A 922746-nucleotide genomic window follows, 5' to 3' on the forward strand; every position below is an offset into this window, starting at 1 on the left:
CCGGCACTGGTATGGAACTCAAGGAAGGCATGACCTTCACCATCGAGCCAATGATCAACCAGGGGCGCCCGGAAACTCGCACCCTAGGTGACGGCTGGACCGCGATCACCAAGGACCGCAAGCTCTCCGCCCAGTGGGAGCACACCATTCTGGTGACCGCTGATGGCTACGAGATCTTCACCCTGCGCAGTGATGACACCATCGCCCGCACATCGGCCTGAGCCGCTCGCTGAGTCTGCTGTATAGATAGAAGGAAGGCCGCAATGCCGCAGGTAGATCCCGAGCTGTTCGACCGCGGCCAGTTCCAGGCGGAACTGGCCCTCAAGGCCAGCCCCATTGCGGCTTTCAAGAAGGCCATCCGCCACGCCCGTGAAGTACTCGACGGGCGCTTCACCAGCGGCCGCGACGTACGCCGCCTGGTCGAGGACCGTGCCTGGTTTGTCGATCAGATCCTGCGCGAAGCCTGGGACCGCCTGTCCTGGAGTGGAGACGCCGATATCGCCCTGCTGGCCGTCGGCGGCTATGGCCGCGGCGAGCTGCACCCCTTCTCCGATATCGACCTGCTAATCCTGCTCGACAACGCCGACCACGAAACCTTCCGCGAGCCCATAGAACGCTTCCTTACCCTGCTCTGGGACATCGGCCTGGAAGTCGGACAAAGTGTGCGCAGCGTGGATGAGTGCGCTGAAGAGGCACGCGCCGACCTCACGGTGATCACCAACCTGATGGAAAGCCGCACCATCGCCGGCCCCGAACGCCTACGTCAGCGTATGCAGGCGGTTACCAGCACCGAGCAGATGTGGCCAAGCAAGCAGTTCTTCCTGGCCAAGCACAAAGAGCAGCGCGCTCGTCACGGCAAATACAACGACACCGAATACAACCTGGAACCAAACGTCAAAGGCTCGCCCGGCGGCCTGCGCGATATCCAGACCATTCTTTGGGTCGCGCGCCGGCATTTCGGCACACTGAACCTGCACGCCATGGTCGGCCAGGGCTTTTTGCTGGAAAGCGAATACGCCCTGCTCGCCTCCAGCCAGGAATTCCTCTGGAAGGTGCGCTACGCCCTGCATATGCTTGCCGGCCGCGCCGAAGACCGCCTGCTGTTTGACCACCAGAGCAAGGTAGCGGCCCTACTGGGTTACGAAGACAGCGACAGCAAGCGCGCCATCGAGCGCTTTATGCAGAAGTACTACCGCGTGGTGATGGCGATCGCCGAACTGAGCGACCTGATCGTCCAGCACTTCGAAGAGCAGATTCTGCACGCCGGCGAAATCGGTCAGGCCACGCCGCTTAACAGTCGCTTCCTGCTGCGGGATGGCTATATCGAAGTCGCGCACCCCAACGTCTTCAAGCGTACGCCGTTTGCCATCATGGAAATCTTCGTGCTGATGGCGCAGCACCACGACATCAAAGGCGTCTGCGCCAACAGCATTCGTCTGCTGCGCGAGCACCGTCACCTGATCGACGATGATTTCCGCCGTGACATCCGCAACACCAGCCTGTTCGTTGAACTGTTCAAAAGCCCGCAAGGCATTCATCGCAATCTGCGCCGAATGAACCGTTACGGCATCCTCGGCCTGTACCTGCCGGAGTTCGGCCATATTGTCGGGCAGATGCAGCACGACCTGTTCCACATCTATACGGTCGATGCGCACACCCTGAACCTGATCAAGCACCTGCGTAAGTTCAAGTGGACTGAGCTTGCGGAAAAATTCCCCCTGGCCAGCAAGCTGATCGACAAGCTACCCAAACCCGAACTGATCTATATGGCCGGGCTTTACCACGACATCGGCAAAGGCCGTGGCGGCGACCATTCGGAGCTAGGCGCAGTGGATGCCGAAGCCTTCTGTGTACGCCACCAGCTGCCTAACTGGGACTCCAAACTGATCGTCTGGCTGGTGCAACACCACCTGGTGATGTCCACCACGGCGCAGCGCAAGGATCTCTCCGACCCGCAGGTGATCTTCGACTTCGCCCGCCTGGTCGGCGACCAAACCCGCCTGGATTACCTCTATGTGCTGACCGTGGCCGACATCAACGCCACCAACCCCAGCCTGTGGAACTCCTGGCGCGCCAGCCTACTGCGCCAGCTGTATACCGAGACCAAGCGTGCAATGCGCCGCGGCCTGGAAAACCCGCTAGACCGCGAAGAGCAGATTCGCCTGACGCAGATCGCCGCGCTGGACATCCTGGTGCGCGGCGGCACCGACCCAGACGACGCAGAGCAGCTCTGGTCGCAACTGGGTGACGATTACTTCTTGCGCCATACGGCATCGGACGTGGCCTGGCACAGCGAGGCGATCCTGCAGCACGCCAACAACAGCGAGCCGTTGGTGCTGATCAAGGAAACTACCCAGCGCGAGTTTGAAGGTGGCACGCAGATATTCATCTACGCCCAGGATCAGCACGACTTCTTTGCCGTGACCGTGGCGGCTATGGCCCAACTCAACCTGAACATCCATGACGCGCGAATCCTCACCTCCACCAGCCAGTTCACCCTCGACACCTACATCGTGCTCGAAGGCGAAGGCGGCTCGATTGGCGAGAACCCGGCGCGGATCAAGGAAATTCGCCAGGGCCTGATCGACGCGCTGAAAAACCCGGACGATTACCCGAATATCATCCAGCGCCGCGTACCGCGCCAGCTCAAGCACTTTGCCTTCGCGCCGCAGGTGACCATTCACAACGATGCGCACCGACCGGTGACCATCCTCGAAGTCACGGCTCCCGACCGCCCTGGCCTGCTCGCGCGGATCGGGCGAATCTTTCTCGACTTCGACCTGTCGCTGCAAAACGCCAAGATCGCCACCCTGGGCGAGCGGGTGGAAGACGTGTTCTTCGTCACCGATGCGCAAAACCAGCCGCTGTCCGACCCCGAGCTATGCATGCGCCTGCAGGAAACCATGGTGGCGCAACTGTCCGATGCCCCAGGCACGCAGGCCGAACCAAGCCGAATCGTTATTTAAAGCCCCTTATTACCCTTGAGCCGCCCGACATCCAGGATGCGGGCGCAGGCAGAACTCAGGAATGAACAATGAATGACGCGTTAAACCAGCTGCAGCCCTACCCGTTCGAAAAGCTTCGCGCCCTGCTGGGCAGCGTGCAGGCTCCAACCGACAAGAGCACGATTGCCCTGTCGATCGGCGAGCCGAAACACCGCTCGCCGGAGTTTGTCGCTGAGGCATTGCGCACCAACCTCGACCAGCTTGCGGTCTACCCGACCACCCTGGGCATTCCGGCGCTGCGTGAAGCGATCGCCAACTGGTGTGATCGCCGCTTTGGCCTGCCAGCCAGCACGCTTGATCCGGCGCGCCACGTGCTGCCGGTCAACGGTACGCGCGAGGCACTGTTTGCCTTTACCCAGGCGGTGGTTAAGCGCGATGTAGGTGGTTTGGTAGTCAGCCCCAACCCTTTCTACCAAATCTATGAAGGCGCGGCTTTTCTCGCCGGCGCGCAGCCGCACTACCTGCCATGCCTGGAAGAACACGGCTTCAACCCGGATTTCGACGCCGTCAGCGACGAGGTCTGGCAGCGCTGCCAGATCCTCTTTCTCTGCTCACCCGGCAACCCGACCGGCGCGCTGATTCCGCTGCCGACGCTGAAGAAGCTGATAGCCCTGGCCGACAAATTCGACTTCGTTATCGCAGCGGATGAGTGCTACAGCGAGCTGTACTTCGATGAAGCCAATCCACCGGCCGGCCTGCTGACCGCCTGCGCCGAACTGGGCCGCCATGATTTCAAACGCTGCGTGGTGTTCCACAGCCTGTCCAAGCGCTCCAACCTGCCCGGCCTGCGCTCGGGCTTCGTGGCCGGCGACGCCGCCATTCTGAAATCTTTCCTGCTGTACCGTACCTACCACGGCTGCGCCATGCCGGTACAAACCCAGCTGGCCAGCGTCGCCGCCTGGTGCGACGAAGCCCACGTCAAAGCCAATCGCGACCTGTACCGCGAGAAGTTCGATGCAGTGCTGGCGATTCTCGACGGTGTGCTGGATGTGCAGCGCCCGGATGGCGGCTTCTACCTGTGGGCGAAAACCCCGATAGACGATGAAACATTTACCCGCGAGCTGTTTGCCCGCGAGCATGTCACCGTGGTGCCTGGCTCGTACCTGTCGCGCGCAGTGGACGGCAGCAACCCGGGTGCCGGCCGTGTGCGCATGGCTCTGGTCGCGCCGCTGGCTGAGTGCGTGGCGGCAGCCGAACGTATCCGTGATTTTGTGAAGAGCCTCTGATGAGTAAGACCCTGTTTGGCATAAAAGCCTGCGACACCATGAAAAAAGCTCGCACCTGGCTCAACGAGCACGGGGTAAGCTACGCCTTTCATGATTACAAAGCCTGCGGCATAGACCGTGGCAACCTGGAAAAGTGGTGCAATGAGCATGGTTGGGAAACCATCCTGAACCGTGCAGGCACCACCTTCCGCAAGCTGGACGAGGCGCAGAAAAGCGACCTCGATCAGCACAAGGCGATCGAACTGATGCTCGCCCAACCGTCGATGATCAAACGCCCGGTGCTGGATCTCGGCAACAAGACCCTGGTTGGCTTCAAAGCCGACCGTTATGCCGCCGAACTGGTTTGAACCAGACGGCCCACACGAATTTGCGGTAAGGAAAACAACATGAGCACAACCCTATTCAGCCTGGCTTTCGGCGTTGGCACCCAGAACCGTCAGGGTACCTGGCTGGAAGTCTTCTACGCCCAGCCACTGCTCAACCCGAGCAGCGAACTGGTCGCCAAAGTGCTGGAAAAAATCGCGTACCAAGGCGGCAACCAGGCTCTCAGTCTGACCAACAGTCAGGCAGGCGATCTGGCCGAAGCGCTGAAAAATGTCGACAGCCAGCAGTCCGCCCTGCTCACCCGCCTGGCCGAAAGCCAGAAGCCTCTGGTGGTCACTCTGCTCGCCGAAGACGCCGCGCTGACCAGCACCCCTGAGGCCTACCTCAAGCTGCACCTGCTGTCGCACCGCCTGGTCAAGCCGCACGGCCTGAACCTCACCGGAATCTTCCCGCTGCTGCCAAACGTAGCCTGGACCAGCCAGGGCGCCGTCGACCTCGGCGAACTGGCTGAGCGTCAACTGGAAGCGCGCCTGAAAGGCGATCTGCTGGAAGTCTTCTCAGTGGACAAGTTCCCGAAAATGACCGACTACGTGGTGCCGGCTGGCGTGCGTATCGCTGACAGCGCGCGCATCCGCCTGGGCGCCTACGTGGGCGAAGGCACTACCGTGATGCACGAAGGCTTCGTCAACTTCAACGCCGGTACCGCCGGCCCAGGCATGATCGAAGGCCGCGTGTCGGCGGGCGTATTCGTCGGCAAGGGCTCGGATCTGGGCGGCGGCTGTTCGACCATGGGCACCCTGTCCGGCGGCGGCAATATCGTGATTTCGGTGGGTGAAGGCTGCCTGATCGGCGCCAACGCCGGTATCGGCATTCCGCTGGGCGACCGCAACACCGTGGAGTCCGGCCTGTACATCACTGCCGGCACCAAGGTGGCGCTGCTGGATGCTGACAACCAGCTGGTCAAGGTGCTCAAGGCCCGTGATCTGGCGGGCCAGCCGGACCTGCTGTTCCGCCGCAACTCGCAAACCGGCGCTGTGGAGTGCAAAACCCACAAGTCGGCCATTGAGTTGAACGAAGCCCTGCACGCCCACAACTAAAAAGTTGGGTTTAGCGCGGCTGCGCTCGCAACGCGCTAAACCCAACTTTTAGCCGCCAGATAGACGCTGAAAAACCATGTCACTGACTTCCCCCTGGCGCGCTGACTTCCCTGGCATTCTGGCCCTTGCTGCCGAAGGCCAGACCTACCTGGACAGCGCCGCCACCGCGCAGAAACCCCAGGCCATGCTCGATGCGCTGCTCGGCTATTACGCCGGTGGTGCAGCCAACGTGCACCGGGCCCAGCATCTGCCGGGCGAGCGCGCCACCCGCGCCTTCGAAGCAACGCGTGAGAAAGCTGCGCGCTGGCTCAACGCCGCCAACGCCGAACAGATCATCTTCACCCGCAGCGCCACCGAGGCCTTCAACCTGCTGGCATATGCCCTGGAGCAAAGTTTTCAACCAGTCGATGAGATCGTTATCAGCGCCTTGGAACACCACGCCAATCTGTTGCCCTGGCAGCAACTGGCGCTACGCCGTCAGCTCAAGCTGGTGGTGCTGCCACTGGACAGCGACGGGCTGATCGACCTCGCCCAAGCCGCGCAGCTGATCGGCCCGCGTACTCGCCTGCTGGCGGTCAGCCAGCTATCCAATGTGCTCGGTTGCTGGCAGCCGCTTGATCCACTGCTCGCGCTGGCAAAGGCGCAAGGCGCACTGACAGTGGTCGACGGCACGCAGGGCGTGGTACATGGCCGCCAGGATATGCAGGCCTTGGGCTGCGATTTCTATATCTGCTCCAGCCACAAACTCTACGGCCCGGATGGCGTCGGCCTGCTTTATGGCCGCCCTCAGGCCCTGGAGCAGCTGGCGCACTGGCAGTTTGGCGGCGAGATGCTGCTGCACACCGACTACAGCAACGCCACCTTCCGCCCTGCACCATTGGGTTTTGAGGCTGGCACGCCACCGATTGCCTCGGTGATCGCCCTGGGTTCCAGCCTGGATTACCTCAGCAGCCTTGATGCCAATGCCGTCAGCGCTCACGAAGCGGCATTGCATGCCGAGCTGATAACAGGGTTGCAGCAGCGCCAGGGCCTGCGCCTGCTCGGCACGCCGACTGTCGCCCTGGCCAGCTTTGTGGTCGATGGCGTGCACCATGCCGACATTGCTCACCTGCTGACAGAACAAGGCATCGCCGTGCGCGCCGGCCATCACTGCGCCATGCCGCTGTTGCAGAGCCTCGGTCTGAGCGGGGCGATTCGTGTGTCGCTGGGTTTGTATAACGATGGCGGCGATTTACAGCGTTTTTTCAGTGCACTGGATCAAGCCTTGGAGCTGTTGCAATGAGCCTGCCCGTCAGAGCACAGACTGCGCTGCAGGCTTTTAGCGCCTGCCCAGGCTGGGAACAGCGCGCCCGCCTGCTGATGCAATGGGGCGACCAGCTCACCCCACTGAGTGACGCTGAACGCTGTGAAGCCAACCGGGTGCAAGGCTGTGAAAGTCAGGTGTGGCTGCTGGCTGAGCATGACGGCGCGCACTGGCAGTTTCGCGCCGGCAGTGATGCACGACTGTTGCGTGGCCTGCTCGCGCTACTGCTGGCCAGAGTCAACGACTTGCCGGCATCCGAACTGGCACAACTGGATCTGCCGGACTGGTTTACCCAGCTCGGCCTGGCCCGCCACCTGTCCCCATCACGCAGCAATGGCCTGCAGGCCGTGCTGACGCGGATGCAGCATTTGCTCGATGCCAATGATCAGGGCGCGGCGCGCCACTGATCGGCATTGCCGGAATACAAGGCCTGTTGCAAACGCTGCAGCTCACCGCTCTGCGCCATGCGACGCAGCCCGGCATTGAATGTCTCGCGCAACTGATCGGCCTTGGTATCACCTTTGCGAAACAGCAGGTGCAGCGGTTCAGCATGCAAAATACGCGGATTGTGGGTAATCAACGCTCGCTCCTGTTCGGAAAACAAGCGACGCAGCATGGCATAACCAACCGCTCGATCCTGAGGGTGGAAATCCACTCGCCCCAGGCTCAGTAAACGGAAGCCGGTGTCTTCTTTGCCATGTTGCTGCACCTGCAGCTGCCCAGCATCAAGCGCCGCATCAAACTCCGTACCATAGGAATAGCCCAATGTCGTGGCGATGCGGAACCTCTTAAGATCGTCGAAACGGCTCCAAACAAGTTGCTGATCGCGGCGCTGGAATAACACCACGTCCCCCGCCACTACTGCATCACTACATACAGTGAAACGCTGGCGACTCTTGCTGCAGATATACGGCATCACAGCATCCAGGCCACCCTGTTCAAGCATCAGCAGGTTGCGGTCCCAGGGGTAATAGACGAACTCAACCTGATAACCAGCCGCCTTGAAAATGTCGCGCACGAGCCGCGACAAGGCACCGCCATCTTCGCGTTGCTGATCAACATAGGGCACCCAATCACCGGTGCCAACGCGCACAACCGGGTGGGCATGGACACTCAGGCAAGCAGAAAGCGCAGCAAACAACAGCGCAGATCGCGGGATATGACGTACTACATGACACAGCAGGGACAACACAGCACACCTCAAAAGAGAACTACCAGCACATCCCTGCTGAACATCGACCGTAACCGGTCATTCTTTAAATATTAGCCAACATCATTATGCGCGGGCCGCCGCTCTGCCGGCCGCCGCGTACCGGCGACCAATTTATCGACGATGCGCGCCGCAGCAACCATGCCAAAAGTCGCGGTCACCATCATCACTGCACCAAAACCACCGGCGCAGTCGAGCTTGACCCCATCACCCACAAAGCCCTTGTACTGACACACCGTGCCGTCGGGCTTGGGATAACGCAGCTGCTCGCTGGAGTAGACGCACGGCACGCTGTAATTGCGCCCAGGCGTGCGTGAAAAACCGTAATCGCGGCGCAGGGTGGAACGCACCTTGGACGCCAGCGGATCGTTCCAGGTCTTGTTCAGATCGCCGACCTGAATCTGCGTCGGGTCGATCTGCCCGCCGGCGCCGCCAGTAGTAATCACCTGGATCTTGCGCCGCTTGCACCAGGAAATCAGCGCAGCCTTGGCATTGACGCTGTCGATGCAATCGATCACTGCATCCAGCTGCTCAGTGATGTACTCGGCCATGGTCTCGCGGGTCACGAAATCCGCCACCGCATGTACCACACAGGCCGGATTGATCGCGCGGATACGCGCCGCCATTACCTCGACCTTGGGCTGACCAACCGTGCTGTCGAGCGCATGCAGCTGACGGTTGCTGTTGCTGACGCAGACATCATCCAGATCAAACAAGGAAATCTCGCCCACCCCGGAGCGCGCCAACGCTTCGGCTGCCCAGGAGCCCACTCCGCCAATACCGACCACCGCCACATGCGCAGCCGCCAGCCGTTCGGCTCCCTGACGACCATACAGACGGGCGATCCCGGCAAAGCGTTGTTCATCCACAGGCATTCTTCTCTCTCGCAAGCCACAAGCGGCGCGCATTATAGGTAGCCGACGTGCTGCACCCAAGCACTGTCTTGGCCTAGTCCTCGCTAACCGATGAACAGTCGTAGCACATCGCCACCAGCGGAACCTTCAAGGCCGCCAATCGTCCCATCAATATGCCGGCCTGCCAGCTATACAGCCCAATGGCGGCGGCGTAGCATGCGCCACCCGACGCTCGTCGCTTTTTATTGCCCCTTCGCTGGACCTGCACACTATGCCTTCGCGTAAGTTTGGACTGAACCTGGTCATGTTCCTGGCAATTGCCGCCGTGTTTACCGGTATCTGGGCGCTTTATAACCGCCCGGTAACCGCACCAGACTGGCCGGAACAGATATCTGGGTATTCATTTTCGCCCTTCCGCGCCGGGCAGAACCCACAGCAGGACACCTACCCCAGCGATGAGCAGATGCGTGCCGACCTGGAGTTGCTGAGCACGCAGACCGACAACATCCGCACCTACTCGGTAGACGGCCCACTGGGCAATATTCCCGTATTGGCTGAAGAGTTTGGCCTGCGCGTGACCCTAGGCATCTGGATCAGCCCAGACTTGGAGCGTAACGAGCGGGAAATCGCCAAGGCCATCGAAATCGCCAATAACTCACGCAGCGTAGTGCGCGTGGTGGTCGGTAACGAAGCGCTGTTCCGCAGCGAAGTGACCCCGGAAAACCTGATTGCCTACATCGACCGCGTGCGCGCGGCGGTCAAGGTGCCGGTGACCACGTCCGAGCAGTGGCACATCTGGCAGGATCATCCGGAACTGGCCCAGCACACCGACCTGATCGCCGCCCACGTGCTGCCGTATTGGGAGTTTGTGCCGATGGAGGACTCCACGGAATTCGTCCTCGAGCGCGCCAAGGACCTGAAAAAACTCTTCCCGAAAAAACCCCTGCTGCTCTCCGAGGTCGGCTGGCCGAGCAACGGCCGTATGCGCGGCGGCGCCGATGCTTCCCAGGCAGACCAGGCCATCTACCTGCGCACCCTGGTCAATGCACTGAACGCCAAAGGCTACAACTACTTCGTCATCGAAGCCTTCGACCAGCCGTGGAAGGCAAGCGATGAAGGCTCGGTAGGTGCTTACTGGGGCGTGTACAACCTCGAGCGCCAGGCCAAATTCGCCTTCGAAGGCCCGGTGGTGGCCATTCCCCAGTGGCGTTTGCTGGCCATCGGTTCGGTGGTACTGGCCCTGCTCAGCCTGGCGCTGATGCTGATCGACGGCAGTGCCCTGCGTCAGCGCGGGCGCACCTTCCTGACAATTGTCGCGTTCGCCGGCGGCTCCGCCCTGGTATGGATCGGCTACGACTACAGCCAGCAGTACAGCACCTGGTTCAGCACCTTGGTTGGCCTGCTGTTGGGCATTGGCGCCTTCGGCGTGTTTATCGTCCTACTGACAGAAGCCCACGAACTGGCTGAAACCGCCTGGACCCGCGCGCGGCGCAGGCCGTTCCAGCCGGTCTTGGCCGACAGTGCCTACCGCCCCAAGGTATCGGTGCACGTACCCTGCTACAACGAGCCGCCGGAGATGGTCAAACAGACCCTCGACGCCCTGGCCGCACTGGATTACCCGGATTACGAAGTCATCATCATCGACAACAACACCAAGGACCCGGCCGTGTGGGAGCCGGTTGAGGCGTATTGCAAAGTCCTGGGCCCACGCTTCCGCTTCTTCCACGTAGCACCAATTGCCGGTTTCAAAGGCGGTGCACTGAACTACATCCTGCCGCACACCGCGCCAGATGCCGAAGTGGTGGCGGTGATCGACGCCGATTACTGCGTCGACAAGAACTGGCTCAAGTACATGGTGCCGCACTTCAGCGACCCGAAAATCGCCGTGGTGCAATCGCCGCAGGATTACCGCGACGGCAACGAAAACATCTTCAAGAAGCTCTGCTACGCCGAATACAAAGGTTTCTTCCATATCGGCATGGTCACGCGTAACGACCGCGACGCGATTATCCAGCATGGCACCATGACCATGATTCGCCGTACCGTGATGGACGAGCTGAAGTGGGCCGACTGGACCATCTGCGAAGACGCCGAACTGGGCCTGCGCGTATTCGAGAAAGGCTACAGCGCCGCCTACGCCCACGAAAGCTTCGGCAAGGGGCTGATGCCGGACACCTTTATCGACTACAAGAAGCAGCGCTTCCGTTGGGCCTACGGCGCCATTCAGATCATGAAAGGCCATGCCCGCAGCCTGTTCCTTGGCAAGGATTCCGAACTCAAGAGCGGCCAGCGCTACCACTTCGTCGCGGGTTGGCTGCCATGGATCGCCGATGGCCTGAATATCTTCTTCACCGTCGGCGCGCTGCTCTGGTCGGCCGCGATGATCATCGTGCCGCAGCGGGTCGACCCGCCGCTGATGATCTTCGCCATCCCGCCGCTGGCGCTGTTCTTCTTCAAGCTGGGCAAGATCCTGTTCCTCTACCGCAAGGCCATGGGCGTCGACCTGGTGCGCTCATTCCAGGCGGCCCTGGCAGGCCTGGCGTTGTCGCACACGATTGCCAAGGCGGTGCTCTACGGCACCTTTACCAAGACCATCCCGTTCTTCCGAACCCCGAAGATGGCCAGCAACCACGGCATCCTGGTGGCCTTGGCCGAGGCCCGCGAAGAAGTGTTTATCATGCTGCTGCTGTGGGGTTCGGCCATCGGTATCAGCATCGTTCAGGGATTGCCCAGCGCCGATGTGAAGTTCTGGGTGGCCATGCTGCTGGTGCAGTCGCTGCCCTACCTGGCGGCGCTGATCATGGCTTTGCTGTCGTCACTGCCGGCGCCTCAGGCAAGCGCGCAGGAAACCGCCGCGGCCAGCTGATCACAGGTGTGCCTGAATGCTAGACGGCGGCCAATGGTCGCCGTTTTGCTTTAAGATGGCGACCTTTCCGCTTGATGCCGCCTTGGAGCCGCAATGACCGCCAACGCCACGCCCCTCTCCCCGACGCTGGAGCTTGCCTGTGAGCTGATTCGTCGTCCTTCCGTCACGCCGCTTGATGAGGGCTGCCAGGAGCAGATGACGCGCCGCCTTGCCGCCTGCGGTTTCACCATCGAGCCGATGCGTATCGAAGATGTGGACAACTTCTGGGCCAGCCACGGCAGCCAAGAGGGTCCCGTACTGTGCTTTGCCGGACACACCGATGTGGTGCCCACCGGCCCGGTGCAGAAGTGGCAGCACCAGCCGTTCGATGCGCTGATTGATGAAGACGGTATGCTCTGTGGCCGTGGCGCGGCGGACATGAAAGGCAGCCTGGCGTCGATGATCATCGCCGTTGAACGCTTTGTTGCGGAATACCCGGACCACAAAGGCCGTATCGCTTTTCTGATCACCAGTGATGAAGAAGGCCCGGCGCACCACGGCACCAAGGCGGTGGTTGAACGCCTGCGCGAACGTAAGGAGCGCCTGGACTGGTGCATCGTCGGCGAACCCTCGAGCACTACCCTGGTCGGCGACGTGGTGAAAAACGGCCGCCGCGGCTCGCTCGGCTGCACCCTCAGCGTACGCGGCAAGCAAGGTCACGTGGCCTATCCGCACCTGGCGCGCAACCCGATTCATCTGGCCGCGCCGGCCCTGGCCGAACTGGCCGCCGAGCATTGGGATGACGGCAACGCGTTCTTCCCGCCGACCAGTTTCCAGATTTCCAACCTCAACGCCGGCACCGGCGCGACCAACGTGATTCCGGGTGAACTGAAGGCCATCTTCAATTTCCGCTTCTCGACTGAATCGACGGTCGAGGGCCTGCAGCAGCGTGTTGAAGCCATCCTCAACAAACACGGCCTGGATTTCGAGCTGGACTGGGCGCTCTCCGGCCTGCCCTTCCTCACCGAGCCGGGCGCACTGCTCGACGCCGTGGCCGCCAGCATCAAGGCGGTCACCGGTCGCGACACCAAACCCTCGACCAGCGGCGGCACCTCCGACGGTCGCTTTATCGCCACCCTCGGCACCCAGGTGGTCGAACTCGGCCCGGTCAACGCCACCATCCATCAGGTCGACGAGCGCGTACTGGCCAGCGATCTGGATGTGCTGACCGAAATCTATTATCAGACCTTGGTCAATCTGCTCGCATGAGTCTGATCTGCCCGATCTGCCAAGCGCCGCTGCAAACGCTCGATAACGGCGTTGCCTGCCCGGCCAACCACCGCTTTGACCGCGCACGCCAAGGCTACCTAAACCTGCTGCCGGTGCAGCACAAGAACAGCCGTGACCCGGGCGATAACGCCGCCATGGTCGAGGCGCGGCGCCGCTTTCTCGAAGGAGGCCATTACGCGCCACTGGCCAAACGCCTGGCCGAACTGGCGGCCAGTTATAGCCCAGTACGCTGGCTGGATATCGGTTGCGGCGAGGGTTACTACACCACACAGATCGCCGATGCCCTGCCGCAGGCCGATGGCTATGCCCTGGACATCTCCCGCGAGGCAGTCAAACGTGCCTGCAAGCGCGCGCCCCAGCTGACCTGGCTGGTGGCGAGCATGGCCCGTGTGCCGCAGGCAGACGCCAGCTGCCAATTACTCGCCAGCGTCTTCAGTCCGCTCGACTGGCAAGAAGCCAAGCGTCTGCTCGCCCCCGGTGGTGGCCTGCTGCGCATGGGCCCAACCAGTGAACACCTGATGGAATTGCGGCAGAAGCTGTACGACGAAGTGCGTGACTACGATGATCAGAAACACCTGGAGCTGATCCCTGAGGGCATGCGCCTGACCCACAGCGAAACCCTGACCTTTAATCTGCACCTGGACAGCAGCGAGGCCCGCGCCGACCTGCTGGCCATGACCCCACATGGCTGGCGCGCCAGCGCCGAACGCCGCGCGGCAGTGATTGCCGAACCCTGCGACGTGACTGTCGCCATCCGCTACGACTGGATCGAGAAACTATGACCATGCGCCAACCGGATATCGAGATTTACCTGAAAGACGCCGACCACACCGCCATCGGCGAATGGCTGAGCCAGGCGCTGGGCAGCTGCACACCCTGGCAGCAGAAAGGTCAGACCTTCAAGTGTATGGCCGGTGAGGTGCCTGTCACCTGGCTGCCCAAGGCCGTCGGCAAATGGCACAGCCTGTTTCTGGAAAGCGATACCACGCCCTGGGCCGACGACCTGGCCTGCGCCCAGGCTGCCTTCGCCGCCCTGAATGTCGAAGTGCGCTGCGCCCCAGGCGGCTGGCAGGAAGAAGAAAGCGATGAACAAGCCGACCGCTGGATGCGTATCAGCGCCGACGGGGTGGAAGAAATCACCTGGCGCACCGCTTAACCGACCGCTGAAAACTACTGCACTCGGCTATTCAGCGTTGGAAGCAGCCTCAAAATGCTCATGTACAGACGTACACTCCGCTTTTTCGGCTACTTCCGCCTTGCCTAGCCATCGCTCGCTACGTTTTCAACGACCGGTTTATAGACGAGCATAAAAAAACCCCGCCTAGGCGGGGTTTTGTTTAACCGGGCGTTTACTTCTTGCCCAGTTTCTTCAGCTCTTCGTCACGCAGTTCGCGGCGCAGGATCTTACCGACGTTGGTGGTCGGCAGTACTTCGCGGAACTCCACGGCTTTCGGCACCTTGTAGCCGGTGACGTTGGCGCGCATGTGCTCCATAACCTGCTCTTTGGTCAGGGTTTCACCCGGCTTGACCACCACGAAAATCTTGATCGCTTCGCCTGACTTCTCATCCGGCACACCGATGGCCGCGCACTGCAGCACGCCCGGCAGAGTGGCGAGCACGTCTTCCAGCTCGTTCGGGTAGACGTTGAAGCCGGACACCAGAATCATGTCCTTTTTACGGTCGACGATGCGCATGTAACCGTCTTCCTGGATCACCGCGATATCGCCAGTCTTCAACCAGCCTTCGGCGTCGAGGATTTCGTCGGTGGCTTCCTGGCGCTGCCAGTAGCCCTTCATCACCTGCGGGCCTTTGACGCACAGCTCGCCAATCGAACCCAGTGGCTGCTCGACACCTTCGTCGTCAATCACCTTGCAGACTGTCGACGGTACCGGAATACCGATGGTGCCGATCTGGATATTGCTGAACGGGTTGACCGAGGCCACCGGGCTGGTTTCGGTCATGCCGAAGCCTTCGCAGATCGAGCAACCGGTCACCTGCTTCCAACGCTCGGCAGTCGCCAGTTGCAGCGCCATGCCGCCGGAGAAGGTGGCCTTCAGGGTGGAGAAGTCCAGCTTGCGGAAGTCCTCGTTGTTGCACAGGGCAACGAACAGGGTGTTGAGGCCGACAAAGCCGGTGAACTTGTACTTGGCCAGGTCCTTGGTCATTGCCGGCAGATCGCGCGGGTTGGTGATCAGCACGTTGTGCCCACCAATCAGCATCATCGCCATGCAATGGAAGGTGAACGCATAGATGTGGTACAGCGGCAATGGCGCGATCAGCACTTCGCTGCCTTCGCTCATTTCCGATCCCATCAGCGCCTTGACCTGCAACATGTTGGCGATCAGGTTGCGGTGGGTGAGCATCGCGCCCTTGGCCACGCCGGTGGTGCCGCCGGTGTATTGCAACACGGCAATTTCACCATTGGCCGGAGCTGCTTCTTTCACGCTCTGACCACGGCCTTTGGCCATGGCGGCGGTGAATTTGACGGCTTGCGGCAGGTTGTAGGCCGGGACCATCTTCTTCACGTGCTTGACCACGCTGTTGACCAGCAGGCGCTTGAGCGGCGAGAGCATGTCACCGACTTCGGTGATGATGACCGTCTTGATCCCGGTTTTCGGCAGAACCTGCTCAGCCAGGTGGGCCATGTTGGCCAGGCTGACCAGAGCCTTGGCGCCGGAATCGTTGAATTGGTGTTCCATTTCCCGCGCGGTATACAGCGGGTTGGTGTTGACCACCACCAGACCGGCGCGCAGGGCACCGAAGACCACAACCGGATACTGCAGCACGTTGGGCAGTTGCACGGCGATTCGGTCGCCAGGCTGCAAGTTGGTGTTCTGCTGCAAGTAAGCGGCAAAAGTGCCGGACAACTCGTACAGCTCACCATAGGTAATGGTTTTACCCATATTGCTGAAAGCTGGCTTGTCGGCGAAGCGTTGGCAGGACTCTTTCAGTACCGCCTGGATGTTCGGGTACTGGTCAGGATTGATTTCGGCAGCAATCCCAACGGGATACTTATCCTTCCAAAAGTTTTCGGTCATGGAAGCCCACTCCTCAGCAACAGCTTGATCTTCACCGCGCGTAGACGGTTGTTTATTGTAGATTTGCGTGTTTTCTGCGATTTGAACGGCAAAAAAATTGCCGGGAGCAATTTTTGACGTCACACAGCAACAGCCTGGAAAGCAGGGTCGCCATGGATGGTGGATCACAAAAAAGCCGCCCGAGAGTAGCAGCTTTGCCAAACAGCGACTAGCACCAATAAGCGCCGCAGCAGTCACGAAAATGACCAGCACGGCAATTTAAGTCACTTTTATTGATGACGCTGAAAGCAGCGAGTTACAGGGGTTGCGCGGAGGTTGGCGGAGGTTTCATACAGCCGCAGTTAAACCTGCGGCTGTATTGAGGCGACCGTGTATGCGTCAGGCGATATCGCGCAGCTCGCGACGGAGAATCTTGCCGACCGGGGTCATAGGCAGCGAGTCGCGGAAGACGATCTGCTTGGGCACCTTGTAGCCGGTGAAGTTTTCCTTGCAGTAGGCCTTCAGCTCATCAGCACTGAGGCTGCTGTCGCGGGCCACCACGAACAGCTTGACCGCTTCCCCGGACTTCTCGTCCGGCACGCCGATGGCCGCGCAACTGGCGACTTTCGGGTGAGCCATGACCACATCTTCGATCTCGTTGGGGTACACGTTGAAACCCGAGACAATGATCATGTCCTTCTTGCGGTCGACAATGCGCACAAAGCCGTCCGGGTCGATCACCGCCACATCACCGCTCTTGAACCAGCCCTCGGCGTCCAGCACCTCGGCGGTAGCCTCTTCACGGTTCCAATAGCCCTTCATCACCTGCGGGCCCTTGATGCACAGCTCGCCACGCTCGCCCAGCGGTTGTTCAACGCCATCATCATCAATGACCTTGAACGCCGTACCCGGCACCGGAATGCCCACCGTGCCCAGACGCGCTTTATCGCCATAAGGGTTGGTACTGGCCACTGGCGAGGTTTCGGTCAGGCCATAGCCTTCGACCACGGTGCAGCCGGTCATGGCCTGCCAGCGCTCGGCGGTGGCCTTGACCAAGGCGGTGCCGCCAGAGTTGGTGACCTTGAGTTTGGAGAAGTCGAGGTTCTTGAACTCGGGGTTATCCATCAACGCGACGAACAGCGTGTTGAGGCCCAGTAGCGCGGAGAACTGCCACTTACCCAGTTCCTTGACGAAGCCTGGGATGTCACGCGGGTTGGTGATCAGCACGTTGTGGTTGCCATTCACCATCATGCACATGCAGTTCGCGGTGAAGGCATAGATATGGTAGAGCGGCAGCGGCGCGATCATGATTTCCTGGCCCTGCTTCATCAGCGGGGTGCCATCGTTGCCCAGCTGCGACAGGCAGGCATCGACCTGCAGCATGTTGGCCACCAGGTTGCCGTGGGTGAGCATCGCGCCCTTGGCCACACCAGTGGTGCCGCCGGTGTATTGCAGCACGGCAATATCTTCCTGGCCGACCTTGACAGGCTTCAGCGCATGCCCTTGGCCCTGCTTGAGCGCATCCTTGAAACCCACCGCCTGCGGCAGATGGTAGTCAGGCACCATCTTCTTGACCTTCTTCACCACAGTATTGACCAGCCAACCCTTGAGGCTTGGCAACAAGTCACCCATCTTGGCTTCGATCAGGTAATCGATCTCGGTATCCGGCAGGACGTCCTGCACCAGCTTGCCGAACATGTTCAAGTACACCAGCGCACGTACACCGGCATCCTTGAACTGGTGGCGCATCTCGCGGGCGGTGTACAGCGGGTTGGTGTTGACCACAATCAGCCCGGCACGCATCGCGCCGAACACGGCAATCGGGTACTGCAGCACGTTGGGCATCTGCACAGCGATGCGCTCGCCCGGCTGCAGGTCAGTATTCTTCTGCAGGTAGGCGGCAAAGGCCGCCGAGAGCCGATCCAGCTCGGCATAGGTCAAGGTTACACCCAGGTTGCTGAAGGCGGGCCGGTCGGCGAACTTCTTGCACGAGCGCTCGAACACCTCGATAACCGACTTGTAAGCCCCCAGGTCGATGTCATTGGGTACGCCGGCCGGGCGTTTGTCGCTCCAGAAATCAGGCTGCATTATTTTTATCCTCTTGCCCTGAGATGGTCTGATCCGCGCTGCGGAGTTGGCTGGAAGTTAACAGTTAACGCCAAACAGGCAAATAGCCGGGCAGCGTCATTGACGCACTGAATCTTGCCGCTCCGTGTGGAACTATCCTGCCGCACCACCTATAACCAATCTGCCCCCTGCACTTGCGGCTTACCATGCCTATCGTTCTATTCGCTGCAACCCTGCTGTTTCTCTTCGCGCAATCGGCGCAGGCCCAGCCACAACTGCGTATGGCCACCCTGGAATACCCTCCCTACAGCTCTGAACAGCTGCCGGATGGCGGCAGCATCGTCGCCCTGACTCGCCGCGCCTTTGCCGTACGCGGCTATCCGCTGCAGATCGACTTTCTACCTTGGGCGCGAGTACGCATGGAGCTGAGTAACGGCAACTACCAGGGCGCGCTGGCGCTGTGGCCCAAGGAAATTAACGAGGAAGGCCTGCAGCCCTCGCGCCCGCTGTTTTACAGCGAACTGGGCCTGTTTATTCGCAACGGCTATCCGCTGCATTTCGGCCGCCTGCAGGAGTTACGCGGGCGCACCCTGGGCATCGTGCGTGGCTACGGCTACCCGCAGCATATTCTCGATGCCGGACTGACCCTCGAAGACGCCGTGGACGACATCAGCAATCTGCGCAAACTCAACGCCCGGCGTTTCGACATGGTGCTGCTTGAACGCATCGTCGGTAACCATTTGATCGCCAACGATGAGCAGCTGCGCGGCAAGCTCAGCTGGCACGGCAATGTGCTGGAGCGCATTCCGCTGCTAGTCGGCTTTGTTCCGGCAAAGCCCGGCGAACCGGACTGGAGCGCAGTGTTTGAGCAAGGCCTGCGCGACCTGCACAGCAGCGGCGAATATATGCAGATACTGCGCAGCCATAACCCTTGACCCCGCACGGACTTTGCGCCGCGCCGCGCGGGGTGCACAATGCGCAGCTTCTGCAGGCTTAAGGGATTCGCCATGCTCCACCAAGCGTTCTGGCTCAATAGCACCGATGCAGCGCCCCTCTTTGTCAACCGCTGGTATGCCGAACAGCCGCCGAAAGCGTTGCTGATGGTCGCCCACGGCATGGCCGAACACAGTGGGCGTTATGCACGCCTGGCCGAAGCGCTGGTGGCGCAGGGCTTCGAGGTTTATGCGCATGACCAGCGCGGGCATGGCAAAACCGCCGAGCACGGCCTGCTCGGCCACTATGCCGACAGCAAGGGCTGGGAGCTGGTGGTCAATGACCTGGCCAGCCTTAACCATCATATGCGCCAAACCCACCCGCAAACGCCGATATTCCTGCTCGGCCACAGTATGGGCAGCTACATCAGCCAGGCCTACCTGATGCAGCACAGCTGCAGCCTGCAGGGGGCGATTCTTTCTGGCTCCAACTACCAGCCCGTGGCGCTGTACCGTGCCGGGCAACTGCTGGCTCGCTTCGAGCGCTGGCGACAAGGCCCGCTGGGACGCAGCGCCCTGCTGGAGTTCGCCTCATTCGGTTCATTTAACAAAGCCTTCAAACCCAACCGTACCGCCTTCGACTGGCTGAGCCGCGACCCGCAGGAAGTCGACAAGTACATCAACGATCCGCTGTGCGGCTTCCGCTGCAGCAACCAGCTGTGGGTTGACCTGCTGGGCGGGCTGCAACAGATCACCCCACTGGAAAACCTGGCGCAGATCGACAGCAGCCTGCCGCTGCTGGTGATCGGCGGTGCCTGTGACCCGGTCAGCGACGGCCACCGTCAGCAAGACCTGGGCAACGCCTTAAGCGCCGCCGGCAATCAGCACGTACAGGTCAAACTCTACCCCGACGCACGCCATGAACTGCTCAACGAGAGCAACCGCGACGACGTCACCGCCTACATCATCGACTGGTTGCAGCAGGCCCTCAGCCAACCGCGCCAGTGCCACCAACAGAGCCAAGAGAGTCACCCATGACCCAGAGCAGCAACACGCCCTACGACGCCCTCGAAGTCGGCCAGACCGCCAGCTACAGCAAGACCGTCAGCGAACGCGATATCCAGCTGTTTGCCGAAGTGTCCGGCGACCACAACCCGGTGCACCTCGACGCCGAATATGCCGCCACCACCATGTTCAAGGAGCGTATCGCCCATGGCATGTTCAGCGGTGCATTGATCAGCGCCGCCGTGGCCTGCGAGCTGCCTGGCCCAGGCACTATTTACATCGGCCAGAGCATGCGCTTCACCGCACCAGTGAAGCTCGGTGACACCCTCACCGTGCGCCTGGAAATCCTGGAGAAACTGCCAAAATTCCGCGTGCGTGTAGCCACTCGCGTGTTCAATCAGAACGATGAGCTGGTGGTCGACGGAGAAGCGGAAATCCTCGCCCCGCGCAAGGCGCAGACCGTTGAACTGACTCAACTGCCGCCCATCACCATTGGCTAAAACTTACTCACGATCGACTGCCGCTTGCTCGACGGCAAGATCTTCAACAGCCTCTAAGCTTGTTAGCCCACGTCACCGTCGCTGCCTGCGGCGGTGCACCGCCCTTCTACACAATCACGCCCGGGGCAATCCGCTTCGGCGTTTCTGGAGATATCCATGTCCCTGTCCATGTACCAAGCATCCATCCCAGTCTTCACTCGTCAGCTGAACAACCTGTCGACCATCCTAGGCCTCGCCGCCGCCCACGCCGAAGAGAAGAAGATCGAGCAGAGCGTGTTTCTCAACGCCCGTCTGGCCCCCGATATGTTTCCACTAAGCCGCCAGGTACAGATCGCCTGTGATGGCGCCAAGGCCGGCGCCGCCCTGCTGGCCGGGGTCGATGCACCGAGCCATGCCGATGATGAAGCCAGCTTTGCCGAGCTGCAGGCACGCATCAGCAAAACCCTGGATTTCCTCGCCAGCCTCAGCGCAGCGCAGATCGACGGCAGCGAAGCGCGCACTGTGGTTCTCAAGCGTCGCGACAAGGAAACCCACTTCCAGGGTCAGGCCTTCCTGCTCGATCACGTCATGCCGAACTTCTATTTCCACTACACCACTGCCTACGCCATTCTGCGCCACAACGGTGTCAGCATCGGTAAGCGCGATTTCCTCGGCACTCGTTAAAAATCGATTTACGATCTGCTGCGCGTCGGCCCTGCCGCGTTAAAAACAGGCTCGGAATGCTCATTTACAGCCAGTAAACTCCGCTTCCTCGCCTGTTTTGGCCTTGCAGGTCTCTAGCTCGCTAGATCGTAAAACAGATTTTAAGAGCCGATAGCCTTAAAGCCGCGTCCACTGCCCATCGCCTCGATGGGCCTGCAGGTGCGGCAACACCGCCGCTAGCAAGGGTTCTTTGAACGCTTCCTGAAAGCGGTGGGCCAGACCGGGGATAAGTCTCAATTCACTGTTCTTGATATGCGCCGCCACATGCACGCCGTGCATCACCGGCAGCAGCGGATCGGCCGTGCCATGCACCACCAGGGTTGGCACGCGCAGACGATTAAGCAGCTCGACCCTGCTCGGCTCCGCGAGAATGGCCAACAACTGACGTTGCACGCCTTCGGGGTTGAACGCCCGGTCGTAGGCAATCTGCGCCTGTTGCAGCAGTAACTGCCGGTCATCGCTGACCGCCGGGCTGCCCAGCGCGGCCAGCAGGTCGGCCTGCTGCTCCAGGGCTATCGCGCGGTTGGGCGCTTCACGTTTGGCCAGCAGACTCAGCAGCGCGCTGCTTGGCGCCGGCAAACCCTGAGCACCGGAGCTAGTCATGACCAGAGTCAGGCTCTGCACCCGCTCAGGTGCAAGGTCGGCCATATGCTGAGCGATCATTCCGCCCATGCTCGCCCCAAGCACGTGAACCTCACGCACGGCCAATGCATCCAGCAAGCCCAGGGCATCCTTGGCCATATCGCGCAGCCCATAGGGTGCTGCCACCGACAGACCGAGGCGATAACGCAGTGCTTCATAGGTCAGATTGATTTCTGGCGCGTTGCCAGCCCATGCGCTCAGCCCAACATCGCGGTTATCGAAGCGGATCACCCGAAAGCCCTGCTGACACAGGCGCGCCACCACTTCATCCGGCCAGTGGATCAACTGCCCGCCCAGGCCCATCACCAGCAGCAGCGCAGGATCGCTGTCGCGACCAATGCTCTGATACGCCAGACGCACCTCGCCCACATCCGCCGTGTGCGTCGGCACCTCTACATCACAACGCTGCGCCGCAAAAACCGGCAAGCCGCACAACAGTGCAGCGAGAAGAATCAACCCACGCATAACATCACCCAGACCCGGGACAGCAGAACGCAGCACCCCATTAAGACGCGAGTGTGGTGATGTTTGTGCGAGCGCGCTGCCACACAAGCGTGACAATTTGATGAAGGGAGACGAGCGGTCTTTCTACCGCGACAAAAAAATAGCGAAAGCCCCTGCGAAAGCCGATCAGGGCAGTCACAGGGGCGTGCTCGTGAAGACGATCAGGCCAGTTCGCTACGCAGCTGACGAGCCGCCGCCACCATATTGATCAACGCCGCTTCGGTCTCCGGCCAGGCGCGGGTTTTCAGGCCGCAATCCGGGTTGACCCACAACCGCTCGAGCGGAATGCGCTGCGCAGCCTTGCGCAGCAGGTTGGCCATCTCCCGGCTATCCGGCACCCGTGGCGAGTGAATGTCATACACGCCGGGGCCGATGTCGTTGGGGTAGTCGAAACGCTCGAAGGCCTCCAGCAGCTTCATGTCCGAACGCGACGTTTCGATGGTGATCACGTCGGCATCCATCGCAGCGATGGACTCGATCACATCGTTGAACTCGCTGTAGCACATGTGGGTGTGGATCTGCGTTTCGTCACGCACGCCCGAGGCGCACAAGCGGAAGGCTTCGGTGGCCCAGTTCAGGTAACCCTGCCACTGCGCCTGGCGCAGCGGCAGGCCTTCGCGGAAGGCAGCTTCGTCGATCTGGATGATCTTGATCCCGGCTGTTTCCAGGTCTACCACCTCGTCACGAATGGCCAGAGCCAGCTGGCGCGCTTGCTGTTCACGGGAAATGTCGTCGCGCGGGAAGGACCACATCAGCATGGTCACCGGGCCGGTCAGCATGCCCTTCATCACTTTGCGGGTAAGGGTCTGCGCATAACCGATCCAGGCCACAGTCATGGCCTTGGGCCGACTCAGGTCGCCGTAGATCACTGCCGGTTTGACGCAACGCGAACCGTAGCTCTGCACCCAACCGAAACGGGTAAAGGCATAGCCGTCGAGCTGCTCGGCGAAGTACTCGACCATGTCGTTGCGCTCGGCCTCACCGTGCACCAGCACATCCAGACCGAGGTTTTCCTGCACCTCGACGGCATGACGGATTTCGCTGTGCATGGCCTCGGTGTAATCCCCCGCCGACAGCTTGCCAGTCTTGAATGACTGACGCGCCAGACGGATGGCGGCGGTTTGCGGAAACGAGCCGATGGTGGTGGTCGGCAAGACCGGCAACTGCAGACGTGCGCGCTGCTGTTCGATGCGTGTGACAAATGACGACTGACGCTGGCTGTCGGCAGCAGTAATAGCCGCCAAACGGGCCTGTACCGCCGGTTTGTGGATACGTGGCGACTGCGCGCGACTGGACTGCACGGCGCGGCTTTCAGCCAGCGCGGCCTGCACCTGAGCATCCTGCGGGTTATTAAGCGCCGTGGTCAGCAGTGCGACTTCCTCACACTTCTGCACGGCAAAGGCCAGCCAGCTTTTCAACTCATCATCCAGCTTGTCCTCACGACTCAGGTCGACCGGGCTGTGCAACAGCGAGCAGCTCGGCGCCACCCACAAGCGCTCGCCCAGGCGTTCCTGAGCCTGCTGCAGCGTCTCCAGTACCGCTTGCAGATCGGTACGCCAAACGTTACGGCCGTTGACCACGCCCAGCGACAGCACCTTGTAGGCCGGCAAACGGTCGAGGATGGTCGGGAACTGCTCGGGGGCACGCACCAGGTCGATATGCAGGCCATCCACCGGCAGGCTGGCGGCCAGGCCGAGATTATCTTCCAGGCCGGCGAAATAGGTGGCGATCAGTTTCTTGCCGGGCTCGCGCTGCAGCAGGTTATAGGCGCGCTCGAAGGCGTTCTTCCAGGCTTGCGGCAGGTCCAGCACCAGAATCGGCTCATCGATCTGCACCCACTCCACACCCTGAGCGGCCAGGCGCTGGAGGATTTCGCCGTAGACCGGCAGCAGCCGCTCCAGCAGGTCAAGCTTGTCGAAATCGCTGCCCTTGGCTTTGCCCAACCACAGATAGGTCAGCGGGCCGATCAGCACCGGTTTGATGCGGTGGCCCAGAGCGTGGGCCTCTTCGACTTCCTCGAACAGTTGTTCCCAGCTCAGCTGGAACTGCTGCTCGACACTGAATTCGGGCACGAGATAGTGGTAGTTGGTGTCGAACCATTTGGTCATCTCTTGTGCATGAGCAGCGCAACAGGCGCTCTGGCTGCTCTTGTTTGCCACGGCACCGCGCGCCATGCCGAACAAGGTATCCAGAGTCGGCTTGCCGTCTGCCGGGCGAAAACGCTCGGGGATCACGCCGAAGGTCAGCGAGTGGGTTAGCACCTGGTCGTACCAAGCAAAGTCGCCAACCGGCAGCAGATCGATGCCAGCGTCCTTCTGCAGCTGCCAGTGGGCGGCGCGCAGTTCACGACCTACAGCCCGCAGGCCGGCCTCGTCCAGTTCGCCCTTCCAGTAGTCCTCCAGGGCTTTTTTCAGTTCACGGTCGCGACCGATACGCGGAAAACCAAGGGAATGGGACAGGGCCATGTCAGAACGCTCCAGCAGATCAATAAGATGCTGGCTATTCTCGGCACCCCGCCTAAGTGAGACAAACTCAATCTATTCGCCTTGATCTATAGTTTTACTCATGTTCTGCTTGTCGCTAGAACGCCGACCCGCCAAACACCGAGGCCCGCCATGCTCGAATTGCGCCACCTGAAAACCCTGCATGCCCTGCGCGAAAGCGAAAGCCTGGTGGATGCCGCCGAACGCCTGCACCTCACGCAATCAGCGCTGTCGCACCAGTTCAAGGAGTTGGAAGAGCGTCTGGGCATGCCGCTGTTCGTGCGCAAAACCAAGCCCGTGCGTTTCACCAGCGCCGGCCTGCGCCTGTTGCAGCTATCCGACACGGTATTGCCGCTGCTGCGCGGTGCCGAGCGTGATTTAGCCCGCCTGGCCGGTGGCACCGCCGGCCGTCTGCACATGGCCATCGAATGCCACAGCTGCTTCCAGTGGCTGATGCCGACCATCGACCAGTTCCGCGATGCTTGGCCGGAAGTGGAACTGGACCTGGCCTCGGGCTTCTCCTTCGCCCCACTGCCCGCCCTGGCCCGCGGTGATCTGGACCTGGTGGTAACCAGCGATCCACTGGAGCTGGCCGGCATCACCTATGTGCCGCTGTTTACCTATGAAGCCATGCTCGCCGTGGCCAACCAGCATCCGCTGGCCAGCAAACCGTGCATCAAGCCGCAGGACCTGGCCACGGAAACCCTGATCACCTACCCGGTGGAACGCGACCGCCTGGACATCTTCACCCGCTTCCTTGAGCCGGCGGATGTCGAACCAGCGCAGGTGCGCACCTCCGAGCTGACGGTGATGATGATGCAACTGGTGGCCAGCGGTCGCGGCGTGTGTGGTCTGCCCAACTGGGCGCTGCATGAATACAGTTCGCGTGGCTACGTGACGGCAAAACGCCTGGGCGATAAGGGCCTATTCGCCACCCTGTACGCCGGCATCCGCACCGACATGCTCGACGCGCCGTTTATGCGTGACTTCCTGCTGACCGCCAAGGACACCTCCTTCGCCAATCTGGAAGGCGTCAGCGTGGCACGCGGCTAAGCTTGCATAACCCGCCGCCTGAATATCGAGCACTGCATGCGTTGTTTGCTTTCCGTTTTGCTGCTCTGGGCTGGCCTTTGCCAGCCCCTGCATAGCCAGGAAAAAATACACATCGCCATCGGCGAATGGCCGCCGTTTATCAGCGCATCGCTGCCTCACTACGGCGTAGTGCCGCAGTTGATCAGCGAAGTCTTCGCCAGCCAGAACGTCAGCGTGGAATACGGTTTCTTCCCTTGGAAGCGCGCCTACACAGAGGTCAAACAGGGTCACTGGCAAGCCTCGGCCATCTGGGGTCGCACGCCGGAGCGCGAGGCCGACTGTCTGTTTTCTGCTGTGGTCTACAGCGATGAACTGGTGCTGTTCTACCGTCGCGACAAACCGATCAGCTGGGACGGCCGCCTCGCAGGGGCCGAGCAGCTCAATGGTCTGCGCATCGGCATTCCGTTGGGATCGGCGAAGATGCCAGTGCTGGAGCAAGCCGAACAGCGCGGCTGGGTGCGGTACGAAGCCAGCGGGGATGAGCTGATCAACCTGCGCAAGCTGGCCGCCGGGCGCATTGATGCGGTGGACATCGTCAAAGGCTCGGGCAGCCATGTGCTCAGCCAACTCAGCGCCAAGGAACGCGCCCACCTGACCACCACGCAAACCTACGATACCTGGGATTACCACCTGATTTTCTCCCGCCAGTTGCCTGAGAGCGAACGCCTGCAGCAACTCTTCGATCAGGGCCTGCGCGAGCTGAAAGACAGCGGCCGTTATGCGCAACTCTGGCAACCACTCAGCACATCACACCATCCTTAAACGCTGATCCATCCAATCACGGCAAAGCCTGTTACAACTGCCGGCTTGCCGCATCGTGACCAACAGTCATAGCATGACCGCCGGTCACAACCTCCGACAAATCCGTATGCGCTACCAAGATCAACTCTTCGAACAACGTGAGAACGCCCTCCTAGACGCGGCCCGCCAGCTGTTTGCCGAGCAGCCCTGGGATCGCGTGACGATTGCCGAAGTGGCGCTTGCCGCCGGCATCGGCAAAGGCACGGTGTACAAGCACTTCCCCAGCAAGGAAGCGCTGTATGCGCGCCTGGTGCTCGACCTCAGCCGCGCCAACCTGCTGGAACTGCGCCAGCTGCATGCCGCCAGCCCCGCACAGGACGCCATGCGCCGGGTGATCCACCGCGCCTTCGAGCAGATGCTGGCCAACCCGATCCAGGCGCAGCTGTGCCTGCACTGCGACCGCCCGGAGTTTCAGGAGCGCCTGGAAAGCCCGTACCGCCAGCAATTCCTCGATATAGAGCGCGAATTCCAGCTGTTCTTCAGCGACATGCTCGGCGTGGCCCTGAACAACCAGGCGCTGAGCCAGAGCGACTGTCAGAACCTGTTGTGGGGCGTGGAAGCCTGCGTCAACGGGGTAATGGCACGCATCGCCTCCGGTGGCTTTGCCCACTGGGCCGAGCCGATTGCCCTGGATGAGTACTTCGCCCGCGTCACCGATTTCATCATTGCTGGCCTGCGCACTCAGGCCGCCGAACTGCTTGCTCAACCCCATTGCCACGAGTAACCACCATGTTCAGTCAGCTGTCCAAACGCCCCTGGTTGATCGCCGTCGCCATCAGTCTGCTGCTCGTGCTGTGGCTGTTCAGCGGCTCGCTGTTCAAGACCCAGGAAACCGCCACCGCCGATGCGCCAGTGGCGGAAAAGGGTCTGACCAAGGTTGAAGTGCAGTGGCTGGAAGCCAGCCCGATGCAGCGCCAGCATGTGGTGCAAGGGCAGATCGAAGCCTGGCGCCGGGTCGAGCTGCGTTCGCAGATCAGCGGCACGGTGACGCGCCTGGATCAGGACAAAGGCAACCCGGTCAAGCAGGGTCAGTTGCTGCTCAGCCTCTCCACCGACAACCGCCCGGCCCAAGTGGCCAAGGGCGAGGCCGATGTACGCCAGCGCGCCGCCGACGCCAGCGCCGCCGAACGCCTGCGTGAACGCAACCTGGTTTCCACCAATGAACTGATCCGCCTGCAGAGCGAACTGGCCAAAGCCCGCGCCGAACTCGACCTGGCACGCATCCAGCTGGGCAACACGCAGATCAACGCGCCGTTTGCCGGGGTGTATGACCAGCGCATGGTCGAGCTGGGTGATTTCGTTCAGCCGGGGCAAAGCTTGCTGACCCTGGTGGACATCAGCCAGCTCAAGGTCAGTGCGCAGATTGCCCAGCAGGAAGTCACCCAACTCAAGCTGGGGCAGCCGGTGAAGGTCGAATTGCTCGACGGCCGCGAATTACAGGGTGAATTGCACTTTATTGCCGCTGCCGCCGACCCGGGTTCACGCAGCTTCCGCATCGAGGTCAAGGTCGCCAACCCGCAGGCCCTGCGCTTGGCGGGCGCCAGCGCGACCCTGCATGTACAGACCGGCGAAGCCCTGGCCCATCGCCTGTCGCCCGCCCTGCTGAGCCTGGATAAAGCCGGCCGGCATGGCGTCAAGTGGGTTAACGAGCAGCAACAGGTGGAGTTCACGCCCGTGCAGCTGATCAGCGTCGACAACCAGGGCGCCTGGGTCAGCGGCCTGCCTAACAAGGTCGCCTTGATCACCCTCGGTCAGGGCTTTGTCGAGCCGGGCCAGCAGGTGATCAGCCAGCTGGCCAAAGGGGGTAGCTGATATGCACGGCCTGATCGCTGCGGCGCTGGACCGCAGCCGCACCAGCCTGCTGGTGCTGCTATTTCTTATGCTGGGCGGACTGACGGCGTATTTCGCCATCCCCAAGGAAGCCAATCCGGATGTCAGCATCCCAATCATCTATGTTTCGGTAACCCTCGAAGGCATCAGCCCGGAAGACGCAGAGCGCCTGCTGGTTCGCCCCCTGGAGCAGGAGCTGCGCAGCCTCGAAGGGGTCAAGGAAATGCGTTCCATGGCCAGCGAAGGCCATGCCTCGGTAACCCTGGAGTTCGACGCCGGCTTCAACGCCAAGTTGGCCCTGGCCGATGTGCGTGAGAAGGTTGATACCGCCCGCAGCAAGCTGCCAGAGGAAGCCGAGGAACCGACAGTCAATGAAGTCAACGTGGCGCTGTTTCCGGTGCTGTCGATTGGCCTGTCCGGGCCGATTGCCGAAACCGAATTGGTCTACATCGCCCGGCGCCTGAAAGAGAACGTCGAAGGCATCGCCGAAGTGTTGTCGGTGGAAATCGGCGGCGACCGCGAAGACCTGCTGGAAATCGTCGTAGACCCACAGGTGCTCGACAGCTACGGCATTGACTACAACGAGCTGTTCAACCTGGTTAGCCGCAACAACCGCCTGGTCGCAGCTGGCAGCCTGGACACCGGTGCCGGGCGCATGAGCATGAAAGTGCCCGGGGTAATCGAAGACCTCGAAGACGTACTGTCCATGCCGATCAAGGTGGTCGGCGACAGCGTGGTGACCTTCGGCGACGTTGCCACCATTCACCGCACCTTCAAGGACCCCACCGGTTACGCGCGGATCAATGGCCAACCGGCGGTGGTACTGGAGGTGTCCAAGCGCAGCGGCGCGAACATCATCGACACCATCGAGCAGGTCAAGGCGTTGATGGTCAAAGCCCAGCCACTGCTGCCCGAAGGCCTCAAGGTCAGCTACATCATGGATCAGTCGCAGCAGGTGCAGAGCATGCTCAGCGACCTGCTCAACAACGTGATGACCGCCATCGTGCTGGTGCTGATTCTGGTGGTGGCGAGCATGGGCATGCGCTCGGCGCTATTAGTCGGGCTGACCATTCCGGGGGCTTTTCTCAGCGGCATCCTGCTGATCTGGATGCTCGGTTTCACCCTGAATATCGTCGTGCTGTTTAGCCTGATTCTGGTCGCCGGCATGCTGGTGGACGGCGCCATCGTCGTCTCCGAACTGGCCGACCGCTACCTGCACCAAGGGCAATCGCCGCGCCAGGCCTGGGCTAACGCCGCCACGCGAATGGCCTGGCCAGTGATCGCCTCCACCGCCACCACCCTGGTGGTGTTTCTGCCGCTGCTGTTCTGGCCCGGTGTGGTCGGCCAGTTTATGAAATACCTGCCGGCCACGGTGATCGTCTGCCTGCTCGCTTCGCTGGCCATGGCCCTGGTGTTTTTGCCGGTGCTCGGCGCCGTCACTGGCGGCCAACCCCTGCCGCAAGCCACCCAGCCTGGCCTTGGCGCCGTCGGTTATCGCCGCCTGCTCGGCACCTTGCTGAAGCGCCCTGGGCTGACCCTGCTGGGTATGCTCGCGCTGATTGCACTGATCTACACCGCCTATGGCCGCTTCAACCATGGCGTGGAGTTCTTCCCCGAAGTCGAACCGGAGAACGCCCAGATCTGGTTGCGCGCCCGTGGCGATCTATCAGTGCAGGAGAAAGACGCCCTGCTGCAGCAGGTAGAGAAACGTCTGCTCGGCATGAGCGAGGTCAAGGCGCTGTACGCCCGCTCCCTGGCGCAACCGGATGGGCAGCTCGGTGCAGACGTGATCGGCACCCTGCAGTTCCAGTTTGTCGAATGGCATGAACGGCGTTCAGCCGGCAAGATTCTTGCCGACATGAGCACGCGCACCGCCGATATTCCCGGCATCGTTCTGGAGTTTCGCAAGCAGGAGGAAGGCCCGAGCAGCGGCAAGCCGGTGAAATTGCAGATCAGCTCGCAGGACCCGACCAAGGCCGATCAGCTGATCGAACAGGTACGCGGCAACATGCAGCGTCTGGGCGGGTTCAAGGATATCGAGGATGACCGCGCCCTGCCGGGCATCGAATGGCGGATCAAGGTCGACCGCGAAGCAGCTGCGCGTTTCGGTGCAGACGTGCTGAGCGTGGGCAATGCCGTGCAGATGGTCACCAATGGCCTGAAACTGGCCACCTACCGCCCGGAAGACGCCACCGATGAAGTGGATATCCGCGTGCGCCTGCCAGCCAACTGGCGCTCTCTCGACCAGCTCGGCCGGCTGACCCTGAACACACCGGCCGGGCAGATTCCGCTGAGCAACTTCGTCTCGCTGCAACAAGCGCCGAAGGTCGGCACCCTGCGCCGGGTCGACGGCAACCGCACCATTACCCTGCAAGCCGACATCGCCGAAGGCGCACGCCTGGACGAACGCCTGCAAGCCTTGCGCAAGGCCATGGGCGAGGTGCCCAGCGATGTACAGGTGAAGTTTGCAGGCGAGGACGCCGACCAGCGTGAAGCGGCAACCTTCCTTGGCACGGCCTTTGTGGTGGCGATCTTCCTGATGTTCATTATCCTGGTGACGCAGTTCAACAGCATCTATCAGTCGCTGCTGGTGCTCTCGGCCATCGTGCTGTCCACCGCCGGGGTGCTGATGGGGCTGCTGGTAAACGGCCAGTCGTTCGGCATCGTCATGGTCGGCATGGGCCTGATCGCCCTGGCGGGCATTGTGGTGAACAACAACATCATCCTCATCGACACCTACAACCAGCTACGCCGCCAGGGCCTGGAACCGCGTGAGGCGGCGCTGGAAACCGGCAGCCTGCGCCTGCGCCCGGTGCTGCTCACCGCCGTGACCACGGTGCTCGGGCTGGTGCCGATGGTAATCGGGGTCAACGTCGATCTGCTCACCCCCAGCCTGGGCTTTGGTGCGCCGTCGACCCAATGGTGGACCCAGCTGTCCAGCGCGATTGCCGGTGGCCTGACCTTCGCCACCGTGTTGACCTTGCTGTTGACGCCTTGCCTGCTGGTACTTGGCTCGCGCTTCGAACGTCGCCCGCCGCCGCTGGAAACCTTCGACGACGACCTGCTCGACTTGCCGGAGCACCTACTGGCCAGTGCCACCGGCAAGGTCGAGCTGCAACGCACGCCCTAAGCTGTTCGCCCAGGCCAGCAATGGCCTGGGCATGGCGCCCCCAACGAAAGCCTGGACTGCCGATTGCGACTGGGTAGTCGGCGCAACAGGCCGTACACTCGACGCACTATTGTCGAGGGCCCACCATGCGCACGCTTTATCAGTTCCCGATTTCCCACTACTGCGAAAAAACCCGCTGGCACCTGGATCACAAGGGCCTCGACTTTCAGGTGGACAACCTCTTCCCCGGCCTGCATCGGCTGAAAAGCAAGCGCCTGGCCAATATCGTCACCCTGCCGATCCTCAAGGACGGCGACAAGACGATCGGTGACTCCACCGAGATCGCCCTGTACCTGGAACAACATTATCCCGAGCGCCCGTTACTGCCTGCCGATGCCGCGCAACGGGCCGAGGTGCTGGAACTGGAAGCGCATTTCGACCATATGGGCGTGCATGTGCGCCGCTGGTTGTATGGCCAGATCAAGCAATGGGATTCGGTGATGCATGCCATGCTCAAGGTCTACCGCCCGCTGCTGGGTTTGCGCGACCTGATGAAACCGGTGCTGATCAACGGCGTACAGCGCCTGTATGGGGTAACGCCACAGCGCGTGGCGAAATCTCAGGCTGAACTGCTTGAAGGCCTGGCGTTGATCGAGTCGCGTATCCACGGCGATCCATCACGCTATCTGGTCGGTGAGCAACTGACCCTGGCCGACATCAGCGCCGCCGCGCTGTTCGCCCCGCTGTTCACACCTGCCGGCACACCATGGGAAGGCATTGTCGGGCACGATGCCAAGACTCAGTCCTTCCTCGATGAGCTGCACGCCCACCCGGCCGGTCAGTGGGTGATGCGCCGCTATGCCGAAGATCGCCAGCGTCGCAGCTGAGCGGTTTGACTAAAGGATTCACATTATGAACATCAGCGATATCCCATTCGGCGTTACCGACTGGAGTCAGATTGAACGCAGCGAACATGCCGGCGAGACCGGCATGGCCTACTGGCGCACCCAGGTATTTGGCAGCATCCGCGTGCGCATGGTCGAGTACAGCGCCGGCTACCTGGCCGATCATTGGTGCAAGAAAGGCCACATCCTGCTGTGCCTCGAAGGCGAACTGCACACCGAGCTGGAAGATGGTCGGCGCTTTGTGATGACGGCAGGCATGAGCTATCAGGTGGCTGATCAAGCTGAAGCGCATCGCTCATCAACCGCCAGCGGGGCGCGGCTGTTTATCGTCGACTGAAGGCTTTATCAGGCCTGATCAGTTGCGCTCGGAGCTCAGCAGCATCAGCAGCGACACCGGCTGCTCGCTCTCCGGGTGCAACGGCTCCTGTAGCCATTGCAGGCGCCAGCCGGTTTCACTGAACAACGCCAGCCAGGACTCCAGCGTGCGGAAGAACCAGGGCATCGGCTGAGCAAAGCCCTCGCCGAAGCCGGCAAAGGTTTCCACCCGCCAACCGTCGCGATAGCTCGCATCGTTGCAGGCACGCCAGGGATGCAGGGTCTGGATCAGTAAGCGACCGCCCTCCGCCAGTAAACCATGCAAGGCATTCAGGGTCGGTGCCAAGGGCTCTTCCAGCAGGGCAAAGTTGCACACCAGCACATCGAAACGGCCCAGCAGCTCAGCCTGGCTTTCCAGCTCGGCATAACCACATACGCGGTACTGCGATGCACCTGTCGCCGCCTGCTGCGCCACGGCGATCAGCGGGGCGGAAGCGTCCACGCCAACCGCCTCAATGCCATGCTCGACCAGCCCACGGCACAACCAGCCCTCGCCACAGCCCAGATCCAGCACACGCTTGGGTGCCAGGGCGAGAATCGCCTGAACGATGGCGGCATCAGTCACCAGTCGACGGCTTTCAATGCGCTGCTCGCGCACGGCCGCCGTCCAGGCATCAGCATTAGCCTGCCAGCTGAGGTTGAGTTGCTCCCGATGGTCGCGCTGCATAGCTCACTCGTCGCCTGTTCCGTCACGGCAAAATTCTAGCAATCTGCAGTTGCCCGCAACGCCAGAGGCAATCCTGCGCCAGTTGCGGGACATCTGTGTTGCCGCTGATCACTTAATCCACGTATCGGCAGATAAAAAACAATGAAAAACCCTCCGTCTGCCAAGCCCATCCCGGCCTGCCCGGTGCGCCAGCGGCTAAACTGCAGACAGTGGCCAGCTGAGAGGAACTCAGTGTTTAAGCCCGCTGATGTTATTCAGCAACCTGTCAAACCTATGGATGAGTACATCAGGCTAAATGAATATGGGCGCACCTTGGCAACTCGACATCACCACCCTGCCGGCCGGCGAGCAACCCAACCGGCGCAAGCGCACCAGCAAGCTGAAAGTCACCTTCTGGCTGCTTGTTCTGTTGCTGTGCATCGCTAGCGGTTTTTTGCTTGTCGAAGAAGCCCGCACCTCGCGCTTGCAGGCTCAGGAGCTCAGCCGCTATGCGCAAACCCTCAGTTATCGGGTCAAACCGGGGCCCAGCCCATCGATCATCTACCCCAAGGAAGGCCCTTTCGATAAGCGCCAGGGCTACACCTACCTGCCCTTGATGCTGGAACGCCTTGGCCAGCGCAACTTTGTTGTGCAGCAACAGGCGCAGTTTTCCCCCGCCTTGCTCGACTATGCCCAGCGCGGCCTGTTTGTACCCTACCCGGAGAAGATCCAGAGCGGACTGCGCATCAGTGACTGTAGCGGCACGCCGTTCTATGAGTTCCGCTACCCACAGCAGCGCTACCCAAGCTTCAACGCCATCCCGCCACTGGTAGCCGGCAGTCTGTTGTTTATCGAAAACCGCAAACTGCTCGACCCCGAGCAGCCGCTGGCCAACCCGGCAGTGGACTGGCCACGCTTCGTTATGGCGGCCATCTCCCAGGTCGGCAAGCTGCTGGATATGCAGGACCAGTCTGCAGGCGGCAGCACCTTGGCAACCCAGCTGGAGAAATACCGCCACTCCCCGGATGGCCTGACCTTGTCGGCCACGGAGAAACTGCGGCAGATGCTTTCCGCCAGCGTGCGCGCCTACCAGAGCGGCCCGCAGACACTGGCTGCACGGGAAAATATCGTGCGCGACTACCTCAATAGCGTGCCGCTCTCCGCCGCCCCCGGGCATGGCGAAGTGCATGGCCTGGCCGATGGCCTGCGCATCTGGTTTGGCGCGGACTTCGCCCAGGTCAATCTGCTACTCGACCCAGCACGCTCACCAGATGCCAGCCTGGCCGAGCGCGGCCTGGCGCTGCGTCAGGTACTGGCCCTGATGATTGCCCAGCGCCGCCCGTCCTATTACTTGGCTCAGGGCCGTAATGACCTGGCCGAACTGACCGATAGCCATATCCGCCTGCTGGCCGGCGGCGGCCTGATTGACGCGGCGCTACGCGATGCGGCGCTGAACCAGCCACTGGCCTACCGCGACTGGGCACTGGAGCCCAACCTGCAGGTGGTGGACAGTAACAAGGGCATCAGCGTTTCGCGGGCGCGGCTGTCAGCCATGCTCAACATGCCGCTGTATGACCTGGATCGCCTCGATCTGAGCGCCACCAGCACGCTGAACAACGAACTGCAGCAAGCCGCCAGTCAATACCTGCAGCAATTGGCCGACCCGGAATTTGCCGGGCAGATCGGTCTGTTTGGCGAACGCCTGCTGTCCCCGGAAAAGACCGCCGACGTGCGCTACAGCTTCACCCTGTTCGAACGCACCAGTAACGGCAGCGTCGTGCGCGTGCAAACCGATAGCACCGACCAACCGTTCGATATCAACGAAGGCAGCAAGCTGGAACTGGGCTCCACCGCCAAGCTCCGGGTACTGGCCACCTACCTGGAAATCATTGCCGAACTACATCAGCGTCATGCCGGCCAAAGCGCCAGAGAATTGCGCGCAGTCAACGCCCAGGACAACCTCACCCGCTGGGCCATCGGTTATCTGCAAAGCACTCCCAACGCCAGCCTGCCAGCCATGCTGGATGCCGCGCTGGAGCGCAAATACTCGGCCAGCCCTGGGGAACGTTTCTTTACTGGCGGCGGCATTCATACCTTCGCCAACTTCCGCCGCGAAGATAACCAGCGCATTGCCAGCATGCGTGAAGCGTTGCGCGAATCGCTGAACCTGCCATTTATCCGCTTGATGCGTGATCTGGTGCGCTACAGCACCTATCAGGGCCCGAACAACAGTGCCGAGCTGCTCAAGGACGACAAGGATCCACGCCGCCAGGCCTATCTGCAGGACTTCGCCGACCGTGAAGGCACTACCTTCCTGCTGCGTTTCTGGCGCAAATACCAGGGCCAGCCGGAGCAGCAGCGCCTGGACACCTTTCTCAACGGCCTGCGCCACACCTCGGTACGGCTCGCCGCCGTGCACCGCTACCTGATGCCGCATAGCGATGAAGCCAGCTTCGCCGCCTTCCTGCGCAAATACCTGCCCCAGGAAAAGCTCAGCGATAAGCGCATCGCCGAGCTCTATAAGAGCTACGGCCCCGGCACCTACAGCCTGCCTGATCAGGGCTATATCGCCCGCGTCCACCCGCTTGAACTGTGGCTGTTGGGCTACCTGATCGAACAACCGCAAGCCACCTTCAGTAATGCGGTGGCCGCCAGCCAGGACGAACGCCAGGAAGTCTACGGCTGGCTGTTCCGCAGCCGGCATAAGAGCGCCCGCGACAGTCGCATCCGCATCATGCTCGAGGTGGAAGCCTTCCTCGATATTCACCGGCGCTGGCAGAACCTCGGCTACCCTTTCGCACATCTGGTGCCGTCGCTGGCCACCGCCATCGGCAGCTCTGGCGACCGCCCGGCGGCGCTGGCCGAGCTGGTGGGAATTATTCAGAACGACGGCATTCGACAGCCCACTGCACGCATCGACAGCCTGCACTTCGCCGCGGATACCCCCTATGACACTCTGGTGGTACGCGACCATACCGAGGGCAAGCGAGTCATGGCCTCCGAGGTAGCGGCCGCGCTGCGCAGCGCCCTCGCCGATGTGGTTGAGGCCGGCACTGCGCGACGCTTGCTGGGCAGCTTTATCCAGGCCGACGGCCAACCGCTGAAAGTCGGCGGCAAAACCGGCACGGGCGATAACCGCATCGAAACCGTCGGCGCCGGTGGCCGGGTACTCAGCTCGCGGGCGATGAACCGTACGGCAACGTTCGTGTTCTACCTCGGCGCTCGCCACTACGGGACGCTTACCGCTTTCGTCCCAGGCCGCGCGGCAGAAAGCTTTCGCTTCACCTCCGCACTACCGGTGCAGGTACTCAAGGGCATGGCCCCAATTCTGCAGCCCTACCTTGAGCCGGATACCCACAGCCAGTGCTTGCCACCCAGCCCCGCGACGCGGGTCAGCAACTCGTAGGGCCAGCATCAAAAACTGTCCACAATAAAAAACGGGAGGCCAATGCCTCCCGTTTTTCAATACAACGACTGTTACTTCGCCTTGTAGATGATTCCAGGACTGCACTGGACCATCTGATAGTGGTTAGGCAGACCATTGAGCGCTTCAGAAGCCCCCAGGAACAGATAACCGCCGGGCTTCAACATGGCATGAATGCGCGTGAGGATGTCCTTCTTCACCTCGGCCGAGAAATAGATCAGCACGTTACGGCAGAACACCACATCGAACTTGCCCAGGCTGGCGTAACTGTCCAGCAGGTTCAGCGGGCGAAACTCGATACGGCTACGAATCGCCGGTTTGACCACCCAGCGCCCCGGCCCCTTGGGGTCGAAGTAGCGCTGCAGACGCTCCTGGGAAAGCCCACGCCCCATCGCCAGACTGTCGTATTCACCGGATTTACAGTTGATCAACATGGTCGGTGAGAGGTCGGTGGCAACAATCTGCAAGCCGCCCTTGAGCTGACCAATATTGGTCTTCTCAAACTCATCGATAGTCATCGACAACGAATAAGGCTCCTGACCGGAGGAACAAGCCGCCGACCAGATGCGCAGGCGCTGACCGGGGCTGGCCTTGATCATCTCCGGCAGCACACGGTTCTTCAGTACCTCGAACGGATAAGTATCGCGAAACCAGAGGGTTTCGTTGGTGGTCATGGCATCAACCACCTGCTCACGCAGACCGCTGCGTGGCTGACTCTGCATGCGCTGCACCAGCTCACCCAGGGTCTTGATGCTGTTCTGCTCCATCAACTTGTTGAGCCGACTGGAAACCAGATACTGCTTGTTGGTGCCAAGCAGGATGCCGCAGGCTTTTTCCAGGAAAGTCCGGAACTGCTCGAAATCCAAATTACCTGTAGACACTCGCGAGGCCTCGACAAACATATGATTCACTGAGGGCCAGGCCCTCAGTCCCCTGCCGCGATATTGATGCGGTCAGCTACCCGTGCAGCCAGGTCATCCGGGCGAAACTTGGCGAGAAAATCATCCGCGCCGACCTTCTTCACCATGGCCTGGTTGAACACGCCCGATAACGAAGTATGCAGGATGATGTGCAGCTTTTGCATGCGCGGATCAGCGCGGATCTCTGCGGTTAGCGTATAGCCATCCATTTCCGGCATCTCGATGTCGGAAATCAGCATCAAAAACTCCTCTGCAGGGTTTTTGCCTTCGTCAACCATCGCCTTCAGATAATCCAGCGCCTGACGCCCGTCGTTCAGCGCCACCACCTCAACGCCAACAGTCTCCAGGCAGCGGGTTACCTGTTTACGCGCCACCGATGAGTCGTCGCAAGTCAGTACACGTTTACTGACCGCACGAGCCTGGGTTTCGGCATTCAGAACGCCTTCTGAAATGACTTCTGATGTCGGCGCCACCTCGGCAAGAATCTTCTCGACATCAATGATCTCGACCATTTTGTCGTCCAGGTGGGTGACCGCCGTCAGGTAATGGTCACGCCCGGTGCCCTTGGGTGGTGGATGAATCGACTCCCAGTTCATGTTGACGATGCGTTCGACCGAGTGCACCAAAAAGCCCTGAACCTTCGTGTTGTACTCAGTGATGATCACAAAGCTATTGTCGATATTGGCCAGCGGCGCGCTACCGGTGGCCATGGACAAATCAAGAATCGGGATAGTGCCGCCACGGATATTGGCGACACCGCGAACAACCGGACTGGATTTCGGCATGATGGTGAGTTTGGGGCATTGCAGCACCTCTTTCACCTTGAACACGTTGATCCCATACAGCTGGTTGCTGTTCAGACGAAACAGCAACAACTCCAAACGATTCTGTCCAACCAACTGAGTTCGCTGGTTAACCGAATCCATCACACCGGCCATACCCAAACTCCTTATTTGAGTAACAGATTGCTGTCAGCGTAGCAGGCGGCACGCGCCTTGCTATCCAACCCATATGAACACTGAAACGACAACTAACCGACACTCACTGGCAAAATGCCGCTACTGGCTGGCAGTTGTACCCGCTTTGCTGGCACTCGGCTATAGCGCTTTGGCAACAGCCAACGCCACGCGGCCTGAACAACTTATCGGCGCTGGCGAAGTTTTTCTTGAGCAAGCGGTGAGTGATTATTTACAGCGTAGCAACATCGCTGGCCGCCATGAGATTCAAATCAACCGACTCGACCCACGCTTGCGCCTGCCGCTGTGCCCGCAGCCATTGACTACTACCCTGGAAAGCCCTGCTGAGCCTATTGGCCGCGTGACCTTACGCGTGCGCTGTGACGGTGCGGCCCCCTGGACAGTGTTTGTGCCTGGGCAAGTACGCCTATACCGCGAAGTGGTGATCGCCAGTCGCCCGCTGAAACGCGACAATCTGCTGACGGATATGGATGTGGTGTTAGCCGAACGAGATGTTGGGCTACTCAACCAGGGCTATCTCACTGCCCTCAAGCAGGCAATCGGCAAAAAATTGACGCGCCCACTGCTGCCTGATCAGGTGCTTGCGCCGATTCATGTGCAAATGGCCGAAGCCATACGCAAAGGTGATCAGGTGGTGATCAGCGCCCGCAGCGCTGGCATCAGTGTGCGTATGCCCGGCGAAGCCTTGTCGGACGGCACGATTGGCAAACAGATCAGCGTGCGCAATCAACGCTCTAATCGAGTGATCAGAGCCAGAGTAGTTGGCCCTGGACAAGTTGAAGTGGCGATGTAGGCATGATTCTTGTTTTAACTTTGTGCACTTGGTGAGCTGACGATTATCCACACTGTGTTTAGACTGTTACCTGACGCACACTTTTTTGTCCTAAAGTTTTCCAGGTCAATGCCGACAAGCTAGGCAAGCGTCCAAACACTGTTCGAGGTTTTGCATCATGGTCATTGACATCAACCGGCTCAACAATGCCGCATCGCCAGCCAATTCGGGGCGGACCGGCAGTGCGCAGGCAGGTGGCCAGAACGAAGCCATCGGCGGTAAACAACCCGGCAATGTACCTAGCCCCGTCGAGCAGGCGCAGCAAGCCGGCAAGAGCGGTGAGTCGGTACAGCTGAGCCGCGAGGCCCAACAGTTGCAAAAAGTCAGCGAAAAGCTGCGCGATCAGCCGACCGTCAACAAAGAACGCGTCGCTCAGCTCAAGCAGGCGATCGAAGATGGCAGCTACCAAGTCGATAGCCAGCGCGTCGCCAGCAAACTGCTTAATTTCGAATCCCAGCGCTAGTCACCGGGCTACGCTGGGGTAATTGGTCGCCCAATAGACACTGCACACCACATCCTGCAGCGTCTGTTACCCCGAAGAGCCCGCAATGCACGACACCAGCCTGCTTGAACTGTTCACCAACGATATCGGCACCGCCGAGCAGTTGCTTGAATTGATCGACACCGAATTCCAAGCCCTCAGCGACCGCGACCTCCCCCGCTTGCAGAGCATTCTGGCTGACAAGCTGCCGCTATTGAATCTGCTTGACCAGCATGGCAAGGAGCGCAGTCAACTACTCGCCAGCCTCAACCTCAGCCCCGACCGCACAGGCCTGCAAGTGCTTGCCACACAATCTAGCCAGGGCGAACTGCTGCTTGAGCGTGGCGATCAACTCAACGCCCTGCTTGAGCGCTGCCAAGCGGCCAACCTGCGCAATGGCAGGCTGATTCGCTCCAGCCAGGCATCGACTCACAGCATGCTCGGCATTCTGCGTGGCAACGATACTCCCAGCCTCTATGACAGTCGCGGCAGTGCCGCTAGAATCGGCCAGCAGCGCCCGCTCAGCCAGGCCTGAAACCTATAAAAGGCACAGGGGACATACTGTCACATTGCCAGTATGCTAGTGCCATAGCATTTGCTCGGAGAGTTATGGACCGTGTCCAGTCCTTTTAGCCAGGAAGATGGCCCGCAGCCACCCAAGGTGCTCAAGGCACCGGTGGAAATAGTTGCCAACCTGCGCCAACTGCAACAAAACCATGACCCGCTGATCATCACCTTCCACGAACGCAATCAACGCTTCCAGAGCTACGTGATCAACGTTGATCGCGACAAGAACCTGTTGATTCTCGATGAGCTGGTGCCAAATGATGGCGAGCGCTACCTGGCCAATGGCGAGGCGTTCAATGTCGAAGCCTTCCATGAAGGTGTACGTGTAGCCTGGAAATGCGAACAGAGCGTGCGCATCACCGAACATGAAGGTGCGCGCTGCTATTTCAGCCCGATGCCGCTTGAGGTGACCTACCACCAACGACGCAGCGCCTTCCGCGCCCCGCTCAAGCAAAGCGAACTGATCAAGATCGAGTTGGCCGGCGATAAACTACGCACAGCCATACCCGGACATTTACTGGATATCTCTGCTACCGGCTGCAAATTGCGCTTCCCCGGCAATATCAGCAGCAGCCTGCAAGCAGGCCAGGTATACGAGCGGTTTACCGCCCGTTTTCCTTTTGGCGCCATGACCACCGCCATTGAAATGCGTCATGTGCAGTATGAAGATAAGGTCGACACCACCTTTGTTGGCGCACGTTTTCACCGCATCAATGGTCAAGAGCAGCGCCTGGTCGAACGCTTCGTCTACCAGCTGCAACGTGAAGCGCGGCGCTTCGAGAGTGACGGACTGTTCTAGATCAGAATATTCAGTGCCGCCAGGCGTGATAAATCCTCAGGCCGATCCACATCCCACAACGCAGGCAGCAGCGCCGGACGCCAGTCCAGCTGCTGCAGCCGCTGCAGCGTCATATCGAAGACCCGCTCCGTCCCCCAGGGCATATCGCTGAACAAGGCAGCATCTATACGGCGCAGCCCCAGCAGCACGTAACCACCATCTTCTGCCGGACCGATCACCACGGGCTGCTCCTGCAGCGCGCCGCAAGCCGCCCGCAGATAATCGCCGTCGAGTGCCGGGCAGTCATTGCCCATCAGGATCACCGCATCGCTTTCCGCCAGCCCCAGGGTGGCGATACGACGCATGCGTTCACCCAGGTCGCCCGCCGGTTGCTCGACCAGCGTCCAACCAAGACGTTGCGCAAACGCCTGCAAATTCGCATCAGGTAAATCATCCAACCACAGAAAACGCTCACTAAAGCCAAGCGCCGGTAACTGCAGCGCACGCTCCAGCAACAACTGCTGCAAATCGCAGGCGCCCTGAGCACCCAAGGCCGGGATCAGACGCGTTTTCACCCGCCCGGCAACAGGCGCTCGCGCGAGCATATGCAATGAAATCGACAGGTTCATAGCAGCGACCCTCGACGGTACTGACGAGCCAGCTTGTCCGGGCTGGCACCACAGTAATAGGCCAGGCGCAGACACCACATCAGCATCACGGTACGCCAGATCCCGTTCTGCTCCCAGCGCCGACTGGAGGTCGACAAAGGTGGCCGCAGGCAACGCGGGCGAGCCAGCGCCTTCAAACGACGGCACAGCTGCAAATCCTCCATCAGCGGAATCTGCGCATAACCGCCCAAAGCCTCAAATCGCTGCCGGGCAACGAATATGCCCTGATCACCCGAGGCAATCCCGCTAAGGCGCGAACGCAGGCTGATCATCGCACCAATCACTCGCAATGCCAGACCTGGCCCGGACAGGCGCACATCAAAGCGCCCCCACAGCGGCCGCTCGCTAAGCGTGCGTTGCAGACTTTCCAACGCCTCAACACTGACCCGCGTATCGGCATGCACGAACCACAGGTACTCACCACACGCCGACGCGGCGCCAGCATTCATCTGTAATGCACGACCAGGGGCGGTTCTGAGCAACTGATCAACCCGCCCCAGCGCCAGCTCGCAGGTGCCATCACTACTGCCCCCATCGACCAGGATCAACTCGGCACCACCAGCGCGCAGATCCATCAGATCATCCAACAAGGCCGGCAGCGCCTGAGCCTCATTGCGCACCGGGATCACCACACTAAGCAGCGGCGTCATCCGCGCGTCTCTGTGTGAGTAGGCGACTCCCCTGCTGGTTCGGCGCCCGGCTCTTGCACGGCGCTGTTGTCATGCATCTGCTCATGCACTACCTGCTCATCGACACGCGGATCAAGTGCTGCCGTGAGCGGCGAGCTGGTGGTGCTGTCCGGCATGGGAATGTGATGCAACGGTGCGTCGTCGACCTGATGCAGGTGAGTGACACGTTCCGGCCGAATACGCAGCACCAGAATCAAGGCGCAGCCACAGACGAAGGCGTACAGCATGTTGGCGCCGAGAAAGCGCATCAGCACGCCAGCCAGCAACGGCCCGATACTCGCGCCAACACCGAAGGTGACCAACAGCATGGCCGTCAGCGATACCCGTCGCTCGGCCTCGACATGGTCATTGGCCAGCGCCACTGCCAGCGGATAGAGACTGAATTGCAAGGCGCACACCGCAAAACCGCCGGCGAACAAAAGCGGCAAGCTGGCCTGCGACAGAATCGCCAGCGGCAACGCAGCCAGCGCCAACAAGGCGGCACAGCCGCGAATCAGCTGCACGCGGTCATGTCGGTCAGACAACCAGCCCAACGGCCACTGCACCACCAGACCAGCGATGATGCAGCAGCCCATAAACAGACCGATCTGCTCGGTAGACAAGCCCATACGCGCGCCATACAGCGGCGCAAGGCCGTAAAACGAGCCGATCAGCAGGCCCGACACCACAATGGTGGTCAGCGACAACGGCACACGGTCGATAAAGAAGCGCATTTCCAGCGGCGCTGGATGCAAGGGCGCAGGATGCAGTTTGCGAGTCAATGCCACCGGCACCAGACACAGGGCAAAACACAACGCCACTAGCATCAGCAGCTCAAGGCCCAGCGTCGGATGCACCACCAGCACCAACTGGCCGAGGATCAGCCCGAGGTAAGAGGCCCCCATATAGCCGGCAAACACCTGGCCGCGCTGGCTGGTTTCTGCCTGCTCATTGAGCCAGCTCTCGATCACCATGTACTGGCACATCATGCCCAGACCGACCAGCATCCTCAGCAGCAGCCAGCTGGGTAGCCAGTCGCTAAGCCCATGCCCGAGGACTGCCGCGGTTACCACACCGGCACAAGCAACATAGGCACGAATATGACCAACCCGGGCAATCAGCCGATGACCGATCTTGCCGCCCAGCACCAATCCCACATAGTTGGCCGCCATCAGCGCACCGACCCACAAACCATCGGCCGTTTCCGCCAGCCGCAGTGCCAGGTAAGTACTCAACAGACCAGAGCCCAACAGCATCAACAGGGTGGCGAAATACAGCGAACTAAATGACTTGAGGATCACAGACATGGGGCGGCACATGGCTCCAATGTGCTGCCGAAACCATGCTCGGCAGCCAGGTTTTTAGAGCCTGTTTACGATCTCGCGAGCGAGAGCCTTATAGGGCTTTACGTCAGTAACAGCCTTCGGCTGATCAAAACAGGCGAGGAAGCGGACTGGGCTCGCACACACGTGCACGAGTTGTAATGAGCATCCTAGCCAGTTTTTGACCCAGCAGGGCCGACGCGCAGCAGGTCGTAGACAGGTTCCTAGGCGTGAGCCGCCAATACACGGCGCTCCCACGGGGTAATTTCGTCAAAGAAGCTGGTGAGCTCCAATGTCTTACTGGCAATGTAGCCTTCGATGAACTCTTTGCCGAACAGTTCCAGTGCCAGCGTACTGCGTTTGAGACGTTCAATCGCGGCATGCATGGTACAGGGTAGCGCCAATTCGTCCGGCACTTCGAACTCACCCTGAATCGGCGCACTGGGCTGCAGCTTCTGCTCAATCCCATACAGACCCGCTGCAAGGCTCGCCGCCAACGCCAGATAAGGATTGGCATCGGCGCCCGGCAAGCGATTCTCCACCCGCCGCGCCACAGGCGCACTGGCGGGAATACGCAGACCGGCGGCGCGATTATCCTCCGACCAGCAGGCGTTGTTCGGCGAAGCATAAGGATGACAAAGGCGCTGATAGGAATTTACATGCGGGGCAAATAGCAGAGTGAAATCGGCCATGGCCGCCTGCTGTCCGGCGATAAAGTGGTAAAACGCCGGCGTTGCCTGGCCATCGGCCGCGCTGAAGATATTCCGCCCACTGCCCTGCTCCACCACGCTCTGATGAATATGCATGGAGCTGCCCGGCGTATGCGCCAGCGGCTTGGCCATGCAAACCACAGTGAGCCCGTGCTTGAGCGCGACCTCCTTGAGCAGGTGTTTGAACAGAAAGGTCTGATCGGCCAGCAGCAGCGGATCGCCGTGCAACAGGTTGATCTCGAACTGGCTGACACCCATCTCGTGCATAAAGGTATCGCGCGGCAGACCCAGCGCCGCCATGCACTGATAGACCTCACGGAAGAACGGGCGCAAGCCATTGTTGGAGCTGACGCTGAAGGCCGAGCCGCCATCTTCACGCCGGCCATCGAGCCCCAGCGGCGGCTGAAACGGCTGCAGCGGATCGGCATTGCGGGAAAATACAAAAAACTCCAGCTCGGTCGCCACCACTGGCTGCCAGCCATGACTGGCATAACGCGCAATCACCTGTTTAAGCAGGCCGCGGGTCGACAAACCGGAGCTGCGCCCATCCAGTTCATCGGCATCACAGATGGCCAACGCACGCGGCGTTTCACTCCAAGGCAGCCGATGAATCTGCGTCGGCTCAGCATTCAATGCCAGGTCACCGTCATCGCTGCCGTAATAACACGGCGCTGGATAGCCACCCATGATGCATTGCAGTAAAACCCCGCGCGCCAACTGCAAGCGTCGCCCCTCCAGAAAACCCTCAGCCGTCATCACCTTGCCACGCGGCACGCCATTGAGATCGGGCGTCACACATTCAACTTCATCAACACCACGCAATAGCTCAGCCAGGGCGGTGCGGTCGAGGGTACTCATTTGCTGTTGTCCTTATTGATGCAAGAGGCCGTAGTCGAACGGCGAAGCGTACAAAATACGCACCAGCCGTTCGATATTTCAAGCAAAGCCATGCCCACCACCTGAAGCGCAGGCTAGCAAACGCAATACATCGACAAATTAGATATTAATGATCATGCACAATCGCTCCAAAAACCATCATTTAGACACTCAAAAAACAATATAACAACATGATAAATAAAACATTAACCCTACTATCGATGCCATCGATGATTACCATGCCCAGCCTGCACTTCTTCATCAAATTTTCATCAGTATGATTGGCTCTGTACTCACTTACACCCGCCCTTACGAGGAGCCTGAACATGAAAAAGCAAATTCTTACCGCCGTGATCCTGAGCAGCCTGTCCATCAGCGCCTTTGCCCTGCCACAGAACAACCCGCAGCCACTGCTGGGTGAAATGCAGGACAGCAGCGTAAAGACCCTGATGGGTTTTGGTAGCAACCTGCAAACTGAAGGCGGCGCTGAGCGCACTGGTGCAAACCGCGTTGCCGAAGGTGGCGCTGATCGTTTGCAAGAGCGCCTGCGTGTAGCCGAAGACGGTGCCGACCGCACTGGCGCAAACCGTGTCGCTGAAGGTGGTGCTGATCGCCTGCAAGAGCGTCTGCGTGTAGCCGAAGACGGTGCCGACCGCACTGGTGCAAACCGTGTCGCTGAAGGTGGCGCTGATCGCCTGCAAGAGCGCCTGCGTGTAGCCGAAGACGGTGCCGACCGCACTGGTGCAAACCGTGTCGCTGAAGGTGGCGCTGATCGTTTGCAAGAGCGTCTGCGTGTAGCCGAAGACGGTGCCGACCGCACTGGCGCAAACCGTGTCGCTGAAGGTGGCGCTGAACGTACACCCGGCCTGCGCTTTAGCTGATCACAGCTAATAGGCAACACAAAAAAAGGTGCTCAATCGAGCACCTTTTTTGTTTATTGCGCAGGCGACTCCAACTGCGCCAAGCGCTCTTCCAGCGCCGCGATCCGCGCCTCCAGAGCTTCCAGGCGCTCATCCTGCTGACCGACCGCCGTCGCGCGCTGCGGCTCACTGGCTCTGGCCGCCAATGCAGCCTGCAAATCGGCCGGGTCACCCAGCACGTGCATATAACGGTCTTCACGCTGCCCCGACTGGCGTGGCAACAGGCAAGCCAGTTCGCGACTGATCAAACGTTCAAGGTGATGCTGCACCTGCTCGGCATCATCAAAATCATGCATGCGGCTGCTGCGGGTCAGCAGCTCGTTGATGGTCTGCGGGCCGCGCAGCAGAAGCAACCCCAGCAACACCACCTGCGCCGCCACCAACTCCAGCGCCTTGTCGGCGCGGTGCTCCCAGCGATCCGCCCGGCTGCCCATCACCAGGCGCGCCATTTCGCGCCCTTCCAGGCTACGCAGGGCCTGGCCGACCTGGCCAGCGGTAAGGTTGAGCACCGGTTCACGACTGGTTTTCTGATTGCAAGCCAGCACCAGTGCATTCAGCGTCAGGGGATAGGCTTCGGGGGTAGTCAGCTGCTTTTCGATCAGGCAACCCAGCACCCGCGCTTCAACGATCGTCAGGGTTTCAACCGCCATAGCGTTCGCATCATCGTTGGACATAACAACCTCATGGCCGCGCAAAGGCCCTAGCCTAGCCCGCCTGACGACCGGTTGATAGGTATAACCGCCGCTGGGCGGGGCAGGCACTTCGGCGGCGCGTAAACGCGGATCACTGTGATAGAGTCGCGCGCTATTTTTCAGCGTGGCCTTGTTTCATCCCCCGCGAAAAGCCTCATAACGCGCACTGCAGCCATGCATCCAGCCCCGGCGCCCCGAGCCCGGCAGGCAATAAAAAGAGATCGCAGGCCTGCCCGCCAAGTAGAGATGCATGTCATGACCACTGCCCAACACCCGCTTATCCAACTGCTCAACCGCACCAGCCTGGTGCTGCAAATTGCTATCGGCCTGGTGGCTGGTATAGCCCTGGCGCTGTTTCTGCCTGAAGCCGCGGCAAGCGTCAGCTTCCTCGGTACGGTGTTTGTCTCGGCGCTGAAGGCCGTGGCTCCGGTGCTGGTATTCGTACTGGTGGCGGCGTCGATTGCCAACCATCAGCACGGCCAGCAGACCCATATCAAACCGATTCTGCTGCTGTACCTGATCGGTACCTTCAGCGCCGCGCTGATTGCTGTAGCCGCCAGCTTTGCCTTCCCGTCCAGCCTGACCCTGGTGAGCAACAGCGCTGAACTGTCGCCACCCGGCGACATCAGCGAAGTGCTGAAAACCCTGCTGCTGAATGTGGTGGATAACCCGGTCAACGCCCTGCTCAAAGGCAACTTTATCGGCATCCTGGCCTGGGCCATTGCCCTGGGCTTTGCCTTCCGCCATGCCAGCCCAAGCAGCAAGCAAATGCTCGCAGACCTCTCCGGCGCAGTCACCAGCATCGTCAAGCTGGTGATTCGCCTGGCGCCACTGGGGGTTTTCGGCCTGGTTGCGGCCACCCTGGCCGAGTCGGGCATGTCGGCCCTGCTCGATTACCTGCACCTGCTGCTGGTACTGGTGGGCTGCATGCTGTTTGTCGCCCTGGTGACCAACCCGGCGATTGTCTACTTCAAGACCCGTCGCAACCCCTACCCACTGGTGCTGACCTGCCTGCGCGAAAGTGGCCTGACGGCGTTCTTTACCCGTAGCTCGGCGGCCAATATCCCGGTCAACCTGCAGCTCTGCCAGCGTCTGGGCCTGCATGAGGAAACCTACTCGGTGTCGATCCCACTGGGCGCGACCATCAACATGGCCGGCGCGGCGATCACCATCACCGTGCTGACCATGGCCGCCGTGCACACACTGGGCATCGCCGTCGACCTGCCGACAGCATTGCTGCTCAGCCTGCTCGCCTCGATCAGCGCCTGCGGCGCCTCGGGCGTGGCCGGTGGCTCGCTGCTGCTGATCCCGCTGGCGTGCAGCCTGTTCGGCATCCCCAATGATGTGGCCATGCAGGTGGTCGCCGTCGGCTTTATCATCGGCATCGTCCAGGACTCTGCGGAAACCGCGCTGAACTCCTCCACCGATGTGCTGTTCACCGCCGCCGCTTGCCAGGCTGAGCAACAACGCAGCTAAACGCTTGCCGAAACAACAAAAGGCTTACCCATGGGTAAGCCTTTTTTATATGCCCCATCCCTGACGGCCGTCGCAGCACAGCGTTAGTAAGTGCTCCAGGCACTTATTTATTGGCCAACCGATAAACGTCGCACGCCCAGCGTTTGAATAGCCGAACGATTCCGGTAGGCTTTGCCGCTTCTTTATAAGGAGTAATTCCCATGGCCCGCGCCACTGCCCGTCACATCCTGGTTGCCAGCGAAGACAAGTGCAACGAACTGAAAGCCGCAATCGAAGGCGGTGCCGACTTCGCCCAAGTCGCCAAAGACAACTCCAGCTGCCCATCCAGCCGCAGCGGCGGTGACCTCGGCTCATTCGGCCCAGGCCAGATGGTCAAGGAATTCGACACCGTCGTATTCAGCGCACCGATCAACGTGGTGCAAGGCCCGGTGAAGACCCAGTTCGGTTATCACCTGCTGGAAGTGACCAGCCGCCAGGACTGATCCTGCCTGTTCGCTGGGCCGCCCGGCCCGGCGAATCCTATTTTTTCGCGCAGCGCCCTTCGGGCATCACGCCACTGACCAACAGTCCAGAACCTCGGGCAATAGCCAGGTATACTCGCCGGCCTTTTCTTCTCGCACCCGCGGACCTTGTCATGACCCAGACTCCAGCAGCTGAACCCACCCTCGCCGTTCAGTCTGCCGACAGCGCCGCGCCGTCCGCCAGCGAGAGCAACGCCACCAACGCGGTTAAAGCCAGCGGCTTTGCCTCGCTATTCGGCGCCGCCAAAGCTGCTTCTGGCAAACAGGACGATCAGCCCTGGCACCAGAAGGGCAACAAGTCGAGCCACGAAAAGAAGATTGGCCCAGCGCCAAGTGGGACTCGCCGCGCCATGGGTAAACGTTAAGCCCAACGCGCGCGCAAACGCTCCTGCAACCAGCCGCCGCAAAAATTCAGCAGCAAACCGAGCATCACCAACAGCGCACCGACTAGCTGCAGGCTGCTCAGGCGTTCATCGAGCAGCAATGCCGAAGAGGTCAGTCCGACCACTGGCACCAGCAGCGAGAACGGCGCCACCTGGCTAGCCGGATAGCGCGACAGCAAGCGACTCCACAGGCCATAGCCAAGAATGGTCGCGCCGAACGCTAGGTAGACCAGTACCAGCAAGGTATCAAGGCTAAAGCCACGCAGCGCTGATTCGATCACTTCGGGACCTTCCAGCAGCCAAGACAGCGCAAAAAACGGCAGTGGCGGCACCAGGCTGCCCCACACCACCAAGCCAACCAGATTCACCTTGCCCAACTTGCGCGTCACGATATTGCCCAGCGCCCACATGGCGGCAGCGCAGAGCGTTAGAAGAAAACCGGCCAAGGTCATCAGGCCATTGCCCTGCGAGCCAATCAGCAGCAACCCACCGGCCGCCACTAGCAGGCCGAACAGATTGGCCAAGCGAAAACGCTCCCCCAGCAACAGCACGGCAAATAGCAGGGTGAACATCGCCTGTGACTGCAGCACCAGCGACGCCAGGCCGGCCGGCATGCCGACGGACATGGCCGAGAAGAGAAAGGCGAACTGCCCCAGCGAGATGGTCACGCCATAGGCCAGCAGCCAGCGCAACGGAATCTGCGGGCGCTTGATAAACAGCACGGCAGGAAAGGCCGCCAGAAGAAAACGCAACGCGCCCAGCAGCATCGGCGGCATCTCGTGCAGGCCGATCTTGATCACCACAAAATTCATGCCCCAGACGATGATCACCACCAGGGCCAGCAGTAAATCCTTGGGTTGCATGGGCGTTCCAGAGTAATTAATCAACGCTTATTAAAGCGGCCAGCAGCGCCACAACGCCCATACAGAGACTCGGCAAATAAGCCGTACAGCACAGTACTGATCGGCAGATTGCAGCGCCACAGGTGCCGCCAGCGCCTCGAAGGGCTAGAATCGCAGCCTTTAGAATTTGTTTCGGATCTTGCGCTGGCAAGCGCGGCCATTGTTAACGCGTAACCACCGGCGCACAGCAGATCCGAGACCCACCTATTAACCCGCAACGACGAGATAACCCATGGGCGCCCAGTGGAAAGCCAAACCTAAAGAAGCCGCGGCCAACGCCAGAGGCAAGATCTTCGGCCGCTTGGTTAAGGAAATCATGATCGCCGCCCGTAACGGCGCCGACCCAGACCTGAACCCCAAGCTGCGCCTAGCCATCCACCAGGCAAAAAAAGCCTCGATGCCCAAGGAAACCCTCGAGCGGGCGATCAAGAAAGGCGCTGGCCTGCTGGGTGACACCGTAACCTTCCACTCAGCCACCTATGAGGGTTTCGCCCCGCACCAGGTGCCGGTGATCATCGAGTGCCTGACCGACAACATCAACCGCACGGTGGCGGAAGTCCGCGTGCTGTTCCGCAAGGGCCAGATGGGCGCTTCCGGCTCGGTGACCTGGGATTTCGACCATGTCGGCATGATCGAAGCCAGCACCGAGAACGGTGCCGACCCGGAAATGGCTGCCATCGAAGCCGGTGCTCAGGATTTCGAGCCGGCCGATGAAGGCAACACCCTGTTTATCACAGAGCCGACTGACCTCGACGCCGTGTGCCGCGCACTGCCGGAACAGGGTTTCAGCGTCAACTCGGCGAAAATCGGCTATATCCCGAAAAACCCGGTGAGCAGCCTGACTGCAGAACAACTGGAAGAAGTCGAAGCCTTCCTCGAAGCCCTCGACGCCCACGATGACGTGCAGAACGTCTACGTCGGGCTTTCCGGCTAAACAGAAACAGACCAGGCCCGCCGTGCAGGATGCGCTGCGGGCCCACCAACTGCCCCCATCAATGTGCGCAGTTCGTCGAATTGGCCGATTGACCACTGCCCGCGCCTCACAAAGCGGGTAGAATCGCCGCCCGCCGCGCCACCCACGCCCGGCGTGTACACAAGGACGTTGTCACACAGGAGTTTTACCGTGCACAAGTTTCTGATTCTGGCCGCTTGCCTACTGCTCGGCGCCTGCGCCAGCAACCCGCAGACGACCTACCAGCAAGAGGTCAGGGCGGGCAAAACGCCAATGGCCAAGAGCGCCCTGGAAGCCATCCACAACACCCAGGCCATCCCGCTGCCGCTCAACCCTGGCCTGCTGGCGCCGCAATGGCCGATCAGCGCCGACGAGCCGCGCCTGGACTTCGGCAGTTCGATCTCCAACTACCGGATATTTTCCCTGCAGCTTAAGAAAGGCGAGCGCTACACCCTCAATGTGCACTCGCTGTGTAACGAGCCGTGCATGGGTGTCAGCAAATACGCCCTGAAACCGCGCGCCATGCTGCTGGACGCCTACGGCGCAGTGATTGCCGACAAGCCCTCGCGTGCCGAAGCCGTGGTTGGTCAGATCAGCCTCAGCTGGGATGGCGAAGCCGCCGAAGACGGCACCTACTACCTACTGGTGGCCGCCGATAACGACGACATCGGTGAAACCATCGTGATCGATGATGTCTGGGTTAACAACTCGCCGCTGATGGCGGTAAAGGTTGATATGCAAAGCGCACCGTTCGGCAAGATCAGCGCATTTTCCAGCACCAGCAAAGACTGAACCCATTCTCCTGGCGAGCTGCAATGGCGCGCCAGGTGCTCCCCACAGCAACGACCGCCCCTCACCTCCCCAGCAAATTGCCAAGCGGCCACAACGGCCTATGGTATGAACAACGCCCCCGCTTTGACTCGCTGACGGAGCCCCGCCTATGCCCCTTCGCTGGCTGACCACCCTGGGTTTGATGATTGGCCTGCAGATCGCACCGGCAAGCGCCCGCACGCTGCAGGTCGAGCTGGACATTCAGCATATTGGTGGCCTGCTGCCGGCCGCCGAATTGGACAGCATGCTCGCCTCAGCCCAGCTGCGAGTCGATGCCATCTACGAGCCGCGCTGGCTGATCCCAGGCGTTACTGCCAGACGTGAACGCACCCTACCGATCGGCAGCAAGTTGCTACCGATCCTTCAGCAAATGGAATTGACCCAGCAGCAGATTGCCAGCCATGGCCGCACCCTGAGCTTTAGCGTCAACGAAAAGAACCCCGAGCACCGTGGTTACACCCTGAGCACGCTGCAACTGTTTCTGCCGATTGTTGGCGGGTTTGGTCGGCCGCAGCCAACGTTGGAGGTAATACTGCCGGCGGTGCCGGAAACCGGACTGGCGCAGCAATACGGCCTACTGTCGCGCCAGGGCTCAGTAGAGCTGGGTATTCGCCTGCGCTACCGCTGGAGCGACGCGAGCGGGGCCATGCAGCAGCAAACTGCCGCCTGTGACGAACAAGTGCAGATCGTCGATGCCGATCACTACCGTTTTCGTCCCAGCCACAGCCATGCCGGCCTTTATCTCGAGCTGGCATCGGCCGTACAAAGCGACCCGCCAAGCACAGCCGTCGCCGGCCAACGCAGCTTGCAACTGAGGCCGCCTCTACCCGCCGAGCTGCATGGTTGGCAACTGTCGCGCCATCATCTGCTGCAATTGCAGGTCAACGAGACGCAGGTTGAACGCCTGTCGCTCTACGCTACCCGCGAGGTATCCGCCGAGTGCCAACACAGCCTGAGCTATGAAGCGCTGTTCGCTGATGGGCAACTGGTGGAGCTGGAGCACAACCATTCGACCAGCGGTTGTGCCGACGGGGCTGCGGACAACCTGTGGCTCACTGCCAGCTGGCTGAATGACGGCAGCCTGGCGCGACTACTGAGCAGCCAGGGGCATGCGGCGACAATCCGCTGGGATGCCTTTACGGCAGTCCAGCCCGCCGCATGCCTCAACCCGGATAACCCGCAAAGCCGCCAACCGGCAGCCGCCCAGCTGGCAATTCTTGAGCAACATGTCGCGGCTCTCCAGCGCCTGCGCAACGCGTTTCTTGAGCAATAAATAGCCCAACAACAGATCAGCGAGCCTGCCGAACCCACTTATTGATCCACCGCAAGACGCTCAACACCCAGCGCCTTAGCCTATGTCGATGACTTCCACTGCCATCGACGAGGTTTCCATGAGCATCACCTCCGCCAGCATTTGCGCGGCTGCCGACCAACTGCAGGGTTTTGTTGGTTTCAACGCCAAGACCGGGCGCTATATCGTACGCTTCTCCGAGGATTCCTTCGGCCTCGACGTACTCGAACAGAGCATCACGCCCACTTGCGAATTCGTCTGGCGCGCCTTTGAAGGCGAGCTGATGAACCTCGACCGCACGCGCCTGCAACTGCTGCTGGAACAGAACATCGATGACCGCCTGGCGATCAGCGAACCGCTGCGGGTCTACGTACGCCGCACGGACCTACCGGAGATCAGCGCCGAGCGCCGTCGCCTTAACGTCTGAACGGCTGACGGGTTTACGTGCCCATGGCCGAATAGGCCCCAGCTTGTTCACTTACGCCCTCATAGCCACCGCGCGTAGCAGACTAAGCTCGATTGGCCGAATTCATTCGCCCAGGAGCCTGCCGATGTTCGATGTGCTGATCAAAAACGCGCTGTTTTTCGATGGCACCGGAGCACCCGGCGTCGTACGTCACCTCGGCATCCGTGACGGCAAGCTGGCCTGCATCAGCGCCAGCGCCCTGGATGAACAGGGCTGCGGCCAGGTGATTGATGCACAAAACCGCTGGGTGACACCCGGTTTTATCGACATGCACACCCATTACGACGCCGAACTGGTGGCCGCCCCGGCGCTCAAGGAGTCGGTACGCCATGGCGTGACCACCGTGATGATCGGCAGCTGCTCGATCAGCATGGTGCTGTCCAGCCCGGAAGATTGCTCCGACCTGTTTACCCGCGTCGAATCGGTGCCGCGTGAACATGTGCTGCCGCTGCTGCAGGCGCGCAAGACCTGGAACAGCGCCGGCGAATTCGCCGCCTTTCTCGATCAGCATCCGCTGGGGCCGAATATCTGCTCCTTCCTCGGCCACTCCGATTTGCGCGTCGCCGTGCTCGGTCTTGAGCGCGCGGTAGACGCCAAGGTACGCCCCAGCGAAAACGAACAGCAGCAGATGGAACGCTTGCTCGAAGATGCGCTGGATGCCGGCCTGCTCGGCCTGTCGAGCATGACCAACCCCTGGGACAAGCTTGATGGCGACCGCCAGCGCTCGAAATCCCTACCCTCGGTGTATGCGCCCTGGGCCGAGTACGCGCGACTGAACAAGATCCTGCGGCGGCGCGGACGCATCCATCAGGGCGCGCCGAACCTGGTGACCAAGCTGAATGTGCTGGCCTTTCTCTGGGACAGCATCGGCGGCTGGTGGCGCAAACCGCTGAAGACCACCCTGATTACCCTGATGGACGTCAAAGCCGACCCTTGGCTTGCGCCGATCCTCGGCCCGCTGACGCGCTGGATCAATCGCCTGGCCCGCGCCGACTTCCGCTGGCAAACCCTGCCGGTGCCATTCGAAACCTATGCCGATGGCATGGAGTTCGTGGTCTTCGAGGAATTCCCCGCCGGCCAGGCCGCGCTGCACCTGGCTAACCACGACATGCGCAGCCAACTGTTTCAGGACCCGGCCTACCGCCTGCGCTTTCGCCAGGACGTGGAGAAGAAATTCGGCCCACGAGTCTGGCACCGCGACTTCGACGACGCCTGGATTGTCGATTGCCCGGACGCCAGCGTGGTCGGCAAAAGCGTCGGCGAACTGGCCAAGGCCCGCGACGAACATCCCGCCGACCTGTTTCTCGATCTGCTGGTGGCCCACGGCCCACGCCTGCGCTGGCGCACCCTGATCGCCAACCATCGCCCCGAGGTGGTGGAGAAACTGGTGTGCGAACCCAGCACCCTGATCGGCTTTGCCGACTCCGGCGCGCATATCCGCAATATGGCCTTCTACAACTTCGGCGTGCGTCTGCTCAAACTGGTGCGCGACGCCGAGCTGCGCGGGCAAGCGGTAATGCCGATAGAAACCGCAATCTGGCGCCTGACCGGCGAGCTGGGCGAGTGGTTCGATATCGATGCCGGCAGGCTCTACGAAGGCGCTCGTGCCGATCTGGTAATCATCGACCCGAGTGCATTGGATGAGTCACTGGCCAGTTACCAGGAGGCACCGATGGACGCCTTCGGCGGCCTGCAGCGCATGGTTAACCGCGGCGCGGCGGTGGATGCCGTGCTGATCAACGGACGCATCGCCTTTCAGCAGGGCGAGTTCGCCAGCGACCTGGGGCATGCGCGCGGCTACGGACAGTTTCTGCGCAGCAACGCCTAGCCTGGCTTCAGGGCATGCGACCTACGGCATAACGGCGGCTCGCCAGGCTGGCATAATGCGCGCCGCACAGTCCGGTCACGTAACCCCGGACCGGTATTGAAAGGACTCTAACCGAAATGCCCCGCATGCTTTCGCAGGCGGCCTGGCGCTGGCTTTGCGGCCTGCTGCTGGTCAGCCTGCTAACCCCGCCACTGCAGGCCGATGAGAGCGACACCCTGCGCTACCCCCGCCGGGCCGATGGCGATGAGTTTCGCTCCATCTATGCCCTGGCGCAGCTGCAACTGGCGCTGGATAAAGCCGGCAGCGCGCTGCGCCTGGAGCCTTCGCACTACAGCATGGAGCAGGAGCGCGCGCTGGTTAACCTGGAGCACAACGACCGCCTCGACGTGGCCTGGAGCATGACCAGCGTCGAGCGCGAGCAGCGCCTGCTGCCGGTGCGTATTCCGCTGGACAAGGGCCTGTTCGGCTGGCGCATCGCTCTGCTGCCCAAAGAGCGCGCGCAGCTGCTCAAGAATGTGCGCAACCTTGAGGATCTGCGCCAGTTTTCCGCAGGCCAGGGCCATGATTGGCCGGACAGCGAAATCCTCCGCGCCCATGGTTTGCCGGTCAGGGTTTCATCCAGTTACGGCAGCCTGTTTCGCATGCTGCAGGCGCAGCGCTTCGACTACTTTCCGCGCTCGGTGATCGAAATCTGGGATGAGCTGGAACACCCGCGCGGGCAGCAACTGGTCGTCGATCCGCATGTGCTGCTGCACTACCCCACGGCGATGTATTTCTTCTTCTCGCGCAAACGCCCGGAGCTGGCGGAAACCGTGCGCATAGGCATGGAAAAAGCCATTGCCGATGGCTCCTTCGAGCGTCTATTCCAGCAGCACTTCGCCGCCAGCCTGCAGCGTGCGCAACTCGACCAGCGTCAGCGGATCGAACTGCATAACCCGCTGCTACCCAGCGCCACGCCCTTGCAGCGGCGCGAGCTGTGGTTCACTGCGCCGCCGGTACGCTAGGCGCTGGCTGCGCCAGGGTGGTTTGCACAACGTTGCGGGTGTGCGCACCGAAGCGCTTGAACAGCTCCACCAGCAACTGCTCCAGCAGTGGATCAGCTTCAGCCTGGGCCAGCTGGTTACCACCGCTAAAGCCCGGAGCCGCCGCCGGTTTGCGCGCCAGCCACTGACCAATCAACTCATCAAAGGCATCGGCACTGGCATAGGACTCGGCCGCCACCACCTGCTGCGCGTAGTTCACCGAGTAGACCGGGTAGCTGTCCTGCGGGTTCTGCGTATAGGCCTGCAAAAGGGGCGAGGCCGCCTGCTCATCCATCAGCTGCTGCATACGCTCCAGCTGATATTCCTCAATCGCCGTGTGCCGGTCCGCCACTCGGGCAATGGTTGCCAGACGATCTTCGGGATAACCGCTGGCCGCCTTGAGGGCGATCAGCATCAGCTCGGCTGTGGCGACGCCCGGCACGGTCTTGGCGTGGTAGGGCTGAGTCAGGTCCTGCATGTAGTGCAGCGCCCAGCCGAGAAAACGGTAACCCCAGTAATCGTGGCCGCTTTCCAGGGCCAGCCGCGCCAGACTGGTGTACTGATAGATGCGCCAGTGCGGCAGAGTGCGGCGCAGATAGGGCGCCGCCTGCAACACCAGCTCCGGCTCGTGGTAGTAGCCAATATGAAATGGCGCCTGGGAGGAATACTCGAAGCGCGCATCACCAAAGGGCTGCGCGCCAAAGTTGTAGTGCGCGCCGACTTCGCCTGGGTTGTCGCTGAACAGGTTGATGTCGTGGCCATAGTCCGGCTCGTCGGCCGCACTGCTGAGCACCTGCACGGCACTCACCGCCTCGCCCGGCTGCAAGGCCAGGTAACGCCAGTGGCTCCAGGGGCCGATCTTGCGAAACACCAGCACCTGCTCGGCAGCCAAGCGCGGCCGGCCGTCATCGACCTGCCCCGGCAATTGTTGAACGAAACCGGCCAAGCGAATCTGCGGATTGACCCGCAACGCCTGCAGAAACGCACTGCGTCTGTCAGCTGCAGTTGTGGTCGCAGCGCTAAAGCGCAAGGCATCCGGACGCGCCGGGTAATCCGCAAAATGCGCGCGGGCAAAGGCTTCCTGCTGATCCAGCAGCTGCTCGATGGCCGGAGCCTGAGCATCGAGAAAAGCCTCCAGCGGCTCGTAACTCAAGGTGCGCTGCAACTCGGGAACGGCCTGCAACGCCAACTGGCTGCCCAGCGAATGATTGGACCAGGCCAGCGCGCTTAACGGCTGGCACGCCAGGCAACAGGCAGATAGCAACAGGAGCAATGGCTTCACGGAGACTCCGACAACAGATGGCAGTGCAAAGAGGCGTAGCCTAACGCCAAAGCAGCCATCTGGCACTGTCGTATCAAGTCAGATTATTCACCAATCGGGCAGAGCGGAACGCACCTGCCAGGTCGTATTTAAAGAACAAACACCGCAGCGGCCACCAATAGCCCCGTCACCAGCAAAAACCCCAGCACTAGCAGTGGTTTGTTCAGGCCGCTGGGCGCACTGACGGGCGCGACCGCAGCGCGCATCGGATTGGCCTGCGCGGCCGTGCGCAACGGGTTGGCCTGGCTGCTCTGTGAACTGGACAGAGGCGCCGGCTTGAGCGGTTTGGGCAGATCCACGGCGCGCATAAACAGCGTGGCATCTTCATCCTCGCTCGGCGCCACGGTGCTTTTCGGGCCGATCACCAGCAGGCTGACCGAGCCCATCCTCAGCTGGTCACCCGGCTGCAATACCGCCGTCGCAACCTTCTGCTGGTTGACCAGCAGGCCATTAGCCGAGGCCAGGTCCTTGACCTCCAGCACGTCATCCTTGAGGTAGAACTCGCAGTGCCGGCGCGACAATTCCTGATCGCTGAAGCACAGCTCGCACTTCACCGAACGGCCAAAAGTCATGGAACCGTTGATATGGAATTTCTTGCCTTCGTGCTCGCCCTGAATCACCTGCAGATACCAGCGCGCGGCCTGTTCGGCCTTGGTCTTGCTGCGCGCCGGATCGACCAGCAGCAGCTCCACAGCGCCTAGGCGCACACGGTCGTCAGCACGCAGTTGAAAGCGCGTATTGATCCGCTCGTCATTGACGAAGGAGCCGCTCGGGCTACCGACATCGGTCAGGTAGTAAAAACCATGATCCTGGCGAATTTCCGCATGGAACGCGCCAATGCTCGGATCTACCAACACCAGGCTGTTGCGGCTGTCCTGGCCAATGGTGAAACGCTCGTCGACCAGCCAGATCGGCGCCTGACGATTATCACTGAAGTGAATTTTGAGCATCTGCGCACTCCGCCAACATCGGTTAAACAACCATCTGTAACCCGCCGCACCCTGGCATCAACCGGCGGCACTAAGGGCTAGGCGCGCATGCTGCCTGCCAATCAGGCAGGTAGCAATACGCCAGCATGACGAGTTAATCAAATAGGTTGTTCCACAGCCGCTTGACCGGGTTAACCGGTGCTGGCTGTTCGGCCGCCGCAGGCCGGCGCCGCGGCGTTTGGGCCAGTCGCACGCGCTGCTCGTGGCCATCCAGCAACTGCAATAACTGCTCGTTGGCCGGCTCTACTTCCAGGCCCTGCTGCACCAGCGCCAAGGCCAGGGCAAACTCGCGGCGCTTATAGGCGCCCTCACTTTGCTCGATATAGCGCTGCGCCACTCGGTTGATCCCGGCCAGGGCCAGCAGATTATCAGGCTCCCAGGCCAGCACCTGACGGAAGTAGTAAGTCGCACTGTCATCCTCAGGCAGCAGCAACTGCTGATCAGCCAGACGCTGCTCAGCCAATGCCAAGTACTGATTGATCCGCGCCTGCAGCACCCGCGCCAGGCCGTCCAGAGCCGCTGGGTTATCTGCATCCAGCGCCAGCACCTGGCGGAACAGGTAATCCGCGTTGTCCTGCGGCGGCGCCAGCAGGTTGCCGGTTTGCAGGCGCAGTTCGGCACGCGCCAGGTAGTCGCTGATCTGTTTCTGCTGATACAGGTAATAACCGCCGCCGGCAGCACCGGCCAGCAACACGACACCGGCGAGCAGCGAGACCCACAGCGTACTGCGCGCAGTTTTGCGCCTGGCCGGCTTGCCCAGGCTGAGCGCGGGGGCGATGCGCGTGCTGTCCGGGTCATCGCGGGTCAGCTCATCGAGGCTCGCCAGCAGCACCTTGCAGTCGGCAAATCGCTCATCCGGGTCTTTTGCCAGCATGCGTTCGAGCAGCCACTGGTGGTTCTGCAAATGTGCCGGCAGTTGCGGCACGTCCATCTGCAGGTGGTTCATCACGGTCTGGGTGTAGTTGGCGGCGCGATAAGGATTACTTCCAGTGAGCATCTCCAGCAGGATCACCCCCAGGCTGTAGATATCACTGCGCGCATCCAGCGCCTGGCACTGCGCCTGCTCAGGGCTGCTGTAGGACGGGCTGCCGACGGCGATGCCGAACTGGGTCAGATCATGGTCCAGCTCGACTTCCTTGGCCACGCCGAAATCGGTGATTACCGCCGTGCCGTCGCTGCGAAAGAGAATGTTGGCCGGTTTGATATCGCGGTGTACCAGGCCCTTGTCATGCACCACGGCCAGGCCGCTGGCCACCTGCTGCACGATCCGCAAGGCACGCGGCAGGTCGAACACCTCGCCCTTGTGCTGCGCCAGATCGCCACCCGGGACGAACTCCATGGTCAGGTAGTGGCGACCATCGGCCAGTTGGTCGATGTCGTAGATGGTGATGATCGAGGGGTGATGCAGGGACGCCACGATGTGGCCTTCCTTGAGAAAGCGCTGGCTGAACGCTTGATCATCCGCGCTCAGCAGCACCTTGATCGCCACCTTGCGCTGCAGCGACGTTTGGGTGGCCAGGTACACCTCGGCCATGCCGCCTTTACCCAGGCGACCATGCACCTGATAACCGGGGATTTCGAGCAATTGTTCAGTCATGGAAGTCAGTGCACACCGGCAGGTTAGGGCTTGCGGGAGGTAAACAGGCGGCTGAGCAAACCACGCGGTTTGGCCTCGACGCTGGGCGCGGCCGCATCACGGCCGAGCACGATACAGGAGATATTATCCTTGCCACCCATTTCGTTGGCCTGCGCCAGCAGCTGTTCTACCAGTTCATCAAGGGTCTGGGCGTTGCTGCACAATTGCTGGATCTGCGCGTCTTCCAGCTCGCCGGTCAGGCCGTCACTGCACAGCAGCAGCAACTCATGCTCGCCGAGCAAGCCTTGCAACATGCCGACTTCCAGCGGCTGATCATCACGGCCCAGGCACTGCAGAATGACATTGCGCTGCGGATGGCTACGCGCCGCTTCAACGCTCATCTGTCCGGCATCGATCATCGTCTGCACCCAGCTGTGATCATGGGTCAGGCGCTCGATATGCCCGGCACTGACCCGATAGGCGCGACTGTCGCCGACCCAGGCAATGCTGAACGCAGCACCCGCGAAGCGTACCGCCACCAGGGTGGTGCCCATGCCGCGCTGCTCATCGGCGCGCGCAACGCTGAGAATCGCCTGATTGGCCGCATGCACCGCCTCAACCAATTCCTGACCGTCGGCGCAGGCCGCCTGCAGCGCCTGCAGCGCCAGGGCACTGGCCACTTCGCCGCATTGATGACCGCCCATGCCGTCGGCAATCGCCCACAGATTCAGCTGCGGGCAACACAACAGAGCATCTTCATTGTGCCCACGCACCCGCCCAGGCACGCTCTGGCCGGCATAAATCAGCGCTTGTTCCATCAATGTCTCGACTTCGGGGTTCAACAGTCGCACAGCAAGCAGGCTGTACGCGGCGTAATAAGCCCATGATGCGGCGGCAAGCCCAGGCTGTCACCGCCAGCCACCGATTTTGCCGGTGAACTGTTAACCAGTCGAACCCAGGCTTGCAACCAAACGCCCGGATAACGCCTCAGCTATTCGTCCAGCATGGGCGTAGACTCCAAGTACCAGCCTCGCTTCACCGCGAGGGGATGGCCCGCTCCAGAATGTTCAACCACGACATTGTCAGAGGTGAAGATCATGAGCAAAGGTATGGATTCGAAGAAACAAGTAAAGAAAAAGCCGCTGAAAACCGCCAGCGAAAAGCGCATGGACAAGAAAGACAAGCAAGGTGCGAAAACCCTGCTCGGCAGCCACGCAGCCAACGCCTGAGCCACCAGTCTGAGGCAAGCATCGCGCTTGCGCTCAGGCATCCACTCACCGTCTCAACAGTACCCGCAATGCACTACCGCTTACTCCCCTCCTCGCATAAACCCCTTGCCGACAAGTTTTACCGCAGCCAACGCTCCGCCATGCGTGCCACTGCTGGCGCACAGCTGTGGGTGGCAGAAGATCGGGAAATCGTCGCCGCGCTCTGCCTGCAGCAGGTCGCGCACGGACATTGGCTAACCAGCCTACTGGTCGATACACGCTGGCGTGGGCAAGGTGTAGCACGCCAGTTGATCGCAGCCGCGTTGGCCGATTGCGCCTCACCGGTCTGGTTGTTCTGCCATCCACAGCTCAGCGACTTCTACCTGCGCCAGAACTTTGCCCCCTGCACCGAGCTGCCTCAGCCATTGGCTGAGCGCCTGGCCCGCTATCAGCGCAGCAAAAGCCTGCAGGCACGCCTCCGCGCGCCGCGCCCAAGCCTTGCAGCACAAGGGCTGGAACCTTAGTACCAGATCATCAGGGCGCCATTCGGCAGATAGTGGCCCATGCTGGCACTTTGCTGGATTTTACTATTGCCATCGCCAGGGCAAGCTCTGCATGCTTAGCTCATAACAACGACAACAATGGCCTTTACCTATGCGGATATCGCGGCTGCTCAGGCGCCTGCGTAACGACTTCCAGCTGTCCATCATCACCTTGATGGGCCTGTTTGGCGTGATTGGTATTACCCCTTATGCCGTTTACCGGCTAGCAACCGGTAACTACTTGGTAGGCTCCGCTGACACAGTGATTGTCGTCTCCACTGTGCTCGCGGTGCTCTATGCCTGGCGTACCGGTGACACGATCAAACCCGGCATTTACCTGGCGACCATCTTCTCTGCCGGCGCAACGCTGATCGCCATCAACCTGGGGGTCAACGGCCTGTTCTGGATCTACCCGCTGATCCTCTTCAACTTCTATATGGTGTCGCCCACCAAGGCCTTGATTGCCACCATTCTGGTGCTCACAACCCTGGTCGGTTACGGCCAGCTGAACCCGGGGGCGGTGTTCGAAAGCGACTACCAGATGGTTTCATTTCTGGTCACCAGCATGATGGCCAGCATCCTCAGCTTCGTTTTTGCCTACCGCACCAGCAGCCAACGCGACCAGCTGCAACAACTGGCCATCCATGACCCGCTGACCGGCGCACGCAACCGCCGGGCGATGAATGAAGAGCTGAAGATCGCCGCCTCCATCTACCGCCGTCACGGCAACAGTTACGGCGTGCTGGTGATGGACCTGGATCATTTCAAACGGATCAACGACAACCACGGCCATCAGGCTGGCGACCAGGTGCTGGTGGACTTCGTGAAGCTGATCAAAAGCTCCTCGCGCAAGGAAGACCGGCTGTTCCGCTTCGGCGGCGAGGAATTCCTCCTGCTGCTGCCCAACACCGAGCGCGCCGGCCTGCTGGCAGCCGCACAACATCTGCAGCAACAAGTGGCGCAGCATCTGCGCGGGCCTGGCGGGGCGGTAACCATGTCGGTCGGAGGGGCCATCCTGCGCCGCGACGAGCATTGGGAAAGCATGCTGCAGCGCGCCGACGAACGCCTCTATCGCGCCAAGAATGCCGGGCGTAACTGCATCATCATCGATGACGGCGTCGATACCACCAGCAGCCTGCCTATCGCCTGAGCGTGCGATTTATCTTTGCTTACAACTTACCGCGAGAAAATTATCGCGCGCGGCCGGCACAGCTGTAACAACTCGGTTTTACCTCTGTCTATTGGCCACACCTCACACAGAGCACCGCCATGAAAAGACGCTCCCTGCTCAAGGGAATGGCCCTGTTGCCAGCCCTGCCCCTGCTCGGTCACGCCCCACTCAGCCTGGCGCAAGCCATCGCCAGTAGCGTGACACCCTTGGATAAACCCCATGGCGACTGGCGCGCCCTACTGACGCCCGAAGCCTATGCCGTGCTCTTCGAAGAAGACACCGAAGCCCCCGGCAGTAGCCCGCTGAATCAGGAAAAACGCGACGGCACCTACCTTTGCGCCGCCTGCTACCTGCCGCTGTTCGCCAGCCAGGACAAATATGAAAGCGGCACCGGTTGGCCCAGCTTTACCCAGCCAATTGCCGGCCACATGGGCACCAAGCGCGACTTCAAGCTGTTCTTCCCGCGCACCGAATACCACTGCGCACGCTGCGGCGGGCATCAGGGCCATGTCTTCGACGACGGCCCAAAACCGCGCGGCGAACGCTGGTGCAACAACGGCGTGGCCTTGCGCTTTATCCCCGAAGGCGAAGCCTTACCTGAGCTGCGGAGCTGAACATGACTGCGATCACCTCGACCTGGCGCAGCCGTCTGCTGGCCAGCAGCATCCTCGCTCTGGGCGGCCTGCTGGCTGCCTGTGAACCCACCGCTGCGCAAGCGCCGCAGCCACAAGTCAGTGCGCCAACGGTGGAAAACCCAGGCGTGGCGATCTTTGCCGGCGGCTGCTTCTGGTGCACCGAATCGGACTTCGACAAAGTGCCCGGCGTGATTGAAACCACCTCCGGCTATATCGGTGGACATGTCGACAACCCTACCTACGAACAAGTATCAGCCGGCAGCAGCGGGCATATCGAAGCGGTGCAGGTGCGCTTCGATCCGAGCAAGACCAGCTACGCCAAGCTGCTGGAAGCCTTCTGGCCCACCATCGACCCAGTCACCGCCAACGCCCAGTTCTGCGACCGCGGCCCGCAGTACCGCAGCGCAATCTTCTACAGCAACGCCGAAGAACAGCAACTGGCCGAGGCCTCCAAGGAGACGCTGGAGCAGTCTGGACGATTGCCGGCCCCAGTGGTCACGGAAATTCTCGCCGCCAGCACCTTTTACCCGGCCGAGGACTATCACCAGGACTATTACCAACGTAATCCGCTGCGCTACAACTACTACCGCAACGGCTGCGGCCGTGATCAACGCCTGGAAAAACTCTGGGGCAAGAAGCAGTAAACCGCGCTCATCAGCTGGCCCTCGCGCCAGCTGATGACGTTGTATTCAGCCGCTGATACCTAGGGGCAGCAATCACCGCATCCGCTATGGTTGAGCTCACACCTTGCCCAGTGAGCACGCCATGGCCCCGTTGAAACCCTTGTTCAAACTCACTTCGCTGATCGCCTTGGGCGGTTGGCTGATGCTGGTCTGTCTGCCGTTCTGGCCCTATACCGATGAGTTGGTGCTGGGCCTCAGCGTGGTCCTACTGGCCATCGTCTACAGCTGGCTACTGTTTGTCGCGATGCGCCAGCGGCCTGAGCCGGGTACCGGCAGGCCCGGTTTCTTCAGCCTCGGCGGGGTGCTCTCACTGCTGCGCCAACCCACAGCCGCACTGGCAGCCTGGATACATATTCTGGCGTTCGATCTGATGGTCGGGCTGTATATCCGCCACGAAGGTGCCATCGCGGGCATCAGCCACTGGGCACTGCTGCCCTGTTATGTGCTGACGCTAATGTTCGGCCCACTGGGCCTGTTGGCCTTTCTAGCGCTGCGCTGGGGAATGGTGATGGCTGTCTGAACTAGCAGGTCGTTGAGAATGTTGGCGAGGCAGTCGAGACAAGGCGAAAACGGGCAAGGAAGCGGAGTTTACGAGCTGTAAATGAGCATTCCGAGCCTGTTTTCAACGCAGTATCGGCAACGTAGGTAATTCTTCAACGGCCTGTTAGCGGCTGCGCTTGTAGTATTCGGTGCTTTGCCCTGGATACTGCTGCACCCGGTAGCCATTCGGGTACTCAATCGTTTGCTTGATCGTCCCGCGGTTTTCTATCGACTGGCTGCCGTAACGCTGCTCATGGCGCGGCTGGCCATCGGGTAGACGCTGCCCACCGTAGAGGTTATGGCTTTCGATGGTCTGCGAGCTGCCGATGCTGCCACTGGCACCGGGGCTGATATAGGTCTTCGGAATGACCCGCAACGTCTGCGGCGCCTGCTGCTCGGCATACAGCGGCGTTACCAACAGCAGCCCAACCAGGCTGATCGCATATCGACACATTGTCATCACAACCTCTGCGCCATCGGCGCGAAACGAACCTGAATCTTTGGCAACACCGCCCCACCTGCAGTTCCGACCGCTGATCCAGGGGAGCAAGCGCGAGCCACATAATCGCTCGAATAATGAGCAATCATCCTCGATTGGCGAAAAAGCACAAGCAACCCAGGGCGTCAGTGCAGGAAAACACTCTGTACGTTCACAGTGCTGTTTCGCGATACCCGTCCCGCTTAATCTGCGGAGCTTTCATTACTATCACTGGCTATATATTCGCCTGAGCATCGCCAACCAGATGACTATCCGTATCGCTCTACTCCTTCTCGCTTGCCTGCCCGGCCTGGCGGCTGCTGAGCAATTCATCTGCCGGGTGATGACCATCAGCGAAGGCGACACCTTCAGCTGCCTGACCACTGACAACAAACGGCTACGGGTGCGCCTTGCGGAAATCGACGCGCCAGAAAGAAAGCAGCCCTATGGCACCGAAGCCAAGCAGGCACTGTCTGATCTCGTGCTGGAAAAGCAGGTGGTCCTGCATGTGCAAGAAGTCGACCGCTACAGCAGAACGCTAGCGCGCGCTTTCGTCGGCGGCTTAGACGTGAATTACACCCTGGTCGCACAGGGCGCGGCCTGGGCTTATAGCAAACAGTTGAAGGATCACCGCCTCAAGGATGCCGAAACCCTGGCCAGAAACATGGGTAAAGGCCTCTGGCAGCTGCCCGCCGAAGACATAGTCGCGCCCTGGGACTGGCGCTACGCCGGCAGAATTGCCGCGCCGCAAAAAACCAAACCCAGTCGAACGGCATCGTTCTCCCAGTTTGGTGGCGGTTAACTGATTGGCTTAGATGGTGCCGGAGACAGGAATCGAACCTGCGACCTTCGCGTTACGAGTGCGCTGCTCTACCGACTGAGCTACACCGGCAAGATGCCCATTGAGTCGCGCAGTACGCCACCTGCAACGCGACTCAAGCTGACACCTCAAGCCTAGCAAGCTAACTACAGAACGTACGACTCACTGCTGGTGTAATGCCGTGAGTCGTAAACGCGGAGCGCTGCTGCTTACTTGCTCGGCAGCTCGATACGGTCTTCGTGGATCACGATGCGACCCTGCTTGTACAAACCGCCAATGGCCTTCTTGAAGTTGCCCTTGCTGACCCGAAACAGCCCGGCAATTTCTTCAGGTGAACTTTTGTCATTCACCTTGAGTACGCCATCGTGCTCGCGCAGCTTGGCCAGAATCTGTTCCCCAAGGCTGCTGGCAGCCTCCTGACCCACTGGCTGCAGGCTCAAGCTGATTTTGCCATCGGCGCGCACTTCCTTGATAAAGCCTTTTTCCTGCATACCGCTGCGCACGAACTTGAACAATTCGTTCTTGTGGATCAGGCCCCAGTGCTTGCCATTGATAATGGCTTTGAAGCCCATATCCGTGGATTCGGCCACCAACAGGTCGACTTCCTCACCCGCCTTGTAGTTGGCCGGCACGTTATCCAGGTAACGATCCAATCGAGCAGTAGCGGTGATGCGCTTGCTGCGCTTATCAAGGAATACATGCACCACGCAGTAATCACCAATCTGCAACGGGCGCTTTTCTTCGGAGTGCGGTAACAATAAATCTTTCGGCAAACCCCAATTAAGGAATAAGCCCACTCGATTTATATCCACAACTTTCAAACTGGCGAATTCGCCCACCTGAACTTTTGGCTTTTCCGTGGTGGCAATCAATTTGTCTTCACTGTCCAAGTAAATAAAGACGTTCAACCAGTCTTCCACTTCACTTGGGGTATCACTTGGGATATAGCGTTTGGGCAATAGAATTTCGCCATCCGCGCCGCCATCCAGATACAGGCCGAAGTCGGTGTGCTTCACGACCTGCAAACTATTCATTCGTCCAATTACCGCCATGATGCCCTACCCTCATTACCAGGCCGGCATTCTAGCCGACTCGCCTGTTAATTTCTCGGCCTACCGGCCATCGCCCTGCGCCAGTCTGATGTCCGTAACGGGTAATCCGACCGATGGAGCAAATCGCAAGGCACGGGCTCAGCACGAATTATCTATTCTTATTAAAACAATCACTTACTGGCATATTCGCTAATTATTCGGACTATTCGCAGAATAATTTCACGGCATATCGTTACATCCGAGCTTTATTTACCAAGCAATTGTCAAGCGTTTCGAGTATCATGCGCGGCCAAATTAATTTTTAAATAGGTTAATGGCCGTCATGCGCGTAAAAGCATCCAACAGCAAACCCAAGCCGGCTCCAGCCGTGGAAACCAGCGCCTCGATCGACGCACAGATCGAAGCCTTCCTGAAATCCGGCGGGGAAATTCAGCAAATTGCCAAAGGCGTCAGCGGCCAGGTGTACGGCACCACCAAGCAGATCACCATCGGTAAAAAGTAACGCTTTCTGGCCATGCAGCGCTTTGCTCGCAATGACAAGGCGCTGGCCAGTGCATAACCCCTCCCAATCCCTCGCTTCCTTCCCCATTACGACATCAGTTGTTTTGCCCTTTTGCGCCCCGCCTACTGGCGCTTAGCACAAGCTTGTTTCAGAATCATGTCAGCCCGCATTTTGCGGCTGTTTCGGCATTGCCACTGCTGAACGATGGCAATCGCCCCAGGAGTACCCGTGCGCGTTACCTGCAATTGGCTGCGACACCCTTCCAGCGCCCTGCTGACCCTCGGTTTGTTATTACTCGCCCTGCCATTGCTTAGCCGCTACGCGCTGGGCTGGTCGCACGCTTATGGCTATCTGTCTGACCTGGCGATCGGCAGTTTGCTGGTGGTAGTCCTGCACCAACGCTCCTGGCTGCTGAGCATTGCCCTGTTGCTGACCTGGTGCATCTTTACCCTGAGCACCGCCGAGTTGGTCAATGCAGTGGGGCGCATGCCGGAGCCGGCCGACCTGCAATACCTGGGCGATGCGCAGTTCGTCAGCCATTCGACCCAGGGCAGCGGCTTGAGCCAGCCTCTATTGGCTATCGCCATGGCCGTTCTGGTGGCGCTTTACCTGGGCCTGCGCAGCGTACAAACACCGCGCCGCGCCGCGCCATTTGCACGCAGATGGCTGCTGCTACCGCTGGCACTGCTTGCCGTGCACACAGCCGGCCAGCAATTCAAACCCAGCGAAGCTGACCAATGGTTGCAGTTCAACCTGGCGCACAAGCTGTTGGCGGAAAGTACCAATAGCAGCCAGCAATACCTGGCCGACTGGCTGGCGGGTGATGAGCCGAGCAGCCCACCCGACATCCGCAGCCTGAATCAGCTGGATCTGCACGGTACGCCGCTGCTCAAGCAAGCCGGCAGCGCCCGCAACGTCCTGATCATCACCCTGGAAGGCGTAACCGGTGCCTACCTGCAAGCCAGCCGTCAGGCCATTGGTAGCAGCTACGCGCAAGACCCGATGCCGCGCCTGAGCCAGTGGGCCGAGCGCGGCATGCTCACCACTGACTACGTGCTGCATGGTCATCAGACCATCCGCGGCCTCTATGCCATGCTCTGCGGCGATTACAACAAACTCGACTCCGGTACCCCGAAAGGCGTCGAACTGCTCAACAACCCAGCGCGCAGTGAACAATGCCTGCCCGCACAACTGCGCGAACGCGGCCTCAGCACGCACTTCCTGCAAGGGGCCGGGCTGCGCTTTATGGCCAAAGACCAGATCATGCCGCAGATGGGTTTCGACAAGACCCTGGGCCGCGACTGGTTCAAGAACAAGCCCTATATCGATTTCCCCTGGGGCATGGACGATAAGGCCTACTTCGAAGGCGCGCTGGGTTACGTGCAACAGCTGCGCAAAAAGCGTCAGCCCTGGATGTTGACCCTGCTGACCGTGGGTACTCACCAGCCCTACTCCGCCCCGCAGGACTACCTGGACCGCCACCCTAACGCCAAGCTGGCGGCGATTGCCTACCTGGACGATGCAGTTGCTGACTTTCTCAACGCGCTGGAAAAACAGGGCGTGATGAAAGACACCCTGGTGATCGTCACCTCGGATGAATCCCACGGCCTGGAAAACGTCCGTCTGGCTTCGGCCTGGGGCTTCAACTTGCTGTTGGCGCCCGAGCAGGCGCAACTGCCCGCCATCAAGCAAGGCGTGTATGGCCATGTCGATCTGACAGCGTCGGTGCTCGACTACTTCGCCTTCCCGGTACCGAGCAATATCGCCGGCCGTTCATTGCTACGCGACTACGCCACGGGCCGCGAGATCATCTCCTACACCAACGGCCTGCTACGCCAGCATGACGGCAACGGCACGCTGACCGAGTGCGACTTCCAGAATGTCTGCCGGCGCTACGCTAGCCCTGGCTTTATTGCCGACAGCGCACGCTACCTGGGCCGCTTCAGCGGCAAACCGGCACGCCTGATCAGCCAGCAAGCGGCCCTGCTTGACCAGTCACTGAGCAATGGTGGTCAGATCAAGCAAAGCTATCAGTTCGCCAACCAGCAGCCTATCAGGCTAAAACCCAGCGTCAGTGATGATTGGGCAGACAACCTGGTGGGCGCGCAGTACCTGACCTTGGGTGCAGCTACCCAGACCACCGTCACCCTGAAAATCCGCGCCCTGCGTATGGATAAAAAAGGCGCCACGCTGCAATTGAAAACCAAGGAGTACGACCGCGATGTCGACGTGGCGATCCCAACGCTGCCACTGCTGACACGCGACAAACCCGTCCAGGTCAGCTTCACCTTCGACAACCCGCAAGCACGCAAGGCGTTCTCCTTCCACCTGCTGGGCCAGGGTCAGGGTGCAATCGAGATTGTTGATTTCAGCGTCAGCAGCTTGCCCATGCCCAGCGAGGAGGAGCTGCTCGCTGCGCAAGAAAGCCTGGAAGAAGTGGCGCCCGTCAGCCAGTGACGACAATCACAGGCCTTCAATACACAGCGTAACGGCGCTCGATGGTCGTGTACTCACCATTCTCCCGAATCGCCGCCAAACCCTGATTGAAGCGCTCGCAATCGACCTGCAGGCGGCAGCCCAGCTTGTAGTCCGTGGGCGAAAAAATCGGGTACAGGGTCAGCGGCTGCGTCACATCGACCTGGGTATACACCTCGCGATTGAAGTAACGCAGAATGCGCATATCCGACACCACCACATCCACCCGACCGCTGTAGAGCATGCGGTTGCGGGCGATCTGAAAGGCTTCCTCACGATAGCGCGGGTTGTTTTCAGCCATGGCCTGAAACTCACTGCCAAGCAGAAAGCGCGCACGCTGGAAGGCATTTACCGAGTAGCCGCCCAGGTCACTGATGCGTTGGATATCCAGGTTTCGTGAACGCAAGGCCACCGCAACGTTCTGGTAACGGATATAGACATCCGAATAGAAAATAGAACCGCCGTTGCGTTCGTTGGTAGTGGCAATAACATCAATCTGGCCTTTGCTCAGCATCAGATTCAAGCGTTCCATCGGCGCGAAGTACGCCACCGGTTCCAGCCCGCCGCGCTGCGCGGCAGTCATCACGATGTCGTACTCCAGGCCGCGGGCTTCACTCTCGAAGATATACGGCGGCTTGTGCGTACCAAAGCCTACACGCAAGGCTTGCGCCGAGACATTCAGGCTGCACGACAGCACACAACAGACCCACAACCACTTCATGGCGATACCCGAGTTAAACCAGTGCCCAGCATAGCCGGCTATGACCTGACTCTGCATTGCCCTATCGCGGAGATTGATTACTCGGAATTAGCTCTCAGGCGTTATTGCACCTCGCCCTCCTAATTTCCGACCAACCCAGGCCCGCTTAGGTTCGACCTGAACTTTCGTCAGCCAAGCGCACGCAACCGAAGACGCAAGCCTGTTCTCCCGCGAGGACATTGCCAGAAAGATCACTCTGCCCAGTAAAACCGCTCTGAGCCTTTGCGCTGCCTTCGCTCTATTTGCCCAGAGCAAGGCCTACGCTTCGTGCAGTTCCGAGGAGGCGATCGCCAAAGCCGGGCAACTCGCAGCCAAAGTTGCAGAGATCACCGGAAAAGACCCTGCCCGCGCGGAATAGCTGCGCGCAGAACTGAAGTAAACCTCACCCGATACTTCCTCTGACCAGCCGGAAAACGCTTGCGTAGGCTACGACCAGCGCATCAAGGAACTGGAAGAAGCCGGCGATGAGATGCAAGACGCCCCAAACTAGCCGCCACTCGGTTTGCTCACCGCAGCCAATCACCCGCATCGATAACGGAGGATTCGTCGCACCTTGGCCACTCCGGTCTAGACTTCAGCCACTTTGTTCAGCCACTACCGGAGAATTCCCATGCTTAAAGCCGAGTATCAAACCCGCGGCCCCGCTCCTCAGGAAGTAATCGCCGCCGTTGCTCTGCAGTTAGCGGAGCCTGGCGCAGGCCAAGTACGCATCAAGGTGCTGGCGGCGCCGATCAACCCGTCCGATGTGCTTACCCTGACCGGCGAATACGGCATGTTGCCACCGCTGCCAGCGATTGGCGGCAACGAAGGGGTTGGCCGAGTGGAAGCGCTCGGCGCTGAGGTCGGCAACCTGAAGGTCGGCCAGATGGTGCTGTTGCCGGTTGGCTGCGGCACCTGGGTCAGCCATTTGAATGCACCGGCCAATAAACTTATTCCCCTGCCGGAAGCTGACCCGCAACAACTGGCGATGCTCACAGTCAACCCGCCGACCGCATCCCTGATGCTCAGTGAATTCGTCGACCTCAAGCCCGGCGATTGGGTGATCCAGAACGCTGCCAACTCAGGCGTCGGCAGCTACCTGATCCAGTTGGCCAAGCTGCGCGGCTTCAAAACCATCAACGTGGTACGCCGTGAGTCGGCAGTAGCCGGCGTTGAGGCCGAAGGCGGTGATGTGGTGCTGGTTGATGGGCCTGACTTGGCCAAGCGCGTGCGCGCAGCCACTGGCGGTGCAAACGTGCGTTTGGGTATTGATGCCGTAGGCGGCGAGTCTACCGACCACCTGGCTGCCAGCTTGTGCGACGGCGGCGTGCTGGTTAACTACGGCATGATGAGCCGCCAACCATGCCAGGTATCGCCCGCCTCGTTCGTGTTTCGCGACGTCAGCCTGCGCGGTTTCTGGCTGGCCAAGTGGTTCCAGAACGCCAGCCAGGCCGAGCAGATGAAGGTGTTTGGTGAACTGGTGCAGTTGATTGCCAGCGGCAAACTGCACACCCGTGTCGCTGCCACCTATGACGTCAGCGAAATCAAGCAAGCCGTGGCGGCCGCCGCCAGTGGCGAGCGCGATGGCAAGATCTTGATCGTACCGAAGTAAGGATCAAGCGGCAGACGGCGGAAAGCCCGCCGTCTTCAGCTGCCTGCTGGCGTATTGATCAACCACAGCACCAGCCCCGCCAGGGACAAGTGCAGCAGAACGATCAACCAGAACAGCAGCTGATAACTCAGCTTGCGGTTCTTGTGCCGAATCAGCCGCTGCGCCAGCAACCCGCCGGGCCAGCCGCCCAATAACTCATACAGATGCAGGCGCGCCTCGGGCGTGCGCTGCTGGCCTTTGATGGCGCATTGTTTGTCGCGGTAATAGGCGATAAAGCAGACCAGGCTCATCAGCCCGTAAAGCAGCGCTAGCAAAGAGAGAAGATCGACCCCGACCAGCAACGGTTGAACCCGTTCGTGCCAGAGCTGCGCAACACCCTGCAGCAACGGCGGGTAACTGGCGTAGTCGCTGACACTCAAGGCCAGGTTGCTGTGCGCAATGCTGCAGGGCTGATCGGTGTAGAGCACCACACCGTCAGGCTGCACGCATTTGTGTACCGCGCCCTGCGCCTGCGCGGCCACAGCCAGCGCGGCGAACAGGCCCAGACGCCAAACCATTGGCTTACTCGGCGGTTGGAGCGCGGCGTTTCAGCGGGGCCAGGCCGTCCTGGCTGACCAGCACTGGCGCATCGGGTTTCGGCCGGTTGATGGTGTTGCGCTTCGGCGCCTTGGCTGCAGGCTTTTTCGTGGGGAGCTTCTTGCCCGTTTTCGGGTCGACCTTTTTCTTCTTCGGGCCAACCGCCTTGCCGGACGCCTTGAGGTTTTTCGGGCCTTGGTAGATGCCCTTGAGGTCCTTGATATTACGGCGTTCGAAGCGCTGCTTGAGGTAGCGCTCGATGCTCGACATCAGCGCCCAGTCGTTATGGCAGATCAGCGAGATCGCCAGACCTTCGGCGCCAGCACGACCGGTACGGCCGATGCGGTGCACGTACTCGTCGCCGGAACGCGGCATATCGAAGTTGATCACCAGGTCCAGGCCGTCAACATCCAGGCCGCGGGCGGCCACATCGGTGGCCACAAGAATCTTCACCGCGCCCTGCTTGAGGCGGTCGATGGCCAGCTTGCGATCCTTCTGGTCCTTCTCACCGTGCAACACAAAGGTCTTGAAGTCGTGGGCAACCAACTTGCCATACAGGCGGTCAGCCTGGACGCGGGTATTGGTGAAGATGATCGCCTTGTCGTAGGTCTCGTTTTTCAGCAACCACTCGACCAGACGCTCTTTGTGGTGGTTATGGTCAGCGGTGATGATCTGCTGACGGGTACCTTCATTGAGCTGACTGACGCGGTTGAGCTGCAGATGCTCAGGCTCTTTCAACACCTTGCCGACCACTTCGCGCAGCACTGCGCCGCCACTGGTCGCGGAGAACAGCAGGGTCTGGCGGTCGGCATTACACAGCTCGGACAAACGCTGTACGTCCTCGGCAAAGCCCATGTCGAGCATGCGGTCGGCTTCATCGAGCACCAGCACTTCGACTTCATCGAGCAGCAGGTTGCCGGCGTTGGCGTGTTCGATCAGACGGCCTGGCGTGCCGATCAGGATGTCGACCTTGCGCAGCATGGCGGCCTGCACCTTGAAGTCTTCGCCACCGGTGATCAACCCGCCCTTGAGGAAGGTGAACTGAGCGAAGCGCTCGACTTCCTTGAGGGTCTGCTGCGCCAGCTCGCGGGTCGGCAGCAGGATCATCGCGCGCACGCTCATGCGCGGCTGGGAAGCACCATCGCCGAGCAGGCGATTGAGCATGGGCAGCACAAAGGCTGCGGTTTTGCCGCTGCCGGTTTGCGCGGTAACCCGCAAGTCTTTTCCTTGCAGCGCCAGCGGAATGGCCGCCAACTGCACCGGGGTGGGCTCGACAAAATTAAGCTCGGCCACGGCTTTGAGCAGGCGTTCATGCAGGGCGAATTGGGAAAACACGGGTATACCTCGACAAAAAATCAGCAATACAGCGACATAGATTACCGGTTCTGCCGGCTAAAAGCCCGAACGGCCTGGCCAACGGCGTCTGTAGCCTGGTTTGCAACCGTACGGCAGGAGGTAGAAACAACGCAGATCGACGCCTCCCGTCAGACCACTACGCATCTACGGCATCGCGCCGGTAGAATGCGCGCCGCCATTCAATTCCGGGTGGCATGGGTTCCCTAACCCCATTCAGCAAAAAGGTTCCGTCATGCTAATTACCGCCCCTCAGCGCCTGCGTAATGCACTTATCGCACTGGTGCTGTTTCATATCCTGATCATCATCGCCAGCAACTACCTGGTGCAGCTGCCCATCACTCTGTTTGGCTGGCACACCACCTGGGGCGCGTTCAGCTTCCCGTTTATCTTCCTGGCCACCGACCTGACCGTACGCCTGCTCGGCAAACAGGCGGCGCGCCGGGTGATTGCCCGGGTGATGCTGCCGGCGCTGCTGATTTCCTACATCGTCTCGGTGCTGTTTCAGGAAGCCAGCTTTCGCGGCTTCGGCGCCTTGCTGGAGTTCAACGAGTTCGTGCTGCGCATTTCCATCGCCAGCTTCCTCGCCTACGTGCTGGGACAGTTTCTCGATATTCAGGTATTCGACCGCCTGCGCCAGCTGTCGCTGTGGTGGGTAGCGCCAACCGTGTCGACCATCTTCGGTAACCTGCTTGACACCTACGCGTTCTTCTCGGTGGCGTTCTGGAACAGCAGCAACCCGTTTATGGCCGAGCACTGGGTGGAAATCGCCACAGTGGATTACGGGGTCAAACTGGTGGTCAGCCTGCTGCTGTTCGTACCGCTCTACGGCATGCTGCTCAATGCCATACTGCGCATTATGACCGCCACCACGGCGAAGACGGCCTGAGGAACCTTAGCATCAGGCCGACCTCCAAAGTTCATACCTCGCTACAGAGTTCTGCCATGTCCCGCTCGCTGCCCCTGTTATTAACCGGCCTTGGCCTGGTGCTAGCACTCGCTAACGCCGACGCCGCGCCCAAACATGACAAAGCCCACAAACATGGCGATGACAGCGATGTGCGCGTCGACATCAGGGGCCCGAGCATCGACATTGGCCAGGTGCGCATCATCCTTGGCGATAACCGCGACCTGATCGGCCCAGCCCAGTCTCTGCCACCGGGTATTCGCAAGAATCTGGCGCGCGGCAAGCCCCTGCCGCCAGGCATCGCCAAGCGTTTCGACAATCGCCTGCTCGGCCAACTGCCGCACTACGAGGGCTATGAGTGGCGGCAGGCTGGCACCGACGTGGTGCTGGTAGCCCTGGCTACAGGGCTGATCTACGAAATCTTGCAGAACGTGCTGGATTGAAGATCGCCAGGAAACTTTGCCCCCTATTGCCACTCCACTGATCAGGGGCTTCAGCCGGGCCCTTCGCCTGTGTTTGGGGGCTTAGCATGAAATCCACCCTGATCTACTACGTAGCCGCCAGCCTGGACGGCTATATCGCTCGCCCGGATGGCCGGGTCGATTGGCTGGAAACCATCCAGGCTGCTGGCGACGACCACGGTTACCACGCTTTTTATGACGGCATCGACGCTCTGCTGATGGGCCGTATGACCTTCGACACGCTGCTGAACTACCAAGGTGATTGGCCCTACCTCGGCAAACCCTGCCTGGTACTGACTCGTTATCCGCACGAACAATTACCGGATGGCGTGAGCATGCGCCATTGCACGCCGAGCGAAGCCCTGGCGCAGCTGGCCGAACAAGGCTATGAGCGTATCTGGCTGGTCGGCGGCGGTTCGCTGGCCGGCAACTGTTTCGCCGCAGGGCTGCTCGACGAGCTGGTGGTGAGCCTGGTGCCTTATCTGCTGGGCGCCGGCATTCCAATGTTCGCCAGCGGTCTGGAGCGCAGCCTGAAACTGCATGAACAACGCAGCTTCAGCAGCGGCGTAGTACAGCTGCATTATCACGTACTGCCGGAAAGCCTTCTGGGCAATGACCTATAAACCTTGCCTTGCCTGCTTGATCAGCAGTCGTGCACTGTCCCAGCCGACCAAAACCACCGCCAACCAGATCGGCAGATAGGTCAGCCATTGCGCGCTGTTGAATTGCTCGCCAAGAAACAGCAGCGCTACCAGAAAAAGCAGCACCGGCTCGACATAACTGAGAATGCCGAACAAACCCATTGGCAGCAGGCGACTGGCAGCCATCATCGCGGCAAACGCCAGAGAACTGAGGATTGCCAGCCCCGGCAGCAGCCACCACAACTGCGGCGCCTGGCTGAACAGCTGCGGCGGGCTCCATTGCAGCACCAGCCAGATCGCCACCGGCGCCATAAACAGCATCTCGAAGGCAAAACCGGACAAGGCGTCCAGACGCATCCAGCGGCGCAGCATGAAATACGGCGGATACCCCAGCACCGTGACCATCACCACCCAGGAGAACGCCTGGGTCAGCCACAGTTCATGGGCCACGCCAAGCAAGGCGCAGAATACTGCCAAACGCTGCAACGGCCGCAGCCGCTCGCCATAGAACACCCGCCCGGCGAGCACCATGGCCAATGGCAGCAGGAAGTAGCCCAGCGACACTTCCAGCATGCGCCCGGCCAGCGGCGCCCAGACAAACAGCGCCCACTGAATACCCATCAGCAGCGCCGCCAGCGGCAAGCTGGCAAGCAGTAATGGCTCGCGCCGCACGCGGCCGCAGGCCATGAGCAGCATCGGCCATTGCCGCGACAGGGTAATCAGCAGCAATACCGCCGGTATCGACCAGAGCACCCGCTGGGCAAACACCTGCAAGCCATCCAGCGGCGCCAACAGCCGCACATAGCCGGGCACCACGGCAAACAACACCGAGGCAATAATCGACAGCGCCACACCGCGCCCAGACAGCTGCATCACATCACCCTGCTCAATCCAACCCCGACATCTTGCCTGGCTTGTAGTTAAGACCACAGCCGCAAAGCGACACAGCCAGGCACTTAAACAGCCGTACAGCGCAAAAATGCAGCGCATAAAAAAGCCCGCGCTGCATCAGCAGAGCGGGCAGAGACGCCCAGGAGCACCGGACGCCAGGAGAGCAGTGTGCAGCGGAAAATCAGATGGCCTGGGCCAGTTGTGCCTTGGCCTGGTTCAGACCCTTTTCCATAAAGTCGCCGCCCAGGTTGAGGCCTTCGGCATGGATAAAGCTGACATCGTGGATACCGACAAAGGCCAGCGCCTGACGCAGGTAGGGTTCCTGATGATCCTGCGTACCGCCGGCGTAAATGCCGCCGCGCGCGGTCAGGACAAAGGCGCGCTTGCCGCTGAGCAGGCCTTGCGGGCCAGTTTCGGTGTACTTGAAGGTCACCCCGGCGCGCAAAACGTGGTCGAGCCAAGCCTTCAAGGTGCTGGGGATGGCGAAGTTGTACATGGGGGCGGCCAGCACCAGCACATCGGCGGCCAGCAGCTCGTCGGTGAGCAGGTTGGACAGCGCCAACGCAGCCTGCTCGGCCTCGCTTTGCTGCCCAGCCGGGGTCATCCAGCCACCCAGCAGGTTGGCGTCCAGGTGCGGCACCTGATCAACCGCAAGGTCACGCACCTTGATCTGATCGGCCGGGTTGGCAGCCGACCAGTTGGCAATAAATTGTGCTGTCAGCTGACGCGAAACCGAACCTTGCTGACGAGCGCTGCTTTCAATTACCAGGACGTTTGCCATGTTGCTTGCTCCATCGAAGGGTTGTTGAACGTCGATGGGCAAAGAATAGGAGCACACAATCCGATTAAAAAGCGCAAATAACTGCGCCAAACAATCTAATAATTTGATTTATAGCCAACCCGCGCTTAGTCTCTGGGTTGTGTGGCCAAGTACTGATTAGCTGATTTCGCAGGTCAGTTTGACCCGCAGCTTGATAATGCTGCGGCTGAACTTCACCGCCAGGCTGTTGCTGTCACCAGCGGGCAGGACGACCTTGCGGGTGCGCGGCGCTTCCGGGCCGTTGCGAAATACCGCCGTGCACTTAGCATCGCTGCGGCCATAGTTGTACAGCTGCAAACCGCCCATGTTGTGGTCAATTTCCTGGGTGGTGGCCGAGACTTCAGCGCCATTGAGCTGTTTCTCCACCTCGATCGGGTAGGCCATTACAGTCAGCGGTAGGCAGGCCAGCAGTGCACAACAGAGCTTTTTCATCAGGGCAGTCTCCGGCAAAAGACGGCCAGTTTAGGTTGATTGAGTGGGTATTTGCACCCTAAGTACGGGAATCGATTATGAAAGCCCCCCGCGTAACCCTCGACCAATGGCGCACCCTGCAGGCAGTGGTCGACCATGGCGGCTTTGCTCAGGCCGCCGAGGTGCTGCACCGCTCGCAATCCTCGGTCAGCTACACCGTGGCGCGTATGCAGGAGCAACTGGGCGTACCGCTGCTGCGTATCGATGGGCGCAAAGCGGTGCTCACCGAAGCCGGTGACGTGCTGCTGCGCCGCTCGCGGCAGCTGGTCAAACAGGCCAGCCAGCTGGAAGACCTTGCCCATCATATGGAGCAGGGCTGGGAAGCCGAAGTGCGCCTGGTGGTCGATGCCGCCTACCCCAACGCCCGCCTGGTACGCGCGCTGACCGCCTTTATGCCGCAAAGCCGTGGCTGCCGGGTGCGCCTGCGCGAGGAAGTGTTGTCTGGCGTGGAAGAAGTGCTCAAGGACGGCATGGCCGACCTGGCCATCAGCGCGCTGAATATCCCCGGTTTTCTCGGTGCGGAAATGAGTACCGTGGAATTTGTCGCCGTGGCTCACCCCGATCACCCGCTGCACCGCCTGCAGCGGGTCGTAACCTTCCAGGATCTGGAAGCCCAGATGCAGGTGGTGATCCGCGATTCCGGGCGCCAGCAACCGCGCGACGTTGGCTGGCTCGGCGCCGAACAGCGCTGGACGGTCGGCAGCCTGGCCACCGCTGCCACCTTTGTCAGCAACGGCCTGGGCTTTGCCTGGTTGCCGCGCCATATGATTGAGCGCGAACTCAAGGACGGCCTGCTCAAACCCTTGCCGCTGGATCAGGGCGGCAGCCGTAATCCGCTGTTCTTCCTCTATTCAAACAAGGACAAGCCCCTGGGCCCGGCCACGCAGATTCTCGTCGAGCTGATCCAGCGCTTCGATGCAGCGCCTTTGAATGCAGCCTTTGCTGCGCCCCTGCCCTCAGCCTGATAAGGAGTCCAGTAGATGTCATTTTTCGATAACGACGACTGCCAGCTGCACTACGAGGAATACGGCCACGGCGCGCCCGTGCTGTTGGTCCACGGCCTCGGTTCGAGCACCCGCGACTGGGAATACCAGATTCCCGAGCTGGCTCGTCACTACCGGGTTATCGCCCTCGATGTGCGCGGCCATGGCCGCTCGGACAAACCCCGCGAGCGCTACAGCATCCAGGGTTTCGCCGAGGATGTGGCGGCGCTGATCGAGCACCTGCAACTGCCGCAGGTGCATCTGGTGGGCATCTCCATGGGCGGCATGATCGGCTTCCAGCTGGGGGTGGATCGCCCCGAATTGCTGAAGAGCCTGTGCATCGTCAACAGCGGCCCGGAAGTGAAGGCGAAAAGCCCGCGCGACTATATCGAGATTGCCAAACGCTGGAGCCTGTCGCGCCTGCTCAGCCTCGATACCATTGCCAAAGCCCTGGGCAAACTGCTGTTCCCCAAACCCGAGCAGGAAGAGCTACGGCAGAAAATCCTGGTGCGCTGGCCGCAGAACGACAAGCGTGCTTACCTAGCCAGCCTGGATGCGATTATCGGCTGGGGCGTGCGGGAACGCCTGACACGGATCAGCTGTCCGACTCTGGTGGTTACGGCCGACCGCGATTACACCCCGGTGGCGCAAAAGCAGGCCTACGTTGACGAAATGCCCAATGCGCGTCTGCTGGTAATCGAAGACTCGCGTCACGCCACACCGCTGGACCAACCCGAACAATTCAACAGCAGCCTGCTAGCCTTCCTTGCCGAAGTCGAACAGGCCGCCCCCACTGCCAAGCCACAATAAGGACGACCCCGCATGTTCAAGACCCTCACCCTCGCCGCCTGCTCCATCCTGTTTGCCGGCAGCTTGCTCGCCGCCGAAAATCCAAAAGTGCTGCTGACCACCAGCCTTGGGGACATCGAGATCGAGCTGAATGCCGAGAAGGCGCCGATCAGCACCGCCAACTTCCTCAGCTACGTCGACAGCGGCTACTACGCCGGCACCCAGTTCCACCGGGTGATTCCGGGCTTTATGGTGCAAGGCGGCGGTTTCGATGCCGACATGCAGCAGAAAGACACCCAGGCGCCGATCAAGAACGAAGCCGACAACGGCCTGCACAACGTTCGCGGTACCCTGGCCATGGCCCGCACCCAGGTACGCGACTCCGCCACCAGCCAGTTCTTTATCAACCACAAGGACAACGCCTTCCTCGACCACGGCTCGCGTGATTTCGGTTACGCGGTGTTCGGCAAAGTGGTGAAGGGCATGGACGTGGTCGACAAGATCGCCCAGGTGCCGACTGCCAACCGCGGCGGCCATCAGAACGTCCCGAGTGAGCCGGTGCTGATCACCGCCGCCAAGCGTCTCTGATAACCCCACGCGGGGTGAGCCTGCTCACCCCGCGCGTTTTAACCCTCCTTTTTCTGCGCAACACCCTCCTGAGCATTTGATTCGCTTCGCTCACCCCTTCGGAGCCGTGCTAAAGCACGTTCAGCCTCCGGCTGTGGGCTTGTTTTTAACGCCGCGATGGCAACGCAGGTAGTTTTTCAACAGCCTGTTAGAATCGGGCGCTATTCCCTGATTTAGGCAGGATGCCTGACATGCTGTTCCGCCGTTTCGAACACCTGATCGACGTTTTCAAAGCCAGCCCCGATATCGAGCCGCCGGCCGGCATGCTGGCGTTCTACGCCTACTATTTGCGCCAGGTCTGGCCGCTGATGATCGCTGTGCTAGTGGTCGGTTTCGTCGCGGCTTTGATCGAAGTGGCGCTGTTCAGCTTCCTCGGTCAGCTGATCGATATGACGCAGACCACCTCAAGTGGCGAGTTTTTCGAACAGCATCAGCACACGCTGCTGTGGATGTTGCTGGTGGCGCTGGTCATCCGCCCGCTGGTCTTCGGCCTGCACAACCTGTTGACCCATCAGACCATCAACCCCGGCCTGACCAACCTGATCCGCTGGCAGAACCACCGTTATGTGCTCAAACAGAGCCTGAGCTTCTTCCAGAACGATTTCGCCGGGCGCATCGCCCAACGCATCATGCAGACCGGCCCTTCGCTGCGCGACTCGGCGATGCAAGTAGTCGACGCGCTCTGGCATGTGCTGGTGTATGCCGCCAGCGCGCTGTATCTGTTTGCCGCCGCCGACCTGCGCCTGATTGCGCCATTGCTGCTGTGGATAGTCGGCTACTGCGCAGCGCTCTGGTACTTCGTGCCGCGTATCAAGGAACGCTCAGCGGCGGCCTCGGCGGCGCGCTCGAAAGTCATGGGCCGGGTGGTCGACGGCTACAGCAACGTCACCACGCTCAAGCTTTTCGCCCACACCCAGGTCGAGGAACATTACGCCCGCGAAGCCATACAGGAACTGCTCGGCAAGGTTCGCTTGCAGTCGCGCATCATCACCACCCTGGATTTCCTGATCACCTGCATTAACGGCATGCTGATCGTCGGCACCGGCGCGCTGGCACTGTGGCTGTGGGATCAGCAACTGATCAGCACTGGCGACATTGCGCTGGCACTGGGCCTGGTGATTCGCATCAACGGCATGGCCGAATGGATCATGTGGGTGGTTAACGGCATCTTCGAAAACGTCGGCACCGTGCAGGACGGCATGAAAACCATCGTGCAGCCACGCCAGGTGCTCGACCAGACCGAAGCAAAACCACTGCAAGTCAACCAGGGCGCCGTGCAGTTCGACAACATCCACTTTCACTACGGCAAGCGCAACGGGGTGATCGCTGGCCTCAGCCTGACCGTGGCACCCGGAGAGAAGATCGGCCTGATCGGACCGTCCGGCGCCGGCAAATCAACCCTGGCCAACCTGCTGCTGCGCCTCTACGACCTGGAGAGCGGGCGCATCCTGATTGACGGTCAAAACATCGCCGAGGTGGCCCAGGAAAGCCTGCGCGCGCAGATCGGCATGGTCACCCAGGACACCTCGCTGCTGCACCGCTCGATCCGCGACAATCTGCTCTACGGCAAACCCGAGGCCAGTGAAGACGAGTTGCTCGACGCCGTACGCAAGGCCCGCGCCGACAGCTTTATCCCGCTGCTGGACGACGGCATGGGCGGCCATGGTTTCGACGCGCAGATCGGCGAGCGCGGGGTCAAACTCTCCGGCGGCCAGCGCCAGCGCATCGCCATCGCCCGTGTGCTGCTCAAGGACGCGCCGATCCTGGTGCTGGACGAAGCTACCTCGGCGCTGGACTCGGAAATCGAAGCGGCGATCCAGGAAAGCCTGGATACCCTGATGCAAGGCAAAACAGTGATCGCCATCGCCCACCGCCTGTCGACCATTGCACGCATGGATCGCCTGGTGGTGATCGACCAAGGGCGCATCGTCGAAACCGGCAGCCACAGTGAGCTGATCGCCGCAGGCGGCCTCTATGCACGACTCTGGCAGCATCAAACTGGCGGCTTTGTCGGCGTCGATTAAAACCTGTTCACGATCTGCTGCGCGTCGGCCCTGCGGCGTTAAAAACAGGCTCGGAAAGCCGCTTGCGGCTAACGCGCTTTAGCGCGGCCGAAGGGCGAGCGGAGCGAGTAATGCTCATGTACAAAAGTACACTCCGCTTGATTCGCTGCGCTAACCCTGCGGGCCAGCCGTTGGCTGTTACTCCGCTGCGCTGCGTTTCTCGCCTGTTTTGACCAGCCGGAGGCTGTTACTAACGTAGCGCCTTGCAGGACTCTAGCTCGCGAGATCGTGAATAGGCTTTAAGAACGGATGGGCGAAGCTCAGTTGCGCGCATGGGCCATCTGAAACTTCGCCACCCCTTCCAGCTGCGCCAGCTCGTCGGCCATATCGCTGATCCGCGCACTCTTCTGCCCGTCCACCGCCACGGCGACAAAGCGCCACTCCAGCTGGCCCTGATCAAAGCTCACGGTGAACGAACCGCCGGCAATCACATAGCCGCGCTCGCGGGCAATCTCGCGCAAACGCGCCTCATGCGGGCGGACAAACCCCGGAGCGAAACGCAGCACAATGGCCAGCGCCGGGCGCGATGGTAGCCGCGCTTCCAGCTTGGCGCCCCACATCATCAACCCGGCGGAAATCAGGCTAAGCAGCACCGCCGCGCCATAAAAGCCCACGCCCACCAGCACACCAATCGCCGAAGACGCCCAGATCGACGCCGCTGTGGTCAGGCCGCTGATGCTCATGCCGTCCTTCATGATCAGCCCGGCGCCGAGAAAACCGATACCGGTGACCACGCCCTGAATCACCCGTGTCGGGTCGACGCTGGCCAATGAGTGATCACCCAACCAGTGCTGCGGGTACACGCAGAGCACCGTCAGCGCACAAGACGCCATGCAGACCATGCCATAGGTGCGCATGCCCGCCGCCCGGCCATGGTAGGAACGCTCATAACCGACCAGCAGGCCGAGCAGCAGCGCACCAAGCATATTCAGAAACAGGGTCAGGTTGACCGCCACGCCCGGCAGCAGCCAGAGCTTATCGACCAGGGCAAATGCACTCACAACACACCTCGCAAAGCTGCGGACATGCTCAGAGCGTAGTTGCCGGCCCGCTAAGCTGCGCGAGCCGGCGGTGCTATTGGCGGTACGGCAGCAGCTCGCGAGCCTGTTCGGCGTAGCCGCGCACGCCGTGCTGTTCTTCGGCGAGAAAGTTCGCCACGGCATTGCGCAAGCCGGGGTGGCAGAGGTAGTGCCAGGAGTGGGTGATGACCGGTTCAAAACCACGAATCAGCTTGTGCTCGCCCTGGGCACCGGCGTCGAAGCGTTGCAGGCCATTGGCAATGGCAAAGTCCATGCCCTGATAAAAACAGGTCTCAAAATGCAGCCGATCAAACTCGGCCAGACAACCCCAGTAACGTCCGTACAGGCTGTCTCCACCGACCAGGCTAAAGGCCATGGCCACCGGTCTACCGGCCTGATGGGCGAGCACCACGCGGATCATCTCGGGCATGCGCTCGGCCAGCAGACTAAAAAAGGCGCGCGTCAGATAGGGTGACTGGCCGCGCACCCGGTAGGTATTGGCGTAACACAGGTAGACGAAATCCCACTCCAGCTCACTGAGCTGATGGCCCTCACGCCAGTCAAACTCGATGCCCTGCCCCGCCACCTGCTCACGCTCTTTGCGCATCTGTTTACGCTTGCGCGAACTGAGCGCATCAAGGAAATCCTGAAAATCCCGGTAGCCACGGTTACGCCAGTGAAACTGACAACCCAGACGCGACAACCAGCCATCGCGGCCCTGCAGCAGGGCATTTTCGGCCTCGGTGGTGAAGTTTATATGCAGGCTCGACAGCCCCTGTTGCTCCAGGCCAGCGCTGAGCTCATCAAGTAACAGCCCAGCCGCCTGTGGCTCGCCCAACACGCGCTGGCCCGCCACAGGCGAAAAAGGAATCGCACCGAGCAGCTTGGGGTAGTAGTCGATGCCCGCACGGTGGCAGGCATCCGCCCAGCCATGATCGAACACGTATTCGCCGTATGAGTGGCTTTTCACGTAGCTCGGCATGGCTGCCAGCAGTTGGCTTTGCTCGCCCTTTAAAACCATATGGGCCGGCTGCCAGCCAGTGCGCCCGCCCACACTGCCACTGTCTTCCAGTGCCGCGAGAAAGGCGTGGCGCAAGAAAGGCTGCGCATCAGTCAGCAGCGCGTCCCACTGACTGGCGGCAATTTCATGGATGGAGTTCAGGCTGGTCGGCAACATCGGTAGCTCGGTGATTCGGGCAAGGCTGCACTATAGCGCCAAGCCCAGCGCCAGACACCTTGCCTGGCGCGCCATGGCAGTTTCAGCGCGTGGCCTTGTAGGCAACCATATACGGCAGTTTCTTGCTGGCCATCTTGCTCATTTCCTTGCGGTCGACGGAGGAGTAGCCGCCCAGCTCAGCCGCCTTGAAGCCGCTGTCACCCACCGGGCTGTCAGCCTGCAGCGCTACCATCAGCTTGGCTGCCTCGCCAATCGCGTCGCGGTAGTCGCCTTTGTCGCGCAGGTCGTACTCGCTCAGGTTGAGCTGCCCGCGCAGCCAGTTGCCCCAGTAGAACTCAAGAAACTCCGGTGCCACGTCGCCCGAACGCGGTTTGTCGTAGGCCACTTCACGGGTGAAATACACCAGCGCGCGGAAGGGATCATCCCCCAGGCTGTTCAGGCCGAGCTGCGCTGGAATCTGCTCTGGGGTGATCACCTGACCCTGGCCATTCTTGAGCCAGACCTTGCGTGCATCCTGCATGCGCTGCCAGAAGCTGGCCAGATCCGCGCTGTCGCTGAAGTTGTCGGTCACCTTGACCCACATCTGCAGCTTTGCACCGCCTTCAGGCTGCTCCCACAACGTGGTGAACGTATGGTGACCATCGGTCAGGTACAACTTACCCTCTGGGCCGACCACCACAGTTTTCATCTCACTGCTGCGTGAAGCCACTGCGCCCTGGCAACTAAAGCTGTCCGGCTGATGCAGATTGGCGCCCTTTGGCACCTTACTGCTTTCGCCCTGGCCATTGCCCTCGCAGTACTCATCGAAGAGTTTGTTCGGCTCTTTGGCAAAACGCCCCAGTTTGTAAAAAATCTGGTCATAACCCACCACGGCCTGGGTCGGGTGCAACTGTTCAAGGCGCACCTGCAACAACTCACCGGGCTTGGCCGCACGGTAATCCTCAGCCACAGCCGCAGCACTCATACCCGCCATCAGTAGCAACACAGCCAAAACGCGCATCGGTCCTTCCCCACATAAAAATTGCGAAAAAAAGCCCCGCACTAGGCGGGGCTTAAAGATAGGAGCAGCAGTTGAGCGGTGTTACTTAGAACACGTACTGCAGACGACCAACGATGGCCTGGCCGTCGTCTTCTACTTTGTAGGTTTTGCCGTTCTTGGTCAGGCTGGCATTGGTGTTGACGTTGTCAACTTCATAATCGACGTAGTTCAAGCTCATGCGAATGGCTTTAGTCGGGAAGTAGTTGACGCCGACAACCATGGCACTGGTTTCAAACTCGTCATTGACGCTAACCGGAGCCACGCCAGCGATGATGTTGGTGCTAACGGCGGAAGCATCACCGTCGATAGTGCTGTTTTCATAGCGGGCAAACACTTCGATTGCACCGGCTTCAGTTGGTTTATCCCACTTGCCATCGGCAGCTTTGAAACCACGAACACCGCCAAACATGTAGCCAACCTGAGCGTAGTAACCGTCAACATCAACGTCCTGGGAAGTGCCAGTTGTGCTCTTGCCACTGATGCTACGGCTGAAGTATTCGGCTTGTGCACGCAGACCGCCGAACTGGGCACCGGCTTCCAGCAACCACTCGATATCTTTGTCGGTCACGCGAGTATCGGTGAAGGCCAGACGGTCATCACCATCACTGCGCAGGCCCATACGGGTGCGAACGCGGGCACGGTCGTCATCCGGGTTGTTGCTGTGGAAGTTGGCGCCGAGGTGAACAACGTCGGTACCGTTCATGTAAGGAGCCCAGTTGGCACGCAGCGTATAACCAAACGACTCATCGTTATCTGTATCGCCATCGTTGTATTCGGTCTTGTAGGTAGCAGCCTGAGCCAGCAGACCATAATTGTCGCCGCTGTGTTTAACCGCCACGCCAAAGTTGGTGTCTTCGTCACCATTGAGGTAGTCGTACATGAACGGACGCTCAATACCAGTGATCCACGAAGAGCTGGTGGTGTTTTCCAAGCCGTAATCCACGCCAAAACGACCAATGGTCACGCTGGCAAAATCAAGACCGTCGTAGCTGAAGTAGGCATCGGTAAACTCAGTCGCGTTGTCATCCGAACCATCGTGTTCCAGGGTGAAACCGTAACCCCAGTTCTTGTACGCAACACCTTCGATAGACAGCTCAGCACGACGGATATAGGTGTTGAAAGTGCTATCGAACGGGCTGTCCTCTGCTGCGGCGCGCAGACCATCAAAGTTGGTGGCATCCCACTGCAGCTTGCCGCCCAGTTTGAAGCTGAATTCTTTGTCGGTGGTGGCGACTTCCAGGCCACCCTTGGTCTTGATCACGAGATCGGCGCCGTCAGTGGTGACGGTACCGGCGAAAGCCTGGGCGGAAACGGCCAGGGCCAGAGCGCTGGTTGCGAAGCCGGCCATTACTCCACGAAAGCTGTGCTTACGGATCATCGAAGATTCCTCTAAATGGACTTTTAAGTGTTGAAAACACCCGAGCGCTGGGGCTCGTTCGTGCTGGAGGGAATCTTGGCGGCGGGATATTTCAGGGCAGTTGCTGATATATAAATATTTGATTACAACGGAACTTTTTACTTCCTTTGCCTATAACGCAGCGGCAGCGCTCTAGCACAGGCATGCCAGCGGCCCACCGCCATTGCAGCGGCGGGCCAAATTCGGCTTATGGTTGCTTGCGCATGGCATTGGCCAACCAGTAGTCCAGGCTCAACCAGCGCCCCGCGCCGCTGAAGAACAGCGCCACTAGCATCACCAGATAAGTGGCAGCAAACTCGATGCCGTTGTTCAGCACCACCAGCTTGCCGCTGCTGGTCAGCCAGTCGTAATTGCCGTGCTCTTTGAGCAGTTCGCGGGCGCGTTCAAGCTTACCCACCGATTCCATGACCCGCTCATTAGCAAACGGCGCACTGGCATCGGCAATCGCCTGCCAACCGTAGGGCAGGTGCACGGCGAAGATCGCCACCAGCATGGTGACGATCAACGGGATGCTGACCCAGCGCACCGCCAGGCCGAATAACAGCAGCAGCGCCCCGCCCGCCTCGGTCAGGGCAGCGGCCCAGGCCAGCAACTCGGGGAATGGCAAACCCAGACCCCAATCCGGGTTGCCGAACCAGGCGGCGGTGGCGTCGATGTCCGCCAGTTTGTGCATACCGGCCATCCAGAACACCGGCACCAGGTACAGGCGCAGCAATAATGGGCCGATAAAATCCAGACGACGGGTAGCGTCCAGGGCATCCTGGAGACGATTGAAAAAGCTCAGCATGGGACATCTCCGCAGGTCGACACCGAGGGTGCCGGGGTCAAGTGATTAGGTGACGGGGGAATACCAGATTTCCTGGCGGCCCCATTCCGCCAGCAGGTTGTGAGCGTTGCTGAAGTACTGCGTGTCGGCGCTCAGACCATGCTGCCGGGCCAAAGCCAACAATGCGGCGTCAGCGCCTTCACCAGCCTGCAGGCGTGTCGCCAGCTGATAGGCAAAGGGGCTGATTTGCATAAAGCGCACCTTGTCCTGCCCATCGCGCCAGACCAGCAAACACGTCGGCTCGCCCGGCGGCGTTGTCGGCTGGAAGTCGCCACCAATACGCTGCACCGGCCACTGATACGCCAGCGGCCAGGCCAGTGGCGACCAGCCCTGCATCGGCACTTCGGCCTCGCTGACATCCAACGCCAGCTCAACCCACTCGTAATGCGCCAGTTCGAGGATAAATGGCGGATCGCCTGCTTCGGCGACATAGCCCTGCTGCAACCAGGCGAGAAACTCCTGGCTGATTTGCAAGAAATACGGCGTGCGTGCCTGGTGCTCGGCGATAAAACTGCGCACCAGACGCTGCCAGCGATCAGCCTCGATCAGGCGGTGCAGCACCGGGAAGGCGCCGCTGATAAAGCCTTCGATATTGTTGAAGAACAGTGCTTCATACACTGCCATCCGCTCGGCCGTAACGCCCTCCAGCAAGGGCTGCTCTGCCGGTTGGCGAATCCGCGCGGCAAACGCGCACTGTGCGCCAACGCCACTCATGTGCCGTAGCCTCTAAACGGAGCGGCAACCGATGTCGCAGCTGCTTGCAGCTGACGAATCTGCGCCACCTCGGCATACAGCTCGGCAATCGGCGGGAAGTTGAAGTCCCGTTCCAGCAAAGTCGGGCGCACACCGTGAACGGCGTAGGCCTGTTCCAGCAGCGCCCACACTGGGTCGATCACCGGCGCGCCGTGAGTGTCGATCTTCAAATCACTGGCCTGGTCGTAATGCCCGGCCACATGCAGATAGGCGATGCGCGCACTGGGCAGACTGGCGATATAGCCCGACGCATCAAAGTTGAAATTGATGCTGTTGACGAAGACGTTATTCACGTCGAGCAACAGCTGACAGTCGGCCTGCTCCAGCACCGCGCTGACAAACGCCGCTTCATCCAGCTCGCCCGGCAACTGCGCATAGGCCGAGACGTTCTCGATGATCAGCGGACGCTCCAGCACGTCCTGCACGATGCGCACGCGCTCGGCGATACGCCGCACCGACTCCTCGGAAAACGGCAGCGGCATCAGGTCATACAGCTGGCCATGGTCGGCGCAAGCCGACAGATGCTCGCTGTAACCGCGCACGCCATGCAGGTCGAGAAAGCCCTTGATGGCTTTGAGCAGCTCGATATCCAACGGCGAAAAGCCACCGAGGTTAAGGGACAGACCATGGCAGAGCAGCGGCAGGCGCTCGCTCAGGGCACGCAGCTGCTTGCCCAGGCGCCCACCGACACCGATCCAGTTCTCCGGCGCCAGCTCGAGGAAATCCACCTCGTCTGTGCTGCACTCCTGCAGCGCGCCAAGCAGGCCGCGACGCAGGCCCAGCCCGGCACCGTTAACGAAATCCATCTGCATGCTCTGCCCCTGCACTCAGTCCGTTACTCGGCTTTCTGCTCGCCGCCGCATTTGCCTTCACCGCACTTGCCTTCGCCTTCGGCCTTGGCTTCGCCACCGCATTTACCCTCGCCGCACTTGCCTTCGCCTTCGGCTTTTTTCATTTCGCCGCCGCATTTGCCTTCGCCGCAGCTGCCTTCAGCGGACTTTTCGCCAGCAGCCAGGCTGTAGCCGCTGCTCAGTTCCTGTGCGGCAAACGGGTTGCTCGCGGCCTGCACGCTCAATGCAGCGCTGCTCAGCAGTACCGCGCCCAGGGATGCAACAACAGTGTTCAGATGGTTCATGGCAACGCTCCAATGGTGGTTTACAGTGGCGGCCGATTGGCTGCCTCGGCCCAATAGACGAGGCCGACCGGCGGCTGTTACAGCTGCGCTGAAAAAATTTCGCAACCCAGCTGACGCCTGCTAAACCCTAGAAGATTTTTGCCGCCAGCCAAGCGATCCGGCACACTACGCCCCCCGAGCAAATGCTCGTTTTCAGCCTGCAGACTCCGTATGACCCGATCTCCGCTCCGCCGTCTCGTTTTTGGCACCTTGCGCCGCGTGCTGTACCTCTGGGTGCGCTCGGAAACCATCAACCAGTCCGCCTTTACCCTCAAGCTCGACCGCAGCAAGCCGGTGTTCTACGTGCTGCAGCAGCCGTCGCTGAGTGACCTGGCGGTGGTCGATACGGAATGCCGCAAGGCCGGCCTGCCGCGCCCGGTGCTACCGGTGGCCGTGGGTGAATTGCTGGAGCCTGCCGCCTTCTTCTACCTGACCCCGGAGCCCGACTGGCTCGGCCGGCAGGACAAACGCGGCATCTCGCCCACCCTGCAACGCCTGGTCAGCGCGCTGAGCCAGCATGCCGTGGACGACGCGCAGATCATTCCGGTCAGCGTGTTCTGGGGCCAGTCGCCGGACCGCGAAACCAGCCCGTGGAAGCTGCTGTTCGCCGACAGCTGGGCGGTCACCGGGCGTCTGCGCCGCTTGGTAAGCATCCTGATTCTCGGCCGCAAGACCCGCGTGCAGTTCTCCACGCCGATTCATCTGCGCGAGCTGGTCGAGCAGGACAAAGGCCACGAGCGCACCCTGCGCATGGTCCAGCGCATCCTGCGCGTGCACTTCCGCAATCAGAAAGCCGCCGTGATCGGCCCGGACGTGTCGCACCGGCGCAACCTGGTCAAAGGCCTGGTGCATGGCCCGCAGGTGCGCCAGGCGATCATCGAAGAAGCCGAACGCGAGAACATCAGCCTGGAGAAGGCTGAAAGCCAGGCTCTGCGCTATGGCAACGAGATCGCCTCGGACTACACCTACACCGCCATTCGCTTCCTCGAACTGGTGCTGAGCTGGTTCTGGAACAAGATCTACGACGGCATCAAGGTCAACCATATCGAAGGCGTGCAGGAAGTCGCCCAGGGCCACGAGGTGATCTATGTGCCCTGCCACCGCAGCCATATCGACTACCTGCTGCTGTCCTACCTGCTGTTCCGCAACGGCCTGACGCCGCCGCACATCGCTGCCGGCATCAACCTCAACATGCCGGTGATCGGCGGCCTGCTGCGGCGTGGCGGCGCGTTCTTTATGCGCCGCACCTTCAAGGGCAACCCGCTGTACACCGCGGTGTTCAACGAATACCTGCACACCCTGTTCAGCAAGGGCTTCCCGGTCGAGTACTTCGTCGAAGGCGGCCGTTCTCGCACCGGGCGCATGCTGCAACCGAAAACCGGGATGCTGGCCATCACCATGCGCAGCTTTTTGCGCAGCAACCGCCTGCCGGTGGTCTTCGTGCCGGTGTATATCGGCTATGAGCGCGTACTGGAAGGCCGCACCTACCTGGGCGAGCTGCGCGGCGCGAGCAAGAAGAAGGAGTCGATCTTCGACATCTTCAAGGTCATCGGCGCGCTCAAGCAGCGCTTTGGCCATGTCTGGGTCAACTTCGGCGAGCCGATCAAGCTGGCGGAGTTCCTCGACCAGCAGCAGCCCGACTGGCGCGAGCAGGATTACGGCACCCAATACCGCCCGGCCTGGCTGAATGAAGCCACCAACAACCTCGGCGAACGCGTGGCCCAACACCTTAACGAGGCGGCGGCGATCAACCCGGTCAACCTGGTGGCCCTGGCGCTGCTCTCCACCAGCAAGCTGGCCCTGGACGAACGCGCCCTGTCGCGGGTGCTCGACCTCTACCTGGCCCTGCTGCGCAGCGTGCCCTACTCGCCGCACACCACCCTGCCAGACGGCAATGGCCAGGCGCTGATCGAATACGTGCAGAAGATGGACCTGCTCGCCGAACAGAAGGACGCCCTCGGCAAGATCCTTTACCTGGACGAGCAGAACGCCGTTCTGATGACCTACTACCGCAACAACGTGCTGCACATCTTCGCCCTGCCGGCGTTGCTGGCGAGCTTCTTCCAGAGCAGCGCACGGATGAGCCGCGAGCAGATCCTGCGCTTTACTCGCGCACTCTACCCCTACCTGCAAGCCGAGCTGTTTATCCGCTGGAACCTGGATGAGCTGGACGGCGTGGTCGATCAGTGGCTGACCGCCTTCGTTGAACAGGGCCTGCTCAAGCTCGATGGCGACATGTACGTGCGCCCGGCACCCAGCTCGCGCGAATTCGTCCTGCTCACCCTGCTGGCCCGCGCAATCGTGCAGACCCTGCAGCGCTTCTACATGGCCACTGCCCTGCTACTGAATGCCGGGCAGAACTCCATCAGCGCCGAAGAGCTGGAAGACCTCTGCACCGTGATGGCCCAGCGCCTGTCGATCCTGCATGGCCTCAACGCCCCGGAGTTCTTCGACAAGAGCCTGTTCCGCCACTTTATCCAGAGCCTGCTCGACCAGGGCGTGCTGCGTCAGGATGAAGCCGGCAAACTCAGCCACCACCCGCTGCTCAGCGAACTGGCCGAAGGCGCCGCCAAGCGCGTGCTACCGGCGGAGATTCGCCTGTCGATCCGCCAGGTGGCCATGGATCGCAACGAGGATGTCGCCGAGCCGGTGTAAACCGGCCTGGCCGCAGCGTTATGAGCGAAACTGACGACAACTCCGCACGGCCCTCCCGTGCGGCGTTTCACCAAGCCAACCAGACCCGCGCTGAAGCTGAAGCCCAGCGCCTGCTGGCTGCCAAGGCCGAGCTGGGTGGCCGTTGGCTTAGCTGGGTCGCCGCCGAGCTGTACGCTCTCAAGCCCGCCGCTTACGCACAGATGGTGCGTCGCGAGTTGCAGCGCTTAAACAGCTAGCCGCGACTCAACCCGGTCAGGCGTGACGACAACGCCTGCATGGCGCTGCTGACCTGATCCAGCGCCTGGGCATCGCGGGCGTTTTCTTCGCTGATGCTGTGGATACGCACCGCCAGTTCGTTGATCTCCTGGGTCACATGGCTTTGCTGTTGCGCCGCCACGGCGATCTGCTGAGCGCGTTGGGAAATATCATCGAAACTCTGCACCGTACTGGACAGCGCTGTCGCCGCGCCTTCGGCCTCTACCACCGCATGTTCGGTACGCGCCTCACCGGCCTGCATGGCCTGTACCGCCTGGCGTGAAGCCTGCTGCAGAGCGCTGATCATGGTGCTGATCTCATTGGCCGAGGCCTGGGTTTTACCGGCCAGGGTACGCACTTCATCGGCGACCACGGCAAATCCACGCCCCTGCTCACCAGCCCGCGCAGCCTCGATGGCGGCATTCAACGCCAGCAGGTTGGTCTGTTCGGAAATCGCCTTGATCACATCCAGCACGGCGCCGACCTGCTGGCTGTCTTTCTCCAACCGACTGATCACCGAGGCCGCGTCAGCCATCTCCGCCGACAGCGCCTGAATCGCCGAGCTGTTGGACGCGACCTTCTGCTGCCCCTGCTGCACCACCACCAGCGAGCTCTGCGCGGTATTGGCGCAGTCGTTGGTGTTCTGCGCCACTTCCTGAGCACTCGACGACATCTCGGTAATCGCTGCCGCCAGTTGGGTGTTCTCTTGCCGCTGCTGCTCGGCACGCCCGGCCAGGGTGCTGCTCAAACCGCCCAGTTGTGCGGCTTCGGCCTGCAGATGATCGGCTTCCTCGGCGATGCGCTGGAGCATGGTGCGTAACTGCCCAGCATAGCGATTGACCGCGTGGCGTAGCGCGCCGATTTCATCCTCGCGCTCCACGCTCAATTCCACACCACGGCTAGCCGAACCACGGCCCAGAGAGTCGATCTGCGCAGTAGTTTCTTCCAGTTGGCCGATCAACTTGCGCCCAGCCAACCAGGCCAGCGCCAGCAACACCGCCAGCAGCGGCAGCAGGAACAGCAAAATCTCCCAGGTCAGCGCACGCGCCAAACCCGTGACCCGTTCCTGTGGGGTCGCCAGGCCGATTACCCAGCCGGTGTCGGGCATCACAAACAGGCTGACGCGGCTGGCCTGCTTGAGCTGCTCATCGTTTTCCAGATCCAGGTTGCGAATCGCCCCCGAACTGCTGCTGTTCAGCGCCTCCTGCACCGGTTTGAGCCAGCTGTGCTGCTGCGCCAGATCGGCAAACTTGAGCATCGAACCGCCCTTAGCGCCGGTCATGTTCGGGAAATGCAGCACGTTGCCCGCCTGATCAAGGGCGAAGGCATAGCCATCGGTGACCTTGCCCTGCTCGGTTAGAAAGCGCGCCAGATCATCCAACAGCAAGTCCAAGGTCGCGACACCGGCAAAGTGCCCTTCAAGCTGGTAAGGCACGCTGCAGGTGACCATCGGCACACCAGTCACCGCATCCTGATAAGCCTCCGACCACAGGCACTGACCGGCCTTGCTGCTGCGCGCGCCGGTGTACCAGGCATCGTTGTGATAACCGGGGCCATCGGCGGCGTTGTAATCGTCGGAATAGCTCAAGCGGCCATCTGCACCACGCGCCCAGAAGAAACTGCGGCGCGCCGTGCCCTCGCTAAAGGCATTTGGCTCCGGCCACACACCGCCGCCGGCAATCGCTTTATCACCCTGGCTGTCGATCAGATTGGGCAGGCTGTTGAGGTACAGCGGCTCTTCACGCGGCAGCACTTCGGCCAGGTGCGCCAGGCTGGCTGTCACCCCCTCTATCTTGGCCAACTGCAACGCCAGCTGGCGCACGATGGCGCTGCCGGTCTGCTCAATCAGCTCGCCACTGGCTGCCACCACGCGTGGCTGGCCCCGCAACGCCATCACGGCAAACACCGCCAGCGCGGTCAGAATCAGAAGGACGACGCAACCGAGGGTCAAACGCTGCGACAGCCGAACGGGGACAAAAGCCATGCCATTACTCCTGCTTAGAAAGGACGCTCAGAGGGACTACCAGAACTGCTTACGAACCACTCCTAGTTCCACCAGCAAGATCAGGTACTGCAGATACGCCTTTGCCTATGCAATTTGCGTACGCGCCGCCTGCCGCCGAATACGTCAGACGCATACAGTGAGTTATAGATGAATAAGCGCAGGGCCGTGGCGCTTGACCCGCGCAGAACCAACGACCTGTGCAGGCTTGTAACAGCCAGAGCACGACACGAGTACATTTGCCTGCGCGCGTCACTCCGTTAAGCTCCAGTTACTGCCTTACCCAACGTACAAGGATGCCCATCATGCTTCGTCTTATCTCCCTGGCCGCCGGCCTCGCCCTCTCCAGCAGTGCCTTCGCCCTGTCACTGGCCGACCTCTCGCAAAGCGACGCCAGCGGCGGCCTCAAGGATGCCCTCACCCAAGGCGCCAAAGTAGCCGTGCAGCAACTGGGCAAACCCGGCGGTTTCAGCAACAACCCGGACGTACGCATCGAGCTGCCGGGCAACCTCGGCAAAGCCGCAAAAACCATGAAGATGATGGGCATGGGCGCACAGGTTGATCAGCTCGAAGCAAGCATGAACAAAGCCGCCGAAGCCGCCGTACCGCAAGCCCAGGCGCTGCTGGTGGATTCGGTGAAGAAGATGACCGTGCAAGACGCCAAGAGCATCCTCAGCGGCCCGCAAGACTCCGCCACCCAGTACCTGAACAAGACCAGCCGCGAACAGATCCGCGCCAAGTTCCTGCCCATCGTCAAGCAAGCCACCGACCAGGTCGGCCTGGCCAAGCAATACAACAGCTTCGCCGGCCAAGCCGCGAGCTTCGGCGTGATCGACGCGAAAAGCGCGAATATCGAGAACTACGTGACCGAGCAGGCGCTGGATGGCCTGTTTGCGATGATCGCCGAGCAGGAAGCCAGCATCCGCGAGAACCCAGCTGGTGCGGCGACCAGTTTGGCGAAGAAGGTGTTTGGGGCGTTGTAAGGCGCGCCAGTTCGAACGCGGGATAGCGATTAAGCAATAAGAAGCTAGGCGCTGGTACGTCCGAAGGAATGGAGATGATTGATGACAAGGATGTCACTGGTACTGGCCCTAGCTCTAAGCATTGACCTCGCCGAACAATCAAATACCGTTGTAACCCACGTTGGCGACGCAATACGCAGCGCCGCCGAAGCCTAGGCTTAGGGTTGATCTGCGTTTCTAACGCTGGTCTAACGCCTTGTTGAGTATTCCAAGCGTGGATTAGAGCAGGTGAAAATGGATTTGCAGAAAATGTGGCGTAAAGAAAGCCGCAAAAGAATCAAAAACCAATTGAGGTGTGAACGGGTCAACCGAAATTGGCCATTGCATGCTCAGCGAGTCCTTGAAGTATTTAGAGAGGTTGCGGCAGAGGGTGACAAGCATGGCGTGGCCTTGTTTGTGGCTGAGCCCGAGTGGTTCCAGCCCTCCTTTGACGACTTTGGACAACGCAATGGAAAATTTCCGCTAGGAGAGACTGCCGTTATCCTTTGGTTTATGACACGGCAGACTGGAACCGGAGTTCTTGAGCGAACGGAGGAAGGTGAAAAACATACCATCGACTACGAAGAGGGAGCGCAACTTGTAGTTCACCACTCTCCAGGCCAGGGGATTGTTCAGGTTTTTTTCACACCACCCAAAATTGAGAAAAACGGGAAGAAAAATAACGCACTTCTCTACACCCACACTTACAACACCGACGATATAACCCGTGATTGGGTTATGAGGCTTGTGCCTAGTTTCTTTACGTTCAACCGTGTTGAAAGTCTGCTTGAGCGTCCGAGTGTGCTTGACCGGATGCTCGTGCGCTGGTGGTGGTTCACCGACATTAGGAACCGGCGCGGCTATTTAGAAAAGCTCCAGCATGTGCTCACGCCTTGGGAGCTTCTTATGATTGCTGGTGCCACAGCTCCGATGCTCTGGCTAATCAACTGGCTGTGGAACCTACTAACCCCCGTCAATCTCTAACTCCACACTCGTGCCGCCGAAACTGGCGGCATGAAGAATAAAGCCCCTACACCGATCACCGCCATCGCTGCATATACCTTTGAACTACAGGTAACGGTCGCGGACCATCCAGCCTGAATAGTGGATAAATCGAAGCTTGTCCGCCGTCATGTTCAAATTTTCATTACCAAACATCGCCATCACATGTTCTTCCGCCGCATCTGCTTTGAATGTAACTCTCCCTTTCGCCCTTACGGCGAGTTACTTTCTCTTTGCTCGCGCAAAGAGAAAGTAACCAAAGAGAAAGCGCGCCCGACATCCGGGTTTCGCTGCGCTCAACTCCCCTCGCTCCGGTGCTGTTCCGAGGGTCGGCAAGACGGGCCATCCATGGCCCGACATGCCTCGTTTGGCATCCATGCCAAACGCCCCTCTCCACAGCACCTACGCTCGGCCTCCTGACGGGATTCGGGGACCGCGTCGCCTAGGCGATTTCTGGATGGCAGAGCGTAAAAGCCGAAGCAACAGCATCGCGGGCAAGCCCGCTCCTACAGTTTGCTGTGCTGCTAAAAACACCGACCTCACAGACGACGCCAAACGCCCCATCAGCAGGCCGAGTGGAATCGTTGCGCAAGGGGTTGAGCGGCATGGATGCCGCGAGAGCCGCGATGGGCCAGGGATGGCCCTTCGCGGCGTGCCTCTGGAGCAATGATGGAGCGAGGGAACCCGACGAAGTCGGGCCGGATGCAAGGGGCAAGACCTTTTGCTTACTTTTGGGGCGTTTGCCAAAAGTGAGCCGCCGTAAGGGCGGAACCAATAGCAGGAACACTACAAAAGCGGCGCAAACAAAGCAGCAAAGCTCGCGGCTAAAGCCCCTCCTACAGGCTGACAGCCTTCGTCAGGCGCAAAAACAAAACCCCGCCAATCAGCGGGGTTTGGTCAGGCAAGCACCAGGCTTATTCCACCTGCGCCACCAGCGTGCCGTTCTGATTACGGCTCCACTGCGGCAACAGCGTACCAATCAACATACCGGCCATGCTGAACAGCAGGCCCGCCAGCTGCGGCGGCCAGAAGGCGGCTTCGGTCCAGGTGTATTCCAGGTAGATCCACGACACCAGACCAAAGGCGATGGCAACCAGCGCGCCCTGGGTGGTCGCGCGCTTCCAGAACAGCCCGGCGAACAACGGCACCACGGCCGCCACCAGGGTTACCTTGTAGGCGTTGCCGACCATCTCGTAGATGCTCGCATCCGAATACAGGGCAAAGCTCAGGGTGGCCGCGGCGCAGACCACGATGGTGACGCGCATCAGCAGCAGGAACTGCTTGTCGTTAAGCACCGGCAAAAAGCGCTTGAGAACGTTCTCGGTCAGGGTCACCGACGGCGCCAGCAGGGTGCCGGAGGCAGTGGACATGATCGCCGAGAGCAGCGCACCGAAGAACATGATCTGGGCGAACAGCGGGGTCTTTTCCAGGATCATCAGCGGCAGAATCATCTGCGAGTCTTCGGCCAGCCATTTCTCGACCAGCGCCGGGTCGATCATCGAGGCGGCGTACACCAGAAACACCGGCAGCATGCAGAAGCCGAGGTAGAACACCGCGCCGGTCATCGAGGCGCGGGCGGCGATGTTTTCGCTCTTGGCCGACATCACGCGCTGGTACACGTCCTGCTGCGGGATGGAGCCGAGCATCATGGTCACCGCCGCGCCGATAAAGGCGACGATGTCCTTGGGCTCGAAAGCGTGCATAAAGGTGAACTTGCCATCGCTGGCCGCTTTGCTGATCACCAGGTCGGCGCCGCCGGCCATGTCGCTGAACAGCCAGACCAGGTAGATCAGGCCGACGACGATGATGATCATCTGGAAGAAGTCGGTCAGGGCAATCGACCACATGCCGCCGAACAGGGTGTACAGCAGCACGATAAAGGTGCCGAGGAACATGCCCTGGGTGGTGCTGATGCTGCCGTCGGAGATGACGTTGAACACTAGGCCAAGCGCAATCAGCTGCGCAGCGATCCAGCCCAGGTAGGACATGACGATGACTAGGCTGATGATCAGCTCGACCTGTGGGCCGAAGCGTTTCTTGAAGTAGTCGCCGATGGTCAGCAGGTTCATCCGGTACAGCGGCCGGGCGATGATCAGGCCGACCAGGAACAGGCAACCAAAGGAGCCGAACGGGTCTTCGACGATGCCGGCAAAGCCTTCTTCGAGGAAGGTGGCGGGGATGCCCAGTACCGCCTCGCTGCCAAACCAGGTGGCAAACACCATGGCGGCGACGATGGGGAAGCCCATGCTACGACCACCGGAGGCGAAATCGCGGGTGTTGTGCACCCGGGTGGAGGCGTAGAAACCGATGGCGACAGTCACCAGCAAATAGAGCGCAACGAACCAGATCAGCATGCTTTCCCGTTCCACAGACGTCAGCCCACCGCATGCATGGCCCGCGCAGGCGGCGCAGGACGGATCGATGGGCTACAGGTTTTTGTTATGACCATTTTTGACGGGTAGCTGCACGCGCCCGTTCAAGGTCGCGCAGTCTGGCAAATACGTAAAATATGTCAAACAAAAACGACGAAACGTAAGCAGATAATTCGCCGAAACGCTCTGCACGCCTCTGTAACAGACTGTAATCGCTGCATAACCTGCTCAAGCGCAGCTGCAGGTAGTTGCATATTTTTGACAGCTGGCCAGCAAACGCCCTATCCGAAAGGCATAAAAAAGCCAGGCACTGGGCCTGGCTTTTTCACATCAGCAACCACCGCTTCAGGCTGGTTTCGCTTCCACTTCCTTGACCCGGAACCACGCCGCATACAGCGCCGGCAGGAACAGCAGGGTCAGCGCGGTGGCGACGATCAGACCGCCCATGATCGCTACGGCCATCGGCCCGAAGAACACGCTGCGCGACAGCGGGATCATCGCCAGTACCGCCGCCAGGGCAGTCAGCACGATGGGGCGGAAGCGCCGCACGGTGGCTTCGATAATCGCGTGCCAGCGGTCCATGCCGGCTTCGATGTCCTGCTCGATCTGGTCGACCAGAATCACCGAGTTACGCATGATCATCCCCGACAGGGCGATGGTGCCGAGCATGGCGACGAAACCGAACGGCTGGCGGAAGATCAGCAGGAACAGGGTCACACCGATCAGCCCCAGCGGTGCGGTGAGGAACACCATGGCCGAGCGCGAGAAGCTTTTCAGCTGCAACATCAGCAGAGTCAGCACCACCACGATAAACAGCGGGACACCGGCGTTGACTGACTTCTGCCCACGGCTGGAGTCTTCCACGGTGCCACCGACATCCAGCTGGTAGCCGTCCGGCAGTTGTGCACGCACCGGTTCAAGGGTCGGCAGGATCTGCTTGACCAGGCTGGCCGGCTGCTCGGCGCCATACACATCGGCCCGCACGGTGACGGTCGGCAGACGGTTGCGGTGCCAGATGATGCCTTCTTCGAAGCCGTACTCCAGGGTGGCGATCTGCGACAGCGGCACGCTGCGGCCATTGTCGGTGGGCACCGCCAGGCTCGGCAGCAGACCGAGTTCCTGACGCTCACTCAGGGTGCCGCGCAGGAGGATTTCGATCAGCTCGTTGCCTTCGCGGTACTGGCTGACGGGCGAGCCGGTCAGCGAGCTTTGCAGGAAGCGCGACAGATCAGCGGTGCTCACACCCAGGGCGCGGGCACGCTCCTGATCAATGTTCAGGCGCACCACCTTGCTCGGCTCTTCCCAGTCCAGGTGCACGTTGCTCACATGGCTGTTCTCGCGCACCTTGTCGGCCACCTGACGGGCCAACTGACGCACCTCGTCGATATGCTCGCCGGAGACGCGGAACTGCACCGGATAGCCCACGGGCGGACCGTTCTCCAGACGCGAGATACGCGTACGCAAGGTCGGGAACTCGTCGTTGAGCACCTCGATCAGCCAGGTGCGGATCTTCTCGCGGTCTTCGATGCTTTTCGCCAGCACCACAAACTGGGCAAAGCTGGCGGCCGGCAGTTGCTGGTCCAGCGGCAGGTAGAAGCGCGGCGAACCGGTGCCGACGTAGGCGACAAAGTTGTCGATGCCTTCATGGCCACTGAGCAATTTCTCCAGACGCTTGGCCTGCTCCTCGGTGGCGGCCAGGGACGCACCTTCACTGAGTTTGAGGTCGACCATCAGCTCCAGACGGCCGGAGGCCGGGAAGAACTGCTGCGGCACAAAGCGGAACAGCAGAATGGAGCCAACAAACAGCGCGATAGTTAGCACGATCACGGTTTTACGCCGACGTACGCACCACTCCACCGCTGTGCGCACGCGCCGGTAGAACGGCGTGCCGTATGGGTCATGGCCGTCTGCACTGCCGCCATGCTTGGCCGCGTGCAGCTTGGCCAGATCGGGCAGCAGCTTGGCGCCGAGGTACGGCACAAACACCACGGCGGCGATCCACGACACCAGCAGGGCAATTGCCACCACCTGGAAGATCGAGCGGGTGTATTCGCCGGTGCCCGACTGCGCAGTGGCAATCGGCAGGAAGCCGGCAGCAGTAATCAGGGTGCCGGTGAGCATCGGGAAGGCGGTACTGGTCCAGGCATAACTGGCCGCTTTGATGCGGTCATAACCCTGCTCCATCTTGATCGCCATCATCTCCACGGCAATGATCGCGTCATCCACCATCAGGCCCAGCGCCAGCACCAGCGCGCCGAGGGAAATCTTGTGCAGGCCAATGCCGAGGTAGTACATGGCGGCAAAGGTCATCGCCAACACCAGCGGAATCGACAGCGCCACCACCAGACCGGTGCGCAGGCCGAGGGAGAAGAAGCTCACCAGCAGCACGATGATCACCGCTTCGGTGAGCACCCGAACGAACTCACCAACGCCGGTTTTCACCGCTGCCGGCTGATCGGACACCTTGCTCAGCTGCATGCCGGCCGGCAGGGTTTCCTGCAGGCGAGCGAACTCACCTTCCAGCGCCTCACCCAGTGCCAGAATGTCGCCACCGGCTTTCATCGAAACCGCCAGGCCAATGGCATCCTCACCCATGTAGCGCATGCGCGGTGCGGGCGGATCATTGAAGCCGCGTTTGACCTCGGCCACATCGGCGATACGGAAGGTGCGGTCGGCCACGCGAATCGGGAAATTGCGGATTTCATCGACCGTTTCAAAACGCCCGGTGACGCGCAGTTGCACGCGATCCGAGGCTGTTTCGAAGAAGCCGGCAGCGGCCACGGCGTTCTGTTCTTCCAGCGCCTGCTGCACGGCAGCGAGTGGCAGGCCAAGGGTCGCCAACTTGGTGTTGGACAGCTCGATCCACACCTTCTCGTCCTGCAGGCCGAGCAGATCAACCTTGCCTACATCCTTGACCCGCTGTAGCTGCAGCTGGACGCGGTCGGCGTAATCCTTGAGCACGGCGTAGTCGAAGCCCTCACCGGTCAGGGCGTAGATATTGCCGAAGGTAGTGCCGAATTCGTCGTTGTAGAACGGCCCCTGAATGCCCTGGGGCAAGGTGTGGCGAATATCGCTGACCTTCTTGCGCACCTGATAGAACAGATCGGGAATGTCGGCAGAGTGCATCGAATCGCGGGCAATAAAGGTCACCTGGGATTCACCCGGACGCGAGAACGAGACGATTTTGTCGTAGTCGCCGGTCTCCATCAGCTTCTTTTCGATGCGCTCGGTAACCTGGCGCGAGACTTCCTCGGCGCTCGCCCCTGGCCAGTTGGTGCGCACCACCATGGCCTTGAAGGTAAAGGGCGGGTCTTCGCTCTGACCCAGCTTGGTGTAGGAAATAGCCCCCACCACAGCCAGCAGCAGCATGAGGTACAGGACGATCTGGCGGTTACGCAGCGCCCAGGCGGATAGGTTGAAATCCATCGGGCTTACTCCTCGACCGTCAGGTCGGCCTTGGCCGTCAGCTGCACCGCACGGTTGTCGCGGTCTACCGGACGCACCTGCTGGCCTTCACGCAGCACCTGACCACCGGCTGCGACTACCCAGTCGGAGGCTTGCAGGCCTTCGAGCACCGGCACGGTTTTCTCACCGTAGGCACCAATGCGCACGTCGGTGCGCTTGAGGGTGGAATCCTTGGGGTCGACCACCCAGACATAGGGCTGGCCCTTCTCGGCCGTGACTGCCGACAGCGGCACGGCCAGCGGCACGTCGCCGTTGTGGGCAATGAAGACGCGGGCGCTCTGGCCCAGTTCGGCCGGCACCTTGCCTTCCACGAACGCCACGCGAGCGGCAAAGGTGCGCGATTGCGGGTCGGCCGACGGCGACATCTCACGGATACGACCGGGGAAGCGCTGATCCGGCTGCGACCACAGCTCAACCGCCACATCCTGACCGACCTTGAAGCGCTCGAAGGCTTGCTCCGGCAGGTTGATCAGCACTTCACGCTCACCGTCAGCAGCCAGGGTAAACACGGTTTGTCCGGCGGCGACCACCTGACCGACTTCGACCATACGCTGCGCTACCACGCCGTCCTGGGACGCACGCAGCACGGCGTAACCGGCCTGGTTGTTGGCCACGTTGAATTCGGCTTTCACCTGTTTCAGGCGCGCTTCACCGGAACGGTAGGTGTTCTCGGCATTGTCGTATTGCGAGCGGCTGACCAGGTTGCGTGCCAGCAGCGCCTTGTAGCGATCACGCTCGGCGCGCACCAGTTGCAGGTTGGCCTCGGCCGCTGCCACCTGGGCGCGGATGGCTTCCAGCTGTAGGCGCACGTCCTGCGGATCCAGCTCAGCCAGGGGCTGATCCTTCTTCACCCGCGCGCCGACATCGACCAGGCGCTTGGCCACCTTGCCACCGATACGGAACGCCAGCTCCGGCTCCAGGCGCGCACGCACCTCACCGGGGTAGGCATCCATCAGTTCGCCAGCCAGTTGTGGCTGCACCACCATGGCCGGGCGCACGGCGACCTTGGCGGGCTCGCCATTGCCGCAGGCAGCAAGCAACAGGATAAGACTGACAGGCAACGCAACAGACAGTGCATGACGAAACATGATGACTAACCTTTGTGGAGGCTTTTGAATATTTATACTGGCGGGTATAGTAAAAATAGCAAACTCACTAGTCCAGTATTAAAAACGACCAATGCCAAACAAAGTGTTGCCAACCAGCGGCCCCGGCCGCCCCAAAGACCTGGCCAAGCGCAAAGCCATTCTGGAAGCGGCGAAGACCCTATTCCTCAGCAATGGTTATGACGGTAGCAGTATGGATGCGATTGCCGCGGAAGCCGGGGTTTCCAAGCTCACGGTGTACAGCCACTTCACCGACAAGGAGAAGCTGTTTGCCGCTGCGGTGCAGTCCAAATGCGAGGAGCAACTGCCTGAGCTGCTGTTCGAGCTGAACGACGAAGTGCCGGTGGCACAACTGCTACTGAATATCGGCCGGGGCTTCAATGAGCTGATCAACAGCCGTGAGTCGGTGGAACTGCACCGGGTGATGGTGAGCCTGGCGGCGCAGGACTCCAAACTCTCGCGGATGTTCTACGAGGCGGGCCCGCAGCGCGTGCTGCACGGCATGGAAGAACTGCTGCGCCGCGCCGACCAGAGCGGCAAGCTGCGCGTACCCGACCCGTTGAGCGCGGCGGATCAGTTCTTCTGTTTGATCAAGGGCGGCGCCAACTTTCGCCTGCTGATCGGCTGCGGGGAGGCGCTGCAAGGCGCTGAGGCCGAAGCCCATGTGCGCGATGCAGTCGAAGTGTTTCTACGCGCTTTCCTCGCCGATTAAGCTTCGTAGGTTGGCGTTGAGCTTGCGAAGCCCAACGCCAGGACGCTGAATGTGTTGGGCTTCGTGCCTCAACCCAATCGACGCAATGCGGCACCTAACCCGTGAACAAGCTGCAAACCTACTCGCTGGCTGGCTGCAGCTTCTTCTTCGGGTAGATGTCGTAGCGGCTGGATTTACCTTCCAGGGCATAGCCCGGCTTGGCGCCTTCAATCAGCGGTGCCTTGCGCGGACGCTTGACCACCACCCGGTGACTGGCCAGCGCCAACGCCGCTTCCAGCAGCGCGGGCGCATCCAGGTCATCGCCAACAAAGGGCCGGAACAGACGCATCTCTTTCTTCACCAGCGCGCTCTTGTCGCGGTGCGGGAACATCGGGTCGAGGTAGATCACCTGCGGCTGCTCACCCTGCCAGGCGCGCATCAGCTCGATGGCATTGCCATTAAATAGCTGCATCTGCGCGGCAATCGGCGCCACATCGCGGTCCAGCGCGGCGCGCGCCAGGCCATCTTCCAGCAGCGCGGCAATCAGCGGCTGGCGCTCGATCAAGGTCATGCGGCAACCCAGGCTGGCCAGCACAAAGGCATCGCGCCCCAGGCCAGCCGTGGCATCCAGCACCGTCGGGCGCACCCCGGGCTGCACGCCCACCGCCTTGGCAATCATCTGCCCGCTGCCACCGCCGAACAGCCGGCGATGCGCCACCGCGCCCTCGACAAAATCCACTTTCACCGGCCCCGGTGCCTGCGGGCCAAGCTCCACCAGCTGCAAGCCGCCCTCGCCCAATTGCAAGGCGAACTCGCTGTCGCCTTCCAACGGTAAAGCCAGGCGCGCGGCCCAGGCTTCAGCCGCCGACTGCAGGTGGGGAGCCAGGGCTTGCATACGAATTCTGGCTATTAGCCGCTCATCACTCATCAGAAAATGTGCTCAAAAATCACTCAATTGACCGTCGCAGCGGCCGATAACCTGCCTGAGCGGCATTTTGCCAGACCCGGCAGCTTCCAGCCGCACCGAGTTCGCCATGTTTGATGTGATTTCCGCCCCACGCGGCGCCGCGCCAACGGCCGCCAACACCAGCTCGATCAGCGAAACGCTGGATGAAGGCAAGCGCGCCTCGCTGGACTATCAGATTCTGCGGCGCACCCTGATGCCCGATGAGGTGGAAGCCGAAGCGCCTGCCAAGGCGCCGGAAACACCCAGCGAGCCGCCCGCTGTCACCGCCCAGGCCAGCGACTTTCAGGAAATGGCCGCCCAGCGCGAGCTGGAGCTGAACGTCAACATCAACGCCGAACCGAAGAAAACCGATCCACTGGTGCTCGATCTGGCCGGTAACGGCTTCAGCACCAGCGGCCTGGCCCGCTCGGTACGCTTCGATCTGGATGCCGACGGCAAGCTCGACCAGATCAGCGTGCCCACCGGTGACGATGCCCTGCTTGCCTATGACCGCAACGGCAACGGCCGCATTGATGATGGCCGCGAGCTGTTCGGCGACCAGAATGGCGCAGCCAACGGCTTTGCCGAACTGCGCAAATACGATGATAACGGCGATGGCCGTATCGACAGCCAGGATGCGATCTTCGAGCGCCTGAGCCTGTTGCGTTTCGATGCTCAGGGCCGACAGTCCAGCCAGTCGCTGAGTGAGGCCGGGGTCAGCGCCATCGACCTGCAAGCACGCGACGTGAAGATTGCCCTGGGCGCCTATGACGAAATCGCCCAACTCGGCCGCTTCGAATTCGCCGACGGCAGCAGTGGTCAGGCCGCGGACCTGCTGCTCGCGCAACGCTGATCAAGCACCTCCGGGCATTTAGGCAGGCTCAAAGCAGGCCCAACTGCTCGACCTCATCCTCTAGCTGTATGTGTGGTAACGCCGGCAATCCCGGCAGACGCTGCATCAGCTGCTGATGAAAGCGCTGCGCCAGCTGCGGTGCCAGGCGGTTATCCGAGGTATGCAGAAAGACGTAAGGCGTGCGACCTTCCTCGATCCAACTCGCCACCTTGTCCAGCCATGGCGCCATAAACGGATCATTGGCCAGCAACTCGGGATGGCCAATAAAGCGCAGCTGCGGTGCCTGGCTAAAGGCCGTGGGGCGCAGCGGCAGGCGTGGCTTCTTGGCCTGCGCATGCAATACGGCCGGTGCGCTGGATACACAGCTGAACAGCGCCCGCGAATCCAGGCAGATACGTTCAATGCCACGGCCATGTAGCAGGCGATTAAGGCTGCGCTCCTCCTCACCCTTGGCAAAGAACGCCGGATGACGCACCTCGACGGCAAGCTCCTCGGCCTGCCAGGGCTCGATAAACGCGTTCAGCTCCGCCAAACGCTGCGGGCCAAAGCTCGCCGGCAGCTGTAACCAGAACGGCGCGACCCGCTTACCTAGCGGCGCCAGCAAACGGCGAAAATCCTCAGTGGCACCCAGCTGGTCACGCAGATCGCCGTTATGGCTGATCTCACGCGGCAGCTTGGCGCAAAAACGCAGATGCGCCGGCATGCGCTCAGTCCAGCGGGCCACGGTATCGACGGAAGGTGTAGCGTAGAAGGTGGTATTGCCCTCAACGGCGTTAAACACCTGGGCATACAACGGCAAAAATTCAGCGCTGCGACTGCTCTCCGGATACAAGAAACTGCGCCAGGCGGGCTCGCTCCATGACGGGCAACCGAGGTAGTAAGGCAACATTAACTAGGCGTAAAGATCGAGGCCCAGCACCTGCTGGGCATCCGTCTCGCTGGCGAAACTGGCGGTTGAGCTGTAGCTGGCCAACGCCTGGGCGGCGCGGTTGTTTAGCGGGGGCTGATACAGCTGGTCTTGCAGGCGCGATGGCAGGCTGTCGCTGCTGGCATTACTGGCTTCGACCTTGCGCGTCTGGGCAACCTGTTCAAAACCCTGGGTGCTGGCGGGAGATGCTGGCTGCTCACGACGTTCCTCTATCTCGCGCTGCGCTTCGCGAAATGGCGTAACCGCAGAGCCCGGACGGGCACTGCGGTCTGGCGAATAAGAGGACGTAAAACCGTCGATACGCATCAGTTACTGCTCGGCTTGCTTAGCCAACGATGGACACAAGTGATGGCAATTTAGCCGCCGTAGACCGGCTTGGCAATCAAGCGCAGTGCAACGCGGCAATATCCGCGACAGAAGGTGCGCCGATACCCCGCCGATTTAAACCGCAGCTTTGGGCGTGGCCACCTGATCACGCAGGTAAACCGGCTGCGCCAGGTCAGCCACCACTGCCTCACCGCGAGCCCAGGCAAAACGCGCCAGGCTGAGCAGGTCTTCGGCATGCGGCAGCATGGCGTTATCCTGCCCAGTAACCACAACCGGAATACGCGCAGCAAAGGTGCCCCAGCCTGTGCCGGCGGCAAACCAGTCGCCACCGGCATCGCCCGGCAGACAGGCACGCTCCGGAGGCAAGACGGCTTCAACGCCAGCCAGGCGCATTTCACCCTGCTCGGCGCGGTAGCAGCCCCAGTAGACTTCATCCATACGCGCATCGATGGCTGCGGCCACCTGCTGCGCACCATGCTCACGCAGGCTGCGCTGCGCCAATACGGCCAAGTTGGACACCGGCAACACCGGACGCTCCAGGGCAAACGCCAGGCCCTGCACCACGCCGATGGCAATCCGCACGCCGGTAAAAGCGCCCGGGCCACGGCCAAAGGCAATCGCATCAAGTGCCGACAACGGCACCTCAGCATCAGCCAGCAACTGCTTGATCATCGGCAGCAGACGCTGGGCGTGCAGACGCGGAATCACTTCGTAATGGCTGAGCACCTGACCGTTATGCAGCAGGGCAACGGAACAGGCTTCGGTGGCGGTATCCAGGGCCAGGAGAGTGGTCATTGCATTTGGACAGGTGACGAAATGGACGGGCATTAGACCGGCTTGAGGCTTTTTTTTCCAGCGCAATCACTGTCGCCCGCGCCTGTCACGCGAGCGAACTCACAGCACCACAAGCCCGCAGCGAGCCCGAACAGACCCGCTGCTGCCTGACTAAAGCGTGCTTACCAGGGCTGGATAACCGTCTTGGCATCCCAACCTTGCAACGGCGCTTTGGACCAGGTGCCGTAACTCGCGTTGGGGAAGACGATCCATTCGGTGCCCCATTTGCCTGCTTCGGCTGCCACGGTAGCGCGTTGATCGGCTAGAGGCGTCTTGCGGAAACGTCCATCGAAGTCATGCAGGGTGTCACCCAGCAGCAACACGATCTGATGATCTGCACTGACGATGGCGCGACGCTCCACCTTGGGCGGCCCCAGCAGCAGCACACTGTCTTCAGAGATTTGCGGCAGCCCGAGCTTGCTCAGCGTGGCCAGGGTGTACTTCTTCTGCTCATCGGCGCGATCGGAGATATAGCGAATGGTCACCCCGAGCTTGTCGGCGTGCTCAAGAAATTGCTTCGCACCTGGAATCAGCGCAGGGGTACCTTCACGCTCCCAAGGCAACCAGGTGTCCCAGGCGTCATAGGTGTGACAGTTGGCCAGATCACGCGCAAGCAGGGCGCTGTTATCAATAACGGTTTCATCCAGGTCGGTAACGATGGCCAGCTTGGACGGATCTTTCGCTGCGGCCACTGCCGCATCCAGCTTCAGCGTCGCGATGTTGTACGCCTGCAGCTGCAGGGCCTGAACTTCCGCCGATTGCTGCTGGAAGCGCAGCCCCATGGTGAACTCGGCAACGCTGCAATCGGTCTTGGGCTTCGCCGGAGTCTCGGCGAAGGTCGCAGGACTCCCCACCAGCGCTAACGCAAGGCCCAACCAGATGGCACTCTTTGCTGTTTTCTCGGTCATTGAATGCGCTCTCTTCCTTCGTAAAAGTAAAGGCTTTATGCCTACGACCAGTCCATCTTGGTATAGACCAAACCGATGCTAACTTAGGCGAGCAAGGTTACTGTTCCATGAACGACGCTCAGCGAGTCCAGCGCGCCAACCGCAAAAACGACAACGGCCCGCAAAAGCGGGCCGTTGGCTGAATGCAGCAAGGCTTAGCTGAGCGCAGCAAGCACCTTGGCAGTGATCTCGTCGACCGAGCCAACGCCGGCGATGGCGCTGTACTTCGGCGTGCCGTCAGCGGCAGCGAGCTTCTGATAGAAGTCCACCAGCGGCTTGGTCTGCGAGTGGTAGACCGACAGGCGATGACGTACGGTTTCTTCTTTATCGTCGTCACGCTGGATCAGCGCTTCACCGGTTTCATCGTCAATACCGGCGACTTTCGGTGGATTGTGCTCGGTGTGGTAGACGCGACCCGATGCAGGGTGCACGCGACGACCCGCGATACGGCCGACGATTTCTTCGTCATCAACGGCAATTTCGACCACGTTGTCGATGACCACGCCGGCTTCCTTCAGGGCTTCAGCCTGAGGAATGGTGCGCGGGAAGCCATCAAAGAGGAAACCATTGGCGCAATCGGCTTGGGCGATGCGCTCCTTGACAAGATTGATGATCAGGTCATCGGAGACCAGACCACCGCTGTCCATCACGCTTTTCGCAACCAGGCCCAATTCAGTGCCAGCCTTGACCGCAGCACGCAGCATGTCACCGGTGGAGATTTGCGGAATACCAAACTTCTTGGTGATGAAACCAGCTTGGGTACCTTTACCGGCACCGGGCGCCCCCAGCAAAATCACGCGCATCGATGTGCTCCTCAAGATTTAAGTAAAAATCGTCGGACTCGCCTCGTGGGGCCAATCTCAGAATTGTTCAAGCAGCGCTGCCAAACTGGGCCAGAGTGCCGAAAGGCCGCTCAAGATACACAGCGCACCCATAGCGCACAAGCCACCGAAAGTCGGATACACCTGCGACCACCTCTGAAAGGTAGTGCTTTCGCCAGCGCACTACATATGCACCAGCGAAAGCCCCCTCCTCCCTATGCAATACGCCTAGCCGGTGTTACGTAACCCCGCCGCAATTCCCGCCACACTGACCAGCAAGGCCTGTTCCAGAGGGCTGTCGGCCTGATTGTCGCGCAGCCGGGAGCGTGCTAGTAGCTCGGCCTGGAGCAGGTGTAGCGGGTCCAGGTAGGTGTTGCGCACACTGATCGACTCCAGGGTTTCCGGGCTGTGCGCCAAGAGCTGCGACTGCCCGGTCAAACCCAGCACTGCGACCACCGCCTGCGACAATAGGCCGCGCAGATGCTCACCCAGTGGGCGCAGGGCTGGCTCGACCAAACGCTCGTCATACAACTGGGCGATGGACTCGTCCGCCTTGGCCAGCACCATTTCCAGCATGTCGATACGGGTGCGAAAGAACGGCCAGTGTTCGCGCATCTGCCCAAGCAGCTCGCCTTCGCCGCGCTGCAAGGCGTTGTCCAGCGCCGCTTCCCAGCCCAGCCAGGCTGGCAGCATCAGGCGGGTTTGGGTCCAGGCAAAGATCCACGGAATCGCGCGCAGGCTCTCCACACCGCCCTCGCGGCGCTTGGCCGGACGGCTGCCCAGCGGCAGACGACCCAGCTCCTGTTCTGGCGTGGCCTGGCGGAAATAGTCGACAAATTGCGGGTGTTCACGCACCACCGCGCGGTAGGCGCTGACGCCATCGCTGGCCAGTTTGTCCATCAACTCGCGCCAGGCCGGCTCCGGGCTGGGCGGCGGCAACAAGGTGGCTTCCAGCACTGCTGCCAGGTAGAGATTGAGGTTCTGTTCGGCGATATCTGGCAGGCCAAATTTGAAACGAATCATTTCACCCTGCTCAGTGGTGCGGAAACGCCCCGCCACCGAACCAGGCGGCTGCGACAGAATCGCCGCATGCGCCGGGCCGCCACCGCGCCCCACCGTGCCACCACGGCCGTGAAACAGCAGCAATTCGACCTGCTGCTCACGGCACACCTGCACCAACGTTTCCTGGGCACGGTACTGCGCCCAGGCCGCCGCAGTGGTGCCGGCGTCCTTGGCCGAGTCGGAATAACCGATCATCACTTCCTGCGGCCCATGCAATCGCGCACGGTAGCCATGCAGCGCCAGCAGCCGACTGATCACCGGGCCGGCGTTGTCCAGATCGGCGAGGGTTTCAAACAGCGGCACCACGCGCATCGGTCGTTGCAACCCGGCTTCTTTAAGCAGCAGTTGCACCGCCAGCACATCGGAGGCTGCGCCGGCCATGGAAATCACGTAGGAACCCAGCGATGCCGCCGGCGCCCGCGCCACTTCACGGCAAGTCGCCAGCACCTCTTCGGTTTCCCCGCTGGGCTTGAAATGCCCCGGCAGCAGCGGCCGGCGGTTTTCCAGCTCTTGCAGTAGAAACGCCAGGCGCTCCTCTTCATCCCATTCGGCGTAACGGCCCAGGCCGAGGTAATCGGTGATTTCGCTCATGGCGGCGGCGTGGCGACTGGAGTCCTGGCGCACATCCAGACGCACCAGAAACAGGCCGAAGGTCGCCGCGCGGCGCAGGCAATCGAGCAGCGGACCATCGGCGATCACGCCCATGCCGCATTCATGCAGCGACTGGTAGCACAGGGTCAGCGGATCCAGCAGCTCGCGGTTGTCCTGCAGCACGGCTGCGGATGCGGGGATCTGCTCATGCAGCGCGGCCTGAGCCCAGCTGCGAGTAGCACGCAAACGCTCACGCAGCTGCTTGAGCAGGCTGCGGTAGGGTTCGGCACTCTCGCCCACCCGCGCCAACAGTGCGGGACTGGCCTGCTGCATGGACAGGTCGGCAGCCAGGTTATCGACATCGCGCAAGTACAGATCCGCCGCCATCCAGCGCGCCAGCAGCAGCACTTCGCGGGTAATGCTTGCGGTGACATTCGGGTTGCCGTCACGGTCGCCGCCCATCCAAGAGGCGAAGCGAATCGGCGCGGCATCCAGCGGCAGGTGCAACCCGGTGGCATTGTGCAACACCTGGCCGGCCTTGCGCAGCACATTGGGAATGGCGTGCCAGAGCGAATGCTCGATCACCGCAAAGCCCCACTTGGCTTCATCCACCGGGCTGGGCCGGCTGCGGCGGATTTCCTCGGTGTGCCAGGCCTCGGCAATCAGCCGTTGCAGGCGCTGTTTGACCTGCTCACGCTCAGCCGCCGAGAGATCGCTGTGGTCGCCGGTAGCAAGCTGCTCAGCTATCGCGTCGTATTTCTGAATCAGGGTGCGCCGCGCCACTTCGGTGGGGTGCGCGGTCAGCACCAGTTCGATATCCAGGCGACCAAACTGGCGGGCCAGCGCCTCGCCCTTGTGGCCGTTGCTGGATAACCGCTGCAGCAGGTCGGCGAGGATATTGTCTTCAAACGGCTGCGCTTCACCCGGCGCGCGGCGGCGTACGCGGTGGTACTGCTCGGCGATATTGGCCAGGTTGAGAAACTGGTTGAACGCCCGCGCCACCGGCAGCAGCTCGTCATCGTCCAGTTGGTTCAGGGTTGCACTGAGTTGCTCTGCTCCCTCCTGCGAGCCACGGCGCGAGGCCTTGGCACCTTTGCGAATGCGCTCGATCTTGTCGAGAAAAGCGGCGCCATGCTGCACGCTGATGGTGTTACCCAGTAGTTCGCCGAGCTGGTGGACGTCCTCGCGCAGACGCGCGTCGATTTCTGCCATGAGTGTTGCCTCCGCTGATCCTGTCTCCAGAGTGCCCAGCGCGCCAACTTCTTACAAGTGCGCGACGCTGCGGCCGCACTTATCGGGGCAGGCACTAGTCTTAGTTAAGCAAGCCCGCCCAGACTGAATCGGCGGGCATAGAACAGACACGAGGCAATCATGAAGATTCGCGAGCTTGTTCAGCACTGGCAGGAAAATGCCCAGGGGCGGCTGAGCGCAACGCCTTATCAGATAAGGTTGGATCTGGAAGCCGCAGCGCGTCTGGCGGCATTGCAGGAGATGTATCCCAAGCACCACGTTGAAGAACTGCTGGGCGAACTACTCGGCGCGGCACTTGATGAGCTGGAGGCCAGCCTGCCTTACGTTCAGGGCAGCAAGGTGGTGGCCAGCGATGAACAGGGCGACCCGCTGTATGAAGACATCGGCCTCACACCGCGCTTCCTCGCCCTGTCACGCCGGCATTTACAGCGCCTTAGTGAACAGCAGAAGCAGGCGGGCTGAGGTTATTGGCCTTCGTTGCAGCGCACAGCCTGCTTGCGGCGATCGACCAGTACGCCGCTGAGGCCCTTCTGCTCCAGGTCAAACATCACCAGTACGCCATCAATGCACTGGGCGACTTGGCTGGCCGGTTTGAGTGAGACCTTATAGTCCTCACCCGGCACCGTCTTGAGCATGGTGAACTCGGACAGCAGCAACGCATCCTCCGGCTTGGCGATATGCAGGTAGCCGTAATAGCCGAGCACAGCCACCGTGGCGCAGATGCTGCCAATACCGGTAAGAATCAGCGGGATTGGGTTTACTTCACTCATAACAGACTCTCGGATTTTTCAGTTAGCGGGCTAAGCACAGGCGGCGCAGCTTGCAGCAAACACTCACGCCTGCAAAGGCCCAGATTGCCGCATCATTTGCCGCCGGCGCGTACTTCCTCGCGGGCTTTGAATGTCGCCTCATAGATGCGCTCGGCCAGGCGCGAGAACGGCAGGCTCTGCACCCACACCGTACCAGTGCCCTTGAGCGTAGCGAGGAGGATGCCCTCGCCGCCGAACAGCATGCTTTTCAGACCGCCAGCCAGGGCGATGTCGTAGTCAATGCCGCTGGTAAAGGCCACCAGGCAACCGGTGTCCAGGCGCAGGGTTTCGTTATTCAGTTCCTTGCGAATCACCGTGCCGCCTGCGTGGACAAAGGCCAAGCCGTCGCCTTCGAGCTTCTGCAGGATAAAGCCCTCGCCGCCAAAGAACCCGGCACCCAGGCGCTTGTTAAAGCTGATGCCGACCGCCGTGCCATAGGCGGCGCAGAGGAAGGCATCCTTCTGGCAAATCAACGTACCACCGTGCTCCGCCAGCTGAATCGGCACCACGGTGCCAGGGTACGGCGCAGCAAAGGCCACACGCGCCGGTTTTTTTCCCGCATTGGAGAAGTGCGTCATAAACAGCGATTCACCGGTCAGCATGCGCTTGCCCATGCCCCACAGCGTGCCCAGCACACCCGTTGCCGCGCCATCGCCCATGCGTGTTTCAAAACGGATGCCGTCGGTCATGTAATTCATCACGCCGGCTTCGGCAATCACCGTTTCGCCCGGATCGAGAATGACCTCCACGCTCTGCGCGGAGGCGCCAAGGATTTCGTAGTCGAGTTGATGGCTGGGCATATTGGCTCCTTGGCGATACGGCTAAAGCTACCCGGATGGGACTCGGTTTTGTAGGAACGGTCCATGACCGCGATAGGTCATACAGGTAAAAGGGCTCGCGGGCATGGCCCGCTCCTACGCCCTACAGCGGGGATTATTCCATCAGAGGATATTGGCGTAGTCGGCTTCAATCCGATCCAGGCTCAGGTGGTTCAAGAAGTTGGAGAAGCACATCCAGGCCGACAGCGAATTGAGGTCACTGAACTGCGGTGGCAGGTACTTGGGTGCAACAACCAGCCCTTCATCCACCAGCTGGCGCAGGGTGCGCATGTCTTCCAGGGTGGTCTTGCCGCAGAACAGCAGCGGAATCTGCTCCAGCTTGCCTTTGCGCACGGCCAGTTGGATGTAGTTGTAAATCATGATGAAGCCTTTCAGGTAGGACAGGTCCTTGGTGAAAGGCAGGCCGTTGGGGGTGGAACCACGGAACACGCGGCTGGCGTTGCTGTAGCTGTCTTCCTGACTGAAGCCCTGTTCGCGGTAGAAGTCGAACACTTGCAGAAAATCCGCGCCTTCTTCGGCCATATGAATCGCACGGGTGCGGTTGGTCAGCTTGCGTAGACGGGTTGGATAAGAGGCGAAGGTGATCACTTCCATCAAAATCGCCAGGCCTTCCTGGGTCACCGTGGACGAGGGCGGGCCCTTGGCCAGAAAGGTGCAGATCGGCTGATTCAGGCCGTTCAGCGTAGTCGCCACATGCACCAGGCCCTCGTGCACTTCCAGGGCTTTTACATCGCGCTCATTGAACATCGCATCGGCGCGGATCTTGATGTAATCAGCGCCGGCGGCCGCATCGGCAAGAATACCGTCGGACTCGAATACTCGAATGGTGCTCTCCTCCTCACCAAACACCTTGTTCAGACGATGTTGCAGCAGGCTGACGGCCTCCTTGGCGGTCAGAGTCTTGGCTTCATCCTTGAGGTCACCACGCTTGTCGATGTTATTGAGGAAGTCGGAAAACATCAGCCCCAGGTCAGCCAGAGTCGGGTCGCCAGCATGGAAGGCGTCGGAAGCCGCGCCATAGAGCTCCTGGCTAATCAGGCCAAAGTCCTCGGTGCCGCGCGCTTCAAGCATGCGAATAACCATGCGGTATTCGCGGCACATGCGCCGCATGATCTTGCCCACCGGGTTGAACTGACCGAGCTGGCGGGTGATGTCGCGCTCGATATTCTGGAATTCCAGCTTCTTTGCCGACGCATCGAAGGGCAGCGGCCGGTTGGCATAGTAGGCATGGTCGACGGCGGGCAGCTTCTTGCCCTTGTGCTTGAGAAACTCGCTGCGGATCGAGTCATCCCATTTCACCGCGTCCAGCACGCGTATCGGCGTCTGCGCATCGACCAGACGGTCGGACAGCGCACGTACGATCAACTGATAATCGTCCAACCCGGTATGACTGTTCATGCGTTCCCCATCACCCACTAGTCGCCCGCCCGCTGATAACGCGCGACTTCGATAAATACATCCGAATTGGCCTGATCGTCGAGGTAGCTGAACACCTGCTCCAGCGGGCTGCTGATCAGCACACCATCGCCTTCAGCGCCATCAATCACCTCGCCCTGCAATGCGCCCTGCTCCAACTCCTGAAGGATCCGGTCGACATCCAGGTTGTAGATCACCAACTCATTGTTGGTGGTCAACTCGAAACCAGCGATGGCAAAGTTTGCCCCCAGGCTTTTCGGCAAGCCGGCCGAGAGGTACCAGCGACGGCCATGGTGAGCCACGGTAAAGCCGTACTCTTCAACGCTGTCGAGGTTATCCAGGCTGTCGACATAGGCCCGCGCCTTGTAGACGTTGGAACCGGCACGGGTGATCTGCAGATACAGCTGCTCGCCCCATTCATTCTTGCGCGACCACTCGCCGAGCAAGGGAATCGGGGCTGCTTCATTGGCGGGAATCGGGTCCTTGAAGGTCACCAGACAGCCACCAAGCAGCAGGAAGGACACGGCAAGCAGCGCGCGCCAGGCTTTCATTCAGCTCTCCTTGTGAACGGATTTAACGGGCTACAGCCCGAGTACCAGATGCATATAGCGTTTAAGCATGGCCAACATCTCTTCACTGTCCAGATGATCGACACCGTCGAGCAGGCCCTGATACTCCATGCGCACAATAATCGCCGTCAAGAGCTTGGCATCCTGCTCCGCCTGCTGTGAACCCAGCACCTCAAAGAAGTGCGTCACGCCTTGCAGCAGAATCTGCCGATGGGCGCGCAACAGTCCGTGCAGGCGCGGGTTGAGCAAAGCTTCTTGCTGAAAGGCCTGCTCGGCCAGCAGGTGTTCACGACGGGTCAGCAACTGCTGGCGCACGTATTCCACGGCCAAGCGGGCTATCTCATTGGCCAGACGCCGGCGCGCTTCGGCGCTGCCATCCAGGCGACTGACCTGATCACGCAGCAGTCCTTCGGTACTGCTCCAGAACTGGCCCATATGCGCCGCGCTGCGCTCGACGAACTGAGCGAAGGTATCGGTGATCAGGTCGTTGATGTCTTTGAAGTAATAGGTAGTTGCCGACAGCGGTACTTCGGCCTCTGCGGCCACTGCACGGTGGCGGACTGCACGCACACCTTCACGCACGATAATGCGCATGGCTGCGTCGAGAATGGCCTGGCGGCGCTGTTCGCTGCCCTGTCGGCTGGCTTTGCGGCCTTGGTATTGCACGCTCTCAGCGACGGCGTTGGCCACCAGGGTGGCGCTTTCTTGGGCGGGCTTGACTGTCACAGCAAGACGATCCTCTGTCGTTTATTCAAGATTACTAATGACTTAGTCAGTAAATCGCAAAAATAATCCATCTGCCGACAATAAAAAGCCAGGTAATAAAAAGCCGCCCGGAGGCGGCTTAGCAACATCAGGCCTGCGGGCGCATGTGCGGGAACAGGATCACGTCACGAATCGACGGTGAATTGGTCAGCAGCATCACCAGACGGTCGATACCAATACCCTCACCGGCGGTCGGCGGCATGCCGTATTCCAGCGCACGGACGAAGTCGGCGTCGAAGTGCATGGCTTCGTCGTCGCCGGCGTCCTTGTCGGCCACCTGCTGCATAAAGCGTGCGGCCTGGTCTTCGGCATCGTTGAGCTCGGAGTAGGCGTTGGCGATCTCGCGGCCACCGATAAACAGCTCGAAGCGGTCGGTCACGCTCGGATCATCATCACTGCGGCGGGCCAGCGGCGAAACTTCAAACGGATAGCGGGTAATGAAGTGCGGCTGTTCAAGCTTGTGCTCGACCAGCTCTTCGAAAATCATCACCTGCAGTTTGCCCAGGCCTTCGAAACCCAGCACCTTGGCGCCGGCCTTCTTGGCGATGGCACGGGCCTTGTCGATGTCGGTCAGGTCGGCAGCAGTCAGCTCAGGGTTGTACTTGAGGATCGAGTCGAACACCGACAGACGCACGAACGGCTCGCCGAAGTGGAACACCTTGTCGCCATACGGCACGTCGGTGGTGCCGAGTACCAGCTGAGCCAGCTCGCGGAACAACTCCTCGGTCAGGTCCATGTTGTCTTCGTAGTCGGCGTACGCCTGGTAGAACTCCAACATGGTGAATTCAGGGTTATGCCGGGTCGAGACGCCTTCGTTACGGAAGTTGCGATTAATCTCGAAGACCTTCTCGAAGCCACCCACCACCAGACGCTTGAGGTACAGCTCCGGGGCGATACGCAGGAACATCTGCATATCCAGGGCGTTGTGGTGAGTCTCGAACGGCTTGGCCGCTGCGCCACCTGGGATGGTCTGCAGCATCGGCGTTTCCACTTCAAGGAAGTCGCGCTTCATCAGAAAGCTGCGGATATGCGCGATGACCTGCGAACGCACACGGAAGGTCTGGCGCACGTCTTCGTTGACGATCAGGTCGACGTAGCGCTGACGGTAGCGCTGCTCGGTGTCGCTCAGGCCGTGGTGCTTGTCCGGCAGCGGGCGCAGCGACTTGGTCAGCAGGCGCACGTCGGTCATTTCCACGTACAGGTCGCCCTTGCCGGAACGGGCCAAGGTGCCAACCGCGGAGATGATGTCGCCCATGTCCCAGGTTTTCACCGCGGCCAGGGTTTCTTCCGACAGGGTCTTGCGGTTGACGTAGACCTGGATGCGCCCGGTCATGTCTTGAATCACCATGAACGAGCCACGGTTGAGCATGATGCGCCCAGCCACTTTGACCGGAATGGCCGCCTCGGCCAGCTCTTCCTTGCTCGATTCGGCGTACTGTTTCTGCAGGTCGGCGCAGTAGTTGTCGCGGCGGAAGTCGTTGGGGAAGGCATTGCCCTGCTCACGGATGGCAGCAAGCTTTTCCTTGCGCTGGGCAATCAGCTTGTTTTCGTCCTGTTGCAGTTCGTTCTGATCGAGTTGTTGGTCGCTCATGGTCGTCTATCTGCCTGGCATCTAAATCAAAGGGGTTACTGGCCGGAACGAGTCGAACTCACTCCGGCGGGTACGGATCAAAGGCCCTGCTTCAGGCTGGCCTCTAGGTACTGGTCGAGGTCACCATCGAGCACCTTCTGGCAATCGCTGCGTTCGACGCCAGTACGCAGATCCTTGATACGCGAGTCATCAAGCACGTAGGAGCGAATCTGATGACCCCAGCCGATATCCGACTTGGAGTCTTCCAGGGCCTGAGACGCAGCGTTGCGCTTCATCATTTCCAGCTCGTACAACTTGGCCCGCAGCATTTTCATGGCGGTGTCCTTGTTGGCGTGCTGCGAGCGCTCGTTCTGGCACGCCACCACGGTGTTGGTCGGTACGTGGGTGATACGCACCGCCGAGTCGGTGGTATTCACGTGCTGACCACCGGCGCCGGAAGAGCGATAGGTATCGATGCGCAGGTCAGACGGGTTGATCTCGATCTCAACCTTGTCGTCGATCTCGGGCGACACGAACACCGCCGAGAACGAGGTGTGGCGACGGGCGCCTGAGTCGAACGGGCTCTTGCGCACCAGGCGGTGCACGCCGATTTCGGTGCGCAGCCAACCAAAGGCGTACTCGCCCTTGATATGCACGGTGGCGCCCTTGATACCGGCGACTTCACCTTCGGACAGTTCGACGATCTCGGCACTGAAGCCGCGCTTGTCGGCCCAGCGCAGGTACATGCGCAACAGGATATTGGCCCAATCTTGCGCTTCTGTACCGCCGGAGCCGGCCTGGATGTCCAGGTAGCAGTTGTTCGGATCCATCTCGTGGCTGAACATGCGGCGGAATTCCAACTTCTCGAGAATTTCGCGCAGGCGTTCGATTTCAGCGGCGACGTCGTCGACCGCGCCCTGATCGTCTTCTTCGACGGCCATATCGAGCAGGTCGCGCGAATCGGCCAGGCTGCCGGTCAGATCGTCAATGGTTTCGACTATCTGCGCCAGCGTGGCGCGCTCCCGGCCCAGGCTCTGGGCGTATTCGGGCTTGTTCCAGACGTTGGGGTCTTCGAGTTCGCGGTTTACTTCGACCAGACGATCATGCTTTTGATCGTAGTCAAAGATACCCCCGAATGGTCTGGGTGCGCTCGGACAGGTCCTTGATGCTATTAAGGATCGGGTTGATTTCCATGGCTGGCAGCACTCGTAGGTCAAACTTTCGGAAAAGCCGGCGAGTATACCCCAGTCGAATCAGCCCTTGCAGCCCGCAATTGGCGCTGGCACACAGCAGGGCAGACCAACGGCGCACTATACTCCAGCGCACCTGCACATTGCCTGCCCACCCTCAGGAGCCATCGTGCTATGAGTTCATCGCACAGCCTGCGTAGTCGTTTCGCCATTCTGATCGCCCTGCTGGTCGCCAGCTTGAGCTGGTTGCTCGGCACCCTGATTGGCCACGACGCCAGCCAGCGTATCCGCGAGGAAGTCGGCCGCGACCTCGCTGAAGCCTCTTTTATGATGGTTGACCGCCTGGATCGCGACATGCAGAGCCGTGCTTCCATGCTCCAAGTGATAGGCAAACTGCGTGCACTCAGCCAACCGGACGATATCGTCGAGGTACGCGTGCTGCTCGACCGCCTGCAAAGCGAATTCCCCAGCATTGCCTGGATCGGCTTTACCGACGCCGAAGGCACGGTCTTGGCCTCCAGCGATGGCGTGCTTGAGGGCGCCAGCATCGGCCAGCGCCCGGTCTTCCTCGAAGCACAGAAAAACGTATTTATCGGCGATGTGCATGAAGCCGTGCTATTGGCCAAACTGCTGCCCAACCCAACGGGCGAGGCAATGAAATTCGTCGACATCAGCCTGCCGGTATTTGCCCCGAACGGCAGCCTGGTGGGCGTGCTGGCCTCGCACCTGTCCTGGTCATGGGCCGACGAAGTGCGCCAGGCCATCCTTGAGCCGATCCAGAAACGCCGCAATGTCGAGTTCTTCGTGATTGGCCAGGACCGCACGATCCTCCTGGCGCCCAAGGAAATGATCGGCCAGCGCCTGCACCTGCCAGCCCTCAATGAAGTGGCGCAACGCAAGGACCTCTGGGCCGTGCAGGATTGGCCGGATGGCAAGCAGTACCTCACCGGCCTGGCACTGAGCCATGGCCATATGGATTACAAGGGCCTGGGCTGGACGGTGATCGCCCGCCAGCCACTGGACGAGGCCTATGCCCCGGCGCGCGAGACCACACGCTACATCCTGCTGTGGGGTAGCGGCCTGGCGGTGTTGTTTGCCCTGCTCGGCTGGCTGGTGACGGGTTATTTCACCCGCCCTCTGAGGCAGATTGCCGAGGCGGCGGACCGCCTTAGCGCCGGTGAAATCAGCGTGATTCCCGAGCTGAAAAGCACCCGCGAGATCGAAATCCTGAGCAACTCTATTCGCCATCTGGTGGAAAGCCTGACCCACCAGCAAAACGCTCTCGGCGCCATGGAAAACCTTGCCCACCACGACGCGCTCACCGGCCTGCCTAACCGTGTCGCCCTGGAAAGCTACCTACCGCGCGCGCAGCAACGCAGCCAGGCCAACAGCAATTGCCTGGCGTTGTTCTACCTGGATCTGGATGGTTTCAAGCCGATCAACGACCAGTTCGGCCATGCCGCAGGCGACCAGCTGCTACGTGAAGTGGCGGTACGCCTGCGCAGCTGCCTGCGCGAAGGTGATCTGGTCGCACGCCTGGGCGGTGATGAGTTTCTGATGGTCCTGCAAGTGCCCAGCGGCGAAGCCCTGGGGCAGGCACAACTGGTGGCCGAACGCACCCTGGCGGCGCTGAGTGCGCCGGTTGATCTGGGCAACAATCAGGTCATGGTCGGCTGCAGTATCGGCGGTGCACTCTGGCCGCTGGACAGCAGCAACCTGGCCGAAGCCCTGGAACTGGCCGACCAGGCCCTGTACCAGGCGAAACATGCCGGCAAGAACTGCGCGGTGTTCCATTCGGCCTACAAGCACTGAGGCTTATTTAGCCCGTAGACGCAGTAACTGGTCCGCCATCTCGGCCGCATGCCGCTCAACCACCAGCGGCACCAGGTTGTCGTTGTAGCCGACCAGACGCGAGTAGATAAACTTCCAGCGCGTCAGCGCACGCTGCAAACGCTGTTGCTGCTCGCCGGTCAACTCAGTCGCCAGGCTGGCAAGCTCGCCATCAACCTGTTTGGCCAGCACGTCGATATCCTGATTCAGGTAGTGCTGCTGTTGCTCGGGCAGGGTCTCGATATCGCCGACATAAGCCCGCGCGGTGTAGCGTGCCGCCAGGTATTGCACCTTGGCTGGCAGGTTTTGCAAACGCATATCCGCCGCAGACAATGGCTGCGCCTGGCCTTTCAGCAGTTGCTGCTCAAGCGCCTCAAGGGCCGCAACCAGCTCGCGCTGGGCCTTGCTGTACTGGAAGTTGAACTCCCACGGCAGATCCGGCTCGCTGGGGTTATAGGCCAGGGTTTGCTCGACCAACGCGGTAAAGGCTGCCAAAGGTGACTGCAACTGCTCCATCGCCAAACGCGCTGAGTCGGTCAGCGGCTGTGCCTGCAAAGTCGCCAGGCTTTCACGCAGTTTGCTCAGATCAGCCTGCACCTTGGCTGCCAGTTCCGTATGCCCGCCTTCACCCCGGTGGATAAACAGATCGGTACTGGCGCGAAACACCTGCACCTGCGCCAGCTGCACTTGAGTCAGCGTCACATCAGGCGCGGACTGCGCGATGGCGCTGAAAAGAACCAGCGCCAGACTCAGCAGGCAATTCGTGTAGTTGCGGCGCATCGGGCATCCATCCATAGCGAGGAAAAGCGCCGATTATAGGCAGGCCGCCAGCTAGCGGCCACAACCCTGGGCAGATGGCCGCTACGCCCTATCAGCTCGCCACCAGCTCCTGGCGCACCTGGGCCTCAAGCTCGGCCTTTAGCGCCGGATCGAGCTTGAGCTGACGAGCCAGCTCTTCCAGGTAGGCGCGCTCCATAAAGTGCTCTTCATCGACCATCAGCACGCTGGCGATATACATTTCTGCGGCCATTTCCGGCGTACTAGCGGCGCGGGCGATTTCAGCGGGGTCCAACGGCTTATTCAATTCGGCCTGCAGCCAATGCTGCAATTCAGCGTCATTGGTGAGCTTGACCAGCTCGCCTTCGATCAACTGCCGCTCGCGGGCATCAACATGACCATCAGCTTTGGCCGCACCGACCAGAGCCTTGAGAATTGCCTGGCTGTGCAACTCGGCCTGCGGCGCCGGCAACCGGTCCAGAGTTTGTGGCTCGCCCTGCGGGGCATTAGCCTGCTGCGCCTGCCAGTTGTTGTAGGCCTTGTAGGCAACCACGCCAAGCGCGGCCAGGCCACCATAGGTCAGCGCCTTGCCGCCCATCTTGCGCGCACTCTTGTTGCCCAGCAGCATGCCCAGCGCACCGGCTGCCAGCACGCCACCACCCGCACCTTTGAGCAGAGTACCGAGATCACCACCTTGACCGCCTTTGCCAGCGCCACCGAGCAAGCCGCCCAGAGCGCCGCCTAGGCCACCGGCCGAGCCACTAGCGGAACTGCCGGCAGATTTCTGCTGCATCAGGTCCTGACCGGATTTCAACAACTGATCAAGCAAGCCACGGGTAATCATCAAGCGCTCTCCCTAAAAATAGTTGTGCAAGCACACAGACTGATTCTAGAGACGGAGGTTTCTCGTCACCTAACGCCAGAGTGCTTCGAAAGATTGCCAACGGACGTGAAAGCCAGGAAAACCGGCTACTCGTCGGCTTTTTGCCGGTTATAGGACTGCAAATATGTCAAATAGTGGTCACCATCACATTCTGCCGATAGTCGATCTATATTTGACGCCGATAGGATGACGGACACCAACCTCAGCAACGGCAAAAGGCTATCAAGAGCCGACGCCGGAGACTTCGCGCCATGCCACAACGCGCCAATCGCCCAGCTCACTGCTTACTGCGCAGCCTGCTTGCCAGTTGCTGGTTATTCAGCCCGGTGCTGGTGGCTGATGCGCCGACTATCCAGCACAGCGCTCTGGCTACGGCGCTCAGCGATACGCGCCTGGCCAGCTGGCTCACCCTGCTCGACAACTCAGCCAGCGATAACGAACGCACCCAGCTGGAGCGGGTCAACCACTTCATCAACCGTTCAGTGAGTTTTGTCAGTGACCAGCAAGCCTGGGGAGCCGACGATTATTGGGCCACACCGGCACAAACACTCAGCCTGGGCCAAGGTGACTGTGAAGATTTCGCCATCGCCAAATACTTCAGCCTGGTGCGCATGGGCGTGCCAAGCGAGAAGCTGCGCCTGACTTTCGTCAAGGCGCTGGAGCAGAACCAGGCGCATATGGTGCTGGCCTATTACCCCAGCGCCAGCGCGCAACCGCTGATTCTCGACAACCTCGACCCGCGCATCCGCCCGGCCAGTGAGCGTGGCGATCTGCTGCCGGTGTACTCCTTCAATAACCACGGGGTGTTTCTGGCCAAATCGCCACAGCGTGTCAGCCAGCCACCGCAATTTCTCGCCCGCTGGAATGAGCTGAGTGAGCGAGCCATGGCCGATGGCTCAGCCGCGCCCGCACCGCAGAGCTAGCCAATCAGCGCGGGCTGATATGGGCAATCAGCAGCTGCACACTTTCCTGCCCACGGTATTCATTGACGTCCAGCTTGTAGGCCAGCTCGACCCAGCGCACCGTCGGGTTCGGCCAAATATCGCGATCCACACCAAAAGCGATGCCATCGAGTTGCACGCTGCCGCATTCACTTTTCAGCACCACTTTAAGATGCCGCTCGCCAACCACGCGCTGCTGCACCAACTGAAATACGCCATGAAACAGCGGCTCGGGAAAATGCTGACCCCAGGGCCCGGCATTGCGCAGCTCCTTGGCCAACGGCAGATGGAACTCTTCGATGGACAGGGCGCCATCGGACAACAAACGACCGGTCAGATCGTCTTCACACAGCTGACGGCGCACTTCGGCATCGAAGGCTGCGGCAAAGGCGGCAAAATTCGCCTGCGGAAGTGACAGCCCAGCCGCCATGGCATGCCCGCCAAACTTGCTGATCAGCTCAGGGTGCTTGGCGGCCACCGCATCCAGCGCATCGCGGATATGAAAACCCGGCACCGAACGTGCCGAACCTTTCAGCACACCATCGCCGGCATCGGCAAAGGCGATGGTCGGACGGTGATAACGCTCTTTCATCCGTGAAGCGAGAATACCAATCACCCCCTGATGCCAGTCCGGCTCGAACAGGCACAGACCAAAGGGCATGTCCTCCAACGGCAGGTCCTTGAGCTGGGTCAAGGCCTCGCGTTGCATACCCTGCTCAATGGCCTTGCGATCCTGATTGAGCTGATCCAGCTGCACGGCCATATCACGGGCCAGGGCTTCGTCTTCGCAGAGCAAGCACTCGATGCCCAGTGCCATGTCGTCCAGCCGACCCGCGGCATTCAGGCGAGGGCCGAGGATAAAACCCAGGTCGGTGGAGGTAATGCGCCGATGATCACGCCCGGCCACTTCGAGAATCGCACGCAGGCCCGGCCGCGCCCGCCCGGCACGAATCCGCGCCAGGCCCTGATGCACCAGGATGCGGTTATTGGCATCAAGCGGCACCACGTCAGCCACGCTACCCAGAGCGACCAGATCCAGCAGCTCGCCGAGATTCGGCTCCGGGCGCTGCGCAGTAAACCAGCCCATCTCCCGTAGCCGCGCACGCAGGGCCAGCAACACATAGAACATCACCCCGACGCCGGCCAACGCCTTGCTGGGGAACCCACAGCCCGGCTGATTGGGATTGACGATGGCATCCGCCGCCGGTAACTCAGCACCAGGCAAATGGTGATCGGTAACCAGCACGGTCAAGCCCGCCGCCTTGGCTGCCGCCACACCTTCAACACTGGAGATGCCGTTATCCACGGTGATCAACAGCTGAGGCTCGCGCTCCAGCGCCACCGCAACGATCTCCGGCGTCAGGCCATAACCGTACTCGAAGCGATTGGGCACCAGGTAATCAACATGGGCCGCGCCGAGCATGTGCAGACCCAATACGCCAACCGTGCTGGCGGTGGCACCATCGGCATCGAAGTCGCCGACGATCAGCATGCGCTGGCCTTGCTGCAGCCCCAGCACCAGCAAATCGACTGCCGCGTCCATGCCTTTGAGCTGCTGATAGGGAATCAAGCGCGCCAGGCCTTTATCCAGCTCGGCAGCAGATTGCACACCACGGGCGGCATAGAGGCGGGTCAGCAGTGGCGGCAGAGCGCCCAGATCAGGCAGGGTTTCGGGCAGCGGGCGGGATTCGATACGCATGGTGGTTTTATCTTGTAGGGCGGGGGCAACCCGCCGAAATCAAAACAGGGCGGGTGCTGCCCCCGCACTACGACTAGCTGTAAATGAACACTACTCGCTTCGCTCGCCCTTAGGGCCGCGCTAAAGCGCGTTAGCCGCAAGCGGCTTGCCGAGCCTGTTTTTAACGCAGCAGGGCCGACGCGCAGCAGATCGTAAATAGGTGCTTAGCGTTCGCCAGCCAACCACTCGATAGGCAGCTCATGCTGGCCACGCTCATCGGTGACGAACAGCTCGCCGTCGCTGATCATCACGCTCCAGTTCAGCGAACGCGGCATGTCCAGCGCCAGCTTGGCCAGGGCTTCTTGGTCGAGGGCGACGACGTTGATGTTTTTCAGACTGCGCACCGGATCGAGCGCCTTGGTCTGCCACACGCGCAGGTTGCCGTAGGCCACCAGGCTGAATTTTTCGGTACGCCGCGAACACCAGGTGATGCGCTCGCTGTCCGGCTGGCCGACTTCGATCCAGTGCAGCACGCGGTCATCCAGGCTCTTTTCCCACAACGCCGGCTCATCGACATCCGACAGGCCGCGACCGAACGCCAGGTGCTCGTGATAGAACAAGGCATAGGCCACCAGCCGCGCCGCCAGGCGTTCTTCGGTTTCCGAAGGGTGCTTGGCCACAGTGAAACGCAGGTTTTCATAGACACTGCGGTCCATGTCGGTGAGGTTCAGCTCGATTTTGTAAGTGGTAGACGGCAGGGCCATGGACGGGGCTTCTTCACTGGTCGAATAAGCCGGCAAGTCTACCGCAAAGGCCGCCCCATCACGAACCGGAACGCTCAGCGGGCGAAGCGCGCCCAGAGCTTGTCGAACTCGCCGCGGTAACTGGCCACCAGCAACGCGTGATCGGTCACCAGCAAGTTTTCCTCGTTGCTGGTGCTGGCGCTGCGAGTCCAGTTAAAGCTGCCATTGAGCAACAGATTAGCGTCGAACAACGCAAACTTGTGGTGCATGTGATACGGGCTGTCGTCGATGCGCAGCGGCACGCCCTGGGCGATCAGATGCTGGATATCACTGCCTTCGTCGAACTGCTTTTCATTGTCGCTGATCACCCGCACGGCAATGCCGCGACGGTGGCAGGCGATAATTTCTTCGCTGAGGCGGTCGTCGGAGATGGTGTAGACACAGATATCCACGCTCTTGCGCGCCTGCCGGCAAAGCTCGCGAATCTTGCGCAGGCAGTCATCGCCGGGACTGAAATGCGCGCTGGCCAACGCCGGACGCGGTGGACTGCTGCTGGCGTCGAGGGTCTTGACCACCTGCTCCAGCCATTTCAGCGCGGGCTCGCTATTGTTCAAATCGGCCTGCACCAGTTCACGCACCAGAGCAAAGGCACGGTTACGCAGGTAGCGCACCTGATCCTGGCCCAGGTCACTGCCCAGCTGGCGCAGCTCATCACGTTCCTCATTGCTCAAACGCAGATCGGCCAGGCTGTCACGCAGCTGCTGATCGAGACGATTGAAATCCATTTAACCTCCTTGTCGGGCGCGCGGCGTGTAGCGCCAGGCGGCATAGAGCCCACCGCAGAGCGCGCCGGCCAGATGATATTCAAATGAAACACCCTGCTGCGGCAGCAGACCAAAGACCCAACCGCCATGCAGAAAGAACACCAGCACCGCCAGCAGCAGGTCAAGCCAGCTGCGGCGGAACCAGGCCCGCGCCAGCAGCAACGCCCACAGCCCGAACAACCAGCCGCTGGCGCCGACATGGATGCCCTCGCGGCCGAATAGCCAGACCAATGTCCCGCTGCCGAGGATGATAAACAGACTGGCCTGGATAAAGTCGCGCCGCGATTCCAGCAGGGCCAGCAAGCCCAGCACCAACAGGCCGCTGAGGTTGCTCAACAGATGACCCCAGCCGCCGTGCAGCCAGGGCGCAAACAGCACGCCCGGCAATGACTCAAGCCGCCGCGGTATCACGCCCCAGATATTCAGGCTGTAACCACTCAGACTGTTACCCAGCTGCAGCACCAGCATCACTGCGGCAATGCCCAGCAACAACTGCACGCGTGGCAACAGCCCGGCCTTCATGGCGTTTCGCTTGCGCTGCCGCCGCCCAGGCGCTGTTCATGGCCCAGTTGCTCGCCCAGATCACGCAGTTGGGTGGAGATTTCCAGCATGCGGTTGTGAGTGCGCAGGTCGATATCGATCTTCTTGTCCATGGCGTGGATCAACGGCAGAAAGCTGTTCTGCAGGCTGTCGGCCAGGCTTTCCAGCACCTTCTGCACGGCTGGCTGTGGCGGAGTAATCACCTCCACCTGCGGACGCAGCTTGCCCAGATTATCCAAGCCAGCGAGCAGCTCGGCCCAGGGAATCGCCGGTGCGGCGGCCTGCTCGCCCGGCGCCAACTTGGCCAGGCCGCGCACGCCCTCAACCAGATCATTGAGCTGCGCTACCACACGAGCACCGACATCGGTGTCGCTGCCGCCCATGGCCTTGTTGCGCATAAAGTCGCGCTTGATCTGCGCCCAGCGCTCAGCTTGTACGTCGGTCATATTGCCGCGCAGTTCGGCAAGCTTGAGCAGGTTCTCCTCAGCTCCGGTGGTGAGCAGCTGGGATTCGCCCTGGTAGTGATCGGCGATCAGCTGTAGCACCTCAGTGTCGTTCATCACCGCGCTGATTTTCTCTGCCATCTTGTTCATATTGCGGTAGCTGCCCTGCAACTTGAACGGCGGCTCGGTGCGGTACTGATCGGCCTGGGCGGCACTGGCGATGTACTGCTGGTTGACCCGACCGACCACATCACGCACCTGCATCAGGCGCTGCAAGGTGGTGACGATTTCATTGACCTCGGCGGCGCTGTAGCTGTGGCTCAACTCATTGCTGGAAAACGGCTTGCCCTCGGCCTTGGCGACGAAGCGATAGACATCGGCCATATCGCGGGTGGCCAGCGGCGCCAGCACAGGGTTGGAGGTCAGGCCGTTCTCGATATAGGACAGTGCGAAGGCTTCCTGCATGCCGCCCAGGGTGTCGCCGAGGTTATAGATGTCGGCGCGGTTGGCCAGCATATCCGGGATCTTGAACACGTCGCCGGACTCGGTATAGGGGTTACCGGACATGATCACGCAGAACTTGCGCCCACGCATATCGTAGGTACGCGTACGGCCCTTCCACACGCCTTCAATACGCCGTGTACCGTCACACAGCGAGATAAACTTCTGCAGAAACTCCGGATGAGTGTGCTGGATATCGTCGAGATAGAGCATCACGTTGTTGCCCATCTCCAGCGCCAGGTTGAGCTTTTCCAGCTCCTGACGTGAGGTGGCGTCCGGCGCCTGGGCCGGGTCCAGCGAGCGCACTTCGTGCCCCAGCGCCGGGCCGTTGATCTTCATAAAGATCAGGCCGAGGCGGTGAGCGACATACTCCATCAGCGTGGTTTTGCCGTAACCGGGCGGCGAAATCAGCATCAGCAAACCGGACAGGTCCGAACGGCGGTTCTCCCCGGCGGTGCCCATCTGTTTGGCCAGGTTATCGCCGATCACGCCCAGGTAGACATCGTTGATCAGCTTGTTACGGACAAAGGAACTGAGCGGCTTGGGCTTGAATTCATTGAGGCGCAGCGCCTCGCGCTCGCGCGCCACCACTTCCTGGCGCAGTGCCTGGTAGCGCTGCAAGCCAGGCAGGAACTGCTCGCGGTGTACGCGCAGGCGGGCGAAGAAATCGTCCACCGCCAGCACCAGTTGCCGTTCGCTGATACGCGGGTGTTCACCCATCAGCTCCTTGGCGGTAAAGCGCAGGTCCACCTCGGTGATACGCTTGGGCACGCCCTCGGCGATCAGGCTCAAGGCCACGGCCTCGGGCACATAGGCGCTGAGCGTGGCGAATTCCTCTGCCGCGCACAGGCCGCGTAGCCAGTTCTCCACCAGCGCCCATTGCGCCGCCGGGCGATCCTGCAGCTGCGCCAGGGTCTGCTGATACACATCCCACATATGCGCCGCCTGCAAGCGCGCCTGCAAACCGGCCAGCAGCTCGCGGGCGTATTTGCTGAAAACGAACTCGATACGTTCGGCGGCCAGTTCCTGTACCAGGTATTCCGCCGCCTCTGCCAGCGTCGCCGGAGTCAGGTTTATGCCCTGCTGGGCGCTGTAGCCGAGCAGGGCCTCGGCAATTTCCGCCTGCAGTTGCAACAGGCTGTCGCGTTGACCGAACAACTGCTGGATATGCCGGGCACTGCGCGCGCGCTGTGGCCATTGTTTGGCATCGTCGTGAAGCTGTGCCTGACCCCAGAAAAAGCTGGCGAAGCCACGGGGCAAGGCGCCGTAACTGAGCAGGCCGGCGCTGTCGCGCAGCGGCAACAGCTGGGTGAGAATCAACGCTGCATCGTGGTCGTGGATGCCCTTCTCGTAGCCTTCCTTGTAACGCGGCGCGGCGAATTCGCGAATGCTCTTGATCAGCGCGTCCGGCTGCGCCAGCTGTTGCTTGAGCAGATCCAGACTAAGACCATCGCGCCCGGCGTCGGCGGCTGCCAGCACTTCGCCGGCCAGGTATTCGGCGCGGTACAGCGTGGCGGACTCGGACTCCAGCGACACCTGCCAATAATCACGCAGCGTTTCCAGCTCGATGTTTTGCAGCGGCTCAAGAAACTCAGTGCCGGTTAGGTGCAGATAGAGCTGATCGCCGCGCGGCATCAGGGTCAGGTCCAGCTCCTGGGTGTTGACGCTGAAGCGGTGGCGCGGGCCGAGCTTGATGACGTTGCCGCCCTCCTCGAACAACTCGCTCTTGTCGCGCAAGCTGCGTACAGCTTGGTCGCGGGCGGCCTTGAGGCGCGCCTCGACATCCTCGGCCTTGACGCTGTCCTTCAGCTCGCGCAAGCGCTCGGCCAGTTCGCGCAGCTTGAGAATCAACGGGTCGGAAGCGAAGAAGGCGTTCAGCTCATCGGCTTGAGTCAGGCGTGCGGTGCGCCGGCCAAGGCTTTCCAGAATCCGCCGCGCGGCGTCGAGCAGGCCCTGGGCCTTGCGCTGACGTTCATCAAGCAACGCCTGTTTGTGCGCCTCGAAGGTTTCCAGCAGCTCTTCGCGCTTGGCCAGAATGTCGCCGAGGAATTGTTCCTGATCGCCGAACTGGCTTTCCAGCTCCTCCAGCTGCACCAGCAGACGTGACAGCTGTTCGTCGCAGCGCTCAGGGTCCTGGGCCATGGCCAAGGCGTTGGTGATGCCCTGACTGAACAGTTTGAACTGGGCGCCGAACTGCGCCACGGTTTCTGCCGAGCCCAGGCCCTTGCGCCGCTGCTCGGCGCGGGCCTTGGTCTGGTTGAGACGGGCATAGACTTCGGAAATCGACTCGACTATCGCGGTGCGCTGGGTAGCATCGTCGATCGGCAGCGAGGCCATCAGGCTGGACAACATATCCAGATTGCCGGCCATGGCCTGCAATGCTACCAGCGGCTCATTCAGTTGGCTGACGCTCTCGGCCTTCTGCGCCTGGGCGTCGAGTTGGGCCAGCTGCAGCACATAGGGTTCCAGCGCGGCCTTGCTGGCGAGAAACCCCGAGGTGGCGGCCGCGACCTGCTCCTGAGCCGTCAGCAGTTCGGTTTCCATCGCATCGATGCGCGCCACGTCGATATAGCGGTAATCGCGGATGGTCAGCAGTTGGCCGCGCTGAGCATTGATGCCATTGAGCGCGTCGACGAAGTGCTGCACCTCATCCCAGCTATCGATCAGCAGGCCAGACAACAACGCCTGTTGGCGGGTTTCCGCTTCGGCCATGGCGCGCGCCGATTGCTGGCGGATGCTTTCGACCTTCTCGAACTCGTCGAGCACCAACTCGCCGGTGGCGGCGATTTCACGCAGCAGCGGCGCCATGCCCTGGCACTGGGCATCGCCCAGCCAGTGGTAGACGTCGAACAGGCGGCGGGTGTTTTGGCACAGCTGGGTGTAGCGCTGCACCGAGACTTCCGGGGTTTCGATCTCGCGACTCAGGCCCAGCAGGTCGGAGACGCCGCGTACCAGTTCGGCATTGCCGATACGCCCGAAGAAGCCGCCGCGCACTGGCTGGCGGGCGGCGAAGTCGTCGCTGCAGAACGGCGTCTGCCAGATCTGCATCGGGTGGATACGCGTCGGCTCCGTGCCTTCGGCGGCGAAGATCACCATACGCCCGTCTTCCAGGCGCGCGTAGCCGTGGCCGAAGATCGGGTTATGCAGCTGGCGATTGATCATGTTGTAGGTGAACAGCGCCGAACGGCCTTCTTCCGGGTGGTAGAAGATGTACTGCACGTCCTCGCCATTGGGCGAACGCACCGCGCGCTTGAAGCGCATGCCGGCCATGGGTTGTTCGAAGGCCTTGGACTCGCCGTTCTGCAGGTAGTAGCCGCCGGGAAAGATGATGCCGTGGTCTTCCGGCAGCTGCACGCAGGCCAGGCCGATGGCGTCGATGCGCTCGACCTTGCGCGTCAGGCTGTTGAACACCAAGTAGCGCCACTCTTCTTCGCGATACGGCAGGACTTTCAACAGGATCAAGCTGCCGAGCCTGGCGTACTCGATCTGCGCGTCGTCCAGCGACTGGGTCTTGTCCAGCACTGCCTCGCGGTAGATGCCCAGGCCGTCCTCTGTATTGTTCTCGACCTTGACCGTAAGGTCGCCGCCGATGGTCTCAACAAAAATGGTGTCGAGGATATTCATATGCGGATGGCGGCCGTTGACCACCATCTCGCGGGAGGTTTTCTGCCACTCGAAATCGAACGGAGCCGGCAGCGCTATATCGCGCTCGCCGCGGTTGTCGATATAGCGAATCTCTTTGCCGCCGTCGGCGATCGACCAGCGGAACACCCGGATATCGCTGATCCGCTCGCCGATCTGAAAGCTGGCCAGCAACTTGCCGTCGCGCACCAGCAGCTGCAGCAGGCGGGTGTTCTTGTAATAGGTGTAGAGCTCGTTGAAGTCGTTAACGAAGCTGCTCTGGCCGAGAAAGCTGTCGGCCAGAGCCACGCTCTCGGCCTCATAGCCTTCGTCCTGCTCGCTCAGGCGATACAGGGAGAACACGTCTTCGACGCGGGTTTCCTTTTTCAAACCGAGGAACACGTTGTAGCCGAACAGCAGATTCTCGCCGACCTGAACGATATCGCGCGCCGTGCAGTTGTTCTCAGTGCGGATACGTACCCGCCCGACCACCTCCATCTGGCTGCTGCCGAACTCCTGCAAGCGCTGAGCGTTCAGCGCCTCGGTGGTCTGGCGCAGGCGCAGGCCTTGCTCCTGCAGGCGCTTGTGCAGCACCTCGTAGGCACCGCCTTCGGCGACGGCCTTGTCCAATACATCCTGTGGTTGGGCTACGGCTGGAGCATCCGACATCGTGGTCTTCCTGAATCTGCGCTGTCTGCTAGCAAAGTGGAGTAAAGCGAGGGGCCGGCTTCAGCCAGCCCCATAGGCAAAGCACATGGCTTTACCTTTTTTACGCACCAATTTTTTGGGCAATTTCGGCAAGTTTGTCGCGCATTGCCTGATCGAGTTCTTCGGGTTTGATCTGAGCAATGATCTTTTTCAGCACACGAATTTCATTGTCATCAATCACTCCATCGCGCTCGGCAACTGCCAGTAGCGAACCCAGCTCCTGCACGTCCAGGCGGCCGTCATTGGCAAAGCACTGGATCGAGCGAAACGACATTTCCAGATAATCCCGTGGTTCCGACATAAGGCTTCCTAATTAGAGATAAACGGGCCATTAAGGAGTTGGCTTTCGCCAACCCCAAGAGAACATCCAACTTATGGGTAAGACGCTGGTTTTCAGCCATTACCGGCATGCACTTAGCTTTCGCTGCTTTCCACAGCCGCCGGTGTTTTGCCTTCGCTGACGCGGCCGTTGAGCAGACGGGCCAACACGTCCTGCACCACCGGGCTCTTGCCGACCACACCTTCGATGGCTTTGCCCACCGACAGCGACTTGGCAAAGGAGTTGAAGAAGTCGCCTTCGCCACCGACGATCTCGATCTTCGCCTTGGACAGCGCCGCCGAGAGCACTTCGGCCTGATCTTTGGCGATTTCCTTGTTGGCGGCGATGGCGGCCATGGCCTCGTCGAAGTTCTTCTCCAGCTGCATGCGGAACTCCTCATGCTGACGCGCGTTGTCGCTGAGCGCATCGAGCGCACCGAACTTTTTGCCCAGACCTTCGGCCTCGGCATTCAGGCGCTCCAGCAGCACGTGGGCTTCGGCCATACCCAGATCCTGGGTGGCTTTGGCCTTGGCCGCACCGAGTTGCTCTTCGCCACGCGCCTGGGCGCCGAGTTTCTCTTCCAGCACCTTGGCATCGGCTAGGCCGTCTTTTTCCTTGGCGGCAGCCTTGGCTTCGGTCACCCGTGCCTCGGCCAGGCCCTTTTCCTGCTCACCCTTGGCTTCGGCAATCAGTTGCTCTGCCTGCACACGGGCTTCGGCCAGGCCTTCCTTCTCCTTGGCTGCGGCGGTGACTTCACGCACCCGCGCATCAGCCAGGCCAGGCGCAGCGCGCTCGGCTTCGATACCTTCGGCCATTTTCTTCTTGGCTTCGGCCTGCTTGGCCGCGGCTTCCAGCTCGGCCTGAGCGAGGTTGTTGATTTCCACGGCCTTGTGCTGGGAACGAGTTTCGTCGGCTTCGGCCTGCTTGACCTGGCGCACCAGCTCCTGCTCGGCTTCGGCCTGGGCGTTGAGCACCATGACCTGTTTGGCCCGATCCGCTTCGGACACTTCACGCACTTCCTTGATGCGCTCTTCTTCCTGGGCCACGGTCTTCTCGACCGCGACGCGCTCACGGATCACCCCAGCAATGTTCTTGCGTTCGACTTCCAGGGCCTTTTCTTTCTCGATGCGCTGCAGCTCGACTTCGCGCTCGCGGGAGACGATTTCCAGATCCTTGGCGCGGGTGACTTTTTCCACCTCGATCACCACCGCACGCTGACGGTTCTGCTGCGCCACTTCAACTTCGCGCTGATGGTTCTCAGCGCGGATATCCAGCTCCTGCTGGGTGGTGATACGCGCCTGCTCGGCCTTCAAGCGCTCCTCTTCCTTGACTTTGAGGGTCTCGGCTTCTTCGCGAGCGCGGATGGTTTCGATCTCGCGCTTCTGCCGCGCTTCAGCATCGGCCTGCTGACGCTCGAGAGCCAGGGTCGCCTCACGGGTCTCCACGTTCTTTTTCTTGATCGCCAGCTCTTCGTTGCGTTCCAGGTCATTGGTAATGACGTTCTGCGCAGCAGTCAGCTGAGTGATTTTGCGGATACCCTCAGCGTCGAGAATATTGCTCGGATCGAGCGATGCCTTGGAGGTCTGCTCCAGATAGTCGATGGCCACGTCTTCCAACACATAGCCGTTGAGGTCGTTGCCGATCACCTCAACGATACGATCGCGAAACTCCTGGCGGTTCTCGAACAGCTGAACGAAGTCGAACTGCTTACCAACAGTTTTCAGCGCTTCGGAGAACTTGGCGTTGAACAATTCATTGACCGCACTGCGGTCAGAGGCGCGCTCCACCCCGATGGCCTTGGCCACCTTGAGCACGTCCTGCTGGGTTTCATTGACGCGCAGATAGAAGGCCACGGTGATGTCGGCACGCATGTTGTCTTTGCAGATCAACCCGTCCTTGGCGCGACGGTCCACTTCCAGGGTAATCAGGGAGATCTTCATGAACTCCTTGAGGTTGATCACCGGGTACACCAGGGCACCGGTGAAATGCACCTTGGGCGTCGAAGACATGTCGTTGACGATCAGCGCGGTACCCTGCGGCACCTTGATATAGAAGGCTTTGAACAGGACGAAAAAGCCAAAAATAACCAGAAAGAACAGACCTAAACCGGTCAGAAAAGGCATTAGCAGCTCGAGGCTCATTACAATCAATCTCCTTTGATAAACGGGCTAGATGCCCTTGAACTCGTCTTCGGTAATCACCCGATAGGCGTGTTCGGCCTCCAGGTACTCCAGCAACACCACGCGGTCGCCACGTTTGAAGCCATGTGCCTCATCAGCACGGACACGCAGAATCAGTCCAGCACCACCATCCTCAAGCGTCGCCTCACCCTGAGCGGCAGTTACTCGGCCACTGCGCACGATGGCCACCTGCCCAAGCACGGACTTGCTGGTGGTGGCCTCCAGCTTGAGAAACAGCGGGCGCAGCGGGCGCACCAACAGGCTCACCACGGGCACCACGGCAATCAGCGCAGCGGCGATCACCAGCAAACCCAGGGGGTAACGCAAAATACCCAACGGCAGAAAGCGCAACAAAAACAGCTCGGCGAAATAGCAGAGAAACCAGGCGAAAAAGAACAGCAAGGTGAGAACCAGCGTCACCGGCACGCCGTTCAGGCCCAGCTTGAGTAACAGGCCGGCCAAACCTTCAGGTTGCAGCGAATGGTTTTCCAGTGCCGAGTCGACTTCGATATCCAGCAGATCGACATCGACAATCCCCATGGCGGCGACCAGCCAATACAGAATCGCCACGCAGAGTGCAAAGCTGAGCACCACTACGGGAAATGACAGCGCGGTCTGTATGAATAGCTCCATCTTCTTTACATCCTGGTAGTCGAAGAAGCGGGAGCCGAAGCCCCCGCAATAGCCGCTCAGGCTTCGGGTTTAGCCTTGCTTTTCAGACGCGCCAGCACGCTATCGGCACTGGCGTTATCCGGCACGATGCCGGCAGCACGCAGCTTGACTTCCAAGGCGTCGTCCGGAGCGCTGGTTGCGGCCAGCTCCGCACTGGCTTCCATCATGGCTGCACGCTCAGCCTGCTTGAGCTTGATGCGTTCCAGCGATTCAACCGCGGTATGCAACTTGGCCTGCGAGCCGCCATAACGCTGTGCCACAGCCATCTGCGCTTTCTGCACGCTTTCCGTGGCCTTGACCGTATCTACCTGTTGTTTCAGGCGTTTGATATGCCCTTCCGCCTGAGTCACTGCTTTGCGCAACTGCGCCACACTAGCCGCGAAACCATCAGCCTGCTCACGGTCGCTGGCCTGTTCGGCTTCCAGATTGGCGATCTTCTCGGCAACTTCCTTGGCCAGGGTTTCATTATCCGCATCCAGAGCCTTGAGCGCGTAATGCTCATACTCGGTGATCTTCGCCGTGCTCTTGCCCAGGCGATCACTGGCCAGTTTCTGTTTGGCCATAATCTCAGCCAAGGCTTCCTTGGACTTGCGCAGCTCTAGATCGGCATCGCGGATCTCCTGATCGAGAATACGCAGCGCCTGACCGTCAACCACAGCCTCACCCACTTCATTGGCGCCGCCACGCAGCGCCGTCAGCAACTTGCTCCAGACGTTCATAGCATCACTCCTTAGCGTCAGCCTTGAGGAAGCCTTCATAGGCTTCGGTGGCCTTGATCACGTTGTCGGCCAGCAATTCGATCTCGAACACCACATCGGTCAGGGTCGAAGCCGAGCTCAACGCACCAAACATGGTGTAGCAAGGCTGGCCGTCCGGCAGGGTTTCCAGGCCGATGGAAGACAGAGGAAACAGCTTGTGCGTGCGCAGCACCTGCTCATTAAACGCCGCACTGTCGCGCACATCGGCAGCAGGCCACAGCAGGCCCTCGACCACGATCTGCTCACCATATACGGCAACAAACAGTGGTAGATCGCCGTAGTCGTGCATGGTCACATGCAAACTGGCATCCGAGCTTTGAATCAGCTCAATGCTCGCTTGCCCACCCTTGAATAACTCAGCGGCCGATAGCGCATCGTATAAAGCCTGTGCAGTCCAAACCTGCGGCATGCTCATATCCTCCTCCTTTTCCATTGAAGCCAGCTTTAATGAGTGCGGCTGGCGAAGTTTCCGCTCGAACGCCATAAGCAGCGGGGCATGCTCTGGCAGTATCCAGACCTCTTTTTTCACCAACCCCTGCTCGCGCAGACGCTGACGAAAAAGACGCTGGTAGTGGGCTGATGATTTGCTTTCCATGGACGCAGACTAGCCTCACACATGTAATGAATCAACACATCACATGTAATATTTTAAAACGCATGTTTATTGATTTTCAGGCGCGCAAAGACAAGCCACTCAAAAGTAGCGCCGCATAAAACACGCAAGGGAAAGGTCGCAGGAGGGAAACCATCCAGGGTTAGCAATACCGAGCATCCATTCGTGACGGCAATTTAACGCCATATCCCCGCCAACTAAACAGCTAAATCTGCCAACCCCATCGCAGCCGCAACGCCTGATAGCGGACATTGAAATATGACGCAGCACTCACAATCGAATAGCCTTGGCCGGCCACCACCCAACGGAACCCCTTATGAGCACAGCCAACAGCCCCCTCGCCGGCCTGAAAGTGATCGAACTCGGCACCCTGATCGCCGGGCCTTTTGCCTCACGTATTTGCGCCGAATTCGGTGCAGAGGTAATCAAGGTCGAATCACCGGATGGCGGTGACCCGCTGCGCAAGTGGCGCAAGCTGTACGAGGGCACGTCGCTGTGGTGGTTTGTGCAGGCGCGCAACAAGCAGTCAATTACCCTCAACCTCAAGCACGAGGCCGGACGTGAGGTACTGAAGAAGCTGCTTGGTGAAGCGGATATCCTGATCGAGAACTTTCGCCCCGGCGTGCTGGAGAAACTGGGCCTGGGCTGGGACGTGCTGCATGCTCTGAACCCGAAACTGGTGATGGTGCGATTGTCCGGCTTCGGTCAAACCGGCCCCATGAAAGATCAACCGGGTTTCGGCGCAGTGGGTGAGTCCATGGGCGGGCTGCGCTACATCACCGGTTTCGAGGATCGCCCGCCAGTGCGCACTGGTATCAGCATTGGTGATTCGATTGCCGCGCTGTGGGGCGTGATCGGCGCACTGATGGCGCTGCGACACCGCGAAGTGAACGGCGGTAGCGGCCAGGTGGTGGACGTGGCGCTGTATGAGGCGATCTTCGCCATGATGGAGTCCATGGTGCCGGAGTTCGATGTGTTCGGGTTTATCCGCGAGCGCACCGGCAACATCATGCCCGGCATTACGCCCTCCTCGATTCACACCAGCAGCAACGGCAAACATATCCAGATCGGCGCCAACGGCGATGCGATCTTCAAGCGCTTTATGCAGGCCATCGGCCGCCAGGACCTGGCCGATGACGTGACGTTGACCAGCAATGACGGCCGCGATGCGCGACGCGACGAGATTTATGGCGTGATCGACCGCTGGGTCGGCTCGCTACCGCTTGAGCAGGTGCTGACCACGCTGAACCAGGCCGATGTGCCGGCCAGCCGCATCTTCAGCGCCGAAGACATGTTCAACGACCCGCAATTTCTCGCCCGAGAAATGCTCCTGTCAGCCAAGCTGCCAGACGGCAAAGCCTTCAAGATGCCGGGCATCGTACCCAAACTGAGCGACACACCAGGCGAGGTAAACTGGGTCGGCCCGGAGCTTGGCGAACACAATGAGCAAGTACTGAGTGGCCTGGGCTACAGCAGCGAACAGATCGCCAACTTGCGCAGCGATGGCGCCATCTAATGAAGCAGCTCCAGCACAAGGACTGTGCTAACAGATCGCTTTAAACGCAGGATTGCCAACGCAGGTAGTTTTCCAACAGCACGCTAGAGGTGAACACCGTATTTGGCGTAGATCCCCTCAATAACGCCGCGCCGCTTGAGCGTCAGAATGGCCGCATCAAGCTTATCCAGCCAGCCTTCATGACGCGGATGAACACGCATGCTGACATCGAAAGAACTCATCGCATCGCCAATTTCAAGATGGCGGTACTCCGGGATCTTCGCCAGGCTGTACTGCGCAATCGCCTTATTGACCACAATTTGATCGAAGCGCGATTTGGCCAGCATCTCCAGCAATTGCGCCTCATTCAGTGCATTGCGCCGATCAAGCTGCCCCGCTTCGATCAACGCACGCAGATCCGGGTAGGCATAGCCGCGCACCAACCCCACCGACTTGCCGCGCAAATCCTCAGGCCGCGCCACAGGAAAGGCCTTGCCCGGGGCAAACACCATGACATCGATAACCTTGCCAAACGGCACCGAAAACACCCCTGGCGTCGACTGACCCTGCACCCAACCCGGGTAAACACCCGGCTCAATATCCAACTGCCCGCCATTGAACAGCAGACCAAGGCGCGGATAGGGGTAGTACTGCACGCTGAAGGTGTCGCCCGTCAGCTTGCCTAGCTCATCGAAGATGTCTTGATAGATGCCGGTTTTACCCTGCTCGATCATCATCGGCGGGTAGTTATAAAAGCCGACTTCAAAGGTGGCGGCGTAAGCGCCAGCCTGGAAATAGATACCGCACAGCAGAACAACCGTTTTGATCAACCACTTCACCCGACTACCTCTACTGCACAACCCACTGCCGCTAAAACGCACCAAACAACCAGGCAACCGCAACACCCAGCACAACTAAACCTAACAACCAGAAGATACCGCCATGGCCGCCAGACTGCACTACCGATACACCACCCGCCCGTCGCGCAGGTACGTAGCCGTCCACAACATCCTTGGCCTCTTTCAAGCCAATACCCCTGAGTTCACGCAGCAGCTTGATCGCCTCAATTTTCTGCCCACGCTCAAGCGCTGCCGCTACCTCCACCGGTAAGTCCTGATCAAATTCAGTCATCACACACTCCGCTCAGCAACCTCGCCAGAGCATAGCCGCAAAAAAGCCGGCCCCTTGCGAGTACCGGCTTTATCGACCAGCGCGCCAGACTTACAGCGGCTTGCCGCGATTACCGTGCTGAGCGACAAAGCTCTGTACGGTTTTCAGATCATTGGCCAGCACGGTGCAACGCTCTTCACGCTCGAACAGGTCCGCCAGATGCGCCGGCAAGGCAGGCGCCTGACCCACATCAGCTTTCTCCACGGCTTCCGGGAATTTAACCGGGTGCGCGGTACCGAGGATGACCATCGGCGTCGCCAGACTGCGACGGCACTCACGGGCGGCACGCACACCGATCGCCGTATGCGGATCGAGCAGCTCACCACACTCGCTGAACACTTCGGTGATGGTTTCGCAGGTCTGCGCATCGTCCACCGCCAGGGAATCGAACAGCTTGCGCGCCTCGGTCCAGCGATCCTGATCAACACTGAAACCGCCGCCCTGTTTGAAGGTGGCCATCAGCCCGGCAATCGCCGCACCGTTACGGCCGTGCAGGTCAAACAGCAGACGCTCGAAGTTCGACGAGACCATGATATCCATGGACGGCGACAGGGTCGGATGCAAGGTGTCCTTGACGTACTGATTACCGCTCATAAAGCGGTGCAGGATGTCGTTACGGTTGGTAGCGACGATCAGCTGGCTGATCGGCAGGCCCATGTTGCGCGCCAGGTAGCCGGCGAAGATGTCACCGAAGTTACCGGTGGGTACCGAGAACGCGATGGAACGCGCCGGCCCGCCCAGCTGCAGGGCTGCATGGAAGTAGTAAACGATCTGGGCCATGATCCGCGCCCAGTTGATCGAGTTGACCGCCACCAGACGCGTACCCTTGAGGAAGCCCTGGTCAGCGAAGCTGTCCTTGACCATTTCCTGGCAATCATCGAAGTTGCCTTCGATGGCAATGTTATGGATGTTGTCACCGAGGATGGTGGTCATCTGCCGGCGCTGCACCTCGGACACACGGTTGTGCGGGTGCATGATAAAGATGTCGACATTCTCGCAGGCCTTGCAGCCCTCGATGGCCGCCGAGCCGGTATCACCAGAAGTCGCGCCCATGATCACCACGCGCTCGTTACGCTTGGCCAGCACGTAATCAAGCAGACGGCCGAGCAACTGCAGGGCAAAGTCCTTGAACGCCAGGGTCGGACCGTGGAACAGCTCGAGCACCCACTCATTGCCGTTCAGCTGACGCAACGGCGCCACTGCGTTGTGGGCAAATACGCCGTAGGTTTCTTCGAGGATCTTTTTGAAGTCCGCATCCGGAATGCTGCCGGTGACGAACGGGCGCATGACCCGGAAGGCCAGTTCGTGGTACGGCAGGCCGGCCCAAGAGGCGATTTCTTCCTGGGTGAAACGCGGCAGGTTTTCCGGTACATACAGACCACCATCGCTGGCCAGGCCGGCGAGCAGCACATCTTCGAAATTCAGGGCCGGTGCCTGGCCACGGGTACTGATATAGCGCATAGGGGCAAACCTTCGGTTAAATCTTCGAGAGCCACCGCAGCCCGGCTGCGGCGACCAAAAGCGGATTAGTTCAGCTGCTCGACGCGGATACGCACAACGCTGCCAACCACATCAGTCAAGGCTTCAAGGGCGCTGATCGCCTCATTGATTTGTGCCTCTAGCACGCGATGGGTGACCAGGATCATCGGCACCAGACCGTCCTGCTCCTCGACTTCCTTCTGCATGATCGACTCGATATTGATCCCGCGTGCCGACAGGATGCTCGCCACCTGGGCCAGCACACCAGGATGATCCTTGGCCTGAATACGCAGGTAATAAGCGCTCTCACAAGCCTCAATCGGCAGAATCGGGTGATCGGACAGCGAGTCGGGCTGGAAGGCCAAGTGCGGCACGCGGTTGGTCGGATCAGCGGTCAGCGCACGGACTACGTCAACCAGATCAGCGATAACCGAAGACGCAGTCGGTTCCATGCCGGCACCAGCGCCGTAGAACAGTGTGCTGCCGGCGGCATCGCCATTGACCATAACAGCGTTCATCACGCCATTGACGTTGGCGATCAGACGATCCGCCGGGATCAATGTCGGGTGTACGCGCAGTTCGATACCGGCATCAGTGCGACGGGCCACACCGAGATGCTTGATGCGATAACCCAGCGCTTCGGCGTAGTTGACGTCGGCAGTGGTCAGCTTGGTGATGCCTTCGGTGTAGGCCTTGTCGAACTGCAGCGGGATACCAAAGGCGATGGAAGCCAGGATGGTCAGCTTGTGTGCAGCATCGATGCCTTCAACGTCGAAGGTCGGATCAACTTCGGCATACCCCAGCGCTTGCGCCTCAGCCAGCACGTCGTCAAAGGTGCGACCCTTCTCGCGCATTTCGCTGAGGATAAAGTTGCCAGTACCGTTGATGATGCCGGCCAGCCAGTTGATACGGTTGGCTGCCAGGCCTTCGCGAATCGCCTTGATCACCGGGATACCGCCCGCAACAGCGGCTTCAAAAGCGACGATCACGCCTTTTTCACGGGCCTTGGCAAAGATTTCATTGCCGTGCACAGCGATCAGCGCCTTGTTGGCGGTAACCACGTGCTTGCCGTTTTCGATGGCTTTGAGCACCAGGTCCTTGGCCAAGGCATAACCGCCGATCAGCTCGATAACAATGTCGATCTCGGGGTTGTTCACCAGCTCAAACACATCGTTGGTGATGCTAATACCGGTCGTGTCGTACTGCGGCTTGGGCGAGCGAATGGCAATTTGGGCAACTTCAATACCGCGCCCTGCGCGCCGGGTAATTTCCTCGGCATTTCGCTTGAGTACATTCAACGTACCGCCACCGACGGTACCCAGCCCACAGATGCCTACTTTCACCGGTTTCACACTGAACTCCCCATCTGCACTGCGTAAAACGGCCGGAGCAAGCCCCGGCCGTAGAAAAGAGCCGCACCATACGAAGCGGCTGTTTATTAGTCAATCAGGCGCATGCCTCAGATCATTTGGATTCCAGGGCAATTTTCGCCAGCTGCGGAGCGGGTTGATAGCCGGGAATGATCTTGCCATTGGCCAGAACGATGGCCGGCGTACCGCTGACCCCGATCATCTGACCCAGTGCGTACTGCTTGGCAACCGGACTGTCGCACTGTGCATCGGCCACACCCTGGCGGGCTTTCGCGCGGTTCATCGCATCCTGCTGGTCCTTGGCGCACCAGACATTCGACAACTCTTTGGCCGCCGCGCTTTCCAGCCCCTGACGCGGGAATGCCAGGTAACGCACCTCGACACCCAGACGATTCAGCTCAGGCACTTCGCTGTGCAGCTTCTGGCAATAGCCGCAATCGGTATCGGTAAATACGGTGATATGGGTCTTCGGCTGCTTGGGTGCAAACACCACCATTTCCGAAGCTGGAATAGCATCCAGCAACTTGACCACGCCACGGCCTTCAGCCGCCTCTGTGAGATTCACCGGCTTGCCGTCCTTGACCTGAAACAGGTAGCCCTGCAATAGGAACTGGCCATCAGCACTGGTGTACAGCTGTCGACCACCGGCCAACTCAACCTGATAAACACCCGGCATCGGACTTTCGGCAATCGCCTCAATCGGCAGAGCCGGATCAATAGCTTTGAGAGTATTGCGGATGGCCTGATCGGCATCGGCGGCAACACCCACGCTGCTGACCAACCCCAAAGCCAACGCGACAACAATGCGGTTAAAACGCATACAAACTCCCGACAGAAGATGACTTAACAAAGGATGACGCAGCCTACCATATAAGCCCACAGAGGCCGACCACCGCAGGCTGGACGGCGCACTCAGCCGCGCGGGTGGTGCCGCGCATGCAGCTCCTGCAGCCGCGCGCGTGCGACGTGGGTGTAGATTTGCGTGGTCGACAGATCACTGTGCCCCAGCAGCATCTGCACCACGCGCAGATCAGCGCCATGGTTGAGCAAATGGGTGGCGAAAGCATGGCGCAGGGTGTGCGGTGACAGACTCTTGGCAATACCCGCCGCCTTGGCCTGGTGCTTGATGCGGTACCAAAACGTCTGGCGGGTCATCTGCTCGCCACGCAGGCTCGGGAACAGCACATCGCTGGGCTTGCCATCCAACAGAAACGGCCGCGCTTCCTTGCTGTAGCGCTCAATCCAGGCGATCGCCTCTTCACCCAACGGCACCAGGCGCTCCTTGCTGCCTTTGCCAAACACCCGCAGCACGCCCTGACGCAGATTGACCTGCTCCAACGTCAGGCCAATCAACTCGCTCACACGCAAGCCACAGGCATAGAGCACCTCCAGCATCGCGCGGTCGCGCAAACCAATCGGATCATCCAACTCAGGAGCGGCCAGCAAAGCCTCGACATCGGCCTCCGACAACGACTTGGGCAGCGGCCGCCCTAGTTGCGGCAAATCCACCTGCAGCGTCGGGTCACGACTGATTAACTGTTCACGCAAGAGAAACCGGTAGAAACCGCGCAAGCCCGAGAGCAAGCGCGCCGTAGAGCGCGCCTTATAACCTTCATTCAGGCGCCAGGCCAGATGATCAAGAATCAACTCACGCCCCGCGTCGGCCAGTTGCACATCACGCACCTGCAACCAACCATTAAATAGCGCCAAATCACTGCGATAGGCGGCGCGCGTGTGCGCCGACAGCCCTTTCTCCAACCACAGGGCTTCCATGAAACGGTCAATCAGCGGATGGTCGATGGCGGGCATGCGGAACTATGGCGGCAGGTTAAAGCACGCTAGTCTTTCACAGCCTGGCCATGCAGGGCCAGGGCTAACCCACAAGGACCCTTGATGAACGAACAACACATCCTTCTGGCCTTTGCCGCCATCGGCGCAAGCGCCCTCGCCTGCCAGTGGCTAGCCTGGCGCTTACGCTTGCCCGCCATCTTATTTTTGCTGATAGCCGGGATACTTGCGGGGCCGGTGCTGGGTTGGCTTAACCCTCACGCCCTGTTCGGCAGCCTTTTATTCCCACTGGTCTCAATGGCCGTGGCACTGATTCTGTTTGAAGGCAGCTTAACCCTTCATTTATCAGAGTGGCGTGAGATTGGCAGCGTGGTCAGGCGCATGGTGACGGTGGGCGCGCTGGCCACCTGGGCAGTCATTGCTGCAAGTACGCATTACTTGCTTGGCTTCGAGTGGGACATGGCACTGCTGTTCGGCACCCTGACACTGGTCACCGGCCCCACTGTCATCGTGCCCATGCTGCGTGTTGTCCGCCCGAAAGCCTCCATCGCCAACATCCTGCGCTGGGAAGGCATCGTTATCGACCCGATTGGCGCGCTACTCGCGGTTGTCGTGTACAGCTTTATTATCGCCAGCAATGAAGGTAATGGCTGGAACAGCGGCCTGACGACCTTCGCTGGCGTGATCGCCTGCGGCAGCGTATTCGGGATCGCCAGCGGCTGGGCACTGGGCCAGGTATTAAAGCGCCAATGGCTGCCGGACTACCTGCATAACCTTGCGGTATTGGCCACCGTGCTGGGGGCTTTTATTGCCGCTAACGCAGCCATGCATGAGTCCGGCCTACTCGCCGTGACACTGATGGGCATGTGGCTGGCGAATATGAAGGGCGTCGACGTTCGGCATATTCTGCACTTCAAGGAAAACCTCAGCGTGCTGTTGATTTCTGGCCTGTTCATTCTGCTGGCCGCGCGCCTCGACCTGAGCGCCCTACTCGCTCTCGGCCCGGCAGTATTGATACTGCTGGCCATCATCCAGTTTGTCGCACGCCCACTCAACGTGGCACTGTCCACCTTTGGCTCCAGCCTGAACTGGCGCGAACGAGCACTGCTGGCCTGGATATCTCCGCGCGGCATCGTGGCTGCGGCCGTTTCAGCCATTTTTGCCATCCGCCTTGGCGAATTAGGCTATGAAGGCGCCCAACTGCTCGTGCCGCTCACCTTCGCCGTTATTATCGGCACCGTGGTATTGCAGAGCGCTACTGCACGCCCGCTCGCCAAATTTCTGAACGTGGCAGAACCGGCCCCACGTGGTTTTCTTATCGTAGGGGCCAACCCGGTAGCGCGAGCACTCGGCACGGCACTGCAAGATCTCGGCAACCGTGTACTGCTGTGCGACTCCAGCTGGGAAAACATCAGTGCCGCCCGTATGCAAAAACTACCAACTTACTTTGGCAACCCCACTTCACAGGACGCTGAAGCCCACTTGGATCTAGTAGGTCTCGGCCACCTACTTGCGCTATCGCCTTCCAGTGAACTGAACGCACTGGCATGCATGCACTTTCGCCACGACTTTGCCGCAAATCGCCGCTTTACCCTACCCAGCGGCACTGAAAGCCGACGCAGCGACAAACATCGCAGCCGCGACGCCGTGCGCGGTCGCCCCCTTGGCAGCCAGGAACTGAGCTTCCCGCAGTTTGCCAGCCTCTTAAGCAAAGGTGCAGAGGTACGCACTACGACACTGACCAACACCTTTGACTGGCCGGCCTACCAGAATCTACATGGCGACAACGCTGTGATCCTGCTTGCTTGCGACCCTGGCGGCTGGATACACGTTGCAACCCGACCGCTTGAAGTTTTGCCGGGCCCGGACTGGATCCTGGTAGCCCTGATTAATGATCCGCAGGCCCCATCCAGCAGCGGCAAGAACTAAGAGCAACAATCTCGTCACCCTATCCTTGGATGGGTGACAGATATCAATTTGCAGCCCATGATTGCACCACGCCACTACAGCACAACGGTGCCTAAGCATGCCCAGCCAACAGCATTCACGTCTTGGTCAGATTCTGATCAACAAAGGACTGATTAACCGCGGCCAGCTGGATGCTGCCATTCAACTGCAACTCACCAACCATAAACGCCTCGGTGAGACGCTGATCGAACAAGGCTGGCTAACCGAACGCCAGCTGAAAAAGGCTCTCAGCAAGCAGAGCAACCTGCGCCTGGCTGCCACACTGGTCGCCGCTCTGCTCAGCCCCTTCCAGATTGCCAGTGCCGATGCGCCGCGCAATCTGCCCAGCGCCATCAGCCAGGAGCAAACACCGAGCGGATTGCGCCCTCTGACGGATATGGAAATGAGCAATGTCAGCGCACAGGGCCTGGACGATGTGCTGCAAGGTCTGTTTCTCCAGGCCGGCAGCGGCGACGGCCTAGGCACTGTTGGCCAGCTGAGCAAATTGGTGATGCCGGTTCTCAGCAGCCTTGAGGCGGAAACCTCTATGAAGGATGTGCAGTACGACACCAGCAAACTGACCTCGGTGATCAATGCCGACGGCTCGGTCAATGTGCGCCTGCCCAGTTCGATTGGCGAGCTGCGCTTCGACAATATCCGCGTCGCTGGAGCCCCCCAGGGCCAGAGCATGGGCAGCCTGAGCCTGCATGACATCGACCTGTCACAAGCCTCGCTGAAAATCAGCCTGCACTAGCCACGCTTGATAATCGGAACGTAGAAACGAAAAAAGCAGCCCGAAGGCTGCTTTTTTATTGGAAAACCGAGACTTAACCCAGTTTTTCCTTGATGCGTGCTGCCTTACCGGACAGGTCACGCAGGTAGTACAGCTTGGCTTTACGTACGTCACCGCGACGCTTAACGGCCAGGCTGTCAACCAGCGGGCTGTAGGTCTGGAAAGTACGCTCAACGCCAACACCGTTGGAGATCTTACGAACAGTGAAAGCACTGTTCAGACCACGGTTACGCTTGGCGATCACCACGCCTTCGAACGCCTGCAGACGCTGACGGTCGCCTTCTTTCACTTTAACCTGGACAACAACAGTGTCGCCTGGCGCGAAAGTCGGGATTTCTTTGCTCATCTGCTCAGCTTCGAGCTGCTGAATAATCTTGTTGGTCATGCTGCGCTCCTAAGACAGGCCTCGGCCGGTCATCGATACATTAACTATCGTCCCGCTGGCGGACGTATTCCTCCAGCAGCTTTTTCTCTTCTCCAGAAAGCGAGCGGCTTTCCAGAAGATCGGCGCGTCGTTCGTAGGTCCGACCAAGGGACTGCTGCAAACGCCAGCGCCGGATGTGTTCGTGGTTGCCACTAAGCAACACGTCGGGAACACGTTTATCCGCATACACCTCCGGGCGGGTGTAGTGCGGGCAGTCGAGCAGACCATCCGTAAAGGAGTCCTCCTCGGCCGAATCTGCATGACCCAATGCACCAGGCAAAAGGCGCGTTACCGCGTCGATCAGCACCATGGCCGGCAGCTCACCGCCAGACAGGACGTAATCCCCAATCGACCATTCTTCATCGACATGCGCTTCAATAAAGCGCTCATCAATGCCTTCGTAGCGGCCGGCAATCAGGATTAACGCATCCTCATTGGCCAGTTCGCGTACTGCTGACTGCGTCAGCTGGCGACCTTGCGGCGACAGGTAAATCACCTTGGCCGCACCACCTGCAGCTTGCTTCGCGTCAAGCAAAGCATCTTCAAGCGGCTTGATCTTCATCACCATGCCGGGGCCACCGCCAAAGGGCCGATCATCCACGGTGTGATGACGGTCTGTGGTGTAGCTGCGCGGATTCCAACAGGACAGTTGCAACAAGCCCTGCTTCACCGCTCGGCTGGTAATGCCGTAATCGCTGATAGCGGCAAACATTTCCGGGAATAGCGTAATGACTTCAACGCGCAGATTAGGCATCAGGCTTAGAAGTCCGCATCCCAGTCGACCCGCATTTCGCCAGCACTCAGATCAATCGACAACACGCATTGCTCGGTATAGGGCAACAGGCGCTCACGACCATCCAGGCTGTCGGTGCAGGGTTTAACTACCATCACATCGTTGGCACCGGTTTCTAACAAGTGATCAACCTTGCCGAGCAATTGCCCTGCCTGATCAATAACCTTGAGACCTTCCAACTGGTACCAGTAGTACTCACCATCAGCCAACTCAGGGAACAGACTGCGCGGCACACAGATCTCATAACCAGCGAGAAGACGTGCTTCTTCACGGTCATCAAGACCCTTGAGCTTCGCGACCAGGAACTTATCGCTCCCACGTCCGCTGACCAGCTCTACCTGTTTGACACTGCCTTCGCGCCTAAGCGTCCAGGTCTTGTACTGCAACAGGTTTGCAACAGGATCCGTAAAGGAATACACCTTCACTTCACCGCGAACGCCATGTACAGAGTAGATCTTGCCGATAACGATCAAATCATCGGTAGAAGCAGGCGTCGCGCTCATATTGCTTAGGCCGCAGCCTTAGCAGCGTCCTTCAACAACTGAGCAACACGATCAGAAGGCTGTGCACCAACGCTCAGCCAATGGGCCAGGCGGTCTTGCTTCACGGACAGGCGAACTTCCTGGCCACGAGCGATCGGGTTGAAGAAACCGATTTCTTCTTTATGCGAACCGTCGCGTGGGTTACGGCTGTCGGTCACGTTGATTTTGTAGAACGGGCGCTTTTTGGAGCCGCCAAGGGCAAGACGAATCGTTAGCATGTGAACATAGTTCCTGTAGTCGGTGCTGCAAATCTAAATGCACGGCGGGCATGGGTGCCCGAAAGGCCGCATATTCTAAGGAATATGCGGATTTTTGCAAATGGCTTTTTCAGGCGCATAGGGCTGTGCGATCAATATCTGCTTGAAGGCCGCTGTGCAACCCGGCCAATCAGCTTCCGCAGAAGGCGGGTTTGCTGAAAATCCCCGCATTCTGCGGGGTCTGCGCCGACATCACTGCCGACGCAAATTCCTTACATCTTCGGCATGCCACCCGGCATCATCCCGCCCATGCCACGCATCATCTTGGCCATGCCGCCCTTGGCGGTGAATTTCTTCATCATCTTCTGCATCTGCTTGTGCTGCTTGATCAGACGACCGATGTCCTGCACCTGGGTGCCGGAACCCATGGCAATGCGGCGCTTGCGCGAGCCACTGATCACGTCAGGATCGCGGCGCTCCTGAGGCGTCATTGAGTTGATGATCGCTTCCATCTGCTTGAACTGTTTCTCGGCAGCGCCTTGGGCATTGCCCATCTGCGCCAGATTGACGCCGCCCATCTGTGGCAGCTTGTCCATTAGGCCGCCGAGACCGCCCATGTTCTTCATCTGTTGCAGCTGGTCACGGAAGTCTTCGAGATCGAAGCCCTTGCCCTTCTTAAGCTTTTTGGTGAGCTTCTCGGCCTTCTCGCGATCCAGGGTCTGCTCGGCCTGCTCAATCAGACTGAGTACATCGCCCATACCGAGAATGCGCGAGGCAATCCGATCCGGGTGGAAAGGCTCAAGCGCCTCAGTCTTCTCACCCATACCGATAAACTTGATCGGCTTGCCGGTAATCGCACGCACCGACAACGCCGCACCGCCGCGCGCATCACCGTCGACCTTGGTCAGCACCACGCCCGTCAGCGGCAGCGCATCATTAAAGGCTTTGGCGGTGTTGGCGGCGTCCTGACCGGTCATGGCGTCGACCACGAACAGGGTTTCCACCGGTTTGATCGCCGCGTGCAGCGCCTGGATCTCCGCCATCATTTCGGCATCGATAGCCAGACGACCGGCGGTATCGACAATCACCACATCAATAAACTTGAGCTTGGCTTCCTTGATCGCCGCTTCAGCAATATCCACCGGCTTCTGACTGAGATCGGAGGGGAAGAAGGTCACGCCAATATCATTGGCCAGGGTTTCCAGCTGCTTGATCGCCGCAGGACGGTAAACGTCGGCAGACACCACCATCACGGTCTTTTTCTTGCGCTCCTTAAGGAAGCGCGCCAGCTTGCCGACGGTGGTGGTCTTACCCGCCCCCTGCAGACCGGCCATCAGCACCACGGCAGGCGGCACGGCATTCAGCGCGAGGTCTTCGTTGGCTGCGCCCATCAGCTCTTCGAGTTCGGCGCGAACGATCTTCACGAACGCCTGGCCCGGCGTCAGGCTCTTCGACACCTCGGTGCCGACCGCGCGATCCTTGACCTTATTAACGAAGTCCTTGACCACCGGCAAGGCGACGTCAGCCTCAAGCAAGGCCATGCGCACTTCACGCAAGGTGTCCTTGATGTTGTCTTCGCTCAGCTTGGCTTTGCCAGTGACATTTCGCAGGGTCTGCGAGAGGCGGTCAGTCAGATTTTCGAACATGCGCGTTCCTTTCAGGCTCTATCGAGCCGAGGGTGGGCTTGCAACAGGTCGCGGATTATAGCGAAGACTGCGAGGCACCGACACCGCCAGACGCTTTCGTGGCAGACGGGTTGTATGCCACACTGGCCGCCTTTCGGGTTTGCCTGACAAGGATTTATGCACCCTCTGCTACCCAGCCTCGCCGCTGCCTGCCTTTATGCCGGAGCCGCACTCTATCAAGGCCTGCGCCTGCAACAGCGCAGCACATCCAACAAGCGCCTGCTGGTTGCGCTCGGCACACTGGCCTTGCTGCTGCACGGTGGCAGCCTGTTTCTGCAGATGTTCGATGCCAGCGGCCTGTCGCTGGACTTCTTCAAAGCTGCCAGCCTGATTGCCGCCGCCGTTATTCTGCTGACGCTGCTGGCCTGCATGCGCATCCCGGTGGAAAATCTGCTGTTACTGCTATTTCCCCTGGGATTTATCACGGTGCTGCTCGCCCAATTTATGCCCAGCGGCACCACCCAGTCTATTGATGAAGCACCCGGTATTCTGGCGCACATCCTGCTGTCGATTACCGCCTACGGCATGCTGACCATTGCCGTGTTCCAGTCGCTACTGCTGCTGTTGCAGGACTATCAGCTCAAACACAAGCACCCGTCCGGGCTGATCAAGAACTTTCCCCCCCTGCAAACCATGGAAAGCCTGCTATTCGGTTTTCTCTGGGCCGGCTGGGCGTTGCTGTCGCTCTCACTGCTGTCTGGCGCGCTGTTTATCAGCGACCTGTTTGCCCAGCACCTGGCGCATAAAACCATCCTCTCGTGCTTTGCCTGGGTGGTTTTTGCCGTGCTGTTGTGGGGCCGCCACCAACTCGGCTGGCGCGGCCACAAAGCCATTCGCTGGACCCTGGCAGGCTTCTGCCTGCTGATGCTGGCCTACTTCGGCAGCAAGCTGGTTCGCGAATTTATTCTGCATATCTGAGACCCCTTCCGTGGACGACCTTCACTCCGGCTACCTGCTTGGGCTGCTGATTTTTCTGATTCTGTGCTCGGCCTTCTTCTCCAGTTCGGAGACCGGGATGCTCAGCCTCAACCGCTATCGCCTCAAGCACATGGCCAAGGAAGGGCATAAGGGCGCCAAGCGTGTCACCACCCTACTCAGCCGCCCAGACCGCCTGCTCGGCACCATTCTGGTCGGCAACAACGTGGTCAACATCCTCGCCGCCTCCATCGCCACCGTGCTGGCCGTGGATATCTGGGGCGAAGCCGGGATCGCCATTGCCACCGCGGGCCTGACCATCGTTGTGCTGATTTTCGGCGAAATAACCCCAAAGACCTTGGCCGCACTGCGCCCGGAACTGGTGGCCTTTCCCGCCAGCCGAGTACTGCTGCTGCTGCAACGCCTGCTTTACCCCGTTGTGTGGACCACCAGCACCATCAGCAACGTGCTGCTGCGCCTGCTCGGCATCGACCCGTCGCAACGCGCCAGCGACAGCCTGTCCACCGAAGAGCTGCGCAGCGTGGTGCGCGAGTCCGGCGCCGGTATGCCAAAGAACCGCCAGAACATGCTGCTTGGCATTCTTGACCTTGAGCGGGTGACGGTGGATGACATCATGATCCCGCGCAACGAAGTCACCGGCATCAACCTCGATGACGACCTCGAAAGCATCATCAGTCTGCTGACGAACACCACCCACACGCGCCTGCCTGTCTTTCGTACCGACATCAATCAGATCGAAGGCATCGTGCACATGCGCCAGATTGCCCGGCTGCTGACGCACAACGAGCTGAGTAAAGAGGCGCTACTGGCGGCCTGCAACGAGCCGTACTTCGTACCCGAAGGCACGCCGCTGTCGACTCAGCTGATCAATTTTCAGAAACAGAAACGCCGGATCGGTATCGTCGTCGACGAATACGGCGATGTGATCGGCATCGTTACCCTGGAAGACATCCTCGAAGAAATCGTCGGTGACTTCAGCAACCAAGACACCCTGCGCAGCCCGGATATCCACCCTCAGGAAGACGGCACCCAGGTAATCGATGGCGCAGCTTATATCCGCGAAATCAACAAAGCGCTGGACTGGCACCTACCCTGCGACGGTCCGAAAACCCTCAACGGCCTAGTTACCGAGGCGCTGGAAAGCATCCCCGACAGTGCCGTGTGCCTGAAGATCGGCCCTTATCGCCTGGAGATTCTGCAGTCGTCAGATAACCGGGTAAAAAGCGTGCGCGCCTGGCAAACCAAGCCTAAGGCGCACACCGAGCCGCCGGCACAAGGCTGACGGCCAGCCCCTGCGCCCACACGCGATAGCCTAGGTCTGACGGGTGATAACCATCACGCGCCAGGTACTCGGCGGAAAACTCCAGCGCAACCGCGTGATGCCCCGCTCCCAAGCGATCTGCCAACTGGCGCAAGCACACATCCAGCAAGCCTGCGCGCATCCCGAGTAAACGCCGCAGCAGCCAGGGCAAGGCGCTGAAATGCTGCAGCGGCGGCACACTGCTAAAGGCCACGCGAGCGCCGCGAGCAGCCAACGCCTCAGCCATACCGCCCAGCGCAGCCTCCCAACGCGGCAGTGAAGTCAGATGAGTGGTGTCATTGACGCCGAACACCAATAACGCCAGATCAAAGGGTTGATCCAGCACCTGCGGAAGCAACCGCTCATGGGCCTGCGCGGCGGTAATGCCGTTTTCGCCGCAAGCACGCCAGGCAACCGGATGGCCGCAACGCGCAGCCAGAGCAGTAGCCAGCTGCCCGACCAGCGCAGCGTCCAGCTCATCCACACCCACACCAACCACGGTCGATTCACCCAGCACCAGCAGGCGCAATGGCTCGCCCGGTAAATCCGCGCCTGCCACGCCGCTCAGTAACCCTGCGGCTGGCGGTAAACGCAGGGTGTTACGCCGCGTGCGCAGCGCCAGCGGCAAGGCAATCGGCGCCAACAGCGCCAACCCTAGCCACCAGGCATAAGCACGCAGCGCACTCACAGCGCGACCTTGACCGCCTGCGCCGCACGCGTGGCTTTGGCTCGCGCGGTTTCTAATGATTCATCACGCGCCAGCGCCACACCCATACGACGCTGGCCGCTGACTTCCGGCTTGCCGAACAGGCGCAGTGCGGTATCCGGCTCGGCCAGCGCCGCGCCAAGGTTGCCGAAACTTACCTGCTGCGACTCGCCCTCGACCAAGATCACCGCAGAAGCCGACGGCCCGAACTGACGAATCGCTGGAATCGGCAGCCCGAGAATTGCCCGCGCATGCAGGGCGAATTCGGACAAATCCTGGGAAATCAGGGTGACCAGGCCAGTGTCGTGCGGGCGCGGCGATATCTCGCAGAACCACACCTGATCCCCTTTGACGAACAGTTCCACACCAAACAGCCCACGCCCACCCAGCGAACCGGTAACCGCCAGCGCAATACGCTCGGCTTCGGCCTGAGCCTTGGCGCTCATCGGCTGCGGCTGCCAGGACTCCTGGTAGTCGCCCTTGACCTGACGATGGCCAACAGGCGCGCAGAAGGTGGTGCCACCACTGTGGCGCACGGTAAGCAAGGCGATTTCATAATCAAAATCGATAAAGCCCTCGACTATCACCCGACCCTTGCCGGCGCGGCCACCGGCCTGGGCGTAATCCCAGGCGGCCTGCAGATCATCCAGGCTTTTCAGCACTGATTGGCCTTTGCCGGAAGAGCTCATGATCGGTTTGATCAGACAGGGAAAACCGATGCTCTCGACTGCGGCGCGGCACTGCTCGAAGGAGTCGGCAAACTGATAAGGCGAGGTCGGCAGGCCCAGCTCCTCAGCGGCCAGGCGGCGGATACCTTCACGATTCATGGTCAGCTGCGCAGCGCGGGCGCTGGGGATTACGGTAAAGCCTTCATTTTCCAGCTCGACCAGGGTTGCGGTGGCGATAGCCTCGATTTCCGGAACGATATAGTGCGGTTGCTCCAGCTCGATCACCGCGCGCAGGGCTGCGCCATCGAGCATATTGATCACGTGGCTGCGATGCGCCACCTGCATGGCCGGCGCATTGGCGTAACGGTCAACGGCAATCACCTCGACACCAAGGCGTTGCAGCTCGATCACCACTTCCTTACCCAGCTCGCCAGAGCCACACAACAGCACACGGGTCGCACTCGGCGACAAAGGGGTTCCGATACGGGGCACGGTGAATCCTCAAACTAATCAAGAAAATTACAGCAGAATGCCTTTAGCCTTGGCCCGCTCATGACACTGAACCAATACCTCACGGCGCTCAGCGTTATCCATCAGGCTCCAGCGGGTGATTTCAGCGACCGTGCGCTGGCAGCCGATGCAGATGTCTTCATCGTCCAGCGCGCAGACATGCACGCAGGGCGAGGCGACCGGACGTTCCTGCGATTGCATCAATCGTCCTGCTCCTGCAGATCACGGGCATAGCGCTGGGCGTTGTGCACGTAATGGGCGGCGCTGGCTTCGAGCATCTTCTTCTGCGGCTCGGTCAGTTCGCGTACCACCTTGCCGGGCGAGCCCATGACCAGCGAACCATCGGGAATTTCCTTGCCTTCACCGATCAGGCTGTTGGCGCCGATGATGCAGTACTTGCCGATTTTCGCGCCATTAAGGATCACCGCATTGATGCCGATCAGGCTGTAATCGCCCACCGTGCAACCATGCAGCATGGCGTTGTGGCCGATGGTCACGCCAGTGCCGATAGTCAGTGGAAAGCCCATGTCGGTGTGCATCACGGTACCGTCCTGCACGTTGCTGTTCTCACCGATATGAATCAGCTCGTTATCACCGCGCAGCACTGCGTTGAACCACACGCTGGCACCCGGCTCCAGTTTGACCTTGCCGACAAGCGTGGCATTCGGGGCAACCCAGCTGTCGGCATGGGCCTCGACTTGGGACGAACCCAGGCGGTATTTCATGGATGCTTCCTCATAGGCTCAGGTGAGCTTGATAAAGTGCTCGGGCGGCTGATGCATATCGATATGCACATCATCGAACACTAGATTGACCAACTCGACCAGCATGATCGCCGTCAGCCCCCAGATTTTATATTCGCCATACCGGTAACTCGGCACATACCAGCTGCGCCCGAGATAATCGATACGGTGAGTGGTTTCCCGCGGGTCGTCGCGAAAGAACGCGAGCGGCACGGCAAATACGGCGGCAATCTCACCGTCGTTGGGCTTGTACTCGACAAAGTCCGGCACTAGACCGACATAAGGGGTGACCTGAATACCGTGGCGCGATACCAAAGTACTAAGCGGCCCTATAACCTCGACCAACCCAGGCGGCAAGCCGATTTCCTCTTCTGCCTCGCGCAAGGCGGTCTCGATCAAATCGGCATCTTCCGGATCACGCCGACCACCGGGAAACGCCACTTCACCACCATGGGTAGACAAACCGCTGGCGCGCAAGGTCAGCACCACTTCCGGCTCGTCGCTGCGGGTGATGGGCACCAGCACTGCGGCCTCAGGGTAACGCTTGTCAGTCTGCAGAATGTGCGGGCTATAGCCACGCATGCGATGGAGCAACTCGTCCAGCATGGGGATTCTCAGTCTTTTATTCTGCGTTCGATCATGGCACGAAAGCAGCGCACGGCCCAAGCCCTGCGCCAGCAACGGCAATCATTCAGGCGCTGGATAATTTGCCCTGCCAGGTTGCTTGCCGAGCAGCCGAAATGCGCGCCAAGATAGCCGATAGGTAGCGAGGGTCTGGCATGAAGTTCTGTAGCAACTGTGGCGGCGCGGTCAGCCATATCATCCCGCAGGGCGACAACCGCCTGCGCCACGTCTGCGCGCAGTGCCAGACCGTGCATTATCAAAATCCGCGAATCATCGCCGGCTGTCTGCCGGTATGGGGCGAACAGGTGCTGCTGTGCCGCCGCGCCATCGAGCCACGCCGTGGCTACTGGACCCTGCCAGCAGGCTTTATGGAGAACGGCGAAACCTTGGAACAGGCTGCCGCCCGCGAAACCCATGAGGAGGCCTGCGCACGGGTGCGCAGCCTGAATCTCTACACCCTGTTCGACCTGCCGCACATCAATCAGGTGTATATGCTGTTTCGCGCCGAGCTGGTCGACCTGGACTTTGCCCCTGGCGAAGAAAGCCTTGAGGTTCAGCTATTTCACGAACAGGACATCCCCTGGTCAGAGCTGGCTTTCCCGACCATCGGGCGTACCTTAGAATGCTACTTCGCAGACCGCCGCGAGCAGCACTACCCGGTCCGCAACGAGCCGCTTGAAGCCTTGCGCGCACATTACAAGAAAGCCTTTTGATTCACGGGAAATACGATGCGCTGGTTGTTCGCCCTACTCTGCCTGACCGTTACCCTGGCTGCCCCCGCCAGCACCACACCGACCCTTAATGGCAAAACCATCGACAAGGTGCTGGTGATCAAATCTGAACGCAAATTGCACCTGATCAGCCGTGGCGACACCCTCAAGTCCTATCGCATCTCTCTGGGCAAAAAGCCTAAAGGGGCCAAACAACGCGAGGGCGACCTGCGCACCCCGGAAGGTTTCTATTGGATCGACTGGCGCAAGACCAGCGACAAGTACAACCTGTCCATGCACATCTCTTATCCCAACGCCCGCGACCAGGCGCAGGCGCGCAAGAGTGGTGTATCGGCAGGCGGCATGATCATGATTCACGGCACGCCGCTGGATGAGGAATACCCGGAGTGGATGTTCCACACCCTGGACTGGACCGAAGGCTGCATCGCCATGCGCAACATTGATATGCGCGAGGTCTGGGCAGTGGTCAAGGACGGCACCCTGATCGAAATCAGACCCTGAACAGCAGACATAAAAAAGGCGCCTTCATGGCGCCTTTTTTATGAATTAGAACTGAATATCTGACAGCCGCCACACCTCAAAAGCCGGCGCTTCATAGGGATGCTGCTTCTTCATGGCCTTGACCGCGTCATGAATCAGCTCGTCAGCCACCACCATCTCGACTTTCCACTCCGCCACTTGCTCGACCTGCCCAGGCTGGCCAATAAATGGCTGACTGCCTTCCAGAGCGCGGAACTGCCCCTGTCCCAGGGTTTGCCAACAACACTGATCATACTGACCAATACGTCCGCCACCGGCATTGAATACCGCGCTCTTCACGGCATCCAGATGAGTTTCAGGCACATAAAAACACAGCTTGTACATCGAAGTCTCCGCCGGCAAGACTGATAAAAACAGTTCGGTAATGATGCCACACAATAATGGCATTTTGCCTTACCGGGTATTCGCGCAGCCCATCACACTTGCACCCTATGACCGAATAATCTGCTGTGTGTTCAACGTATTAGCTCAATCAGCCAAGTTATAAACCGCACCAGAAGCGCCGCCAACGGGCCACGAAACCGCTTACCGGCAGGTTATGGCTGCCATCACAGTAAGGTAGACGTTGCGAGCGCGCGCAACGGCAGAGCAGCAGAAATTGCTCTCGCTCAGGCTGCAGTTCAAGCGCATCAGGGCAGGCAGAAACACAATCAGGAAGCTGGGACGAACGCCCGCAGCGGCACAGCAGCAAGGTATCGCCAGGTTTGACCTGGCGCACCTCAGGCAGAATCGGCGCAGGCTTACTCGACATAAGCATGCGCCAATCGGATCAATCCACCCACACGCGGGCGTTGCGGAACATGCGCATCCAGCCGGCATCTTCCTGCCAATCATCCGGCTTCCAGGAGTTCTGCACAGCACGGAATACCCGCTCCGGGTGCGGCATCATGATGGTCACGCGGCCGTCGCGGCTGGTCAGACCGGTGATCCCACGCGGCGAACCGTTGGGGTTGGCCGGATAGGTTTCGGTGACCTTGCCGTGGTTGTCGATAAAGCGCATGGCCACGCAGCCGGACAGATCGGCTTCGAGCAGAGCTTCCTCGTTCTCGAACTCGGCATGACCTTCACCGTGGGCGATGGCGATTGGCATACGCGAACCAGCCATCCCTTGCAGGAAAATCGACGCCGACTCCTGCACTTGCACCATGGCTACGCGCGCCTCGAACTGCTCGGAGCGGTTGCGCACGAAGTGTGGCCAGAACTCGGTGCCAGGGATCAGCTCGTGCAGGTTGCTCATCATCTGGCAGCCGTTGCACACGCCAAGGGCGAAGCTGTCCTTGCGCTCGAAGAACGCCTGGAAACCATCACGGGCGCGGCTATTGAACAGGATCGACTTGGCCCAGCCTTCGCCAGCACCCAGTACGTCGCCGTAGGAGAAACCGCCGCAGGCGACCAGACCCTTGAATTCGTCCAGGCTGACGCGACCGCTGAGGATGTCGCTCATATGTACGTCGATTGCGTTGAAACCCGCGCGATCGAAGGCCGCAGCCATTTCCACCTGGCCGTTGACGCCCTGCTCACGCAGTACGGCGATCTGCGGGCGCACACCCTTACGGATATACGGCGCGCTGATGTCCTGATTGACGTCGAAGCTGAGCTTGGCCGACAACCCTGGATTTTCCTCGTCGAGGATGGTGTCGAACTCCTGCTCAGCGCACTGCACGTTGTCGCGCAGACGCTGAATCTGGTAGCTGGTTTGCGCCCACTGACGCTGCAGCAGGCGGCGCTGGCCGCCGAATACCGGCTGACCGTTGAAGCTGATCGCCACGTCGTCGCTGTTGACCGGCTGACCAATCACCGCCACGCAGTCGCCCAGACCGGCGGCGCTGAACTGTGCCAGCACTTCCGGGGTGGCGTCCTGATGCACCTGAATCACTGCACCCAGCTCTTCGTTGAACAGCACGGCGGCCAGCTCAGCGCTGTTATCGGCCAAGGCATCGAGGAACAGATTCAAGCCGCAGTGGCCAGCGAAAGCCATTTCCAGCGCAGTCACCATCAGGCCGCCGTCGGAACGGTCGTGGTAAGCGAGGATATGACCGTCAGCATTCAGACCCTGGATAACCGCGAAGAAGGCCTTGAGGTCTTCAGCGTCATCCACATCAGGCGCCTGGGTACCGAGCTTGCCGTAAACCTGAGTAAGGATCGAGGCACCCATACGGTTCTGGCCGCGGCCCAGATCGATCAGGATCAGGTCGGTTTCGCCCTTGTCCATGCGCAGTTGCGGGGTCAGGGTCTTGCGAATATCACTGACCGGAGCAAAGCCGGTTACCACCAGCGACAGCGGCGAGGTCACGCTCTTATCCGTGCCCTCGTCGCGCCATTGGGTTTTCATCGACATCGAGTCCTTGCCCACCGGGATGGTGATACCCAGTTCCGGGCACAGCTGCATGCCGACCGCTTTCACGGTGTCATACAGACGCGCGTCTTCGCCCGGGTGACCGGCAGCGGCCATCCAGTTGGCGGACAGTTTGATGTCGGAGAGCTTTTCGATGCGCGATGCGGCCAGGTTGGTCAGGGTCTCGCCAATCGCCATACGCCCGGACGCCGCAGCATCCAGCAGCGCCAGCGGGGTGCGCTCGCCCATGGCCATGGCTTCACCGGTGTAAACGTCGAAGCTGGTGGCGGTTACCGCGCAGTCAGCCACCGGCACCTGCCACGGGCCAACCATCTGGTCGCGGGCAACCAGACCGGTAATGGTGCGGTCACCGATGGTGATCAGGAAGCTCTTGCTGGCCACGGCCGGGTGATGCAGCACGCGGGTAACAGCTTCGTCGATGGCCAGGGTGCTGGCATCGAAATCATCGCCCAGCTCAGCTTCGCGTGCAGCCGAACGGTGCATGCGCGGCGGTTTGCCGAGCAGCACTTCCAGAGGCATGTCCACCGGGGTGTTGGCGAAATGGCTGTCAGTCACGGTCAAGTGGGCTTCTTCAGTGGCCTCACCAACCACGGCAAACGGGCAACGCTCGCGTTCACAGATCGCCTTGAACCGCTCGAAGTCGACGGCGCTGACGGCCAGTACGTAGCGCTCCTGGGACTCGTTGCTCCAGATCTCATGCGGGGCCATGCCCGGTTCGTCATTCGGCACGTTGCGCAGCTCGAAACGGCCGCCACGGCCACCGTCATTAACCAGCTCGGGGAAAGCGTTGGAAATACCACCCGCGCCAACGTCATGGATAAAGGCAATTGGGTTGTTGTCACCCAGCTGCCAGCAACGGTCGATAACCTCCTGGCAACGGCGCTCCATTTCCGGGTTCTCGCGCTGTACCGAGGCAAAATCCAGGTCAGCCGAGCTGGCACCGGTGGCGACCGACGAAGCGGCGCCGCCGCCAAGGCCGATCAGCATGGCTGGGCCGCCGAGCACGATCAGCTTGGCGCCCACGGTGATCTCGCCCTTCTGCACGTGATCTGCACGGATGTTGCCCATACCGCCAGCGAGCATGATCGGCTTGTGGTAACCACGCACTTCTTCACCGCGCGGGGTCTGGATCGCCTGCTCGAAGGTGCGGAAGTAGCCAGTGAGGGCAGGACGACCGAACTCGTTGTTGAACGCCGCGCCGCCCAGTGGGCCTTCAATCATGATGTCCAAGGCGGTAACGATGCGCTCAGGCTTGCCGTAAGGCACTTCCCAAGGCTGCTCGAAACCGGGGATGTTCAGGTTGGAGACGGTGAAACCGGTCAGGCCAGCCTTCGGCTTGGCACCACGGCCGGTGGCACCTTCGTCGCGAATCTCGCCACCAGAACCGGTGGACGCACCGGAAAACGGCGAGATGGCCGTCGGGTGGTTGTGGGTTTCCACCTTCATCAGGATATGCACGGGCTCCTGGGTCGCGCCGTACTGACGGGTCTCAGGGTCCGGGAAGAAACGCCCAGCGACGCTACCAACGATCACCGAGGCGTTGTCTTTATAAGCGGACAGCACGCCTTCGTTATGCATCTGGTAGGTGTTCTTGATCATGCCGAACAGGGATTTCTCTTGGCTCTCACCATCGATATCCCAGCTGGCATTGAAGATCTTGTGGCGGCAATGCTCGGAGTTGGCCTGGGCGAACATCATCAGTTCAATGTCATGAGGGTTGCGCCCCAGACCGTTGAAGCTGGTCACCAGGTAATCGATTTCGTCTTCGGCCAGGGCCAAGCCCAGCTCAACGTTGGCCTTCTCCAGCGCAGCGCGCCCACCACCGAGGATGTCCACGGCAGTCAGCGGCTTGGGCTGCGCATGGCTGAACAGCGCAGCGGCGCCTTCGAGGTTATCCAGCACCAGCTGGGTCATGCGGTCATGCAGCACGTCGGCAACCTGCTGCGCCTCGGTAGCATTCAACTCGCCGCTGACGTAGTACGCCAGGCCGCGCTCGATGCGCTGAATCTTCGCCAGGCCGCAGTTGCGAGCGATGTCGCTGGCCTTGCTCGACCAGGGCGAGATGGTGCCAAAGCGCGGAATGGTCAGGAACAGGCGGCCGCTTGGCTCCTGCACCGGCACACTCGGGCCGTATTTCAGCAAACGGGCCAATACCTGCTCTTCGTCGGCACTCAAAACGCCAGTAACCTCGGCGAAATGCGCGAACTCGGCATACAGGCCGGTGACCGCAGGAACCTTGCTGGTCAGTTGCTCAAGCAGTTTGCCGTGACGGAAAGCAGAAAGGGCGGGAGCGCCGCGCAGGATCAACATCGGGGACAGCCTCTGGGAAGGGGTGTACTTTGAGGCCGTGCATTCTAGCCTAAAGCGTTGCCAACGGCACCCGTGAAGGCGGGCCAAACGTGGCGACTGCGCTAGCAGAGAAGCAACCCGCTGTCGAGATATGGCGCGCCCCATGCTTTGCGTATACTGCGCCAATGTTTGCCCAATCTGCGTTCCGTGTGCGCTGCGCCTGCTGGCTGTCGGTGATCGGAATCCTCCTGCTGCTCGGCGGCTGTGCTGAAGAACCCAGCACACTCGAGCGCGTTCAGGCGGAGGGTGTACTGCGGGTGATCACCCGTAACAGCCCGGCCACCTACTTCCAGGACCGTAACGGCGAGACCGGCTTCGAATACGAGCTGGTGAAGCGCTTCGCCGACGATCTGGGTCTTGAGCTGAAAATCGAAACCGCCGACAACCTCGACGAGCTATTCGCCAGCCTGAACAAACCCAACGGCCCGGTACTGGCTGCCGCCGGTTTGGTAGAAAGCGACGGACGGCAGCAGCACGCACGCTTCTCCCTGCCTTACCTCGAAGTCACCCCTCAGGTGATTTATCGCAACGGCCAGCAACGCCCGACCCGCCCGGATGACCTGCTCGGCAAACGCATTCTGGTGCTCAAAGGCAGCAGCCATGCTGAACAGCTGGCCGCACTCAAGCTGCAATTACCGGAACTGGCTTACGAAGAGTCCGCAGCCGTTGAAGTGGTCGACCTGCTGCGCATGGTTGATGAAGGGCAGATCGACCTGACTCTTGTCGACTCCAACGAGCTGGCGATGAATCAGGTGTACTTCTCCAACGTGCGTGTGGCCTTTGACCTGGGCGATGCGCAAAACCTGGCCTGGGCCACCGCCCCCGGTGAAGACCGCAGCCTGCTCGACGAGATGAATGCCTTTATCGAGCGTGCCCATCAGAACGGCAGCCTGCAACGGTTGAAGGATCGCTACTACGGCCATGTCGATGTACTCGGCTATGTCGGCGCCTACACCTTCGCCAAGCACCTTCAGCAACGCCTGCCGCGCTACGAGAAATACTTTCGCGAAGCCGCCCAGGCCAATCAGGTCGACTGGCGCCTGCTCGCCGCCATGGGTTATCAGGAATCACTCTGGCAACCCACCGCCACCTCGAAAACCGGGGTACGCGGGCTGATGATGCTGACCTTGCGCACCGCTCAGGCCATGGGCGTATCGGACCGCCTGAACCCCAAACAGAGCATCGAAGGTGGCGCCAAATACATTGTCTATGTAAAGAATCAGCTGCCGGAGAGCATTCAGGAACCTGATCGCACCTGGTTCGCCCTAGCGTCCTACAACGTCGGTGGCGGCCATCTGGAAGATGCGCGCAAGCTCACCGAAGCCGAAGGCCTGGACCCGAATAAATGGCTGGATGTGCAGAAGATCCTGCCGCGTCTATCGCAGAAGCAGTGGTACAGCAAAACCCGTTATGGCTACGCCCGCGGCGGCGAGCCAGTGCATTTTGTGCGCAACATCCGCCGCTACTATGACATCCTCACCTGGGTGACACAGCCGCAGCTGGAAGGCTCGCAAATCGCCGAAAGCAATCAGCATGTGCCGGGGATCGACAAACGTCAGCCGAATGAGCAGACCCCGCCGCTTTAACAGAACCTGCTCAAAGGCTCGCGAGCTAGAGCTATGCAAGGCGCTACGTAGTAACAGCCTCCGGCTGGTCAAAGCGGCGAGGAAGCGGAGTGTACGAGCTGTACATGAGCATTACTCGTTTCACTCGCCCCTTCGGGGTCGCGCTGAAGCGCGTTAGCCGCAAGCGGCTTCCAGCCTGTTTTTAACGCAGCAGAGCCGACGCGCAGCAGACTTTGAGCAGGTTCTAGCGTTGCTCACGCCGCGCTTTGAAGAACGCACTCAGCACCGCACCGCACTCCTCCGCCAGTAAACCGCCCTCAATCAACACTCGGTGATTGAGAAATTCCTGACTGAAGAACTGTCCGCGACTCAACGCTACCCCAGCTTTAGGCTCGGTTGCGCCATACACCACGCGCTGCACTCGCGCATGCACGATCAGCCCGGCGCACATGCTGCACGGTTCCAAGGTGACATACAGGGTGCTGCCCGGCAGACGGTAGTTATCCACGACCTGGGCGGCGGCGCGAATCGCCACCATCTCGGCGTGAGCGCTGGGGTCATGGGTGGAGATCGGGCAGTTAAAACCGCGCCCTACAATCTGGCCATCCTGCACCAGCACTGCGCCAACCGGCACCTCACCCAAGGCAGCGCCTTCGGCGGCCAGCGCCAGCGCCTCGCGCATAAAGTGCTGATCCTGGCTGCGATCAATGATCAGGGGATGGCGCACGCTTAAACGACCTCGATTGATGCCATCAGACCGGTTTCCATATGGTCGATCACATGGCAATGGAACATCCACACCCGGGATTATCGGCGACCAGCGCGACGCGTGCGCGCTCATTCTTGCCCAACAGGTAGGTGTCGGTGAAATACGGAATGATCGACTTGCGATCCGAGGCCAGCACCTTGAAGGTCATGCCATGCAAGTGGATCGGGTGCTGATACTGGCTGAGGTTGCGCAGCTCGAAGATATAGCTCTTGCCCAGCTGCAGGCGAGCAATCGGCCGGTCGGCGCAGGTCTTGTCATTGATGTCCCAGGCCTGGCCATTGATCTGCCAGAAGCTGTGCGCCGCGCCCTGGGCCAGGCCGACCGACACCGCACCGGCCCATTCGAAGTTGAATTTGACGGTTGCCGCATTAGCCAGATCAGGCTCGGCCACCGGGTTAGCCGGCAGCGCAGGCGGCCACTCACCCGCCCCCTCGGCATTGGGCTGCGAGCGCAGGGTTGCCAAGCGCAATGGTCCGTTACGCAGCGACAGCTCATTGCCGGCCGCAGGCACCTTCAACCCAAGTTCGATACGCATACCTGGCCCCAGCCAGTACTCCTTGCCCAGCGGCCTTGGCTCGACCGGGTTACCGTCCAGTGCATAGATACGCGCATCCGCGCCGGGCAGGTTAAGGCGATAGGTCAGGGTGTTATCCAGATTGATCAGGCGCAGACGCACCACCTGTCCAGCAGGCAAATCCAGGGTTGGCGCATGCTTACCATTGACCGTACTCAGCCGCCCCGGCGTACCGCCACGCGCGGCCTCGCGCGGTACGCTGAAATCGGTAAAAGCGCCCTGCTCGTCGATATGCCAGCTTTTCAGGTTCAGCGTGTGGTCGTGGCGAAAGCCTGTTGGCTCGCGCTCATCGACGATCAGCGCGCCGACCAACCCACGCCCCAGCTGCTCGCCACTGGCGACATGCGGGTGATACCAGAAGCTGCCGGCGTCGGGGGTGATGAAGTTGTAGTCGAAGTATTCACCCGGCAGCACCGGCGCCTGCGACACATAAGGCACGCCGTCCATTTCCAGCGGCAGGCGGATGCCATGCCAGTGAATAGTGGTCGGCACGTCCAGCTTATTAATGAAGCGCACCCGCAAGCGCTCACCCTGACGGCACCGCAGTTCGACCCCAGGCGCTTGCCCACCATAGGCCCAGGCCGGCGTGATATGCCCAGACACCAGCTCGATATCCAGCGGCGCGGCGATCAGCTCATAGTCGTGGGTCGCCACATTTTCCGGACGGCCCAGCCAGTAGCGCACGCCGCCGACACCAAGGCCGACGACGCCAAGCCCAGCCAGGCCGGCCAGCATTTGTCTGCGGGAAAACAACATATCCACTCCAGGTTGCCTGGCTATATGCCATGGCCATGCATTGGAGGAAGAACTCACCCCAATAGATGCAATAGTTTCTCATCTAACTAGCGCTCAAGACGAGCCTGAAATCGAGGCTGATTGCCGCACCGTTGGCATAGGGGATCAGGAAGCGTCCAACTTACCGCCGCTCTGGCCAACCTGGCGCATCGCCTCGCTCAACTCGTCAGGCACACCGCGCAGATTGAGGTCGAACTGGTTGTAGGGGATGCTGATATTGGCCGCTGCCAGCGCCTGCAGCATGCTCACCATCAACTCGCTGCGCGTAGTAAGCCAGCGATCGTAGTCCTGCGCCCAGGCGCGCACGCTGAACTTCAATGCGCTCTCGCCATATTCCTGCAACAGCACAACCGGTGCTGGTTCTGCGGCCACCCCGGGCACAGCCCGCGCCGCCCGGACCAGCAGCTCGATCACCTCGGCAGGATTGCTGCCGTATGCAACGCCAATCGGCACTTCAATGCGCCGATTGCGGTCCTGCAGCGTCCAGTTGGTCAGGTTATTGGCAACCAGGGTGCCGTTAGGCACCACGATGTCGGCACCATCGAAGGTGCGAATTTTGGTGGCGCGCAGGCCAATTTCGCGGACGCTGCCACTGGCACCGTCGATCTCGATAACGTCGCCGGGCTGAATCGGCCGCTCGAACATCAACACCAGCCCAGAAACGAAATTACTCACCAGCCCCTGCAAACCAAAGCCGATACCCACACCCAGCGCGCCGAACAACAGCGTCAACTGACTGACCTTGAAACCCGCCGCCGACAACGCCAGTAGAAAGCCCAGCAACAGCAGCGCGTAATAGGTGAGCGAGGCGATGCTGTTGCCCACCCCGCGTGGCAAGCGGCTATGCCCCTGCAACTGCTCGCGCAGTACCAGCTTGGTCGCCCGCGCAGCAGCAATGGTGATCAGTACCGACAGGGCAAACACCAGCACATCGCCGAGACTGATGGATAACTCGCCGACCTCGACGTCATAGCCCAACACCTGGCTGACGAACGCCTGCACCGGCAGCAACACGCGAAATCGATCCATGCTGTACAGCAACCAACTGATTGCCGCTGCCAGTAGCAATGCGCGACGCAACCAACTCAACATTGCCTGGCTGTGCCGACGAAACAGCCATACCCGCTGCACCGCCGGCAACTCCGCGAGCATCCGCAGCAGCGTATTGACCACAGTCATGCAGGCATACAGCAACAGACCGATGTAGCCGCTGTCGATAACCCCGCTGGTGAGCGTTTGCGTCAGCAGCACGGCGCCGGCCAGATTAGCCAGCAGCGAAGCCAGCAGCAGCCCACCGCCCAACCAGACGCTCCCGCGCACCATCGAGCGCGCCCAGCCGGCATTGTGTTCAACTCGCCGCAACATCTGCCGCAACAGCCAGAGCGTGAGCAGCAACGCGACGACCGTCAGCCCGAGCTGAAACACGCGATAAACATCTTCACCGCCCCATAGCAGCGCCCCCAGCCGGTCTGCCAGATACAAGCCAGCCGCCATCAATGGCCAGCGACCCAGCAGGTCATGGGCGCGCTGCGGCAGCATGCGCAACGCCGGCACCACTGCCAGCAACGTCAGCACCTCAAGCGCCAACATGGGCGCATCCGACTCGAACACCTGCACAGCCATAACGGCCAGCAGCAACCAGGCGGAAAACGGCCGCGCGGCCACCCGCAGGCTATCCTCATCACGGCCAGAGTGAGGTAGCGATCGCTGCCGGCGCGCCAGCCAGAGCAACATAAGCAACAGCAGCACCAGCAGCGCCTGTAACGCGTGCACCTTGATGCTGTTCACCGCGCCATAGGCATCGGCAAACCGCGCTTCAATATCCAGCCCCTGTACGACTGACTCCGCTTCATCACCCTGCTCAGTGCCTAGATGCAGCGCCTGCCACAACGGCAGCGCATCACGACTGAACAGACGTGCATCGACACCACTGATGACCCTGTCCACCTCTTCGCGCCCAAGCTGAATACTCGAACTGATCGCATTGGCGCGCTGCCCCAACTCAATCAGCCGCTCCAACGGAGCGGCAAGCGCCTGCTCGGCCGCCTGCAGTTCGCTGATCATCAAGTCGATCTGCCGAGCCAGAGGCACGGGCATGCTATCTGCCGGGGTCGCCGCACGGGTGGCCTGCCAACGTGCACGGCGTAGCGACAGCTCGGCCGTGTCATCGGCATAAGGTTTGGTGACGGCGCGCATCTGCGTACGCCAGGCTTGAATACGGTGGGCATCGAAGCTCCAGTGGCGCGCCAGGCTCTCCAGCCGCACAAAAGGCAGCTGACGCAGTTCATCCACACTGAAGGTCTGCAGTTTCTCATCGACGGGCCGCGCGATGTCATCAAGCAGAGCGCCAAGCGCGGCAGCCGGGTCCGCACTCGCCGCCCGGCGTTTGGCCCGGTCTGCCAGACGCTGGTCATCATCTGCACGCAGCAAAATATCGTTTAAGGCAATTGCCGCAGCAGTCGTGGCAGTGGGGGCAGCAGGAGCAGATTCGTCCTGCGCCAACGCGGAGCTGACGACCAACAGAACGCTCAGGGTCAGCCCCAGCAGATGGCCAAGTGACCTGCCCCCGCCTACAGCAAAACGCCGCGCCATACTCGCCAAGACAAATAGTGCGGTCATTGCTGATCTCCCTGCATAAATGGCCGGACAACTGGACTCTGGGTCAATCCGTTGCCCGAGCATAACCACGATAAGCACCTCACAGCCAGACTGGCCCAGTGCTCATGGACATACACGGCCCTGTAGATTGTGCAGATCGTCTCGCCAACCTGGGGCTGATCGAATAACAAATAGCCCTGCCCCTCACCTAATAGAGAACAGCGGCTGTCCGATACCCAGCGTAGTGCCTGCCCCATACACAACCGATCAGGGCTAACAAAAAGGGGCCCGTAGGCCCCTTCTGGTTACTCCCACTCGATGGTGGCAGGCGGCTTGCTCGACACGTCGTAGGTGACGCGGGAGATGCCTTCGATTTCGTTGATGATGCGGCCGCTGACAGTTTCCAGCAGCTCGTAAGGCAGGTGCGCCCAACGTGCAGTCATAAAGTCGATGGTCTCCACCGCGCGCAGGGCGACAACCCAGGCGTAACGACGGCCATCGCCGACCACGCCCACCGATTTCACCGGCTGGAACACCACGAAGGCCTGGCTGACCTTGTGGTACCAGTCGGCCTTGCGCAGCTCCTCGATAAAGATGTGGTCAGCGCGACGCAGCAGGTCGGCGTATTCCTTCTTCACTTCGCCGAGGATGCGCACACCCAGGCCTGGACCGGGGAATGGGTGACGGTAGACCATGTCGTACGGCAGGCCGAGTTCCAGACCCAGACGGCGAACTTCGTCCTTGAACAGCTCGCGCAACGGCTCAACCAGTTTCAGGTTCATCTCTTCCGGCAGGCCGCCGACGTTGTGGTGCGACTTGATCACGTGGGCCTTGCCGCTTTTCGCGCCAGCCGACTCGATCACGTCCGGGTAGATGGTGCCCTGAGCAAGGAACTTGATGTTGTCCAGCTTGCAGGACTCAGCATCGAACACGTCGATAAAGGTGCGGCCGATGATCTTGCGCTTCTTCTCTGGATCGGCTTCGCCGGCGAGGTTGCTGAGGAACTGCTCTTCGGCGTTGGCGCGGATCACTTTGACGCCCATGTTCTCGGCGAACATGGCCATCACCTGCTCTCCTTCGTGCAGGCGCAGCAGGCCGTTGTCGACAAATACACAGGTCAGCTGATCGCCGATGGCCTTGTGCAGCAGCGCCGCAACCACCGAGGAATCGACACCGCCGGACAGGCCGAGCAGCACGTTGGCGCTGCCAACCTGGGCGCGCACATTGGCGATAGCGTCTTCAACGATGTTGGAGGCAGTCCACAGCGCTTCGCAGCCGCAGATTTCCAGAATGAAACGCGAGAGGATGCGGCCGCCCTGCTTGGTGTGGGTCACTTCCGGGTGGAACTGCACGCCGTAGTAGCCGCGACTGTCGTCGGCCATGGCGGCGATCGGGCAGCTCGGGGTGCTGGCGAGAATATGGAAGCCGGTTGGCATGGCGGTGACTTTGTCACCGTGGCTCATCCAAACGTCGAGGCCGAGCACGCCGTCGTCATCGACGTGGTCTTCGATGCCATTGAGCAGGCGGGCTTTGCCGACGATATCCACGCGGGCATAACCGAACTCACGCAGCTCGGAGCCTTCAACCTTGCCGCCCAGCTGCTCGGCCATGGTCTGCATGCCGTAGCAGATACCAAAAACCGGCACACCGAGGTCGAACACGGCTTTCGGTGCACGCGGGCTGCCGGCTTCATGCACCGATTCCGGGCCACCGGCGAGGATGATCCCGCGCGGAGCGAAGGCACGGATGTCATCGTCGCTCATGTCGAATGGGTGCAGCTCGCAATACACGCCGATCTCGCGCACGCGGCGGGCAATCAGCTGGGTGTACTGGGAACCGAAATCCAGAATCAGGATGCGGTGAGCGTGGATGTCTTGATGAGCCATGGCCGTCTCTCGTAGCGGAATTCACAAATGACTCGGGGCTGCCCTGTAAAACAACAGCGACAGCCCCGGGCTTTATATCAACTGATCAACAATCAGCCCACGCGGTAGTTCGGGGCTTCTTTGGTGATCTGCACATCGTGTACATGCGACTCGGCCATGCCAGCGCCGGTGATGCGCACAAACTCAGGCTTGCTGCGCATCTCTTCAACCGTCGCACAACCGGTGTAGCCCATGGAGGCACGCAGGCCGCCCATCAGCTGGTGCACGATGGCTGCCATTGCGCCCTTGTACGGCACGCGACCTTCGATGCCTTCTGGCACCAGCTTCTCGGCACCGGCCGAGGAGTCCTGGAAGTAACGATCCGAAGAACCCTGCGCCTGCGCCATGGCGCCCAGCGAACCCATGCCGCGGTAAGCCTTGTAGGAGCGGCCCTGGAACAACTCGACTTCGCCCGGTGCCTCTTCAGTACCGGCGAGCATGGAACCGATCATCACGCAGGACGCGCCGGCAACAATGGCTTTGGACAGGTCACCGGAGAAACGGATACCACCATCGGCGATCAGCGGCACACCGGTGCCAGCCAGTGCGGCGGCAACGTTGGCCACGGCGGAGATTTGCGGCACGCCAACACCGGCAACAATGCGCGTGGTGCAGATCGAGCCAGGGCCGATACCGACCTTGACCGCATCAGCGCCGGCTTCGGCCAGGGCCTTGGCGGCTTCGCCGGTGGCGATGTTGCCGCCGATCACCTGCACGTCCGGGAAGTTCTGCTTGACCCAACGCACGCGGTCAATCACGCCTTTGGAGTGACCGTGGGCAGTGTCAACGATGATCACGTCAACACCAGCGTTAGCCAGCGCGGCGACGCGGTCGGCAGTATCGGCACCGGTGCCAACGGCCGCGCCAACACGCAGACGACCCTGGTCGTCCTTGCTGGCCAGCGGGTAGGCTTTGGCTTTTTCGATGTCCTTGACGGTCATCATGCCCTTCAAGCGGAAGGCATCATCGACGATCAGGACTTTCTCGATACGGTGCTTGTGCAATAGCTCGCGCACCACGTCTTTGTCGGCGCCTTCAGGCACGGTGACCAGACGCTCTTTCGGCGTCATCACTTCACGCACGGTGGCGTCCAGGCGGTTCTCGAAACGCACGTCACGGGAGGTGACGATGCCGACCAGGTCGCCATCGCTCAGCACCGGTACACCGGAGATGTTGTGCATGCGGGTCAGTTCGAACAGATCACGTACGGTGGCGTCGGCTTCGATGGTGATCGGGTCCTTGACCACGCCCGCCTCGTAGCGTTTGACCTTGCGCACTTCGGCAGCTTGCTGCTCGACGGTCATGTTCTTGTGGATGATGCCGATACCGCCTTCCTGAGCCATGGCAATCGCCAGACGGGCTTCAGTCACGGTATCCATGGCAGCAGAGAGCAACGGAATATTTAGTTCGATGCCACGCGTCAGGCGCGTTTTGAGGCTGACATCCTTCGGCAGAACTTCGGAATAACCTGGAATAAGTAGAACGTCGTCGAAGGTAAGAGCTTCTTGACTGATACGCAGCATGGCGGGGGCTCCCAGACGGGAAAATAGGAAGCGCGCCATTATACTCAGACGCCCCCCTGCACTCAACGCAAACAATCGCCTAGGCGTGCTGATCGTTGAGATGCGCGTCGACAACGTCGCCGATCTGACTCACAAGTCAACTCTTACCTGCGAGACTGGATAGCCCAAACGCGCGGCGAACTCGTCGAGAAAACTCTGTTTGAAACCGGCATCCGCCCAGTTATTGAAGATAAAACCCAAGTTGGAAAAACCGCAGGGCTGCAGAAACAGAAAGCCGTTGATGTCGTCTTCATGGCCACACAGCGGGCAGATAAAGTTATCGGTCTGCCCCGGCATCCACTCTTCCAGGCTGTCGAACAGGCGCTCGCCCACCTCACGACGACACTCAGGGCAACCGGCCTCCTCAAGAAACCCCGCAGTCGGGGTATAGATGCAGCGCTTGTAGATAATCTCCAGGCCATGTACCGCCTGACCAAAGGGCAGCAGCTCCGGTCGCTCGACCACCCGCCGCGCACCTTCGGCGATACCGTAGCCCATATGTTTGAAGGTGCGCCCGCAGGTGCTCAGCTGTTCTTCGATGATGTTCTGCTTGACCAGCCAGCGCACAATCACCCGCGCCCGCGCCTCATGGCCGGGGAAGCTGGAGATCTGCGGCACGATGATCGCCTGCTGCTCACTCATATCGGAACTCGGTCTGCATTGAAGGAGCGCAGCTTAATGGGCTGGCAGTGCGGGTCAAGACTCTACAGTTGCCCGGACAAAGCCTTTACTATGCCGGCCATGATCAAAGATCCCTTCCAACGCCTGAACCTCGACCGCGAGGTGCTCAGCGTTAGCCAACTGAACAACCGCGCACGCCTGCTGCTGGAAGATGTATTCGGCGGCATCTGGGTCGAGGGGGAAATATCCAACCTGGCCAAGCCGGCGTCCGGGCATATCTATTTCACCCTTAAAGATAGTCAGGCCCAGGTGCGTTGCGCGCTGTTCCGGCAAAACGCCGCCAAGGTGCGTCAGGCGCTACGCGATGGCCTGGCGGTCAAGGTGCGCGGCAAGGTTTCACTGTTTGAAGGACGCGGCGACTACCAACTGATTCTCGATGCCGTCGAACCCGCCGGCGATGGCGCCCTGCGTTTGGCCTTCGAGGCGTTAAAGGAGAAACTCAGCGCCGAAGGGCTGTTTGCTGCCGAGGGCAAAGTCGCCCTGCCAGCGCACCCCAAGCGCATCGGCATCATCAGCTCACCCACCGGCGCGGTGATCCGCGACATCATCAGCGTGTTCCGCCGCCGCGCGCCACAGGTCGAACTGACCCTGATTCCCACCGCCGTGCAGGGCCGCGAAGCCACTACGCAGATTGTTCGCGCCCTCGGCATTGCAGATGCAAAAGGCTTCGATGCGCTGATCCTCGCCCGTGGTGGAGGCTCGCTGGAAGACCTCTGGTGTTTTAACGAAGAACAGGTAGCACGCGCCATTGCCGCCTGCGTCACGCCCATTGTCAGCGCCGTGGGCCATGAGACCGATGTATCCATCGCCGATTTTGTTGCCGACGTACGCGCGCCAACACCATCGGCCGCCGCCGAACTGCTGGCCCCCGACAGCAGCGAGCTGGTGCAACGCCTGCACAACCTCAAGCGTCGCCTGAACCTGCGCATGCAGCACCGCCTGGAACGCGAACGTATGCGCCTGGACGGTTTGCAGCGACGCTTGCGCCACCCCGGCGAACGCCTGCGCCAGCATGCTCAGCGCGTGGATGACCTGGACATGCGCCTGACCCGCGCCTTCGCACGCCAACTGAGTAATCGCCGCGAACGTCTGAATCATCTGCAAACCCGCCTGCTCAGCCTGCACCCGGAGCGCAACCTCAAGTTGCTGGATCAGCGCCTGCAGGCTCTGGCAGAGCGCCTGCAACGCAGCATGCGCGAAGGCCTCAAGGCGCGACGCCTGCAACTGCATAGCCAGGTGCAGACGCTACATGCGGTCAGCCCACTGGCAACGCTGGGTCGTGGTTACAGCATCCTGCTGGATGAGCGCGGCCGCGCCATCCGCAATGCCACCGACACCCAGCCCGGCCAACGGCTGAAGGCGCGGCTAAGCAACGGTGAGCTGGATGTGCGAGTCGAAGACAACCATGTGCAGCCGGTTACCCTCTCGCTGCTCGATTGATTTCCACACAGGTCACCCATGCGTTTATTCACCCTGCTTACCCTGTTCTGCCTCGCCCTGCCCATCCACGCAGAAGGCTTTATCAGCCGACTTCTCAATAAACCCGTGCCCGGCGGCGTGGCCGTGGTCGATCTTGGGCCAGCAGCCAGCGCGCCCAGCGTGCGCTATCAAAACAAGCCTGTGCTGGTGATTAATGAAGATCAGCAGCGCTGGATCGCCATCGTCGGCATCCCGCTAAGCGTGAAACCCGGCAACCAGCAGATCAGCCTCAATGGCAGCCAGAAGCTGAGCTTTCAGGTGGGCAGCAAGCACTACGTCGAGCAGCGCATCACCATCAAAAACCAGCAGCAGGTCAATCCGAACGCCAAGAACCTTGCCCGCATTGAGCGCGAACTGGCCGAGCAGACCCGCGCCTATCAGCAATTCAGCCCGCGCCAGCCGAGCAACCTGCTGTTCGACAGACCGGTCAACGGCCCGCTGTCGAGCCCCTTCGGCCTACGCCGCTTCTTCAATGGCGAAGAACGCAACCCTCACTCAGGGCTGGACTTCGCCGCCAATAGCAGCACGCCGATCAAGGCCCCCGCCGCCGGCAAAGTGATCCTGACTGGCGACTACTTCTTCAACGGCAAAACCGTGTTTGTCGACCACGGTCAGGGCCTGATCAGCATGTTCTGCCACCTCTCCGCCATCGGCGTTAAGGTCGGCGATGAGCTGCCACGCGGCGGCATACTCGGCAACGTCGGCGCCACCGGCCGCGCCACCGGGCCGCACCTGCATTGGAACGTCAGCCTCAACGACGCACGCGTCGATCCGGCGATTTTTATTGGTGCGTTCAAGCCCTGACCGTTCGTCGACCTACCCACCCGAACCTCTCAAGCCTTTTTAGCGCAAGCCGATGACGTCTGTGACGCCGGGCTTTCCGTCCGGCCGAGCGGGTACACACGTAGATGCTGACGGTTAACACCAACATCTCGTCGTCGTTCACGCGCCGCCAATTGGAGAGCAACAGCACGGCCCTCGGTACTTCGCTGCAGCGCCTGTCCACCGGACAACGCATTAACAGCGCCAAGGACGATGCCGCCGGACTGCAAATCTCCAACCGTCTGACCTCGCAGGTGCGGGGGCTGAACGTGGCCACGCGCAACGCCAACGACGGCATATCGCTGCTGCAGGTAGCGGAGGGCGCTTTGCAAAGCGTCACCGACGCCCTGCAGCGCATTCGCTCGCTCGGTTTACAGGCCATGAACGGCTCCAATGGAGCCAGTGAACGTGCAGCGCTAGATCAGGAAGCACAGCAGCTGCTGCAGGAGATCAACCGCGTCAACGAGACCACGACTTTTGCAGGACGCAAAGTATTTGACCAGGGCACCTTTTCGGTCCTGGGAGATCTCGACCAACGTGCCGTACTCAATGCCCTGAAAGGCTTCTGGATCAGCGAAGGCGAGCAACGGGTATTCGATGCTTTCGGTCTGACGGCTGACGGCGCCGAACTGGAAATAACCTTCACCAATGATTCTTCCAGCCAAGCCCTGGCTTCGGTTTCAGGAACATCAGGTGCTGGCGGCAAAATTTTTGACCAGGTACTCAATGTAAACCTGGCCTATTTCGATGCTTCTACCCTGCCTAACGGCGGTAGCACACCGCAATACACTGACCGGGTGATTGCGCATGAAATGGCGCACGCGGTCATGGGCCGTACGATGAACTTTGCCGGATTACCCAGCTGGTTTATCGAAGGCACCGCAGAAGCGTTGCAGGGCGCAGACGAGCGCCTTGCTGGAGACACCGCCGGCGGTACCAATACGGCAGCCATCCTGGCTGCATTCAATGCCGACGATGTCAGTGCCTCTGCCGGTTACTCCGGCGGCTACGCTGCTGTGCGCTATATGCATGATGAAATCAAGGCGGCGGGCGGCAAGGGCATCAAAGACATCATGGGCTACCTGCAAAAGAACAGCGGATCGACCCTGGATCAGGCCCTGACCAACGCCAGCAAGGGTGCCTTCACCAACCTGGCAGATTTCGAAACCAAGTTTGGCGCAGATATTGCCACCTACGTCGCCAGCCTTGACCTGACGAACGCCGATACCGGGGCGATTGGCGGGTTTGATGCTGATGGCGGCAATGTGCTCACCGCCGAAAATGTACTGCTCAACCAGGGAACAGGCCTTCCCGGCTCACAAGGTTTCAAATTGGTCGAACCCGAACTATTCAACGTCAACGGCGTTGGGGGCAACGCCATTACGCAATTCCAGATTGGGGCCGAGGCTTACGAAACCATACAAGTCGGCTTCAGTGCATTCAGCGCCGATGCGATGGCCCTAAGCCGCCTAGACCTGAGCAAGACGCCAGGCTTGGCAGTAATGGACATTGATGATGCGCTGGCCTATATCGACCGCCAGCGTGGCTATATGGGCGCACTGCAGAATCGCCTGGAAAGCACCATCAATAACCTGCAAAGCATTGCCGAGAATGCCGCCGCCAGCCGCTCGCGGATTCTCGACACCGACTTTGCGGCAGAAACCTCCAACCTGGTCTCTCGGCAGATCATTCAGCAAGCCGCGCAAAGCGTGCTTGCCCAAGCCAATCAACGGCCGCAAGCCGTACTTAGCCTGCTCGGGTAAAGCGCCCCGAGACACGTTCAGCAAACAACCCAGCCGGCTCGTTTTTCGCTCGTTTGTTAAGGTGGCAGCGTTAATACGCTGAACGAACACCCCGAGGAGCGGTATGAACGACCTGTACAGCAACGCCCAGCAGTGGCTTGAACACTATCCCGAGCTCTATAGCCTGACTGGCCTGTCGCTGCTGCTACTAGCGGCCTGGCTGGCCAACTGGGTGGTCAAACGCATCCTGTTGCGCGGCCTGTACCGGGCGCTGAAAGCCACACCAATTGGCCAGGACGGCAGCCTGCATGACTCACGGGTGATCGCGCGGCTCGCCAATATCGTCCCGGCGCTGATCATTTCCGTCGGCATCACCCTGGTGCCCAATCTGCCGGAAGCGGCCGTGGAAGTAACCGGCAATGTCTGCAGCGCCTTTATCGTACTGACCATCGCCCTGGCCATCAGCGGCGTGCTGACACTGCTCAACAACACCTACCAGAAGCGCCCAAATGCCCATCTGAAGCCGATCAAGGGCTATGTGCAGGTGGTGAAGATTCTGCTCTTCGTGATTGCCGCAATACTTATGGTCGCCAGCCTGATCGACCGCTCGCCACTGATCCTGCTGTCTGGCCTGGGCGCAATGGCGGCGGTGCTGATGCTGATTTTTCAGGACACCTTGCTATCGCTGGTCGCCAGCGTGCAGATTTCCTCCAGCGATATCGTGCGTGTCGGCGACTGGATCGAGATGCCACAGCTGAACGCCGATGGCGATGTCATCGATATCGCCCTGCACACGGTCAAGGTGCAGAACTGGGACAAAACCATCACCACCATCCCGACCAAGCGCTTTATCAGTGACCCGTTCAAGAACTGGCGTGGCATGCAGGAGTCCGGTGGACGGCGAATAAAGCGCAGCCTGCTGCTTGATCAAACCAGCATCAGTTTCCTCAGCCCGGAGCAGATCACCCGCCTGCAGCGTTTTCTGCTGCTCGGCCATTACCTGAACAGCAAGCAGAGCGAGCTGCTTAGCTGGAACAGCGCCCTGGCCGAGGCCAGCCAGGAGCCCGCAAACACCCGGCGGGTTACCAACATCGGCACCTTCCGCGCGTACGTCGAACACTACCTGCGCCAGCATCCGGGTATCCATCAGGAAATGACCCAGCTGGTCAGGCAGATGAGTCCGACCGCAGACGGCCTGCCGCTGGAGCTGTACTGCTTCACCAACACCATCGCCTGGGCACGCTATGAGGCCATTCAATCGGATATCTTCGATCACCTGCTGGCGATCCTTCCGGAGTTTGGTCTGCGGGTCTTCCAGCACCCCAGCGGGGCGGATATGCGCGAGCTGAAACATAACCTGCTGCCTGGCACCCAGCCTTGAAGCCACAGCGGGCGGCCGAAACACCTGATGCCGCCCGCAATCCAAACGCTTACCCACGGCTTTTTACGCAAAATTAATCGCCTTAAAACACCTAAACCGCACTAAAACACCAATTTTTCAGCATTGCTTGCCAGCTTTGACCTCAAAGATTAGGGTTGGCGCTATGAACACCTATCACACCCTTATCCTGCTGCGCCAACACGCCAACCTCTGCCTGGTGAGCCAGCGACTGCGTGGCTGAACTTTCACGCCCACGCCCTGCCCTGTTTTCTCAGTTTTTGCCCGGTTCGCCGCTTGCAGCCGCGCCACAAGGATCAACACCATGAGCATGCTCAAAGACCCGTCCAGTAAGTACCGCCCGTTCACCCAGATCCAGATTCCGGACCGCACCTGGCCGGACAAGATCATCGACAAGGCGCCGATCTGGCTGTCCACCGACCTGCGCGACGGCAATCAGTCGCTGATCGAGCCGATGGATGCCGAGAAGAAGATGCGCTTCTTCAAGTGTCTGCTGGCCGTGGGCCTGAAGGAAATCGAAGTGGGCTTCCCGTCCGCTTCACAGACCGATTTCGACTTCGTCCGCGAGCTGATCGAAGGCGGCCACATCCCGGATGACGTGACCATCCAGGTGCTGACCCAGGCCCGTGACGACCTTATCGAACGCACCTTCGAGTCGCTCAAGGGCGCAAAGAAGGCCATCGTCCATTACTACAACGCTTGCGCGCCGAGCTTCCGCAAGATCGTCTTCAACCAGGACAAGGCCGGCGTCAAAGCCATCGCCGTGTCTGCTGGCACCACCATCAAGCGCCTGGCCGAGGCTGCGCCAGAAACCCAGTGGGGCTTCGAGTACTCGCCGGAAGTGTTCAGCAGCACCGAGATCGACTTTGCCGTCGAGGTGTGCAACGCGGTGATCGGTGTGTTCCAACCAACCCCGGCGAACAAGCTGATTCTCAACCTGCCCGCCACCATCGAGTGCGCCACGCCAAACAACTACGCCGACCAGATCGAGTGGTTCGGTCGTCACGTCGACCGCCGTGACAGCGTGCTGATCAGCGTACACACCCACAATGACCGTGGCACCGGCGTCGCCGCCTCCGAGCTGGCGGTGATGGCCGGCGCGGATCGCGTCGAAGGCTGCCTGTTCGGCAACGGCGAGCGCACCGGCAACGTCTGCCTGGTGACCCTGGCGCTGAACCTCTACACCCAGGGCGTCGACCCCGAGCTGGACTTCTCCGACATCGATGCCGTGCGCAAGGTGGTCGAGGACTGCAACCAGATTCCGGTGCATCCACGCCATCCTTACGTCGGTGATCTTGTGCACACCGCCTTCTCCGGCTCGCACCAGGACGCGATCCGCAAGGGCTTCGCCCAGCAGCAGGCCGATGCCGTATGGGAGGTGCCGTACCTGCCGATCGACCCTGCCGATATCGGCCGCGATTACGAGGCGGTGATTCGCGTCAACAGCCAGTCCGGCAAGGGCGGCATCACCTTCCTGCTCGAACAGGAATACGGCATCAACCTGCCGCGCCGTATGCAGATCGAGTTCAGTCAGGTGGTGCAGAAGGAAACCGACCGCCTCGGCCTGGAGATGTCCGCCGCGCAAATCTACACGTTGCTCGAAACCGAGTACCTGCAGGCCACCGCACCCTATGCCCTGAAAGGCCATCGCCTGCAGGAAGAAAACGGCACCAGCGCGGTCGATGTGGAAGTCATCAATGCTGGGGAAATCCAGCACTGGCGCGGGATCGGCAAAGGCCCGCTGGAAGCCCTGGTCGCCGGCCTGCCGGTAGACGTGGAAATCATGGACTACAGCGAGCACGCCATCGGCGCCGGCACCAATGCCAAAGCGGCGGCTTATATCGAATTGCGCGTCAACGGCGGCCGTGCGCTGCACGGTGTGGGCATCGATGAAAACCTCACCACGGCGAGCTTCCGTGCACTGTTTAGCGCACTGAACCGCGCGCTCGGCCAAGCCGCCGAACAAGCGGCCTGATCGCAGTGCACGCCGTCAGGCCACTGACGGCGTGCGCACCAGGTAACGCGCCGTCGCCTGCAACGCCTGGCCGATATCCGGCCAGTGCAGGTGATGGCGCTGCACCAGGGTCTGGGTCGCAGCAGTATCGAAGCGGGTGGTCTGGATAAAATCCAGCGACTCGGCATCGGTATGCAGCAGGCGCGGCACACCGGGAATCTTCAGCAACACCCGCAGCAACGGTATCGGCAGATGCCGGCTCGGCGCCTGCACGCTCAGCGTGCGAGCCAATTGCTGCAGCATGCCCTGCAGGTTGGGCGTCGCGGCATCCAGGGCGAGGATTTCCTGGCCGACCTGCTGCTCATCAAAGGCCGCTGCCAACATCAACTCGGCGAGAAAATCCACGCTGACCAACGGCAGCCAGTGCGCTGCCGAACCGGGAATTGCCCCAAGCCGGCCCGCGGCCAGATTGTCGATCAAGCCAGCCAACGGCTGCGCCGGCAGAATATGCCCGCTACGGCTATGGCCACAGACGGTGGCTGGGTGCACCAGCGTCAGCGGCGCCTGCAGTTCAGCCATTCGCGCGCGTACACGAAAGTGCGCCTCCAGCTTGCTGCCTTCATAAGCCCCAGAGCGGCGATAGAGGCGATCCCAGTCCGTCTGTTCGGGGTACTGCAAATTCACCCCAATACGCTGCAAGTGCCCATGATTGGCCAGCATAAAACCGCCCACCATCAGCAGGCGGCTACCTTGCTGCGCCGCCAACTCCGCCACCCGAATCGCACCGTCAACATTGACCTGGCGCGCCTGCGCCACTGACAACCCCCAGGCGAACTGCGCCCCCAGGTGAAACACCACCGCCGCCTGACGCACCTGCTCACGGTCTGTGGCATCCAGCCCCAGCCCCGGCAAGCCCAGATCACCGCCAACCGCCGTAAGCAGATCGCCGCGCCCACCCAGTTGCTCAATCTGCTCGCGCAAGGCTGGCAGGCTGTGCGGTCGACGCATTAGCACGCTGACCGGGTGGCCTCTGCTAGTGAGCAACGCCAGCAGATGCTGACCGATAAAACCGCTGCCGCCGGTGACAAAACATGGCTGATTCATCGTCAATCCTCCTGAGTCGTTGATGACCCAAGCAGGCTAAACTGTCGAGCACACTCTACAGTCAAGCGGGATTTGCATGCGCATTGGTGAACTGGAAAAACGCAGCGGCGCCAGCCGCCACACCCTGCGTTACTACGAGAGCCTGGGGCTGATCAGCGCCCTGCGCCGCGACAATAATTACCGCGAATACAGCCTGCAGACGCTGCATGATCTGGGCTTTATCCAGCAGGCGCAGAGCATGGGCTTCTCCCTCGGTGAGATTGGCGAAATCCTTCGCGCACGGCGCGAGCAACAACTCGACTGCGCTCAGGGCGCAGCCCTGGTCAGCCGCAAACTGGCCGAGGTGGAGCAGAAGATTGCTGAGCTACAGCAACTGGGCGATTTTCTGCGCAGCGAGAAACTGCGCCTGGAAGCCAGCGCTGCCGAACAGGCGGCCTTGGCTAAACGCCGCGCACGCTAGCAGGAAGCCCCCAGCACGAACTCGTCGGCATCCAGATACGCCGGGAATCGCTGCCGATAGGCCGCCAGCTCGGCGGCGTTGAGGCTGACACGGAACACCCCATCCGCAGCCCCGGGCTCCAGCAACGGTTCACCCTGAAAATCCAGCACCTGACTATCGCCACTGTAGGCATAACCCTTGCCGTCCTCGCCAATGCGATTGACCGCCGCCACATAGCACAGGTTTTCAATAGCCCGCGCCGGTAGCAGGCGATTCCAGTGATGGCGCCGCGCAGCCGGCCAATTGGCGGTGTAGAGCAGCAGATCAGTATTTTGCGGGTCACGGCTCCACACCGGAAAGCGCAGGTCGTAGCAGATCAGCGGGCGCACCTGCCAACCCTTCACGTCCAGCACCACCTGCTGTTCACCTGCGCTGTAGTGCTTGTGTTCGCCGGCCATGCGAAACAGATGGCGCTTGTCGTAATGCGCCACCGTGCCATCCGGGCGTGCCCAGAGCAGGCGATTACGGTAGGAACCATCGGCTGCCTGGATAATCAGGCTGCCGGTGACCACAGCCTGCAACGCCTGGGCCTGCTCACGCAGCCACTGGCTGGTGGGACCGTCTTCCGGCTCAGCCAGCGCGGCGGAGTCCATGGAGAACCCCGTGCTGAACATCTCTGGCAGCACGATCAGATCAGCACCGCGCGCCTGCTCCAGCAGGGCGGTGAAATGCGCACGATTAGCGGCAGGGTCCTGCCAGGTCAGGCGGGTCTGGAGCAGCGCCAGTTCAAGATCAGACAACTGGCTCAGATCGCGCATAGCTTTTCCGCCGCCTGACGCAGGGTCTCTTCGCGCTTGGCAAAGCAGAAGCGCACCAGGCGCAAGTCCTTGGGCGGCGCCTGGTAGAACACGGAAATCGGAATCGCTGCGACACCCTGCTCACGGGTCAGCCACTCGGCCATGGCCACATCATCCAGATCAGGACGAATGGCCGAATAGTCGACCAGCTGGAAAAACGTGCCGGCCGCGCGGGTAAAGCGAAAGCGCGAGGCCGTCAGCAGATCACAGAACAGGTCACGCTTGGCCTGATAGAACGCTGGCAACTCGTCCACATGTTCAGGGTGCTCGGCCATGTAATCGGCCAGCGCCCATTGCAGCGGCGTCACGCCACAGAAGCTGACGTATTGGTGCACCTTGCGCAGTTCGGCGCTCAGGGCTGGCGGCGCCACCACATAGCCGGTCTTCCAACCAGTGACGTGATAGGACTTGCCGAACGAGCTGACCACAAAGGCGCGCTGATACAGCTCGTCATGGGCCAATACACTGACGTGTGCCACGCCATCGAATACCAGATGCTCATACACCTCGTCACTGATCAGGTAGATGTCGCGGCCACGAATCAGTGCCGCCAACTGATCCAGCTCGGCCCTGGAAATCAGCGCCCCACTGGGGTTGTGCGGCGTGTTGAGGATGATCAAGCGGGTTCGGCTGCTCAAGGCATCCTGTAGACGCTGCCAGTCAATGCCGAATCCCGGCAACGCCAGCGGTACATGTATGCACTGCCCGCCGGCCAGTTCAACCGAGGGCTCGTAGCTGTCGTAGCTGGGGTCGAAGACGATCACCTCGTCACCGGGGCGGACCAGCGCCTGCACCGCACAGAAGATCGCCTGAGTCGCTCCGGGGGTAATGGTGATTTCGCTGTCAGCGCTGACACTGCGGCCATAACTGCGCGCAATCTTCGCCGCCACCTGCTCACGCAGGGCTGGCAAACCAGTCATCGGCGCGTACTGGTTATGCCCGGCCGCGACATGTCGACTGACCGCTTCGCGCAGCCCCTGTGGGCCATCAAAATCCGGAAAACCCTGGGACAGATTGAGCGCGCCGGTTTCCACGGCGAGCTGAGACATGCGAGTAAAGATGGTGGTGCCGACGTTCGGCAGCTTGCTGATAATCATCGAGGCAACATTCCTGAACCAAGCGCCGGGCTTGAACGCTATTGATGGCGCAGAATAGCCCAACGTCCAGAAAGGCAAAAGGCACCCGCAGGTGCCTTTATAGAGCGTTTAAATCCAAGCTTAGCGCTTGTCTTTGCGCTTCTTCTCAGCCTTTTTGTGGTGGCTCATCAGGCGGCGTTTCTTGTTCACCTGACGATCGGTGAGGGTGTTCTTATTGCCCTCGTACGGGTTCTCCCCCCCCTTGAACTCGATGCGAATCGGCGTGCCGACCAGCTTGAGCACACGGCGATAGGTGTTTTCCAAATAGCGAACATAAGACTTGGGCACCGCATCGACCTGATTGCCGTGGATCACAATCAGCGGCGGGTTGGCGCCACCCAGGTGGGCGTAGCGCAGCTTGATCCGACGGTTGTTGACCATGGGCGGCGCGTGATCGCTGACGGCATCTTCAAGAATCTGGGTCAGGCGGTTGGTTGGCCAGCGAGTGATCGCCGACTTGAACGAGGCCTGCACCGATTTGTACAGATTGCCCACTCCAGTGCCATGCAGCGCCGAGATAAAGTGGATATCGGCGAAGTCAACGAAGAACAGCCGGCGTTGCAGCTCGACCTTCACGTAATCGCGCTCGCTCGGCTCCATACCGTCCCATTTGTTCAGCGCGATCACCAGAGCACGACCGCTTTCCAGCACGAAGCCGAGCAGGTTGAGGTCATGGTCGACCACACCTTCGCGGGCATCCATGACGAATACCACGACGTTGGAGTCCTGAATCGCCTGCAGGGTTTTCACCACCGAGAACTTTTCCACCGCCTCGAAGATCTTGCCGCGGCGGCGCACGCCGGCGGTGTCGATCAAGGTGTACTTCTCGTCATCACGCTCGAAAGGAATGTAGATGCTGTCGCGGGTGGTGCCGGCCTGGTCATACACAATGACCCGTTCTTCACCGAGCATGCGGTTGACCAGGGTCGACTTACCGACGTTGGGGCGGCCGATGATCGCCAGCTTGATGCCGTCCTTCTCGCTGGGGCCGGGAATGCGCTTGGCCTCCTGGCCTTCAAGCACTTCTTCCTCTTCCTCACCCTCTTCCGGCTCGGTGGCATCCTTGGGGAAGGAACCCAGCACGGCCTCGAGCATCTGGGTAATGCCACGACCGTGAGCACCGGCAATTGGCAGGGACTCGCCCATGCCCATGCTGGAAAACTCGGCGCGCGCCAGGTCGGCGTCGATATTGTCGACCTTGTTGATAATCAGAAAGCTGCGCTTGTTACGGCGACGCAGGTGCTCGCCAATCATCTGATCGGAAGCGGACAGCCCGGCGCGAGCATCCACCAGAAACAGCACGGCATCGGCTTCTTCGATCGCCTGCAGCGATTGCTCGGCCATCTTGGCATCAATGCCTTCCTCGTCACCGGAAATACCACCGGTGTCGATGACGATATAGGTTCGCCCCTGCCACTTGGCCTCGCCGTACTGGCGATCACGGGTCAGACCAGATAGGTCGCCGACAATCGCGTCACGGGACTTGGTCAAGCGGTTAAACAGGGTGGACTTGCCGACGTTAGGGCGGCCCACCAGGGCAATTACGGGAACCATTAGGCTCTCCACTTCGTTATTTCAGAAAATACAAAAGCCGCTGCAGAGGCAGCGGCCGGAATTCATTGCACTGGCGATGCTGCGCAGCCCTAAGTGCTGTGCAGCATCGCCAAAGCGTCAGCGAGCGATCACTTGATGGTCAGAGCCACCAGATTGCCGCCGTTGCCGTAGGCATACAGCCAATCACCCACGACCAGTGGACGGGCACGCAGGCCGTCGCTGTCGATACGCGTACGGCCGACAAAACGTCCGTCCACCTGGCTGACCAGGTGTAGGTAGCCTTCCAGGTCACCGAACGCGATATAGCTGGAGAACACTTCCGGAGCCGACAACTGGCGACGAGCCAGAGCATCGTTGCTCCACAGTGCCGAAGCCGAACGCTCATCGATACCTTCAACGGTACCGCTGGCCAGGCTTACGTAAACACTGCCATAACCCTGGGCAACACCGACTGAACTGGACGCCTCGCGCTGCCAAAGGATACGACCGCTTTCCAGATCCAGTGCGGCAACGCGGCCCTGGTAGCTGACGGCGTAGAGGGTGCCAGCCGAGAGCAGCAGACCGCCGTCGATATCGACTACACGATCCAACTCCGAGCGACCTTGCGGAACGGCTACGCGCTGTTCCCAGACTGGAATACCGCGCTGCGCGTCCAGCGCAATTACCTTACCGGTGGACAGGCCGGCAATCGCCAGACGGTTGGTCAGCACTGGGCTACCAGTGCCGCGCAGGGTCAGTACCGCCGGAGTGTTCTCGAAGATCCAGCGCTGCTCGCCGGTGTTCATGTCCAGGGCGATCAGGCGATCATCCTGGGTCTGTACCAGCACCACGTCGCCGTTCAGCGCAGGCGGCGCCAGCACTTCACTGGTCACCCGGGCGCGCCACTTCTCTTCACCGCTTGCGGTGTCGAGGGCAATAATCTCGCCTTTCAGCGTGCCAACCACCACCAGGCCATAGCCTGCACCGACTGCGCCGGAAACCGGCAACTCCAGGTCAGCCTTCCAGATGACCTTGCCAGTCATGCGGTCCATGGCCACAACAAGACCTTCGACGTCGGCGGCATAGATCTGCTCACCATCAATCGCCGGTACCAGCATGTTGAAGGACTCGCCCTGGCCATCGCCAATCGAACGACTCCATTCCTTCTGCAGGCTAACCTCTTCCTCAAACTTGGGCAGATCGGCCGGCGGCAGTTCCTTCTTGCTATTGCTGCTGCAACCTACGGCCAGAACGGCCAGGGCCAGCAGTGCGGCATTCTTCCAGCGCATCACGTCACGCATCCCCTTTTGCCAGATCATCCAGCTTCATTTGCAAACCACCGACAGCGGCATCTTCAGAGAGCGCGGCCTTGGCTTTTACGTAGGCGGCGTGCGCATCGTCGGCACGGCCGAGTTGCACCAGCAGGTCACCCTTGAGTTCTTCACGGCTGGCGGCAAAGGCCGGCGCAACCTTGGCATCCAGCAATTTCAGGGCCTCTTCTGCCTTATCCTGCGCAGCCAGCACGCGCGCCAGGCGCTGACGCGCCAGCTCAGCCAGGCTTTCATCTGCTGGCTTGTCGACAATCGCCTGCAGCTCGCTGGCAGCGTCGTCAAGTTTGCCTGCCTCTACCGCAACCTTGGCCACAAACAGACTGCCGTACTGGGCGTAGTGGGTACCGGCAAAGTCTTTCTTCAGCGTGTTAGCCAGATCAGCGACTTTGCTGGCGTCAGGCTTGCCGCTCGGATCAAGTGCAGCTTCGAGCAGCTGCTGATACACCAGCGAAGCACCCTGGGACTGATTAGCCTGATATTTCTGCCAGCCCTGCCAGCCGAACACTACCACCAACGCCAGCGCAACACCGGTCAGCAATGGCATGCCATTGCGCTGCCACCAGTCCTTGATTACCGCCAGTTCTTCATCATCAGTACGCGAAACCACCCCAACACTCCTATTCGCTAAATCACTCAACAGGCGCTCAGGCCTGATCGGCGCAGGTCGCCAAATGGTCGGCCAATGCCGACCACGCAATACTTTGTTGTTCGCCTTGCCCGCGCAGCGGCTTGCAACCTACCACTTGCTGGGCCAATTCGTCTTCACCCAAGATCAAGGCGAACAGCGCACCACTCTTGTCGGCCTTCTTGAACTGACTCTTGAAGCTACCCGCCCCGGCATTCACCTGCAGACGCAGGTTTGGCAGCTGGTCACGCAGACGCTCGCTTAAAGCCAGCGCCGCCAACTCAGCAGGCTCGCCAAAGGCGCACAGGTAAACGTCGACCGTACGGGCGATTTCAGCCGGTACTTTACCTAGAGTTTCGAGCAACAGCACCAAACGTTCGATGCCCATGGCAAAACCCACGCCTGGCGCCGGCTTACCACCCATCTGCTCGACCAGACCGTCGTAACGACCACCGGCACATACCGTGCCCTGGGAGCCGAGTTGGTCGGTGACCCATTCAAATACGGTCTTGCTGTAGTAATCCAACCCACGCACCAGCTTGGGGTTGATCACATAGGGCACACCCGCTGCATCCAGGCGAGCCTTGAGTCCTTCGAAATGCACGCGAGACTCATCATCCAGGTAGTCCGCCAGTTTCGGTGCATTGACCAGCAAAGCCTGAGTTTCCGACACCTTGCTATCAAGAACACGCAGCGGGTTGCTGCTCATGCGACGGCGGCTGTCTTCGTCCAGCTGATCGGCGTGTGCAGTCAAAAATTCAACCAGCGCATCACGGTAAACGGCACGCGCGGTGCTGGTGCCCAGGCTGTTGAGCTCAAGTTTGACCGCATCGCGGATGCCCAGCAGGCCCCACAGACGCCAGGTCAGCACGATCAACTCGGCATCGATATCCGGACCGTCAATATTGAAAGCTTCCACGCCGATCTGGTGAAACTGACGATAACGACCTTTCTGTGGGCGTTCGTGACGGAACATCGGGCCGATGTACCAGAGTTTCTGCGGCTGCCCACCACCCACCAAGCCATGCTCAAGCACAGCACGTACGCAGGCAGCAGTACCTTCCGGACGCAGGGTCAGGGAGTCGCCATTGCGATCCTCGAAGGTGTACATCTCTTTTTCAACGATATCGGTGACTTCACCAATTGAGCGCTTGAACAGCTCAGTGAACTCGACGATCGGCATACGAATCTGCCGATAGCCGTAACCGTCCAACAGACTGGCGACGGTACCTTCAAAATAACGCCAAAGCGGGGTCTGCTCGGGCAGGATATCGTTCATGCCACGAATGGCTTGCAGGGACTTACTCAATTCAATTCCTTAACGGTGTTAGCTGCGCGCAATCAGAGCGGCGTCAGCAGCGACCTTGTCAGCCGCTTTCTGGCGGATCAGTTTTTCCAACTCATCGACCAGGTTGTCATTGCCCAGCTTGAGCGCCGGTTTACCATCGATATAGATCAGGTTGGGCGAACCGCCGGTCAGCCCAATATGGGCCTCCTTGGCTTCGCCAGGGCCGTTTACCACACATCCGATCACTGCAACATCCAGCGGCACCAACAGGTCTTCGACGCGCTGCTCCAGCTCGTTCATGGTTTTCACCACATCGAAGTTCTGCCGCGAGCAGCTCGGACAGGCGATAAAGTTGATACCACGCGAACGCAGGCGCAGGGATTTGAGGATATCGAAACCGACCTTGATCTCTTCCACCGGGTCAGCAGCAAGGGAAATACGAATGGTGTCGCCAATGCCCTCAGCCAGCAGCATGCCCAGCCCCACCGCCGACTTCACGGTACCCGAACGCAGGCCACCCGCCTCGGTAATGCCTAGGTGCAGTGGCTGTTCGATCTGCTTGGCCAGCAGACGATAGGCTTCGACGGCCATAAACACGTCGGAGGCTTTTACGCTGACTTTGAAGTCCGGGAAGTTCAGACGATCCAGATGCTCAACGTGACGTAGCGCGGATTCGACTAGCGCCGCCGGGGTCGGCTCGCCATATTTCTTCTGCAAATCCTTTTCCAGCGAACCGGCATTGACCCCGATGCGGATGGGAATGCCCTTATCGCGCGCGGCCTCAACCACTGCACGCACGCGGTCTTCACGACCGATATTGCCTGGATTGATACGTAGGCAGTCGACGCCAAGCTCGGCTACGCGCAAGGCGATCTGGTAGTCGAAATGAATATCGGCAACCAGCGGCACACGCACCTGCTGCTTGATTCGGCCAAAGGCTTCGGCTGCATCCATATCCGGCACCGATACACGCACGATATCTGCGCCTGCATCTTCGAGGCGACGAATCTGCGCCACGGTGGCGGCCACATCATTGGTGTCGCTGTTGGTCATGCTCTGCACGGCGATGGGGGCGTCACCACCCACCGGCACGGAGCCAACCCAGATTTTGCGTGAAATACGGCGCTTGATCGGTGATTCGCAATGCATGTTACTGCCCACCCAACTTCAGACGTGCGGTCTCACCGGAAATAAAAGGCGCAACATCGACTGGATTGCCATTCAGGCTGACCTGCACGCCACGGGCATACCCCAGACGCAGCTCCAACGGAGCCTTACCGGCCAATTGCAGTTTATCGCCCTTACGCTTGAGAGCGCTGAACAACACCTTGCCATTGGCATCGGTCAGTTGCGTCCAGCAATCGGCAGTGAAATTGAGGCTGACAACAGCCTCGCCTGCGGCAGCTTGTACCGGCGCGCTCTCAGCTGGTGTAGCAGGCACGGCCTCGGTAACAGCAGGCTCGGCGTTGACCGGCACAGCAGGCGCAGCCGGCACGCTGGCAGTTTCGCCAACCGCTGATGGCTGCTCAGATTGCGGGGCTACGGTTGTGACCTCGCTAACGGCAGCATTTGGAACTGCAGCAGCCCCCTCAGGCAGCAGCGGCAACTCGGCTTCCGCATCCAGTTGTGCAGCTTCCACCGCCTGATCTTCCGGTTCATCCAGCGGATGAATCTGCGTAGTGCCGTCAGCCCCGTCCACTTCGACGTGCTCAAGACTGGTTGAAGCCAGGTCTTCGGCACGGCGCTCGGCCTGTTCCTGCCACCAGAAAAAGCTCAAGCCGGCCAGGGCCAGCAACAGAACAAAACTGACCATGCGCAAAATGCGCTGCGAGTAGCTCACAGGCTCCTCGATACGCCCCAGGCTGTGCACGCTGCTGCCGGCGGCATCGCTGCCAGTAAACTGATCAAACTCCAGTACCAGACGGTTCTGATCAACGTCCAGCAACTTGGCGTAAGCCCGTACATAGCCTCGGGCAAAGGTGTGCCCCGGCAGCTTGTCGAAAGCACCTTGCTCAACCTGACTCAAACGCTGCGGAGTCAGATTCAACTGCGCAGCAACCTCGGCAATGGTCCAACCGCGGCTCTCACGAGCCTTGCGCAAAGTCTCACCCGGATTGATGCGGGGAACTGCTAGCACTTCTGGATGCGCCGCTTTCATCATTGCTCCGACAGGTATTGCTGATATTCCGGCGTGCCCGGATAAAGTCGCTTCAACTGCAAACCAAGGCTCGCGGCATTGTCGCGCTCCTCGAAGATCTTCGCCAAACGTACCCCCAGGAGCAGGCTGCGGGCATCTGGCTGGGCCAGCGCCATATAGCTTTCGTAATAGCCGCGCGCGGGAACGTATTGCTTGTCCTCATAGGACAGTTGTGCCATTTCGATCAAGGCGCGAGGCCGGCGACTATTCAACCGCAGCGAACGCTCAAAGTAGGCCTTAGCCTGCTCACGTTGCTTGAGTTGCAGCGAGGTCAAACCAAGGTTTTCAAACACCCGTGAACGCTCTGGGTAAAGAGTGTCCCCAGCAGCCTGGGTATAGCGCTCGAGCGCTTCCGGATAACGCTGCTGTTCAAACAGAAAACTGCCGTAGTTATTCAACAAACGAGCATCATCACTGCGTTGCGATAGCGCCTTACGATAGTGATCGTCAGCCAGTTTGGGTTCCATTTCGATCTGGAACACCAAGGCCAAAGCCGCGTGTGCATCAGCGTTTGAAGAGTCGAGTTCCAGAGCTTTTTTCAGCGGTATCTTGGCGCGCTCGGTTTCGCCTTGCTGCAGATAGCCAATACCCAGCTGAACATAAGCATCGCGTGCCTCGTCGCGACCTTTATCGGTTTTCATCGGATCAACATTACCGGTTGTAACGCAACCGGCTAACAGACTGGCGGCCAACAGCAATAAAGCGGGACGCAAGGTCATGGGTATCCTCCCCTCAGGTTCGATTGGCGGCGGAACTTGGCGTTTCGGCCTCGCTACTCAATTCACGCACAGCAATATAGCGCTCACTACGACGGGTGCGGTCCATAACCTGACCGACCAACTGGCCACAGGCCGCATCAATGTCCTCACCACGGGTGGTGCGCACGGTGACATTGTGCCCAGCTTTGTGCAGCAGGTCCTGGAAACGGCGAATGGCATTGTTGCTCGGCCGCTCGTACCCGGAGTGGGGGAAGGGATTAAACGGAATCAGGTTGATCTTGCAAGGCACATCTTTTAGAAGTGCGATCATTTCCTCAGCGTGCTCGGTCTTATCGTTTACATCCTTGAGCAGGGTGTATTCGATTGTAAGCACACGTTTCTCGCCCAGGCGCGAGACATAACGTTTGCACGCCGCCAGCAGCATTTCCAGCGGGTACTTCTTGTTGATCGGCACCAGCTGATTGCGCAGTGCATCGTTCGGTGCATGCAGTGACAGCGCTAGGGACACATCAATCACTTCGCCGAGCTTATCGATCATCGGCACCACGCCCGAGGTAGACAGCGTCACCTTGCGCTTGGAAATGCCATAGCCGAGGTCGTCCATCATGATTTTCATGGCGGCGACGACGTTGTCGAAGTTCAGTAGCGGCTCGCCCATACCCATCATCACTACGTTGGTGATGGCACGGTCGATCTTCGCCGGCACGCTGCCGAACGACTTGTTGGCGATCCAAACCTGGCCGATCACTTCGGCAGCACTCAGATCACTGTTGAAGCCTTGCTTGCCAGTCGAGCAGAAACTGCAATCCAGCGCGCAGCCGGCCTGCGACGAGACACACAAGGTGCCACGCGTACCCTGGGGGATATACACGGTTTCTACACAACTGCCTGACGCCACCCGCACTACCCACTTGCGTGTGCCATCAGTGGAAATATCTTCGCTGACCACTTCCGGGCCGCGGATCTCAGCACAGGCCTTGAGCTTTTCGCGCAAGACCTTGCTGACGTTACTCATGGCATCGAAATCATCGATACCAAAGTGGTGAATCCATTTCATCATCTGCCCGGCACGGAAACGCTTTTCCCCGATGCTTTCGAAGAATTGTTCCATCTCTGCCTGGGTCAGACCCAGCAGATTGATTTTACCGGTAGCTTCAGTCATGGCTTCACCCTCACCCGATTCGCTTAGCGAATACGTGCGCAAACTTCGGTGGCAGCGAAGAAGTAAGCGATTTCGCGGGCAGCGGAGGCTTCCGAGTCGGAACCGTGAACAGCGTTTTCGTCGATGGAAACAGCGAAATCAGCACGGATGGTGCCGGCAGCTGCTTCTTTAGGGTTAGTAGCGCCCATCAGTTCGCGGTTAGCCAGAACAGCGTTTTCGCCTTCAAGAACCTGAACGATAACTGGACCGGAGGTCATGAAAGCAACCAGGTCCTTGAAGAAGCCACGCTCGCTGTGTTCAGCGTAGAAGCCAGCAGCTTCGCGCTCGGACAGTTGAAGCATTTTCGAAGCAACGACGCGCAGGCCGGCCTTTTCGAAACGAGTGGTGATCTCACCAACAACGTTTTTAGCAACGGCATCAGGCTTGATGATGGAGAAAGTGCGTTGAACAGCCATGTGAAACTCCAGAAACAATGATTAAAGCGAAAAATTAAACCCGCGAATTATACGCGGGTTCCGGTTAAATGCGTAGGCCAGGCCAAAAGGCCAGTTAATCCGCCTCGTCGATCCAGGCGGCCTGAACGGCTTCAAGCACCTTCTCGCCGCCGCGCTGCGGGTCGTCACTGAACTCCGGCAACGCCAGAATCCATTTATGCAGATCCACAAAGTTCACGTAGCGAGGGTCTACCTCAGGTTTGGACTCCGCCAGCTGAATGGCGATTTCCAGAACATCAACCCACCTCAGACTCATAACAACTCCTTGAATCAGTGCGGCGCTTCGGCAGCGTGGTTGAGCGAGTACTTGGGGATTTCCACAGTCAGATCTTCATCGCCCACAATAGCCTGACAGGACAGCCGCGACTGCGCCTCCAGCCCCCACGCCTTGTCCAGCATGTCTTCTTCCAGCTCATCGGCCTCGGTCAGCGAGCCAAAGCCTTCACGAATAATGCAGTGGCAAGTGGTGCAGGCGCAGACACCGCCACAGGCGCTTTCAATTTCGATATGGTGTTCATGCGCCACTTCGAGCACAGACGTACCTGGCGCAACCTCGACCACCAGCCCTTCCGGACACAGCACCGCGTGGGGCAGAAAAATGATCTGCGGCATGCTTATTCCTCAATCTCATCAAGACTACGGCCGGCCAGCGCAGCCTTGACCGTGGCATCCAGGCGACGCGCGGCAAAAGCGTCAGTCACCTGGGTCAAACGCTTGGTTTGCTGCTCAATCGCCAAGCCATCCGTGCCGGCCATCAAATCGCGTAATTGCTCGATCTGCGCATCGATGGCCATACGCTCATCGGCATCCAACAGACGCTCACCATCGGCTAGCAACGCCGCCTCGACCGCCTCCAGCAGACGCTGGGCGTCGACCTGCTGCTCACGCAGCACGCGGGCAACTTTGTCGTCGCCAGCATTTTTGAAGGAGTCCTGCAGCATGCGGGCGATTTCGCCGTCGGTCAGCCCATAGGACGGTTTGACCTGGATACTCGCTTCGACCCCCGAAGCCAGCTCACGCGCAGCGACGCTAAGCAGACCATCTGCATCGACCTGAAAGGTCACACGAATCTTCGCCGCTCCGGCGACCATTGGCGGAATACCGCGCAACTCAAAGCGCGCCAACGAACGGCAATCACTGATCAGCTCGCGCTCACCCTGCAACACATGAATCATCATGGCCGTCTGGCCATCTTTATAAGTGGTGAAGTCCTGAGCGCGAGCGACCGGGATGGTGGTGTTGCGCGGAATCACCTTCTCCATCAGTCCGCCCATGGTTTCCAAGCCGAGCGACAGCGGAATCACATCCAACAGCAACAACTCTTCGCCATCGCCGCGTTTGTTGCCGGCCAGGGCATCAGCTTGGATAGCGGCACCAATGGCCACCACCTGATCGGGGTCGATGTCGGTCAGCGGCTCACGAGCAAACAACTCGGCGACCGCCTGGCGCACACGCGGCACCCGGGTGGAGCCACCAACCATAACCACGGCCTCAACCTCTTCCAGCTCAATACCGGCATCACGCACCGCACGGCGACAAGCCTTGAGGCTGCGCGCCAGCATGGGTTCGATCAGCACATCGAACTGCTCACGGCTCAACTGGCCCGTCCAGCCGGCATAGCTGAGGCTTGCCGAAGCGCTGTCGGTCAGCGTCTCTTTAGCAGCACAGGCCGCCTCCAGCAAAAGACGCTGCTGCGCCGGATCGAGATCAGAAGAAATCCCAGCCTGCTGCACAATCCAACCCGCAATTGCATGATCGAAGTCATCGCCACCCAGGGCACTGTCACCGCCGGTTGCGAGCACTTCAAAAACACCGCCAGTCAGACGCAGCACGGAAATATCAAAGGTGCCACCACCCAGATCATAAATGGCGACCACCCCCTCGGCATGCTGATCCAGACCATAGGCCACGGCGGCGGCAGTCGGCTCATTGAGCAGGCGTAGCACATTCAATCCAGCCAGACGCGCAGCATCCTTGGTCGCCTGACGCTGCGAATCATCAAAATAAGCCGGCACGGTGATCACCGCCCCCACCAACTCGCCACCGAGAGTGGCTTCAGCGCGCTGACGCAGTACCTTAAGAATATCGGCAGAGACTTCAACCGGGCTTTTCGGCCCCTGCACGGTCTCGATAAACGGCATATGCGATTCGCCACCGACAAAGCGATACGGCAGCTGCTCACCGAGCTGCTTGACGTCCGCCAGGCCACGCCCCATTAGACGCTTGACCGACAGCACGGTATTCAATGGATCGCCCGACGCTGCAGCCTTGGCGACTTCGCCCACTTCAACCCGGTCAGCGTGATAGCGAACGGCGGACGGCAGAATAACCTGCCCGCCAGCATCGGCCAGCGGCTCGGAAAGGCCGCTACGCACAGCAGCGACCAGCGAATTGGTGGTACCTAGATCAATCCCCACCGCCAGTCGACGCTGGTGTGGCTGGGGGCTTTGTCCGGGCTCAGCGATCTGCAGTAAGGCCATGATTAATCAGTGCTTAGATGTCAGGCGCGCCGCAACAGGCGCCCCAGCGTTAATCGTCGAGGCGCTCTTCCAGCTGGCGAACCTCGTGAGAAAGCTTGTCGAGAAACTGCATGCGACGCATCAGGCGCTCGGCCTCTTCGCGACGCGAAGCGTCATCCCAACAAACGGCAAAACTTTCGTTGAGCTCGTCCTGAGCCACTTTCAGACGTCGCTTGAACTGCGCCACACCGCCCAGGTCGGCACTGTCATGCAGATCTTCCAGCTCTTCGCGCAGCTGCATCTGCTGCAACAGGAAATCCGGATCCTGCACCGTCACCTCAAGCGGCAGCTCGGGGCCACGCAGCGCTAACAAGTAACGGGCACGCTGAGGCGCACTCTTGAGCGTGCTGTAGGCCTCGTTGAGGCTGGCAGACTGCTCAAGGGCCAGGCGCTGCTCGCGCTCGGAGGCATCGGCAAAGCGATCCGGATGAACATGCCGTGCCAGCTCGCGATAACGAGCGGCCAGCAATTCAGGATCCAGGCGAAAGCCCGGCTGCAGATCAAACAAAGCAAAGTGACAAGGACTGCCCACACGCGCCTCAGATATTGAAGCTTTCGCCGCAGCCACATTCGCCGCGCACGTTCGGGTTGTTGAACTTGAAGCCTTCGTTCAACCCTTCTTTGACGAAGTCGAGCTCGGTGCCATCGAGGTAGACCAGGCTCTTGGGATCGATGATCACCTTGACACCATGGTTCTCGAACACCTGATCTTCGCTGGCGGCCTCATCGACAAACTCCAGCACATAGGCCAAGCCGGAACAGCCCGTAGTGCGCACACCCAGGCGAATACCTTCGCCCTTGCCGCGCCCCTCAAGAGAGCGACGCACGTGCTGAGCGGCAGCTTCGGTCATGCTGATAGCCATCGAAAAACCTCCTTAAAGCAAGCCTTTCTTCTGCTTGTAATCGCGCACAGCGGCCTTAATGGCGTCTTCGGCGAGTACCGAGCAGTGAATTTTCACCGGCGGCAGAGCCAATTCCTCGGCCAGCTGGGTGTTCTTGATGGTTTCGGCCTCGTCCAGAGTCTTACCCTTCATCCACTCAGTGGCGAGGGAGCTGGAGGCGATTGCCGAACCGCAGCCATAGGTCTTGAACTTGGCGTCTTCAATCACGCCCTGCTCGTTGACCTTGATCTGCAGGCGCATCACGTCGCCGCAAGCCGGCGCACCGACCATGCCGGTGCCGACGTCAGGGTCTTCCGCGTCCATCTTGCCGACGTTGCGCGGGTTTTCGTAATGGTCAATGACCTTTTCACTGTAAGCCATGCTGGTATTCCTTCCTCATCAGAGAGTCGCTCTTGCTCGGCGACTACTTAGTGCGCCGCCCACTCGATCTTGGAGATGTCGACACCGTCTTTGTACATATCCCACAGCGGCGACAATTCGCGCAGCTTGGTGACCGCCTCACAAACCTTCTGCGCGGCGTAATCGACCTCTTCATCAGTGGTGAAGCGACCGAAGGTAAAACGGATGGAGCTGTGTGCCAGCTCGTCATTGCGGCCCAGGGCGCGCAATACATAGGACGGTTCAAGAGAAGCCGAGGTGCAGGCCGAACCGGACGAAACCGCCAGATCCTTGAGCGCCATGATCAGCGACTCACCCTCAACGTAGTTGAAGCTGAGGTTGAGGTTGTGCGGTACACGGGCGCTCATGCTGCCATTGACGTACAGCTCTTCCAGACCATCGACCTGCTTGAAGAAGCGATCACGCAGGGCCAGGATGCGCTGGTTTTCCTGGGTCATTTCTTCCTTGGCAATACGGAACGCTTCGCCCATACCGACGCACTGGTGAGTCGCCAGGGTGCCGGAACGCATACCGCGCTCGTGGCCACCACCATGGGTCTGAGCTTCCAGGCGCACGCGAGGCTTGCGACGCACGAACAATGCACCAACGCCTTTTGGGCCATAGGTTTTATGCGCCGAGAAGGACATCAGGTCGACCTTGAGCGACTCCAGATCGATCGCCACCTTGCCGGTGGACTGCGCCGCATCAACATGCAGGAACACGCCGCGCGAACGGGTCAGCTCGCCGATTGCCGCGATGTCGTTGATGGTGCCGATTTCATTATTCACGTGCATGACCGACACCAAGATGGTGTCTTCACGCAGCGCCACTTCAATCATGGCCGGGGTAATCAGACCATCTTCACCTGGCTCGATGTAAGTCACCTCGAAGCCTTCGCGCTCAAGCTGGCGCATGGTATCGAGCACGGCTTTGTGCTCGATCTTCGAGGTAATCAGGTGCTTGCCCTTGCTCTTGTAGAAATCGGCAATGCCTTTGATTGCCAAATTGTTGGACTCGGTCGCACCGGAGGTCCAAACAATCTCACGCGGATCGGCATTGACCAGCTCAGCCACTTGGCGGCGAGCATTTTCCACAGCCTCTTCAGCCTTCCAGCCAAACACATGAGAGCGCGATGCCGGGTTGCCGAAGTTACCGTCGACCAGCAGGCATTCGCTCATTTTTTGCGCAACACGCGGATCAACCGGCGTGGTGGCGGAATAATCGAGGTAAATCGGCAACTTCATCAACTTTCTCCTAATCAGGTATCAGGCCAGCTAGCCAGCGCTTTGCGCTCAATCGACGGCGGACGTTTCGATCTTATCCAGGTACGGCGTCCTGCCATTGCAGCGGCGCTGATCTTGGCGCTGGGCAACTTCCTGCACTTCACGACGGATCACCAAGTCAGCGAGACTGATGCCGCTAAGAAATTCGTGTATCTGCTGGCTGAGGTCACACCACAAATGGTGGGTCAGACAGGTATCACCCGCATGGCAATCGCCCTGCCCCTGGCAGCGCGTGGCATCGACCGATTCGTTGACCGCATCGATCACCTCAGCCACCTGAATACCCTGCATATCGCGCGACAACTGGTAACCGCCGCCAGGCCCACGCACACTGGAAACCAGATTGCCACGACGCAACTTGGCAAATAGCTGCTCCAGATAGGAAAGGGAAATACCCTGCCGCTCGGAGATATCAGCCAAAGACACCGGCCCACGCTGAGCGTGCAACGCCAGATCAAGCATGGCGGTGACGGCGTAACGGCCTTTGGTGGTTAATCGCATAAGGGTTTACCGCGTGGTCGCAATATGCCGCGAGTATGCAATTCCCGAGCATTTAAGTCAACTATAAGACCTAGCGCTTTAGTCGGGATTAGCCCGAATGGAGGGTGCGAAGCATAGCAAAATGCGCGCACCCACACCATCAAGCCGCAGGCTTGTCTGCGTCTTTGACCACGCCAGCAAAGTCCTCGTCACGCAGTTGCGGCAAATCCTTGGCGCAGTAGTCACTGCCCAAGGATTTGAGCGCGCCGCACATGCCTTCCAGGCGCCCATCCACCGCGTGCAGGTGATCAAGCAGCTGACCAATGGCACGCGCCACCGGATCAGGCATATCCTGACTCACGCCATAAGCATCGAAACCAAGCTTCTCGGCAATCGCCTGACGTTTGGCCTCCTGCTCATCATCAGTCTTGACGATGATTCGCCCAGGGATGCCGACCGCCGTGGCACCCGCCGGCACCTCTTTAGTCACCACAGCATTGGAGCCAATCTTCGCGCCCGCGCCGACCGTGAACGGCCCCAGCACCTTGGCACCAGCACCAACCACGACGCCATCTTCCAGCGTCGGATGACGCTTACCTTTGTTCCAACTGGTGCCGCCAAGGGTCACCCCTTGATAAAGGGTGACGTCATTGCCGATTTCGGCGGTCTCACCGATGACAATGCCCATGCCGTGATCGATAAAGAAGCGTCGACCGATCTTCGCGCCAGGATGGATTTCGATGCCAGTCATCCAGCGGCCGAAGTTCGACACCACGCGCGCCAGCCACTTCCAGCCACTCCCCCACAATGCATGCGCCACGCGATGCAACCAGACTGCATGCAACCCCGGATAGCAAGTGACCACCTCAAAGGCATTACGCGCCGCCGGGTCGCGATGAAATACGCTCTGGATATCCTCTTGCATGCGCTCAAACATCTGCCTTCTCCTGCCTAGGGTGCTCGCCACGCGCCGCCTTGATGGTTTCCGTCAAGATACCGCGCAAGATATTCATTTCCAGCCTGCTCACTGCGCTACGCCCGTACAAGCGACGCAGGCGACTCATCAGATGCCGCGGCTTGGCAGGATCAAGAAACCTGATCTCAACCAGCGCCTGTTCAAGGTGACGATAAAACGATTCCAGCTCATCCGCAGCAACCGGCTCTTCATCCGGATCGACGACCGCAGACTGCTTGACCGGCTGCCCCTCAGTTGCCAACCAGGCCATACGCACTTCGTAAGCCAGCACCTGCACCGCTGCCGCCAGATTCAATGAACTGAACGCCGGATCGGAGGGAATGTGTACATGATAGTGACAACGCTGCAGCTCCTCATTGGTCAGACCGGCATACTCGCGACCAAACACCAAGGCAACCTGCGCACTTTGTTGGGCCTGCTCGCACGCCGCCACACCACACTCACGTGGCTCGAGCATCGGCCAGGGAATATGCCGATCCCGTGCACTGGTACCCATTACCAGACGACAGCCGACAAGCGCCTCCTCTAGCGTGGCCACCACCTGCGCCGCATCGAGAATATCAGTAGCACCAGAGGCCCTGGCCACCGCGTCTTCGCTCGGAAAATCCCGCGGATCAACCAGCACCAACTGCGACAACCCCATGTTTTTCATGGCCCGCGCCGCGCCACCGATATTGCCCGGATGACTGGTACCGACCAACACAACGCGAATATTTTCCAGCAACGCAAACGCTCACAGACAAGGCTTAGAGAGGCAAATCTTACAGAAGCCACCCGCCTTGCGCCACGCAAGGCGCAGGTTGCACTTCAACCGCCGGGCTTTTCTGCTAGAATGGCCGGCTTTCTTTAACGACCCAGGTGAACATCCATGCAGCCCATGCTGAATATCGCGCTGCGCGCAGCCCGTAGCGCCGGCGAAATGATCTTCCGCTCGACCGAACGCTTGGACGTCATCTCGGTCGACGAGAAAGAAGCCAAGGACTACGTAACTGAAATTGATCGCTCCGCCGAGCAGCTGATCATTCAGGCACTGCGCAAAGCTTTCCCGAACCACGGCATCCTCGGCGAGGAAAGCGGCCTGAGCGAAGGCAGTGGCGACGGAGCCGACTACCTGTGGATCATCGATCCACTGGATGGCACTACCAACTTCATCCGCGGCATCCCGCATTACGCCGTCAGCATCGCCTGCAAATACCGCGGCCGCCTTGAGCACGCTGTAATCATCGACCCGGTGCGCCAGGAAGAATTTACCGCCAGCCGTGGCCGTGGCGCCGCGCTCAACGGCCGCCGCCTGCGCGTTGGCAATCGCAAGAGCCTGGAAGGCGCCCTCCTTGGCACTGGCTTCCCGTTCCGCGATAGCCAGATGGAGAACCTGGAAAACTACATCGGCATGTTCCGCAGCCTGGTCGGCCAGACCGCCGGCGTACGTCGCGCAGGCGCAGCGAGCCTGGATCTGGCCTATGTAGCAGCCGGTCGCTTCGATGCTTTCTGGGAATTCGGCCTGTCCGAGTGGGACATGGCTGCCGGCGCACTGCTGATTCAGGAAGCAGGCGGCCTGGTCAGCGACTTCAGTGGCGGCCACGACTTCCTGGAAAAGGGCCAGATCGTTGCCGGCAACACCAAGTGCTTCAAAGCCGTACTGACGGCCATTCAGCCGCACTTGTCAGCCTCCCTGAAGCGCTGATCAAGCCGCAATAAAAAAGCGCCCCACGGGGCGCTTTTTTGTATCCGCTGAAATCTTTCGATCAGTTGGACTGATCGACCAATACCAGCTGGCCGTCCTTGACCGGGATCTGCCGACCCGGATCACTGGCCATGCGCACCTGACTCACCTTGCCATCCAGCTCATATTTGACGTCGTAGCCCACCAGCTTCTCACTGGTGTCAGTTACCGTGCTGCAACGGGTTTCGGTAGTGGTATAGGTGTCACGACTCTGCAGGTGCTCTTGTGCCTTGTTGCCGGCATAACCGCCGCCAACCGCACCAGCGACTGTTGCCAATTTCTTGCCGTTGCCGCCACCCACCTGGTTACCCAGCAAACCACCCACCACCGCACCAATTGCGGTACCCGCTATCTGGTGCTGATCCTTGACCGGCGCCTGACGGGTGACTGCCACATCCTTGCAGACCTCACGCGGGGTCTTGATGGTTTCCTTGATCGGCTTGACTGCGAGCACTTCGGCATATTCCGGCGCACTGACGATGCTGTAAGTGGCCACCGCCCCGCCTGCCGTCACACCCACCGCACCCAGTACCGCGCCCACCAACATCGACTTATTCATACATGCCTCCTTGAACCCGTTGCTTGGTGCTTAACGCACCTTACTCCCAGCCTTGGAGCATAAAAAAACCGGGCAAGTTCAACACCGGCCCGGTTCATTCAGCTATTTGCGATAAGACGCACAGATTCAGGGGCGCTCATCGACCTCTTCTTCCACCACTGGCGGAATCAGATCGTCGACCGTCAGATCGAGCCACACCAACACCACGTTGGCGATATAGATCGACGAGTAGGTGCCCGCGCTCACACCAACAAACAATGCCACCGAGAAGGCGAACAGATTGTCACCAGCAAATATCAGCAAAGCGGCAATCGCCAGCAAAGTGGAGATCGAGGTCGCCATAGTGCGCAGCAGGGTTTGAGTGGTAGAGATGTTGATGTTCTCGATCAACGTCGCCTTGCGTAGCACGCGGAAATTTTCGCGCACCCGATCGAATACCACGATGGTGTCGTTCAGCGAGTAACCAATGATCGCCAGCAACGCTGCCATCACTGTCAGATCGAAAGTGATCTGGAAGAACGAGAGGATACCGAGGGTGACAATCACGTCATGGATCAGCGAGACAATCGCCCCCACACCGAATTTCCATTGGAAACGGAAGGCCAGGTAAAGCATGACCCCGCCCAGCGCCAGCAGCAGACCAAGCCCACCCTGATCGCGCAGTTCTTCACCCACCTGTGGGCCGACGAATTCGACCTTTTTCACCTCAAGCTGCTCGCCCGCCTGACGCAGCGCAGCAGCCACTTTATTACCCAGCTCGGGATCATCACCCTGCATGCGCACCACCACATCGGTAGTCGCACCAAAGCTCTGCACCACGGCGTCGGCATAGCCGGCACCGGCCAACTGCTCACGGATATTGCCGAGATCAGCCGGCTGCTCATAGCTCAGCTCGATCTGCGTACCGCCAGTAAAATCCAGCCCCAGGTTCAACCCTTTGGTAAACAGGCTAGCCAGTGCCAGCAGCGTCAGCACCAGGGTGAAGGCAAACGCAATATTGCGTACCCCCATGAAGTTGATCGTACGATTCATCACAGCCCCTTAAATCCACAACTTCTTGAAGTCACGCCCGCCGCAAGTCAGGTTGACCATGCAGCGCGTTACCAGAATGGCGGTAAACATCGAGGTGAGAATACCCAGCGACAGAGTCACGGCGAAGCCCTTGACCGGCCCAGTACCCATGGCAAACAGGATGCCGCCGACCAGCAGAGTGGTCAGGTTGGCGTCAACAATCGCCGAGTAGGCTCGATCAAAACCCTCATGGATGGCCCGCTGAATCGACATGCCATTGGCAATCTCTTCACGAATACGCGAGAAGATCAGCACGTTGGCGTCCACCGCCATACCCATGGTCAACACGATGCCGGCGATACCTGGCAGGGTCAGTGTGGCACTGAGCAACGACATCAGCGCCAGCAGCAGCACCATGTTCAGGCCCAGAGCAACGGTCGCCAGCACACCAAAGAAGCGGTAGATGGCGATAATAAACAGCGAAACAAACAGCATCGCCCAGAGCGACGCACTGATGCCCTTGGCAATGTTGTCCGCACCCAAGCTTGGGCCGATGGTGCGCTCTTCGGCGAAATACATCGGCGCAGCCAGACCACCGGCGCGCAGCAGCAGAGCCAGCTCGGACGACTCACCCTGACCATCTAGGCCGGTGATGCGGAACTGGCTACCCAGCGGCGACTGAATGGTGGCCAGGCTGATGATCTTCTTCTCTTCGATGAAGGTCTGCAGCTCGACTTCCTTCTCGACGCCATCAACCACCTGGCGCACGTAGCGGGTTACCGGCTTCTGCTCGATAAAGATCACCGCCATGCTGCGACCAACGTTGTTGCGGGTCGCGCGGTTCATCAGGTCACCACCGCGGCCGTCCAGACGGATATTGACCTGCGGACTGCCATTCTCATCGAAACTGGCCTGAGCATCGGTGACCTGGTCACCGGTGATGATCAGATCACGCTCCAGCTGCGCTGGCGGACGACCTTCCTGACGGAACTCGAAGCTCTCGGTGGCCGCCTTGGCAGCATCCGGCTCAGCGGCCAGACGGAACTCCAGGTTGGCGGTCTTGCCGAGAATACGCTTGGCTTCGGCGGTGTCCTGCACGCCTGGCAGCTCAACCACGATACGGTTGGCACCCTGACGCTGCACCAGCGGCTCGGCCACACCCAGCTCATTGACCCGGTTACGCACGGTGGTCAAGTTCTGCTTGATCGAGTATTCGCGAATCTCAACCAGCTTGGCCTGAGTCAGCGCCAGACGCAGCACCTGCTGCTCACTGCGCTGCACGGTGGTCATATCAAAATCGGTAAAGTCTTTGCGAATCAGCTGCTGAGCCTTCTCCAGCGTTGCTTCATCGGCAAAACCCAGCTGAATCGCGCCATTGAGCTCAGGCAGGCTGCGATAACGCACACGCTCTTTGCGCAGCAAGCTCTTGACCTCGCCCTCGTAAACCTTGCGGCGCGCATCCAGGGCCTTGTCCATGTCCACTTCCATCAGGAAGTGCACACCACCAGACAAGTCCAGACCAAGCTTCATCGGGCTGCCGCCCAGGTTACGCAGCCAGTCTGGCGTGGTTTGCGCCAAGTTGAGGGCCACTACGAACTCATCGCTCAAGGCCTTGCGCACCAGCTCTTTGGCCGGTAGCTGATCTTCAGCATTGTTCAAACGCAGCAAGCCGGCACGACCCTGATTGGCCAGGCTGGTGGCTTTTACGCTGATACCGGCCGTTTCCAGCGCACGACTGGCGCGGTCCAGATCGGCCTGCTCGACGCGCATGGCGGAGCTGTTGCCACTGATCTGGATCGCCGGATCGTCCGGGTACAGATTGGGCGCGGAATAAAGGAAGCCGATTGCCAGCACAGCCAGAATCAGCAGGTACTTCCAGAGGGGAAATTTGTTGAGCATGACGCCGCCCGTTATGACGCGGGGCGCATTAAGCGCCCCGTCGAATGGTAAAGGTGTGTTGCTTAGATCGCTTTCAGCGTGCCTTTAGGCAGCGAGGCGGCAATCGCCACTTTTTGAATCTTCAGCTCGACGGTGTCGGACACTTCGATTACCACGAAGTCATCGGAAACCTTCGACACCTTGCCAGCGATACCACCGCTGGTTACCACTTCATCACCTTTCTGCAGGCCGCTGATCAGACCTTTGTGCTCTTTGGCACGCTTGGCCTGTGGGCGCCAGATCATCAGATAGAAGATGACCAGAAAGCCGACCAGAAACACCCATTCAAAGCCACTACCAGCAGGACCGGCAGCCGGTGCGGCGCCTTCAGCGAAAGCAGCGGGGATAAAAAAGCTCATGTAACACTCCTGTTGCAAGGGTCTTTAAACGGTTGGGATCAATCCAGAGGCGGCGTTGGCAGCCCGCGCTTGGCATAGAAGGCATCGACAAAGGCGGCCAATGTACCCTGTTGAATAGCCTCACGCAAACCAGCCATAAGCACCTGATAATGCCGTAAGTTGTGGATTGTATTGAGCATGCTACCCAGCATTTCGCCGCATTTATCCAGATGATGCAGATAGGCGCGGGAGAAATGTTTGCAGGTGTAACAATCGCAGGTCGGATCCAGCGGCGACTCATCATGCTTATGAAAGGCATTGCGGATTTTCAGCACGCCGGTGTCGACAAACAGGTGGCCGTTGCGCGCGTTGCGGGTCGGCATTACGCAGTCGAACATATCCACGCCACGGCGCACACCTTCAACCAGATCCTCCGGCTTGCCGACGCCCATCAGGTAGCGCGGCTTATCGGCCGGCAACTGCGGCGGCAGGTAATCCAGTACCTTGATCATTTCCTCTTTCGGCTCGCCGACCGACAGGCCGCCGATGGCGTAACCGTCAAAGCCGATCTGCTCCAGCCCATCCAGCGAAACCTTGCGCAACTCCTCGTACATGCCGCCCTGAACGATACCGAACAGCGCCGCCGTGCTCTCGCCATGGGCCTCTTTCGAGCGCTTGGCCCAGCGCAGCGACAGCTCCATCGAGCGCTTGGCCACATCAAACTCAGCCGGATACGGCGTGCACTCGTCGAAAATCATCACGATGTCGGAGCCAAGATCGCGCTGCACCTGCATCGACTCTTCCGGCCCCATAAACACCTTGGCGCCATCCACCGGCGAGGCAAAGTACACGCCCTCCTCCTTGATCTTGCGCATGGCGCCCAGGCTGAATACCTGGAAGCCGCCGGAGTCGGTAAGGATAGGCCCCTGCCATTGCATAAAATCATGCAAATCGCCGTGCTTCTTGATCACCTCAGTGCCGGGGCGCAGCCACAGGTGGAAGGTGTTGCCGAGGATGATCTGCGCGCCAATCGCCTCGATATCACGCGGCAGCATGCCCTTGACCGTGCCATAGGTGCCCACCGGCATAAACGCCGGGGTTTCTACCACACCACGGGGGAAGGTCAACCGACCACGGCGCGCCTTGCCCTCGGTCGCCAACAATTCGAAAGACATGCGGCACGTGCGCGTCATAACTGTTCCTCTGGCCCGCGCGGCGCGGGATTGCGGGTGATGAACATGGCATCACCGTAACTGAAAAAACGATATTCACCGGCAATCGCCGCCTGATAGGCCGCCATGGTTTCCGGGTAACCGGCAAACGCCGACACCAGCATCAGCAGGGTCGATTCCGGCAAATGGAAGTTGGTCACCAGCGCGTCGACCACATGCAGCGGCCGGCCGGGGTAGATAAAGATATCGGTGTCGCCACTGAACGCCTTGAGCACACCATCACGCGCGGCGCTTTCCAGCGAACGCACGCTGGTGGTGCCGACAGCAATCACCCGACCGCCACGCGCACGACAAGCGGCCACGGCATCGACCACATCCTGGCTGACCTCTAGCCATTCGCTGTGCATGTGGTGATCTTCAATGCGCTCAACCCGCACCGGCTGGAAAGTACCCGCTCCGACGTGCAGGGTGACGAAGGCCTGCTCAACACCTTTTTCAGCAATCGCCGCGAGCAGCTGCTGATCAAAATGCAGCCCGGCGGTCGGCGCCGCGACGGCACCGGCACGGTCGGCATACACCGTCTGATAACGCTCACGATCCGCCTGCTCATCCGGCCGATCAATGTAGGGCGGTAACGGCATATGGCCGACCCGCTCCAGCAGCGGCAGCACTTCTTCAGCAAAGCGCAGCTCGAATAGCGCGTCATGGCGAGCAACCATCTCGGCCTCGCCACCACCGTCAATCAGAATGCTCGAACCCGGCTTCGGCGACTTGCTCGAACGCACGTGAGCCAGAACGCGGTGAGCGTCCAGCACGCGCTCAACCAGAATTTCCAGCTTACCGCCCGACGCCTTCTGGCCGAACAGCCGCGCCGGAATAACTCGGGTATTGTTGAACACCATCAGATCGCCGGGACGCAGGTAGTCCAGCAGATCACTGAACTGTTTATGTGCCAGATCGCCCGTCGGCCCATCGAGCACCAGCAAACGGCTGGCACGGCGTTCGGCAAGGGGATGGCGGGCAATCAGAGCGTCAGGCAGCTCGAAATTGAAGTCGGCAACACGCATGGTCGGAAGGGGGTCGTCTAGCAGGGCGGCAAAGCTTACCGGAAATCGTGCATGCTGACCACGCAAGTGCATTGACCAACCCCAACACCATCCCTATACTGCGCCGCCATTGTGCCCCGGTGGCGGAACCGGTAGACGCGGCGGATTCAAAATCCGTTTTCGAAAGAAGTGGGAGTTCGAGTCTCCCCCGGGGCACCATAGAATTTACTGAAGGCCTTGATTATCAAGGCCTTTTTTTATGCCTGGCGTAATCTTGGCGTAATGACTTTGAAGCACGCAGAGTCGCGCCGGCAAATCGCAGGCACAAAAAAACGCCCGGCGCCGAGGGGAAATCCCCACAGCACCGGGCCTAATTTTTCTGTAGCGCCCCTACCCCGCCTTCACCCGCCACAGCTGGTCCCACCTGGTGGTATAGCTTGGGCTCAACATCTCGCGCTTCATCCCCCAGGCCGGCGCCAACGGCACCCCAGCGGGCCTCAGTGTGCCGCGCCCCCACTTGGCGTTGACCTCATCGAGCACGTCCATCACCTGCTCAGCCACCACGGGCTGAGTCGCTGCAAACATATCGTCGGTGAACTCACCGCGCTGGCGTAGATCCAGCAGCAGGATCTCGGCCTTGGCGTAGGCGAAGCCAGGCCTGAACAGATGATCAAGCCCGGCCACAGCCGCGCGAGTGATCAGCCGGGTGTCGTCGGTCGGGTACGGCAGCTCGCAGACAATGCCCTTCGCATACTTCACCTCATCAGGATTGAACATGCCGGTGCGGATGCTCACGCGCACCCGCTTCGCGAGGGAGTGCTGCGCCCTCAGCTTTTCGCAGGCCCTGGCGGCGTAGGTGGCGACCGCCTGACGGATAGGCTCAATCTCATGCTGACGCTCACCGAATGCCCGACTGCAGCAGATCTCCTGCTTGGCCGGCGCCAACTCCTCCAGCTCCAGGCAGGGCGTGCCGCGCAACTCGCGCACGGTCTTCTCGATCACCACGCTGAATTTTTCGCGCAGGGTCCACGGGTCTGCCTGCGATAGATCCCAAGCCGTTTTGATTTTCATGCCCTGCAGGTGCGCATCCATACGACTGCCAACGCCCCACACATCCCTTAAGGGCGTGATCTTCAGCAGCTTGTCGCGGCGCTCTGGGTCGCGAATATCAACCACCCCGCCTGTCTGGCGCTGCCACTTCTTCGCCGCATGGTTCGCCAGCTTGGCCAGCGTCTTGGTGCTGGCAATACCAACCCCGGTAGGAATGCCAGTGCACTGCAGCACCTGGGCGCGGATCTCCCGGCCGAGCGCTTCCATTGAACCCTGCATGCCAGTTAGATCGGCAAAGGCCTCATCGATGCTGTACACCTCAAGCGCCGGCACAATGCCTTCAATCACGCTCATAACGCGCTCACTGATGTCGCCATACAGGGCGTAGTTGCTGGAGAACACCACAATGCCAAGCCGGCGAACGTCCCTCTTAATCTTGTGCCAGGGCGCGCCCATCTCTACGTGGGCCTTGGCTTCGGCTGAGCGGGCAATCACGCAGCCGTCATTGTTGCTCAGCACCACAATCGGGGTTCGCCGCAGGTCCGGCCGGAACACCCGCTCGCAGCTGGCGTAGAAGCTGTTGCAGTCGATCAGCGCGATGGTTGGCTCATGCATGGCAGGGTTGAAAGTGGACATTGGCTTTCACCACGCCCCAGGCCACCAGCTCATCGCCTTCCATGATGTAGCGCGGCGGGTACTTGGGGTTCTCTGACCGCAGCACGTACTGCTCATCCTGCTGGGTTAGCCGCTTCACGAAAGTTTCACCGTTCAAGTCAGCTACGACGATCCGTCCTATCTTCTTCGTGATGGCCCTGCTCACTATCAGGATGTCCTCATCGAATATGCCGACACCGGTCATGCTGTCGCCGGTCACACGCACCAGGTACGTGTGCGGCGCGTCGATATCCAGCAGCTCATCCAGGGACAGCTTTTGCTCCATGTGATCAAGCGCCGGGCTGGGGAAGCCAGCAGGAATGCGGGACGAATAAAAAGACAGCTCCGTGGTCGAGATACCAATGGGGCCAAGGATGATTGCGTTACCCATGCGTTGTTGCCTAAATTAAATACTGTATATGAATACAGTATTCGCCATTAAAGCAGCGGTCAAACGAGAGCGACGGGAGGATGTATGTGTGGACGCTTTGTGCAGGCAGCGGCACCTGGTGCCTACGTGAAACCACTCAGCCTGCAGGGCGAGCTGTTCGGAGAGGTCAGTGATACCCAGATCGAGCGCTACAACGTCGCGCCGAGTACCGGCGTATGGGTGCTGACTAGCGAGGAAGGCGGTGCCAGGTCACAGACACTGCGCTGGGGATGGGAGCCGCATTGGGCTAAAGGCGGGAGGCCGCCGGCGATCAACGCCAGGGCGGAAACGCTATGGGCCAGCAAGTTTTGGGCGGCGGCCAGGCACCACCGGCTGATAGTGCCAGCCGACGGCTGGTATGAATGGGTGGCGGCCGAGGGCAAGCAGCCCTATTACATCCATGCAGCCGACAAGGCACCGCTGTACTTCGCAGCTGTCGGGACGTTCACCACACAGACGCGAGCCGAGCAGAATGATGACGGCTTTGCCATCGTGACCGGCGCTGCTGACGCTGGCCTGCTCGATATCCACGACCGCCGCCCACTGGTTCTGCCATCAGCTGTTGCCGCTGAGTGGCTGGACAACGCCACGCCACCAGAACGCATCGAAGAGATCGTTGCGCTCAGCGGCCTGACAGCAGATGCATTCGCCTGGCACCGAGTAGGCAAGCCCGTGGGGAACGTGAAGAACCAGGGCCAGACCCTTGTTGCCGCTTCCTCAAGGTAATGACACGTACAGCCTGACGTACGCAAACTGACAGCGCAATAATCGATAACTTACTTGGGAAAATAAGGACTAGCCAATACAGATATTAAGCAGCTCCTAGCGCCTCGATTTTCGTAATCATGTCTCGACACGAAAGCAGGACAGCCTCTGCTTCGTCTCGATACACTTCATCGTCAAGGTAGTAGTCTGCCTTCACGCGATGCCCGTGCATCGCTTTTAACTTATAAGAAAGTTGCCTATGCTTAAGCACCAGATCGCGACCTCCTGCCATTTGCTCCGCTAGGAAATCCACCAATTTCTTGTGTGTGCTTCCCGCACATGAAGAAATTGGAACAGGGCTTAACTTATCTGCATAGTCGATAGCAGCACTATAAAGGCCATAATAAGCGCGACTTATCCCCGCCCTAAAGGAGATTTCTTCACCCCCCTCAAGAGCGCGACATGCCTCGTTGATAAAATCCATTGGTGATACAGGCATAGCCTAAGCTTCCAACTGATCGGGGTGCTCCATCCGCTTCATCCCCCCCCGCGGAATAAATGTATGAACAACTTTATTCCAAACCGAGAACTCGACGTCTTCTGAAACCAGACATGCCAGCTCATCTGACATCAACGCAAGCTCTGCTGGTGAGGCATCAACCCTGAGCTGGCAGAATAAATAACTAGACTCCTGATCCGAAACCAAACTACTGGAGGCACCAATCAGTTCTTTACGATGAGTTCTGACAACATCTTCAACCTTTGCAAAGGCAGAAACGTACTCGGACTCCTTCAGATCAAGCGTCGCCATCTGCTCCAAAAGATCATAGTTAACAGCCATCACATTTTTATTCTGAATACCCTCATCACCAGTAGCAGCTATATATCTACCAATAGCCTCCTGAAACCCAGAAACCTTACCAGTGTAAAAAGTGGTATTAGCAAACTTCAACAGCAGGAATTTATTACCCGGATCTCTACGAAGAGCTTCTAGGTAAATATCGCACGCCTCTATAAAACGTCCCAGACGCTTAAGCGAAACAGCGAAATTCTCATAAAAACGGGCTTGACCACCACTAGCGGCAATAGAGCGAGTATGACAATCAACACTATCTTCAAGATTACCGAAACAAGCGTGAAAGACACCATAAACCATTAGGCCCGTCGCCAAATCGACACGTTTCAAGGCCTCAATATCTCGACGAAGACTTGCCACCTGAAACTCAGTGGGCGAAGAATCCAATTCGTTCAGGGCATTGAGACGCTCAATCAGGTCATTTGAGACAGTCTGAGGCTGAGCCATCCGCTCTCCTAAAAAGCAAATCCGTGGAGATCAACAACTTATCCACAGGTTATTAACATTTTTTCCACAGCACATGTTGACATTAAAGCTTTTCAGCGGCAGGCCAGTCAACCTGTGAGCCCGTACAGTATTATGCAGATGGAGCTGCTCATGTGCGCCTGACGGGCTACAGACTTTGCCAGAACAATACTCTTATTAGCACATCCTCCAGCCAAGCGAATCAGACGCCATCAAACAGGCCTCCGAGCGAGGCCGGCACCCAATTCATAATCACCAGCTCTCCGGTTGTTTCAGCCACGCCCTGACGCTGGTTGGTGCAGCTGTAGCGGATATCGAGCTGCTCCATATGGAAGCCATCGAACGCCCGGCGGATATCGGGGTGGTCGTTGATGCTGACCATCACCTTGCCTTTGCAGCGCCGCATAAAGTCGGCCATGCGCTCGTAGTTCTCATAGGGAAAGTCGACGCCATAGCCCGCTGTTTGCCAGTACGGCGGGTCCATGTAGTGGAAGGTGTGGCCGCGGTCGTAGCGCTCAGCGCATTCAAGCCAAGGCAGGTTCTCCACGTACACACCGGCCAGACGCTGCCAGGCCGCAGACAGGTTCTCCTCGATACGCATGATGTTCGGCGCCGGGCCTGTCGTCGCGGTACCGAAGGTTTGCCCGCTGACCTTGCCGCCAAAGGCGTGGTGCTGCAGGTAGAAGAATCGGGCAGCGCGTTGGATGTCGGTCAGAGTTTCCGGGCGAGTGATCTTCTGCCACTCGAACAGCTGCCGGCTGGAGAGCGCCCACTTGAACTGCCGCACGAACTCCTCGACGTGGTTCTGCACCACTCGGTACAGCGACACCAGGTCGCCGTTGATGTCGTTCAACACTTCCACGGGCGCCGGCTGCGGGCGCAAGAAGAACAGCGCAGCGCCGCCAGCAAAGACCTCGACGTAACATTCGTGGGGCGGGAACAGCGGGATAAGACGGTCGGCCAGGCGGCGTTTGCCACCCATCCAAGGGATGATAGGACTGGTCATAGAATGCAAACCTTTACTGTATAAATAAACAGGTGCTAGGCTCTCCCCCGCTTCGTGCACGGAGTGGGAGCCTTGGCTTGGCTTGCAGGAATGGCTGCGGGTCGAGTGACCTGTCCGGGTGCTGTAACACCTGGGCGGGTCGCTCTTTTCTTACGGAGGAGTTACGGGGTTGTAGCGGTTTGCCCGGTCAGAGTCCGGACGTAGCCTTGCAAGTACTCGAGTTTCTTCTGGTCGCGGATCATTCCGGCGCGGATATTCCAAACAGCTGATCCAGCTCGCTCACTGAGTTCGACGCTGGCTCCATCGCCCAAGCTGACGGCGCCTGTGGTAGCGGACACGATGAGGTCGGCGGTGGTAACTCGGACATCGATGCGCAGCTGCTTACGCTCAGCATCAGCGCCAGAGTAAAGCCGGCGAAGACGCTCATTTTCATCTTGTGCATCAGTCAGTTCCTTGTGCTTGGTTGAATCGAGATCGGCCAGGCGCTGCTCCAGTTGCACGCGGGCATCTAGCTGATCGATCACTTGGCGAGCTGCCGCTCGGGATAACTCGCTCAGGGTGTCGCTGTGAGATTTCTCGGCCTTGGCCAGCCGCTCCCCAATCCGCCAGCCGTTAGCGACCCAGCCCGCACCGAAGACTGTCAGCAATACCGCGCCCGCCAGCCAGGCACGTGGCGAGCCCGGCAACAGATCGACGAAGCTCATGCCACCACCCCACCACAGGCCGCGAACATCGAGGCCAATGCCTCTGGCTCGCAGGGCTCCTGCGCGCGCTCGGCCTCGAAAATGCCCAGCAGCTTGGCCAGGGCATGCTCACGCTGGCCGTAACCAGCCCCCGGCAAGCTGGCCCAGATCGGCGCCGCTGCCGCGATGGCCTGCTCGATCCGGCCGGCCTGGATGTGCGGCAGAGCCTTGCACTCGGCCAGCAGCTTCACCGCTGCCAGATCCTGGGCTTCAGGAATGAAGCGGCCACGAAACCCATAGTTCCGCACGATGGCATCCCATGTGCGCTTCAAGAACTGATAGCGGCCAGCGGCGGTAGAGTGGATGCCATAGCGTGGCAGGGGAACAAGCAGATCTGGATGCCGGTCGTAGCCACTGAACAGCCGGCCACCAACCACCACGTTATACCCATCATCGCTGCCCTTGATGGTGGTCGTGCCTTCGCTCCAGCCGAGCATATCCAGAAAGGCGAGCACGTTCGGGCCGCCCGCCTGGGCAGCAGAGATTCGAGCCATGAGATACTCCAGAATTGAACCCGGCACAGGGCCGGGGAAAGGGATACAACGATGAGAAAAGCGCGCGTCAGGGCATTTGCTGCGCGGCATGCAGCCGAGCTAATCGCAGGCTCACTGCCAGAGCCCGCCGACTTTCAGGGAGAAGGGTTTACCGCCGAGGATCGAGTGGCCGTTTATAACGAGCTGAGACTGCTGGCCGAGAACCTTTTAGCCGACGCAGAGCGGCTAGAGGCCCTGCGCTGAGTAACACTTCAGCCGGCAACAAAAAGCCCGCACTTGGCGGGCTCTGATCTTCCTGTTGAGCTACAGCGGCTGAAGCTCGGTCACTGGCTCGGCTGCTGGCTCCAACTCACAAGCCGTCACGTCCAGCACTATCGCCGCCGCCCCAGGGGCGTGCCTCATTCCCAGGTTGAATTGGAAAGCACCAAACACGCTCAGGGCTATGGCCATCACAGCCAGATCGAGGGCGCGCTTTCTTGTCATCGCAGGTTCCTTTTGCGGGTAGCCGTCATTGGCAAAGCAAGCGTAGCACCCCACTTTAGACTGTGTGCCTCGGAAGGATCAGGCCGCTCACATCACGTCGACCTTAGATCTTTCTAACTACAGGCTGGTCATCACTCGATTGCTAGCGCCATTGTTAGCCACAGCGACGAAAATACTCAGCTCTGGTGACCAACAGACTGATGTCCAGGGGTTATCTGCGGCGCTTGCGCGAATGGTCCAGTTGATGCCGTCGGGGCTGGTCATCACCCGATTGCCTGTACCATTACTCGAAGTTGCAACGAATAAACCTCGGGCTGCAGACCAACAAACTGACTGCCAGCTGTTATCTGCAGCACTGGCACGAATAGTCCAGTTGATGCCGTCGGGACTGGTCATCACCCGATTGCCCGTGCCGGTGCCCGCCACCGCAACAAACAAGCCTAGCGCTGCAGACCAACAAACTGATTGCCAGTTGTTATCTGCTGCACTGGTGCGAATTGTCCAGGTGATGCCGTTAGGGCTGGTCATCACCCGATTGCCTGTACCAGTCAAAGCCACTGCGACGAATAAGCCTTGCTCAGACGACCAGCAAACCGAATACCAAAGGGTATTTGCTGCGCTGGCGCGAATCGTCCAGGTGATGCCATCGGAGCTGGTCATCACCCGATTGCCTGTGCCACTCCCACCCACACACACGAATATGGCTTGCTCAGGCGACCAGCAAACCGAATACCAAAGGTTGTCTGCTGCGCTTGAACGGACTGTCCAAGTCACACCATCAGGGCTGGTCATCACTCGATTGCCTGTGCCGGTACCCGCTACTGCAACGAAAATGCCAAGCTCAGGTGACCAGCAGACAGAGTTCCAGCTGTTATCTGCTGCGCTTGTGCGGATTGTCCAGGCAATACCGTCTGGACTGGTCATCACTCTATTGCCTGTCCCGCTCAGAGCCACTGCAACGAACAAACCACACTCGGCCGACCAACAGATTGATCTCCAAGAGTTGTCCGCCGCGCTGGTACGAACGGTCCAAACAATCCCCGTATTTGGGTCAATCACTGGCCCACTGAGGCGCCTGTGCTGCGCCAAAACTCCTGGAATCATCATGCTGCCACCAACCGGCCGAACAGCCGCCAAACATTGCTTGCGGTGCGCATAGCGGTTGCGGCTGCGCCATTTCCGTCGAGCACAGCAGCGTCCTCGGCGTGAGTGAATATAGTGAAGCCATCCCCCTGGATGGTGACGGCGCCCGCACCTGCTTGAAAGAAGTGAACAACTGGTGCATGCCCATCAACCTCCCAAGTGCCGTCCGCATCTGCACTGAGCGTAAGTACCACCGGGCTGGCGCTTGTGCAGATAATCATGCGACCGGCGTCTGCTGGGGTAATGGCGCCGGAGGTGCCAGTGATGGTCCGCACTGGCAGGCCATCGGGCGCTGATCCGGGCTCGCCAGCAGGCCCTTGCGGCCCCTCATCACCGGGATCGCCCTTCAAACCCTGCGGCCCTGGCTCACCTTGAGGGCCAGCTGCACCCGTTGTACCTGGCTCCCCCTGCGGGCCAACGTCGCCCTGATCACCCTTAGGCCCCTGAATCAATCCAGCATCCACCCAGGTGGAACCCGACCAAACCCACAGGTGCCCCGCGATCAAATATGCATCACCAACCGCACCGGAAACTGGAAGATCGGCGGGATCAGGCAAGCTGCCAATAATGTTTATTCCTGTTCCTGGATCACCTTGAGGGCCGACCGGTCCAGTTTCGCCGGGCTCACCTTGAGGCCCGGCGGCTCCCGGCGCACCTGGCTCGCCCTGTGGGCCAGCCGGCCCTTGTGGTCCTTCATCTCCGGGATCACCTTTCAAACCTTGCGAACCAGGCTCACCTTGAGCGCCTGCCGCGCCGGGCTCACCCTGCGGCCCTGCAGGCCCTTGTGGCCCCTCATCACCGGGATCTCCCTTCAAACCCTGCGGCCCTGGCTCGCCTTGAGGCCCAACTTCACCTGCCGCACCGGGCTCACCCTGTGGACCGACCGGACCTTGTGGCCCAACATCACCTGGGTCACCGGGCTCACCCTGCGGCCCCGCCTCGCCACGCAATGCTTCAGTACTCCCTGCAGTGAAACGAGCACTGATTTGCTCTCCGACCAACCAGTCCAAGGCATCGGTATCTTCCTGAGCACGCTCAACACTCAGCACACCACCGCCCACTGCCGTGACTTTCACTATTTCCCAGCTGGTTTCGATATCTTCAACCACTCGGGCAAGAGTCAGAAGGTAGAAGTCACCAGCCCCCAAACCAACCAGGTCCGCAGCTTTGGCCGGGCTAATGACCAACTCCGGTGCAGCCGCAGCCGCTGGAGCCGTTAAGGTGGCGGCCCAGTTGTTGACGAAAAGTTGCATGGTTACTCCTAGATGTAGGTCACTGGGTCTGTCTGGCCCAGCAATACAGAGCCGGTAAATGGGTTGCGTGCGCCAAAGCGCGGTGGCGCATCAGTTACTGAGGACGGCGCAGGCACCACGAACTCTTCGGTGGTAACGCCCTCCGGGTGGGCGGTTACCCCGTAAACCTCGCTGATGCCGCCCGTGCCAGGCAGTGCACGCTGGCGGCGCTTCAGGCACACCAGGTGATTGCTCCACCAGTGCGGCAGTACGCTGCAGGCCACTTCCGGGCTTTCATCAAGCTGGAACCAAGAGAAGGCCATGGTCGGCAGCCATGACTTCACGTCGCTATTCGCGGCCTGGTTGGTAGGGTCCAGGATGCGAATAGGCGAGGCGTTGCCAATACCCACAGCGGAGTCGCCCGACTCGGTGTCGCTGTCGAGCAGCACATCGTTCAGGTAGATCTCGCGCTGACGGGTAGTCGTCGCGCCTGACATCGGCGGGATTGGCCGCAAGCTGGATGACAGCAGCTCAGCCGGCACCGTATCGCTGTAGGTCAGTGTGTACAGAAACTCTGCCCGCACCTTCCAGCGGTCGATCTCTGTCGTGCCAACGCGCAGCACCACCTCAACCAGCTCGGTGCATGTGTGCTCTACGGCGGCGGACCAGGCGAACTCGCCGGGAATGTCATCGCCGCCAGCACCCGGCGCCAAAACGCACGACCCACCATCTAGTATGTAGGGGTAGGAGATCTCCGGCGCAGGCACGCCAGCACCCGAGATGTCGAAGCTGTAATCGGCGGTGATGCTGTAGCTCATGTCCACGGTTACCGGCACTGGCTCGCCGGCAGGGTTAAACCACCAACTGAGCACATAGCCCTCAATACTGGCCGAGCGCGACCCGGTCACGATGCTGATGCTTGGGGTCTCAGGTGACTCGATGCCAGGCGGCAGCAGTATTGCTTGGGGGTTGTCGATGGTGCGAAACAACCATTCACAGGCCTCGCCACCCACCGGGCGAAACTCATCGGCGGTCGTAAAGTCGATGGTCCAGCGGCCAGAGAATGTATCAAGGTCATCGGTATAGGCTGGCGTACCAGCCAGGAACGGCGACAACTCTTCAAGCTCAACGGTGATCGGCGATTCAGTAGTACCGGCGCCGCTGACCTTGAGCAGGTTGAAGCCGTTGCCGTCATCCGGCTGATAAAGCCCGTTGCTGCCGCCGAATCGAGTCTCGCCGATGATCACCTGGGAGCCATCCGGCAAGCTGTCCCACAGCCTGGGCGTGCCGACCGGGAATGACAGCGGGTTGCCAATATCAAACCCGGCAAGCGTCACCGTAACCGGCACATCATCATCGGCAGGGGCAAAGGACAATCGCCCGTAGCGGGTGAGCAATGCAGGCTCAAGCAACGCCGTTTTGCCAGCATTGGCAGACGTATCAAACGGCAAGCGCACTGACCACAGATTGCCGGGCGAAACCGCGTAAAGCGCCTGGGCGTGCACGCCGCCACGGCCGTACACGTACTGCGACGGACCATCGCCCTGCATGTTCACCACAGCATCAGTGCGCCATTGGTAGCCGGCAGCAGTATCGTATGCCATCTCTTCGGGCGTGCGACTGATCGCCGGCACACCGGGCACGGCTAGCCGATAGCTGCCACGCACGTTGCTCGCAAACCAAGTGCCGTCGATATGACTGCCCGTAGGCAGAGTAAGCCGGCTGCCGCGCACCAGGCCGTGGTATGGGCAGCCAACAATACGGTGCAGGCCGAAGCTCAGCCCGTGTTCGTCCATCAGGGTCATCAAACTGGCTCCGCAAAGACCTGCTCAACAGTGGCGCCGTTATCATCGGTTTGAATGATCTTTTTCACCGGCAGGAACTCCCACACAAACACCCCATCCGAGCTTTGCAGGTAGCGGGCGTCGTGGAACTCGCGCAGCGCGTAGTTGGCTTCGGTCAGCGGGCTAGCGATTCCGCCACCTGGCGCCGCTGGTGGCGGCGTGTAAATGCCCCGCCCACGCGAAACCGGCACCGCCCCGACCGGCTGCACAGCGCGCAAGGTGCGGCGTTGCCGTGATGGGGTGATCAGCCGGTTGAGGTCTTCCACCACCGATTCACCGCGGCGTTCAGCTTCGATGCGTTTGCCGATGGCGCGCCGCTCATCCCCACCCCTGGCGACCCGGCTGTTGCTAACCCCGGCGCGGATTGCAGCACGCTGCTGCGCAAGCGTTGGCTCAACCATGGTCAAAGCTCCAGCGGGTCATTGGGGATGGCTACGCGGTAGGTCGCCACTATCGGTACAGGCATTTCATCGCGCTTTTCAGCCGGGATCTCGGCAGCATCGATATCGAAGCGGCGCGGATACATGGCCGAGCCGGGGTCAATGGCCGAGTAGTTACCGGCAAACCCAGGCAGCTCATCGTCGTACTCTGGCGACTCATCACGCCCGCCCAGTTGGGTGGGTAGATTGGTTGGCACCAGACCGGGGTCTGGCTGCGGCTCATCAACGGACGCAGGTGGCGTAAGCGGATCTGTCACATCACCACCGCCACGCATCAAAGCGATGGTCAACGTGGTGATCGCCGCACCCGACTGATAGTCGGCGCGTGTGGCGATGCGCACACACTTACCGCGCGCCTTAATCAGATCATCCAGCTCCAAGGTGTGCGTCAGGTCGATGCCCATAGCCATGCTGGTGGGCACCTGCCAACTCACCGTGGTGCCACGGTGCGTGCGCACCACAATCGCCACGCCCTGCCGGAGCTGAACCACCAGAAAGAGCACACGGCGCGACTCATCACGCTCATCGGTGTGACTACTAATGCCGTCCGAGAACGGGGCATCAGCCCATGCCTCAGCCAGCAGGCTCTCAATATCAAGAGCCCCGCCGGTGCGCTCAATCACCTCGCCAGCAACATCAATGCTGCTGGGCACCACCACGTTCAATTGATAGCGCTCAGTAACGCTCTGCGCCCAACGCCGGCCCATCCCGAAGCTCGCGCCCAACAGCAGCTCTTCGGCTTCGTAGTAGTTCGTCCAGGGCACACCGATCAAGCACGGGTCAGGCATGCTCGGCCACAGCAGATCCCAGCTGAAGTCGGCCAACAGCTGGCCACCCGCACCGGCCACGGCGTCTTTCACCATCGCAACAGTGGGCAGCTCTTTCGAGTCAGGGAAGTACCAGCCGCAGAAGCCGCCACCGACCCAGCTGAAACGCTCATTGCGCTGGCGCAACCGCACGTAGCGGTAGTCAGCCTCAATCACCACCTTGTTGGTCATGCGCGAGAGGTCAGCCGGGTCGCAGGCCTGCGTACCATCCAGCACCTGACCGGGGCCAAACACAAACGCAGGCGCTATGGCGTACCAGCTGGTAACGCGCGGCACGCCATACGCATCGCAATCAAGGCTGGCAGTGCGCGTGCTCATCCGCTCCTGGGCATACTCCCAGCGGCTGCGCCCCTCTGCAGGCTCGAACACATCAGGCGACCAGGTGCCGGCCGTAAGCGTATTGATCTCCTCAATGGGCATGCCCTCAACCCGCTGCTGCAGCTGGTCGCTGCATTCACAGGTCATCACTCGCGAGCTGGCATCCCAGATCGGCGTGACCACCTTGCCGGTCAACATCCGCGCCTCAGTGGTCAGCCCAGCCGTGGTGCTGATGTAGTCGATGGTCACATCACGCCCCACCCAATCACTGGGCGTGACCGGCCCAGGCGGCAGGTAAAAGGCGATACGGCCAACACCGGCCGCGCTTTCCTCTCGATCAGAGTCCCAGCCCTCAACCAGCTGATCGCTGATGTCCACACCGCCGAGTAAAACCCGCTCGCGCCAGAGGTAACCGGTGCCCGCAACCACGTACACGGGCGGTGCAGCACCACCCGAACTCCCGCCATTCAACGGCGCACCGTTGAGCGGGCCTCCATTGATTAGCATTAGGCTTCTTCCCAGAGGATGGACCAGCCATGCATGGCGGTGGCATTGGATTGGCTTTTAGGGGGCCGCCTGGCAAACACGGAGTACACCGGGCACCACCAAACTTGGTACAAGCTCGCACCCGGCACTGCAGTAACGGTTGAAACACCGGCGACGGTTGAGACCTCGGCATCCACCCAATCACGGCCGATCAACGCATAGGCCCATGGGGCTTTATCAGGCCGAGGCACACTCGGCAACGTGAAGACCAGCCCCGTGCCCTGCATGCTGTTGATCTGGGTACTGCGCAACTCCAGCGGCTCTTTGTAGTTCAGCCCGTCCAGGCCGGGGGGCTGGTGGCCGAGGCCGCTGATGGTTCCGGACATCTTCTCCCAGCGGGTCATCTTCACTGCCGCGCCGTTGCTCATGCGCAGCACTGTGCTACCGCCAATGGCCTCCTCATCCTGATCAGCCGCACCGGCGCTCAGCTGAACAATCTCGATACCGCCGAGCATGAGAGGTGGTAGGTGCATTCGAGAAACTCCAGACGTAAAAAAGCCCGCACTGGGCGGGCTATCAGGTTCAGCGGGCAGTGCCGCCGTGTTTCAAGGCTGTTCGCTTGAGTAACTGGCTAAACGAGTCCTCCCGCATTAGCACTTCATAGCTTCCGCCTGGGGTATCGAGAGTGGCGCGGCCCCAATCAGCAAGCGGGTTATCGCTTTGCATCAATGCAGGGCTCATTGCAGGTATGGCCGGCAAGGCCCGGTCAGTGATGCGACCACCATCAGCGAACTTAGGGAACCGGCGTTGCCGCACGGCCTCCATAAAGCCTTCGCCGTAGTAGTCAACCGAAGCGGCCGGCTGCATAAACTCACCGTTTGAACCCCACATCAGGATGCTGTCGCTACGCCCGGTACCGGGGCCGCGCAACTTGCCGCCGTTGGCAAAACCAGGAATTTCACCACCGGCTAGCCCCCGCCCTAGATCAGCGGCTGACCCCAGAAGCGTGATCGGCACTACCGCCAGGGCCTTCCATTGCTCAACCAGCGCCAGAAGTTGGTCAGTAACCGCACTCGCCGTCGCATCGCTTACTTCGGCCCCAACCTCAACGGCTGGAACAGTCAGCGGGTCGATTTGCGGCTTGAGCACGGCGTCAACTGTGGGCGTTTCATCACCAGGGAAAACCAGATCCTTGATGACGATATCGGCCGGCACCGGCGGCGGCTCATTGACCAGCACGTAGCCCTCAGCATCTTTCGAGCCGGGCTGCATCAGTGGGTCTTGCGTCAGTTCGCGAGGATCTATTTTCAGATCCTTGCCGATCATGGCAGCCCAGGCCTTGAGCTTCTCTGTCTCCTTGGCCAGCGCGGCGTCATCAATTGACGGCACAATCTTGAGGTCTTTCAGCTCCTCAAGCTCAGCCTTCCATTCCCTGGTTTTCTTCTTCGCCGCTTCCAGGCTCTTCTCTGCGCCATCCACAGAGATTTTGTCGGCCTCCTGTTCAATGCCCTGCAGCTGTTTGATAAAGCCGGCAAAGCCATAGGTGTTCTTACCCGCTGCAGCCAGCTCCGTCAGCACCTCAAGCGCCGCCTGAGCATTGCGCTTCGCGCCCTCCACATCGCCACCAGCCAGCGCCTGGCGCGCAGCCATTTGCAGCGCTTGCGCACTGCCATAACTGGCAGGCCCCGCCGCACCTGCGTTGATTTTTTCCAACGCATCGCGGTAACGCTTCTCAGTGGACAGCTGCTCGGTACGGGCCTTACTGAGCGCGCTGGACGCTTTACGCTGCGCAGCTACCTGGCTGTCCAGGGCATCCTTGAAAGAAACCGCAAGCGCCTGCTGGATGCCGTTGAAGTCGGCGGCGTATGTGCGCATCTCAGATAGCCGCTGCTCCCCAATTGCCTCCGAGGCCTCACGCGCTTTCTCTTCAGCAACCACTACGTCGTCAATTACCTCAACGGTATCGTCACGCCATAGCCCGTAGGCTTTGTACACAGCCGCCAGGCCATCCAGTAGCGTCGAACCCTTACCAGATACTGCATCGGCAAGCATGTCGAATGCGGGCGCACCATCTCCCTCAGCAGCTGAATCAAGAACGCCGGACAACTTGTCCAGCTGACTCACCGCCAGGGCAGAAACACCCAGCAAGTTGTCGATTGAGTGAACAACCTTATCTATCGAATCAGAGAAGGTACCCCGCGCATCTCCAGCGGTGACGCGCATGTTGTCAGCCATCTGCAGCAGCGCTTCTGATTGCTTCGACAGCGCCCCTACAAACTTCTCAGTTGTCAGTTCGCCGGCTGCAGCCATGCGGATAAGCTCACCGCGCGAGACGCCTAGGCCTTTGGTCAGGGCATCGATGAGGGTTGGGGCATTTTCAAGCATCGCATTGAATGCATCTCCGCGAATCTCACCAGTTTGCAGCCCCTTACTCAGCTGGTTGATTACCGCAACGGCCTGCTCACCCTTGACGTTGCTGGTCACCAAACCAGCAGAAAGCACCGCAACCATGTCAGCTGTGGTTTTGGTAGAGAACCCCATCTCCTGCAATGGTTTAACAGACCGTAGAAACAACTCGCTGGTCTGGGCTACAGGTATGCGTACCCGCTTGGAGATCTCCTCAAGCCGCGCCTGCGAACGCTCATACTCATCCTGGACAGGAAGCGCACCGCGCATACGATCTTCAAGGGTGTTCACCGCATCTGCAGTGTCCAGGTACGCCCCAGCAACCTGTTTAACGGTGTAGCCGGCAGCAACAATGCCGGCCAGGCGCGCAGTGATATCGGTCAGCCCAAGGCCACCGCCCGCCTCAACCCCACCGACAGAGCGAATTGCAGCTTTGGTTTCGTTCAGCCGCGCCTGGTAGCGCACCTCAGCTGCGGCACGCTCGGTAGCCGACAGCACGCCGGATTGCGTCAAACGCGCGTAGTCAGACTTCAGCGCCACCAGCTGCGCACGCAACTCACGCAATCGGGTAATGCCCAGGTTGTCCATCGCCTGGCTTACGGCAGCCTGGTTGGCGGCCTGTGCAGCGACAGCGCGCCGGGCGTCTGCCTCCCGCTGCAACGCAGCAGCGGTATCTGCCTTGGATACTGGCGCAGCAGCTGCAGCCCGCAGCTTTCGCAGCTCGGCTAGCGACTCAGATACCTGCCGCCGGTAAGCCGATTCCGCTTCAGACCGCTGCTTAACCGACAAGCTCGCGTCAGAAGTAACCAGCCGATACTGCTCACGCAGGCCAACCAAACCCCGCTGAGCATTCTCAATACCACCTACACCCAATCCGCTTTTGGCATTGGCCAGGGCAGCATCGGCGCGTCCGGCCGAGACTTGAGCATTAAGCTCGGTGTTGAGTCGACGCTGCTCGGCAGCAAGGTTGCGGGTATCTACCCCAGCCCCTTGCAACTCTTTGCGGCGGCGAAGCAGCTGCGACCGGGCAGAGTCTTCTGCGCGATCCAACCGGCGCAGCTCGGACACCGCATCGCGGTAGCTTGTCGTCAGCTCTTTATTGGGGGCTGTGGACCGCGCAATTTCGTTGCCGAGATCCCGCACACGGTCGCGCGCGGCGCGGCCTTGCCGCTCAATCGACTCCAGGCTTTGCTCAAGCTCACGGTAGCCGTTGACCTGCCGCAGAGGCTTTTCAATTGCCTTTACCAGCGCGACATATTCCTTACGGAATCCACCGGCCGCCTTGGTCGCCTGATCGACATCCATGCCGAGCTTCAGCTCGATATCAGTAGACATAAGCCGTCACTCTCTCAGGCAGCGCAGAAATAGCCGCCACGGGTAGTTAATTGCATTGGGGTGGCCTACACGCCCTAAAGCAGCCAGGCAGCTTTCCAGTTCTTTCAGGCTTTGCTCTGCGCTTCGCCCCCCGTTCGCAGAGCCCTGAAAAAATCCGGGTTCAAATCCTTGGCCTTGTCGAGCAGCTTGCGCAGCTGACTCGGAGGGATTTCCTCCACCTCGCGGAGGGACAAACCGGTAAACACCGCCAGGTCAGTCAGACGGCATTCTGGGAATAACGAGACGTCAATCTGATATCGGGCCAGCTGTTCGGCGCTGGCATCAGCACCCGGCCACGGGTCGGCCAACAGCATCTGGCGCATGCCAGCAGGCGTCAGCTCAGTCACCGGGATATCCCGTGCAGCTTTACCCTCGCCAATCGTCACAACTGCCTTTGCGGCCAAGTCGCTCATGCTTTGCTCCAGGCAATAAAAAACCCGCCGAAGCGGGTTTGATCGAAATTGGTTCTTTACTTCATCGTTAGGTTTGAACCTTGCCAAACCTGTTCTGCTGGGATGCCAGTAACAGTGATTGAAAAGTGCGTTCTAAGCATGGCTCCGAAGCCATTCTGAGAATCTACAAAGCTATCCACCCGGTACACACAAGCACCAGTTTTGCGCACCTTAACCCCTTGATCAGAAGGCCTAGCGAACTTTGCCGTAGCAGGTGCCGCAAGCTGCTTTTCAATAATCGACTTCGCACTGCCGTAGGCGAGTGACTCACTGCAAACGAATTCTTTAGGGCCGCACCCGGCAACCATCAACAGCGCCAACGCATAACCAACAAGCCGTAGCATAAAGTCCCTCCCTAGTAACTGGAGGGACTTTAGCCCATACCGCAGATTCCCAGCTACCTGATCAAGCCGCGAGCTCTTTCTTCACACGGAAGTATTTCGACTTACCGGAACCAACCTTGGTGGGATCAAGCAGCACTTTGGCCGTAGCTTCGTTGCCGCCGAAGTCATCCACGTTAAGCCAGTTTTGGGCTGTCGACGGATTAAGCCGGCAGCGCCAGAAGCGAGCTTCTATACGCTTCTGGGTACCCGCAGCGTTCTCACCTTCGAACAGAAACTCGAAAGTTTTACCGCTGTTTGTAAGCGCTTCAATGACATCTACCGCCGCAGATGTGTAGTCAACGGCTACCTTGTACGGCGTTCCGGCCGACGCTGTAATTGCATCTTCAAGTGCGCCGCCCGTTACCGGCTCAATCCCAGAGCCCGTCATAACCCAGTCGTCGAATTCATCGAAGTCCACATCACCGGCTTCATTGGTAACGCCAGAAATGGTCAATGGCATTTCGTTCAGGGCAATCGTCCCATCGATCTGCGCAACATGCTCTTCACCGGTATGTGTAGAGCCAGGCACCTCGGTAGCGTCACCCCACAATAGTGCTGCCCAAACCCAAGTGAAGATTTCACGGAAGTTGATTGCCAAACTGACGCCGGTAATGCGGTCCAATGCGTCGTACTCACCACCCTGAGGTGAGGTGGTATCGGCCAACGTCAGAGCGTTCGTTTCAGTTGTGTGCTGGATTGTCGAAACCAGCCCGCACTTCTGAAACGGCACACCAGAACCAGCTTCGCGAGCCTTCAGGTGACCACCGATGACAATCGTTTCTTTCTTGATAGCCATATGATCACTCCCCTTTCTTTTCGATAATGCCTGCGCCTTCGAGGAAGGCCTTTTGGCGGGCAGTTACCTGGATCTTGTCGTCAACCTTGCAGGGCTTGCCAGCATGGTTATGGGTTTTAACCAAGGTAACTTCAATCAACTCAGGCCCTTTTGGGGGGACGACCGCATCCCCTGCCACAGGGGCAGTAGTACGTTGTGTCATGGTCAAATTCCTTTAATGATGGTGTGCAAATACACCGGAATAATCACGCTGGCGGCACGCTCACCATTGCCAGGCGGGAACGAAGTGGGACCACCAAGGGTGATGCCGGTAATACCTCGAGGAAGCCATGCAGGCACTGCACCCTCGCAAGGCATTACCGCCAAAAGCAGATCGCGTTCGAGCTCTTCAAGAGCGTCGTCGTAGTTATCAACGCCGACATCGACAGCCCCTATAACGTGAAAGCCGTTGAACAACTTGACCGCATGCGGGCCGGGCGTTGGCGGTTTACCAGGTGCCTTCTGCAGGACAATCAGCGGAAAGCCAACCTCCGCACTTTTAAGCACCTCGTTAAACCAACCAGTGCGCACATTGGAGCCAGCATTGGTACTGAAACCATTTGCAGGGCTGATGGTTTCAAGCCGGCTTACCAACGCTTTGCGGCCTTCAGTTATCAGGTTCTTGTCCATGGTTAACGGACCTCCATGCAAGCAGCTGAAACCAGATGGCCGTCATCTTCGATCACGTCCTCTACGCTGTAGCGCTTGCTGCCGTGCTGGAAGATCCCGCCACGGGTTACAGAGGCCAAGTCGCGCTTCTTCCAAGTGATGCCCACGGCATCACTGCGGAACAGGCCATCAGGCCCGACCCGCTGCAGGTTGTGATCAATCAGCACTTCGATGCCATAAACCAGTGGCTCACCATGCAGCCCCTGGTAATCGCATGTGCCATCATTGAGCGACGACATAATGGCGGCATCCATTGCCGCCAATGCCTTACCGAAGCCGGCCATGGTTAGATGGTCAGCTCGCGGACGGAGGCCGGACGGGTGCACAGGTGCAGCGGGTTGGACTGCGCCTCGCCTTCCACGCCCTTATCGAACTTCATCACCTCCAGCTTGGAGTAGTACGGCATACCCTCGGTGTTGACCGTTTCCATGTAGTCAGCCGGCGCGAAAGCGCTGATGAACAGTTCCGGCACACCCATCGGCACAACGAAGGCGCGATCAGTGGGTACGAAGTTAGAGCCGCCCAGCTGGCCCTTGTAACGTTCCCAGGTGATGCCACCGAACTCGAACGGCTGGCGACGATCACCCAAAAGCTGCGCTGCAGCCTGCCAGCCAAGGTAGGCTTCGCGGACCTTCGGATGGCCGATCATTTTCTTCCAGTATTCTTTGCCGCAATACGCATGGGCGCCTGTGCTGGTGACCGCACCGAGCGCATCTTCCTGCGTGTCCAACACCTCGACGCACTTGGCGCTTACGTCGGTATCGTCGTTGTTCAGCTCCATGCTGAAGGCTTTGGGGCGCTTGATATCGAAACGCTGGAAGATATCGAACAGCACACTTTGTCCATCGGCATCGACCACCTTGCCCATGATCGCACCGATGCGCTGGAATTCATGGGTGAGGTCCAGCTGACGGCGAGCCTTCTCGACACGCCGGGCGACGTAGGCCTGTACCTGCATCAGCTCAGTCATACTGCCGACCGCGCGAATGCCCTGGATTTCGTCCGCCAGAATCTGGAAAGTCTGCGGCAGGTGCACAGTGTTGAAAGGGATCAAGCGGCGCTTGTCACCGGTCACAGCCTGGCCGGGGCTACCACGGGCAGCTGCCTTTACCAGCGCCAGGGTCATGCCATCCTTTTCGATCTGGACGACGGTGCTGTTTACGCCCTGCTCTTCGAACAGGCCAGCAGCAGCGATCTGCCCCGGCAATACGTGGTCTTCGTTGATAACAGCGAGCAGCGCAGCAACGCCAAACGCCTCGTCCTGGAAAATGGTGATTTCGGCCATGGTGGGCTCCTAGAAATGCAAAACCCCGCAGGTGCGGGGCTTGGGGTAATGGGGTTTGCCGGGTGGTGTTAAGGCCGGATGACGAAGCCCTTGGCGAGCAGGTCGGCGCGGCCGTTGGTATCGAGGCCGGTCAGCAGGCGTTCAATCACCTCGGCGTCACGCATCACGCCTACAGCGCGCACGTCGTTCACGGTGGCGTCCACCGAGGCGAACAGGATGCCGCTGGCTGCACGACGCCCGTCGTCGGTGCCGTCGTCGTCATAGGCGGTGTATTCGCCCAGGCTGGCCACTACCGCCAGGGTGAAGCTGTCGTCAACAGCGAAGTCGGTTGAGCCATCAGCAAGGGTGAAAGTCAGACCACCACCCGTGAACGCTTGGCCAACAGTACCTTCACCGACTACAGCACCGGTCGGATCGACCACTTCGAACTTACCGCCGTTGGCGGCGGCTTCGGTGATGGTCAGCAGATAGCTACCGCTGATAGCAGCACTGGTGACAGTAACCGAGCCGATGGTGCCGTTGCCGGTGTTGCCGCCATCAGCGGTGGGAGTCAGAGCGTTGGCGGCGGTGATCAGCGCGATCAAGGTGCCTGCATTGAGAATGCCGGAGCCGGCGGCGATGACCACCTCCTCACGGCTGCGGGTGCCGTTGGCCTCCGAAAGGAGGAACTCACCGGTATACACGCCTTCGGTTTTGATGGTCATGCTTGTTTTCCTCCTTTCGAGGCTTGGTTATTACGACGCTGGGCGTAGACCTGACTCGGCGTCGGGGGTTGGTGTGCGCTGGCCTGGGGGGCATCATCAAGCGGCGGCAGGTTGCTGATCTCGACCGTGCTGCTTTTGGTGGCCAGTTTGTCGAACAGCTTCGCCCGGGCCTGGTCACCGGTAAGGCCGGCTTCAATCAGGCCCCGGGCATCATCCGGTAGCTTGGCCACCAAACATGCCGCGCGAACTTCCTTGGCGCGGGTAAGGTGCGCCTGTACTGCATCGGTGCTGGCCAGGGCGCTAGCGCGGATGAGATAGGGCAAGCAGTTACTCAGCCCGGCCTGCTCACAGTCGGCTGCAAGTTTGGCGGCCAGCTCGGCTGCCTCCGGGGTGTTGGGAACCGGTTCAGGCTCTGGGAGCGGCTCAGGAGCTGGAGCGGGTGGTTCCTCAACTTCTGCAACCAAGCGCCGCGCCGCGTCGGGGACATTGCGATAACGGTTGAGGATCTTGCCGCGCTCCGCGTTGTTGGCGAACGGCTGGCCACCGCCGAGCACTTCATCGACAAAACCATGGCTCAGGGCTTCGGCTGCGGTAAGCCAAGTGGTGTCGTTGATCATGCGCCGCAGCTCGGCGTCATCCACGTTCAAGGCGCGGTGCTGATAACTGGTGATGATGCTTTCGAAGGCCTTGTCCATCATATCGGCCATCTTGCGCAGCTCGTCACTGTCGCCGGCCATCCACGTCCAGGGGTTGTGAATCATCAGCATGGCGTTGTCGGCCATGACTACACGGTGCGCACCACACACGGCCACACTGCCTGCGCTGAAGCAGGCACCGTCGATAAATCCAGTGCAGCGCTCACCCAGTGCCCGCAAAGTGTTGTGAATGGCGATGCCGTCGAAGAGATCCCCGCCTTCAGTGTCGAAGTGCACGTGCACCTCTGACACGCCGTTGTCAGCCTCCTTGAGGTCGCGGATAAAATCACCTGAGGTCACGCCCCAGAAGCCAATATCGCCGTAGATGTAGACCTCGATTGGTTTGCCGGAGGTCTGTTCGGCGGCCTTAATGCTGTACCAGCTTTCAGCTTGCAGCTCAGGCATGCCGCCTGCCTTGTTGAGGATGCGAGGCGGATCGGCAAAAACGAACCCAGGCGCCGCCAGTGCGACGGACAGGGCGAGTGCCAGGTGTTTGTGCTTCATCATTTTTCGTCCTCTTTATCGTCCGCCATCGCGGCCGTGTCGGTGGTGTAGTCGAGCCCGAGCGTTTTGGCCCGGAGGTTGTCGTCGGCGTTTTCCTGGTCGATCACTTCGGCGTCGTAGCCGTTGCGCAGCGCGTGCTCGCTGCGGCTGGCCAGACCACCCTTGATCTCCAGCAACTTGCCTTGCACATCCTGTACGGGGTGCATGTAGGCCCAGCCTTGTGGCACCCAGCGCGTGCGCAGGTATTCGCGGCGCCGCTCGAAGTACTGCGGGAGCTGGATGGCACCAGAGAGCCAGGCGGCGTCCAGCCAGGCGGCGCGCACCGGCCGGCAGAGCTGGAACACGTACACACCGAATTGCAGCTGCTCGATGCGGCGGCGGAAGTCATTCAGCAGCACGCGCAATACGCGATCACTGATGTCGGCCATGTCGCCAGTCAGCAGCTCGTAAGGCAGCTCGACACCAGCGGCAGCCGCCATCAGCTGTTGCTTCATAAAGTCGACGTAGGTGTCACCGGCCGCCGGCGGGTCGGAGAACTTGACCTCCTCGCCCTCCATCAGCTCCTGCAGGGTGCCTGGCTCCATGGCCACCATCGGCACGCCGTCGGTGTCCGTTTTGAACGGCTGGCCGGTTGCTGGGTCCAGGGTCGGGGGGCCATCGCCGCGCGGCTTGGTGATGAAGCCGGCGAACAGGTTGGCCACCTCCTGCCGGAACAGCACCGCGTCGTCGTAGTTGTCCAACGACTTGAGCCGCAGCAGCACGGGCGCCAGGCGCGGTATGCCGCGCAGCTGGCCACCCTCGAGCGGCTCAAAGATGTGCAGCACCTCGCTGGCCGGGATGCGATTCAGGGTGTTGTAACTGGTGCCCAGGGCACGCGCATCGCCGGGGTGGTTCTTCCACATCCAGTAAGCAACGCGCCGGCCGACCTGGTCGAACTCAATGCCCGCGCGCACCACGTTGCCTCGCCGGGTGACGAAGTTGCGATCCAACGGCACGAACTCCGGGGGCAGTACCTGCAACTGCAACGGTACCGCCAGGCCATCCTCGCCACGCCGATAGCGCAGCCGCACAAAGCATTCGCCGCTCTCCTCAACCATGCGAGCAATGAGGCTCTGCTGGCCGTAAAAGTCGGTCAGGTTGTCGGCGTCCGACTCGTCGGCCCAATCAGTCCAGAGCTGGTTGATGGCGCTGCGCAGGTCGGGGTCTTTGATCTGCGCCCGAGGGGTGATGCCGGTACCGATCAGGCTGCTGACGCGTTTTGAGATACCGCTTGCGGCCCAGGGGTTGTTGCGCACTGCCGCCTTGGAGCGTTTGCGCAGGGTGGGCAGTGCCGGGATGGCCACTGCGTTTAACGCTGCATCGGGTGCATCCCAGCTCTGCGCGCGCCGACCGTGGCCGGCGCCTTCGTAGCTGTTGAGCATTTGCAGCCGGCGCGGGTTGGCGCGGATTCGGTAGCCCATTACGCCCCCTTGCCACGGCTGTAGAGCCGCACTTGCCGGGGTTTGCCGGCGCTCGCCTCGCGGGCAGCATCCGCTGCATATTGCGACTCCAGCATGCGCAGGCTGGCAAGCGCGGCACGATCCAGACGGCGATCACCCTTGCTGATGCTCTGCCCTGTTTCAAGGATCTCTGTGATCGACGCCCGGACTTCATCCAGGCGCTGTTGTGCGCTTGCCATGTGGGCGCCCTCAATTCATCGTTTCAGGTAGGCGCTGCGGGATACCCGACGCGCATTTGGTTGCGGTGCTGGCTTGCTTGGCGGTGGAGAGGTGGACTGAGCTGCTTCTTCCATCACAGCAACGACGTTGCTGCTTGCGGCCGGATGCGCGAACAGGCTGCCCTGGCTGACTGCAGCCCGCAGCTTGCTCCACTCCGCCTGGTGGTAACGGTGCAGCCCAAGAAACTGGGCGGCGGCCTGGTTGTAAACCAGCAGATCGAGCACTTCGTTGCGCTCGGCCTTACCCTTAACCCAAACGGTGCGCTTGTAGCCCTTGACGTACACGGTGATCTTCCTCTCGGCCACAGCCTGGTCGTAGAACTCATCAGGCAGGTCAGTGGAGAAGTGCAGCGCACCAGGCCCATCGGCGAACGGGTAGCGGTTGTAGATCCAATCCTTTGCGGTGTCGGTACCGATGATCCACAGCTCGGCGCCCTGCTTCTCGGTTTGGCCGTTGTGCTTCACGTCGACTTTCGAGGGGCGCTGTGCCAGCACCGGCCGGCCTGGCTTACTCGCGCCCTTGACGGCAATCACGTTGCGCCAGCGGCGTAACCGGGTGAACTTGTAGACCTCATCGGTGTGGTGGCCACCGGAGTCGATGGTCGTGGCGCAAATGGCCAACTCAACGCCAGAGGTATGCCGATATCGGCGCTTCAACTGTTCGTCCAGGGCATTCCAAGTGCGCTCATCGGCGGGGTCACCAGCAACAACCTGGAAGTCGACAACCCAACGTTCGAGCCCTTCGCCCCATCCGATCACCAGCATTTCCAGGCGGTTGTGCTGCACGTCCACTGCGGCGGTGAGGATCAGCGCACCGGGCGGAACAGTGCCCAGCCGGTAATCCTCGGCGCGGGCCTTCAGCTCGGTGGCCTTGGTCATCGCTTGCGCGGAATCCCACACCAACGCCAGGCGGGTGTTGTAGAACACCTGCATCGGTTCGTTGTCGCCACGGTCAGCGGCCAGCTTGGCTTTGTCGTACTGCTTGGCCAGGCTCGACCAGGCCATCCAACCCAGCGGCGAATACAAGGCATTCAGGTGGAAACCCACTGTCTCGCCGTCGCCTTGCGCCGTGGCGCGCCACTCACCCGCCTGGAGCATCGTGGTTTTGTGGTGCTCCTCGATCAGCGCCCCACAACCATCGTTGCCGCACAGGTAGTCAACGCGCTTGTAATCAGCAGTCCATTTTAGGTTTGCCCACTCCAGCACTTGGTACATACCGCAATGAGGGCATGGGACGAAGTAGCGGCGTTTGTCGCTGCTTTCGTACAGGTCATCAATCCGTGATGCGCCCTTGATCGTCGGCGAGCTGGAGAAGTAGAACTTCGCCTTGCGGCCGAACGTGGTACCCCGGGCTTCGGCGAGCTCAATGGGGTCGCCTTCGCTGTCTACGTCCACATCCCAGCGGTCAATCTCGTCGCCGTACACATAACGTGCGGACAGCTCTGCCAAGTTGGCAGCGGAGCCGGCTGTGGTGCAGTAGAGCGTCCCGCCCTCGAACTCTTTGGTGTCGAGGGTGTTGCGGGCATCACGTGAGCGCGGCTTTGCAACGCGCTTGGCCAGTTCCGGTACCGCCTTAATCGTTTTGTCGATCCGGCTGGAGACGCGGCGCGCAAGCTTCTCGCTTGGCAACAGCGCCAGAATGTTGGCCGGCGCCATGTGGATATTTCCGCCGATCCAGTTCAGCGCGATCTGCGTCTTCATCATCTGCGAAGCGACCTCGGTCACCACGCGTTTACATGGGTGCAGCGGCGACAAACAGCGCATCGGCTCGCGAGCAAACGGAGTGCGGTCCGTGTGGTACTTGCCGGGCTCTGCGGCGCCAGTGTCCTTCGGGATGCGCTGGTATTCGTCGGACCATTCGTCGATCCACAGTTCGGGGTCGAGCTCCAGACCACGGTGGTATGCCGCACGATACGTGGCGGCACCGTCGGCATACGGGTGTTGCATGGCTAGTTCGGCTCCTTCGCCCCCTGCTCCAGTTCGGAGTCCAATTGCACCAGGCTGGCGGCGTCCTCAAGGACGCTACGCAGAATCTCGGTCAGGCGGCGTTCCATTTCCCAGGAATCAGTGATGGCCACGAGCTCGCCTGCCACCTTAGGCGGCAAGCCCAGCACTAGGTCACGTAGGGTGCGTGCTGCCGAGAAGGCGGCACGGTCAACAGCGGTGCGCACAACCAGCTCGCCGCGGCCTTTCAAGAATTCGTCTTCAGCCAGCAGCGCTAGATAGGTTTCACGGTGCGCGCGGGCCTTTTGGTAATTGTCCCCACCGGTGGTGAGGGGCGGCGATGAAGGCGGCGCCAACGGCGTAACCAGGGCATGCACGCCTTTTTCGGCACGTTCACGTTGGTGACGATCAGCAACTCCGGCCTTGCTTGGATCGGCGGTCTCGCCGAGGAGCGCCAGAGTGGCCTCAACCTCGACGTGCCCCTTATCGTTCAGTACCAGACGCCCTTGTCCGGCCAGCTTGGACACATAAGGCCGGGACCAGCCTTGGCTATCTGCGAACTCTGACTTCTTCATGACCGTCATGAATTCACCTGTTAACCAGAAACACATACAGAGTTAACCGAATTAACCCCTATTAACTAACCCTCAGAGCCTCCCACTACCGCGAGAGCGGGGTTCGAATTACCCTTGCGCGGGCCTCTACCCCAGGGTCCCCGGCGGTGGGACACGAATGCCCCGAGCCTCATCGACCACCGCGAGTTCCTAGCGCCCGAGCCAGCGCGAGCTCGAACCGGATCGGCAGCCGATCCTCTGCGATGCGCTCAGCAACAGCGAAGAAATCAAAGCGCTTCGAGTATTCAGGCCGACGCCCGAAGGCGATGACCATGCGCATGCCATTCGCGCCGCGCCCTGTTCGCTCGGCAATACCCAGCGGCCTGTTGCCCTTGCGCAATATGAAATAGCGCTTGAGGTTGCCAGCACTGCGGCGACTGTCGGTACTGTTCGCGTACTTATCAAACTGCGCCCCAAGCCCCGACAGGATCTTGTTCATGGTGCCGCGACTGATGTTCCCGTACGCATCCAGCTTCATACCCTTGCCAGGCAGGATGTATTGCCCAACCGGCAGCTGGCCCGCATCAGCCAACAGCTTCTCGCTGCGCTTCTGATCACGCGCACCACCGAAGATTTGCGGCGACAGCCACTCAGTGGCCGGCTTACCGCCACTACCCGGCACCTGATCCTTCATCCAGACCCGGGCCTTCATCGTCTCTTTCGTGGCCGGCTCAACGAACAGACTGTTCAGCGTCCACCTAGTGGGCCGGTCGAACACTGCGGCCATCTCATCAACCAGCCCCTGCTTCACATCTTGAGCAGTACCGGTCAGGGCAAGCGCCGCGGCAAATGGCAACTGCTCGCGCTCAAGACGATCCAGCATCTGCAGGCGCTCTCGCAGCCCGGAGAACTTGACCTCGATCACGGCCGCGCACTCGAGCGCCGATCCTGCCAATCGAGCTGGATGATCCGCGCCACGTTGCCGCGAGCGCGGTACACCAGCAGCAGAACAGCAGCCAGCACGATCAGCAGGAATGGCGATATCGCCGGCAATGCCTGGCGGCCAAACACTGCCAGGCAAACCGAAAGCGCATAGCAGCCAGTGCCAACGGCCAGCGCGTATGCCAGCAAAGAGACCCCAGGCCGATAGCGAGCCGCGCCACGCTGATACGACACAATGCGCAGGCAGATCGCGCCGCACATCGCAGCGGCCAGCAGAGTCCAAGGGTCAACCATTGCGGCCTCCCGATGCGCCGAACGCCGCGCGCACCACACCAATCACATAGCCCAGCCAACCCGGCAGCTTGCCGCCCTCGACCCACTCCAAGAGGCTGACGCAAACCACCACCGTGAACAGCGCGCCGCCAAAGGCGACCACGCCCGAGGTCTTTGCCCAGGACTGGCCGACAACTTCAGCGGCGAAGTAATACCCAAGAATCCAGCTGGCCACGAAGTAACCGAGGCGCTTCCAGGCAGACAGGTCTGCCTTCCATACGATGAAGAACAGTGCACCGGCAAACGCACCGATTACCGCATTCGCATCAACGCCCGGCACCAAGCTGGCAGTGGTAACGCCGACAACACCGCCGGCTGCAACCAACGCGGTAGTGGCATCAGCCATAGCAACACTCCTGGGCCAAGAATAAAAAAGCCCGCTGCCACGGGCTGAGCCCGGTCGCTATCAGCGCCCGAGGAATCGGAAAAGAAAACCCCGCCACATGGGCGGGGTTTGCAGGTGCCCAAGCGGGGTGGCTTGGGGCTTGACGGCACAGCACGTGCGCTTAGTTGCTCGCTAGGCGGACCTATCGAATCGTGGGTACTTTGTACCGGCGAAAGGACAAACCGAAAACCCCCAATTAACGGTTGATCCTGACGGGGGCTTGCCGGGGCGCTACGGAGCCGACTGGCGCCGAGTCACCAGACGAACGGTCACAAGCAGTACCGCCGCCAGCAGCCTTACGCGCCTTGTGCGTGGCGATTGCACCCTGCCCGCCCTGCGCCAGCTCGAACTCAACTGCACGCCCGCGATGCGCCGCAGCCGCCTGCTGTAACGAGGCCTTGCGCATCCGATCCCCTGCCCGCTTCGCCTCGCGCTGAAGGCTCGCGCATAGGCCCTGGCGCGCCTTCAACTCCGCTTCCACCAACTGGTGCAGTCGCTGCACCAGGCGCGTATATGCCTTACGCCCAGCGTCACCCTGCCCCAGTTGCAAATCACGCACCTGCTCGGCAACCGTCAGCGCAGGCTCGAAGGTATACCGCCACTCAGCCAGCTTGCTGAACACTGCTCCACCATCCTGCTGCTCGATGGCGCCCAACGCCGCATCCACCTCGCTCGCCAGGTAATCAGGCCCAGCACCCGCCAGCAGGATGCGCGAACCTCCCGAGCCAGTTCGCGGTGGGCAGCCCTTCCACTCCATCAGCGTCCCGGCCGGGCTGGCCAAGCCACCACTCGGCACGCCGCTGCGCACAGCGCTTCCCCAGTGCTTCAGCACCGCTTCAATTGCCTCAATCATGGCCCGCTTCCCCCTCGCAAGAACCAACCCAACACAAAACCGCCCAACCCAACACACACCCAACACACAAAAAACCCAACAAAATCAGTGCTTTCAAAGCATCTGTGTTAAGTGTGTTGGGTGTGTTGATGGTTTTAGTCCTCGCGTAAGGAAATAAAACGCCGCCAGCTTGAGGCGTTGAACCGGTGGAATATGAATGCACGCACGCCTGCGCGCGTGCGCAAACCCAACACACCCGACACAGCACGCCACAACCCACGCTGCACAAGGCTTGAACCTGTGTAGGGTTACCGAAACCAACCCGACACAAACCCAACACACCCAACACAAAACCGGGCGCACTCATGCTGCACCAACCTTGACGTGGTCCCACGAATCCACGGCCCAACCGCCCAGGCGCGCTCGCTCTCGCCATTCCTCAACGTGCGCCGCAAGCGCGGCCGCTGTCATGGATGGTGGCAGGAAGGCTCCCTCATCCGAGGGAAAGAAGAACGCCCCAAAGCGCCGACCATGGCCAGCCCCCCAGGGAATGCCCCGCGTCTTCTCCATGCCATACGCCGTGCTGATGAACAGCGAGAACTTCGTCTGGCTCATCGAGTGCTCTTTGTTCCGGTGGCACCACTCCAGAAACAGCGCGTAGATGTCCGTACTCAAGCACGCACCCCACAAGCCATTGCCCAGCTCACCCACCTGCCACAAGTGCAAAAACGTCTGCCAACTCGCCCTGCTCAGTGCCACCAGGCGCTCGCGTGCCGCCGTAACCGGTGGCTTTGTCTGCGGGTCGAAGTCGGCCAGGTCAACGCGCAGCAGCCAGGCATACAGCGCCTCAACACCGCCATTGGCCAACTCATGCTTGATTGCCACCTGGCGTTCGGCCGGCAGCTTTTCCTCGGGCCACATCACCAGAAAGCGCCGGTCGCTGTCGCTGATTGGCCACGGCATGATCTCGTTCGAGAGGAACACCGCGTTCATGTGGCTGGCTTCCTCCCAACCGTTCACGAACTTGCTCTCGATGCGCACCGTCTGCCCGGTGATCAGCTGCTTGATCTTGCCCACCTGGTTGTAACGCTGATCGCGGCTCACAACTTCCTCAAACACCGCCCACAGCTTGCCGCTCTGCCAGGCGTTGAAGTTACCCTCAAGCTGCGTCTGCCCAACCGTGGCCGAGTACTGCCCGTACAGCAGCCCCATCACCACCGAGAACAACAGGCTCTTACCCGAGCCCTCGATAATCGAGTGCATCAGCACCGCCGTATCCATCTTCGCGCCCGTGTGCTGCAGCGGGTAAGCCAGCCAGCGTGTCAGCCAGTCATTAGCGTTCTCGTCGTGGTTGCACAGAAAGGAAATCAGCCAGATCAAGTTCTCGCACGCCGCAACATCACCCGCCGGCTCAAGCGGCAAACCCTCGAACGTATTGATGTACACCTTCGGGTCATGCCGCATGCACGGGTCGAACACGATGTGGTTCATATCCACCACGCGCCGCTCCGGGCTGTTCAGCCACAGGCTGTATGCATCACCCAGCGCCATCTTCACGGCACCTTCAGCCACTCGGCGTTTCTTCGCGTAGTCCCACACATCCTTGGTGCCATCGATGTACACATAACGCACCAGCGGCGGCATGGTGATATCGCCAATCGCCTTGCCGGCCATCGTCCGCGCCTGCTCGATATCGCGCACCCACTCCTCACTCACACGCTTTTTCGTCGCGTCAGTGACGGCGCTCCATTCCTTGAACTTTTCCTTGCCCACGTGCGCTTCGAAAGCCGCCCGCTTCATCTTCTTAGCCTTGTCGATGTCCCACACATGCGTGGTGCCTTCCACCAGCGCATAACGCCGTAACAGGCCCTTGAGGCTCAAGCCCTCCCCCTGCCCCCCGTTGTCGGAGCAGCCGGGCTCGCCGCCGGCATCAGGTTCAGTTGGGGCCGGGGGAAGATCACCCACAGGTGGTGGCTCAGGTGGTCGAGGTGCAGAGCGCTTGTGCTCCATCCCCAGCTCACGCGCCGCAGCCCGTGTTGCGGCTGCAGAGTCGCCGTTGTGCTCGAGGATGCAGAACACATCAAACGCATCATTCATGTGCCCATTGGCCAGCGGGTCGGAGCCATGGTGCGAGAACACACGCTGCTCGCCGTTGTCATCCACCACATTCACCCCCGGCAACCCGGTGGAGCTTTGCGGTGCCAACCACTTGCGCCCGCGCTTGGCGTACCCATGCCGCTGCAGCAGGTTCTCGATATCTGTCGCCCGGTTGAATGCATCGATCACAGACGGTTGATCCCCAGCCGGCAACCGAGGCGGTGAGTTCTTCTTAACCTTGGCCGGCGGCTTCGCTGCTGCCGGTGCCCACGGGCAGGCTTCCAGCGCCGTGCGCTTGAAGATGTCCCAGTTCTGCCAGGTCTTCACCAGGTCGCTCGGCAACTCAAGCAGGCCATCGGTGGGCGGGTTGCGCCAGTGGTAAGGTTTGCCCGTGTCCGGGTGGATAGAAGGCGGCAACACATCCTGCACCGCCCCGGCCCGCAGCTCGAACACCGTAACCGGCGCAAACTCCTTCTGCCGTGCCTGCATGGCCGTGATCTGCTCTTTGTTGCCCGTGTCCCGTGCCTGCTTAAGCGCCGCCGTGGCCAGCTTATGCTTGCTGCCGTCCGGGTCCAGCGGGTTGGGCCAGCTCAGCGAGTGCCGGCTGAAGTCCAACCCCTCGGGCATCTTGAACATGATGCGAAACCGCGCCGGATTACCCACCAGCGTTGGGTAAGCCACCGCCAAGGCATCAAGGTCGATGCCCAGCACATCCAGCATCACCTGGCGGCAGTACTCCACATGGTCAACATCCAGCGAGCACACCCGGCTCGGGCCAAGCACCACACCCATGTTGTGGTTGGGGTGCTTCGTCCACCAGGCTTCTGCCGCATCGGCATCCGTGATGTACCCGCCCGGCTTGTTCCAGCCGTTACCCTTGGGGGCTTTCTCGCCCGGGTCAATCGACACCAAGGCCATGCCAAACACTTCGATATAGCGCCGCGCCCAGGCGGCCAAATTCTGAGACGGCTGCTTAATCATTTGCCGCCCCCATGCCCTTTGTTACGCTAGAAAACCTTGGGTGGCACTTTGCTATCTGAATTATCTGTATCAGGAATACATAAGCATGGAAGAAATAGTGTGCTGGTTTGAGGCCCACCCCGGTACGGCTGGATGGGTTCAAGCAACAGGCGCGATACTCGCCTTGGCAATATCCATTGGTCTCGTGTGGTGGCAAGGCTGGAAAGCTGAAAGATCTGCCGCCGCTGAGAAATTGAAGGAGACCCGTCGACTCTATGAGTCCTTCATAGCCGTCTCGGAATATGGCCAGAGCGTTTTTATTAGCGCACTCAACGACCTTCGAGCCGACACCGCTCTTGAGTCGCTTGATAGTGATGGATGGCTGGAATCTATTTCCCGCCTGGTTCGAACTATCGACTCGCTGCCAGTTCACCAACTGCTTGATTATGAAAGCATCCAACTTGGTCTGGATATCCAACAGTTCATTCATGCACTTACCAGAAACGTTTCGGACATGGCCCAAGTGGTACGTTCTGGTCTCGGTGGTGATCTCGCACCTCATCTCACCCTCATCGAAGACAACCTCACCAAGCTGAAGGAGCTGATCGTCGAATTTGGGGAGAAAAGAGACCTGCTTCCAAAACCCTAGAGTGCAAGTGTTTGCCCCGATCATCTCACCCGCTCCAACAGTGACTGGCAATCCACGCAAAACTGGCAGCCTGGCACGGCCAGGCGGCGAGCCTGGGGAATCGGCACCCCGCAGCCGTCGCAGTACTCCGCGCTTTCGCCCTGGTACTGCACACGGCTCGCAATGGCCTGCTCCACCTGATCTTCCTGCAGGCGCTGGGCCTGTTCGAACTGACCCTCATCCATCGTGGCGACCCTCCATCGCGTCACGGGCGCCGGCCATAATGCCGAGCACCGCGCGGATCACCTCATTGCCGTGGTGCTCAAGCAGCGCCACCTCATGGGGCTGCCATACATTGTCAGCGGCGCCGGTGTGCAGGCTGCCCACAAACTGGCCTTCCTTCTGCAGCAGCTCGCCCACGGCCTTCAGTGCATCCTGGGTAGCAGGCACAGGAATCGGGCGGTACCAAACAGCCGCGGCTGGGCGCAGCAATGCATCCAGCAAACGGCTGTCTTGGGTGAAGGTGATGATCTCCTCAAGCTCGTCCGGGGTTGGCCAGCGCCTTTCCTCGTCCAGCTTCAGCTTCTTCTGCAACGCATCCAGATCCATACCCAGATCATGCGCCAGGGACGTAATGCCCCCTTTGTAGTCGCGCCCAGCGCGGTAAAGCGCCTGGCGGAGTGAAAGTACCGGACCCGCGTCCGGCAAAAGGTCTGTGCGACTCATAACCGTAAATGACTCCTTTACGGCCTAGCCACAGCGCAGGGCAAGCCCTACTCTATAACCATGACCGATGCAGTGCTGTGTCGTCATACGCCGAAGCAAGGGTGTGAGAGTCCTTGCCAGGCACCCCGCCAGCGCGGGAGGTGAGAGTCTCCCGCGCCGGCAATTTCAAGCCACCTTACGGCGGCTCCCAACTACGCGAATTTCGTATGCTTGGTAACCACCACCAGGCAAAGGCCGCACACGAATATCGCGCCCAGACTTAATCATCTGGGAGACAGCGCTTTGCGTTACGCCAATCAGCAGCGCCAGTTCTGGCTGGGTTCTACCCTCTGCAAAAGCAGTCAGTGTCTGCCCGGTGAATTCTTCCATCACAAGTTCCTCGACGGGTTGCTGAACAGGATATTAGTGATACTTCTTTTTTAGCGCAAGCAGAAAAACAGCAGCCCTGTTTGGATAAAATAAGCAGCGCTTATATATTGGTCACATGGAAACGACACTAGACATTCAGCTGGCTGAAGCCGAGCGCTTAAAGGCAATTTATAAAGCGCGTAAGCAAGGCGACAGAAGCCTCACGCAGGAGCGCGTCGCCGAGCTTTGCGGCTGGTCAGGCCAGAGCGCCGTCAGCCAGTACATGACTGGCAAAATACCGCTCAATATCCCCGCCCTGGTCAAACTGGCCCAGGCGCTAAAGTTCGACCCCAGAGATGTCAGCCCACGCCTGGCCGACCTCACTGCCGCCAGCAGCAATTCAGCCCCCTCTGCTGCTGGCCCACTCAGCGCGAACGAGCACCCCTCTCTGCACCCGATTGAAGTCTGGGACGATCAAACACCACTCGGCCCTGATGAGGTTGAGCTGCCGTTTTACAAGGAAGTTGAATTGTCAGCAGGTAAGGGATCAGAGGTCATGCTTGAAACAGCAGGCCGCAAGCTCCGGTTCGGCCGGCGCAGCCTACAGCGCAAAGGCGTGAGCGCTGAGACCGCAGCCTGCGCAGCAGTAACAGGCAATAGCATGGAGCCCGTTCTACCGGACGGCAGCACGGTTGGCATCGACACCGCCGCAACCCAGGTGCAAGACGGCAAAATGTACGCCATCGACCACAGCGGCCAGCTGCGCGTAAAGCTGCTTTACCGGCTCCCGGCAGGCGGCCTGCGCGTGCGCAGCTATAACGAAGACGAGCATCCCGACGAACGCTACGAGGCCGAATACGTCACCGAGCACATCAGGATCATAGGCAAGGTGTTCTGGTACTCAGTACTGCTTTAACCCGTCACTCTGCAAAGCCGCCTACGGGCGGTTTTTTCATGCCCAGCGAAATTTTATAAGTATTACTGTTGACTTAATAAAGTAGTAACGCTAATTTTCATCGCGTACCCACTCTCACATTCGGAGTACGCAACATGCAAACGACACAGCACACACGCTGCCCGGTGCTTCTGCACCCGGCCTGCACCACCAACCCTGACGCCATCCGCGCCGTCCAGCAGGCCACCGGCCGCTTCGTCGTGCTCGATGGTGGCCGCCCCACACTCAAGCAACCCACCACCCTGCCAGCCTTCGAGGACTTTGGCCCGTGGGGAGGTGCTGCATGAGTACTCGCCACCAAAACAACCTCGCCGGTCTACGTGCCTGCCTGCTCAGCACCCTGAATAAACTCCGCGCGGCTCGTAACCATGACGACCTGAATGCCGAGTTCTATATCGCACTGGGCATGACCATCGCCGCCAGCACACTGGCGGCTATAAACAGCGCCGCCAGCGACCGGCTACATGACCTGGCCCTCAACGCCAGTGAACACCGCTCTAAAGAGCTGACGGCCATCTGCATCGCAGACCGCCAGGCAGCCATTCAGGGAGCAGCCGCATGAGCCAGATTCTGATCGGCCTCGCCGGCAAGGCCCGCACCGGCAAAGACACGGTTGCCCGCTACCTGGCGGCACACCTCTCCCTGATCAGCTACGCCTTCGCCGACCCGCTCAAGCAGGCCCTGGCTGGCATGTTCCACCTCACCGCAGCTCAACTGGAAGGTGCCGAGAAGGAACAGCCCCTCCCCTGGCTTGGCAAAGCCCCACGCGAGCTGATGCAGCTACTCGGCACCGAATGGGGCCGCGACCTGGTGCACCCGCAGCTCTGGCTGTTGCTGGCCGAGCAGAACCTGCAGCTGCTCGCCGAGCACAACCAGGCCATGCAGGGCGTGGTGATCCGCGACGTGCGCTTTAACAACGAAGCGGACTGGGTGCGCAGCAAAGGCGGCGTGATTCTGCACATCACCCGGGCAGATGCCGCCGCAGTGGCCATGCACCCAAGCGAGAGCGGCGTCACCCACCGGCCTGGCGACCTCTCCCTGGCCAACGATGGCACGTTCGAGCAGCTGTATGACGAGCTGGAAAGCCTGATCCGTGTGCTGCTGCGCTCAAAGCGCAACGCTGCCTGAGGCCCGCACCATGAACCGCACCGTTAAAGAGGCTGCCCAGGTACTGGGCATCACCGAACCCGCTCTGCGCAAACACCTGCGGGCCACCAACGCACTCAACCGCGACGGCACCTTGGCAGCAAGGCATCACAACGGCGGCAAGCTGTTCATGCAGGCGCGCGTCACTCACGTTAAACCCGCCAACCGCGCGCCCATCACCAAGCACTACGCCGTACTGATGGTCACCGAGGTGGGTATCGACTGGCTGGCCGCGCAGATGGGCATCGAAATCAAGGAAATCCCGCAGAAGGAAAGCGCCGCATGAGCAACCCCATCACCGACGCCATTGGCGTGGTCAAGCTGGCCGGCATGCACTTCCAGAACCCGACAGCCGTGCCGGCTGCCGTTGTGCGTGATGCGTCCAACGAAGTACTGCAACGCCTGGAGGCCATCCAGCCCGAGGCACTGCACCTGGTGGCGCTTTACACCGGGTTGCTGGCAATCACCCCGGCCGGCTGGTTGCCGCACGTCACCCTCACCACTGACCCGGTGCGCCCCTTCGGCGCCGTAGTCACCGACGAAGCCGGCAACATCGCCGCCCGCGACAAAGGCAAGACTGTCGACAGTCTCGTCGCGCTGTTGCGGCTCCGGCTACCGGCGGGGCGCGGGGTGGCCCAGGCATGACAACGCTGGAACTGCTGCAGCAACGCTGGAAGGCTAACAGCCTGCCACTGGCCCAGGTGCGCGAGCACTACTTCCCGCACATCAAAACGGACAAGCGCCTACGCGCCCTGCTCCGTTCCGGAGAAGTGCAGCTGCCCACCTTCAAACACTCCAAGTCGCGCTTGGCGCCGTTACACGTACGCCTCTCCGACTTGGCCGAGTACCTGGATTCCTGCGCGGCGGCTGCAGCTTGAAGCAGCCAACAACACGGAGGATTGGCAGCCATGTAACAGAACCAGCAAACCTCACCCCATCAGAAGCGCCCCCGAAGGGGCGCTTCACCGGACTCTCACCCGTACCACATGAGACACAGCACATGAGCAAACGCCCCTTCATGGACACCCTGCGCGAGATCGAGATGGGTGGCCTGCTGGACGAGCTGACCGACGCCCAGCACAACCTGATCGACCTGATCCGCCTCACCAACAAGTCCGGCGCACTGACCATCACCCTCAACTACAAGCCCGAGGGCGCTGGGCAGATCACCGTCAAGGCAGAGGTGAAGGCCAAAGAGCCGAAGCTGCCGCGTGGTAGCTCCCTGTTCTTCCTCACCCCAGAAGGCAACCTCAGCCGCCGCGACCCACGCCAGCAACAGATGGACTTGCGCCCGGTGGGCAACGAAGAAACCCCAGGCGAACTGCGCAAGGTCGCCGACTAACCCTCTCTCACAACCGCTCACAGGAGCACCCCGATGAAAGAAGCAATCAACCAGCTGGTCGCCCTCGCCCAGGGCCTCGGCAAACCCTTCAACATTGAGCAGATCAAGGCGCCGCTGGCTTTGGTACCGCAAGGCCTCGACCTGCACGTGCTCGAGCAGCACCTGCCTGCCCCCACTCGCACCAAGCAAAACCTGACGGTGCTGGATGCAGCGACCTTTATCGAATACGTAAAGCGCTTCACCACCAGCGCCACCGTAGTGTTCTGCAACGGCGCCAACGGCCGCACCTTCCGCGCGGTGTTCGACTATCACCAGCCAGACCAGCCGGCCTGGGGCTCGCACTCTGCCTCCTACGCCTGCCCGCTCACCGTCGAGTGGGGCAACTGGAAGGCCACTGACCGCAAGCGCCTGAGCCAGGCCGACTTCGCCGAGTTCATTGAGGACAACGTAAAGGACGTGGTCACCAACGAGCAGACCCCAGGCGCACCAAGCGCCGCCGACATGCTGGAGATCAGCCGCACCCTGCAAGCGCAGAAGAACATCACCTTCCGCCAAGGCACACGCCTCGACAACGGTCAGGTGCAGCTGACCTACAACGAGGAGATCGACGGCCGTGCTGGTGAAGCTGGCCAGCTGCGTATCCCCGAGCAGTTCTACATCGGCGTGAAGCCTTTCATCGGTGGCGAAGCATTCCTGGTTACCGCCCGCTTCCGCTACCGCATCGTCGAAGGCCGCCTGCAGGTTTGGTACGAACTGGTGCGCCCGGACAAGGTGCTCGAGGAAGCCTACGAGGCGGTACGCAAGACCATCAGCGCAGGCATCGGCGAAGTGCCGATGTACGAAGCCACCCTTTAACCCGTCGCAACACCCCGCCGCCGGACTCTCACATTAATTCCCGGCGGCGGGCTCTACGAGGACACAGCACATGTCACACAGCATCCAGCTTCAAATCATCGCCGCAATCGCTGTAATCACCCTGATCGGCCTGGCCGTATGGGCCTACCGCTCCGCTCAGAAGGCCCACGTAAAAGGCTATGACCTGGGCTACGACGACGCCAAGCGCGGCCACGAGCTGCGCATCGCCGATCATCAGCACGAGATCGAGCACCTGCAGCTCAAAGCAGCCAACCAACGCGCCGCCCACCAGCTGGAGCGCGACGCGATCATCCAAGACGCTGACGCCCGCATTGCCATTTTCGCCCGCCGCGCAGCAGCCTGCACCGAGGCAGACCTCAACACGCTTACCGCCGCAGCCAACCAACTAGCATTAGCGAACACCACCTACAAAAGCATGCACGCCGAAGACCCGGCCCGCTTCGCCCACCAGATGCAGCTGCAACTGATCAACCTGGCAGAGCGTATGCGGGTTGCGCTTGACCAACCCAACGATGCCCAGCAGCCACCAGCTGATGACATCCTCACCTTCGCTGCCAACGTATCGCCCAACGGCAAAAGCTGGCTGGTTTACGGGCCAGATCGTTGCGGCAAAACCAGCAACGCAAGCGCCATCGCAGACGCGCTCGGCCTGACTGCTGTGCTCGACGACTGGCAACCGGGCTACCGTGTACCCACCTCCAAAACCCTGGTACTTACCACCGCCACCCCGCCGTTCCCTGAATTCGTACGGCGCGTGCTGTCCTTCGATCAGGCTATGAGCCTGGTGGCTTCCAAGAAGGGGGTGGCAGCATGACTTGGATCATCACTCGCAGCGGCCAGAAGTTCGACCTGGCAAATCCAACTGCCGCCATGGTGCACCCGGCCGATATCGCCCACAGCCTGAGCATGCAGTGCCGGTTCAACGGCCACTCCATCGACTTCTACAGCGTGGCGCAGCACTGTTGCCTGGTGGCAGACCTAGTACCGGCCGAGCATCAACTGCATGCGTTGCTGCATGATGCCACCGAGGCCTACGTGGGCGACATGGTCCGTCCGCTGAAAGAGGCCATGCGTGACCGCGCCACATACCTGGGCACCACCTGCCTATACGAAGCAACCGAGCAACGGGTGTGGGAGGCCATCTGCGAACGCTTCAACCTTGACCCGGTTCTGCCAGCCAGCGTGAAGCACGCCGACCTGGAGGCACTGGCGACCGAAAAGCGCGATCTCATGCGCTACCACCCCGCCCCTTGGCCATGCCTGGAGGGGATCGACCCGTCACCCTCAGAGCTAGAGCCGTGGCAACCCAGCGCTGCAGCAATTTACTACCAAAATCGCCTGATGGAGTTGCTTAGCACCACGCACCGGCGGAGGGCACTAGCATGAGATCAGTACCTTTCCAAAGAATCGAAAAAGCCGATAAGCGTGGCCTCTTGGTTTCTAAGCCCCTTCAAACGCTTCCCCAACTCATTTCGCTCGGCGCTCCAGTCATGAGCCAAGGTCAAGTGATTCACCTGTGCAATCTGCTCTGCATAAAGCGCGGCGCTTTTAAGCTCCAACACAAAAGAAACCATCTCATTGCCGAAGGTCACAAGCTCAAGGTCTACGTAGCTTTTAGCGACGCGAGCCAAAGACAGAGCCGCATCCCTCGCATCACCAAACCTACCTATTCCACTCATTCGATGGATTGCCACTTCGTGGTGCCCGATCAAATCCTGGGTCAAGGAAAGAACAGCATTCACGCTATCAATCCTGCGCTTACGCTCGTCAATAGCGGCAAGCTGCATCTCATGACGCTTCTGCCAGGCTGGCACTGCCACAGCAACCGCGACCGCAAGCAAGCCACCCAATGCCTGCACCCAACCCGCAGTATCTGGTGGCAACCAGCCATGCCGCACCCAGTAGGCAACCGAGCCAACAAGCAGCCAAAGTCCGGCTCCGACACCAAGGGCTACCCACAAGGCCACCAGAGTTCTATTAATCATCAGTTCTTTGAAACTCACCATTGCACCCGGTCTGTTGCCAACTACTTGCGAACAAGCTTGCACACTACTTACCCGCGAGTCCACGGAGGTGCAGCAGCAGGCATTAATGCTCCTGATCTTCAAGCCGCCACTTCCCTCGCATACCCCATGACAGGCGTGCGCCCGGCGCGCAAGTTGAGCACCCCGCTCCGCTCCCAATTCCGCCCGCCCGCGCAGCTTGTCGAGGGGTATAAGCCAGACCACTCAGCGTGCTTGGCGCACAGCCTTGGCATGCGCAGTGATCTCGTCGAGCATTTGCTTCGCGTCCGCTTTGTATTGCGCGATAGGAATATCTCGCTGCGTAGGGGAAAGACTCTTGCTGGACCGCAAAGTAAAAATGCAGCCAGCCAAAAGCACCCTGAGTTGAAAGCAGAAGCCCGCACGATTCATATCGGGGTCATCATCGAAATTTTGGTTCAGCCTACCGAGCATGACTTGAAGAACGTCTGCAACTCTGGCATCAGCAAGATCCACCCCCGGCTGATGCTTATCAGCAACCACATTGCTCATAATTTGCTCCAGCTCAAGGGCAAAGAAAGCAAGCCGCGATGCGAACCCCAAAAACCGATCTTGCTCATCTGCCCTACTGTTTCGCTCAGCGACAGCATGCTGGTGGTTAGCGATAACCAAGGCAGCGGCAATAGCGCCAACACTACCAATTGCCTGCACCCAAGCAGGAGCACTCTCGCCCCCCCACGGCAGGGAAATCAGTCCCCAGGCTGGCAGCAACACCAATGGCGAGAGCAGCAGCACCTGGGCCACCTGAGCCAGGGTAAAGCGTATGTGGAACTCCCTATCAAACATATCAACCTCCCGCCGCTACTAATGGCCGCGAGCTTGCCGGTTACTAGCACCTACGTCCAGCGAGGTGTGTCATGACCATCACTGCCCCCGTCATCCGCTACCACGGCGGGAAGTTTCGCCTGGCCACCTGGGTGCTCGATCACTTCCCACCACACAAGTGCTATGTCGAGCCCTTTGGCGGCGCGGCCGGAGTGCTGATCCAAAAGCCGCGCGCTTATGCAGAGGTCTACAACGATCTGGACGGCGATATCGTCAATCTGTTCCGCGTGCTGCAGGATAAGCAGAGCAGCCAACGCTTGATCGAACTGCTGACCATAACCCCATATGCACGAACGGAGTTCGAGCTGGCCTGGCAGGCGGCCGAAGATCCAATCGAATGCGCCCGCCGCCTGATCATCCGTGCCCAGATGGGGTTCGGTTCAGCCGGCGCTAGCAAGAGCATCACAGGGTTTCGCATCGACACAGCCAGGGCCTACGGCACCGCCCAGCAGCTATGGGCACGCTACCCGGCCCACCTGGCGCTGGTCTGCCAGCGGCTCACCGGCGTGTTGATCGAGAACCGCCCAGCCGTTGAGGTGCTGCATGCCCACGACGCACCTGAAACCCTGCACTACGTTGACCCGCCCTACATGCACGATACCCGCGTGCGCGGGTCGCAGAAGGGCAGGTACTACCGGCACGAAATGAGCGATCGGGAACACGCCGAGCTGCTGGCCACCCTCAAAACCCTGCGCGGCTTCGTGGTTGTGAGCGGCTATCCAAGCGAGCTGTATCAGGCGGAGCTGGAAGGCTGGACGATGAATACCACAACGTCCCGCATCAGCGCCGGCCGAGGCGGCAGCACCCGCCAGGAATGCCTATGGATCAACCCCGCCTGTATGGATGCACTGCATCAGCGCGGACTCGCACTTGAGGGAGCAGCATGACCGACCAAAAACCAGAGGATCAAACCGAACTGGTGGCCGCGCTCAAGGCACTCGTGCTGCAGCTCAGCACCCCGCGCGTGATGCCGGCGGATGAGCTGTGGACCACCGAGGACATTGCCTCCTATTTAAAGCTGGCTGCGGATACCACAGAGCGCCGCGTGGTAACCCGTCCGGACTTCCCCGCACCGCTGCAGCCCTGCCTGACTGGAGCCAGAGCAGCAAAGCGCTGGTTTGCGGCCGAGGTCATCGCCTGGGCGCGACAGAACCGCTCCAAACTCCCCGCAGGTAGACCCTCACGGCGCGCGGCCTAGACATCATTGCACTAGCCCCTTCAGCACTACTCGTAAGGAAGCTCGCCGTAGAGCGTGATCATTAGATCCCCTTCCAGTTTTTGGAAGGGGATTTCTACATAATGGTCATGATGGCGCGGCTTAGCCGGTCCGTCGTTGGGGCCATTCTTGGTATGACCCTTAACCTTCTCCCCGTTCTCTTTGATGTACGGAAGAATCACAAGGCGCCCATGGTTAGAGGAATAAATTGTCCCTTCAACCCAGATCGTTGCTCCCTCAGAATCCTTCGTTGTAGATGCCTGCTTTACCTGCCAACCCAAACCACCATCCGGCTCGTACCAGAAGACGACGCCATTACACACTAGCGCCCGAGCCCCCTTCGCCAGAGCTTCCGCCAATAATCGCTGCACACTTGCCAGCTGAAGTAGCTTGTTTGCCTTGGGCAAAAGAACGTCACGAATCTTTACCTTTGTCTTACCCCAGTGGTCACGGGCATCAAAACCAAATCCGTTTGCAATACGAGCCCTAAGAGCAATTTCAGCTTCACGTTCGGTGACAGAACCATTCAAAGCGGTCCAGGTCCCCTGTTTTGTCAGTACCATCCGGCGAATGCCATTACCATCAGGCACTAACGCCTCTCGCAAATAAGGCATGAGCTGCAGCTGAGCCGACAGAACAGACCTGAACTGTTCCGAATTCGGATCCAAGTCAAATGATGGTGATACCCCAACCGCGGCATGCTTTCGTATCGCCTCTTGCAGCATTAACCGCTCATCGTCTCGAATGCGCTCACAAGACTGAAGCTGCTTGGTGACCTTCAACTGAATCGACGTACGGGCCTCCTCACTCATCGGACGCTCCGCGAGTTCAGAAAATAGTCGTCCGTTTATGTCGTCTGCCACTTTGTATGCGTCACCCTCGGATGGGAGATGGTGCCATACAGCGCCACCGTTTGAAGCGGGCAATAGCCTCCTACGCCATTTAGGGCTTAGATCCCCCCTGTAAACCAATTCTTGCAGCCCCCAGCGGTTTACCTTGGCCCAGTAAAGAGGCCGAACGGCCAGTATTAGATCAGTTGAATATCGTCCTAAATCTTCCAACGTAAGCATCCTGACTCCTCAATCCAACCTACCGGCAACCTCTGTCGCCGTTGCGTTGTAGTACACCATCAACGATCGCGGATCACGGTGTCCGGTCATCCGGGCCAGATCCAGCACATCCAGCTTCCTGGCCAAGCGCGTGGTCGCCTCGTGCCGGGTATCGTGGAAGTGTAGATCGATGATCTCCAGCTCATTGCGCACCTTGCGAAACATCGCATCGGCCGAGGCCGACTTAAGCCGGAACAGCTCCTGCCGATCGGTGGCGGCATCGAGCAACAGCTGCAGCAGAACCACTGCCCGCAAACTCAACGGCACGTTGCGGCTGTCTCCATTCTTTGTGTCATCCAGCCGCACATAGCGCTTAGCCAGGTGGGTGGTGGCCTTGGTCAGCCCCAGTATCTCGCCCTGCCGCATGGCTGTTTCTATGGCGATGAGAAAGGCATAGGCCAGTTCCTGCTGCAGCGTCTCAGGCTTTACCCCCTCAACGTACCCCAGCCGCGCGAGTAACTTCTGCTCCTCATCTGGCTGAATCCGCCGATCACGAGGCCGGCCATTGCTCGGGCGCTTTACCTCACGCACGGGGTTAGTCTTGCACCACCGCCATTCACGCTTGGCAATCTCAAACACCGAGGACAGCAACGTCATCTCACGCCGCACCGTGGGTGACGCCACTTTCTTCAAGCGAGCATCGCGCCACTCGGCTATCTGGTCTGCTGTCACGTCGCCAATGCGCTCGCCGGCAAACTCCAGATCATTATCCAGCTTGTCCAGTCGCACCTCTTCCCAGCGCTTGCCGGCTTTGCTCGGCGACACTTCCAGCTTGTATCGTTTGAGTGCATCTGAAAGACTCGAACTCACACCAACCGAATGCCCAGGCACGCCGGCCAATATTTCCGCCTCTCGCTGGGTAGCCCACGCCTGAGCCTGGGCCTTAGTCGGGAAAGTCTGCGACTCCCTCACCCCGCGCTTAACCACCTCGGCCCGCCAGCCACCGCTCCGCTTCCTGAATGACGCCACATCCGCCCCCTTGGCGTAATTTTGGCGTAAACACTATCACGGAACTGCACGAAACCGCCCGCAACTGACAACAGCCGCATGCCTGAAAGCCCCGCCAATGCTGGCCCTGCCCGAATCTGCCGACAACTGCCGCAAACTGCCGAAGGCTTTAGAGTCCCCCCCGGGGCACCATAGATTCGAAGAAAGGCCTTGAGATTCAAGGCCTTTTTTATTGCCCGCAATAAAGCTACGACACACCAAAACAACGCTCAGACACCACCTTTATTCATGCGCCACACACCCGCCAAGCGTATGCGCGAGATGCCGAGCAAAACACCTACAACCCAGCAACGGCATGCCCTGCAGGGACTTGGCATTTGCCAGGAAGTTAGCGTAGAGTTTGCCCACTGTGTTTGCATGGGTCGCCGAAAATCGTGACCTGGTGCAGTAGATCATCTAGATCCGCTACATCCCGCTCGACGTCGCATACCGCCTTGCAACCAGTATTCAGCCCCTCATGTCGAGTAGCGGCTGTCATCAACTCAAGGTTCAAGGAAATACACCATGTCGAATCGTCAGAACGGTACCGTCAAGTGGTTTAACGACGAAAAAGGTTTTGGTTTTATCACTCCAGAAAGCGGTCCGGATCTGTTCGTGCACTTCCGCGCGATCCAAGGCAACGGCTTCAAGAGCCTGAAAGAAGGCCAGAAAGTCAGCTTTATCGCTGTGCAGGGCCAGAAAGGCATGCAGGCTGATGAAGTGCAAATCCAGGAGTAATCCTGCCGCTTTGAAGAACCCCTGATGGCGACATCAGGGGTTTTTTATGCCCGGCCATCCGTTGCGGCCACCCTTTGGACCGTCGCTGCGTGACGTTAAAAATGACTCTCGGTCATTTTTTATGGCCGGGCATTCTCACGAATGCCGTATTGTTGCCGCCATTCTGCCAGCCGATTGAGTAACGAGCCGACCATGCCGAAACACCTACTGCGCCCGCAGGGTGAATTCCCCAGCGCCGGACTGATCCGCCGCCTCGCCGCGATGTTTTATGACTTCCTGCTGTGCATCGCCCTGCTGATCGTCGTGACCTTTATCTACAAGTTGATCCTGATGGGCTTCTACGGCGAGGCGCAGCTCAAACAGATGTCCGACGCAGGCGCATTGGATGGCGACCCCCTGCTCTCGACTGTGCTGTTCCTCAGCCTGTTTGGCTTCTTCGCCAAGTTCTGGACGCACAACGGTCAAACCCTGGGCATGCAGGTGTGGGGCCTGCGCATTCAGAACAGCGACGGTACGGCAATCAGCCTATGGCAGGCACTGCTGCGCTTTCTGGTCGCCATTGGTTCCTGGCTGCTGCTGGGCCTGGGCTTTTTCTGGGTACTTTGGGATAAAGAAAAGCGCAGCTGGCATGACATCTATTCGGACAGCCAGGTGATTCAACTGCCGAAGAACATCCACAAGAAATAACTCGCAGGTACAAAAAGCCGGCGTGCACACTGGGCGTACGCCGGCTTTTTTACGCCTGAATCAACCTGCGCGGCGTAGCAACCAGACGCCGGCCAGCGCGCAGATACCAGCAGGAATCAATACCGCCAGCAGCGGCGAGAAGCCGAATACCAGGCTCGAAGGGCCGAGCAGATCCTGGCTGATCTTGAATACAAAGCCCACCAGCACCCCGGTAAACACCCGCTGCCCGAGGGTTACCGAGCGCAGCGGGCCGAAGATAAACGAGATCGCCATCAGCACCAGCGCGGCCGTTACCAACGGCTGCAATACCTTGGTCCAGAACGACAGCCAGTACTGGCTGTTATTCAGCCCCTGCTCGGCCAGGTAGTGGATATAGCTCCACAGCCCGGTCATCGACAACGCATCAGGTGCCAGCACCACGGTGCCAAGTAACTGCGGCGTCAACTCGACATCCCAACGCTCGTTATCCTGTTTGATGACTTCGCTGCTGCGCTCACGGAAGTGCGTGGTTGCAACATCTTCCAGCTGCCAGTGATCACCCTGATACTGCGCACGCCGCGCGAAGCTGGATGACTGCATGCGCTTGTGTTCATCGAAGCGATAGCGGGTCACCCCGAGCAATACGCCATTGGGTTGCACGGCGTTGATATGCACATACTCCTGCCCCTGGCGATGCCACAGGCCGCGCTTGGCGCTCTGCGCTTCACCGCCACCCTGCGCCATGGCACGGCTGGCCTGAGCCTGGTTTTCACTATAGGGCGCGAGGTACTCACCGATCAGCACACCGACCAGCATCAGCACTAGCATCGGCTTCATCACCGCCCAGACAATCCGCCCAATCGACACACCGGCCGCACGCATGATGGTCAGTTCGCTGTTACTGGCTAGCGAGCCCAAACCGATCAGGCAACCGATCAGCGCCGCCATCGGCAGCATTTCATAGATGCGCCGCGGCGCCGTCAGCAGTACATAGCCAAGGGCATCAAGCAGGCTGTAGTTGTCCTCGACATCGCCCAGTTCATCGATAAAGGCAAACAGCAGCGCCAGACCCACAATAATGCCCAGCACGGCAAGGATGGCGACGAATACCTGCGCACCGATGTAACGATCCAACTTAACCACGGGCCACCTCCAGCGCCACACGACGGGCCGCCCAGCGCAAGCGCAGCGGCTCCCAATACAGCAACAGCAGCCCGATTAATGCGAACAGCCCATGTACCCACCACAAGCCCAGGGCTGCGGGGATTTTCTCTTTATCCAGCGCACCACGCGCGCCAATCAGCAACGCCAGGTAAGCCATGTACAGCAGGATGGCCGGCAACAGTTTGAGGAAGCGCCCCTGGCGTGGGTTGACTCGCGACAGCGGCACCGCCAGCAGGGTGACCACAAAAACCAGCACAGGAATCGACAAGCGCCACTGCAGCTCGGATTGCATACGCGGTTTGTCGCTACCAATCAGCTCGCGCGTCGGCATCGCCTCGCGGTCAGTGACCTCCACCGCCACTTCTGGCTTGGGCAGCAGCACGCCGTAAGTGTCGTATTTGATTGCGCGGTAATCGGCCTGACCCGGATTGCCGTCATAGCGGTAGCCATTTTCCAGAATCAGGTAGCGGCTGCCATCGGCCTGAATCTCCTGACGACCGGACTCGGCCACCAGCACCGAGATACCGCGCTCCTTGTCGCCCTGACTGGACAGCTGTTTTTCAGAGATGAAAACCCCAGCCAGCGAGCCGCGATCTTCCGAAAGCTCCTCGGTGTATGTCACCCGCGAGCCGTTTTTCATGGATTGAAAACGCCCTGGCACCAGGGTATCCAGCTCAGTCATGGCGCTTTGCTGATTGAGAATTCGCGCCACATGCTCAACGCCTTGCGGAGCCAGGCCCAGGCTCAACCAACCAGCCAGCAACGCCACCAGGGCCGCCGGAGCCAGGCTGTAAGCAAATAAGCGCTGCTGGCTCATACCGGTGGCCGAAAGGACAGTCATCTCGCTGTCCAGGTACATCCGCCCATAGGCCAGGAGAAAGCCGAGGAATAGCGCCAGCGGCAGAATCAGCTGGAGGAAGCCGGGAATCCGGTACGCCATGATCATCAGCAGCACCCCAGGGTCGAGCAACCCCTGCGCCGCCTGAGCCAGATAGCGGATAAAACGGCCACTCATAATGATGACCAGCAGCACCGCGCTCACGGCACTCAGGGTCAACAACACTTCACGGGACAAATAACGGAAGACGATCAAACCAGACACTCCAGGGTTGTCAGGCTCAGGCGGCTAAGATCAAACTAGCCGCACTGCTTGCCGGCTCGCCCAACTGGCGAACCATCGAAAAATAGCCGGCATTATCCTGCAATACCGACGCCTTGTCTTGGGGACACCACGTAATGGAATTTATTGTTAAAAGCGCCCGCCCAGAAACACTAAAAACCGCCACCCTGGTTATCCCTGTTGGTGAGGGCAAAAAACTCGGCGAAATCGCCAAGGCCATCGACACCGCCAGTGCAGGCGCGATCAGTGCTCTGCTCAAGCGCGGCGACCTGGCTGGCAAGGTCGGCCAGACTCTGCTGGTACACAACCTGCCGAACCTGAAAGCTGAACGCGTGCTGCTGGTTGGTACCGGTAAAGACAGCGAACTGTCTGACCGCCAACTGCGCAAATTGATCACAGCCGTTTACAGCAGCCTGAAAAACCTCGGCGGCAGCGACGCCGTGCTGGCGCTCGACGAGCTGCAGGTCAAAGGCCGCGACACCTACGGCAAAACCCGCCTGATGGTGGAAAGCCTGGCCGACGCCGGCTACTGCTTCGACCGTTTCAAGAGCCAGAAGGCCGAGGCCGGCGCGCTGAAGAAGCTCACCCTGCTCACTGACAAACCCAACCTGATCGACGCCGAGCGCGCCAGCACGCACGCCCAGGCGATTGCCGCCGGCATGGCCTTTACCAAGGACCTCGGCAACCTGCCGCCGAACCTCTGCCACCCAAGCTATCTCGCTGAAGAAGCGAAGAACCTGGGCAAGGCCTACAAAAATCTGAAAGTCGAAATCCTTGATGAGAAAAAACTCAAGGAGTTCGGCGCAGGCGCCTTCCTTGCCGTGGCCCAAGGCAGCGACCAGCCGCCACGAATGATCGTCATGCAGTATCAGGGCGGCAAAAAATCCGAGAAGCCTTACGCCCTGGTCGGCAAAGGCATCACCTTCGACACCGGCGGCATCAGCATCAAGCCGGCGGCCGGCATGGATGAGATGAAGTACGACATGTGCGGCGCCGCCAGCGTGTTCGGCACCCTCAAGGCCGTGCTGGAGCTGCAACTGCCGATCAACCTTGTGTGCCTGCTGGCCTGCGCCGAGAACATGCCGAGTGGCGGAGCTACTCGCCCCGGCGACATCGTCACCACCATGAGCGGGCAGACCGTGGAAATCCTCAACACCGACGCCGAAGGCCGTCTGGTGCTGTGCGACACCCTGACTTACGCCGAGCGCTTCAAGCCGCAAGCAGTCATCGACATCGCTACCCTTACCGGCGCCTGCATCGTGGCCCTGGGCAGCAATGTCTCCGGACTGATGGGCAACAACGACGAACTGGTGCAGCAGATTCTCGGCGCCGGCCTGAGCGCCGACGACCGCGCCTGGCAGCTGCCGCTGTATGACGAGTATCAGGAGCAGCTGGACAGCCCGTTTGCCGATATCGCCAATATTGGCGGGCCGAAAGCCGGCACCATCACTGCGGGCTGCTTCCTTTCGCGGTTTGCCAAGGCCTACAACTGGGCGCATTTGGATATCGCCGGCACTGCCTGGATCAGCGGTGGTAAAGACAAAGGCGCAACCGGTCGCCCGGTGCCGATGCTGACGCAGTACCTGCTGGATCGCAGCAACGCCTGAGTTTCAGGTGCATTGCAGGAGCGGTATTGACCGCAATTGACTGGTAAGCTGCGCGCCTGTCAGCAAGCAGCTCCTGCAACTAACGCCAAACCGTGCCGTCATGCCCCGAATAGAATTCTATGTACTGTCTACTGCCGTGCCGGCCGAGCGTCTGCGCGCGGCCTGCCAACTGGCGATGAAAGCCTGGCGCGCCGGCATGCCGGTGTTTTTGCGTGGCAGCGATGCGCAGCAATGCAGCGAGGTGGACGAACTGCTGTGGCGCTTTAAAGCGGAAAGCTTTGTGCCGCACAGCCTGTACGAGGAAGACGCGCAAGCACCGGTGGTGATTGGCTTGGACGAAGAACCCAGTAGCGCCCAAGGTGTACTGATCAACCTGGGCAGCACCCTGTCCCCGCAGGTTGAGCGTTTTAGCCGGGTGATTGAAATCGTCAACCAGGAACCCGACCTGCTGACCGCCTGCCGGGAGAATTTCCGCAGCTACCGGCAGCGCGGGTATGATCCAAAACGAGTCGAACTCTAGTTGCACACCATGGACACCCCAAAACCGCCGCAAAAACCCGCTCAACTGCTGAACGACCTGGAGTCGATCCGCCAACTGCTGGGCGATGAAAACCTCGAACCACCGCTGCTGGTCGACACGCTCGACCCGGACAGCATCCCCCTGCTCTCGGAAATCGTTACTCCGCCGCCCGTGGCCGCCGCCCCAGCACCCGCGCCCAAGCCAACGGTTGCGCAAACCCTGCGTGAAACCGTCAGCCAGAGCGTCAGCCGCGACAGCGAACTGAACCGCCTGGACAGTGAACTGCGCGCCGCCGCCCAGTTGATCCTGCAGGATGTGATCGACGATTTCGTGCCGCAGATCGAGGCCGAGCTGAAACGCCGCCTGGATGCGCGCCTGACCCGCTTGCTGCCGCCGCGTCGACCATAACCACGCCCACCAGTCAGCCGTACCGCGCGCGCCCTTACGTCACATAGGCCATCCCCGCTATACTTGCCGGCTTTTCCGTCTAGCCGTCATAAGGGTCCCGCCGCGCATGGACAAGACCTACCAGCCGCACGCCATTGAAACCGCCCTGTACCAGAACTGGGAGGCGAACAACTATTTCGCCCCGCAAGGTGCGGGCGAGCCCTACACCATCATGATCCCGCCGCCGAACGTCACCGGCAGCCTGCACATGGGCCATGGTTTCAACAACTCGATCATGGATGCGCTGATTCGTTTCCGCCGCATGCAGGGCCGCAACACACTGTGGCAGCCGGGCACCGACCACGCCGGTATCGCCACCCAGATGGTGGTAGAGCGTCAGTTGGCCGCCGACGGCATTGGCCGCCACGACCTGGGCCGCGAGAAATTCCTGGAAAAAGTCTGGGAGTGGAAGGAGCAGTCCGGCGGCACTATCACCCGGCAGATTCGTCGCCTGGGCAGCTCGGTGGACTGGTCGCGTGAGCGCTTCACCATGGACGACGGCTTGTCCGAATCGGTTAAAGAAGCCTTCGTGCGTCTGCATAAAGACGGCCTGATCTACCGCGGCAAGCGCCTGGTCAACTGGGACACCAAGTTCCACACCGCGATCTCCGACCTCGAAGTGGAAAACCACGACGAGAAAGGCAGCCTGTGGAACCTGCGCTACCCGCTGGCCGACGGCAACACCACCGCCGACGGCAAGAATTACCTGATCGTCGCCACCACTCGCCCGGAAACCATGCTCGGCGACAGCGCCGTGGCCGTGCACCCGGAAGACGAGCGCTATAAAGCCCTGATCGGCACCTTCGTCGAGCTGCCACTGGTTGGCCGTCGTATCCCGATCATCGCCGACGATTACTGCGACCCCGAGTTCGGCACCGGTTGCGTGAAAATCACCCCGGCCCACGACTTCAACGACTATGAAGTCGGCAAGCGCCACAACCTGCCGCTGCTCAACATCTTCGACAAGAACGCCGCCGTGCTCGCACAGGTCCAGGCGTTCAATGTCGATGGCAGCGTCAACAGCCAGATCGACTGCAGCCTGCCGGCCGAATACGCCGGCCTGGATCGTTTCGAGGCGCGCAAGCAGATCGTTTCTGCGTTTGAAGCCGCCGGCCTGCTGGAAAGCATCGACGCCCACGCCCTGAAAGTGCCGAAAGGCGACCGCTCCGGCACCATCATCGAGCCGTGGCTGACCGACCAGTGGTACGTCAGCACCAAGCCGCTGGCCGAAAAAGCCATCGCCGTGGTCGAGAGCGGTGAAATCCAGTTTGTGCCCAAGCAGTACGAAAACATGTACTTCAGCTGGATGCGTGATATCCAGGACTGGTGCATCAGCCGTCAGCTGTGGTGGGGCCACCGTATTCCAGCCTGGTACGACGATGCCGGCAACGTCTATGTCGGCCGCGACGAGGCAGAAGTACGCGCTACACACAACCTCGGCGACGCCAACCTGCGCCAAGACGAAGACGTGCTGGACACCTGGTTCAGCTCCGGCCTGTGGACTTTCTCCACCCTCGGCTGGCCGCAGCAGACCGCGGAACTCAAGACCTTCCACCCTACCGACGTGCTGGTCACCGGCTTCGATATCATCTTCTTCTGGGTCGCCCGGATGATCATGCTGTCGACCCACCTGACCGGGCAGATCCCGTTCAAGACCGTGTACGTGCACGGCCTAGTGCGCGATGGCCAGGGCCAGAAGATGTCCAAGTCCAAGGGCAACGTGCTCGACCCGCTGGATATCGTCGATGGCATTACCCTGGATGAGCTGCTGGAAAAACGCACCAGCGGCATGATGCAGCCAAAGCTGGCCGAGAAGATTGCCAAGCAGACCCGCGCCGAGTTCCCCGAGGGCATTGCCGCCTACGGCACCGACGCCCTGCGCTTCACCAACCTGGCGCTGGCTTCCACCGGGCGTGACATCAAGTTTGATATGGGTCGCGTCGAGGGTTACCGCAACTTCTGCAACAAGATCTGGAACGCCGCCAACTTCGTACTGGAAAACACCGACGGCCAGGACACGGGCGTCAATGGCGAGCCGGTCGAGCTGTCCTCGGTGGACCGCTGGATCATCTCATCCCTGCAGCGCACCGAAGCCGAAGTGACCCGCCAGCTCGACGCCTTCCGCTTCGACCTGGCCGCGCAAGCGCTCTACGAGTTTATCTGGGACGAGTACTGCGCCTGGTACCTTGAGCTGGTCAAGCCAGTGCTGTGGGACGAAGCCGCGCCAATCGAACGCCAGCGCGGCACCCGCCGCACGCTGATCCGCGTGCTGGAAGTGGCGCTGCGTCTGGCCCATCCGTTTATGCCGTTTATCACCGAAGAAATCTGGCAGCGCATCAAGGCCCAGGCTGGCGTCAGTGGTGAAACCATCATGCTGCAAGCCTGGCCGGTGGCCAATGAAAGCCGCATCGATGCCGCCGCCGAAGGCGATATCGAGTGGGTCAAGCAGCTGATGCTCGGCCTGCGGCAGATCCGTGGCGAGATGAAAATCTCCATGGCCAAGCGCATCGACATCATCCTGGCCAACGCCAGTGACGAAGATCGCCGCCGCCTGGCCGACAACGCGCCGCTGCTGAACAAGCTGGCCAAGCTGGAATCGGTACGCGTGCTGGAAGCCGGTGAAGAAGCGCCGATGTCCGCCACCGCTCTGGTTGGCGATATGCAGGTGCTGGTGCCGATGGCCGGGCTGATCGACAAGGACGCAGAACTGGCGCGCCTGGATAAAGAGATCGCCCGTCTCTCCGGTGAAGTGCAGCGCGTCGGCGGCAAGCTGAGCAACGAAGGCTTCGTCGCCAAGGCGCCGGCCGAAGTGCTCGATAAAGAGCGCGCCAAGCTGGCTGAAGCTGAGCAAGCCCTGAGCAAGATGGTTGAGCAGCGCGGCAAGATCGCCGCACTCTGATCACCCCGCAACACCCGCAGCCCGCGCCCTTACCGGCGCGGGTTTCGTTTTTTCTGGGTTGGGCTTTCCAGCCACAGTTTCATTGATCGACCGGTACACCCATGACTGATACACGCTCCCCTTCCCTGCTCGATGCCCTGCTGCCGATTGGCGTGCTGGTTTTGCTGCTGGGCCTTTCCGTTTACCTGTACGGCGACAGCTCCTCCAGCGGACCGAACCAGATCGCGCTGATGAGCGCCGCCTTTGTCGCTGGCCTGGTCGGTCTGAAGAATGGCCTGCAGTGGGCGCAGATCGAGGAAGGCATCCTCGCCGGCATCCATATGGCGATGAAGGCCAACCTGATTCTGCTGGCGGTCGGTGCGCTGATCGGTACCTGGATTCTCGCAGGCACCGTGCCGACCATGATCTGGCTGGGCCTCAAGCTGATCTCGGCGGAATACTTCTACGTCACCAGCTGCCTGATCTGCGCCCTTACCGCACTGTCCATCGGCAGCTCCTGGACCGTGGCCGGCACCCTCGGCATCGGCCTGATGGGCGTGGCGGCGGGCCTGGGCCTGGACCCGGCGATTACCGCCGGGGCGATCATTTCCGGCGCCTACTTCGGCGACAAGCTCTCGCCGCTGTCAGACACCACCAACCTGGCGCCTGCCGCAGCTGGGGCTGATCTGTTTGCGCATATCCGCCTGATGCTACGCACCACGGTGCCGGTGCTGGGCATTGCCCTGGTGCTGTTCTTTATCCTCGGCCAGCAGGCGAACGGCAGCCATGACACCGCACGCATCGCCGAAGTGCTGCAGGCGCTGGAAAGCCAGTTCAGCCTGGGCTGGCACCTGCTGCTGCCGGTAGTCCTGCTGCTGTTTCTCGCAATGCGCCAGTGGGCGGCCTTTCCGGCGGTGTTTGTCGCCGCACTGCTCGGCGGCGTGTTCGCTGTGATCTTTCAGCCCGAGGTGATGGCGCGCCTGGCTGACCCTGCGGCCGGCAGCCTGGCGCCGCTGAAAACCGTGTGGACCGCGCTGTTCGCCGGTTATGAATCCAGCAGCGGTAACCCGGCGCTGGACGGCCTGCTGTCCAAGGGCGGTATGGCCAGCATGCTCACCACGGTGTGGCTGATCATCTGCGCCATGTGCTTTGGCGGCGTACTGGAAAAGCTCGGCCTACTCCAGCGCCTGCTGCAAAGCACCCTGCACCTGGCGAAAAGCACCAGCAGCCTGATCGCCAGCACCATTGCCACCACCATCGGCACCAATATCATCACCGCCGACCAGTACATCGCCCTGGTCCTGCCGGGCCGCATGTACCGCGCCGAGTACGAAAAACGCGGGCTGGCACCGGTCAACCTGTCGCGCGCCCTGGAAGACGGCGGCACCCTGACCTCGGTACTGGTGCCGTGGAACACTTGCGGCGCCTATATGGCCGCGACCCTCGGCGTGGCGACCCTGAGTTACCTGCCGTACTGCTTCTTCAATCTGCTGATGCCACTACTGGCCATCACCCTGGCCTTTATCTTCCCACCGCAGGCCGTCATGCCTGCCCAGGCCGAACGCGACGACCTGTCGCAGGCCTGAGCCAAAAACCGCCCGCGGCTGCGTATCCCGCGCAGTCCGGGCGCGTCAGCGCTAACCGGTCAGTCAGAAAACGCCTATGCAAGTCACAGGCAGGCTTACTGACGATAAATACCCTCCCAATTTCCGAGCATTTCAGGCATCTTCGTCCACGCATCAAAAGCCTCCGGCACCTCTAATTCAATAAAAAAGCCCTGCAAATGGAATTCTGACCATGTATGCGTTGATGGCATTGATCTTTGTCCTCGGTTACCTGTGCATCGCCCTCGAACACCCGCTGAAAATCGATAAAGCCGCGTCAGCCATCCTGACCGCAGTGATCTGCTGGACCCTGCTGGTACTGGGCGCGGACAGCATTCTGCCGCTGATCGGTGCCGCCACCGCCGGCGCCAGTGGTAATGACCATCACGTCACCGAAGAGCTGCGCCATCATCTGGGCGAGATCTCCGAGATCCTGTTCTTCCTGATGGGCGCCATGACCATCGTCGAGCTGATCGACGCCCATGAAGGCTTCAAGGTCATCACCGACCGCATTCGCACCAACAAGCGCGTCACCCTGCTCTGGGTCGTCGCGCTGATCACCTTCTTCCTGTCGGCCGTGCTGGACAACCTGACCACCACCATCGTCATGGTTTCGCTGCTGCGCAAACTGGTGGCTGATCAGAAAGAGCGCTGGTTCTACGTCGGTATCGTGGTGATTGCCGCCAACGCCGGCGGCGCCTGGTCGCCAATTGGTGACGTAACCACCACCATGCTGTGGATCGGCAATCAAGTCACCACCAGCGGCATCATCGCCAACCTGTTTATCCCCAGCGTGGTTTGCCTGCTGGTACCGCTGCTGGTGCTGAGCATGATCATGAAGGGCGAAATCCAGCGCCCGCTGATCAGCGAATCGGACGAGGAACGCCGCGACCCGACCACACCCTTTGAGCGCAACCTGGTGTTTATCCTCGGCATTGCTGCCCTGGTGTTTGTGCCGATCTTCAAGACCGTGACCCACCTGCCGCCGTATATGGGCATCCTCTTCGGCCTGGGCGTGCTCTGGGTGGTCACCGAGGTGATTCACCGTGGCAAGAACGATGAAGATAAGCACCCACTCTCGGTGGTTGGTGTTCTGCGACGCATCGATACCACCAGCGTGCTGTTCTTCCTTGGCATCCTGCTGGCGGTCTCCAGCCTGGCCACTGCGGGCCACCTGACACAGGTTGCCGTCGCGCTGCGTGAAAGCCTGGGCAATGTGTACGCGATCAATATCGCCATCGGCCTGCTGTCATCGGTGGTCGATAACGTACCGCTGGTAGCCGGCGCCATGAAAATGTACCCACTGGTCACCCCGGAGGCGCTGGCGCTTGCCGGTGCCGACACCGCCTGGCTGAGCAACTTCCAGGTCAACGGCACCTTCTGGGAAATGCTTGCCTACTGCGCAGGGACTGGCGGCAGCTGCCTGATCATCGGTTCGGCGGCCGGCGTTGCGGCGATGGGCATGGAGAAGATCAACTTTATCTGGTACCTGAAGAAGATCAGCCTGCTGGCCTTCCTCGGCTACATTTCAGGGGCCGCGACCTATATCGCGATTGCCACCCTGAGCTGACCGTCAATCAGGCCGTGCGCCCCGGCGCACGGCATCACGCCAGGTACAACCCATGGAAGTCAGCAAAACCCGCAGCAGCTTCTACCGCCGCCTGTACGTGGCCTGGCTGATCGACAGCGGTACGGCGACCAACGTACCCGCCTTGATGGACGCCACCGGCATGCCCCGGCGTACCGCCCAGGACACCCTGAGCGCCCTGACCGAGCTGGATATCGAGTGCACCTTTGCCCAGCAAAGCGGTGAGCGCAATAACGCCGGGCACTACGAGATTCGTGACTGGGGCGCGATCAATCCGCAGTGGATTGCCGCCAACCTGGCGCAGATAAAAGCCGTACTCGGCTACCCCTGAAGCCACGAGGCCGCCATGCGCAGTTCCTCCCGCCTGCTGCTGGTCATCCTGTTCCTGCTGGGTCTGTTCGTGCTGTTCGAAACCCTGGGCATCCGCGCGCAGTTCAACCTCGATGCCTTGCAGGCGCTGCTTCTGATGCACCCGGTCGTCGGTCTGCTGCTGTTTACCCTGCTATTTGCCCTGGGCAATCTGATCCAGATCCCCGGCTGGGTATTTCTCGCCGCTGCGGTGCTGGCCCTAGGACGGGTGTATGGCGGTGTCGTCACTTATATCGCGGCCTGCGTGTCCTGCACCGTCACCTACATCACCATTCGCTATCTGGGCGGAAACGCCCTGCGTGAGTTGAACAACCCGCTGGCGCAACGCCTGCTAAACGGCCTTGATCGCCATCCGCTGGTCAGCATCATCAGTCTACGCATGTTGTTTCAGACCGTACCGGCGTTGAACTACGCGCTGGCCTTGTCTGGCGTGCGCTTTCGTATCTACCTGCTCGGCACCCTGCTCGGCCTGCCGCTGCCCATTGCCCTGTACTGCGTGTTCTTCGACTACCTGGCCATGCTGCTCAATATTACCCACTAGAGTCGGCATCCAGCGTTTACCTACAGTCGGCAAGCAACCTGCGCCCAGCTGTGGGAAAATCCCGCGCCCACGCCTTAGATCCGTCTGCCATGTCCTTGCCGCCGAAACGCCCCACCCGAAAACCTGCCGCACCGCGCACCGCGCCCAGTAAACCTGAGGCCAACAAGGCCGATGCGAGCAAGGGCCAGCTGCACCCACGCAACAAGCACCAGGGGCGCTATGACTTTCCCGCGCTGATCAAGGCCAGCCCCGAGCTGGCAGCCTTCGTGATCATCAACCCCTATGGCAAGGAAAGCATCGACTTCGCCAACCCAGCGGCGGTCAAGGTGTTCAACCGGGCGCTGCTCAAGCAGTTCTATGGCATCCAGCATTGGGATATTCCGGCGGATTATCTGTGCCCGCCGATCCCAGGCCGCGCCGATTACCTGCATTACCTGGCCGACCTGCTGGCCGCCAGTAACGGCGGCGAAATCCCGCGCGGCGCCAAAGTGCGTGCGCTGGATATTGGCGTAGGGGCCAACTGCATCTACCCAATGTTGGGCCACCGCGAATATGCCTGGCAGTTTCTCGGCTCGGACATTGCTGCCAGCGCCATCACCTCGGCCAAGACCATCGTGCAGTCCAATCAGGGCTTGAGCGAGGCGATTGAGCTACGCCAGCAGCGCGACAGCGCGCATATCTTTCAGGGCTTGCTGCATGCCGATGAGCGCTTCGACCTGACCCTGTGCAACCCGCCCTTCCACGCCAGCGCGGAAGAAGCCAGCAGCGGCAGCAAGCGCAAATGGCGCAACCTCGGCAAACTCGACCCCAAGCGCAAACTGCCGGTGCTGAACTTCGGCGGTCAGGCGGCAGAGCTGTGGTGCAAGGGCGGTGAAGCGGCGTTTGTCAGCCAGCTGGTCAAGGAAAGCGCCGAAATTGGCCAGCAGGTGCTGTGGTTTAGCAGCCTGATTTCCAAAGCCGGCAACCTGCCGGGTGTGTACAGTGCCCTGAAAAAGGCCGGCGCGCTGCAGGTACAAACCGTGGAGATGGCCCAGGGGCAGAAGCAGAGCCGCTTTGTCGCCTGGACCTTTCAGACACCCGAACAGCAGCAGGCCTGGCGGCAGAATCGCTGGAAGTAATAGCCTACCAAGGCAGCCAGCCGCCCAGGACCAACCACACCCCAGCCAGCCCCATGCTGAGCAAGGTTACCGGCACGCCGCTGCGGGCAAAATCGATAAAACTCAGCGGCACGCCCTGACGCCGCGCGCTTTCGGCGACGATCAGATTCACCACGCTGCCGATCAGCAGCAGGTTGCCGGCCAGCGTCGACATGATCGCCAAGCCCACCAGCAAGGCCTCGCCGGCCTCCGGCAACACGCCCAACAGCAACATCACATAGGGCACATTGCCAATCAGGTTGCCGGCCAGCAGCGACAAGCTCGCCAGGGTGATCACCCCATGGGGTAACAGGCCCAAATCGGCCAGATTGCCGGCCAGAGCGGCGACCTGCGGCAGGCCCATCGCCGCGCCCGTCACGGTGAACAACCCGGCAAACAGCAGCAACAGGTTCCAGTCGACCTTCTGCACATAGTCGCGGCTGTCCACCCGCCGCGACAGCATCACCAGCACCGCAATCAACAGGGCGGAAATCTCCCGCGGCATGCTGGTGGAAAACAGCCCGAGCAGCACCAGGCTGGCCAGCAGCGGTTTCAGGTAACTGCGCGCGCCATAAATGTGCTGCACCGGGGTTTCCGCCTGCACCGCCGGCTTGGCCGTACCCCAGCGTTTGCGCCACTGCAGCCAGATCACCGCATAGGTGATGGCTAACGCCGCCAGTGCCGGTGGGCCGGCAATCCAGGTGTAGGACCAGAAATCCAGGCCACCAGCCTGGCCAATCAGGATGTTCTGCGGATTACCGATCAGGCTGGCGCTGGAGCCGGCATTGCACGACAGCGCCAATGCCAGGAGAAACGGCCGCGGGTCGAGGCCACGGGCCAGCAGGCTGTGGCACAGCAGCGGAGTCAGAGCGAAGGCGACGATATCATTGACCAGCAACGCCGACAGCACACCGCCCAACAGGACCACCCCCAGCAGCAACAGCACCGGCTGCTCGGCATAGTGGCTGAGTTGCTGGTTAAGCCAGGCGTACACACCAGAGAAGTCGAACTGCGCACTGATCAGCATCAGCGCCAACAGCAGCAACAGCGCGCCGGCATCCAGATGGCTGGCTGCCTCGCTGGGTGTCTGCGCACCACTGACCAGCAACAACACCGCCGCGCAGCCGGCAATCCAGCTGCGATCAACGCGCAGGCCACGGATGCCCCCTGCGGCCATGCCCAGGTAGGTCAATACAAACAGAATCGATACGACCCAAACGGTCATGCCAGCCATCCCCTCATGCCCGCGCGATTGCGCTGCAGCACTCTAAAGGGCGTGAGGCTGACGGGGAACTGGCCGCAAAGAAAAAAGCGCCAAGCGCAATTTTCAACACCGCGCAACGACGGCCCGAAGGGTGGCCGCCGCGGATGGCAGCCCATAAAAAACCGGCGCGACGGCCGGCTTGTTTGCTACTCGGGCAGACGCAGGCAGCGCGCCTGACCACAACAGGCGTATTACTTGAGCAATTCGAACACCGCCACGTTGCCGCTCTTCTCCAGGCCGGTGACCAGGAAATGCCGCCCCTCACGCTCAACATGAGCCAACCCTTCCGGCGCCAGGTTGCCGGAGCCTGCGCCTTCACCGGCACCCACGACCTGCAACACCTTAGGTTGCTCGGCCTGGTCAAGGTCGATCAGGGCCAGGGCATCGGCGCGCTCCAGGGTCGCCACCGCCAGACGTTTGCCGAAGGCATCGAAACTCACCACACCTTCCGGCTCGCTGCCCTTGTTGGGACTGCGTGCATCCGGGTAAACACCAGCCTGAGCGGCCATATCATCCAGCTGGCTGCCGGTATCACCGAGCAGCTTGCCGCTCATGGCATCGAACACACTGACAGTGCGTCCACCACCGCTGGGCAGGCCAGCCTTGGTCTTGGCGATTTTCGGGTCGGTATCACCTTCGTCGGCGCTAACCAGGTAACGGCCATCGGCGCTCACCGCCAGGGCATCCGGCTCGCGCAGGGCAAACAGCTCGGCCGCCGGGGTGTATTTTCCGTCATCGACGATATCCGCGGCATGGCGCACGGTACCCAGACCAAACACCTTGTCCAGCTTGCCTTGCAGCACATCAACCACCGCAATCGCGTTGTTCTCTTGCAGGCTGACGTAGGCACGCGCACCGTCCGGGCTGAAGGTCACGTATTCCGGCTCGATATGCTCGGGGCTGGTGCCGAACGGCACTTTCAACTCTTCGCCGTCGATCACCCGCTCCAGCAGACGCTTGTGCTCAGCCTGGGTCGCGCCCTCAACATCTTTCAGGTCCGGCAGGGTGATCAGGCTGTGCTTGGCCGCCGCCACGCCGCCACTCAGGTCGATCAGACTGATCGAGCCTTCACCGCTGCGAAAACCCTCGCCGTCACGCACATAGCCTTCACCTTCGTTGGCCACCACGATGAAGTCGCCATTGGGCGAAAACGCCAGGCTGTCAGGCCAGATACCAATTTCAACGGTATTAAGTAGCTTGCCATCGGCCACCGAACGCAACTCGACACGACCGTTTTTCAGGCCATCGCTATTGCGAATACACACGGCAAACAGGTCTTCGCTGGGGTGGAAAATCGCCGAGGTGATTTCCCCCGTGCCGGCTGCCACCAGGTTATGCCGGGCAATGCGCTTGAGCCCCTTGGCCGCATCCAGCTGCAGCACATCGACCAAGCCTTCGGCGCTATTGGACACAATCACGCGCATGCTCGAAACCTGCGCGCTGACAATTTCAGTGCCGGCAGCGAAGCCGCTCTCGTACAGCGCCAGGGGTTTAAGCTCAAGAGCAGAGGCCAATGGAGCCAGGGCAAACAGCGCGCAAAGTGTAGGGATTCGCAGCACAGCAACTATCCTTATGCAGAAACATGGGGATTGAACAAATCCGCAGCAGTCTTCACCCGCACGATGACGTTTTAATGAAGTATTAATGGCGTTTTATCTGCGTCTGCGCAGTGGTATTACTAGGCCATAAATACATGCAGGCGATATTCCCGGTTGTCACTAAGGGGCTTTAATGAAGTGGAAAAACCTGTTCGTCGCGTTCTGCCTGCTGCTGGGGCTGCCCGCGCAAGCCAGCGAACAGCCAGAACTGAAGATCAGCGTTGGCGACTGGCCGCCTTATTTGTCCAGCGACTTACAACACAACGGGGTGATTGCCCACCTGATCAGCGACCTGCTCGCCGATGAGGGCTATCGCGTCACGTTCCAGTTTCTACCCTGGCCACGGGCCTATGCAGCCGCGGCTGCAGGCCGCTTTGACGGCACTGCGGTATGGATGCACAAGACCGAGCGCGAGGCGGACTTTCTGTTCAGCGCGCCATTGCTCGATGAACAGTTCGTGTTCTTTCACCTGAAAAGCCTACCCTTTGACTGGCAACGCTTTGACGACCTCACCGGCATGACCCTCGGCGGCGGCCTGGAATACAGCTACGGCCCACAGTTCGATGCCTTTCTCGCCGAGAACAAGGTGAAGATCGAGCGCGTTTCAAACGACCAGCAGAACTTCGAGAAGCTGCTCAAGGAGCGCGTGGTGCTCTACCCGCAGGAGATGAACGTCGGTTACGCCGCCCTGCGCAGCCACTTCAGCGCGGCAGATCAGGCCAAGATCACCCATCACCCGAAGCCGCTGCTGGTCAATCTGAGCTACCTGATGCTGCCGAAAAACCTGGAAGGCAGTCCGGCGCTGCTCGATCGCTTCAATAAGCGCCTGCAGCTCTACCGTGACAGTGGCCGTTATCAGCGTTATTTCGATGATCTACAGCAAGGCAAGTACCAGCAGGTGCCGTCAGCATCACCCACAGACGAGTAAAAGCCGGTCTTTTATGCACAACTGACTAGAGTGTTTTAGAGAATCACATGCACACCCAGAATAAGAAAAAATGGACGAGCGGACCCTACAGTGGCCCGCGATCATGGCAAGGAGCGTATCGATGACCTCTCGACAGCTGCTGCGTGGCCTGGTGATCAGCTGCCTGCTGATACCGGGTTTTGCCAGCGCAGCGGAGCCCGGCCTGAGCACGGATGAAGTGCGGATCGGCATGGTCAACGCACAGAGCGGCCCGGCGGCAGCCCTGGGTCTGGGCATGCTCAATGGCGCTCAGGCCTACTTCAAACGCGTCAACGCCGAAGGCGGGGTACATGGCAGACGTATCCACTTGCTCAGCCGGGACGATGGCTATGAGCCCAGCCAAACCGCCGCGCATACCCGCAGCCTGTTGCAAACCCAGCAGGTGTTCGCCCTGCTCGGCTATGTCGGCACGCCCACCTCACGCGCCGCCGTGCCGCTGGCGCTGCGCGCGCAAGTGCCTTACCTGTTCCCCTTTACCGGCGCCGAGTTTCTGCGTACACCGGCCAAACCCGGGGTATTCAATATTCGCGCGTCCTACATTGAGGAAACCGAGCAACTGGTCGAGCGCATGACCCAGGACCTCAAGCTGAGCAAGATCGCCATCCTGATGCAGGACGACTCCTTCGGTGAGTCGGTCAAGGGCGGACTCAACGGCGCGCTGGTCAAGCGCGAGCTGAAAATTCATGCGCAGGCGCGTATCCAGCGCAACTCGCTGGACGTGGCCGAGGCCATCAAGGCCCTGCAGCGCACCCAGCCGGAAGCGGTGTTCTTTGTCGGCACTTACAGGCAACTGGCGGCCTCGATCAAACAGGCGAAAGCGCTGGGCTTCAATACACGCTTTGTCAGCGTGTCGTTTATCGGCACCGAGGGGTTTATCCGTGAGATCGGCAGTGACGGCGATGGGGTTTATATATCCCAGGTGGTGCCCTCACCTGACGACAGCTCGCTGGCGCTGGTGCGCGCCTATCAGGCCGATATGCAGCCCGGCGATTTTGACCATGCTTCGCTGGAGGGTTATATCGGCGCTGCGGTGTTTACTCAGGCATTGCGCAAAGCCGGCGCTGAGCCTACACGCGAGACGTTTCTCGATGCACTGGAACACCTCGACACAGACCTCGGCGGTTTCAAGGTGGCATTCTCACGCCGCCAGCACCAGGGCTCCAACGCAGTCTTCCTGACCCGCATCGAAAACGGCCAGGCCATACCCGTTACCAGCATGCGCTAACGCCCGGCCAGCTGTACCTGCAACAGATCGGCCACCGGCAGCGCGACACCGAGGCGGCTGAGGTTCCAGTAATGCCCTTCCAGCGTGCGATTGACCAGCAAGGTGGCCGGTGCGGGTTGTAGGCTGCCCAATGCGCCCAGCACATCGGGCAACAGCCGCTGCACCTGCTCATGCAGCGGCGTGGCAGCAAAGTCCCAGTGCACGCCTGGCTGCAACAGCGGCCCGAGCAAGCCATGCAGCTGACGGTACAAGCCATAGGGCGTGGTGGATTGCGGCTGGCGTGTACCGAGCGCCTGGAAGGCCTTTTCCAACTGCTCGCCGTCGCGGGCCTGCAACGCCTTGTAAGTTTGCACATAGGCCGCCAGTAACGGCGCGGGCAGCGCCCGCACACAGCCGAAGTCATACACCACCAGCTCTCCGGCTGCGGTGTAGGCGAAATTGCCCGGATGCGGATCGGCATGCAGCAGGCCCAGCTCAAAGGCCTGGGCACTCAGCCAGCGCACCAGGGTCAGGGCCAGACGCTCACGCACTTCGGCACTGGCCCGGCTAACCTCGGCAAACGGCAAGCCGGCCTCCTCGCTTAGCGCCAGTACACCGGGGCGGCACAGATCTTCCTGCGGCTGCGGCAGACGCAAGCCCGGCCAATCGGAGAAATACGCGCGAAAGTCCTGCAGACGGCGCATCTCCGTCGGGTAATCCAGCTCAGCTGCGATCACCGCTGCCAGTTCCTGGTACAAGCCTTCCAGCTGTTCGGCAGGCGCGCGGAACAAGCGCCCCAGCGGCAACAAACGACGCAGCTGGCGCAGATCCGCCTGGCAGATCTCGGCGATACCCGGGTATTGCACTTTCAGCACCAGCGCCCGGCCATCTGCCGCTATCGCGCGATGCACCTGGCCCAAGGAGGCGGCGGCAAAGGGTTGCTCGTCGATCTGCTGGAAAAACTGCCCGAGGTCCGCGCCATACACCTGTTGCAGGTGTTCGCGCAGCGCGCTGAAGGGCAAGGCCGGCACACGGTTCTGCAACGAGGCCAGTGCCAGAGCCACCGGCTCAGGCAGCACACCCTGCCACTGTGAGGCCATTTGCCCCAGCTTGAGCACCGGGCCTTTCATCTCGCCCAGCACATCCGTGAGCAGATCGCCCACCGGCTGCCAATCAATCCCGCTGCGCCCAGGACGCAGACGCTGCCCCAGCACGCTGCCGCCGATGCGCGTGGCCGTACCGGCCAAGGTCAGAAAGCGCCCAAGCGCAGAGGCAGACGGTGGAGCGGCGGGAGGCTTAGCCATGCGGCAATACTCATCGAGGCGAAGCACGATCATGCGCCTGCCCTTAACAGGCTCCAAGCATTAACCGACTCAGGGCTGAGAGCGTGCCAGAAAATCCCGCACCTGCTGCCGATACGTCACCGACTCGCGCTGACGCTCAATTTCATCCCAGATACGCGCGGCATACGCAGGGTTAGCCGCCACATAGGCGTTGGACAGCATCAGGTAGTAAGCCTTCTCTTCCAGCGGCAGCTTGACCTTTTCCAGCCGCGCCGCCAGCTCAGGATTGCTCTGCAGCACAAAGTCGCCGCGCAGGCTCTGCAGCGCCGCCGCTTCGATGCGCTTATGGCTAAGCATCTGCAACAGCGCCAGCGGATCACGGCTGGTTTCATCAACCTCGGCGCCCTGGGCGCGAATAAAGTCGACAATCGAAAAGCCGCTCAGGGAGCCAACCCGCCCCTGCAACTGGCGAAACTCTTCGCCGTTCCAGCTCACAGGGCTGCCCTTACGCCGGTACAGGGCGTAGATCGAGGTGTGCAGCCGTTTGCGCTCATCCAGGCGGCCATCGGCATCCTGCGGGTAACGGCCGAGAAGCAGACGCTCCTCCTTGAAGCTGGAGGCAAAAGCGCCGTCATAGGTGCCTTGAGCCATGCCAGACAAACAGCGCTTCCAGGGCACGGCAACGAAGCTGAACTGCAGCGGCAAGCTCTCGTCGACCAGCCGTAGCAGCTGCAGGTTGAGCCCGCTGCCATCGGTCATTACCCAGGGGTAGGAGTTTTGATCCTCATAACAGAGGATCAAGGCATCGGCCGAACGTGGGGCCGCATGGGCCTCAACAACCAGACAACAGCAGCACAGCAGGCAGATCAACAGCTTGGCCAAGGCAATGCTCCGAGACAGTGAAAGCGTCGTTCCCTGAGGGCGAGTGCGGCTTCCTGCGCGCTAGGAGCCTGTCGGACTTAACCGTTCGTAGCGAGGGAAAGCCCGGCTTGAGGCAGTTTTGCTGGTTTTCCGAGGCGAATAGCTGGCTATTTAACGAGGGAAAGCAGCAAAAATGACCAAATCCGGCTTTGCCACAGTAGAACAGTGTTAAGTCCGACAGGCTCCTAGGTTTCAGTATAGGTAGGCATAGCCCAAGCAACGCTGGCGCAGATCAATTGTCCCGTGCATTCACCGCAAAGCGCTTATCCAGGCCGCTATAACCCATGCCGACGCCCTTGTGCACTTTCAGCTGCACCGGGATGCGTTCCTTGAGCGCCTCGACGTGGCTGATCACACCGATCATTTTGCCGCTGGCATTGAGGTTATCCAAGGCGTCCAGAGCGACCTCCAGGGTTTCACCGTCCAACGTGCCGAAGCCTTCGTCGAGAAACAGCGAGTCGATGCTGGTCTTGTGGCTGACCAGATCGGACAGCGCCAGGGCCAGGGCCAGACTGACCAGAAAGCTCTCGCCGCCGGACAAGGTCTTGGTGTCGCGCGCCGCATCGGCCTGCCAGGTGTCGATCACCTCCAGCTCCAGTTCGCCACTGCTGCGCCGCGCCAACTGGTAGCGGCCGTGCAGGCGTTCGAGCTGCTGGTTGGCCAGGTAGACCAGATGATCCAGGGTCAGCCCCTGGGCGAACTTGCGGTATTTGGCGCCATCGGCCGAGCCGATCAGGCTGTTAAGTTGCTGCCATAAGTCGTATTCGCCCTGCTTGGCACCGATCGCGGCAAACAGACTTTGCTGACCGAGCCTGCGCGCGTCGTCGCCCTGCAGCTGGGCGCGGATTTCGCCCTGGCGTTCGCTTAGGGCTTTTAGCTGGGCGTTCAAAGCAAGCAGCTGCTCATCCAACTGCGCCAGGCTAAGCGCGGTGGCCGGGCTGGCCTGCAGAGCTTCAAGCTGCTGGGCGGCGGCATTGACCAGAGCCTGGGCATCACTCAGGGCTTTATCCAAGCGATGACGCAACAGCTGCAGGGTGCTGCGTTGTGCCTCATCGAGCAGGGCAGCCAGATAACCCACCTCATCGCTAAAGGGACTGTTGCTTAACGCTGCTGCCCATTGCTGCTCGGCCAGTTGCAGGCGCGCCTGCTCATCCTGCAAGCGGCTGGCCAGAGCCTGACGACTACCGGCCAATTGCTGCTGATAGCGCTGCGTTTCTTCCAGCTGAGCCTGCACCTGCTGCAAAGCCGCCTGGGCATCGGCGAGCTTGGTCAAGGCCGATTGATCGGCCAAATCCAGCGCAGCCCAGCGTTGTTGCCAAAGCTCCGCCTGCTGAGTTGCACTCTGCAGGCCATGCTCCAGCTCGCTTAACTCGCGCTGTAAATCCAGGCTTTGCTGCTGATTGTGCTGCCAGCGCTGCCACTCGGCCTGGCGTTCAGCCAGCCAGGCACTGGCGTCTTCCGGCAGCTGATAGCCGAAGCCGGCAAGGGCCTGGCTCAGGTTTTCGTTACGCTCATGGACAACGTCCTGCAGTTGCTGCAGACGTAACTGGCCTTGTTCCGCCTGCTCCTGACGCTGCTGCAGTTGCAGACGATTAAGCGCCTGCTGCTGTTCCAGTTCACTGCACTGCTGTTGCAGCACCATGCGCGCCTGCTGGCGCTGCTCAAGGCTGCTATTGAGCAGTTGCAGCTGCGCAAGTTGCTGCTGCAACTGTTGCAGTTGCATGCGTTGTTGCGCCTGCTGCGCAGCCAAAGCGGCGACATCGGCCAGCGGGTTTTCCAGCTGCGCACCCAATACCTGCCAGCGTTCGCCCTGCTCGGCCTGGGTCTGTTGGCCACGCTCAAACTGCTGCTGTTGCTGCTCCAGGCGCGCGGCAAGTTTTTCCAGCTCACCGGCCAGTTGCCGACCCTGTTCAGTCAGGGCTTCCAGCTCAGTGCGCTTGCTATTGAGCAGCGCCTTGGTCGCCGAGACATCCAGGGCCTGGTAGGCGCTAATCGCCGGATGCGACTCGGAGCCACACAGCGGGCAGGCCTCCCCGGATTGCAGCTGTGCACGATGGGCCTCCAGGGCCTGAATGCGCTGTTCCTGCTCCAGCAGTTTTTCCTGGGCCTGCACCTGTTGCTGCAAGTCCTTGTAGCTCAGGCGCAACTGCGCCACTTCGGCGCCTTTGGCCTGATGCTGCTCGCGCAATAGCGTCAGCGTACTGGCCAACTGCTCTTGCTCGCCCGTCAGGCGCTGTTGGACCGCTGCCAGTTCGCCCAACTGCGTCAGCACACTGCCCTGGATATGCAGCTGCTGCCAGCGCTCACGCAGGGCCGCTTCGCTGCGCCCAACCAATAACTCATCACGTTGCTGTTGTGCGACGTTTTCCTGCTCGCGCGCTTGCTGCAAACGGGCCTGCTCGGTGCTGAGCTGTTCAGCCTGCTGACCGAGCTGCGCCTGCAGGGCCGCGATGGTTTCTTGCAGTTGCTGCTGGTTCAGTTGCAGCTGGGCGATTTCCTCGGTCTGTTGCTGTCGCGCCTTAAGCTGCTCGCCCCAACTGCCCAGCTGCTCACCCAGACGGCCATGCTGCGGCTGCGCGGCCAGTTGTTGCTGCACCTGCTGCAGACGCTCGGCCAGTTGCTGGCGCTGCGCCTGGCAATCGGCAAGCAGCAAGGCGCTAAGTTCGCGAGCCTGCCAGCTGTGCTCGACAATCGCCTGCTCAACCTGGCGCTGCTCAATGGTATTAAGCTGCAAACCCTGCTCGGTCTGCGTCAGGCTGTGGCGGGCCTGCTGCCAGTCATGGTGCAGCGGTTGTAAACGCAGGGCTGGCTCGCTGGCGGCCAGTTGCGCCAGCTGCGGTTGGGCCTGCTGTAGGGCGGCCTGCGCCGCCTGCTCGGCCTGCTGGCTGGCGTGCAACTGAGCCTGGGTCTTACTCAGGTCCTCACACCAGCGGTGCTGGCGCTGCAATTCGGTTTGCTGTGCGCCGAGTGCGGCTTCATCAATAGCCAGTTGCTCGGCCTGCGTCTGCAACTCAGCGCGTTGCTCTTCGCTTAGCAACTCGACGCCATCCGCGCGGGCGCGCAGCTGATCGAGGGCGACCTTGACCTCACGGCACTGCTCGAACACCCGCTGGGAAATCTGCCCATAGATATCGGTGCCGGTCAGCTCTTCCAGCAGCTCGGCGCGCTGGTTGGCGTTGGCTTCGAGAAAGGCGGCGAAACCGCCCTGAGCCAGCAGCATGGATTTGGTAAAGCGCTCGAAATCGAGACCTGTGAGACGCTCGGTCTCACGCAGCTTCTCGTTGATCTTGTCGGTAATGATCTGGCCGTCAGCGGCGGCCAGCTCAACCTTGGGCCCCTGCAATTGACCGTCAGCCTTATCACGGGCGCGGCGCTGGCTCCAAAAGGCACGATAACCAACGCCCTTGACCTCAAATTCGACCTCGGCCAAGCAGTCTGCGGTGTGGCGAGTCATTAATTGATTGGTCTTATCCGACAGCGAGCTAATACGCGGCGTGCGGTGGTAAAGGGCCAGGCAGATGGCGTCGAGCAGCGTGGTCTTGCCCGCGCCAGTCGGGCCGGTGATAGCGAACAGGCCGTTGTCCTTAAACGGCTCGGCGGTGAAGTCGATCTTCCACTCGCCTTTGAGCGAATTGAGGTTTTTCAGGCGCAGGCTAAGGATCTTCATACCTCGCCCTCGCGCAGCTCGCTTACCACTTGTTGATACAGCCCCAGCAGGCGCTGCTGCTCGGTTTCGTCCAGGTTTTCGCTGCTTAGACGTTGGGCGAAAACATCCTCGACGCTCAGCTCATCCAGAGTTTCCTTGGCCTGGCCCTGCAAGCTCGCGCAGGCATTACCGCGCTCGCGGCGAATGCGCAGCACCTCCACCGGCAGGCCCTCGCATAGGGCGGCGATACGCAGCTGCAGATCGCTCAGGTAATCGTCGCTGCCGACCAGCACTTCCAACCATACCGGCTGCTCGGCACTGCCTTGCTTGGCCGCTTCCTGAATCGCACTTTCCAATTCCTTTAGCGAACCGCGCAGCGATAGCAGCGGCTGAAAACGCGGCACCAGCAGCGCGCTGATCTCGCGCAAGCCGCTGCTATCCAGCTCGACCAGCAACACTTCCTTCTGCTGCTTGGCTTCATCGAAGCTCAGGGGAATGGGCGAGCCGCAGTAGCGGATATGCTCCAGCCCGCCGACCTTCTGCGGCCGGTGGATATGCCCCAGGGCGATATAGGCCGCCGGCGGAAAGGCACTGGTGGGAAAGGCCTCCAGGCTACCGACATAAATCTCGCGCACCGAATCGCTGGCGCTGGCACCCACAGTAGTGAGATGACCCGTGGCAATAATCGGCAGATCGCCGCCCAGTGCATCGCGCTTGCTCACCGCCAGGGCATAGAGGTCCTGGTAGTGCTGCTGGATTGCCTGCTGCAGCGACTGCTGCTTGTCCTGCGCACTCTGCCCGGCCTGGCTTAGCAGCACATCGCGCGGGCGGATAAAGGGGATGCCACAAAGAATTGCAGCGGGCGAGCCGTCACGTTGGTGCAGCACCAGCAACTGTTCATCCAACTGCTCACAGACGCCGGGAATCACCCGCGTACCTAGCTGGGCCAACAGCGTCTTGCTTTCGCCAAGCATGGCCACCGAATCATGATTACCGCCGAGCACCACCAGCTCACAGCCGGTGGCGCGCAGCTCGACGATAAAGCGGTTGTACTGTTCGCGGGCGTAGCTCGGCGGCGCGCCGGTGTCGAAGATATCGCCGGCGATCAGCACGGCATCGACCGCCTGCTCGCGTACCCGATCGATTAGCCAGGCACAGAACGCCTGGTGCTCGGCCTGGCGGGTCTTGCCCATAAAGTGCTGGCCGAGGTGCCAGTCGGAGGTGTGCAGGATGCGCATGCTCAGAACACCCAATCCTTGACCACCATATGGGTCTTCACTTTCTGCATACCGGGGAAGTTTTCGATCTCGCCGCGAATCTCGCTCAGACGCTGCATCGACGCAGCCTCGATGGACACCAGCATATCGGTCTCGCCGCTGATGCCACTGCAGCGGCGCACTTCCGGGAATACACGCATCAGCTCGACATAGTGCTCGCAGCGACCGCCCTGGTAGAACAGCTCCAGATAGGCCTTGATCCCCGCAGCGCCCGGCACCGTAACCTGGGCCTGATAGCCGCTGATCACGCCAGTGTGTTCCAACTGACGAATACGCTCGCTGACTGCCGAACGCGACAGGTTGACCTCGCGGGCGATCTGGCTGACGGGCAAACGCGCATCGGCGCGCAACAGGGCGAGTATCTGCTGATCGAACTTGTCCACGCGAGGCTCTCGGAAAGGCAATTTGACGGCCAGTTGCGCCAGATCGTCGGTAAAAGCCGACGCTTCGCCAGCAGCCTGCAACAGCTGGGCGATTTAACATGGCGAACGAAACCGCAGAGCATACAACATGAGCCGTCTGAACCCGGAACTGGGCCTGCTGCAAGGGATTGGCCTGCTAAGTACTTCACTGCTGGGCACCGGGATTTTTGTGATCCCGGCGCTGGCCGCCACTGCTGCCGGCGAGGCGTCGTTATGGGCCTGGATGCTGCTGATCGCTCTGGTACTGCCAGTGGCGTTTACCTTCGCTCAGCTGGGTCGGCACTTTCCCCATGCTGGGGGCGCGCCGCACCTGATTGGCCGCGCCTTTGGCGCACGAATGGAGCGGCTCAGTGCCCTGCTGTTTCTGGCCGTGCTGCCGGTGGGTTTACCCGCCGCGCTGAATATCGCCAGCGGTTTCTGGCAGGCGCTGTTCGATCTCAGTCGTGGCCAGGCCCTGGCGATCCAGCTGACGACCCTGGCCGCCATGTTGTTGCTCGGCCAGCGCCCGGCCAAGGCCAGCGGGATGATTCAGGGCGTAATTGCCGTGGCGATTATCGCCACCATTGCACTGATCTGGTGGCTCGGCGATCTGCCCGTCAGCAGCCAGCCACTGCTGCCTGAGATCAACGGTTCCTGGCATCTGCTGCCGGCAGCGCTGGGCGTGATGTTCTGGTGCTTTGTCGGCATCGAGGCCTTTACCCATATGGGTGAGGAGTTCAGGAACCCTGAACGCGACTTCCCGCTGGCGCTGCTGTTTGGCGTGCTGCTGGCGGGCCTGGTGTACTGGGCATGCTCGGTGGCCGTGCTAAGCCTGCATAGCTACGGCAACGTACAAACCGATGCCGCATCCTTGCCGCGCATGCTCGACCTGCTGCTGGGCGACCATGCACGCTGGATCGCCGCGACGGTGGGCTACCTGGCCTGTTTTGCGTCGATGAACGTCTATATGCAGGGCTTTGCCCGATTGATCTGGAGCCTGGCCGAAGAGGGCAAACTACCCGCCACGCTGGCCCAGCGTAACCATCATGGTGTGCCGGCCCGCGCGCTGTTGCTGGTGATTCTGAGCTGCGCCCTGTGCACCAGCCTGGCTCAGTTGCTCGACCTGACCGTGGATGACCTGATCCGCTACGCCAATGGCAACTTCGTGGTGATCTACCTGCTCAGCATGGCCGCAGGCGTGGTGCTGCTGCGCGGTATCTGGCGCTGGCTGGCCGCATTCAGCGCACTGCTCTGTGCCTTGGTACTACTGATGCTGGGTATGGATGCAGGGTATGCCCTGGGCTTGCTGGTGGCGCTCGGGTTACTAGACCGCTGGCGCGAGCAACGCAGCATGCGCCTGCTTGCTGGGCAGAGTTGAAATGGCGGGTTAACCGCGCAGCTGCAAATTACCCGTCAACAGCAGGTCACGGCGCTTCTTGCGGCTGATCTGCTGGTGCTTGCACAACGAATAGACTCGTTCAAACCCTACACGATCAATCCCCGGATACTGGTCCAGAGCGGCCTGCACCAAGTGGTCATAACGCGCTTCGTCGATATGGTCTTGAACCAGGCGCAAGAACAGAAAGGCAAACTGGAAACCCAAAGCCTCCGACCAGTAGGGCGGATGGCCGATATAACAGTTCTCCAGATCGACCACCTTCATCGCGTCCAGACGCTGCGGATCAAGCATGATGTTGCCCGCCCACAAATCAAGGTGGCAGACATGCTTTTCATGCAGTTCACGAATCAGGGCAAAAGCCCCCTGCAGAAAGGCCTCAATCTGCATCTGCGGCTGAGTCAGCCAGAACTTGCCGTCAACATGACCGTCGAGCATGTCACTGATCAGGAACAACTCACGTACAGGAAACAGCCCCTGCCGACGATAGCCGAAACCACGCAAGCGTGGCACGGAGGCACCTTGACGCCAGGCATCGACACTGTTCATCAGCTCGGCTATCGGCCAGTCATACCCGCCCAGACGCCGCTGTCGACCCAAGGTCACGCGCAGTCGCGAAGGCAGACTTTCCAACTCGACAGCTTTCACGAACAGACGCGAGCGCACACCCCTCATACAACCAGAGATGCTACGGCGCAATGTGCCGTTTTTACGCTGAGCCATTAGCGAGGAGATCGGCTCAAGGATATCCGCCGTACCTTCCTGATCGAGGTGCAACGTCAGGTCGCCACTGACGACGGTATGGGGAAAGTCTTGTTGATAGGCCTTGAGGTAACGCATCCCTGAATCCGGTTTATTTTTTAAGGCTGGGGAAACTATCGACTTAGCTGAAGTGTCACAACCTGTTTTTTCATATTTCCGTCACACTTCAGGTAAACGCCACAGACTCAAATCCCACACGCAACAAACCAATAGCCAAGACATTCCAGCTATCCTCAGCCCAGCTAACGACAAGGACTGACCATGCGCCGCATTCTTCATGATCTGAAAATCCTGATCCTTACCAACCTGTGGATCGTGCCGGTAATTGCTGGGCTGGTCGGCGCACTGTTCTATTTCGCCGCACCGCCGCCACCGATGCATGCGCGCATGGCCACCGGCGCCGTGGGCGGTGGCTACCATGCGTTTGGCGAGCGCCTGCAGGCTGAACTTGAGCTGCAGGGCTTTAGCTTGGAGCTGGTTGAAAGCGCGGGCTCTGAGGATAACCTTGGCAAACTCGGCAACGGTGAAGTGGAGCTGGCACTGGTACAGAGCGGCCAGGAGCTGACTCTAAGCGACGAGGCACGTGGCAAGCTCAATGGCCTGGGCGTGATGTACCGCGAGCCGTTGTGGCTGTTTCTCGGCGACAAGGTCAAATTCGAACGCCTGAGCGATTTGATGAAACTGCGCCTGGCGGTCGGCTCTCATGGCAGTGGCACCCAAGCAGTGACTGCAGCATTGTTCGACGCCAATCGGATCGAGCCGTCGCAGTACCCCAAGCGCTGGCAGCAACTGGGCGGCAGCCGCGCCGCCGATGCGCTGATAGCCGGCAAACTGGATGCCGCTTTTTTTGTCGGCCCGGCGGAAAACGCGCTGATTCAGCGCTTGGCAGCCGAGCCCAAGGTGCGCCTGGTCAGCCTGCGTCGTACTGAGGCCTACCTGGCCCGCCTGCCCTACCTGAGCCGCCTGCAAGTCGGCGAAGGCATGCTTGATATGCAGCACAATACCCCGGACCAAGACATCGTCACCCTTGGCCCAGTCGCCACCCTGGTGGCCGGCGAAGAGTTTCATCCTTCGCTAACCCCACTGATCCTCGAAGCGGCGAAAACCGTGCTGAAGAATGGCAGCCTGCTCGACCCAGCCGGCAGCTACCCGGCCAAACCGCCGCTATCACTCAACACCTTGAGCGAAGCCGAGTACTACTACGACAAGGGCCTGCCCATCCTGCAGCGCTACCTGCCGTTCCGCATTGCCTCTCTGGCTGACCGCTACATCATCCTGGCCATCCCGCTGCTGGTGCTGCTGTTCCCGCTGTTCAAGGCCATCGGCCCGATCTACCAGTGGCGCATCCGCGCCCGCATCTACCGCTGGTACAAACACCTGCGCGAGATCGACCAGCAGCTTTACAAAGGCAAACTGCCCAGTGATCTGGATGCCGAAATCGCTCGCCTGGAACGTTTGGAAGACGAACTGGCGCGGGTCGAGGTACCGCTGTCTTACTCCAGCGAGCTGTATGAGCTGCATATACACCTGCGCTATGTGGTTGAGCGGCTTCATGGCCTTAAAGCGAAGAACCAAGCCGCGACCGAGTAAGCACCGTTGGGCCAAAGCCGGTTATTCAAAACGGAGTTGTAGGTAGCGCCATGGTGCCAGCAGTACATGGGTACTCCGCCCAAATGCCAAGCGGTATGCCAGGTCGCGCCGCAAGCGACGATAAGCACTATGGCTACCACCTCGTGCAACCGCTTTGGCCGTCGAGAAGTGGCGCACAGCTCTCGCGCTATCACCGTGTTCAACGGCTTCGGCATAACCATCCAGCATGTGCTGCATGCAGGCGAAATAAGGGCGTAGCTGCGCGCCCTGATAGCGTGATTGCCACACACGAAGCGCTTGCATGTCTGTTTGCTTTGCAGCATCTGCGGCAAGCCAGATCATCGCTTCATGATTCTCAGGCATCTGTTCAAGCGACTTGTGCGATACGGCTGCAGCTAACTCATCACGACCAGTAGCACGCAACCCCAAAGCCAGATTATTCAGCCCCCAGGCCGGAACATCAGTGCGCTGCGCCCAATCTGCTAGCCAGTGGGGCATTGACCAGTACAGCCCCTGATTCGCCAATGCATAACTGGCCATCCCCCAGATCATGCCATCACAGCGTATCGCCTCACGGCAGGCCTGCAGCGTACGCTCCAACAGACTGTTGGCGTTCTCACGCTCAGCCAACAAATCCAACATGGCATGTTTGGCCGCATGCCTGGGATCATTGAGCAGAAGCCTGCTAAAACCTTTCCACAGCGAACCGGGCAGCCAGCGGGCATCCTCGTGTTTTAACCAGAAAAGCGCAGCGGCATGGTGTAACGCGCCCTCAGATGCAGCTTTTTCTACGATGGGCCACAACTCCGGGTCACGTGCTGGTGCGACAAATCGCTTGAGTACATCAGCCCAGGCGCCTGCGTTATCGTCATCCCGGCATAAAGACTCAAGCGCCCGCTGTTTAAGTGGCCGATCACTGTGTGCCTGAGCGAAGTCCAATGCCCTCATAAGAATCGAAGGCTGAGAAGCGTTAGGCACCTCCAATAGACGCGCCAACACAGCCCGGCAATCATCCACACGGCCATACTTCAGCTGCAGATCGAACTCATTGAGGCCGGCAAAGGTGTAAGCGGGATCAAGACAGAAGGCTTGTGAAAACGACAGTAGTGCCTGTTCGCTCTGCTCATTGAGCAATAACGCATGCCCGAGAAAACCATGGGAGATCGCCAGTTTTGGCTCCAGACGCACCATTTCTCTGGCTGATTCCACATATGCCGAGTAGTGCCCCGCGCTATCTTGCCAGTCCGCAAGCTCACGCCAGGCGTCAAAGCTGTTCCTGTGGCGCACCAGCAACTGGCGCAACTCGTCCATCGCAATATCGTGCTTACCGCTGTTGTAGGTCGCCCTAGGCCCGAAAACCGCCAATTCAACCGGCGTTGCGCCTCCCCAGCATGGTGCGACCAACAGCTCATGCAACTCGTCAAAACGCTCGGACTTCAACAGCAGATCCAAGAGCTTTTCGTGCGCACCACGGTGGCGCGGGTTGAATCTCAACGCCTCACGCAAGGCGTCTTCACGCCCAGCAGCGTCCTGCTCGTGCTCTGCCAGCGCCAACCAGGCATCCGCATCACCGGCACGCAATTTGACCAACTCATGAGCCAGGCGCAGCGGTCGCCCGGCATCATCCAAAGCAACACTGTAACGCCCTAACTGGTTCCATACCCAGGCGTTACCTGGTTCATCGCGCAGAATCCGTTCAGCCTCCAGAACAGCCTCACCATATGCCTCACGCTCGCCCTGTACATAGCTCAGATAAGCACGCAACTCATGGTTATCGGGGGTTCGGCTAAGTACACGGTTTAACAAGGCTTCAGCTTCGGCCAGGTTATCGCCCTCATCCAGCAGGCTTTCCACATAGAGACGAACAGTCGGCGTCCACAAGGGGTTGATGCGGAAGCTTTCTTGCAGCGTCGCGCGACACTCACTGTATTGCCCATGATTCTTCTGCAGCTGGGCACGTTCCAGGGCCAAACGAGGCATCAGTGGAAAACGCTCAACCGCTGATTGCAAAAGCGCCTCGGCCTGCTCGACATGCCCGTCCAAAGCCTGTTGCCGAGCCACTACCACCCACAGCTGCCAAAGATCAGGACGCTGGCGCAGAGCCTCGCCAAGCTGTTCAAGCAGTACCTGCGGATCGAGGCGTTTCTGGGCCTGTTGCTGATAAGCCATCCAACCTTCACCAAAAGTCACTTGCCGAACTAGCTCGGCGTGGACGTAATCCAAAGACTGCAGCACGTCATCCTGGCCCGCGCAGGTGTCGAGCAACATATTGCTGGCGTATTCATTGTCTGCACTACGCTGCAACGCCCTGCGAAATGCGTCCTGAGCCTCTTCACGCTGTCCGGCCTGCAGCAGCACAAAGCCATGCGTGGAATGGCAGTAGGTGTCTTGTGGGTCAATTGCCAATACGTGCGTGCACAGGCTTAGCGCCTCTTCACTGCGTCCCAGTCGAGCCAGCACCATAGCCAACTCACGTAATGCCCAGGCATTTTGTGGATGGCTGTGCAGAAGACGGCGCAAAGCAGCCTCAGCCGCCTCAAGGGAGCGTCGCTGTGCCCGTTCGACAGCGAACTCGGCGATGCCTGCATGGTGCTCAAAGCGTTTAGCAAGCGCTTCCACGTAAGCATCAACAGCCTCCTCCCCCGCTGACTGCCGCAATAACTGTGCATACAGACGATGCAGCGACAGGTTCAGTGGATCAAGCTCAGCAGCCTCCTGACACCAGAACAGAGCCTGTTGAATATCACCGCCACTGCGCTGGCTGTAGATGACCGCGGCACGCAGCCAAGCTCCACGTCGGCATAAAGCCTCTGCCCGCAGTAGCAGCTGGTAGTTCAGCTCAAGCTCACCACTACGCCCATAGAAATCGGCCAACCCAAGCAACAGTTCAGGATCATTCGGACGTACCTGAAGCGCCTGTTCCAAAACATCACGAGCACCATGCGCGTCCCCAACCTCTTCAAGGCATTCGCTGAGCGTGATACTGGGGCCAGCAGCCAGAGCACCTAACTGCTGATGACGTTGACGTAAAAAGTGCATCCCCTCTTCAGTCCGCCCCAAGCAACGCAGGGCACGAAAGTACTGGTTGCTGTACCCCTCATTGGCCGCATGCAGGCAGGCGGCAAACCGATACAGCTCGCAGGATTGCTCGCGCATGCCCTCGCCCCAACGCAAGCTGGCCAGCGCATTCCATGCTGGGGCCTGCCCCGGTGCCTGACGCAAGGCCTGGTTGAGCAAGTACTGCACGGTCGCGCCCTGGCCACCGCCATCGCCTAGCAAATTGGCATACCGCACCACGATCAGCGGGTCACTCCAGCGTGCCTGACAGTGCTGTTCCAGCCATACCAGTTGTACACCGCGCGACTGCAGCATACTCAGCGAACTGGCTTTGGAAAGAATCAGGTTGGAATCATCCGGGAAGTGTTGCAGCAGCGCCTCTGTAGCCTCGAGTACCTGCATCTCTCGGCCGTCATACCAAGCCAATGCACGCTGCGCCTGAAAGTACAGACGATGCTCTGGCGCCGCGGCCTGCAACTCTGCCAATGCCCTTGAGGCATCCTCCCGACGGTGTACTTCCAGGGCACAGAGCAGTCGGTAGTAGTTATCCCACAGGTGTCGCTCCGGGAACTCTAGCCCCTCTAATCGATAGGCCTGATCGGCGGGCAGCAACACCATGCCACGTGGACCCGAGGCACGCTGCGCAGTAAACAGACTCTGTGCCAGGCACTCACCAAACTGCGCCTGGCCAGGATCACGAATCAGCAAGGTACCGCGCGGCTGGTCGTAACCGACCACTGCCTGCAAGTGGCCGCTGCCGGTGTATTGCACGGAAAGGGTAAAAGGCAGCCCACGATCAATCAGCGCGCAACTGGTCGCCCAGTCAGCGGTAAATTCACGCACCAGCCAGCCATTGCGCTCAGCCCATGCGCGCTCTGCCTGGTATGAGGTGCCGTCGTAACAGATCTCTTCGGCGACCTCTAGATGAGCAACAGGCCGCCCCCAGAATGCAGAAAGCGCTGTCAGCGTCGCCGGAGCGCAGGTCATGTGATGCTGCCGGACAAAACTTACAGGTAACAGGCAGCGCTGGCCTTGCGGTGTTTCCAGCTGTTCGGCGATCTGGCTGTAAAAAGGCCCTCCAGCCTGCACAGCCAATTCCCGGGCCACTGTATGAGCGCCACGTAGGCTCGCCATATCGCAGCGTCTACCGGCATACCAACGAGCCAGGCCTTTTTCCAGCAAGGGCGACAGCACTTCGGCCCTCGCTAACCAGTGTTCCGCCTCATCCAGCTCACCAGCCTCAATCAGTAGATCCACCAACTGAGCGCACAGACCACTGCTTTCCGATGCAGCAGCACCACTGCGCAGGCGCTCCAGCGCCTGCTTCTCACGGTTGAGTTGCACCTCCAGCATTGCCGCCTGAATCAGCGCAGGCCGCGAGCCTGGCGTGAGGCGCAAGGCCTGCTCACAACAATCAAGCGCCTCAGCAAAACGATCCTCCTGCTCCAGGCAGTAGGCACGCTCAACTAACAGCCAAGGATCTTGCGGCGCCAGAGCAAGGGCTCGCTCGCTGCATGCCGCGCTGCGAGTAAAGTCACGCAACAACGCAAACAGATAAGCAGAAAAGGAAAGCCACTCGGCATGCAGCGCCGGACTCTCAGGCACCCAACTGCCAAACTGCTGAAGAAAACTCCACGCGCGAAACTGCCCTCGACGGGCAAGAAGAAAGCGGGCATAGCGCAGACGCGTTTCGGCCGCCTCTGGGTAGCGCCGATAGCCCAGATAAGCCAGGGCATCCCCCAAACGTGGTGCGCCAAGATGGGCAGACAGGCGTGAGGCCATGACCATGGCAGCCGCTCCCCGCCATTGCCGGTAGTCGCCATGGCGGGTTGCAAGTCCATGAGCCTGCTGAAAAAGCCCCTGATCAATTAGCGTTTCAAGCTGCGCTAGCTGCTCGGGAGCAAGAAAGGTAGTTGTGGTAACAATGGAAGACATCGGACCCATCCTTGGCCTGAGAAGACATTCACGCCACTCTAAGTAGCAATCTGCTGCGTTTCAAGCCGGGGGCAAAACCGAAACCGCACTTCACACATCTTTGCTATGAGAGATCATTTTTCATGTAATTACGCTTCACTTAACTTGCTGTGATCAGCTACAGCTAAACCGCCCCTAAAGAAGGGGGCCCGTACTGACCAGACAAAGAAAACCCCGCCAGAGCTTAGCCCTGGCGGGGTTTTGCATTTCAGCCGATCACTTGATCCAATGTTTGCCCCAGTGAGTGATATCGTAGCTCTGCGCACTACGCGCCACACTCTTCTCGGCCGTGGCAGCCTCGATCTGGTCATCCACCACCTTGGTGGAGAACGACAACCAGCTGGTCACAAAGGCCATCGCGTCGCCATTGATCTCCAGAGCACGCTGGGCGATGTTGTTCAGGTCATCGCAACTGGCGTGGTAGCAAGGGTCAAGCGCGATCCCCGCAGTGCCGCCATAAAGGTTGGCCTGCTCTGGCGTCTTCAGCACCTCAGCCCCGGTGAACAAACCACCGAAGGCGATGCCGTCGAGGAAGAACTGCGCGTAATCCGAACGGAAGGTGATCTCATCGCCTTCAGAAGGCAGGCCGCGCAGTTTGTAATACTCCTCGAACAGCTTCTCGATGGCTGCCGAACCAGGTGGACCTTGCAGACCGAACGCAGAACCGTCGCCGTCATAGATGAAGTAGGCGAAGTTTGGCGAAGCGATCATGTCGAAGTTCAAGTACGCCTTGATCTTGCTCTTCTGCTCGGCCGGCAGCTGGCTGACATAGTAAGTCGAGCCGACCAACCCTGACTCCTCAGCACCCCACCAGGCGAAGCGTAGCTTGTTCTTCGGCCGCACTTTCTGCAGCTGCAACGCCAGCTCCAGCAATGCGGCACTGCCTGATGCGTTGTCGTTGATGCCCGCGCCTTCATACACAGAGTCGAGGTGAGCACCGGCCATCACTACATTGTTGGCATTGCCATGGCGACTCTCGGCGATCAGGTTGAAGGTTTGCGTGCGCTCGCGCACCACGTCAGCCAGCATGCGCACCTGGGTATCTGGGCTCTGCGCCAGGCCAACGCCGACATCGTAGGTGGCGAAGAACACCGGGACACCGCCGGCATAGCTGTCGCCCAGAGTAGCGTTGAGCAGGCCCTTGCGGTCCTCGGTGTCGCCCTGGTTGAAGATGATCACCCCTGAGGCACCGGCAGCAGCGGCGTTCTCCGCTTTCAGCTGGAAGTTACAGGTGCCGCGCTGCAGCAAAGCGATGGAACCGGAGGGGAAGTCGACAAAGTCTTCCGCCTCACAACCACTGCTGGACAGGTTGCCTGCGCCCAACGCGATATCCACAGCCGCCACTGGCGCACTGACGTCACCGTCTTCGGTTTGCGACAGGTAGGTGAAATCCACATCCCACTCAAACACTGCCGGCGTAGGCGCCAGGGCCTGCAGCTCGCCGGGCCCTTGCGGGTAATAGGCGGTGAAGGGGAATGGCTGAACCTCTACACGATAGCCGGCACTTTCCAGAGTGGACTTCACGTAGTCGATCGAGCGCTGGTAACCCGGCAACCCTGCAGCCCGATTACCGCCATTGGCGTGGGCAATGTCCTTGAACATCTGCAAGTGAGTGGAGGTGTTGCTCGCCTGCATACAACGCGGCAACCCCAATGTAGTGCTGTTGAGCAGGCCAAAACGACATTCCAGAGGTCCCAAGCGGGTCGGGCTCCAAAACGCATTAAACAGTTGGCTACTACTTTTGTTCGATTCTGCGAGCACCTCGCCCGAGATCGCCGCCAGTAGGCTTCCCACTATTAAGCCGCTTTTCACAATCTTGTTATGCATACTGCCTCCAATCCATATATGGAGCTTTTAGGTGCGGCAGAGCTTGTGACACCGCCGCGATACGTCCCTTTACTGCGTCGTGTGGACGCTACATAACCTAGACGTGGATATTCATCTGCGCGAACCGATATCTACAATTTTCTTGAAAATAAGAACTTATCGACGAATATGGGAGCAATTGGCCAGCATCGAACGTTTTACCAATCTGAAAGCAATAATGAGCGCCAGGACGCGAACGACCCAGGACGCGCCGCTGACGGATGGAGAGAAACCTGTACTCAGGTAAACTCTGCGCACATTTTCTAGATCAGCTCCGCGTTGGCCTCGCCAACGCCCAAGGAGCCATCCCCCCTGCGACTGAATTGAAGACCTAGCCCCATGCCGATCCGCCACTGCATCGTTCACCTGATCGACAAAAAACCTGATGGCACCCCCGCCGTGCTGCATGCTCGCGACACCGAGCTGGCCGCCTCGCAAGCCATCGAAAACATGCTCGCCGACCTTAACGAGAGCTATAACGCCAAACAGGGCAAGGCCTGGGGTTTTTTCCATGAGGAGTCCGGTGCCTATCCGTTCAGCGGCTGGTTGAAGCACTACCTCGACGAAGGTCAGGACTTTGCCGCCTTCAGTCGTCAGGCGGTCGAGCAGCTGCAGAAGCTGATGGAAGAATCCAACCTGTCCACCGGCGGCCATGTGCTGTTCGCCCACTATCAGCAAGGCATGACCGATTACCTGTCGATCGCCCTGCTGCACCACAGTGAAGGCGTAGCGGTGAACGAGGCGTTGGACGTGACCGCCGCCAAGCACCTGGACCTGAGCCAGCTGCACCTGGCGGCGCGCATCAACATCTCCGAGTGGCGCAACAACGCCAACTCCAAGCAGTACATCTCCTTTATCAAGGGCAAGAACGGCAAGAAGGTCTCGGAGTACTTCCGCGACTTTATCGGCTGCCAAGAAGGCGTCGACGGCCCGGGCGAAACGCGCACCCTGCTGAAAGCCTTCAGTGACTTCGTGGAAAGTGAAGACCTGCCGGAAGAACAGGCCCGCGAGAAGACCAAGACCTTGGTCAGCTATGCGGCGAACCAGGCCAAACAAGGCGAGCCCATCACCCTCGATGAGCTATCCGGACTGATCGACGAAGAACGACCCAAGGCCTTCTTTGACCATATCCGCAACAAGGATTACGGCATGGCCCCGGAATTTCCGGCGGACAAACGCACCCTCAGCCAGTTCCAGCGCTTTACCGGGCGCGCCGAAGGCCTATCAATCAGCTTTGAAGCTCACCTGCTCGGCTCGAAGATCGAGTACGACGAAAGCACTGACACCCTGGTAATCCGCAATTTGCCGACGCAGCTGACTGATCAGCTTAAGCGCCGCAAAAACTAACAGGCCGCTGAAAAACTACCTACGTTGCCGATGCGGCGTTAAAAACAGGCTCAAAATGCTCATTTACACCAGTAAACTCCGCTTTTTCGCCGCTTTGACCAGCCGGAGGCTGTTACTACGTAGCGCCTTGCCTCGGCTGCCTCGCCTACGTTTTTAAACGGCCTGTCACATCCATGAGCCGCCTGCCGGATAGCCTGCTGGATGCCTGCCGCTGTAATCCGGCAGCGCCCTTTGCTCAGGACCCGGCGCGCGATTTCGGCCTGGATAAGCAAACGGCCAAACTGGCTCTGACAGAACTGCGCCCCTGGCTCAACCAGCAACAGCGCATGCTCTGGGCCAACCGGCGTAATGCCCTGCTGCTGATCCTGCAAGGCACCGATTGCTCCGGCAAGGATGGCGTGATTCGCCGGGTGATCAGCAGCTTCGATCCTCAGGGTCTGCGCATCCACAGTTTTCAGAAGCCCGATGCCTGCGAACAGCGCCATGACTTTCTCTGGCGCTACCAGCGGCGTTTGCCAGGGCTGGGCCTGCTAGGGGTATTCAACCGCAGTTACTACGAAGGGCTGATCAGCGATCCGCTGGATGGCCTGTGCAGTGCTGCCGAACTCCCCGCGCGCCAGCAGGCGATTCAGACCTTCGAGACGCAGCTGATCAGCCAGTCGATTCAACCGCTGAAATGCTTTTTGCAGCTATCCCGAGATGAACAAAAGCACCGCCTGCAAGAGCGCCTGGAAAAACCTCATAAACGCTGGAAGCTGCACAGCAGCGACCTGCAGTCCTACCGCGAATTTGACCTGCGCCAACAGCGCTGGGCCGAACAGCTAAGCGCCAGCCACAGCGACGCTGCGCCCTGGTATGTGATTCCGGCGGATCATCGCTGGCTGCGCGACTGGCTGGTGGCCAGCCTGCTGGCCCGCGAACTGGAACGGCTAAAACTGGACTGGCCGGATACCCCGCCGCCGTTCAGTCTGGAAGACTTGCAGCGCTGTTAGCCCACGATTCACCAGCCCCTCAACCCAACAAGGCAAAGGAACGCCCATGAAGAAAGTCATTCTGCTGCTAAGCGCCCTGGCACTGTTCCAGCACTGGGACACGCTGCAGCGCTGGTTTCAACCGCCGCTGGCTGATCGACCAGGCGAAGTGGTGTTGTATGCCACGCAATGGTGCGGCTATTGCGCGAAAACCCGTGAGCAACTGGCGCAGGACCAGATTGCCTACCGGGAAATCGATATCGAGAAAGACCCAGCCGGCCAGGCGACCTTCAAGGCCCTGGGTGGGCGCGGCGTGCCCTTGCTGGATATCAAGGGCACGCTGATTCACGGTTACGATCCGCAGGCGATGCGCGCTGCCTACTGACAAGCCAGCGCGCAATAGACCGTAAGCAGGCTCTTACAACGCCTTGATGGCAAAGCCCAGCCGCGGGAAATGCACATGCACGGTACCGGCACGATCATCCTCGCGGCGCAGGATCAGTTCTTCAGCACCGGCGAACACGAGCTCGCCCTCTACCGGGTCGACACCGTAATCGGTGGCGGCAATCTGCACCCGCTGACCGACCGTGAGGCCGTTGGGCTCCACGAACGGCTCGTCCGGCAGAGCCGCCGGCGTCGCCGCACGGGCAATGGCAATAGCGTCTTCTGCACTCAGCGCACTAGACGCACCGTGACCGAAGCCCAGCACGCGGCCGAGCCAGGCGCTGACATTCGGATAGGCATCGACCAGCGGCGCGGTCACTGGGGTGCCTTTGAGGAACCACAGACAATGGGCCAGGGAGAAGTCAGCAATCGATGGCTCACCAAACAGGAAGTCGCCCGCCTCGCGCGCCAGTTGCTGCTCAACCCGCCCCATCAGCGACGGCCAGTTGTGCTTGGCCACCTCCACCGGTACACGCGTGGCGCTACCGCCACTAAACAGCCCGGCACGGTCGGCGACAAAGGCCTTGATCGCCTCAGGCGGCAGCTTGCCGAAACGCACCGCGACCGACTCTGGCTGAAACACCAGGCTCACCGCATGCTGAAAAATCTGCGAGTCGACCCACTGAGCAAAACTCGCCGCAACGAACTCCTGGCCCTCAGGGAAGAGCGCAGGGGTTGCTTTCTCCGCGTCCAGGCGACGCGCAATCAGTGCGGTATCACAGTAGATATCGGCCCCCACCTGCAGCACCGGAGTCTTGCGGTAGCCACCGGTCAGCGCCACTAGATCGGGCTTGGGCATGATTCGCGGAATATCAACCGAGCGCCAGGACAGCTGCTTGAAACCCAGCATCAGGCGCGCCTTCTCGGCAAACGGTGAGGCATCGTAATGGTGCAGGATCAACTCGTGCATGGCAGGCTCCGCAAGGGGTCAGGTAAACCAGCAGCTTAACCGCGCTGGCAGCAGCGGCCTACCCGCTTAGGCTGATGGTGCGTTATCAGTCGCAGCGATAACAGCAGCGGCGACTAGGGTTTCCTTGGCCGCCTTGCTCAGGGCCTTGACCGCGAGTTCCCGGCGCAGCGCCGCGCCTTTGCCGGCACATGGTTCGATATACACCAAAGCCTGCGCCGGGCTCACGTGGAAAAAGCGCGCACCCTTACCGCTCTGGTGCTTGGCAAAGCGTTTGTGTGGATCATCGCTGATGCCGCAGTACAACGCGCCATTGGCCGCCCGCACCAAGTAGACAAACCAGGGCTTGGCGACGGCAGGTGTTTCAGGCACAGAAGAGGAGTCAGGCATCAGTTAAATCGGCAGGCAATAAGCAAGGTCGCCGAGCTTAACGGCTCTTCCGGAACGCCGCCAAACCTTTACCCGCCTGCTGGCGAATGGCGTTTTGCACAAACGGCGCCCAACCCAGCAGTTGACCTTTAAGGCCGAGCGCCTGACCTGCCCAGCGCCACAGATCGAAGTGATCGCGATGCTCGCTGATTTTGCCGTCGCGAAAACGGAAGTTGGCCTCGATATGGTTGACCACCTGATTGCCCGTCTGGCTGAAGGTGTAAGTAGCCACCCAGCGCGCACGCCCGGAATGATCATCCGCCGCCACGCCATCAAAGATCAGGGAAAAACCCTGGGCCTTGGCACAGAGCATGCGCCACATATCGCCAGCCGCCGCACCACGTAGATCGGTAAAAACCGGGTCGCTAAACTGCACATCCTCGCTGTAACAGCTGGACATGGTCTCGGCATCCAACTGCTGGAAGGCTTGGTAGAAACGAGTGATCAGCTCGGCGTTGGGGTGGGTCATGGGGCGAACTCCGGTGGGGAACGTGCGAGCAGTATTGTCGTTAAATCGCCGCCGCGCGATTGGCGCAAAAGACACACTTGTGTCAATAATCGCCAAATTTCATCGCACCTGAGCACGTCATGCTGAAGATCGCCCTGTACGTCTGCCCGCAAACCGTGTGCTCCAGCCTGAGCATGGCCATGGATGCTTTTGTGCTGGCCAACCGCCTGGCCGAGCAACGGTTGTTCGAGTTGCAGCGCGTCAGTCTGGATGGGAAGGCGGTTGATCTGAGCTTTGCGCAGATCCAGGTCGATGGAGACCTGAGCCTGGCCGAGGATGCCGAGCTGATTCTGCTCGCTGCCAGCGGCAGCGCCATCGATACCACCCTGAGCGATAACGCCGCCCTGCTGCCCTGGCTGGCGCAACGCGCACCCACCCAACAACTGGCCAGTCTGTGCAGCAGCGCCTTTCTGCTGGCCGCTGCCGGTGTGCTCGACGGGCGCCGCGCCACCACCCACTGGGCACTGGCCAGCCAGTTCCGCCTGCGCTTCCCGCAGGTCAATCTGCAGATCGAGCAACTGGTCTGTGAAGACGGCCAGTTGCTCAGCTCCGGCGGCGCACACGCCGGACTCGATTTGTGCCTGCACCTGATCCGCCAGCATGCGGGTGACACGCTGGCGCAGCAGGCAGCCAATACGTTGGTGTTCGACAGCCAGCGCGGCCAGCAGTCACGCTTTGCCCCGCTGCTGCCAGCGCCCAGCAAGGATTGCCAGCTCGCGTCCGTGTTGCAGTGGCTACACCGTCATCACAGCGAAGCCATTGACCTCAACCGCCTGGCCGCTGAAGCCAACTGCTCATCGCGCACTTTGCTGCGCCGTTTCAAGGCCAGCACCGGGCTGACACCCAATGACTACCTGCAACGCGTGCGCATCAGCGCCGCGCAGCGCGCCCTGCGCAGCCCGGCGTCGCTGGAGCAGATCGCCGAGCAGGTCGGTTATGCCGACCGCGCCACCTTTGCCAAGCTGTTCAAACAGCTCTGCGGGGAAAGCCCAGGGGCGTTTCGCAAGCGCTTACGTCAGGCTCACTGAACGTCGCCACCGCGTATCAAGATGCCGCGTCAGCGCTTGTCGAAAAAGACCATAAAGTCCAAAATGGATTTAATTGTTTAATTCGTTGCGGAGCCGCCCATGTCGACCACCCCTTATGTGCTGGATAAAACCGCTGCCGAACAGCTGCTGGCCCAGGTTGATGTGCACCAGGCCATGGTCGCGATGTTCCGCGAGCTGGCCGCCGGCCATGCGCTGCAGCCCGCGCAGCAGCTGGTGGAGTTTCCCAATGGCGGCGGTGACTTTATCAACTACCTCGGCGTACTCGCCGGGGCCGGTGTTTACGGGGTAAAAACCTCGCCCTATATCGTCCGCGAGCAAGGCCCGCTGATTACTGCGTGGACCCTGCTGATGTCGATGCAAAGCGGCCAGCCATTGCTGCTCTGCGATGCCGGCAGCCTGACCACCGCGCGCACCGCTGCCACCACCGCAGTGGCCGTGGATGCTCTGGCCGCACCCAAGGCCAGCCGCCTGGCGGTGATCGGCAGCGGCGCCGTGGCGCAAGCCCATGTGCACTACGCCAAACACCTGCGACCCTGGCAGAGCATCCGCCTTTACTCGCCAGGCCTGGCCGGCAAAACCGGCGCGCAACTACTGCAACTGCAACAACTCGATCTGCGCGTACAGCTGTGCGCCAGCCAGGCCGACGCCCTGCGCGATGCCGACGTGGTGATGCTCTGCACCTCGTCGGCAAAACCGCTGCTCGACCCCGTCGAGCTGGATAAACCGGCGCTGATCACCTCAATCAGCACCAACGCGCCGCGCGCCCATGAAGTAACGCCCGCCAGCCTGCTGAATATGGATGTCTACTGCGACTACCGCGCCACCACACCAAACAGCGCCGGGGAAATGTGCCTGGCCAGCGAACTGGGCTGGAACCGCGCGGACATCCGTGGCGACCTGGCCGAACTGCTCAGCGGCCAGGCCCAGCGCCCGGACTACCAGCGCCATGCCTTCTTCCGCTCGATCGGCCTGGGCCTGGAAGATGTGGCCCTGGCCCACGCGCTGTACCAGCTCAAGCAGGAGGCCTGCTGATGCACCAGACGGATTACCTGATCATCGGCGCGGGTATTGCCGGTGCCTCCACCGGCTACTTTCTCGCCGCCCATGGCAAAACCATTCTGCTGGAGCGCGAGCAGCTACCCGGTTATCACTCCACCGGCCGTTCCGCCGCGCTCTACACCGTGGCCTACGGCACAACCCAGGTGCGCGCCCTGACCGCCGCCAGCCGCGCGTTCTACGATGCGCCGCCTACCGGCTTTGCCGAACACCCGCTGCTAACCCCGCGTGGTGAACTGGTGGTGGACTTCACCGGTGATGCCGCCGAGCTGCAACGCCAGTTCGACAGCGGCAAAGCCAGCGTGGCGGAAATGCGCCTGCTCAGCGCCGACGAAGCCTGCGCCCTGGTGCCGGTGCTGCGCCGCGACAAGGTGCAGGCCGCCATGCTCGACCCCAGCGCCGCCGATATCGACACCGACGCCCTGCACCAGGGCTACCTGCGCGGCATTCGCCAGCAGGGCGGGGAAATCCACACTAGCTGCGAAGTGCTACGCATCCAGCGCGACGGTGACGCCTGGCTGGTGGACTGCGGCAACACGCAATACCGCGCCAAGACGCTGATCAACGCCGCCGGCGGCTGGTGCGATCAGATCGCTGCTCTGGCCGGTGTGGCGCCCATCGGCTTAATCCCAAAACGTCGTGCGGCCTTTACCTTTAACGGGCCGGAAGGCATCGACTGCCACGCCTGGCCCTGTGTGGTCAGCCTCGACGAATCCTTCTACTTCAAGCCCGATGCCGGCCTGCTGCTCGGCTCGCCCGCCAACGCCGACCCGGTCGAGCCCCACGATGTACAGCCGGAAGAACTGGATATTGCCCTGGGCATCTACCAGATCGAGGAACACACCAACCTGAGCATCCGTCGCCCGGCGCACACTTGGGCCGGCCTGCGCTCCTTTGTCGCCGATGGCGATCTGGTCGGTGGTTTCGACCCGCAGGTGGCAGGCTTTTTCTGGGTCGCCGCGCAAGGCGGTTACGGCATCCAGACCTCGGCGGCCATGGGCATGGCCTGCGCCGCCCTGGCCCGCGGTGAGCCGCTGCCCGAGCATCTGCGCCAGTTTGGCCTGACAGAAGCCATGCTATCGCCGGCCCGCCTGGCAGGCCGTTGAAAAACTACCTTCGTGGCCATCGCAGCGTTAAAAACAGGCTCAAAATGCTCATTTGCAGCTCGTAAACTCCGCTTTTCGCCTGTTTTTGCCTTGCGCTGGCTGCCTCGCCGACGTTTTTCAACAGACTGCACCAATAGCTGCGCGCAGCGCCCGAGGATGACGCCTCGGGCGCTTTGCGGCACACTCGCAACGCCACCTGAGCCCGAAGAGTTAGCCGCATGACGCCGCCCCGCCCTGCCCCCGAGCTGGACAACTACCGCACCATCGCCGACGCCATCGCCACGCTGTTCTTCCCCCACGCCGAAGTGGTGCTGCACGACCTGCGCACGCAGAAAGTCGACTACATCGCCAACAACATCTCCAAACGGGTGATCGGCGATGACGCAGCGCTGGAAGACATGCTCAGTGGTGAAATCGACGAACGCACCATCGGCCCTTACGAAAAGCTCAACTGGGATGGCCAGAAGATTCGTTCGGTCAGCAGCGTGCTGCGCGACGCCGCCGGCACACCCATCGCTGTGCTGTGCATCAACCTGAATATCTCGCTGTTCGAGACCGCCAAGCAGGCGCTGGAACTGTTTCTCTCGTCCAGCAAGCTGGTGCCGCAGCCCGACGCCCTGTTCCGTGACGACTGGCAGGAGCGCATCAACACCTTCCTGCACAGCTGGCTACGCCAACGCCAGCTGGGCCTCAACCTGCTGACCCGCGAGCACAAACGCGAGCTGGTCGAAGCCCTGCATGCCGAAGGCGCCTTCAAAGGCAAAAGCGCCGCCAACTACGTGGCCAACGTGCTGAATATGGGCCGCGCGACGGTGTACAAGCACCTCAAAGAGATCAAGGGCGACTAACACCGGCGGATCAGTGCAACGCTGATCCGCCGTTAATCCCGCCAGGTAAAGAGCCAACCTGGCAAGTGCGTTGGCGGCTCGCCACACCAGCTAATTTGTCGCCTCTGCCGCTAAAAAACCTATAGCCCAAGCCCCTACCAAGCCGCCCCGGTGCTTGGCGGGTGGGCACGCTTTTACCTTGCCAGCGACTACAAAAATCATAATTTCGCCATTCCTCGGCTCCGAACAGAATGCGGCCAAGCCACACCGTCAGCCGCCATAGAACAACAACGATCGGAATCAGAGGACCCCTGCCATGACCGACCTGAATCAAAGCGCCTTGCATATGCACACTGGCGTGAACCTCGAAGGAACAGAAATCGACACACTGGTGGTCGGTGCCGGTCAGGCCGGTGTGGCCATCAGCGAGCACCTGAGCAAACTCGGCGTGCCGCACCTGGTACTGGAACGCAACCGTATAGCCGAAGCCTGGCGCACCGGCCGCTGGGATTCACTGGTGGCCAACGGCCCGGCATGGCATGACCGCTTTCCAGGGCTGGAATTCGACGACCTCGACGCCGACGCCTTCGCGCCGAAAGAACGCATGGCCGCCTATTTCGAGGCCTACGCCAAGAAGTTCGACGCGCCGATCCGTACCGGAGTGGAAGTGAAGAGCGTGGTGCGCAATAGCGACCGCCCAGGCTTCACCATCGCTACCTCTGCAGGCGTGATCCAAGCCAATCGCGTGGTCTGCGCCACCGGGCCGTTCCAGCGGCCGGTGATCCCGCCGATTGCGCCCAAAGATGAGCGACTGACGCAGATCCACTCCGCGCAGTACTTCAACCCGCAGCAGTTGCCCAAAGGCGCGGTGCTGGTGGTCGGCGCCGGTTCGTCAGGCGTGCAGATCGCCGATGAGCTGCAGCGCGCCGGGCGCAAGGTTTACCTCTCGGTCGGCCCACACGACCGGCCGCCGCGCAGCTACCGCAACCGTGACTTCTGCTGGTGGCTCGGTGTGCTCGGTGAGTGGGATGCGGAAGCCGCCCAGCCGGGCAAGGAACACGTGACCATCGCCGTCAGCGGCGCCCGTGGCGGCCACACTGTGGACTTTCGCGGCCTGGCCCATCAGGGCATGACCCTGGTAGGGCTGACCAAGGCCTTCGACAACGGCGTGGTGACCTTTCAGCAGGACTTGGCCGACAACCTTGCGCGCGGCGATGAGAACTACCTGGCGCTGCTGGACGCGGCCGACGCTTATATCGCCCGCAACGGCCTCGACCTGCCGGAAGAACCCGAGGCCCGCAGCCTGTTTCCGGATCCGGACTGCGTGACCACGCCGCTGCTCGAACTGGACCTGGCCAAGGCCGGCGTCACCTCGATCATCTGGGCCACTGGCTACGCCGTGGATTTCAGCTGGCTACAGGTCAACGCCTTCGACGCCAAGGGCAAGCCGCAGCACCAGCGCGGCGTGTCCAGCGAGCCGGGGGTGTACTTCCTCGGCCTGCCATGGCTGTCGCGCCGTGGCTCGAGTTTTATCTGGGGCGTGTGGCACGACGCCAAACACGTCGCCGGGCATATCGCCACCCAGCGCACCTACCTGGCCTATCGCGATAGCAACGCACGGCAGCTCACTGACTGAGCGCCCTAGCCAGCTCGCTGACCGAGGCCCTGCTGGACCTCCTCAACCACTCCGTATACAGGAAGCACGTCGATGCCTACCCACACCCGCATCCGCATGTTCAACACCAAAGACACCTACCCCAACCAGAGCCTGGACAACGACCTGTGCCAAGCCGTGCGCGCCGGCAACACCGTGTATGTACGGGGGCAAATCGGCACCGACTTCAACGGCAAACTGGTCGGCCTCGGCGATCCGCGCGCCCAGGCCGAGCAGGCGATGAAGAACGTCAAACAACTGCTCGAAGAAGCCGGCAGCGACTTGTCGCATATCGTCAAAACCACCACCTACCTGATTGACCCGCGCTACCGCGAGCCGGTCTACCAGGAAATCGGCAAGTGGCTTAAAGGCGTGTTCCCGATCTCTACCGGCCTGGTGATCAGCGGCCTCGGCCAGCCGGAGTGGTTGATGGAGATCGATGTAATCGCGGTGATCCCAGACTGAAAGCTGCTGCATTCCGCCATACGGCGCTGAGGGCAACCAGGATAATGCTCATTTGCACCAGCGAACTCCGCTGTTCCCGGCTGTCCTCGCCTCGTCTGGCCTTCGCTCGCGACGCTTTCAGGATTTTTTGTAAGGAGGCTTTATGACCTTTTCCATCGTCGGTCGCTGCAGTGAGACCGGCCAGCTGGGTATCGCCATCAGCTCATCAAGCATCGCCGTTGGCGCACGTTGCCCCTGGCTGCGCGCCGGGGTCGGAGCGGTGGCCAGCCAGAACATCACCCTGCCGGCCCTCGGCCCGCAAATTCTCGATGCCCTGGAAGCCGGGCTGGAGCCTGCGGCGGCGCTGGATCAAGCGCTCAGTCGCAACGGCTACAGCCAGTACCGCCAGGTCGCGCTGCTCGACAGCCAGGGCCGCAGCGCACTGTTCTCCGGCAGCGAAGCGCTGGGGCTGCACAACGCCCTGGCCGGCGAGCAATGCGTGGCGGCCGGCAACCTGCTGGCCTCACCGGAAGTGATCGCCGCCATGACTGATGCCTTCGAACACACCCAGGGGCTGCTGGCCGACCGTCTGCTCGCCGCCATGCACGCGGCCATGGTTGCAGGCGGCGAAGCCGGGCCGGTGCATTCGGCGGCGCTCAAGGTGGTGGACGACCTCACCTGGCCGCTGATCGACCTGCGCGTGGACTGGGCCGATGACAACCCGATTGGCCAGCTGACCAACCTCTGGCACGCCTACCGGCCGCAGATGCAGGACTACGTAATCCGCGCCCTCGACCCAACCCGCGCCCCCAGCTACGGCGTACCTGGCGATGAGTAACCCCAGCAGCCGCGACCTGCTCGCCGCACTCGTGACCTTCCCCACCGTCAGCCGCGACTCCAATCTGGCGCTGATCGAATTTGTTCGCGGCTACCTCAACACACTCGGCGTGGCCTGCGAACTGGACTACAACGCGCAGCGCAGCAAGGCCAATCTGTACGCCACCATCGGCCCGACTGACCGTGGCGGCGTGCTGCTGTCCGGGCATAGCGACGTGGTCCCGGTGGATGGCCAGGCCTGGACGCTACCGCCCTTCGAGCTAAGCGAACGCGACGGCAAGCTGTATGGCCGTGGCACCGCCGATATGAAGGGTTTTATTGCCTGCGTGCTGGCCGCTGTGCCGCGCTTTCTCGCCCAGCCGCTGCGCCTGCCGGTGCATCTGGCGTTTTCCTACGATGAAGAGGTCGGCTGCCTGGGCGTGCGTTCGCTGCTCGCCGACTTGCAGCAGCGCTCCAACAAACCCGTACTGTGCATTATTGGCGAGCCCACCGAACTCAGACCGGTGCTCGGCCACAAGGGCAAGCTGGCCATGCGCTGCCAGGTGCAGGGCGCGGCCTGCCACTCGGCCTATGCGCCACAGGGCGTGAATGCCATCGAGTACGCCGCCAAGCTGATCAACCGGCTCGGTGAAATCGGCCAGCGTTTGAGCGCAGTCGAACGTCAGGATGCGCGTTTCGATCCACCCTACTCCACGGTGCAAACCGGGTTGATCAGCGGCGGTCGCGCACTGAATATCGTGCCAGCCGACTGCCAGTTCGACTTCGAGGTACGCGCACTGCCCAGCGACGACCCACAACAGGTCGCCGAAGAACTGCGCGCCTACGCCGAAACGGAACTGCTGCCACAGATGCGTCAACGCAGCAGCGCGAGCGCCATCGACTTCCAGCCGCTGTCGGCTTACCCCGGCCTGGCCACCGACCCGCATAGCGCAGCGGCCGAACTGCTGGCGCTACTCAGCGGCAGCCACGACTACACCACCGTGGCCTTCGGCACGGAAGGCGGCCTATTCCACCAGGCTGGCATCCCCACCGTGGTCTGCGGCCCAGGCAGCATGGACCAAGGCCATAAACCGGATGAATTTATCAGCCAGCAGCAGCTCGATGGCTGCGATGCGCTGTTGGTGCGTTTGGCCGATTGGCTGCAAGAACGTGCCTAGGCCCGATCAACAGCGCATTCCCCTGAAATAAACGCCGCTATATGCGCCGCACTGGCGTCGGGATACTGATTCTGCGGCCCATGCCCGGTGCTGGGCAGGGTCAGCAGATGCAAAGTGGGCAAGGCACGATTGAGCGCGTACCAGTTCTCCACCGGGAAGACGATGTCGTGATCGCCGCCCAAGTGCAGCACCGGCGTTTGCGTTTGCTTGAGCGCATCCAGCGCCGCTTGCAGCGGAAACATCGGGTTGCGCGGCCCGTCGCCCAGGGACTGCGCGGCCCAGGCATAAGGCACCGGCGTGCAGCGCCCTTCACTGCGCTGGGCAATACGCTCGGCCGAACGCAACGCAGCTTCACGGCTACTCGCCGAGGCTGGCTCGAAAAACAGGCTGACGAAATCCTCGAAATCGTTATCGCGAGCGGCCAGCTGGTAGAACTGAGATTCGCCGGTTTTGACCAGAGGGCCGGGCGGCGTGGTGGCAATCAACAACAGATGGCTAAGCAGTTGCGGGGCTTGCAACAACACCAACTGCGCCGCAACGCCGCCGATTGACCAACCACCCAGTACCACTCTGCCCAGCTGCAACGCGCCAATCAGATCAATAGCGTCCTTGGCCAGTGAGGCTGGGTCATAGCTCGGCTGGCCCGTGGACCAACCCAAGCCGCTGTAGTCGAAGATATAAACCCGCAAGCCCCGCGCGGCGAGCGCATCAAGGAAGGCAGGGTCCCAATCGTCCATGACGCCCCTGAAACGCAGGCACAGCACCAGCGGCGGACCCTCACCCATTACGCGATAAGCCAGGCGGCGCCCGCCGACTTCGACGAACTGATTGGGTACTGCGCTGGCGGAAGTGGAAAGGCTCATCATTGCTCGCTCCAGCTCAAAGAATGGTCTGATTCGCCAGCCCGAGCGCCTGCGCCACACCAGCGCCGTAGGCCGGATCAGCCTTGCTGCAGTTGCCGATATGGCGCTGCTTGATCGCGTCGGGTGCATCGCCGAGCGCTCTGGCCGTGTTATCGAAAAGCGCATGCTGTTGCGCCGGACTCATCAGGCGGAACAAGTCGCCGGGCTGCTGGTAATGATCATCGTCGATGCGGTGATCCCAGTTGGTCGCGCTGCCGTCGAGCGGCAGCGGCGGCTCGCGTAGTTCCTGCTGATCCTCCCAGACGCCCTGGCTATTGGGGTAATGGGCGATGGTTGAACCCTGGTTGCCATCGGTGCGCATGGCGCCGTCGCGGTGGTAGCTGTGATAAGGACAGCGCGGCGCGTTGACCGGGATCTGATTGAAGTTCACACCCAGCCGGTAGCGCTGGGCGTCACCGTAGGAGAACAGCCGCGCCTGGAGCATCTTGTCTGGCGAAAAGCCGATACCAGGGACGATGTTGGCCGGGGAAAAGGCCGCCTGCTCCACTTCGGCAAAGTGGTTGTCCGGGTTGCGGTTCAGCTCCAGTACGCCGACCTCGATCAACGGAAAGTCGCCATGCGGCCAGACCTTGGTCAGGTCGAACGGATTATGCGGATGGCGCTGCGCCTGCTCTTCGCTCATCACCTGAATGCACAGCGTCCAACGCGGAAAGTCGCCACGCTCGATGCTCTGGTACAGATCGCGCAGATGGCTTTCGCGGTCCCCGCCAATCACCGCGCCGGCCTCGGCATCGCTGAGGTTCTCGATGCCCTGCTGACAGCGCAGGTGAAACTTAACCCAGACCCGCTGGTTATCACCGTTGAGCAGGCTGAAGGTATGGCTGCCAAAACCGTGCATATGCCGGTAGCTACGCGGAATGCCGCGCTCGCTCATGGTGATGGTGACCTGGTGCAGCGCCTCTGGCAGCAGGGTCCAGAAATCCCAGTTGTTGCTGGCACTGCGCAGGCCGCTACGCGGGTCGCGTTTAACCGCATGATTGAGATCCGGAAAGCGCATCGGGTCGCGAAAGAAGAACACCGGGGTGTTATTACCGACCAGGTCCCAGTTGCCCTCATCGGTGTAGAACTTCACGGCAAAGCCGCGGATATCACGCTCGGCATCGGCCGCACCGCGCTCACCCGCCACAGTGGAGAAACGCACGAACAGCGGCGTTTGCTTGCCGACTTGGGCAAACAGGCTGGCGCGGCTGTAACGGCTGATATCGCCCGTCACCGTGAAGGTGCCGTAAGCGCCAGCGCCCTTGGCATGCATGCGCCGTTCGGGGATCACCTCACGGTCGAAATGCGCGAGCTTCTCGATCAGCCAGATGTCCTGCAGCAGCGCCGGCCCACGCGGCCCGGCGGTCTGGATATTGAGGTTATCGACCACCGGAGCACCGGTGGCATGGGTCAGTTTGTTCTTCATGACAAGTGCTCCTCAAACGGGTGCGCCAAACAGCCGCCGGTGATGATGGCCAGAGGCAGCCCGAGAAATGATTTAGTCCGTAGCGTTCCAGGTTGCCGGTAACGACAGGTCGCCGGAGGCCACATCCCAGACGCTGGAAACGCACAACAAAGGGTTGTGCAGATCGGCGTTGACCTGCAGCGCGGCGGTCACCCCGTCGTAGTTGAAGCTGGCGGGAAAACCGACGGCAGACAGCGGTACGCGAATTTGCGCGGCTTCGTTTTTCACGCTGAGGTCGTAGCCAGGCGAGTCGATATAGATCGGCACACCGGGCCAGGTGGGCGGCAGCTTGGGCTTGGCACCCTCGGGAATGTCGCGCACCTTGAGGCCGCTGGGGCCGCAACTGGGATCCTTGGTCAGCACCACCCAATGCGAGTGCCACAGGCCGCCGTCGTTGGTTTTGTCGCCATCGCCGTTTTCATCGAGTTGCGGCGTGTCGTCGAAGTCCGGGTGTGAAGTCAGCGCCAGGGCGAGCATGCCCGAGTCGTCCTCGAATCCAACTGTCCCGCTGTTCAGGCTGGTCGGCCAGACATAACTGTAGACCTCGGCACCGGCAAAACTGCCCTTGGCTGTGGGTAGACGACTGCCCGCCTGACCGTCGACCAGTTGCTCGAATACCAGGTCGCTGCCGTCCTTGAATACGCGGGTGTGCACCAGGTCGAAGGCTGCTTCGACCTGAGCACTTTTCTCGCTATGAATTCCACCGGCCTCATGCGCCCAAGCAGGACTGGCCAGCAGCGCTGCAAAAGCGATAGTCATCCTGTGTGTCATACAGCCTCCTAAAGTGCCTGCAGGTACTCGGCCGTGGAAATCACCGGTGCATAGCCGAAGCTGAGCGCCGCCATAAAGGCGGCGTGTACCTGCTCGGCGGGCACTTTGACGCCATTGAACTCCAGATCGAGAGTGGCGCAGGCGTCGTGTAGCACCGTGGTGGCGTAGCCAAAATCCACGGCGGCGCGGGTGATGCCGTCCACGCACATATGGCTCATATTGCCCACCACCACGACGGTCTCTATGCCGTGCCGATCCAGCACGGCCTTGAGCTCGGTTTCCCGGAACGAGTTGATGTAATGCTTGAGCACTACCGGCTCGTTAGGCTGATTGATCACGCTGGAATGCAGCTGTGCGCCCTCACTGCCGGGACGGAAGAACGGTGCGTCGGCACTGGTGAACTCATGGCGGATATGCACCACCAAATCACCACGCTCGCGGAACACGGCAATCACCTGCGCCGCCTTGGCGGCAGCCACCTCGACCTTGCTCAGGGCCCACAGGCCGCCGGGGAAGTAGTCGTTCTGGATATCCACCACGATCAAAGCTGTTTTGCTGCTCATGTGCCTGTCCTCTCAATAGGTGTGAACCGCCTGCTTAGCTGCGCAGAAAGGCCAGCATGTCCGCGTTGAGTTTTTCCTTGTGGGTATCGGTAATGCCGTGGGGCGCACCGGGGTAGATCACCAGCTTGGCGTGCGGCACCAGCTTGGCCGAGGCGCGTGCGGCGGCATCCACGGGGACGATCTGGTCGTCGTCGCCGTGCAGGATCAGCGTGGGAATAGAGAACTTCTTCAGGTCTTCAGTGAAATCAGTTTCGGAGAAGGCCTTAATGCAGTCGTAGGCATTCTTGTGTCCAGCCATCATGCCCTGCATCCAGAAGGCGTCGATCACGCCCTGGGAGGGTTTGGCACCGGGACGGTTGTAGCCAAAGAACGGACCACTGGCGACGTCTTTGTACAGCTGCGAGCGGTCGGCAATCGAAGCGGCACGAATGCCGTCGAACACCGAAAGTGGCAGGCCACCTGGATTGGCCTCGGTCTGCACCATCAGCGGCGGAACCGCCGAGATCAACCCTGCCTTGGCCACTCTGGCGGTGCCGTGCTTGCCGATGTAACGCGCCACTTCGCCGCCGCCGGTGGAGAAGCCAAACAGCGCAGCACCGCGTACGTCCAGGTGATCGAGCAACTGGGCCAGATCATCGGCGTAGGTATTCATCTCGTTACCGTTCCAAGGTTGGCTGGAACGGCCATGGCCCCGACGGTCGTGGGCGATCACCCGATAACCGTTGCTGGCCAGAAAGAACATCTGCGCCTCCCAACTATCGGAATTGAGTGGCCAGCCGTGGCTGAGGACTACAACCGGGCCGGTGCCCCAATCCTTGTAATAAATTTCGGTGCCGTCACGAGTGGTAATAGTGCCCATGGTCTTGCGCTCTCCATTCTCAGGTTGTGGACGGGTTGCTGCGGAGCCACTGCCGCGCATGCAACCGCCTAGGGGTAACAACATCGTTGTGGCCAGCACGGCCGAGCCGAACAGCAGTTGGCGACGGCCTTTATTCAGAGGTTGCTCAGGGTTGTGCGGCATTGGCGGGCTCTCCCTTGGTTGGCGATTGCGGGAGGCGTACACGCATCAGGTTCCAGGTGCTCACCTGTTCTTCCCACTCATCGCCCTCGGCAGGCGTCAATGGCAGAGCCAGGTTGCTGACCACCATCCACTCGCCCTGCACCACGCTGCTGGCAGGGAATAACAGGCCACGCGGCGCACCGTTACTGGCGAGGCCTTGAAAGCCACCCGCACGCACGCGGATCAGGCCGCGCTCGTCGAGCCCCAGCAGTTGGTCGATCTGATTGGCCAACAGCCACAGAAGGCCGTCGTGAAACAACAAACCGTCGGCCCCCGGCAGGCTCTCGGCCAGCACCTGCACCTCGCCGTTCGGCAAGCTCATACGTAGCAGGCGGCCGTCACCGGCGTTGTTGATATACAGCTGACTTTCGTCGGCGTTGAAGGCCAGGCCGTTGGCTCCGAAGGGCAGAGAGCCTGCCGTGGCCAATAGCGGATCGCGCGACAGCACTTCTAGCGCACAAGGTTTGCAAACCGTGGCGTTGGCGATGCGATACAGCGCGCCCTGGAAGGAGTCAGAAACGTAGAGGTCGCCATTGCCGGCGAACACCAGGCCATTTGGCGCAGGCATACCGCTGGAGCCGAAGTGGATCTGATCCTGGCTGCCATCCGGGTTGGCCACCGCGCGCGCAGCGGGTGCTGCCGGCTTCAGTTGCGGGAAGTCGAGCAAGTCCTCGACTGGGGTGTTCGCCACAAACTCCGCCGGAATGCGTTGCAGTTTGCCTGCACCAAAATTGAGGATGTAAATCTGCCCATTGACATAGCCCAACCCTGTCAGCGGGGTAGCGGCAAAGGCGCGTTGCGCCAGCAGCCGGCCGTCCGCCGCATAGCGCAGCAACTGGTTATTGCGGTCGCAGGCGGGTTGGCGAGCATCGAAGGTGCCGACATAGATTTCGCCGTTGTGCGGATTGCCAGCGAGCCCTTCCGGATAGCGCACACCGGCTGGCAGCTCGGCGAACGGCTCGACCTCAAGCAGCTGCGGCCCCTGTGCGTTGGCCCATGCACAGGCGGATGCGCCAGCCAGAACCAGACAGAAGATGCCCATATTGCGCTTCGACAGACACATACAGCCTCCACTTGCGTCGATGATGCTCGAACGCTTCTGGGGGCTCGTCAGGACGCCGAATGCGGGGCAGCGGGTGGCGAGCGATGGCCTGATACTGGCGGCAGTCACCCGTAGCCGGCTACGTAAAATCGGCAAAGCTTCTCAGCGTCTAAATGTGCCTGTTTTACGTATCGGCGCCGCACAGCTCGGCGCAGCCTGGAGCCATCACCCACGGCCAGGACGCCGCCATGTCACCACGCATCACGCCGCGCCAGCGTGCTCGCCAGGCCACATACGAGAACCTGCTAAGCCAGGTGTTGCAGCTGCTGCCGATCACTACCGGCCGCACACCGCGTATGGCCGAATTGTGCCGTGCAGCGGGCGTCAGTGAGCGCACGTTGCGCAGCGCTTTTATGGCCACCCTGGGCATGGCGCCAGCCCGCTATCTGCGCCTGCGCCGCCTGCATCTACTGCGAGCCGCTCTGGCAGTGTCCGACCAGAACCTCACCAGCGTCGCCGTGATCGCCCAGCGGTTTGGCTATACCGATTGCGGTCGTATGGCCGCGGACTATCACGCACTATTCGGCGAATACCCCAGCGCGACCTTGCAGCGTGGAGTCAACGGTGACTGAGCGACAAAGCCGGTGACGCTGGCCGCCGACTGCGCAGCGAATGCGACGGCAATTCACCGAAGTAACCACGGTAGAAGCCGGCGAAGCGACCAAAATCCCACACACCAAAACGTGCACAGATATCGGTGATGGTCTCCCCCGGAGCCGCGCGCAGAATGGCACGGCGAATCGCGTGCAGGCGGTGCTGCATCAGGTAGCGATGCGGGCTCATGCCCAGGTAGCGGGTAAACAGGTTGCGCAGCGTGCGCTCCGAGGTGTTGCAGACCAGGCACAGGTCGGCCATATGCAGCGGGGTATCAGGCATCGCATCCACCAACTCCAGAGCCCGTCGCAGAATCTGCTGATGGCTGTGCTGGGCGGCCACACCGCGCTGAGCTGGGGTCACTGGCAGCAGACTGCGGAACACCAGTGCCATCAGCTCATCGCGCGCCGCGCTCTCAGCCGCCGGGGCATGCAGCTCCTGCGGTGCGCAATGATCGATACGCAGCAGGCGCAGCGCCAACCAGACCAGCGGGGCCAAGTCCTGCTGGGCCCGGCAGATCAGGTTGCGCGAAAGGATCGACGAATCGAACTCGTCTTCATGCTGCTGCGCCCAACGCAGCACCAGCTCGCAGGACATGGCCACGGTCATCCAGCTCGTAGGCTGGCTAGCGTCTATATGGAACATCGCCTCGGGCACCATCCAACCGAGCAAGCGCCGGTCCAGGCGCTGGCCACCCAGTACCGTGCACTCGTGGCGGCTCAGCGGCAGGAAGATATTGAAGAAACCCGGCAGGCCAACGCCGCTGTAGACGGTGCCTGCGCCTTCACGGCCGAACATCAGGGCCACGCCGCCTAGCTCAACGACGCGCAGCCGCCACTCGCGCTGCTGCCGCGAACGCAGCACGTAATGCCCCTCGACCCCATACAAGGCCTCTTCGAACTCATCGAAATCGGCGCAGATCAGCCGGCTCATATCGCCCCCAGAAAAGCGCCCTACGCCGGTACTGGACATCCGTAGATCAACGCGCGAATCCAGTGTAGAAGCATTCGCATCTGCTGCACTTACGACCAAAGGATAATGCTGCGTTATTCGGCCGCGTCTTTGCCTTGCAGGCGGGGTGCCCAGTCCTCGACCAGGCCTTTTTCCAGGCGCCGCTCCAGGGTGCGCCGCCACGACGGCACCAATGGCAGGGCCAGGCATTCACGCAACAGCTCGCTCTCCACCCGTTTGTCGAACAGCACCGCGGACAAACGGGTCAGCGACCAGTCGCCGAACTGCCGCTCGACCAGCTGCAGGCTGTCGCCGGCGCTGACCACGCCCTCCTCCAGCACCCGGTAGTACCAGCCGGTGCGCCCGGACTGCTGCACACGCAAGGCCAGTTCGGCCACGCCAAAGCGGTCACTGAGCTTCCAGCACGGCATACGCCCCTGCGAGACCTCCAACAGCGCCGTGCCCACGCGAATGCGGTCGCCCAGACAGACGTCATGTTCGGTCCAGCCGCTGCTGCTGAAGTTTTCGCCAAAGGCCCCCGGCTGCATCAGCAGCGGATGCGCGCCCAATTCGGCGGCCCAGGCGGCGTAATGCTCATACGGATAATGATGAATGGCTTTCTCCACCCCACCATGCACGCGCAGATCGCCCTGTTCATCACCGCCCAGGCCGAGCGGGTTCACCGCCAATAGGCCTTGTTGCGGCTGTTTGTCGATAGCACTGCGCGAGCCAGGCCGGGTGAACGGCTGCACGCGACCGGTAAGCAGAGCGTCGAGACGAATACTGGGCAGGCTCATGCGGCGACCTCGGGGGCTTGATGTTCACGACAGATCAGCTTCGCATCGCTCGGCGCCAGGGGTTCCTGAGTCAAGCCACAGAACGGCAGATCATCGACCTGCTGATGAAAGCGACAACTGCGGCACAGACCAAAGCTTGGCACATCCGCGCTGCGCTGCACCTCGCAGAGCAGCTCGCCCAGCAGCGTTTCCAGCTGTGCGCCGCGCGCGCCCATACGCGCCTCTCCCTCAGCAAGAAAAGCCGGCGGCAACAGCGCCTCCAGCAGGCTGCGCGCGGCATCAGTCAGTTGCAGATGAACGCTACGTTTATCGCGTGCATCCTGAACCTTGACGATCAGCTCCTTGGCCTCCAGCGCCTTGAGCGACTGCGACACCGTGCCCTTGGTAAGGCCCAGGTAGTCGGTCACCCCCAACGGCGTATTGGAGTAGTGGTTGCAGCGCGCCAGGTACATCAACGCGCTCAACTGGATGGGTTGCATCTCGGCCAGCAGCGGGTGCTGGCGGAACCAGATGCGGCTGAGGCTGGAGAACCGTTCAAGCAGATCGAAAAGGGTTGTGCCGGTCATATATCACTCCTGTCGACACATAGTATCGATCAAAAACCATATTGACAAAGACAAGGTCAAGCGTAATCTTTGTATAAGTATCGAATCGATACCAAATTAACTCAAGGAGACTCGAAATGACCAACGCACGCTTCTATCACGCCGGCTGCCCTGTCTGTATTTCGGCCGAACAGACCCTGCTCAACCTGCTGGACCCAGCACTCAAGGTCGAGGTTATCCACCTTGGCGAACAACCACAGCGCGTCACCGAGGCCGAACTGGCCGGGGTCAAGTCGGTGCCTGCATTTGTCTACGAAGACCAGGTGCTGCATCTGAACTTCGGCGCTTCCATCGACGATTTGAAGTAAGGAGCCTCGCGCATTTTCACCCTTTGCGCTGCCGGCTATCTGGAAGGAGGATCAGTGATGAACGTAAATGTATTCGACACCCATGTGCGCACCCGCGACGGCCGTTATCTGCACGTCGATGTACTGATCGAAGGTAACGACCAGGCTCGCGCCACCCAATACGCCCGTGACTGGATGAGTGAGCGCGGCGTGCAGGATGCCGATATCGAACAGAGCCGCTGCCAGTTCTGCCACAGCGAACCGGCCCACCCCGAAATCGCCGCTGCCGTCACCGGGCAGGGCTACTACATCATCCCGCTGCAAGGCTGCTAGGAGACCGATCATGAACGCGTATCAGCCCCTGAGCTGCGATTTGCACGACTACCTGGAGATCGCCTGTATGCACCGTTACGGTCTGCAGATCGAACTGCTCGATGGGCCGAGCTTCGTGGCCAGGGCGCTGACCACGCGCACGGCGCCGAGCAAGGAAGAGTTTCTTGTGCTGCAGAACGATAACGGCCAGTTCGAGGTACGCCTCGACCAATTACTGGCCATCACACCACTCGACCCCAATGCCAGTTTCGGCCGTGTCGAGCTGACGGGAAGTTATTGCGCATTCTGAACCTCGGGCTGCTGGCCGGAGCTTGCCAACAGCCCCGTGTGGCCAGCGCAGCCGTTACACCGCATGCAGCAGCACCCCGCCCTTGAGCCAAGGGAATAAACAGTCCCTCGGCTATGCGCGGGCGCCTGGGGTACCGCGCGCGTTTTTCTTCTGCAGAATCATCGAGGCTTCGTTGTAGGCATGCTGGAAGGCGTCGCTGCCGATCCACTCTACGGCGGCGTCTTCGTCTTCATCGTGGAAGATCCCGCGATAAACGATCAGCAGGCCCATCATAAAGTCCGTGGCAGCGTCTTCCGCTTCCTCCGCAACTACCAACTCCAACACCGGGTATTGCAGGAATATCAGGCACATCGCCAACAGGCTGATGCCTTCGCCGACCTTCATCGCCTGGAACAGGTCGTCGAAGTGCGCCGGGTCAAAACCGTTCTCTTCGATGTCTTTGAAGTCGAAGGTGCTCAGGTCGATTTCCACATCATCGAACGGCTCGTTGATCAGCGGATTAGCCAACAGCGGATGCACTGCATGGGCTTTGGCCTTGCCCGAACGGTTCTGCTTGGCCTTGGCTTTTGCCCGTTGGGCGCGTTTTTGCTGTTTATCTGGAGAAGCCATACAGGCGCGGTCCTTGTTCGATGCTGCCATAGGGATGGCGCGGGAAAGTCTGGCGCATAGTGTATTCAGTCTTGGCTGGAGTGTCGGCCAAAGACGCAGATTTAGCGCCGAAGCAGACAGGAATGGCCCACACAATCGCAGGTTAAGCCTTTGAGGATAAGGCCATGCCTTTCTAGACGTTGAAAGAGCTCATTACTTGCCACCTGAGCCTTTAAGTTTTCGCGGTCGAGTGACGACTCTTTTCTGCATTTGCATGCAGTAAGACAGGCCAACGGATTAGTCCTCCCCCATTACCCGCTTTCTGACGGATTCGGCATCTTTAGCCGGTGGCATACCAAACATTCGGCCATATTCTCGAGTGAATTGCGGCACGCTTTCATAGCCCACGGAAAACGCCGCACTGCTTGCTGAAACACCCTCGGCCATCATCATTCTTCGCGCTTCGATCAACCGTAGCTGCTTCTGAAATTGCAGAGGAGAGAGTGACGTTATGGCGCGAAAGTGCTGATGGAACGAGGACACACTCATCCCAGCGGCAGCAGCGAGGCGTTCAGTTGGCAAAGATGTAGCGAACTGGTCGCGTAGGATGGCCACAGCCCGCGCTATTCGCTGCGCGCTACTGCCAGGCCCAACCAGCCGGCGTATCGCCGCACCATGCCGGCCCGCCAATAACCAGTAGTGCAGCTCGCGCACCAGCTGCGAGTGCAGCAACGGTAACGCCGCCGGACGATCCAGCAAACGCATCAGGCGCAAGGCCGCGTCGGCCACTTCGCTGTCAGTGGGCTCAGCATGAACCGGACCGCCCTCGGCTGCTGGCATGGGTTGCATTTGCAACGTCAGCTCAGCGAGAACGGCAGTATCCAAGTCCAGGACCAAGGACAGATACGGAGCTTCGACGCTGGCCTGGGTGATCTGGCTCAGGGTGGGCACGTCGGCGGTGATAAGCAGAGAGTCGCCAGCATTGAAGGTGAACGTTTTGTCCCCCATGGCTACCTGCTTCGTACCCTGTAGTACCAAACAAACCAGCGGCTGGGGGATGGCGTGCACCAAGCCGGAGGGTTTTACAGACCGAATGGTGGTCAGCCCAGGAATGGGGGTTTGGGCAAGCCCCGTCGAATCCGCATTAATTTCTATGTAGCGGCGAACCGCATCAAGCAAGGTGTCATTCATGGCGCAATCCTAGTAGTTACGCTGACGCCACGTAGCAGCTTTGGAGGATTGGGCATACAACTGCTAGGTTTCGGCAAGGGTTTCAAGCCGTCATCTACCTACCATGGGGCCTCCATCAGACAAGGAGTTTCCTATGCTTACCAACAAAATTGCTATCGTCACTGGCGGCAGTCGTGGCCTTGGCCGCAACACAGCCTTGAGCATCGCCCGCCAGGGCGGTGACGTCATCCTTACCTATCAAAGTCGTGCCGAATGTGCCCTAGAGGTAGCAGCTGAAATTACCGCCTTGGGCCACAAGGCGGTAGCCCTTCAACTAGACACGGGGAAAGTGGCTGACTTCGCTGCATTCGCCGATAGCCTTCGCAATGTACTGCGCGACACCTGGCAGCGGAACAGCTTCGATTACTTGGTAAACAACGCCGGTCACGGCGACTATGCCCTGATTGAGCAAACCACCGAGGCACAGTTCGACGGGCTAGTTAACGTTCATTTCAAGGGCGTTTACTTCCTGACCCAGACATTGCTTCCGTTAATTGCCGACAATGGAAAGATCGTGAATTTGTCTTCAGGCCTAACTCGCGTTTCTTATCCAGGCTACAGCGCTTATGCCGCAGTCAAGGCAGCCATTGAGTGCCTGTCCATATACATGGCCAAAGAATTGGGCGCTCGGGGCATAACCGTAAACACTGTTGCACCTGGTGCCATTGAGACCGACTTTGGTGGCGGCGCAGTCCGTGACAACCCTGAAGTGAACAAAATATTCGCCAACATGACTGCGCTGGGCCGTGCAGGTGTGCCTGACGACATCGGACCAATGATTGCGGGTCTGCTCAGCGACAACAATCGTTGGGTTAACGCTCAGCGCATTGAAGTGTCAGGCGGCCAGGGCATCTGACTCACTGGCTCGCCCGCCCCAACTGCTCCTTGCAGAACTCGACAAACAACTGCGCCGGCTTGGTCAGCGGCGCGCGTTTGAGCCAGGCAGCAGCCAGGCCGGAGCTGGCCACCGGTTCGCTGATATCCACGGTCACCACCTTCTTGCCGTCGTAGGTGCATTCCGAGTGCGGGCGGGTAACCAGCAGGGAGAAGCCAAAGCCCTGGCCAACCATGCCGCGCACCATTTCGATGGACGGCGAGCTGAAGACGATATTGGGCGCCAGGCCCAGCTCTTCGAACAGGCTGACGAAGTAGGTGCGGCTCGGTTGTACGTCGAGCAGGATCATCGGCTCCAGGCATAGATCGCGCAGCGACACCTGAGCCTGGCCGGTAAAACGATGGCCTTCGGGCAGCAGGGCGTAGGGTTTTTGCGGGGTCATCAGCGGTTCACTGACAATGGTAGCGTCGAGGTCGTGGTCATAAAGGATGGCCAGGTCGAAGCGCCCGGCGGTCAGGCCCTGAATCAGCTCCTGCTGTTCACCATCACGGATGCGGATTTCCACCCCAGGATAAAGCGCATTAAAGCCAGCAATCAGTCGCGGCAGATACAGTGGCGCCACGGTCTCGAAGCAGCCGATATCGATCTGCCCGGCCACCACGTCGTTATCGGCCAGGGCGTTCTGCTCGAACTCGCGGGCCATGCGGATCAGCTCTTGAGCCTTCTTGTAGAACCGCGCGCCGCCGGGGGTCAGGGAAACACCCTGAGCATGGTGGCGGATAAACAGCTGCAGGCCGAAGCTCTCTTCCAGCCCCTTGATCGCCGTGGAGATCGACGGCTGGGCGATATACAGCTTGCGCGAGGCCTCAGCGACGCTGCCGCATTCCACGGTGGTGACGAAATACTTGAGCTGACGCAGGGTGTAGGCGGCCATGCGATACCTCCTCGATAGCGGCTTCCCGGCCGTCTTGTACTGATTTTATGCAGCCAACATACCCCAGGCCCGATACTGAGGCTGCCCAGTTTTTTAATAGCCTGCGAGTATAAATTTACTAATTTTCCTTCAGCCCGACCTGCGCCACCATCACCCTCAACAACCACAAGAAGCCGTTCACGGCATCAGGCATGCTGCTCACGGCCCCCGACCAGCCACTTACGGCCAAGGTACGCCGCTAGCGGCCCAGGAATGAGGATAAAGGCGATGTTGGATCACAGCGATTGGCAGAAGCGCGCCGCCGCGCAAGGCTTTATCACCCAGGCCCTGATCGACGGCCAGTTGCGCCCGGCCCAGAGCGGCGCGACCTTCGCCTCGATCAATCCGGCCACCAACCAGTTGCTGGCCCATGTAGCCGCCTGTGATGCAGCCGATGTCGATGCCGCCGTGGCCAGTGCCCGCCAGGCCTTCGAGCAAGGCCCCTGGGCACGCATGGCACCGCGCGAGCGCAAGCAGGTATTGCTGCGTTTAGCCGAACTGATCCTGGCCAACCGCGAGGAACTGGCGCTGCTCGACTCGCTGAACATGGGCAAGCCAGTGATGGACGCCTACACCATCGACGTACCCGGCGCCGCCCAGGTGTTCAGCTGGTACGCCGAAGCCCTGGACAAGCGCTATGACGAAGTGGCGCCAACTGCCAGTGATGCCCTGGCCACCATCACCCGCGAACCACTAGGCGTGATTGGCGCGGTGGTGCCGTGGAATTTCCCGCTGGACCTAGCCGCCTGGAAACTCGCCCCAGCTCTGGCTGTCGGCAACTCGGTGGTCTTGAAACCTGCCGAACAGTCGCCCTTCTCTGCCCTGCGCCTGGGCCAGCTTGCTCTGGAGGCTGGCTTGCCGGCCGGCGTGCTGAACGTGCTGCCGGGCCTTGGCGAAACGGCCGGCAAAGCCCTGGGCCTGCATATGGATGTGGATTGCCTGGCGTTTACCGGCTCCACCGAGGTGGGCAAATACTTTATGGCCTACGCGGCACAATCCAACCTTAAGCAGGTGTGGCTGGAATGCGGCGGCAAGAGCGCCAACCTGGTATTCGCCGACTGCCAGGACCTCGACCTGGCCGCGGAAAAGGCCGCCTTCGCGATTTTCTTCAACCAGGGCGAAGTCTGCTCGGCCAACTCGCGCCTGCTGGTGGAACGTTCGATCCACGATGAGTTCGTCCAACGCCTGATCGCCAAGGCCCAACAGTGGCTACCGGGTGACCCGCTCAACCCAGCCAGCCGTGCCGGTGCCATCGTCGATGCGCGCCAGGCCGAACGCATCATGGGCTTTATCGACCGGGCGCAGAGCCAGGGCGCCACCCTGGCCTGTGGCGGCCAACGCCTGAGCGTCAACGGTTCAGACAGTTTTATCCAACCCACCATCTTCACCAACGTCAGCCCGACGATGCAGTTGGCCCGCGAAGAAGTCTTCGGCCCGGTGCTGGCGGTTATCCCCTTCGACAGCGAAGACGAGGCCGTGCGCCTGGCCAACGACAGCCAATACGGCCTGGCCGCCTCGCTGTGGACCGACAACCTGCACCGCGCTCACCGCGTGGCCAAACGCCTGCGCGCCGGCACCGTATCGGTAAATACCGTGGACGCCCTGGATGTGTGCGTACCGTTCGGCGGCTGCAAGCAATCAGGCTTTGGCCGCGACCTGTCGCTGCATGCCTTCGACAAGTACAGCCTGATGAAGACCACCTGGTTCCAGCTGTGCAGTTAATGCGCAGCCGGTAACGGCACTCCCCCCAGATACGTGCGCGCCTTGGCGTGCACTGGACAACTGCGCCCGCAAAAGCGCCGCGAACAACTGCGCACCCCAGCGCACAGCAGATAACTGCGGCCTCTGCCGCGTATGGCTCACCTGACACAACAACAAGATTGCAGGAGAACTCCCATGCACGACCCCGATATCAGCCTTACGTCCCCCGTTGGTCTGGCTCAAGCAAGCGCAGACGCGCGCATACGTAAACCCAGCCTGGGCCTCACCGCCCTGCTCGCCGTGGCTATCGGCCTGGTGGTGTCACAGGGCGTGATGGTGTTGATGCTGCAAGGCGCGGGCATCGCCGGCCTGGGCTTTCTGATCCCCCTGGCGCTGGCGTTTGTATTGGCCCTGACCTATGTAGTGTCGTTCGCCGAGCTGGCGCTGATGATCCCCCGCGCCGGCAGCCTGAGCAGTTATACCGAGGTGGCTCTGGGACATTTTCCGGCGATTCTGGCGACCTTCTCCGGCTATGTGGTGGTGGCGATGTTTGCCCTATCGGCGGAGTTGCTGCTGCTTGATCTGATCATCAACGAGGTCTACCCCGGCGCTTTCCCGAGCATGCTGATCGCCTATGGCGTGCTGGTGGTGTTTACCTTGCTCAACCTGCTGGGCATCGACATCTTCGCCCGCCTGCAATCGGCCCTGGCGCTGATCATGGTGGTCGTGCTGCTGGCCCTCGGCCTGGCGGCGGTGACTGGCAGCGGCAGCGAGCCAGCGCTGAGCACCTCAATCAGCAGCGACTGGAACCCCATGGGTGCCAGCGTGATGACTCTGGTGGCGCTGGCCATCTGGGGCTTTGTCGGCGCCGAGTTCGTCTGCCCACTGGTGGAAGAGTCGCGTCGCCCGCAGCGCAGTATTCCTTGGTCGATGATCCTCGGCGTGACGGTGATCTTTATCACCATCGCCCTCTACTGCGTCGGCGCGCTGCTCTATGTGCCGCAGGATGCGCTGGCCAGCTCGGCCCTGCCGCACTACCTGTTCGCCACTGCGCTGTTTGGCGAAGCCGGGAAAATCTTCCTGGTGGTTGCCGCCATCACCGCCACCTGCAGTACGGTCAACACCTCACTGGCGGCCATCCCGCGCATGCTCTATGGCATGGCGGTCAACGGCCAGGCCTTCCCGCAATTCAAAATGCTCAGCAAGAAGTACCAGGCACCCTGGGTCGCCGTGCTGTTCGTGGCCGCCATTACTGGCCTGCCGGTGGTGTTTATGGGCGATGACCCGGCTGCCATCGGCCTGTTGCTGCTGGCTGCAGCGGTGGCCTGGCTACTGGCTTACATCATCTGCCACCTGGATGTGATCGCCCTGCGCCGTCGTTATCCTGATCTGGCCCGTCCATTCAAGACGCCCTTCTACCCGCTGCCGCAGCTCCTGGGCATCGCCGGTATGCTGGTATCGATCTACTACGTGTCGCCCACCCCGGAGATGACCGCCTCGATCTTCTATAGCGCCGGTGCGGTACTCGGCCTGGTATCGGTCATAGCCGTACTGTGGATCAAACTGGTGATGCGCAAACCCCTGTTCACCCCGGAGCCCATCGACAAGGTGCTGGCACGCAAATGAAGTCCCGCCGGGGGCGTGCCTCCGGCTTACTCGAACACCACAGGTAATAACCGAGGTTGCTGAAAATGACAGTCCCAAACACCCCCAACCGCCAGACTCAGGACTACCAGGCGCTGGATGCCGCCCACCATATCCACGCCTTTCTCGACCAGAAAGCGCTGAATGCCGAAGGGCCACGCGTGATGGTGCGCGGCGAGGGCCTGTACCTGTGGGATAACGATGGCAAGCGCTACCTCGACGGCATGTCCGGGCTCTGGTGCACCAACCTCGGGTACGGCCGCAAGGACCTGGTCGCAGCGGCTAGCAAGCAGATGGAGCAGCTCTCGTACTACAACATGTTCTTCCACACCACCCACCCGGCGGTGGTCGAGCTGTCGGAAACCCTGTTCAGCCTGCTGCCCGCGCATTACAGCCACGCCATCTACACCAACTCCGGCTCCGAGGCCAACGAGGTGCTGATCCGCACCGTGCGCCGCTACTGGCAGATTCTCGGCAGGCCTGAGAAGAAGGTGATGATCGGCCGCTGGAACGGTTACCACGGCTCCACCCTGGCGGCTACGGCGCTGGGCGGCATGCAATTTATGCACGAAATGGGCGGCATGCTGCCGGATATCGAGCACATCGACGAGCCTTACTGGTACGCCAATGGCGGTGAGCTGACCCCGACCGAATTCGGCCGCCGCTGCGCCCTGCAACTGGAAGAGAAGATTCTCGAACTGGGTGCGGAAAACGTCGCCGGCTTTATCGCTGAGCCGTTCCAGGGAGCCGGCGGCATGATTTTCCCGCCGGAAAGCTACTGGCCGGAAATCCAGCGCATCTGCCGCCAGTACAACGTGCTGCTGTGCGCCGACGAGGTGATCGGCGGCTTCGGTCGCACCGGTGAATGGTTCGCCCACCAGCACTTCGGCTTCCAGCCAGACACCCTATCGATCGCCAAGGGCCTGACCTCGGGCTATGTACCGATGGGCGGCCTGGTGCTTTCCAAGCGCATCGCCGAGGTGCTGGTGGAACAGGGCGGCGTATTCGCCCACGGCCTGACTTACTCCGGCCACCCGGTCGCGGCAGCTGTGGCGCTGGCCAATATCAAGGCGCTGCGTGATGAAGGCGTGGTCAACCGGGTCAAGGACGATACCGGCCCCTACCTGCAGCAGTGCCTGCGTGAGGTGTTCGGCAATCACCCGCTGGTCGGCGATATCCAAGGCACCGGCCTGGTCGCAGCCCTGCAGTTCGCCGAGGACAAGACCAGCCGCAAACGTTTCGCCAATGAAGGTGATATCGCCTGGCGCTGCCGCACCATCGGCTTCGAGGAAGGCGTGATTATCCGCTCCACCCAGGGCCGCATGATCATGGCCCCTGCCCTGGTGGCCGGACGCACGGAGCTGGACGAGCTGGTGGCCAAAACCAAACTCGCGGTGGATCGCACAGCAATGGAACTGGGCTTGCTGTAAGCACACGCCAGGCAGCAAAAAGCCGCGCACTGCGCGGCTTTTTATGCCCGACAGAATCAGTCGCCGTAGATATCGAAGGTGAAGTACTTAGCCTGAATTTTCTGGTATTCGCCGCTGGCGCGAATCGCCTGGATGGCGGCATTCAGCTTGCCGAGCAGTTCAGCATCACCTTTGCGCACGGCGATACCGGCGCCCTCACCGAAATATTTTGGGTCAGTAAACGCCGGGCCAACAAAGGCGAAGCCCTTGCCGTTGGCGGTTTTCAGAAAACCTTCATCCACCGGAATGGCGTCGGCCAGGGTACCGTCCAGACGCGCAGAAATCAGGTCCAGGTAGATTTCGTTCTGCGAACTGTAGCGCACCACTTCAACCCCTTGCGCGGCCAGCACTTCACTGGCGAAACGGTCGGTGGTGCTCGAACGCTGCACACCGATGCGCTTGCCCTTGAGGTTGCTGAAATCGGCGGCGACTTCGCTGCCAGTCTTCATTACCAGACGCGCCGGGCTGTAATAGTACTTGCCGGTGAAGTCCACCGATTTGCGCCGCTCATCGGTGATGGTCATCGAGGAGAGAATCGCGTCGACCTTCTTCACCTTGAGCGAGGGGATCAGGCCATCGAACTCTTGTTCGACCCATTGGCAATCGGTCTTCATCTCGGCGCACAGGGCGTTGCCGATATCCACGTCAAAGCCGGCGATCTGCCCACTGGCTTCTTTGTAGGCAAAAGGCGGATACGCAGCCTCGATCCCCAGGCGCAAGGGTTTGTCTGCGGCAAACAGACTGGAGGCGATCAAACTCAGGGCGATGCCGCCCGCCAGGACGATTTTCTTCATGCTGTAAATTCCTGCTGAGGGAGGGACAGGCCCGCGTCACCTGGCATTGCTGCGCAGGTCGAACGGGCAACGACGGTTGCTGCAAGACAGAAGAAAGCCGCGTCAGGTATGCACCTGAGCGAGAAGCGATGGCTGGGTAGCACGCGTGGACGGGTCATTTGCCAGTCTCGATTTATACTTTAAATTCCATACTGGACTTATATGTACAAATCGTCAACCAACCAACAGTCAGCGCTGCGACTGAAGGATCAGCGCAGGCGACACAGGCAAAATACGCTTAAGGTTGTTGTTTCCAGCGCTCGGCAGCAGCCTGATCGGAACAACGCCCCTCGACCCAACGCGGGCCTTCGGCGGTGTCTTCCTTCTTCCAGAACGGCGCGCGGGTTTTCAGGTAATCCATGACGAAGTTGCAGGCATCGAACGCCGCCTGACGGTGAGCGCTGGTGGTGCCAACGAAGACAATCGGCTCACCCGGTTCCAGACGGCCAATGCGGTGGATCACCTCAATACCAAGCAGCGGCCAGCGCTGCATGGCTTCCTCGGCAATCTTGCCCAGGGCCTTCTCGGTCATGCCGGGAAAGTGTTCGAGAAACATGCCGCCGACTTCGCGCCCGTCGTTGAAATCGCGCACATAGCCGACAAAGCTGACCACCGCGCCGATACCCAGATTGGCGGCATGCAAGGCGTTAAGCTCAACGCCCGGATCGAAGGGGTGCGACTGGACGCGAATGCTCATGCAGAGGCTCTCTGTGGGAGGGGCTTTAGCCGCGACGACAACCGGCTCAACCGCCGGTTACGGTAGGAAAGAACGCCACTTCATCACCGGCTGTCAGCGGCTCATCGAGGCTGCACAGCTCCTGATTGCGCGCACACATCAGGTTCTGCTCGGCCAGCACTTCCCACACACCTCCGCGCGCCAGCAGGTGTTGGCGCAACTGATCGAGGCTGGAGAACTCCGCGTTCAGCTGCTCACCGTCCAGGCCAAGGGCTTCACGGTAACGGGCGAAATACTGCACGCGAATCATGCTTCTTCCCCAGCTACAAAGTATCCACTTTTGCCGCCGACCTTCTCCAGCAGACGCACGTTTTCGATCACCATGCCGCGATCCACGGCTTTGCACATGTCGTAGATGGTCAACGCAGCCACGCTGGCGGCGGTCAGGGCTTCCATTTCCACACCGGTCTGCCCGGTCAGTTTGCAGCGCGCGGTGATGCGCACGGCATCCGCGCCCTCAGGCGTCAGTTCAACCTTGACGCTGGTGAGCATCAGCGGGTGGCACAGCGGAATCAGGTCGCTGGTTTTCTTCGCTGCCTGAATGCCGGCAATTCGCGCCACGGCAAACACATCGCCCTTGGGGTGATCACCCTGGGCAATCATCTGCAGGGTTTCCGGGCGCATGCGCACCAGGGCTTCAGCCACGGCCTCACGGACAGTCTGCGCTTTGTCGCTGACGTCGACCATGTTGGCGCGGCCTTGGGAATCGAGATGGGTTAACACAGACAGGCTCCGGGCAAGTGTCCGACGATTGTAAACCCACGGGTCAGGTTTCGGCACCTGTGAATGCCAGGGGATTCAGACGGGAGGTTACAGCGGCGTCCGGCCCAGCAGGCATAACGGCCTGCTGGGCGAGCGCGGATGAGGGTTACATATGGGTTTCGGCGTACTCGGCGAGGACCGAACGTGGCACACCCTGCAAAGTGATGTGTACGCCATGCTCGAAGTCTTTAAAGCGCTCCGTCAGGTAGGTCAGGCCCGAGCTGGGCGCCGACAGGTAAGGGGTATCGATCTGCGCCAGGTTACCCAGGCACACCACTTTCGAGCCGCTGCCGGCACGGGTGATGATGGTTTTCATCTGGTGCGGGGTCAGGTTCTGGCATTCGTCGATCAGGATCAGGCTCTGCTGGAAGCTGCGACCACGGATGTAGTTGAGGGATTTGAACTGCAGCGGCACCTTTTGCAGGATGTAGTCGACGCTGCCGTGGGTGTTCTCGTCGTCCATATGCAAGGCTTCGAGGTTGTCGGTGATCGCGCCGAGCCAGGGCTCCATCTTCTCGGCTTCTGTGCCGGGCAGAAAGCCGATCTCCTGATCCAGCCCCTGCACGCTGCGGGTGGCGATGATGCGCCGATAGCGCTTGCTGACCATGGTCTGTTCGATAGCCGCCGCCAGGGCCAGGATGGTTTTACCGGAACCGGCTGCGCCGGACAGGTTGACCAGATGGATGTCCGGATCAAGCAGGGCAAACAGCGCCAGTGACTGGTAGATATCCCGCGGGCGAAGCCCCCAGGCTTCCTGGTGCATCAGGGGTTCCTGATGCATGTCGAGAATTAGCAGTTCGCCGTGCTTGATGCCCTTGATCCAGCCGACAAAGCCCTGCTCGTCGATGATGAACTCGTTGACGTGCACCGCCGGCAGGTTGTCGGTGAGTTGCACACGGTGCCAGGTACGGCCGTGATCCTGGCGGGTTTCAACCTTGTTCACGCGGTCCCAGAAGGAGCCGTCCATGTTGTGATAACCCTGCGACAGCAAGGACACGTCATCGACCAGCTGGTCGGTGTGGTAATCCTCGGAGTCGATGCCACAGGCCCGCGCCTTCAGGCGCATGTTGATGTCTTTGGTCACCAGTACCACGTTGAGACCGGGGCGACGGGACTTCAGCTCGACCAGCTGGTTGATGATCTTGTTGTCGTTGAGGTCTTCCGGCAGCCAGGTGACCGGGGCTGCGCTCTTGCTCATCAGAATCGACAAATAGCCACAGGGGCCGCTCTTGTCACGCTGGATAGCAACGCCGTGTTCCACCTCATCCGGGTTGGCGCTGCCGAGGATCTTGTCGATCAGACGAATGGCTTGGCGGCACTCGGCGGCCACGCCCTGTTTGCCGGTTTTAAGCTTGTCCAGTTCCTCCAGTACGGTCATCGGAATTGCAACGTGGTGCTCCTGAAAATTCAGCAGCGCGTTGGGGTCGTGGATCAGCACATTGGTGTCGAGGGCGTACAGGGTTGGGGCGGTGGGCTTGGAGCGTCCGTGGTCATCCATACTCGGTCACCTTCTTGTAGTAGCCAAGCAACGCAGGGGCGAGTCTGCGCCGCGGAGGGGCCGTCGACTCCTCAGTGCCGGGGCTGAGAAGGCTGCAAAAAGGTGAGGGCCAATGGCCGCCACCTGTCTGCAGGGTTCGGCGGTCTTGCCTTTTAGATACTCCAAAAAAGATGACAGAAAAACGTATTTTTTGAGTTTTTCAGGTTTATTTATCGGAGCGACAAATAGCGCTTGGCGCACTGCGCAGTCGCCGTTAAAGTCGGAAGTCCCACCGGTTTTCGGGCCGTCATTTTTTTACTTGTCAGCCCCGCCCCACCCTGTGCCCATCAGCACAGCGATTGACCTCCACGGTCACATGCACCAGTTCCGCAATCCCCGCCAGCCGCGCTTTGTAGCGATCCGCCGAGCCGTCACCATGGGTCACCACGCTGACGATGCAGGCGAACTGCGCCCGGCCGACACGCCATAGATGCAGATCGGCCAGTTCGGTGTCCGCCTCCTGGGCCAAGGCGCTGCGTACGCGCTCGACCACCGGACTGTCCATCTCGCGGTCGAGCAGCACCTTGCCGGTTTCGATCAGCAGCCCCTTAGCCCACACCGCGATGATCACAGCACCGATCACGCCCATCAGTGGGTCGAGCCAGTCCCAGCCCAGCAGCAGGCCGCCCAGTAGTGCGACGATAGCCGCCACCGAGGTCAGCGCATCGGCCAGCACATGGATAAAGGCGGCGTGGCGATTCAGGTCCTTGCCCGCCGCTGGCGCTGCGTGATCGTGATCGTGATCGTGATCGTGATCGTGATCGTGATCGTGATCGTGATCGTGATCAGCATGCGCATGCACGCCAGCGTGACTATGACCCTGGCCGTGGGCATGCCCGTGATCATGGCTATCACGCAGCAGCCAGGCAGAAGCCAGGTTGACCAACAAGCCAATGACGGCGACCCACAGCGCCATCTCGAAGGCAATTACCTGGGGCTGCAACAAACGCCAAAAGGACTCGAACGCCAGCATCGCCACCACCACCAGCAACATCAGCGAGCTGGCAAAACCCGCCAGCACCTCAACCTTCCAGGTGCCGAAGGCAAAACGTGGGTCGTTGGCGTAGCGTCGCGCCAGCAAGTAGGCCAGCGCCGTCAGGCCAATCGCGAGCATATGCGAGGCCATGTGCCAGCCATCGGCGAGCAAGGCCATGGAGTTGAACGCATAGCCGGCGACAATTTCCACCAGCATGGTTGCCCCGGTCAGCGCGGCCACGCGCCAAGCCTGGCGTTCGGCGGTGGTTTCCAGCGGGCGGTAGTCATGGGATGGCTCCCAGCGCGAATGGTTGCAAGCGGTCATGACAGCTCCTTGAGAGTTCGACCTGGGCAGACTACAACCCCGTGGCGGCCCCTGGGTCAAGCGCCTCAATCGCCCTTATAGGTAGTCTCAAGCGCCGGCAGCTTCTAGAATCGCCGCAGACTTTCAGGAGCACAGTTTTATGTTGATGGTGATTTCCCCGGCCAAGACCCTCGATTACGAGACGCCGCCCGCCACCCCGCGCTTTACCCAGCCCGAACACCTCGACCACGCCCAGGAGCTGATCCAGCAGCTGCGCGACTTCACCCCGGCGCAGATTGCCGAGCTGATGCACCTTTCAGACAAACTCGCCGGGCTGAATGCCGCGCGTTTCGGCAGCTGGGAGCGGCCGTTCAACCCGTCCAACGCCAAACAGGCGCTGCTGGCGTTCAAGGGTGACGTGTACACCGGGCTTAACGCCGAGGATTTCAGCGAGGCCGATTTCGACTTCGCCCAGCAGCACCTGCGCATGCTCTCAGGCCTGTATGGCGTGCTGCGTCCGCTCGACCTGATGCAGGCTTACCGCCTGGAGATGGGCACCAAGTTAGCCAACCCGCGCGGCAAGGATCTTTATGCCTTCTGGGGCGAACGCATCAGCGGCTGGCTGAATGAGGCGCTGGCGGCCCAAGGCGACAACGTGCTGCTCAACCTGGCGTCCAATGAGTACTTCAGCGCGGTGAAACGCAAAGCGCTGAACGCACGGATCATCGACACCGAATTCAAGGACCTGAAAAACGGCCAGTACAAGATCATCAGTTTCTACGCGAAAAAGGCCCGCGGCCTGATGGCGCGCTATGTGATCAAGGAGCGCCTGACCGACCCGGCCGGCCTCAAGGATTTCAACTACCAGGGCTATCGCTATTCGGCCGAGCACTCCAAGGCTGATAGTCTGGTATTCCTACGCGACGACCCCGAGGCCTGAGTGATGCTGATAGGCGCAATCCTGGTACTGAGCTGGCTGATCCTGCTGATCCGCTACCCGAGCAAGGCACTGCCGATCTCCCTCGGTGCGCTGATCGGTCTGGGCCTGGTCGCCAGCTGGGTGCTCTGGCAGGAAAGCCGCGAGAATCGCCACCTGGCTCACCTCGAATTGCGCCTCGACTACGCCCCGCAGCGCTGCCCGGCAGATCGTCCGCTGGCCCTAAATCTGAAGAATGGCAGCGAAGCCGCGCTGCTTGAGCTGCACTGGCAGATCGCCGCATACCGCCCCGGCGACAGCGTCAACCTGGCCGAGCGCCTGTATGAAACCCCGCGATACAGCGGCCCCGGCGAATTGCTGCCCGGCGCCGATTGGCAAACCTGCCTGCCCTTACCTACCCTGCGCAGCGGCTACCGCGCCAGTACATTAGAGTTTCGCGCTGAACGCCTACAAGGCAGCTTTAGCCGCTGAGCGTTGCCCCACTAAAACAACAAGGAAAGCTGCATGACCCAGCCCAGCGTACTGATCACCGGATGCTCCAGCGGCATTGGCCGCGCCCTGGCCGAAGTGTTCCAGCAGGCCGGTTATCAGGTTTGGGCCACTGCGCGCAAAGCTGAAGACCTCACAGCCCTGAGCGAAGCGGGCTTTCACGCCGTACAACTGGACGTCAACGATGGCCTAGGCCTGGGGCAACTGGCCGAACGCCTGAAAGCGGAAATCGGCGGCCTCGATGTGCTGATCAACAACGCCGGCTACGGCGCCATGGGCCCACTGCTCGATGGCGGCGTCGAAGCCATGCGCAAGCAATTCGAAACCAACGTGTTCTCACTGATCGGCGTGACTCGCGCACTGTTCCCATTACTGCGGCAGAACAAGGGGCTGGTGGTGAATATCGGCAGCGTATCCGGCGTACTGGTCACCCCGTTTGCCGGCGCCTACTGCGCCTCCAAGGGCGCCGTGCATGCCCTGACCGACGCCCTGCGCCTGGAGCTAGCCCCCTTCTCCATCGGGGTGATGGAAGTACAGCCTGGTGCGATTGCCTCCAGCTTCGGCGCCAACGCCAGCCAGCAGGCCGAACAGCTGATCGACGAAGCCTCGCCCTGGTGGCCGATCCGCGACGGTATCCGCGCCCGCGCCAACGCCTCGCAGGACAACCCCACGCCCACCAGCCACTTTGCCCTCAACCTGCTGGCCGCCGTGCAGAGTAAATCCCGGCCGAACCTGGTACGCCTGGGTAATGGCAGCCGCAGCCTGCCGCTGCTCGCAGCGCTGCTGCCTAAACGCCTGCTCGAGGCCGTGCTGAAAAAACGCTTCGGCCTTAATCGCAGCCTGTAGGAGCACACCTGATGCACGAGCCAAGCCCCAACAGCGTCGCGGTCACCCGTCTGGCCCTTGGCGGCGTGCTGGCGGTTATCGTGCTCAACCTGCTGCTGCGCACCTTCGTCAAACTCGGCGGGCTGTTGACCACGGTGCTGATCGCCGCCCTGGTAGCCGCCGCTATGACCCTGTGGTTCTCCTGGCGCAACCACCGTGCGCCCCTGCAAGGCGAACGTCGCCGCTTGGTGGCGCTGTATGGCGGCATCCTCGCGCTGCTCTACCTGGGGTTACTGGCCATGATGGCGTGGAAGGATGATCCCAGCCCCATGGGGCTGCTGATCTTTGGCCTGCATTATTTTTGTTATCCGCTGATGGCCTGGCTGTTTCTCGCCAAGGGTTTTGGCAAGCGCAGTGCATAACTGCCCCCAACGCCTGACGACAGGAACGCCCATGTCATCCACCCGCCTTGTCTGCATGACGACACTCGCGCTTATCGCCTTCGCGGCCAACTCCCTGCTCTGCAGGGCAGCACTCGCCGACGGCAGCATTGATGCCGCCAGTTTTACCAGCATTCGTCTGCTCGCCGGGGCCGCCGTGCTCTGGCTAATTGTGCGCATTCGAGCCGGCAGCGCCGTGGGCCAAGGCAACTGGTTATCGGCGCTGGCCCTGTTTGCCTACGCCGCCGGCTTTTCCTTCGCTTACCTCGAACTGTCGACGGCCACCGGCGCCCTGCTGCTGTTTGGCGCGGTGCAAAGCACCATGATCGGTTATGGCCTGTACCGTGGCGAACGCCTGCGAGTGCCCCAGCTTGGCGGCCTGTTGCTGGCCATTGGCGGGCTGGTCGGGTTGCTGCTACCGGGTATCTCTGCACCGCCGCCACTGGCTTCGGCACTGATGCTCGGTGCGGGCATGGCGTGGGGAATCTACTCGCTGCGCGGCAAAGGTGCGGGCGATCCACTGCAAGTCACCGCCGGCAACTTCCTCCGGGCGGTGCCGATTGCCCTGATCCTCAGCGCCGCCATGCTCGGCGATCTCACACTGCAACACTCCGCTGGAATCGCCTACGCCATCGCTTCGGGCGCACTGGCGTCCGGGCTCGGCTATGCCGTCTGGTACAGCGCCTTGCCGGCCTTGAAAGCCACCACGGCCGCCAGCGTGCAACTCAGCGTACCGGTGATCGCTGCGCTGGGCGGTGTGATGCTGCTCGCCGAACCGCTCAGCCTGCGTCTGCTCCTGGCCTCAATGGCCATACTCGGCGGCATCGCGCTGGTGATCCTGACTGGACAGGCTAAACCTGCCAGCCGTTAACATTTTCGATAGAGGGTCTTTGGCTCTGGTCTATCTGGGCTTATTGGCTAACGATACCGAGGAGCATGTTGGCCATGGGAAAGACCTAAACGCTTGACGTATCCCTGTAAACGATGCGGGTTTAGACCTGCGCCAGCATCAGCGCATCGGCCCCCGCCGGAAAGCGTAGCTGCCCGGAGGTGTCATGCGCAGCGCGCCATACGGCCTCGGCCACGTCGATCTCGCGGGTCAGCAGGGTCGTTTGTGTAAATTGGGCAAACACCTGTTGAGCGAACGCCGCATAAGCCGGTGGAATCAGCCCCTGTAGACGTGCGCCACTATTGGCGGTAAAGCGCGTGGTCGGGCCATAACCCGGCTGGACCAACTTCACATCGACATTAAACGCAGCAAGCTCATGCGCCAATGACGCGGTGAATCCTTCAACGGCCGCCTTGCTGGCGGTGTATGCAGCAACGAGCGGCATCGGCGCCAGCGTGGCACTGGAAGTCACGTTGATGATCCGCCCAGCACCGCGTACACGGAACTGCGGCAGAACGGCCTGAGTCATGGCCAACATGCCGAAGGTGTTGGTCTCGAACACCTCGCGCACGGTCGCCATCGGGGTGGCCTCAAACGCGCCGAAAAGCCCAATACCTGCATTGTTGACCAACACGTCGATGGAGCCACTCGCCTGCAAAACAGCGGCGATACTGTCCGGCTGGGTCACGTCGAGCGGCAGCACGCGCAGCCGTGGTGATTCGGGCAGGGTCTGTGCACAGGGCACGCGCATGGTGGCCAGTACATTCCAGCCCTGGGCATGAAAGTGCCGTGCCGTGGCGAGGCCATAGCCGGAAGAACAGCCCGTGATGAGTACAGTCTTCATATCGATCTCCAGGTGAGTTGCAGAGCCGGTACGATAGCGAAGACAATCCGGACTAAATACAACCAAAAGTCCGTCTTATATTTGCGAAAGTCCAAAAATGACTGATCCACTCTCAGAAGTGATCACCCTGATCCGGCCACAGACCGTGGTTTCACGGATGATCAGCGCGGCTGGCAGCTGGGCGGTGCGCTATAGCGACTTTGGCCAACCCAGCTTCTGCACCGTGCTTGAAGGTCGTTGTCACCTGGTCGTTGACGGCCAGGCAGCTCTGACACTGGAGGTAGGCGACTTCGTGCTGCTTCCCGCCACACCTGGCTTTACCCTCTCAAGCGGTGCACACACGGTAGCGGAAGCGCATGACCCGCAGGCCGAACTTGGATTAACAGACGAAATCCGACACGGCCGCGCAGACGGTCCACCTGATCTGCGCCTGCTCGGCGGCTATTTCATTTTCGGCTCGCCGGACGAGTCACTGCTCAGCTCATTGCTTCCGGCCTTGGTTCATGTGCGCGGAGCCGAGCGGCTGAGCACGCTGGTGCGTCTGCTCGGCGAAGAGTCGAGCACGATGAAACCGGGTCGCGAGCTGCTGCTCAGGCGGCTAGTGGAAATACTGCTGATTGAGGCGCTGCGCGCTACGCCATCGAATAACGCACCGCCAGGGTTACTGCGCGGGCTCGCGGATGAACGGCTGGCCCTGGCTATTCGGCAGATGCATGCCAACCCAGCGGCGCCCTGGACCGTGGCACAGCTGGCCAGCAAGGCATCGCTGTCACGTTCGGCGTTTTTTGAGCGGTTCAGCCGTGCAGTGGGGCATCCGCCGATGGAATACCTGCTGGCCTGGCGAATGGCGATGGCCAAGGAACTGCTCAGCCAGCAGAACATACCCATTACTAGCGTCGCAGAACGCGTCGGCTATAGCTCAGCAAGCACCTTCAGCAGCGCATTCAGCCGCTACGTGGGTCAACCTCCGCGCCGCTATGCACAGAGCAGCAAGCAGGGCGCTCCTGGGGCACCCCCGCAACGCTCGCCGTAACACCCTGCCTGGCGAGCGTGCGCCGCAAACCGATCAGCGCTTGATGGTCTTCAGCAAATCGTCCGGGGTGATATAGCCCACTACACCGCCGCTGCTTTGCGCGCTGCCCGGTTGTGGCTGATGCAGGATATGGCCCTTCATCTTGCCGATGATGTGCATCTCGCACGGCTTGCAATCGAACTTCAGGGTCAGCACTTCGTCCTGATGGATCAGCTGCATGTCCGAGACTTTGGTGCGCACGCCGGTCACGCCCTTGGCCTGTTTCGGGCACAGGTTGAAGGAGAAGCGCAGACAGTGCTTGGTGATCATCACCGGCACATCGCCCGCCTCTTCATGGGCCTCATACGCCGCATCGATCAGTTGCACGCCGTAACGCTTGTAGAAGGTGCGCGCCTTGTCGTTGTAGACGTTGGCGAGGAAGGTCAGGTGCGATTCCGGGTACACCGGCGCTGGCACGCTGACCGGCTTACGCCCGCCACGCGGGTGAGCGGCGACGCGGGCCTGAGTCAGCGCCTCAATCGCTTCACGGCGCAGGGCCTTGAGTTGCGAGCCTGGGATAAAAGGCACGGCCTCACAGTCAATCTGCGCACCAGTGCTGTAGTAGATGGTGGTGCCCAGCTTGCTCAAGCCATCGGCCAGTTGCTCGCGGGCCTGCTCGGCATCCTTGGCGGCGGCGAACGGCCCGGCCAGGCTAACGCGAGCGCTGATGCCCTCCTCACTGGTGACGCTCACATTCAACTGATCGCCCTGCACCGCCAACTGCCAGCTGACCGCAATGCGCCGCTCGGCGGATGTTTTCTGCAAAGCCTGTTGCCAGTTATGGTCGAGGTTGCGGTTGAGCGGATGCTGCGGGCGCACGCGGTGCATGGCTTCGGGCATTTCGTTAGGCTCGACGCGGTAGCGGTAGCGCTTCTCGCCGTCTTCTTCGCCGTCTTCGGTGAAGCTGCCTTTCAGCTCGCAGATGTTGCTGCGAAAGCCCACCACTTCGCGCTTGATCAGCACGTTCAGGCCATCGCCGTTGGACAGCGGCGTATCGGTGACGGCAATCAGGTCGCGCTTGTTCACCTTCTCGATATAACCCACCGCCAAGCCGGTAAAGGTCGGCGAGTCGAACGCACCAATATCCACCTTGCGGTCGGTGACGAAGTAATCAGTGCTGCCGCGGTGGAAGGTCTTGTCGGTGTCCGGGGTAAAGAAGTGCTCGGTACGCCCGCTGGCGGCGCGGGCCAGGAGCGGGCGCTGTTCGAGAATCGCATCCAGCTCACGGCGATAGTGCGCGGTGATGTTCTTCACGTAACTCATGTCTTTGTAGCGCCCTTCGATCTTGAACGAGCGCACGCCGGCATCGACCAGATGGATCAGGTTGTCGGTCTGGTTGTTGTCCTTCATCGACAGCAGGTGCTTATCAAACGCCACCACGCGGCCCTGATCGTCCTTCAAGGTGTATGGCAGGCGGCAGGCTTGCGAGCAGTCACCCCGGTTAGCGCTACGGCCGGTTTGCGCGTGGGAGATGTTGCACTGCCCGGAGAAGGCCACACACAGCGCGCCGTGGATAAAGAACTCCACCGCCGAATCGACGTTGCGGCAAATGTTGCTGATTTCTTCCAAGTTCAGCTCGCGGGCCAGCACCAGCTGGGAGAAGCCGGCGTTGTCGAGAAAGCGGGCTTTTTCCAGGGTGCGGATGTCGCACTGGGTACTGGCGTGGATCTCGATGGGCGGCAGGTCCATTTCCATCACGCCCATGTCCTGCACGATCAGCGCATCGATGCCCGCCTCGTAGAGCTGCCAGATCATCTGCCGCGCCGGTTCCAGCTCATCCTCATGGAGGATGGTGTTGAGGGTGACGAACACCCGCGCATGAAACAGGTGGGCAAACTGCACCAGCTCGGCAATGTCCGCCACACTGTTGCTGGCGTTGTGCCGCGCACCGAAGCCGGGGCCGCCGATATACACGGCATCGGCGCCGTGCAGGATGGCTTCCTTGGCAATCGCGGTATCACGCGCGGGGCTCAGCAATTCGAGGTGGTGCTTGGGCAGGGACATGGTTTCGCTATCGGGCAGTCAATCAGGCCGAGCATTTTACTCGGAATAGCTGATTTGTCTGTGCCCGCTTGGCAGCCGCACAATAACTGTATAGGCATACAGATAAAGCCTGCGTAGAATTGCCTCTCAACACAGACCCGAGAGCAACGCGGTGGACTTACAACAGGGCTTTCTGCTGACTCGCCACTGGCGTGATACGCCGGCCGGCACGCAGGTGGAGTTCTGGTTGGCCACCGACAACGGCCCGCGCCTGCTGCGTCTGCCGCTGCAAACCTCGGTGGCCTTTATCCCGGCTGTGCAACGCGAGCAGGCGCAAGCGCTGCTGGCCAACGAGCGCGGCGTCGAGCTACGCCCGCTGGGCCTCAAGGACTTTCACCTGCGCCCGGTGCTCGGCCTGTATTGCCAACAGCACCGTACCTTGATGGACCTCGACAAACAGCTGCGCCGCGCTGGCCTGGACGTGTACGAAGCCGATGTGCGACCGCCCGAGCGCTACCTGATGGAGCGCTTTATCACCGCCCCCGTGCAGTTCACCGGCACACCCGATGCGACCAATCCCGCCCTGCTGCTGGAGGCGCAGATCAAGCCCTGCGAGGGTTACCGCCCGACGCTCAAGCTGGCCTCGCTGGATATCGAAACCAATGCCTTTGGTGAGCTGTACTCCATCGCCATTGAAGGCTGCGGCCAGCGCAACGTCTATATGCTTGGCCGCACGCCGGAACAACCGCCGCAGGTGGATTTCCAGCTGCACTACTGCGCCAGCCGTGGCGAGCTGCTCGAATGCCTGAACCAGTGGATGGCAGATCATGACCCGGACGCGATCATTGGCTGGAACCTGGTGCAGTTCGACCTGCGTGTGCTGCACGAACACGCACGTAACCTGGCAATCCCTCTGCGCTTGGGCCGCGATGGCAGCGAGATGCAATGGCGTGAGCATGGCAGCGGCAACGGCCATTTCTTTTCCGACGCCGCCGGCCGCTTGATCATCGACGGCATCGAGGCGCTGCGTTCGGCGACCTGGAGCTTTCCCTCGTTCAGCCTGGAAAACGTCGCGCAAACCCTGCTTGGCGAGGGCAAGGATATTGCCACGCCCTACCAGCGCATGGACGAAATCGACCGCATGTTCCGTGAGGACAAACCGGCTCTGGCGCGCTACAACCTGCGCGATTGCGAACTGGTCACACGGATCTTCGGCAAAACCGCGATCCTCGATTTCCTGCTGGAGCGCGCCACGGTCACCGGCCTGCCCGCCGACCGTAACGGCGGTTCGGTGGCGGCCTTCGAGCACCTGTATATGCCACTGATGCACCGTCGCGGTTTTGTCGCACCGAATCTGGGCGATAACCCGCCGCAAGCCAGCCCCGGCGGCTTTGTAATGGAGTCGCAGCCGGGGCTGTATGAGTCGGTGCTGGTGCTCGACTACAAGAGCCTGTATCCGTCGATTATCCGCAGTTTTCTGATTGACCCGGTGGGGTTGATCGAGGGCCTGCGCCAGCCGGATAGCGCTCACTCCATACCGGGTTTTCGCGGCGCGTGCTTCTCCCGCACGCAGCATTGCCTGCCGGCCATAGTTGAGCGCGTATGGCAGGGTCGTGAAGCGGCCAAACGCGAGCACAACGCACCACTGTCGCAGGCGCTGAAGATCATCATGAACGCCTTCTACGGCGTGCTCGGCTCCAGCGGTTGCCGTTTTTTCGACACGCGCCTGGCCTCCTCCATCACCCTGCGCGGCCACGAAATCATGGCCCGCACCCGCGCGCTGATCGAGACCGAAGGCTATGCGGTGATCTACGGCGACACCGACTCCACCTTTGTCTGGCTCAAGCGCCCGCATGCTGAAGAGGACGCCGCACAGATCGGCCGCGCCCTGGTGGCCAAGGTCAATGCCTGGTGGCGCGATCACTTACGCGATGAATACGGCCTGGAAAGCGCCCTGGAGTTGCAGTTTGAAACCCATTACCGGCGCTTTCTGATGCCGACCATTCGCGGCACCGAGGAAGGCAGCAAGAAGCGCTACGCCGGCCTGATCACCCAGCCTGACGGTGGCCACAAGATGGTCTACAAAGGCCTGGAAACCGTGCGCAGCGACTGGTCGCCGCTGGCCCAGCAATTTCAGCGCGAGTTGTATGAGCGCATCTTTCTCGGCCAACCCTATCAGGACTATGTGCGTGAATACGTCGAGCGCACCCTGAACGGCGAGCTGGATGAACAACTGGTCTACCGCAAACGCCTGCGCCGCCTGCTCACCGATTACGAACGCAACGTACCGCCCCATGTGCGCGCCGCACGCCTGGCTGACGAGTTCAATGCCGCCCACGGCCGCCCGCTGCAATACCAGCGCGGCGGCTGGATCAGCTACGTAATCACCACCGCCGGCCCGCAACCGCTGGAAGCGCGAAGCGCCGCAATCGACTACGACCACTACCTGACCCGCCAACTGCAACCGGTGGCAGATGCCATCCTGCCGTTTGTTGAGGATGATTTCGCCACCTTGATCGGCGGGCAACTCGGCTTGTTCTAGGCACGCCGCGCCGCTAAAAAACCTTCATTAGCTGTCAGGACGACACCCATGCTGCACACCCTCGCCGTCGCCAACTACCGCTCGATCAACAATCTGGTGCTGCCGCTGGGCCGCCTCAATCTGGTGACAGGGGCCAATGGCAGCGGCAAATCGAATCTCTATCGCGCCCTGCGCCTGCTGGCGGAAACCGCCCAGGGCGGCGTGGTCAATGCATTGGCACGCGAAGGTGGGCTGGATTCGACTTTCTGGGCCGGGCCGGAAACCCTCAGCCGGCGCATGCTCAGCGGCGAGGTGCCTGTGCAAGGCGGCCCGCGCAAGGAGGCTCGGCGCCTGCGTCTGGGTTTTGCCAGCGATGATTTCAGCTATGCCATTTCCCTCGGGCTGCCGGAGTCCAACTCCGGCGAGAGCCGCGATACTCCCAGCGCCTTCTCCTTGGACCCTGAGATCAAACACGAATGCATCTGGGCTGGCGGTAGCTATCGCCCCGCCTCACTGCTAGTGGATCGCGCCGGCGCGATGGTGCGTATGCGTGAGGGGCGCAACTGGCAGGTGATAGCCCAGCACCTGCCAAGCTTCGACAGCCTGTATGAGCAAATAGCCAATGACCCCGCCTGCCCGGAAGTCTCCCACCTGCGCGAGCATATTCGCCGTTGGCGCTTCTACGATCACTTTCGCAGCGATGCCGAAGCGCCCGCGCGCCAGCCGCAACTGGGCACCCGTACCCCGGTGCTGCACCACGACGGCCGCGACTTGGCAGCGGCGTTGCAGACCATTCGTGAAATCGGCGATGCCGCAGCGCTGGATACAGCCATCAGCGACGCCTTCCCCGGCGCACGTGTGCGTATCGACTTTCAACAAGGCGGGCGTTTCGCCGTAGAACTGCAACAGGACGGCCTGCTGCGGCCGTTGTCGGCCAGCGAACTGTCGGACGGCACCCTGCGCTACCTGCTGCTGGTCGCCGCCCTGCTCACCCCACGGCCGCCATCGCTAATGGTGCTGAATGAGCCGGAGACCAGCCTGCACCCCGACCTGCTGCCAGCCCTCGGCCGGCTGATCATCGCCGCGTCGCAGCACACCCAGGTCTGGGTGGTATCCCATGCCAACCGCCTGATCGCCACCCTGGAGCAACACCCCGAGTGCAACGCCATCGTCCTGGAAAAGCAGCTGGGACAAACCGTGATCCAGGGCCAGGGCATGCTCGATGAGCCGGCGTGGAAGTGGCCGAGTTAACCCTTGGCGGCCAGGGCAACAGTTGCCGGTAGCGCCTTGGGCTTACGAAACACCAGCACGTTACCCAGCATCACCAGCAGCAGGCCGAACAGCGCCGGCGCGGTCCACTGGTAGCCCTCGGCAAACACCGAGATATTCAGCGCCACCACCGGGAACAACACAGTGCAGTAGGCCGCGCGTTCCGGGCCCATGCGCCCGACCAGGGTCAGGTAGGCGGTAAAACCGATCACCGAACCGGGAATCGCCAGGTACAGCAGAGTGCCGACGTAACGGGTGTTCCACTCGAAACCGAACGGCGTGCCGCTGACCAGACAGATCGCCACCAGCATCAACGCGCCATACAGCATGCCCCAGGCATTTGTGGTCAGCGGCTTGAGCCCGGCCTTCTGCTGCAGGCTGGAGAGCATATTGCCCGCGGAGAAACACAGGGTGCCGATCAGCGCCAGGCCGATGCCCAACAGGGTTTCACGACTGGCCTCCTGCCCGGCCAGTTCCGGCCAGAACAACAGCGCCAGACCGCCCAGCCCCAGCGCGCCGCCGGCCAGTACATTGGCGGCGATCTGCTGTTTGAAGAACAGCCGCGCATTGATCGCATTCCACAGCGTTGCAGTGGAAAAGATCACCGCCACCAAGCCGCTAGGGATCCACTGGCTGGCGGTGTAGAAACACATAAAGTTGATACAGAACAGACACAGCCCCTGCGCCAGGCAGATCAGCTGGCCGCGCTTATCGAGTTTCTGTAGGCGGCCGCTGAGCAGCAGCACGGCGAACAGCACGGCAGCAGCCAGGGCAAAGCGATAGGCGATGGAAGCAGCAATAGCCACCTCACCCAGTTGCAGCTTGAGGGCGATCCAGGTGGTGCCCCAGATCAGTACGGTCAACAGATAGAGCGACAGGTTCATCAACAGACTCCCGGTAGATGGTTGAGAGTCTGCGCCTGATCAGGCCTGGCGTTCTTGCATAAACTTGCGCTTTTTACTCCTTCAGACTGATCGCGCGGTGCCGAGGCAGTCCAATGGAGATCAGCGCCGCCAGCAGAACAAAGACCGAGGACACCCACAGGCATGCCTCCAGGCCATAGGCCTGATACACCCAGCCCGACAGCAGCGTGCCGATCAACCGGCCGAGGGCGTTGGACATGTAATAGAAGCCCACATCCAGCGACACGCCGTCTTCCTTGGCGTAGCTGACAATCAGGTAGCTGTGCAGCGAGGAGTTCACCGCAAACAGCGCGCCGAAGACCATCAGCCCGCCGAGCAAGACCCACTGCGCCGGCAAATCGCTGCTCAGACCCAGGGCAATGGCGGCGGGAAAACCGGCCAGCACCGCAGCCCAGGCGAATGCCGCGCGGCCATCCGGCAACTGGCCGCTGGCCTTGCCGGTGATGGCCGGAGCGAACGATTGCACCATGCCGTAGCCAATCACCCACGCCGCGAGAAAGCCGCCAACCAGCCAGAAATCCCAGCCAAACACACTGGACAGGTACACCGGCAGCGCCACCACAAACCACACATCGCGGGCGCCGAATAAGAACAAGCGTGCGGCTGACAGTATGTTGATCGCCCGGCTCTTGGACAAAATGTCGCGAAACTTCGGCTTGGCTTTCGCCTTGCCCAAGTCCTTTTTCAGCAGCAACAGGCTGGCCAGCCAGATCAGCGCCAGCACGACGGCCATGGCCAATATCGCACCGGTAAAGCCGAGCAGCGCCAGCAACGCGCCGCCCATAAAGAAGCCCACGCCCTTCAGCGCATTCTTCGAACCGGTCAGGATCGCCACCCACTTGTACAGCGTGCCCTGCTGACTGTTCGGCACCAGCAGCTTGATCGAGCTTTTCGCGCTCATCTTGTTCAGGTCTTTGGCGATACCAGACAGCGCCTGCGCGCCCATCACCCATGGGATGGTCATCCAGGCCGCGGGCACGGTGAGCATCAGCAACGCCGCCACCTGCAGGCCCAGGCCGATATTCATGGTGCGATTCAAGCCCAGCCGCGCGCCCAGATAGCCGCCGACCAGATTAGTGACCACACCGAAAATCTCATAGAACAGAAACAGCGCGGCGATCTGCAGCGGCGTGTAACCCAGGCTGTGAAAATGCAGCACCACCAGCATGCGCAACGCACCGTCGGTGAGGGTAAAGGCCCAGTAGTTGCCGGTCACCAGCAGGTATTGGCGCACTTCAGGGGCTAGACGGGATAAGGCGTGCATGTGCTGATTTCCTGATCAATCGCGGTGTCTTTAGCCCCTCTCCCCAACCCTCTCCCCAAAGGGGCGAGGGAGCGGACTTCATGCGGCTTAAAGAAAGCCACGAAATGAAGCGGGAGGCGTAACACTCCCCCTCTCACGCTTGCGGGGCGGTGCGGGGAAAGCGAAGCACTGCTTCGCCCGCTAACGCGCCCTGAGTTCTGCGAAGGGCTGGGGCGCAGAGCGGGGGTTGGGGGAGAGGGCCGCAGTTATTGCGCACCCACCATCCGCGCCAACTCCACCGCGCGGTTGGCATAGCCCCATTCGTTGTCGTACCAGGCGTAGAGCTTCACCTGGGTGCCGTTGACCACCATGGTCGACAGCGCATCGATAATCGACGAGCGCGGGTCGGTGCGGTAGTCGATGGACACCAGCGGCCGCGCCTCGTAACCGAGAATACCCTTGAGCGGCCCGTCGGCGGCGGCCTTAAGCAGTGCGTTGACCTCCTCCACCGAAGTGGCGCGTTCCACCTCGAATACGCAGTCAGTCAACGAGGCATTGGCCAATGGTACGCGCACCGCGTGGCCGTTGAGCTTGCCGCGCAGCTCGGGGAAGATTTCGGCGATGGCCGTGGCCGAACCGGTGCTGGTGGGGATGAGGCTCATGCCGCTGGCACGGGCACGGCGCAGGTCCTTGTGCGGCTGATCAAGGATGCTCTGGGTGTTGGTCAGGTCGTGGATGGTGGTGATCGAGCCGTGGCGGATACCGAGGTTTTCGTGGATCACCTTGACCACCGGGGCCAGGCAGTTGGTGGTGCAGGACGCAGCCGTGACGATGCGGTGCTGCGCCGGGTCGAACAGCTGCTGGTTGACGCCCATCACAATGTTCAGCGCGCCCTGCTCTTTTACTGGCGCGCAGACCACCACGCGCTTTACGCCTTGGTCGAGGTACGCCTGCAGCACCGCGACAGTTTTCATCTTGCCACTGGCCTCGATCACCAGATCGCAGCCGCTCCAGTCGGTATCGGCGATAGCCTTGTTGGCCGTGACCTTGATCCGCTTGCCGTCGATCAGGATGCACTCGCCCTCACTGCTCGCCTCGTGCTGCCAGCGACCGTGCACCGAGTCGAAATTCAGCAGGTGGGCGTGGGTTGCGGCATCGCCAGCCGGGTCGTTGATCTGCACAAACTCCAGTTCCGGCCAGCCCCAGGCAGCGCGCAGCGCCAGACGACCGATACGACCAAAACCGTTGATACCTACCTTGATAGCCATGGACAGACTCTCTCGTTGAACGGGTTAAATATTGCGCGGCGCAAAAATAATGATCGCCATACCGAGCATGGCCACCGCCGCGCCCAGCAGGTCCCAATGGGTCGGGCGAATGCCGTCCACCAGCCACAGCCAGATAATCGCCATCGCCACATACACCCCACCGTAAGCGGCATACACACGCCCGGCGGCGGTCGGATGCAGAGTCAGCAGCCAGGCGAACAGCGCCAGCGATAGAGCTGCCGGCACCAGCAGCCAAATGCTCTTACCCTGCTTGAGCCACAGGTACGGCAGGTAACAGCCGATGATCTCGGCAAGAGCGGTCAGGGCGAACAGGCCTAGGGTGTTGAGCATGCTCACCTCAGTTGCCGAACTGGGTGAGCCAGCCCGCATGGGCCGGATGCTGGATGGCTTTCGGCCGCAGCGCCTGCACCAGGCTGATGGCCTCGCTGCGGGCGATGCCCAGCTCGATCAGGATGCGCGCGGCAATCAGCCCGGTGCGCCCGGAGCCACCCTTGCAGTGGATGGCGATGGCCTTGTTGGCCGCCAGCAGCTCATTAATCTGCGCCATGACCACCGGCCAGGCGGCGTCGAAATCCGCCAGTGGCACCTGCTCGTCGGCCACGGGCAGATGCAGCCAGAGCAAACCTTGCGCGGCGCACAGCGCAGGCAAATCACTGGCGGCATTCTGCGCCAGTTCGGCGTAGGGCATCAGGGTCAGTACTGCATCCGCACCGGCCTGCTTCAAGGTGTTCAAGGCACTGTCGAGGCTGCTGTCCTTGGTGCCTGGGCACGGCGTGAAAATCAACCGACCGGGCCGATTAGGAATGCTGAGAATGTCAAAGGGATGGGACATGCTGGTTGATCCTGAGAATTAAATGGAAGCCTGATTGACCCGTTTGCTCAGCTGCTCAGCGGATTCCTTGCGCTCGGAATAACGGTCCACTAGGTAGTCCGCCTGGCCGCGCAGCAACAGGGTGAACTTGACCAGTTCCTCCATCACGTCGACCACGCGGTCGTAATAGGCTGAAGGCTTCATCCGCCCGGCGTCGTCAAATTCGAGAAAGGCCTTGGCCACCGAAGACTGGTTGGGGATGGTGAACATGCGCATCCAGCGGCCCAGCACGCGCATCTGGTTCAGCGCATTGAAGGATTGCGAGCCGCCGCTGACCTGCATCAGCGCCAGGGTCTTGCCCTGGGTCGGGCGTACCGCGCCCATGCTCAGGGGAATCCAGTCGATCTGCGACTTGAATACCCCGGTCATCGCACCATGACGCTCCGGCGAGCACCAGACCATGCCCTCGCTCCACAGCACCAGCTCACGCAGCTCTTGTACCTTGGGGTGGTCTTCGGGGGCGTCGTCCGGCAGCGGCAGGCCGCTGGGGTTGAAGATGCGCGGTTCGGCGCCGAACTGCTCAAGCAGACGCGCGGCTTCTTCAGTCAGCAGGCGGCTATAGGAGCGCGCGCGGTTGGAGCCGTACAGCAGCAGGATGCGCGGCTTATGGGTGACGGTGGGCTGAACCAGCGTGTCCGCCGTGGGAATGTCCAGCAGCTCAGGGACGATATTCGGCAGTTCGGGGCTCATGGCCTTTCTCCAGATAACAGTGGCTCAGCCGCACAGCGAGGCGCGATCAGGGCGGTCACGCATGCTGTGCAGGCGCAGGCGGTCTTCGGCCAATTGCGGGTCGGCAGCCTCAAGTACCTGCGTCAGGATCTGCCCGACCCAGGCCGGCAACTGCGGATGCAGACGGTAGTAAACCCATTGCCCGGCACGGCGATCCTGGAGCAGGCCGCTGCTGCGCAGCTGGGCTAAATGGCGGGAGATCTTCGGCTGGCTTTCCTCAAGGGCGGCAGTCAGCTCACAGACGCACAGCTCGCCTTCCTGAGCAATCAGCTGGGTCATGCGTGCGCGGGTGTCATCGGCCAGGCATTTGAACAGCGTGACCGGCGCAAGCATTTGCGACGGGGCCTGGGGCTTGCTCTTAACCAGCACGAACATCTTGATGCGCTCGTGGATCTGCTGCAGGCAGTGCTTGTAGGCATTCTGCTGCTGGCTGCTGGCCGGGTCCTCGAAATCCCAGGCGATGTATTCGCCGGCCCCGGGCAAGGTGCTGCACTCGAAGGCGGACTTGTCGCACAGGGTGATCACGTAATCGAACTGCTGGCCATCGAAGCTCTCCAGCGCCTTGCTGTGCAGGCCTTCCGTGCTGACGCCCAACTGCTCCAGGGCCTGGCGCGCACGGGAATCAACCTCACCAGGCAAAGTGCCGGCGCTAAAAACCTCATAGCCTTCGGGGTCGGTATGGCGTAGCAGCGCTTCAGCCATTTGCGAGCGGGCAGCATTGGCCACACAGAGAAACAGCACGCGAATCTTTTGGCTCATGGGGTGATGCCCGATAAATACGATTTGGCGAATATATTGCCAACCGTATATCTTGTAAACCGTATATTTACCTCGACTCAGGCCGATCCAGATCAATACCCCGCGCAGCACAGCTGACTAGACTCGCGGCACATCCAAGGAATTGCGCATGACCACCTCACTCGAATCCGCAGCCCACCCAGTCGCCTCGCCGCTCGGCCTGTTCGAGCGTTACCTGACGCTATGGGTATTTCTCTGCATTATCAGCGGCACCCTGCTCGGCCTGTTTGCGCCGACAGCGGCGCAGGCGGTGGGCGCGCTGGAAGTTGCTCAGGTGAATATCCCGGTGGGGCTGCTGATCTGGGTGATGATCATTCCCATGCTGATGAAGATCGACTTCAGCGCCATCGGCGAGGTCTACCAGCAGCGCGCCGGCCTGGGCGTGACGCTAAGCATCAACTGGCTAATCAAACCGTTCACCATGGCGTTTATGGCCTGGCTGTTTCTACGCCATGTGTTCGCCGATTGGCTGCCAGCCGAACAGCTCGACAGCTATCTGGCCGGGCTGATTCTGCTTGGCGCCGCGCCCTGCACCGCGATGGTGTTCGTGTGGAGCAACCTGTGTAGGGGCAACGCCAATTTCACCCTGACCCAAGTGGCGATCAACGACCTGGTGATGGTGTTCGCTTTCGCCCCTATCGTTGCCCTGCTACTGGGGGTTTCGTCGATTCCGGTGCCGTGGGACACCCTGCTGCTGTCGGTGGTGATGTATATCGTCATCCCCCTGGCGATTGCCCAATTTATCCGCGCGCGCCTGCTGCGCCATGGTGATGCGGCGTTGCAGGCGGTGCTTACGCAAATCGGCCCATTCTCCATCCTTGCCCTGCTGGCCACTCTGGTGCTGCTGTTCTCCTTCCAGGGCCAGACCATCGTTGCCCAGCCGTTGATCATCGCCATGCTGGCGGTGCCGATCCTGCTGCAAACGCTGTTTATCGCCGCGCTCGGTTACTGGCTGTGCCGGCAGCTCAAGGTGCGCCATGACATCGCCGGGCCGGCGGCAATGATCGGCGCGTCGAACTTCTTCGAGTTGGCGGTGGCGGTGGCCATCGCGCTCTACGGTTTCAACTCCGGCGCGGCACTGGCCACGGTGGTCGGCGTGCTGATCGAAGTACCGGTCATGCTCTGGCTGGTGCGCAGAATCAATGCCAGCAAGGAGTGGTACGAACGCACGCAGGGCTAAAAGCGCAAATCCGATGGTTAATAGCCATTCACTCGCAAGCCAGCAGATAACCTTACCGAGCGGTATAAGTGGCGAGTCGACAGCCTATGCCCGGCAGGCTAGCGTCAATACAGGGTGTCGCTGACGCATGCGCACCCGCCACACTGCCTGAGCCACCCGGCCTAGCCGGTCGCTGTAGCCTGAGGTACGCCGCATGTCTTCTCGCCTTGGCAACGCGCTTGCGTTTGTTTTCTGGTGTTTTCTCAGCTCGACGCTGCATGCCGAGGCCAAGTGGGAGTCACTGGACTTCATCACCGAAGAGTTCCCGCCCTACAACTACACCGAAAGTGGCATCGCCCGTGGCATTACCGTGGATATTCTGCTGGAAGCTGCCGCCAGCGCCGGCCTGCCCATCGCGCGCCGGGATATTCGTTCACTGCCCTGGGCGCGCGGTTATCAGATGGCGCGCAAAGGTCCGGGGGTGATGCTGTTTTCCATGACCCGCACCGAGGCGCGCGGCCCGCAGTTCAAGTGGGTTGGGCCGATCATGCCCAGCCGCATCGTGTTGCTGGCGCGCCGGGATCGCCAGATACAGATCAAGCAAACGGCAGACCTCAGCGCGCAGCGCATCGGGGTGATTCGCGATGATGTCGGCCATCACCTGCTTAACAGTCTTGGCATCAGCGACAACCAGCTGCAGATCTCGGCCAGCGCAATTCAGCTGGCCAACCTGCTGCACAACAGCCGCATCGACCTATGGGCTTACGATGAAACCACCGCCTACTGGTTTATCCGCAACCTGGACATGCACAGCCAGGACTTCACCCCGGTGCATGTACTCAAGGAAAGCGCCATGTATTACGCCTTCAGCCTGGACACCGATGCGGCGCAGCTCACCCGCCTGCAGAACAGCCTGAATGCGCTCAAGCAGCAACCGCGCTATCTGGAAATCCTCGACAGCTACAAATAGCTCCAGCTTGCATAATCTTGCGCTTTTCTACAGGCGGGGGCTGGCACGCGGGCATGCCCGGCGTAGCATGGGGCGACGGAGGATTTATGTCGCAACTTGAGCACCTACAGGTTTTCCAGAGCATGCACAGCTCGCCCAACACTCGCCTGCATCGCAGCGCCGAGCTGGGTGACGGGCTGGCGGCTGCCGTATGGAGCAACCGCCATGATGCTCGCGACTACCAGGCTCCCAGCCACCACACGCTGTCCTGCTACCTGGCCGGCGGCACCGGCACCTTCCGTCGCGAGAGCCCGCACAGCAAAGGTGCGCCGGACAAGCTGTGCATCCTGCCGGCGGGGCATCAGTCGGAGTGGGTGATCAACGGTGAAATCCAGCTGGCCCATCTGTATATCAGCCAGGAGCAATTCGCCCTGGCGGCCGTCAATCTGCTGGACCGTGAACCACGGGAACTGGAGCTGCGCGAAGGCACTTTTCTCGATGACCCGCAGCAGGCCCAGCGCTTTCGTCAGCTCAGCCAGCTGGACTGGCAGGAACCCGCCGAACGCCTGCTCAGTAGCAGCCTGGCCCATGGTCTGATCAACCACGCACTGCTGTCCCAGGTCGGCCGCCGTGAGGGGCTGCGCTTGACCGGCGGCCTGGCGCCCAGCCAGCGGCGACTGGTGCGCGAGTTTATCCAGGCCAACCTCAGTGAGCCGCTCAGTTTGGGTCAGCTGGCCAGTGTTTGCGCGCTCTCCGAATACCACTTCGCGCGGATGTTCCAACTCAGCTTCGGCCTGCCGCCACACCGCTATGTGCTGGCCCAACGCCTGCGCCATGGCCAGCACCTACTGCAACACAGCACCCTGCCACTGGCTGAAGTGGCCCTGGCCTGTGGTTTTGCTAGCGCCAGCCACTTCAACAACCGTTTCCGCCAGGCCTTCAGTGCCACGCCTGGGCAATACCGCGCCGCCCTGCAACGCCCCTAAGCCCCCGCCACGCCGCATCAACCTGCCGCATACCCGCCTATCAGGCTCTGCAACGTGCACGCCCGCGCTTGAAAACAGCCTGCTAATCCCGCGCTGGCTGTGCAAGAATCATCGGCTGCCTTCGAGAAAGCTGCCCATGCCACGATTCATTCACTTGTCCGTCCGGTGCCACTGATGGCCCTCGATATCCTGCATCTGCGCCAGGAAGACTGGCGCGCGGAATTCGGCGTGGGCGATCTGCAGCGCGGCCAGGGTTATGCCGCGCAAGGCCGTAGCCGTTTGCTCAGTCTCAAGGACAGCACCCTGCTGGCCAGCTGCCGTGGCTCCGGTGCGCAAACCTATCAACAGCGCATCACCCTGCATCATTACGGCCAGGGCTGGGGCGTGACCGGCCATTGCAGCTGCCCGGTGGGCTTCAACTGCAAACACGTGGCCAGCGCCCTGCTCACCCTGCAAATCCAGCAGGAACAGGGCGTCGACCTCTCGCCACTGATCGTCAGCAGCCCGCAAGCCCGCGAAGAATGCCTGGAAAACCTGCAGCCCTGCCCAGTACTCAGCCTCGGCAGCCTGGTGCGCGTGCACTTCGATGCGCGCAAGGGGCGTATGCAGGAACAAACCCAGCACCGCGCCGCATTGGCCTTCGATTACCAGGGCCACCTGGCCTCCGGTAAACAGGGCAAGGACCTGCTGATCAAGCAGAGCGCCCAGCACAGCCTGCGCATCGTGCGTGACATCAGCGCTGAAACCCAGCTGCGCAAGCGCCTGGAGCAAACCGGCCTGCAAGTGGCCCTGCGGCAGAGCGAAGCGCTACCGGAAAGCGCCGGCGAAGCCTACGAGCAGCCCAACGAGGCCGCCTGGCTAGTGTTTATCCGCGAGCATCTGCCGCAGCTGCGTGAGGAAGGCTGGCAGATCCGCATGCAACCGGACTTCCAGTTCAACCTGGCGCAAGTGGATGACTGGTATGCCGAAGTCGAAGAAGACCCCGAGCAGAACTGGTTCGATCTGGAGTTGGGTATCGAGGTCGAAGGCCAGCGCATCAGCCTGCTGCCGATTCTGCTGCAAGCCATCCGCCGCGCGCCCTGGCTGCTCAATGGCGAAGCGCTGAACAAACGCGATGACGATGAGGTGCTGCTGGTCAGCCTGCCGCATAACCACAAACGCGCAGCATTACCACTGGCGCGGCTGAAGCCGCTGCTGGCGACCCTAGGCGAGCTGTTCGTGCGCGAGCCGGGCGAATCCAACCAGCGCCTGCGCCTGTCGCGCCTGGATGCGTCCCGTCTCAATCATCTGCAAGAAGGTCCTGCCGTCAGCTGGCAAGGTGGCGGCCAGCTGCGTGAATTCGCCCAACGCCTGCAGCAGCTGGACAGCGCCACCGTGCAAGCGCCAGCAGGCCTGCACGCCGAGCTGCGCCCTTACCAACTGCAGGGTCTGGCCTGGATGCAGGGGTTGGCCGAGCTGGAAGTCGGCGGTTTGCTGGCCGATGACATGGGCCTGGGCAAAACCCTGCAGACCCTCGGCCATATCCTCTGCGAGTTCAACGCCGGGCGCCTGGCTCAGCCGGCGCTGATTGTTATGCCCACCAGCCTGATCCCCAACTGGCAGGACGAAGCCGCGCGCTTCATCCCGCAGCTCAAGGTGCTGGCCCTGCACGGGCCGAAACGTCGGGCGCTGTTCAAGTTGATCGATGAGCACCAGATCATCCTCACCACCTATGCCCTGCTGCCGCGCGATCTCAAGGCATTGAGCGCCTACCGCTATCGCCTGCTGATCCTGGATGAAGCGCAGAACATCAAGAACCCGCGCAGCAAGGCCGCCGTCGCTGCAGGGCAACTACAGGCCGGGCAGCGTCTGTGCCTGACCGGCACGCCGCTGGAGAATCACCTGGGCGAGCTGTGGTCGCTGTTCAACTTCCTCATGCCCGGCTGGCTCGGTGACAGCAAAAGCTTTACTCGCGACTACCGCACGCCGATTGAAAAGAACGCCAATCAGCAGCGCTTGACGCACCTCACCGGGCGGATCAAACCGTTCATCCTGCGTCGCACCAAAGAACAGGTGGCCAGCGAACTGCCGCCGAAAACCGAAATCACCCACTGGGTCGAACTCAGCGCGGCGCAGCGCGACCGTTACGAAACCTTGCGCCTGGCCATGGACCAAAAGGTCCGTGCAGAGATTGCCCGCCAGGGTCTGGCGCGCAGTCAGATCGTGATTCTCGAAGCGCTATTGCGCCTGCGCCAGGCCTGCTGCGACCTGCGCCTGCTCGGCGAGGAAGGCGACAGCAGCCTGACCAGCGCGGATTCCGGCAAGCTCAGCGGCCTGCTGGAAATGCTCGAAGAGTTGTTCGCCGAAGGCCGGCGGGTGCTGCTGTTCTCGCAGTTCACCTCGATGCTGGCGTTGATCGAAGCCGAATTGAAGGCGCGCAACATTCCCTACGCCAAGCTCACCGGCAGCACCCAGGATCGCCGCACCCCGGTGCAGCAGTTCCAGGCTGGCGAACTGCCGATCTTCCTGATCAGCCTGAAAGCCGGTGGCGCGGGGCTTAACCTGACTGCTGCCGATACGGTGATCCACTTCGACCCCTGGTGGAACCCGGCCGCCGAAGCCCAGGCCAGCGACCGCGCCTACCGCATCGGCCAGGACAAGCCGGTGTTCGTCTACAAACTGATCGCCCGTGGCAGCGTCGAAGAGAAGATCCAGCAACTGCAGCAGGCCAAGGCCAACCTGGCCCGCGGTGTGCTGGAAGGCGGCAGCCAGTCCCAGCTGCAGCTCAGCGAAGACGACCTGCAGGCGCTGTTTGCGCCGTTAAGCGACTGATCAGCCCTGCGCCTCAGTCATCGCTCTGCGCATCATCACGCTCGGCCGCCTCATCCGCCGCATTGGTCTTTTTCCGCGCACCGCCGGCCTGCACTGCGGGGAAGCGCGAGGAGGCATAGCGCACCACAAAGATCGCCAGCGCCAGCAACAGAATCGCCCCGGAGACCATCACCACGCCCATGTCGGGTTTATGGTTATGCGAGATATCGGAAATCATCAGGCGGGTCAGCGCGGTGATCGCCACATAGATCATGAAGCGGATCGGCATGTGGTTGGTCTTGAAATAGATCCCCACCATCGCCGCCAATTCGAGGTAGATAAACAGCAGCAGGATGTCGTCGACGGTTATGTGGCCCTTCTCCAGCATGCCGAGAAAGGCCATCACCGCCGCCCAGGCGGTGATCGCGCCGATAGCGAACAGCGCCAGGTAGTGGAACGCCTCCATCAACAGATTGCCCAGCGACTCCGCCAAGCCATGCATGCGCTCGCGGGCGCGTTCAGCCAGATTGTCCTTCACGATCCTTACACTCCCAACATCGACGGCCCGCTCCAACGCGGAATGTACCTGCACCATGCAGAAACAAGACCAGCTCTCAGGAGATGGCGTTCACGTGCGCCAGGACACGTCCCCGGGCGCGTCAGAGCGCCGCAGCGGTAACAGCGCTGCTGGGCTCAGGCCAGGCGAAACAATGCTTGCCGGCTTCCTTGGCCCGGTACATGGCAGTATCCGCCGCCGCCACCAGGCGACGCCGGTCTTCACCATGCTGGGGAAACTGCGCCATACCGATGCTTACGCCCACTCGCACATGCGGCAACTCTTCCAGCAGTGGCGTATCCAGTGCAGTGATCATGCGTGCGGCCAGGCACTCGATAGCCGCCGTATCACCCTCGGCCACTACGGCAAACTCATCACCACCCAACCGCGCCAACACCTCGCCTTCGCGCAGCAGCGTCCGCCAGCGCTGGGCAATGGCCTTGAGCACACGGTCGCCGGTGGCGTGGCCATGTTCATCATTGACCGGTTTGAAACCATCGAGATCCAGGTAGATCAGCGCCAGCGGCCGCTCGGCACGCCGCGCCAAGGCCAGGGCCTGATCGAGGCTATCGTTGAAGGCGCGGCGATTCGGCAGCTGGGTCAGGGCGTCATGCTGCGATTCAAAGGCCAGACGCTTAAGCAGTTCCTCACGCTCTCGCAGGTCACGACGCAGGTCGAGGTAGGTCAGGCCGAGCAGCCCAAGCATCAGCAACGCCAACGCACTGCCGCCCCAGATGGCAACTTGCGAGCGAAAATCGGTACCTGCATGCAGCGCTTCGAGTTCATCAGTGACGCTGTCTTCCAGACTGCGAATCCGCTGGCGCAGTTCATCCATATAGCGCCGGCCCTGATTGTCCATTACCCGTTGGCGGGCAGCCTCATGGCCAGCCAGGCGACTCAGTGCGATGGTTTCCCTTAGCTCGGTCATTTTTAACTCGGCGAGCTGCTCTATACGCGCTATGTCTTCGGCATACATCGCCATCAACGGTATCGCGCGCAACGCCTGAAACTGGGTGTGCAAGTGCTGCACCGCCACGTTATAGGGTTGTAAAAATGAATCCTCACCGGTCAGCAGAAAACCGCGCTGCCCAGTTTCGGCATCCTTGAGCAAGGACAAGGTTTCACTGATCTGGTAAAGCGAGGTATGCAGCACCTCGACACGCTGTCCGTCGAGCAGGTAGGCACGGCTACCCCAAATGGCACCGACAATGACGAATAGACTGAGATAGGCAATGGCCAGCAAAGCCAGCAGCTTGCGCTCGACTCGACCTGCAGACAGCAACATGGTGCACCTCACAGAGAGCCGATGGCGTGCCGAATACTAGAGTTGGCCACTGCGGTCAGCAACAGTTTTTGCCGTCAACGTACAAGTATTTCGCATAACCGTATAAGTTACGTATAGGTTTCTAACCACACGAGGACATCAGCATGCCAAGCTCACTCACCCGAATCCGTCTGTTTAGCGCACTGCTTGCAGCCCAGACCCTGATCCTGGGCGGCGCCCTGCCCCTGAGTGCCAGTGCAGCGCCGGTGGCCAAGCAGCAGAATCAGGTCGCCGGTTTCTACCGCATGACCTTGGGCGATTTCGAAGTGACGGCGCTGTACGACGGCTATGTCGACCTCGACAGCAAGATCCTCACCGGCGCCAGTGCCGAGGATATCCAGAGCCTGCTGGCGCGCATGTTCGTCGAGTCCAGCAAGGGCGTGCAAACCGCCGTGAATGCCTACCTGATCAACACCGGCAGCCACCTGGTGCTGGTCGACACGGGGGCGGCGCAGTGCTTCGGACCGACCCTAGGCGTCGTGCAGAGCAATCTGCAAGCCTCCGGTTATAGCCTGGAGCAGGTAGATACTGTGCTGCTCACCCACCTGCACCCCGACCATGCCTGCGGCCTGCTGAACAGCGACGGCCAGGCCGCCTACCCGAATGCCAGCGTCTATGTGCCCCAGGCCGAAGCGGATTTCTGGCTTAGCGACGAGGCTGCCGCCAAGGCCCCGGAACCCATGCGCGGCATGTTCCAGATGGCCAAGCAGTCCGTGGCACCCTACGACGCTCAGCAGCGTCTCAAGCTGTATGCCCCGGACAGCGCACTGATCCCGGGCGTCAGCCTGGTGCCGAGCAACGGCCACACCCCCGGTCATAGCTCCTACCTGTTCACCTCACAGAAGCAGAGCCTGCTGGTCTGGGGCGATATTGTGCACAGCCACGCGGTGCAGTTCGCCAAGCCGGAAGTGGTGATCGAGTTCGACATCGACAGCACCCAGGCCAAGGCTACGCGCCAGCAGATATTCGCCGACGCCAGCCGCGACAAACTCTGGGTCGCTGGCGCACACATGCCCTTTCCGGGGCTGGGCCATGTGCGTAAAGAAGGTGCAGGCTACGCCTGGGTACCCGCCGAGTTCGGCCCGCTGCGCAGCGACCGCTGAGCGGCTGTGGCGCACAGAATCGACTATGGTGTTAGCCGGCATGGCAATTGCTGCTGGCCAAATGCCGGCGAGTTCTTTATGCTCGCAAACACTGTACAGATAAACAGTTAACTGCAACCTATCAGCGTGAAGGCGTAGAGGTGATGAATGGCCGTCGAAGTGGTGTACCGCAGCAGCCGGGATTTGGAGCGTTTGTTCATGGATAAAGCCGAAGCCGACCGTCATGACAAAATGCTCGAACTGGCCGAGCTGCTCACCGAGGTGCTGCAGAAAGCTGTGCCATCGTTGAATGAGACCCAGGGTGAAGAGCTGGGGATTTATATGGCGAAGAACCGCGACATCTTCGCCAAGGCGTTCAAGAACCAGCCTGATGCCTTGAGTGAACTGAGCGAACCGGCTGCCGAGTAACGCCGGCGGCAGTCAACAAAACCCCAGTCCGTGACTGGGGTTTTGCGCTTTTATCCGCGCCATACTCAGCCATATAACAAGCGCTCGGCAATCGCATCGGCGACCCTTGCCGGTGAGCGCTTATCGGCCTGGGCATGGCCGAATATCTCGGTCAGCCGCCGGCTGATCTGCGTCAGGTGTGCGGTGATTGCCGGCAGGGGCTCGCCCTGATGCTTCAGCGCCACGTAGATCAGGCCGCCCGCATTGATCACGTAATCCGGCGCATAAAGAATCCCCCGCGCCTGCAAACTGTCGGAAATATCGGCACTGGCCAATTGGTTGTTCGCCGCCCCCGCCACTGCCGAGCAACGCAGCTGCCCGACGCTTGCGCTGTTTAGCACACCGCCCAACCCGCACGGCGCCAGGATGTCACACGGTGTGGCGAGCAAGGCCTCGCTGGCCACAGGCCGCGCGCCCAGCTGCTCCGCCGCCAGTTGTACGCGCCCCTGATCCAGATCGCTGACCAGCAGCTCGGCACCCGCAGCATGCAGTTGCTCGGCCAACGCATAACCGACATTACCCAGCCCTTGAATCGCCACCCGCAAGCCTTCCAGATTGTCACTGCCAAGGCGCGCCAGAGCGGTGGCGCGGATACCGGCAAACACGCCCAGCGCCGTGTGCGGTGAAGGGTCTCCTTCGGCCGTGGTGCTGGTGACATGCTGCGTGTGCTGGGCGATGCAGTCCATATCGACGCTGGAGGTGCCGCTGTCCATGGCGGTGATGTAACGGCCGTTGAGGGTTTCGATAAAGCGCCCGAAGGCTTCAAACAACGCGCCACGATTGTCGACATGCGCGGGACGGATAATCACCGCCTTGCCGCCGCCCTGTTGCAGGCCGGCCAACGCCGCCTTGTAGCTCATACCTTTGGCTAGGCGCAGTACATCTTCAATCGCGCTTTGCGTGTCGGCATAAGGTAGATAACGGCAGCCGCCCAGCGCCGGGCCCAGACGACTGTTGTGAATGGCGATCATGGCCTGCAGACCGGTCAGCGGGTCCACGGCGAAGTGCAGCGACTCCAGCCGGGCGGTTTCCATCATGGCGAACATGCTGTGGCTCCCGTACTGATTTGCAGATCAGTATAGGCAGTGGCGCTGCCGACACCCGCCCAGTGGTCAGTTGCGGCCCGGCGCCCGCATAACAATCCACTGGACGAAGCCACGGCGCTTGACTACAAAGCCAGAGACATCGGGAGATTGTTATGACCCCACGCGCCGCCTGCCTTGCCTGCCTGGAGCAAAACCCGCCTGCACTGTTCGAGGCGGCGCTATGGATTGCCGCAGAACACCAGCCCACGCTGCAACCGGCCGACGCGCTGCAACGGCTCAACAGCCTGCAGCAGCAGGTCAGTCAGGGCCTGCCCAATCTGCCACAGCAAGAGTTGGCGCAACCGCTGTTGCGCCGCTTGAGCGAGCTGGATTTTCATGAAGACGACGAACGCCCACTGCGGCCAAGGGCAGCGCTGCTGGATCAGCTGTTGTTGCGCCGTCGCGGCCAGCCTCTTTCCCTGGCCCTGCTCGCCCTGGAACTGGCCAAGCGCTTGGCGATTCCGCTGCAGGGGGTAAATTTTCCCGGGCACTTTCTGCTGCGCGTACCGGGCGCCGATCATCTGCTCGACCCGTGCAGCGGCCGACGGCTGTATACCCGCGAGTGCCGCGAGCTGTTGCAACGCCATCTGGGGCCGACTGCCGAATTAAACGCCAGTCAGCTGCAGCCTTGCGACGCGCACAGCATGTTGCAGCGCCTGTCGCGCAACCTGCGGCAACTGCATCAACTCGATGATGACCCGCTGGCCGCGCTGCGCGATGCCGAGCGCGTGCTGCTGCTCGGCACGCCGACCCTGCATGACCACCTGGCCCGCGCGGAGATTTACCAATTACTCGATTGCCCGCAAGGCGAGCGCTTCGACCTGCAGTGCGCCCTGCTGCTCAGCGATGACCCGGCACAGCACCTGCAACTCAGCCAACGCCTACGCCAGCTCAGCGCCAGCCCGGCGCTGCATTAAAAAAAGCCCAACGCCTTGGCCTTGGCCACCGCCTGAGTACGCCGCGCCACCCCCAGTTTGCCGTTGATCCGCCGGGCGTGGGTCTTGACCGTATGCAGGGAAATAAACAACTGTTCGGCCACTTCCTGATTGGAAAGCCCCTGGGCGATCAAGCCAAGTACCGCCAGTTCGCGACTGCTCAGCGCATTGGCGCTGGCGGCAGGCGCAGCATTCGGCGCGCCATCAACCTGGCTGGTGACGCGAAACCACGGGCGCAGATAACCCAGGCGCCGCTGCAGCGCCTGGCCGGTTTGTCGAGCCTGTTCGGCACCCACCTTATCGTCACAAGCGGCGCAGGCTTCGGCATAGCTCAGCCACAAGTCGCCGACCAACGCTTGCCTACCCTGGCCTGCCACCTGCTCCAGCAAATGCCGCAGAGGCTCGCGCACATCTTCGCCCTGCAAACGATCCAGTTGCAGCAGGAGCGCCCTGAACCGTGGGATCAACTCGGGGAAATTTGGCGTCGGCAGCACGGCTTTAACCCGCTGCTCATAACCCAATACCCGCGTCGCTGCGATACGCGCCCGCGCATAGTGGCCCTGGGCAATCCACAGATGGCTGCTGGCCAACAACAAGGTGCCGCGATAGAGGGTTTCATTGACGCGCTGACGCTGCATCTGCCGCTCGGCCTGCCCGAGCTGCGCAAAGGCGGCGGCCATATCGCCCTGTCCCATCGCCAACTCAGCCAGGCCGAGGTAGCCATGAAACGCCCCTGGATCGCCACAGGCGAGGGCATGCTCAAGCCCACGCTGTAGTGCCCCCTCCGCTTCGTCCGCACGCCCCTGGCGCAGTTGCAGACGCCCCAGGCGCAGTTCAAGCCGCGCCAGCACCGGCGTGTTGCGCAAGGCGGTCGGCGCAGTTGCCGTCAGCACCCGCTGCAGCAGCGCTTCGGCACGGGCAAATTCACCGCGCGTCTCCAGCAACAGGGCGTGGTCCAGCTCCAGCAGGGCTTCAAACACTGGGTTGCCATGCAGGCGTGCCTGCTTCAAGGCTTCAAAACTGAGTTTCTGTGCCACCTCCAGCTGACCTTCACCAATGGCCACCAGGGTCAATGCCGAACGGCACAGCAACGACTGCGCCCAGGCACTCTGCGGCAGCCCCTGCAGGGCATCATGCAGATGGGCACGAGCATCCACGGCACAGACTCGCCCATAGGCGATGATGCCCTGGATGGCTTGCCAGTGAGCGAACAGCTCACGGGTTCGCGCGCCATCGCTGCGCGGCTGAAAACGTGCCAGTTGATTGATACAAACCTGCGCCTCATCCAGACGCCCAACCAGCAGCAACACCCAGGCATTCAGCAGAATCAGCCGGGGGGTGCTGCACAAAAGGCTCTCCGGCAGCTCACTGCGCCAACGCAGGATCAGCGCCAGGTCCTGGCCTTGCAGCACCTGCTCCTCGGTAAAACGCTCAAGAAAACTGCCTGCCACTTCCGGTTGTCCGGCCAGCAAGGCGTGCTCCACCGCCGCGCGAATATCACCATGGCCGGCGAACCATTGACTGGCATGCACATGCAGGGCGCTGCACGGCAAGTGTTGCGCCTGTCGCTGCAGCAACCGGGCCAGCGGCGGAAACAGCACATACCAGCCCTTGGCCGCGTCCAGTTCCTGAATAAACACACCGCGCTCGATCAGCGCGCGTAACCACTGCGCGCCCTCGCCCACACCAAACAGGTGATCACACAGCGCTGGATTAAAGCGCGGCAATTGCGCCAGTTGCTGGAGCATCTGCAACAGCTCATCCGGCAATCCTTGCAACACTTCGCGCTCAACATATTCGGCGAGCAACTGATCATGCTCCCCCGCCTGCAGCGCGCTCAGCGCAGTCGGCTCGGCCTGCGCCGCCAACAGGTGCAGGCGCAAGGCCGCCGGCCAGCCTTGGGTCAGCTCATGCAGATCGTACGCCCAGGCACTGCGGGTTGAGTCCAGCTGCTGCAGCCAGGCCAGCACTTCCGCTGCGCTGAAGGCCAGTTCGCTGGCGCCCAGTTCGAGCAGTTCGCCTTCCAACAACAGACGCGAGAGGTTGCACGCCGGCCGCCGGCGACTACCCAGCCACCAGCAGATGCCAGGTGGGGTGATCATCAGCAGCTGATTGAGAAAACCATCGAGGGCGTGATTCGGCTGCGCCGGGTAATCATTGAGCATGATCCACAGCTGCCGCGACTCCTGCGCCAGAGTGGCCAGCAGCTCGCCACTGCTGAGGTCTGCGGGGTAGTCAAGCAGCTTGCTGAGCTGCTGAGCCAGTTGCTCGGCGCACAGTTCCTCACCAGCGCAGGTCAGCCAGAGCAGACGGTAATCGGCCGGGCACTCGCGGGCGCAGTCGGCCAACAGGACGGTTTTACCAAAGCCGGCCGGGCCAACCAGCAAACGCAGGCGACAGTCGTGTGCCAGCAGCCGCTGTTGCACAGATAGCCGGAAGATATGTCCAGGTGGTGGACGCTGTACGCTGCCACAGGACGACGCTGCGGCGCTTTGCGGGAAAGGCGCTAATGCGTTCATGACGGCTCGATTTATTGTTCTTGCAGGAACCGGATCATTGCAGGCTAACCCTCAATGCCTAATCGCTCACAGCTCTATCACGACACGTGATGGCGGGCGATAAAAAAAGCGGCCCGCAGGCCGCCCAATTACGGAGTAACGCGTGCAGGTTATTGACCTAGCGAACGCCGGAGCTACGCAGTGCGGCTGGCGTGTAGTCTGCAGCCGTCGCCTTGAAGCCGAAGTTATAAGCCGATTTTTCTTCGTTCTTCATACCCAGAGCCAGGTAACGACCCGCCACCAGGTCATACAGCGCTTCAAGGGTGTAGCCCGGCACTTGATGGTTGTAGTAGTGCTGCGCATGACCTTCGGCAACACGCCAGAGTTGACCACGGCCGTCGTAATGATCAACCAGCGCTATCTGCCAGCTGTCCTCGTCGACATACATATGGCGCTTGGCATAGATATGCCGCTCACCGCTCTTCAGCGTGGCCACCACTTCCCAAACCCGGTGCAGCTCGTAACGTGTCAGGTCCTGATTGATGTGCCCGGCTTTAAGCACGTCGTCGTACTTCAGTGACGGCGAATCAAGCTTGTAGCTGTTATAGGGGATGTACATTTCCTTCTTGCCGACCAGTTGCCAGTCGTAGCGATCAGGCGCCCCGGAGAACATATCGAAGTTATCGGCCGTACGCATGCCGTCAGCGGCAGTCCCCGGCCCATCGTAGGCCACCTGCGGAGCACGACGCACGCGGCGTTGACCCGCGTTGTAGATCCACGCCAGGCGCGGCTCCTTGACCTGGTCGATGGTCTCGTGAACCAGCAACACGTTACCGGCCAAGCGTGACGGTGCAGTCACTCTCTGCTTGAAATACAGCAAGACATTGCTGCCCTTGGCCGGATCAAGGTCGGGCATATCCGAAGGGAAGGCCACTTCATCTTCGAACTTGACCAGGCTGTAGGAACCATTGGTCTGCGGCGTCGCCTGAGTCACCACGCGCCGGGTGTTCCCTCCCCGGTAACGGGTGATGTGGTTCCAGATCACCTCAACGCCTGTCTTGGGAATGGGAAAGGCGTAGTAACGGCTGGCGTTGAAGTTCTGCAAGCCATTACCACCGTCTACGGGCGTGGTATTGATTGCACTGAGCTTGGCGGCATCGGCAATCGCTGCAGGCACGGAGGTGGTTCGATGCGAAGGGTAAACCGGGATCTTGTAGCTATCCGAGTAGCGCTTGAGCATGGCCATCTGACCGGCTGACAGTTTGTCTTTGTACTGCTCGGCATTGGCTGCGGTAATCGTAAAAAGAGGTTGCTCACCGGCATAGGGGTCAGCGAGAAACCCCTTGCCATCGACAGCCGCCGCGCTGGTGGACAGACCGCCATCCCAGGCGGGGATACTGCCATCGGCATTGCCGGCCATTTCCCCGCCCAGCGGCGTCAAACTGGCACCCAACTGAGCCGCTTCTTGTTCAGAGACTGCGGCCATCACGCTGCTGGCTAACAACGTCAGCAGCAGCGCACCAGCTTGCAGGATTCTTGTATTTTTCATGGTGTACGGATCCTTTTGCACTGCGTTGATCAGAAGTTCACACCGAAGCTCAGGGCAACAAAGTCACGGTCGACGTTGGTGTTGTAATCACCACCAAAGAAGTCGGTGTAACTGAGGCTGGCGTTATAGGTGTTCTGGTAGTCAGCGTTCAGGCCCAGGCTTACCGCCTTACTGCCCTCGCTGAAGTTGGGGCCATAACCATCGACGTCATGCGACCAGGCAATGCTTGGCGAGAGATTGACCCCGGCAAACACGTTGCTGTAGTCGAGACTGGCGCGCACGCGATAGCCCCAGGAGCTGCTGGTGAAGAAGCCATCGTCATTACACTGATCAGGGTTGGCGGCATTCACCCCTACAGTACAGGTGGTGTTGGGGTTGAGCTGACCAATGCCATAGACCGGATCGCGGCCGAAGCGCAGCTCACCGACATCATCACTGATGCCACTGACATGGTTGTAACCCACCTCGCCCACCAGGGTCAGGCGACTGGCGCCGAGCACTCGGTCGAAAAACTGCACCGCCGAAACTTGCGCCTGGGTCACGGGCTTGCGCACGTAGCCGGCCACTTCCTCACCCACGGCATTGCGCCCATGACCGCTGGTAAATACCGGTGAAAACCCTTGGCGCAGGGATGCAAAAGTCATGTCTGTGGAGTTGATGCCAATTGGCATGTTGGGCCGGTAACTGAGTTCACCCGACAACGCGGTGCCTTCGACGTTGGTCTGGAAACTGACGCCATACAGGCGAATATCTTCCGGGTACTCCAGAAAGTAGCGGGCAGCCTGTGGCGCCCCGGTGCCGACAATGATGCTGCCGCTCGGGGTACGGCTGTGGTAATTCATCGCGTACAGGCCGAACTCGGTGTCATTCAACGACTCGGCAAACCAGCGCAAGGCAACGCCGAACTGCCCACTGTCACGCGCATCACGATCCCCACCGCGTGGGATGAACACGGGGTTCCCCGGCGCACCAGTGTTGTTTGACGTGTCTGGCGCGACATCAGCCCCCGCGACAACCAGGCGGTCGTTACAGCCATCGGCGGCTGTGTCGCTGGGCGCGAAGAACGTCCCGCAGTTATCGATAACGGTCTGGTCCCACTCCAGCTGGTAGAACGCTTCCATGCTGACGGTGTCGGTCAAGCTCTGCGAGACATAGAGCATGTTGACCGGAATCAGCCCCTCCTTGATCTCCGCACCTGGGCGGCGGAACGCTGCCGCATCCACAGGGTTGATCGAGTTGATCGAGTTACCGATAAAGGTACTTTCACCCCAGCTGACCACTTGCTTACCGACCCGCACACTGCCCGGCATGCTGCCCAGGTTGTAGTTGTGATAGATGAAGGCATCGAGAATTTCCGCACCGGCGGCTTGTGCCGCAGTCTTGCGATTGTGGTCATCGATGTCATACAGCAGACGGCTTTCGTCCTTGGTCTCGAAGTCGTACCAATACTTGCCGCGAATAAACACGCCGGTATCGCCGTACTTCAATTCAAGGTCGTGGATACCTTTGAAGATCTTCGAAAAGGTCTCACCTTTCTTGAAGTTCAAACGCCCGTCATCGTTGGTCTGAGAAGACGCCTTGCCGCCGTTGCGCGTGCCGATGAAGTCGGGATCAGCACCGCGCACGCTCCAGCTGGCTCCCACAGAAAGCGATGAGTCGAACTGCGCTTCGACCTCACCGATGTTGAATGTAATAGCCTGGACAGGCGCGACACAGCCAACAGCAATGGCAATCGCCAAAACGCTGGGCTGGAAGATGGCATGTCTTGTTCTTGTTCTCATGCGGCTCTCCTGGAAAGCGGGTTTCGTGTTGAGGCTCCACGCTACTCAGCCGCCTTGAGCGGGATAAGCGCCCGAAAGAGGTATTTGCCCTGTCAGCCGAAAGAGTGAATACGCCTCTGGAAAGCCGCTCTGCAGCCAGCCCATCGACCCGTTCAATGGCGCTTTATAGGGCAGGTGAATGGCCCTGGCGGCTCAACAGAGGGATTGATCGCTACTGGCAGAGCAGTCCTGGCGCCTTACTGCATTAGCGTCGGAGCTGATTGCGGACTCCGCGAGCATGTGTATTTATTTCAATACACCGTAATGAAAGCGACACAAAGCATTCAGCCCGCGACGCCAGAGCCTTTGCGCTGTGCCCTATGGATGAATCGATCATGCGCGTATCGAAATCGCTACAAAAGATATAAAACCCAACACCTTAAAAAATATTAAGTCATTGTTTTTATTGTAAAAAATAACAATGGCACCACCCTTGCTATGGTCTTTCCATCTTCAGCGCGTGCCCAGTACGCGCGTTCAGCACATCGCCCCCAGCAGAAAGGGCGAGTCACCACCCTTGAGGAGTACACATGAGCGAATTGCGTTTTACCGTCGAGCACGAATGGCTGCGTCAGGATGCCGATGGTCTGGTCACCGTGGGCATCACCGCCTATGCCCAGGAAGCCCTGGGTGACGTGGTATTCGTTCAGCTGCCGGAAGCCCAGAGCTACGCCGAGGGTGACGAAGTGGCGGTGCTGGAATCGGTAAAAGCCGCAAGCAATATCGCCATGCCGCTGGACGGTGAGGTGGTTGAGGTCAATGGCGAGCTAGAATCCAGCCCTGAGCTGGTCAACGAAGATCCCCTGGGCAAGGGTTGGTTCTTCCGTTTCCGTCCGGCCAATGCCAGCGCGGTAGCCGACCTGCTCGACCAGGCCGCCTACGAGCGCCTGCTCAACGCCAATGCTGACGCCTGAGAGATTGTGATGACCAAGCTGACCACCCAGAACGAATTTGTCGCCCGCCACATCGGCCCACGTGATGCCGATACCTCGGCCATGCTCGAACTGCTCGGCTACGCCAGCATCGACGCGCTGACCGATAACGTCATCCCCGAGAGCATCAAGGGCACCAGCGTGCTGGGCGCCCAGCCGGGCCTGTCGGAAGCCGACGCCCTGGCCAAGATCAAGACCATCGCCGGCAAGAATCAGCAGCTCAAGACCTATATCGGTCAGGGCTACTACGGCACCCTGACGCCGAGCCCGATTCTGCGCAACCTGCTGGAAAACCCAGCCTGGTACACCGCTTACACCCCGTACCAGCCAGAGATTTCCCAGGGCCGCCTGGAGTCGCTACTGAACTTCCAGACCCTGATCAGCGACCTTACTGGTATGCAGATCGCCAACGCCTCGCTGCTGGACGAAGCCACCGCCGCTGCCGAGGCCATGACCTTCTGCAAGCGTCTGTCGAAGAACAAGGCCAGCAACGCCTTCTTCGCCTCCCAGCATTGCCACCCGCAGACCCTCGACGTGCTGCGCACCCGTGCCGAGCCGCTGGGCATTGAAGTAGTGATTGGTGACGAAGCCGCCATCACTGACGCCAGCGCCTACTTCGGCGCGCTGCTGCAATACCCGGCGAGCAATGGCGATATCTTCGACTACCGCGAGCTGGTTGAGCGTTTCCACGCCGCCAACGCCCTGGTAGCCGTCGCTGCCGATCTGCTGGCCCTGACCCTGCTCACCCCGCCGGGCGAATTCGGTGCCGACGTGGCCCTGGGCAGCGCACAGCGTTTCGGTGTGCCGCTAGGCTTCGGTGGCCCACACGCCGCCTACTTCGCCACCCGCGACGCATTCAAGCGCGACATGCCGGGCCGCCTGGTCGGCATGTCCATCGACCGTTTCGGCAAGCCAGCCCTGCGCCTGGCCATGCAGACCCGCGAGCAACATATCCGCCGCGAGAAGGCCACCAGTAACATCTGTACCGCCCAGGTGCTGCTGGCCAACATCGCCAGCATGTACGCCGTGTACCACGGCCCGAAAGGCCTGACGCAGATCGCCCAGCGCGTACACCAGTTCACCGCGATCCTGGCCAAAGGCCTGCGCGCCCTGGGTTACAGCGTTGAACAGGAATTCTTCTTCGACACCCTGACCCTGGCCACCGCCGGCAAAACCGCTGCCCTGCACGCTGCTGCGCGCAAGGCCGGGATCAACCTGCGTGAAATCGATGGCGAGCGCCTGGGCCTGTCCCTGGACGAGACCACCGATCAAGTCGCCGTTGAAGCCCTGCTGGCGGTCTTCGCCGAAGGCAAAGCTGTTCCAGCCTTCGCTGAACTGGCTGCCGGCGTGATTGCCCAGCTGCCAAAAGGCCTGCTGCGCGAAAGCGAAATCCTCAGCCACCCGGTATTCAATCGCTACCACAGCGAAACCGAGCTGATGCGCTACCTGCGCAAGCTGGCCGACAAGGACCTGGCGCTGGACCGCAGCATGATCCCGCTGGGCTCCTGCACCATGAAGCTCAACGCCGCCAGCGAAATGATCCCGGTGACCTGGGCCGAGTTCGGCAACCTGCACCCTTTCGCCCCGGCCGAACAGAGCCAGGGTTACAGCCAGCTGACCACTGAACTGGAAGCCATGCTCTGCGCGGCCACCGGTTACGACGGCATCTCCCTGCAGCCGAACGCCGGCTCCCAAGGCGAGTACGCCGGCCTGCTGGCGATTCGTGCTTACCACCTGAGCCGTGGCGATGATCAGCGCGACATCTGCCTGATCCCGCAATCGGCCCACGGCACCAACCCGGCGACCGCCAGCATGGCTGGTATGCGTGTGGTGGTGACCGCCTGCGACAGCAGCGGCAACGTCGACATCGCCGACCTCAAGGCCAAGGCCGAAGAGCATAAAGAGCGTCTGGCCGCGATCATGATCACCTACCCGTCGACCCACGGCGTGTTCGAGGAAGGCATCCGCGAGATCGCCCAGATCGTCCACGACAACGGCGGCCAGGTGTATATCGACGGCGCCAACATGAACGCCATGGTTGGCCTGTGCGCGCCGGGCAAGTTCGGCGGCGACGTCTCCCACCTGAACCTGCACAAGACCTTCTGCATCCCGCACGGCGGTGGCGGCCCAGGTGTTGGCCCGATTGGCGTGAAAGAACACCTGATTCCGTTCCTGCCCGGTCACGGCCATATGGCGCGTAAGGAGGGTGCGGTCAGCGCCGCGCCATTCGGCAGCGCCAGCATCCTGCCGATCACCTGGATGTATATCAGCATGATGGGCGGCGAAGGCCTCAAACGCGCTTCGCAGATGGCGATTCTCAACGCTAACTACATCGCCCGCCGCCTGGAAGAGCACTACCCCGTGCTGTATTCGGGCAGCAACGGCCTGGTGGCGCACGAGTGCATCCTCGACATCCGCCCGATCAAGGACAGCAGCGGCATCAGCGTTGACGATGTAGCCAAGCGCCTGATCGACTTCGGCTTCCACGCCCCGACCATGTCCTTCCCGGTCGCCGGCACCCTGATGATCGAGCCGACCGAAAGCGAATCCAAGGAAGAGCTGGACCGTTTCTGCGACGCCATGATCGCCATCCGCAACGAGATTCGTGCGGTGGAAGCCGGTCAGCTGGATGCCAACGACAACCCGCTGAAAAACGCCCCACACACCGCCCTGGAACTGACCGGCGAGTGGACTCACGGCTACAGCCGCGAGCAGGCCGTGTACCCGGTTGCTTCGCTGATCGACGGCAAATACTGGCCGCCGGTTGGCCGCGTGGACAACGTGTTCGGCGACCGCAACCTGATCTGCGCCTGCCCGTCCATCGAGGCGTACCAGGACGCGTGATAACAGCCTGCGGCCCGGACACCTCCGGGCCGCAGGACTGCTTTCTCCCCAATTTTCGACTCACCTCTACCCGAGGCGGGTTAGCTGCACCTCATATAAAAACCAGAGGGCCTCACCATGTTCAGCAAGCACGACCAACTTCAAGGTTATGACGACGCCCTGCTCGCCGCGATCAGCGCCGAAGAGCAGCGCCAGGAAGACCATATCGAGCTAATCGCCTCGGAAAACTATTGCAGCCAGCGCGTGATGCAGGCCCAGGGCAGCGGGCTGACCAACAAGTACGCCGAAGGCTATCCAGGCAAGCGTTACTACGGCGGTTGCGAGCATGTCGACAAGGTCGAGGCGCTGGCCATCGAACGCGCCAAGCAGTTGTTCGGCGCTGACTATGCCAACGTGCAGCCGCACTCTGGTTCCTCCGCCAACAGCGCGGTGTACCTGGCCTTGCTCAATGCCGGCGATACCATCCTGGGCATGAGCCTGGCCCACGGCGGCCACCTGACCCACGGGGCAAAGGTGTCGTCCTCCGGCAAGCTGTACAACGCGGTGCAGTACGGCATCGACGAGCAGGGTCTGATCGATTACGCCGAGGTCGAGCGCCTGGCCGTCGAACATAAGCCGAAGATGATCGTTGCCGGTTTCAGCGCCTATTCGCGCACCCTGGACTTCGCCCGTTTCCGCGCCATCGCCGACCAAGTCGGCGCGCTGCTGTTTGTCGATATGGCCCACGTCGCCGGCCTGGTCGCGGCCGGTCTGTATCCCAACCCGATTCCGTTTGCCGATGTGGTCACCACCACCACACACAAGACCCTGCGCGGCCCGCGCGGCGGCCTGATCCTGGCCAAGGCCAATGAAGAGATCGAGAAGAAACTCAACTCCGCTGTGTTCCCTGGTAGCCAGGGCGGGCCGCTGATGCATGTGATCGCGGGCAAGGCCGTGTGTTTTAAGGAAGCACTGGAGCCAGGTTTCAAGACCTACCAGCAGCAGGTGATCAACAACGCCCAGGCCATGGCCGAAGTGTTTGTTGCACGCGGCTATGACGTGGTCTCCGGCGGCACCGACAACCACCTGATGCTGGTCAGTCTGATCAAGCAGGGCCTGACCGGTAAGGCGGCCGACGCAGCCCTGGGCGCAGCGCATATCACGGTGAACAAGAACGCCGTGCCGAACGACCCGCAGTCGCCGTTTGTCACCTCCGGCATCCGCATCGGCACCCCGGCCGTCACCACCCGAGGTTTCAAGCAGGGCGAGTGCCGCACACTGTCCGGCTGGATCTGCGACATCCTCGACGACCTGGAAAACCCGTCCGTGATCGAACGCGTTCGTGGTCAGGTTGCGGACTTATGTGCCAGCTTCCCGGTCTACGCTAACTAAGACAGCACGCAATTTTTGCCACTCGCGGCGCGGTTATCCAGCGCGCCGCATCAACGCCGCCCCACAAGGGCGGCAGCAAAACACGCAGTCGGAGCAAGCATGTCACTTAGCGTTTTTGACCTCTTCAAGATCGGCATCGGCCCGTCCAGCTCGCACACCGTCGGTCCGATGCTGGCCGCCGTGCGCTTTGCCGAAGGCTTGCGCCGCGATGATCTATTGGCCAGTACCGACAGCCTCAAGGTCGAGCTGTACGGCTCACTCGGCGCCACCGGCAAAGGCCATGGCAGCGACAAAGCCGTGCTGCTCGGCCTGGAAGGCGAACAGCCAGACAGCGTCGACACCAGTAACGTCGACGCACGCCTGGCAGCGATTCGCAGCAGCGGCGAGCTCAAGTTGCTCGGCGAAAAGCCCATCCGTTTTGTCGAAAAACAGCACCTGGCGATGATCCGCAAGCCGCTGCCTTTTCACCCCAACGGCATGATCTTCCGCGCCTTCGACGCCGCCGGCTTGCAGATCCGCTCCCGCGAGTACTACTCGGTGGGTGGCGGTTTTGTGGTCGATGAACAAGCCGCCGGCGCTGACCGCATCGTTGAAGACAGCACCGTGCTGCAATACCCCTTTACCACCGGCAAGCAGCTGCTGGCCCATTGCGCCGAACACAAGCTGTCGATCAGCCAGGTGATGCTGGCCAACGAAGCCGCCTGGCGCCCGGAAGCCGAGACCCGCGCGCGCCTGCTGCATATCTGGCAGGTGATGCAGGATTGCGTCGAAGCCGGCTGCCGCAATGAAGGCATCATGCCCGGCGGCCTCAAGGTCAAACGCCGCGCCGCCGACCTGCACCGCCAGCTGTGTAAACACCCAGAAGCCAGCCTGCGCGACGCCCTGAGCGTGCTCGATTGGGTCAACCTCTACGCCCTCGCAGTCAACGAGGAAAACGCCACAGGCGGGCGCGTGGTCACCGCGCCCACCAATGGCGCGGCCGGTATCGTGCCCGCCGTGCTGCATTACTACAGCCGATTTATCCCGGGTTCCAACGACGACGGCGTGGTGCGCTTTCTGCTCACCGCTGCCGCCATCGGCATCCTCTATAAAGAGAACGCCTCGATCTCCGGGGCCGAAGTCGGCTGCCAGGGCGAGGTCGGCGTGGCCTGCTCGATGGCCGCCGGCGCCTTGTGCGAGGTGCTGGGCGGCAGCGTCAACCAGGTGGAGAACGCCGCCGAGATCGGCATGGAACACAACCTTGGCCTGACCTGCGACCCCATCGGCGGGCTGGTGCAGGTGCCCTGTATCGAACGCAACGCCATGGGCTCGGTGAAGGCGATCAACGCCGCGCGCATGGCCCTGCGCGGCGACGGTCAGCACTTCGTCTCGCTGGATAAAGTCATCCGCACCATGCGCCAGACCGGTGCCGATATGAACAACAAGTACAAGGAAACCGCTCGCGGCGGCCTGGCCGTCAATATTGTCGAATGCTGATTTGTAGGGTGCGCCGTGCGCACCAAACCCTTGCAACGGTGCGCATGGCGCACCCTACTGGAGAACCGCATGACCACTGAAACCCTGGCGAAAACCCCACTACACGCCCTGCACCTTGAACTGGGTGCACGCATGGTGCCGTTCGCCGGCTACGACATGCCAGTGCAATACCCGCTGGGCGTGATGAAGGAACACCTGCACACCCGCGACGCCGCCGGCCTGTTCGATGTCTCGCACATGGGCCAGATCGTCTTGCGCGGCGCGAATGCCGCCAAGGCCCTGGAAACCCTGGTACCGGTGGACATCATCGACCTGCCGGTGGGCATGCAGCGTTACGCCATGTTCACCAATGATAACGGCGGCATCCTCGACGACCTGATGGTCGCCAACCTGGGTAATGACACGCTGTTCCTGGTGGTCAACGCCGCCTGCAAGGAGCAGGACCTGGCCCACCTTCAGAAGCACATCGGCAGCCAGTGTGAGATCGAAAGCCTGTTCGAAGCACGCGCACTGTTGGCGCTGCAAGGCCCGAAAGCCGTCGACGTGCTGGCGCGCCTGGCCCCAGAAGTGGCGAAGATGACCTTTATGCAATTCGCCGCGGTGCGCCTGCTCGGCGTCGATTGCTACGTCAGCCGCTCCGGCTACACCGGCGAAGACGGTTTCGAGATTTCGGTGCCGGCCGAACACTGTGAAACCCTGGCGCGCAGCCTGCTGGCTGAACCGGAAGTAGCCGCTATCGGCCTTGGCGCGCGCGACTCACTGCGCCTGGAAGCAGGCCTGTGTCTGTATGGCCACGACATGAGCACCAGCACCACACCAATCGAAGCCAGCCTGCTGTGGGCCATGTCCAAACCACGCCGCGCCGATGGCGCCCGTGCGGGCGGCTTCCCCGGCGCCGAGCGCATCTTCGCCCAGCAGCAAGAAGGTGTAGCAAGCAAGCGCGTCGGCCTGCTGCCGCAGGAACGTGTGCCAGTGCGTGAAGGCGCGGAAATCGTCGATGCCGACGGCAATGTGATCGGCAGCGTGTGCAGCGGCGGCTTCGGCCCAACCCTGGCTGCGCCGGTGGCCATGGGTTATCTGCAAAACAGCCATATCGCCCTGGATACCGAAGTATGGGCCGTGGTGCGCGGCAAGCGCGTGGCGATGAAAGTAGCCAAAACCCCGTTTGTGCCGCAGCGCTACTACCGCGGCTAAAGCGACCTTAGCGATAACCTTGGCGGGCAGGACAAACAACCCTGCCCGCCAGCGTCCTGTTAATCGCGCAGCTGCCCAACCATGGCGGCTGCAACGCTGAGCACATCCTTGCCCAACTGCATCGACCGCTCGCCATTCCAACCCGTCAGCGGATTGGGCCGATCATCGTGGTCTTTGAATGGCATCTCGATGGTGAAGGCCAAACAATCAAACTCCATACCCACCGCATTGCAGGCCAGGGTGGTATTGGCCTGACCCGGTTCGTCGCGCGGGTAGCCGAAGGTGGTCTGGAACTCGGCGCCGTTTTCGATCAGCAATTGGCGGAACTGGTTTTCCAAGCGTTCAAGGCGCGGGCTGTAGCCCGGATTACCTTCGCAACCAGCAGTAAACACGTAAGGAATTTCCTCATCGCCGTGGATATCCAGAAACAGATCGACGCCCATCGCGCGCATCTGCTGTTGGACGAAATAAACCTCCGGGCTATCCGCCTCACTGGCTGACTGCCAGGCGCGGTTAAGGTCGCGACCGGCGACGTTGGTACGCAGATGACCACGGAAGGCGCCGTCCGGATTCATGTTCGGCACCAGGTACAGATCGGCCTGCTCCAGCAGGGTATTCAGCTCGGCATCATCGCGCCGCTGCAGACGCTCAAGTAGGCCCTGCATAAACCACTCGGCCATATGCTCGCCGGGATGCTGTTGGGCGATCAGCCAGATCTTGCGCTGCGCCTGCGGGTTGCGGCTGATGCGCAGCAACTCGATCGGCCGGCCCTCGATGCTCTTGCCCGTGGCAAACAGCTCGGCGCCCGCCAAACGCTGCGCATCCTCAATCAACTGACTATGACGCTCGCGGCTGTAGGGCTCGAAGTAGGCGAACCAGATCTGTTCATGTTGCGGTTCGATATCGAACTTCAGCGCCCCCTCTTCAAAACGGCTGGGCACACGGAACCAGTCGCGCTGATCGTAAGAGCCCATGGCGTGGTAACCGCTCCAGGCATTCTTGTACGACGACTGCCCGGCATTGCCCAGGCTGAACCCGTAACGCTGCCCAGGCTGCAAGCCCTCGACCTTGAAATGGAACCACTGAAAATGCCCACTGTTGAGGTCTGGACGAATCGCCAGCAGAACCTGCTGCGGGTTGCTGGCGTCGATGACCTCGATATTGCCACTGTCGAAGTTGGAGCTGATCTGCATGGATACCTCGAAGGCATGGATACGCGGAGATGACCAAGAATCGCAGCTCTGGCGCACGGGCGAAACGCTGCAAGCGACAAACTGATATGGATTCTACAACCTGCACGGGGCGATCAATGCCACCTACAACTCGAACTCCGCGCAACTTGCATGCGAGGCTGCAGTCTGGTGTTTACTCGCTACAGATTCGACGTAACGCTCAACGCCCACTCAAGGGAGCAGAAACGCGCATGAACATTGCCCCACTACGCCATCGCCCACTGTTATTGCTGCTCTGCGCAGGTCTGCTGCTGGGCGGCTGCGCCAACCAAGCGGAACAAAGCCAGACCGAACAGCCCACCCAACAAGCCGATACACCCCGCGAAAACAGCACCACCGAGGCCAATCTGCGCAGCCAGGCCAACCGCGGCGACCTCGACAGCCAGTTCCAGCTCGGCAGCCTGTACTTCGTCAGCAAGCCGAATAAGGACCTCAAGCAAGCCGAGTACTGGTGGAAGTTGGCCGCCGACAAAGGCCACGCCATGGCCGCTGTAAGCCTGGCCTACCTGTATACCGGCCGCGACAATCCAGACTTCAACAACCCGCAACAGATGCTCAAGTACCTCAACCAATCCGCCGCTGGCGGCAACCCGATGGCCCAGCACATCCTGGGCAACCTCTATCTACGCGGCGAGCAAGGCGTACCGCTGGACGCCAACCAGGCCCGACGACTATTCACCAGCGCCTGCCAGCAAAATTACAGTGCCAGTTGCACAGCACTGCAGCAGATGCCCTGAAACCTCGACTCAGGTCTCGATGGACTTGGTCGCCGCCTGATCATCCGGCTCAGCCTGCGGTTGCTCGGGTTGTTGCGGCTCAGCCTCTTCAACGGGCTTGCCCAGCCACTCATTGGTTGACTGCTGCACCTCGTCCACCTGTTTGTTGAGCTCTTTCACGGTTTCATCAACCGCCTCGCGAGCAACGTCCACAACGGCCTGCTCGGCTTTTTCAGCGAGTTTCTGCGCCGATTGCTCAGCCGCTTCGCAACCAACCAGGCCGATCAGCAACAGTCCCAACCCACCCATTTGCATCGACTTACGCATAACGTTCTCCATTGCAGCCAATAACGGCCTGATTTGCGGTCGCGAACCAGTAGCCACCACCGTGATTGATCAACCGAGCTAATCAACTGCACGAAGGGACTTACCAGTGCGGGCGCAAATGTAGGGAGGCACGCGGGTTTACTCAATTGCTGAGAGTTTGCAAGGTATTACCGAGCAGGCTGAGGACTGGCAATGAAAATACGCTGAATAAAACCAGCCCCGCCCCAGCAAGCGCAAACAGGCACTAGGCAAACACACTCACACAAGGCTAATAATCCAATCTTTGCAATTAGTCGCACCCAGGTAATACAGCGCCTGCAAGCGTTCATCGCAACTAAAGGATTAAGTCGTGTTGTTACGCCACGCCCTGCTCACAATGATAGTTTTGCTTGCCTCCCGTAATTCGGCGGCCGATATCCTGCATTTTGTAACCGAGGAGTTCCCACCCTTCAGTTACTCGCGCGGTGCAATTGCCAGCGGCGCACTACCGGAGATAGTCGAAGCCACCTGCCGCACCTTGCAGTGGCAATGTCATATTGAAGTACTGCCTTGGCGCCGCGCGCTGCAGCAGGCCGAAGATGGTGAAGTGGATGGCATTTTCACCGTAATTCAATCTCCCGCACGGCGTCAGGCATTCCGTATTACCCCTATGCTGGTGACCTCCGGCTACGACTTCTACACCCTGCGTTCAAGCAACTTCCACTACAGCCAGCCAGACGATTTGCAAGGCCGTCAGGTCGGCGTGTACGGCCCCTCAGGCACCTCATTCGTATTGCAGGAAAGCCTGAAGAACACACCGGATGTCGACGTTAAACTGGTGACCAACAACCATCGCCTGCTATTGATGCTCAATGCTGGGCGCTTTGGTGACCGAGGCGTTGTTGTGCTTAATCGCGATGTAGCACGTCACTTGATTGAGCATGAATATCTCTACGCGCTGCGTAACGCCGGACATTTGACGTCAATTTCATACGGCATTGGTTTTTCCCGCAAGAAAGTCACGGCTGCGCAGTTTCAGGTATTCAATCGCGGACTGAGGACGCTGCGCAATAACGGCCAGCTTGCAACCATTGTGCGACGTTACGGTCTACAACCTGCCAACTAAGCAGGCTGGACATTTAACTTGGCTTCGCCATAATTGCCGAGCGCAACCTAATTAGCCCTTTAACAAATCTGACAATTCGCTCAGATAATCCACAATTAAAGGGTAAACAAGCGCGGCAATAGTCATTGAAACTATTCGCCATGCTTACTAAATGCGTGAGCTAAAACTGTTTGGCCGTCTCAGGTGCCCAGGCCCTATGCCTGGCATCCAGCCAATATTCTGTTCAAGACCATGGGTAACTACGTGACGAAAGACGAACTGCGCGCCGAACTCGAGCGCCAGGCGCAGCGTTACAAGGATGTATACGGCGGGGAAGTGATTACCTACGCCGCTCAACCGGACCCCGAGCGCAAGCCGTGGCGCAAGAAGGCTAACCTTCTCGACCAAGCGTTTGAAAAAGAGCTGGTAAAAATCGAAAAAGAGCTACAAGCCAAAGCAGACGAGGCGTCTGGCTGACGCCGCGCTGCCATGATGCCAGAAACCTGGCCATCCCTGATCGGGATGGCCACTGGCTCAACGCCCCTTGCCCCCCATCAGCGACCCCAGCAGACCACGCACCAGTTGCCGGCCGATCTGATTGGCGGCTTGGCGCATGGCCGTTTTCATCACCTGGCTGGCCAGACCGCCAAGCAACTCACCCGCTGCGCTGCCAATACCGCCGCCTGCCTCTGCCTGCTTGCCGGCAGCGCTCGGTTTGCTTTGCTCTGCCTGTTGCGTAGCCTGCTCAGCGCGGGCGGTCAGCAATTCGTAAGCGGACTCACGATCGATTGGCTTGTCGTAGCGGCCACGTAACGGTGACTGCTGAATCAAGGCTGCGCGCTCTGCTTCACTCAGCGGCCCGATACGCGATTGCGGTGGAGCCACCGCCACCCGCTGGACCATCGCCGGCGTGCCTTTGGCTTCCAGCGTACCAACCAGGGCCTCACCGATACCCAGTTCGGTGAGTACCGTCAACGTGTCGATGGCCGGATTCGGCCGGAAGCCATCAGCCACCGCACGCAGTGATTTCTGCTCTTTAGCGGTAAAGGCGCGCAGACCGTGCTGGATGCGCAAACCAAGCTGCGCCAACACATCATCTGGCAGATCGCCTGGCGACTGGGTGACGAAATACACCCCCACGCCTTTCGAGCGGATCAACCGTACCACCTGCTCCAAGCGTTCCTGCAGGGCCTTCGGGGTATCGGCAAACAACAGGTGCGCTTCGTCGAAGAACAGCGCCAGCAAAGGTTTGTCTGCATCACCACGCTCTGGCAGCTGTTCGAACAGCTCGGCCAGCAGCCAGAGCAGGAAGGTCGCATAGACCTTCGGCGCCTCGTGCACCAGACGAGTGGCGTCGAGCAGGTGAATACGCCCGCGTCCATCGCGGTCCGGATGCAGAATGTCTTCCAGCTGCAACGCCGGTTCGCCAAACAGCGCATCAGCACCCTGCTGTTCCAGGCCCGCCAATTTGCGCAGGAGGGCTTGCGATGACGTAGAGGTAAATAGCGCGCTGTCTTCACCCAGCACGTCAGGATGACTTTTCAGGTGCGCCAACAGCGCCTTGAGATCTTTCAGATCGAGCAGCAGCAGGCCTTCGCGATCCGCCACTTTGAATGCGGCATAGAGTGCGGCCTGCTGGCTGTCGGTCAGCTCCAACAGCGCGCCGAGCAGCAAGGGCCCCATCTCGCTCAGGGTGGTGCGCAGTGGGTGGCCGCTCTTGCCGTGCACATCCCACAGGGTTACCGGGTAGGCCATCGGCTGATGATTGAGCCAGGCCATGCTGGCGATGCGCTCGGCCACTTTGCCTTGCGGCGCGCCAGCAGCCCCCAGACCACACAGATCCCCCTTCACATCTGCGGCAAACACCGCCACGCCGGCATCGCTGAAGGTTTCGATCAAGCGCTGCAGGGTCACCGTTTTGCCAGTGCCCGTGGCGCCGGCAATCAGCCCATGCCGGTTGGCCAGACGCAACGCCTGTCCCACCGGCAGCCCCTGAAGATCGGCCCCCACAACAAACTGATCGGTTTGCACCATCTTGTTATCTCCGTGGTTAAAGCTTTACTGCAACTAAGCCGACATAGTCAGCATCACCGCACTGTCGGTGGTGCCATTGCTTTACATCAGACCAAGACTGATGCCAGAACTTACCGGACGCAAGAAGCCATGACCAACAACCTGAAGTTCAGCCACAAAATTCTGCTCGCCGCCTCACTGGTGGTTATCGCTGCATTCTCGCTGTTCACCTTGTACAACGACTACCTGCAACGCAACGCTATCCGCGATGATCTGGAAAGCTATCTGCATGAAATGGGCAATGTCACCGCCAGCAATATTTCCAACTGGCTGTCAGGGCGCATCCTGCTGGTGGAAAACGTTGCTCAATCGGTTGCCCGCGACTCTTCCGGCGATAGCCTGACCGGGCTGCTGGAGCAGAAAGTTCTGACCTCCACCTTCGCCTTTACCTACCTGGGCAGCGCCGACGGCAGCTTCACCATGCGCCCGGACGAGGATATGCCCGATGGTTACGACCCACGCCAGCGCCCCTGGTACAAGGACGCCATGGCCGCAGGCGGTAGCACTCTCACCGAACCCTACGTTGATGCTGCCACCAGCGAACTGATCATCACCATCGCCACGCCCGCCAAAGCAGCCGGGGTGGTGGGTGGCGACCTAAGCCTCAACACCCTGGTCGACATCATCAACTCGCTGGACTTTGCCGGCATGGGCTATGCCTTTCTGGTCAGCGCTGATGGCAAGATCCTGGTGCACCCCGACAAATCCCTGGTGATGAAGAACCTCAGCGAGGTCTATCCACAAAACACACCACGGATCAGCGGTGAGTTCAGTGAAGCGGAGCTCAATGGCGAAACTCGCATCCTCACCTTCGCCCCGGTCAAAGGCCTGCCTTCAGTGAACTGGCATGTCGGCCTGTCCATCGATCAAGCCAAAGCCTATTCGATGCTCAGCGAGTTCCGCGCCTCGGCTATCGTCGCCACCATCATCGCAGTGGTGCTGATCATGCTGCTGCTGAGCATGCTGATCAGCGTGCTGATGCAACCGCTGAATGTCATGGGTAAAGCCATGGAGGACATCGCCCAGGGCGAGGGCGACCTGACCAAACGCCTGACCATTCAATCCAACGACGAGTTCGGCCGCCTGGCCAGCGCGTTCAACCAGTTCGTCGAACGTATCCATAGTTCGATCCGTGAAGTGTCATCCGCCACCAGCCAGGTCAATGAAGTGGCGAAACTGGTGGTCGGTGCCTCCAACTCATCGATGATCAACTCGGACGAACAAGCCAGTCGCACCAACAGCGTAGCCGCCGCGATCAACGAACTGGGCGCCGCCGCTCAGGAGATCGCGCGCAACGCGGCCGACGCCTCGAATCAAGCCTCCGATGCGCGCCATCTGGCTGAAGACGGGCGCCAGGTGGTGGAAAAAACCATCCAGGCGATGAATGAGCTGTCGGGGAAGATCAGCGCTTCCTGCAGCAATATCGAAACCCTCAACAGTAAAACGGTGAACATCGGGCAGATTCTTGAGGTGATCAAAAGTATCTCCCAGCAAACCAACCTGCTGGCGCTCAACGCCGCGATCGAAGCAGCGCGCGCCGGTGAAGCCGGCCGGGGCTTCGCCGTGGTCGCCGATGAAGTACGCAACCTGGCCCACCGTACCCAGGAGTCGGCACAGGAAATCGAGAAAATGATCGAGGAGCTGCAAGTCGGCTCCCGCGAATCGGTCACCACCATGACCGAAAGCCAGCGTTACAGCGAAGAGAGCGTGGAGATCGCCAACCAGGCTGGCGCGCGCCTGAGCAGCGTGACCGAGCGCATCGGCGAGATCGATGGCATGAACCAGTCAGTGGCCACCGCCACCGAGGAGCAGACCTCAGTGATCGAATCGCTTAACGTCGACATCACCGAAATCAACACCCTCAACCAGGAGGGCGTGGAAAACCTCAACGCCACCCTGCGCGCCTGCGGTGATCTGGAGCAGCAAGCTAGCCGTCTCAAACAACTGGTCGACAGCTTCCGCATTTAACAAATGCGACAAACAAACGGGGCGCTCACTGAGCGCCCCGTTTTTATTTCTGCTTATCACTATTCGCTGGCGGTTGTTCGTCCTGCTGCAGTTGCCGCCACAGCTCGGCGGCATCGGCAAACTCGGTACCGTCTTCAGGAGTCAGCTCCTGCGGATCATAGCGCTGCGTACAGCCCTCCCCGAGCACCGGTGGCGCGCTGGATGTTGCACGCGCAAGCGGATCAGTCATAGCACCTCCAATATGCTTCGTTGGGCTTCAGTTAAGTGCCAGGTGACCTTCGTCATGCTGGGCGAACTCTTTGACCGCACGCAGCACATCGCTGCGGCTGACCTGCCCGATCAAACGACCTTCTTCCACCACCGGCAAACGCCGACGCCGACCGCGCAGAAAACGCTCGGAGATTTCGATGATATCCGCCTCAGGGGAAATCACTTCCACCTCGGTGGTCATGTAGGCACTGACATCACCGCCCGCCGACTCGTAATAAGCGCCAGAGAGGATGCCGCGCAAACAATCGCCTTCCGATAACAAGCCCACCAGATGCCCTTGCCCATCGACCACCGGCGCGCCAGAAATACGGTGTTCAAGCAAACGATTGATGGCGGTGAACAGGTTCATTTCAGGACGGAAAGTCACCAGATTGCGGGTCATGTAATCACGTACTTTGATTGACTTGAGCATCAGTAAATCCCTCTTTCTGTACTGAACCGAACCGCAACATGCACCTCAGTCGAACACCACTGTCTTGTTATCGTGCACCAGCACTCGGTCCTCTAAGTGATAGCGTAGACCACGCGACAGCACCATCTTCTCCACATCCTTACCCAGGCGCACCATCTCTTCGATGCTGTCGCGGTGGCTGACGCGCACCACGTCCTGCTCGATGATCGGCCCGGCATCCAGCTCTTCGGTGACATAGTGCGAGGTCGCGCCAATCAACTTGACCCCACGCAATGACGCCTGGTGATACGGCTTGGCTCCAACAAACGACGGCAGAAAGCTGTGATGGATATTGATAACCCGCTGGGAGAACTCGGCGCAGAGTGGCGCAGGTAGAATCTGCATATAACGCGCCAACACAATCACGTCAGCCTCATGGGCTTTCACCAGACGCGATACTTCATCAAAGGCTGGCTGTTTATCCTGCGGATTAACCGGCACATGGAAGTACGGAATAGCGTGCCACTCGACCATGCTGCGCAGGTCGTCATGGTTGGAAATCACGCAGGGGATATCGCAATCCAGTTCGTCGCTGTGCCAGCGGTGCAGCAAATCGGCCAAACAGTGCGATTCGCGACTGGCCATCAGCACCACGCGCTTCTTCACCGCCGAATCGGTAACCCGCCACTCCATGGAGAACTCACGGGCAATCGGCGCAAACGCCTGACGAAAACCATCCAGATCAAATGGCAGCGAGTCGGCGCGAATCTCATGACGCATAAAGAACCAACCACTCTGGTTATCCGAGTGATGACTCGCCTCGGTAATCCAGCCGTTATAGGTGGCCAGAAAGTTACTGACCTTGGCCACAATCCCGACCCGGTCTGGACAGGCAATGACCAATCGAAAAGTACGCATCAACCGCTCCAGCGCTCAGATAAAGTCGGCCATTCTAGTCACAGCCGGGAAAAACTGCAGTACTCAAACAGCCTTGCCAGCGCAGCAATAGCCCAAGGCCGAACAGTTGCGCCAAGACAAATAGCGCAAACACCGCCGCAATAACTGGCGAATAACTAACCATGTACAACCGACAGAGCACTCAACAAGTTACTTAACAATACAATTCATAAAAAATACCGATAAAGCGGTTTACTTGTGAAAAGTGCCTGACTACTATTGCTATCACTTAGTCGCCAAATTCCTAATACAGGTACCCCAACATGTCGTTGATCAACGAATACCGCGCCACCGAAGAAGCCATCAAAGAGCTGCAAGATCGCCTGAAGAATCTGTCGCAAGACGACAAACTGAAAAAAGAATTGGAATTCGAAGGCAAACTGCGCGCACTGATGGGTGAATACCAGAAGTCGCTGCGTGACATCATTGCCATGCTGGATCCGGATGCCAAAGGCAGCAAAGCTACCCGCGCCACCAAAACCACCGGCACCAAGCGCGCGCGCAAAGTTAAGCAGTACAAAAACCCGAACACCGGTGAAGTTATCGAAACCAAAGGCGGCAACCACAAAACTCTGAAAGAGTGGAAAGCCAAGTGGGGCGGTGATGTCGTTGAAGGCTGGGCAACCCTGCTGGGTTAAGCCTGCCGCGCAAGCGACACAGCTCTAAATAAAAACGCCAGCAATGCTGGCGTTTTTTATGGGAGCTATTTCAACAGAGCAACCAGCATTTACCCTTATGGATTACAGGGCATAGCGCTGGCGCAACTGCTCTGCATAATCACTCCACTCAAGCAAGACAGCCCGCTGCTCAGCACCAATATCTGGAAGTACGGCGGCAAGTGCCTGGCTAAATTGTTCGAGCGTATTCGGTGCACCATATTCGGGCTGGCTGAGCCGCTGTTGGCAGAATGTCCACCAGCGTTGCTGCTCTTCAGCATTCAAGGTCGCGGCAAAGTTGCGCGCCCGGTAACGAAACAACAGCTCCGGCAAACGCCCATCATCAAATGGCCAAACTGATTCCGATAAACGCTGCGGCTCGGCACGCCGTACCTGTTCGCACAGGCGGCGATCACGGTCGCCAATAAAGCCATCGTATAGCTGCTGCTCTGGATCTTGATTGGCGGCAAACTGCTCCTCGGCATACACCTGGGCAAGTTTGTCCTGCCACAGCCCCGGATTACTGCGTAACTGTTCGGCCTGCGCCTGATAGGCCGGCACATCGAGTTGTAGGCGCTGAATATCTTCCGCGCGCAATACATTCATCGGTGCAACCACCGGGCAGCGGTTGATATGCAGCAACTTCAGCGGCACCGGCAACTCATCCTCGGCCAGTTGATCGCGACGCGTGTACAGGCGCGTACGCAATGTCTCAGCGGACTCATTGAGCAGCGGCGATATATCGGCCTGCAGGTCACAGACGATCAACGCATTGCGGTTGCGCGGATGCCAAGCCAACGGCAAGACCACCGCCAGATAATGCCGCGCCCCGGCATAGCGCCCGGATATATGCACCAACGGCTGCAACAGGCGTATTTGATCCTGCACCCGTTGTTTGCTGCGCAGTTGATACAGGTAGTCATAGAGCTTGCGCTGCTTGCTGCGCAGCAAGCGCGCCAGGGCGATGGTTGCCCGCACATCGGACAGCGCATCGTGGGCCTGGCCGTGCTCGATGCCATTGGCAGCGGTCAGGCGTTCAAGCTTGAGCGTCACCCGCCCCTCTTCTTCCGGCCAGACGATGCCTTCCGGACGCAATGCATACGCCGTGCGCACCAAATCGATCAGATCCCAGCGGCTATTGCCGCCCTGCCATTCACGGGCATAGGGATCGAAGAAGTTGCGATACAGGCTGTAACGCGTCACCTCATCATCGAAACGCAGGCTGTTGTAGCCCACCCCGCAGGTGCCAGGCTGCGACAACTCGGCATGCACACGGCTCATAAATTCGGCTTCATCCAGGCCATGCTGCGCCAGCTTGCTCGGGGTAATTCCAGTCACCAGGCAGGCTGCCGGATGCGGCAGGATGTCGTCGCTGGGCTGGCAGTAGATATTTAGCGGTTCAGCGATTTCATTGAGGTCTTCATCGGTGCGAATCCCCGCGACTTGCAGCGGCCGGTCGCGGCGCGGGTCAATGCCGGTGGTTTCGTAGTCGTACCAAAAGAGGCTGGAAGTCACAGTTATGTCCTGATGCTGAGGCGCTGGCAGTCTACCACCCTGCCACCATCACGCAGACAAGCGCAGAACCTTGCGCCAGCTCACGCCGCGCGTGGGGTCAGCGCCTTGTAGGGCGCACTGGCGGCGACTAAAGTGGAAAGCTCGAATAACCACTCTGCACAAGGACGCCCCATGAGTGATATCAACCCCAGCAATCCCTACGCCGCTCCAGCCAGCGCACTGCAAGAAGCGCCGCGCGACAGCCAGGTGCCGAGCATCGAAGAAGCTCTGAGCCGTGGCTACGACTTCAACATCAGTGACCTGCTCAGCGAAGCCTGGCAACGGGTAACAGGCACCAAAGGCATCATCATCGGCGGCTTTTTGGTGTTCTACGCCGTGCTGCTCGCAGCGTCTTTTCTCATTGGCGGGTTCTTCGGTCTGCTGGGCGTAGTCAGCGAAAGCCCGATGCTCGCGATAGTGGCCGAGCTGGTCATCGGCATTCTGGCCTCGGCCCTGGCCTATCCCTTTATGGCGGGGATCAACATGATCGGCATCCGTCGCGCCGCCGATCAACCGATCAGCTTCAATGACATCTTTAGCCACTTCGGCCGCACCGTACCGCTGGTTATTACCGCGATTATCAGCATGCTGCTGATCTACCTCGGCATGTTCCTGCTGATCATTCCCGGGCTGTACCTGGCCATCGCTTATATGCTGGCCATCCCACTGGTGGTTGAGCGCGGCCTGACGCCGTGGCAAGCCCTGGAAGCCTCGCGCAAGGCAATTACCCAGCGCTGGTTCAAGGTCTTTGGTCTGTTCCTGCTGCTGGGTCTGATCACTCTGGTCAGCGCAATCCCGCTGGGTATTGGTCTGGTCTGGACCATTCCGCTGTTTGTCATCGCCATGGGCGTGCTCTATCGCACCATCTTCGGCGTATTGCCGGCACCGCAGTAACTCGCAAATAAACAGATAAATAGTCCCGATGCACCGGCTCAGATCACTGAGCCGGTTGCTTCCCTGCCTGCTGCTGGCTAGCATCGGGCTTTCCTCGACGCAGTCTGCCGATGTCGCCCACGCCAACCCCTGCTTCAGTCGCCGCCCGCCCGCTGCTGGATACTCGCTATAAGGTGGAAACACCGGAAGGCATCGACCTGATCCTGCGTCCCGCGGGTGTAGTGCCGCGCGCCCTGGCATTCAGCATCGACCTGCTGATTCGCGGCGCCCTGCTCGGCGCATTGTTTGCCGTGCTGGCGTTGCTCGGCCAGTTCGGCATGGGCCTGGGCACCATCCTGCTGTTTCTCGTGACCTGGTGGTACATGGTGCTGTTTGAAGTGCTCAACCAGGGCCGTTCACCCGGCAAGCAGATGATGGGCCTGCGAGTGATTCATGATGACGGCACGCCGATTGGCTGGGCCGCCTCGCTGACCCGCAACCTGCTGCGTTTTGTCGACATCCTGCCGTTCGGCTACACCCTGGGCATTCTCAGCTGCCTGAATCACCCCGCATTCAAGCGCCTCGGTGATATCGCCGCCGGCACCCTGGTGGTGTACCGCGATAACGCCCCGACAGCCCCCGAGCTGCCGCACGCGGAGCCTATCCGTGCACCGTTCAGCATGAGCTTGAGTGAGCAACGCGCTCTGCTCAGCTTTGCCGAGCGTGCGCAGAGCCTGTCCAGTGCACGGCGTCAGGAACTGGCGAGCATTCTTGCCGAGCCCTTGCAGGTACCTGCGGAGCAGGCCGAGCAGCAAATCCACGGGATTGCCCGTGGCCTGTTGGGGCCGACATGAAACAGAGCCTGTTTGAACACCAGCACCAAGCCGAGTGGCAAGCCTTTGATGCGCAGCTAGAAGCCCTTGAACGCGGCAAGGTCGATAGCCAGCAATGCAAGGCCTTTGCCGCCAACTACCGCAGCCTGTGCCAGCACCTGGCCCTGGCCCAGAGCCGGGGTTACAGCAGCCACCTGATCGAGCAGTTGCAGCTGCTGGCCATGCGTGGCCATCAGCAGTTCTATCGCCACCGCAGCCCACTGGGGGCGCAACTGCTCGGGTTTATCCTGGCTGGATTTCCACGCCTGGTGCGCGCCGAGTGGCGTTTTGTCGTGGCCGCCAGCCTGCTGTTCTTCGGCAGCCTGCTGCTGATGGGCACGCTGGTGTATCACTTCCCCGACCTAGTCTACGGGGTGATGGCACCTGACCAGGTCGGCGAGATGGAAAAGATGTACGACCCCGACGCCAGGCGCATCGGCCGCTTCAGCGAACGCAACTCCGGTGATGACTGGATGATGTTCGGCTACTACATCATGAACAACATCGGCATTGCCTTTCAGACCTTTGCCAGCGGTTTGCTATTTGGCCTCGGCAGCCTGTTCTACCTGCTGTTCAACGGGCTGATGATTGGCGCTGTGGCCGGCCACCTGACGCAGATCGGCTACGGCGAAACCTTCTGGTCATTCGTCATCGGCCACGGTTCTTTCGAACTCACCGCCATTGCCCTGGCCGGCGCGGCGGGCCTGAAACTCGGCTGGGCACTGTTGGTACCCGGCCGTTTGCCACGCGGCGAAGCCTTGCGCGTAGCCGCTGGCAGCAGTGTGCGGCTGATCGGCGGGGTGATCGTATTTCTCCTGCTGGCGGCCTTTATCGAGGCCTACTGGTCATCCATGGACCTGGCCAGCCCATTCGTTAAGTACTGGGTAGGCGCAGGCCTCTGGCTGCTGGTGCTGGCCTATCTGCTGTTGGCTGGCCGAGGTGCACATGCGCCTGACTGATGCCAGTGTCGCCATTCGCCCACGCAGCGCCTGGGAGGCCGTCGACCTCGGTGTGCTGCTGGCTAAACAGCATGCCAACCTGCTGATGGCCAGCTGGGCTCTGGTAACCGTGCCGATCTTCGCCCTGCTGTGCCTGCTGCTGTGGGATTACCCCAGCATCGCCGTACTGATTTTCTGGTGGCTGAAACCGGCCTTTGAGCGCCTGCCACTGTATATCCTCTCGCATGCACTGTTCGGCGCTACGCCAACCCTCAAGCAGGCGCTAAAAGCCCTGCCCGGCCTGCTCAAACCGCAACTGCTGGCCAGCCTGACCTGGCGCCGGCTAAGCCCCACACGCAGCTTCGACCTGCCGGTGATGCAGCTGGAAGGCCTGTCCGGCAAGGCGCGCAGCCAGCGCCTGATCGTCCTCGGCCAGCGCGATGCCGGCGGTGCCAGCTGGCTCACCATCGTCGGCGTGCACCTGGAAATGGCGCTGTGGTTCGGCATCATCAGCTTCGTCTACATGCTGCTGCCGGCGCAGATGGAGCTGGACTGGACCTGGGATAGCCTGATCAATGCGGCGTCTGGCGAGTGGCTATGGCTGGAACATCTGTCCAACCTGACCTACGTTCTGCTGCTGATCCTCTGGGAGCCGATCTACGTCGCCTGCGGCTTCACCCTCTACCTGAATCGCCGCACTGCTCTGGAAGCCTGGGACATCGAACTGGTCTTCCGCCAGCTACGCCAGCGCCTGACGGGCGTGGCTTATGCCCTGCTGCTGGGCTGCGGCCTGCTGTTGATGCAGCTGCCAAACAGCGCCATGGCCTCCGATACCCAAACCGCAACCGCAAGCAGCTGCCCGCTGCCGGTTGAAGACCCCATGGGGCCAGAAGCCGAGCGCCTGCTCAAGCAGCCGCTGACCAGTGCCGAAGCGCAAAAAAGCATCGGCCAGCTGCTCGATCAGCCGCCCTTCGAGCACCGTGAAACCGTCACCCGTTGGCGCCTCGGCGAAGAGCCCAAGGAGCCGAGCGAAGAAGACGCCAAAGCCCTGATCGAACTGCTGGAAAAGTTCTTCAAACTTACCGAATTCTGGAAAAGCGTCGATGCTGTGGCGCTGTTCTTCGAGGTGCTGCTGTGGGCGGCGCTGTTCAGCCTGATAGCCTGGTTGCTGTGGCGCTACCGCGACTGGCTGAGCGCCTTTGCCGGTCGCCTGCGTTTACCGCAAGCCCGTACCTATCAGCCACCTGAGCAACTATTTGGCCTGGAAGTGGCGCCACAAAGCCTGCCAGCGGATATCCCCGGTGAAGTCGAACGACTCTGGGATGAACAGCCACGCGCCGCCCTTGGCCTGCTGTACCGCGCCCTGCTCAGCCGCATGTTGCACGAACAGCGCCTGCCGCTGAAAAGCTCGCACACCGAAGCCGAAGTGCTGCAACTGGTGCAGGCGCTGCAACAAAAAGACCTCAGCCACTTCAGCCAGGCCCTGACCCGCCACTGGCAGAACCTCGCCTACGGCCATCGACTGCCGCCGGCTGCGCTCAAACAGGGCCTGTGCAATGCCTGGCGACGCCTGTTCGAACAAGGGGCGCAGGCATGAACCGGCGTCTCCAGTTCCTCCTCGGTGCCGGACTATTGCTGGTGCTCGGCCTGCTGGGCATCTACTTGCTGGGCAAACTCACGCCCTATGAGGAGACCCTCGAACACGGCCCCGCACCCGAGGTCCGGGCCAACCCTTACCTCGCTGCCGAGCATTTCCTGCGCAAACAGGGTCTGCAGGTGCAACGCGCCGATGGCCTGGAGGTCATGAAGGACCTGCCGAGCATCGGACAAACCCTGCTGCTGCTCGGCGACCGCAACCGCATGACGCCCAAGCAGGCCGAACGCCTGCTGGCCTGGACGGCCAAAGGCGGCCACCTGCTGTTTGTCGCCGAGCGGCTGTGGGATGAAGAAGAAGGCAAAAGCGGCGACCTGCTGCTCGACAGCCTGGGCATCCAGCAATACGAGAGCGAAGAACTCGACGAAGATGCCAGCGAAGCAGCGGAAGAAGACGCCTCGATTGAGGACACGGCCGACGCTGAGTCGCAGGCTGAAGCGGAAGCTGCGGCAGATGCAGCCACAGGCTCAGACAATGCCTATCCTGAACTGACCCAGCTGTATCTGGAAAACGAAGAGGCGCCGGCCTACTTCAACTTCGACACCGACTTTCACCTCTACGATTCCGAAAACCGTGCCCACGCCTGGGCCAACAGCGACGCCGCCACCCACCTGCTGCAGCTCTATCATGGCGACGGCCTGATCAGCGTGGTCAGCGACAGCTGGATCTGGCAGAACCAGGGCATCGGCGAATACGACAACGCCTGGTTGCTCTGGTACATGACCCAGGACAGCCAGGTCACCCTGCTCTACCGCGCCGACCGCGATGACCTGTTCAGCCTGCTGCTTGAGCACTTCCCCCAGGCATTGGTTGCACTCGTGCTGTTACTGGCATTCGGCCTGTGGCACCTGGGCATGCGCCAAGGCCCGCTGCTGTTGCCCGCCAGCCGCAATCGCCGCCAGCTGCAGGAACACCTGCGCGGTAGCGCTGACTTCCTGCTGCGCCACAACGGCCAGCACAGCCTGCTGCACGGCTTGCAACAAGACATCCAGCGCCGCGCGCGGCATCGTCACCCCGGTTTCGAACGCCTCGCCGTGGCCGAGCAGTGGCAGGTGCTGAGCCGCCTGACCCGCCAGCCATCCAGCGTTATCAGCCATGCCATGCGGCCGCTGCCCAAGCAGCGTCTGGCCGCCGCCGACTTCACCCGCCAGGTCGCCAACCTGCAAACCCTCAGGAATGCCCTATGACGAGCGAACACACACCCGAACAGCCGGACAGCGATATCGAGCCAGCCCCTGTCGCCGCTGAAACCGTCGAAGCTGCGGCCAGCGAAACGCCTGTACCGGCCCCAGCACCAGCTGCCCCGGCAGCCGCAGCGGCGAATCCGAATGCGCAGCGCCAGCGCGCCAGCCAGCTGGCTCAGGCACTGCGTGGTGAACTGCAGAAAGCCCTGATCGGCCAGACGGCGGTGATTGATGACGTGCTCAGCGCCCTGATTGCCGGCGGCCATGTGCTGGTCGAAGGCGTTCCCGGCCTCGGCAAGACCCTGCTGGTGCGCGCCCTGGCGCGCTGCTTTGGCGGCGAGTTCGCGCGCATCCAGTTCACCCCGGATCTGATGCCCAGCGACGTCACTGGCCATGCCGTGTACGACCTGCAGAGCGAGCAGTTCAAGCTGCGCAAGGGCCCGGTGTTCACCAACCTGCTGCTGGCGGATGAAATCAACCGCGCCCCGGCTAAGACCCAGGCGGCGCTGCTGGAAGTCATGCAGGAACGTCAGGTAACCTTGGAAGGCCGCGCCCTGAATGTGCCGCTGCCGTTTATGGTGCTGGCCACGCAGAACCCGATTGAGCAGGAAGGCACCTACCCGCTCCCGGAAGCCGAGCTCGACCGCTTTATGCTCAAGCTGCGCATGGATTACCCCGAGCAGAGCGAAGAGCTGAACATGGTTCGCCAGGTGGCGCGCTCGAGCAAAGCCGACATGCTCGAAGTCACCCCGCTGCGCACCCTGCTGCAGGCCCGCGATGTACTGGCGTTGCAGAAAATTGCCAGCGACCTGCCGATCGATGAGCAGGTGCTCGACTACGCTGTGCGCATCGCCCGCGCCACCCGCACCTGGCCTGGCCTGGCCATCGGCGCCGGGCCGCGCGCCTCGATTGCCCTGGTACGCTGCGGCCGCGCCCGTGCGCTGCTGCGCGGCGGCGATTTCGTGCTGCCAGATGACATCAAGGGCTGCGCCCTGGCTGTACTGCGCCACCGCGTGCGGCTGTCGCCAGAGCTGGATATTGAAGGCCTGTCGGTGGATCAGGTGCTGCAACAGCTGCTCGACCAGGTTCCGGCACCGCGCCTATGACCCGCACTTGGCAAAAGCCCGCATTGAAAGGCGCTATCGCATGAAACCCTCACGCGCGCTGCTGGCGCTGCTCGCCGGTCTGTTCGTGCTCGGCATTGTGCTGGGTATCTGCAGCGCCCTGGGCGTTGCCGTGCCGCGCAGCTTCACCCCGATTTACTGGGGCCTGCTGCTGGTGCTGCTTGGCCTGACGCTGATCGACGCTCTGCTGCTACGCCAAGTACCTTCGCCGCGCCTCGAACGCCAGCTGCCCGGCAACTTGCCGCTGGGTCGCTGGAGCGAAGTGCGGCTGAATCTGCACCACAGCTACCCCCGTGCGCTGCAAGTGGAGGTATTCGACCATCTGCCCGGCGATATGGCCTTCGAGCACCTGCCGCTCAAGGTTGATCTGCACCCGGGCGAGCAGACGCAGGTCAGCTACCGCGTGCGCCCGCTGCTGCGCGGGCATTTCCACTTCCCGCAGTGCGAAGTCAGCCTGCCCAGCCCCATGGGGCTGTGGCGCGCCCGGCGTTATCTGCCGGTGGCCGGTGAAACCCGCGTCTACCCGGATTTCGCCCGGCTTTACGGCGCGCAACTGATGGCGGTGGATGACTGGCTCAGCCAGCTGGGCGTACGCCAGCAGCAACGCCGCGGCCTGGGTCAGGAATTTCACCAACTGCGCGAATTTCGCGACGGCGACACCCTGCGGCAGATCGACTGGAAGGCCACCGCGCGCAAACGCACACCGATTGCCCGCGAGTATCAGGACGAGCGCGACCAGCAGATTGTCTTCCTGCTTGATTGCGGCCGGCGCATGCGCAGCCAGGACGGCGAGCTGTCGCATTTCGATCACGCTCTCAACGCCTCGCTGCTGCTGAGCTACGTGGCACTGCGCCAGGGCGATGCGGTCGGCCTGTCGACCTTTGCTGGCGAGCAGAACCGCTTCCTCGCCCCGGTCAAAGGCCAGGCGCAGCTGAATGTGCTGCTCAATGCCCTGTACGACCTGCGCAGCACCCAGCAACCGGCAGACTTCACCGCCGCCGTGGAAAATTTGCTCAGCCGTCAGCGCCGTCGCGCCTTGGTGGTACTGGTGACCAACCTGCGTGATGAGGATGATCAGGCCCTTCTCGGCGCGGTCAAACGCCTGAGCCGCCAACACCGCGTGCTGGTCGCCAGCCTGCGTGAGGAAGTGCTGGATACCCTGCGCCACACCCCGGTGCAGGACCTCTCCAGCGCTCTGGATTACTGCGGCACACTTGACTACCTGAATGCCCGCGCCGGCCTGCACGAACGCCTAATTGCCAACAAGGTGCCGGTGCTGGATGCGCGGCCGAGCGAATTAGGGCCGCAGCTGGTGAGCAGTTATCTCGCCTGGAAAAAGGCCGGTGTTCTCTAGCAGTGGCTGATCCCAACACGTTACGCGGCTCACAACCACGTCACGTGCTGTTCCAGCGGAAAGCGCAGACGTGGGTTGTACACGCCCTTCTCGTCCTGCTTGCCCACCGCCAGCAGCATGATCGGCAAGGCCTGGCGCGGGATGTTCAGCGTCTTGCGCAGGCGCACCTCATCGAAACCTTCCATCGGGCAGGTGGCATAGCCATGGCTCTGGAAGGCCAGCATCAGGTTCTGCGCCGCCAGAGCCGTGGATTTCACCGCCCAGATGCGCATCTGCGCCTGGCTGTTGGGCGCGCGCATCAACGGTTTGCGCCAGGCTGCCACCCGCAGCAGCTGACGTTTGAACAGCCCAAACAGACCGAATGGGCCCTGGTTGTACTGAAAGGGTGCGGTCTTGTTGTAGAAGCTGCGAATCCGCGCGGGCACCTCCGGCTCCGGCCAGTAGTCGATGATGTTCTGGCAAGCCTGCTTCCAGGTGTCCGGCCGCGCCAGTACGGCAATGATCAGCGGCGCCTTGGCGGCGTTCTGACTCATGCACACCGGGTGCAAGCGGGCCAGCAACGCCGGATCGCGAATCACTTGGAAACTCCAGGGCTGCAAGTTGCAGGAGTTGGGCGCGAGCACTGCCAGTTCTAGGCAATCACGCACCACCTCATCAGGCACCGCTTCGGCGGTAAAGCGGCGGACTGCGCGGCGGCTTTCGATCAGCTCACGCAGTGCGGCGGGGGTCGCGGGAGAAATGGCGGTATCAGCGGGAAACAGGCTCATCAGGGGCATCCTCGGCAGGTTGCCCGATTAAGCCGCGATGCCCAGCCACGAACAAGCCGTATACCGGCTTAGTCCGCAGCCTTGGCGCAAATGGCCTTAACCCAGCGCCTTTTCGATGGCCTGGATCAGGCTCGGGTCATCTGGCGTGGTGCGCGGCGAGAAGCGCGCCAGCACACGGCCATCGTGACCGACGAGGAACTTCTCGAAATTCCAGGTGATATCACCTGGAAACTCGGCGCCCTCGCCTGCCAGCAGACGATACAGCGGATGGCGGTCCGGCCCATTCACCTCAAGCTTGCTGCCCAACGGGAAGGTCACGCCATAGTTGAGACTGCAAAACGCGCGAATGGCGTCCTCGCTGTCGGGTTCCTGCTCGGCAAACTGATTGCACGGCAGCCCCAGCACGCTGAAGCCCTGTCCTTTGTATTGCTGATAGAGCTTTTCGAGGCCCGCGTACTGTGGCGTCAGGCCACACTTGGAAGCCACATTGACCACCAACACCACCTGCCCCTTGAAGGGTGCCAGCGGCAGCTCTTGGCCATCCAGTGCACGCAGGTTGAGGTCGTGAAAGGCACTCATGGTCTAACTCCTTGAGAACACAAAGGTTACGTGTAGCGGACAAAAAATGGCCGGGAGCCATTTTTAACGTCGCACCGCGACGGCCCGCAGGGTGAGCCGCCAAGGATGGTGGCTCATAAAAAAGGCGCCTATCTGAAGGCGCCTTTCTTCTGTTGCAGCTTAGCAGTCAAGCCAACGGTTGATACGACCATAAGTCGACTCGTGGCGACCACATAAGGCTAAACCATCAATGATGGTGACCACCTTCGCCATGGATATGGCCATGCGCAACTTCTTCTTCGCTGGCATCACGCACGCTGACAACCTTGACCTTGAAGTGCAGGCGCTGGCCAGCCAGTGGGTGGTTGCCGTCAACGATCACGTCGTCGCCTTCCAGCTCACGGATAGTAACGATCTGCATGCCGCCGTCCGGGCCGGAGGCGTGGAACTGCATGCCGACTTCCAGCTCATCAACGCCTTCAAACATCGAGCGATTGAGGGTGGCTACCAGCTCGGCGCTGTATTCGCCGTAGGCATCTTCTGGCTCAACGGCCACGTCCAGTTCGTCACCAGCTTGCTTGCCCAGCAGGGCTTTTTCCAGGCCACCGATGATGTTGCCGGCACCGTGCAGATAAGCCAGCGGCGCGCCGCCTGCGGAACTGTCGATCACCTCACCGGCATCGTTAGTCAGGGTATAGTCGATGGAGACGGCCTTATTGGCGGCGATCAGCATGGGGCGAGACCTTTTGCTTGGAAATAAAGAGCGGGCAAGTTTACCCAAGGGCACGCGCGAAAGCGAACCGGACACGGACGGACGGCCACACGTGGCCTCAGTGCGCGTGCTTGATTTTCGTCAGGATGAGCACGGCCATTGGGTGGCAGTATTGTCCTGCGGCCATACTCAGCACCTGCGCCACCAGCCGCCCTGGCAGAATCGCGCATGGGTGCTCGATGCTCAACAACGCCAGGCGCATGTGGGCGAACTGTTCCTCTGCGGCTGGTGCGCGGCTGAAAATAGCGCAAGCGAGGCGACGACAGAACGCCCGAACCACGATTTGAACAAGGAGCGGTAAATGCCCGCACGCAATATTCTGGTGATCAACTGCGGCAGCTCATCAATCAAGTTTGCCCTGATCAACGAAGACCAAGATGCCTTTATTCTCAGCGGTCTGGCCGAACGCCTAGGCAGCCCGGATGCACAAGTCCACTGGCAACAAGGCGATAGCAAAGACAGCCTGATACTGCCCCATGCCGATCACCGCGCCGCCCTTGCCCAGGTATTGCCCCTGGTGCAGGCCGCCGCTGGCGGCCAACTACACGGAATCGGCCACCGCGTGGTGCATGGCGGCGAGCATTTCACTGCTGCCTGTCGATTGGATGCGCTGAGCCTTGCGGCGATTCGCGCCACCGCTCCGCTGGCACCGCTGCATAACCCGGCCAACCTGCTGGGCATCGAAGCGGCGATCAAGCTGTTCCCCGACCTGACTCAGGTTGCAGTGTTCGACACGGCCTTTCACCAGACTCTGCCCGAACACGCCTACCGCTACGCCCTGCCCGAGCATCTATATCGCGAACACGGCGTACGCCGCTATGGCTTCCACGGCACCAGCCACCGTTTTGTCAGTCAGCGCGCTGCAGAAATGGCCGGGCTGCCGGTCAATGCCAGCTGCTGGCTGGTGGCACACCTGGGCAATGGCTGCTCGACCTGCGCCATCGTCGATGGGCAAAGCCGCGACACCAGCATGGGCCTGACGCCGCTGGAAGGCGTAGTGATGGGCACCCGCAGCGGCGATGTCGACCCCAACCTGCACAGCCACCTGGCGCGCACCCTGGGCTGGAGCCTGGAGCAGATCGAAGCCATGCTCAATAAAGACAGCGGCCTGCAGGGCCTGTCTGGTTTATCCAACGACATGCGCACCCTGGAGCAAGCCCGCGAGCAGGGCCATGCCGGCGCCACCCTGGCCATCGAGGTGTTCTGCTACCGCCTAGCCAAATCCCTGGCAGCCATGAGCTGCGCACTGCCACAACTCGACGGTCTGGTCTTCACCGGTGGCATCGGCGAGAACTCGGCGCTAATCCGCAGCAAAACCGTCACTCACCTGAAATTGCTCAACCTGGCCCTCGACGAACCGGCCAACGCCCGCACCGTGCGTGGTGCGGGCGGACCGATCCAGGCCCACGGGCACCCGCGCGTGATGGTCGTACCGACCAATGAAGAACGACAGATTGCCCTCGACACCCTGGCGCTACTCGAAGCCTGATCGTCACCTGACTACTACGGAGCGCGAATGCACACTTTCTTTATTGCCCCCACCGGTTTCGGTGTCGGCCTGACCTCGATCAGCCTGGGCCTGGTCGGCGCCCTGGAGCGTGCCGGTCTCAAGGTCGGCTTTTTCAAACCCATCGCCCAACCGCATCAGGGCGACATGGGCCCGGAGCGTTCCAGCGAGCTGATCGCCCGCACCCACGGCCTGCACTCACCCAAGCCGCTGGCCCTGGCGCATGTCGAGCGCATGCTCGGCGACGGTCAGCTGGATGAACTGCTGGAAGAAATCATCAGCCTCTATCAGCAGGCCGCTGCAGATAAAGACGTGGTGATCGTCGAAGGTATGGTGCCGACGCGCCAGGCCAGCTACGCCGCGCGGGTCAATTTCCACCTGGCCAAAAGCCTGGATGCCGAGGTGATTCTGGTTTCCGCACCGGAACAGGAAAGCCTCAGCGAATTGAGCGACCGAGTGGAAATTCAGGCCCAACTGTTTGGCGGGCCAAAAGACGAGAAAGTGCTCGGGGTGATCCTCAACAAGGTACGCAGTGACGATGGCATCGAAGCCTTCGCCAATCGCCTGAAAGAACTCTCGCCACTGCTCAAGGGCGATGACTTCCGCCTGCTCGGCTGCATCCCCTGGCTAGAAGAACTGAACGCCCCACGTACCCGCGACATCGCCGACCTGCTCGGCGCGCGGGTGCTGAATGCCGGCGATTACGAGCAACGGCGCATGCTGAAGATCGTGCTCTGCGCCCGCGCCGTAGCCAACACCGTGCAACTGCTCAAGCCTGGCACCTTGGTGGTGACGCCAGGGGACCGCGACGACATCATCCTCGCGGCCAGCCTGGCCGCGATGAACGGTATGCCGCTGGCCGGTTTGCTGTTGTGCAGCGACTTTGCGCCTGACCCACGCATCATGGAACTGTGCCGAGGTGCGTTGCAGGGCGGCTTGCCCGTAATGACGGTCAGCACCGGTTCCTACGACACCGCGACCAACCTCAACCGGTTGAACAAAGAAATCCCGGTCGACGACAAGGAGCGTGCAGAGAAAGTCGCCGACTTCGTCGCCAGCCATATCGACCATGAATGGCTATTCGCCCGCTGCGGCACGCCACGCGAGCTGCGCATGTCGCCGCCGGCGTTCCGCTATCAGCTGGTGCAACGCGCCAAGGCGGCGAACAAACGCATCGTTCTGCCGGAAGGCAGTGAGCCACGCACCGTGCAGGCAGCGGCCATCTGCCAGGCGCGCGGCATCGCTCGTTGCGTACTGCTGGCCAAGCCGGAAGATGTTCACGCCGTGGCCCACGCCCACGGTATCGAACTACCGGAAGGGCTGGAAATCCTCGACCCGGACCTGATTCGCGAGCGCTATGTCGAGCCTATGGTTGAGCTGCGTAAAGGCAAAGGGCTGAACGCCCCCATGGCCGCCGCGCAGCTGGAAGACACCGTGGTGCTGGGCACCATGATGCTGGCCCTGGATGAAGTCGACGGCCTGGTTTCTGGCGCGATCAACACCACTGCCAACACCATCCGCCCCGCCTTGCAGCTGATCAAGACGGCGCCGGGCTACAAGCTGGTGTCGTCGGTGTTCTTTATGCTGCTGCCCGACCAGGTGCTGGTCTACGGTGATTGCGCGGTAAACCCTGACCCGACAGCGGTGCAGTTGGCGGAAATTGCCCTACAAAGCGCGGCCTCGGCCAGCGCCTTCGGCATCACCCCACGGGTGGCGATGCTCAGTTACTCCACTGGTGATTCCGGCAGCGGCGAGGAAGTCGAGAAAGTCCGCGAAGCCACCCGCCTGGCAAAGGCCATCGACCCACAACTGCTGCTCGACGGCCCGCTACAATACGACGCAGCAGCGATTGAAAGTGTCGGCCGGCAGAAAGCCCCCGGCAGTCCGGTCGCAGGCCGTGCCACGGTGTTTATCTTCCCTGACCTGAATACCGGCAACACCACTTACAAGGCAGTACAACGCAGCGCCGATTGCGTCAGCGTCGGACCGATGCTGCAGGGCCTGCGCAAGCCGGTAAATGACCTGTCACGCGGGGCACTGGTCGACGACATCGTCTACACCATTGCCCTGACCGCGATCCAGGCCGCCAACCTGCCGCAGTAACGCGCAGCCAGGGCCGCTCAACAGCGGCCATGGCCAGGAAAAGCGCTAAAAATCCGCGAAACGCAGCGATCACCAACGTTTCGAAAGGCTTGCAGTTCGATGCACAGGCGTTAACCTGTGCGCCGACCGATCTGCGGTGGAAAACCGCAGGCGTAGATAAGTCGGGGATCAAGCCGCTTGAGCGCCACAGCAGTGGCCCGCAACCAGCCTGGCCCCATTTTCTGGAGGCACCTGCCCCAATGCTGCATTTCCTGCCTGCTCCACTGCGCGGCCTGCTTGCCGGCCTGATGCTCGCCCTGAATACCCTGATCTGCTGCTGGCCGCTGTTTGCCGTGGCCTTGCTCAAACTGCTACTGCCCATCCCAGCGATCCAGCGTGGATTGCGTTTTGTCATGCATGGGATTGCCGAGTTCTGGATCAGCACCAACAAGTTCTGGATGAACCTGGTTGGCCGCACACATTGGAATGTGGCGGGCCTCACCGGTTTCGACAAACAACACTCCTACCTGGTGACCAGCAACCATCAGAGCTGGGTGGATATTCTGGTGCTGCAGTACCTGCTTAACAGGCGCATGCCGCTGCTGAAGTTCTTCCTCAAGCAGGAGCTGATCTGGGTACCGGTGATCGGCCTGTGCTGGTGGGCGCTGGAATTCCCGTTTATGAAGCGCTTCAGCAAGGAGTATCTGGCCAAGCACCCGGAAAAACGCGGCCAGGACCTGGCCACCACGCGCAAGGCCTGCGAGCGCTACAAGACCAACCCGGTGTCGGTGTTCAATTTCCTCGAAGGCACGCGTCTGTCGCCGGCTAAGCATGCGCAGCAGCAGTCACCGTTCAAGCACCTACTCAAACCCAAGGCCGGCGGTATTGCCTTTGTGCTGGATGCCATGGGGGAGCAATTGCATAGCCTGGTCAATGTCACCATCCATTACCCGCAGGGCAACCCCGGTTTCTGGGGCCTATTGTGCGGACGGATTGATCAGGTCGTCGTGCGCTTCGATCAGCTGCAGATTCCCAAGGAATTTATTGGCGGCAACTACGATCAGGACGAAGCCTACCGCCTGCAGTTCCAGCAATGGGTCAACCAGCTGTGGCTGGACAAGGATGCGCAGCTCGACGAGCTGAAGAAGCGCTATCCCGCGCTAGGCCGCTAGCGCTGCACTCTCAAGCCCGCCTAGCCAGCGGGCTTTTCATTGCGTAACGGCAAATTGTGCCAATCCAGCTGCGCGGGGAAGGTTTTGATCTGCTCGGCGTTTAGCCCCGGCGCGACTAGAAAGCCCTGCATGATTGCGCAGTTGTGCGCTGCCAGCCAATCACGCTGAGCCATGGTTTCCACACCCTCGGCGATCACCTCCAATCCCAGGTTGCGGCCCAGATCGATGATGGTGCTGACCACCGCAGCATCACGCGGCGAGTCGAGCATATTGGCGATAAACAGGCGATCGATCTTCAGCGTATCCAGCTCGAAATGACGCAGGTAAGCCAGTGACGAATAACCGGTGCCGAAATCATCGATGGCGATCTTCACCCCGAGCTTACGCAACTGACGCAGCTGTTCCTGGCTGGTTTCCAGATCCTGCATCAACGCGCTTTCGGTAACTTCCACTTCCAGCTGTCGAGGGTGCAACTGGTGCTCTTCAAGCACCCGGCGCAGGTCATCGACCAGCTGCGGCATGCCGAACTGCACCGGGCTGACATTCAGGCTGAGCACCAGATCGTTGCCGAACTGCTGGCTCAGCTGTTGGCATTTTTCGATCCCAGCCTGGAAGATCCAGCCACCCAGGCGATTGATCAGACGAGTTTCCTCCAGCAGCGGAATAAACACCCCCGGCGCCACGGTGCCGGCAACCCGATGCTGCCAACGCAACAACGCTTCGAAGCCACGCAGGCGTCCGCTCTCCAGGTAGATCTGCGGCTGGTAGACCAGGACGAAATCATCATTCTCGATGGCGTTGCGCAAGCTTTCCTCAAGCATCAACCGTGAGCGCGCGCGGCCGTTCATTTCCTGTGAGAAAAAGCGGTACTGCTGACGACCGGTGCGCTTGGCCTCATACATGGCCATGTCAGCGGCGCGCAGCAAGCCTTCCACGGTTTGCCCACACTCAGGGAAACAGGCAATGCCCACACTCGCGCCCAGAGTCACCTCGATACCGTCAAGGTTATGCCGCACCGACACCTGCTCGATCAGCTTTTCGGCGATGCGCGCGGCGTCTTCCGGGTGCTCCAGGCTGTCGAGCAGGGCAGTGAACTCATCGCCGCCAATCCGCGCCAGGCTGTCATAGGAACGCAGGCTGGCCTTTAGCTGTTCACCGACCAGTTTGAGCAAGCGGTCGCCCACGTCGTGGCCGAGGGAGTCATTGATCCGCTTGAAGCCATCCAGATCGAGATAAAGCACCGCCATACGCTGGCCGCTGCGTTCGATCCGCGACAAAGCCGACTCCAGCGCCTGATAGAAACCACGCCGGTTGAGCAGACCAGTCAGGGCATCAGTAATCGCCTGTGACTCCAGTTGCTGATGCAGGTGGCGCACAACCGACATATCCAGTGCCATCACTACCATGGCGTGCTGCAGACGTGGCAAGGGTGAACAGGACAGCGCCACCGGCACCTGTCCGCCGTTCAGCGTGCGTAAGTTGGCGTCATGCAGGCGATAGGCCTCACCGCGCCGCCAGCGCAGGTAAAACTCGGACAGCCGCCAGTCGCTGGTCACTTGCGGGCTGACCAGATAGGAGAGCATTTCACTGCCTTCCAGATCACTGATCGAACCTTCCAGCATCCGCGCCATGGCCGGGTTGGCGAAATTGATACGGCCATCTTCACCCACCACCATGATGCCTTCGGCGGCGTTGTCCAGCACCGAGGCATTGAAGGCCCGGGCGGTGTCCAGCTGCTGGGTCAGCTGCAGCAGCTCGCTGCGGTTGCGCTCATGCTCGAGCAGGGCGTGAATCTTGTGGCGCAATACGCTGGGATCGAACGGCTTGAGCATAAAATCCACCGCACCGGTGGAGTAACCCTTGATCACCGAATCCTGGGTCTGTGCGATGGCGGAAACGAAAATGATCGGGGTATAGCGCGTACGCGGGTTGCCACGCATCAGCCGCGCGACTTCAAAGCCGTCCATGTGCGGCATCTGCACATCCAGCAGTACCAGGCCAACGTCTTCTTCAAGCATGCACTGCAGAGCGCTCTCGCCCGAGTCGACACAGCGCAGTTGCCAGTCGCCTTCTTCCAGCAGAGCCTGCATGGCCACCAGGTTTTCCGGGCGGTCATCCACCACCAGCAGAATCTGCGTGCTGGGCACGATCTTCAGCTGTACATGTGCCATATATCCTCCCTTGTCCCTGGCGAGCGTCTTGCGGTTCCTGTTGCGGTTGAGGTTAGCAGGCCGCAGCAAAACTACTGCGGCGGTGCCGCCGATGCCTCGAACGAGCCCGTGCGTGGATCAGCTGCACCCAGCCAACGCACCAGCAGCTCGAGCAAGGCCTCGCGGCTGACAGGTTTGGCCAGGTAATCATCGGCGCCAGCGGTTATGCACTTTTCCCGGTCGCCTTTCATCGCATGGGCAGTCAGGGCGATGATTGGAATGCGGCAGCCATGCTCGGTCTTGAGCAGGCGGGTGGCGGTGTAACCGTCCATGGTCGGCATGGCCATGTCCATCAAAATCAAATCGAACGGCTCACGCTCGTAACTGTTGATGGCCTCCTGACCGTCCTTGGCCGAACTGATGATCAGCCCGACTTCATCGAGCAGAGCCGTAAGGGCATAGACATTGCGCACGTCATCATCGACCAACAACACGCGCCGGCCTTCCAGTGGATTGTCGATTCTTGAGGTTACCGCCCGTACAGGGTCGCGCACGCTGCCCAGAAAGCCCTGCACGGCCTCGCTCAGCTCCTGCATATTCTCGCCGTGTTTGTGCACCACCACCGCGCTGTAACGACGTAGGCGCTGCAGGGTCTGGCGGGTGACATCGACACCGGTATTGATCACCACCCGCGTGCCATTCAGCGGGCGTTGTCGGTCGAGGGTTTCCAGCAATTCGAAGCCGTCCTGATCAGGCAGATCAAGGTCGATCACCAATGCGCTGAACATCCCGCCTGCATATGCCCGCTGCGCTTCATCGGCACGCGAGCAGGCCTGCACGTCAAAGCCCAGCTGCTGCAGATGCTCACGGTAATGCTCACGCTCAACCTCGACATCCTCGACCAATAGCAGGCGTTGCGCTGGCGACTGGTCGAGCTGCTGTAGGTCGACAAATACCTGCTCCAGATCCGCGCGCTGAATCGGCTTGACCAGGTAACGCGTACCGTCATCGTTCCAGTCCGCTGGTTGCGGTACGCAGGAGATGATGTGCACCGGCGTAATGCGGTGGCTGGCCTGGCTGCGCAGGCGGCGAAACAGCTGCCAGCCGCTGATATCTGGCAGCAGAATATCCAGGATTACCGCACTGAAACGCTCGCTTTGCAGCAGGTTGAGCGCCTGCACCCCGGAGCGGCAATGCACGCTGGCAAAGCCATGGGCGTGCGCCTCTTCGGCCAGCACCGCGGCAAAATTCACGTCGTCTTCAACAATCAGTACCGCTGGGCCTTCACCACTGCGCTGCGGCGCGTCCACGGCCGACTCCACCTGAGTCTGCGCCACCACTCGCACCGGCAGTAGCACGGTAAAGCAGGAGCCCTCGCCTAAGGTGCTTTGCAGGTTGATCTCGCCGTCCATCGCCAGCACCAGCTGGCGGGTAATCGCCAGACCCAGCCCGGTGCCGCCGAAGCGTCGACTGGTGGAGCCGTCGATCTGCTGGAAGGCCTGAAATATCTGCTCATGCTGCTCGGCAGGGATACCAATACCGCTGTCGCGCACGCTGAAATTGAGCCGCTCATAGCCCTCCTCCGGCTCACCACTGGCGCAGGATACGGTCAGGCTGACTTCACCATGCTCGGTAAACTTCAGGGCGTTGGACAGCAGGTTACGCAGAATCTGCTGCAGGCGGACGCGGTCCGTGTGAATCACCCGCGGCACTCCGGCCTCCAGTTGCGTGTGCAGGCGCAGGCCCTTGATCTCGGCCATCGGCCGCAGGCTGGCATCCAGCTCGACAAGAACATCCTGCATGTTCAGCGGCTCGAGCTTGAGCTGCATACGCCCGGACTCGACCTTGGCCAGATCAAGCACATCGTTGATCAACTGCAGCAAGTCGCTGCCGGCACGGTGCACGATATCGGCATGCTTGGCCTGTTTCTCGGTCAGGTTGCCGGCACTGTTCAAGCGCAGCTGGTCGCTGAGGATCAGGATGCTGTTGAGCGGCGTGCGCAGCTCGTGGGACATATTGGCGAGAAATTCCGACTTGTAGCGATTGGCCAGAATCAGCTGCTCGGCCTGATCGCGCAGGCGCTGCTCGGCGGCTTTGCGCTCGCTGATGTCGATGATCACCGCCTGTACCAGCGCCCCCTCACCCCCACTGATCGGCGACAGCCCCACCTCCAGTGGAATCTGTCGGCCATCGCGATGCTGGCCGAACAGCTCGCGGTTATTGCCCATGCGCCGCGGTTCCGGATTGCGCTGATAGCCCTGGCGCATCGGCACATGGCTGCCACGCAAAGCAGTGGGCAGCAGGATCTCCACCGGTTGCGCCAGCAAGGCCTCACGGTCATACCCAAACAACTGCTCGGTCTGCCGATTGACCATGGCGATACAGCCGTTCTCGTCGATCAACACAATGGCATTGGGAGAGGCCTCGACCACCAGGCGAAAGCGCTCTTCGGCGCCTTTACGGGCGCGCAGATCAATCAGGTTGATCAGGTAATTGACACCACCCGAATCGCCCAACACGCTCAGACTGAGCGCCACCGGCACTTCTTCCCCAAGGTCGCGGCGTGCTTGGTACTCGTTGGACAACTCAGCGCTGTCACGATCAATCGCCAGCGAACTGAGCTGCTCAATACTGGGCAAAAAGCGTTTGACCCGCTCCCCGACCAATCCTTCGGGTGTTGAGTCGAGTAAGTCGGCGGCGCTGCGGTTGGCCATTTCGATCCGCCCCTGGGCGTTGCACAGCAAGGTGGCCACAGGCAGGCGCTCAATCAATAGACGGAAGCGTTCTTCACGCTCCCGTAACTGGTTGGTCGCCAAGTGGTTGGCATGCAACTCACGTTCGCGCAGATACAGGTAGCCGCCAACCAGCAAGGCCAGCAAGGCGGCAGCCACCAGCCCCAGCCACAGGCTGGCATGCCCCTCTGGGTTGGCCTGCTCGGCGTTATAGACGGCCGTGCTGCTAACTTCCAACAACCAATTACGCCCGTACAAGGGCAGCTCGATGGCATGACGGAACGAGGCGTCCGCGTCAGCGCCTTCTATCCCACCGCTGAGCAACAGCATGTCGGGAGCCTGCTGATCCCTCAAGGTGATAGCAAAACGGCTGGACTGGGCGCCCAGAATCCCTTCCATCAAATCATGGCTGCGAAAGACAGCGTGGAGCGTGCCGAGCACAGCAGCGCGCCGCTCCTCGGGGGTACTCAGCGGCCTACCAGGCTGATACACCGGCAGGTACAACAGTACGCCGGCCTGCACATTTTCTTCGGTTTCCTGCAGCAGAGTGACCGGCGCGCTCAGGGTTGCAACGCCACTGTCCATGGCTTGATCAACCGCCGCTCGGCGTACGGCCTCGCTGAGCATGTCAAAACCCAGAGCCCTTCGATTGCGCCAGTCCAAGGGGCTGATGTAATCGATCAACAGGTAGTGTTCACGCTGACCCGACGGAAACACGCGGAAGCTCTCACGCCCAGCCGCATGTTCCGCGGCGAGGAACGTTTCAAGCTGTTCATGAGCCACATAGCGGGCCCACGCCAGCCCCTGAATACCGGGGTATCGATCCTGCAACTGCAGCTGATCAATCGCGCGTTCCCATTCTTCACGCGACACATGGTCGCTGCCCGCCATCAAGCCCGACGTACCGCGCAACACCATTTCATACGCCTGCATGCGACTGACGACGCGCTGGCTGATATCCAGCGCTTCCACCTCAAACCGTTGCTGACGTTGTTGATGGTCACGCTGAGCCAAAGCCTGCCATTGCCAGAGCGACACGCTGCCAAGGCTGACCAGCACAAACAGAGTGGCCCACAAGGGTAGCCAGGGTTTACGGGCGAGAAATATGAGTCGATCGTCCATGCGCTCTCCAGTCATCGTCCATGTCGGCGCAGTTTAGGCACTGCGGCAGCAGGGTTTAAATGAACCACTGCCAGCAGTCTAGTCACGATTTGAACGGCTGGCCGAGCCTGAATCGCAGGCACAAAAAAGCCGCGCACTCGACCGAGTGCACGGCTTTTTTACAGCCTGCAGTTACAGTGGACGCAGGTTGATTTCTACCCGGCGGTTCTGTGCGCGACCGGCTTCATTGGCATTGCTGGCTATCGGCTGATTCGGGCCGGCGCCATAAGACGACAACCGCGACGCCGCAACGCCATTGGCGCTCAGGTAAGAGGCGACGCTTTGCGCACGGCGGTTGGAGAGGTTCTGGTTCAACTCCAACGAGCCGGTGCTGTCGGTATGGCCGACGATGTCCACACCGTTCTTATCGAACTCCTTGAACACCGTAACCAGAGAATTGAGGGTTGGATAAAAGCTGCTGGAGATATCCGCCGAGTTGCTGGCGAAGGTGATATTGCCCGGCATGATCAGCTTCAAATCATCGCCATTGCGCTGCACTTGCACGCCAGTGCCCTGCAGGGTCTGGCGCAACTTGGCTTCCTGGGTGTCGACGTAATAGCCGTAGCCACCACCGGCCGCACCACCGACTGCAGCGCCGATCAAGGCACCTTTGCCGCGATCCTTCTTACTCGATGTGGCCGCACCAATCACCGCACCAGTCACTGCGCCAACACCACCATAGATGCCCGCTTTGCCTGCCTCGCGCTCACCGGTATAGGGGTTGGTGGTACAGCCGGCGAGTACGCCAAGACCGAGGGTAACAACAGCCAGATTTCGCCACAGCTTCATGCGTACTTCCTTTGAATATCGGATCGGGACAGGTTTGCACCTGGGTTTTCGAGCCCGATACGTAGCTAAAGTTCATTTTCAGGAGTGATTGAGCAGGCAGACACATGGCCTGCTAGGCGCGGACAAACGGGTTCTCGCGCATTTCATCACCCAGCCGCGTATCGGCGCCATGGCCGGTAACCACCGTGGCGTCTTCGTCCAGGCTGTACAGGCGCTGCTTGATCGAACGCTCAATGGTCGAGTAATCGCCGCCCCACAAATCAGTACGGCCGATACCTCGCTTGAACAGCGTGTCGCCAGCGATCAGCAGCTTGTCCTGGGGGAACCAGAAGCTCATCGAACCTGGCGTATGCCCCGGCGTGTGCAGCGCCACACCGCAACCGCAGGCTAACTCCTCATCATCACTCAACCACTGATCCGGTGCCGGCACCGGCGTGTAAGGCACGCCGAACATGCGGCACTGCATTTCCAGGTTGTCCCAGAGGAACTGATCCTCTTTATGCAGATGCAGGGTCGCCCCGGTCTTCTCCTTCATCTGCCCCGAGGCGAGAAAGTGATCCAGATGGGCGTGGGTATGAATGATGCTCACCACCTTCAGGCCATGAGCCTCAAGACGCGCCATGATCAGCTCGGGGTTACCACCCGGATCGACCACGATGGCCTTCTTGGTCACAGGGTCACCGATGATTGTGCAGTTGCACTGCAAAGGCCCGACCGGGAAGGTTTCGCGGATTAGCGCAGGCTGAGCGGTTTGCATACAGACTCCAACAGTTGAATGGCACGGGGGCGGCACACCCGCAACGTGCGCCAAGGGTGCCGCCAACAGGCCTTAGCTTCAATCCCTAGCATGCCCCGAGCCACAACCCAGCGCAAACAAGGTACATTTACGCCCATCGCGCACCATCAGCAGTGCCGGCATGGAGCGACCAGGTCGGCTTGAAAGGGAATTGGGGTTATGGACAAAAAGTCGCTTTCCGAACGGGACATTTGCAGCAAGTACATCGCCCCCGCTATCCAGCAAGCCGGCTGGGACATGCACAAGCAAGTGCTCGAAGAATTTGGCTTTACCAAAGGCCGCATCATCGTCCGCGGCAAGCTGCACAGCCGTGGCGAACACAAGCGCGCCGACTACGTCCTCAGCTACCAGAAGAACCTACCCATCGCCGTGATCGAGGCGAAGGACAACAAGCACTCCGTTGGTTCCGGCATGCAGCAAGCCTTGGGCTATGCCGAGGCGCTGGATGTGCCGTTCGTGTTCTCCAGCAATGGCGATGGTTTTCTATTCCATGACCGCAGTGGCACCGGTACCCAGGTCGAAACCGAACTGCGCCTCGACCAATTCCCCAGCCCGGATGAACTCTGGCAACGCTACTGCCAGTGGAAGGGGCTGGACGACCAAGCCCAGCACAAGGTTGCCGCGCCCTATTACGACGACGGCTCTGGGCGCACCCCGCGCTACTACCAGATGAACGCCATCAACCGCACGGTTGAGGCCGTGGCCCGTGGACAAGATCGCGTGCTGCTGGTGATGGCCACCGGCACTGGCAAAACCTACACCGCGTTCCAGATCATCTGGCGACTGTGGAAGTCCAAGCAGAAGAAACGCATCCTGTTTCTTGCCGACCGCAACATCCTGGTCGACCAGACCAAAAACAACGACTTCAAGCCGTTCGGCCAGGCGATGACCAAGATCGCCAAACGCCAGATCGATACCTCCTACGAGATTTACCTGTCGCTCTATCAGGCCGTCACCGGCGCTGAAGAAGAGATGAACGTCTACAAGCAATTCTCCCGCGACTTCTTTGACCTGATTGTCATCGACGAATGCCACCGTGGCAGCGCCGCCGAGGATTCCGCCTGGCGCGAGATTCTCGACTACTTCTCCAGCGCCACCCATGTCGGCCTCACCGCCACACCGAAGGAAACCAAAGAGGTGTCGAGCATCACCTACTTCGGTGAGCCGGTGTACAGCTACACCCTCAAGCAAGGCATCGAAGACGGCTTTCTCGCGCCCTACAAAGTGGTGCGCATTGATTTTGACAAAGACCTGCAGGGCTGGCGGCCGCCCAAAGGCATGCTCGACAAGAATGGCGAGCTGATCGAAGACCGCATCTACAACCTTAAAGACATGGATCGCACCCTGGTCATCGAGGCGCGCACCCAGCTGGTGGCACAGAAGGTCACAGAGTTCATTAAGGCCACCGACTCGTTCCAAAAAACCATCGTCTTCTGCGATGACATCAACCACGCCGAGCGCATGCGCCAAGCCCTGGTCAACCTAAATCCCGAACGTGTGGCCGAGAACCGCAAGTACATTATGCGTATCACCGGCGATGACCAGGAGGGCAAGGCCGAGCTGGATAACTTCATTAACCCGGAAGAGCGCTACCCGGTTATAGCTACCACCAGCAAGCTGATGACCACCGGCGTCGATGCACAGACCTGCAAGCTGATCGTGCTCGACCAGCACATCAAATCGATGACCGAGTTCAAGCAGATCATCGGTCGTGGCACGCGTATCAATGAGGATTACGGCAAGTACTGGTTCACCATCATGGACTTCAAAAAGGCCACCGAGCTGTTTGCCGACCCGGCCTTCGACGGTGACCCGGTAGTGGTCTACGCCCCCGAAGGCAGCGAGCCGCCCGTGCCGCCCGACGACTTACTGGAAGGCGATGGCATCAGCGCTGGCAGCGACGCCGAAGGTGATGACTTGGACTTTACCGGCGAGGACGGCGGCAAAAAACGCATCAAATACGTCATCGACAGCATCCCCATCTATGTCATCGCCGAGCGCGTGCAGTACTACGGCCCGGATGGTCGGCTGATCACCGAATCGCTGCACGACTACACCCGCGCCTGCGTGCAAAAACAGTTCGCCTCGCTGGATGACTTCCTGCGGCGCTGGAGCGATGCCGAGCAGAAGAAAGCCATCATCGACGAAATGGCCGCCCAGGGCGTGATGTGGGAAGCCCTGGCCGAAGAAGTGGAAAAGAAACAGGGCAAGCCCCTCGACCCGTTCGACCTGATTTGCCACGTCGCCTTTGACCAACCGCCGCTGTCGCGTAAAGAGCGCGCCGAGCAGGTGAAAAAGCGCAACTACTTCGCCAAATATTCCGGCGCAGCCCGCCAGGTGCTGGAGGCGCTGCTGGATAAATACGCCGACACCGGCATCGAGCATATCGAGGACTTCCAAATCCTCACAATTCCGCCATTCAAGGAAATGGGCTCAATCAAAGAGCTGGTCGATGTGTTTGGCGGCAAGCCCGCCTACAAAAAAGCCATCCATGAACTGGAAGACGCCCTTTACGCCAGCTAACCGGCCTCTTGTAGCTGGCGTAGGGTGGGCAACGGCGCAGCCTTGCCCACCTGATCCTCCAACATCATTACAATCCCCCGTTTTGCCGTACCTACCGAGAGTTCGTTATGTCCATCAGCAGCACCATCAAATCCATCCAGGACATCATGCGCAAAGACGTTGGCGTCGATGGCGACGCCCAGCGTATTGGCCAGTTGGTCTGGCTGCTGTTCCTCAAGATCTTCGATGACCGCGAGCAAGAGTGGGAGTTGATGGACGACAATTACCGCTCGCCTATTCCCGAGAGCTGCCGCTGGCGCACCTGGGCTGCCGACCCGGAAGGCATGACCGGCGATGCGCTGAAGGACTTTATCGATAACAACCTGTTCCCCCAGCTGCAAAACCTGCACGAGTACAGCAACACGCCGTCCGCCTTCGTGGTGCGTAGCGTGTTTGAAGACGCCTACAACTACATGAAGTCCGGCCAGCTGCTGCGCCAGGTGATCAACAAGATTCAGGAAGGCGTGGACTTCAACAAGGCCCAGGAACGCCACGAGTTCGGCAACCTTTACGAGCAACTGCTGCGCGACCTGCAAAACGCTGGCAATGCGGGCGAGTTCTACACCCCGCGCCCGGTCACCGAATTTATGGTGCGTATGGTCGATCCAAAATTGGACGAGAAGGTCATGGACCCGGCCTGCGGCACCGGCGGCTTTCTCACCTGCGCCATCGAGCATAAGCGCAGCCGCTATGTAAAAACCGCCGAGGACGAGCGTACCCTGCAAGCCAGCATCTTCGGCGTGGAGAAAAAACCGCTGCCGCACCTGTTGGCCACCACCAATATGATCCTGCACGGCATCGAGGTACCCAGCCAGATCCGCCACGACAACACCCTGAGCAAACCGCTGATCAGCTGGGGCCCGAGCGAGCGCGTGCACTGCATCGTCGCCAACCCGCCGTTCGGCGGCATGGAAGAAGACGGCATCGAAACCAACTTCCCCGCCACCTTCCGCACCCGGGAAACCGCCGACCTGTTTCTGGTGCTGATCATGCAGCTGCTTAAAGACGGTGGCCGCGCCGCCGTGGTGCTGCCCGATGGCTTTTTGTTTGGCGAAGGCATCAAGAGCCGCATCAAGGAAAAACTGCTCACCGAATGCAACCTGCACACCATCGTTCGCCTGCCCAACGGCGTGTTCAACCCCTACACCGGCATCAAAACCAACCTGCTGTTCTTCACCAAGGGCACGCCCACCAAACAGGTGTGGTTCTACGAACACCAGTACCCGGCTGGGGTAAAGAACTACTCGAAAACTCGCCCCATGTATGTCGAAGAATTCGCCGTGGAAGAAGCCTGGTGGGGCAACGAGGCCGATGGCTTTGCCGCAAGGGTGGAGAGCCAATTTGCCTGGAAGGTCAGCGTCGAAGAACTGCAGGCGTGTAACTGGAACCTGGACTGCAAAAACCCGCATATCGGCGAACAGATCAGTCACGACCCCGACAAACTGCTGCGTGACTACACCAAGCTACAAGGCGACATCAGCGAGCTACGTGAACAGCTCAAGGCCTTACTGGCCGAAGCCCTGGAGCGACAGACATTGGATAACCTGCCTCAAGCCAGCGACGCCACCAACTTCGCAGCGAACTGGCAGCGCCTAGCCGAAAATTTCCACACCCTGTTCACCACAGAATCCAGCATCGACGCTCTAACGAAGGGTCTGCTGCAACTGGCCGTGATGGGCAAACTAGTGCAGCAGGACCCAAAAGATGAGCCCGCCAGTGAGTTGCTAAGGCGGATTGCCTCGGATAAGTCGCGTTTGGTAGCTCAGGGTAAGGTCAAGAAGCAGAAGCCGTTGCCAGAGATTGGCGAAAAAGAAAAACCATTCGAACTACCGCAAAATTGGGAATGGAGCCGACTAGGTAGCCAGGTTATCGACAGTGGAGCAGGCTGGAGTCCAAGCTGTGAGTCGAGACCCAGAGAGGGCAACGAATGGGGAGTACTCAAGGTTAGTGCCGTGTCCTGGGGGACTTACAACCCCGAGGAAAACAAGGCGCTACCCGCAAATCTAGAAGCTCGCCCCGAGCACGAGGTTGCTGAGGGTGACTTTCTTGTCTCCCGCGCAAACACAGCAGCGCTTGTGGCACGGAGCGTCGTGGTAGAAACGACACCAAGCCGACTGATGCTAAGTGACAAGATCGTACGCCTCAAATTGACCGACTGGTGTAATCGGCGCTATGTAAATCTAGTCAACAGTGCACCACATGCACGCCAGTACTACGCGCAGGTAGCCGGCGGTACCAGCAGTTCCATGAAAAATGTGTCGCGCGAGCAGATCCTGAACTTGCCAATTGCACTCCCTCCGCTCGCAGAACAACACCGTATCGTTGCAAAGTTCGATCAGCTAATACACCTGTGTAACACCCTCAAGCAAAAAATAACTGCAGCCAACTGCAAGCAGGCCGAGCTGCTCAGCGCCTTAATGGCTGAGGTATAGGAAACTCACCATGCGCCTGAAGTCACTCTCGATCAGTCATTACAAAAATCTTAAGAATTTCGACATAAGCTTTGATGGTAGTAGTTTCATAGATGTATTTGTCGGAAAAAACGGCAGTGGAAAGTCAAACCTATTCGAAGCCCTGTTAGAAATATTCCGTCATCTCTACGAATACGGCAGGGAAAAAATAGAGCCTAAATTCGACTATTTCATAGAGTACGAAGTTAACGGAATAGCCACAGAGATTACTTGGGAAGCAGGTAGACTGACCATTAACGGCCGAGAACGCACAACCATCGGAGAAACACTGCTACCAGACAATGTATTGATCTACTATTCCGGTCATAACGACATCGTTGCTGGAGTAGTAAATGACTACGAAGACGCTTTCAGAAAGCGCATCAAAAACGCTGAATTTAATGAAAGTCGCCGTTTTATCGGTATAGGCCCTGAATACAAAGCTCTCCTGCTGGCGGTGCTGCTGATGCAGAAATCAGACAACAAAGCTCAGCAATTCATCTGCAACAAGCTCGGCATAGCCACACTCGGAATCACGAAACCCGGGGGGCGGGGACTTACTCAACCCGTAGTCAGACTTGAACTCAAGCGCCCCGTCTACGCGAAGGGCATCAGCTATAACATTGAAAACAATGATGAGAGTGACCGGTACTGGAAACCGGCAGGCATTACCAAAACGTTCCTTGATCGTTTAACTAAGTGCATCAGTCAAGAACCTAGCGATATGGCGTTAGCCGAAGGCTATTTCTCCTCGGACGATCGCTACACTCTATATTTCGACATTGCCAAGATTCAACGGGAATTTGTCGACGTTAGCGCTCAGGAATTTTTCCGCCAGCTCGACAATCTGAAAACACTTGGAATGCTGGCGGACATTGCAATACCACTCCAACTCAACAGCGGTCTGGATGCGAGCATCGCTAACTTCAGTGACGGTCAGTTTCAGTCGGTCTATATCTATTCCATCGTCGAATTGTTCAAAGACCGAAACTGCCTCACCTTATTAGATGAGCCTGATTCGTTTCTACATCCTGAATGGCAGTTCGAGTTTCTGAAGCAAGTTCTAGAAATCACTGATACTGCGGCTAAAAACAGCCATTTATTAATGAGCAGCCATAGTGCTTCGACTATCACGACCGCAAACGAGAATATTATAAATCTATTCGAGCTTGACGGCGACAAGGTAGTAGTCAACAAAGTAAACAAGGCAGATGTCATAAAGTCACTCTCCGCCGGTCTCATTTCCTTCTCTGAGAGCGAGGCTCGACTTAATATTCATCATGCTCTGAAAAGTACCACCGGCGCAGTCTTGTTTACAGAGGGCATAACTGATGAAATGATTCTGGAAATCGCATGGATGAAGCTGTACCCAACACAGAAGTGCAGCTTTGTAGTTCAGAATGCTTTCGACAGAATATTTCTGAGAAATTTATTTTCGCGCGAAGAGCTTGAAAAAAATTTCCCCGGCCGAATCATGTTCGCTCTTTTCGACTTTGATGAGGCTTTTGATGACTGGAATGGTCTCAAGAAGGAATGCGACCTAATTACTGACCCCTACAAAGGCTTGTCAAAGCAACTCAAGTGTAAATCTCATTATGCTTTGCTGTTACCAGTACCTGACATTGAGATACTGAAACGGCAAGTTCTCGACCCCAAAGGAAAACCGTGGGGCAAAGGTGTGGACTCCCACTTATCCATTGAGTTACTTTTTTACAAAGAAGACTTACTCAATCAATGGTTTCATAAGAAATCAACGTCAGGGGGCGGCGAGATAATTGAATTCATTGGTGACAAGGTATTTTTTGCCAAAAATATCGTACCTACATTGGATGCTGACTGCTTCGAACCATTCCGTCCGATTTTTGAGTTCATCCAGTCTAAATGTGAAATTTAGATAGTTTTCGGAGCTTTTTTGCTATTCCGGACTACTAACTACGCCGTTTGTATAACAGCAAACAGCTCTGACCTCTCCGCTCCGGGACATGAGAAATGCCAATCAAAACAGAAGTCTGGAGTGTTGGGCTAACGCCGGCACTATTACAGGAGACTATTCTGCCCAGCGAGCAGTTGCTGGAAGACATGATCGTCAGCGCGCCACGGCTATTGTCGGAAGAGTGGATGCTGATCGGCCGCCAGGAAAGCACCGGACTGGGTGGGCGGATCGATCTGCTGGCCATCGCCCCGGATGCCTCCCTGGTGCTGATCGAACTCAAGCGCGACCGCACCCCGCGTGATGTGGTGGCGCAGGCGCTGGACTATGCCTCGTGGGTGGAGAAACTGGCCGCCGAGGATATTGCTGCCATCTACAAACGCTACCGCCAGAACGCCGACTTGGCGGCTGACTTTAAGGCCTACTTCGGCCTACCGCTGGATGAAGAGGCGCTCAACCAGAGCCACCAGATCATCATCGTTGCGTCCGGGCTGGATGCCAGCACCGAGCGCATCGTCGCGTACCTCAGCGAGCGCGATATCGCCATCAACGTGCTGTGCTTTCAGGTGTTCCAGCAGGACGCGCAACAGCTGATCAGCCGCTCCTGGCTGCTCGACCCGGTGGCAACCCAGGCCAATGCCAGCAACACCCGCAGCGACGGCCCGAGTGAGCCGTGGAATGGTGAGTTCTATTGCTCGTTTGGCCACAGTTCGACGCGCTCCTGGCTGGATGCGCAAGCCTTGGGTTTTATCTGCGGCGGTGGCGGCACCTGGTACAGCAACAGCCTGAAGATGCTCGCCCCCGGCGACCGGGTGTGGGTCAACATTCCGCAGCAAGGCTACGTCGGCGTCGGCCGCGTCACCGGGCGGGCCACGGCGGCGGCAGACTTCACCGTGATCCACAACGGCGTCGATACTCCGGTGCTGCAAGCCGCCACACGCGGCACCTACCACGCCGAACACCGCGACGACCCAACGCTGTGCGAATACTTCGTGGCGGTGGAGTGGCTGCAAACCGTGCCGGTTGAACAAGCCATCAAAGAAGTCGGTCTGTTCGGCAACCAAAACACCGTCTGCCGCCCCACTACGCCCAAGTGGCGCTGGACAATTGAACGGCTGAAAGCGCGCTTGCCGCACTTCGATAAAACCTAATACGCACGCCTGCGTACTGCATAAAAGATTGACTGGAAAGGATGCCTGACTGTGGCTAAGCCCCCTGTTTCATTACTCGTAATCCTTGATTCCGGCCTGACGTACGGGCTGCAAAAACTGCTGTTGTTCTCACTGGCCTCGCTCTTGCCCATGTTGGGCGTGATTGGACTTTTCTTCACCTACCAAAGCTGCTTCGAGCACGGCCGGGGAATACTGGAGTTGTCGCGCTTTGAAATCATCGCTTTTGTACTGTTGATCGTTCTAGAGCGGCGCTTCACTTACTACTGTCGGCTCTTTGGCTACAGCTTCTGGCAGGGATTGGTCAGGCTGCTCAGCGTGTTGGGCGTTGCCTCATTAATCGTCGGCGTAGGTGCTTTGCTGCATGGGCGTTTTACGCTGCTGATTGAGCCGATCTTGCTGCAGCCACTCTGGCTGGGCACCTACCTACTGGCCTTGTACCTGTGCGCCCCTGCCGCACTTATCGACCATACGGCGCAAAACAGTCCTCGCGCCGATGCTGTTGAACCTACGTTGAATACACCTGACATGGAGTCCAAGTCGTGATGCTGCGCTATCTATCCCTCCTCTTTTTGCTACCCGCTTGCGCCCTGGCCAGGTCATCTGAACCGGAGTCAGTCAAGCTTGTTAACGCCTGCAATGAACTCGTGGCGATGTACGAGCGCGATGGCCAGGAGAACAAGCTGGTCAGCTGGTTTGGTTCGGTTTCTGAGGGGATGCAGGCGGGCTACTGCCGGGGCGTTATTGTTGAGTACCGGCGCAATGATGAATTACGAGCGGTAGCGCAATGGTCAAGCCATCAGCGCTGCAATCAGCCGGACTGGTTCAGCCAAGCGCAGCAGGTTGCCAATTACTCGACAGACTCTGTCAGCCAACATTCTGTTGAGCGTTTACTGGAGGCATCCTGTGGCCGCTGAACGCTGGGTAACACTGCAACAAGCCGTTGGCGACCCGCTTGGCATCCCTCTAGCTAAGCACCCTACATTGCGTAATGCGGTCAATACGTTGGTCAAGGTGTTGGCGACGGCGCAGTTGATTACGCTGCAGCAGGAACGCTTTGAATACAGTTCCAGCGAGAAAAAGCGGTTGAGCCTTAACGCTGCGGATCGCACATGTCTGGTAAACGCGGTATTGCTGCAAGGGGTGTTCGCCGAGCCGAAGGTCGTGCTCAAGCTGTTCACCGATGCCGCAATACGGGCCAGCTATGCCGCTTGGGCTAAGACGCTGTTGATCGACCAACAGAGCCAAGCCGGCCAAGGATTCATCCCTTCTCAGCTGACCGGTTTCCTGGAAATGCTGGCGGGGGGCTGCGATCTGCAAAGCGAGCCGCTGCCCAACCCGTTTGCCGACACATTGCCACAAATGGGTATTGGCCCCGCTCACTGTACAAGCCTTCTGCACTTGGCGGCTGTTCAGGCGGCGGCTCTGTCTCAGGGGTACATCATGATGGCGTACTACTTGAACGGTGATATCGAAAAGGCCTACCAGACGGCCTTAGAGATCAAGGGCGATACCCCCGCACTTGAGCAATATCGTGATCTGATTATTCGCGACTATCGCGATTCAAAAGCCGTGAAAGCGCTGCTTGAAGATTGGCGATAAACGGTCTTTTGTGTGGAATCCACACATCGAAACTGGCTCCGTCATCACAGAGGAGCCAGTCATGACAAACCTTCAACCACTTCCCTTCGATCCCGCTGTCGAGCAATTGGATCTATTTGCTCTGCACTTCGCCCCCCAGGCGCAATGCCTGGACTGGGCCAATGCCGAGCTGGAGTACCGGCGCTTTCTTAACCTGAAGAAGTGCTACCCCAATCAACTGCTGATACCTTCTGGTGCAGCCTGGCAGTTGTGGCAAGCGCATATTCTGGATACCCGTCGTTACCGCAGCGATTGCGAGCGCGTGTTTAACCGCTTTATCGACCACCTTCCCTACCTCGGCCATGACAGTGCGGCTGACCGGCGCGAAAGGCATTTCGCCGAACAGCTGTATCAGGGGCTGTATGCCCGGCACTACCCCTCGGCGGCCAGTGCATTGGCCTTGAGCGACTGAGCCTCATCACGCTTCGCCACATCTAAAAAACTTAATTCAGACAGCTCGGCTGAGCGCCCAAGAGCAGCGCCGGCTGTCGCCCCAAGAAAGGAAATAGTCATGTTGAAAATCAAATTTGTTGGCGCAATCGAAGGTGTCAGTGGCTCGTGCACGTGGCTGCATCACACCGACTCTGACACGCAGTTTCTGGTGGATTGCGGTATGCACCAAGGCGATGAGCGCGAGGAATGGGCTAATAGCCAAGCGTTTCCCTTCCAGGCTGCGCGCCTCAAATATGTACTGCTCACGCATGCACACATCGATCACTGTGGCCTGCTGCCCCGGCTAGTACGTGAAGGGTTTACCGGTTTGGTTTACGCCACCCGTGCAACCCGTGAACTTACCGAACTGATGCTGCTGGACGCAGCACGGGTGAGCGGCATGTTTTCTGAACACGAGGTAAAGCAGATTCGTTGGAGCGTTCTGGATGACGACCTCGGTTTCAAGTGGGGTCGCAGCATCCGCTTGGCCGAAGGGATCTGGATGGCCTACCTGCGCAGCAGCCACATCCTGGGTGCCTGTTTGATCAGTATTGGCTGGAAGGTGGATAGCAGTAATCGCTCAATCTGCTTCAGCGGTGACGTGGGTTGCCAGACGGATGAGAACGCCTATCTACCGCTGATGAAAAGCGGCCAACATCCGTTTGCCGATACGGACTACATCGTTGTTGAGTCCACTTACGGCGGCCGTGTGCGGGCACAAGAGCATCAGGATTATGAGCTGCGCTTGGCTCGATTGGCTGAGGTGATCTCCCACACCTTGTTCGTTAAGGGCGGTAAGGTTTTGATGCCGGCCTTCTCGCTGCACCGTACTCAGGAGTTACTGATGGACGTCCTGCACTGGATGAAAGTTAGCCTGCCAGCCAGCAAACACGCACTGGGGCATGGCCGCAATGATCGACCAGTAACTGCCAATGTTCATGCGCCGCTGGGCCATGCGGTGACTCAGGTGTATGCAAAACACCTGTGCAGCACGTCACCTAACGGCAAGTTCAAATACCTGAATGCTGAACTGTGTGAGTCGCTGGCTATGCACGCCGATGAGATTCAAGCCATGTTGCAGCGCCTGGCCGAGCACGGCCGCTTCAAAGCATGCGACGGTGGCTATCTGAGCATGACAAAGCCCAAGCAGCCCTCCAACAGTGAGGCCGATATCGTCATCGCCAGCGCCGGCATGTGCGACAACGGCCCAGTGGTTAAATACCTAGAGCGCTGGGGTGACGATTCACGCAACACTGTGATTATTACGGGCTACCAGTCTGCTGGCAGCAAAGGTGCCGAGCTGATGCAGCGTGCTACAGCATTCCCAGCCCCAATAAATAGCCTGTCACCTGACCAAGCAGAGGTGATTGATATGTCGCCGTATTACTCAGCCCATGCCGATCAACAGATGCTGCTGGATTTCCTGTTCCGTACCGATGGCTTTGGCTGCAACAAGCCTGCGACGCTACTCATCAACCACGGCAACCCGGCAAGCAAGTACGAACTACGCAAAGCCGTGCAGATGCGCTCGGACAGCCGAAAGGAAAATGATCGCCAAATCAAAGAAGTGAGAATCGCTGATGCCCGCTGGCTGAACTTGGATACTGGCGAAGAGATTGAGTACAGCCACACAGAGCAGGCACTGCTTAGTGAACTTGAGGCTTTGCGGCGGCAGATTGAGCTACTAACGGATAGCTAAGTAATCAGAAAACAGCACATCTGAAACTCCCAAGAAAAGCTACGACAGGCCCTGAGCGGTGGCCTGTCGTATGGGGGATGTTGCATTCCCATGCGCCTATTCCTCAGCGCGGTAATCGCTGGGCAGTTTACCCGTCCATTTCTTGAACGCACGGCGAAAATTCGACGGGTCGCTGAAGCCCAGCAGGTAGGCGATTTCGTAGAGCGGCAGGTGGGTGGTGGTGAGGTATTGCAGGGCTAGGCTCTTGCGTACTTCATCGAGTACCTGCTGGTAGCTGGTGCCCATGCTGGACAGGTGTCGGCGCAGGCTGCGGCCACTGGTGTGCAGGGCTTCGGCGGCGCTGGCAAGGTCGGGAAAATCACCGGGCCGCGCCAGCAGTAAGCGACGCACACGGGTCAGCAGCCCGTCTTGTACATCCAGGCTGGCCAGCAGGGCTTCGCATTGCTGCTCGCACATCTGCACCGTGGCCGGGTTGGCCAAGGCCATGGGTCGGTCCAGATAGCTGATTGGCATGCTCAGGCGGTGGTAAGGCTGCTCAAACGCCACCGGTACGCCAAACAGGCGCTCGTAGCGCTCGGCATAATGCGGCGCGGCATGGGCAAAGCCCACCTCTACATCCTGCAAGCGCTCGCCCACCAGAAACCGCGCAATGGTGTAGAGGCTGGTCAGCAAACCTTCTGCGGCAAAACGACTGAGTGGGCCCAGCGGCATGGTTTCGCTGGCGCGCAGTTCGATCCGCGCGCCCAGCTCGACCATTTCCAGTTCGTAGGTCAGGCCCAGTACGCGGTAATACTTGAGGGCGAACTGCATGGCCTTGCCCAGGTTGGCGCTGGACAGCACCGCATAACCGAGGATGCCGTGGGTCGAAACATTCAGCCGTTGCCCGAGCAGCAAGCCCAGCGCCGGCTCGTCACACAAGCGCAATGCGCTGCTAGTGAGCTGGGTGAAATCAATAAAGGACAACCGCCCCTGCGGATTGCCCAGCACTTCGGGGCGCACCCGCGCCTCGGCAAATAGCTGCGCGCGCGGTACGCCCAGCTCCTCGACCAGGTCGAGCAAGGCAGCGGCGTAGGCAACAGGAACCAGTTCTGCAGAGAAATTCAGTGATGGCTTCATGGTTTTCTTATTATCTGGCCAGATATGACCACCGACAGCGACGATAACCCTGTTCGACAAAAGCCGACAAGGGCCGCCCTGCGGCACAGCCATCGCCTTACTCAGTCTGTGCAGTCGCTGCATGGCCCGCTCCATACTCGGGGCTTGTTCAGGCAATCACCACAACCGAAGGTTGGGCGCATGCAGGGCACGACCGCCACAGGAGCTGATTTTCGCTGCGGCATGGCTCTAGCGTGGGCAATAGAGCATGCCGATGGTGCTCAGGAGGCCTCACAGCGCTTGGCACACCCGTGCAATATTGGCCACATATGACCGAAACATTGGCTGTTGTGAACCTTTGCCGAGCCGCCTGGTGAATCCATAGTGAGACCACGCTTCAGTCACAGACTCAGGGAGTCAGCATGGTTAGCACTACCCCGGAAGGTTTGCAGATTCGCCCACGGCATATGGATTTCGATTTCCCCAATCCACTGCCCCGCCACTGGCACAGCGGCGATGCCTTCAAGACCCATTTGTTTGATGCCATGTCGGTGCTGTTCCCCGATGGCGAGCGCTTTTTTATCGACTCGGTGCGGCACTTCCGCGACCAGATTGATGACCCGGTGCTGAAAGAGCAGATCCGTGGCTTTATCGGTCAGGAAGGCCACCACAGCCGCGAGCACCTGGAATACAGCAATCGCCTGCGTGACCTGGGTTACAACATCACCCGTATCGAGAAACGCGCCCAGGCACGGATTCGCTACACCCAGAAGAAGTTCTCGCCGCAAAGGCAACTCGCGGCCACTGCCGCGCTGGAACACATCACTGCGATCATGGCCGATGGACTGCTCAAGGACCCGAAACATCTGGAGGGCGCCCACCCCACCATGGTGCGGCTGTGGCGCTGGCACGCGCTGGAGGAAACCGAGCACAAGGCGGTGGCCTTCGACGTGTACAACCAGGTCTGCGGCAGCCGCAAACTGCTGCGCAGGGCCATGATGATGGGCACCTTCTTCTTCGTGCTCGACACCACCCGCGGCCTGGCGCATATGCTGAAACAGGACGGCCTGCTGTGGAACTGGCGCGTATGGCGCGATGGTATCCAGTGGATGTGGGGTAAGGAAGGCGTGTTCCGCCCGCTGATCAGCACTTATCGCGACTTCTTCAAGCCCAACTTCCACCCCTGGGAGCACAACAACCTGGAGTTGCTTTACCAGACCCGTACGGAGTTCGATCTGCCTGTACAAAGCCAGGCTGCCTGAGCCGGACACTGCAGCCAAACGACAAGGGAGCCAGAAGGCTCCCTTTTTTATTCCTCTGTTGTTCACCGACTGCGGCAGCTGTTGCCACCGCAATCGGCTTCTGTTCGATCAGCCTTGAAGAAAACGCAGGGCATCGGCCGCGCTTTGCTGCGGGATTTCTTCCATCGGAATGTGCCCAACGCCCGGATAGGTTTTCACCTGAATCCCCGGCAGGTCGCGCTGCCAAAGCGGCACGTGCTTGGGCGAAATCCAGCGGTCACGTTCGCCCCACAGCAGCAGCGTCGGTGCCTGAATCTGCGCCACCCGTGCCGGTGTGGTGTGCAGCTCGTCCTTGTTGACCTTGAGCAGCACGCGGAAGATATCCATCATCGCCCGGCGATTACCTGGCCGACGCGTCAGATCGTTGTAGCGGTCCACCACACCCGGCTTGATCCGTGCCGGCTCGCCGTAGACTTCCTTGATGCCCTGGGCAATCAACGCGCGCGGCATCCACAGCGGCATGGCCACGGTGGCACCCGGTAAAGCAGCGGCGGCAATCATCCACGGCACCTTGTGCATGTGATAACCGGCCGGGTCGATCAGCACCAGTTTCTCCACCCGTTGTGGCTGCGCCAGGGCAAAATTCCAGGCGATATAACCACCCAGGGAATTGCCGACAATCGACGCCTTGCTCACGCCCAGGTAGTCGAGCAACAGACCGAAGACCTTGATCATCCGCTCGGCGGAATACACACCATCGCGGGCCGGGCCGGTGAGGCCGAAGCCCGGCACATCGAAACGAATCACCCGGTAATCAGCGGCAAAGGCTGGTAGCCAGTCATCCCAGGTGTGCAGCGAGGCCACCACGCCGTGGATCAAGACCAGCACTGGTTTGTCGCGACTGCCCTCATCGCGGTAGTGCAGATTGAAACCATCGAGTTCGATATAACGCGAGCCATTGGCGGCATTGCCATAGCGCGCCTTGAGGCGCTCCAGCGGCAGGGCACCAAAACCCAGGCGGGCAAAACCGGCCGCCAGCGGTGGCGTCAGCGAGAGACTGGAAGCAGACATGCAGGCACCTCTAAGATTTTTGTTATGGGAAAGACGCATCCGGTCTATCAGAGCATGTACGCCCAAAGCTGACGCCTAACCTAGGTTGAGCCGGACGCAGGACACAGCGAGGCAATCAGCAGCTCACTGAGCACACGCTTGGCCTGCTCGATTTCTTCGCGTTTGGCGGCGCGGCCAAGCAGCTCCAGCGAGGCCGCCTCCATGGCCCAGATCAGCGCACGGTAGGTCAGTGGATCCGCCGCGCGGGTCGCGCCATGCAGACGCTCGGCCAGTAACCGCGCCATCTCGGTATGTGCACGCTGCCGGTGTGCGGCCAGCGGTGAATCGGCGCGCAGGGCTTCTTCCTGCATCAGGCGGATAATCGGCCCGACCGCCAGGTGATAGTCGAAGTAGCGTCCGACCATGCCCTCTAACCAGGCCTGTGGGCTGCCGGCGATGCTCTGCATTTCACTGAAGCGTGACAGCAGCAGGGATACTGCCGTCTGGTAGATACCTTCGAGCACCTGCATCTTGTTCTCGAAGTATTTGTAGAAGGTGCGCCGCGACACATTGGCCGCCGCCAGCAGGTCATTCACCGTGGTGTCCGCCAAGCCCTTGCGGGCAAATACCGGAATTGCCGCCAGCTGAATATTGGTGCGCTGCAGATGGCCGATCAGCGGCCCGTCGCCATCCTGCTCCTGCTGCTGGGCCACCGCACCGTAACCACCGAGGTCTTCGAATACCGCGCGAACGGCACCCAGTTCTGCCAACGCCTGCTGCATCGCACACTTCCCAACCAAGGCGCGGGTGACGCGAGCCGCCAAGCTGGTTACGCTGGGCCACGCCTACTCCGCAGGATTGTTCTTGTGCCGCACACGCTACCATCACGCCGTACCCTACCGCTGGCCATCCTTTTGCTGGTTCTGCTTGCGCCCGTGCAGGCCGCCGAACTGTTCTACCTCGGACAGAAGATTCCGGATATCCACAAGCCCTGGAACAGTGCCGACTACCAGCAACTGCTGGAGGCGCTGAACAAGGTCGACAGCACCCAGCTCAACGCCCTGCCCCGGCGCAGCGGCGAGTTCACCGGGCCGATCTATCAGCGCATGGTCAGCGAAGAGAACTTCCGCCCGCAGCTGAACATCTACGCCCCGCTGGAGCTGCGGCAGAACGAAGCCCGCGAAGCGTTATTCCGCCTCAAGGAGTTGATGCGCCTGTATTTCGATTTCCGCGCGGTACAACAGCCCTATGCCGCAGAAGCGCTGGGCCTGATGAGTTATTCACTGCGCCAGCAAGCCGTGCTGTTTACCCTGACCACCGAATTCTGGATGACCCTCTCGGAAAGTGAGCAAAGCAACCCGGTGCGCCTGCAAGGCCTGCATGAAACCAAGGCGGCGGCGGCCATGCTCACCTCCAGCGCCCTGGACTATCTGGGCCTGACCAAACAGTTTGGCCGCGAAGAACTGGTGCTCTACAGCGCCGAGCTGAGCAAGCAACTGCCCGAGCTGTTTATCCATTTGAGCGGTGAGGTGCGTGAAACCCTGTTGCAACGCGTCGAACAACTGGCGCAGCAGCATGCTTATGCCGAGGTGCAGCAAAACATGCGCGAACTGCAGCCGGTGCTGCTAAGCATCCAGCAGGATGTACAAGCCAAGCTGGCAAACGCGGCGGCGCAACCACGCAAAGCATCTGCGCGCAGCCTGGATCTATCGGTACCGGCGGAGTCAGCGCAGTAGGCCGAGGCTCTTGGCCCGCGCCACCGCCTGGGTACGCCGCTCCACACCGAGTTTGCTGTTGATGTGACGGGCGTGGGTTTTCACCGTGTGCAGGGAGATAAACAGGCTGTCGCTGATCTCCTGGTTGGAGCAACCTTGGGCGATCAGTTGCAGTACGGCCAATTCCCGCGAGCTGAGGGCATCGACCACAGCAGCATAATCGTCCTGACTGACCAGCGGCTGCGCCTGCGGCAGATGCTTTTGCAAGGCCTCGATCAGCGGACTGGCCTCCTGCCCCAGCAACTGCTCGCGTAGCCATTCTGGCTGTCGCGTGAGCAGACCATGAAACGGCAGCAAGCCACCGCCTGCCGCCGCTTGCAGGGCACTGCGCAACTGCTGCTGGGCCTCGCGTTCGCGCCCGGCGTCACGCAGCAATTCTGTCAGCTGCATCTGCGCAATCACCCCCAGCAGTTGACCGCCCGCGTTCTGCGCCAGCTGACTCAAGCCGCGCAAACGCCGCTCGGCCTGCTCATCCTCGCCCTGCAAACGCTCATATGTAGCCAGATGCAGCTGCACATGCAACGGCAGCTGTGGATGAAACTCCGGCGCGGCGGCCGCCTGCTCGCCGCCATAGGCATCCAGCAAACGACTCAGCCAGACGCCCGCCAGCTCGGTCTGCCCCTGACGCAGCCACAACTCGCATTTGGTCAGAGTGATCATCGCCAGGTAATAGATCGGCGGAATATCCCAGATATGCATCAACCGCTCGGCCTCGGCCAACTGGGCAAAAGCCTCCGGCAGGTTGCCGCAGCGCCCTTCCAGGCTGGCCAGCACGCAATAACCGATCAGCACACTGATATCACGGCAACCCCGCGCTTCGGCAATCCCGGCCAGCAGGCGCTGGTGGGCCTGTTCTGGTTGTAGGCGCAGACTCAGCAGATAGCCTTCGTAAAGGGTCAACCGTCCGCGTGCGGCGTACTGCCGCTGGACCGGTAGCTTGGCCAGGCGCTGCTGGCCCTGACGCACCTCGTCCAGCGCACGCAGCACTTCGCCGCGGGCTTGCAATACCCGCGCACGGTCGTAATGGGCCAGGGCCTCGAACAGCGGGTTACCGACCCGTTGCGCCAGCTCCAGAGCCTCACGATTCAGCCCACGCGCCCGCCACAGATCGCCGTGCACGATCGCCAGGTTAGCCAGGCTGGACAGGCACATCAGGCGCTGCCCGTAGCGATCCAGCGGCAGACAGCTCAGCGCCTCACTGCAATAGGCCTGAGCCTTGGCGCTGTCGCCACGACCGCGGGCAATCACCCCGTTCAGCGCCAGCCACTGGGCCAGCAAGCCTTCCTGCTCACTACGCTCGCGGGCCGGCAGAAAGCGCCCCAGTTCAGCCAGCAGTTCTTCGGCGGCGTCCAGCTGACAGGCCAGCGCCAGTGCCCAGCCGTAGAGCAGAATCAGGCGTGGCGTGCTGGTCAGCAGGCTGTCAGGCAAGTCCATCTTCCAGCGCAGCAAGGTGGCAACGTTCTGCTCGGCCAGCAATTGTTCTTCGGAAAGGTTCTGCACCAGATTCGCCGCCACGTCCGGCTGGCCCGCGCGCAACGCCTGCTCGATGGCTTCATCCAGAAGGCCTTCCGCGCTGAACCAGCGACACGCGCGCAGATGCAGGCCAGAGGTTGGCTGCGGCCGACTGCGCAGCAAATCGGAAAACAGGTGGTGATAGCGAAACCATTTGCCCTGCTCATCCAGCGGCACCAGAAAAACCTGATGCGCCTGCAGGTGACGGAGAATCGCGGCGCTGTCATGGGCATCGCGCAGGGCATCACACAGCTCGGCGCAGAAGCGCTCCTGGCTGGCCGTTTCATAGAGAAAGGCCTGCACATCAGCCGGCTGGCGTTCGATGACTTCTTCCAGCAGGTAATCATGAATCAGCCCGTCACCACCCTGTACCAACGCCGGTAACGTCGCCGACTCCTGCGCTTCACTGACGGCCAGCGACCACAAGCGCAGCCCCGCGACCCAGCCCTCGCTGCGTTGCAACAGCGCAGCCAGCGCGTCTGCCGACAGCTCGGCGCCTTGCAACCTGAGCAACGCGGTGCTTTCGCTATCCGAGAGGCGCAGATCCTGCTCGTGCAATTCCAGCAACTGACGCGACAGGCGCAGGCGTGCCAGATGCCAGTCCGGACGCTGACGACTGGTCACCAACATCACCAAACCGGGCGGTAGGTGGCTCAAAAAAAACTGTAAACAGCGGTCAAGTACCGCGCCTTGGGCCAGGTGATAATCATCCAACACCAGCAACAAGGGCTGCTGAGGATCGAGGCGCAGCGCCAGCTCATCGAGCAGACCATCGAGCCACTCTTCAAAGGCAAAAGGCTGATGCCGTTGGCGCAGGCGCAGCAAGCCCAGCGCTTCCTGACCCACGCCCGGGAAAAACTGTTGCAGCCCACTGAGCAATCGCTCGAGAAAGCGCCCAGGATCACTGTCCCGCGAACTCAAACCCAGCCACAAGCTCTGCCACTGTTCGGGCAGATGCTCGCAGAACTCGATGGCCAATGAGCTTTTACCAAAACCGGCCGGCGCACTGACCAGCAACAGACGCCCCGCCAGGCCGCCCAGTAGGCGCTCACACAACCCAGGTCGCGGCACATAACTGGCCGGCAGCGGGGGTCGATAGAAATGCCCACCCAGTACATTGGGTGCGGCAACCAAGCCAGGAATTCGGGACAGATCAGTCATCAGCCAGTTTCTTGTAGTAGTCAGGCAGAGGCACTACCAATGCCCCGCAGACTAGCCTCTTGATGCCTGCATTTGAAGCCCTAGCGGCCATCAGGTAGCAAACGGCAATGATTGCGCCCCCTTATTGAACATTTCCCGGGCCTTATCACAGGGATAAGAATGGCCGGAAGCGACTTTTTAACGTCGCGCAGCGATGGCCCGAAGGATGGCAACCATGGATCCCGGCCATAAAAAAACCGGCCCTTGCGGACCGGTTCTTTATGCAGCGTTACTGCGGTTTAGCGTACGCCAGCCTGGCGCAGGGCCGCTGGGGTGTAATCGCTTTCCTTCGCCGGGTAGTCGAACTCGTAAGCACTCTTCTCTTCGTTCTTCATACCCAGAGCCAGGTAACGACCGGACAGCAGGTCATACAGGGTCTCTACGCTGTACCACGGCACTTGCTTGTCGTAGTAGTACTGAGCATGGGCTTCAGCCACACGCCACAGGGTACCGCGACCGTCGTAGTGGTCGATGGCAGCAGCTTGCCAGGTATCTTCATCGAGGTAGAAGTCACGCTTGGCATAGATATGACGTTCACCCGATTTCAGGGTTGCGGTCACATGCCATACGCGGTGCAGCTCGTAACGGGTCAAGTCCTGGTTGATATGGCCAGCTTTGATGATCTCGTCATACTTCAGCTTCGGCGAGTCCAGACGGTAGCTGTTGTAAGGAATGTAGATTTCCTTCTTACCGTTGAGCTTCCACTCGTAACGGTCAGGAGCACCGTTATACATGTCGAAGTTGTCGGACGTACGCAGACCGTCAGCGGCGGTACCTGGACCGTCATAGGACACCTGCGGAGCACGACGCACACGACGCTGACCGGCGTTGTACAGCCACGCCAGACGCGGTTCTTTCACCTGGTTAAGGGTTTCGTGTACCAGCAGCACGTTACCTGCCAGACGCGAAGGAGCAGTTACCCGCTGTTTGAAATAGAACAGTACGTTGCTTGGCTTGCTGGTATCGGCATCCTTCAGCGCACCACGGAAGGTGAACTCATCCTGGAAGTAAACCAGGCTGTAGGAGCCATTCGGCTGTGGAGTCGCCTGAGTTACCAGGCGCTTCACGCTGCCACCACGGTAGCGAGTGATGTGGTTCCAGATCGCTTCCAGGCCGTCTTTCGGAATCGGGAAAGGGTTAGCCTGCTCGAAGTTCTCCAGACCGTTACCGCCTTCGACCATCTTGGTGTTGACTGCGTTGTTCTTCGCAGCCGCCAGGATAAAGTCCGGCATGGTCGCCGTACGATGAGTGGCGAACACCGGCATTTTGTAGCTTTCCGGATAACGTTTGAACATCGCCAGCTGGCCAGGGGTCAGCTTGTCTTTGTACTGATCAACGTTTTGCGCGGTGATGGTGAACAGCGGCTGCTCGCTCGGGAACGGATCCGACAGGAAGCCTGCGGAATCCGCAGTACCCGCGCTGGCTGGCAGACCGCCAGTCCAGGCTGGGATCGAACCATCGGCATTGCCCGCCATTTCCGCACCGATTGGTGTCAGCGTAGTACCCAGTTTGGCAGCTTCATCCGGCGACACCGCCGCCATCACACCGCTCGCCAACAGCGAAAGTGTCAGGGCGCCAGTTTGCAGCAGACTTTTTGTTGTTTTCATAGTCATAGTCGTCCTCAAAATCTCGTCCGCTTACTTAGAAGTTCACGCCAAAGCTGAGCGCAACAAAGTCGCGGTCAACCGAAGTGTTGTATTTACCGCCAAAGAAGTCGGTGTAAGCCAGGCTAGCGGTATAAGTGTTCTGGTATTCAGCGTCCAGCCCCAGGCTTACAGCCTTGTTGCCTTCACCGAACAGACCGTTAGGGCCGTAACCATCTACATCATGCGACCAAGATACGCTTGGCTTCAGGTTCACACCGGCGAATACGTCCGGATAATCCCAGATAGCGCGAGCACGGTAGCCCCAGGACGTGCTGGTAACGAAACCATCGTCTTCACAGTACTTTGTCGCGTTCTCTGCATTTGGATTGTTCCCCAAAGTGCCTACGTTCAGACCTTTACATGCGTTAAATACTCCAACGCCAGATACAGCATAGTTTCCCGAAAGAGGACCTGGGCCATATATAGGATCTCGACCATAACGAACGTCATCTGAGCTTTCCAAACCACCTACATGCACAACGCCGATTTCACCAACCAGAGTCAGACGGCTAGCGCCCATAACCTGATCAAAGAAATGGGTAAAAGTAGTTTGAAACTGGGTAATTTCTTTACGGCGATAACCATGTAGGTCACTGCCAGGAGCACCATTCAACAGAGAGATATTCCCAAGACCAGCACCAGCAAAAGTTGCAGCCGCTAATGGGTTGAAAGCCGGGTCGGCAAGCGGTTTCAAGCCGGCATAGAGCACATCAGTAGTATTCAACTGGACTGGGGCATTTGGCCGGTAACTTAGCTCACCAGCCCACGCGGTACCTGTTGGTAACGTAGTCGAAAAACTCACACCGTAAAGGCGAATATCTTCCGGATACTCTAGGAAATATTCAGAATTACCGGCTACACGCAACGGCGCCAGAGCCGCCGAAGCAGGGAAGCCTGGAATAGTGGCTGCGTTGTAAAACGCTGGAGCGGCACCAGTGGCACTGAAAATTGGTGTACGGCTGTGGTAATTCATGAAGTAGGCACCGAATTCGGTGTCCAACGGTTCAAAGAAGTAGCGGAACGCCATACCCCACTGACCATCATCACGAGCATCGCGATCCCCTGCACGAGGAACCAGCACGCCCTCTTGATTGATATCAACGCCGAGACCTTGGAGCAACGCCAACTGCCCCGCGGTAAAACTCGAGCCTTGCCTCAGTACACGCAGATTATCGTCACAGCCATCAGCAACAATATCTGCCTGAGAGAAGAACGTGCCGCAGTTATCCACAACGGTCTGATCCCACTCCAACTGGTAAAAAGCCTCCATTGAGAGGTTTTCAGTCAAACTTTGGGATACATAGAACATATTGACCGGGATCAGGCCTTCTTTAATCTCGGCACCTGGACGGCGGAACGCAGCGGCATCAACAGGGTTAATAGAGTTAATGCTGTTCTGAATAAAAGTACTCTCACCCCAACTTACAACTTGCTTACCTAGGCGCACGGAGCCCGGCTGATCCGCAATTGAGTAATTGTGATAAACAAAGGCATCAAGAATCTGCGCACCAGAAGCTTGTGCTCCTTCTTTACGATTACTGTCGTCAATATCTTTGAAGATACGGCTTTCGTCTTTCAGTTCGAAGTCGTACCAATACTTACCACGAACAAAAACGCCGGTATCGCCGTACTTCAATTCAAGGTCATGAATACCTTTGAAAATCTTGGAGAAAGTTTCACCTTTCTTGAAGTTGGCATGGCCATCATCTGAGGTCTGCGAAAGACCGTCACCACCATTGTTAAAACCAATCAGATCAGGATCGGCACCACGCACCGACCAGCTAGAACCAATAGACAGAGAAGAATCGAATTGACCTTCGATTTCACCGATATTGAAAGTAACGCCGAATGCAGGTGCGGCGAGGGTGGATGCGAGGCTGACAGCCAATGGCAGTTTTGCCAGGCGCCAGGTTTGTTTTGTTTTTGTCATCGACGCTACTCCATGTGTTTTTTGTTATGGATGGTGCGGACTATAGCCAGCGGGTACTTCTGCTTGATCCCTCTAAAGTGTGATTTGCAGCCCCCAGGCACTCTGGCTCGCAGGTTTCGGCGTGTTTGGCACAGCCGGCAGAGCCAAGAATGGCTTGGAATGAGCAATTAGCAAGCCAAACGCTTGTTTGACTGACCAGTCACCAAAACTGACCTGGCTTGGCGCGAATCGAACATCCCAGATAGTTTCGCCAAACACTCCAGAAAAACCCTACGGAATCAGCTGAAAGGCTCTGATCATCCGGCTTTAGCGGTACTGCAAGGCAAGCATGCAAAGAGGCGAGGCTTGCGCCTCACCCGCAGCGCAACACCTTAGACAGTCGACAGAAACGGGCTGCCCGCAGTCTGCCACTGGACGATATCCAAGCGAATGCGTTTCTTATCCAGCTTGCCGACGCTGGTCTTGGGAACTTCGGTAACAAGGGCGATCTGCGACGGTATCGCCCACTTGTTGATGCTGCCCTGATCGACAAAAGGCTTGAGGTGTTCCTTGAGGCCCTTGGCATCCAGGCTCTGGCCTTCGCGCAATACCAACAGGGCAAACGGTCGCTCACCCCACTGCGGGTCAACCACACCGACCACAGCCACTTCACGTACAGCCGGGTGACGGCTGATCAGGTCTTCCAGCTCCAGAGAGGAAATCCATTCGCCGCCGGTCTTGATCACATCTTTGATACGGTCGCGGATATCGATAAAGCCGAAATCGTCGATGGTCGCCACATCACCAGTGTGCAGCCAGCCGTGTTCCCACAGCTCGGCGCCCTTCTCCGCTTCGCGGAAGTAACCCTGGGTCAGCCACGGCGCACGCAGCACCAGTTCGCCCTGGCTTTCGCCATCGGCCGGTAACAGGGTGCCATCAGCGGACATAATCGCCGCTTCCACCAGCGGCACCGGCACGCCAGCCTTGATGCGGTAGGTGGTACGTTCATCTTCGCTGCCGGCCATCAGCTCATCGTTGATATGCGCGCAGGAGATCAGCGGGCAGGTTTCCGACATGCCGTAGGCGGCGGTCAGCTGAATGCCGCGCGCCTTGGCCGCTTCGTACAGCGAACGATTGAGCGCGCTGCCGCCGATGATCATTTTCAGGCCGCCAAAGTCGTGGCCCTGAGCACCAGGGGCAGCCAATACCATCTGCAGAATGGTCGGCACGCAGTGGGAGAAGGTCACCTTCTCCTCTTTGATCAGGCGGCAAAGCATGTCCGGCTCGTAACGGCCGGGATAGACCTGTTTGATCCCCAGCATAGTGGCCACATATGGAATGCCCCAGGCATGCACGTGGAACATTGGGGTAATCGGCATATACACGTCGTTGGTGCCCAGCAGGCGGATGCTGTCCAGGCTGCCCAGCACGCTGGCTTCGGCCATGGTGTGCAGCACCAGTTGGCGATGACTGAAGTACACGCCCTTGGGGTTGCCGGTGGTGCCAGTGGTGTAGAAGGTTGTGGCGACCGAGTTCTCATCGAAATCCGGGAAGTCGTAGCGCGGGCTGGCGGCGGCCAGCAGGTTTTCGTATTCACCGACCAGGCCACCCAGGTCGGCGGTTTTCTCGGTTGCATCGGTCAGCAGAATGGTCTTTTCCACCGTAGTCAGCTGGCTTTCGATGCCCTTGTACAGCGGCACAAACTCGCTGTTGACCAGCACAAATTTATCGTCGGCATGGTTCATGGTGTAGAGAATCTGATCGGCCGATAGGCGGATATTGATGGTATGCAATACCGCGCCGATCATCGGAATGGCGAACATGCACTCCAGGTAACGGTGGCTGTCCCAGTCCATCACCGCCACAGTGTCACCAGCCTTGACCCCGGCTTCGGTGAGCACATTGGCCAGGCGCGCCACACGTTCGTTGAGGGTCGCGTAGCTGTAACGCAGCTGATCGCGGTAGACGATTTCGCGGGTTTTCTCGTAACGAATGCCCGACAGCAGCAGACGCTTGATCAACAGCGGCGCTTGGTGTGCGTTGTCGGCGGGAGCAATCAGACGGGTCTGCAGCATGGCGGTACCTATTGTTGGTTTTTTCAGTGGGCCCAATCTAGAGGCCCCACAGCCCAGTCAAATCAGCCCAAAGAATGATTTTTCGTGTGACTCTTTGGGCATTTTTAGTCACGCAGTAGAATCGGTGGCTCGCATCCGATGTGTTTGGCCCACGATCTACTACAAAAACGAGGAATTTTCTGATGTCCGATATCGTCATCGTCAGCGGCGCACGTACGCCGATGGGTGGTTTTCAAGGCAGCCTGTCGAGCATTGCCGCGGTTGACCTGGGTGCGACCGCCATTCGCGCGGCAGTTGAGCGCTCCGGCATTGCCCCTGCCGACGTACAGGAAGTGATCATGGGCTGCGTGCTGCCTGCCGGCCTCAAACAGGGCCCGGCCCGCCAAGCGTCGCTGAACGCCGGCCTGCCCGCTGCTACCGGTTGCACCACGATCAACAAGCTCTGCGGTTCGGGTATGAAAGCGGTGATGATGGCGTTTGATTCGCTCAAGGCCGGCAGCAATAACGTGATGATTGCTGGTGGCATGGAGAGCATGTCCAACGCGCCCTACATCATGACCAAGGCCCGCGCGGGCCTGCGCATGGGCCACGGCGAGATCAAGGACCACATGTTCCTCGACGGCCTGGAAGATGCGCGCACCGGCCGCCTGATGGGCTCCTTCGCCCAGGAAACCGCTGACCAGTACGGCATCACCCGTGAGCAGATGGACGCCTACGCCATCGAGTCGCTGAAACGAGCCCAAGCCGCCATCGCCAGCGGTGCGCTGGATGCGGAAATCGTCCCGATCACCGTCAGCGGCCGCAAGGGCGATGTCGTGGTCAAGGATGACGAACAGCCGCTGAACGCCAACCTGGAGAAAATTCCAGGTCTGAAGCCGGCCTTCCGCAAGGACGGCAGCATCACCGCGGCCAACGCCAGCTCGATCTCCGACGGCGCCTCGGCGCTGCTGCTGATGACTGCCGAAGAAGCCGCCAAGCGTGGCCTCAAGCCACTGGCGAAGATTGTCGCCCACGCCACCCAGAGCCAGGACCCAAGCGAGTTCACCATCGCGCCGATTGGCTCGATCACTAACCTGCTGAAGAAAACCGGTTGGGACAAGGCTGACGTTGACCTGTACGAGATCAACGAAGCCTTCGCCATGGTCACCATGCTGGCCATCCGTGAGCACGGCCTGGATCACGCCAAGGTCAACGTCTACGGCGGCGCCTGTGCCCAGGGCCATCCGGTCGGCTCTACCGGCTCGCGGATTATCCTGACCCTGATCAACGCGCTGAAAAACACTGGCGGCAAACGCGGCATCGCTTCGCTGTGCATCGGTGGCGGCGAAGCTACAGCTGTAGCGGTTGAGCTGATCTAAAAGGATCGACGCATGGCCGCAATGGCCATGTTTACCTTGCGGTAACGGGCCAGCCTTGCGCTGGCCCGTTGCGTTTTAGATGCCGATCTTGTCCAGCGACTTGCCGACTTTGCGCCAGAAGCTGCGCTGCATGCGCTCGGTTTCGCCGCTGGCAGCAATGCGCTCAAAAGGCTGGATCTCACGGGTGGTGCCGATTTCCGCCGCTGCCACCTCGCGGGACACCAATTGCAGCGGACCATCACCCTGGCTGGGGACCTGCTCATTGACTGGCGGCGGGTTGAGTTCGTCATAGCGCAGGTAGTAGATACCACCAGCCGCGGCATCCAGGGTAAAGCTGCTGATCAGGGTGAAGTCCAGCGGGCCGTCGGCGAAAAAGGTCCAGTGCGTACCGAACAGCGGCCGGCGCATTTCCAGCTGATAACTGGCGATATCAAACTCCAGCACCATGTAGGCATTGCTCGGCAAGCTGCCGATACGCGCGTTATTCAGAAACAGCGCCGGAGCTTCCAGCTCCTGATCCGCCCAATCGCTTTGCGGGCGGTAGAGGTAAACCAGCGCGTGATTGTCATCGCTGAGCACGTGCTCACGAAAGGCTTCGCCCTCGGTTGCGCCAAAAAATGCCCCTGGGGTCGAGCAACCACTCAAGGCGACCAACAACAGCACTGCAAGCCAGGGCAGACCACGCATCGACAGCATCCTTATTCGAGTTATGTAGCGAGCATAGCGGCGCCCTGCCCGGCCTACACCAGACAAAAGTGCGGGCCGAAAAAGTGCGGGTTAGCGGCGACGATCAAGCAGGTTGACCAGCAACTGATCCAGCGCGCCCCAGATGGACTGCTGCAGCCGCCGCCACCAGGGCCGCGCGCGCCAGTCGGCAAGGGTGATTTCCTGACTATCGGCAAAGTCCGCCTGAAAGCTCGCCGCCACGCTGGCGGTAAACTGCGGATCCAGCGCCTCAAGATTGGCGTCCAGGTTGAAGCGCAGGTTCCAGTGGTCGAAGTTGCAGGAACCGACGCTGACCCAGTCATCCACCAGCACCATCTTCAAATGCAGAAAGCGCGGCTGGTACTCGAAGATTCGCACCCCAGCCTTGAGCAGGCTGGCGTAATAGCGCTGGCCAGCAAAGCGAACCGGCGGATGATCGGTATTCTGTCCGGCCAGCAACAGATGCACCTCAACGCCACGTCTGGCGGCTTGACGCAGGGTGCGGCGTACCCGCCAGGTCGGCAGAAAGTAGGGCGTCGCCAGCCAGATGCGCTGCTTGGAGCCGCGCAGTGCGCGCACCAGTGAAAGCAGGATGTCGCGATATTGTGAAGCATCGGCAAAGGCCACACGGCCCAAGCCCTGGCCCAATGCAGGCAATGCCGGCAGGTTTTTCAGGCGCAGTGGCATACGCGGTCGCCAGGCGATCCAAGCCTGAGACGCCTGCCACTGACGCTCGAACAGCTGCTGCCAGTCGGCCACCAGTGGCCCGCTGATTTCCACCATGACCTCATGCCAACGGCTGCTGTTTTGCTCCGGCTGCCAGAATTCATCGGTCGCGCCAGTACCGCCAACAAAGGCGAATTGCCCATCGACCAACAGCAGCTTGCGATGATCACGGTGAAAGTTGCGCACGCCGTGCTTCCAGCGCAGCGGGTTGTACCACTGCACCTTCACGCCAGCCGCCTGCAGCAGTTGCCGATCCGCCACCTGCAGCCCCTGTGCGCCAAAGGCATCGAACAGGCAACGCACGGCCACGCCTCGCTGCGCGGCAGCGCACAGGCTATCGATCAGCACGCGGCTGCACGCCCCGCTTTCCACCAGGTAAAGCTCCAGCTCGACCCGGCGCTGCGCGGCGTCGATGCGCGCCAACATCCGCACGAAGAACTGCGGCCCATCGATCAGCAAGCTCAGTGCGTTACCGCGTCGCCAGGGAAAGACGTTATGCGGCATGACCGTTCACGCGGCGGTTGACTCTGCGCATTGCGTCTCACGCATGGGAAATGGAGACGCCACCATAGCCGCCCGGCAGGGCCTTGCAAACCCTGCCGTGCGCTCAGCCAGACGCAACCCTGTTACGGCAACGGCGCAGCCTGCGGTAACAGCTGACAGCCCTGGCGTGGGCCCAGCCATTGCGCGCTCTGGGTACTGCCCAGGCCACGCGCGGTCACGCGCTTGTTGGCCGAGTCATCGAAGAAGCCGGAGAGCGCAACATACTGCGCCACATACACCTCGCAGTAGTCGGCCGGGTTGTTCGCCACATAGCGGCACGAGCAGTACTCCTTGGCCGAGTAAGCACCGATGATTCCCGGAAAGGCCTGCAAATGGGTTCGGTTCTGCCAGGCCAGGGCGGCGAGCAATAGCGCAATCAGCAACAACAGGCTGCTGAACGGACGACGACGAATCATGGCTGCACCTCATCGGCCAACGCGGCAAGAACCAGTTTGAGGAAATGGTTGCGATCGAAGCTGCCATCGCGATCATCGGCATAGCGCACGATCACCAGGTTCTCGCTGGCGATTACATACAGCCCCTGCCCCCAGTGCCCGGACGCCACCAGGGTGTCTTCCGGCGCATCCGGCCACGGCCTGCTCGCACCGGCGACTGCCGCATTCAGCCACCATTGGCCGCCTGGTACGGCTTCACCCGGTTTGTCGGCCTGCGGTTGGTAATTGGCAAACGGCGTGCGGTTGAACTCGACCCAGGCTTTGGGCAGCAACTGCTGCTCGCCCCAGCGGCCATCACGCTGCATCAGCAGGCCAACACGGGCCAGGTCACGAGCGCTCATGTAGACGTATGAAGAACCGACAAAGGTGCCCGCAGCGTCGCGCTCCCACACGGCGGTGGTGATACCGAGCGGGTCGAACAGTGCGGTCCAGGGGTAATCGGCATAAGCCGCCTCGCCCACCATGTTCTTCAACGCGGCGGCCAGTACGTTGGTGTCACCACTGGAATAGCGGAAGCGCTCGCCCGGCTGGGCATCGGCGCTGTGCGCGGCGGTGAAGGCCGCCATATCACCGCGGCCACGGGTGTAGAGCATTGCTACTACCGAGGATTTCAGCGGCGCGTATTCATAGTCCTCCTGCCAGTCCAGCCCCGAGGCCCAGTTGAGCAAGTGGCCGACCTTGACCTGCGGGTGTGCAGCAAACGGCGGGTAGTAATCGGCCACCGGGGCATCCAGACGGAAGCGGCCCTGGCCGTAGGCCACGCCCATCGTAGTAGCCAGCAGACTCTTGGCCATCGACCAGGTCAGGTGCGGCGTGGCGGCGTTGGTCGGTGCGGCATAGCGCTCATAAACCACCTGGCCATCGCGGATTACCAGCAGGGCATCGGTGCGCACACCTTTGCGGGTGGCGTCATCGCGGGCGGGAAAGGCGTAGCTTTCCAACTCGCTGAGCGCGGCGCTGGGCGCAGCCAACTGGCTGTCCCAGTCGCTGCCAGGCCAGTTCTCGGCCTGCGCTGTGGCGCAGCCCAGAGCGAAGACGCACGCCAGCATCAGCCGCCGCACGGGAAAGGGAGTGAAGGACATGGAGCCGCCTCTGCTGGGATCGAAGACGGCACCCTAGCATGGCGCTGATGACGACAAAAAGCGCCGAACACGCCGGTTTAGCCGGCAATTCGGCGCGAAAAGTCAGTGCATGGAAAGCCACTACTTCGGCAGGCGGTAATCCTCCGGTCCCATCAGATCCATGCCGCACTCCAGATTTTCGATCCAGTAAAGGAAGGCATTGATCATTTCCGCGCCGACAAAGGGCCGGCCGTGTTGCGGCACAATCATCGCCACATCCATCTCGCGGACCATCGCCGCCCACAGCCGGCAGGCCTTATTGCCCGCCATATAGCGCCGGTGAAAACCGAGCATGTTCGGCACATGGTTGACGAAGTCGGTCACCGGGTGTGCGTCATCAACCATCGAGGCACCCATATCGCCAGAAAACAGAATTTTGCTTACCGGGTCATACAGCTGGAAGTTGCCCACCGAGTGGAGAAAATGCGCAGGCACCGCCTTGAGCGCGCACTTGCCCAGGGCAAACGACTGACCGCGATCGGGCAGCGCGATGATCCGGTCAAAGGTGTTGATGCCACGGCTGAGTGCCAGGTAGTTGGCCGTCAGGTGCGGCAGAAAGCGCGCCCAGAGCTTGGAGCAGATCACCCGTGCACGGGTGTGCAGCAGCCACTTATCCAGCGAGGCGATGATGTCCGGGTCCTGGTGCGAGGCGAAGATATAGGTCAGGTCCTGCACCGGGATGTGCTTGGACAGCTCCAGCGACAACGGCGTGTAGGTCAGGTCGCCGCCCGGATCGAGCAGCAGGTACTGCTCGTTGTCGGTGATCAGAAACTGGTTGGACTGCACGCCCTCCCCGCTGACCAGGTCATCGAACATCATGCATTGATGCTCGCCGTTATCGAACAGCACTATGGGCTCGCGTCGCATGGCAGGCTCTCTCCCGAAAGCCCGCGAGCTTACTGGCGCAGCGGCTCGGCCTTACTGATCTGGATCAAGCCGACGCGCCATGCCGGCTTACAGCTTGATGCCGAGCACCGCCTGCGCCTTCTGCAAACGTTTACTGCGCGCGCTGCCGGCAATCGCCAGCAGACCTTTGTCGCGCTGCCAGAGCTGCGTCCAGTGCGCGTCACCGGCAGCAAAGGCGTTGTCCAGATCACTGCGCAGGCTGTCGAACTGGGCAAACAGTCCGGCCAGCAGCAGATGGCTGCCTGCGGCACTTGGGCATTGTCGCGCCACTTCCGCGCAGCCGGCCAGCAAGCCGAGCAAGCGCAATTGCAGGGCCTGCGGCCAGGCCGACTCCTGGCCCACACCAAACAGCCAGGCGGTCAGTGCCGCCAGCACGTGAGTGTCTTCCAATGTGCGGAAGGGTTTTACGTAGTCATCCCAGCCATCGCCGGCCAGCCGTTCGCACTGCGCGCCCTGCAGATGCAGACGGCCATGGCTGACATCCGGCATCAGCGGCAATGCCGGCAGCGTCTCGATCAGCACGCCCGGCGCGCCATTGCGCACCACCCCAAGCGCAAGCTGCACCGGCGCGCCAGCTACTTCCTCACGCGCAGCCACCAAGAGCCAGTCGGCGGCTTCGGCGGCGGTGACGAAATCCTTGCGGCCATCGAGGGTCAGGGCATTGATCCGCGTACTCATGTCCGCAGGACGGGGGCTGCGGTTCTCGGTCACGCACAGCGCGCCCAAGGTCCAGGGCGCGGCCGGCCAAAGCGCGCGCAACGCGCCCTGATAACCGGCGAGAAACGCCAGCCCCGGCGTAGCTGCCAGCCGGCCGCCGAGCAAGGCCAGCTGCAACGGGGTTGGGTTGCCGATGCGTTCCAGCAGGCTGGCGTACCACTCCTCCAGCCCGGCGACCGGCAGACGCGTTTGCGGGCTTAACAGCTGTTGCCAGGGCATGCATTGCTCCTTGTTTCAGGGATTGAAGTCAGTGTCACACAAGCATCACCAAAGATTCACGGAGGTGACACCGCCGCTACCTAGCCTGAGCTTGCCCAACAAGATCGACCGGCTGCAAGGCAAAAAGCCGGCTAACGGAGATGACGGCATGACCCAAATGGCAATCACCCGCGACCGCACCACCCCAGCTCGTCGCCTGCAGGCCGAGCGTTTACACGGCGCTGCTGCCTTGCGCGAAGCCCAGGCACTGCGCTTTCGTGTATTCAGCGCCGAATTCGATGCCAAGCTCAAGGGTGCCGAGCTGGGCCTGGACATGGATGACTACGACATTCACTGCCAACACATCGGCGTACGTGATCTGAACAGCGGTGAGCTGGTGGCCACGACTCGCCTGCTCGACCACCGCGCAGCGGCCAGCCTGGGGCGCTTCTACAGCGAAGAAGAATTCAGCCTGCACGGCCTGCCGCACCTCGAAGGCCCGGTGCTGGAAATCGGCCGCACCTGCGTCGACGCCGCCTACCGCAACGGCGCGACCATCGCCGTGCTCTGGGGCGAGTTGGCCGAAGTGCTCAACGAGGGCGGTTACCGCTACCTGATGGGCTGCGCCAGCATCTCCATGCAGGACGGCGGCATCCAGGCCCAGGCAATCATGCAGCGCCTGCGCGAACGCTACCTGTGCACCGAACACCTGCGCGCCGAACCGAAAACTCCGCTGCCGGCGCTGGATGTGCCGAGCAACGTGATCGCCGAAATGCCGCCGCTGCTCAAGGCCTATATGCGCCTGGGCGCGAAAATCTGCGGCGAGCCGTGCTGGGACCAGGATTTCCAGGTCGCCGATGTGTTTATCCTGCTCAAGCGCGATGAGCTGTGTCCGCGCTATGCCCGGCACTTCAAGGCAGCCGTCTGAGTTAGGTTGCACAACTCGCCGGCACTCTGTAGACAGTGCCGGCGTTTGTGTTTTTGTTGCGAGAGTGTTCGATGAAGAAAGTGCGTTTATACCTGCGCCTGGCGCGCCTGCTGCTGGTGATCAGCCTCGGCACCCTGCTGGCCGGAGGCATCACTTTGCTTGAACGTCTGGTCCGGCATGACCTGATGCCGACCCGTCAGCGCCTGACCCGCTGGTTTCTCGCGCGTCTGGCAGGAGCGCTGCCATTTCGCTTGCAGGTGCAGGGCGAGCTGCCGCGTCAGCCGATGCTGTGGGTCAGCAACCACGTGTCCTGGACCGATATTCCGCTGCTCGGCATGCTCACTCCGCTGTCCTTTCTGTCCAAGGCCGAGGTGCGCACCTGGCCGGTTGCCGGCTGGCTGGCACACAAGGCCGGCACCCTGTTTATCCGCCGCGGCTCGGGTGATAGCGGCCTGCTCAGCCAACAGCTGGGCAACCACTTGCAACGCGGGCGTAACCTGCTGATCTTCCCCGAAGGCACCACCACCGATGGGCTGGGGCTGCGCACCTTCCACGGCCGCCTGCTGAGCAGTGCGATCGACAGCGGGGTTTACATACAGCCAGTGGCCATCCGCTACCTGCGTGATGGCAAGCCGTGCAGCGTGGCGCCGTTTATCGGCGATGACGACATGCTCTCGCACCTGCTGCGTTTGCTCGGCAGCGAGCTGGGTGAAGTGCAGATCCAGCTACTGACACCGATTGCCAGCAGTGAGCTGAACCGCAATGCCTTGGCCCGCGCGGCGCAGCAGGCAATCAGCCAGGCGCTGTTTGGTACAGCTGAGCCCACTGAAACAGCCAGTACGGAAACAGAAAGCCAGGCTGCCTAACCGGCGAGTCCACGTTCGCGCGCCACAAAGGCCTGCAACTCGGGATAGAACTGGCGAAAATCCTCCAACAGCGGCTGATACAGCCGCTCCAGCTCGGCCGCACCGCCGGCCAACAAGCCTGGCCGCGATAGCCGCCGATCAATCCCCGCGACCACCTTCTCCAGCACGGCAAATTCGCGGTAACTGCCCAGCCAGTCCTGAGCGGCCATGCGCGGCGCAATGTGCGCCAGACGCTCAGGCAAACGCGGCTCATCAGCCAGCACTTGATAAACACGCCCGGTAAAGCGCGGCAATGGCTCGGCGGCATAGTCGCCCCAATTCAGCGCCAGGCAGTGATCGAAAAATACATCCAGCAAGATGCCGCTGTAGCGTCGCCGCTCTAGGGCGAAGCGCGCCCGTGCCTGCGCTTGCAGCGGATGGCTGTCGGTGAACGCATCGATACGCCGATGCAGACGGATCGCCGCTTCGATATCCGCCGGCCACTGCCCGGCCAGCGGCCCCTTGACGAAATCGCCATACAGGCTGCCCAGCAGCTCCGCCGGCGCATCACCGCCGAGATGTAAGTGTGCGAGGTAATTCATGCCCACAGCTTACACATCAGCCGTCGTGATGATGACTATCGCCACGAACGATCTGTATATCGCCTCCAACCGATATAAAGTTCGCCCCATCGCGATATAGCGTTACAGCGCACAGGGGATAACCCGTATGCAACTCGACATCGATGAAGTGATCAAGGCTCTGGCACATCCGGTACGGCGCGACATCCTGCATTGGCTGAAAGATCCGCAGGCGTATTTCGCCGACCAGGATCACCCGCTGGAGATCGGCGTATGTGCCGGCAAGATCGACCAGCGCACCGGGCTGTCGCAGTCGACAGTCTCCGCGCATCTGGCGACCCTGCAGCGCGCCGGCCTGATCAGCAGCAAAAAGGTCGGCCAGTGGAACTTCTTCAAACGCAATGAAGAAACCATCCAGACGTTCCTCAGCCACATGAGCCAAGCGCTCTAAAACTAATTGTTCATTCACCCTTTTTCAGGAGCTGACGGCATGCCTGCAGCGCTTCTCGTCCTCGCTTTGTCCGCGTTTGCCATCGGCACCACGGAATTCGTCATCATGGGCCTGCTGCCTGAAGTGGCGGGCGACCTTGACGTATCGATTCCCGGCGCGGGTTGGCTGGTCACCGGTTACGCCCTGGGCGTGGCCATCGGCGCGCCCTTTATGGCCCTGGCCACTGCCAGCTGGCCGCGTAAAGCGTCACTGCTGACGCTGATGAGCATCTTTATCGCTGGCAACCTGTTCTGCGCCCTGGCCAGCGATTACCAGATGCTGATGCTCGCCCGGGTCATCACCTCCCTCTGCCATGGCGCCTTCTTCGGCATCGGTTCGGTGGTGGCCGCCAGCCTGGTGCCGGCCAATCGCCGCGCCTCGGCCGTCGCCTTGATGTTTACCGGCCTGACCCTGGCCAATGTGCTCGGCGTGCCGCTGGGCACCGCGCTCGGTCAGTACGCCGGCTGGCGCTCGACCTTCTGGGCCGTGACCCTGATTGGCGTGATTGCCCTGATTGGCCTGTGGCGCGTATTACCGAGCAAAACCGATGAAACCAAGGCCGACTTCGCCAGCGAAGTGCGTGCCCTGCGCGGTGCCGGCTTATGGCTGGCGCTGAGCACCACGGTGTTGTTCTCTGCGGCGATGTTTGCCCTGTTCACCTACATCGCGCCGCTGCTTGGCGAAGTCACTGGCGTGTCGCCCAACGGCGTGACCTGGACCCTGCTGCTGATCGGCCTCGGCTTGACCCTGGGCAACGTGCTCGGCGGGCGCCTGGCCGACCGCAGCCTGAAAGCCACCCTGATCGGCGTATTCGTCGCCATGGCGGTGATTTCCACCCTGTTCAGCTGGACCAGCCAGGCGCTGATCCCCGCCGAAATCACCCTGTTCCTCTGGGCCACCGCCGCCTTCGCGGCGGTGCCGGCCTTGCAGGTCAATGTGGTGGCTTTTGGCAGCGGCGCGCCGAACCTGGTGTCGACCCTGAATATCGGCGCCTTCAACCTCGGCAACGCCCTCGGCGCCTGGGTTGGCGGCCTGGTGATTGCCGAAGGTTTCGGCCTGACCCGCGTACCCCTGGCCGCTGCCGCCCTGGCTGTACTGGCGTTGCTGGCCACCCTGCTGACCTTCAGTACCCGTAGCCCTGAACCCGAACTTGCACTCAACGAATAACCTGAGAGGACCGTCCCATGACTACGCTTTTCGACCCGATCCAGATTGGCGATCTGCAACTCAACAACCGCATCATCATGGCCCCGCTGACCCGCTGCCGCGCCGATGAAGGCCGCGTGCCCAATGCACTGATGGCCGAGTACTACGTGCAACGAGCCAGCGCCGGGCTGATCATCAGTGAAGCCACCGCCGTGACCCCGATGGGCGTCGGCTACCCGGACACCCCCGGCATCTGGTCGGATGAGCAGGTACGCGGCTGGAGCAATGTGACCAAGGCCGTGCACGCTGCAGGCGGCAAGATCGTTCTGCAACTGTGGCACGTCGGGCGCATTTCCGACCCGATCTACCTGAACGGTCAGCTGCCGGTCGCACCGAGCGCCATCCAGCCGGCGGGTCACGTCAGCCTGGTGCGCCCGATGAAGGACTTCGTCACCCCGCGCGCCCTGGAAACCGAAGAAATCGCCGACATCGTCGATGCTTATCGCCAGGGCGCGGAAAACGCCAAGGCCGCCGGTTTTGACGGTGTGGAAATCCACGGCGCGAACGGTTACCTGCTCGACCAGTTCCTGCAGAGCAGTACCAACCAGCGCACTGACCGTTACGGCGGCAGCCTGGAAAACCGCGCACGCCTGCTGCTGGAAGTCACCGATGCGGCCATCGAAGTCTGGGGCGCTGGCCGTGTGGGCGTGCACCTTGCACCGCGTGCCGACAGCCATGACATGGGCGACGCCAACCGCGCCGAAACCTTCACCTATGTCGCTCGTGAACTGGGCAAACGCGGCATCGCCTTTATCTGCGCCCGTGAAAAGGAAGCCGACGACAGCCTGTCGCCAAGCCTGAAACAAGCCTTCGGCGGCGTGTTTATCGCCAACGAGCGCTTCACCAAGGATCAGGCCAATGCCTGGCTGGCTGAGGGCAAGGCCGATGCGGTGGCCTTTGGCATTCCGTTTATCGCCAACCCGGACCTGCCGGCGCGCCTGGCACAGGATGCCGAGCTGAACACGCCGCACCCAGAAACCTTCTACGGCCAAGGCCCGGTCGGCTACCTCGACTACCCAACGCTGTAAGCCTGACGCCCCCTCTACCGTAGGAGGGGCTTTAGCCGCGATGGCATGCCCCAGCATTCGCCGCTAAAGCGCCTCCCACAGGGGCTCGCCAGCATCTAAGTGAGGTTTTAAATGCCTCAAAAAGAAGCCCGCCAATTGGCGGGCTTTTCCGTTGCGACTCACTCAGCGTGCGTCGATCTGCTGCTGCAGGTTCAGTACCTGAGCCTGCAGGGTGCTGATATTGCGGGTCATCTGCGCACGGAAGGCGTCAAACTCAGCCGTGCTGCTGCCAGCGGTACGGGTTTCCAGATCGCTTTTCAGCACCAGCAGGTCCTGCTCGACACGGGCAATGGCCTGGTTGGGGTTGCCCTGTTTCTTCAGCACATCAATTTCGCCGCTCAACCCGGCCAGTTTCTCGTCGAGTTTGCTTTGCCCGGCCAGCGCGCTTTTCAGGGTGGCTTGCTCATTTTTCAGCACCGCCTGTTCGGCGCTGAGTTTGTTGAGGATGCCTTCCAGCTTGGCATCCCCACCTTCCTGGCCTTTCAGCTGTGCGGCCAGCTGCTCAAGGCGCTTGCTCTGCTCGCTACTCTGCCCACTGACGCCCTGCTGTTGCTTACTCAGCTCAGCCAGCTTGCTTTCCAGCTGCTTGACCTGCAGCTTCAGCGCTTCACTGCCGCTGGTGACCGAGGATTCGGTGGCCACCACCTTGCCGGAAATGTCCTGAATACGACCGGCGGCTTCCTCGCTGATGCGCGCAAAGCTTTCCTGGGTCGCCACCAGTTGCTGCTCCATCAGGCTGATCTGCTGAAAGCTCCACCAGCCGAGCCCGCCCAAGGCGATCATCAAGGCGCCAACCAGGGCCCAGAGTGGGCCGGTACTGGCCGTCTTCACCGGTGCGGCAGCCGCCGCACGACCATAGCCAGGGCTGCGCGCTGGCTCCGCCTGCTCGGCGGCATAGTCATCGTGATCGCGGTGGTCAGCCCGCAGGCTGGGCACGTGATCGAGTTCGTCGTGGGCATCGTTACGCATGGGTCAACCTTCAAGAAAGCGCGGGGTGAGGAGCCTGTCGGATTTAACACTGCTCTGCTGCGGAAAAGCCCGACAGGCTCCATGCAAATTGCCGCGCAGTATAACGGTTCGCGCGCAGCGCTTCAGTGTCGCGCTATGTCAGTGCGAAACGCACCGACGAAGGGCACGGCACTTGCCATCGACTCGCTGCAGGCCGCGCAGTTCCACAGAGTGTGAACTGGTATGCGCTTTGCAATTGTCTATTTGCGACGTTATCGCCGCGCCAGGAAGCAAGGGCGCTGCAGACGCGATCCGCACGCGGGAAACGCGGCGAGACCAGGCCGGTGGCATTGCGGATGGGTGACACCCAGCCCACTTGCCCACTTGTAATAGCTAGGGGGGGGAAGATCCATGGAGCTGAACAGAGAAGTACTGGATTGCATGATGAGCCTGCGCCGCAGGCTGCGCGAAGAACTGACGGTGGACATCCGCATGAGCCAGCCTGATGCGATCAACAGCATGCTCAGCGCCTGTCTCACCTCAAGCAGCGAGGAAACCCGCCAACTCGGGCAACTGCTGGCCCAATATAGCGACCGCCCCTTCGGTGAGCCCGCAAGCACACCACGGATGCAGGCCGGCCACCCGCTGCTGGTGGAAGAAAGCGCGCACCGCCCGTCTAGCGCCTCGGTGCGCATGTATCGCGGGCAGCGCGTTTACGCCTGAGAACCTGCATACGATCTGCTGCACGCCGGCCCTGCTGCGTTCAAAACAGGTGCTAAAGAGTTAGCTCGGATGATGCGCCTGCCACCAGGCGCAAAACTCATCCAGTGCCGTCCACAGGCTGGTCTTGGGTTCGTACTCCAGATACTGCTGCGCGCGGCTGATATCCAGGGAAAAGTCCTTGGCCATCACCGCCACACCCAGGCGGAACAGCGTCGGTTCCGGGCGACCAGGCAGAAGCTTGCACACGCCTTCATTCAGCGCCGCCGCGCCATAGGCCAGGCCGTAGGGCAGATGGCGAGTGACCGGCGGCAGGTCGAGTTTGCGCAGCACATAGTTGACCACGTCCCACAGCGGCACGGGCGCGCCGTTGCTGATGTTGTACACCTGCCCCAGCGCTGGCCCGGCCGCCAGCAGGCAGCTCATCAGCGCTTCGTTGAGGTTGTGCACGCTGGTGAAATCGACCTTGTTCAGGCCGTTGCCGATGATCGACAAGCGCCCCTTGCGCTGCATATTGATCAAGCGTGGGAAGATGCTGGTATCGCCCGCCCCGGTGACAAAACGCGGACGCAGCGCCAGCACCTCCAGGCCGAATTCCTGGGCAGCAAACACCTGCTGCTCGGCGAGAAACTTGGTTTTGCCGTAGTGATCGGAAAAGCGCTTGGGCAGCTGTTCTTCACGCAGGCCGACATGCGCCTGGCCATCGAAATACACCGACGGCGACGACAAATGCACCAAACGGCGCACCTTCTGTTTCAGGCAGGCATCCACCACGTTTTCGGTGACCGTGACGTTGGCCTGATAGAAATGCTCGTAAGATCCCCACACACCAACCGCGCCCGCGCAATGCACCACCGCATCAACATCCCGACACAGTTGCTGCACCAGCTCAGGGTCGGACAGATCGCCCTGAATAAACTCCGCGCCACGCGAACAGAGATGCTCAACGCCCTCGGCACGCCGTCCATTGACCCGCACACTCAAGCCCTGCTCCAAGGCAAAGCGGGCGAAACGCCCACCGATAAAGCCGCTGGCCCCGGTTACCAGAATCTTCATTGCCGCCCCCTTTGCCGTGATTGCAGGCCACTCTAGCAGCGCATGTAAGCCGCTGCCGTGGCATTGCAAGCCAGAACAGCGACTGCACACACCCTGCGATAGGCAACAGATCCGTTCACAGCGACTAAGCTGCCAGACGCAAACCAATAACAACTTAGGAGCACGGGATGGCCACGCACTGGATGATCTACGGAGCCAACGGTTACACCGGCCACCTGCTGGCCGCCGAAGCCAAGCGCCAGGGCCTTACGCCCATTCTGGCTGGGCGCAACCCGGCCGCCGTACACGCCCTCGGCAGCCTGCTGGGCCTGGAATGCCGGATATTCGATATCCACCAACTGGATCGTGCCAAGGAAGCCCTGGCCGATGTTGCCGTGGTTGCCCACTGCGCGGGGCCATTCTCTGCCACCAGCGCACCGCTGCTCGATGCCTGCCTGGCCAGCGCCACCCACTATGTCGATATCACTGGCGAGATCAGCGTGTTCGAAGCCGCTCATCAGCGTGATCAGCAGGCTCGCGAACTTGGCGTGGTGGCCTGCCCCGGCGTGGGCTTCGATGTAATCCCCAGCGATTGCCTGGCCGCCTGCTTACACCAGGCTCTGCCCGATGCCACCCACCTGGCGCTGGGTTTCGACTCTGGCAGCGGGCTGTCGCCAGGCACGGCGAAAACCTCAGTGGAAGGTCTGAAGTTTGGCGGCAAGGTACGTCGCGCAGGCGTGATCACCGATGTGCCGCTGGGCTATAAACGCCGTGCCATCAACTTTGGCCGCGGTGAAAAGCCGGCGGTCACCATTCCCTGGGGCGATGTCTCCACCGCCTACCACTCCACCGGCATCGATAATATCGAGGTGTACCTGCCGACACCGACGGCGGCAGCGATTGTCATGCGCCTGATCGACCCGCTGCGCGCCCTGCTGGGCCTGGATGCGGTACAAAACTGGCTCAAGCGGCTGATCGAAAAACGCGTCAGCGGCCCGGACGAAGCCAGCCGTGCCCGTCAGCGCACCTGGCTGTGGGGCGAGGCGCGCAATGCCGCAGGCGTGGTGAGAACCGCGCGGTTGGAAACCGCCAACGGCTATGACGTCACCGTGCATGGCGCCTTGCTGGCCGTGCAGCACTTGCTGAACTACAGCGGCCCTGGCGGCTATTTCACCCCGTCAAGACTGCTCGGTGCACGCTGCGTGGAACAGCTGCCGGGCTCGGGCAAGATCAACATCAGCTAGCGGACCGCTGCCAAACCGGTGTGCTGCAACTTGGTTACCTTCCGCCCCATAAGCGCAAGGTAACGCACCATTCTGCACCAGATTCAACCTGCCCCATTGTCGCCCCGCCCTTCGCCTGTCACGCGGCCAAGCGTTGCCACACACCCTCAGTACGCGGCTTTCGAGCCGCCCTTGGCTTGCGATCGATTTTATTTACGCAGCCGTCAAGCAATTCGCACGATCCTTGCAGAATAATCAACACAACCATCCATTCACGCCTTCTGCCTGGAGCCTCTGGATATGCCGCTACGCCTAAAACTTGCCCTTAGCTACTTGTTTATCGGGCTTTTCCCTGTACTGGCGATGGCCTTTACGGTGTATTGGCAAGCCAGCAAGGCGCTACAGGAACAGACGCTGAACGCCCTGGACGCTGTAGCAAATATCAAACAGGCACAACTACTGGACAACCTGCAGGCGCGCCGCGACCAACTCAGCACCCTGGCCAACAACCTGGGCACCAGTTACGGCGGGCTGACTGGAATGGCGCTGGTCAGCGCGTCCAATTACGACCGGCCGATCTACGAGAACTTTATCCAGACGTACGGCTACCGCGAGCTGAAGTTGATCGCCAGCGACGGCACGGTGATCTTCAGCGTCCTGCGCGGCGATGATTACCAGCAGAACCTCACGCAGGGCGCATGGCGTGAACTGCCCATGGGCCAGTTGGCCAGCGCCGGACTGAACCGTCAGGCCAGCCTGATCAGCGACCTGGCGATCAATCCGCAAACCGGTGAGCCCAGCCAGTTTCTGATCAGCCCAGTGATCAGCGAAGGCGAGCTGATTGCGCTGTTGATGCTCGAACTGCCAATTGCCCCGCTCAATAGCGTGATGCAAACCCGCCAGGGCCTCGGCGACGCCGGCGAAACCTACCTGGTCGGAGCCGACGGTCTGTTGCGTTCGGACTCCGCGCGTTTCAGCGAGCATCAGGTGCAGCGCTCCGAACAGCGCCCCAGCGAGCTGCAGGGCGACGCCATCACCCGCGCACTGAACGGCGAGCAAGGACAACTGGCAGAAACGGGGCTGAACGGTCAGCCCGCACTGAAGGCCTTTGTGCCCCTGGAATTTGATGGCCAGCACTGGGCGCTGATCGCCGAAATGGATCAGGCTCAGGCGTTTGCTCCGGTGCATGAATTGATGTGGCAAATCCTTCTGCTCGGCCTGCTGACCATAGGCGCCGTGCTGTTCGCTACCTGGCTGGTCAGTCGTAGCGTGATGCGCCCACTGGGCGGCGAGCCGGGCACCATGGCTCAGCTGGCACAACGCCTGGCCGCCGGCGAGCTGCGCATCAGTCAGCAGCCCGGCCAGGGCAATGGCCTGATGCACGCCCTGCACGATATGGCCAACGCCTGGCGCGTGGTGATCGAACAACTGCGCCAGGCCAGCAATGCCGTGGGCCATGCCAGCGGCGATATTCTCAATGCCGCCGGGCAGACCAGCCAACGCCTTGACCAACAGCAGGAAGCTCTGGAAATGGTGGTCAGTGCGGTCGATCAGATGGCCGCCACCGTGCAGGAAATCGCCACCAGCGCCAGCCAGAGTGCCGACAACAGTGAAGCCGCGCGCCATGCCTTTACCACCATGCAGGACACCCTACAGCGCATGATCGGCCGCCAGGACCAACTGCTTGGTGGTCTGCGCGAGGCCGATCAGGTGGTGCAGACCCTGGCCGGCAATAGCCAACAGATCGCCTCAGTACTGGAGGTGATTCGCGCCATCGCCGAGCAGACCAATCTATTGGCCCTCAATGCCGCCATTGAAGCGGCGCGCGCTGGCGAACAGGGCCGTGGCTTTGCCGTGGTTGCCGATGAGGTACGCAGTCTGGCCATGCGCACCCGCACTGCCACCGAAGAGGTGGTGCAGATCATCACCACGCTCGACAATTCATCCACCCAGGCCCTGGCCAGCATGCAGGACTCCACTGCCCAGGCCTGCGCCCTGGAAGATGAGACGCAAGCCGTACTGGGCTCACTCGGCCACCTGGATCACTCACTGCAGGCCGTGCATGACCTGGCCTTCCAGATCGCCGCGGCTGCCGAACAGCAGGCGGCCACCACCCAGGAGGTCAACCAGCATATGCACCAGCTCAGCGCCATGACCGCAGACAACCGGGAAAACGCTGCCAATACCCGCCAATGCGGCGAGCATCTGCAAAATGTCGCCGGCAACCAGCAGCATCTGTTGGCGCATTTTCAGCTCTGACCTTTAGTCCGTAGCGGTCACCAGCCAGGTGGCCGCGTGCCGCTGCAAATGGCGGGTCAGCTCGCCCAGCAGCTCACCGCCATTGCGCCAATGGTGCCAGTACAGCGGCACATCAATTGGCCGGTCACTGATCAACTCGACCAGCTCGCCACGGGCCATCTCACCCTGCACCTGCAGTTCGGGGATCAAGCCCCAGCCAAACCCGGCCTGCGCCAGGCGGATAAAGCCCTCGGATGACGGACACAGGTGATGGGCAAACCCACCCTCCACGCCGAGGCCGGACAGGTAGCGGTGCTGCAACAGATCATCCGGGCCGAACACGATGGCCGGCGCGTGGGCCAACGCCTGTGCCGTCACGCCTGTAGGGAAGTGCCGGGCGATAAACGCCGGGCTGGCCATGGCGCGATAACGCATTGCCCCGAGCAATACAGCCCTTGCGCCAGCTACCGGGCGCTCGCTGGCGCAGACACAAGCGGCGACCTCACCGGCGCGCATACGCTTAAGGCCGACCTCCTGATCCTCCACAACCAGATCCAGCAGCAAACGCTGTTCGGTACAGAACGCGCCCACCGCGCCGGCCCACCAGGTGGCCAGGCTGTCGGCGTTCAGCGCAATGCGCAGGCGCTCCGGCAAACCGCCCTCATCCAGCCCCGGCACCTGCGCCTGAATATCGCGCTCCAGCAACCGCACCTGCTGCACATGGTTAAGCAGACGTCGGCCGATTTCCGTCGGCGCCGGCGGCACCGCACGCACTAATACCGGCTGGCCAACCCGCGCCTCGAGCAACTTGATCCGCTGCGACACGGCCGATTGCGACAAGCCCAGCACCTGCGCCGCCCGCTCGAAGCCGGCCTGTTCGACAACCGCAGCCAGAGCGGCGAGTAATTTGTAATCCAGCAAAATAAGATTTCCTAATGAGCAATCAGGATTATTGGTTTCTCTTATATACCTGACCGCAGCAGACTGACCAGCATCACCACTCGAAACAGGCAAACCACATGGCCGGCGAAACCTCATTGACCACCCTGCTGCGCAGCATGAGCCCACAGCTGAACGATGGCGCTTACGTGTTCTGCTGTTTAAGCGATGCCGCGCAACTGAAGGGCGTGCAACCGCTGGGCAGCTTTCAGGAAGCCGAAGGGCTCACGGTTATTCTGCCGCGCCAGCAAGCCGAGCACCTGGGCCTGCCGTACAGCTACGTGGCCGCCTGGCTGACGCTGCATGTGCATTCGGCGCTGGAAGCCGTCGGCTTGACGGCTGCCGTTGCCAGCGCACTGGCGCAAGCCGGGATCAGCTGCAACGTGATCGCCGGTTTCTACCACGACCACCTGTTCGTCGCCCATGCCGATGGACCGCGCGCACTGGCGGTTCTACAACAGCTCAGTGCACGGACGGAGTAACCGAGATGTGGCAAAGCTACAGCAACGGATTACTGATCGCCGCCGGGCTGATCATCGCCCTCGGCGCACAGAACGCCTTCGTCCTCGCACAAAGCCTGCGCCGCGAGCATCACCTGCCGGTGGCGCTGCTCTGTGTGGTCTGCGATGCCCTGTTGGTGGCCGCAGGGGTCTTCGGTCTGGCCGCCGTGCTGGCGCAAAACCCGATTCTGCTGGGTGTGGCGCGCTGGGGAGGCGCGGCCTTTCTGCTCTGGTATGGCGCCCAGGCGCTGGTTCGTGCCAGCCGCCCACAGGCCATGGGCTACAGCGCCGACAGCGGCCCGCGCTCACGCAAGGCAGTGCTGCTGGCGGCCCTGGCGGTGACCTTGCTCAACCCGCATGTGTACCTCGACACGGTGCTGCTGATCGGCTCACTCGGCGCACAACAACCGGTGCCTGGCGCCTATGCCCTGGGCGCAGCAAGCGCTTCTTTAATGTGGTTCTTCTGTCTGGCCCTCGGCGCGGCCTGGCTTGCACCCTGGTTGGCGCGCCCAAGCACCTGGCGCTTTATTGACCTGGGCGTGGCCTTGATGATGTTCAGCATTGCCTGGCAGCTATTGAGCAACCCCGGCATGCTCTAAAACGGCCCTGATGCAACATGCCGAGGTGGTTTTCCACACAGTTGTCGCGTGTTTAAGGCGCAGTGCCGGTGCTATGATCAAGGGCTTGCGGCGCAAAGAGATAACTCACGCCGCTGAGATGGCCGCCCGTGATCGGCCTCGCGCACACCGCACCTGACCTGATTAGGAGATAGACAATGGCTTTCGAATTGCCGCCGCTGCCCTACGCACATGACGCCCTGCAGCCGCACATTTCCAAGGAAACCTTGGAATTCCACCACGACAAGCACCACAACACCTATGTCGTGAACCTGAACAACCTGGTCCCAGGCACCGAGTTCGAAGGCAAGACCTTGGAAGAGATCGTCAAGACCTCTTCGGGCGGCATCTTCAACAACGCCGCTCAGGTCTGGAACCACACCTTCTACTGGAACTGCCTGGCGCCTAACGCCGGTGGCCAGCCGACTGGTGCCCTGGCTGACGCAATCAACGCAGCCTTCGGCTCCTTCGACAAGTTCAAGGAAGAGTTCAGCAAAGTGTCCATCGGCACCTTCGGTTCCGGCTGGGGCTGGCTGGTGAAAAAGGCTGACGGCTCCCTGGCTCTGGCCAGCACCATCGGCGCCGGCTGCCCGCTGACCAGCGGCGACACCCCGCTGCTGACCTGCGACGTCTGGGAACACGCCTACTACATCGACTACCGCAACCTGCGTCCGAAGTATGTTGAGGCGTTCTGGAACCTGGTGAACTGGGACTTCGTAGCGAAAAACTACGCCGCCTAAGTACCTGCGTCACCCACAAGAAACCCGGCCCAGTGCCGGGTTTCTTGTTATGTGGATAAGCTTTTTACAGCAGCTTGCGCGGTGCAAAGGCCAGGTGCAGCGCCTCTACTTGCTGCACAGCCTGAGTCAGGCGTTGATCGGCAATAACCGGCCCCAGGTACTCGCACAGGCCGATATACAGCAGGTTGAGCAATTGCCGTAACTGCTCAAGGACCAAGCCAGCGGCCTCCAGCGCCGCGCCCTGCTCCAGCCAGGCGCGCACCAGCAAGCGCTGCTCGTTAGCCACGCCTAAACCACCCAGATTGCCTGCAGCAAAGCGCCTTAAACGCGGCACCAGCTCCGCCTCCAGCTCATTGAACAACACCCGGCTCAACGCCTCGAAGGTATGCCGCGCCTGGCTATCCGGGCCACTGCGCAGCGGTACCGCCACCCCCATCCGCTGCCGCCAGCTGTGCAGCAGCGGCTCCGGGTCAGGCAGCAAGGCCGATAGTGGCCCGGTCAGCGCGCCTACCAGTTCGCGGTAGAGTTTGGCGCGCTCCAGCTTGCGTTCAGTGGTTGCAGCCACTTCACCGAGAAACTCATTGAGGGCGAACGGCGGTTTATCGGCATATTTGCTTTCCCACAGCGCCAGCACGGCCAGTAGTTCGTCCTCGGCAAAGTGTCCGGCCAGGCCGGTGTAGATCGCCCGTCGGCGAGTGGCCAGGCTCATCTCACACCCTCCTCGGCAGGTCGTTGCTGTCGAAGGTCACGGCCAGGTTGAACTCGGGATAACCCACCTCCGCATGCTCGGCATAATCCAGACCCCGCTGCTCATGCTGAGTGGAGGTGCGCAGGCCGAGAGTTTTCGCCAGCAACAGGTAGAGCATCAGCGCCAGCGGGAAGGCCCAAACAAAGGCCACACCGGCGCCGAGTAGCTGCACGCCGACCCGCGACCAGTTGAACAGGTCACCACTGAAGAACAGCCCGGCCGCCACAGTGCCCCAGACGCCGGCAAAACCATGCACCGGCACGGCACCGACCACATCATCAAGCTGCCAGCGCTCCAACAGACGCATGCCAAACACCACCACAAAACCGGCCACCAGCCCGGTCAGCAGAGCAAATAGCGGCGACATGCTCGCGCAACCGGCGGTGATGCCCACCAGGCCACCGAGCGAGCCGTTCACCGTGGTGGTCAACAGCACCGGGCTGGAGGTGCTGCGCTGCGCCAGAAATGCGCCCAGCGCCCCAGCCGATGCCGCCAAATGGGTATTCAGGGCAATCAGGCCGAGGCTGACATTCATCTCCAGGCTGCTGCCGGCGTTGAAACCGAACCAGCCGACCCAGAGGATAAAACCACCCAGCGCCACCAGGCTGAGGTTGTGCCCGGGAATGCTGCGCGGCGTACCGTCCGCCGCAAAACGTCCCAGGCGCGGCCCCAGCACCAGAATACCGGCCAGCGCACACCAGGCGCCGATGCTGTGCACCACAGTCGAACCGGCGAAGTCGATAAAGCCCAAGGCCGCCAACCAACCCTGGCCGCCATAGATGCCGCTCCACACCCAACTGCCGAACACCGGGTAGATAAACCCGCTGATTACCACCGCACCGATCAGGTAGGCCGAGTAACGCGTACGCTCGGCCATCGCCCCACTGGCGATGGTCGCCGCCGTGGCCGCGAACATCATCTGAAACAGCAGAAAGGTGAAATCCCAGGGCTCGCCGGTATGTGGCGCGAAATGGCTCATGCCAAACCAGCCGGTGATATTGCTGCCGAACATCAGACCGAAGCCCAGCAGCCAGAAGGTGATGCCACCGACGCAGCCGTCCATGTAATTTTTCATCATCACATTGACCGCGTTCTTCGCTCGTGACATGCCGCTTTCCAGCAAGGCAAAGCCGGCCTGCATAAAGAACACCAGCACGCTAGCCAGCACCAGCCAGGCGGTATTGATCGCCTCGTCACTGGCCGCCTGGGCAAGAGGTGAAACCGCAAATGCAGCTATCCCTAACAGTCGAGTTTTCATCGCAGCGTCCCCCATGACGGTGAATACCAGGGGCTTCGCAACTCTCATGCCAAACAAAAAAATAGCTGGGCGCCATTTTTAACCTTGCCTAGCAACGGCCCAAAAGGTGGCCATCCTGGGATGGCAGGCCATAAAAAACCGCCCAACGGCGCTCAAGCCGCAATCACCGCGCACCGACACAGTGCAAGCGGCCACCACAGCTGCCGACTGTCGCGCCATCACCGCTCAGATAATTTGTTAGACAAACTTTGGTAATGGCCCTTTGACTGCAAGCGCGACTTTGCCAATACTCACTAGCGTCTGACGCCGAAGGCCTCGAACAAGGAACCGTCATTTGAAGCTGGAACTCAAAAACAGCTTGTCACTCAAGTTGCTCCGCGTAGTGCTGCTATCAGCGCTGATCGTCGGCGTGGTCTTGAGTCTTGCGCAGATTGTTTTCGACGTTTACAAAACACGTCAGGCAGTCGCCAACGACGCGCACCGTATTCTCGGCATGTTCCGCGACCCTTCCACGCAAGCGGTTTACAGCCTGGATCGGGAAATGGGCATGCAGGTGATCGAAGGCCTGTTCCAGCACGAATCGGTGCGCATGGCCGCCATCGGCCACCCCAACGAACCGATGCTGGCAGAGAAAGCCCGAGAGCAGGTCGATATCCCCACCCGCTGGCTAACCGACCCAATCCTTGGCAAAGAACAGAACTTCACCACCCAACTAGTCGGCCGCGGCCCCTACAGCGAGTACTACGGCGACCTCAGCATCACCCTCGACACCGCCCCCTACGGCGAAAGCTTTGTCACCAATTCGGTGATCATCTTTATCTCCGGTGTACTGCGCGCCCTGGCCATGGGTTTGGTGTTGTACCTGGTCTACCACTGGCTGCTGACCAAGCCGCTGTCGAAGATCATCGAGCACCTGACCAATATCAACCCGGACCGTCCCAGTGAGCACAAACTACCCATGCTCAAGGGCAACGAGAAGAACGAACTGGGCCTGTGGATCAACACCGCCAACCAGCTGCTCTCCTCCATCGAACGCAATACCAACCTGCGCCGCGAAGCGGAAAACAGCCTGCTGCGCATGGCTCAGTACGACTTCCTTACCGGCCTGCCGAACCGTCAGCAGCTGCAGCAGCAGCTCGATCAGATTATCGAAGACGCCGGCCGCCTCAATCGTCGGGTGGCCGTGCTCTGCGTAGGTCTGGATGACTTCAAAGGGATCAACGAACAGTTCAGCTACCAGACTGGCGACCAGTTGCTGCTGGCCCTGTCCGACCGCCTGCGCAGCCACAGCGGTCGCCTCGGTGCCCTGGCCCGCCTGGGCGGCGACCAGTTCGCCCTGGTGCAGGCCGATATCGAACAGCCTTACGAGGCCGCCGAACTGGCGCAGAGCGTGCTCGACGACCTCGACAACCCCTTTATGCTCGACCAGCAACAAGTGCGCCTGCGTGCAACCATCGGCATCACCCTGTTCCCGGAAGACGGCGACAGCACCGAGAAGCTGCTGCAGAAAGCCGAACAGACCATGACACTGGCCAAGAGCCGGTCACGCAACCGCTACCAGTTCTATATCGCCAGCGTCGACAGCGAAATGCGCCGCCGCCGCGAACTGGAAAAAGACCTGCGTGACGCCCTGGCGCTGAACCAGCTGCACCTGGTCTATCAACCACAGGTGGATTATCGCGACCACAGCGTGGTCGGCGTCGAAGCGCTACTGCGCTGGCAGCACCCACAACACGGCTTCGTGCCGCCGGATCTGTTTATCCCGCTAGCAGAACAAAACGGCACCATCATCCCGATTGGCGAATGGATTCTCGACCAGACCTGTCGTCAGCTGCGTGAATGGCATGATCAGGGTTTCACCGAGCTTCGCATGGCGGTCAACCTCTCCACCGTACAGCTGCACCATGCCGAGCTGCCTCGCGTGGTCAACAACCTGATGCAGGTTTACCGTCTGCCGCTGCGCAGCCTGGAGCTGGAAGTTACCGAAACCGGCCTGATGGAAGACATCAACACCGCAGCCCAACACCTGCTCAGCCTGCGCCGCTCTGGCGCGCTGATTGCCATCGATGATTTCGGTACCGGTTACTCCTCGCTGAGCTACCTGAAGAGCCTGCCGCTGGACAAGATCAAGATCGACAAGAGCTTCGTCCAGGACCTGCTGGAAGATGAAGACGATGCCACCATAGTGCGCGCCATCATCCAGCTGGGTAAGAGCCTGGGCATGCAGGTGATCGCCGAGGGCGTGGAAACCGTCGAGCAGGAGGCCTACATCATCGCTCAGGGCTGCAACGAGGGTCAGGGTTACCTGTACAGCAAGCCACTGCCGGCGCGTGAGCTGACTGCCTACCTGAAGCAGGCGCGACGACTGAACAGCACCGCCAACCCGGCCACGCTCTAAACCAGCGACAAAAAAGCCCGCCAATTGGCGGGCTTTTTCTTGCGTGTTCGACGCTAGAAGCGGTTAACCCCCAGCAGCCAGGCGGTCGCCACTGCGCCCAACACGCATAGCACAACTGCACCGGCCGCCTGCCAGTAGAAACTCCGCACCAGCTCATCCTCGCCCGCGCAGGACAAGATAAATGGCCGCGCCTCACTCGGCTTGGCCAGGTGGTGCTGCGCCGGTTGCGTGCTCTGCTGACGATGGCGATCCTCAGCCTCAAGAGTCGCGGCCAACTGCACACGATTCCACTCCTGCTCATCCAGCTGACCATTGCTATCGCTGTCGAAGCGTTGCAGCAAGCCGCTGAAGTCACTTTTCCACTCGCGAATCACGGCACCCTTGGCCGAGGCCAGATCCAGCCCCTGACGACCACCACCGCTGCTGCAAAAATCCCCGATGGCATACAGCGGCTGCCCCGCATGCAGGCGTTCTTCGGTGTAGCGATATTGCCCACTGCCGCTGAAAAACCCACTCCAACCGGTTTTCGCCTGGCCCAGCGGATGACGCTCACGCCCCCTCCACACCTCGCGCGTCAGCGGTCGCACTTGCGCCCCGCGCGGGTCGATCAAGCAGCTGCCAGTGCTGTCATCGAGTTGCAGCAACGCCTCGCTGCTACCGCTCTCTACTGTGCGCCAGCTACTGCCCTTGTCGTCGCTAGAGCGCTGCTCTTCCTCGATCTTGTAACGCCACCACAGGCACGGCGTATTGGTCAGCGGCCCACGCTGCTGTTCCTCGCCCTGCGGGTGCAACACACCGTAGAACTCGGCATAGCCCTGCGCCGCCGAGCGAATCTTTGAGGTGGGCGTATCGAGCAGATGCCGGGCCTGAGAGAAGCGCCGCACAAACCACCAGGCACCGCCTGCACAGGCCGCCACACTACAGGTCAGCCCGAAAATCTGTCCTTGAATATCCATGACCTAGCCAAACAACGATTTAAGGTCAACATCCGCTTTTTCCGACTCGCTGAATTCCAGCAGCACGGCTTCCTTGAAGGCAAACATGCGGGCAATCAACACGTCGGGGAACTGCTCGATGCTCACGTTGTTCAGGTTAACCGCCTCGTTGTACAGCTCGCGGCGGTCGGCAATACCGTTTTCCAGGCCACTGATTCGCTGCTGCAGATGCTGAAAGCTTTCGTTGGCCTTGAGTTCCGGGTAGTTCTCGGCCAAGGCAAACAGCTGGCCGAGTCCGGCGCGTAGGCCCGTCTCGGCCTTGCCCAGAGCATTCATGTCGCCGCTGGCTTGTGCAGTGGAAACCGCCTGACGCGCCGTAATCACCGCTTCCAGAGTGGTGCGCTCATGCTGCATGTACTGCTTGCAGGTCTCCACCAGCTTGGGCAGTTCATCATGGCGCTGCTTGAGCAGCACATCGATATTCGACCAGGCCTTGCTCACGCCGTGCTTCAAACGCACGAGTGCGTTGTAGAGCATCACGGCATACGCCGCGAGCAGGACCAACAGCACAATGACGACAACATTGGTAAGGCTCATGCGGGACTCCTGAGAGGCGATTGAGAGGCAGCTGTGCTGGCATTTTAGCCCTATCGAATTGCCCGATCGCAGACTTTGCCCACAGCTCGCAGCGAAAAAGCTGCATTGACCCTTTGCGCAAAATGAAAATCTTTCGCATTATGTTTCGGTTTTTGTACCCGCTTGCGTGGGTGCTTACTCTCACCAGCAAAGGATTCCGCCATGCTCCGTATGCCCCTGGCCTCTGCCAGCCTGCTCGCCATCGCCATCTCACTCGCCGGTTGCGGTGAAGACAAAGCGCCAGCCACCCAAGCTGCCGCACCTGCTGCCAGCAGTGCCAGCGCCCCGGCTGCTGCCACCAGCCAAGTCGATGAAGCCGCCAGCAAAGCGGTGGTCAGCCACTACGCCGACCTGGCCCTGGCCGTATTCAGCGACGCCGCCAGCACCGGCAAAACCCTGCAAGGCGCCATCGATGCCCTGCTCGCCAACCCGAATGACGACACCCTGAAAGCCGCCCGCGAAGCCTGGCTGGCCGCCCGTGTACCCTATATGCAGACCGAAGTGTTCCGCTTCGGCAACGCCGTGGTCGACGACTGGGAAGGCCAACTGAACGCATGGCCGCTGGACGAAGGCCTGATCGACTACGTCGCCAAGGACTACCAGCACGCACTGGGCAACCCAGGTGCCAGCGCCAACATCATCGCCAACACCGAACTGCAGGTCGGTGAAGACAAGCTCGACGTCACCACCATTACCCCAGAACTGCTGGCCAGCCTGAATGAGCTGGGCGGCTCCGAAGCCAACGTCGCCACCGGCTACCACGCCATCGAATTCCTGCTCTGGGGCCAAGACCTGAACGGTAGCGGCCCAGGTGCAGGCGAGCGTCCCGCCAGCGATTTCGTCGTGGGTGAAGGCGCAACTGGCGGCAACAACGAGCGCCGCCGCGCCTTTATCAAAGCCGCCGCCGACCTGCTGGTCAGCGACCTCGACGCCATGGTTGTGCAGTGGCAAGCCGGCAAAACCGACAACTACCGCGCCACGCTGGAAGCCGACACGGCTGAAAACGGCCTGCGCAAGATGCTGTTCGGCATGGGCAGCCTGTCCCTCGGCGAGCTGGCCGGCGAGCGCATGAAGGTCGCGCTGGAAGCCAACTCCACCGAAGACGAGCACGACTGCTTCAGCGACAACACCCACAACTCGCACTTCTATAACGGCAAAGGTATTCGCAACGTCTACCTGGGCGAATACAAGAAGGTCGACGGCACTACTCTGACCGGCCCGAGCCTGTCGTCGCTGGTGGCCAAGGTTGACGCTGCCGCTGACAGCGCCCTTAAAGCCGACCTCGAAGCCACCGAAGGCAAGCTGCAGGCCCTGGTCGACAGCGCCAACAACGGCAAGCACTTCGATCAGCTGATCGCTGCCGACAACGCCGAAGGCCAGCAGATCGTTCGTGATGCCATCGCCGCGCTGGTCAAGCAGACTGGCGCAATCGAGCAGGCCGCTGGCAAGCTGGGTATCAGTGATCTGAATCCGGATACCGCTGACCATAGCTTCTAAGCTGCGTAGGACTTGCTGCGACTCACAAAGTCCCAGCTTGTAGTGATGAAAAGCCGCGACTTCTTACCCGAGTCGCGGCTTTTTTATGCCAGCCATTTTTATGGCGAGACTGATGTGGGAGGGGCTTCAGCCGCGACAACCACCGCCGAAAGCTCGCCGCTGAAGCGCCTCCCACAGTGGAGCGTTGGCTGGCCCCGATCCCGGTCAGGCACGTCCCTACAGGGCCTAAACCGCCGACAACAGTCAGCTCGGATACAGCCTTTTATGGCACCCTGCGACCTTTGACCACCAGCGATAATGCAAATCCGTCTTATTTAAAACGGGTCAGGCTGTTAAGATCGGCCGCCTGTTTTCTGTTGCGGATGTCCTTTCATGTTTGCCCCGCATCGCATTGCGCTGCTGTTGGTCTTGAGCCTGAGCCTGGTTGCCTGCGATAAAACGCCCCAGTTCACCCAAGCCGAGCCCGGTGAAGCCCTGTCCGCCGGAAGCGCCACCGTGCGCAAGGCGGATCAGAATGCCTTCTCCCTGCCCTCCGCCAACCTGTCGCCTTCGCGCCGTCTAGATTTCAGCGTCGGCAACAGTTTCTTCCGCAATCCCTGGGTCACCGCACCGGCCACCACCACCGCGCGCGATGGCCTTGGCCCGCTGTTCAACACCAACGCCTGCCAGAACTGCCATATCAAGGATGGCCGCGGCCATCCGCCGGCGCCTGATGCGATCAGCTCGGTGTCGATGCTGGTACGCCTGTCGATTCCTGCCGGCAGCGAACATGCCGAGATTATCCAGCGCCTCGGCGTGCTCGCCGAACCCACCTACGGCGGCCAGCTGCAGGACATGGCCAACCCCGGCGTGGTCCCAGAGGGCAAGGTGCGCGTCAGCTACAGCACGCAGCAGGTCAGCTTTGCCGATGGCGAACAGGTCGAGCTGCGCAAGCCCAACCTGGAAATCAGCCAGCTCGGGTATGGCGATCTGCATCCCGAGACGCTGTTTTCGGCACGCATCGCCCCGCCGATGATCGGTCTCGGCCTGCTCGAAGCCATTCCCGAAGCGGCCATCCTGGCCAATGCCGACCCCGAAGACAGCAATGGCGATGGCATTTCCGGGCGCGCCAACCAGGTCTGGGACCGTGCGCAACAACGCACAATGCTCGGTCGTTTCGGCTGGAAAGCCGGACAACCAACCCTCAATCAGCAGAACGCCGATGCCTTTGCCAACGACATGGGCCTGACCAGCACGCTGATCGCCCATGACAACTGCACAGCAGCGCAGACGGACTGCCGCAGCGCGCCCCATGGCGGCGAGCCGGAGGTCAGCGACAACATTCTCGCCAGCGTGCTGTTCTACACCCGCAACCTTGGCGTACCCGCAAGGCGCGGTGCCGATACGCCGCAGGTGCTCGCCGGCAAAAATCTGTTCTATCAGGCAGGTTGCCAGGGCTGCCATACCCCGCAATTCACCACCGCTGCCGATGCCGCCGAGCCCGAACTGGCCAATCAGCTGATCCGCCCCTACAGCGACTTGTTGTTGCATGACATGGGCGAAGGCTTGGCAGATAACCGCCCGGAGTTTCTCGCCAGCGGCCGCGAATGGCGCACCCCGCCACTCTGGGGTATCGGCCTGACCGAAACCGTCAACGGCCACACCCAGTTCCTGCATGACGGCCGCGCCCGCAACCTGCTGGAGGCCATCCTCTGGCACGGCGGCGAAGCCGAGGCGGCCAAGCAGCAAGTCATGACTTTCAATGCTGATGAGCGCGCCGCGCTGTTGGCTTTTCTGAATTCGTTGTAAGGAGCCGCCCATGATCCGCTCACCCCTCACGCTCGCCCTGCTCAGCCTCACACTCACCGCCTGCAGCCCCAGCGACCCGCAGCAGCAGGTCAGCCGCACACTCACCGATGGCGTATTGCTGCCGATCTACAGCGCCTGGAGCGAAGCAGACCGCCAGCTGGCCACCAGCGGTCAAGCCTTCTGCGCCGGCCAACAGAACCTCGCCGACGCCCGCCAGGCCTTTGCCAGCGCGCAAAGTGCCTGGGCCGCCGTGCAACCGGTGGCCTTCGGCCCGCTGGCAGAAGGCAACCGCGCCTGGCAGGTGCAGTTCTGGCCAGACAAGAAAAATCTGGTAGCGCGTCAGGTTGAAGCGCTGGTCAACAGCAAACCCGAGCTGACCCCGGCTGATCTGGATAAATCCAGCGTCGTGGTGCAAGGCCTGACGGCCTATGAATACCTGCTGTTCGACCCGGCCATCGACCTGAACGTCGCCGAGCAGAAAGCCCGCTACTGCCCGCTGATCGTTGCCATTGGTCAGCACCAGCAAGTGCTCGCCGCCGATGTGCTGAGCCAGTGGCAAGCCAAAGACGGTATGGCCGCGCTGCTCAAGGATTTCCCCAACGCGCGCTACGCCGAAGCCCCGGAAGCGGTGGCCGAACTGCTGCGCACCCAGGTCAGCGCCATCGACGGGCTGAAGAAGAAACTCGGCACGCCACTCGGCCGCCAGAGCAAAGGCCAGCCGCAGCCCTATCAGGCCGAAGCCTGGCGCAGCAAAGCCAGCCTGGCCAACCTCGCCGCCAGCCTGGCCAGCGCCGAACGCATCTGGCTGGGTGCCGAGCAGGACGGCATTCAGGCGCTGCTCGGCAGTGATCAAGACGCACTGAAACAACGCATCAACGCCGCCTACAACGACACCCGCCAGCGCCTGGCCGCAGCCCAGCGCCCGCTCGGCGAGCTGCTTAGCGACGAAGCCGGGCGCACCGAGGTCAACGCCCTGTATGACAGCCTGAATGTGCTGCATCGCCTGCATGAAGGCGAGCTGGCCAAGACCCTGGGCATCCAGCTGGGCTTTAACGCCCATGACGGTGACTGAAGCATGCAGATCAATCGCCGCGCCTTTCTAGGCCTGAGCATCGCTGCTGTTGCCGCTACCGCAGCGGCCGCCGGCACTTACGGTGGCTGGACGCTGATGCACAGCGGCGCACAGCCGTTATTACTATCGGCGCGCAACGACAGCGCCGGCAAGCACTATGCCGTGTGTTATCGACTGGATGGCAGCCAGGTATTTGCCACTCAGGTGAACGAGCGCTGCCACGATGTGATCGGCCACCCGTTCTTGCCCATGGCGTTGTTTGTCGGCCGTCGTCCGAGCACTCAGAGCTACCTGATCGACACCCGCGACGGCCGCCTGCTGCAAACCCTGAATTCGCCCAAGCAGCGCCACTTCTACGGCCATGCGGTATTCCACAAGGACGGCGAATGGCTGTACGCCACCGAGAATGACACCTCCGATCCCGGTCGCGGCGTACTCGGGGTCTATCGCCTGCAAGGTGAACAGTTGCTACGCAGCAGCGAACTGTCGACTCACGGCATCGGCCCGCACCAGCTGCTCTGGATGCCCGACGGTGAAACCCTGGCAGTGGCCAACGGCGGTATCCGCACCGAGGCGGACAGCCGGGTGGAAATGAACCTCAACGCCATGGAGTCCAGCCTGGTGCTGCTGCGCCGCGACGGCAGCCTGGTCAGCAAGGAACAGCTGCCCGAACGGATGAACAGCGTGCGCCATATGGCCGTGGCCAGTGACGGCACCCTGGTGACCGGGCAGCAATATATGGGCGAGCTCAGCGATGTGGTGCCGCTGTTGGCGATCAAACGCCCTGGCCAGTCCTTCCAGCACTTCCCAGTGGCCGATGCGCAGCGCCAGCTGATGAATCAATACACCGCCAGCGTGGCGATCCACAGCGAGCTGCGCCTGCTGGCGTTGACTGCGCCACGCGGCAACCGGGTGTTTATCTGGGATCTGGACAGCGCCGAGCTACGCCTGGATGCGCCTCTGGCCGACTGCGCCGGCGTTGGCGCGGTAACCGACGGCTTTGTGGTCAGCAGCGGCGTCGGTCGTTGCCGGCTATATGACTGCCGCAGCACCCAAATCAGCAGCCAGCCACTGCAACTGCCTGCCGGCCTGTGGGACAACCACCTACGCCTGGCCTAGACCCGCGACGCTGAATCTGTAACACGCCTGCGGCATGCTAAAGAATCATGCCGCAGAGCCGATCTATACTCCAACTAGCCGCTGCCTTCAGGCAATCCGGCCCAGCTGATACCAGTCGATAGGGATCTTCGCAGTTAGGGCGCGCTCAGCGTCACTGGCATCCCGCCTTCCACACCCAGGGGTCTCACCCATGTTTCTGCAAAAATCCTTGCGCGCGCAAATTCTCGCCCTGCTCGGCGGTAGTCTGGCGCTGATCTTGATCACGGCACTGGCCTGCTTCAGCTTTCTTTCCAACGGTATGCAATCCTACCGCGGCCTACTCGACGGCCCGGTAGAAGCATCGCGCCTGATCGATTCAGCCAACGTTGAGTTCAAGATCCAGGTACAGGAATGGAAAAATGTCCTGCTGCGTGGCCAAGACAGTGAAAACCTGAACAAGTACTGGGGCCAATTCGAGGCACAAGAACGCAAGGTACAGGACACTCTTGACCAGCTTGCAGAACTTGCCGCCACTGATCCGCAATTGAAAACCCAGATCGAACGCCTACGCAGCGAACATCAAACTCTTGGTGCCAACTACCGCAAGGGCCGTGATGCTTTTGTCGCAGCCTCCGGCGACGCCAAGGCCGGTGACGCGGCAGTGAAGGGTATTGACCGCGCCGCAAGCGAACAGATGAGCATGCTGGTCACCCGACTGCGCGAGCAAAGCCTGGATCAGGCCACCATGCTCAATGCCTCCGGCGAGCGCACCATTCTGGTCGGCACAGTGGTCATGCTGGCCGCCACCATATTTATCGCGCTACTTAGCCTTTGGCTGGTCAACCGCAACCTGATCATTCCCATCCGCCACCTGATCAGTCATGTCGACGAGCTCAGCCATGGCCGCTTCGGCCAGCACATGGAAACCAACCGAGCAGACGAACTGGGCATGCTGGCAATTGCCTCCAACACCCTGCGCGACTTCCTAGCCAGCACCACCCATAGCCTGCAACAGAGCAGCAACAACCTAGATAACGCGAGTGGAGAGCTAAACAATATCGCCTCACGCATGACACAGGGCATCCAGGATCAGTTCAACCGCACCGATCAGGTAGCCACTGCCATGCACGAAATGTCCGCCACCGCTCAGGAAGTCGCGCGCCACGCGGCCGAAGCGGCAGGCGCGGCTGATGCAGCCGACAACGCCGCACGCCAGGGCGAAACAGTGATGCAGGCGACCATCAAGACCATCACCGATATTCGCAGCGAAATCAGCAACACCTCGGAAGTAATTCGCCGCCTGGAAAGCGACAGCGGGCGCATCGGCAAGGTGCTGGAAGTGATTCGTGGCATCGCCGAGCAGACCAACCTGCTGGCGCTCAATGCCGCCATCGAGGCCGCCCGCGCCGGCGAACAGGGCCGTGGCTTTGCCGTGGTGGCCGACGAAGTGCGCACCCTGGCCCAGCGCACCGCCCAGTCCACCGCGGAAATCCACCAGATCATCGACACCGTGCAAACCGGTGCGGTCAATGCGGTGCGCGCCATCGAGAGCGGTCAGCAGCGTAGCGAGGAAGGCGTCACCCAAGTCACCGAGGCCGGCGCTACGCTGCAGTTGATTACCAATGCAGTGGAAGCGATTCGCGATATGAATCGGCAGATCGCCACCGCCGCCGAAGAGCAAACCTCGGTGGCCGAAGACATCTCGCGCAACCTCACCGAAATCACCGCCATCGCCGGCTCCAACCAAGAAAACGTCGAGCGCACGCAGGCCGCCAGCAAAAACTTAAGCACACTCTCCGGCGAGCTGGGCGAGGTAACTCGACGCCTCGGCGCATGAGGCAAAACCGCCCGCCGCAACACACAAAATGCCAGCATATGCTGGCATTTTGCTTAAAAAGCGCTTGATCAATCAGGCAACTTTTGCACAACAATATTTTGCAAATGCGAATCTTTGACAGGCCTGTGCGCGAGGTCTAATGTGCCCCTCTTGCCTATTCCCAGGCTATCCAACCGCCTTGCCAAGGAACCGGAATATGTTGCTCCGCCGCATGCTGATCATGCTCGGCGCAGTACTCGTCGTGGTACTCGCCCTCGCCGCCTACAAAGGCTTTTCCATCTACCAACAAGTGCAAATGTTCTCGGCACCGCAGCCGGCCATCAGCATTGATGCCGCGACAGCAGAAGAACACCCGTGGCAGGGTCGCCTGCCGGCCATCGGCACCCTGAAAGCGTTCCAGGGTGTCGACCTGACTGTGGAAGTCGGTGGCACCGTGCAGCAGGTGCTGTTCCGCTCCGGCGAGCAGGTCACCCTGCAGCAACCGCTGATCCAGATGGACAGCGATGTCGAGCAGGCCAGTCTGGGCACTGCCCAGGCCGAACTGGGCCTGGCCCGCGTGGAGTACGAGCGCGGTCGCAGCCTGGTCAATCGCCAGAGCATCTCGAAAAGCGAGTTCGACCGCCTCTCCGCCAGCCTGCAGAAGGCCAATGCCAGCGTTGCCCAGCTGCAGGCACAACTGGCGAAGAAACGCATTCTTGCGCCCTTTGCCGGCACCATCGGCATCCGCCAGGTGGATGTCGGTGACTACCTGGCCTCCGGCACCACCATTGCCACTCTGCAGGACCTGAGCAAACTATACGTCGACTTCTTTCTGCCGGAACAGGCGGTGCCCAAACTGGCCATCGGCGAGCGCGTACGCTTCAGCGTAGCGGCTTACCCAAATGAGGTGTTCGAAGGCGAAATCGCCGCGATCAACCCCAAGGTCGAGGACACCACCCGCAACGTGCAGGTGCGCGCCATGCTGGCCAACCCGGAAAGCAAACTGCTGCCCGGCATGTTCGCCAACCTGGAAGTGCTGCTACCGGGTGAGCAGAACCTGATCGTCGTACCGGAAACCGCCATCACCTACACCCTCTACGGCAACTCGGTGTACGTGATCGGCGAGAAGAAAGGTGAAGACGGCCAGGTGGTCAAAGATGACAAAGGCCAGGCTGAACTGGTGGTCGAGCGTCGCTTCGTCGAAACCGGCGAGCGCCGCGAAGGCCAGGTGGTGATTCTCAAAGGCCTGCAGGCCGGTGAGCAGGTGGTATCCGCCGGCCAGCTGAAGCTGGATAACGGTGCCCACGTCAGCATCGCCAATGCCAATGTCGAGGCCAAGCCGAGCGCCGAGTAATCGCGCTGGCGTAAAGGAACTTATTTATGGCTTTTACTGATCCCTTTATCCGTCGCCCGGTATTGGCGACCGTGGTCAGTCTGTTGATCATCCTGCTTGGCTTCCAGGCATTCAGCAAACTGACCATCCGCCAGTACCCGCAGATGGAAAACGCCCTGATCACGGTGACCACGGCTTACCCCGGGGCCAATGCCGAGACCATCCAGGGCTATATCACCCAGCCGCTGCAGCAGAGCCTGGCCAGCGCCGACGGCATCGACTACATGACCTCGGTCAGCCGGCAGAACGTCTCGGTTATCTCGATCTATGCGCGTATCGGCGCCAATAGCGACCGTTTGTTCACCGAACTGCTGGCCAAGGCCAACGAGGTGAAGAACCAGCTGCCGCAGGACGCCGAAGACCCGGTACTGAGCAAGGAAGCTGCCGACTCCACGGCGCTGATGTACATCAGCTTCTACAGCCAGGAGTTGAGCAACCCGCAGATCACCGACTACCTGTCACGAGTGATCCAGCCCAAGCTGGCCACCCTGCCCGGCATGGCCGAAGCCGAGATTCTCGGCAATCAGGTGTTCGCCATGCGCCTGTGGCTCGACCCGGTGAAGATGGGCGCCTACGGCGTGACCGCCAGCGACGTGAATGAGGCGGTGCGCAAGTACAACTTCCTCGCTGCTGCGGGTGAAGTAAAAGGCGAGTACGTGGTCACCAGCATCAACGCCGAAACCGACCTGAAATCGGCCGAGGCCTTTGCCGCCATCCCGCTGAAGACCGTGGGCGACAGCCGCGTGCTGATCCGTGATGTGGCGCGGGTGGAAATGGGCGCGGAAAGCTACGACGCGATCAGTTCCTTCGATGGCACCCCCTCGGTATATATCGCCATCAAGGGCACGCCAGGGGCCAACCCGCTGGACGTGATCAAGGAAGTACGCAAGGTCATGCCAGACCTGGAAGCCCAGCTGCCACCCAACCTGAAAGTCTCCATCGCCTATGACGCTACGCTGTTTATCCAGGCGTCCATCGACGAAGTGGTGAAAACCCTCGGCGAAGCGGTGCTGATCGTCATCGTCGTGGTGTTCCTGTTCCTCGGCGCGTTCCGCTCGGTGCTGATCCCGGTGATCACCATCCCGCTGTCGATGATCGGCGTGATGTTCTTTATGCAGTTGATGGGCTACTCGATCAACCTGCTGACCCTGCTGGCCATGGTGCTGGCCATCGGTCTGGTGGTGGACGACGCCATCGTCGTGGTGGAGAACATCCACCGGCATATCGAGGAAGGCAAAACGCCGTTCGATGCGGCCATCGAAGGCGCGCGGGAGATCGCCGTACCGGTGGTGTCGATGACCATCACCCTGGCGGCGGTATACGCGCCTATCGGCTTCCTCGAGGGCCTTACCGGCGCGCTGTTCAAGGAGTTTGCCCTGACCCTGGCCGGCGCGGTGATCATCTCCGGGATCGTCGCCCTGACCCTGTCACCGATGATGTGTGCCAAGCTGCTGCGCCATGAAGAGAATCCGTCGGGCCTGGCGCACAAGCTCGACCAGATCTTCGACAGCCTCAAGCAGCGCTACCAGCGCGCCCTGCACGGCACCCTGGATACCCGCCCGGTGGTCCTGGTATTCGCAGTGATCGTCATGTGCCTGATCCCGGTGCTGCTCAAGTTCACCAAAAGCGAACTGGCCCCGGAGGAAGATCAGGGCATCATCTTTATGATGGCCAGCGCGCCGCAACCGACCAACCTGGAGTACCTGAACAAGTACACCGATGAGTTCGTGACCATCTTCAAGGAGTTCCCCGAGTACTACTCCTCGTTCCAGATCAACGGCTTCAACGGTGTGCAATCGGGTATTGGCGGCTTTCTGATGACGCCGTGGAACGAGCGCGAACGCACCCAGATGGAGATTCTGCCCGAGGTGCAGGGTCGCCTGTCGCAGATCGCCGGTCTGCAGATCTTCGGCTTCAACCTGCCGTCCTTGCCGGGTACGGGTGAGGGCTTACCGTTCCAGTTCGTGATCAACACACCCAACGACTACCAGTCACTGCTGCAAGTGACCGAGCGGGTCAAGCAACGCGCGGTGGAATCCGGCAAGTTCGCCTTCCTCGACGTCGACCTGGCCTTCGACAAGCCGGAAGTGGTGGTGGAAATCGACCGCGAAAAAGCTGCGCAGATGGGCGTGTCCATGGAAGACCTCGGCCTGACCCTGGCCAGCCTGCTCGGTGAAGGTGAGATTAATCGGTTCACCATCGACGGCCGCAGCTACAAGGTGATTGCCCAGGTCGAACGCGCGTATCGCGATAACCCGGAGTGGCTCGGCAGCTACTACGTGAAAAGCGAAAGCGGTGCGATGCTGGCCCTGTCGACACTGGTCAAGGTCAGCGACCGCGCGCGGCCGACCCAGCTCAACCAGTTCCAGCAGCTGAACTCGGCGATCATCCAGGGCGTACCAATCGTCAGCATGGGTGAAGCCGTCGAGACGGTAACGCAGATCATGCTGGAGGAAGCCCCAGCCGGTTATGCCTACGACTTCGCCGGTGCGTCGCGCCAGCTGGTGCAGGAAGGCAACGCGCTGTACATCACCTTCGGCCTAGCCCTGGCGCTGATCTTCCTGGTGCTGGCGGCACAATTCGAGAGTTTCCGCGACCCACTGGTAATCATGGTCACGGTGCCGCTGTCGATCTGTGGCGCGCTGATTCCGCTGTTCCTGGGCCTGTCGAGTATGAACATCTACACCCAGGTGGGCCTGGTCACGCTAATCGGTCTGATCACCAAGCACGGCATCCTGATTGTCGAGTTCGCCAACCAGCTGCGCCGCGAAAAAGGCTTGTCGCGTCGTGAAGCGGTCGAAGAAGCGGCGGCGATTCGCCTGCGCCCGGTGCTGATGACCACTGCGGCGATGGTTTTCGGCATGGTGCCGCTGATCCTGGCAACCGGCGCCGGTGCGGTCAGCCGCTTCGACATCGGCCTGGTGATCGCCACTGGCATGTCGATCGGCACGCTGTTTACCCTGTTCGTGTTGCCCTGCGTGTACAGCCTGCTGGCGCAGCCCGATGCGCCACCGACAACGGCCAAAGCCCACTAACCAAAAAGCCCTGCAATGCAGGGCTTTTTTCTATCTATCGAATTGTCAGGTCAGCAGGCTCAACCTTGTGAACGGGCGCCCTGAGACAGGCTGAACATAAACAGCAGCAGGTCCTGGTCCGGCTTTAGCACCTGGGCCGTTCGCGCCTGAGGCGGCAACGGGCAGTAGCCGCGCTCGTTGAGTGTGATGACCTGGGGACTGGCTTCCTGCCAAGCCGCCGCCGCGAGCGAGGCCACGCTGAGCGCGGTCACCAGGAACAAACCTCGTGCGATTTCTAGCTTCATCACTGCAACCTCTTGATAGCGCTGCCAAACGCTGTTTGTAGACCCTAGATCACTGTTAACCACCGCGCCGTATCGGGCGACAAGTGGTCGTTACTGCCGGACGCTGCCGGCAATGCCATTCTGATCATCCTGATCCACACGCAGCCATTCAGCAGGCCAGGCTTCGAGCCAGATTCGCACCGTTGGTTCAATCGTTGAGCAAACCAAGGATGGGGATCGCATCACCGCACCTGGCGGTAACACCCTCACAGTCACTTAATTGCCCAATTGCATCAGCGTGGTGCGCAATAGAACCTGTGGTTTTAAAACAACCTCAGGCAAAACCGTAACCGGCACAATCTTCAACCATCCATTGAAAACGGCGTGGTAGAGCACATCCAGGTGAAGTCAAAACACGGAGCGACCATGCGTAGCAGCAGCACAGCGCAGATTGACAGGCTCCAGTCCGGGAGCGCGCATCACACAAAGCAATTGGCGTACCGCTTTGCCGCGAGGGACTGTTATAACCGAGAAAAATGAAAACCCCGTGACAGGCACGGGGTTTTCTTTACTGCATGCAGGCCATCTGGCGATGGCCTGCGGGAGCCGGGCTGGCTTACATCATGCCGCCCATGCCACCCATGCCACCCATGTCTGGCATACCGCCAGCGGCCGGCTTGTCTTCTACCACTTCAGCGATCATCGCTTCGGTGGTGATCATCAGGCTGCCGATCGAAGCTGCAGCTTGCAGCGCCGAACGGGTGACCTTGGCCGGATCGAGAATACCCATCTCGATCATGTCGCCGTAGGTGTCGGTCGCGGCGTTGAAGCCGAAGTTACCCGAACCCTGCTTAACCTTGTCGACCACAACGCTCGGCTCGCCGCCGGCGTTGGAAACGATCTGACGCAGCGGAGCTTCAACAGCACGACGCAGCAGAGCGATACCCACGTCCTGATCGGCGTTGTCGCCTTTCAGCTCGCTGATGGCCTGCAGAGCGCGAACCAGAGCCACGCCACCGCCAGGTACCACGCCTTCTTCAACGGCTGCGCGGGTCGCGTGCAGGGCGTCGTCAACGCGGGCTTTCTTCTCTTTCATTTCAACTTCGGTGCCGGCACCGACCTTGATCACCGCAACACCGCCAGCCAACTTGGCCAGACGCTCTTGCAGCTTCTCTTTGTCGTAGTCGGACGAGGTGTCTTCGATCTGCTTACGGATCTGCAGTACGCGAGATTCGATATCAGTCTGAACGCCAGCGCCGTCGATGATGGTGGTGTTTTCTTTGCTCAGGATCACGCGCTTGGCGTTACCCAGGTGCTCCAGGGTTGCGCTTTCCAGGCTCAGACCGATCTCTTCGGAGATTACGGTACCGCCAGTCAGAACAGCGATGTCCTGCAGCATGGCCTTACGACGGTCGCCGAAGCCCGGGGCTTTAACGGCAGCCACTTTAACGATGCCACGCATGTTGTTCACAACCAGCGTCGCCAGGGCTTCGCCTTCAACGTCTTCAGCTACGATCAGCAGCGGACGGCCGGACTTGGCCACAGCTTCCAGAACTGGCAGCAGCTCACGGATATTGGAAACCTTCTTGTCAACCAGCAGGATCAGCGGGCCGTCAAGCTCAGCCACCATGGTGTCCGGCTTGTTGATGAAGTACGGGGACAGGTAACCACGGTCGAACTGCATGCCTTCAACAACCGACAGTTCGTTTTCCAGGCCCGAGCCTTCTTCAACGGTGATCACGCCTTCTTTACCGACTTTTTCCATGGCTTCAGCAATGATTTCGCCGATGGAAGTGTCGGAGTTGGCGGAGATCGAACCGACCTGAGCGATGGCTTTGGTGTCAGCGCATGGCTTGGACAGCTTCTTCAGCTCAGCAACGATGGCGATGGTCGCCTTGTCGATGCCGCGCTTCAGATCCATCGGGTTCATGCCAGCCGCGACGGCTTTCAGGCCTTCGTTGACGATAGCTTGAGCCAGAACGGTGGCGGTGGTGGTGCCGTCGCCCGCGTCATCGTTGGCACGGGAGGCAACGTCTTTAACCAGTTGCGCGCCCATGTTTTCGAAGCGATCTTTCAGCTCGATTTCTTTGGCAACGGAAACGCCGTCCTTGGTGATGGTCGGAGCGCCGTAGCTCTTCTCGATGATCACGTTACGGCCTTTCGGGCCGAGGGTGGCTTTTACTGCGTCAGCCAGAACATTAACGCCGACGAGCATTTTCTTGCGGGCGGAATCGCCGAATTTAACTTCTTTAGCAGCCATGATGGTTATTCCTTGATTCGTTCAAATAGAGCGGAATTCGTAGCGACGGAGCGCTGAAATCAACCTTCAACGACAGCGAGAATTTCGCTCTCGCTCATTACCAGCAGGTCTTCGCCGTCAACTTTGATGGTGTTGCTGCCGGAGTAAGGGCCAAACACCACTTTGTCGCCGACTTTAACGGCCAGGGCACGCACTTCACCGTTGTCCAGCACGCGGCCGGTACCGACAGCGAGGATTTCACCGCTGTTGGCTTTCTCGGCAGCGGAACCTGGCAGCACGATGCCGCCTGCGGTTTTCTTTTCTTCTTCGCTGCGACGGATTACGACGCGGTCATGCAGAGGACGAAGCTTCATTGTCGATCTCTCCCAATAGTGATTTTTCGGCCGGTGCAATCACCGGCGGGTTAGCAAAGTCCGGCGAGGCCGGTAGCGCTACGCCAGGCGCAGCGCTGAAGTCTGAATCTGTCTGACGACAGAAAACCTTGCGGTGACCGCTACATAAGGGCGCACAAGGGGATTTCAAGGGCTGAGGGTGAAATTTTTACGATCTACAGGCTTTTCTTATGAGCCGAAAATCAGTCGCGGCGCTCAAATTCGCCTTCCAGCACATTGGGACGAACTTGCCCGGAGCGTGCGGCCTGGTCGTCAAAAAAGGCGCGCTGACGCATGGCTTGTTCGGCGGCGCGCATACGCACCTTGTTGACCAGCAAGCGGCGGGTGAACGGAATTAGGCAAAGCAGGCCGAAAATGTCGCTGATAAAGCCAGGCAGCAACAGCAGACCACCACCGACGGCGATCAGCAGGCCTTCGAGCATTTCCTGCTCGGGTAACTCACCTCTGGCCAGTTTCTCGCGTGCACGCCACGCGGTGGCCACCCCTGCAACGCGCAGCAGAATGGCGCCGAGGATGCCGGTACCAATCACCAGCAACAAGGTCGGTAAGACACCGATGGCACTGCCCACCTGAATCAGCAGGGCCAATTCAATGAACGGGAACAGCAGAAACAGAAACAGAAACGCACGCATCAAAGGATCCTTAACGGAAGATCAGCTTCCTATGGGACTGAAGTATGGGGTGTTGAGCTGAATTCAAGCTGAAGCCTGACCGTCGGTCGGCCAGACTTCGGCGCGGGCCAGTGCCACCAAGGCCTGGCGCACCTCCAGCGGACTGTTACAGGATGTTGGAAAGGCCAGCCAATAAAGGCCCTGACCGATCCGCAGGTGAAAGCCCTCACTGTCGACCCCAACCAGCTCAGCCGGCGCATACTGGGGTAAACCTGCCAGCTCGACATAGTGAGCGATAGCCTTGGCATGGTCGCTGTTCATGTGTTCAACCATGCTGATTTCGCTGTCGCCGGCAAAGGGGTTGGTCTGGGCCACCTGATCCAGCCAGTGAATCGCACCAAACCCGCCGATGTAGCGCCAGCGCACCGGCTCCAGCCGCCAAAAATCGAAATCGTGGGCCTGATGGTAGCCGCGCGACTCCGGGAAATAGCGGTAATAGCGCTGCGCAGCCGCAACAATCTGCGCCTCGTCATCTAATTGCCGCGCCTCGGCGAGCAGCGTAAGACGACCGACCGCCTGCACATCTTCCGCCCCACGCTCCCCCACCAGCAGCGAGCATTTGCCGTCCTGCTTGAGGTTGTGGGTGTGCTGGGCGATGCGACTGATCAGCATCAGCGGATAACCGTCAGCATCCAGGCAATAGGGCACCACTGATCCGAAAGGGAAACCCGGCATGGCTTTGGAATGGGTGCTGAGCACGCCACGGTATTCCTTGAGCAGCAATTCTCGGGCATGCTTGCCGGCTTTCACGCTCACCTTATGACTCCTTGCATAGATTCCGTCACAGAACGGGAGGCGCCTAGATTAACCGCCGGCAAGGTCACACAACACCATTTGAGGGGACTCGCGATGCAACTCAAAGACAAAGTTATCGTCATCACCGGCGGCTGTCAGGGCCTAGGCCGCGCCATGGCCGAATACCTGGCAGAAAAAGGCGCCAAACTGGCGCTGGTCGACCTGAACCAGGAAAAACTCGACGAAGCCGTGGCGGCTTGCAAGGCGCTGGGTGTAGAAGCGCGCGCTTACCTGTGCAACGTTGCCAATGAAGAACAAGTGACCCAGACCGTGGCGCAGATTGCCGAAGACTTCGGCGCACTCAATGGCCTGGTGAACAACGCCGGTATCCTGCGCGACGGCCTGACTATCAAGGTCAAGGATGGCGAAATCACCAAGCTGAGCCTGGCGCAGTGGCAATCGGTAATCGACGTCAACCTCACCGGCGTGTTCCTCTGCACCCGTGAAGTGGCGGCGAAGATGATCGAGCTGAAGAACGAAGGCGCGATCATCAACATCTCCTCCATCTCCCGTGCCGGCAACATCGGTCAGGCCAACTACTCCGCCGCCAAGGCCGGTGTCGCTGCCGACACCGTGGTCTGGGCCAAGGAGCTGGCGCGTTACGGCATCCGTGTCGCGGGCGTAGCGCCGGGTTTTATCGAAACCGAAATGGTTGCCAGCATGAAACCGGAAGCGCTGGAGCGCATGACCTCAGTCATCCCACTGCGCCGCATGGGCAAACCCGCCGAGATCGCTCACTCGGTGGCCTATATCCTGGAAAACGACTACTACACCGGTCGCATCCTGGAGCTGGATGGCGGCCTGCGTCTCTGATCGGCTAGATCGACACGCTGCAAACAAAAAGCCCCGCAATGCGGGGCTTTTTTTGCTTTTAATTTTTCAAGATCTAGCGAGCTAGAGACCTGCAAGGCAAAAACAGGCGAGGAAGCGGAGTGTACTGTTGTACATGAGCATTCCGAGCCTGTTTTTAACGCAGCAGGGCCGACGCGCAGCAGATCGACGGCCAAATACTTACCAACCCACGCCAAAACCCAGGCTATAACGGGTTTCATCCAGCTCGCCTTCTGCACCGCTGACCAGGTCCTTCTCGGCCTTCATATTCAGCGAAGCCCAATCGGTCAGTTTGTAACGCAGACCCACGGCGGCATCCAGGGTGTAGTCCGCTGCGTTGGCCAGCGGCTTACCCACCTCGCCATCGCTGAACAGTTCGACACTCTTGCCGACCAGGTAGCGGTTGTAATCCCACTTCAGGCTCGCGGCGTAGAAGTTGTCGCTCTCACCATTGCTGTACTCGTAGTCGGTACGGTTAAGCAGGCTGGCCACCGAGAAGGCGCCCAGCTCGTTATCCCAGAACTGGTAACCCGGACCGGTACCCACGGTGCGCTGACGCTCAAGCTCTTCGACCATGTCACGTTTGTACTCGAAGCGCCCCTGCCAGAACCACTTCTCGGTCAGGAAGCGGTCGAGGGCGTATTCGGCGCTCCAGTTGTCAGTGGTGACCACATCGTCCTGGAACTCGCGGTTGTAGTCGGCTTGCGCGTTATGCCGCCAGAGACCGTGGCGCGCCTGAGTCTTGAGGCTGACGTCGTAGTCGTCGGTGTCGCGCTCGGCACGTTTGTAGTCCAGCGCCGCATCGATATTGCCCTTCCAGACCAAATCCTCGACCAATGGCTTGGGCTTGAGGATCTGCTTGATGCTGGCCAGTTCGATGGTCTTGGGCGCATCGCCATTGGCCAGGATCACCTTGCCCGGCTCGGCCGGCTGCAGGGACTTGGCGCGCTCACCGGCGATGGCATTTTCCTTGATCAGCAGTTCCTGGTCGCTTTCCAGAGTGGCGATCTTGCTCCAGTCGAGGGCAATCGCACCGCCGTAGTCGGTCGCCAGCAACAGCTTGCCACCGTCGTAGAACTTGATCTTGCCGGTCAGGCGGTCGCCGTTCTTCAGCCAGACGGTATCCGCCAACACGGAGGTAGCAGCCACAGAAAGGGCCAGGCACAGCAGGGTTCTGGAAAACATAGGGATGAATTGTCTACTTCGGGTTCGCGGAAGGTCGCGCATTATCCGTAAGCACGACGCCAGAGCAAGCACTGACCGACAGAATCACCGCGAGTTCATCATTACGTGGCCTACCAGCCGACCCCTACACCCAACAGATAGCGGCGCTCACTGCTGGTTTGCCCGAGCCCACGCGCCTGATCCAACTCATACAGCAGCGATAGGCGCGCCCAATCTGTCAGCCGGTAGCGCAGGCCTATTTCACTGTCAAGCACGTAGTCAATCTCTTCTATCGCAGGCAATTGCAGCTCGGCTGTGCTGTAAAACTCCAGACGGGTACCCCACAGCAGACGTTTGTAATCCAAGGCAAGCGAGTAGGTATTGAACGACCGCTCAGCCTCACTGGACTCCAATTGCAGGCGATTGAACTGGCCGATCACATCCAGCCGGCCCAGTTCGTTATCCCAGAAGCGATAACCCGGCCCGGTGCCCAGCGAACGCTGGCGAGTAAAAAAGGCAAACTCATCCTCGTCCTGCTCAGCCCCCACCCGCCAGAACCAGTGATCCGTGATAAAGCGGTCGAGGTCGTATTCCAGCTGCCAGTTGTCGGCGGTCTTAGCGTCATTCTTGACCTTGCGTTCCAGCTCACCGGCCAACACGTGACGCCAACGGCCGTGCTCCACACGCGTATTGCTTTTGAGCTTCCACTCGTCGGTGTCGTTGTCGTCGCGCTTCATATCCAGTTTGGCGTCCAGATTGCCTTCCCAGAAGCGGTCCTGCAGTACCGGGCGCGGTGGGATCAGACGCTTGATACTGGAGAGCGGCACGGTTTGCGTGTTGTCGCTGACCACCCGCACCATGCCCTTGCCTGCAGCTTCCAGCTGGTTACTGTGCTCGCTATCGAGGCCCTGGCGGCGCATCAGCAAGGGTTTCTCCGAGCGCAGGGTGTCGATATCCTTCCAGGCAATCAGCACCTGGCCGGCGTACTTGGTTTTCAAGGCCAGTTTGCCGCCATCGAGCAGAACTATCTCACCGCTCAGACGGTCACCATTGTTCAACCACACCGTGTCCGCCCACGCAGGCGTGGCCAGAGCAAGAACCAGAAAGCACAACAGAGTACGTAGCAGCATGATGGGAAAGCCGGATAACGAGCCAGAACAGGTGCCGAAGCATGCCGCGCCAGGCCAGCCAACAGCAAGCCAGGTCGAGCGTCGCACGGCACTTTATGCGGTGCTGGCGCAGATTCCGGCCGGATGCGTGGTGAGTTACGGGCAACTGGCTGCATACGCAGGCCTGGGTCGTGCCGCGCGCTGGGTCGGGCGCACCCTCAGCCAGCTACCGGACGGCAGCACCCTGCCCTGGCACCGGGTAATTGCTGCCGGTGGCCGCCTCAGCTTGCCGGCTGGCAGCCTCTCCGGCACAGAACAACGCAGTCGTTTACGTGAGGAAGGCGTGCAAATCCATAACGATCGGGTGGATATGCCGCGCTATGGCTGGCGCCCAATGGAGCACAGCGGGTAGAGTGCGCCCTTTATTAGGTCAATCTCAGGCTGATACCCCTTCAATGCCCCGTAAAAGCTGGCGTGATGCCATTGCTGCCTACTCCAGCCCCTCAACCTTGGTGCTGCTGCTTCTAGGGTTCGCCGCTGGCCTGCCCTATATGCTGGTGTTCTCCACCCTGTCTGTCTGGTTACGCGAAGCCGGCGTGGCCCGCGACACCATTGGTTTTGCCAGCCTGATCGGCCTGGCATATGCCTTCAAATGGGTCTGGTCGCCGCTGCTTGATCAGTGGCGACTGCCGCTGCTGGGCAAACTGGGCCGCCGACGCTCCTGGTTGGTGCTATCTCAGATCCTGATCGCCATCGGCCTCGCTGGTATGGCCCTGTGTGACCCGCAAACCCATCTGACCTGGCTGATTTCCCTGGCCGTGCTGGTGGCCTTCGCTTCGGCCACCCAGGACATCGCCGTTGATGCCTACCGCCTGGAAATCGTCGACGACACCCGCCAGGCCGCGCTGGCCGCCAGCTATATGGCCGGCTACCGCGTCGCCGCCCTGCTGGCCACCGCCGGCGCGCTGTATTTCGCCGAAGGCTTTGGCTCCACCGCCCTGCTCTATCAGCACGGCGCATGGGCCGGCACCTACCTGCTGTTTGCCCTGCTGATGTTGCCGGGCCTGCTGACCAGCCTGTGGATGCGCGAGCCGGATGTGCCACTGCGCACGCAACTGGCCGCGGCGCGTTATGGCTTTAGCCACCAGATCGCCTCGGTACTGGTACTGATTGTGTTGCTGGTATCGGTACCGGCGATGTTTACCCAGTTCTATAACACCGACTTCGCCAGCGTGATCAACGGCGAAGCCAGCATGCTTGACCTGCTACTGGAAGACCGCGCCTTCCTGCGCGCCCTGCTCTACACCATCCTCACCAGCCTTTGCCTGTCCACCATGGGTCGCCGCGGCCTGGCGCCGGTGCTGACGCCAGTCAACGACTTTATCGTGCGTTACCGCTGGCAGGCCTTTCTGCTGCTCGGGTTGATTGCCACCTACCGCATGTCGGACACCGTGATGGGCGTGATGGCCAACGTGTTCTACATCGACCAAGGCTTTACCAAGGATCAGATTGCCAGCGTCAGTAAGCTCTTCGGTTTGGTCATGACCCTGATTGGTGCAGGCTTTGGCGGCCTGCTGATCGTGCGCTTCGGTATTCTGCCGATCCTTTTTATCGGTGGCGCAGCCTCGGCGGCGACCAATCTGCTGTTCCTTATGCTTACCGGCATGGGCGCAGACCTGCAGATGCTGATCGTGACCATTTCCGCCGACAACTTCAGCGCAGGCTTGGCCACAGCGGCGTTCGTCGCCTACCTGTCGAGCCTGACCAACCTGAAGTTCTCCGCCACCCAGTACGCCTTGCTCAGCTCGATCATGCTGCTACTGCCGCGCCTGATTGGCGGCTACTCAGGGGTAATGGTGGAGAAGTTCGGCTACGCCCAGTTCTTCCTGGTCACCGCCTTGCTGGGTATTCCGACACTGCTGCTGATCATTCTGCAATGGCGCCGCGAACGACCGCAGACCAGCGATGCCAACGCGACTAACGCCGCAGAGCAGCCTGACTGAACAAACTGGCAAGAGTCTTGCTCTACCCTGCTATCCGCAAAAGGGCAGACCATGACCGTAGCATTCAGTAACGTCAGCAGCTTATTTAGCCCAGCCAGCCTCGAAAGCTGGTGGCAGATCCAGGGAGAATGGGTCGAAGAGCCCAACGACCGCCGCGGCGGTTACAGCGGCGTTCAGCGCATCTGGAAGGACGACACGCTGCTCTATGCCAAGCGTCAGACCGGGCATATCCACCGCAGCCTGCTCCATCCCTTTGGCCGTCCCACTGTGTTACGCGAACGCGATGCACTGCTCGGCGCTCGCAAGGCGGGAGTAACCGTCCCAGAGATCATCTACTGCGCGGCGGAACATAACGCCCAGGGATGGCGCGCCTTGCTAGTGACCAAGGCACTGGACGGTTTTCAACCTATTGATGACTGGTACGCAGGCAATGGCCGCGAGCGGTACGGCGAAGCACTGCACCAACAAGTGCTGCAGAAAGTAGCGCAAAGCCTGGCGAGTTTGCACACCGCGCGCTGGCAGCACGGCTGCATCTATATCAAACATATCTTTGTCCGCATCAACGACGAAGGACAGACGCTGACTCCCGAGGTAGCACTGCTCGACCTCGAGAAATGCCGCCGTCGCCTGACCAGCAAGCAAGCCGCGTTGCACGACATGCTGCAACTGCGGCGCCATTCGCCGTGGGATCAGGCCGACTGGCAAAGCCTGATCAACCACTACCAGCTGGCGATGGGCCGCAGTTTCAAAACGCTCTACAACGCCACCAGTCGCTAACTCGGCGTTCCTTCAGACAGTGGGTTGCTGCACCAGATGCACCACCCGCTGCGGGAATGGGATGCCGATGCCCGCCTCGCTGAGGCGATCCTTGGCCTGCTCGGTGAAGGCGAAAGTCACAGGCCAGAAATCCGGCGTCGCCACCCAGATGCGCAGTGACAGATTGATTGCGCTGTCGCCCAGCCCGGTAACAAACACTACAGGCGCCGGGTTCTGGTGCACCCGTGGATCCCTGGCGATATCCAGCAACACTTCGCGGGCTTGCTTGATGTCGCTTGAGTAATCGATTCCCAGGTTGATATCGACACGGCGCGTGGATTCGCGCGAATAGTTGGTGATATGGCCGTTCGACAGACTGCCGTTGGGCACGATCACCACTTTGTTATCCGCGGTTTTCAGCGTGGTATGGAAAATCTGGATGCTGTCGACACTGCCCGAAACGCCCTGCGCCTCAATCCAGTCGCCAGCACGAAACGGGCGAAACAGCATGATCAATACCCCGCCAGCGAAGTTCGCCAGGCTGCCCTGCAAGGCCAGGCCAATGGCCAAACCGGCAGCACCGATCACCGCGATAAAGGAAGTGGTTTCCACGCCGATCATCGAGGCCACGCTGACCAGCAGCAACACCTTCAGCACGATACCGGCCAGGCTGCAGATAAAACTGCTCAGCGCGCGGTCGACCTGACGCATATTGAGCAAACGGCCAATGCTGCCGGTGAGTTTGCTGATCAGCCACCAACCGATCAGCATGGTGATCAAGGCCAGGGTCAGCTTGCCGCTGTATTCGAGCACCACAGGCAGCCAGGCTTCTGACATCTTCACCAGTTGTTCGACGTTCATATCCATCTGTTAATCCTTGTAGACCTTTGAAAATAAAACGCCACGGCAAGCCGTGGCGGTTTTACTGCACCAACACCGTTGCGACGCCTTTACGGCGGCAAGGTTCAACGCCCACGCATCAATCGCGAAAGTTGTTGAACTGCAACGGCATGCCGAAGTCCTTGGCACGCAAGGCGGCAATCGCTTCCTGCAGATCATCACGCTTCTTGCCGGTAATACGTACCTGCTCGCCCTGAATGGCAGCCTGCACCTTGAGTTTGATGTCCTTGATGTGCGCGACGATCTTCTTCGCCAGGTCCTTCTCAATCCCTTCACGCAGGATCACTTCCTGCTTGACGCTCTTGCCAGACGCGTAGGCGTCCTTGAACTCCAGGCACTGTACGTCAATCTTGCGTTTGACCAGGCAGAGCTTGAGAATCTCAACCATCTGCTCCAACTGAAAATCCGCATCAGCTGTCAGGTTGACAGTCAGCTCTTTCAGCTCAAAGCTACCTTTACCGCGCAGGTCATAACGACGATCCAGCTCTTTTATAGCGCTGTCGATGGCGTTGGTAACTTCATGTTTGTCCAACTCGGACACCACGTCGAACGAGGGCATGGGCTTACTCCAGATAGACGGCGCGCCCTGCATCACGAACGGGACACGCCTGGCTTGACGGTAAAAAAACCCGGCCATTATATAGCGGTAGCAACACACACTGCCCGGCGAAGTATCGGGCCCACGTGATTTCCCCCTAGCGAGCCTGCCCATGCCTAACCCCCACCTGAGCATTTTGGTCGTCGATGACGCCAAGTTCTCCAGCGCCATGATCGGGCGCGCCCTGACCCAGGCGGGCTATCAGGATCTCCGTTTTGCCAGCAGCGCCGCCGAAGCCATCAGCCTGCTGGAGCAGCGCCCGGCCAGCGTCCTACTCGCCGACTGGCTGATGCCGGAGATGAACGGCCTGGAACTGACCGTTCAGGTGCGTCAGTTCGATGAAATGGCCCACCACTACACCTACGTCATCCTGCTCACCGGCAAGGAAGGCGAAAACGTATTGGGTGAAGCCTTCGACAGCGGCGTCGATGACTTCATCAGCAAGGCAGCGATGAACGAGCAACTGGTGCCGCGCGTCTACGCCGCCGACCGCCTGTGCAACACCCTGCAGCGCCTGCTGCAGGAAAATCGCCTGCTCACCGAAAACATCGCCAGCCTGGAACAGCGCAACCTGATCGACCCGCTCACCGGCCTGGGTAACAACCGCTACCTGCACCAGAAGATGCTCGACAGCCTGCGCCAGGTGGAATCGCGCGGCGGCGCACTGTGCTACCTGCTGATTGGCCTGCAGGACATGCATGAGCTGCACCAGCGGCATGGCGACGCCTTCTACAACGAACTGCTTACCGGCGTAGCACGACGCCTGCAACAACTGGTACGGCCACTGGATGTACTGGTGCGCACGGACGAAAGCCACTTCGGCCTGATCACCCTGCTGACCGACCTGCATGAGTGCTCGCCGAGCAGCTTCAAGCGCCTGCATGAAGGCATCAACCTCAAGGCGTTCAAGACCAGCGAAGGCTTTATCAGCCTCAAGGCGGGTATCAGCCTGGTGGGTCTGGATGCAAAAGGTCTGCCCATCACTCCGCAACAAATCACCGAGCACGCAGCCAGGCTATTGCCCGATTCGCACAGCACCGGGCTGGTGACCGCCCTGCGCCTGTCTTTGCCGCAATAAGCCGCGCTCAGCATGTGGCATATCCTCGGCGCCGGTAGCCTCGGCACCCTATGGGCCACGCGCCTGGCACGCGCTGGCCTGCCGGTGCAGTTGATCCTGCGCGACTCGGCGCGTCTGCACCGCTATCAACAGGCCGGCGGGCTGACCCTGATTGAACAGGGCAACGCGCAGCACTACCCCATCCCCGCGCAAACACCCGATCACCCCGAGCCGATCCAACGCCTACTGCTGGCCTGCAAGGCCTATGACGCCGCCACTGCCGTAAGCCAACTGGCACCACGCCTGGCCCCTGGCGCCGAAATCCTCTTGCTGCAAAATGGCCTGGGTAGCCAGGACGAAGTCGCTCGCGCCGCACCCCTGGCACGCTACATCTTTGCCTCCAGCACCGAAGGCGCGTTTCGTCAGGCGGATTTTCAGGTGGTGTTTGCCGGCCACGGCCACACCTGGCTCGGCGACCCGCTTGAGCTGCGACCGCCAACCTGGCTGGAAGACTTGCACCAAGCCGGCATTGTTCACGACTGGAGCCTGGATATCCTCAGCCGGCTGTGGCGCAAGCTGGCGCTGAACTGCGCGATCAACCCACTGACCGTGCTGCACGACTGCCGTAATGGCGGGCTACGCGAACACCCGGCGCAGGTCGCTTGCCTGTGCAGCGAGCTGAGCGAGTTGCTGCACCGCTGCGGCCAAAGCGCGGCCGCCGAAGACCTACACGACGAAGTGCAACGGGTGATTCTGGCGACTGCCGCCAACTATTCCTCCATGCACCAGGATGTCAGCCAGGGCCGCCGCACGGAAATCGCCTACCTGCTGGGTTACGCCTGTAACGCCGCGCAACGCCACCAACTGGTGCTGCCACATCTACAGGCGCTGCACAGCCAACTGCTGGCCCACCTCAACGCGCGCGGATTGCCCAGCCACTGAGGCCCGCGTTAACCTGCCTGCACTTCCACCACCGCGACAGCCCGCCATGCCTCTGCGTCAGCGCCTTGAAAACCTACCGGTCGGTCGCAAGCTGCTGGTCGCCCTACTGGCTTTGCTCGCCACTGTACTGATGGTGGCCAACCTGGCCTTTATCAGCGCGGCCTACTGGATCTCCCAAGAAAGTGTGGCCCCCCAGGCCCTGCACACCCTCGGCCGGCTGATTGCCAGCCCACCACTGAGCAAGGAAGCGCTGAGTTCCCCTGCCGCCGCCGAAGCCTTGCTCAGGCGCCTGGATGACTACGCTCCGCTGCGTGCGGCCGTGATCTATGACGCCGACGGCCTGAACCTGGCGCAGCTGCAGCGCGGCACCAAACTGCAGCTGCCGCAGCGCGTCGAAGAGGTGGCGGCCTGGCGCCATAGCGAGTTTCGCATCAACCAGCTGGTCGAACTGCCGCAAGCCACAGGCAACCCCGGGCATCTGCTACTGGTGGCTTCCAGCGAACTGCCGGGGGTGTTCTACACCGGCACCCTGACCGCCAGTCTGGTGATTCTTGCCCTGAGTGTGGTGCTCTGGCTGATCGTCTCGCGCCAGGTTCGCCGCCTGATCACCCGGCCGATCCGCCGCCTGGAAGAGCTTTCGCGCCAGGTCACCCGCGAAGAGAACTATGCCCTGCGCGCACGCCGCGGCAACCGTGACGAGATCGGCAGCCTGGCCGATGCCTTCAACACCATGCTGGTGCGCATCGAAGCCCGTGAGCAGCAGCTCAAACGTGCCCGTGATGACGCCCAGGAAGCCTTCGACCAGGCTCAGCACCTGGCCGAGGAAACCCGCCACTCCAACCGCAAGCTGGAGCTGGAAGTGCAGGTGCGCAGCAAGATCGAGAAGAAACTCACCGGCTTTCAGAAGTACCTCAACAGCATCATCGACTCCATGCCCTCGGCGCTGATCGCCCTCGACGAACAGCTCTACGTCACCCAGTGGAACCAAGAAGCCAGCAGCCTTTCCGGCACCCGCCTGGACGAAGCGCTGAACCAGCCGATCTTCCTCGCCTTCCCGCCGCTCAAGCCTTACCTGCCGCAGCTAAGGCGCACTGTCGAGCAGCATCAGGTGGAAAAGATCGAGCGGGTCACCTGGGGCAGCAACGAGCAGCCGCGCCACTTCGCACTGACCTTCTACCCGTTGATGGGTGGCAGCGGCCGCGGCGTAGTGATCCGAGTCGACGACATCACCCAGCGTCTGAACCTGGAAGAAATGATGGTGCAGTCGGAGAAGATGCTCTCGGTCGGCGGCCTGGCCGCCGGCATGGCACACGAGATCAACAACCCGCTGGGGGCCATCCTGCATAACGTGCAGAACATCCGCCGACGCCTGTCACCGGAGCTGGAAAAAAACCGCGAACAGGCCGAACAAGCCGGTATCTGCCTGGAAGGCATCGACCGCTACCTGCATGCCCGGGAGATCCCACGCCTGCTCGACGGCATCCAGCAGGCCGGCAGCCGCGCGGCGAAGATCGTCAGCCATATGCTCAACTTCAGCCGTCGCAGCGACCGCCAGCTCGCGCCATGCCAATTGCCGGCGCTGGTTGATCAGGCAGTCGAGATCGCCAGCAATGACTTCGACCTGACCGAGAGTTTCGACTTCAAGAGCCTGACCATCCAGCGCGAGTTCGCCACCGACCTGCCTGCCGTGCCCGCTACCGCCAACGAGCTGGAGCAGGTGCTGCTCAACCTGCTGAAAAATGCCGCCCAGGCCATCCATCAGCGCAACGACAGCACAACGCCCGGACAAATCACCCTGCGCGTGCGCCTGGCGCCGCCCTGGGCGGAGATCCAGGTGGAAGACAATGGCGTCGGCATGCCCGAATCGGTGCGCAAGCGCATCTTCGAGCCGTTCTTCACCACCAAGGAAGTCGGCCAGGGCACCGGGCTCGGGCTGTCGGTGTCATATTTCATCATCACCAACAACCACAAAGGGCAGATGGAAGTGCAGTCCACAGCCGGCCAGGGCACCTGCTTCACCCTGCGCCTACCGATGACCACCGCCACGCCTGACACAGGTCTTTGAACATGGGTTACCGTCTCTCGAAAATCTACACCCGCACCGGCGACGCCGGCGAAACCGGTCTGGCCGATGGCCGCCGCGTGACCAAGGACCACCCTCGGGTGGATGCCATGGGCGAGGTCGACACACTGAACAGCCATATCGGCCTGCTGCTGGCCGAACTGGCCGAACAGCAAGCCCAGTGCCCGAGACTGACCGAGATTATCGAGGTGCTAGCGCCCTGCCAGCACCGCCTATTTGATCTCGGCGGCGAACTGGCGATGCCCGACTACCAGGCCCTGCAGACCCCGGAAATCGAGCGATTGGAAGCAGCCATCGACCGCTGGAACGAAGAAGTCGGCCCGCTGGAGAATTTTATCCTGCCAGGCGGCTCGCGCCTGGTCGCCCAGGCCCATGTGTGCCGCAGCCTGGCTCGCAGCGCCGAGCGCCGCTGCCAGCACCTGAACGCCGTGGAGCCGCTGCGCGGCGTCGGCCTGGCCTACGTCAACCGCCTGTCCGACCTGCTGTTCGTCGCCGCGCGACTGATCGCCAAACGTCAGGGCATCGCTGAAGTGCTCTGGCAGGCGGCTGCGATACAATAGGGAACACCATCCCCGGATTGCATCCGGGCTACTGAGCCAGCCATGTAGGGTGGATGACGTTTTTTCATCCACCATTACGGGTCGGTGGATGGATAAAGCGCCATCCACCCTACGACTTCAGAGCAGACTGAGTTGGCTTTCGAATGTGCGCCGCTCGCCGCTCAGCGGGTCGATAAAGCTCAGCCCCTTGGCCAGCAGCTTGAGCGGCTTGCTGTAGTCATCCGGCGCATCGGGAGCATCGGTGACCTCGGGATAAAACGGGTCATTGAGGATCGGCGCGCCCAGTGCGGCGAGGTGCACGCGCAGCTGGTGCTTCTTGCCCGTGACCGGATACAGCCGGTACAGCCAGTACTCGCCCAAGCGCTGGGCGACCTCGATGCGGGTTTCGGTATTGGCCTCACCGGCCACTTCCTGCATGCGAAAGAACGGCTCGGCGCCTTCCAGCCGCGTCGCCCGCAGCAGCGGGAAGTCCAGCTGCGGCAAAGCCGCCGCCAGCGCCTCGTAGCACTTGTCCATCTGCCGCAGGCGAAACAGCGCCTGGTACTGACCACGGCTCTCGCGGTTAGTAGAAAACAGCACCAGGCCGGCAGTGTGCCGATCAATCCGGTGCAGCGGCACCAGGTCGGCATTGCCCAGGCGCTTGGCCAGGCGCGCCTGCAGAGTCTGCTCGACATATTCGCCGGCTGGCATCACCGGCAGAAAATGCGGTTTGTCCGCCACTAGCAGGTGCTCATCGACATGCAGCAGGGTCTCTTCGAAGGGAATCGGCGTTTCCGCCGGCACTTCGCGAAAGTAGTGCACCTTGAGTCCTTCGCGATAAGACGCCGCCATGTCGAGCGGCTGGCCCTGCGCGTTCAGCACCCGACCGCGGACGATCCGCTCCTGCCACACCGCCGGTGCTATCGCCGGAAAATGCGCGCACAGGCATTCGAACACCGTCACCCAGTTGCCACGCGGCAAATGCAGGGTGCTGGGGCGCATATTCGACGGGGAACGGGCTTCTACAGGCATGAACTCACTCAACAGCCAGGCGGTGAAAGACAGAGGATAACCCAGGCCCAGGTTAACCCGCGCCCGCTGCGGGACTCTGCAGTGACATACGGAACAGCGCCGCCAGCAGGTCGGACTGGCTGACGATACCCAGCAAGCGATGGTGCTCATCCACCACGGGCAGCCGATGCACGTCGCTATCTGTAAGCATCTGCAGCAGGTAGGTCACCGGCCAGTCGGCGCGACAGGTCGGCGCTTGCCGGCGCATGCATTGGCTGACAGTCTGGGCATCGACGTCGGCCAGCAACAGATCATGCAGGCTTAGCATGCCCTGCAATTCGCCCTGCGAGTTGAGCACCGGCATGCCGCTTAGCCGGTGCTCATGCAGGCTCAATCGCGCCTCGGCAAGGCTGGCGTGCTCCGTCAGGGTCTGCACATCGCGGGACATGATGTCGCCACAGCGCACTTCACCAAAGCGCCGCTGATAAGCCCGCGCCTCGGTTTGCAGGAGAATCTCCTCCAGGTCTTCGCGGGAAATATCCAGCAACTCGCCGCGCGCCTTGAGCACCGCATCCAGATCCGCCGGGGTGAAGCCCAGGCGATCACGGGGGATCGGGTCATGGGTCTTGTGCACGTTGCCATGCTCAAGCGGGCGGTGCGGATACTGCCGGCGCAAGGCGTTATTGAACAACAGCGCGATCAGCAGCAGGCCAATCGAGTTCAACCCCACCGGGTAGAGGGCGAAGTGGTAGCCCAGCTGGGCCACTTCCGGCCCGGCCAGCACCGCCGTCAGCGCCACCGCGCCACCCGGCGGATGCAGACAGCGCAAGGCAAACATTCCGGCAATCGCCACGCCGCCAGCCAACGCGGCCACCCACGCATCGTGACCGAGCCAGGTGGCGCAGCTCACCCCAATCAGGGCGCAGATCAGATTGCCACCGATAATCGACCAGGGCTGCGCCAGAGGGCTGGCCGGCACGGCGAACAGCAGCACGGCAGAGGCGCCCATAGGTGCGATCAGCCAAGGGCTGGCACTGCCCAACACCTCATGACAAAGCCAGCCACTGAACAGCAGCCCCAGCACCGCGCCGACACAGCTCAGCGCCCGCTCACTCAGACTGACCGTCATGGGCGCCGGCCAGAAGCCCTTCAACCACGCCTTGATGCTTTGCACCGTCAACCGCTCACCTGTAACGCACCATTTGAGGGCGCGACTATAACGCCCTTTACTCACAGGTGGCAGTTACTCCGGCCAGAATGCGCGAATCCCCGCCACGCCCTGAGCCCCCACTTGCCAGGCCCGCTCCACATCGGCCGGGGTTACCCCACCCAGCAGATAGGCCGGCTGATTAAAGCCCTGCAACAGCTCGGCGACCTGGGCCCAGCCCAGCGGCTGCGCATCAGGATGAGTCTGGGTGGCTTGCACAGGGGACAGGGTGATGAAGTCCACGCCCATCTGCGTGGCCAGTTGCAGCTCCTGCGTACTGTGGCAAGAAGCCGCCAGCCAGCGCTCTGCCGGGAATGGCCGGCCACCTGCGCTCAACTCGCGCAATTGCTGCGCCGTCAGGTGCCAGCCAGCGGCGGGAAAGTCGCCCAGCCACTCCAACGGCCCCTTGAGCATCAGCTGCGCCTTGCCGGCACAGAGGCCGAGGGCATCCACGGCAATATCGCGGTACTGCGCATCGAACATCGCCGGGGCGCGCAGCTGCAGCAAACGAATACCGCTTTTCAGCGCGGCCTGAATACCGCGCAGCAGCTCGGGCCCACTCAGCCCCTCAGGGGTAATCAGATAACGCTCGGGCAAACGCGCCGCCGCGACAATCGGCCGATTGGCGGCGGGAAACTCATAATCAGCCAACTGCCGAGGGCTGACCCAGGCCAGCGGCTGACCTTCGGCACCATGGGGCTCGCCGGTAAACGCCGAGACCTCCCAGACGTCCAGCAACACCTGCTTGTCCGGGTAATCGTGACGCACCTGAATCAGCGGCCGCGCGGCACTGGGGCGAATACCCAGTTCCTCTTCCAGCTCACGGGCCAGGGCTGCCTGCACCGTCTCGCTGGCCTCGACCTTGCCACCGGGAAACTCCCAGAGGCCGCCCTGATGCTTATCCTCGGGACGTTTGGCGAGCAGTATCTGCCCATCCACACCACGAATAACCGCGGCGGCTACATGAATACGCTTCACGCCAGATGTTCCTCCTGGGCGGCTTGGTACCAGCGCTGAAACGCCGGCCACTGATAGATCGTCTCGACATAGGCGGCAGCCTCTGCCGGCAGCGCCACCTGATAGCTGCGCAAGCGCGCCGCCACCGGAGCGAAGAAGGCATCCGCCAGACAGGCCTGACCAAACAGGAAGTCCCCGCCCTTACCAAAGCGCTGCCGGCACTCGGCCCACAGGGCGCAGATGCGCTGGATATCGGCCATGGCATCAGCCGGAATTTCAGCCAGCGCCTGATTGCGTTTGAGGTCCATCGGCAGATGACTGCGCAGCGCGACAAAACCGCTGTGCATCTCGGCACAGGCACTGCGTGCCAGCGCGCGGGCAGCCCGGGCTTGCGGCCACAGCTGGGCAGCGGGAAAGCATTCGGCCAGGTATTCGCCAATCGCCAGGGAGTCCCAGATGGCGCCGTCGTCGCTGATCAGCAACGGCACCTTGCCGGTCGGCGAGTGCTGAAAAATGAGCGCGCGGGTATCAGGCCGATTCAGGGTAATCAGCTGTTCGGCATAGGGCGCGCCGGTCAACTCCAGCGCCAGTGCCGCACGCAACGACCAGGACGAGTAGGTTTTGTCGCCAATAATCAGAGTAAGTGACATGGGCTGCGCTCGCTGCGGGAAGGTCGCATGACCTTAAAAGGCGACTTCCTCAATAGCAAATTCCCGTTGCTCATGGGGGCATGAGCAACGGGAATGCGGGTCGTCAAACAGCCGGTACGTGACGGATCAGGTGCGGTACTCGGCGTTGATCTTCACGTACTCGTGGGACAGATCGGTGGTCCAGATGTTCTCACTGCAACCACCGCGGCCCAGCTCGATGCGGATGGTGATCTCTTCCTTGGCCATCACTGCGGCGCCCTGCTCTTCGGTGTAGCTGACGGCACGGCAGCCACGGCTGGCAATGCACACGTCACCAAGGAATACGTCGATCAGGCTGACATCCAGCTGCGCCACGCCAGCGCGGCCCACGGCGGCGAGAATGCGCCCCCAGTTCGGGTCGGAAGCAAACAGCGCGGTCTTGATCAGCGGCGAATGGGCTACGGCATAACCGACGTCCAGGCACTCCTGATGGGTTGCACCGCCATTGACCTGCACGGTGACAAACTTGGTCGCGCCTTCACCGTCGCGCACGATGGCCTGAGCCACTTCCATGCACACGCTGAATACCGCTTCCTTGAGTTTGGCGAACAGGTCGCCGCTGGCCTGGCTGATTTCCGGCAAGGCGGCCTTGCCAGTGGCGATCAACATGCAGCAGTCGTTGGTCGAGGTGTCGCCGTCGATTGTGATGCGGTTAAATGACTTGTTCGCCGCATCGCGCAACAGGTCCTGCAGTACGGCCTGAGCCACCTTGGCGTCGGTGGCGATATAACCGAGCATGGTCGCCATGTTCGGCTTGATCATCCCCGCGCCCTTGCTGATGCCAGTCACCGTGACAATCACACCATCGTGAACAAACTGGCGGCTGGCCCCTTTGGGCAGGGTGTCGGTGGTCATGATGCCGGTGGCAGCCTCGGCCCAGTGGTTCTCGGACAAGTCGTCGAGAGCCGCCTGCAGCGCGCCTTCGATCTTCTCGACCGGCAGCGGCTCACCAATCACCCCGGTGGAGAACGGCAGCACAGCACCCTCATCCACACCAGCCAGCTGAGCCAAGGCAGCGCAAGTGCGCGTGGCATTCGCAAGGCCAGGCTCGCCGGTGCCGGCGTTGGCATTACCGGTATTGGTCAACAGGTAACGCACGCTGCCCAGCACACGCTTCTTGGCCAGAATCACCGGCGCGGCGCAGAACGCATTGAGGGTGAACACACCCGCTACGCTGGAGCCTTCGGCACATCGCATCACTACCACATCCTTGCGCCCTGGGCGCTTGATGCCCGCCGAAGCGATGCCCAGTTCGAAACCTGGAACCGGGTGCAGGGTAGACAACGGGCCAAGACCAACAGCCATAGAGAATGCTCCTTGAGGTGGTAGGACTGATTGCGATGGTAAAACGCCGCGAGCGGTCAGACCGTTCGCGGCGTTAATCAAGCTGGGCCAAGCATAGCCAACTTCACTGTCGGCTCAACCCGCTCTACACGGACTGTTTAACTAACCTGGCCGTGGCAGTGCTTGTACTTCTTGCCGGAACCACAGGGGCACGGCTCATTGCGGCCGATCTTCGGCTCGGTGCGCACCGGCGCCACGGCAACCGCTACATCACCCTCTTCTTCGGCGACTTGCGGCAGCAGCGCCGAGGCTTCGGCGTGCTGGAACTGCATGCGCTCGGCCAATGCTTCGGCCTCACGACGCAAACGAGCCTCTTCTTCAGCCGGGTCTTCACGGCGCACTTGCACATGCGAAAGAACGCGGATGGTGTCGCGCTTGATCGAATCCAGCAGTTCCTGGAACAGGGTGAAAGACTCGCGCTTGTATTCCTGCTTGGGGTTCTTCTGCGCATAGCCGCGCAGGTGAATACCGTGACGCAGGTGGTCCATGGTCGACAGGTGGTCTTTCCACAGGTCGTCGAGGACACGCAGGAGAATCTGCTTCTCGAAGGTGCGCAGGGCTTCGGCGCTGGCTTCGTTTTCTTTCTCGTTGTAGGCGCTGACCAGCTCTTCAAGAATGCGCGCACGCAGGGTCTCTTCGTACAACTTGTGGTCATCATCGAGCCACTGCTGAATCGGCAGACGCAGGTTGAAACCGCTGTAAAGCGCCTCTTCCAGGCCAGCGATATCCCACTGCTCAGGCAGCGACTGCGGCGCGATATGCTGGTTGATGGTGTGATCCAGCACTTCCTGACGGAACTCGGCAATGGTTTCGCCGATGTTGTCGGCCGCCAGCAGCGTGTTGCGCATGTGATAGATCACCTTGCGCTGCTCGTTAGCCACGTCGTCGAATTCCAGCAGTTGCTTACGCATGTCGAAGTTACGACCTTCAACCTTGCGCTGGGCCTTTTCGATGGCGTTGCTGACCATGCGGTGCTCGATAGCTTCACCGGACTGCATGCCTAGAGCCTTCATAAAGTTCTTTACCCGATCCGAGGCAAAGATGCGCATCAGGCTGTCTTCCAGCGACAGGTAGAAGCGGCTGGAACCTGGGTCACCCTGACGGCCGGCACGACCACGCAGCTGGTTGTCGATACGCCGCGATTCGTGACGCTCGGAGGCGATCACATGCAGGCCGCCCGACTCGATCACCTGCTGATGACGCTTCTGCCAATCGGCCTTGATCTGTGCGATCTGCTCAGGCGTGGGGTTTTCCAGGTTGGCAACTTCCACTTCCCAGTTGCCGCCCAGCAGGATGTCGGTACCACGACCGGCCATGTTGGTGGCAATGGTCAGCGCGCCCGGACGACCGGCCTGAGCAATGATTTCCGCTTCCTTCTCGTGGAACTTGGCGTTGAGCACCTTGTGCTCGATGCCTTCCTGATTGAGCAGCTTGGACATGTGCTCGGAGGTTTCGATGGTGGCCGTACCGACCAGCACCGGACGCCCCAGGGCCATGCTTTCCTTGATGTCGGTGACGATGGCGGCGTACTTCTCTTCCGCAGTCAGGTAGACCAGATCGTTGAAGTCCTTACGCGCCAAAGCACGATTGGTCGGAATCACGATCACCGCCAAGCCATAGATCTGATGGAATTCGAATGCTTCGGTATCAGCAGTACCGGTCATGCCGGACAGCTTGCTGTACAGACGGAAGTAGTTCTGGAAGGTGGTCGAGGCCAGGGTCTGGCTCTCAGCCTGGATCGGCAAACCTTCTTTGGCTTCGATGGCCTGGTGCAGGCCCTCGGACAGACGACGGCCGGGCATGGTACGGCCGGTGTGCTCGTCGATCAGCAGCACCTGGTTATTCTGCACGATGTATTCAACGTTGCGGTTGAACAGCTTGTGCGCACGCAGGCCCGAGTACACATGGGTCAGCAGGCCCAGGTTGTGCGCCGAATACAGGCTCTCACCCTCAGCCAGCAGGCCGACTTCGGTGAGCATCTCTTCAACATACTGGTGGCCCGCTTCGTTCAGCTCGACCTGACGGGCCTTCTCGTCGACCTTGTAGTGACCTTCCTGCGTGACCACGCCCTCTTCTTCCTCAACATGCAGCTTGAGGCGCGGGATCAGCTTGTTGATCTCGGTGTAGAGGCGCGAGCTGTCTTCGGCCTGGCCGGAGATGATCAGCGGGGTGCGTGCTTCGTCGATCAGAATGGAGTCAACTTCGTCGATCACGGCGAAATTCAGCTCGCGCTGGAATTTGTCTTCCAGGCTGAAGGCCATGTTGTCGCGCAGGTAATCGAAACCGAATTCGTTGTTGGTGCCGTAGGTGATATCGGCGGCGTAGGCTTCACGCTTCTCTTCGGGCGGCATAAAGGGGGTCACGATGCCCACGCTCATACCGAGGAATTCATACAGCGGACGCATCCAGTTGGCGTCGCGGCGTGCCAGGTAATCGTTGACCGTCACCACATGCACGCCCTTGCCGGACAGTGCATTGAGGTACACCGCCAGGGTCGCCACCAGGGTCTTACCCTCACCGGTGCGCATCTCGGCGATCTTGCCTTCGTGCAGGGTCATACCACCAATCAACTGCACGTCGAAGTGGCGCATGCCCATCACGCGCTTGCCGGCTTCGCGGGCTACCGCAAAGGCTTCGGCGAGCAGCTGATCAAGGGTTTCACCTTTGGCCAGACGAGCTTTGAACTCCTCCGTCTTGGCACGCAGTTGCTCATCGGAAAGGGCAAGCATCTGCTCCTCGAAGGCATTGACGGCTTGTACCGCCTTGAGCATGCGTTTGACTTCACGCTCGTTCTTGCTTCCAAAGAGTTTTTTCAACAAAGGCGCAAACATATCGACAGGATCTTCCAGGCGTATGGATTGAGGGCGGCTGAACAGCGACCCATGCAGCCTTTATGGCTGCGTGCGAAGGGGGCATTCTACCCGGAAACGCAAACGAGGAAAGCGGCGTTATTCGACGTCGTTAACCCGGGCTATATAGCTGGCTGGATTGACCACTCGGCCATCCTTGGTCACTTCGAAGTGCACATGGTAACCACTGGCGCGGCCGCTACGGCCAACCTTGGCAATCGTCTGGCCGCGCTGCACCAAGTCACCAATCTGTACCAAGTTGCTCTGATTGTGCGCATACAGCGTGGTGTAGCCATCGGCATGACTGATCTCCACGGTATGCCCATAACCCGACTTGACCCCGGAGAAGCTCACCACCCCAGCCGCAACAGCCACCACATCACTGCCCGGTTTGGCAGCAAAATCGACCCCTTTATGCTGAGTATTACGCCCGGTCAGTGGGTGCACGCGGCGACCAAATGGCGAGGACATATAGCCATGGCGCACCGGCATGCCGGAGAGGTATTCGGCTTCATTCAGCTGTCGCTCGCCGATCAGCTGCTCCAGTACTTCCAGCAACTGCTCACGACTGTCCAGGCGAAGGCTCAGGCGATCAAGCTCATCCATAAACGGCGGCGGCGCATACGCGGCATCGCCCAGGGCATCTTCAGCACCGCCCTGGCCAACATTGAGAGAGAAATCAAATTCGCTGGCATCCAGATCCGCTAGTTCGGTGAGGCGCGCGCCCAAGGCATCCAGACGAGTCAGGCGCGCTTGCAGCTCGGCCACATGCACGGCAAAGGCATCCAGCTGACGCTGGGCGTCACGCCGCACTTGGCCGACCTCGGCGCGCTGCTGGTCTATTGCTTGATTGAGCTGGGTGTCGTCATGCACCTCAACCGTTGCCGGCGCCCACCAGGCACCAACAGCTACGCCGCTGGCCAATGCCGCGCCGAGTGCCAGTAACAACGCCAGCAATAACCAGCGCAGATCCAGACTGAGTGAACGTGCGGCACCGTGATGCCGACTAAGTAGAATGATGTGCACGGCCTTCCCCTAGTGGTGAAGCGTCAGTCGGCAGCAGCGATTCTGCTACCATGGCGGCTCCACTTTTTCAGGCGTCCTGCCATGACTTTTCGTCCTTTGCCGGCCCGGGCTCCCGCCGCGCTATTGCGCGAAGCGAAACCCCTGAAGGCGCTGTTCAATCAAGCGCAACGCATTGATCGCCTGCAGCACCTACTGGAAAGCCAACTACAGCCGGCGGCTCGCGAACACTGCCATGTAGCGTCGTGGCGCGAGGGTTGCCTGCTGCTGATAATCACCGATGGCCACTGGGCCACGCGCCTGCGCTATCAACAAAAACGCTTGTTGAAACAGCTGCAGGCACTCGAAGAATTCGCGACCTTAACGAAGATTCTGTTCAAGGTGCAACCTCCGACTGCCGAAAGGCGTGCACCGGGTCGCACAATCAGCCTGTCCAGCAGCGCCGCGGAAAACATCCAGGCCACCGCCGACGGCATCAGTGACCCCAAGCTGCGCGCTGCCCTTGAGCGTCTGGCCAAGCACGGCAAACCCAGCGAATAAGTGCTTTTCGCCCACTAAAGCGCAGGTAATAAAAAAGGCCACCCGAAGGTGGCCTCGAAAAGCAAAGTAAGGAGGGTATTGCGTTACACGGCCGCAACCGGGCGCATGTAGGAGATTGGCGCGGTGTTGGGGTCATCAAAGGTGACGACTTCCCAGGCATCGGTTTGCTCGATCAGGGCGCGCAGCAGGCGATTGTTCAGCGCATGCCCCGATTTGAAACCCTTGAACTCGCCAATCAGGCTGTTACCCAGCAGGTAAAGGTCGCCGATCGCATCGAGAATCTTGTGTTTGACGAACTCGTCCTCGTAACGCAGGCCGTCTTCGTTCAACACGCGGAACTCATCTACCACGATAGCGTTATCTACGCTGCCGCCAAGAGCCAGGTTCTGTGAACGCAGGAACTCGATATCACGCATAAAACCGAAGGTCCGAGCGCGGCTGACTTCTTTCACAAACGAGGTGCTGGAGAAGTCCACGCTGGCCGACTGGGTGCGATTGCGGAACACCGGGTGATCGAAATCGATCTCGAAGGTCACCTTGAACCCTTCGAAAGGCACGAAGGTGGCGCGCTTGTCGCCCTCTTCAACTTTCACTTCGCGAAGGATGCGGATGAACTGCTTGTGGGCGTCCTGCTCTTGCAAACCAGCAGATTGAATCAGGAATACAAAAGGACCCGCACTGCCATCCATGATCGGTACTTCGGACGCGGAGAGCTCGACGTAGGCGTTATCGATGCCCAGGCCAGCCATGGCCGAAAGCAGGTGCTCTACCGTATCCACCTTGACATCACCATTGACCAATGTGGTCGACATGGTGGTTTCACCAACATTGCCTGCACGCGCGGGAATTTCCACGACAGGGTTCAAGTCGGTACGACGGAACACGATACCGGTGTCCACGGGTGCCGGCTTCAGGGTCAGGTATACCTTTTCCCCGGAATGCAGGCCGACGCCAGTGGCGCGGATAATGTTCTTCAGGGTGCGTTGTCTGATCATGGCTTTGGCCGCTATAGCACTAGTTGCGAATTGTTTTCAACAATGGCCGGCGATGATAGCAGAACCGGCCTTTGCTGAACACCAATCACCCCAATACTCCTGATACATTTCATTAATCGGCCTGACGACGCAGGAACGCCGGGATGTCCAGGTAATCCAGGTCATCCTGAGGGTTCAGCTTGGCCGCAGTGGCAGCGCCGCCGTGGCTTTGACGCTGAACGGTCGGACGCTCGTAGTCCTTGTAATTGACGCTCTGCTCGGCACGCGCCGGGGCTGCGGCGTTGCTGCCAGTGCTGGCAGAAACTTGCACAGTATTGTCGATAACCTTGACCGGCTTCTCGATACGCGCACCCAGACCAGTGGCAACTACAGTGACGTGCAGCTCGTCGCGCATGTCCGGATCGATCACGGTGCCGACCTTGACGGTGGCGTGCTCGGAAGCGAACTGCTCGATGATGTTACCCACGTCGGAGTACTCACCCAGGGACAGGTCAGGACCGGCGGTGATGTTCACCAGAATGCCGCGCGCGCCTTGCAGGTTGACGTCTTCCAGCAGCGGGTTACGGATCGCCGCTTCGGTGGCTTCACGTGCACGGTTCGGACCGCTGGCGCAGCCAGTGCCCATCATCGCCATGCCCATTTCGCTCATCACGGTTTTAACGTCAGCGAAGTCGACGTTGATCATGCCCGGACGCTTGATGATGTCGGAGATACCGCGCACGGCACCGGCCAGTACATCGTCAGCCTTGGCGAAAGCCGACAGCAGGCTGGCGTCCTTACCGAGGATGGTCAGCAGTTTTTCGTTCGGAATGGTGATCAGCGAGTCGACACTTTCCGACAGCGCGCGAATGCCTTCTTCGGCGATCAGCATGCGCTTCTTGCCTTCGAACGGGAACGGACGGGTCACCACCGCAACGGTGAGGATGCCCATTTCCTTGGCCACCTGAGCAATGACCGGTGCTGCACCGGTACCGGTACCGCCACCCATGCCGGTGGTGATAAAGACCATATCGGTGCCTTGCAGCACTTCAGCGATACGCTCGCGATCTTCCATGGCCGCCTGACGGCCGACTTCTGGATTGGCACCCGCGCCGAGGCCCTTGGTCACCGCAGTGCCCAATTGCAGCACGGTACGTGCGCCGATGTTTTTCAGTGCCTGTGCATCCGTGTTGGCGCAGATGAACTCAACGCCTTCAATGTTGTTTTTCGCCATGTGATTGACAGCATTACCGCCGCCGCCACCCACGCCGATGACCTTGATAACCGCACTTGCTGGAGCGCTGTCTACGAGTTCGAACATTTTCCCTCTCCTTTACTTTCTAGTTGTAACGCCTACTGCAAAATCAGAAATTGCCCTGGACCCAGCGTTTCAGCCGTTCCAGCACAGGTTGTTTGGGTTCATCGCTGTAGCTGCCAAGCGCAGACATGGAGATGCCGTCGGCCTGCTTCTGCAGCCCATACAGCAACAGGCCCACGCCTGTGGAATAAATCGGGTTACGCACCACATCGGCCAGCCCCTTGACGCCCTGGGGCACGCCCAGACGGACCGGCATATGGAAAATCTCTTCGGCCAGTTCCACCGCGCCTTCCATCTTCGCCGTACCGCCGGTGAGAACGATGCCCGCCGGGATCAGGTCTTCGTAGCCACTGCGGCGCAGTTCGGCCTGAATCAGGGTGAACAGCTCGTCGTAACGCGGCTCGACCACTTCGGCCAGGGACTGGCGCGACAGGTCGCGCGGCGGACGATCACCAACGCTCGGCACCTTGATGGTTTCGCCGGCACCGGCCAGTTTGGCCAGGGCGCAGGCGTAGCGGATCTTGATCTCTTCGGCGTACTGAGTCGGCGTACGCAGGGCCATGGCGATGTCATTGGTGACCTGGTCGCCGGCAATCGGGATTACCGCGGTGTGGCGGATTGCGCCTTCGGTGAAGATGCAGATGTCGGTGGTGCCGCCGCCGATATCCACCAGGCACACGCCCAGCTCTTTTTCGTCGTCGGTCAGCACCGCATACGCGGAGGCCAGTTGCTCGAGGATGATGTCGTCGACCTCCAGACCGCAGCGGCGCACGCACTTCTCAATGTTCTGCGCGGCATTTACCGCGCAGGTGACTACGTGCACCTTGGCCTCCAGACGCACGCCGGACATGCCCAGCGGCTCACGCACGCCTTCCTGGTTATCGATCACATAATCCTGCGGCAGGGTGTGCAGCACGCGCTGGTCCGCCGGAATGGCCACGGCCTGAGCGGCGTCGAGCACGCGCTCCAGATCCGCCGGACTGACTTCACGATCACGAATGGCGACGATGCCGTGGCTGTTGAGGCTGCGGATATGGTTGCCGGCCACGCCGACGAAGGCCGAGTGGATACGGCAGCCGGCCATCAGCTGGGCTTCTTCGACAGCACGCTGGATCGACTGCACGGTGGATTCGATATTCACCACCACGCCCTTCTTCAAACCGCGCGACGGATGGGTGCCGATGCCGACGATTTCCAGTTGGCCGTCCGCATTCACTTCACCGACCAGCGCCACCACCTTGGAGGTACCGATGTCGAGGCCGACGATCATCTTGCCGCTCTGCACGTTTGCCATGGCTCTTGCCTTCTCCTGATTCACTGCACGACAGCGGTTGGTGCCGCCGTGGGCGCTACCGGCTCACGCCATGCCACGGCAAGGCCGTTGGCATAACGCAGATCGATCCGCGCAATATTCGTTTGTTGCTCTTTCAGGGCCTTGTCATAAATGGCCGTGAAGCGCCGCATTTTTTCCACCAGATGGTCACGCCCCAGCAGCAGTTCGATGCCCTGCCCGGTGGAGAGGAACCAGCTGCCGCGCTCACGCAACTCCAGGCGCGCCACGGAAAAGCCCATGGGTCGCAGCATCTGGCTGAGCACCTGGTATTGCTGCATCACCTGCTGCTGCGCACGCTTGGGGCCATACAATTGCGGCAGGTGTGGGTAATTCGCCAACTCCAGCGGCGCGAATGCCTCGCCCTGGTTGTTCAGCAGCGCCTCATCGCCCCAGCGGGCAATCGGCAATTGTTCTTCCAGACGCACCACCAACTGATCCGGCCATACGCGGCGCACCTGAGCGCTGGCAATCCATGGCATCAGCTCCAGCTCGCGGCGCAGGCTGAGCAGGTCAACACTGAAAAAGCTCGCACTGGCATAAGGCGCAATGCGCTCCTGCACCGCCTGCTGGTTGACGTAGCTGAGGTCACCTTCAACGCTGATCCGCGCAATCGGCTGATCGGCATAGGGCAACGCGCGCAGCGACAACTCGTAGGTGCCGTAGCCCAATGCCAGTAGCAACAGCGGCCAGCTCAAGCGCTTCAGCCAACCGCCCATGCCCGCAAAACGGGCTTTCGGCAGGCTCATGCGCAGGCTGATCGGTTCCTTGGCCACCAAACGGCTGGCGCCGCGCTGCGCAGGCTTACCGCGCACGGGGGCGCGGTTCGAACCTGGCTGGTGACGCAAGGTGGCCGTCATGACTTAACCCCGAGCCTCAAGGCTGTCGGCCAGAATCGCCAACACCAGTTGTTGAAAATCCAGACCGGCAGCACGGGCTGCCATTGGCACCAGGCTGTGGTCGGTCATGCCCGGTACAGTGTTGACTTCCAACAGCCAGAACTTGCCGTCAGCGTCCTGCATCACGTCGGCACGGGCCCAGCCCTGGGTGCCGACCGCTTCGCAGGCGCGCGCGGTGAGGTCCATCAGCTCGGCTTCCTTCTCCGCCGAGAGGCCGCACGGGATGCGGTACTGGGTGTCATTGGCCAGGTACTTGGCGTCGTAGTCGTAGAAGCTGTGCGGCGTGCCCAGGGCAATCGGCGGCAACACCTGACCGCGCAGCATGGCGATGGTGAATTCCGGACCGGCGATCATCTGCTCGACCAGCACCTGCGAGTCGTAGCGGCTGGCGTCTTTCCAGGCAGCGATCAACGCGTCGACATCGCCCACCTTGGCCATGCCGATACTCGAGCCCTCATGGGCCGGTTTGACGAACAGCGGGAAGCCCAGCTCGGCAGCCGCCGCATGGCAATCGGCTTCGCAGGCCAGCGCCGCGTGGGCTGGCGTCGGTAGGCCGAGGCTGAGCCACACGCGCTTGGTGCGCAGCTTGTCCATAGCCAGAGCCGAAGCCAGGATGCCGCTGCCGGTGTAAGGAATCCCGGCACACTCAAGCAAGCCCTGCATCGAGCCGTCTTCGCCACCACGGCCATGCAGCACGATAAAGGCACGGTCGATTTTCTCGGCCGTCAGGCGCTGCAGCAGATCATCGCCAGCATCGATACCGAACGCATCCACGCCCGCAGCCAGCAGCGCTTGCAGCACGGCATTGCCGGACTTCAGCGAGACTTCACGCTCGGCGCTCTTGCCGCCGAACAGCACGGCCACGCGGCCAAAGGCGCTGACCGGAAATTGTGATTGCAGACTGGCAGCACTCATTTCGACTCCTCTGATGACTCGCCGCCGACTGTGGCGAACAAAGGGCTTTGCAACAGTTGTGGAGCCAGGCCGCCGATATCGCCGGCACCTTGGCAGAGAAGAATGTCGCCCGCGCGCAGCAGCGGCTTGACGATGGGCGCGAGGTCCACGCCGCGTTCGATATAGATCGGATCGAGCTGGCCACGCTGGCGGATGCTGTGGCACAGGTTGCGGCTGTCCGCCCCCGGAATCGGCGCTTCACCGGCCGGGTAGACTTCCATCAGCAGCAATACCTGGGCATCGCCGAGCACCTGAACGAAATCGTCATACAGGTCGCGGGTGCGGCTGAAACGGTGCGGCTGGTAAACCATCACCAGGCGGCGCTCCGGCCAACCGCCGCGCACGGCCTTGATCACCGCTGCCACTTCGCGCGGGTGGTGGCCGTAATCGTCGACCAGCATCACGCTGCCGCCGTCCACCGGCAGCTCGCCGTAGACCTGGAAGCGTCGACCCACACCTTGGAACTGCGAAAGGCCCTGGACGATGGCTTCATCACTGATGCCTTCGTCGCTGGCGATAGCGATGGTGGCCAGGGCGTTCAGCACGTTGTGGTTGCCCGGCATATTCACCGACACGTCCAGCGGCTCGCGGTCGCGGCGCAGCACGGTGAAGAAGGTTTGCATACCCTGCTGACGCACGTTGATCGCACGCACGTCGGCATCTTCATCAAAGCCGTAGGTCACGGTCGGACGGGCCACCTGCGGCAGGATCTCGCGCACGATCGGGTCGTCCACGCACATCACCGCCAGACCGTAGAACGGCAGGTTATGCAGGAACTCGATGAAGGTTTTCTTCAACTTGTTGAAGTCACCGCCATAGGTGCTCATGTGGTCCATGTCGATATTGGTGACCACCGAGACCATCGGTTGCAGGTGCAAGAAGCTGGCATCACTCTCATCGGCTTCGGCGATCAGGTAACGGCTGCTGCCCAGCTGAGCGTTGGTGCCGGCTGCATTCAGGCGGCCACCGATGACGAACGTCGGGTCCAGGCCGCCTGCAGCGAACACCGAGGCCAACAGGCTGGTGGTAGTGGTCTTGCCATGGGTACCAGCGACGGCAATACCGTGGCGATAGCGCATCAGCTCGGCGAGCATCTCGGCGCGCGGCACCACGGGGATGCGACGTTCCAGGGCGGTGGCGACTTCCGGGTTGCTGGTATTCACCGCGCTGGAGACCACCAGCACATCGGCCTGCTCGGCGTTTTCGGCGCGGTGGCCAATAAAGATCTGCGCACCAAAGGTTTCCAGACGCTCGGTCACGGCCGAAGCTTTGAGGTCAGAGCCGGAGACTTCATAGCCGAGGTTGAGCAGCACTTCGGCGATACCGCACATGCCGGCACCGCCGATACCGACGAAGTGGATACGGCGAATGCGGCGCATGCGGCGGATTTCCGAACGTGCAGCGGCGGGAGACTTAGCCACGGGCCACCTCCAGGCAGATATCGACAACGGTGCAGGTTGCATCGGGCTTGGCCAGACGACGAGCCGTCTGCGCCATTTGAGTGAGTTGTTCGGGGTGCATCAAAACCTCGGTCAGCTGCGCGGCCAGCTTGGCGGCGTCAGTGGAACGTTGTGGCAGCAGTACGGCAGCGCCGGCACTGGCCAGATAATCGGCATTACGGGTCTGGTGATCGTCGATCGCGTGCGGCAGCGGCAGCAGAAATGCTGGCAGGCCGGCAGCGGCCAGTTCGCTGACGGTCAGCGCGCCGGACCGGCACACCACCAGATCGGCCCAGGCGTAGGCCCGTGCCATGTCCTTGATAAACGGTGCGACCTGCGCTTCGACGTCAACCGCGCGATAGCGTTCAGCGGTAATTGCATCATGTTGCTTGCCGGCCTGATGGAACACCTCAGGGCGCAGCTCGGCCGCCACCAGCGCCAGGGCCTCGGGCAGCAATTTATTCAGCGGTTCGGCGCCCAGGCTGCCGCCCAGCACCAGCAAACGCGGCTGGCGGTTGCGCAGCGAATCACGCGGGGTTTCCAGAAACAGCTCTTCACGCACCGGATTGCCGGTGGTGCGGCGCTTGTCGCTGTTGCCGAAGGTATTCGGGAAGGCTTCGCAGACGCGACTGGCGAACGGCACCAGGCTACGGTTAGCGGTACCGGCCACAGCATTCTGCTCGTGGATGATCAACGGCGCGCCGCTCATGCGCGCAGCCAGGCCGCCAGGGCCGGTGACATAACCGCCCATGCCCAGCACACACACCGGCTGCAGCTCGCGCATGACCTTACTCGCCTGGAACAGCGCCTTGATCAGCTGGAACGGCGCTTTCAGCAGCGACAGCTTGCCCTTGCCACGCAAGCCAGTTACGTCGATCAGGTGCAGCGGAAGACCGGCCGCCGGCACCAGTTCATTTTCGATGCCGCGCGGCGTACCCAGCCAATGCACGCTGTAGCCGCGCGCCTTGAACTCGCGGGCGCAGGCCAGCGCCGGGAATACGTGCCCGCCAGTGCCGCCGGCCATGATCAGCACATTACCGCGCATGCTGAACCTCCTCGGCGGGCTGGCCTTCGAAGAAATCCGATTCTTTAAAGTCAACGTCTTCATTGCCCAACTGGGTACGACGCTCCCACTCGATACGCAGCAGCAGCGCCAGGCTGACGCAGCAGATCACCAGCGAACTGCCGCCGTAGCTGAGAAATGGCAGGGTCAGCCCTTTGGTCGGTAACAGGCCAACGTTCACGCCGATATTGATCAGCACCTGACCGATCCACAGGAATGCCAGACCGTAGGCCACATAGGCCGAGAAAAACTGCTTGGCCTTCTCGGCCCACAGGCCGATATACAGGGCGCGTACGCTGACGAAGACGAACAGTGCGACGGTAATCAGTGCACCGACCATGCCCAGCTCCTCGGCCAGTACGGCAAATACGAAGTCGGTATGTGCTTCCGGCAGGTAGAACTGTTTCTGCACGCTGTTGCCCAGGCCAACGCCGAACCACTCACCACGACCGAAGGCGATCAGCGCCTGGCTCAGTTGGTAACCGGCACCGTACTGATCAGCCCAGGGGTCGACGAAGTTGGTCAGACGCTCCAGGCGATAGGCCTGGCTGGTCATCACCAACACGCCAAGGCCGAGAACGCAGGCCGCCAGCGGAATAAAGCGCAGCAGGTTGACCCCGCCAAGGAACAGCATGGCGATGGCCGCGCCAACCAGCACCACGGTGGCGCCGAAGTCCGGCTCGGCCAGCAGCAGCGCGGCAATCGGGCCCAGCACCAGCATCGGCTTGATAAAGCCGGTGAGTTTCTCGCGTACTTCTTCCTGGCGACGCACCAGGTAGGCGGCGATGAACATCACGCTAAACAGCTTGGCCAACTCGGACGGCTGCAGGTTGAACACGCCCAGGCCGATCCAGCGCTTGGCCCCGTTGACCTCACGACCAATGCCCGGCAGCAGTACCAGAATCAGCAGCACCACCGCCGCCAGCAGCAACATGCCGCTGTAACGCTGCCACAGCGCCATCGGCACCAGCAGAGTCGCCAGTGCAGCGCCCAGACCAATGGCCAGATAAATCAGGTGGCGAATCATGTGATACAGCGGGTTGCCCGACTGCACTGCCGCCACTTCCGAGGAGGCCGAGGCGATCATCACCAAACCCAAACCGAGCAGCGCCAGGCAACCGGCCAGCAGCGGGAAGTCCAGATCGATACCGCGACGGGTATGCAGTGGCGACGGCAAGGCCATCAGGCGGGCAAGCATCATTGCAAAGCCTCCACGGCCTGGGCGAACAGACGCCCGCGCTCTTCGAAATTCTTGAACATGTCCAGGCTGGCGCAGGCCGGCGATAGCAATACGGCATCGCCAGACTCGGCCAACTCGGCAGCGCGTTGTACAGCCTCTTCCAGGGTCTTGACCCGGATCAGCGGGGCGGCGTCGCCCAACGCCTCAGCCAGCAACTCGGCATCGCGACCAAGCAGCACCACGGCGCGGCAGAACTTGCCGACCGGCGCTTTCAGCGCCGAGAAATCCGCGCCCTTACCATCGCCACCGGCAATCAGCACCAACTTGCCACTGATATCCGCGCCCAGGCCTTCGATAGCCGCCAGCGCGGCACCTACGTTGGTGGCCTTGGAATCGTCGTAGTAGCTCACGGCATTGCGCTCGCCAACCCACTGGCAGCGATGCGGCAGGCCAGCGAACTGCTTGAGGGTTGCCAACATCGGCTCGAACGGCAGGCCCACCGCATGACCCAGCGCCAAGGCTGCCAGTGCATTGGACTGGTTGTGCGCGCCGCGAATCTTCAGTTCACGCACCGGCAGCAGCGCAGCGAACTGGTACGCCAGGGATTTCTCGCCGTCTTCTTCGAGCAGACCGAAACGTTTGAAATCCGGTTTGCCCAGACCGAAGTACCAGCACGGCAGTTGATCGGCCACCAACGGACGCGATAGCGCGTCGTCGCGATTTACCACCACCTGCCGCGCACCACGGAAAATACGGTGCTTGGCCAGGTGATAAGCGGGCAGATCGGCGTAGCGATCCATATGGTCTTCGCTGATGTTCAGGCAGGTCGCCACTTCAGCGTTGAGCTGGTCGGTGGTTTCCAGCTGGAAGCTCGACAGCTCCATGACGTACAGCTCGACTGCATCATCGAGCAGGTCCAGCGCCGGCGTACCCAGATTGCCGCCGACGGCGACCTTCTTGCCGGCCGCAGCCGCCATCTCACCAACCAGGGTGGTCACGGTGCTTTTCGCGTTGGAGCCGGTAATCGCCACGATCGGCGCCTTGGCATAACGAGCGAACAGATCGATATCACCGGACAGCTTGACGCCACGCGCAGCGGCCGCCTGCAGCGCCGGGGTGGCGATGGCCAGACCTGGGCTGACCAGCAGCTCGCTAGCGCGGCAGAGGAACTCCACATCCAGTTCGCCACAACGCACTTCCACCTGCGGGAACTGCTCACGCAAGGTGGCGAGCTCCGGCGGGTTGGCACGGGTGTCGACCACGGCAAACGGCAGGCCCTGGCGCGCGAGGAAACGCACCAGGGACATGCCGCTCTTGCCGAGGCCGACAACGATGCGGAAGTGGTCAGAAGCGATCAGGGTCATGCTGTTATAAGTCCTCAATCCTCAACGCAGTTTCAGGGTGGCAAGGCCGATCAGCACCAGAATCACGGTGATGATCCAGAAGCGCACAATCACGCGCGGCTCAGGCCAGCCTTTCAGTTCAAAGTGGTGATGGATCGGCGCCATGCGGAACACGCGCTTGCCGGTCAGCTTGAAGCTGGCGACCTGGATGATCACCGACAGGGTTTCCACCACGAAGATGCCGCCCATGATGAACAGCACCACTTCCTGACGAACGATCACCGCGATGGTGCCCAGGGCCGCACCCAGCGCCAACGCGCCAACGTCACCCATAAACACTTGCGCCGGGTAGGTGTTAAACCAGAGGAAACCGAGACCCGCACCGACCAGGGCGGCGCAGAACACAATCAGCTCACCCGCGCCCGGCACGTAGGGAATAAACAGGTATTCGGCGAACTTCACGTTGCCCGACAGGTAGCAGAAGATCCCCAGCGCACCGCCGACCATCACGGTAGGCAGAATGGCCAGACCATCGAGACCGTCAGTCAGGTTGACCGCGTTACTCGAACCGACGATGACGAAGTAGGTCAGCACCACGAAGCCCAGGCCCAGCTCCAGGCTGAAGTCCTTGAGCATTGGCAGAATCAGGGTGGTTTCCACCGGGCTCTGCGCGGTCATATAAAGGAAGAACGCTGCACCGAGGCCGAACACCGATTGCCAGAAGTATTTCCAGCGGCTCGGCAGGCCCTTGGAGTTCTTCTCGATCACCTTGCGGTAGTCATCCACCCAGCCGATGGCGCCAAACAGCAGGGTTACAGCCAGCACCACCCACACATAGCGGTTGGTCAGGTCAGCCCAGAGCAGGGTGCTGACGGCAATCGCCGAGAGAATCAGCGCGCCGCCCATGGTGGGCGTGCCCTTCTTCGACAGGTGCGACTGCGGGCCGTCGTTGCGTACCGACTGGCCGATCTGCCGAATCTGCAGAGTGCGGATCATCCACGGGCCGAGCCACAGCGACAGGGCTAGCGCGGTCAGCACGCCGAGGATGCCGCGCAGTGTCAGATACTGAAACACTGCGAAACCCTTGTGGAACTGTTGCAGGTATTCCGCCAGCAGCAGCAGCATTAGTGAATCTCCCCGGATGTGCCACACAGCGCCGCGACGACTTTTTCCATCGCTGCACTGCGTGAACCTTTAATTAGAAGGGTGGTGTCGCTCTGCTCGCCTTGCAGCGCAGCAATCAGGCTGGCCTGGTCGGCAAAATGCCGAGCCGCAGCGCCAAACTCAGCCACTACGTAAGTCGTCAGCGGGCCGACGGCATAAAGCGCATCAACCTTGCCAGCGGCATAACTGCCGACCTGGCGATGACCCTGCTCGGCCCATTCGCCCAGCTCGCCGATATCGCCCAGCACCAGCACGCGGCGGCCCGGAAAGCCGGTGAGGATATCGATGGCTGCGCAAACAGATGCCGGGTTGGCGTTGTAGCTGTCGTCGATCACCCGCAGGCCGTTCGCTGCGATCTGCGCAACGGCTCGACCTTTGACCGGCTGCAGACTTTCCAGCCCGGCCTTGATCGCCGCAGGGGCAAGGCCCAGCGCCTGCGCAGCGGCCGCAGCAGCCAGGGCATTAGCAACATTGTGCTCACCGAGCAGGTTGAGCTGAATACGTGCCTGACCGCTGGCGCAATGCAGGGTAAAGGCTGAGCAGCCACGGGCGTCACGGGCCAGCTCGCTGGCATAAACGTCAGCAGCTGAATTACGCAGAGCGAAGCTGCTGATTGCGCGGCCCTGGGCGCGTTGCTGCCAGATGGCGAAAGCATTGTCGTCAAGATTGAGTACGGCCACGCCGCTGTCGCTCAAGCCCTCAAGGATTTCGCCTTTGGCTTGGACAATCTTTTCCGGGCCGCCGAACTCGCCGACATGAGCGTTACCGGCATTGTTGATGATGGCCACCTGCGGCTGGGTCAGGCCAACGGTGTAGGCGATCTCGCCGACATGGTTGGCGCCCAGCTCGATCACTGCGGCGACATGCTCAGGCGCCAGTTCCAGCAGGGTCAGCGGCGCGCCGAGGTCGTTATTCAGGTTACCGCGCGTCGCTAGCACCGGACCTTGCAGGCCCTCACGCAGGATGCTGGCGAGCATTTCTTTCACGGTGGTCTTGCCGCTGGAACCGGTAATAGCGACCAGTGGCGCGCTGAACGCCTGGCGATTGAGCGCGCCCAGTTGACCGAGGGCCAGGCGGGTATCGGCAACCAGCAGTTGCGGCAGCGGCGCATCCGCCACTTCACGCTCAACCAGGGCCGCCACTGCGCCTTTGCTGGCAACTTCGACCAAGTAGTCATGGCCATCGAAACGCGGACCGGCCAAGGCGACGAACAGCTGGCCCGGCTGAATCGCCCGGCTGTCGCTGCTAACTGCGCTGAATGCCACATCGACACCGATCACCCGGGCGCTCAATGGGCCAGCCACTTCGCTCAACCGCAGCGCCTTAAGCATGCGCCACCTCCCATGCGGCCAAAGCGTTGGCCGCTTCGACCAGGTCGGAGAAGGGCTGACGCACGCCGTTGATTTCCTGATAGTCCTCATGCCCCTTACCGGCTAGCACCAGTACATCATCGGCAGACGCGCTGGCGATTAGCTGAGCAATCGCCTGACCACGGCCATGGACGAACTGCACGGACTCAGGTGTGACGAAGCCAGCGCGAATATCACTGAAAATCTTTGCCGGCGCTTCGGTGCGTGGATTGTCATCGGTGACCAGCACCGCATCGGCCAGACGCTCAACCACCGCGGCCATCAGCGGGCGCTTACCGTTGTCACGGTCGCCACCACAGCCGAACAGGCACAGCAGGCGGCCTTTGACATGCGGACGCAGGGCTTCGAGAACTTTTTCCAAAGCATCCGGAGTGTGTGCGTAGTCCACCACCACCAGCGGCTGCTTGCCGCCACCCAAACGCTGCATACGACCGATAGGGCCCTGCAGCTGTGGCAGCACCTTGAGAATTTCATCCAGCGGGTAATCCAGGCCGAGCAGCGCGCCGACCACAGCCAGCAGGTTGCTCAGGTTAAAGCGGCCGAGCAGCGAGCTGCGCAGGCTGCCTTCACCGCGTGGAGTCACCAGCGTGGCGCGCACGCCCTGCTCGTCGAACTGCGCGTCGCGGCAATACAGATAGGCGTCAGCGTCGATCAGGCTGTAGCTGATCAGCCGCGACTCTTGCTCGGCAGCTGCCAGCTCACGACCAAAGGCATCGTCCAGATTGAGCACACGGCAACGCAGGCCCGACCAGGCGAACAGCGCGGCTTTCGCCTCGGCGTAAGCCTGCATCGAGCCGTGGTAATCCAGATGATCGCGCGACAGGTTGGTCAGCACCGCCACATCAAACGCCAGGGCAGCTACGCGGCCCTGATGCAGACCGTGGGACGAGACTTCCATGGCCACGGCGCGCGCACCAGCGTTTTTCATGTCCGCCAGGGTCGCCTGCACGCCGATTGGATCAGGCGTGGTGTGACGGCCCTGCTCCAGCGCGCCGTAGAAGCCATTACCCAGAGTGCCGACGATGCCGCAGCGCTCGCCCAGCAGATCCAGTGCCTGAGCCAGCAGCTGGCTGACGCTGGTTTTGCCATTGGTGCCGGTAATGCCGATCAGGTGCAGGCCACGGCTCGGCTCGCCATAGAAGCGCCCGGCAATTGCCGACAGCTGATTAGCCAGGCCTTTCAGCGCAACCAGCTCGGCGCTGTGCGCAGTCATCACAGCCGCGCCTTCGGCTTCATAGGCCACGGCGGCAGCACCACGGGCAACCGCATCAGCGATATGTACGCGGCCATCCTGCTGGGTGCCGGGTACGGCCAGAAACAGATCACCCGGACGTACCTTGCGGCTGTCCAGGGTCAATTCACGAATCAGAGTCGAGCTGGCGGCTTCAGGCAGCAACTGATTAAGGGGCATGGGCATCAGATACGCCCTCCTTTAAGAGGATCAACGGCTGCAGTTTCAACTTTGGCCGGCTCAGGTGGCGGCAGGTTGTCTGGGGCGACGTTCATCAGCCGCAGCGCACCGGCCATAACCTTGCCAAATACCGGCGCAGAAACCAGGCCGCCGTAGTAACCACCTTCGCTCGGCTCGTCGATCATGATCACGGCAGCAATACGCGGGTTATCGATTGGCGCAACACCGGCAAAAAACGAGCGATAGGCCTTATCGACATAGCCCTTGCTGCCGCCAGTCGCGGCTTTACGCGCAGTGCCGCTTTTGCCGCCGACGTGGTAACCCGGAACCTTGGCCCGCGCACCGCCGCCACCCGGTTCCTCAACCACGGCCTGGAGCATGCCGAGCACGGTCTTGGCGATCTGCTCATCGATCACCTGGGTAGTCACCGGCTGGCGATCCAGGCGCACCATCGACAGATTTACGTTCTTGCCGTCATTGGCCAGCACCGAGTAGGCGTGCGCCAGTTGCACGGCGGTCACCGAGAGCCCGTAGCCGTAAGCCAAGGTGGCAGTCTCAGCCTGTTTCCAGACGCGGTAGTTAGGCAGATTGCCGACGCGCTCGCCGGGGAAGCTCAGGCCCGTGTCCTGGCCCAGACCGACTTGCTGCATCACGGCGTAAATCGGCTCGGCACCGATATCGAAAGCCACCTTGCTGATGCCGACGTTGCTCGACTTCATCAGAATCTGTGTGAGGTTAAGCACGCCGCCACGCGACACGTCACGAATGGTGTAACGGCCGATACGCAGGCTGCCTGGCGCGGTGTCCACGGTCATTTCCGGGGTCCAGCGGCCAGAACCGAGTGCGGCGGCGATGGAAAACGGCTTGACGGTAGAACCGGGCTCGAACACATCGATCATTGCCCGATTGCGCATTGCAGCCGGCTGCAGGTTACGGCGATTGTTCGGGTTGTAGGTCGGCTGATTGACCATGGCCAACACTTCACCGGTCTGCACGTCGAGCAGCACCAGGCTGCCGGCCTTGGCGCCGAATTCGGTGACGGCGTTGCGCAGCTCGCGATGGGCCAGGTATTGCAGGCGCAGATCAATCGACAATGCCAAGGCCTTACCGGCCTTGGCATTCTGTGCAACCTGGACGTCCTTGATTAGCCGCCCGCGCCTATCCTTGAGCACCTGACGCTTGCCGGGCACACCAGCCAACCAATCCTCGAAGGCTAACTCCATGCCCTCGCGGCCGCGGTCATCAATGTCGGTAAAGCCCACCACATGGGCAGCCACCTCACCAGCCGGGTAGAAGCGACGGAATTCTTCGATGCCGTACACGCCGGGCACTTTCAGATCGAGAATGCGCTGGCCCTGCTCAGGCGTCAGACCGCGCACCAGGTACATGAACTCGCGCTCGTGAGCTGCAGCCAGGCGCGCCGAGAAGGTCTTGGCGTCTTGCCCCAATGCAGCCGCCAGCTCATTCCACTTGGCCTTGCCGCTCTGCAACTCCTTGCCATTAGCCCACAGGGTAGTCACCGGGGTGCTGACAGCCAGGGGCTCGCCATTGCGGTCGGTAATCAGCCCACGGTGCGCCGGAATAGGGATATGCCGCACGCTACGCGCATCACCGTGGGCCTGCAGGAAGTTCTGATCGAACACCTGCAGATCGACAATACGCCAGGCAATCGCACCCACCATCAGCGCCAACAACAGCAGCACCAGACGGAAACGCCACGGGTAGAGCGCGCCCTCAAGCCCCATCATGGCGCCACCATACGCACTTCGGCGGCATCCGGAATACGCATGCTCAGGCGTTCAGTGGCCAGGGTTTCGATACGGTTGTGCGCGGTCCAAGTACTTTGCTCGAGGATCAGCCGGCCCCACTCGGCCTGCGCCTTATCGCGCACGCTGAGTTCGGCATACAGCTCATTAAGCAGCTGACGGTTCCAATGCGCGCTGTAGGAAACCCCGACGGCAGACACCAGCACAGCCAGAAACAGCAGCAGCATCAGCAGACTGCCGCCGGGCAATGGTTTGGCGAATAGCGCGCTCATCGCACCTTCTCCGCTATGCGCATCACTGCACTGCGCGAACGCGGATTGGCCGCCAGCTCGCCCTCGGAAGCAAATACCGGCTTGCCAATCAACTTCAGGCGCGGCTCGAAGGCTTTCGGAATGATCGGCAGATCGCGCGGCAGCTTGTCCATCTCACCTTTGGCATGCTTGCGCATAAAGAGTTTGACGATGCGGTCTTCCAGCGAGTGGAAGCTGATCACCACCAGTCGACCGCCCACTTCGAGGTTTTCCAGGGCAGCGTCGAGGCCGCGCTCCAGATCACCCAGCTCGTTGTTGATATAGATGCGCAGGCCCTGGAAGGCGCGAGTTGCAGGATTTTTACCTTTCTCCCAGGCCGGATTGGCGACGGTCAGCACCTGAGCCAGATCAGCAGTGCGGGTAAAGGGTTGCTCGGCACGACGCAGCACCACGGCACGGGCCATGCGCTTGGCGAAGCGCTCTTCACCGTATTCCTTGAATACCCGGGCGATTTCTTCTTCGCCGGCGCTGGCAATAAAGTCTGCGGCGCTGACACCGGCATCCGGGTTCATGCGCATATCCAGCGGACCATCGTTCATAAAGCTGAAGCCGCGCTCGGCGTCATCCAGCTGCGGCGAGGACACGCCGAGATCAAGCAGAATACCACTGACTTTGCCTGCTAGAGCGCGCTGTGTCAGTTCGTCGCCCAGCTCGGCAAAGCTGCGCTGCACAACGACAAAGCGGCCGTCTTCGGCCGCCAGCGCATTCCCTGTCGCGATTGCCAGGGGATCTTTATCAAACCCCAGCAAGCGACCGTCTGGCCCGAGCTTTTCCAAAATCAGCCGGCTATGCCCGCCACGCCCGAAGGTGCCATCCAGGTAGCAGCCATTCGCGCGCACAGCCAGCCCTTCGACAGCCTCGTCGAGTAGCACGGTGATGTGGCGGAAATTGCTAGTCATGGTCACAGGATCAGGTCACGTAGGTCGTCAGACAAAGCACCCGGTTGCTTGATCGCGGCCAGATCGGCATCGGCCACGGCATTCCAGGCATCTTCATCCCACAGTTGGAATTTATTGAGTTGGCCGACCAGCATTGCGCGCTTGTCCAGCTTGGCGTACTCGCGCAGACGTGGCGGTACCAGGAAACGACCACTGGCATCCAGCTCAAGGTCAACGGCGTTACCGATCAGCAGGCGTTGCAGGCGGCGGTTTTCTTCACGGAAGGAGGCGAGCTCACGAAGCTTGGCTTCAATCAGCTCCCACTCGGACAACGGATAGACACACAGGCAAGGGTCGATGGCATCAATCGTGACGATAAGCTGGCCGGCGCAACGCGACACGAGCTCGTCCCGATACCGACTTGGCATCGCGAGTCGCCCTTTGGCGTCGAGACTGATGGCGTTAGCTCCGCGAAACACGATCGCGTTTCCCCTTTTTATTAGCTATCCGTGCCTAAGAAACCCACTTTGTGCCACTTCTTACCACTCGCGCACACTATAGGAACGCACGCCCCCCACCGTCAAGGCGCGCTTGGCGGGAAAAATCCTTATAGAACGGCGATTTAGCGAACTTTGAGAGGGGCAAAACGGAGAAATAACGCGAAGAAATGGATATAAAAATGAACATATGCAACGCGTTGAACTACGAAGTTAAAGTAGTTTGTTAAGAGTAAGATTTTTTCGGTCTTAGAAAGGAGGCGAAACAGTGAAGCGGATAAGTGAGGAAGGTGGAGAGTCGATCTGTAAGCCGGGTTCTGTCGAGGACAGTCATTCCTCTACGACGTACATCACTGCACGCCTTTAGCAACCTACCCGGTTCCAGCGCGGGCCACGCCAATGGAACCCTATTTGGTCTTGCTCCGAGTGGGGTTTGCCTAGCCACGAACTGTTACCAGTCGCGCGGTGCGCTCTTACCGCACCTTTTCACCCTTACCGGCACCGAAGCGCTTAGGCGGTTATTTTCTGTGGCACTTTCCGTAGGCTCACGCCTCCCAGGCGTTACCTGGCACTCCGCCCTATGGAGCCCGGACTTTCCTCCCCCGCATTACGCAGAACGCAACACGGCAGCGACTGTCCGATCGACTCTCCGCGGGCAAGGTTAACGGCCCGCGCCCTATAGAACAAGGTTTAAACGTCTTTCTGCTGCTCTAGGGCCACCTGATAGAGCAAGTTTTTGCGCACCCCGGTGATCTCCGCCGCCAGCGCTGCCGCACGCTTCAGCGGCATTTCCGCCAAGAGCAAATTCAACACGCGCATGGCTTCGGCGCTCACCGTGTCTTCGCCTTCCGGCGCCTGCCAGCCCGCGACCAGCACCACACATTCGCCGCGCTGCTGATTGCTGTCGGCTGCCACCCAAGCGGCCAGCTCGGCCAGCGGCATACCCTTGAGCGTTTCGAAGGTTTTGGTCAGCTCACGCGCCAGCAACGCCAGGCGCTCATCGCCAAACACCAACTGCATATCCTGCAGGCATTCAAGAATACGGTGCGGCGCCTCATAGAAGATCAGCGTGCGCGGCTCTTCCTTGACCTGCTCAAGGCGCACGCGACGCCCTGCCGCCTTGGCGGGCAGAAAGCCTTCGAAAATAAAGCGATCCGATGGCAAGCCGGCAGCAGACAACGCAGCAATCAATGCGCAAGCCCCTGGCACAGGCACCACGGCAATGCCGGCAGCACGCGCCTGGCGCACCAGGTGATAACCTGGATCGGAAATCAGCGGCGTACCGGCATCTGAGATCAGCGCCACATCGTCACCGGCCAGCAACCGCGCGAGAAAGCGCCCACCCTGATCGCGCTCATTGTGCTCATGGCATGCTGCCAGCGGCGTGCCGATACCAAAGTGCTGCATCAGCCGTGCGGAATGGCGGGTGTCTTCGGCAGCAATCAGAGCCACGCTGCGCAGGATAGCCAGCGCGCGCGCGCTGATGTCATCCAGGTTGCCAATGGGTGTAGCAACCACATAAAGACTGCCCAAAGGCGAATTCGCAGCAGCGGAAGTGGTCACAGCACAGGCCTCTCAAATCAGCAAAGCGCGCATTGTAGCCCGTTTCCAACCTTCGACATCGCGTCACCCAGCGGGCTTGGGTACAATTCGACGCTCAATTTGATCAAGTATCAGGAACGCTTACATGATCGCCTGCCTGCGCCCCATCTCTATTCTCTGCCTTGCCGGCCTGCTCGCCGCCTGCGCCAGCCAGCCTTCATCGACCCTGGGCGAGCTGCCACGCACGCCGCAAGCCAGCATCGAACAACTGCTGCAGCAAGCGACCGAAAGCCCCATCGAGCAGGCCACAACACTGCGCCTGTCGGCGGCCGATCTGGCCTATAAGCAGAAAGACCTGGCTCGCGCCAGCAGCATTCTTGAACAGGTGCAGCTGGAAAGCCTGAAGCCCGCCCAGCAGATCTACGCCAGCACCCTGCGCGCAGAGTTAGACATGGGCCGCGACAAACCCAAGGCTGCCCTGCGCGCCCTCAGCCACCCGAGCATGGAACGTCTCGGCGAGCTACCGGTTGAACAACAGGTACGCAGCCAGCTGGTACGCGCCAACGCCCTGCAGGCCACCGGACAAATCCTGGCAGCAGCGCGCGAGCGCGCCTATATCGCGCCACTGCTGAGTGGCGCCAGCGCCACAGACAATCAGGAAACCATCTGGGCACTGGTTTCCAGCCTGCCACAAAGCGAACTGCAAGCCAGCGGTGATGCAGACCTCGACGGCTGGCTGGAGCTGGCCCGCGCCGCCAAGAGCGCCGGCACCCTGGAGCAGCAGCAAACCGCCATTGATGCCTGGGTCGCCGCAAACCCGCAGCACCCTGCCGCGCAACAACTGCCGCAGGCGCTGGTCGAGCTGAAAAAACTCTCCAGCCAACCGCTGACTGAGATTGCCCTGCTGCTGCCACAGGATGGCCAACTGGCCAGCGTGGCCCGCGCCTTGCGCGATGGTTTCCTGGCAGCGCACTACCAGGCGCAACAAGCCGGGCAGAACCCGCCGAACATTCAGATTTTCGACAGCTCGCGCATCGGCTCGATGGACGCCTTCTATGCCCAGGCTCAGGCCACCGGCGTGCAGCTGGTGATCGGCCCACTGGAAAAGAACCTAGTCAGCCAGCTGAGCAGCCGTGAACAACTGCCCATCACAACTCTCGCGTTGAATTACAGCGAAGGGAGCCAGGAAGGCCCGGCGCAACTATTCCAGTTCGGCCTCGCTGCCGAGGACGAAGCCCGCGAAGTCGCCCGACGCGCCTGGGCCGATGGCATGCGCCGCGCCGTAGCACTGGTGCCCAACGGTGAATGGGGCGACCGCGTGCTCGCAGCCTTCCGCCAAAGCTGGCAAGCCCAAGGCGGCACCCTGATCGCCGCAGAGCATGTTGATCAGCCAGTCGAACTGGCCCGACAGATCGCCGACCTGTTCCAACTGCGCGAGAGCGAAGCCCGCAGCAAGCGCCTGCAAAACACCCTGGGCACCTCGGTTGCCGCTGCACCGTCGCGCCGCCGTGATGTCGACTTCATCTTTCTCGCCGCCACGCCGCAGCAGGCTCAGCAGATCAAACCGACTCTGGCCTTCCAGTACGCCGGCGATGTGCCGGTGTATGCCACGTCGCACCTGTTTACCGGCACCTACAACCAGGCGCAGTACATTGACCTCAACGGCATCATGTTCTGCGAAACGCCTTGGCTGCTGAACGTCAACGACCCGCTGCGCCAGCAGGCCAGCACGCAGTGGCCGCAGGCCGGCGGCAGCCTAGGCCGCCTCTACGCCATGGGCGCCGATGCCTTCCAGCTGGCGCCACGCCTGAACCAGCTCAAGGCTCTGCCAGAGACTCGCCTGCAAGGCCTGTCCGGCAACCTGAGCTTGAACCCCAGCCAGCGCATCGAGCGGCAACTGCGCTGGGCCGAGTTCCGTGATGGCCAGGTTCAGCCGCTGCCCGATAGCATCAATTGAGCGAGCGCATCAGCACGCAACAACGCGGAGACGCTGCCGAAGCCCAGGCACGGCAGCATCTCGAGCAGCACGGCCTGCGCCTGCTGGCGCAGAATTGGCGCTGTCGCCTCGGCGAGCTCGATCTGGTCATGCTCGACGCCGATACAGTAGTATTCGTAGAAGTTCGCTATCGGCGCCATAGCGCCTGGGGCGGCGCGGCAGAGAGCGTGGATGCACGCAAACGTGAGAAACTCAGCCGCGCTGCTCAGCACTTCCTGCAACAAGAATCACGCTGGGCCAAGTACCCATGCCGTTTTGATGTGATTGCCATAAACGCCGACAGCCAAGCCCCCGCGCAACTGGACTGGATTCAAAACGCCTTTGATACCTGAACAGAAGCCACACTGAAGGTTATATCTCCAATGGACATGCAAGCCCGTATTCGCCACCTGTTCCAAGCCAGCATTGAAACCAAGCAGCAGGCTATGGAAGTGCTCATCCCCTTTATCGAGCAAGGCAGCCAGGCCATGGTTCAGGCACTGCTCAGTGAGGGCAAGATCCTCTCCTGCGGCAATGGCGGCTCAGCCGGCGACGCCCAGCATTTCTCTTCCGAGCTGCTCAATCGCTTCGAGCGTGAACGCCCGAGCCTGCCGGCTATCGCCCTGACCACCGACAGCTCGACCATCACCTCAATCGCCAACGATTACAGCTACAACGAGGTGTTCTCCAAACAGATTCGCGCCCTCGGCCAACCAGGCGACGTGCTGCTGGCGATCTCCACCAGCGGCAACTCGGCCAACGTGATACAGGCCATCCAGGCCGCACACGACCGCGAGATGACCGTGGTAGCCCTTACCGGCCGCGATGGTGGCGGCATGGCCTCGCTGCTGCTGCCAGAAGACGTGGAGATCCGCGTTCCTTCGAAAGTCACTGCACGCATTCAGGAAGTCCACTTGCTGGCCATCCACTGCCTGTGCGACCTGATCGACAGCCAACTGTTTGGGAGTGAAGAATGACCCGCTCACCATTAATCCTCGCCGCTTTGGCGCTGACCCTTGCGCTGGCCGGCTGCGGCAACCGCAGTGTCGGCAATAAGATCGACGACCAGTTCATTCCCTCGGAAGTCAGCTCCAGCGTGGCACGTGCGCACATCGATCTGACCAGTCCGACCTCACACATCATCGTCACCAGCTACAACGGCGTGGTGCTCCTGGCCGGCCAGACACCGCGCAACGAGCTCAAAGGCTTGGCTGAACAAGCAGCTCGCCGAGTCGGCAATGTGAAAAAGGTGCACAACGAACTGCAAGTCCTGCAACCCACCTCACTTCTGGTGCGCAGCAATGACTCATTGCTGACCAGCCGAATCAAAACCCAAATGCTGGCGGACAGCGCCGTGCCAGGTACACGCATCAAGGTGATCACCGAAAATGGCATCGTCTATATGCTCGGCCTGGTCTCGCAGGCGGAAGCCAGTCATGCTACCAACCTGGTACAGAGTGTCTCTGGGGTGCAGAAAGTCGTGAAGCTGTTCGAGTACACCAACTGATCGCTTTACAGCCGAACTGAATAGCAGCAATAAAAAAGGCGATCCTCGGATCGCCTTTTTTATGTTTACTTGACCACTTTCAGACTAGGCCTGCCACTGGGGCGCGGCGGTTCATCATCCGGCGGGCTTTGCTCATCCGGATCTTCGATTTCATCGCCATCAAGCATCGGCGATTCCGTATCAAACACCATGCCCTGACCGTTCTCCCGCGCATAGATCGCCAGCACGGCAGCCGCTGGGATATACAGGCTTTGCGGCACCCCGGCAAAGCGCCCCTCGAAGCTCACCGCCTCGTTATCCATATGCAGATGACGCACGGCAGTCGGCGAGACATTCAGGACGATCTGCCCATCACTGGCAAACCCGGCAGGCACCTGCACGCCGGCAAACTCGGCGTTGACCAGCAGGTGCGGGGTGCAGTCGTTGTCCACGATCCACTCATAGAGGGCACGAACCAGATAAGGACGACTCGACTTCATCACTACCTCCTCGGGTTAACGCATATCACGTTCGACAGGCGACAGACTGGCCTGGAACGCTTCACGAGCAAACTGACGGTCCATATAGTCCAGCAAAGGCTTAGCCGGCTTTGGCAACTCTATCCCCAGAATCGGCAAACGCCAAAGAATCGGCAGCAGACAGCAATCCACCAGGCTCAATTCCTCACTAAGGAAGTACGCTTTGTCGGCAAACAGCGGCGATACGCCCGTTAGACTCTCGCGCAGCTCTTTGCGCGCCAGGGCACGGGCCGGCTCTTTGCTGCGCGGGTCGAGAATCAGGTCCACCTGCGCGCACCAGTCACGCTGAATGCGATGGATCAGCAGACGGCTATTGGCCCGCGCCACCGGATACACCGGCAACAGCGGCGGATGCGGGTAACGCTCATCCAGGTATTCCATCACCACAGTCGACTCATACAGAGCCAAATCGCGATCCACCAGGGTCGGCAGGCTGGCGTAGGGGTTAACCTCCAGCAGCTTGGCCGGGTAGCGGTCCTTTTCGACACTAATGATCTCGGCGCTGACACCCTTCTCGGCGAGCACAATGCGTACGCGGTGGGAATAGTGGTCGGCGGGGTCGGAGTAACAGGCCAACCGATTGGTCACGCCCATGGCGGTCCTCCTCGCTTATAAAGTTATGTGAAGCAGAAAGACCTGCGCGCCCAAAGGGGCGCGCAGGTCAACAGCGGAGATACAACGGATTAATGCACGTCCTTCCAGTACTCGCGCTTGAGCAGATAGGCGAATACGAAGAAGAAGGCAAGATACAGCAGAACGTAGGTACCGATGCGCTGACTTTTCAACTTGACCGGGTTAGCCGAGTACGCGAGAAAAGTCACCAGGTTCTGGATCTTCTCGTCGAACTCTTCAGTGCTCAGCGTGCCAGTCTTTGGTTCAACAGTCAGCTGGTCACAGGCTTCGTGAGTGATCGGCGTACCGGTCAGCGGATCGAACAGCTTCTTGCCATCCTCAACCACTTGCACCTGCTTGCAACCAATCACCTGCTTACCCTGCAGACCTACCAGCACGTTCGGCATGCCGACGTTCGGGAAGACCTTGTTGTTGGCACCCAGCGGACGAGCTGGATCGTCATAGAAGGTACGCAGGTAGGTATACAACCAGTCATTACCACGCACACGCGCAACCAGAGTCAGATCCGGCGGCGCAGCACCAAACCAGGCCTTGGCATCAGCCGGCTTCATACCGATATTCATGTGCTCGCCAATCTTCGCACCAGTGAACACCAGATTCTCCAGCATGACTTCATGCGGAACGCCAATGTCATCAGCAACACGCTCATAGCGCTGGTATTGCGCCGAGTGGCAACCCATGCAGTAGTTGGCGAACGTACGCGCACCATCCTGCAGAGCCGCTTTGTCAGTCAGATCGATTTCCACTTTATCCAGCGGATAACCACTACCAGCGCCAAGAGCAAGGGCTGGCATTGCAGCAATTACGAGTGCAGCAAATAGCTTTTTCATCAGCCAGTCACCCTTTCCGGAACCGGTTTGGTCTTCTCGATTTTGGTATAGAACGGCATCAGGATGAAGTACGCGAAGTACAGGAAGGTACACACCTGCGACAGCAACGTACGGCCTGGTGTCGGCGCCAGTACACCCAGCACACCGAGAATCACGAAGGACACGCAGAAGATCAGCAACCAGACCTTGCTCATCCAGCCCTTGTAGCGCATCGACTTGACCGGGCTACGATCCAGCCACGGCAGCACGAACAGCACAGCGATAGCTGCGCCCATGGCAATTACACCCAACAGCTTGTCCGGCACCGCACGCAGAATCGCGTAGAACGGCGTGAAGTACCAAACCGGCGCAATGTGCTCAGGTGTCTTGAACGGGTTGGCCGCTTCGAAGTTCGGCTTCTCGAGGAAGTAACCACCCATTTCCGGGAAGAAGAAGATCACGAAGCAGAAGATAAACAGGAACACCACAACACCGACGATATCTTTCACGGTGTAGTAAGGGTGGAAGGCGATGCCGTCGAGCGGAATGCCGTTCTCGTCCTTCTTCTTCTTGATATCAACGCCGTCCGGGTTGTTCGAGCCGACTTCATGCAGAGCCAGGATGTGCAGAACTACCAGGCCAAGAATTACGATCGGCAGCGCCACAACGTGCAGGGCGAAGAAGCGGTTCAGGGTAATGCCGGAAATCAGGTAGTCACCACGGATCCACTGAGTCAGGTCCGCACCGATCACCGGAATGGCACCGAACAGCGAGATGATCACCTGGGCGCCCCAGTAGGACATCTGTCCCCATGGCAGCAGGTAACCCATGAAGGCTTCTGCCATCAGCATCAGGTAGATCAGCATGCCGAAGATCCACACCAACTCACGCGGCTTCTGATAGGAGCCGTAGAGCAGACCGCGGAACATGTGCAGGTAGACCACCACGAAGAACGCCGAAGCACCGGTGGAATGCAGGTAGCGCAAGATCCAGCCGTACTCCACATCACGCATGATGTATTCGACCGAAGCAAACGCCTGTTCAGCCGACGGGGTGTAGCTCATGGTCAGCCAGACACCGGTAACGATCTGATTGACCAAAACCAGCAGCGCCAGGGAACCGAAGAAGTAGAAGAAATTGAAGTTCTTTGGGGCGTAGTACTTGGACAGATGGTCTTCCCACATCTTGGTCGCGGGAAAGCGCGCATCGACCCATTCCATGAATTTACTCATCATGCTTGCTCCTGATCCACACCGATGATGATCACATCATCCGACTCGTATGTGTGCGGCGGCACTGGCAGGTTCAAGGGTGCAGGCTGAGCCTTGTACACGCGACCTGCGAGGTCGTAGCGTGAACCGTGGCATGGGCAGAAATAGCCACCGACCCAATCAGCACCGAGGTCTGCTGGCGCCACTTCCGGACGGAAGGATGGCGCGCAACCCAGGTGGGTGCACAGGCCTACCAGAAGCAGTACTTCCGGCTTGATCGAACGGGTTTTCGGATCGACATAACTCGGCTGCTCGGAGGCCTTGGAGTCGAAGTCAGCGAGCTGACCTTCGATTTTCACCAAGTTACTGAGAATTTCCTCGGTACGGCGCACGATAAACACCGGCTGCCCCCGCCACTCGGCAACCATCTGCTGGCCAGGCTCGATCTTGCTGACGTTCACCTTTACAGGTGCTCCGGCAGCTTTAGCCTTGGCGCTTGGGAACCAGGACCCTACGAACGGGACCGCGGCACCCACCGCTCCTGCAGCGCCCACCACAGAGGTGGCCGCTACCAGAAAGCGACGCCGGCCTGCATTCACGCCGTCATTGCTCATTCAGTCGTCTCCCATCAGCTTTATGGCCTGTTGGTCAGGCCTATACTAGGTAAAAATCGAGTCGCGCAAAAAATTTGCCAAATGGTAAAGAAAAGCCCCTCTACTGACAAGGTAATTACCCTGACAGAGCGGACTCAACCCCTTACAAATCAGGGCATTCACGGATGCGGCATGATGCCGCAGAGCAAATAAGCGCCCATAAAAAACGCCCAGCTCCGAAAGGAAACTGGGCGTTTTTGTGAACGCAGGTAGCGAATTAACGCTTGGAGTACTGCGGACGCTTACGCGCCTTACGCAGACCAACCTTCTTACGCTCAACTTCACGGGCGTCGCGAGTCACGAAGCCAGCTTTACGCAGTGCAGGACGCAGAGCTTCGTCGTAGTCCATCAGGGCGCGAGTGATGCCGTGGCGGATTGCGCCAGCCTGACCACTTACACCGCCACCGATTACGGTAACGAAGATATCGAACTTCTCGGTCATCTCAACCAGTTCCAGCGGCTGACGAACTACCATGCGGGCAGTTTCGCGACCGAAGAAACCATCAAGAGTGCGATTGTTGATGGAGATTTTGCCAGTGCCCGCACGCAGGAAAACGCGAGCGGTTGCAGTCTTGCGACGGCCAGTGCCGTAATTTTGAGTCGCCGACATAATGAACTATTCCGTTAAAACTTCAGTTCTTGGGGCTGCTGAGCAGTGTGGGGGTGAGCAGCGCCCGCATACACTTTCAGCTTACGATACATGTCGCGACCCAGCGGGTTCTTCGGCAGCATGCCTTTAACCGCGGTCTCGATCACGCGCTCAGGGGCTTTAGCGATCAGCTTTTCGAAGTTGATCGACTTGATGCCGCCCGGGAAACCTGAGTGGGAGTAGTACATCTTGTCAGTGGTCTTGGCACCGGTAACGCGAATCTGCTCAGCGTTGATGATGACGATGTAGTCACCAGTATCAACGTGCGGAGTGTATTCAGGCTTGTGCTTGCCACGCAGACGGCTTGCAACTTCGGTAGCCAGACGACCCAGGGTCTGACCTGCAGCGTCGACGACAAACCAGTCGCGCTTAACTGTTTCCGGTTTAGCAGTAAAAGTTTTCATTCTTTATAGCCTCAGGGGCCGCCCTGATAAATAAGACGGCGGATCTTACTGAATAGTGCGTACTTTGACAAGTCAAAGGCAGCCGAAAACAGGCGCTATCGGGGGCTCGGGTCAGCGCGTCCGTAATACGGCAAGATTCTTCGGCAGGCGGCGCATCACTTCCACTGCAGAAAGAGGTGCGCAATTATGCAGATTGCGCGGAGAATTTCAACACGATTATGCCAACCCGTTTTTCTCAAGGAGCTAGCAATGGATTACCGTCAACTCGGCCGCACTGATCTCAAGGTCAGCAGCCTGTGCCTGGGCACCATGACCTGGGGTGAGCAGAATAGCGCCAGCGAAGGCATCGCCCAGATCGAACGCGCCAAGGCCTACGGGGTGAACTTCATCGATACCGCCGAGATGTACCCAGTACCGCCACGCGCCGAAACCTACAGCAAGACCGAACAAATCATCGGTGACTACTTCAAGCAGCGCGGTGATCGTGCCGATTGGGTGCTGGCCAGCAAGATCGCCGGCCCTGGCAATGGCATCGGCTATATCCGCGACGGTCAGCTCAAACACAACCGTGCGCATATCGTTGCGGCACTGGATGCCAGCCTCAAGCGCCTGCAAACCGACTGGATTGACCTATACCAGCTGCACTGGCCGGAACGCCCAACCAATTATTTCGGCCAGCTAGGTTATCGCCACCAGGACAGCGATTTCACGCCACTGGAAGAAACCCTGGAAGCCTTGGACGAGCAGGTCAAGGCCGGCAAGATCCGCCATATTGGCCTGTCCAATGAAACGCCTTGGGGCGCCATGAAATTCCTGCAACTGGCCGAGCAACGCGGCTGGCCGCGTGCAGTCTCGATCCAAAACCCCTACAACCTGCTCAACCGCAGCTTCGAGGTTGGCCTGGCGGAAGTGGCAATTCGCGAACAATGCGGCCTGCTCGCCTACTCGCCCCTGGCCTTCGGCATGCTCAGCGGTAAGTACGCAAACGGCGCACGCCCCGCCAATGCGCGCATCAGCCTGTTTAGCCGCTTTGCTCGCTACACCAACCCGGAGTCTGAAAGTGCTTGCGCACGTTACGTCGCCCTGGCGCGCGAGCATGGTCTTGATCCCGCGCAGATGGCCCTGGCCTTTGTCACCGCGCACCCCTTCGTCACCAGCAATATCATTGGCGCGACCAGCCTGGAGCAGCTGGACAGCAACCTGGCCAGCAGCGAACTGACACTCTCCGCCGAGGTACTGGCTGGCATCGAGGCGATTCACAAAGCCCAGCCCAACCCTGCCCCCTAACCAATACCATCGACATAAAAAAGCCCGGCAATAGCCGGGCTTTTTACTCAGCGCTCGATCACAGCGAGCGGGCGATGATCTCTTTCATGATCTCGTTGGTGCCAGCGTAGATGCGCTGCACCCGCGCATCGGCCCAGGCACGCGCCACCGGGTATTCCCACATATAGCCGTAGCCACCATGCAGCTGCACACACTCATCCAGCACCTTGCACTGCAGGTCTGTACCCCAGTACTTGAGCATCGCAGCGGTCGGCACATCCAGCTTCTTATTGAGGTGCAATTCCAGGCAGCGATCAACAAACACCCGACCCACCTGAATCTCTGTGGCCATCTCGGCCAATTTGAAGCGGGTATTCTGAAAGTCACCAATTGCCTTGCCGAAGGCCTTGCGCTCGCGGGTGTATTCGAGCGTCCACTTGAGCGCCGCCTCGGCTGACGCCAGAGCACCAATACCAACGGTCAGACGTTCCTGCGGCAGCTCCTGCATCAGATAGGCGAAGCCCATACCGGCCTGACCCAGCAGGTTTTCCTTGGGCACGCGCACATCCTGGAAGAACAGCTCGGAGGTGTCCTGAGCCTTCATACCGACTTTCTCCAGACGCTTGCCCTTGGAGAAACCTGGGGTGTTGGCCTCGACCAGAAACAGGCTGGTGCCTTTAGCCCCGGCTTTCGGATCGGTCTTGGCCACCACGATCACCAGGTCGGCAAGAAAGCCGTTGGTGATGAAAGTCTTCGAACCGTTGATCACATACTCGTCACCATCCAGCACGGCGGTGGTTTTTACTCCCTGCAGGTCGGAACCGGCACCCGGTTCGGTCATGGCGATGGCAGTGACCATTTCACCGGACACCAGCTTGGGCAGGTAGTGCTGCTTCTGCGCTTCGCTGCCGTAATGCAGGATGTAAGGTGCAACGATATCCGAGTGCAGCGAGAAGCCGATGCCGGTCAGCCCCAGACGCCCAACCTCCTCGATCACCACAGTGCTATAGAGGAAGTCTGCCGACATACCGCCGTACTCTTCCGGGATATGCGAGCAGAGCATCCCCGCCTCTCCCGCTTTGTTCCACAGCGCACGATCGATGTGGCCATCCTTCTCCCACTGATGGTGAAAAGGCACGGCTTCCTGCTCAAGGAACTTGCGCACGCTGTCGCGAAACTGTTCGTGTTCGGAGCTGAAAATCGTTCTGGGAATCATGGCAACACCTGCTTGATGGGGCGGTTTTAAAGTGGTCTCGACTTTAGCCAAGCAAACGCTTGGTCACACTGGACACAAGCGCCAAAAAATAAGACGATCCAGCCAGCTCATGACCACTTAGCCTTAATAAGAACAATATATATGCCGAATCCGTCACCAGCGCCGCTGCACCGCGTCAGCATTCTTGCAACCGAGGGTGTGTTTGCCTCGACCCTGATGCAGGCCAAAGACTTCTTTCACATGGCCAGCCTGCGCTACGGCAAACAGCAGGGCCGAGGCCTGACACCGACCTTTGAAATCCATCTAGTCAGCCCGGACGGCAAGCCCGTGCGCAGCTTCAGTGATGTGCTGATCCCGGTCGACGGCGCACTGGCAGATGCCGACGTGATCATCCTGCCAGCCTTCTGGGATGACTTCGACGCCCTGTGCCAGCGCCACCCGCAAGTGCTCAGCTGGCTGAAACAGCGTCATGCCGCCGGCAGCGCAATCTGCGGCGAAGCCACCGGGGTGTTCTGGATGGCCCAGGCCGGCCTACTCGACGGTAAGGAAGCGACCACCTATTGGCGCTTCTTCAACGAGTTTGCCGAGCGCTTCCCCAAGGTACTGCTAAACCAGGAAAAACACCTGTCGGACGCTGACAACCTGTATTGCGCCGGCGGTGTGACCTCCGCCTGTGACCTGTATATCTACTTGATCGAACGCTTCTGCGGCGCCAGCGTGGCCCAGGGTGTGGCCCGCGACATTCTTTATGAAGTGCAACGCAACTACGCCCCCGGCCGCATCGGCTTTGGCGGGCAGAAGCTGCACCACGACATGACCATCCTGCAGATCCAGCAATGGCTGGAAGATCACTTCGCCGACAAGTTCCGCTTCGAAGATGTCGCCCGCGAGCACGGCATGAGCATCCGCAACTTTATGCGCCGCTTCCAGACCGCTACCGGCGATAAACCGCTGCATTACCTGCAGCGCCTGCGCATCGAAACCGCCAAGGGCCTGCTCAGCGCCACCCGCAAGAGCATCAAGACCATCAGCTACGAAGTGGGTTACGACGATGCCAGCTTCTTCGCCCGCCTGTTTCGTCAGCACACGGAACTGTCACCCAACCAGTACCGCCGGCAATTCCAGCACAAGGACAGCCATGCTTAAGGCTGGCCACGGCGGGCAGCGGACACACTGAAAACCCGCGCAACTCATCCTTGGATGGGTGGGGCGCGGGAAGTAGCGCTCTATGATCGGCGCATCCCTTGCGGGACTCCTACAACAACAATCAGGTCATCGCCATGCGCCGCACACTTATTGCCTTACTTGCCGCCTGCAGCTTCAGCGCAGTCGCTGCCGACAACTGGAAACCCTTCCCCTACGACCAAAGCGCCTACGACTATTCAGGTGACAAGCTGCGCCAGGCCTGGCCGCAACTGACCCGTGGTTTCGGCGCCGACTACCCCTTTCCCGACGCCGACTGGGTGGTAACCATGGCCACCACTCATCCGCAGGCATTGGAGAAAACCGTACTGGCCAATACCGGCTTTACCGGCAAGCCGGAAGAAGCCGAGGTCTATGCCGCCAAACTGCAGGATGTCTGGCGCCTGATGTTCCGCGGTGACTTTGCTGAGGCGAAGAAGCAAGGCCTGGCTCTGGGGGTTGGCGGACAAATTCCAGCCATGTTCGCCCAGGTGATCTACGCCATGTTCCTGGTACCCGACCAAGCCGAGAAACATAAGTTGCTGGAAGAAGTGATCAGCTACACCGACCAGGCCGGCGAGCTGATCCAGGCCGACACCGTCGCGCAATTCGGCCGCGTCTACGCCAAGGCACGCCTGGGCGAAGAACTGTCGGTGCCGGTGGTGCTCAAGCGCGGCTACACCTCGCAGATCCCCGATGAACTCAAGGCGCTGCTGGCCAAACAGCCGAACCAACCCTTCGCCCTCGCCCTCTATGGTGGCTATGAAGCCGGAGTGATCCGCAAGGTCGGCAAGATGGTCGGCCGCATGACCTACGGGGTCAGCGCCGACAATATGGAGAAGTACTTCAGCCGCAGCTTCAAGGCCCAGGACAACCTGCCGATCGGCCACTACGAATACGCCAACGCTCTGACCTACGTGTACGGCGACGACGAACAGGCCAAAGCCCTACAACACCTCAAGCGCGCAGTGGCGATCAAACCGATCAACGCCATGGAGGCCCTGGAAGTGGCCCACGCGCAGAGGATGCTCGCCCAACACGAGCAGAAGCTGGCGCAGAACTAAGTCCCGCTGAAGCGCAAAAAGGCTGCCGGATGGCAGCCTTTTTCATTCTTGCATTGGCAACTTGCTACTTGGCCCGCTCCAATGACTCCAACTGTGCCCACAACGCCTGCGCTTCTTCCGTCAGCATGGAATAACTGCGGATATCACCATTGCGTTGCGCCTGCATCGCCTCTTCCAACTTGGCACTGTATTGCTTGCGGAGTTTCTTGGCGGGATCGCTTTTAAACAAACCGAACATACTGCGTGCCTCTGTCGACAAAGAGCACCGAATAGGTGCCTGCCCAGCTTAATTCAGGCAGGCGCTTAGCTTGGATCGCAGATGTAACAAGCTGATAAAGCGCCTTCAGCCAAATGCGTGATCGCGGATTTTCTGCAACGCCAGCGACATCTTCGCCGCCGGCACCCGCTGCAGATTGCACAGCAGCTCATGGGATATCTCGGCAATGCCGTGGCGCTCGCGCAACAGCGCCGCCATAAAGCAGGTCAGATTGGCCGCCATCTCGGCATCGGCCAGCGCCCGGTGCGCCTTGCCGGTATCAGGCAGGCCGATCCACTGATTGAGATTGCCCAGCTTATGGCTCGGCGCCATGGGCAGCAGTCTGCGTGACAGCAGCAAGGAACAAGCAAATGGCTGCACACGCTGACGGCGAATCAGCGCAAGTTCGGCATCCCAGAACTTCTGATCAAAACTGGCGTTATGCGCCAGCAGCGGACGATCACCAACAAACTCTGCCACTTCCTGCATCACCTGCGCGGCAGGCGGAGCGGTGCGCAGCATGGCGTTGCTGATACCGGTGAGCTGTTCGATAAACGGCGGCACCCAGGCGCCGCTGTTCATCAGGCTCTGGTAGCGCGCGACGATCTGCCCACCCTCGACGATCACTACACCGATTTCGGTGGCACGCGCCTGCTGGGCCGGCGACATGCCAGTGGTTTCAAAGTCGAGTACCGCGATGGAGTCGGCAAGCATCAATCAGTTTCTCAGCAGCAGTGCGCCGTCGATCGGCACGTAGCGACTGGCGGCACGCACCAGTGATTGCGCGGTCAGCCCAGGCACGCCATAGGCCACGGCATCGACGCCATGGCTGCTGCGAATCTTGTCCAGCAGCAGATCGAAGTCGCCATCACCAGAGGCCAGCACCACTTCATCGACGCGCGGCGCGGCGTCCATGATATCGATGGTGATGCCGACATCCCAATCACCCTTGGCCGAACCATCGCTGCGCTGGATAAAGGGTTTGAGCTTCACGGTAAAACCGAGGTTGCGCAGGATCTGCTGAAACTGCTGCTGCTTCTGGTCACCGCGATCAATGGCGTAAGCGTAGGCTTCAACAATCTGCCCATGCTGACTGATATCGGCCCACAGCGCGGCGTAGTTGAAGTGACAACCATAGGCCTGGCGCACGGTGTAATAGAGGTTCTGTACATCGGCGAATACGGCGATCTTCTTCACCGGTAATCCTCATCATGCGGCTGACGGGCAGAAAGCCCTCAGGTTAAAGTCAGCGCGCAGTATGCCAGCCAACAGCCATGGACGGTCGAAATGCATCCAAGCCCCGCCAATACGCCAGAGACCCCAGCACTGCTGATTATCGATATGCAGCAAGGCATCCAGCGCGTCCATACACCGCGTAACAATCCTGGCGCCGAAGCTTGCATCGCTCAGCTGCTGGAGTACTGGCGCAGTGCGGACCTGCCGCTGGTGCATATCCGCCATATTTCCCGTCAGACCGACTCGGAGTTTGCCCCGGGGCAAAGTGGCGCCCTCTTTCAACCGGCATTGGCACCACGGGCAACCGAGCAGGTGTTCGAAAAGAACGTCACCGACGCATTTACCCATAGCGGCCTTGAGCGCTGGCTACATGCTCGCGCGATCCGCCGCCTGGTCATAGTCGGGGTGGCCAGTGAGAACTCAGTCGAAGCCACCGCACGCAGCGCCAGCAATCTGGGCTTTATCACCCAAGTGGTGGTGGATGCCTGCTACACCTTCGCCAAGAGCGACTATTACGGACAGCTACGCAGTGCCGATGAGGTGCACGCCATGGCCATGGCGAACTTGCGCGATGAGTATGCCGAGGTACTTACCAGCACCGATCTGTTTGCCGCGTTACTGGGTGCGACAAGCAGGATTAGCTAGAGTGCGAGCCTGAATTTGAGTACGACCAGCCCCATGAATATGCTCTCCGCTTTGCGCGACTCCTGGTATTTCTTCAGCCACAACCTGGCGGCGATTGCCCGCCTGTGCCTGCCGTTGATCGTGCTCGAAGGCTTGTTGCTGCAACAGGTCACCAACCTGGTGGCCGCTGAATCCGCCACCCTCTGGCGCCTGCTCGCCGGTTTGCTGTTCTACCCGTTATATAGCGCAGCGCTGATTCTGTTTCTCGATGCACGCAGCCAAGGCCTGCAGCCGCGCGCCCGCGATCTGCTGGCCGCCAGCCTACGGCTGTGGCCAAGTTTCGCTCTGCTGGCGGGCCTCAATACGTTGGTGATTCTGCTCGGCGCTTCGCTGTTCGTGCTGCCGGGAATCTGGCTGATGGTCAAACTGGCGTTTGCCGAGTACCTGCTGGTGTTGCGCGGTCTGAGCCCGATGAAGGCGCTGCACGAGAGCTTCCAACTGAGCAGCGGTTACTTCTGGCCCATGCTCGGTTGCATCCTGATTGTCATGCTGCCGCTGTGGCTGCTCGACGGCTGGAGTCACTCCAACGAGGTCTTGGCCGACAACGCCCTGACCAGCCTACTGCTGGACTGCGCAAGTCGCTTTTTACAACTATTCTCAAGCGTAGTGCTGTTTCGTCTATTTATGCTGCGCAGCGCCCAGCCCGAAGTCGAGTGAACGCCAGCGACACCCAAGGAGGACAGAGCCATGGCTGACGCCAACCCAAGCATCCTTTCGCATATCTCCATCGGCACCAATCAATTCGACAAGGCCACCGCCTTCTACGATCAGGTTCTCGCCACCCTCGGCTGCAAGCGCGTACTCGCCCACCCTGGCGCAGTCGCCTATGGCCGCGAATACCCGGAGTTCTGGGTACAGACGCCAATCAACGGTAAACCGGCAAGCATCGGCAATGGCAGCCACTTTGGCTTTGTCGCGTTGAACAGGGCCGCCGTGCACGATTTCTACCAGGCAGCACTGGAAGCTGGGGCCAGCGACGAAGGCGCCCCCGGCCCCCGCGCAGAATATGGCGAGCCCTATTACGGCTGCTTTGTCCGCGATCTGGATGGGCACAAGATCGAGGCGGCATTCTGGGATCTGGAAATGATCTACGAGGTATATATCGAGCCACACGAGCACTGATGGCTGAGGCGGTGAAGCTCAGGGCGCGGCGGACTGATAACGCTGCGCCGTCTTGGCGATCCAGCCTTCGGCCTGCATCTGCGCCAAGGCCTCGCTTACCTGCTGATATTCTGCCTGCAAGGCGCGCTGGCGAGAGAAGCCGATATACAAATCGGTACGCGCCTCGGGCTGAAACACCGCCTTGGCGATACGGCCATTCCAGCGCGCATCACGCAACTCATAGTCGACCTGGCAATCGGTGCCGATCACCGCTTGCAGGCGGCCACGCACCAGCATTTCCAGCAACTGGTTTTCCGTATTGACCGCGGTTTTGCGCAGTTGCTGATCTGAGTCGAACGGTTCGAAGTACGCAGACTCCAGCACATGGCCAATCGTCAGACTGGCCAACTGGCTATAGCTCTGCAGCGCCTTGGCCTGCGCGGGCGCTGCATAAAAGCGCGGCGCACAGGCGTAGTACGGCTGCGGCAGGTAATGGATATAGCTTTCCCGCTCAGGGGTTTTCGCCAGCCCGGTCATCAAGTCGGCCTTGCCGTTCTGCAGCGCCGCCAGGCCACGCGCCCAAGGTGCGCGCTGCACCTCGAAGCGCAGCCCGGTGCGCTGGCTGAGCTGATCGAGCAAGTCGATATCCAACCCGCTCAGCGCGCCATCGCCCTCCTGCATACGAAACGGCGGCCAGATATCAGTCATCACCAACAGCGCAGGCGGCTCCTCGGCCTGCAGCGGCGCACCGAGCAACAGCAGCAGAGCAAGCCATGCGCGACGCATCAGGAACGTCCTGCACGCTGCGGCTTCAAGCCGGACAGACGCGGCAACAGCACCCGCTCGAATACCCGCGGGAAAAACCGCGCCAGCACCCGCGCGCGCCAGTCGACATTCGACAGCACCAGCAGCCGACGACGCTTCAAGGCGCCATGGTAGATCGCCTCGGCGACATCCTGTGGCGAGGCCACCTTGCCCATCGCCAGGGGCGGCTGCGCGGCCACCGAGCCATCGCCAACCAGGGCATTCTTGCGCAGGTCGGTGGCGGTAAAGCCGGGGCACACCAGCATCACATTGACCCCGGAGCCTTTCAGCTCGTAGCGCAGGGTTTCAAACAACCCATGCAGGGCATGCTTGCTGGAGTTGTAGGCGCTGCGATACAGCAGCGGCGCAAAGCCTGACAGCGAGCTGAGCACGATGATCTGCCCACTGCGAGCGATCAGGCTCGGCAGTGCGGCCTTGGTGCAGTGCAGTGCGCCAAAATAGTTGACCGCCATGATCCGCTGAAACACCGCCAGTTCGGTGTCGGCAAAACTGCTGCGATGGGTAATACCCGCGTTGTTGACCAGCACATCGATACCGCCAAAGCGTTCGACGGTCAGCGCCATCGCTCGCTCAACTGCCGCGGCATCGGCCACATCGCAAAGCACACCGAGGGCCTCGGCGTTGTGGTGATCGGCCAGGTGCTGCACCAGGCTGTCGAGCGCCTGCTGTTGCAAATCGAAAATCACCAGCCGCGCCCCCGCCTGCGCCAAGCGCATCGCCAGCGCCCGGCCAATACCGGCGCAGCCGCCCGTAATCACCACAACCTTACGGTCGAATACCTTGTTGGCGAACACCTTGCGGTACATAACCTGTCTCCGACCCTGTTACTGCAAACAGCTGTTACTACAACCTGTTATGGCTGCCATCGCAACAGGGCGGTGTCTGGGTGTGTTTGCAGCCACAGAAGTACAGGGTGGCATCCTCGTCGGCGTGATACTTGAGTGGGGTAAAACCGCTGCCTTTATGCTTGCCGTCACAGAAAGGCTGTGCGGCACTCAGTCCGCAGCGGCACCAGAAGTAGTCGTTGCCGGCAGTGACCGCAACCGTATAGGGGCTACGTTGGGCAATCGTTGGGCTATTCATATGACCTCCTGGAGCACCCGGTAAGGCGCCGCAACATCGGCATCACCACGCTTCTCCGGTATGCTCCCTCAGCATAGTCCACCCGCCGGCGAGCCTGTTTATGCCCCTGCCCCGACTTCTGCGCCTCTCCCTGCTTAGCCTGGCCAGCCTGCTCTGCGTGCTGACCGCGCTGATCTACAGCCTGACCTGGCACCCAGCCGCCCGCGAAGCCGCCCCGGTGAGCTGCCAGACCAGCGCGCCACAGCTGCAACCGGGCCAAGCCCTGAAAGTCATGACCTGGAACATCCAATACCTGGCCGGCAAACGCTATGTGTTCTGGTATGACCTGGCGGACGACAGCGGTCCCGACAAGCGCCCCAGCGCAGAAGACCTCGCGTTCACCCTGGATGAAGTTGCCCGCATCCTGCGTGATGAACAGCCCGATATCGTGCTGCTGCAGGAGCTGCACAACGGCGCCAAGGCCACCGATTACCAGAACCAGTTGGCGCTACTGCACGAGCGCCTGAGCGACCTCTATCCATGCAGCAGCCAGGCCTATTACTGGAAGGCCGCATTTGTGCCGCATCCGCAGATTCTCGGCAGTGTCGGCATGCAACTGGGCACCCTCAGCCGCTTTCAGATCGCCCGTGCCGAACGCCTGCAACTGCCGCTGATGCCCGCTAACCTGATCAGCCGCCAGTTCAACCTCAAGCGTGCCCTCTTGGTCAGTCACCTGCCCGTGCGTGGCGGTGGCGAACTGGTCGCCATCAACACTCATCTGGATGCCTTCGCCCAGGGCAATGACACCATGCAGCGCCAGGTGGCCATGACCAGCAGCCTGCTCGACCAACTGCAGGCCGACGGCATACCCTGGCTCATTGGCGGCGACTTCAATCTGCTGCCGCCCGGCCAGTACCAACATCTGCCCGAGAACCAACGCAGCTGGTACAGCCCTGCCAGTGAACTGCAGCAACTGGCTGAACGCTACCCGATGGTGCCCAGCCTGGAGCAGGCCAACGGTGATGAACAGGCGCGCTGGTATACCCATTACCCCAACGATCCAGCAGTGACCGGCCCGGATCGTACCCTCGACTACCTGTTTCACAGCCCACAGCTGACGCTACTCGACAGCCAGGTACGCCAGCACGACAGCCTAGGCATTTCCGACCACCTGCCGGTGCTCGCCCGCCTGCTGCTGCCGACGCTCGACTAAGCTTTTTCAGCAAGCCACTGGACAAAACTGCTGGCAGTTAGCCATGCTCGCCCAATGTGACACTTTTATAACGAAAAGACGGCAGATAGCCGCAGTACGTACCCATTTGATGCCACGATTCCTTTTCCTCGCGCTGGCTGCAGCCCTGTACTGCAGCACCAGCCTCGCCGCTCCCGCCGATGATCAGCGACCATTGGTGCAGGTGGGTTATTACGAATTCCCCCCCTATTCCTACACCGACAGTCAGGGCCGCTCGACGGGCGCCATGCTGCAGCTGAGCAAGCGCCTGCTGGAGCATGCGGGCTACCGCCCCCAACTGCGTTCCTACCCTAGCGCGCGACTGTACAACGCCCTGCAGGATGGCAGCGTGCAGGTCTGGCCAGGCGCACCGGGCAAAATCGAACTGCGCGCACACACCCTGGAAACCAATACCCTGCTGGGCGAGATCGTGCTCAACCTGTATTTCCGCCGGGACACCCTGATGCCGCGCCTGCCCGACGACCTCAAAGGCCGTGGGGTGATCATGATCAGCGGCTACACCTACTGGCAGCCGGTCAACGAAATGCTCAATGACCCGCAGCTCGCCGTAGAGCAACACCGCACTGGCACCCATACCGCCGCCCTGGAAATGCTCCAGCGCCGCCGCGGGGATTTTCTGCTCGACTACCAAACGCCGGTAGAACAGGCACGCAGACGCCTGGGCATGTACGAGCTGCCGTATGTGGAGCTGCAGCGCATCCCGCTGAAGCTGATTGTGTCCAATAAAGCCCCCGGCGCTGAAGCCCTGCGCGATGCACTGGATCGTGCCTATGCCGAGCTGCAGGCTGCTGGCGAAGACCTGCGCCTGCCTTAAGAACCTGCTTTCAATCTGCTGCGCGTCGGCCCCGCTACGTTAAAAACAGGCTCGGAATGCTCGTGTACAGCTCGTACACTCCGCTTCCTCGCCTGTTTTCGCCTTGCAGGACTCTAGCTCGCAAGATCGTAAGTAGGTTCTCAGCCTACTTACGCGGCTTGGCCCGCGCGGTGGGCTCGGCGATCAGCGGATCATCCGGCCAGTAGTGTTTCGGGTACCTGCCCTTGAGGTCTTTCTTCACCTCGGCATAGGTGCTGCGCCAGAAGTTGGCCAGATCCTGAGTCACCTGCACTGGCCGCCTCGCCGGCGACAGCAGGTGCAACTTGACCACCTGGCGACCGCCGGCAATGCGTGGCGTATCGGCCAGACCGAACAGCTCCTGTAAACGCACCGCCAACACCGGCGGCTGCTCGCTGTAATCCAGACTGATGCGCGAACCAGAAGGCACCTGCACGCTGCGTGGCGCCAACTCATCCAGACGTTGCGGCAGCGGCCAGGGCAGCAGATTGAGCAGCAGGCTGGGTAAATCCAGGTTGGCGAAATGGCTGAGCCGGGTGACGTTATCCAGATAGGGCTGCAGCCAGCTCTCCAGCGTCGCCAGCAAGGCAGCATCACTGACATCCGGCCATTCACTGGCGTCTTTGCTGGCCAAGTCCAGCGTGCGCAGCAACGCCACCCGCGCCTGCCATTGGCGTAACTCCGGCGTCCAGGGCAGCAGCGCCAGGCCCTTGCGCCGTACCAGGCCGAGCATGGCGCGACTGCGCTGTTGCGCATCGAGCCCGGTCAGCGGCTCTCGCGACAACACCAGCTCACCGACCTTGCGCTGGCGTTCGGCGCGCAGGGCGCCTTCGCGTTCATCCCAATCCAGCACGTCCAGGTTGCTGACCTGCTCAGCCAGCACCCCCTCGAATAGCTTTGGTTCCAGCTCAGCGGCCAGGTAGATGCGCTCTTCACGCTGCCCCTGGCGGCTGCCCAGATCCGCCACCACCAGCCAGCTGTGTTTCATCAGGCCATCGACTTCGGTAAACAGCGCCGCCCGGCCGTTGGCCAAACGGTATTCCGCGCCGCCGTCACGCCGCTGCTGAGCGATGCGATCCGGGTAGGCAAACGCCAGCAACGCGCCCAGCCAGCGCGGATGCTCGGGATCGCTGACTGCCTGCGGGCTGGGCCGGCGCTTGAGGTACCCCTGAAACTGCCGGGCCAGTTGCCGGGCGCGCTGCACCCCGCCCTGACTGCCGCGCGCGCCGCGTGACTCACCCGCCAGCAAGGCCAATCGGCTGTGCAGATCAGCGCCCGCGCCACGCAGAATGTCGCGTTCACCGAGCAAGGCTGCCAGGTCGCAAGCGAGGGCACCCAAACCCAACTCCTGACCACGCAGCAGTAGATGGGCGATACGCGGATGAGTCGGCAGTTCAGCCATGGCCTGACCGTGAGCGGTCAATTTGCCTTGAGCATCCACCGCGCCCAGCCGCTCCAATAGCTCCAAAGCCTGGGCATAGGCCGCCGCCGGCGGCGGATCAAGCCAAACCAGTTCGGCCGGCTGCACGCCCCAGCGCACCAGCTGCAAGGCCAGGCCGGCGAGGTCGGCCTGGAGCATCTCCGCCGTGCCGTAGGCCGCCAATTGCTCATGCTGCGCCTGCGACCACAGCCGATAACAGACGCCCGGTTGCAAGCGCCCAGCCCGCCCGCTGCGCTGAGTGGCCGAGGCGCGGGAAATACGCTGGGTGTCCAGGCGGGTCATGCCACTGTTCGGGTCAAAGCGCGGTACCCGCGCAAGACCGGCATCAATAACCACCCGCACGCCATCGATGGTCAGGCTGGTTTCGGCGATGTTGGTCGCCAGCACCACCTTGCGCAGGCCCGGTGATGCCGGCTCGATGGCCGCGCGCTGGGCGCTAAGATCCAGTTCGCCATGCAGCGGGCAGAGCAGAATGTCGCGACGCCCGGCCAGGGACTCTGCCAGTTGTTCGTTGACCCGGCGAATCTCCGCCTGCCCCGGTAGAAACACCAGCAGGCTGCCCGGTTCATCGGCCAGCGCCTGCAGGATGGTCTGCAGCACTTTCGGCTCGACCCACTCGCCCGCCTGCCAGGGCGCGCCCCAGCGGATATCCACGGGGAACATCCGCCCTTCGCTGCGCAGCACCGGCGCATCGCCGAGCAGGCCCGCCAACCGCTCACCTTCAAGGGTTGCCGACATCAGCAGCACCTTGAGCGGCAGTTCGCCGGAGTCCGCACCACGAAACATCGCTCGACCATTCAGGCACAGCGCCAGCGCCAGGTCCGCATCCAGACTGCGCTCATGAAATTCATCGAAGATCACCAGACCGACGCCTTCCAGCGCCGGGTCGTCCTGCAGCCGCCGCGCCAGAATGCCTTCGGTGACCACTTCGATACGGGTGCGCGGGCCGACCTTGCTGTCCAGGCGGATGCGATAACCGACGGTTTCCCCCACCGCCTCACCCAGCTCACTGGCCAGGCGCTCGGCCGCAGCGCGCGCCGCCAACCGCCGAGGCTCAAGCATGATGATGGTCTGCCCGGCCAGCCAGGGCTGGGTCAGCAGCGCCAGCGGCACGCGGGTGGTCTTGCCGGCACCGGGCGGCGCTTCGAGCACCGCTTCGTCACGCAGGGCAAGGGCCTGACACAGCTCAGGCAGCAGCACATCGATTGGCAGGGAATTCATGCGGGCTCCATTCAAGGCGCGGGATTATAACGGCGAACCTGTAGAGCATTGGCGCTGTCTGAGTGTTAGGTATGGCTGCGCGAAATAGCGCTGGCAGCGCCTGACGCAGCGGCATTGCAATACAGGCATTGGTATAGTTGCGCCACTTTTTCCATGGAGATGTTCAATGCGCACCCAAACCCGCGTTATCGGTGGCCTTATCGTCGCCGCGTTGCTCACCCAACTGACCGCCTGCGGCACCCTGTTCTTCCCGGATCGCCGCGGCCAGATCGAAGGCCGCATCGACCCCATGGTCGCTGGGCTCAACGCTATCGGCATCCTGTTCTATGTGATCCCAGGACTGATCGCCTTTGGTATCGACTTCGCCACCGGCGCGATCTACCTACCGGGCGGCCTGACCTCGCAAGTTGACCCGCAAGACCTGCAGAATGTGGTGGATGCTGACGGCAAGGTCGATCCGATCAAGCTCAAGGCACTGATCGAAGTGCAAACGGGCCACAGCCTGCCGCTTGATGACCCGCGCCTGATTCAGCACAGCGGCAGTGCCGAGCAACTGGCAGCCTATGGTCTGCGCCCAGCAGCCTAAGCCCGGCACCAGCAAGCCCAAACTAAAAGCCCGTTTTCCGACGGGTTTTTGTTATTTAGCGCTAGCCTTGGCAGAACTCGCCCCATTCTGGATAGCCCGTGAACATACAACCGCAACACGCCCGCCTGATGCGCCTGGCGACCTTCGCCGCACTGGCGGCGGCACTTACGCTGGCACTGGCCAAAGCCATTGCCTGGTGGCTCAGCGGCTCGGTCAGCCTGCTGGCGGGGCTGACCGACTCGCTGCTTGATGGCGCCGCTTCGCTGCTCAACCTGATCGCCGTGCACTACGCCCTGCGCCCGGCCGATGAGGATCACCGCTACGGTCACGGTAAGGCCGAAGCCCTAGCTGGCCTGGGCCAGGCGCTGTTTATCGGCGCCAGCGCGATCTTAGTCGGCAGTCACGCCATCGACCGCCTACTCAATCCCGAACCGATTGGTGCGCCGGCCTTGGGCATCGCGGTGATGCTACTGTCGCTGGCAATCACCATCGCCCTGCTGATGTTTCAGAACCATGTGGTGAAACTGACCGGCTCCACCGCGATTCGCGCCGATTCGCTGCACTACCGCTCGGACCTGTTACTCAACAGCAGCATCCTCCTGGCATTGCTGCTGGCCAGTTACGGCTGGCCGCAGCTGGACGCCATCTTCGGTATCGGCATTGCGCTGTATATCTTCTGGAGCGCCATCAGCATCGTCCGCGAAGCCGCCACCGTGCTGATGGATCAGGAGCTCGACCCGCAGATCAGCGCACAGATGCACAGCCTGGCCTGCGCCGTGCCCGGCGTGCTGGGCGTGCATGACTTGCGCACGCGGCTCTCCGGCACCCGCTGGTTCGTTCAGCTGCATGTGGAGCTGCCGGGCGAGTTGAGCCTGCAGCATGCCCACGGCCTGTGCGATCAGGTTGAAGCGGCGATCCGCAGCGAGTTCCCCCGCGCCGAGGTACTGGTACACGCCGACCCGAGTAATGCGGCACCGCCAGCAGCGGTCTCTTGAAGGTAGCGAGCAGGTAACAGGAGTCGCCTGGCACCAGGTTTAGCGTCGCGCAGCCGAAGACAGCGGGCACAAAAAAGGGGAAGGCCTGCAGGCCTTCCCCTTTTTTGCGTGTCCGTCATTGTGGCGATGGTAACGCCTTTTCTTCGCCTACCTGGTTGGGCAGTGCGAACCCGGGTGCCGTGACGATCCGGTTGGATCGGCGGCGACCGCTCACCTGATTGGGCGAGGCGGCTGGACGTGTCGTCCGGGCCTTGAAATTGAGGTAAAGCTTACGCCTGCCGACGCAGTGAAAGATTGCGAACATTGCTGAAATACCCACCACTTGCGCAATTAATCACCACAAGCGCATCATCCTGCACAACCGAATAACGAAAGCAGGATAAAGATGAACAGACTTGATCGTTACGACCTGAATATCCTCGCTGAATTGCAGCGCGACGCCACCCTGTCCAACCAGGACCTGGCCGAACGCATCGGCCTGTCGCCCTCCCCTTGCTCGCGGCGGGTCAAACAGCTCGAAGACGATGGCTACATCCTCGGCCAGGTCGCCCTGCTCGACCGTAAACAGCTCGGCCTGACGCTGACCGCCTACGTGCTGATCGGCATGGACAAGCACACCCCGGAACGCTTTGAGCATTTTCAGGAAGAAATCCGCAAATGCCCGCAAGTGCTGGAATGCTGCCTGGTGACAGGGATGGACGCGGACTACCAGCTCAAGGTGGTGGTGCCGGACATGGATCATTACCAGAAACTGCTACTGGGTACCTTGACCCGCATCGAGGGTGTTTCCAGCGTACGCTCCAGCTTTGTGCTGCAACAGATTCTCTCCAGCACTCAGCTGCCGTTACAGCACCTGCGCGGCTGATCGCCGCACCTTGGCAGTGGTCGGCTGGCAGAGCCGCCGATGGTGCGTATAATCGCGGCCTCTGTGCGACGGCCTTCCTTTCATGCGCCTCGCATAGCGCTGGTCGGCACCCAGCCGAGCACCTGCAGGTTCACGAGGCCCGAATGGAAACCGAACAGTTCGAATCGTTGATGATGTACGCGCTGGTCGGCGGGTTGATGGTGTTTATGTTCTTCATCATCTGGGACCTGGCGAAAACCTCCAAAGCCGGCCGTTTGGGTACCGCCATCCTGTTCCTCGGCCTGGGCCTGTGCCTGTTCGCCTTTCTGGCCAAACCAGTCATCACCTACATCATCGAAGCAAGTCGCGGCATCCACGGCTAGAAAGCTGCCCCGCACCGACCACTGCACACCAAGCCGCAGCAAACTGCTCTAGAATGCGCCTTTCCGCCTTCCTCCAGGAGCATTCATGTCCCCTTCCGACCGGGTGATGCAGAGCTATGGCCGCTGCTGCGCCAGCCCTGATTTTTTCGACAGCTTTTACCGGCACTTCCTCGCCAGCTCACCCGAGGTGCGCGAGAAGTTCGCCAATACCGAGATGAACGGACAAAAGCTCCTGCTGCGTCAGGGCATTCTCAACCTGGTGATGCATGCCCGCGGCATGCCTGACACCAAGCTGCGCGCCCTGGGCTGCAGCCACTCCCGCGCCGCCATGGACATTCGCCCAGAGCTGTATGTGCTGTGGCAGCACGCGCTGCTACAAACCATCGGCGAGCATGATCAGCAGTACTGCAACGAAACCCGCAACGCCTGGAATGAGGTGCTGGATAAAGGCATCGCCGTGATCAAGGCTGGTTACTGATCAACCCAGCCGGGCCGGCACTTCGCGCCACTGCCCCGGCTGTAAATCATCCAGACTGAACGGGCCGATCCGCACGCGCACCAGGCGCAGCGTCGGCAGCCCCACAGCCGCCGTCATGCGCCGCACCTGACGGTTGCGCCCCTCGCGAATCACCAGCTCCAGCCACGCCGTCGGGATGCTTTTGCGAAAGCGCACCGGCGGGGTGCGCTCCCACAACTGCGGCTCATCCAGTAATCGGGCTTCGGCCGGCAGGGTTGGGCCGTCATTCAACTGCACGCCGTCGCGCAGCTGCTGCAATTGCACGTCGTTCGGTTCGCCCTCTACCTGCACCCAATAGGTTTTCGCCAGCTTGTGCTTGGGATCGGCGATGCGTGCCTGCAGGCCGCCGTCGTTGGTCAGCAGCAGCAAGCCTTCGCTATCACGATCCAGCCGACCAGCCGGATAGACGCCGGGTACATCGACAAAATCCTTGAGAGTGGCGCGGCCCTGCTCGTCATTGAATTGAGTCAGCACATCGAACGGCTTGTTCAGCACCAGCAAACGCGGCTCGGCGGGTGGCGCCTTGGCCACGCGGCGCACGGCAGATTTGCCACTGTGCAGGCGAGAGGACGCAGGGCGAGATGGGCGCGACATAGGTGATCCAGTAACAGGTGACGAGGCGGCCAGTGTAACCGAGGCCACGGTTGGACTATCAGACTGAGTGATCCGCGCAGCCTGCAGCGGCGTAGCGGGCTATGCTGGATGGGTTGTGTTTCCCGTCCCGAGGCCATTGTTATGAGTTCGTCCGAATCCGTCGTCGATACCTTTACCGGCTGGGCTGCCAAAGCCCCCGGCGCGCCCCTCGAACCGCACAGTTATGACCCCGGCCCGCTCGGCGCCGAAGAGGTCGAAGTGGCTGTGGAATACTGCGGCATCTGCCATTCCGACCAGTCGATGATCGACAACGAATGGGGCAATGCGCGCTACCCCTTTATCCCCGGCCATGAAGTAGTCGGCACCGTGGTGCGCCTCGGTGCGCAGGCCCGTGGCCTGAAGCTCGGCCAGCGAGTCGGCATCGGCTGGTACAAGGGCAGCTGCATGCATTGCAGCTCGTGCATGGAAGGCTCGCATCAACTCTGCGGCACGGTAAAACCAACCATTGTCGGCAGCAACGGCGGTTTCGCCGACCGCCTGCGCAGCCACTGGGCCTGGGCGGTAGCGCTGCCTGACGGCCTTGATCCAGCACTGGTCGGCCCACTGTTCTGCGCCGGCTCCACGGTGTTTAGCCCGCTGCTGGATTTCAACGTTAAACCGACTGACAAGGTCGGCGTGGTCGGTATCGGCGGCCTCGGTCACCTGGCGCTGGGTTTCCTCAATGCCTGGGGCTGCGAAGTCACCGCTTTCACCTCGTCATTGAGCAAACAGGAAGAAGCCAAACGCCTGGGCGCACACAAGGTGGTGGCCTCGACCGACAGCGCGGCACTCAAGGCCATTGCCGGCAGCCTGGACTTCCTGCTGGTCACCGCCAGCGCCGACCTGGACTGGAACGCCATGCTCGGCACGCTGAAGGGCAAAGGCCGGCTGCACTTTGTCGGCATCGTGCCCAGCGCGATACCTGTGCATGTGTTCAACCTGATCCCCAAGCAGAAGAGCCTGTCTGGCTCACCGGTTGGCTCACCGGCGAATATGGCGACCATGTTGGAGTTCTGCGCCCGTCACCAGATCGTGCCGCAGGTCGAGCACTTCCCCATGAGCAAGGTCAACGACGCCATTGACCACCTGCGTGCCGGCAAAGCGCGCTACCGAGTGGTGCTGGACGCCAGCAAGTGACAGCGGGGGCAAATCAGCTGCATGATTTGCCCCTTTTTCACCGCCGCTGAGCCACACATGCCGCACCCAATCGACCCCCCCCGCGCCACCGACTTCCCGCGTTTGCTTGAAGTGTGGGAAGCGGCCGTACGCGCCACCCATGACTTTCTCGAAGAGCACGATATTCAGCTGCTCAAACCCCTGTTGATCGAGCAGTACTTCCCCCAGGTTCAGCTCAGTTGCATGCGTGGCGACGATGGCACGATCGCCGGTTTTCTCGGCTATGCCGAGGGCAAGGTCGAGATGCTGTTCGTTGACCCACAGCACCACGGCATGGGTATCGGCAGGGCCCTGCTCAACGACGCAGTGACGCGCCTCGGCGCGAACCAGGTCGACGTCAATGAACAGAACCCCAAGGCGCTGGGTTTCTACCTGAGCCAGGGCTTCGCAGTCGCAGGCCGCTCACCGCTGGATGGCGGCGGGCGGCCTTTCCCGATTCTGCACCTGCGCCTCGCTTGATGCGTTAGCGGAACGGCGGCTCATCAAAGCTGCGCAGCTTGCGCGAGTGCAGCGAGTTGAGCTGGCTGCGCATCAGTTCCAGCGCGGTGATGCCGATATGCAGGTGCTGGGTCACGGCGCGCTCATAGAAGGCACCGGCCGCACCCGGCAGTTTGATCTCGCTGTGCAGCGGCTTGTCGGACACGCACAGCAGCGTGCCGTAGGGCACGCGCAGGCGATAACCTTGCGCGGCGATGGTGCCGCTTTCCATGTCCACGGCCACCGCGCGGGAGAGATTGATCAACGGCCGCTCCTGGGCCCAGCGCAGTTCCCAGTTGCGGTCGTCGTAGGTCAGCACGGTGCCGGTACGCAGGCGCTTCTTCAGCTCATCTCCCTCTTCACCGGTCACCAGCTTGGCCGCTTCCTGCAGCGCCTGCTGCACCTCGGCCAGGGCCGGCAGCGGAATGTTTGGCGGCAGCACGCGGTCGAGAATGCCATCGCGGCGCATATAGGCGTGAGCCAGCACGTAGTCGCCGATGGTCTGCGACTGACGCAGGCCGCCGCAGTGGCCGATCATCAGCCAGCAGTGCGGACGCAGCACGGCCAGGTGATCGGTGATGTTCTTCGCGTTGGATGGGCCGACGCCGATGTTGACCAGAGTGATGCCATGGCCGTCCTCGGCCTGCAGGTGGTAGGCCGGCATCTGGTAACGGTGCCAGATGACGTTTTCGATAATCGCCTGCATCTCGCCTTCGGCCATGCCGCGCTCGATCACCACGTTGCCCGGCAGCACCATGCGGTTGAAGCGCGACTCACCGACCAACATGTCCAGACCATGGCGGATAAATTGGTCGACGTAGCGATGGTAGTTGGTCAGCAGAATCCACGGCTGTACATGCCGCCAGTCGCTGCCGGTGTAATGCACCAAACGGCGCAGGGAGAAATCCACCCTTGCCGCGTCGAACAGCGCCAGCGGCAGCGGATCGGTGTTTTCCCAGTCGTACAGGCCATCGGCTGTACCGTCGGTGGCGGCGGACAGATCAGTGCTGGGGAATACCCGCGCCAACTCAGCGGCGGTTACCCCGGAGCCGGCCAGCTCATCGCCCTGCTCGACCACGTACGGATAAGGAATGTTCTGCTGGCTGATGCCCACTTCCACGCGCACGGTGAAGTCGTTCATCAGTGGCCGTAACTGCTCCAGCAGGTATTTGCGGAACGCCGCCGGGTGCGTGACGGTGACGCTGTAAGTGCCGGGCACCTGCACCTTGGCGTAGGCACGCACGGTGGTCGGCACTTCGCCCTGACACAGGTAAACCAGACGCAACTCGGGGTAGCGGAACTGGCACTGCTGAGCGGCATCTGGTTTGACGCGCTCTTTCAGGTAGCGCTTAAGCGCCTGACTCAAGCCCGTGGTCGCCTGCAGGTGCAAGGCGGCCAGACGATCCACTGCTTCTTCAGCGGTGTTGGCGACAATAAAGTCATCGGAACAAGGGTTCACAAGGCACCTTCCTGGCTGATCGGAATGGCTCTATCTTGCCCTGATCCGCCGCGTTTGCGATAGCGCGACGTTGCCCGCGCAGGCTACTTGAGCAGCGCTTGCAGATCCTCGGGCACAGCCTGCGGGGTCAGCGGGCCGACGCGCCGTGTGCCCGGATTTCCCAAGGGAAACAGCCCCAGCAACGACCCCAGGCTACCGGGAATGCGCAGCAGTTGTGCCAGGCCCTCGGCCCAATCACGCTGGCGCCAAGCCCAGGCAAGCATCCACAGGTGGCTGCGCAGGTGTTCGCTGAAATAACGCTGACCGAGAATATGCGCCCGCTCCAGATGGCGCAGCTCGGCTGCCGGATCAATACCGCGCTGGGCGCGGGACAGTTGGTATTCCTGCCAGAAGGCTTGTTCACGGGTCATGGCAACGCTCCTCTATTAAGCTGCGTCACCAGTCTGCAAGTGCGGGGCGGCCCCCAGGTCAAGCATCCGTTGCTAATCTTCTGTCAGCCAATTGCCTAAGGAACACTCATGCCGCGCGCGCTGCTCACCCTTGTGCTCTGTTTATTACCCAGTTTTCTGCTAGCCGATAGCCTGGATGGCCATTACCTGACCACGCTGGATGGCCAGCCAGCCGAAATGCACCTGCGCAGCCAGGGCCAGCAGGTCACGGGAGAATATGTGGAGGGTGGCAGGTTACGCCTGCAAATCAGCGGCAACTTTGACGGCCAGTTGCTCCGCGCGCAGATCAGCGAAGCGCAATCTGGGCAGCTGATTGCCAATATGAATGCCACCTACGCCAATGGCATGCTCAACGCTCATATTGCCGCACGTAACCCGACTACCGGGGCCACCCTGGAACGCAAGGCGCTGTTTCACCGGCAGAACCTCAGTGCAGCCGCAACCGCTCAAGCTAACAGCCCAAGCAACAACGCCACACGCGACCCGGCGCTGATCGGCACCTGGGTGCACGAAAAGATCATCAACAGCGGCGGCGCCAATTTCGCCTCCATGACCACCCAGATGATCCTGCAACTGCAGGGCGACGGCAGCGTTTCACAATGGACACGTAGCGTGGCAGGTGGCGCCGACTGGAACTACGACAGCCCTGGCGAGCTGCAATACAGCGGCCGCTGGCAGAGTAACAACGGCCTGTTGGAAGTGCAGATGCAGGGCCGCAGTGACTATCAGCCTGCCGCCTACTATCGCTTTAGTGACCAGTACCTGGTCACTGAGAGCAATACCGGCAAGCTGATCTGGCAGCGTCGCCAGTAATCAATCAGGCCGGCTGATGCAGACGCGTGTTGAACAGCGGCCCACGGCTATACGCGGACAGCGCCTTGGCAGCGGCCAGCACACCGAGATCAACCAGCGGTTCGATGAGGATCACGCTCATATAGGCCAGGCCGAAACTGCCCACGGCCATCAGGTTCTCAGCGGAGAAACCGTTGCCGTAGAACGCCCAGAAACCGACCCAAGCGACAATGCCGCCCTGATAGGCCGTCGACAGCGCCAGCGCCTGCTTGTAGGAGAGATCAACATAAGCAGTACCCGGTGCAATGATGCGCTTGGCCAGCACACTGATCGCCCACAGCGGCACCAGCAGCGTGGTGACGTTCATGCCGTACTGCGGCAGGTCAAACTGGGCAAACAGCAGCCCCTGCAACAGCAGGCCTGCGGCCAAACCAATCGCCGTTGCGCCAGCGCCAAACAGCAGCAACAGGGTCGAGCCGAGGATCAGGTGTACCTCGGAAACCCCGACCGCATGATGCGGAAAGACCTCGAAGAAGCAGAACACCAAGGCAGTGGTCAGCAAGCTACGCAAAGCCAGGGCGGCAGCGCCACCGTTGCTGCGTACGTTATCGAGGGCAAGTTTGGCGCAGAGGCCAAAGGCACCTGCGGCTGTTGCATAACTGAGGAAAATTTTGGCGCCAGTAACGACTTCTGGTTCGATGTGCATAGCGATTCCTGTACCGCGCCCACCGCGCGATGATCCGGATTGAGGGGATGGGCATAAGCGCCCGGCTTCGATGGCAGGTCTCCTGGCTCACGGCTTGATGCGCCACCCGCCTTCCCAACCTTACGGTCAGTGGCATCTGGGCGTCGCTCGCCGTTTACAGTTGCGGGGGCAGCCAGGGCATTGGCGACGAGCGCTTCACCCTGTTCCCTTTTCATCCAGTCGCACCACACGAGCTGGAACCATCGGCGGCCACCTTACCCGGCGGCCACGAGAAATGACAGAGGCCCGGCGTTTACCGCGCAGCTAGCCCAACGGACTCAGTAGCGCCTGACGCCGTATGACGCAAGCAAGTGAATACCGCACTGGCATTGGCGCACAGTTGCCCCTGGGCATCATGCAGCGTGGCCTGCACCGCGACCTGTCGCCCTTCGCGCTGCTGCACGCAGGCCTCGGTATGCAGCGGCAAGGCGGCAAGACCAATCGGGCGCAGGTAATTCACCTGCAGGCTGGCGGTCACGTAGACCTCCTCAGCACTAGCCTGCGAATACACCGCCAACCCCAACGCCGCATCGAACAGCGTGGCGGTGTAGCCGCCATGCACACCGCCGAGTGGATTGAAGTGCACGGCCGGCGGCTGACTGCTGAAGCTCGCCACCCCGGCGACGGCCTGCAGCAGGGAGATACCGTAATCCGCTGCAATATCGCCGGTCAGCCAGACCTTTAAGCGCTCAAACAGACTGCTGTGCATGTTCAGGCCTCAGATCAGGTGCGGCGTACTGCGCGCAACCAGCGCCTCGACATTCACCCCACGCGGCAAGGTGCCGTAGACCCGCCCGCCCTGCCCGCCCAGACGGCTGGCGATAAAGGCGTCCGACACGGCCGCATTACCGGCTTCCAGCAACAGCTTGGCCTGCAGCGCCAGGGCCACGTCTTCGGTGAGCTGACGGGCGCGATACTGAATATCGGCGGTGTCACGGAAATCCGCCTGCAATTGCGTGATATGGGCTTTCAACCGCGCTTCACCATGACCGTCGCCCAGCTCGGCAAACAGCGCATCAAGCACGCCCGGCTCCTTGGACAGTGCGCGCAACACGTCCAGGCACTGCACGTTACCCGAACCTTCCCAGGTCGAGTTGACCGGTGCTTCGCGGTACAGCCTTGGCAGGATGGTGTCCTCGACATACCCCGCGCCACCCATGCACTCGGCGGCCTCGTTGATCATGGCCGGCGCGCGTTTGCAGATCCAATACTTGCCCACGGCGGTGACCAGGCGGGCGAACTTGTCTTCCTGCTCATCGTGCGGGTTATCCAGCGCCTTGCCCATGCGCATGGTCAGCGCCAGGGCCGCTTCGCTTTCCAGGGCCAGATCAGCCAGTACGTTCTGCATCAGCGGCTGCTCGCTGAGTACACGACCGCCCACCTGGCGATGAGCGCAGTGGTGTGAGGCCTGGGTCAGGGCCTGACGCATCAGCGCGCTGGAGCCAATCATGCAGTCGAAACGGGTCAGCGCGACCATCTCGATAATGGTCGGCACGCCACGGCCTTCTTCACCAACCATCCAGGCCAGCGCACCGCGAAACTCCACTTCACTGGAGGCGTTCGACCAGTTACCCAGCTTGTTTTTCAGGCGCTGGATATAGAACTCGTTGCGCGTGCCGTCCGGCCGGTGGCGCGGTAGCAGAAAGCAGGTCAGGCCCTTGGCGGTATACGCCAGGGTCAGAAAGGCATCACACATCGGCGCCGAGCAGAACCACTTGTGCCCCACCAGCTCATAAGCCTGACCGGGACCACCGAGGCCCACCGGGTAGGCGCGCGTGGTGTTGGCGCGCACATCGGTGCCGCCCTGCTTTTCGGTCATGGCCATGCCGATGGTCGCGCCGCTTTTCTGCTCGATTGGCAGGTTGCGCGGGTCGTACTGGGTAGACAGAATTTTCGGCAACCACTTCTCGGCCACATCGGCCTGTAGCTTGAGTGCGGGCACGCTGGCAAAGGTCATGGTCAGCGGGCAACCGCTGCCCGCTTCGGCCTGACTGTGCAGGTAACTCATGGCGGCGCGTGCCACCTGGGCGCCGGCGCGCGGGTCGGTCCAGGGCATGGACGGCAAGCCATGCTCGATGGCTGCACTCATCAACTGGTGATAGGCCGGGTGAAACTCCACTAGATCGGCGCGATGACCGTAGCGGTCGTGGCTCTTGAACACCGGCTTGTTCTCGTTAGCGAGAAAGCCTGCGGCCATCAGCTCGCCGCCCGCCAGGCTGCCATACACATCCAGGCGCTGCGCAGCCCAGCCACCGCCAAAGCGCTTGGTCCACTCCTGCAGCGGCAGGTCAACGCGGTACAGGTTGGCACCGTCCAGCGGCGGCACCTGATTGAACACTTCATGGGTTTCGGCGTGTTGGCTGGCATTCATGGCTGAGGCTCCTCTACGGGCAATTGGGCGCCCACGGCGCGTAGACAAAAGGTGACCAGGGCCTGGCTGACTTCAGCCAGGCTGGGGGCGGGGTATCCGGCTTCACGGGCGGCACGCGCAGGCGGCGATAACGGGCCGACCAGGGCTTCGGCAATGGCGCCGACAAGGCAGGCTGCAACCAGGTTGATCTGCTGCACATGGAACACACCTTGGGCGACGCCCTCCTGCAGCAATTCGACGAACAGATCGGCATAGGCTTCGCGGTAGAGCAGGCGCTGCTCGTCGACTTCAGGATCAACCGGCTCGGCGATCAGGGCGAAGGCCAAGCGGCGACTGTCCCAGGCCCGCGCGGCAAAGCGCTGCAATCCCTCGGACAGACGCAGCACCGGGCTACCCGGCCCGCGTACGGTGGCGGCCAGGGCATCCACCTCACGCTGGCTGGCCACAGCAAACACTTCCGCCGCCAGCTCACCCTTGCTGCGCACATGGCGGTACAGGCTGCCGGTGGCAATGCCGACATCCTCAGCCAACGCCTGCATGGTCAGCGCAGCAAAGCCGCCCTCAGCTACGCGTGCCAGGGCGGCGCTGATAATGCGCTCCCGCAATGCTTGATCGCGGTCGATACGCAGGGCAGTGGTGCGATAGGCCATGGTCTGAATCCTGATTCACTATTGCTCAAGTGAATCAGGATTCAAAGTTTGGCTAAAGGGCGATTCCGGGCACAACAGCGGGCATATTGGCCAGCTGCTGGCGTATACAACCCATGCGATTAGGACTCGCGGCAGAGCACCCAGTCGTGCAATAGATTGCGCAGCTGCTCGAACTTCACCGGCTTGGCCAGGTAGTCACTCATACCGGCGGCCAGGCAGCGCTCGCGGTCGCCGCTGTGGCTGTGGGCGGTGATTGCCAGCACCGGCAGCAGCTGGCAGCCGGGCAGATTGCGCAGCGCCCGGCAGGTGGCAAAACCGTCCATCACCGGCATCTGGCAATCCAGCAATACCGCATCGATGGTTTCGTTACGCAGCACCTCAAGGGCCTCAGCGCCGTTATCGGCGGTACGCACCTGATAACCCAGCTTGAGCAGCATGCCGCGGGTCACCAGTTGGTTGATCGCATTGTCCTCGACGATCAGCACCGTGCACTGCTCTGGCGCGCGCAGCGCCGGGCCGGCGGCGCGTAGCACGACTGCGGCTGGAGTGGTCATCTGCACCGGCAAGGCCAGCGGCAGCTCCAGGCGAAAACAGCTGCCCTGCCCTGGCTGGGACTCATGACTGAGGTCGCCGCCGAGCAGGTCGACCAGTTGCCGGCAGATCGCCAGGCCAATGCCCAGGCCGCCGTACTCGCGGGTCATCGAGCCGTCCAGCTGCTGAAAGCGCTGATACAGCTTGCCGTCGGCCGGCACCGCGAAACCCACGCCACTGTCGATCACCTCGATGCGCAGCGGCAGAATATCGCTGGCCGTGCCGCCACGGCTGACCCGCACCCGCACTTCGCCATGCAGGGTGAACTTGATGGCGTTATCCAGCAGGCAATTGAGGCTTTGCACCAGCTTGTTGGCGTCGCCCTCAAGGGTGTCGGGCAGGCTGTCGTCCAGCTCCAGAATAAAGCGCAGGCCCTTTTCCTCGGCGCGCGGCGCGTACTGCGCACGCAAACCGTCGAACAGGCCACGCAGGCTGAACGGCTCGCGCCGCGGGTACAGGCGGCCGGCCTGCAGCTCGGTGAGAGCGAGAATGTCATTGACCATGCGCATCATGTCGCGGGCGGAGCTGGCGGCAGTGCGCTGGTAGTGCGCCAGCTCGCCATCGATCTCAAGCATTTGCATCAGTTCAAGCGAACCAATCACCCCGTTCATCGGCGTGCGCAGCTCGTGGGTGACGGTGGCGAGGAACTCATCCTTCAAGCGGTTACTGTTGGCCAGCTCCTGGTTAAAGGCTTCGAGCTTGAGCCCGGCTTCCTGCAGGATGCGCGTGCGCTCTTCCTTCATCGCATTGATGCGGTCGGCCAGGGCCAGCGAGAGCAGACCGACCTCCAGCGCAGAGCCGATCTGGCTGGCGTACATGGTGAGGAACATATTCGGCAGGTAGCCCAGCACCATCAGGGTGTTGATCATTCCGCCCGCAAGAAAGGCGGTCCAGGCGATGATGAAATAACGCGCCACACGCATGCCGCGCATCCAGGCGAGGATGCCAGCGCTGAAGATCACTACGGTAAAGCCCAGCGCCAGGTAGGTGGCCAAACGCAAAGACAGGGCATAACTGGCCGTCAGTGCCAGGGTCATAACCAGCACACCGGAGCCCATCATCAACAGCAGGGCGCGGTCGACCCAAGGGCTGTGCTCGGCGGTATGCAGGAAGCTGCGGGCGAACTGACACCCAAACAACGCGGCCGCACCAATCAGAAACGGCGTGGCGGCATTCGCCCACCAGGGGCTGTTGGGCCAGAAATACTCGATGGCCGCGCCGTTGACCGACAGCTGGTAAAAACCGAACGAGGCGATGTAGAGGATGTAATACAGGTAGCTGGTGTCGCGCACACTAAGGAAGATAAACAGGTTGTAGATCAGCATCACCAGCAGCACGCCGTAGATGATGCCCAGCACATAGATGCGCGCCGGCTGCTCTTCCAGGTAGGCATTGGGTGCCCAGAGGGTCAATGGTGCCTGGATCGAGCCCTGGCTTTCCAGGCGCAAGTAAACACTCTGCCGCTGCCCCGGCGGCAACTTCAGCTCGAACACATAGTTGTGTTGCTTGATCTCACGACTGGAGAACGGCAAGGCATCGCCGGTGTGCTGGCTCAGTTGATAGCCTCCCTGCGCATCGGGCAAGTACAGCTGCACATGGTCGAGCGGTGGATAGGCCAGTTCCAGCAACCAGGGCCGTACATCTGTCGCCTGCTGCGGGCGGTATTCCAGGTCGAGGCGCAGCCAGAACACTGAACGCGAATAGCCCGCGTTCAGTACGCCTTTGTCGTGCTGACGGAAGCTGGCCTGCAAAGCCGGTGAGGTGATGTCCTCGATGCTGGCATCGCCACGTACATCCTCGAATACCGACATGGCCGTGCCGAGCGGCAGGCTGCGGGTGTTTTCGTCAAAAACCAATGCACTGGCCAACCCTGGCACCAGCATGAAGAAACAGAGAAGGATGTAGTGCATGCAACTCAGCCAGAGTAAGCCAGCAGCGCCTAGGTAGCGTTGCTAGCAGCGGTGTATTTGGATGCTGGCACTCTAGCATAGGCCCTTGCGCCAGAGCCCCAGGAAAAACCTGAACTGTATTGAGATTTTTGCTCTTCCCCAGTTGAGGCAACAGCCCTGTGCCGACATGCGACAGATCGTCCGTCCGACTGGCTTTCCTGGCGTTTCGGGGTCTGCAAGCCGTGGTTTGGTGGTAAGCTCGCGCACCATGAAAACGCCTACCTCTCGCCCCGTAGTGCTGTGCCTGTCCGGTCATGACCCCAGTGGTGGTGCCGGCCTGCAAGCCGATATCGAAGCCCTGCTCGCCCAAGGCTGTCACGCCGCCCCAACCGTGACCGCATTGACCGTGCAGGACACCGTCAACGTTTCCGACTTCCGCGTGCTCGACCGCGAATGGGTCTTGGCCCAGGCCAATGCGGTGATCAACGACCTGCCGGTCGAAGCCGTAAAGCTGGGCATGCTCGGCTCAGTCGAGATGGTCGAAACCGTACTGGAAATCATGCAGCGCCTGCCGGGTATTCCGCTGGTCTGCGATCCGGTACTACGTGCCGGCGGCGGCGGCGCGCTGGGCAAGGATGAAGTCGGTTATGCCATGCGCGAGCGGCTGTTTGCCGTCTCGACCATCGCCACACCGAACCTGCCGGAAGCGCGCATCCTCGCCGAACTGCCAAACGGCACGGCGGATGAGTGCGCCGAGAAGCTGCTGCCCTATATCCAGCACCTGCTGGTCACCGGCGGCCATGGCAATGAGCATGAAGTGCACAACCGCCTGTATTCGCGTGACGGCAGCCGCCACACCTTTACCTGCCAGCGCCTGCCTGGCAGCTACCACGGTTCCGGCTGCACCCTGGCCAGCACCCTGGCCGGGCGCCTGGCACTGGGCCAGGAACTGGTCAGCGCCGTGCAGTTCGCCCTCGATTACACCTGGCGTACCCTGCGCGATGCCGAACAACCGGGCCACGGCCAGTACATCCCGCGTCGCCTGCCGCTGGATCTCTCTTAATAGTTAGCCGCTGATGGAGTACCCGATGAAACTGCGTGGCCTGTATGCCATCACCGACAGCGAATTGCTCAAGGGCAAGCTGCTGCCCTACGTCGAGGCGGCACTCAAGGGAGGGGCTACGCTGCTGCAGTACCGCGACAAATCCAGCGATGACGCGCGCCGCCTGCGTGAAGCCGAAGCCCTGCGCGAGCTGTGCAACCGCTATGGCGCAGCACTGATCATCAATGACGATGCCGAATTGGCTGCCCGCTTGGGTGTAGGCCTGCATTTGGGCCAAGGCGATGGCTCGCTGTCCGTTGCCCGCGCCTTGCTCGGGCGCAAGGCGATTATCGGCGGCACCTGTCATGCCCAACTGGAACTGGCCGAAGCCGCTGCCAAAGAAGGCGCCAGCTATGTCGCCTTCGGCCGTTTCTTCAATTCCACCACCAAGCCCGGCGCACCCGCTGCCGACGTCGCGTTGCTGGCTGCTGCGAAGGGCAAGGTCAACCTGCCGATTGTCGCCATCGGCGGCGTGACTCTGGACAACGCCCCTGAGCTTATCGCCCACGGCGCCAGCATGGTCGCGGTGGTCCAGGGCCTGTTCGGCGCCGACTCGGTGGCTGAAGTCGAGCGCCGCGCCCGCGCCTTTAGCGCTCTGTTCACATCTAACTAACATTATTAAGGGGCGGCCCGGCTCGCCCCAACTCCCCGTTTGAGAGGCCCTGCCATGTCCCGTTCCGAAACCCTCTTCGCTAATGCGCAGAAGCACATCCCCGGTGGCGTCAACTCGCCGGTGCGCGCCTTCAAAAGCGTCGGTGGCACGCCGCTGTTCTTCAAGCATGCTGAAGGCGCCTACGTCACCGATGAAGACGATAAGCGCTACGTCGACTACGTCGGCTCCTGGGGCCCGATGATCCTCGGCCACAGCCACCCGGAAGTCCTCGACGCTGTGCGTAACCAGTTGCAACACGGCCTGTCCTACGGCGCACCGACCGCCATGGAAACCGAGATGGCGGACCTGGTGTGCAGCCTGGTGCCGTCGATGGACATGGTGCGCATGGTCAGCTCCGGCACCGAGGCGACCATGAGCGCCATCCGTCTGGCCCGTGGCTACACCGGCCGCGACAACATCATCAAATTCGAAGGCTGCTACCACGGCCACTCCGACAGCCTGCTGGTGAAAGCCGGCTCCGGCCTGCTGACCCAGGGTGTGCCAAGCTCGGCCGGTGTGCCGGCGGACTTCGCCAAACACACCCTGACCCTGCCCTTCAACGACCTGGCAGCGGTCGAGCAGATGCTCAGCGAAGTCGGTTCGAGCGTCGCCTGCATCATCGTCGAGCCGGTAGCCGGCAACATGAACTGCGTGCCGCCAGCACCAGGCTACCTGCAGGGTCTGCGCGAACAGTGCGACAAACACGGTGTGGTGCTGATCTTCGACGAAGTGATGACCGGTTTCCGCGTCGCCCTCGGCGGCGCCCAGGCGTATTACGGCGTCACCCCGGACCTGACCACCTTTGGCAAGATCATAGGCGGAGGCATGCCAGTCGGCTGCTTCGGCGGCAAGCGCGAAATCATGCATTGCATCGCCCCGCTCGGCCCGGTTTACCAGGCCGGCACACTGTCGGGTAACCCGCTGGCCATGGCCGCCGGCCTGACTACTTTGCGCCTGATCAAACGCCCAGGCTTCCACGCCGAGCTGAGCGACTACACCAGCCGCATGCTGCAGGGTTTGCAAGACCGCGCCGATGCGGCCGGCATTCCGTTCGTCACCACTCAGGCGGGCGGCATGTTCGGCCTGTACTTCAGCGGTGCCGACGATATCGTCACCTTTGACGATGTGATGGCCAGCGATGCCGAGCGCTTCAAGCGCTTCTTCCATCTGATGCTCGAGGGCGGCGTGTACCTGGCCCCGAGCGCCTTCGAGGCCGGTTTCACCTCCATCGCCCATGGCGATGCCGAGTTGAAGATCACCCTGGACGCCGCCGAGCGCGCCTTTGCTGCGCTTAAGAACGCCTGATGCAGTACAGCACGGCCTTTAGCGACGCGATCCTGGCCCTGGCCTGTCTGGCCTGCGCAATCGCCATCGGCAAAGCCCGCAAGCACTATGGCGAGAGTGATCAGCCGGCGCTGTTCTGCGCACTGCTGGGGTTTCTCCTGCCGGCTGCTGCGGCGGCCGTCGGCGTGGTTCGCTTTGGCATCGACCCCAGCGCGCAGGCCGCGCACTTGTGGCTAAGCCAGGCCAGCAGCTTTCTCGGCCTGCCGTTGCTCGGCGCCGCCGCACTGGCCTTAGGTCGCGGCTGGCAGTGGAGCCGCGCCAACTGGGGGCGCATCCTGCTCGGTTTGTGCGCCTTCTTCGAACTGTTCCGCCAGATGAACCAGCTGGAGGATTACCGCCTGCTGCTCAACCTGGCGACTCTACTGCTGATCCTCTACGCCGGCGCCGTGCAGTGGCCCAAACGCGGGCCCCTGACTGCGGCGATTGCCGTGGTCGGACTGTTTCTGCTGGCCGGTTTGGCGGTTGGCACCGAGGGCTTTATTGGTTCTTTACGCCGAGTCGACTTGTTCCACGCCCTGTTGACACCGGCCTATCCGCTGTTGGCCTGGCTGCTACTGAGCCTGCCTGGCAGTGCAAAACATGGCCGCACGGAAGAAAACCCGGTAAAGACTTTGTAAGAACGCCGCTGCTTATTTCATAATGTGACGGCTGCCGCGTTCCGGCGGCCGAGCACATCGCTCGCTTTGCATCCCGAGGTAAACGGATTTTCATGAAACGCACCGGCCGCACCCTGTCCCTGGGCTGCCTGTTGCTCCTGCTGCCACTGCTCGCCTCGGCGAGCGGCAACTCCTTGCTGATCCCCGCGCTTGGCAGCTGCTCACTCAACACCGCCCCCGAAGAACTGCCCGTCGCCCTTGAGGCCTGCGAGCAAGCTGCGCTCAATGGCGATCTGCAGGCAGAGTTTGAACTGGGCGAGTTCTATTACGACGGCAAGCGTGTCGAACGTGATCTCAGCCAGGCGCTGAAATGGTTCGAGCAGGCCTCACTGCAAGGCCATGCACAATCGCAGTACCGCCTGGGCATGATGTTCTTCCGTGGCGAAGGCGTACCGGCAAACGCCGTGCAGGCCTATATCGTGCTGAAAATGGCGGCAGTGAATGGTTCGGACGAAGCCATGGACAGCGCCGACCTGATCGCCGCGCAGATGCCCCGCGATGAGCTGGAAATCGCCAGCCAGGTGCTCGGGCAGATCTTCCGCAACTACCTGCTGGAGTTGCAGAACGCCGACACCCTCACCTCGCCGTTCGCACCGCTGCCCTGATTCAACCCATCTAACACGCTTAGACGCGGTTAAGATCTCCCGAGCTAGAGCCCTGCAAGGCGAAAACAGGCGAGGAACGGTCGGAGTCGCGGGCGACTGTACTTTTGTACATGAGCATTCCGAGTCTGTTTTCAACGCAGTAGGGCCGACGCGCAGCAGATCGTATTCAGGTCCTTACTTGTCCGGCATGGGCATAGGGAACGGCATAACATTGCCGCCGCCCTTGGCTTCGCTGATCTTCGGCGTGCCCAGGCGTTCGACTTCGTCGATGCGGATGATTGCGTGCATGGGGATAAAGCTGCGCACCACACCGTCAAACTGCGCCTTGAGCTTTTCCTCGCTGGGGTCGACCACAACCTGGGTGCGTTCGCCGAAGACGAACTCCTCCACTTCCAGAAAGCCCCACAGATCGCTTTGAAAGATCTGCTTGGCGTACATCTCGTACACCTGACCCTGGTTAAGGAAAATCACCTTGTAGATGGGTTCGCGCTTGCTCATGGCTATGCAGTTCGTACCGAGGGTTAATTGAAAGGGCGCGGATCATAGCATAGCCGCCTAGCAGCCAACGCTAGGAACCCTGGCACGAGCTCCCTATAATGCGCGGTTCTTCGAATCACCCTTTTTGAGCGCGCATGACCAAGAAGCTTTATATCGAAACCCACGGTTGCCAGATGAACGAGTACGACAGCTCGCGCATGATCGACCTGCTGGGCGAACATCAAGCCCTGGAAGTCACCGAGAAGGCCGCAGACGCTGACATCATCCTGCTCAACACCTGCTCGATCCGTGAAAAAGCCCAGGACAAGGTGTTCTCGCAACTCGGCCGCTGGCAAAAACTGAAAATTGCCAACCCCGACCTGGTGATCGGCGTCGGTGGCTGTGTGGCCAGCCAGGAAGGCGCGGCAATTCGTGATCGCGCGCCCTATGTCGACGTGGTCTTCGGCCCGCAGACCCTGCACCGCCTGCCGGAAATGATCGACGCCGCGCGCACCACCAAGATCGCCCAGGTCGACATCAGCTTCCCCGAGATCGAGAAATTCGACCGCCTGCCCGAACCACGCGTCGATGGCCCCAGCGCCTATGTGTCGGTGATGGAAGGCTGCAGCAAGTACTGCACCTTCTGCGTGGTGCCTTACACCCGCGGCGAAGAAGTCAGCCGACCCATGTCCGATGTACTCGGCGAGATCATCCACCTGGCCGAACACGGCGTGCGTGAAATCACCCTGCTCGGGCAGAACGTCAACGGCTACCGTGGCGCGACCCAGAATGGGCAGATTGCCGACTTCGCCGAGCTGCTCTACGCCGTGGCCGCCATCGATGGCATCGACCGCATTCGCTACACCACCAGCCATCCGCTGGAATTCTCCGACGCGCTGATCCAGGCCCACGCCGAGATTCCCGAGCTGGTGAAATACCTGCACCTGCCGGTGCAATCGGGCTCCGACCGCATTCTCGCGGCGATGAAGCGCAACCACACCGCACTCGAATACAAGTCGCGCATCCGCAAGCTGCGCGCCGCCGTGCCGGACATTCTGATCAGCTCGGACTTTATCGTCGGTTTCCCCGGTGAAACCGAGAAGGACTTCGAGCAGACCATGAAGCTGGTCGAGGATGTCGGTTTCGACTTCTGCTACTCCTTCGTCTATAGCTCGCGCCCTGGCACCCCGGCGGCTGACCTGCCCGATGACACCCCGCTGGAGCTGAAAAAACAGCGCCTGGCATTGCTGCAACACCGCATCACCCAGCAGGGCTTCGAAAATAGCCGACGCATGGCCGGCACTGTGCAGCGAATCCTGGTCAACGATTACTCGAAGAAGGACCCTGGCATGCTCCAGGGCCGCACCGAGAGCAATCGGGTGGTCAACTTCCGCAGCGATAACCCGCGCCTGATCGGCCAGTTTGTCGACGTGCATATCGACGAAGCCATGCCCAACTCGCTGCGCGGCACGCTGATCAACGAAACCGTCTGCAACTAAAGCCGCAGCGGCCCGAGCTTCCCCCTCGCGGCCGCTAGCGCTATTCTTCGTTTCACTACCCCAGCCGACTGGCGGCCATCACACGACCTTGAACGCACCCATAGAACCACTCCGTTTTATCCTTGAACCCTTTGAGGCTCGCCGCTTCGCTAACCTGTGCGGCCAATTTGATGAGCACCTGCGCCTGATAGAACAGCGCCTGGGCATCGAATTGCGCAACCGTGGCAACCAGTTCGAACTGGTCGGCACCGCTGGCCAGACCCGCGCCGCCGAACAACTGCTGCGCCGCCTCTACCGCGAAACCCAAAGCACCGAACTGTCACCTGACCTGGTGCACCTGTTCCTGCAGGAATCCGGTATCGAGGAGCTGAGCAACCCGACCGTCGAAGCCAGCGTCGCCCTGCGCACCCGCAAGGGCATGATTCGCCCACGCGGTGCCAATCAGCAGCGCTACGTCAAAGCCATCCTCGACCACGACATCAACTTCGGCATCGGCCCGGCCGGCACCGGCAAAACCTATCTAGCAGTAGCAGCTGCCGTAGATGCCCTGGAGCGCGAACAGATCCGCCGCATCCTGCTGGTGCGTCCGGCGGTAGAAGCGGGTGAAAAGCTCGGTTTCCTCCCCGGCGACCTGTCGCAGAAGATCGACCCGTACCTGCGCCCGCTGTACGACGCGCTGTACGAGATGCTCGGCTTCGAACAGGTGGCCAAGCTGATCGAGAAACAGGTGATCGAAGTCGCGCCGCTGGCCTATATGCGCGGCCGCACGCTGAACAACAGCTTTATCATCCTCGACGAAAGCCAGAACACCACCCTGGAACAGATGAAGATGTTCCTCACCCGCATCGGCTTCGGCTCCACTGCGGTGATTACCGGTGACATCACCCAGGTCGACCTGCCGCGCGGCACCAAAAGCGGCCTGACCCACGTCATCGACGTGCTGCGCGATGTGCCGGGCATCAGCTTTACCCACTTCAAGCCCAAGGACGTGGTGCGCCACCCACTGGTGCAGCGCATCGTCGAAGCCTACGAGCGCTACGACAACCGCATGCACGGCAAGCTGGATGACGAGCAGGATGAGCGCAATGCTTGAGCTTGACCTGCAGATCGCCAGCGACGCCGCCAGCCTGCCGAGCGAGGCACAGTTCCGTGCCTGGTGCGAGATCGCCCTGCGCCAGCGCAGCGCCGACTCCGAGCTGACCATTCGCCTGGTCGATGAAGCCGAGGGCCGCGAGCTCAATCACACCTGGCGTCATAAGGATTACGCCACCAACGTACTATCCTTCCCTGCCGATGTACCGGACGAGATGCTGGATATCCCGCTGCTCGGTGATCTGGTGATCTGCGTGCCGGTGGTTGAACGCGAAGCCCAGGAACAAGCTAAAACCAGCGAAGCGCATTGGGCGCACCTGGTGATCCACGGCTGCCTGCACCTGCTCGGCTACGACCACATCGAGGATGAGGAAGCCGAAGAGATGGAAGCGCTGGAACGAGAATTGCTGGCTGAGTTGGGTCATCCCGACCCTTACGCCGACCACGAATAAATACCCCTCTACGCAAACCCAACTGAAATTACAAAAGGTTCCTGAGTAACCACCATGAGCGAAGACCGATCGAGCAACGAGCAGAAGTCCTGGTTTAACAGACTGACCCAGGCTTTTGCTCATGAGCCGAAAAACCGCAAGGAATTGCTGGAAGTGCTGCGCGAAGCGCATCAGAACAAGCTGCTCGACAGCGAAGCACTGGCCATCGTTGAAGGTGCAATTCAGGTCGCCGACCTGCAGGTTCGCGACATTATGGTGCCGCGCTCACAGATGATGAGCATCAAGGCCAACCAGACGCCCAAGGAATTTCTGCCCTCGATCATCGAAGCCGCGCACTCGCGTTATCCCGTGGTGGGCGAGAGCCTCGACGATGTGGTTGGCATCCTCCTGGCCAAAGACCTGCTGCCGCTGATCCTCTCGGGCGAACAGCCCAACTTCAATATCAAGGACCTGCTGCGCCCGGCCACCTTTGTGCCCGAGTCCAAGCGCCTCAACGTGCTGCTGCGCGAGTTCCGCGCCAACCACAACCACATGGCCGTGGTCATCGATGAGTACGGCGGCGTTGCCGGTCTGGTGACCATCGAGGACGTGCTGGAGCAGATCGTCGGCGATATCGAAGACGAGCACGACGTGGAGGAAGACAGCTACGTCAAACCACTGCCTTCCGGCGATTTTCTGGTCAAGGCGCTGACGCCGATTGAAAGCTTCAACGAAGCCTTCGATACCGAATTCTCCGATGACGAGTTCGATACCGTCGGCGGTCTGGTGATGAGCGCCTTCGGCCACCTGCCCAAGCGCAACGAAGTCACCCAGATCGGCGAATTCCGCTTCCGTGTCCTCAATGCCGACAGTCGCCGCATCCATCTGCTGCGCCTGAGCCCGGTTAGTAATTGATCCACAACCGGCCACCTTCAGGGTGGCCGGTTCGCAACACTTCCCCCCGTCTACCCTCCCGCTTTACCCTTGCGCCACCTCAATCCAAGGACCTGCATGCAATGCACTGGATAACCCGACCTGGCTGGCCCGGCAACCTGATCGCGCTGTTGGCTGGCGCCATCACCCCTCTGGCACTGGCGCCTTATGACCTGTGGCCGCTGGCCATCCTCTCCATCGCCCTGTTCTACCTCGGCCTGCGTGACCTCACGCCGCGTCAGGCGGTGCTGCGCGGCTGGAGTTATGGCTTTGGTCTGTTCGCCGCTGGCACCAGTTGGGTGTACGTAAGCATTCACGATTACGGCGCGGCCTCGCCGCCCCTGGCGGTCTTTCTGACCCTGCTGTTTGTCGGTGGCCTCGGTCTGCTGTTCGCCCTCAGCGCCTGGGTCTGGACGCGCTGGCTACGCCGGGTCGAAGCGCCGCTGGCCGACGCCTTGGCCTTCGCCGCGCTGTGGCTGGCGCAGGAAGCCTTCCGCAGCTGGTTTCTCACTGGCTTCCCCTGGCTGTATGCCGGTTACAGCCAGCTGGATGGCCCTCTGGCTGGCCTGGCCCCGGTGGGCGGCGTGTGGCTGCTGTCGTTTGCCTTGGCGCTGAGCGCCGCGCTGCTGGTGAATCTGGCGCAACTGCGCACGCGCAAGGCGTTTCTCGCCATCGGCGTGGTGCTGTTAGTCGCCCCGTGGATCGCCGGTCTCGCACTCAAGAATCACGCATGGACCCAACCGCTGGGCGAGCCGCTAAGTGTTTCGGCCATGCAGGGCAATATCGAACAGAACCGGAAGTGGGACCCCGAGCAGCTCAACGCGCAGCTCGCGCTGTACCGCGACATGACCTTTAGCGCCAAGCCGACCGACCTGATCGTCTGGCCGGAAACCGCCATACCGGTGCTCAAGGACCGCGCCCAGGGTTACCTAGGCATGATCAATCGCTTCGCCAATGAGCGGAATGCCGCGCTGATTACCGGCGTGCCGATTCGCCAAAGCAACGAGCGCGGCGAACAGCGCTACTACAACGGCATCAGCGTGGTCGGCCAGGGCAGCGGTGATTACCTCAAGCAGAAGCTGGTGCCCTTCGGTGAATACGTGCCGCTGCAGGAAGTGCTGCGCGGGCTGATCGCCTTCTTCGACCTGCCGATGTCCGACTTCGCCCGTGGCTCCGCCGAGCAAAGCCTGCTGCAGGCCAAGAGCCATGCGATTGCCGCATTTATTTGCTACGAAGTGGTCTACCCGGAGTTTTCCGCCGGCCTGGCCGCGCAGAGCGACCTGCTGCTGACCATCAGCAACGGCTCCATCGGCCCGCTGCAGCACTTGCAGATGGCGCAGATGCGCGCCCTGGAAGCCGGCCGCTGGATGATTCGCGCGACCAACAACGGCGTCACCGCACTGATCGATCCGCAAGGCCAGATCACCACCCAGCTGCCGCAATTCGAACAGGCGGTGCTCTATGGCCAGGTGCAACCGATGCAGGGGCTCACGCCTTATCTGCAGTGGCGTGGTTGGCCCATGCTGATTATCTGCCTGGGGCTATTTGCCTGGGCGTTGATGGCCAGTCGTATGGCTAAAACGCTTTAACGACGAAAAAATCGGTAGAACTCGCGCAGCTCAGCCTGCGCGTCGCCAATGCTGACCGGGGTGAAGCGCAGCGGATGGTGCGCCGGACATTGCGCCAGGCGGCCCTGATCGAGCGGGTGCAGCCAACCGAGCAGCGGGTATCCGCCCATGCTCTGGTGGTCGGCCTGCAGGATGATCGGCTGACCATCCGGCGGCACCTGAATCGCCCCCCGGCCAACCCCTAATGACCACTGTCGCAAAGGCGGTTGCACAGCCTCACCGAGCAGCCGCGCACCCATCCGGTCGGAGTGCGGGCTGAGCTGCCAAGTCTGGGCGAAAAAGCCCTGCAACTGGTCTTCCTCGAAACTCGCCGCATCGCCGCCGGTAATCACCCGCAGCAAGGGTTTGCAGCGGTAATCCGGCAGATAAGGCCAGGGCACGCTGGCGCCATAAGTGAAATGTGCGGGCCGGCAGGCCAGCAGATCGCCCGCCTGCACCGCCCGCCCCAGCCCTTCGCGCAGCTGCACGCTTACGCTGCCCAGCACCGGAGCCGCAATAAAGCCGCCCGCCACCGCCAGATAGGCGCGCTGGCCACTGCGGGCAAAGCCCAGGCGCAGCAGTTGGCCTTTGCGCAGCGGAAAGCGCGTCCACAAGGGCTGCGGCTGATCATCCAGGCTCAACGGCACCTGCGCGCCGCAAACCGCCACCCAGGTGTCGACCTCGGCCTGCAACTCGACGCCGCCCAGGGCGATTTCCAGCAACGGCGTGCCCCAGGGATTATTCAGCAGATGATTGGCCCAGGCCGCGCCACGCCAATCCAGCGGTCCGGCCGGCGATACGCCCAGGTGCTGCCAACCGCGCCGCCCAGCATCCTGCAACAGGCTTTGCGGCCCTGGCTTGAGCACCCGCAGGCCACTCATAGCTGACCGCCTTCGCGGATAAAGTCGCGCTCATCAATGCTGCGAAAACGCACGCGGTCACCCAACGCCAGCGGGCATGGCGGCGTGCGCGCGGCGTCGAACAACGACCAGGGACAACGACCAATCAGGTGCCAGCCGCCGGGCGAGCTGTGTGGATAGATCGCCGTTTGCCGCTCGGCAATCGCCAGGCTACCGGCCGGCACAGCAATGCGCGGGGTGGCGCGGCGCGGCAAGGCCAGGCGCGCGTCCAGCTCGCCGAGGTAGGCAAAGCCCGGGGCAAAACCAATCGCGCCGACGCGGTACTCGGTCGCCGCATGCAGTTCGATCACCTGGGCGACACTGAGCTGACACAGACGCGCGACCTCGGCGAGGTCTTCACCGTTATACCAAATGGGGATTTCATGCAGCCGCCCGGCCTGCGCGACAAAGGGCTCGGCAAGCCAGCGCTCCAGCAGGGGTTTGAGCCGCTCGGCCAATTCCAAGTGATCGGTGCGCATCAGGTCGTAGTGCAGTAGCAGGCTGGTCCAACCCGGCACCAGATCGATAAGCACTTCACCCAACTCGCCACGGATACGCTCGGCCAACAGGGCGATCCGTTGCGGCAGCTGCGCATCCGGCTGCTCGGCCAGCACCAGCAGCAGGGCTTCGGCACCGGCCGGTTCGAGGCGGATCATAGGGCGTCCAGGCTGGCCCGCAAACGCCGCAGCACGGCCAGCGAATCGGCGTTATCGCCATGCACGCACAGGCTGTCGGCGCGTAGCTGCAGCGGCTTGCCATCGATATCGGCAAACGGCTCGCCTTGGGCAATCGCCAGGGCCTGCTGAAAAATACGCTGCGGATCATGGTGCACCGCACCGCTCAAACGCCGTGGCGCCAACTGCCCGTCGGCCAGATAGGCGCGGTCAGCAAAGGCCTCAAACATCAACGGCACATCCGCAGCATCGGCCAGACGCAGCTCGCGGCTGTTGTCGGCCAGCGCCAGCACCATCAGCGGCAAGCCCTTGCGGTAGCTGGCGCACGCTTCAAGCACCGCGTTGAACAGCGCATCGTCACGCACCAGGTCGTTGTACAACGCGCCATGCGGTTTGACGTAGGCCAGCTGGGTGCCAGCCGCGCGGCAGAAAGCCTCCAGCGCGCCAAGCTGATACAGCACCAGCGCGGTGACCTCCTCTGGCGAGCAGGCGATATGCCGACGGCCGAAACCAAGCAAATCCGGATAGGCCGGGTGCGCGCCAATGCTCACGCCATGCTCTATCGCCAGGGCGACGGTGCGCTGCATGGTCAAAGGGTCGGAGGCATGAAAGCCACACGCCAGGTTGGCCTGATCAATCAGCGGCATGGCATGCACGTCATCGCCCATGCGCCACACGCCGAAGCTTTCACCCATGTCGCAGTTCAGCAGGATTCTTTTCATGCCCATCAGCTTAGTGGCGCATTGCGGCGACGGGAAGCCCGCCCAAGCATGCCCAGCCACGGCCGTGGACGGGTACGAAGAGATCACCACACCACAATAGGAATGTATATTGTTTGTAAATAATCATGCTTAGCATTAAAAATTCACTAGAATCGCCACCCTGAACCCAAACCCACTGACAAGACTTGGCTATGCCTCACTCCTTCTGGCTCGGCACCCTGCGCCAATGGCACTGGATCAGCTCGGCGCTGTGTCTGGCCGGCATGCTGTTGTTTGCCGTGACCGGCATCACCCTGAACCATGCCACGCAGATCGAAGCAAAACCCCGGGTGACCAATCATCAGGCGCAACTGCCCGAGGCGCTGCAGACCGCGCTGCAAGACAAACAGCCCAGCCAGGGCCTGCCGCTGGAGCTGCGTCGGTGGCTGGAGGCCGAGCTGGCGATTCGCCTGGATGGCCGTGACGCCGAATGGTCGGATGGCGAGTTGTATATCGGCTTGCCGCGCCCCGGTGGCGATGCCTGGCTGAGCCTGGATATCGAATCCGGCGCACTGGAGTTCGAGTCGACCGACCGGGGCTGGATCGCCTACCTGAATGACCTGCACAAGGGCCGCAATACCGGCACCGCGTGGGCCTGGTTTATCGACGTATTTGCCGTGCTCTGCGTGGTGTTCAGCCTCAGCGGCCTGCTGTTGCTGCAACGCTATTCCGGCAACCGCCCCAGCACCTGGCCGATGCTCGGCCTGGGCCTGGTGCTCCCTGTTCTGCTGGCTCTGCTGTTTATTCACTAAGGACATCGTTATGCCAAAACGCTTGCTGTTGCCCCTGTGCGCCCTGTTGAGCCCCCCGGTGCTGGCTGCCGACGTGCAGCTGGAGGTGGAAATCCCGCGCCTGCAGGTGGCCGAGTACCACCGTCCCTACGTGGCCATCTGGCTGGAGCAACCGGACCAGAAGCATGTCGCCAACCTGGCGGTGTGGTACGACCAGAAGCTCAAGGACAAGGAAGGCGAAAAGTGGCTCAAAGACCTGCGCCAGTGGTGGCGCCGCAGCGGCCGCAGCCTGGAGATGCCGGTTGACGGCGTCAGCGGTGCAACCCGCGCAGTTGGCACGCAGAGCCTGAGCTTCAGCAGCGCCGATGCGCCTTTCAAGCAATTACCCGCCGGCGAATACCGCGTGGTGGTGGAAGCCGCCCGTGAAGTGGGCGGCCGCGAACTGCTGCGCCTGCCGTTCACCTGGCCACCCAAGCAAGCCGCCAACCAGAGCGTTCAGGGCAGCAGCGAGCTGGGCCAGATCACCCTGCAACTGACGCCTTGAACCTCAGCCCTTGAATCACTGCCATTAAGGAAGACTGCCATGCACCCACTCGTAAAATGGACCGCCCTGACCCTGGCCATCTGCCTGCCGCTGTCCGCCCAGGCCCACCGCGCCTGGATGCTGCCGTCGGCCACCGTCCTGTCCGGTGAAGATCCCTGGGTCACCGTCGACGCCGCCGTGTCCAATGACCTGTTCTACTTCGAGCACTTCCCGCTGCGTATTCAGGGCATCGGCAACCTCGACAACGCCCCCGCTGGCGGCCCACCCGGCATGCGCCCGCGCCCGGCCGCCATGCTGCAACTGTTCGCTCCGGATGGCAGCGCCGCCAAAGCCGAGAACGGCAGCATCGGCCGTTACCGCAGCACCTTCGACCTGCACCTGACCCAGAAAGGCACCTACAAGCTGGCCATTGCCAACAGCGGTCTGTTCGCCAGCTGGAAAGAAGGCCAGGACAACAAGCGCTGGATGGGCAAGGCCGAAGACTTCGCCAAGCAGGTACCTGCAGGCGCCACCGAGCTGAAAGTGGCGCAGAACAACAGCCGCATGGAAGTTTTCGTCACCTCCGGCAACCCGACCACTACGGTGCTGAAAACCACCGGTGTTGGCCTTGAGCTGGCACCGATCACCCACCCCAACGACCTGTTCGCCGGTGAAGCCGCGGAATTCACCCTGCTGCTCGATGGCAAGCCGGCCGCTGGCGTTGAGGTCAGCGTGATCCCCGGTGGCAACCGTTACCGCGACGATCTGGGCGAGATCAAAACCACCAGCGACGCCAACGGCAAGATCAGCATCACCTGGCCGAACGCCGGCATGTACTGGCTGGAAGCCGAGCTGAGCAGCAAGGACGGCGTCACTGCACCCGCCACCGAGCGCCGCGCCTCTTACAGCGCGACCCTGGAAGTGCTGGCACCCTGATGCCAGCCCGAACGCTGTCGCCGCCCGGCGACAGCGCTTCCCACCTCTTAGCTGACGACTCGACTTGATCACCGCCCCGCGACTTCACGCCCTGCGCCACTGGCCCCTGCCGACCTGCCTGCTGCTGACCGGTCTGTTGTTCTGGCTGCAACCAGCGCGCGAACTCAGCGCGGGGCTGATCAGCCTCACCTATCTCGCGCTGTGCCTGCACTACTGCTGGCCGCAGCGCCGTATTCCATCCGGCCAGGCCGGCGAACTGCTGATTGCCTACGCCAGCCAAGGCGGCCAGGCGCAGCAACTGGCCGAGCGCAGCTGCGCGCAACTGCTCGCCAGCGGCACACCGGCACGTTGTATCGCCCTCAACCAACTGGACAGCACACGGCTGGCAACGCTTGAGCGTCTGCTTCTGGTCGTCAGCACCTACGGTGACGGTGAGGCACCCGATAACGCCGCACACTTTGAGCGTGCCCTGCATGCTCAACAACCGCTGCCGCAACTGCACTTCGCCATCCTGGCCCTGGGTGACAGCAGCTACCCGCAGTTCTGCGCCTTCGGCCAACGCCTGCAGCAGCGCCTGCACGCGCTCAAGGCGCAGCCGCTGTTCGACCTGCTGTGCGTCGACAACCTAGATGCCGGTACCCTGCGCCACTGGCAGCAACAGCTTGGTCACCTCTGCGGCAACAGCGATTTTGTCGACTGGCAGCCCGCGCACTATCGCCCCTGGCAACTGACGCAGCGCCACTGCCTCAACCCTGACAGCATTGGCGCCCCGATCTTCCAACTGCGCCTGAGCAGCAGCGAGGACGTCGAGTGGCGCGCCGGCGATATTGTCGAAGTCGGCCCACGGCATGCCCTGCAGCGCATCAATGCCTGCCTGCAGCAACTCGGCCTTGATCCGCAACAGCGCTTAGCGGATGGCCAACTGCTGAGCGATGCCCTGAGCCATCGCCACCTACCGACAAACCGGCCGGATGACGGCGACATCGCGCAGTGGCTTGCCACACTGACGCCCCTGCCACACCGCGAATATTCAATTGCCTCATGCCGCAGCAGTGGCAGCCTCGATCTACTGGTACGCCTGCAGCACCAGGCTGACGGCAGCCCTGGACTGGGCTCCGGCTGGCTGTGCCGGCATGCCGACATTGGCAGCCAGATCGACCTACGTATCCGCCGCAACCCCGGTTTTCATGGCCCGGACTCCGCCATACCGCTGATTCTGCTCGGCAGCGGCAGCGGCCTCGCCGGCCTGCGCGCGCACCTGCAGGAGCGCGCAGCCAATCCACACTCACGCAACTGGCTGCTGTTTGGCGAACGCCACGCCGCCCACGACGCCCTGCTGATCGACGAGCTACGCGCCTGGCAACACAGCGGTCACCTCGCACGCCTCGACCTCACTTATTCCCGCGACGGCAATCCGCAGCGCTATGTGCAGGATGCCCTGCGCGAGGCCGCCAGCACCTTGCACGCCTGGCTGGCCGACGGTGCCGCCATTTACCTGTGCGGTAGCCTCGACGGCATGGGCCGCGATGTCGACGCTTGCTTGCGCCAGTTGCTGGGTGATGAACCGTTGGAACAGCTCAGCCAGAGTGGTCGTTATCGGCGTGATTTGTACTGACAGCAACCTGCTCGACTGGCATAGCCACACGCTCAAACCCAATGCAATCTGGTGAGCATCCCTACCCTGAGTTACAGGGCAATTGCTTACACCGCGACTCATAGCCTTATGCCGATGCCAGCAGCGCAGGTAGCACTGCCCTGTAGAAGCAAGCCTTGGCCACGATGCGTTCGCCAGACCCACCGCCAGCGTTTCAGCCTCCCGCGTAGCCTTTGAATAACCGCATAAAACAAAACCCCGGTCACTGCAGGCAGCGGCCGGGGTTTCGAGTGGGGGCTATGGCTGTCACCTGCCAGCAGACCTGGCGGTAACAGCACATGCAGGCTTAGAAGCTATAAGTAGCCGACAGCACTGCCGAACGGGCATCACCGTATTCGATAGCCGAAGAACGGGTATTGAGGCCAACGTTCTGGCGCACGCTCTGCACATAGTCCTTGTCGAACAGGTTGTTCATATTCAGCTGCAGGTCGAGTTCCTTGTTGACCTTGTAGCCGAGCATGGCGTTGTGCACCCAGTAGGCATCCAGCTTGGCGTTATCGCTGGAGGTCACGTTGCGCTCGCTGGCGTAACGCGCGCCGTAGCCGACGCGCCAGCCGGCAGGCAGCTCGTAGGTGGTCCACAGGTTGAACGAGCGTGGCGGGGTGTTGCCCAGCGCCTGACCTTCACGGGCGATACCGGCAGCAGTGTCTGCGGCCTTGAGGGTTTCGCTGTCGAGGAAGGTGTAGTTGGCGTAGACGTTCCACTGATCGGTGATACGACCGGTCACACCAAACTCAACGCCCTGCACACGCTGTTCACCGGCCAGCTGGGTAGAGCCATCAACCATGGTTTCGCGTGCATTGGTCTTCTCCACGCGGAACACTGCGGCATCGAGCTGCAAGCGGCTGTTGAGCAGCTCCCACTTGGTGCCCAACTCCCAGGTTTCGTTCTCTTCTGGGTCCAGCTCGGCAGCAGCGGCGTTCAGCGCACCGGTGGATGCCAGCGCTTCGGCGGCCGGGTTGAAGGAGGTGCCGTAAGCCAGGTAAATGCGGCCATTCTCAGCCGGCTTGTACACCACCCCAGCGCGGCCGCTGAGTTCCTTGTCGCGCGAATCCAGGCGCGTGACGGTGCCCGCTGGCAGCGCTACGTTCTTCGAATCACCCTTGATCCAGTCATAACGCAGGCCCAGGCTCAGATCCCACTGCTCATTCAGGGCGATGGTGTCGAACACATAGATAGCTTCGTTTTCCAGCTGAGTAGAAGTCTCTGCAGTACGCGTTTTGTTGGTCGGGCCATCGTAATGACCTGGCGGATTGCCCAGATCGTAGTCCTTGCCAGTGAAACTCAAACCATAGTTGTAGGTGTTGCGATCGTAATCTTCACGCGAAACCTCAACGCCAGTAACCAGGGTGTGACCCAGGCCGAATGTGTCGAAATACGCAGTCAGGTTGGTCTGGTTGATCCACATTTCACTGGTCACATCACGGCCATAACCCTGAGGGCCTGCCGGGCGATAGCGACCTGCCGGGGCGACGGCCAGGTTGACGTGGGACGCAGAAATGACCGTGTCACGCTTGACCTGGCTGTAACGGCTGAGGTTCTGCAGGCGCAGGCTGTCACTGAAGTCGTGTTCGAATTTGACGGTGAAGGCATCCGTCTGGATCTCTTCCTTGTCGATGTTCTTCCAGCCGAAATAAGCATCGCGATCAACACCCGCCAGGCGCTTGCCATCGAAGGCGGGCACGCCGTAGTCCGGCATATTGTCGTCATTCTGGTGCAGATAGCTGAGGGTCAAACGCGTCGAGTCACTCAGACCCAGCAGCAGCGACGGCGCAATACCCCAGCGCTGACGGTCGATCTCATCGCGCCCCGGCACATCGTTCTCGTGCGCCATCAGGTTAAGGCGCACTGCACTGCCGGTGCCCACGCCTTCCAGGGTCTGGTTGGAGTCCAGGGTCAGGCGGTGGTAGTTGTCAGTGCCCAGGCTGGCGCCGATCTCGGTGAAATCACGCTGGAGTGGCTGTTTGCTGACCTGGTTGATGCTGCCGCCCGTGGTGCCGGAGCCACCGAATACCGAGTTAGGTCCTTTGATGACTTCGACAGCTTCGATATTGAAGGTGTCGGTACGGTTGTTCTGCGAGCTGTCACGCAGGCCGTCGATCTGCATATTGGCGTTGGCGCTGAAACCACGGATGTTGATGCTGTCGCCCGAGCCGCCACCGCCTTCGCCGGCGTTGAAGGTGATGCCGGATACGTTGGCCAGCACTTCTTTCATGCTCAGGGCTTTCTGCTCTTTGAGCAGCGCCTGCGGCACCACGGTGATGGTTTGCGGGGTATCGAGCAGTGGCACAGCGTACTTGGCCGAGGACGAGGTCTCGGTCTTGTAGTCTTCAGCCTGCTGGCCCTTGACCGTTACGCTGCCCAGCTCAACCGGCGTCCTTGCCTTTTGCGGCGCTTGTTCAGCGGCCACACCAGCGCCCGCCCAGGACGCGATTACCAGACCAATGGCCGAAGCCAGAAGACGACGCTGCGGCAGGTTGCCGGCTTTTTTGCCCATACCCATGAGAACCACCCCCAGATCAAAACGAGGCGTGATTCTATTTGATAATCAATATCAATCAATAGCGGTTTACACTTTTATTCGTGTTTAGTTCCGCTCAGCCTAGGATTTTATCCAGCAGACAATGGTCACCAATGCTGGCCAGGTCACGACAGCCAGTCAGCGCCATGGCCACTTCCAGCTCAGCTCGCAGCAATTGCACCACATGCGCCACCCCACTCGCCCCGGCAGTGGCTAGGCCATAGACATAAGGCCGCCCGACCAATACAGCATCGGCGCCCAGAGCCAGGGCCTTGAACACATCCGTACCACGCCGGATACCGCCATCGAGCAGCAGTGGCACTCGCCCCTGTACCGCGGCGGCGATTTCCGTCAGCACCTCGATGGTCGCCGGCTGGCCGTCCAGCGTTCGCCCGCCATGGTTGGAGACAATGATGCCATCGACGCCTTCGGCCACCGCGCACTGCGCATCCTCGGCAGTCATCACGCCCTTGAGCAGGATCGGCAGACGCGTCAACGAACGCAGCCAGTGCACATCGGCCCAACCAGGCGCTGCTGCCAATAACGCACCGCCAAGTAGCAGACCACCGCTTGGCGGAGCACTCTCATGCAACGGCTGCATGCCACGCAGATTGACCGCCTCAATGCCCTCAGGCAGAGAAAAGCCCGCGCGCTGTTCACGGTTGCGCATGCCATTCACCGGTGCATCCACCGTCAACACCAGCGCCTGATAACCCGCCGCTTCGGCGCGCCTGACTAACGCTTCGGTAAAGGTTCGATCCGGCTGGATATACAGCTGAAACCACAGCGGGCTATGCGCCTGCTCGGCCACGGCTTCGAGGGACACGCTGGCCTGGGTGCTCAGCACCATGCCCGCCTGCACGGCCGACGCAGCCAGCACCGTAGCAAGCTCACCCTCGACATGCGCCAACTGCTGATACGCCACCGGAGCGAGGAAAATCGGGTGCGCAAAGGCCTGACCAAACAGCTGCAGATGGGTGTTGCCGCCGCTGAGATCGGCCAACACCCGCGTGCGCAGACGAATGCGTTGAAACGCCGCCTGATTCTCCGCCAGGGTCAATTCATCAGCCGCACCACCGGCGATATAGGCCCAGGCCTGGTCACTCATGCGCTCGCGGGCGAGGGGCTCATAGTCCGCCACGGCAGCGACGCTCGGCGGGATCTGCGTCAGTTTCGGCAGCGGCATATCAGTCATGTGTTGGCCCACTGGCGCAGCAGGTTGTGATAAACCCCGGTCAAACGCGCCAGCTCGGCACTCTCCGGCACTTCAAGGGTCAACGCTTGCACTGCCCGATCCAGCTCAAGCAACAGGCTGCGCTGGGTGTCATCGCGCACCAGGCTCTGAATCCAGAAGAACGCCGCATAGCGCGTACCACGGGTTACCGGGTTGACGCGGTGCAGGCTGCTGCCGGGATACAGCACCAGATGCCCAGCCGACAACTTGACGCTGTGGCTGCCGTAGCTGTCCTCGACCACCAACTCACCGCCCTCGTACTCATCCGGATCACTGAAAAACAGCGTGGCCGATAGGTCACTGCGCACTCGATGCGGCGTGCCCGGCACACTGAAAATCGCATTGTCGATGTGGTTGCCATAGGTGCCACCACCGGTATAGCGGTTAAAGCGTGGTGGCAACACTTTCAGCGGCAAAGCAGCCGAGACAAACTGCGGATGGTTGCCCAGGCGCTGCACAATAAAATCGCCAATCTGTACCGCCAAAGGGTCATCCTGGGCCAATTGCTGATTAGCCTTGGCCTTGACCGCCTGATGGCCCGCTGTCAGCCGACCATCCTGCCAACTGGCCTGCTCAAAGGCCTGACGGCACTCACGCACCTGCTCGGGCGTCAGCACATCGGCAATGCTCAACATCATGATTTGCTCTCCTCACCGGTCGCCCTGAGCGCCCGCAACCATCAGCTGCAAATGATTCTAAATAGCTGAGGCGCACTATGACAGCGCCGCACGCCGGGACCGTTGATCCAGCCCAATAAATTGAGCCGATGCCATTGGCCTACCGGCTGGGACACAGCATAAAAAACGCCCCGGATACCAAGGCATCCGGGGCGCGTTTTACGGCCTGAGCAACTTAGAAGCGGAAGTCGGTGCTCAGGGTCAAGGTACGTGGATCACCGAGCATGGCGCGACGACCATTCCAGTTGGTGGAAACGGCGTATTCCTCATCGGTCAGATTATCCAGATTGACCCGCACATCCAGGTTTGGATTGACCGCGTAGGACGCCATCGCATTGAAGGTGGTATAGCTCGGCAGCTTGCCCACTGCGCCGTTGGGGATAATGCGTTCAGCATCGTCCGGACGGCCCAGATAGGACGAACCCACATGCTTGGCACCCGCCCCAATGGTCACGCCAACCGGCAGACGGTAGGTGGTCCACAGGCTACCCGACACACGCGGAGTAAAGGCCAGCTCATCGCCACTGGTACGCACCACCGTGCCGTAGTCACCAGCGTTGGCACGCTTGCGCACGTCGTCCAGGTAGGCGCTGTGCTTGCGCTCGCTGTCCATAAAGACGATGCCGGCAAACACATTCCAGTCGTCAGTAATCTTGCCTGTGGCACTTAGCTCCAGGCCTTTGACGATCTGCTTGCCGTAACCCTTGAGGGTGGCTGGCGCAGGCTGGCCGACATCACGCCCGGTAATCGGCACGTCCTTTTTCACGGTGTAGAACAGCGCAGCAGCCGTCGAGAGGCGCTTGTCGAAGAAGTCCCATTTGGTACCCAGCTCGTAGCTGTCGGCCTTGACCGGACCGGCGCCATCTACCAGCCCTGGCATGGCCTGACCCGCGACGCGGGAAATGTCAGCGTTCGACAGGAAAGAACCTGCTGGCTGCACCGAGCGGCCATAAGCGGCGTAGATGCTGCCGTACTCTACCGGCTTGTACACCAGGCCCAGCTTGCCGGCCACGGTGAACTCGGTGTCATCGTAGCCATCCGGGCCTACAGGTGCGCCGGCAACGGTCTTGCTGCTGATATCGACCTGGTAGTTCTCCAGGCGCAGGCCGCCGGTGACTTGCCACTGTTTGTTCAGCTCGATGGTGTCGTACAGGTACAGAGCCACCGTATCGACTGTCACCTCATTGCGCTCGGCAGCACGCTCGGCGGCCGGTCCCGCACGGTTGTAATCCGGATCAAAGATATTCGCATTGCCCGGATTGATCGCAGCGTAGGTCGCGCCTTCGGATTTCTCACGAGTCAGCTCCAGACCAGTCGCCAGGTTGTGCTGCAGGCTACCAGTAGCGAACTGCGCAGACAGGTTGGTCTGGTTGGACAGGCTGGTGTTGACCCGATCATAGAACTGCGTATCGGTACGCAGCTGATCACCGCCCAGGAACTGGAATGGCACGGTGTAACGCGCATCACGGTCAACCCGCGCCCAGCGAGTCTGGTTGCTCAAGGTCAGGCCAGTGGACAAATCGTGCTCAAGACGCGCCAGGAAGGCATCGCTGGTGGTGTCGTCATAATCGGATTTGAGGCCATAGAACTTGTCGCGATCCACCGACGACAGAGACGGATCATAGACAGCCTTGAGCCCCTTGACCGAGGAACCGGACACGCCCCAGTCCGGACGATCGTTCATCTGCACATGCTCATAGGCGAAGATCGCCCGAGTATCTGTGCCCAGGCCAAAAGCCACCGACGGCGCGATGCCCCAGCTGTTGTTCTCCGCGTGCTCGCGGCCGGCCACGCCGCTGTCTTCCAGCAGCAGGTTGAGGCGCGCGGCGGTGCTGTCGTTGATCACCTGGTTGGTATCCAGGGTCATGCGCTTGCGCGCTTCGGAGTCGTACTGGTCGAAGGCATAGCTGATGCCGCCGCCAATAAACTCTTCCAGGGTCGGGGTCTTGGTCACCAGGTTGATATAACCGCCGGCACCGCCACGGCCGTTATCGGCGGCAGGGCCCTTGGCCACTTCAACCGACTCGACGTTGAACACGTCGCGGGTGTAACTGCCGTTGTCGCGCGCACCGTCGATAAAGATGCTGCCGCTGGTGTCGAAACCACGCAGGCTGAAATTGTTGGTGCCGCTGGCAAAGCCGTTTTCCCCGGCATTGAAGCTAATACCTGGCGTGTTGCTCAGCACGTCCGTCAGGTTGCGTGCGCCCTGCTCCTTGAACAGCGCTTCCGGGATCACGCTGAAGGTTTGCGGCGTATCCAACAGTGGCGCGGTCTGCTTCGGCGAGGAGGCCTTGTCGACCTTATAGCCGGCATCCTGCTGGCCTTTGACCGTAACGCTGCCCAGCTCGACCGGCGTCTTCTCGGCTTCGGCGGCAATGCTGTGGCTGGCGCACGAAGCAATGGCAAAGCCAATGGCACTGGCCAACAGGCGGCGTTGAGGGAGATTTCTGCGCTTTTTATCGTAGTTGTTCATGAGAATCGCTCAGGCTTAAAAACTGACGCGATTCTAATTAGTAAGCACTCTCAATCAATCTTTACATCTCGTTTACAGAAACTCCTTTGTAACAAAATTGTCAGCCTGCCCCGCCGAGCAGAGGTCGAGCTAGCGCAAGCGGAACGACGCAAAGGCTCTAGCGCAAGTAATAGCAACTGAAGCCGGCGTATTGGCTGGCATCTAAGGCGCGGGAAAAATGTTGCGGGCACAAAAAAGGCACGGGATCAGCCCGTGCCTTTTTGCCCAGCGCGAGGCCGACCGTTACAGGTAGAACGACTTCAGCGGCGGGAAGCCGTTGAATTCCACCGCGCTGTAGCTGGTGGTGTAGGCGCCGGTAGACAGCCAGTACAGGCGGTCGCCGATAGCCAGATTGAGCGGCAGGCCGTATTTGTAGTTCTCGTACATGATGTCGGCGCTGTCGCAGGTTGGGCCAGCGATCACCACTTCTTCCACTTCGCCTTTCTTCTCGGTCCAGATCGGGAACTTGATCGACTCGTCCATGGTTTCGATCAGGCCGCTGAACTTGCCCACGTCCACATACACCCAGCGCTCGACAGCGGTGCGCGATTTGCGCGCAACCAGCACCACTTCGCTGACCAGGATGCCGGCATTGGCAATCAGCGAGCGGCCCGGCTCCAGGATGATCTCCGGCAGATCGTCGCCGAAGTCTTCCTTGAGGAAGCGGATGATTTCCTCGGCGTAGGTTTCCAGGCTGTTGGTGCGGGTGATGTAGTTGGCCGGAAAGCCGCCGCCCATGTTGATCAGCTTGAGGACGATGCCGTCTTCTTCTTTAAGGCGCTCGAAGATCACCTTGACCTTGGCAATCGCTGCATCCCATACCGAGATGTCGCGCTGCTGGCTGCCCACGTGGAAGGAGATGCCGTACGGCACCAGGCCCAGATCACGGGCAAGGATCAGCAGATCCATGGCCATGTCGGTCTGGCAGCCGAACTTGCGCGACAGTGGCCAATCGGCCGTGGTCGAGCCTTCGGTAAGGATGCGCACATAGACTTTCGCACCCGGCGCAGCCTTGGCGATATTGCGCAGGTCGGCTTCCGAGTCGGTGGCGAACAGGCGTACGCCTTTCTCGAAGAAGTAGCGAATATCCTTGGATTTCTTGATGGTGTTGCCGTAGCTGATGCGGTCGGGCGTTACGCCACGGCTGAGCACCTTATCCAGCTCGTAGATCGAGGCGATGTCGAAGCTGGAGCCTTTTTCCTTGAGCAGGTCGATGATCTCGACCGCCGGGTTGGCCTTGACCGCGTAGTACACCTTGGCGAATTCGAAACCGGCGCGCAGGTCATCATAGGCCTGGCTGATGATCGCGGTATCGATCAGCACAAACGGGGTTTCCTGGGTGTCGGCAAACGCCTTCATGCGCTGAAAAGTAGCGGGTGCGTAATAGTCTTCGACCTTGATCGACATGCTTGGGACTCCAGTTGGCGGAACCAGTTAAAACGCATTCAGTCAGGCAAACGCTGCGCAGCAGTCACTTGCCTACCATTTAGGGATGCTCGGCGGTTAAACCACGCGAGCCGAACGTCTGATCAGTTTCCCCACTTTGGTTCGCCTACTTCCCAAGGCATGTCGCCGAGTACCCTACGGGTCTCTCGTCGTCAGTACTTGAGCCGGATGGATCGTTGCCAGCATGGACGTTCGGGCGCGAACTTTAGGGCCATGGGGGGCTGAGATCAATCAAAAAATGCCGTGGTTTTGACCCCCTTTGTCGCCTTATTGATTGATCGTTTTATATTCAAAACAAAACGTCAGGAATGCTGCACAAAGCGCGGCAAAACCATGGTTTGGTCCCCTGACTACAGGTCGCCGCGCTGACCGACGTTTACCGTTATAATCGCCGCCTTTTTTGACAGACCGACTATTCAGTCGACGGGTTCCCGCACAATGACCATCCAGGCCACCGAAGTCGGCAAACGCCGTACATTCGCGATCATCTCTCACCCCGACGCCGGTAAGACCACCATTACCGAGAAGCTGCTGCTGATGGGCAAGGCGATTGCCGTGGCCGGTACGGTGAAGTCGCGTAAATCCGACCGGCACGCCACATCCGACTGGATGGAGATGGAAAAGCAACGCGGCATCTCCATCACCACCTCGGTGATGCAGTTCCCCTACCGCGAGCACATGATCAACCTGCTCGACACCCCAGGCCACGAAGACTTCTCGGAAGACACCTACCGCACCCTAACCGCAGTCGACAGCGCGCTGATGGTGCTCGACGGCGGTAAAGGCGTTGAACCACGCACCATTGCGCTGATGGATGTATGCCGCCTGCGCGACACGCCGATCGTCAGCTTCGTCAACAAGCTCGACCGTGATATCCGCGACCCGATCGAGCTGCTCGACGAGATCGAGGCAGTACTGAAGATCAAGGCCGCGCCAATCACCTGGCCGATCGGTTGCTACCGCGACTTCAAGGGTGTGTACCACCTCAAAGGCGACTACATCATCGTCTACACCGCCGGTCACGGCCACGAGCGCACCGAAACCAAAATTATCCAGCATCTCGACTCGGATGAAGCTCGCGCCCACCTGGGCGATGAATACGAACGCTTTATCGAGCAACTGGAGCTGGTGCAGGGCGCCTGCCACGAATTCGACCAAGACGAATTTATGAACGGCCAACTGACCCCGGTGTTCTTCGGCACCGCGCTGGGCAACTTCGGCGTCGACCATGTACTGGATGCGGTGGTCGACTGGGCACCCAAGCCGCTAGCCCGTGTGGCCAACGAGCGCACCGTGGAACCTGTGGAAGAGAAGTTCTCAGGCTTCGTGTTCAAGATCCAGGCGAACATGGACCCTAAGCACCGCGACCGCATCGCCTTTATGCGCATCTGCTCCGGCAAGTACAGCCAGGGCATGAAAATGCGCCATGTGCGCACCGGTAAGGATGTGCGCATTGGCGACGCCCTGACCTTCTTCTCCAGCGAGCGCGAGATGCTGGTCGAGGCCTATGCTGGCGACATCATCGGCCTGCACAACCATGGAACCATCCAGATCGGCGACACCTTCACCGAAGGCGAAGCGCTGGGCTTCACCGGTATCCCGCACTTCGCCCCGGAACTGTTCCGCCGCGTACGTCTGAAAGACCCGCTGAAATCCAAGCAACTGCGCCAGGGCCTTCAGCAGCTGGCCGAAGAAGGCGCGACCCAGGTGTTCTTCCCCGAACGCAGCAACGACATCATCCTCGGCGCAGTCGGTGTACTGCAGTTCGACGTGGTCGCCAGCCGCTTGAAAGAGGAATACAAGGTCGAGTGCGCCTACGAGCCGATCACCGTGTGGTCCGCGCGCTGGATCGACTGCAGCGACAAAAAGAAGCTGGAAGAGTTTTCCAACAAGGCGGTGGAAAACCTCGCCCTGGACGGCGGCGGCCACCTCACCTATCTGGCCCCGACGCGGGTCAACCTGAGCCTGATGGAAGAGCGCTGGCCGGACGTGAAATTCCGCGCGACGCGCGAACACCACTAACCCCTGGCGAAGCCGCGTATGCACGCATGCGCGGCTTTTGCCTCAACATCGAACGCCACACTTCCCACGGACAAGGCACTGGCTTAGGCTGGTTTCTCAACCTACAGGGAGTAACTCCATGCGCACGATGCTCTTCACTGCGTTAAGCCTGCTCGCCAGCTACAGCCTGGCCGGGGTGGAAATCCGCCAACCCTACTGGTTCGTCGAGCTGACTTGCGAGGGCAACCCACAATGCTTTGCGTCGAGTAACGGCAGCTATTCCGCCAACCAGGGGGCCGCTCGCCGCTTTGACGACGCGAACAAAGCGCAGCGTTTTATCGACAGCTTCACCAGTAGCATCAGTGGAAAATCTCCACGAATCGTCCAAGGCTACGACATCGCGTGTGTAAGCGAGGCTGAAGCCCGTCGCCTGCAGCTCTCTGGCAAACCGTGCCAACCTTAACGCCATGCACCTGATCGACACCCACACCCACCTGGACTTCCCCGACTTCGATGCCGATCGCAGCGAGCTGCTGACCCGCTGCCGCAGCCGTGGCATTGAGCGGTTGGTGGTGCTGGGTGTGGATCAGGCCAACTGGCAGCGTGTGTGGGATCTGGCACAGACCGAAGACAGCCTGTACGCGGCTTTCGGCTTGCACCCGGTGTACCTGGATGAACACCAGCCAGAACACCTGAGCGAACTGCGTGACTGGCTGACACGCTGCGCCGGCCACCCCAAGCTTTGCGCCGTGGGCGAGTTCGGTTTGGACTATTTTCTTGAGCAGCTGGACCGCGATCGGCAGCAACAGCTGTTCGAGGCGCAGCTCAAACTCGCCAGCGAATTCGAGCTGCCCGCCCTGCTGCACGTGCGCCGCGCCCATGCCGCGACCATTGCCACGCTCAAGCGCTACAAACCCAAACGCGGTGGAATTATCCACGCCTTCGCCGGCAGCACTGAAGAAGCCCGCGAATACCTCAAGCTTGGCTTCAAACTCGGCCTCGGCGGCGCCCCCACCTGGCCGCAGGCACTGCGTCTGCGCAAGGTGGTGGCGCAACTGCCGCTGGAGGCCATCGTGCTGGAAACCGATTCACCCGACATGGCGCCGTCCATGCACCCCAACCAGCGCAATAGCCCGGAATACCTGCCGGATATCTGCGCGGCCCTGGCCGAGCTACGCGACATCAGTGCCGAAGAGCTAGCCAGCGCCAGCAGCCGTAACGCCGCAGAGTTGTTTGGCTGGGCGCCTGCCTGAGCAGAAGCCTCAGTGACTGATCATCCAAGGCCGGGCACTGGGTTTGGTCTTTAGCGCATGGGGGTTGGCCTTGGTTGGCGCCAGCGGTTTGTTCGGTGTGCAGCAACCACAACCTTTCGGGTGCTTGCGGCTCTGCGCGTACTCCTCAACCGTTTGTGGCGCATTGGCACTGCGTTCGTTGGCCGCAATCGCACGGCGCTGGCTGCCGGACATGGTGGCCAGGCTCGGCGCGCTGAGAATTACCCGCGCGCTGGCACCGCCACACCAAGGGCAGCTGCAGGGCTGGTCACGCTCGGCCATTGGCCGTAGCTGGGTAAAATCACCGCAATCAGTGCAGTCGTATTCGTAAATCGGCATCGCGTTGTTCCTCTTCATCGTGGCAAAGCAACCACCCTCTCCCGTATGCGGGAGAGGGGTCATCGGGTTACTTGTCCGGGGCGATGGGCAGGTCGATGCTGCCATCGAGGAACTTGGTCGGGCCGTTGGCGTTAGGGTTGATATCGAACTCGAAGATCTCCGTCGGCAGCCACAGGGTGGCGCAGGCGTTGGGCACATCGACGATACCGCTGATATGCCCCTGCACCGGCGCCGAGCCGAGCAGCGCATACCCTTGGGCCGGTGAGTAGCCGAACTTGGTCAGGTAGTTGATGGCATTCAGACAGGCCTGTTTGTAGGCGATATTGACGTCCAGGTAGTGCTGCTTGCCGGCCTCGTCCACCGAGATGCCTTCGAAGATCAGGTAGTTCTTGTAGTTCGGGGTGATCGGGCTCGGCTTGAACACCGGGTTCTTGATCCCGTACTTGGCCATGCCGCCTTTGATCAGCTCGACCTTCATATGCACCCAGCCGGCCATCTCGATGGCGCCGCAGAAGGTGATCTCACCGTCGCCCTGGCTGAAGTGCAGATCGCCCACCGACAACCCTGCGCCATTCACATACACCGGGAAGAAAATCTTCGAGCCGCGCGACAGGTCCTTGATGTCGCAGTTACCGCCATGCTCACGCGGCGGCACGGTGCGTGCGCCGGTCAACGCGGCCAGGTCGCGGGCCTCACCCTTCATCTTGCCCATATGTGCAGTCGGCGCCATCGGCGGGTTGGCCAAGGCGGGCACGCGGTGCGGGTCGGTGTCGATCAGTTCCTGCTCGCGCTTGTTCCAGTCGGCGAGCATCTTGTGATCCGGCAGGCAGCCAATCAGGCCGGGATGAATCAACCCGGCGAAGTTAACCCCGGGAATGTGCCGGCTGCTGGTGAACATGCCCTTGAAGTCCCAGATGGCCTTCTGCGCCATCGGGAAGTGATCGGTAAGGAAACCACCGCCGTTCTGCCGCGAGAAGAAGCCGTTGAAGCCCCACTGCGAGTCGGGCATGGCGCCAATGTCGAGCAGGTCGACCACCAGCAGGTCGCCAGGCTCGGCGCCGTGCACACCTACCGGGCCGGACAGGTAATGCACGGTGGACAAGTCCACATCGCGCACATCGCTGGCGTCGTTGTTGTTCTTGATCGCACCGGCGGTCCAGTCATAGGTTTCGAGAATGAAATCGTCACCCGGCTTGACCCAGCATGCCATCGGAATATCCGGGTGCCAGCGGTTGTGGATCTGCTCGTTTTCGGTGGCGGGCTGGTTGAGGTCGACCTTGATCAGCGTTTCGGTCATGACAAAGCTCCTGGGACCATTGAGGGGACTTGGCGCCACGGCGCCGGGGTACGGAGCTAGTCTTGAACGGCGGCGAAAAACCGCAAATACGTCGGATGACGTATGCCCGACACTGGTAATGGCGAGGCTTTTCAGCACTTTTTATTAGCCACGAAAAAGCGGCCAGCGCATGGAGAACACGCCAGCCGCAAAGCTTGAAATTTGAGCTACTGCGGGTGAGCCTTCAGACCGACAGGTAACGGCTGATAGTCGTCTCGTCGACCTTGTCGCGAGTCTCCTCAACCACGAACTTACCCTTCTCGATCACCAGGAAGCGGTCGGCGATTTCCATGGTGAACGACAGCACCTGCTCGGACACCACTATGGTCAGGTCACGCAGGTTGCGAATCTCCTTCAGGGTGCGGGCGATGTCCTTGATGATCGACGGTTGGATGCCCTCGGTCGGCTCATCCAGCAGCAGCACCTTGGGGTTGGTCGCCAGTGCGCGGGCGATGGCCAGTTGCTGTTGCTGACCGCCAGAAAGGTTGCCTCCTTTACGGTGGCGCATCTCCTGCAGCACCGGAAACAGTGCATAGAGATCATCCGGCACCCTGCCCTTGGCCGAGGCTGGCAAACCAGTCTGGATATTTTCCAATACAGTCATGCTGGGGAAGATCATCCGCCCCTGAGGCACGTAGGCGATGCCGCTCTCGACTCGCTGATGAGTCTCCAGCTTGGAAATGTCGCAACCGTCGACACTGATCTGCCCGCCCCATTGCGGCAGCACGCCCATCAGGCTTTTGAACAGGGTGGTCTTGCCCATACCGTTACGGCCCATCACCGCGACAATCTCGCGCTTGGCCACATTCAGGTTGAGGTCATGGAGGATCTGACTCTGGCCATAGCCGGAGGCGAGGTTGCTGATCTGGAACATGGAAAACTCCTTGTTGAACGTGACCCGGATGCCATCCGGGCTAGCGCTGATAGATGCGTGAAGCCACTCAATGCCCCAGGTACACCTCAATCACTTTCGGGTTGCTCTGCACCGCCTCCATGCTGCCTTCGGCCAGCACCTTGCCCTGGTGCAGCACGGTGACCTTGTGCGCGATGCTTTTGACGAACTCCATGTCGTGCTCGATCACCAGCACCGAGCGGCCCTTGCTGATGCGCTTGAGCAGTTCGGCGGTCTGCATGCGTTCGTTGACGCTCATACCAGCCACCGGCTCGTCGAGCATCAGCAGTGCAGGGTCCTGCATCAGCAGCATGCCGATCTCCAGCCACTGCTTCTGGCCGTGGGAGAGCAAGTCGGCCTGCAGGTAGAGGTTGTCAGTAAGCATGATTTCCGCCGCGATCTGCTCGACCCGCGCAATCACCTCGGCGGTGCGTTTGAAGAACAGCGCGCCGAACACCTTGCGCCCCTTGGGGTAGGACATTTCCAGGTTCTCGAACACCGTGAGGTTTTCGTAGATCGAGGGGTTCTGGAACTTGCGCCCGACGCCAGCGCGGACGATGTCGAACTCGCGCATCTTGGTCAGCTCACGGTTCTCGAACTGGATGCTGCCGGCGGTGGCCTTGGTCTTGCCGCAGATCAGATCCAGAACCGTGGTCTTGCCGGCGCCGTTAGGGCCGATCACCACGCGCACTTCGTTGCGGTCGATATACAGATTGAGGTCATCCACCGCCTTGAAACCATCGAACGACACGGTCAGGCCTTCGATGGCCAGCACCGGTTTGGGCATCTGAAATGCACTTGGCTGAGTCATGGGGTGGTCTCCAGTTCACGGGGTTGGCTGCTGGCCACCGGGGCCTCAGCAACAGGTGCTGGCGCGGCCGGCGCTGCAGGTTTGCGAGCCAGCTTGCCCAGCCATTTGCGTCCGTGGCTTTCCCACAGGCCGGCCAGGCCGTTGGGGAAGTACATGACCACGGCGATAAACAGGCCGCCCATCAGGTACAGCCACAGTTCGGGGAAGGTTTCGGAAAAGTAGGTCTTGCCGTAGTTGACCAGCAGGGCGCCGTAGACAGCGCCGAGCAGCGACATACGCCCGCCGACGGCGGCAAAGATCACCATCTCGATCGACGGCACGATGCCGACGAAGCTCGGCGACATAAAGCCCACCTGCAAGGCGAACATCGCCCCGCCGATGGCGGAAAATGCCGCTGCCACGCAGAACACGAAGATCTTGAAGCTGGCCACGTCGTAGCCGGAAAAGCGCACCCGCTCCTCCTTGTCGCGCATCGCCATCAGCAGGCGGCCGAGCTTGGAGGCGAGGATAAAGCGACCGATCAGGATGCAGCCGAACAACAGGAAGGCGTTGATGAAGTAGAGGATCATCTTCGAGCTGTCGTCGCGGATATCCCAGCCCATCAGGGTCTTCAGGTCGGTGATGCCGTTGACCCCACCGGTGAGGCCCTGCTGGCCGATGATCAGCACGGTGAGAATCAGCGCAATCGCCTGGGTAACGATGGAGAAGTACACGTCACCGACACGGCGCTTGAACATCGCCACACCGATTACCAGCGCCAGGATCACCGGCACCGCAATCACCGCCAGCAGGGTGAAGCCAAAGCTGTGGAACGGCTGCCAGAGCAGCGGCAGTTCGGTGATCTGGTTCCAGTCCATAAAGTCCGGAATACCGGGGGTGGACTGGATCTTGGTACTTTCCGGGTCGCTGGCTTCGAGCTTGAGAAACATCGCCATGCAATAGCCGCCGAGGCCGAAGAACACGCCCTGGCCAAGGCTGAGAATGCCACCGTAGCCCCAGCAGAGCACCAGGCCAACGGCGACAAAAGCGTAGGTCAGGTACTTGCCGACCATGTTCAGGCGAAAGGCATCCAGCGCCAGCGGGAACACCACCAGGATCAATGTGGCCAGCACCGCCAGGCCAATCGCGCCCTGCTTGCCGCCAAGAAACTTATCGAGTGTCGGGTTCATGGGACGGCTCCTTACTTGCGCACTTTGATGGAGAACAGCCCTTGCGGACGCAGCATCAGAATCAGGATCACCGCCGACAGGGTGAACACCTTGGCCATCGAACCGCTCATAAAGAACTCCATCAGCGACTGCGCCTGGGCAATGCTGAAGGCCGAGGCAATAGTGCCGAGCAGGCTCGACGCGCCGCCGAAGACCACCACCAGGAAGGTGTCGACGATGTACAGCGAACCGGCGGTCGGCCCGGTCGAGCCGATGGTGGTAAAGGCCGCGCCCGCCACACCGGCCACTCCACAGCCGAGGGCAAAGGTCATGCGGTCGACCTTCTTGGTGTTGATCCCCACGGCGCGGCTCATCACCCGGTTCTGCACCGTGGCGCGCACCTGCAAGCCCCAGCGCGAGCGGTAGAGCATGAGGAAGATCATGCCGGTCATCAGCACGGTGAGGCCCATGACGAACAGGCCGTTACGCGGAATATCGATGGCCTCGGTAGGGTTCCATGAGCCCATCAGCCATTCCGGCAAGGTGGCGCTGACTTCCCGCGCGCCGAAGATCGAGCGGAACGCCTGCTGCATCACCAGCGACAACCCCCAGGTGGCCAGCAAGGTGTCCAGCGGGCGCTGGTAGAGCTTGCTGATCATCGCCCACTCGGCGAGCCAGCCAATCGCGCCGGCGATAAAAAACGACAGCACGATGGCGAGAAAAAAATAGTACGGGCCGAAAAACGGCGCGTATTGCTCGGTCAGTACCGAGACCACGTAGGTGGTGTAGGCACCGATGGTGAGGAACTCACCGTGGGCCATATTGATCACGCCCATCTGACCGAAGATGATCGCCAGCCCCAGGGCCATCAGCAGCAAGACGCAGAAAACGGACAAGCCGTTGAAGCCCTGCATGGCCGCGATGGCACCAAATTCCGATAGCCATTCCATGATGATGGTCTCCAGCTGGAAGAAAGAAACGCGTCAGCCCTTAAGGCGTCAGGCGCACCCTTGCGGGTACGCCCTGCCCTGAGTCCGGCTTATGCCGCTGTTACTGGTAGCCTTTCGGGAATGGGTTCGGCTCAATCAGGTCGGATTCGAACACCACCTTGAACTGGCCATCCTTCTGCACCTGGCCGATGCGGGTCTTGCTCCACAGGTGATGGTTGTCGTGCACCTTGACGTAGCCTTCCGGCGCAGTGGTCAGCTCGATGCCTGGGGAGGCAGCGGCCACCTTGTCGACATCGAAGCTGCCGGCTTTTTCGACCGCTGCCTTCCACAGCCATGGGCCGAGATAGGCGGCCTGGGTCACGTCACCGATCACTGCGTCCTTGCCGAACTTGGCCTTGAAGGCTTCAACGAAGGCTTTGTTGTTCGGGTTGTCGAGGCTCTGGAAGTACTTCATCGAGGCGTAGAAGCCGTCCATGTTCTCGCCGCCAATACCCAGCAGTTCATCCTCGGTGACCGACAGGGTCAGCAGGTTCTGTTTGGCACTGGTTACGCCGGCGGCTTTCATCTGCTTGTAGAAGGCCACGTTGGAACCACCGACCACTGCGGTGAAGACCACGTCAGGCTTCTTCAGCTTGACCTTGTTGATCAGCGAACCGAACTGGGTGTTGCCCAGCGGGTAGTACTCCTCGCCCACCACCTTGCCGCCGAGCACGTTCTCGATGTGCTTGCGCGCGATCTTCATCGAGGTGCGCGGCCAGATGTAGTCCGAACCGATCAGGTAGAAGGTCTTGGCGCCCTTCTCCTTGGCGATCCAGTCGAGGCCAGCGAGGATCTGCTGGGTGGCTTCCTGGCCGGTGTAGATAACGTTCTTCGACTGCTCCAGTCCTTCATAGAAGGTCGGGTAGTAGAGCAGGCCGTTTTCCTTCTCGAACACCGGCAGTACGGCCTTGCGTGAGGCCGAGGTCCAGCAACCGAACACGGCAGCGACCTTGTCGCCGACCAGCAGCTTCTTGGCTTTTTCCGCGAAGGTCGGCCAGTCGGAGGCACCGTCTTCCTGAATGATCTTGATCTGCCGGCCGAGGATGCCGCCGCTGGCGTTGATCTGCTCGATGGCCAGACGCTCAGCCTGGATCGAACCGGTTTCGGAAATGGCCATGGTGCCGGTGGCCGAGTGCAGCTGACCGACCGTCACTTCGGTGTCGGTCACGGCCAGGCCGGTGGTATTGACGTCGGCCAGAGCCATCTGGCTGAACACACTGGCCGCCAGCAGCGAGAGTGCCGCAGCACCCAACGCTAGCCGACGAGGGAGAAAGCGAGTCGGTGAATCCATGGTCATGCTCCTCTGGTGGTTTTCCTCCCTGGCTCGCCTTGCGGGTACCAGTTCGGTTCGCCACCAGCATGCGTTTGCCACCGGCGCGGGCGGTATACGCAGCATGACGTAACGGCATACGTCATCTGACGTACTGCCGCGCGCCCCACGCTGGTGCAAGCTCACGCCCGAGCTGCTGGCAGATAGAAGCTCGCGCGCGCAAGGACGGCGGTTGCAGACACGGGGCATGGATGTTGCAAATTCAAACAAGCGTATTAGTCACGACTCTGGAGCGTCCTTGTGCAACCGACCGGTACCCAGCGCATCGTCAAGATCCGCCGCGACTACAACAGCTGGGTCGCCGACGAGACCATGGAAGACTACGCCCTGCGTTTCACCCCCAAGTCGTTTCGCAAATGGTCAGAGCTGCGCATCGCCAACACCGCCCTGAGCGCGGTGTCGTTTCTCGCCCTGGAGGCCATCGGCGGTGCTCTGGCGCTGAGCTACGGCTTTACCAACACGTTGTGGGCCATCCTCGCGGTGAGCCTGGTGATCTTTCTCACCGGTCTGCCGATCAGCTACTACGCCGCGCGCTATGGCGTGGACATGGATCTGCTGACCCGCGGCGCCGGCTTCGGCTATATCGGTTCGACCATCACCTCGCTGATCTACGCCAGCTTCACCTTCCTGTTCTTTGCCCTCGAAGCGGCGATCATGGCCCTGGCACTGGAGCTGTACTTCAACATCCCGTTAGCGTTGGCCTATGTGATCTGCTCGGTGATCGTCATCCCCCTGGTGGCCTACGGCATTACCCTGATCAACCGCTTGCAGATGTGGACCCAGCCGCTGTGGCTGTTTCTGCTGTTCCTGCCCTACATCTTCGTCATCGGCAAAAACCCCGAAGCACTCAGTGACTGGACCAGTTTCGCCGGCCGTGAAGGCGAAGGTGGCGCGTTCAACCTGCTGTATTTCGGCGCCGCCTGCACCGTGGCCCTGGCGTTGGTCACGCAGATTGGCGAACAGGTCGACTACCTGCGTTTTCTCCCGGAAAAGACCCGGCGCAACCGCAAACGCTGGTGGGCCGCCCTGCTGATGGCCGGGCCCGGCTGGATCATCCCCGGTGCGCTGAAGATGCTCGCCGGCGCCTTTCTGGCCTTTCTCGCGTTGCAACATGAAATCCCCATGGAACGCGCCGCCGAGCCGACGCAGATGTACCTGGTGGCGTTCAACTATGTATTCAGCTCACCGGAGTGGGCGCTGGCAGCGATGGTGCTGTTCGTTATCGTCAGCCAGGTGAAGATCAACATGACCAACGCCTACGCCGGCTCGCTGGCCTGGTCGAACTTCTTTGCCCGCGTTACCCACAGCCATCCGGGGCGCGTGGTGTGGCTGGTGTTTAACGTCGCCATCGCGCTGATGCTGATGGAGCTGGGGGTGTTCCAGGCCATTGAGGAAGTGCTCGGCCTGTACGCCAACATCGCCATCGCCTGGATCGGCGCGGTGGTGGCTGATCTGGTGATCAATAAGCCGCTGGGCCTGTCGCCCAAGCACATCGAGTTCAAGCGCGCGCACCTCTACGATATCAACCCGGTGGGTGTCGGCGCCATGCTGATCGCCTCCTTGCTGTCGATCCTGGCCCACGGTGGCTTGTTCGGCGCCTTTGCCCAGGCCGCCTCGCCGCTCGTTGCACTCGGCTCGGCCATGCTCTTCGCCCCGCTGATCGCCTGGCTCACTGGTGGACGCTACTACCTTGCGCGCAGCAGCGACCCGTTGCTGCTCTACCCCCTCGGCGTCAGCACCAGCGCGCAATGCGGCCTGTGCAGCAATGCCTTCGAGAGCGAGGACATGGCCTTCTGCCCGGCCTACAGCACGCCGATCTGCTCGCTGTGCTGCTCACTCGACGCGCGTTGTGGCGATGCCTGCAAACCGCGCGCACGGCTGTCCGAACAGCTCGACGACTTTATCCGCTGGCTGTTCCCGCGGGTTTCGATCCCACGCCTGCACAGCCGCCTGGCGCAGTACCTCGGGTTGCTGACGATCTTGGTGGCGTTGCTGTTCGGCGCACTGGCGCTGATCTACAGCCAGGTATCCCTGGGTTTGGTGGCGCAATCGGCGGAGGCGCAAGAGACGCTCTACCTGGCTTTTCTCAAAGCCTTTCTGACCCTGTCGCTGTTTGCCGCGATTCTCGCCTGGTGGGTGGTGCTGACCCGCGAAAGCCGCCGGGTGGCCCAGGAGGAATCCGACCGCCAGACCCAGCTGCTGATGCAGGAGATCGAAGCCCACCGCAAGACTGACGAAGCCCTGCAGAAAGCCAAGGAAGCCAGCGAAGCCGCCAACGCGGCCAAGAGCCGCTACGTCACCGGCCTGTCCCATGAGCTGCGCACGCCGCTCAACAGCATCCTCGGCTATACGCAGATTCTGCAGCGCGATGCGGGCATGCCCGGACAACATCAGGATGCCCTGGCCACCATTTTTCGCAGTGGCTCGCACCTGCTGTCACTGATTGACGGGCTGCTCGATGTGGCCAAGATCGAGGCCGGTAAGCTCAACCTGGAGCTGACGGAAATCCCTTTCCCCGAATTTATCCACCAGCTCGAACGCATGTTCACCCCGCAGGCCGAGGAAAAAGGCCTGCGCTTTCGCCTGGAAACCAGCGGGCGTATGCCGGCGGTGGTACGCGGCGACGAGAAGCGCGTGCGGCAAATCCTGATCAACCTGCTCGGCAACGCGGTGCGCTTTACCGACATCGGCGAGGTCTGCCTGCGCGTCAGCTACCTGCGCGAAACCGCCAGCTTCGAGATCGTCGACACCGGCATCGGCATCGACCCCGAGCAGATCGAACGAATCTTCCAACCGTTCGAGCGCGGCGACCTGATGCGCCAGGACAACGGCGTCGGCCTCGGCCTGACCATTACGCGCATGCTCACCTCATTGATGGGCGGCGAACTGTCGGTGAAAAGTGTGCTGGGCCAGGGCACGAGCTTCCAGGTGCGCCTGTTCCTCTCCGAGGTGCGCGTGCCGCAGGCGGTGGTGCATGTAGAGCACGACATCATTGGTTATCAGGGCCCGCGCCGGCTGATCCTGGTGGTGGATGACCATATCGAACACCGCCGCGTGCTGGCCGGCATGCTCGAACCGCTGGGTTTCAGCATCGCCCAGGCCGCCAGTGGCCAGGAAGCCATCCGCCAGGTTGCGCTGCTGCAGCCTGACCTGATCCTCATGGACCTGTCGATGCCACAGATGGACGGCTGGGAAACCAGCCGACTGATTCGCCGCAATGCACAAAGCCAGGCCCCAATCATTGTGATCTCGGCCAACGCCTTTGCCGATGACCGTGAACGCAGCGTCAGCGCCGACTGCAGTGACTACCTGGCCAAACCGGTGCATACCCCCGAGTTACTCGAACGCATCCACAAACACCTCGACCTGCAGTGGTTGCGGCGCACGCTGCAACTCCCGGCCGCCACACAAAATGCGACTGTTCGCCCTAGCGCCACTGATCTCGAAGCGCTGCGCGAGCTCGGCGCCATGGGCTATATCCGCGGCATTCTGGAGAAACTCGACGCCATTGATCGGCTGACACCCGCCAGCACCGGCTTCACCGCGCCCTTGCGGGCCCTGGTGAAAAGCTACCGCCTGGACGAATTCAACCGCCAACTCAAGGAGGCCGAACATGAACGCGCTGACCAATCCATCTGAGCACAACCCCAGCCCGGCCGAACGCGGGGTGATCCTGATCGTCGATGACACCCCGGACAACCTGGCGCTGCTCTCCGATGCCCTCGATGAAGTGGGCTATATGGTGCTGGTGGCGCTGGATGGCCTGAGCGCGCTGAGCCGCATCCAGCGCCGGCGCCCGGACCTGATTCTGCTCGACGCGATGATGCCGGGGCTGGACGGCTTCGAGACCTGCCAGCGAATCAAGGCCGATGCCGCCACCGCCGATATTCCGGTGCTGTTTATGACCGCATTGACCGACAGCGAGCATGTGGTCAAAGGCTTCGAGGCTGGCGGCATCGACTACGTGACCAAGCCGATCAATACCGAGGAAGTACTCGCCCGCGTGGCCTCACACCTGCGCACCGCGCGTATCCTGCAAACGGCGCGCGCCGCCAGCCAGGCGCAACCGCTAACGCTGAACGACGAGCCCGCCTATGCCACCCTCTCGGCGCGCTTCCAGCTGACCGAACGTGAAGTGGAAGTGTTGCGCTGGGTGGCCTGCGGCAAGACCAACCGCGACATCGGCGACATTCTCGGCCTCAGCCCGCGCACGGTGAACAAACACCTGGAGCACGTCTACATCAAACTCGGCGTGGAAACTCGCACCGCCGCCACCTCGGTAGCCCTCTCCGCCATGGCCGAGCGCGCCTGAACCAGGCTGACAGCCAGGCATAAAAAAACCCGCCAAGGCGGCGGGTTTTGCTGGGCAGTGGCGAATCAGACGCGGAATGCACCGATCAACTGTTTGAGACGCGCCACCAGCCCGGACAGCTCGCGGCTGGCCTGCTCAGTTTGGCTGGCACCTTCGGCAGTACGCTCACCGGCCTGGCTGATCTCGACAATGTTCTGGTCGATATCCTGCGCCACGGCGGTCTGCTCTTCAGCGGCGGTGGCGATCTGCTGGTTCTGGTCGACGATCATGCCCACCGCGCCCAGGATATTTTCCAGCGCCTGCTGCACCTTGCCCGATTCATTGACGGTGGTGTCGGCCATCTGGTGGCTGGCGTTCATCGCCTTGACCGCCGCGCCGACACCACTCTGCAGCTTGGCGATCATCGACTCGATTTCTTCGGTGGACTGCTGCGTGCGCTTGGCCAGATTACGCACTTCATCGGCCACCACGGCAAAGCCACGCCCCTGTTCGCCGGCCCGCGCAGCCTCGATGGCAGCGTTGAGCGCGAGCAAATTGGTCTGTTCAGCAATGCCCTTGATCACGTCCAGCACCTGGCTGATCGAAGCGCTGTCGCTGGCCAGCTTGTTGATCACCGCCACCGACTGGTCGATCTCTCCGGCCAGACGCTGGATGCTGCCCACCTGGGACTCGACCAGCGCGCGACCGCTGACCGTTTCATCATTCACACTCTGCGCACTACCTACTGCCGCGGCTGCGCTGTGCGCCACTTCCTGAGCGGTGGCCGACATCTGATTCATTGCGGTGGCGATCAGGTCGATCTGCCCACGCTGACCGGCAACCGCCTGGTTACTTTCACCGGAGACCTGCTGCACGCGGTCCGCCTGGCGCTCAACCTCAACCACGGTCTGCCCCACGCGCTCGATCAACTGGTGGATCTTGCTCACCGTTTCATTGAACACCTGACCCAGCTCGCCCAGCTCGTCCTGGCTCTGCGCCTTGAAGCTGACGGTCATATCGCCAGCAGCCACCTGATTCATCACCTGGCCGAGCTTTTTCAGGGTGGTACGGATCGATACGTAGAAGCCGCCGTACAGGTAGACGATCAGCAGGAACACCACCACCAGGGCCGCGACCAGCAGCACCATCTGCGTACGGTTTTCCTCCAGGCGCACCTGCAGCTGCTTGTCGAGGAATACCAGGACTATCTCATTGAGCTGGTAGGTCTGCGCCATGGCACCGCTGATATCCGCGTAGAACTGCGCCCAGGGCGTATCCAGCGAGTCGGCGATTACCACCTTGTCCTCAAACAGCACTGCAGTGGTTTTCAAGGTTTCCAGGCTGCTTGCGGCTTGGCTGGCGAGCTCTGTGCGGGCCTGCGCGCTGCTGTTGAGTGATGTTTGCAGGTTCAAGCCGTACTCGGCATGCAGCTTTTCCAGCTCCAGCAGCAGTTCATCAAACGTGGTGCTGGCCGATGAGTTGAGAAAGCCCTGGGCCAGGGAGTAGGCGCCTACCGCACGCCCTTCGCTCAGCACTGCGGTGACCTTGGGCGTGTCCACGGTGACCAGTTCGATCATCTGTCGTACGGAGCCCTGGCGGTCCTGGCTCAAGCCGGCTTGAGCGGCGACCAGCTTGATAAACACCTGAGAGCTGCCCAGCAGTTTTTCCGCAAGAGCAATCTTGCCCTGCAGCGAAGTTTCGGCCTGCACCGCGCCCAGCTCAGCAATCAGCTGATCGCGCTTGCTGTTGAATTCCTCGATCTGCTCAGGCTCGCGTACCACCGCCGCCATGCCCTGCAATGCCTCGCCGATGCTGCCTTGCAGCTTGACCAGCCGCGCTTCAAGATCACCCGCCTGACCAGACTGGCCGATCATCGCGTTGACCTCGGTGAGATCGACGAAGTCTTCAAGATTGCGCCGCAGCGTCAGGCTTTCGCCGAGCAGATCAATGCTCTCGAGAGCCGCCTGGGTGCTGACGAACTGCCGATAGGAGTCACGTACCAGGTAAAAGTTGGTGACCAGCATGGGCAGAAAGAACAGAACACTGATCAGACTGAACTTCATGCCGAAGCTGAGGCGATTCATTAGCGCGATGGCCGGATACAACACGGTCTTCACAGGACGTCTCCAGTTCTAATTATTGTCGTGTAAGGTTACAAAACGGCCGTTCAGAATCTCAAACGGCGGCTTGTATGTCCCTTGCGGCTCGACCTGTGGCATTTGCATCAACGGGGTAAATACGGGCAGATTAATGTGATCAATGTCACAAAATAACGGTCGAGCATGGCGTCATGTATACCTCTTATCGACCCCAACCTCTGTAACTTAAGGTTAATGATGCGCACACAACTGAAACTCGGCATTGATCTGGGTGGCAGCAAAGTCGAAATAATCGCACTGGAAAACGGCCAGCAAGTCTTGCGCCGCCGCGCCCCAACGCCGCAGGGCGATTACCCGAAAACCGTCGCCCTGATTGCCAGCTTAGTTGAAGATTGCGAGCGCGAACTGGGCAGCCGTGGCAGCGTCGGTGTCGGTATCCCCGGCACCCGCTCCCCCGACCATGGGCGGATCAAGAATGCCAACTCGCAGTGTTTGATCGGCGAGGACCTGCAGGCCGATCTTGAGCAACGGCTACAGCGGCCAGTGCGCCTGGCCAATGACGCCGACTGCTTTGCTCTCTCAGAAGCCTGCGATGGCGCAGGCGAAGGTGCCCAGAGTGTTTTCGGAGTTATTCTCGGTACGGGCGTCGGTGGCGGGCTGGTCGTGCGCCAGCAGCTGCTTAGCGGACCGAATGCCATTGCCGGCGAATGGGGGCACAACCCGCTGCCCTGGCGACGTAATGACGATGGCCCGAACCGCCGTTGTTATTGCGGCCAGGATGACTGCATCGAAACCTTTCTCAGCGGCCCAGGTTGGGCAGCCCGCAGCAATCTTGGCCTCGACGCAAGCGCCCAGGTGAGCGCCGCTGAAGCTGGTGATTCAGCCGCACAGCAGGCCGTTGCACGCTACTGCGACCAACTGGCGCGCGGCCTGGCATCGGTGATCAACCTGATTGATCCGCATGTGATCGTGCTGGGAGGCGGTATGTCCAATTGCACAGCCCTTTACTCCCAGGTAGTGCCCCTGTTGCCGCGTTATGTGTTCTCCGATCAGGTCAACACGCGCCTGGTACAGGCCAAGCACGGCGACTCCAGCGGTGTGCGCGGCGCGGCCTGGCTGTGGAACGAATAAGCGACCTCAGATAAGCAGGGTCCAAACAGCAAACAGCGCATACCAGAACACCGCGGCGCGGACCAACAACTGCCACAGTCCGTCCAGGCTGCTGACACCGACCTCGCCAATCACCGGTTCCGGCGTCTCTCCAGCAGCCCGCGCAGTAATGATCGCCAACTGCGCCGCGCTGATATCCCAGCTGAGCAGCTCATGCAACAAGGTACGACTGACGCCGGCGAAGTTACCGACCAGGGCAAAGCTGGCTGCCAGCACACGCACCGGCAGCCAGTCGAAGCCATGACGCACCTGTACGGCAGCTTCACGCAAGGCTGGCAGCGTGGCATGTTCGCCGGTCAGGGCGACCAGCCGATAGGCCAGCGCCGCCAAAGGCCCCAGCAGCGCATACCAGAAGATCACCGCAAAGAAACTCTGGTAGGCCTGCCACACCAGATGCCCCTGGACGCGCTGCAGCAACTCGCCCTCTTCGTCCGCCTCCAGCGCCAGATCACGCCGCGCCACCAGATACGCGGCCTCGGCGTCCTCACGGCGCCAGCTATCGCGAAACGGCCCCAATGCCGCCAGTAAATCACCGCGGCCCAGGCTGTAAATCACCACCAACAGATGCACCGGCAACGCCAGCCAACCATAGGCCACAGGCTCCAACACCAGCAAAACCAGCCCTAGAGCGAACAACGGCAGCAGCACCAGCAAGGCCAACGCCAGCCACGGCCGCTCAGCCCACTGCGGCTTGCTCTCAGTCGCAGCCAGCAAGCGCAGCCATGGGCCATCGTGTTGAATGGGTTTACGCCAGGAAGAGAACTTCTCGACCCACAGCACCAGCAATAGCACCAGAAAATTCATGTCAGCTCCTTGTCTTGCTGCAATGCCATGCGCACACGCTGCCAATCGAATGCCGGGCCAGGGTCGGTCTTGCGACCCGGCGCAATATCGCTATGGCCACAGATGCGCTCCAGAGTGATGGCCGGATAAGCCATCTGCAGCTGCCGGATCAGCTCAATCAGCGCCGCATACTGCGCAGCCGTGAACGGCAGATCATCCGTACCTTCAAGCTCAATGCCTAAGGAAAAATCATTACAGTTTTCCCGTTCGGCAAACCGCGAAACCCCGGCATGCCAGGCGCGCTCGTTACAGGAGACGAACTGCGTGACGGCACCATCACGCTCAATAAAGAAATGCGCAGACACCTGCAGGCTAGCGATGCTGGCGAAATAAGGGTGCTCGTCGGCATCCAGACGATTCTGAAAAAACGCCTGCACCTTACCCGTGCCGAACTGCCTGGGCGGCAGGCTGATGTTATGGATAACCAACAGAGAAACTTCGCCCAGCGGCCGCTGATTGAAGTTCGGTGATGGGCAGCGCTGGATACCATCGCACCAGCCACTGGAAGGGTCCAGCTGCATAAAGACTCCTTGAACGAGCCATCACTCTAGTGCAGCGCTTGCCCAAGACCAAGGGCGAATGCCCAAACGAATACGCAGATGCAAAAACGCCGCCTGGGCTGTACCCCGGCGGCGTTGTGGTAACGCATCAATCACAGACGATCAGGCACCCTTGAGCTTGCGCAGGTTGCCGATCACCGACTCCAGCGCTCGATCAAACAGCAGCGCATCATCGAGCAGGCGAATCGCACTGCGGCGGAACTCCACGGCCAGGCCCATACGGGTTTTCTCCAGCACCTTCATACCGGTACGGTTGACGAAGATGTACTTGCCTGTCGGCTTTATCACCGCGGCCAGCTTGCACCGCAGCTTGTGTTCTTCATCTTCCTGAAACTCGACCCAGCTGCCGACCCGCAGGTTATCGACCTGTAGCAGTGACTCATCGTCGTCCGGCAGGCTGGCCTCTGGCTCGGCGGCACGAAGCTCGCCGGGTGCCAGCAGAATAATCTCTTCGACCACCTCGACCATTGCTGGCTCTTCAACCGCTTCCGCAGCGGGTAGCTCCAGCAATGGCAGCTCGATACCAGCCTCAGCCAGAGCCGCGCGCTGCTCTTCATCGATCTCAGCAAGCGGTGGCACATCACCCTGTGGGTTTTCTTCCGGCAAGCTGCGCTTGAAGCGTTGGAAAGCCTGCACATGCAAGGCCTCCAACTGACTGAAGAACTCACCGGTGGAGAACGGATCAAACGCCGCACTGGCCATACCTTCACGCAGCGCTTTAAGCAGCCCTGGCACCATCTCCAGCAGACGCATACGTGCTTCCGGCTCTTCGTGCAGCTCAACACTCCAGACCAAATCATCCATGGTCGCCAGCGCTGCCTGCCATTCCGCCGACTCGACGCCGTGTTTCAGGCAGGTCAGCATCAGTACCTTGCTCCAGGCCTCCTGCAGCAGACGCACCACCACTTCCGGCAGCGTCTTGCCGAGCAAGCGCTCATTCAGCGCCTGCTCGACTTCACGGCGGGCCAATGCAGCCTTGGCACTACCCTCTTCGGCATCGCGGGTACGCTGCTCAAGCAGCTCGCTGCGGCGACGTTCGTCGCCGGTGAAGGCCAGGAACTCGGCCAGCAGCTCGGAGAAGATAACTGGGTCATCAACAAAATCATTGAGCAGACGTTGCACCACCTGCTCGATCTTCTGATACAGGCTGTCACGCTGCGTATCGTCCTGCTCGCCCCAACCCAAGGCGGCAGAAGCAATTTCATTGAGCAGACGGCGGGCCGGATGGCTGCCACGACTGAAGAAAGTCTTGTCGATCACCGCCACTTTCAGCATCGGGATCTGTAGACGGCCAATCAGCGCCTTGAGCGAGTCCGGCAAGGTGCGGTCGTCGAGGATAAATTCGAACAACATCGACACCAGGTTGATAACGTCCTCATCAACCTCACCTACCACCCGCGCTTTACCGGCTTTAGCACTGGCGCGGGTCAACAAGCCTTCCAACTGCTCACGCAGATCAAAATCATCACTGACTTGCGCAGGCGCACGCTGCTGCATATGCGAAAGCAGGCGCATCAGGTCATTACTGGAGATCGGCATCGCATCAGTAGGGCGATTACGCCGCGGAATTACAGTGCCACGGGCTTGGGAAAGCAGCTCCTGCAGCGCGCCGAAGACTTCTTGCACGCCCTCATCAGCAAATTCATCCGAGAGTTCCGGCGAAGCATCCTGGCGAGTAGCACTGACGGAAGCGCTAGCGCGCGAGAGATTACGCCGCGCAGGTGCAGATTTGAGTTCCGGCAACACACCGGCGGCGATCAATGCCTGGTTGGCTTCGGCATACAACTGATCAAGGTCGCTGAGTACGTACTTTTCGAACAGCTTAAGAATGATTAGTTTGACCCGGATTTCGACGCCCAGGCTGCTACAAGCATCAAGGAAGAATTCGCAGAGGCTGGTCGGACCGACAGGGTTGCTCTTATCGTCCAGCTTCTTGCTAACCATGGCATTGAAGCGCGTGGTCAGGTGGCTGAGAGCTGCACCGTCGCGGCTCATCACCTTGGCGACCATCGAGTCCAGAGCAACCGACTCTTCCAGAGCATCGTTCTGCACCAGCGACAGGGTATCGAACGACACCGCATCCAAAGGCGCAGGCTTGCCAATTTCATATTGATTCAGGGTGGCGAAAGCCTCGAAGACCTTCTGCAGGAAGCCACGCTCGATATTTTTGCGTTTCAAGCGTAGATCGCGCATCGCCTCGAAGAATGCGTTCTGCTCGGTATTGCTAGTGGCACGATCCGCCATCTCGAACAGCGTATCGTCCGCATTGTCGAACAGCGCCTGCAAAGCCGTCTTCAGCTGTTGCGCCGCTTTGTCACGCACATTTGTCAGCGCCACAGGCAGTCTTCCTACCGGCGAAGTGGGCGATTGCTCAGGGACCACCTTGCTCAGGTGAACCACATTCGCATCAGTCTTCATTGCGAGTCTCCTGCAGACTGCCCATCTTGGGCGAACCGATCTGCACAGCGATCAACTGAGCGTCATCCGTAACGTCAAAGGCCTGGCGTCAACAATTCTAAAAAGTAAAGCCATTATAGGGATGCACGCGCGCATACCAAGCTGACTTTTCCTCCAGACATGACCCGCGTCACAGATGCAGCGACACAGCTTCCCAACGGTTATCTACATACGACCAACGCAGCACTCTATGCGTAGCGGCTGCACGCAGCTAACGAAGAACCTCCATCAGCATAGCCCCACCACTGCCAGAGAACAGCTGCAAAGACTGCGCAAACAGCCATCAGTCCCTATAATCGGCGCATTCTGCTGACTGGAGCCCATCATGCCTAACCTCATCCTCGCCGACCTCGCTCACGAAATCGAGGCCAATGTGCGCCGCGCACTGGCAGAGGATATTGGCAGCGGCGACATCACCGCCCAGCTGATCCCCGCCGAACGCCTGGCACACGCCAAAGTCATCACCCGCGAGTCCGCAGTTATCTGTGGCACCGCCTGGGTCGATGCAGTATTTCGCCAACTTGATCCACGGGTCGCCGTGCACTGGCATATCCAAGACGGCCAACGCGTCGAACCCAACCAAGTGCTGTTTGAACTCGAAGGCCCCGCCCGCGCCCTACTCAGTGGCGAGCGCAGCGCACTGAATTTTCTGCAGACACTCTCCGCTGTAGCCACCCGCTGCCAGCACTATGCCGACCTGGTACAAGGCACTGCCGTCAAACTGCTCGACACCCGCAAGACCCTGCCCGGCCTGCGCCTGGCGCAGAAATATGCCGTCACCCAAGGCGGTTGCCACAACCACCGAATTGGCCTCTACGATGCATTCCTTATAAAGGAAAACCATATCGCTGCATGCGGCGGCATCGACCAGGCCGTAACAGCAGCGCATAAAATCGCCCCCGGTAAGCCAGTGGAAGTGGAAGTGGAAAACCTGGATGAGTTGCGCGAAGCATTGGATGCCGGAGCAGACATCATCATGCTTGATGAGCTGAGCCTGGATGAGATGCGCGAGGCCGTAACCGTCAGTCAGGGCCGAGCCAAACTGGAAGCTTCGGGCGGAGTAAACGAAAGCACCTTGCATGCGATTGCAGATACAGGTGTGGACTACATCTCGATTGGTGCGCTGACCAAAGATGTAAAGGCGGTGGATTTATCGATGCGGCTGAGCCTGTAAATATGACCACCCGCACTCAACCGAAGCCGAACGGCTATTAGGTACAGGGATAAAGCGACTCCCGCAGCCAGGATTGAGTTAATACTCAGGCCGCATACAAACGGCCACACAACAGTGAATGAAAGAAACAAGCAAATTAAAACTCAGAATTCGTTAAACCCAACCGCACCGCAGCTAACTGCGGATACTCAGCTTCCTTCCGCTGAAACTCCTGCAGCGCCTGAAGATAAACTCTTTCTCCGAACTGAGCACGAATCACCCTTAACTGCTCATAAGCATCACTAGGGCGATCATTAATACCAAGTGCAAAGGCATAACGAAACAGACTGAGCGCCCCTGGATACCTGTAAGAAACTTTGCGCATAGCGTCGAGCTGAGAGCCCGACATACCGGCGACAGGCCACTCACGAACAAGACGAATATATTCACGAGGCTGACTCAACAGAACAACATTCGGGACATTTCCTGCGACCGCCCCGACAATTCCCGCCTCCTCTAAACGACTAACGCGATAGTACTCATCAATTACTCGATACTCTTTCCAGTACCACCCGAGCAAACTAACTGAAAATACCAGCACGCCACCGCACAACCAAACAGGCGCATTTAGCTCGTATACCGCGCGCCTCTCAGCAGCAGCGAGCCCAAGAAGAAGCCCTAAAGGCAACAAGAAAAAAGCATATGCCAACGGATACTCGAGCATGGCATGCACAAGAACACAGCCGGAGGCAACCAATGCAAACAAACTTTCAGGGGATGCTGCGCTCCGCCCAATTCTCCACAACCAAACGGCAACACAAAAAATAATTACCCCACCCAAAATCGGGCCATTCCACAACAAAAGATCCAACAATATATTATGACTATAAAATGTCATTAACCGAGGCACCGGATACTCCAGCGCAACACTTACCTGGGCAACACCAACCTGCCCCCAACCATAACCCCAAATAGGCCCCTGCAAAACAGCCTGCCAAAGCTGCCACCATATATCCAAGCGCGCAGATGACCCTGTTCGCGCCAACGGATCACTTTCTGCTAGCAGCAGAGCATCAGCAATACTCGGCAACACCAGCAAACACAGGACATAAAAGCCCAGCCAACCCAATAAAGCGACGATTGAGAGGCGCAGCGCGCCCCCATAAGCCTTCCAACACCAAAAAGCCAATACGGCAATTGAAGCAACCCAAGGGGTTCGTGACATTGTCAGCGTCACACCAAATAAAAGACAAACTGCCAGCAGCCCCGCCGTAAAGCGTCCGACGATATAGCGCTCGTACAGATATAAAACACCCGCCAACCCCATACACAACAAAGTAGCGAGGCTATTCGGCTGCGCAAGATTGGCATATGGCCGCCCCCCACGAGGCAAATCGATCACCCAGAAAGAGCCAGAGGGAAATAGCAACCACTGGCGCAGAGCAATCCACAGGGATAAGACCGCCCCCACTATCAGCGTTGCGGCCAATAGCCGCGCAAAAAATAAACGACTCTCCGACTGTAAACCCAGGCTATAGCCAACCATTAACATCAGCGCAAAACCCGATATAAATATCGAGATAATCCAGGCATCGCTCGAAAAAAATACTACCCCAACCCACCACTGCAGCAACGGGACACTGGCCAACATAAAAAAACCTACAACAGCAGGCGTAACCTTTATTTGGCGCGATAGAACGACAACTGACAGCAGCATCAGACCCGCAAAAAAACTTGCAAACTCTTGGTAAGCCGATGTCCACGGTGGATTGTGATTCGGCATCAGCCAGGCAAAAACAAACACGCCACATGCCAGCAGCATCAACCCTTGATATTTAACCTTTGAACGCACGCACCCTCCAAAACATCAACCTAGACACAAGAGCAAAGCACTTAAGCACACAAACACAGGCAAAAAGACATACAGGAGTATAATTTCCTGCGACTTAACTTTTTCACCTTAATAAAAAACGCCCCGGCTGAGCGAGGCGTTTTCATCTTTCTGCGATTTCAGGCAATCAAGCATTTACGATAACAGACCGTACCTACTGATACAGAAACGCCAATCTCTATAAGCTTACTTGCAGCTGCCCGGCATCCAGGCTTCCGGCGTACCAGTGCAAGCCCAAGTATCGAAGACGTCACCACCAGTGCTAGAACTCGGCTCAAGGGTAACAGTAACTGTTGCGCCGGAAATTGTGCCCGAAGCTACGACCTCACCGGTAGCATCGTCTACGTCTACTGTAATGTCATATGCACCCACAGCAGAAAGAGCATCACAGCCTTCATAGTCTGCAGAAGCAGCGTTTGCTGCGCTCTGGTTGATTTCGGTTACGCAGGTGCGCGCACCGCTGGCAGCCAGCACAACTTCGGAAGCACGAGCACGGTTGGTGTAGTCCTGGTAGGCCGGCAGCGCGATAGCAGCCAGAATACCGATGATCGCAACCACGATCATCAATTCAATCAGGGTAAAGCCTTTTTGCATTTGAGCTTTCATACAAATCTCTCCTAGGTGTGTTTAGGTCAACGACCTGATGGGATTACTGCACAGCCCGTGCCAACAACAGAACGGAGCACGTATCGCGCTGCGTGGCCGACGCCACCCAACACCCTGCCGCCTTACAGACACAAAGTGACCTTTTTTGTCATCCACAACCGCCGCGTTTGGCAGCCAAGATCAACTAGGCTATAAGGCGAAGATTGTTTAGGAGCATGTAATGAACGAAAGCGTTTCCCTTACGGGCCTGGCACGGCAAATGGTGCTGGCCGAGCTGCTGGACGAAAAAGCAGCCCAGCAGGCACAAAGCCAAGCCCAGCGAAATAAATTGTCGCTTGTCACATACTTGGTGCAGAACAAGCTGGTCAAGAGCCGCGTTCTGGCCGAGCTTGCATCTGAACAATTCGGTGTGTCTTTTGTTGATTTGAATGCAATAGACAAGGAAAGCCAACCCAAAGACTTGGTGACCGAAAAACTGGTACGCCAGCACCGAGTGCTGCCGCTATGGCGGCGCGGTAATAAGCTTTTTATTGCCGTGTCCGACCCCACCAACCATCAAGCGGTCACTGATATACAGTTCAGCACTGGGATGAATACAGAAGCTATCCTGGTAGAAGACGACAAGCTTGGTGAAGCAATCGAGAAATTCTTCGACTCAGCCGCAAGCGGCATGGAGGATCTCGGCGATATTGATCTTGATGGCCTTGACGTCGAAGCCGTCAACGATGACACGCAAGATAAAGGGGAAGGTAATGCGGCCGATGACGCACCGGTGGTGCGCTTTGTTAACAAGATGCTGCTGGATGCCATTAAAGGCGGCTCTTCGGATCTGCATTTTGAGCCTTACGAGAAAGCCTACCGTGTGCGCTTCCGCACCGACGGCATTCTGCACGAGATAGCTCGTCCGCCCATCCAGTTATCACCACGCATTTCTGCTCGACTTAAGGTTATGGCAGGCCTGGATATTTCCGAACGACGCAAACCGCAGGATGGGCGCATCAAGATGCGCATCTCAAAAAGCAAGTCTATCGACTTCCGCGTCAGTACTTGCCCTACGCTATGGGGTGAGAAGATCGTAATGCGAATTCTTGACTCTTCAAGCGCCCAGATGGGAATCGACGCCCTTGGCTATGAAGAATCGCAAAAAGATTTATATATGTCCGCCCTGAAGCAGCCTCAGGGCATGATTTTGGTAACGGGCCCTACCGGCTCGGGCAAGACTGTATCTCTCTACACTGGCTTGAACATTCTCAATACCGTCGACGTAAATATCTCAACCGCCGAAGACCCGGTGGAAATCAACCTGGAAGGCATCAACCAGGTCAACGTCAACCCCAAACAAGGCATGGACTTTACCGCAGCACTTAAATCGTTCCTGCGCCAGGATCCTGACATCATCATGGTTGGTGAGATACGCGACCTAGATACCGCATCTATCGCCATCAAAGCAGCACAAACCGGTCACATGGTTATGTCAACCCTACACACCAATAGCGCAGCAGAAACACTGACTCGCCTGCGCAATATGGGCGTTCCCTCATTTAACATTGCCACCTCGGTTAACCTGATCATCGCCCAGCGCCTAGCTCGTAAGCTCTGCAATAGCTGTAAGAAGGAAATACAGGTCCCTCGGGAAACCTTGCTTGAGGAGGGGTTCCCGGAAAATAAAATCGGCACATTTAAGATTTATGAGCCCGTAGGATGCGAAAGCTGCAATGGTGGCTACAAAGGTCGTGTCGGAATTTATGAAGTGGTTAAAAACACGCCTGCTCTACAACGGATTATCATGGAGGAAGGCAACTCTATTGATATTTCCATACAGATGCGCAAAGACGGCTTTAACGACCTGCGTACCTCAGCACTGCTGAAGGCTATGCAAGGCGTGACCAGCCTCGCAGAAGTGAACCGCGTGACTAAGGACTAACCGATGGCCGTAAAAGCGATAAAAACCAGCACCTTCGCATGGGAAGGGACTGATAAAAAAGGCGCCAAGGTAAAAGGCGAAACCAGCGGCCAAAACCCAGCGCTGATCAAGGCACAACTGCGCAAGCAGGGTATTAACCCGACCAAAGTGCGCAAAAAATCTGCATCCCTATTCAGCGCGGGCAAAAAAATCTCGCCAATGGACATTGCGCTGTTTGCACGACAGATGGCAACAATGATGAAAGCCGGCGTTCCACTACTTCAGTCTTTTGAAATCATCGGTGAGGGACTAGACAATCCCAACATGCGCAAGCTAGTTGATGACATTAAGCAGCACGTGGCTGCCGGTAACAGTTTTGCCTCCTCGCTGCGCACTCGCCCAGAATATTTCGACGATTTATTCTGCAACTTAGTGGACGCAGGCGAACAGGCTGGCGCCCTTGAGGACTTACTTGACAGAGTTGCAACTTATAAAGAAAAAACCGAGGCATTAAAAGCAAAAATTAAAAAGGCAATGAACTACCCCATCGCTGTGGTAGTGGTCGCGGTTATTGTTTCGGCTATTCTTCTAATCAAAGTAGTGCCTCAGTTCGAGACAGTATTCGCTAATTTCGGTGCTGAGCTACCTGCCTTCACCCAGTTCGTAATCGGTATTTCTCAAGCACTGCAAAAATGGTGGTTTGTTGTATTGATCGTACTTTTTGCTGTTTTTTTTGCTTTTGGTGAGGCCAAGAAACGCTCTGAGAAATTTCGCAACTGGATTGACCGAACAGCTCTAAAAGCGCCGATTGTCGGCGACATCATTTACAAGTCATCTGTTGCTCGTTACGCCCGAACCCTAGCAACAACCTTCGCGGCAGGCGTTCCTTTAGTTGAAGCACTAGACTCGGTCGCAGGAGCCACAGGCAATATTGTGTTCAAAACTGCAGTAAACAAGATCAAACAAGACGTTAGCTCAGGCATGCAACTGAACTTTTCTATGCGTACAACTGGCGTTTTCCCCTCAATGGCGATTCAAATGACCGCTATCGGCGAGGAATCCGGAGCCCTGGATATGATGCTAGATAAAGTTGCCAGCTATTATGAAGCAGAAGTAGATAACGCCGTCGACGGACTGACCAGCCTGATGGAACCTTTGATCATGTCGGTATTGGGCGTCCTAGTTGGCGGTCTAATCATCGCCATGTACCTGCCGATCTTCCAACTGGGCGCCGTTGTTTAACCTATGTCAGTAATCGACTTCTTGGCCAGCCACATGCTGGCCTTTGTTTTATGCGTACTAATAATTGGCCTGCTGGTCGGCAGCTTCCTTAACGTGGTGGTTTATAGACTGCCAAAAATGATGCAACGCGACTGGCGCGAGCAGGCCCGTGAAATATTGGAGCTGCCCACCGAGCCCCAGACAGCAACATTCAATCTGGTATTGCCCAACTCAAGCTGCCCACACTGCGCCCATGAAATAAAGCCGTGGGAAAATATTCCGGTTATCAGCTACCTGTTTCTGCGGGGCAAATGTTCAAGCTGTAAAACGCCGATTAGCATGCGTTATCCACTGGTTGAACTAGCTTGTGGCTTGTTGTCAGCTTTTACCGCTTGGCACTTCGGCTTTACTTGGCAGGCGGGAGCGATGTTGCTGCTGACCTGGGGCCTGCTGGCTATGAGCCTGATCGATGTTGATCATCAACTGCTGCCGGACTCACTGGTATTGCCACTGCTGTGGCTTGGCTTGATTGCCAATAGTTTTGGCTTGTTTACCAGCCTGGAGGACGCCCTCTGGGGCGCGATTGCTGGCTATCTGAGCCTGTGGTCGGTGTACTGGCTGTTCAAGCTGGTAACCGGCAAGGAAGGCATGGGCTATGGCGACTTCAAGCTACTGGCGATGCTCGGTGCCTGGGGGGGCTGGCAGATCTTGCCGTTGACGATATTGCTGTCGTCATTGGTTGGCGCGGTACTTGGATTGATCATGCTGCGTTTGCGTAACGCGGAAACCAGCACGCCTATCCCCTTTGGTCCTTACCTGGCGATTGCCGGCTGGATTGCCTTGCTTTGGGGTGAGCAAATCACGTCCAGCTATCTTCAGATCGCCGGTTTCTAATAAAGCGCCGTAGCCCGGACTGCATCCGGACTGCGGCATCCCGTCAGCGACACATCGAAAGACCTCGCACTTCGCGGGCATACCCTATCGTTCGCCACCTACTAAGCTGCTGCACTACAATCGCGCCTTTGAATAACTGGCACGAGTGCGAATCTTGACCACAAAACCCTGGATTCTTGGCCTAACCGGCGGCATTGGCAGTGGTAAGAGTGCTGTGGCCCAGCATTTTATCGATCTTGGCGTGCATCTGGTCGACGCGGACCATGCGGCACGCTGGGTGGTTGAGCCCGGCAAGCCGGCACTGGCCAAGATAGTCGAGCACTTCGGTAACGATGTGCTGCAGGCCGACGGCCAGCTTGATCGCACAGCACTGCGCAACCGGATTTTTGCCGATGCCAATGAGCGGCGCTGGCTCGAAGCGCTACTGCATCCGCTTATCGGCCAGGAAATCATCCAGTACCTAGCACGCGCAGAATCACCCTATGCCATTCTGGTTTCGCCACTGCTGGTTGAGTCAGGCCAGCACAGGCTGACCCAGCGCATACTGGTGGTGGACGCCCCCGAGCAGCTGCAAGTGCAGCGCACCATGGCTCGCGACCAGAGCTCCAGCGAACAGGTGCAGGCTATTCTCAATGCCCAGGCCAGCCGTGAAGAACGCCTACGCCATGCCCATGACGTGCTGCTTAATGATCAAGACTTGCCCTGGCTGCGAGCCGAAGTGGAACGACTCCACACCTTTTATCTGAACCTACGCGGAGGCCAAGCATGAGTACGCCAACCCTAGTCGCCTGCCCTACCTGCAACGCGCCCGTCGAGTGGGGCCCGCAAAGCCCGAGCCGGCCATTCTGCTCCGAACGCTGCAAGCTGATTGACCTCGGCGCCTGGGCCTCGGAAGAGCATGCGATTGCCGGCAACCCACTGGAAGATGATCTGTTCTCTGGCGAGCTACCGCCGCGCGAGCACTGAGACTCAAGGCCGCATAAAGCTGTAATCGCGATCATCATCCAGATTTTCCGCGAGAAACTGCAGCTCTGCGGCCAAATCCACCGCGCTGCGCCCAACCCGACTGCGCTCGACCACTGCACTGAGCAATGCCCGCAGCGCCATAGCCTGATCAAAGCCCTGCGCCTCGACACCCTGCAAACTCTGCTCGATTGCCTGCCTTGCCCATTGATGCACACCCATGTCACGCCCTCCCTATTGGTAGATGAAAGATCGCGCATAGCCGTTTGCGCAGCTTGATCTGAATCAAACCAAGCAACGCAATCGAAACGCTGAAGGGCGCGCCATCAGCGCGACAGATCATCATCCTTCCAGGGCGCGGCCAGATAACGCGTACGATTGAAGGTCTCCAGCCAGTCTGGATAGAACACCACCAGCGCGGTCACCAGCATGCCGTTGATAAAGGCCTCGGGGAAAATCACCAGCCAGAGGTAGCCGATAAAGTCCTCCAGCCAGGGCGGCATCGGGAACAACCCATCTATCCAGAGCAGAGTGAAAGCGGCGGTGATACACAATAATGCCGCCAGCGCAGCGGCGAAGAAGCCACTGCAGAAGATGTAGACGAACAGATTGCGCGGCTGCTTTTTCTCAACCCACAGCGCGCAAGCCTCGGTCACCCACACGGGTATCACCACCAGCATGGCCAGCGGCCAATCCAGCAATAAGGTGACCGCCGTCATGCCGATAAAGTGATAGGACAGGCCCGAGTCGAAATCCCGACGCACCAGCCACAGTGCAAACAGCGCCAGCGCCGTGCCGCCGAGCAGATGCTGACGGCGCAGATCACTGCACAGCTCGACCCAAGGCGCACGCCAGATCGCCCAGCACAGCAGCGGCAGATAAATCAGCCAACCCAGTATCTGACTGGTGGAAGACAATAAGTGCGCGGCAATCATGCGGAACAACCCCCAAGCCATCTTGGCCGACTTGCGCAGTCTACAACTGCGGCCTCCAGCAACACATGAAAAGCCTGCACCACAGTCGCAGAGGGGTACCAACAACCCAACCGCGCAGGCTAAGCTGAGTCCATGGATGACTCAGACTACCTGCGCCTGCTGACGCATCAGGCCGAACAAGCCAACGCCTTTCTCTCCAACGCGCGCAAGTGGGAGCGCGAGCGCTGGGTTTGTCAGCGCCTGCTGCAAGCCTTGAACGTAAGTCACCGTCTGGATGAATTCAGCGCCGCCGGCCATGAGCCGCCTGACGTGTTGTTCCGTGAGGCCAGCTTTGAAGTGTTCTTCGTCCTCGACGAAGGCCGACGTCTGAATGATGAATGGCGCGCCGAACTGGAGCGGCGGCGCAGCGCGTTTTCCCTCAGCCAACTGGTGCGCCGTGAAGCCAAACCACGGCGTATCGCCGCTGCCGAGTTGCAACAGCGGCTCACGCCAACCCTACGCAAGAAAGCCCACAACTATAAAGAGCGCGGTCTCGACCTGGGCGAGCTGGACCTGCTCGCTTACGTCAACCTGAAGCGCGCCGTGCCGGACTTCAATAGCCACTTCCCGCCGCCTACCGAGTTTCTCCGCCAGGGTTGGCGCTCGCTGTCACTGGTCGGCCCGACCTTTGCCCGCGTGCTGTTCGCCCACCCAGACGCTCCGGATTTTCTGCGCAACAACCTCGGCCGCTCCGTACTCTTCGATGTGGGTATCAGCCTGTGAGCCCACTGCACGAACTGCTCGCGGCCGTGCCGCAACAGGGCTGCGTGCGCTGGATTGGTGTGCGCCCTACCTCGCGAGCAGCAATGATCGAGCTGGAGGCCGTCGAAGCGCGCCGCGAAGCAGGGCTCACCGGCGACCATAGCCGTCCCGGCCCTCGCAATGCCCGGCAAGTCACCCTGATTCAGTGGGAACACTTAGCGGTGATCAGCGCATTGATGGGCCGCCCAGCAGAACAGCCAATCACCGCACCTGAACTGCGGCGCAATATCGCCATCAGCGGCATCAACCTATTCAGCCTCAAGGGTCGGCGCTTTCGCCTAGGCCAGGCGATTCTGGAAACCACGGGTTGGTGCCAACCCTGCGCAAAGCTGGAAGAGCGCTTGGGCCTCGGTACATTTCAAGCCATGCGCGGCCACGGCGGAATTACCGCACGCGTGCTACAAGGGGGGATTATTCGCCTGAATGACGCCCTGCGCGTTGAGCCTTTATAAGCCACGCGGCTAGAATGCCCAGCACTTCAGCCTGCAATCGATCCCATCAATTGCCAACCGGCCCCTTAATTCGAGGCACGTATGTCCAGTCGCCTGAACCCTGATGATCAAAAACGCGTCGAGCAATACCTCAGCGCTCCGCAGCATCAGGTCGAGCGCCAGCCGTTCAAGGTCTGGCGACTGCTGCTGGTCATCGTGATCATCGTGATTGGCCTGGGTGTGCTGAGCCGTCTTCTGAGTCGACTGGTGCTATGAGCTGCTTAGCGCTCGCCCACACCGACTCGCCACTTTTTCTTAAAAGCCTTGTGAGCGTGTCTGATGACTCATCAAATCGTAATTGTCGGCGGTGGCGCCGGCGGACTGGAGCTTGCTACCCGCCTGGGTAGAACCCTGGGTAAGCGCGGCCAGGCCAGGATCACCCTGGTCGACGCCAACCTGACGCATATCTGGAAACCGCTGCTGCACGAAGTGGCTGCGGGCTCGCTGAACTCTTCCGGCGATGAACTCAACTACGTAGCGCAAGCCAAGTGGAATCACTTCGAGTTCCAGCTGGGGCGGATGTGCGACCTTAATCGTGCAGAAAAGCGCATCAGCCTCGCCGCCACCTTGGATGACCAGGGCCAGGTGCTGATGCCTGCACGCGAACTGAGCTACGACAGCCTGGTAATCGCGGTGGGCAGCACCACCAATGATTTCGGCACCGCTGGCGCAGCCGAACACTGCCTATTCCTCGATACGCGCGAGCAGGCCGAACGCTTCCATCATCAATTGCTCAGCCATTACCTGCGCGCCCATGCCAGCCAAAGTACAACAACAGAGCTAATCAACATCGCCATCGTCGGTGCAGGCGCCACGGGCGTTGAGCTAGCGGCCGAGCTGCACCACGCAGCGCGTGAACTGGCAGCCTATGGCCTGGATCGAATCAGCCCGGAAAACATGCGCATCACCCTGATCGAAGCCGGCCCGCGGGTACTGCCGGCTCTGCCGGAGCGCATTAGCCAGCCGGTGCACAACACTCTGGAGAAGCTTGGCGTAACCGTACTTACCGGCGCAGCCGTCAGCCAGGTGACTCACGAGGCGCTGCACACCGCACAAGGCCAGGCTATTCCAGCCACCTTGAAAGTCTGGGCCGCTGGGATTCGCGCACCTGACTTCCTTAAAGAGCTGGATGGCCTGGAAAGCAATCGCATCAACCAACTGCAGGTGCGCCTGACGCTACAAACCACCCTGGACGACAACATCTTTGCCTTCGGTGACTGCGCCGCCTGCCCACAACCCGGCAGCGAAGGCCGCAACGTGCCGCCACGCGCACAAGCGGCACACCAGCAAGCCTCGCTACTGGCCAAATCGCTGAAGCTGCGTATTGAAGGCAAAGCTCTGCCGGAGTATCGCTACCGCGATTATGGCTCACTGATCTCACTGTCGACCTTCTCAGCGGTCGGTAACCTGATGGGCAACCTGACCGGCAGCGTGATGCTCGAAGGCTGGCTGGCCCGGATGTTCTACGTGTCGCTTTACCGCATGCACCAGATCGCCCTGTATGGCGTAACCCGCACGCTGCTGATGATGCTCGGCGACCGCATCGGCCGCAGCACCGAACCACGTCTCAAGTTGCACTGAGTTGTCTGCGGGCAAGGCCTGGCCTTGCCCGCAGCAACCCCAATCAGTGACGAAGAAAAAACGCAGACAATAAAAAATGACCGGGAGTCATTTTTAACGTCGCGCAGCGACGGCCTAAAAGGTGGCGCCATGGATGGCAGGCAATAAAAAACCCGCACTAGGCGGGTTTTTTATCATTCAAGCATGCTTGAAATGGTGGGTCGTGTGGGATTCGAACCTACGACCAATTGGTTAAAAGCCAACTGCTCTACCAACTGAGCTAACGACCCAAAAATGGTCGGGGTAGGGGGATTCGAACTCCCGACATCCTGCTCCCAAAGCAGGCGCGCTACCGGACTGCGCTATACCCCGATGAAAGATTGGCTCCGCGACCTGGACTCGAACCAGGGACCCAATGATTAACAGTCATTTGCTCTACCGACTGAGCTATCGCGGAACTACTTGCTTCCTTTCTCAGAAACCGGATCCGGTTGTTAAATCGTTTCCCGTGTCTGAGGCGCGCCATTTTACGTTTCCGCGCGCGCCTGTCAACCCCTTAAATTGCTTTTAGTACAATGATTTGCAGCTGCGTGAGCGGCTGCTATATCTTCCCTATGTCTGTATTCATTGCAGGACGCACCAGCCGCAAGGCTCCAGCCAGGAAAGTCCATGAGTAACCAGGGCACACCACCAAATCCACCCGGCGCAGCACAGACCCTAGCCAGCCGGGGCATCCAGCCGCGCTTCGGTGACCTGGTGCAAAGCTGTCGAAAATTGGTGATGAATCGCCTGGCCGAACACCTGACCGGCGTCTTCGCCCAGGTCGACGACACGCTGTTTGAGTGCGCCGAAAAAGCCGAGAACAACCAGGTACAAACCCTGTTCTTCGACAACATGCGCGAGATCCGCCGACAGCGCCCGCAGATAGAACGCAGCTACCACCAGCAGATCGCGCAGAACTTCTCCGACTTCCTCGAAGGCAAGCTCAAGCCACCGCCCAGCGCCAGCGAACTGGACGCAGAGCACATGGCCCTGGTGCAGAACGAGGACTACGAAGAAAGCCTGCAAGTCACCAACATGGTCAGCCGGGTCAAGGCACGCTGCGCGCAGCCGCTGTTTGCTCTGGAGCAGCGCCTGGCGCTGCTGAATAACGGCCAGAAACTCGTCGAGGACATCAACCCCTTCGGCCCGCAGATGATTGCCCAGGCGTTTCGCGACGCCCTGACGCCCTGCCCGTTTCCGCTACGCATAAAGGTCATCCTTTATACGTTGTTTGATACGCACGTCATGCAGAGCCTGGACGGCATCTATGCCGCGCTGAATCAGCGCCTGATTGATGCCGGCGTACTGCCAAACCTGAAGTACACCGCACAGCGCAACAGCCCGCCAGCACGCCCCAAGGCAACACCCGCCGCATCCGCCGAACACACGACCGAAAGCAGCGCCAGCAGCCAGAAGCAGGGCACTGCCACTGCTACGCAACCGCCTGGGCAACCCTACAGCGCGGGCAACACAGACTTGAGCGGCCCACCGCCAAGCGACCCTCAGGAGTTACTGGGTAGCCTGGCGACCTTGCTGGGTGAACACCGCCAACGCGATATTGACGCCCCGCTGCTTGGCGGCACCCGCAGCATTGCCAGCTTCACCCCACGCGAGGCGACCAGCACCTATAGCGCCTCAGCCCTGCTGGATGCACTTAACCGCATGCAGCAGCAATCGGCCAACGACCTGTCGCAGCGTTTGAGTCGCCCGCAGCAGGTAGAAGGTCTCAAAGCGGACCTGCAACAACAGCTGGAAGCCCACAGCGAGCTGCCTGGCCAACAGAAGGTTTCCGACCAGGAAGCCGACGTGATCGACCTGGTTGGCATGCTGTTCGACTTTATCCTCGACGACGACAACCTACCGGACAACTGCAAGACCACTCTGTCTCACCTGCACACGCCGTACCTGAAAGTGGCACTGCAGGACAAAGCGCTGTTCACCCAACATCATCACCCTGCCCGCCGCCTGCTCAACGCCATGGCCCAAGCCGGCGTGCTGTATGGTGGTGAAGGCGACGAACGCGGTCTGTTGGCCAAGATGCAGTGGGTAGTCGAGCGGGTTATCCATGATTTTTTCGGCGACCTGCAACTCTTTGAAGGCCTGCTGGAAGAGTTCAACGAATTCGTTGCCACCCTCAGACACAAGGTCGAACTGCGCGAACGTCGCGCAGTGGAAGCAGCCAAAGGCCGCGACAAACTGCTCGGCGCACGCCAGCACGCAGTCGAAGTGATCGCCAACAGCCTGAACAATCGCCAGCCGCCGAATATCATCCGCAACTTCCTCGAACTGACCTGGGCCGATGTGCTGGTATTCGTGTTGTTGCGCAATGGCGAACAGAGCCCGGAATGGCAGCGCGCCTGCGAAGCGGCTGAGCAGCTGGCCTGGAGCGGCACGCTGCTCGATGAAACAGGCCGCGAGCGCCTGCAGAAACTGCGCGTGCCGCTGCTCGAAGACCTGCGTAAAGGCCTGGAATTGCTCGGCGGCTACCACGAAGACGGCATCCGCCGCCTGCTGCAGGACCTGGTGGCCTGCCAACATGCCGTACAGGCCAAACAGCCACTGGTGGCTGCCCAGCTCAAACCAACCCTGCCCGAGAGCCCACTGGGCGCCATGCTCGGTGAAGACGCCGCACTGGCCACCCTGGCACCACGCGAATCAACACTCTCGACCCGCGCGCAGGCGCTGGCCAAAGAACTGGGGCATATCGAATTCGGCACCTGGTTCGAGTTCGTCACTGGCGAACAAGTGCGCACACTCAAGCTGTCCTGGTTCAGCCCAACAACCCGCAATTACATGTTTGTCGACCAGAGCGGTCAGCGCGTGGCAATCAAGCCACTCACCCAGCTGGCCACCGAAATGGAACAAGGGCTGGCGCGCATCGTCACCCCCGAACGAGGTGCACCACTGGTGGACCGTGCCCTTACCGCCATTTACCGCGTGCTCCAGCGTTTTACCGGGCGCACAGCTGAGCCTCAAGAATAAGGAACTCCTATGGATGACGAACGTCGCCTGCACAGCCGACATAATGCCGACGTGCAACTGGAAGTCTTCGACTTACACACCGGGCAGCGCCTGGGTCGTGTGGTTGACCTGTCCGCCGATGGCTTCATGCTGTTCAGTGACACGCCGCTGACCGCAGACGAACTGGTGGAGTGCCGCCTGGTCAGCGAACAGGTGATTGAAGGCGTATGCGAAATAACCCTGGGGGCCGACTGCCTGTGGAGCCGCCCCGGTGCGGACGGCCAGCACTGCTGGGCAGGTTTTCACATCATTGACCTGGCAGAAGACCAGGCTGCAGCGCTGGAAGTCCTGCTCAAGCACCTGTAACCCGCCGAATAAAAAACACCCCGGTCAGCGCGAACTGAACCGGGGTGTTTTTTATTTTGCAGCCCTATTGTGGCGACAGCGTTTAACCAAAGACGATTTCATCGCCCTCAACCTTGCCTGTCACACTGCTGCCTGGGGCGAACTTGCCCGCCAGAATCAGCTGCGCCAGGGGGTTCTCGATCCAGCGCTGTACCGCACGTTTAAGCGGACGCGCACCATAGACTGGGTCATAGCCGACGGCGATCAGCTTATCCAAGGCCTCGGCAGACAACTCCAGGCTCAGCTCGCGCTCAGCCAAACGTTGACGCAAACGACTCAGCTGGATTTGCGCAATACCAGCAATCTGATCGCGAGCCAGCGGTTCGAAGATCACCACTTCATCGATCCGGTTGATAAATTCCGGGCGGAAGTGCGTGCCCACCGCATCCATCACTGCCGCCCGCTGCGCCTCGCGGTCACCGACCAGTTCCTGAATCTGCATGGAGCCAAGGTTGGATGTCATCACGATCACGGTGTTCTTGAAGTCCACGGTGCGGCCATGGCTGTCAGTCAGGCGCCCGTCTTCCAGCACCTGCAACAGCACGTTGAACACATCCGGGTGAGCCTTTTCCACCTCATCCAGCAGGATCACTGAATAGGGTTTACGGCGTACCGCCTCGGTCAGATAACCGCCCTCTTCATAGCCAACATAGCCCGGCGGCGCGCCGATCAGCCGCGCCACGGAGTGTTTCTCCATAAACTCGGACATGTCGATACGCACCAGAGCCTCTTCGGTGTCGAAGAGGAATTCGGCCAGCGCCTTGCACAGCTCGGTTTTACCGACCCCGGTCGGACCAAGGAAAAGGAACGAACCGCTCGGCCGATTCGGATCCGACAACCCCGCACGGGAGCGCCGTACCGCGTTAGCCACGGCAACCACGGCTTCGTCCTGACCGATGACCCGCTGATGCAGCAGACCTTCCATTTTCAGCAGCTTGTCGCGCTCGCCTTCGAGCATCTTGCTTACCGGAATACCGGTCCACTTCGACACCACTTCGGCGATTTCTTCCTCGGTGACCTTGCTACGCAGCAGCTGGTTCTCGCTCTTGCCGTGCTGATCGACCATCTGCAGGCTGCGCTCCAGATCGGGAATAATCCCGTACTGCAGCTCGGCCATACGATTGAGGTCACCCTTGCGCCGCGCCGCCTCAAGCTCCTGTCGGGCCTGCTCGATCTTCTGCTGGATCTGCGCCGAGCCTTGCACTTCGGCCTTCTCAGACTTCCAGATATCTTCCAGGTCGGCGTACTCACGCTCCAACCGCGCAATGTCTTCATTGAGCTTGGCCAGGCGCTTGATCGCCGCTTCGTCGTCTTCCTTCTTCAGCGCCTGGGCTTCAACCTTGAGCTGGATCAGACGCCGCTCAAGGCGGTCGAGCACCTCAGGCTTGGAATCGATTTCCATACGGATGCGGCTGGCCGCTTCGTCGATCAGATCGATGGCCTTGTCCGGCAACTGACGATCGGTGATGTAGCGGTGCGACAACTTAGCCGCGGCGATGATCGCACCGTCGGTGATCGCCACCTTGTGGTGCACCTCGTAGCGTTCTTTCAGGCCACGCAGAATGGCGATGGTGTCCTCTTCGCTCGGTTCATCAACCAGTACCTTCTGAAAGCGCCGCTCCAGCGCCGCGTCTTTCTCGATGTACTGGCGATACTCGTTGAGCGTGGTCGCGCCAACGCAATGCAACTCACCGCGCGCCAGCGATGGCTTGAGCATATTGCCCGCATCCATTGAGCCTTCGCCCTTGCCAGCGCCAACCATGGTGTGCAGTTCATCGATAAACAGGATGATCCGCCCTTCCTGCTTGCTCAGCTCATTGAGCACCGCCTTCAGGCGCTCCTCGAACTCGCCGCGGAATTTGGCCCCTGCGATCAGCGCGCCCATATCCAGCGACAGCAGGCGCTTGTCCTTGAGGCCATCCGGCACTTCACCGTTAACGATGCGCTGGGCCAGACCTTCGGCAATCGCAGTTTTACCGACGCCCGGCTCGCCGATCAGTACCGGGTTGTTCTTGGTTCGGCGCTGCAATACCTGAATGGTGCGGCGAATCTCGTCGTCACGACCGATTACCGGGTCGAGCTTGCCTTCTTCGGCACGCTTGGTCAGGTCGACGGTGTATTTATCCAGAGCCTGGCGATTTTCCTCGACGTTCGGGTCATTTACCGCATCACCGCCGCGCAGGTTGGTCACGGCATTTTCCAGCGCCTTGCGACTAACGCCCTGACCAAGCAACAGTTTGCCCAGCTTGGTGTTCTCATCCATCGCGGCCAGCAGCACCAGCTCACTGGAGATGAATTGGTCGCCCTTCTGCTGCGACAGGCGATCAGCCTGATTGAGCAAACGCGCCAGGTCCTGCGACAGATTGACGTCGCCGGATGGATTCTGGATTTTGCCCAGCTGGTCGAGCTCCTTGCCCAAGGCCAGGCGCAGGCTGTTGACATCAAAGCCGACCTGCATCAGCAGCGGTTTGATTGAGCCGCCCTGCTGCTCAAGCAATGCCTGCATCAGGTGCAGCGGTTCAATGGCCGCATGATCCAGGCCAACGGCCAGAGACTGCGCATCGGAAAGCGCGAGTTGCAACTTGCTGGTTAAACGATCAATACGCATAAACAATCAACCCTCGTGGTGATGGCAGGCCGGCGCACTGAATCGCGCCCAAACAGAAAGCCTGCGAGATGAAGAGTAGATGAGGCCGATTGTGCGGGTTTCAAGCCGAGCGGCGTTGACCTGGGTCATTTACCGCAACAGCGCCGCAGAGGCGGCACGCGAGGGTCAGTTGCCCAGCCAGATCAGGCTGGCAAAGCGCCCGGTTTGCGCCGAACGGCGGTAGGAAAAGAAGCGCGGGTCGTTGAAGGTGCAAAAATCACCGCCGTAGACTGCCACTACGCCACGAGCGGCCAGACGAATACGCGCCAACTGGTAGATATCCGCCATGAACTTGCCGGCATTGATGCTGGGCACAAATGCCGCGGCCGCCTGCTGATGCTGACCAACAAAGGCTTCGCGCACTTCTGCGCCCACCTCAAAGGCCTGTGGCCCAATTGCTGGCCCTAGCCAGACCAGCACCTGATCTGCCGGCACTGCCAATTGATCCAGGGTGGCTTCAAGCACCCCGGTAGCCAGGCCGCGCCAGCCAGCATGGGCTGCCGCAACACGGGTGCCGGCTCGATCACAGAACAGCACGGGCAGGCAGTCGGCGGTCATTACCGTGCAAGCGATACCTGGCTTTTTCGTCCAACTGGCGTCGGCTTCAAGTACCAGAGCAGGGCTGGCCTCAACCACCGCAACACCATGCACTTGCTGCAACCAGGCGGGCTTGCAGCCGAGCAGGCTGACCAATCGCTGGCGGTTTTTCAGCACGGCCTTTGGATCATCGCCAACATGCTCGCCCAGGTTGCAGCTGTCGAACGGCGCAACGCTGACACCACCACTGCGGGTGGTGACGCTGGTCTTTACCCTTGCCGGTGCGGGCCATTGCGGCGTTAGCCAGTCATGCATCCTGTCACCCTGCTCCCTGTTACGCACTCGTGTTAGCCAGCTCCTTGTCAGCCGATAAAGGCTTCACGATCCTGACGCAGCAGCGTCAGCAACCAGACGAAGTCATCCGGCAATGGCGACTGCCATTTCATCCGTTCACCGGTAATCGGATGATCCAGCTCCAGGAAACGCGCATGCAAGGCTTGACGCGGAAATTCCTTGAGGGTCTGCACCATGCTCGGGTTGGCGGCCGGCGGAATACGGAAACGCCCGCCGTAGACCGGATCGCCCACCAACGGATAACCGATATGACTCATGTGCACGCGAATCTGGTGGGTCCGGCCAGTTTCCAGCTTGACCCGCGCATGGGTATGCGAGCGATAGCGCTCCAGCACCCGGTAATGGCTGACCGCCGGCTTGCCACCATCACTCACCGCCATGCGCTGACGTTGCGAGGAGCTGCGGCCGATCGGGGCGTTAATCTTGCCGCCGGAGGTGATCACGCCAATCACGATGCACTCGTAGATACGGCTGACCGAGCGTTTCTGTAGTTGGTCGACCAGGCGGGTCTGCGCCTCGATGGTCTTGGCCACCACCATCAGGCCAGTGGTGTCTTTATCAAGGCGGTGCACGATGCCGGCACGCGGCACGTTGATAATATCCGGCACGTGATGCAGCAAAGCGTTGAGCAGGGTGCCATCGGCATGACCGGCAGCCGGATGCACAACCAGACCGGCCGGTTTGTCGATCACCAGAATCTGCTCATCCTCATAGACGATGTTTAGCGCGATGTCCTGGGCGATCCATTCGCCCTGGGCTTCCTGCTCGGCGTTCAACGCCAGCAACGCACCGCCGTGGACGATGTCGCGCGGGCGCAACACCTCACCATCGACGGTCAGCAGACCCTCTTTGATCCAGGCAGACAGACGCGAACGCGAGTGCTCAGCGAACAGGAGTGCGGCGACTTGATCGAGGCGTTGACCGCCCATTTCATAGGGCACCTCGGCGTTCAGTTCAATGATCTGCTTATTAATAGAGGACATGCTCGGCAACAGAGGGGGCATAGCTTTTGGTTTCGGCTACACGCTTGTGGTTAAATACGGCGTCTTTGCCCCAGGGGTACCGGGGGCGCTCATCATAACAGGACGGCTTTGCTCAAGACAGCCGCCGTCACAGGGACGCAAGCCGCCATGCAAGTGAAACACCTGCTGCTGATCGCAATCCTCGCCCTCACTGCCGCCTGCTCATCGAAGCCCGTGGTCGACGAAAATCTGAGCGAGACCGAACTCTACCAGCAGGCACAGGCCGACCTGGATAATAGTAGCTACACCAGCGCCGTCGCCAAGCTCAAGGCACTGGAGTCCCGCTATCCATTCGGCCGCTATGCCGAGCAAGCGCAGCTGGAGCTGATCTACGCCTACTACAAGAACGTTGAGCCTGAAGCTGCCAAGTCTGCGGCTGATCGCTTTATCCGCCTGCATCCGCAGCACGCCAACGTCGATTACGCTTACTACCTCAAGGGCCTCGCCTCGTTCGACCAGGACCGCGGCCTGATCGCGCGCTTCGTCCCGCTGGACATGACCAAGCGCGATCCTGGTGCCGCTCGCGACTCGTACAACGAGTTCGCCCAGCTCACCAGCCGCTTCCCTACCAGCCGCTACGCACCAGACGCCAAGCAGCGCATGATCTACCTGCGCAACCTGCTGGCCGCTTACGAGATCCATGTGGCGCACTACTACCTGACCCGCAACGCCTACGTGGCAGCCGCCAACCGTGGCCGTTACGTGGTGGAAAACTTCCAGGAAACTCCAGCAGTTGGCGATGGCCTGGCAGTAATGACCGAAGCCTACCAGCGCCTGACGCTGGATGACCTGGCTGCCACCAGCCTGGAAACCCTCAAGCTCAACTACCCGGATCACCCGAGCCTGGTCGACGGCCAGTTCGTGCCGCGCGAAGAAGAAGCCGACAGCCGCTCCTGGCTGGCCAAGGCCACCCTAGGCCTGATCGAAACCGACACCCCGCTGCCGCCGGGCGAAACTCGCGCCAGTCAAGACGTGATTCGCCAGTATGAAGATGCCGAAGAGCAGATTCCGGACGAACTCAAAACTGGCACCAGCGAAGAGAAGCCAAGCCGCTCCTGGTTCAGCTACATGACTTTCGGCCTGTTCGACTAAGTCGACCAACGCTGTTAATCAAGGGAGGCTCAAAGCCTCCCTTTTTTATTGGCCAGATGAGCGGACCTACAACCGCACACATGCTTACAGCCAAACACCAAGCGCCGCTTTCGCCCAATGCTTAGAAAAACAACACTCCGCGCACAGTTTCAACGCTGGGCGCACGCAAACGGGTTAGCTAAACTGCTCGCTTACCGATAGAAAGAGAGCGCCATGGGCCTGTTCCGCTTACTGTTCTGGATTGCCATTATTGCGGCGGCATTTTGGCTATGGCGACGCGTCACTCGGCCAGCAGCCCCACGCACCGAAGACCGCAACACCAGCGCCGCTCCGACACCCATGGTGCGCTGCGAACATTGCGGCACCCATGTACCGCGCGACCATGCACTGGCAAAGGGCGAACAGTGGTTCTGCAGCCAGGCGCACCTAGAACAAGGCCCACAACCCGGTGAACGCTGATTTCTCCCTGAGCGGGGAGCAAAGCCGGCGAATCCTGCGGCTCTATCACCTCTACCGCCTGGTTATCGGCATTACCCTGGCGCTGCTGATTTCCAGCGACCTCGACGCCCAACTGCTGGACATGATGCACCCGACGCTGTTTCGCAATGGCAGCTGGCTGTATCTGGCGCTCAACGTCCTGATCATCGCCACCGTGCGCCGCCCCAAGCGCCTGGCGCAGGTATTCAGCCTGGCACTGGTCGACGTGATTCTGCTCTGCGGCCTGTTCTATGCCGCCGGCGGCACACCCAGCGGCATCGGCAACCTGCTGATTGTCGCCGTGGCGATTGCCAATATCCTGTTGCGCGGACGTATCGGCCTACTGATTGCCGCAGTCGCCGCAACAGGCATGATCTACCTGACCTTCTACCTCAGCCTCAGCCGACCGGCTGCTGCCGCACAATACGTGCAGGCCGGCGCACTTGGCGCGCTGTGCTTTGCCGCCGCACTGTTTGTGCAGGGGCTGACACGCCGCCTGCAAGTCAGCGAAAGCCTGGCCGAGCAACGCGCCGCCGACGTGGCCAATCTGGAAGCACTCAACGCGCTGATCCTGCAGCGGATGCGCACCGGCATTCTGGTGCTGGATGAATTACACCGCGTACTACTGGCCAACCAGGGCGCCAACCATCTGCTTGGGCATGCCGACCTGACCGGCAAGATTCTCGACCCGCACTGCCCCGAGCTGATCAAACGCATGCAGCAATGGTCGCACAACCCCAGCCTGCGCCCCGCCAGCCTGCAGGCTGCACCCGACGGCCGAGTGCTGCAGCCGAGCTTTATCGCCCTGCAACGCGGCGAGCATAAACACACGCTGATCTTCCTCGATGACATCTCGCAGATCGCCCAGCAGGCGCAACAGCTCAAGCTCGCCTCCCTGGGCCGCCTGACTGCCGGTATCGCCCACGAGATTCGCAACCCGTTAGGCGCAATCAGCCACGCTGCTCAGCTGCTACAGGAGTCTGAAGAACTGAAAGGTCCGGACCTACGCCTGGCGCAGATCATTCAGGATCACTCAAGACGGATGAACTTAGTGATCGAGAACGTTCTGCAATTGTCGCGCCGGCGCCAGGCCGAACCGCAGCTGCTCGACCTGAAGTACTGGCTACACCGCTTCGCCAGCGAGTTCCGCAGCAGCGCGGCCCCCGGCCAAACTCTGCACCTAGAAACCAGCAGCGGCAGCATTCAAACTCGCATGGATCCACATCAGCTCACCCAAGTGCTGAGCAACTTGGTGGAAAACGGCCTGCGCTACAGCGCGCAGAAAAACAGGCACGGCCAGGTCTGGCTGAAGCTGTTCCGCGACCCGGAGAGCGAGCTGCCGGTACTCGAAGTGCTGGACGACGGCCCCGGCGTATCCGAAGAGCAGCTGCACCATCTGTTCGAACCCTTCTACACCACGGAAAACAAAGGCACCGGCCTGGGCCTGTATATTTCCCGCGAACTGTGCGAAAGCAACCAGGCCCGCCTCGACTATAAACTTCGCGAAGGCGGCGGCAGCTGCCTACGCATCACCTTCGCCCACCCGCGCAAACTGAGCTGACCCATGACCCGCCAGAGAGCCTTGATCGTCGATGACGAACCCGATATTCGCGAACTCCTGGAAATCACCTTGGGGCGCATGAAGCTCGACACCCGCAGCGCGCGCAACGTCAAGGAAGCCCGCGAATGGCTGGCCAAAGAGCCCTTCGACCTATGCCTCACTGACATGCGCCTGCCTGATGGTACCGGCCTGGAACTGGTGCAACATATTCTGCTGCGCCACCCACAAGTTCCGGTGGCAATGATCACCGCCTACGGCAGCCTGGATACCGCGATCAACGCCCTGAAAGCTGGCGCATTCGACTTTCTGACCAAGCCGGTGGATCTCGGTCGCCTGCGCGAACTGGTCGCTGCCGCCTTGCGCCTGCGCAGCGCCGATGGCGAAGAGCTGCCGGTGGACAGCCGCTTGCTCGGCGACTCACCGCCGATGAAGGCCATGCGCAAACAGATCCTCAAACTCGCGCGCAGTCAGGCACCAGTGTACATCAGCGGCGAATCTGGCAGCGGCAAGGAACTGGTCGCCCGCCTGATCCACGAGCAAGGTTCGCGCGGCGAGCAACCCTTTATCCCGGTCAACTGCGGCGCCATCCCCACCGAACTGATGGAGAGCGAATTTTTCGGCCATAAAAAAGGCAGCTTTACGGGCGCCATTGAAGACAAACAAGGCCTGTTTCAAGCAGCCAACGGCGGCACGCTGTTCCTCGATGAGGTCGCCGACCTGCCGCTGCCGATGCAAGTTAAATTGCTACGCGCGATTCAGGAAAAAGCCGTACGCGCCGTCGGCGGGCAACAGGAGCTGATTGTCGATGTGCGCATCCTCTGCGCCACCCACAAGGATCTGGCCGGTGAAGTCGCGGCCGGGCGCTTCCGCCAGGATTTGTACTACCGCCTCAACGTGATCGAACTGCGCGTGCCCGCCCTGCGCGAACGCCGCGAAGACATCGCCCTGCTGGCCGATATCATGCTCAAGCGCCTGGCCGACGGCACCGGCCTCAGCCCGGCAAAGCTTGATGACGACGCACTGGAGAAGCTCAAGAGCTACCGCTTCCCGGGCAACGTGCGCGAACTGGAGAACATGCTCGAGCGCGCCTACACCCTGTGCGAAGACGACCGCATCACCACCAGCGACCTGCGCCTGGCCGACAGCATGCCCATAAGCGAAAACGGCGAAGCCAATCTAGCTCAGATCGACAACCTGGAAGACTACCTGGAAGCCATCGAACGCAAATTGATCATGCAAGCCCTGGAAGAAACCCGCTGGAACCGCACTGCCGCTGCACAGCGCCTGGGCCTGAGCTTTCGCTCGATGCGTTATCGACTGAAGAAGCTCGGTATCGACTAAAGCGAGCATCCATTGTGGAAGGGGCTTTAACCGAGCCCCCAGAGAAACGCTCAACCCGCCGAAGCCAATCGCCCAGTCGGCGCATAGGGTGCGGGATCCACTATCGGCTCACGCCCCAACATCAGATCAGCCAGCAACTGGCACGACGCCGGCGCCAGCACCAGCCCATTGCGGTAATGCCCGCAGTTCAACCACAAGCCATCATGCCCCGGCACCGGCCCAATAAACGGAATGCCCTCAGGCGAACCAGGCCGCAGCCCAGCCCAATGCCCCACCACCTCGGCATCCGCCAACGCCGGCAACAACTCGACTGCGGACGCTTTCAGGCTGGCCAACGCCTCGTCGGTCGGCGTTTTGTCGAAACCCGCATGCTCAAGCGTGCTGCCAATCAGAATATGTCCGTCACGCCGCGGAATTGCATAACGCCCTTTGGCTAGAACGATGGCTGGGAGAAAGTCTTCGCGGCACTTGTACAGAATCATCTGCCCCTTAACCGGCACTACCGGCAACTCGATGCCAAGGGTCGCCATCAGCTCGCCACTCCAGGCACCGGCAGTCAGCACCACCTGATCGGCATACATATCACCCTGTGCAGTGTGCACACCTGTGATACGCCCACCCTCGCGAATAAACCCACTCACTGCACAATGCTCATGCAAGGTGACATTCGGCATTTGCTGCAACGCAGCGCGCAGCGCTTTGACCAAACGCGGATTACGCACATTAGCCACATCCGCCATCTGCAAGGCCCGCCCGAAGCCTTCAGCCAACGCCGGCACTGCCCGCTCTACCGCTGCGACATCCACACGCTGCAGAGGCCGCCCCTCACGCTGCGCCCAAGCGAGCGCCTCAGCATCGTCGTCAAGATCAAGCCAGTACAGGCCCGTGACATATACCTCGGGATCAATCTGCGTCTGCGCCAACAACTGCTCACCCAAACGAGGATAAAAATCCTGCGACCAATGCGCCAATGCCGTTACCGCAGGACTGTAACGCCAGGGGTAGAGCGGCGAGACGATTCCGCCCCCGGCCCAAGAAGACTCGCGCCCCATCTGCTCAGCAGCATCTAGAACAGAAACATGGAATCCAACATTTGCCAGACGCAGAGCCGACAACAAGCCAATGACCCCAGCACCTACAACTACGACCCGACTCACGCTCACTCAATCTGACTCCAATCACCTACAACACGACACGCCAAAGGCTACAGGCACATTAACTGCCAAAAACCACACTTAACCGCTCAAAGAACTCTTCAGGTGTTCAGGATGAACCCAAAAACCGCATATGGATTATCGATTGTTGAAATGCTGTACACCCTAGCGATCATCTCGGTACTTAGTATCGGCGCAACACATACTCAAGCGATGCTCAACAAACAGCGTCTTTACGATTCTCAGAGCAGCCTACACCTACTGATCCGTCGCGCCCGCCATGACGCCCTCATCTCGCGAACACGCATAACTCTATGCGCACTAACAGAGACAGGCACCTGCAAACAAGACTGGACGGGCAGTATTAGCGCCTTCACAGATCACAATGGCAATCGTCAACTTGACTTAACTGAGCTGGAGTTTTCCAGAGTTGACCTTCACCCCAGCCTCATTCTGGCCTGGAAAGGCATGAAACCCACCAACTCTATCCACTTCAGCCCAGTAGGGGTCACATTCGTCAGCAACGGCACATTCACCCTGTGCCTCCCTCAGCATAAGGAAACCGTAAAGCTAGTGATCAATAAACAAGGCCGTACACGCTCGGAGCTTACAACCCAAGCCTGCAAAGACGGAAAGACCACTCAACCGGACAATTGAACCAGCTATCACACCGCTCTTGAGTAGTCAGACTCATCTGAAGACTATGACAATGAAAGTTTCCCCAAGAGAGCTGTCATGCCAAGAGTCAAAGGCTTCACCCTCATCGAGCTGATGATCGCCATCGCCATTCTCGGCATTATCGTCGGCCTAGCGGCACCAGCCATGAGCGATTTTGCAGTACGCCAACGCGTTAGCGGGCAAGCCAGCGAAATAATGCTGGCACTGGCGTTTGCCAGATCCGAAGCGGTTAAACAAAATAGAGAAGTCGTTATCCTTCCGGCCACAAATTCCGCTACCGGCTGGAGTGATGGCTGGTGCGTTGGTCTGGCCAGTGGTACCGACGCGATGAGCAATTGTGACGACCCAGATCGCCTTCGCGACTTTTCAGCATCTACCGGCGTAACTATCACCAGCGCATTCCTGGAGACATCACCACGCCTGACATTTCAGCGTGACGGCACCTGTTCACTCTGTGGCAGCAACCCGTTCAACATAACCTCAGCCAACCTTAAAGCAACCAGCACTGATGCGCGCTGTGTCAGTGTCACCCGTCAAGGTCGCGCAAGTTTGACCAAAATCACACGCGACGCCTCATGCTAACAAGGAAAACCAATATGCTTCTTGCATCTAAAAATGAAGCTGGCAGCTCTATGATTGAAGTGCTGGTCACCTTATTGGTATTCACCGTTGGCATGCTCGGCCTTGCAGCTTTGCAACTCAACGCACTGCAAGGGTCTAGCGATAGCGCACAACGCTCACAGACTACTTGGTTACTTCAAGATATTGCTGAGCGAATCAGGGCTAACCCCGAAGGTACTGCAACTGCCTATGCAACCGCCCCCGACTGCACCGCCCTACCAGCAAAACGTTGTGCTGACTTTTACAACCCGGGCACGTCGGCAAAAGTCTCCGCCGCACAATGCACCGCATCTGAAATGGCAGCATTCGATCGCTGGGAATCCCAATGCAGCTATTCCGCCATTGCCACTTACAACACAATCAATGCCCGCTTCACCAGCCGCGATTTCATCAACGCACCAACTGCAGGTACCACTGTATCCATTGCAAACAACGGTAATGTTCTCACTTTGCAGGGCTTTTGGCTTGGTAAGGCCGATAACGCAAAAGGCACTGCTGACCAGAACTCGCAAACAACTGCTATGAGGATACAGCGATGATCAGGCCTACTCAGCTACGGCGGCTGCAAATCGGCCTCTCTATTGTTGAACTAATGGTTGCATTGGCATTAGGCCTATTGCTAATGACTGGCGTCATTCAGGTATTCCTATCAAGCCGCCAAACCTATTCAGCCAATGAAGCCATGGGCCGCATGCAGGAAAACGGGCGCTTTGCATTGGAGTTTATTGCCCGTAGCGCACGCCAGGCAGGTTATGTTGAGCCGATCTACATGTCAGGAAAACCTCTGCCACTAGTTCGCCCCGCATGCGCAGGACTGCCCGGCACTATTCCAACGACACTCTGCACAACCCAGGGCGCAGGCAGCGGATCCGACAGTGTCGGTTTCGTCATGCAACCTAGCGTTACTGATGGTGCCCGACGTGACTGCCTCGGCAACACAATTGCCGATGATGATGTACTGATCATCAACCATTTCGAAATTATTCCCGCAACAGGAACTCAACCAGCAGCTCTTGGCTGCCGTGCATACAAATATAACGGAACAAACCCCGATGGTTGGACCTCAGGTCCTGCCGCACAAGAACTCATTTCCGGGATTGATAGCCTGCAAGTCCTTTACGGCATTACCACTGCAGGGGACTCACGCAGCGCAAACCAGTACGTATCAGCTGATCGTGTTACCGACTGGAACAAGGTGCGTGCGGTGCGCATCGCTGTACTGGCCAATTCAGTCGACAACCTAACGCCTGCACCCGCGAACCGCAACTTTGCCCTTCTTGACGCGGCACCAATTGCGATTGCAGATAATCGTGCTCGGCAAATCTTCACCACAACGATTCAGCTCAAAAATACCGACTGAGGCTACCCAAATGCGTCGATTTAATGTTCCAAAGCGCGCTCAACAGGGTGCGACCTTAATTGTGGCGTTGGTATTTTTGCTGGTACTGACCATAGCAGGCGTAACTGCGATGCGTTTTTCAACATTTGAGGAGCGTATGGCCAGCAATACCCAGTTCCGCAACCAGGTTTTTCAACAAGCTCAAAGTGAAATTCGCGCACAGCTTCTGGCTTTCAATACTAACTTAGCCAACCGCGCCCCCTTACTTGTTGCAATGGGAAAAAATGTCGCAGCTCGCGATTCCGATGCACTGCTTGCTGACCCAAGCCTGAAGTCATTACCCACAACAGCACGAGAAGTTCAAGCATTAACCCCTAGAATGGATGCAACCGGCGACAATATCGCTTCAAACACCGTGCGCTACGTGCAAGAAGGCCCCTGTGATGACGGGTCCAGCGCAGAGAAATTCGTCTGTGTCCGTTTTGAAATGTCCGCTCGCGCCGAGACTGCAGGGGGAAGTTTCTCCTCACAATCCCAAGGGCTAAGCTTCCAGAATAACAAATGAGGTTATAAGCATGAAAAATCTAATTACTTACTTACTTGCCGGCATGCTTTTAACCCTATCTGTGCATGCCGAAGAAAAAAATGATGAAGTACTGTTAGTTGTTATTGAAGCAGACAAATTCATGATCAACTGGAGTCCATCGGGCGAAACGCTGGGCCGCGCGATTGTTTACCGTTGCGCCGAATGTGAACCAGAAACCATGAGCTTTGGCCCACATACAGAATTCTACATTAATGAACAACCGCGCCCGATCAATGAGATCGGCAATAAAGTGGACTGGACCGGCCTCATTACCGTGACCAATAAAGAACCCACTAAAGTCATCAGATTCACGGCTTATTGATTGGCGCACGGGAGAATTAGCATGAAAAGCTTTAAACCACTCGCACTTGGTGCCAGCGCATTTGTCTATAGTCTGCTGACATTACAAATAGCAATGGCCGACGATACCGAAATATATGTACCCAAAGACTTGCCTGCCGACCAGCAAGTTCGCCCAAACATCATGTTTGTGCTTGACTCTTCCGGCTCAATGGGCAGCGGTGTGGCCAACTCTGGAGGCAAAAACCGAAACGAAGTAATGCGTGACGTGGTAAAAAATCTAATCGACCAATTGAAGACCAAGGAAGATGTCAACGTCGGCTTTATGCGCTATGACGGCAATGACGGTGGCTATGTACTTAGCCCGGTTCAGCGCCTGACTGCAAAAAATGCAAAAAGTATGAAAGACACCGTAGATGACATCCCTGCAAGCGGGAATACACCGCTGCTGGAAACCTACTACGAGTCATACCTCTATATGACCGGACAAAACAGATTCTGGGGCGACAAGAGCGTTAAGGCCTCACGCAATGGCGAGACCTATAAATCACCAATCGAGCACAGCTGCCAGCAGTCACATATCATCTATCTAACTGATGGCGAGCCTACTGTCGACCAAGGCTCCAATGCAGCAGTTAAAACCCTTGTCACCAACAAGAATACTCTTTACCCAGCATCTAGCTGCGGCTCAGGCAACGGTCAATGCCTACCCCATTTAGCTGAATATATGGCTAATCAGGACCTGTTTCCGGCACCCGCGCCATTCGACGATCCAACCAACCGTAAGCAGTCAGTGACGTCACACTTCATTGGTTTCTCCGTAAACCTTGCACTGCTGAAAAATGCCGCTGAGGCGGGGGGCGGCAAGTACTACACTACAGGCGACGTATCTGGACTAACTGACGCACTTAAAGCCATCGTTCAAGATATCAGCGCTGAAAACACCTCCTTCGCCACGCCTAGCGTTGCGGTAAGTGCATTCAACAACCTGGGTTTCCGTAACGACCTTTATTACGCCCTGTTCCGTCCTGCAGAAGGCGCAAACTGGCCAGGTAACGTGAAGCGCTACAAACTGTCCAAGGATGGAAGCGGCAACCCGTTGATTGTCGACAAAAATGGCAACGCTGCTATTGACGACACTACCGGTTTCTTCAGAAACAGCGCCTCCAGCTTCTGGTCCGTGGAGGATGGCAGTGATGTGGCCAAAGGTGGTGTGGCCGGCCGCCTACTCAACCCCGATACCCGAAAAATATTTACCTGGACAGCAGCTGACAGAACGCCAAGCGCCAGCGCAGGCGTTACAGGTTCTCAAGCCCTTGATATTGCTGCGCATCGCCTGATCACCGGCAACACAGCGGTAACGCAAGCAATGCTAGGGGCCAGCACCAACACATTACGCACCAATTTTATTAACTGGGCGCGTGGAAAGAAAACTGACGGAACAAACCGACTTGCTATTGCTGACGTCCTACACAATGAGCCAAAGCTGGTTGCTTATGTAACTGATGAAGACCTCGCGCGAGTAAATAATTCGCCAGCGACCTCAACCGAAAAACTATTTATGTTCTTCGGCTCCAACGAAGGTTTTATCCACGCGATAGATCCTACAACTGGCGATGAGAAGTTTGCATTTATCCCCAAAGAGCTCCTGGGTAACCCCGGAAATTATCTGAGCGATGCAAAAGGCTCATCTAATAAGAAATATGGTATGGATGGCCAGATCAACCTCTGGACTGAGTACCGCACGCCAACAGCAGACGATATCGCCAACAAAAAACGCACACTTAACAAAGCCTATCTCTATGCAGGTATGCGTCGTGGCGGCAGCAACTATTATTCACTCGACGTAACCAATATTGACGCCCCCGCCCTCAAGTGGCTTATTAAAGGTGCATACTCCGCAACACCCACTCCAGGTTTTGAAAAACTGGGGCTGACTTTCTCTGCACCAAAGCTGGCTGACATCAAGATCAACGGAACTAAAACCAAGGTACTGATCTTTAGCGGCGGCTATGACAGGGAGCAAGACAACATAGGCACCAACGTTCCGAAAAATGACAGCGTTGGTAATAGCCTATTTATTGTAGATGCAGAAACCGGAAAACTTCTCTGGCGCGCCGGCAACACCGGCGACAACAGCGCGACCCTGAATGTTGCCAACATGACCAACAGCATGCCGGCTGACCCAACTATCGTGGATATTAGTGGTGACGGCTTAGCCGACATCATTTATGCCTCAGACCTACGCGGCCAGATATTCCGCTTTGATATCAACAACGCTAATACCAGCCTCACATCACTTGCTACTGGTGGACGAATTGCCAGCCTTGCAGGAGCAACTGCGGCTGACAACAGACGCTTCTTCAACTCCCCAGACGTAGCCTTGATCCGCGAGCGCGGTGGTAAAACATATTTCACCATATCAATTGGTTCAGGTTTCCGTGAAAGTCCACTTAATACCGAGACGGATGACCGCTTCTACGTTTTGCGCGACAGCAATGTCTTCAGCAAACCCACTACCTATACCACTATCGTAGAAAGCGACCTGATCAACGTAAGCGGGGTTAACCTCAGCGACACCGAATCAGCAGCCATTCTTGCGGAAATTGCCAAGCTTGAAGGGCTTATGGCCACGCTGAACCTTGCGCTGAGCACCGCTCAAGAAAACTTTGCCAGCTACAAAGCCGGGATCGGTCATACAGCCAAGCAGAACGCGGCAATACAAGCGTTAAGTGACGCCAATGACAAGCAGCGTGAGATTGATGAAATTCTTGGCAACGACCCTTACCTGCTTGAACATGTAAGCAATACACGCAACCAAAGCACCCTGCAGGACAGCTTGGTACTGGCACAGCAAACACTGACTGAACTTGAACAGCTGCGCGTTAATATTCAAGGCCAAGCAGATGCAGGCGATGTTGGCATTCTGGATGGTGAGCGCCTGGCTGCAGAGACTGCATTGACTGCCGCCATCGCAGCTTACAACCCAGCTCAAGTCACTGCCGACAATGATGCAGCTGCTGCTGCAACAGCTGAAGCTGATGCAGTAGCTGCCGAAACAACGGCAGCAGCAGACCAAGCTACTGCAGATGCTGCATTAATTACCAAAACCAATGCCGATCAAGCAGCTGCAGACGCCTTGATTGCAGCAACAGTAGCGGATGCTGCAAAAACAGCAGCAGATGCAGCCCTGGCAACAGCAACAGCAGATGCGGCGACCACCGCCACCACAAAAGCAAATGCGACCACAGACCTCACCAACGCGCAAACCGATGTTACTAATAAGCAAAATGATGTAACAACTGCGCAGGCGGCTCTTGATGCAGCTCAAACCGACGTCGACAATAACCTTGGTGATCCCGGTTTTGAGGCAATACGAGACGCAGCACAAGTAGACCTTAATGCTGCAGCAACAGCACTAACGGATGCACAAGCCGTAGAAGCTACCGCGGCAACTGCGTTGACGGCTGCAACAACTGCGGATGACGCAGCACAAGCCGCATTTGCCATAGCAACAACTGCCGCCGCTGACGCAACAACTGCCAAAACAACTGCCGACGCATTAGTAGTCTCAACAGCCAATACTGCGACAACTGCAGCCAACGACCTGGCAGCCGCTAACACACAAGCAGCCAACACGGCCGCCACGGCAGCAGGTTTGCGTACTACGGCAGATGCGGCACAGTCTGTAGCGACAGCATCAGCACTTGATGCTGCGACTAAACTGGCCACCCGCGACACCGCACAGGCAGCCCGTGACGCCGCAACCCAAGCGCACGCGACTGCAGTAAAAAATGATGCTGATGCAAGCGCGATATCGGCTCAGCTCAGTCGTTTCACTGAACAGTATGACCGACTGGTTCAGCTGCAAAGCTCGGTTGATAACTCTTTCGCCCAGATACAGACACTGGAAGCTGACCTTCTGGCAGCCAAGGCAGATCCAAACTTTGATGCCAATAACCTGCCTGCGCTGGAGGACGCACTGACGGCTGCTCGCACTGATTATGCAGCGCTAAATGCAGTCGCAACTCGCACCAACCTCAACACTGGCTCTCCGGCCAAAGCCACTGCACTGATAGATGCAGTGAAAGCGGCACTGGCACTGCTAGACCCAACTGATGTAGCCCTGGCGCTGCAAGCTGCCTTGGACATCTTGGTTGCCGACGCCGACTTTATTGACTTGCCGGCGGCAGGTAACCTAACGGTCAGTCAGCTATTAGCTCGCGCCGAAGCTGCCAATGCCGCAGCCTTAAAAACCAAAGCAGATAATGAGACCACAACTGCGGCACTGGTAGCCGGCCTAGCCAGCCAACGTGATGCTTTCAAGGCAAGCGGTGCGGCATTACAGCTTGAGGCAGATGCACTTGCTGAAACTGCTTATAACCCAGCCAGTGCATTGCTCTCAGCTGCACAACTAACCGCACTGCAAGCCCAGCTAGCACCAGCTGAGCCAACGTTCTTCGATGCATATCAATACTTGATAGATGCTGCACTCGCCAACGCATCGAACACCGCGACCGGTCTGCCATATCTGCGCAATGCCATAAACGTCGAATACACCAAATTGACTCCCGGTAATAGCTACACACCGAATGTCAATCTACTTGCGGCAAGTAAGGGGTTTTACCTGCGCCTACCTAGAGGAGAAAAGGTACTCTCAACCTCTATATCCTTCCGTGGCGCACTGTTCTTCAGCACCTTTGCACCACGCAACTCAAACACTGTTGCCACATGCGGCTCGGATGTAGGGCGAGGCCGCACTTATGCCATGAGCCTATTGGATGCCAGTGCACTCTTTACCGAAACAGCTCCAGATGGCACAAAAACCCCAGTACGCAGCTTTGACCTAAAGCGCTCAGGCATTCCACCAACTCCGTCGGTTATCCTCTCTGAGGGTGCACCAACAATTCTCACTGGCACAGAAATTTTGACCAACGAATGTGTTGAAGGCGTAGAAGCATGCCGATCAGGCGATGCCGTCAAAGCAACATACTGGAGAGAGAATTGATGAAGGAGAAAGGGTTTAGCCTGATGGAGCTGATGATTGTGGTGGCCATAGTCGGCATCTTGGCCGCGATTGCTTACCCAAGCTACCAGAACTATGTATTGCGCACTGGACGAGCAGACGGGCAAGCAAAAATGATGGAAATCATCCAGGCTCAAGAGCGGTTCTATTCACAAAACCAAACTTACACCACTAATCTGGGGGCCGGAGGGCTGGCTTATGGTGTAGCAGCAAATGCTGCAGTGCCATCGGCAGAAGGACGCTACACCATTCAGGCGGCGGCATGTGCCAACAGCACTATTGCACGCTGCGTTATCCTAACGGCGACACGTATCGGCACCCAGCAACAAGATAACGAATGCGGCAACCTGACACTGGATAGCCGTGGAACTAAAGGCGCCACGAACGTAGCGCGCTGCTGGTAAACACAAAAAATAAACAGGGTCGGTATACCGCCCCTGTTTATTCGCCTCCAAAGGTGATCACAGTTGCGTTACCCGCAACTCTTTCGGCATGGAAAACATCACATTCTCTGGCCGCCCGAGCAGCTCTTGCGCACCAGTAGCGCCCCATTCGCTCAGCTGCTGAATAACGCCTTGCACCAGCACTTCAGGGGCTGATGCACCTGCAGTAATACCGATACCCGCCACACCCGCAAACCACTCCTGCTTGAGATCCTCTGCCCCGTCGATCAAATAGGCAGGTGTTCCCATGCGTTCGGCCAGTTCGCGCAGGCGGTTGGAGTTGGAGCTGTTGGGACTGCCGACAACCAGCAGCACGTCGCATTCGGCGGCGAGTTGTTTGACCGCATCCTGGCGGTTCTGGGTGGCGTAGCAGATATCGTCTTTGCGCGGGCCACCAATGGCGGGGAACTTGCTGCGTAGAGCGTCGATTACTTTGCTGGTGTCATCCATCGACAGGGTAGTCTGGGTGACGAAGGCCAGTGCTTCGGGATTGCGCACCTGTAGTTCGGCGACGTCCGCTTCGTCCTCTACCAGGTAGATGGTGCCACCGTTGCTGGCGTCGTATTGACCCATGGTGCCTTCGACTTCCGGGTGGCCCTCGTGGCCGATCAGGATGCACTCGCGTCCTTCGCGACTGTAGCGCACCACTTCCATGTGCACCTTGGTCACCAGCGGGCAGGTGGCATCGAAGATTTTCAGACCACGGCGCTCGGCCTCGTTGCGCACAGCCTGGGAGACGCCATGGGCGCTGAAGATGACGATGACATCGTCAGGAATCTGATCCAGTTCTTCGACGAAGATAGCGCCACGCGAGCGCAGGTCTTCGACCACAAACTTGTTGTGCACCACTTCATGACGCACGTAGATCGGCGGACCGAAGACCTCCAGCGCGCGGTTGACGATTTCAATGGCGCGGTCGACGCCGGCACAGAAGCCACGGGGATTGGCGAGTTTGATATGCATGGCGAATATCTCGACGGTAGACCTTGCGGGCTAGTGTAAGGCGCGGCCGCACGCACTGGGGTAGCAATCTGTATATGCAGCCGTGATCGCGAGAATCTCGCAGAAACACTCGAAGCGAAAGCCGCTCCCACAGGAGCGAGCTAAACCTTAGAGCGCTTTGACCTCAATAATTTCAACATCGAAGCTCAGCGCTTTGCCGGCCAACGGGTGGTTGAAGTCGATGGTCACCTTGGCGTCATCAAACGCTTTAACCACGCCTGGCAACTCGGCATTGGCCGCGTCGTTGAAGATCACCAGTAGGCCTTCCGACAGCTCCATATCCTGAAACTGACTGCGCGGCATAACCTGGATATTCTGCGGATTACCCTGACCGAAGCCCTGCTCCGGACTGATCGGCAGGCTGCGTTTGTCGCCCGCTTTCAAGCCATAGATGGCCTGCTCAAAGCCTGGCAGCAGGTTGCCGTCGCCGACCTTGAAGGTGGCGGGGCTTTTATCGAAGGTGCTGTCCACCACATCGCCGTTGTCCAGCTTGAGGGCGAAATGCAGGGTCACCTGCTTATCCGGGCCGATACGCACGTCAGTCATTTGCCTGTTTCTCCGGACTTTTCACTTTTGAACATATCCAGCGCCAGCAGGATGGCACCACCGGTAATCGCCATGTCAGCCACGTTGAAGGCTGGGAAGTACCACTGCTGATGCCAATGCAGCAGGATGAAGTCGACCACATGGCCAAACACCACGCGATCGACCAGGTTACCCAGTGCACCACCCAGAACTAACGCCAACGCCACCGCAAGCCAGGTTTCGCCAGGTTTTAGGCGCTTGAGCCATACCACCAGTACTCCGCTCACCACCACGGCAATCGCGGCGAAGAACCAACGCTGCCAGCCGGCGGCATCGGCCAGGAAGCTGAATGCCGCACCGGTGTTGTAAGCCAGGGTCCAGCTAAAGTAATCGGGGATGATCACGATCTGCTGGTACATGCTCAGGTTGTTGTCGAACCAGAACTTGCTCGCTTGATCGACTACAAACACCAACAGACTCAGCCACAACCAGGCCAAACGCCCGAAACGACTAGCGTTATCACGCATAGTGACGAACCTCACCTGCGCCTTCGATGTTGTCCACGCAGCGACCGCAAATTTCCGGATGCGCTGGGTTCACCCCAACGTCCTCGCGGTGATGCCAGCAACGGGCGCACTTGGCATGCCCGGACTTCAGCACTTTGAGCTTGAGCCCCGCGACTTCGGTTTCCACAGCATCACTCGGCGCGCTGGCGAGCGGCGCCAGGCTGGCGGTGGAAGTGATCAGCACAAAGCGCAGCTCGTTGCCCAGTTTGTTCAGATCAGCAATCAGGCTGTCTTCGGCATACAGGGTGACTTCCGCCTGCAGGTTGCCGCCGATGGCCTTGGCTGCACGCAGGTTTTCCATCTCCTTGTTTACCGCGACCTTGACCGCCATCACGCGCTCCCAGAACGCACGATCCAGCTCGAAGCCTTCCGGCAGCTCGCTCAGGCCCTGATACCAGCCATTGAGCATTACCGACTCGTTACGCGCACCGGGCAGGTATTCCCACAGCTCATCGGCGGTGAAAGACAACACCGGAGCGATCCAGCGCACCAGGGCTTCGGCGATGTGGAACAGCGCGGTCTGGCAGGAGCGACGCGCCACGCTGTCGGCGGCGGTGGTGTACTGACGGTCCTTGATAATATCGAGGTAGAAACCGCCCAGCTCCTGCACGCAGAAGTTGTGCACTTTCTGGTAAACGTTCCAGAAGCGATAGCTGTCGTAGGCTTCTTCGATTTCGCGCTGCAGCAACAGGGCGCGATCTACGGCCCAACGATCCAGCGCCAGCATGTCTTCCGCAGGCAGCAGGTGCTGCGCCGGGTCGAAGCCGCTGAGGTTGGAGAGCAGGAAGCGCGCGGTGTTGCGGATACGCCGGTAGGAATCGGCGCTGCGCTGCAGGATGACCTTGGACACGGCCATCTCGCCCGAGTAGTCAGTGGACGACACCCACAGGCGCAGGATATCGGCGCCCAGGCTGTCATTCACTTCCTGCGGCGCGACCACATTGCCCAGCGACTTGGACATCTTGCGACCGTTCTCGTCGACCACAAAACCGTGGGTCAGCAGCTCTTTGTACGGCGCGTGGCCGTCGATGGCCGCGCCGGTCAGCAAGGATGAATGGAACCAGCCGCGGTGCTGGTCGGAGCCTTCCAGGTACAGGTCGGCACGCGGGCCGCTGGCATGGCCCAGGTTGTGCGAACCGCGCAGTACGTGCCAGTGGGTGGTGCCGGAATCAAACCAGACGTCCAGGGTGTCACTGATCTTGTCGTAGTCGGCGGCTTCATCGCCCAGCAGCTCGGCGGCGTCGAGCTTGAACCAAGCCTCTATGCCCTCTTGCTCGACACGCTTAGCCACGTCCTCCATCAACTCGGCAGTGCGCGGGTGCAGCTCACCCGTAGCCTTGTGCAGGAAGAACGGGATTGGCACGCCCCAGTTACGCTGACGCGAGATACACCAGTCCGGACGCCCGGCGATCATGCTGTGCAGACGTGCCTGGCCCCAGGCTGGGACGAACTGCGTTTGCTCGATGGCTGCCAGCGCACGCTCACGCAGAGTGCCGCCTTCGTTAGGCTGCTTATCCATGCCGACGAACCACTGCGCGGTGGCGCGGTAGATCAGCGGGGTCTTATGGCGCCAGCAATGCATATAGCTGTGCTGGATAGCCTCGTGCTTAAGCAACGCGCCGACCTCTTCCAGCTTGGCGACGATGGCCGGATTAGCCTTCCAGATAAACTGGCCGCCAAAGAACGGCAGGTCACTGACATACACGCCGTTGCTCTGCACCGGGCTGAGGATGTCGTCATTGCTCATGCCGTAGCCTTTGCAGGAACGGAAGTCGTCCTCACCATAGGCAGGTGCCGAGTGCACCACGCCAGTGCCGGCGCCCAGCTCAACGTAGTCAGCCAGATAGACCGGGGCAAAGCGCTCATAGAACGGATGACGGAAGCGGAGCAGCTCCAGCGCCGCACCTGGCGCGGTGGCGATGACTTCGCCCTGCAGGCCATAACGGGCCAAGCAGCCCTCTACCAGCTCTTCAGCCAGCAGCAGCAGACGCTCGCCGGTATCGACCAGCGCATAGGTAAATTCAGGGTGGACGTTCAGCGCTTGGTTGGCCGGAATGGTCCAAGGCGTGGTGGTCCAGATCACGATGGAAGCAGGCTTCGGCAGGCTGGCCAGACCAAACGCGGCGGCCAGCTTGTCGGCATCTTCAACCACGAAGGCCACGTCGATGGCATCGGACTTCTTGTCTTGGTACTCGACTTCGGCCTCAGCCAGCGCGGAACCGCAGTCGAAACACCAGTTGACCGGCTTCAGCCCCTTGAATACGAAACCCTGTTTGACCATCTCGACCAGCGCGCGGATTTCGCCCGCCTCGTTGGCAAAGTCCATGGTTTTGTACGGGTTGTCCCAATCGCCCAGTACACCGAGGCGAACGAAGTCGGCCTTCTGCCCTTCGATCTGCTCGGCGGCATAGGTGCGGCAGCGCTCGCGGGTCAGGTCGGAAGGCTGGTTCTTGCCGAAGGTGGTTTCCACCTTGTGCTCGATCGGCAGGCCATGACAGTCCCAACCCGGCACATAAGGGGCGTCGAAGCCGGCCAGGGTCTTGGAACGGGTGATGATGTCCTTGAGGATCTTGTTGACCGCATGACCGATGTGAATGCTGCCGTTGGCATAGGGCGGGCCATCGTGCAGAACAAACTTCGGCCGGCCTTCGCCCTGCGTGCGCAGCTTCTGATACAGGCCAATCTCGTTCCAGCGCTGCAGAATCTGCGGCTCGCGCTGCGGCAGGCCGGCCTTCATCGGAAATTGGGTGTCAGGCAGATTAAGCGTGGCTTTGTAATCGGTCATTTCAGGCTCTTCGTAAGCGATTGGCACCCAGCAGTTGAAGCCGGGTGCTTAAACGCGCCAATGGGCACGGGCGGCAGCAATATCGGCAGCAATAGCCATCTTCAATGCCTCAAGGGAGGCGAAACGCTGCTCATCGCGCAGCTTGTGGTGGAAAGCCACCGTCAAACGCCGGCCATATAAATCACCGGCAAAGTCCAGCAAATGCACTTCCAGATGAGCGCGACCATCACCGGCCACGCTCGGGCGCACACCAATGTTGGCCACACCCGGCCAGGTTTGGCCGTCAATCTCGGTGCTGACCAGGTACACGCCTTTGAGCGGCACCCGCTTGCGCTTGAGCTGCACATTGGCAGTCGGCGCATTCAGCTGACGCCCCAGCTTCTGCCCGTGCAACACCCGTCCGGCAATCTGAAATGGCCGCCCGAGCAGGTGCTGCGCCAAGGCAAAATCACCGGCATCAAGGGCTTCACGTACCCGCGTACTGCTGACACGAATACCGTCCAGCTCAACCGTGCTGGCAGCCTCGACGCTGAAGCCTTCGCGCTCACCAGCCTCGGCCAGAAAGGCAAAGTCACCGGCGCGGTCACAGCCGAAGCGAAAGTCATCACCCACTTCCAGATGCTGCACACCCAGGCCTTCAACCAGCACACGATGCACGAACTCAGCCGCGCTCAACTCACGCAGGCGGCGGTTGAAACTCAGGCACAGCACTCGATCAACACCTTCGGCAGCCAGCAGAGCCAGCTTGTCGCGCAACCGCGCCAGGCGCGCCGGTGCTACATCAGGTGCAAAAAACTCGCGCGGCTGCGGCTCGAAAATCAGCACGCAACTGGGCACGCCAAGCTCGGCGGAACGCTCACGCAAACGCGCCAAAATGGCCTGATGACCACGATGGACGCCGTCGAAATTCCCGATGGTGGCGACACAGCCCCGATGCTGGGGCCGCAAGTTGTGTAGGCCTCGAACCAGCTGCATAACGCGCTTCTTGCTCATAAAGTGGCCGATTATACGCACACCGAGCAGCGGACAACAGGCAGCAAATCAGCTGCAGCTCAGAGCGCACTGCGGCGAGCAAAATCCCTCAAACGGAACCCCAACAGCGCCAACACGGCCAAATAGGCCAACATGCCGACACCCACCAGCCCGCCCAGGCGCAGCAAACGCCAGAGCATAGTGCTGTCCGCCCAAGCTGGCAGCTGCTGCATAATCAGCAGCAGCACCGCCACCATCGCTAGTAACGCCAACAACAGCTTGCCAAGGAACAACGCCCAACCCGGCTGTGGCTGAAACATGTCGCGCTTGCGTAGCTGCCAGTACAACAACCCAGCATTCAGGCAGGCGGCCAGGCCGATGGCCAGCGCCAGACCGGCATGGGCCAGGGGAATCACGAAGATAAACAGCACATTCATCGCCTGGGTCGCCAGCAGCGTCACCAGCCCGATACGCACCGGGGTTTTGATGTTCTGCTGGGCGTAGAAGGCAGGCGCAAGAATTTTCACCAGAATGATGCCGACCAGCCCCAACGAGTAAGCAATCAAGGCCCGCTGGGTCATCAAGGTATCGTCAGCGGTGAACTTGCCGTACTGGAACAGCGAGGCGATCAACGGCTCGGAGATAATCGCCAACGCCACCGCACTGGGCAACGCCAACACCAGACACAGACGCAAGCCCCAGTCGAGCAGCTTGGAGTAGTCTTCGCGGCTGGCGCCCGAATGGGTTTTCGACAAGGCCGGCAGCAAAATGGTCCCCAGCGCCACACCAAGTACGCCAGCCGGCAACTCCATCAAGCGATCGGCGTAATACATCCAGGACACGGAGCCTGCGACCAGAAAGGAGGCAAAAATCGTATTGATGATCAGCGAAATCTGGCTGACCGACACCCCGAAGATCGCCGGCCCCATCTGCTTCATCACGCGCCACACGCCTGTGTCCTTGAGGTTCAGACGCGGCAGCACCAGCATGCCGATCTTGTGCAAATGCGGCAGCTGGAACAGCAACTGCGCCAAGCCCCCCACCAGCACCGCCCAGCCCAGCGCCATGATTGGCGGATCGAAATAGGGGGTCAGAAACAGGGCGAAGACGATCATGCTGACGTTGAGCAGAGTCGGCACAAAGGCCGGCACCGAGAACCTGTTCCAGGTATTGAGCACAGCCCCCGCCAGCGAGGACAGGGAGATCAGCAAGATATAAGGAAAGGTCACCCGCAGCAGGTCGGTGGTTAGCTCAAAGCGCTCCGCCTCATCAGCGAAACCAGGGGCGGAGGCCCAGACAATCCACGGCGCGGCGAGAATGCCAATAAAAGTTACCAGCGCCAGCACCAACGTCAGCAGGCCTGTCACGTAAGCGAGAAACGTGCGCGCCGCCTCATCGCCCTGCTGGGTTTTATATTCGGCCAGAATCGGCACAAAGGCTTGAGAGAACGCGCCCTCGGCAAAAATCCGCCGCAGCAGATTGGGCAGCTTGAACGCCACCACAAAGGCGTCCGAGGCCACGCCCGCGCCGAAGGTACGGGCAATGATGGTGTCGCGCACAAAGCCCAATACACGCGAAAGCATGGTCATGGAGCTGACGGCGGCCAACGACTTGAGCAAATTCATGTAGTATCCCGGCTCCGCAAACAAGCACTGGCGCGCAAAGGCGACGAGTGTAGCGGTCTGCCGCTGGTCAGGCCAGCACAGGGAAAAGCCAACAGGCTTGACAGCACTCCCTCATATCGGCATGATTCGCGGCCTTATTTGTTTGTAACCCCCAGAATTTTTCTTCGAGGAGCTTGACGGTGGCCAATACACCTTCTGCCAAAAAACGCGCAAAACAGGCTGAGAAGCGTCGTAGCCATAACGCCAGCCAGCGCTCGATGGTTCGTACTTACATCAAGAACGTCGTCAAGGCTATCGAAGCCAAAGACGCTGCTCTTGCAGCTACTGCTTACACCCTGGCTGTGCCGGTAATCGACCGTATGGCCGACAAAGGCATCATCCACAAGAACAAAGCCGCTCGCCACAAGAGCCGCCTCAATGGCCACATCAAGGCCCTGAGCGCTGCCGCAGCTGCCTAAGCTGTTTGCGACACGCTACTCGTTCTTGAAAAACCGGCTTAACCGCCGGTTTTTTATTGTCTGCAATAACTGCTGGCGCAGCCTGCAACGCCCAAAACCACAAAAAAGCCCGAATCGCTTCGGGCTTTTTTGACTCAGGGCTTTTGTGGCCAGGGCAGAATCGGAATGGCCGTCACCGCATTCTGCGGACTCCCCTCGATTACCCGATCGCTGTAGACCAGATAAACCAGGGTATTGCGCTTCTGATCGAAGAACCGCACGACCTGCATGGTCTTGAATACCAGCGAGGTACGCTCACGAAACACCTCCTCGCCCTCCTTGAGCTTCTCGAGAAAGCTGATCGGGCCAACCTGACGACAGGCAATCGACGCCTCGGCGCGATCCTCAGCCAACCCCAGACCACCCTTGACGCCGCCAGTCTTGGCCCGCGACAGATAGCAGGTCACGCCTTCCACCTTAGGGTCATCAAACGCCTCGACGACGATTTTGTCGTTCGGCCCCATAAACTTGAAAACCGTCGACACCTCTCCGATCTGCTCGGCCGCCACCAACCCAGGCAACAGCACCAGCGCACCCAGCAATCCCTTTACGACTCGCATCAGCCTTCCCTCAAACCAGGATCAAATTATCCCGATGCACCAACTCGGGCTCGTCAACATACCCCAGCAGCTTCTCGATGGCATCGGATGGCTGACCGATGATCTTTTGCGCCTCAAGCGCACTGTAATTGGCCAAACCGCGCGCAATCTCCCGGCCATCCGCAGCCACGCACACCACCATCTCGCCACGCCGGAAGCTGCCCTGCACGGTTTTAACACCAACCGGCAACAGACTCTTGGTGCCAGTCGCCAACGCCTTGACCGCCCCTTCATCCAGCACCAGGGTGCCGCGAGTCTGCAAATGCCCGGCCAGCCACTGCTTGCGCGCTGCCAGCATGCCGCGCTCAGGCGCCAGCAGAGTACCCAGGCGCTCACCTGCCTTGAGCCGCGCCAACACCTGCTCGATCGCACCACCGACAATCACCGTGTGCGCCCCGGAACGCGCCGCCAGACGCGCCGCCCGCAGCTTGGTCTGCATACCGCCACGCCCGAGCGCACCACCCACGCCACCCGCCACAGCATCAAGCGCCGGATCATCGGCGCGCGCCTCGAAAATCAGCTCGGCATCGGGATTATGCCGCGGATCGGCGTTATACATGCCGTCGCGGTCAGTAAGAATTACCAACAGGTCGGCCTCGACCAGATTGGCAACCAGCGCCGCAAGGGTGTCGTTATCACCAAAGCGGATCTCATCGGTAACCACGGTGTCGTTCTCGTTGATCACCGGCACCACATCCAGATCCACCAGCGTACGCAGCGTGCTGCGCGCATTCAGGTAACGCTTGCGATCAGACAGATCGTCATGGGTCAGCAGAATCTGCGCCGTGCGCCGGCCATGCTCGGCAAAGCTCGACTCCCACGCCTGAATCAGCACCATCTGGCCAATAGCTGCCGCCGCCTGCAACTCATGCATGGCGCTCGGCCGCGCTACCCAGCCCAGCTTGCTCATACCCGCCGCCACCGCACCGGAGGACACCAGCACCAGCTCAACACCCTGCTCACGCAGCGCGACCATCTGCTTGACCCATACCGCCATGGCCGCACGATCCAAACCACGACCATCAGCGGTCAGCAACGCACTACCAATCTTCACTACCCAGCGCTGCGCACCGGTTACCTTGTCACGCATGATCTTCCAACCTTAGCCGCGACCTGTGATTACAAAAACGCCGCAATTAAGCGGCGTTTTGTAGTTGCTTAATCCCGGACGTAAATAATTTCCGGGCCATCATCTTCGTCTTCTTCATCCCAGAAGCTGTCATCTTCATCGACATCACCGACTGCCTTGACTCCGGAACGACGCAGCGCGCGCTTGTCGTCCAGCGCCTGCAGCTGAGCGCGCGCCTCGTCCTCGATGCGCGTATCCAGCTCAGCCAACTCGGCAGCGTACTCTGGATTCTCCTGAATGCGCTCAGCGCGCGCCTCAAGGAAGTCCATGATGTCATAACAGAGCTTTTCAGTGCCCTGGCGCGCCAGTGCAGAAATCACATAAACCGGCCCAGTCCACTCGATCCGCGCGACGATTTCAGCAATCCGCGCTTCCTGCTCTTCATCGAGCATCTGGTCAGCCTTGTTCAGCACCAGCCAGCGCTCACGCTCAGCCAGCGACGGGCTGAACTTGGTCAGCTCATCAATAATGGTGGCGGCCGACTCGGCTGGATCGGTCAGATCCAGCGGCGCCATATCAACGAGATGCAGCAACAGACGGGTACGCGACAAATGCTTGAGGAAGCGAATGCCCAAACCAGCACCGTGAGAAGCACCCTCGATCAGCCCCGGAATGTCTGCAACCACGAAGTTTTTGTAGCGATCGACACTGACCACACCCAGGTTCGGCACCAGCGTGGTGAAGGGATAGTCAGCGACTTTCGGCTTGGCGGCCGACACCGAGCGAATGAAGGTGCTCTTGCCGGCATTCGGCAAGCCCAGCAGGCCTACATCGGCCAATACCTTCAATTCCAGCTTGAGATCGCGCGACTCGCCCGGCTTGCCCGGCGTGGTTTGCCGCGGAGCACGGTTGGTACTGGACTTGAAGCGGGTGTTACCCAGACCATGCCAGCCACCCTGCGCCACCATCAAACGCTGGCCAGCGCGGACCAGGTCGCCAATCACTTCCTGAGTACTGGCATCAATCACCGTGGTACCAATCGGCACCGGCAGAATCAGATCCTCACCCTTGGCACCAGTACAGTCGGTACTGCCACCCTTCTCACCATTTTGCGCCTGGAAACGACGGGTGTAGCGGTAATCCACTAGGGTATTGAAGTTCTCGACCGCCTCGATATACACCGAGCCACCGTCACCACCATCACCACCGTTGGGACCGCCCTTCTCGATGAACTTTTCACGACGAAAAGCCATCATGCCGTTACCGCCGTCGCCGGCTTTTACAAAAATCGATACTTCATCGACGAATTTCATTTTTACGCCTCCCGCAATCACGCGGGTCATCTAAACCGAGAAACACCAGGTTCTTGCAAAATTGACCTGCATTCAAATCGAACGCTAACACCCAGGACAGTTTGGCAAGAACCCCAAGAATACAGAAACAAAAAAAACGCCCGGAGCGTTTTCTAACGTCGCTTGCGACGGCCCGCAGGGTTGCCGCCATGGATGGCGAGCCAATAAAAAAGCCCCGTCGCAAGGACGGGGCTTTCCCAGCAGTCGCGCTATTAAGCCGCAACGACGCTCACGTAACGGCGGTTGAACGCGCCTTTTACTTCAAACTTGATCACGCCTTCGATTTTCGCGAAGAGGGTGTGATCTTTACCCATGCCAACGCCGTAACCGGCGTGGAACTGGGTGCCGCGCTGACGCACGATGATGTTGCCTGCTTTGATAGCCTGGCCGCCATACATCTTCACGCCAAGGCGTTTGGCTTCTGAGTCGCGACCGTTGCGGGTACTACCGCCAGCTTTTTTGTGTGCCATGAGTTCAATACTCCTATAAAGGGATCAGACCGAAACGAATCAGGCCTGGATACCGGTGATTTTGATCTCGGTGTACCACTGACGGTGGCCCTGGCGCTTCATGTGGTGCTTACGACGACGGAACTTGATGATGGTGACCTTGTCGTGACGGCCTTGAGCAACCACTTCAGCCACAACTTTGGCACCGTCAACAACCGGAGCGCCGATTTTTACGTCGTCGCCATTGCCGACCAGCAGAACACGGTCAAAAGTCACAGCTGCGCCAGTGGCCAGCTCGAGTTTTTCGACCTTGAGGAATTCGCCTTCGGTGACTTTGTATTGCTTGCCACCAGTAACAATTACTGCGTACATGGTAAATCTCCGTTAATCCTGCTCACCCAGCGCTTTATAGGAATAAGTGTCGGCTGGCATGGCTGCTTGGGGCCTTCAAGGACACCCTTGCAATTGCGTAAGGCAGGGAAATACCCAGGGGGAAGTTCAGGGTGCGCGATTGTACGCAAGCAGCCAGCTCGACGCAAGGCCCCGACACCCAGAGCACCAGCCTCTTGCCTTGACAGCCCCTACCCTGCCCCCTAGCATGCCGCGCAACCCATGAGTAGCAGGTGCAAGCGATGCAACCCCAGGCTTTCTACCGCGTGGTGGCGGATGACTTTACCGCCGTCGACGGCATCATCCGCGCCCAGCTGGTGTCGCGCGTACCGCTCGTAGAGAAGATCGGCGACTATATTATCTCCGCCGGCGGTAAACGCCTGCGGCCTTTGCTGGTTCTGCTCAGCGGCAAGGCCTTGGGCATTGAAGGCGACAACCTGCGCCTGCTCGCTGCCACCATCGAATTTCTGCACACCGCCACCTTGCTGCACGACGACGTGGTCGACATGTCCGACATGCGCCGCGGTCGCAGCACCGCTAACGCCCAGTGGGGCAACGCGCCAAGCGTGCTGGTCGGCGACTTCCTTTATTCGCGTTCCTTCGAAATGATGGTCGAACTTGGCTCCATGCCGGTGATGAAGATCCTTTCAAAGGCCACCCGGGTGATCGCCGAAGGCGAAGTGCTGCAACTGTCGAAGATCCGCGACGCCAGCACCACCGAAGAAACTTACATGGAAGTCATCCGCGGCAAGACTGCGATGCTCTTCGAAGCCTCAACCCACAGCGCCGCAGCACTGGCGGGCGCCAACGCCGAACAGAGCGAAGCGCTGCGCACCTTTGGCGACCACCTCGGCGTGGCCTTCCAACTGGTCGACGACCTGCTCGACTACCGTGGTGATGCCACTACCCTGGGCAAGAACGTCGGCGACGACCTGGCCGAGGGCAAGCCGACCCTGCCGCTGATCTACACCATGCGCGAAGGGACGCTTGAACAAGCAGCACTGGTACGCCAGGCGATCCAGAAAGGCGGCATCGAAGACCTGGAAAGCATCCGTAATGCCGTAGAAGCGGCTGGCGCGCTGGACTACACCGCACAACAAGCCCGCGACTACGCAGAACGCGCCATCGCCTGCTTGGACGCCCTGCCCGCCAGCGAATACCGCGACGCACTGATCGAACTCAGCCGCTTTGCCGTAGCCCGCACACACTAAGGCTTATCGTGACAGACAAGAGCCCGCCCATATGGCGGGCTTTTTATTGCCTGCAATCCACAGCAATCACACCGCGCGACAAAAGGCAGCGATTAATCCTTGCTATAAATATAATAAGAATTATTCTCACCTGACAACTTGAAAGGGAGATGAGTCATGACCTATCTGATCGATGCCTGGCTGGACCGCCCGCAGCCGTACCTACGCATTCTCAATCGCAACACCGGCGAGGTTTGCGCCCTGCTTAAGGAAGATGCCCTAGATGAGCTGCGTGATCAGGGTGACCTGGATCTGCACGAGCTGAACTCCAGCGAGCCGCTGGTGCTTAAAGAGCTGGTGCGTAATCTATTTCTTTACTGCTACGCCCGGGCGTTGCGCCCCTGAAACGGATCGCGGGCATGGCCCGCTCCTACATCAAGTAAGAGCGAGCCATGCCCGCGAAGGTAAACCGACTGAGCGTTAGAGAACGTCCAGCAGTTCCACATCAAACACCAGCACGCTGTGCGGCGGGATGCTGCCAACACCTTGCTCGCCGTAAGCCAGCTCGCTCGGCACGTATAGGCGCCATTTGCTGCCGGCATTCATCAACTGCAGGGCTTCGGTCCAGCCGGCGATCACGCCGCCAACCGGAAACTCGGCAGGCTGGCCACGCTCGTAGGAGCTGTCGAATACAGTGCCGTCGATCAGGGTGCCGTGATAGTGAGTGCGCACGCTGTCTTCACGGGAAGGCTTGGCACCTTCGCCGGCGGTCAGCACTTCGTACTGCAGGCCAGAAGCCAGAACGGTGATGCCGTCACGCTTGGCGTTTTCAGCGAGGAACGCCAGACCCGCACCGGCCGCAGCTTCGGCCTTGGCCGCCGCTTCGGCTTGCATGATGTCACGGATGACTTTGAAGCTAGCGGTCAGTTCTGCTTCGCTGACGCGGCTTGGCTGGCCGGCAAAGGCATCGGTGATACCGGCGATGATGGCGTCCAGGCTGGCACCCGGCGGCGGGTTGTCGCGCAGCTGACCACCCAGCTGACGGCCAATGCCGTAGCTTACGCGGGTTTCGTCAGTCGAGAGATTGAGTTCGGACATAGCACGGCTCCGCTAGGGGCTAAAAAAGGTCGGCCAGCCTAGCACAATCCGCCTGGCCGCCCTACCCGCCTGCCGCGCCTTGGCGATTGCGCCGACAACGCTCGGAGCAATACTTCACCTCCTCCCAGCAGCGCGCCCACTTTTTGCGCCAGGTGAAGGGCAGCCCACACACCGCACAGGTTTTGACCGGCAATTCGGCCTTTTTCACAGCGCCTCACCCGCATCCAGTCGGGCCAGCAGCTGCTCACCGCGTACCCACAGGCCCTGCTGCTTGGCTGCACTCATCTTGTCCAGGCCACGGTAGATCATGCCCAGCCGGTGGTTACCCGAAAGCTGCTCGCGGTGGCGCATCAGAAAGTGCCAATACAGCGCATTGAACGGGCAGGCCTGCTCACCCACGCTTTCCGTGACCTTGTAGGTGCAGTCGCCGCAGTAGTTGGACATCCGTTTGATGTACTGACCACTGGCGCAATAAGGCTTGGAGCCCAGGTAGCCGCCATCGGCGTGCATGACCATGCCCAGGGTGTTGGGCAGCTCGACCCAATCGAAGGCATCCATGTACACCGCCAGATACCAGTCGCAAACCTGGCTGGGCTGGATACCGGCCAGCAGGGCGAAGTTGCCGGTGACCATCAGCCGCTGGATGTGATGGGCATAGGCATGCTCCAACGTCTGGCCGATGGCCTGACTCATGCATTTCATACGGGTTTTACCGGTCCAGTAGAACTCCGGTAGCGGCCGAGTGTTGCCGAAGGTATTGCGCTCGGCGTACTCCGGCATGTGCATCCAGTAGATGCCGCGCACGTATTCGCGCCAACCAATCAGCTGACGAATAAAGCCCTCGGCAGCGTTCAGCGGCACCTGGCCGCGCCAGTAAGCCGCCTCAACATCAGCACACAGCCTTCTTACATCCAGCAGACCAATATTCAACGCCGCGCTGATCCGCGCATGGAACAGAAACGGCTCACCGACTGCCATGGCGTCCTGATAATCGCCAAAAGCCGGCAGGGCGAAATCGAGAAAATGCTGCCACAGCGCTTCGGCCTCGGCATGGGTCACCGGGTAATCGAAAGCCGACAGACTGCCGTAGTGATGACTGAAGCGCTCGGCCACCAGCACCAGCACGTCCTGGGTAATGGCGTCCGCCGGGAAGCGCGCGGTCATCGGTGCCTTGATCTGTTTGGGCAGTGCCTTACGGTTTTCCGCATCGAAGTTCCATGCGCCGCCCACCGGGGTACCGTCACCATTGAGCAGCAAACCGGTCTTGCGGCGCATCTCGCGGTAGAAAAACTCCATGCGCAGCTGCTTGCGCCCCTCGGCCCACTGTACAAACTCGTCACGACCACAGACAAAGCGGCTGTCGTTATGCCAGGTGATCGGCACGCCGCTGCGCTTCAACTGATCCTCCAGGCGCCACTCACCACACTCGGTGACATGCACTTCGGCCGCCTGCAACTGCGCGGCCCAGCGCTGCAACTCTCCGGGCAGCGAGCCGCTGTTGTCCGGGTCGTCCAGTGCTACGTACTGCACGCGCCAACCGCGCTCGCGCAATGCCTCAGCAAAGTGACGCATGGCACTGAAGATCAGCGCAATTTTCTGCGGGTGGTGCGGCACATAGTTCGTTTCGGCGGCCACCTCTGCGAGCAGCACCGCATCCTGCTGCGGGTCCAGAGACTGCAGACTGGGCAGATCGAAAGACAGCTGATCACCCAGTATCAGGGCGAGCCGGCGAGTGGTCATAACACAACAACCTCGGTGTTTGGGCAGCGCCGTAAATGGCTCAGCACGATGTGGTAGGCATCCAGACTGAATGCCTGGGATGGCTGCTGACTGACGGAATGAAGCAAGGCCGGGTCATCGACCGTGGCCAGGTAGCGCCACTGATCCAACACATGCCACTGCGAGAGCCCATGTTCAGGATCACGCTCAACCAGCGCGACAGTCCCCGGCCAGGGCCAGGTCACCGTACGCAGCTGTTCGCAAGCGGCCAGCAGCCGGGCATCATGCGCAGCACGAGGCTCTTGCCCGCAGCAGGCGCCCTGACAGCCACCCAGTTGAGTGGCAAAGCACGCGCCCATGCCCGCTTCCAGACCGATCAGACGTAAACACAACTGATGCTTGCGCGCCTGGCTGCGCAGCCAGTCCTGAGCCTGACGCCTTGAGCGGAATAAACCGACACTGCTGTCAATCGGTGCGTGGGTGTCGACACCCTGCAATGCCAGCTGCCAACCGCCCGGAGACTGGCTAAGGCTCCACGTCAGCAGTTCACGCTGGCGCCGCAGTTGCCGGTTATACAACGGCAAAAGCCGCTTGACCTCCGCAGCCTCCAACAACAGCGCACCCAGCTCGCCGGCCGTAGGCTGCACGCGCACCTCACGGATCTGCTGAGCCACCTGCAGACTTCGACGACTGTGGTGATCATTCTGGAAATGCGATTGCACACGCTGGCGCACATTACGGCTCTTACCGATGTACAGCAGCGCCTGATTGTCGCCATAAAAGTAATAAACACCCGGCCGCGCAGGCAGCGCTTGCAATCGCTCAGCACTAAGGAACCGGGGGACTGCCGCTTTGCGCAGCTGGCGTTGCACCTGAGCATCCAGTAGCTCAGCGGGCACCTGCGCCAACAAACTGGAGAGCAACTGCCAAACGGCATCGGCGTCCGGTAGTGCGCGATGACGGAAAAAACGCTGGATCTGTTGACGCTCACACAGCGCCTCCAGACTGTAATCCGGTAAATCCGGCCAGGCGGCACGCGCGAGCCGCACGGTGCACAGCTGCCGGTAATGCACCGGCAGGCCTGCGAGGGTGAAGGCACGCCGTAAAAATGCATGCGCCACACGTAGGTTGTGCCCGACCACCACCCGCCCCTCAAGCAACCGGGACAGCTCGCCAGCAATCTCGGCAAACACAGGCTGCTCGTCCAATTCTGCCGGTAAGACACCTGACAGCCGCGAAACCGTCCGGGGCAGCGCACAGGCGGGCTTTACCAACCAGGAGTGGCGCGCCACCACCGAACCCGCATCGACCTGCAACACGGCAATTTCCCAGATGCAGTCCTTGTCAGGATGCATGCCAGTGATTTGCACATCGAGAACAGCCAGCGGGCGATCAAGCAGCGGGGTTGGGGGGTTCAAGGCATTACCAGGACGAATTGAAGGAAATCGGTACGCGCAGGGTGTCCTGGGTGCCGTCCTGCATGCCGCACATCTCGTCATGCACCACCGCGTGCACCAGGTGGAACGGTATGCGTGGCAAGTCATGCAGCAGGTCACGGGCATGTTCGACCGAGCGCAGGTGCAGGGTCTTGCCATGGCCGTCACTGAGCGGGTGGGCACGGCCGTCCATGTGCGCCTCCAGCAGGTAGATGCCACCCTCGATAGAGATCAGGTTAAGTGCGTCGATATGCCCAGCGTGGGCGTGTAGCGACAAGTCTTGCAGATTCATGGCGATATCCTCGGGCAAGCAAAGCTATACAAAAATCTATACAAATACAATTTTTGTACAACACAGCAAAAGCACAAGGCCGAAAGCAAACCGCCCGTCCGTTTTGCAACGGCCGGGCGGCGAGGACACCTGAGGAGCGGATCAGCTCGATTCGTATTTGGTCAGCTTATCCAGATAACCCATGGCGAAGGCCGACAGCACGAAAGCCATGTGAATGATCACGTACCACATCAACTTGCTGTCAGGAATATTCTGCGCATTCATAAATACTTTGAGCAGATGGATTGAGGAAATCGCCACGATAGAGGCCGCCACTTTCATCTTCAGCGAGCTGGAGTCCATCTTGCCCAGCCAGCTGAGCTTCTCGGTGCCCTCCTTGATATCCAGTTGGGAAACGAAGTTCTCGTAACCAGAAATCATCACCATCACCAACAGACCACCCACCAGCGCCATGTCGATCAGCGACAACAGCACCAGGATCAGATCCGCCTCGGCCATGGCAAAGACGTTAGGCAGGATGTGGAAGACTTCCTGAAAGAACTTCAGCGCCAGTGCCAACAGGGCCAGCGACAGTCCGAAATAGATCGGCGCCAGCAGCCAACGCGAGGCATACATGGCATTTTCGATAAAGCGTTCCATAAGGGCTCACTCAGGGTTCAAGACTGCCGGCGAGTATACCCAGCGCCTTCGCCCAGACAACCCTGGTGTATGGCAATCGATGACCGCTACGGTTATCCCCGGCAACTGTGGATAACCTTGTGGGCAGGCTCAGGATCAATGGCTGCAAGCCAGACCTCTGCTGGGCTTGCGACAGCTGGTCAAATACTCGGCAATTGCCCACTCAGGTTTCCGGCTGGAACTGGTAATCACCCAGATGATGGCCACGCTCACCGTTCAAACGGCGCAACTCGGCCTGGATATGCAGGCGCCAGATCGGCACGTCGGCAGATTGCTCATAGCCCATACCCTGCAGGTTCTCGGCGATATCCGTGAGGATACTTTCGGCGGCGAAAGCCCCGTGGAACGGGCCCTGCGCCTTGATTGTGGAAGGCTGAGCACCGGCCATGCCGGCGGCGCAGATTAGCGTCCAGAGGCCATTGTTGCCGGCCAGCGGCAACACCACGCATTCGATGCGAGTATCCAGGCCCAGGCAGTGGCGAGTGAGATTGAGGCTGCGCGACATGGCGACGACCCTCTCAGGAGCAGGTCTTCAGCCTACACCCGAGCCACCGCCAGAGGGAAGCCAACAGTTATGCCCGCTTGCTGTGGATAACTGTGTGGATGAAGTGAGGAAAAGCCAGCCCGAGCCAGGCGCACGGGCTAGCGCGGCAATTCGCTCAGTGACTGACCAGCCACCGGACGAATTGTCGCAGCCGGGCGGTCATTCAGCCGCCGGCTTTTTCGCCCGTGGCTTCTTCTCCTTGGCCGCAGCAGCCGGTTCTTCCTTTTTCGACTCATCCTTGTCGTCGTCTTCCATGCCCATGGCGGCAATATCACGCAGGCGCTCAACCACGCGCGCATTGACGCTACCGGCGGGGAATTGCCCCTGCTCATTCGGTGAGCCGGCATCCGCGCCGACCAACAGACTCAGCGCCTCATCGACCTGACGCACTGCATAGATATGGAACTGCCCGGCACGCACCGCCTGCAGCACCCGTTCATCAAGCATCAGGGTGGTGACGTTGGAGTGCGGAATGATCGCGCCCTGCTCGCCGGTCAGGCCGCGTGCTTCACAGAGGCGGAAGAAGCCTTCGATCTTCTCGTTGACGCCACCCACCGCCTGCACTTCACCAAACTGGTTGATCGAACCGGTAATGGCGAAGCACTGCTTGAGCGGGGTGCGCGACAATGCCGAGATCAGCGTGCAGACCTCACCGAGGGAGGCGCTGTCGCCGTCGACATAGCCGTAGGACTGTTCCAGGGCGATGCTCGCGGAGATTTCCAAGGGGAATTCCTGGGCATAGCGGCTACCCAGGTAACCGGTAAGGATCATCACGCCCTTGGAGTGGATCGGCTGACCGAGATTCACCTCACGTTCGATGTCGACGATACCGCTGCCGCCCGGATACACCGTGGCGGAAATCCGCGCCGGTACACCGAAGGCCGAGTCGCCGACTTCCAGCACAGTCAGACCGTTGCACTTGCCCACGGCCGCGCCGGCGGTGTCGATCAAGATGATACCGGCCAGCATGTCGTCGATGATCCGCGCCGAAACACGGCCCGTGCGGGTGGCCTTGGCCTTTAATGCGCGCTCGATATGCCCGGCGTCGGTCACTTCATCACCGGCCAGGCTGCGGATAAAGTCGGCTTCGCTGACCAGCTGGAACAGATCGCCGATACGCGCCGACAAGCGTCCCTGGTGTTCGGCCAGGCGCGCGCTGTAGGTCGCAACCCGAGCCACAGCAGCAGCGGTCAGCGGTGCCATGCCCTCTTCCGAGGTTCGGGTCTTCATCAGCTGGGCGAACTGCTCCAGGCTGTCGTCGGCCAGCGGAATGTCTTCATCGAAGTCGACCAGGACGCGGAACATCTCCTGGAAGTCCGGATCGAGGTCCTGCAACGTGTAATACAGCTGACGCGAACCGATGATCACCACCTTGAGGTGCAGCGGAATCATCTGCGGGGTCAGGGTCACGGTGGCAATGCGGCCGAGATCACCCAGCGGCGACTCCATCTTCAGCTGACGCGATTGCAGGGCACGCTTGAGCGCATCCCAGACAAACGGCTCGCCGAGCATCTTCTCCGCTTCAAGAATCAGGAAGCCGCCGTTGGCGCGGTGCAGCGCACCAGGGCGCAGCTGGCGGTAACTGGTGTAGAGCGCGCCCTGGTCGGTGTTGTATTCGATACGGCCAAACAGGTTGTCGTAGGTCGGGTGCGGCTCGAACACCACCGGCGCGCCGCCCTGGGCGTGATGACCAACCACCAGGCTTGGGCAGTACTGCTCTTCGAGCAGCTTGCGGGTTTGTGCGTCGGCCTTTTCCACTTCGACCAGCTGATCGACCACAGTCTTCAGCAGGTTGACCTGTACCGCCTGCAAATAAGCGCAGACACCTGCGTTTTCCGCGTATTTCTCCGACAGCGGCGCCAGCAGCGGCTGCAGGGCAATGGTGATGGTTTCTTCGTTGAGCTGACGCAACAGGTTGCTCGATTCGCGCTTCCACTGCGGCAGGCTGGCCAGCTCCTCGTTGAGGCGCTCTTCCAGGGTGGCGATATCAGCATGGAAGCGTTCACGCTCGGCTTCCGGCAACTGGGCGAACTCGGCCTCATCCAGCGCCTTGCCTTCAAGCATGGGGGTGAAGGCAATATTGCTGCTGTCACGATAAAGAGCGACGTTCTTTTCCAGCGACAACCGCTCAATCACATCCAGTGCCTGGTCGTAGCGCTTGTTGAAGGCGCGGTCGATGGCGTTCTTCTTCTGCTGGAACGAGGGGTGCTCAAACACCGCTGGGAAGGTTGCCAGCAGGTTATCGATCAGGCCGTTGATATCGGCGAGAAACTCGCCGGCGGTGCCAGACGGCAGCTCCAGCGCACGCGGCTCACGCGGTTCATCGAAGTGGTTGACGTAAACCCGGTCAGCCGGAGTCTCCAGACGCTTGGCTTCAGCCTTGAGGTAGCGCTTGACGAAGGAGAAGCGGCCGGTGCCGGGCTCGCCCATGACAAACACGTTGTAACCGGGGCGCGGCATCGCCACGCCGAACTGCAGCGCTTCGACGGCGCGCTCCTGGCCCAATACGCCACGGAAGGGTTCCAGGTCTTCGGTATTGGTGAAGTTGAACTGCTCAGGGGAAAAGGGACGGGTAAGTGCTTCAGGTGCCAACCGCAAATGGGCTGCGACGGAGTCTGGCATTGGAAATCCTTGGACGGGGGCCTAGTGGAAATCATGGCCGCATCGGCCCGCATCCACAAGCCATAAGCTCAATCGCGCGCCTCTCCTTTCAGGCGTCAGAAGGCGAGCGCAACACCCTCGTGTCAGTTGGCCTGATCCTGCATGTCGGCACAGGCCAGGCAATATTCGGCAGCTGGCATAGCCTGCAGGCGCGCCGGACTGATGGTTTCACCACAGCGCAGGCACACGCCGTAGCAGCCCTCAGCCAGGCGCAGCTTGGCAAGGCCAACCTGGCGCATGCCGCTCTCAGCTTCGGCCAGCAGGGCTTCCAACACTTCATCGTTCTGCCGCTGCAGGGCCTGCTCGGCGAAATCCGGCGAGTGGCTGCGCGCCAGATCCTGGCGAATCGCGTGGGCACGCGCGCTGTACTCGTTCAGCAGGCTATAGAGTGCGGTGTGGGGGTCAAAGACAGACATGCTGATAGTCCTCGAAGGCTCAGCTGTAAGTGTGGTTCGTGCAGCGGTTTTTACACTGATGCCCGTCAGTAATTCTGTAACTTTTCTTCACCTATCAGACGAGGACCACGGGCTATTGAGGCGCCCTCAATACAGCAGCAATAAAAACGGAGCCTTGCGGCTCCGTTCTTGTTTGCAGCGTGGCTTATTGGGCCAGCTTCTTGTAACGCACGCGGTGCGGCTGTGCGGCTGCGTCGCCCAGGCGCTTCTTACGATCGGCTTCGTACTCGGTGTAGTTGCCCTCGAAGAACTCGATATGCGAGTCATCTTCGTACGCCAGGATGTGGGTCGCCACGCGATCCAGGAACCAGCGATCGTGAGAGATCACAATGGCAGCGCCAGGGAAATCGAGCAGCGCTTCTTCCAGCGAACGCAGGGTTTCCACATCAAGGTCGTTGGACGGTTCGTCCAGCAGCAGCACGTTGGCGCCCTCTTTCAGGGTCAACGCCAGGTGCAGACGGCCGCGCTCACCGCCGGAGAGGTCCTTGACGAACTTCTGCTGGTCGCCGCCCTTGAAGTTGAAGCGCCCGACGTAGGTGCGCGACGGCACTTCATAGTTGCCGATCTTGATCATGTCGGAACCGCCGGACACGGCTTCCCACACGGTTTTGCTGCCGTCGAGGTCGTCACGGCTCTGATCGACGCAGGCCAGCTGCACGGTTTCACCGATTTCGATGCTGCCCGAGTCCGGCTGTTCCTTGCCCATCAGCATGCGGAACAGGGTCGATTTACCGGCACCGTTACCGCCGATCACGCCAACGATGGCGCCTTTGGGCATGCTGAACGACAGGTTGTCGATCAGCGCGCGGTCGCCGTAACCCTTGCTGACGTTGACGAAGTCGATGACCTTGTCGCCCAGACGCGGGCCAACCGGGATGTAGATCTCGTTGGTCTCGCTGCGCTTCTGGAATTCCTGCGACTGCATTTCTTCGAAACGCTGCAGACGTGCCTTGGACTTGGACTGACGGGCTTTGGCGCCTTTGCGCACCCACTCCAGCTCTTCCTTCATGGCCTTTTCATGGGCTGACTGCTGCTTGGACTCCTGAGCCAGACGATCCGACTTGGCTTCCAGCCAACCCGAATAGTTGCCTTCGTAAGGGATACCGGCGCCGCGGTCGAGTTCGAGAATCCAGCCGGCGACGTTATCCAGGAAGTAACGGTCGTGCGTGATCGCGACCACAGTGCCCGGGAAGTCGTGGAGGAAGTGCTCCAGCCAGGCCACCGAGTCGGCGTCCAGGTGGTTGGTTGGCTCATCCAGCAGCAGCATGTCGGGGGCCGACAGCAGCAGACGGCACAGCGCCACGCGGCGCTTCTCACCACCGGACAGGTGTTCAACCTTGGCATCCCAGGCCGGCAGACGCAGGGCGTCGGCGGCGACTTCCAGCTGACGCTCGAGGTTGTGGCCGTCGCTGGTCTGCAGAATGGCTTCGAGCTTGGCCTGCTCGGCTGCCAGCTTGTCGAAGTCGGCATCCGGCTCGGCGTAGGCGGCGTAGACCTGATCCAGACGCGCCTGTGCGTCCTTGATCTGACTCACGGCCTCTTCCACCACTTCGCGCACGGTCTTGCTCGGGTCGAGCTGCGGCTCCTGCGGCAGGTAGCCGATATTCAGCTCCGGCATCGGGCGGGCTTCGCCGTCGAACTCGGTGTCGACGCCGGCCATGATTTTCAGCAGGGTGGATTTACCCGAGCCGTTGAGGCCGAGTACGCCGATCTTCGCGCCTGGGAAGAACGACAGGGAGATGTTCTTGAGGATTTCCCGCTTCGGCGGTACGACTTTGCCGAGCCGATGCATGGTGTAAACGTATTGAGCCATGATGACCTTGGTTCTGGGTTGAAACGAAAGAAGAAGCCGCCAACTGATGCGTGCAGCCTGAGGCCACACGGCGGGGACGGAACCGCCAGGCGCTACCTGCACAGCGTCGTTCGTACAGTCGCGCGCGCGTGCGGCAAAGCTACCGGAATGCGCCGGACAGGGCAAACGACGCTCGTCGGCGGCGCTGGCACTTTGCCACGGTTATGGCATGCTAGCCGCCCCCTGCCTGCCGGCCATTCTGCGCACCCCAGGGACCAGCTCATCGCCGCTCAGCCCCCAGGATGTACGTCTTTGCCAACAGTCACGCCCCCAACCACACCGCGTACACCCGGCGCTCCGCCGGCTGAGGCGATGCGTGGGCCGACCCGCGGCGCGCTGGTGATACTGGTGCTGAGCATGCTGGTGTTACTGCTCTGGCAGCTGCGCCAGGAGTCTCAGCAGTTGCTCGACAACCAGCGCCAGCTTGGCCTGGCCTACAGTTCGCAGCTGGCCAATCACTTGCACCTGAATATGGCGCTCAAGGCCAGCGCGGGCCAAGCCCTGCTGCAAACCCATGTGCTGCCGCCAAACAACCCGGATGAGCTGGAAGATCTGCTGCACACCCTGCGCGGCGTGTTCCCGACCCTGCGCAGCCTGGCCTGGATGAATAGCCAGGGCCGAATTATTGCCGACAGCCACGCCCCCACCGAAGACGCCCTGTACCTCGGCGAATTGCTGGCGCGCGGGCGCAGCGACAGTTTCTTCTACACCTTCAGTGCCAACGACAACGGCCGTATCTACCTGCTGCTGCGGCATAACCCCGACAGCGCCGTCAGCGGCTTCTGGGTGCTGCGCCTGACCAATCAGGCGCTGACCAGCTGGCTGCATGAGCACCACCAAAGTCCACATCAGTGGCAACTGGAAGATCGCAACGTGCAGCGGGTGATTGCCAGCAACATGCCCCAGACGCTCAGCGCCTCTTCGGTCGCCCCCCCGGTTACCGCCGAGAACCTCGACCAGAGCCTGCTGGAAACTCCGCTCAAGGGCAGCGACTGGCAGCTGCGCGCGCTGTTCAATGAGCGCAAGGTGCGCGCCCAGCAATTGCCGCAACAGGCCAGCAAGCTGCTGCTGTTTATTCTCTGCGCCACCCTCACGCTGCTGGCGCTGTATCGCCTGCTGAATGAGCAACGCAACCTGCACGCACTGAATACCGCCTCACGGCGCTCATTGCAGCAGGCCGCCAGCGTACTCGGCGCCATTGAAGAGCGCGTACTGGTCACCGACAGCAACGGCCAGCTGCAATACCTCAACCCACAGGCCGAAGCGATGTTCGGCCTGAGCAACAACGAGGCGCGCGACTGGCACCTGCTCAAATTGCTGCCACGTCTCGACCCGCTGCTGCTGCACGACACCGCCCTGCACAACGACCTCGGCCCGGACCTGGTGGAAATCCAGCAGAACGGTGTCGCGCACCTGTACGACATCAGTCGCAGCGACCTCAGCGAAGACAACAAGCGCACCGGTTTTGTCTGGGTGCTGCGTGATGTCACTGAAGAACAGCACGCCTCGCACGTGCTGCAGGAAACCCGCCGGCGCTACCAGGACATCTTCGACGGCACCGGCACGGCCCTCTGCGTACTCGACCTGGCCGAGCTGCAGGGTTATCTACAACAGCAGCAACTGCGCAGCATGACCAGCCTGCAACGCTGGCTGGACGAAGACCCGCAGCACCACAGCGAACTCTGCCAGCGCCTGCGCCTGACCGAGACCAATCAGGTGGCCTTGCAGCTGCTTGGCGTAGAGTCCAACCAGCAGGCCTGGCAGCACCTGTTCAACAGCGGCCCGCTGCGCCCGGATGGGTTCCGCATGCAGCTGATCAGTGCTCTGCTTAGCGGTAGCGGGCAGCTGGAAATGGAACGCCAGATCCTTACCCCGCAAGGCCACGAGCGCCACCTGTGGCTGCTGCTGCGCTTGCCGGAAAGCATCGACGACCTGCAGGCCGTGACCCTCAGCATCAGCGACATCACCAACCGCAAGCGCATCGAAACCTCGCTGATTGAACGCGAGCGCTTCTGGTCCGATGTGGTCAGCGCGGTGCCCGACACCATCTATGTGCACGACATCGCCGGCAAGCGGGTGATGTACAGCAACAACCACCTCGGCCCGCAACTGGGCTATAGCAAGGCGGAAATTCAACAGCTCGGCGAGCGTCTGTGGGAAAAAATCCTGCACCCCGACGATGTCGAGCTGTACCAGCGCATGCGCAATATCCAGCAGGTACAGGGTAATGGCCTGCTGATGCAGTTCGAGCTGCGCTGGAGGCACCGCGATGGCAGCTGGCACTGGTTCGATATCCGCGAGCAGGCCCTGTCGCGCGATGCCAAAGGCCGGGTCAGCCGGCTGATCGGCGTGGCCAAGGACATCACTGAACAGATCACCCACAGCGAATCCCTGCGCACCAGCGAGCAGCGCTATCGCCTGCTGGCGGAAAGCATCAGCGACGTGATCTTCTCCACCGACGCCCAGCTGCAGCTCAACTACGTCAGCCCGTCGGTGATGCCGGTGCTCGGCTATGACAGCGAGTGGGCGCTGGCCAACGGCTTCCAGAGCCTGGCCACCAACCCGCGTCAGTTGAGCGGCTTCTACGCCCTGCTCGACCGCGTGCGCAACGCCCTTGGCGACCCGCAGCGCCTGGCCGAGCTGCGCGCCGAGTTTCTGCCGCAGCTGTTCGTCTTTGATGCACTGCGCGCCGACGGCCAGAAGATTCCGGTGGAACTGCGCCTAGTGCCAATGTGGGATGACAGCGGGCGCTTCGAAGGCCTGCTCGGTGTCGGCCGCGACATCAGCCTGCAACGCCGCGCCGAGAAAGACCTGCGCATGGCCGCCACGGTATTCGAGCACTCCACCGCTGCGATTCTGGTTACCGACCCGGCCGGTTATATCGTGCAGGTCAACAACGCGTTCAGCCGGGTCAGCGGTTACAGCTCGCAGCAGATTCTCGATCAACTGCCTAGCGTGTTGACGGCAGACACCCAGCAGGCCAGCCATCTGGCCTATGTGATCAAACAGCTCAACCAGCAGGGCAGCTGGGAAGGCGAGGTATGGCTCAAGCGCAAGAGCGGCGAGAAATTCCCCGCCTGGGTCGGTATCACGGCGGTCAGGGATGATGAAGGCGATCTGGTCAGCTACGTGTGTTTCTTTAGCGATATCAGCGAGCGCAAGGCCAGCGAACAGCGCATCCACCGCCTGGCCTATTACGACGCCCTGACCCAGCTGCCCAACCGCACGCTGTTCCAGGACCGCCTGCACAGCGCCCTGCAGCATGGCGAGCGGCACCAGGAGTGGGTGGTGCTGATGTTCCTCGACCTCGACCGCTTCAAGCCGATCAACGACTCCCTCGGCCACGCCGCCGGCGACCGCATGCTCAAGGAAGTCGCGGTGCGTCTATGCACCTGCGTGGACAGTGACGACACCGTGGCGCGCATGGGGGGCGATGAGTTCACCCTACTGCTGCAATCCCAGGCCCAGCGCGAAGGTGCGCTGACCCGCGCGATCCATGTCGGCGAGCAGATTCTCGCCAGCCTGGCGCAACCGTTTATTCTCGAAGGCCGCGAGTTCTTCGTCACCGCCAGTATCGGTATCGCCCTCAGCCCGCAGGATGGCAACGAGCTGAGCCAGCTGATGAAGAACGCCGACACGGCGATGTACCACGCCAAAGAACGCGGCAAGAACAACTTCCAGTTCTACCAGGCCGACATGAACGCCAGTGCCCTGCAGCGCCTGGAACTGGAAAGCGACCTGCGCCACGCTCTCGAACAGGGCGAGTTCAAGCTGTTCTACCAGCCGCAGTTCTCCGGCGACGGCAAGCGCCTGACCGGCGCCGAAGCGCTGCTGCGCTGGCAGCATCCGCAGCGCGGCCTGGTGCCGCCGAATGACTTTATTCCGGTACTCGAAGAGCTGGGCCTGGTGGTCCAGGTCGGCGACTGGGTGCTGCGCGAGTCCTGTCGCCAGCTGGCCGAATGGCACGAGGCGAAGATTCGCGTACCGAAAATTTCGGTCAATCTCTCGGCCCGTCAGTTTGCCGAAGGCGACCTCGATCAGCGCATCGCCGAGATCCTCCAGCACAGCGGCATTCCCGCCGGCTGCCTGGAGCTGGAACTGACCGAAAGTATTCTGATGGAAGACGTGGCCAACGCCATGCAGACCCTCGGTAGCCTGAAGAAACTCGGCGTGTTTATCGCCATTGATGACTTCGGCACTGGCTACAGCTCGCTGAACTACCTCAAGCAGTTCCCCATCGATGTGCTGAAGATCGACCGCAGCTTTGTTGACGGCCTGCCCCATGGCGAGCAGGACGGGCAGATTGCCCGGGCGATCATCGCCATGGCTCACAGCCTCAACCTCACGGTAATCGCCGAAGGCGTGGAGACCCTGGCTCAGCTGGATTTCCTGCGTGGCCACGACTGCGACGAAGTGCAGGGCTTCCTGCTCGGCAGGCCAATGCCGGCGCACCAGTTCACCGCCCTGTTTACCGGCACCGCCCTGTTTATGCTGAGCTGAATTGCCGGCGTGCATGAGCCCCGCTTGTCCGTCAGATGACCACGCTTCATATGCCTGTTTAGTGCGGATGAGGTAGAATTCGCCCCCTCTTTCTACCGCCCAGCTGATTTTCTCAGGGGAATGCTATGTTCAGCCGTGATTTGACTATCGCCCGTTATGACGCCGAATTGTTTGCCGCGATGGAGCAAGAAGCCCAGCGCCAGGAACATCACATCGAGCTGATCGCCTCGGAGAACTACACCAGCCCAGCGGTGATGGAAGCCCAGGGTTCGGTACTGACCAACAAGTATGCCGAAGGCTATCCGGGCAAGCGTTACTACGGCGGTTGCGAATACGTCGACATCGTCGAGCAGCTTGCCATCGACCGCGCCAAGGAACTGTTCGGTGCCGACTACGCCAACGTCCAGCCACACTCCGGCTCGCAAGCTAACAGCGCCGTGTATATGGCCCTGCTGGAAGCCGGCGACACCGTACTGGGCATGAGCCTGGCCCACGGTGGTCACCTGACCCACGGCGCCAGCGTCAGCTTCTCCGGCAAGATCTACAACGCCGTGCAGTACGGCATCACCGATGCCGGCCTGATCGACTACGACGAAGTTGAGCGCCTGGCGGTTGAACACAAGCCAAAGATGATCATTGCCGGTTTCAGCGCCTACTCGCAGGTCCTGGACTTCCCACGTTTCCGTGCCATCGCCGACAAGGTCGGTGCCTACCTGTTCGTTGACATGGCCCACGTTGCGGGTCTGGTCGCTGCTGGCGTGTACCCGAACCCGGTGCCGTTCGCCGACGTGGTCACCACCACCACTCACAAAACCCTGCGCGGCCCGCGCGGCGGCCTGATCCTCGCCCGCGCCAACGAAGCGCTGGAGAAGAAATTCAACTCCGCAGTATTCCCAGGCGGCCAAGGCGGCCCGCTGGAGCACGTGATCGCCGCCAAGGCCGTGTGCTTCAAGGAAGCCCTGCAGCCTGAGTTCAAGGCCTACCAGCAGCAAGTGATCAAGAACGCCCAGGCCATGGCCAGCGTGTTTATCGAGAACGGCTACGACGTGGTCTCCGGCGGTACTGAGAACCACCTGTTCCTGCTCAGCCTGATCAAGCAGGACATCACCGGTAAAGACGCCGACGCCGCCCTGGGTCGCGCCTTTATCACCGTGAACAAGAACAGTGTGCCGAACGATCCACGTTCGCCGTTCGTCACCTCCGGCCTGCGCATCGGCACCCCAGCCGTGACCACCCGTGGCTTCAAGGAAGACGAGTGCCGCGCGCTGGCTGGCTGGATCTGCGAGATCCTCGCCAACCTGGGCGACGACGCTGTTGAAGCGCGCGTTCGCGAGCAAGTTAAAGCGGTCTGCGCCAAGTTCCCGGTTTACGGCAACTAAGTATCGACAGCTGCTGAAAAGCCCGCCTCCTGGCGGGTTTTTTTATATCTGTCGAACCAGCCTCAACACAGATAAAACCAAGCCATCGTCAGCAGCCTTGGCTATAGTGGATAAAACCTCGCAGGAGTTTCTTTGCATGAGCGAAACAGCCAATGAGCGTCGGCGCTTTCACCGCATCGCTTTCGACGCCCCCACCGAGATCGTGCAAGGGGAACGGCGCTGGGCGGTCGAACTGCATGACGTATCGCTGAAAGGCCTGCTGATCAAGCGCCCCAATGGCTGGAACGGCGACCCTAATCAGCCATTCGAAGCCAATATCCAACTGGCCGACGACACCCGCGTACTGATGGAAGTGGTGCTGACACGCACCCAGTCTGATCTGCTCGGCTTTGTCTGCCGGCATATCGACCTCGACTCGATCAGCCACCTGCGTCGCCTGGTGGAACTCAACCTCGGCGATGACAGCCTGCTGGAACGCGAACTCGCCGCCCTCGGCGAAGACGAGTAAACAAAAAGGAGGCCTCGGCCTCCTTTTTCATGCCCCTGTTCAGCTACTCGAACAGGGCATCCAGCGCTTGCTCCAGGCGCGTGACGGCAATCACCTGCAACCCTGGCGGCGGATCTTTCGGCGCATTGCCCTTGGGCACGATGGCGCGCTTGAAGCCGTGCTTGGCCGCCTCTTTCAGACGTTCCTGGCCGCTGGGCACCGGGCGAATCTCGCCAGACAGGCCGACCTCGCCAAACACCAGCAGGTCATGCGGTAGCGGCTTGTTGCGCAGGCTGGAAATCACCGCGGCCATCAGCGCCAGATCGGATGCGGTTTCCAGCACCTTGACCCCGCCCACCACGTTGAGAAATACGTCCTGATCATAGGTTGGGATGCCGCCATGCCGGTGCAACACAGCCAGCAGCATGGCCAGACGATTCTGATCCAGGCCCAGGGTGACGCGGCGCGGGTTGGCCATATGGCTGGTGTCGACCAGCGCCTGCACCTCCACCAGCATCGGTCGGGTGCCTTCCCAGGTGGCCATCACCACGCTGCCGGGGACTTCTTCCTGGGCGCGGGTGAGGAAGATCGCCGAAGGGTTGGTGACCTCTTTCAGGCCCTTGTCGGTCATGCCGAACACGCCCAGTTCATTGATCGCGCCAAAGCGATTCTTCACCGCGCGCAGCAGGCGCAGGCGGCCATCGGATTCACCCTCGAAATACAGCACGGTGTCGACCATATGCTCAAGCACACGCGGTCCGGCCAGTGCACCTTCCTTGGTCACGTGCCCGACCAGGAAAATCGCCGTGCCGCTCTGCTTGGCAAAGCGCACCAGCAACGCCGCACTTTCGCGCACCTGGGCGACACCGCCGGGAGCCGACTGCAGCTGCTCGGTAAAGATGGTCTGGATCGAGTCGATCACCATCACCTTGGGCTTTTCCATCCGCGCGGTGGCGATGATGCTTTCGATGCAGGTCTCGGTCATCACCTTGAGCTTGTCTTCCGGCAAGCCCAGGCGGCGGGCGCGCATGGCCACCTGCTGCTGGGATTCCTCACCGGTGACATACAGCGCGGGGAAGCGCGTGGCGATATTGCACAAGGTCTGCAGCAGGATGGTCGACTTGCCGATACCGGGGTCGCCGCCAATCAGCACCACCGAGCCGTCCACCAGGCCGCCGCCGAGCACGCGGTCCAGCTCACCAGATGCGGTGGAAAAGCGCGGCACCTCCTCGACGCTGACTTCGGCCAGGGTCTTGATCTGCACCTGATCACCCGCCCAGCCGGCGCGGCCGCTGGGGGTGGCTGCGTTGGCTTCAAGCAGGGTTTCCACTAGGGTATTCCAGGCCCCGCACTCGCCGCACTGGCCGGCCCATTTCGGGAAGGTGGCGCCGCACTCGGTGCAGCCATACATGCGCTTGGCCTTGGCCATGCCGGACTCCTATAAACGCTGAGCCCGGATCATACGAAATAGCTGGATATATTTACAGTCCCGCGCAGCTATCCCTGGCAACCGTTACCACAGCCACAACATTGCCCGGCAGCGCGTTTCAGACGGCGCGCGAGATCATCCTTGAGGCCAACCCGCTCCTGCTTGAGGGCCAGCAGCGCCTCATCAGCCAGCAGTTCGCTGCCCGCCTCGATCCGGCAAATACGTTTATCCAGGGTTTCGTAGGTATCCGCCAGGCGGGCGAAGTTGGCATCGCCAAGACGCAGCTCATGCAGCGCGCCGCGCAGTTCGGGGAAATCCTTGATCAGCGGATGGTGTTCAACATGCATGCGGGCATTCCTCTGGGATAGTCATTGCCTGCAGACTATCCCCTGAGCCGGGGCCAGCACTTGACCCGGATCAAACCAATGACGCTAAGACGCGCTGCTGAGAAAGCCGGCCAACTCATCCTTGAGGCTGACGCGCTGCATCTTCAGGCCCAACAGCAACATCTCATCCATGGCCACCCGCCCGCTTTCCGCCTCATAGATGCGCTTATCAAGCTCCTCATATTCCTCGGCCAAGCGAGCGAAATGGCCATCGCTGGACAACAAGGCGTGCAGCTGCGTCTTGAACTCGGGAAACTCGCGGTGCAACGGATGATGTTCCAGTGGCATAACGGCATCCTCATGGCGGGCCTTCAACTGAGCCTAGCCCAGTCGCGCCGGCTCTGCCGAAACGCCTTGCAACACGGGCCTTAGGCGACTTCTGCTATCGTTGCCCAAGCTTCAAACGCCATTAGCGGGAACAGGTTATGAGTACAACATCAGGATGTTCGGCCTGCCGTGACGGCCAAGGGTTGGGATTTCCCATCAGCATGGCCTTTCAGCCCATTATCAACCTGAGCACCGGAACCATATTTGCCCATGAAGCACTGGTACGCGGCAAAGCCGGTGAGTCCGCCGGCAGCCTGCTGAGCAAACTCAACAAGGACAACCTCTACTCCTTCGACCAGGCCTGCCGGATTACCGCCCTGGAATGGGCAGCCAAGCTGCAGGTGCCGGCCATGGTCTCGATCAACTTTATGCCCAACGCGGTGTACAAGCCCGAGACCTGCATCCGCGCGACACTGGAGGCGGCTAAGCGCTTCAACTTCCCGCTGCAGCGAATCATCTTTGAGGTCACCGAGCAGGAGCAGGTGCTGGATATCGACCACCTCACCGGCATCCTGCGCGCGTACCGCAAGCAGGGCTTTATGACCGCCATCGATGACTTCGGCGCAGGCTATGCCGGGCTCAACCTGCTGGCCGACTTTCAGCCCGACCTGATCAAGCTGGACATGCAGCTGATCCGCAATATCGAGCAAGACAGCGTGCGGCAGATTCTGGTCGAAGCCGCTCTGCAGATGTGCCGCAAGCTGAATATCCGGGTGATTGCCGAAGGCATTGAAAGCCAGGGCGAGTTGCATGCATTGCGTGACATGGGCGTGGAGCTGTTCCAGGGTTACCTGCTGGCCAAACCGGCGTTCGAGTCCCTGCCCGAGGTTAACTACCCGGCCTGAGAAGTAGCTGGCAAGCGGCGCGCGCTGGATTACACTCAGCGCAACCTCACCTACCAGGGAACGCAGCATGAGCATACTCAGTGAATTCAAAGCCTTTGCCGTCAAAGGCAACGTGGTCGACATGGCCGTGGGCATCATCATCGGCGCGGCCTTCGGCAAGATCGTCTCGTCCTTTGTCGGTGACGTGGTCATGCCGCCGCTGGGCGTGCTGATTGGCGGTGTGGACTTCACTGACCTGGCCATCACCCTGAAGGCTGCCGAAGGCGATTTACCTGCTGTGGTGTTGGCCTACGGCAAATTTATCCAGACCGTGCTCGACTTCCTGATCGTCGCATTCGCCATTTTCATGGGCATCAAGGTGCTGAACAAACTCAAGCGCGAAGAAGAAGCGGCACCCGCAGCACCCGCGCCACCGACCAAGGATCAGGAACTGCTGAGCGAGATCCGCGACCTGCTCAAGTCGCAACAAAGCCGAGACTGACGCCCCGTGTGGAGGGCCGAGCGCCCTCCGCGTACATGATTTGTTGCAGGGCAGTCCGTTGGACTACCGCGTGTTCGTGTAAATTGGCCGCCCCTTGGCTACTTTTCCCCCTCAATGACCCTCCTGATTGCGTTTGCCGTTCTATCCATCCTCGTCTCCTTTATCTGTTCCATTCTTGAAGCGGCGTTGTTGTCCCTGACGCCCAGCTATATCGCTCAGCAGAAGGCCACCAAGCCCAAGCTCTACGAGCGCTTGAAAGAACTGAAAGACAAGATCGACCAGCCTCTGGCCGCCATTCTTACGCTCAACACCGTGGCTCACACGGTTGGCGCTACCGGCGTGGGTGCGCAGGTCACCGTCGTGTTTGGTGACGGCTACCTGGGCATTGCCTCGGCAGTGATGACGCTGCTGATTCTGGTCCTCTCGGAAATCCTGCCCAAGACCATTGGTGCGCGTTACTGGCCAACCCTGGCGCCCTTCCTGCCAAGCCTGCTGGGCGGCATGATCCTGCTGCTCAAGCCGTTTATCTTCATGTCCGACATGATCATGCGGCTATTTGGCGGCAAAGAGCCTGAGCACGACATCCGTCAGGAAATCAAAGCCTTGACCCTGCTCGGCCGCGAGGTGGGCAAGCTCGATGAAGACGAACAACGGGTCATCAGCAACATCCTCGACCTGCATGAAATCAAGCTGCGCGACATCATGACGCCACGGATTGTCTGCGAGTTTGCCGCTCCCGATGACACCCTCAGCGCATTTAAGGCGCGCGTGAAAGAGAGCCAGTTTTCCCGCTACCCGGTTATCGGTGAGGATGAAGCGCCACTGGGCGTGGTGTTCCGTTATGACGCCCTAGGCGCCGATGCGGATGAAGCGCCGGTGTCCAGCATCCTCAAACCGCTCAAGGTGGTTTCCGACAGCATGAACGTCGAAAACCTGATGACGCAGATGATGCATGAGCGTCAGCACATGTGCCTGGTATATGACGAGTTCGGCAGCTGGCGCGGCCTGGTGACCATGGAGGACATCATGGAAACCATCATCGGCAAGCCGATCCTCGACGAAACCGACGACATCCCGAATATGCGCCGCTTTGCCAAGCGCCGCTGGGAGCACCGGATCAAGGCCATCCGCGAGGAATAAGCGCTACCAGTAGTTCTCCACCGCCACCTGCCCCGGTCGGCGGGTCAGGCTGAGCTGCAAGTCGCGCTGTTTTAGCAGCGCGCGGGTGTCGTCGATCATCTGCGGGTTGCCGCAGATCATCAGCCGCGAATGCTCAGGTTCCAGGCTCAGCCCCGCCGCCCGCTCCAGCTCGCCACTGTCCAGCAAGCTGGTGATACGCCCATGCAGGCAGCCCGGCACCTGCTCGCGGGTGACCAGCGGCAGATAGGTGAAACGATCGGCGTATTCCTGCAAATGCTCCTGCTGCATCAGCCCGTGAATCTGCTGCTGATAGGCCAGCTCGCTGGCCGTGCGCGCGCTGTACACCAGCACCACCCGGGCAAAGCGCTGCCACACGTCCAGGCCCTGCAGAATCGATAGAAACGGCGCCAGCCCCGTGCCGCTTGCCAGCAGCCAGAGGTCACGGCCATCGGCAAAGCGATCGAGGGTAAGAAAGCCCAGCGCCTGTTTTTCCACCAGCAGGCTGTCGCCGACCTGCAGCCGACTCAGCTCGGAGGTGAACTCGCCGCCTGGCACGACGATGGAGAAGAACTCAAGAAACTCATCATGAGGCGCCGAGGCCATCGAATAGGCCCGCCAGACCACCGAGCCGTCGGCCTTTTCTACACCAAGACGGGCGAACTGCCCGGCGCGAAAGCGAAATCCGGCATCACGCGTACAGCGCAGGCTAAACAGGCTGGGCGACCAGACCTGAATAGAAGTAAGCGTTTGCCGCGTGTACTTGTCGTCACTGGTCATACGAATACCGGGCCTATGCAGATTGCACAGGCCCAGTGTGGCGTAACGCTCACCGAACAAACACCGGTAAAACCTGGGGGCTCTTGGCTTTGCCCTAAGCCCGCGCTTAGCGGCGGTTGACGGCCTGCGCGGCGCGTAACACATCACTGCCGATTTCCGCTTCATAGGTCTTCCACAGCGGGCTCAGTGCGGCGCGCCAGGCGGCACGTTCATCGTCGGTCAAGGTCACCACTTTGGCATGGCCGGCGGCGATGATGCGCTCGCGATCATTGTTGTTCAGCGTTTCGGCATCCTTATTCACCGCGAAGGACACTTCATCGATGATCGCTTCCAGCTCGGTGCGGGTTTTGTAGGGAATGCTGGTCCAGAACTCCTTACTGCTGATCAGCATATAGCTCAGCGAACCATGGTTGAGTTCACTGATAAACGGCTGCACGGTGTCGACCTTCTGGCTGGCGATATTCGACCAAGGGCCTTCGGTGCCCTGGATGGTGCCAGCCTGCAGCGCCTTGAATGCCTCTGCGAATGGCATCTTCACGGTCTTGGCACCGAGCTGGCCAAACTGCGCCTGCAACACCGACGAGGGCTGGATGCGGAAAGCCAGGTCTTTGGCATCCTCGGGCTTGCGCAGCTCGCGGCTGGAGGTCAGCTGCTTCATGCCGTTGTTCCAGTAGGCCAGGCCATAGATGCCCTGGTTGGACATGGCGTGCAGCAGCTCGCGGCTCTTGTCACGCTTCTGGAAGCGTTTGACCGCCTCCAGGTCATCGAACAGGAACGGCAGGTCAAACACCTGCAATTGCTTGGTATACGCCTCGAACTTGGACAGCGAAGGGGCCAGCATCTGCACCTTGCCCTCGCGCAGTGCGTTGATCTCCTCGCCATCACCAAACAGCGTCGAGTTCGGGTAAACCTCAACCGCCACCTGACCGGCCAGGCGCTCTTCCACCAGCTTCTTGAACAGCAGTGCGCCCTTGCCCTTGGGGGTGTCCTCGGCCACCACATGGGAGAACTTGATCACGATGGGCGCCGTGCCTTCGGCCAGGGCCGGGCTTGCCGCGACCAGCAATGCGCTGAAGGTTAAAGACAGCAGGGACTTGAACATGGACATACCTTTTTGCAAATAGAACGCCGTGAAGCCTGCATGGGCAGGCCTCATTGAGTGGGGGTGTGGGCTATGGATGATTCGGTGGACGCGGCAGAGTGCTGCACGGCCCTGATCATCAGGCGCTACCAGATCGCAGCCGGGCGTAGTGCTCGGGGCCTGGTTATTATTCGAATGCTGACCTTGCTGACTCATGCCTGCTGACTGATGGGTATCAGACACGACTGAGCAGATCCACAAGGGGGCGGCATTCTTCGGCAAAGCCGCGTGCGGCACAACTGCGATTTGCTGAACCAGCTCTCAGTTCCGAGACTTTTCCGCCACTTGCACCGACAATAGCGACCAACTGCACTTTTTATCGCGCCCTTGCGGCCTGCACCCGAGTTTTCCATGCCTGTGTTCAGCACCCCGTTCGCCCAACTCGACCTGCTTCGTCAACCCGACCAGCCCCACGAGCCGCTGCAGGCCTTCGATGCGGCGGACGAATACCTCCTAAACCATCTGCATGAACAAGGGCTGACGAGCAGCACGCGCGTATTGGTGCTGAATGACAGCTTCGGTGCCCTGGCGGCCAGCCTCGCTGGGCAGGCGCACGTGACCAGCAGTGGAGACTCACACCTCGGCCACCTGGGCTTGCAGGTCAACCTGCTGCGCAATCAGTTGCCTACGGATGCCGTGACGTTTATACCGGCCAGCGCAGTCGCCCAGGGGCCGTTTGACGTGGTACTGATTCGCGTACCGAAAACCCTGGCGCTGCTGGAGGAGCAACTGATTCGCCTGCACGGCCAGCTCGCCCCAAACGCGCAGGTGATTGCCACCGCCATGGTCAAACACCTGCCGCGTGCTGCCGGTGATCTGCTGGAGAAATATATCGGCCCGGTGCAAGCCTCACTGGCGGTGAAAAAAGCCCGCCTGCTGTTTGCCACCCCTGAAGCCAAGCCTGCGCCCGTATCGCCCTACCCGACGCGTTATCGCCTGGAAAAACCGGCTATCGAGCTGCTTAACCACGCCAATGTGTTCTGCCGCGAAGACCTGGATATCGGCACCCGCGCCTTCCTCCCGCACCTGCCCAAACACCTCAGCCGCGTGCGCGTGGCTGACCTCGGTTGCGGCAACGGCGTGCTCGGCATTGCCTATGCGCTGGGCAGCCCGCAGGCCGAGCTGACGCTGGTGGATGAGTCGTATATGGCAGTGCAATCGGCCGAGGAAAACTGGCGTGCAGCGCTGGGCGAACGCCCGGTCGAAATCCGCGCTGGCGATGGCCTGGCCGAGCAGACGGCTGACTCGCTGGATCTGGTGCTGTGCAATCCGCCGTTCCACCAGCAACAGGTGGTCGGTGACTTCCTCGCCTGGCGCATGTTCCAGCAGGCCCGCGCAGCCTTGGTGACCGGCGGCGAACTGTGGATCGTCGGCAACCGCCACCTGGGCTACCACGCCAAGCTGAAACGCCTATTTCGCGGTGTAGAGCAGGTGGCGGCGACGCCGAAGTTTGTGGTGCTTAAAGCAATCAAATAAGCGCGCTGCACAGCCCGGCGGGAGGGGCTTTAGCCGCGATAGGCCATCAGCAAAAGCTCGCCGCTAAAGCGCCTCCTACAGTGATCACCACTATCGCGCTTACGGCGTGCCCATCCCCGCGGCCTGCATAAACAGCCGCAGCAGATAGGACACTGCGCCCAGGGCCAGCACGCTGCCAGCCCAGATCAGCACCAGCCAGCCGAGCCGCTGCCACAGCGGTTTTTTTTCGTTTATGTCGTTCATCTTGCGATCTCAGAACCCATTCGAGGTCTCGCGAGCTAGAGCCATGCAAGGCAAAAGCCGGCGAGGACGCGGAGTTTACTGCTGTAAATGAGCATCCGAGCCGGCTTTTAACGCGGCAGAGCCGACGCGCAGCAGACCGGGAGCCGAACCTCAGTGGTAGCCATCTTCTTCAGTGACCTTGCCGCGAAACACGTAATAGCTCCAGGCGGTGTACATCAGGATGAACGGGATGATGAACAGCGCGCCAACCAGGATAAAACCCTGGCTCTGCGGCGGTGCGGCGGCGTCCCAGATGCTGATCGACGGCGGGATGATATTCGGCCACAGGCTGATGCCCAGGCCGCTGTAGCCGAGGAAGATCAGTGTCAGGGTCAGCAGGAACGGTGAGTAGTTGGCGTTGCGTGCCACTGCGCGCAGCAGCGCCCAGGTGCACAGCAGCACCAGCAGCGGTACCGGCATAAACCAGAAGATATTCGGCAGGCTGAACCAGCGCTCGGCAATTTCCGTATGGGCCAGTGGTGTCCACAGGCTGACGATACCGGTGACGCCAAGCAGCACAAACACCAGCGGCCGCGCCATATCGTGCATCTGCAGCTGCAGGCGGCCTTCGGTCTTCATGATCAGCCAGGTGCAGCCGAGCAAAGCGTAAGCGGCAATCAACGCCAGGCCGCAGAACAGCGAGAACGGCGTGAGCCAATCCAGCGCGCCGCCGACATAGACCCGGTCGACCACCTCGAAGCCATCGATATATGCGCCCAGCGCCACGCCCTGGAAGAAGGTCGCGGTCAGCGAGCCGCCGATAAATGCCTTGTCCCAGAGGTGGCGTTTGGCAGCCTTGGCCTTGAAGCGGAATTCGAAGGCCACGCCACGGAAGATCAGCCCCAGCAGCATAAAGATCAGCGGCAGGTACAGCGCGCTGAGCACCACCGCGTAGGCCAGCGGGAAAGCGCCGAATAGCGCCGCGCCCCCGAGCACCAGCCAGGTTTCGTTACCGTCCCAGACCGGCGCCACAGTGTTCATCATTACATCGCGTTCACCTTCGCTTTTGACGAAGGGGAAGAGGATGCCGATGCCCAGATCAAAGCCGTCCATGACCACATACATCATCACCCCGAAGGCGATGATCACGGCCCAGATCAGCGAGAGATCAATGCCCATATTCAATTCCTCTCAGCCAGTGAGTCGGTTTCGCCCTCTTCCAGCCCCTCTTCGGGCGCGGACAGCGGACGCGACGGCGTGCGTTTCTGGCCTGGGCCGCCCTCGGCGGTTTCCTTGCCTTCGTCGGTGATCGGGCCCTTGCGCACCAGGCGCATCATGTAGCTGATACCGGCGCCAAACAGGGCGAAATACACCACCACAAACAGAATCAGGGTCAGGCTCATCTGCGCAAAACTGTGCCCGGAGGAGGCATCCGCGGTGCGCATCAGCCCCTGGATGATCCAGGGCTGACGGCCGATTTCCGTGGTGTACCAGCCAGCAAGGATGGCAATAACCCCCGATGGGCCCATCCATACCGCCAGATGCAGGAACGGCCGGCTCTCGAACAACCTGCCGCGCGTACGCAGCCACAGGCCCCAAAGACCGGTGAGGATCATCAGCATGCCGATGCCGACCATGATCCGGAAGGTCCAGAACACGATGGTCGAGTTGGGCCGGTCTTCCTTGGCGAACTCTTTGAGCGCCGGCACCTGCTTGTCCAGACTGTGGGTCAGGATCAGGCTGCCGAGCGCGGGAATCTCGATCTTGAAGCGGGTTTCTTCGGCTTCCATATCCGGCCAGCCGAAAAGAATCAGCGGGGTCGGTTCATCGCCGTGGTTTTCCCAGTGGCCTTCGATGGCGGCGATCTTCGCCGGCTGATACTTGAGGGTATTCAGGCCATGGAAGTCGCCAATCACCGCCTGAATCGGCGCGACGATCAACGCCATCCACATGGCCATCGACAGCATCTTGCGGATCGCCGGGTTGTCGCGGCCGCGCAGCAGGTGCCAGGCCGCCGACGCGCCAACGAAGAACGCCGTGGCAAGGAACGCCGCTGTAGCCATGTGCAGCAGGCGATAAGGGAACGACGGGTTGAACACCACGGCGAACCAGTCCACCGGAATCACCCGCCCGTCGATGATCTCGAAGCCCTGCGGGGTGTGCATCCAGCTGTTGGAGGCGAGAATCCAGAACGTTGAGATCAGCGTGCCGACCGCCACCATCACCGTGGAGAAGAAGTGCAGGCCCGGGCCGACGCGGTTCCAGCCGAACAGCATGACGCCGAGAAAACCCGCCTCGAGGAAGAACGCAGTCAGCACTTCATAGGTCAGCAGCGGGCCGGTGACCGCTCCGGCAAAGTCGGAAAACGCGCTCCAGTTGGTGCCGAACTGATAGGCCATGACCAGACCGGAGACCACGCCCATGCCGAAGTTGACCGCAAAGATCTTCGCCCAGAAGTGGTACAGGTCGCGGTACACCTCTTCCCCGGTCTTCAGCCACAGCCCTTCAAGCACCGCCAGGTAACTGGCCAGGCCAATGGTGATGGCCGGAAAGATGATGTGAAAGGAGATGGTAAAAGCGAACTGGATTCGGGCGAGGTCGAGAGCCTCCAATCCAAACATGGCGTTTCCTCAGTCAGGTGATACGGGGCACGGCCACGGGCGCGCATGCCAGTCACAGGTAATCAGTCAGGGGAATTATTGTTCTGGGTGAGGCAACTAGCGAGCTGGGCAAAGCCCTCACAACCGCGCGCCGAAGGTGTTGACGCGGGTCAATGCATGAACAGAGAGTAGCGTTTGCAGGTGCAAGTTCAGCTGTGGTCGATTGTCGCGCGACCGGCTGTCACAAGGGCTTGCGCCCTATAACAGCGCTTCTGGTCGATCAACATCGCGCAGCACGCCAGGGTCATCCACAACGATCCCCTGGCAAGCAGCAGGATTAGCCTGCAACAGCGCGCGAGCACCTTCATCACCCGTCAGACTCTGCAGCGCTGGCCAGAAGGCGCGGCCAAACAACACCGGGTGTCCGCGTTGACCGTCATAGAGTGGATAGACGATACGCCCGGCTGCGGCTTGCTGGCACAGCTGCCAGAAGCTCTCGGTGGCTACCCAGGGCATATCGCCGAGCAGCACGGCGATGGCGTCGGCCTCGCAACCAGCCAAGGCCCGCACCCCAGCCGCCAGGCTGTGGCCCATGCCCTGATCGGCGTCAGGGCAACGGATAATCCGGCACGCCGCCGGCAGTCCCAATGCCTGCACATCGTCCTCGTCGCGCAGCAGCACATGCACTTCAGCGAACACCTGCAAGGCCCGTTCGGCACTGGCCGCCAGCAGGCCGCGACCGTCCGCTAAACGGGCCAGTCGCTTGTCACTGCCAAAGCGCCGACCACGCCCGGCCGCCAGCAACAGGGCCACCACGCGCGGCAAGCTAGAGCGCATCCCGCGCCAGGCCGTTGCGCACCCGCAGGATGTCGGCGAGTACCGCCAGGGCGATTTCCGCCGGGGTCTTGCTGCCCAGGTTGAGGCCGATTGGCGCGATGATCCGCGCCAGCGCAGCATCATCCAGGCCGCCGACGCGGCGCAGGCGCTCGAAGCGTTTGGCGCTGGTCAGTCGCGAGCCCATCACACCGATATAAAAAGCCTCGGTGCGCACCGCTTCGATCATCGCCAGATCATCGATGCGTGGGTCATGGGTCAGCGCCACCACGGCGGTGTCGGCATGGCAGCCGCCGCGGCGAATCACCTCGGACGGCAGTTCACGGCGGATCTCCACGCCTGGCAAATCAACGCCTTGCAGCACCTCCTCGCGCGGATCGCAGAGCACCACCTCGAAGCCCAGGCCCTGAGCAAACTGCGCGCAAACCTGCGCCACCGAGGAATAGCCCGCCAGCAGCAAGCGCTGGGCAGCGCCAACGCGCACACGCAGCCGATTCGGCTGACGCTCAACTCTTGGCCCCTGCGTGTTGTCAGCCAGCAAGCGGCGCTCGCCGCTGGGCAGCGCCACGTCACGGATCAGCCGGCGCTGGCCCGCCAAGGCGCTTTCCAGCTCACGCAGATGCGCCTGCACCGCACAGTCGGCCGGCAGGTTTTCCACCAGTACGTCCAGCACGCCGCCACAGGGCAGGCTGATCTGCGAGTGCGGGTCGCTGCCATCGCCGTAGCGCACCAGGTGCACAGGCTCAGGAAAGGCGCCAGCGGCCAAGCGTTCAAGAAACTCATCCTCAACGCAACCACCGGACAACGAACCGATCCATTCGCCCTCGGCCGTGGCAGCCAGCAGCGAACCCGGCGCGCGCGGCGCCGAGCCGTAGGTGCTCAGCACCGTGCACAGCCACACGCGCCGCCCTGCGGCGGACCACTGCAGCGCCTGGCGGACGACCAGCAGATCAAGGTGCTGCATCAGGCTTCACCCGGCCTCAATGGCCTTTCTCGCTGCGCAACTGGCTGACCTGCTGCGGGCTCAGCTCGGCCGCCTGGCCACCCCAGGTCTGCCGTAGGTAATGCAGCAGGTCGCGCATCTGCCCGTCATCCAGCTTGTCACTGAAGCCCGGCATCGGTTGCATGCGCTCGAAACCGGTGAACTGCTGCTCCTTGATGCCGTCATCGATCACCCGCAACAAGTTGCGCGCATCGTTCAGGCGCAGGGTGGTGTTGCCGTCCATCGCCACGGCCACATGCGGCACGCCCTCACCTACCACGCCATGGCACCCGGCGCACAGATTGAGGTAGTGCTGACGGCCCTGCTGGGCGCTGGCGTCGAGCTGTTCGAAGGCCACCGCGCTGACCTTGCGCGGTGCCGGCGGCTGATCGCCAAGCAGGTAGGTGGCCATGGCCTTGTGGTCGTCCAGCGGCAGGTACTGGGTGCTGTGGTGCAGCACCGGGTACATCTCGTTGAACATCGAACCCTGAGCGCTGATGCCGTGTTTGAGGAAGGTCGCCAGGTCGTCGGTGCTCCAGCCGCGCTCGGCCAGGTCCTCGGCGAGCAGGCTGGGTGCCTCGTAGCCGAGCAGCACGCCGCCCTGCAGACGCTGATCCTGCTGCAACGCACCAAGGGCATTGCGCGGCGTGTGGCACTCGCCGCAGTGGCCCAGGGCCTCGACCAGGTATTGGCCGCGCTGCCAGGTCTCGCTTTTGCCGTCAGCCGGCAGCAGTTGCACGCGGTTCTTGTAGAGCATGTTCCAGAAGCCCAGGCCGAAGCGCACATTGAACGGGAAGCTCAGACTGGTTTGCGGGCTGGGTTTGGCGATCGGCTCCAGGCTCATCAGGTAGGCGTAGATGGCGTCGGAGTCTTCACGCTTGAGCAGGTGATAGGAGGTGTACGGCATCGCCGGATAGAGTTTGCTGCCATCCCGCCGCTCACCTTCGGCCACCGCGCGGTAGAAGTCATCGGCGCTGTACTCGCCGATGCCGTACTGCTTGTCCGGGGTGATATTGGTGCCGTAGATGGTACCGAACGGCGACTCCAGCGGCAGGCCACCGGCGTATTCGGCACCGCCTTCGACACTGTGACAGGCCACGCAGTCGGCGGCGCGCGCCAAGTACTTGCCGCGCTCGATCAGTTGCTTATCCACCGCCTGGGCAGCCAACGGCAGCAACAGGGCGGCAGCAATCAGAATGTTCTTCATGCTTAACCTTCCTTGACCAGGCCGAGGGACTCGACCACATCGCGCGCGGCGTTGTAGTAGCGCACGTAGCCGGTGCAGCGGCAGATGTGCTTACCCAGGGCGTCTTCGATCTCGCCTTCCAGCTCGCTGCGTTTGACCGGCTGGCGCTGGAGTTTTTCCACCAACACGGTGGCGGCGTTGACGTAGCCCGGCGTGCAGTAGCTGCACTGGAAGGCAAACTGGTCGACGAACTGCTGCTGAATCGGGTTGAGCTGGCTGACCTCACCCTGGGCATCGCGCTTGGCGTGGCCCTCGATGGTGCGGATGCGCTTGCCGTCGAAGAAATGTGCGCCGGTGATGCAGGTGCGGATTTCTTCGCTGGTGCCGTCGGGCTTGTCGAGGATCGCCACACAGGCGTGGCACACACCCTGGCCGCAGCCCAGGCGCGAACCGGTGAGGTTCAGGTATTCATGGAGAAAGTCGATCATCATCAGGTCGTCGGCCACTTCCATCGGGCCGACTGCCTGGCTGTTGATAATCATGCTGAGCAGTCGCTTAGCCATGGAGGGCCTCCTTGATGCGGGCCGGAGTCAGAGGAAGGTCGCGCAGGCGCTTGCCGGTGGCGTGGGCCACGGCGTTGACGATGGCGCCGACCACCGGAATCATCACCACCTCGGCGATGCCCTTGGCCGGGTCGCTGGGTGATAGGGGCGGCAAAATCTCCGCGCTTTGCGACCAGACCGCGCAATCCTTGGCGCGCGGCAGCTGGTAGCGGTTGAAGTTCCAGGTGCCGTCGCCGGGGCCGCCTTCATACAGCGGCATTTCTTCCAGCAGCGCGTGGCCGATGCCCATGGCGATACCGCCTTCGAGCTGACCGAGCACCAGTTCCTCGACGATCACCCGGCCGCATTCAAGCCAAGAGTGATGATTGATCACCCGCGCCTCGCCGCTGCCTTTGTTGACCTTGACCTCGACCAGGGTGGCCACCGGGCTGTAGTAGGTGACCATGGCGTTGTTCAGCTGAGTGACCGGGTACTTGATGCTGACGCGGTCGAGCAGGTGGAAGCCGTTGCGGCTCATCAACGCTTTTTGCGCCGCAGCTGCACCGTCACCGTATTTCACCGCCAGGGCATCCAGCGGCACCCGTTCGCGCTGGCCGTTGATTTCGAACTCGCCCTCGGCCCAGCTCCAGCGGTTAAAGCCGTGCACGCTAACGCCCGTGACCAAACCCAGCTCGTGAGCCTTGTGCGCCAGCAACTTGAACGGAATCGGCGGCATGCCGTCAGCAGTCAGCTTGCCCTCGACCCAGTGCGCATTCTCGCGACGCACCACATAAGGGTTGGCCAGCCCGCCGTGTTCGCCACGGCCCCAGATGGCCAGGGCCGCCGGCCACAAGCCATGAATAAAAAGGATGCGCGCCGCTTCGCGGGTGGAGTGCCCGGTGTAGTAGGACGAGTTGGTCGCCGACGAAGGCGAGGCCAGCTTGCCGACCCAGCGCGGGTTCTGCAGCGCCGCGTCCTGCTCGGCCTGGCTGATCATGTAGGGGTTGCCGCTGGTGGTCAGGGCCAGCTCGCTCCACTCGGTTTCACCGGTCTTGATTTCATCGGCGGGCTGGCCGAGGTAATCGGCGACCAGCAAGGCCTGCGAGGTGGCCATGCCGGTGCCCATGTCGATGGCGATCTGGCGCAGGCTGACGCGGCCGTCGGCGCTGAATTCCAGGCTGGCCATCGGCGCTTCGGAACCGGTGCCGAAATCCTTCTGGCAGATGGCGAAACCGACGCCGTAGAGGCTGTCCGGGTCTTCGGCATCGAAGCGCTGCTTGCGCTCAACGCGGTTCTTCCAGATTTCGTGCTGCGCGGCTTTGTCGAGGATTTCGTCGAGGCGCAGGGCACCGGCCGGAATCGCGCCCTGGGTGTTCTTCATGCCGGACTGGAACACGTTCTTCTTACGCAACTCAATGGCATCGATGTTCAACCGCCCGGCCACTTCGTCCACCATCATCTCGGTGGCGGCCATGGTCTGCAGGGTGCCGTAACCGCGCATCGAGCCGGCTTCCACACCGCGCGAATAGTAGGCGGTGGCCGCCAGATCGCTGCGCGGCAGGTAGTAGATCGACTGCGCCGCCGTGGCCCCGACTGCGGCCACGGAAGAGCTGTAGTTGGCGCGGCCGCCGCCATCGACATCCATGTGCGCGCGGAAGATCTGGAAGCTGTGATCCTGCTTGTTCACCGCCAGCTGGTAATGCATGTCGAAGGGGTGGCGCTTGATCCCGCTCTGGAACTGCTCGTAGCGATCATTGGCCAGGCGCACCGGAACACCGCTGCCGTAGAGCGCGGCCAGGGCGGCGTAGAACACGTGAATGTTGTTGTCCTTGGAGCCGTAACCGACGGTGTAGCCGGGGTGCATGCTAAGTTTCTTCACGCCAAAGCGCGACGGCGCGAGCATATGCGCGGTCTGCTCGGCCACTTCAAACGGGCACTGGGTGGCGACCACAAAATGCAGGGTGCCACTGGCCACGTCGAACCAGCCATTGCCGTTGTCCGCTTCCAGCGCGGCGGGCTCGATGGATTGGGTGGTGAAGCGCTCATCGAACACCAGCCAGTCGTCCGGCGGTGTCTGCAGCTGCTGAAGCATCTGCTCGGCGTGGTACAGGCCCTGCTGGGTCAGGTCACCACTGACCTTGCCCTCGCCCCAGGCCGGCTTGCGGTTGTGGATCAGTGGAAACAGCATGCTGTCCTTGAGGCTGGAGAACTTGTCGACCTCAAACGGCGTAGCGCCGCCGACCCGCACGAAGCGGAAGCTGCCGTAAGGGTCGCTCTGGAACGCCGGCGCTTGCTCGCCGTAGCGGATCACCTTGTCGTTGAACTTGAGAATGTTCTTGGCTTGGCGATAGCGCTCGAAGTCATGCCAGATCAGCAGCGCCACCGGGTGGCCGATAAACATCGGCACCTGGCCCTCGGGCAGCAGCGGGTCGAGATTGTGGCCATCCGGAAAGGCGATGCCGTCCTTAACCAGGTCACTGGCGGTGACCACCCGTTGCGGCTGCAACTCGGCCGGCAGCACTGACAGATCGAAGCCCTGATACAGCTGTTCGGTGCGCGTGGCCTTGAGCAACAGCGCATGGCCTTGCTGCTGCGGCCAGCCGGGCATGTCCTTGGCGCGGATATCGCGGGCAAACACCTTGCCGCCTACGGCTTTGGACACCCCATCAATACGCGCCACGGCTTTGCCGCTGGCGTCATACCAGGGCTGTGGCATGCGCGTGACGCGCTCTTCGAACAATGCCGCAAAAGCCTTGCTGCCCAGTGGGGCGAAGCTGATACCGATACCGGCGATAACGCTGCCTTGCAGAAAGGCGCGACGGGATAAATCAGGAGTGGACATGTCCGTTCCTCGGGGCCAGAGCAGCCTGGCCGTTTGCTTGAACAAGAGAGTGACAGGCGCACCGCTTACCAAGACGGAGCAGAATCAGCGTAGACGACAGACTTATTGACCTGAAAGTCAGATTCTACCCAAGTCATTCCCACAACAGAATAAAAACCTGCCTTTAAGGTCAGATTTACTCCCTGCGCGCGTATCAGACTTCTCAATTGCCAGGCCCCGGCTCCGGCCCGCGCAGACGCATGCTAGGCTGCGTCTCCCGCCAGCCGTCCGAGCCATTTCGGCCATGTCCCAGCTTCTGCTCCGTCATCAGCGCCCGTTTCTCGCCTTCTGGTTCGCCCGGGTGTTTACCGCCAGCGGCTTCCAGATGATTACCGTGGCGATTGGCTGGCAGATGTATGCGCTGACCGGCAACGTGCTCGACCTCGGCCTGGTCGGACTGATCGAATTTCTGCCGAAGATCCTGTTTATTCTGCTCACCGGGCATGTCGCCGATCGCTTCGACCGGCGCAAGGTGGCCGCGCTCTGCCAGGGCGCGCAGGGACTGATTGCCCTGAGCCTGCTGCTCGGCAGCGGCGCGGGTGGCATCAGCCGCGAGATGATTTTCGTGATTGCCTTTCTGCTCGGCACCGCCCGCGCCTTCGAGATGCCGACCACCCAGGCCTTGCTGCCGAATATCGTGCCGCCTGGGCTGTTCCCCGCCGCAGTAGCCGCTTCGGCATCGGCCATGCAAGCCGCCACCATCATTGCGCCAGCGCTGGGCGGATTGCTCTATGCGCTCGGCACGCACTGGGTCTACGGCCCGGCCGTGCTGTTATATGGCTGCGCCCTGAGCCTGATGCTCAGCCTGCCGGCGCGCCAGCTGCCGCTGAAACAGAAGGTCTCGCTGGGTTCACTGCTGGCCGGTTTTCGCTTTATTCGCAGCCGCCCAGCCGTGTTCGGCGCGGTGTCGATGGACATGCTGGCGGTGCTGCTCAGCGGCGCCACCGCGCTGCTGCCAGTATTCGCCAAGGACATTCTGCTCACCGGGCCCTGGGGGCTCGGTCTGCTGCGCTCGGCACCGGCGGTGGGTGCGCTGCTGATGTCGTTGTGGCTGGCGCGCTTTCCCATTGAGCGGCGGGTTGGCCCGGTGATGTTCACCTCGGTGGCGATCTTCGGTGTGGCGACCATCGGCTTCGGCCTGTCCACTTCACTCTGGTTCAGCCTGGCGGCGTTGGTAGTGCTGGGCGCGGCAGACATGATCAGCATGGTGATCCGCGGCGCCTTCGTGCAGCTGCAAACCCCGGACGAAATGCGCGGCCGCGTCGGCGCGGTCAACGGCCTGTTTATCGGCGCGTCCAATCAGCTTGGGGACTTCCGCGCCGGGGTCAGCGCGGCCTGGTTTGGCACGGTGCCGGCAGTGCTGATCGGCGGCGTGGGCGCCATTCTGGTCACCGGGATATGGATCCGCCTGTTCCCCGAGCTGGCCAAGCGCGATCATCTGCACCCGCAAGGCCCTGAGCGAACCCACGACTAACGGGTTAGCCGACCAGCATGGCCTCCGACACCTGCTTGCGCACGGCCTTGCCACACAGCTGCTCAACCAGGGTCAGGGCAAACTCCAGGGCGGTACCGGGGCCCTGGCTGGTGATGCAGTTGCCATCGACCACCACCGGCTGGTCGACAAATACACAACCGCTCAGGCGATCACTGAACGCCGGATAACAGGTCATGCGCCGCTGTTTAAGCACACCATAGTGCTGCAACGCCAAGGCCGGGGCGGCGCAGATGGCGGCGAACAACTTGCCGGCCTTGGCCTGCTCGCGCACCCGCTCGGCCAGCGGCTCGTGCTCGGCCAGGTGTTGCGCGCCCGGCATGCCGCCGGGCAACACGATCAGGTCGAAGGGCTGAGCCAGTACATCCACCAGCATGGTGTCGGCCGTCAGCCGCGTGCCACGGGCGCAGGTGATCATCCGCCGACTTTCGATGCTGGCAACTACCACCTCAACCTCAGCACGCCGCAGTACATCAATCAGGGTCACGCATTCGAGGTCTTCGACACCATCGGCAACGCTGATCAGGGCCCGTGCAGTCATCGTTTCGCTCCTTGTAGTGGCCGTGCATAAACTGTCCGAGCGGTCATAAATTCACCAGCTCCAGACGAGCTGATATGATGCGCGCCTTTTTCCAGATCGCCAGCAAAAACATGCACCCACGCGTGGATGTGCTTTGCTTTCGGTTTGCATAAACACGGCAAAAACGCCGTTACGGGGAGTGCCACATGCTGGAAAGACTGTTCCAACTCAAAGCCCATAACACCACGGTGCGCACCGAGCTTCTGGCGGGTTTGACCACCTTCCTGACCATGGCCTACATCCTCTTCGTCAACCCCAACATGCTGGCCGAAACCGGTATGGATAAAGGTGCCGTATTCGTTGCCACCTGCCTGGCAGCGGCGCTTGGTTCAGCCATCATGGGCCTGCTGGCCAACTACCCGATTGCTCTGGCACCGGGCATGGGTCTGAACGCCTTCTTCACCTACACCGTGGTGCTGACCATGGGATACACCTGGCAGACTGCTCTCGGCGCGGTGTTTCTCTCCGGCGCAATCTTCTTTCTGCTGTCGATCTTCAAGATCCGTGAGTGGATCATCAACAGCATCCCGCTGGCCCTGCGCTCGGGTATCGCGGCGGGCATCGGCCTGTTCCTGGCGATCATTGCGCTGAAAAACGCTGGCATCGTGGTGGACAACCCGGCCACCCTGGTCGGCCTCGGTGACCTGAGCAAGGGCGGCCCACTGCTGGCCTGCCTGGGGTTCTTCGTAATTGCCGCGCTGGCTTACCGCCGCGTAACCGGCGCGGTGATGATCGGCATTCTGCTGGTCACTGGCCTGTCGATTCTGTTCGGCTTGTCGCAGCTCAATGGCGTGGTGTCGATGCCACCGTCACTGACCCCGACCCTGATGCAGTTGGACATCATGGGCGCGCTGGATATCGGCCTGCTCAGCGTGATCTTCGCCTTCCTCTTCGTTGACCTGTTCGACACCTCCGGCACCCTGGTCGGCGTGGCGCAGAAGGCCAACCTGCTGGACAAGGACGGCAAGATGCCCAAGCTCGGCCGCGCCCTGCTGGCTGACAGCACCGCGACCATGGCCGGCGCGGCACTGGGCACCTCGACCACCACCAGCTATATCGAATCCGCTGCGGGCATCAGCGCCGGCGGGCGCACCGGTCTGACCGCCTGCGTGGTGGCAATCCTGTTCCTCCTGGCGCTGTTCTTCGCCCCGCTGGCCGGCGCCGTACCGGCCTTCGCCACCGCACCGGCGCTGCTGTTCGTCGCCGTGCTGATGATGAGCAGCCTGGCGCAGATCGATTGGGACGACCTTACTGTCGCCGCCCCCGTGGTGGTTGCCGCCCTGGCCATGCCGTTGACCTTCTCGATTGCCAACGGCATTGCCTTCGGCTTTATCGCCTGGACCCTGATCAAGCTGCTGGCCGGCCGCTGGCGCGACCTCAACCCGGCGCTGGTGGTGCTCTCGGTACTGTTTGCGATCAAACTGGCGTACTTCGCCTGATGACCTTGCGGGTGGGCAATAGCCCACCCGCTTCCTTTTTGAAAAGAGTCCCGCATGAGCCGTTCCCAGTTCGATCCCGCCACCTACGCCGCCCAGCTTGCTGACAAGCAGCAGCGCCTGATCGAGCTGCTGGCGCCGTTCAATGCACCCGCCCCCGAAGTATTTGAGTCGCCGCGCGAGCACTACCGCCTGCGCGCCGAATTCCGCCTGTGGCGCGAGGGTGAGGACCGTCACTACGCGATGTTCGAGGCCGGCGATAACCTCAACCCGATATTCTTCGAAGACTTCCCCATCGCCAGCGCGCAGATCAATGCGCTGATGCCGCGCCTGAAGACCTCCTGGCAAGCCAGTAGCGCCCTGAGCTTCAAGCTGTTTCAGGTCGAGTTTCTCACCACTCTGTCCGGCGATGGCCTGATCACCCTGTGCTACCACCGCCCACTGGATGCCGCCTGGCAGGCTGAAGCTGAAAAACTGGCGGCCGATTTGCAGGTCAGCATCATTGGCCGCTCCAAGGGCAAGCGCATCGTTATCGGCCGGGATTATGTCGAGGAAAAACTGCAGGTCGCTGGCCGCACCTTCAGCTATCGCCAGCCAGAGGGCGCGTTCACTCAGCCCAACGGCGAAGTGAACCAGAAGATGCTCACCTGGGCCTACGAGGCGCTCGGTGAACGCTCAGACGATTTGCTGGAGCTGTACTGCGGCAATGGCAACTTCACCCTGCCGCTGGCCACCCGCGTGCGTAATGTGCTGGCCACCGAGATCAGCAAGTCCTCGGTGAATGCCGCCCTGGCCAACCTGGCCGACAACGGCGTGGATAACGTCAGCCTGGTGCGCCTGTCCGCCGAAGAGCTGACCGAAGCACTGAATGAGGTGCGGCCGTTCCGGCGTCTGGCCGGCATCGACCTGAAGAGCTACGACTTCGGCTGCGTATTCGTCGACCCGCCGCGCGCCGGCATGGACCCAGACACCTGCGAACTGACCCGGCGCTTCGAGCGCATTCTGTATATCTCCTGCAACCCGGAAACCCTGGCCGCCAACATCGCCCAGCTGAATGACACCCACAAGGTGACGCGCTGCGCGCTGTTCGACCAGTTCCCCTACACCCACCATATGGAATCGGGTGTATTGCTGGAGCGCCGCTAGCGTTACCGCGCCACCCACAGCGACACAGGATGCAAGCAACAGACCCATCGGCGGATTGGCGCAAGGTTGCGCCACCCGGCCTAGACTGCGCTGGCCAGGGTGTCTGGACACCCAACTCAAGGAGTCGCCGATGCGCCGTTATCTGTTAGCTCTACTGCTGCCCCTGCTGAGCGCCTGCACCAGCACGCCCGAACCGTCGATACAGGTGCTGCAACCGACACCAGGCACCTCGTATCAGAGCTTCAACGTGCGCGCGGTCAGGACCAGCGGCCATCGTACGGATCTGGAGCAGCGCTTTAATCAGGCAGTGCAGAACGCACTCAGCGCCAAGGGCTATCGCTTCACCGAAACGCAGCCCGATATGCAGGTCATCTATGCCCTGGGGCTGGAGCATGAAGCAGGAATTGAGCTCACCCCGATAGCGGTGGGCGGTACGGTCTACACCCAGACCCACGCCACCGAAGATGAGCGCGCACGCTTAGCCCTGCGCATTCTCGATAGCAAGACCCAGGCAGTGCTGTTTCAGGCGCAGATCAACCGGCAGCTGCACAACCCGGACATGAGCCAGGAAAACTTCGACCGTGGCGTGGCCAAAATCCTCGAAGGCTTCCCCGTCGCACGCTGACTCAGACGCGCTGCAAACCGCGCAGCGCCCAGAAGCACAGCCCCACCGAGACCACTTCCAGCAGCAGCGCGTAGAGATTGAAGGTCTGCTGCGCGCCGCCATCCAGCCACAGGCCGCCAATCCGCGCCAGCGCCAGGGCGCTGTAGAGCAGCACCAGCAGGGTCAACGCTGCGCGGGTGAAGTCCAGCCGGCTCAGCGACAGGCCGATAAACGCCGCCAGACCCAGTTGCAGGCCACCGTAGAACGCCCGCATATCGGTGGCAGCCGCTGGCGACATCAGCAGCATGCCGCTGAGGTTGGCCATTTCATGGGGGCGGACAAAATAGGCCAGGCCCAGGCCCGCCAATGCCAACAGTTGAATCACCAGTACTACGCGTGCAAACAACATGGACAGCCCCTACCCCAGAAATCGAGCACGCAGCATAAGCCCCCACCGCGCCTTTCGGAAATCGACGGTGGTTAGCCACGGCCGCCGGGCGCTATGCTCAGCCTTTCACCTGCCAGGAGTTACCCGATGCGCCAGTTGCTTGTTCTCGCCGGGCTGTTTGTCAGCAGCCTGAGTTTCGCCGCCGAACCCCTGACCATCGACGTACACCGCGATACCAACTGCGGTTGCTGCAAGGCCTGGATCAGCCACCTGCAGGACAACGGCTTTAACGTTGTCGACCATGTCGAAACCGATATGAGTGCGGTCAAACAGCGCCTGGGCGTGCCGCCGCGCCTGTCGTCCTGCCACACCGGGGTGATCAACGGCCAGTTTGTCGAAGGTCACGTACCGGCCGCCGACATTCTCAAAATGCGCAAACAGCCCGACCTGCTCGGCGCGGCCGTACCCGGCATGCCAGCCGGCTCACCAGGTATGGAATACGGCAATGTGCGCGATGCCTATCAAGTCATCGGCCTGGATAAGCAAGGCGCAGAGCGGGTGATCAGCGAATACCCCACCATTGAATAAGTGACGACTGCACTGGCGTAGCGCACACCAGCGGACGACACTCAAGCTCGGCATACACACAGGACGATAGCGATGCGCTGGAAACGCGGAAGACGCAGTGACAACGTGGTGGACGCACGCGGCAGCGGCTCACGCATGGGCGGCGGCAAGGGGTTGACCCTCGGTGGCGTGGCCATCGTGGTGATCGTCGGCCTGCTCAGCGGCCAGGACCCGATGCAGATCCTCGGCCAACTGGCCGGGCAAGCCATGCAGGGCGGCTCGGTCAGTGCGCCGCAACGCTCAACGCCTGCCGCCAATGACGAGCAGTCGGAGTTCGTCCGCGCCGTGCTCGGCGATACCGAGGACACCTGGCGGGAAATCTTCCAGGGTGCCAATCGGCAGTACAAGGACCCGACCCTGGTACTGTTTCGCAGCGGGGTGAATTCCGCCTGTGGCTTTGCCAACTCGGCGGTCGGGCCGTTCTATTGCCCTGGCGATCAGCGGGTGTATATCGACCTGGCGTTCTTCCGCGAGCTGGAACAGCGCTTTGGCGCGGCCGGCGACTTTGCCCAGGCCTATGTGATTGCCCATGAAGTCGGCCACCACGTGCAGACCCTGCTCGGCGTCTCAGCCAAGGTCAACGCCGCCCGCCAGCGTGGCGAGCGGGTGGAAGGCGCGACCGGGCTACTGGTACGCCAGGAGTTGCAGGCCGATTGCCTGGCGGGCGTGTGGGCCTTCCATGGCCAGCGTCGGCATGACTGGCTGGAGCCAGGCGATATTGAAGAGGCGCTGAACGCCGCCAATGCCATCGGCGATGACCGCTTGCAGAAGCAGGCTCGCGGTCAGGTGGTGCCTGACTCCTTCACCCACGGCACCTCAGAGCAGCGCGTGCGCTGGTTCAAGACCGGTTTCGACGGCGGCAATGTCGGCCGCTGCGATACGTTCAAGGCCACGCGGCTGTAAGCCAGACAAACGCCCAAGATATTCAGCGCAAAAAAATGCCGCTTACCTGATCAGGTAAGCGGCATTTTTTATCAGCGGCACGCCCTGTCTATTGCGCCCAAGGCGGTGGCGGCTCTTCGCCCTTGGGTTCATCTTCGGCATTCAGCAGCGCCTGACGGCGCGCTTCGTCGGCCAAGGCGGCCTTGATCTCGCGCATCACCGCATCGATATCGGCTTCTTCTTCAGGATCATCGAATTCACCCGTCAGCGGGCTCTCTGGGGTCAGTTCACCGGCCTCATAGAGCGCCCACATTTCCTTGGCGTACTTGGTGAATTTCAATTCCGGGGCAAACTGACCGAAATACTCAGCCATGTTGCGCACATCGCGCTCAAGCATCTTGAACGCATGGTTGTTGCCGGCCGCATCCACCGCTTGCGGCAAGTCGATAATCACCGGGCCACCCGGATCAAGCAGCACGTTGAATTCCGACAGGTCACCATGCACCAGGCCAGCGCAGAGCATTTTCACCACTTCATGAATCATAAAAGCGTGGAATTCGCGGGCATCGTCCGGGTGCAGGTCGACATCATTGAGACGCGGAGCCGCGTCGCCCTCACCGTCATCGACCAGTTCCATGAGCAACACGCCTTCAAGGAAGTCATACGGCTTGGGCACCCGCACCCCGGCGTTGGCCAGGCGGAACAAGGCGGCAACCTCGGCATTCTGCCAGGCATCTTCCTGGCCCTTACGGCCGTACTTCGAACCTTTGGCCATGGCCCGGGCATCACGGCTGTTGCGTACCTTGCGGCCTTCCTGATACTCGGCGGCTTGGCGAAAACTGCGTTTATTGGCTTCCTTGTAGACCTTGGCGACGCGCAGTTCCTCACCGCAGCGCACCACGTAGACCGCGGCTTCTTTACCGCTCATCAGCGGGCGTATCACTTCATCGACCAGCCCGGCTTCGACCAGGGGCTCAATACGTTTTGGCGTCTTCATCAGCTTTAATCAGGGATCCTGTGTTGCCCAAGTCGACTCTGCCGCCCGTTATACGGCAATCTTTACGCAGCGCCCACCCTCGTGTCAGCACACCCCGCATTACCTGGCGCCACCCAGGCACATCGAAGGCAGGGCAAACCGCTCAATCATGCCGACTGGCGATGTGTTGAGCAGCGCACATGCAGCAAACCCGGCGTTACAAACACACGCGCCATGCAACCAAAAGGGATTTAACACTGTCCCATTCGCTGTATATTCGCCAGCCGGTCATGCCACGCGCAAGGCCCCTTACCGCCACCCCGCGAAGGCGCCTCGCCTGAGCCTGCATGATTGGGGGAAACAACTGTGAAACATGCCCAATCTGGCAGCAGCCCCCTGCCCCAGCAGCCACATCTTAAGGCGCGCAACGCACTGGGCAGTCTGGCCGCCAAGCGCCACGCGCACCCTAAACGCTGCAATGGCATCGCCGCGCTGCACATCGCCTCCAGCCATGTCGTCACCGATACGCCTGCACGCTACATCAGCCGCCTGTGTGCGCAGTTTGCGCACAAGCTGCCAGTCAGTTTCGGTGACCACCACGGGCGCATCGAATTTGCCTTCGGCCTCTCACACCTGCATGCGGATCGAACCGGCCTGCATATCACTGTCCTGAGTAATAACCCGCAGGACCTGAACAAGCTCAAGCACCTGATAGCCACCCACTTCGAGCGCTTTGCCTGGCAAGCCGAGTTGAGCCTCGACTGGCAATAGCAAAGCGTTGAAAACGACCTACGTTGCTCAACGGTCTGCCGGCCGCAGTCAGGGCGCCAGCAGATGCTGACGCAACGCCTCGATGGCATAGCGAACCTTGGCCGGTTGCGCATCACGGCGCGGCGTCACCAGGTAGATACCGAATAGCGGCATGCGCCAGTGCGGCAGTAGCTCACGCAGGCGGCCACTGGCCAATTCCTCACGCACTTCCTGCTCCGGTTGCAGCGATACGCCCATACCGGCCAAGGTGAAATGGCGCACCGCCAGGATGTTGTTGCAGCACACCCGGCTTTCCACCCGCAGCTTCTCGACCTGGGCATCGGGCCCGCGCAACTCCAGCAAGTTGAACGCACTGTCACTGTGCAAAATCAGCCAGTCCAGGCCTATCAGGTCGCGGGGATGATTGATCGGCGGCTTGCGCAGCAGGTAGGCGGGTGCTGCGCACAGCAGCATACGCGTATCACCGATATGCCGCGCCACCAGGCTGGAGTCCTCCAGGTGGCCGACGCGGATGGCCAGATCGATGCGCCGCTCAATCAGATCGATTTGCTCATCATGGAAGAACAGCTTGAGACTGAGTCCACTGTGCGCCTGTAACAGCGGCGCCAGTGCCGCGCTGAGCCGTCGCCCGGAAAACCCCACTGGCGCGGCAATGCGCAGCTCGCCCACCGGCGCATCGCGCAACTCGGCCAAGCGCTGCTCGGCCTGCTGCGCCAGTACCAGCACCTGGGCGCAGCTCTGATAGAAGGTCGCGCCCGCCTCGGTCAGGGTCAGCTTGCGCGTAGTGCGGTGCAGCAGGTTGACCTGGGTGCTTTCTTCCAGCTTGCGTATCTGCTGGCTGACTGCCGATGCCGTCATACCCAACACCTCAGCCGCTGCCACCATGGAGCCACGATCGACCACGGTGGCAAACACTGCCATGCGCTTTAACTGCTCCATTCGTAAGCCCTGCTTAATAGTTAAAGCCTTTTTAGCCTATTTTTCTGCGCTTTACCCAGCTGCGATTATCTACCCCACTTAATCCCAACTGGAGACATCCCATGCAACTCGCTCTGATCGGCGCCAGTGGCTTTGTTGGCGCAGCTGTTCTGCAAGAAGCCCTGGACCGTGGCCACCAGGTCACCGGCATCGTCCGTAATACCGCGAAACTGCCACAGCACCCGGCGCTTAATGCCGTCGCTGGCGATGCCTACAACGCCGACGCCTTGGCCGAGCAACTCAAAGGCCATGACGCAGTGATCCACGCGTTCAATCCGGGCTGGGGCACGGCTGATATTCGCCAGCGTTTTATCCAGGGCAGCCAGGCGATCATCGCAGCCAGCAAACAGGCCGGCGTACAGCGCCTGCTAGTGGTCGGCGGCGCAGGTAGCCTGTATGTCGCCCCAAACCTGCAGCTGATCGACACTCCGGACTTCCCCGCCGCGTACAAGGAAGGCGCCGAAGGCGCGCGGCAAACCCTCAACCTGCTGAAAACTGAAACCGCTCTGGCCTGGAGTTTTATCTCACCGCCCGCGCTGTTGCAGCCGGGCGCACGCAGCGGACAGTTCCGCATCGGCGGCGACCAGTTACTGATGAATGGCGACGCCCCGGCGCAGATCTCGGTCGCAGACCTCGCGGTAGCCATCATCGATGAGCTGGAGCGCCCACATCACCTGCGCCAGCGCTTTACCGTTGGCTATTAAGCCGTCACTTGACCAGGAGAACCCCATGCCACTGAACGCCAGCGCCTATGTCGTCACGGATACACCGGCCCGCTACATCAGCCGGCTGTGCAAACACTTCGCCCACAAGATTCCGGTGAGCTTCGATGAACAACAAGGACGTATCGAGTTCGACAGCGGCTTGGCACTGCTGCTGGCCGAAGCGGATGGCCTGCGCCTGAGCGTGCAAAGCGCCAGCAGCGAAGGCCTGGAAAGCCTGAAGAAGGTGGTGACCAGCCATTTTGAACGCTTCGCCTGGCAGGCCGAGCTGAGCCTCGACTGGCAGTGATCAACCCGCAGGCAGGGTCAGCTCGATGCTTTCGCCCAGTGACTCATCCAGGCGCTGCAGCTCGGCATGAATCGCCGCCGCGTCGTCAGCCAGGCGCTGGGCGATGTTGGCGAAGTCATCGGCGGCTTCGATAAAGGCCAGCACCACCGAGGGATCGAAGCGCGTACCACTGGCCGCGCTGATCTGCTTGAGCGCTTCGGCGTGGCTGCACGACGGCCGATACAGGTGGTGGCTGGTCAGTTCCTCATAGGCACCGACCACCGCCATCAACCTGGCCGTCAGTGGAATCTGTTCGCCCAGCAGGCCCTGCGGGTAGCCGCTGCCGTCCCAGCACTCATGCTGGCTATAGACGATATCGCGGGCATCGCGGAGAAAATCGGTGACGTTGCCCAGCTTGGCCTCGGCGGCCAGCAAGGCATCACGCCCGGCTTCGGTATGCCGATGCAGCAATTGCAGATCCTCGCCCTGCAGCTGCTGGATCGGGTTGAGCAGGATGCGATCCGGCAGCACCAGTTTGCCGATGCCATGCAGCAGTGCTGATTTACCCAGCTGAGTGATGCGTTCGCGGTTCAACTCATCGGCCAGCGCCGGCTGTTGATGGGCCAGCGCCGTGGCCAGAGTGGTCATGTAGGGTTCGATACGCGCCAGGTGCTTACCGCAAGGGTTGTCGCGCATGGCCGCAAGGCTGGCCATGGCCTCGATGGTGACCTCCTGCAGGCGCTGCATATCGCGGGTGCGGCGACGCACTTCCAGCTCCAGGTATTCACTCTTGTCGCGCAGGAAATCCGCACTGGCCTTGAGCTGCAAATGCGCGTGTACGCGGGCGAGCACCAGGGGCGGGCTGATCGGTTTGGTGATGTAGTCCACCGCGCCCAGATCAAAGCCGTGCTGTTCATCGGCCACCTCGCTCTTGGCGGTAAGAAACACCACTGGAATATCCGCCGTGGCCGGATTGAGTTTGAGCAGGCGGCAGACTTCGTAACCGTCCATCTCCGGCATCATGATGTCGAGCAGGATCAGATCCGGCTGCTGGCTGCCGGCGGCGATGCGCAGCGCCTTGACGCCACTGCTGGCAACCTTGACCCGATAGCTGCCGAGCAGCAGCCCGCTCATCAGTTCGAGGTTTTCCGGGGTATCGTCCACCACCAGCACCAAGGGCTGATCCGGCCGGTCGAGTATGTTGTCCATCACCACTCCCCACTCATAGTCTCAGTTGCCGTTGTCCGGCAGCGGCCTGCAGCAGCGCCAGCGCCTGCTCGAAGTCAAACCCACGCACCGCTGCAGCCAGCGCCGCATACTCACTAGTAAAGGCGCTGCGCAGCAGTTCGGCCTGTTCATCGAAGAGTTTTCCAGCGCGCGGATCGTCCTCGGCGAACAGCCGCTGTAACTGCCGGCACAGCTGCTGCAATTGCTCGATATCCACGACCATCGATTCGTGCGGCGGCTCAACAGGAAATTGCCCGAGGATCGCCGCCACCAGCGCTTCCAGGCTCTGCTGCAACTCGGCCAGCAGGCCGTCCAGCTCATCGTGACGGGCATCCTTGATCGCACTCTCCAGGGCCGCCGCTTGAGCCGCCAGGTCCGTCGCGCCGAGGTTGCCGGCCAGGCCCTTGAGGCTGTGAACCAGACGCTCGGCACTCTCCTGCTGGTTGGCCGCCAGCGCGGCGCGCAGCTGCGCGGGGAAATCCGCCTGACTGGCAGCGAACTTGCCGAGCAGACGCTGATACAGCTCGCGCTTACCGAGCACCCGGCGCAGGCCGCTATCGATATCCACCCCCGGCAGCTGCCAGTCCACGGCCGTTTCGGCTACGCGGGGCGACGCAGCCAGCGACTCGGCCTGGGTCGGCATCCAGCGCGCCAGGGTATGCCACAGCTCGTTCGGCTCAATCGGCTTGCCCAGGTGATCGTTCATCCCGGCGGCCAGGCAGCGCTCACGGTCGGCCGGCATGGCGTTGGCCGTCATGGCGACAATCGGCAGCGCGGCAAAGCGCGGCTCGCGGCGGATCGCCTCGGTGGTGGCGATGCCGTCCAGCACCGGCATCTGCATGTCCATTAGCACCAGGGCGTAATAGCCGTCGGCATGGCCGCGCAGCAGCTCGAGGGCGATGCCGCCATGCTCGGCCTGATCGATCTGCAAACCGCTTTCCTGCAGCAGGCCGCAGGCCACTTCACGATTCAGCTCGTTGTCTTCCACCAGCAGCACACGCAATGAGCCGAAATTGGGAATCTGTTCACCCGCCGGCAAGCGTGCAAAGCCCTGCGCCGGGCCTTCGCCGGCCAGGCTGCGGATCAGCGCATCGAACAGCAGCGAGGGGTTGAGCGGCTTGAGCAGCACATCCTCAACACCGACCTTCTCCGCGCCCAGCAGCACCTCCTCACGGCAATGGGCGGTGACCATCAGCAGATGCGGTGGCGGTTGCAGATTGAGTTCACGCACCCGGCGCAGGGTTTCGATGCCATCCATGCCGGGCATCTGCCAGTCGACCAGCAGCACGTCGAACGGCTCACGCTGCAGGCTGGCCTGTTGCACCTGCTGCAGGGCAGCCATGCCCGAGGCCACGGCTTCGACGCGAAAGCTCATGCTTTCCAGCATGTCGTGCAGCACCTGGCGCGCACTGTCGTTGTCATCCACCACCAGCACCTTGCGCCCGCGCAGATCAGCCTGCGGCAGCTGCCGCTGGGTTTGCTGGCGCGCAATGCCCAGCGGCACCCGACACCAGAACAGACTGCCCTGCCCCGGCTGACTCTCGACCCCAACGCTGCCGCCCATGGCCTCGGCCAGGCTCTTGCAAATGGCCAGCCCAAGGCCCGTACCGCCATATTTGCGCGTGGTCGAGGTGTCGGCCTGCTGGAAGGACTCGAACAGCCTACCCATCTGCTCCGGCGTCAGGCCTATACCGGTGTCGCGCACGCCAAGGTAGAGCAGCACCTGCTCGGCATCGCGCTGCTCGACGCGCAGGATCACCTCGACCTCGCCCTGCTCGGTGAACTTCACCGCATTGTTGGCGTAGTTGATCAGGATCTGCCCGAGACGCAGCGGGTCGCCAACCAGTTGCTGCGGCAGCTGCGGATCGAGGTTGAACACCAGTTCCAGGCCTTTGCCGGCGACCTTGTCGCCGATCAGGTTGGCGAGGTTTTCCAGCACCTGCTGCAAGTCAAAGTCGATGCGTTCGATGGTCAGCTTGCCGGCCTCGATCTTCGAGAAGTCGAGGATGTCATTGATGATCCCCAGCAGGTGCTGGCCGGATTGCTGAATCTTGCCCAGGTAATCACGCTGGCGCGGGCTCAGCTCGGTTTTCAGGGCCAGGTGCGACATGCCGATAATCGCGTTCATCGGCGTGCGGATTTCGTGACTCATATTGGCCAGAAAGTCCGACTTCAGCCGCGCCGCCTCTTCGGCCAGCTCCTTGGCCTCGGCCATGGCTTGTTCCGCCTGCTTGCGCGCAGTGATGTCGCGACTGATGCCGACCAGCCCCAGCAATTGGCCCTGCTCGTCATAGAAGGTGGTGCGCAACGTATCGAAGATCACCCGCCGGCCATCCGGGTAGAGCGAATAGCCTTCGCTTTCAAACGGCTCTGCCTGGCTTCTGGCGATACGGTCATGCTCCGCGCGCGAGGCGGCCCAGGCCGGATCAAGCAGCGCCTCGTCACGCTGCCCCTGCACCGCCTCACTGGGGCGGCCGAACAGCGTGGCGCAGGCCTGGTTGATGCCGACATAACGGCCGTCGACATCCTTGAACCAGATCGGATCGGGAATCGCGTTGATCAACGCCAGTAAGGTGCTGCGCTGGCGGCTGGCTTCGGCCTCGGCACGCTGGCGCTCGGCAATCTGCACCGCCAGACGGCGGTTCCACACCAGCACGAAAATCACCAACGCCAGCAAGCCAAGCAGATAAGGCCAGCCCACAGCCAGCAAGCGCCGCCAGTTGAATACGGTCAGCGGCGGTAGCCAACGCTCCTTGATTGCCTCCTGCTCGGTGTCACTCAGGTCACTCATGGCCAGATTCAGCAGGCTCACCAGCTGCGGCCAGTCCGGGCGCACGGCAAAGCGGAACTCGCTGCTGGACAGGCCGGTTTCACCGCGCAGTTCGAGGTTGGTCAGGTTGCGCTCACGAATCAGATAACTGGCCACGATCATATCGCCGACATAGGCATCCGCGCGGCCGGACGACACTGCGCGCAGCGCCGCTTCGGTGTCGCCTACTTCGAGTAACTGCACGCCCTCGACTTGCTCGCGCAGGGCCTGCTGCAGCGCATAACCGCGCTCGATGGCCACCCGCTTGCCGGCCAGGTCACGCAGGCGCTGCACCGCCAGTTCGCTGCGCGTAAAGATCAGGCTGCTGCTGGTCAGATAGGGGTCGCTAAAGGCCATAAAGGCTTCACGTTCGGCGGTTTTGGCCACCGATGGCAGCAGGTCGACCTGGCCGCTGCGCAAGGCTTTCAGCGCGCTATCCCAGTCGTCCATCAGCACCGGCTCAAAGCGCAGCCCCAGCCGCTGACCGAGCAGCGCCAGGTAGTCGCCACTGAGGCCGCGATGCTGACCGTGCTTGTCCAGTACATCAAACGGCGGCCAGCCGCTGCGTTCTATGCCCACGCGGATCACCCCATGCTCGGCGACCCAGGCTCGCTGCGGTTCATTCAGCGGCAACGCCGCCACTGCCAATAAGGGCAGCAGGCATAACAGCAACAGGCAGCAGAGGCGCGACATGGCGGCATCCTTGCGAACAATCAGGTGTTCTTCAGCTTAGAAGCTGCGCGAGTTCTGGCGAGCCGCGCTCAAGGCAGGTTGTCACCGAATGCGGTTTCGATATTGATGCCCAGGCTGATCACGCCCAGCAGTGCGCCTGTATCGGGGTCGTACAGCGGCGCCGAAACCTTGCTCTGGAAGCTCTGCGTCGAACCGTCATACTCAATCGCGCCGATATACACCTCGCCACTGGGCAGCGGCGCGGCACGCTGAAAATCCGGCTCATCGGCCTGCCAGTAATCACTGGTGCTCTCGCTCATCGCCACCAGTTGGCCGCTGGCATCGCTGATGAAAATCTCATTGAACAATGGCGCGTATTGCTGGGCGATACCGGCCAGTAACTGCGAGGGGCGCAGGTTGAGCACGCGGCGGATCAGCGGCTTTTCCTCAAGGATGCGCTCGCGCCGCCATTGCCGATCCAGCTCCTTGATACGCTCAAGACTGTTGCCGCGTTTGTGCGCCTCACGCAATGCCGCGAGCAGGTCCGCATGCTGCCCCCAGCGCGCCACATGCTGCGCGGCCAACTGGCGTAGATAAGCCTGTTCCGCAGCGCTCAGCTCAGTGCTGGCCGGCGCGCAGCTTTCCACCTGACGGTTGAAGGCCTTGAGAAAATCCGGGTGCTCATCGACAAATGCCTTGGAAAAATACACCCCGAGCGGTGAATAACGGACAAAGCGCTGGTGCAGTTTCGGCGGGTCCTGAATCTGCTCAAGCGTGCTGTGCATGGCGCTGCTATCGGCCAGCAGCATATTGATCCGAGCATGGCGGAGCATTTCTACCAGTTGCTCAAGGCGTGGCACCTTCTGCTCCACCGGAATGCCCCTGGATTCGAGCCAGATCATGCTGTTGCTGCCCAGTACGCTGCCGATCCTCAGCTGCTTGTCCCAAATGGGCAGGTTGAGCAGGCTGGGGTCCAGCGCATACCAGTACCACTTCTCGATCAGCAGCGGTGCCGAAAGCACCGCGTAACCATCGACCTGGCTATTGGGCGCCGAACTGAAGAAGCCATCGGCGATCTGCCGGCTGACGTTGGGCCGGGCACGCTGCAGCGAGGTCAGCTGAATCTCATAAGGCTGCTGCATGCGGCTGAAGATGCACTCGAGTACCTTGACCGACGACCCGCCCAGCTGGCCATCGACCACCACTTGGTAGGGCTCCTCAAAACTGGTGTCGAGGCGCACCGCTACCGACGGTTGCGCGGCGGCGCAGACGCTGGCCAGTACCAACAGCAGTCCCATATGGCGCAGCCTGAACATTGCCCTCTCCTTGCGTGTGCGCCGTGGCGAATGCAGGGAGTCTAGGCGAGGTTGGCTGAGCGCACCGAACACTGGCCGAGCGCTACTTTGAAAGTCAGATGTGGATTGGCAGACCGCCAGCCGCAGCCGACAATCTGCCCATGTTTATTGAGGATCTCGCCATGCTCGATGCCGACCGCTGCTGGCAAGCCGTATGCGACCGTGACCCTGCGCAGGATGGCCGTTTTGTGTTTGCCGTGCGCAGCACCGGCATCTACTGCCGACCCAGTTGCCCGGCGCGGCGGCCCCGGCGGGAGAACGTCAGTTTCCATTCCGATGCTGAGGCAGCTGCAGTCGCCGGCTTTCGCCCATGCAAACGCTGCTCGCCGCAGGGCCAGAGCCCGGCCGAACAACTGGATGCGCTAGTGGTGGCTGCCTGCGAGCTGCTCAACACCAGTGAGCAGCCGCTAACCCTCGAACAGCTGGCAGCGCGCATCGGCCTGTCCGCCTCGCACCTGACGCGCGCCTTCAAGGCGCGTACCGGGCTGACACCCAAAGCCTGGAGCGAGGCGCAACGCCGCGCGCGCCTGGAACAGCAGTTGCCGACAGCAAATAGCGTGCTGGATGCCGCACTGAACGCCGGCTACTCCGGCACCCGCGCGCTGTATCAGCAAGCGACGGCCCTGAGCCCGGCGCAACGCAGTAAACAGGCCGCGGGCGAACAGCTGCGCTACAGCATCGCGCCCTGCCCGCTCGGCCACGTGCTGCTGGCCAGCAGCGCCAAAGGCATCTGCGCGCTGCTGTTTGGCGACGACCCGGCTGCGCTGCAAAGTGAGCTGCAGCAACGCTTTGCAGCCGCCGAGCTGCACGAGGATAACGCCGACCTGGGCGATAGTTTGCGCCAGGTGCTGGCGCAGATCAGCGAACCACAGCGCGCCGCCCAGCTACCGCTGGATATTCGCGGCACGGCCTTTCAGCAGCAGGTGTGGCACGCCCTGCAGCAGATTCCGCCGGGGCAGACGCGTAACTACGCCGAACTGGCCGCGCAACTGGGCAGCCATCCACGCGCCATCGCTCGTGCCTGCGCCAGCAACCCGCTGGGCCTGCTGGTGCCCTGCCACCGGGTAATCGCCAGCAACGGCAGCCTCAGTGGCTACCGCTGGGGCCTGGCGCGCAAGGCGGCGTTGCTGAAGGGCGAAGCCGATACCCAGGCGCAATTGCCCGCCTCAACCTGAACTGTCAGTTGGGTGCAGGGCGCAGGTGGGAGGGGCTTTAGCCGCGACGAACCCTGGCAGCGCTACCAATCGCGGCTAAAGCCCCTCCCACGGCGCGCGCAGTCATCAAATGACGCGGACAAAAAAAGAGCGGCTCCACCTCGGTGGGCCGCTCCAAATCACGGAGTTGCATACATCAGTACCCGCACCGCGTGCGGATACCGCTGTTTGATTACTTTTCCAGGATTGCAGTCACACCTTGACCGCCGGCGGCGCAAATTGAGATCAAGCCACGGCCTTCCTGGGCCACCGAGAGCAGCTTGGCCAGGTTGGCGACGATGCGCCCGCCGGTGGCAGCAAAGGGATGACCAGCCGCCAGGGAACTACCCTTGACGTTCATCTTGCTGCGGTCGATGGAGCCCAGCGGCGCATCCAGGCCCAGGCGGGTCTTGCAGTAGTCGGCGTCTTCCCAGGCCTTGAGGGTGCACAGCACCTGGGCGGCGAAGGCTTCGTGAATTTCGTAGTAATCGAAGTCCTGCAGGCTCAGCTTGTTGCGCGCCAGCAGGCGAGGCACGGCGTAGGCCGGGGCCATCAGCAGGCCCTCTTTCCCCGCGCCAACAAAATCCACTGCGGCGGCTTCACCGTCCTTCCAGTAGGCCAGAATCGGCAGGCCGCGCGCCTTGGCCCACTCTTCACTGGCCAGCAGCACAAGGGACGCGCCATCGGTCAGCGGCGTCGAGTTGGCGGCGGTCATGGTGCCGCGCGGGCTGCGCTCGAAGCAGGGTTTGAGGGTGGCGAGTTTTTCCAAGCTGATATCGGCGCGCAAGTTCTGGTCGCGGGTCAGGCCACGGAACGGCGTCAGCAGGTCGTCGTGCCAGCCTTCGGCATAGGCGGCAGCGAGCTTCTGGTGGCTGGCCACGGCCAGCTTGTCTTGCTCATCGCGCGGGATGGCCCAGGTCTGCGCCATCAGCTCGCAATGCTCGCCCATGGATAGGCCAGTGCGCGGCTCGCCGTTGCGCGGAATGGCCGGGGCCAGGTGGCGTGGGCGAATTTGCAGCAGGCTCTTGATCTTCTCGCCGGTGGTCTTGCCACGGTTGGCCTGCAGAAGAATCTTGCGCAGCCCTTCGTTGACCCCGATTGGCGCGTCCGAGGTAGTGTCGACGCCACCGGCGATGCCGCATTCGATCTGCCCGAGGGCGATCTTGTTGGCCACCAGCAGCGCTGCTTCCAGGCCGGTGCCGCAGGCCTGCTGCAGATCATAGGCTGGGGTTTCCGGGGCCAGACGCGAGCCGAGCACGCATTCGCGGGTCAGGTTGAAATCGCGCGAATGCTTGAGTACCGCACCGGCCACCACCTCTCCCAAACGCTCGCCATGCAGGTTGAAACGCTCGACCAGACCATCCAGTGCGCTGGTCAGCATCTCCTGGTTGCTCGCGGTGGCATACACGGTGTTGGAACGGGCGAACGGAATACGGTTACCACCAACGATGGCGACGCGGCGCGGCTGGGTCATGGAGGACTCCTGAACGAGAAGGGGGCTAAGAACCGGTTCTAATAAGTGGCGCACAGGCTAACCTGTCGCGGCAGTGTGGCATTGGCCGCCTTGCCGGCACAGCAGGCGGATGCGGTCAATTGCGCATTTCTACGGGCTGCGTAGAGTGGGCGCACTTTTGATCCATGCGCAGGAGCCGCTCCATGTCCGACCGTTATCTCGCCTTTGCCAACTCCACGTCCGGGCGCCGTCTGGTCAGCGCACTCGGTTTGCCGGCCCCGCTGCTGCTGGAGCGCTGGATGGCTGGGCGCAGCCGGCCGGTGGACGGCGCGCTGCTGCTGGGCGGCGAAGGCAGCCTGGCCAGCGCCGTACTGCCCTTCGCGCACAAGCTGACCGATGCCCTGTACGCAGCCCGCGAAGGTCAGTTCGAGCTGCCGCGCTGGACCGCCGAACACGGCCCGAAACTCAAGGCGCTGGTGTTTGATGCAAGCCACCTGACCCGGTTCGAGCAGTTGATTGAGCTGCGCGACTTCTTCCAGCCGGCTTTCAAGGGCCTGGGCAAATGCCCGCGCGTGGTAATCCTCGGGCGCGCCCCGGAATCGCTGAAAGACCCAATTGCCGCTAGCGTGCAGCGTTCGCTGGAAGGCTTCAGCCGCTCCCTGGGCAAGGAAATCCGCCGTGGCGGCAACGTGCAGCTGATCTACGTCGGCAAGGGTGGCGAAGCGCAGCTGGAAGGCGCGCTGCGCTTCTTTCTCTCGCCAAAAAGCGCCTATGTCTCCGGCCAAGTATTGCGCCTGAACGCCTGCAGCGAACAGGTCAAAGACTGGACCCGCCCACTGGCCGGCAAAAAGGCCCTGGTCACCGGTGCCTCGCGTGGCATCGGTGCGGCTATCGCCGAAACCCTGGCCCGCGACGGCGCCGAGGTGGTGCTGCTGGACGTACCGCCGGCCAAGGATGCCCTCGATGCTCTGGCTGCGCGCCTCGGTGGACGCGGCCTGGCCCTGGACATCTGCGCCGATGATGCCGCCGTACAGCTGGTCGAAGCACTGCCGGACGGCATCGACATTGTTGTACACAACGCCGGCATCACCCGCGACAAGACCCTGGCGAAGATGAGCGATGCATTCTGGAACTCGGTGATCAACGTCAACCTGAATGCCCCACAAGTGCTGACCCAGGCCCTGCTGGACGCCGGCAAGCTGCACGACAACGGCCGCGTGGTGCTGATCGCCTCGATCAGCGGCATCGCCGGCAATCTGGGCCAGACCAACTACGCAGTCAGCAAGGCCGGGGTGATCGGCCTGGCGCAGGCCTGGGCACCGGCCCTGGCCAAGCGCGGCATCAGCATCAACGCCGTGGCACCCGGTTTTATCGAAACCCAGATGACCGCCGCCATCCCACTGACCATCCGCGAAGCCGGCCGACGGATGAACTCCATGGGCCAGGGCGGTTTACCGCAGGACGTCGCCGAAACCGTGGCCTGGTTCGCCCAGCCCGGTTCCGGCGCGGCCACCGCGCAGGTGCTACGCGTATGTGGACAGAGCCTGCTCGGGGCTTAATCGCCCCCGGATTGCATCCGGGCTACGATTTTGTAACCAATGTCAGCAGACAGCAAAAGGCCCCGCAGTGCGGGGCCTTTTGCATTCAGCGTGAGCTTATACCTGCTCAAGATCTCGCGAGCTAGAGCCCTACAAGGCGCTACGTTAGTAACAGCCTTCGGCTGGTCAAAACGGCGAGGAAGCGGGGTGTACTTTTGTACATGAGCATTCCGAGCCTGTTTTTAACGCAGTAGGGCCGACGCGCAGCAGATCGATTGTTCCCTAGGACGACAAGTAAGACGAACGGGTCAGCCCCAGACGCAGCGCGTCGAGGAACTGGGTGCGCTCGCGTGGGCTGATCTTGGCGCTGGCGACCTTGTCACGGTAATGGGTCATCAACTCTTCGGGCGACAAGTGCACATAGCGCAGCATGTCCTCGATGGTGTCGTGGGTCTCGATGCCGGCGTGATACACGCTGCCATCGGCGTTCTGGTAGATGTTCACCGAGTCGGTGTCGCCGAACAGGTTGTGCATATCGCCCAAGATCTCTTGATAGGCACCCACCAGGAAGATCCCCAGCAGGTAGTCCTCACCCTCGCGCACTTCGTGCACTGGCAGGCTGGTCTCGATCGACTGCTCATCGACGTACTGGCGGATCTTGCCGTCGGAGTCGCAAGTCAGGTCCTGCAGCACAGCGCGACGCATAGGCTCTTCGTCGAGACGATTGAGCGGCAGAATCGGCAGCACCTGGCCAATGGCCCAGGTGTCCGGCAGGCTCTGGAATACCGAGAAGTTGCAGATGTACTTGTCGGCCAGCTTGTCGTTGAGCTCATCGAGCACCTGACGGTGCGAACGCTGCCGTGCCTTTAGCGAGTTGTGCAGGCGGCGGCATACAGCGAAGTAGCACTGCTCGGCCAAGGCCTTTTCAGTCAGGCTGAGTTTGCCGTCAGCGTACTGAGTGGCCACATCGCTCATATAGTGCGTGGCGCGCCAGTAGGTCTCGGTAACCATCTCGATATCAGTCGGGCCGAGCAGCTCGACCAAGTAACGCACGGTTTCCGGCAGGCTGGTGACGTCCTCGATCTTGGGGATCTCGTCGTTGTGCTTTTCCACATCGGTGACCTGCACCACCAGCATGGCGTGGTGCGCGGTCAGCGAGCGGCCGCTTTCCGAGAAGATGTGCGGGTGCGGCAGCTCCTGGGCATCGCAGAACTCTTTGAGCATGCCGACCACGACACCGGCGTAGTCGTCCATGTCGTAGTTGATCGAGCTGGCGTTGCGCGAGTGGGTACCGTCGTAATCCACACCCAGGCCGCCGCCGACGTCGATATGGTCAACCGGCAGGCCCAGGCCACGCAGCTCGCCGTAATAGCGAATGGCTTCCTTGAAGCCGTGCTGGTAGTCGGACAGGTTGGCGATCTGCGAGCCCATGTGGAAGTGCAGCAGGCGGATGCCCTGGTCCAGCTTGGCCGCGCGGAAGCGCTCGACCACCGACAGCAGCTGCGCTGCGGAAAGGCCGAACTTGGACTTCTCGCCGCCAGTGTCGGCCCACTTGCTCGAGGCCAGCGAGGACAGACGCACACGCAGGCCGATCTGCGGCGCGACCTTGAGTTCGGCCGCTTCGTCGATCACCAGCTGCACTTCGGATTCTTTCTCGATGACGATAAACACGTTGTGACCGAGCTTCTGCCCCATCAGCGCCAGCTTGATAAATTCGCGGTCCTTGTAACCGTTGCAGACGATGGTGCCGCCCTTCGGCGCCAGCGCCAGCACCGCCATCAACTCCGGCTTGGAGCCGGCTTCCAGGCCGATGGAGACGTTCTGCGTGGCGATGATGTTCTCCACCACTGCTTCCTGCTGGTTGACCTTGATCGGGTACAGCGCGGTGTACGGGCTCTGGTATTCCAGGCGCGCGATATTGGCGTCAAAGGCGCCGGTCAGCTGGCGCACGCGGTCCTGCAAAATGTCCGGGAAGCGCACCAGCAATGGCAGTGACAGACCGCTGGAACGCAGCTCATCCAATTGCTCGTAGAGGTCGATCGGCGTGCTTTGCGGGCCATTCGGGCGCACCTCGACACGGCCCTTGTCATTGATCGCGAAGTAACCCGCGCCCCAATGGCGAATGCCATAGACGCTGCGGCTGTCCGCTACGGTCCACTGGCTGCCGTCATCTTTGCGTGTGCGTCGTGCAGACATCGATGTCTCCCTTGCTGGCGATAGTGGCCTTGGCACAGCCAAGACGCGTACAGATTAAAGTCTGGAAATGACGATTACTCAGCTGTGACCAAAGGCCAGCTGAGGAAGTTTAGAAAAGACTGGCTTAGCCGCCGGATTTCTTGGCTTTAAAACCGTGCTTGATCAGCTCGGCTATCAGCAGCTCGACGTGGTCGCCTTGAATCTCGATAACCCCATCCTTGAGTGAGCCGCCGCAACCGCAGCGTTTCTTCAAGGCACTGACGAGATCCTTCAGCGGCTCTTCGGCCAGTGGCACACCGCTGATGGTGGTCACCGTCTTGCCGCCGCGACCTTTGGTTTCGCGGCGCACGCGGGCGATGCCATCACCTTCGGGAATCAGGGTCTGTTTACAGATGCAGGCGTCCACTGGCTGGCTGCAGCCCGGGCAATGCCGGCCGCTGTCGGTGGAATACACCAGGCCGCTGAGGGCGGCAAATGAGGAAGCTTTCTTGACCACCGGTTGGTCCTCGAAGGGGTCAGGATAGCGACTGGTCGACAAGTACCGCTAAGAACCTGGTTCGGATTTCGCGAGCTAGAGCGAGACAAGGCAAAAACAGCCGAGGAAGCGGAGTTTACGAGATGTAAATGAGCATTCCGAGGCTGTTTTTAACGCAGTATCGCCGAAGCGCAGCAAACCCGAGACGGTTCTGAGACGTCGACCGCGAAGCCCCACTCAGGCAGGGGCAGCGCACCCTGGCGATACACGGCCAGGGCTTGAAGGCGGCGCAGTGTAACGGCAAAAGCCGCGACTGCTAAGTGTAAAAATGCGCCATTAATCGGCGGATTGGCGACGTTGTTCAGGATGCCGAACAAAACGTCTGGATATCCTGCACAAAGCCAGGACTGACGCGGGGTTCGGCCGGTATCGAGGGCCTAGCGTGTGGCGGCCAGATAGCGCTGCAAGGCGGCCAGCGAATCGGGGCAATAGGGCAGGTGCTGGGTTTCGGCCAGCGCCTCGTCGATGGAGATAAACCGCGCCTCCAGCACCTCCTCCGGCTGCAAACGCAACGGCGCATCGGACACCGCCGAATAGGCCATGCACCACAGGCGGCTCTCCGGAGCGTCGTAGAGGAAATGCGCATGCTCGACCAACTGCGCGTCTTCGATACCCAGCTCTTCAGCCAGCTCGCGCGCGGCCGATTCGGCGTAGCTCTCGCCTTCGAGCACCATGCCGCCGGCCGCCACATCCCAATAACCGGGATACAGCGCCTTGCTCAGGGTGCGCCGATGCACGCACAGCTGGCCGGCACTGTTGAACAGCAGAATGTAGGTGCCGCGCCCGAGCAGATGCCGCGCGCGCAGATCACTGCGCAACACACCGCCGAGCAGACGATCCTCCTCGTCAACCCAGGCGATGCGCTCAGCATCAGAGGCGGCACGGTGCGCCACCTCAGCTTCGGACCAGGCCATCGCTTAGCCCTGCGACAGCAGTTGGCGCAGGTCGATCAACCCGGCATTAGCCCGCGAGATGTAGTTGGCCATCACCAGCGAGTGGTTAGCCAGCAGGCCATAACCGCTGCCATTGAGGATCATCGGGCTCCACAGGGTCTCCTGCGCGGCCTCCAGCTCACGGATGATCTGGCGCACGCTGACGGTGGCGTTCTTCTTCGCCAGCACATCGGCAAAATCCACCTCAATAGCGCGCAGCAAATGGGCCAGCGCCCAGGCCTGCCCACGGGCTTCGTAGAACACATTGTCAATCTGCAGCCACGGCGTTTCGTAATTCACGCCTTCGACAAAATCGGCCTGGGCCACGCTATCGGCCAGTGCTGGGTCGACCACAGCGGTATTCAGACGCACCTGGCCGACGCTGGCCGACAAGCGCTGCGACAGCGAACCCAGACGCGTGGCGGCGTCGCCCAGCCAGTTGTTCAGGTTGTCGGCGCGGGTATAGAACTGGGCATTGCCTTTGCTCGGGTCGCCCAGCCGCTCAAGGTAACGGTCCAGCGATTTGATGCCTTCGGCGTACTCAGCCTCGGAGGCCGGCAGTGCCCAGCTTTTATGGTCGAAGTGGAAGCGCGGCTCGGCCTTGGCCAGATCGGCGTCTTCGGTGGATTGCGACTGCGAACGGGTGAAGTCCTTGCGCAGCGCGCGGGACATATCACGTACCTGCACCAGCACACCAAACTCCCAGCTCGGCATGTTGTCGAGCCACAGGCCCGGTGGCGCCAGGTCATTGGACAGGTAACCGCCCGGCTTATCGAGCAAGGTGCCAGCGACCTGTTTAAGGGTTTCCACCGTGGTGTAGCCATTCACCAGCTTGCGTCCGCTGGTCTGGGCGGCGGCCTCGGCGCGCTGTTGCACGGAGAATTGCTCCGGCTCCTGGCTCCAATACCAACCCACCACCAGCGCCACAACCAGATAGAGCCCCAGCAGACCAGCGACCGTCCGCGTGACCAGGCTTCCCGTCGATTTACTCTGTGAGGTGGTGGTAGCACCTGCCGCGCCATCACGCGCTTCGGCAGTTCGGTTCTTCCAATCCAGCATGGCAATGTCCTTTTGTTACCCAAGTAGCAAGCTCGCGACCGGACTGCACAACCCGCTCGCTGTTGGTTCGACCACAACCCTTGAGCAGGGTTGCGCAACTGCCTTGCACTATAAGGGAAGCGCGGCCGACTGCGCAGCGGCGAACGGCAAACTTAGCGCCGGTTATGCCAATGGTGTATCTGTGATGCTATAGACATAAGGCCGACGCCAATAGATCGACGGTGCTCGCAATAATTCAAACGAGTGTTAGCATTGCTAGCACTAAGCCATCATCCGTAGCCACGTGCTGCGCTAACCGAAATTGGGCCATGATCGAGCAAGAAGACCCCAGCCGCGACCGCCTCAAGCAACACTTCGCCCAGCGCGTGATCAATCAGGCGCGTCAGGTATTGGAAGTCTGGCAGCGCCTGCAGCGCAGTGAGTGGAACGAAGCCGGCATGGGTGAACTGCGCGAGGCCACGGAATTGCTGCAGCGCTACGCCGAGCGCTTCGATCAGGCCGAGCACAGCCAGCTGGCCCAGGAAATCGACAGCTGCCTGCAACTGGTGGCCGATAACCGCGGCCGTCTCAATAGCGAACTGATCAGCCAGCTCAACCAGCTGCTGCAGCGCCTGTCACGTACCGGCCTGCGTCACGGCGACCGTTTCGAGCAAACCGTGCTGCCACCGCTGCGCAAACCGGTTTACCTGGCACTGCAGCATCTGGAACGCGCCGAACAGCTGGTGCAGCGCCTCGAGTTCTTCGGCATGAACGCCATCGCCCTGGACAGCGCCAATGCATTTCGCAACGCCATGCGCGAGCGCCATCCGGCGGCGATCCTGATGGAAGTCGACTTCTCCGGCCCCGGTTGCGGCCTGCAACTGGCAAAAAGCGTGCAGGAAGGTCTGGAGCACCAGATTCCGCTGCTGTTCTTCAGCCCGGAAGACACCGACACCATGACTCGCCTGTCTGCGGTGCGCGCCGGTGGCCAGGAGTTCTTCACCGGCAGCCTGGACGCTTCGAACCTGTTCGAACGTATCGAAGTGCTGACCAACGTGTCGCAGTACGAACCCTACAAGGTGCTGATCATCGACGACTCGCGGGCCCAGGCCACGCACACCGAGCGCGTGCTCAACAGTGCCGGCATCGTCACCCGCACCCTGATCGAGCCGATCCAGGCCATGAGCCATCTGGCCGACTTTCAGCCGGACCTGATTATCCTCGACATGTACATGCCTGAGTGCAACGGCCCGGAGCTGGCCCAGGTGATCCGCCACAACGACCGCTATGTCAGCGTGCCGATCATCTACCTGTCCGCCGAAGACGACCTGGACAAGCAGCTCGACGCGATGAGCGAAGGCGGCGACGACTTCCTCACCAAACCGATCAAGCCACGCCACCTGATCGCCACCGTACGCAACCGCGCTGCCCGCGCGCGCAGCCTCAAGGCGCGGATGGTGCGTGACAGCCTGACCGGCCTGTACAACCACACCCATACCCTGCAATTGCTCGAAGATGCGCGTTTCCGTGCCGAACGCGACAGCCAGCCGCTGAGCTTTGCGATGATCGATATCGACTTCTTCAAGAAGGTCAACGACACCTACGGTCACCCCATGGGCGACCGGGTGATCAAGAGCCTGGCGCTGTTTCTCAAGCAGCGTCTGCGCAAGAGCGACCATATCGGCCGTTACGGCGGCGAAGAGTTCGCCGTGGTGATGCCCGACACCGACGCCGAATCGGCCCGCCGGGTCCTCGACGACATCCGCCAGCGCTTCGCGGAAATCCAGTATTCGGCGCAGCCGCATGACCTGTCCTGCACCTTCAGCTGCGGCATCGCCCAGCTGGCGCCGCAACTGGACGGCAAACTGCTCTCGCAGCAAGCCGACCAGGCCCTGTATGTGGCCAAACACGGCGGACGCAACCAGGTAGCGATCTATCAGGGCGACTGAGACTCGCCTCGATAGACCTGAGCCGCCACTAACCACCCGGCAGAAAACTGTGACGCAGTCGGCGCCGTCATATTACGGTCACGAAAAAGCAATAAATTCTGAGGCTTAGCAGCCGCCCTGACGCATCCGTCGGCGGCCGGAACCGTTCGTTGTCGGTCGAGCCCTATGCGCCTTAAATCCCTTACCAACCTCAACACCCTGCTGCTGGTCACCGTTTGCGTGGCCCTGGCCGTGACGCTCTGGTGGTCGCAGCGTGCCCTGGAGCGCCCTTATCTGCTGATGGCCCGCTACCTGAGCCTGTCTCAACAGTTCCAAGGCGAAGCCGCGCAGAACATCAGCGCCTACCTGGAAAGCGGCGACGCCCTGCGCCACAGCGCCGCCCTGCAATCGCTGGACAGCCTCGAACAGGCCATGACTGAACTGCCCACGCAATTGGCGGATAACCTGCGTCCCAGCCTCGCTGAACTCAAAGCCTTCAGTGCCAACGAGCTACTGGCCGCAGGCAAGCTCTCCGCCGATCCGCAAGGCCTGCTGTTACAAGCCGAACGGGAAATGGACGCAGCACTGGAGCAGCTCGCGCAATACGCCGACAGCGGCGAAGCCAATGCCGCCGCCGCTTACCGCAGCCCGCTGTTCAGCGCGGCACGCCACCTCACCCGCCTGGCCCATGCCCGCGACAAGCTGGTGCGCAGCGGCCGCAGCGAACTGGCCAGCGAAGTCGAGCGTGAACTGACAGCTCTGGGCAAGCAGGCGCAAACCCTCAGCGACCTACCGCTGCTCGGCGTGGCCGACGCCAGCCAGTCGTCCAGCGACTCATTTGCTGACATGCTGGGCTTGGACGCCAGCAACGAGAGCAGCGAGGCCGAAGACCGTGGCATCGCCCTCAAACGCGACCTGGCCAACCTGATCAGCCGCTACCCGGCCGAACTGCAACGCACCCGTAATCTGATCGAACAACGCAGCGCCCTGGCCAGCAGCACGCGCACGCAGATCGATCAGGTGCAGCAGGCGCTGGCCGCGCTGGAACCGCTGGTACGCGCCGAGCACGGGCGCATCCAGGGCGAAGTGCAGCTGATCCTCGGCCTGATGATCGGCCTGATTCTGTTGATCGCACTGATCATCGACACCATCCAGCGGCGCCTAACCCGCGTGCTTGAACGCCTGGTTCCGGCCCTCTCTGCCTGGGCCGCCGGCGACTTCGCCCATGACATCCATCTCAATTCACGCACACGCGAACTGCGCGACATCGAAGAATCACTCAACCGTCTACGCGCTTACCTGGTCGACCTGGTCGGCACCATTCGCCGCCACGCCGAACAGGTAGTCGGCTCCAGCCGCACACTGGCCGATCTCAGCGGCGGCCTGCACAGCGGCGCCGAACGCCAGGCCGGCGACACCGCGCAGATCCGCGATGCCCTCGGCGAGCTGCAGGCCACCATCCAGCAGGTTGCCGGCGATGCCAGCCAGGCCGCCAACGCCAGCCGCGACGCCAACCGCGCCTTGGAACAGGGCCAGCAGGTGATTGGCCACAGCCTCACCGGCCTGCACTCGCTGGTTGATGAGGTGCAGGGCAACGCCCAGGCCATCGAACGCCTGGCCGAGGAAACCGCGACCATCGGCAACGTGCTGACGGTAATTCGCGGCATCGCCGAGCAGACCAATCTGCTCGCCCTGAATGCCGCCATCGAAGCGGCGCGAGCTGGTGAGTTGGGCCGCGGCTTCGCCGTGGTGGCTGATGAAGTGCGCTCGCTGTCGCAGCGCACCAGCGGCGCCACCGCACAGATTCAGGAGCTGATCGGCCGCCTGCAACAGGCCGCACTGCAATCGGTACAAGCCATGCGCACCCAGGTCGAACACGCTGAAGCCACCGCCAGTCAGGCGGAAGCCGCCGATGGCGCACTGGATGAAATCGTCGTGGCAATCCGCACCATCGCCAGCATGGCCGAACGGATTGCCGACGCCACCGCGCAGCAGAGCGACGCGGTCAGCGAAATTCGCGGGCATAGCGAGCGCATCCATCAACTTGGCGGCGACAACCTGCAACGCATCGGCGAGGGCCGCAATCAGGGCGACCAGCTGCTGCAACTCGGTGGCCAACTGCATACTGCCGTGCAGGCGTTCAGGGTCTAACAGACGGTTAACGGCCGCTGGCGCGGCAATCTGTCGCGCGCCATCCAGCCTGCAGACAAGACCGCTTACAGCCTGGGTCGTGCCCTGAGCCACCCGCCTCCGCTATGATGCGGCGATTCCCGCATCACGAGCCTGCCATGCACCGTCTACTCAGCCTGCTTCTGCTTCTGGTCGTACTGCCGGCCAGCGCCGGCCTGTTCGATAAGCCGACCGCTCCTGCGCAATTTGGCGCGCCCCTGAACAACAGCGCGGATTTCCTGCCGGTACGCGAGGCGTTCAAGCTGAGCCTGATCAGCAGCTCCAGCGAGTCAGTGAAACTGCGCTTTGTCGCGGCCGAAGGTTATTATCTGTACCGGCACCGCTTCAGTTTCAGCAGCGAGCCAGCCGACATTCATCTGGGCCAGGCCGTGTTGCCGGCCGGCCAGGCCAAACATGACGAGTACTTCGGCGATGTCGAGGTGTACTACGAGGTTCTGGATGTCGAGGTGCCAGTCGACAACCCGGACAATCGCCCCTTCAACCTCAGCGTCCACTATCAGGGCTGCGCCGACAAAGGTCTGTGCTACCCACCGGAAACCGAAGTGCTGGCGATTGGCGGCGGCGCGCCGCCCAGCAGTGCCACGCCGGAAGCGGCAACGCCGTGGAGCTGGACCGACCTGGCGCTGTTCTTCCTCGGCGGCCTGGCGCTGACCTTCACCCCCTGCGTGCTGCCGATGCTGCCAATCCTCACCGGCGTGGTGCTGCGCGGCCAGCCGGGTGGTATGCACAGCCTGGTATTGTCGCTGGCCTACGTGCTGCCGATGGCCCTGAGCTTTGCCATCCTCGGCGCACTGATGGGCCTGTTCGGCGCCGAACTCAATCTGCAGGCGCGTCTGCAGTCGCCATGGGTGCTGGTGCCGTTTGCGATCTTCTTCGCCCTGTTCGGCGCGGCCAGCCTGGGCTTTCTTGAACTGCGCCTGCCGGCTGCCATCGACGGCCCGTTACAGCGCCTGAGCCAGAAACTGCAGGGCGGCACAGTTCTCAGCGCCGCAGCGCTCGGCGTGCTGTCCAGCGTCCTGGTCTCACCTTGCGTATCCGCGCCACTGGCCGGCGCGCTGCTGTACATCAGCGCCAGCGGTGATGCCCTCGGCGGCGGCCTCAAACTGCTGGCACTGGGTCTCGGCATGGGCGCGCCACTGGTGCTGTTCGCCGTCGGTGGCGGCGCTCTATTGCCGAAATCCGGGCCATGGATGCTTACCGTGCGCAACCTGTTCGGCGCATTGCTGATGGCGGTGGCCATCTGGCTGCTGGAGCGCGTCGTACCCGGCCCAGTCAGCCTGGCGTTGTGGGGCCTTCTGGCCGCAGGCATCGCACTGTGGCTCGGCGTGCTGGAACTGACGCCGAAAACCCATCACCAGAAACTCGCGCAACTGCTTGGCCTGCCCCTGCTGGTCTACGCGCTGGTGGCCTGGGTCGGTGCACTACAGGGTCAGGATGATCCGCTGCGCCCGCTCGGGCGATTGGTCAGCAGCGTAGAAGCGACGCAGCAGGTGCAATCCGGTCAATGGCAAACCATCACGACCCCCGCCGAACTCGATGCTGCCTTGCTTGGCGCAAAAAATAACGGCAAGCCGCTGCTGCTCGACTGGTACGCAGACTGGTGCATCAGCTGCAAGGTGATCGAACGCGAAGTGCTCAACGCACCGGAAGTCGGCCGCCAACTGGGCGAATACCAACTGGTGCGCTTCGACATCACCGAAAGCAACCCCGCCCAGCGCGCCCTGCTCGACCGCTACCAGCTGTTCGGCCCGCCAGCGATTCTGCTGTTCGACGCCAAGGGTGACGAATGGCTGGATCTGCGTGTCGTAGGTGAGGTGGATGCGGCGACCTTTGCTGCCCGCCTGAGCACGGCGCGGGAACGCTTTTAACGCCCCGAGTCATATATTTGCCGCAATCTGCGGTCATCGTGTCGACTATTGCTGAGAACTGGACAGCCCCGCGCTGTCGCGGCATAGTCCTGCGCAGTAGAAAAACAAGGATTAAGGATCATGGCGACCTTATTGGTATTGCACGGCCCCAACCTCAACCTGCTCGGCACCCGCGAGCCAGGGGTTTACGGCGCCGTCACCCTGGAGCAGATCAACCTCGACCTGGAGCGCCGCGCACGTGAGGCAGGCCACCATCTGCTCTATCTGCAAAGCAATGCCGAATACGAGTTGATTGACCGTATTCACGCCGCAAAAGGCGAAGGTGTCGACTTTATCCTGATCAATCCTGCCGCTTTTACTCACACCAGCGTCGCATTACGTGACGCATTGCTGGCAGTGAGCATCCCATTCATCGAAGTGCATTTGTCCAACGTGCACAAACGCGAAGCTTTCCGCCATCACTCCTACTTTTCAGATGTCGCGGTAGGGGTGATCTGCGGCCTTGGCGCCAGCGGTTATCGACTGGCCCTGGAGGCTGCACTCGAACAACTTGAACTTAAGCGCCCCTGACCTCACCGGGAGTTGAACCACTATGGATATTCGTAAAGTCAAAAAACTGATCGAGCTGCTGGAAGAATCCGGTATCGACGAGCTGGAGATTCGCGAAGGCGAAGAATCCGTGCGGATCAGCCGTCACAGCAAGCAGCCAGCCTTTATGCAACAGCCGATGTACGCTCAGGCCCCTGCGCCTGCAGCTGCTCCGGTTGCCGCAGCACCGGTCGCCACTGAAGCAGCAGCCCCGGCTGCCGCCAAGCTGAATGGCACCGTAGTGCGCTCGCCAATGGTCGGCACCTTCTACCGCGCGTCCGGCCCTACTTCGGCCAACTTCGTTGAAGTGGGTTCGAGCGTGAAGAAAGGCGACATTCTCTGCATCGTTGAAGCGATGAAGATGATGAACCACATCGAGGCCGAAACCAGCGGCGTGATCGAATCCATCCTGGGCGAGAACGGTCAGCCGGTGGAATACGACCAGCCTCTGTTCACCATCGTTTGATCCACGGAGAGCCAGCGATGTTGGAAAAAGTTCTGATCGCCAACCGCGGCGAGATCGCCCTGCGCGTCTTGCGCGCCTGTAAAGAGCTGGGCATCAAGACCGTTGCGGTGCACTCCACCGCCGACCGCGAGTTGATGCACCTGGGCCTGGCCGACGAGTCGGTGTGCATCGGCCCGGCCTCTGGCGCGCTGTCCTACCTGAATATTCCGGCGATCATCAGCGCCGCTGAAGTCACCGGTGCCACCGCTATTCACCCAGGCTACGGCTTCCTCGCGGAAAACGCCGATTTCGCCGAACAGGTGGAAAACTCCGGCTTCGCCTTTATCGGCCCGAAAGCTGAGACCATTCGTCTGATGGGCGACAAAGTCTCGGCCAAGGACGCCATGAAGCGCGCCGGCGTACCGGTGGTGCCTGGCTCCGACGGCCCACTACCGGAAGACGAAGAAACCGCTCTGCAGATTGCTCGCGAAGTCGGTTACCCGGTGATCATCAAAGCCGCTGGCGGTGGCGGTGGCCGCGGCATGCGCGTGGTGTACAAGGAAGAAGACCTGATCAAGTCGGCCAAACTGACCCGCAGCGAAGCCGGTTCGGTATTTGGCAACCCGATGGTCTATCTGGAAAAATTCCTTGGCAACCCACGCCACGTGGAAGTCCAGGTGCTGTCCGACGGCCAGGGCAACGCCATCCACCTGGGTGACCGCGACTGCTCGCTGCAGCGCCGCCACCAGAAGGTACTGGAAGAAGCGCCAGCACCGGGTATCGATGAAAAAGCCCGTGCCGAAGTGCTGCAACGCTGCGTCGATGCCTGCATCGAGATCGGCTATCGCGGCGCCGGCACCTTCGAGTTCCTCTACGAAGACGGCCGCTTCTACTTTATCGAGATGAACACCCGCGTGCAGGTTGAGCACCCGGTTTCGGAAATGGTCACCGGCATCGACATCGTCAAGGAGATGCTCAGCATCGCCGCTGGCAACAAGCTGTCGTTCAAGCAGAGTGACGTAGTGATTCGCGGCCACTCGCTGGAATGCCGGATCAACGCCGAAGACCCGGACAACTTCATGCCCTGCCCTGGCAAGGTCAAACACTTCCACGCGCCAGGCGGCAACGGCGTGCGGATGGACTCGCACCTTTACAGCGGCTACAGCGTGCCACCGCACTACGACTCACTGATCGGCAAGATCATCACTTACGGCGCCACCCGCGACGAGGCCATGGCCCGTATGCGCAACGCGCTGGATGAGATCGTGGTCGACGGCATCAAGACCAACGTGCCCCTGCACCGCGATCTGGTCCGCGACAAAGGCTTCTGCAAAGGCGGCGTAAATATCCATTACCTGGAGAAAAAACTGGGTATGGATAAGCACTAAGCTTCGGCGAAGCGCACAGACGAGGGCTGCCATTAGGCGGCCCTCGTCGTTTCCGGCCTACCGGCGGTGGCAGCCGTACCACCGCTTCAAGTAAGCTGCGCGCCAATTTGCGCCATCCCGCCACAACGCTCACGAGGTTTCCCATGCCCTGGTTACAAGTCCGTCTCGCCATCACCCCGGAGCAGGCGGAAACCTACGAAGATGCGTTGCTGGAAGTCGGCGCTGTGTCGGTGACCTTTATGGATGCCGAAGACCAGCCGATCTTTGAGCCGGACCTGGGCACCACGCCACTGTGGTCGCACACTCACCTGCTTGCCCTGTTTGAAGCCGATACCGACGCCAACGCGGTATTTGCCCACCTGCAGCTGCTAACCGACGCCGAATTGCCGGAGCACCAGGCTGAAGTGATCGCCGATCAGGACTGGGAGCGCAGCTGGATGGACGGCTTCCAGCCGATGCGCTTCGGTCAGCGCCTGTGGATTGTGCCGAGCTGGCACGCGGCGCCGGAGCCTGACGCAGTCAACCTGCTGCTCGATCCAGGCCTGGCCTTCGGCACCGGCACTCACCCGACCACCGCGCTGTGCCTGGAGTGGCTGGACGGCCAGCACCTGCAGGATTGCAGCGTGATCGACTTCGGTTGCGGCTCGGGCATCCTGGCGATTGCCGCCCTGCTGCTCGGCGCGCCGCAAGCAGTCGGCACCGATATCGATATCCAGGCCATCGAGGCCTCGCGCGACAATGCCCAGCGCAATGGCATTGACGACGCGCGCTTTCCGCTATACCTGCCTGAAGACATGCCGCAACAGCCTGCGGACGTCGTCGTGGCCAATATCCTTGCCGGGCCACTGGTGGCGCTGGCGCCGCAGATCACCAGCCTGGTCAAGCCGGGCGGACGCCTGGCGCTGTCGGGCATCCTTGCCGAACAGGCCGAAGAGGTGCGCACCGCGTATAACGACGCCTTTATCCTCGACCCGACTGCCGACAAAGACGGCTGGGTGCGTATCAGTGGCGTGCGCCGCTAACCGCCCCAGCGCGCACAGCTGCTGCATTGCCAAGCACTTGCGTTAGACTAGCCGCCTTGATTAGCCGGATCACCGCATGACCCAGAGCTTCGTCACCCAGTGCCCCCATTGCCGCACCAGCTTTCGCGTGAACCTTGCGCAGCTGGGTGCAGCCCATGGTGCCGTGCGCTGCGGAGCCTGCCTGCATGTGTTCAATGCCGCGCAACAGCTACGTGAACAGGGCCAGCAACTGCCGCCACCGGCAGCGTCTACTGCTGCGCCAACGCCGGCACCACAACCCAGCAAACCTCCCGCGCCACCAGCACCGCAGCCAGCAGCACCCAGCGCAACCTCTGCAATGCCCGCCGCGCCTGCCAGCAGCAAAACCGGCGATACGCTGTGGATTCACGACGACCTGGATCTCGACGGCCTTGATCTAGACGAAGAGCTGGCCAAGCTCGAAGCCCAAGAGCAGCAACTGTCCAAGCAGTTCCTGGCGATTGATAGCGCACCGAAATACAACGAAGGCTTTCTAACGCCCGAGCCGGCTGAGCACGACCCGCACGACGAGCGCTGGGCCGAAGCCCTGCTGCAGGACGAACTGAGCAAGCCAACTGCCAGCCTGAGCGCCAAACCTCAGCCACTGACGCCACCTGCACGCTCGATTCCGCCCGCCCCCGTAATACCAGAGCCCATCAACGCGCCTGATGACGAGCCACCGCTTGACCTCAACAGCCTTGATCGCCGCCACCCCGAGCCGGAAATCGAGCACATTGAACTGCATGCCGAGCGCGAGCCCTTTGGCGCGCTGGTAGACAACCCGCGCGCTGAAGAACCCGCCGTAGCGGCGCCGAAAAAAGCCGCGCGCAGCGAGCCCGAATTGCGTGACGAGCACCTGTTCGAGCTGGATGACGAGCCACTGCAACTGGACTGGCAACAGCCGAAGAAACCCTGGGGCCGCTGGATCGGCTGGGGCCTGCTGAATCTGCTGGGCGCTGCCGCACTGGCTGGCCAGTACGTGATGTATCACTTCAATGAACTGGCGCGTCAGGATCAATACCGCCCCTGGTTCGAACAACTCTGCCCGGCGGTCGGTTGCCAGCTGCCGTCCAAGGTCGACATCACCCAGGTCAAGAGCAGCAACCTGGTGGTGCGCAGCCACCCGGAATTCAGCGGCGCCCTGGTGGTTGACGCGATCCTCTACAACCGAGCGGCGTTCTCCCAGCCCTTCCCGCTACTGGAAATGCGCTTCGCCGACATCAATGGCCAACTGCTCGCCAGCCGCCGTTTCAAGCCCAGCGAATACCTTGCGGGCGAGCTGGCCGGCAACGCGGAAATGCCGCCGCAGACACCTATTCACATCTCCCTGGACATCCTCGACCCAGGCACCCAGGCGGTGAACTACAGTCTGAGCTTCCACTCCCCGGAATAGCCTGCACCCGGCGGATTGCTTGAAAATCCGCCGCAACCAAACCCTTCGCGATAAGCCCAGAGCTGTTCAGAATTTGTTCAAAACAGCCTTTCTCCGGTCATCCAGAGCGGGTATCATGCCCACCCTTTTTCGCACTCTCCTATTTGTTCAACAGCAGGTCTCTTGAGCAGGGAAGCCCTATGTCGACGCTACGCATCGGCCCCTACACATTGCCAAACTCGCTGATTCTCGCCCCGATGGCGGGGGTCACTGATCAGCCGTTTCGACAGCTGTGCAAGCGTATGGGTGCGGGTCTGGTGGTGTCGGAAATGGTCACCAGTGATGTGCGTCTGTGGAACACCCGCAAGTCGAGCCTGCGCATGATCCACAGCGGTGATCCCGAGCCACGCTCGGTGCAGATCGCCGGTGGTGATCCCGAGATGCTCGCCGAAGCGGCGCGGCGCAACGTGGAAATGGGCGCACAGATTATCGACATCAACATGGGCTGTCCGGCCAAGAAGGTCTGCAACAAGGCCGCCGGTTCCGCCCTATTGAAAGACGAAGTGTTAGTCCGCGAGATTCTTCAGGCCGTGGTCGCCGCCGTGGATGTGCCGGTGACCCTGAAGATCCGCACCGGCTGGGACCGTGAGAACAAGAACGGCATCAACGTGGCGAAAATCGCCGAAGACGCCGGCATTGTCGCACTGGCCGTGCATGGCCGTACCCGCGCCGATCTGTATATGGGCGAAGCCGAGTACGACACCATCGCCGCGATCAAACAGGCCGTGTCAATTCCGGTACTGGCCAACGGCGATATCGACTCGCCACAGAAGGCCAAGGCCGTACTGGCCGCCACTGGCGCTGACGGCCTGCTGATCGGCCGCGCAGCTCAGGGCCGGCCGTGGATATTCCGTGAGGTCGAGCATTACCTGCGTACCGGTGAACTGCTCCCGGCACCCAGCCTGCTCGAAGTGGAACGCATTCTGCTTGAACATCTGGCTGCACTGCACGCCTTCTACGGCGATGTAATGGGCGTACGTATTGCCCGCAAGCATGTCAGTTGGTATCTCGCAACCTTGCCGGGCGCCAGGGAGTTTCGCGCCCAATTCAATCGTCTGGACAGTACGGACGCGCAGTGCACCAACGTTCGCGAGTTTTTCAGCGAACGTCATAACAATGGAGAAGGGGTGGCCGCATGACGATGTTGACTGAGACCTTAGAGAGTGGAATGGCTCCCGTGAGTGACAACAGCAGTTTGAAGCAGCATCTCAATACGCCAAGCGAAGAGGGGCAAACCCTGCGCGGTAGCGTCGAGAAAGCCCTGCACAATTATTTCGCCCATCTTGAAGGCGCAGACGTCAGTGACGTTTACAACCTGGTGCTCACCGAAGTGGAAGCGCCACTGCTGGAAACCGTGATGAACTACGTCAAGGGCAACCAGACCAAGGCCTCCGAGCTGCTCGGCCTGAATCGCGGCACCCTGCGCAAGAAGCTCAAGCAGTACGACCTGCTGTAACCCTGAACTCCCGAAAAGGGCGGCCTACATGAGCCGCCTTTTTTGCTGATAGCTCTTTGATTGCCAAAACTTCCGCCTGATGGACTCTGAAATGACCGACCAGACCACCCGCCTCCCCGTTCGCCGTGCCTTGATCAGTGTTTCCGACAAAACCGGCATCCTCGAGTTTGCCCGCGAACTTGTCGCCCTGAATGTGGAAATCCTCTCCACTGGCGGCACTTACAAGCTGCTCAAGGACAACGGCATCGCTGCTGTGGAAGTCGCCGACTACACTGGCTTCCCGGAAATGATGGACGGTCGCGTCAAGACCCTGCACCCGAAGATCCACGGCGGCATCCTCGGCCGTCGCGCCATCGACGGCGCGGTAATGGACGAGCACGGCATTAAGCCGATCGACCTGGTCGCGGTCAACCTCTACCCCTTCGCTGCCACCGTGGCCAAGCCGGGCTGTGACCTGGCCGACGCCATCGAGAACATCGACATCGGCGGCCCAACCATGGTCCGCTCCGCCGCGAAGAACCACAAAGACGTGGCCATCGTGGTCAATGCTGGCGATTACGCGGGCATCGTTGAGTCGCTGAAAGCCGGCGGCCTGAGCTACGCCCAGCGCTTCGACCTGGCGCTGAAAGCCTTCGAGCACACCGCGGCCTACGACGGGATGATCGCCAACTACCTGGGCACCATCGACCAGAGCCGCGACACCCTGAGCACCGAAGAGCGCGGCGCTTTCCCGCGCACCTTCAACAGCCAGTTCATCAAGGCTCAGGAAATGCGCTACGGCGAGAACCCGCACCAGAGCGCGGCGTTCTACGTGGAAGCGCAGAAGGGTGAAGCCAGCGTGGCCACAGCCATCCAGCTGCAAGGCAAGGAACTGTCGTTCAACAACGTCGCAGACACCGACGCCGCGCTCGAATGTGTGAAGAGCTTCGTCAAGCCAGCCTGTGTAATCGTCAAGCACGCCAACCCGTGCGGCGTGGCCGTGGCGCTGGACAGCGAAGGCGGCATCCGCCAGGCCTATGAGCTGGCTTACGCCACCGACACCGAATCGGCGTTTGGCGGCATTATCGCCTTCAACCGCGAACTGGACGGGGCCACCGCCCAGGCCATCGTCGAGCGTCAGTTTGTCGAAGTGATCATCGCGCCGAAAATCAGCACCGAAGCCCGCGCCGTAGTCGCTGCCAAAGCCAACGTACGCCTGCTCGAGTGCGGTGAATGGCCGGCCGAGCGCAGCGCCGGCTGGGACTTCAAGCGCGTCAACGGTGGCCTGCTGGTACAGAGCCGCGACATCGGCATGATCAAGGCCGAAGACCTGAAGATCGTCACCCAGCGCGCACCGAGCGAACAGGAAATCCATGACCTGATCTTCGCCTGGAAAGTGGCCAAATTCGTCAAATCCAACGCCATCGTCTACGCGAAGGGCCGCCAGACCATCGGTGTCGGCGCCGGCCAGATGAGCCGCGTCAACTCAGCGCGTATCGCCGCCATCAAGGCCGAGCACGCCGGCCTGCAGGTTGCCGGTTCGGTGATGGCCAGCGACGCCTTCTTCCCGTTCCGCGACGGTTTGGATAACGCTGCTGCCAATGGCATTACTGCGGTGATCCAGCCGGGCGGTTCGATGCGCGACAACGAAGTAATTGCGGCTGCCGACGAAGCCGGGATTGCCATGGTGTTCACCGGCATGCGTCACTTTAGGCACTAAAATCGGCCGCACTCGGACAGGCATCTGCGGCGTTGTCCGGCCCTCCCCCATGCTCATTGCCAGAAGGCAACTCCGCTGGGTGAAGGGCCCGACGCCTTGCATCTACCAGCCCGAACGCAGCCTCGAAATTTGTAGAGTGGATAACGTTTTGCTTATCCACCAAACGGGCTCAACGCCCGCCTCCACTGGGAGAGCAACATGAACGTATTGATCATCGGCAGCGGCGGTCGTGAACACGCCCTGGCCTGGAAAGTGGCGCAGGACAAGCGCGTCGAGAAAGTCTTCGTCGCCCCGGGCAACGCCGGCACCGCCGTTGAGCCCAAGTGCCAGAACGTCGCCATCGACGTTCTGGCCATTGAGCAGCTGGCTGACTTCGCCGAAAAGAATGTGCAGCTGACTATCGTCGGCCCGGAAGCGCCGCTGGTTAAAGGCGTGGTTGATCTGTTCCGTTCGCGCAAGCTGGATATCTTCGGCCCCACCGCCGCCGCTGCGCAGCTGGAAGGTTCCAAGGCCTTTACCAAGGATTTCCTGGCACGCCAGAACATCCCAACAGCCGACTACCAGAACTTCACCGAAGTCGAGCCGGCCCTGGCCTACCTGCAAAAAGTCGGCGCGCCGATCGTGATCAAGGCCGATGGCCTGGCCGCCGGTAAAGGCGTGATCGTCGCCATGACCCTGACCGAAGCCGAAGACGCCGTACGCGACATGCTCGCTGGCAACGCTTTCGGTGACGCGGGTTCGCGCGTGGTCATTGAAGAATTTCTGGACGGTGAAGAGGCTTCGTTTATCGTCATGGTCGACGGCGAGAACGTGCTGCCGATGGCCACCAGCCAGGACCACAAGCGCGTCGGCGACGCCGATACCGGCCCTAACACCGGCGGCATGGGCGCTTACTCGCCAGCCCCGGTGGTCACTGCCGAGGTGCACCAGCGCGTAATGGACGAAGTGATCTACCCGACCGTGCGCGGTATGGCCAGCGAAGGCAACGTCTACACCGGTTTCCTCTACGCCGGGCTGATGATCGACAAGGCCGGCAAGCCCAAGGTCATTGAGTTCAACTGCCGCTTCGGAGACCCGGAAACCCAGCCGATCATGTGCCGCCTGGAGTCTTCCCTGGTGCTGCTGGTCGAAGCCGCACTGGCCAAGGCGCTGGACAAGGTCGAAGCCACCTGGGATCCACGTCCGACCGTGGGTGTGGTGATCGCCGCCGGTGGTTATCCGGCCGATTACGCCAAGGGCGATGTGATCGAAGGTCTGGATGCTGCCGCACAGCTGGAAGGCAAAGTCTTCCATGCCGGCACTGCGCTGAAGGACGGTCAGATCGTCACCGCAGGTGGCCGCGTACTCTGCGCCACCGCCATCGGTCGTACGGTTGAGGAAGCCCAGCAGCAGGCTTATCGCCTGGCGGAGAAAATTCGCTGGAACGGTAGTTTCTACCGCAACGATATCGGTTACCGCGCCATCGCCCGCGAACGCGGGGAAAAATGAAGGTAATTAACGACAAAGGTGGCCAATTGGCCACCTTTGTCATATTTCCCTCGCGAACAGCTTGGCTATAATCCGACCACTTATTTCTGAAGGGACTTCACTGTGCGCCGGCTGAGGATTGCCACCTACCTGCTACTCAGCACGCTGCTGATGGCGCTCACTGTAGCGTCGGCTCAGGCAGGGGCGCAGGCATCCTGGTCAAGCCTCACCGACCCGAGCGCCGCGCTGCAATTCAATGATGTACGCAGCCCCGAGCGCCAGGCGCAGTTCCGTTCCACCGACCTTACCCAGCTTTACACCCCTGGCGGCAACAGTGCGCTGTGGCTGCATCACCGCATGCCGGCCAACACTGATGCGCAGATGCTGCGGGTGTTCGCGCCCTATCTGGCCTATCTCGATTTGTATGTGCTGCAGGGCGACACGCTGGTCGAGCAGGCGCACACCGGTAGCAACCTGCCATTTTCCAGCCGCCCCCTGGCCAGCCGCGACTTCCTTTTGCCGCTGCCAAGTGCTGAGCAGCCACTGGATATCTACCTGCGCCTGGCCTCGGAACATGCGCTGCGCCCCAGCATTACCCTGCAAAGTGCGCAGGCGATGGTCGCCGATGACAACCGCCCACTGATGTTCGGCTTGCTGCTCGGCTGCCTCGGCATGCTGGTGGCCTACAACCTCGTGCGTTTTGCCTACACCCGCGCCGTGAGCGGCCTGTGGCTGGCAGCCACCCAGGTCTGCCAGCTGGTCGCGGTGGTCAGCCTGCTGGGGATCAGCACGCCCTGGCTCAGCGAATGGCAAAGCCTGCAGCCGCAAATCGCCAATCTGTCGATGCTGCTGGCCGCACTCTGCGCCCTGTGCTTTACCGCCAGTTTTTTCCACAAGGTCTGCCCGAGCACGCCGCTGAACAACCTGCTCACCGGCGAAGTGGTGGTGATCAGCCTGGTCTGCGTGGCCCTGCTGGTGGCAACCAATCTGCAGTTCAATCAACTGGTCTACCTGCTCAATGCCATCGCCGGCCTGAGCATCCTCATGGTTGCATTGACGCACTGGCGGCATGGCTACCAGCCTGCACGGCTGTTCAGCCTGGCGGTGCTGCTGTTCTGCGCCGCCTTTATCTGCGCCCTGCCAATCCTCTTCGGCTACTGGGCGGTGCAGAGTGAGTGGATGGCCTACGGCCTGCTCGCAGTCACCGCCATCAGCGGTTTTATCCTCAGCATGGCCTTGAGCGAGCGACAGCGACGCATCATGCAGGACCAGTTCAGCACCAGCCGCGCCCTCGCCGCCAGCTCCGCCGAATTGAAAGCCAAGGCGGAATTTCTCGCCAAAATCAGCCACGAAATCCGCACGCCGATGAATGGTGTGCTGGGCATGACCGAACTGCTGCTCGGCACGCCACTGTCCGCCAAGCAACGCGACTACGTACAGACCATCCACAGCTCGGGCAACGAGCTGCTCACCCTGATCAACGAAATCCTCGACATCTCCAAACTCGAATCCGGGCAGATCGAGCTGGATGACGTGCAGTTCGACCTCAACGCCCTGATCGAAGACTGCCTGGATATCTTCCGCGCCAAGGCCGAGCAGCAGAAGGTCGAGCTGATCAGCTTTATGCAGCCGCAAGTGCCACGAGTAATCAGCGGCGACCCCACCCGCCTGCGCCAGACCCTGCTGAGCCTGCTGGACAATGCCTTCAAACAGACCGACGAAGGTGAAATCCTTCTGGTGGTCGCACTCGACACCAATACCGAACAACCGCGCCTGCGCATCGCCGTACAGGACAGCGGCAAGCCGCTGGATGCCAGCGAACGCGATGCACTGCTGAATGCCGAACTGCACAGCAAGGACTTCCTTGCCGCGACCAAACTCGGCGGCCGCCTCGGCCTGATCATCGCGCGCCAGCTGGTACGCCTGATGGAAGGCGAGTTCGGTATCCAGAGCGGCGGCAGCCAGGGCTCGACCTTGTGGCTGACCCTGCCACTGGACGCCACGCGCCTGGAGCAACCTACCGCCGACCTCGACACCTCACTTCAGGGCGCGCGCCTGCTGGTGGTGGACGACAACGACACCTGCCGCAAGGTGCTGGTGCAGCAGTGCAGCGCCTGGGGCATGCAGGTCAGCGCCGTGCCGTCAGGCAAGGAAGCCATGGCCCTGCTGCGCACCAAGGCGCATCTGCGTGAATACTTCGATGCGGTGCTGCTCGATCAGGACATGCCCGGCATGACCGGCATGCAGCTGGCTGCACGGATCAAGGAAGATGCCAACCTCAATCACGACATTCTGGTGATCATGCTCACCGGCATCAGCAATGCGCCGAGCAAGATCATCGCGCGCAACGCCGGGATCAAACGCATCCTGGCCAAGCCGGTGGCCGGCTACACCCTGAAGACCACCCTGGCCGATGAACTGGCGCAGCGCGGCAAGGGCGACTCACCAATGTTCAACCCGCTGCCACAGAGCGCGCCACTGAACGTGCCCAATGATTTCCGCATCCTGGTGGCCGAGGACAACACCATCTCCACCAAGGTGATCCGCGGCATGCTCGGCAAACTCAACCTGCAGCCCGACACCGCCAGCAATGGCGAAGAAGCCCTCAGCGCGATGAAAGCCCAGCAGTACGACCTGGTGCTGATGGATTGTGAAATGCCGGTACTCGACGGCTTCTCCGCCACCGAGCAGCTGCGCGCCTGGGAAGCCGCCGAACAGCGCGCACGCACCCCAGTGGTGGCGCTTACCGCGCATATCCTCAATGAACATAAAGAACGCGCCCGTCAGGTCGGCATGGATGGGCATATGTCCAAGCCGGTGGAAATGTCGCAACTACGCGAGCTGATCGAACACTGGGTCGCCGAACGGGAAATCCGCCGCCAACGCGACGCCCTGCCTTCCTGAGCAGGGTTGATTGCCCGGCAACCGCTACACGCTTACCCTGCCACCCTTCTTTATCGAGACGAGTCCTTTCCATGGCGTCCGCGCTGTTCAGCCTGTATTTGAAACTGCTGGTGCTCTATAGCCCGTTCTTCGTGCTGTCGTGTTTTATCGGCCTGAGCCGTGGCTACACCGTCAAGGAGCGCAAGCGCCTGGCCTGGAAGGTCGCCGCCGGCGTGCTGATCGCCAGCGTGCTGCTGTACCTGTTCGGTAAACACATCTTCACCCTGTTCGGCATCACCATCGACGCCTTCCGCATCGGCGCCGGCAGCGTGCTGTTTATCTCGGCACTCGGCATGGCCCAGGGCAAGTCGGCGGTGCAGAGCGACAACGTGCAGCAGGACGTGACCATCGTGCCGCTGACCATCCCGCTCACCGTCGGCCCCGGCACCATCGGTGCGCTGCTGCTGATGGGTGCCAGCCAGCCGGACTGGGGCGACAAGGCCGTGGCCGTGCTGGGCATCGCCCTGGCCAGTCTCACGGTGGGCGTGGTGCTGTATATGTCCAACCAGTTCGAGCGCCTGCTCGGCGATCAGGGCCTGCAGATCGTCAGCCGCCTGATGGGCCTGTTCGTCTGTGCCCTGGCTGCGCAGATCATCTTTACCGGGGTAAAGAACTACCTCGCCCTCTGACCCCGCGCGGATGCACTTCGGGCTGCACCACAAGCTGGCAATCGGCCCCGCTGCAGTGCACAAACCGTTCTGTGCCGCCCGCCAAAAAGCCGCAGTGCGCGGCTAACTCATTGAAATATATTATTTTTTAAAACCTGGCACTGGGTTTGCTCTGACCATTCCATCTCTTGGATACAAGATGGAATATCAGCGTATGTCCAACGCCCCAATTGCCCTCACCCTCGCCGACTGGCAACAGACCTACCGCGACGGCCACTCGCCCACCGAGCTGCTGCATAGCCTGCGCCTCGAACTGAGCACCGAGGACAATGCCTGGATCACCCTGGCCAGCGAAGCGCAACTCAATGCCCAGCTCGATGAATTGTCAGCGCTACTCGACGCCACCAACGGCGAGCCAAGCAAGCTGCCGCTGTACGGCGTGCCCTTCGCCATCAAGGACAATATTGACGCTGCCGGCTGGCCAACCACCGCTGCCTGCCCGGAGTTCGCCTACACCGCTGCAGCCGACGCCACGGTGGTGGCCAAGCTGCGCGCCGCCGGGGCCATCCTGATCGGCAAAACCAACCTCGACCAATTCGCCACCGGCCTGGTCGGCACCCGTTCGCCGTATGGCGCGGTGCGCAACAGCTTTAATCCAGACTACGTCAGCGGCGGCTCCAGTTCCGGCTCAGCCAGCGTGGTGGCGCGCGGCTTGGTGCCGTTCTCGCTGGGCACCGACACCGCCGGCTCCGGCCGTGTTCCTGCGGGCTTCAACAACATCGTCGGGCTCAAGCCGAGCAAGGGCTGGCTGTCCAATAGCGGCCTGGTGCCGGCCTGCAAAACGCTTGATTGCATTTCCGTATTTGCCCTGACCGTCAGCGATGCCCTGAGCGTGGCGCAGATTGCCGGTGGCTATGACGCAACCGATCCGTACAGCCGTAAGAACCCCAATAGCGCCAAGGTCGGCATGCCGACCAAGCCGCGCCTGGCAGTGCCAAGCAACCCCGAGTTCTTTGGCGATACGCAGAACCAGGCGGTGTTTGAGCAGGCCCTGGGCACACTGCACGAACTGGGCGCGGATCTGCTGGAAATCGATTTCACGCCCTTCCAGCAACTGGCCGAGCAGCTGTATTACGGCAGCTGGGTCGCCGAACGCACTGTGGCGCTCGAAGGCGTCGACCCGGCACATATCAACCCGGTGGTGCGCGGTATCGTCGAAAACGGCCATAAATACAGCGCCTGCGATGCCTACAAGGCCGAATACACTCGCGCCGCACTGAGCCGGACGATCAATGACATCCTGGCCGGCTTCGATGCCCTGGTCGTACCAACCTCGCCGACCCTTCGCAGCCTCGCTGAGATGGACGCAGAACCGGTGCTGTTCAACAGCCAGTTCGGCACCTACACCAACTTCACCAACCTCGCCGACCTGTCGGCCCTAGCCGTACCCGCCGGATTTCGTGCCGACGGTCTGCCCGCTGGTATCACTCTGATCGCTCCAGCCTGGCACGACCAGGCACTCGCCGCCTTTGGCCAGCGCTGGCAGCAAGCGCTCAAGCTGCCGCTGGGCGCCACGGGTAAAGCATTGCCCGAGCAGGCGCCAAGCAGCACGCCAGCCCCCGGCAGCGTGCGCGTCGCCGTGGTCGGCGCACACCTGACCGGTATGCCGCTGAACTTCCAACTCACCAGCCGCGACGCCGTGCTGGTCGAGCAAACCAATAGCTCCGCCACCTATCGCCTGTATGCCCTGCCCGGCACTGTGCCGCCGAAACCGGGGCTGGCGCGGGTGGCAGCCGATGGTGCGGCAATCATTGTCGAGCTGTGGGATATCCCCCAGGCCCGCTTCGGCGAATTCGTCGCAGAGATTCCCGCGCCGCTGGGTATCGGCAATCTGCAGCTGGCCGATGGTCGCTGGGTCAAAGGCTTTATCTGCGAACCCTATGCGCTAGATGGCGCGCGCGATATCACCAGCTTCGGTGGCTGGCGCGCGTTTATCGCCAGCCAGCAGCAGGGCTGACGCCATGCAACTGAGCGGCGCCGCCAGCAGCAAGGAACGCCCGGACAACCTCGCCGAGCGCATCTACCTGCAGCTCAAGGACGACATCTTCGAGTTCCGCCTGCTGCCCGGTGATCGCTTCTCCGAAGGCGAGATCGCCGAGCGCGTGGCCGCCAGCCGCACCCCGGTGCGCCAGGCGCTGTACCGCCTGCAGCGCGAGGGCTACCTGCAGGTGTATTTCCGCAGTGGCTGGCAGGTGATGCCGTTCGACTTCGCGCATTTCGAGGAGCTGTATGAAGTGCGCATCGTCCTCGAACTGGAAGCCGTGCGGCGGCTGTGCGAACGCCCCCAAGTCGAGCACAGCGACGCACTGGCGCAACTGCAACGCACCTGGCTGGTGCAACCCGAGCAGCGTTTACAGGAGGGCCGCGTAGTCTCGCGCCTGGATGAGCGGTTTCACTGCCAGTTGCTGGAAGCCGCCGGCAACCGCGAGATGGCCCGCCTGCACGCCGAGGTGAGCGAGAAAATCCGCATTATCAGGCGCTTGGACTTCACCCAGAGCCCGCGCGTGGCGGCCACTTATGACGAACATGGCGAAATTCTCGCGGCAATTTTGTCGCGGCGATGCGAAGAGGCACAGCTATTGCTCAAGACCCATATAGAGGTCAGCAAGGCCGAAGTGCGCAAGATCACCCTGCACATGCTGCACAGCGCGCGTCAGCGCACCATGCCGGCACCAGAGGTGAAGACCTGAAGTGAAGACCCAGGGCCCTGCCCTGTTTCAACTGCCAGACAAACAACTAAAAACCAGCAGCTCAAACACTTAAGTTCGTGAATGGAGATCGCACCATGCAACGTCGCAATCTGATCAAGGCCTTTACCCTCACCGCGTCCATCGCCGCCATGGGCATGACCTGGACCGTGCAAGCCGCCGAGACCATCAAGGTCGGCATCCTGCACTCGCTGTCCGGCACCATGGCCATTTCGGAAACCTCGCTGAAAGACATGGCGTTGATGACCATCGACGAGATCAACGCCAAGGGTGGCGTGAATGGCAAACAACTGGAAGCCGTGGTGGTCGATCCGGCCTCGAACTGGCCGCTGTTCGCCGAGAAGGGCCGCCAACTGCTGACCCAGGACAAGGTCGACGTGGTGTTCGGCTGCTGGACCAGCGTGTCGCGCAAATCCGTGCTGCCAGTATTTGAAGAACTCAACGGACTGCTGTTCTACCCCGTGCAATACGAAGGCGAAGAGATGTCGCCGAACGTCTTCTACACCGGCGCCGCGCCAAACCAGCAGGCTATTCCAGCGGTCGAGTACCTGATGAGCGAAGATGGCGGCGCGGCCAAGCGCTACTTCCTGCTCGGCACCGACTACGTCTACCCGCGCACCACCAACAAGATCCTGCGCGCCTTCCTGATCAGCAAGGGCGTGGCCGAGAAAGACATCGAAGAGGTCTACACCCCGTTCGGTCACAGCGACTATCAAACCATCGTCGCCAACATCAAGAAGTTCTCCGCCGGCGGCAAGACTGCGGTGATCTCCACCGTCAACGGCGACTCTAACGTGCCGTTCTACAAGGAACTGGCCAACCAGGGCCTGGAAGCCACCGACGTACCGGTGGTGGCCTTCTCCGTGGGTGAAGAAGAACTGCGTGGCATCGACACCAAGCCACTGGTCGGTCACCTGGCTGCGTGGAACTACTTCCAGTCGGTAGAGAACCCGGTCAACAGCGAATTCGTCGCCAAGTGGAAGGCCTACGCCAAAGCCAAGAACCTCCCAGGCGCCGACAAGGCCGTGACCAACGACCCGATGGAAGCCACCTACGTCGGCATCCACATGTGGGCCCAGGCCGTGGAAAAAGCCGGCACCACTGACGTCGACAAAGTGCGCACCGCCCTTTACGGCCAGACCTTCGCCGCGCCGAGCGGCTACACCCTGACCATGGACAAGACCAACCACCACCTGCACAAGCCAGTGATGATCGGTGAAATCCAGGAAGACGGGCAGTTCTCCGTGGTCTGGGAAACCAGCAGCCCGGTCCGCGCCCAGCCATGGAGCCCGTTCATCGAAGGCAACGACAAGAAGCCGGATTACGCGGTCAAGTCGAACTAAGCACCTGCCAGTAAGCCCGGATGACATCCGGGAACGCCCTGCCCGGATCGCCTCCGGGCCAAGGCTGACCAGTCGCCGCGCCCACGCGGCGGCCGGTACTCCCAAAGGACTGCCCTATGCCCACTGCCGTTACCCGAATTCTGCTGAGCCTGCTGTTGCTGCTGCCCCTGGCCGCGCACGCCGGTGACGCCCAGGACTTCGTCGCCGCCAACCCGGCCAAGCAGGCCAGCCTGCTCGAACGCTGGTCCGCCGCGCCAGATGCCGCGCGCCTGCCGCTGCTCGAAGCCCTGCAACAAGGCCGCGTCGCTGCCGACAGCAGCAAAACCGCCTTTATCGAAGTAAGTGGCGCTTATCAGCCCGCCGAAGGCGAAGCTGTACCCACTGAAACACCGCGCAAGCTGCGCCTAAATAACCGCCTGCGCGGCCTGATCGCCACTGCGGTGGCCAGCCACCAGCTGCTGGTTGATGACCCGGTGCTGCGCCTGGCCGCCGCCCAACAACTGCAGAAGAGCGCCAAGCCGGCGCAGCTGCAACTGCTTAACGCCCAGGTTGCCAGCGAAACCGATGATGCCGTGCGTGATGCCCTGACCCTGGCCCTGGCCAACCTGCAACTGGTCGATAGCGACCTGGCCGTGCGCCTGGCTGCTGTGCGCCTGCTTGGTGAAACCGGCGACCCGCTGGCTCGCACCCGCCTGGAAACCCTGCTCGACCCGGCCGTGGAAAGTGACCCGACGGTACGCACCGCTGCCGAAACCAGCCTGGCCCAGGTCAAACGCAAGCTGCTGATCGGTGAGCTGCTTGGCCAGGCTTTTAGCGGCCTGTCGCTCGGTTCGATCCTACTGCTGGCAGCACTCGGCCTGGCCATCACCTTCGGCTTGCTCGGCGTGATCAATATGGCCCACGGCGAGATGCTGATGCTCGGCGCCTACTCCACCTATATGGTGCAGGTGCTGTTTCAGCGTTTCGCCCCGGAAGCCCTGGCGCTCTACCCACTGGTGGCGCTGCCGGTGGCGTTCTTCGTCACCGCCGCTATCGGCATGGCGCTGGAACGCACGGTGATTCGCCACCTCTACGGTCGCCCGCTGGAAACCCTGCTCGCGACCTGGGGCATCAGCCTGATTCTGATTCAGCTGGTACGCGTGCTGTTCGGCGCGCAGAACGTCGAAGTGGCCAACCCCTACTGGCTGTCCGGCGGCATTCAGGTGCTGCCGAACCTGGTGCTGCCGTACAACCGCATCGTAATCATCGGCTTCGCCCTGTTCGTGGTGGTGCTGACCTGGCTGCTGCTGAACAAGACCCGCCTGGGCCTTAACGTGCGGGCCGTGACGCAGAACCGCAATATGGCGGCCTGCTGCGGCGTGCCCACCGGCCGGGTGGACATGCTGGCGTTCGGTTTGGGCTCCGGTATCGCCGGCCTCGGCGGTGTGGCCTTGAGCCAGATCGGCAACGTCGGCCCGGACCTGGGCCAGAGCTACATCATCGACTCGTTCCTGGTGGTGGTACTCGGCGGCGTCGGCCAGCTCGCCGGTAGCGTGATGGCGGCCTTCGGGCTGGGCATCGCCAACAAGATTCTCGAACCGCAGATCGGTGCCGTACTTGGCAAGATCCTAATCCTCGCGCTGATCATTCTGTTTATTCAGAAACGCCCGCAAGGTCTGTTTGCTTTGAAAGGACGGGTGATCGACTGATGACTATGCCCATGAATCAAACGTTGCTGGCGCGCGCCAGTGCCAAACTCGGCCCGCAAGCCTCCATGGCCATCGGCCTGCTGGTACTCGCCGTGCTGCTGGCCATGCCGTTGCTGCACCTGCTGCCGGCGGACAACGCCCTGCATGTCTCGGCCTACAGCCTGACCCTGGTCGGCAAAATCCTCTGCTACTGCATCGTCGCCCTGGCGCTCGATCTGGTCTGGGGTTACGCCGGCCTGCTGTCGCTCGGCCACGGCCTGTTCTTCGCCCTCGGCGGTTACGCCATGGGCATGTACCTGATGCGTGAAGCCGCCGGCGATGGCCTGCCGGCCTTTATGAGCTTCCTCGCCTGGACCGAGTTGCCCTGGTACTGGTACGGCACCAGCAACTTCCTCTGGGCCCTGTGCCTGGTGGTGTTGGCGCCGGGTTTGCTGGCCTTGGTGTTCGGCTTCTTCGCCTTCCGCTCGCGGATCAAAGGCGTGTACTTCTCGATCATGACCCAGGCGCTGACCTTTGCGGGCATGCTGCTGTTCTTTCGCAACGAAACCGGCTTTGGCGGCAACAACGGCTTTACCAACTTCCGCACCATCCTCGGCTTCGACATCACCTCGGCTCACACCCGCGCAGTGCTGTTCCTCGCCACCGTTGTTCTACTCGTGGCCAGCCTGTACCTGGGCTGGCGGCTTGCGCGCAGCAAGTTCGGCCGGGTGCTGACGGCGCTGCGTGATGCGGAAAACCGCCTGATGTTCTGCGGTTATGACCCGCGCGGCTACAAACTGTTTATCTGGGTGCTCAGCGCCGTGCTCTGCGGCCTGGCCGGCGCGTTGTATGTACCGCAGGTGGGCATCATCAACCCCAGCGAAATGTCGCCGACCAACTCCATCGAAGCGGCCGTCTGGGTCGCCCTCGGTGGGCGCGGCACGCTGATCGGTCCGCTGCTCGGTGCCGGCTTGGTCAACGGCATGAAGAGCTGGTTCACCGTGGCCTTCCCCGAGTACTGGCTGTTCGCCCTGGGCTTTCTGTTTATCGTCGTGACGCTGTTCCTGCCTAAAGGCGTGATCGGCTTGTTACGCAAGAAAGGAGAGCAATGATGCGCGCCACTCCGGTACCCGAATTTATGCTCGAACCTGCCTTTGACCCCGCCGGCAGCGGCCGCGATGCGATTGGCGCCAGCACCCTGGCGAGCAAGGGCCTTAACGTCCGTCACGGCACCATCCTGACCCTGGAAGACATCAATGTCAGCTTCGATGGTTTTAAGGCGCTGACCAACCTGACGCTGTACATCGGCGTCGGCGAACTGCGCTGCATCATCGGCCCCAACGGCGCCGGCAAGACCACCATGATGGACGTGATCACCGGCAAGACTCGCCCGGACAACGGCGTCGCTTACTTCGGCGAAACCCTCGACCTGACCCAGATGAGTGAAGTGGAAATCGCCCAGTCCGGCATCGGCCGCAAGTTCCAGAAGCCGACGGTGTTCGAGGCGCTGAGCGTGTTCGAGAACCTGGAGCTGGCGCAGAAAACTAACAAGTCGGTGTGGGCCAGCCTGCGCGCCAAATTGACTGGCGAGCAGAAAGACCGCATCGACGAGGTGCTGCAGACCATCAAGCTCGACACCTCGCGCAATCGCCCGGCCGGCCTGCTGTCGCACGGACAGAAGCAGTTTCTGGAGATCGGCATGCTGCTGGTACAGGACCCGCAATTGCTACTGCTGGATGAACCGGTGGCGGGCATGACCGACGCCGAAACCGAGTTCACCGCCGAGCTGTTCAAGTCGCTCGCGCGCAAGCACTCGCTGATGGTGGTGGAGCACGATATGGGGTTTGTCGGCAGCATTGCCGACCACGTCACCGTGCTGCACCAGGGCAGCGTACTGGCCGAAGGCTCGCTGGAGCAGGTGCAGGCTGATGAACGGGTGATTGAGGTTTATCTGGGCCGCTAACGCCGCGATGACGACCGTCCTAACTCCACAGAATTGAGAGCCTGAACATGCTGCAAGTTGAGCAACTGCATCAGTACTACGGCGGCAGCCATATTCTCCGCGGCCTGTCGTTCGAGGCCAAGGTCGGCGAAGTCACCTGCCTGCTCGGGCGTAACGGCGTGGGCAAGACCACCCTGCTGAAATGCCTGATGGGCCTGATCCCGGCCAAAGAAGGCGCGGTGAAGTGGGAAGGCCAGCCCATCACCGCCTTCAAGCCTCACCAGCGCGTGCACGCCGGCATTGCCTACGTGCCCCAGGGCCGAGAAATCTTCGGCCGTTTGACCGTGGAAGAAAACCTGCTGATGGGCCTGTCACGTTTTCCCGGCAGCGACGCCAAAGTGGTACCGGAATTTATCTATGAGCTGTTCCCGGTGCTGCGTGAGATGAAGCAACGCCGTGGCGGCGACCTTTCCGGCGGCCAGCAGCAACAGCTGGCCATCGGCCGCGCGCTGGCGAGCAAGCCACGCCTGCTGATCCTCGATGAACCCACCGAAGGCATCCAGCCCTCAGTGATCAAAGAGATCGGCGTGGTGATCAAAAAGCTCGCTGAACGCGGCGACATGGCCATCCTGCTGGTCGAGCAGTTCTATGACTTTGCCGCCGAGCTGGCCGATCAATACCTGGTGATGAGCCGTGGCGAAATCGTCCAGCAGGGCCGTGGCGAAACCATGGAAGCCGACGGCGTGCGCGGACTGGTCGCAATCTGAATGGCGACGCTGGCCCTTTACTTTGCGCATAATCAGGCTTTCGCCCACGGATTCGAGGCCCCGATGTTTGCCCTGCGTCACGCTCTGCTCCCGCTCACCGCACTGACGGGTATCGCCCTGCTGATCTGGGCCGGCAGTCAGCCGGACTACTGGATGCTGCGTGCCCTGCCCGCCGGCAGCGAACTGCCCTACCCGCTCAAACCAGTGCTGATTTTCTGCGCCATCGCCTTGGCCGAATGCGGCCTGCTGCTGGCGCTGCTGCGTCCGCGCTCCTACTGCCGCTCTTGGGGCCGTGCGCTGTGCGCCTGCCTGCTGGCCATCGGCCTGGCGCTGTTCTGGCTGCAAGGCACGCTGCATGCCCCGCCCTACTACGGCATGCACCTGCAATGGTGGCTGGTGGTCAGCTTGGGGCTGGTTCTGCTGTGTGTTTACTCCGCCGTGCAAGCCTGGCGTCAACGGCGCAACCGGGTGAGCGCATGAACGCCCCCGCCGCCGTCTTCACCCCCAGCTGGCACGCCGCGCTGGAGCTGGGCTATGGCCGCGATGGCGATTGCACGCGGCCGACCTTGCGCCGCCATAAAGGCCCGCTGCGGGTGCAGAAGCACTTGTACGCCGAAGGGCCCGAGGTGTGCCAACACATCATCGTCCACCCGCCCGGCGGCATCGCTGGCGGTGATCGTCTAGACATTTCGGCCACGGTCGGCAGCGGTGCCTGGGCGCAATTGACCAGTCCCGGCGCAGCCAAGTGGTACCGCGCCGCTGGCCCGGCTTACCAGAGCCTGAAACTGCGCGTGGAAGCCGGCGCCACCCTGGAATGGCTGCCGCAGGAAACCATCGTCTACGCTGCCGCGCAGGCGGAACTGACCACCGAGATCGACCTGTTCGGCGATGCCAAGCTGCTCTACTGGGACATTGTTGCCCTCGGCCGCCCGGCCAGTGGTGAACGCTTCGATACCGGCCACTTCCAAGCGCAGCTGAATATCCGTCGCGACGGCCACCTGCTCTGGCACGAACGCCAGCGCGTGGTCGGCGGCGATGGCCTACTCGACTCGCCCATCGGCCTGGCGGGCAAACCGGTGTTTGCCACCCTGCTGATCAGCGGTGAAATCGACAGCGACCTGCTGGAGCTCTGCCGCAACCTGAGCACACCGGTGCGCGGCGACCTGAGCCAATTACCCGGCCTGCTGGTGGCCCGCTGCCTGGCCGAGGAAGCCTTGCACGCGCGCGCCTGGCTGATTGCCCTCTGGCAGCTGCTGCGCCCGGCCCTGCTCGGCCGCACGGCCGTCCCCCCAAGAATCTGGAGTACCTGAACCATGGACCTGACACCCCGCGAAAAAGACAAACTGCTGATCTTCACCGCCGGCCTGGTGGCCGAACGTCGCCTAGCCCGTGGGGTAAAACTCAACTACCCGGAAGCCATGGCCTATATCTCCGCCGCGCTGCTCGAAGGCGCGCGCGACGGCCAGACCGTCGCCGAACTGATGCACTTCGGCACCACCCTGCTGAGCCGTGATCAGGTGATGGAAGGCATCCCGGAAATGATCCCGGAGATTCAAGTGGAGGCCACCTTCCCGGATGGCACCAAGCTGGTCACCGTCCATCAGCCGATCGCCTGAATATGATTATTCAAGACGCCACCACCGCCGACCTGCCCGCCATCCTGGCCATCTACAACGATGCCGTGCAGCACACCACGGCGATCTGGAACGAAACCCTGGTTGACCTGAACAACCGTCAGGCCTGGCTGAGCGAGCGCACGGCGGCTGGCTTTCCGGTGTTGGTAGCCCAGAGCGACGCGGGCGAGGTGCTCGGCTATGCCAGCTACGGCACCTGGCGCGCCATCGAAGGCTTTCGCCACACCGTGGAACACTCGGTGTATGTGCGCAGCGACCAACGCGGTCAGGGGCTTGGCCCCTTGCTGATGAGCGCCTTGATCGACCGCGCACAAGCGGCCGGTCTGCACGTGATGGTCGCAGCCATCGAGAGCGGCAACAGCGCCTCGATCCGCCTGCACGAGCGCCTCGGATTCGTCAACACCGGCCAGATGCCGCAGGTCGGCCGCAAGTTCGGCCGCTGGCTGGACCTTACCTTTATGCAGCTGATGCTTTGCCCCGAAAGGAATGAAGCCTAATGCTAAGCATTGAGCGCCTCGACGCAGCCGACTTTGAGCTTTATCGCCAAGGTCTGCAGAGCCTGCTGCTCGACTCCGTGGCGCATGGCGCCTCGGTAGGCTTTCTCGCCGATCTCGATGCTGAGGCGGCCAATGTCTATTTCGATCAGGTACTGGCCGGCATGCATGACGGCACTCACCTGCTCTGGCTGGCCCGTGAGCACGATCAGGTAATGGGCAGCGTGCAACTGGTGCTGTGCCAGAAACCTAACGGCCTCAACCGCGCCGAAGTGCAGAAGCTCCTGGTACACAGCAACGCCCGCCGCCGAGGCATCGCCAACAGCCTGATGCAGCACCTGGAAGGCGAAGCCGCCGAGCTGCAACGCGGTTTGCTGTATCTGGACACCGAAGCCGGCAGCGATGCCGAAACTTTTTACCAGGCGCTTGGCTACAGCTGCATCGGCGGGCTACCTGACTACGCCTGCGGCCCTGACGGCCAATACCGTGCAAACGCCATCTACTACAAAACCTTGTCGAGGCCCCACCCATGATTCCCGGCGAATACCAGATTCAGGACGGCGAGATCGAACTCAATGCCGGCCGCCGTACGCTGAGCGTAACCGTGGCCAATAGCGGCGACCGGCCGATCCAGGTCGGCTCGCACTATCACTTCTTCGAAACCAACGATGCGCTGACCTTCGACCGCGCCAGCGCGCGCGGGATGCGTCTGAATATCCCGGCCGGCACTGCGGTGCGCTTCGAACCGGGGCAAAGCCGTGAAGTGGAGTTGGTCGACCTGGCCGGCCATCGCCGCGTGTTCGGCTTTGCTGGGCGGGTAATGGGCGAGCTGGATTAAGCCCACCCGCAGGGGAATGCGCTCACCGGTAGGAGCGGGCTTGCCCGCGAAAGTGAGCGCAGCGAACGGTTGCAAACCCAATTGAATGTGAAGGCTAACCCATGAAAATCTCCCGCCAAGCCTATGCCGATATGTTCGGCCCCACCGTCGGCGACAAGGTGCGCCTGGCCGATACCGAGCTGTGGATCGAGGTCGAGAAGGACTTCACCACCTACGGTGAAGAAGTGAAATTCGGCGGTGGCAAGGTCATCCGCGATGGCATGGGTCAGGGCCAGCTGTGCGCCGCCGACGTGGTCGACACGCTGATCACCAATGCGCTGATCATCGATCACTGGGGCATCGTTAAAGCCGACGTCGGCCTCAAGGACGGCCGTATCGCCGCCATCGGCAAGGCCGGCAACCCGGATATTCAACCCGACGTGACCATCGCCATCGGCGCCGGCACCGAGGTGATTGCCGGCGAAGGCATGATCCTCACCGCGGGCGGCATCGACACGCACATCCACTTTATCTGCCCGCAGCAGATCGAAGAGGCGTTGATGAGCGGCGTGACCACCATGATTGGTGGCGGCACCGGGCCGGCCACCGGCACCAACGCCACCACCTGCACCTCCGGGCCCTGGCATATGGCGCGCATGCTCCAGGCCGCTGACGCCTTCCCGATGAACCTGGGTTTTACCGGCAAGGGCAACGCCTCGCTGCCCGAGCCATTGATTGAGCAGGTCAAGGCCGGCGCAATCGGCCTCAAGCTGCATGAAGACTGGGGCACCACCCCGGCGGCGATCGACAACTGCCTTAGCGTGGCTGACCAGTACGACGTGCAGGTGGCGATCCACACCGACACCCTGAACGAGTCCGGCTTCGTCGAGACCACCCTCGGCGCATTCAAGGGCCGCACCATTCACACCTATCACACCGAAGGCGCCGGTGGCGGCCATGCGCCGGACATCATCAAGGCCTGCGGCTTCCCCAACGTGCTGCCGAGTTCGACCAATCCGACCCGGCCGTTCACCCGCAACACCATCGACGAGCACCTGGACATGCTGATGGTCTGCCATCACCTCGACCCGAGCATCGCCGAGGACGTAGCCTTCGCCGAAAGCCGCATTCGCCGCGAGACCATTGCCGCCGAAGACATCCTGCATGACCTCGGTGCGTTCAGCATGATCAGCTCCGACAGCCAGGCCATGGGCCGCGTTGGCGAGGTCATCACCCGCACCTGGCAGACTGCCGACAAGATGCACAAGCAACGCGGCCCGCTGGAAGGCGACGGCCCGGGCAACAGCAACTTCCGGGTCAAGCGCTATATCGCCAAGTACACCATCAACCCCGCGATCACCCACGGCATCAGCCATGAAGTCGGCTCGATCGAAGTGGGCAAATGGGCGGATTTGGTGCTCTGGCGCCCGGCGTTTTTCGGCGTGAAACCAACGCTGATCCTCAAGGGCGGAGCGATTGCTGCCAGCCTGATGGGCGACGCCAACGCCTCGATCCCGACGCCACAACCCGTGCACTACCGGCCGATGTTCGCCAGCTACGGCGGCAGCCGGCATGCCACCAGCATCACCTTTATCAGCCAAGCGGCGTTCGAGGCCGGCGTACCCGAACAGCTCGGACTGAAGAAGAAGATCGGCGTGGTCAAAGGCTGCCGCGAGGTGCAGAAGGCCGACCTGATCCACAACGATTACCTGCCGACCATCGAAGTCGATCCGCAGAATTATCAGGTCAAGGCCGATGGCCAGCTGCTCTGGTGCGAGCCGGCGGATGTACTGCCAATGGCGCAGCGCTATTTCCTGTTCTGACACAGACAGACGCCTAGTTGCCGGCAACAGGTTGCCCGATTACCGGCAAGCAGCTGCCGAACGGCCCACCTAACGCGCTGAGCAGGCGGGTTGCGTAGCCGCTGAGGCCGCACAGCCCGGCGGCCGCAACGATTTGGCGCAGGTTTTGCTCGGCACAAGGCTCATTTAATCAGTGGAAAGGAACCGCCATGAGAATTGATGCAGGAGCCACCTACCCAGCCGCCAAATCAGGTACGTCAGCGGCCAACCAGAACCGAAGTGCTGAAGCGTCGTTCTCGGCGGTGCTGTCCAGCACCACATCCAGCGCGCCGAAAGCTGCTGCGCCAGCAGACTTCAGCAGCATGACCCGCCAGGACCTGCGCGACTGGACCAACGGTCAAATCCGTAGCGGGCAGATGTCACTCGATGACAGCCGCGCGTTTATGGCCATGAGCATGAAAATACCGGTAGCCGGCGGCCTGCCGGGAGAGTTGCCCGCGGCAAACGACAGCACGCGCTATGACTTTACCCAGAAGGCCCGCGCCGGCATTGAAGGCGCCACAGCGCGTAACGACGCGGCGACCTTGAAGATGCTGCAGTCGGCCATGTCGATCATGCAGAGCCAGACTGGCGGCGTGGATATTCGCGCCTGACGCTGGCTACGCGAGCGATGGGCGTTGCGGTGCGCCTCAGCGCAGCTGGCTGTCCTTGCTGCCCCGGCGGTTATAGCCGCTGAATCGGGCCTGTTCCTTGTCATGCTCGGTCTGGCAGGCCACGCACAGGTGCACACCGGGGATGGCGTTGCGCCGCGCCTCGGGAATGGCCGCGGCGCATTCCTCGCAATGGCTCAGGCTTTCGCCGCGCGGCAGCTGGCTGCGGGCGCGCTGAATGGCGTCCTCGATGCTGCTGTCGATCTGCTCCTGTACCGCACCATCATTTGCCCAGCCACCGGCCATCGCACTTGTCCTCCGCCGTGTATGCCTCTAGGTATGCGCCGTCTGCGGGCAAATCTCAAGCGCACGCGGTCGGCCTACTCCTTGACCTCCATAAACTCGCGCGCCCAGACAATGTAGTCCTCGGGCTGAGTGTATTTGTGGGTTAGCTCGGTGGCGTTGAGGTCACACGCATCGACACCGCGCTGCTCACGCAGGCAGTCGTAAGTGGCCTTGATCGCCGCGAAGTAAGCGGCATGGCCGTTGACCACGATGCGTACACCGAGGCTGGCCAGTCGCGCGTTATCGCGCAGCGACGGGTTGCCGTAAGTCACCAGCATCAACGGGATGCTGAGGTGCGCAGCAATCTGCTCCAAGTGAGCAAAATCCTCGACCCCAACCAGGCAGATGGCATCAGCGCCGGCCGCCTGGTACGCCTGGGTACGGCGAATCACTTCGCTGACATCCAGCACGCCAGCATGGGTGCGAGCGATGATCGCCAGGTCTGGATCAACCCGCGCTTCCAAGGCCGCACGGATCTTGCCGACACCTTCGTCGATGCTGATCAGGTCGGTGGACTTACGGCCGAATTGCGCGGGTAGCAGAGTGTCCTCGATGGTCAGCGCAGCAATCCCCGCGCGCTCCAGTTCCACCACCGTGCGCATTACGTTGAGCGCATTGCCATAGCCGTGGTCAGCATCGGCGATGACCGGTAGGCGGCTGACGCGGCCGATCCGCGTGGCCTGCTCGACAAATTCGCTGAGGGTGATCAGGGCGAAATCCGGTGCGGCCAGAACTTGTAGTGAAGCTACAGAACCACCCAAAATCCCGACTTCAAAGCCAAGATCAGCGGCAATTCGAGCAGCCATAGGATCAAACACAGAAGCGGTGTGATAGCAGCTATTCGAAGCAAGAAGCGCACGAAATTGTGCGCGAAGGTCGTGATGCGAGGCTCTTTGCATGGGGTGCACCATCGTTCATAATCAATTCTGAGCGAGTGATTATGTAGCAAAACTACAAAACCCGTCATGTAGTAAAACTACATAGTCGACCAGTAACCTTGCACCCTCCTTTCAGTCCACCGTGTCACTAACCTAACTCTGCCGGTAAACGCGGCCCAAAGCCTGCGCCAGTCAGCAGCCCATAGGCCATCCACAGCATCACCCCGGCATACAGCGCCCGCGGCAACCAGGTCGCCAGCTGTTCGGTCAGGCTATCCAGTTTCTGTGTTTCCACCCCGGCGTAGTTGAGCAGACTGGCTGGCAAGGTGCCACTGGCCTCCCCCGTACGAATCAGACCAAGAGCCAAGCCATGGCCGGGGAAGTCCAAACTGGCCAAGGCCTGCGCCAGGCTCTGACCACGCTGAACAGCCAGCTGCACACCACTGAACCGCTTGCGCAGTGGCGTATGGCGGATCACCGCGCAGGCCTTGGGCAGGGCGTCGAGCATGGGCATGCCGGCCTCCAGCATCAGCCCCAGGCTGTCGAAAAAGTCGCGCAGATTACGCCGCAGCAACGCGGAACCGAGAATCGGCACACTCGCCAACAAGCCATCGAACGACGAAGCCGCCCCGGCAGGCGCGCGCTCACGACGCCGATAAAACCCACGACCCAGTCCATACAGCGCGCCCAGCACCAGCAACGGCCAAAGCACACCCCACAGATAACCGACGAGGCTCAACTGACCACCGACCAACGCAGGCAGCGGCTGGATCAACAGCGCCAGCACCAGCACGGCTGCCGGCAACAGCAAGCGTGACTTCACGGCGGCGGCCTGCTGCGCCCGGTGGTTGTAACGCTCGGCCAAACGCTGATAAACCGCAGCCAGACAGCCGCTGGCCTGAGCGGCGCGCAGCAGGGTGCTGTCCAGTGGGGTGAACAGGCCACTGCGCAGCCCGGCACTGCCTATATCGCTACCGCCGGATATCTGCGTTTGCCAGCTCCCCAGCGCAGCCCTGGCGCGCGCTGGCACTTGCAGGCTGAGCAGCGCCCGCTCGACTGGCACACCGGCGTTCTCCATGGCCGCCAGATGGCCGAACAACTGCGCGCGCGTAGCAAAATCAAGCAAGGCAGGACGTGGGGGCGGCATAGGCGGCTCAGCGAAGTCAGAACGACACAACAGGCGACAGGTTAGCAGGCCGCGCAGCCCGGAGCAGCGGGCTATTCCGTGACCGTAGGCAACTCGGCATGCGGTAGCCAGCGGCGGAATATCTGGGCGAAGCTGCCATCCTCATGCATGGCGGCGAGAGCACGCTGCCAGCGTTCGACCAGCGCCTTATCGGTCTGTGGGGAGAAAGCGATGTAGTAGGCCGACCGCATAAAAGGCAGGTGCGCCTGCACCTGGTCCGGGCGCAAACCGCCGCTGGCCAATTCGTCCTTGAGGGTCAGGTCTTCAGTAGCGATCAACTGCACCCGCTCATGCTTGAGCATGGTCACCATATTCTTCGAACTGGGAACCCCATAGAGATTCTTGAAGCCACGCGCGCTGAGGGTTTCAAAGGTGTACCACTGCTTCGGCACAGCCAGCGGCCCGCTCTCGGCGGCTTGCTGCAGGTTGTCGAAACGCAGGTTGCGCGATTTCAGCGAGTAAAAGCTGGTGGTGCCGATCAGCAGCGGGCCGACCCATTGAAACTTGGCCTCACGCTCCGGCGTGCGTACGGTGGAGAAGATCGCCGTATTCGGCTCCTGTTGAGCCAGGTGATAGCCACGTGTCCAGGGCAGCAGCTCAATCTTGCCGGGATCGCCGGTACGCTCGAGCAGCGCGCGCACCACCTCTACGGCCAGGCCGTGCAACTCGCCATCACGGCTAAAGCTGGTCGGCGGCGCTTCCTCAGTAAGCAAATGCAATTCGGCACGCGCAGACCCGGCCAGACAGAGCAGCAGCCAGATCATCAGCGCGCAGCATGGTTTGAGCAAAGTGGGTTCTCCCGATACTGGCTTCAGACTAGCTCAGAGCCGGGCAAATCGCGTTATGGCAAGGAAGGTGCGGCCGGCATGCTGAACGGCTGGGTAAACCAGCGCTTATGAATCCGCTCCAGACTGCCGTCGCGCAGTAACTCATCAAGGGCCAGCTGCCATTGCCGGACCAGCGCAGGATCGGTGTTGTTCGAAAAAGCGATATAGGAGTTGTTGCCCATAAAGGTGAACTGCAACTCCACCTCATCACGGCGCATGCCTTGCTGCGACAGCATGTCATCCAGAGCCAGGCTATTGGCCACCAACAGCTCGATACGACCGTGTTTGAACATTTTCATCATGTGCTGGGGCGTTGGCACACCGTAGAGGTTTTTCAGACCACGGTCGCTGAGGTACTCATAGGAGTACCACTGTTTGGGCACCGCCAAGGTATTGAAGCGTTCAACATCCTGCAACGTGCGCACATTCAAGCCAGCACCGCGTCGCGCATAGAAGCTGGTATGCCCCAGGGCAATCGGCCCGACCCACTGGAATAGCGCCTCGCGCCGTGCGGTACGCACCGTGGAGAACAAGCCGCTGTTGGCCTCGCGCTGCACCTGATGGTAACCACGCGTCCAGGGCACCAGCTCGATGCGGGTGTCCTGCCCGGTACGCTGAATAAGCAGCTCGACCACTTCCACGGCCATGCCGGTCAGCTTGCCATCTTCGACATAGCTCAGCGGCCGGTATTCCTCTGTATACAGGCGCAGCTCGGCTGCCAGCGCCGATGTACAGCAGCCAAGCAACAACATAACGAGCCAGGACTTCAACCACATTGGGCAACACCTGCAAACATACGAACAATGGGCCGAAAACCAGAATGATAAACAGCCATTGGTTCAGCAACCAGCCGAGCTCTGCGGCAAATCAGCGCGAGGGCGATGGATTAGCCGTCAGTTCCAACTCCCGCTCCCGCTGCCATTGCGCCAGATTCTCGCGGGTTACCTGCCGCACCTGCAGCGCGATATTCACCGGCGGCGGTGCCAGTTCGCCACGCAGACTTTGCGCCGCCAATTGCACGGCCTGATAACCAATGGCGTGGGCCTGCTGGATCATCAGGCTATGGATCTCGCCCTGGCGTAACGCATCGATCAGCAGCTGATCACCATCAAAACCGATATGCACCAACTCACCCACCTTACCAAGCCGGCGCAGTGCCGCCAGAGCGGCGCGTGAGCTGGTGCTGTTGGGGGTGAACACTCCAGCCAGTTGCGGCAACTGCTCACGCAAGGCATTCACCGCCGCCTGGCTATCGTCGCCGATAAAGGTATCGACCAGAATGCTCAGGCCACCCTGCTCCGCGCCCTGGCGAAAGCCCCGCTCACGTTCGCTGGTCGAGAGCACGCCGGCCTTCAGGCGCAACAACGCGACCTTGCCCTGCCCACCGAGCGCCACGGCCAAGGCCTGGCCTGCCTGCACGCCGGCGAGAAAGTTATCCGTGGCGACCACACCGCGCACTGCACTTCCGGGCAGATCACGGTCGAAATACACGGTATTGATGCCACTGCCCGCCAATTGCTGCACACGCGGGGCGATTTCGGAGCCGCTGGGGGCGATAACCAGCGCCTTGCAGCCATATTCCAACACCCAATTGATCATCTGCAGCTGGGTTTCCACCCGTCCTTCGCGACTGGGCCCACGAAAATGCACGTCCAGATCAAACGTCTGGCCCGCCTGTCGCGCACCTGCCTCCACCTGCAGCCAGAAGGGCGTGGCTCCCGCCGCCACCACACCGATACAGTCCTTTGCCAACGCTTGAGTAGTCCAACTGGTCAACACAACGAATAGCAGCACATAGTTCGCTTGGCATCGGCAGTACATCAGCATCACTCCCAAAACCTGGCGACGCTATGCACAACATTCGTGCACCACACCTAACAGCGCTCAGGCGTCACCGTAGAGTTACTGATATCACTCTAGCATCAGGCCATTAGCCTCGCCGGGCATGGGACTAGCGGTCATCCGCCCCAAAACCGTGACACACACCTGCCCCTCACACTTTTTCACACTCCAGGCGACGGCTGGGCTGGTAGCCGCCGCTCAAGCAGGCCATCATCGCGTCTCTTTCCTGCACCTTGAATGACATGACCGATACCACGCAAAGCACTCAGGCCACGCACAAACCCCGCCCGCTGATCGATCTGCTGGTCAGTATCCTGATTCCTTCCCTGATCCTGATGAAACTCAGTGGCGAGAGCCGACTGGGTGCCGACGGCGCGTTGATGCTAGCGCTAGCCTTCCCGCTGGGCTGGGGCAGTTTCGAGCTGCTCAAGTACCGCAAATTCAACTTTATCGCCTTGCTTGGCCTGGTCAGCGTGCTGCTTACCGGCGGTATCGGCCTGCTCAAGCTGGACAACCAGTGGCTGGCGATCAAGGAAGCGGCGATCCCCGGCATCATCGGCATCGCCGTGCTGGTCTCGACTCGTACGCGTTTCCCGCTGATTCGCACCATGCTGTTCAACAAGACCGTGCTCAACGTCGACAAGATCCATGAGCGCCTGGAACAGGCGGGTAATACCGAGCTGTTCGAAACACGCCTGCTCCGCGCCACCTACTGGCTGAGCGGCACCTTCTTCTTTTCCTCGGCGATGAACTACGTGCTGGCCAAGTGGATCGTGATCAGCCCAGCCGGCAGCGAAGCCTTCAACGCCGAACTGGGGCGGATGAACCTGCTCAGCTATCCGATGATCGCGATCCCGTCGATGATCATGTTGATGGCCATCTTCTATTACCTGTGGCGCACCATTCACGGGCTTACCGGCCTCAAGCTGGAAGACGTGATGGCCAATGCCGAGCAGGAAAAGCAGCCTTAAACGACGCAGCTCGGCGCGCCACGGATGCTGACGTTTTCCGCCTACCTCGGCCTGTTTATTTCGGCCCTTGGCGCCGCCACCCTGCTACCGCTGCAATCGGAAAGCGTGCTAGTGGCGCTGCTGCTCAGCGACGCCTATTCACCTTTGGCGCTGCTGGCGGTGGCCAGCGTCGGCAATATCCTCGGCGCGCTGCTCAACTGGCTGCTCGGCCGCTACCTGGAACACTTTCGCAATAAATCCTGGTTCCCGGTCAGCGAAGCACGCCTGCAGCAGGCACAGCGCGGCTACGCACGTTATGGCCGCTGGTCGCTCTTGCTGAGTTGGATGCCGATCATCGGCGACCCGCTGACTCTGGTAGCCGGAGTGATGCGCGAACGGCTGTGGGTTTTTCTGCTGATCGTCAGCCTGGCGAAAACCGCCCGCTATGCTGTATTGGCAGCCCTGACCCTCGGCTGGAGCTGAGTTACGCCACGCGCGACACACGCCGTAACGCCAACGGCAAGTCCGAGGTTGAGCATCGGCCATGCCTCCGTGATACTGCGCAACCTTCGCACAGGCGTGTGCGAGGACAGTCGCAGTGCGAAGGAGTGATCTCAGTGGAGCTGCATCCGTGATGAAAAGGAGCGATCTGGTCTGGACCCTGGTGGGGCTCGGCGCCGTGCTGCTGTCGTGCTACTTGCTCTATCACCAAGTGCGCACTATCTCCCTGGATGAAATAGCCGATAGCCTGCGCGCCATTCCGCGCCTGGATTGGCTGCTGGCCGCAGCGGCCACCCTTGGTGCCTATAGCGCCCTGGCCTGGTACGACCGCATCGCCCTGGCTCACCTGGGCAAAAAAATTTCCTGGCGCTTTATCAGCCTGTGCTCCTTCACCACCTATGCGCTGGCCCACAACATCGGCGCCTCAGTGTTTTCCGGCGCGCTGGTGCGTTATCGCGCTTACCGCAGCAAAGGCATGACGCCCCAGGAAATCGGCATCCTGATCGTCTTCTGCTCCTTCACCTTCGTCCTCGGCACCATCCTCGCCAGCGGCTGCGTACTGGTGCTGGAGCCGGATCTGATCCACCGCGTAGCCAAAGTCACGCCGCTGGTCTCCGAGATTATCGGCGTGCTCCTGCTGCTGTTGGTCGCGCTCTATGTGCTCGGCTCCTGGCGGCATTTCAAGCCCTGGCACTGGGGCAAACTGCATCTCGAATACCCGCGCCTGGGGATTGTCGGCCGCCAACTACTGGCCGGCCCACTGGAGCTGGCTTGCGCGGCGGCGATCATCTACTTCGCCCTGCCGGCGGAGAACAACCCTGGCTACCTGGTGGTGTTCGGCGTATTCCTTGCTTCGTTCTCGCTGGCGTTGCTGTCCCATGCCCCTGGCGGCCTGGGCGTACTGGAAGTGACCTTCCTCGCGGCGATGCCCGAGCTGCCGGCGGCAGACGTACTCGCTGCACTGATCGTGTTCCGCTGCTTTTACCTGCTGTTGCCGTTCGCCCTGTCGCTGCTGGTGGTACTCGGCTTCGAATGGACGCAGTGGCAGAGCCGCCGCACCACCCCAGACAACCCGCCACTCCCCTGAGCCGAACAAACACCGGATAACCGGGGGCAGCATTGCGCCGCGCACTCGCATAGAATGCGCGGCCGTTTTTGCGGCCCACCTTCACGACAGCCACTGGCCGGCTGTCGTGACAGGATGCCCAGAAACCTCCCGGTACTTATTCAGGAACAGCGCGCCGCATGACTCTCTCTACACCCGCCCGCGCCTGCGGCATCGACTTCGGCACCTCCAACTCCACCGTCGGCTGGCTGCGCCCCGACGCCGAAACCCTGATTCCCCTGGAAGACGGCAAGATCACCCTGCCCTCCGTGGTGTTCTTCAACCTCGAAGAACGTCGCCCGGTGTACGGCCGCCTGGCCCTGCAGGAATACCTGGAGGGCTACGAAGGCCGGCTGATGCGCTCGCTGAAAAGCCTCTTGGGCAGCAAGCTGCTAAAAAGCGAAACCACCGTGCTGGGCAGCGCCCTGCCGTTTAAAGACCTGCTCGGTTTTTTTATCGGTGAGCTGAAAAACCGCGCAGAGGCCACTGCCGGCCGTCCCTTTGAAGAAGTGGTGCTGGGCCGCCCGGTGTTCTTCGTCGACGATGACCCGGTGGCTGACCTGGAAGCACAAAACACTCTGGTGGCCGTGGCGCACAAGCTCGGCTTCAAGGACGTATCGTTCCAGTACGAGCCCATCGCCGCAGCCTTCGACTACGAGTCGGGCATCAGCCGCGAAGAGCTGGTACTGATCGTCGACATCGGCGGTGGTACCTCGGACTTCTCCCTGGTGCGTTTGGCACCCGAACGCCGCGCCGTGGCTGATCGTCACAGCGACATCCTCGCCACCGGCGGCGTGCATATCGGCGGTACCGACTTCGACAAGCAACTGTCGCTGGCCGGCGTCATGCCACTGTTCGGCTACGGCAGCCGGATGAAGAGCGATGCACCAATGCCCACCAGCACCCACCTGAACCTGGCCACCTGGCACACCATCAACGCGGTGTACTCGGCGCAGTCGCAGCGCCAGCTGCAGAGCATGCGCTACGACATTGTCGACCCGACGGGCATCGACCGCCTGTTCCAGCTGATCGAACGCCGCGACGGCCACTGGCTGGCCATGCAGGTCGAGGAAAGCAAGATCGCCCTGACCGAGCAGGATGCACGGCCCATCGACCTCAGCCGCCTGGAAGAAGGCCTGGTCGCCGAGCTGACCCGCACGCTGTTTGAGGATGCCATCGAGCCGTTGCTGGAGCGCGTGCGCGCCAGTGTCACCCAGCTGCTGAGCGATGCCGGCGTCAGTGTCGAGCAGGTCGATACGGTGTTCTTCACCGGCGGCTCCAGCGGTATTCCGGCGCTGCGCCAGAGCGTCGCAGCCATGCTGCCCAATGCGCAGCATGTGGAAGGCAATACCTTCGGCAGCATCGGCAGCGGCCTGGCCATCGAGGCGCACAAACGCTACGGCTAAACACTGCAACAGCTCGCGGCTAAAGCCCCTCCCACGGAGCCCGATGCGTTTGTGGGAGGGGCTTTAGCCGCGACAAAACTGCAAACGCCACCATAAAAAACGCCAGCACAAAGCTGGCATTTTTTATTCCCGCAGAATCAGCGCGGTACGGCGGGCTTCTTGGTGGGCTTCTTGCCCTTCCCTTTCGCCGCGTCGGCGCGCTCTTTGGCCGCCTGCTGGTTACGCACTTGCGCAGCCGCCTTGGCCTTCTCGCGCTTGTCCCAAGGGTTACCGCCGGCCGCACCGGTATCGCGCGGCGGCAGGCCTGTGTGCTGGGTGAGCATTGGCTTGCTCTTGGTCGTGTCCTTGGCAACCTTGTGGCTGCCGGCCGGCGTCGAGTTCTTGCGGCGCGCGCTCTGGTAGCTGTCGGTGGCGGGTTGATGCAGCGGGATCAGCTGATTCTTGCCCGGCCCGATCAGGTCAGCGCGGCCCATGCGCTGCAGCGCTTCACGCAGCATTGGCCAACCCTTCGGGTCGTGATAGCGCAGGAAGGCCTTGTGCAGGCGACGCTGCTCTTCGCTCTTGACGATGGTCACGCCGTCGCTCTTGTAGCTGACCTTGCGCAGCGGGTTCTTGCCCGAGTGGTACATGGCCGTGGCGGTGGCCATCGGCGACGGGTAGAACGCCTGCACCTGGTCGGCGCGGAAGCCATTGCCCTTGAGCCACAGCGCGAGGTTCATCATGTCCTCGTCGGTGGTGCCTGGATGCGCGGCGATAAAGTACGGGATCAGGTACTGCTCTTTGCCCGCCTCTTTCGAGTACTTCTCGAACATGCGCTTGAACTTGTCGTAGCTGCCAATGCCCGGCTTCATCATCTGATTCAGCGGGCCTTCTTCGGTGTGCTCCGGGGCGATCTTCAGGTAGCCACCGACGTGGTGGGTGACCAGCTCCTTGACATACTCCGGCGACTCGACGGCGAGGTCGTAGCGCAGACCCGAGGCAATCAGAATCTTCTTCACCCCCGGCAGCGCACGAGCACTGCGGTACAGCTGGATCAGGCTGGAGTGATCGGTATTCAGGTTCGGGCAGATGCCGGGGAATACGCAGGATGGCTTGCGGCACGCGGATTCGATTTCCGGGCTCTTGCAGGCGATGCGATACATATTGGCGGTCGGCCCGCCGAGGTCGGAAATCACCCCGGTAAAGCCTGGCACCTTGTCGCGGATCTCTTCGATCTCACGGATGATCGACTCTTCCGAGCGGTTCTGGATGATCCGCCCTTCGTGCTCGGTGATCGAGCAGAAGGTACAGCCGCCAAAACAGCCGCGCATGATGTTCACCGAAAAACGGATCATCTCGTAGGCCGGGATTTTTTCCTTGCCATAGGCCGGGTGCGGCACACGCTGATAGGGCATGCCGAACACGTAGTCCATCTCTTCGGTGGTCATGGGGATGGGAGGTGGGTTGAACCACACATCCACCTCACCATGCTTCTGTACCAATGCGCGGGCGTTGCCTGGGTTGGTTTCCAGGTGCAGCACGCGGTTGGCGTGGGCGTACAGCACCGGGTCGTTGCGCACCTTTTCCATGGACGGCAGGCGAATCACCGTCTTGTCGCGGGTCATGCGCGGGCTGGCGAGAATCTGCACAACCTTCGGTTCGTTCGGATCTTCTTGCGGGCCTTTCTCTTGCTCGATGGCGCAGGCGGCGGTGTCCTGAGTGTTCACATACGGGTTGATGATCTTGTCGATCTTGCCCGGACGGTCGATACGCGTAGAGTCCACTTCGTACCAGCCCTGCGGCGTATCACGGCGGATAAACGCGGTGCCGCGTACGTCGGTAATGTCTTCGATCTTGTGGCCATATGACAGGCGCTGGGCCACTTCGACGATGGCGCGCTCGGCGTTGCCGTACAGCAGGATATCGGCGCTGGCGTCGATCAGGATCGAGTTGCGCACGCGATCCTGCCAGTAATCGTAATGGGCAATACGGCGCAGCGAGGCCTCAATGCCGCCGAGCACAATCGGCACATGCTTGTAGGCCTCCTTGCAGCGCTGGCTGTACACCAGGCTGGCGCGATCCGGACGTTTGCCGGCCAGGCCGCCCGGGGTGTAGGCGTCGTCGGAGCGGATTTTCTTGTCGGCGGTGTAGCGGTTGATCATCGAGTCCATGTTGCCGGCCGCGACGCCGAAGAACAGGTTCGGCTCGCCGAGCTTCATGAAATCGTCTTTCGACTGCCAGTTTGGCTGGGCGATGATGCCCACGCGAAAGCCTTGCGACTCCAGCAGCCGGCCAATAATCGCCATGCCGAACGAGGGGTGATCCACATAAGCGTCACCGGTCACGATGATGATGTCGCAACTGTCCCAGCCAAGCTGATCCATCTCTTCCCGGCTCATCGGCAGGAAAGGCGCCGGCCCGAAACACTCGGCCCAGTACTTTGGATAATCGAATAACGGCTTGGCGGCTTGCATGGACATGGAGAGTGACCGGCGGTGGCGAACAGGGATGGAAAATCGCGGGCGCGGAATATAGCACAAATTTTAACCAAACCCGACTTAGACGCTAGGTTTAATGGTTGAAATCCCCCCTAGAGCCGTAGCAACAGCGTAGTGGCTTACAGCTATACTCGGGCACATAACATCGGTCGCCAATAGCCGGGACAAGGGGTGAACGTGGTGCAACGCTTAGCTTTTTCCATCCTAATCATGCTGAGCCTAGCCCTGTTGCCTGGCCTTTCGAGCGCAGCCATCACGCTCATGCCCAATAGCAGTGGCACATCCCTCAACACCGACATCGAACTGCTGGAAGACAGCGGCGCGCAACTGACCATTGCTGATATGGCCGACCCAGCCATTCAGAGCCGCTTCAAACCGGCCAATGGCCGCGCCAGCGTAGGTCAGAGTATTAACCCCTGGTGGATCAAGGTTACCCTGCAGCGCACCAGCGATGCCCCCAGCCAGTGGTGGCTGGAAGTCAGCTCGGTCACCCAACTCGACCTGCGCCTGTACTTTCCAGGGCAGAATGGCAATTGGCAGGAGCGCCAATCAGGCGAGCTGGTCAGCCACAAGGAAGGTCGCGATCACGAATTTCGCCACATGCTGTTCAAGCTGCCAGAGCTGACTCCACAACCCTTGACCTTCTACCTGCGCAGCTATGATCCGGCCGGCAACTCCTTCCCGATGCGCGCCTGGCAGTTGGATCATCTGACCCAAGCGGCCGCAGAAGAAAACCTCGCCCTCGGCGTGGTCTACGGCATCATCGCCGCCCTGCTGCTGTACAACCTGTTTATCTTTTTCAGCCTGCGCGACTCGGCTTACTTCTGGTACGTGCTTACCACCGCCGGCGCTCTGCTGATGATCCTCAGCATGAGCGGTCATGGCTTCCAGTACCTGTGGCCAAACAATCCAGTGCCCTTCTGGCTAGACCGCGTCACCCTGCCATCTCTGTGGGGGTTCTGCGCCTGCCGCTTTACTCAATGCCTGATGCAAACCCGCACCCACGTGCGCTGGGCTCATCACCTGTTAAGCCTGGCCTGCGTCTGCTATGTGATTGCAGTCGCCCTGGAGGGCCTGGGACAGCGCCATACCGCAGCCTGGATCATCGCCCTGCTATCGCTGACCAGTATCCCTGCAGCGCTGGGCTCGGCACTGATTCGCTGGCGCCAGGGTTACTTCCCGGCCCTGCTGTATCTCTGCGGCTATGGCCTGATTCTTGGCAGCATCAGTCTGGCGCTGATGCGCGCCACTGGCCTGGTACAGCCGGCCACCTGGAACGCTTACGTATTCCCGCTGTCAGTGGCCGCCGAGTCGATTCTGTTCTCCTTCGCCCTGGCGTACCGTATCCAAACGCTCAAGCAGGAAAAAGCCGAAGCTCTGGAGCAGGCCGACCGCGAAAAAACTGCGCGCCTGGCGCAGATGCAGGGCAGTGCCGATGAACTGCAAAGCGCGGTCAAACTGCGCACGGCCGAACTGGCACAAGCCAACCAGCAGCTCTGCGAACGCGAACGCGAGCTGCAACACGCCGCCTTCCACGACCCGCTGACCGAGCTGCCAAACCGGCGTTTCCTGGTCGAGCGCTGCGAAGCGGCGCTGGCCAATGCCCGTCGGCACAATGAAGCCACGGCCCTGCTGCTGATCGACCTCGATCATTTCAAGCCGATCAACGACAAATACGGCCACGATGCTGGCGACCTGATGCTGCAAACCATCGCCCAGCGTCTGCGCGAGCACGTACGTTCGGGGGATGCGGTGGCGCGCCTGGGCGGTGATGAGTTTGCCGTGCTGATCTGCGGTGAAGATGCCGAACAGCATGCCCGCGATATCGCCCGCCGCCTGCTGGACGAGCTGGCCAAGCCGGTGGCCTACGGTGCTGACCGTCTGACCGTGACCATCAGCATCGGCGTGGCGCTGTATCCACGTCACGCCAGCAACTTCACCACGCTGTACAAGGCCGCCGATGAAATGCTCTACAAGGTCAAGAGCCGTGGTCGTTCAGGCTCCGCCGTTTGCGGGGAAGACGGCGAGCTGAGCAGCAGCGCGCGCCTGCAACTGGATGTGCTGAATGTACCCAGTGGTTTGAGCTGATTACACGAAGGCAGCAATCGCCGCTCACAGCACAGTTATCACCAAACCAATGTCGTGCCGGCAACTGCTGTGAACGATCACACAGCTGCGCCTATACTCGCGCAACCGCCACTCGACACCGGGAAGTCCGCAGTGCAGCGTCTCACCTTATCCATCCTTCTATTGCTGAGCCTGTTTAGCGGCCCGAGCTTTGCCAACCCGGTGCAGCTGAGTGCGCCAAGTAGTGGCAACGTGCTCAACGGTCAGATCGAACTGCTGGAAGATGTGGGCGGCCAACTGAGCATTGCCGACATGGCCGACCCCGCCGTGCAAAGCCGCTTTCAACCCGCCGCCGGACGCACCAGCGTTGGTCAGAGCAGCAACCCCTGGTGGATCAAACTCAGCCTGCAACGCAGCAGTGACGCGCCTGCACAGTGGTGGCTGGAAGTCGGCGCAGTCACCCTGCTCGACCTGCAAATCTTCCTGCCCAGCGCTACAGGCCAATGGCAATTGCGCCAGGCAGGTGAACGCGTCGGTTTTGCCGAAGGCCGCGACCACGATTACCGTCGCGCCGTGTTCCGCTTGCCAGTCCTTGGTGAGCAGCCGCAGACCATTTACCTGCGCACCTACGACCCGGCGGGCAACTCCTTCCCGCTGCGTATCTGGCAGCTACACGACCTCGAGCAACTGGCCAAGCGCGAGCATCTGGTGCTCGGTTTGATCTATGGGGTGATCCTCGCCCTGCTGCTGTACAACCTGTTTATCCTGCTGGCCCTGCGCGACCCGGCATACCTCTGGTATGTACTGACCATGGCGGCTTCGCTGGTGTTTATCGCCAGCATGAGCGGCCATGGCTTCCAATACCTCTGGCCCGATGGCCCGGTGCCCACCTGGCTGGATCGCATCACCCTGCCCATTCTGGTCAGCCTCGGCATCCTGCGTTTTGCCCAGGCTCTGCTGTCCACCCGCACCACCCTGCGCATTGCCCACACCATCCTCAACGGCTGTATCGCAGTCTATCTGCTGGCCCTGGCGGTCAACCTCGCCGGCTATCGCAGTGAAACCGGCCTGCTGATAGGACTGATCCCGATTGTCACCGTCCCCACCCTGCTGCTCAGTGCCATCATCCGCTGGCGACAGGGCTTTACCCCGGCGCTGTTCTACCTGCTGGGCTACGGCAGCGTGCTGCTGAGCTTTGTGATTCTGGTGCTACGCGCCGCCGGCGTGGTGCAGCCTGGCGAGTCCACCGCTTACCTGTTCCCGCTGGCGGTGGCGGCCGAAGCGATCCTGTTCTCCTTCGCTCTGGCCTACCGCATCCAGATTCTAAAGCAGGAAAAAGCCGACGCGATCCTCCAGGCCGACCGTGAAAAAACCGCACGCCTGGCCCAAGCCCAGGCCAATGCCGCCGAATTACAGCACTCGGTTGAACTGCGCACCGCAGAACTGGCCGCCACCAATGAACGCCTGCGCCAACGTGAACAAGCGCTGCAGCACGCGGCATTTCACGACCCGCTGACCGAGCTGCCGAACCGGCGTTATCTGGTCGAGCGCTGCGAAACCGCCCTGGCCAACGCCCGCCGGCACAGCGAAGCGATTGCCCTGCTGCTGATCGACCTCGATCACTTCAAGCCGATCAACGACAAACACGGCCACGATGCCGGTGACCTGATGTTGCAGCAGATCGCCCTGCGCCTGCGCGAGCATGTGCGCGCAGGCGACGCCGTGGCACGCCTGGGCGGCGATGAGTTCGCCGTACTGGTGTGCGGCGCCGATGCCGAAGAACACGCTCGGGAAATCGCCAACCGACTGCTCGCCGAGCTGGCCAAGCCAGTGATGTACGGCGCCGAACGGCTGACCGTGACCATCAGCATCGGCGTGGCGCTGTACCCGCAACACGCCGGCACCTTTACTGCGCTGTACAAGGCGGCCGACGAGATGCTCTACCGGGTCAAGACCCGTGGCCGCTCAGGCTCGGCGGTGTGCGGTGAAGACGGCGAGCTGAGCAACAGCGCGCGCCTGCATCTGGATGTGCTCAGCGTGCCCAGCGGCCTGCTCTGACTCAGCGGTTGCGGTAGCGCCGCGGCACCCGCGCCGTGACCTTGCTGAGCAGCTCGTAACCAATGGTGCCGGCGGCCTGAGCCACTTCATCCACCGGCAACTGCGCGCCCCACAGCTCGACCGCATCACCCACGGCGGCATCCGGCAAGTCCGTCAGGTCAACCGCCAGCATATCCATGGACACCCGCCCGATCAGTACCACCCTCTGCCCCCGGATAACAACCGGCGTGCCGGCCGGCGCATGGCGCGGGTAGCCATCGGCATAACCGCAACTTACGATGCCGATACGCGACTGCCGCTCGGCGCGCCAGGTGCCGCCATAGCCAACCGTGTCACCGACTGCCACATCGCGGCAGGCAATCAGCTGCGCGGTCAGGCTCATCGCCGGGCGCAAGCCCAGTTCAGCGGCGCCCAAATCAGCAAAAGGCGTGGTGCCATAGAGCATGATGCCGGGCCGCAGCCAATCCATATGCGCAGCAGGAATGGTCAAAATCGCCGCCGAGTTGGCCAGCGAGCGCTGGGCAAAATCCAGATCCAGTAAATCGAGAAACTGCTCCAGCTGCAGTTCGGTGGTTTCACTGCCGCGCTCATCGGCGCAGGCAAAGTGACTGAGCAGATTCAGCTCGGCCACCTGCGCTGCGCCCTGTAAGCGACCATGCCAATCACGCACAGCAGCGGCACTGAAGCCCAGGCGATGCATGCCGCTGTCCAGCTTCAGCCACAGATTCAGCGGCCGAGATAGATTAGCCGCGAGCAGCTGTTGCGCCTGTTGCTCGCTGTGCAGCACCACATCCAGCCCCAGCTGCGCGGCGAACTGGTACTCGTCCGCTTCAAAGCAGCCCTCGAGCAACAGAATCCTCGCGTCACCATGCAGCGCGCGCACCTCGGCGGCTTCCTCCAGGCTGGCCACAGCAAAGCCATCGGCGACATCGTGCAGAGCCGTTACCACCTCACGCACGCCATGCCCGTAGGCATTCGCCTTGACCACCGCAAACGCCTGCCGCCCTGGCGCACAGCGCTTGGCCACCGCGTAGTTATGGGCGATGGCTGACAGATCGATGGTGGCAACAAGAGGGCGCATGGCAGGGCTCCACGACAGGCTAAAGGCGAGCATCTTAACCCTCAGCTCCCGAGCTGCAAGCGCCAGGTCACCCAGCACAAGCCATACACCTGCGGGACCACTGTTAGCCACGCAAATTTAATCGCAGCGAGGCAAAAGCTACTGACAATAAGCTGTCAGTAGCACTCCCCTAGAGTGGGCTCCACAGGCTAGAACGCGCAGTCCGATACTGCCGCTGCCTGTCGCCCCCTAACCTTCAAGGAGAGAGAACATGAATGCGATCAACTGGTTCGAACTATTTGTCAGCAACTTCGAGCGAGCCCGTGGCTTCTATGAACGCGCCCTGGCGACGCCGCTGGAGGTAATGGAGGGCATGGGCGGCCGTATGGCACTGTTCCCCCATGCACAGGAAAGCGGTGTCGGCGGCTGCCTGAGCGAGTCTGCCGAGCAACAGAGTGGGATTGGCGGCACCCGCATCTACCTGAACGTCGAGGGCCAACTGGATGCGGTGGTGAACCGGGTTCCCTCGGCAGGAGGCGTGATCATCCAGAGCAAGATGTCCATCGCGCCGCATGGCTTTATTGCTGTGATAAAAGACAGCGAAGGTAATGAAGTGGGCCTGCACAGCATGTCCTAAAACCGGCATTCCGGGCGTGCGCCAGCGCGCCCGGTAATCCAGAGCGAGAACAGCTGAGACAACATGAGGCGCGCCGACCGTCTATTTCAAATCGTGCAGTTCCTGCGCAGCCGTCGCCTGACCACCGCCCAGTGGCTCGCCGAGCGCCTGCAAGTATCGGTGCGCACTATTTATCGCGATATCCAGGATCTGTCCCTTTCCGGCGTGCCGCTGGAAGGTGAAGCCGGCGTCGGCTACGTGCTGCGCCAACCGATGGATTTGCCACCCCTGATGTTCGAGCGCGAAGAGATTGAGGCACTGCTGGTGGGCGCGCGCATGGTCAAAGCCTGGGCGGACCCACAACTGCAACGGGCCGCCGAATCGGCACTGGCGAAGATCCACAGCGTGCTGCCCAACGAACTGCGCGATGAGCTCAATCGTAACCAGCTGTTTGCCCCCGAAACCAATCCGTACCCCATGCATTGGCTCGGCCAGCTGCGCCAGGCCATACGCCAGCGCCACAAACTGCTGATCAGCTATCGCGATGAACGCGGCGACACCAGTCAACGCTGCGTATGGCCGCTGGGGCTGTTCTTCTGGGGGCAAACCTGGACGCTGTGCGGCTGGTGTGAGCTGCGCAACGACTTTCGCAACTTCCGCATCGACCGCGTCGAACAACTGCAGGACCGTGCGGAGACCTTTGAAGCAGTGGAGGGCCAACGCCTGGAGGACTACCTCAAACCGTATCTAGGCGAGTACGCCACCGCACCGCTGTACAAAAGCTAACGCCTGAAGAGCGCGGCTGAGAGCACACCGGATCACTCGTCTTCGAACTGGTAGCTACCCGGCGCGAGATTTTCGAAACGCGAGAACTTACCGAGAAACGCCAGCCGCGCCGTACCCAACGGACCGTTACGCTGCTTGCCGATAATGATCTCGGCCACACCCTTGTACTCGGTTTCAGGGTGATACACCTCGTCGCGGTAGACGAACATGATGATGTCGGCGTCCTGCTCGATCGCACCCGATTCACGCAAGTCGGAGTTGATCGGGCGCTTGTTAGGGCGCTGTTCCAGGCCACGGTTAAGCTGCGACAGGGCAATCACCGGGCAGTTGAATTCCTTGGCCAGGGCCTTGAGCGAGCGGGAGATTTCAGAAATCTCGTTGACTCGGCTGTCGCCACTGGAGCCAGGAATTTGCATCAGCTGCAGGTAGTCGACCATGATCAGGCCGATCTCGCCGTGCTCACGGGCCAGGCGGCGGGTACGTGCGCGCATCTCCGAAGGCGAGATACCGGCGGTGTCGTCGATAAATAACTTGCGATCATTGAGCAGGTTGACCGCGCTGGTCAGGCGCGGCCAATCGTCGTCATCCAGGCGACCGGCACGCACCTTGGTCTGATCGATACGCCCTAGCGAGGCGAGCATACGCATCACGATGGAGTCTGAAGGCATCTCCAGCGAGTACACCATCACCACCTTGTCGCTGCGCATCAGCGCGTTTTCCACCAGATTCATGGCGAAGGTGGTCTTACCCATCGACGGACGGCCGGCAACGATGATCAGGTCGGCCGGCTGCAGGCCGCTGGTCAGGTTGTCCAGGTCAGTAAAGCCGGTGGACAAACCGGTGATCGCGTCGCCAGCATTGAACAGGGTGTCGATGCGGTCGATGGCCTTGACCAGAATATCGTTGATCCCTACCGGGCCGCCGGTCTTCGGTCGCGCCTCGGCAATCTGGAAGATCAGGCGCTCGGCCTCATCAAGAATCTCGGCGCCAGTACGGCCTTGTGGCATGTACGCGCTGTCAGCGATTTCGCCGCTGATGCCGATCAACTGGCGCAACGTGGCGCGCTCACGAATGATCTGCGCATAGGCCTTGATGTTGGCCACCGACGGCGTGTTTTTCGCCAGTTCGCCGAGGTAGGCCAGGCCGCCGACTTGCGACAGCTGCCCTTCCTGGTCCAGCTGCTCGGATACCGTGACCACGTCGAAGGGGTGGTTACGCTCAGCCAACTTGAAAATCGCGCGGAAGATCAGGCGGTGGTCGTGTCGATAGAAGTCGCCATCGGACACCGCATCGAGCACCCGCTCCCAGGCATTGTTGTCGAGCATCAGGCCGCCCAGTACGGCTTGCTCCGCCTCGATCGAGTGCGGCGGCACCTTCAGGGCGGAGGTTTGCAGGTCGTACTGTTCGGGCAGGCTGATGTCGTTCATAAGGCTCTGGGCAAAATTCTGTGTTCACAAAACAAAAGGCACGACATCGCTTACGCAATGTCGTGCCTGATTGTTAGCGGCCAAGCACCTGAGTGCAAGCCCACTTAGTCGCGAGCTGATTAGGCTGCTACGACGACAACCTTAACGGTTGCTTCAACGTCGCTGTGCAGGTGCACGGCTACGTCGTATTCGCCGAGTTGACGAATGGTGCCGTTCGGCAGACGCACTTCAGCTTTGGCCACTTCAACGCCGGAGGCGGTCAGGGCTTCAGCGATGTCGTGAGTACCGATCGAGCCGAACAGTTTGCCTTCATCGCCCGCGGTAGCGGTGATGGTGACTTCCAGTTCAGCCAACTGAGCAGCGCGGGATTCAGCGTAAGCTTTCTTCTCGGCAGCCAGTTTTTCCAGCTCGGCGCGACGTGCTTCAAACGCAGCAACGTTTGCAGGAGTAGCGGCGGTGGCTTTGCCTTGCGGCAGCAGGAAGTTACGACCGTAACCGGCCTTAACATTCACTTTATCGCCCAGGTTGCCCAGGTTGGCGATTTTTTCCAGCAGGATCAGTTCCATTTGGTAATAACCTCTTAACTTTTAACCTTCACCGTTCGTGGGGCCCGAGCCTTGTTTGCGCTCAAAGCGACCACGAAAATCAAGCAGACTGTCGACAATGGCCAAAACCACCAGTAACGGATAAGTCAGCTGCATAAACAGCAACAACGTGATGTACAACCCGACTAGCCAGAACTTACCTAGCCGACCTTGCGCCACCATCCCATGCAACAGGGCGATGCCCGCAAACGCCAACGGCACACTGCACAACGGCGTCAACATGGCCATTTGCGGACCCAGATTGGGCCCCAACAGCATGCCAACCAGCAGCAACATCGCCAGCGGGGTCGGGAGGCGTAGCGCGCGAAACTCGCGACCAAAGCCACCCGGGTTATACAACTGCGCCTGCCAGAAGCGCCCAAGCATCAGGCTCAACAAGCTGACTATCTGCAACAACGCCGCGATCAATCCGGTCAGTACTGGTGCAATCAGGCTATCCAGGCGCGCTCGCTCATCCACCGACATCTGTTGGTGAACCCCATCAAGCATTTGCGGCATCAGCTTTTGCAGCTCAAGCGCCATTGCTTCGATGGGTTCGCGGAACACCGCACCCAAGACCAGCCCATACACCAGGCCCAATGCCACACTGCACAGCAGCACACGATTCCAGGACAGGTTGGCGCGTAACAACAACGCCAACCCCAGCGCACCGAGCAACACCAACAGGGTGCGCGGCTCACCGAAATACCACCAGCCAATGGCCGGTAGCAGGGCCCAGGCGAGGATGCCAGCGGCATCACTCCAACCGCGCCGCAGAAGCACCAGGCTTCCAGCGGCAGCACTCAACCAGAACAACAGCGGCAATGCCGCAGAAACCACCACTACGAGAGTGGCCTGCATACGGCCGCGCATAATGAATTCAGCTATGGCGCGCATGCGATCTATCCCTTACTTCTTGTCGAACATCCGGTCTCAGCGGCCGTGGCTGTCGGTGTAAGGCAGCAGGGCCAGGAAGCGGGCGCGCTTGATAGCGGTAGCCAGCTGACGCTGATAACGAGCCTTAGTACCGGTGATACGGCTAGGAACGATCTTGCCGGTTTCCGAGATGTAAGCTTTCAGCGTGTTGAGATCTTTGAAATCGATCTCTTTCACTTCTTCTGCAGTAAAACGGCAGAATTTACGACGACGGAAGAAACGTGCCATGAGAGTGGCTCCTCAATAGATCCGTGGATTACTCGTCAGCGTTGTCGCTGTCGTTGTTGTCGCTGTCATCGCCATCAACAGAATCGGCGTTATCAGGACGGTCACGACGCTCACGGCGCTCACTGCGGTTTTCTTCGGCCTTGAGCATCTCGGACTGGTCAGTAACGGCCTCGTCGCGACGGATGACCAGGTTACGGATCACGGCATCGTTGTAACGGAAGTTGTCTTCCAGCTCAGCCAGGGCTTTGCCGGTGCACTCAACGTTAAGCATCACGTAGTGAGCTTTGTGGACGTTGTTGATGGCGTAAGCCAGCTGACGACGGCCCCAATCTTCCAGGCGGTGAATCTTGCCGCCGTCTTCTTCGATCAGCTTGGTGTAACGCTCAACCATGCCGCCGACTTGCTCGCTCTGGTCCGGGTGAACCAGAAAGATGATTTCGTAATGACGCATAAATGCTCCTTACGGGTTGTAGCCTGCCGCCAAATGCGGTCAGGCAAGGAGTGAATTTCACTTGTTTGTCTTGCTGAAACAGAAAGGCACAAAAGCGCCTGCCGTCGCGGCAAGGGGCGACATTCTAGTGAAGCCCCCTGCTACACGCAAGGTGAGCTGGTGATTATTTGAACAATCCGCAGCGAACGCCCGGAAAGGAAAGGCCAAACAAGTGCGGGCACCGGCCGGGCGCCCGCCACACACTCACGTCTTGCTGACAGCCTTGCGCTGACGCAACGCCTCGAACAGGCACACACCGGTAGCAACCGAGACATTCAGGCTACTGACGCTGCCCGCCATCGGCAACTTGACCAGGTAATCACAGTGCTCACGGGTCAGCCGGCGCATGCCTTTGCCTTCGGCGCCCATGATCAGCACCGTCGGCCCGGTCAGATCATGCTCGTACAGTTCCTGCTCAGCCTCACCGGCCGTACCGACAACCCACAAACCGCGCTGCTGGAGCTTCTCCAGGCTACGCGCCAAGTTGGTCACCGCTACCAGCGGAATTACTTCGGCAGCGCCACAGGCGACTTTACGCACAGTAGCGTTGAGCGTGGCGGATTTGTCCTTCGGCACGATAACCGCCAGCGCACCCGCCGCATCGGCAGTTCGCAGGCAAGCACCGAGATTGTGCGGGTCTGTCACGCCGTCGAGCACCAGCAACAAGGGCGCGCCCTCAGTGCGATCGAGCAGCTCGTCGAGCATCGCCTCGCCCCAGACCTGACTAGGACTGACATCGGCCACAACCCCCTGATGCACGCCTTCGACCCAGGCATCCATCTCACGACGCTCACACTGACCAACAGACACCCGCGCATCCGCTGCCAGCGCCAGCAACACCTGGACGCGCGGATCATTACGCCCTTCGGCTAGCCAGATTTGCTTGACCCGCTTTGGATGGTGACGCAGCAGCGCTTCTACAGCATGCACGCCGTAGATTTTCTCCAGCTGACTCATGACTTAGCCTTACGCTTGCGTGCACCGCCGGACGCCGGCGCTCCACCAGCCGAAGCGCCCTTGCGGTGCGCCCCAGGCTTACCTGACTTGCTGACTGGCTTGGACGACTCGCCCTTAGCCGCGCCTTTGCCAGCCTTGCTCTTCGAATCACTGAGCAGCGATTTTTTCAGCGCACGGCTCTTTTCCACATCGGTATTACCCGGCGCAGCCCGCTCGCCGCGACGCCCGGCTTTACCCGCAGCCGATTCAAAACCACCACGGCGCTGACCGGCCAGCATAGCCGTTTTACCTTCAGCCAGTTCAAAGTCGATCTTGCGCTCGTCCAGATCGACGCGCATGACCTTGACCTCAACACTATCGCCCAGACGGAAACTGCGACCACTACGCTCACCCGCCAAACGATGATGCACGGGATCAAAGTGGTAGTAGTCGCCCGGCAAGGCGGTGACATGCACCAGACCTTCGACGTAGATGTCCTTCAACTCGACGAACAGACCAAAGCCAGTCACAGCCGTGATTACACCCGGGAAGGTTTCGCCGACGCGATCCTTCATAAACTCGCACTTGAGCCAGTTCACCACATCGCGAGTCGCCTCATCGGCGCGGCGCTCGGACATCGAGCACTGCTCACCCAGCTGCTCAAGGATCGCATCGTCGTACGGGTAGATGCGCGCTCGTGGCATGATCGCCGCACCGGCACGTTTGACGTGCGGGGTATCGAGCTTGGAGCGGACCACGCTGCGAATCGCCCGATGGATCAGCAGATCCGGGTAGCGGCGAATCGGCGAAGTAAAGTGCGCATACGCATCATAATTTAGGCCGAAGTGGCCCTGATTATCCGCGCTGTAAACAGCCTGACTTAGCGAGCGCAGCATTACAGTCTGAATCAGGTGGTAATCCGGACGCTCGCGGATACTCTCCAGCAGCAACTGGTAATCCTTAGGCGACGGACCATCCTTCGACTTGCCACGGTGCAGCGACAACCCCAGCTCGGTGAGGAATGCTTTGAGCTTTTCCACACGCTCCGGCGGTGGACAGTCGTGCACGCGATACAACGCTGGAATTTCATGCTTCTGCATAAAGGCGGCGGTGGCCACGTTGGCGGCCAACATGCATTCTTCGATCAACTTGTGCGCATCGTTGCGCTGGGTTGGGCGAATCTCGGCGATCTTGCGCCCAGCTCCGAAAATGATCCGAGTTTCCTGGGTTTCAAAATCGATGGCGCCGCGTTCATGGCGCGCAGCCAACAGCACCTGATACAGCGAATACAGCTGTTTGAGGTGCGGCAGAACTTCTTTGTATTCGCCACGCAGGGCCTTGCCTTCGCTACCCTTGGGCTGCTCAAGCATGGCGCTAACCTTGTTATAGGTCAGACGCGCGTGGGAATGGATGACCGCCTCATAGAACTGATAGTCGGTCATCTTGCCGGTCTTCGAGATACTGATCTCGCAAACCATGGCCAGGCGATCGACGTGCGGGTTCAGCGAGCACAGGCCGTTGGACAACTCTTCCGGCAGCATCGGGATAACCCGCTCGGGGAAGTACACAGAATTGCCACGCACCTGGGCCTCGGCATCCAACGCCGAATCGATTTTCACATAGTGAGAAACGTCGGCGATGGCGACATAGAGCTTCCAGCCGCCGGAAAACAGCCGCCAGTTGCTGCCGTTTTTCTCGCAATACACAGCATCGTCAAAGTCGCGTGCGTCTTCACCGTCGATGGTAACGAACGGCAGATGGCGCAGATCGATACGCTTTTCTTTGTCCTTCTCTTCGACTTCCGGTTTGAGCTTGCGCGCCTCTTTGACCACAGCTTCGGGCCAGACGTGGGGAATATCGTAGCTGCGCAGGGCAACGTCGATCTCCATGCCCGGCGCCATATAGTTACCAACGACTTCAACCACATCGCCTTGGGGCTGGAAGCGCGTCGTCGGCCAATGGGTGATTTTCACCTCAACGAACTGACCCTGCTTGGCACCGGCGTTACGCCCTGGCGTTACCAGCACTTCTTGCTGAATCTTTGGATTGTCTGCAACTACAAAGCCGACACCGCTCTCTTCGTAATAACGACCAACGATGCTTTCGTGGGCGCGGGAGATCACTTCAACCACGGCACCTTCACGACGGCCACGACGGTCGAGGCCGGAAACCCGCGCCAATGCGCGGTCGCCATCGAACACCAGACGCATTTGCGCAGGACTCAGGAACAGGTCATCGCTGCCGTCATCCGGCACGAGGAAGCCAAAGCCATCACGATGACCGCTGACCCGCCCCAGAATCAGGTCGAGTTTGTCGACCGGGGCATAAGTGCCACGACGGGTATAGATCAGTTGACCATCGCGCTCCATGGCGCGCAAACGGCGACGCAGCGCTTCGAGCTGCTCTTCAGTGGCCATGCCGAATTCATCGGCCAACTCTTCACGACTCGCAGGGGAGCCGCGGTCAGACAAGTGCTGCAGGATCAACTCGCGACTTGGAATGGGGTTTTCGTATTTTTCCGCTTCACGAGCGGCCTCGGGATCGAGGGATTGCCAATCGGCCATTAGAGGTAATTCACCTTATCTACACAAATTCGGTTTGCCATGTGCCTATTGAAGCGCGAAACCACTATCCAGGTCAGCCCGGCACACAGAATAAAATTTTTTAACAACAGGGGTTTACAAGTAAAAACGTGATCCGTATTATGCGCGCCACAACGACGGGAAACGAAGTTAACCGAGTTGTAGTTGATAGCAAATAAGCAAGTTTTGCAATCAATGCCCAGGTGGTGAAATTGGTAGACACGCCAGCTTCAGGTGCTGGTGACCTTACGGTCGTGGAAGTTCGAGTCTTCTCCTGGGCACCAATTCAAAAAACCGAGCCACTGGCTCGGTTTTTTATTGCCTACGATTTAATCCATCACGAAGCAACTACCCGGCGAGCGCCAGAGGCGCCCACCCTCAATCGGTTTAAACGCGAAACTGCCCCAGGCTGGCCTTGAGTTTCTTCGCCAAGCCATCCAGCACTCGACCGCTATTCGCCGTTGCCGCTACCGCCTCAGCCGCCCGCTGCGCCTCGACATGAATGACCTCGACGCGCCCACGCACGGCGTCCGCACCCTCGGCCTGATGCGCCGCCGCCTCGGTCGCAGTGTTGATTGCGCCATGCACTTCCTCGACCGCTTCGCGCACCGACTGCTGCACCCGCGCACTTTCACGCAACGCAGCCAAGCCTTGATCCGCCTGTTTGCCCGCCTGACCAATCGCCTCAACCGCCTCACGCGCGCCCTGCTGCAGTGCGCCGATATGGGTCTGGATATCGCCAGTGGACTGCTGTGTCTTGCTGGCCAGCGCACGCACCTCATCTGCCACCACGGCAAAACCACGGCCGCTTTCACCCGCACGCGCCGCTTCAATTGCCGCATTCAGGGCCAGCAGGTTGGTTTGCTCGGCAATTGAGCGAATCACTGTCAGCACCACTTCAATCTGCTCACTCTGCTTGGCCAGCCGCTCAATCACTGCGGCACCGGTCTCGACGCGACGCACCAGCTCTTCGATTGAGCCACCCACGCGCAGCGCAATCGCGGCATTGTCATCCGCGGCCTGCCGAATCGCACCGACGCGCTGCAAAGCCTCGCGCATGGCCTGGCTTTCCGCCTGCGCCTCACCGGCCATTTCTGCCAACGCTTGCAGACTTCCCGCCACCTCATCACGCTGACGCTCAGCTGCAGACTCAGCCGCCGCGCTGCGCGAGGCCAGATTGCCGATTTCCTGCCCGGTGAGTGATGCCACCTCACCCGCCTCGCGCACAATCGGCTGCAACTTGGCGACGAAGCGATTGACCGCAGCCGCCATATCGCCAATCTCATCACGGCTATTGAGTTCGACCCGCCGAGTCAAATCCCCCTCACCCGCCGCCCAGTCATTCAAAACAGCAATCAAGGTATGCAGCTTGCTGACCACTCGCCGCCCCAGCACCAAGGCCAACACCAGCAGAATCAACACCGCCACGACCACCAGCCCCATGCTGATGTTCCAGCGCAAACCGGCTGCGGCTTGCTGCACCACCTGGCGACTGCTCTGCTCCATACCGCCAGCCGCCTCCCGCGCAACGCTCAACCGCGCCGCCAGGGCGTCCGCACTGCTGGTGGCCGCACCACTCAAACTATCGGAAACCAACTCCCCACTGCTGTCGATAAGGCTGACGAAACGCTGATCCAGCTTCGCCAGCTCCTCATCCACCGACGCAGTGGAAACCCCCAACAGGACCTTGCCGATATCCGAGCCCATCGGGCTGATCGTCGCCTCGGCGATATACACGCCCGGATCATTGGCGGCAGCCTGCAGCACCTTATCCAGCGCACCACCACCCTCACCCTTGGCCATCAGCGCACGCACGCGGGAATCCTGCCGATTGAGGTGACGCGTCAGGCGCTCGCCTTGCGCGTCAAGGTACACCGCAAACAGCACCGCCGGATTGCGATGCGCACCACGCACCAACTCGGTCAGCGCCGGTACATCGGCATCCCAAATCGCCTTCGGCGCAACGGCCGATAAAAGCTGCGCCAACTCGTCCGCCGAACGCTTTAGGTTGCTATCCAGCACACCGCGAATCTGCGCCTGCTCCTCAGCCAACCGCGCGGAAAGGCCTTTGGCCAACTGCGCTTGGGTACGGGCAGAAAGACTGTCCAGCCCGCCACGCACTTCATCACCAGCCTTGGCCAGCTCATCCACCAGACGCGCCGTATCAGCCTGCATGCCCTTGGCCAGATCGGCCTCAAGCGTTGCCACCGTGGTACGGGTCAACGCCACCGCCACAACAACCTGAACCAGCAAGGCCACACCCAGCGCCAGAAACACCGGCAACAACAAACGACTGCGCAGCACAGAAATAATGGCGAACACGGCAGACACTCCTAACAGCGGTAATGCCTATAACGGCGGGGAAGCTGATTTATAAAGGCTAGCTCGGATATTTTTACGCGGACCAGAAACGACAAAGGGCCGCCAATTGGCGACCCTTTGTGCACTGCCTGTGACTATCAGGCAAACGGATGACGCAACACAATAGTCTCGTTGCGGTCCGGGCCGGTGGAAACGATATCAATCGGGGCACCGACCAACTCTTCCACACGCTTGATATAAGCACGTGCAGCGGCTGGCAGCTCATCAAGGGTTTTCGCACCCAAAGTCGACTCACTCCAACCCGGCATTTCCTCGTAAACCGGCTGCAGACCCAGGTAGCTGTCAGCATCAGTCGGCGCATCAACCAACACATCGCCATTCTGATCTTTGTAGCCAACACAGATCCGGATGGTTTCCAGACCGTCGAGCACGTCCAGCTTGGTCAGGCACAGACCGGAGATGCTGTTGATCTCGATAGCGCGACGCAGGATCACCGCATCAAACCAACCGCAACGGCGCGCGCGACCGGTGGTGGAACCGAATTCGTGACCACGCTTGGCGAGGAACGCGCCGGTTTCGTCGAACAGCTCTGTCGGGAACGGACCCGAGCCAACGCGGGTGGTGTAGGCCTTGGTGATACCGAGGATGTAATCCAGGTACATCGGACCAAAACCGGAACCGGTAGCGATACCGCCCGCCGTGGTGTTGGAGCTGGTGACGTAGGGGTAGGTGCCGTGGTCGATATCCAGCAGCGAGCCCTGGGCGCCTTCGAACATTATGTCCTTGCCCCCACGGCGCATGTCATGCAGCACGGCGGTTACGTCGGTCATCATCGGTTTGAGCAGCTCGGCGTACTCCATGCACTCGTCGAGCGTCTTCTGGAAATCGATGGCCGGCTCTTTATAGTAATTGACCAGGACGAAGTTGTGGTAGTCCAGCAGCTCACCGAGCTTGGCGGCGAAACGCTCACGGTGGAACAGATCACCAATACGCAGACCGCGGCGCGCCACCTTGTCTTCATAAGCCGGGCCAATGCCACGGCCGGTGGTGCCGATCTTGGCATCGCCACGGGCTTTCTCACGAGCCTGATCGAGGGCCACGTGGTACGGCAGGATCAGCGGGCAGGACGGGCTAATACGCAGACGCTCGCGCACCGGCACACCCTTTTCTTCCAGCTTGATGATTTCACGCATCAGCGCATCAGGCGCAACCACCACGCCATTGCCGATCAGGCATTGCACGTTTTCGCGCAGGATGCCGGAGGGGATCAGGTGCAGAACGGTTTTTTCGCCGTCGATCACCAGGGTGTGGCCAGCATTGTGGCCACCCTGATAACGCACAACAGCTGCAGCCTGTTCGGTCAGCAGGTCGACGATCTTGCCCTTGCCTTCATCGCCCCACTGGGTGCCCAGGACTACGACATTCTTACCCATAACACTAACCCTCTTCGCAAACTTGATGCCGGCCATTGCCGACGGAAACTTTTCGCACGACTGCTTAGGCTGTCAACGCAGCCAACTGCCAGTGGCCATCACGTAACAGCAATTGGCGATCACATCCTGCAGCTTCGGCGTCGGCCGCGACCTGCCCAGGCAATGCCTGAACCACGCGCTGACCGTCCTGGCGCAAGCGCACAATCGCCTGCCACAAAAACACATCATGGTTATCCGGCGCCCAGATACCGGCGGGCTCTTCACCCAACTGCATCTGCCCCAGGCTTACCAGGGTTTTCAGGTCGGTGGAGAAGCCTGTCGCCGGACGCGCACGACCGAAATCGGCGCCGATGTCGTCATAACGGCCGCCCTGGGCGATGGCATACCCCACACCCGGGACAAAGGCCGCGAATACCACACCCGTGTGGTAGTGATAGCCACGCAGCTCGCCCAGATCGAAGTACAGCGGTAATTCCGGGTAGCGCAAGCTCAGCGCATCGGCAATCGCCATCAGGTCATCAAGTGCAGCATGCACATCGTCCGGCGCATCAACCAGACATGCCTGAGCCAGGTCCAGCACTTCACGACCACCGCACAACTCGCTGAGTGCGCGCAGCATCTTGCGCAGGTCATCCGGCAGGCTTTCGGTCAGCTCAGCGACCTCATCCATCGCCTTGCGCTGCAGCGCGTCGAACAACTGCTGCTCGACCTCGCCGGACAGCTCTGCGGCACGCGCCAGGCCACGATAGATGCCGACATGACCAAGATCCATGTGCACATCCGGCACCGCAGCCAGCTCAAGAGTGTTGACCAGCAGGCTGATCACTTCCACATCGCTAGCCGGACTGGCGTCACCATACAGTTCGGCACCCAACTGGATCGGGCTGCGCGAGGTGGTCAGCGCACGCGGCTGGGCATGCACCACGCTTCCGGCGTAGCACAGACGGCTCGGCCCTTCGCGGCGCAGGGTATGCGCATCAATACGCGCCACCTGCGGCGTGATGTCGGCACGAAAGCCCATCTGCCGACCGGACAACGGGTCGGTCACCTTGAAGGTGCGCAGATCCAGGTCCTGGCCCGCGCCAGTCAGCAGCGATTCCAGGTACTCGATATGCGGAGTGACCACAAATTCATAGCCCCAGCGCTGGAACAGATCCAGCACCTGGCGGCGCGCCACTTCAATACGCCCTGCGTACGGCGGCAGTACTTCTTCGATGCCATCTGGCAGTAGCCAGCGGTCTACCGTTGCCATTTCGCCATTCCCCTCTTGAACCGGGCGGCACAAGCCTTCAGTGAAGCCAATAAAGGACGATTGTTCCCAGCAACATGCTGGCCAACCCCAGCAGACGCAGCTGCCTGTCAGACAGCTGCGTCAGTTGTAAAAGCGTGTCACGCCAATGGCGCGGACACAGGAAGGGCAGGATGCCTTCCAGCACCAGCACGAGACACAACGCGACGCCTAATTCCTGCCACATGCTTCCCACAGACGCAAAAAAGCCGGGATTTTCCCGGCTGCCGCATGATACCACGTTTTCCACAAGGATCACCCCGACGGCTACCCGCCGGGGTGATGACTCAAGGCTTGGACTTCTCCAGATAGCGGAAGAAGTCGCTGCTCGGATCCAGCACCAGCACATCACGCTTATCGGCGAAGCTCTCGCGATAAGCCCTCAGGCTGCGATAGAACGAATAAAACTCCTGGTCCATGCCATATGCCTTGGAGTAGATCGCTGCGGCCTGGGCATCGCCCTCACCGCGCAGCTCTTCAGCCTGGCGGTAAGCATCGGCTAGCAACACGCGACGCTGGCGGTCGGCGTCGGCGCGAATACCTTCGGCCAACTCCTTACCCTTGGCGCGGTGCTCACGAGCCTCACGCTCACGCTCGGAGCTCATGCGATCAAACACACTGCGGTTAACTTCCTTCGGCAGGTCGATGGCCTTGACGCGCACGTCCACCACCTCGATGCCAAGCTCTTTTTGCGCGGCACGATTCAGCGATGCAGTCACATCCGCCATCAGCGCATCGCGCTCACCGGATACCGACTCATGCAGGGTGCGCTTACCGAACTGATCACGCAGCGACGCCTCAAGACGACGCGCGAGACGCTCGTCGGCAATCTGCTTCATACCTGAAGTCGCAGTGTAAAAACGCTCAGCATCCAGCACTCGCCACTTGGCGAAGGCATCAACCATCAGCGCTTTCTTTTCCAGGGTGAGGAAACGCGAGCTGGTGGAGTCCAAGGTCAGCAGACGCGCATCGAACTTGCGCACCTGGTTGACGTACGGAATCTTCACATGCAGGCCCGGCTGTACGTCCGGCTGAACGATACGACCGAACTGCAGCAGTACCGCACGCTCAGTCTGCGAGACGATATAGAAGCTATTCCAGGCGACCAGCGCCAGCACCACGCCAACAATAAGGGCGATCAGCGATTTATTGCTCATCAACGGCTCTCCCTTGTACGCAGTTCAACCTGACGCGGATCAATGCTTACCCGCGAGCCGGCGTCTGCAGTACCCGCAGCGCCAGATATCGAGCTAGGCGCAGACGTGCTGCGACCATCGATCATCTTGTCCAGCGGCAGGTAAAGCAGGTTGTTCTGCCCCTTGTCGCCAGTCACCAGCACCTTGCTGGTATTAGTCATCAGCTCTTGCATGGTATCCAGATACAGACGCTCACGAGTGACCTCTGGCGCCTTGCGGTACTCAGTGACCAATGCAGTGAAGCGATCCGCCTCACCCTGGGCGCGGGAAACCACTTCATCACGGTAACCGTTGGCATCCTCAATCAGGCGCTGTGCCTGACCACGGGCCTCCGGCACCACGCCATTGGCGTAGGTTTCCGCCTGATTCTTCTCACGCTGCTCGTCTTCACGGGCGCGGATCACGTCATCGAAGGCCTCCTGCACCTCACGCGGCGCCGCCGCACTCTGCAGGTTGACCTGAGTAACCGTGATACCGGTGCGGTAGTTATCGAGGAAGCGCTGCAAACGCTCCTTGACCTCGCTAGCCATCAGCTCACGACCTTCGGTGAGCACCTGATCCATCTCGGTGGAGCCCACCACGTGGCGCACGGCGCTGTCGGTCGCATGCTGCAGACTGACTTCCGGCTGATCAACGTTGAGGACGAAATCCTGCAAGTTGCTGACCCGGTACTGCACGGTCAACGGCACTTCGATGATGTTTTCGTCTTCGGTCAACATCTGCCCCTGCTTGCTGTAAGCACGCTCGCGGGTGACGTTTTCCTGAAACTTGCGATCAATCGGCGGGAAATAGATATTCAGGCCCGGGCCGACTGTTTCGTAATACTTGCCGAAGCGCAGCACCACGGCCTGCTCCTGCTCATCAACGACATAGATCGCGCTGTACAGCCAGATCGCAGCCAGCAGCCCCAGGCCCACGAACAGCAAACCGAAGCCGCCGCCATTGCCCGAACCAGTCTCACTGCCTCGTTTCTTGCCGCCACCGAACAGCCCATTAAGGCTCTCCTGCAGCTTGCGGAAGGCCTCATCGATATCCGGAGGCCCCTTGCGATCACCGTTCTTACGGCCACCCCACGGGTCCTGATTATTCGAGTTGCCACCCGGCTCATTCCAAGCCATAGCGCTCTCCATCTGATAAAGCAAAGACGCGCCCACGGCGCGCCCGCCAATGCTACAGAATGCATGCAACCAGCGGCAAAGTCGCTGATGCAGGCTTTATTGCAAAGTGTGTTGCTCGATAAATTCCTGCGGTTTCAGCCCTTCACGACTGACCAGCCGATTCAGTTCGATACGCGGTAAACGCACGGCCAACAGACTGCTACCGTCCTCGGCATGCGACTCGCTCTGCACCGAGCCCAAAGCGAAGAACTGTGCGCGCAAACGCCCCAGGCGCTGCGGCAGCTGCAATGTACCGACAAACAGGTCGTCACCCAACAGCTCTGCTATCGCCTGACGCAGCAGCGGCAAGCCGCGCCCATCACGCGCCGAGAGCCAGACCCGCTGCGGCTTGCCGTCGGCATCGCGCTGAATCTGCGGCTCCACACTCTCAAGCAGGTCGAGCTTGTTATACACCTCAAGCATCGGCAGCTCATGGGCACCGATCTCACCCAGCACCGCCAACACCTGCTCGATCTGCTGATCGCGCTCAGGCTCGTGGGAGTCGATCACGTGCAGCAGCAGATCGGAATTGCTCGATTCCTCAAGGGTCGCGCGGAATGCCTCGACCAGCTTGTGCGGCAAATGCCGGATAAAACCCACGGTATCGGCCAGCACAATCGGCCCCAGATCATCCAGCTCCAGACGGCGCAGGGTGGGATCGAGGGTGGCGAATAGTTGGTCGGCCGCGTACACGTCAGAGGTGGTCAGGGAGTTGAACAGGGTCGACTTGCCGGCATTGGTGTAACCCACCAGCGATACCGAAGGAATATCCGCACGCTGGCGGCCGCGCCGCGCCTGCTCACGCTGGCTGCGCACCTTCTCGAGCTTTTGTTTGATCTGGCGAATCCGCACGCGCAACAGGCGGCGGTCGGTTTCCAGCTGGGTTTCACCCGGGCCGCGCAGGCCGATACCACCCTTCTGCCGCTCGAGGTGGGTCCAGCCGCGCACCAGCCGCGTACTCATATGATCGAGCTGGGCCAGCTCGACCTGCAACTTGCCTTCATGGGTACGCGCGCGCTGAGCAAAAATGTCGAGAATCAGACCAGTACGGTCCAATACCCGGCACTCAAAAGCACGCTCAAGGTTACGTTCCTGACTGGGTGTGAGGACGTGATTGAAGATAACCAGATCAGCCTCGGCGGCCTTGACCTGATCACGCAGCTCTTCAACTTTACCGCTGCCGATCAGGTACTTGGCCGTCAGCCGATTGCTCGGAACACTGAGGAACGCGACAGTTTCAGCACCGGCGGAGATAGCCAGTTCCTGAAACTCCTGCGGATCCTCGCGCGCCTCGGAATTTTGGCCGTCCAGATGTACCAGAATGGCCCGCTCTCCACCTTCATGGCGCTCGAAGAACAATGCAGCCTCCTAAATCAGGCGTTACCAGGCTCAGCTTCAGCTTGCTCGGTTTCGCTGGCGCTCGGCAGACGCACCGGACGGCTAGGCACTACAGTGGAAATGGCGTGTTTATAGACCATCTGGCTGACAGTGTTTTTCAGCAAAATCACGAACTGGTCGAAAGATTCGATCTGGCCTTGCAGCTTGATGCCGTTAACCAAATAAATAGAAACCGGGACGCGTTCCTTACGCAAGGTATTCAGGTAAGGGTCTTGTAGCGAATGCCCTTTTGACATGTGCCGCACTCCTTTAAGGATCAATTTTCAATAATTTTTAGTAAACCAACGAACGGCTTAAAGCCGTCGTACCCCCAAGAGTAGACGGCCAACGGCAAGGTCTCAGGTCAATATGGAGACCGCTGCCAGGTATTTCAAGGCACGCGGCAGATTGTCACAGTCGACACTATCGAGCCAGTGCACATCCTGCTGCCAACCGCGTAACCAGGTGAACTGTCGCTTGGCCAACTGGCGCGTGGCGATAATACCGCGCTCCTGCATTTGCTCAGCGCTGAGGTTGCCGTCCAGATAATCCCAGACTTGGCGATAACCCACCGCCCGTATAGACGGTAGACCAACGTGCAAGTCACTTCGCTGACGCAGGCGTTCGACCTCGGCAACCAGTCCCTGTTCCAACATCAGGCGAAATCGCAGGGCAATTCGCTCGTGCAACAGCTGCCTTTGCGCCGGAGCAATGGCCAATTGCGCCACAGTATAGGGGAATTGGCGCGCCGCCGATGCGCCAGCAGCAGTATTTTCTGCCGCCTGACGCTGGCGATGAACGGTCATGCTTTGCCCACTGACGTGATAGACCTCAAGGGCGCGAATCAAACGCTGCGGGTCATTGGGGTGGATACGCGCAGCCGATTCTGGATCGACCGCCCGCAGCTCAGCATGCAGCACTTCCCAACCTTCGGCCTGGGCGCGCGCCTCCAGCCCGGCGCGCAACGTCGCATCGGCGCTGGGCATTTCCGCCAGACCTTCAAGCAAAGCCTTGAAATACAACATGGTGCCGCCCACCAGCAGCGGAATGCGCCCGCGCGCGGTGATGTCGGCCATGGCGGCCAGGGCATCGGCCCGAAACTCGGCTGCCGAATAACTCTCGGCCGGATCACGGATATCGATCAGGCGATGCGGAAACTCGGCCAGCGTGGCCTTATCCGGCTTGGCCGTACCGATGTCCATATCACGGTAAATAAGCGCGGAATCGACGCTGATCAACTCGCACGGCAGCACCCGCGCCAGCTCAATGGCCAGATCGGTTTTACCGGCTGCGGTCGGCCCCATCAGGAAGATCGCCGGAGGCAGGCGCTCGGACATGCTTATAACTCTCTAAATGGCACGGCGCTCAGCGGCCGCGCAGGAACAGCTTGTCCAGGTCATCCATACCCATCTGCGTCCAGGTCGGACGGCCATGGTTACACTGACCACTGCGCTCGGTGTGCTCCATATCGCGCAGCAAGGCATTCATTTCCGGCAAGGTCAGGCGCCGGTTGGCGCGTACAGCCCCATGACAGGCCATGGTGCCGAGCAGCTCATTGAGATGCGCCTGAATGCGGTCGGTAGTGCCGTATTCGAGCAAATCACCCAGCACATCCTGAACCAGGCGAGTGGCCTCGGCCTGTTTGAGCAACGCTGGAATCTGCCGAATTGCCAGGGTTTCCGGGCCCAAGCGCTGTAATTCAAAGCCAAGCTTCTGGAACCACTCCGCGTGCTCTTCGGCGCAGTCCGCTTCACGCTGACTCACCGCAATCGACTCAGGCACCAACAATGGCTGGCCGCGCAGGCCTTCACTGGCCATGGCCACCTTGAGCCGTTCATAGGTGATGCGCTCATGGGCGGCATGCATATCCACCACCACCAGGCCTTGCACGTTCTCGGCAAGGATATAGATGCCCTTGAGCTGGGCAATCGCGTAACCCAGCGGTGGAATATCCCCTTGCGCATCCGGCAGGGCTGCTGGCGTCGGCGTATTGGCTAGCGGGGTGAAATATTCACGATAAGCGCCTTGAGCCTCGGCGGCCGGCAGCGGGGTTTCCGGGCGGTAGCCCTGATAGCCGGCACCTGGCGAGCGCCAAACGGATGGATTGGGCGCAGGCTCAAGCAGACTGGCGGCCAAGCCGATTTCACCCTGCGGGCCAAACTCGCCAGCCGCCTGCCCGGTAGGGCGCACCATCTCTGCCGCCACCGCTGGAGCAGCGAGCTGATCCTCCGGACGCACCTCACCCAGGGCTCGGTGCAGCGTGCCGTAGAGGAAGTCATGCACCATGCGGCCATCACGGAAGCGCACTTCGTGCTTGGTCGGGTGCACGTTGACGTCTACCACCGACGGATCGATTTCCAGAAACAGCACAAAGGTCGGATGGCGACCATTGAACAGCACGTCGCGGTAGGCCTGGCGCACCGCATGGGCGACCAGTTTGTCGCGCACCATGCGCCCGTTCACATAGAAATACTGCAGATCCGCCTGACTGCGCGAAAAGGTCGGCAAGCCCACCCAGCCCCACAGATGCAGGCCATTGCGCTCGATATCGATGGGCAGCGCCTGCTCGAGAAACGCCGGACCGCAAACCGAAGCCACGCGCCGCGCGCGGCTCTGCTCATCCGGCGCTTCGTGCAGACCGAGCACGGTCTTGCCGTTGTGGCGCAGGTGGAAGGCCACATCGAAGCGCGCCAGGGCCAGGCGCTTGATCACTTCCTGCAGGTGATCGAACTCGGTTTTTTCGGTCTTCAGAAACTTGCGCCGCGCCGGGGTATTGAAGAACAGGTCGCGCACTTCCACCGAGGTACCAACCGGATGGGCTGCGGGCTGAACCCGAGGCTGCATATCACGGCCTTCGGTTTCCACCTGCCAGGCCTGCTCGGCACCCTCGGTACGTGAGGTCAACGTCAGGCGTGCGACGGAGCTGATCGACGCCAGCGCCTCACCACGGAAGCCCAGGCTCATGACCTGTTCCAGGTCTTCCAGCTCGCGGATCTTGCTGGTGGCGTGGCGGGCCAGTGCGAGCGGCAAGTCATCCGGAGAGATGCCGCTGCCGTTATCACGCACCTTGAGCAACTTCACGCCACCCTGCTCAACATCCACCTCAATGCGCTTGGCGCCGGAGTCCAGGCTGTTTTCCAACAGTTCCTTGATTACCGAGGCCGGACGCTCGACCACCTCACCGGCAGCAATCTGGTTCGCCAGCCGCGGGCTGAGCAGCTGGATACGCGCGGCTTCACTCATGGCTGCACAGCCAGAGCAGTGGCGGGAACCTGCAAACGCTGACCGACCTTGATTACATCGCTTTTCAGCGAGTTGGTACTGCGCAGCACTGCCAGGCTGACCTGATAGCGCTGCGCAATCAGCGCCAGACTTTCGCCGGAGCTGACCACATGCTCGCGCGGGCCGAGGGCAATCTTGCCGTTATCGCGCAGCCAGGCCACGTGAGTGCCAGGCGGCGGATTTTCATGAAAGAACTGCCGCACGCCTGTGACGATCGAGCGCGCCAGCGCTTGCTGATGGCTGGCACTGGACAGTTTGCGGGCTTCATTGGGATTGGAGATAAATCCGGTTTCCACGAGGATCGACGGAATATCCGGCGATTTCAGCACCATAAAGCCGGCCTGCTCTACCCGCCGCTTATGCAGCGGCGTCACCCGCCCCATATTGCCCAGCACCTTATTGCCGACGTTCAGGCTGGATGACAACGATGCCGTCATCGACAAGTCGAGCAGCACCCCAGCGAGCATCTTGTCCTTGTCGTCCAGGCTGACGTTGCCGGCACCGCCGATCAGATCGGACTGGTTTTCCGCATCTGCCAGCCAGCGCGCGGTCTCCGAGGTGGCGCCACGATCGGACAGCGCATACACCGACGCACCGAATGCAGCGGCACGCGGTGCAGCATCGGCATGGATGGAAACAAACAGATCGGCGCCCTTCTTGCGGGCAATCTCAGTGCGTTTACGCAGTGGAATAAAGTAGTCCCCCGTACGCACCAACTCAGCACGGAAGCCCTTCTCGGCATTGATCTGCCGCTGCAGCTCCTTGGAAATCGCCAAGGTCACGTGCTTTTCATACTGGCCTTTGACCGGCGACAGTGCGCCTGGGTCTTCACCGCCGTGGCCGGCGTCGATGGCAATCACAATATCGCGCTTGCCATTGGGCACGGGCGTCAGCTTCGGCGGAGCCTGTGTCGGCGTTACCGGCACCTGAGGGGCAGTGGTCACAGGCGTGGAGGGCAGGCTGGGCGCAGCGCCACTTTCCTGGTCAAACAGATCAACCACCAAGCGATGGCCATACTGCTGATTCGGAGCCAGGGTAAAGCTCTTCGGCGTCACCGCTGCTGACAGGTCGATCACCACGCGCAGGTCATTCGGGGTGCGCTGCGCCGAGCGTACGCCGGTGATCGGTGTGTTACTCAAGGTCAGCTGATCGAAGCTAGTGGCCAGCTTGGCGCCACTGACATCAATAACGATACGATTGGGCGCGGACAGCAGAAACACGCTGTGCTGGACAGGGCCGGACAGGTCAAACACCAGGCGCGTGTTATCCGGCGCACGCCACAAGCGGACACTGCGCACATCCGAAGCGGCCATTACATCGGCGACCAGCGCCACCAATGCCACTCCAATTGCGATGAAACGCGCGCCTATGCGCATAGCCAACCCCATAATAAATTCATGCCCCGACGGCCAACGTGGCGCACCAGGCGGTGCCGCGTTCGCCTTGCGCCCGCAGATGCAGCGCCCGGCCGGCTCCGTGCGGGCTAATGGTAATGTCCAGGTCAGCCTTTGGCAAAACGCCTGCGCCGCGTTGCGGCCACTCGACCAGACACAGCGCATCGCCTTCGAAATAGTCACGAATGCCGAGAAACTCCAGTTCCTCGGGGTCAACCAAGCGGTACAGGTCGAAGTGATAGGCCCTTACTGCACCTAACTCATAGGGTTCGACCAGGGTAAAGGTTGGGCTTTTCACCGCCCCGACATGCCCCAGGCCGCGAATGATGCCGCGCGACAAGGTGGTTTTACCGGCACCGAGATCGCCATGTAGGTAGATCACGCCAACGCCGCCGGTCGCCTCGGCGATGCGCGCGCCCAGCGCCAGCATCGCGTCCTCATCGGCGGCAAACAGTTCTAACTCAGACATGCAGACTGCTCCTGCAACAATTGACGAATAACCGCACACAAATCACTTGCCGCCAGACCACGGCCCTGCTGCGCCAACTGCTCACCCGCACAGGCATGCAGATAGACCGCTAGCTGGGCCGCCTCCAGCACCGGTAGCCCTTGGGCTAGCAGCGCACCGATCAAGCCGGCCAGCACATCGCCCAAGCCAGCGCCGGCCATGACGGGATGGCCGCGATCGCACAACCACAAACCACCATCCGGCGCAGCAATCAGGCTGCCAGCGCCTTTAAGCACGCATACCGTTTGATAGCGCCGGGCCAGGGCTCGTGCGGCGGCCGGACGATCAGCCTGCACCTCGGCCGTACTGATACCCAGCAAGCGCGCTGCCTCGCCGGGATGCGGCGTCAACACGGTACCTGCTGGTAACTGGATCTGCGCGTGCGCCAACAGGTTCAGCGCATCAGCATCCCACACCTGGGCAGCGCGGCTGACGGAAGCCGCCGACAGCAGACTGCGCCCCCACGCATCCTGCCCCAGCCCCGGCCCGACCACCCAGACGCTGGCATTCGCGGCCAGCGCCAGCAACTGATTGGCCGAGGCCACGCCAGCGGCCATTACCTCTGGTAAACGCGCCTGCGCTGCAGGCAAATGCTCACCACGGGTCGCCAGGCTGACCAACCCGGCACCGCCGCGCAAAGCGCTTTGCGCAGCGAGCAGGCCAGCACCGGCAAAGCCACGGTCACCGCCCACCACCAACACATGACCCAACTGGCCCTTGTGCACGCTGCGCGAACGCACGGGCAACCGCGGCAAACTGGCCAGCGCCAGGCGCTGCGCGGTAAAGGCTTGAGCAGCAACCAAGGCCGCTCCGGCCTGCAGCTCATCAAACTGCAACTCGCCCAGGTAATCCGCCGATTGCCCGGTAAACAGGCCCAGTTTGAGGCCAATCAGGGTGACCGTCAGTTCTGCACGCACGGCAACACCCAGCACCTGGCCGGTATCGGCGCAAAGCCCGGACGGAATATCCACCGCCAGCACCGGCAGACCGCTGACATTCAACAGGCGGATGACCTGGGCATAGGGTTCGCGCACCGCGCCTTGCAAACCCGTGCCAAGCAGCGCATCAAGCACCACGCCCTGCAGTTCGGCGCATTCGCTCCAGGGCTGCACCGCCACCCCGGCAGCCAGCGCCTGATCACGAGCCAGGGCAGCATCGCCCTGCAACTGCGCTGCATCGCCGACCGCCAGCACCTGCACCCGCCAGCCCGCACGCAGCGCCAATGCGGCCACGAGGTAGCCGTCACCGGCATTGTTGCCGCATCCGGCCAGCACCGTCAGCACACCGGCAGCCGGCCAGCGCCGACGCAGGGCACGCCAGATGGCATGTGCGGCGCGGCTCATCAGCTCGAGAGCTGGCGTGCCGGCCGCGATCAACCGCCCATCCAGCTCGCGCACTTGGGCGGCGCTGTACAGCGGCAGAGGAAGATTGTCAGGCGAATGCAGCATGCGTCGGCTCCGATGTCTGGCAGAATTATACCCACCTGCGCCCCGGTTACCCGCCATCATATGAAGACTGACACCCTTGACCTTGCCGTCCTCGCCCAGTCGATCAAAGACTGGGGCCGCGAGCTGGGCTTTCAGCAGGTCGGGATTGCCGACGTGCAACTGGGCGAGCACGAGGCGCACCTGCAGCGCTGGCTGGAAGCGGGCTATCAGGGCGAGATGGACTATATGGCCGCCCACGGCAGCAAACGTTCCCACCCGGACCAACTGGTGCCTGGCACCCTGCGCGTGGTGTCGTTGCGTATGGACTACCTGCCCGGCGACACGCAAATGGCCCAGCGCCTTGCCCAGCCGGAGAAGGCCTACGTGTCGCGCTACGCCCTGGGCCGCGATTACCACAAGCTGATCCGCAAGCGCCTGCAGCAGCTGGCCGAACGCATTCAGCAACAGATCGGCCCGTTCGGCTTTCGCGCCTTTGTCGACAGCGCGCCGGTGCTGGAAAAGGCCATCGCCGAACAGGCCGGGCTTGGCTGGATCGGCAAGAACACCCTGGTGCTCAACCGCAAGGCCGGCAGCTACTTCTTCCTTGGCGAACTGTTTGTCGACCTGCCACTGCCAGTGGATGAGCCGCATGCCACTGAGCACTGTGGGCGCTGTAAGGCCTGTATGGACATCTGCCCCACTGCCGCCTTTGTAGGGCCCTATGTGCTGGACGCGCGGCGCTGCATCTCCTACCTGACCATCGAACTCAAAGGTTCAATCCCTGAAGAGCTGCGTGCGCCCATCGGCAACCGGGTGTTTGGTTGTGATGACTGCCAGATGGTCTGCCCGTGGAACCGCTTTGCCAAACCCAGCGCACAGAGCGACTTCCAACCGCGCCATAGCCTGGACAATGCCGAGTTGGCCGAGCTGTTTGGCTGGAGCGAGGAAGAATTTCTCAGCCGTACCGAAGGCTCACCGCTGCGCCGCGCTGGCTACGAGCGCTGGCTGCGCAACCTGGCCGTGGGCCTGGGCAACGCGCCCTCCAGCATCCCGGTACTGGAAGCACTCAAGGCGCGCCGCGAACACCCCTCCGAATTAGTCCGCGAGCATGTCGAATGGGCGCTGACACGCCACGGCCTGTAACCGAACCCCTGAACGCGCAGAAAAAAAGCCCGCATTTGCGGGCTTTATCGTGCATCACACTTTAAGGAAGTGCTGGCGGTAATGCTTCAGCTCGGCGATGGACTCGCGGATATCGTCGAGCGCCTGGTGCGTGCCCTGCTTCTGGAACGACTCTTTGACCTGCGGCGCCCACATACCCGCAAGAATCTTCAGGGTCGATACATCCAGATAGCGGTAGTGGAAGTAGGCTTCCAGGTTCTGCATATATTTGTAGAGGAAGCGCCGGTCCTGACCGATGCTGTTGCCGCAGATCGGCGACTTGCCCTTCGGCACCCACTGCTCAAGGAAGGCGATGGTCATGGCTTCCGCTTCGGCCGGGCCGATGGTGCTTTCGCGTACGCGCTGGGTCAGGCCGCTCTGCCCGTGAGTACGGGTGTTCCACTCATCCATGCCGGCAAGCAGCTCATCATTCTGGTGCACGGCAATCACCGGCCCCTCGGCGAGAATGTTCAGATCGCTGTCGGTGACGATTGTGGCCATCTCGATGATGACGTCTGTTTCAGGCTCCAGACCGGTCATTTCCAGGTCGATCCAGATCAGGTTATTGGCGTTCTGCATGCGCGGCTCCTCAACTAAGGCCGACAGTTTAACAGGCCGCCGGAAAACTACTGCGCTCGGCTGACAGCATTGCGCTCAAGTCGCGCCGCGCATGCGCCACACCAGTAGCCGCGACTTGCGCCAGTCGTGCAATTCGATCTGCTGATCAGCAGGCTGCCCCGGCACCTCGAAAGTGTTGCTGATCAACAGGCTGCCAGCCGGCATCTGCGCGCAGGCCTTGGCCCACAGCTCGGGCATCGGCGCAGGAGACAGGAAGCAATACACCACATCAAATAGCGCCAGGTCGGTGCGCCAGAGGTTTTCGTAGCGTATCTGGCAATTGCTCTGGAAAAAGGCGCGCAACCAGGCGATGGCAAAGGACAGCGGCGCGGTCTCCACGCCGACAAACTGCGCCTGCGGATAATGGCGGGCCAAGCTCAGCAGCATACCGGCAGGACCGCAGCCCAGATCGATAAAGCGAAACTGCGCGGGTTGCTGGTCAAGCACTGCACGCAAATGCTGACGCGTACCGGCTGCAGTCAGGTACAACGGCACGCGCTCGCCAAAACTGTTCCAGTTGAGCAACAACAGCAGAAAGAACCCCCCAAGAAACACCCAGGAGGGCAGCGGCGCGCCACTGGCCAGCAGCAGCGCCGGGACAAACAGCAGATTCAACCCACACCACCAGCGCGACAATCCCAGATAGCGCGCCAGCGTGGCAGCCAGCAAGCCTTGCAGCAGACCGGCAGCCATCAGCGTCGGGCGCCAGGGTGACAGCTGAGCGATCAGGTACAGCGCCAAACCGACCAGCAGGGTCGCGCCCACTTGAGCAGACAAGGCCAGCAGCGCCGGATAATGGCGAACAACGCGCAGCATGCAGACTCCTCAACTGTCCGACCGATGATGCGCAGCAGTTTAGCCGTGCCAGCAGCCCAATAGGCAGCCCGTGCTAGACTCGCGACCGTTTATTGCGCAATTCAACTCTCGGAAGACCCATGGCCAAACGCCAACTCAACCGCCGGCAAAACTGGCGTATCGAAAAAATCCAGGGCGAGCGTGCTGCCCGCGCAGCCAAGCGCGAGTCGCAGGCCGTACAGATTCTTGAAGGCGGCGACCTCGGCCCAGAACAGACCGGCCTGGTCATCGCGCACTTCGGCGTACAGGTCGAAGTAGAAGCTCTGGATGGCGAGCTGGCCGGCCAGGTATTCCGTTGCCACCTGCGCGCCAACCTGCCGACCATGGTCACTGGTGACCAGGTGGTGTGGCGCGCCGGCAACCAGGGCATTGGCGTGATCGTCGCGCAATTGCCACGCAGCACCGAACTCTGTCGCCCGGATACCCGTGGCCAGCTCAAGCCCGTCGCGGCCAACGTCGACCTGATCGTGATAGTCTTCGCGCCGCTGCCTGAGCCCCACGCCAACCTGATCGACCGCTACCTGGTAGCCGCCGAGCACGCGAGCATCCGTCCGCTGCTGTTGCTGAACAAGACCGACCTGCTGGATGAGCAGAACGCCGTGGCACTCAACCGCATGCTCGGCGTGTACCGCGAGCTCGGCTATCCGCTGCTGGAAGTCTCGGCCCACGGCGGCGACGGCATGCAGCAGTTGCAACAGCAACTCGATGGCCATGTGAGCGTGTTCGTCGGCCAGTCCGGCGTCGGCAAATCATCGCTGGTCAACAGCCTGCTGCCGGAAGTCGATACCCGCGTTGGCCCGCTCTCCGAGCTGACCGGCAAAGGCACCCACACCACCACCACCGCGCGGCTGTTCCACTTCCCCGGCGGCGGCGAGCTGATCGACTCTCCAGGGATTCGCGAATTTGGCCTGGTGCATGTCAGCCGTGACGATGTCGAAGCCGGCTTTATCGAGTTTCACGACCTGATCGGCCAATGCCGCTTCCGCGACTGCAAGCACGACCGCGAGCCGGGTTGTGCCCTGCTCAAAGCCCTGGAAGATGGCCGCCTGCATCCGCAGCGTATGGCCAGTTACCGGCATATTCTGGCCAGCCTGCCAGAAGCCGAGTACTGAAAAATCGCCGGGAGCGATTTTTAATCGTCGCGCCGTGACGGCCCGCAGGGTGGCCGCCAGGGATGGCGGCCAGGGATGGCGGCCATCAACAAAAAAGGCCGCGACATGTCGCGGCCTTTTGCCTGTAGCTGCTGCTCACTCAGCGGGCTGATCGAACTGCAGCACGCCTTCTTCGAAGATATTCAAGCGCTCGCGCAATTGCCCATCCGGCAATGGATCACCAGGTGCGGCAGGTGGAGCCGCACCCGGTGTTACCGGCGCAGCGCCAGGCACTGCAGGCGCTTCGTCTGCCGCGGCATCGCTTTGCTCACCTTCGATGGCACGCTGCGCCTTCTTGGTCAGCACGACAATATCGATACGCCGATTGACCGGATTGAGCGGGTTTTCCCGATCAAACAAGGCCGACGAGGCATAGCCCACCACCCGCGCCACCTGCTCATCGTCATAACCGCCAGCAATCAGCACACGTCGCGCCGCATTGGCGCGATCAGACGACAGCTCCCAGTTGCCATAGCCGCCACGCCCGACAAAGGGCGCCGCATCGGTATGACCACTCACGCTGATCTTGTTCGGCACTGCGGCGATGGTGTCGGTCATGGCCAGCAGGATGTCCTCAAAATAGGGCTGCAAGCGCGCACTACCCGAAGCAAACATCGGCCGGTTTTCCGCGTCCATGATCTGGATACGCAGACCATCCTGGGTGATTTCGAAGAGAATCTGGTCCTTGAAATTCTGCAGCTGAGGATTTTCCTCAACCTTGTTCTGCAATTCCTGCAGCAATAACTCCAAACGCTCACGCTCGACTTCTTCGGCTATCGACTCGGCCTGCAACTTGTCCACATCCGCCTGGGCATCCTCGGCCGGGCTCTGCTCTTCCTGCGGCTCCGGGTTCAGGGTGCGATCAGGCGCCGGCGTCGGCGTGCCGCCCAGGTCAATCACATACGGGCTGGCACTTTCCGAGAACCCTACAGGGTCCTGAAAGTAGCCGGAAATCAGCTTCTTCTGCTCGGGGGTGGCCACCGTCATCAGCCACATCACCAGAAAGAACGCCATCATCGCCGTGGCAAAGTCAGCAAAGGCAATTTTCCAGGCACCGCCGTGATGGCCGCCGGCAACCTTTTTGACCCGTTTGACGATGATTGGCTGGTTGTTTTCCATGCTACGCCTTAGCCCCCACGCATGGCCTGTTCAAGCTCTGCAAAGCTCGGACGATGCGCCGGAAATAGCACTTTGCGGGAAAATTCCACGGCCAGTGATGGCGGCATACCGGAGGCCGAAGCGACCAGACCGGCCTTGATCGCTTCATAGACGTTCAGCTCTTCCTTGGCATCGTGCTCCAACGCCGCCGACAGGGGCCCGAAAAAGCCGTAGGAGGCCAGAATCCCGAAGAAGGTACCGACCAGCGCGGTGCCCACCTTCTGCCCGATCTCCGCGTTATCCGCTTCGGCGAGAATCGACATGGTGATCACAATACCCAGTACCGCCGCCACGATACCCATGGCTGGCATACCGTCGGCCACCTTGGCTACGGCATGCGCAGGGTGTTCGATGTCTTCCTTGAGGCTGGATATCTCCATATCGAACAGACCTTCCAGCTCATGCGGAGCCATGTTGCCGGAGGACATGATGCGCAGGTAATCGCAAATGAAGGCTGTCATCTGCTGATCTTTGAGGATGCCGGGGTACTTGCTGAAAATCGGGCTGGCGGCAGGGTCTTCAACATCGGCTTCAATAGCCATCATGCCTTCGCGGCGGCTCTTGTTGAGAATCTCGTACAGCAGCTTGAGCACATCAAGGTAATACGCATGGGTAAAGCGCGAACTGAACATGCTCAGCGACTTCTTGAACACATGCATAAAGGCGCTGCCGGGGTTGGCTTGCAGGAAAGCCCCTAACGCAGCACCACCGATGATCAATATCTCGAAGGGGTGAACCAAGGCCATAAACTGGCCGCCCGAGAGAATAAAACCGCCCAACACGCTGGCGAATACAACAATGATGCCGATGATTTTTGCCATAGAAAGAGACTTGCCAGAGAGGGTAGAAAGGGGCTTTGCAAAACAACCCTTCTATTTATCGGAAGTTTTGCGCGAGACTATAGCCAGTTAAGGTCAAAAGCCAGCTTGTCTCAACCCGCATGCCAAAGCCCGTCCACTATCCGCGCACCCTGACAGACTGGCTCAAGCAGCTGGACAGCCAGCTATTGCCTGCCTCCATCGACAGTCAGCAGAAGCTGCGACGCGCCCTGGCAGACAGTAATCGCTCCATGCGCGAGTTGGCGGATTTGATGCAAAATTGCCCAGCCTTGGCGCTGAGCGTCTTGCGTGAAGCCAACCGCAAGAGCAGCGGACTGAGCGAGCAAACCGAAAGCCTCGAAGCAGCGATCAGCCGCCTCGGCATCAAGCGCACCGAAGACCTGCTCAATGCCCTGCCCTCTCTGCCCGAGCAAGAGCTACCCAAAGCGCTGCGGCAAATTCTGCTAATCAGCCAGCATGCCAGCCACCAGGCCAACGGCCTGTTTGCCGGCCGCCTGGCGCGGCTGTGGCAAGAAGTACACTGGGGCAGCCTGCTGTTTCTCGCGCCGATCTGGACCTTGCTCGCCGCACACCCTGAGCTGTTCGACGTGTGGGAGCAGCGCGTGCTGGTCAAGGGCGAAGCCGCGAGCAAGGTGGAACAGGAGTTGCTGGGCGTACCGCTGCTGAAACTCTGCCTGGCCCTGAGCGAGCAATGGCATTTGCCGGAGTGGGTTACTCAGGGCTATCGGCTGCTGGTCAGCGACCGACGCCTGCTGGTCAAGGCACTGCATATCGCCCGCGACAATGAACATCCACTGCATCAGCAACAAATCCTCGACGCCGACAGCAACCTGCGCCGCTGGCTGACACAACCGGCCAACAGCATTCTGCTGGCCAACGGCCTGGCGCTGTCCGCGCACTATGCCTGGAACAGCCCGCACAGCCTGCGCTGGCAGCGCCTGACCGGTTTATTCCTGCAAGTACCGCTCGATAACGTGCAACAGCTGCTGCACCAGAACGCCGTCAGCAGCGCCCGACAGATGCCCGGCACCGACCTCTGGCACCCGGCCGAAGCGCTGCTCTGGCCATGGCAGGCGCGACACCTGCAAGCCATAGTCGAGCAGCCCAAGCCCGCAGTCATCAGCGAGTGGCGCCAGCAATGCGCGAAACTCCTCGCCCAACCCAGCGCATTCAGCAATGTCTTGCAGCTCACCGACTGCGCCAATCAGGCAATCCAGGCCTGCGGCATGCAGCGGGTACTGATTTTACTGGCCGACCGCAATCACACACGCCTGATGGCCCAGCAGCAGAGCGGCCTGGACAAAGCCGCCGCCAGCCTTAGCCTTGACCCGCAGCAAAGCCAGGTGCTGCGCCGTCTGCTCAGCGCCCCCGCGCAGCTAAAACTGAGCCCGACCAACATCGCGCAGTTTTCCGCCATGCTGCCAGGCTCGCTGAAAAGCCTGTTCCCCAGCGAGCATCTGCTGATTCGCTCGATCGCCAGCAACAACCGCGTGGTCATGCTGATCTTCGCCGATCAGGGCGGCCGGGCACTGAGCGATGCCAGCGTGCAGGGCTTCGGCAAAACCGTGCAATGCATTGAGCGCGCCCTGGCCAGCTTTGCCAACCGCGGGCGCTAGGCTTTCCGCTACAATCCGTCCCTTTCCCGCAAAAAGAGGCCCGGCATGACCGCCTTCGCTGAGTTGCCCTTGCTGATCGAACCCGCGCAACTGGCCAGCCGCCTGAATGCGCCCGAGCTGATCCTGGTCGACCTGACCAGTAACGCCCGCTACGCCACCGGCCACATCCCTGGCGCCCACTTTGTCGACCCCAAGCGCACCCAGCTGGGCCAACCACCAGCACCTGGTTTGCTGCCAGAGCAGGCTCAGCTTGAACAGCTTTTCGGCGAACTCGGGCATAACCCCGATGCCGTCTATGTGGTGTATGACGACGAAGGCGGCGGCTGGGCCGGACGCTTTATCTGGCTGCTGGATGTGATCGGCCACCAGCGCTATCACTATCTGGACGGCGGCCTGCAGGCCTGGCTGGCAGAAGAGCGCGAGCTCAGCACCGCAGTGCCAGAAGCGGGCGTTAAAGCAATCGCGTTACAGCTACACAGTGCGCCGACTGCGACCCGCGAATACCTGCAAAGCCGCCTCGGCGCTGCCGATCTGGCCATCTGGGATGCCCGCGCACCCAGCGAGTACAACGGCGAGAAAGCCCTGGCGCAAAAAGCCGGGCACATACCCGGCGCCATCAACTTTGAATGGACTGCAGGAATGGACCCAGCCCGAGCGCTGCGCATTCGTAGGGACATCCAGGCACAACTCAATAGCCTCGGCATCACCGCCGACAAAGAAATCATCACCCACTGCCAGACCCACCACCGCTCTGGCTTTACCTACCTGGTCGCCAAGCTGCTCGGCTATCCACGGGTAAAAGCCTACGCCGGCTCCTGGGGCGAGTGGGGCAACCACCCAGACACTCCGGTCGAGCGCTAACCCCCGCAGACCGCCAGCCACTTTTAAGGAACGCCAATGAAAGATCGTCTGTTTATCCTCAGCCAGTACCTGCTGCCGCACCATCTACTTTCGCGCCTGATCGGCTGCGCTGCGGAATGCCGCGCCGGTTGGTTCAAGAATCGCCTGATCGGCTGGTTCGCCAAGCAGTACCAGGTCAACATGAGCGAAGCTCAGGTCGAAGACCTGAGCGCTTTTGCCCACTTCAATGACTTCTTCACCCGCGCCCTGAAAGACGGCGCACGCCCGCTCGACAGCAGCCCAGGCGCCGTGCTCTGCCCGGCCGATGGCGCAGTCAGCCAACTTGGCAAAATCGAACAAGGTCGGATTTTCCAAGCCAAGGGTCACAGTTTCAGCGCGATCGAATTGCTGGGCGGCGATACGGAGCGCGCCGCAGCCTTTATGGGCGGCGACTTCGCCACCATCTACCTGTCGCCCAAGGATTATCACCGCGTGCACATGCCGCTGGCCGGCACGCTGAAAGAGATGGTCTATGTGCCGGGCCGGCTGTTCTCGGTCAACCAGACCACCGCAGAGAATGTGCCCGAGCTGTTTGCCCGCAACGAGCGCGTAGTCTGCCTGTTCGACACCGAGCGCGGCCCGATGGCCGTGGTGCTAGTTGGTGCGATGATCGTGGCGTCGATCGAAACCGTCTGGGCGGGCTTGGTCACGCCCCCAAAACGCACATTGAAAACATTCAGTTACGACGAAGCCGCCCGCGCACCAATTGTGCTGGAAAAAGGCGCAGAACTCGGGCGCTTCAAGCTGGGCTCAACCGCCATCGTGCTGTTTGGCCCGGAACAGGTGCAGTGGGCCGAAGAACTGGCCGCCAACAGCGCGGTACAGATGGGCCAACGCCTCGCCGCGCCACGCAGCTAACCTGCCAAAGCGGCACTGTCAGCCTATGCGGACAGTGCCGTGACGACTGGACAGAGTGAACCTCTGAGCATGAAAACCAGTCACAACAAAGACTTCCAGATGATTTGTGTGTCGCGCCAGCTTGGCACCCCAGCCAAGGACATGGCTGCGAGGCATGCGAGATGCTGCTAGAGTCGAAACATAATTCTTAGACTCACCTGCCTTGCCCGTGTGCTGGAGTATCCGATTTAGATGGATAAACAGAATTCTCACTTGCTACTGCGCGTCACCACGCCGGATAAGCAAAGCCTGTCATTCTGCGACGCCAGTCCTCGTGATCTGAAGAAATGGGTCGACGGCCTGCCCAAAGCCAATATCGGTGAAACCGCACGCCAGCTGTATCAAGCACTGGTTGAACTCAACCAACTGCTGACACCGTCAGAAAATCGCCTGCAACTGCTGGAAATCCTCCGCCCGGAAATCTATTTCGTCTGCAAGCAACTGGAAAAACACTTCCTGAACCAGGCCATCGTCCTTGATGAGCGGCCGCGCAAGGTCGCCAATCTCTGCCAGGCCCTGCAGAACCACCTGGCAATCGGCTACAAGCTGATTGTCGCCCGCCTTGCAGCGCAGCCGGGCCGGGAACGTCACCAGCTTCTTGCCGTCGCGCTGCAGCGCGCCACGCATAGCCTCTGTGGCCCACTGATTCGCGCCAGCCAGCTGTACTGCCCGGTCCCCGAAGGCCTCTGGCTCGAGCTGCACCAGCTGTACCAGATTGCCGTCGCGCGCGGCCTGCACAAGACCATGATCCGTGATGCTCAGGCGCTACATACCCAAGGACTGAGCACCGAACAAAGCTATCTGGTCGCCCTATTGCTCGGCTGCGCCCGCTGCAACCAGATGCGCCAAAGCGCCATTGCTCGCCTTGCCGAAGTGCTCGAGCCCTGGAGTGCGCTGGCCACCCTACAGGCCGGCAATGAGGCGTCCAGCCTGTTCGCTGTTGCGCCGCAACTGGATGGTCCGCCCCGTTATATTTCGCTGTTCCAGCAAACCGAGCTGCACAAAGCGCTAGGGATCGACCCCAGCCAACTGGTCGACGCCATCAAGGAGCACCTGCTGCTGCCGGCCGAGAGCACTGCACAATCACGCCTGACTGTGCCCGAAGGCTTCAGTCACGACATGCTGCAGCATCTGGCCGCAGCCTGGGGCGATATAGCTGAACGCACCTTCCAGCGCAGCCAGGGCCAGGGCGCCCTAAACCTGTGTATTGGTATGAGTGCACTGCATTTCTACCTAGCCGGCAAGCGTCCGTTCAACGAGGTGTTACAAGTACCGGTAACCACCAATGCGGCAGTATTCAAGGCCGATACCGGAGCACCGGATATCTGGTCGAACGCCTTCGATGCACAGAAAAGCAATCAGTGGGAAAACGGCCTACCCTTTGAAGAAATTCAATACAACAAGCCGAATCAGCCCAACGAACCAGTGGAGCTAAGCGGCCAAGAAAGCTACCCGACCTACGAAGTCACCATCGTCAATATCAGCCCAGGCGGCTACTGCCTGTCGTGGCCGAAAGACGTCCCCAACCAACTACAGGCCGGTGAACTGCTCGGTGTGCAAGGCTTGCCGCAACAAGGCTGGAGCATTGCGGTGGTGCGCTGGATTCGCCAGGTCCGTGGTGGTGGTACGCAAATGGGTATCGAGCTGATTGCTCCGCACGCGCAGGCTTGCGGCCTGCAACTGGTACGCAAGGCAGAGCAGAACAGCCAGTACCTGCGCGCCCTGCTACTGCCGGAAATCAGTGCCATCTCCCGACCCGCCAGCCTGATTACTGCCCGCCTGCCATTTCAGGAAGGCAACAAGGTCAGCATCAATCTGAATGGCAATGAACATCGCGCAGTGCTCAGTCGCCGACAGACCAGCACAGGCAGTTTCAACCAGTTCGAATACCGGGGTGTCGAGCAGATCGGCAGTGAGCACGGGAAGCCGGTCACAGCGCCGAAAAGCCGCACGCCAGGCGGGGAGGAAGACTTTGACTCACTCTGGAAGTCGCTGTAGATTGCCGACGCACTCCCTTTTGTCGCCTTTTCGCGCCCGTTCGGCGCAGATTTGATACCACACCATGGCCATTGAAAAAAAAACCATTCGGCTACTGATACTCGAAGACTCGCAGAACGAGGCCGAGCGCCTGGTCAGCCTGTTCCGCAATGCCGGGCGGGCAACACGTGTGCATCGCCTGACCTCCAGCGATGACCTCAACGAGGCCCTGCAGCAAAGCTGGGACCTGTTGATCTGCGCACCAAGCAGCGAACAACTGGCACCGAGTGAAGCGATTGGTGCGATCCGTCGCCAGGCTAAGGATATTCCGGTCATTCAGCTGCTCGCCGACAATGACTCCGACAGCGTCACCGAAGCCCTGATGCTCGGCGCTCAGGATGCATTGCCGCAAGGTGAGGATGAACGCCTGGTATTGGTCGCCAAACGTGAACTGGCCAATCTGGAAGAGCGTCGCGCCCGCCGCGCCTCGGAAGTCGCCCTGCGCGAAGCAGAAAAACGCTGTCAGCTGCTGCTCGACAGCTCCGTCGATGCCATCACCTACGTGCACGACGGCATGCATATCTACGCAAACCGTGCCTATCTGGAACTGTTTGCCTATGAAGATGCCGACGAACTGGAAGGCATGCCGATGATCGACTTGATCGGTAGCAGCGACCAGTCAAGCTTCAAGGACTTCCTGAAGAACTATCAAAGCGCTGAAGGCAGTGCCGAACTCAACTGCGCCGGGATCAAGGCCAATGGCCAGAGCTTCCCGGCGCAAATGAGCTTCTCCCCGGCCACCTACGATGGCGAGCCGTGCATCCAGGTGGTGATTCGCGCGGAAACCGGTAACGCCGAACTGGAAGAAAAGCTGCGCGAAATCAGCAGCCAGGATCTGGTCACCGGCCTGTTCAACCGCACCCACTTCCTCGAACTGATGGACAGTGCCGCCGAGCGCGCGGTGAATGCCGGCCAACCGTCGAGCCTTGCCTACATCCGCGTCGACCGCTACGCCAGCCTGCTCGCCGATATCGGCCTGGCGGGCATCGACATCCTCCTCACCGATCTGGCTAACCTGCTGCGCGCGCACTTCAGCGCCGACGCACAACTGGCACGCTTTGGTGATGACGTATTTACCGTGCTACAACCCGGTGTCAGTCCGGAAAGCACCCGCGAGCCGCTAAACAGCCTGCTGAAAAAAGTCGAAGGGCACCTGTTCGACGTCAGCGGTCGTACCGTACAGAGCACGCTGTCGATTGGCGTGGCCGGTCTCAACGAGAAGACCGCCAAGGCCCAAGAGGTGGTCGACCGCGCTCACCGCTGCGCCGATGAGCTGAATGATGGCAACGCCATCAAGCTGTTCAATCCAGCCGATGAGCTGGCCGCGGCCGCCAGCCGCGGCAACATCGTCGCGATGATTCAGCAGGCCCTGGAAAACAACAGCTTCCGCCTGCTGTTCCAACCGATCATCAGCCTGCGCGGCGACAGCTTTGAACACTACGAAGCACTGCTACGCCTGATCAACCCGCAGGGCGAAGAAATCCCGCCCGCGGAACTGTTCAATGCCGCCAAGGACGCCGGCCTGGCCGAGAAAATTGATCGCTGGGTGATCCTCAACTCGATAAAGCTGCTCGCCGACCATCGCAGCAAGGGCCACAACACCCGCCTGTTCGTGCACCTGTCGAGCGCCAGCCTGCAGGACCAGACTCTGCTGCCGTGGCTCAGCGTAGCCCTCAAGGCTGCACGCCTGCCTTCGGACTCGCTGGTATTCCAGTTCAGCGAACCGGATGCAATTGCCTACCTGAAGCAGGCCAAAGCCATCACTCAGGGCCTCAACGAGCTGCATTGCAAGACCGCGCTGACTCAGTTCGGCTGCTCACTGAATCCGTTCAACACGCTCAAACACCTGCATATCGACTTCGTCAAAGTCGACAGCTCCTTCTCCCAGGACCTGAGCAAGGCGGACAATCAGGAAGCGCTGAAAACGCTACTGGCCAGCCTGCACTCTCAAGCCAAGCTGACCATCGTGCCCTTTGTCGAAAGCGCTAGCGTACTGGCCACGCTTTGGCAGGCCGGAGTCAACTATATCCAGGGCCATTACCTGCAGGGCCCGAGCCAGTCGATGGATTACGACTTCTCGGCAGGCGACGAGTAACTCTTGCGGACAAAGAAAAGCCGACGCATGCGTCGGCTTTTTTATCGCCTTATTCCAGGCCGTCGCGATCGCGAAAGCCGAGCAGATAGAGAATACCGTCCAGACCCAGAGTAGAGATCGCCTGTTTGGCCGATTGCTTGACCAGCGGCTTGGCACGGAACGCCACACCCAACCCGGCGATGGCCAGCATTGGCAGGTCATTCGCGCCATCGCCCACGGCAATCGTCTGCTCCAGACGCAACCCTTCTTTGGCGGCCAGCTCACGCAGCAAGTCGGCTTTGCGCTGGGCATCGACAATCGGCTCGACTGCGACACCCGTGACCAGACCATCAACGATCTGCAGTTCGTTGGCAAACACATAGTCGATGCCCAGCTTGGCCTGCAGTTGCTTGGCAAAGTAGGTAAAACCACCCGACAAAATCGCCGTTTTGTAACCCAGGCGACGCAGCTCGCTGAACAAGGTTTCTGCGCCTTCAGTCAGGCGCAACGAAGCACCGATATCGGCCAGCACGGTTTCCGGCAGGCCCTTGAGCAGCGCCAGACGCTCGCGGAAGCTCGCGGCAAAATCCAGCTCGCCGCGCATTGCGCGCTCGGTAATCTCGGAAACCTGCTCACCGACGCCAGCGGCCTTGGCCAGCTCATCGATCACTTCGGCCTCAATCAGTGTCGAGTCCATGTCGAACACCGCCAGGCGGCGATTACGGCGGAACAGCGAATCGCGCTGGAAGGCGATATCGACATTCAACTCCTGCGCCACGCTAAGGAACTCGGCACGCAAGGCCGCAGGATCGGCCGGCTCGCCCCGCACGGAGAACTCGATGCAGCCCTTGCCCTGCTCGGCCGGCATATCTAACGGCATGCGCCCGGACAGACGGTCGATATGGTCGATATTCAGGTCATAACGCGCGGTAATGGCGCTGACGCGCTGCAGCTGCTCGGCGGTGACCTTGCGAGTCAACAGGGTGACGATATGCCGAGCCTTGCCCTGACCACTGACCCACTGCTGGTAGTCGGCCTCGGATACCGGGGTGAAACGCACCTGCTGATCGAGCTTGTAGGCGGTAAAGAGGATGTCCTTGAGCACCGACGAGGCGCGCTCGTTATCCGGGATCTCGACCAAAATGCCGAACGACAGGGTGTCATGGATCACCGCCTGGCCAATATCGAGGATATTCACCCCGCCCTGGGCCAGCACGCCGGTGATGGCGGCAGTCAAACCGGGGCGATCTTCGCCGGTGATATTGATCAGGACGATTTCGCGCAAGGCTCGGTCTCCAGTACAGCGTCAGGGGCAGCGGCTTGTTGAACAGGTCACAAGCCGTGGAAAAGGCGCACATTCTACCCATTTTCACCGGCAAACAGCCACGCACGGCGCTTTGCCCACCGCGGGGGCGCCGCTATACTGCGCGCCAACTACAGTCGACATGAGCCGAGCTCTGTGAACCGGCCCGCCCCCGTAAAACCCGATAATTTCTTCCTGCTGCTGTTCCAGGCCCTGCGCCAGCGGCGCATTCCCTTGGCGCTGCGCATTGTCAGCCATAGCTTGCTGCTGGTAGCCCTGGCCCTGGTGATTTATGGCTGGGTGATCGGCATGCAGTTCAAGCATGCCATGCAGCAGCAAGCCGAAGCTCTGGGCACCAGCCTGATTACCCAAACGGCTGCCTCGGCGACCGAGCTGCTGGTATCCAACGACATCCTCAGCCTCAACGTGCTGCTCAATAACCTGGTGAAAAACCCGCTGGTGGCACACGCCGCGATCTACAGCGTGGACAACCGCATCCTCGCCGAGGCGGGTTCGCGCCCCAGCCAGAGCATGCTCGGGGAAACCGAAGGGCTGTACTCGACACCCATTACCTTCCAAGAGGTGATCGCCGGGCAACTGCGCATTAGCCTCGACATGCAGCAGTTCCAGCAACCAATGACCATCAGCCTGCAGAGCATGGGCATCCTCAGCCTGATTTTGCTGGCCCTGACCCTGTCCCTAAGCATGCGCCTGGGCCGGCATATCTCCACGCCACTGCTGCAGCTGCGCGTCTGGCTGCGTGACCCGGATGATCCGGCACCTGGCGCAGGCCGTCAGGATGAAATCGGCGACCTGGCACGCCAGCTCCAAGCCCGCCTGGTACCGGAAAAGCCTGCACTGCCAGAAGCTGAAGAAGAGCCGTTCTACGACGAGCCCGCCGCCCTGAGCGACGATGACTACCTGCCCGAATCGTTCGATGATGAGCCGGACTTCCAAGTGCGTGACCTGCGTGATGATCGCTTCGATGAGCGAGACGAGTTGGTCGGGCCGTTGCATGGCGATGACCAGCCATACGCCGATAGCGCAGTGGACGATCCGTTTTCCGAGCTACGCGATCAACCCGAGCATGAAGCCGCGCCAGCCCCCGCGATCCGGCAGCCACTGCCCAGCGCCGCACTGGCGATCCAGCTGGGTGCTCAGGAACAGCTGCGCCGCTTGCCGCGCACCCGTTTGATGGAGCTGCTGCAGCGTTACCGTGATTGCCTGGACCAGGCTGCCAGCCTGTATCAGGGCGAACTGCACACCTTGAGCGACGGCAGCAGCCTGATGCTGTTCCATCAACTGGATATTGGTGAGGACTACCTGACCCACGCCATCTGCTGCGGCGAACTGATGCGCGCCCTCGGTCATGCTCTGCAGATCGAAGTGGCGGACAGCGGTATCACCCTGCAGCTGCAACTGGGCCTGACCCTGGGTGAAAACCTCAGCAACCTCAGCCAGGGCGACCTGCTGCTCAGCGAAACGGCGCAGAACGCTCTGGCGCTGTCACAGCACAGCCGTAACCTGCTGCTGGTCGAGCGCAGCATTGCCGACGATACTCTGGTCAGCCAACGCGCGCGCATTCGCGCCATCGCCAGCCCGCAAGGGGCTTGCTGTGTAGAGCGTTTGCTGGAGCCTTATCCATCGTTGCTGGAGCGCCAGCTGGCGCGCATGCACGAAAACCACTAATCCGACTCAACAAAAAAGCCCGCCTGATTGGCGGGCTTTTTTGTTGGCGGCGCTTAGAAGCGGAATACTTCGCCTTCATCACGCATTGGCTCAACCACCGGGATACGCGGTGGCGCAGGCGGCGCAGGTTTCACCGGCGCTGGCTTGCGTGGCGGCTCAGCCACGACCGGGGCGGGCTTGCCATGGGTTTCCACTGCAGCGGCTAATTGCGCCACCAGTTGCTGCACCACCAGGCTTTGCGCACGCACCTGATCGACGATGCTGCCGCTGTGGGCCTCCTCCAGGCGCACCAGACGCCCGTCGAGTAGCTTGCCGTCGGCACCGGCCAAACGCCACTGCGCCTCCAGTACAGCCGGGCGCTGCGGACCGGAATCCAAGCGGGTGATCGACACGCCCAGACGCACCTGCGGTACAAAGCCTGCAGTCGCCGGTGCCAGTACCAGGCGCTGGCTGTTCAAGCGCGAGGCCAGCTGGCGCAGCAGCTGCTGATCGATATCCGCCGCCAAACTGCCGGCCCAACGCGCATCTTCGGTGGCGGTTAAGCTGCCATCGGCCTGGCGTTGCAACAGGGCTTCGCGCTGCAAGTAATCGGCAACCGCCACCGGCCCGAGCAGCACAGCAATGCCTTGCTCGGCAGCAGGTACACGGATTTCGCCGCTGTCGAGTTGATACAACGGCGCTTGCTGATAACGCATACAACCCGTCAGGCCAAGCGCACCGGCCAATAGCAAAATTCCGGGGAAACGCAGTGCAGTCATCTCACTCATCCAACCGGCCAGTCTGCCGGCGTGCATACACATTAGGTGCAGGCGGTTCACTTACGTGACCCGCCTTACGGCCGCGTATCATCCTTGAAAGCCGCTCACGACTCCAGCACAGCACTGTGCCGACATGCGTCTGGCGCCGCCGCAGCCTACCCCTGGACTTCGACCAGCAGGCTGTCGACCCGCTGGAAGCCGCGCGGAAGCTTGTTGCCGCGCCGGCCGCGCTCACCTTTGTAGTGCTCCAGGTCATCGGCCTTGAGCGACAGCGTACGCTTACCAGCCTGCAACACCAGCGTCGCACCAGCGGGCAGCACAGCCAGATCGGTGAGGTATTCCTCACGCGAGGCAACCCGCTCACCGGGAATACCGATGATCTTGTTGCCTTTACCTTTACCCAGTTGCGGCAGATCGCGCACCGGGAACAGCAGCAAACGGCCTTCCGTGGTTACCGCCGCCAGCCAGTCCTCTTCACGATTACCCAGCGGTTTCGGCGGCACCACCAGCGCGCCGGCAGGCAGGCTGAGCAAGGCCTTGCCGGCCTTGTTCTTCGCCTGCAGGTCTTCACCCTTGACCACAAAGCCGTAGCCGGCGTCGGAGGCGATCACATACAACGCATTGTCATCCGGCAGCAGCACGCATTCGAAGGTCGCACCCGGCGGTGGCGTCAGGCGACCGGTCAACGGTTCGCCCTGGCCACGGGCAGATGGCAGCGAATGGGCGGCCAGCGAGTAGCTGCGTCCGGTGGAATCAATAAATACCGCGTACTGGTTCGAACGGCCCGGCGCGGCAGTCTTGAAGCCATCGCCAGCCTTGTACGACAGACCAGTGGCGTCGATATCGTGGCCCTTGGCGCAGCGCACCCAGCCCTTCTCGGAAATTACTACTGTGACCGGCTCGGTCGGCATCAGCTCGGTTTCGCTCAGCGCCTTGGCTTCGGCGCGGGCAACGATCGGCGAACGGCGGTCGTCGCCGTACTTCTCGGCGTCGGCCAGAATTTCCTGGCGCACCAGCTTCTTCAGTTTGGTCTCGCTGCCGAGCAGGGCCAGCAGCTTGTCGCGCTCCTTGGCCAGCTCGTCCTGCTCGCCACGGATCTGCATTTCCTCAAGTCGTGCGAGCTGACGCAGGCGGGTCTCAAGGATGTACTCGGCCTGAATCTCAGTCAGGCCGAAGCGCTCCATCAGCACCGGCTTGGGCGAGTCTTCGGTGCGGATGATGCGGATCACTTCGTCGAGGTTGAGGAAGGCAATCAAGCGGCCTTCCAACAGGTGCAGCCGGTGCTCGACCTTGTCCAGACGGAACTGCAAGCGCCGACGTACGGTACCGACGCGGTACTGCAACCACTCGGTGAGCAGGGTGCGCAGGTCCTTGACCGACGGCTTGCCGTCCAGGCCAATCACGTTGGTGTTGACCCGGTAGCTGGACTCCAGCTCGGTGGTGGCGAACAGGTGCTGCATCAGCTCGTCGGCATCCACGCGATTGGAGCGCGGAATAATGACGATACGGCAGGGATGCTCGTGGTCCGACTCATCGCGCAGGTCGGCGACCATTGGCAGCTTCTTCGCCTGCATCTGCGCGGCAATCTGCTCCAGCACCTTGGCCCCGGAGACCTGATGCGGCAGCGACGTCACCACCACATCGCCGTCCTCGACGCGGTATACGGCGCGCATACGCACCGAGCCCTTGCCGGTTTCGTAGATCTTCAGCAGGTCGCTGCGCGGCGTGATGATTTCCGCTTCAGTCGGATAATCCGGGCCGAGAATATGCTCACAGAGCTGCTCGACCGTGGCATTCGGCTCGTCCAGCAGGCGAATACAGGCCGTCGCAACCTCACGCAGGTTATGCGGCGGCACGTCGGTGGCCATGCCCACGGCGATACCGGTGGTGCCGTTGAGCAGAATATTCGGCAGGCGCGCCGGCAAGGTCGCTGGTTCATTCAGGGTGCCGTCGAAGTTCGGCACCCAGTCCACGGTGCCCTGGCCCAGTTCGGTAAGCAGCACCTCGGAATAGCGCGACAGGCGCGCCTCGGTATAACGCATGGCAGCGAAGGACTTGGGATCATCCGGCGCACCCCAGTTGCCCTGGCCGTCGACCAGGGTGTAGCGGTAGCTGAACGGCTGCGCCATCAGCACCATGGCCTCGTAGCAGGCGCTGTCGCCGTGCGGGTGGAACTTGCCGAGCACGTCACCGACGGTACGCGCCGACTTCTTGTGCTTGGAGTCGGCGTCCAGACCCAGCTCGCTCATGGCGTAGACAATGCGCCGCTGCACGGGCTTGAGGCCGTCACCGATATGCGGCAGCGCGCGGTCCATGATCACGTACATGGAGTAATTGAGGTAAGCCTGCTCGGTAAAGTCGGCAAGGGAACGGCGTTCAACACCGTCCAGGCTCAAATCGAGGGATTCGCTCATGCGTGCCTCATTGCAAAGTGGATTGGCGCAGCATCAAGGTGCCGCCGCGCTGGGTAAATTCGAGTTGTTTCAGGGCACTCATGCCCAGTAATACGTCATCGCCGCCCATGCCCGGGGCGATCAAAGCCTCTACATCGGTCAGTACGATATCGCCCAGCTGCAAGCGCTGCAGGCGCGTACGGTGCGCTGTGGCGCGGCCATTGGCGGTGCTGATGGTGATTGCCGCGCCTGCCTGCAAACCTAGGCGCTGCGCCACTTCAGTTGGCACCGCGACCTGCGTCGCACCGGTATCGAGAAGGAACGTCACATCCTCGCCATTGATCTTGCCGCCGGCCATATAGTGGCCCTGACGGCTGCTGGCCAGGTGCACTTCGACATAGCCGCTGCCATGCAGCGACTCAGGTGCCTGATTGGGGTTGCGCTGAGCGTCCTCCCAGTCACCAAAAAACTTGGTCGCCAGCAACAGCGCCGCACACCAGGCCAGCACCAGCATCACGCGCCCGGCACGCTTGCCCGCAGGCTGCTCGCTCACGGTTTGCTGCCCCAGCCGCCTTTAGGTGCGGCAAAGCGCCAGATAATCGGCCGCGACTCACCGTCGGCACGGCTGAAGCTGCCGTTATCGACACCGATCCAGGCACCGTCCTGATCCACCCACAGCGCTTCCGCCAGGCCGCAGGACGGCGCATAGAGGCGTTCTGGAGTCAGCGCCTCGGCGGCAAACGACCAACACTTCTCGACCTGACCAGTGCTCAGGTCGCGCCGACAGATACGGTGCGCCTGACGCTCAAGGGTGAAGAGCTTTTCGTTATGGAAGGCCAGACCCGAGAAATCCCGAGGCTGCGGCTTGCCGCCCAGCTGCTCGGGCCCCGTTTCCGTGCCCGCCTCGCTGAACAGCACGCAGCCACCAGTGCAACGCCAGATCGCGCGCTGTTTGTGCGCCACCAATAAACCGCGACGCATACGCTCAGCCGCCAGGTACAGGCGCTCACCAGCAGGGTCAACGGCAATGCCTTCAAACAGCGAGTTGTAATGCAGCGCCATGCCACTGGCGCGCGCCTGGCGCAGCAGGCCCTGAGGCAGCTTCAACCAGTTGGGCTCGCCGACCACAGGCAACTGCAGCACAGCCGCCTTGGCCTCACTGACCAAGTAACGGTTACCGGCGGCGTCACAGCTCAGCCCTTCGAAATCCAGCTCACCACCGCGTACCAGGCCGGCGACCCAGCTGCGCATGCGCAGCCCCCAGGGCAAGCGCGCATCCGGTGCCGGCGGCGCGACAAAGGTCTCGGCCGTGGCTTGCCACTGCGACTCATCCGACTGCAGGCGATACAGCTGCTGATCATCCCGATCAGAAACCGCCCACAGCGCGTTATCGCACCAGGCCAGCCCAGACAGATTGCCGCCAGTGACGCCGCTAACTGCTTGCTCGTTGAGCAGTTTCAGCTCTTCCAATGCCGTCGCACTCGCCAGCACGGGTGAGCAGAGCAGCAGGCAGACAGCCAACAGCCGCTGCATCAGAGCAGCACCTCGGCCAGGTTGCCCTTGGACTCCAGCCAGGATTTACGGTCGCCGGCGCGCTTCTTCGCCAGCAGCATGTCCATCATTTCCTGGGTGCCGGGGTAATCGTCCAGAGTCAGCTGCACTAGACGCCGGGTATTGGGGTCCATGGTGGTTTCGCGCAGCTGCGGCGGGTTCATCTCACCCAGGCCTTTAAAGCGGGTGACCTGCGGCTTGCCACGGCGCTTCTCGGCCACCAGGCGGTCGAGAATGCCATCGCGCTCGGCTTCATCCAGGGCGTAGAAAATCTCCTTGCCCAGATCGATGCGGTACAGCGGCGGCATGGCGACATATACATGACCTGCATCCACCAACGGGCGGAAATGCTGGACGAACAGAGCACAGAGCAAGGTGGCGATGTGCAGGCCGTCGGAGTCGGCGTCGGCAAGGATGCAGATCTTGCCGTAGCGCAACTGCGAGAGGTCGCTGGAGCCCGGATCGAGGCCAACCGCCACAGCGATGTTGTGCACTTCCTGGCTGGCAAGCACTTCGCTGCCATCGACTTCCCAGGTGTTGAGGATCTTCCCGCGCAGCGGCAGGATCGCCTGAAACTCTTTATCGCGCGCCTGCTTGGCCGAACCGCCAGCGGAGTCACCTTCCACTAGAAACAGCTCGGAGCGCATCGGGTCCTGGCCGGCGCAATCAGCCAGTTTGCCAGGCAGCGCCGGGCCCTGGGTGATGCGCTTGCGCTCGACCTTCTTGCCAGCCTTGAGGCGGCGGTTGGCGTTGCTGATCGCCAGTTCGGCGAGCTGCTGACCGAGCTCCGGATGGCCGTTAAGCCACAAGCTAAAGGCGTCTTTCACCACACCGGAGACAAAGGCTGCGGCCTCACGGGACGACAGGCGCTCCTTGGTCTGCCCGGAGAACTGCGCATCCTGCATCTTCATCGACAGAACAAAGGCGATGCGCTCCCAGATATCTTCCGGGGCCAGCTTGACCCCGCGCGGCAGCAGGCTGCGAAACTCGCAGAACTCGCGCATGGCGTCCAGCAGGCCCTGGCGTAGGCCGTTGACGTGGGTGCCGCCCTGAGCGGTGGGGATCAGATTGACGTAGCTTTCCTGCACCGCGTCGCCGCCTTCCGGCAGCCACAGCAGCGCCCAATCTACGGCTTCTTTATTACCTGCCAGGCTGCCGCAAAATGGCTCATTGGGTAGCCGTTCAACCTCGCTGACCGCATCCACCAGGTAGGAGCGCAGTCCGTCTTCGTACAGCCATTCGACTTTCTCACCGCTGGCTTTGTCCTCGAAGCTGACCGCGAGCCCCGGGCACAACACCGCCTTGGCTTTCAGTACGTGCTTGAGACGGCTGACCGAGAATTTGAAGGAGTCGAAATACTTGGCATCCGGCCAGAAATGCACGCTGGTGCCGGTGTTGCGCTTGCCCACGGTGCCGACCACGGCCAGGTCGCTGGCCTTGTAGCCGTCGGCGAAACTCATCTGGTATTCATTGCCGTCGCGTTTGACCGTGACGATCACGCGGGTCGACAGCGCGTTGACCACCGAGATGCCCACGCCATGCAGGCCGCCGGAGAACTGGTAGTTCTTGTTGCTGAATTTGCCGCCAGCATGCAGCTTGGTGAGGATCAGCTCGACCCCTGGCACGCCCTCTTCCGGGTGAATGTCCACTGGCATGCCGCGACCGTCGTCGAGCACTTCCAGGGAGTTGTCCTCATGCAGGATCACCTGAATCGATTTGGCATGCCCGGCCAGTGCTTCGTCGACGCTGTTGTCGATGACTTCCTGGGCCAAGTGGTTAGGCCGGCTGGTGTCGGTGTACATGCCCGGGCGTTTGCGCACCGGGTCGAGGCCGGAAAGGACTTCGATGGCATCGGCGTTGTAAGAGCTAGAACCTTGCTGGGCCATGGGGTCTCTTGTTCGTCAATTGAGAGCGGAAAAGTCGATATCCTGCCACAGATGGCGAGGAATACCGGCGAAAGCGAAAAGCATTGGCAGACGCTCGGCAAAACCCTGAAAACCGTGATCGCCACCGGCCTGGATACGCAGCGCGCAGGCGCGGTAATAGCGCTGGGCATCGCGGTAATCGAGGGTTTCGTCGGCGGTCTGCAGCCACACCTGATAGCGCGCCGGATCTTGCAGCACTGCGGCATCAAGTTCGGCCAGCGCCGTTACATGGTCGACTGTCAGCTCCCAGGTCTCATCGCTGTGATAGTTCTTCTGCGGGCCCAGGTAGCCGTCGAAACGCAGATGCGGGCGCACGGCTGGGTTGATCAACAACGCAGGTAACCCATGGCGTTCGGCCAAGTGGGTCGCATAGTAGCCGCCCAGCGAGCTGCCAACCAGCACGGGCCGTCCAAGCTCGGCAATCAGCGCTTCGAGCTGGGCAATGGCCTGACGCGGATGGTGATGCAGGGCCGGCACCCGCAGCTGCGCGGCCAGCCCCAGCTGCGCCATGGCACGCTGCAACTGGCTGGCCTTGAGCGATGCCGGCGAGCTGTTAAGCCCGTGAATATAGAGAATGGATGTGGTCATGGGGCGGGAGGCTAACCGGTTGCGGCGACCGGCTGCAACCGGTTAGCCGAACGGCTCAATAGCCCTTGATGGTGTAATCGATTTCGAACTTGATCCCGGTAACCCGCGATACCCCGGTTTCCAGGCGGCCATCGTCGAACAGGCGCAGCCAGCGATAGCCCGGCGCGGTTTTATCCACCTGAAACTCCTCGCTACCCGGGGCGAACTGCACGCAGGTCGAGGGCGACGCCAGCAGGCGAATTGGGCCGCGCTGCTGATCGAGTTCCTGATGAATATGCCCCCAAAGCACTGCACGCACCTGGCTGAAACGCTCCAGCACGGCGAACAGGGCATCCGGGTTACGCAAACCGATGGGTTCCATCCATTTGCAGCCGATGGACACCGGGTGGTGATGCAGGCAGATCAGGTGATGACGATCCGGCTCTTCGCTCAGAGCACGCTCCAGCAAGGCAAGCTGCTGCTCACTGAGATAGCCGGGTACGGCACCCGGGATCGAGGAGTCGAGCAGAATCACGCGCCAGTTACCCAGGTCGATCACCGGCTCCAGCAAATCACTGCCGACGCAAGCGTCCTGCATGGCGGGCACTTCATCATGGTTACCGGGAAACCAGCGCGCGGGGGCAGGGATGGCTGCGGTCATCTCACGGAAACGCTGGTAGGACTCAGCGCTGCCGTCCTGCGAGAGGTCGCCACTGGCCAGGATCAGGTCGATCTGCGGCTGCTCCAGCAGCACACGCTCGATCACCCGTTGCAGACTGTCCTGGGTATCCATGCCCAATAGCTTGCCCGCCCCATCGGCAAACAGGTGACTGTCGGATAGCTGCACCAGCAGCACCGAGCGATCAACAGCAGTGGTTTTAGTCAGCGCGCCCGGCAAGACCTTCTCCTTGAGCGGAATGCGTGAATTATGCTGGCTAGCCCCGCGGGCGGTAAACCCGCGAAAGGGGAATAGATCACAGAACGTCCGCTGTAAATCCAGCGCCCATCCTAAGGCTAGCGCGTATCGGAATAATGCGCCTGCGACTGATTATCGGCAGAACGCGGAAAAACCTAACGAACGGGAGCCAGTTCGTGACCGCAAGCCAGGCAGTGACTCAGCCACTCGCCGAGAAACAGATTGAGCTGAGTCTTCTCATCCGGCTGGTGCATGGCCGCATTGGGATAGGGATAAATGCCGCGAAAGCGCCGCGCACTCTGCGCTCCGATGACTTCCGCCATTCGCGCATCGTGGTACACACGCACCTCCATATGCGGCACCGGCAGCCAGGGCAGGCTGTGTTCCTGACGCACCGAGAGGGTCGAGGTATAGGGGCAGGTTTCCAGCACTTCCAGCGCCAGCACGCCCAGTTGCTGCTCACCCTGACTCATGCCCACACGACGCGCTTGCCGATAGGCATCCGGCCCTTCACGCATGTCCGGCAGCAACTGCATCAGGCGCGCATAGTTGGCTTCGCAAGCGGCTTGCAGCTCGACCAGGTCGACCCGATAGCGCTCGCGTAGCAGGTTCACGACCACAGCCCCCGCACTTCGGCACGGTTCAGCGCCAGCCACTGCAGGGCGATGATGCTAGCGGCATTGTCGATACGCCCGTCTTTCAATGCATCAAGGGCATCTTCCAGTGGCCAGACGTGCACGCGAATGTCCTCACCCTCTTCCGCCAAGCCATGCACGCCGCCGGCGCCTTCACTGTCGCAGCGACCAATAAACAGGTGTACACGCTCATCCGAGCCACCGGGTGACGGGTAGTACTGGGTAATTGGCCACAACGACGTCAGCTGCAGATTGGCTTCTTCAATCGCCTCACGGCGCGCGACCTCTTCAGGCTCTTCGTCCTTGTCGATCAACCCGGCGACCAATTCCAGCAGCCAGGGGTTGGCACTTTTATCCAGCGCCCCCACGCGGAACTGTTCGATCAGCACCACACAATCGCGCTGCGGGTCATAGGGCAGCACACACACGGCATCGTGGCGCACGAATAATTCGCGGCTCAGCTCCGGGCCCATGCCACCGGCAAACTGACGATGGCGCAAACGCAGCCGATCGAGCTTGTAGAAGCCGCTAAAGCAGGCCTCGCGCTTGATCACTTCGACATCTTCTCGTTGCATAACACCCCCTGATTAACAGAAACGGGCCCGAAGGCCCGTCCTGGTTACACCCTATGCTGCGCCGAAACATGGCGCAGCAAAAGCTCTATCAGACCTTGTGGTAGAGCTGCGCACCCTGAGCCTTGAACTCCTCTGCCTTGGCTTGCATGCCCGCCTCGGCATCCAGGTCGAGTGCGGCGATGCGTTGCTCTTCAGCATAGACGCGAACTTCCTGGGTGATCTTCATCGAGCAGAACTTCGGCCCGCACATGGAGCAGAAGTGTGCCACCTTCGCCGAGTCCTTGGGCAGCGTTTCGTCGTGATAACTGCGCGCGGTGTCGGGGTCGAGACCAAGGTTGAACTGATCTTCCCAGCGGAACTCGAAGCGCGCCTTGGACAGTGCGTTGTCGCGAATCTGCGCGCCAGGGTGGCCCTTGGCCAAGTCCGCAGCATGGGCGGCGATCTTGTAGGTGATGATGCCGGTCTTCACGTCATCCTTGTTCGGCAGGCCCAGGTGCTCCTTGGGCGTGACGTAGCAAAGCATGGCGCAACCGAACCAGCCGATCATCGCCGCTCCGATGCCGCTGGTGATGTGGTCGTAACCCGGCGCGATGTCGGTGGTCAGCGGGCCAAGGGTGTAGAACGGCGCCTCGTCGCAGCATTCCAGCTGCTTGTCCATGTTCTCCTTGATCAGCTGCATCGGCACGTGGCCGGGGCCTTCGATCATGGTCTGCACGTCGTGCTTCCAGGCGATCTTGGTCAGCTCGCCGAGGGTTTCCAGCTCGCCGAACTGCGCTTCATCGTTGGCGTCGGCAATCGAGCCCGGACGCAGGCCGTCGCCCAGCGAGAAGCTGACGTCGTAGGCCTTCATGATTTCGCAGATGTCTTCGAAATGGGTGTAGAGGAAGTTCTCTTTATGGTGCGCCAGGCACCACTTGGCCATGATCGAGCCGCCGCGCGAAACGATACCGGTGACACGCTTGGCGGTCATCGGCACATAGCGCAGCAATACGCCGGCGTGGATGGTGAAGTAGTCCACGCCCTGCTCGGCCTGCTCGATCAGGGTGTCGCGGAACAGCTCCCAAGTCAGCTCTTCGGCCGCGCCGCCGACTTTTTCCAGGGCCTGGTAGATCGGTACGGTGCCGATCGGTACGGGCGAGTTACGGATGATCCACTCGCGGGTTTCGTGAATGTGCTTTCCGGTCGACAGGTCCATGACCGTGTCCGAACCCCAGCGAATGCCCCAGGTCAGCTTGGCCACTTCTTCTTCAATGCTTGAGCCCAGCGCCGAGTTGCCGATGTTGCCGTTGATCTTCACCAGGAAGTTACGGCCGATGATCATCGGTTCCAGTTCGGTGTGGTTGATGTTGGCCGGGATGATCGCGCGGCCGCGGGCAATCTCTTCACGAACAAATTCGGGGGTGATGATCTTCGGCACGCTGGCGCCGAAGCTGTGACCAGGGTGCTGCTGATCAAGCAGGCCCGCTTCGCGTGCCATTTCCAGCTTCATGTTTTCGCGGATGGCAACGTATTCCATCTCGGCGGTGATGATGCCTTTGCGCGCGTAGTGCATCTGGCTGACGTTGGCACCGGCCTTGGCGCGGCGCGGGTTGTTGACATGGGCGAAACGCAGCTTGGTTAGCTCGGCATCAGCGAGGCGCTGCTGGCCGAAGTTGGAGCTCAGGCCAGGCAGGCGTTCGGTGTCGCCGCGCGCCTCAATCCACGGCGAACGCACATCGCCCAGGCCTTTGCGCACGTCGATGATGACCTTGGGGTCGGTGTACGGGCCGGAGGTGTCGTAGACCACTACGGGCGCGTTGATCTCGCCGCCGAAGTCAGTGGGCGTAACGTCCAGGCTGATCTCGCGCATCGGCACTAGGATGTCTGGACGCGAACCCTGCACATAGACTTTCTGCGAACGCGGGAAGGGTTGGATCGACTGCTGGTCGACCTGGGCAGATTCACTCAGGATCGGATTGAGGTTTTTTTCTTGTGTGCTCATCGGCGGCTCTCCAGGGCTATATGTCGGAGCGAACCTGGAGATAAATGAGCGGCGAAAGGCGCACCAGGGGCGGTGCCAGAGGCTCACCGGGGGAAAGGCGAGCACATCTTGTTCCCTACGCAGGCCTTAACCTGATCAGGTTCAACGGGATCCGGCAGCTGCCAATCTCAGCCCCGCAATTGGGGCACCCCGACAAGAACCCGGCCAGTCTAATCAACCCCAGCCAATAAAACCAACTCCGGAGTCAATTTCTTATGACCCGCGCGTCGGAATGTGACGAAAGCGCCCACAACAAATAACCCACGCGCAGCAGACGCCATGGATTGTTGCAATCTACACTCATTCAGCTCCAGACAAATCTTGACCCCCTCGGCAGCGCCCCTTAGCCTTGCCGATTACCGCCAAAATCAGGATCACCCTCATGTTGCGCAGACTCTCTCTGGCTCTCGCTGTGGCCGCCGCGTCCAACGGAATGGCCTGGGCTGCTGAACAAGCCCCGCTGTCCACCAAAACTGACCTGGTCACGGTTTACCAGGAAGCAGCCGCCAACAATGCCGATCTGGCCGCCGCCCGTGCTGATTATGAAGCGCGCAGCGAAGTGGTGCCCCAGGCCCGCGCCGGTCTGCTGCCGAACCTGTCTGCTGGCGCCAACCTGAGCGACACCCGCACCCAGGTCGATTCGCCAGCCAACACCAGCTCGCGCAGCGGCATGGTGTACCAGGCCAACCTCAGTCAGCCACTGTTCCGCGCAGACCGCTGGTTCCAGCTGCAAGCCGCCGAAGCGACCAACGAGCAAGCCGCGCTGGAGCTGTCGGCCACCGAACAGAACCTGATTCTGCAGAGCGCCGAAACCTACTTCGCGGTACTGCGCGCCCAGGACAATCTGGCCTCGACCAAGGCCGAAGAAGCCGCGTTCAAACGTCAGCTGGACCAGGCCAACGAGCGTTTCGATGTCGGCCTCTCGGACAAGACCGACGTGCTGGAAGCCCAAGCCGGCTTCGACACCGCCCGCGCCAACCGCATCATCGCCCAGCAACAGGTAGAGGATGCCTTCGAGGCGCTGATCACCCTGACCCACCGCGACTTTGCCGCCCTGGAAGGCATCGAACACAGCCTACCGATCCTCGCGCCAACGCCGAATGACGCCAAGGCCTGGGTCGACACCGCCGCCGCGCAGAACCTCAATCTGCAAGCCAGCAACTACGCCGTTGAAGCAGCCGAAGAAACCCTGCGCCAGCGTAAGTCCGGCCATGCGCCGACCCTGGACGCGGTTGCCAGCTACCAGAAAGGCGATAACGACAGCCTCGGCTTCAGCAACAATGCCGGCACCATCAACCGCTTCAGCGGCGACGTCGAGCAGCGCACAATCGGCCTGCAATTGAATATCCCGCTGTACAGCGGCGGCCTGACCAGCTCCCAGGTGCGTGAGTCCTACCAGCGCCTGAACCAGACCGAGCAGCTGCGTGAAAGCCTGCGCCGTCAGGTGGTGCAAAACACCCGCAATCTGCACCGCGCTGTCAATACCGACGTGGAAACCGTGCAGGCGCGCAAGCAGTCGATCATCTCCAACCAGAGCGCCCTGGAAGCCACCGAAATCGGCTATCAGGTCGGTACGCGCAACATCGTTGACGTGCTCGACGCCCAGCGCCAGCTGTACAGTTCGGTGCGTAACTACAACAACGCGCGTTACGACTACATCCTCAACAACCTGCGCTTGAAGCAGGCCGCCGGCACCCTCAGCCCGGACGACCTGGCGGCCCTGGAGCAGTACCTGAAATCCGACTACAACCCGGACGAAGATTTCCTCCCGCCGGACCTGGCCAAGGCCGCTGAAGCCCAGCTGCGTGGCAACCCGCAGTACTGAGCGCTCCGCAACCAAAAAGCCCGCTGAATTCAGCGGGCTTTTTTATGACGTATAGGGTTGCGGGAGGCCTGTTAAGACTTCTCCGCTAATAGTCGCCCAAGACCTGTCAACAAACGCGCCAACGCTCCCTGATTGGCCTGCATCACCGCCAATCCCGCATTACGCATGGCCTGCGCGGCTTCAGGCTCACGCCATAGTTGCGCGACTCGCTGCGCCAGACCGTCGGCATCCACCACCTCGCTCAAGGCACCGGCAGCGCGTAACTGCGCGGCGATCTCCAGAAAGTTGAACAAATGCGGGCCGCTCAACACCGGCTTGCCCAGCGCTGCCGGCTCCAGCAGATTATGCCCGCCATTGGCCACCAGGCTGCCGCCAACAAAGGCGATATCGGCCAGGGCATAGAGAAACAGCAACTCGCCCATGGTGTCGCCGAGCAGCACCTGATCCGCCGCCTGCACAGCCTCGCCCGTTGAACGACGCCGCGTGCTGAAGCCTTGCCGCTGGCACAACTCGAGCACTGTATTAAAGCGCTCGGGATGGCGTGGCACCAGAATCAGCAATGCATCGGGGTTGTGAGTGAGCATTTCACGGTGGGCGGCGAGCACGATCTCGTCTTCACCCGCATGGGTGCTCGCAGCGATCCACACCGAACGGTGCGTGGCCTGCCATTGCTCACGCAAGGCAGTGGCACGGGTCAGCAGCGCCGGATCGATGGTCAGATCAAACTTGATAGAGCCGGTAACCTCAATACACTCAGGCTGCGCACCCAGGCTGCGAAAGCGTTCGGCTTCCAGCGCTGTCTGCACGGCGAGCAGATTCAGCTCGGCCAGCATCGGTGCGGTGAGGTTGGCAAACCGCGCATAACCACGGGCCGAGCGCTCGGACAGCCGACCGTTGGCCAACGCCACGGGAATACCGCGCTTAGCGCACTGGTGGATATGGTTGGGCCATAGCTCAGTTTCCATAATCACGGCCAGCTTGGGTTGCACGCGATCGAGAAAACGCGCCGCCGCCCAAGGCAGGTCATACGGCAGGTAGCAATGCTGTACGCGGCCAGCGTACTCGCTGCCGCCGAACATGGCCTGAATACGCTCTGAGCCAGTCGGCGTCATGCAGGTGATGGTGATCGCCAACTGCGGGTAGCGCGCCAACAGCTCACGCACCAGCGGCGCCGCAGCAATACTCTCGCCCACCGACACCGCATGCAGCCAGATGCCGCCCGGTTTGAGTGGCGGCAAACCAAGCGCAAAGCGCTCCCCGACACGTTTGGCATAGGCCGGCGCCTGCCAGGCACGCCACGCCAGACGCCCGGCCACCAGCGGCAGACCGAGATGAAACAGCAGGGTATAGAGGCTTCTATTCATGGCGCGAAGCTTATGCACTTTGGTCAATACCGTCGAGTCAGGCGCGGGCTCGGCTCACGCCGTGACCTGCAGATGCCGAGCAAAGCACTCGGCCAACCACAAGGCCGCTGGGCCCAATGCCTGATCGCGGCGGCAGACCAATTCCACCACCAACGGTGGCGGCGTCCAATCGCTGCTCAGCTCCACCAGCTGGCTCTGATAGGTCGGGTACTGCACCACATGGCGCGGCAGCCAGGCCCAGCCGAGGTTGCGCATCAGCAGTTCGGCCATGGCGTAGAAGCTGTCGGTGCGCCAGACCGACGGACTGATTTGCTCGCCGCCCGGATAGTGGCTGTCCTGTGGCGCCATCAGCAGTTGCCGATGGCGCGCCAGCTCACGCCGGTCGACATGTCCGGCCCGCGCCAAGGCGTGCCCTGCCCCGCACACGGTGACCATTTCAATGGTGCCCAGACGCTGGCGCTCCAGCGCATCGGGCATCTGCTCATGGTGAAACAGCAGGCCGAGGTCGGCGCGGTGCTCCAGCAGCTTGCGCGCCACATCGCCCTGAGCACCGCTGGCCAGTTGCACCTCCAGTAGTGGGAATTGCTGGGCCAGCGCCTCCAGGCTGTCGAGTACCGGCTGATAGGGCATGGCCTCATCCTGCGCCAGACGCAGGCGCACTTCTTCACCACGCACCAGACCCAGCGCACGCCCTTCCAGACGCTGGCACTGACGCAGCACCTCACGCGCCTCTTCCAAGAGAGCTGCGCCGGCATCGGTCAGGCGTGGCTGGCGGCCGCTGCTGCGCTCAAACAGACGCACGCCAAGATCGGCCTCCAACATAGCAATCGAGTTACTTACCGCCGACTGCGCGCGCTGCATTTGCCGACCTACGGCGGAGAACGACTGGCCATCTGCAACGCTGACAAACAAGCGAACCTGCTCCAGGCTCCACTGCATAACCCATCTCCATAGCGGATAGGTAATCACTTTATCCCATCCGCCAGGTCACTAGAATGGCCGCCAGATCACTCTGGAGGCCACATCATGGGCGGCTATCTCTACCTCGCTATTGCCATCACCGCAGAAGTCATCGCCACCACCTCGATGAAGGCCCTGGATGGCTTCAACAAACCTCTGCCCCTGCTGCTGGTCGTGGTCGGCTACGCCATCTCGTTCTGGATGCTCAGCCTGGTGGTGAAAACCATCCCGGTCGGCGTTGCGTATGCGGTGTGGGCGGGCCTGGGCATTGTGCTGGTGAGTATCGCAGCGGTGTTTCTTTACCAGCAGCGGCTGGACCTGCCGGCCATGCTTGGCATGGGCCTGATCGTCGCTGGTGTGGTGGTGATTCAGCTGTTCTCGCAAAGCGTCGGCCACTGAGAACCTGCCCAACGCCTGCTGCGCTTCGACCCTGCGGCGTTAAAAACAGGCTCGGAATACTCATTTACACCAGTAAACTCCGCTTCCTCGCCTGTTTTTGCCTTGCATGGCTCTAGCTCGCGAGACGTTGAGCAGGTTCCGAGGTAAGGCGCTAGCGCGGCCGGGTTATACTGCGCGCCTGTTTTCCCGGTGAGACACCTGCATGTCCCAGGCACTGAGCACTGATGTTTTGATCGTGGGCGGCGGCATTGCCGGCCTTTGGCTGAATGCGCGCCTGCGCCGCCAGGGCTTTGCCACCCTGCTGGTGGACAACGCCCGCCTCGGTGGCGGCCAGAGTGTGAAATCCCAGGGCATCATTCACGGCGGTGCCAAATACGCCTTGCACGGCGCGCTAACCGGCGCCTCCGAAGCCATCGCCGATATGCCGCGGCGCTGGTGCGAAGCCCTGGCAGGCGATGGCGAGTTGGACCTGACAGGCGTGCGCCTGCTCTCCGATGCCCACTACCTGTGGTCCCCCGGCAGTCTGGCCGGCAATATCACCAGTTTCTTTGCCAGCAAAGCGGTGCGCGGCCGGGTCGACCAGGTCAAGGGCGAGCAGCTGCCACCGGCCCTGCAGCACCCGAAATTCAAGGGCAAGGTCTATCGCCTGGCGGAACTGGTGCTGGATGTGCCCAGCCTGATCAGCCGCCTCAGCGAACTGGCTGGCGATGGCTTGTTGGCCGCCGAGCGCATCGAACCACTGCGGGAAAACGGCGAGCTGGTCGGCCTGATTATCGATGGCCGTGAGATTCGCGCGCAACGCGTCATCCTCAGCGCCGGGCGTGGCAATGCCGAACTGCTCAGCGCCCTCGGCCTCAGCCAACCGGCCCAGCAACTGCGTCCGCTGCATATGGCCCTGGTCAAAGGCCCGACACTCAAACCGCTGTACGCCCACTGTCTGGGCGGCGGGCCGAAGCCGCGCGTGACCATCACCACCCACCCGGCGGCCGATGGTCAGTGGGTCTGGTACCTGGGCGGCGATCTGGCCGAAGCCGATGGCGTAGCCCGCGACGAAGCGGCGCAGATCCAGGCAGCGAAAAAAGAGCTGAGAGAGCTGCTGCCCTGGGTCGATCTGTCCGCCGCGCAATGGGCCACGCTGCGAGTGGATCGCGCGGAGCCGGCGCAGTCCGGCCTGGTGCGCCCGGACAACGCCTTTTTGCACGAGCAGGGCAAACTGCTGGTGGGCTGGCCAACTAAACTGGCGTTAGCCCCGGACTTTGCCGACCGCGTGCTGGCGGCACTGAGCCGTGACGGCATTCAGCCGGCGCAGCACGCGCCATTGCCTGCGCTGCCGCGCCCGAGCGTTGCCCCAGCCGTCTGGGAGGAACTGTTCTGATGCATCCCCTGCACAGCCTGCACAACCTGCATCGCCCCTTGGGCACCACCGAGTTGCTGGTTTCGCCGTTGGGCCTGGGCACGGTCAAGCTGGGCCGTGATCAGGGGGTGAAATACCCCAACGGTTTCACCATCCCCGGCGATGCCGCTGCCCGCGAACTGCTGGCCCAGGCCCATGACCTGGGCATCAACCTGATCGACACCGCGCCGGCCTACGGCACCAGCGAAACCCGCCTCGGACCGTTGTTGCGCGGCCAGCGCCAGCAATGGGTGATTGTCAGCAAGGTCGGTGAAGAGTTCGACAACGGCCAATCGCACTTCGATTTCAGCCCGGCGCACACGCGTTTCTCGGTGGAACGCAGCCTCAAGCGCCTGGAAACCGACTTTATCGACCTGGTGCTGGTGCATTCCGACGGCAACGACGTGGCGATTCTGCGTGACAGTGGCGTGTACGAAACCCTCGCCGAGCTTAAGCGCGAGGGCAAGATTCGCGGCTTCGGCCTCTCTGGCAAAACCGTCGAAGGCGGCCTGCTGGCACTGGAACACGGCGACTGCGCGATGGTCACCTACAACCTCAATGAGCAAGGCGAACAGGCCGTACTCGACTATGCCGAGCTGCACGGCAAAGGCATCCTTATCAAGAAGGCCCTGGCCAGCGGCCACGCCTGCCTGGCATCGGGTGTCGACCCGGTGCGCGCCAGTTTCGAGCTGATCTTCGGCCACCCGGCGACGTGCAGCGCGATTATCGGCACCATCAACCCGCAACACCTGGCACATAACGTCGCCACCGCTGCCGCTGTAATTCAGGATATTGCCTGACGGGTCTAACCCGGCGATCTGTGCCAAGCTCTCAGGCCATGCCCATGCCCGCGAGGAGTTGCCATGCCGCGCACCCTGATTAGCAAAGACCCCAGCAGCTTCAAGACCCTGCAACTGTTTGTCGAAGCCAGCCCGGAAGGCCTGAGCTACCAGGGGCTTGGCATGCCGTTGAACTTCAGCCAGATGCTGGAAAAGCGCAAACCTGTGGTTGTGGCCGACAGCCAACGCTTTGCCGTGGAACTGGCCAACCTGGGCGTTTCGGTGCGCCTGACCCTCAGCTGGCAGGGCCGCGAATACTGGGTACTGGTGCGCCAGCGTCGCGCGGATCGTGGCGATGTGGTGCTCAAACTGATTTCCGGCTACGTGCCGGCCCATGAGCTCAACCTACCGCTGCTCACCGCGATTCAGGAAGTGGCCGAAGAGTGCCTGCTGGAAACCCCGGAAGGCTGGCTAAGCGGACGCTTTGGCGACACCTGGCTGCCCACGCCCTACCAGAGCAGCCTGCGCTACCGGGAAACCGCCCACTTCAGCCTCAGCCCGCTGTCCGGAGCGGCGCGCCCAGTGCAATGCGGCAACCTCAAGCTACTCGAACGCCCGCGCGCCTACGTGCACCTGCCAACCGCCTCGCTGCAGCTGGTCTACGACCTGCGCCTGGATTTGCCCAAGGAAACACGTCAACTCAGCCTGCTGCATGTCGATGAACACCTGGAAGATGGCCAACTGATCGCCCGCCTCAACCGCGCGAGGCCCGATCTGTTTCTGATTCCGCTGGACCAGGGCCGGCCGACCGTCGAGCTGCTGACCCTAAAGCAGGGTCAGCTCTCACCCGCCAGCACTCGCGGTCTGTGGCTGGCCGAAAGCTTTGCGCCTCAGGACGGCTGGCTGGTACGCGATGAGCGCATTCGCTGGAAAGATTGGCTGGTGCAGACACAAAAAAGCCCCACCTAAGCAGGGCAAAAAGGGATTTCAGGTAAGCGGGCTGGATTCACCCAGCCCGCATGAACAACTACTTCAATTCGCTGGAGCTCTTGCCCAGCAACCGCCGCGCCACAATCAGCAACTGGATCTGCTGGGTGCCTTCAAAGATGTCGAGAATCTTCGAGTCGCGCGCCCATTTTTCCAGCAGCTCATCTTCGCCGTAACCCAACGCACCGGCCAGTTCGACACATTTCAGCGTCACCTCGTTGGCCACGCGCCCAGCCTTGGCTTTGGCGATGGAGGCCTCCTTGGAGTTGGGCAGTTTGTTGTCGGCCATCCAGGCGGCTTTCAAGGTCAGCAGGCGCGCGGCCTCCCATTCGGCCTCCAGGCGGTAGAGGGTCGCCTCGGCATGGCTGACGCTGAGCAACGGCGTACGGTAATCCAGCTTGCAGACTTTTTTCAGCAGCTCGCGGGTACGATCCAGCGAGGCCTTGGCCACCCCCACTGCCATCCCGGCGACCAGCGGACGGGTGTTGTCGAAGGTTTCCATCACCCCGGCAAAGCCCTTCTGCACGTCGATTTCCGGGTTGCCGAGCAGGTTGGCGGCCGGCACCCGACAATCGCTGAAGCTGATCGCGGCGGTGTCCGACGCCTTGATGCCGAGCTTCTTTTCCAGCCGCGTCACGGTCATCCCCGGCGTGCCGTGCTCCACCACGAAGGACTTGATCGCTGCACGGCCGAGGCTCTTGTCCAGGGTGGCCCACACCACCACGGCGTCGGCACGCTCGCCAGAGGTGACGTAGATCTTCTCGCCGTTGAGCACGTAGTGATCGCCATCCCTGATCGCCGTGGTGCGGATCGCCGCCGAGTCCGACCCGCAGCCCGGCTCGGTAATCGCCATGGCCGCCCAGGTGCCGCCGAAGCGCGCTAGTTGTTCATCATTGGCCACTGCAGCAATCGCCGCATTACCCAGCCCCTGACGCGGCATGGCCAGCAGCAGGCCGACATCGCCCCAGCACAGCTCCATCACCCCGAGCAGGGCCGACAGATTGCCGCCATTCTTGATGCCTTCCTGCTGCTCGCGGGCCGCACCGCGCTTGCTCGCCGAGGTGGCGCCAATGGCGTCCGGCGAGCCGGCGTTCATGCCATCGAGCAGGGCCGCGAGCAGGTCCAGCTCCTTGGGATAGGCATGCTCGGCCTTGTCGTATTTGCGTGAAATCGGCCGGAAATAGTTTTCCGCCACCTGATGGGCCTGATTAACCAGGCCACGGAATTTCTTTGGAGTTTCCAGGTTCATGTTGAGGCGCCCTTAGAGCTGGAGACCGCCGGCCATAATCGCCAGCGCACGCAGATCGCGGTACCAGCGCTCGGCTGGATGTTCTTTGGTAAAGCCGTGGCCACCGAGCAACTGCACGGCGTCGGTACCGATCTTCATGGCCTTTTCGCTGCACAGCAGGCGCGCCAGATAGGCTTCGCGCTGGAACGGCAAACCCTGCTCCGCGCGCGAGCACGCTCGCCAGACCATCAGGCGCATAGCGTCGAGTTCCACGGCCATATCGGCGACCATAAAGGCCACACCCTGGCGATGGCTGATCGGTTCGCCGAAGGCTACGCGCTCGTTGCAATATGGCACCACATAATCCAGCGCCGCCTGCGCTGTGCCCACGGCCAGGGCGCACCACGCCAACCCGGCGTAATCGAGAAAACTCTGGTAGTTGAAATGCTCAGCGGCCAGTCGCGCCTCAACCGGCACCTTGACCCCATTGAGCCGCACGCGCGCCGTACTGCCGGCCTTCAGGCCCATGGCCGGTTGCGGGCTGCGCTGCAGACCTTTGGCGCCCGCCTCGACGATAAACAGCGCCGGACCGTCCGCCGCCTGCGCCGCGATGATCAGCTGGCTGGCATCCATACCGCGCAACACCAAGCTCTTCTCACCGCTAAGGACGTAATGCTTACCGCGCTTACGTGCCCGAGTCGCCAACTTGTGCGGATCAAACAACGGCGTCGGCTCATTGACCGCAATGGCCATCACCGGCGCAGGCTCCTCAGCGACAAAGGCTGGCAGCCAACGCGCCTGCTGCGCAGCATTGCCCCATCGGCGGATGCAGTTGGCCGCCGACAACGGCACCAGCAATGCAGCCGCCAAGGATAAATCGCCCTTGCCCAACGCTTCGGCAATCAGCACATTACTCAGGGTAGTGCGCTCGCCGGCCATGCCGCCCTGCGCCTCGCTGACCGCATAGTGGGTCAGCCCCAGCTCATGTGCCTGGTTGAGCAACGCCGCCGGCAGCGCCGCCTGTTCATCGGCATCGTGAGCGAGTGGGCGCAGCACTTCACTGGCGAAGGCTTCGAGCATCTCCACCAGCATCTGCTGCTCATCAGACAGGGACAGATCGAACAAGGCATCCGGGTCAGCCGGGCGCGGCAACTTGGCGACTTTGCCCGCACGCTGCGCAGCGGCGCGAAAGCTCGCACGGCTGCCGGTGTAGATCAGTTTTTCGAAGGGTTTGCGCAGCTTCAAACGGTCCGGCCAGTCAGCCTGGGCGACTCGATTCAGCACTGCCAGGGCACGGCCCTGTACGTCGGAACTCATGGCATCTCACTCCATACGGGGGATGCCACGGATCATGCGCGCGGTCAGGGCAAGCGCCTATGACCGCGCCGACGCGCTTGACTGGCAAAGCAGCCAGTCAGTGTGATGGGTTACTTGCTGCGGATCTTCTCGACGATGGCGGTGGTGGAACTATTTTCCACCAACCCCAGCACGCGCACTTCGCCACCGTAGGCGCGGACGATATCGCCACCCACCACGCCCTCGATGCCATAATCACCGCCCTTGACCAGCACATCCGGCTTGACCGTGCGCAGCAGGTTTTCCGGGGTGTCCTCAGTGAAGCTCACCACCCAATCCACCGCGCCAAGACCGGCCAACACGGCCATGCGGCGATCCACGGCGTTGATCGGCCGACCCGGCCCTTTCAGGCGACTGACCGAGGCGTCGTCATTGACCGCCAGCACCAGACGATCGCCTTGCGCGCGGGCCTGTTCCAGATAGGTGACATGCCCGGCATGCAGGATGTCGAAGCAGCCATTGGTGAAGACAATCTTCTCGCCATGGGCGCGAGCGTCTTCGATGGCCAGCAGCAGTTGATCCAGGCTCAGCACACCGCGCTCGGAGCCGGCATCACGCTGGATTGCGCGGCGCAATTCCGGGGCACTGATCGCGGCAGTACCTAGCTTACCGACCACAATACCGGCAGCCAGATTGGCCAGCGCCACCGCATTCGGCAGTTCCTCGCCCGCTGCCAGACTGGCGGCCAGGGTAGAAATCACCGTATCGCCAGCACCAGTCACATCGAACACTTCACGGGCACGCGCCGGCAGGTGCAGTGCCGGGTGCTCTGGGCGCAACAAGGTCATGCCATGCTCACCACGGGTCACCAGCAATGCGCCCAGTTCCAGTTCTGCCATCAGTGCCGCGCCCTTGGCCACCAGTTCGGCCTCATCACGGCAATGGCCGACGATGGTTTCGAACTCGTGCAGATTCGGCGTGATCAGGCTGGCGCCCCGGTAGATGGAGAAATCTTTACCTTTGGGATCGGCCAGCACGGCAATGCCTTTGCTGCGCGCCAGTTGCACCAATGCCTGATGGTTCTGCAGCGCGCCTTTGCCGTAATCCGAGAGAATCAGCACTTTGATGCCGTCCAGTTGCGCTTCAACGCTGGCGGCTAGGGCCGCGCTGTCGGTGCGGAACGGTTCTTCGAAGTCCATGCGCAAGAGCTGCTGATGACGGCTCATCACGCGCAGTTTGACGATGGTCGGCTGGTCTTTGATCGTCTGGAAGAAGGTCTTTACGCCAACCGCCTGTAGGCTGTTGCGCAGGCTTGCGGCGGCTTCATCCTCACCGGTCACGCCGATCAAGGTGGCCGGTGCGCCGAGGGCGGCGATGTTCAGCGCGACGTTAGCCGCGCCGCCCGGGCGGTCTTCGATCTGCTCGACCTTGACCACGGGCACCGGCGCTTCCGGCGAAATCCGCGAAGTGCCGCCATGCCAATAACGATCGAGCATGACATCGCCCACCACCAGAACGGCGGCCTGGTCGAAACGCGGCATGGACACTTTCATAAACACTCCAGAAACGGCAGAACAGATTGCCGGGGATCATAACATTGGCAGGCCACTGCGCTGGCTAACCGCCGAGCGTGCGCACCCAGAACAGTTCATGGCGGCGCACCGCCTTGCGGAAGAACTCGTCTTCACCGGTAGCGGGCCAGCGCCGCCCGACCAGCACACGCTGAATCCAGCGGCGGATACGCCGTTTAAGCGGCAACGGGCCTTGCAAATCGTGCTGCATGGCCAAGGCCATGGCCTTATCCAGCTGCTGCGCGGCATCCAGGCTTGGGCTCCACAGCCCATCCGCTGGCAACGCCTCGATGGCTGGCGGCAGGGCAATGCCAAACCCGGCCGGCCCCATGGGCCAGCGGTCGTTGTCATGCAGGTGGTTGGCATACAGCAACAGGGTTTTCGGCTTCCAACTGCTCAGCTCAATCGCCTCTAGCAGCGCCTGGGTACTGGCAACGTGGTCGCTGTGCGGATCCAACTGCGGGTGCGGGGTAACGACGACCTCGGGTTGGTAGTGCTCCAGCGCAGCCACCAGATCCGCCAACAGATTGCGCCAGCAGGGCACGCCCTCGGCATCACCGGGCAACAGCAGGGCATTGTTCATGCGAACGCTGCGGATATCCGTTTCACCGGACTCCCGCGAACCGAACGCCTGCTCAGGCTGCGCCTGCATCGCCGGCAACTGCAGGCAGTAGTAGCCAAGCTGCAGGCACTGGCTTTGCGGCACACCGCCCCACAGCGGTACCGCCAGGCTGTCCCAGGCGCGCAAACGGCCCTTGAGCTGAGCGGCAGCCGCTTGCTCCAGCCCCAGATTTTGGTAGGACTCAGCTTCAATTTCGCCCTGCGTGAGGGTCAGGATGCTGACCTCACGCGCCCGGCTGTACAGGCCAAAGGCGGCCAGCTCGGCGTCGTCAGCGTGCGGCGCGACAATCATCAAGCGCTGCTCGGCGTAATCCGGGTTGCGCTGCGCATGGAGCGTGACATGCGGATCCAGGCGGCAAAACCGGCCACGCAGCGACAACTTGCCCTGCGTCAGTAGTTCGCCCTGCCCGGATAGGTTCAGGTAGCGCCGTCCGTTCACGCCCCGCTCAAAATCCTGACGGTCGTTGCCCATCAGCACATAAGGATCGAACCAACGCCCCAGCCAACTGGCTTTTATGTGCACCTGCAGAATCAGGGTATCTGCCGCCTCCACGTCCCCTTCCTGCCTCAAGTAACCGGCATCAATGCGACCATTAACGGTACGGGTCGGCTCGGCAAAGGCGTAGCTGTAGTCATCGCTGGGCGAATAGAACAGGTGGTCGGCAAACCAAGCCTCATGGGCGACCCAGCCGAGCAATAGGAGGACCGGCACCCACCACCAGGCGACCAGTACGCCGACGAGCGCCAACCCAGCAAGGGCCAACAGCAACGCGATGCGCTTTTGCCGGCGATGGCGCTTGAGCAGGATCTGTTTACGAGCCGACATGATCAAACCTGATAAACCGCGACGCGGGTGCACCAGCGGTCTTTGTATTCGCGGTCAGCCCGGCCGAAGGAATAGCGCAACGGCTTGCCCAGCGCGCGAGCTTCACTCCAGGCGGTCTGCGTATTGATAAAACTCAGCACGCTGCCAGGGCTGAACTCGCGGTTTTGCGGATCAACCCCGCCATTGATGTATTCCAGACTCACCCACTGCGGCGCTTCGACGCGATACAGCACTTGAATCGCCACCGGCTGGTCGTTCAGGTAGATCAGCGAGCCGGTCATAAAGTCGCGCATCAGGCTGAACACTTCTGCTAGATGCGCCTTACCGGTGGCTTCAAAACCCCAGCGGCGCTGAAACAGATCGGCATAAATTACCGCCTGCTCGGTAGCGGAAAGCTCCAGCATCGGCCGAATCACTCCGCCCGCCTCTTCCAACAAACGCTGCTCGCGGCGCTGGTTGTAGCGAAACTTCTTGCTGTACTCCTCAGGCTCGCGGGCAAGTGCCAGCCCCTCGGGTTGCTCACGCAGGGTGCTGATCGCTCCAGCATTGAGGATGGAAATATAACGACCGCGATGGCGCAACGAGACGCTGGCCAAGGGCGCCGCAGGCAGAATCAACTCGGCATTGCCAAGGTCGAACAGACCGCGTTTACCCTTCTGCTTGAGCACATCCTTGGACAGTGCCAAGTGCCGTCCCCACGTCGGAATCGCCGCCTGCAGATCGCCACTGGCAAACCAGCCGAGATAGCGAACAGGAATACCGGCCAGAGCGGCCAGACGCTCGACCACCTGAGGATGACTGGCCACGCTACCGCCAAAACGTTGCCAGGCCTCGGCATAAGCAGCCTCATCAATCGGTGCCCAGCCACGCTCACGCCAAGCGCGTAAATGACTGAGCATCAGGCATCAGGCTCCGCGACCAGATCATCAACCTCGACGAAGTCGCGCGCATGCAAGCGTGCGTAGTAACCGTTCAGCGCCAGCAACTCGCTGTGAGTACCGCGCTCGACAATCTGCCCCTGGTCCATTACCAGAATCAGATCAGCCTTCTCGATTGTGCTTAGCCGGTGGGCGATAACCAGTGTCGTACGCCCCTTCATCACCTCATCCAGCGCGCCCTGGATATGCCGCTCCGACTCAGTATCCAGCGCGGATGTGGCCTCATCGAGAATCAGTAGCGGCGCGTTCTTCAACAATGCGCGGGCAATCGCCAAGCGCTGCCGCTGACCGCCGGAAAGCAGCACACCATTCTCACCAACCAGGGTTGCGTAACCTTCCGGAAGTTTCTCAATAAACTCAGCCGCGTAGGCCGCTTCAGAGGCTTTACGCACATCATCAAACGGCGCGCCAGCCAGATCGCCGTAGGCAATATTATTGGTCACAGTATCGTTAAACAGGGTGACGTGCTGTGTCACCAGCGCAATGTGCTGACGCAGGTTACGCAGACTGTATTGCTCGACATCCAGACCGTCGAGCAGGATCTGGCCATGTTCGTGATGATAGAAACGCGGGATCAGACTGGCCAGAGTGGACTTGCCACTGCCCGAACGGCCCACCAAAGCGACCATTTGGCCAGGATCCGCAACAAAGGAAATGTTATTGAGTACTGGTTTTTCGGCCCCGGGATATTGGAAGCTCAGATCACGCACCTCAAGGCGCCCGCTGACCCGTGCGCGTTCTTCGGTACCGTGATCAACCTCCTGATCCTCATCCAGCTGCTCGAAAATGCTTTCGGCACCAGCCAGTCCCTTCTGCACCGTGGCGCTGACTTCGGACAGCTGACGAATCGGCTTAGGTAGCAAGCCCGCCAGGGTGATATAGGCCACTAGGTCACCTGGCGAAGCATCGCCACGCATCAGCAGCACAAGGAACATCAGCACGGCCATGGCGCTATAAATCACCAACTGCAACATTGGCGTATACACCGCGCCGGTCTTGGTCATGCGTAGCTGTTTCTCTCGGTTACTGTTACTTGCGCTGAGAAACCGGGTCTGCTCGTAAGACTCACCGCCGAAACTACGAACAACCCGATAGCCCTGAATCGTCTCGGATGCAACGTGGGTCACATCCCCCATAGCCACCTGGATCTTCTTGCTCTGCTTACGGAATTTACGACTGGCACTGGTGACCATCAGACCGATCAGCGGCAAAATTGCCAACATCACCAAGGTCAACTTCCAGTTCATCCACAACAACGAGGCGAACAGGAAAATCACTGTCATGCCCTCGCGCACCACCACCTTGATCGCATCGGTAGCAGCCCCCGTAACCATGGTGACGTTAAAACTGATCCGTGAAATCAGGTGGCCCGAGTTGTGGGTATCAAAATAGCGATTAGGCAACACCAGCAGATTGTTAAACAGTGACACCCGTAGGTCATGCACCAACCCCAGGGAAACTCTGGCCAGAAAGTAGTTACCCAGAAAGGAACCAATGCCCTGCCAGAGCGCAATCAACACGATCAGAAGCGGCACAACATGCATGAGCTTTAGATCGACAAAGAACGAGATGTCCTTGAGGTAGGGAATAGTCGCGAAAAAGCTGGCGTCCGGGTTGGCTAGGCCATCCACAAAATATTTGAGGATGTAGCCAAACATCGGCTGGGTGGATGCAAAAATCAAAAAGCCCAAGATACTGATGGCAAACAGGCCCGAGTAGGGGACCACGTATTTCAGCAATCGCAAATAAACCTTGATGCTCGATTGCTGGTTAGAATTGGCCATTCGGCACGCCTCGTACGACGACTAGAGAAATTAGATGCGGATTGTAACAGCGAAAGAATTCCAAGATTGGCTGAGCCACGGTGAGGTGCTGGAAAAAGACAGTCATGGTCCCAAGGTAGTTCGACTGAGCAGCGGCCAGTTGCTGAAAATATTCCGCAGCCGCCGCCTGCCTCTACTCGCGCGCCTACGCCCCGAAGCAGTCCGTTTCGATGATCGCGCCAAGCGCTTGCAGACCTTGGGTATCCAGACGCCAATCATTTGCGAAACATGCTGGATCGACCGCAGCAAACTTGTTAGCGCCTGCCTCTACGAGCCACTCGTCGGCCAGCCGCTGGATCGTATATTTCTCGACAGTAGGGCACAGTTCAATTTGCTGTTACCGCAACTGGCAGCCTATATCTACCGCCTGCATCAGCGCGGCATCTACTTCCGCTCGCTGCATTTGGGCAACATTCTGCGGACTCCGGATAATGACTTCGGCCTGATCGACTTTCTTGACATTCGTTTCAAAAACCGACCACTGGGACGCATGCTGATTCGCCGCAACTTCCAGCACCTGCGCAACTACCTGCAGCGGCGAAAGGTGGAGAACTTCCCGTGGGAGGAACTGGTGGCTGCCTACAAAGCCGCTAGCAAGTCATCCAACTGATCTAGAGTCAGCTTGGGTAGCACACTACCTGGCAAACGGCTTTCTAACGACAGGTTGTAGACCTGAAAAGCTGGGTTAACCACACGCTTAGCCATCAACTCAAAACAGGGCAGGATGTAGTCCTCGTAATCGCCATCCAAACGACTACCGACAGCATCCTCACCCTGCTCGTAGAAACGACCTTTACTCGAATCCAGGTCCATCCCAACTACGAAGACTTGCTGGAACCCCAAGTGATAGGCCAACTGAATCCCGGTGTAGGGGATTGTGCGACTACTGAAGTAACCTTTATCGATGTTACGACTGAAACCAATGCGATTGGGCTTCTGGCGGAACAGCGAAAAATGACACTCGAAATCGGCATCCTTGCGGGCAGCCCAGGAAAACTGCCTATCGCTCATAGGCTTACGCCCGTCGACAGGGCGATTGGCACGCTCAAAACAATAAACTGATCGCCCAACAAGAGCATCTGGCACTTGGGCCAGTAGAGTCTCAATCACCCGCGGACTAAAGGCTACGTTTTGCGCCGAGGCAATTCCCTGCTGCAGGAATGGCAAGCGATTACGCACAAAGCTGCTGTCGTCACAAATATAGAACAGCGGCCTCACACCGGCTTCGGCAAAGCGGCAGATCGAACCATTCATGGACATCATGGAATACTGCGAATACCGCAGCAGAGGAAACTCGCTCACGGAAGGGCCAGAGGCAACAATAAATAACGCTCCAGAATATTTTCCACGCAGTCTTTCAAAAGCCAGCGTATTCACCACACGCCCATTTTCGAGCATTACCTAAAACCCTCGCCGTACAACAATTTACTTAGATCGCCGCAGCCAACAATACTTGCTGCATACGCCGCGCAACATCTTGCAAGTGCTCAACAGAGGCTTCCTGCCAATGCCCTGAGACACAGTACTGGTGCTGCAAATAATGCAAAAAACTACATCTAAGCTCTTCATCAAGCTCCCAGTTCGGATACTCCCCCGCAAGGCGAAGTAACTCACTTAATGAGTCAGCATGCGCCACCAGACCTTCAATATTGAAGAAAGCATTGCCCAAAGTCAGGACAGACTTACCCAGCAGCAGGCTCTCGACCCCTACGGTTGAGTTCAAAGTGACCACGAACAGACTGCGTTCAATCAACTCCTGCGTGCTATTCCCATTAGCGAACAGCAAGCGCTCATGACAACGCTGATGTAATTCTGGATAGCTCTCGCGGCTCGAAGGGTGCTCCTTGAACACCACAGTAAAATCAAATTCGTCAGCCAGCCGCTCACCCAAAGTAAACAACGCCGACATGCTGCCTACCCATGGAGAGAACAACCGCACCTGTGTATCCCGGTCATCCTGGAACGGAATAAACACGAAACGCTCTGGCAGACTTATAGATTCAAGGCCAACTATTCTAGGTTTACGCGGCACCAGCTTAACTGGCACGGCTGAAACAACAGCTTGCTGCTCAGCATAAGCACGATAAAAAGCAGCTGTGCGCGGCATTGAATTATTGTAATTAACACCGCGAGGATCAAAAGTCGTGGTATTAGGCAGTAATCCATTTTCAAAAAAAACAGCCTTACTGCCCGGCTTTAGCAACGCCAGCAGCAATTGACAATGACGCGCGGCCCCATTCCACACGGCTACTAAATCTGGGTTTTCACGATTAAGCAAAGCTTGAATTCGCAGCCCCATGAAAAATAACTCGGCACGTAACAACAGGCGGTAAAGCATCCCATGATACTTTCTCTTAACTTTTCGCTCCTGACACTTTTCTGCAACAATCTTGATCCAGTCAACTTTTTTGACAACCTGAGAAATACAAGACAACGCAGGGAAAGGTAACCGTCCAGACTCAACCAAAAGCCCTTGTAGCGATGTTTCTGCGAGTAAACGGCCAAAGTATCGGGTCTGATGTTTAGCCAGAGAGAAGAATAAAACTTTACCCATACTAATACTGTCGCCCCGCATGGAGATAAATCACACCAGAGCCTTCTGATGCACACACAATCAGCAATATCAAATCAGCCAGTATCAAGAGCATCATGACGATCAGGTTCTAGCCTTGACTGCCTCGGTATAAAAAGAGCAAAGGCTAGGAATACTGGCAACCAAACTGTAAACCACTCCTCTCGAGGTTTAACCCAAGGCCCGATACCATCCGTGAGCAATGCAACAGCTGAAAAACAGCAGATGGCACAAAGTGTTTGACCCGGAACACTGGCGCGCATTGACCACGCTCGCCACACAACGGCTCCCTGCAAAGCAACCCAGAAAAACACCCCAACCACGCCCAGCTGCAGAGCCATATGCACATAGAGATTGTGCGTATGGTCAAAATTCCTGCCCAACTCAGCTACCAGCAGCTGATACTCAGCGCCTACCCCTAGCCCCAGCCAAGGATTTGCTAACCACAACCCCCAAGCCTGCTCCAGCAGCTGAGGACGATAGGACAAACCCCCACGGAGCAACTGCTCGGGCAACAACCAAGCGCCTAGGCATGCGGCAAATATCGCGAAACCACCGATTAACCATGCCTTTCGAGAACCCGACCAGAGACCTGAAAGCACCAAACACACCAATAACGCAAGTGCAGGGCCTTTGCTGCGCGACATCAGTAGAAAAGAGAGGTAACCCAAGCACGCCAACAACCATACCAACCCCTGATAGCGCCGAGGTAACCAGCCACGCATAAATAACAGAGCAAGCCCCATAACCCCCATTACATGGGATGCAAGAATGGTGTGATTGAGTAGGCCGGTGGCCACAATGCGCATATCTAGTGGCTGCCCCTGCCACGCATAAAAATAGAAGAGCGACCACCACGCCAATACAGCCCCCAGCACTGCACTACCCAAAAGGACTTGCCAAAATAGGCGCGGGTTAAGCCCTGCCAAAGCGACTATTGCGTTAAGCGCAAGGCAGACATAGAACATCTCCTTAAGCTTGCCTACCTCCCCCCCCCAACTTATCGATAATCCAGCCCATAACACTGATAGGGCCAATATAAGCAGCAGCAACCTGTCCCAAGACCGTCGCACAACCGGAATAGTAAAAACCGCTAACAACCCCGGCAACCAGAAGAATAGGATCAATCCCTGCTGATAGAGCTTGCTAGTTGGCAGCAAGAACATCCCCAGCAATAACCATGCAAAGCCAAAAGCAAGCCATCGAGTCAAGGCTGTTGACAGCCAAGGAAATGGCAATGAGTGAGTCATAACGGCTCCATTAATACGACGAGCGGCCGTAACGCATTCTTGCCCACCAGCGCCGTAACGCTTGGCGTGTTTTGTACTTAGGCTTGCGCTCGACCTGTTCAATATCACTCATATCAAATAGGCGTTGATACGCCAGCGTCGGCCTTATCATGAGGGTGTTAACAGAGTCCTGTAGGATTTCCGAGTAATACCAGTCAAGCGGCAAACCCGCCTCCGGTGCCTCATGAAGAATCCGCTCATAGATACTGGCATTAACCACATAAGCATGGGCCAGCCGAACACGGCTGACTTCCCGAATATTCTCAGAAATATCCGTTTTCTTGCCGCCCTTCTTCAAGGTACCGCCGAGATACAGCATCCCCCAATCGCGCCCCAGCAATTGCTTGCACGCCCGGCTCAGCACGACGGGGGTATAGGGCTCAAACTCGCAGTCGTCTTCAAGAATCAGTACCGACGACCAGCCTGCATCACGCGCCATACGAATAATGGCCAGATGACTGCGCATACACGCCCAAGTCGTCTGCAGTTTGTGCTCTGCAGACGGACTAGGGCCATCAACACGCTGGAGAAACCCCTTGAGCGCCATCGTTGGCTGATCATCAGCGAAGTCCCGAACACTGATGGCGGAGAAACGCTCTGCAGCGATACCTACCTGCGCCAAATTTTCGGTCATCCTCGCCCAGCGATCAGTGCGGTGATCAAGATTGATGACAAATGCATGTTCAAAACACAATCCGGTCATAGCATCACTCAAACAGCAGCAACCTGCTTCTAGTAGTTATTCAGCAACCAGACTCTGCGTCAGAGACAGGCTCTCGATACAGTCGTTACGCAGCAAACCGTCGAGCAAGGTACAGGTGCGCTGAAGCCCCCAAATCCCCTGAGCAAGGTGATAGTCGGCAAAGAGGGCTGACTGCTGTTGACTGCGCTCGTAATCATCAGTGATACCTAAGATACGCTGCTGCAATTGATCTGCACGTTCGACTCGCGCGCCAAAAAAACTGTCCTGAGAAAAAATGTCTGGCTCGCCGCTGGCATTTACATAGATCAGCGGCTTTTTTGCCAGAGCGGCCTCAATCACCGCATTGGACATGATATTGATCACCAGTGAAGCTCGCCCTAGTGCCTCGGCCAGCGTGCAGTGGGAGGGCAGCACCTGTACGTTACCTAGAGTGGCAGCTGCCTCTTGCCAGAACAGCGCCTTACTGCGCGGATGAGCCTTGATCAGCACCTGATAGTCAGCGTTTTGCGCCGCCCAGTCACGGATAAGCGCATAGGTGCGCTGGTATCCGATTTCCTTCTCCTTGTCCGGACCAACGCCGAGAACCAGCACAGTACGCCGGGACGGCTCAGACGGCGGCAGGTCGTAAGAGCTGTCGATCATATGCGAGCCCGCCAGTACCGCCTGCGAACTACCAAAACGCAATGTCCGCGCCTGCAGCGCTTCCAGCGAACTCCGCCCAAACAGAAAGTAATAGTCGTAATCGTTCATGCCCAAACGCCGCGAACTCTCCACGGTCGAGGCATGAGCCAGATGCACCAACAGACGTTGACGGACGTTTAGCGACAGGCGCAGAAATGGCGCATATAGGCTGCCATTGCGGTCATTGAGCAGGATGCGCGGCTGGTGGCACTCGACCAGCCATTCGGCATAGGCCGCCAAACCGAAATAGCGGGTCGGCACCGTAAAAGGCGGCACCTTTAACAACCGCTGCTGCAGTATCTGTTTCGGCTCCAGCAGCGCGGTCTCGACCAGATGATGGCCACGCCTGCGCAACTCTTCGATCAATAGCTTCTTGCGCTGAAAGGCGATGACTTTGGGAGCCGATTGCAGCAGCAGGAAATCACAAGGCTCGGCGACAACAGTGGCCGCCAGGTGTCGTTTGGCACGGATACCAAACCACCAGTCGCTGAGAGCTTCACGTGCGAAACGCAAAGCACTGGCAAACACTCCGTGGCGCTCACGCAGCAACAGCCAGCGATAGCGATCTAGGGCTCGGGCCTTTTCCAGCCAGGGGTTGGCAGCAACATCATGGGTCATGGCAGGCTCACATAACCGAGTTGAGCAACGGCAGCGCCCTGAAACGCTGAGTCACGGCCTGATCGGAAAACTCTGCTTGCAAGCGCTGCACCATCCGCTGTTGCAGCATCGCCAATTTATCGGTGGTCTGGGCCTGCTCTATCAACGTCTGCGCCAGAGCCGCAGCAGCGCCTAACGGGAACAGCCGACCACTGTCGACCACCACCTCACGCCCGCCACCACAATCACTGCAGATCACTGGCACGCCTGCAGCCATGGCTTCCAGCAGTACCATGCCAAACGGCTCATGATCAGACGTCAAAGCGAAAACATCGAACGCCTTGAAATAGTTACGCCCGTTCACCACCTGACCAAGAAAACGCACCGAATCACTCACCCTGAGCTCACTGGCAAGGCTTTTCAATGACTCTTCCAGCTTCCCGCTGCCCATGATTGCCAGCAGACTACCCACCGGCAACTGCGGCAAAGCCTGGGCGAAGCCCTTGATCAGAGTGGCCTGATCCTTGTCCGGGTGCAGGCGCCCGACATTGCCGACCACCCAGGCATCCTGAGGTAAGCCCAGGTGCTCACGCGCTGCCTCGCGTGAAACCTGCGCAGCCTGCACAGCGGCGACGTCGATGCGGTTGTACAGCGTCTCGATACGCTCGGAAGCCCAGTTCGGCAGGCAGGCACGCATGTCATCGCGCACCGCATTGGAAACCCCGAGCAAGGCCAGGCGCTTGCGGAAGAAATTGGCAAACAGCTGGCGCGTGCGCCGCTTGTAGTCGCCAAACGCATGATGCACACCGATCACTGGTAGATCGCTGCCCAACAGGGCGACGTAGATCGGTTTAAAACGATGGGCGATGCAGAATTTGAAGTCGCGCGAAGCGGCAATACGCTTGAGGTCGCGGATCGCCTTGAGCTTGAGGCCGCGCACGTCGCGACTCGAGTAGTCGAGGAAAAGCACCTCGTCAGATGCCGAGCCTTGCTCGACCGCAGAACTCGGTTTACCCGTCAGGTACACAGTGCACACTTTATAAGGCGTACCAACAAAGAGCGCGGCGTACTGCCGCGCGCAATCGAGGAAGGGGCCGTCATAGCCGTGACAGAACTGCAGCACCCACGACTGAGCGGTCTCCGCGACCTCAGACGTTGTCATACCAATCCTTGCCGTCCTTGACCACCAAGATATCTTCCATGATCAGGTACTGAAGGTCAGAGCCGTAGAACATGTTCAGCGCATCGGTCGGCGAGCAGATCATTGGCTCGCCGCGGCGGTTCAGCGAGGTGTTCAGCGACACGCCGTTGCCGGTCAGTTTTTCCAGTTCCAGCATCATGTCGTAATAGCGCGGGTTATATTCGCGCTTAAGCACTTGGGCGCGCGAGGTGCCGTCTTCGTGCACCACTTCGCCGACGCGGGTCTTCCACTCGTCGTTGACTTCAAAGGTGAAGGTCATAAACGGGCTCGGGTGATCGACCTTGAGCATCTGCGGGCCGACGGTGTCGAGCATCGACGGGCAGAACGGCCTCCAGCGCTCGCGGAACTTGATCTGTTCATTGATGCGATCAGCCACACCGGCCACGCTCGGGCAGCCGATGATCGAACGACCACCGAGGGCGCGCGGACCAAACTCCATGCGGCCCTGGAACCAGGCCACTGGATTGGCGTCGACCATGATCTTGGCGATGCGCTGCGGCATGTTGTCGATCTGTTTGAACACCGGCTTGCTCGGGTGACGAGCACAGGCGGCGATCACATCTTCGTTGCTGTAGGACGGGCCGAGATAGACGTGCTCCATCTTTTCCACCGGCACGCCGCGCTGGTGGGAAATGTAGGCAGCTGCACCAACCGAAGTACCGGCATCGCCGGACGCCGGCTGGACGAACAGTTCTTTCACATCGTCGCGCGCGATGATCTTCTGGTTCAGCTTGACGTTCAGCGCGCAACCACCGGCGAAGGCAATCTTGCCGGTCTCGCGGATGATGTCACCGAGGTAGTACTCCATCATCTCCAGCGCCAGCTTCTCGAACAGCGCCTGCATGCTGGCGGCGTAGTGGATGTACGGATCGTCCGCAATGTCGCCCTGGCGCTTCGGCCCCAACCACTCGATCAGCTTGGGCGAGAAGTAGTAACCCTTGCCGTTTTCCTTGTAGCGGCGGAAACCAATGACGTTGGCGTACTCGGTGTTGATGATCAGCTCGCCGTTCTCGAACTTGGCCAGGCGCGAAAAATCATACTTGGCCGCATCGCCATAAGGCGCCATGCCCATGACCTTGAACTCGCCGTCAAGCATCTCGAAGCCAAGGAACTCGGTGATCGCGCCGTACAGGCCGCCGAGCGAATCCGGGTCGTAGAATTCCTTGATCTTGTGGATCTTGCCGTTCTCGCCGTAACCGAAGAAGGTGGTGGCGTACTCGCCCTTGCCGTCGATGCCGAGGATCGCGGTCTTCTCGGTAAAGCCCGAGCAGTGGTAGGCGCTGGCGGCGTGGGCCAGGTGGTGCTCGACCGGCTCGATCTTGATTTTCTTCAGGTCGAAACCGAGCTGCTCCAGGCACCATTGAATCTTCTTGTGGTAACGCTTGTAGCGACGATTGCCCATGAGGATCGCATCGAGGGCGCGATCCGGTGCGTACCAGTAGCGCTTGGCATATTGCCAGCGGGCTTTCTCGAAGATGCTGATCGACGCAAACGGAATAGCCACCACATCAACGTCGGACGGTTTGATCCCGGCCTGTTCCAGACAGAACTTGGCCGACTCGTAGGGCATGCGGTTCTTCGCGTGCTTGTCGCGCACAAAGCGCTCTTCTTCGGCGGCCGCGATCAACTTGCCGTCGATATACAGGGCGGCGGATGGATCATGGCTGAGGGCGCCGGAAAGGCCGAGAATCGTCAATGCCACTGGTTGTGCCTCTTTTAGTCTGCTGAGCCGACGGCGGGCGTCAGCGGTAAACGTTGGTTGAGCAACTGGTGCAGCGCCGAGTCGGCGGGCCAGTTACGCAGAAAACGGGCGCGATCGCGAGCATAGGCCCTGGCGAAACTGCGCGCACTGCGGTGCTGCTGCATGGCGTCGAGATCAATCAGCGACCAGCACGCCAAGCGCTCGTCCCAGAACAGGTTGTGCCCCTTGAAATCGCCGTGACTGATGCGTTCGCGCAACAAGGCAGCGAACAGACGATCAAGAGCCAACAGGTCGCTTTCTGGGGGCGATCCATCGTGGAACGCCTGAAAACGCGCGATTATATCCTGCCCACCGCAGTATTCGGTAATCAGGTAGGCGTGCCCGCGCAGCCAGCACCAGCGCCGCTCTAGCACGGCCAGTGGCTGTGGCGTGGCGATGCCCAGCAGCTGCAGGCGGTTGCCCTCGACCCAGCTGTGCCAGGCGCGGCTGGGTCGCCAGAAGCGCTTGAGCCAATGCGCCAGGCTCTTCACGTTATAGCGCTTGACCACCAGCGGACGCCCTTGCAGTTGCACTTGCGCCACGGTGGCCGCGCCACCGGTCTTGTAGATATGGCCCTGCTCGGTGAGCTGATCCAGATTACTCAACAGCGGCTGCAACTCAGCCTGCTTGTCGCGGCGAACCACCTGAAGGCCGAACGCACCGACTTTTGCGGCGAACAGGCTGCAATCGCGGGCGATTTTCTTCAAATAATCGCGCAAACGCCATTGGCGCACTTTTTCCACTTCTTTGAGTAACGCTTCCAGCGGCAAGGCATGTTCGCCGTTCGCCAGCAGGTAATGCACCAGCAGCTCTTCGATAAACGGCGTCAATTCGGCGGGCAGCTGGGCGAAGAACACCCCAAGGTTTTCCAGCACCTTGGCGCGCGACAGCGGTTTACCTGCCGTCTCAACCTGCACACCGCCGCCGTCGATAACAAACAGCTGGCCGTTATGCCGCAACAGGTTGTCCAGATGCAGGTCTGCCTGCCACACCCCCTTGAGGTGCATCTGCGCGATGCTGACTAGCGCCTCAGCCAGCACCGCCTGTTGATCGGCACTCAGCAGCGGCTGATGTTCCACCGCGCGCCAAGCCTCCCACAGGCTTTCAGCACCTTGCAGATACTCGAACAGCAGCCAGCCGCCCTCACCGTCACGCAGCCCATCCGCCAACAGCTGCGGCGTATTCAGCCCTTGCTCCGCGAGCAGAAGGGCGCCATCACGCTCGCGCTGAAAATGTCGCGCAGCCTTGTTTCCCACCAGCAACTTGGCCAGCACTGGCTGGCCGCACCATTCGGCCACGCCGACATAGCGCTGCCCAGGCAACACACGCAACAGTCGTTGCAGGGTCAACTCAGCAGAGCCCGCTGCATCAGCCAACGCTATGGACAGCGGTAACTCTGGCGCACGTCCAGCCTGACTGAGACCCACCAAATTCATCGCCGCGCCTCCTTATTCCGCCGGCGCGCATCGAGACGCTCACTCCAGCAGCCAAGATCCGCTGTCTCACCAAGATAGGCCGCCAGCAGCAAGCCGACCTCAGCCTCGCTCCACACACAGGCGCGGCGCAACAATGGTTCCAGATCCTTTATCCGGTCTCGCTGGCCGAACAGCAATGGGCGGGTCTTTTCCAGATCAATCAACTGTGCCTCGAAGCCTTCAGCACTCTCACGCAGGAAGACATGCTTGGGGTAAAAGCAGCCATGCATCTGCCCAGCTTGGTGTAGACGCCGGGCCAGCTCACCACAAGCTTTTAGAATCGCTGCACGACGCGTCTCTTCGAGCGCCGCCCAGCCGGGCAACCAGGCATCCAGATCCTGCCAGCCATCCAGAGCGCGAGTCAGCAGCACAGCACGCCGCTCACCCGGCAATTTGCGCTCGGCAAAAAACGCCGCATGCAGCGCGGGAATACCCAACGCTGCATAACGGCGAATATTGCGAAATTCACGGGCAAAGGTGGGCTCGCCGAAGGGATGCAACAGACTGCGGGTCAGGTGGTTACTTTGGCGCTTGAGGTAAAACGCCGCCTCGCCGAGATCCAACCGATACACGCTACTCCAGCCGCCACGCTCAGTGTTGGGCTCATCCACCGCTTCCAGTTGCAGCGTCCATAACGCCTCGAAACTGGTCAGCCCATGCCGCTCAAGCAAGGCGCGATCCTGCGCCGCAATAAAGTCGCTCATTCCCTTCCCTCGAAGAACTTCACGATCTGCCGTACCCGTCGCTTGTCAGTCGAGCCAAGGCGCTCACGCCCGCAGTACTGCAAGTAGAAGCGCAGGCGCTGACTGCGTGAAAGCACCTTGCTGGCAACCTTATCCAAGCAAGCCAGATCCTTGACGACCCGGTAGCTGAGGAGCGGCCCCCACCAGAAAGCGCCAGTCGGACAATCAATCAGAAACAGCTCTGCGCGCTCATTAACCAGCAGGTTGCGCCACTTCAGATCGTTATGGGCAAAGTGGTGATCGTGCAAAATACGGGTGGCTCGCGCCAACTGCGCGCTGATAGTCGCCACCCAACGTGGATCGCCAAATCGCGAGTCCTGATGTTTGGCCATATGGGCCATGTCTAGCGTGTTTTCCAGCTCGCGAGTGATTAACGCACCACGCACGAATGTACCCAAGCGTCGCTCCAATCCATAAGCAACGATCGGTGCAGTGGGAATGCCCCACTTGGCGAAGTTCTTCAGGTTCTGCCATTCGGCCTTGACTCGGGGGCGGCCGACAAAGCGCCGCAACCCCTTGCCGCCACCCCAGTAGCGCTTGACGTAATAACGCACGCCCGCGAATTCAACCAGGATCACTTCCGACAGCGGATCGCGAGTCAAGCGCCGCCCCTGCAAGGCGAATACCGCCTGCAGGGAACCAAACTCATCGCTCAACCCCTCGTACTCAGGCGCCAGATTCCAACCCGACATCAGCGCGCCTCGCTCTGCGGCGTCGCTACGCCGACGGCCGTATAGCGCCCCAAGGCCTCGATAATTCGCCCGACCGGTACAAAAGGCCGCCAGATATAGTCGCCATCCAGCCATTTGAAGCGAAAACGCGGCGCCACAACCAACCCCTTGGTATTGAACCCAGGGCGCCAGACAAAACTTGCATGGCGCCGCGCAATCGTGAAGGTGCGCAGCCCCATCATCGAACCGAGATGGCCGCCCCCAGAGTCGTTGCTGATTACCGCGGCAATACCGGCCATATGTCCCATCAGGCCGCGTATATCGGCGAAGGTGAACACCGGAAAGCCACGGAAGAAGGCTTGCAACTCTTTGCTCTCAGATGGCATGCCAATAAATTCGACCTGCCAGCCCTGCTTACGCAGTGACTGGGCCAAACGTCGAAAGCCGCCCATAGAGTAGTTTTTCTTGCGGTGTGGTGACGTTGGGAAAATCAACACCCGATTGCCAGGCTCACGCCGCAGGCTGGGGCAGACCATATCAAGGGAGTCAGCAACCGGAATGCCATAGACCGTCTCCACATAACGATCAATCCACTCGCGCATAGACAGGCCCGCGCGCGACTGCATACAGAACGGCATGCTGGCAGCCTTGAAACACTGCCCAGCCACGGTCACGTTGCGGCCCTGCAAGGGAATATCCCTGGGCAGCTTCTTCGCCGTGACGTAGGCGATATTGTCGCGCTCCAGGCTGCGCTCACGCTCGGCGGGGTCTTTTTTCGCCAGATGACCAAAATAGGCGACCACCAGATCGCACTCACCGGCCAGAGCATGCAGGTCCACCTGCTCTAGAGGCTCAACCTGCAGCCAGGTAAAAAACTCCCGCGCCGAAAACAGTGTATTGGAGATAAAGCGCACCCGCGCGCCCGCCTGATGGAACTGCCAGGCCAGGTGCAGATACAGGGTCACATCCCCCAATGCCTTGGGTGGCAACACTGCAACGGTCAAACCCTGGAATTTCATTTCACAGCCCCTTCAAACTCATTCGATACGACAGGCACTCCGCCTATCGCCACTTACAACGCATCGCCATAACGCTGCTTGCGCGCATACAGCGCCTCTGCCTTGCGCTCCAGCCAGGCGAGTAGCGGGCGCTCGGCGCTGAGCGTCTGGCGCAACGGCTGTTGAAAATAAGCGCGCAAAAAACGCAGCCGGTCGCGCCGGGTCAGGCCGATATCCAGCACAGAGAAATACAGCGCAGCCAGGTCCTTGTTGCGCCAGCGTAACGGCAGCTGATTGCGCACCTGGGCGCGGTGCAGGTCGATCACCGACAGGCGGAAATCGTCGGCGGTGACCGGTTTATCGGTGTGCAGCAGAAAGTGACAGATATAGCAGTCGCGGTGGTTAACACCGGCGCGATGCATATTACCGACCATGCTCGCCACTTCCTTGATCAGCGCCCACTTGAGGCGTGGCTCGGGCGGTTGTTGCGCCCAGTTCAAGCTGAGTTGCTCGAGGTCGGTAGTCGGTGCCAGTTCTTCGGTGACGATAAAGGAATGCTGCGCTGCTGGGTTGCTGCCGCGTTCGCCGTAGGCCACGGCGGTCATGGTCGCGACACCGACTTCGGTCAGACGCTGAATGGCCTCCCACTCCTGGCGCGCACCTAGCACCGGCAGCTTGGCGGTGAGAAGGTTCTTGACGATTTCACCCCAGCCGATGCCGCGGTGGATCTTGACGAAATAGCCGCGCCCATCGACTTCGGTGCGCAGCGTGCGGCGACCTTCCAACTCGCGGTACACCTGCCCCTGCAGCGCCTCAACAGCAGCAAAGGCATCGCGCCCGGCCCACAGGCTTTTAAAGGGCTCAGCCAGTACCAGCTTCATGAACGTGTCGCCAGGATAATGTCGGCCGCATGCTGCGGCATGGAATACAGATCGGCACTGTCGGCGTAAGCCAAGCCATTGCGCGACCAGAACGCGCGGCGCTGATCATCGGCCAGCATATCGGCGAGCAGATGGTTGAGCCGCTCCTGCTCGAACGGGCTGGCCAACACCCGCCCGGCATCCGCTTCGGCAATGTAGTGGGCATAGCCGCACACATCGGTCACCAGCGCAGGCAGGCCGGAGACCAGCGCCTCCAGCAGCACGGTGCCGGTGTTCTCGTTGTAGGCCGGGTGTATCAACAGATCAGCACCGAGCAAGAAACGCGGAATATCGCTGCGCCCCTTGAGAATCTGCACCTGATCGGACACCCCCAACGCCTTGGCTTGCAGCTGAAAAGCACGCGGATCGTCCTGACCGATGGCGATCAAACGGGTGCGTTGTTTCAGCTCGCGCGGCAAGGCGGCCAGGGCCTTGAGGCTGCGATCCAGGCCCTTGGTCTTGAAGCCGGAGCCGATCTGCACCAGCAGCAGGTCGTTATCCGCCAGCTTGAACTCGGCGCGGAACTCGGCGCGTATCTCGGCGGCATTGTCCGGCGCACGGCGGTCTGCGGCGATACCCGGCGGCAGCAGGTGAAAGCGCTGCTGCGGGGTGTGGTAATGCTTGATAAACAGCGGCTGCTGCACTTCGGAGATCATCAGAATCTCGGTCTTCGACTCGGGGGCAAACACCGCACGTTCGTAATCAGCAAAGTGCTTGTAACGCCCCCAGCGTTTGTACAACGGGTTACGCAGGGTCTGCGCCTTGTCTTCATAGCAGCCATCGGCGGCGTAGTAGACATCCAGGCCAGGCATCTTGTTAAAGCCAATCAGCCGATCCACCGGACGCTTGACCAGGTCCGCCTCGACCCAGGCGGTGAGCTTTTCATTGCGTTTGTGGTTGAACAGCGCCTTGACCGGCACCACCACCACCTCGAAGCCCGCAGGCACTTCACCTTCCCAGATCGGGGTGTAGACGCGAATGGCATGACCGCGCGCCTGGCACTCCAGGGCGATGCGCATAAAGTCGCGCTGCAGGCCGCCGAAGGGGAAGTATTTGTAGAGGATAAACGCGAGCTGCATCAGACAACGTCCTCGGCCAGCAACAGGGCCTGCAATTGTGTGGCCACACGCTCCGCATCCAGGCCGTCGAAACAAGGTTTGTGGCGATCACCCGAGCCCGCATTCGGCCCCGTCGCGCACAGGTGCACCTGACCACGACCATAGGCACCGACGCGCCCTGGCAGGGTCGGGCCATACAGGGAAATACTCGGTACATCCAGCGCAGCGGCCAGATGGCCGAGGCCGGTGTCCACCGCCACACAGGCGCTAGCACCGGCGATCACTTTAGCCACGCCTGCAAGATTTAATTTGGGCAGCACCGCAGCGTTTTCAATGCCGGCGGCGATTCTCTCGGCACGAGCCTTCTCGGCCTCATTGCCCCAAGGCAAGCGCACAGCCCAGCCTTGTGCACTCATCTGCTCGGCCAGCGCACGCCAATCGGCCTCCGGCCAATGTTTGCTTGCCCAAGTGGTGCCATGCAGAAACAGCAAGTAAGGCTGCGATACAGAGTCAGCCAGTTGCGCGCGGTTCAGGCCGTAGTCACCAGCGCCTGCTGGCAGCGCATAGCCCAGCGCCTGGGCGAATAACTGGCGAGTACGCTCAAGGGCATGCTGCTCGCGCGGCACGCTATAGCAGCGTTCATAGAAGCGACTGGCCAGCGGCTCACGCGCTGAATCGCGATCCAGACCAGCGATTGGCGCTTTGACGTAACGGGTCAGCCATGCGCTTTTCAGCAGGCCCTGGGCATCGATGACAAGGTCGTACTTGGTTTCGCCGAGCCGCTGCTTAAAGCGCTTCCACTCGCCATTTTTCAGGGTCTGCCAGAGGTGCTTGCGCCAGCGGCGAATCGCCACCGGGATAACCTGTGCCACGGCTGGGTGCCAGGCGGGAATCTCGGCAAAACCCTCTTCCACCACCCAGTCGAACTGAATGCCGGGAATGGCGCGCGCCGCATCGGTCAGCGCTGGCAAGGTGTGCACCACATCGCCCAGTGAGGAGGTCTTGATCAACAGTACCCGCAAGCTATTCAACCTCGACAGGGTCGCTAACCAGGCGATCCAGCGCCTCGATCACCGGGCGCGGCTTGAGCTGACCCAGGCAGTTGTAGTGACCGAAACGGCAGGTGCGGTCGAAGCACGGGCTGCATTCCAGGCCCAGGCGGACGATTTCCACCTGTTCGGCCAGTGGCGGGGTAAAGCCTGGCGAAGTCGAACCGTAGACCGCTACCAGCGGGCGATTCAACGCAGCCGCCACATGCATCAGACCGGAGTCGTTGGACACCACAGCACCGGCGCAGGACAGCAGGTCAACTGCTTCAGCCAGGCTGGTTTCGCCAGCCAGGTTAACCGCTTCCTCGCGCAAGCCAGGAATCAGCCGACTGCGGATGTCTTCGCCGACCGGGTGATCGTTTTTCGAGCCGAATATCCACACCTGCCAGCCGGCGCGGATCTTCAGCTCGGCAACCTTGGCGTAATGCTCGCTCGGCCAGCGCTTGGCTTCACCAAACTCAGCCCCTGGGCACAGCGCCAATACCGGGCGATCCAGGCTCAGGCCAAACTTGGCCAAAGCTGCGTCGCGGCTCTGCGCATCGATCTGCAAGGCAGGGCGTGGATAAGGCTGCGGCAGCGCGGCGCCGGGCTCGAAGGCCAGTGCCATAAAGCGCTCGATCATCAGCGGGTAGCGCTCTTTGTCCAGCGTGCGGATATCGTTGAGCAGGCCGTAGCGCAGCTCGCCCTTCCAGCCGGTGCGCTTGGGGATACCGGCGAAAAACGGTACCAGTGCGGACTTCAGCGAGTTGGGTAGGGGAATCGCCTGGTCATACTGGCCGGCCAGGGATTTGCCGATCGTGCGCCGCGTGGCCAGTTCCAGCACGCCATGACCGAGCGGAAAGCTCAGGGCCTGACGCACTTCGGGCATACGCTCAAGAATCGGCCGACTCCACTCGGGGGCCAGCACATCGATTGCACAGCCGGGGTGACGCTGTTGCAGACACTGAAACAGTGTCTGCGCCATCACCATGTCGCCCACCCAGCTGGGGCCTACGATCAGTATTTTCATGCCACTTCCAGAAACGACCAAGGAGGCTTTCGCCTCCCGGACAGACTCAACGCTCGACTATCAGCCTAGCCTGCGGGCCGAATGCAGCAGCATCCAGCCCATGCCAGACAGTTATTTGACCAGCGTGCACCACTCAGCGTGGGCATCGGTTTTACCCGTCACCAGATCAAAATAAGCGGTTTGCAGCTTCTCGGTGATCGGCCCGCGACGACCTGCACCGATCTGCCGGCCATCGACTTCACGAATCGGCGTCACTTCGGCGGCGGTGCCGGTAAAGAAGGCTTCATCGGCGATATACACTTCATCGCGGGTAATGCGCTTCTCGACCACGTCCAGGCCGTGTTCGGCTGCCAGGGTCAGAATGGTGTTACGGGTGATGCCATTGAGGCAGGAAGTCACTTCCGGGGTGTAGATCACACCGTTTTTGACCAGGAAGATATTCTCGCCCGAGCCTTCGGCCACGTAGCCTTCCGGGTCCAGCAACAGCGCTTCGTCGGCGCCGCCGGAGATGGCTTCCTGCAGGGCCAGCATCGAGTTGATGTAGTTGCCGTTGGCCTTGGCGCGGGTCATCGAGATGTTTACGTGGTGACGGGTAAAGGAGCTGGTGCGCACCTTGATGCCCACCTGCAGGGCTTCATCGCCCATGTAGGCGCCCCAGCTCCAGGCCGCGACGATCACCTGGGTTTTCAGGCCACTGGCGCGCAGGCCCATGGCTTCAGATCCGTAGAACACCATCGGGCGGATATAGGCGCTTTCCAGGTTGTTCTCCCGCACGGCGGCGCGGGTGGCTTCGTTGATTTCGTCTTTGCTGAACGGAATCTTCATGCCCATGATGTGGGCCGAGTCGAACAGGCGGTCGGTGTGCGCTTGCAGGCGGAAGATCGCCGTGCCTTGCGGGGTGTTGTAGGCGCGCACGCCTTCAAACACGCCCATGCCGTAGTGCAGGGTATGGGTCAGCACGTGGGTGGTCGCGTTGCGCCACGGCACCAGCTCGCCGTCATACCAGATCACGCCATCACGATCGGCCATCGACATAGTTGCCTGCTCCTCACATTCGATTGGTACAGCATTTGGCCGGCCACCTTAAGCGCCCGACCTCTTCAAATTCAGTTCAAACCCAGTTCCTGCCAAATGCGCATCACCGTGCGCCGCTCATCGGCGAACTGCTCACCGCTGACCACCCCAGGCTGCTTTTGCAGGGCCTGGCGGTGCGCGGCACTGCGGTAGGCCTTGTAGATATCCTGCAGCAAGCGGGCATCTTCGCCGGGGAGCAAGCCAACCCGCTCCAGCCCTTCCAGAATGCGAATATTGTCAGTGAACTCAAGCAATTCCGGGTACTGGCGCGACCAGGCCAGGGCCGCGTATTGCACCATAAATTCAATATCGACGATACCTCCGGCGTCCTGCTTGAGGTCGAACGGCGACGTGGCTTCGAAGGCATTCGCCGCGGTGCCGGCCGCCGTGGCCTTGCTGCCGAGGTTGTCGCGCATCTTAGCGCGCATCTCGCTGACTTCAGTGCGCAGGGTGGCCAGGTCGCGCTCGCGGCCCAATACGCCGGCGCGCACTGCCTCGAAGGCCTTACCGACCCGCGCACAACCCACCAGCACCCGCGCCCGCACCAACGCCTGATGCTCCCAGGTCCAGGCTTCGCCCTGCTGATAACGCTCGAAGGCGCCCAACGAGCTGACCAGCAGACCCGCCGCGCCAGACGGGCGCAGGCGCATATCGACTTCGTAGAGCTGGCCGGAGTTGGTCTGCGTGGTGAGCAGGTGAATGATGCGCTGGCCCAGACGATTGAAGAACTGCGCGCCGTCGATGGACTTTTCGCCATCGGTTTCCGCATGCGGGTCGCCATCGTGGATAAACACCAGGTCGAGGTCCGAGCCATGGCCCAGCTCGATGCCGCCGACCTTGCCGTAGCCGACGATGACGAAATCCGGATCGCAGACGCTGCCGTCAGCGCGGCGCGGCGCGCCATAGCGGCTCACCGTATGGCGCCAGGCCAGGGCCAGCACCTGGTCGAGAATCGCCTCGGCCAGCCAGGTCAGGTAGTCGCTGACCTTCATCAGCGGCAGAGTGCCGGCAATCTCGGAGGCGGCCACGCGCAAGCGGTGCGCCAGCTTGAAGTGGCGTAGCGCCTCCATCTGCTGCTCCAGATCCTCTTCGGGAATACGCATCAGCCGCTCGCGCAGCTCGGCCGCCAGCTCAGGCGCCAGCGGCGGCTTGAACAAACGCCCTTCATTAAGTAGCTCATCGAGCAGCAGCGGGAAGCGGGTGATCTGCTCGGCGATCCATGGACTGGCAGCGCACAGGGTCAGCAGGCGCTGCAGCGCACTGGGGTTTTCCGTGAGAAGCACCAGATAAGCCGAACGCCGCGCCACGGCTTCGATCAGCGGCAGCACACGCTCCAGCACCAGGTCCGGATTCTCATGTTCCACTGCTTGCGCCAGCAGCCGCGGAATAAAGGCATCCAGACGCTCGCGGCCAAGGCGCTGCATGGCGCGCACCTGATTGCCGTTGCGCAGCCCCGCCAGGCGCTGCCAGGCCGATTGCGGCTCGGTAAAGCCGGCCTCGGCCAACTGCCGGCACGCGGCTTCTTCGTCCTGCACATCCTCCCAGAGCGGCAACCACTCGCAGCCCACGGCCTCTTCGACCGGCTCACCACCTTCCTCTTCATCAGGGTCGGCGATCACCTGGCGGAAGTGCCAGTCAACGCGGCCGCGCCAGTGCATCAGCTGCTCGTGGAACGCCTGCCAGCTGTCGAAGCCCATGATAAAGGCCACCCGCGCACGGTCCTGATCGTTGTCCGGGAGCATCTGCGTCTGCCGATCATCGATGGCCTGCAGCGCATGCTCGGCATAACGCAGGAAGGCGTAACCGTCGCGCAGCTCGTCGGTCACTGCGGCCGGCAGGTAGCCCTGGTCGCGCAGGGTATTCAGCACGGCAAACAGCGAGCGCTGCTGCAGGCTGAGGTCGCGACCGCCGTGAATCAGCTGGAAAGCCTGGGCGATAAACTCCACTTCGCGAATGCCACCCGAACCCAGCTTGATGTTCTCGGCCATACCCTTGCGCCGCACTTCCTGCTGGATCAGCTGCTTCATCGCACGCAGTGCTTCAATCGCCGAGAAATCCAGATAACGCCGGTAAACGAAGGGCCGCAGCATCTCCAGCAGCTGCGCGCCGGCGGCTTGGTCACCACCGACCACCCGCGCCTTGATCATCGCGTAGCGTTCCCAGTCGCGGCCCTGGTCCTGGTAGTACTGCTCCAGCGCGTTAAAGCTGAACACCAGCGACCCGGATGAGCCATATGGACGCAGACGCATGTCGGTGCGGAAGACGAAGCCCTCCACCGTAATCACATCCAGCGCCTTGATCAGCTTCTGACCGAGACGGATAAAGAACTCCTGATTATCCAGCGGGCGCTTCACCCCTTCGGTTTCGCCGCCTTCGGGGTAGCCGAAGATCAGGTCGATGTCTGACGACAGGTTCAGCTCATGGGCGCCCAGCTTGCCCATGCCGAGGATGACCATATGCTGCGCCTGACCGCTGCGCCGGCCGATGGGAGTGCCGAACTGCGCGCAATGGCGTGGATAGAGCCACTGATAAGCCAGGTCGATGCAGGCATCGGCCAGGTCGGAAAGGTCGCGACAGGTTTCGATCAAATCCGCCTGGCGGCTGATATCGCGCCAGATGATGCGCAGCTGCTGACGGTTACGGAAGCGCCGCAAGCGTCGCCCCAGCTCGTCGTCATCAGCGCATTCCTCCAGCGCATGCGCCAATTGGCCGCGCAATTCGCCCGCCCCGAGGCTGCGTTCCAGTTCACCACTGGCGGCCAGATCGAGCAGCATCTGCGGGTCGCGCAGGCCCTGCTGCACCACGAAATCACTGGCAACACCCACCCGCTGCAACGCCTCCACTCGCGCGCGTGGCCAACCTGCGAAAGCCGCTGCCGCCTCACTGGAAAGCTCAGCAAATGCGTACTGCAGGGACTGTTCGGCACGCAGTGCGAGGGGGGACAAGGCAGCAGGCAAAGAGGCCAGCGCGGGCAGGCTCATGGTCTATCCTTTTTAGCGGTCTGCCAGTGCAGCGATCATGGATGGCACCACCCACGCTAGAGCGGGTCGAATCACTGGCAGAAAAATAATTGTAGTTTTACTACCAAAGATTGTATCCAAAAGGCTGAAATCGGCGTCTGAATGTAGTAAAACTACACGCAGCCGGTCCTACCCCCGGTCAATCCAAGAATTCACGCGGCCACTCACGAAGTCGGCCACGAAACCTGGCCTCCGATTCTGGAAGCCTTTCCGCCCTGGAGCAAGCCATGCAAGACCTCGATCCCGTCGAAACCCAGGAATGGCTGGACGCCCTTGAGTCCGTCCTCGATAACGAGGGTGAAGACCGCGCACATTACCTGATGACCCGTATGGGCGAGCTGGCCACCCGCAGTGGTTCACAGCTGCCGTATGCGATCACCACGCCCTACCGCAACACCATCCCGCTGACCCACGAAGCACGCATGCCTGGCGACCTGTTTATGGAACGCCGCATTCGCTCGCTGGTGCGCTGGAACGCGTTGGCCATGGTGATGCGCACCAACCTGAAAGACTCGGACCTGGGCGGCCACATCTCCAGCTTCGCGTCCTCGGCGACCCTGTATGACATCGGCTTCAACTACTTCTTCCAGGCCCCTACCGAGGAGCACGGCGGCGACCTGATCTTCTTCCAGGGCCACGCATCGCCCGGCGTTTACGCCCGCGCCTTTATGGAAGGCCGCATCACTGAAGACCAGATGAACAACTTCCGCCAGGAAGTCGATGGCAAAGGCCTGTCGTCCTATCCGCACCCGTGGCTGATGCCGGACTTCTGGCAGTTCCCGACGGTTTCCATGGGCCTGGGCCCGATTCAGGCGATCTACCAGGCACGTTTTATGAAGTACCTGGAAGCGCGCGGCTTTATCCCGGCCGGCAAGCAGAAGGTCTGGTGCTTTATGGGTGACGGCGAGTGCGACGAGCCGGAATCCCTCGGCGCAATCTCCCTGGCTGGCCGCGAGAAGCTGGACAACCTGATCTTCGTCATCAACTGCAACCTGCAGCGCCTCGACGGCCCGGTACGCGGTAATGGCAAGATCATCCAGGAGCTCGAAGGCGTGTTCCGTGGCGGTGGCTGGAACGTCAACAAAGTCGTATGGGGCCGTTTCTGGGACCCACTACTGGCCAAAGACGTCGACGGCATCCTGCAGCGCCGCATGGACGAAGTCATCGACGGCGAATACCAGAACTACAAGGCCAAAGACGGCGCGTTCGTCCGCGAGCACTTCTTCAACTCGCCAGAACTCAAGGCGATGGTGGCCGATCTGTCTGACGACGAGATCTGGAAGCTCAACCGTGGCGGCCACGACCCGTACAAGGTCTATGCGGCCTATCACCAGGCGGTCAACCACAAAGAGCAGCCGACCGTGATCCTGGCCAAGACCGTCAAGGGTTATGGCACTGGCGCCGGTGAAGCGAAGAACACCGCGCACAACACCAAGAAGGTCGATGTCGACAGCCTCAAGCAGTTCCGCGACCGCTTCGACATCCCGGTCAAGGACGAAGAGCTGGAAAACCTGCCGTTCCTCAAGCCGGAAGAAGGCAGTGCCGAAGCCCGTTACCTGAGCGAACGCCGCGCCGCACTCGGCGGTTTTGTGCCGCAGCGCCGCGCCAAGAGCTTCAGCATCCCAACACCGCCACTGGATACTCTCAAGGCCATCCTCGACGGCTCGGGCGACCGTGAAATTTCCACCACCATGGCCTTCGTGCGCATCCTCGCGCAGCTGGTCAAGGACAAGGACATCGGCCAGCGCATCGTGCCGATCATCCCGGACGAAGCACGTACCTTCGGTATGGAAGGCATGTTCCGCCAGCTGGGCATCTACTCCTCGGTCGGCCAGCTCTACGAGCCAGTCGATAAAGACCAGGTGATGTTCTACCGCGAAGACAAGAAGGGTCAGATCCTCGAGGAAGGCATCAACGAAGCCGGTGCCATGTCGTCGTTCATCGCTGCCGGTACCTCGTATAGCTGCCACAACCAGCCGATGCTGCCGTTCTACATCTTCTACTCGATGTTCGGCTTCCAGCGCATTGGCGACCTGGCCTGGGCCGCTGGCGACAGCCGCACCCGTGGCTTCCTGATCGGCGGTACCGCCGGTCGTACCACGCTGAACGGTGAAGGCCTGCAGCACGAGGACGGTCACAGCCACCTGATGGCAGCGACCATCCCCAACTGCCGCACCTATGATCCGACCTACGGCTACGAGCTGGCGGTGATCATTCAGGACGGCATGAAGAAGATGACCGAAGAGCAACAGGACGTCTTCTACTACATCACCGTGATGAACGAGTCCTACCAGCAGCCTGCCATGCCGGCGGGCGCCGAGGAAGGCATCATCAAGGGCATGTACCTGCTCGAAGAGGACAAGAAGGAAGCCGCGCACCATGTGCAGCTCCTCGGTTCCGGCACCATCCTGCGTGAAGTGCGCGAGGCGGCGAAGATCCTGCGTGACGAGTTCAATGTCGCTGCAGACGTATGGAGCGTGACCAGCTTCAACGAACTGCGCCGTGACGGCCTGGCCGTGGAACGCAGCAACCGCCTGCACCCGGGCCAGAAGCCCAAGCAGACCTACGTGGAAGAGTGCCTGAGCGGCCGTAAAGGCCCGGTCATCGCCTCCACCGACTATATGAAGCTGTTCGCCGAGCAGATTCGCCAGTGGGTGCCGAGCAAGGAATTCAAGGTGCTGGGCACCGACGGCTTCGGCCGCAGCGACAGCCGCAAGAAGCTGCGCCACTTCTTCGAAGTGGACCGCAACTGGGTTGTTCTGGCTGCCCTGGAAGCACTCGCCGACCGTGGTGATATCGAACCGAAAGTGGTGGCCGAGGCCATCGTCAAGTTCGGCATCAACCCGGAAAAACTCAACCCACTGGACTGCTAAGGAGCGAAACGATGAGTGAATTGATTCGCGTACCCGACATCGGTGGTGGTGAGGGTGAAGTAATCGAACTGATGGTCAAGGTCGGTGATCGCATCGAGGCCGATCAGAGCGTGCTGACCTTGGAATCGGACAAGGCCAGCATGGAAATCCCCGCGCCGAAAGGCGGCGTGGTGAAAAGCCTGAAAGTGAAGCTGGGCGACCGCCTGAAAGAAGGCGACGAACTGTTTGAGCTGGAAGCCGAAGGCGCTACCGAAGCCGCACCAGCGGCGCCTGCCGCAGCACCGGCTGAAGCACCCAAAGCAGCTGCTGCTCCCGCTCCGGCCGCCGCGCCTGCGCCAGCCGCGCAGGCCAGCAGCAGCGTGCAGGACGTGCATGTGCCGGATATCGGCTCGGACGGCAAAGCCAGGGTCATCGAGATTCTGATCAAGGTCGGCGATAGCGTCGAAGCCGATCAGTCGCTGATCACCCTGGAATCGGACAAGGCCAGCATGGAAATCCCCTCGCCAGCTGCCGGCGTGGTGGAAAGCATCAGCGTCAAACTGGAAGACGAAGTCGGCACCGGTGATTTCATCCTCAAACTGAAAGTGGCCGGCGCCGCTGCGGCTCCCGCTGCCGCCGCAGCACCGGCACCAGCCGCTGCACCCGCCGTTGCACACGCCAGTGATGTGCACAAGGTTCCGGCCGGCGCGCATCCTGCGGTCGCCGCCGAAGTCGGTGCGATTGCCTCGCTGGCAGCCGCTGCCGCCAACGTTGCCGCCGCCCCTAAGCGCGACGGCGCCAAGGTGCATGCCGGTCCTGCAGTACGCCTGCTGGCGCGCGAGTTCGGCGTCGAGCTGTCCGCTGTACCGGGCACCGGGCCGAAAGGCCGCGTGCTCAAAGAGGATGTGCAGGCTTACGTCAAAGCGATGATGCAGAAAGCCAAGGAAGCCCCAGCCGCCGGTACAACCGGTGGTGCGGGTATCCCGCCGATCCCGGTGGTGGACTTCAGCAAGTTTGGTGAAATCGAAGAAGTGGCGATGACCCGCCTGATGCAGGTCGGCGCCAACAACCTGCATCGCAGCTGGCTCAACGTGCCGCACGTGACTCAGTTCGATTCGGCTGATATCACCGAGCTGGAAGCCTTCCGCGTCGCGCAGAAAGCCGTAGCGGAAAAGGCTGGGGTCAAACTCACCGTGCTGCCACTGCTGCTCAAGGCCTGCGCCTTCCTGCTCAAGGAACTGCCGGACTTCAACAGCTCACTGGCGCCAAGCGGCAAAGCGATCATCCGCAAGAAATACGTGCACATCGGCTTTGCCGTGGACACCCCGGATGGTCTGCTGGTCCCGGTGATCAAGAACGTTGATCAGAAGAGCCTGCTGCAACTGGCTGCCGAAGCCGCCGCCCTGGCTGAGAAAGCGCGCACCAAGAAGCTCTCGGCCGACGATATGCAGGGCGCCTGCTTCACCATTTCCAGCCTCGGCCATATTGGCGGCACCGGCTTTACGCCGATCGTCAACGCGCCGGAAGTGGCGATCCTCGGAGTCAGCAAGGCCACCATCCAGCCAGTCTGGGACGGTAAAGCCTTCCAGCCCAAGCTGATGCTGCCGCTGTCGCTGTCCTACGACCACCGGGTGATCAACGGCGCCGCTGCTGCGCGCTTCACCAAGCGCCTGGGTGACGTGCTGGCGGACATCCGCACCATGCTGCTGTAACGCATCAACTTTCGAGCAGCCACGCTCGTACCCTCGACCCCGCCCTGTTAGGCGGGGTTTTTTTTAGGCGTGCGCTAGCGATAAAAGCTGCGGAAGGCGATCAGCCTTTCTGCAGATTGCGGATCAGAAAGCTCAGGGCCTTGGCCAGTTCGGCAGCGCCCTTGTGATCGCGCACAATGGTCAGCATTGGGCTGCCATCGTTGGGGTTGTGCAGCACGCAGCTGATGCCGCTGGTCGGGCACTCGTAACGCACGAAAGGATCAACGCCAAACAGCGGCACCCGCTGGTTACGCACAGCAATATCGGTACCCTGCAGGCCGCGAGTTTCCTCACGCAGCAGCAACTCGCCGGACTCGCCCTGACGCAACTGATAGAGCAGGTCCTGGCGTTGCGCCTGGCCGACCTGATAGGCGGCTCGCAGGGCGTAGGTTTTTAGCAGATCATTGCAGTGCGCCAACAACGCCTGGCGGTCATTCTGGGTCAGATAAAGGCGTTTCAATTCGAGCAGATAATTGCCCTGTTCGGCACTGCTCAAACCCGTGTCAGGCTCAGCGGCGAAGACCGTTGAGGTGGCCATACAGCTGCTCAGCAGCACTGCGGATATTAGTTTTCTTGTCAGTCGCAATTGCATGATGCACCCTTACCCGACGCTATAAATGAAGTGAGTCGATTGCCGCTTCGATCAGCATACTGGAAGCCAGCCACCGAATGAAAAGCCATCCCGATGCCGCAAGTCGTTTAGCGGCCGAGGTTGTGACGCAGTTGCCAGTGCCCTCGCGCCTTGGCTTACTGCGTTTCGAGCGCTTGAATGAAGCCAGCTGGGCTCTGCTGTACCTCGACGCAGGCTGCGAACAACAGTTCGGCCTGCCTGCTCACGAACTCTGTTCCCTGCTTGATGCGCCCTACGCCAGCCTGATGGAACCCGCGGTTCGCCACCAGCTGCACGACAACATCGCGCAGCAGCTTGCCGACCGTCGCCACTACAGCGTGCAGTACTGCCTGCACACCCCACGCGGCAGCCTGACGCTGATGGAAGTGGGCGAAGCCTTCAAGCAACGCGGCCGCCAGCTGCTACGCGGCTATCTGCTGGTGATGAACGAGCAGAGCGCCCCGTCGCCACAAACCCTTGAGCTGTACCAACGCAGCCAGGCCGAGTTGCAGGCGCAGCAGCAACGCACACAGGCCCAGCAACAGTTGATCGTCACCCTCGCGCGCCATCACTACGGCGACAACGATCCCTTACGTGAAGCCGCCGAGCTGATTACTAAAAGCGCCTGTGAGTTGTATGGGGTCAGCCGCGTCGGCATCTGGAACCTCAATCAACATGTGCTGCAAGCGGTGGCCCTGTACCAACAGGACCAAGGCCGGCATATCGACCAGGCCGACATCGATGCCAGCCCCTACCCCGCCTACCTGCAGGCGCTGCACAGCGGCCGCGCCCTGGACGCGCATGACGCACACCAGGACCCACGCACCTGCGAGCTGAGTAGCAGCTACCTGCAGCCCATGGGCATCACCGCCATGCTTGATGCCAGCATCCGCATCGCCGGCGAAGTGGTGGGCGTGTTGTGCCTGGAGCATATCGGCACGCCGCGCACCTGGCAGGCCGACGAAATTGCCTTTGCCGGCGAACTGGCCGACCAGTACGCCCAGGTGCTGACCAATCAACAACGGCGCTCCGCGACCAATGCCCTGCACCTGTTCCAGCGCGCCGTCGAACAGAGCTCCAGCGCCTTTATTCTGCTCGACCGCGATGGCCTGGTGGAGTACGTCAACCCAAGCTTTACCGCCATCACCCTGTACAGTGCCAGCGAAGTGCAGGGCCGCCGCCTGTCAGAAATCCCCGCTCTGGAGAACCTCAGCGACCTGCTGTTCGATGCCCGCTCCAGCCTGGCCGAACACAACAGCTGGCAAGGTGAGTTCAAAAGCCGACGGAAGAACCTCGACCCATATTGGGGGCAACTGTCGCTGTCCAAGGTGCATGCCGACGATGGCAGCCTGACCCACTACATCGGCATCTACGAAGACGTTACCGCGAGCAAACAGGCGCAACAGCATATCGAGCGCCTGGCCTTTCGCGACAACCTGACCGGGCTGGGCAACCGCTACGCCTTTATCCGCTCGCTGGAGAGCCACTTCAGCGAACACCCAGGCAAACCAATCAGCCTGCTGCTGGTGGATATCGACAACTTCAAGCGGATCAACGACAGCCTCGGCCACCAGACGGGCGACAAACTGCTGGTCAGCCTGGCGCGCCGTTTGCGCAACACCCTGAGCCCCAGCAGTGTGCTGGCACGTTTTGCCAGCAACGAATTCGCCGTGCTGCTCGAGGTCAATCAGGCCGACAGCCAACTGGTGGCGCAGAAGCTGCTGCACACCCTGGACAAGCCACTGTTTGTCGACAACCAGCTGATCAGCGTCACCGGCTCCATCGGCCTGGGCTGCGCGCCCGAACATGGCGATGACCCGCAGACCCTGATGAAGCACACTGGTCTGGCCCTGCATAAAGCCAAGGCCAACGGCAAAAACCAACTGCAGGTGTTTACCGATACGCTGAACGCCGAGGCGCACTACAAACTGTTCGTCGAGAGCAACCTGCGCCGTGCGTTGATGCAGAACGAGCTGGAGGTGTTCTACCAGCCCAAGCTGTGCCTGAAGAGCGGGCGGCTGCTGGGCCTGGAAGCGCTGCTGCGCTGGCATCACCCGGACAAGGGCATGATCAGCCCGGAAAAATTTATCAGCGTCGCGGAAGAGACCGGGCTGATAATCCCCATCGGCAAATGGGTCACTCGCCAGGCCTGCCGCATGAGCAAGCAACTGATCGCTGTCGGCCACACACCGTTGCAGATGGCGATCAACCTGTCGCCCAAACAGTTCTCCGACCCGGACCTGGTCGGCGAGATCGCCGCCATCCTCCATGAGGAACAGCTCGACCCGGCCCTGCTCGAGCTGGAGCTAACGGAAAGCCTGCTGCTGGAAGCCACCGACGACACCCGCCACCAGCTCAGCCGCTTGAAAAGCCTGGGGCTGACCCTGGCCATGGACGACTTTGGCACCGGTTACTCGTCGCTCAGCTACCTGAAAAAATTCCCCATCGACGTGATCAAGATTGATCGCAGCTTTATCAAGGACATCCCGGAGAATCAGGACGACATGGAAATCACCTCAGCAGTGATCGCCATGGCGCACAACCTGAAACTCAAGGTGGTGGCCGAAGGTATCGAAACAGCAGCGCAGCTGAATTTTCTCCGCCGCCAGCAATGCGATATCGGCCAGGGCTACCTGTTCGACAAACCCATCGCCAGCCGCGACCTACTGGAAAGCCTCAAGCGCTATCCAAATCGAGGCTAGCTGTAACAAGCTCGCCCTTTGATGGTCTATGACACACATGCTTCTGCTGAGGAAATGGCTCATGGTTCTGCGTTCGCAAATTCTCGCCCACAAACTCGAACTGCCCACCGCCGAGCAGGCTCTGCCTGGCCGAGCCGAAGCCATGAAGGTGCCGGCTGCGCATTTCGTCAATGGCAATGCGCTGCAGGGGCCATTTCCTGCGGGTCTTGAACAAGCAGTGTTTGCCATGGGGTGTTTCTGGGGCGCCGAACGACGCTTCTGGCAGCAGCCAGGTGTCTGGAGCACGGCTGTCGGCTATGCCGGCGGGCATACGCCGAATCCAACCTATGAGGAAACCTGCTCGGGCCTGACCGGCCACACCGAAGTGGTGCTGGTGGTGTTCGATCCACAGATCACCAGCTACGCCGCACTGCTGAAAGTGTTCTGGGAGGCGCATAACCCGACCCAGGGCATGCGCCAGGGTAACGACACGGGCAGCCAGTACCGTTCGGCGATCTACTGCTACGGCCCTGAGCAACTAGCCGCTGCACTGAGTAGCCAGGCACAGTTCCAGACCGAATTGAGCAAAGCCGGTTTCGGCGCCATCACCACCGAGGTGCTCGAGGCGCCGCCGTTCTACTACGCTGAGGCCTATCACCAGCAGTACTTGGCGAAGAACCCTGGCGGCTATTGCGGTCTGGGCGGCACGGGCGCCTGTCTGCCGGGCTGATCGAGAGGAAATAGCACAGTGGAACTCAGCAGCATGACCAATCAGGTGTCGACCCAGGCAGCGGCTCAGGCCTCTGCCCTGGCCTCACTGCTGTTGCTGCGCAAAACCCTGGAACTGCAGGCTGCCAGCATCGGCGGCCTGGTGCAGGCCGCCACGCCAGCCAGCGTGCCGAGCAATCCACCGAACCTGGGTAATAGTGTCGACGTAGTGGTTTAGCTCGCGACATCCGCCGTCGCACTGGCGTCGGTAGGCGCTTGTGCCTTCCAGCTTTTCAACAGTTTGCCGACCTTGTAGCCGCGCCAGCCAAGCATGCGCGAGGCAGTCAGCACCCCGGCCATCAGCGCCCCACCCACCCCCGCCGTCACCGTATCGGCGCCGGTCAGGTACAGCCCCTTGATCGGCGTCTGAGTGTGGATCCAGTGCTGCTCAAAGCGCTCAACCGTGTGATCAATGCCGTAGATCTCGCCCTGCTCGTTCCACTGGAACCATTCGGTGGACAGCGGCGTGCCCAGCTCGCAAAAGTCCAGCGCACCGCGCAATTGCGGCTGATGCTGGTAGAGGGTTTCCAGCAGTTGCGCCGTCAACTCGGCCTTGAAGGCGTCATAGTCAGCACCGCGCTTGCCCCAGGTGGTGCCCTTCCACTTAGCAAACCACTCGGGCTGCGTCGGTGCGACGATTTCAACCGTGGCCTTTTTCGGGTACTGCGCATCCCAGGCTGGGTCCTTGGCCGAGGGGAAGCTGATATAGATCAGCGGCATCGCCTGCGTTTCCCCACGATTAAACCGACTGATGTTTTGCTCATGATGAGCGCTCGGATAAACCCAGTAATTGGTCTTCGGCAAATTCAACTCGGCGGCGCTGCCTTTGAAACCCGCATACAGGCACAACGTGGCCTCCGATAACTTAACCTTGCGCAGTTGCGCCAGCAGGCCATAGTCGCTGGCCACCTGTAGTTCGAGCAGACGGGTATAGGTGGGCACCAGACCGGCGCAGCTGACGATCTGCGGTGCGCGAATCTCGAAACCGTCTTTCTGCATGCGTACGCCCACCGCGCGACCGTGCTCCACCAGAATCTTGTCGACCCCGGCATAGGTGAACACCTGGCCGCCAGCCGCTTCGATCACCGGGATAATGCTTTCGGAAATTTTCGTCGCCCCGCCCACCGGGTAATTGCCGCCAGTGATGTAGTGCTTGGCCACCATGGCATGCATGACAAACGCCGCTTCAGCAGGCGGCAGGCCGTAATCACCCCACTGCGCGGTGAGCACGCCGATCAGCTGCTGGTTGTCGGTCAGGCCTTCAAGGACTTCACGGGTGGTTTTGAAGAAGTAATCCGGTAGCCACAACCGGCGCAGCTTGCTGTAGAGCATGCCCACTGAGCGTGGCATTGCCTGACCGGCGAAAAATCTTAGAACCTTGGCACTGACCTCACTGAGCAGGTCGACATAGCGGTCAAGTACGGCGCCTTCTGCGGGAAAATGGCGCAGCATCTCGGCCTTGAACTCCTCGCGCCCAGCCACGTAGTCGTAAGTCTGCTCGCCGATCACGATGCGATCGTAGTGGGCGTCCATTGGTGCCCACTGCAATTGACCGTCACTGATCACATCAAACACCCGGCGAATGGTCGACCAGGGTTTATGCACCTCGCCGATGTAATGCACACCCACATCCCACTCGTAGCCTTCACGTTCGTAGCTGTGGGTATAACCACCGGCGGTGTAATGCTGCTCCAGCACGCACACACGCTTGCCAAGCTTGGCCAGCAGCGCAGCGGTGGTCAGGCCGCCGATACCGGAACCGATGATGATGGCGTCGTAATCACCCTGAACCAGGCGCGGGCGGAAGCGGGTACCGGTACGTTTCATGGGAAGCTCCTGCGTTATTCTTGTTATGCAATTTTTTGCATAATAGGCAGCGACTGGAGTCGATGCAACTTTTTGCATAATCCGTATACTGCGGCGCACTTCAATAGCAGCCAGTGAAACCCGCTTATGTCGCTTAAGCACGCCATCCTTATCCTCCTGGAAAGCGAACCCGGCAGCGGCTACGACCTGCTCAAGCGCTTCAAGGATGGCCTCGGCTACTTCTGGAACGCCAAACATCAGCAGGTTTATCTGGAGCTGAAAAAGCTCAGTGAAGCCGGCTGGCTTGAGTTCGAGGCGCAGGCCCAGGACACCCGTCCGGACAAAAAGAACTACCGCCTCACGCCGGCAGGTCACGCCGAACTGCTGCGCTGGTTGGGCGAGCCGGTGCAGCCAAACAAGATCAACGATGCGTTGCTGGTAAAACTCTATGCCGGTGCGCATACCTCGCTGGATAACCTGCGCGAAGAAATGCAGCGGCATGTCGCCATACACCGCAAGACCCTGGACAGCCTGCTGAATATTGAACGCGAGTACCTGGCCCTGCCCGACGAGCAACGCAAAGCCCTGCGCCTGCCCTACCTGACCCTGCGCCGCGGCATCCTTGGCGAGCAGTCCTGGCTGACCTGGGCAGATGAGGTCGAAGAGGAGCTGCGGAAAAACTAAGCGCCACAGAAGTGGTTGCCGATTGCTGCCAGCTCATAGGCAAACCGCTAGACTGCAAGCCAATAGCCACCATCGCCGATACCCGCATGCCTGCGACCTCCGCCTACATCTCCCCCGATCAGCTGTGCGTCGGCCTGTATATCCAGCTCGAACTGGCCTGGTGGGAGCACAACTTTGCTTTCAGCAATTTCAAGATCAAGGACGAGGGGCAGATCAAGGCCTTGCGCGCCCTGGGCCTGGAGCGCCTGCGCTATGACCCGGCGCGTAGTGATTGTGCGCCGCTGGAGCGCGTGACCGAAAGCGCACCCGCGCCCATCGAGCCAGCCAAGCCCAATCCTGAGGAGGTTGCTCGCCAGCAACGCGCCGCCAAGCTCGGCGCACTGCGCAAACGCCTGGCCGAAGTGGACCGCAAATTCGTTCAAGCGAGCCAGCAGGTCAAAACGCTCAACCAGACCCTACGCAGCCGCCCGGAAGACGCCAGCAAACAGGCCGGTGAAATTGTCGGCGCAATGGTCGAGGCCCTGCTCGGTGGCAGCGGCGCGGTGTTGCACAGCATCAATAGCAAGGTGGCCGAGGACAGCTATTTCCACTCACTGAACGTCACCGTGCTAAGCCTGATGCTGGGTCGCCAGATCGGCCTGGACAGCGAGGATTGCCACATCCTCGGCATGGGCGCGCTGCTGCACGATATCGGCAAGCTCGACATCCCCAGCAAGGTGTTGCTCAAGCCCGAACCGCTGACCCGGCCGGAACAGCAACTGCTGCAACTGCACTGCGAATTCGGCCTGCGCACGGGCCACAAGCTGATGCTGGATGATGAGGTGCTGCGCATCATCAACGAGCACCATGAATACTGCGACGGCAGCGGCTACCCGCGTCAGCTGCGTGAAGCCGCCATCGGCCGCCTGAGCCGCCTGGTGTGCATCACCAACCAGTTCGACAACCTGTGCAACCCGCTCAACCCGCGCGATGGACTCAGCCCGCACGAAGCGCTGGCACTGATGTTCAAACAATACAATGCGCGCTTCGATGCGGTGGCGCTGAAGGCCTTTATCCGCTGCATGGGCGTCTACCCGCCCGGCAGCCTGGTGCAACTGGACGACCAGCGCTACGGCCTGATCCTCGGCATGAACCCGAGCCAGCCGCTGAAACCCACGCTGATTGTCTACAACGCCGCCGTGCCCAAGCACGAGGCGCTAATCCTCGATCTGGAACAGGAGCCACGCCTGGGTATCGCCGCCTGCCTGCGCCCGTCCCAGCTACCGCGCGAGGCGCTGGAGTACCTCAACCCGCGCCAGCAGCTGACGTACTTCGTCGAGCCGAGCAACAGCCGCTAGCTGCCGCTGTTTTCCTCGATCAGCCAATCCAGCCGCCAGCCGCCCTGGCTTTGCCCCAGCAGGTCGGCGAGCCATGGCAGGATCTGCTTGAGCTCGTCTTCCAGGCCCCATGGCGGGTTGCTGATCACCAGGCCGGAGCCGTTCAGCCGCGCAGCTTCGTCGGTGGGGTGTACGTAGAGTTCGATACGCAGCAGCTTGGGCGCCTTGCTCTTTTGCAGGTCGCTGTAGAAACGGCGCAACTGACGCAGGTCTTTGATTGGGTACCAGATCGCCACCACCGCCTGGCGCATGCGGCTGATGGCTTCGCTCAACGACTGGGCGCAGCGTTCCATTTCATCAACTTGCTCGAACGGCGGGTCGATCAGCAGCAGAGCGCGCTTCTCGCGGGTAGGCAGCAGGGCGCGTGGCACATACCAGCCCTCTCCCAGGTGCACGGCCACGCGGCGGTCGCCGTGCATGTTTTCCTTGAGCAGGCGGCCGTCTTCCGGGTGTTTCTCGTTCAGGTGCAGGCGATCTTGCTCGCGGGTCAGCAGGCGCGCCAGCTCCGGTGAGCCGGGGTAATGGCGCAGCTCGCCATCCGGGTTCATCGCACGGATCACTTCCAGATAGTCCAGCAGCGGGTCCGGCACATCGCTGGCCTGCCACAGCCGGGCGATGCCTTCCAACCACTCACCGGTGCGGCTGGCCTGGTCACCGCGCAGGTCATACAGGCCGATACCAGCATGGCTGTCGAGGTAGGCGAACGGCGCCTCCTTGCGTGACAGCAGGGCGATCAGGCGAGTGAGGACGTAGTGTTTCAGCACATCGGCATGGTTGCCGGCATGGAAGGCGTGGCGATAGTTCATTTAGGCGGGCTCCTGTGGCCGGGCAGTTTACCAGTTTGCCAGACGCCGGATGGATCAGTACGGTGGCCGCTGATCCGTCTGGCAAGGGAGAACCAACATGTCATTGCAAGAGCTATTGGGCATTGAGCTACCGCTGATCCAGGCCCCCATGGCTGGCGTGCAGCTGCATGGTTTAGCCGCTGCCGTATCCAACGCCGGCGCTCTGGGTTCGCTGCCCTGCGCCATGCTCGACGCGGCCGGCTTGCGTAAGGAACTGCAGGCGCTCAGCGAGAAAACGCGCAGGCCCTATAACCTGAACTTCTTCTGCCACACCCCACCAGCCGTCGACACTGCTCGCGAAGCAACCTGGCGCGAGGCGCTGAGCCCTTACTACGCCGAACTCGGCATTGACCCCGCGACCATCGCCAGCGGCCCCGGCCGCCAGCCGTTCAGTGCCGAGATGGCTGATCTGCTGGATGAATGCAAACCCGCCGTGGTGAGTTTCCACTTCGGCCTGCCCTCGGCTGAGCTGTTAGCACGGGTTAAAGCCTGTGGAGCCAAAGTGCTCAGCTCGGCGACCACGGCGGCGGAAGCGCTGTGGCTCGAAGCCAATGGCGCGGACGCGATCATCGCCCAGGGCCTGGAAGCCGGCGGCCATCGCGGCATGTTCCTTAGCGATGAGCTGAGCAGCCAGCTCGGCACCTTCGCCCTGCTGCCGCAGATCGTCCAGGCGGTGCGCGTGCCGGTGATTGCTGCCGGTGGCATTGCCGATGCGCAAGGTGTTCGCGCGGCCATGGCCCTCGGTGCGGCCGGGGTGCAGATCGGCACCGCCTACCTGTGCTGTGATGAAGCCAGCACCAGCGCCATTCACCGTGCGGCCCTGCATAGCCCGGCAGCACAGCACACGGCGCTGACCAATCTGTTTAGCGGCCGTCCGGCACGTGGCATCGTCAACCGAGTGATGCGCGAGCTGGGTCCACTCAGCCCGCTGGCACCGGCCTTCCCACTGGCGACGGCGGCCATTGCCCCGCTGCGAGCCAAAGCGGAAAGCCTGGGCAGCGGCGACTTTTCGCCGCTGTGGGCGGGGCAGAATGTCAGTGGTTGCAAGCCTATTGGTGCCGCCGCGTTGACTGCCGAACTGGCCCGTGGCTTTTCTAGCTGAGCCTCTATCACGCTTATTGATAGTGCTGGGAGCCACGCGCACGGCTGCTTAGACTCGCTGCATCGCAACCGGAGGTACACCCATGTCCGAGTCCCTGCTCAGTTCCCGCAACCTGGCCTTTGAGCTGTATGAAGTGCTGGACGCCGAAGGCCTGACCCAGCGTGAGCGTTTCGCTGAACACAGCCGCGAAACCTTTGACGCGGCCATCGACACCGCCCGCAGCATCGCGGAAAACCTGTTCGCCCCGCACAACCGTAAGAATGACGAACACGAGCCGGAGTACGTCGACGGCGCAGCGGTGCTGATCCCCGAAGTCAAACCGGCGGTGGATGCCTTCCTCGAGGCCGGCTTCCTCAACGCCACCCGCGAATTCGACGTCGGCGGCATGCAGCTGCCCAACCTGTTGTCGCAGGCCTGCTTCGCCCACTTCCAGTCGGCCAACGCGGCGACCACTTCGTACCCGTTCCTGACCATGGGCGCGGCCAACCTGATCGAGAACTTCGGCACGGCCGAGCAGAAGCAGCGTTTTCTGCAGCCGATGATCGACGGCCGCTTCTTCGGCACCATGGCCCTGACCGAGCCGCATGCCGGCTCCTCGTTGTCGGACATCCGCACCCGCGCCGAACCGGCCGAAGACGGCACGTACCGGCTCAAGGGCAACAAGATCTTTATCTCCGGTGGCGACCACCCACTGTCGGAAAACATCGTGCACATGGTGCTGGCCAAGCTGCCGGATGCCCCACCGGGCGTGAAAGGCATCAGCCTGTTTATCGTGCCCAAATTTCTGGTTAACGATGACGGCAGCCTGGGCAAGCGCAACGACGTGGTGCTGGCCGGGCTGTTCCACAAGATGGGCTGGCGCGGCACCACCTCCACTGCATTGAACTTCGGCGATAACGACGATTGCGTCGGTTATCTGGTGGGCAAGCCGCACCATGGCCTGGCCTATATGTTCCAGATGATGAACGAGGCGCGCATTGGTGTCGGCATGGGCGCAGTCATGCTCGGCTACGCCGGCTACCTGTACTCGCTCGACTATGCCCGCCAGCGCCCGCAAGGCCGCCTGCCCGATGGCAAGGACCCTACCTCCAGCCAGGTGGCGATCATTGAGCATGCTGACGTGCGCCGCATGCTGCTGACCCAGAAAGCCTACGTGGAAGGGTCCTTCGACCTCGGTCTGTACGCCGCGCGGCTGTTCGACGACACCCTGACCCTGGAGACCGAGGAAGAACGGCGCATCGCCCTGGAGCTGCTCGACTTGCTCACCCCGATCGTCAAATCCTGGCCGTCAGAGTTCTGCCTCAAAGCCAACGAGCTGGCCATCCAGATTCTCGGCGGCCACGGCTACACCCGCGATTACCCGGTGGAGCAGTACTACCGCGACAACCGCCTCAACCCGATCCACGAAGGTACGCACGGCATCCAGTCCCTCGACCTGCTCGGCCGCAAGGTCTCGATGAACGGCGGTGCGGCACTTAAGCAGCTGCTCAAGCTGATCCACGGCACCTGCCAGCGCGCCGAAGCCCACGCCTCGCTGACCGCCCTGCGCCAGCCGCTGGAGCAACTGCTGGCACGCCTGCAAACCGTGACCCTGGCACTTCTAGGCGACCTGATGAGCGGCAAGGTCAACGAAGGCCTGGCCAACTCGGCGCTGTACCTGAAGGTATTCGGCCATACCGTGATCGGCTGGCGCTGGCTGGAACAGGCAATCCGCGCGGAAGAAGGCCTGGCGCGCGGCAACAGTGCCGATGTCGACTTCTACCAGGGCAAGCTGCAGGCCGCACGCTACTTCCTGACCTGGGAAGTGCCGAGCTGCCACCACGACCTGGCGATTCTTGAAGCCCGCGACGATACCTGTCTAGGCATGCAGGACGCCTGGTTCTGAACCCAGCGAAGCGCTGTTGAAACTGACGCCCCGCTGAACGCGGGGCGTTTTTTTTGAGCGCGGTGTGAAGGCAGCGGTTAGAATCTCTGGCACGCGCCATGCATAGTGGCACGCTCACCAACCCGCACGGAGTACGCGCCTTGGATGCCAGCACCATCAATAATCTGTTTTTGATCGGTGGCGTTCTGGTCGCAATGAGCATCCTGGTCAGTGCATTCGGCTCGCGCTTCGGCATCCCCATTCTGGTGATCTTTCTCGCTGTCGGTATGCTCGCCGGCACCGACGGCCCTGGCGGTATTGTCTTCAACAACTACCCACTGGCCTATCTGGTCGGCAACCTGGCGTTAGCCATCATCCTGCTCGACGGCGGCATGCGTACGCGGGTCTCCAGCTTTCGCGTGGCCTTGTGGCCATCACTATCCCTGGCCACCGTCGGCGTCCTGATCACTGCCGGCCTGACTGGCGTAGCAGCGGCCTGGCTGTTCGACCTGAGCTGGATGGAAGGCCTGCTGATCGGCGCCATCGTCGGCTCCACCGATGCCGCTGCGGTATTCAGCCTGCTCGGCGGGCGCGGCCTCAATGAGCGGGTCAGCGCCACTTTGGAAATAGAATCCGGCAGCAACGATCCGATGGCGGTGTTCCTCACCGTCACCTTGATCGCCATGCTCGCCAGCGGTCAGGACGGCCTGAGCTGGGGCTTGCTGGTGCAGTTGCTGCAGCAGTTCGGCATCGGTGCACTGTTCGGCCTCGGTGGCGGCTGGCTGCTGCTCAACCTGATCAACCGTATGGAACTGGCCAACGGCCTTTATCCGCTGCTGGTGGTCAGCGGCGGTTTGATCATTTTCGCCATCACCACCGCCGTCGGTGGCAGCGGCATTCTGTCGATCTATCTGTGCGGCCTGCTGCTCGGCAACCGGCCGATTCGCTCGCGCCACGGCATCTTGCACATGCTCGACGGCCTCACCTGGCTGGCGCAGATCGGCATGTTCCTGGTTCTCGGTCTGCTGGTCACCCCGCACGAGCTGCTGCCGATTGCCTTGCCGGCTCTGGGCCTGGCGCTGTGGATGATTCTGTTCGCCCGCCCACTGTCGATCTTTATCGGCCTGCTGCCCTTCAAGGCCTTCCATGACCGCGAACGCGCCTTTATCGCCTGGGTCGGCCTGCGTGGCGCGGTGCCCATTATCCTGGCGGTGTTCCCGCTGATGGCCGGCCTGCCGAATGCCCAGCTGTTCTTCAACGTGGCGTTCTTTATCGTGCTGGTTTCGCTGTTGCTGCAGGGCACCAGCCTGCCGTTTGCCGCCAAGTTGCTGCGCGTGACCGTCCCACCAGAGCCCGCACCGGTATCGCGCGCTGGCCTGGACGTGCATCCGACCAGCCAGTGGGAGCTGTTTATCTACCGCCTCGGTGCGGAAAAATGGTGCATCGGCGCGCCTTTGCGCGAACTGAAGATGCCCGAAGGCACGCGTATCGCCGCGCTGTTCCGCGGCAAGGAACTGCTGCACCCCTCCGGCAGCACGACTCTGGATGCCGGCGACCTGCTCTGCGTGGTTGGCCACGAACATGACCTGCCCGCCCTCGGCAAACTGTTCAGCCAGGCGCCAACGCGCGGCCAGGACCTGCGCTTCTTCGGTGACTTCGTACTCGAAGGCGATGCCGAACTGGCCGCCATCGCCGCACTCTACGGCCTGCAACTGCAAGGCGCCGAAGGCCAGCTGCACCTGGGCCGCTTTATCGCGCACAAGATTGGCGGCTCGCCAGTTATCGGCGACCAGGTGGAATGGCAAGGCCTGACCTGGACCGTGGCCGCCATGGAAGGGAACAAGATCCGCAAGGTCGGCGTCAGATTCCCCGAAGGCAGTCGCCCAGGCCCTGGGCTCTTCCTTTAAGCGCGGGGTTACGCCCAGCGCTGTTGCGTTAAAAAGCGCAGCACAAGAGCGTAATCTAGCGCCCCAAAGCCGTTATATGCGGCACAGGCGCTTAACCTGGCGCCTGTTAAACTCAGCCTCTTTTCGAGCCAACGATCGTCACTATGCCCTCTCTTCGCACTTATCTTGCCGTCGCACTGCTCGGGCTGTGCCTGAGCGCCCCGCTGCTCCAGGCTGCCGAGCCACCCAGCCGAGCTGACGTACAAAGCAGCCTGGACAACCTGGCCGACCGCAAACTGCCGGAAGCCGAGCAGCTGGCCGTCAAGCAGACCCTGGAGAAAACCCTGGCGCTGCTGGATGAAAAAGCCGACAGCGAGCAGCGCCGTGCCGACCTTGAGAAACAGCTGCAGCAAGCTCCACGCCTGATTGGCGAGGCGCAGCGCGATTACGAGCGACTGAAAAACAGCACACCCACCCAGGTCAATCTGCGCTACGGCAAAAGCACACTGCCGCAGCTCGAACAATTGCTCGCCGATCGCAACGCACAACTCAACGAGTGGCAGAAGCAGATCATCGAGGCCAACAGCCTGGTGATCACCGCGCAGACTCGTCCGGAACGCGCCCAGGCAGAAATCAGCGGCAACCAGACCCGCAGCCAGGAAATCAACAGCATCCTGAAAAGCGGCCGCGATGCCAGCAAACCGCTGAGCAGCGAGCGGCGTAACCAGCTGAATGCCGAACTGGCCAAGCTCGATGCGCAAACCCAGCTGCGCCGCCAGGAACTGGCCGGCAACAGCCTGCTTCAGGACCTCGGTAACAGCCGTCGCAGCCTGCTGGAAGAGCGCATCAAACGCCTTGAACAGGAACTGCTCGACCTGCAGAACCTGATCAATGAAAAGCGCCGCGACCTCTCCGAACAAACCCTCGCCGAACAGTCACGCGAGGTCGAAAAGGCCGGCACCGACAGCCTGTTGGCACAGGAAAGCGCAATCAACCTGAAGCTCTCCGATTACCTGCTGCGCGCCACCGATCGGCTCAATGAACTGACCCGCCTGAATCTGCAGACCAAACAGCAGCTCGACAGCCTGAGCCAGAGCGACCAGGCCCTGGAAGAACAGATCAGCGTGCTGCAAGGCAGCCTGCTGCTCTCGCGCATCCTCTATAAGCAGCAGCAAGCCCTGCCGACACTGAAGATCGACAGCAACCTGCCCGATCAGATCGCCGACCTGCGCCTGTACCAGTTCGAGCTCAACCAACAGCGCGAAGCCATCAACAACCCCAGCGTGTATGTCGACAACTTACTCAGCGCACAGCCCAACGAGGCCGGCAACCAGGCCCTGCGCACCGACCTGCTGGCCATCGCCGATACCCGCCGCGAGCTGATCGACCGCCTTAACCGTGAGCTGAACGCCCTGCTCAATGAGTCGATCACCCTGCAGCTGAATCAGAAACAGCTGAAAACCACCGCCGAAACCCTGCGCGCCACCCTCGACGAGCAGATGTTCTGGATCCCCAGCAACAAGCCGCTGGATCTGGAATGGATCAAGTCCGTGCCGCGCCTGCTCGAACGGCAAATTGCCGAACTGCCCTGGGGCTCCAACCTGCGCCAGCTGGGCGCGGGTCTGACCGAACGGCCGCTGCTGTTCCTGCCCCTGCTGCTGCTGATTGCGCTGTTGCTGTGGCGCCGCGGCTACCTGTACCGCAAGCTCGCAGAACTGCATCAAGACATCGGCCACTTCAAACGCGACAGCCAGTTGCACACGCCGATGGCGATCATGCTCAACGTATTGCTGGCCCTGCCCGGCACGCTGTTCCTGGCGCTGTGCGGCTTTGCCCTGCAAATGGATGCCCGCGGACAGAACGCCAACCTGGGTGAGGCGCTGTTCCAGATGGCCCAGGCCTGGCTAGTGTTCTACACCCTGTACCGCATCCTCGCCGATGGCGGCGTGGCCGAGCTGCACTTCCGCTGGGGCCGCTCACAGGTGGCCTTCCTGCATCGCCAGGTACGCCGTCTGGGTCTGGTGGTCATGGCCATGGTCGCCGTGGTCACGGTGGCCAAGCACCAACCGGCCGGCCTGGGCGATGACGTGATAGGCCTGACCGTGGTGCTGACCTGCTACGCACTGATGGTCTGGCTGCTGCACAAACTGCTACTCACCGGCCCGGCCCGCGAGCATGCCTCAGCCTTTCGCATGCTGATCGGCATCGGCCTGAGCCTGCTGCCATTGGCACTGATCATCGCGGTCGGCCTCGGCTACTACTACACCGCACTGAAACTCAGCGACCGTCTGATCAACACCCTGTATCTGCTGGTGATCTGGCTGATCATCGAGGCCACCTTCGTGCGCGGCCTGGGCGTGGCAGCACGTCGCCTGGCCTACCAGCGCGCCACGGCCAAACGCCAGGCACAGAGCAAGGACAGCGGCGAAGGCACGGAGACCGTGGTCGAGGAGCCGACCCTGGATATCGAACAGGTCAACCAGCAGTCGCTGCGCCTGATTCGCCTGGCCCTGCTCGGCACCTTTATCGCGGGCTTGTACTGGGTCTGGGCGGACCTGATTTCGGTATTCGCCTACCTCGACAATATCGCCCTGTACGAATACAGCAGCGGCAGCGGCGATGCCGCCACCCTGGTGCCGATCAGCCTCAGCGATGTGCTCGGCGCACTGATCATCGTCGGCATCACCATCGCCCTGGGGCGCAACCTGCCCGGCTTGCTCGAAGTACTGGTGCTCTCCAGGCTGAACCTGGCTCAGGGCAGCGCCTACGCCACCACCACCCTGCTGTCCTACCTGATCGTAGCCATCGGTTTTGTTACCACCCTGTCGACCCTCGGCGTCAGCTGGGACAAGTTGCAATGGCTGGTCGCCGCCCTGTCGGTGGGCCTGGGCTTCGGCTTGCAGGAAATCTTCGCCAACTTTATTTCCGGCCTGATCATCCTGTTCGAACGCCCGGTGCGCATCGGCGACGTGGTGACCATCGGCAACCTGTCCGGCACCGTGAGCAAGATCCGCATTCGCGCCACTACCATCACCGATTTCGACCGCAAAGAAATCATCGTGCCGAACAAGACCTTCGTCACCGACCAGCTGATCAACTGGTCGCTCAACGACACGGTTACCCGGGTCATCGTGAAGATCGGCGTAGCCTACGAAACCGACCTGCCGCTGGCGCGTAAGCTGATGATGCAGGCCGCCGAGGAAAACCCGCGGGTACTGCGCGACCCAGCACCGCTGCTGTTCTTCCTGACCATCAGCGCCAGCACCTTCGACTACGAACTGCGCTTCCATGTGCGCGAGCTGGGCGACCGCAACGCCGCCACCGATGAAATCCTCACGCGCATTGCCCTGAGCTTCCGTGAGCACAACGTGGAAATGGCCTTCAACCAGGTCGAGGTGATGATCAAGAACCTGCACGGCCAGGAACTCAACCTGACCACCGGACAAATGGTGGCCGCCACAGCGGCAGCCGATGCACAGCAGGGACAATTACCACCACCGACACCTGCAATCGACCCGCAGTAGCTTGCCGCCAGGCCCGCCAGCGCGGGCTGCCACCTCATCACTGCCGGGCCGTATGTACCCGGCTGGAGCCTGACCGTGAAGCCGCTTATCGAGCTGCAGTTCAACAATCGTTTTGCCCGCCTCGGCGACGTATTTTCCACCCATGTGTTGCCCGAGCCGATTGCCGAGCCGCGCCTGGTCGTTGCCAGCCCGGCCGCCATGGCCTTGCTGGATCTGGACCCGAGTGAAGCCGAGAGCGAGGTGTTTGCGCAGATTTTCGCCGGGCACAAGCTATGGAGCACCGCCGAGCCCCGCGCCATGGTCTACTCCGGGCATCAATTCGGCGGCTACAACCCGCGCCTGGGCGATGGCCGTGGCCTGCTGCTGGGTGAGGTCATCAACGACGCCGGCGAGTACTGGGACCTGCACCTCAAAGGCGCCGGACAAACGCCCTACTCGCGCATGGGCGACGGCCGCGCGGTGCTGCGTTCATCGATCCGCGAGTTTCTCGCCAGTGAACACCTGCACGCCCTCGGCATCCCCAGCTCGCGTGCGCTGTGTGTCACCGGCTCCAGCACCCCGGTGTGGCGCGAGAAGCAGGAACGCGCGGCGATGGTGCTGCGCCTGGCACCCAGCCATATCCGCTTCGGTCACTTCGAGTACTTCTATTACACCCAGCAACATGAGCAACTCAAACAGCTGGTCGAACATGTGCTGCACTGCCACTACGCCGACTGTTTGCAGCAGGAGCAGCCGTATCTGGCAATGTTCCGCGAAGTCATCGAACGCAACGCCACGATGATCGCCTACTGGCAGGCCTACGGTTTCTGTCATGGCGTAATGAACACCGACAATATGTCGATCCTCGGCATCACCTTCGATTACGGTCCCTACGCCTTTCTCGATGATTTCGATGCCCAGCACATCTGCAACCATTCCGATGACAGCGGCCGTTACTCGTTCAGCAATCAGGTGCCGATCGCCCAGTGGAACCTCGCAGCCCTCGGCCAGGCCCTGGTGCCGCTGGTGGATATCGAAGCGCTACGGGAAACCCTCGGCCTGTTCCTGCCCCTGTACCAGGCGCACTACCTCGACCTGATGCGCAAGCGCCTGGGCCTGCTCAGTGCCGATGAAGGCGATGAAGCCCTGGTGCAGCGCCTGCTGCAACTGATGCAGAGCAGCGCGGTGGATTACACCCTGTTCTTCCGCGAACTCGGCGACAGCCCGGCCGCGCAAGCCGTAGCGCGTTTGCGCGACGATTTCACCGACCTGGCAGGTTTCGACGCCTGGGCCGCTGACTACCTCGCGCGCAGTGCACGCGATGGCGACGACACGGAGCAACGCCGTATGCGCATGCACGCGGTCAACCCCAAGTTCATCTTGCGCAACTACCTGGCGCAGCAAGTGATCGAAGCCGCCGAGCAAGGCGACTACGCCCCGGTGCGCGAACTGCATCAGGTGCTATCGCGGCCCTTCGACGAGCAGCCCGGCCTTGAACGCTACGCCCAGCGCCCGCCTGAATGGGGCAAGCACCTGGAAATCAGCTGTTCGTCTTGAGCAGCGCTCAAGCCCCCAGCATCCACTCCAGCCCCATGGCCACATGCAGCTCGGTGCTGTCGAGCAGCGGCAGCGGGGCGTCAAAGCCATCGAGCAGCAAACCGATCTCGGTGCAGCCGAGGATGGCCACCTCGGCGCCCTGGGTTTGTAGCGTGCGCAAGCAGTCCAGATAGAACGCCCGCGCCTGCGGCAGAAACTGGCCCTGGCACAGCTCGGCAAAGATCACCCGGTCGATTTCCGTCATCTGCGCCGCGTCCGGCGTAATCACCTCAATCGCAAAGCGCTCGGCCAGGCGCTGGCGGTAGAAATCCTCCTGCATGGTGAAACGCGTGCCGAGCAAGGCCGCGCGGCGCACACCCTGGCGTTGTAGGGCCTGACCAACCGCATCGCCGATATGCAGCAGCGGTATCTGCACCGCCGCCTCGATGGCCGGCGCCACCTTGTGCATGGTGTTGGTGGCCAGCAGCAGGGCCGTTGCTCCCGCCCGTTCAAGCCCCTCAGCCGCCTGTGCCAACACGTGCCCAGCCGCCTGCCAGTCGCCACACCGCTGCAGCTCGGCGATCTCGGCAAAATCCACGGAATGCAACAGCAGCGGTGCCGAGTGCAAACCGCCGAGTCGCTCGCGCACGCCCTGGTTGAGCAAGCGGTAATAGCTGGCCGTCGACTCCCAACTCATGCCACCGAGAATACCTAGTTGGCGCATATGCCCTCCTGCTCACGAAAGCCTTGAGCCTAATCCGCCACCGGCCCAACGCACAGGCACAGTGCGCGGTAGAGCGGCCGGTACAGCCTTATCTATTAAATCGAAAAGGCATATAAACCTTCCCAAACATTCTTAGACTCTCTAAGCAGCAACCCTTATCTTCTCCGCCTTGCGTGGCCGCCACGTCTGCATCGCGCACCCGATACCTCACACGAGACTCGTCCGCTTACGCTAAGGATGTTCATGTTCTGGGACTCTCTTCCTCTGCCCCTGCTGTTTGTCGGCGCCCTGCTGATCTGGGTGCTGTACGCCTTTGTGCGTGAGAAGTGGAGCCCGGACATCGTCGCTGCCATCGCCGTGGCGGCGCTGCTGATCACTCAGCTGCTGACGCCTGCGGAAGTGCTCAGCGTGCTGAGCAACTCGGCGCCGGTGACCATCGCCTGCATGTTCGTGCTCTCCGCTGCGCTGGAGCGCACCGGCTGCATCGACGCCCTGGGCAACTGGCTGGGCGACCTGGTCGGTACCAGCCCGATTCGCGTACTCACCGGGCTGACCGTCACCGCCCTGGTGATTTCCGCCTGCCTGAACAACACCCCGGTGGTGGCCATTCTGACTCCGGTGGCGATTTCCCTGGCCCGCCGCGCCGGCACCTTGCCGTCGAAACTGCTGATTCCGCTGTCCTACGCCACCATCCTCGGCGGTACCCTGACCATGATCGGCACCTCGACCAATATTCTGGTCGACGGCGTGGCGCGCAAGGCGGGCCTGGAGCCCTTCGGCATCTTCGAGATTACCGGCGCAGGCCTGATCATGGCCGCCTTCGGCATGGCCTACCTGCTGACCATCGGCCATCGCCTATTGCCTGAGCGCGAAACCCTGTCCAAGCAGCTGCGCCCGAACCTCGACCGCACCTTTATGACCGAGCTGCTGGTGCCGCAGAATTCTCCGGTGATCGGCAAAACCCTGCACGAAGCCAACCTCAATGGCGGCAGCGGCTTGCAGGTGCTGAAGATTTTCCGCGACGAGCAGGAACTCACCGAGCCGGCCCACGACACCCTGCTGGTGGCGGGCGATCAACTGGTGCTGCACGGCCAGGTCAAGGATGTGGTGGAGCTGCGCGAAAGCGGCCACCTGATTTTCAACCGCAGCGATGCCTTCGAAACCATCAGCAGCCATGATGTGATCCTCGCCGAGGCCATCGTCGGGCGTAACTCGCGCTACAGCCACCGGCCGATGCGCGACCTCGACCTCACCGCACGCTATGGCATCGCCGTGCTCGCCGTGCACCGTCAGGATGAGAACATCCAGGGCAACCTGGATGACTTCGAACTGCAGTTCGGTGACGTGATGCTGGTGGAAGGTACGCCGACGCAGATCAAGCGTTTCGCCGACAACGGCGAGTTGATCAGCCTCAACGCCGTGCAGGAGCGCGCGTTCCGCCGCGACAAGGCACCGATCGCGATCATCGCCACCCTGGCGGTGATGATCCTCGCCGCGTTCGGCGTGATGCCCATCGAAGGCCTGGCGATCATCGGCGCGGTGACCGTACTGGCGACCCGCTGCCTGGACGTGGAAGACGCCTACAAGGCAGTAGACTGGAAAATTCTCAGCCTGATTTTCGGCATGCTGGCCATCAGCATCGCCATGGACAAGGTCGGTCTGGTCAGCATGATGGTCAGCAATGTCATGGGCCTGATGCCCTGGGCCGGCCCACTGCTGATGCTGTCGTTTATCTACCTGTTCACCTCGATCCTCACCGAGGTGCTGTCAAACAACGCGGTGGCGGTACTGGTCACGCCAATTGCCATCGGCATGGCCCAGCACCTCGGCGTCGACCCGCGCGCCTTTGTGGTCGCCGTGATGTTCGCCGCCAGCGCCAGCTTCGCCACGCCCATCGGCTATCAGACCAACACCTTCGTCTACAACGCCGGCGGTTATCGCTTTACCGACTTTATGAAGGTCGGCATTCCGCTCAACCTGCTGCTGTGGGTGGTGGCCAGCTTTGTCATTCCCTGGTTCTTCCCGCTGACGCCGGTTTGACGGCATAAGCGGCGAATATATCGATCTAACCCAAGGCCCGTTTCATTGCGCCAGCGCATTGACCGGGCCTTGCTGCTTTCTCCATGCTGCGTATCTTTCAATCTGCCCTGAAGGAACGCGCGCATGAAATTGGAAACCCTGGCCATCCACGCCGGCTACAGCCCCGACCCGACCACCAAGGCCGTGGCGGTGCCGATCTACCAGACCAGCTCCTTTGCCTTCGACGACACCCAGCACGGTGCCGATCTGTTCGACCTGAAGGTCGCCGGCAACATCTATTCGCGGATCATGAACCCGACCAACGCCGTGCTCGAAGAGCGCGTGGCTGCGCTGGAAGGTGGCGTCGGCGCGCTGGCCGTGGCTTCGGGCATGGCCGCGATCACCTACGCGATCCAGACCGTCGCCGAAGCCGGTGACAACATCGTCTCGGTGGCCAAGCTCTACGGCGGTACCTACAACCTGCTGGCCCACACCCTGCCGCGCTTCGGCATCGAGACCCGCTTCGCCGCCCATGACGACATCGCCGCCCTCGAAGCGCTGATCGACGACAAGACCAAAGCCGTGTTCTGCGAATCCATCGGCAACCCGGCCGGCAATATCGTCGATCTGGCCGCACTGGCCGCCGCTGCGCACCGCCATGGCGTGCCGCTGATCGTCGACAACACCGTGGCCACGCCGATTCTCTGCCGCCCCTTCGAGCACGGTGCCGACATCGTCGTGCATTCGCTGACCAAGTACATCGGCGGGCACGGCACCAGCATCGGCGGCATCGTCGTCGACTCCGGCAAATTCCCCTGGGCCGACAACAAGGCGCGCTTCCCGCTGCTCAATACGCCCGACCCGTCCTACCACGGCGTGACCTACACCGAGGCCTTCGGCCCGGCGGCCTTTATCGGTCGCTGCCGCGTGGTGCCGCTGCGCAACACCGGCGCGGCGCTGTCGCCGTTCAATGCCTTCCTGATTCTGCAAGGCCTGGAAACCCTGGCCCTGCGCATGGAGCGTCACTGTGAGAACGCGCTGAAGGTCGCCCATTACCTGCAGAACCACCCGCAGGTGGCCTGGGTGAAATACGCTGGCCTGCCCGATCACCCCGAGCACGCCCTGGCGCAGCGCTTCTGCGGCGGCAAGCCGGCGTCGATCCTGTCCTTCGGCATTGTTGGCGGCCAGGCTGCCGGCGCGCGCTTTATCGATGCGCTGCAGCTGGTGGTGCGTTTGGTGAATATCGGCGATGCCAAATCGCTGGCCTGCCACCCCGCCTCGACCACTCACCGCCAACTCAATGATGAAGAGCTGGAGCGCGCCGGCGTACCGCGCGACATGGTGCGCCTGTCGATCGGTATCGAGCACAGCGACGACATCCTCGCCGACCTGGCCCAGGCTCTGGACGCTGCGGCGGGCTGATCGCCCTTGATATCCGCACAAGCGACTCCAGATAAGGGATAACCGCCTCTGGAGTCGCCCATGTCCAACCCTCTGCTGATCCCCTGCCCACAGTGCAACGGCCTTAACCGCATTCCCGCCGAGCGCTTGGGCGATGCGCCGCGCTGCGGCCGTTGCAAATCGGAGGTGCTGCCCAGCACACCCTTCGAACTGACCCAGGCCAACTTCGATGCGCAGAACAAGGGCGACCTGCCGCTGCTGATTGATGTGTGGGCCAGCTGGTGCGGCCCGTGCCGTAGCTTTGCCCCCATCTATGAGCAGGCCGCCGCGCAGCTGCAAGGTCACTGCCGCCTGAGCAAACTGGACAGTGAAGCCAACCCGCAGCTGTCGGCAGAAATGGGTATTCGCTCGATCCCGACGCTGATCCTGCTCAAGGGCGGTGTCGAAGTCGCCCGGCAGAGTGGCGCACTGCCCCTGCCACAACTGCTCGGTTGGTTGCGCCAGCAGGGCATTTGAGCGGATCGGTCAATCACGCCACGGCATTGCGGTCATTACCCCGGTAATGACCAACCTTTAGGCTGGCTGCACAACAATAGGTGTGGAGCCAAGCATGACGATGCCAATCGAACTGATCCGCCAGCTCACCGAAGAACAGATCGCCTTTGTCCAGCGCAGCGGGCTCAAGGCCGAAGTGCTGGAAGCTGGCCACGTGCGCCTGCGTATGCCGCTGGCGGGTAACCAGAACCATATCGGCAGCATGTATGCCGGTGCACTGTTCACCCTGGCGGAAATTCCCGGCGGTGCGCTGTTTCTCACCAGCTTTGATGCGCAGCGCTTCTATCCCATCGTCAAGGAAATGAACCTGCGCTTTCGTCGGCCCGCCAGCGGCGACATCTGGGTCGAGGCGCACCTTACAGCGGAAGAAATCCAGCAGCTGCAAAAGCAGGCAACAGAACTGGGCAAAGCCGAGTATGTTTTACAGTTGCAGCTGACCGATGAGAGTGGTGAAGTAGTGGTCGAGAGTCGCGGCCTGTATCAATTACGCGCACGCTGACACCTGACCTTGCCCTAGGTCAAAAGTCCAGCTATGACTCGAGGTCACAATAAATGTGCCGACATGCATCGGCAGGAGAACGCCGACCATGCCCAGTCACATCCTTATTGCCCACGACCTGCGCGACACTGCCGACATGGCGCTGTGCCGCGCCACCCAGCTGGCCAAGCAATTCAACGCCAAACTGACCATCCTGCATGTGCTTGACCCGAGCAAAAGCAGTCAGGAGCATGAGCAGGCCAAGCAGGCACTGGACCGCAGCCTGACCCAATACGCCCCACCCGGCAGCCAACTGCTGATCCGCACCGGCATCAAGCCCTCGGAAGTGGTGCTGCAACAGCTTAATGAGCTGGGGTGCGACTTGCTGGTACTCGGCGGCCATCACCAGCGCCACGACTTCTTCTCCGGCACCAGCCTCGACCGCATTGCCCGCAACTGTCCGGTGCCACTGCTGCTGGTAGCGCGTAACGATTTCAAGCCATACCAGCGCGCACTGGCGGCCATCGATTTTTCACTCTGCGCCTGCAGCGCCCTAGGCCAGGCCTACCGCCTGCTGCCGGAAACGGCCGAACTGCACGCCCTGCACGTCTTCGAGCCAGACAAGGGCACGCCCAAGCAGGTTGAAGCGCAACTGACCACGCAAAAAGCCCTGATCAACCAGCTGCTGGAAGATGAAGCGCAGAACCTGCCAGAGAAAGGCCCGACCTTGACTCACTCGGTGGAGCAAGGCGGCATCTTGCGCTGCCTGCAAGCACGCCTGAAGAGCACCAACACCGAACTGCTGGTACTCGGCAGCCACGGCCGCAGCGCACTGTCGCAAGCATTGCTCGGCAGCCTGGCGCAGCACTTCCTGCACAAGGCGCCCTGCGACATCTACGTCGTCAGGTAGGTTATCTACGCCCAACAAAAAAGCTGCCTAGGCAGCTTTTTTGTTATCCAGACTCGACTCAATCAGCACTGTTGAGCAGGTCATGCAGCTCGACAAACTGCTGAGTCAACTTGTGGTTGCGGTCCAGGTAGATCAGCGGCGTGCAGGCCTGGTGCGATTCGCGCATCTTCACCGAACTCATCAGGTTGACCGGCAGCACCGGCAGACCCTCGGCAACCAGCTCATCGAGTAGCTGCTGCGGCAGGCTGGCGCGCGGCTGGAACTGATTGACCACAATGCCTTCGACTTCCAGGCCCTCGTTGTGGTCTTCCTTGAGCTCTTCGATCTCACGCAGCAGGCCATACAGCGCCTGGCGCGAGAAGCTGTCGCAATCAAACGGAATCAGCACGCGGTCGGCGGCGATCAACGCGGATACGGTGTAGAAATTCAGCGCCGGTGGGGTATCGAGGTAGATGCGCTCGTAGTCTTCGCTGAGCTCTTCGAGCAGTTTGCGCAGCTTGTTGATCTTGTGCTTCTGCTCCAACTTAGGTTGCAGATCGGCCAGTTCGGCGGTGGCGGTGACCACATGCAGGTTGTCGAACGGCGTCTCGTAGATATCCACGCTGCCTTTCTTGCCGAACGGTGCCGATGACAACGTGCCCTTGAAGAACTCGGCAATGCCCATGGGAATATCTTCACCGGTCAGGCCAGTGAGGTAATGGGTCGAATTGGCTTGGGCGTCCAGGTCGATCAGCAGCGTGCGATAGCCTTGGGAAGCGCTGACCGCGGCCAGGTTGCAGGCAATACTGGACTTACCCACACCGCCCTTCTGATTGAAGATCACGCGCCGCATGAAATACCCCCTGAATCCCGCATAAACCCCGAAATGGTCTCGGATTCTATGCAAACTACGTGACAAGGGCGAGATTTTCGGCAAAACCGCGCCGCCTCCGGTCAGAACAACAGGCCATAGATTTGCGCACGGCCCGTACGGTCTGGATAATGCCAGCACTTCGCCACACCTGCTGCCAAGCCATCCGCTGGTTGCGGCTGGCCGTAGCCGACATGGACGCCCACCGCGTGACACATTTCAGGATCGAACAATGGCGTGCCTGGGCCCCTGGCCTGGACAGCACGGCTGACTGGTGCGCCTGGCATCAGGCACCGTTGCGCCTGGTCGATACTGGCCAACAGCCGGATGTCAGCGCGCTGCCGGCCATGCAGCGCCGGCGCCTGAGCCGCCTGGCGCGGATGGCCTTTCACGTCGCCTGGCCACTGGCCGAAGCGCACCCGCAATTGCCCATGGTGTTCGCCAGCCGGCATGGCGAAACCCCACGCACCCTGACTATTCTCACCGACCTGGCGCATGGTGAGCCGCTGTCGCCGACCCAGTTCAGCCTCTCGGTGCATAACGCGATCATCGGTCTGTGGTCGATCCAGCGCGGCGATCACAGCGAAATGACGGCCATTGCCGGCGCCGGCGATGGCCTGGAAAACGCCATACTGGAAGCCTGCGGCATGCTCCACGACGGCGCACCGGCAGTGTTGCTGGTAATTGCCGAAGAAACCCCGCCCGAGCTTTACGCGCCTTTTATCGACGACGTGCCGTTCCCCTATGCCGTTGGCTTGCTGCTGACGCCGGGTGATGACTGGCAGCTGCACCTGAGCCGAGCCAACGGCGCCGTCAGCGAATGGCCCCACGCCCTCAACCTGGTCCGCGCACTGTGCAGCGACCAGCCGACCCTGCAGCACCACTGGAAGAGCCGACAATGGACCTGGTCACGCAACAAGGCCTAAGCCGTTACAGCGCGCCCTATGTCTGGCGGCTGATTGCCACGGCCCTGAGTTTCAGCCTGTTTGGTATCGGCGGCGTCCTGCTGCGCGTGCTGATTTTCCCGCTGCTGGCCCTGCTTCCGGGTGATGCCTTGAGTCGGCGTACCCGCGCCCGCGCGGTAGTGAGCAAGACCTTCTACCTGTTCGTGCGCTTTATGTACCGCAGCGGCGTGCTGACCTACGAAGTCGAGGGCATCGAACGCCTCGGCCAGCCTGGGCAGATGGTGATTGCCAATCACCCGTCACTGATCGACGTGGTGGTACTGATCGCCTTCATTCGTGACGCCAACTGCGTGGTCAAACAGAGCCTGTGGGATAACCCGAGCATGCGCGGGCCGATCCGCGCCGCCGGCTATATCAGTAACAGCGGCAGCATGGACATGCTCGACGAAGCGGCCGGTGCCCTGCAAAGCGGCCAGACCCTGGTGATTTTCCCGGAAGGCACGCGCACCACACCGGGGCACAACCCGGAGTTTCACCGCGGCGCAGCAGCCATTGCCCTGCGTGGCGCACGCATCGTCACCCCGGTGGTAATCAGCGTCAGCCCCACCACCCTGACCAAGGCCGAGCCGTGGTACAGCATTCCGTCGCGCCGTTTTCACATTCGCCTGCGCGTAGGCGAGGATATTGACCCAAACCAGTTCAATGCCATGGGGCCAGCGCCGATAGCCTCACGCAAACTCAATGATTTTCTGCACCAACACTTTATGAAGGAGCTCGCCAAAGATGAGCGATTTACAGCTGGAAATTAAAAACCTGATCATCGACGCCCTGGGCCTGGAAGACATGGCGGCCGAAGACATCGCCGCCGACCTGACCCTGTTCGGTGAAGGCCTGGGCCTGGACTCGGTAGACGCCCTGGAACTTGGCCTGGCGATCCAGAAACGTTTCGGCATCAAGATCGACGCCGAAGCCAAAGACACCCGCAAGCACTTTGCCAACGTAGCCAGCCTGGCGGCATTCGTGTCATCGCAACAGACCGCCTGAGGAAGCCGCCGATGCAAACCCGTGAAGAGATTTTCGACACCCTGCGCGACGCGCTGGTCGAGCTGTTCGAGTTGGACGCCGAACGTATTACGCCGGAAGCCAACCTCTATCAGGACCTTGAGATCGATAGCATTGACGCCGTGGACCTGATCGACCACATCAAACGCCAGACCGGTAAAAAGCTCGCAGCCGAGGAATTCAAGGCTGTGCGCACCGTCGGTGACGTGGTCGAGGCGGTGCTGCAGCTGGTCAACGCCCCAGCCAGCGAATAATGAGTCGCCTATTTGGCCTGCTCCTGCTGCTGGCCGGGCTGCTCTACCCCTTTGCCGTGTACTACGGCATGGAGCATCTGTCGCCGCGCCTGTTTGCTGCCGTGCTTGGCGGCCTGTGGCTAGTACGTGCGCTGAGCCAATGGGGCAAGCCGGGCAATCGCTGGATGACCACCGTAGCCTTGGGCTTCTGCCTGTTGCTAGGTCTGGCAGGTGAGCCTGAACTGCTGCGCTGGTATCCGGTGCTGCTTAACGGCCTGCTGCTGGCACTGTTTGGCCTCAGCCTGAAATTCGGCCCACCGCTGATCGAGCGCCTGGCTCGTCTGACCGAGCCGCAGCTGCCGGAAGTCGCGATACGCTACACGCGCCGGGTCACCGCCGTCTGGGCCTGGTTCTTCCTGGCCAATGGCCTGGTGGTGGTGGCGTTGAATTTCTGGGCGCCGCTGAGCTGGTGGACGCTGTATACCGGGCTAATCGCCTACGGCCTGATGGGCCTGCTGTTTGCCGGTGAGTGGCTGGTACGCCAGCACGTAAGGAGACATGAATGAACTGGCTGCCCCTCGAGCATCTGCTGCTCGACGCCCACCCAGGCCGCGCAGTAACCGCAGACCTGGATCAGCCCCAGCTGCGCCAGCACGCGCTGCAACTGGCAGCGCAACTGCAAAGCCGTGGCGTGAAACGCCTGGCACTGTACCTCGACGATGCTGCTGAGCTGGCCATCGCCCTGCTGGCCGCCTGGCACGCCGGGATTGCCGTACTGCTGCCGGCTGATGCCCAGCCGCAAACCCGCCAGCGCATGGCCAGTCAGTGCGACCTGTGGCTGGATAGCCTCGACGGCCTGCTTACCCAGGACGGTGCGACCCTGCCGGCCGCACCACTCGATCTCGACCAATGTCAGCTGACCCTGTGCACTTCCGGCTCCAGCGGCGAAGCCAAGCTGATCGACAAGTCCTTACGTCAGCTGGCCAATGAAGTCACCGCCCTGGAGCAGCTGTGGGGCGCGCAACTGGGCAACGCGACCATCCTCGGCAGCGTCGCCACCCAGCATATCTACGGCTTGCTGTTTCGCGTGCTCTGGCCGCTGTGCGCCGGCCGTCCGTTTCTACGCCGCGCCCAGCCGTTCCCCGAAGATTTGCAGCGCGAAAGCCTGGCCAACGGTAGCGATTTCGCCTGGGTCGCCAGCCCGGCTTTGCTCAAGCGCATGGGCGACAACCTCAACTGGCCGGCGCTGCGTGCGGTGCGCCAGGTGTTTTCCTCCGGCGGCGCGCTACCAGGCGAAACCGCCACCGAGTTGCACACGCTGCTTGGCCAATGGCCCACGGAAATCTACGGCAGCTCGGAGACCGGCGGCATCGCCTGGCGTCAGGGCGGGGAACTGTGGACGCCGTTTGCCGGCATCGAATTGGGACAAAACGCCGAAGGTGCCCTGCACCTGACCTCGCCGTATCTACCGGCCGGCCACCGCGAGCAGACCGCCGATGCGGTGGAACTGCAGGCCGATGGCCGCTTCGCCCTGCGCGGCCGCCTGGACCGCATCATCAAACTGGAAGAAAAACGCATTTCCCTGCCCATGCTCGAACAGGCACTGAGCAGCCACGAATGGCTCAGCGATGCGCGCCTTGGCGTGGTGCAGGAAGGCCGCGCCTACCTCGGCGCGCTGGTGGCGTTAAGCCCGGCCGGCTTGCACGCCCTGCGCAACCAGGGCCGCAAGACCGTCACCGAAACCCTGCGCCGCCATCTGGCCGGCCATTGCGAAGCGATTGCCCTGCCCCGGCGCTGGCGTCTGCTGGCGCAACTGCCCTACAACAGCCAGGGCAAACTGGCGCAGGCCACAGTGGAAGCGCTGTTGGCCGAACCTCGGCCCACCCAGGTGGCGCCACTCACGGCGGTCGAGCAGGACGGCGAATGGCAGCTGGAGCTGGTGGTGCCACTGGACCTGGCGCACTTCACCGGCCACTTTCCGCAGACCCCGGTACTGCCGGGCGTGGTGCAGGTCGACTGGGCGCAGCAACTAGCACGCAGCCTGATTAAAGATCTGCCGCTGCGGTTCAGCGGCATGGAAGTGTTGAAGTTCCAGCAACTGGTGCGCCCCGGCGATCAGCTGCAACTGACCCTGCGTTTCGACGCCACGCGCGGCAAGCTGTACTTCGCTTTCAGCAATGGCGAGGCCGCCTGCTCCTCCGGGCGTATTCTGCTGGGAGCTGCCCGTGCATAAGCCCTGCGCGGTGATCCCGGTGTATAACCACGAGCACGCGCTGCCCGTGGTGGTCGCCGCGCTGCATGCGGCCGGCCTGCCCTGCGTACTGGTGGACGATGCCTCCAGCCCGGCCTGCGCGGCGGTCATCGATCAGCTTGCAGCGCAACCCGACACTCATCTGGTGCGGCTGGCGGTGAACCAGGGCAAGGGCGGCGCGGTGATGGCCGGCCTGCGTGAAGCGGCGCAGCTGGGTTTCACTCATGCGCTGCAGGTAGATGCTGACGGTCAGCACGACCTCAGTGACCTGCCGCACTTCATCAACGCCTCGCAAGCCGCCCCCGAGGCGCTGATCTGCGGTTACCCGCAGTACGACGAGAGCGTGCCGAAAGGCCGCCTCTACGCGCGCTACCTGACCCACGTGTGGGTGTGGATCAACACCCTGTCGCTGAGCATCCGCGACTCCATGTGCGGCTTTCGCGTTTATCCGCTGCCGGCCACCCTGGCGTTGATCGACACGGTACACATCGGCAAACGTATGGATTTCGACACCGAGATTCTGGTGCGCCTGGCCTGGCGCAATCAGCAGATGCACTGGCTACCGACCAAGGTGCATTACCCGCTGGACGGCCTCTCGCACTTTCGCCTGTGGCTCGACAACGCGCTGATTTCCAAGATGCACGCCAAGCTGTTCTTCGGCATGTTGCTGCGCGCCCCGCAGATCCTCTGGCGCAGGTGGCGCGCATGAGCAACCAGCAGCACTGGGCCGGGCAGCGTGAGCGCGGCAGTTTTGTCCTGATGAAATTCACCGCCTGGCTGGCGCGCCTGCTCGGCCGCCGCCTGATCAGCCCGCTGCTGTACCTGATCGTGCTGTATTTCTACCTGTTCGGCGCCAAGGCGCGGCGCAGCATCGGCCAGTACCAGCGCAACCTGGCCAACTGGAGCGGCCGCGCCGAGCTGCAACCGACCCGGTACAGTGTGTTCCGCCACTTTATAAGCTTCGCCGACACCCTGCTGGACAAGCTCGATGTATGGAACGGCAAGCTCGGCCTGGAACAGGTGACCCTGGTCGACCCAGGCAATGCCTGCACCCAGCTGCACCAGCAAGGCCGTGGGCAGATGCTGGTGGCCGCACACCTGGGCAATCTGGAAGTCTGCCGCGCCCTCGCCGAACTCGGCGAGCAGGTGACGATGAACGTACTGGTGCACACCAAACACGCCGAACAGTTCAACCGCCTGCTCGGCGAAGCCGGGGCCACGCACTTGCGCCTGATTCAAGTCAGCGAGCTGGATGCGGCGATCATGCTGCAATTGTCCGAGCGCCTGGAGCGCGGCGAATGGTTGGCGATTGCCGGCGACCGCGTGCCGCTCAAGGGCAGTCGCAAGGTCAGCGTGAACTTCCTCGGCAAACCCGCGGCCTTCCCGCAAGGCCCGTGGTTGCTGGCCGGGCTGCTGCAATGCCCGGTCAATCTGATTCACTGCCTGAAAATCGACAAACGCTATCAGGTGATCATCGAACCCTTCGCCGAGCGCCTGCACTGGAAGCGCAGCGAACGGGATGAGGTGATCCGCCACTGGACCCAGCGCTACGCCGACCAGCTCGCGCAGCGCTGCCTGGATGCGCCCCTGCAATGGTTCAATTTCTACCCGTTCTGGAATGAAGATGACGACAAATCAGCCTGATCCCATCGTGTTTGGCGAACAGCCCCTGCGCATCGAGCAGGTTGTCGCCCTGGCCAACCGCAGCGCCCCGGCGCAGCTGCAGAGCGATGCCGCCTACCGCGAAAAAATCGCCAAGGGCGCACGTTTTCTCGACAGTTTGCTGGACAAGGAAGGCGTGATCTACGGCGTCACCACCGGCTACGGCGACTCCTGCGTGGTGGCCGTGCCGCTGCATCAGGTCGAGGCACTACCGCGCCATCTGTACACCTTCCACGGCTGCGGCCTGGGCAAGCTGCTGGATGAAGCCAGCACCCGCGCGGTACTGGCTGCGCGTTTGCAGTCGCTGTGTCAGGGCGTTTCCGGCGTGCGCGTGGAACTGCTCGAGCGCCTGCAGGCGTTTCTCGAATTTGATGTGCTGCCGCTGATTCCGGAAGAAGGCTCGGTGGGCGCCAGCGGCGACCTCACGCCGCTGTCCTATGTCGCCGCCACTCTCAGCGGTGAGCGCGAAGTGATGTTTAAAGGTGAGCGCCGCAGCGCCGCCGATGTGCATAAGGAACTCGGCTGGACGCCGCTGACCCTGCGCCCGAAAGAAGCCCTGGCGCTGATGAACGGCACCGCCGTGATGACCGCCCTGGCCTGCCAGGCCTATTCGCGCGCCGATTACCTGCTCAAGCTGGCCACCCGCATCACCGCGCTCAATGTGGTGGCGCTGGAGGGCAATCCGGAACACTTCGACGAGCGCCTGTTCGCCGCCAAACCGCATCCGGGGCAGATGCAGGTCGCCGCCTGGCTGCGCCAGGACCTGGCCATCGACGCGCCGACCGCGCCACTGCACCGCCTGCAGGATCGCTACTCGCTGCGCTGTGCGCCGCACGTACTGGGTGTGCTGGCCGACAGCCTGGGTCTGCTGCGCCAGTTCATTGAAACCGAACTGAACAGCGCCAACGACAACCCACTGATCGACGCCGAAGCCGAGCGTGTGCTGCACGGCGGGCACTTCTACGGCGGGCATATCGCCTTCGCTATGGACAGCCTGAAAAACCTGGTGGGCAACGTCGCCGACCTGCTCGACCGGCAGCTCGCGCTGCTGGTCGACACCCGCTACAACCATGGCCTGCCTAGCAATCTGTCCGGCGCACCGAGCGTCAGCGCGATGATCAACCACGGCTTCAAGGCCGTGCAGATCGGCACCAGCGCCTGGACCGCCGAAGCCCTGAAAAACACCATGCCGGCCAGCGTGTTCTCGCGCTCCACCGAATGCCACAACCAGGACAAGGTGAGCATGGGCACCATCGCCGCCCGCGACGCCCTGCGCAGCCTGGAGCTGACCGAGCAGGTCGCTGCCGCCACCCTGCTGGCCGCCAACCAGGGCGTGTGGCTGCGCCAGCGCGACGGCAAGAACGACATCCCCGCGCCGATCACCGCCATGCGTGAACAGCTGGCCGTGGACTTCCATCCGGTGATCGAAGACCGCGCCCTGGAAGCCGAGCTGCGCCTGTGCCTGGTGCGCATCCGCGCGCAGCATTGGAGGCTCTATGCGTAGCAAAGGCGTATTGCAGGCGGAAATCGAACTGCAGGTGCCGTTCTTCGACGTCGACATGATGGAAGTGGTCTGGCATGGCCACTACGTCAAATACTTCGAAGAAGCGCGCTGCGCCCTGCTCGACAAGCTCGGCCACAACTACATACAGATGCGCGCCGCCGGCTACGCCTGGCCGGTGATCGACCTGCAGCTGCGCTATATCCGTGGCGCGCAGTTTGGTCAGAAGATCATCGTGCGCGCCGATCTGGTGGAGTGGGAAAATCGCCTGAAGATCAACTACCTGATCACCGATGCCGCCAGCGGCGAGCGCATGACCCGCGGCAGCAGCGTGCAGGTGGCGGTGGAAATCGCCACCCGCGAGATGCAGTTTGCTTCGCCCAAGGTGCTGATCGACGCCGTTGCCAAGGTGCTGGCGTGAAACGCCTGCTGGCAGGCCTCGGCTTCTGGCTGCTGAGCCAGAATGCACTGGCCTTTGACCTCGACCAGCTCAGCGCCCAGCTGGCCAAACCGGCCGTGGTGCGCGGCCCACTGATTCAGGAAAAGCACCTGCGCGCCCTGCCGCAGCCGCTGACCAGCCGTGGCCAGTTTATCCTGAGCCGCGATCTCGGCCTGCTCTGGCAGCTGCAAAGCCCGCTTAAGCAGGATTACCGCATCGACAGCCTGGGCATCGCCAAACGCACGCCAAGCGGCTGGCAACAGCAGCCGGGGCAGGATGTCGCCGCCCAGCAGAGCCGCCTGTTTCTCGCTGTGCTCAAGGGCGACCACAGTGGCCTGGCACGGGATTTCGAGCTGCAATTGAGCGGCACGGCCGAGGCCTGGCAACTGCGCCTGGTGCCGAACTCGGTGCTGCTCAAGCAGATTTTCAGCCGCATCCAGATCGACGGCGGTGCCCTGGTACAGCGCATTGAGCTGCATGAAACCCAGGGCGATCGTAGCGTGCTGCGTTTGCCGAACAGCCAGGCCGGCGATGCCTTGACGGAACAGGAGCGGCGCGACTTTGCGCAGTGAACGCTGGCTGCCGCGCGGCTTTTTGCTGCTGCTCGCCGCCCTGCTGGCGCTCGCCGCGTGGCAATGGCGCAACGGCCCGCCCGTGGCGGCGGATATGCTCGCGCTGTTGCCGGCCGGCAGTGGCGACGCCCTGGTGCAGCAGGCCGAGCAGCGTATGCAGGAGCCGCTCAATCGCGACCTGTTGCTGCTAATCGGTCACCCGCAGCGCGACCAGGCGATTGCCCTGGCGCAGCAGGTTGGCGAGCAGTGGCGCGGCAGCGGGCGTTTCGCTCAGGTGCAGTGGAGCGTCGACAGCGACCTCGCTGTGCTGCGCGATTACCTACGTAGCAACCGCCTGAGTCTGCTGCCGGCGGCAGATCGTCAACTGCTGCTGGAGCAGCCGCAGCAGTTGATCGAACAACGCGCCGCCAAGCTGTTCGACACCTTCGCCGGTTTCAGCCTGCTGCCCACCGAGCAGGACTGGCTGGGTCTGGGCGCACGCGCGCAGCAGGCGCTGAATCCCGGCAGCCGCATCCAGGCCGACCTGAGCAGCGGCGCCCTGCTGCTGGAAGAGCCGGGGATGACCTGGGCCCTGCTGCGTGCCAGCGCCAAAGGCAGCGCCTTCGATATGCAGGAGCCGCCGCTGATAGCCGCCCAGGTTGCCGCGACCCGCGCGCAAGTCGAAACCGCCGGCGGCCAACTGCTAGCAGCGGGCGGCGTGTTGTATGCGGCAGCCGGGCAAGCCAAGGCCACCCGCGAGATCAGCCTGATTGGCGGCGGCGCCACCCTCGGTACGCTGCTGCTCTTACTGCTAGCCTTCCGCCGGGTGCGGGTGCTGGTCAGCCTGTTGCCGATCGGCATGGCGCTGCTGGCCGGCTGTACCGCCTGCGTGCTGGTGTTCGGCCAGATCAACGCCCTGACTCTGGTGCTGGGCGCCAGCCTGGTCGGGGTCGCTGCGGACTATCCGCAACATTACTTAAGCAAGAGTTGGAGCAACGCCGAGGGCACAGATGGCTGGACCAGTTGGGGCGCCCTGCGCGCCACCCTACCGGGCCTGAGCCTGAGCCTGGGCACCAACCTGATCGGCTACCTGGCGCTGGCCTTTACCCCGTTTCCGGCGCTGACCCAGGTCGCACTGTTCTCCGCTGCAGGGCTGATCGCCGCCTACCTGTGCTCGGTATGCCTGCTACCGGCCTGGCTACGCGGCCTGCGGCTAAGCCCATCACCGCAGCTGCTGAGCTTTAGCCAACGCCTGCTGGCCGGTCGTGCACGTCTGCTGTCCAAGATCGGCAGTGCGCCGCTGCTGGCGTTGCTACTGCTGTTCTGCGCCGGCGGGCTGTGGCAACTGCATACACAAAATGATCTGCGCCAGTGGCTCGGCCAGGAGCCGCACCTGTTGGCCGAAGCCCAGCGCATCGCCGAGCTGACCGGCCAGCAGCCCACCAGTCAGTTCTTTCTGGTGCGCGCCGCTAACCAGCAGCAGCTGCTGGAACGCCAAGCGGCACTGAGCCAACGCCTGGATCAGGCGGTACAGAACGGTCAGTTGCGTGACTACCGCGCCCTCAGCCAACTGGTCGCCCCTGACAGTCAGTTGCAGGAATTGCGCGCTGCGCTGGGCGCACTGCCGCAGCACTGGCAACCGCTGCTCGACCTGGGCATCCCGCCGGCCGCGCTGCATAACGAATTACTGGAGCTGCAACAGAACAACCAGGCCAGCCTTGAACAAGCCCTGGCCAGCCCCCTGGGCGAGGCCTGGCGCCCGCTATGGCTCGGAGCTAATGCCGAGGGTGTGGCCGGACTGGTCAGCCTGCAAGGGCTGAGCAACAGTGCCGAGCTCAAACCGCTGATCGAGGACATGCCAGGGGTGCAACTGGTGGACCGGATCAGCGAACTCAACGCACTGTTCAGCGCCACCCAACTTAGCGCCGCCGAATTAAAGCTCATCTCCAGCGTGGCGATCCTCTTGCTGTTGTGCCTGCCCTTCGGCCTCGGCGGCGCGTTGCGGGTGGTCTGCCTGCCGCTGCTGGCGGCACTGGCGGCATTGGCCTGTCTCGGCTGGTTGGGCCAGCCGCTAACGCTGTTCAGCCTGTTCGGCCTGCTGTTGATCACCGCCATCGGCGTCGATTACGCCATTCTGATGCGCGAGAACATCGGCGGCCCGGCGGTCAGTCTGCTCGGCACCCTGCTCTCGGCGCTGACCAGCTGGCTGTCGTTCGGCCTGCTGCTGATCAGCGACACTCCGGCGATTGCCAACTTCGGTTTGACAATCAGTCTCGGTCTGCTGTTCTGCTTTCTGCTCGCGCCCTGGGCGGGCACCCGGCCAGCCACCGATAAGCAGGCGCAGACGCTATGAGCATCGCCCTGGCCTGGCTGGCATTGCTCGCGCTATTTGCCCTGGTGACCTGGCTGGGCAAACGCCTGCGCTTGATCCCGATTGTCAGCCAGTTGCTGCTGGCCACTCTGGGCCTGCCGCTGCTGATGCTGTGGACCACGCCGCAGGGCTTCGGCGCCAGCGAGCTGCTTGCCCCGGTGTGGCTGGAGCCCTTGTATGGCGTAGCCTTCTGTCTGTTGCTCGGGCATATACTCAGTGATGTGGTTGATCTGCAACTGGAACCGGGCAGCCTGCAGATTGCCCTGCCGAGTTTCTTTGTGCCGTTCTTCTGCGGCCTGGCCTGCGCGGTTTGGCTGCTGCCGGAGCAAGGCTTGCTGGCCGATATTGCCGTGGGCCTGCTGTTTGCACTGACCGCCATTCCGGTACTGTTTCTCTATCTGCAGCACCTCGGTTATCCAGTGGGTAAGATCCGCCAGCTGCTGCAGGCGGCGATCATCATGGATTTACTGTGCTGGCTGATCTTCGGCCTGGCCCAGGGCAGCAGCGACCCTGCCACCCTGCTCTGGCCGCTGCTGGCCGCCAGCCTGCCGCTACTGTTAAAGCTGCTGCCGTTGCGCTCCGCGCTCCTCAATGGCAGCTGCTTTCTCACCCTGTTGCTGGTGATGCAGCAACTGCACCTGAATGCCCTGGTGTTCGGCATTGCCTACCTGCTGCTGCTCACCGCCCTGCGCATGCCCTTACGCCTGCCACTGCCCGCCGGAGTGCAGCGCTGGCTGCAAACCTGGCTGGCGGTGCCGCTGATTCTGGCCTTCGGCTTGCTGCAGATCGACTGGCAGGAGGCCTGGCTGGGGTATTCTGCCTGGCAGTTTACGGCGCTGTTGCTGCTGCCGATCATCAGCAAACTGGCCGGTAACTGGCTGGGCCTGAGCTGGGCCGCTGGGCAGCGGCGCGCCTATGCGGGGCAGTGGCGCGAAAGCCTGCTGTTGAATACCCGCGGCCTGACTGAAATCATCTTTCTCAATCTGCTGCTGCAACAGCAGATAATCAGCCCGGCACTGTATTTCGCCCTGATGCTGATGGGCCTGATCTCGACCCTGTTACCGGCCTTGGCCGGTGCTTACCCACACGCCGCCACGCATGAGGCCAGAAGCCGCTATGAAGTCTCTTGAAGTCGAACAACGCCAAGTCGTAGTGATAGGTGCCGGCCCGTCCGGAGCGATTGCCGGGGCGCTGCTCAAGCGCAACGGCCATGACGTGTTAGTGCTGGAGCGCCAGCGCTTCCCACGCTTCTCGATTGGCGAAAGCCTGCTGTCGCATTGTCTGGACTTCGTCGAGGAAGCCGGGATGCTCGATGCGGTGCGTGCGGCGGGGTTTCAGACCAAGCATGGCGCGGCCTTTGGCTGGGGTGAGCGTTACACCGAGTTCGATTTCCGCGACACCTTCACCAAGGGTCAGGGCTCGACCTATCAGGTGCTGCGTGCCGACTTCGACAAGCTACTGGCCGATCAGGCCGAGCTACAGGGTGTGGAAATCCGTTATGAAGAGGAAATCTTCGCCGTCGATTTCAGCGGCGACTGCCCGCGCCTCTCGGTACGTCGCCTCGCCGATGGCCACGAATACCAGGTGGAATGCGCATTCGTCCTCGACGGCAGCGGCTACGGCCGCGTGCTGCCGCGCCTGCTCGACCTCGACACGCCGTCGAACTTCCCGGTGCGCCAGGCGGTATTTACCCACGTCGAGGACCGCAGCGAAGGTACCGGTTTCGACCGCGAGAAGATCCTGATCACCACCCACCCGACCCTGCGCGATGTGTGGTTCTGGACCATCCCGTTTAGCAACGGCCGCTGCTCGGTGGGCGTGGTCGCCGATGCCACCCGCTATCAGGGCCGCCCGGAAGATCTGGACGCCTGCCTCAAGCAATTTATCGAAGAGACCCCCAGCCTGCACAAGGTGCTGAAGAATGCCGTGTGGGACACCCCGGCGCGCACCATCGGCGGCTACTCGGCCAACGTGAAAACCCTGCACGGCCCAGGCTTTGCCCTGCTCGGCAACGCGGCGGAGTTCCTCGACCCGGTGTTCAGCTCCGGTGTGACCATCGCCATGCGTTCGGCGAGCATGGCCGCTGGCCTGTTGCACCGTCAGCTCAGCGGCGAGACGGTGGACTGGGAGCAGGACTTTGCCATCCCGCTCAAGCGCGGCGTCGACACCTTCCGCGTGTATGTCGAAGGCTGGTACGACGGCAGCTTCCAGGACGTGATCTATTTCGAGAAGGCGCAGCCGGAAATCCGCCGGATGATCAGCTCGATCCTCGCAGGCTACGCCTGGGACGCGAAAAACCCCTATGTCGCTGAACCGCGCCGCCGCCTGCGGGTACTCGCCGAACTCTGCGCCACAAGTTAATAAGGATATTTATGAGCAACCCGGCCGCCACCTACGTCGAGGAAACCCGCTTCGGCTTCTGGTTCTTGCAGAGCCACGTCTGGCAGCACCATGTGCTGCGCGTGGCGATCAATGACCTGCGCGGCCTGTTCGCCGGCCCGCTGCCAGAAGCGCCGGTGCTGCTGGATGCCGGCTGCGGCCAGGGCAAATCCTTCGGCCTGCTCGCGGAGGCGTTTGCGCCTGCACGGATAATCGGTCTGGATGCCGACCCGCACAGCCTCGACTGCTCGCGCGCCGAGGCCGAGCGCCTGGGCCTGGATGTGCAATTGATCGCCAGCGACTGCGCGGCCATCGACCTGCCGGATGCCAGCGTCGACCTGCTGTTTTGCCACCAGACCTTCCATCACCTGGTCGAGCAGGAACAGGCACTCGCCGAGTTCTGGCGCGTGCTCAAGCCGGGCGGGCGCTTGCTGTTCGCCGAGTCGACCCAGTACTACATCGATACCTGGGTGATCCGCTGGCTGTTCCGCCACCCCATGCATGTGCAGAAAAGCGCCGAAGGCTATCTGGCCATGCTGCGCGATCAAGGCTTCGAGTTTGCCGCCAAGAATATCTCCTACCCCTATCTGTGGTGGAGCCGCTCGAAGGACTTCGGCTTGCTGGAACGCTGGGGCCTGATGAAGCCCAAGCCGGTCGGCCAACGCAATGAAACCCTGGTCAACGTGGTGGCGCGCAAGCCGCTGGAGGCAACTGAGGTATGAAACGCCTCGTCCTGCTTGGCCTTGGCCTGCTGCTCAGCGCCTGTGCCGCCCACACACCGCTGCCGCTAAGCGCACCGACCTTTGGTGCGCCATTGCCCGCAGCGCTGCGCGTCGAACGCCAGCAAGGCGCGGATCAGCAGACCTGGTGGCTGGTGGTGCAGGCCGAACAATCGGCATTGCGCTGGTCGCTGTTCGATCCCCTTGGCGTGCCCCTCGCACGGCAGCTGCTGGAGAATGGCCAGTGGCGCGCCGATGGCCTGCTGCCGCCCAATAACGAAGCGCAGGAACTGTTCGCCGCCCTGTTGTTCGCCCTCACCCCGATCGACAAGCTGCCCGCCAGCTATGCGCCGGACACCTGGCAGCAACTGGCCGACGGCCAGCGCCGGCTTAATCCGTACTGGCTGATCGACTACCACGCGCCGCTGGATTTCACCCTGAGCCAGGGCCCGGAACTGAGTTACCGGGTCTATGCCCTCGCCGACGAAGAGATTCCCTGATGCCGGTCTACCTCAACGCACTGGGCCTTAACTGCGCCCTCGGCCAAGGCAAGCAGGCGGTGGCGACAGCACTGTTTGCCGGCGATAGCAGCGGCATGCAGGCGCAAACCGGCTGGGTGGCCGAGCGCGCGCTGACTGTCGGTGCAGTGCCGGGTAGCCTGCCTGATTTACCCGATCTGCCGGACCATCCGCCGAGCCGCAATAACCAGCTGCTGCTGGCCGCCGCGCTGGAAATCGAGCCAGAACTGCGCGCCGCCATCCGCCGTTTCGGCGCCGAGCGTATCGCCGTGGTACTCGGCACTAGCACCTCGGGCATTGAGGAAGCCAGCCAGAGCATCGCCACCTATCTCAACGAGGGCGAGTTGCCGGCGCATTATCACTATGCCCAGCAGGAGCTGGCTGAACCGGCGAACTTTCTCAGTGACTGGCTGGGCCTGAGCGGGCCGTGCTTCAGCATTTCCACCGCCTGCACCTCGGGCGCGCGGGCGCTGCTGAGTGCGCAGCGCCTACTGAACCTCGGGGTGTGCGATGCGGTGATCTGCGGCGGCGTGGACAGCCTGTGTCGCCTAACGCTGAATGGTTTTACCGCCCTGGAAGCGGTCTCAGCCGAGCGCTGCAATCCGTTTTCTGCCAATCGCCACGGCATTAATATCGGCGAAGCGTCTGCGCTGTTCTTAATGACCAGAGAGCCGCTAAGCGGCGCAGCCCAGAGTGCCGTACCAATCGCCCTGCTCGGCGGCGGAGCCTGCTCGGATGCTCACCATATTTCCGCACCGCAGCCCGACGGCCTTGGTGCCCAGGCGGCCATGCGCAAGGCCCTGGCTGCGGCGGGGATCAGCGCTGAACAGGTCGACTATCTGAACCTGCATGGCACCGCCACCACGCACAACGACGCCATGGAAAGCCAGGCGGTGCAGGCCATCTTTCCCCATGGCGTGCCCTGTTCATCGAGCAAGTCCATGGTCGGCCACACCCTCGGCGCGGCTGGGGCACTGGAAGCCGCCTTCTGCTGGCTGACCCTGAGCGAATACAACCCGGATCAGCTACTCCCCCCGCACCTGTGGGACGGCCAGGCTGACCCGGCCCTACCAACACTGAATCTGGTTCAGCCCGGTACGCAACTGCGCAGCAGTCGCCCACGCCGACTGATGAGCAACTCCTTCGCCTTTGGCGGCAACAATATCAGCCTGCTCTTGGGTGAAGAGCCCAGTGAAAAGCAGGTTCAAGAGCACGGCGAAACGCCAGGAGAACATCCATGAGCCAATGGCCAATCGCCGAGCTGATTCCCCACGCCGCGGACATGATCCTGATCGATCAGGTGCTGCGCTTTGGCGATGAGGACATCGAAACCCAGCTGACCATCCGCAACGGCGGCCTGTTTAACCTGGAGGACGGCAGCCTGCCGGCCTGGGTTGGCATCGAGCTGATGGCGCAGAGCGTCGCCGCCTACGCTGGCTGCCAGGCGCGCCTGCGCGGCGAGCCGGTGGAGCTGGGCTTTCTGCTTGGCACGCGCAAGTACGAATGCAATGTCGAGCGCTTCCCGGCCGGAGCCGAGCTGCATATCCATGCGAGCCGCTCGCTGCAGGATGAAAACGGCATGGGCGTGTTCGAATGCCAGCTGCGCGGTCCCGGCATCGAGGCCTTGGCGCGGCTTAACGTTTTCCGGCCACCCCAGGTGGCCAGCTATCTTCAGGAAGAATTCGAGGGGTCCCAGTCATGAGCGAAACCATTCTGGTCACCGGTTCCAGCCGTGGCATCGGCCGGGCGATTGCCCTGCGGCTGGCCAAGGGCGGCTATGACATCGTGCTGCACTGCCGCGCCCGCCGCGAGGAAGCCGAAGCGGTGCAGGCGCAGATCATCGAGATGGGCCAGCAGGCGCGCATCCTGCAATTCGACGTGTCCGACCGCGCCGCCTGCCGCACGGCGCTGGAGGCTGATGTCGAACAGCATGGTGCGTATTACGGCGTGGTGTGCAACGCCGGCCTGACCCGCGACGGCGCGTTCCCGGCGCTGAGCGAGGACGACTGGGACATCGTGATGCGCACCAACCTGGACGGTTTCTATAACGTGCTGCACCCACTGACCATGCCCATGGTGCGGCGGCGCAAGGCCGGGCGCATCGTCTGCATCACCTCGGTGTCCGGGCTGATCGGCAACCGCGGCCAGGTCAACTACAGCGCCTCCAAGGCCGGTATTATCGGCGCAGCCAAGGCCTTGGCGATCGAGCTGGGCAAGCGCAAGATCACGGTCAACTGCGTGGCACCGGGGCTGATTGATACTGAGATTCTCGATGCCGATGTGCCCATCGAGGAAATCCTCAAGATGGTCCCCGCACAGCGCATGGGCACCCCGGAAGAAGTGGCCGGGGCGGTGAATTTTCTGATGTCCGAGGAGGCGGCGTACATTACCCGCCAGGTCCTCGCGGTGAACGGTGGGTTGTGCTGATGAACGGATGCAAACGGGTTGTAGTCACCGGCATGGCCGGCGTGACCTCGCTGGGCAGCGACTGGCCGACGATTGAGGCTAACTTCAAGGCCGGCAAGAGCGGTATCCGCTATATGCACGAGTGGGACAGATTCAGCGAGCTGAACACCCGCCTCGGCGGCCCGGTGGATGACTTTGTGCAACCCAAGCACTGGAACCGCAAGCAGACCCGCAGCATGGGCCGCGTCTCCAAACTGGTGGTGTACGCTGCCGAACGCGCGCTGGAGCATGCTGGCCTGCTCGGTGACGAGTCGATCAAGGACGGGCGGATGGGCGTGGCCTGCGGCTCGTCCACCGGTAGCACCGACGAGATCAAAGCCTTCGGCAATATGCTGCTCAACTCGGTGGCCGACGGCCTGAATGCCAACTCCTATATCCGCATGATGCCGCACACCACGGCGGCCAATATCAGCATTTTCTTCGGCCTCAAGGGCCGCCTGATACCCACCTCCAGCGCCTGCACCAGCGGCAGCCAGGGCATCGGCTACGCCTATGAAGCGATCAAGTTCGGCCGCCTGCCGATGATGCTCGCCGGCGGTGCCGAAGAACTCTGCCCGACCGAGGCCATGGTCTTCGATGCGCTGTACGCCACCAGCCTGAAAAACGATGCCCCACACACCTCGCCACGCCCTTACGACAGCGGCCGTGACGGCCTGGTAATCGGTGAAGGCGCCGGCATTCTGGTCCTCGAAGAACTGGAACATGCACTGGCGCGGGGTGCGACCATCCATGCTGAAATCGTCGGTTTTGGTTGTAACTCAGACGGCCAGCACGCCACCAAACCGGTGCAGGCAACCATGCGCGGGGCGATGGAGCTGGCGCTGCAGGATGCAGGTCTAGCCCCCTCAGCCATCGGTTACGTCAATGGCCACGGCACCGCCACCGACCAGGGTGATGTCGCGGAAACCCTGGCGACCCAGGAGCTGTTCGGCAGCCAGATGCCGATCAGCTCGCAGAAGAGCTACTTCGGCCACACCCTGGGCGCCTGTGGCGCGCTGGAGTCCTGGTTCAGTATCGAAATGATGAACGCAGACAGCTATGTGCCGACCCTGAATCTGGATGCGGTCGATCCGGCCTGCGGCGAACTGGACTACCTGCGCGGTGAATTCCGCCAGATGAGCCACCAGTACGTGATGAACAACAACTTCGCCTTTGGCGGGGTCAACACCTCGCTGATCTTTAAACGCTGGACCTAAACCACAGGACAAGGAGTCCGCCATGTACCGCTTGAGCAAACTGCTACTGGTCAGCCTCGCTATCGTTTCTTTGCTGGCCTGCAGCCGGGTGCAACCGATCCGCGAAATTCATCAACCCGTGCCGCTCGCCAACTACAACGGCGACTTTCATCAAATCCTGCTGCAAGCACTGGCGCACGGGAACTGGGTGGTAGAACAGGATCGACCGCAACAGATCCTGGCGCGCATCGACTTTCGCGGGCACAGCGCCTCTATTACCCTTAATTACAGTGCGACTCGCTATGACATTCTGTACCGCGACAGCGAAAAGCTACGCTATGCAGATGGCAAGATTCACAAGCGCTATAACGCCTTGGTGAAACGCTTGCACGGCTTGACCCAGCACTATATGAAACTGTCGATCAATCCTGAGCCAAGCAGCTCATAAGCATAAGAACCACGGAGGTCACTATGAAATTGCGCCACCTAATCGTTGCTGCTGCGTGCCTCGCGGCACTGCCAAGCCTCAGCCAGGCCCGCGATACCGCCCACTTCCTGCCCTTCGAGGCCGCCGTACAGGAAGCCCTGAATGCCGGGCGTCTCGACGGCAGCGTCAAGTTCTACCTGGCCGGCAACAAACCGGCCGGATCGGTCAGCCTGATCAAATCCGGCGTGACCACCAGCCAGAAGACCAACGCTTTCAACAAGAGCGATGAAGCCGCCTGCAGCTGGGCCCTGCAGTCCGCGCTGATCCGCTTCCAGAACGCTGCCAAGGCCGCCGGTGCCAATGCCGTGGTTGACCTGGCCAGCAACTACAAGAACATCGAGTATAAGGACAGCCAGAAGTACGAATGCCACGCCGGCGCGATCATGGCGGGCGTCGCACTCAAGGGAAACCTGGCCAATGTCAAATAAGCCAACGCTGCTCAGCCTGCTCGGCGCACTGCTTCTGCTCGGCAGCCTGCCGGCGCTTGCCGAAGTGGATGGCCAGCAGCTGTACCGTCAGCACTGCGCCAAATGCCACGCCGAAGATGGCCACGCCAACACCCTGCGCGGCTGGCTGTACTTTGCACAGAACCTGAGCAAGGCCAAGTGGCAGGACAACAACAGCGACAGCGATATTCTCGAAGCCATTCAGGAAGGCCCAGGCGCCATGCCCGGCTACGCCGAGAAGCTCAGCGAAACCGAACAGCTGGTGGTGGTAAGGGCCGTGCGCGATTTGCGTAAGCCTTAAGCAACACGCAGATAAAACAAAGGCCGCATTAGCGGCCTTTGTTTTGTGCAGAGTTTATTGATGGTATTGCGCCGACAACTCATGCACCGCTTCGAAGAACGCCCCCGCGTGGGCTGGATTAACTTCAGGGGTGATGCCGTGGCCGAGGTTGAACACCTGACCGCTGCCATGACCGTAAGCCGCAAGAATACGCCCGACTTCGGCGCGAATCGCCGCCGGGTTGGCGTACAGCACGCTCGGGTCCATATTGCCCTGCAGCGCCACCTTATTGCCGACGCGGGTGCGAGCGCTGCCGATATCGCAGGTCCAGTCCAGGCCCAGGGCTTCGGCACCGCTGTCAGCCATCGACTCCAGCCATAGACCGCCCCCTTTGGTGAACAGAATCACCGGTACGCGGCGACCATCGTGCTCGCGGATCAGGCCGTCGATGATCTTCTGCATATAGGCCAGGGAGAACTCCTGATACGCCGCTGCCGACAGCGAACCACCCCAGGAATCGAAAATCTGCACGGCCTGCGCACCGGCCTTGATCTGCCCGTTGAGGTAGGCGGTTACCGACTGCGCCAGCTTGCCGAGCAGCGCGTGCATGGCCTGCGGGTTGTCGTAGAGCATGGCTTTGGACTTGCGGAAGTCCTTCGACGAGCCGCCTTCGACCATATAGGTGGCCAGCGTCCAGGGGCTGCCGGTAAAGCCGATCAATGGCACGCGGCCATTCAACTCACGGCGAATGGTACGCACGGCGTCCATCACATAACCCAGGTCCTGCTCCGGATCGGGAATCGGCAGCGCCTCGATATCTGCCATCGAACTGATGACCTTCTTGAAGCGCGGGCCTTCACCGGTTTCAAAATACAGGCCCTGGCCCATGGCATCGGGGATGGTCAGGATGTCCGAGAACAGAATCGCAGCGTCCAGTTGCGGGTAGCGATCCAGCGGCTGAATGGTGACCTCACAGGCCAGCTCCGGGTTCTTCATCAAGTTGACGAAGTTACCGGCCTTGGCACGAGTGGCGCGGTATTCCGGCAGATAACGACCGGCCTGACGCATCATCCACACGGGGGTGACGTCGACAGGTTGCTTGAGCAGAGCACGAAGGAAGCGGTCGTTCTTCAGGGCGGTCATAGCAGTTCCCGAGAAAAGTAGTCGGCAAAAAAGTGCGGGCATTTTCGCAGAGCGCATAACAAAAGGCACGGCGAGTGCCGTGCCTTTTGTCTATTGCGACGATTTGCCTCGCCCCAACTCTTAACTCTAAGCGTTACGAGCAAAGGTCAGGCAAGGCGCAACGACCAACGGGAGTAACAGCCGAAGGCTGGCCCGAAGGGTGAGCGCCAGCGAATCAAGCAGGCGAGGAACGGTCGGAGTCGCGGGCGACTGTACGAGCTGTACATGAGCATTCCGAGCCTGCTTTCAACGCAGCATGGCCGAGCGCAGTAGCTTAGACGCCGAGGTAGTCGAGGATGCCTTCGGCGGCGTTCCTGCCTTCGAAGATTGCCGTCACCACCAGATCGGAACCGCGAACCATATCGCCACCGGCGAAGATCTTCGGGTTGCTGGTCTGGTGCTTGAACTGGCTCTGTTCCGGCGCTACCACGCGGCCCTGGCTGTCGGTCTCGATCTTGAAATCGCTGAACCAGGCAGCCGGGCTTGGACGGAAACCGAAGGCGATCAGCACGGCTTCCGCCGGGATGATTTCCTCGGAACCGGGAATCGGCTCAGGGCTGCGACGGCCACGGGCATCCGGTTCGCCGAGACGGGTCTCGACTACTTTCACGCCCTCAACTTTGTCTTCACCAACGATGGCGATGGGCTGACGGTTGAAGAGGAATTTCACCCCTTCTTCCTTGGCGTTTTTCACTTCCTTGCGCGAGCCCGGCATGTTTTCTTCGTCGCGGCGATAGGCGCAGGTTACCGACTTGGCGCCTTGGCGAATCGAGGTACGGTTGCAGTCCATCGCGGTGTCGCCGCCGCCGAGGACGACGATGCGCTTGCCTTTCATGTCGATAAAGTCTTCCGCGTTCTTCTCGAAACCGAGGTTGCGGTTGACGTTGGCGATCAGGAAGTCCAGCGCGTCGGTAACACCCGGCAGGTCTTCACCGGGGAAGCCGCCCTTCATATAGGTGTAGGTGCCCATGCCCATAAACACGGCATCGTACTCATCCAGCAACTGCTGCATGGTGATGTCTGTGCCGATCTCGGTGTTCAGGCGGAACTCGACGCCCATGCCGGTGAAGACTTCGCGGCGATTGCTCAGCACGCTCTTCTCCAGCTTGAACTCGGGGATACCAAAGGTCAGCAGGCCACCGATTTCCGGGTTCTTGTCGAACACCACCGGGGTCACGCCGTTACGCACCAGTACGTCGGCGCAGCCCAGGCCAGCCGGGCCGGCACCGATGACCGCGACGCGCTTGCCAGTCGGCACCACGCGCGACATGTCTGGACGCCAGCCCATGGCGAACGCCGTATCGGTGATGTACTTCTCCACCGAGCCGATGGTCACCGCGCCGAAGCCGTCGTTCAGGGTGCAAGCACCCTCGCACAGACGGTCCTGCGGACACACGCGGCCGCAGACTTCCGGCAGTGTGTTGGTCTGGTGCGACAGTTCGGCGGCGGCGAGGATGTTGCCCTCGGACACCAGCTTGAGCCAGTTGGGAATGAAGTTGTGCACCGGGCACTTCCATTCGCAATAGGGGTTGCCGCAGCCCAGGCAACGATGTGCCTGGTCGGCCGCTTGCGCAGGCTTGAAGTTGTCGTAGATCTCGACGAACTCTTTCTTACGCTGACGCAACAGTTTCTTCTTCGGGTCTTTGCGCCCGACTTCGATGAACTGGAAGTCGTTATTCAGACGTTCAGTCATTGCAATACCTCATCAAACCACTTCAGGCGCATTCTTATTGCGGGTTGGCACGGGTGCTGGAGAGCAACGACTTCAGGCTTGCCGCCTTCGGTTTGACCAGCCAGAACTTGCGCAGGTAGTCGTCCAGGTTTTCCAGCAGGGTCGCGCCCCACTCACTCGATGTTTCCTGGACGTACTCGGCGAGTACGCGCTCCAGGTGGCTACGGTAAGCCTCCATCGACTCATTGTTGATCCGCTGAATTTCCACCAGCTCGTGGTTAACGCGGTCGTAGAAGCTGTTATCCAGATCAAGCACGTAGGCGAAACCGCCGGTCATGCCGGAACCGAAGTTGTAGCCGGTTTTGCCCAGCACGCAGACAAAGCCGCCGGTCATGTATTCGCAGCAATGGTCGCCCGTGCCTTCCACCACAGTGTGCGCACCGGAGTTACGCACGGCGAAACGCTCGCCCGCAGTACCGGCTGCAAACAGCTTGCCGCCAGTGGCGCCGTACAGACAGGTGTTGCCGATGATGGCGCTGTCCTGGGTCTTGAACGGGCTGCCTTTCGGCGGGGTGATCACCAGCTTGCCGCCGGTCATGCCCTTGCCGACGTAGTCGTTGGCGTCGCCTTCAAGGTATAGGTTCAGACCACCGGCGTTCCACACACCGAAGCTCTGGCCCGCAGTGCCCTTGAAGCGGAAGGTGATCGGCGCCTTGGCCATGCCCTGGTTACCGTGTTTGCGGGCGATTTCGCCGGAGACACGGGCACCGATGGAACGGTCACAGTTGCAGATTTCCAGATCAATCTCAGCACCGCTGGCTGCCTCAATCGACGGCTTGACCAGCTCGACCATCTTCTCGGCCAGCAGGCCTTCGTCGAACGGCGGGTTGCGATCAACCAGGCAGAACTGCGGTTTGTCAGCCGGAATGTGGTCGCTGCCGAGCAACGGCGTCAGGTCAAGATGACCCTGCTTGGCGGTTTCGCCTGGCAGCATTTCCAGCAGGTCGGTACGCCCGATCAGCTCTTCCAGGCTGCGGACACCCAGCTTGGCCAGCCACTCGCGGGTTTCTTCGGCGACATAGGTGAAGAAGTTCATCACCATTTCGACGGTGCCGATGAAGTGATCCTTGCGCAGCTTGTCGTTCTGCGTGGCCACGCCGGTGGCGCAGTTGTTCAGGTGGCAGATACGCAGGTATTTGCAACCCAGGGCGATCATCGGCGCAGTACCGAAGCCGAAGCTTTCGGCGCCGAGGATAGCCGCCTTGATCACGTCGAGGCCGGTTTTCAGGCCACCGTCGGTCTGTACCCGTACCTTGCCGCGCAGGTCGTTACCGCGCAGGGTCTGGTGGGTTTCGGCCAGGCCGAGTTCCCACGGCGCACCGGCGTACTTGATTGAGGTCAGCGGCGATGCGCCGGTACCACCGTCGTAACCGGAGATGGTAATCAGGTCGGCATAGGCCTTGGCCACACCGGCGGCGATGGTGCCGACGCCGGCTTCCGCCACCAGCTTGACCGACACCAGTGCCGCCGGGTTGACCTGCTTGAGGTCATAGATCAGCTGCGCCAGGTCTTCGATGGAATAGATGTCGTGGTGCGGCGGCGGCGAAATCAGGGTCACGCCGGGCACGGCGTAACGCAGACGCGCAATCAGGCCGTTGACCTTGCCGCCTGGCAGCTGGCCACCTTCGCCGGGCTTGGCGCCCTGGGCGACCTTGATCTGCAGCACTTCGGCGTTGACCAGGTATTCCGGGGTCACACCAAAGCGGCCGGTGGCCACCTGCTTGATCTTCGAGCTGCGCACGGTGCCGTAGCGGGCCGGGTCTTCACCGCCCTCACCGGAGTTGGAGCGCGCGCCCAGGCGGTTCATCGCTTCGGCAATCGCTTCATGTGCTTCAGGCGACAGCGCGCCGAGGGAAATCCCGGCAGAGTCAAAGCGCTTGAGAATCTCGCTCATCGGCTCAACCTGATCCAGCGCCAGCGGCTGATCAGCCAGCTTGAGCTTGAGCAGGTCGCGCAGCATCGACACCGGGCGGGTATCAACCAGCGTGGTGTATTCCTTGAACTTCTCGTAGCTGCCCTGCTGTACAGCGGCCTGCAGGGTGTTGACCACATCCGGGTTGTAGGCGTGGTATTCACCGCCGTAGACGAACTTGAGCAAACCGCCCTGCTGGATCGCTTTGCGGTTGTTCCAGGCTTCGCCCGCCAGCAGCTTCTGCTCGGCTTCGATATCGACGAAACGCGCACCCTTGATGCGGCTGGCCACACCCCGGAAGCACAGCTCGGTGACTTCATCGGACAAACCAACAGCTTCGAACAGCTGCGCACCGCGGTAGGACGCCACGGTGGAGATACCCATCTTCGACAGGATCTTCAGCAGGCCTTTGGAGATGCCTTTGCGGTAGTGCTTGAACACTTCATACAGATCGCCCAGCACTTCGCCGGTACGGATCAGGTCGCCCAGCACTTCGTACGCGAGGAACGGATACACCGCCGAGGCGCCGAAGCCCAGCAGCACCGCGTAATGATGCGGATCACGAGCAGTCGCGGTCTCAACCAGAATGTTGCAGTCGCAACGCAGGCCTTTTTCAGTCAGGCGGTGGTGTATCGCACCAGTCACCAGCGAGGCGTGAGCCGGCAGCTTGCCCGGAGCGATATGACGGTCAGACAGAACCAGCAGCACCTTACCGGCGCGCACCGCTTCTTCAGCCTGATCGGCCATGTTGCGCACGGCGGCTTCCAGACCAATCGATTCGTCGTAGTTCATGTCGATCAGGTGACGCTCGAAGCCTGGGCGATCCAGGTTCATCAAAGCGCGCCACTTGGCCGGCGAGATCACCGGGCTGCTAAGAATCACCCGTGCAGCGTGCTCAGGCGACTCCTCGAAGATGTTGCGCTCGGCACCGAGACAGATCTCCAGCGACATGACGATGGCTTCACGCAGCGGGTCGATCGGCGGGTTGGTGACCTGCGCGAACTGCTGACGGAAGTAGTCGTACGGCGAGCGCACGCGCTGGCTGAGCACGGCCATCGGCGTGTCATCGCCCATGGAGCCGACCGCTTCCTGGCCTTGTTCGCCCAGCGGACGCAGTACCTGGTCACGCTCCTCGAAGGTGACCTGGTACATCTTCATGTACTGCTTGAGCTGGTCGACGTCGTAGAACGCCGAACCGTGGTCACGGTCTTCCAGGGTCGCCTGAATGCGCTGGGCACTCTTGCGCATCCACTGCTTGTAGGGATGACGCGACTTCAGGCGGTTATCAATGTCGTCGCTGCCGAGGATCTGCCCGGTTTCGGTGTCCACCGCAAGAATCTGCCCTGGGCCTACGCGGCCCTTGGCTAACACGTCCTCAGGTGCGTAATTCCACACGCCGATTTCCGAGGCCAGGGTGATGTAACCATTCTTGGTGGTGACCCAACGCGCCGGACGCAGACCGTTACGGTCGAGCAGGCACACGGCATGGCGGCCATCGGTAAGTACCACACCGGCCGGACCATCCCAGGGCTCCATGTGCATGGAGTTGTATTCGTAGAACGCGCGCAGGTCGGCGTCCATGGTTTCGACGTTCTGCCAGGCTGGCGGAATGATCATGCGCACGCCACGGAACAGGTCGATACCGCCGGTGACCATCAACTCAAGCATGTTGTCCATGCTCGAGGAGTCGGAACCCACGCGGTTAACCAGCGGGCCAAGCTCTTCGAGATCAAATATCTGGTCGTTGGCGAACTTCAGGCGACGCGCCTGAGCCCAGTTGCGGTTACCGGTGATGGTGTTGATTTCACCGTTGTGCGCCAGGAAGCGGAACGGCTGCGCCAGCGGCCATTTCGGCAGGGTGTTGGTGGAGAAGCGCTGGTGGAATACGCAAATGGCGGTCTGCAGGCGCTCGTCACCCAGGTCCGGGTAGAACTGCTGCAGGTCGGCCGGCATCATCAGGCCTTTGTAGATGATGGTCTTGTGCGAAAAGCTGCAGATGTAGTGATCGCTGTCAGCCGCGTTGGCCACCGAGGAACGACGACGGGCGCTGAACAGCTTGATCGCGAATTCCTGATCGGACAGGCCTTCACCGCCGATAAACACCTGCTCGATCTGCGGTAGACGCTCAAGCGCCAGACGGCCGAGCACGCTGGTGTCGATTGGCACTTTGCGCCAGCCGACCAGGCTCAGGCCAGCCGCGAGAATCTCACGATTCATATTTTCGCGGGCTGCTTCGGCTTTCACCGGATCCTGGTTGAAGAACACCATGCCGACGGCGTACTGCTTGGGCAATTCGACGGCAAAGTGCTGTTGGGCCATGGCCCGCAGGAAAGCATCAGGCTTCTGAATCAGCAGACCGCAACCGTCACCGGTTTTACCGTCGGCGTTGATCCCGCCGCGGTGGGTCATGCATGTCAGGGCTTCAATCGCGGTCTGCAGCAGGTGATGGCTAGCCTCACCCTGCATATGGGCGATAAGGCCGAAGCCGCAGTTATCCTTGAACTCATCAGGACGGTACAAACCTGCTTTCATAGGGACTCTCACCAGACGGCCTATCACAAGGCAATTACTTTCTAATTCAACCACTTACCATGCGCGCAGGACTAAGCCCCAGCTTTGCGCAGGCGAAAGGGCAGTCATTGTACATACCCACCTAGGCCGTCACAAATCTTAGTGACGAAGCCTTGAAAAAATATGTCGCTAAAACGAAGGATAAGACCGGAAGGTCGTGGTAGCGACCGACCGGTCAGCGCAAGCGCTGAAGTGTATCAGCTAGCGCGCCTGGGCAATCTCTTGCTGAATGCCAGCAAAGTTACGCGGCCACGGCTTACCAGCCTGCACTTTCGCAGGCAGGGTGCGCAAGGCTGCCTGCGCCGCATCACGCGTAGCAAAACTGCCGTAGGTGACGACGTACAGCGGCTTACCCTGATGCTGCTTTTTGAAGTAGTGATAATCCGCACCATTGGCTTTTACAAAAGCCTGCGCACCACTTTCCAGCCGAGCACCGAGAATCTGCAGTGTATAGCGCGAGCCCGCCTGCGCGGCATACCAATCACCGCCAGCCGCCGGCTTGGCCGCAGGGGGCGGAGCTTTCGGCTTTTCTGGCGACGGTGCCGTTGTGACCACCGGCGCAACCGGCTTGACCGCAGGCGCAGCAGGCGGTGCAACCACAGGCGCTACCTTGACTGGTTCAGACACCACAGGCGGCACCGGAACACTCACTGATACAGCCGGCTCAGGCGCGATATCCGCAGCACCTGACGCACCCACAGCGTCAGCTTCTTCCGCACCACTCAAACCAGCCGCCTGCGCCAAAGGTTCACGAATCACCGGCTGCGCTTCGCCTACCAAAGGTAGCGGCAGTGGTTGATTGGCACCCTCAAATTGAATCGCCGGCGCAACCGCCGGAGCAGCTGTCGCGCCTGACTCCACAACCACTGCAGGCGGAGGAGTTTCACCGAGTGGCAACTGCGCAATCACCGGCGCATCAACATCCTCAACCACTCGTCCTTGCATAAACCAGGCAGCCAACACACCGATAGCCACCACACAGAGAGCCAGCAAATGCTTGCGCGGCAAGCTGAAAGAAAAACCACCACGGTTCGCCGCACCGCGCTGCGCCAACATCGCCTCAACCAGCGACTCGCGCGCAACCTGATTGATTACGCCCGGCCAGCCGGCAGATTGCTCATGAATATCGGCGACCTGGTCATCGCTCAACACCTCAATTCCCTGCCCCGCACCCTCAAGACGCTGAGCCAGATACTCGCGCGTCTCATCCTCACTGTAAGGCTGCAACTCGATGACATGAAAGCACTCATCACCCGCCGCCACATGCTCGAGACGCGGCAGCAGCTGCGAATCAGCAAACAGAAAAACATGCGGACGCCCTTCGGCATTGCCGACCGCCAGACTCAGCAAGCTGGTCAACGCCGCATCACTGAGATCCTCAGCATCGTCAACCAGCACATAGACTTCCTGCCCGGTCAGCGCTAATTGCCCAACCTGCGCCAGAATGGCCGGCAACTCTGGCCGTTGCACCTGCAGTCCCTGCGCGACCTGACGCAGAATACTCGCCGGATCCGAAGCACCCTTGGCGGACACCACAACACTCTGCACTGCCTGTTTATTGGTACTGGCTACCAACGCCTGGCGCAGCAAAGTTTTACCGCTACCGTCCGGCCCACTGACCACCAGCAACAACTGGCTATAGCGCGCCAAATGGTGCAACTGACCAAGTACCGGCTTGCGCTGCGCTGGAAAAAATTTAAACCCCGGAACCCGCGCAGCAAAGGGGTCATGGGTGAAGTGGTAATGATCGAGAAACGCTTCGTCAGCATGCAGACTTGTCATGGGACACTCGTTAATTTTTAAGCTGAGCCAGCTGCGCTGCATAGTCTGCGCTCAGCGTGGCATTCAAAACTTCCCGGGGAAAATCACCGGTTACAACCGCTTCACCCAAGCCGCGTAGCAACACGAGGCGCAGCTTGCCATCAAGCACCTTCTTGTCGACCGCCATATGCTCCATAAAATCCTCAGGCGTCATTTCCTCAGGCGGAGCAACCGGCAAGCCTGCAGCAACAAACAACCGAACGGCTCGCTCACGCTCGGCTGCGCTGATCCAGCCCAACCGTTCAGACATATCAAGTGCCATAACAGTACCCGCCGCCACAGCCTCACCATGCAGCCAAGCGCCATAACCCTGATGCGTCTCGATCGCATGACCAAAGGTATGCCCAAGATTCAACGTAGCGCGCACACCGGACTCACGCTCATCAGCCACAACAACGCGAGCCTTGGCCGCACAGGAATGAGCGATTGCTGCAGTCAGCGCCTCCTGATCAAGGGCGCGCAATGCGGACATATGCTCCTCAAGCCAGGACAGGAATGGCTCATCACATATCAAGCCGTACTTGATTACCTCGGCCAGACCCGCAGACAACTCACGCGCAGGCAAGGTAGCCAGCGTACCGGTATCGATCAACACGGCTTGCGGCTGGTAGAAAGCACCGACCATGTTCTTTCCCAACGGATGATTGATACCGGTTTTACCGCCAACCGATGAATCAACCTGCGACAGCAGCGTGGTTGGTACCTGGATAAAGCTCACACCACGCTGATAACACGACGCTGCAAACCCGGCCATATCACCAATTACACCACCACCCAGAGCGATCACCGTCGTGCGCCGATCATGCCGCGCACCCAACAACCCATCAAAAACCAGCTGCAGGGTTTCCCAGGTTTTGTAACTCTCACCGTCAGGCAGAACAACAGAGGTAACCGCATAGCCTGCGAGCGAACACTCAAGTGCAGCTAGATAAAGGGGAGCAACTGTCTCATTGGTCACTATCGCGACTTGCCGACCGACAATATGAGCTGCCAACAAATCAGCACGAGTCAACAGCCCAGCACCGATATAGATCGGGTAGCTGCGTTCACCAAGATCGACATGAAGAGTTTGCATAAAGCCCCCAGGTTACAAAGGGGCCTAGGATAGCGCAGTTCAGCCTGCGCTTTAACGGGGAGAAAGCGCCTCTAGACGTTCAAGAATCTCCTGCACCACCAGACGAGGCGGACGCTCGTCGGTTTCAACCACAACGTCGGCGATTTCACGGTAAAGCGGATCGCGAAGAGCCAATAACTCAGCCAGAACCTTACCCGGATCCGCCGAACGCAACAGTGGGCGATTGCGATCACGCGAAGTGCGTTCCACCTGCTGCTCAACAGAAGCATGCAAGTAAACAACATGACCGCCACGCCTAAGAGCAACACGATTTTCGGCGCGCATGACCGCGCCACCACCGGTTGCCAAGACCATACCGTCAACATCGCAAAGCTCTGCGATTACCGCCTGCTCACGCTCACGAAAACCCTGCTCACCTTCAACATCAAAGATCCAGGGAATATCCGCGCCCGTGCGCTGCTCAATCTCTTTATCAGAGTCCTTGAACGGCAACCGCAATTCTTTAGCAAGCAAACGCCCGATGGTGCTTTTACCAGCACCCATCGGGCCAACGAGAATCAAATTCCGCACTGAATCAACGACTCACCGCAACGGCTTGGTTGTTCATGATGCGTGGAGTCAGGAAAACAAGCAGTTCGGATTTTTGCTCTTGAACACTATCACGCCTGAATAGCCGACCTACGTAAGGGAGCTCACCTAGGAAAGGGACTTTATCAACAGACCTTGTTTGAGTATTGGAAAACACACCACCAATTACAATGGTCTCGCCATCACTTACTAAAACTTTCGCATTCACCTCATTCTTATCGATAGGAGGAATACCATTGAGCGCGCGTTCAAAGTTCGGCGCATCTTTTGTTACCTTTACCTCCATGATTATACGATTATCCGGCGTAATTTGAGGTGTAACCTCTAAAGAGAGAGCCGCTTCTTTAAACGACGTTGTGCTAGCACCACTAGAACTCGCTTCCTGATAAGGAATCTCTGACCCCTTAAGAATCTTGGCCGTTTCCTTATCAGAAGTTACTACTTTAGGCTGGGATACAATTTCACCATTACCTGTTTTCTCCATAGCAGAGAGCTCAAGATCTAAAATAGTATTGTCTGTTATAAAGCCGATGCCAATCCCCGATGTAGCCCCATCAACGCCAAGATCCACAAAATTACCAAGCGATGGAGTAGGATTTTGAACACCCGGGTTCTGGCCATAACCAGGAGCCCCGACACGATTACCACCGCTACCACCAACGACAAAATTGCTATTACCGACACGCGCACCACGCCAATTGACTCCAAGCGCTTTATCGTAGTCAACGTTGGCCTCAACAATTCTCGCCTCAATCATAACCTGACGCACAGCAACATCAAGCTGGGAAACTATACGACGAAGTTCATCTAAACGAGCTTGTGTTTGGTAGGCAATAATACTGTTAGTTCTATCATCGACCGTTATAGATCCGCGATCATCCGCTGTACCATCTGCACTTGTCACTGACTGAAAAAGCTTTGCCATATCGGACGCCTTGGCATAATTCACCTGAATCAGCTCACGACGCAAAGGCGCCAGCTCAGCAATCTGCTTTTGTGACTCAAGCTCCTGTCTTTCACGCGCAGCTATTTCATCTGCAGGGGCCACAAGAAGCACATTACCAATCTTGCGCTTATCTAGACCCTTCGTTTTCAGAACTAGGTCTAGTGCCTGATCCCACGGAACATTCTGCAACCGAAGTGTAATATTTCCAGTAACAGTGTCACTAGCGACCAAGTTCAAGTCCGTGAAATCCGCGATCAATTGCAAAACCGATCGAACATCGATATCTTGAAAGTTAAGAGAAAGCTTCTCGCCGGCATAGGCAAAGCTGTCGGCTTTACGCTTATCTGCCTCAGACTGAGTCAACGGCTTAACGCTTAAAGTCAATTTATTATCAGCCTGGTATGCCAAGTAGTCATAAACACCAGACGACTCAATGACAACGCTAACCTTATCAGATGCACTAGTAGTACTTACATATTGCACCGGAGTAGCAAAGTCTTTCACATCGAGCTTTACACGAAGAGACTCTGGCAACTGTGTCTTGGCAAAATCTAAGCGAATTCTACCACCTTGATCTTGTATATCAGGGCTTACAGACGCATCAGACAAGGTTATAACCACATTACCCTCACCCTGCTCGCCACGCTGAAAGTCTATATTGCTAATCCCCCTCACTGGTGGAGAGTATTTCTTCGCTGGAGCAACGAACTTAGCAACAGCAGAACCGACCGCAGCAGTCGGAATTTTAGAGCTCTCACCAACCACAACAAAGAGACTGCTCCCCTCTGCGCGAGTGTGATATGGGGAAAGACTCGATAGGTTAATTACAAGCCGAGTACGATCTTTCGCCTCGACCACGGTAACACTACGAGCGTTACCAACGCCGAGCTCTCTATTCTTCACACCCAACTTGTTCGAAACCCCGGGCAAGTCAAGCGCAATTCGTGCAGGCTGCTCGATTGTATAACCACGAGGAGCGAGCACAGGCTCGTCAAAAGTCAGCTTCAATTCAACGCGATCCCCCGGCAAAGCTGCAACGTCAAGCGCCATTAAATCAGCAGCCATCAACGACGGAGAAAGAAGCGCAGCAAGAAGAGGGAGGCCAATAAAAGAGGGGGATATGTTCATAATCATATTCCACTGAGCAGATCGGTTATTTTTTTTCATATTCATTCCGCCCTAGTTAAGAGCGCTCCTTTAGGGACAGGCTACGCGGCCGTTCCAACCAACCACCCTCACCATCCGGAACGATTTCAATTACATCAATTTTGGATTCGTCTATAGCAAGTATTCGCCCATGGTTTCGGCCGAGATAATCACCCACCCGAACCCGGTGAACACCCCCTGCACCATTCACCAGTGCAAAAGAGCCAGCATCATTAGCCAAGGTTCCGACCATTACAAAGGCTTCTATATTGAACCCTTCAAGAAATTGCTTAGTACGTGTTTCATCGGGCTTTATGTCTTTAGAGCCTTTCTGCCGATCCACCATCTCCAATTTGACTGGAGGTTGAAATGGGCTTCTCAATGCAGCAGCGCTGTATGCAAAGCTTTCATAAGGTTGAAATTTGGGCAACGGTTCAATTTCACCTTTAGGACGCGCACGCACCTCATCCATATACGCTTGCAGGTCAGAAAAGTCACCACCGTCACCGCAACCGGAAATAATAAAAATCGATAGCAGCAAGAATACGCATCTGAAAAATATCACTGCGCGCCCCCCTTATCATTATAGCGATAAGTTTTGGCCAAGATACTCATACGCAACTTCGACGAGCCATCAGTACTCGCCGGCACCAAATTAAAATCATGCAAGGTAACAATTCGGGGAAGACTTGCAACACCACTAACAAACGTTGCCAGATCGTGATAAGCGCCCACCACAGTGATCTGGATAGGCAGTTCTATATAAAACTGCTGAGCAGCCTCAGGTAAAAGTTTAATCTCCTCAAATTCTAAACCACTCCCCAATCCAGTCCTGGTTATATCCTCCAGCAACCCAGGAACTTCCGTATCACTTGGAAGCTGCTTTAAAAGCGCACCAAATGAAATCTCCATTTCCTGCATCTGCTCTTTGTAAGCATCGAGATTTGCAGCTTGAAAAGCCTTACTTGAGAACTGCTCTTTCAGCGAGACCTCCTCAGCCTGCTTCCCCTCTAGCTGAGCCTGTAAGTCTTTAAGATGAAAATTGTAACCCAGTGCAACAACACCCATTAACAACAAAGCACCTGCGATAGATTTTACAGCTGCGGGCCAAGAACCAATGTTGTTGAGATCAAGATCATTTAAATCAATCTGCCGCAGACTTTCTAAGGAATCATTAAGACTCATTGCTTAGCCTCCTCTGTCGCAAGCGCAGGCTGGGTCTGCTGCACGCTCAATTGAAAGACATTAGCCTGGTCAACTGCGCCTGCTGTCACAGACTTCACTTCAGTAAGGTTTGGCGCAGTTAGCCATTCAGATGCATCCAAATTACGCATAAGGTTTGATACGCGATTGTTAGACTCGGCAGCACCAACAATAGCAATATTCTTCGCGGTCATTTTCACACCAGTGAAATGAACACCATCCGGCAATGTTCGAACCAGCTGATCGAAGACACGGCCAATAATAGGCCGATTACCCTGCAAATCCTGGATAATCTTCATTCGCTCAAGAAGCTGCTGACGACGAGTTTTCAACTCACTGATTTCTTTAATCCGAGCATCCAGAACAGCAATTTCCTTACGGACAAACTCATTACGAGCATCCTGCTGCTCAATTGCACCATTGAGATACTGATCCCCGAGAAAGACAGCGCCTGCCGCAACAACAAACACACCCGCAAGCGTCACCAAAAAGCGCTGTTTGCGCTCTTCGCGTAGCTGCTCGCGCCAAGGGAGTAGGTTAATCCGCGCCATTAGTCGAAACTCCTCATCGCCAGGCCACAGGCAATCATCAAGGCAGGCGCATCACTGGCAAGCGCACCTGCGTTGACCTTGCCACTCAGCGCCATTTCAGCGAACGGATTGGCGACCAATGTCTGGGTGCCTATTTTTTGCTGAATCAAACGATCGAGATCGGGAATCGACGCGGTACCACCAGCCAGCAAGATGTAGTCGACATCATTGAACTGACCGGCAGCAAAGAAGAACTGCAATGAACGAGCAACCTGCTGAACCACAGCCTCTTTGAATGGCTGCAGTACTTCACTGTCATAGTCATCCGGCAAGCCGCCTTGCTTCTTAGCAAGGCCAGCTTCTTCAACGGAGAGACCATAACGACGCTGAATTTCTTCGGTAAGTTGCTTGCCGCCAAACAGCTGCTCGCGGGTGTAGATAGTGCGACCGTTGTGCAAAACGCTGAGCGTGGTCATGGTTGCGCCAATATCGACAACCGCAACCGTCAGCTCATCACGACCGCCACCGAGCTGATCAATCAACAAGCCGTAAGCCCGCTCAAGCGCATAGGCCTCGACATCAACCACTTTGGCAGTAAGACCGGCGAGCGCTAGAGCTGCCTCGCGGACCTCAACGTTCTCCTTACGACAAGCGGCAAGCAGAACTTCGACACGATCGGCATTACGCGCAGAGGTCCCCTGGACTTCGAAGTCGATCGCGACTTCTTCCAGCGGATAGGGAATGTACTGATCAGCTTCGATTTTCAGCTGATTCTCAAGCTCATCGTCGGAAAGCCCAGCTTCCATTTCGATGGTTTTGGTAATCACTGCCGACCCAGCCACCGCCACTGCAACGGTTTTCACGCCGCTCTTGGCTTTGGCGAGTACTCGCGAAAGGGCCTGCCCCACCCCTTCCAGCTCGGCAATGTTCTTTTCGACCACCGCGTTTGGCGGGAGCGGCTCGACTGCGTAAGCCTCTACCTTGTAGCGGCTTCCGGAGCGGCTCAATTCGAGGAGCTTGACGGAGGTCGAACTGATATCGATCCCGAGTAGCGTATTCGCTTTCTTATTGAAGAGCCCTAGCACGACCGATTTCCTATTGGCATCCGCGACTTACGGACTATTTATGTTTTTTCACATTAAATAACAGTCTTGACAGAAGCGCAAATGGCTACCCAGCAAAAAAACCGCTTATAATGTGATCAGTTTTTCTCTTTTAACCTTGTGTTCCGCTTAACTCGTTCTTTTATCTGGAAATCCAAAAATCTTGATGCGTCTTTTGCGTTTTTTCTGCTGGTCTTGCCTCGCCGCTTTTTGTGGCCTGGTACTCAGTTTCAGCGGGGCCTTCCTCTATCTTAGCCCCAGCCTCCCATCCGTCGAATCTTTGCGCAGTATTCAACTGCAGATTCCTCTGCGCGTTTACAGCAGCGACGCCAAGCTGATTGCCGAGTTCGGTGAAATGCGTCGCTCGCCAATCGCCTTTGCGGATATCCCCCAGGACTTCATCAGCGCCTTGCTGGCAGCCGAAGACGACAACTTTGCCAATCATTATGGCGTTGACCTTACCAGCCTGATGCGCGCTGCAACGCAAATCTTGAAAAGCGGGCAGATTCAAACCGGTGGTAGCACCATTACCATGCAGGTGGCGAAGAACTTCTTCCTGACTAGCGAAAGAAGTTTCTCGCGCAAGATCAACGAGATACTTCTGGCCCTGCAAATTGAACGGGAGCTCAGTAAGAACGAAATTCTTGAACTTTATGTGAACAAGATTTACTTGGGTAATCGTGCTTACGGCATCGAAGCGGCCGCACAGGTGTATTACGGCAAGTCCATTCGCGACGTCAGCCTTTCGCAAATGGCGATGATTGCCGGCCTGCCGAAAGCACCTTCGCGCTTCAACCCGCTGGTCAACCCGACGCGCGCCCTGGAACGTCGCGACTGGATTCTCGGGCGCATGCACAGCCTTGGACGTATCGACCAGCAGCGTTATGAAGAAGCATTAGCCGAGCCGATCAACGTCAGTTACCACGTTCCAACGCCTGAACTGGTAGCACCCTATATTGCCGAGATGGCGCGCGCCGAGATGGTTGGGCGCTATGGCAGTGAGGCGTACACCGAAGGCTTTAACGTCACCACCACAGTGCCCAGCGATCTGCAGCTGGCGGCCAATACGGCCGTACGCGAAGGCCTGATTACCTACGATCAGCGCCACGGCTATCGCGGCCCGGAAAGCCGCCTACCGGGTATGACCAAGGAAAATTGGCAAGCCGAACTGAGCAAGCAAACCTCCCTCGGCGGCCTTGAGCCAGCCATTGTCACAGCCGTTGAGAAAAGCGGGATCATGGTCCTGCTGCGCAACGGTGAAGAACATGCAGTGGCCTGGGACAGCATGAAATGGGCACGGCCGTTTCTGAATACCAACAGCCTCGGCCCACGACCACAGCAACCCGCTGACGTCAGCCAGATTGGCGACCTGATCCGCGTGCAACGTCAGGAAGACGGCAGCCTGCGCTTTGTGCAACTGCCCGCCGCGCAAAGCGCTCTGGTATCGCTGGATCCGAACAACGGTGCCATTCGCGCTCTGGTCGGTGGTTTCTCATTTGAGCAGAGCAATTACAACCGCGCCGCACAAGCTAAACGTCAGCCGGGTTCAAGCTTTAAACCCTTCGTCTACAGCGCTGCACTGGATAAAGGTTATACCGCCGCCACGCTGGTCAATGACGCACCGATCGTGTTTGCCGACGACGCGCTATCGCAGGTATGGCGACCGAAGAATGACAACAACACCTTCCTCGGCCCGATCCGCCTCCGCGAAGCCTTGTACCGCTCGCGCAACCTGGTGTCGATTCGCCTGTTGCAAGACCTTGGCATCGCCAGCACGCTGAGCTACATCGAACGCTTCGGTTTTGAGAGTAAGGATCTGCCGCCCAATCTGTCTTTGGCACTGGGCACCGCGAGCCTCACCCCAATGGAGATTGCGGAGGGCTGGAGTGTTTTTGCCAGCGGCGGCTACAAGACTGAGCCCTACCTGATAGAACGGATTGAAGACCGTACTGGCAAGCAGCTGTTCAACGCCAACCCCGCTCAAACCCCGACCGGCATTGCTCAACGCGCAGAGCAGAGCAGCGCCGTGCAACTCAGCGTTGGCGATCAACCACTGCCGCCTGAGCCGGTACTTGCCGAACAGATCATCGATGAGCGCACCGCCTACATCATGACCAGCATGCTGCAGGATGTGATCAAGCGCGGTACTGGCCGCCGCGCCATGGCCCTGGGGCGCGATGACCTGGCGGGTAAAACCGGCACCACCAACGAGTCGAAAGACAGCTGGTTCTCCGGTTACAACGCAGACTACATCACCACCGTCTGGGCCGGTTTCGATCAGCCAGAAAGCCTTGGCCGCAACGAGTATGGCGGCACCGTGGCCCTGCCGATCTGGATGAGCTACATGGGCGCAGCCTTGAAGGACAAGCCTAGCCACCTGCTGCCAGAACCCGAAGGCCTGCTGACCCTGCGCATCGACCCACACAGCGGCCGCGCGGCTACACCCGATACGCCAGATGCCTACTTCGAGCTGTTCAAGAGTGAAGACTCGCCGCCCCCCATGGGCGAATTTGAGCCTGGCATGTATATCCCTGGCAGCCCATTGCCCGCTGATGAGTCCGCGCCGATCGATCTGTTCTAAACGACTCGCCCCCAATCGCGGCAGCCTGAAACAGACAAATTAACGCCAATAAAAAACCCGCCGAAGCGGGTTTTTTATTGCTCTTGAGCTAAGCGATTAGCCGTTGAATACGTCGTTTACCGACTGCAGCGGGTAATGCTTTGGATACGGCAGAGTTGCCACACCGCTTTCAATTGCGGCCTTGGCCACGGCATCGCAAACCACAGTAATCAGGCGTGGGTCCATCGGCTTCGGAATGATGTACTCGCGACCGAACGACAGAGCGATGCCACCATAAGCGTCGCAGACTTCCTGCGGCACCGGCAGTTTGGCCAGGTCACGCAGAGCCAGGGCTGCAGCGATCTTCATTTCTTCGTTGATGCGGGTCGCGCGAACGTCCAGCGCACCACGGAAGATGAACGGGAAGCCCAGCACGTTGTTGACCTGGTTCGGGTAGTCGGAACGACCGGTGGCCATGATCACGTCGTTACGTACTTCATGAGCCAGTTCTGGCTTGATTTCCGGATCCGGGTTGGAGCAAGCGAAGACGATCGGATTAGGCGCCATGCGCTTGAGGTCTTCAGGGGCCAACAGGTTGGCACCCGACAGACCGACGAATACGTCAGCACCATCCAGAGCATCAGACAGGGTGCGCTTGCTGGTTTCGCTGGCAAACACGGCCTTGTACTGGTTCAGGTCGTCGCGGCCAGCGTGGATCACGCCTTTGCGGTCGATCATAAAGATGTTCTCGACCTTGGCGCCCATGCTCACCAGCAGCTTCATGCAGGAGATTGCGGCAGCGCCAGCACCCAGGCAGACGATCTTGGCATCTGCCAGAGTCTTGCCGGCGATTTCCAGTGCATTGAGCATGCCGGCAGCAGTCACGATAGCGGTGCCGTGCTGGTCATCGTGGAACACTGGAATGTCGCACTGTTCGATCAGCGTGCGTTCAATTTCAAAGCACTCAGGGGCCTTGATATCTTCCAGGTTGATGCCACCGAAGGTGATCGAGATACGGCGTACGGTGTCGATAAAGGCCTGCGGACTCTCGGACTCAACTTCGATGTCGAATACGTCGATACCGGCAAAGCGCTTGAACAGCACGCCCTTACCTTCCATCACTGGCTTGGAAGCCAGCGGGCCGAGGTCGCCAAGACCGAGAATAGCGGTACCGTCGGAAATGACTGCCACCAGGTTGCCTTTGCCGGTGTAGCGATACGCCAGCTCCGGATCACGCGCGATTTCGCGCACAGGCTCAGCAACGCCTGGGCTGTAGGCCAGGGACAGATCGCGTGCTGTTGCGGTGGGCTTGGTTAGCTCGACACTCAGCTTACCCGGACGGGGATTGGCGTGATATTCGAGAGCGGCTGTTTTCAAATCAGACATGTTGGCATTTCCGCTTTGGGCTGTTGAACAGGCAGGCGGCCGAGGATACGCAAGTTGTATACAGCTGCACAAGACTGGCAAGTCCGTATGCGCACGCAGGCCCTAGCGCACGACCTTCAGCCAGTCGCCAGCACGCGGCTGACCTGACGGATAAAGGTTATTCAGCAGGCGCAGAGTCTTTAGCGCATCGCCCGGCAACTTGCTGCCCTTGGCCAGCGCCTCGATGGTCTGCCCAGGCTTGACCTTGACCATATGCAGGCGCAGCGGCTGCGCTTGTTGGTACTCGGCGCTGGTCATCGGCCGGAAGCTTCTGATCACGCTGAGAAACTGCTCATCCTGAGTTTCCAGCGAGGCGCGACCACGCACCGCACCGACAAACAGGTAAACCCGTGGACCATGTTGGATAACCGCCACGCGCTTGGCGGCATTGCCGGGAATCACCGCGCTATAGCCTTTGAGACCAGCCTGCTGCAACTCGACGCCGGCCACCAGACGCTGACTACCGACGCGCTGGCGCAAGAGTTCAGCCGGCGTCAGTTGCTGCGGGTTATCTTCCAGGGTCATGGCGATAAACGCCTGTTGATCGGTGGTGTGACCGATCAGCGCATCCGGGCGATTGAGCAGGCTCCAGCCCTGGGGAAACGCCAGGGTAAAGTTCAGATCAGCATGGTAGAAACGCTGGCCGCGTCGCACGCCGGTTTCGGCCGAATCACCAAAGGGCAAGCCTTCCAGGCGCTTGAGAAAGGCCTCGCGATTGACCTCCTGCTGGCCGGTGGCCAAGGCCCGCGCCGGGCCCAACACCTGCTGCAGACGCCGATCATTGTCTGGATGAGTATCAAACAGCCCGTGGTAACCGCCCGCAGGCTGCGCCTCACCGCGCGCTGCGGCCTGGTCGCGGGCGAAGTCTTCCTGATTCTTCAGCACCTTGACCACTTCGATCATCGCCTGCGGGTCATAGCCGCTACGTGCCAGGTACTGCGCGCCCAGGCCATCGGCTTCCAACTCCATGTCACGGCCATAGCCGCGCACAACGGCACCACCCAGTACGCTGGTGACATCGGCAGCGGCACCCACGCCGGTGCCAATTGCCACCGCCTGGCCGAGCAAGCCCCAGGCAGTGGACTGGCTCTGCTGCTGCACGCTGTGCCGCGCAGTAACGTGGCCTACTTCGTGACCGAGCACGGCGGCCAGTTCGGCTTCCGAGCTTAGATAGGCCAGCAGCCCGCGATGGATATAGATGTAGCCGCCCGGCAAGGCAAAGGCGTTGATGTCCGGGCTATCGACCACAGTGAACTGATAGGCCAACTGGCTGCGGTGACTGTTCTTCGCCACCCGCTCACCGACCTGCTGCACATACCTCTGCAGCTTCTCGTCGGCGTAACGCGGATTTTCCTTGAGGATCTGCTGGTTGTAACGACGGCCGAGGTCGAGCTCCTGCTGCTCGCTCATCATTACGAAGTCGCTGCGGCCGGTGGCCGGATTGACCGCACAGCCGGCCAGCTGCATCAGCAGGACGAAAAACGTCAGTACACGCAGGATCATGGCAACACCTCCAACATGGCCTTATCGGTCAATGGCAGCATCCAGCGCGCCTGCCCATCGCGCAAGCCGCCACGCCTGGAGCGGTCGATCACCCAGCCACGAGCCTCGATCTGGCGGCCTTCAAGGTCTTCGACGGCACGCAGATCAAAATTGCCCAGCGCCCGGGGCGCGATATGCAGCACCAGCGCATCGCCCATTTCCAGCCACAGACCACCGCCATTGCGCTCGACACGCTCAACCCGGCCCTGCAACAGAGCAAAGCCGCCGCTTTTCAACTGCGCAGCGGTTTGCACCGGAGAACGCTGCCAGAGCCCGGTACGCGCCTGCCTAGCACTGCGCTCGGCAGCTTGCTGGCACTGCACCAGTGCCAGATTAGGTGCAACAGCCACTTGATAACCCAAACCCTCGGCGAGCAACTGCGCCTCCAGATTGCGCCCGCCGCTGTCATAGGCGTGCGCCAGGGTGCGCCCGTAGTGATCCTTCGCCTGCTGGCCGTACTGCAACGAGACTCGGCCAGCGCTGGCCGCTATCAGGGCCTGCAAACGTTTGCGGGCTGCCTCGGCGAAAGGCTCGGCAGAGCGACCCTGGCGGCCCATTTCCGGGCTGTTCAGACCGATCAAGCGCACATTGCGGCCATCGACCAGGCGCAAGGTGTCGCCATCGACCACACGCTGCACCTTGGCGCTGGGCAGGTTGCCCGGCGCCGGGCAGAACGCCAGCGCGCCGCCTGCATAAACGCCGAAAACGAAAAAGGCGCCCACAAGGGACGCCTTTTTCAGTAGCGAGGTGCAAACCATGTGGGTCTGCGTCGCTGCGCGCAAGCTTACTGCTTGGCGCCGAACATGCCGAAACGCTGCTTGAAGCGATCAACACGGCCGCCGGTATCCAGCATTTTCTGCTTGCCGGTGTAGAACGGGTGGCACTCGTTGCACACGTCCAGGCTCAGTGGCTTGGCCAGGGTGGAGCGAGTTTCGATCACGTTGCCACAGCTGCAGGTGGCGGTGACGGCTACATAGTTCGGGTGGATATCGGCTTTCATGATGATTCCTCAGGGCTGTCGTGCCGCCACCAGACACTATTGTCAGGTACCGCACGGAAATAGGCCGGCGATAATACCAGAGCACCGCCGCGACGCAAGGCCGGCCGTCGCTTGCCTGCGTGCTAAGATCGCGGCCTTGCCACTGGAGCCTCTGCGTGCCCGACGTGATTCTGCGCCTCGCCTTGCCCTCGCCGCTGCGCCGCCTGTTCGACTACCGCGCCCCGCCCGGTGTGCCGCGCAGCGCCTTGCAGCCTGGTGCGCGGCTGCGCGTGCCGTTTGGTCGACGCGAGATGATCGGCATTCTGATCGAAGTGACCGAACACAGCGACGTGCCGGCCGACAAGCTCAAACCCGCCCTGCAATTACTGGATGCCCAGTCGCCACTGCCGCCCGCACTGTTCAAGCTGTGCCTGTGGACCGCGCAGTATTACCAGCACAGCCTGGGCGACACGCTGAGCTGGGCGCTGCCGGTACTGCTGCGCCAGGGCGAGCCGGCGGAAGTACGCCAGCAGCGCTTCTGGTCGGTCACCGCCGGCGCGCAGTTGGACGACCCACGCCTGAGCCGCGCACCGCGTCAGCGCGATGCCCTGAAAACCCTGGCCCAGCACCCTCACGGCGTTGCCCATGCACTGCTGAGCAAACTACAGCTGAACAAGGACAGCCTCGACCTGCTGCTGGAAAAGGGCCTGGTACAAATTGACGTGCGCCGTCATGCGCCGAGCGAGCGCCACGCCAACTGGTTGGCGCAGCCGGAACTGCCGCTGAATGCTGAGCAGCGCGCGGCCAGCGAGGCGATTCGCTCAGGTTTCGCCAGCTTCAACGCCTTTCTTCTCGCCGGAGTCACCGGCAGCGGCAAGACCGAGGTCTACCTGCAACTGATCCGCGAAACCCTGGAGGCCGGCAAGCAGGCCCTGGTGCTGATCCCCGAGATCAACCTAGGCCCACAGACCCTGGCGCGTTTCGAGCAGCGCTTCAACGCGCGCATTGCCCTGCTGCACTCGGCGGTGAATGACCGCGAGCGCCTGGACGCCTGGCTGGCGGCGCGCGATGGCGAGGCGGACATCATCATCGGTACCCGTTCGGCGTTGTTCACCCCCATGCAGCGACCGGGGCTGATCATCATCGACGAGGAGCACGACGCCTCCTATAAACAGCAGGAAGGTCTGCGTTACCACGCCCGCGACCTGGCGGTGGTACGTGCGCATCAGGAGAACATCCCGATTGTGCTGGGCTCGGCCACGCCCTCGCTGGAAAGCCTGCACAACGCCCACAACGGCCGCTATGCGCTGCTGCACCTGCGTGAACGCGCCGGCGGGGCCAAGCAGCCGCGTTTTCTGCGCCTGGATGTGAAAAGCCGACCGCTGGATTCCGGCATCTCCGGGCCCATGCAGCAGGCCATCGCCCAGACTTTGCAGGCCGGCCAGCAGGTGCTGGTGTTCCTCAACCGCCGCGGCTTCGCCCCTACCCTGCTCTGTCACGACTGCGGTTGGCTGTCGGAATGCCCGCGCTGCGACGCACGCATGACCGTGCACCAGCGCTCACGCGAGCTGCGTTGCCACCATTGCGGACACGTCGAGCGCCAGCCGAGCAACTGCCCGAAGTGCAACAACGTCGACCTGCGCCCGGTCGGTGCCGGCACCGAACGCGCCGAAGAACGCCTGGAGATTCTCTTCCCCGGTGTGCCGGTGTTGCGCGTCGACCGCGACAGCACCTCGCGCAAGGAGGCCATGACCACCTTGTTCAACACCGTGCAGCGCGGTGAGCCGTGCATCCTGGTCGGCACGCAGATGCTCGCCAAGGGTCACCACTTCCCGCGCGTGACCCTGGTGGCGATTCTCGATGCCGATGGCGGGCTGTTCTCGGCGGATTTTCGCGCCAGCGAGCGCATGGCCCAGCTGATCGTGCAGGTCGCCGGCCGCGCCGGGCGGGCTGAAGAGCCGGGCAAGGTGATTATCCAGAGCCACCTGGCCGACCACCCTTTATTGGTGCAGCTGACCGAGCAGGGCTATTTCGCCTTCGCCGAACAGGCCCTCAGCGAACGGCGCAGCGCTGGCCTACCGCCGTTCTGCCACCTCGCGCTGCTGCGCGCCGAAGCGCACAAACCCGGCCAGGCCGAAGGCTTTCTCGACGATGCCTGCACTGAAGCTGAGCTGTTGTTGAATGAACTGAAGCTCAGCGGCATCGAACTGCTTGGCCCGGTACCCGCGCCGATGGAGCGCCGCGCCGGCCGCTACCGCGCGCAGTTGCTGGTGCAGGCCAACGCCCGCGCGCCGCTGCACCGCCTGCTCAATATCTGGATGCACGCCCTGGAACAGATGCCCAGCGGCCGCGCGGTGCGCTGGTCGTTAGACGTCGACCCCATCGATCTGTTCTAAGCCAGGCCACCGTGCGCAGCCTGTTACACTGCACGCCATTTCGTTTAGCAGGCCTGCACCGTGACTCAAACCGCTTTCTCTTCTCTGCCGCTTTCCGCCGCCATGCTGGCCAACCTCGAGTCGCTCGGTTACGCCGAGATGACGCCGATTCAGGCGCAGAGCCTGCCTGTCATGCTCAAGGGCATGGACCTGATCGCCCAGGCCAAGACCGGCAGCGGCAAGACCGCCGCCTTCGGCATCGGCCTGCTCAACCCGCTCAATCCGCGCTACTTTGGCTGCCAGGCGCTGGTACTGTGCCCGACCCGCGAGTTGGCCGATCAGGTAGCCAAGGAACTGCGCCGCCTGGCCCGTTCCGCCGATAACATCAAGATTCTCACCCTGTGCGGTGGCGTGCCGTTCGGCCCGCAGATCGGCTCGCTGGAACACGGTGCGCAGATCATCGTCGGCACCCCGGGGCGCATCCAGCAGCACCTGAGCAAGGGCACCCTGAAGCTCGACGGCCTGAATACCCTGGTACTCGACGAAGCCGACCGCATGCTCGACATGGGATTCTACGACAGCATCGCCGATATCATCGGGCAGACCCCTAGCCGTCGGCAGACCCTGCTGTTCTCCGCCACCTACCCGGCCGGGATCAAGCAATTGTCTGCGGCGTTTATGCGCGACCCACAGCAAGTCAAAGCCGACGCCCTGCACGACGATACGCAGATCGAGCAGCGCTTCTACGAGATCGCCCCGGAAGAGCGCATGGACGCGGTGGTCAAGCTGCTCAACAGCTTCCGTCCGCAGTCCTGCGTGGCCTTCTGCTTTACCAAGCAGCAGTGCCAGGACGTGGTCGACCACCTGACCGCCAAAGGCATCTCGGCCGCCGCACTGCATGGTGACCTGGAACAACGCGACCGTGATCAGGTGCTGGCAATGTTTGCCAACCGCAGCCTGTCGGTATTGGTAGCCACCGATGTGGCCGCACGCGGCCTGGATATCGATGCGCTGGACATGGTGATCAACGTCGAACTGGCGCGTGACTCGGAAATTCATATTCACCGCGTCGGCCGTACCGGTCGCGCCGGCGAAAAGGGCCTGGCCATGAGCCTGGTCGCGCCAGCCGAAGGCCATCGTGCCCAGGCCATCGAAACCCTGCAAAGGGCGCCGCTCAACTGGCATCCGCTGAGCAGCCTGAAACACCAGGGCGGCGCGCCGCTGCAACCGCCGATGATTACTCTGTGCATCGGTGCTGGACGCAAAGATAAACTGCGCCCCGGCGATATTCTCGGCGCCCTGACGGGTGCCGCAGGCATCCCTGGCGCGCAGGTCGGCAAGATCGCGATCTTCGACTTCCAGGCTTACGTGGCAGTCGAGCGCAGTGTGGCCATGCAGGCACTCAAGTGCCTTAGTGAAGGCAAAATCAAGGGCCGCTCGCTGCGTATTCGTACCCTATAGTTGCCGCATAAGCTAAATAGACGGCTGCAGTGAAGCGGCCAGCGACAGAGGAGTAGCCCCCCTTGCGCAATATTCTGGTGATCGAAGACAGCCCACTGGTGCTGAAAATTCTCGAACATCTGTTTCGCAAGGAGGCCGGCTTTCAGCCGATCTTCTGCGCTTCCATGGGCGAAGCCCAGGTGATGCTGGAAACCTCGGCCGAGCTGTTCTTCGCCGCCATCGTCGACCTCAACCTGCCGGACGCCCCGGACGGTGAGATTGTCGACGTGGTGATGAGCTATCACCTGCCCTGCATCGTGCTCAGCGGCACCTACAACGAGCAGCGCCGCGATCAGATGCTGCTCAAGGGCGTGGTCGATTACGTGCTCAAGGAAAGCCAGCACTCCTACGAGTACGCCTTCCGCCTGCTGCACCGCCTGGAAAGCAACAGCGAGGTGAAGATCCTCATCGCCGAGGACTCCGAAGCCACCCGCCATTACATCCGCCATGTACTGACGCCGCATCGCTACCAGATTCTCGAAGCCTGCGACGGCGACGAAGCCCTGCGCATCCTCAAGGAACAGCCGGATATCGACCTGCTGGTGGTCGACCACAGCATGCCGGGGTTGAGCGGTTTCGACCTGGTCAAACTGCTGCGGCAGAAAATGAAACGCCACGAGCTGATCATTCTCGGTCTGTCCGCCGACACCAAGGGCTCGCTCAGCGCCAAATTTATCAAGCACGGCGCCGACGACTTTCTGCGCAAACCCTTCTGCCCGGAAGAGCTCAACTGCCGAGTGATGTCGACCCTGGAACGCCGCGACCTGCTGCGCGCCCTCAAGCAGGCCGCACAGTTTGATGCCCTGACCGGTTTGAACAATCGCCGCGCCTTCTATGAGCACGGCCAGCAGCTGTTCCAGCAAGCCCGCTCCGGCGGACGCGACCTCAGCGTGGCGATGCTCGATCTGGACTTCTTCAAACGGATCAACGACGAACACGGCCACGCCAGTGGCGATGCAGCACTAATCGCCTTCTCCCGCGCGTTTTCTGCGGTATTCCCCGATGCACTGCTCGGGCGTCTGGGCGGTGAAGAATTCGCCATGGTCAGCCAGCAGGATGCTGCGACCCTCAGCGACACCCTCGACCAGCTACGCAGCCATTGCGCCACCTTGAAGTACGCCATCGGTGCACCGCCGCTGTCGTTCAGCGCCGGTATCTACTATGGCGCCCCCGATGACCTGGAAAGCCTGCTGCACCAGGCCGACCTGCGCTTGTATCAGGCCAAGAATCAGGGCCGCGGGCGTAATTGCTGGCAGTAGTTCATGCGGTCTGCTGGCGGTGCAGCATTAGGTCCTAGAGCCCGTGACGCTGAAAGATCTGCGCATAGCTGCCATCAGCGCGCATTTCCTCAATCGCCTTGTTGAAAGCATCGGCAATCTGCTGATGCTGCGGATGTTTGCGGCTGACCAGAATATGCAGGCCGTTCTCGCTCAAGGGTTGCGGCAAAAACTCCAACTGGTCGCGAATCCCGGCCAGGCTGCGACTCAGGTGAAAACGCGCCACTAGTTCATCCTCCAGAGTCAGCTGCACCCGCCGCGCCTGCAGCATGCGCGCGCCCACTTCAAAGCCGACCACACCGACCTTGGTCAGCCGGTTGTCCTGGTCAAACTCACTGGAATAGGCATAACCACGCACCACGGCAATGCTGTAGGGGTACAAATCCGGCAGCTGGCGGAAATTGATCTGACTACCCTTGCGCTGCAGAAAACGGATGCGGTTGATCAGGTAAGGCTGCGAGTAATGGCCAAAGACCGCCCGTTCATCGGTGTACCAGGCGTTGATCAGCACATCGTAGATTTCCTGCTGCAACCCCCGCACCGCGCGCTCCCACGGCACTTGAGCGTAACTGGTGGTGTAGCCGGCGCGAGTCAGTGCGGTGGTCACCAGATCAGAGGCCACCCCGTTGTTTAGCAGCGTCTGGTCATTGAATGGCGGCCAAGGGTCCGCCACCAACCGCAAGGTCTCTGCAGCATGGCCACACAGAGGCGCCAACAGCACCCACGACAGCAGGCAGGCACGCAGTCCATTCATCACCGGCGATTCCAGAGAAAGCAGAGCCCTAATCCTAGCTGCCACAGCATTTTTTAACAGCGCCCTAATAGTCGCAAACACGCCGAAAGCTATTCTGTGCAGACAACAACCCAGCACGGCAAACAGGAGTTCCGCCGCATGGCGTCACAACACCCCCTGCGCATTCTCGATGCCACGCATGCTGATCTAGAGACCTTGCAGCGCATTGGCTGCGATACCTACCGCGAACATTTCAGTGAAATCTGGACACACGCGGGAATGCGGCACTTTCTTTCCGACGACTTCTCACGCGAGAGCCTGACCCGCTCGCTCGCGGCGCCAGACCAGCATCTATGGCTGCTGGCCAAGGACATGGCCGGCAACACTCAGGGCTTTGCCAAACTCAACTGGAACAGCCGCATGCCGCTGCATAACGCAGCGGGCGCAGAACTGCAGAAGATTTACCTGCTCAAGTCCGCGACTGGCAAAGGTTATGGCATGCAGTTACTGAGCGTTATCTGTGAGCGTGCATCAACACAGCAACAACAGATGCTGTGGCTGGATGTCCTAAAGAGCAATCACGCGGCACAAGCCTTCTACTCACGCTTCGGTTTCCATGCCTGTGGCGAAATCCCATTCAGCACTGACCTGTTCGAAATCGGCATGCAGGTCATGACCTACGACCTCACGTCCCGCTCGCAAGCGCAGCCGACAACTTGCAGTTAAGATGCGCGCTGTTTTGCGCCAGCCTTGGCGCGTGTCGCAGGTTGAGGAAATGGCTGTGCTTACACCCCAGGTCGTGATTATCGGAGCCGGTGCCGCCGGGCTTATGTGTGCATTGACGGCCGCTGCGCGCGGACGCCAAGTGCTGCTGCTGGATCACGCCAACAAAGCCGGCAAGAAGATCCTGATGTCCGGTGGCGGGCGCTGCAATTTCACCAATATGTACTGTGAACCGAGCAACTTTCTCTCGGAAAACCCGCACTTCTGCAAATCCGCCCTGGCCCGCTACACCCAGTGGGACTTTATCGGCCTGGTGGCCAAGCACGGCGTGCCCTACCACGAGAAGAAACTCGGCCAGCTATTCTGCGACAACAAGGCCAGCGACATCCTCGGCCTGTTGCTGAGCGAGTGCGATGAGGCCGGCGTCGAGCTGCGCCTGGACACCTCGGTCAGTGAGATCAGCAAGCTGGACAGCGGCTACCAGCTGCAGACCAGTGCCGGCCTGGTGCGCTGCGAGTCACTGGTGATCGCCACCGG

Annotated in this window: 839 protein-coding genes, 6 tRNA genes, 1 other RNA gene, 11 pseudogenes and 2 riboswitches (2 of these 859 only partly in view); of the genes and pseudogenes, 389 read left to right on the forward strand and 468 right to left on the reverse strand. The window is 60.8% G+C overall.

All coding sequences use genetic code 11. The features are described from left to right. The 7 genes from map to RHP75_RS14685 form a co-directional block, all read left to right on the forward strand. Positions 1 to 221, forward strand: the 3' portion of a protein-coding gene (gene map / locus RHP75_RS14655; RefSeq protein WP_090248397.1) for a type I methionyl aminopeptidase. Its footprint begins 562 nt before the window's first position; the window shows 221 of its 783 coding nt (coding positions 563-783); its start codon lies off the left edge, out of view; it ends in the stop codon at positions 219 to 221. A gap of 42 nt (positions 222 to 263) precedes the next feature. Beyond that, complete coding sequence (locus RHP75_RS14660; RefSeq protein WP_311088831.1) at positions 264 to 2966, forward strand: [protein-PII] uridylyltransferase; 2703 nt, start codon at positions 264 to 266, stop codon at positions 2964 to 2966. A 68-nt stretch (positions 2967 to 3034) separates the two neighbouring features. Beyond that, entirely contained in the window at positions 3035 to 4231 is a 1197-nt protein-coding gene (gene dapC / locus RHP75_RS14665) for a succinyldiaminopimelate transaminase (RefSeq protein WP_311088832.1), read from the forward strand. Further along, positions 4231 to 4578 (forward strand): ArsC family reductase, encoded by a 348-nt coding sequence (locus tag RHP75_RS14670; RefSeq protein ID WP_311088833.1) that lies wholly within the window; start codon positions 4231 to 4233, stop codon positions 4576 to 4578. The genes dapC and RHP75_RS14670 overlap by 1 nt, the downstream gene beginning before the upstream one ends. A gap of 39 nt (positions 4579 to 4617) precedes the next feature. Continuing rightward, a complete protein-coding gene (gene dapD / locus RHP75_RS14675; RefSeq protein ID WP_311088834.1) occupies positions 4618 to 5652 on the forward strand; it encodes a 2,3,4,5-tetrahydropyridine-2,6-dicarboxylate N-succinyltransferase in 1035 nt (344 codons plus the stop codon). 76 nt (positions 5653 to 5728) lie between these two features. Beyond that, the gene (locus RHP75_RS14680; protein ID WP_311088835.1) at positions 5729 to 6934 is read left to right on the forward strand and encodes a cysteine desulfurase; all 1206 of its coding nucleotides are present in this window, start codon (positions 5729 to 5731) and stop codon (positions 6932 to 6934) included. Further along, positions 6931 to 7362, forward strand: a complete 432-nt coding sequence (locus tag RHP75_RS14685; protein WP_311088836.1) for a SufE family protein — start codon at positions 6931 to 6933, stop codon at positions 7360 to 7362. Before RHP75_RS14680 ends, RHP75_RS14685 begins: the two co-directional genes overlap by 4 nt. Here the strand turns inward: RHP75_RS14685 and RHP75_RS14690 are convergent. Continuing rightward, entirely contained in the window at positions 7341 to 8144 is an 804-nt protein-coding gene (locus RHP75_RS14690) for a transporter substrate-binding domain-containing protein (RefSeq protein ID WP_311088837.1), read from the reverse strand. The genes RHP75_RS14685 and RHP75_RS14690 overlap by 22 nt on opposite strands. A 74-nt stretch (positions 8145 to 8218) precedes the next feature. Further along, positions 8219 to 9040: a tRNA cyclic N6-threonylcarbamoyladenosine(37) synthase TcdA gene (gene tcdA, locus RHP75_RS14695; protein ID WP_311088838.1), complete on the reverse strand. Its 822-nt coding sequence runs from the start codon at positions 9038 to 9040 to the stop codon at positions 8219 to 8221. Positions 9041 to 9290: 250 nt separating this feature from the next. Here tcdA and RHP75_RS14700 point away from each other — a divergent pair, with 250 nt between their 5' ends. The 4 genes from RHP75_RS14700 to RHP75_RS14715 all read left to right on the forward strand — a co-directional run bounded on the left by RHP75_RS14700 (position 9291) and on the right by RHP75_RS14715 (position 14310). After that, a complete protein-coding gene (locus RHP75_RS14700; RefSeq protein WP_311088839.1) occupies positions 9291 to 11885 on the forward strand; it encodes a glycosyltransferase in 2595 nt (864 codons plus the stop codon). 93 nt (positions 11886 to 11978) lie between these two features. After that, positions 11979 to 13133, forward strand: a complete 1155-nt coding sequence (gene dapE, locus RHP75_RS14705; RefSeq protein ID WP_311088840.1) for a succinyl-diaminopimelate desuccinylase — start codon at positions 11979 to 11981, stop codon at positions 13131 to 13133. After that, the gene (locus RHP75_RS14710; RefSeq protein ID WP_311088841.1) at positions 13130 to 13936 is read left to right on the forward strand and encodes a putative RNA methyltransferase; all 807 of its coding nucleotides are present in this window, start codon (positions 13130 to 13132) and stop codon (positions 13934 to 13936) included. The genes dapE and RHP75_RS14710 overlap by 4 nt, the downstream gene beginning before the upstream one ends. Positions 13937 to 13938: 2 nt before the next feature. Continuing rightward, entirely contained in the window at positions 13939 to 14310 is a 372-nt protein-coding gene (locus tag RHP75_RS14715) for a hypothetical protein (protein ID WP_311091952.1), read from the forward strand. A 193-nt stretch (positions 14311 to 14503) separates the two neighbouring features. Here the strand turns inward: RHP75_RS14715 and fadD1 are convergent, their stop codons facing one another. Both fadD1 and fadD2 read right to left on the reverse strand, forming a co-directional pair. After that, positions 14504 to 16192: a long-chain-fatty-acid--CoA ligase FadD1 gene (gene fadD1 / locus RHP75_RS14720; RefSeq protein ID WP_311088842.1), complete on the reverse strand. Its 1689-nt coding sequence runs from the start codon at positions 16190 to 16192 to the stop codon at positions 14504 to 14506. A gap of 378 nt (positions 16193 to 16570) precedes the next feature. After that, positions 16571 to 18259, reverse strand: coding sequence for a long-chain-fatty-acid--CoA ligase FadD2 (fadD2, locus tag RHP75_RS14725; protein WP_311088843.1), 1689 nt, complete (start codon positions 18257 to 18259; stop codon positions 16571 to 16573). Between the two features lie 185 nt (positions 18260 to 18444). On the opposite strand from fadD2, the gene RHP75_RS14730 reads away from it, so the two are divergent. From RHP75_RS14730 to RHP75_RS14745, 4 genes are all read left to right on the forward strand, one after another. Continuing rightward, on the forward strand, positions 18445 to 19173 hold the full coding sequence (locus tag RHP75_RS14730) for a transporter substrate-binding domain-containing protein (protein WP_311088844.1): 729 nt from the start codon (positions 18445 to 18447) through the stop codon (positions 19171 to 19173). A gap of 72 nt (positions 19174 to 19245) precedes the next feature. Next, on the forward strand, positions 19246 to 20208 hold the full coding sequence (locus RHP75_RS14735) for an alpha/beta hydrolase (protein WP_311088845.1): 963 nt from the start codon (positions 19246 to 19248) through the stop codon (positions 20206 to 20208). Beyond that, entirely contained in the window at positions 20205 to 20675 is a 471-nt protein-coding gene (locus RHP75_RS14740) for a MaoC family dehydratase (protein ID WP_090248421.1), read from the forward strand. Before RHP75_RS14735 ends, RHP75_RS14740 begins: the two co-directional genes overlap by 4 nt. Positions 20676 to 20831: 156 nt before the next feature. Beyond that, on the forward strand, positions 20832 to 21338 hold the full coding sequence (locus RHP75_RS14745) for a DUF1993 domain-containing protein (RefSeq protein ID WP_311088846.1): 507 nt from the start codon (positions 20832 to 20834) through the stop codon (positions 21336 to 21338). A 156-nt stretch (positions 21339 to 21494) separates the two neighbouring features. On the opposite strand, the gene RHP75_RS14750 is transcribed toward RHP75_RS14745, so the two are convergent. Beyond that, positions 21495 to 22484, reverse strand: a complete 990-nt coding sequence (locus RHP75_RS14750) for an alpha/beta hydrolase (RefSeq protein ID WP_311088847.1) — start codon at positions 22482 to 22484, stop codon at positions 21495 to 21497. A gap of 200 nt (positions 22485 to 22684) precedes the next feature. Then, positions 22685 to 24988 carry a 5-methyltetrahydropteroyltriglutamate--homocysteine S-methyltransferase gene (gene metE / locus RHP75_RS14755; protein ID WP_311088848.1) on the reverse strand — a complete coding sequence of 768 codons (2304 nt, stop codon included), beginning with the start codon at positions 24986 to 24988 and terminating at the stop codon, positions 22685 to 22687. 150 nt (positions 24989 to 25138) lie between these two features. Between metE and metR the strand changes: the two genes are divergently transcribed. From metR to RHP75_RS14790, 7 genes are all read left to right on the forward strand, one after another. Beyond that, entirely contained in the window at positions 25139 to 26059 is a 921-nt protein-coding gene (metR, locus tag RHP75_RS14760; protein ID WP_108487605.1) for a transcriptional regulator MetR, read from the forward strand. 36 nt (positions 26060 to 26095) lie between these two features. After that, a complete protein-coding gene (locus tag RHP75_RS14765) occupies positions 26096 to 26860 on the forward strand; it encodes a transporter substrate-binding domain-containing protein (protein ID WP_311088851.1) in 765 nt (254 codons plus the stop codon). A gap of 106 nt (positions 26861 to 26966) precedes the next feature. Continuing rightward, on the forward strand, positions 26967 to 27623 hold the full coding sequence (locus RHP75_RS14770) for a TetR/AcrR family transcriptional regulator (RefSeq protein ID WP_160089976.1): 657 nt from the start codon (positions 26967 to 26969) through the stop codon (positions 27621 to 27623). Positions 27624 to 27628: 5 nt separating this feature from the next. After that, on the forward strand, positions 27629 to 28711 hold the full coding sequence (locus RHP75_RS14775; RefSeq protein WP_167141747.1) for an efflux RND transporter periplasmic adaptor subunit: 1083 nt from the start codon (positions 27629 to 27631) through the stop codon (positions 28709 to 28711). A 1-nt stretch (position 28712) separates the two neighbouring features. Then, a complete protein-coding gene (locus RHP75_RS14780; protein WP_311088853.1) occupies positions 28713 to 31859 on the forward strand; it encodes an efflux RND transporter permease subunit in 3147 nt (1048 codons plus the stop codon). Positions 31860 to 31984: 125 nt separating this feature from the next. After that, entirely contained in the window at positions 31985 to 32725 is a 741-nt protein-coding gene (locus RHP75_RS14785) for a glutathione S-transferase family protein (RefSeq protein ID WP_311088855.1), read from the forward strand. Between the two features lie 25 nt (positions 32726 to 32750). Further along, entirely contained in the window at positions 32751 to 33080 is a 330-nt protein-coding gene (locus RHP75_RS14790) for a DHCW motif cupin fold protein (RefSeq protein ID WP_311088856.1), read from the forward strand. Between the two features lie 18 nt (positions 33081 to 33098). Here the strand turns inward: RHP75_RS14790 and RHP75_RS14795 are convergent, their stop codons facing one another. Next, positions 33099 to 33785 carry a class I SAM-dependent methyltransferase gene (locus RHP75_RS14795; RefSeq protein ID WP_311088857.1) on the reverse strand — a complete coding sequence of 229 codons (687 nt, stop codon included), beginning with the start codon at positions 33783 to 33785 and terminating at the stop codon, positions 33099 to 33101. A gap of 301 nt (positions 33786 to 34086) precedes the next feature. On the opposite strand from RHP75_RS14795, the gene RHP75_RS14800 reads away from it, so the two are divergent. After that, complete coding sequence (locus RHP75_RS14800) at positions 34087 to 37170, forward strand: transglycosylase domain-containing protein (protein WP_311088858.1); 3084 nt, start codon at positions 34087 to 34089, stop codon at positions 37168 to 37170. 71 nt (positions 37171 to 37241) lie between these two features. Here the strand turns inward: RHP75_RS14800 and cheR are convergent, their stop codons facing one another. Continuing rightward, positions 37242 to 38069, reverse strand: coding sequence for a protein-glutamate O-methyltransferase CheR (cheR, locus tag RHP75_RS14805; RefSeq protein WP_160015726.1), 828 nt, complete (start codon positions 38067 to 38069; stop codon positions 37242 to 37244). 44 nt (positions 38070 to 38113) lie between these two features. Beyond that, on the reverse strand, positions 38114 to 39046 hold the full coding sequence (locus RHP75_RS14810) for a chemotaxis protein CheV (RefSeq protein ID WP_090248441.1): 933 nt from the start codon (positions 39044 to 39046) through the stop codon (positions 38114 to 38116). Between the two features lie 73 nt (positions 39047 to 39119). Here RHP75_RS14810 and flgA point away from each other — a divergent pair, with 73 nt between their 5' ends. The 4 genes from flgA (at position 39120) to RHP75_RS14830 (ending at position 41764) form a co-directional block, all read left to right on the forward strand. Continuing rightward, complete coding sequence (gene flgA / locus RHP75_RS14815; protein WP_311088859.1) at positions 39120 to 39878, forward strand: flagellar basal body P-ring formation chaperone FlgA; 759 nt, start codon at positions 39120 to 39122, stop codon at positions 39876 to 39878. A gap of 157 nt (positions 39879 to 40035) precedes the next feature. Next, positions 40036 to 40380 (forward strand): flagellar biosynthesis anti-sigma factor FlgM, encoded by a 345-nt coding sequence (flgM, locus tag RHP75_RS14820; RefSeq protein ID WP_090387969.1) that lies wholly within the window; start codon positions 40036 to 40038, stop codon positions 40378 to 40380. 85 nt (positions 40381 to 40465) lie between these two features. After that, positions 40466 to 40933 (forward strand): flagellar export chaperone FlgN, encoded by a 468-nt coding sequence (locus RHP75_RS14825; RefSeq protein WP_311088860.1) that lies wholly within the window; start codon positions 40466 to 40468, stop codon positions 40931 to 40933. Between the two features lie 81 nt (positions 40934 to 41014). Further along, a complete protein-coding gene (locus RHP75_RS14830; RefSeq protein ID WP_311088861.1) occupies positions 41015 to 41764 on the forward strand; it encodes a flagellar regulator YcgR PilZN domain-containing protein in 750 nt (249 codons plus the stop codon). Here RHP75_RS14830 and RHP75_RS14835 read toward each other — a convergent pair. From RHP75_RS14835 to RHP75_RS14850, 4 genes are all read right to left on the reverse strand, one after another. Next, positions 41761 to 42372 (reverse strand): TIGR04282 family arsenosugar biosynthesis glycosyltransferase, encoded by a 612-nt coding sequence (locus tag RHP75_RS14835; RefSeq protein ID WP_311088862.1) that lies wholly within the window; start codon positions 42370 to 42372, stop codon positions 41761 to 41763. The genes RHP75_RS14830 and RHP75_RS14835 overlap by 4 nt on opposite strands. Continuing rightward, positions 42369 to 43061, reverse strand: a complete 693-nt coding sequence (locus RHP75_RS14840) for a TIGR04283 family arsenosugar biosynthesis glycosyltransferase (RefSeq protein ID WP_311088863.1) — start codon at positions 43059 to 43061, stop codon at positions 42369 to 42371. The genes RHP75_RS14835 and RHP75_RS14840 overlap by 4 nt, the downstream gene beginning before the upstream one ends. Beyond that, on the reverse strand, positions 43058 to 44386 hold the full coding sequence (locus RHP75_RS14845) for an MFS transporter (protein WP_311088864.1): 1329 nt from the start codon (positions 44384 to 44386) through the stop codon (positions 43058 to 43060). The genes RHP75_RS14840 and RHP75_RS14845 overlap by 4 nt, the downstream gene beginning before the upstream one ends. A gap of 239 nt (positions 44387 to 44625) precedes the next feature. Further along, complete coding sequence (locus RHP75_RS14850; RefSeq protein WP_311091953.1) at positions 44626 to 45867, reverse strand: glutamine synthetase family protein; 1242 nt, start codon at positions 45865 to 45867, stop codon at positions 44626 to 44628. Between the two features lie 446 nt (positions 45868 to 46313). Here RHP75_RS14850 and RHP75_RS14855 point away from each other — a divergent pair, with 446 nt between their 5' ends. Then, positions 46314 to 46868, forward strand: coding sequence for a phage infection protein (locus tag RHP75_RS14855; protein ID WP_311088865.1), 555 nt, complete (start codon positions 46314 to 46316; stop codon positions 46866 to 46868). A 53-nt stretch (positions 46869 to 46921) separates the two neighbouring features. On the opposite strand, the gene RHP75_RS14860 is transcribed toward RHP75_RS14855, so the two are convergent. After that, complete coding sequence (locus RHP75_RS14860; RefSeq protein WP_311088866.1) at positions 46922 to 47581, reverse strand: DUF480 domain-containing protein; 660 nt, start codon at positions 47579 to 47581, stop codon at positions 46922 to 46924. A 273-nt stretch (positions 47582 to 47854) separates the two neighbouring features. Here RHP75_RS14860 and sstT point away from each other — a divergent pair, with 273 nt between their 5' ends. The 3 genes from sstT (at position 47855) to RHP75_RS14875 (ending at position 49961) form a co-directional block, all read left to right on the forward strand. After that, on the forward strand, positions 47855 to 49075 hold the full coding sequence (gene sstT, locus RHP75_RS14865; protein ID WP_311088867.1) for a serine/threonine transporter SstT: 1221 nt from the start codon (positions 47855 to 47857) through the stop codon (positions 49073 to 49075). A 200-nt stretch (positions 49076 to 49275) separates the two neighbouring features. Next, positions 49276 to 49557, forward strand: a complete 282-nt coding sequence (locus tag RHP75_RS14870; RefSeq protein ID WP_090248458.1) for a peptidylprolyl isomerase — start codon at positions 49276 to 49278, stop codon at positions 49555 to 49557. A 152-nt stretch (positions 49558 to 49709) separates the two neighbouring features. Beyond that, entirely contained in the window at positions 49710 to 49961 is a 252-nt protein-coding gene (locus tag RHP75_RS14875; RefSeq protein ID WP_311088868.1) for a hypothetical protein, read from the forward strand. On the opposite strand, the gene RHP75_RS14880 is transcribed toward RHP75_RS14875, so the two are convergent. Beyond that, complete coding sequence (locus RHP75_RS14880; RefSeq protein WP_311088869.1) at positions 49958 to 50842, reverse strand: EamA family transporter; 885 nt, start codon at positions 50840 to 50842, stop codon at positions 49958 to 49960. The two genes, RHP75_RS14875 and RHP75_RS14880, sit on opposite strands and share 4 nt — an antisense overlap. A 271-nt stretch (positions 50843 to 51113) precedes the next feature. Between RHP75_RS14880 and RHP75_RS14885 the strand changes: the two genes are divergently transcribed. The 6 genes from RHP75_RS14885 (at position 51114) to RHP75_RS14910 (ending at position 57253) form a co-directional block, all read left to right on the forward strand. After that, the gene (locus tag RHP75_RS14885; RefSeq protein WP_311088870.1) at positions 51114 to 51815 is read left to right on the forward strand and encodes a YebC/PmpR family DNA-binding transcriptional regulator; all 702 of its coding nucleotides are present in this window, start codon (positions 51114 to 51116) and stop codon (positions 51813 to 51815) included. 189 nt (positions 51816 to 52004) lie between these two features. Beyond that, positions 52005 to 52625, forward strand: a complete 621-nt coding sequence (locus RHP75_RS14890; RefSeq protein ID WP_311088871.1) for a hypothetical protein — start codon at positions 52005 to 52007, stop codon at positions 52623 to 52625. 148 nt (positions 52626 to 52773) lie between these two features. Continuing rightward, complete coding sequence (locus RHP75_RS14895; protein ID WP_311088872.1) at positions 52774 to 53937, forward strand: hypothetical protein; 1164 nt, start codon at positions 52774 to 52776, stop codon at positions 53935 to 53937. 118 nt (positions 53938 to 54055) lie between these two features. Then, positions 54056 to 54382: a DUF2025 family protein gene (locus RHP75_RS14900; protein WP_311088873.1), complete on the forward strand. Its 327-nt coding sequence runs from the start codon at positions 54056 to 54058 to the stop codon at positions 54380 to 54382. Positions 54383 to 54506: 124 nt separating this feature from the next. Beyond that, positions 54507 to 56249 (forward strand): amidohydrolase family protein, encoded by a 1743-nt coding sequence (locus tag RHP75_RS14905; protein WP_311088874.1) that lies wholly within the window; start codon positions 54507 to 54509, stop codon positions 56247 to 56249. A 116-nt stretch (positions 56250 to 56365) separates the two neighbouring features. After that, on the forward strand, positions 56366 to 57253 hold the full coding sequence (locus tag RHP75_RS14910; protein WP_311088875.1) for a hypothetical protein: 888 nt from the start codon (positions 56366 to 56368) through the stop codon (positions 57251 to 57253). Here the strand turns inward: RHP75_RS14910 and RHP75_RS14915 are convergent. The 4 genes from RHP75_RS14915 to RHP75_RS14930 all read right to left on the reverse strand — a co-directional run bounded on the left by RHP75_RS14915 (position 57231) and on the right by RHP75_RS14930 (position 61975). Then, the gene (locus tag RHP75_RS14915; protein ID WP_409079658.1) at positions 57231 to 58553 is read right to left on the reverse strand and encodes a phospholipase; all 1323 of its coding nucleotides are present in this window, start codon (positions 58551 to 58553) and stop codon (positions 57231 to 57233) included. The genes RHP75_RS14910 and RHP75_RS14915 overlap by 23 nt on opposite strands. A gap of 128 nt (positions 58554 to 58681) precedes the next feature. Then, positions 58682 to 59542 carry an FHA domain-containing protein gene (locus RHP75_RS14920; RefSeq protein ID WP_311088876.1) on the reverse strand — a complete coding sequence of 287 codons (861 nt, stop codon included), beginning with the start codon at positions 59540 to 59542 and terminating at the stop codon, positions 58682 to 58684. 133 nt (positions 59543 to 59675) lie between these two features. Next, a complete protein-coding gene (locus tag RHP75_RS14925) occupies positions 59676 to 61178 on the reverse strand; it encodes a protein kinase domain-containing protein (protein ID WP_311088877.1) in 1503 nt (500 codons plus the stop codon). 23 nt (positions 61179 to 61201) lie between these two features. Further along, positions 61202 to 61975: a protein phosphatase 2C domain-containing protein gene (locus RHP75_RS14930; RefSeq protein WP_311088878.1), complete on the reverse strand. Its 774-nt coding sequence runs from the start codon at positions 61973 to 61975 to the stop codon at positions 61202 to 61204. Positions 61976 to 62254: 279 nt separating this feature from the next. Between RHP75_RS14930 and RHP75_RS14935 the strand changes: the two genes are divergently transcribed. From RHP75_RS14935 to RHP75_RS14960, 6 genes are all read left to right on the forward strand, one after another. Then, the gene (locus tag RHP75_RS14935; protein ID WP_311092017.1) at positions 62255 to 62386 is read left to right on the forward strand and encodes a hypothetical protein; all 132 of its coding nucleotides are present in this window, start codon (positions 62255 to 62257) and stop codon (positions 62384 to 62386) included. Positions 62387 to 62526: 140 nt separating this feature from the next. Then, complete coding sequence (locus tag RHP75_RS14940) at positions 62527 to 62889, forward strand: GNAT family N-acetyltransferase (protein ID WP_409079659.1); 363 nt, start codon at positions 62527 to 62529, stop codon at positions 62887 to 62889. 130 nt (positions 62890 to 63019) lie between these two features. Continuing rightward, positions 63020 to 64057, forward strand: a complete 1038-nt coding sequence (locus RHP75_RS14945) for a GGDEF domain-containing protein (protein ID WP_311088880.1) — start codon at positions 63020 to 63022, stop codon at positions 64055 to 64057. A 119-nt stretch (positions 64058 to 64176) separates the two neighbouring features. Then, complete coding sequence (msrB, locus tag RHP75_RS14950; RefSeq protein ID WP_311088881.1) at positions 64177 to 64692, forward strand: peptide-methionine (R)-S-oxide reductase MsrB; 516 nt, start codon at positions 64177 to 64179, stop codon at positions 64690 to 64692. Between the two features lie 2 nt (positions 64693 to 64694). Then, positions 64695 to 65357: a peptide-methionine (S)-S-oxide reductase MsrA gene (gene msrA / locus RHP75_RS14955; protein ID WP_311088882.1), complete on the forward strand. Its 663-nt coding sequence runs from the start codon at positions 64695 to 64697 to the stop codon at positions 65355 to 65357. Positions 65358 to 65478: 121 nt separating this feature from the next. Next, a complete protein-coding gene (locus RHP75_RS14960) occupies positions 65479 to 65916 on the forward strand; it encodes an ABA4-like family protein (RefSeq protein WP_311088883.1) in 438 nt (145 codons plus the stop codon). A 144-nt stretch (positions 65917 to 66060) separates the two neighbouring features. Here RHP75_RS14960 and RHP75_RS14965 read toward each other — a convergent pair whose 3' ends face one another. Next, positions 66061 to 66396 carry a hypothetical protein gene (locus RHP75_RS14965; protein WP_311088884.1) on the reverse strand — a complete coding sequence of 112 codons (336 nt, stop codon included), beginning with the start codon at positions 66394 to 66396 and terminating at the stop codon, positions 66061 to 66063. Positions 66397 to 66436: 40 nt separating this feature from the next. Here RHP75_RS14965 and RHP75_RS14970 point away from each other — a divergent pair, with 40 nt between their 5' ends. Then, positions 66437 to 67216 (forward strand): thermonuclease family protein, encoded by a 780-nt coding sequence (locus RHP75_RS14970; protein WP_311088885.1) that lies wholly within the window; start codon positions 66437 to 66439, stop codon positions 67214 to 67216. Positions 67217 to 67230: 14 nt separating this feature from the next. On the opposite strand, the gene RHP75_RS14975 is transcribed toward RHP75_RS14970, so the two are convergent. Together RHP75_RS14975 and RHP75_RS14980 are read right to left on the reverse strand one after the other, a co-directional pair. Beyond that, positions 67231 to 67306, reverse strand: a tRNA-Thr gene (locus RHP75_RS14975). Between the two features lie 137 nt (positions 67307 to 67443). After that, positions 67444 to 68286: a S1-like domain-containing RNA-binding protein gene (locus RHP75_RS14980; RefSeq protein WP_311088886.1), complete on the reverse strand. Its 843-nt coding sequence runs from the start codon at positions 68284 to 68286 to the stop codon at positions 67444 to 67446. Between the two features lie 313 nt (positions 68287 to 68599). Here RHP75_RS14980 and RHP75_RS14985 point away from each other — a divergent pair, with 313 nt between their 5' ends. After that, positions 68600 to 68788, forward strand: a complete 189-nt coding sequence (locus RHP75_RS14985) for a hypothetical protein (RefSeq protein WP_169852821.1) — start codon at positions 68600 to 68602, stop codon at positions 68786 to 68788. A gap of 228 nt (positions 68789 to 69016) precedes the next feature. Further along, on the forward strand, positions 69017 to 71245 hold the full coding sequence (locus RHP75_RS14990) for an LTA synthase family protein (protein ID WP_311088887.1): 2229 nt from the start codon (positions 69017 to 69019) through the stop codon (positions 71243 to 71245). 16 nt (positions 71246 to 71261) lie between these two features. On the opposite strand, the gene RHP75_RS14995 is transcribed toward RHP75_RS14990, so the two are convergent. Next, entirely contained in the window at positions 71262 to 72041 is a 780-nt protein-coding gene (locus RHP75_RS14995) for a transporter substrate-binding domain-containing protein (protein ID WP_311088888.1), read from the reverse strand. A gap of 592 nt (positions 72042 to 72633) precedes the next feature. Between RHP75_RS14995 and RHP75_RS15000 the strand changes: the two genes are divergently transcribed. After that, positions 72634 to 73614, forward strand: a complete 981-nt coding sequence (locus RHP75_RS15000) for a zinc-dependent alcohol dehydrogenase family protein (protein ID WP_311088889.1) — start codon at positions 72634 to 72636, stop codon at positions 73612 to 73614. A 35-nt stretch (positions 73615 to 73649) separates the two neighbouring features. On the opposite strand, the pseudogene RHP75_RS15005 reads toward RHP75_RS15000, so the two are convergent. The 3 genes and pseudogenes from RHP75_RS15005 to RHP75_RS15015 form a co-directional block, all read right to left on the reverse strand. Then, positions 73650 to 73919 (reverse strand): annotated as a pseudogene (locus RHP75_RS15005) (DUF1294 domain-containing protein); the annotation flags it as partial. A gap of 180 nt (positions 73920 to 74099) precedes the next feature. Beyond that, positions 74100 to 74171: pseudogene (locus RHP75_RS15010) on the reverse strand (hypothetical protein); the annotation flags it as partial. A 4-nt stretch (positions 74172 to 74175) separates the two neighbouring features. After that, positions 74176 to 75525, reverse strand: a complete 1350-nt coding sequence (locus RHP75_RS15015) for a DEAD/DEAH box helicase (protein ID WP_311088890.1) — start codon at positions 75523 to 75525, stop codon at positions 74176 to 74178. Between the two features lie 253 nt (positions 75526 to 75778). On the opposite strand from RHP75_RS15015, the gene RHP75_RS15020 reads away from it, so the two are divergent. The 3 genes from RHP75_RS15020 to RHP75_RS15030 all read left to right on the forward strand — a co-directional run bounded on the left by RHP75_RS15020 (position 75779) and on the right by RHP75_RS15030 (position 77534). Continuing rightward, entirely contained in the window at positions 75779 to 76432 is a 654-nt protein-coding gene (locus RHP75_RS15020) for a 7-cyano-7-deazaguanine/7-aminomethyl-7-deazaguanine transporter (RefSeq protein WP_311088891.1), read from the forward strand. Between the two features lie 56 nt (positions 76433 to 76488). Continuing rightward, positions 76489 to 76893 carry an anti-virulence regulator CigR family protein gene (locus tag RHP75_RS15025; protein ID WP_311088892.1) on the forward strand — a complete coding sequence of 135 codons (405 nt, stop codon included), beginning with the start codon at positions 76489 to 76491 and terminating at the stop codon, positions 76891 to 76893. A gap of 86 nt (positions 76894 to 76979) precedes the next feature. Next, positions 76980 to 77534: a dihydrofolate reductase family protein gene (locus tag RHP75_RS15030; protein ID WP_311088893.1), complete on the forward strand. Its 555-nt coding sequence runs from the start codon at positions 76980 to 76982 to the stop codon at positions 77532 to 77534. Here RHP75_RS15030 and rarD read toward each other — a convergent pair. From rarD to RHP75_RS15045, 3 genes are all read right to left on the reverse strand, one after another. Next, entirely contained in the window at positions 77529 to 78425 is an 897-nt protein-coding gene (gene rarD / locus RHP75_RS15035) for an EamA family transporter RarD (protein ID WP_311088894.1), read from the reverse strand. The two genes, RHP75_RS15030 and rarD, sit on opposite strands and share 6 nt — an antisense overlap. Positions 78426 to 78624: 199 nt before the next feature. Continuing rightward, positions 78625 to 79224, reverse strand: a complete 600-nt coding sequence (locus RHP75_RS15040; RefSeq protein ID WP_311088895.1) for an FMN-dependent NADH-azoreductase — start codon at positions 79222 to 79224, stop codon at positions 78625 to 78627. Between the two features lie 156 nt (positions 79225 to 79380). Next, positions 79381 to 79695, reverse strand: a complete 315-nt coding sequence (locus RHP75_RS15045; RefSeq protein WP_311088896.1) for a 3-phosphoglycerate kinase — start codon at positions 79693 to 79695, stop codon at positions 79381 to 79383. A gap of 77 nt (positions 79696 to 79772) precedes the next feature. Between RHP75_RS15045 and RHP75_RS15050 the strand changes: the two genes are divergently transcribed. From RHP75_RS15050 to RHP75_RS15065, 4 genes are all read left to right on the forward strand, one after another. Beyond that, a complete protein-coding gene (locus tag RHP75_RS15050) occupies positions 79773 to 80699 on the forward strand; it encodes a LysR family transcriptional regulator (protein ID WP_311088897.1) in 927 nt (308 codons plus the stop codon). 15 nt (positions 80700 to 80714) lie between these two features. After that, complete coding sequence (locus tag RHP75_RS15055) at positions 80715 to 81527, forward strand: alpha/beta hydrolase (RefSeq protein WP_311088898.1); 813 nt, start codon at positions 80715 to 80717, stop codon at positions 81525 to 81527. Positions 81528 to 81539: 12 nt separating this feature from the next. Further along, positions 81540 to 82094, forward strand: a complete 555-nt coding sequence (locus tag RHP75_RS15060) for a peptidylprolyl isomerase (RefSeq protein ID WP_311088899.1) — start codon at positions 81540 to 81542, stop codon at positions 82092 to 82094. Positions 82095 to 82324: 230 nt separating this feature from the next. After that, positions 82325 to 84157, forward strand: a complete 1833-nt coding sequence (locus RHP75_RS15065) for an ABC transporter ATP-binding protein (RefSeq protein ID WP_311088900.1) — start codon at positions 82325 to 82327, stop codon at positions 84155 to 84157. A 299-nt stretch (positions 84158 to 84456) separates the two neighbouring features. Here RHP75_RS15065 and RHP75_RS15070 read toward each other — a convergent pair whose 3' ends face one another. The 8 genes from RHP75_RS15070 to RHP75_RS15105 all read right to left on the reverse strand — a co-directional run bounded on the left by RHP75_RS15070 (position 84457) and on the right by RHP75_RS15105 (position 91562). Further along, positions 84457 to 85197, reverse strand: a complete 741-nt coding sequence (locus RHP75_RS15070) for an MgtC/SapB family protein (protein ID WP_311088901.1) — start codon at positions 85195 to 85197, stop codon at positions 84457 to 84459. A 73-nt stretch (positions 85198 to 85270) separates the two neighbouring features. Continuing rightward, the gene (locus tag RHP75_RS15075; RefSeq protein ID WP_311088902.1) at positions 85271 to 86392 is read right to left on the reverse strand and encodes a GNAT family N-acetyltransferase; all 1122 of its coding nucleotides are present in this window, start codon (positions 86390 to 86392) and stop codon (positions 85271 to 85273) included. Between the two features lie 82 nt (positions 86393 to 86474). Continuing rightward, positions 86475 to 87392 (reverse strand): ParB/Srx family N-terminal domain-containing protein, encoded by a 918-nt coding sequence (locus RHP75_RS15080; protein ID WP_311088903.1) that lies wholly within the window; start codon positions 87390 to 87392, stop codon positions 86475 to 86477. A gap of 85 nt (positions 87393 to 87477) precedes the next feature. Continuing rightward, positions 87478 to 88809, reverse strand: coding sequence for an OprO/OprP family phosphate-selective porin (locus tag RHP75_RS15085; RefSeq protein ID WP_090248507.1), 1332 nt, complete (start codon positions 88807 to 88809; stop codon positions 87478 to 87480). A gap of 226 nt (positions 88810 to 89035) precedes the next feature. After that, complete coding sequence (locus RHP75_RS15090; protein ID WP_311088904.1) at positions 89036 to 89635, reverse strand: DoxX family protein; 600 nt, start codon at positions 89633 to 89635, stop codon at positions 89036 to 89038. A gap of 45 nt (positions 89636 to 89680) precedes the next feature. After that, entirely contained in the window at positions 89681 to 90388 is a 708-nt protein-coding gene (locus RHP75_RS15095) for a putative DNA-binding domain-containing protein (protein WP_311088905.1), read from the reverse strand. Beyond that, positions 90385 to 91239 (reverse strand): DUF692 domain-containing protein, encoded by an 855-nt coding sequence (locus RHP75_RS15100; protein ID WP_311088906.1) that lies wholly within the window; start codon positions 91237 to 91239, stop codon positions 90385 to 90387. The genes RHP75_RS15095 and RHP75_RS15100 overlap by 4 nt, the downstream gene beginning before the upstream one ends. Positions 91240 to 91262: 23 nt before the next feature. Beyond that, the gene (locus RHP75_RS15105; protein WP_160085201.1) at positions 91263 to 91562 is read right to left on the reverse strand and encodes a hypothetical protein; all 300 of its coding nucleotides are present in this window, start codon (positions 91560 to 91562) and stop codon (positions 91263 to 91265) included. Positions 91563 to 91772: 210 nt separating this feature from the next. On the opposite strand from RHP75_RS15105, the gene plsB reads away from it, so the two are divergent. Further along, positions 91773 to 94256: a glycerol-3-phosphate 1-O-acyltransferase PlsB gene (gene plsB / locus RHP75_RS15110; RefSeq protein WP_311088907.1), complete on the forward strand. Its 2484-nt coding sequence runs from the start codon at positions 91773 to 91775 to the stop codon at positions 94254 to 94256. A 20-nt stretch (positions 94257 to 94276) separates the two neighbouring features. Then, a complete protein-coding gene (locus RHP75_RS15115) occupies positions 94277 to 94492 on the forward strand; it encodes a hypothetical protein (RefSeq protein ID WP_311088908.1) in 216 nt (71 codons plus the stop codon). Here the strand turns inward: RHP75_RS15115 and RHP75_RS21340 are convergent. Both RHP75_RS21340 and RHP75_RS21345 read right to left on the reverse strand, forming a co-directional pair. Next, on the reverse strand, positions 94489 to 95619 hold the full coding sequence (locus tag RHP75_RS21340; protein WP_409079742.1) for a methyl-accepting chemotaxis protein: 1131 nt from the start codon (positions 95617 to 95619) through the stop codon (positions 94489 to 94491). The two genes, RHP75_RS15115 and RHP75_RS21340, sit on opposite strands and share 4 nt — an antisense overlap. 36 nt (positions 95620 to 95655) lie before the next feature. Next, positions 95656 to 96495: pseudogene (locus RHP75_RS21345) on the reverse strand (cache domain-containing protein); the annotation flags it as partial. 323 nt (positions 96496 to 96818) lie between these two features. Between RHP75_RS21345 and RHP75_RS15125 the strand changes: the two are divergent. Further along, entirely contained in the window at positions 96819 to 97496 is a 678-nt protein-coding gene (locus RHP75_RS15125) for a DUF4197 domain-containing protein (protein WP_160085204.1), read from the forward strand. A gap of 273 nt (positions 97497 to 97769) precedes the next feature. Next, positions 97770 to 98498: a hypothetical protein gene (locus tag RHP75_RS15130; RefSeq protein WP_311088910.1), complete on the forward strand. Its 729-nt coding sequence runs from the start codon at positions 97770 to 97772 to the stop codon at positions 98496 to 98498. Between the two features lie 932 nt (positions 98499 to 99430). On the opposite strand, the gene RHP75_RS15135 is transcribed toward RHP75_RS15130, so the two are convergent. The 3 genes from RHP75_RS15135 to RHP75_RS15145 all read right to left on the reverse strand — a co-directional run bounded on the left by RHP75_RS15135 (position 99431) and on the right by RHP75_RS15145 (position 105441). Then, complete coding sequence (locus RHP75_RS15135; RefSeq protein WP_311088911.1) at positions 99431 to 100870, reverse strand: sodium:solute symporter family protein; 1440 nt, start codon at positions 100868 to 100870, stop codon at positions 99431 to 99433. A 363-nt stretch (positions 100871 to 101233) separates the two neighbouring features. Next, positions 101234 to 104314, reverse strand: coding sequence for an efflux RND transporter permease subunit (locus RHP75_RS15140; protein WP_311088912.1), 3081 nt, complete (start codon positions 104312 to 104314; stop codon positions 101234 to 101236). A gap of 5 nt (positions 104315 to 104319) precedes the next feature. After that, entirely contained in the window at positions 104320 to 105441 is a 1122-nt protein-coding gene (locus tag RHP75_RS15145) for an efflux RND transporter periplasmic adaptor subunit (RefSeq protein ID WP_311088913.1), read from the reverse strand. Between the two features lie 91 nt (positions 105442 to 105532). Between RHP75_RS15145 and RHP75_RS15150 the strand changes: the two genes are divergently transcribed. Next, entirely contained in the window at positions 105533 to 106171 is a 639-nt protein-coding gene (locus RHP75_RS15150; RefSeq protein ID WP_311088914.1) for a TetR/AcrR family transcriptional regulator, read from the forward strand. 118 nt (positions 106172 to 106289) lie between these two features. Here the strand turns inward: RHP75_RS15150 and RHP75_RS15155 are convergent, their stop codons facing one another. Then, on the reverse strand, positions 106290 to 107078 hold the full coding sequence (locus RHP75_RS15155; RefSeq protein ID WP_311088915.1) for a class I SAM-dependent methyltransferase: 789 nt from the start codon (positions 107076 to 107078) through the stop codon (positions 106290 to 106292). Between the two features lie 106 nt (positions 107079 to 107184). On the opposite strand from RHP75_RS15155, the gene RHP75_RS15160 reads away from it, so the two are divergent. Beyond that, complete coding sequence (locus tag RHP75_RS15160; RefSeq protein WP_311088916.1) at positions 107185 to 107949, forward strand: hypothetical protein; 765 nt, start codon at positions 107185 to 107187, stop codon at positions 107947 to 107949. A 28-nt stretch (positions 107950 to 107977) separates the two neighbouring features. On the opposite strand, the gene RHP75_RS15165 is transcribed toward RHP75_RS15160, so the two are convergent. The 6 genes from RHP75_RS15165 to ppc form a co-directional block, all read right to left on the reverse strand. Beyond that, positions 107978 to 108838, reverse strand: a complete 861-nt coding sequence (locus RHP75_RS15165; RefSeq protein ID WP_311088917.1) for a DUF72 domain-containing protein — start codon at positions 108836 to 108838, stop codon at positions 107978 to 107980. 3 nt (positions 108839 to 108841) lie between these two features. Next, a complete protein-coding gene (locus RHP75_RS15170) occupies positions 108842 to 109183 on the reverse strand; it encodes a hypothetical protein (protein WP_311088918.1) in 342 nt (113 codons plus the stop codon). A gap of 135 nt (positions 109184 to 109318) precedes the next feature. Then, positions 109319 to 109999, reverse strand: a complete 681-nt coding sequence (gene tsaB / locus RHP75_RS15175) for a tRNA (adenosine(37)-N6)-threonylcarbamoyltransferase complex dimerization subunit type 1 TsaB (protein ID WP_311088919.1) — start codon at positions 109997 to 109999, stop codon at positions 109319 to 109321. 161 nt (positions 110000 to 110160) lie between these two features. After that, positions 110161 to 110946 (reverse strand): 5'-nucleotidase, lipoprotein e(P4) family, encoded by a 786-nt coding sequence (locus RHP75_RS15180; RefSeq protein WP_311088920.1) that lies wholly within the window; start codon positions 110944 to 110946, stop codon positions 110161 to 110163. A gap of 194 nt (positions 110947 to 111140) precedes the next feature. Next, positions 111141 to 111788: an adenylate kinase gene (adk, locus tag RHP75_RS15185; protein ID WP_090248532.1), complete on the reverse strand. Its 648-nt coding sequence runs from the start codon at positions 111786 to 111788 to the stop codon at positions 111141 to 111143. A gap of 246 nt (positions 111789 to 112034) precedes the next feature. Further along, positions 112035 to 114671 carry a phosphoenolpyruvate carboxylase gene (ppc, locus tag RHP75_RS15190; protein WP_311088921.1) on the reverse strand — a complete coding sequence of 879 codons (2637 nt, stop codon included), beginning with the start codon at positions 114669 to 114671 and terminating at the stop codon, positions 112035 to 112037. 159 nt (positions 114672 to 114830) lie between these two features. Between ppc and RHP75_RS15195 the strand changes: the two genes are divergently transcribed. Continuing rightward, positions 114831 to 115172 carry a pilin assembly protein gene (locus tag RHP75_RS15195; RefSeq protein WP_311088922.1) on the forward strand — a complete coding sequence of 114 codons (342 nt, stop codon included), beginning with the start codon at positions 114831 to 114833 and terminating at the stop codon, positions 115170 to 115172. A 2-nt stretch (positions 115173 to 115174) separates the two neighbouring features. Here the strand turns inward: RHP75_RS15195 and RHP75_RS15200 are convergent, their stop codons facing one another. From RHP75_RS15200 to prfB, 7 genes are all read right to left on the reverse strand, one after another. Continuing rightward, entirely contained in the window at positions 115175 to 115480 is a 306-nt protein-coding gene (locus tag RHP75_RS15200; RefSeq protein WP_311088923.1) for a hypothetical protein, read from the reverse strand. Positions 115481 to 115572: 92 nt separating this feature from the next. Then, positions 115573 to 116319 carry a TIGR00266 family protein gene (locus tag RHP75_RS15205; RefSeq protein WP_311088924.1) on the reverse strand — a complete coding sequence of 249 codons (747 nt, stop codon included), beginning with the start codon at positions 116317 to 116319 and terminating at the stop codon, positions 115573 to 115575. Positions 116320 to 116460: 141 nt separating this feature from the next. Next, on the reverse strand, positions 116461 to 117756 hold the full coding sequence (locus RHP75_RS15210) for a flavohemoglobin expression-modulating QEGLA motif protein (protein ID WP_311088925.1): 1296 nt from the start codon (positions 117754 to 117756) through the stop codon (positions 116461 to 116463). 17 nt (positions 117757 to 117773) lie between these two features. Beyond that, positions 117774 to 118325, reverse strand: a complete 552-nt coding sequence (locus RHP75_RS15215; protein WP_311088926.1) for a hypothetical protein — start codon at positions 118323 to 118325, stop codon at positions 117774 to 117776. A 30-nt stretch (positions 118326 to 118355) separates the two neighbouring features. Continuing rightward, positions 118356 to 119069, reverse strand: coding sequence for a TetR family transcriptional regulator (locus RHP75_RS15220; RefSeq protein WP_311088927.1), 714 nt, complete (start codon positions 119067 to 119069; stop codon positions 118356 to 118358). Positions 119070 to 119196: 127 nt separating this feature from the next. Beyond that, the gene (gene lysS, locus RHP75_RS15225) at positions 119197 to 120699 is read right to left on the reverse strand and encodes a lysine--tRNA ligase (RefSeq protein ID WP_311088928.1); all 1503 of its coding nucleotides are present in this window, start codon (positions 120697 to 120699) and stop codon (positions 119197 to 119199) included. A 77-nt stretch (positions 120700 to 120776) separates the two neighbouring features. Then, positions 120777 to 121872, reverse strand: a protein-coding gene (gene prfB, locus RHP75_RS15230) for a peptide chain release factor 2 (protein ID WP_311088929.1) whose coding sequence is annotated in 2 segments (ribosomal slippage) — positions 120777 to 121799 and positions 121801 to 121872 — 1095 coding nt in all. Because the reading frame shifts where the segments join, the coding sequence is not laid out codon by codon here. A gap of 170 nt (positions 121873 to 122042) precedes the next feature. On the opposite strand from prfB, the gene RHP75_RS15235 reads away from it, so the two are divergent. Next, positions 122043 to 123680: a diguanylate cyclase domain-containing protein gene (locus RHP75_RS15235; protein WP_311088930.1), complete on the forward strand. Its 1638-nt coding sequence runs from the start codon at positions 122043 to 122045 to the stop codon at positions 123678 to 123680. Positions 123681 to 123683: 3 nt separating this feature from the next. Here RHP75_RS15235 and RHP75_RS15240 read toward each other — a convergent pair whose 3' ends face one another. Together RHP75_RS15240 and RHP75_RS15245 are read right to left on the reverse strand one after the other, a co-directional pair. Continuing rightward, on the reverse strand, positions 123684 to 124478 hold the full coding sequence (locus RHP75_RS15240; RefSeq protein ID WP_311088931.1) for a hypothetical protein: 795 nt from the start codon (positions 124476 to 124478) through the stop codon (positions 123684 to 123686). Between the two features lie 91 nt (positions 124479 to 124569). Then, positions 124570 to 125319, reverse strand: coding sequence for a tellurite resistance TerB family protein (locus tag RHP75_RS15245; protein WP_311091955.1), 750 nt, complete (start codon positions 125317 to 125319; stop codon positions 124570 to 124572). A gap of 290 nt (positions 125320 to 125609) precedes the next feature. Here RHP75_RS15245 and RHP75_RS15250 point away from each other — a divergent pair, with 290 nt between their 5' ends. Then, the gene (locus RHP75_RS15250; RefSeq protein ID WP_311088932.1) at positions 125610 to 126281 is read left to right on the forward strand and encodes a transglutaminase-like cysteine peptidase; all 672 of its coding nucleotides are present in this window, start codon (positions 125610 to 125612) and stop codon (positions 126279 to 126281) included. A 4-nt stretch (positions 126282 to 126285) separates the two neighbouring features. Here RHP75_RS15250 and recJ read toward each other — a convergent pair whose 3' ends face one another. The 10 genes from recJ to RHP75_RS15300 all read right to left on the reverse strand — a co-directional run bounded on the left by recJ (position 126286) and on the right by RHP75_RS15300 (position 139881). After that, positions 126286 to 127998, reverse strand: a complete 1713-nt coding sequence (recJ, locus tag RHP75_RS15255; RefSeq protein ID WP_311088933.1) for a single-stranded-DNA-specific exonuclease RecJ — start codon at positions 127996 to 127998, stop codon at positions 126286 to 126288. A gap of 203 nt (positions 127999 to 128201) precedes the next feature. Further along, positions 128202 to 128741, reverse strand: a complete 540-nt coding sequence (locus tag RHP75_RS15260; protein WP_311088934.1) for a YaeQ family protein — start codon at positions 128739 to 128741, stop codon at positions 128202 to 128204. 74 nt (positions 128742 to 128815) lie between these two features. Beyond that, a complete protein-coding gene (locus RHP75_RS15265) occupies positions 128816 to 129505 on the reverse strand; it encodes a phospholipase D-like domain-containing protein (RefSeq protein ID WP_311088935.1) in 690 nt (229 codons plus the stop codon). After that, on the reverse strand, positions 129506 to 130066 hold the full coding sequence (locus RHP75_RS15270) for a rhomboid family intramembrane serine protease (RefSeq protein ID WP_311088936.1): 561 nt from the start codon (positions 130064 to 130066) through the stop codon (positions 129506 to 129508). After that, positions 130063 to 135318: a DNA repair ATPase gene (locus tag RHP75_RS15275; protein ID WP_311088937.1), complete on the reverse strand. Its 5256-nt coding sequence runs from the start codon at positions 135316 to 135318 to the stop codon at positions 130063 to 130065. Before RHP75_RS15275 ends, RHP75_RS15270 begins: the two co-directional genes overlap by 4 nt. A 100-nt stretch (positions 135319 to 135418) precedes the next feature. Beyond that, positions 135419 to 135658 carry a hypothetical protein gene (locus RHP75_RS15280; RefSeq protein WP_311088938.1) on the reverse strand — a complete coding sequence of 80 codons (240 nt, stop codon included), beginning with the start codon at positions 135656 to 135658 and terminating at the stop codon, positions 135419 to 135421. A gap of 113 nt (positions 135659 to 135771) precedes the next feature. Then, positions 135772 to 137817, reverse strand: a complete 2046-nt coding sequence (locus tag RHP75_RS15285; RefSeq protein WP_311088939.1) for a flotillin family protein — start codon at positions 137815 to 137817, stop codon at positions 135772 to 135774. Between the two features lie 27 nt (positions 137818 to 137844). Beyond that, positions 137845 to 138489 carry an OB-fold-containig protein gene (locus tag RHP75_RS15290; RefSeq protein WP_311088940.1) on the reverse strand — a complete coding sequence of 215 codons (645 nt, stop codon included), beginning with the start codon at positions 138487 to 138489 and terminating at the stop codon, positions 137845 to 137847. A gap of 56 nt (positions 138490 to 138545) precedes the next feature. After that, a complete protein-coding gene (locus tag RHP75_RS15295; protein ID WP_311088941.1) occupies positions 138546 to 139247 on the reverse strand; it encodes a PspA/IM30 family protein in 702 nt (233 codons plus the stop codon). Between the two features lie 4 nt (positions 139248 to 139251). Beyond that, entirely contained in the window at positions 139252 to 139881 is a 630-nt protein-coding gene (locus RHP75_RS15300; RefSeq protein ID WP_311088942.1) for a YjfI family protein, read from the reverse strand. Between the two features lie 276 nt (positions 139882 to 140157). Here RHP75_RS15300 and RHP75_RS15305 point away from each other — a divergent pair. Continuing rightward, positions 140158 to 141415 (forward strand): annotated as a pseudogene (locus tag RHP75_RS15305) (CaiB/BaiF CoA transferase family protein). Between the two features lie 83 nt (positions 141416 to 141498). Here the strand turns inward: RHP75_RS15305 and RHP75_RS15310 are convergent. From RHP75_RS15310 to xerD, 6 genes are all read right to left on the reverse strand, one after another. Then, positions 141499 to 142233 (reverse strand): transporter substrate-binding domain-containing protein, encoded by a 735-nt coding sequence (locus tag RHP75_RS15310; protein WP_311088944.1) that lies wholly within the window; start codon positions 142231 to 142233, stop codon positions 141499 to 141501. A gap of 31 nt (positions 142234 to 142264) precedes the next feature. Beyond that, positions 142265 to 142525, reverse strand: coding sequence for a ribosomal protein L7/L12 (locus RHP75_RS21350; RefSeq protein ID WP_409079661.1), 261 nt, complete (start codon positions 142523 to 142525; stop codon positions 142265 to 142267). 90 nt (positions 142526 to 142615) lie between these two features. Further along, complete coding sequence (gene thrC, locus RHP75_RS15320; protein WP_311088945.1) at positions 142616 to 144025, reverse strand: threonine synthase; 1410 nt, start codon at positions 144023 to 144025, stop codon at positions 142616 to 142618. A 65-nt stretch (positions 144026 to 144090) separates the two neighbouring features. Next, positions 144091 to 145395: a homoserine dehydrogenase gene (locus RHP75_RS15325; RefSeq protein ID WP_311088946.1), complete on the reverse strand. Its 1305-nt coding sequence runs from the start codon at positions 145393 to 145395 to the stop codon at positions 144091 to 144093. Between the two features lie 112 nt (positions 145396 to 145507). After that, a complete protein-coding gene (dsbC, locus tag RHP75_RS15330; protein ID WP_311088948.1) occupies positions 145508 to 146233 on the reverse strand; it encodes a bifunctional protein-disulfide isomerase/oxidoreductase DsbC in 726 nt (241 codons plus the stop codon). Positions 146234 to 146325: 92 nt separating this feature from the next. After that, positions 146326 to 147222, reverse strand: a complete 897-nt coding sequence (gene xerD / locus RHP75_RS15335) for a site-specific tyrosine recombinase XerD (RefSeq protein ID WP_311088949.1) — start codon at positions 147220 to 147222, stop codon at positions 146326 to 146328. Positions 147223 to 147306: 84 nt separating this feature from the next. On the opposite strand from xerD, the gene RHP75_RS15340 reads away from it, so the two are divergent. Next, on the forward strand, positions 147307 to 149130 hold the full coding sequence (locus RHP75_RS15340; RefSeq protein ID WP_311088950.1) for a sodium:proton antiporter: 1824 nt from the start codon (positions 147307 to 147309) through the stop codon (positions 149128 to 149130). A 97-nt stretch (positions 149131 to 149227) separates the two neighbouring features. Continuing rightward, the gene (locus RHP75_RS15345) at positions 149228 to 149902 is read left to right on the forward strand and encodes a hypothetical protein (protein WP_311088951.1); all 675 of its coding nucleotides are present in this window, start codon (positions 149228 to 149230) and stop codon (positions 149900 to 149902) included. A 73-nt stretch (positions 149903 to 149975) separates the two neighbouring features. Here the strand turns inward: RHP75_RS15345 and rplS are convergent, their stop codons facing one another. The 5 genes from rplS to ffh form a co-directional block, all read right to left on the reverse strand. Further along, on the reverse strand, positions 149976 to 150326 hold the full coding sequence (rplS, locus tag RHP75_RS15350; RefSeq protein WP_311088952.1) for a 50S ribosomal protein L19: 351 nt from the start codon (positions 150324 to 150326) through the stop codon (positions 149976 to 149978). A gap of 40 nt (positions 150327 to 150366) precedes the next feature. After that, a complete protein-coding gene (trmD, locus tag RHP75_RS15355) occupies positions 150367 to 151119 on the reverse strand; it encodes a tRNA (guanosine(37)-N1)-methyltransferase TrmD (RefSeq protein WP_311088953.1) in 753 nt (250 codons plus the stop codon). Positions 151120 to 151124: 5 nt separating this feature from the next. Then, positions 151125 to 151661, reverse strand: a complete 537-nt coding sequence (gene rimM, locus RHP75_RS15360) for a ribosome maturation factor RimM (RefSeq protein WP_311088954.1) — start codon at positions 151659 to 151661, stop codon at positions 151125 to 151127. Positions 151662 to 151666: 5 nt separating this feature from the next. Continuing rightward, a complete protein-coding gene (rpsP, locus tag RHP75_RS15365) occupies positions 151667 to 151918 on the reverse strand; it encodes a 30S ribosomal protein S16 (RefSeq protein WP_090239277.1) in 252 nt (83 codons plus the stop codon). 251 nt (positions 151919 to 152169) lie between these two features. Beyond that, entirely contained in the window at positions 152170 to 153543 is a 1374-nt protein-coding gene (gene ffh, locus RHP75_RS15370; RefSeq protein WP_311088955.1) for a signal recognition particle protein, read from the reverse strand. A gap of 156 nt (positions 153544 to 153699) precedes the next feature. Here ffh and RHP75_RS15375 point away from each other — a divergent pair, with 156 nt between their 5' ends. Next, positions 153700 to 154500 (forward strand): cytochrome c biogenesis protein CcsA, encoded by an 801-nt coding sequence (locus RHP75_RS15375; RefSeq protein ID WP_311088956.1) that lies wholly within the window; start codon positions 153700 to 153702, stop codon positions 154498 to 154500. A 10-nt stretch (positions 154501 to 154510) separates the two neighbouring features. After that, the gene (locus tag RHP75_RS15380) at positions 154511 to 155800 is read left to right on the forward strand and encodes an HlyC/CorC family transporter (RefSeq protein ID WP_167141995.1); all 1290 of its coding nucleotides are present in this window, start codon (positions 154511 to 154513) and stop codon (positions 155798 to 155800) included. Here RHP75_RS15380 and RHP75_RS15385 read toward each other — a convergent pair. From RHP75_RS15385 to RHP75_RS15405, 5 genes are read right to left on the reverse strand one after another with little or no spacing between them, the layout of a single operon-like run. Next, positions 155766 to 156506 carry an SGNH/GDSL hydrolase family protein gene (locus tag RHP75_RS15385; protein WP_311088957.1) on the reverse strand — a complete coding sequence of 247 codons (741 nt, stop codon included), beginning with the start codon at positions 156504 to 156506 and terminating at the stop codon, positions 155766 to 155768. The genes RHP75_RS15380 and RHP75_RS15385 overlap by 35 nt on opposite strands. Continuing rightward, positions 156503 to 157684 carry a formate-dependent phosphoribosylglycinamide formyltransferase gene (gene purT / locus RHP75_RS15390; protein ID WP_311088958.1) on the reverse strand — a complete coding sequence of 394 codons (1182 nt, stop codon included), beginning with the start codon at positions 157682 to 157684 and terminating at the stop codon, positions 156503 to 156505. The genes RHP75_RS15385 and purT overlap by 4 nt, the downstream gene beginning before the upstream one ends. Before the next feature lie 27 nt (positions 157685 to 157711). Next, entirely contained in the window at positions 157712 to 157903 is a 192-nt protein-coding gene (locus tag RHP75_RS15395) for a DUF1289 domain-containing protein (protein WP_282875231.1), read from the reverse strand. Then, positions 157903 to 158427: a gamma carbonic anhydrase family protein gene (locus RHP75_RS15400; protein ID WP_311088959.1), complete on the reverse strand. Its 525-nt coding sequence runs from the start codon at positions 158425 to 158427 to the stop codon at positions 157903 to 157905. The genes RHP75_RS15395 and RHP75_RS15400 overlap by 1 nt, the downstream gene beginning before the upstream one ends. 18 nt (positions 158428 to 158445) lie before the next feature. After that, a complete protein-coding gene (locus RHP75_RS15405) occupies positions 158446 to 159051 on the reverse strand; it encodes a CoA pyrophosphatase (protein ID WP_311088960.1) in 606 nt (201 codons plus the stop codon). 173 nt (positions 159052 to 159224) lie between these two features. Here RHP75_RS15405 and RHP75_RS15410 point away from each other — a divergent pair, with 173 nt between their 5' ends. After that, positions 159225 to 159782, forward strand: coding sequence for an NUDIX hydrolase (locus tag RHP75_RS15410; RefSeq protein ID WP_311088961.1), 558 nt, complete (start codon positions 159225 to 159227; stop codon positions 159780 to 159782). Positions 159783 to 159797: 15 nt separating this feature from the next. After that, a complete protein-coding gene (locus RHP75_RS15415; protein WP_311088962.1) occupies positions 159798 to 160301 on the forward strand; it encodes a L,D-transpeptidase family protein in 504 nt (167 codons plus the stop codon). 45 nt (positions 160302 to 160346) lie between these two features. On the opposite strand, the gene RHP75_RS15420 is transcribed toward RHP75_RS15415, so the two are convergent. The 3 genes from RHP75_RS15420 to purL form a co-directional block, all read right to left on the reverse strand. Next, entirely contained in the window at positions 160347 to 160664 is a 318-nt protein-coding gene (locus RHP75_RS15420; protein ID WP_311088963.1) for a YqfO family protein, read from the reverse strand. 157 nt (positions 160665 to 160821) lie between these two features. After that, on the reverse strand, positions 160822 to 161097 hold the full coding sequence (locus RHP75_RS15425) for a CDGSH iron-sulfur domain-containing protein (RefSeq protein ID WP_311088964.1): 276 nt from the start codon (positions 161095 to 161097) through the stop codon (positions 160822 to 160824). Positions 161098 to 161109: 12 nt separating this feature from the next. Then, on the reverse strand, positions 161110 to 165006 hold the full coding sequence (gene purL, locus RHP75_RS15430; RefSeq protein WP_311088965.1) for a phosphoribosylformylglycinamidine synthase: 3897 nt from the start codon (positions 165004 to 165006) through the stop codon (positions 161110 to 161112). Positions 165007 to 165170: 164 nt separating this feature from the next. Here purL and mltF point away from each other — a divergent pair, with 164 nt between their 5' ends. Next, the gene (gene mltF, locus RHP75_RS15435) at positions 165171 to 166631 is read left to right on the forward strand and encodes a membrane-bound lytic murein transglycosylase MltF (protein WP_311088966.1); all 1461 of its coding nucleotides are present in this window, start codon (positions 165171 to 165173) and stop codon (positions 166629 to 166631) included. Positions 166632 to 166854: 223 nt separating this feature from the next. On the opposite strand, the gene tadA is transcribed toward mltF, so the two are convergent. The 6 genes and pseudogenes from tadA to RHP75_RS15465 form a co-directional block, all read right to left on the reverse strand. Further along, entirely contained in the window at positions 166855 to 167292 is a 438-nt protein-coding gene (gene tadA / locus RHP75_RS15440) for a tRNA adenosine(34) deaminase TadA (RefSeq protein WP_311091957.1), read from the reverse strand. Between the two features lie 47 nt (positions 167293 to 167339). Next, positions 167340 to 168709, reverse strand: a pseudogene (locus tag RHP75_RS15445) (multicopper oxidase family protein). A gap of 144 nt (positions 168710 to 168853) precedes the next feature. After that, positions 168854 to 171367 carry a mechanosensitive ion channel domain-containing protein gene (locus RHP75_RS15450; RefSeq protein WP_311088967.1) on the reverse strand — a complete coding sequence of 838 codons (2514 nt, stop codon included), beginning with the start codon at positions 171365 to 171367 and terminating at the stop codon, positions 168854 to 168856. A 284-nt stretch (positions 171368 to 171651) separates the two neighbouring features. Further along, the gene (gene guaA, locus RHP75_RS15455; protein WP_311088968.1) at positions 171652 to 173232 is read right to left on the reverse strand and encodes a glutamine-hydrolyzing GMP synthase; all 1581 of its coding nucleotides are present in this window, start codon (positions 173230 to 173232) and stop codon (positions 171652 to 171654) included. A gap of 92 nt (positions 173233 to 173324) precedes the next feature. After that, positions 173325 to 174794, reverse strand: a complete 1470-nt coding sequence (guaB, locus tag RHP75_RS15460; protein ID WP_311088969.1) for an IMP dehydrogenase — start codon at positions 174792 to 174794, stop codon at positions 173325 to 173327. Positions 174795 to 174923: 129 nt separating this feature from the next. Next, positions 174924 to 175475 (reverse strand): sugar ABC transporter ATPase, encoded by a 552-nt coding sequence (locus RHP75_RS15465; RefSeq protein WP_311088970.1) that lies wholly within the window; start codon positions 175473 to 175475, stop codon positions 174924 to 174926. 99 nt (positions 175476 to 175574) lie between these two features. Here RHP75_RS15465 and xseA point away from each other — a divergent pair, with 99 nt between their 5' ends. From xseA to leuA, 5 genes are all read left to right on the forward strand, one after another. Beyond that, on the forward strand, positions 175575 to 176954 hold the full coding sequence (gene xseA, locus RHP75_RS15470) for an exodeoxyribonuclease VII large subunit (protein ID WP_311088971.1): 1380 nt from the start codon (positions 175575 to 175577) through the stop codon (positions 176952 to 176954). Positions 176955 to 176972: 18 nt separating this feature from the next. After that, complete coding sequence (locus tag RHP75_RS15475; protein WP_311088972.1) at positions 176973 to 177797, forward strand: peptidoglycan DD-metalloendopeptidase family protein; 825 nt, start codon at positions 176973 to 176975, stop codon at positions 177795 to 177797. A 104-nt stretch (positions 177798 to 177901) separates the two neighbouring features. Continuing rightward, positions 177902 to 179578, forward strand: coding sequence for a flagellinolysin (locus RHP75_RS15480; protein WP_311088973.1), 1677 nt, complete (start codon positions 177902 to 177904; stop codon positions 179576 to 179578). Between the two features lie 103 nt (positions 179579 to 179681). After that, on the forward strand, positions 179682 to 180938 hold the full coding sequence (locus RHP75_RS15485) for a mechanosensitive ion channel domain-containing protein (RefSeq protein ID WP_311088974.1): 1257 nt from the start codon (positions 179682 to 179684) through the stop codon (positions 180936 to 180938). A gap of 322 nt (positions 180939 to 181260) precedes the next feature. Continuing rightward, positions 181261 to 182931 (forward strand): 2-isopropylmalate synthase, encoded by a 1671-nt coding sequence (leuA, locus tag RHP75_RS15490; RefSeq protein WP_311088975.1) that lies wholly within the window; start codon positions 181261 to 181263, stop codon positions 182929 to 182931. Between the two features lie 15 nt (positions 182932 to 182946). On the opposite strand, the gene RHP75_RS15495 is transcribed toward leuA, so the two are convergent. Beyond that, positions 182947 to 184014 (reverse strand): SDR family oxidoreductase, encoded by a 1068-nt coding sequence (locus RHP75_RS15495; RefSeq protein WP_311088976.1) that lies wholly within the window; start codon positions 184012 to 184014, stop codon positions 182947 to 182949. Positions 184015 to 184090: 76 nt separating this feature from the next. Between RHP75_RS15495 and RHP75_RS15500 the strand changes: the two genes are divergently transcribed. Then, positions 184091 to 184474 carry a MerR family DNA-binding protein gene (locus RHP75_RS15500; protein WP_257777352.1) on the forward strand — a complete coding sequence of 128 codons (384 nt, stop codon included), beginning with the start codon at positions 184091 to 184093 and terminating at the stop codon, positions 184472 to 184474. Here the strand turns inward: RHP75_RS15500 and RHP75_RS15505 are convergent. From RHP75_RS15505 to trmJ, 21 genes are all read right to left on the reverse strand, one after another. Beyond that, entirely contained in the window at positions 184471 to 185271 is an 801-nt protein-coding gene (locus tag RHP75_RS15505) for an amidohydrolase (protein WP_311088977.1), read from the reverse strand. The genes RHP75_RS15500 and RHP75_RS15505 overlap by 4 nt on opposite strands. Then, positions 185259 to 186407: a pyridoxal phosphate-dependent aminotransferase gene (locus RHP75_RS15510; RefSeq protein ID WP_311088978.1), complete on the reverse strand. Its 1149-nt coding sequence runs from the start codon at positions 186405 to 186407 to the stop codon at positions 185259 to 185261. The genes RHP75_RS15505 and RHP75_RS15510 overlap by 13 nt, the downstream gene beginning before the upstream one ends. A gap of 120 nt (positions 186408 to 186527) precedes the next feature. Then, a complete protein-coding gene (der, locus tag RHP75_RS15515) occupies positions 186528 to 188000 on the reverse strand; it encodes a ribosome biogenesis GTPase Der (protein WP_311088979.1) in 1473 nt (490 codons plus the stop codon). Positions 188001 to 188128: 128 nt separating this feature from the next. Beyond that, complete coding sequence (gene bamB, locus RHP75_RS15520; RefSeq protein ID WP_160016427.1) at positions 188129 to 189280, reverse strand: outer membrane protein assembly factor BamB; 1152 nt, start codon at positions 189278 to 189280, stop codon at positions 188129 to 188131. Further along, positions 189273 to 189854, reverse strand: a complete 582-nt coding sequence (locus tag RHP75_RS15525; RefSeq protein ID WP_409079743.1) for a tetratricopeptide repeat protein — start codon at positions 189852 to 189854, stop codon at positions 189273 to 189275. The genes bamB and RHP75_RS15525 overlap by 8 nt, the downstream gene beginning before the upstream one ends. Positions 189855 to 189954: 100 nt before the next feature. Then, complete coding sequence (hisS, locus tag RHP75_RS15530) at positions 189955 to 191244, reverse strand: histidine--tRNA ligase (RefSeq protein WP_311088981.1); 1290 nt, start codon at positions 191242 to 191244, stop codon at positions 189955 to 189957. An 18-nt stretch (positions 191245 to 191262) separates the two neighbouring features. Next, entirely contained in the window at positions 191263 to 192372 is a 1110-nt protein-coding gene (gene ispG, locus RHP75_RS15535) for a flavodoxin-dependent (E)-4-hydroxy-3-methylbut-2-enyl-diphosphate synthase (protein ID WP_311088982.1), read from the reverse strand. A 1-nt stretch (position 192373) separates the two neighbouring features. Beyond that, positions 192374 to 193381, reverse strand: a complete 1008-nt coding sequence (locus RHP75_RS15540) for a helix-turn-helix domain-containing protein (RefSeq protein WP_311088983.1) — start codon at positions 193379 to 193381, stop codon at positions 192374 to 192376. Next, positions 193381 to 194139, reverse strand: a complete 759-nt coding sequence (gene pilW, locus RHP75_RS15545) for a type IV pilus biogenesis/stability protein PilW (protein WP_311088984.1) — start codon at positions 194137 to 194139, stop codon at positions 193381 to 193383. The genes RHP75_RS15540 and pilW overlap by 1 nt, the downstream gene beginning before the upstream one ends. Positions 194140 to 194152: 13 nt before the next feature. After that, positions 194153 to 195301 (reverse strand): 23S rRNA (adenine(2503)-C(2))-methyltransferase RlmN, encoded by a 1149-nt coding sequence (rlmN, locus tag RHP75_RS15550; RefSeq protein ID WP_167142081.1) that lies wholly within the window; start codon positions 195299 to 195301, stop codon positions 194153 to 194155. 23 nt (positions 195302 to 195324) lie between these two features. Next, positions 195325 to 195756: a nucleoside-diphosphate kinase gene (gene ndk / locus RHP75_RS15555; protein ID WP_311088985.1), complete on the reverse strand. Its 432-nt coding sequence runs from the start codon at positions 195754 to 195756 to the stop codon at positions 195325 to 195327. Positions 195757 to 195850: 94 nt separating this feature from the next. Then, a complete protein-coding gene (gene iscX / locus RHP75_RS15560) occupies positions 195851 to 196051 on the reverse strand; it encodes a Fe-S cluster assembly protein IscX (protein WP_311088986.1) in 201 nt (66 codons plus the stop codon). 14 nt (positions 196052 to 196065) lie between these two features. Beyond that, entirely contained in the window at positions 196066 to 196407 is a 342-nt protein-coding gene (gene fdx / locus RHP75_RS15565) for an ISC system 2Fe-2S type ferredoxin (protein ID WP_311088987.1), read from the reverse strand. A gap of 2 nt (positions 196408 to 196409) precedes the next feature. Next, entirely contained in the window at positions 196410 to 198275 is a 1866-nt protein-coding gene (gene hscA / locus RHP75_RS15570; RefSeq protein ID WP_311088988.1) for a Fe-S protein assembly chaperone HscA, read from the reverse strand. 49 nt (positions 198276 to 198324) lie between these two features. After that, positions 198325 to 198846, reverse strand: a complete 522-nt coding sequence (hscB, locus tag RHP75_RS15575) for a co-chaperone HscB (RefSeq protein WP_311088989.1) — start codon at positions 198844 to 198846, stop codon at positions 198325 to 198327. A gap of 7 nt (positions 198847 to 198853) precedes the next feature. Continuing rightward, positions 198854 to 199177 carry an iron-sulfur cluster assembly protein IscA gene (gene iscA, locus RHP75_RS15580; protein WP_090248639.1) on the reverse strand — a complete coding sequence of 108 codons (324 nt, stop codon included), beginning with the start codon at positions 199175 to 199177 and terminating at the stop codon, positions 198854 to 198856. Positions 199178 to 199189: 12 nt separating this feature from the next. Further along, the gene (iscU, locus tag RHP75_RS15585; protein WP_040261926.1) at positions 199190 to 199576 is read right to left on the reverse strand and encodes a Fe-S cluster assembly scaffold IscU; all 387 of its coding nucleotides are present in this window, start codon (positions 199574 to 199576) and stop codon (positions 199190 to 199192) included. Between the two features lie 47 nt (positions 199577 to 199623). Further along, the gene (locus RHP75_RS15590) at positions 199624 to 200838 is read right to left on the reverse strand and encodes an IscS subfamily cysteine desulfurase (protein WP_311088990.1); all 1215 of its coding nucleotides are present in this window, start codon (positions 200836 to 200838) and stop codon (positions 199624 to 199626) included. Between the two features lie 48 nt (positions 200839 to 200886). Then, entirely contained in the window at positions 200887 to 201378 is a 492-nt protein-coding gene (gene iscR / locus RHP75_RS15595; RefSeq protein WP_311088991.1) for a Fe-S cluster assembly transcriptional regulator IscR, read from the reverse strand. 139 nt (positions 201379 to 201517) lie between these two features. Next, positions 201518 to 202294 (reverse strand): serine O-acetyltransferase, encoded by a 777-nt coding sequence (gene cysE / locus RHP75_RS15600; RefSeq protein ID WP_269380303.1) that lies wholly within the window; start codon positions 202292 to 202294, stop codon positions 201518 to 201520. After that, on the reverse strand, positions 202287 to 203057 hold the full coding sequence (gene trmJ, locus RHP75_RS15605; RefSeq protein WP_311088992.1) for a tRNA (cytosine(32)/uridine(32)-2'-O)-methyltransferase TrmJ: 771 nt from the start codon (positions 203055 to 203057) through the stop codon (positions 202287 to 202289). Before trmJ ends, cysE begins: the two co-directional genes overlap by 8 nt. Before the next feature lie 144 nt (positions 203058 to 203201). Here trmJ and suhB point away from each other — a divergent pair, with 144 nt between their 5' ends. Further along, positions 203202 to 204017, forward strand: a complete 816-nt coding sequence (gene suhB / locus RHP75_RS15610; RefSeq protein WP_090375523.1) for an inositol-phosphate phosphatase — start codon at positions 203202 to 203204, stop codon at positions 204015 to 204017. 61 nt (positions 204018 to 204078) lie between these two features. Here suhB and RHP75_RS15615 read toward each other — a convergent pair whose 3' ends face one another. From RHP75_RS15615 to queA, 6 genes are all read right to left on the reverse strand, one after another. Then, on the reverse strand, positions 204079 to 204615 hold the full coding sequence (locus RHP75_RS15615; protein WP_311088993.1) for a glycine zipper 2TM domain-containing protein: 537 nt from the start codon (positions 204613 to 204615) through the stop codon (positions 204079 to 204081). 126 nt (positions 204616 to 204741) lie between these two features. Next, positions 204742 to 205647: a protein translocase subunit SecF gene (gene secF, locus RHP75_RS15620; RefSeq protein WP_311088994.1), complete on the reverse strand. Its 906-nt coding sequence runs from the start codon at positions 205645 to 205647 to the stop codon at positions 204742 to 204744. 9 nt (positions 205648 to 205656) lie between these two features. Next, entirely contained in the window at positions 205657 to 207525 is a 1869-nt protein-coding gene (secD, locus tag RHP75_RS15625; RefSeq protein ID WP_311088995.1) for a protein translocase subunit SecD, read from the reverse strand. 62 nt (positions 207526 to 207587) lie between these two features. Beyond that, positions 207588 to 207923 (reverse strand): preprotein translocase subunit YajC, encoded by a 336-nt coding sequence (gene yajC, locus RHP75_RS15630; protein ID WP_090248652.1) that lies wholly within the window; start codon positions 207921 to 207923, stop codon positions 207588 to 207590. A gap of 38 nt (positions 207924 to 207961) precedes the next feature. Then, positions 207962 to 209077, reverse strand: coding sequence for a tRNA guanosine(34) transglycosylase Tgt (tgt, locus tag RHP75_RS15635; RefSeq protein ID WP_269380361.1), 1116 nt, complete (start codon positions 209075 to 209077; stop codon positions 207962 to 207964). A gap of 14 nt (positions 209078 to 209091) precedes the next feature. Continuing rightward, on the reverse strand, positions 209092 to 210141 hold the full coding sequence (queA, locus tag RHP75_RS15640) for a tRNA preQ1(34) S-adenosylmethionine ribosyltransferase-isomerase QueA (protein WP_311088996.1): 1050 nt from the start codon (positions 210139 to 210141) through the stop codon (positions 209092 to 209094). Between the two features lie 113 nt (positions 210142 to 210254). Between queA and RHP75_RS15645 the strand changes: the two genes are divergently transcribed. Beyond that, positions 210255 to 210339: transfer RNA gene (locus tag RHP75_RS15645), tRNA-Leu, on the forward strand. 171 nt (positions 210340 to 210510) lie between these two features. Here RHP75_RS15645 and umuC read toward each other — a convergent pair. Both umuC and RHP75_RS15655 read right to left on the reverse strand, forming a co-directional pair. Further along, complete coding sequence (gene umuC, locus RHP75_RS15650) at positions 210511 to 211806, reverse strand: translesion error-prone DNA polymerase V subunit UmuC (RefSeq protein ID WP_409079662.1); 1296 nt, start codon at positions 211804 to 211806, stop codon at positions 210511 to 210513. After that, positions 211778 to 212215, reverse strand: a complete 438-nt coding sequence (locus RHP75_RS15655) for a translesion error-prone DNA polymerase V autoproteolytic subunit (protein WP_311088997.1) — start codon at positions 212213 to 212215, stop codon at positions 211778 to 211780. Before RHP75_RS15655 ends, umuC begins: the two co-directional genes overlap by 29 nt. A gap of 84 nt (positions 212216 to 212299) precedes the next feature. Between RHP75_RS15655 and RHP75_RS15660 the strand changes: the two genes are divergently transcribed. Further along, positions 212300 to 212980: an SOS response-associated peptidase gene (locus RHP75_RS15660; RefSeq protein ID WP_311088998.1), complete on the forward strand. Its 681-nt coding sequence runs from the start codon at positions 212300 to 212302 to the stop codon at positions 212978 to 212980. Between the two features lie 85 nt (positions 212981 to 213065). Here RHP75_RS15660 and RHP75_RS15665 read toward each other — a convergent pair whose 3' ends face one another. The 6 genes from RHP75_RS15665 to RHP75_RS15690 form a co-directional block, all read right to left on the reverse strand. Beyond that, complete coding sequence (locus tag RHP75_RS15665; RefSeq protein WP_311088999.1) at positions 213066 to 213443, reverse strand: hypothetical protein; 378 nt, start codon at positions 213441 to 213443, stop codon at positions 213066 to 213068. Between the two features lie 18 nt (positions 213444 to 213461). Next, positions 213462 to 214262 carry a hypothetical protein gene (locus tag RHP75_RS15670; protein ID WP_311089000.1) on the reverse strand — a complete coding sequence of 267 codons (801 nt, stop codon included), beginning with the start codon at positions 214260 to 214262 and terminating at the stop codon, positions 213462 to 213464. 220 nt (positions 214263 to 214482) lie between these two features. Further along, positions 214483 to 215286, reverse strand: a complete 804-nt coding sequence (locus tag RHP75_RS15675; protein WP_311089001.1) for a DNA adenine methylase — start codon at positions 215284 to 215286, stop codon at positions 214483 to 214485. 161 nt (positions 215287 to 215447) lie between these two features. Beyond that, on the reverse strand, positions 215448 to 215990 hold the full coding sequence (locus tag RHP75_RS15680; RefSeq protein ID WP_311089002.1) for a lysis system i-spanin subunit Rz: 543 nt from the start codon (positions 215988 to 215990) through the stop codon (positions 215448 to 215450). Further along, positions 215987 to 216523 (reverse strand): glycoside hydrolase family 104 protein, encoded by a 537-nt coding sequence (locus RHP75_RS15685; protein WP_311089003.1) that lies wholly within the window; start codon positions 216521 to 216523, stop codon positions 215987 to 215989. Before RHP75_RS15685 ends, RHP75_RS15680 begins: the two co-directional genes overlap by 4 nt. Before the next feature lie 600 nt (positions 216524 to 217123). After that, positions 217124 to 217930, reverse strand: coding sequence for a hypothetical protein (locus RHP75_RS15690; RefSeq protein ID WP_311089004.1), 807 nt, complete (start codon positions 217928 to 217930; stop codon positions 217124 to 217126). 710 nt (positions 217931 to 218640) lie between these two features. Between RHP75_RS15690 and RHP75_RS15695 the strand changes: the two genes are divergently transcribed. Next, positions 218641 to 219369, forward strand: coding sequence for a hypothetical protein (locus tag RHP75_RS15695; protein ID WP_311089005.1), 729 nt, complete (start codon positions 218641 to 218643; stop codon positions 219367 to 219369). 41 nt (positions 219370 to 219410) lie between these two features. Here the strand turns inward: RHP75_RS15695 and RHP75_RS15700 are convergent, their stop codons facing one another. The 23 genes from RHP75_RS15700 to RHP75_RS15810 all read right to left on the reverse strand — a co-directional run bounded on the left by RHP75_RS15700 (position 219411) and on the right by RHP75_RS15810 (position 242388). Then, entirely contained in the window at positions 219411 to 221186 is a 1776-nt protein-coding gene (locus RHP75_RS15700; protein WP_311089006.1) for a hypothetical protein, read from the reverse strand. Continuing rightward, positions 221186 to 221626, reverse strand: a complete 441-nt coding sequence (locus tag RHP75_RS15705; protein ID WP_311089007.1) for a hypothetical protein — start codon at positions 221624 to 221626, stop codon at positions 221186 to 221188. The genes RHP75_RS15700 and RHP75_RS15705 overlap by 1 nt, the downstream gene beginning before the upstream one ends. 2 nt (positions 221627 to 221628) lie before the next feature. Next, positions 221629 to 223317 carry a hypothetical protein gene (locus RHP75_RS15710; protein WP_311089008.1) on the reverse strand — a complete coding sequence of 563 codons (1689 nt, stop codon included), beginning with the start codon at positions 223315 to 223317 and terminating at the stop codon, positions 221629 to 221631. Next, a complete protein-coding gene (locus RHP75_RS15715; RefSeq protein WP_311089009.1) occupies positions 223317 to 223829 on the reverse strand; it encodes a hypothetical protein in 513 nt (170 codons plus the stop codon). The genes RHP75_RS15710 and RHP75_RS15715 overlap by 1 nt, the downstream gene beginning before the upstream one ends. A 49-nt stretch (positions 223830 to 223878) precedes the next feature. Next, complete coding sequence (locus RHP75_RS15720) at positions 223879 to 227037, reverse strand: tape measure protein (RefSeq protein ID WP_311089010.1); 3159 nt, start codon at positions 227035 to 227037, stop codon at positions 223879 to 223881. A 104-nt stretch (positions 227038 to 227141) separates the two neighbouring features. Then, positions 227142 to 227489 carry a hypothetical protein gene (locus tag RHP75_RS15725; RefSeq protein WP_311089011.1) on the reverse strand — a complete coding sequence of 116 codons (348 nt, stop codon included), beginning with the start codon at positions 227487 to 227489 and terminating at the stop codon, positions 227142 to 227144. 56 nt (positions 227490 to 227545) lie between these two features. After that, positions 227546 to 227872 (reverse strand): hypothetical protein, encoded by a 327-nt coding sequence (locus tag RHP75_RS15730; protein WP_311089012.1) that lies wholly within the window; start codon positions 227870 to 227872, stop codon positions 227546 to 227548. A gap of 61 nt (positions 227873 to 227933) precedes the next feature. After that, the gene (locus RHP75_RS15735; protein WP_311089013.1) at positions 227934 to 228707 is read right to left on the reverse strand and encodes a hypothetical protein; all 774 of its coding nucleotides are present in this window, start codon (positions 228705 to 228707) and stop codon (positions 227934 to 227936) included. A 4-nt stretch (positions 228708 to 228711) separates the two neighbouring features. After that, the gene (locus RHP75_RS15740) at positions 228712 to 228909 is read right to left on the reverse strand and encodes a hypothetical protein (RefSeq protein WP_311089014.1); all 198 of its coding nucleotides are present in this window, start codon (positions 228907 to 228909) and stop codon (positions 228712 to 228714) included. Between the two features lie 2 nt (positions 228910 to 228911). Continuing rightward, on the reverse strand, positions 228912 to 229376 hold the full coding sequence (locus RHP75_RS15745) for a hypothetical protein (protein ID WP_311089015.1): 465 nt from the start codon (positions 229374 to 229376) through the stop codon (positions 228912 to 228914). A 2-nt stretch (positions 229377 to 229378) separates the two neighbouring features. After that, on the reverse strand, positions 229379 to 229654 hold the full coding sequence (locus tag RHP75_RS15750) for a hypothetical protein (protein ID WP_311089016.1): 276 nt from the start codon (positions 229652 to 229654) through the stop codon (positions 229379 to 229381). A 47-nt stretch (positions 229655 to 229701) separates the two neighbouring features. Further along, entirely contained in the window at positions 229702 to 230700 is a 999-nt protein-coding gene (locus tag RHP75_RS15755; RefSeq protein ID WP_311089017.1) for a major capsid protein, read from the reverse strand. Positions 230701 to 230768: 68 nt separating this feature from the next. Next, positions 230769 to 231404: a head decoration protein gene (locus RHP75_RS15760; protein WP_311089018.1), complete on the reverse strand. Its 636-nt coding sequence runs from the start codon at positions 231402 to 231404 to the stop codon at positions 230769 to 230771. Beyond that, positions 231401 to 232606 (reverse strand): head maturation protease, ClpP-related, encoded by a 1206-nt coding sequence (locus RHP75_RS15765; RefSeq protein WP_311089019.1) that lies wholly within the window; start codon positions 232604 to 232606, stop codon positions 231401 to 231403. The genes RHP75_RS15760 and RHP75_RS15765 overlap by 4 nt, the downstream gene beginning before the upstream one ends. Next, positions 232603 to 234063, reverse strand: a complete 1461-nt coding sequence (locus RHP75_RS15770; protein WP_311089020.1) for a phage portal protein — start codon at positions 234061 to 234063, stop codon at positions 232603 to 232605. The genes RHP75_RS15765 and RHP75_RS15770 overlap by 4 nt, the downstream gene beginning before the upstream one ends. Then, positions 234063 to 234281, reverse strand: coding sequence for a hypothetical protein (locus RHP75_RS15775; protein WP_305590610.1), 219 nt, complete (start codon positions 234279 to 234281; stop codon positions 234063 to 234065). Before RHP75_RS15775 ends, RHP75_RS15770 begins: the two co-directional genes overlap by 1 nt. Before the next feature lie 15 nt (positions 234282 to 234296). Further along, complete coding sequence (locus tag RHP75_RS15780) at positions 234297 to 236267, reverse strand: phage terminase large subunit family protein (protein ID WP_311089021.1); 1971 nt, start codon at positions 236265 to 236267, stop codon at positions 234297 to 234299. Between the two features lie 2 nt (positions 236268 to 236269). Beyond that, entirely contained in the window at positions 236270 to 236848 is a 579-nt protein-coding gene (locus RHP75_RS15785) for a terminase small subunit (RefSeq protein ID WP_311089022.1), read from the reverse strand. A gap of 160 nt (positions 236849 to 237008) precedes the next feature. After that, positions 237009 to 237743, reverse strand: coding sequence for a hypothetical protein (locus tag RHP75_RS15790; protein WP_311089023.1), 735 nt, complete (start codon positions 237741 to 237743; stop codon positions 237009 to 237011). Continuing rightward, positions 237740 to 238054, reverse strand: a complete 315-nt coding sequence (locus tag RHP75_RS15795; RefSeq protein ID WP_311089024.1) for a phage holin family protein — start codon at positions 238052 to 238054, stop codon at positions 237740 to 237742. The genes RHP75_RS15790 and RHP75_RS15795 overlap by 4 nt, the downstream gene beginning before the upstream one ends. After that, the gene (locus tag RHP75_RS15800) at positions 238047 to 238439 is read right to left on the reverse strand and encodes a putative holin (protein WP_311089025.1); all 393 of its coding nucleotides are present in this window, start codon (positions 238437 to 238439) and stop codon (positions 238047 to 238049) included. The genes RHP75_RS15795 and RHP75_RS15800 overlap by 8 nt, the downstream gene beginning before the upstream one ends. A gap of 235 nt (positions 238440 to 238674) precedes the next feature. Continuing rightward, on the reverse strand, positions 238675 to 239331 hold the full coding sequence (locus RHP75_RS15805) for a hypothetical protein (protein WP_311089026.1): 657 nt from the start codon (positions 239329 to 239331) through the stop codon (positions 238675 to 238677). A 342-nt stretch (positions 239332 to 239673) separates the two neighbouring features. Continuing rightward, positions 239674 to 242388: a bifunctional DNA primase/polymerase gene (locus RHP75_RS15810; RefSeq protein WP_311089027.1), complete on the reverse strand. Its 2715-nt coding sequence runs from the start codon at positions 242386 to 242388 to the stop codon at positions 239674 to 239676. An 85-nt stretch (positions 242389 to 242473) separates the two neighbouring features. Here RHP75_RS15810 and RHP75_RS15815 point away from each other — a divergent pair, with 85 nt between their 5' ends. Continuing rightward, positions 242474 to 243016: a hypothetical protein gene (locus tag RHP75_RS15815; protein ID WP_311089028.1), complete on the forward strand. Its 543-nt coding sequence runs from the start codon at positions 242474 to 242476 to the stop codon at positions 243014 to 243016. 20 nt (positions 243017 to 243036) lie between these two features. Here RHP75_RS15815 and RHP75_RS15820 read toward each other — a convergent pair whose 3' ends face one another. From RHP75_RS15820 to RHP75_RS15830, 3 genes are all read right to left on the reverse strand, one after another. Then, complete coding sequence (locus tag RHP75_RS15820) at positions 243037 to 243240, reverse strand: TraR/DksA C4-type zinc finger protein (RefSeq protein WP_311089029.1); 204 nt, start codon at positions 243238 to 243240, stop codon at positions 243037 to 243039. Next, positions 243233 to 243721 carry a phage regulatory CII family protein gene (locus RHP75_RS15825; RefSeq protein ID WP_310286352.1) on the reverse strand — a complete coding sequence of 163 codons (489 nt, stop codon included), beginning with the start codon at positions 243719 to 243721 and terminating at the stop codon, positions 243233 to 243235. Before RHP75_RS15825 ends, RHP75_RS15820 begins: the two co-directional genes overlap by 8 nt. Positions 243722 to 243886: 165 nt before the next feature. Beyond that, positions 243887 to 244090: an XRE family transcriptional regulator gene (locus tag RHP75_RS15830; protein ID WP_310286354.1), complete on the reverse strand. Its 204-nt coding sequence runs from the start codon at positions 244088 to 244090 to the stop codon at positions 243887 to 243889. Positions 244091 to 244205: 115 nt separating this feature from the next. On the opposite strand from RHP75_RS15830, the gene RHP75_RS15835 reads away from it, so the two are divergent. The 11 genes from RHP75_RS15835 to RHP75_RS15885 all read left to right on the forward strand — a co-directional run bounded on the left by RHP75_RS15835 (position 244206) and on the right by RHP75_RS15885 (position 249774). Then, complete coding sequence (locus RHP75_RS15835; RefSeq protein ID WP_311089030.1) at positions 244206 to 244985, forward strand: helix-turn-helix transcriptional regulator; 780 nt, start codon at positions 244206 to 244208, stop codon at positions 244983 to 244985. A gap of 134 nt (positions 244986 to 245119) precedes the next feature. Next, positions 245120 to 245311: a hypothetical protein gene (locus RHP75_RS15840; protein ID WP_311089031.1), complete on the forward strand. Its 192-nt coding sequence runs from the start codon at positions 245120 to 245122 to the stop codon at positions 245309 to 245311. Next, the gene (locus RHP75_RS15845; protein WP_311089032.1) at positions 245308 to 245586 is read left to right on the forward strand and encodes a hypothetical protein; all 279 of its coding nucleotides are present in this window, start codon (positions 245308 to 245310) and stop codon (positions 245584 to 245586) included. The genes RHP75_RS15840 and RHP75_RS15845 overlap by 4 nt, the downstream gene beginning before the upstream one ends. Beyond that, entirely contained in the window at positions 245583 to 246152 is a 570-nt protein-coding gene (locus tag RHP75_RS15850; RefSeq protein WP_311089033.1) for a deoxynucleotide monophosphate kinase, read from the forward strand. The genes RHP75_RS15845 and RHP75_RS15850 overlap by 4 nt, the downstream gene beginning before the upstream one ends. 10 nt (positions 246153 to 246162) lie before the next feature. Continuing rightward, positions 246163 to 246456, forward strand: a complete 294-nt coding sequence (locus RHP75_RS15855) for a hypothetical protein (RefSeq protein WP_310286364.1) — start codon at positions 246163 to 246165, stop codon at positions 246454 to 246456. Beyond that, positions 246453 to 246815 (forward strand): hypothetical protein, encoded by a 363-nt coding sequence (locus RHP75_RS15860; RefSeq protein ID WP_311089034.1) that lies wholly within the window; start codon positions 246453 to 246455, stop codon positions 246813 to 246815. The genes RHP75_RS15855 and RHP75_RS15860 overlap by 4 nt, the downstream gene beginning before the upstream one ends. Next, the gene (locus RHP75_RS15865) at positions 246812 to 247048 is read left to right on the forward strand and encodes a pyocin activator PrtN family protein (RefSeq protein WP_311089035.1); all 237 of its coding nucleotides are present in this window, start codon (positions 246812 to 246814) and stop codon (positions 247046 to 247048) included. The genes RHP75_RS15860 and RHP75_RS15865 overlap by 4 nt, the downstream gene beginning before the upstream one ends. Before the next feature lie 122 nt (positions 247049 to 247170). Then, positions 247171 to 247512: a hypothetical protein gene (locus tag RHP75_RS15870; protein ID WP_311089036.1), complete on the forward strand. Its 342-nt coding sequence runs from the start codon at positions 247171 to 247173 to the stop codon at positions 247510 to 247512. 33 nt (positions 247513 to 247545) lie between these two features. Next, the gene (locus RHP75_RS15875) at positions 247546 to 248367 is read left to right on the forward strand and encodes a DUF2303 family protein (RefSeq protein ID WP_311089037.1); all 822 of its coding nucleotides are present in this window, start codon (positions 247546 to 247548) and stop codon (positions 248365 to 248367) included. Between the two features lie 70 nt (positions 248368 to 248437). Beyond that, positions 248438 to 249202 carry a hypothetical protein gene (locus RHP75_RS15880; RefSeq protein WP_311089038.1) on the forward strand — a complete coding sequence of 255 codons (765 nt, stop codon included), beginning with the start codon at positions 248438 to 248440 and terminating at the stop codon, positions 249200 to 249202. Next, positions 249199 to 249774 carry a phosphohydrolase gene (locus RHP75_RS15885; protein ID WP_311089039.1) on the forward strand — a complete coding sequence of 192 codons (576 nt, stop codon included), beginning with the start codon at positions 249199 to 249201 and terminating at the stop codon, positions 249772 to 249774. Before RHP75_RS15880 ends, RHP75_RS15885 begins: the two co-directional genes overlap by 4 nt. Positions 249775 to 249776: 2 nt before the next feature. On the opposite strand, the gene RHP75_RS15890 is transcribed toward RHP75_RS15885, so the two are convergent. Further along, entirely contained in the window at positions 249777 to 250391 is a 615-nt protein-coding gene (locus RHP75_RS15890) for a hypothetical protein (RefSeq protein ID WP_311089040.1), read from the reverse strand. Between the two features lie 225 nt (positions 250392 to 250616). Then, entirely contained in the window at positions 250617 to 251216 is a 600-nt protein-coding gene (locus RHP75_RS15895; protein WP_311089041.1) for a hypothetical protein, read from the reverse strand. 71 nt (positions 251217 to 251287) lie between these two features. On the opposite strand from RHP75_RS15895, the gene RHP75_RS15900 reads away from it, so the two are divergent. After that, a complete protein-coding gene (locus RHP75_RS15900) occupies positions 251288 to 252142 on the forward strand; it encodes a DNA adenine methylase (RefSeq protein WP_311089042.1) in 855 nt (284 codons plus the stop codon). Beyond that, positions 252139 to 252453, forward strand: a complete 315-nt coding sequence (locus tag RHP75_RS15905) for a hypothetical protein (RefSeq protein WP_311089043.1) — start codon at positions 252139 to 252141, stop codon at positions 252451 to 252453. Before RHP75_RS15900 ends, RHP75_RS15905 begins: the two co-directional genes overlap by 4 nt. A gap of 26 nt (positions 252454 to 252479) precedes the next feature. On the opposite strand, the gene RHP75_RS15910 is transcribed toward RHP75_RS15905, so the two are convergent. After that, complete coding sequence (locus RHP75_RS15910; RefSeq protein WP_311089044.1) at positions 252480 to 253283, reverse strand: hypothetical protein; 804 nt, start codon at positions 253281 to 253283, stop codon at positions 252480 to 252482. A gap of 267 nt (positions 253284 to 253550) precedes the next feature. Beyond that, positions 253551 to 254411: a site-specific integrase gene (locus RHP75_RS15915; RefSeq protein WP_311091962.1), complete on the reverse strand. Its 861-nt coding sequence runs from the start codon at positions 254409 to 254411 to the stop codon at positions 253551 to 253553. A 681-nt stretch (positions 254412 to 255092) separates the two neighbouring features. Here RHP75_RS15915 and RHP75_RS15920 point away from each other — a divergent pair. Next, positions 255093 to 255305 carry a cold-shock protein gene (locus RHP75_RS15920; protein ID WP_090248782.1) on the forward strand — a complete coding sequence of 71 codons (213 nt, stop codon included), beginning with the start codon at positions 255093 to 255095 and terminating at the stop codon, positions 255303 to 255305. A 192-nt stretch (positions 255306 to 255497) separates the two neighbouring features. After that, on the forward strand, positions 255498 to 255992 hold the full coding sequence (locus tag RHP75_RS15925) for an RDD family protein (RefSeq protein WP_090383476.1): 495 nt from the start codon (positions 255498 to 255500) through the stop codon (positions 255990 to 255992). Between the two features lie 60 nt (positions 255993 to 256052). On the opposite strand, the gene lptG is transcribed toward RHP75_RS15925, so the two are convergent. Next, entirely contained in the window at positions 256053 to 257114 is a 1062-nt protein-coding gene (gene lptG / locus RHP75_RS15930) for an LPS export ABC transporter permease LptG (protein ID WP_311089045.1), read from the reverse strand. Next, positions 257107 to 258228 carry an LPS export ABC transporter permease LptF gene (gene lptF / locus RHP75_RS15935; RefSeq protein WP_311089046.1) on the reverse strand — a complete coding sequence of 374 codons (1122 nt, stop codon included), beginning with the start codon at positions 258226 to 258228 and terminating at the stop codon, positions 257107 to 257109. Before lptF ends, lptG begins: the two co-directional genes overlap by 8 nt. Before the next feature lie 143 nt (positions 258229 to 258371). Here lptF and RHP75_RS15940 point away from each other — a divergent pair, with 143 nt between their 5' ends. From RHP75_RS15940 to rlmF, 9 genes are all read left to right on the forward strand, one after another. Next, the gene (locus tag RHP75_RS15940) at positions 258372 to 259862 is read left to right on the forward strand and encodes a leucyl aminopeptidase (RefSeq protein ID WP_311089047.1); all 1491 of its coding nucleotides are present in this window, start codon (positions 258372 to 258374) and stop codon (positions 259860 to 259862) included. Positions 259863 to 259962: 100 nt separating this feature from the next. Continuing rightward, entirely contained in the window at positions 259963 to 260382 is a 420-nt protein-coding gene (locus RHP75_RS15945) for a DNA polymerase III subunit chi (protein ID WP_311089048.1), read from the forward strand. Between the two features lie 9 nt (positions 260383 to 260391). Beyond that, a complete protein-coding gene (locus tag RHP75_RS15950; protein WP_160085314.1) occupies positions 260392 to 260790 on the forward strand; it encodes a DNA polymerase III subunit chi in 399 nt (132 codons plus the stop codon). Positions 260791 to 260896: 106 nt separating this feature from the next. Then, positions 260897 to 263728 carry a valine--tRNA ligase gene (locus RHP75_RS15955; RefSeq protein ID WP_311089050.1) on the forward strand — a complete coding sequence of 944 codons (2832 nt, stop codon included), beginning with the start codon at positions 260897 to 260899 and terminating at the stop codon, positions 263726 to 263728. A 101-nt stretch (positions 263729 to 263829) separates the two neighbouring features. After that, a complete protein-coding gene (gene nhaC, locus RHP75_RS15960) occupies positions 263830 to 265293 on the forward strand; it encodes a Na+/H+ antiporter NhaC (RefSeq protein WP_311089051.1) in 1464 nt (487 codons plus the stop codon). A gap of 211 nt (positions 265294 to 265504) precedes the next feature. Continuing rightward, positions 265505 to 266881 carry a sodium:proton antiporter NhaD gene (gene nhaD, locus RHP75_RS15965; protein WP_311089052.1) on the forward strand — a complete coding sequence of 459 codons (1377 nt, stop codon included), beginning with the start codon at positions 265505 to 265507 and terminating at the stop codon, positions 266879 to 266881. Between the two features lie 52 nt (positions 266882 to 266933). Beyond that, positions 266934 to 267230 (forward strand): helix-turn-helix domain-containing protein, encoded by a 297-nt coding sequence (locus RHP75_RS15970; protein WP_167142145.1) that lies wholly within the window; start codon positions 266934 to 266936, stop codon positions 267228 to 267230. Positions 267231 to 267245: 15 nt separating this feature from the next. Beyond that, entirely contained in the window at positions 267246 to 267809 is a 564-nt protein-coding gene (locus tag RHP75_RS15975) for a VTT domain-containing protein (RefSeq protein ID WP_311089053.1), read from the forward strand. Positions 267810 to 267898: 89 nt separating this feature from the next. After that, on the forward strand, positions 267899 to 268927 hold the full coding sequence (gene rlmF / locus RHP75_RS15980) for a 23S rRNA (adenine(1618)-N(6))-methyltransferase RlmF (RefSeq protein WP_311089054.1): 1029 nt from the start codon (positions 267899 to 267901) through the stop codon (positions 268925 to 268927). Positions 268928 to 268931: 4 nt separating this feature from the next. On the opposite strand, the gene RHP75_RS15985 is transcribed toward rlmF, so the two are convergent. Further along, positions 268932 to 270170, reverse strand: a complete 1239-nt coding sequence (locus RHP75_RS15985; protein ID WP_311089055.1) for an SLC13 family permease — start codon at positions 270168 to 270170, stop codon at positions 268932 to 268934. A gap of 230 nt (positions 270171 to 270400) precedes the next feature. Then, complete coding sequence (locus tag RHP75_RS15990) at positions 270401 to 271768, reverse strand: choice-of-anchor I domain-containing protein (protein ID WP_311089057.1); 1368 nt, start codon at positions 271766 to 271768, stop codon at positions 270401 to 270403. 172 nt (positions 271769 to 271940) lie between these two features. Between RHP75_RS15990 and RHP75_RS15995 the strand changes: the two genes are divergently transcribed. Further along, positions 271941 to 272735 carry a transporter substrate-binding domain-containing protein gene (locus RHP75_RS15995; protein WP_311089059.1) on the forward strand — a complete coding sequence of 265 codons (795 nt, stop codon included), beginning with the start codon at positions 271941 to 271943 and terminating at the stop codon, positions 272733 to 272735. A gap of 121 nt (positions 272736 to 272856) precedes the next feature. Next, positions 272857 to 273999, forward strand: a complete 1143-nt coding sequence (locus tag RHP75_RS16000) for an ABC transporter substrate-binding protein (protein WP_160013402.1) — start codon at positions 272857 to 272859, stop codon at positions 273997 to 273999. On the opposite strand, the gene RHP75_RS16005 is transcribed toward RHP75_RS16000, so the two are convergent. The 5 genes from RHP75_RS16005 to RHP75_RS16025 all read right to left on the reverse strand — a co-directional run bounded on the left by RHP75_RS16005 (position 273996) and on the right by RHP75_RS16025 (position 281488). Beyond that, positions 273996 to 275282 (reverse strand): AarF/ABC1/UbiB kinase family protein, encoded by a 1287-nt coding sequence (locus RHP75_RS16005; protein WP_160013401.1) that lies wholly within the window; start codon positions 275280 to 275282, stop codon positions 273996 to 273998. The genes RHP75_RS16000 and RHP75_RS16005 overlap by 4 nt on opposite strands. 69 nt (positions 275283 to 275351) lie before the next feature. Then, positions 275352 to 276143, reverse strand: coding sequence for an ABC transporter substrate-binding protein (locus tag RHP75_RS16010; protein ID WP_178124321.1), 792 nt, complete (start codon positions 276141 to 276143; stop codon positions 275352 to 275354). A gap of 271 nt (positions 276144 to 276414) precedes the next feature. Further along, positions 276415 to 279849 (reverse strand): SbcC/MukB-like Walker B domain-containing protein, encoded by a 3435-nt coding sequence (locus RHP75_RS16015; RefSeq protein ID WP_311089060.1) that lies wholly within the window; start codon positions 279847 to 279849, stop codon positions 276415 to 276417. Continuing rightward, the gene (gene sbcD, locus RHP75_RS16020) at positions 279846 to 281066 is read right to left on the reverse strand and encodes an exonuclease subunit SbcD (RefSeq protein WP_311089062.1); all 1221 of its coding nucleotides are present in this window, start codon (positions 281064 to 281066) and stop codon (positions 279846 to 279848) included. The genes RHP75_RS16015 and sbcD overlap by 4 nt, the downstream gene beginning before the upstream one ends. A 2-nt stretch (positions 281067 to 281068) precedes the next feature. Continuing rightward, entirely contained in the window at positions 281069 to 281488 is a 420-nt protein-coding gene (locus tag RHP75_RS16025; RefSeq protein WP_282875177.1) for an Lrp/AsnC family transcriptional regulator, read from the reverse strand. Positions 281489 to 281615: 127 nt separating this feature from the next. Between RHP75_RS16025 and yjeH the strand changes: the two genes are divergently transcribed. Beyond that, the gene (gene yjeH / locus RHP75_RS16030) at positions 281616 to 282884 is read left to right on the forward strand and encodes an L-methionine/branched-chain amino acid transporter (protein ID WP_311089064.1); all 1269 of its coding nucleotides are present in this window, start codon (positions 281616 to 281618) and stop codon (positions 282882 to 282884) included. 9 nt (positions 282885 to 282893) lie between these two features. On the opposite strand, the gene RHP75_RS16035 is transcribed toward yjeH, so the two are convergent. Further along, on the reverse strand, positions 282894 to 283742 hold the full coding sequence (locus RHP75_RS16035; RefSeq protein ID WP_311089065.1) for a lipopolysaccharide kinase InaA family protein: 849 nt from the start codon (positions 283740 to 283742) through the stop codon (positions 282894 to 282896). A 183-nt stretch (positions 283743 to 283925) separates the two neighbouring features. Between RHP75_RS16035 and RHP75_RS16040 the strand changes: the two genes are divergently transcribed. After that, entirely contained in the window at positions 283926 to 285254 is a 1329-nt protein-coding gene (locus RHP75_RS16040; protein WP_311089066.1) for a TAXI family TRAP transporter solute-binding subunit, read from the forward strand. 21 nt (positions 285255 to 285275) lie between these two features. Here RHP75_RS16040 and RHP75_RS16045 read toward each other — a convergent pair whose 3' ends face one another. Together RHP75_RS16045 and RHP75_RS16050 are read right to left on the reverse strand one after the other, a co-directional pair. Beyond that, positions 285276 to 290246, reverse strand: coding sequence for a tetratricopeptide repeat protein (locus RHP75_RS16045; RefSeq protein ID WP_311089067.1), 4971 nt, complete (start codon positions 290244 to 290246; stop codon positions 285276 to 285278). Positions 290247 to 290501: 255 nt separating this feature from the next. Beyond that, the gene (locus tag RHP75_RS16050; protein ID WP_311089068.1) at positions 290502 to 292112 is read right to left on the reverse strand and encodes a M28 family metallopeptidase; all 1611 of its coding nucleotides are present in this window, start codon (positions 292110 to 292112) and stop codon (positions 290502 to 290504) included. 378 nt (positions 292113 to 292490) lie between these two features. Between RHP75_RS16050 and yejK the strand changes: the two genes are divergently transcribed. The 3 genes from yejK (at position 292491) to RHP75_RS16065 (ending at position 294854) form a co-directional block, all read left to right on the forward strand. Continuing rightward, positions 292491 to 293498 (forward strand): nucleoid-associated protein YejK, encoded by a 1008-nt coding sequence (gene yejK, locus RHP75_RS16055; RefSeq protein ID WP_160085331.1) that lies wholly within the window; start codon positions 292491 to 292493, stop codon positions 293496 to 293498. A 173-nt stretch (positions 293499 to 293671) separates the two neighbouring features. Next, positions 293672 to 294490, forward strand: coding sequence for a PPK2 family polyphosphate kinase (locus RHP75_RS16060; protein ID WP_311089069.1), 819 nt, complete (start codon positions 293672 to 293674; stop codon positions 294488 to 294490). Positions 294491 to 294536: 46 nt separating this feature from the next. Then, positions 294537 to 294854 (forward strand): glutaredoxin domain-containing protein, encoded by a 318-nt coding sequence (locus RHP75_RS16065; protein WP_311089070.1) that lies wholly within the window; start codon positions 294537 to 294539, stop codon positions 294852 to 294854. Between the two features lie 33 nt (positions 294855 to 294887). Here the strand turns inward: RHP75_RS16065 and RHP75_RS16070 are convergent, their stop codons facing one another. The 3 genes from RHP75_RS16070 to RHP75_RS16080 all read right to left on the reverse strand — a co-directional run bounded on the left by RHP75_RS16070 (position 294888) and on the right by RHP75_RS16080 (position 296718). Further along, positions 294888 to 295823 carry a glutathione S-transferase family protein gene (locus RHP75_RS16070; RefSeq protein WP_311089071.1) on the reverse strand — a complete coding sequence of 312 codons (936 nt, stop codon included), beginning with the start codon at positions 295821 to 295823 and terminating at the stop codon, positions 294888 to 294890. A 66-nt stretch (positions 295824 to 295889) separates the two neighbouring features. Beyond that, entirely contained in the window at positions 295890 to 296210 is a 321-nt protein-coding gene (locus RHP75_RS16075; protein ID WP_311089072.1) for a GIY-YIG nuclease family protein, read from the reverse strand. Positions 296211 to 296247: 37 nt separating this feature from the next. Further along, positions 296248 to 296718, reverse strand: a complete 471-nt coding sequence (locus tag RHP75_RS16080) for a nuclear transport factor 2 family protein (protein WP_311089073.1) — start codon at positions 296716 to 296718, stop codon at positions 296248 to 296250. A gap of 119 nt (positions 296719 to 296837) precedes the next feature. On the opposite strand from RHP75_RS16080, the gene RHP75_RS16085 reads away from it, so the two are divergent. The 8 genes from RHP75_RS16085 (at position 296838) to argE (ending at position 304887) form a co-directional block, all read left to right on the forward strand. Next, the gene (locus tag RHP75_RS16085; RefSeq protein ID WP_311089074.1) at positions 296838 to 297785 is read left to right on the forward strand and encodes a helix-turn-helix domain-containing protein; all 948 of its coding nucleotides are present in this window, start codon (positions 296838 to 296840) and stop codon (positions 297783 to 297785) included. Between the two features lie 99 nt (positions 297786 to 297884). Then, positions 297885 to 298838 (forward strand): ornithine cyclodeaminase family protein, encoded by a 954-nt coding sequence (locus RHP75_RS16090; protein WP_257777255.1) that lies wholly within the window; start codon positions 297885 to 297887, stop codon positions 298836 to 298838. Beyond that, entirely contained in the window at positions 298838 to 299968 is a 1131-nt protein-coding gene (locus RHP75_RS16095) for an FAD-binding oxidoreductase (RefSeq protein WP_311089075.1), read from the forward strand. Before RHP75_RS16090 ends, RHP75_RS16095 begins: the two co-directional genes overlap by 1 nt. A 218-nt stretch (positions 299969 to 300186) precedes the next feature. Next, positions 300187 to 300816 carry a PAS domain-containing protein gene (locus RHP75_RS16100; RefSeq protein WP_311089076.1) on the forward strand — a complete coding sequence of 210 codons (630 nt, stop codon included), beginning with the start codon at positions 300187 to 300189 and terminating at the stop codon, positions 300814 to 300816. Positions 300817 to 301111: 295 nt separating this feature from the next. Next, positions 301112 to 302431, forward strand: a complete 1320-nt coding sequence (locus tag RHP75_RS16105; protein WP_311089077.1) for an NAD(P)/FAD-dependent oxidoreductase — start codon at positions 301112 to 301114, stop codon at positions 302429 to 302431. Positions 302432 to 302503: 72 nt separating this feature from the next. Beyond that, positions 302504 to 302914 (forward strand): RidA family protein, encoded by a 411-nt coding sequence (locus RHP75_RS16110; protein ID WP_311089078.1) that lies wholly within the window; start codon positions 302504 to 302506, stop codon positions 302912 to 302914. A gap of 142 nt (positions 302915 to 303056) precedes the next feature. Further along, a complete protein-coding gene (locus RHP75_RS16115; protein WP_311089079.1) occupies positions 303057 to 303731 on the forward strand; it encodes a DUF1028 domain-containing protein in 675 nt (224 codons plus the stop codon). After that, positions 303724 to 304887, forward strand: a complete 1164-nt coding sequence (argE, locus tag RHP75_RS16120; protein ID WP_311089080.1) for an acetylornithine deacetylase — start codon at positions 303724 to 303726, stop codon at positions 304885 to 304887. The genes RHP75_RS16115 and argE overlap by 8 nt, the downstream gene beginning before the upstream one ends. Here argE and RHP75_RS16125 read toward each other — a convergent pair. The 6 genes from RHP75_RS16125 to RHP75_RS16150 form a co-directional block, all read right to left on the reverse strand. After that, the gene (locus tag RHP75_RS16125; RefSeq protein ID WP_311089081.1) at positions 304884 to 305750 is read right to left on the reverse strand and encodes an alpha/beta hydrolase; all 867 of its coding nucleotides are present in this window, start codon (positions 305748 to 305750) and stop codon (positions 304884 to 304886) included. The two genes, argE and RHP75_RS16125, sit on opposite strands and share 4 nt — an antisense overlap. A gap of 16 nt (positions 305751 to 305766) precedes the next feature. After that, complete coding sequence (locus RHP75_RS16130; RefSeq protein WP_311089082.1) at positions 305767 to 307215, reverse strand: catalase; 1449 nt, start codon at positions 307213 to 307215, stop codon at positions 305767 to 305769. A gap of 72 nt (positions 307216 to 307287) precedes the next feature. Further along, positions 307288 to 308013 (reverse strand): hypothetical protein, encoded by a 726-nt coding sequence (locus RHP75_RS16135; protein WP_311089084.1) that lies wholly within the window; start codon positions 308011 to 308013, stop codon positions 307288 to 307290. A 20-nt stretch (positions 308014 to 308033) separates the two neighbouring features. Next, positions 308034 to 308588, reverse strand: a complete 555-nt coding sequence (locus tag RHP75_RS16140) for a cysteine hydrolase family protein (protein ID WP_311089085.1) — start codon at positions 308586 to 308588, stop codon at positions 308034 to 308036. A gap of 34 nt (positions 308589 to 308622) precedes the next feature. Further along, entirely contained in the window at positions 308623 to 309447 is an 825-nt protein-coding gene (locus RHP75_RS16145; RefSeq protein WP_311091964.1) for an alpha/beta hydrolase, read from the reverse strand. 145 nt (positions 309448 to 309592) lie between these two features. Further along, positions 309593 to 310711 carry a hypothetical protein gene (locus RHP75_RS16150; RefSeq protein ID WP_311089086.1) on the reverse strand — a complete coding sequence of 373 codons (1119 nt, stop codon included), beginning with the start codon at positions 310709 to 310711 and terminating at the stop codon, positions 309593 to 309595. Positions 310712 to 310938: 227 nt separating this feature from the next. On the opposite strand from RHP75_RS16150, the gene RHP75_RS16155 reads away from it, so the two are divergent. Continuing rightward, positions 310939 to 311322 (forward strand): helix-turn-helix domain-containing protein, encoded by a 384-nt coding sequence (locus RHP75_RS16155; RefSeq protein ID WP_311089087.1) that lies wholly within the window; start codon positions 310939 to 310941, stop codon positions 311320 to 311322. On the opposite strand, the gene RHP75_RS16160 is transcribed toward RHP75_RS16155, so the two are convergent. From RHP75_RS16160 to RHP75_RS16170, 3 genes are all read right to left on the reverse strand, one after another. Then, a complete protein-coding gene (locus RHP75_RS16160) occupies positions 311309 to 312277 on the reverse strand; it encodes a helix-turn-helix domain-containing protein (RefSeq protein WP_311089088.1) in 969 nt (322 codons plus the stop codon). The genes RHP75_RS16155 and RHP75_RS16160 overlap by 14 nt on opposite strands. Positions 312278 to 312390: 113 nt before the next feature. Beyond that, positions 312391 to 313092, reverse strand: a complete 702-nt coding sequence (locus tag RHP75_RS16165) for an MOSC domain-containing protein (RefSeq protein WP_311089089.1) — start codon at positions 313090 to 313092, stop codon at positions 312391 to 312393. Next, on the reverse strand, positions 313089 to 313658 hold the full coding sequence (locus RHP75_RS16170; RefSeq protein ID WP_311089090.1) for a MarR family transcriptional regulator: 570 nt from the start codon (positions 313656 to 313658) through the stop codon (positions 313089 to 313091). The genes RHP75_RS16165 and RHP75_RS16170 overlap by 4 nt, the downstream gene beginning before the upstream one ends. A 116-nt stretch (positions 313659 to 313774) precedes the next feature. On the opposite strand from RHP75_RS16170, the gene RHP75_RS16175 reads away from it, so the two are divergent. Genes RHP75_RS16175 through RHP75_RS16185 form a run of 3 tightly spaced genes read left to right on the forward strand, consistent with a single transcriptional unit; the run spans position 313775 to position 314606 of the window. After that, positions 313775 to 314005: a thioredoxin family protein gene (locus RHP75_RS16175; RefSeq protein ID WP_311089091.1), complete on the forward strand. Its 231-nt coding sequence runs from the start codon at positions 313775 to 313777 to the stop codon at positions 314003 to 314005. Positions 314006 to 314062: 57 nt separating this feature from the next. Next, a complete protein-coding gene (locus RHP75_RS16180) occupies positions 314063 to 314317 on the forward strand; it encodes a DUF2024 family protein (protein WP_311089092.1) in 255 nt (84 codons plus the stop codon). 10 nt (positions 314318 to 314327) lie between these two features. Beyond that, positions 314328 to 314606: a Rho-binding antiterminator gene (locus RHP75_RS16185; protein WP_311089093.1), complete on the forward strand. Its 279-nt coding sequence runs from the start codon at positions 314328 to 314330 to the stop codon at positions 314604 to 314606. Positions 314607 to 314717: 111 nt separating this feature from the next. On the opposite strand, the gene RHP75_RS16190 is transcribed toward RHP75_RS16185, so the two are convergent. Together RHP75_RS16190 and RHP75_RS16195 are read right to left on the reverse strand one after the other, a co-directional pair. Further along, complete coding sequence (locus RHP75_RS16190) at positions 314718 to 315215, reverse strand: hypothetical protein (protein WP_311089094.1); 498 nt, start codon at positions 315213 to 315215, stop codon at positions 314718 to 314720. A gap of 276 nt (positions 315216 to 315491) precedes the next feature. Further along, positions 315492 to 316385 carry an AraC family transcriptional regulator gene (locus RHP75_RS16195; protein WP_311089095.1) on the reverse strand — a complete coding sequence of 298 codons (894 nt, stop codon included), beginning with the start codon at positions 316383 to 316385 and terminating at the stop codon, positions 315492 to 315494. 133 nt (positions 316386 to 316518) lie between these two features. Between RHP75_RS16195 and RHP75_RS16200 the strand changes: the two genes are divergently transcribed. After that, positions 316519 to 317280 (forward strand): SDR family oxidoreductase, encoded by a 762-nt coding sequence (locus tag RHP75_RS16200; RefSeq protein ID WP_311089096.1) that lies wholly within the window; start codon positions 316519 to 316521, stop codon positions 317278 to 317280. Between the two features lies 1 nt (position 317281). Here the strand turns inward: RHP75_RS16200 and RHP75_RS16205 are convergent, their stop codons facing one another. After that, positions 317282 to 318193, reverse strand: coding sequence for a LysR family transcriptional regulator (locus RHP75_RS16205; RefSeq protein ID WP_311089097.1), 912 nt, complete (start codon positions 318191 to 318193; stop codon positions 317282 to 317284). A 267-nt stretch (positions 318194 to 318460) separates the two neighbouring features. On the opposite strand from RHP75_RS16205, the gene RHP75_RS16210 reads away from it, so the two are divergent. From RHP75_RS16210 to RHP75_RS16220, 3 genes are all read left to right on the forward strand, one after another. Further along, positions 318461 to 319954 (forward strand): aldehyde dehydrogenase, encoded by a 1494-nt coding sequence (locus RHP75_RS16210; protein WP_311089098.1) that lies wholly within the window; start codon positions 318461 to 318463, stop codon positions 319952 to 319954. A 174-nt stretch (positions 319955 to 320128) separates the two neighbouring features. Then, on the forward strand, positions 320129 to 321559 hold the full coding sequence (locus tag RHP75_RS16215) for an APC family permease (RefSeq protein ID WP_311089099.1): 1431 nt from the start codon (positions 320129 to 320131) through the stop codon (positions 321557 to 321559). Positions 321560 to 321624: 65 nt separating this feature from the next. Then, complete coding sequence (locus tag RHP75_RS16220) at positions 321625 to 323007, forward strand: aspartate aminotransferase family protein (protein ID WP_311089100.1); 1383 nt, start codon at positions 321625 to 321627, stop codon at positions 323005 to 323007. Positions 323008 to 323063: 56 nt separating this feature from the next. On the opposite strand, the gene RHP75_RS16225 is transcribed toward RHP75_RS16220, so the two are convergent. From RHP75_RS16225 to dmeF, 6 genes are all read right to left on the reverse strand, one after another. Next, entirely contained in the window at positions 323064 to 323840 is a 777-nt protein-coding gene (locus RHP75_RS16225) for an ABC transporter substrate-binding protein (protein ID WP_311089101.1), read from the reverse strand. Positions 323841 to 324117: 277 nt separating this feature from the next. Beyond that, positions 324118 to 324576 (reverse strand): molybdopterin synthase catalytic subunit MoaE, encoded by a 459-nt coding sequence (gene moaE / locus RHP75_RS16230; protein ID WP_311089102.1) that lies wholly within the window; start codon positions 324574 to 324576, stop codon positions 324118 to 324120. 46 nt (positions 324577 to 324622) lie between these two features. Next, on the reverse strand, positions 324623 to 324865 hold the full coding sequence (locus tag RHP75_RS16235) for a MoaD/ThiS family protein (RefSeq protein ID WP_311089103.1): 243 nt from the start codon (positions 324863 to 324865) through the stop codon (positions 324623 to 324625). Further along, positions 324862 to 325338 carry a cyclic pyranopterin monophosphate synthase MoaC gene (gene moaC, locus RHP75_RS16240; RefSeq protein WP_311089104.1) on the reverse strand — a complete coding sequence of 159 codons (477 nt, stop codon included), beginning with the start codon at positions 325336 to 325338 and terminating at the stop codon, positions 324862 to 324864. The genes RHP75_RS16235 and moaC overlap by 4 nt, the downstream gene beginning before the upstream one ends. 145 nt (positions 325339 to 325483) lie before the next feature. Next, positions 325484 to 326875: a PhoH family protein gene (locus tag RHP75_RS16245; protein WP_311089105.1), complete on the reverse strand. Its 1392-nt coding sequence runs from the start codon at positions 326873 to 326875 to the stop codon at positions 325484 to 325486. A gap of 301 nt (positions 326876 to 327176) precedes the next feature. Next, positions 327177 to 328214 (reverse strand): CDF family Co(II)/Ni(II) efflux transporter DmeF, encoded by a 1038-nt coding sequence (gene dmeF / locus RHP75_RS16250; RefSeq protein ID WP_311089106.1) that lies wholly within the window; start codon positions 328212 to 328214, stop codon positions 327177 to 327179. 139 nt (positions 328215 to 328353) lie between these two features. On the opposite strand from dmeF, the gene yaaA reads away from it, so the two are divergent. The 5 genes from yaaA to RHP75_RS16275 are packed head-to-tail and all read left to right on the forward strand — an operon-like array spanning position 328354 to position 331755. Next, positions 328354 to 329133 carry a peroxide stress protein YaaA gene (yaaA, locus tag RHP75_RS16255; RefSeq protein ID WP_311089107.1) on the forward strand — a complete coding sequence of 260 codons (780 nt, stop codon included), beginning with the start codon at positions 328354 to 328356 and terminating at the stop codon, positions 329131 to 329133. 3 nt (positions 329134 to 329136) lie between these two features. Continuing rightward, positions 329137 to 329601 (forward strand): multidrug transporter, encoded by a 465-nt coding sequence (locus RHP75_RS16260; protein WP_311089108.1) that lies wholly within the window; start codon positions 329137 to 329139, stop codon positions 329599 to 329601. A 33-nt stretch (positions 329602 to 329634) separates the two neighbouring features. After that, positions 329635 to 330465, forward strand: coding sequence for an SDR family oxidoreductase (locus RHP75_RS16265; RefSeq protein ID WP_311089109.1), 831 nt, complete (start codon positions 329635 to 329637; stop codon positions 330463 to 330465). Positions 330466 to 330476: 11 nt separating this feature from the next. Further along, on the forward strand, positions 330477 to 330866 hold the full coding sequence (locus tag RHP75_RS16270; RefSeq protein ID WP_311089110.1) for a hypothetical protein: 390 nt from the start codon (positions 330477 to 330479) through the stop codon (positions 330864 to 330866). Positions 330867 to 330897: 31 nt separating this feature from the next. Next, a complete protein-coding gene (locus RHP75_RS16275) occupies positions 330898 to 331755 on the forward strand; it encodes a DMT family transporter (RefSeq protein WP_311089111.1) in 858 nt (285 codons plus the stop codon). A gap of 121 nt (positions 331756 to 331876) precedes the next feature. Here the strand turns inward: RHP75_RS16275 and RHP75_RS16280 are convergent, their stop codons facing one another. After that, positions 331877 to 332617, reverse strand: a complete 741-nt coding sequence (locus tag RHP75_RS16280) for an SDR family oxidoreductase (protein WP_311089112.1) — start codon at positions 332615 to 332617, stop codon at positions 331877 to 331879. A 97-nt stretch (positions 332618 to 332714) separates the two neighbouring features. Here RHP75_RS16280 and RHP75_RS16285 point away from each other — a divergent pair, with 97 nt between their 5' ends. Next, positions 332715 to 333650, forward strand: coding sequence for an AraC family transcriptional regulator (locus tag RHP75_RS16285; protein WP_311089113.1), 936 nt, complete (start codon positions 332715 to 332717; stop codon positions 333648 to 333650). 33 nt (positions 333651 to 333683) lie between these two features. Here RHP75_RS16285 and RHP75_RS16290 read toward each other — a convergent pair whose 3' ends face one another. Next, complete coding sequence (locus RHP75_RS16290) at positions 333684 to 335693, reverse strand: U32 family peptidase (RefSeq protein ID WP_311089114.1); 2010 nt, start codon at positions 335691 to 335693, stop codon at positions 333684 to 333686. A 151-nt stretch (positions 335694 to 335844) separates the two neighbouring features. Between RHP75_RS16290 and RHP75_RS16295 the strand changes: the two genes are divergently transcribed. Further along, complete coding sequence (locus RHP75_RS16295) at positions 335845 to 338214, forward strand: DNA polymerase II (protein WP_311089115.1); 2370 nt, start codon at positions 335845 to 335847, stop codon at positions 338212 to 338214. Between the two features lie 48 nt (positions 338215 to 338262). Beyond that, a complete protein-coding gene (locus tag RHP75_RS16300) occupies positions 338263 to 339444 on the forward strand; it encodes an AAA family ATPase (RefSeq protein ID WP_311089116.1) in 1182 nt (393 codons plus the stop codon). Here the strand turns inward: RHP75_RS16300 and RHP75_RS16305 are convergent. From RHP75_RS16305 to RHP75_RS16335, 7 genes are all read right to left on the reverse strand, one after another. Continuing rightward, positions 339441 to 340346, reverse strand: coding sequence for a DMT family transporter (locus RHP75_RS16305; protein WP_311089117.1), 906 nt, complete (start codon positions 340344 to 340346; stop codon positions 339441 to 339443). The genes RHP75_RS16300 and RHP75_RS16305 overlap by 4 nt on opposite strands. 73 nt (positions 340347 to 340419) lie before the next feature. Further along, complete coding sequence (gene arsJ / locus RHP75_RS16310) at positions 340420 to 341649, reverse strand: organoarsenical effux MFS transporter ArsJ (protein ID WP_311089118.1); 1230 nt, start codon at positions 341647 to 341649, stop codon at positions 340420 to 340422. Positions 341650 to 341894: 245 nt separating this feature from the next. Continuing rightward, on the reverse strand, positions 341895 to 342896 hold the full coding sequence (locus RHP75_RS16315; RefSeq protein WP_311089119.1) for an ArsJ-associated glyceraldehyde-3-phosphate dehydrogenase: 1002 nt from the start codon (positions 342894 to 342896) through the stop codon (positions 341895 to 341897). A 24-nt stretch (positions 342897 to 342920) separates the two neighbouring features. Continuing rightward, positions 342921 to 343247: a YnfA family protein gene (locus tag RHP75_RS16320; protein WP_409079665.1), complete on the reverse strand. Its 327-nt coding sequence runs from the start codon at positions 343245 to 343247 to the stop codon at positions 342921 to 342923. Positions 343248 to 343254: 7 nt separating this feature from the next. Continuing rightward, positions 343255 to 343749: a cyclin-dependent kinase inhibitor 3 family protein gene (locus RHP75_RS16325; RefSeq protein WP_311089122.1), complete on the reverse strand. Its 495-nt coding sequence runs from the start codon at positions 343747 to 343749 to the stop codon at positions 343255 to 343257. A gap of 18 nt (positions 343750 to 343767) precedes the next feature. Next, on the reverse strand, positions 343768 to 344478 hold the full coding sequence (gene arsH / locus RHP75_RS16330; protein WP_311089123.1) for an arsenical resistance protein ArsH: 711 nt from the start codon (positions 344476 to 344478) through the stop codon (positions 343768 to 343770). Between the two features lie 24 nt (positions 344479 to 344502). Next, a complete protein-coding gene (locus tag RHP75_RS16335) occupies positions 344503 to 345276 on the reverse strand; it encodes a metalloregulator ArsR/SmtB family transcription factor (protein ID WP_311089124.1) in 774 nt (257 codons plus the stop codon). A 148-nt stretch (positions 345277 to 345424) separates the two neighbouring features. Between RHP75_RS16335 and arsB the strand changes: the two genes are divergently transcribed. From arsB to RHP75_RS16355, 4 genes are all read left to right on the forward strand, one after another. Further along, complete coding sequence (gene arsB / locus RHP75_RS16340; RefSeq protein ID WP_311089125.1) at positions 345425 to 346495, forward strand: ACR3 family arsenite efflux transporter; 1071 nt, start codon at positions 345425 to 345427, stop codon at positions 346493 to 346495. A gap of 193 nt (positions 346496 to 346688) precedes the next feature. Further along, positions 346689 to 347444, forward strand: a complete 756-nt coding sequence (locus tag RHP75_RS16345) for a transporter substrate-binding domain-containing protein (RefSeq protein WP_311089126.1) — start codon at positions 346689 to 346691, stop codon at positions 347442 to 347444. Between the two features lie 86 nt (positions 347445 to 347530). Further along, positions 347531 to 348409 (forward strand): AraC family transcriptional regulator, encoded by an 879-nt coding sequence (locus RHP75_RS16350; protein ID WP_311089127.1) that lies wholly within the window; start codon positions 347531 to 347533, stop codon positions 348407 to 348409. 174 nt (positions 348410 to 348583) lie between these two features. Next, positions 348584 to 351220: a DEAD/DEAH box helicase gene (locus RHP75_RS16355; protein ID WP_311089128.1), complete on the forward strand. Its 2637-nt coding sequence runs from the start codon at positions 348584 to 348586 to the stop codon at positions 351218 to 351220. A gap of 13 nt (positions 351221 to 351233) precedes the next feature. Here the strand turns inward: RHP75_RS16355 and RHP75_RS16360 are convergent, their stop codons facing one another. Beyond that, complete coding sequence (locus tag RHP75_RS16360) at positions 351234 to 351737, reverse strand: phosphate-starvation-inducible protein PsiE (protein ID WP_409079666.1); 504 nt, start codon at positions 351735 to 351737, stop codon at positions 351234 to 351236. A 121-nt stretch (positions 351738 to 351858) separates the two neighbouring features. Further along, positions 351859 to 353040 (reverse strand): diguanylate cyclase domain-containing protein, encoded by a 1182-nt coding sequence (locus tag RHP75_RS16365; RefSeq protein WP_311089129.1) that lies wholly within the window; start codon positions 353038 to 353040, stop codon positions 351859 to 351861. 143 nt (positions 353041 to 353183) lie between these two features. Here RHP75_RS16365 and RHP75_RS16370 point away from each other — a divergent pair, with 143 nt between their 5' ends. Both RHP75_RS16370 and RHP75_RS16375 read left to right on the forward strand, forming a co-directional pair. Continuing rightward, on the forward strand, positions 353184 to 354182 hold the full coding sequence (locus RHP75_RS16370) for an MBL fold metallo-hydrolase (RefSeq protein ID WP_311089130.1): 999 nt from the start codon (positions 353184 to 353186) through the stop codon (positions 354180 to 354182). A gap of 147 nt (positions 354183 to 354329) precedes the next feature. Continuing rightward, the gene (locus RHP75_RS16375; protein ID WP_108485834.1) at positions 354330 to 354590 is read left to right on the forward strand and encodes a YebG family protein; all 261 of its coding nucleotides are present in this window, start codon (positions 354330 to 354332) and stop codon (positions 354588 to 354590) included. Between the two features lie 65 nt (positions 354591 to 354655). Here RHP75_RS16375 and RHP75_RS16380 read toward each other — a convergent pair whose 3' ends face one another. After that, on the reverse strand, positions 354656 to 355675 hold the full coding sequence (locus tag RHP75_RS16380) for a Glu/Leu/Phe/Val dehydrogenase dimerization domain-containing protein (RefSeq protein WP_311089131.1): 1020 nt from the start codon (positions 355673 to 355675) through the stop codon (positions 354656 to 354658). 152 nt (positions 355676 to 355827) lie between these two features. On the opposite strand from RHP75_RS16380, the gene RHP75_RS16385 reads away from it, so the two are divergent. Continuing rightward, positions 355828 to 356631 (forward strand): transglutaminase family protein, encoded by an 804-nt coding sequence (locus tag RHP75_RS16385; protein ID WP_311089132.1) that lies wholly within the window; start codon positions 355828 to 355830, stop codon positions 356629 to 356631. On the opposite strand, the pseudogene RHP75_RS21355 reads toward RHP75_RS16385, so the two are convergent. The 4 genes and pseudogenes from RHP75_RS21355 to RHP75_RS16400 form a co-directional block, all read right to left on the reverse strand. Next, positions 356628 to 356813 (reverse strand): annotated as a pseudogene (locus tag RHP75_RS21355) (response regulator transcription factor); the annotation flags it as partial. The gene RHP75_RS16385 and the pseudogene RHP75_RS21355 sit on opposite strands and share 4 nt — an antisense overlap. A gap of 249 nt (positions 356814 to 357062) precedes the next feature. Continuing rightward, positions 357063 to 359168, reverse strand: a pseudogene (locus RHP75_RS16390) (helix-turn-helix transcriptional regulator); the annotation flags it as partial. A 157-nt stretch (positions 359169 to 359325) separates the two neighbouring features. Beyond that, entirely contained in the window at positions 359326 to 360696 is a 1371-nt protein-coding gene (locus RHP75_RS16395) for a DUF1329 domain-containing protein (protein WP_311089134.1), read from the reverse strand. Between the two features lie 29 nt (positions 360697 to 360725). Then, on the reverse strand, positions 360726 to 362477 hold the full coding sequence (locus RHP75_RS16400) for a DUF1302 domain-containing protein (RefSeq protein ID WP_311089135.1): 1752 nt from the start codon (positions 362475 to 362477) through the stop codon (positions 360726 to 360728). Positions 362478 to 363046: 569 nt separating this feature from the next. Between RHP75_RS16400 and gcvH the strand changes: the two genes are divergently transcribed. The 5 genes from gcvH to gcvT all read left to right on the forward strand — a co-directional run bounded on the left by gcvH (position 363047) and on the right by gcvT (position 370333). Then, a complete protein-coding gene (gcvH, locus tag RHP75_RS16405) occupies positions 363047 to 363430 on the forward strand; it encodes a glycine cleavage system protein GcvH (RefSeq protein ID WP_090248917.1) in 384 nt (127 codons plus the stop codon). Positions 363431 to 363439: 9 nt separating this feature from the next. Continuing rightward, complete coding sequence (gene gcvP, locus RHP75_RS16410) at positions 363440 to 366292, forward strand: aminomethyl-transferring glycine dehydrogenase (RefSeq protein WP_311089136.1); 2853 nt, start codon at positions 363440 to 363442, stop codon at positions 366290 to 366292. A gap of 117 nt (positions 366293 to 366409) precedes the next feature. Next, a complete protein-coding gene (glyA, locus tag RHP75_RS16415; RefSeq protein ID WP_311089137.1) occupies positions 366410 to 367663 on the forward strand; it encodes a serine hydroxymethyltransferase in 1254 nt (417 codons plus the stop codon). A 99-nt stretch (positions 367664 to 367762) separates the two neighbouring features. Continuing rightward, entirely contained in the window at positions 367763 to 369139 is a 1377-nt protein-coding gene (locus RHP75_RS16420) for an L-serine ammonia-lyase (RefSeq protein ID WP_311089138.1), read from the forward strand. 69 nt (positions 369140 to 369208) lie between these two features. Then, entirely contained in the window at positions 369209 to 370333 is a 1125-nt protein-coding gene (gene gcvT, locus RHP75_RS16425; protein WP_311089140.1) for a glycine cleavage system aminomethyltransferase GcvT, read from the forward strand. A 59-nt stretch (positions 370334 to 370392) separates the two neighbouring features. Here gcvT and RHP75_RS16430 read toward each other — a convergent pair whose 3' ends face one another. Further along, complete coding sequence (locus tag RHP75_RS16430; protein ID WP_311089141.1) at positions 370393 to 371526, reverse strand: M14-type cytosolic carboxypeptidase; 1134 nt, start codon at positions 371524 to 371526, stop codon at positions 370393 to 370395. Positions 371527 to 371756: 230 nt separating this feature from the next. Here RHP75_RS16430 and RHP75_RS16435 point away from each other — a divergent pair, with 230 nt between their 5' ends. After that, positions 371757 to 372302: a tetratricopeptide repeat protein gene (locus RHP75_RS16435; RefSeq protein ID WP_311089142.1), complete on the forward strand. Its 546-nt coding sequence runs from the start codon at positions 371757 to 371759 to the stop codon at positions 372300 to 372302. 9 nt (positions 372303 to 372311) lie between these two features. Here RHP75_RS16435 and RHP75_RS16440 read toward each other — a convergent pair whose 3' ends face one another. Further along, positions 372312 to 372608 (reverse strand): hypothetical protein, encoded by a 297-nt coding sequence (locus RHP75_RS16440; RefSeq protein WP_311089143.1) that lies wholly within the window; start codon positions 372606 to 372608, stop codon positions 372312 to 372314. A gap of 349 nt (positions 372609 to 372957) precedes the next feature. Between RHP75_RS16440 and RHP75_RS16445 the strand changes: the two genes are divergently transcribed. Next, positions 372958 to 373713, forward strand: coding sequence for a transporter substrate-binding domain-containing protein (locus tag RHP75_RS16445; protein ID WP_311089144.1), 756 nt, complete (start codon positions 372958 to 372960; stop codon positions 373711 to 373713). A 243-nt stretch (positions 373714 to 373956) separates the two neighbouring features. After that, positions 373957 to 374169, forward strand: coding sequence for a hypothetical protein (locus RHP75_RS16450; RefSeq protein ID WP_160016291.1), 213 nt, complete (start codon positions 373957 to 373959; stop codon positions 374167 to 374169). A 57-nt stretch (positions 374170 to 374226) separates the two neighbouring features. On the opposite strand, the gene RHP75_RS16455 is transcribed toward RHP75_RS16450, so the two are convergent. Next, on the reverse strand, positions 374227 to 375726 hold the full coding sequence (locus RHP75_RS16455; protein ID WP_311089145.1) for a helicase HerA-like domain-containing protein: 1500 nt from the start codon (positions 375724 to 375726) through the stop codon (positions 374227 to 374229). A 129-nt stretch (positions 375727 to 375855) separates the two neighbouring features. Between RHP75_RS16455 and RHP75_RS16460 the strand changes: the two genes are divergently transcribed. Next, positions 375856 to 377733, forward strand: coding sequence for a methyl-accepting chemotaxis protein (locus RHP75_RS16460; protein WP_311089146.1), 1878 nt, complete (start codon positions 375856 to 375858; stop codon positions 377731 to 377733). A gap of 43 nt (positions 377734 to 377776) precedes the next feature. On the opposite strand, the gene RHP75_RS16465 is transcribed toward RHP75_RS16460, so the two are convergent. From RHP75_RS16465 to purU, 3 genes are read right to left on the reverse strand one after another with little or no spacing between them, the layout of a single operon-like run. Continuing rightward, positions 377777 to 377962 (reverse strand): hypothetical protein, encoded by a 186-nt coding sequence (locus RHP75_RS16465; protein ID WP_311089147.1) that lies wholly within the window; start codon positions 377960 to 377962, stop codon positions 377777 to 377779. A gap of 27 nt (positions 377963 to 377989) precedes the next feature. Beyond that, the gene (locus RHP75_RS16470; protein WP_160013327.1) at positions 377990 to 378415 is read right to left on the reverse strand and encodes a CBS domain-containing protein; all 426 of its coding nucleotides are present in this window, start codon (positions 378413 to 378415) and stop codon (positions 377990 to 377992) included. Between the two features lie 45 nt (positions 378416 to 378460). Next, positions 378461 to 379312 carry a formyltetrahydrofolate deformylase gene (purU, locus tag RHP75_RS16475; RefSeq protein WP_311089148.1) on the reverse strand — a complete coding sequence of 284 codons (852 nt, stop codon included), beginning with the start codon at positions 379310 to 379312 and terminating at the stop codon, positions 378461 to 378463. A gap of 302 nt (positions 379313 to 379614) precedes the next feature. Between purU and mvaT the strand changes: the two genes are divergently transcribed. Next, positions 379615 to 379989, forward strand: coding sequence for a histone-like nucleoid-structuring protein MvaT (gene mvaT / locus RHP75_RS16480; RefSeq protein ID WP_275960868.1), 375 nt, complete (start codon positions 379615 to 379617; stop codon positions 379987 to 379989). A 102-nt stretch (positions 379990 to 380091) separates the two neighbouring features. Here the strand turns inward: mvaT and sbcB are convergent, their stop codons facing one another. Further along, positions 380092 to 381522: an exodeoxyribonuclease I gene (sbcB, locus tag RHP75_RS16485; protein WP_311089149.1), complete on the reverse strand. Its 1431-nt coding sequence runs from the start codon at positions 381520 to 381522 to the stop codon at positions 380092 to 380094. A 171-nt stretch (positions 381523 to 381693) separates the two neighbouring features. Here sbcB and RHP75_RS16490 point away from each other — a divergent pair, with 171 nt between their 5' ends. The 7 genes from RHP75_RS16490 to RHP75_RS16520 all read left to right on the forward strand — a co-directional run bounded on the left by RHP75_RS16490 (position 381694) and on the right by RHP75_RS16520 (position 389560). Further along, positions 381694 to 382455 (forward strand): hypothetical protein, encoded by a 762-nt coding sequence (locus RHP75_RS16490; RefSeq protein WP_311089150.1) that lies wholly within the window; start codon positions 381694 to 381696, stop codon positions 382453 to 382455. A 110-nt stretch (positions 382456 to 382565) separates the two neighbouring features. Continuing rightward, a complete protein-coding gene (locus tag RHP75_RS16495; RefSeq protein ID WP_311089151.1) occupies positions 382566 to 383288 on the forward strand; it encodes an RDD family protein in 723 nt (240 codons plus the stop codon). Then, positions 383285 to 384265 (forward strand): stage II sporulation protein M, encoded by a 981-nt coding sequence (locus tag RHP75_RS16500; protein WP_311089152.1) that lies wholly within the window; start codon positions 383285 to 383287, stop codon positions 384263 to 384265. Before RHP75_RS16495 ends, RHP75_RS16500 begins: the two co-directional genes overlap by 4 nt. Then, on the forward strand, positions 384252 to 385841 hold the full coding sequence (locus tag RHP75_RS16505; RefSeq protein WP_311089153.1) for a DUF4129 domain-containing protein: 1590 nt from the start codon (positions 384252 to 384254) through the stop codon (positions 385839 to 385841). The genes RHP75_RS16500 and RHP75_RS16505 overlap by 14 nt, the downstream gene beginning before the upstream one ends. After that, positions 385838 to 387085, forward strand: a complete 1248-nt coding sequence (locus RHP75_RS16510; protein ID WP_311089154.1) for a DUF4350 domain-containing protein — start codon at positions 385838 to 385840, stop codon at positions 387083 to 387085. The genes RHP75_RS16505 and RHP75_RS16510 overlap by 4 nt, the downstream gene beginning before the upstream one ends. Next, positions 387082 to 388188, forward strand: coding sequence for a MoxR family ATPase (locus RHP75_RS16515; RefSeq protein ID WP_311089155.1), 1107 nt, complete (start codon positions 387082 to 387084; stop codon positions 388186 to 388188). The genes RHP75_RS16510 and RHP75_RS16515 overlap by 4 nt, the downstream gene beginning before the upstream one ends. 40 nt (positions 388189 to 388228) lie before the next feature. Beyond that, entirely contained in the window at positions 388229 to 389560 is a 1332-nt protein-coding gene (locus RHP75_RS16520; protein WP_311089156.1) for a DUF58 domain-containing protein, read from the forward strand. 29 nt (positions 389561 to 389589) lie between these two features. On the opposite strand, the gene RHP75_RS16525 is transcribed toward RHP75_RS16520, so the two are convergent. The 3 genes from RHP75_RS16525 to RHP75_RS16535 form a co-directional block, all read right to left on the reverse strand. Continuing rightward, a complete protein-coding gene (locus RHP75_RS16525) occupies positions 389590 to 390327 on the reverse strand; it encodes a nitroreductase family protein (protein ID WP_311089157.1) in 738 nt (245 codons plus the stop codon). 96 nt (positions 390328 to 390423) lie between these two features. After that, positions 390424 to 390906 carry a glutathione peroxidase gene (locus tag RHP75_RS16530; RefSeq protein ID WP_160085392.1) on the reverse strand — a complete coding sequence of 161 codons (483 nt, stop codon included), beginning with the start codon at positions 390904 to 390906 and terminating at the stop codon, positions 390424 to 390426. A 226-nt stretch (positions 390907 to 391132) separates the two neighbouring features. Next, a complete protein-coding gene (locus RHP75_RS16535) occupies positions 391133 to 391618 on the reverse strand; it encodes a peptidylprolyl isomerase (RefSeq protein WP_090248959.1) in 486 nt (161 codons plus the stop codon). Here RHP75_RS16535 and RHP75_RS16540 point away from each other — a divergent pair. The 4 genes from RHP75_RS16540 (at position 391587) to RHP75_RS16555 (ending at position 396418) form a co-directional block, all read left to right on the forward strand. Then, complete coding sequence (locus RHP75_RS16540; protein WP_310284356.1) at positions 391587 to 391958, forward strand: DUF3565 domain-containing protein; 372 nt, start codon at positions 391587 to 391589, stop codon at positions 391956 to 391958. The genes RHP75_RS16535 and RHP75_RS16540 overlap by 32 nt on opposite strands. After that, positions 391959 to 393146: an acetate kinase gene (locus RHP75_RS16545; protein ID WP_311089158.1), complete on the forward strand. Its 1188-nt coding sequence runs from the start codon at positions 391959 to 391961 to the stop codon at positions 393144 to 393146. A 27-nt stretch (positions 393147 to 393173) separates the two neighbouring features. Then, positions 393174 to 395267, forward strand: a complete 2094-nt coding sequence (gene pta, locus RHP75_RS16550) for a phosphate acetyltransferase (protein WP_311089159.1) — start codon at positions 393174 to 393176, stop codon at positions 395265 to 395267. 239 nt (positions 395268 to 395506) lie between these two features. Next, positions 395507 to 396418 carry an acyltransferase gene (locus RHP75_RS16555; protein ID WP_311089160.1) on the forward strand — a complete coding sequence of 304 codons (912 nt, stop codon included), beginning with the start codon at positions 395507 to 395509 and terminating at the stop codon, positions 396416 to 396418. A gap of 20 nt (positions 396419 to 396438) precedes the next feature. Here the strand turns inward: RHP75_RS16555 and RHP75_RS16560 are convergent, their stop codons facing one another. The 4 genes from RHP75_RS16560 to RHP75_RS16575 form a co-directional block, all read right to left on the reverse strand. After that, on the reverse strand, positions 396439 to 398589 hold the full coding sequence (locus RHP75_RS16560) for an EAL domain-containing protein (RefSeq protein WP_311089161.1): 2151 nt from the start codon (positions 398587 to 398589) through the stop codon (positions 396439 to 396441). A gap of 71 nt (positions 398590 to 398660) precedes the next feature. Beyond that, a complete protein-coding gene (locus RHP75_RS16565) occupies positions 398661 to 402422 on the reverse strand; it encodes a CHASE domain-containing protein (protein WP_311089162.1) in 3762 nt (1253 codons plus the stop codon). A gap of 171 nt (positions 402423 to 402593) precedes the next feature. Continuing rightward, positions 402594 to 403250: an OmpA family protein gene (locus RHP75_RS16570; protein ID WP_311089163.1), complete on the reverse strand. Its 657-nt coding sequence runs from the start codon at positions 403248 to 403250 to the stop codon at positions 402594 to 402596. Between the two features lie 112 nt (positions 403251 to 403362). Next, entirely contained in the window at positions 403363 to 404007 is a 645-nt protein-coding gene (locus RHP75_RS16575) for an MBL fold metallo-hydrolase (protein WP_311089164.1), read from the reverse strand. A gap of 198 nt (positions 404008 to 404205) precedes the next feature. On the opposite strand from RHP75_RS16575, the gene hsdR reads away from it, so the two are divergent. From hsdR to RHP75_RS16625, 10 genes and pseudogenes are all read left to right on the forward strand, one after another. Continuing rightward, positions 404206 to 406569: an EcoAI/FtnUII family type I restriction enzme subunit R gene (hsdR, locus tag RHP75_RS16580; protein ID WP_311089165.1), complete on the forward strand. Its 2364-nt coding sequence runs from the start codon at positions 404206 to 404208 to the stop codon at positions 406567 to 406569. A gap of 107 nt (positions 406570 to 406676) precedes the next feature. Then, positions 406677 to 408140: pseudogene (locus tag RHP75_RS16585) on the forward strand (N-6 DNA methylase); the annotation flags it as partial. A 714-nt stretch (positions 408141 to 408854) separates the two neighbouring features. Continuing rightward, entirely contained in the window at positions 408855 to 409040 is a 186-nt protein-coding gene (locus tag RHP75_RS16590) for a restriction endonuclease subunit S (RefSeq protein WP_311091968.1), read from the forward strand. A 10-nt stretch (positions 409041 to 409050) separates the two neighbouring features. After that, on the forward strand, positions 409051 to 410952 hold the full coding sequence (locus RHP75_RS16595) for an AAA family ATPase (protein WP_311089166.1): 1902 nt from the start codon (positions 409051 to 409053) through the stop codon (positions 410950 to 410952). A 95-nt stretch (positions 410953 to 411047) separates the two neighbouring features. After that, the gene (locus tag RHP75_RS16600; RefSeq protein ID WP_311089167.1) at positions 411048 to 412139 is read left to right on the forward strand and encodes an endonuclease NucS domain-containing protein; all 1092 of its coding nucleotides are present in this window, start codon (positions 411048 to 411050) and stop codon (positions 412137 to 412139) included. Between the two features lie 51 nt (positions 412140 to 412190). Then, complete coding sequence (locus RHP75_RS16605; RefSeq protein WP_311089168.1) at positions 412191 to 412703, forward strand: hypothetical protein; 513 nt, start codon at positions 412191 to 412193, stop codon at positions 412701 to 412703. After that, positions 412700 to 413074 (forward strand): hypothetical protein, encoded by a 375-nt coding sequence (locus RHP75_RS16610; protein WP_311089169.1) that lies wholly within the window; start codon positions 412700 to 412702, stop codon positions 413072 to 413074. Before RHP75_RS16605 ends, RHP75_RS16610 begins: the two co-directional genes overlap by 4 nt. Beyond that, the gene (locus tag RHP75_RS16615; RefSeq protein ID WP_311089170.1) at positions 413064 to 413759 is read left to right on the forward strand and encodes a hypothetical protein; all 696 of its coding nucleotides are present in this window, start codon (positions 413064 to 413066) and stop codon (positions 413757 to 413759) included. The genes RHP75_RS16610 and RHP75_RS16615 overlap by 11 nt, the downstream gene beginning before the upstream one ends. Positions 413760 to 413820: 61 nt before the next feature. Next, positions 413821 to 414210, forward strand: coding sequence for a hypothetical protein (locus RHP75_RS16620; protein ID WP_311089171.1), 390 nt, complete (start codon positions 413821 to 413823; stop codon positions 414208 to 414210). A gap of 99 nt (positions 414211 to 414309) precedes the next feature. Further along, positions 414310 to 415929: an MBL fold metallo-hydrolase gene (locus RHP75_RS16625; RefSeq protein ID WP_311089172.1), complete on the forward strand. Its 1620-nt coding sequence runs from the start codon at positions 414310 to 414312 to the stop codon at positions 415927 to 415929. A gap of 96 nt (positions 415930 to 416025) precedes the next feature. On the opposite strand, the gene RHP75_RS16630 is transcribed toward RHP75_RS16625, so the two are convergent. Next, positions 416026 to 417045: an AraC family transcriptional regulator gene (locus RHP75_RS16630; protein ID WP_311089173.1), complete on the reverse strand. Its 1020-nt coding sequence runs from the start codon at positions 417043 to 417045 to the stop codon at positions 416026 to 416028. A gap of 401 nt (positions 417046 to 417446) precedes the next feature. On the opposite strand from RHP75_RS16630, the gene RHP75_RS16635 reads away from it, so the two are divergent. Beyond that, a complete protein-coding gene (locus RHP75_RS16635; RefSeq protein WP_233683827.1) occupies positions 417447 to 418286 on the forward strand; it encodes a metal-dependent hydrolase in 840 nt (279 codons plus the stop codon). Positions 418287 to 418394: 108 nt separating this feature from the next. Here the strand turns inward: RHP75_RS16635 and RHP75_RS16640 are convergent, their stop codons facing one another. Then, positions 418395 to 419336 carry an alpha/beta hydrolase gene (locus RHP75_RS16640; protein ID WP_311089174.1) on the reverse strand — a complete coding sequence of 314 codons (942 nt, stop codon included), beginning with the start codon at positions 419334 to 419336 and terminating at the stop codon, positions 418395 to 418397. 80 nt (positions 419337 to 419416) lie between these two features. Further along, positions 419417 to 420097, reverse strand: coding sequence for a TetR/AcrR family transcriptional regulator (locus RHP75_RS16645; protein WP_090382661.1), 681 nt, complete (start codon positions 420095 to 420097; stop codon positions 419417 to 419419). Between the two features lie 84 nt (positions 420098 to 420181). Here RHP75_RS16645 and RHP75_RS16650 point away from each other — a divergent pair, with 84 nt between their 5' ends. Beyond that, positions 420182 to 421051, forward strand: coding sequence for a hypothetical protein (locus tag RHP75_RS16650; protein WP_311089175.1), 870 nt, complete (start codon positions 420182 to 420184; stop codon positions 421049 to 421051). On the opposite strand, the gene RHP75_RS16655 is transcribed toward RHP75_RS16650, so the two are convergent. From RHP75_RS16655 to RHP75_RS16670, 4 genes are all read right to left on the reverse strand, one after another. Beyond that, on the reverse strand, positions 421040 to 423763 hold the full coding sequence (locus tag RHP75_RS16655) for a LuxR C-terminal-related transcriptional regulator (protein ID WP_311089176.1): 2724 nt from the start codon (positions 423761 to 423763) through the stop codon (positions 421040 to 421042). The two genes, RHP75_RS16650 and RHP75_RS16655, sit on opposite strands and share 12 nt — an antisense overlap. A 278-nt stretch (positions 423764 to 424041) precedes the next feature. Continuing rightward, positions 424042 to 425409 carry a DUF1329 domain-containing protein gene (locus RHP75_RS16660; RefSeq protein ID WP_311089177.1) on the reverse strand — a complete coding sequence of 456 codons (1368 nt, stop codon included), beginning with the start codon at positions 425407 to 425409 and terminating at the stop codon, positions 424042 to 424044. 34 nt (positions 425410 to 425443) lie between these two features. After that, positions 425444 to 427378: a DUF1302 domain-containing protein gene (locus RHP75_RS16665; RefSeq protein WP_311089178.1), complete on the reverse strand. Its 1935-nt coding sequence runs from the start codon at positions 427376 to 427378 to the stop codon at positions 425444 to 425446. Between the two features lie 371 nt (positions 427379 to 427749). Beyond that, the gene (locus RHP75_RS16670) at positions 427750 to 429432 is read right to left on the reverse strand and encodes a fatty acid--CoA ligase (protein WP_311089179.1); all 1683 of its coding nucleotides are present in this window, start codon (positions 429430 to 429432) and stop codon (positions 427750 to 427752) included. Between the two features lie 182 nt (positions 429433 to 429614). Between RHP75_RS16670 and RHP75_RS16675 the strand changes: the two genes are divergently transcribed. Beyond that, positions 429615 to 430790, forward strand: a complete 1176-nt coding sequence (locus RHP75_RS16675; RefSeq protein ID WP_311089180.1) for an acetyl-CoA C-acyltransferase — start codon at positions 429615 to 429617, stop codon at positions 430788 to 430790. A 75-nt stretch (positions 430791 to 430865) separates the two neighbouring features. Here the strand turns inward: RHP75_RS16675 and RHP75_RS16680 are convergent, their stop codons facing one another. The 6 genes from RHP75_RS16680 to RHP75_RS16705 form a co-directional block, all read right to left on the reverse strand. After that, positions 430866 to 431477 (reverse strand): DUF2846 domain-containing protein, encoded by a 612-nt coding sequence (locus RHP75_RS16680; RefSeq protein WP_311089181.1) that lies wholly within the window; start codon positions 431475 to 431477, stop codon positions 430866 to 430868. A gap of 90 nt (positions 431478 to 431567) precedes the next feature. Then, positions 431568 to 432725, reverse strand: a complete 1158-nt coding sequence (locus RHP75_RS16685; RefSeq protein WP_311089182.1) for a phosphatidylserine/phosphatidylglycerophosphate/cardiolipin synthase family protein — start codon at positions 432723 to 432725, stop codon at positions 431568 to 431570. A gap of 122 nt (positions 432726 to 432847) precedes the next feature. Then, the gene (locus tag RHP75_RS16690; protein WP_311089183.1) at positions 432848 to 433180 is read right to left on the reverse strand and encodes an amidase; all 333 of its coding nucleotides are present in this window, start codon (positions 433178 to 433180) and stop codon (positions 432848 to 432850) included. After that, on the reverse strand, positions 433177 to 434268 hold the full coding sequence (locus RHP75_RS16695) for a serine hydrolase (RefSeq protein ID WP_311091970.1): 1092 nt from the start codon (positions 434266 to 434268) through the stop codon (positions 433177 to 433179). The genes RHP75_RS16690 and RHP75_RS16695 overlap by 4 nt, the downstream gene beginning before the upstream one ends. 153 nt (positions 434269 to 434421) lie before the next feature. After that, a complete protein-coding gene (locus tag RHP75_RS16700) occupies positions 434422 to 435207 on the reverse strand; it encodes an MBL fold metallo-hydrolase (protein ID WP_311089184.1) in 786 nt (261 codons plus the stop codon). 87 nt (positions 435208 to 435294) lie between these two features. Beyond that, positions 435295 to 436182: an acyl-CoA dehydrogenase gene (locus tag RHP75_RS16705; protein ID WP_311089185.1), complete on the reverse strand. Its 888-nt coding sequence runs from the start codon at positions 436180 to 436182 to the stop codon at positions 435295 to 435297. A 148-nt stretch (positions 436183 to 436330) separates the two neighbouring features. Between RHP75_RS16705 and olsB the strand changes: the two genes are divergently transcribed. Next, positions 436331 to 437089: an L-ornithine N(alpha)-acyltransferase gene (gene olsB / locus RHP75_RS16710; RefSeq protein ID WP_090249004.1), complete on the forward strand. Its 759-nt coding sequence runs from the start codon at positions 436331 to 436333 to the stop codon at positions 437087 to 437089. 71 nt (positions 437090 to 437160) lie between these two features. Then, positions 437161 to 437955: a lysophospholipid acyltransferase family protein gene (locus tag RHP75_RS16715; protein ID WP_311089186.1), complete on the forward strand. Its 795-nt coding sequence runs from the start codon at positions 437161 to 437163 to the stop codon at positions 437953 to 437955. Here RHP75_RS16715 and RHP75_RS16720 read toward each other — a convergent pair. Continuing rightward, positions 437952 to 438536, reverse strand: coding sequence for an ACP phosphodiesterase (locus RHP75_RS16720; protein WP_311089187.1), 585 nt, complete (start codon positions 438534 to 438536; stop codon positions 437952 to 437954). The genes RHP75_RS16715 and RHP75_RS16720 overlap by 4 nt on opposite strands. Before the next feature lie 127 nt (positions 438537 to 438663). Here RHP75_RS16720 and RHP75_RS16725 point away from each other — a divergent pair, with 127 nt between their 5' ends. The 3 genes from RHP75_RS16725 to RHP75_RS16735 are packed head-to-tail and all read left to right on the forward strand — an operon-like array spanning position 438664 to position 441239. Next, entirely contained in the window at positions 438664 to 438966 is a 303-nt protein-coding gene (locus tag RHP75_RS16725; RefSeq protein ID WP_311089188.1) for a helix-turn-helix transcriptional regulator, read from the forward strand. A 39-nt stretch (positions 438967 to 439005) separates the two neighbouring features. Then, positions 439006 to 440172, forward strand: coding sequence for an MFS transporter (locus RHP75_RS16730; protein ID WP_311089189.1), 1167 nt, complete (start codon positions 439006 to 439008; stop codon positions 440170 to 440172). Between the two features lie 17 nt (positions 440173 to 440189). After that, the gene (locus RHP75_RS16735; RefSeq protein WP_311089190.1) at positions 440190 to 441239 is read left to right on the forward strand and encodes an alkene reductase; all 1050 of its coding nucleotides are present in this window, start codon (positions 440190 to 440192) and stop codon (positions 441237 to 441239) included. Between the two features lie 162 nt (positions 441240 to 441401). On the opposite strand, the gene RHP75_RS16740 is transcribed toward RHP75_RS16735, so the two are convergent. Beyond that, on the reverse strand, positions 441402 to 442247 hold the full coding sequence (locus RHP75_RS16740) for an ATPase (protein WP_311089191.1): 846 nt from the start codon (positions 442245 to 442247) through the stop codon (positions 441402 to 441404). 390 nt (positions 442248 to 442637) lie between these two features. On the opposite strand from RHP75_RS16740, the gene RHP75_RS16745 reads away from it, so the two are divergent. Next, entirely contained in the window at positions 442638 to 442949 is a 312-nt protein-coding gene (locus RHP75_RS16745) for a hypothetical protein (protein ID WP_167142422.1), read from the forward strand. A 60-nt stretch (positions 442950 to 443009) separates the two neighbouring features. Here the strand turns inward: RHP75_RS16745 and RHP75_RS16750 are convergent, their stop codons facing one another. Continuing rightward, positions 443010 to 444002 carry an NAD-dependent epimerase/dehydratase family protein gene (locus RHP75_RS16750; protein WP_311089192.1) on the reverse strand — a complete coding sequence of 331 codons (993 nt, stop codon included), beginning with the start codon at positions 444000 to 444002 and terminating at the stop codon, positions 443010 to 443012. Between the two features lie 167 nt (positions 444003 to 444169). Here RHP75_RS16750 and RHP75_RS16755 point away from each other — a divergent pair, with 167 nt between their 5' ends. Then, positions 444170 to 445225 (forward strand): saccharopine dehydrogenase NADP-binding domain-containing protein, encoded by a 1056-nt coding sequence (locus RHP75_RS16755; protein ID WP_311089193.1) that lies wholly within the window; start codon positions 444170 to 444172, stop codon positions 445223 to 445225. Positions 445226 to 445504: 279 nt separating this feature from the next. Beyond that, on the forward strand, positions 445505 to 447463 hold the full coding sequence (locus RHP75_RS16760; RefSeq protein ID WP_311089194.1) for a methyl-accepting chemotaxis protein: 1959 nt from the start codon (positions 445505 to 445507) through the stop codon (positions 447461 to 447463). Positions 447464 to 447466: 3 nt separating this feature from the next. On the opposite strand, the gene RHP75_RS16765 is transcribed toward RHP75_RS16760, so the two are convergent. Next, on the reverse strand, positions 447467 to 448363 hold the full coding sequence (locus RHP75_RS16765; protein WP_311089195.1) for a LysR family transcriptional regulator ArgP: 897 nt from the start codon (positions 448361 to 448363) through the stop codon (positions 447467 to 447469). Positions 448364 to 448461: 98 nt separating this feature from the next. Here RHP75_RS16765 and RHP75_RS16770 point away from each other — a divergent pair, with 98 nt between their 5' ends. The 3 genes from RHP75_RS16770 (at position 448462) to RHP75_RS16780 (ending at position 450238) form a co-directional block, all read left to right on the forward strand. Beyond that, entirely contained in the window at positions 448462 to 448863 is a 402-nt protein-coding gene (locus RHP75_RS16770) for an ACT domain-containing protein (RefSeq protein WP_311089196.1), read from the forward strand. Between the two features lie 5 nt (positions 448864 to 448868). Next, on the forward strand, positions 448869 to 449480 hold the full coding sequence (locus RHP75_RS16775; RefSeq protein WP_311089197.1) for a LysE/ArgO family amino acid transporter: 612 nt from the start codon (positions 448869 to 448871) through the stop codon (positions 449478 to 449480). A gap of 176 nt (positions 449481 to 449656) precedes the next feature. After that, on the forward strand, positions 449657 to 450238 hold the full coding sequence (locus RHP75_RS16780; protein ID WP_090249029.1) for a superoxide dismutase: 582 nt from the start codon (positions 449657 to 449659) through the stop codon (positions 450236 to 450238). Between the two features lie 64 nt (positions 450239 to 450302). On the opposite strand, the gene RHP75_RS16785 is transcribed toward RHP75_RS16780, so the two are convergent. Together RHP75_RS16785 and RHP75_RS16790 are read right to left on the reverse strand one after the other, a co-directional pair. Then, positions 450303 to 450947, reverse strand: coding sequence for a hypothetical protein (locus RHP75_RS16785; RefSeq protein ID WP_311089198.1), 645 nt, complete (start codon positions 450945 to 450947; stop codon positions 450303 to 450305). Between the two features lies 1 nt (position 450948). Further along, positions 450949 to 452244, reverse strand: a complete 1296-nt coding sequence (locus tag RHP75_RS16790; protein WP_311089199.1) for an ammonium transporter — start codon at positions 452242 to 452244, stop codon at positions 450949 to 450951. Between the two features lie 334 nt (positions 452245 to 452578). On the opposite strand from RHP75_RS16790, the gene RHP75_RS16795 reads away from it, so the two are divergent. After that, positions 452579 to 454642, forward strand: a complete 2064-nt coding sequence (locus tag RHP75_RS16795) for an EAL domain-containing protein (protein WP_311089200.1) — start codon at positions 452579 to 452581, stop codon at positions 454640 to 454642. Positions 454643 to 454695: 53 nt separating this feature from the next. Here the strand turns inward: RHP75_RS16795 and RHP75_RS16800 are convergent, their stop codons facing one another. Both RHP75_RS16800 and RHP75_RS16805 read right to left on the reverse strand, forming a co-directional pair. Next, positions 454696 to 455598 (reverse strand): GIDE domain-containing protein, encoded by a 903-nt coding sequence (locus tag RHP75_RS16800; RefSeq protein ID WP_311089201.1) that lies wholly within the window; start codon positions 455596 to 455598, stop codon positions 454696 to 454698. Positions 455599 to 455601: 3 nt separating this feature from the next. Then, complete coding sequence (locus RHP75_RS16805) at positions 455602 to 456174, reverse strand: LemA family protein (protein ID WP_311089202.1); 573 nt, start codon at positions 456172 to 456174, stop codon at positions 455602 to 455604. Between the two features lie 201 nt (positions 456175 to 456375). On the opposite strand from RHP75_RS16805, the gene RHP75_RS16810 reads away from it, so the two are divergent. The 7 genes from RHP75_RS16810 (at position 456376) to RHP75_RS16840 (ending at position 467912) form a co-directional block, all read left to right on the forward strand. Then, entirely contained in the window at positions 456376 to 457710 is a 1335-nt protein-coding gene (locus RHP75_RS16810; RefSeq protein ID WP_311089203.1) for an imelysin family protein, read from the forward strand. Positions 457711 to 458082: 372 nt separating this feature from the next. Beyond that, positions 458083 to 459498, forward strand: coding sequence for a di-heme oxidoredictase family protein (locus RHP75_RS16815; RefSeq protein ID WP_311089204.1), 1416 nt, complete (start codon positions 458083 to 458085; stop codon positions 459496 to 459498). A gap of 10 nt (positions 459499 to 459508) precedes the next feature. Beyond that, positions 459509 to 460570, forward strand: a complete 1062-nt coding sequence (locus RHP75_RS16820) for an imelysin family protein (RefSeq protein ID WP_311089205.1) — start codon at positions 459509 to 459511, stop codon at positions 460568 to 460570. Between the two features lie 9 nt (positions 460571 to 460579). Then, the gene (locus tag RHP75_RS16825; protein ID WP_311091972.1) at positions 460580 to 461689 is read left to right on the forward strand and encodes a DUF1513 domain-containing protein; all 1110 of its coding nucleotides are present in this window, start codon (positions 460580 to 460582) and stop codon (positions 461687 to 461689) included. A gap of 190 nt (positions 461690 to 461879) precedes the next feature. Further along, on the forward strand, positions 461880 to 463505 hold the full coding sequence (locus tag RHP75_RS16830; RefSeq protein ID WP_311089206.1) for a methyl-accepting chemotaxis protein: 1626 nt from the start codon (positions 461880 to 461882) through the stop codon (positions 463503 to 463505). 196 nt (positions 463506 to 463701) lie between these two features. Then, complete coding sequence (locus tag RHP75_RS16835; RefSeq protein WP_311089207.1) at positions 463702 to 464838, forward strand: efflux RND transporter periplasmic adaptor subunit; 1137 nt, start codon at positions 463702 to 463704, stop codon at positions 464836 to 464838. 26 nt (positions 464839 to 464864) lie between these two features. Next, complete coding sequence (locus tag RHP75_RS16840) at positions 464865 to 467912, forward strand: multidrug efflux RND transporter permease subunit (RefSeq protein WP_311089208.1); 3048 nt, start codon at positions 464865 to 464867, stop codon at positions 467910 to 467912. 59 nt (positions 467913 to 467971) lie between these two features. Here the strand turns inward: RHP75_RS16840 and RHP75_RS16845 are convergent, their stop codons facing one another. From RHP75_RS16845 to RHP75_RS16865, 5 genes are all read right to left on the reverse strand, one after another. Beyond that, entirely contained in the window at positions 467972 to 468196 is a 225-nt protein-coding gene (locus RHP75_RS16845; RefSeq protein ID WP_170048405.1) for a hypothetical protein, read from the reverse strand. Positions 468197 to 468791: 595 nt separating this feature from the next. After that, entirely contained in the window at positions 468792 to 470435 is a 1644-nt protein-coding gene (groL, locus tag RHP75_RS16850; protein WP_090249056.1) for a chaperonin GroEL, read from the reverse strand. Between the two features lie 59 nt (positions 470436 to 470494). After that, positions 470495 to 470788 carry a co-chaperone GroES gene (locus RHP75_RS16855; protein WP_090249058.1) on the reverse strand — a complete coding sequence of 98 codons (294 nt, stop codon included), beginning with the start codon at positions 470786 to 470788 and terminating at the stop codon, positions 470495 to 470497. Between the two features lie 221 nt (positions 470789 to 471009). Beyond that, complete coding sequence (locus RHP75_RS16860) at positions 471010 to 471459, reverse strand: FxsA family protein (protein ID WP_311089210.1); 450 nt, start codon at positions 471457 to 471459, stop codon at positions 471010 to 471012. A 63-nt stretch (positions 471460 to 471522) separates the two neighbouring features. Continuing rightward, positions 471523 to 472254: a DUF2470 domain-containing protein gene (locus RHP75_RS16865; RefSeq protein ID WP_311089211.1), complete on the reverse strand. Its 732-nt coding sequence runs from the start codon at positions 472252 to 472254 to the stop codon at positions 471523 to 471525. 93 nt (positions 472255 to 472347) lie between these two features. Here RHP75_RS16865 and RHP75_RS16870 point away from each other — a divergent pair, with 93 nt between their 5' ends. Beyond that, positions 472348 to 473106 (forward strand): SDR family oxidoreductase, encoded by a 759-nt coding sequence (locus tag RHP75_RS16870; RefSeq protein ID WP_090249064.1) that lies wholly within the window; start codon positions 472348 to 472350, stop codon positions 473104 to 473106. A gap of 198 nt (positions 473107 to 473304) precedes the next feature. Here RHP75_RS16870 and RHP75_RS16875 read toward each other — a convergent pair whose 3' ends face one another. Then, entirely contained in the window at positions 473305 to 474309 is a 1005-nt protein-coding gene (locus RHP75_RS16875; RefSeq protein WP_311089212.1) for a DUF481 domain-containing protein, read from the reverse strand. A 110-nt stretch (positions 474310 to 474419) separates the two neighbouring features. Then, positions 474420 to 475418 (reverse strand): DUF481 domain-containing protein, encoded by a 999-nt coding sequence (locus RHP75_RS16880; RefSeq protein WP_311089213.1) that lies wholly within the window; start codon positions 475416 to 475418, stop codon positions 474420 to 474422. A 1-nt stretch (position 475419) separates the two neighbouring features. Between RHP75_RS16880 and RHP75_RS16885 the strand changes: the two genes are divergently transcribed. From RHP75_RS16885 to RHP75_RS16895, 3 genes are read left to right on the forward strand one after another with little or no spacing between them, the layout of a single operon-like run. After that, positions 475420 to 475809 (forward strand): MGMT family protein, encoded by a 390-nt coding sequence (locus RHP75_RS16885; RefSeq protein ID WP_409079744.1) that lies wholly within the window; start codon positions 475420 to 475422, stop codon positions 475807 to 475809. A gap of 43 nt (positions 475810 to 475852) precedes the next feature. Beyond that, the gene (locus RHP75_RS16890) at positions 475853 to 477400 is read left to right on the forward strand and encodes an AmpG family muropeptide MFS transporter (RefSeq protein WP_311089215.1); all 1548 of its coding nucleotides are present in this window, start codon (positions 475853 to 475855) and stop codon (positions 477398 to 477400) included. A gap of 51 nt (positions 477401 to 477451) precedes the next feature. Continuing rightward, entirely contained in the window at positions 477452 to 478177 is a 726-nt protein-coding gene (locus RHP75_RS16895; protein WP_311089216.1) for a lipopolysaccharide kinase InaA family protein, read from the forward strand. 12 nt (positions 478178 to 478189) lie between these two features. Here RHP75_RS16895 and RHP75_RS16900 read toward each other — a convergent pair whose 3' ends face one another. After that, positions 478190 to 479023: a mechanosensitive ion channel domain-containing protein gene (locus RHP75_RS16900; protein WP_311089217.1), complete on the reverse strand. Its 834-nt coding sequence runs from the start codon at positions 479021 to 479023 to the stop codon at positions 478190 to 478192. Between the two features lie 112 nt (positions 479024 to 479135). After that, positions 479136 to 479615 carry a YajQ family cyclic di-GMP-binding protein gene (locus tag RHP75_RS16905; RefSeq protein ID WP_090382450.1) on the reverse strand — a complete coding sequence of 160 codons (480 nt, stop codon included), beginning with the start codon at positions 479613 to 479615 and terminating at the stop codon, positions 479136 to 479138. Between the two features lie 151 nt (positions 479616 to 479766). On the opposite strand from RHP75_RS16905, the gene RHP75_RS16910 reads away from it, so the two are divergent. From RHP75_RS16910 to RHP75_RS16925, 4 genes are read left to right on the forward strand one after another with little or no spacing between them, the layout of a single operon-like run. Further along, entirely contained in the window at positions 479767 to 480732 is a 966-nt protein-coding gene (locus RHP75_RS16910; protein ID WP_311089218.1) for a response regulator, read from the forward strand. Between the two features lie 12 nt (positions 480733 to 480744). After that, positions 480745 to 481653, forward strand: coding sequence for a putative 2-dehydropantoate 2-reductase (locus RHP75_RS16915; RefSeq protein ID WP_311089219.1), 909 nt, complete (start codon positions 480745 to 480747; stop codon positions 481651 to 481653). 46 nt (positions 481654 to 481699) lie between these two features. After that, positions 481700 to 483718 carry an ATP-binding protein gene (locus RHP75_RS16920; protein WP_311089220.1) on the forward strand — a complete coding sequence of 673 codons (2019 nt, stop codon included), beginning with the start codon at positions 481700 to 481702 and terminating at the stop codon, positions 483716 to 483718. Positions 483719 to 483720: 2 nt separating this feature from the next. Continuing rightward, on the forward strand, positions 483721 to 484296 hold the full coding sequence (locus RHP75_RS16925; RefSeq protein WP_311089221.1) for a cob(I)yrinic acid a,c-diamide adenosyltransferase: 576 nt from the start codon (positions 483721 to 483723) through the stop codon (positions 484294 to 484296). A gap of 117 nt (positions 484297 to 484413) precedes the next feature. Here RHP75_RS16925 and RHP75_RS16930 read toward each other — a convergent pair whose 3' ends face one another. From RHP75_RS16930 to RHP75_RS16960, 7 genes are all read right to left on the reverse strand, one after another. Then, complete coding sequence (locus tag RHP75_RS16930) at positions 484414 to 485307, reverse strand: RluA family pseudouridine synthase (protein WP_311089222.1); 894 nt, start codon at positions 485305 to 485307, stop codon at positions 484414 to 484416. Positions 485308 to 485359: 52 nt separating this feature from the next. After that, positions 485360 to 486415: an HPP family protein gene (locus tag RHP75_RS16935; protein WP_311089223.1), complete on the reverse strand. Its 1056-nt coding sequence runs from the start codon at positions 486413 to 486415 to the stop codon at positions 485360 to 485362. A 114-nt stretch (positions 486416 to 486529) separates the two neighbouring features. Beyond that, positions 486530 to 487471 (reverse strand): Nudix family hydrolase, encoded by a 942-nt coding sequence (locus RHP75_RS16940; protein ID WP_311089224.1) that lies wholly within the window; start codon positions 487469 to 487471, stop codon positions 486530 to 486532. Next, complete coding sequence (locus RHP75_RS16945; protein WP_311089225.1) at positions 487468 to 488100, reverse strand: glutathione S-transferase family protein; 633 nt, start codon at positions 488098 to 488100, stop codon at positions 487468 to 487470. Before RHP75_RS16945 ends, RHP75_RS16940 begins: the two co-directional genes overlap by 4 nt. A 126-nt stretch (positions 488101 to 488226) precedes the next feature. Further along, the gene (argJ, locus tag RHP75_RS16950; RefSeq protein ID WP_311089226.1) at positions 488227 to 489444 is read right to left on the reverse strand and encodes a bifunctional glutamate N-acetyltransferase/amino-acid acetyltransferase ArgJ; all 1218 of its coding nucleotides are present in this window, start codon (positions 489442 to 489444) and stop codon (positions 488227 to 488229) included. 137 nt (positions 489445 to 489581) lie between these two features. Continuing rightward, the gene (gene secA / locus RHP75_RS16955) at positions 489582 to 492314 is read right to left on the reverse strand and encodes a preprotein translocase subunit SecA (RefSeq protein WP_311089227.1); all 2733 of its coding nucleotides are present in this window, start codon (positions 492312 to 492314) and stop codon (positions 489582 to 489584) included. Between the two features lie 117 nt (positions 492315 to 492431). Beyond that, the gene (locus RHP75_RS16960; RefSeq protein WP_311089228.1) at positions 492432 to 493358 is read right to left on the reverse strand and encodes a M23 family metallopeptidase; all 927 of its coding nucleotides are present in this window, start codon (positions 493356 to 493358) and stop codon (positions 492432 to 492434) included. Between the two features lie 81 nt (positions 493359 to 493439). Here RHP75_RS16960 and RHP75_RS16965 point away from each other — a divergent pair, with 81 nt between their 5' ends. Further along, on the forward strand, positions 493440 to 493895 hold the full coding sequence (locus RHP75_RS16965; protein ID WP_311089229.1) for a DciA family protein: 456 nt from the start codon (positions 493440 to 493442) through the stop codon (positions 493893 to 493895). A gap of 83 nt (positions 493896 to 493978) precedes the next feature. On the opposite strand, the gene lpxC is transcribed toward RHP75_RS16965, so the two are convergent. From lpxC to rsmI, 18 genes are all read right to left on the reverse strand, one after another. Next, positions 493979 to 494890 carry a UDP-3-O-acyl-N-acetylglucosamine deacetylase gene (gene lpxC, locus RHP75_RS16970; protein WP_311089230.1) on the reverse strand — a complete coding sequence of 304 codons (912 nt, stop codon included), beginning with the start codon at positions 494888 to 494890 and terminating at the stop codon, positions 493979 to 493981. Positions 494891 to 495002: 112 nt separating this feature from the next. After that, on the reverse strand, positions 495003 to 496190 hold the full coding sequence (gene ftsZ, locus RHP75_RS16975) for a cell division protein FtsZ (RefSeq protein WP_160085453.1): 1188 nt from the start codon (positions 496188 to 496190) through the stop codon (positions 495003 to 495005). Between the two features lie 43 nt (positions 496191 to 496233). After that, the gene (ftsA, locus tag RHP75_RS16980; RefSeq protein WP_090251236.1) at positions 496234 to 497481 is read right to left on the reverse strand and encodes a cell division protein FtsA; all 1248 of its coding nucleotides are present in this window, start codon (positions 497479 to 497481) and stop codon (positions 496234 to 496236) included. 20 nt (positions 497482 to 497501) lie between these two features. Continuing rightward, positions 497502 to 498377 carry a cell division protein FtsQ/DivIB gene (locus RHP75_RS16985; protein ID WP_311089231.1) on the reverse strand — a complete coding sequence of 292 codons (876 nt, stop codon included), beginning with the start codon at positions 498375 to 498377 and terminating at the stop codon, positions 497502 to 497504. 3 nt (positions 498378 to 498380) lie between these two features. Beyond that, positions 498381 to 499331, reverse strand: a complete 951-nt coding sequence (locus RHP75_RS16990) for a D-alanine--D-alanine ligase (RefSeq protein ID WP_311089232.1) — start codon at positions 499329 to 499331, stop codon at positions 498381 to 498383. Beyond that, positions 499328 to 500749, reverse strand: coding sequence for a UDP-N-acetylmuramate--L-alanine ligase (gene murC / locus RHP75_RS16995; RefSeq protein ID WP_305594587.1), 1422 nt, complete (start codon positions 500747 to 500749; stop codon positions 499328 to 499330). Before murC ends, RHP75_RS16990 begins: the two co-directional genes overlap by 4 nt. 34 nt (positions 500750 to 500783) lie before the next feature. After that, complete coding sequence (gene murG / locus RHP75_RS17000; RefSeq protein ID WP_311089233.1) at positions 500784 to 501854, reverse strand: undecaprenyldiphospho-muramoylpentapeptide beta-N-acetylglucosaminyltransferase; 1071 nt, start codon at positions 501852 to 501854, stop codon at positions 500784 to 500786. After that, on the reverse strand, positions 501844 to 503070 hold the full coding sequence (gene ftsW, locus RHP75_RS17005) for a putative lipid II flippase FtsW (RefSeq protein ID WP_311091975.1): 1227 nt from the start codon (positions 503068 to 503070) through the stop codon (positions 501844 to 501846). The genes murG and ftsW overlap by 11 nt, the downstream gene beginning before the upstream one ends. Further along, positions 503070 to 504416: a UDP-N-acetylmuramoyl-L-alanine--D-glutamate ligase gene (gene murD / locus RHP75_RS17010; protein ID WP_311089234.1), complete on the reverse strand. Its 1347-nt coding sequence runs from the start codon at positions 504414 to 504416 to the stop codon at positions 503070 to 503072. The genes ftsW and murD overlap by 1 nt, the downstream gene beginning before the upstream one ends. 21 nt (positions 504417 to 504437) lie before the next feature. Further along, complete coding sequence (mraY, locus tag RHP75_RS17015; RefSeq protein WP_311089235.1) at positions 504438 to 505520, reverse strand: phospho-N-acetylmuramoyl-pentapeptide-transferase; 1083 nt, start codon at positions 505518 to 505520, stop codon at positions 504438 to 504440. Continuing rightward, positions 505520 to 506890, reverse strand: a complete 1371-nt coding sequence (gene murF, locus RHP75_RS17020; RefSeq protein ID WP_311089236.1) for a UDP-N-acetylmuramoyl-tripeptide--D-alanyl-D-alanine ligase — start codon at positions 506888 to 506890, stop codon at positions 505520 to 505522. Before murF ends, mraY begins: the two co-directional genes overlap by 1 nt. Next, on the reverse strand, positions 506883 to 508346 hold the full coding sequence (locus RHP75_RS17025; RefSeq protein ID WP_311089237.1) for a UDP-N-acetylmuramoyl-L-alanyl-D-glutamate--2,6-diaminopimelate ligase: 1464 nt from the start codon (positions 508344 to 508346) through the stop codon (positions 506883 to 506885). The genes murF and RHP75_RS17025 overlap by 8 nt, the downstream gene beginning before the upstream one ends. Then, positions 508346 to 510088, reverse strand: a complete 1743-nt coding sequence (locus tag RHP75_RS17030) for a peptidoglycan D,D-transpeptidase FtsI family protein (protein ID WP_409079667.1) — start codon at positions 510086 to 510088, stop codon at positions 508346 to 508348. The genes RHP75_RS17025 and RHP75_RS17030 overlap by 1 nt, the downstream gene beginning before the upstream one ends. Further along, entirely contained in the window at positions 510085 to 510378 is a 294-nt protein-coding gene (gene ftsL / locus RHP75_RS17035; protein ID WP_108489633.1) for a cell division protein FtsL, read from the reverse strand. Before ftsL ends, RHP75_RS17030 begins: the two co-directional genes overlap by 4 nt. Next, on the reverse strand, positions 510375 to 511316 hold the full coding sequence (rsmH, locus tag RHP75_RS17040) for a 16S rRNA (cytosine(1402)-N(4))-methyltransferase RsmH (protein WP_311089238.1): 942 nt from the start codon (positions 511314 to 511316) through the stop codon (positions 510375 to 510377). The genes ftsL and rsmH overlap by 4 nt, the downstream gene beginning before the upstream one ends. Positions 511317 to 511318: 2 nt before the next feature. Next, entirely contained in the window at positions 511319 to 511774 is a 456-nt protein-coding gene (mraZ, locus tag RHP75_RS17045; RefSeq protein ID WP_090249128.1) for a division/cell wall cluster transcriptional repressor MraZ, read from the reverse strand. Positions 511775 to 512082: 308 nt separating this feature from the next. Further along, positions 512083 to 512441: RNase P RNA component class A (gene rnpB, locus RHP75_RS17050), an RNA gene on the reverse strand. A gap of 41 nt (positions 512442 to 512482) precedes the next feature. After that, positions 512483 to 513325, reverse strand: a complete 843-nt coding sequence (rsmI, locus tag RHP75_RS17055) for a 16S rRNA (cytidine(1402)-2'-O)-methyltransferase (RefSeq protein ID WP_311089239.1) — start codon at positions 513323 to 513325, stop codon at positions 512483 to 512485. A 154-nt stretch (positions 513326 to 513479) separates the two neighbouring features. Between rsmI and RHP75_RS17060 the strand changes: the two genes are divergently transcribed. Genes RHP75_RS17060 through RHP75_RS17075 form a run of 4 tightly spaced genes read left to right on the forward strand, consistent with a single transcriptional unit; the run spans position 513480 to position 516816 of the window. After that, positions 513480 to 515291, forward strand: a complete 1812-nt coding sequence (locus RHP75_RS17060) for a penicillin-binding protein activator (protein WP_311089240.1) — start codon at positions 513480 to 513482, stop codon at positions 515289 to 515291. Beyond that, on the forward strand, positions 515288 to 515662 hold the full coding sequence (locus RHP75_RS17065; RefSeq protein ID WP_178124318.1) for a YraN family protein: 375 nt from the start codon (positions 515288 to 515290) through the stop codon (positions 515660 to 515662). The genes RHP75_RS17060 and RHP75_RS17065 overlap by 4 nt, the downstream gene beginning before the upstream one ends. 30 nt (positions 515663 to 515692) lie before the next feature. Next, the gene (locus RHP75_RS17070; protein WP_090249136.1) at positions 515693 to 516286 is read left to right on the forward strand and encodes a phosphoheptose isomerase; all 594 of its coding nucleotides are present in this window, start codon (positions 515693 to 515695) and stop codon (positions 516284 to 516286) included. Then, entirely contained in the window at positions 516283 to 516816 is a 534-nt protein-coding gene (locus tag RHP75_RS17075; RefSeq protein WP_311089241.1) for a BON domain-containing protein, read from the forward strand. The genes RHP75_RS17070 and RHP75_RS17075 overlap by 4 nt, the downstream gene beginning before the upstream one ends. 65 nt (positions 516817 to 516881) lie before the next feature. On the opposite strand, the gene RHP75_RS17080 is transcribed toward RHP75_RS17075, so the two are convergent. From RHP75_RS17080 to rplM, 7 genes are all read right to left on the reverse strand, one after another. Beyond that, entirely contained in the window at positions 516882 to 517295 is a 414-nt protein-coding gene (locus tag RHP75_RS17080; RefSeq protein ID WP_311089242.1) for a ClpXP protease specificity-enhancing factor, read from the reverse strand. 15 nt (positions 517296 to 517310) lie between these two features. After that, complete coding sequence (locus RHP75_RS17085) at positions 517311 to 517928, reverse strand: glutathione S-transferase N-terminal domain-containing protein (RefSeq protein WP_311089243.1); 618 nt, start codon at positions 517926 to 517928, stop codon at positions 517311 to 517313. Between the two features lie 89 nt (positions 517929 to 518017). Then, positions 518018 to 518797 (reverse strand): cytochrome c1, encoded by a 780-nt coding sequence (locus RHP75_RS17090; protein WP_311089244.1) that lies wholly within the window; start codon positions 518795 to 518797, stop codon positions 518018 to 518020. Next, entirely contained in the window at positions 518797 to 520008 is a 1212-nt protein-coding gene (locus RHP75_RS17095; RefSeq protein WP_311091977.1) for a cytochrome bc complex cytochrome b subunit, read from the reverse strand. Before RHP75_RS17095 ends, RHP75_RS17090 begins: the two co-directional genes overlap by 1 nt. After that, a complete protein-coding gene (gene petA / locus RHP75_RS17100; RefSeq protein WP_311089245.1) occupies positions 520008 to 520601 on the reverse strand; it encodes a ubiquinol-cytochrome c reductase iron-sulfur subunit in 594 nt (197 codons plus the stop codon). The genes RHP75_RS17095 and petA overlap by 1 nt, the downstream gene beginning before the upstream one ends. Positions 520602 to 520857: 256 nt before the next feature. Further along, on the reverse strand, positions 520858 to 521250 hold the full coding sequence (gene rpsI / locus RHP75_RS17105) for a 30S ribosomal protein S9 (RefSeq protein ID WP_090249150.1): 393 nt from the start codon (positions 521248 to 521250) through the stop codon (positions 520858 to 520860). A gap of 14 nt (positions 521251 to 521264) precedes the next feature. Continuing rightward, the gene (gene rplM, locus RHP75_RS17110; RefSeq protein ID WP_090249152.1) at positions 521265 to 521693 is read right to left on the reverse strand and encodes a 50S ribosomal protein L13; all 429 of its coding nucleotides are present in this window, start codon (positions 521691 to 521693) and stop codon (positions 521265 to 521267) included. A gap of 249 nt (positions 521694 to 521942) precedes the next feature. On the opposite strand from rplM, the gene RHP75_RS17115 reads away from it, so the two are divergent. Then, a complete protein-coding gene (locus RHP75_RS17115; RefSeq protein WP_311089246.1) occupies positions 521943 to 522980 on the forward strand; it encodes an NADP(H)-dependent aldo-keto reductase in 1038 nt (345 codons plus the stop codon). Between the two features lie 58 nt (positions 522981 to 523038). On the opposite strand, the gene RHP75_RS17120 is transcribed toward RHP75_RS17115, so the two are convergent. Then, positions 523039 to 524175: an acyl-CoA dehydrogenase family protein gene (locus RHP75_RS17120; protein WP_233683746.1), complete on the reverse strand. Its 1137-nt coding sequence runs from the start codon at positions 524173 to 524175 to the stop codon at positions 523039 to 523041. A gap of 240 nt (positions 524176 to 524415) precedes the next feature. Between RHP75_RS17120 and RHP75_RS17125 the strand changes: the two genes are divergently transcribed. Beyond that, on the forward strand, positions 524416 to 525321 hold the full coding sequence (locus tag RHP75_RS17125; RefSeq protein WP_167144274.1) for a GlxA family transcriptional regulator: 906 nt from the start codon (positions 524416 to 524418) through the stop codon (positions 525319 to 525321). A 134-nt stretch (positions 525322 to 525455) separates the two neighbouring features. After that, positions 525456 to 526421 (forward strand): hypothetical protein, encoded by a 966-nt coding sequence (locus RHP75_RS17130; RefSeq protein ID WP_311089247.1) that lies wholly within the window; start codon positions 525456 to 525458, stop codon positions 526419 to 526421. Between the two features lie 64 nt (positions 526422 to 526485). Here the strand turns inward: RHP75_RS17130 and RHP75_RS17135 are convergent, their stop codons facing one another. From RHP75_RS17135 to RHP75_RS17145, 3 genes are all read right to left on the reverse strand, one after another. Further along, on the reverse strand, positions 526486 to 526659 hold the full coding sequence (locus tag RHP75_RS17135; RefSeq protein WP_311089248.1) for a DUF6435 family protein: 174 nt from the start codon (positions 526657 to 526659) through the stop codon (positions 526486 to 526488). A gap of 105 nt (positions 526660 to 526764) precedes the next feature. Further along, entirely contained in the window at positions 526765 to 527391 is a 627-nt protein-coding gene (locus tag RHP75_RS17140; RefSeq protein WP_311089249.1) for a 3'-5' exonuclease, read from the reverse strand. Positions 527392 to 527394: 3 nt separating this feature from the next. Next, complete coding sequence (locus tag RHP75_RS17145; protein ID WP_311089250.1) at positions 527395 to 527874, reverse strand: NYN domain-containing protein; 480 nt, start codon at positions 527872 to 527874, stop codon at positions 527395 to 527397. 90 nt (positions 527875 to 527964) lie between these two features. Between RHP75_RS17145 and RHP75_RS17150 the strand changes: the two genes are divergently transcribed. From RHP75_RS17150 to RHP75_RS17160, 3 genes are read left to right on the forward strand one after another with little or no spacing between them, the layout of a single operon-like run. Then, positions 527965 to 528558 carry a cysteine hydrolase family protein gene (locus tag RHP75_RS17150; RefSeq protein ID WP_311089251.1) on the forward strand — a complete coding sequence of 198 codons (594 nt, stop codon included), beginning with the start codon at positions 527965 to 527967 and terminating at the stop codon, positions 528556 to 528558. A gap of 33 nt (positions 528559 to 528591) precedes the next feature. Then, on the forward strand, positions 528592 to 529254 hold the full coding sequence (locus tag RHP75_RS17155) for a YciC family protein (protein ID WP_311089252.1): 663 nt from the start codon (positions 528592 to 528594) through the stop codon (positions 529252 to 529254). Positions 529255 to 529284: 30 nt separating this feature from the next. Continuing rightward, on the forward strand, positions 529285 to 529719 hold the full coding sequence (locus tag RHP75_RS17160) for a VOC family protein (RefSeq protein ID WP_311089253.1): 435 nt from the start codon (positions 529285 to 529287) through the stop codon (positions 529717 to 529719). A gap of 18 nt (positions 529720 to 529737) precedes the next feature. Here the strand turns inward: RHP75_RS17160 and RHP75_RS17165 are convergent, their stop codons facing one another. The 3 genes from RHP75_RS17165 to RHP75_RS17175 are packed head-to-tail and all read right to left on the reverse strand — an operon-like array spanning position 529738 to position 531606. Continuing rightward, a complete protein-coding gene (locus tag RHP75_RS17165; RefSeq protein ID WP_311089254.1) occupies positions 529738 to 530484 on the reverse strand; it encodes a transporter substrate-binding domain-containing protein in 747 nt (248 codons plus the stop codon). Further along, a complete protein-coding gene (locus RHP75_RS17170) occupies positions 530484 to 531329 on the reverse strand; it encodes an SDR family oxidoreductase (RefSeq protein ID WP_311089256.1) in 846 nt (281 codons plus the stop codon). Before RHP75_RS17170 ends, RHP75_RS17165 begins: the two co-directional genes overlap by 1 nt. Before the next feature lie 37 nt (positions 531330 to 531366). Further along, positions 531367 to 531606, reverse strand: a complete 240-nt coding sequence (locus RHP75_RS17175; RefSeq protein ID WP_311089258.1) for a CDGSH iron-sulfur domain-containing protein — start codon at positions 531604 to 531606, stop codon at positions 531367 to 531369. Between the two features lie 100 nt (positions 531607 to 531706). Between RHP75_RS17175 and RHP75_RS17180 the strand changes: the two genes are divergently transcribed. Together RHP75_RS17180 and RHP75_RS17185 are read left to right on the forward strand one after the other, a co-directional pair. Further along, positions 531707 to 532798, forward strand: coding sequence for an endonuclease/exonuclease/phosphatase family protein (locus RHP75_RS17180; RefSeq protein ID WP_311089259.1), 1092 nt, complete (start codon positions 531707 to 531709; stop codon positions 532796 to 532798). 109 nt (positions 532799 to 532907) lie between these two features. Continuing rightward, positions 532908 to 533651: a transporter substrate-binding domain-containing protein gene (locus RHP75_RS17185; RefSeq protein WP_311089260.1), complete on the forward strand. Its 744-nt coding sequence runs from the start codon at positions 532908 to 532910 to the stop codon at positions 533649 to 533651. Between the two features lie 145 nt (positions 533652 to 533796). Here RHP75_RS17185 and hrpB read toward each other — a convergent pair whose 3' ends face one another. Continuing rightward, complete coding sequence (gene hrpB, locus RHP75_RS17190; protein WP_311089261.1) at positions 533797 to 536331, reverse strand: ATP-dependent helicase HrpB; 2535 nt, start codon at positions 536329 to 536331, stop codon at positions 533797 to 533799. A 166-nt stretch (positions 536332 to 536497) separates the two neighbouring features. On the opposite strand from hrpB, the gene RHP75_RS17195 reads away from it, so the two are divergent. The 5 genes from RHP75_RS17195 to RHP75_RS17215 all read left to right on the forward strand — a co-directional run bounded on the left by RHP75_RS17195 (position 536498) and on the right by RHP75_RS17215 (position 539617). Further along, a complete protein-coding gene (locus tag RHP75_RS17195; protein ID WP_090249184.1) occupies positions 536498 to 536917 on the forward strand; it encodes a polyribonucleotide nucleotidyltransferase in 420 nt (139 codons plus the stop codon). A gap of 128 nt (positions 536918 to 537045) precedes the next feature. After that, positions 537046 to 537912, forward strand: coding sequence for a cation diffusion facilitator family transporter (locus RHP75_RS17200; RefSeq protein ID WP_374725315.1), 867 nt, complete (start codon positions 537046 to 537048; stop codon positions 537910 to 537912). Between the two features lie 385 nt (positions 537913 to 538297). Beyond that, positions 538298 to 538777 (forward strand): Lrp/AsnC family transcriptional regulator, encoded by a 480-nt coding sequence (locus RHP75_RS17205; RefSeq protein ID WP_090249188.1) that lies wholly within the window; start codon positions 538298 to 538300, stop codon positions 538775 to 538777. A 143-nt stretch (positions 538778 to 538920) separates the two neighbouring features. Beyond that, entirely contained in the window at positions 538921 to 539139 is a 219-nt protein-coding gene (locus RHP75_RS17210; RefSeq protein ID WP_090249191.1) for a DUF2788 domain-containing protein, read from the forward strand. Positions 539140 to 539224: 85 nt separating this feature from the next. Next, the gene (locus RHP75_RS17215) at positions 539225 to 539617 is read left to right on the forward strand and encodes a globin (protein ID WP_311089262.1); all 393 of its coding nucleotides are present in this window, start codon (positions 539225 to 539227) and stop codon (positions 539615 to 539617) included. Here the strand turns inward: RHP75_RS17215 and RHP75_RS17220 are convergent, their stop codons facing one another. Then, positions 539618 to 540187, reverse strand: coding sequence for a pseudouridine synthase (locus RHP75_RS17220; protein ID WP_311091978.1), 570 nt, complete (start codon positions 540185 to 540187; stop codon positions 539618 to 539620). 204 nt (positions 540188 to 540391) lie between these two features. On the opposite strand from RHP75_RS17220, the gene RHP75_RS17225 reads away from it, so the two are divergent. Both RHP75_RS17225 and RHP75_RS17230 read left to right on the forward strand, forming a co-directional pair. Then, entirely contained in the window at positions 540392 to 541426 is a 1035-nt protein-coding gene (locus RHP75_RS17225; RefSeq protein WP_311089263.1) for an NAD(P)-dependent alcohol dehydrogenase, read from the forward strand. Positions 541427 to 541483: 57 nt separating this feature from the next. Further along, a complete protein-coding gene (locus RHP75_RS17230) occupies positions 541484 to 541924 on the forward strand; it encodes a GNAT family N-acetyltransferase (protein ID WP_311089264.1) in 441 nt (146 codons plus the stop codon). A 4-nt stretch (positions 541925 to 541928) separates the two neighbouring features. Here RHP75_RS17230 and amn read toward each other — a convergent pair whose 3' ends face one another. Together amn and RHP75_RS17240 are read right to left on the reverse strand one after the other, a co-directional pair. Further along, on the reverse strand, positions 541929 to 543401 hold the full coding sequence (amn, locus tag RHP75_RS17235; protein ID WP_311089265.1) for an AMP nucleosidase: 1473 nt from the start codon (positions 543399 to 543401) through the stop codon (positions 541929 to 541931). 83 nt (positions 543402 to 543484) lie between these two features. Beyond that, positions 543485 to 543811, reverse strand: a complete 327-nt coding sequence (locus tag RHP75_RS17240; RefSeq protein ID WP_311089266.1) for a DUF3703 domain-containing protein — start codon at positions 543809 to 543811, stop codon at positions 543485 to 543487. A gap of 108 nt (positions 543812 to 543919) precedes the next feature. On the opposite strand from RHP75_RS17240, the gene RHP75_RS17245 reads away from it, so the two are divergent. After that, positions 543920 to 544663 (forward strand): hypothetical protein, encoded by a 744-nt coding sequence (locus RHP75_RS17245; protein ID WP_311089267.1) that lies wholly within the window; start codon positions 543920 to 543922, stop codon positions 544661 to 544663. A 4-nt stretch (positions 544664 to 544667) separates the two neighbouring features. Here RHP75_RS17245 and RHP75_RS17250 read toward each other — a convergent pair whose 3' ends face one another. From RHP75_RS17250 to RHP75_RS17270, 5 genes are all read right to left on the reverse strand, one after another. Continuing rightward, entirely contained in the window at positions 544668 to 545348 is a 681-nt protein-coding gene (locus RHP75_RS17250; RefSeq protein ID WP_311089268.1) for an energy-coupling factor ABC transporter permease, read from the reverse strand. Between the two features lie 54 nt (positions 545349 to 545402). Continuing rightward, a riboswitch (cobalamin riboswitch) is annotated at positions 545403 to 545607 on the reverse strand. A gap of 33 nt (positions 545608 to 545640) precedes the next feature. After that, positions 545641 to 546096: a PaaI family thioesterase gene (locus tag RHP75_RS17255; protein ID WP_311089269.1), complete on the reverse strand. Its 456-nt coding sequence runs from the start codon at positions 546094 to 546096 to the stop codon at positions 545641 to 545643. Between the two features lie 9 nt (positions 546097 to 546105). Further along, on the reverse strand, positions 546106 to 547758 hold the full coding sequence (locus RHP75_RS17260; protein WP_311089270.1) for an acyl-CoA dehydrogenase family protein: 1653 nt from the start codon (positions 547756 to 547758) through the stop codon (positions 546106 to 546108). Then, a complete protein-coding gene (locus RHP75_RS17265) occupies positions 547755 to 548408 on the reverse strand; it encodes a TetR/AcrR family transcriptional regulator (RefSeq protein ID WP_311089271.1) in 654 nt (217 codons plus the stop codon). The genes RHP75_RS17260 and RHP75_RS17265 overlap by 4 nt, the downstream gene beginning before the upstream one ends. 119 nt (positions 548409 to 548527) lie before the next feature. After that, entirely contained in the window at positions 548528 to 550909 is a 2382-nt protein-coding gene (locus RHP75_RS17270; protein ID WP_311089272.1) for a 7TM diverse intracellular signaling domain-containing protein, read from the reverse strand. 247 nt (positions 550910 to 551156) lie between these two features. Between RHP75_RS17270 and RHP75_RS17275 the strand changes: the two genes are divergently transcribed. The 5 genes from RHP75_RS17275 (at position 551157) to RHP75_RS17295 (ending at position 555247) form a co-directional block, all read left to right on the forward strand. After that, positions 551157 to 551951, forward strand: coding sequence for a hydroxymethylpyrimidine/phosphomethylpyrimidine kinase (locus tag RHP75_RS17275; RefSeq protein ID WP_311089273.1), 795 nt, complete (start codon positions 551157 to 551159; stop codon positions 551949 to 551951). Between the two features lie 25 nt (positions 551952 to 551976). Further along, positions 551977 to 552603 carry a thiamine phosphate synthase gene (gene thiE / locus RHP75_RS17280; RefSeq protein WP_311089274.1) on the forward strand — a complete coding sequence of 209 codons (627 nt, stop codon included), beginning with the start codon at positions 551977 to 551979 and terminating at the stop codon, positions 552601 to 552603. A 54-nt stretch (positions 552604 to 552657) separates the two neighbouring features. Further along, positions 552658 to 553947 (forward strand): glutamate-1-semialdehyde 2,1-aminomutase, encoded by a 1290-nt coding sequence (hemL, locus tag RHP75_RS17285; RefSeq protein ID WP_311089275.1) that lies wholly within the window; start codon positions 552658 to 552660, stop codon positions 553945 to 553947. Continuing rightward, positions 553947 to 554603 (forward strand): hypothetical protein, encoded by a 657-nt coding sequence (locus RHP75_RS17290; RefSeq protein ID WP_311089276.1) that lies wholly within the window; start codon positions 553947 to 553949, stop codon positions 554601 to 554603. Before hemL ends, RHP75_RS17290 begins: the two co-directional genes overlap by 1 nt. Positions 554604 to 554695: 92 nt before the next feature. Beyond that, on the forward strand, positions 554696 to 555247 hold the full coding sequence (locus RHP75_RS17295) for a tetratricopeptide repeat protein (protein WP_311089277.1): 552 nt from the start codon (positions 554696 to 554698) through the stop codon (positions 555245 to 555247). A gap of 174 nt (positions 555248 to 555421) precedes the next feature. On the opposite strand, the gene RHP75_RS17300 is transcribed toward RHP75_RS17295, so the two are convergent. Continuing rightward, positions 555422 to 555745: a DUF1820 family protein gene (locus RHP75_RS17300; protein WP_090249225.1), complete on the reverse strand. Its 324-nt coding sequence runs from the start codon at positions 555743 to 555745 to the stop codon at positions 555422 to 555424. 134 nt (positions 555746 to 555879) lie between these two features. Between RHP75_RS17300 and miaB the strand changes: the two genes are divergently transcribed. The 5 genes from miaB to lnt all read left to right on the forward strand — a co-directional run bounded on the left by miaB (position 555880) and on the right by lnt (position 561268). Continuing rightward, the gene (gene miaB / locus RHP75_RS17305; protein ID WP_311089278.1) at positions 555880 to 557223 is read left to right on the forward strand and encodes a tRNA (N6-isopentenyl adenosine(37)-C2)-methylthiotransferase MiaB; all 1344 of its coding nucleotides are present in this window, start codon (positions 555880 to 555882) and stop codon (positions 557221 to 557223) included. Positions 557224 to 557311: 88 nt separating this feature from the next. After that, a complete protein-coding gene (locus RHP75_RS17310) occupies positions 557312 to 558316 on the forward strand; it encodes a PhoH family protein (RefSeq protein WP_233683709.1) in 1005 nt (334 codons plus the stop codon). Then, a complete protein-coding gene (gene ybeY / locus RHP75_RS17315; RefSeq protein ID WP_311089279.1) occupies positions 558309 to 558767 on the forward strand; it encodes an rRNA maturation RNase YbeY in 459 nt (152 codons plus the stop codon). The genes RHP75_RS17310 and ybeY overlap by 8 nt, the downstream gene beginning before the upstream one ends. Positions 558768 to 558821: 54 nt before the next feature. Continuing rightward, positions 558822 to 559661, forward strand: coding sequence for an HlyC/CorC family transporter (locus tag RHP75_RS17320; RefSeq protein WP_090249233.1), 840 nt, complete (start codon positions 558822 to 558824; stop codon positions 559659 to 559661). Positions 559662 to 559762: 101 nt separating this feature from the next. After that, positions 559763 to 561268 (forward strand): apolipoprotein N-acyltransferase, encoded by a 1506-nt coding sequence (gene lnt / locus RHP75_RS17325; protein WP_311089280.1) that lies wholly within the window; start codon positions 559763 to 559765, stop codon positions 561266 to 561268. On the opposite strand, the gene RHP75_RS17330 is transcribed toward lnt, so the two are convergent. The 3 genes from RHP75_RS17330 to RHP75_RS17340 are packed head-to-tail and all read right to left on the reverse strand — an operon-like array spanning position 561265 to position 563581. Further along, a complete protein-coding gene (locus RHP75_RS17330; protein ID WP_311089281.1) occupies positions 561265 to 562167 on the reverse strand; it encodes a biotin-dependent carboxyltransferase family protein in 903 nt (300 codons plus the stop codon). The genes lnt and RHP75_RS17330 overlap by 4 nt on opposite strands. Then, positions 562164 to 562841 carry a 5-oxoprolinase subunit PxpB gene (pxpB, locus tag RHP75_RS17335; protein ID WP_311089282.1) on the reverse strand — a complete coding sequence of 226 codons (678 nt, stop codon included), beginning with the start codon at positions 562839 to 562841 and terminating at the stop codon, positions 562164 to 562166. Before pxpB ends, RHP75_RS17330 begins: the two co-directional genes overlap by 4 nt. Continuing rightward, complete coding sequence (locus tag RHP75_RS17340; protein ID WP_311089283.1) at positions 562838 to 563581, reverse strand: 5-oxoprolinase subunit PxpA; 744 nt, start codon at positions 563579 to 563581, stop codon at positions 562838 to 562840. Before RHP75_RS17340 ends, pxpB begins: the two co-directional genes overlap by 4 nt. 191 nt (positions 563582 to 563772) lie before the next feature. On the opposite strand from RHP75_RS17340, the gene RHP75_RS17345 reads away from it, so the two are divergent. The 4 genes from RHP75_RS17345 to RHP75_RS17360 all read left to right on the forward strand — a co-directional run bounded on the left by RHP75_RS17345 (position 563773) and on the right by RHP75_RS17360 (position 567425). Continuing rightward, positions 563773 to 564372: a PepSY-associated TM helix domain-containing protein gene (locus tag RHP75_RS17345; protein ID WP_311089284.1), complete on the forward strand. Its 600-nt coding sequence runs from the start codon at positions 563773 to 563775 to the stop codon at positions 564370 to 564372. A 10-nt stretch (positions 564373 to 564382) separates the two neighbouring features. After that, the gene (locus tag RHP75_RS17350) at positions 564383 to 564895 is read left to right on the forward strand and encodes a DUF2271 domain-containing protein (protein ID WP_311089285.1); all 513 of its coding nucleotides are present in this window, start codon (positions 564383 to 564385) and stop codon (positions 564893 to 564895) included. A gap of 39 nt (positions 564896 to 564934) precedes the next feature. Further along, on the forward strand, positions 564935 to 565810 hold the full coding sequence (locus RHP75_RS17355) for a DUF4198 domain-containing protein (RefSeq protein WP_311089286.1): 876 nt from the start codon (positions 564935 to 564937) through the stop codon (positions 565808 to 565810). A 64-nt stretch (positions 565811 to 565874) separates the two neighbouring features. Then, on the forward strand, positions 565875 to 567425 hold the full coding sequence (locus RHP75_RS17360; protein ID WP_311089287.1) for a sulfite reductase subunit alpha: 1551 nt from the start codon (positions 565875 to 565877) through the stop codon (positions 567423 to 567425). 325 nt (positions 567426 to 567750) lie between these two features. Here RHP75_RS17360 and RHP75_RS17365 read toward each other — a convergent pair whose 3' ends face one another. From RHP75_RS17365 to RHP75_RS17385, 5 genes are all read right to left on the reverse strand, one after another. Continuing rightward, entirely contained in the window at positions 567751 to 569961 is a 2211-nt protein-coding gene (locus RHP75_RS17365) for a TonB-dependent siderophore receptor (protein ID WP_311091979.1), read from the reverse strand. Positions 569962 to 570061: 100 nt separating this feature from the next. Continuing rightward, the gene (locus tag RHP75_RS17370) at positions 570062 to 571171 is read right to left on the reverse strand and encodes an alpha-hydroxy acid oxidase (protein WP_409079745.1); all 1110 of its coding nucleotides are present in this window, start codon (positions 571169 to 571171) and stop codon (positions 570062 to 570064) included. 5 nt (positions 571172 to 571176) lie between these two features. Beyond that, positions 571177 to 571857: a Fe2+-dependent dioxygenase gene (locus RHP75_RS17375; protein WP_311089289.1), complete on the reverse strand. Its 681-nt coding sequence runs from the start codon at positions 571855 to 571857 to the stop codon at positions 571177 to 571179. A 214-nt stretch (positions 571858 to 572071) separates the two neighbouring features. Next, entirely contained in the window at positions 572072 to 574369 is a 2298-nt protein-coding gene (locus tag RHP75_RS17380) for a TonB-dependent siderophore receptor (RefSeq protein WP_311089290.1), read from the reverse strand. A 282-nt stretch (positions 574370 to 574651) separates the two neighbouring features. Next, entirely contained in the window at positions 574652 to 575815 is a 1164-nt protein-coding gene (locus RHP75_RS17385) for a type III PLP-dependent enzyme (protein WP_311089291.1), read from the reverse strand. 477 nt (positions 575816 to 576292) lie between these two features. Here RHP75_RS17385 and RHP75_RS17390 point away from each other — a divergent pair, with 477 nt between their 5' ends. From RHP75_RS17390 to RHP75_RS17400, 3 genes are all read left to right on the forward strand, one after another. Next, positions 576293 to 577876, forward strand: coding sequence for a peptide chain release factor 3 (locus RHP75_RS17390; protein ID WP_311089292.1), 1584 nt, complete (start codon positions 576293 to 576295; stop codon positions 577874 to 577876). Positions 577877 to 577994: 118 nt separating this feature from the next. Next, complete coding sequence (locus RHP75_RS17395; RefSeq protein WP_311089293.1) at positions 577995 to 578318, forward strand: hypothetical protein; 324 nt, start codon at positions 577995 to 577997, stop codon at positions 578316 to 578318. Between the two features lie 4 nt (positions 578319 to 578322). Further along, on the forward strand, positions 578323 to 579108 hold the full coding sequence (locus RHP75_RS17400) for a TatD family hydrolase (RefSeq protein WP_311089294.1): 786 nt from the start codon (positions 578323 to 578325) through the stop codon (positions 579106 to 579108). Between the two features lie 9 nt (positions 579109 to 579117). Here RHP75_RS17400 and RHP75_RS17405 read toward each other — a convergent pair whose 3' ends face one another. The 7 genes from RHP75_RS17405 to urtA (RHP75_RS17435) form a co-directional block, all read right to left on the reverse strand. Continuing rightward, the gene (locus RHP75_RS17405; RefSeq protein ID WP_160085513.1) at positions 579118 to 579465 is read right to left on the reverse strand and encodes a zinc ribbon domain-containing protein; all 348 of its coding nucleotides are present in this window, start codon (positions 579463 to 579465) and stop codon (positions 579118 to 579120) included. A 67-nt stretch (positions 579466 to 579532) separates the two neighbouring features. Continuing rightward, the gene (gene fmdA / locus RHP75_RS17410) at positions 579533 to 580762 is read right to left on the reverse strand and encodes a formamidase (protein WP_311089295.1); all 1230 of its coding nucleotides are present in this window, start codon (positions 580760 to 580762) and stop codon (positions 579533 to 579535) included. Positions 580763 to 580985: 223 nt separating this feature from the next. Further along, a complete protein-coding gene (gene urtE, locus RHP75_RS17415) occupies positions 580986 to 581675 on the reverse strand; it encodes an urea ABC transporter ATP-binding subunit UrtE (RefSeq protein WP_311089296.1) in 690 nt (229 codons plus the stop codon). 67 nt (positions 581676 to 581742) lie between these two features. Further along, on the reverse strand, positions 581743 to 582504 hold the full coding sequence (urtD, locus tag RHP75_RS17420; protein WP_311089297.1) for an urea ABC transporter ATP-binding protein UrtD: 762 nt from the start codon (positions 582502 to 582504) through the stop codon (positions 581743 to 581745). After that, complete coding sequence (gene urtC / locus RHP75_RS17425) at positions 582501 to 583673, reverse strand: urea ABC transporter permease subunit UrtC (RefSeq protein ID WP_311089298.1); 1173 nt, start codon at positions 583671 to 583673, stop codon at positions 582501 to 582503. The genes urtD (RHP75_RS17420) and urtC (RHP75_RS17425) overlap by 4 nt, the downstream gene beginning before the upstream one ends. Before the next feature lie 11 nt (positions 583674 to 583684). After that, positions 583685 to 584602: an urea ABC transporter permease subunit UrtB gene (gene urtB, locus RHP75_RS17430; protein ID WP_167354428.1), complete on the reverse strand. Its 918-nt coding sequence runs from the start codon at positions 584600 to 584602 to the stop codon at positions 583685 to 583687. 100 nt (positions 584603 to 584702) lie between these two features. Next, positions 584703 to 585932: an urea ABC transporter substrate-binding protein gene (urtA, locus tag RHP75_RS17435; protein ID WP_311089299.1), complete on the reverse strand. Its 1230-nt coding sequence runs from the start codon at positions 585930 to 585932 to the stop codon at positions 584703 to 584705. A 279-nt stretch (positions 585933 to 586211) separates the two neighbouring features. On the opposite strand from urtA (RHP75_RS17435), the gene RHP75_RS17440 reads away from it, so the two are divergent. Continuing rightward, entirely contained in the window at positions 586212 to 589610 is a 3399-nt protein-coding gene (locus RHP75_RS17440; protein WP_311089300.1) for a response regulator, read from the forward strand. After that, positions 589585 to 590283: a response regulator gene (locus tag RHP75_RS17445; RefSeq protein WP_311089301.1), complete on the forward strand. Its 699-nt coding sequence runs from the start codon at positions 589585 to 589587 to the stop codon at positions 590281 to 590283. The genes RHP75_RS17440 and RHP75_RS17445 overlap by 26 nt, the downstream gene beginning before the upstream one ends. A 65-nt stretch (positions 590284 to 590348) precedes the next feature. On the opposite strand, the gene RHP75_RS21360 is transcribed toward RHP75_RS17445, so the two are convergent. Both RHP75_RS21360 and RHP75_RS21365 read right to left on the reverse strand, forming a co-directional pair. Next, on the reverse strand, positions 590349 to 591278 hold the full coding sequence (locus tag RHP75_RS21360) for a methyl-accepting chemotaxis protein (protein WP_409079746.1): 930 nt from the start codon (positions 591276 to 591278) through the stop codon (positions 590349 to 590351). Continuing rightward, positions 591255 to 592346 (reverse strand): annotated as a pseudogene (locus tag RHP75_RS21365) (methyl-accepting chemotaxis protein); the annotation flags it as partial. The pseudogene RHP75_RS21365 and the gene RHP75_RS21360, both read right to left, overlap by 24 nt. Before the next feature lie 252 nt (positions 592347 to 592598). Between RHP75_RS21365 and RHP75_RS17455 the strand changes: the two are divergent. After that, positions 592599 to 593492 (forward strand): ROK family protein, encoded by an 894-nt coding sequence (locus tag RHP75_RS17455; RefSeq protein ID WP_311089303.1) that lies wholly within the window; start codon positions 592599 to 592601, stop codon positions 593490 to 593492. A gap of 6 nt (positions 593493 to 593498) precedes the next feature. Here the strand turns inward: RHP75_RS17455 and ampE are convergent, their stop codons facing one another. The 3 genes from ampE to RHP75_RS17470 form a co-directional block, all read right to left on the reverse strand. After that, positions 593499 to 594335 (reverse strand): regulatory signaling modulator protein AmpE, encoded by an 837-nt coding sequence (gene ampE, locus RHP75_RS17460; RefSeq protein WP_311089304.1) that lies wholly within the window; start codon positions 594333 to 594335, stop codon positions 593499 to 593501. Then, positions 594332 to 594895 carry a 1,6-anhydro-N-acetylmuramyl-L-alanine amidase AmpD gene (ampD, locus tag RHP75_RS17465; protein ID WP_311089305.1) on the reverse strand — a complete coding sequence of 188 codons (564 nt, stop codon included), beginning with the start codon at positions 594893 to 594895 and terminating at the stop codon, positions 594332 to 594334. Before ampD ends, ampE begins: the two co-directional genes overlap by 4 nt. A 141-nt stretch (positions 594896 to 595036) precedes the next feature. Next, complete coding sequence (locus RHP75_RS17470; protein ID WP_311089306.1) at positions 595037 to 597352, reverse strand: DUF1631 domain-containing protein; 2316 nt, start codon at positions 597350 to 597352, stop codon at positions 595037 to 595039. A 364-nt stretch (positions 597353 to 597716) separates the two neighbouring features. Here RHP75_RS17470 and nadC point away from each other — a divergent pair, with 364 nt between their 5' ends. Further along, positions 597717 to 598565, forward strand: a complete 849-nt coding sequence (nadC, locus tag RHP75_RS17475) for a carboxylating nicotinate-nucleotide diphosphorylase (protein WP_311089307.1) — start codon at positions 597717 to 597719, stop codon at positions 598563 to 598565. Positions 598566 to 598701: 136 nt separating this feature from the next. On the opposite strand, the gene RHP75_RS17480 is transcribed toward nadC, so the two are convergent. Further along, on the reverse strand, positions 598702 to 600396 hold the full coding sequence (locus RHP75_RS17480; protein ID WP_311089308.1) for a Wzy polymerase domain-containing protein: 1695 nt from the start codon (positions 600394 to 600396) through the stop codon (positions 598702 to 598704). Between the two features lie 225 nt (positions 600397 to 600621). Then, positions 600622 to 601041: a prepilin-type N-terminal cleavage/methylation domain-containing protein gene (locus tag RHP75_RS17485; RefSeq protein ID WP_311089309.1), complete on the reverse strand. Its 420-nt coding sequence runs from the start codon at positions 601039 to 601041 to the stop codon at positions 600622 to 600624. Positions 601042 to 601261: 220 nt separating this feature from the next. On the opposite strand from RHP75_RS17485, the gene pilB reads away from it, so the two are divergent. From pilB to yacG, 5 genes are all read left to right on the forward strand, one after another. Beyond that, positions 601262 to 602965 carry a type IV-A pilus assembly ATPase PilB gene (pilB, locus tag RHP75_RS17490; protein ID WP_311089310.1) on the forward strand — a complete coding sequence of 568 codons (1704 nt, stop codon included), beginning with the start codon at positions 601262 to 601264 and terminating at the stop codon, positions 602963 to 602965. Between the two features lie 3 nt (positions 602966 to 602968). After that, positions 602969 to 604186 (forward strand): type II secretion system F family protein, encoded by a 1218-nt coding sequence (locus RHP75_RS17495; protein ID WP_311089311.1) that lies wholly within the window; start codon positions 602969 to 602971, stop codon positions 604184 to 604186. Between the two features lie 3 nt (positions 604187 to 604189). Continuing rightward, positions 604190 to 605059 (forward strand): A24 family peptidase, encoded by an 870-nt coding sequence (locus tag RHP75_RS17500; RefSeq protein ID WP_311089312.1) that lies wholly within the window; start codon positions 604190 to 604192, stop codon positions 605057 to 605059. 154 nt (positions 605060 to 605213) lie between these two features. Beyond that, entirely contained in the window at positions 605214 to 605828 is a 615-nt protein-coding gene (gene coaE / locus RHP75_RS17505; RefSeq protein WP_311089313.1) for a dephospho-CoA kinase, read from the forward strand. Continuing rightward, the gene (gene yacG, locus RHP75_RS17510; RefSeq protein WP_305589768.1) at positions 605825 to 606025 is read left to right on the forward strand and encodes a DNA gyrase inhibitor YacG; all 201 of its coding nucleotides are present in this window, start codon (positions 605825 to 605827) and stop codon (positions 606023 to 606025) included. The genes coaE and yacG overlap by 4 nt, the downstream gene beginning before the upstream one ends. A 3-nt stretch (positions 606026 to 606028) precedes the next feature. Here the strand turns inward: yacG and RHP75_RS17515 are convergent, their stop codons facing one another. Then, entirely contained in the window at positions 606029 to 606244 is a 216-nt protein-coding gene (locus RHP75_RS17515; protein ID WP_311089314.1) for a hypothetical protein, read from the reverse strand. Between the two features lie 104 nt (positions 606245 to 606348). Then, positions 606349 to 606957, reverse strand: a complete 609-nt coding sequence (locus tag RHP75_RS17520; RefSeq protein ID WP_311089315.1) for an energy-coupling factor ABC transporter permease — start codon at positions 606955 to 606957, stop codon at positions 606349 to 606351. 132 nt (positions 606958 to 607089) lie between these two features. Here RHP75_RS17520 and RHP75_RS17525 point away from each other — a divergent pair, with 132 nt between their 5' ends. From RHP75_RS17525 to RHP75_RS17540, 4 genes are all read left to right on the forward strand, one after another. Then, a complete protein-coding gene (locus RHP75_RS17525) occupies positions 607090 to 607719 on the forward strand; it encodes a DUF1780 domain-containing protein (RefSeq protein ID WP_160013159.1) in 630 nt (209 codons plus the stop codon). Next, positions 607716 to 608210: an MOSC domain-containing protein gene (locus RHP75_RS17530; protein WP_311089316.1), complete on the forward strand. Its 495-nt coding sequence runs from the start codon at positions 607716 to 607718 to the stop codon at positions 608208 to 608210. The genes RHP75_RS17525 and RHP75_RS17530 overlap by 4 nt, the downstream gene beginning before the upstream one ends. A gap of 81 nt (positions 608211 to 608291) precedes the next feature. Beyond that, a complete protein-coding gene (locus tag RHP75_RS17535) occupies positions 608292 to 608465 on the forward strand; it encodes a DUF3094 family protein (protein WP_311089317.1) in 174 nt (57 codons plus the stop codon). Between the two features lie 63 nt (positions 608466 to 608528). Continuing rightward, positions 608529 to 609830: an NAD(P)/FAD-dependent oxidoreductase gene (locus RHP75_RS17540; protein ID WP_311089318.1), complete on the forward strand. Its 1302-nt coding sequence runs from the start codon at positions 608529 to 608531 to the stop codon at positions 609828 to 609830. A 193-nt stretch (positions 609831 to 610023) separates the two neighbouring features. Here the strand turns inward: RHP75_RS17540 and RHP75_RS17545 are convergent. From RHP75_RS17545 to RHP75_RS17555, 3 genes are all read right to left on the reverse strand, one after another. Beyond that, positions 610024 to 610099: transfer RNA gene (locus tag RHP75_RS17545), tRNA-Lys, on the reverse strand. Positions 610100 to 610104: 5 nt separating this feature from the next. Continuing rightward, positions 610105 to 610181, reverse strand: a tRNA-Pro gene (locus RHP75_RS17550). A 9-nt stretch (positions 610182 to 610190) separates the two neighbouring features. After that, positions 610191 to 610266: transfer RNA gene (locus tag RHP75_RS17555), tRNA-Asn, on the reverse strand. Positions 610267 to 610478: 212 nt separating this feature from the next. Between RHP75_RS17555 and RHP75_RS17560 the strand changes: the two genes are divergently transcribed. Then, positions 610479 to 612833, forward strand: a complete 2355-nt coding sequence (locus RHP75_RS17560; RefSeq protein ID WP_311089319.1) for a DUF1631 domain-containing protein — start codon at positions 610479 to 610481, stop codon at positions 612831 to 612833. A 9-nt stretch (positions 612834 to 612842) separates the two neighbouring features. Beyond that, on the forward strand, positions 612843 to 613178 hold the full coding sequence (locus RHP75_RS17565; RefSeq protein WP_090381671.1) for a PilZ domain-containing protein: 336 nt from the start codon (positions 612843 to 612845) through the stop codon (positions 613176 to 613178). Positions 613179 to 613260: 82 nt separating this feature from the next. Here RHP75_RS17565 and clpB read toward each other — a convergent pair whose 3' ends face one another. The 3 genes from clpB to rluD all read right to left on the reverse strand — a co-directional run bounded on the left by clpB (position 613261) and on the right by rluD (position 617738). Continuing rightward, positions 613261 to 615825 (reverse strand): ATP-dependent chaperone ClpB, encoded by a 2565-nt coding sequence (gene clpB, locus RHP75_RS17570; protein ID WP_311089320.1) that lies wholly within the window; start codon positions 615823 to 615825, stop codon positions 613261 to 613263. A 165-nt stretch (positions 615826 to 615990) separates the two neighbouring features. Next, positions 615991 to 616716, reverse strand: a complete 726-nt coding sequence (gene pgeF, locus RHP75_RS17575) for a peptidoglycan editing factor PgeF (RefSeq protein ID WP_311089321.1) — start codon at positions 616714 to 616716, stop codon at positions 615991 to 615993. 47 nt (positions 616717 to 616763) lie between these two features. Continuing rightward, on the reverse strand, positions 616764 to 617738 hold the full coding sequence (gene rluD / locus RHP75_RS17580; protein ID WP_160085539.1) for a 23S rRNA pseudouridine(1911/1915/1917) synthase RluD: 975 nt from the start codon (positions 617736 to 617738) through the stop codon (positions 616764 to 616766). A gap of 147 nt (positions 617739 to 617885) precedes the next feature. On the opposite strand from rluD, the gene RHP75_RS17585 reads away from it, so the two are divergent. From RHP75_RS17585 to RHP75_RS17600, 4 genes are all read left to right on the forward strand, one after another. Continuing rightward, positions 617886 to 618869, forward strand: a complete 984-nt coding sequence (locus RHP75_RS17585) for an outer membrane protein assembly factor BamD (RefSeq protein WP_311089322.1) — start codon at positions 617886 to 617888, stop codon at positions 618867 to 618869. Between the two features lie 213 nt (positions 618870 to 619082). Further along, positions 619083 to 619328, forward strand: coding sequence for a PP0621 family protein (locus RHP75_RS17590; protein WP_311089323.1), 246 nt, complete (start codon positions 619083 to 619085; stop codon positions 619326 to 619328). Continuing rightward, positions 619318 to 620907, forward strand: coding sequence for an ATP-binding protein (locus RHP75_RS17595; protein WP_311089324.1), 1590 nt, complete (start codon positions 619318 to 619320; stop codon positions 620905 to 620907). Before RHP75_RS17590 ends, RHP75_RS17595 begins: the two co-directional genes overlap by 11 nt. Before the next feature lie 3 nt (positions 620908 to 620910). Beyond that, on the forward strand, positions 620911 to 622248 hold the full coding sequence (locus RHP75_RS17600) for a sigma-54 dependent transcriptional regulator (RefSeq protein ID WP_311089325.1): 1338 nt from the start codon (positions 620911 to 620913) through the stop codon (positions 622246 to 622248). A gap of 50 nt (positions 622249 to 622298) precedes the next feature. On the opposite strand, the gene thiO is transcribed toward RHP75_RS17600, so the two are convergent. Then, positions 622299 to 623411: a glycine oxidase ThiO gene (gene thiO, locus RHP75_RS17605; RefSeq protein WP_409079669.1), complete on the reverse strand. Its 1113-nt coding sequence runs from the start codon at positions 623409 to 623411 to the stop codon at positions 622299 to 622301. Positions 623412 to 623516: 105 nt separating this feature from the next. On the opposite strand from thiO, the gene RHP75_RS17610 reads away from it, so the two are divergent. The 8 genes from RHP75_RS17610 (at position 623517) to RHP75_RS17645 (ending at position 632356) form a co-directional block, all read left to right on the forward strand. Beyond that, positions 623517 to 624059, forward strand: coding sequence for a GspH/FimT family pseudopilin (locus RHP75_RS17610; RefSeq protein ID WP_311089327.1), 543 nt, complete (start codon positions 623517 to 623519; stop codon positions 624057 to 624059). Between the two features lie 78 nt (positions 624060 to 624137). Next, positions 624138 to 624662, forward strand: a complete 525-nt coding sequence (locus tag RHP75_RS17615) for a GspH/FimT family pseudopilin (protein WP_311089328.1) — start codon at positions 624138 to 624140, stop codon at positions 624660 to 624662. A 14-nt stretch (positions 624663 to 624676) separates the two neighbouring features. After that, a complete protein-coding gene (gene pilV / locus RHP75_RS17620; RefSeq protein ID WP_311089329.1) occupies positions 624677 to 625240 on the forward strand; it encodes a type IV pilus modification protein PilV in 564 nt (187 codons plus the stop codon). Next, entirely contained in the window at positions 625237 to 626061 is an 825-nt protein-coding gene (locus tag RHP75_RS17625; RefSeq protein WP_311089330.1) for a PilW family protein, read from the forward strand. Before pilV ends, RHP75_RS17625 begins: the two co-directional genes overlap by 4 nt. Before the next feature lie 10 nt (positions 626062 to 626071). Continuing rightward, entirely contained in the window at positions 626072 to 626605 is a 534-nt protein-coding gene (locus RHP75_RS17630) for a PilX N-terminal domain-containing pilus assembly protein (protein ID WP_311089331.1), read from the forward strand. Between the two features lie 10 nt (positions 626606 to 626615). Continuing rightward, positions 626616 to 626948 (forward strand): hypothetical protein, encoded by a 333-nt coding sequence (locus RHP75_RS17635; protein ID WP_311089332.1) that lies wholly within the window; start codon positions 626616 to 626618, stop codon positions 626946 to 626948. Between the two features lie 21 nt (positions 626949 to 626969). After that, on the forward strand, positions 626970 to 631934 hold the full coding sequence (locus tag RHP75_RS17640) for a PilC/PilY family type IV pilus protein (protein WP_311089333.1): 4965 nt from the start codon (positions 626970 to 626972) through the stop codon (positions 631932 to 631934). Further along, positions 631934 to 632356: a type IV pilin protein gene (locus tag RHP75_RS17645; RefSeq protein ID WP_311089334.1), complete on the forward strand. Its 423-nt coding sequence runs from the start codon at positions 631934 to 631936 to the stop codon at positions 632354 to 632356. The genes RHP75_RS17640 and RHP75_RS17645 overlap by 1 nt, the downstream gene beginning before the upstream one ends. Before the next feature lie 57 nt (positions 632357 to 632413). Here RHP75_RS17645 and ispH read toward each other — a convergent pair whose 3' ends face one another. The 6 genes from ispH to murJ all read right to left on the reverse strand — a co-directional run bounded on the left by ispH (position 632414) and on the right by murJ (position 639870). Next, entirely contained in the window at positions 632414 to 633358 is a 945-nt protein-coding gene (gene ispH / locus RHP75_RS17650) for a 4-hydroxy-3-methylbut-2-enyl diphosphate reductase (protein WP_311089335.1), read from the reverse strand. Positions 633359 to 633505: 147 nt separating this feature from the next. After that, positions 633506 to 633943, reverse strand: a complete 438-nt coding sequence (locus RHP75_RS17655; RefSeq protein ID WP_167142770.1) for a peptidylprolyl isomerase — start codon at positions 633941 to 633943, stop codon at positions 633506 to 633508. Further along, positions 633940 to 634449 (reverse strand): signal peptidase II, encoded by a 510-nt coding sequence (gene lspA, locus RHP75_RS17660; RefSeq protein ID WP_160085553.1) that lies wholly within the window; start codon positions 634447 to 634449, stop codon positions 633940 to 633942. The genes RHP75_RS17655 and lspA overlap by 4 nt, the downstream gene beginning before the upstream one ends. Further along, positions 634442 to 637273, reverse strand: coding sequence for an isoleucine--tRNA ligase (gene ileS, locus RHP75_RS17665; protein ID WP_311089336.1), 2832 nt, complete (start codon positions 637271 to 637273; stop codon positions 634442 to 634444). Before ileS ends, lspA begins: the two co-directional genes overlap by 8 nt. A 48-nt stretch (positions 637274 to 637321) precedes the next feature. Then, the gene (gene ribF / locus RHP75_RS17670) at positions 637322 to 638248 is read right to left on the reverse strand and encodes a bifunctional riboflavin kinase/FAD synthetase (RefSeq protein ID WP_311089337.1); all 927 of its coding nucleotides are present in this window, start codon (positions 638246 to 638248) and stop codon (positions 637322 to 637324) included. A gap of 77 nt (positions 638249 to 638325) precedes the next feature. Then, positions 638326 to 639870 carry a murein biosynthesis integral membrane protein MurJ gene (murJ, locus tag RHP75_RS17675; protein ID WP_311089338.1) on the reverse strand — a complete coding sequence of 515 codons (1545 nt, stop codon included), beginning with the start codon at positions 639868 to 639870 and terminating at the stop codon, positions 638326 to 638328. A 179-nt stretch (positions 639871 to 640049) separates the two neighbouring features. On the opposite strand from murJ, the gene rpsT reads away from it, so the two are divergent. After that, the gene (gene rpsT / locus RHP75_RS17680) at positions 640050 to 640328 is read left to right on the forward strand and encodes a 30S ribosomal protein S20 (protein ID WP_160085557.1); all 279 of its coding nucleotides are present in this window, start codon (positions 640050 to 640052) and stop codon (positions 640326 to 640328) included. A gap of 134 nt (positions 640329 to 640462) precedes the next feature. On the opposite strand, the gene RHP75_RS17685 is transcribed toward rpsT, so the two are convergent. The 5 genes from RHP75_RS17685 to rplU form a co-directional block, all read right to left on the reverse strand. Then, positions 640463 to 640927, reverse strand: a complete 465-nt coding sequence (locus RHP75_RS17685) for a CreA family protein (protein ID WP_311089339.1) — start codon at positions 640925 to 640927, stop codon at positions 640463 to 640465. A gap of 10 nt (positions 640928 to 640937) precedes the next feature. Continuing rightward, the gene (gene proB / locus RHP75_RS17690) at positions 640938 to 642056 is read right to left on the reverse strand and encodes a glutamate 5-kinase (protein ID WP_311089340.1); all 1119 of its coding nucleotides are present in this window, start codon (positions 642054 to 642056) and stop codon (positions 640938 to 640940) included. A gap of 68 nt (positions 642057 to 642124) precedes the next feature. Continuing rightward, on the reverse strand, positions 642125 to 643348 hold the full coding sequence (gene cgtA / locus RHP75_RS17695; RefSeq protein ID WP_160013130.1) for an Obg family GTPase CgtA: 1224 nt from the start codon (positions 643346 to 643348) through the stop codon (positions 642125 to 642127). A 251-nt stretch (positions 643349 to 643599) separates the two neighbouring features. Then, entirely contained in the window at positions 643600 to 643857 is a 258-nt protein-coding gene (rpmA, locus tag RHP75_RS17700) for a 50S ribosomal protein L27 (RefSeq protein ID WP_085584170.1), read from the reverse strand. A gap of 39 nt (positions 643858 to 643896) precedes the next feature. Beyond that, a complete protein-coding gene (gene rplU / locus RHP75_RS17705; protein ID WP_160013129.1) occupies positions 643897 to 644208 on the reverse strand; it encodes a 50S ribosomal protein L21 in 312 nt (103 codons plus the stop codon). 260 nt (positions 644209 to 644468) lie between these two features. On the opposite strand from rplU, the gene RHP75_RS17710 reads away from it, so the two are divergent. Beyond that, the gene (locus RHP75_RS17710) at positions 644469 to 645437 is read left to right on the forward strand and encodes a polyprenyl synthetase family protein (RefSeq protein ID WP_311089341.1); all 969 of its coding nucleotides are present in this window, start codon (positions 644469 to 644471) and stop codon (positions 645435 to 645437) included. 156 nt (positions 645438 to 645593) lie between these two features. After that, complete coding sequence (locus RHP75_RS17715; RefSeq protein ID WP_090249418.1) at positions 645594 to 645821, forward strand: hypothetical protein; 228 nt, start codon at positions 645594 to 645596, stop codon at positions 645819 to 645821. 75 nt (positions 645822 to 645896) lie between these two features. On the opposite strand, the gene RHP75_RS17720 is transcribed toward RHP75_RS17715, so the two are convergent. The 10 genes from RHP75_RS17720 to ettA form a co-directional block, all read right to left on the reverse strand. After that, positions 645897 to 646514 (reverse strand): FKBP-type peptidyl-prolyl cis-trans isomerase, encoded by a 618-nt coding sequence (locus RHP75_RS17720; RefSeq protein ID WP_311089342.1) that lies wholly within the window; start codon positions 646512 to 646514, stop codon positions 645897 to 645899. A gap of 61 nt (positions 646515 to 646575) precedes the next feature. Continuing rightward, entirely contained in the window at positions 646576 to 646722 is a 147-nt protein-coding gene (locus tag RHP75_RS17725; protein WP_311089344.1) for a DUF2256 domain-containing protein, read from the reverse strand. Further along, on the reverse strand, positions 646719 to 648254 hold the full coding sequence (locus RHP75_RS17730; RefSeq protein ID WP_311089345.1) for a cryptochrome/photolyase family protein: 1536 nt from the start codon (positions 648252 to 648254) through the stop codon (positions 646719 to 646721). Before RHP75_RS17730 ends, RHP75_RS17725 begins: the two co-directional genes overlap by 4 nt. After that, positions 648251 to 649651, reverse strand: a complete 1401-nt coding sequence (locus tag RHP75_RS17735; protein ID WP_311089346.1) for an exonuclease domain-containing protein — start codon at positions 649649 to 649651, stop codon at positions 648251 to 648253. The genes RHP75_RS17730 and RHP75_RS17735 overlap by 4 nt, the downstream gene beginning before the upstream one ends. Positions 649652 to 649655: 4 nt before the next feature. After that, positions 649656 to 649961 (reverse strand): DUF6482 family protein, encoded by a 306-nt coding sequence (locus RHP75_RS17740; RefSeq protein WP_311089347.1) that lies wholly within the window; start codon positions 649959 to 649961, stop codon positions 649656 to 649658. A gap of 141 nt (positions 649962 to 650102) precedes the next feature. Then, on the reverse strand, positions 650103 to 650600 hold the full coding sequence (locus RHP75_RS17745; RefSeq protein WP_160013123.1) for a TIGR00645 family protein: 498 nt from the start codon (positions 650598 to 650600) through the stop codon (positions 650103 to 650105). A 202-nt stretch (positions 650601 to 650802) separates the two neighbouring features. Next, positions 650803 to 651144: a hypothetical protein gene (locus RHP75_RS17750; protein ID WP_160013122.1), complete on the reverse strand. Its 342-nt coding sequence runs from the start codon at positions 651142 to 651144 to the stop codon at positions 650803 to 650805. Positions 651145 to 651342: 198 nt separating this feature from the next. Next, positions 651343 to 653805, reverse strand: coding sequence for a Lon protease family protein (locus RHP75_RS17755; RefSeq protein ID WP_160013121.1), 2463 nt, complete (start codon positions 653803 to 653805; stop codon positions 651343 to 651345). A 122-nt stretch (positions 653806 to 653927) separates the two neighbouring features. Then, positions 653928 to 654260 (reverse strand): TraR/DksA C4-type zinc finger protein, encoded by a 333-nt coding sequence (locus RHP75_RS17760; RefSeq protein ID WP_311089348.1) that lies wholly within the window; start codon positions 654258 to 654260, stop codon positions 653928 to 653930. Positions 654261 to 654444: 184 nt separating this feature from the next. After that, positions 654445 to 656112: an energy-dependent translational throttle protein EttA gene (gene ettA, locus RHP75_RS17765; protein ID WP_090249445.1), complete on the reverse strand. Its 1668-nt coding sequence runs from the start codon at positions 656110 to 656112 to the stop codon at positions 654445 to 654447. Positions 656113 to 656463: 351 nt separating this feature from the next. Here ettA and RHP75_RS17770 point away from each other — a divergent pair, with 351 nt between their 5' ends. From RHP75_RS17770 to RHP75_RS17780, 3 genes are all read left to right on the forward strand, one after another. Beyond that, on the forward strand, positions 656464 to 660651 hold the full coding sequence (locus RHP75_RS17770; RefSeq protein ID WP_311089349.1) for an EAL domain-containing protein: 4188 nt from the start codon (positions 656464 to 656466) through the stop codon (positions 660649 to 660651). A gap of 125 nt (positions 660652 to 660776) precedes the next feature. Continuing rightward, positions 660777 to 662030, forward strand: coding sequence for a serine hydroxymethyltransferase (gene glyA / locus RHP75_RS17775; RefSeq protein WP_311089350.1), 1254 nt, complete (start codon positions 660777 to 660779; stop codon positions 662028 to 662030). A 136-nt stretch (positions 662031 to 662166) separates the two neighbouring features. Beyond that, positions 662167 to 662538 carry a PilZ domain-containing protein gene (locus RHP75_RS17780; RefSeq protein ID WP_090376549.1) on the forward strand — a complete coding sequence of 124 codons (372 nt, stop codon included), beginning with the start codon at positions 662167 to 662169 and terminating at the stop codon, positions 662536 to 662538. A 43-nt stretch (positions 662539 to 662581) separates the two neighbouring features. On the opposite strand, the gene radA is transcribed toward RHP75_RS17780, so the two are convergent. The 3 genes from radA to RHP75_RS17795 all read right to left on the reverse strand — a co-directional run bounded on the left by radA (position 662582) and on the right by RHP75_RS17795 (position 664620). Then, positions 662582 to 663946 (reverse strand): DNA repair protein RadA, encoded by a 1365-nt coding sequence (gene radA, locus RHP75_RS17785; RefSeq protein ID WP_311089351.1) that lies wholly within the window; start codon positions 663944 to 663946, stop codon positions 662582 to 662584. A gap of 68 nt (positions 663947 to 664014) precedes the next feature. After that, complete coding sequence (locus RHP75_RS17790) at positions 664015 to 664293, reverse strand: DUF465 domain-containing protein (protein WP_311089352.1); 279 nt, start codon at positions 664291 to 664293, stop codon at positions 664015 to 664017. An 84-nt stretch (positions 664294 to 664377) separates the two neighbouring features. Further along, positions 664378 to 664620: a YdcH family protein gene (locus RHP75_RS17795; protein ID WP_311089353.1), complete on the reverse strand. Its 243-nt coding sequence runs from the start codon at positions 664618 to 664620 to the stop codon at positions 664378 to 664380. 137 nt (positions 664621 to 664757) lie between these two features. Here RHP75_RS17795 and RHP75_RS17800 point away from each other — a divergent pair, with 137 nt between their 5' ends. From RHP75_RS17800 to RHP75_RS17810, 3 genes are all read left to right on the forward strand, one after another. Further along, positions 664758 to 665504: an EAL domain-containing protein gene (locus tag RHP75_RS17800; RefSeq protein WP_311089354.1), complete on the forward strand. Its 747-nt coding sequence runs from the start codon at positions 664758 to 664760 to the stop codon at positions 665502 to 665504. Positions 665505 to 665571: 67 nt separating this feature from the next. Then, complete coding sequence (gene mscL / locus RHP75_RS17805; protein ID WP_311089355.1) at positions 665572 to 665985, forward strand: large-conductance mechanosensitive channel protein MscL; 414 nt, start codon at positions 665572 to 665574, stop codon at positions 665983 to 665985. Positions 665986 to 666099: 114 nt separating this feature from the next. After that, complete coding sequence (locus tag RHP75_RS17810; RefSeq protein ID WP_311089356.1) at positions 666100 to 667125, forward strand: hemolysin family protein; 1026 nt, start codon at positions 666100 to 666102, stop codon at positions 667123 to 667125. A gap of 3 nt (positions 667126 to 667128) precedes the next feature. Here RHP75_RS17810 and RHP75_RS17815 read toward each other — a convergent pair whose 3' ends face one another. Continuing rightward, positions 667129 to 667902 carry a ferredoxin--NADP reductase gene (locus RHP75_RS17815; RefSeq protein WP_311089357.1) on the reverse strand — a complete coding sequence of 258 codons (774 nt, stop codon included), beginning with the start codon at positions 667900 to 667902 and terminating at the stop codon, positions 667129 to 667131. A gap of 106 nt (positions 667903 to 668008) precedes the next feature. Further along, entirely contained in the window at positions 668009 to 669004 is a 996-nt protein-coding gene (locus tag RHP75_RS17820; RefSeq protein WP_311089358.1) for a DctP family TRAP transporter solute-binding subunit, read from the reverse strand. 390 nt (positions 669005 to 669394) lie between these two features. On the opposite strand from RHP75_RS17820, the gene RHP75_RS17825 reads away from it, so the two are divergent. Beyond that, on the forward strand, positions 669395 to 670519 hold the full coding sequence (locus RHP75_RS17825) for a class I SAM-dependent methyltransferase (RefSeq protein ID WP_311089359.1): 1125 nt from the start codon (positions 669395 to 669397) through the stop codon (positions 670517 to 670519). A 99-nt stretch (positions 670520 to 670618) separates the two neighbouring features. Here RHP75_RS17825 and RHP75_RS17830 read toward each other — a convergent pair whose 3' ends face one another. The 8 genes from RHP75_RS17830 to RHP75_RS17865 all read right to left on the reverse strand — a co-directional run bounded on the left by RHP75_RS17830 (position 670619) and on the right by RHP75_RS17865 (position 679727). Beyond that, positions 670619 to 670762, reverse strand: coding sequence for a DUF2474 domain-containing protein (locus tag RHP75_RS17830; protein WP_311089360.1), 144 nt, complete (start codon positions 670760 to 670762; stop codon positions 670619 to 670621). 150 nt (positions 670763 to 670912) lie between these two features. Next, positions 670913 to 671920 carry a cytochrome d ubiquinol oxidase subunit II gene (gene cydB / locus RHP75_RS17835; RefSeq protein WP_311089361.1) on the reverse strand — a complete coding sequence of 336 codons (1008 nt, stop codon included), beginning with the start codon at positions 671918 to 671920 and terminating at the stop codon, positions 670913 to 670915. A 2-nt stretch (positions 671921 to 671922) separates the two neighbouring features. Further along, positions 671923 to 673362 (reverse strand): cytochrome ubiquinol oxidase subunit I, encoded by a 1440-nt coding sequence (locus tag RHP75_RS17840; RefSeq protein WP_311089362.1) that lies wholly within the window; start codon positions 673360 to 673362, stop codon positions 671923 to 671925. A 237-nt stretch (positions 673363 to 673599) separates the two neighbouring features. Next, positions 673600 to 674178 (reverse strand): nucleotidyltransferase family protein, encoded by a 579-nt coding sequence (locus tag RHP75_RS17845; RefSeq protein ID WP_311089363.1) that lies wholly within the window; start codon positions 674176 to 674178, stop codon positions 673600 to 673602. Then, positions 674168 to 675139 carry an XdhC family protein gene (locus RHP75_RS17850; protein WP_311089365.1) on the reverse strand — a complete coding sequence of 324 codons (972 nt, stop codon included), beginning with the start codon at positions 675137 to 675139 and terminating at the stop codon, positions 674168 to 674170. Before RHP75_RS17850 ends, RHP75_RS17845 begins: the two co-directional genes overlap by 11 nt. Positions 675140 to 675155: 16 nt before the next feature. Further along, complete coding sequence (locus tag RHP75_RS17855; protein WP_311089366.1) at positions 675156 to 676364, reverse strand: cytochrome c; 1209 nt, start codon at positions 676362 to 676364, stop codon at positions 675156 to 675158. Between the two features lie 2 nt (positions 676365 to 676366). After that, a complete protein-coding gene (locus tag RHP75_RS17860) occupies positions 676367 to 676906 on the reverse strand; it encodes a 2Fe-2S iron-sulfur cluster-binding protein (RefSeq protein ID WP_311089367.1) in 540 nt (179 codons plus the stop codon). Further along, positions 676899 to 679727, reverse strand: coding sequence for a xanthine dehydrogenase family protein molybdopterin-binding subunit (locus tag RHP75_RS17865; RefSeq protein ID WP_311089368.1), 2829 nt, complete (start codon positions 679725 to 679727; stop codon positions 676899 to 676901). Before RHP75_RS17865 ends, RHP75_RS17860 begins: the two co-directional genes overlap by 8 nt. A gap of 283 nt (positions 679728 to 680010) precedes the next feature. On the opposite strand from RHP75_RS17865, the gene RHP75_RS17870 reads away from it, so the two are divergent. Further along, complete coding sequence (locus RHP75_RS17870; RefSeq protein ID WP_409079670.1) at positions 680011 to 681240, forward strand: MFS transporter; 1230 nt, start codon at positions 680011 to 680013, stop codon at positions 681238 to 681240. Positions 681241 to 681244: 4 nt separating this feature from the next. On the opposite strand, the gene RHP75_RS17875 is transcribed toward RHP75_RS17870, so the two are convergent. After that, complete coding sequence (locus tag RHP75_RS17875; RefSeq protein ID WP_311089369.1) at positions 681245 to 681799, reverse strand: DJ-1 family glyoxalase III; 555 nt, start codon at positions 681797 to 681799, stop codon at positions 681245 to 681247. Between the two features lie 185 nt (positions 681800 to 681984). Here RHP75_RS17875 and RHP75_RS17880 point away from each other — a divergent pair, with 185 nt between their 5' ends. The 3 genes from RHP75_RS17880 (at position 681985) to RHP75_RS17890 (ending at position 685045) form a co-directional block, all read left to right on the forward strand. After that, a complete protein-coding gene (locus tag RHP75_RS17880; RefSeq protein ID WP_311089370.1) occupies positions 681985 to 683277 on the forward strand; it encodes an NCS2 family permease in 1293 nt (430 codons plus the stop codon). A 54-nt stretch (positions 683278 to 683331) separates the two neighbouring features. Next, entirely contained in the window at positions 683332 to 684420 is a 1089-nt protein-coding gene (gene trmA, locus RHP75_RS17885) for a tRNA (uridine(54)-C5)-methyltransferase TrmA (protein ID WP_311089371.1), read from the forward strand. A gap of 130 nt (positions 684421 to 684550) precedes the next feature. Beyond that, positions 684551 to 685045: a DUF4136 domain-containing protein gene (locus tag RHP75_RS17890; protein WP_311089372.1), complete on the forward strand. Its 495-nt coding sequence runs from the start codon at positions 684551 to 684553 to the stop codon at positions 685043 to 685045. A gap of 1 nt (position 685046) precedes the next feature. On the opposite strand, the gene RHP75_RS17895 is transcribed toward RHP75_RS17890, so the two are convergent. Continuing rightward, the gene (locus RHP75_RS17895; RefSeq protein ID WP_311089373.1) at positions 685047 to 685433 is read right to left on the reverse strand and encodes a DUF4345 domain-containing protein; all 387 of its coding nucleotides are present in this window, start codon (positions 685431 to 685433) and stop codon (positions 685047 to 685049) included. A 126-nt stretch (positions 685434 to 685559) separates the two neighbouring features. Between RHP75_RS17895 and RHP75_RS17900 the strand changes: the two genes are divergently transcribed. Next, complete coding sequence (locus RHP75_RS17900) at positions 685560 to 686000, forward strand: DUF411 domain-containing protein (RefSeq protein ID WP_311089374.1); 441 nt, start codon at positions 685560 to 685562, stop codon at positions 685998 to 686000. A gap of 72 nt (positions 686001 to 686072) precedes the next feature. Beyond that, positions 686073 to 686942 (forward strand): neutral zinc metallopeptidase, encoded by an 870-nt coding sequence (locus tag RHP75_RS17905; protein WP_311089375.1) that lies wholly within the window; start codon positions 686073 to 686075, stop codon positions 686940 to 686942. Between the two features lie 88 nt (positions 686943 to 687030). On the opposite strand, the gene RHP75_RS17910 is transcribed toward RHP75_RS17905, so the two are convergent. Beyond that, positions 687031 to 687918: a PA4780 family RIO1-like protein kinase gene (locus tag RHP75_RS17910; RefSeq protein WP_090249509.1), complete on the reverse strand. Its 888-nt coding sequence runs from the start codon at positions 687916 to 687918 to the stop codon at positions 687031 to 687033. A 345-nt stretch (positions 687919 to 688263) separates the two neighbouring features. Between RHP75_RS17910 and RHP75_RS17915 the strand changes: the two genes are divergently transcribed. Next, the gene (locus RHP75_RS17915) at positions 688264 to 688668 is read left to right on the forward strand and encodes a DUF2218 domain-containing protein (protein WP_311089376.1); all 405 of its coding nucleotides are present in this window, start codon (positions 688264 to 688266) and stop codon (positions 688666 to 688668) included. Between the two features lie 48 nt (positions 688669 to 688716). Here RHP75_RS17915 and RHP75_RS17920 read toward each other — a convergent pair whose 3' ends face one another. Beyond that, the gene (locus RHP75_RS17920) at positions 688717 to 689607 is read right to left on the reverse strand and encodes a LysR family transcriptional regulator (protein ID WP_311089377.1); all 891 of its coding nucleotides are present in this window, start codon (positions 689605 to 689607) and stop codon (positions 688717 to 688719) included. A 101-nt stretch (positions 689608 to 689708) separates the two neighbouring features. Here RHP75_RS17920 and RHP75_RS17925 point away from each other — a divergent pair, with 101 nt between their 5' ends. Both RHP75_RS17925 and RHP75_RS17930 read left to right on the forward strand, forming a co-directional pair. Beyond that, positions 689709 to 690350, forward strand: a complete 642-nt coding sequence (locus RHP75_RS17925) for an NAD(P)-dependent oxidoreductase (protein WP_311089378.1) — start codon at positions 689709 to 689711, stop codon at positions 690348 to 690350. Positions 690351 to 690375: 25 nt separating this feature from the next. Continuing rightward, a complete protein-coding gene (locus tag RHP75_RS17930) occupies positions 690376 to 690657 on the forward strand; it encodes a DUF2218 domain-containing protein (protein ID WP_311089379.1) in 282 nt (93 codons plus the stop codon). Here RHP75_RS17930 and RHP75_RS17935 read toward each other — a convergent pair whose 3' ends face one another. The 3 genes from RHP75_RS17935 to RHP75_RS17945 all read right to left on the reverse strand — a co-directional run bounded on the left by RHP75_RS17935 (position 690658) and on the right by RHP75_RS17945 (position 696660). Next, positions 690658 to 691845, reverse strand: a complete 1188-nt coding sequence (locus tag RHP75_RS17935) for an HD domain-containing phosphohydrolase (RefSeq protein ID WP_311089380.1) — start codon at positions 691843 to 691845, stop codon at positions 690658 to 690660. Positions 691846 to 691858: 13 nt separating this feature from the next. Then, a complete protein-coding gene (locus RHP75_RS17940) occupies positions 691859 to 695365 on the reverse strand; it encodes a response regulator (RefSeq protein WP_311089381.1) in 3507 nt (1168 codons plus the stop codon). A 68-nt stretch (positions 695366 to 695433) separates the two neighbouring features. Continuing rightward, on the reverse strand, positions 695434 to 696660 hold the full coding sequence (locus RHP75_RS17945; RefSeq protein WP_311089382.1) for a PDC sensor domain-containing protein: 1227 nt from the start codon (positions 696658 to 696660) through the stop codon (positions 695434 to 695436). A 161-nt stretch (positions 696661 to 696821) separates the two neighbouring features. Between RHP75_RS17945 and ada the strand changes: the two genes are divergently transcribed. Beyond that, entirely contained in the window at positions 696822 to 697874 is a 1053-nt protein-coding gene (gene ada, locus RHP75_RS17950; RefSeq protein ID WP_311091982.1) for a bifunctional DNA-binding transcriptional regulator/O6-methylguanine-DNA methyltransferase Ada, read from the forward strand. 211 nt (positions 697875 to 698085) lie between these two features. Here ada and RHP75_RS17955 read toward each other — a convergent pair whose 3' ends face one another. Further along, positions 698086 to 699366 carry an acetyl-CoA C-acetyltransferase gene (locus RHP75_RS17955; RefSeq protein WP_311089383.1) on the reverse strand — a complete coding sequence of 427 codons (1281 nt, stop codon included), beginning with the start codon at positions 699364 to 699366 and terminating at the stop codon, positions 698086 to 698088. Positions 699367 to 699548: 182 nt separating this feature from the next. Here RHP75_RS17955 and RHP75_RS17960 point away from each other — a divergent pair, with 182 nt between their 5' ends. Next, a complete protein-coding gene (locus RHP75_RS17960) occupies positions 699549 to 700904 on the forward strand; it encodes a 3-oxoacyl-ACP reductase (RefSeq protein WP_311089384.1) in 1356 nt (451 codons plus the stop codon). Between the two features lie 261 nt (positions 700905 to 701165). Here the strand turns inward: RHP75_RS17960 and speA are convergent, their stop codons facing one another. The 4 genes from speA to RHP75_RS17980 all read right to left on the reverse strand — a co-directional run bounded on the left by speA (position 701166) and on the right by RHP75_RS17980 (position 705605). Beyond that, positions 701166 to 703079, reverse strand: a complete 1914-nt coding sequence (gene speA, locus RHP75_RS17965) for an arginine decarboxylase (protein WP_311089385.1) — start codon at positions 703077 to 703079, stop codon at positions 701166 to 701168. Between the two features lie 124 nt (positions 703080 to 703203). Then, on the reverse strand, positions 703204 to 703575 hold the full coding sequence (locus tag RHP75_RS17970) for a translation initiation factor Sui1 (protein WP_311089386.1): 372 nt from the start codon (positions 703573 to 703575) through the stop codon (positions 703204 to 703206). Positions 703576 to 703991: 416 nt separating this feature from the next. Next, positions 703992 to 704528 (reverse strand): NUDIX hydrolase, encoded by a 537-nt coding sequence (locus RHP75_RS17975; RefSeq protein ID WP_311089387.1) that lies wholly within the window; start codon positions 704526 to 704528, stop codon positions 703992 to 703994. 3 nt (positions 704529 to 704531) lie between these two features. Beyond that, positions 704532 to 705605 (reverse strand): DUF2333 family protein, encoded by a 1074-nt coding sequence (locus RHP75_RS17980; protein ID WP_311089388.1) that lies wholly within the window; start codon positions 705603 to 705605, stop codon positions 704532 to 704534. Positions 705606 to 705913: 308 nt separating this feature from the next. Between RHP75_RS17980 and RHP75_RS17985 the strand changes: the two genes are divergently transcribed. From RHP75_RS17985 to RHP75_RS18125, 29 genes and pseudogenes are all read left to right on the forward strand, one after another. Next, on the forward strand, positions 705914 to 707533 hold the full coding sequence (locus RHP75_RS17985; protein WP_311089389.1) for a PleD family two-component system response regulator: 1620 nt from the start codon (positions 705914 to 705916) through the stop codon (positions 707531 to 707533). 1614 nt (positions 707534 to 709147) lie between these two features. Continuing rightward, positions 709148 to 709663: pseudogene (locus tag RHP75_RS21370) on the forward strand (methyl-accepting chemotaxis protein); the annotation flags it as partial. 137 nt (positions 709664 to 709800) lie between these two features. Then, positions 709801 to 711570, forward strand: coding sequence for a protein-disulfide reductase DsbD (locus RHP75_RS17995; RefSeq protein WP_311089391.1), 1770 nt, complete (start codon positions 709801 to 709803; stop codon positions 711568 to 711570). 120 nt (positions 711571 to 711690) lie between these two features. Continuing rightward, complete coding sequence (gene aroQ / locus RHP75_RS18000) at positions 711691 to 712140, forward strand: type II 3-dehydroquinate dehydratase (protein ID WP_160085619.1); 450 nt, start codon at positions 711691 to 711693, stop codon at positions 712138 to 712140. Between the two features lie 22 nt (positions 712141 to 712162). After that, positions 712163 to 712624 (forward strand): acetyl-CoA carboxylase biotin carboxyl carrier protein, encoded by a 462-nt coding sequence (accB, locus tag RHP75_RS18005; RefSeq protein ID WP_311089392.1) that lies wholly within the window; start codon positions 712163 to 712165, stop codon positions 712622 to 712624. Positions 712625 to 712641: 17 nt separating this feature from the next. Continuing rightward, the gene (gene accC / locus RHP75_RS18010; RefSeq protein WP_311089393.1) at positions 712642 to 713991 is read left to right on the forward strand and encodes an acetyl-CoA carboxylase biotin carboxylase subunit; all 1350 of its coding nucleotides are present in this window, start codon (positions 712642 to 712644) and stop codon (positions 713989 to 713991) included. Between the two features lie 143 nt (positions 713992 to 714134). Continuing rightward, positions 714135 to 715013, forward strand: a complete 879-nt coding sequence (gene prmA / locus RHP75_RS18015) for a 50S ribosomal protein L11 methyltransferase (protein ID WP_311089394.1) — start codon at positions 714135 to 714137, stop codon at positions 715011 to 715013. A gap of 76 nt (positions 715014 to 715089) precedes the next feature. Continuing rightward, on the forward strand, positions 715090 to 716424 hold the full coding sequence (locus RHP75_RS18020) for a DUF3426 domain-containing protein (protein ID WP_311089395.1): 1335 nt from the start codon (positions 715090 to 715092) through the stop codon (positions 716422 to 716424). 179 nt (positions 716425 to 716603) lie between these two features. Then, positions 716604 to 717602 carry a tRNA dihydrouridine synthase DusB gene (gene dusB, locus RHP75_RS18025; RefSeq protein WP_311089396.1) on the forward strand — a complete coding sequence of 333 codons (999 nt, stop codon included), beginning with the start codon at positions 716604 to 716606 and terminating at the stop codon, positions 717600 to 717602. Then, the gene (fis, locus tag RHP75_RS18030) at positions 717599 to 717919 is read left to right on the forward strand and encodes a DNA-binding transcriptional regulator Fis (protein ID WP_160013071.1); all 321 of its coding nucleotides are present in this window, start codon (positions 717599 to 717601) and stop codon (positions 717917 to 717919) included. Before dusB ends, fis begins: the two co-directional genes overlap by 4 nt. A gap of 91 nt (positions 717920 to 718010) precedes the next feature. Then, a complete protein-coding gene (purH, locus tag RHP75_RS18035; RefSeq protein WP_311089397.1) occupies positions 718011 to 719618 on the forward strand; it encodes a bifunctional phosphoribosylaminoimidazolecarboxamide formyltransferase/IMP cyclohydrolase in 1608 nt (535 codons plus the stop codon). Between the two features lie 198 nt (positions 719619 to 719816). Then, on the forward strand, positions 719817 to 721106 hold the full coding sequence (gene purD, locus RHP75_RS18040; RefSeq protein ID WP_311089398.1) for a phosphoribosylamine--glycine ligase: 1290 nt from the start codon (positions 719817 to 719819) through the stop codon (positions 721104 to 721106). 102 nt (positions 721107 to 721208) lie between these two features. Then, positions 721209 to 723989 carry a response regulator gene (locus RHP75_RS18045; protein ID WP_311089399.1) on the forward strand — a complete coding sequence of 927 codons (2781 nt, stop codon included), beginning with the start codon at positions 721209 to 721211 and terminating at the stop codon, positions 723987 to 723989. Positions 723990 to 724060: 71 nt separating this feature from the next. Further along, positions 724061 to 724657: a MarC family protein gene (locus RHP75_RS18050; RefSeq protein ID WP_311089400.1), complete on the forward strand. Its 597-nt coding sequence runs from the start codon at positions 724061 to 724063 to the stop codon at positions 724655 to 724657. Positions 724658 to 724850: 193 nt separating this feature from the next. Further along, the gene (gene atzF, locus RHP75_RS18055; protein WP_311089401.1) at positions 724851 to 726653 is read left to right on the forward strand and encodes an allophanate hydrolase; all 1803 of its coding nucleotides are present in this window, start codon (positions 724851 to 724853) and stop codon (positions 726651 to 726653) included. Positions 726654 to 726657: 4 nt separating this feature from the next. Next, on the forward strand, positions 726658 to 727386 hold the full coding sequence (locus RHP75_RS18060; RefSeq protein WP_311089402.1) for a GntR family transcriptional regulator: 729 nt from the start codon (positions 726658 to 726660) through the stop codon (positions 727384 to 727386). Positions 727387 to 727481: 95 nt separating this feature from the next. Further along, the gene (gene urtA / locus RHP75_RS18065; protein ID WP_160013064.1) at positions 727482 to 728747 is read left to right on the forward strand and encodes an urea ABC transporter substrate-binding protein; all 1266 of its coding nucleotides are present in this window, start codon (positions 727482 to 727484) and stop codon (positions 728745 to 728747) included. Between the two features lie 116 nt (positions 728748 to 728863). After that, entirely contained in the window at positions 728864 to 730435 is a 1572-nt protein-coding gene (gene urtB, locus RHP75_RS18070) for an urea ABC transporter permease subunit UrtB (protein ID WP_311089403.1), read from the forward strand. Further along, entirely contained in the window at positions 730435 to 731526 is a 1092-nt protein-coding gene (gene urtC, locus RHP75_RS18075; protein WP_289238870.1) for an urea ABC transporter permease subunit UrtC, read from the forward strand. Before urtB (RHP75_RS18070) ends, urtC (RHP75_RS18075) begins: the two co-directional genes overlap by 1 nt. Beyond that, a complete protein-coding gene (gene urtD / locus RHP75_RS18080) occupies positions 731526 to 732377 on the forward strand; it encodes an urea ABC transporter ATP-binding protein UrtD (RefSeq protein ID WP_311089404.1) in 852 nt (283 codons plus the stop codon). Before urtC (RHP75_RS18075) ends, urtD (RHP75_RS18080) begins: the two co-directional genes overlap by 1 nt. Before the next feature lie 47 nt (positions 732378 to 732424). After that, positions 732425 to 733123 carry an urea ABC transporter ATP-binding subunit UrtE gene (gene urtE, locus RHP75_RS18085; protein ID WP_160085633.1) on the forward strand — a complete coding sequence of 233 codons (699 nt, stop codon included), beginning with the start codon at positions 732425 to 732427 and terminating at the stop codon, positions 733121 to 733123. Positions 733124 to 733186: 63 nt separating this feature from the next. Next, positions 733187 to 733603 carry a hypothetical protein gene (locus tag RHP75_RS18090; protein ID WP_311089405.1) on the forward strand — a complete coding sequence of 139 codons (417 nt, stop codon included), beginning with the start codon at positions 733187 to 733189 and terminating at the stop codon, positions 733601 to 733603. Further along, positions 733600 to 734433, forward strand: a complete 834-nt coding sequence (locus RHP75_RS18095; protein ID WP_311089406.1) for an urease accessory protein UreD — start codon at positions 733600 to 733602, stop codon at positions 734431 to 734433. The genes RHP75_RS18090 and RHP75_RS18095 overlap by 4 nt, the downstream gene beginning before the upstream one ends. Positions 734434 to 734436: 3 nt before the next feature. Beyond that, positions 734437 to 734739 carry an urease subunit gamma gene (gene ureA / locus RHP75_RS18100; RefSeq protein ID WP_269379893.1) on the forward strand — a complete coding sequence of 101 codons (303 nt, stop codon included), beginning with the start codon at positions 734437 to 734439 and terminating at the stop codon, positions 734737 to 734739. A gap of 2 nt (positions 734740 to 734741) precedes the next feature. Beyond that, a complete protein-coding gene (locus RHP75_RS18105; protein WP_311089407.1) occupies positions 734742 to 735254 on the forward strand; it encodes an N-acetyltransferase family protein in 513 nt (170 codons plus the stop codon). Next, a complete protein-coding gene (locus RHP75_RS18110) occupies positions 735254 to 735784 on the forward strand; it encodes a GNAT family N-acetyltransferase (RefSeq protein ID WP_311089408.1) in 531 nt (176 codons plus the stop codon). Before RHP75_RS18105 ends, RHP75_RS18110 begins: the two co-directional genes overlap by 1 nt. Next, the gene (locus tag RHP75_RS18115) at positions 735781 to 736089 is read left to right on the forward strand and encodes an urease subunit beta (RefSeq protein WP_311089409.1); all 309 of its coding nucleotides are present in this window, start codon (positions 735781 to 735783) and stop codon (positions 736087 to 736089) included. The genes RHP75_RS18110 and RHP75_RS18115 overlap by 4 nt, the downstream gene beginning before the upstream one ends. Positions 736090 to 736190: 101 nt before the next feature. Beyond that, positions 736191 to 737891, forward strand: coding sequence for an urease subunit alpha (gene ureC / locus RHP75_RS18120; protein WP_311089410.1), 1701 nt, complete (start codon positions 736191 to 736193; stop codon positions 737889 to 737891). 188 nt (positions 737892 to 738079) lie between these two features. Continuing rightward, the gene (locus tag RHP75_RS18125) at positions 738080 to 738523 is read left to right on the forward strand and encodes a hypothetical protein (RefSeq protein WP_311089411.1); all 444 of its coding nucleotides are present in this window, start codon (positions 738080 to 738082) and stop codon (positions 738521 to 738523) included. A gap of 36 nt (positions 738524 to 738559) precedes the next feature. Here RHP75_RS18125 and RHP75_RS18130 read toward each other — a convergent pair whose 3' ends face one another. From RHP75_RS18130 to RHP75_RS18155, 6 genes are all read right to left on the reverse strand, one after another. Further along, positions 738560 to 738826: a DksA/TraR family C4-type zinc finger protein gene (locus tag RHP75_RS18130; protein WP_310284623.1), complete on the reverse strand. Its 267-nt coding sequence runs from the start codon at positions 738824 to 738826 to the stop codon at positions 738560 to 738562. 74 nt (positions 738827 to 738900) lie between these two features. Continuing rightward, positions 738901 to 739764: an oxaloacetate decarboxylase gene (locus RHP75_RS18135; protein ID WP_311089412.1), complete on the reverse strand. Its 864-nt coding sequence runs from the start codon at positions 739762 to 739764 to the stop codon at positions 738901 to 738903. Between the two features lie 127 nt (positions 739765 to 739891). Continuing rightward, on the reverse strand, positions 739892 to 740890 hold the full coding sequence (locus RHP75_RS18140) for a type II secretion system F family protein (RefSeq protein WP_311089413.1): 999 nt from the start codon (positions 740888 to 740890) through the stop codon (positions 739892 to 739894). Between the two features lie 71 nt (positions 740891 to 740961). Next, positions 740962 to 741717 carry a transporter substrate-binding domain-containing protein gene (locus tag RHP75_RS18145; RefSeq protein WP_311089414.1) on the reverse strand — a complete coding sequence of 252 codons (756 nt, stop codon included), beginning with the start codon at positions 741715 to 741717 and terminating at the stop codon, positions 740962 to 740964. 53 nt (positions 741718 to 741770) lie between these two features. Then, positions 741771 to 742532, reverse strand: a complete 762-nt coding sequence (locus tag RHP75_RS18150; protein ID WP_311089415.1) for a transporter substrate-binding domain-containing protein — start codon at positions 742530 to 742532, stop codon at positions 741771 to 741773. 91 nt (positions 742533 to 742623) lie between these two features. Next, positions 742624 to 743550, reverse strand: a complete 927-nt coding sequence (locus RHP75_RS18155; protein ID WP_311089416.1) for a substrate-binding domain-containing protein — start codon at positions 743548 to 743550, stop codon at positions 742624 to 742626. Positions 743551 to 743840: 290 nt separating this feature from the next. Here RHP75_RS18155 and RHP75_RS18160 point away from each other — a divergent pair, with 290 nt between their 5' ends. The 4 genes from RHP75_RS18160 (at position 743841) to RHP75_RS18175 (ending at position 747560) form a co-directional block, all read left to right on the forward strand. Then, positions 743841 to 744569, forward strand: a complete 729-nt coding sequence (locus RHP75_RS18160; protein WP_311089417.1) for a VC0807 family protein — start codon at positions 743841 to 743843, stop codon at positions 744567 to 744569. Positions 744570 to 744593: 24 nt separating this feature from the next. Next, complete coding sequence (locus tag RHP75_RS18165; protein ID WP_311089418.1) at positions 744594 to 745031, forward strand: YqaA family protein; 438 nt, start codon at positions 744594 to 744596, stop codon at positions 745029 to 745031. Between the two features lie 151 nt (positions 745032 to 745182). Further along, complete coding sequence (locus RHP75_RS18170; protein ID WP_409079747.1) at positions 745183 to 746136, forward strand: YbhN family protein; 954 nt, start codon at positions 745183 to 745185, stop codon at positions 746134 to 746136. 158 nt (positions 746137 to 746294) lie between these two features. After that, on the forward strand, positions 746295 to 747560 hold the full coding sequence (locus tag RHP75_RS18175; protein WP_311089420.1) for an Hsp70 family protein: 1266 nt from the start codon (positions 746295 to 746297) through the stop codon (positions 747558 to 747560). A gap of 137 nt (positions 747561 to 747697) precedes the next feature. Here RHP75_RS18175 and RHP75_RS18180 read toward each other — a convergent pair whose 3' ends face one another. Beyond that, a complete protein-coding gene (locus RHP75_RS18180) occupies positions 747698 to 750013 on the reverse strand; it encodes a YgiQ family radical SAM protein (RefSeq protein ID WP_311091984.1) in 2316 nt (771 codons plus the stop codon). Positions 750014 to 750247: 234 nt separating this feature from the next. On the opposite strand from RHP75_RS18180, the gene RHP75_RS18185 reads away from it, so the two are divergent. Both RHP75_RS18185 and RHP75_RS18190 read left to right on the forward strand, forming a co-directional pair. Next, positions 750248 to 752125, forward strand: coding sequence for a diguanylate cyclase (locus tag RHP75_RS18185; protein WP_311089421.1), 1878 nt, complete (start codon positions 750248 to 750250; stop codon positions 752123 to 752125). A 132-nt stretch (positions 752126 to 752257) separates the two neighbouring features. Continuing rightward, the gene (locus tag RHP75_RS18190; RefSeq protein WP_409079672.1) at positions 752258 to 754162 is read left to right on the forward strand and encodes a diguanylate cyclase; all 1905 of its coding nucleotides are present in this window, start codon (positions 752258 to 752260) and stop codon (positions 754160 to 754162) included. Between the two features lies 1 nt (position 754163). Here the strand turns inward: RHP75_RS18190 and alr are convergent, their stop codons facing one another. After that, positions 754164 to 755243 carry an alanine racemase gene (gene alr / locus RHP75_RS18195; protein WP_311089422.1) on the reverse strand — a complete coding sequence of 360 codons (1080 nt, stop codon included), beginning with the start codon at positions 755241 to 755243 and terminating at the stop codon, positions 754164 to 754166. Positions 755244 to 755493: 250 nt separating this feature from the next. Between alr and RHP75_RS18200 the strand changes: the two genes are divergently transcribed. Further along, positions 755494 to 755859, forward strand: coding sequence for a VOC family protein (locus tag RHP75_RS18200; protein WP_311089423.1), 366 nt, complete (start codon positions 755494 to 755496; stop codon positions 755857 to 755859). Between the two features lie 63 nt (positions 755860 to 755922). Continuing rightward, positions 755923 to 756624, forward strand: coding sequence for a YafY family protein (locus RHP75_RS18205; RefSeq protein ID WP_311089424.1), 702 nt, complete (start codon positions 755923 to 755925; stop codon positions 756622 to 756624). A gap of 32 nt (positions 756625 to 756656) precedes the next feature. On the opposite strand, the gene dnaB is transcribed toward RHP75_RS18205, so the two are convergent. From dnaB to rnr, 7 genes are all read right to left on the reverse strand, one after another. After that, entirely contained in the window at positions 756657 to 758051 is a 1395-nt protein-coding gene (gene dnaB, locus RHP75_RS18210) for a replicative DNA helicase (RefSeq protein WP_311089425.1), read from the reverse strand. Positions 758052 to 758170: 119 nt separating this feature from the next. Then, positions 758171 to 758617, reverse strand: a complete 447-nt coding sequence (rplI, locus tag RHP75_RS18215) for a 50S ribosomal protein L9 (protein ID WP_090376762.1) — start codon at positions 758615 to 758617, stop codon at positions 758171 to 758173. A 21-nt stretch (positions 758618 to 758638) separates the two neighbouring features. Continuing rightward, on the reverse strand, positions 758639 to 759532 hold the full coding sequence (locus RHP75_RS18220) for a hypothetical protein (protein ID WP_311089426.1): 894 nt from the start codon (positions 759530 to 759532) through the stop codon (positions 758639 to 758641). Positions 759533 to 759568: 36 nt separating this feature from the next. Continuing rightward, positions 759569 to 759799 (reverse strand): 30S ribosomal protein S18, encoded by a 231-nt coding sequence (rpsR, locus tag RHP75_RS18225; RefSeq protein ID WP_069519637.1) that lies wholly within the window; start codon positions 759797 to 759799, stop codon positions 759569 to 759571. Positions 759800 to 759827: 28 nt separating this feature from the next. Beyond that, positions 759828 to 760250 (reverse strand): 30S ribosomal protein S6, encoded by a 423-nt coding sequence (gene rpsF, locus RHP75_RS18230; protein WP_090249650.1) that lies wholly within the window; start codon positions 760248 to 760250, stop codon positions 759828 to 759830. A 243-nt stretch (positions 760251 to 760493) separates the two neighbouring features. Further along, a complete protein-coding gene (gene rlmB / locus RHP75_RS18235; RefSeq protein WP_311089427.1) occupies positions 760494 to 761246 on the reverse strand; it encodes a 23S rRNA (guanosine(2251)-2'-O)-methyltransferase RlmB in 753 nt (250 codons plus the stop codon). After that, positions 761243 to 763789, reverse strand: coding sequence for a ribonuclease R (gene rnr, locus RHP75_RS18240; RefSeq protein WP_311089428.1), 2547 nt, complete (start codon positions 763787 to 763789; stop codon positions 761243 to 761245). Before rnr ends, rlmB begins: the two co-directional genes overlap by 4 nt. A 215-nt stretch (positions 763790 to 764004) precedes the next feature. Here rnr and RHP75_RS18245 point away from each other — a divergent pair. Further along, positions 764005 to 764091 (forward strand) — tRNA-Leu (locus tag RHP75_RS18245). Between the two features lie 103 nt (positions 764092 to 764194). Here the strand turns inward: RHP75_RS18245 and RHP75_RS21375 are convergent. The 14 genes and pseudogenes from RHP75_RS21375 to RHP75_RS18310 all read right to left on the reverse strand — a co-directional run bounded on the left by RHP75_RS21375 (position 764195) and on the right by RHP75_RS18310 (position 779212). Further along, positions 764195 to 765079: a methyl-accepting chemotaxis protein gene (locus RHP75_RS21375; RefSeq protein ID WP_409079748.1), complete on the reverse strand. Its 885-nt coding sequence runs from the start codon at positions 765077 to 765079 to the stop codon at positions 764195 to 764197. A 21-nt stretch (positions 765080 to 765100) separates the two neighbouring features. Beyond that, positions 765101 to 765982: pseudogene (locus RHP75_RS21380) on the reverse strand (methyl-accepting chemotaxis protein); the annotation flags it as partial. Between the two features lie 284 nt (positions 765983 to 766266). After that, positions 766267 to 767562 carry an adenylosuccinate synthase gene (locus RHP75_RS18255; protein ID WP_311089430.1) on the reverse strand — a complete coding sequence of 432 codons (1296 nt, stop codon included), beginning with the start codon at positions 767560 to 767562 and terminating at the stop codon, positions 766267 to 766269. Positions 767563 to 767626: 64 nt separating this feature from the next. Further along, positions 767627 to 768814: an ATP phosphoribosyltransferase regulatory subunit gene (locus RHP75_RS18260; protein ID WP_311089431.1), complete on the reverse strand. Its 1188-nt coding sequence runs from the start codon at positions 768812 to 768814 to the stop codon at positions 767627 to 767629. 37 nt (positions 768815 to 768851) lie between these two features. Continuing rightward, positions 768852 to 769037: a DUF2065 domain-containing protein gene (locus RHP75_RS18265; protein ID WP_311091988.1), complete on the reverse strand. Its 186-nt coding sequence runs from the start codon at positions 769035 to 769037 to the stop codon at positions 768852 to 768854. 100 nt (positions 769038 to 769137) lie between these two features. Further along, positions 769138 to 770007 (reverse strand): protease modulator HflC, encoded by an 870-nt coding sequence (hflC, locus tag RHP75_RS18270; protein WP_160013032.1) that lies wholly within the window; start codon positions 770005 to 770007, stop codon positions 769138 to 769140. Next, on the reverse strand, positions 770007 to 771164 hold the full coding sequence (gene hflK, locus RHP75_RS18275) for an FtsH protease activity modulator HflK (protein WP_311089432.1): 1158 nt from the start codon (positions 771162 to 771164) through the stop codon (positions 770007 to 770009). Before hflK ends, hflC begins: the two co-directional genes overlap by 1 nt. A 96-nt stretch (positions 771165 to 771260) precedes the next feature. Then, entirely contained in the window at positions 771261 to 772562 is a 1302-nt protein-coding gene (hflX, locus tag RHP75_RS18280; RefSeq protein WP_311089433.1) for a ribosome rescue GTPase HflX, read from the reverse strand. Positions 772563 to 772576: 14 nt separating this feature from the next. Continuing rightward, the gene (gene hfq, locus RHP75_RS18285; protein ID WP_090249679.1) at positions 772577 to 772837 is read right to left on the reverse strand and encodes an RNA chaperone Hfq; all 261 of its coding nucleotides are present in this window, start codon (positions 772835 to 772837) and stop codon (positions 772577 to 772579) included. Between the two features lie 102 nt (positions 772838 to 772939). Continuing rightward, entirely contained in the window at positions 772940 to 773917 is a 978-nt protein-coding gene (gene miaA, locus RHP75_RS18290; RefSeq protein WP_311089434.1) for a tRNA (adenosine(37)-N6)-dimethylallyltransferase MiaA, read from the reverse strand. A gap of 28 nt (positions 773918 to 773945) precedes the next feature. After that, entirely contained in the window at positions 773946 to 775823 is a 1878-nt protein-coding gene (mutL, locus tag RHP75_RS18295) for a DNA mismatch repair endonuclease MutL (RefSeq protein WP_311089435.1), read from the reverse strand. Next, positions 775820 to 777250: an N-acetylmuramoyl-L-alanine amidase gene (locus tag RHP75_RS18300; protein WP_409079673.1), complete on the reverse strand. Its 1431-nt coding sequence runs from the start codon at positions 777248 to 777250 to the stop codon at positions 775820 to 775822. The genes mutL and RHP75_RS18300 overlap by 4 nt, the downstream gene beginning before the upstream one ends. Before the next feature lie 7 nt (positions 777251 to 777257). Next, on the reverse strand, positions 777258 to 777725 hold the full coding sequence (gene tsaE, locus RHP75_RS18305; protein WP_311089437.1) for a tRNA (adenosine(37)-N6)-threonylcarbamoyltransferase complex ATPase subunit type 1 TsaE: 468 nt from the start codon (positions 777723 to 777725) through the stop codon (positions 777258 to 777260). Next, complete coding sequence (locus tag RHP75_RS18310) at positions 777713 to 779212, reverse strand: NAD(P)H-hydrate dehydratase (RefSeq protein WP_311089438.1); 1500 nt, start codon at positions 779210 to 779212, stop codon at positions 777713 to 777715. The genes tsaE and RHP75_RS18310 overlap by 13 nt, the downstream gene beginning before the upstream one ends. Positions 779213 to 779272: 60 nt before the next feature. On the opposite strand from RHP75_RS18310, the gene queG reads away from it, so the two are divergent. After that, a complete protein-coding gene (queG, locus tag RHP75_RS18315) occupies positions 779273 to 780334 on the forward strand; it encodes a tRNA epoxyqueuosine(34) reductase QueG (RefSeq protein ID WP_311089439.1) in 1062 nt (353 codons plus the stop codon). A 54-nt stretch (positions 780335 to 780388) separates the two neighbouring features. Here queG and orn read toward each other — a convergent pair whose 3' ends face one another. Together orn and RHP75_RS18325 are read right to left on the reverse strand one after the other, a co-directional pair. After that, a complete protein-coding gene (gene orn / locus RHP75_RS18320) occupies positions 780389 to 780931 on the reverse strand; it encodes an oligoribonuclease (RefSeq protein WP_311089440.1) in 543 nt (180 codons plus the stop codon). Between the two features lie 75 nt (positions 780932 to 781006). Beyond that, the gene (locus tag RHP75_RS18325) at positions 781007 to 781786 is read right to left on the reverse strand and encodes a class I SAM-dependent methyltransferase (RefSeq protein WP_311089441.1); all 780 of its coding nucleotides are present in this window, start codon (positions 781784 to 781786) and stop codon (positions 781007 to 781009) included. A 119-nt stretch (positions 781787 to 781905) separates the two neighbouring features. On the opposite strand from RHP75_RS18325, the gene rsgA reads away from it, so the two are divergent. Then, positions 781906 to 782937, forward strand: a complete 1032-nt coding sequence (rsgA, locus tag RHP75_RS18330; RefSeq protein WP_311089442.1) for a small ribosomal subunit biogenesis GTPase RsgA — start codon at positions 781906 to 781908, stop codon at positions 782935 to 782937. A gap of 135 nt (positions 782938 to 783072) precedes the next feature. On the opposite strand, the gene motB is transcribed toward rsgA, so the two are convergent. Both motB and motA read right to left on the reverse strand, forming a co-directional pair. Then, complete coding sequence (motB, locus tag RHP75_RS18335) at positions 783073 to 784095, reverse strand: flagellar motor protein MotB (protein ID WP_311089443.1); 1023 nt, start codon at positions 784093 to 784095, stop codon at positions 783073 to 783075. Positions 784096 to 784103: 8 nt separating this feature from the next. Then, positions 784104 to 784955 (reverse strand): flagellar motor stator protein MotA, encoded by an 852-nt coding sequence (gene motA, locus RHP75_RS18340; RefSeq protein WP_311089444.1) that lies wholly within the window; start codon positions 784953 to 784955, stop codon positions 784104 to 784106. A gap of 119 nt (positions 784956 to 785074) precedes the next feature. Between motA and RHP75_RS18345 the strand changes: the two genes are divergently transcribed. The 5 genes from RHP75_RS18345 to RHP75_RS18365 all read left to right on the forward strand — a co-directional run bounded on the left by RHP75_RS18345 (position 785075) and on the right by RHP75_RS18365 (position 792518). Further along, entirely contained in the window at positions 785075 to 786589 is a 1515-nt protein-coding gene (locus tag RHP75_RS18345) for an HDOD domain-containing protein (RefSeq protein ID WP_311089445.1), read from the forward strand. A gap of 45 nt (positions 786590 to 786634) precedes the next feature. After that, entirely contained in the window at positions 786635 to 787450 is an 816-nt protein-coding gene (locus tag RHP75_RS18350) for a rhodanese-like domain-containing protein (RefSeq protein ID WP_311089446.1), read from the forward strand. A 36-nt stretch (positions 787451 to 787486) separates the two neighbouring features. After that, positions 787487 to 788347 carry an archaetidylserine decarboxylase gene (asd, locus tag RHP75_RS18355; RefSeq protein ID WP_311089447.1) on the forward strand — a complete coding sequence of 287 codons (861 nt, stop codon included), beginning with the start codon at positions 787487 to 787489 and terminating at the stop codon, positions 788345 to 788347. 231 nt (positions 788348 to 788578) lie between these two features. Then, the gene (locus tag RHP75_RS18360) at positions 788579 to 790384 is read left to right on the forward strand and encodes a molecular chaperone (protein ID WP_311089448.1); all 1806 of its coding nucleotides are present in this window, start codon (positions 788579 to 788581) and stop codon (positions 790382 to 790384) included. Between the two features lie 64 nt (positions 790385 to 790448). After that, positions 790449 to 792518 carry an EAL domain-containing protein gene (locus RHP75_RS18365; protein WP_311089449.1) on the forward strand — a complete coding sequence of 690 codons (2070 nt, stop codon included), beginning with the start codon at positions 790449 to 790451 and terminating at the stop codon, positions 792516 to 792518. Between the two features lie 49 nt (positions 792519 to 792567). On the opposite strand, the gene serB is transcribed toward RHP75_RS18365, so the two are convergent. Beyond that, complete coding sequence (serB, locus tag RHP75_RS18370; protein WP_160013015.1) at positions 792568 to 793782, reverse strand: phosphoserine phosphatase SerB; 1215 nt, start codon at positions 793780 to 793782, stop codon at positions 792568 to 792570. 174 nt (positions 793783 to 793956) lie between these two features. Here serB and RHP75_RS18375 point away from each other — a divergent pair, with 174 nt between their 5' ends. Further along, a complete protein-coding gene (locus tag RHP75_RS18375) occupies positions 793957 to 795489 on the forward strand; it encodes an AhpA/YtjB family protein (protein ID WP_311089450.1) in 1533 nt (510 codons plus the stop codon). Positions 795490 to 795542: 53 nt separating this feature from the next. Here RHP75_RS18375 and RHP75_RS18380 read toward each other — a convergent pair whose 3' ends face one another. From RHP75_RS18380 to thiC, 10 genes are all read right to left on the reverse strand, one after another. Further along, positions 795543 to 796247, reverse strand: a complete 705-nt coding sequence (locus tag RHP75_RS18380) for an ABC-type transport auxiliary lipoprotein family protein (protein WP_311089451.1) — start codon at positions 796245 to 796247, stop codon at positions 795543 to 795545. A 155-nt stretch (positions 796248 to 796402) separates the two neighbouring features. Beyond that, the gene (parC, locus tag RHP75_RS18385) at positions 796403 to 798661 is read right to left on the reverse strand and encodes a DNA topoisomerase IV subunit A (RefSeq protein ID WP_311089452.1); all 2259 of its coding nucleotides are present in this window, start codon (positions 798659 to 798661) and stop codon (positions 796403 to 796405) included. 7 nt (positions 798662 to 798668) lie between these two features. Further along, positions 798669 to 799154, reverse strand: coding sequence for a TIGR02281 family clan AA aspartic protease (locus tag RHP75_RS18390; protein WP_409079749.1), 486 nt, complete (start codon positions 799152 to 799154; stop codon positions 798669 to 798671). 35 nt (positions 799155 to 799189) lie between these two features. Then, the gene (locus RHP75_RS18395; RefSeq protein WP_409079674.1) at positions 799190 to 800173 is read right to left on the reverse strand and encodes an esterase-like activity of phytase family protein; all 984 of its coding nucleotides are present in this window, start codon (positions 800171 to 800173) and stop codon (positions 799190 to 799192) included. Then, on the reverse strand, positions 800173 to 802077 hold the full coding sequence (gene parE / locus RHP75_RS18400) for a DNA topoisomerase IV subunit B (protein ID WP_311089454.1): 1905 nt from the start codon (positions 802075 to 802077) through the stop codon (positions 800173 to 800175). Before parE ends, RHP75_RS18395 begins: the two co-directional genes overlap by 1 nt. A 15-nt stretch (positions 802078 to 802092) precedes the next feature. Next, complete coding sequence (locus RHP75_RS18405) at positions 802093 to 802704, reverse strand: YqiA/YcfP family alpha/beta fold hydrolase (protein WP_311089455.1); 612 nt, start codon at positions 802702 to 802704, stop codon at positions 802093 to 802095. A gap of 55 nt (positions 802705 to 802759) precedes the next feature. Then, on the reverse strand, positions 802760 to 803581 hold the full coding sequence (gene cpdA / locus RHP75_RS18410; protein WP_311089456.1) for a 3',5'-cyclic-AMP phosphodiesterase: 822 nt from the start codon (positions 803579 to 803581) through the stop codon (positions 802760 to 802762). Positions 803582 to 803754: 173 nt separating this feature from the next. Further along, positions 803755 to 804219: a DUF1249 domain-containing protein gene (locus RHP75_RS18415; RefSeq protein ID WP_311089457.1), complete on the reverse strand. Its 465-nt coding sequence runs from the start codon at positions 804217 to 804219 to the stop codon at positions 803755 to 803757. Further along, the gene (locus tag RHP75_RS18420) at positions 804210 to 804809 is read right to left on the reverse strand and encodes an NUDIX domain-containing protein (RefSeq protein ID WP_311089458.1); all 600 of its coding nucleotides are present in this window, start codon (positions 804807 to 804809) and stop codon (positions 804210 to 804212) included. Before RHP75_RS18420 ends, RHP75_RS18415 begins: the two co-directional genes overlap by 10 nt. Positions 804810 to 804897: 88 nt before the next feature. Continuing rightward, positions 804898 to 806790, reverse strand: coding sequence for a phosphomethylpyrimidine synthase ThiC (thiC, locus tag RHP75_RS18425; protein ID WP_311089459.1), 1893 nt, complete (start codon positions 806788 to 806790; stop codon positions 804898 to 804900). Positions 806791 to 806885: 95 nt separating this feature from the next. After that, positions 806886 to 806992, reverse strand: a riboswitch (TPP riboswitch). A gap of 219 nt (positions 806993 to 807211) precedes the next feature. On the opposite strand from thiC, the gene RHP75_RS18430 reads away from it, so the two are divergent. Then, entirely contained in the window at positions 807212 to 808654 is a 1443-nt protein-coding gene (locus tag RHP75_RS18430; RefSeq protein ID WP_311089460.1) for a TolC family outer membrane protein, read from the forward strand. Positions 808655 to 808725: 71 nt separating this feature from the next. Here RHP75_RS18430 and waaA read toward each other — a convergent pair whose 3' ends face one another. Further along, entirely contained in the window at positions 808726 to 810018 is a 1293-nt protein-coding gene (gene waaA / locus RHP75_RS18435) for a lipid IV(A) 3-deoxy-D-manno-octulosonic acid transferase (RefSeq protein WP_311089461.1), read from the reverse strand. 54 nt (positions 810019 to 810072) lie between these two features. Beyond that, positions 810073 to 810957 (reverse strand): LysR family transcriptional regulator, encoded by an 885-nt coding sequence (locus RHP75_RS18440; protein WP_311089462.1) that lies wholly within the window; start codon positions 810955 to 810957, stop codon positions 810073 to 810075. An 87-nt stretch (positions 810958 to 811044) separates the two neighbouring features. Between RHP75_RS18440 and RHP75_RS18445 the strand changes: the two genes are divergently transcribed. The 4 genes from RHP75_RS18445 (at position 811045) to RHP75_RS18460 (ending at position 814518) form a co-directional block, all read left to right on the forward strand. Beyond that, on the forward strand, positions 811045 to 811377 hold the full coding sequence (locus RHP75_RS18445) for a multidrug efflux SMR transporter (protein WP_090249763.1): 333 nt from the start codon (positions 811045 to 811047) through the stop codon (positions 811375 to 811377). Positions 811378 to 811579: 202 nt separating this feature from the next. Continuing rightward, positions 811580 to 812752: an FAD-dependent oxidoreductase gene (locus RHP75_RS18450; protein ID WP_311089463.1), complete on the forward strand. Its 1173-nt coding sequence runs from the start codon at positions 811580 to 811582 to the stop codon at positions 812750 to 812752. Then, the gene (locus RHP75_RS18455; RefSeq protein ID WP_311089464.1) at positions 812752 to 813570 is read left to right on the forward strand and encodes an aldo/keto reductase; all 819 of its coding nucleotides are present in this window, start codon (positions 812752 to 812754) and stop codon (positions 813568 to 813570) included. Before RHP75_RS18450 ends, RHP75_RS18455 begins: the two co-directional genes overlap by 1 nt. Positions 813571 to 813633: 63 nt before the next feature. Then, positions 813634 to 814518 carry a metal ABC transporter ATPase gene (locus RHP75_RS18460; protein ID WP_311089465.1) on the forward strand — a complete coding sequence of 295 codons (885 nt, stop codon included), beginning with the start codon at positions 813634 to 813636 and terminating at the stop codon, positions 814516 to 814518. 58 nt (positions 814519 to 814576) lie between these two features. Here the strand turns inward: RHP75_RS18460 and RHP75_RS18465 are convergent, their stop codons facing one another. The 6 genes from RHP75_RS18465 to msbA all read right to left on the reverse strand — a co-directional run bounded on the left by RHP75_RS18465 (position 814577) and on the right by msbA (position 822800). Next, the gene (locus RHP75_RS18465) at positions 814577 to 815785 is read right to left on the reverse strand and encodes an acyl-CoA dehydrogenase family protein (RefSeq protein WP_311089466.1); all 1209 of its coding nucleotides are present in this window, start codon (positions 815783 to 815785) and stop codon (positions 814577 to 814579) included. Positions 815786 to 815797: 12 nt separating this feature from the next. Further along, the gene (locus RHP75_RS18470; protein ID WP_311089467.1) at positions 815798 to 817081 is read right to left on the reverse strand and encodes an acyl-CoA dehydrogenase family protein; all 1284 of its coding nucleotides are present in this window, start codon (positions 817079 to 817081) and stop codon (positions 815798 to 815800) included. 110 nt (positions 817082 to 817191) lie between these two features. Next, the gene (hldE, locus tag RHP75_RS18475) at positions 817192 to 818613 is read right to left on the reverse strand and encodes a bifunctional D-glycero-beta-D-manno-heptose-7-phosphate kinase/D-glycero-beta-D-manno-heptose 1-phosphate adenylyltransferase HldE (RefSeq protein ID WP_311089468.1); all 1422 of its coding nucleotides are present in this window, start codon (positions 818611 to 818613) and stop codon (positions 817192 to 817194) included. 64 nt (positions 818614 to 818677) lie between these two features. Then, the gene (locus RHP75_RS18480; RefSeq protein WP_311089469.1) at positions 818678 to 820078 is read right to left on the reverse strand and encodes a PIG-L family deacetylase; all 1401 of its coding nucleotides are present in this window, start codon (positions 820076 to 820078) and stop codon (positions 818678 to 818680) included. Positions 820079 to 820080: 2 nt separating this feature from the next. After that, entirely contained in the window at positions 820081 to 820977 is an 897-nt protein-coding gene (locus RHP75_RS18485) for a GNAT family N-acetyltransferase (protein WP_311089470.1), read from the reverse strand. Beyond that, positions 820977 to 822800 (reverse strand): lipid A export permease/ATP-binding protein MsbA, encoded by a 1824-nt coding sequence (gene msbA, locus RHP75_RS18490; RefSeq protein ID WP_311089472.1) that lies wholly within the window; start codon positions 822798 to 822800, stop codon positions 820977 to 820979. Before msbA ends, RHP75_RS18485 begins: the two co-directional genes overlap by 1 nt. A gap of 34 nt (positions 822801 to 822834) precedes the next feature. On the opposite strand from msbA, the gene RHP75_RS18495 reads away from it, so the two are divergent. Beyond that, positions 822835 to 823449: a toluene tolerance protein gene (locus tag RHP75_RS18495; protein ID WP_311089473.1), complete on the forward strand. Its 615-nt coding sequence runs from the start codon at positions 822835 to 822837 to the stop codon at positions 823447 to 823449. Here the strand turns inward: RHP75_RS18495 and RHP75_RS18500 are convergent. The 17 genes from RHP75_RS18500 to glnE form a co-directional block, all read right to left on the reverse strand. After that, positions 823419 to 824237 (reverse strand): lipopolysaccharide core biosynthesis protein, encoded by an 819-nt coding sequence (locus RHP75_RS18500; protein WP_311089475.1) that lies wholly within the window; start codon positions 824235 to 824237, stop codon positions 823419 to 823421. The genes RHP75_RS18495 and RHP75_RS18500 overlap by 31 nt on opposite strands. Positions 824238 to 824268: 31 nt before the next feature. Continuing rightward, a complete protein-coding gene (locus RHP75_RS18505) occupies positions 824269 to 825393 on the reverse strand; it encodes a capsular biosynthesis protein (protein ID WP_311089476.1) in 1125 nt (374 codons plus the stop codon). Between the two features lie 74 nt (positions 825394 to 825467). Next, positions 825468 to 826661, reverse strand: coding sequence for an O-antigen ligase family protein (locus RHP75_RS18510; protein WP_311089477.1), 1194 nt, complete (start codon positions 826659 to 826661; stop codon positions 825468 to 825470). A 10-nt stretch (positions 826662 to 826671) separates the two neighbouring features. Then, positions 826672 to 827403 carry a glycosyltransferase family 25 protein gene (locus tag RHP75_RS18515; protein ID WP_311089478.1) on the reverse strand — a complete coding sequence of 244 codons (732 nt, stop codon included), beginning with the start codon at positions 827401 to 827403 and terminating at the stop codon, positions 826672 to 826674. A gap of 36 nt (positions 827404 to 827439) precedes the next feature. Further along, positions 827440 to 828702: a capsule biosynthesis protein gene (locus RHP75_RS18520; protein ID WP_311089479.1), complete on the reverse strand. Its 1263-nt coding sequence runs from the start codon at positions 828700 to 828702 to the stop codon at positions 827440 to 827442. A 7-nt stretch (positions 828703 to 828709) separates the two neighbouring features. Continuing rightward, positions 828710 to 829843 carry a glycosyltransferase gene (locus RHP75_RS18525; protein ID WP_311089480.1) on the reverse strand — a complete coding sequence of 378 codons (1134 nt, stop codon included), beginning with the start codon at positions 829841 to 829843 and terminating at the stop codon, positions 828710 to 828712. Next, positions 829830 to 831584: a carbamoyltransferase gene (locus tag RHP75_RS18530; RefSeq protein ID WP_311089481.1), complete on the reverse strand. Its 1755-nt coding sequence runs from the start codon at positions 831582 to 831584 to the stop codon at positions 829830 to 829832. The genes RHP75_RS18525 and RHP75_RS18530 overlap by 14 nt, the downstream gene beginning before the upstream one ends. A 14-nt stretch (positions 831585 to 831598) precedes the next feature. Then, positions 831599 to 833059 carry a lipopolysaccharide kinase InaA family protein gene (locus RHP75_RS18535; RefSeq protein ID WP_311089482.1) on the reverse strand — a complete coding sequence of 487 codons (1461 nt, stop codon included), beginning with the start codon at positions 833057 to 833059 and terminating at the stop codon, positions 831599 to 831601. Further along, positions 833056 to 833802, reverse strand: coding sequence for a lipopolysaccharide kinase InaA family protein (locus RHP75_RS18540; RefSeq protein ID WP_311089483.1), 747 nt, complete (start codon positions 833800 to 833802; stop codon positions 833056 to 833058). Before RHP75_RS18540 ends, RHP75_RS18535 begins: the two co-directional genes overlap by 4 nt. Beyond that, positions 833799 to 834533 (reverse strand): lipopolysaccharide kinase InaA family protein, encoded by a 735-nt coding sequence (locus RHP75_RS18545; RefSeq protein WP_311089484.1) that lies wholly within the window; start codon positions 834531 to 834533, stop codon positions 833799 to 833801. Before RHP75_RS18545 ends, RHP75_RS18540 begins: the two co-directional genes overlap by 4 nt. Next, positions 834533 to 835531, reverse strand: coding sequence for a glycosyltransferase family 9 protein (locus tag RHP75_RS18550; RefSeq protein WP_311089485.1), 999 nt, complete (start codon positions 835529 to 835531; stop codon positions 834533 to 834535). The genes RHP75_RS18545 and RHP75_RS18550 overlap by 1 nt, the downstream gene beginning before the upstream one ends. A gap of 53 nt (positions 835532 to 835584) precedes the next feature. Next, positions 835585 to 836391, reverse strand: coding sequence for a lipopolysaccharide core heptose(I) kinase RfaP (gene rfaP / locus RHP75_RS18555; protein WP_311089486.1), 807 nt, complete (start codon positions 836389 to 836391; stop codon positions 835585 to 835587). Further along, positions 836388 to 837509, reverse strand: coding sequence for a glycosyltransferase family 4 protein (locus RHP75_RS18560; RefSeq protein ID WP_311089487.1), 1122 nt, complete (start codon positions 837507 to 837509; stop codon positions 836388 to 836390). Before RHP75_RS18560 ends, rfaP begins: the two co-directional genes overlap by 4 nt. Next, positions 837509 to 838510, reverse strand: coding sequence for a lipopolysaccharide heptosyltransferase I (gene waaC / locus RHP75_RS18565; protein ID WP_311089488.1), 1002 nt, complete (start codon positions 838508 to 838510; stop codon positions 837509 to 837511). The genes RHP75_RS18560 and waaC overlap by 1 nt, the downstream gene beginning before the upstream one ends. A gap of 1 nt (position 838511) precedes the next feature. Next, positions 838512 to 839546: a lipopolysaccharide heptosyltransferase II gene (waaF, locus tag RHP75_RS18570; protein WP_311089489.1), complete on the reverse strand. Its 1035-nt coding sequence runs from the start codon at positions 839544 to 839546 to the stop codon at positions 838512 to 838514. Positions 839547 to 839657: 111 nt separating this feature from the next. Continuing rightward, positions 839658 to 840581 (reverse strand): branched-chain amino acid transaminase, encoded by a 924-nt coding sequence (locus RHP75_RS18575; RefSeq protein ID WP_311089490.1) that lies wholly within the window; start codon positions 840579 to 840581, stop codon positions 839658 to 839660. A 71-nt stretch (positions 840582 to 840652) separates the two neighbouring features. Further along, complete coding sequence (gene glnE, locus RHP75_RS18580) at positions 840653 to 843601, reverse strand: bifunctional [glutamate--ammonia ligase]-adenylyl-L-tyrosine phosphorylase/[glutamate--ammonia-ligase] adenylyltransferase (protein WP_311089491.1); 2949 nt, start codon at positions 843599 to 843601, stop codon at positions 840653 to 840655. A gap of 266 nt (positions 843602 to 843867) precedes the next feature. Between glnE and aceE the strand changes: the two genes are divergently transcribed. Both aceE and aceF read left to right on the forward strand, forming a co-directional pair. Next, positions 843868 to 846513, forward strand: coding sequence for a pyruvate dehydrogenase (acetyl-transferring), homodimeric type (gene aceE / locus RHP75_RS18585; RefSeq protein ID WP_311089492.1), 2646 nt, complete (start codon positions 843868 to 843870; stop codon positions 846511 to 846513). 11 nt (positions 846514 to 846524) lie between these two features. Next, positions 846525 to 848204, forward strand: a complete 1680-nt coding sequence (gene aceF, locus RHP75_RS18590) for a dihydrolipoyllysine-residue acetyltransferase (RefSeq protein WP_311089493.1) — start codon at positions 846525 to 846527, stop codon at positions 848202 to 848204. Positions 848205 to 848304: 100 nt separating this feature from the next. Here the strand turns inward: aceF and RHP75_RS18595 are convergent, their stop codons facing one another. Then, the gene (locus RHP75_RS18595; protein ID WP_311089494.1) at positions 848305 to 848781 is read right to left on the reverse strand and encodes a hypothetical protein; all 477 of its coding nucleotides are present in this window, start codon (positions 848779 to 848781) and stop codon (positions 848305 to 848307) included. A gap of 131 nt (positions 848782 to 848912) precedes the next feature. On the opposite strand from RHP75_RS18595, the gene RHP75_RS18600 reads away from it, so the two are divergent. The 3 genes from RHP75_RS18600 to RHP75_RS18610 all read left to right on the forward strand — a co-directional run bounded on the left by RHP75_RS18600 (position 848913) and on the right by RHP75_RS18610 (position 852480). Continuing rightward, positions 848913 to 851555: an EAL domain-containing protein gene (locus RHP75_RS18600; protein ID WP_311089495.1), complete on the forward strand. Its 2643-nt coding sequence runs from the start codon at positions 848913 to 848915 to the stop codon at positions 851553 to 851555. 61 nt (positions 851556 to 851616) lie between these two features. Then, a complete protein-coding gene (msrA, locus tag RHP75_RS18605; RefSeq protein ID WP_311089496.1) occupies positions 851617 to 852264 on the forward strand; it encodes a peptide-methionine (S)-S-oxide reductase MsrA in 648 nt (215 codons plus the stop codon). Positions 852265 to 852282: 18 nt separating this feature from the next. After that, on the forward strand, positions 852283 to 852480 hold the full coding sequence (locus RHP75_RS18610) for a putative motility protein (protein WP_311089497.1): 198 nt from the start codon (positions 852283 to 852285) through the stop codon (positions 852478 to 852480). Here the strand turns inward: RHP75_RS18610 and RHP75_RS18615 are convergent. Beyond that, positions 852477 to 854129 carry an NAD(P)/FAD-dependent oxidoreductase gene (locus tag RHP75_RS18615; RefSeq protein ID WP_311089498.1) on the reverse strand — a complete coding sequence of 551 codons (1653 nt, stop codon included), beginning with the start codon at positions 854127 to 854129 and terminating at the stop codon, positions 852477 to 852479. The genes RHP75_RS18610 and RHP75_RS18615 overlap by 4 nt on opposite strands. A gap of 126 nt (positions 854130 to 854255) precedes the next feature. On the opposite strand from RHP75_RS18615, the gene RHP75_RS18620 reads away from it, so the two are divergent. Beyond that, positions 854256 to 854792 carry a PadR family transcriptional regulator gene (locus RHP75_RS18620; RefSeq protein ID WP_311089499.1) on the forward strand — a complete coding sequence of 179 codons (537 nt, stop codon included), beginning with the start codon at positions 854256 to 854258 and terminating at the stop codon, positions 854790 to 854792. An 86-nt stretch (positions 854793 to 854878) separates the two neighbouring features. Next, on the forward strand, positions 854879 to 856129 hold the full coding sequence (locus RHP75_RS18625) for an HD domain-containing phosphohydrolase (protein WP_311089500.1): 1251 nt from the start codon (positions 854879 to 854881) through the stop codon (positions 856127 to 856129). Here the strand turns inward: RHP75_RS18625 and RHP75_RS18630 are convergent. Beyond that, positions 856126 to 856974, reverse strand: a complete 849-nt coding sequence (locus tag RHP75_RS18630) for a 23S rRNA (adenine(2030)-N(6))-methyltransferase RlmJ (RefSeq protein WP_311089501.1) — start codon at positions 856972 to 856974, stop codon at positions 856126 to 856128. The genes RHP75_RS18625 and RHP75_RS18630 overlap by 4 nt on opposite strands. Before the next feature lie 97 nt (positions 856975 to 857071). Between RHP75_RS18630 and RHP75_RS18635 the strand changes: the two genes are divergently transcribed. The 5 genes from RHP75_RS18635 to selO all read left to right on the forward strand — a co-directional run bounded on the left by RHP75_RS18635 (position 857072) and on the right by selO (position 866925). Beyond that, positions 857072 to 858115 carry a nitronate monooxygenase gene (locus tag RHP75_RS18635; RefSeq protein WP_311089502.1) on the forward strand — a complete coding sequence of 348 codons (1044 nt, stop codon included), beginning with the start codon at positions 857072 to 857074 and terminating at the stop codon, positions 858113 to 858115. Between the two features lie 82 nt (positions 858116 to 858197). Continuing rightward, positions 858198 to 860000 (forward strand): acyl-CoA dehydrogenase, encoded by a 1803-nt coding sequence (locus RHP75_RS18640; RefSeq protein WP_311089503.1) that lies wholly within the window; start codon positions 858198 to 858200, stop codon positions 859998 to 860000. 140 nt (positions 860001 to 860140) lie between these two features. Next, positions 860141 to 861886 (forward strand): potassium/proton antiporter, encoded by a 1746-nt coding sequence (locus RHP75_RS18645; protein ID WP_160090030.1) that lies wholly within the window; start codon positions 860141 to 860143, stop codon positions 861884 to 861886. A gap of 143 nt (positions 861887 to 862029) precedes the next feature. Next, positions 862030 to 865389, forward strand: coding sequence for a mechanosensitive channel MscK (mscK, locus tag RHP75_RS18650; protein WP_311089504.1), 3360 nt, complete (start codon positions 862030 to 862032; stop codon positions 865387 to 865389). 75 nt (positions 865390 to 865464) lie between these two features. Further along, positions 865465 to 866925: a protein adenylyltransferase SelO gene (gene selO, locus RHP75_RS18655; protein ID WP_311089505.1), complete on the forward strand. Its 1461-nt coding sequence runs from the start codon at positions 865465 to 865467 to the stop codon at positions 866923 to 866925. A gap of 7 nt (positions 866926 to 866932) precedes the next feature. Here selO and RHP75_RS18660 read toward each other — a convergent pair whose 3' ends face one another. Next, positions 866933 to 867628: an aspartate/glutamate racemase family protein gene (locus RHP75_RS18660; RefSeq protein WP_311089506.1), complete on the reverse strand. Its 696-nt coding sequence runs from the start codon at positions 867626 to 867628 to the stop codon at positions 866933 to 866935. Positions 867629 to 867871: 243 nt separating this feature from the next. Between RHP75_RS18660 and RHP75_RS18665 the strand changes: the two genes are divergently transcribed. The 5 genes from RHP75_RS18665 to RHP75_RS18685 all read left to right on the forward strand — a co-directional run bounded on the left by RHP75_RS18665 (position 867872) and on the right by RHP75_RS18685 (position 872991). Next, on the forward strand, positions 867872 to 869668 hold the full coding sequence (locus tag RHP75_RS18665; RefSeq protein WP_311089507.1) for an SLC13 family permease: 1797 nt from the start codon (positions 867872 to 867874) through the stop codon (positions 869666 to 869668). 123 nt (positions 869669 to 869791) lie between these two features. Beyond that, positions 869792 to 871069, forward strand: a complete 1278-nt coding sequence (locus tag RHP75_RS18670) for a bifunctional O-acetylhomoserine aminocarboxypropyltransferase/cysteine synthase (protein ID WP_311089508.1) — start codon at positions 869792 to 869794, stop codon at positions 871067 to 871069. Between the two features lie 60 nt (positions 871070 to 871129). Beyond that, positions 871130 to 871564, forward strand: a complete 435-nt coding sequence (gene trxC, locus RHP75_RS18675; RefSeq protein ID WP_311089509.1) for a thioredoxin TrxC — start codon at positions 871130 to 871132, stop codon at positions 871562 to 871564. Positions 871565 to 871658: 94 nt separating this feature from the next. Beyond that, positions 871659 to 872102: a YiiD C-terminal domain-containing protein gene (locus tag RHP75_RS18680; RefSeq protein WP_311089510.1), complete on the forward strand. Its 444-nt coding sequence runs from the start codon at positions 871659 to 871661 to the stop codon at positions 872100 to 872102. Between the two features lie 88 nt (positions 872103 to 872190). Then, the gene (locus RHP75_RS18685; protein ID WP_090249890.1) at positions 872191 to 872991 is read left to right on the forward strand and encodes a universal stress protein; all 801 of its coding nucleotides are present in this window, start codon (positions 872191 to 872193) and stop codon (positions 872989 to 872991) included. A gap of 58 nt (positions 872992 to 873049) precedes the next feature. On the opposite strand, the gene RHP75_RS18690 is transcribed toward RHP75_RS18685, so the two are convergent. Further along, positions 873050 to 873823 carry a ParA family protein gene (locus RHP75_RS18690; protein WP_311089512.1) on the reverse strand — a complete coding sequence of 258 codons (774 nt, stop codon included), beginning with the start codon at positions 873821 to 873823 and terminating at the stop codon, positions 873050 to 873052. A gap of 212 nt (positions 873824 to 874035) precedes the next feature. Between RHP75_RS18690 and RHP75_RS18695 the strand changes: the two genes are divergently transcribed. The 23 genes from RHP75_RS18695 to RHP75_RS18805 are packed head-to-tail and all read left to right on the forward strand — an operon-like array spanning position 874036 to position 893307. Next, complete coding sequence (locus tag RHP75_RS18695; RefSeq protein ID WP_311091993.1) at positions 874036 to 874767, forward strand: beta-ketoacyl synthase chain length factor; 732 nt, start codon at positions 874036 to 874038, stop codon at positions 874765 to 874767. After that, a complete protein-coding gene (locus RHP75_RS18700; protein ID WP_311089513.1) occupies positions 874740 to 875555 on the forward strand; it encodes a lysophospholipid acyltransferase family protein in 816 nt (271 codons plus the stop codon). Before RHP75_RS18695 ends, RHP75_RS18700 begins: the two co-directional genes overlap by 28 nt. Further along, a complete protein-coding gene (locus RHP75_RS18705; RefSeq protein WP_090249897.1) occupies positions 875530 to 875790 on the forward strand; it encodes a phosphopantetheine-binding protein in 261 nt (86 codons plus the stop codon). Before RHP75_RS18700 ends, RHP75_RS18705 begins: the two co-directional genes overlap by 26 nt. Before the next feature lie 11 nt (positions 875791 to 875801). Further along, the gene (locus RHP75_RS18710) at positions 875802 to 876062 is read left to right on the forward strand and encodes an acyl carrier protein (RefSeq protein WP_090380641.1); all 261 of its coding nucleotides are present in this window, start codon (positions 875802 to 875804) and stop codon (positions 876060 to 876062) included. Further along, entirely contained in the window at positions 876062 to 876607 is a 546-nt protein-coding gene (locus tag RHP75_RS18715) for a hypothetical protein (protein ID WP_311089514.1), read from the forward strand. The genes RHP75_RS18710 and RHP75_RS18715 overlap by 1 nt, the downstream gene beginning before the upstream one ends. Then, entirely contained in the window at positions 876604 to 878274 is a 1671-nt protein-coding gene (locus RHP75_RS18720; protein ID WP_311089515.1) for an AMP-binding protein, read from the forward strand. The genes RHP75_RS18715 and RHP75_RS18720 overlap by 4 nt, the downstream gene beginning before the upstream one ends. Next, on the forward strand, positions 878267 to 879001 hold the full coding sequence (locus RHP75_RS18725) for a glycosyltransferase family 2 protein (RefSeq protein WP_311089516.1): 735 nt from the start codon (positions 878267 to 878269) through the stop codon (positions 878999 to 879001). Before RHP75_RS18720 ends, RHP75_RS18725 begins: the two co-directional genes overlap by 8 nt. After that, positions 878998 to 879936: a glycosyl transferase gene (locus RHP75_RS18730; protein WP_311089517.1), complete on the forward strand. Its 939-nt coding sequence runs from the start codon at positions 878998 to 879000 to the stop codon at positions 879934 to 879936. The genes RHP75_RS18725 and RHP75_RS18730 overlap by 4 nt, the downstream gene beginning before the upstream one ends. After that, positions 879917 to 881458 carry an aromatic amino acid ammonia-lyase gene (locus tag RHP75_RS18735; protein ID WP_311089518.1) on the forward strand — a complete coding sequence of 514 codons (1542 nt, stop codon included), beginning with the start codon at positions 879917 to 879919 and terminating at the stop codon, positions 881456 to 881458. Before RHP75_RS18730 ends, RHP75_RS18735 begins: the two co-directional genes overlap by 20 nt. Continuing rightward, entirely contained in the window at positions 881451 to 881876 is a 426-nt protein-coding gene (locus tag RHP75_RS18740; RefSeq protein ID WP_311089519.1) for an acyl-CoA thioesterase, read from the forward strand. Before RHP75_RS18735 ends, RHP75_RS18740 begins: the two co-directional genes overlap by 8 nt. Continuing rightward, positions 881873 to 882466, forward strand: a complete 594-nt coding sequence (locus RHP75_RS18745) for an outer membrane lipoprotein carrier protein LolA (RefSeq protein WP_311089520.1) — start codon at positions 881873 to 881875, stop codon at positions 882464 to 882466. The genes RHP75_RS18740 and RHP75_RS18745 overlap by 4 nt, the downstream gene beginning before the upstream one ends. Then, complete coding sequence (locus RHP75_RS18750) at positions 882456 to 884798, forward strand: hypothetical protein (RefSeq protein WP_311089521.1); 2343 nt, start codon at positions 882456 to 882458, stop codon at positions 884796 to 884798. The genes RHP75_RS18745 and RHP75_RS18750 overlap by 11 nt, the downstream gene beginning before the upstream one ends. Further along, positions 884795 to 885946: a sodium:proton antiporter gene (locus tag RHP75_RS18755; protein WP_311089522.1), complete on the forward strand. Its 1152-nt coding sequence runs from the start codon at positions 884795 to 884797 to the stop codon at positions 885944 to 885946. Before RHP75_RS18750 ends, RHP75_RS18755 begins: the two co-directional genes overlap by 4 nt. Next, complete coding sequence (locus tag RHP75_RS18760) at positions 885933 to 887177, forward strand: NAD(P)/FAD-dependent oxidoreductase (RefSeq protein ID WP_311089523.1); 1245 nt, start codon at positions 885933 to 885935, stop codon at positions 887175 to 887177. The genes RHP75_RS18755 and RHP75_RS18760 overlap by 14 nt, the downstream gene beginning before the upstream one ends. 11 nt (positions 887178 to 887188) lie before the next feature. Then, positions 887189 to 887917: a class I SAM-dependent methyltransferase gene (locus RHP75_RS18765; RefSeq protein ID WP_311089524.1), complete on the forward strand. Its 729-nt coding sequence runs from the start codon at positions 887189 to 887191 to the stop codon at positions 887915 to 887917. Then, positions 887914 to 888414, forward strand: a complete 501-nt coding sequence (locus RHP75_RS18770; protein ID WP_311089525.1) for a hypothetical protein — start codon at positions 887914 to 887916, stop codon at positions 888412 to 888414. Before RHP75_RS18765 ends, RHP75_RS18770 begins: the two co-directional genes overlap by 4 nt. Beyond that, positions 888414 to 889673, forward strand: a complete 1260-nt coding sequence (locus RHP75_RS18775) for a beta-ketoacyl-[acyl-carrier-protein] synthase family protein (RefSeq protein WP_311089526.1) — start codon at positions 888414 to 888416, stop codon at positions 889671 to 889673. The genes RHP75_RS18770 and RHP75_RS18775 overlap by 1 nt, the downstream gene beginning before the upstream one ends. Then, entirely contained in the window at positions 889670 to 890134 is a 465-nt protein-coding gene (locus RHP75_RS18780; protein ID WP_311089527.1) for a hotdog family protein, read from the forward strand. The genes RHP75_RS18775 and RHP75_RS18780 overlap by 4 nt, the downstream gene beginning before the upstream one ends. Continuing rightward, positions 890131 to 890859, forward strand: coding sequence for a 3-oxoacyl-ACP reductase FabG (gene fabG / locus RHP75_RS18785; RefSeq protein ID WP_311089528.1), 729 nt, complete (start codon positions 890131 to 890133; stop codon positions 890857 to 890859). The genes RHP75_RS18780 and fabG overlap by 4 nt, the downstream gene beginning before the upstream one ends. Then, the gene (locus RHP75_RS18790) at positions 890859 to 892094 is read left to right on the forward strand and encodes a beta-ketoacyl-ACP synthase (RefSeq protein WP_311089529.1); all 1236 of its coding nucleotides are present in this window, start codon (positions 890859 to 890861) and stop codon (positions 892092 to 892094) included. Before fabG ends, RHP75_RS18790 begins: the two co-directional genes overlap by 1 nt. A 22-nt stretch (positions 892095 to 892116) precedes the next feature. Next, complete coding sequence (locus tag RHP75_RS18795) at positions 892117 to 892521, forward strand: hypothetical protein (RefSeq protein ID WP_311089530.1); 405 nt, start codon at positions 892117 to 892119, stop codon at positions 892519 to 892521. A gap of 23 nt (positions 892522 to 892544) precedes the next feature. Then, positions 892545 to 892988 carry an excinuclease gene (locus tag RHP75_RS18800; protein WP_311089531.1) on the forward strand — a complete coding sequence of 148 codons (444 nt, stop codon included), beginning with the start codon at positions 892545 to 892547 and terminating at the stop codon, positions 892986 to 892988. Further along, positions 892978 to 893307, forward strand: a complete 330-nt coding sequence (locus RHP75_RS18805) for a cytochrome c (protein WP_311089532.1) — start codon at positions 892978 to 892980, stop codon at positions 893305 to 893307. The genes RHP75_RS18800 and RHP75_RS18805 overlap by 11 nt, the downstream gene beginning before the upstream one ends. A gap of 54 nt (positions 893308 to 893361) precedes the next feature. Here RHP75_RS18805 and hemE read toward each other — a convergent pair whose 3' ends face one another. The 11 genes from hemE to RHP75_RS18860 form a co-directional block, all read right to left on the reverse strand. After that, positions 893362 to 894429, reverse strand: coding sequence for a uroporphyrinogen decarboxylase (hemE, locus tag RHP75_RS18810; protein WP_311089533.1), 1068 nt, complete (start codon positions 894427 to 894429; stop codon positions 893362 to 893364). Between the two features lie 313 nt (positions 894430 to 894742). After that, positions 894743 to 896161 (reverse strand): FAD-dependent oxidoreductase, encoded by a 1419-nt coding sequence (locus tag RHP75_RS18815; RefSeq protein ID WP_275960459.1) that lies wholly within the window; start codon positions 896159 to 896161, stop codon positions 894743 to 894745. 34 nt (positions 896162 to 896195) lie between these two features. Next, on the reverse strand, positions 896196 to 900644 hold the full coding sequence (gene gltB / locus RHP75_RS18820) for a glutamate synthase large subunit (RefSeq protein WP_311089534.1): 4449 nt from the start codon (positions 900642 to 900644) through the stop codon (positions 896196 to 896198). 240 nt (positions 900645 to 900884) lie between these two features. Then, positions 900885 to 902465 carry an AAA family ATPase gene (locus RHP75_RS18825; RefSeq protein WP_311089535.1) on the reverse strand — a complete coding sequence of 527 codons (1581 nt, stop codon included), beginning with the start codon at positions 902463 to 902465 and terminating at the stop codon, positions 900885 to 900887. Positions 902466 to 902475: 10 nt separating this feature from the next. Next, a complete protein-coding gene (gene aroB / locus RHP75_RS18830) occupies positions 902476 to 903579 on the reverse strand; it encodes a 3-dehydroquinate synthase (protein WP_311089536.1) in 1104 nt (367 codons plus the stop codon). A gap of 51 nt (positions 903580 to 903630) precedes the next feature. Then, on the reverse strand, positions 903631 to 904149 hold the full coding sequence (gene aroK / locus RHP75_RS18835; RefSeq protein ID WP_311089537.1) for a shikimate kinase AroK: 519 nt from the start codon (positions 904147 to 904149) through the stop codon (positions 903631 to 903633). Positions 904150 to 904153: 4 nt separating this feature from the next. After that, the gene (gene pilQ / locus RHP75_RS18840; protein WP_311091994.1) at positions 904154 to 906241 is read right to left on the reverse strand and encodes a type IV pilus secretin PilQ; all 2088 of its coding nucleotides are present in this window, start codon (positions 906239 to 906241) and stop codon (positions 904154 to 904156) included. Positions 906242 to 906296: 55 nt separating this feature from the next. Then, the gene (pilP, locus tag RHP75_RS18845; RefSeq protein ID WP_409079750.1) at positions 906297 to 906821 is read right to left on the reverse strand and encodes a type 4a pilus biogenesis lipoprotein PilP; all 525 of its coding nucleotides are present in this window, start codon (positions 906819 to 906821) and stop codon (positions 906297 to 906299) included. Then, positions 906821 to 907444, reverse strand: coding sequence for a type 4a pilus biogenesis protein PilO (gene pilO, locus RHP75_RS18850; RefSeq protein WP_311089539.1), 624 nt, complete (start codon positions 907442 to 907444; stop codon positions 906821 to 906823). Before pilO ends, pilP begins: the two co-directional genes overlap by 1 nt. Next, positions 907441 to 908013: a type 4a pilus biogenesis protein PilN gene (pilN, locus tag RHP75_RS18855; RefSeq protein WP_311089540.1), complete on the reverse strand. Its 573-nt coding sequence runs from the start codon at positions 908011 to 908013 to the stop codon at positions 907441 to 907443. The genes pilO and pilN overlap by 4 nt, the downstream gene beginning before the upstream one ends. Continuing rightward, on the reverse strand, positions 908013 to 909077 hold the full coding sequence (locus tag RHP75_RS18860) for a pilus assembly protein PilM (protein WP_311089541.1): 1065 nt from the start codon (positions 909075 to 909077) through the stop codon (positions 908013 to 908015). The genes pilN and RHP75_RS18860 overlap by 1 nt, the downstream gene beginning before the upstream one ends. A gap of 184 nt (positions 909078 to 909261) precedes the next feature. Between RHP75_RS18860 and RHP75_RS18865 the strand changes: the two genes are divergently transcribed. Then, complete coding sequence (locus RHP75_RS18865; protein WP_409079677.1) at positions 909262 to 911676, forward strand: penicillin-binding protein 1A; 2415 nt, start codon at positions 909262 to 909264, stop codon at positions 911674 to 911676. A gap of 96 nt (positions 911677 to 911772) precedes the next feature. Here the strand turns inward: RHP75_RS18865 and RHP75_RS18870 are convergent, their stop codons facing one another. From RHP75_RS18870 to rpmE, 4 genes are all read right to left on the reverse strand, one after another. After that, entirely contained in the window at positions 911773 to 913041 is a 1269-nt protein-coding gene (locus RHP75_RS18870; RefSeq protein WP_311089543.1) for a malic enzyme-like NAD(P)-binding protein, read from the reverse strand. Positions 913042 to 913143: 102 nt separating this feature from the next. Beyond that, positions 913144 to 914583 carry a M48 family metalloprotease gene (locus RHP75_RS18875; RefSeq protein WP_311089544.1) on the reverse strand — a complete coding sequence of 480 codons (1440 nt, stop codon included), beginning with the start codon at positions 914581 to 914583 and terminating at the stop codon, positions 913144 to 913146. After that, complete coding sequence (locus tag RHP75_RS18880; protein ID WP_311089545.1) at positions 914580 to 915380, reverse strand: thermonuclease family protein; 801 nt, start codon at positions 915378 to 915380, stop codon at positions 914580 to 914582. Before RHP75_RS18880 ends, RHP75_RS18875 begins: the two co-directional genes overlap by 4 nt. Before the next feature lie 26 nt (positions 915381 to 915406). Then, the gene (gene rpmE, locus RHP75_RS18885; RefSeq protein WP_090249983.1) at positions 915407 to 915622 is read right to left on the reverse strand and encodes a 50S ribosomal protein L31; all 216 of its coding nucleotides are present in this window, start codon (positions 915620 to 915622) and stop codon (positions 915407 to 915409) included. A 155-nt stretch (positions 915623 to 915777) separates the two neighbouring features. Here rpmE and RHP75_RS18890 point away from each other — a divergent pair, with 155 nt between their 5' ends. The 3 genes from RHP75_RS18890 to RHP75_RS18900 all read left to right on the forward strand — a co-directional run bounded on the left by RHP75_RS18890 (position 915778) and on the right by RHP75_RS18900 (position 920735). Beyond that, on the forward strand, positions 915778 to 917997 hold the full coding sequence (locus RHP75_RS18890; RefSeq protein ID WP_311089546.1) for a primosomal protein N': 2220 nt from the start codon (positions 915778 to 915780) through the stop codon (positions 917995 to 917997). 60 nt (positions 917998 to 918057) lie between these two features. Continuing rightward, entirely contained in the window at positions 918058 to 919437 is a 1380-nt protein-coding gene (gene dbpA, locus RHP75_RS18895) for an ATP-dependent RNA helicase DbpA (protein WP_311089547.1), read from the forward strand. 62 nt (positions 919438 to 919499) lie between these two features. Next, positions 919500 to 920735 carry a diguanylate cyclase domain-containing protein gene (locus tag RHP75_RS18900; RefSeq protein ID WP_311089548.1) on the forward strand — a complete coding sequence of 412 codons (1236 nt, stop codon included), beginning with the start codon at positions 919500 to 919502 and terminating at the stop codon, positions 920733 to 920735. A 34-nt stretch (positions 920736 to 920769) separates the two neighbouring features. On the opposite strand, the gene RHP75_RS18905 is transcribed toward RHP75_RS18900, so the two are convergent. Beyond that, a complete protein-coding gene (locus RHP75_RS18905; RefSeq protein WP_311089550.1) occupies positions 920770 to 921507 on the reverse strand; it encodes a transporter substrate-binding domain-containing protein in 738 nt (245 codons plus the stop codon). Positions 921508 to 921645: 138 nt separating this feature from the next. Here RHP75_RS18905 and RHP75_RS18910 point away from each other — a divergent pair, with 138 nt between their 5' ends. Beyond that, positions 921646 to 922212, forward strand: coding sequence for a GNAT family N-acetyltransferase (locus tag RHP75_RS18910; protein ID WP_311089551.1), 567 nt, complete (start codon positions 921646 to 921648; stop codon positions 922210 to 922212). A 49-nt stretch (positions 922213 to 922261) separates the two neighbouring features. Beyond that, positions 922262 to 922746: the 5' portion of an NAD(P)/FAD-dependent oxidoreductase gene (locus RHP75_RS18915; RefSeq protein ID WP_409079678.1), read on the forward strand. Its footprint extends 706 nt past the window's final position; only the first 485 of its 1191 coding nucleotides appear in the window; the start codon lies at positions 922262 to 922264; the stop codon falls past the right edge of the window.

Origin of the sequence: Pseudomonas sp. SG20056, assembly GCF_031764535.1 — a bacterium.
GTDB lineage: Bacteria > Pseudomonadota > Gammaproteobacteria > Pseudomonadales > Pseudomonadaceae > Aquipseudomonas.

Excerpts from the sequence above, each read along its gene's own strand:
- RHP75_RS14660 (WP_311088831.1), top strand. The coding sequence starts at position 264 with ATGCCGCAGGTAGATCCCGAGCTGTTCGACCGCGGCCAGTTCCAGGCG.
- dapC (WP_311088832.1), top strand. The coding sequence starts at position 3,035 with ATGAATGACGCGTTAAACCAGCTGCAGCCCTACCCGTTCGAAAAGCTT.
- RHP75_RS14670 (WP_311088833.1), top strand. The coding sequence starts at position 4,231 with ATGAGTAAGACCCTGTTTGGCATAAAAGCCTGCGACACCATGAAAAAA.
- dapD (WP_311088834.1), top strand. The coding sequence starts at position 4,618 with ATGAGCACAACCCTATTCAGCCTGGCTTTCGGCGTTGGCACCCAGAAC.
- RHP75_RS14680 (WP_311088835.1), top strand. The coding sequence starts at position 5,729 with ATGTCACTGACTTCCCCCTGGCGCGCTGACTTCCCTGGCATTCTGGCC.
- RHP75_RS14685 (WP_311088836.1), top strand. The coding sequence starts at position 6,931 with ATGAGCCTGCCCGTCAGAGCACAGACTGCGCTGCAGGCTTTTAGCGCC.
- tcdA (WP_311088838.1), bottom strand. The coding sequence starts at position 9,040 with ATGCCTGTGGATGAACAACGCTTTGCCGGGATCGCCCGTCTGTATGGT.
- RHP75_RS14700 (WP_311088839.1), top strand. The coding sequence starts at position 9,291 with ATGCCTTCGCGTAAGTTTGGACTGAACCTGGTCATGTTCCTGGCAATT.
- dapE (WP_311088840.1), top strand. The coding sequence starts at position 11,979 with ATGACCGCCAACGCCACGCCCCTCTCCCCGACGCTGGAGCTTGCCTGT.
- RHP75_RS14710 (WP_311088841.1), top strand. The coding sequence starts at position 13,130 with ATGAGTCTGATCTGCCCGATCTGCCAAGCGCCGCTGCAAACGCTCGAT.
- RHP75_RS14715 (WP_311091952.1), top strand. The coding sequence starts at position 13,939 with ATGCGCCAACCGGATATCGAGATTTACCTGAAAGACGCCGACCACACC.
- fadD1 (WP_311088842.1), bottom strand. The coding sequence starts at position 16,192 with ATGACCGAAAACTTTTGGAAGGATAAGTATCCCGTTGGGATTGCTGCC.
- fadD2 (WP_311088843.1), bottom strand. The coding sequence starts at position 18,259 with ATGCAGCCTGATTTCTGGAGCGACAAACGCCCGGCCGGCGTACCCAAT.
- RHP75_RS14730 (WP_311088844.1), top strand. The coding sequence starts at position 18,445 with ATGCCTATCGTTCTATTCGCTGCAACCCTGCTGTTTCTCTTCGCGCAA.
- RHP75_RS14735 (WP_311088845.1), top strand. The coding sequence starts at position 19,246 with ATGCTCCACCAAGCGTTCTGGCTCAATAGCACCGATGCAGCGCCCCTC.
- RHP75_RS14740 (WP_090248421.1), top strand. The coding sequence starts at position 20,205 with ATGACCCAGAGCAGCAACACGCCCTACGACGCCCTCGAAGTCGGCCAG.
- RHP75_RS14745 (WP_311088846.1), top strand. The coding sequence starts at position 20,832 with ATGTCCCTGTCCATGTACCAAGCATCCATCCCAGTCTTCACTCGTCAG.
- RHP75_RS14750 (WP_311088847.1), bottom strand. The coding sequence starts at position 22,484 with ATGCGTGGGTTGATTCTTCTCGCTGCACTGTTGTGCGGCTTGCCGGTT.
- metE (WP_311088848.1), bottom strand. The coding sequence starts at position 24,988 with ATGGCCCTGTCCCATTCCCTTGGTTTTCCGCGTATCGGTCGCGACCGT.
- metR (WP_108487605.1), top strand. The coding sequence starts at position 25,139 with ATGCTCGAATTGCGCCACCTGAAAACCCTGCATGCCCTGCGCGAAAGC.
- RHP75_RS14765 (WP_311088851.1), top strand. The coding sequence starts at position 26,096 with ATGCGTTGTTTGCTTTCCGTTTTGCTGCTCTGGGCTGGCCTTTGCCAG.
- RHP75_RS14770 (WP_160089976.1), top strand. The coding sequence starts at position 26,967 with ATGCGCTACCAAGATCAACTCTTCGAACAACGTGAGAACGCCCTCCTA.
- RHP75_RS14775 (WP_167141747.1), top strand. The coding sequence starts at position 27,629 with ATGTTCAGTCAGCTGTCCAAACGCCCCTGGTTGATCGCCGTCGCCATC.
- RHP75_RS14780 (WP_311088853.1), top strand. The coding sequence starts at position 28,713 with ATGCACGGCCTGATCGCTGCGGCGCTGGACCGCAGCCGCACCAGCCTG.
- RHP75_RS14785 (WP_311088855.1), top strand. The coding sequence starts at position 31,985 with ATGCGCACGCTTTATCAGTTCCCGATTTCCCACTACTGCGAAAAAACC.
- RHP75_RS14790 (WP_311088856.1), top strand. The coding sequence starts at position 32,751 with ATGAACATCAGCGATATCCCATTCGGCGTTACCGACTGGAGTCAGATT.
- RHP75_RS14795 (WP_311088857.1), bottom strand. The coding sequence starts at position 33,785 with ATGCAGCGCGACCATCGGGAGCAACTCAACCTCAGCTGGCAGGCTAAT.
- RHP75_RS14800 (WP_311088858.1), top strand. The coding sequence starts at position 34,087 with ATGGGCGCACCTTGGCAACTCGACATCACCACCCTGCCGGCCGGCGAG.
- RHP75_RS14810 (WP_090248441.1), bottom strand. The coding sequence starts at position 39,046 with ATGGCCGGTGTGATGGATTCGGTTAACCAGCGAACTCAGTTGGTTGGA.
- flgA (WP_311088859.1), top strand. The coding sequence starts at position 39,120 with ATGAACACTGAAACGACAACTAACCGACACTCACTGGCAAAATGCCGC.
- flgM (WP_090387969.1), top strand. The coding sequence starts at position 40,036 with ATGGTCATTGACATCAACCGGCTCAACAATGCCGCATCGCCAGCCAAT.
- RHP75_RS14825 (WP_311088860.1), top strand. The coding sequence starts at position 40,466 with ATGCACGACACCAGCCTGCTTGAACTGTTCACCAACGATATCGGCACC.
- RHP75_RS14835 (WP_311088862.1), bottom strand. The coding sequence starts at position 42,372 with ATGAACCTGTCGATTTCATTGCATATGCTCGCGCGAGCGCCTGTTGCC.
- RHP75_RS14840 (WP_311088863.1), bottom strand. The coding sequence starts at position 43,061 with ATGACGCCGCTGCTTAGTGTGGTGATCCCGGTGCGCAATGAGGCTCAG.
- RHP75_RS14845 (WP_311088864.1), bottom strand. The coding sequence starts at position 44,386 with ATGTCTGTGATCCTCAAGTCATTTAGTTCGCTGTATTTCGCCACCCTG.
- RHP75_RS14850 (WP_311091953.1), bottom strand. The coding sequence starts at position 45,867 with ATGACGGCTGAGGGTTTTCTGGAGGGGCGACGCTTGCAGTTGGCGCGC.
- RHP75_RS14855 (WP_311088865.1), top strand. The coding sequence starts at position 46,314 with ATGAAAAAGCAAATTCTTACCGCCGTGATCCTGAGCAGCCTGTCCATC.
- RHP75_RS14860 (WP_311088866.1), bottom strand. The coding sequence starts at position 47,581 with ATGTCCAACGATGATGCGAACGCTATGGCGGTTGAAACCCTGACGATC.
- sstT (WP_311088867.1), top strand. The coding sequence starts at position 47,855 with ATGACCACTGCCCAACACCCGCTTATCCAACTGCTCAACCGCACCAGC.
- RHP75_RS14870 (WP_090248458.1), top strand. The coding sequence starts at position 49,276 with ATGGCCCGCGCCACTGCCCGTCACATCCTGGTTGCCAGCGAAGACAAG.
- RHP75_RS14875 (WP_311088868.1), top strand. The coding sequence starts at position 49,710 with ATGACCCAGACTCCAGCAGCTGAACCCACCCTCGCCGTTCAGTCTGCC.
- RHP75_RS14880 (WP_311088869.1), bottom strand. The coding sequence starts at position 50,842 with ATGCAACCCAAGGATTTACTGCTGGCCCTGGTGGTGATCATCGTCTGG.
- RHP75_RS14885 (WP_311088870.1), top strand. The coding sequence starts at position 51,114 with ATGGGCGCCCAGTGGAAAGCCAAACCTAAAGAAGCCGCGGCCAACGCC.
- RHP75_RS14895 (WP_311088872.1), top strand. The coding sequence starts at position 52,774 with ATGCCCCTTCGCTGGCTGACCACCCTGGGTTTGATGATTGGCCTGCAG.
- RHP75_RS14900 (WP_311088873.1), top strand. The coding sequence starts at position 54,056 with ATGAGCATCACCTCCGCCAGCATTTGCGCGGCTGCCGACCAACTGCAG.
- RHP75_RS14905 (WP_311088874.1), top strand. The coding sequence starts at position 54,507 with ATGTTCGATGTGCTGATCAAAAACGCGCTGTTTTTCGATGGCACCGGA.
- RHP75_RS14910 (WP_311088875.1), top strand. The coding sequence starts at position 56,366 with ATGCCCCGCATGCTTTCGCAGGCGGCCTGGCGCTGGCTTTGCGGCCTG.
- RHP75_RS14920 (WP_311088876.1), bottom strand. The coding sequence starts at position 59,542 with ATGCTCAAAATTCACTTCAGTGATAATCGTCAGGCGCCGATCTGGCTG.
- RHP75_RS14925 (WP_311088877.1), bottom strand. The coding sequence starts at position 61,178 with ATGACTGAACAATTGCTCGAAATCCCCGGTTATCAGGTGCATGGTCGC.
- RHP75_RS14930 (WP_311088878.1), bottom strand. The coding sequence starts at position 61,975 with ATGGAACAAGCGCTGATTTATGCCGGCCAGAGCGTGCCTGGGCGGGTG.
- RHP75_RS14935 (WP_311092017.1), top strand. The coding sequence starts at position 62,255 with ATGAGCAAAGGTATGGATTCGAAGAAACAAGTAAAGAAAAAGCCGCTG.
- RHP75_RS14940 (WP_409079659.1), top strand. The coding sequence starts at position 62,527 with ATGCGTGCCACTGCTGGCGCACAGCTGTGGGTGGCAGAAGATCGGGAA.
- RHP75_RS14945 (WP_311088880.1), top strand. The coding sequence starts at position 63,020 with ATGCGGATATCGCGGCTGCTCAGGCGCCTGCGTAACGACTTCCAGCTG.
- msrB (WP_311088881.1), top strand. The coding sequence starts at position 64,177 with ATGAAAAGACGCTCCCTGCTCAAGGGAATGGCCCTGTTGCCAGCCCTG.
- msrA (WP_311088882.1), top strand. The coding sequence starts at position 64,695 with ATGACTGCGATCACCTCGACCTGGCGCAGCCGTCTGCTGGCCAGCAGC.
- RHP75_RS14960 (WP_311088883.1), top strand. The coding sequence starts at position 65,479 with ATGGCCCCGTTGAAACCCTTGTTCAAACTCACTTCGCTGATCGCCTTG.
- RHP75_RS14965 (WP_311088884.1), bottom strand. The coding sequence starts at position 66,396 with ATGACAATGTGTCGATATGCGATCAGCCTGGTTGGGCTGCTGTTGGTA.
- RHP75_RS14980 (WP_311088886.1), bottom strand. The coding sequence starts at position 68,286 with ATGGCGGTAATTGGACGAATGAATAGTTTGCAGGTCGTGAAGCACACC.
- RHP75_RS14985 (WP_169852821.1), top strand. The coding sequence starts at position 68,600 with ATGGCCGTCATGCGCGTAAAAGCATCCAACAGCAAACCCAAGCCGGCT.
- RHP75_RS14995 (WP_311088888.1), bottom strand. The coding sequence starts at position 72,041 with ATGCAGAGTCAGGTCATAGCCGGCTATGCTGGGCACTGGTTTAACTCG.
- RHP75_RS15000 (WP_311088889.1), top strand. The coding sequence starts at position 72,634 with ATGCTTAAAGCCGAGTATCAAACCCGCGGCCCCGCTCCTCAGGAAGTA.
- RHP75_RS15020 (WP_311088891.1), top strand. The coding sequence starts at position 75,779 with ATGCTAATTACCGCCCCTCAGCGCCTGCGTAATGCACTTATCGCACTG.
- RHP75_RS15025 (WP_311088892.1), top strand. The coding sequence starts at position 76,489 with ATGTCCCGCTCGCTGCCCCTGTTATTAACCGGCCTTGGCCTGGTGCTA.
- RHP75_RS15030 (WP_311088893.1), top strand. The coding sequence starts at position 76,980 with ATGAAATCCACCCTGATCTACTACGTAGCCGCCAGCCTGGACGGCTAT.
- rarD (WP_311088894.1), bottom strand. The coding sequence starts at position 78,425 with ATGCAGCTGTCTGGGCGCGGTGTGGCGCTGTCGATTATTGCCTCGGTG.
- RHP75_RS15040 (WP_311088895.1), bottom strand. The coding sequence starts at position 79,224 with ATGGCAAACGTCCTGGTAATTGAAAGCAGCGCTCGTCAGCAAGGTTCG.
- RHP75_RS15045 (WP_311088896.1), bottom strand. The coding sequence starts at position 79,695 with ATGAAAAAGCTCTGTTGTGCACTGCTGGCCTGCCTACCGCTGACTGTA.
- RHP75_RS15050 (WP_311088897.1), top strand. The coding sequence starts at position 79,773 with ATGAAAGCCCCCCGCGTAACCCTCGACCAATGGCGCACCCTGCAGGCA.
- RHP75_RS15055 (WP_311088898.1), top strand. The coding sequence starts at position 80,715 with ATGTCATTTTTCGATAACGACGACTGCCAGCTGCACTACGAGGAATAC.
- RHP75_RS15060 (WP_311088899.1), top strand. The coding sequence starts at position 81,540 with ATGTTCAAGACCCTCACCCTCGCCGCCTGCTCCATCCTGTTTGCCGGC.
- RHP75_RS15065 (WP_311088900.1), top strand. The coding sequence starts at position 82,325 with ATGCTGTTCCGCCGTTTCGAACACCTGATCGACGTTTTCAAAGCCAGC.
- RHP75_RS15075 (WP_311088902.1), bottom strand. The coding sequence starts at position 86,392 with ATGTTGCCGACCAGCCTGAACTCCATCCATGAAATTGCCGCCAGTCAG.
- RHP75_RS15080 (WP_311088903.1), bottom strand. The coding sequence starts at position 87,392 with ATGCGCGTTTTGGCTGTGTTGCTACTGATGGCGGGTATGAGTGCTGCG.
- RHP75_RS15085 (WP_090248507.1), bottom strand. The coding sequence starts at position 88,809 with ATGATCCGTAAGCACAGCTTTCGTGGAGTAATGGCCGGCTTCGCAACC.
- RHP75_RS15090 (WP_311088904.1), bottom strand. The coding sequence starts at position 89,635 with ATGCTGAGCTTTTTCAATCGTCTCCAGGATGCCCTGGACGCTACCCGT.
- RHP75_RS15095 (WP_311088905.1), bottom strand. The coding sequence starts at position 90,388 with ATGAGTGGCGTTGGCGCACAGTGCGCGTTTGCCGCGCGGATTCGCCAA.
- RHP75_RS15100 (WP_311088906.1), bottom strand. The coding sequence starts at position 91,239 with ATGCAGATGGATTTCGTTAACGGTGCCGGGCTGGGCCTGCGTCGCGGC.
- RHP75_RS15105 (WP_160085201.1), bottom strand. The coding sequence starts at position 91,562 with ATGAACCATCTGAACACTGTTGTTGCATCCCTGGGCGCGGTACTGCTG.
- plsB (WP_311088907.1), top strand. The coding sequence starts at position 91,773 with ATGACCCGATCTCCGCTCCGCCGTCTCGTTTTTGGCACCTTGCGCCGC.
- RHP75_RS15115 (WP_311088908.1), top strand. The coding sequence starts at position 94,277 with ATGAGCGAAACTGACGACAACTCCGCACGGCCCTCCCGTGCGGCGTTT.
- RHP75_RS21340 (WP_409079742.1), bottom strand. The coding sequence starts at position 95,619 with ATGCCCGACACCGGCTGGGTAATCGGCCTGGCGACCCCACAGGAACGG.
- RHP75_RS15125 (WP_160085204.1), top strand. The coding sequence starts at position 96,819 with ATGCTTCGTCTTATCTCCCTGGCCGCCGGCCTCGCCCTCTCCAGCAGT.
- RHP75_RS15130 (WP_311088910.1), top strand. The coding sequence starts at position 97,770 with ATGGATTTGCAGAAAATGTGGCGTAAAGAAAGCCGCAAAAGAATCAAA.
- RHP75_RS15135 (WP_311088911.1), bottom strand. The coding sequence starts at position 100,870 with ATGCTGATCTGGTTCGTTGCGCTCTATTTGCTGGTGACTGTCGCCATC.
- RHP75_RS15140 (WP_311088912.1), bottom strand. The coding sequence starts at position 104,314 with ATGGATTTCAACCTATCCGCCTGGGCGCTGCGTAACCGCCAGATCGTC.
- RHP75_RS15145 (WP_311088913.1), bottom strand. The coding sequence starts at position 105,441 with ATGTTTCGTCATGCACTGTCTGTTGCGTTGCCTGTCAGTCTTATCCTG.
- RHP75_RS15150 (WP_311088914.1), top strand. The coding sequence starts at position 105,533 with ATGCCAAACAAAGTGTTGCCAACCAGCGGCCCCGGCCGCCCCAAAGAC.
- RHP75_RS15155 (WP_311088915.1), bottom strand. The coding sequence starts at position 107,078 with ATGAGTGATGAGCGGCTAATAGCCAGAATTCGTATGCAAGCCCTGGCT.
- RHP75_RS15160 (WP_311088916.1), top strand. The coding sequence starts at position 107,185 with ATGTTTGATGTGATTTCCGCCCCACGCGGCGCCGCGCCAACGGCCGCC.
- RHP75_RS15165 (WP_311088917.1), bottom strand. The coding sequence starts at position 108,838 with ATGTTGCCTTACTACCTCGGTTGCCCGTCATGGAGCGAGCCCGCCTGG.
- RHP75_RS15170 (WP_311088918.1), bottom strand. The coding sequence starts at position 109,183 with ATGCGTATCGACGGTTTTACGTCCTCTTATTCGCCAGACCGCAGTGCC.
- tsaB (WP_311088919.1), bottom strand. The coding sequence starts at position 109,999 with ATGACCACTCTCCTGGCCCTGGATACCGCCACCGAAGCCTGTTCCGTT.
- RHP75_RS15180 (WP_311088920.1), bottom strand. The coding sequence starts at position 110,946 with ATGACCGAGAAAACAGCAAAGAGTGCCATCTGGTTGGGCCTTGCGTTA.
- adk (WP_090248532.1), bottom strand. The coding sequence starts at position 111,788 with ATGCGCGTGATTTTGCTGGGGGCGCCCGGTGCCGGTAAAGGTACCCAA.
- ppc (WP_311088921.1), bottom strand. The coding sequence starts at position 114,671 with ATGGCAGAAATCGACGCGCGTCTGCGCGAGGACGTCCACCAGCTCGGC.
- RHP75_RS15195 (WP_311088922.1), top strand. The coding sequence starts at position 114,831 with ATGAAGATTCGCGAGCTTGTTCAGCACTGGCAGGAAAATGCCCAGGGG.
- RHP75_RS15200 (WP_311088923.1), bottom strand. The coding sequence starts at position 115,480 with ATGAGTGAAGTAAACCCAATCCCGCTGATTCTTACCGGTATTGGCAGC.
- RHP75_RS15205 (WP_311088924.1), bottom strand. The coding sequence starts at position 116,319 with ATGCCCAGCCATCAACTCGACTACGAAATCCTTGGCGCCTCCGCGCAG.
- RHP75_RS15210 (WP_311088925.1), bottom strand. The coding sequence starts at position 117,756 with ATGAACAGTCATACCGGGTTGGACGATTATCAGTTGATCGTACGTGCG.
- RHP75_RS15215 (WP_311088926.1), bottom strand. The coding sequence starts at position 118,325 with ATGAAAGCCTGGCGCGCGCTGCTTGCCGTGTCCTTCCTGCTGCTTGGT.
- lysS (WP_311088928.1), bottom strand. The coding sequence starts at position 120,699 with ATGAGCGACCAACAACTCGATCAGAACGAACTGCAACAGGACGAAAAC.
- RHP75_RS15235 (WP_311088930.1), top strand. The coding sequence starts at position 122,043 with ATGAGTTCATCGCACAGCCTGCGTAGTCGTTTCGCCATTCTGATCGCC.
- RHP75_RS15240 (WP_311088931.1), bottom strand. The coding sequence starts at position 124,478 with ATGCGCCGCAACTACACGAATTGCCTGCTGAGTCTGGCGCTGGTTCTT.
- RHP75_RS15245 (WP_311091955.1), bottom strand. The coding sequence starts at position 125,319 with ATGATTACCCGTGGCTTGCTTGATCAGTTGTTGAAATCCGGTCAGGAC.
- RHP75_RS15250 (WP_311088932.1), top strand. The coding sequence starts at position 125,610 with ATGCCACAACGCGCCAATCGCCCAGCTCACTGCTTACTGCGCAGCCTG.
- recJ (WP_311088933.1), bottom strand. The coding sequence starts at position 127,998 with ATGCGTATCGAATCCCGCCCGCTGCCCGAAACCCTGCCTGATCTGGGC.
- RHP75_RS15260 (WP_311088934.1), bottom strand. The coding sequence starts at position 128,741 with ATGGCCCTGCCGTCTACCACTTACAAAATCGAGCTGAACCTCACCGAC.
- RHP75_RS15265 (WP_311088935.1), bottom strand. The coding sequence starts at position 129,505 with ATGGATTTCAATCGTCTCGATCAGCAGCTGCGTGACAGCCTGGCCGAT.
- RHP75_RS15270 (WP_311088936.1), bottom strand. The coding sequence starts at position 130,066 with ATGAAGGCCGGGCTGTTGCCACGCGTGCAGTTGTTGCTGGGCATTGCC.
- RHP75_RS15275 (WP_311088937.1), bottom strand. The coding sequence starts at position 135,318 with ATGTCGGATGCTCCAGCCGTAGCCCAACCACAGGATGTATTGGACAAG.
- RHP75_RS15280 (WP_311088938.1), bottom strand. The coding sequence starts at position 135,658 with ATGTCGGAACCACGGGATTATCTGGAAATGTCGTTTCGCTCGATCCAG.
- RHP75_RS15285 (WP_311088939.1), bottom strand. The coding sequence starts at position 137,817 with ATGAGCCTCGAGCTGCTAATGCCTTTTCTGACCGGTTTAGGTCTGTTC.
- RHP75_RS15290 (WP_311088940.1), bottom strand. The coding sequence starts at position 138,489 with ATGGAGCTATTCATACAGACCGCGCTGTCATTTCCCGTAGTGGTGCTC.
- RHP75_RS15295 (WP_311088941.1), bottom strand. The coding sequence starts at position 139,247 with ATGAACGTCTGGAGCAAGTTGCTGACGGCGCTGCGTGGCGGCGCCAAT.
- RHP75_RS15300 (WP_311088942.1), bottom strand. The coding sequence starts at position 139,881 with ATGGAAAGCAAATCATCAGCCCACTACCAGCGTCTTTTTCGTCAGCGT.
- RHP75_RS21350 (WP_409079661.1), bottom strand. The coding sequence starts at position 142,525 with ATGACTGAATTTGATCAGGACTTACCGGTGGAGGTAGCGGCAGCGCTT.
- thrC (WP_311088945.1), bottom strand. The coding sequence starts at position 144,025 with ATGCGCTATATCAGTACCCGTGGCCAGGCACCGGCCCTGAATTTCGAA.
- dsbC (WP_311088948.1), bottom strand. The coding sequence starts at position 146,233 with ATGCGTTTTAACCGCATTGTTGTCGCGTTGGCTTTGGGGTTGGTCAGC.
- xerD (WP_311088949.1), bottom strand. The coding sequence starts at position 147,222 with ATGCCCGCCATCGACCATCCGCTGATTGACCGTTTCATGGAAGCCCTG.
- RHP75_RS15340 (WP_311088950.1), top strand. The coding sequence starts at position 147,307 with ATGAACGAACAACACATCCTTCTGGCCTTTGCCGCCATCGGCGCAAGC.
- RHP75_RS15345 (WP_311088951.1), top strand. The coding sequence starts at position 149,228 with ATGCCCAGCCAACAGCATTCACGTCTTGGTCAGATTCTGATCAACAAA.
- rplS (WP_311088952.1), bottom strand. The coding sequence starts at position 150,326 with ATGACCAACAAGATTATTCAGCAGCTCGAAGCTGAGCAGATGAGCAAA.
- trmD (WP_311088953.1), bottom strand. The coding sequence starts at position 151,119 with ATGCCTAATCTGCGCGTTGAAGTCATTACGCTATTCCCGGAAATGTTT.
- rimM (WP_311088954.1), bottom strand. The coding sequence starts at position 151,661 with ATGAGCGCGACGCCTGCTTCTACCGATGATTTGATCGTTATCGGCAAG.
- rpsP (WP_090239277.1), bottom strand. The coding sequence starts at position 151,918 with ATGCTAACGATTCGTCTTGCCCTTGGCGGCTCCAAAAAGCGCCCGTTC.
- ffh (WP_311088955.1), bottom strand. The coding sequence starts at position 153,543 with ATGTTCGAAAATCTGACTGACCGCCTCTCGCAGACCCTGCGAAATGTC.
- RHP75_RS15375 (WP_311088956.1), top strand. The coding sequence starts at position 153,700 with ATGCACCCTCTGCTACCCAGCCTCGCCGCTGCCTGCCTTTATGCCGGA.
- RHP75_RS15395 (WP_282875231.1), bottom strand. The coding sequence starts at position 157,903 with ATGCAATCGCAGGAACGTCCGGTCGCCTCGCCCTGCGTGCATGTCTGC.
- RHP75_RS15400 (WP_311088959.1), bottom strand. The coding sequence starts at position 158,427 with ATGAAATACCGCCTGGGTTCGTCCCAAGTCGAGGCCCATGCCGACAGC.
- RHP75_RS15405 (WP_311088960.1), bottom strand. The coding sequence starts at position 159,051 with ATGCTGGACGAGTTGCTCCATCGCATGCGTGGCTATAGCCCGCACATT.
- RHP75_RS15410 (WP_311088961.1), top strand. The coding sequence starts at position 159,225 with ATGAAGTTCTGTAGCAACTGTGGCGGCGCGGTCAGCCATATCATCCCG.
- RHP75_RS15415 (WP_311088962.1), top strand. The coding sequence starts at position 159,798 with ATGCGCTGGTTGTTCGCCCTACTCTGCCTGACCGTTACCCTGGCTGCC.
- RHP75_RS15420 (WP_311088963.1), bottom strand. The coding sequence starts at position 160,664 with ATGTACAAGCTGTGTTTTTATGTGCCTGAAACTCATCTGGATGCCGTG.
- RHP75_RS15425 (WP_311088964.1), bottom strand. The coding sequence starts at position 161,097 with ATGCTTATGTCGAGTAAGCCTGCGCCGATTCTGCCTGAGGTGCGCCAG.
- purL (WP_311088965.1), bottom strand. The coding sequence starts at position 165,006 with ATGTTGATCCTGCGCGGCGCTCCCGCCCTTTCTGCTTTCCGTCACGGC.
- mltF (WP_311088966.1), top strand. The coding sequence starts at position 165,171 with ATGTTTGCCCAATCTGCGTTCCGTGTGCGCTGCGCCTGCTGGCTGTCG.
- tadA (WP_311091957.1), bottom strand. The coding sequence starts at position 167,292 with ATGCGCGAGGCGCTGGCGCTGGCCGCCGAAGGCGCTGCCTTGGGTGAG.
- RHP75_RS15450 (WP_311088967.1), bottom strand. The coding sequence starts at position 171,367 with ATGACCGCACTATTTGTCTTGGCGAGTATGGCGCGGCGTTTTGCTGTA.
- guaA (WP_311088968.1), bottom strand. The coding sequence starts at position 173,232 with ATGGCTCATCAAGACATCCACGCTCACCGCATCCTGATTCTGGATTTC.
- guaB (WP_311088969.1), bottom strand. The coding sequence starts at position 174,794 with ATGCTGCGTATCAGTCAAGAAGCTCTTACCTTCGACGACGTTCTACTT.
- RHP75_RS15465 (WP_311088970.1), bottom strand. The coding sequence starts at position 175,475 with ATGAGTGAGCAGCAGGCGATCATCGTGCCGCAGATCTCCAGCTTCCCC.
- xseA (WP_311088971.1), top strand. The coding sequence starts at position 175,575 with ATGATCAAAGATCCCTTCCAACGCCTGAACCTCGACCGCGAGGTGCTC.
- RHP75_RS15475 (WP_311088972.1), top strand. The coding sequence starts at position 176,973 with ATGCGTTTATTCACCCTGCTTACCCTGTTCTGCCTCGCCCTGCCCATC.
- RHP75_RS15480 (WP_311088973.1), top strand. The coding sequence starts at position 177,902 with ATGCTGACGGTTAACACCAACATCTCGTCGTCGTTCACGCGCCGCCAA.
- RHP75_RS15485 (WP_311088974.1), top strand. The coding sequence starts at position 179,682 with ATGAACGACCTGTACAGCAACGCCCAGCAGTGGCTTGAACACTATCCC.
- leuA (WP_311088975.1), top strand. The coding sequence starts at position 181,261 with ATGAGCATGCTCAAAGACCCGTCCAGTAAGTACCGCCCGTTCACCCAG.
- RHP75_RS15495 (WP_311088976.1), bottom strand. The coding sequence starts at position 184,014 with ATGAATCAGCCATGTTTTGTCACCGGCGGCAGCGGTTTTATCGGTCAG.
- RHP75_RS15500 (WP_257777352.1), top strand. The coding sequence starts at position 184,091 with ATGCGCATTGGTGAACTGGAAAAACGCAGCGGCGCCAGCCGCCACACC.
- RHP75_RS15505 (WP_311088977.1), bottom strand. The coding sequence starts at position 185,271 with ATGCGCGATCTGAGCCAGTTGTCTGATCTTGAACTGGCGCTGCTCCAG.
- RHP75_RS15510 (WP_311088978.1), bottom strand. The coding sequence starts at position 186,407 with ATGATTATCAGCAAGCTGCCGAACGTCGGCACCACCATCTTTACTCGC.
- der (WP_311088979.1), bottom strand. The coding sequence starts at position 188,000 with ATGGTTCCCGTAATTGCCCTGGTGGGCCGCCCTAACGTCGGCAAGTCC.
- bamB (WP_160016427.1), bottom strand. The coding sequence starts at position 189,280 with ATGCGTGACGTGATGCGCTGGAAGAATGCCGCACTGCTGGCCCTGGCC.
- RHP75_RS15525 (WP_409079743.1), bottom strand. The coding sequence starts at position 189,854 with ATGCCATTGCTGACCGGTGTTGCGCTGGCGTTGGTGGTAGTGTTCGGC.
- ispG (WP_311088982.1), bottom strand. The coding sequence starts at position 192,372 with ATGCATTGCGAATCACCGATCAAGCGCCGTATTTCACGCAAAATCTGG.
- RHP75_RS15540 (WP_311088983.1), bottom strand. The coding sequence starts at position 193,381 with ATGAAAGCGGCGCATCCAGAAGTGCTAGCAGTTCCCCGCATCAATCCG.
- pilW (WP_311088984.1), bottom strand. The coding sequence starts at position 194,139 with ATGACCTTGCGTCCCGCTTTATTGCTGTTGGCCGCCAGTCTGTTAGCC.
- rlmN (WP_167142081.1), bottom strand. The coding sequence starts at position 195,301 with ATGACTGAAGCTACCGGTAAAATCAATCTGCTGGGTCTGACCCAGGCA.
- ndk (WP_311088985.1), bottom strand. The coding sequence starts at position 195,756 with ATGGCTGTTCAACGCACTTTCTCCATCATCAAGCCTGATGCCGTTGCT.
- iscX (WP_311088986.1), bottom strand. The coding sequence starts at position 196,051 with ATGAGTCTGAGGTGGGTTGATGTTCTGGAAATCGCCATTCAGCTGGCG.
- fdx (WP_311088987.1), bottom strand. The coding sequence starts at position 196,407 with ATGCCGCAGATCATTTTTCTGCCCCACGCGGTGCTGTGTCCGGAAGGG.
- hscA (WP_311088988.1), bottom strand. The coding sequence starts at position 198,275 with ATGGCCTTACTGCAGATCGCTGAGCCCGGACAAAGCCCCCAGCCACAC.
- iscA (WP_090248639.1), bottom strand. The coding sequence starts at position 199,177 with ATGGCTATCAGCATGACCGAAGCTGCCGCTCAGCACGTGCGTCGCTCT.
- iscU (WP_040261926.1), bottom strand. The coding sequence starts at position 199,576 with ATGGCTTACAGTGAAAAGGTCATTGACCATTACGAAAACCCGCGCAAC.
- RHP75_RS15590 (WP_311088990.1), bottom strand. The coding sequence starts at position 200,838 with ATGAAGTTGCCGATTTACCTCGATTATTCCGCCACCACGCCGGTTGAT.
- iscR (WP_311088991.1), bottom strand. The coding sequence starts at position 201,378 with ATGCGATTAACCACCAAAGGCCGTTACGCCGTCACCGCCATGCTTGAT.
- cysE (WP_269380303.1), bottom strand. The coding sequence starts at position 202,294 with ATGTTTGAGCGCATGCAAGAGGATATCCAGAGCGTATTTCATCGCGAC.
- suhB (WP_090375523.1), top strand. The coding sequence starts at position 203,202 with ATGCAGCCCATGCTGAATATCGCGCTGCGCGCAGCCCGTAGCGCCGGC.
- RHP75_RS15615 (WP_311088993.1), bottom strand. The coding sequence starts at position 204,615 with ATGAATAAGTCGATGTTGGTGGGCGCGGTACTGGGTGCGGTGGGTGTG.
- secF (WP_311088994.1), bottom strand. The coding sequence starts at position 205,647 with ATGAATCGTACGATCAACTTCATGGGGGTACGCAATATTGCGTTTGCC.
- secD (WP_311088995.1), bottom strand. The coding sequence starts at position 207,525 with ATGCTCAACAAATTTCCCCTCTGGAAGTACCTGCTGATTCTGGCTGTG.
- yajC (WP_090248652.1), bottom strand. The coding sequence starts at position 207,923 with ATGAGCTTTTTTATCCCCGCTGCTTTCGCTGAAGGCGCCGCACCGGCT.
- tgt (WP_269380361.1), bottom strand. The coding sequence starts at position 209,077 with ATGTCTTTCGAATTGTTGGCGACCGAGGGCAAGGCGCGCCGTGGTCGG.
- queA (WP_311088996.1), bottom strand. The coding sequence starts at position 210,141 with ATGCGTGTTGCCGACTTCAATTTCGAGCTGCCTGACGCTCTGATTGCC.
- umuC (WP_409079662.1), bottom strand. The coding sequence starts at position 211,806 with ATGTCCACTTTCAACCCTGCCATGCATGAGCCAACCATCGCGCTGATC.
- RHP75_RS15655 (WP_311088997.1), bottom strand. The coding sequence starts at position 212,215 with ATGGGTAACGCAATCATCCTTGGCCCCATTGGTATCTCGACCACGGAG.
- RHP75_RS15660 (WP_311088998.1), top strand. The coding sequence starts at position 212,300 with ATGTGTGGACGCTTTGTGCAGGCAGCGGCACCTGGTGCCTACGTGAAA.
- RHP75_RS15665 (WP_311088999.1), bottom strand. The coding sequence starts at position 213,443 with ATGGATTTTATCAACGAGGCATGTCGCGCTCTTGAGGGGGGTGAAGAA.
- RHP75_RS15670 (WP_311089000.1), bottom strand. The coding sequence starts at position 214,262 with ATGGCTCAGCCTCAGACTGTCTCAAATGACCTGATTGAGCGTCTCAAT.
- RHP75_RS15675 (WP_311089001.1), bottom strand. The coding sequence starts at position 215,286 with ATGACCAGTCCTATCATCCCTTGGATGGGTGGCAAACGCCGCCTGGCC.
- RHP75_RS15680 (WP_311089002.1), bottom strand. The coding sequence starts at position 215,990 with ATGAGCTTCGTCGATCTGTTGCCGGGCTCGCCACGTGCCTGGCTGGCG.
- RHP75_RS15685 (WP_311089003.1), bottom strand. The coding sequence starts at position 216,523 with ATGGCTCGAATCTCTGCTGCCCAGGCGGGCGGCCCGAACGTGCTCGCC.
- RHP75_RS15690 (WP_311089004.1), bottom strand. The coding sequence starts at position 217,930 with ATGACCAGTCCAGACGGTATTGCCTGGACAATCCGCACAAGCGCAGCA.
- RHP75_RS15700 (WP_311089006.1), bottom strand. The coding sequence starts at position 221,186 with ATGACCCTGATGGACGAACACGGGCTGAGCTTCGGCCTGCACCGTATT.
- RHP75_RS15705 (WP_311089007.1), bottom strand. The coding sequence starts at position 221,626 with ATGGTTGAGCCAACGCTTGCGCAGCAGCGTGCTGCAATCCGCGCCGGG.
- RHP75_RS15710 (WP_311089008.1), bottom strand. The coding sequence starts at position 223,317 with ATGCTAATCAATGGAGGCCCGCTCAACGGTGCGCCGTTGAATGGCGGG.
- RHP75_RS15715 (WP_311089009.1), bottom strand. The coding sequence starts at position 223,829 with ATGCACCTACCACCTCTCATGCTCGGCGGTATCGAGATTGTTCAGCTG.
- RHP75_RS15720 (WP_311089010.1), bottom strand. The coding sequence starts at position 227,037 with ATGTCTACTGATATCGAGCTGAAGCTCGGCATGGATGTCGATCAGGCG.
- RHP75_RS15725 (WP_311089011.1), bottom strand. The coding sequence starts at position 227,489 with ATGAGCGACTTGGCCGCAAAGGCAGTTGTGACGATTGGCGAGGGTAAA.
- RHP75_RS15730 (WP_311089012.1), bottom strand. The coding sequence starts at position 227,872 with ATGCTACGGCTTGTTGGTTATGCGTTGGCGCTGTTGATGGTTGCCGGG.
- RHP75_RS15735 (WP_311089013.1), bottom strand. The coding sequence starts at position 228,707 with ATGGCTATCAAGAAAGAAACGATTGTCATCGGTGGTCACCTGAAGGCT.
- RHP75_RS15740 (WP_311089014.1), bottom strand. The coding sequence starts at position 228,909 with ATGACACAACGTACTACTGCCCCTGTGGCAGGGGATGCGGTCGTCCCC.
- RHP75_RS15745 (WP_311089015.1), bottom strand. The coding sequence starts at position 229,376 with ATGGACAAGAACCTGATAACTGAAGGCCGCAAAGCGTTGGTAAGCCGG.
- RHP75_RS15750 (WP_311089016.1), bottom strand. The coding sequence starts at position 229,654 with ATGTCGTCGCTCAATGATGGCACATGCGATTACCAGGGGCTGCATGGT.
- RHP75_RS15755 (WP_311089017.1), bottom strand. The coding sequence starts at position 230,700 with ATGGCCGAAATCACCATTTTCCAGGACGAGGCGTTTGGCGTTGCTGCG.
- RHP75_RS15760 (WP_311089018.1), bottom strand. The coding sequence starts at position 231,404 with ATGACCATCAAAACCGAAGGCGTGTATACCGGTGAGTTCCTCCTTTCG.
- RHP75_RS15765 (WP_311089019.1), bottom strand. The coding sequence starts at position 232,606 with ATGATGAAGCACAAACACCTGGCACTCGCCCTGTCCGTCGCACTGGCG.
- RHP75_RS15770 (WP_311089020.1), bottom strand. The coding sequence starts at position 234,063 with ATGGGCTACCGAATCCGCGCCAACCCGCGCCGGCTGCAAATGCTCAAC.
- RHP75_RS15775 (WP_305590610.1), bottom strand. The coding sequence starts at position 234,281 with ATGGCAAGCGCACAACAGCGCCTGGATGAAGTCCGGGCGTCGATCACA.
- RHP75_RS15780 (WP_311089021.1), bottom strand. The coding sequence starts at position 236,267 with ATGCAACACCCGTATGCCGACGGTGCCGCCACGTATCGTGCGGCATAC.
- RHP75_RS15785 (WP_311089022.1), bottom strand. The coding sequence starts at position 236,848 with ATGACGGTCATGAAGAAGTCAGAGTTCGCAGATAGCCAAGGCTGGTCC.
- RHP75_RS15795 (WP_311089024.1), bottom strand. The coding sequence starts at position 238,054 with ATGGTTGACCCTTGGACTCTGCTGGCCGCTGCGATGTGCGGCGCGATC.
- RHP75_RS15800 (WP_311089025.1), bottom strand. The coding sequence starts at position 238,439 with ATGGCTGATGCCACTACCGCGTTGGTTGCAGCCGGCGGTGTTGTCGGC.
- RHP75_RS15805 (WP_311089026.1), bottom strand. The coding sequence starts at position 239,331 with ATGATTGAGGCAATTGAAGCGGTGCTGAAGCACTGGGGAAGCGCTGTG.
- RHP75_RS15810 (WP_311089027.1), bottom strand. The coding sequence starts at position 242,388 with ATGATTAAGCAGCCGTCTCAGAATTTGGCCGCCTGGGCGCGGCGCTAT.
- RHP75_RS15815 (WP_311089028.1), top strand. The coding sequence starts at position 242,474 with ATGGAAGAAATAGTGTGCTGGTTTGAGGCCCACCCCGGTACGGCTGGA.
- RHP75_RS15820 (WP_311089029.1), bottom strand. The coding sequence starts at position 243,240 with ATGGATGAGGGTCAGTTCGAACAGGCCCAGCGCCTGCAGGAAGATCAG.
- RHP75_RS15825 (WP_310286352.1), bottom strand. The coding sequence starts at position 243,721 with ATGAGTCGCACAGACCTTTTGCCGGACGCGGGTCCGGTACTTTCACTC.
- RHP75_RS15830 (WP_310286354.1), bottom strand. The coding sequence starts at position 244,090 with ATGGAAGAATTCACCGGGCAGACACTGACTGCTTTTGCAGAGGGTAGA.
- RHP75_RS15835 (WP_311089030.1), top strand. The coding sequence starts at position 244,206 with ATGGAAACGACACTAGACATTCAGCTGGCTGAAGCCGAGCGCTTAAAG.
- RHP75_RS15840 (WP_311089031.1), top strand. The coding sequence starts at position 245,120 with ATGCAAACGACACAGCACACACGCTGCCCGGTGCTTCTGCACCCGGCC.
- RHP75_RS15845 (WP_311089032.1), top strand. The coding sequence starts at position 245,308 with ATGAGTACTCGCCACCAAAACAACCTCGCCGGTCTACGTGCCTGCCTG.
- RHP75_RS15850 (WP_311089033.1), top strand. The coding sequence starts at position 245,583 with ATGAGCCAGATTCTGATCGGCCTCGCCGGCAAGGCCCGCACCGGCAAA.
- RHP75_RS15855 (WP_310286364.1), top strand. The coding sequence starts at position 246,163 with ATGAACCGCACCGTTAAAGAGGCTGCCCAGGTACTGGGCATCACCGAA.
- RHP75_RS15860 (WP_311089034.1), top strand. The coding sequence starts at position 246,453 with ATGAGCAACCCCATCACCGACGCCATTGGCGTGGTCAAGCTGGCCGGC.
- RHP75_RS15865 (WP_311089035.1), top strand. The coding sequence starts at position 246,812 with ATGACAACGCTGGAACTGCTGCAGCAACGCTGGAAGGCTAACAGCCTG.
- RHP75_RS15870 (WP_311089036.1), top strand. The coding sequence starts at position 247,171 with ATGAGCAAACGCCCCTTCATGGACACCCTGCGCGAGATCGAGATGGGT.
- RHP75_RS15875 (WP_311089037.1), top strand. The coding sequence starts at position 247,546 with ATGAAAGAAGCAATCAACCAGCTGGTCGCCCTCGCCCAGGGCCTCGGC.
- RHP75_RS15880 (WP_311089038.1), top strand. The coding sequence starts at position 248,438 with ATGTCACACAGCATCCAGCTTCAAATCATCGCCGCAATCGCTGTAATC.
- RHP75_RS15885 (WP_311089039.1), top strand. The coding sequence starts at position 249,199 with ATGACTTGGATCATCACTCGCAGCGGCCAGAAGTTCGACCTGGCAAAT.
- RHP75_RS15895 (WP_311089041.1), bottom strand. The coding sequence starts at position 251,216 with ATGTTTGATAGGGAGTTCCACATACGCTTTACCCTGGCTCAGGTGGCC.
- RHP75_RS15900 (WP_311089042.1), top strand. The coding sequence starts at position 251,288 with ATGACCATCACTGCCCCCGTCATCCGCTACCACGGCGGGAAGTTTCGC.
- RHP75_RS15905 (WP_311089043.1), top strand. The coding sequence starts at position 252,139 with ATGACCGACCAAAAACCAGAGGATCAAACCGAACTGGTGGCCGCGCTC.
- RHP75_RS15910 (WP_311089044.1), bottom strand. The coding sequence starts at position 253,283 with ATGAGTGAGGAGGCCCGTACGTCGATTCAGTTGAAGGTCACCAAGCAG.
- RHP75_RS15920 (WP_090248782.1), top strand. The coding sequence starts at position 255,093 with ATGTCGAATCGTCAGAACGGTACCGTCAAGTGGTTTAACGACGAAAAA.
- RHP75_RS15925 (WP_090383476.1), top strand. The coding sequence starts at position 255,498 with ATGCCGAAACACCTACTGCGCCCGCAGGGTGAATTCCCCAGCGCCGGA.
- RHP75_RS15940 (WP_311089047.1), top strand. The coding sequence starts at position 258,372 with ATGGAATTTATTGTTAAAAGCGCCCGCCCAGAAACACTAAAAACCGCC.
- RHP75_RS15945 (WP_311089048.1), top strand. The coding sequence starts at position 259,963 with ATGCCCCGAATAGAATTCTATGTACTGTCTACTGCCGTGCCGGCCGAG.
- RHP75_RS15950 (WP_160085314.1), top strand. The coding sequence starts at position 260,392 with ATGGACACCCCAAAACCGCCGCAAAAACCCGCTCAACTGCTGAACGAC.
- RHP75_RS15955 (WP_311089050.1), top strand. The coding sequence starts at position 260,897 with ATGGACAAGACCTACCAGCCGCACGCCATTGAAACCGCCCTGTACCAG.
- nhaC (WP_311089051.1), top strand. The coding sequence starts at position 263,830 with ATGACTGATACACGCTCCCCTTCCCTGCTCGATGCCCTGCTGCCGATT.
- nhaD (WP_311089052.1), top strand. The coding sequence starts at position 265,505 with ATGTATGCGTTGATGGCATTGATCTTTGTCCTCGGTTACCTGTGCATC.
- RHP75_RS15970 (WP_167142145.1), top strand. The coding sequence starts at position 266,934 with ATGGAAGTCAGCAAAACCCGCAGCAGCTTCTACCGCCGCCTGTACGTG.
- RHP75_RS15975 (WP_311089053.1), top strand. The coding sequence starts at position 267,246 with ATGCGCAGTTCCTCCCGCCTGCTGCTGGTCATCCTGTTCCTGCTGGGT.
- rlmF (WP_311089054.1), top strand. The coding sequence starts at position 267,899 with ATGTCCTTGCCGCCGAAACGCCCCACCCGAAAACCTGCCGCACCGCGC.
- RHP75_RS15985 (WP_311089055.1), bottom strand. The coding sequence starts at position 270,170 with ATGACCGTTTGGGTCGTATCGATTCTGTTTGTATTGACCTACCTGGGC.
- RHP75_RS15995 (WP_311089059.1), top strand. The coding sequence starts at position 271,941 with ATGAAGTGGAAAAACCTGTTCGTCGCGTTCTGCCTGCTGCTGGGGCTG.
- RHP75_RS16000 (WP_160013402.1), top strand. The coding sequence starts at position 272,857 with ATGACCTCTCGACAGCTGCTGCGTGGCCTGGTGATCAGCTGCCTGCTG.
- RHP75_RS16005 (WP_160013401.1), bottom strand. The coding sequence starts at position 275,282 with ATGGCTAAGCCTCCCGCCGCTCCACCGTCTGCCTCTGCGCTTGGGCGC.
- RHP75_RS16015 (WP_311089060.1), bottom strand. The coding sequence starts at position 279,849 with ATGAAGATCCTTAGCCTGCGCCTGAAAAACCTCAATTCGCTCAAAGGC.
- sbcD (WP_311089062.1), bottom strand. The coding sequence starts at position 281,066 with ATGCGCATCCTGCACACCTCCGACTGGCACCTCGGCCAGCACTTTATG.
- yjeH (WP_311089064.1), top strand. The coding sequence starts at position 281,616 with ATGAGCCGTCTGAACCCGGAACTGGGCCTGCTGCAAGGGATTGGCCTG.
- RHP75_RS16035 (WP_311089065.1), bottom strand. The coding sequence starts at position 283,742 with ATGCGTTACCTCAAGGCCTATCAACAAGACTTTCCCCATACCGTCGTC.
- RHP75_RS16040 (WP_311089066.1), top strand. The coding sequence starts at position 283,926 with ATGCGCCGCATTCTTCATGATCTGAAAATCCTGATCCTTACCAACCTG.
- RHP75_RS16045 (WP_311089067.1), bottom strand. The coding sequence starts at position 290,246 with ATGTCTTCCATTGTTACCACAACTACCTTTCTTGCTCCCGAGCAGCTA.
- RHP75_RS16050 (WP_311089068.1), bottom strand. The coding sequence starts at position 292,112 with ATGCATAACAAGATTGTGAAAAGCGGCTTAATAGTGGGAAGCCTACTG.
- yejK (WP_160085331.1), top strand. The coding sequence starts at position 292,491 with ATGCCGATCCGCCACTGCATCGTTCACCTGATCGACAAAAAACCTGAT.
- RHP75_RS16060 (WP_311089069.1), top strand. The coding sequence starts at position 293,672 with ATGAGCCGCCTGCCGGATAGCCTGCTGGATGCCTGCCGCTGTAATCCG.
- RHP75_RS16065 (WP_311089070.1), top strand. The coding sequence starts at position 294,537 with ATGAAGAAAGTCATTCTGCTGCTAAGCGCCCTGGCACTGTTCCAGCAC.
- RHP75_RS16070 (WP_311089071.1), bottom strand. The coding sequence starts at position 295,823 with ATGCACGAGTTGATCCTGCACCATTACGATGCCTCACCGTTTGCCGAG.
- RHP75_RS16075 (WP_311089072.1), bottom strand. The coding sequence starts at position 296,210 with ATGCCTGACTCCTCTTCTGTGCCTGAAACACCTGCCGTCGCCAAGCCC.
- RHP75_RS16080 (WP_311089073.1), bottom strand. The coding sequence starts at position 296,718 with ATGACCCACCCCAACGCCGAGCTGATCACTCGTTTCTACCAAGCCTTC.
- RHP75_RS16085 (WP_311089074.1), top strand. The coding sequence starts at position 296,838 with ATGCTGAAGATCGCCCTGTACGTCTGCCCGCAAACCGTGTGCTCCAGC.
- RHP75_RS16090 (WP_257777255.1), top strand. The coding sequence starts at position 297,885 with ATGTCGACCACCCCTTATGTGCTGGATAAAACCGCTGCCGAACAGCTG.
- RHP75_RS16095 (WP_311089075.1), top strand. The coding sequence starts at position 298,838 with ATGCACCAGACGGATTACCTGATCATCGGCGCGGGTATTGCCGGTGCC.
- RHP75_RS16100 (WP_311089076.1), top strand. The coding sequence starts at position 300,187 with ATGACGCCGCCCCGCCCTGCCCCCGAGCTGGACAACTACCGCACCATC.
- RHP75_RS16105 (WP_311089077.1), top strand. The coding sequence starts at position 301,112 with ATGACCGACCTGAATCAAAGCGCCTTGCATATGCACACTGGCGTGAAC.
- RHP75_RS16110 (WP_311089078.1), top strand. The coding sequence starts at position 302,504 with ATGCCTACCCACACCCGCATCCGCATGTTCAACACCAAAGACACCTAC.
- RHP75_RS16115 (WP_311089079.1), top strand. The coding sequence starts at position 303,057 with ATGACCTTTTCCATCGTCGGTCGCTGCAGTGAGACCGGCCAGCTGGGT.
- argE (WP_311089080.1), top strand. The coding sequence starts at position 303,724 with ATGAGTAACCCCAGCAGCCGCGACCTGCTCGCCGCACTCGTGACCTTC.
- RHP75_RS16125 (WP_311089081.1), bottom strand. The coding sequence starts at position 305,750 with ATGAGCCTTTCCACTTCCGCCAGCGCAGTACCCAATCAGTTCGTCGAA.
- RHP75_RS16130 (WP_311089082.1), bottom strand. The coding sequence starts at position 307,215 with ATGAAGAACAAACTGACCCATGCCACCGGTGCTCCGGTGGTCGATAAC.
- RHP75_RS16135 (WP_311089084.1), bottom strand. The coding sequence starts at position 308,013 with ATGACTATCGCTTTTGCAGCGCTGCTGGCCAGTCCTGCTTGGGCGCAT.
- RHP75_RS16140 (WP_311089085.1), bottom strand. The coding sequence starts at position 308,588 with ATGAGCAGCAAAACAGCTTTGATCGTGGTGGATATCCAGAACGACTAC.
- RHP75_RS16145 (WP_311091964.1), bottom strand. The coding sequence starts at position 309,447 with ATGGGCACTATTACCACTCGTGACGGCACCGAAATTTATTACAAGGAT.
- RHP75_RS16150 (WP_311089086.1), bottom strand. The coding sequence starts at position 310,711 with ATGTGTCTGTCGAAGCGCAATATGGGCATCTTCTGTCTGGTTCTGGCT.
- RHP75_RS16155 (WP_311089087.1), top strand. The coding sequence starts at position 310,939 with ATGTCACCACGCATCACGCCGCGCCAGCGTGCTCGCCAGGCCACATAC.
- RHP75_RS16160 (WP_311089088.1), bottom strand. The coding sequence starts at position 312,277 with ATGAGCCGGCTGATCTGCGCCGATTTCGATGAGTTCGAAGAGGCCTTG.
- RHP75_RS16165 (WP_311089089.1), bottom strand. The coding sequence starts at position 313,092 with ATGAGCCTGCCCAGTATTCGTCTCGACGCTCTGCTTACCGGTCGCGTG.
- RHP75_RS16170 (WP_311089090.1), bottom strand. The coding sequence starts at position 313,658 with ATGACCGGCACAACCCTTTTCGATCTGCTTGAACGGTTCTCCAGCCTC.
- RHP75_RS16175 (WP_311089091.1), top strand. The coding sequence starts at position 313,775 with ATGACCAACGCACGCTTCTATCACGCCGGCTGCCCTGTCTGTATTTCG.
- RHP75_RS16180 (WP_311089092.1), top strand. The coding sequence starts at position 314,063 with ATGAACGTAAATGTATTCGACACCCATGTGCGCACCCGCGACGGCCGT.
- RHP75_RS16185 (WP_311089093.1), top strand. The coding sequence starts at position 314,328 with ATGAACGCGTATCAGCCCCTGAGCTGCGATTTGCACGACTACCTGGAG.
- RHP75_RS16190 (WP_311089094.1), bottom strand. The coding sequence starts at position 315,215 with ATGGCTTCTCCAGATAAACAGCAAAAACGCGCCCAACGGGCAAAAGCC.
- RHP75_RS16195 (WP_311089095.1), bottom strand. The coding sequence starts at position 316,385 with ATGAATGACACCTTGCTTGATGCGGTTCGCCGCTACATAGAAATTAAT.
- RHP75_RS16200 (WP_311089096.1), top strand. The coding sequence starts at position 316,519 with ATGCTTACCAACAAAATTGCTATCGTCACTGGCGGCAGTCGTGGCCTT.
- RHP75_RS16205 (WP_311089097.1), bottom strand. The coding sequence starts at position 318,193 with ATGGCCGCCTACACCCTGCGTCAGCTCAAGTATTTCGTCACCACCGTG.
- RHP75_RS16210 (WP_311089098.1), top strand. The coding sequence starts at position 318,461 with ATGTTGGATCACAGCGATTGGCAGAAGCGCGCCGCCGCGCAAGGCTTT.
- RHP75_RS16215 (WP_311089099.1), top strand. The coding sequence starts at position 320,129 with ATGCACGACCCCGATATCAGCCTTACGTCCCCCGTTGGTCTGGCTCAA.
- RHP75_RS16220 (WP_311089100.1), top strand. The coding sequence starts at position 321,625 with ATGACAGTCCCAAACACCCCCAACCGCCAGACTCAGGACTACCAGGCG.
- RHP75_RS16225 (WP_311089101.1), bottom strand. The coding sequence starts at position 323,840 with ATGAAGAAAATCGTCCTGGCGGGCGGCATCGCCCTGAGTTTGATCGCC.
- moaE (WP_311089102.1), bottom strand. The coding sequence starts at position 324,576 with ATGAGCATTCGCGTCCAGTCGCACCCCTTCGATCCGGGCGTTGAGCTT.
- RHP75_RS16235 (WP_311089103.1), bottom strand. The coding sequence starts at position 324,865 with ATGATTCGCGTGCAGTATTTCGCCCGTTACCGTGAAGCCCTTGGCCTG.
- RHP75_RS16245 (WP_311089105.1), bottom strand. The coding sequence starts at position 326,875 with ATGGATGACCACGGACGCTCCAAGCCCACCGCCCCAACCCTGTACGCC.
- dmeF (WP_311089106.1), bottom strand. The coding sequence starts at position 328,214 with ATGACCGCTTGCAACCATTCGCGCTGGGAGCCATCCCATGACTACCGC.
- yaaA (WP_311089107.1), top strand. The coding sequence starts at position 328,354 with ATGTTGATGGTGATTTCCCCGGCCAAGACCCTCGATTACGAGACGCCG.
- RHP75_RS16260 (WP_311089108.1), top strand. The coding sequence starts at position 329,137 with ATGCTGATAGGCGCAATCCTGGTACTGAGCTGGCTGATCCTGCTGATC.
- RHP75_RS16265 (WP_311089109.1), top strand. The coding sequence starts at position 329,635 with ATGACCCAGCCCAGCGTACTGATCACCGGATGCTCCAGCGGCATTGGC.
- RHP75_RS16270 (WP_311089110.1), top strand. The coding sequence starts at position 330,477 with ATGCACGAGCCAAGCCCCAACAGCGTCGCGGTCACCCGTCTGGCCCTT.
- RHP75_RS16275 (WP_311089111.1), top strand. The coding sequence starts at position 330,898 with ATGTCATCCACCCGCCTTGTCTGCATGACGACACTCGCGCTTATCGCC.
- RHP75_RS16280 (WP_311089112.1), bottom strand. The coding sequence starts at position 332,617 with ATGAAGACTGTACTCATCACGGGCTGTTCTTCCGGCTATGGCCTCGCC.
- RHP75_RS16285 (WP_311089113.1), top strand. The coding sequence starts at position 332,715 with ATGACTGATCCACTCTCAGAAGTGATCACCCTGATCCGGCCACAGACC.
- RHP75_RS16290 (WP_311089114.1), bottom strand. The coding sequence starts at position 335,693 with ATGTCCCTGCCCAAGCACCACCTCGAATTGCTGAGCCCCGCGCGTGAT.
- RHP75_RS16300 (WP_311089116.1), top strand. The coding sequence starts at position 338,263 with ATGCTGCACACCCTCGCCGTCGCCAACTACCGCTCGATCAACAATCTG.
- RHP75_RS16305 (WP_311089117.1), bottom strand. The coding sequence starts at position 340,346 with ATGAACCTGTCGCTCTATCTGTTGACCGTACTGATCTGGGGCACCACC.
- arsJ (WP_311089118.1), bottom strand. The coding sequence starts at position 341,649 with ATGCACGCCTTATCCCGTCTAGCCCCTGAAGTGCGCCAATACCTGCTG.
- RHP75_RS16315 (WP_311089119.1), bottom strand. The coding sequence starts at position 342,896 with ATGGCTATCAAGGTAGGTATCAACGGTTTTGGTCGTATCGGTCGTCTG.
- RHP75_RS16320 (WP_409079665.1), bottom strand. The coding sequence starts at position 343,247 with ATGCTCAACACCCTAGGCCTGTTCGCCCTGACCGCTCTTGCCGAGATC.
- RHP75_RS16325 (WP_311089122.1), bottom strand. The coding sequence starts at position 343,749 with ATGTCCCATCCCTTTGACATTCTCAGCATTCCTAATCGGCCCGGTCGG.
- arsH (WP_311089123.1), bottom strand. The coding sequence starts at position 344,478 with ATGAGCCCCGAACTGCCGAATATCGTCCCTGAGCTGCTGGACATTCCC.
- RHP75_RS16335 (WP_311089124.1), bottom strand. The coding sequence starts at position 345,276 with ATGAGCCAAAAGATTCGCGTGCTGTTTCTCTGTGTGGCCAATGCTGCC.
- arsB (WP_311089125.1), top strand. The coding sequence starts at position 345,425 with ATGACCACCTCACTCGAATCCGCAGCCCACCCAGTCGCCTCGCCGCTC.
- RHP75_RS16345 (WP_311089126.1), top strand. The coding sequence starts at position 346,689 with ATGTCTTCTCGCCTTGGCAACGCGCTTGCGTTTGTTTTCTGGTGTTTT.
- RHP75_RS16350 (WP_311089127.1), top strand. The coding sequence starts at position 347,531 with ATGTCGCAACTTGAGCACCTACAGGTTTTCCAGAGCATGCACAGCTCG.
- RHP75_RS16355 (WP_311089128.1), top strand. The coding sequence starts at position 348,584 with ATGGCCCTCGATATCCTGCATCTGCGCCAGGAAGACTGGCGCGCGGAA.
- RHP75_RS16365 (WP_311089129.1), bottom strand. The coding sequence starts at position 353,040 with ATGTTGCTGTCTGCAGGTCGAGTCGAGCGCAAGCTGCTGGCTTTGCTG.
- RHP75_RS16370 (WP_311089130.1), top strand. The coding sequence starts at position 353,184 with ATGCCAAGCTCACTCACCCGAATCCGTCTGTTTAGCGCACTGCTTGCA.
- RHP75_RS16375 (WP_108485834.1), top strand. The coding sequence starts at position 354,330 with ATGGCCGTCGAAGTGGTGTACCGCAGCAGCCGGGATTTGGAGCGTTTG.
- RHP75_RS16380 (WP_311089131.1), bottom strand. The coding sequence starts at position 355,675 with ATGTTCGCCATGATGGAAACCGCCCGGCTGGAGTCGCTGCACTTCGCC.
- RHP75_RS16385 (WP_311089132.1), top strand. The coding sequence starts at position 355,828 with ATGACCCCACGCGCCGCCTGCCTTGCCTGCCTGGAGCAAAACCCGCCT.
- RHP75_RS16395 (WP_311089134.1), bottom strand. The coding sequence starts at position 360,696 with ATGAAAAATACAAGAATCCTGCAAGCTGGTGCGCTGCTGCTGACGTTG.
- RHP75_RS16400 (WP_311089135.1), bottom strand. The coding sequence starts at position 362,477 with ATGAGAACAAGAACAAGACATGCCATCTTCCAGCCCAGCGTTTTGGCG.
- gcvH (WP_090248917.1), top strand. The coding sequence starts at position 363,047 with ATGAGCGAATTGCGTTTTACCGTCGAGCACGAATGGCTGCGTCAGGAT.
- gcvP (WP_311089136.1), top strand. The coding sequence starts at position 363,440 with ATGACCAAGCTGACCACCCAGAACGAATTTGTCGCCCGCCACATCGGC.
- glyA (WP_311089137.1), top strand. The coding sequence starts at position 366,410 with ATGTTCAGCAAGCACGACCAACTTCAAGGTTATGACGACGCCCTGCTC.
- RHP75_RS16420 (WP_311089138.1), top strand. The coding sequence starts at position 367,763 with ATGTCACTTAGCGTTTTTGACCTCTTCAAGATCGGCATCGGCCCGTCC.
- gcvT (WP_311089140.1), top strand. The coding sequence starts at position 369,209 with ATGACCACTGAAACCCTGGCGAAAACCCCACTACACGCCCTGCACCTT.
- RHP75_RS16430 (WP_311089141.1), bottom strand. The coding sequence starts at position 371,526 with ATGCAGATCAGCTCCAACTTCGACAGTGGCAATATCGAGGTCATCGAC.
- RHP75_RS16435 (WP_311089142.1), top strand. The coding sequence starts at position 371,757 with ATGAACATTGCCCCACTACGCCATCGCCCACTGTTATTGCTGCTCTGC.
- RHP75_RS16440 (WP_311089143.1), bottom strand. The coding sequence starts at position 372,608 with ATGCGTAAGTCGATGCAAATGGGTGGGTTGGGACTGTTGCTGATCGGC.
- RHP75_RS16455 (WP_311089145.1), bottom strand. The coding sequence starts at position 375,726 with ATGGTGCAAACCGATCAGTTTGTTGTGGGGGCCGATCTTCAGGGGCTG.
- RHP75_RS16460 (WP_311089146.1), top strand. The coding sequence starts at position 375,856 with ATGACCAACAACCTGAAGTTCAGCCACAAAATTCTGCTCGCCGCCTCA.
- RHP75_RS16465 (WP_311089147.1), bottom strand. The coding sequence starts at position 377,962 with ATGACTGATCCGCTTGCGCGTGCAACATCCAGCGCGCCACCGGTGCTC.
- RHP75_RS16470 (WP_160013327.1), bottom strand. The coding sequence starts at position 378,415 with ATGCTCAAGTCAATCAAAGTACGTGATTACATGACCCGCAATCTGGTG.
- purU (WP_311089148.1), bottom strand. The coding sequence starts at position 379,312 with ATGCGTACTTTTCGATTGGTCATTGCCTGTCCAGACCGGGTCGGGATT.
- mvaT (WP_275960868.1), top strand. The coding sequence starts at position 379,615 with ATGTCGTTGATCAACGAATACCGCGCCACCGAAGAAGCCATCAAAGAG.
- RHP75_RS16490 (WP_311089150.1), top strand. The coding sequence starts at position 381,694 with ATGAGTGATATCAACCCCAGCAATCCCTACGCCGCTCCAGCCAGCGCA.
- RHP75_RS16495 (WP_311089151.1), top strand. The coding sequence starts at position 382,566 with ATGTCGCCCACGCCAACCCCTGCTTCAGTCGCCGCCCGCCCGCTGCTG.
- RHP75_RS16500 (WP_311089152.1), top strand. The coding sequence starts at position 383,285 with ATGAAACAGAGCCTGTTTGAACACCAGCACCAAGCCGAGTGGCAAGCC.
- RHP75_RS16505 (WP_311089153.1), top strand. The coding sequence starts at position 384,252 with ATGCGCCTGACTGATGCCAGTGTCGCCATTCGCCCACGCAGCGCCTGG.
- RHP75_RS16510 (WP_311089154.1), top strand. The coding sequence starts at position 385,838 with ATGAACCGGCGTCTCCAGTTCCTCCTCGGTGCCGGACTATTGCTGGTG.
- RHP75_RS16515 (WP_311089155.1), top strand. The coding sequence starts at position 387,082 with ATGACGAGCGAACACACACCCGAACAGCCGGACAGCGATATCGAGCCA.
- RHP75_RS16520 (WP_311089156.1), top strand. The coding sequence starts at position 388,229 with ATGAAACCCTCACGCGCGCTGCTGGCGCTGCTCGCCGGTCTGTTCGTG.
- RHP75_RS16525 (WP_311089157.1), bottom strand. The coding sequence starts at position 390,327 with ATGAGCCTGTTTCCCGCTGATACCGCCATTTCTCCCGCGACCCCCGCC.
- RHP75_RS16530 (WP_160085392.1), bottom strand. The coding sequence starts at position 390,906 with ATGAGTGCCTTTCACGACCTCAACCTGCGTGCACTGGATGGCCAAGAG.
- RHP75_RS16540 (WP_310284356.1), top strand. The coding sequence starts at position 391,587 with ATGGAGACGGCCTTATTGGCGGCGATCAGCATGGGGCGAGACCTTTTG.
- RHP75_RS16535 (WP_090248959.1), bottom strand. The coding sequence starts at position 391,618 with ATGCTGATCGCCGCCAATAAGGCCGTCTCCATCGACTATACCCTGACT.
- RHP75_RS16545 (WP_311089158.1), top strand. The coding sequence starts at position 391,959 with ATGCCCGCACGCAATATTCTGGTGATCAACTGCGGCAGCTCATCAATC.
- pta (WP_311089159.1), top strand. The coding sequence starts at position 393,174 with ATGCACACTTTCTTTATTGCCCCCACCGGTTTCGGTGTCGGCCTGACC.
- RHP75_RS16555 (WP_311089160.1), top strand. The coding sequence starts at position 395,507 with ATGCTGCATTTCCTGCCTGCTCCACTGCGCGGCCTGCTTGCCGGCCTG.
- RHP75_RS16560 (WP_311089161.1), bottom strand. The coding sequence starts at position 398,589 with ATGGCACATGTACAGCTGAAGATCGTGCCCAGCACGCAGATTCTGCTG.
- RHP75_RS16565 (WP_311089162.1), bottom strand. The coding sequence starts at position 402,422 with ATGGACGATCGACTCATATTTCTCGCCCGTAAACCCTGGCTACCCTTG.
- RHP75_RS16570 (WP_311089163.1), bottom strand. The coding sequence starts at position 403,250 with ATGAAGCTGTGGCGAAATCTGGCTGTTGTTACCCTCGGTCTTGGCGTA.
- RHP75_RS16575 (WP_311089164.1), bottom strand. The coding sequence starts at position 404,007 with ATGCAAACCGCTCAGCCTGCGCTAATCCGCGAAACCTTCCCGGTCGGG.
- hsdR (WP_311089165.1), top strand. The coding sequence starts at position 404,206 with ATGGACAAAAAGTCGCTTTCCGAACGGGACATTTGCAGCAAGTACATC.
- RHP75_RS16590 (WP_311091968.1), top strand. The coding sequence starts at position 408,855 with ATGAAAAATGTGTCGCGCGAGCAGATCCTGAACTTGCCAATTGCACTC.
- RHP75_RS16595 (WP_311089166.1), top strand. The coding sequence starts at position 409,051 with ATGCGCCTGAAGTCACTCTCGATCAGTCATTACAAAAATCTTAAGAAT.
- RHP75_RS16600 (WP_311089167.1), top strand. The coding sequence starts at position 411,048 with ATGCCAATCAAAACAGAAGTCTGGAGTGTTGGGCTAACGCCGGCACTA.
- RHP75_RS16620 (WP_311089171.1), top strand. The coding sequence starts at position 413,821 with ATGACAAACCTTCAACCACTTCCCTTCGATCCCGCTGTCGAGCAATTG.
- RHP75_RS16625 (WP_311089172.1), top strand. The coding sequence starts at position 414,310 with ATGTTGAAAATCAAATTTGTTGGCGCAATCGAAGGTGTCAGTGGCTCG.
- RHP75_RS16630 (WP_311089173.1), bottom strand. The coding sequence starts at position 417,045 with ATGAAGCCATCACTGAATTTCTCTGCAGAACTGGTTCCTGTTGCCTAC.
- RHP75_RS16635 (WP_233683827.1), top strand. The coding sequence starts at position 417,447 with ATGGTTAGCACTACCCCGGAAGGTTTGCAGATTCGCCCACGGCATATG.
- RHP75_RS16640 (WP_311089174.1), bottom strand. The coding sequence starts at position 419,336 with ATGTCTGCTTCCAGTCTCTCGCTGACGCCACCGCTGGCGGCCGGTTTT.
- RHP75_RS16645 (WP_090382661.1), bottom strand. The coding sequence starts at position 420,097 with ATGCAGCAGGCGTTGGCAGAACTGGGTGCCGTTCGCGCGGTATTCGAA.
- RHP75_RS16655 (WP_311089176.1), bottom strand. The coding sequence starts at position 423,763 with ATGACTGATCTGTCCCGAATTCCTGGCTTGGTTGCCGCACCCAATGTA.
- RHP75_RS16660 (WP_311089177.1), bottom strand. The coding sequence starts at position 425,409 with ATGAAAACAACAAAAAGTCTGCTGCAAACTGGCGCCCTGACACTTTCG.
- RHP75_RS16665 (WP_311089178.1), bottom strand. The coding sequence starts at position 427,378 with ATGACAAAAACAAAACAAACCTGGCGCCTGGCAAAACTGCCATTGGCT.
- RHP75_RS16670 (WP_311089179.1), bottom strand. The coding sequence starts at position 429,432 with ATGCTGCAGACCCGTCTGATTGCTCCCGCCGACAACGCACACCAAGCG.
- RHP75_RS16675 (WP_311089180.1), top strand. The coding sequence starts at position 429,615 with ATGTCCGATATCGTCATCGTCAGCGGCGCACGTACGCCGATGGGTGGT.
- RHP75_RS16680 (WP_311089181.1), bottom strand. The coding sequence starts at position 431,477 with ATGCGTGGTCTGCCCTGGCTTGCAGTGCTGTTGTTGGTCGCCTTGAGT.
- RHP75_RS16685 (WP_311089182.1), bottom strand. The coding sequence starts at position 432,725 with ATGCCGCATAACGTCTTTCCCTGGCGACGCGGTAACGCACTGAGCTTG.
- RHP75_RS16690 (WP_311089183.1), bottom strand. The coding sequence starts at position 433,180 with ATGATTCGTCGTCGTCCGTTCAGCAGCCTGTTGTTGCTGATTGCGCTA.
- RHP75_RS16695 (WP_311091970.1), bottom strand. The coding sequence starts at position 434,268 with ATGCTGGCGTGCGTCTTCGCTCTGGGCTGCGCCACAGCGCAGGCCGAG.
- RHP75_RS16700 (WP_311089184.1), bottom strand. The coding sequence starts at position 435,207 with ATGCGACGCGAGCCCATAGTGCTGTTCGATAACGGCGAGCATCAATGC.
- RHP75_RS16705 (WP_311089185.1), bottom strand. The coding sequence starts at position 436,182 with ATGCCCTGGCAACAGCTGTTAAGCCCGCAAACGCGTCTGCCGGTCGCC.
- olsB (WP_090249004.1), top strand. The coding sequence starts at position 436,331 with ATGACCCAAATGGCAATCACCCGCGACCGCACCACCCCAGCTCGTCGC.
- RHP75_RS16715 (WP_311089186.1), top strand. The coding sequence starts at position 437,161 with ATGAAGAAAGTGCGTTTATACCTGCGCCTGGCGCGCCTGCTGCTGGTG.
- RHP75_RS16720 (WP_311089187.1), bottom strand. The coding sequence starts at position 438,536 with ATGAATTACCTCGCACACTTACATCTCGGCGGTGATGCGCCGGCGGAG.
- RHP75_RS16725 (WP_311089188.1), top strand. The coding sequence starts at position 438,664 with ATGCAACTCGACATCGATGAAGTGATCAAGGCTCTGGCACATCCGGTA.
- RHP75_RS16730 (WP_311089189.1), top strand. The coding sequence starts at position 439,006 with ATGCCTGCAGCGCTTCTCGTCCTCGCTTTGTCCGCGTTTGCCATCGGC.
- RHP75_RS16735 (WP_311089190.1), top strand. The coding sequence starts at position 440,190 with ATGACTACGCTTTTCGACCCGATCCAGATTGGCGATCTGCAACTCAAC.
- RHP75_RS16740 (WP_311089191.1), bottom strand. The coding sequence starts at position 442,247 with ATGCGTAACGATGCCCACGACGAACTCGATCACGTGCCCAGCCTGCGG.
- RHP75_RS16745 (WP_167142422.1), top strand. The coding sequence starts at position 442,638 with ATGGAGCTGAACAGAGAAGTACTGGATTGCATGATGAGCCTGCGCCGC.
- RHP75_RS16750 (WP_311089192.1), bottom strand. The coding sequence starts at position 444,002 with ATGAAGATTCTGGTAACCGGGGCCAGCGGCTTTATCGGTGGGCGTTTC.
- RHP75_RS16755 (WP_311089193.1), top strand. The coding sequence starts at position 444,170 with ATGGCCACGCACTGGATGATCTACGGAGCCAACGGTTACACCGGCCAC.
- RHP75_RS16760 (WP_311089194.1), top strand. The coding sequence starts at position 445,505 with ATGCCGCTACGCCTAAAACTTGCCCTTAGCTACTTGTTTATCGGGCTT.
- RHP75_RS16770 (WP_311089196.1), top strand. The coding sequence starts at position 448,462 with ATGGCCGGCGAAACCTCATTGACCACCCTGCTGCGCAGCATGAGCCCA.
- RHP75_RS16775 (WP_311089197.1), top strand. The coding sequence starts at position 448,869 with ATGTGGCAAAGCTACAGCAACGGATTACTGATCGCCGCCGGGCTGATC.
- RHP75_RS16780 (WP_090249029.1), top strand. The coding sequence starts at position 449,657 with ATGGCTTTCGAATTGCCGCCGCTGCCCTACGCACATGACGCCCTGCAG.
- RHP75_RS16785 (WP_311089198.1), bottom strand. The coding sequence starts at position 450,947 with ATGAGCCTGGCCACTCGCCGACGGGCGATCTACACCGGCCTGGCCGGA.
- RHP75_RS16790 (WP_311089199.1), bottom strand. The coding sequence starts at position 452,244 with ATGAAAACTCGACTGTTAGGGATAGCTGCATTTGCGGTTTCACCTCTT.
- RHP75_RS16800 (WP_311089201.1), bottom strand. The coding sequence starts at position 455,598 with ATGGATATTCAAGGACAGATTTTCGGGCTGACCTGTAGTGTGGCGGCC.
- RHP75_RS16805 (WP_311089202.1), bottom strand. The coding sequence starts at position 456,174 with ATGAGCCTTACCAATGTTGTCGTCATTGTGCTGTTGGTCCTGCTCGCG.
- RHP75_RS16810 (WP_311089203.1), top strand. The coding sequence starts at position 456,376 with ATGCTCCGTATGCCCCTGGCCTCTGCCAGCCTGCTCGCCATCGCCATC.
- RHP75_RS16815 (WP_311089204.1), top strand. The coding sequence starts at position 458,083 with ATGTTTGCCCCGCATCGCATTGCGCTGCTGTTGGTCTTGAGCCTGAGC.
- RHP75_RS16820 (WP_311089205.1), top strand. The coding sequence starts at position 459,509 with ATGATCCGCTCACCCCTCACGCTCGCCCTGCTCAGCCTCACACTCACC.
- RHP75_RS16830 (WP_311089206.1), top strand. The coding sequence starts at position 461,880 with ATGTTTCTGCAAAAATCCTTGCGCGCGCAAATTCTCGCCCTGCTCGGC.
- RHP75_RS16835 (WP_311089207.1), top strand. The coding sequence starts at position 463,702 with ATGTTGCTCCGCCGCATGCTGATCATGCTCGGCGCAGTACTCGTCGTG.
- RHP75_RS16840 (WP_311089208.1), top strand. The coding sequence starts at position 464,865 with ATGGCTTTTACTGATCCCTTTATCCGTCGCCCGGTATTGGCGACCGTG.
- RHP75_RS16845 (WP_170048405.1), bottom strand. The coding sequence starts at position 468,196 with ATGAAGCTAGAAATCGCACGAGGTTTGTTCCTGGTGACCGCGCTCAGC.
- groL (WP_090249056.1), bottom strand. The coding sequence starts at position 470,435 with ATGGCTGCTAAAGAAGTTAAATTCGGCGATTCCGCCCGCAAGAAAATG.
- RHP75_RS16855 (WP_090249058.1), bottom strand. The coding sequence starts at position 470,788 with ATGAAGCTTCGTCCTCTGCATGACCGCGTCGTAATCCGTCGCAGCGAA.
- RHP75_RS16860 (WP_311089210.1), bottom strand. The coding sequence starts at position 471,459 with ATGCGTGCGTTTCTGTTTCTGTTTCTGCTGTTCCCGTTCATTGAATTG.
- RHP75_RS16870 (WP_090249064.1), top strand. The coding sequence starts at position 472,348 with ATGCAACTCAAAGACAAAGTTATCGTCATCACCGGCGGCTGTCAGGGC.
- RHP75_RS16875 (WP_311089212.1), bottom strand. The coding sequence starts at position 474,309 with ATGTTTTCCAGAACCCTGCTGTGCCTGGCCCTTTCTGTGGCTGCTACC.
- RHP75_RS16880 (WP_311089213.1), bottom strand. The coding sequence starts at position 475,418 with ATGCTGCTACGTACTCTGTTGTGCTTTCTGGTTCTTGCTCTGGCCACG.
- RHP75_RS16885 (WP_409079744.1), top strand. The coding sequence starts at position 475,420 with ATGGGAAAGCCGGATAACGAGCCAGAACAGGTGCCGAAGCATGCCGCG.
- RHP75_RS16890 (WP_311089215.1), top strand. The coding sequence starts at position 475,853 with ATGCCCCGTAAAAGCTGGCGTGATGCCATTGCTGCCTACTCCAGCCCC.
- RHP75_RS16895 (WP_311089216.1), top strand. The coding sequence starts at position 477,452 with ATGACCGTAGCATTCAGTAACGTCAGCAGCTTATTTAGCCCAGCCAGC.
- RHP75_RS16900 (WP_311089217.1), bottom strand. The coding sequence starts at position 479,023 with ATGGATATGAACGTCGAACAACTGGTGAAGATGTCAGAAGCCTGGCTG.
- RHP75_RS16905 (WP_090382450.1), bottom strand. The coding sequence starts at position 479,615 with ATGCCCTCGTTCGACGTGGTGTCCGAGTTGGACAAACATGAAGTTACC.
- RHP75_RS16910 (WP_311089218.1), top strand. The coding sequence starts at position 479,767 with ATGCCTAACCCCCACCTGAGCATTTTGGTCGTCGATGACGCCAAGTTC.
- RHP75_RS16915 (WP_311089219.1), top strand. The coding sequence starts at position 480,745 with ATGTGGCATATCCTCGGCGCCGGTAGCCTCGGCACCCTATGGGCCACG.
- RHP75_RS16920 (WP_311089220.1), top strand. The coding sequence starts at position 481,700 with ATGCCTCTGCGTCAGCGCCTTGAAAACCTACCGGTCGGTCGCAAGCTG.
- RHP75_RS16925 (WP_311089221.1), top strand. The coding sequence starts at position 483,721 with ATGGGTTACCGTCTCTCGAAAATCTACACCCGCACCGGCGACGCCGGC.
- RHP75_RS16930 (WP_311089222.1), bottom strand. The coding sequence starts at position 485,307 with ATGCCTGTAGAAGCCCGTTCCCCGTCGAATATGCGCCCCAGCACCCTG.
- RHP75_RS16935 (WP_311089223.1), bottom strand. The coding sequence starts at position 486,415 with ATGACGGTCAGTCTGAGTGAGCGGGCGCTGAGCTGTGTCGGCGCGGTG.
- RHP75_RS16945 (WP_311089225.1), bottom strand. The coding sequence starts at position 488,100 with ATGTCACTTACTCTGATTATTGGCGACAAAACCTACTCGTCCTGGTCG.
- argJ (WP_311089226.1), bottom strand. The coding sequence starts at position 489,444 with ATGGCTGTTGGTCTTGGCCCGTTGTCTACCCTGCACCCGGTTCCAGGT.
- secA (WP_311089227.1), bottom strand. The coding sequence starts at position 492,314 with ATGTTTGCGCCTTTGTTGAAAAAACTCTTTGGAAGCAAGAACGAGCGT.
- RHP75_RS16965 (WP_311089229.1), top strand. The coding sequence starts at position 493,440 with ATGACTTTTCGTCCTTTGCCGGCCCGGGCTCCCGCCGCGCTATTGCGC.
- lpxC (WP_311089230.1), bottom strand. The coding sequence starts at position 494,890 with ATGATCAGACAACGCACCCTGAAGAACATTATCCGCGCCACTGGCGTC.
- ftsZ (WP_160085453.1), bottom strand. The coding sequence starts at position 496,190 with ATGTTCGAACTCGTAGACAGCGCTCCAGCAAGTGCGGTTATCAAGGTC.
- ftsA (WP_090251236.1), bottom strand. The coding sequence starts at position 497,481 with ATGGCAAACGTGCAGAGCGGCAAGATGATCGTCGGCCTCGACATCGGT.
- RHP75_RS16985 (WP_311089231.1), bottom strand. The coding sequence starts at position 498,377 with ATGACGGCCACCTTGCGTCACCAGCCAGGTTCGAACCGCGCCCCCGTG.
- RHP75_RS16990 (WP_311089232.1), bottom strand. The coding sequence starts at position 499,331 with ATGAGTGCTGCCAGTCTGCAATCACAATTTCCGGTCAGCGCCTTTGGC.
- murC (WP_305594587.1), bottom strand. The coding sequence starts at position 500,749 with ATGCGCCGCATTCGCCGTATCCACTTCGTCGGTATCGGCGGTGCCGGC.
- murG (WP_311089233.1), bottom strand. The coding sequence starts at position 501,854 with ATGCGCGGTAATGTGCTGATCATGGCCGGCGGCACTGGCGGGCACGTA.
- ftsW (WP_311091975.1), bottom strand. The coding sequence starts at position 503,070 with ATGCTTGCCCGCCTGATGGCCTTGCCGTCGCCACTGCATACCCGTCGC.
- murD (WP_311089234.1), bottom strand. The coding sequence starts at position 504,416 with ATGACCCTGATCGCTTCTGACCACTTCCGCATCGTTGTCGGCCTCGGC.
- mraY (WP_311089235.1), bottom strand. The coding sequence starts at position 505,520 with ATGCTGCTGCTGCTGGCGGAATACCTGCAACAGTTCCACAAGGGTTTC.
- murF (WP_311089236.1), bottom strand. The coding sequence starts at position 506,890 with ATGCTTAAGGCGCTGCGGTTGAGCGAAGTGGCTGGCCCATTGAGCGCC.
- RHP75_RS17025 (WP_311089237.1), bottom strand. The coding sequence starts at position 508,346 with ATGCCCATGCCCCTTAATCAGTTGCTGCCTGAAGCCGCCAGCTCGACT.
- RHP75_RS17030 (WP_409079667.1), bottom strand. The coding sequence starts at position 510,088 with ATGATGGGGCTTGAGGGCGCGCTCTACCCGTGGCGTTTCCGTCTGGTG.
- ftsL (WP_108489633.1), bottom strand. The coding sequence starts at position 510,378 with ATGAGCGCGCTATTCGCCAAACCATTGCCCGGCGGCAGTCTGCTGATG.
- rsmH (WP_311089238.1), bottom strand. The coding sequence starts at position 511,316 with ATGACTAGCAATTTCCGCCACATCACCGTGCTACTCGACGAGGCTGTC.
- RHP75_RS17060 (WP_311089240.1), top strand. The coding sequence starts at position 513,480 with ATGATCGCCTGCCTGCGCCCCATCTCTATTCTCTGCCTTGCCGGCCTG.
- RHP75_RS17070 (WP_090249136.1), top strand. The coding sequence starts at position 515,693 with ATGGACATGCAAGCCCGTATTCGCCACCTGTTCCAAGCCAGCATTGAA.
- RHP75_RS17075 (WP_311089241.1), top strand. The coding sequence starts at position 516,283 with ATGACCCGCTCACCATTAATCCTCGCCGCTTTGGCGCTGACCCTTGCG.
- RHP75_RS17080 (WP_311089242.1), bottom strand. The coding sequence starts at position 517,295 with ATGAAGTCGAGTCGTCCTTATCTGGTTCGTGCCCTCTATGAGTGGATC.
- RHP75_RS17085 (WP_311089243.1), bottom strand. The coding sequence starts at position 517,928 with ATGGGCGTGACCAATCGGTTGGCCTGTTACTCCGACCCCGCCGACCAC.
- RHP75_RS17090 (WP_311089244.1), bottom strand. The coding sequence starts at position 518,797 with ATGAAAAAGCTATTTGCTGCACTCGTAATTGCTGCAATGCCAGCCCTT.
- RHP75_RS17095 (WP_311091977.1), bottom strand. The coding sequence starts at position 520,008 with ATGAGTAAATTCATGGAATGGGTCGATGCGCGCTTTCCCGCGACCAAG.
- petA (WP_311089245.1), bottom strand. The coding sequence starts at position 520,601 with ATGAGCAATGACGGCGTGAATGCAGGCCGGCGTCGCTTTCTGGTAGCG.
- rpsI (WP_090249150.1), bottom strand. The coding sequence starts at position 521,250 with ATGTCGGCGACTCAAAATTACGGCACTGGCCGTCGCAAGACTGCAACC.
- rplM (WP_090249152.1), bottom strand. The coding sequence starts at position 521,693 with ATGAAAACTTTTACTGCTAAACCGGAAACAGTTAAGCGCGACTGGTTT.
- RHP75_RS17115 (WP_311089246.1), top strand. The coding sequence starts at position 521,943 with ATGGATTACCGTCAACTCGGCCGCACTGATCTCAAGGTCAGCAGCCTG.
- RHP75_RS17120 (WP_233683746.1), bottom strand. The coding sequence starts at position 524,175 with ATGATTCCCAGAACGATTTTCAGCTCCGAACACGAACAGTTTCGCGAC.
- RHP75_RS17125 (WP_167144274.1), top strand. The coding sequence starts at position 524,416 with ATGGCCAGCCTGCGCTACGGCAAACAGCAGGGCCGAGGCCTGACACCG.
- RHP75_RS17130 (WP_311089247.1), top strand. The coding sequence starts at position 525,456 with ATGCGCCGCACACTTATTGCCTTACTTGCCGCCTGCAGCTTCAGCGCA.
- RHP75_RS17135 (WP_311089248.1), bottom strand. The coding sequence starts at position 526,659 with ATGTTCGGTTTGTTTAAAAGCGATCCCGCCAAGAAACTCCGCAAGCAA.
- RHP75_RS17140 (WP_311089249.1), bottom strand. The coding sequence starts at position 527,391 with ATGCTTGCCGACTCCATCGCGGTACTCGACTTTGAAACCACTGGCATG.
- RHP75_RS17150 (WP_311089251.1), top strand. The coding sequence starts at position 527,965 with ATGCATCCAAGCCCCGCCAATACGCCAGAGACCCCAGCACTGCTGATT.
- RHP75_RS17155 (WP_311089252.1), top strand. The coding sequence starts at position 528,592 with ATGAATATGCTCTCCGCTTTGCGCGACTCCTGGTATTTCTTCAGCCAC.
- RHP75_RS17160 (WP_311089253.1), top strand. The coding sequence starts at position 529,285 with ATGGCTGACGCCAACCCAAGCATCCTTTCGCATATCTCCATCGGCACC.
- RHP75_RS17165 (WP_311089254.1), bottom strand. The coding sequence starts at position 530,484 with ATGCGTCGCGCATGGCTTGCTCTGCTGCTGTTGCTCGGTGCGCCGCTG.
- RHP75_RS17170 (WP_311089256.1), bottom strand. The coding sequence starts at position 531,329 with ATGTACCGCAAGGTGTTCGCCAACAAGGTATTCGACCGTAAGGTTGTG.
- RHP75_RS17175 (WP_311089258.1), bottom strand. The coding sequence starts at position 531,606 with ATGAATAGCCCAACGATTGCCCAACGTAGCCCCTATACGGTTGCGGTC.
- RHP75_RS17180 (WP_311089259.1), top strand. The coding sequence starts at position 531,707 with ATGCCCCTGCCCCGACTTCTGCGCCTCTCCCTGCTTAGCCTGGCCAGC.
- RHP75_RS17185 (WP_311089260.1), top strand. The coding sequence starts at position 532,908 with ATGCCACGATTCCTTTTCCTCGCGCTGGCTGCAGCCCTGTACTGCAGC.
- hrpB (WP_311089261.1), bottom strand. The coding sequence starts at position 536,331 with ATGAATTCCCTGCCAATCGATGTGCTGCTGCCTGAGCTGTGTCAGGCC.
- RHP75_RS17195 (WP_090249184.1), top strand. The coding sequence starts at position 536,498 with ATGCGCACCCAAACCCGCGTTATCGGTGGCCTTATCGTCGCCGCGTTG.
- RHP75_RS17200 (WP_374725315.1), top strand. The coding sequence starts at position 537,046 with ATGCGCCTGGCGACCTTCGCCGCACTGGCGGCGGCACTTACGCTGGCA.
- RHP75_RS17205 (WP_090249188.1), top strand. The coding sequence starts at position 538,298 with ATGAACAGACTTGATCGTTACGACCTGAATATCCTCGCTGAATTGCAG.
- RHP75_RS17210 (WP_090249191.1), top strand. The coding sequence starts at position 538,921 with ATGGAAACCGAACAGTTCGAATCGTTGATGATGTACGCGCTGGTCGGC.
- RHP75_RS17215 (WP_311089262.1), top strand. The coding sequence starts at position 539,225 with ATGTCCCCTTCCGACCGGGTGATGCAGAGCTATGGCCGCTGCTGCGCC.
- RHP75_RS17225 (WP_311089263.1), top strand. The coding sequence starts at position 540,392 with ATGAGTTCGTCCGAATCCGTCGTCGATACCTTTACCGGCTGGGCTGCC.
- RHP75_RS17230 (WP_311089264.1), top strand. The coding sequence starts at position 541,484 with ATGCCGCACCCAATCGACCCCCCCCGCGCCACCGACTTCCCGCGTTTG.
- RHP75_RS17240 (WP_311089266.1), bottom strand. The coding sequence starts at position 543,811 with ATGACCCGTGAACAAGCCTTCTGGCAGGAATACCAACTGTCCCGCGCC.
- RHP75_RS17245 (WP_311089267.1), top strand. The coding sequence starts at position 543,920 with ATGCCGCGCGCGCTGCTCACCCTTGTGCTCTGTTTATTACCCAGTTTT.
- RHP75_RS17250 (WP_311089268.1), bottom strand. The coding sequence starts at position 545,348 with ATGCACATCGAACCAGAAGTCGTTACTGGCGCCAAAATTTTCCTCAGT.
- RHP75_RS17255 (WP_311089269.1), bottom strand. The coding sequence starts at position 546,096 with ATGCACAGCAGTCTGTTTGAGCGCTTAAAGGTCTGGCTGACCGGCGAT.
- RHP75_RS17260 (WP_311089270.1), bottom strand. The coding sequence starts at position 547,758 with ATGAATGCCAGCCAACACGCCGAAACCCATGAAGTGTTCAATCAGGTG.
- RHP75_RS17265 (WP_311089271.1), bottom strand. The coding sequence starts at position 548,408 with ATGGCCTATCGCACCACTGCCCTGCGTATCGACCGCGATCAAGCATTG.
- RHP75_RS17270 (WP_311089272.1), bottom strand. The coding sequence starts at position 550,909 with ATGCACTACATCCTTCTCTGTTTCTTCATGCTGGTGCCAGGGTTGGCC.
- RHP75_RS17275 (WP_311089273.1), top strand. The coding sequence starts at position 551,157 with ATGAAAACGCCTACCTCTCGCCCCGTAGTGCTGTGCCTGTCCGGTCAT.
- thiE (WP_311089274.1), top strand. The coding sequence starts at position 551,977 with ATGAAACTGCGTGGCCTGTATGCCATCACCGACAGCGAATTGCTCAAG.
- hemL (WP_311089275.1), top strand. The coding sequence starts at position 552,658 with ATGTCCCGTTCCGAAACCCTCTTCGCTAATGCGCAGAAGCACATCCCC.
- RHP75_RS17290 (WP_311089276.1), top strand. The coding sequence starts at position 553,947 with ATGCAGTACAGCACGGCCTTTAGCGACGCGATCCTGGCCCTGGCCTGT.
- RHP75_RS17295 (WP_311089277.1), top strand. The coding sequence starts at position 554,696 with ATGAAACGCACCGGCCGCACCCTGTCCCTGGGCTGCCTGTTGCTCCTG.
- RHP75_RS17300 (WP_090249225.1), bottom strand. The coding sequence starts at position 555,745 with ATGAGCAAGCGCGAACCCATCTACAAGGTGATTTTCCTTAACCAGGGT.
- miaB (WP_311089278.1), top strand. The coding sequence starts at position 555,880 with ATGACCAAGAAGCTTTATATCGAAACCCACGGTTGCCAGATGAACGAG.
- ybeY (WP_311089279.1), top strand. The coding sequence starts at position 558,309 with ATGCTTGAGCTTGACCTGCAGATCGCCAGCGACGCCGCCAGCCTGCCG.
- RHP75_RS17320 (WP_090249233.1), top strand. The coding sequence starts at position 558,822 with ATGAGCGAAGACCGATCGAGCAACGAGCAGAAGTCCTGGTTTAACAGA.
- lnt (WP_311089280.1), top strand. The coding sequence starts at position 559,763 with ATGCACTGGATAACCCGACCTGGCTGGCCCGGCAACCTGATCGCGCTG.
- RHP75_RS17330 (WP_311089281.1), bottom strand. The coding sequence starts at position 562,167 with ATGAGTGGCCTGCGGGTGCTCAAGCCAGGGCCGCAAAGCCTGTTGCAG.
- pxpB (WP_311089282.1), bottom strand. The coding sequence starts at position 562,841 with ATGATCCGCCTCGAACCGGCCGGTGCCGAAGCCCTGCTGCTGGTGCTG.
- RHP75_RS17340 (WP_311089283.1), bottom strand. The coding sequence starts at position 563,581 with ATGAAAAGAATCCTGCTGAACTGCGACATGGGTGAAAGCTTCGGCGTG.
- RHP75_RS17345 (WP_311089284.1), top strand. The coding sequence starts at position 563,773 with ATGCCTCACTCCTTCTGGCTCGGCACCCTGCGCCAATGGCACTGGATC.
- RHP75_RS17350 (WP_311089285.1), top strand. The coding sequence starts at position 564,383 with ATGCCAAAACGCTTGCTGTTGCCCCTGTGCGCCCTGTTGAGCCCCCCG.
- RHP75_RS17355 (WP_311089286.1), top strand. The coding sequence starts at position 564,935 with ATGCACCCACTCGTAAAATGGACCGCCCTGACCCTGGCCATCTGCCTG.
- RHP75_RS17365 (WP_311091979.1), bottom strand. The coding sequence starts at position 569,961 with ATGGGCAAAAAAGCCGGCAACCTGCCGCAGCGTCGTCTTCTGGCTTCG.
- RHP75_RS17370 (WP_409079745.1), bottom strand. The coding sequence starts at position 571,171 with ATGCCGCTGCCGAAACTGACGCAGATCCCGCCGAGCGTCGCTGCCGTG.
- RHP75_RS17375 (WP_311089289.1), bottom strand. The coding sequence starts at position 571,857 with ATGATGTTGAGCATTGCCGATGTGCTGACGCCCGAGCAGGTGCGTGAG.
- RHP75_RS17380 (WP_311089290.1), bottom strand. The coding sequence starts at position 574,369 with ATGAACAACTACGATAAAAAGCGCAGAAATCTCCCTCAACGCCGCCTG.
- RHP75_RS17385 (WP_311089291.1), bottom strand. The coding sequence starts at position 575,815 with ATGTCGATCAAGGTCGAAGACTATTACGCACCCGCTACTTTTCAGCGC.
- RHP75_RS17390 (WP_311089292.1), top strand. The coding sequence starts at position 576,293 with ATGACCATCCAGGCCACCGAAGTCGGCAAACGCCGTACATTCGCGATC.
- RHP75_RS17395 (WP_311089293.1), top strand. The coding sequence starts at position 577,995 with ATGCGCACGATGCTCTTCACTGCGTTAAGCCTGCTCGCCAGCTACAGC.
- RHP75_RS17400 (WP_311089294.1), top strand. The coding sequence starts at position 578,323 with ATGCACCTGATCGACACCCACACCCACCTGGACTTCCCCGACTTCGAT.
- RHP75_RS17405 (WP_160085513.1), bottom strand. The coding sequence starts at position 579,465 with ATGCCGATTTACGAATACGACTGCACTGATTGCGGTGATTTTACCCAG.
- fmdA (WP_311089295.1), bottom strand. The coding sequence starts at position 580,762 with ATGACCGAAACGCTGATCAAGGTCGACCTCAACCAGCCCGCCACCGAA.
- urtE (WP_311089296.1), bottom strand. The coding sequence starts at position 581,675 with ATGTTCCAGATCAGCAACCTCGCCTCCGGCTATGGCCAGAGTCAGATC.
- urtD (WP_311089297.1), bottom strand. The coding sequence starts at position 582,504 with ATGACTCAGCCAAGTGCATTTCAGATGCCCAAACCGGTGCTGGCCATC.
- urtC (WP_311089298.1), bottom strand. The coding sequence starts at position 583,673 with ATGAACCCGACACTCGATAAGTTTCTTGGCGGCAAGCAGGGCGCGATT.
- urtB (WP_167354428.1), bottom strand. The coding sequence starts at position 584,602 with ATGGAATGGCTATCGGAATTTGGTGCCATCGCGGCCATGCAGGGCTTC.
- urtA (WP_311089299.1), bottom strand. The coding sequence starts at position 585,932 with ATGGATTCACCGACTCGCTTTCTCCCTCGTCGGCTAGCGTTGGGTGCT.
- RHP75_RS17445 (WP_311089301.1), top strand. The coding sequence starts at position 589,585 with ATGAACGCGCTGACCAATCCATCTGAGCACAACCCCAGCCCGGCCGAA.
- RHP75_RS21360 (WP_409079746.1), bottom strand. The coding sequence starts at position 591,278 with ATGACCGTCAGCTTCAAGGCGCAGAGCCAGGACGAGCTGGGCGAGCTG.
- RHP75_RS17455 (WP_311089303.1), top strand. The coding sequence starts at position 592,599 with ATGCGCACACAACTGAAACTCGGCATTGATCTGGGTGGCAGCAAAGTC.
- ampE (WP_311089304.1), bottom strand. The coding sequence starts at position 594,335 with ATGAATTTTCTGGTGCTATTGCTGGTGCTGTGGGTCGAGAAGTTCTCT.
- ampD (WP_311089305.1), bottom strand. The coding sequence starts at position 594,895 with ATGCAGCTGGACCCTTCCAGTGGCTGGTGCGATGGTATCCAGCGCTGC.
- RHP75_RS17470 (WP_311089306.1), bottom strand. The coding sequence starts at position 597,352 with ATGAAGACTGATGCGAATGTGGTTCACCTGAGCAAGGTGGTCCCTGAG.
- nadC (WP_311089307.1), top strand. The coding sequence starts at position 597,717 with ATGCCTAACCTCATCCTCGCCGACCTCGCTCACGAAATCGAGGCCAAT.
- RHP75_RS17485 (WP_311089309.1), bottom strand. The coding sequence starts at position 601,041 with ATGAAAGCTCAAATGCAAAAAGGCTTTACCCTGATTGAATTGATGATC.
- pilB (WP_311089310.1), top strand. The coding sequence starts at position 601,262 with ATGAACGAAAGCGTTTCCCTTACGGGCCTGGCACGGCAAATGGTGCTG.
- RHP75_RS17495 (WP_311089311.1), top strand. The coding sequence starts at position 602,969 with ATGGCCGTAAAAGCGATAAAAACCAGCACCTTCGCATGGGAAGGGACT.
- RHP75_RS17500 (WP_311089312.1), top strand. The coding sequence starts at position 604,190 with ATGTCAGTAATCGACTTCTTGGCCAGCCACATGCTGGCCTTTGTTTTA.
- yacG (WP_305589768.1), top strand. The coding sequence starts at position 605,825 with ATGAGTACGCCAACCCTAGTCGCCTGCCCTACCTGCAACGCGCCCGTC.
- RHP75_RS17515 (WP_311089314.1), bottom strand. The coding sequence starts at position 606,244 with ATGGGTGTGCATCAATGGGCAAGGCAGGCAATCGAGCAGAGTTTGCAG.
- RHP75_RS17520 (WP_311089315.1), bottom strand. The coding sequence starts at position 606,957 with ATGATTGCCGCGCACTTATTGTCTTCCACCAGTCAGATACTGGGTTGG.
- RHP75_RS17525 (WP_160013159.1), top strand. The coding sequence starts at position 607,090 with ATGGATGACTCAGACTACCTGCGCCTGCTGACGCATCAGGCCGAACAA.
- RHP75_RS17535 (WP_311089317.1), top strand. The coding sequence starts at position 608,292 with ATGTCCAGTCGCCTGAACCCTGATGATCAAAAACGCGTCGAGCAATAC.
- RHP75_RS17540 (WP_311089318.1), top strand. The coding sequence starts at position 608,529 with ATGACTCATCAAATCGTAATTGTCGGCGGTGGCGCCGGCGGACTGGAG.
- RHP75_RS17560 (WP_311089319.1), top strand. The coding sequence starts at position 610,479 with ATGAGTAACCAGGGCACACCACCAAATCCACCCGGCGCAGCACAGACC.
- RHP75_RS17565 (WP_090381671.1), top strand. The coding sequence starts at position 612,843 with ATGGATGACGAACGTCGCCTGCACAGCCGACATAATGCCGACGTGCAA.
- clpB (WP_311089320.1), bottom strand. The coding sequence starts at position 615,825 with ATGCGTATTGATCGTTTAACCAGCAAGTTGCAACTCGCGCTTTCCGAT.
- pgeF (WP_311089321.1), bottom strand. The coding sequence starts at position 616,716 with ATGCATGACTGGCTAACGCCGCAATGGCCCGCACCGGCAAGGGTAAAG.
- rluD (WP_160085539.1), bottom strand. The coding sequence starts at position 617,738 with ATGTCCTCTATTAATAAGCAGATCATTGAACTGAACGCCGAGGTGCCC.
- RHP75_RS17585 (WP_311089322.1), top strand. The coding sequence starts at position 617,886 with ATGCAAGTGAAACACCTGCTGCTGATCGCAATCCTCGCCCTCACTGCC.
- RHP75_RS17590 (WP_311089323.1), top strand. The coding sequence starts at position 619,083 with ATGGGCCTGTTCCGCTTACTGTTCTGGATTGCCATTATTGCGGCGGCA.
- RHP75_RS17600 (WP_311089325.1), top strand. The coding sequence starts at position 620,911 with ATGACCCGCCAGAGAGCCTTGATCGTCGATGACGAACCCGATATTCGC.
- RHP75_RS17610 (WP_311089327.1), top strand. The coding sequence starts at position 623,517 with ATGAACCCAAAAACCGCATATGGATTATCGATTGTTGAAATGCTGTAC.
- RHP75_RS17615 (WP_311089328.1), top strand. The coding sequence starts at position 624,138 with ATGCCAAGAGTCAAAGGCTTCACCCTCATCGAGCTGATGATCGCCATC.
- pilV (WP_311089329.1), top strand. The coding sequence starts at position 624,677 with ATGCTTCTTGCATCTAAAAATGAAGCTGGCAGCTCTATGATTGAAGTG.
- RHP75_RS17625 (WP_311089330.1), top strand. The coding sequence starts at position 625,237 with ATGATCAGGCCTACTCAGCTACGGCGGCTGCAAATCGGCCTCTCTATT.
- RHP75_RS17630 (WP_311089331.1), top strand. The coding sequence starts at position 626,072 with ATGCGTCGATTTAATGTTCCAAAGCGCGCTCAACAGGGTGCGACCTTA.
- RHP75_RS17635 (WP_311089332.1), top strand. The coding sequence starts at position 626,616 with ATGAAAAATCTAATTACTTACTTACTTGCCGGCATGCTTTTAACCCTA.
- RHP75_RS17640 (WP_311089333.1), top strand. The coding sequence starts at position 626,970 with ATGAAAAGCTTTAAACCACTCGCACTTGGTGCCAGCGCATTTGTCTAT.
- RHP75_RS17645 (WP_311089334.1), top strand. The coding sequence starts at position 631,934 with ATGAAGGAGAAAGGGTTTAGCCTGATGGAGCTGATGATTGTGGTGGCC.
- ispH (WP_311089335.1), bottom strand. The coding sequence starts at position 633,358 with ATGCATATCAAACTCGCCAATCCCCGTGGCTTCTGTGCCGGCGTCGAC.
- RHP75_RS17655 (WP_167142770.1), bottom strand. The coding sequence starts at position 633,943 with ATGACTGACGTGCGTATCGGCCCGGATAAGCAGGTGACCCTGCATTTC.
- lspA (WP_160085553.1), bottom strand. The coding sequence starts at position 634,449 with ATGCGTGATAACGCTAGTCGTTTCGGGCGTTTGGCCTGGTTGTGGCTG.
- ileS (WP_311089336.1), bottom strand. The coding sequence starts at position 637,273 with ATGACCGATTACAAAGCCACGCTTAATCTGCCTGACACCCAATTTCCG.
- ribF (WP_311089337.1), bottom strand. The coding sequence starts at position 638,248 with ATGCAGCTGGTTCGAGGCCTACACAACTTGCGGCCCCAGCATCGGGGC.
- murJ (WP_311089338.1), bottom strand. The coding sequence starts at position 639,870 with ATGAATTTGCTCAAGTCGTTGGCCGCCGTCAGCTCCATGACCATGCTT.
- RHP75_RS17685 (WP_311089339.1), bottom strand. The coding sequence starts at position 640,927 with ATGCGAGTCGTAAAGGGATTGCTGGGTGCGCTGGTGCTGTTGCCTGGG.
- proB (WP_311089340.1), bottom strand. The coding sequence starts at position 642,056 with ATGCGTGACAAGGTAACCGGTGCGCAGCGCTGGGTAGTGAAGATTGGT.
- cgtA (WP_160013130.1), bottom strand. The coding sequence starts at position 643,348 with ATGAAATTCGTCGATGAAGTATCGATTTTTGTAAAAGCCGGCGACGGC.
- rpmA (WP_085584170.1), bottom strand. The coding sequence starts at position 643,857 with ATGGCACACAAAAAAGCTGGCGGTAGTACCCGCAACGGTCGCGACTCA.
- rplU (WP_160013129.1), bottom strand. The coding sequence starts at position 644,208 with ATGTACGCAGTAATTGTTACTGGTGGCAAGCAATACAAAGTCACCGAA.
- RHP75_RS17710 (WP_311089341.1), top strand. The coding sequence starts at position 644,469 with ATGCAACCCCAGGCTTTCTACCGCGTGGTGGCGGATGACTTTACCGCC.
- RHP75_RS17715 (WP_090249418.1), top strand. The coding sequence starts at position 645,594 with ATGACCTATCTGATCGATGCCTGGCTGGACCGCCCGCAGCCGTACCTA.
- RHP75_RS17720 (WP_311089342.1), bottom strand. The coding sequence starts at position 646,514 with ATGTCCGAACTCAATCTCTCGACTGACGAAACCCGCGTAAGCTACGGC.
- RHP75_RS17730 (WP_311089345.1), bottom strand. The coding sequence starts at position 648,254 with ATGACCACTCGCCGGCTCGCCCTGATACTGGGTGATCAGCTGTCTTTC.
- RHP75_RS17740 (WP_311089347.1), bottom strand. The coding sequence starts at position 649,961 with ATGAATCTGCAAGACTTGTCGCTACACGCCCACGCTGGGCATATCGAC.
- RHP75_RS17745 (WP_160013123.1), bottom strand. The coding sequence starts at position 650,600 with ATGGAACGCTTTATCGAAAATGCCATGTATGCCTCGCGTTGGCTGCTG.
- RHP75_RS17750 (WP_160013122.1), bottom strand. The coding sequence starts at position 651,144 with ATGTCGCGCAGCCTCAATCTCACTCGCCACTGCCTGGGCCTGGATACT.
- RHP75_RS17755 (WP_160013121.1), bottom strand. The coding sequence starts at position 653,805 with ATGCCAGACTCCGTCGCAGCCCATTTGCGGTTGGCACCTGAAGCACTT.
- RHP75_RS17760 (WP_311089348.1), bottom strand. The coding sequence starts at position 654,260 with ATGTCTGTCTTTGACCCCCACACCGCACTCTATAGCCTGCTGAACGAG.
- ettA (WP_090249445.1), bottom strand. The coding sequence starts at position 656,112 with ATGGCTCAATACGTTTACACCATGCATCGGCTCGGCAAAGTCGTACCG.
- RHP75_RS17770 (WP_311089349.1), top strand. The coding sequence starts at position 656,464 with ATGCGTGGGCCGACCCGCGGCGCGCTGGTGATACTGGTGCTGAGCATG.
- glyA (WP_311089350.1), top strand. The coding sequence starts at position 660,777 with ATGTTCAGCCGTGATTTGACTATCGCCCGTTATGACGCCGAATTGTTT.
- RHP75_RS17780 (WP_090376549.1), top strand. The coding sequence starts at position 662,167 with ATGAGCGAAACAGCCAATGAGCGTCGGCGCTTTCACCGCATCGCTTTC.
- radA (WP_311089351.1), bottom strand. The coding sequence starts at position 663,946 with ATGGCCAAGGCCAAGCGCATGTATGGCTGCACCGAGTGCGGCGCCACC.
- RHP75_RS17790 (WP_311089352.1), bottom strand. The coding sequence starts at position 664,293 with ATGCATGTTGAACACCATCCGCTGATCAAGGATTTCCCCGAACTGCGC.
- RHP75_RS17795 (WP_311089353.1), bottom strand. The coding sequence starts at position 664,620 with ATGCCACTGGAACATCATCCGTTGCACCGCGAGTTTCCCGAGTTCAAG.
- RHP75_RS17800 (WP_311089354.1), top strand. The coding sequence starts at position 664,758 with ATGAGTACAACATCAGGATGTTCGGCCTGCCGTGACGGCCAAGGGTTG.
- mscL (WP_311089355.1), top strand. The coding sequence starts at position 665,572 with ATGAGCATACTCAGTGAATTCAAAGCCTTTGCCGTCAAAGGCAACGTG.
- RHP75_RS17810 (WP_311089356.1), top strand. The coding sequence starts at position 666,100 with ATGACCCTCCTGATTGCGTTTGCCGTTCTATCCATCCTCGTCTCCTTT.
- RHP75_RS17815 (WP_311089357.1), bottom strand. The coding sequence starts at position 667,902 with ATGACCAGTGACGACAAGTACACGCGGCAAACGCTTACTTCTATTCAG.
- RHP75_RS17820 (WP_311089358.1), bottom strand. The coding sequence starts at position 669,004 with ATGTTCAAGTCCCTGCTGTCTTTAACCTTCAGCGCATTGCTGGTCGCG.
- RHP75_RS17825 (WP_311089359.1), top strand. The coding sequence starts at position 669,395 with ATGCCTGTGTTCAGCACCCCGTTCGCCCAACTCGACCTGCTTCGTCAA.
- RHP75_RS17830 (WP_311089360.1), bottom strand. The coding sequence starts at position 670,762 with ATGAACGACATAAACGAAAAAAAACCGCTGTGGCAGCGGCTCGGCTGG.
- cydB (WP_311089361.1), bottom strand. The coding sequence starts at position 671,920 with ATGGGCATTGATCTCTCGCTGATCTGGGCCGTGATCATCGCCTTCGGG.
- RHP75_RS17840 (WP_311089362.1), bottom strand. The coding sequence starts at position 673,362 with ATGTTTGGATTGGAGGCTCTCGACCTCGCCCGAATCCAGTTCGCTTTT.
- RHP75_RS17845 (WP_311089363.1), bottom strand. The coding sequence starts at position 674,178 with ATGCGCTCTAGCTTGCCGCGCGTGGTGGCCCTGTTGCTGGCGGCCGGG.
- RHP75_RS17850 (WP_311089365.1), bottom strand. The coding sequence starts at position 675,139 with ATGCAGCACCTTGATCTGCTGGTCGTCCGCCAGGCGCTGCAGTGGTCC.
- RHP75_RS17855 (WP_311089366.1), bottom strand. The coding sequence starts at position 676,364 with ATGAAGAACATTCTGATTGCTGCCGCCCTGTTGCTGCCGTTGGCTGCC.
- RHP75_RS17860 (WP_311089367.1), bottom strand. The coding sequence starts at position 676,906 with ATGGCTAAGCGACTGCTCAGCATGATTATCAACAGCCAGGCAGTCGGC.
- RHP75_RS17865 (WP_311089368.1), bottom strand. The coding sequence starts at position 679,727 with ATGTCCACTCCTGATTTATCCCGTCGCGCCTTTCTGCAAGGCAGCGTT.
- RHP75_RS17870 (WP_409079670.1), top strand. The coding sequence starts at position 680,011 with ATGTCCCAGCTTCTGCTCCGTCATCAGCGCCCGTTTCTCGCCTTCTGG.
- RHP75_RS17875 (WP_311089369.1), bottom strand. The coding sequence starts at position 681,799 with ATGACTGCACGGGCCCTGATCAGCGTTGCCGATGGTGTCGAAGACCTC.
- RHP75_RS17880 (WP_311089370.1), top strand. The coding sequence starts at position 681,985 with ATGCTGGAAAGACTGTTCCAACTCAAAGCCCATAACACCACGGTGCGC.
- trmA (WP_311089371.1), top strand. The coding sequence starts at position 683,332 with ATGAGCCGTTCCCAGTTCGATCCCGCCACCTACGCCGCCCAGCTTGCT.
- RHP75_RS17890 (WP_311089372.1), top strand. The coding sequence starts at position 684,551 with ATGCGCCGTTATCTGTTAGCTCTACTGCTGCCCCTGCTGAGCGCCTGC.
- RHP75_RS17895 (WP_311089373.1), bottom strand. The coding sequence starts at position 685,433 with ATGTTGTTTGCACGCGTAGTACTGGTGATTCAACTGTTGGCATTGGCG.
- RHP75_RS17900 (WP_311089374.1), top strand. The coding sequence starts at position 685,560 with ATGCGCCAGTTGCTTGTTCTCGCCGGGCTGTTTGTCAGCAGCCTGAGT.
- RHP75_RS17905 (WP_311089375.1), top strand. The coding sequence starts at position 686,073 with ATGCGCTGGAAACGCGGAAGACGCAGTGACAACGTGGTGGACGCACGC.
- RHP75_RS17910 (WP_090249509.1), bottom strand. The coding sequence starts at position 687,918 with ATGAAGACGCCAAAACGTATTGAGCCCCTGGTCGAAGCCGGGCTGGTC.
- RHP75_RS17920 (WP_311089377.1), bottom strand. The coding sequence starts at position 689,607 with ATGGAGCAGTTAAAGCGCATGGCAGTGTTTGCCACCGTGGTCGATCGT.
- RHP75_RS17925 (WP_311089378.1), top strand. The coding sequence starts at position 689,709 with ATGCAACTCGCTCTGATCGGCGCCAGTGGCTTTGTTGGCGCAGCTGTT.
- RHP75_RS17930 (WP_311089379.1), top strand. The coding sequence starts at position 690,376 with ATGCCACTGAACGCCAGCGCCTATGTCGTCACGGATACACCGGCCCGC.
- RHP75_RS17935 (WP_311089380.1), bottom strand. The coding sequence starts at position 691,845 with ATGGACAACATACTCGACCGGCCGGATCAGCCCTTGGTGCTGGTGGTG.
- RHP75_RS17940 (WP_311089381.1), bottom strand. The coding sequence starts at position 695,365 with ATGTCGCGCCTCTGCTGCCTGTTGCTGTTATGCCTGCTGCCCTTATTG.
- RHP75_RS17945 (WP_311089382.1), bottom strand. The coding sequence starts at position 696,660 with ATGTTCAGGCTGCGCCATATGGGACTGCTGTTGGTACTGGCCAGCGTC.
- ada (WP_311091982.1), top strand. The coding sequence starts at position 696,822 with ATGCTCGATGCCGACCGCTGCTGGCAAGCCGTATGCGACCGTGACCCT.
- RHP75_RS17955 (WP_311089383.1), bottom strand. The coding sequence starts at position 699,366 with ATGACCCAGCCGCGCCGCGTCGCCATCGTTGGTGGTAACCGTATTCCG.
- RHP75_RS17960 (WP_311089384.1), top strand. The coding sequence starts at position 699,549 with ATGTCCGACCGTTATCTCGCCTTTGCCAACTCCACGTCCGGGCGCCGT.
- speA (WP_311089385.1), bottom strand. The coding sequence starts at position 703,079 with ATGTCTGCACGACGCACACGCAAAGATGACGGCAGCCAGTGGACCGTA.
- RHP75_RS17975 (WP_311089387.1), bottom strand. The coding sequence starts at position 704,528 with ATGGCCTGGTCCGAAGCTGAGGTGGCGCACCGTGCCGCCTCTGATGCT.
- RHP75_RS17980 (WP_311089388.1), bottom strand. The coding sequence starts at position 705,605 with ATGCTGGATTGGAAGAACCGAACTGCCGAAGCGCGTGATGGCGCGGCA.
- RHP75_RS17985 (WP_311089389.1), top strand. The coding sequence starts at position 705,914 with ATGATCGAGCAAGAAGACCCCAGCCGCGACCGCCTCAAGCAACACTTC.
- RHP75_RS17995 (WP_311089391.1), top strand. The coding sequence starts at position 709,801 with ATGCACCGTCTACTCAGCCTGCTTCTGCTTCTGGTCGTACTGCCGGCC.
- aroQ (WP_160085619.1), top strand. The coding sequence starts at position 711,691 with ATGGCGACCTTATTGGTATTGCACGGCCCCAACCTCAACCTGCTCGGC.
- accB (WP_311089392.1), top strand. The coding sequence starts at position 712,163 with ATGGATATTCGTAAAGTCAAAAAACTGATCGAGCTGCTGGAAGAATCC.
- accC (WP_311089393.1), top strand. The coding sequence starts at position 712,642 with ATGTTGGAAAAAGTTCTGATCGCCAACCGCGGCGAGATCGCCCTGCGC.
- prmA (WP_311089394.1), top strand. The coding sequence starts at position 714,135 with ATGCCCTGGTTACAAGTCCGTCTCGCCATCACCCCGGAGCAGGCGGAA.
- RHP75_RS18020 (WP_311089395.1), top strand. The coding sequence starts at position 715,090 with ATGACCCAGAGCTTCGTCACCCAGTGCCCCCATTGCCGCACCAGCTTT.
- dusB (WP_311089396.1), top strand. The coding sequence starts at position 716,604 with ATGTCGACGCTACGCATCGGCCCCTACACATTGCCAAACTCGCTGATT.
- fis (WP_160013071.1), top strand. The coding sequence starts at position 717,599 with ATGACGATGTTGACTGAGACCTTAGAGAGTGGAATGGCTCCCGTGAGT.
- purH (WP_311089397.1), top strand. The coding sequence starts at position 718,011 with ATGACCGACCAGACCACCCGCCTCCCCGTTCGCCGTGCCTTGATCAGT.
- purD (WP_311089398.1), top strand. The coding sequence starts at position 719,817 with ATGAACGTATTGATCATCGGCAGCGGCGGTCGTGAACACGCCCTGGCC.
- RHP75_RS18050 (WP_311089400.1), top strand. The coding sequence starts at position 724,061 with ATGGCGTCCGCGCTGTTCAGCCTGTATTTGAAACTGCTGGTGCTCTAT.
- atzF (WP_311089401.1), top strand. The coding sequence starts at position 724,851 with ATGTCCAACGCCCCAATTGCCCTCACCCTCGCCGACTGGCAACAGACC.
- RHP75_RS18060 (WP_311089402.1), top strand. The coding sequence starts at position 726,658 with ATGCAACTGAGCGGCGCCGCCAGCAGCAAGGAACGCCCGGACAACCTC.
- urtA (WP_160013064.1), top strand. The coding sequence starts at position 727,482 with ATGCAACGTCGCAATCTGATCAAGGCCTTTACCCTCACCGCGTCCATC.
- urtB (WP_311089403.1), top strand. The coding sequence starts at position 728,864 with ATGCCCACTGCCGTTACCCGAATTCTGCTGAGCCTGCTGTTGCTGCTG.
- urtC (WP_289238870.1), top strand. The coding sequence starts at position 730,435 with ATGACTATGCCCATGAATCAAACGTTGCTGGCGCGCGCCAGTGCCAAA.
- urtD (WP_311089404.1), top strand. The coding sequence starts at position 731,526 with ATGCGCGCCACTCCGGTACCCGAATTTATGCTCGAACCTGCCTTTGAC.
- urtE (WP_160085633.1), top strand. The coding sequence starts at position 732,425 with ATGCTGCAAGTTGAGCAACTGCATCAGTACTACGGCGGCAGCCATATT.
- RHP75_RS18090 (WP_311089405.1), top strand. The coding sequence starts at position 733,187 with ATGTTTGCCCTGCGTCACGCTCTGCTCCCGCTCACCGCACTGACGGGT.
- RHP75_RS18095 (WP_311089406.1), top strand. The coding sequence starts at position 733,600 with ATGAACGCCCCCGCCGCCGTCTTCACCCCCAGCTGGCACGCCGCGCTG.
- ureA (WP_269379893.1), top strand. The coding sequence starts at position 734,437 with ATGGACCTGACACCCCGCGAAAAAGACAAACTGCTGATCTTCACCGCC.
- RHP75_RS18105 (WP_311089407.1), top strand. The coding sequence starts at position 734,742 with ATGATTATTCAAGACGCCACCACCGCCGACCTGCCCGCCATCCTGGCC.
- RHP75_RS18110 (WP_311089408.1), top strand. The coding sequence starts at position 735,254 with ATGCTAAGCATTGAGCGCCTCGACGCAGCCGACTTTGAGCTTTATCGC.
- RHP75_RS18115 (WP_311089409.1), top strand. The coding sequence starts at position 735,781 with ATGATTCCCGGCGAATACCAGATTCAGGACGGCGAGATCGAACTCAAT.
- ureC (WP_311089410.1), top strand. The coding sequence starts at position 736,191 with ATGAAAATCTCCCGCCAAGCCTATGCCGATATGTTCGGCCCCACCGTC.
- RHP75_RS18125 (WP_311089411.1), top strand. The coding sequence starts at position 738,080 with ATGAGAATTGATGCAGGAGCCACCTACCCAGCCGCCAAATCAGGTACG.
- RHP75_RS18130 (WP_310284623.1), bottom strand. The coding sequence starts at position 738,826 with ATGGCCGGTGGCTGGGCAAATGATGGTGCGGTACAGGAGCAGATCGAC.
- RHP75_RS18135 (WP_311089412.1), bottom strand. The coding sequence starts at position 739,764 with ATGCAAAGAGCCTCGCATCACGACCTTCGCGCACAATTTCGTGCGCTT.
- RHP75_RS18140 (WP_311089413.1), bottom strand. The coding sequence starts at position 740,890 with ATGCCGCCCCCACGTCCTGCCTTGCTTGATTTTGCTACGCGCGCGCAG.
- RHP75_RS18150 (WP_311089415.1), bottom strand. The coding sequence starts at position 742,532 with ATGTGGTTGAAGTCCTGGCTCGTTATGTTGTTGCTTGGCTGCTGTACA.
- RHP75_RS18160 (WP_311089417.1), top strand. The coding sequence starts at position 743,841 with ATGACCGATACCACGCAAAGCACTCAGGCCACGCACAAACCCCGCCCG.
- RHP75_RS18165 (WP_311089418.1), top strand. The coding sequence starts at position 744,594 with ATGCTGACGTTTTCCGCCTACCTCGGCCTGTTTATTTCGGCCCTTGGC.
- RHP75_RS18170 (WP_409079747.1), top strand. The coding sequence starts at position 745,183 with ATGAAAAGGAGCGATCTGGTCTGGACCCTGGTGGGGCTCGGCGCCGTG.
- RHP75_RS18175 (WP_311089420.1), top strand. The coding sequence starts at position 746,295 with ATGACTCTCTCTACACCCGCCCGCGCCTGCGGCATCGACTTCGGCACC.
- RHP75_RS18180 (WP_311091984.1), bottom strand. The coding sequence starts at position 750,013 with ATGCAAGCCGCCAAGCCGTTATTCGATTATCCAAAGTACTGGGCCGAG.
- RHP75_RS18185 (WP_311089421.1), top strand. The coding sequence starts at position 750,248 with ATGCTGAGCCTAGCCCTGTTGCCTGGCCTTTCGAGCGCAGCCATCACG.
- alr (WP_311089422.1), bottom strand. The coding sequence starts at position 755,243 with ATGCGCCCTCTTGTTGCCACCATCGATCTGTCAGCCATCGCCCATAAC.
- RHP75_RS18200 (WP_311089423.1), top strand. The coding sequence starts at position 755,494 with ATGAATGCGATCAACTGGTTCGAACTATTTGTCAGCAACTTCGAGCGA.
- RHP75_RS18205 (WP_311089424.1), top strand. The coding sequence starts at position 755,923 with ATGAGGCGCGCCGACCGTCTATTTCAAATCGTGCAGTTCCTGCGCAGC.
- dnaB (WP_311089425.1), bottom strand. The coding sequence starts at position 758,051 with ATGAACGACATCAGCCTGCCCGAACAGTACGACCTGCAAACCTCCGCC.
- rplI (WP_090376762.1), bottom strand. The coding sequence starts at position 758,617 with ATGGAACTGATCCTGCTGGAAAAAATCGCCAACCTGGGCAACCTGGGC.
- RHP75_RS18220 (WP_311089426.1), bottom strand. The coding sequence starts at position 759,532 with ATGCGCGCCATAGCTGAATTCATTATGCGCGGCCGTATGCAGGCCACT.
- rpsR (WP_069519637.1), bottom strand. The coding sequence starts at position 759,799 with ATGGCACGTTTCTTCCGTCGTCGTAAATTCTGCCGTTTTACTGCAGAA.
- rpsF (WP_090249650.1), bottom strand. The coding sequence starts at position 760,250 with ATGCGTCATTACGAAATCATCTTTCTGGTTCACCCGGACCAGAGCGAG.
- rlmB (WP_311089427.1), bottom strand. The coding sequence starts at position 761,246 with ATGAGTCAGCTGGAGAAAATCTACGGCGTGCATGCTGTAGAAGCGCTG.
- rnr (WP_311089428.1), bottom strand. The coding sequence starts at position 763,789 with ATGGCCGATTGGCAATCCCTCGATCCCGAGGCCGCTCGTGAAGCGGAA.
- RHP75_RS21375 (WP_409079748.1), bottom strand. The coding sequence starts at position 765,079 with ATGGCGGCTGCGGTCAATCGCTTCGTCGCCAAGTTGCAGCCGATTGTG.
- RHP75_RS18255 (WP_311089430.1), bottom strand. The coding sequence starts at position 767,562 with ATGGGTAAGAATGTCGTAGTCCTGGGCACCCAGTGGGGCGATGAAGGC.
- RHP75_RS18260 (WP_311089431.1), bottom strand. The coding sequence starts at position 768,814 with ATGGCAACGGTAGACCGCTGGCTACTGCCAGATGGCATCGAAGAAGTA.
- RHP75_RS18265 (WP_311091988.1), bottom strand. The coding sequence starts at position 769,037 with ATGTGGCAGGAATTAGGCGTCGCGTTGTGTCTCGTGCTGGTGCTGGAA.
- hflC (WP_160013032.1), bottom strand. The coding sequence starts at position 770,007 with ATGAGCAATAAATCGCTGATCGCCCTTATTGTTGGCGTGGTGCTGGCG.
- hflK (WP_311089432.1), bottom strand. The coding sequence starts at position 771,164 with ATGGCTTGGAATGAGCCGGGTGGCAACTCGAATAATCAGGACCCGTGG.
- hfq (WP_090249679.1), bottom strand. The coding sequence starts at position 772,837 with ATGTCAAAAGGGCATTCGCTACAAGACCCTTACCTGAATACCTTGCGT.
- miaA (WP_311089434.1), bottom strand. The coding sequence starts at position 773,917 with ATGTCCGAGCGCCTGCCTCCGGCGATCTTCCTGATGGGGCCGACCGCA.
- mutL (WP_311089435.1), bottom strand. The coding sequence starts at position 775,823 with ATGAGTGAAGCCGCGCGTATCCAGCTGCTCAGCCCGCGGCTGGCGAAC.
- RHP75_RS18300 (WP_409079673.1), bottom strand. The coding sequence starts at position 777,250 with ATGGGGTTGGCTATGCGCATAGGCGCGCGTTTCATCGCAATTGGAGTG.
- tsaE (WP_311089437.1), bottom strand. The coding sequence starts at position 777,725 with ATGTCTGAGTTAGAACTGTTTGCCGCCGATGAGGACGCGATGCTGGCG.
- RHP75_RS18310 (WP_311089438.1), bottom strand. The coding sequence starts at position 779,212 with ATGCTGCATTCGCCTGACAATCTTCCTCTGCCGCTGTACAGCGCCGCC.
- queG (WP_311089439.1), top strand. The coding sequence starts at position 779,273 with ATGAAGACTGACACCCTTGACCTTGCCGTCCTCGCCCAGTCGATCAAA.
- orn (WP_311089440.1), bottom strand. The coding sequence starts at position 780,931 with ATGCAGAACGCCAATAACCTGATCTGGATCGACCTGGAAATGACCGGT.
- RHP75_RS18325 (WP_311089441.1), bottom strand. The coding sequence starts at position 781,786 with ATGCTGCGCGTTGTTCGCCATTATCCGGCGCTGCTGGCCTTGTCTGCT.
- rsgA (WP_311089442.1), top strand. The coding sequence starts at position 781,906 with ATGGCCAAACGCCAACTCAACCGCCGGCAAAACTGGCGTATCGAAAAA.
- motB (WP_311089443.1), bottom strand. The coding sequence starts at position 784,095 with ATGGAAAACAACCAGCCAATCATCGTCAAACGGGTCAAAAAGGTTGCC.
- motA (WP_311089444.1), bottom strand. The coding sequence starts at position 784,955 with ATGGCAAAAATCATCGGCATCATTGTTGTATTCGCCAGCGTGTTGGGC.
- RHP75_RS18345 (WP_311089445.1), top strand. The coding sequence starts at position 785,075 with ATGCCAAAGCCCGTCCACTATCCGCGCACCCTGACAGACTGGCTCAAG.
- RHP75_RS18350 (WP_311089446.1), top strand. The coding sequence starts at position 786,635 with ATGACCGCCTTCGCTGAGTTGCCCTTGCTGATCGAACCCGCGCAACTG.
- asd (WP_311089447.1), top strand. The coding sequence starts at position 787,487 with ATGAAAGATCGTCTGTTTATCCTCAGCCAGTACCTGCTGCCGCACCAT.
- RHP75_RS18360 (WP_311089448.1), top strand. The coding sequence starts at position 788,579 with ATGGATAAACAGAATTCTCACTTGCTACTGCGCGTCACCACGCCGGAT.
- RHP75_RS18365 (WP_311089449.1), top strand. The coding sequence starts at position 790,449 with ATGGCCATTGAAAAAAAAACCATTCGGCTACTGATACTCGAAGACTCG.
- RHP75_RS18380 (WP_311089451.1), bottom strand. The coding sequence starts at position 796,247 with ATGACTGCACTGCGTTTCCCCGGAATTTTGCTATTGGCCGGTGCGCTT.
- parC (WP_311089452.1), bottom strand. The coding sequence starts at position 798,661 with ATGAGCGAATCCCTCGATTTGAGCCTGGACGGTGTTGAACGCCGTTCC.
- RHP75_RS18390 (WP_409079749.1), bottom strand. The coding sequence starts at position 799,154 with ATGCTGGTGCTGGCCTGGTGTGCGGCGCTGTTGCTGGCGACCAAGTTT.
- RHP75_RS18395 (WP_409079674.1), bottom strand. The coding sequence starts at position 800,173 with ATGCAGCGGCTGTTGGCTGTCTGCCTGCTGCTCTGCTCACCCGTGCTG.
- parE (WP_311089454.1), bottom strand. The coding sequence starts at position 802,077 with ATGGCCCAGCAAGGTTCTAGCTCTTACAACGCCGATGCCATCGAAGTC.
- RHP75_RS18405 (WP_311089455.1), bottom strand. The coding sequence starts at position 802,704 with ATGACCACATCCATTCTCTATATTCACGGGCTTAACAGCTCGCCGGCA.
- RHP75_RS18420 (WP_311089458.1), bottom strand. The coding sequence starts at position 804,809 with ATGCAACGAGAAGATGTCGAAGTGATCAAGCGCGAGGCCTGCTTTAGC.
- thiC (WP_311089459.1), bottom strand. The coding sequence starts at position 806,790 with ATGAGCACACAAGAAAAAAACCTCAATCCGATCCTGAGTGAATCTGCC.
- RHP75_RS18430 (WP_311089460.1), top strand. The coding sequence starts at position 807,212 with ATGTTGCGCAGACTCTCTCTGGCTCTCGCTGTGGCCGCCGCGTCCAAC.
- waaA (WP_311089461.1), bottom strand. The coding sequence starts at position 810,018 with ATGAATAGAAGCCTCTATACCCTGCTGTTTCATCTCGGTCTGCCGCTG.
- RHP75_RS18440 (WP_311089462.1), bottom strand. The coding sequence starts at position 810,957 with ATGCAGTGGAGCCTGGAGCAGGTTCGCTTGTTTGTCAGCGTTGCAGAT.
- RHP75_RS18445 (WP_090249763.1), top strand. The coding sequence starts at position 811,045 with ATGGGCGGCTATCTCTACCTCGCTATTGCCATCACCGCAGAAGTCATC.
- RHP75_RS18450 (WP_311089463.1), top strand. The coding sequence starts at position 811,580 with ATGTCCCAGGCACTGAGCACTGATGTTTTGATCGTGGGCGGCGGCATT.
- RHP75_RS18455 (WP_311089464.1), top strand. The coding sequence starts at position 812,752 with ATGCATCCCCTGCACAGCCTGCACAACCTGCATCGCCCCTTGGGCACC.
- RHP75_RS18460 (WP_311089465.1), top strand. The coding sequence starts at position 813,634 with ATGCCGCGCACCCTGATTAGCAAAGACCCCAGCAGCTTCAAGACCCTG.
- RHP75_RS18465 (WP_311089466.1), bottom strand. The coding sequence starts at position 815,785 with ATGAACCTGGAAACTCCAAAGAAATTCCGTGGCCTGGTTAATCAGGCC.
- RHP75_RS18470 (WP_311089467.1), bottom strand. The coding sequence starts at position 817,081 with ATGAGTTCCGACGTACAGGGCCGTGCCCTGGCAGTGCTGAATCGAGTC.
- hldE (WP_311089468.1), bottom strand. The coding sequence starts at position 818,613 with ATGAAAGTGTCCATGCCGCGTTTCGACCAGGCCGCCGTTCTGGTGGTG.
- RHP75_RS18480 (WP_311089469.1), bottom strand. The coding sequence starts at position 820,078 with ATGTCGGCTCGTAAACAGATCCTGCTCAAGCGCCATCGCCGGCAAAAG.
- RHP75_RS18485 (WP_311089470.1), bottom strand. The coding sequence starts at position 820,977 with ATGCTCAGTCATTTACGCGCTTGGCGTGAGCGTGGCTGGGCACCGATT.
- msbA (WP_311089472.1), bottom strand. The coding sequence starts at position 822,800 with ATGGCCAATTCTAACCAGCAATCGAGCATCAAGGTTTATTTGCGATTG.
- RHP75_RS18495 (WP_311089473.1), top strand. The coding sequence starts at position 822,835 with ATGCGGATTGTAACAGCGAAAGAATTCCAAGATTGGCTGAGCCACGGT.
- RHP75_RS18500 (WP_311089475.1), bottom strand. The coding sequence starts at position 824,237 with ATGCTCGAAAATGGGCGTGTGGTGAATACGCTGGCTTTTGAAAGACTG.
- RHP75_RS18505 (WP_311089476.1), bottom strand. The coding sequence starts at position 825,393 with ATGGGTAAAGTTTTATTCTTCTCTCTGGCTAAACATCAGACCCGATAC.
- RHP75_RS18510 (WP_311089477.1), bottom strand. The coding sequence starts at position 826,661 with ATGACTCACTCATTGCCATTTCCTTGGCTGTCAACAGCCTTGACTCGA.
- RHP75_RS18515 (WP_311089478.1), bottom strand. The coding sequence starts at position 827,403 with ATGACCGGATTGTGTTTTGAACATGCATTTGTCATCAATCTTGATCAC.
- RHP75_RS18520 (WP_311089479.1), bottom strand. The coding sequence starts at position 828,702 with ATGACCCATGATGTTGCTGCCAACCCCTGGCTGGAAAAGGCCCGAGCC.
- RHP75_RS18525 (WP_311089480.1), bottom strand. The coding sequence starts at position 829,843 with ATGACAACGTCTGAGGTCGCGGAGACCGCTCAGTCGTGGGTGCTGCAG.
- RHP75_RS18535 (WP_311089482.1), bottom strand. The coding sequence starts at position 833,059 with ATGAATTTGGTGGGTCTCAGTCAGGCTGGACGTGCGCCAGAGTTACCG.
- RHP75_RS18540 (WP_311089483.1), bottom strand. The coding sequence starts at position 833,802 with ATGAGCGACTTTATTGCGGCGCAGGATCGCGCCTTGCTTGAGCGGCAT.
- RHP75_RS18545 (WP_311089484.1), bottom strand. The coding sequence starts at position 834,533 with ATGTCGGGTTGGAATCTGGCGCCTGAGTACGAGGGGTTGAGCGATGAG.
- RHP75_RS18550 (WP_311089485.1), bottom strand. The coding sequence starts at position 835,531 with ATGAAATTCCAGGGTTTGACCGTTGCAGTGTTGCCACCCAAGGCATTG.
- rfaP (WP_311089486.1), bottom strand. The coding sequence starts at position 836,391 with ATGAAGCTGGTACTGGCTGAGCCCTTTAAAAGCCTGTGGGCCGGGCGC.
- RHP75_RS18560 (WP_311089487.1), bottom strand. The coding sequence starts at position 837,509 with ATGCAGCTCGCGTTTATCCTCTACAAATACTTCCCCTTCGGCGGCCTG.
- waaF (WP_311089489.1), bottom strand. The coding sequence starts at position 839,546 with ATGAAAATACTGATCGTAGGCCCCAGCTGGGTGGGCGACATGGTGATG.
- RHP75_RS18575 (WP_311089490.1), bottom strand. The coding sequence starts at position 840,581 with ATGTCGATGGCCGATCGTGATGGCGTGATCTGGTATGACGGCGAGCTG.
- glnE (WP_311089491.1), bottom strand. The coding sequence starts at position 843,601 with ATGAGCCTGCCCGCGCTGGCCTCTTTGCCTGCTGCCTTGTCCCCCCTC.
- aceE (WP_311089492.1), top strand. The coding sequence starts at position 843,868 with ATGCAAGACCTCGATCCCGTCGAAACCCAGGAATGGCTGGACGCCCTT.
- aceF (WP_311089493.1), top strand. The coding sequence starts at position 846,525 with ATGAGTGAATTGATTCGCGTACCCGACATCGGTGGTGGTGAGGGTGAA.
- RHP75_RS18595 (WP_311089494.1), bottom strand. The coding sequence starts at position 848,781 with ATGGCCACCTCAACGGTCTTCGCCGCTGAGCCTGACACGGGTTTGAGC.
- RHP75_RS18600 (WP_311089495.1), top strand. The coding sequence starts at position 848,913 with ATGAAAAGCCATCCCGATGCCGCAAGTCGTTTAGCGGCCGAGGTTGTG.
- msrA (WP_311089496.1), top strand. The coding sequence starts at position 851,617 with ATGGTTCTGCGTTCGCAAATTCTCGCCCACAAACTCGAACTGCCCACC.
- RHP75_RS18615 (WP_311089498.1), bottom strand. The coding sequence starts at position 854,129 with ATGAAACGTACCGGTACCCGCTTCCGCCCGCGCCTGGTTCAGGGTGAT.
- RHP75_RS18620 (WP_311089499.1), top strand. The coding sequence starts at position 854,256 with ATGTCGCTTAAGCACGCCATCCTTATCCTCCTGGAAAGCGAACCCGGC.
- RHP75_RS18625 (WP_311089500.1), top strand. The coding sequence starts at position 854,879 with ATGCCTGCGACCTCCGCCTACATCTCCCCCGATCAGCTGTGCGTCGGC.
- RHP75_RS18630 (WP_311089501.1), bottom strand. The coding sequence starts at position 856,974 with ATGAACTATCGCCACGCCTTCCATGCCGGCAACCATGCCGATGTGCTG.
- RHP75_RS18635 (WP_311089502.1), top strand. The coding sequence starts at position 857,072 with ATGTCATTGCAAGAGCTATTGGGCATTGAGCTACCGCTGATCCAGGCC.
- RHP75_RS18640 (WP_311089503.1), top strand. The coding sequence starts at position 858,198 with ATGTCCGAGTCCCTGCTCAGTTCCCGCAACCTGGCCTTTGAGCTGTAT.
- mscK (WP_311089504.1), top strand. The coding sequence starts at position 862,030 with ATGCCCTCTCTTCGCACTTATCTTGCCGTCGCACTGCTCGGGCTGTGC.
- RHP75_RS18660 (WP_311089506.1), bottom strand. The coding sequence starts at position 867,628 with ATGCGCCAACTAGGTATTCTCGGTGGCATGAGTTGGGAGTCGACGGCC.
- RHP75_RS18665 (WP_311089507.1), top strand. The coding sequence starts at position 867,872 with ATGTTCTGGGACTCTCTTCCTCTGCCCCTGCTGTTTGTCGGCGCCCTG.
- RHP75_RS18670 (WP_311089508.1), top strand. The coding sequence starts at position 869,792 with ATGAAATTGGAAACCCTGGCCATCCACGCCGGCTACAGCCCCGACCCG.
- trxC (WP_311089509.1), top strand. The coding sequence starts at position 871,130 with ATGTCCAACCCTCTGCTGATCCCCTGCCCACAGTGCAACGGCCTTAAC.
- RHP75_RS18680 (WP_311089510.1), top strand. The coding sequence starts at position 871,659 with ATGACGATGCCAATCGAACTGATCCGCCAGCTCACCGAAGAACAGATC.
- RHP75_RS18685 (WP_090249890.1), top strand. The coding sequence starts at position 872,191 with ATGCCCAGTCACATCCTTATTGCCCACGACCTGCGCGACACTGCCGAC.
- RHP75_RS18690 (WP_311089512.1), bottom strand. The coding sequence starts at position 873,823 with ATGCGGCGCGTGATCTTCAATCAGAAGGGCGGTGTGGGTAAGTCCAGT.
- RHP75_RS18695 (WP_311091993.1), top strand. The coding sequence starts at position 874,036 with ATGGACGCCCACCGCGTGACACATTTCAGGATCGAACAATGGCGTGCC.
- RHP75_RS18700 (WP_311089513.1), top strand. The coding sequence starts at position 874,740 with ATGGACCTGGTCACGCAACAAGGCCTAAGCCGTTACAGCGCGCCCTAT.
- RHP75_RS18705 (WP_090249897.1), top strand. The coding sequence starts at position 875,530 with ATGAGCGATTTACAGCTGGAAATTAAAAACCTGATCATCGACGCCCTG.
- RHP75_RS18710 (WP_090380641.1), top strand. The coding sequence starts at position 875,802 with ATGCAAACCCGTGAAGAGATTTTCGACACCCTGCGCGACGCGCTGGTC.
- RHP75_RS18715 (WP_311089514.1), top strand. The coding sequence starts at position 876,062 with ATGAGTCGCCTATTTGGCCTGCTCCTGCTGCTGGCCGGGCTGCTCTAC.
- RHP75_RS18720 (WP_311089515.1), top strand. The coding sequence starts at position 876,604 with ATGAACTGGCTGCCCCTCGAGCATCTGCTGCTCGACGCCCACCCAGGC.
- RHP75_RS18730 (WP_311089517.1), top strand. The coding sequence starts at position 878,998 with ATGAGCAACCAGCAGCACTGGGCCGGGCAGCGTGAGCGCGGCAGTTTT.
- RHP75_RS18735 (WP_311089518.1), top strand. The coding sequence starts at position 879,917 with ATGACGACAAATCAGCCTGATCCCATCGTGTTTGGCGAACAGCCCCTG.
- RHP75_RS18740 (WP_311089519.1), top strand. The coding sequence starts at position 881,451 with ATGCGTAGCAAAGGCGTATTGCAGGCGGAAATCGAACTGCAGGTGCCG.
- RHP75_RS18755 (WP_311089522.1), top strand. The coding sequence starts at position 884,795 with ATGAGCATCGCCCTGGCCTGGCTGGCATTGCTCGCGCTATTTGCCCTG.
- RHP75_RS18760 (WP_311089523.1), top strand. The coding sequence starts at position 885,933 with ATGAAGTCTCTTGAAGTCGAACAACGCCAAGTCGTAGTGATAGGTGCC.
- RHP75_RS18765 (WP_311089524.1), top strand. The coding sequence starts at position 887,189 with ATGAGCAACCCGGCCGCCACCTACGTCGAGGAAACCCGCTTCGGCTTC.
- RHP75_RS18770 (WP_311089525.1), top strand. The coding sequence starts at position 887,914 with ATGAAACGCCTCGTCCTGCTTGGCCTTGGCCTGCTGCTCAGCGCCTGT.
- RHP75_RS18775 (WP_311089526.1), top strand. The coding sequence starts at position 888,414 with ATGCCGGTCTACCTCAACGCACTGGGCCTTAACTGCGCCCTCGGCCAA.
- RHP75_RS18780 (WP_311089527.1), top strand. The coding sequence starts at position 889,670 with ATGAGCCAATGGCCAATCGCCGAGCTGATTCCCCACGCCGCGGACATG.
- fabG (WP_311089528.1), top strand. The coding sequence starts at position 890,131 with ATGAGCGAAACCATTCTGGTCACCGGTTCCAGCCGTGGCATCGGCCGG.
- RHP75_RS18790 (WP_311089529.1), top strand. The coding sequence starts at position 890,859 with ATGAACGGATGCAAACGGGTTGTAGTCACCGGCATGGCCGGCGTGACC.
- RHP75_RS18795 (WP_311089530.1), top strand. The coding sequence starts at position 892,117 with ATGTACCGCTTGAGCAAACTGCTACTGGTCAGCCTCGCTATCGTTTCT.
- RHP75_RS18800 (WP_311089531.1), top strand. The coding sequence starts at position 892,545 with ATGAAATTGCGCCACCTAATCGTTGCTGCTGCGTGCCTCGCGGCACTG.
- RHP75_RS18805 (WP_311089532.1), top strand. The coding sequence starts at position 892,978 with ATGTCAAATAAGCCAACGCTGCTCAGCCTGCTCGGCGCACTGCTTCTG.
- hemE (WP_311089533.1), bottom strand. The coding sequence starts at position 894,429 with ATGACCGCCCTGAAGAACGACCGCTTCCTTCGTGCTCTGCTCAAGCAA.
- RHP75_RS18815 (WP_275960459.1), bottom strand. The coding sequence starts at position 896,161 with ATGACTGAACGTCTGAATAACGACTTCCAGTTCATCGAAGTCGGGCGC.
- gltB (WP_311089534.1), bottom strand. The coding sequence starts at position 900,644 with ATGAAAGCAGGTTTGTACCGTCCTGATGAGTTCAAGGATAACTGCGGC.
- RHP75_RS18825 (WP_311089535.1), bottom strand. The coding sequence starts at position 902,465 with ATGACAAGTCTGCATGCTGACGAAGCGTTTCTCGATCATTACCACTTC.
- aroB (WP_311089536.1), bottom strand. The coding sequence starts at position 903,579 with ATGCAAACTCTTCATGTCGATCTTGGTGAACGCAGCTACCCGATCTAT.
- pilQ (WP_311091994.1), bottom strand. The coding sequence starts at position 906,241 with ATGAACATATCCCCCTCTTTTATTGGCCTCCCTCTTCTTGCTGCGCTT.
- pilO (WP_311089539.1), bottom strand. The coding sequence starts at position 907,444 with ATGAGTCTTAATGATTCCTTAGAAAGTCTGCGGCAGATTGATTTAAAT.
- pilN (WP_311089540.1), bottom strand. The coding sequence starts at position 908,013 with ATGGCGCGGATTAACCTACTCCCTTGGCGCGAGCAGCTACGCGAAGAG.
- RHP75_RS18865 (WP_409079677.1), top strand. The coding sequence starts at position 909,262 with ATGCGTCTTTTGCGTTTTTTCTGCTGGTCTTGCCTCGCCGCTTTTTGT.
- RHP75_RS18870 (WP_311089543.1), bottom strand. The coding sequence starts at position 913,041 with ATGTCTGATTTGAAAACAGCCGCTCTCGAATATCACGCCAATCCCCGT.
- RHP75_RS18875 (WP_311089544.1), bottom strand. The coding sequence starts at position 914,583 with ATGATCCTGCGTGTACTGACGTTTTTCGTCCTGCTGATGCAGCTGGCC.
- RHP75_RS18880 (WP_311089545.1), bottom strand. The coding sequence starts at position 915,380 with ATGGTTTGCACCTCGCTACTGAAAAAGGCGTCCCTTGTGGGCGCCTTT.
- rpmE (WP_090249983.1), bottom strand. The coding sequence starts at position 915,622 with ATGAAAGCCGATATCCACCCGAACTATGTAGCCGTCACCGCCACCTGC.
- RHP75_RS18905 (WP_311089550.1), bottom strand. The coding sequence starts at position 921,507 with ATGAATGGACTGCGTGCCTGCCTGCTGTCGTGGGTGCTGTTGGCGCCT.
- RHP75_RS18910 (WP_311089551.1), top strand. The coding sequence starts at position 921,646 with ATGGCGTCACAACACCCCCTGCGCATTCTCGATGCCACGCATGCTGAT.